This is a genomic window from Paenibacillus sp. FSL R5-0744, from assembly GCF_037972555.1.
In the GTDB taxonomy this organism is placed as follows: Bacteria; Bacillota; Bacilli; order Paenibacillales; family Paenibacillaceae; genus Paenibacillus_AQ.
Genome location: NZ_CP150228.1, coordinates 2076171 through 2998916, shown reverse-complemented (window position 1 = coordinate 2998916; position 922746 = coordinate 2076171). Strand labels below are relative to the sequence as shown.

The window sequence follows — 922746 nt, the reverse complement described above, 5'->3', positions numbered from 1 at the left end:
CCGAGCTGGCGCAGCAGCGCGGTGCCCTGTGCATAAGGCGCAGCGGGCGGCGCGTCAAGCCAAGCTAGTGCGGCAGGATCGCGCACGCCCCACAGCGCCAGCTCCAAAGCGAGCTGCGCAAGATCCGTCTCCATAATCTCCGGCACATTGTCATCCGGAAGACGATTATGCTCCTCCTGACTCCACAGCCTGTAGCATACGCCCGGAGCTGTCCGCCCGGCCCGTCCTCGCCGCTGATCGGCAGAGGCTTTCGATACCGGAACCGTCGTAAGACTTGGCATTCCCGTACGCGGAGAGAAAATCTGCGTACGACGCAGCCCTGTATCAATTACCGTTCGCACACCTTCGATCGTCAGGCTTGTCTCCGCAATGGAGGTCGCTAGTACGACTTTACGTTCGCCGTTTATGGATGGAGCCACTGCAGCATCCTGCATAGCCTGTGGTAATTGTCCGTATAAAGGACGAAGCACTATCCCGTCAGGCAGTTTTCCATGTTCCAACTCATTTTGGGTTCTGCGAATCTCCCGTTCACCCGGCAAGAATACAAGTACATCTCCCGGCTGTTCAGCAAGCGCATGTCTCACTGCGGCTGTGGCCGATTTTTCAATCGGAACATTCCCTGTAGTTGGGGTATAAATAGTTTCCACCGGATAGGTTCGTCCCGGACAATCAACTACTGGCGCATCGCCCAGCATAACCGAGACCCGTTCACTATCCAGTGTTGCTGACATAATTAGAATCCGAAGATCATCACGCAGCACTGCCTGCGCTTCCAGCGCCAGAGCAAGTCCCAGATCCGCATGTAGACTACGCTCATGGAACTCATCAAAAATAATCAGACCCACATCCCCTAGCGATGGATCACTCTGAAGCATCCTCGTTAAGACACCTTCAGTCACTACAACAATTCGTGTATTCTTGCCTACCTTAGTGTCGTTCCGCATCCGATAACCTACCGTCTGTCCAACACTTTCTCCAAGATTGGACGCCATGTAAGTTGCAGCTGATCTAGCGGCAAGTCTTCTAGGCTCAAGCATAAGAATGCTTTTACCAGCCATCCATGGCTCGTCCAGAAATGCCGGAGGCGTTCCAGTTGTTTTTCCCGCACCGGGTTCTGCGATCAGAACAGCCGCCCTTGTTGAGCGAAGTATGTGTTTCAGGTCTGGAAGCACCTGTATAATTGGAAGCTGTTTCATTATATCTCTCCATCGTTTGTAATAATATGTTATGATTTCCTTTGATGTGGTCTAAACCCTATTCATCATGTGCGAAAAAACTTCAAAGATCAAGAAAATCTGTACTTACCATTTCAAGTATAACTTTCTTATATTATAAAAAAGGAGATTTTCTAAAATGCTCGTAACTAAAGCCACTATTTCAGATTTATCTATACTCAGCAAGATCGATAGCATGGTCATTGGCAGCGAAATTCGCAAACCTAAAATTGAACAATATATTCTAAATGAGCAATGTGTTGTAGCATCGATTAACAGTGAGCCTGTCGGTTTTGCTTGTTACGATACCACTTTTTTCGAATGCTGTTTTATTCAGCTCGTAATTGTGAATCCCAATTTCAGACGTCTTGGCATTGCCGGTGCACTTATTCGTTACATTGAAGAACACTCTCCAACCCCCAAGCTGTTTACTTCCGCCAATGAATCCAATACGATCATGCAGCAAGTGTGTCTTTCTCTAGGATTTGTAAGAAGCGGAATCATTGAGAATTTAGACGATGGTGATCCAGAATGGGTATATTTCAAGCAAGTAAAATGACACTTGTGAAACGAAGCACGCAAAAAGGCAGCTCTTTCGTCTCTTTATGGACTAAGAGCTGCTTTTATTTCACACTATTTATCCTCATGTCCATACAACAGGACCCTAATAAGCGTTATTCTTCTTCCCTAATTATCTGTTCATGTATTTGAACACTGTATTGCATAAAAGCAGGATTACTATCTAAGCCTCGTTCACGCAGAAGCTCTTGCAGACGCAGCCTTTTCAAAGACAATTTTGCCCGGATAGCTTTGCCTTCACTAGTTTCAGTGCCTCCGCTATTGTGGCAGGCAGCAAGCAGCCCTTCGAGGGTAACGCATTCTGCACGCAAAGATACTTCCTCGGGCACCATCCCGGAATTCTTCATAATTTTGAAAGACATGCGCAATTCTTCTGGCACGCCCGATAAATCCTCAAGCTCCAGTGGCTTGCCATGCCCAGGTAAATCTCCAAATTCCCCATTACGCATAGATTCCTGAATCCGCTGCTCAACCAGCCAGGACATCATCCCCATATACGCAGCCTCCTTCACCAATACCACTACTATGATCTATCCCGCCTAAGCAAAAGTATGGTAAGCAGAATTTCGTCTATTTTAGCATAAATAACTGTAGATTTACATCAAACTGCCGCAATGCATTCTTATAAAAGGCGATCCTTCTCCGTTCTATGAATCTTCCTCGTCATCGCAGATCGTTCGGACTAAGAAGCCCTTATTTCGCAATTTCAGGCTATTTTGCTACACTATCGGACTCAGTTGCACCTATTCACGCAAATACACCCTATTTTTAATAGAAATTGTGGAAATAAGAGCTATGCAGTCCGAAAAGTCTGCGCATCCTCATATTCACCTCCGCAGATCGCTCAGGACTCAAGAGTCCCCATTCCGCAAATTCAATTCATTCTGCTACACCATCATTCTCTGCTCCCTGTCCGCAACATATTACAGACGCCTAACCAAACCGTACAATAGTTTTTTTTCATGCGAACAATTGTTATACTCGTTCTAATAAGCCTCAACTCAACAAGAAATACGCCTGACGTCGTCCTTGGAGGTAGAGTTACAAGCTGAGTACATCCATAATTCCATACTCGTATCCATATACACCTTCGTAATGAGGTTCCGCTTACGGACCGAATGGCTTTATTTTGATGAAATGAGCACATATATTAGGGACGGACCGTATTGCACTTATTCCCTAATAACTTGCCCCTTCCCGGGTGATCTGGGGCGAATAACAGCGCTGGCTCATTTACGTTACCGGCGGCACATTGTATTCGGTTTTTCGCATACATTTGGTTCGTTTACGTTACCGGCGGCACATTGTATTCGATTTTCCGCATACATTTGACTCGTTTATGTTACCGTCGGCACATTGTATTCGATTTTTCGCATACATTTGGCTCATTTACGTTACTGGCGGCACATTTGTATTCGGTTTTTCGCATACATTTGTCCGTAGGCTCGACTAAAACATGCATTTCGGAGGATATAAGGTCCGCTCGGTTTTTAGAATCTGACGGATGACTCCTCGTTTATTTCATGTCTCCTGCTTCTTCACGTTCACCCCTCCTTCCTCTTTCTTCGGAGTTATCCACATTTTTTTTGTATTGTATAATTTCCTAAACAATAAAAAAAGGACTACAGCAGTAGTCCAAAGGAGAAATATAACATGATAGCTAACCTCAAAAAAGCAGATGATCATTATGTCGCTCGTTTCGAACGTCAACTAAAACATCCCGCATCAGAAATATGGTCCTTTCTGACAGAGAATGAGAAGCTTGCTTTATGGTTCACTGAATTACGTGTTGAAGACCTGCGTGAAGGGGGATTAATCAAGTTTGATATGCAAGACGGAACCTTTGAGGAAATGACGATTACCGCCCTGCAACATGAATCTGTTCTTGAATTTACGTGGGCTGAAGATTCCGTTCGCTTTGAGCTATATCCTAATTCAGAAGGATGTTTACTCGTCTTGAATGAAACGATCCGAACGCTCACGCCACACACCCCCCGAGATTTAGCTGGCTGGCATGTATGTCTGGACGTGATCCAGCATCTTCTGGATGGTACGACGCTGGAGTCACGAAAAGCTGAATGGAACGTTTGGTATGAACGATACCGGGAAGCGATCTCTAAATTAGGACAATAAGGATTCTGCTCCATCAATCACAATTTGCGCACCTGTAATATGAATAGATTCATCGGAAGCCAAAAAAGAAACTAGATCGGCAACATTATCCGGTTTACCCGGCCCATCCGCCAGCGGCTGCGCACCATCGGGAAATTCAATCGGAATGACGATCGCTTCTACTTCTTCGTTCATTTCAGTGGTTTCATCTATATTGGTAGCAATCGCCCCGGGGCAGATCACATTCACTCGAATTTTAAACTTAGCTAGCTCAAGTGCAGCCATTTTGGCAAAAGCTACCTGTCCAGCTTTGGTAGTACTATACGTAGACCACCCAAAGCTGGCAAATCTAGTATTCCCATTGATGGAGCTAGTGATGATAATGCTACCTTTCCCTTTATCCTTCAGATGAGGGATCGTATATTTCAAGGTCAAAAAGGTCCCCGTCAAGTTCACCGACATCGTGCGCTCCCAATCACTCAGGCTCAGTTCCTCTATTGGTCCCACCGCACCATTGATTCCCGCGTTAGCGAATACTACATCTAAGCCGCCGAATTGTTCGACAGTCCTGCGAACGGCTTCCTCCATCCCTTTTTCATCTGAAGTATCTACCTCTATGGCCAATGCGCAATCTTTGCGAAACTTGTTCAGCTTATCCGCCAAAGATGAGGTACGTTCAAGATTCAAATCAAAAAGCGCTACATTAGCACCTTCCCTCGCCAGCTTAATGGCGGTAGCCCGACCAATTCCTGAGCCCGCTCCTGTAATAATTGCTGTTTTTCCAATGAATCTTTGTTTCTTAGCTATGTTTGGACTCATATGTAATCTCTCCCTTAAGATCTCTTAGTGATGTACTATGGATCAAGATTACCCAAATACATGCACACTGGAATCATCTTCACAAAAAAACTCCCCGTTCAAAAACTTGAACTGAGAGTTTCATCTAGATCTATACATCTAATTGTCCAGCTTCCGCACATCCACTTTCACGGTCAGAGTGCCCGCTCCACCACGATATACACCTTTTACAGGTACAATATCTTTGTAGTCCCGTCCGTGACCTAACTTAATGTAGCGCCAATTGACCTCAACATTATTTGTCGGATCGAAACCAAGCCAACCTGTACCCGGAATGTGAGTTTCCACCCAAGCATGAGAGGCTTGCTCAAAATTAGCATTACTCCCTTGCAGATCACCAACAAAATGATATCCACTTACATATCTGGAAGGCAGACCGACACTACGGCAGACAGCAATCATTAGATGAGCATAATCCTGACATACACCGCGTTTAAGCTTCAGTGCTTTTTTTACCGTAGTATTTACACTTGTAGCCTCAGGGTCATAGGTGAACTGTTCATAAATCGTCGCAGATAATTTAAGAATCCATTCATACATATCCTCTGCTTCATTAAAAGGGTACTGTGAGGCAAATTCCACTAATTCAGGCGTCACCTCGGTATAACGAGTCGGCAAAATAAACTCAATATAACGGTTCTGAAATCCCTCGTCATTTAACAATCTAATTTGTTCTTCAAGAGATGTTCTCGGGAGATCTGTCCCCTGAGCTTTATCCAGTGTAACTACAGTAGCTTTAGTGTGGATGACCATCTCCGTATGCGGCTTATTAACCGAATAGGCATGGACCCGATTCCCGAAGAAATCCTCATAGGTTAATAGATTGGCTGGCGGGTAAATATCCACTTCATGGTGATAACAGGATTGCCGATAATTCGTGCGTGGCGTGAGTCTGATCTCATTGACACTGTCCGTAACCGGCTCTGGATAGCTGTATGTGGTGGTATGATTGATTTGAATCTTCATACAGACACTCCTTCTCGCCGAAAAAAGGCGCCCTCCATTGTTTTACCAAGTTTTTGACAGGATATCACCAGCGATTTAAGCACATCTTCCACTAGCTCGCCGGACATTTCTTCCTTTTCCATATAATCCAGTTCTGCTTTTAGCTTACCCGCTTGCCGGATAACCTTCTCATGACCTGAACCTTTCTCTGAGGGATCTAGCTCAAGCTTTGCTAAATGCTCTTCCAGCTGATGAAAAGAAAAACGAATGGAACGCGGAAATTTGGGATTCGCAATCAAGAAATCTAAAATGCTCTCCGGGGACATAGCATCTGCATAATAACGGCGAAACGCCTGGTACCCACTAACGGATTTAAGCACCGCCTGCAACTGTGTATAAACCGCGTCAAGCTCCTTAAATCGGCATGAGGCAATGACCGCCTGCAAGATACGAGTTGTATTCTCTGCCCGCTCTAGAAACCGTCCGCTTTCAATGAAATGCCACTCATTCCCTCTAAGCATTACCGACTGCTCTGCTCCGAGAAACATGGCTGTACGCTCCTTAACCTGCTGATAGAACTGATGTGGGCCGCTCATAATATCTGCAACAGACCGCTCACCAAGCCATAGGTTGAAGCTGTTGACAACATCCCATAATTCACTTGGAAGCTGCTGACGGAGTGTTCTCAGATTATTTCTGGCATGATGTACGCAAGAGAATAATGAATTAGAATTGCCTAAATCAAGTGTGATGAAAGATAGGACATCCTGCTCGGAAAAGGTTTCGAACTGCTGCATATATTCACCTCGAACGCCTAGCGCATCGATTAACCTTGACCATTTATGTCCTTCTTCATGAAAATCCTCTTCCTGCTGGATATGATAATGAACATTGATTAGCCGCGCATGATTCTCTGCCCTTTCAATATATCTGCCGATCCAGAACAAAGCTTCAGCATTTCGATTCAGCATCTCCAGCCACTCCCTTATTTAACAAATTGATGCTGCATTTTGTTAATCATCAACAAGCCTCACTAGGTTGTATCAAGCCATGACCCAAGTATCTTTTACGCCACCACCTTGTGAGGAGTTTACGACCAAAGACCCTTCTTTCATAGCCACCCGTGTCAATCCCCCAGGGATAACATGTGGCTTACGGTCAGCACCCATTAATACAAAAGCTCGAAGGTCGATATGTCTCGGTGCCATTGTTCCACCTGACAATACCGGTGCTCTAGATAGAGACATGATCGGCTGCGCAATATAACGTTCCGGGTCGGCGATAATCTTCATTCGAAATTCAGCGAGTTCTTCTTTCGTAGCTTCGCTTCCGATCAACATTCCATATCCCCCGGATAAAGAGGTTTCCTTAACAACCATTTCAGATAGATTCTCAAGGACATATAAACGTTCATCAGGCCTGCCTAGCAGATAGGTCGGGACATTCCCAAGAATCGGTTCTTCATTCAGATAATAACGAATCATATCCGGTACATAGACATACATCGCTTTATCATCAGCAACACCAGTCCCCGGGGCATTAGCAATCGCTACATTCCCTGCCCGATACGCATTCATCAGACCCGCCACCCCTAGAAGTGAATCCGGCTGAAAAGCTAACGGATCGATGAAATCATCATCCAAACGGCGATATAGTACATCTACGCGGCGAAGTCCGTTCATTTCTTTCAAATATATTTTGTGATCCTTTGCAACCAAATCTCGTCCTTCAACCAAATGTATACCCATCTGTTGTGCTAGAAAAGCATGCTCATAATAAGCAGAATTGTATTCCCCAGGTGTAAGAAGTGCTATAACCGGATCTGACTTTCGTGAGGGTGATAAACTACGTAGAACGGATAAGAAGCGATTCAAGCTATGATCAACATCTCGGATGGAGCTGGCAAAGGACAATTCAGGAAACAACTGATTCATAAGGGTTCTGCCTTTAAAAAGATATGAAAAACCTGAAGGCGTTCGTAGATTATCTTCAAGCACATAATATTGCCCATCATGATGGCGAATCAGATCGATTCCCGAGGTAGTGATGTAGGCTCCACCAGGCACCCTTAGACCAGCCATTTCTGGCCGGAAATAACAGTTGGAGATGATCATACGCCTTGGGACTATTCCATCCTTTACGATGTACTGCTCATGGTAGATATCATGAATGAACAGATTCAAAGCCGTGATACGCTGAATAATTCCAGCCTCTAGCCTCTCCCATTCATTCTTAGGAATAATGCGTGGAATCATATCGAAGGGAATCGTACGCTCCATGGGATGATCCTGAGCCGGATTGTATAGCGTAAAAGTAATTCCTTCCTCCATCATCCTGCGCTGCATCAAATTCTGCTTACCCTGCAGCTCTTCGGAGCTCATTCCGGAAAACATGCGATTCACATGTCTGTAATGCGGCCGGACATTTCTCTTATCTGCATACATTTCATCGAAAAAATGTTGCAGCGGATACGGAGACAGACCTGGCAGAGGATCTAATTTGGACATGAGCCCGACTCCTTTCGATAAATGTTATCTTTACTAACAAGTCATACTTTAATTTCTGAAAATATCCAAGAAAATATTGTTTTGTATTCCCATAATACGTAAATCCTATTACCGATGTCAATATATATAACAGAGAAATGCGATCTCTGAATATTTCCGTGTTTTGGAATCGCTTCCTTTCTCTCTTATATAGGTTGCCGGAGCTGAAATGTAGTTTCTTCATTGAATTGTATGCAGGAGTAGTGACAAGCATTACTGTTATGAATTTTTCATATGTTGTATTTTTTATATAGTTGTCTGAGAAGGTGATTTCAGTTTTATGGTATAATTTGGAGCGTTAGGAGAGTGAACAAATGGATCACAAATCTACTATGACCATGGAGCAGGAAGAGGCTAGGCGGGATCATATTTTTCTTTTATTTGGCTTGTCAGAAGCTGGTTCGATGAAGGTAGCACTTAGTCGTGTAGGCGGTCGTCATTTAATAAGAGTACTATCATTTAATGAGACGTTCTCTGCTGGACCGCTGTGCAAATTACATAATGTTGAAGGGTGTCAAGCCCGTGAGTTATGGTTTCAGGAACGATTTCCCGATCAGGGTTATCATCTCAATCCCCAGCATACACTGGGAGCCATGATTCAGACCTTAAAAGAAATTCCCGAGGATAAAAAAATCACTATTTGGTGCGGAGACAACTCCCATGATCAGACAGGTTTACGATTTGCACTTTCTGTTCTTAGTGAGAGGAAGCAACCTATTTATGTTATAAATCCAATCGAAGCTTATGAGGAGCTTCCCGGGATTACTGAACAATATAGCATGGGCTTATCTCCCCAGTCCCTGGGTCAGCTCCCAAACGAAGCTGTGCAAATTATTATCAAAAACACCGAAAATACGCACCCCCTTACCTCCGCGCAGAGAAAACAGTATGAGCTGGAGTGGCAAGAAATCAGCAACACTGAGGATATGCTTCGAGTCTGGTCCAAAGGTCAGCTAACGAATGTACCCGAAACATACTATGACGAAGACATTCTATCCTTAATTCTGCAACTGCAAAAGAATGAACAGGGAGATCATTTCGTAAATGCAGGACTTATTGTAGGTGCAATTATAGGGCAGTGGAATTTATTTATCAGTACCTCATTTATAGAATATCGCTTCTGGAGACTTATTAGTGAGGGAAAGCTGTTATTTAAAGGGATACCCTACGCGATGCATTTGTACTTTTTAAGAATTCCTTAGAGGTCACTACATTAACAACTAACAAATATTTTATAAAAAAGGAATGCCCTCATAAACTAAATATAGCTTCGAGGACATTCCTTGTAAATATGACTTCTTTATGATCATGTGTAGGGATGGATTACACTTACTCTTCCGATTCTTCTGACTCTTCCTCAGCAATTAATCCGGCAAAAAGAGCATGCACGAACTGCTGAGAATCAAATGGCTGCAAGTCTTCCATCTTTTCTCCGAGCCCTACGAGCTTCACTGGTAAGTTCATTTCCTGACGAATGGCTACTACAATTCCGCCTTTAGCTGTACCATCCAGCTTCGTCAAGACGAGCCCTGTCACCCCACTCTTTTCACCAAATAGCTTGGCTTGAGTAAGCGCATTTTGACCTGTGGTCGCATCTAGCACCATCAGTACTTCATGCGGAGCACTAGGAATTTCTCTTTGAATAACGCGGAAAATCTTGTTGAGCTCTTCCATCAGATTGCTCTTATTCTGAAGTCTGCCTGCCGTATCGCAAATCAAGATATCTACATTCCGCTGCTTAGCCGCTTGAACAGCATCGAACATAACAGCGGCTGGGTCAGAGCCAGCTTGTTGCTTAATTACGTCTACGCCAGCACGTTGACCCCAAACTTCGAGCTGTTCAATCGCTCCGGCACGGAACGTATCCCCTGCGGCCAAAAGAACTTTTTTACCCTCTTGTTTGTAACGATGTGCTAATTTACCGATCGTAGTCGTCTTGCCTACTCCATTTACCCCAACGAACAAGATAACTGTAATGCCATCCGGATTTTCCTTCAGGCTGTTATCGTCATCGCCGCGCAACAATTCCATGAGCTTACGGGACAAAATGGGTTGCAGCTCAGCTGCATCTTCAATTCGTTTTTGCTTCACTTCGGCGCGCAGATCCTCGACAAGTGTCATTACTGTATTAACACCTACGTCCGCACCAATCAAGATTTCTTCCAGCTCTTCGTAGAACTCTTCATCTATTTTTTTACGGCGGATAATCAGGTCTGCTACCTTTTCGACAAAGCCTTTACGGGTTTTCTCTAATCCGTCGCGGAATTGTTTGGTTACACTTTCCGTTTTGCCGGAAATGCTTTCTTTTAACTTCCTGAAAAAGCTCATTTGTTTCCTCCTAAAAGTTTTGTGAGCGACACTTCATTGATTTAACTTCGTACAAAACTCGCCTCGAAAGCAGATACTTAAAAAAATCACCATTTTGGCAAGCCGTTAAGCGATCTCTGCTTCCTCATCCTCTAAACGTACAGAGACAAGCTTAGATACTCCGCCTTCCTCCATCGTCACTCCGTAGAGCACATCCGCCTCTTCCATCGTTCCTTTGCGGTGTGTAACGACGATAAATTGCGTTTGTTCCGAGAACTCACGCAAATACTGTGCAAAACGTACGACATTCGCTTCATCTAGCGCAGCCTCTACCTCATCCAGTACGCAGAACGGAACCGGCTTCACTTGCAGGATGGCGAACAAGAGGGCCATCGCAGTTAAGGCGCGTTCCCCACCAGATAGGAGCTGCAGGTTTTGAAGCTTTTTACCCGGTGGTTGGGCTACGATATCTATACCTGTTTCAAGCATATGTTCTGGATCCAGCAGCATGAGATCAGCTCTACCGCCTCCGAACAGCTTCGAGAATACCGTACCGAATTGTTTACGGATCGCATCAAAGGTCTGTTTGAAGCGTTTGGACATTTCATCTTCCATCTCACGGATAACTTGATACAGGGTAGTCTTGGCTTCGACCAGGTCATCTTTTTGTCCACTGAGGAAGGTATAACGCTCATGAACACGCTGATATTCTTCAATCGCACCTAAGTTCACTTCGCCCAATGCAGAAATACTGCGTTTCAGACGCTGTACATCCGCTTGTGCGGCAGGCACATCTTCGGGCACAGGATAACGTTGCTTCGCTAGTTCATAGCTTAGCTCGTAATCATCACTCAGCTTACGAAGAATATTATCAAGTTCAACATCGAGACGACCCACAGAAACTTCAGTAGAACGCAGCTTGTCCTCCACGACTCTAAGTGCCTGACGCTGATCCTTGGTCTTGCCCTCCTCTAGCTCAAGCTTACGGGTTAACGCTGAACGTTCCGCCCGAGCTAGATCCAAAGTACCGGCTGTCTCTTCCTTCTTCAGACGATAACTATTCAAATCTTCTTTCTGTTTCACGGTTTCCAAAGCATTACTAGCCAAATCCTGCTCGATCGTATGTAACAGATTTCGATTCTGGCGCAGCTCTTTATCCTGTGAACCCGCATCTTGTCTTAGACGACGTAATTGCTCCTCCAAGGAGAAGATCTCCTGATCGAGCTTGCCTTCCGAAACCTTCATACTGGTCAGCTTACCTTGCAACTCTTCCTTAGCGGATTCATTCGCTTTACGCGCCGATTCGGCATTACGGATACCCTCATGAGCTTCCTTCTCTTCCTTCTCGAGACGTTCAAGCTCAGCAGAGGCTTGTTTCCGAGTCTCCTCAAGCGCGCGGACCTCACTTTCAAAGCCACTACGTTCCGCGCCTGTGCTCTCCACTTGTTCCTGCACATGCCGAAGCTCCTGTTCAAGCTGCTTCAAATCGCCAGAAACACGTTGCTCTTCCAGTCTCTTCTCATCACCATCACGGCGCAGGTCCTCTAGCTTCACGCTAGCGTTTTCCTGCTCTTCACGAAGTCTGGCTATGCCTTGTTTCAGCTTAACAATTTGACGCTCGCTCTCTTCGATCTCACTGCTCAGCTGATCCAGCTGGCGTTTACGACTAAGTAAGCTATTGTTCTTCTTATGTTGGCTACCACCAGTCATGGAGCCCCCGGCATTGACTACATCACCCTCTAGCGTAACCACACGATAACGATACTGGCATCTAGCGGCGATGCGGTTAGCCTGCTCCAGGCTCTCAGCAATAACTACATTGCCAAGCAAACTGCCAACAATACTTGCATACTTATCATCGTATCCAACGAGTTCGGAACCAATTCCAACAAAACCTTCAGCATCTTCCACCATTCCTCGGTCGCTACCGGAAATTTGGCGTGGCCGGATAACATCGAGTGGTAGAAAAGTAGCTCGTCCCAATTGACGTTGCTTCAGGAAAGATATCGCTTGACGAGACACGCTCTCATTATCCATAACCACGTGTTGCAGCGATGCACCCAGCGCAGTCTCAACAGCCATTTCCAGCTTCTCAGGAACGGAGATGAGTTCAGCAACCGCACCATGCACACCGTTAAGCTGTCCTTTACGAGCTCCTTTGAGAACTTCTTTAACCCCAAGCATAAAGCCATCGAAATCATCCTGCATTTCTTTCATGGTCTCGTGACGGGAGACTTGTGCTTCCCGCTTCTGTTCCCATTTTCTCAGACCTGATTGCGTCTCTTCAATCAGCTTCTGACGTTTACTAAGTTGTTCACTTTCAGTAATATAAGCACCACGAAGATTGCTTAGTTCTTTTCCAAGCTGGGCAATCTTGTCTTTTAGCCCTTTCTGGTTAGCAGACAGCTCTTCATGCCGTGCAGTCCATTTGCCGCTTTCTTCTTCACTGCGGCTCATACGACGCTCCAGGTTCTCCTTCTGTTGATCCGCGTAACGAATTTCGTTACGTGCATTCGCCATAAGGTTCATTAACTCCAGGAGAGCACTTTTCAGCTTCTCCTCCTGGCTCTGACTAATACCGTCAGCGACACCTTCGAGTCTTGCCTCTTCCGCTTCGATCTGTTTCCGAAGCTCAACAAGCTTAAGCCGGGACGCTTCGAGCTTAGCTTCTAAATCCCCAAGCTCACGCTGTCGGTCCGCAGAACGCTCACCTACAGAACCTAATGTGAGCATTAACTGTTCACGGTTGCTCTCAAGATTGCGCTTACGTTCCTTCAACACTTCCCCGTAACCTTCGCTCTTCTCATAAGCTTCACTATAACGGAGCAATTGCTCTTGCTGCTTCTCGATCTGTTCTTCTAACGCGCGCAGTTCAGCACGTCCGCTTTCCAGCTTGGCATCATGGGCTGAGACAACTGTAGATAATTCCAGTTGCTCATCCTTTAAAGTTTCGAGCTTAGCGTTACCTTCCTGCCAAGCTGTATGAATGCCTTCAATCTGATGCACATAGACTGAAATTTCCTGATGCTTCAGTTGTTCCCGAAGCTCTTTAAAGCGAATGGCCTTCTCCGATTGATCCTTAAGGGGACCAATCTGATCCTCAAGCTCACTAATCAAATCGTGAATACGAAGCAAGTTTTGCTCCGTGTCGTCAAGCTTTCGACTTGCATCTTTTTTGCGCGATTTATATTTTACAATACCCGATGCCTCTTCGAAGATGCCTCGCCGATCCTCGGAACGAGTACTCAGAATCTCTTCAATCCGACCCTGTCCGATAATCGAATAAGCCTCACGCCCGATACCGGTATCCATGAACAGCTCTGTGATATCCTTTAGTCGGCAGGATTGCTTATTAATTAAATATTCACTCTCACCACTGCGGTGAACACGCCGAGTCACTGTAACTTCGCTGAAATCCAGTGGAAGCGTGTGATCCTCATTATCGAGCGTAAGTGATACTTCACCATAATTCACAGCTTTACGCGCGTCACTACCGGCAAAAATAATATCTTCCATCTTGCCGCCACGCAGTGATTTAGCACTCTGTTCGCCGAGCACCCAGCGTATGCCGTCAGAAATATTGCTCTTGCCGCTTCCGTTCGGACCCACTACGGCCGTTATTCCGCGCACAAATTCCATTTCTGTTTTGTCGGCAAATGATTTAAAACCAGCTAATTCTATCCGTTTCAAAAACATACTTGCCTATCACCTCTGACCCATTATACCATAGCGTTTATTCGCCTAAAACAGCTTCAAAATGAAGCTTGGCTATTCTTTCGAAAAAGAGCAGCAACGGTCTGAGCTCCGCCTAAACGCCGGTATTCAGACCTTTGCTGCTCTCCTCCGCTTGTCCACATGATGCAAAATTCAGGCACCATCTTCTTTCAGATGCAACAGTGCAGCTGCTGCAGCCTGCTGCTCTGCTTCCTTCTTCGAGCGGCCGCTCCCTTTACCAAGTGAACGGTTAGTCATTAACACTTCAGAGACGAATTCACGCTCATGCGCGGGTCCCCGTTCTTCAATGATCCGATATTCCAACGTACCCATATTGTGCTGCTGAATTAGCTCTTGCAGTTCCGTCTTATAATCGGTCATCTGCATTTGCAGTTTCCCATCCGTCTCCACAAGTGGAAATACGTGATTATCAAGAAAAGACCGTACAGTTTCCAGCCCTTGGTCAAGATAAAGCGCTCCCACGAAGGATTCGAACACATCAGCCAGCAGGGCCGGGCGAGTACGTCCGCCCGTAAGTTCTTCCCCTTTTCCCAGCAGTACATAACGGCCAAAACCTAAACTCTCAGCGAACTTAACCAGCGAAGGCTCGCATACGATAGCGGCACGTAGCTTGGTCAGTTCCCCTTCAGGTCGATCTGGCAACAGATTGTACAAATATTCAGAAACCGTCAGCTCCAGTACAGCATCCCCTAGAAATTCGAGGCGCTCATTGTCCTGATGCTGATTGAAACGGTGTTCATTCACATAAGATGCATGGGTAAAGGCCTGCTTCAGAAGCACAGAATCGTGAAATTGGATTTGAAGTTGCTGTTGTAACTGCTTCAGTTCTCCTTTCACCGCGCTGTCCCCTTACTGATTATATTTTTTTAGAATAACTGTTGCGTTATGTCCCCCGAATCCAAACGAATTCGACATTACGATATCAAGATCCGCTTTACGAGGAACATTTGGTACATAATCCAAATCACATTCCGGGTCCTGGTTGTCCAAATTAATTGTTGGAGCAATCATGCCCTTTTGCAAAGAGAGTCCGCAGATAATAGCTTCTACTCCACCAGCAGCACCTAGAAGATGACCTGTCATGGATTTCGTTGAGCTAATAGCTACTTTATAGGCATGTTCACCTAACGCTTTCTTAACAGCAGCCGTTTCTGATCGATCTCCTACAGGCGTTGAAGTACCATGTGCGTTGATGTAATCAATATCTTCAGGAGAGATACCAGCATCACGGATTGCCATCTTCATGCAGCGAGCTGCACCATCTGGATCCGGTTCAGTCATATGGTGAGCATCAGCACTTAGACCATAGCCGATTACCTCAGCATAAATCTTCGCTCCACGTTTCTCAGCATGTTCAAGGGATTCCAGAATCAAGATCCCAGCGCCCTCTCCCATAACGAAACCATCGCGATCTACATCAAATGGCCGACTAGCCTTCTCCGGCTCATCATTACGAGTGGACATTGCTCTCATTGCACAAAATCCTGCCATTCCTGTTGGACGAATGGTCGCTTCCGAACCACCGCAGATCATAGCATCCGCGTCTCCACGTTGAATCAGACGGAATGATTCCCCAATGGAATGACTTCCTGTAGCACAGGCCGTCACTGTAGTCGTATTCGGTCCCTTTGCACCGAGGTTAATGGACAGCTGTCCAGAACCCATGTTAGCGATCATCATCGGGATAAAGAACGGGCTAACCCGTTTTGGCCCTTTTTCAAGCAACAGATTATGATTGTCTTCCCAAGTACCAAGACCACCGATACCCGAACCAACAGATACACCGATCCGTTCAGCATCGATATCTTCACCGATCTTAAGTCCACTGTCTCTCAATGCATCTTCACCAGCAGCCACTGCAAATTGTACAAAACGGTCCATTTTGCGGGCTTCCTTGCGGCCAAAAAGCGCCTCCGGATCAAAGTCTTTAACTGATGAAGCAATTTGCGTAGTGTATTCACTGACATCAAACGCTTCAACCATCGATACACCTGATTTACCGCTCATCAGATTATCCCAGAACGTCTCCAAGTCTTTCCCCAGTGACGTAATTACGCCCATCCCGGTTACAACCACTCTATGACTCAAACACAATCACCCCATCTATAGGCTGTATACATTATATTCAGTACTTATATACTGCAAATTATTACTATATGAACAGCGATCACCGCATCATTAAAGCTTCTGCGGTTCTGTTATAATCCCTATGAAGCTGCACATGGCAACCTGTAATACATCTTTAATGCTGTATAAATGAGGAGAAGCCCCGCCCAAGTTGGAACGGGACTCTCAATCATATGACTCTAGGTATGAGATTGTATGTACTTCACAACTTCACCCACGGTCGTAATCGTCTCTGCATCTTCATCAGAGATTTCCATGTCGAATTCATCTTCCAATTCCATAACCAATTCTACTACATCAAGAGAATCAGCACCTAAATCATCTTTGAAAGACGCTTCTAATGTTACCTCAGCTTCATCGGCACCTAAGCGGTCGATGACAATGCGTTTTACACGCTCTAATACATCGGACATCCGGTTCACCTCCTCTTTTGGTATTATACGAGATATGAGGTCAAAATACCATAGACCGCAAAAAACGCTTTCCTGATCCCTCACATTTCATCTTTAAAACAGTGTAATTTCTCCCAAGCATAAAACCCTTCGGCGTCCTTATAAGGACGGTAAGTGTTATATTTTCAAAGGAGAATTACATATACATCCCGCCATCCACGTGTAGTGTCTGGCCGGTCATATAAGCGGCGCCTTCAGAAGCTAAGAAAACAACTGTCATAGCTACTTCTTCCGGACGCCCAAGGCGAGCTAGTGGAATGCCCTTCTCTAGCTCACTGCGAACTTCTTCAGAGAGCTCACGTGTCATATCTGTATCAATAAACCCAGGAGCAATACAGTTGACGGTGATGCCCCGCGAAGAAAGCTCACGAGCCGATGCCTTCGTTAAACCGATGACACCAGCCTTAGCTGCAGAGTAATTAGCCTGACCAGGGTTACCTGTCACGCCCACAACCGAGGAAATATTAATGATTCGGCCATAGCGCTGTTTCATCATCGGACGTGTTGCTGCCTTAAGGCAATTAAACACACCTTTCAGATTCGTCTCAATCACTTGATCGAACTCTTCCTCTTTCATGCGCATAATCAGGTTGTCCCTAGTAATGCCGGCATTATTGACAACAATGTCAATACGTCCCCAGGTATTAAGAACCTCTTTCACAAGGCTCTCGGCCTGTTCACTATTGCCGACATCTCCACGGAGTGCAATACCCTCCGAGCCAAGCTCGACAATACGGGCCACAGTCTCCTGTGCCGCCGCTTCACTTCCTGCATAGTTCACAGCCACCTTTACACCGTGTTCTGCAAGAGCAAGCGCGATACTACGACCAATGCCACGTGAGCCGCCAGTTACAAGGGCCGTTTGGCCCCGCAATGCTGAAAACATAGTCTAATCCCCTTTCAATCGTGATGCTGTTGTCAAAATGTTAAACCATTTCTTACAAAACAGTTTGGACACTTTCAAGTGTATTAATGTTGATTACTTTGACTGTTTTATCTATTTTGCGGATCAGACCTGCCAGAACACTGCCAGAACCAATCTCAACAAAAGTGTCAACACCATCCGCAATCAACCATTCAATACTGTCTTGCCAAAGCACAGGAGAATACACCTGACGAACAAGCAGTTCGCGAATTTCTTCGGGATCTGTTACCGGTGATGCAGTGACGTTAACGATGACAGGTACATTTGGAGTGTTGAAGGTTACTTTCTTCAACTCTTCTGCCAAACGATCTGCAGCAGCTCTCATCATAGAAGAGTGAAAAGGTCCACTTACTTCTAGCGGAATTGCCCGCTTGCCACCAGCTTCTTTAACACGCTGCACAACACCATTAACGCCTTCCTGAGATCCGGAAACAACGATCTGACCTGGACAGTTAACGTTAGCCAGTTCTACAACACCATTCTCTTCAGAGATAGTTTGGCATAATGCTGCCAGCGCTTCACGTTCTGCGCCAAGCACTGCAGCCATTGCACCTTGTCCTCCTGGAACAGCTTCTTCCATGAAACGACCTCTCAAGCGTACAAGTGTTACAGCATCTTCATATGACAACACACCCGCAGCTACTAGTGCACTGTATTCACCAAGGCTATGACCAGCAACATAATCCGGCTTCAAACCTTGTCCACGTAGAGCTTCAAGATAGGCTACGCTTGCTGTAAGAAGCGCTGGTTGCGTGTTTACCGTTTGCTTCAACTCACTGTCCGGTCCTTCAAAAATCAGCTTACTTAGTGGAAATCCGAGAACTTCATCCCCTTTCTCGAACACTGCACGGCTGTTTGGAAGAGCATCATAAACATCCTTGCCCATTCCAACTGCTTGTGCTCCCTGACCGGGAAAGACGAATGCAATTTTACTCATAAGTATGAACTCCTTCCCGTATAACGGTCTTAGCTTATTACCAGATCAATACAGATGCGCCCCAAGTCAAGCCACCGCCGAATCCAACCATCAGGACGGTGTCGCCTTCTTTCATACGTCCTTCTTCCGCCGCTTCAACAAGCGCTAGTGGAATGGAGGCAGCCGAAGTATTGGCATATTTATCAACATTGATTACACATTTCTCTGGTGGCAAATCAAGACGCTGCATAGCGGATTGAATGATACGAATATTCGCTTGGTGAGGTACGAACAAATCGATATCTTCCTTACCCAGACCAGCTTTAGTAAGCACACGTTCTGTAGCTGAGCCCATTACACGAACAGCAAATTTAAAGACTTCACGGCCATTCATATAAATGAAATGCTTCTTATCTTCAACGGTTTGCTGAGAGGCAGGCAAGCGTGAACCGCCGGCTTCTAGCTTAAGCAAGTTCCCTCCAGAGCCTTCAGCACCCAGATCAAAGGATTGGAAACCACGACCTTCCGGAACTTCACCAATGATAACTGCACCTGCTCCATCACCAAACAAGACACAAGTATTGCGATCTGTATAATCTGTGATGCGGGATAAAGTATCCGCACCTATAATAAGTGCATTGTTGTACATTCCGTTCTGAATAAAGCCAACCGCAGTAGCTAAGCTGTATACAAAACCAGAGCAGGCTGCTGACAAGTCAAAAGCCGCAGCGCCTTTAGCACCCAGCTTATCCTGTAAAATACAGGCTGTAGAAGGGAAAGCACTATCAGGTGTTACTGTTGCAATAATAATAAGATCCAAATCTTCGGCTTTCATTCCAGCGGAATCAAGTGCCTTGAGTGCTGCTTCATACGCTAGATCAGAAGTTGCCTCGTGAGGCGCAGCAATATGTCTCTCGCGGATGCCTGTCCGACTGACGATCCACTCATCGTTAGTCTCCACTATTTTTTCCAGATCGCTATTTGTCAATATTTTCTCAGGTACATATTTCCCAGTTCCTATAATTCCAACCGGTCGCAACTGTCTCATGTCGTCACTCACTTCCCGCTAATTTCCTTGGATATACTTGGCACAAGATCGGCTTGTAGAGCAATCCGCGCTTGTCTTACCGCATTCTTAACTGCATTTCCGTCAGAAGATCCGTGGCCCTTCACTACCAATCCGCTAAGACCGAGTAGTGGTGCACCACCGTGCTCTTTGTAATCCATTTTACCCTTTAAAGCTCTAAGCTCCGGCATCAGCATAGCCGCGCCAAGCTTAGTCTTCAGGGAACGACTAAATTGCTCCTTGAGCAAAGAGAACAAAGCGCCCGCCGTACCCTCAAGAGACTTCAGCAAAATATTACCGGCAAATCCATCGCAGACAAGCACATCGCAATTCCCTGTCAGTACGTCACGTGCCTCAACATTACCGATAAAATGAATACCTGGCAAGTTCTCAAGCAGCGGATAAGCTTCTTTCGTCAGTTCGTTACCCTTTCCAGGCTCCGTCCCTACATTCAGAAGTCCCACACGCGGCTTAGCAATACCATGAACCTTGCTCCGGTAAATGCTGCCCATCAGCGCATATTGTACCAGATGTTCAGGCTTCGCATCCATGTTAGCACCAAGATCAAGAGCCAGTACGCCAACATCGTCAAGCGTTGGAATCATAGGCGCCAGTGCAGGACGTTCAATTCCCTGCATCCGGCCAACTACGAGGAGTCCTGTGGTCATTAGCGCACCCGTGTTACCCGACGAAATCATAGCATCTGCTTCACCTTCACGCACCATTCGTCCAGCTACAACCATGGATGAGTCTTTTTTACGACGAACTGCCTTAACCGGCTCTTCATCAGAACCAATGACGTCTCCTGCATGACGTATTGTCAGATTAGATGGCTTGTCTTTGAGTAGTGGCTCTAATCTGGCTTCGTCACCAACGAGCACAATCTGCGTATCTTTCCATTCCGCGGCCGCGGACAACGCCCCCTCGACATTACATTCAGGAGCGTTGTCCCCGCCCATGGCATCAATGGCGATCAGCACTATGGTTACCCCCTTCACTGTGTTCATCATTTGCGGACCGATACACTATAAAATGGCCCTGAAACACTAGTTCTTCTCCGACATAGGTGAATACGTCCACCTCTGCTTTGCCACCCCTACCGGCGAGTGACCGCACCTGTGCTTTGGCAATACACTTCTCACCTAGCTGAACTGTGCGTACAAAACGTATATCGGCTGAAGCGGTCAGAGCAATTTCATCGTTGATAACGGCAACCGCAAGCGAGTTCGCTTGAGCAAACACATAGTGACCACGAGCGATCCCATTTCTAGAGAACACATGGTCTTCGCGAATCTCAAATATCGAAATCCCACTCTTGTCCAATTGTAAATCCACAATATCTCCGATGACTTCATCCGCAGGCAAAGAGCGCACCTGATCATAGGAGTGCTCTGCCATTTGCTTCATTCGTTCACGCAGTTCCGGTATCCCCAGCTCCATTCGGTCTAACCGAATCGTCTGAATGCTAACTTTTAGCTGACGAGTCAACTCCCGATCCGTTACAAAAGGATTACCTGCGATTATATGTAGCAGCTGTTGCTGACGTTCTTTCTTGGACATCCGCTCGATTGCGGCTCACCTCCTGGCACGTGCCAAGCATAAACGCTTTCGGCGTCCTTATGGACGATAAGCGTTTAAGCGAGAAATATAAGACATCAAGTATAGGTGCATAACTTATACTTTCTTATATTTTAAAGAAAGCATTCGGCCGCTTGAATGGCCGCTGTTATATTAGGTCAAATAATCTTAAACATTATTTAGAACCAGGTACTAATATGTAGTATAAAGCATGCCGCACCAAAAATAAAGCATTGACTTCTGGGCGGCTTATGTTTGGATAAGCATAAACGCCTCAGCGTCCCTAATAGACGGTAAGCGTTTGTGCAAAAAATATAAGGATAATGTATAGCGTAAAACTTATATATTCTTATATTTCAAAAAAAATAGTACTTCACCGATAGTGAAGTACTATTTATTCCGAAACTATTGTTTGATGATTTCTCTTGCTTTGTAAGTTCCGCAAACTTTACATACGTGGTGAGCCAATTTCAACTCTCCGCATTGTTCGCATTTCACCATGCCCGGCACAACCAACTTAAAGTGGGTGCGACGTTTGTCACGGCGTGTTTTAGACGTTCTACGTTGTGGTACTGCCATGTGTTCCACCTCCTTGTGATATTTCTGTCAGCCTGCTCCTCAGAGCAGAATGTGTTTTGTTGTAATGTTTCATTTGAAAAAGTCTTTCAACCCAGCGAGTCGAGGATCGATCACTGTGTTGTCGCAACTGCAGGTGCCTTCGTTCAAGTTCTGTCCGCATTTCTGACAAAGACCAAGACAGTCTGCCTTGCACAATACCGAATCCGGTAAGTGCAGTACGAAATTTTCTTCCACATAAGGAATAAGATCCACAACCTCATCCTTGACGTAAATGAGTTCCTCATCTTCGTCATCATCTGGAAGAACTGGCTGCTTAAGCCACTTGAAAGTCTCAGCAAAAGGAATGTTCAAATCACTTTTGACCTCCGTGAGACAACGTGAACATAACATGTCCACATCTCCACTCAGTTTTCCCACCACGTTCACACAATCGGTTCCCGCGGGCAGCGCTTTAAGGTCCACTGAGAGCGGAGCAACAGCTAGAATATCCTTGCGCCCTTTGACTACCTCGCTGACATCCACAACATCGTGAATATGTAACGGTTCGTCGGCATTCGCTAATTTGCGAAAGTGAATCTGCATAACTTATCACTCCCAAACAAACAAAATTTATTATACCTAGTATTATATACCTTTGTCAACCATTTTCCCTTTATATTGTTTCAGGAATTGGAGAGAATTATGATATAACTATTAGTGTAAATCAAAATGACAGCATATGCGAACTGAGTTTCTAAATATTAATCCTACTAATCTCTACTTATATTTTAAATAATGGTTACATACGGAGGGAAGCAGCAGTGACAACAGTTGGAATAATAGCAGAATACAATCCATTACATAACGGACATGTCCATCACTTCACCGAAGCCAAAAGACTATCTGGCGCTGAGCGCGCCATTGTCGTCATGAGCGGTCCCTTTACTCAGCGCGGCGAGCCGGCGGCGGTAAGCAAGCAAGCTCGGACAGAGATGGCGCTACGAATGGGCGCCGACCTCGTCATTGAGCTGCCGGTGGCCTATGCTGTACAGCCGGCAGAATGGTTCGCCTTCGGAGCAGTTGCACTGCTGGAAGCGACCGGGGTCGTGAACAGCTTGTGCTTCGGCTCCGAAGCCGGCACTTTGGGTTCGCTGCTTCCTCTGGCCAAGTATCTGGCAGAGGAAAGCAGCGAACTTCAGAGCGAGATCCGCCGCCGCATGGCGCTCGGAGCGAGCTTCCCCGCCGCGTACAGCGCAGCGGCGGCGGTGGCCTTTGAAGGGACTCTCCATGAAGAGGAGAGTCCCGGCGATGCTGGCGAGTTGCTGCGCCAGCCGAATAACAGCCTTGGCTTGCATTATCTCATCGCCTTGCAACGGCTAAATAGCAAGATCGAGCCGCTAACCGTTCCGCGAACGGCAGCCGGATTCCATGATCCTTTGCAAGTTGACTCATCGATCGCAAGCGCCACTGCTATTCGCAAGCTGCTGCAAGAAGGCGGCTCTCCAGCAGCATACATGCCGGAATATAGCGTGTCCATATTAGAAAGAGAGCATGCAGCAGGTAGAGGTCCTCTGGAATTGGAGCATTTCCGAGGTCCCCTCCGTCACCTGCTCTCTACACGTACCGCTGCCGAGCTACGAACCATCCAAGACATGAATGAAGGCTTGGAGAATAGAATCCTTCGCCTTATGCCCGATCTTGAGCAATTCTCTATCTCGGGTTTGCTTCAAGCCCTTAAGAGCAAGCGTTATACGCATACACGACTGCAACGTCTCCTGCTACACATTTTGCTGAATCATACAAAGGAAGAAATGACCCCTTCTGTACTAGCGGAGGGGCCCGGGTATATTCGAATCCTTGGTTTTAGAGAAAGTGGACGAGCTCTCCTTAAAGAGATGAAACAAAAAGCAACCTTACCCATCGTCATGCGGCCGTCACTGTGCTCCCATCCACAACTTGAGCGAGACCTTCAAGCCGCGTCTGCTTTCGCAGGAGCTTTTCGAGAACCGCACAGAACCGATCTGTATCGCGATTATTTGGAACCTCCGGTCATGGTTTGACCGGTAGTTCCTCCATATACTTCAGTGCTTCATCCAGTGTCGATACGGGTACCAACTTCATAGATGTGCTGATTTTATCAGCTTTCGTTTTGGCTTCGTCGTAATTCTTAACAGGAACGAAAAAAATCTCCGCCCCTTCTCGATCCGCAGCAACAATCTTATGCTTCACTCCACCGATAGCACCAACCACACCCTCAGCGTCGATCGTGCCCGTTCCTGCAACCCTATGACCTTTGGTTAAATCACCAGGCGTAAGCCGGTTGTAAATCTCCATAGTGAACATCAGTCCTGCAGAAGGTCCACCAACATTCGTATCCACAAAGCTGACCGCTTTGCCTTGTTCTTTAGGTTTTACCTTTTGAACTGCGGCTATAGTGACTCCAAAACCAGGTCGGACTGCAGAACCTTCTTTATCTTTGATCTCGACAAGTGTCACTTGTTCCTTTACTTCCTTACCGTTTCTTTGTAAAACAACAGCGACCTGATCACCGATTTTTTTGGTTGAAAGTAAAGCAGAAAGTGCTTCTGGATCGGGTACCTTCTGGCCTTCTACACTTATGATTCTGTCACCCGGCTGGAATTGTCCTTTATTACTGGCAACCGGAACTGAAAAAACATACAAATAATCCACAACATCCTCATACGGAATTCCTGCAGCATGATAGGCCGCCTGAACGGAGTAAGATTGCGAGCTGTTCATATAAAAAACCTGCTCCGCAGCATACTCATCTTCAGACTTATCTCCTAACCGTGTTTCTTTCCGCACAACCTCTGAATTGGAGTTAAAAACAGAGGCGACCAGCAACGCCACATTAGCGTAACTAGCAGATACTGTAGTCATCATGAAGGTTCCTTCTTCAGCTGGATCGGCATTTTCCACTTTTATCATAGGGGCAACTTCAGAGGCACTACCCGGTTGATATACAATGTACGGGGTGTTCATAAATACAAATACATACACGATAACTACAAACGTAAAGAGGTAAGCTGTGGCACGGAATCCCGGCCGATGCTTCAACTGCTTCACTACTCTTCCCTTCTTTCCCACGGCACATTTAGGATATGAATGTTTGAACTTCATTACCGCTTCGACTAGTGGTTTGGCATGATGGTTGTCTACTCTGCATAAATTGATAACACATCCGCTATGCCTTAAGTTATGAAGAGGTGATTCTAGAAATGAACAATATTAAAATACGCCGTCTAGCTAGTCGCTCCACACCTTTTTTATCTGGGGTGATCGCAATCCTGTTAGCCATTGCCATCATCATCTCACCAGAAAGCTCTTTCGAGGCTTCTCTCCAAGGGTTAAAGCTCTGGTGGACACTCGTATTCCCTGCACTTCTCCCCTTCTTGATGCTGTCTGAGATGCTAACCGCTTCGGGCTTCGTGCATGGTTTCGGAGTGCTCCTGGAACCATTGATGAAAAAGGTCTTTCGACTGCCTGGCGCGAGTGGTTGGACTTTGGCGCTTGGAATCACCGCTGGATTCCCCGGCGGGACCGGAGGTGTAATGCAGCTTCATAAGCAGGGCAGCATTTCGGACAAGGAAGCCGCTCGTCTTGCTTCACTTACGCATTTCGCCAGTCCAGTAACCCTGCTCATTGTGATTGGTGTAGCTTTCCTACATAGTCCTACAGCAGGTTACTTTCTACTTGCTATCCACTGGGTTTCAGGACTTTTGGCCAGTTATACAGACGCTCTTTTAAATGGCCGGCTAGACAATCCGCAGCCTTCTGTAAAAGAACGCACGAATACCAAACGACCTTCTTTATATAGTCGTGTCCAACTTGCAGCCACTGAAGCCAGATCAAGAGATGGCCGAAGCTTCGGTAGACTTCTTGGGGAGTCAGTAGCTACAGCGGTACAAAATTTGATGGTTGTGGGCGGTTACATGATTATGTTCGCCGTGGTCATCAATATCATTACTACGGTACTTCCTGTATTGCCAGCCGCTCTGCCAGCGAGCTTGCTCGAGATTCATTTAGGAGCCGACGCTATAAGCAAAGGGCTCTCGAGCATCGGAGCCGGAGCATCAGGTGTACTAGGCTTGGCCTTACTCTCTGCTGCACTAGGCTGGAGCGGGCTCTGCGCGCAACTACAGGTGCTGACGTTGCTTAAACAAGCAAATGTCCGATTCCTCCCCTATGCTGTCGTTCGCCTGATGCACGGCGTTTATGCTTTTTTATTAACACTGCTACTATGGAAACCACTTTTAGTAATAAGTGAAGCCGCTTTGCCTGCACTCGCTGATTCACAATCCATACCAAACAGAACCATTAATGTAACTGCCATATGGAGCTCTTTTCCACAGTTGCTTAGTTTGCAATCGCTTCTGCTAATCATCCTACTGGCATTATCCGCAACGATCTATCTCGTTAGCGCTTTTCGCCATCGGCTCGATTAAATTTAAGCTTCATCGCCTGTTCCACCTCAGGCGTCACGAAGTCAGACACATTCCCACCAAAATGGGCAATTTCTTTTACAACGCTGGAGCTTAAATAGGAATATTTCGGATTAGTCATCATAAAGATCGTTTCCGCATCCGGATCCAGACTATGGTTGATGGATGCATTTTGCAGTTCATATTCAAAGTCAGTTACGGTACGAATGCCACGTACAATGACTTGAGCATCTTTTTGACGAACATAATTGACTAATAGATCCCTAAAGCTGTCGATTTCCACATTGGGAATATCAGCTGTTGCCTGTCTTAAAAGCTCTGTCCGCTCTTCTACAGTAAACAGCGGGTTCTTACTCAAATTATTAAGCACCGTTACGATTAAACGGTCGAATTGCTTGGATGCGCGCCGAATAATATCCATATGTCCCATAGTCACGGGATCAAAGGTGCCTGGATAGATGGCAACACGTTCTTTTCTAATTTGCTGACTCATTCTCTACCTCCTCACCAGTCTCGCTTTCCACAGAAGGATTAGCTTCATACTGATAAATAGAAATTGTCGTTTCTCCGTATACGGCCTGACGCAGCCTATAAAATCCTGGGATATCCTCAGGATAGGCATAACTTGATTCATGCTCCAGAACAATGATTGCGTCCTCTTGCAGCATTCCTTTTTCTACCATAGATAGCATCAGCTCATCTCCGTGCTTCAATCGGTAGGGAGGATCTAGAAAGACTAAATCAAAAACACGTCCCCGCTTCTCCAATGCACTGAGGGCTCTTCCTGCTTCATTTCGGTACACTTGCGCACTCGCTTCAAGATTAGTCGCTTTCAAATTGGCACGAATGGTGTCAATACTCTTGGGATCCATATCTACAAATACGGCGCTTTCCATCCCTCTGCTTAAAGCTTCGATACCCAAACCACCTGTACCTGCGAACAAGTCCAGTACCGCTCCACCTTCAAAATATGGACCGATCATACTGAATACAGCTTCCTTCACCTTATCGGTTGTAGGTCTTGTTCCACTTCCCGGCACACTTTTTAGTGGTCTTCCTTTTGCACTTCCCGATACCACTCTCACCGTCAATCACCCGCTCTATGTCTCTGTTTGTTATACCCAAAAGGGCATAAGTCCACGCCTATCGTAACACATTTGCGCGATGAAATAAAAAATTTGTCTAGATATGAAAAATGGAAAGATCAAGACTATTCCGATAAATAAGTCTTCCTTATGTATAAGACTGGGCTTCCAGGGACATCATGTAATTATCGACACCACAAATGTCGTAGACAACCGCGGAGCAGGCTTACGTTTCCCCATAAGCTCTTCGTCCGGTTTCTCCTCTCCCATGAAAGGGGCCCTAGAGATAGGGCCCCGAATTTATGTTTAAAGACATTAAAAGTTATTATTATATATGGAATAATCAATACAAAATTACTAGTTTCGGACAATGAGAAAGAAGGACGCACACAGTTGCTTGCGAATGCTGCCGCCTTAGGAATACCCCAAATTTCTGCAATTGCCTCTTGGCTCAAAGATCACGGTCATAGGGAAATATAGGCTCTCGTGCTTATCCTTTCGGAGATCTGCGACGTGCCTTATTTTCAGCAGCGTATTCAACTCCCTCTGATAAAATTAAAGCTCATTCATATTGAATTGGATATGGAAAACGACCTACGGTTATATGAGCGTGGCAAGATAGATGAGGATGAAAAATCCGCTCATTTCATTCAACTGTATCATCACTACTTAATTCATCATCGATTTGCTGTTGTCTTTTTTTGTTTATATTCCGTAACACTAGGTGTGTAAGAAAATAAACAATTATAAAAGATACAAAGATTAAAATAATGCTCCATACATTTCTTTCTCCCGCCAAAACTATAAGCAACGAAACACAAATTCCGCCTGAAATAATGCTGTTTATGAGCAGCTTTTTATTTGTGTTTCTTCGGGAATCCCAAATTTCAACACCAACAGACAAGTGCCGTATCGTTATATATATTCCACTACCAATTAAACAGAAAAACTCGACTGCAAATTGCTCAAACGGAGCATTCATTATGAATTGTTGAATCAGTACTGAAATCAGCAAACAATATACTAATATTTGATAAGCATCACTTTGAATCTTTCTTCTTTGAGATACAACTCGTTCATCATTCATTTTACTTTTTTTCATTATTATCCCTCCCTATAACCAGAATTATAATATATTTATTACATAATGCAATTTATATATTGCATTTAAATGTGAATAAAAAGCAAACTCACACAATAAATTCGCTAAAGAGTATATACATCATAAAAGGACCACCTTTCGGCAGCCCTTTGTTAGACAGTCACGTTCGTGGTTACATGATAGAAATAAAAGCTTCCCACCGTTACGACAATGATTAATAGTACAATAATAGAAGAAATCCCGATCAGCATTTTTTATGTACTTCAATACGAGAGTAGAATCCTACGACTTTTGCTTTGCATGGCATGGCATAATTCGAAATAGTACCATAAAGAAAGTCTGCTTCCAGCACGAATGCCAGAAGCAGACTTTTTTATATCTTTAGAATATGCATGCGCTCGTAATAATTACCAATAAGATGAACAATACCAAAATCGCGCCTGTGGAAGTAAAAGCACCACCAACATGACCAAATTCTGCACCCATGAGAAGACCTCCTCCGTATTTTAGAATACATCACAGGATATGTATTAACCCCCCAAGAAGATTGGGCGAACGGTTAAAAATAAAACCCCGCCAACTGCGCGAGGTTAGTGTAAAAATGTTTAATCAGAAACTAAAATACCGTCAAAGCTTTCTGGACCCACACGAACTGTGCCGAGTAGATTAGATGAAACAAATGCTGTATAAGTGAGTTGAGGTGTGATTGCAGGTAAGAAATCGTCTGCTGAAAAGGTTATGACTTGCGGAGCCAAAATACTTAGACCAAAAGTTGAAGTAGCAGAATATATAAGCGGATCGGTCGGCAAGGTTCCCCTTACAATCGTAATTGTGATACCCACTAAAGCTAAAGGAAGCGTTACAGAGATCGTTCCTTTAAGCAGCACACGCGGATTTGTAGTCACTCCTGCAGTCAACAACCCAATCTGTCCAAACAGCTGTGGAGCATTTAGAACGGTTATAGGAATGGCTATAGAGTTGGCGAGGCTGGCATTTTGTGACGTTCTTGCATCAAGATAAGTTCCCATTGTTGCACCCCCTTTATAATTGACATAAGATAATATATTAGGGTTCTCGATAGATTGCATAGTCACAATACCTGTATAAAACGATTGTTTTATATAACTGATAGGCCGAGTCTATTTATCATCTGTTTTGGTTCCATCCCTTTTGTTAAAAGCAAGCTCAAATAACCCCGTCGCCGAAAGTCCTGCTAGCCCTCCAGCCCATAGCCGCAGGATCAGATTCATATCAGTGAACGGATAGGCCACTGCTCCAACCAGCAAGCCAATAGCTAATCCAACAACCGGTACAATATTCCGCGGAAGTCGCACGCTATTCTTCACAAGTTGTACAAGTGCCATTACGAAAACAGCCAGCACAGAAGCAAAGGCAAGCACACTGTTGAGAGCATCATTATACATGGTGTTTAATCCTCCTTATTTCATTTTCCACTACCAGAAGCAAGTAAGCCTGCACGGTTCAGCACTGTTATTATGCGATAGAAGTCATAACTGCCACCTGACGGTGTATCTAGCAGCCCTGCAGCACTCGCTGCCTTTACTGCCGCTTCAGCCCATGGGGGTACATTCATCACTGCTCGGTCTTCAATTAAAGTCACACGATCTGAAAGCTTAGTAATCGACTGACCTTGTTCCTGCATACCTGTTTTTAGCGTATCCTTGCTATCCGTAAGGCTCACAATAAGAGCACGCAATTCTTTTATTTCCGTTTCCAGACTAGCCAGCCTTTGTTTATCCTCTGCCGACATTTCGTCATCACCTTCCTTGGCTTCATCATCATATTTATACAGATTGTAGGTATTCATGATTTGGATTAGCTTTGCTGCATAGTTTGGGTCGGTAGCATAACCAGCAGCAGCAATCTCTTGTGCGGCTACCTTGCCACTAGCACCAAGCACTTTGCTGTAAAGATTACGATTCCACGAAACACCATTCACAATCAACGCGGAATGATCCGCAACAGATTCTCCCCAGTTGTTATAGGCCCGAAAAAGAGCTTCTACTTTAACAGCTTTACCATTAACATATTCAGTAGTTTGCACAGTAATACTACCGGCTGGTCCGCTACCTTTAATCCCAAACAAATTGTTGGCCTTAACAGTCAATCCGCTGCTGCCAAAGCCCGATTCCAGCGCCGCTTGAGCTATCGTTAGCGATGCCGGAATCTTGCTGATCTGCATGTCCTTTACAGCAAAATTTGCGATCTTCGCAATAAACTCGGTCTCCGTCATTTCATCACTTCCTCTCCTTTTATTAAATGCTGACCATAATGAAATGCTTGTGCATATCCCTACTAATAGAGCGTCATTGCTAGATTCCATTCAAAATAAACGTCAAAACACGCGCCCAAAGAGCGCGTGTTAGTATTTGATAATTCGAATGTGACATAAGTAGCTGAAAAGAATTAAATGGAGCATGCAACTAACATAGGGCTATTGGTCCTGCTCACATGAGCAATTTACTTCTCGTAGATTCATAATATGTAATTATAAGTAAAATTGTCTTGAAGTTTCATTAAAACTAGCGTAACATATAGTATTAATTGACTATATAGGAGGGTCTAATAGACTATGCCTTCATATTACTTTAGAGAACTATGGACACCCTTACGCTGGGTAGGCATTAAATTTTTCCGTGATGACGAAGGTTTTCTTTGGATTAAATGGTGGGCCAAACCCAGAAAAAGACTGCGTTAACCGTTAAGCAAGCAAATATACATAAGAAGTTTCATACAATGTGCATATGTATTTCTTGATAACAATCTAAAGGGGCATCAACCGCTACAACATTAGCAGCTGATGCCCCTATTCCTAGTTCCCTACCTTAGCCCCAAAAGAGCGTGCTAACAGTACAGCCTGATCTATATCCATACGAACACCTTGCAGATCCAAACTTTTCAAATCAATTCCTTCAACAATAGCATCCCGTAGGTCAGCCCCCTTAAGCTTGCATTGAGACAGCTGTACACGGCTCAGATCAGCCCCTCGAAGATCACTTTTTTGCAAATTACAACCCATTAGATCGGCCTCAGTAAATCGAATCCCGCGCAGATCCTGTCTGCTAAGATTGGTATGTCTCAGGTTCGTGTAGGACCAGTCCCCGCCGATAAGTGTGATCCCGTCCAAATAAGCATTTGAGAAATCAGAGCCTACCATTTTACAATCTTCAAATTTAGATACGAACAGATTCGCACCCGTGAACTTACAGTTAGTAAAAGCCGAGCCTTTATGGTGTGATGCATTGAGCATGGCTCCAGTAAAATCGCAATCTATAAATCGGCAGCCGATGGAAGTCATCTCTTCCATAGAGCTTCCCTTGAAGGAACACTGCTCAAATGTACAGTTATTTAGTTCCCCGTCCTGTAGACTTCCTTGGTCAAAATTGTGTTTTTGGAACGTTTCATTAAGGTATTGGTACATGTTAAGTCTCATCACCTTCATTAGGATTAAATAAATTTATTCTTATTAAAAATAGCACTTTAGTAGATTGTTCTCAACAATCTCTTTCGATATAATTGCAAATAAACGATACGGAGGGAAATTATGGATGTGTCCAGCAGGAAAGAACCATTTCGCTATGTAATGAACCAGCCGCTTGAATGCTGGATTGAAGTTCCAATAAGTAGTAGCGGTCCGGGTGCCGGAAAGCTAACAGAAGCTGTGTTGCTCGATCTTAGCCGATCCGGCTGCAAAGTGCGCACCCCCCTGAATCTTCGATTCACGGCGGGCGATACAAAGCTAGTGATTCATCTTCAATTAAACGAAGAAAAGCTTCAACTCGTGGGCAGCGTCCGTTGGGGCTGGATGTTCGGACTCGGCCAATACCAATATGGAGTTAAACTTAAATTGAACGAGGACGAAGAAGAACAGCTACATAGAGAACTCGATATATGGACAGCCTCTCTAAATGTAGAGGGCCTGTAGAATTCTACATAACAGATGCCCTTCTCATGGAAAGGCGTCTTTTTTTTTGCATAAAAACGAAGACAAAGCTAATCGCTCTGCCTCCGTTCTAAAAAACGTTATTTCACCGTGTACCTAGGACTCCACTCTTTTCTTAACGAGTTTAACAATAGCAAATACTAGAATCACAATAATCACAGCTTCGAACAGGGTAGGAAGTAAACCAAGAACATACTGAGAGGTCTCAATATTATTTAATTTAGTAGCCTCATCCGTCACTTCAAATCGAAAAGCTCTTTCCAAAGTGATATTTTTATGATCGAACATCGATGTTTCTATTAAAGAAATTAAATACTGTATTACAAAAAAAACAGCTATCCCAATCCATACTCTTCCTTTCACTCTCACACTCATTGCAACGGTCATGGAGAACATTACGAGTAACATAGAGTAGGCGGAAGCCCAAAAGACTATTAGCACTGTATAGGCGGAAATCAGCCAAAATTTTTCCGGTAAAAACGAAGTTGAAAACATCATAATATCAACTGCTAAATGAATATAAGCAACTAGAAATAAACAGAGTAACGAACCTAAGAACAGCATTATCGGTGAGAGAACGGTGTACAGGACTGGTACTGGCACAAGCCTACGATTGAATAATCTCAGGTTCTGACCGAAGGTGCGCAGACTAAAAAAGAGAAGCACTACACCTGCTACGGCATAGGAAGTGACGTTCATCATGAACATCTCTTGATCTGAACGAACAGTAAATCCTATCACAAACTGCACAAGAATGGTGATAACAAAAACAGCAAGAAACTTATCTCTATCTCGTCTAAAATCATACTTCACTAGCTTTAGCATTCTGCGTACACCTCTCTGAACAGTTCGTCTATGCTTTTACCTTGGCGCATCCGGATATCTTCTACCGCCGTATGCATCACAATTTCTCCCTCTTTTATAAAAATCACATCATCAAAGATCCGCTCGATATCCGATACTAAATGAGTAGAAAGGAGAATGGTGCTGTCCTCTTCATAAAACTCTACTAACGCGTTAAGAATTTTAGTTCTAGCTACTGGATCAACACCACCGATTGGCTCATCCAGTAAATACAGGCTAGCTCGGCGTGATAAAGCAAGTGTAAGCTGTAGACGCTCATTCATCCCTTTGGACAAATCCTTCACCTTATCTTGAGCTCTTAGCTTCATAAACTCCAACATTCGAGAAGCCTTAGTCTGATCAAAATCCGGATAGAAATCACTTTGGAACTTTAGAGCATCCTTAACATTCATCCAGGATTCCGTAAGCGGCTTATCGGGCATAAATGACACTACTGCTTTACTATCTATGCCTACAGCCCCTCCAATAATGGATACACGACCGGAAGTAGGCTGTGTCAGCCCGGCGATGATTTTCATAAGTGTACTTTTACCGCTGCCGTTACTGCCCAGCAGTCCCGTGATTTTACCCGCACTCAGATTAAAGGATACTCCGCGGAGGGCGTGCTTGGATCTATATTTTTTTGTAACGTCATGAATCTCAAGTATATTTTCCAACTTGCTTATCCCCCTATTCTCCATCCTTGTTTCGGATACTCTCTGCTACTGCCGCTAAAATATCTTCACCTTGAAAACCAAGGTCCTGCATGCCACGAATGAAACGATCTAGTACATCCTTTGCCATTTCTTTTTTGATGGTCAAAATAGTTCCTTCATTACTAGTGACGTATCTTCCCATTCCACGCCGGGTCTCCACGATTTCTTCACGCTCCAGTTCCTGAAAGGTTCTTTGTACTGTATTCGGATTAATCTGCAGTTCATTGGCAAGCTCTCGTACCGAGAGAATTTTATCTCCTGGTTTTAACTTACCTGTAACGATTTCTCCTTTGATGTAATTCATGATCTGAATATAAATCGGCAGGTTGTTATCGAATTCGATTGTCATGATTAAGCAACATCCCTTCGTCTAAAGACGGAGAAGCCTATGAGTAGAAAGACAGCTGTGTATAAAACTAGCATTACTATGGAAAAGGTCAGCGTCATTCCAGGCATAGGTGCTCCTCCACCTTCATAAGCAGCTAAATTTAGGTTGGGGAATAATACATATTTATAAAATTCACGAAAAATAACCAATTTGTCTATCATCAGCATAAACATTGTAGCACCAATTGTAACACCTGTAGATGTTGTCAAAATCCCGATCATAAAAGCAAGTGTTGTATATACAACTGTACTAACTGAGTTATACATTATACTGGTTAACATCTCACGAATACCAGCCTCACCACCACTCAAACCAAACCATAAAGCTCCTGATGAAAAAACCGCCAACATGCCGACAACTGCCACTGAGAACGCGTAAATCAACACAACAGCATATTTGGACGCAAGTATTGCTGTACGACTTCTCGCACGGATTAGAAGGAATTTGATGGTGCCCTGACTATATTCTTTTGAGACAATACCCGCTGTTCCGATGATTGCGAGAATGGTAATCACTTGCCCAATCCCTTGTGAAAGCAGCATCATTGCTGAAAAGTCATAAGCTGATCCAAACATATCAGGTGAGACAGAATGAACAATATAACCTAATAGCAAGGATAATAGAATTAATATCAGGTAAGGTACAAAAAACGTACGTTTCTTCGAGAGCTTGAGCCATTCATTAACAACCAAATTATTAAAGCTACGCAATTCGGTTCCCTCCTGTCCATTTCAAGAAATCTTCCTCTAAGCTTTGTTTATTCTCTGCAATCCGGTAAATACCTACCCCTTTATTACTAAAAGTCGACACTAGTTCCGGCACTTTACTGTCATGCAGATTTATCGTCACCTCAGAACGAGCACTATCCATAGACAATAACTCTGCGTATTCTAGCCCTTCCAAGATGTTAATTGCTGATTCTACTGAGCCTACACGAATGGTTAGTTTCACATCTGAAGCTGTCTCCTGCTCCCCACCAATCGCTGTAACGGTCACTAATTTGCCGTTCTGAATCACGATGGCCCGGTGACAAATTTGTTCAATTTCAGTTAGTAAGTGACTGGATATTAGAATAGAAATCCCTTCAACCTCAGCAATCCTACGCATATAATCACGCATTTCTCGTATTCCTGCTGGGTCAAGGCCGTTCGTAGGTTCATCTAGAATCAATAACTTTGGTCGGTTCAGTAATGCCTGAGCAATCCCAAGACGTTGACGCATACCCAGCGAATAGGCCTTCACTTTCTTATTCATCGCTTCCTGAAGTCCTACCAATTCAACAACCTCATCAATTCTGCCAGCCTCAATATTATCTGTCATTCTCTGGTATTGCTTTAAATTATCAAGCCCTGTCATATACGGATAGAACTCTGGATTTTCAATAATCGCTCCAATATGTCCAATAGCTTTATTAAAATCACTCTTAATACTGTGACCTTGAACGATCACATCGCCTTCACTCATCCGTATAAGACCCGTCATCATCCGGATCGTTGTTGTCTTCCCTGCACCATTGGGTCCCAATAGCCCAACAATTTCTCCCTTACGGATATCAAATGTCAGCTTATCCACAATGGATTTCCCTTTAATGATCTTGCTTACCCCATTCATTTGCAGCACGATTGAATCCTGCATGCGTTCATCACTTCCCTGCTTCATGGTAATCCTCCCTGCCATCTTTTGTATTATTGATGAGTTTGTTTTAATGTGTCGGTGTTATAGTTGAATAGTACACTAATATATTGTTGATGTAAAGCCCGAAATTATGGATTACGCAAAATAAGGGCTTTCTATTAGACTATCTGCCAAACCAAAAATTGAAATGAACATAGATTAGATTACAAAGGAGGAATGACAAATGAAAAAAGAGGTTCATGTATCACAGACTAACCCACGTTTGACTGTATTCAATGAAGAAAATTTTAGGGGTAGCAGTAGAATCTTTACCGGCAACCTTGGCATTCGTAATACGGACAACATCCTCGATGGTATTGAGAGTCTTCGTTTCTTCTCTACCAGCAGCAACGCAACACTGGTACTGTTCACAAGAACTAGGTTTAGAGGGAACTTCCGAGTACTCCGTGGAAACCGCAGCATCCGTGATTTGGACGATTTCATTTCCGGTAATGATGTGGAATCGATTATTTCAACTAATCAAAGATTAACTCTCGAACAGATTCGCAATATCCGCAGCAGCGGCACTTTGCCTGCGGGATATCGCCTGATCTAACATTTCCATTCAACAAGAAAGGAGTAATCTGGAGCAAGAGCCCAGGTTACTCCTTTTAATAGATTAATCCCCTAAAGGGTAATATACATAAATGCCACAATTGAGGTAGAGTTATTATAAGATCAGAATGTAAAAGTCTACAGTAAGATGCCAGAGAAATCATTCTCATGTAACTGATGCTACAAACATAGGGATAGAAAAAGGCCAAGCCATCCTTCGCAAAGCAGCCGGAAATCCTGATGAGCTCAAGTCTGCGGATGGCAGTCTTAAACTGAATATCCAGTCTTCTTACACACCAAAAAGCCCGCGCTTGTCGGGCTTTATGACATTCAAATCAAACCTTACGGTGCTACAAAGAAGAATAACTGATTGTCCGCTCCGGTATAAGACCACTGCTGGATTTTGGTACCGTTCATGGTTGAAGTGCCTGGAATATCCAGCACTTTGCCGCTATTCTTATTCACAATCTTATAATAGCCCCCACCTGCAGCTTCAAGCTTCCACTGCTGATTATTTCCTCCCGTACCGGTAAGCGCCCACTGCTGAACGCCCGCACCGTCCGTGGTGGAGCCGTTTATCACATCCAGGGCTTTGCCGCTGGCTGCGTTAACGATGTTGACATACCCACTTCCTGCATCGCGGATCGTCCATCGCTGGTTATTTCCGCCTGTATACTCCCATTGCTGGACAAGCGCTCCATCCGCCGTAGAAACGTCAGTCACATCCAGAGCCATTTCACTTGCTTTGCTCAAGATCTTATAGGTGCCGCCGGTCACCGGTGCCGAGGTGGACGACCATTTGAACGTGATCGCGCCTCCGGCAGGAACCATGTACGTGAATGACTGCGAATTCCACTGAATCTTGACGGTCTTAGCGCTGGAGAGCCGGTTGGACAGCACAAGAGCAATGGTGCCGTCCGGATTTTTATAGGCTACGTCCTCCATGCTGTCCTGAAACGTGTTCGAATCAATGCGGGACGCATTCAGGTCGACAAATTTGCTGCTGTGCCCCAGACCGTAAAACTGCGGGTTGTAGGTCACTGAGTCCATAGTGTCAGAGCGGATGGTCAGCAAGCCGCGGTTGGCAGCATCAATTCCGGCGAGCGCGGGGCCGCCATTTTGATCCAGCGCAACATTCCACATGATATAGGACTTCGCCCAATTTCTGGGAAATCGAATCGTATGCATCATCAGATCCTGGAACATTCCCATGTTCGTGCCTCCGCCAATCCACGTTCCGCTGCCGCCTTCCGTGAACCAGATCCGTTTGGCCGGATACTCGTTATGCAGCGTAGTCAGATTGGAATGGCTGAGGGCCGAATAATAATGAAAAGCACTGCCCTGCGTATAGGCAGATGCGCTGGATCCCAGCACCGACGAGGCATAGCTGATATCGTCATAGTTGTGGTCATAGGCCATAATTTGAGTGTTAAGTCCGTTCTGCGCCAGCTTCGGACCCAGCACATTGATCAGATTGATTTGTTCACTGGCAGTCATTTGCAATCCGGGATAGTGTGGGGCAAATTTCGGTTCATTCTGCAGGGAGAGGGCATAGACCGGTGTTCCAAGTGCGGTATACTGCTGCAGATATTTCACCAGATAATTGGCATAGGCATCATAGCTATCGGTACGCAGTGTGCCGCCCGTGTCGCCGTAGAGGCTTTTTTGCGTCTTCATCCAGGCTGGCGGACTCCACGGGGCGGCGAACAGCTTAATCCGGCCCGGATTAACGTTGTAGGCCTGATTAAGCATAGGGCGGATATAGGCATCTTCCCGCCAGAGCGAGAAAGCGCTCAGGTTCATATCATCACTGTTCCCGCTTGTATCATCATAGGTCCACATCTCCCAGTTGAAGTCACTCGCGCCGATCGGCTGGCGGAGGGCGCTAATGTTGATGCCGCTGGCGCTGAACAGCTGATTCATGACCTCAGTTCTTTTGGCTGTAGACAGTTTGTTTTGCAGCAGCCAGCTGGATGAATCTGTGAGTGAAGCTCCAAAACCGTCCATCGTCTGATAGGTGCTTCCTTCATTGACAGTAATCGTATAGTCTGCAACTGCGCTGGACGCAGAGAACTTGACATCCGATTGTCTTGCCAACCAAGTATTTGTGTTGGGGTTGGACAGCCATACCTGTACGGTTTCCCCTGCAGCCTGCGCCTGTTGCGGTGCGGACACCGCCCCCATGGGCACGCTAATGGCCAGAACAGTTGCCAGAGTCAGCATTTTTTTGATTGCCATAACAGTTCACTCTCCCTGAATAATATGAACTTCTCAAAATGCCCTTATAGTGTTAATAGCAAATGTGACGACAACGTGGGATTAGTCCAGTGCAGCCACCCAGCAATAGGTCCCGGCTATCCCCGCTGGCAGAGACGTGAATTGCCAGCCTTCGTAGAGCAGTCGGAAGTCCTGATCACGGTGGTCAGTACAGTTGACCACTACCGCCATGTACCCGCCATCCGGCTTGCGGAAGACGATAGGGGTCACGCTCTCCATACCTCCGCTGCTGGCGATTTTTACCGCGCCTCGCCGGACTTCGACTCGGTCCAGAGCAGATCCCGTAATCTGCTGCTTTGCCACATTCCCCTTTCTTTTCTGAATAGGAACTGGAACAGCAGCGAAATTGCCTCCGCCGCTGTTCCTCATAATTTCAAGTTCTATTTAATTCCTTTTTCGTCAAAAAACTGATTCGATTGTTCCTTCACATAAGTCAGGAGTTTTTCGATACCGGCACTTTTCAGCTTGTCGCGGTAGGTCTTGAGTGCAGCGTCCACATCAGGTATCAGCCCGAGCATCAGCGGCTTGCCATATTGCTCAAACACTTGGTTGACCGCTGCAAGCTCGGTTTTAACCGGATCATAATCCATATAAATCGGTCCGAAAATATCCGGTTTGCTGATCGGCTTGAATTCCTCCTTCAGCTTATCGAGGCCATCCCAGCCTCCTTCTTCTTTCAGCATGTTGGGCTCATAGCGCCAGCCCCAGCTTGCGATATCGAAACGCGGCGTCACATTGAGATCGACACCCGGTGCCGGAATGACAATCGTTTTGGCGTCCTTGCCCTTGGCCCAGTGCTTGCCTTCGACCCCATAGGTCATCAGATCAAAGTAAACAGGATCGTTGCGAAGCTTATCGAGCACCATCAGCGTGCGCTCCGGATTCTCCGAGCTCTTCGGAACAGCCATCGCGTTCGAGCTTGGCAGCGTCGGAAGTACATAATTGTGGAACCGGGTGAATGGGAAGTAGCTGATTTCCATATTCAGTTTTTTGGACTTCACCTCATTAATAAAACCTCCGGCGCTGGACGGGTTGCGCCAGTAGATCGCTCCTTGTCCGGTCTTGATGAAATCGCCGGCTTCTTGCTTCGAGGACAGCGAGTTTTTGTTCCAGTAGCCCTTGTCTGCCCACTCCTTCATCTTCTTGACCCAAGCTTCGTACTTGTCAGTAAACGGTACGATTTGAATGTCCCGCGGAGTATCGTAAGAAGTGGCCGCGATCACCTCACTTCCGCCAATCATCTGGAAATCATTCCAGTATTGGGATAGGAATTTCACGTTATCATAGACCAAGCCATTGATCGGGGTAACATGCTTCTTCGTCTTCACGGCATCCATGTAAGCCTCAATCGAATTCAGGTCGGTGAACTCCGGCAGGCCCAATTCCTTGCGCCAGTCCTCCCGGTAGACGTAGCCGGCTGGAGTGTATTCCGGAACCGTATTCGGCACCGCGTAAATACCGCCGCCGACCGTGACGGAGCCCCAGTCATCCTTCGGCACATTGCCCCAGGTTTCCGGTGCATATTCAGGGAGCAGATTCGTCAGATCCAGGAACGCACCCTGCTTGGACAGCTTGTAGAAATCTGCCCAGCTGGATGCGAAGATCATGTCGATCTTCTCACCGGAGGTTAGCAGCAGATTATATTTAGTCTGCCAGTCGTTCCATGTGGTAAACTTGAGATCGACCGTAGTGTTCAGGTCTTTCTCCAGCATTTTGTTCCATTCGGCTAACACCTTGTCCATATCCTTATGCGTATCGCCGACCAGATACCAAGTCAGCTTTACCTTTTTGAGCGGTTCCTTCGACGATGTGGCCTCACTTGCCGCTGGACTGGCATTACCTCCGGACGTAGCCGGATTGTTCTTTTCCGACGCACCGTTATTCGATCCGCCGCAGCCTGCCAGCAACGATGCCAACATGGAGAGCGAGACGAGCAGTGTCCATCTTTTTTTGATTTTTCCCAACTTCATTCCTCCTCAATTAATGTGCTAAATGCTTCGACTGTCTGACCTTGCCCTTTATTACTTATAAAAAAATACTATGTTAGCCGGCAAGCCGGTTCTAACCTTTGACCGCTCCAACAGTAAGCCCTTTCACGAAGTAGCGTTGGACGAAAGGATACAGTAGGATAATTGGCCCTGTCGCCACCACAGCAACGGCCATTTTGAGTGTTTCCGTCGGAGGCACGACATTAGCGGCCAGGTAGGCCCCGTTGTTCGTCTGCAGCACCGCTGCGCTGGACAGGATTTTATAGAGCAGGAATTGCAGCGGATATTTACTATCCGATGTAATGAACATATTGGCATTGAACCAGTCGTTCCAGTAGCCGAGTGCGAGAAACAGCCCGATTGTGGCGAGTCCAGGCGTCGACAGCGGCAGAATCAGCCTCTGGTAGATCTTGAAATCACCGGCGCCATCAATTTTGGCGGACTCTACAATGGATTCAGGGATCGACTTCATGAAGCTGCGCATCAGGATAATGTTCCAGGCACTCAGCAGAGGAGGCAGAATCAGCGCCCAATAGCTATCTTTGAGTCCCAAATTTTTGGTCATGAGAATATACCAGGGAATTAGGCCGCCGCTGAACAAAGTCGTGAAGTAAATAAAGAACGAAATGCCGTTGCGCATGGCGAAATCCTTGCGGGAGAGGACATATCCGGCCATCGAGGTCAGGAAAATGCCCAGCAGCGAGCCGGCGATCGTCACACCGATCGTTACACCGTATGCCCGGTAAATTTGCTCCGGCGTACTGAATACGGACTTATAAGCCTCGAACGAGACCGTGTTCGGGAATAATTGAAAGCCTTTTGAGATAATCTCCAGCTCATCGGTAAAAGAACCGGCAACGATCAGCCAGAAGGGGATGAGACAGATCAGGGAAACGAATGTCAACAGTGTGTAGCCGATGATATTAAAAACGATGGTTTCCTTATCCTGCTTGATCCGGCTGCCCTTGAAGGCATCGGCTTTGGCCAGTTGATTGACTTGAGTACTCAAGCGTATACCTCCTTTCTAAAACAAGGAGTAGTCCTTGTTCGTCTTACGGATGATGAAATTGACGATCATGATCAAGGCGAAGCCGAAAAAGGATTGATACAGGCCGGCTGCCGTACCCATCCCGATGTCAAAATTGACCGTCAGGGAACGAAACACATACGTGTCGATAATGTCTGTGGCATCATACAGCATACCGTTGCTGCCGATAATCTGATAGAACAGATCGAATTGTCCCTTCATAATGGTGCCTAGGCTGAACAGAATCAGCAGGATGAAGGTAGGTTTCAGTAGCGGCAGGGTGATATTGCGGATTTGCTGAAAAATAGTCGCCCCGTCGATTTTCGCCGCCTCGTAATATTCATCGCTGATCGCCATAATGGCTGCCAAATAAATGACGGTGCCGTAGCCGAGCCCTTTCCAGATATTAAAGAACACAATAATGAACTTCCAAGGCGCCGTATGTAGGTAAAAATCATAGGGATGAAGTCCAATCTGCTTAAGTACGCTGTTGACTACCCCGAGGTCAGAGAACAGGTTGTAGACGAACGCGCCTACCAGCACCCAGGACAGAAAATAGGGAAGAAACATCAGCGATTGGGCCGTCTTCTTAAACAGCTTGCCGGATAGCTGAGCAAGGAATACGGCACAAATAATCTGCATGATATTGCCCAGTAAAATGAACGCCAGATTATACAGTACGGTATTCTTGGTCAGATTCCACAGTACTCCTGTCTTAAACAGGAAATTGAAATTCTCCATCCCGACAAACTGGCTTCCAAACAGCCCCCCGTCAAAATCAAACTTCGTAAAGGCGTAATACACGCCAATCATCGGGATGTAACTAAACACAATGAAAAAGACAATTGTTGGTGCAATCATCAGCAGTAGCGTCTTGCTCTGACGCAGTTCCCGGATGATCCCGCCCTTTCCGGACATCGAATCAGCCTCCTTCTCCTTCTATTTGGAATATTCCGCCGGTACTTCCGGCTCAAGGTCAATACTAGGAGACAGCCTCTTTCCGGGCAACTTACCATATGCGATATGACTCACTTTTTGCTTAAAAATCAGACTAATTTTTTCCGAACTGACTGCTTATTTGCTACCTCTGTACGTTAAAAAAGGCGATCCTGCGCGATTTTATCGCCATGGGTCGCCTTCTCTTCTAATCTGCTGCAATGCCTGCTTCTTCGCCATTATCATCTGTTCGCCCCCGGCCCGTCCTGCGGTATTCCGCAGGCGTTACACCGTTGTACTTCTTGAACGCTTTGAAAAAGTACGGGCTGTTCGAGAAGCCGGCGCGTTCTGCGATTTCTCCGACGGGAGCATCCGTATGCAGCAGCAGCTCGCGCACTCTGCTCATCCGCATTTCCTGGATATAACCTAGTATCGTCTGCAGCGTATGCTGTTTGAACACGCGCCCGATATAGGTGGCGGACATGCCAAGCTCCTCTGCCAGCATGTCCAGAGACAGATTCGGATCGGCATAACGTTCATCGAGAATTTTTTTGATCCGGCACGGTAATTCATCCTGCCGGCTCTTCTTCCGTTCATTCATCTGATTCTCCAACTGATCAAATAGGGACATACAACGTTCAATGAACTGCTCCATCGTCTCAGTCCGGGAGTGCGGCATATACAGCTGCAGATTAATGAACTCCCAGTCCTCGTTTGACAGTGAATGTGACCGGATAATCCGCAGCGCGTTCTGCAGCGCAAAGGTCAGATGTGAAACAGCAAACTGGTAGGAAATATAGGTATAAGCAGCTGTATCTACAATGATCTCGCGGAACAGTTGCCTTACATCAGCTATCCGCCCCAGCATTAGCTCATCAATCATCTGCTTCTCTTTATGCAGTGGATATTCATAACGTTTGGTCTTGTTCTGTTCCACTTCCTCGGCTTCGATATGGCTGCCGGCTCCGCTGAACACCCAGCTGTATGAGGCTTCCACCGCCTGCTGATACAAGGCGTGCACCGCTTCAATACTCGGGCCACTCAGGCTCGAGGAAACAGTGACTGACAGCTTTAAATATTCGCTGACTGCCGTCTGAATCCAGGAAGCAGACTCCTTGCACCGCTCCCGGTCACCTTCAGCATCGCCGGACATCTGAAGAAGCACCGCCGCCTGTTCATCCCCGATATCCGCCGCGGTGGCGGGAATGCCAGCTGCGGCGAACAGCTCTTGGACAATGTTGAGCACTCCGTAGATCAGCAGCTTGCGGTCCTCCGCTTTGTATCGGTTCACGAATAGCAGGTGATCGTCTACCATGATCAGCAGGACACGGACAGGCTGTAAAGGATCCAGCGGAATGTTGTATCGTTCAAATCGGTCGGATGCATGCCGGGCGTTCATCTGTGTATATCCCTTCAACAGGCTGCGGAGATAATCCATGCGCATGGCCTGGACACTCTCCCGCTGCTCTGTCTCCAGCTTACCTAACCGGGAGAGCTTGTGGTTCAGCCCGCTAAAAATCCGACGGGACAGCAGAGAAGACAGCACAAGTCCGGCGAGCAGGATGCCTCCGGCAACGATCATTGTCTTGATACGCATACTGTCGATATTCTGGCTGATTACTGAATAAGGCACAATGCGTATATACCTCCAGCCTAGATAGTCAGACCTGCTGTAGGTGATCAGAGATTTAACATGATCGACCTCAGCGGCAAAATACCCGGAACCCTCTGGATCTCGCAATATCCGGTCTATATACGTCGTGCCCTTAAGGCTACTCAGCATCGGCGTCTTCCAGCTGTTCGTGACAAGTGTGCCGTTTTCGTCGATCAGAAAGGTATTCGTCGGATCATTCGTCAAAGAACCGTCGATATGCTTATGCAGCTGCGTCTCCTTGATGTTGACGACGACCGCATTCTTCCGCGACTTCTTGCTGAGCGTGTCATATAGCAAAAAAGTATACGTATCGCGTTCCCGCTCAGCGATATTTCCGACGAGCCCATCGATCCTCAACTTGCGAGGAATCGGCATTAGCGTGTTGTAATCGTTTACATGTTGGAGCATGTTGCGCAGCTCCTGATCGTAAAATTCCGGCTCGCTGAACACAGAAGGTACATTCATATCAGAAGTGACATAGAAGGTGCGTGCCTCGGCATTATAAACATAGATAGACTCGATAAATGGCGAGGTTTCACGGTAATTGGTCAGCTGCCGGATGGAAACGGCGATGTCCAGCGCACTGACGTCGGGAAAATTAAGCAGATTGGCGACATTCTGATCGCTGTAAATCTGCTTGGCGAACGTGGCGGCGGTCACAGCCATCACGGAGGCTTCCTGAGTCGTCTGCGCCAGACTATCCATCGTCTGATCATAGGATTGGCGGAGCGCAATTTTCTCAAAGTTCATATAAAGGATGATGGACAGGATGGAAATTGTCAGAAAAATCGTGACTACCATTACGGAAAAAAACTTCCCGAAGTAGCGTTCTGCCTTTCTATGCGGCATTTTCATGCATGATTCCCCCACCAAAGGATAGTGTCATTCCAGCCCCGTAGGTGGGCATTCATTTCAAATCAGCTCCTTTTTGCGAAGAACCTTTGACAATCAGCCTAGAATCGATCATAAAATTACTTTGACCCTGTTGGAGATTGCCGTTGATCTGATCGATAACCTTGTCCGCCAGCAGGGCCCCCAACTCGTACAGCGGCTGTTCGACTGAGCTGATCTTAGGCGATACATAGTTTGTAATCCGGATATTGTCGACACCCACCACCGCCATGCGGTCTGGAATCGCAATGCCATACTCAGAGCAGGCTTTGTACACACCTAATGCCATCTCGTCATTGGCGGCAAAAACCGCTGTAAAATCGCCGCTTTCTTCCCATAACCGACAGAAAGCTGCATATCCTCCTTCTTCGGAGAATTCTCCTTTCTCAACCAGAGTTGACAGAAAAGGAAGTCCCGCCGCAGCCAGTCCCTCCTTGAACCCTTGCAGCCGCTCGATGCTGTCAAGCGCCTCCTCGTAGCCGTTCAAAAAAGCAATCTTCCGGTGCCCGTTCGCCGCCAGATGAGTGACAACATCACGGCCGATTTTCCAGTTATCCGTAGTGGCGCAGGGAATATTAGGATGTCCAAGCCGGCGTCCGATAACTCCAATCGTGTACCCTTCACCAGCGAAGGCCGCGATCTCTTCGTCGCTCAGCATCGGCGCCACCAGGATAATGCCGTCTACTGTCCGGTTCTGAAGCAGCGACAAATACTCCAGTTCCTTCTCCTTCTCATTTTGCGAGTTGCAGATGAGAATTTTGTAATTCATTGCGTTCGCCCTTTGTTCAATTCCCTTGATAATCTCGGCATGATAGGATATCCCAATATCGAGTACGACGACACCCAGAGTCATGGTCTTCCTGGATCGGAGTTGCTTGCCCATGGCGTTCGGTGTATAGTTCAATTCCTGAATGGCCTTCAATACCTTACTTTGCGTTTCCTTAGTTACAAGCGGACTGTCATTCAATACGCGTGATACCGTCGCGGGTGAGACATTGGCAATCCGGGCAACATCGATAATTTTACTATTCTTCATCAGATCACATACTTTCGAGGGTTAATAAATCCATTATAACTATCAATGAAATCGATTTCAACATCCTTTCGACCTCTGCCTCAGATCCACTTATTTCCTCAACAAACATTGCTAGCCTACATTTCTTTAAGGTTTCAGGCAAAGCAAATCAGGCACCGCCTAAGCTATGCCTGATCTCTGCTCTTCCTTTCGTTTGATAATCGAGCCGGCTCCGGCAAAAACGTTCACCGAAACGCCCCGCCAATTCAACTAGTACATTATTCCGTACAACCGGTAAAGTGTAACAGCAGCTTCCGCCCTGGTGATCGGCGAAACGGGCTGCAAGTAACCGTTATAGCCCTGGAACAAACCGGATGAAACCGCACGGGCCACACTTTCCCTGGCATAAGAGGATACCTGCGAAGCATCCCTGAATTCCGCCAATGCCTCCCCTCTGACCACAGGGCGTTCCTTGCCTGCCGCAAGCATGGCACTGTCCAGCATCAACATCATTTCCTGACGGGTTACCGGCTGCTCCGGCCGGAACTCACCACTACCCGAACCGCGCACAATGCCCAGCGTCCGTGCAGCATTCACATCTTCATAGTAATAATCAGCCTGCGCTATATCCGTAAAGGAATGGGTGGCTTGCGCCTGCAGATCAAACAGCCGCATAATCATGACCACCGCATCCGCGCGGGTAATAGTTTGCACAGGCGAATACGAATGTTGCGAGACTCCCTGGATTGCGCCCTTAGAGGCAAGAGCTTCCACCGCTGCCTGCGCCCAGCCGTAGCGGCCCAGATCGCCGAAATTCTTGGCTACAGAGACAACTACATAACGGCTGAAGTGATGTGTGGTGAATAGCATCTCACCACCTACGCTGTCATATCGTCCGCTGACTACCGGCTGTCCCTTTCCGTCTTTACCGATCTGCCAGAACGTCAGCTGAGACGGGTTGAGTGCTTCAGCGGAGGAAAGCTGGTAAGGCGTGCGGAACGTAACCGTCGCTAGATTGTTCTGCCAGTTGACAGGATTTCCATCCACGGTAGCGCCCAGTTCGACAGCCGGACGGCTGCCCGCAGCCTGCTTGACGTCCTCATCCGCACCGGACAGATCCGCGAGTTTAACGGACACAGCAATCTGCTTTGCTTCTTTAGCCATGCCCGCAAACATATCGCCCGGAAGTAGCAGGCTACCTGCAGGAGTAATAAATTGGATCCGCACCTGCTTCATCGAAGCCATATATGAGGCAGGCAGCTGCAATTCGAATGTTGTCTTACCCGCAGCTGATCCGGCCTTAAACGTAAGCGTCCGCACTCCATTGATATCCGCCGGAGCGGCGGCGAGCGCCTTCGTAAGCTCAGCTGTACCGGGAGCAAGAACAGATTTTGCACCGTCTGTTGCGTCTGCAAAGACGGAAGAGGCCGGTGTACCGGTTCCGGTATCAGGGCTGGTAACAGAAGTTCCCTTCTTACTGATAACCAGCAGTTGCGTTCCAGGTACGGCTTCGTAATAGACGAATGCACCTTCACCCTCACGGACCGGCTTCAAGTTATAAGAAGTGGCTCCCCGTGTGAGAGTAACCTCACTCCATTCTGCCGGAACCTTCGTTCTCAGTGTCAACGGCTCATTATAAACTGCTGGGTCCAGTGTGCCCTCCAGCTTAACCTCAATTGCACCGGAAGCGGCTTTCGTAGCCTGAACTGTGGCGTTCTGTCTTTCACGCAAATATTTGCCCACCTCGGCAATGGTACCGTTCCAAAGAGCATCTATACGCTGGGCTACATATCCGTAATGATTGTCATACAGGCTGAGCGGAGGTGAAGACCAGCCTTCACCATCATTTCCATGGCCGGTCAGAATCAGCCAGTTGCCCTTGGCGATGCCAAAGTCGGCCCACTCATCCAGTTGGACGGTCGTTGTCGTGCTTTCAACCATTGTGCTGCTCAGATTGTAATACTGCTCTGTACTGCTGGCGTTGCCGGCATTGTTGCCTCCCTGACGAGCAGCAACGAAATACTTGGCTGCTTCTGCCGCAACCGCCGCATTGCCCGTATTGTACGGGAGCGCCAGCGATTCCGGTGAGTAACCGGTCTTCTCCTTGATCCGGGCGACAGAATCCTTGAACTCGGAGGACACATTGGACGCGCTGAGCGTGGTCAGATTCCGGTGAGTAACCGTATGGCTCGCTACATCGAAAATCCCTTTATCCAGCAGTCCTTTCCACTGATCCCACGTGCCCGTGGAAGCGCCAGTGTCATTATAACCATCGTCGATCCAGCCGCTGATGAGCGCCAACGTTCCCTTCAGGCTGTATTTTTCATGCAATCCGGCAAACCGTAAAACGGAGTTGTAGATACCATCATCGTACATAATAGAATACGCGCCGGCCTTGCCGTCTTTCCAGGTGGTAATCTCCGTATCCCCAATGCTGTAAAGTGTACCCCTAATGGCTTTGGCCACTGTATCGGCTAAAGTCCAGGCTCCCTTCGGATTCGGATGAATCTTATCCGGGAAGTCGCTGCGGCTTCCGGCTGTGGCCGCGTTCACGTCGATCAGGGTTGCGCCTGTCGCTTCAGCCGCCTGCCGGATCAGAGGAATGACCCCGTTTTGCAGGACGGAGTTGACAATGCCATAAGCCTGGTTCGGATCATCGTTGAACACTGCCGGTGGCAGATTGACAAAGACCTTCGGATGACTTGGCAGTGCCTGATACAATTGAATCAGCTCTTTATAATTGCTCAGAAACTGGTTCTGCCCCTCCTTCCAGTTCCAGGATTTCGTGTCATTGGTACCAAGCTGGATAACCACGACGTCTGGAGCATAAGTCTGGCTGGCCGCAAATGCTGATTCGTTCCAGTATGGATCGTCGCCGTCCTTTAGCAGCGTGCGGCCGCTGACACCGAAGTTCTTGACTACAAAGTTGCTCCCGAGCAGCGACTGGAGCTGTGCCGGATAACTCGTTACCCCGGCATATTTCAGCCCAGCACCCGCTGTGATGCTATCGCCGACCGCCGCCACCTTGAGTTGACCTTCCGGACGGTTCTTCTCCGGAATTTTTTCCGTATACGTGGCGGGAATTTCATCCGACGGATATTCGGCGAAGTACAGATCGTCAAAATAATAAGTGCCGGGATTCCACTCCGACAACCGGATTTCCTTCAGACTACTGATATCTGCAGAGGTCTTCATCAGCGGAAGAAACACTTTCGTCCACTGCCCCTTGACTGAACCGACATCGGTCCAGTTATTCACGGAGACCGTGCCGTCTGTATCCACAAAGGTAACGTGGACGGTATTCGACCCCTGCATATCCTTAACATAGAAGGCCAGATAATTGAAGCCGGAAGCATCTATGGAAGCTGCGTCGCCCTGGGGCTTAATGATGACAGATTGCTTATCCGCTCCCGGTGAGCCGCCGTCTCCAGTGACTTCCAGCTTCACACTTCCCGTTCCTCCAGGATTGACCCCGAATGTCCGGTCCACCATCGCGGTGGCATTCACACCCTGGCCGACCTGCACATCTGTCTCCTCAAAAGACTGGAACCAGCCACTGGAACCTATAGGATACGAAGCGGGCTCCGCACCGGTCTTGTAGGTTGCTGCGAAAAAGTTGTCGACCCATAGCTGCTCAGAAGCGTTCATTCCGATCCTGATCTGGGTAATCGCCAGCGTATTCAACTTCCGGCCGGACAGTGGAACGCCCTGCGCCTTCAGAAGCGGAACACTCAGCCGCGTCCATGCATCTTTCACCGTCTTCCCTTCCGTCTCCGTTGTCCAGGAACGCCCCTCGGCATCCACGAGCGTAATGGAAAGAGGTCTGTCCCCCACGCTGTCCTTGGCGTAGAAGTTCAGGTAATTGTAGCCTGTCAGATCGCTGTTGATCGCGCCGCCCTGCGGAACAAATGAGACATAAGTCCCGTCCGCTCCGGAACCGGCTGTGATCTTGAGACTCTTCGTGCCGTTGCCTGCCGCGCTGTCTGCTGCTGATTCCAGCTGCAGCTGAGCGGATGAAGATAAATAACCCCTGCCCGACTCAAAGCTCTGGAACCAAGTCGAAATCCCAGCCGGCTTCGGCTGCGTTCCAGCCGAAATCCGGTTATACCTGTTATACCGATCCGCCAGAATATCTTTCACCTGCTTCGGCGTTGTCCGGTCCATATGATACAGACCCATCGTCTGCAGGCCCGTAATATTGGTATACCAGTTATATGCGGTCCACCAGGCCGCGCCGCTCAATAGTCCGTCTGGGTTCGGTGTTCCGTCCTCCGCCCGGGTAGCTGTGCGGGCAAAGGCATTGAAGGTGCCAGTGAACAGCGTCGTCTGCCTTGTGTCCGAGGCGGTTTCGTCACCCGACCAATAGCCGTACTCTGTGGCGATAATCGGCTTACCCGGATGCAGCGCATGTATGGCCTCAATTTCCTCCTGTGTCTCCAAGTCAGTATTCGCACCGTAGAAGGCGCCGAAATACATAGTCATTCCGATGATATCCGCCGGGGAATGCGAATGGTCGCTCACGCCTTTGTACGGATTCGCCACAGCCGACTGGCCAACCAGTCTTGTTCCGTCGATAGCATGTGCAGCGTCGCGCAGCTCTTGGATAAAGTTGACACGCTCCAGTTGCCCGCCTGACTCATTGCTGACTCCGTCAAACCAGACGGAAGGACGGTTATAATTACTGAAGATCATTTCCTCCATCATTTGCTTGGCCTGGCCCCGCTGCCGCTGCAGGTCGAAGGCTTCTCCACTGAACCAATAGGCCGGAATTTCCTGCCAGATGGCCAGGCCGATCCGGTCGGCATACTGATAGGTTGGCAGGCTGTGCGGAAAATGCCCAGTTCGGACGAAATTGGCTTTCAGCTCCTCCCTGATCTTCAGCAGGTCGCTGTACCGGGTAGCATTATCCAGCGAAGGTCCTTTGTCACTACTGTCCTCCGTATAACCGACCCCGGTGAGGAAAGGTGCCAACTCTCCGTTCAGCTTAAGCTGTACACCTTCTGCTTCCAATGTACGGATACCGAACTGGGTATAGAAGGTGTCCGTTACTGCTCCACCGGTCTTCTGCTCTACCTTTAAAATATACAGATTCGGTTCAGACGGACTCCACAGCTTCGGCTCAGGTACTTTCACCTCGATTGTTTGTACCGCCTGCCCGTTGACCGGAACCGTAAATATGCTTCCTTGTGCCGCGACAGCTTCCGCACCCGTCAGGTCCTGCGCATATTCGCTGAGCTGGTTACCCTCTCCAATCTCCGCTTCATAGACTGTATAGGACAGCTGAACCTGCTTCAACGTATTTCCCGTATGATTCAGAAAGGTGCGGACCGACAGTTGTCCATCCGTATCCAGCGTACGCACATCACTGCGCACCACATAGGTTTCCGGCATAAATTCAATATAGGCGTCCCGCAGAATCCCTGTGTAGTTGAACCAGTCAGACGTCGCGTACGGCAGTATTTCCCCGTTATTGAACGTGTCCCATTTCGGATTGTCGACCCGCACAGCGATTACATTGTCGCCGCCGTAGTTCAATAAACCGGAAACGTCCAATGCGAATGGCGTGTAGCCACCCTGATGCCCGCCCGCATATTGTCCATTGATCCACACATCCGCAAAATAGTTGACGCCAAGGAAAGTAAGCTGTGCTGGCTGCCCCTTAAGAGAGCTACTCACCTCAAAATGTTTGCGGTACCATACACCTCCCTGATAACCCGATTTGTCACTCTTGTTTTCCGGACCACTTAGTGATTCGTAAACCACACCCTCATCCTCCGGGAGAGGCAGCGTCTTGCCGGTCCAGCTAGAGTCGTTGTAACCAATCTCCTTTCTGCCGCCCGCCTCTTCCTCAAGACCGGCAGTTCTGGCGCTATCCCGGGGTGCTGCTGACAGCTTGGAATCCAGGGTGGTTCTTTCTTTTTTCCAGTCCCCGTTTAAAGAGAGATACGTTCTGTCCTGCTGCTTCTCGAAAGAACCCAGCGGCAGATTGCTAGAATAGGGCATCGCTTCGCCGTTCACATCCTTCAGTACCAATTGCGTAAAGCCGGCATTCGGGAAGCCTGCGCTTTCGTTTTTACTGAAATAAAATTCATCCAAATAATAGGTCCCCGCTTTCACCGGTGTCACCGTCACTGCACTAAGGCGTGCAAATTGGAAATTCGCGCCCTTGTCCAAAGGTATAACGATCCGATTCCAGCCGTCTGCTGTCGTCTCTCCCGTCCGCCAGTCTACCGTTTTGCCGCCAGCATCCTTCAACTGTACGGACAGCGTCTGACCGCCATGCTCATCCCACACATAAAAGATCAGATGGCTGAAATTAGTGGCGTCGAACTCCGGCTGATAGTCGTATGGCAGGTTCTTGTCCGGAGACTCTTCGAGCGCCTGCGGCCTGACGGCTATACCATTCATGGCAGGGTTGGACGAATCCTGGGACAGCACAGCCCGAATGCTGGCTGAGTTGTATGCACTCGCCGACTTCTCCATGCTGAGCGCAGTATTCACCCCGGTACCGGCCGTAATCCCGTACCGTCCGTCCTGCCCTCTCGTCTCGAAACTCTGATACCAGACCGCTCCGATATTCTGAGTTCCGCTGATGAAGCCTGCCAGCACATCGTCTTCGGCCATGGCAAAATACATATCATCGAGATAATATACTCCGGCATTGTAAAAGCCGACTTCGACCGATACGATCTTTGTCAGATCAATCTTCGAGGCTCCTTTCAGCGAAAGCTGCATTTTGACCCATTTATTCTTGGTCGAGCTGGAGGTTCCCCACGTATCCCAAACGCCCCCGTTGGCATCCTTGATCCGGAATTCCACTCCATTACTTCCCTGGGTGTCCTTCAGATAGAAAGCAAGATATGAATAAGCCGACGCATCGAACGTACCGCCTTCTTTAGGCTGTACGCTCAAATAACTTCCGGCCGTATAAGGCCAGTCATTTTTGCTCGTTGTGACCATGACACCGGCTATGCCCGCTGCGTTGGCTATTTCACCTGAGGCTTCGGCGGTGGTGGCACTGCCAGCAGAGTAGCCGGTTCTGCTCTCGAAATCATTGAACAAGGCTGTGCGCTCCGGCTTAAAGGCAGGCGAAGGATCTGTTTCGTTCTGGGCCAGATAAAGATCATCGTAGTAGTACACATTACCGTAACCCCAGTACGTTCCGAGCTCAATCTGCTCCAGTCTGGACAAATCAATTTTCGATTTGTCCAACTTTACGGTCATTTTCACCCATTGCTTCGACTCCGTCTTGACCGCTGCGTTTGTTTCCGTATCCCAGACCCCGCCTTCGGCATCCTTGAATACAACATGAATACTGGATCCGGCTGCCGCTGTCGTATCCTTGACGTAGAACAACAGATAACTGAAGGGAGAAGCATCCATATACGTCGCACCGGATACGGTCAAGCCGCCTTCAGGTTTAATTCCGACTCCATAAACGCCGGTGTTCCAGGCTTCGTTCCGTTCCTTCCCTTCCCCGTCCATATAGGTGTTCTGCATCATTTTAAGACTGCCGGAGCTTGAGGAATAAGCAGCAGCAGCAGTGACACGCTGGGCGACCGTCGCGGTTCCCTGACCTGCCAAGCCATAGCTGCCATCACTGCCGGGTTGTTCGAAGCTCTGGTACATGACAGGCGCCGATGGCTCCACGCCATCATCCGGATAAGCGGGCGGCGGAGCGGTAGCAGATTTAGCAAAGTACAGCTCGTCAAAATAATAGATGTTGCCCCAGCCCCAATACTCGCCTAGCGAAATGGAGACAATCCGCGAAAAATCGAGTTTTGTCTTATCGAGTGGAATCGAAAGCCTCGTCCACTCATCCTTCACGGACAGCGCCTGGTCCGTATTGGCATTCCATTCTTTCCCGTCTGCATCCCTGATGACAACATTCGGGTTATGAACATCGGCGTCCAGAATGTAAAAATTTAAATAGTTATAGGCAGAAGCATCATAATAGGTCTCTTCGGTAACTGTATCCTTCTGCGGCGATACCGTGAATCCGTAAACAGCGGTGTTCCAGGCTCCGCCGCCTGGATTATTGTCGTTCGTCTGGATCAGGCGTACACTTCCCCGACTTCCGCCTCCCGGTGTCCGATTTGTAACCGACGCTGTTGAAGAGGTGCCAATGGCAGAAATTCCATAGGTACCCCCCTCTCCTGCATGCTCAAAGTTCTGATACCACTTGCTGTCTGTCTGCGTCTGCGGTAGCGTCTCCTGCGCGTAAGCGATATCTCGTGCCATTCCCCCGAACACGACTGGAAACAGCAAAACCAGTGCCATGGCCGCCGAGAAATATTTGTTATACCCCCGCTTTCTATTTACCGATGTACTTATGGACTGCATAGATGACTCCTTTCGACTCTTAATATTTGAAATCGATTTCATTTTCAAGATAAAAAAAAGAAAATAGAATTATGTTTCATTCCTTCCTCTTTCAAAATATATAAAACAGTTTGAGCGAATAAGGCATCCAGTGCAATATGACTCCATTGGACTTTTATTTTTATTGAAATCGATTTCATTTTCAAATAAAAAAAGATAACCTCCTTTCCATTCCTTCCCTCACTATAACCTGTATACAGTTGAAGCAAATAAGCAACGATTGTAATCGATTTCAAATCTATTATAAGAAGGCACCAATAAAAATGTCAACGCTTTCTTTGATGTTTTCATACATACACTTTTTGAGCCAAGTGGATCAGCTTCCTTATGAATTCCCTTAATTTACACCCGGAGTTTTGGCTTACTTCGGCAACTTCTATTAGCGCTGAGTTACTCTTCGTTTTATAGTTCTGAAAAATCTAATAATACTTGTAAAACTGTGTTTATCTACAGATATAAAGTGATTTGGTTTTGTTCAGAATCTAGCACTAGAACCCAACCATGACTCACCCCGGCGCAGGTTCACACCATACAGCGCACTGGTAGCTTGCCTTCAGGATATCGTTTGATCTAATCACTTGAGGACGCAGTTTAAGCTATAAGCTTAAGGTGCGTCCTCATTTATTTTCCGCTATAATGACTCCATACATATTAATAGAAAGAAGGTATCTTATGGAACCAATCGTTTCTACCCGTTGGCTGCTTGCTCGGTTATACGAACCTGAACTGGTTATAGTCGATTGCCGTTTTTTACTTACAGATCCGGAAGCTGGGCGTAAAGCCTATACGGAAGATCATATTCCGGGCGCAATCTATTTTCATCTAGAAGAACAACTCTCCGCTCCAGTAAGCGCACACGGTGGACGCCACCCACTGGCTGAGATCTCGAAGCTAACCACCGTTCTTAGCAAGGTTGGCATTAACAGAGATAGTATTGTCGTTGCTTATGATGATCAAGGTGGTGCCTACGCTTCCCGTCTGTGGTGGATGCTTAAATATTTGGGACATGAACGTGTGTTTGTAATGGATGAAGGCTACTCTGCTTGGAAAAAAGCATCCTTCCCCGTCAGTGATCATCAAGCGGTTAGGATTCCTAGCCAGTATGAAGCAGATGTTCAGAAGAAGATGCTTGTTAGCATGGAAGATGTGCAGAACGTGGTTGAAAACGGTGGCGCACTATTGATTGATTCACGGGAATCCCGGCGCTATGAAGGACTTGAAGAACCCATTGATCCGAAGGCAGGTCATATTCCTGGGGCAATCAATAAGTTCTGGAAAGAAGTGCTGGATGAGCAAGGACGCTGGAAATCAACTGAGGTGGTAAAAGAGCATTATGAAGGAATTGATCCTGAACAAGAGATTATCGTATACTGCGGTTCAGGTGTAAGTGCCTGCCCGAATGTGCTCGCGCTCGGAAAAGCTGGGTATAGGAATGTGAAGTTGTATGCGGGTAGTTGGAGTGATTGGATTTCGTATAGCGAGAATCCAGTGGCTACTGGGGAAAAATAACAACCGCGAGGGATTTGGATAAGTAGTTTTGTGGACTGGACTGGGTGATGAGGAAGATCCCAGTTCAGTTCTTTTTGGGTTATTTTGCAAACAATCTGCAAACAAGAAGTCGAAGAAAATAGTTACAACAATAGCAGAGAATAGTTATAGTAACATGACAGAATCAGGATAGCGTTGTATGAATTCACATCCTCATGACTACAAAAATGTACAGAAAAGATTTCTGAATTCCAATATAACTTATCCCATTACAAAGTTAGCGAGGCAAAGTTATTTTACCCTTTCGTCATGTGCATAGCATATTCTCATCTGACACCGTTCTAAGCACAATAAAAGCCACACCTGTAGTGCGGCTCCTTTAGATTTACAATATTGTTCTGTGGCTCATCTTATCGCATTAACTACTTTATTCTTCCAATTCCCTCTGTGCGTGATTCTAGCAAAGTTTTTGTTAGAACTATTTAAAAGCTCTGTTCTACTTAGTTTACTTAGTTCTTTCCAGTCTTCAAATAAGATATAAAGTGCATTTCCATACCTAATATTCTCTAAAATAACCAAGTTTTCTTGTAGCATTGCACCAATATATTGACTAAAATTACTTTCACCAACGATATATTGAATAGGTTGTAGAGATTCAAAAAATTTAATTCTGTCACTAATAATATCTTGAACTTTAGTTGGCGGGTTTCTAAATTTTGAAATTAAATAATCAATATTCCGCTCAATATTCTGCTCCCCTGGAGGGAAGAGTTCCCAATTAACTTGCAAAGTTCTAATATAGTCATCTTTAGTTGCATCCGCTTCAAATATATTACACACACCAGTATTTTCTTGTAGTAAATTACAGTGAAAAAGCAAATCTTCCTCGTAGGACGGATTTAATCTGTCGATATAATGATCTAGACTAAACTTAATCGTTATTGAGGAATCATCCTTTTCCAGCATTTCTACTATAATCTCTATTTCACGCGGCAACCAATGAGTTTTCTGAAATACCGGACGTGTCCAGGACATATCATGAGACCCTTTACCCCAATCTCCAAAATTGGGCATTTCAACCGAAAAAGATTTGTCAACTTTCGGCAAATCTCGTCGGATTATTGTTCGTCCATTGATATTATAGTTAGAATATCTCCCCACAGATTGACTCGGAAGAATTGAAGATTCTATTTCTATCTCATCATTCGAGATTGATATACCAACATGATTATATAAATTGCTTTGGATTTCATTTATAGAAATTTTCTTAACGCTGCTTACTAGCTGTAGATCCGATTCGAGTTCCTTAGATGTTGTTAAAATACTATCAGGTACTTTCATAAAGTTTTTTTTCCACGGAAATTTAATAATGACCACACCCTTAACTATTTATATTTGGTAAATAAATACTGAGAGAATCACTTAACTTAACCTTTCAGAGGACAAGGATCATTCCCATGACTACCACGCGATTGTACCTTCCATTTTCACCATTAATAAAAAACTCAGCACCTTGGTTTTGCGTAATCTGACGAGCAATGTTGGTAACCTCTTTCTTTGCTCAAGTGATACGAGTTGTCTTTTCATTACCTGCCCCTTTAACAGCCCATTTAACACCGTGTGGTACAACATGTTGATACGGCAAAGTATAAACCCCTAAATAAAAATATGCATAATTAACTTAGTAATATTTTACTACACGACTCAAAGAATATCAATATATTGTGTTCGCGTTTATGAGAACAAAACTATATATTGATCCCCTTTCATTTTTAATGATTTTCCTATTGTCATTCCTGGCTGAAAAATCATGCTTTTCAGCTATTAAATTGCATTAAGCTTTAACGATCAAAAAGCCCCTTAGGGGCTTTTTGACTTACAACAGCAAACATAAAGAATATTGCGCTCGGGTAAGGAAACCGAAAGGTCCTTTAAACACATCAATAATAATAAGTATTAGTCAGGATATGGATTATCCGAAACCGTTCCAGTTCTAACAACTTTATAATATTGATCTTCATTTGCTAAAACGTGTTTATTATGAGTGATATTGACGTTTATACCATCCCCATTTTTGTTTTCTTCCAATAAGCCTAAACAGATAATCGTTACTTTCTTTCCACTGTTTATTGAACGATTAATTGAATTTAAAAATGCTGCTAAAGCGTTTTTCGTAGTTACCCGTGTATCCGCATAGAATGCAGGTGGGAAGTAAGCGTTAATCTGAAGGGTATCGTTTTGCAGTCGAATATAACCATAGTCTTCGTCGTTATTTTCAATAAGTTCAGCATGCAATGCCGTTCCAAGTACACGCTTCCTTTGTCCAAGAAATTCTTTTGTAACAAAATTAGAGTTAATACTCCCGATTCTGATATTTGAATTAATTGGATCGTTTCCTGTTGCAGCTCCATCCGTAGGCACAGGAACTACTTGTTCACCTGAATTTACAACTCTACTTGTACTTCCAGGTTCTTTTATTCTTTTTGGTCGAGGTTTATTCTTATTTTTAAGATCTCTGCTTTTATTTAGAAGTGTACTTAAAATCCACTCATCCGAAACTGATGCATCAACAGGAACACCAATTAACTTTTTCCTTGGTACTTCACCATCATAATCAATATAATATGGACAATCTAAAAGATGCTTGTCACCTTGTCCATTCATTGTACTAAAGAACTTAATTCCATCTTTTCTTTCAGTGAATTTTATTTCCGCTTCACAGTCCTCTGTAATACAGAATAAATGGTCGGCATACTGCGATTGGTATAAGGTATCGTCAAGTTGTTCATAATAGACTTCTTCAACAACATTATCATTAATATAATGTGCCCACTCAATTTTCATACAGTCACCTCGTCCTAGTTCAGATAGCCTATTTCCATAATATCACAAGTCGAAGATTTGTACATATTCGACATTAATTGTCATAAAATGTACATCGTTAACAGGATTAATCTTTAATTTTCAGTATTACTTTTGAATAATAAAATGCAATTTGTCTACCTACTAATAGCATCGCCACTCCCCGTGCAACAAATCGAATCGTCCAATTTCTTCTGTTTTTTAGCTAAAAAGGTCCTTCACGGACAGGTTTGGCCATTTCGTCCTACTTGATGGACATTGACGGCCGACTTGCCATCGGAGAATACGGTAATTACTTGAAATACTCCCCCTTCCGTTCCCCTGAGGGGAACACGTAGCGGATTTCTCTCCTTTACCCCATCGCTCACTGCGTGGCAGGCCCAGCAAGGGTTTGCTTGGCTATAGGATAGCTTTGCTGGTTGGAAACACCCGTCAAGGCTAAATAAACGCTTCGCGGCCTTGACGGGTTCATGGTTCTGGACATCTACTCCAGCTATATCCGGACAACCTATCCCATCATCTTTTGGACTTTATGCGGCAGCAGAAACAGTTTAATAAAACTCCTGTGAAAACAATCTCAATATTATCCGATATAAATAGTAACTATTACTTTATGTAGCTATCCCGGTAATGATAAGGAGGAACTTTTATTATGAGATTTATTAAATCTTGCAAAAAAATGATCTATTCATTTTTAAGTCATTGGTTCATAATGTTAGCGGTCGCACCACTAATAGTAATATGTTTAATAGACATAATTAAATCAGCATGTGGATATACAATTGAATCCCCCATCCGTGGAATTGTACTACTATTCTTAGTATGTATGTTGGTTTACTATCCTTGGTTAAAAACTTTCAAAAACAAGAAAATAATTATTTTTCGTATTGCTGTGTATGAACTATATTTAATACCTGCAATATTTTCATTCTTCGCGCTATTTATAGTAATATCCACAATTGATTTATCTGGTTTTTTTTCCACTTTAATCTTAATGTCTTCAATGACAATCCCCTCACTCCTAATAATATTCAAACGAAGAACCCTCCCTAAAGATGAGGAAAAATACTATTTAAAGACCGTAAGAATTATTTTAGATTATTCAGACGGTATATTTTGGATTATATTAACAGTGGTTCTCTTCGTTTTAATAGGAGATGATGAATTAAATATCAAAGCAGTTATAGATAAAGAAACAGCTTATATTTTGAAGTATCTATTATTCCCATTTATGATACAAATCAAAATTGTGAAGGCACATATTGGTCGAAGAATGTTTAAACTAGAAGATGTAAACACAAAATAGATATCTTAATTCGATATACTTTATTTCCATGCTCAGAATACCCAGCAATCCCACTACAACAATTAGCAGCCACTGGAGATATCTGCATGGTGTTGACAACAACTATCCGTTATTGAATAACTGAACAAGCCCCCTAGAGTCACATTCTAGGGGGAGAGGGAGAAGGGATTATTACAATAGAAATTCTTCACTCTGACAAACAACTGCTTGAATAGGAATTGAAGACTTGTCCGCATTTTTCAGAAGATCATCCAGCTTTTCTGCAGCTTCCTATTGCATTGTCAGAAACAAATGAGAGTACCGGTCCAGTGTGATAGTTATACTCTAATGAACTAGGCGTTCAGCAACTAGATTAATGACACTTCAGCTTTTAGAAAAAGATATGTATTTATCGGCACTACAGGAGATCTTTAAAGACATGTTTCTATGTTCGGAACACGTTGAGATTCGAAGTCATCTGGAGATTATGATGTCTCATTCGCTCAGACTATCAGGCTTTCGTTCGATATGACAGCAAATTTCCGTATATATCAAAATAACTAGAAGAAATAAAAATTAATCCTCCACCTCCCTGGAAGGGCCAGGAGCAAGCCTAACTTGGCAAAGCTAGAGGATCTTGCTTTAAGATAAAATAATATTTATATATTTATTTCATTGTCACTTCGCTGTCACCCGTTGCTATCTCCAGTCACCCCGGTGACAGCACCCAATCCTCCGTATCTAGGGCTCTCAACTCATCCTTTGTCACTCCGTCACCCTCATTATCTGTTCCAAGCCTCTTGCTGTTTCGTTATTGTTTGTTCTTGGGTTGTCGTCGGGTCCCCTGAGTCGCAATGTGACAAAACCCAGTGCGCCGCCCCTTGTCGGCGGATTGGAAGCGATACCACCTCAATAACAAGCAGTGACAGTCAACCTGGGTTAATAGCACCCAAGTGACTGCCACTGGTTTAGTGAAATATTTCTACTGGGTTATACAAGGTGACAACGGGGTAAGGCTGATCTGGAAAGGATACTTCAGCCGCGCTCTTTAGAAGATCATCTAGTTTCTCAGCAGCCTCTTGCTGCATCGTCGGAAACAAGTGTGAGTACCTATCAAGCGTGATAGTAATACTCGAATGACCTAAACGTTCGCTAACTACTTTAGGATGTACTCCTGCTTTTAAGAGAAGACTTGCATGCGTGTGACGAAGATCGTGTAGTCTAATCTTAGGTAATCCGGATTTCCTCAACAGGTCCAACCAACGAGATTCTAAGTAATATGGATTAACTGGAAATCCGTTCTTAGTTTGTACAACCAATCCGTGATTGTTATATTCAGTGCCCTTCTTTTCTGATGTCCTAATATCCCCTTCTAAAAGAAGACGATGCTGCTTAAGAGCATCTATAGTTTGTTGCGGGAGAACGATTGAACGAATACCAGCTCTTGTCTTTGGTTCTTGAAAGATATGTCCAACAAGACCACGAGTGTAAGACCTTCGAACAGTCAACTTACCTGCTTTGAGGTCTATATCATCCCACTTCACCCCGAGAACTTCTCCACGTCGCATACCAGTAGTGGCTGCTAACAAAAAGATAATGTAATAGCGGCTATTCTTCGTAAACTCTAAGAATTTCACCAACTCGTTCTCTGTCCATACCTTCGTCTCAGCTCTAGGAAGCTTGGGAGGTTTTACCAAATCCGATACATTTCTCGTTAACTGCCCCCACTGCACCGCCATCTTTAATGCGTCATGCAGTACCTTATGCACGTGATTAATTGTTTGCGGGGAAAGCTTTCTTTCACCATTTTGTAATCGATCATACATGCTAACCAAATGTTGCGGTGATAAGTTAACCATTTTATATTGCCCTAGTTGAGGAATGATGTGGTAGTTCACCAACCAACGATAGGTCTTGTACGTACCAGGACGAACATTCATTTGTTTCTGCGCTAACCAAGATGTAAAGAAAGTTGCGACATCATCCTTCGTCGGCTCTATGAAAGTATCCGTATTCAACTCATGCAAAGCCTTCGTCAAAGCTTTCTCTGCTTCAACCATTGTCTCAAAGCCACTCTTGCTCTTTTGTCTTCTTTTTCCCGTTTCTGGATGGCGACCATATTCAACTACGTAACACCATTTATTTCCGCGCTTACTTACACAACCTCTCATCGCATACCCTCCTGACTTTCTTATTTTTGCCGTAAAAAAACGCCCGTTCACTTAAAAGCGAACAGACGCGTTCCAATTGTCTTGCTTATTGATGCTTGATTGGTTCTTCCTACAACCTTTAACAATCGAAATAATCCAGCTGTTAAAGATATGCTAATCGTAACAGGGTTATTGGCAACTCAACAATTAGTATGAGAGACTCCTTTATGAAGGGGATGACACCTCCTACTACGTAGTTCCCACGGGTTACTTCCGGCATTAGCCGGAACGTTTCTAACTAGTTCCCTACACCTACACCTATCCTAAACAATCCACACAAACAACAACCAAACTATATCCAACAACTAATCTATCCCCCTACTCTCCACTCCCTCAACAGCACTTACCACCCTCTTCAAATTCAACCTTTACTCACCGATCCCCAACCTCTCTAAATCTCTAATCCCTCTCAAGTCTTCATCTCACAACAAACACAAACAACCGCCAATAGCCTATCAACAAAACTCAAACCTGCTCCGAAACTCTAATAACTTCTCCAACAACACTTTATATCCATGTCTACACCAACTTCAAACAGTCCATGGAGTAAACTATGCTAAGGAATCCCCATTCCAAAGATATCCCCTTAACACTCCATAATTGAACACAAAACAACTGCTCAGATATCTTTGTAAGAGCAAACACTCATAATAATAAGCTTCGTAGATGTGAGTATCCACGCATTCGCTAACCAGCTTACTTCAATTGATCATAAAAATATTTATTGACTACACTTTATTATGGTAATCGTATCATCTCGACATTCCCCTTCAAATTAGCAAAGTTCCAGCGTGCTTCCAATAACCTAGAATCGTGATAAACTCTCCTACTTTCGCTACTGTGTATATCATGTTGGATAATCTTATTCTCACCTATCACTTTAAATCCGTTTAGTCCTGTTAGAGCATTAATACCAAAACCTACTCTAAACCACCTTAGATTCACACTTAAAGAAAGAGAAATTATTCAAGACCATCATGTCTTTCTTTGAAATAGATTACTTCATCTAATAATCATATTCTTTCAAACTAAACTAGAGTCAAAGTATACAATTAATATCGATTGATTTTGTATAGTGGAACACAGAAATTATTACCTATTTAGGATAAACTAAAAGTAATTTGAAAATAGTTCAAGACAGTACATATATTATTTAAGGGAGATTAGTTCATGTTAAAGAAAATTCTTAGAACATCATTGGCGGTTAGTTTAGTAGGTCTACTCTTAGAATCGGGATCTTTGCAAGAAGGAAAGGTTGCAACTGCAGCAGCTGCGCCTACAACTACTAAAGCACCGGTAGTTATGACGGATAATCTTAGTAAATATGGTTTGGAAAAAGAAGTGACGTTCCCACTAACCACAACAGTAAATGGTCTTTCTTACACGATTCACAAGATGATGATTTATGATATCAAGTCAGCAGATGCACAAGCTCTTATGAAAAAGTATAAGTATCCAGCTACAGTGGATTACTATCCTAACGCCAAATATTTCATCTGGACTAAGATTTCAATCGTCAACAACAGTAAAAGCACCATGGGTATCTACGCTAGAGACACAAACAAGAAGTGGAAGTTGGTGCTAGATGAAGGAAAACAATTCGAGCCAGTGATTCCGATGGCTACACTTGGCAAGTTCAATAGCAAAGAGGCCCTATGGGACTTCATTCTTAAGCCAGGGGAGAAGCTTGATACTTACCAAGCTTTTGAGTACGATGGCAGCTTCAAGAGTCTGCGTATTCTCATGACTTATAAAGATAATATGAAAGAGGTATATATTGCCAATTCCCCAAAATAAGCGAGGTCGGCAAGCACCGCCAGCTTGGCGTTTTTAAACTGGTATCCTAGAAATGCCATAGGACTCGTCAAGGGCGGTGTTAGCTGTACTTTACGAATTAAAGATTATTCAGAGACACAGCGCCTATATTCCTCCAATGGGTAGGGGCGTCTGATTTGATTTGGGGGCCAAAAAGCTGGTCTCCCTTGGTCTTTTATGCCCTGGGGAGTATTGTAATGACCCAAAACTTTCCAGGCCAAGGAAAGATATCTTCCGTTTGTCCCGAGCGATTATATCCGACGCCCCTTTACTAAGACATACAAATAGGGCTTCCTACCTTAGAGATAGGAAGCCCTATTTGTTTCAGTTAGACTAAATTATTTCTTCTCCTATTGGCTCAACAAATATTTCTGCATGGCTAGCCATGCCTGGTTTTGCCTTGTCCCTTAATTGCGCGAGATGGGCTTGCAGCTCCTTTTGGTTATTAGTTAAAATGCAGGGCTCTTGTTTCATTAGTAATCACCTCCTCTTCCCAAGTAGAACAAAGAAACCCCAGTCCTTTTGAAGGAGCTGAGGTTCTAGGTTTTGTGGATGGATTTTGAGGCCTTAGTCAACGTAGATTACGACTCTGCCGTAGTTTACAGCTAGGATTTCGAGAACAACGCCACCCGACTTAACAGTAGTGCTGTCTTCTTCTAATCCCTTGGTGATAGCTGCTTTAACATCGGCTCCGTTAGGAAGACCCATAGCACCCATTGCTGCAAGAACTGCTTTTAGACGATCAGGTCTAACTGTATCGGTCTTAGGATCAAGCATCGCGTCCAGCGAAACGACTTGTGTTCCATTGCTGTTGACGGTAGTATCGCTGTAGGTCATGATTACACCGCCAGTAGGAGTTTGAACAAAAGCTTTACCTTGGCTTTTATTATAGCCAACCGAGAAACCTAGTCCATTTACAGCTGCAGAGAGCTTCTTCGCAATTGCCTCCAATGCAGCGTTGTAATCTCCTACTACTTCAATGCCTCCGAGAGGAACTTTATCCTCTCCCAGTTCAACAGTGTCGCTTGGAGTAGTCGGTCTAGTTTGCAGGTCAGTGCTACCTGTTTTATCTAGAACGTTTTTAATGAACACCAATGCCTCAGCACGAGTAAGAGTATCTTTACCCTTGTAGCCGTCCACTGTGTTGGAAGTTTTACCTCCGGCCAAACCATTTAGTAGCATGTACTTGATCGCGTTGTCTCCAGTAAAGTTCTTACCTTGAGTACCGGCGATAATTTCAGCCACCGCTTGGCGAGTAATCTTTGCGTTCCTGTTTGTTCCAACTGGGTAGTTGTTTGCCTTGGCGATCTTGTAAAACGGGTCCGACCAACGTTCGCCAGATGCCGCTTTTTGTTCACCTTCGTACGTCCGGATCAACATACTTATAAACTCTTCCTCAGTTACGACATTGTTTGGCTTGAATGATCCATCTCCATAACCAGAGGTGATCTTATTTCCTGCACCCCACTCAACTGCTGAGTAAGCCCAATGACTCCCGCCCACATCCTTGAAGGCTGTTGCAAATATTGTAGTAGGAGCCGAAATGATTGCTGCTGTCAAAGAAAACCCTACCAGAAGTTTCTTGTACTTCTTGTCCATAAAACATTCCCCCTTCTAAATTCTACGACATTATAACGTTATCAATATTTATTGAACAAGATAATACTCGTACAACTTTAGCTTATGTATTTCACTAATTTTATTTTCTCTGGAGTAATACCGATATTATGTTTAGGACAATTGACCAAAATCATCATTAGGAAGAAGTGATTTCTGTGTTTCAGTCCGTTTTAGACGCACCTCTATTTAAAGATATAAATGTGACCGATTCAGAATATGTATTATCGAAATTCTCTGAACGTTTCTACCCTAAGGATAAAGTTCTTTTCCTGCAGGGAGATCCAGGTTTGGATATGTATGTAATAAAGTCTGGTTCGCTAAAGATCTTCCGTGAGGTAGAAGGAAAAGAACTCATTCTGGGCCATCAATTTCCCGGTGAGACGATTGGCGAGCTCGAAACAGTCCATAGCTGCAACTCACGCTTAGCTTCTGTAGCAACCCTTGAGAAGACAGTTCTATGGGCAATCCGCAAAGCTGATCTAGAAGATCTAATGAACCTGTATCCACAAATTCTACGCAAGCTTTTCTACGTCGTAAGCGAAAGACTGGACCAAGCAGATAGGAAGCTGGAATATTTAGCCTTTCTTTCCAGCAAGATTAGGATCGCCAACTTACTCCTAGATCTGCACTCCAACTTTGGAGTAGAGGTACACGAAGGATTCCTACTCAACTGGAAGACTACACACCAGCACATGGCACACATGATTGGTGTAAGCCGCGAATCCGTAACGATAGGTTTGCAGGAATTGCAAGTAGCACAAATCATCTCCATACGAAATAAATATATAACGATTACCAATTTATCTGCACTAAAACTGTTGGCGAATGATGAAGAAGCCTCTACTAACGATCGTGAATGGCACCCTTCTTCGTCCTACAAGTATAGTACTACGTTACGCTCCTAGCTTCTGTGTTCCAGCTAACAAAACAGAAGCAACATCAGTCACAGCGCAATCCTTAAGTGAAGCTTTCCACTATGTTACCAGCTGCGGCCGAATGGTCAGCAGCTTCTTTGCTTTTTCCCAAAGCTCTCCACTGATCCAAGCACCAAAGAACTATCCAACTTGCCGGAGAAATATTCTGAATGTACAAGAATCGTAGAGAAGGAATCGGAAGCCCTTGAGCCGCTGAACACTTTTCACTAAACGTTGAAATCAACTTTGATCTGAAAGCTGTCAACGAGCCCCTTGCCTGAAGTGGCTTTGACCCTCCACCTTGAAATTATAGAACTCCAGGAGACATAGATTCGTGTAAACACAGGGATTGCGCGCTTGAATTTATGTGTGGTAGGATCTGCTAACGTTAGCAATTCAAGGAGGAATAGCAGTGGGGAAAGAGTTGTTTGAGTTGGGTGAGATTGTGGTCACACCTGGAGCCATGGAACTGATCTCACAGTTCGGTGTTCTTTTTGTACTAAACTGCCATGTAAGCGGAAACTACGGAAATGTAAGCGAGGTGGATTGGAAACTCAACCAGTGGGCAATCAGCCATGGAGAACGAATCATCAGCACATACTCTGGAATTTGGGAGAAGGCAGTGTTTGTTGTTACAGAAAGGGACCGAAGCGTGACAACGGTGTTACTGTGGGAGGAGTACTGAGTGACGACACCAACCCTACCTGATCTCAAACGGGTTAAGAAGCGTTTCGGAAGGAGCTTGTGAACAAGTGAACCAACAGACTCCACCTCGCCCCAACCTGCTCAGGTAGGGTACCCGTAACCCTGGAGAAGGGCGATCAGGAAACAACTAGACCTAAAACGGCACACCACCCCACAGTTTTTGGAATTTGTTTTCATTTTGGATTTTTTGTTTTTCTTTTTAAATATTATTTTTTTCTTTTAGGTCGGGTTGTTTCCTCGTCACCCTTCTCTACGTTTGTGGGTACCCTACCTGAGCAGGTCGGGGTGAGGTCGGGCGTTGTTCTGTGAGTCGTAGTCTAGGACTACGAGAACTCTACCTCTTCAAGTAGGATCTTTTGGAAGTAGTGAACCAACCAAAAGAGGAAGCGATCTGCTTCCTCTCAAAAGGCGTACTTTAATCTTCTTGTTCGAGCTCTTCGTCAGCACTCATACTAAGCATTTCATATTTTTGCTTTGACCATTCGCTTGCCGCTATCAATCCATTCGTCTCTTCTTCCAGCTTCGCTGCATTTATAATGACACATTTACTGTCTGTGCCGTGCAATGATACTCCCTTACCTACTTGTATGGATTTTAAATCTCGCAGGCCACTCAAAATGACATCTTTATCAAAGTCGATTGTTTCATTCCTCGTATATTCTTTAAACTTATCCATCCACCATGCTTGGTGGAATTTGAAACCTAGTTTCTCACTCCAATCAAACATCTTCTTCAGCTGATAAGAAGGATCAACGTGATAAGTTTGGACAAACTGGAGAAATTCAATATATATTGGTTGAACTTGGTTTTTTCTTCTCTGGCTGCTGACAAGTTCCATCATCTCTCGGAACGTCTCGTCTGTGTAAGGCTTCCATACCAACCAGCATTTGAAGATCTTTCATCATAACAAACCCCATAGCAAGCGAGTGCAAGATTTCAGCTTCTCGGGGGGTAGGAGCCATTTTTGTATAGGTCTTGGCTGTTTCATGCCACTCAGTCCAGCGTTCTTGCTGCTCGATTAAATACTGTAGATATCCGGCAATAAACCTACCGTTCTCTTTCTTGTTACCAAGAACGTCCATTATTAGTTCTTTGTTGCCGCTTTGCTCTGAAGGCTTAAACTCCAGTTGAATCATTCGATCCTGAACGGCTTCGTTACTGATCCGCTTATTGGCAGCCATTGCCCATGGTGCCTGAAGTTTGTAGGTTTCGTTTCCCGCCAAATGCCCTCTTTTATAATCGGATCGATCAAACAGCATCTTTAACATATTGGAAATATCGTCTCCGTCTTTCTTATTAGGACTTTCTGTGGTATTTATGGGAAAAGCGTTTGTGCAAGCCATCGCATCTCTAATAGGTTGTTTAGTAGAGTTCATTGCCAATTCTTTCGTCTTTGCATTTCCAAAGTAGGTTGATAAAATTTTTAAGCATGTTGATTTCCCAGCACCTTTCTCCCCATAAAGATAGAGAATTGGCAAGTTAGTGACATATTCCTCCATCAGCCAATCGCTCAGCAGTGCCGCCAAATACCAGGCTAATGGCACTAAGGCTTTTTTGCCCGTGAACAATTCCGGCAAACTTTCGAGCATGTTTTTCACCGTATCATGCCAAGGATTTCCAATATATTCATTCCTAATTCTTACCTGACTATCTAAGTGCTTTTTCCCTATAACTTGTACCAGTTTTCCATCCAATACTTCCATTGTCGATGGCTTGAGATAAAGGATTTGCTCGTCCTCATCCAAAACGGTAAAATAATATTTTTTGCTGGAGTTGTGATAGAACAATCCAACATAGTCAGCTTGATCCACTGTTATCCTGGCCTGCTTTGCTACATGCACCATGAGTTGCTCAAAGTCAGCATAGCTATGACAAGTAAGCAAAACAGTACTCAAGTTATTCTTCAAGGTAATCAATAACTTCTTTTTATCAGCCTGCATTTCACCGGTTATGATAATATTGGTTCGTAGCTGATTGTCTTCACTAATATCAACCAGCAGAGCCTCCTCTTTAGCTCCCACTTTGATTTTCCTCACATTCCGGAAAAGGAAGTTGCTAAGGGGCTCCTCGTATAGTTTTCCTTCTTTGTTAAACTTGAGAATATAGTACCCATTGGTTTTCTCAAATAGCCCTGGCTTCTCAGGAATATCGTCTAGTTGTTTCAAATCAGGCCGCTTTTCTTCAATTTCCAGTAATAACTCTTCCAGTGGATTTTTATCTATCATTAGTAACAATACTCCTTCCACTTTCCAAAGTATGGTGCAACCCGGTATGGTTCCCTGAGAACAAGCGGATCGTCCCAATGCTGTCCCAGTGTGATGCCAGCTTCTATTGCTATCTTCCTGATGAGTTCTTTCCCAACCTCAGAGTTGAATTCTTGCCCCATTTTTAGAAGCCAAAACGCTCCGTCTTTCCGCTCAAACGGAATCGCCATTTTGAGGATTTGTTCTTCGAAGAGATCGGCATCATTCTCAGTGGGCCACTCAAACCAGAATGACCTAACTTGCTTATTCCAGGTCGGATACTTAGCGTAGAGTCGAGTGTCTCCAAGCAGATGTTTCAATATCCAGTATTCTTTTGCTTTGACACCTCGAATCGCTTCCCCCTTGTACACACCAAAATTCGTCGAATCAGAAAAGTGTTCTAGGTATGATTTATACCCGCCATTCTGTTCCCATCTATACAATTGCTCTCGTTCTTCGGCCGTGAGTGAAATTCTTGAACTATAGTAACTGTAGCTTGGAGGAGCACCATACAAGGCAATGAAGTTAAGAGCGCAAGTCTTTGCCTCCCTCTTTGGACAACTCCAACCATTCTCCTCCAGGAATCTACAGGAGGGTGGTTCTCCCGATTGTTGCAAGTAATTAAGCTTGTTGTAAAATGCCCGTTCTGTATCCTGCTCCGAGTATACATTCTGAGAAGCACTATCTAGTAAGCTACGATCATAGTTTCTACTGACAGTATGGGCCAGTTCTCTTCCAGCTTCGCCAAAAACGGCAATATTGGTTAGAATGCTTGTCCATATAGTATTGCTGAACTGATTAGGATCGTTAAGACTAGCCTTAATTGCTTCACAATCCTGCATTCGTTTCAATTGCCCTTCCAAACGTCCGAGTTCTAACCAGCGTACTTCATCTGCCCTACTTACCGTTTCTATACGCTGAACCGGAGGTGCTGTTAGATGCCTCTTTTCTTTAAGCTTTGGATGATCGACAGGGACGCGATTAGCATAGGCTTCCTCAAGCTTGGCCCATTGATCGGGATATGGCTTCTCGTCACCATCAACAAAGACACAATTTCCGTTAAGCATGGCCTTCCCTTGAAGGGGAAGCCCAATTAGATTTCCGTACCCCTTTGTATGATCTTGAGTCGGAAAGAGCCTATCCAGCGATTTACCAATGTCATTACCTTTCTCAAACTTTCCGTAAATTGGTATTTTCGCTTCAATTAGAGCATTAAGCATGAGCGTTCTTGCCGCATATCCTTCGACAGGTTGATCGAAAAACACCCACACATGGAACCCGACTCCGGAAAAGCTTCGTTCTACTAGCGAGTAGATCCCTTCTGCCTGTAGGTGTTTGTTCAGTCTCCAAGCATGTTCAAACGCTTCGGAGTGCTCATCGAAATCAGCCGAAACGAAGATACAGGTATTTTGGGGATGAGGTTCCAAAGGATAGATACCCAAACGTTGAATACCTTCCAGATCTGTACGCACTTGTCCTTCTCCAAAAGGCCGATTGAAGCCTGCATCCTTGACGGGTTCCCACCCTTTCTGACCAGGATGATTTTCCTTTTTCATAGCGTACGCACTCCGTCTATGCGCGAATAGGTCTAACATCAAGCGTGTTTGCCGTGGGGTGGGTGTAATCATTGAGTGAATGCTCCTTTCTTCTTGATGACAGCATTACCCAACATAACCCCTTAGCTTGTCAAGTTTACATAACATTAAATGATTCTATAGCCCAACTATGCTCGCTTGCAGAAGCACTTTATAGCTTTTGTGCATGTTTTTGAGTTCTTTTATCTTTCTGTTCAAGAAACCATTGTTTGGCATTTTTTCTATTAATCCATACTGATCCATCAGCTAACTTCTCCGCTGGTAACCCTCGCTGTCTCCATACTGCTACTAGACGACTGCTAACACCAAGCTTCTGTGAAAACTTACTTTGCTGAAAAGAGTTTGTAGGAGTTTGCTTCTTCATCACAGCGTTGCTGTGAGTGTCCCACCATTCTTGGCACGAATTAGTATGAAACTCATAAGTTCCGATATCACTAAGCCAATTGAAAGGAAACTCAGGATGTTTACTTATTATTCTCCGAACTGTAATTGGGCTGCATCCTAGTACTTTCGCAATTCTATTCACTCCATATACGAGCATAGCGCATTCCTCCAATGAGATAAAATTCTATTATTGATAAGGAATCTTATCTCATGGATGGAGTGTTCAACAAGAGATACGGCACAATTTTTTTTAAGTCAGACTAAGTGACTTCTGCTCTACTTCTGAGAATTCCAATAACTAGATCCTTTTACTAATCCTCCGACGAGACTATTACCATATTTACACACTGTACTTTTTTTCACATCATTATTCCAATGATCAAATGTCCCTGCACCGAGAAGTCCTGAAACGTAGTTCTTGAAGTCAGGGTGTCGCTTGTTTTGTGCGTGCTTTATACTACGGAGGTAAAGCCCGTATAAGCGTGCTTCCAGCCCAACCAGCGAATTCAGCTTGTCGCCTTCGTGTTTAAGTGTTTCCAGAGCGTTATAACCTAGTATTCCTCCAGCGGCTTCGAACCATCGACCTCTGTTGTGACCTTTGAGAAAGCCGCGCCGCAAGTCTTCGAATTCCGCTTTTTCTACTGCTGTTTTGACCTGCACGGGCATATTTGGATATAAATAGTTCAGAAGGAATTCCGGTTCGGCCTGATCAATGATGATTTGTGACTTATGGCTAGTCTCCTCTGGATAGCCGATAAAAAGTTTGATTCCATTAACAACATTCTGAACTCGAGCATCAACCCAATTACTTGCCTGGTTTATATCAACACGCCAATTCTGTGATTTATAATCGTATATATTCGATTTCACTCCACAGACTTGCACCACAGGGAACCAAGATACCGTTATCCAATCTTCTAGAACAGCCTTTGATACATTAAAGACTTTACAAGCTTGACTAATTGTTATTAGGCCAATTTGATTCAGAGGTTGCTGCACTATCACATTATTTATCAACAATTGAAGTTCCTCCCGATAAATTAAAGTTATAATGTTTCTTGAAAAACATATGGGACACTTGAATCCCGACTCTCCTTCCATCTGATTACGGGGCACAAAAAAGGCTGCCCCAACAGACATCCCCTTTTAACAGAGAGACATCTGTGGCGCAGCCCTATAAAGTAGTCATCACAGACTACGAGCTTATTATGAAATTAACTGCCAGTTCCACTACTCATAATAGTTATTAGCAGATGTGCTTAGGTCTTGCGCCAAATACTGAGCCCCCTCAAAGTTTATCCATACATTAATTATGCATTATTCATCTAATAATAGCAACTAATATTCCCTTTATAAATTGAAGCATACAGCATATAATTCTCTTCGAACACACTCTAACTAGGCTGAAATACATAATACTATTCACCATTTTATGAAGCAACCTTAAAGTCAAGGAGTTTCCCACACTCCCTCTCTGCGATCCTCAGGATAATTTGGTCAAATTCGAGATCATCTATTTAATTTCACTTTATTGTATTTTTATTCATCTTTAAAATGTGAATATATTGTGACTTTCTGTTCTCTAATCGAATTCATTTTCGATTCGAATCATCTTCTGATGACTTATTTGCAAACAGCTTGCCAACAAGTTGCAAACAACAGAGCAGCAATTATTCAGCAATCTATTGCCTAACACAGAATGTTCTCAATGCTTGATATATCTTCACTAAGTTTTCTATTTTCTCTAATAAGTCTATAGCTGGAGGAACAGCTCTCCTCTCCTGTCAGCTCGTATGGCGGCCGCCATCCCCTGCCTGATCCTGAGGTGCTGGCTGCACGGCTCTCCAGGCTTGGCATCGGCAACGATTCACGCATTGTCGCCTACGACGATGAGAGCGGCATGAATGCTGCACGCTTGTGGTGGCTGCTGCGTTACCTCGGGCATGAAGAGGTATTCATTCTGGAAGGCGGATTCAGCCAGTGGAAAGCCAAGAAATACCCGGTGGCGGATCATCAGCCGGTGCGGGTGCCGAGTACATTTGTAGCAAATGTGCAACCGCAGATGCTGGCTGGGGTTGAGGAGGTTCAGGCGGTTTCGGAGAAGACGGTTAGTGCCGGGACTCATGGTGGAATTGACGTCACCGTTTCGGATGCCGCGCCTACTCTTCCTGTTCTAATCGACTCCCGGCCAATGACCGCTATCACGGCCAGAATGAGACCCTGGACCCGGTCGGAGGGCATATCCCTGGTGCGGTCAACTACTTCTGGAAAGACACGCAAAATCCGGACGGTAGCTTCAAGAGTGCGGAGCAGCTTGAAGAACATTTTGCCGGACTGGACAAAGACCGTGAGATCATCGTCTACTGCGGCTCCGGCGTGACTGCCTGCCCGAATGTACTGGCACTGGAAAAAGCTGGTTTTAAGAATGTGCGGCTGTATATAGGGAGCTGGAGTGATTGAATTAGTTATGAGAGGAATGCAATTGCGGTTGGGGAAGAGTAAGACATTTCATTATGCTTATTGTTAAATAAATCGCCAAGTAGCTTACACATTTGGCGATTTTTTTTTCATGCTTGGAAATCAACTCGTGGTTTGATCTTCAAACAGTGGTTAAACACCCCCGGCCTCCATCATTTAGACTCAATACCGATACCGCATAAGGTCGTGGATCTTGCTTTTAGGTCTTCTAAGCACTTCACACATTATGTAAATGTGGGTTTTCAATTGTTTAATTCATTAAATATTCCCTTGATAAGAACGACACAAAGATCGTCATTCATAATCTCTTTATGAGATATATAATTTTTATCTTCGTCGCATATGTGCAACTCAATTCTATTGAATTTATTTTGTGCTTTCTTATGTAAAAAGCCCAAAAATTTTTGGCTTATTTGTATCGGGCATTCTATTTCTTCGTTTTGAAATTGTAGAGAGAGAAGAACACTCCTCTTATCATTTGATAATTTCATTGCATAACTTACATGAGTAGCTTCTTTTATCTTTAAAGCAACTTTTTTCGAGCAACTTCCATGTATAGATAAAACTTCAAAGTGATTATCGTGCTTCTCTAAATATATTCCCGGACTGATCTCTTCACCTACGTCATGTTTCTTGTCTTGATGGTAATAGTCATTAAAAATACTGGCAATAATATCAAAAACCAACTCAAAAGATTGAACAGAGATCGTATCAAAAGGACTGATTCTATCCAATATATAAGTTGCAAATCTGTTTTTTGACAATGCTATGTTTTCCTTTTTTTCATTATTAAAGATATCCTTTTTGTAAACTATTTTATCGTTTATCTTGAAAACTTTATTATCTATAATATGATTATTTTCCATCTTGTCTTTAACAAGCGGTGTGTAAACATTTTCTAAAATAGAATGCTTACCCGTCGTGAGATCAAATTCATGAGCTAAATACAATCTTCTTTGGTTTGCATCTTCAGTTTTTATCTCACAATCTTGATAGTAATTTTCTATGCTTATTAATGGCGTTGCTTCCCTATGTTTGGGTATGGGGAGAACTAGTGAGTATACATTATTACCGTGGTTAATATAATCGTGGCCCTGATGTTCCTCATTAATTTTTTTGTCATCAGAATCAAAAATAAATATTTTTAGTTTCTCGTTTTCAAATAATGACTGGTAAGAACATATGCGCTTTAAAACATCGTTTCCCATTTGAACCTCATTTTCATATTCGAAGAAGTCAATGTCTAGTTGCTTAAATTTCCCTTCCGCTTTTAGTTGGAATAAAGCATTTTTCAAGTGTTTCCAATCCGTCTTACCTTCTGTGATTATTAAGTGATTTTTAGAATCCTCAATTTCATGTAGTCTTCTCTCCATATTAGGTAGATACATTTTTATATAGATCTCAATAAATATATCTTTTTCTTGATAGATCAGTTTGACCTCATCTAATTCATTAGAGCATTCTGTTTGTACTAAATTGGATTTGCTTAGAAATAATCTATCTGAATCTTCAAACCCATATATGAGGATAGAACTATCATTAAAATAAATATTCCTGACTTTAAATTTTGAATACATACCAGATTGAGAGGTATCATCGTTATATTTGCTATAAATATTAGATATGAGTTTTACGTATATCCATTTATCCTTAAATGGCTTAATAATTTCTTCTGCTCTTTTTAGAGGTATTTTATACATTCTTATATCTTGGGCTAATGAATTGTATTTCTGCTTCTGTTTTTTAAAAATTCTCATAAAAAGGCTCCTTAACTGGCTTTATATATAACATTTCCGGATAATACAATAACTCAGTAATAAATTAAATATATATCCATGTAATAGTATTGTACACTGAATTTATTTTTCGCTCTAAAGATGAAATGATGAACTGTACCACACTTACAGCAATAATTGAATTAAGCATATCTGGGAGCTGGAGTGATTGGATTTCGTATGAGGAGAATCCGGTGGCGATAGGAGAAGAATAGAATAAAGAACCTGCGGCGCGGATTCTTGTGATTCCCTGGAAATCAAAAACCCGATTTACCAGACTGGAAAAATATCGTGTTAGATTTTTCGTGTATATTAGGCTCGTTCAGCTTGGCAGTGGCACATTGTATTCGGTTTTCCGCATACATTTTCTTCGTTTACCTACCGTCGGCACATTGTATTCGGTTTTTCACACACATTTGGCTCGTTTATGGTACCGGTGGTACATTGTATTCACTTTTTCGCATACATTTAACTCGTTCAGCTTGCCCGTGGTACATTGTATTCGATTTTTCGAATACATTTGGCTCGTTTACCTACAGTCGGCACATTGTATTCGATTTTTCGCATACATTTGGCTCGTTCAGCTTGCCCGTGGCACATTGTATTCGATTTTTCGAATACATTTGGCTCGTTTACCTACCGTCGGCACATTGTGTTCGGTTTTTCGCATACATTTGCCTCGTTTACCTACCGTCGGCACATTGTGTTCGGTTTTTCGCATACACATGCCTCCTTCAGCTTGCCCGTGGCACTTTGTGTTCGGTTTTTCGCATACATTTGGCTCATTTACGTAACGGCGGCACATTGTATTCACTTTTTCGCATACATTTGGCTCGTTTACCTACCGTCGGCACATTGTGTTCGGTTTTTCGCATACATTTGCTCATTTACGTTACCGACGGCACATTGTATTCGATTTTTCATTCACATTCTCACGACGGCCTTCATCTTCAAACTAAATCTGGACTTTGTAGCGTACCAATATATTCATAGTAAATGATCCGCTGAGATGAACCTCTTGCCACCGGGCGAAATTTTCCTTTATCCACCAGCTGACGGCAGTATTTAATGATCGTCATCGTGTGCAATTCCAGTTCTCTCGCGGCATCAGCCGGGCGAAGGACTCGATGGTGCCGGATGGCTGCCCGCATCAGATCGCGCTCGATTCTGGAATAGGCTCTCTCAACGGTTGTCTTCGCAGACTTTTCTGCTAACAAATAAGAAAAGAGAATGTTCCGCAGCGCGGAGAGAATGAAGGATGGATTTTCTTTTAGCTCATCCAGCGAGATATAGAGCACCGTGCAGTCTTGAGACTGTAGAAAAAGCCCGCGGTTCAAGTCCATCCGGTATTTGCTACGATCCGTTCCATGTGAGCCATAGTCCATGATCTCAAATACAATACGCGAGGCTCCGATCTCCCACAAAATATCCACAAAATAGGATCTGCCGCGCCAGTCCTTAACTTCATATTCTGGGTGTAATCCGTGAAAATGTCCGGCTAGAGGCCACCATACCCGCTCGACAAACAAGCGGTTTCCGTAACCATGACCGCGTTTAAGTGCATCGAGCCGCTCTCCCTTCCTTTGTTTAAGATGATTACATAACCATTCATTATGCTCCCTCTCGAAACCCATTACCTATCCCCTCGCTCTGCAACGAAATATGTTTTTAATCATACAAAACCCCGCCTCTATTCCAAAAGGAAAGGAGACGGGGCATTCTTTGCCTCGTTTGGTTTTATCTATACATAGTGTGCCACATTATCATTAGAATGCACAATAGGAAATCGGCAGGTCCCTATTAATACATTTTCATATGGCATATTTTATCTTTTCAATTTTGGGTTTACTTTCCATTTTAATCAACTGCCCGCCCGGGGTAATACCGCTGAAGAAGGCCGGATATACGAGTATACAACGGTATACAGTAACTTAGAGTGATTGGGTTTCGTATGGGGATTACGGTTGATCTTGAGGAAGATTAAAGTTAAAAACGCGTGCTTGATATCTGGTTAAACGATTATATGAAAGAGAAGCAACTGTCAGCATACCGGAGTATCTGGCCGCACTTCTGCGAAACGGTCCGCTGAGGACTCCCGTTCCATTCTAAGTAGTGCTCACCCTATCTGAGGACGGTTGGTCCGCGTTGGGTTCGACCAGGATTTTCTGTATAATGGTAAACGTTACGTCGGATGTGATGTTAAACGCACGAAATGACAAGTAAACAAAGTCCATCCGGCGTTTGAAACCACGAACTGGAAAGGATGAAGTAAATTGAGTTATACGGAACTGCTGGAACGGAAGAGCGAAATCTTGAAGAAAACGGTCGAGAACTGGGTTTTGAAAGAAAATCGCGACGGACTGAACCTTCAAGAGGCTCATATTTACCAGAATATACTCAAGGAATTTCATCAGAACGAACATGAATTGAATGGTACGAGACGAGGAAGCAGTTAAGCGTCAGGCAACGGATCCACGGAAAAAGAAGACACTGTAACAGCTCGCAAACATGAGGCGCAAACGGCTTGATCTCAGAAGACGTACGCGTAAGAATATGAGAGGCTGCCCGGGAAGTTTGGGCAGCTTTTTACGTACAATCAATTCGCTGCCCGCCTCCGAAGCAAACGCTCTAAAATCCAGACGTTCGTATAATCCAGCAACCTGAGGATATCGCTCTATGACGTTAGCCTTTTCTGTGCCAAGTATAAATTAGAGTACAGAGCTAGCTCCTGTGCGTCACGACTGCCCGTATGTGCTGGCGGTGCTGGTGGTGGCCCGTATACCTCACACTGGAGTTTCTCAGATATATTCGATATCAACAATTTATATTTGTAAATATTTTCATGATAGATGGAAGACACAATACAACAGTTTGTTAATTTTGTTAAGGTAACGGTTCGTAATGTATGGATTCATTTCTTTCTTTTTTGACCACATAATTTTCTATCCTATTAGGTATTATCGCCTGATGAAACTACCAACCTTCTGGACAATCCTTCCTCTAGTTGTATATAGTGTATAACGAAAGTGGCACATAGTGAGCAAGGTACTAGGAGGAGAAATACGAAATGGCAAATATATTGGTAGTAGAAGATGAACGAGCGATTAATGATTTAATTACAATGAATCTCAAGCTGGTTGGACATACATATAGCAAGGCTTACCGTGGACCGGAGGTTTTCGAAATTCTGGAGCGTGAAAAGACTGATTTGATTCTGCTGGATGTTATGCTTCCGGAATTGGATGGTTTTGAGGTGATGCAGCGGATTGCACATATTCAGGTTCCAGTGATTTTGATCACCGCCAAGAATTCTTTGGCTGACCGCATTAAAGGCTTCGAGCTGGGCGCGGATGATTATATCATTAAACCCTTTGAAATCCTTGAATTGCTGGCAAGAATCAATGTAGTCCTGCGCAGGGGTGAAAAAGGCACTTCCAGCTTCATTTGCGATAATGTTGAGGTGCGTTACCTGGAACGGCAAGTTTTAGTAGATCAGACACCGGTTGATTTGACCGTTAGGGAATTCGAGCTGCTTGATGTATTAATTCGTAACCGGAATATTGCATTGTCGAGAGAAAAGCTGCTGGAATTGGCGTGGGGCTATGATTTTGAGGGCGACACCCGCACCGTGGATGTTCACATCCGGCAGCTACGTAAAAAGCTGGGCTGGGAAGAACGGATCAAAACCATTTTCAAGCTAGGCTACCGCCTGGAAGTTCAGAGCTAATCATGAGATTCTGGCATAAGATTCTGCTGTCGGTACTCGCTCTCTTTATTGCCGCTCTGGATGTAAGTGTCATTATGGTGATGAAAAAAAGCTGGCAGCTAAACATGGACAGTGAAATGCAGAGAGCATCCAGTGAGCAATTGTTAATTGCCAACAATATTTATGAGAACCTTAATTCTATTCAAGCGCGGGGAACGGCATTGACCCCTATTCTACTGGCCAGCGTCTCTGAGTCCTATGGAGATTACTACCGTAAGCAGGGAATCTATTTGCAGCTATGGGAGAACGACCGAATGATTTACCCTCCCCAAAAAGGACAATTCGGGAAATCTAATTTGGGAAAAGGCGATCAGCCTGTATCCTCAGACGAACGCTCTATTCAGCTCTCCACTCAGCTTCCTGCTCCTTACCAGCATTTGCTGCTTGTCTATCAGCGTGATATCAGTGAGCTCTTCAACAAGCAACAGGAACTGAACCGCTTTTTTGTAATGATTAACTGGATCGTGGGACCCGTTCTGCTCCTTCTTCTTTATCTTCTAATCCGGCATCTAAGCAAGCCGCTAAAGCTCCTGTCAGAGACCAGCAAAACAATCGCCGAAGGCGACTATACGAAACGGGTGCAGCTGCGCAGCAAAGATGAATTTGGCGAACTGGCCTTGAACTTCAACCGGATGGCGGAGGCCGTGGAGCAGAGGGTTACGGAACTCTCAGACATGGCTGAAGAGAAACAAAGGATGGTAGATAATTTGGCCCACGAGTTGCGCACCCCTTTGACCAGCATGCAGGGGTTCGCCGAATTTCTGACCACGGCCAATATTGGACAGGAAGAACAGCAAACTGCGGGCGGATATATTCTTAGTGAAACCCTTCGTCTCAAGAATCTGGCCTTCAAGCTGCTGGATTTGTCTGTCCTCCGGCATCAGCCGTTGGCACTTCAGCAGGTGGATATTTCGGAACTATTTCAAGCTATCCAACAGACGGAGCGCCCAAAATTGACGGATGCTAGCATAAGATTTCATATCCAACATACGATTTCAAATGTCTGGGGAGATCCCGATTTACTAGCTTCATTATTGGTAAATCTGGTTGAGAATGCGATTCACGCCTCCAAGCAAGGCAGCGAAATCCACATGCTGGCCTATGAGCTGAATGGAGAAGCCGTGCTAGAAATCCGTGATACGGGAACGGGAATCACCGCAGAGATGGCTAAACGTGTATTTGAACCTTTCTATCGGGGAGACCAGGCTCGTTCACGTGAATATGGCGGCGCTGGCTTAGGATTATCCTTATGTCGGCAAATTGCTGAAGCGCATAAGGCCAGACTGTCCTTAAACTCTGTCCTCGGCGAGGGAACTAGCATCAGACTCTTTTTACAACTCTATAACAACTGCCCTCCTACTCTTTAACATCTTTGGATTAAGGTTAGGAAGATTCATCATCATCCGATCCCAATGGAGGTTAAGTTAAATGAAGAACAACAAGATTTCCGCTACACTCGCTGTACTCTTGTTCTCTGGAAGCGTGCTGGCGGTGAGCGCAATGATTGTCCCAGGATTTGTGAACACCACCGCTGCCAAGAGCATTTCTGCAGTACAAGACTCGGGCAATCTAACCTTGAACAGCAGCAAGGCACCCGTACTAAAAGTAGAAGCAGAAGCACCGGTATCTACTGTGAACAGAGATCTAGAGCAGCTGATGACCCAAGAAGAAATGCAGCAAATTTATGATTTTGCGGACAAGCCCAATAACGAAATTATCACCATCGGAAGGGAGATGACCGAGGATGAAATAAACCGGAGGCTGATATTGGAAGACCAGTATGTGTATGACGGCCTTCGTCCCAAGCAGCTGTTCCCGTTAAAATCGGGACAAGCGGAGTTTTATTTTGACTTGGAGAAAAACACGCTCAAGTATCCCAATCGGACATTGACTGACGAGGAACTGTTACAATATATTGACTGGTTCTACCGAGAGGCCTATGCCTTGTCCAAGCGGAATATTGTAACCCCTCCAGACTCAGGGAATTTGAACCAGAACGACGCCGTTACCATGGCCGCTTCAAGTGTGCGAAAAATATTCGGAGCTGACGTCTCCAAGCTTGAAGTAAAAGCAAGCCAAGGAGAATCCATGCTATCAAAGAAAAAGACCTGGATGGTAATATTCACCCCTTATAAAACCAACACCTTAAGAGGACAAGGTAAGGAATTTTGGCAATATACCGTAATTATTGATCCCTCCACTCGGACGGTAGTAGATACGACCGCAGCTAATTTTTCACTCACAAGAACCCCAATCAATGCTGAAGCTGCCATCGCTATCCAAAAGGATGCAACCTGGATTAACGAGGCTACAAAAATAGTTACAGACAGACAAGGAGAAACCCGGAAAATCGCCACGGCTTCCCTTACAGACACTGACGTAAATAATAAGCGCGGTATGGTAGCGGTCAAAATGATGCTCGAAGACGGCAGCAGTTATACTGCAGAGTTACGCTACCCAGATCAGACTCTTCGGTGCCTCATCTATGAAGAAGCAGAAGCTGCCAAATAGGGATATTTTAACGGTTCAAGCAGCTCTACAACATATTAGCAAGATCATATTTCCGATGTTAATTATTCTGATTTTGAGCAAGGACGATGGGAAATCCTTATAGACATGCGATTTTTCCCCTCTGATAATAGAAAGGAAATATTTCTAATGATTCTCTTCATTCACCGCAAAGATCTGCGGACTAGCGATCTTCCAGCCTTTGAGGCTATACGTTCTTCTGGCACTGGCAGCCTTCATCTGTTGATTTTGGAGCCTTTTCTACTGCGAAAACAACGCTATCTTGAGCATAGCGGGGTAAACTTTCTGACGCAGGTCTCAAGACTTCAGCAGGAATACGCCACTGAAGGCAAGCAGCTACATATTCTTTATGGCGAGCCTGATATTATTGTCAAGAGGCTGAGCGAAACCTACCCAATTCAGGAATTGATGGTTCATGCCGATTACACCCCTTATGCATTAAAAAGAGACATGAACCTGCGTGATACATCGGCTGCACTCGGCATCCGTTTCAAAATTTTTCACGACAGCATGCTTTGTGATCTGGAAGACTTCATGGATTGTTGCGGGCGTCGAGAGCCCTTCAAGGTATTCACACCGTTCTACCGCCGCTGGCGCAGCTACTTGGCTGAGCGCTTTCATCCGCCTTATTCTTCGACCTTGGCTGATCTGTCAACGTCCACACTGGACGATAAGATTGCCGAAGATTTCAAGATTCCTGAGGAGATTACACTTCAGTTTGAAAAGCTAGTGCCTTCAAGAAAAAAGATGGATGTACACGATACTCTTGAGCAATTTATAGACTTGCATTTACGGGATTATCATGTGAACCGTGACAGGTATGCACAGGTGGGCACCAGCCAGATCAGCCGGCACCTCAATACGGGTACCATTTCAGCGCGTACTGTGTATACTCGGCTGGCGGAAGAAGAAACCGGCGGGGAAGAATGGCTGCGACAGCTGGCCTGGCGGGATTTCTATCTGTATCAGGCCCGGCTCGATGCTGATTTCTTCAGCTATGAGAAGGTGTATGATTTGAGCATGCTGGGTACGAAATACTTTGAGGCTTGGTCTTCGGGCAGAACTGGCATTCCTGTAATCGATGCCGCCATGACCCAACTGAACACAACCGGATGGATGCCGAACCGGCTGCGAATGATTACCGCAATGTTTCTTACCAAAAATCTGGGCTGTCCATTTATTTACGGAGAGCGTTACTTCAGGCTGAAGCTTAGCGATTATGATAATTCACTGAACCGTGGCGGCTGGCTGTGGAGCTCCTCGCTCGGATTCGATGCCTCCCCTTACTTCAGGATCATGAATCCGGTAACCCAGTCCCAGACTCATGACCCGAGCGGAGATTATATACGCACCTGGCTGCCAGAGCTGGCAGTTTTGTCCGATAAAGCTATCCATCTGCCTAGACCATATGCCATCGTTGATCTTAAGCAGTCACGGGCGCTGGCGATTGAGGTGTATAAAGAAATCCTGAACAGCAAGGGAGCGGCGGTTCATCCTAATCACGGAAATGAGCTATAGCCTGCATGCGCTTCCCTGCTCTTCTTGCAATATTACTAGAATTTCTGCAGTTCCTGCAGACAGCTGGACTAAATCTACGGACAGCCGTTTTGTCTGCTCATGAAGTACCCGGGATTCATCGGTACCCTCCAGATAACGGGTGACAAAATGAAGAAAGACATCGATTTTTCTCAGCAGCATTAACACTGGAATGGCGTTGATTTCGGCTGGGGTGAGGCGGATACTACGGCTGAAGCCCCGGCAGAACTCACGAATCATCTTCTTCTCCTCCGCATGCCCAAGCAGCCCGGATAGAATAACCGCTAACTCCATGACCCGCAAATCATATGTACAGAACTCAAAATCAAGCAGCGTGGATACCTGCCCCGGGTCTTCTATATTTACCAAAAGATTAGAGGCATTCAAGTCACCGTGTACCAGTTGGTGAGGCAGTCCCTCCAGTTCATTCAGAGAACCTGTAATATTTCTATAAGCTCTGTAGAGCATCACTAGCTCAGCCCCCAGATCCTTAAAAGGTTCCGGCGGATTCAGGCACAGCTCCCGGATGACCTCTCCACTGCATAATGGATAGGACGTCCACAATTCATAATATGGCCGGTACACCGGAGTAAGACCGGGATCAATAACTGATAGGACTTCTGATAAAATACCCGTCACCTCTCCAAAGGATTCTAGGTAGGAAACCTCTTCCTCCACAGGTGAATCACCATCGATATATCGGAACAAGCAGGCGAATTTGCCACTCTCCCTTAACTGAATCATAGTTTCACCGGTAGTCGTTAGAATAGGAACAGGTACTTTGAAAGGCAAAGCTCGTGTTCCAAGCTGCTCCAGCACAGCATGCTCGAACTCAATCTTGTTTCTGTCCTTATGTGTATCATATATTCGAAGGACCGCGCGTTTCCCGTTATTTTCCACAAAATAAGTTGTGTTGTTCCAACCTCCGCTCCGCTTCTGTAGCGTACCACTCCATTCTGGCCAAGCTTGACTTACTATAGTTTCCACAGCGTATGCCTCTCTCTCATAAGTCTATCAACTCATAGGCAATTGTAAAAGCAGCGTATGCCTGTGTCAAATCCCCAAAATCGGATTCAGGAGCCTGTATGCACCTCTTGTACTTTTCTGCTAGAGAATTGAAATTATCCACCTAATAACAACTTAAATAAGTTGGCGATGAATGCTTAGAGTTTTAAGTTTTACGTTATGCTATTCATGATTTGTCCAAATTGCATTTAATAGAATATTTTGGTAGATTGAATCCAGGAACTTATTAACCGACTGATCAGTGCAAATATTGTTCAAAACTAAGCGTATTTCTACCGAGGGGAGATCAAATTTCTATGAATATAGCTGTCAAATTGATGCAAAAATTCAAAGACCGCGATACCCAGAATAAGCTGAAAGTTTATCACGACAAAGTGCAGCTCATCAGAAAACGGAATTTGGAAGCATGGGACGATGGGCAGCTTCTAGCGGAATCCCTCCGGCTACAAAAAGAAGCAAAATCAGGTACACCTTTGGATGAGCTGCTTATCGCTGCTTATGCGTTAGTATGCGAGGCAGCGAAGAGAAAGCTTGGATTAAATCCTTACGATGTCCAGATCATGGCTGCCATCGCTCTGCACGAGAGATTCTTGATCGAGCAACATACCGGTGAAGGAAAAACACTTTCTGCTGTTATGCCTGCATATCTAAATGCACTGACTGGCAAAGGCATTCATGTGCTGACTTTTAACGATTATTTAGCCAAACGGGATGCGGAATGGATGGGCCCGATCTATCGTTTCCTCGGATTAACGGTAAACTCGGTTCAAGCGGGCATGAGCATGTCCGAGAAACAGGAAGCATACGCCAAGGATATAACCTATGTTACGGCCAAAGAAGCGGGATTCGATTACTTGCGCGACACAATTGCACTCAACGAAGCCGATACCGTGCATCGTCCTTTCCACTACGTCATCGTCGACGAAGCGGATTCGCTGCTTCTCGACGAAGCTCGGGTGCCGCTAGTCATCAGCGGTGATTCTCCCTCTTCCAGGAGCGACGGCTTTCGTTTCGCAGAAGTAGCTCGGCAGCTCAAGCGAGATGAGCATTACGACTTCGACGAGTTCCAGCGGAACGTTTACTTAAATGAAACAGGCGCTGCGCAAGCGGAATCGCTGTTGGGATGCGGCAATTTGTACGATAGCCATAACAGTCACTTGCTGACATCATTAAATTGCGCGTTGCATGCAGAATCGTTATTAAAGAAAGACGTCGATTACATCGTCCGGGACGGAAAAATCGAGCTGATCGAAGAATATACCGGCCGAGTGGCGGAGAACCGGTATTTGCCGGACGGGCTTCAAGCCGCGCTTACGGCAAAAGAAGGGCTGTACTCCATAGCCGGCGGGAAAATTCTCGGGACGATCACCATTCAACACTTCATCAGCCTGTATCCGCAGATTTGCGGAATGACGGCTACCGCTCATGCATCCGCAATGGACTTCGAAGATATTTATGCGCTGCAGGTGCTGCAAATTCCGCCGAACCGGCCAAACATCCGGATCGACCATCTGCACCGGATTTATACCCATAAAGAAGCCAAACTTATGGCACTCGTACAAGAAATCTCATCCGTCCATAGGACGGGACGTCCAATTCTCATTGGTACGTCAAGCGTCGAAGAGTCTGCCATACTGGCAGAGGCACTAGCGGTTGCTGGCGTACCTTGCCATGTTCTAAATGCGAAAAACGATGCGGAAGAGGCAAACATCATCGCCAAAGCGGGAGAAACCGGTGCAGTGACGGTGTCTACAAATATGGCGGGACGCGGGGTCGACATCCGGCTCGGCGGCGTCGACCCCGCGCAAGCGGAGGTAATCGCCAAGCTAGGCGGGTTGTACGTAATTGCCACCCATGTGAACGAAAGCGTGCGGATCGACGATCAGTTGCGCGGGCGTTCCGGACGCCAAGGCGACCCGGGAGCTTCCGTTTTTTATGTAAGCTTGGAGGACGAGTTACTGCTTCGCTTCGGCATCCATAAAGCTGTTCGCGCTCCCAGACAGGATGAGGCTCTTGAAGAGTCGGGGCTCAGCAGCAAGATCACAAGTATTCAGCGGATTGTTATGGGCCAAAACTTCGATATCCACAAGGAACTGAACTGTTATTCGGATATGGTGGAGGATCAGAGGCGAATTCTATACGCGGAGCGGCTGCGAATTTTGAAAGGCGAGCAGCCGTTGAGCCCAGCGGAGCAGCGGGTACGGCTTTTTTATATCGACGAATTCTGGGCTGACCATCTTGCATACGTTTCTTACCTTCGTGAAGGCATTCACTTAGAGAGCCTTGCCAGCCGCAATCCAATCGATGAATTTCATGCGCAAATCACTGAAGCCTACGAGCAAATTCCTTCTAAAATAAATGTCGCGTCACAAAATATGCTTGAAAAGCTCGGAGGTTCAAATGATCCGGCAGAGTGGGAAAAGTTCGGCCTGAAAAGCCCTGCTTCCACCCGGACTTATATTATCAACGATCAATACCTACAGAATAAGCGAACCTCATGGACCGGAACGACCGTATTTGCTTATTGGCTTCGCACGGTTGCGAGGCCGATATTCAAGCTGTCAAAATATTGATGCAACGATGGGGCGGTTAGCCCCTACTCCTCTAGCTCATCCAGCTTCGCTTCCAATTCAGCCAGCTTGCGATTCGCTTGATCCAATATCTCCTGTTGTTCTGCGGTTTTTGCTCGTTTTATTTCTTTTTTGATGGCCATAATCTGCTGTTCCAAATAGAGAATTTCAGCTTCATTTCCTGCGTTGTTCCACATCTGTGAATAAGTCATTGTCGGTCTCCTTTTTTCTAATTAAGAAAAGCCTTCCATAAAGTTCAATCGAACTTTAGGAGAGCTTCTTTTTTTATCTACACAAGGCTTTCAAGTTCTCGCTTCTAGCAAAATTCTACTCTTGTGATGCTTCCTGTATTAAAGGCATCCCAGCTTCAACTAAACGTTTGTTTCGAATGAAGATAATGGACAGTATTACAGTTAACACCCCTGTTCCAACAAGGAGCCATTCAATCTCAATTACATCCGCGAGCGGACCGAATATCAGCATTCCAATTGGCATCATGGAAGTCGATATCATACCAAAGACTCCGAATATGCGTCCCAAGTAATCCGGATCTACCTTCTCTTGTAGCATTACGGTTGTCGGTGTATTAAAGACGGGCATAGCTACGCCGAAAATAGCCATCATAACCAAGTAGATCCAAAAAACAGGTACAATACCCAAAGCGAACGTACATACACCCATAATTAAGCTAGCAAAAGTCATTGTATATACTTTGTTTCGAAAGCCGCCCCATGAAGCAATAATTGCTCCGCCAGCCATCATACCGATAGAAAAAGCAATTTCAATGGCTGTTAATCGCCAATAATCATCTCCGAAGCTGCGTGTCACTTGTAGCGGTGTTAAAAATGCAGCCGGTGCCATCAATACGAAGAAAAAGGCGAAAAAAATGAAAAAAGTTTTGAGAAAGCTGTGGTTTTTAATATAGCTTAAACCCTGTTTAAAATCGTCCAAATAACTTGTCGTTTGTTTATCAGTCGCTTTTTTATGCAACGGTATTTTCAAAAAGAAAGATAATGTAAAGATCGCTATCGCCGCTGTGATAACATCGATAAAGAAAATGACCTCAATTGTTGCCAATGAAAGCAATGACGCGCTAACGATAGGTGCAACAAACATCATTAGTGCTTGAAGACTTCCGTTAATCCCATTTACTTTCGTCAGCTTATCCTCTGGTACAATTTGAGGTAATATTGCCCCAACCGCAGGTGATTGAACCCCAGCTCCGAGCGCACGAACTGCAGCAATGGCGAACAACAACCATATCTCATCATAACCAAGCAAAAATGTAATGGCTAAAATCAGTGTAACAAAGGCTATCATGGCATCTGCTATCATAATAAGATATTTCCGGTTGAAACGGTCCGCCCATACACCTGCAAACGGGGATAATAAAAAGGTAGGAATGAATCCACAAATAATAAATAATGTCATCATCATACCTGATTTTGTTGTAAGCGTAACGTACCACATAATAGCATATTGAACTAAAGCAGAACCGAATAACGAAAATGTTTGACTACTTAGAAAGATAATTATATCCCGTTTCCAATGTTTTTTGTTTTGTGCTTCGTTTGGTATCACTATAACTTACTCCCCCATTTTAAAAAATATCATTCATTCCCCATTCGCCTATTAAAATTAATTACCAAATCCGGTACTTCTAATTCTATGTACAAAAATTTTATATAAATCACATTTCTAGAATAGCACAGAAATATTCACCCCACCATTCAGCCAGCATCTTAAAATTAGCCTGTGCACACAAAGAGCCGGTATCCCCCTCTTTCGAGAAGCCACCGGCTCTTTTTACGTCTATTTCATTCTCCGTTTATACACTCGCATTGCGGAAGCCCAGAAAAACGCAAGTATTGCTAAACTCCATAATACCGCCACAAGCGTAGTTTTATCTGCCGTTCCTCCGAGTAAAAGAGAACGAATACTCTCGATAAGCGGTGTCATGGGCTGATATTCTGCGAAAACGCGTATAGCCGAAGGCATGCTGTCGGTCGGTGCAAAGGCAGAACTAACGAATAAAAGTAACATCAAAATGTAAGAAAATACTCCTGCTCCTTCAAATGATTTAGCAAGCAAGCCGAAGGTGACGGCAATCCAAGTAAACGCAAGTACGCTAAGCAACAAAATACCAATGGCTAATACCCAGCCGAGCACATCTGCTTTCGGTCGAAATCCCATTCCGAAGGCAACAAGGAAAATGGCAAGCAAGGAAATGACGTTAAAAACTAATGAAGCAACCACATGACCGCCTAGAATAGAAGCTTTTGCGATCGGCATGGAGTGGAAACGCTCGAATATGCCTTTCGTGAGATCGTTATTGATACGAAGAGAAGAATAAGCCACGCCACTAGCAATGCAAAAGAGCAATATTCCGGGCACAATATAATTGATATAGCTTACATCACCGGTGTTCATCGCTCCGCCAAAGATGTAAACAAAGAGCAGCATGATCATGATCGGCATGGCGATGACGGTAATAATCGTGTCGATGCTACGTGTGGAATGGCGAATGACACGCCCACTCATTACGGCGGTATCGCCTAGAAAATGAATGAATTTCATCGGGAGTCCTCCTTTTTGCTAGTGACGATCGCGAGAAAAACATCCTCAAGCGAGGGCAGTTTCTGCGCAAACTCGGCAATTTCTATGTCAGCTTCCGCTGCTTTCGTTAGCAGACGCATCATCTGTCTCGTACTTCCGTCTGTAATGACGGATAGCGTGAGATTGTTCAAATCTGTAGTCGCGTTAAATTCCTTTAACAGATCTTGTGCTTGATTTAGCGTTGTTTCATTGTCGAATCGAAGCTCGATATGACCCTTAGGCAAACTATTTTTTAGCTCCGCGGGACTGCCGCTTGCCACGATATGACCTTCATGTAAGATCGCGATTTGATCGGCTAGATGGTCAGCTTCCTCTAGATACTGCGTAGTTAAAAAAACAGTGACACCTGATCTCGCTAAATCCTTGATCATATCCCACATAGCAAGACGCGCTTGCGGGTCAAGTCCGGTGGTCGGCTCATCGAGAAAAATGACCGAAGGGTTACCCAGTAAGCTCATGGCCAAATCCAAGCGCCGACACATCCCTCCGGAATACGTGGAGATTCGGCGATCAGCGGCATCGAGCAAGTCAAAACGACGTAATAACTCCTCGGCTTGTTTGTCAGGATCGGGCAAATGGCGGAGTTTGGCTATCATTCGCAGATTCTCGCGTCCGGTCAGGATATAGTCAGCGGTGACGCTTTGTCCTGTCAGGCTGATCTCCTTACGTACTTGCTCTGGTTGCTTAGTTACGTCGTCTCCATTAATCTTTGCGCTTCCGTTGTCGGGCTGGAGCAGGGTGGCAAGAATTTTGATCATAGTGGTTTTACCCGCGCCGTTGGACCCTAGAAGAGCAAAAGTTGAACCCTTCTGAACAGTGAAGTCCACCCCCCGCAACACTTCCACGTTCTTATATGATTTTTTGAGGCCTATTACTTCAATCGCCCAATTATTGGATGTCATCCTAATCCCCCCTATCTTCCAAGTTTTTTGTGAATGGACTCGTTCATTTTGGCTCGCATTTTCCCTGTCCAAGTCTGAGCGGAAACGTCCTCGAGCAGCCCGTCACAGAACGCCATTACGTCATTCCCTACGATCTCCAGAACATCTCGACCTTCAGCAGCTCCCATCTCAAACATGTCAAGCATTTCGGGAAACAGGTTGATGACGCTAGAATCGTTAGTTGAGAAGTTCAGCATGTAGCGCGATGCGATATTGTAAACTTCTCGGTAATCGTTCGGGAGCGCTTTTGAACGTTTTACGCACTCTTTATAAGCCTTTTTTTGTTCACGTAAATCTTTAAATTTAGCGAGCATGTTCTTATACACGGCTATCCTCCTTCAGTTGGGTAAGTCTTGACGAAACATATCCCCATTTCTCCCAAAACATGGACAGTTCCCGCCATCCCTCTTCATTTAAACTATAAAATTTCCTTGGTGGTCCTATTTCGGACGGTTTTTTCTCGATATCGACAAGTTTATTTTTTTCTAACCGTATCAAGATGGTGTAGACCGTTCCTTCAACAACATCTTCGAAACCGAGCGCATTTAGCGTTTTTACGATTTCATACCCATAGGTTTCTTTCCGGCTGATGATTTCAAGTACACAGCCTTCCAAAACTCCTTTCAGCATTTCTGTTAGGTTATCCATTAAAATCCTCCAATGCTACTCTGTATTGCTTAGTACCACTATATAGTAACACCGAGTAGTGGAATTGTAAATAGGAGGAAAAGCGGATTACTGAAAATAAATACGACAGTAGTAGGGACTGGATTTGGTATGAGTGGAAAGCATTTGCTTTTAGTCAGTAACAATAAAGAAAGCCCGCGCTGGGCACGGGCTTTCTTTATTGTTACGAGGTTCTTCTACATCGACATAACTATTTATACGGATCAGCAATTTCTTCCCATTGACCAGTGAAGACATCAATTCTTCAATATCTTCTCGGGACAGCTTCTCATTCTGTAAAAAGTTGACTAACATCGGGCGCATCGTTCCACCGTAGATCCGCTTCAGAAAAGATTGTGTCTCCGATTGGACGCATTCCTCTTCCCGCACCAGTGGGTAATATGAATACACTCTTCCTGTCTGGTTGTAACCGATAGCCCCTTTCTCCGTCAGACGCTTAATCAGCGTCCGAACCGTTTTTGGGTTCCAGTCCCGGTTGCCCTCCAGAGCTTCAACAATCTCTCCTGCCGTACGCGGGGCTCCAGTCCACAGCACCTTCATTACTTCCCACTCGGCATCCGAGATTTCTGGAATTTCCGCAGACATAATCCTATCCGCCTTTCTTTCCATTGTATGACTATTTTGGGGAGATAATTGTGAATATCCTCTTTTTTATAGTTTAAATTAAGGTTGGCCCCTTCACTGACCCGGTGTATGGACAATGTACAAGAAGAATTATGATTACGTACATTAAAAATATTAATACAACTCTCCAAAGAGGTGGAACGTGTGCCTATTAAAAATGGTAATCAATACATCGAACGAATCGACCGGCAAAATATCAATATCTGGTACAAAGGGACGCGTATCGAAGGACCATTATCCAAACATCCTGCATTTCAAGGCCTCATACAAACACAAGCCGAAATGTACAACATGCAGTGTGACGAACGTTATTTAGCGCAGATGACCTACCCTTCGCCTGATACTGGAGAGCTTGTTGGTCTATCTTTTCTCCCACCCAAAAGTGTTGATGATTTAGAACGTCGAAGAAAAATGATTGAACTCTGGTCAAACAGACATCACGGTTTTTTAGGACGCTCCCCAGATTATATGAATACAGCAATCATGTCTTTGTTTACTGCAGCCGATATCCTTGAGGACCTTCATCCGAAATATGCTGAGAACCTCAGGAGATACTATGCCTACTGCCGAGATCATGACATTACTTTATCCCACGCATTCATCCAGCCACAAGCAAGTAAAATATCCGGTCAGGTTGATGCCACAGAGGATTCTATCGCTGCTAAAGTCGTAGAAATCAAGGACGAAGGGATGGTTGTGACTGGTGCTTTTATGATGGCAACACAAGGGGCTACATGCGATGAAATGCTAGTATTCCCTACGCCTTCACCATCCCTTGTAGATGATGATAATCCCTTCGCATTTGCCTTTGCAGTACCTAATGATCTGCCTGGGATGACTTTTTTTTGCCGTGAAAGTTACTCAGCCCCATCTACTTACGACCATCCCTTAAGTTCTAGATATGAAGAAATGGATACACTTGTTATATTTGACCGCGTACTCATCCCTCATGATCGAATATTTTATTACGGAGATGAGATCTACTGTGCCCGATTGTTCGGTGAGAGTCACTTTCATACCCATATTGGTCACCAAATCATCACCCGCTATATTGCTAAGACTGAGTTCTTTCTCGGTGTGCTAGAATCTTTGGCAGAAGAACAAAATGCTGAGCTCGAGTCCTTCACCATTCTGCCGATTTCAAGAATACTGACGTTTCTAGAAACATTCAAAGCGTTAAGACTCGCTTCTGAAGTAGGAGCATCCCACGATAAATTTGGATTTCTTGTTCCTGACAAAGGCCCCCTTCTAGCTTCAACCATTCACTTTTCAGAGTTTTATCCGAAGATGGTTGAAATGGTTCAAAATCTCAGTTCTAGCGGGCTTATCATGATCATCTCTGAATCGGACTTCAGTTCAAGTGCCGGTTCATACCTCCATCAGTATTTGAAGGGTAATGTCTCGGATGCGCGGTACCGAAATGCCTTATTCCGGGTCGCATGGGAACTGGGAGCGGGTGCATTCGGTGGCCGCCAAACCCAATTTGAGCGGTTATTTTTTGGGAATTCAGAAACAATGGCCTGGCGTATGTACAATAGCTACGATAATCATGAATACTTCCGTCAAATCATTCACGAATTTATTTCACCAGAAGACCCCCTCCCTAATTCAACAACAGATGTAGTTTCTAATTGAGCTTTCTTTTTGTATATTTTTCATGTTGAATTGAACTTTTCGAATTGCTCCCACGGCCAGGTGACATGAAATACTATAGCCCTGGCTGGAGCGTTAAGACTTAGAAATCGCACCTAATTATACGAGATCAGTGTTACAATTTTTTCAGCACGAATACTCCTCCCTTCAGTTACTCCTTTGTTAATAACCAAAAAAGAAGAGCCAGAGCACTCACAATTGCACCTAACAAACTCACTCCGTTCCAGCCAAAGTAAACATAGATACTCGTAGATGCGATCGACCCAGTGGCGCTGCCAATGGAATAAAAAATCATGTAACCGGCAGTAAGCCTACTGCGTGCCTCAGGTCGCAAAGTAAGGATCATGCTCTGATTGGTGACATGTACGGCTTGTACTGCAAGATCAAGAAGGATAATACCAACGATTAATGCAATAAGCGAATGTTGAACATAACTTATTGGCAACCATGATATGAGCAAAAGAATCAAGGCTACACCTGTGGTCTTCTGCCCTAAACCTCGATCGGCGAGGCGACCTGCTCGGGCTGCTGCTAACGCGCCTGCAACACCTGCGAGACCAAACGCTCCAATCGCAGTATGTGAAAGAGAAAACGGTGGGGCGCTGAGAGGTAATACTAGAGACGTCCATAATATACTGAAAGCGGTAAAAATCATCATGCCTAGTGCAGCACGAATTCTAAGAGTTCGTTCCTGAGCAAACAACGTGAACATTGAACGAATCAACTGTAGGTAAGATAATGATTCTCTTTTATGCTCATAATGTGGTAACACCCGAAACAATACACATGCCATGATTAGTGTTAATACCGCGGAAACAAGGTAGACAGAACGCCAACCTGCTAAATCCATTAATACGCCAGCGAAAGTTCGCGCCAGTAGAATACCAATTACTATTCCACTTGTCACAACACCAACGACACGCCCACGTTCGGCTGGAGCAGCCAAAGTTGCCGCGAATGCAACGAGCGTCTGTGTCACTACGGCTAGAAACCCAACCGCTGCTATACCTATGAATAACACTTTACTGCTGGTGGCAGTACCAACGACAATTAAAGCCAATACGGATAGAAGCATCTGTCCAGCGATCAGCCAACGCCGATTTAATAGATCACCCAGAGGCACTAGTAATAACAGTCCAAGTGCATAAAAAATTTGGGTGATTGTAATAACAAGTCCAACGAATGAATGAGAAATATCAAACTCGTTCGAAATAGCGTCCAGTAAAGGTTGTGCATAATAAATGTTAGCAACAACTATTCCGCAGGCGATGGAAAATAAAAGTGCCACATTACGAGATATTATTGATACAGGCACTGGTTCCGACGCTCTAAGCCCTCCTCGTACTTTTTCAGTTTTTTTGACTGTTTGATCCGCTATAATAGCTTTCGATTCCTCAACAGATTCCCCCAAAGATAACGCCTCCAGATTAACTTTTATCAAATTCATAAATTACATACCAATCAGTACGTAAATACGTTTGACAAATATAACTCTAAAAAAAGATAACTGTCAAGAGACTAGCTTTTGAACAATCGAAAATTAGAAGCCGAGTATTTATACGTTCATTTCTTATTGACATAATAATTTTCAAACCATAAAATAATATCATACCGTTCGATATGAAAAGAGGGAGTTACTATGGCTCGACCACGTGAATTTGATGAGGAAAAAGCATTGGATGCAGCTATGCAAGTATTTTGGGAAAAAGGGTTCGAGGCTACCTCTTTAAGCGACCTGACATCAAGAATGGGTATTCAGCGGCCTAGCATCTACTCTACCTTCGGAGATAAAAAAGGACTATTTGAAGCTGCGTTGCGGAAATATACGAGCTCTCATGCTGCTTATGTTCGTAACAAGCTTCAAAACAATTCTTCTGTTAAAGAGGCATTCCGTGACTTTTTCGAAAATATAGTGACAAAAGAATATGGACAACATCCGAACTGGGGATGCTTTTGCATTAATTCGATGGTTGAACTTTCACCCCACGATGAGAAATTTGAGCTCCTGACAAGAGAACACCAGATGTATCTCTCGGTAATATTTCAAGAAACGATTGATCGAGGTTTGCGCTCAGGTGAGCTTGATTCAACTATTAACGCAAAGAGTTTAGCGCAGACACTTGTCGTATCATTAATTGGACTTACTGTGATCATGAAATCCCGTCCTGAAAGATCATTTGTAGATAATTCTGTAAAAGAAATACTTACATTGTTACGATAGAATCAAAAATTAGGTATGCAGCTTTTGTAACTTCGAAACTTTAATATGTTTAATAACTCTTCACTAATCCTGTTTTCCTGTCGATAATTTATAGTAGATGGAAAAGTATGGAGGAGCATATGAACACTAATCGCAGAACTGAACCTTTTCGATATACCCTTAAAGAACCTGTAACCCTTGATCTTCATATTCTTAGTATTAACGGAATTCAGGTTCCTTCTAAGCCTGTAAGAGCTGTACTGTTCGACATCAGTCGATCGGGTTGCCACTTATCATTCCCCCTCAATATCAACCCAGAAAATAACCTGGTACGCATCGGAATGGAAATGAATCTTACGGATGAATCTATGTACATAGAAGGAATATTAAAATGGAACAGAGAACAGCAAGGCAGTTTCCACTACGGTATTCAATTGGACATTCCTGAGAATGACGGTGATCGTCTTCCAAGGGTACTACGCAGGCTTGCAGGGGAAGGTAAAATATTGGTTCGTTGAACGATCAAAATCAGAATAGTGACCCATTTCATAAAAACAAACCCGCGTGTAGACGCGGGTTTGTTACAGTTTTTGCTGCTGTTATTGAAAATCAAGATAATTTCTAACACTTCTACATTTGTTCTTGAGGTATATCTCGTTCAGGGGTTACCGGTATAACTTGCTCTTTCTCCAGCACCTCTTTTAAATCATCCTGAATTCTTCGATCCCAATGAGGAACACCGGAGCGATATGCCGCTCTGCCTGTTAGGTGAGCGGATAAAGGTGCAGTTATAAATACAAAGACAATTCCTAGTAATAGCTTTGCACTAATATGATTCTGAAAAAATGCAAAATATAGAAATGCCCCAACCAAGACACATAAAACACCGAGAGTGGCACTCTTCGCGGCAGCATGTGATCTTAGATAAACATCAGGTAGCCGTATCAAACCAATAGCACTAACGGCGCTAAGCAATGCCCCTACAAGAATTAACAAGGCAAACAGCAACTCACCTGTAGTCTTGATCATTTCCATTTTCTAGCACCACTCCCTTTTCGATATATCTGGCAAAGGCTGTCGTTCCAATAAAGGAAAGAATTCCAATCAATAAAATAATTTCTATAAAAGCCTGCGTTTGGAGAAAGACAGATAACACGGCCACCATTGCTAGCAGATTAATTCCAATCGTATCTAGTGCAGCGACTCGGTCAGGTAAAGAAGGTCCTTTCACCAAACGCCAAGCACATACGCCTATAGCTAAAGCCATGATCGTAATGGATAGCATAAGAATAAAATGAATCATTAGCGGGTCACCTCCAGTATCGCTCGCTCAAAGGTATCACGGATATTTGCTCTGAACTGCGCAGGGTCATCAACATCCATAGCGTGAATATACAATGTCCGATTATCATCCGACACTTCAAGCACCACCGATCCAGGAGTGAGGCAGAGCATCGTGATTAACGTTGCCACTTCCCAATCTGATTTCAGCTCTGTAGTATATTTGAGGATAGCTGGACGTATATTAAGCTCCGGTCTTAGAACGGCTTTTACCACTACATAACTAGAAACGACCAGCTCCCGCAGCAGCAACAAGATTAGCTTAATGATCGCCCACACTTTTCCAAGATATAACCTGGGCCAAAAGCGTCGCATTCCGAGCAGAATGAGTATACCGAGCAGGAAACCAATGACGAAACGTGGCCCAGTCCAATCATTGTGCAGAAACATCCACAGGAATGCTATCATGAAATTCAATAATAGTTGAAAAGCCATAGTATCTACTCCTTCATGACAGCGTTAATGTATAATGCTGGATCGGCCAGTACGGCTCCGGCTTGGCTGACATATCCGTTTACCGTCTCAGCACCTACACCCATCAGAATTACAATCGCGAACAGAACAGCTGCCGGTGCCATCATAGCTTTATAATGAAGCGGTTTGACTTGTTCTTCCCTTTTCTCGCCACCCCAGAATACCTGCTGGAATACCTTGATCAAGGAATATAACACTATGAAGCTTGATGCAAGTGCAATTAGTGCCAGAACCACATGATTCTGTCCAAATCCGCTACGTACCATCATCACTTTTCCAGCGAAACCACTAAGTGGTGGAACACCAACCAACGCCAAAGTCAGTACGAAGAACATCCAGCCGGTCCACGGATAGCGTCGAATTAAACCACCCATTTCTTTTAAGCGGTCGGTGCCCGATGCTGAGATAATCATCCCGCCCAGGAAAAATAATAATGCTTTGGCAACCATATCATGCATTAAATAAAACACTACACCATTTAACGAATCCTGAGTCGCGACAGAAATCCCAAAAGCAATAAATCCAACACTGATGATGATATTATAATTAAAAATCCGCCCCAGATCGTTGTAAGCCAGTGCACCGATTGCACCAAGGATCATCGTCGCTCCCGCCATCCAGGCAATCAGTGAATGGGTGAGTCCCGGTTCTTGAATAAAAATCAATGTAAAGGTACGTGTAATGGCATACAATCCCACTTTCGTTAACAATGCTCCAAACAGTGCTCTAACAGCCACAGGTGGTGCACTATAAGAATCCGGAAGCCAGAAAAAGAGCAACAAACCTGCCTTTATCGAAAATACGATCAGCAGCAGGACCGCAATGACGTTCATTACACCGCCTTGTCCCGCCTCTGCTACACGCATAGATAGATGTGCCATATTCAGTGTTCCTGTCGCGGCATATAAATAAGCAAGCGTTGCTACAAACAAGGAAGAGGAAATCACGTTAACTAATACATATTTTAACGTCTCTCTCAGTTGACCTTTGGAGCCACCAAGTACAATTAAAGCGTACGAGGCAACTAACAGGACCTCAAAGCAGACGAACAAATTAAACAAATCTCCGGTGAGAAAGGAGCCAAATACCCCAGTTAATAGAAAATGGAAAAACGGATAGTAATAAAACCTTTCTCTTTCTTCCCCAATGCTGGCGAAGGAAAAAAACAGACATGCCGCACCAACAATAGCACCGACTAGCACAAGTAAGGCCGCAAACATATCGGCAACAAACACAATGCCATAAGGTGGAAGCCATCCACCCATATATAGGGTCTGGATGCCCTTTGTACTTACCTGGTACACAATGATGCCAGAAACCAATATATTTAAAAACACACTGACGGCACTGATAATACGTTGCAGATCCACTCGGTCTTTTAGAAAAATCAGTATAACTGCCGTAAAGGCCGGAATCAGCAGAGGCAGCACTAGCAAGTTGTTCATTGTTGTCTCTCCTCCTTGGTTCCTTCCACATCATCCGTGCCCGTCGAACGGTAAGTCCGGTATGCCAAAACAATGAAGAATGCTGTTACTCCAAAACTAATTACAATAGAGGTCAAAATGAGCGCCTGCGGTAACGGATCTACATACGCCTCCGCTTTTTCACCTAGCAATGGAGGAGCACCTGTCTTGAGACCCGACATTGTCAGTAGCAGTAAATGAACACCATGGGTAATTAAATTAGTACCCAGCAGGATGCGTAGCAAGCTTTTGGAAAGGACTAGATAAACACCTACGGTAAACAATACGCCGATCGCCAAGGCAACAACAAGCTCCATTAGCTATCCCTCCCGATCGTAAGTATGATATTCATAGTGACACCAATAACAGCTAGATAAACACCAAGATCAAAGAACATTGCAGTGGTTAATTCTGTTTTGCCCATAAGCGGCAATTGGAAATACCCAAAATTTTGGCTCAGGAAGGGTACGTCGAATATAAATGAGCCAACCCCGGTAAGAAAAGCAATCGAAATCCCGATCGCAATTAACTTACGATAATTAATAGGCAGCACTTTCTCAACCATATCCATCCCAAAAGTAATAGCAAGTAGCACCAAACCTGCAGAAGCCATCAAAGCCCCAATAAATCCGCCTCCCGGATTATTATGACCGGCAAAAAACAAAAACAACGAAAATATCAGAATGATAACGAATGCTACTTTAGCTACCGCTTGCAGTAACACATCATCACTTCGGGAATAACGAGGCTTATTATAGGGAACAACCCTCTTCAGTTGGTCTGCTGTACCCTCTCCATCCAACTGCAGCTTGATCATGGAATAAATAGCAAGTGAGGCAAGGCCTAGTACTGTTATTTCAAACATGGTATCAAAGCCGCGGAAATCAACGAGCAGAACATTGACAATATTTTTACCGCCACCCAAAGTATAGCTGTTCTCCACATAATATTTCGAGATGGATTCGAACGGACTACTGCCTAGAGCAGCAAGTGCAACCAATGTCATCGTTACGCCCATCCCGATGGAAATAATTAGTTTCAGGAAATGCGCACGAGGTTTGAGCTTCTCTTTTTCCAGCCTAGGCAAATGCCTGAAACATAATAGGAACAATGTAACAGATACCACTTCAACAATCATTTGCGTAAGCGCCAGATCAGGAGCTCTGAACAGAACAAAGAGCAAAGTAACCATATAACCAACCATTCCTGTTAACAAAATGGCTGTTATTCTGGAACGCACAAACGGAATAGCTAAAGCACCTAGGAGCAAAACCATTACAGCAATAACCTCAAACAAAGAAAAGGGAGTATACTCAGTCGTACCAAGTGTAATTCCATCTGAATACCAGACCACACCGCAAATCGTTACGATCAAGAAGGAAAAAATATACATTAAATAATGTCTCATGGAACCAGTCATATAAGAACCAGTCACCCATCTAGACAATTTCTCAACCAGCCGGATTACTCCGTCATAGACTTGATTTAAAGTGTAGCCACTGCCCCATTCTTTATCGACCAGACTTAAGCGGCCATAGATTCGGTATACAGTAATACCAAGAATCACAACACCAAGTGTCATCCATACTTCTGGTGTAAAGCCGTGCCAGAAATGGATATTCACAACAAAAGGTTCCCCGGTCTGCAAGATAGGGTGAATAGCATTCATTGCAGGGATAATAAGTGTATTAGATAATATATTCGGGAAAAAACCGATAAATATAGACAGCACTGCTAGCAGGCACGGGGCAAGCAGAAGTCCAAATGGGGCTTCATGCGGTTTTTTGTCCAGCTTCTCAGGCTGATATTTTCCGAAAAAGGTGTGGAATACCAAAATCATACTGTATGCAAAAGTAAACACGCTGGCAATCCAGGCCAAAACCGGGAAGAGCGTAAACAACGAGGGAATAGAGAATATATCCAAGTTTCGGATATTCAGGACAGCTGTAAAAAACATCTCTTTACTTAAAAATCCTGAAAATGGCGGCAAACCAGCCATGGAGAAACTGCCGATCATCGCTACCGTAAAGGTAACCGGCATAATGGAAATCAGTCCGCCCAGCTTTCGCAGGTCGCGGGTACCCGTCTCATGGTCAACTATACCGACCATCATAAACAAAGAGCCTTTAAAGATGGCATGGTTAATAAGGTGAAAGATAGCCGCTGTTGTTGCAGCAGTGTAAAAGACTGAATCTTCCCCTGCAAAAAATGCCGCTGCCGATCCCATTCCTAGCAATCCCATAATCAGTCCAAGTTGACTAATCGTTGAATAGGCTAATAGAGCCTTCAGGTCCGTCTGCTTCATCGCCTGGATAGAGCCATAAATCAAGGTGATCAAACCGACGCCTGACACAACCCAGAACCACTCATATTGCCCCGCAAAAATAGGGCTGAAACGGGCGACAAGATACAATCCAGCTTTAACCATCGTTGCCGAGTGAAGATATGCGCTGACGGGTGTCGGTGCCTCCATGGCATCCGGCAGCCAGATATGAAACGGAAACTGAGCTGATTTGGTGAAGGCGCCTAAGAGAATTAGTAGCATCGCCGGAATAAATAAAGCATGCCCGCTAATATCGCCAACCTCACTCCAAATTTCCCTGATACTAAAGGTGCCTGTCATTACATAAAGCATTAAAAAGCCGGCAAACATCGCTAAACCACCAAATACGGTAATCAACATAGATTTGAGAGCACCATACCGCGATTTTTGCCGCCGATGCCAGAAAGCAATCAACAGAAATGACGAGACACTTGTTAATTCCCAAAAACCGTATAACACCATCAAGTTATCCGAGAGTACAACGCCAAGCATCGCTCCCATAAACAACATTAAATAAATATAAAAAGGGGTCAACGCTTCTTTTCGCTTGTCTAGATAATAAATCGAATAGATAATTACAAGACTACCCATTCCAGTGATTAACAAAGCGAACAGTAAACTTAATCCATCCAGATGGAAAACCAAATCAATGCCTAGGGAAGGAATCCATGAAACGGTTTCATATCCCAAATCCCCTCCCTTAATAACAGGAATCCGGGTTAAAAAATATACAAACAAAGCGAGTGAACCGGGGAAAACAAGCCATCCTCTATGAAGGTTGGATGCTCTCTTGGTCAAAAGTGCGATTACTAAGGCCATTAGAAACGGAACAAGTATGATTACATGCAGCAAAGGCAGTCCTCCTTTTCCACTTGAGCTTATCAAGTTGTGAACTTTAGTACTTACTTTTTTACCAAAAGCCAAAGATCATATGATTGGAAGGGCCCTTAATAATAGGCCCTCATGAAGATAAGGGCACGCCGATTATAAAGAATCGGTCAATGTGCCATCACAAATATGCAAATATCTAGTCTTTCCATCCTCTTGCTCAATTCTGAATAAACCGTTCTCAAATTCTGTGTGTAATTCGTGAAAGAACTTTCCTTTAAGCGAATACTCTCCCTTAGGTTCATCACTGAGCTGATACTCATCCCCGATTTTGACCAGGTAGGCGATTACGCCTTCCTCATGGGTTTCTTCCAGCCCGGCGCGCATCCGTTGAACGGCGACTACATGCAGATCCATCATTTTCATTTTACCAATGAGTTCATTGATGAAATTGCGTTTGGTAAGCTCCTGCCATCGAGTCTGAGCAGATTGTCCAATGACGATCTGTGTAACCTCATTCTTTTCAGCTACTTCTACAATAATATCAGTTGTTTTTCGGCCTTCACGTTTCCGAATGATAAATTCTGCGCCAGCTTCATCGGCAAGACGTTTCCAAACCGTCATATACATTTCTTTGCTCTGATTATATTCATCATTGTCCGAACTATCGACATTTAATACAAACAATGGGGCCCCTATTATTTCAGATAGTTGCACACCACGCCGGATTAAACGCTCCCCATGCGGACCATAATGAACACAAACCATAATCTTTTCATTGTGTATGACCTTCACCCTCCTGTAACATGGCCAAGAAATACAAAAGGAGCCTACTGGCGTTAGGCCCCTTGCGTAAATCTAAAACCGATAAGTTATACTTAATTATATCTATTCCTATGTTTTTTGTAAAGTTTAATGGTTATCATGGAACATATTTCTACGTAATGCTTGTACTATGCCCATCTTTTGAAGTTATCATACAATGAAAATTTTAAATATCCCTTTACAGGAATATTCACTTAATGGTATATTTTAAAAGCAAACAGGAAATACAAGGAAGTAGGCCTGTTGAGTCGCTCCATCATGGCCCGTCATATGAAATCCGAATCAAATCAATGAATCGAAGTGATGATTGTTTATGAATACTAACGTAATGAGTGCTTTAGCAGAGCCTAATCGTATGCAGATCGTTGAACTATTACGCGAGAAACCCCTAACCGTTGGAGAGATCGCAGAAAGTCTTCAGTTGCGGCAGCCTCAAGCGTCCAAGCATTTGCGTGTTCTCAGTGAAGCAGGCCTTATTGAAGTTCAAGCTGTTGCTAATCGGCGCATTTGCAAGCTCCGCCCTGACCCTTTTAAGGAATTAGACACTTGGTTAGAATCCTACCGTCATATGTGGGAGGAACGCTACGATCGACTGGATGATTATTTGCAGAAGCTACAAAGCAAGGAATTAGATAATGAAAAGTAAACGAGGAGGATTTATCCAATGACAAATTCTAACCAAACCAACCAACTAGTATCCAAAGTTGAAGGCAGCACTCTAATATTAGAGCGTATTTTTAAAGCTCCACGTGAGCTAGTTTTTAAAGCTTTTTCTGAGGCTGAGCATTTGAAGCATTGGTGGGGGCCAAAAGGCTGGACACTTCCCGTATGCCATGTTGATTTCCGGCCAGGAGGTACTTGGCATTATTGCATGAAGTGCGAGGATAAGAGTCAGGGAGATTTCTACGGTATGGAGTCTTGGGGTAAGGCGATTTATCGGGAAATTTCGACTCCAGAGCAAATTATTTACACGGACGGGTTCTCAGATGCAGAAGGTAATATTTCAAAAGATCTGCCCGAGACACTAGTCCAACTAGATTTTATCGAGCTGAATGGTCAAACGAAGCTGGTTAACACCGGTAAATACGCTTCTCCAGAAGCGTTACAACAAGTGATTGATATGGGGATGCTACCGGGTATTTCACAAACCTTTGATAATTTGGACGTACATCTTGAGAATATACAGAAGCATAGCTAAGAGAAGAGAAGATAAATAGGACGATGCAAGGATACTCTATCCTGCTCGTCCTTTTATTCATTTTGCGGGAAATAAGAACCTGATGCTACTCGGAAAATATTGCAGAAAAAACGTGTCATTATGCGTGCCTAATGGATCTGTCTCAAACATCACCCGCTGATCAGCTCCATCTACCTTCTCTTTTAAAATATCAAAAGCACGTTTACTATTAGGCACCATGTCCTTCTGTGCATTAGTCTTCTGGATACCTTCCTGTTCACCTACATACATATAGACTTTGCATTCCCTATCTAACTTTGAAGTCTCCATATAATGTATAAAATCTTTAAACCACACAGACGCGGATATGAATATAAAATTATCAAAAACAGACTCTGTCTTGTACATCGCGTACATACTTATTAACCCACCTAGTGATACACCGCCTAATGCCAATTTGCCCGGCTCATGAGAGATGCGAAAGGAACGAATTATATGCGGGACCAGTTCCTTATATACGTAATTCAAATAATCATCCCCCTTGCCCCCAAAGGACCAATCCTTAAAAAGTGCAGGCATTTCCCAAGGTGTATATTCATCATTACGAAGCTGAGAATCAATCCCGATAAAAATAACCGGCTCTGTAATCCCCTCCTCCACATCCCTTTCTATATCAGCAATCGACTCTTTGAACAAGAAATCGCCATCCTGTAAGAAAACCGCCGGGAAGCTTCGCTCAGTAAACAAATGATATGCTTCAGGGAGATACACGATAATTTGTCGCCCCATATGTTCAAAAGTAGTAAGTTCTCCTAACATCATCCTGCATCATATCCCCTTCCTTAACAATTCAACATACGGAACGCTCTGCTCATGATGGTCGGCACTACTGACGCGTGGTTTTCATCTGGCGCTATGTAATGCTCAACCTGCAAATCAGGCAAAGAATACTCACACAATTTTGAAAATAATCCTTTAGCATCATCGACCATAAATGCCTCTTCACTGCCCACTGTGATCAATAGCTTTCGTTTCTCGGATCTTATCGTTTGCCCCTTCTTATAAAACGCCTCCGCATACGCCAAGATTTCATGATCATTCCACCAAATCGAGGGGCTAGAGGCCAAATAATACTGGAATAGCTCGGCACGAGTAAACAGCGTCCAAAGAACAAACAATCCGCTTAATGAGTGACCAAACAAAACTTGCTTATGCTGATCGATATTATATTTTTCAGAGATCAGGGGCATTAATTCCAATTCTAAAAAAGATAGTAACTTTTCAGCACCACCATGTGGTCCTATGTCAGCATTTTTCAATCGATCCGGATATACATACTGCTTCGCAGGAGGCGTGAAATCATAAAATCTTCTTTTGGACACCTCATCATCTGAACCATAATGCCCAATGCCAATCACGATGGCTGGTGCAATCAAAGTTTTCGGCGCATTTCTTGACTGCAATTTCACGACATCCCGGCCCAATTGAAAATATGAATTACCATCGAGCATATAATAGACGGGAAATCCATGCTCAGGGGCCTCTTCTCTCGGAATTGAGACCTTTATATCATACGTGTAGCCCATATACTGAGATTCTAGCTTCCATGATTCTGTGCGTTCGAGTTCAACTTGTGTTGACATATGTGCTGCTCACTCTCCCCTACACTCTTGACTTGGCTAATAAATATAAGAAATAGGGAATGCCAATAATCGAAACGACTATTCCCACAGGTAACTCTGCTGGCTGAAATAATGTTTTGGCAAAATAATCCGAGATCACCAGCAAAAACATCCCAACCACTGCACTGGATAACATAATATAGCGGTGATTAATCCCTACTAATCTTCTGGCGATGTGAGGAGCCATCAATCCTATAAAACCTATAGAACCGGATACAGATACACAGACACTTACAATCCCCACACTGCATAACAGAAAGATCAGCTTTTCTTTTTCTACGGAGATCCCCAAGCTTTTTGTGCTGGAATCCTCCAATTGAAAATAATTGAGCAAATAGCTTTTTCGATACATCACAAATCCTAAAATCAGCACCCAAGGTGTGATCATTATGATATAAGTCCAATTCGCGCTGTAAATACTTCCGACACTCCACACCGCAGCCATTTCATAATCACTTGCATTCATTTTTAGAGATAGATACAACGACAACGCGCCAAAACCACTGCTTATCGCGATCCCTGTCAATATCAAACGTTGCATATCAAGTGCACCATTCCGCCAAGAGAAAATAAAGATAACCACAACTGCGGCAAGACCCCCCACAAAACCAAAGAGAGGCATGGCTAGTATCGAAAACCAGCTTTCTTTAAAAAAAGTAACCCCTGACATCTGAAAGAAAAACATAAATGCAACAATGGCAGCTCCGGCACCTGCATTAATCCCAAGGATACCTGGATCAGCCAGCCCGTTTCGGGTAATGCCTTGAATGACCGCTCCAGCCATCCCCAGACCTATGCCTACTAACGACGCAATAATGATCCGTGGTAGTCGAAATTGAAAAATAACCAGGTCAAATTTAGGATTGGGATCTATTCGCAGCAGCGTTTTTATCACATCCATGACAGACATATCAAAAGCGCCATTCGTTAGATGAAAATACCCCGCCACAAGTGTTAGCAGGATAAAAGCTAGTAGCGTCAATATATAGCGACTAAACTGTATTCTGCCTCTATCCACGTTGCTCTCCCCCTTTAACCCGAATTAAATAAAGGAAGAACGGGATTCCAATAAAGGCTGTCACAACGCCAATTGGCGTCTCAAACGGAAAGTTAATATACCGGCTTAAGACATCACAAAATGCTAAAAAAACAGCCCCAATGACTGCTGAGCAAGGAATGATGAAACGATAGTCGATACCAACGATAAAACGTGTAATATGAGGAATGATTAGACCTACAAAGGCAATCTTACCTACTAAGGCCACTGCTGTCCCGGTCAGACATACAACAGATAAAATACTGATGATTTTCACCCATTTTGTTCGTTGACCCAAGCTAATTGCCGTTTCATCCCCTAGGGAGGCAACCATTACAGATTTAGAAATACTAACTGCCAAGAGCAGACCAACGATTATAAAAGGAATGGACAATATTAGCATATCTGGATTTACAGTATGTATTTTCGAGCTATACCAAACGCTAACATTTTGTGAGACTTGAAAAAACATTGCTACTGCTGAGGCAATACTACTTAAAAATGTACCAATTACAGTACCAATAATGGCTAGTCTGACTGGAGATAAGCCGTTTTTGACCAATGAGCCAAATCCGAAAACCAAACCCGCTCCGATAGCGGAACCCACCATGGATAAAAGAATCATATGAACATTCGATAATCCAGGATAAAACACCATAGCCAACGTAATAACAAATGCCGATCCGTCATTTACTCCCATAATCGATGGTGATGCAAGATAATTCCGTGTAACGCCTTGCATTAACGCCCCTGAAACAGCTAGAGCCGCTCCAACTAATAAAGCGGCGATTACACGCGGTAATCTAGATGTCATAATAATGTTGTGGTCCACATTATTTGCATCGAAGTGTGTAAACGCCTGCCAGATTGTTACTATTCCAATATCCTTAACACCATATAAGACGGATACAACCATTGCTAATACGATGAATAATGGAGAAGTTGATAGGATCAATATAACTTTCCAATTTTTTGTATTCATCTTATTCATCGCACCTTCGGTTTTACTTCAAGAGATTTTCAATTGCAGCATCCAGGAATCTTACTTTAGACCAAGCTGTACCACCTTGCGCCAACGGATCAATTGCATTTACAAAGACATGATTGTTTTTGACTGCATTTACGCTTTTGAAGATCGGATTCTTAAGTAAATCATCAAGTGCCGTTGCATTATCCGTATTCTCGCTGGTCTCAAACTGCAAGAAAATATAGTCCGGATTAATTTCCGCTAAAGCTTCTAGTGAAAGCTCAGCTTGAGCTTTAGTAGTTGTTATTACTTCGGGAATGGTAGCACCTAAATCTTCGTAAATAACCGGATTCAGGTAAACACCCGCTGGGTACACACACATACTACCCTCACGAATACGAATAACTAGAATTGATTTATCTTTCAACTTTTCTCCAATGTCAGCCTTTGCACTAGCAGCTTTTGCTTCATAATCGCTAATAATCTTTTCTGCTTCTGAGGTCTTTCCGGATATTTGACCTAGTAAAAGCAGATTATCTTTCCAATTCGTTGATATATGTGAATAAGGAATCATCGTTTGAATTTTATTAAGCGCACCCGACACATCTTCACCAAACTTGGAAGACCCTAAAATAACATCTGGATCTAGCTGCAAGATCGCCTCATTACTTGGAGCAAATTTATCCCCCACTAAAGATGCACCCGCTAATTCAGTTGATAAATAAGCTGGAATGGCATTTGCTATGGCTAGCACGCCTACAGGTTTCACTCCTAGAATTGCAGCATCTTCCATAGATTCCAGACTTGCAGCTACGATATTGTGAATCTCTGTAGGTACAACATAATCCTTACCTAGATATGTAATGGTTTGTTCAGTGGCAACTGCCTCCTGAGCCGCATTTCCTTTGTTATTTGCATTTCCCTCAGCTGCTACCGCTGCATTATTTGCACTTTTTGAAGCTGCGTTATCCTTTTCATTGTTACCGCAAGCCGCCAAACTCAAAGCTAAAACCGCTGATACCCCTGCTAATAAAACTTTTTTCTGATTCATTTTCTATCTCCCCATCTATATTTTATTTATCATTCTTTATAGCAAAGTAATGATAATGAGAATCGTTATCATATTAAATCATATGAGAATAATTATCAATAGATTTCTTTAAATATATGAAATTTTGTAAATTGTCAGATCATTATAAAGGGAGAAATTTCCGCAGATGACGTAATTGTTAAAAAAGGAAATGGAGCTGGCGGTGCATCCGTGTCACATGTACTGCATCTAATGCAGGTTGGTCTTCAAGAGGCGTACGCTCTGGCAAAGTTTGTCGTGCTAGATGCACTCTCTGTCGTAGTTCGGAATAAGTTTCGTAAACAGTTGGGTCTGCCAGTGGCCTAGACTCTACCATCCTATTAAGAACACCGAAGGCGTTTATGCTTGCTATAATAGAATTTTTAAAATTTCTAGATTGCGGAGAAATGTGAAATGAACTCAAGGGATGGGCCTATATTCAACTGTTGGCCATGGGGAGCCCTGTTTTTAATTACGCACACGCCTCTTTGGGATGACGGACCGAGCGAACCTTAAATCCTTAGAATACATGCTTTAGTCAAGCTTACGGACAAATGTATGCGAAAAACCGAATACAATGTGCCGACGGTAACGTAAATAAGCCAAATGTATGTGAAAAACCAAATACAATGTGCCGACGCTAACGTAAATAAGACAAATGTATGCGAAAAACCGAATACAATGTGCCGAAGGTAACGTAATCGAGACAAATGTATGTGAAAAACCGAATACAATGTGCCGAAGGTAACGTAATCGAGACAAATGTATGCAAAAAACCGAATACATTGTGCCGACGCTAACGTAATAAGCCAAATGTATGCGAAAAACCGAATACATTGTGCCGACGCTAACGTAAATAAGACAAATGTATGTGAAAAACCGAATACATTGTGCCGACGCTAACGTAAATAAGACAAATGTATGTGAAAAACCGAATACAATGTGCCGAAGGTAACGTAAACGAGCCAAATGTATGCGAAAAACCGAATACAATGTGCCGGCAGTAACGTAAAGGAGCCAGCGCCGATACACATGCTGAAAAACCCGCACTAAATGCGGGTTCTTCAGCGCTTTAAATATAAGTTCATCTTTTTTCATCAGCGGATATTTCACGGCATATATTTCTCAGCAATGCTGGTGACATATCCGTCTTTTTTAGTAATCACACACGGGGGCACAAAATCAGTATATTGCTTGAAATATTCAATAAACTCCTGCTTGCTTACTTCTTTTAGAGCACCCGTATTAGCATCAACTATAGAATATCTCGTATCCTCTGTAACCTCTAATGGATCGGTATACGTATATTTGTTGAGGATATAAAATCCATTGGGCATATCCTCATCTGGATTAATATTCAACCCTTTAAAGCGAGCGGAATCCTCCATTGTTAGCCATTCAATGTTATCAAAATCAAAGGAATGATTCTCCAGGTTAAGATTAAAAACATAGCCCATTAATATACTCTCGGGCGTGATCGCAAAATCATCAGCTGTAGCCTCATTGTCCACCACAAGCTGATCCAGCTTAACATGCTGACCCATTCCAATATCATTGCTTATATAATTCATGGAGACCTGCAAAGGATCAAGTAGTGCTGGCTCCTCCCCCTGATCCGCTAATGTCTGCAGACGGGCATAATATTCAGCTATCGTAACATCGGTTTGAGGTGTATTGTAATATTCATTTCCATTCGAATCCTTCCAGCGTTCTACGCTCCAAATTCCTGAATCTCCTTGAATAACAGGTTGGGATAACAACAGTTGGCTTGTTTCGCCTGTCGTTAAGGGGAATTTCACTAGAATATGCTTCCCACTATAAGTTTCATGCGGAAGGTGATGGTTTGCTTCAAGAAACACACGCACTGCCATTTCCTGACCGGCTGGTGTGGATATGTCATTCTCTCCACTCCTTATTACGCCCAAATATTGTGGTGTTGAATTCATAATAGAAAAAATAAGTATCGGTTTCCCCATGCTTCCTTCTTCGGTGATAAATCCATCAACCACATTTTCCGTCATCGTCAGCTTAGCTGGATCATCCGGTTTCAAGCGATATTCTAAACTCCAAATTTCCAAGGGTGTTGCAAACAGATCGTCGAATGACGCTATTTTTTCAAGCTTAGTAATTTTACTGTCAACCATCTTAACATTTGTACTATTCTCATAGCTCGTAATGTTCTGCTCCATAAATTGCTCGGCATAATCCTTTACGGTTAATGGATCATTTTTCGGATTACTTATGAGTCCGACACACAGCGCAGCCACGACTAAGATTGCGACTAAAACAACCCAAAAGGCTGGTTTTTTGTAATTCAGAATATTTTTGATTCGTCCTTTTGTATTGCTCTCGCCAAAGGCAAGCGGTGAACCACCCATAAATCGTCTTCCAGTAGATAAGGACAAAAGTGAGGTCGAGTATTCCTTTTTGATTCCACTGCCCATCTGTCTTATGACGCTTTCGTCACAGGACTGCTCCATATCATCACTCATCAGATAAAAAGCAAGCCAAACCACTGGATTAAACCAATGTATACACAGAACAACGAACGCGAGAAGTTTTATGATGTGGTCGCATCTGTGTATGTGCACTTGCTCGTGTTTGATGATATAAGCTTTTTCATGATCGGACAGACCGTTTGGAAGGTATATTCTAGGCTTAAGGAAGCCGAATACAAAAGGTGTGGAGATGCCGTTATGTTCATATACATTTTCGAAAAGAGGGGTTGCGGCTCTTAAGTTTCGTGAAAGTCGAACAGTGGCAGCAATGCTGTAGATGAGCAGCAGCCCAATCCCGATCAACCATATATATTGGCCTGTGTTAATCCACGCGTCTGAAGGATTTGAAGGGATTATACCACTTGGTGCAGCAGGTGTAGAGGGGATAGGTACGGGTGATATATTATTTACAGCTTGCTCGGATGTGTTGATTACATTTTGGATTTGAGGCATTTGTGTGTATAGCTTATTTAGAGGTGAGTTCTGCACTTCAGATGGGATAAAACTAAATATACTCTCAATCGAGAACGGACACAGGAGTCGGATCAAAACCACAGACCATAAGGCATAGGAGAATATTTTGGGAACTTTTCTTAAGAACAGCCGTGCCACGATGATAAACACAATCACATAACTTCCCGTAATGCTCATGTTTAATATATGTTCAAACAGCTGATCCACCATTACTCCTCCTTATGCTCATGGATTAGTCTTAGAACATCATCAATTTCGCTATCGCTTAATTTTCGGCTCTTTGTAAAAGCAGCCAAAAATTTGGGTAACGAACCGCCGAAGGTTTCCTTCACAAACGCATTGCTCTGCTCCGCATAAAAGTCATCCTTTTTGATAAGAGAACCTACTACCCCATTATCATTTTCAAAAATCTCTTTAGCCTCAAGTCTTTTCAACATCGTATACGTCGTAGATTTCTTCCAGTTGAGCTCGGATTCACATAACTTCACCAGATTCCCTGACGGAATCGGTTCATGATCCCATATTAATTCCGCAAATCTCCCTTCCATTTCGGTCAGTCTGAGATCCTTCAACCTTGCGCCTCCCGTTGGTCTACAATTCCTAGACCTTTCATTTGGATTAGAGTTTACAACTTGTAGACCGTTTTGTCTACAAAAAATTTCCAGCACAAAAAAAGAGACTATGTCTTTGCAAACATCGTCTCATTGTTATCTTTATAAGGGATAAAACACAGATAAGTCACGGAACAATAGTCCGTTCTCTTCTAGTCTGTTAAGCTCCTCTTCTACATCCGTTACAATATGGCTTTCTCGCTCATGAGCTGTATTGATTAACCACGGTTGCCCCTGTCTTAAAAAACAAAGATCATCGGGCACCCTAGTCTGCATCCATGAGTACAAGCACGTAGAATAGGATAGTAGGATATCGACCGCATCCGGTGAACATCTAAAATAATAAACATCTGCATAATGTCCCATAAGCCGAGTTCCCGGCCAATAATCATCTTTGACGATCTCTTTGAGAAAAGGCTGTAACCGTTCCAATAGTTCATATCCTTCTGGCTCTAACTCCATCTCATCACGTTTGACCAAAATAAATTCATCACACACTTCCATAGCTACCTGTATCAGCATCTTATAGGCCTGGCCCGTTGGGTCCTGCAAAATAGTATTTATAATAATGTCCGCCCCCCTACTTATTTGTATTATTTAAATATTCCTGATGCATCCTTCCCCAGCCACACATGCTATCCAAAACAGTAATTAATGATTTGCCATGTTCGGAAATACTATATTCCACCCTCAATGGAAGCTCATGAAAAATCACACGATCGATAAGTTGATCCTCTTCAAGCTCCCGTAGTTGCTTCGTTAATGTCCCTTGAGAGACATCTGGAATGATCCGTCGCAGTTCGCCAAATCGTTTGGTACCATCTATCAATAAAATAAATAAAATGAGCGGCTTCCACTTTCCACCGATCTTATCAAGCGTTGTAAGCACTCCGGCCAATCTCGGCTCCAGTAAATCCATGTGATCATCTCTTTCGATAGTTAATCTATTTCACAGCTAGTACGAACAATCGTACCTAGTACGAAAAAAGTGCGTACTGTGCAGAATTTCTTTTATACCTAATAATAAAAAACAGAACTTAAAAGTCCATTTAACTATGAACGGAGTAGATAAAAATGTCCAGTATTTCATTAAAAAACCAGCGAATCGTCATTATCGGAGGAAGCTCCGGAATAGGGCTCGCGACTGCCAAACAAGCGGTTGAACAAGGCGCATATGTCATAATCGCTGGGCGTTCACAAGATAAATTAGAAAAAGCTCAACAAATTCTAGGGTCCGAATCTACCGAAACTCATTCGCTTGATAATCAAAATGAAGAAGACTTAAAGTCTTTTTTTGAAAAAATCGGCAACTTCGATCATTTGTTCACTCCTGGCGCCTCTTATGTTAGAGGACCGATTACTTCAAGCTTAGAGATTGCGCATAGCTGCTTTAATGCAAAGTTCTGGCCTCAATATAATGCTGTGAAATGCGCGATCCCATATATAAGTCCAACTGGCTCTATTGTTCTGATGTCTGGCGCATTCAGTCAACGACCACTTGCAGACGGTGCCTCCTATGCAGCTTGTAACGGCGCGATTGAGAGTCTAGGAAAAGCATTGGCTGTTGAGTTAGCTCCGATTCGAGTAAATGTCATCTCCCCAGGCACCATTCATACCAACTTTAATTGGGTAGGAGCAGAACAAAAAACTAGAGACAAGTCTTATGATGAATATACGAATATGAATATCCTTGGCAGGGTAGGACATCCCGATGAAGCAGCACATACAACCATTTATTTGATGACTAATAACTATACTACGGGAAGCACCCTATTTCCTGATGGGGGTTATATTTTGCGTTAAGAAACAAAAAAAGCCCATATATCTTTTGGGCTTTTTTTAATAAACATAATCCTATGTAAGCGCCTGAATCCGTACCTAACTTTTTTCTTAATTAGGAATAGTATACTTTTTCCACTTTATATAATGTATGCTCGATAGTTGGGCAGAGATCGGCATCTACTTTATAAAATTTAACTCGAAAGTATAAACTTTTCAGAAAGTTCTTTATATTATTTTTTTGTCTAAAGGCAGGAAGAAACTCTGAATTTTTCTCCACATCACCAAAACTTTGAATCCATTGCTCTACATAAGTCTGACTAAGTATTTTTCTATTTAAAACACTAATTATGGGTCTTACCATTCTCTCATCTTCCCCATCGGAGTAAATTCGATCTGTTATGATCATCTTTTCATAAACCAAATGGAGAATCGCTATGAGGTCATTGTTATCCAGTTCGGAACATTGAGCTAAATTGTCTAAAGCATCTGCTGCATGGGCTATGGCATGAGCCCAGCCTTTTTCTTCATCATACCCGCGGTAATCTCGCTCTTCTTGTACATTGTAAAATACTTTCTCTTTTATCTGATGAATTTGCGTTCTTGAGAGAAATGGTGATTCTCTATGTCTCTCTAAGACGAGTGTTATGACTAGCATTGAGAAAGATCGAGTAAAGACAGTGTCTGTATTTGTTTCACCAAGCTTAAAATGCAAATGGTTATGATCCAAAATAACTGGAAGAAGTTGTTCTAGTTCATTTGCAGTTAGAGAATTACCAGGAATCCAATGTGATAAGATTGTATAAATCAGGTCATCACGCAGCTCGGCATCCACAGAACCGATGTTATGTATCATTTCTTGTATCAACTGGTATGTATCGGGAGGTGCTTGGTAGCCATTTTCTTTTATTACTATCAACTTTTCTTTTAAATTCATTTTACACACTCCTACTAGAATTTTTCCGTAAACAGCGCAATAACGCGACAATTAACAGAGATATTAGTTTATAAAATGTCACACTATCCTTTCGGGTTGTCGGCATTTATCATGGTACTATATATAGTATTAAGGGCAAACTTTTATTGTTAAGCGACACCCTTTCTACATTTTAGAATAGCCTATTCAATAACCAACCAAAGGTGGTACGAAAATGAACCAGAAACTAGAAACAACAGATTCTAAGCGTCGTGTTCTCCCCTTTAAAGGCGTCCTCAATTTCCGAGATATGGGCGGATACACCACCTCAGATGGCCGTAGAGTCAAATACGGTTTGTTTTTTCGATCAGCCGAATTAACAGGAATGACCGATCGAGATATAAAGCTCTTTAAATCACTTGGAATTAAGACCATATTTGATTATCGGGGAATAGAAGAAATTCGTTTAAAACCAGATCCAGTCATTCCAGGAGTTAATAACATTTGTGTACCTGCGCTAAAGCAAGAAGTGCCTGGAGACATGAGAGATGTGGTTCGTTCTGGATTCCTTGAACATTTTACGACAGACTTCTTGGTTAATATGTATTTGGATATGGCCTTTAATAACCCTTCCTTTAAGCGACTTATGGCAACCATTATGCTTCCAGATGAATTCAGTATCCTGCATCATTGTGCCGGCGGAAGAGACCGCACTGGCGTAGGATCAGCATTCATTTTCCTAGCACTTGGGGTTCCAAGAGAGACGATTATAGAAGACTATTTGCTCTCCAATCAGACACTTGGTCCTTTGAATGAGCAAATAAAAAAGCAAGCCTCACAGCATCTGTCACCGAAGGAAGTCGATACTGTTATGGCTGCGCTTATATTACGCAGAGAATTCATGGAAGCCATTTTCTCTGCCATTGACGCGCGTTATAAAAGTGTAGAGATTTTCCTCGAACAGGAATTCGGCATGACTGCTGATAAGCGCAAGCAGCTACAAGCCTACTGTTTAGAAGCTTGATAACTTATTGAGCTGTGGACTAATTCATTAAGATAGCGATAAAAGTATAAGAAGCGTAGCTCTTTAAGAGCTACGCTTCTTTCCATTTAATACTGACGTTCTTCCTCGTAGGATACAAACAACATTCTACGCTGTACATCCATCAACGATTTAATCACCCAAGTTGCGATCACAGAAACGACGAGTCCCGCTACAACATAGGAAATGTATTGCTGAGATAATGTCCAGTCGATATTAAATAAGGCAAACACACTATTCTCCAAAATATTCAAATCCATCGTTTGCAAGAAAATCTGATGTAGCACAGGTAGTGTGATCAGACCTAGCGCTGCCGCTACCACAGTTATCGTTAGTGAGAAGAAGATAATGCTGGATACGAATCGTCCCATAATCAACATGATGTTACGTGCAAACTTTGCACCATCAAAACCTAACTTCATGCGTTGCAGGAAGCCCGCTCCCTCTTGCTTCATATCCGTTCTGCGCTCTTCACTCGGTCTAGGAATATCCAGTAGTGATCTTACTAGCTCTTGCTCAAATTTCACAATGTAATCTAACCCTTTAGCTACTGCGAAAAACAAGGGTATACCGATGAAAATTGGTGTTAAAGCAATCGATAATGCTAATCCTGTCACCATAAACACGAAATATACAATCGTAATCGGCAAAGAGATTATAAAATACAACATACTCCGATAGGTCTTGGGACTTGATCGACGTTTGCCTGGTTTAGATTGTGATTTCGATTCTACGGGAATCTGCATAGAATCTACCGCTCCGATCGGCATTGTATACAACTTATCGTTCATTTCTTATGTCCTTCCTCTCACGTTATCAATTAATCTCATTATACGTGAGAAAGAGAAGGCTCAAAACAGTCTTAGGACCGGAGTCTTACCAGACTAAAGGCTAGGATGGGTTTAGACTGGAAATAGCTACAAGCCCAGCTTATTCCCCTTCTCGAGCCGCACGATCTGCTGTTCTCCGCTATCTGCCAGGTCTCTAAACTGGTTAATGGTTTCACGCATTTTAGGAAGAGCTTCCTGCTTATACGTACTTATCGAATCTAAAGCGGATAGCACATCTGTAAATGCCTGTTTTAATGTATCGACTGAAATGCTAGATTCTAGGGATTGCTTATGGATCGCCGCCCCCTGATCTTTCAACATTTTTGAGGTGCCGCTTATTAGCGTGTTGGTTGTTTGATTTAGGAGTTCAATCTTTTTCAAAACAATTCGTTGATTATAGAGTGCACTGGCCACCGTAACGGAGATTTTCAGGGCAGAAACCGTAACATTTCTAGCTCTGTCCACCCCTCTAATTAGCTCTTTATTATTTCGTATAACCACTTCAATCGCCATAATTCCCTGCTGATTTACTACCAGCATCTGTTGCAGATCCATCACACGCTGCCGCAGAGGAAACAACACCTCCTCCGTTATGAACTTTACTCTTTCTTCAGACTCATTACGTAGCTTGGCTGCATCTAGCTGAGCCTCAATCTCCTGATCCATCAGCATTCCTAGCTGAATTTCTTTCTGCAGTTTTTTAGTGAGCTCTCTAAGCGATTGCTGCTCAAACTCTAATGTAGTGTTATCATTTTTCAATACGGTTTTGCCTTTATCTAAAGAAATGATAATATCTGAGATTACAGCATCTGCTTTTTGATACTTCGCAAAATAACTCCGCAATGGGTTAAAGAACTTCCCTAGAAGACCACTTTTGGCAAAATCCACTGCGCTTGGGTCTAAATCTTTCAACTGGAGGTTTAGTTCCGTTAATCCTTTAGCTACTTGCCCGCCTTCATCCCCCGTTTTTGATAAATTCCCTACAGAAACTTGCAAAAGAGAGTTCTTGTCTGAAGACGATCTCATGGTGCTCATCCCGAAGCTGTCTATGGATTGCAGCACTTCTTTTCGCTTATCCAAAGATTCTAAATCCAGCTCCAAAATCGTCGAGACATTGGTTATCGCCATTTCCTTCAGTTGCGTTACTTCCTGTGGCTCAGGTTTAACCTGTTCTTCAATCGCTGATTTCAATTTCTCCGGACTTACCACTTCCATCGTAAAAGACATAGAACCCCTCCTAAAAGTTGTAACTTACATTTGAACATTAAGCAGGTTTCCGATTTTATAGACTACGTCGTCTGTATCCGCGTTGATGTTAGCCGCTTCATTAATACTTGAAATGCTCTCCAGTGCTTTAATATTTGCGTTGTAGCCAATGGTGTAAATCGGAATTTTGTAGGTTTCAATTAAGCCCCTGATATCATTCAGTGAATGTCCTTCATTCGTCTCTCCATCACTTAATACAAAGATTAAAGGTTTGATTTCCGGGTTTATCTTCATTTCGTCTTGAAGCATTTTGAGTGCCACCACAATTCCATCAAAAGTCGCTGTCCCCCCATTCGCCTGAAGACTATCTATTGCCCCAACAAACATCGACTGCTGATTCGTGTCATATTTGCCAATTGGAAGATTTATCGTAACGTTATCGGAGTAGGAAACAAAACCAATACTATTATCTTTGCCTAAGTATTTCTGTCCTGTTAATAATGATTGCTTTAAACGATTTAAAGGCTCACCGTTCATGCTACCTGAGACATCAGCTACAAATACTGCCGCAATGGGTTTATTGCCGTTTTTCTTCTCCTTCCACAGCTTTTGAGCCGAGGATAAAAGACTGCCATCCACTGGATTAACCTCCGAATGATAGTCATTCAGTCCATTAAAACCTTTTTCCTCACCCAAACGCTGATACTTATCCTGTTCAACAAACTCCGCGAATTTCTTAATAATGTCCAGCTTCTCTTGTGGAAGATCACCTAATGCGTAAAGAGGGCTGTCATGCCTTACACCAAAAGGAGTAAATACATAACTACCCTTTAGTTCGGGGGCATTTGCGTATATTTGGTACTCTAATACAAAAGCATCCAGCTTCCCCGTTTTAGCCGCATCACGCATTTGTAAAGTAGTCGATGCGATAAAAGGTACATTCGCTTGGAATTTCTCAAAGCCCTGAACCGCTTGCTCTCCAAGCAAATCAGAGCTGTCAAACGTCCCAAGTGCAGTCACAAGAAAATTCAAACCTGTTGAGCTGGCAAAAGGATCTGTGTAACCCATAGATAATTCATTATTCGCTATCGCATCAGTAATCGTCTTAACGTTTAAAGAACCATACTTTTCTACTAACTCATCATATTTCGTTTTATTCGTGACAATACCAGCTACATTACCAATAAGACGATTGGTTATAAGCTGCGTATTCATTCCGTTCGCTTTTACCATTTCACCCCATAACTCATTGGATGGTGTAAACGCATCTGGTATATATTTACCAGACCTTATGTAATCCGTCGCTGTTCCTGAAGCAATATTGCGAATTTTTACTGAAACAGGTAATCCGTTCACTTCTATATTGGAACTATTAAAGTCTGTCGCCACTTCATTAAGCCATCCATCATTACCCGTTCCTGATTTCTCTGTGGATGAAAAGATTTCGACAAAGCTATCCGTTGTATTGGTTACTGATATAGGAAATTTAGAAATATCCGGCAAGGAATCACCAATCGCTACAGGATCAAGGTCGATTTGTCCTTTAACTTGCTCCGCGATATTTACGTTAATTTTTTTATAAAGTTTTTCCAGCCGCTTTCCTGCATCTTCTGACGAAACCTCAGTAGTGGTTTTACCTAAATTAGATGTTAAGGTGATCCCAAAATACACAAGAGCAAAAACTACCACTGTTATAATCCCGAGGACTAAAAATGTTCTCCCTTTCCTAGCCATTCGCATCTTCCTTTCATTGCTTATAGAATTTCGTCTGTTTGATCAATTCATCGATCTCCTTCATACAAGGCATATCTTCAACATCTTTATAATTCGTACTGTCTAATAGCGATATTTCGAGAAGTAATTGATCTAACTTCAGCAAAATCTCTTCGTTTGCACCGAGATAACCTGTTACATAAGCCAAATATTCATTGTATAGCGCTGTTTTTTTCTGCACCAATTTATCCGAGAACTGCGCAGATCTCTGCTGACTGGCAAAAAGGGAGAATTCCGAAGCGTCAAAAACACTTAACTTATTAAGTATCCCTCGAATATTCAGATAGAAAAGCTTCTCTACTTCATAACTGACCGCACCAAACTTCTTGAAGCTTAGCTCCGACTGCTCAAATCTCTGACCAAGGATAACCATTAACGTATTTTTCTTCTTTTCCATTCGAATGACCTGATCCAAAGCCAGTGTAATGTCCTTCTTCAGCACCTTTACATTTTTGTATTGCGTGAGCGCTGCTATATAATCCTCATACGTCTTTATCTCTTTTACAGGTGGAACCACCGAAGCTTTAAACAGCAAATTATAACTTCCATAAAGGACAACAAGAAGACTGATCACTACTAATGTCACGCCAAAGGAAGTCTCTAGAACGCTTACTCCCCCAATTTCGACCCCTAATAACCCTGGTGACAAAACGATAATATTCAGTAACACCACGCCAACTATAAGTCCTAATAGCTTTACGGATCTCGCACCGTTCAACATAAACACCTCCCTAACCGATCCGGTAACTTTTTCCATCATTTGCTTTATTTTATCAGAAACTAACTCACCATACTCCTTTTATTTACAAAAAAACTAATTTTCCGCAGATGATCTCTGCCCCTCGTTGATTCACTTCTATATATATGGAAATATTTCTGTGATTACATCCCTAATCACAAAAAAACCTTAACAGGCCCAAGCCCATTAAGGTTAAGTAAACTCATTTATACCCAAGCGTCATTCGAATAGCCTCGTTGCTCCCAGTATCCTGTATGCTCTCCCTCGATCAGTTCAATCCGGTTCAGCCACTTCACTGACTTGTAAGCGAACATTTTGGGGACAATTAGCCGAACCGGTCCACCGAGATCGCTCGGAATCGGTTTCCCATCATGCATCACTGCGACCATAACATCGTCCATATCCGCCTGCTCCAGCGTAAGGGTATCTGTATATACTCCATCCCCTGAGTAGAACTTCACTGTCTTTGCAGTGGACTTCACACCAGCCAGTTGTAGAAGATCCTTCAGCTTGATGCCCTCCCAGGTATTCTTATAGACGGACCAACCTGTCACGCAGTGAAAATCACTCACTTGAACCGTCCGTTGCAATTGAACGAATTGCTCCCAATTCCATGTAAAGCTCTGATCAACAAGACCATCCAACTTAAAGGACCAATTATCGTTCGTGAACTCAGGAATAGGGGTTACAGTATAAACACGGAATTGACCCTGCGACCCACCTCCAAGAGGCGGTGACGATGCCGCCAGTGGCTGCGGTGCTGGCAACAGCTGATTGCGGTCATTCTCGATTAATTTATCGATCGTTTCGCTGCCACCGATGTTTCCAATCGAGCTGCCTAACCATTTTACAAATGAGGGTCCGATTGTAAGGGCAAGCCCTACACCGATCGTCCCTCGAATGAAAGCTCTACGTGTATAGACTGGCTGCGGAGTATTCTGAGATGTTGCAATAGCACTCCCCTCGCTCTTGATGGTCCGACGATTCGGCTCCTTCAACCACTTCACACGAGTCAATGAGTGATAGATAATGTAAGGCAGTCCAATCCAAGTCAGGACATCATGAACGACCAATGCAAGATTAGATACTTGCGGTCCTACCGTACGAAACTGCCATAACAATACACCAGAAACGAACCACCCAAGCAACAGGAAGAGCACAACAAGTACATTGAACCGCTGCCAAGGTTTTTCCTTTAGCTGTTTCCAATGTTTACTGGCCAGCAGAAGATAATAGATCACTGGAAGGATAGATGCAATTCCTACCACAATATGCAAGCCTTTAATCCATACCCTGCCTTCACCGAGGAAACCTCGCCAGAAACCGCCTACTAGCACAAGCCCAGTCAAGGCCAATATCACGACGATCCAGCCGTTCCAGGTGTGAAGTGCACGCAGCTTTTTCCCGTATCCCTTACGTAGCCGACCAAGCAAATCACTCATAGCTTAGCCTCCTCCTCATATGTATGATCCCGCATGCGATATAATTTAGTCCAATAAGGTTAGAAAGGACTTTGATGCAGCAGAGAGTGGAACCCCTCGAAGAGTCGCTATCCCGATGTTACGCTCTGGAAATGGCGGATCTAAAGGGATTTCTACAAGCTCCCCACTTTTTAATTCTTCCCTTACATAATCACGAATAACAAAAGCTAGACCAAAGCCACGCAAAGCGAACTGAACAAGAAGATCTACACTGCCTAGTTCAAACTCTGGTTTTATCGTCACATGATTGGAGGCAAGAAACCCATCTATATATTTTCTAGTGCTGCCTCCTGGCTCCAGAAACAACAATGGGTACTGCTTGATGTTTGAAAGCGGCATCGTATTATCCGCTAAATGACGGAAGCCCTTGCCTCCTACAAGACAATCTTGGAGCCGTGTACTCTTACGAAATTCAATCTGCTTGTCAGATGCCGGTAAGCTTACGATGCCGAAATCAATTTTGCCTTCTTTTAAAAGCGTGAGCGTTTCCGGTGTTGTTCGATTCGTAATATGAATACGTACGTTAGGATATTGTTCATGATATTGCTCGAGATAAGATAACAAGTAATATTTGCAGAGGGTATCACTTGCACCGATATGAATCTCCCCACTATTTAAATTGTTCATTTCAGCAATCGCTCGCTCACCCATCTCCACATTCTGAAAGGCTTGCTCAATGAATCGCAGCAGTACTTTTCCTTCTGTTGTTAGATCCACCCCTCTAGAGGTACGGAAAAATAAGGGGCCGCCCATCTTTTCTTCCAATTGCTTAATCGTGTGACTCACCGCGGGTTGTGTGATATTCAGCCGTTCTGCTGCCGCAGTTAAGCTGCCTGTTTGTGCTACCCAATAAAAAGAGCGATACCATTCCAAGTTGATGTCCATTCCCAAGTCATTACCTCACCTTATAATAGATATTACATATATCAATTTTTCTAATGTTATATCTAGCATTATACTTAGAGCTGTAGCCAATCACAAGCTTGGGAGGTAATCACGTGACCGTAATCGCAATTGTAGGAGCTAACTGGGGAGATGAAGGCAAAGGAAAAATGACTGATGTACTAGCCGCTCAATCATCCTATGTAGTTCGTTTTCAAGGTGGAAGTAATGCTGGGCATACTATCATTAACCAGTATGGAAAATTTTCGCTTCATATGCTGCCTTCTGGTGTATTTTACCCTTCAGTTACAAACATTATTGGACCAGGAACAGCTCTTGATACAGAAGTATTAGTAAAGGAATTACAAGCATTAGCAGATAGAGGGATTCCACAGCCGAAGTTGTACGTGTCTGAGCGTGCTCAAATCGTACTTTCGATCCATCGTTTGTTTGATGAGCTGGAAGAGGAACGACTTGGGTCACAAGGGTTCGGTTCAACCAAACGAGGAATAGCGCCATTCTACGCGGATAAATATGCGAAGCTCGGGATACAAGTTGCAGATTTGTTTGATCCCGCCCGACTTGAGAAACGTCTCGAACAATTACTTGCTTCAAAAAATGTATTGCTGGAGCATTTATATAAGAAAGCCCCTATCCAAGTCTCGGAATTAATGACTCAGTTACAAAAGGAAGCTGCGCAATTGGCACCATATGTTGCCAATACAACAGAAATACTACAAGAAGCTTATGCAAAGGGAGAAACGATTCTACTTGAAGGGCAATTAGGCGCTCTGCGCGATCCTGATCACGGTATATATCCTTACTCTACCTCTTCATCGACACTTGCCGGATACGCACCTGTCGGCGCGGGTCTACCTGCGGCTGCCATCACGAATGTTATCGCTGTAACGAAGGCATATTCCAGTTGTGTTGGTGCCGGACCTTTTGTATCTGAATTAGAAGGCCCTGTAGCGGATGAACTTCGCACACGAGGTGGCGATGCTGGGGAATTTGGAGCAACAACGGGTCGTCCTAGACGTATGGGTTGGTTTGATGCAGTAGCTACACGCTATGGTTGCCTGATGCAAGGTGCAACGGAGGTTGTGCTGACCAATCTGGATGTTCTTGGTTATTTAAATGAGATTCCGGTTTGCGTTGCCTATGAACTTGAAAATGGGGAAATCACCGACAAGTTTCCAGCAACAAATAAGTTAAACACAGCAAAACCGATAATAACGTATTTATCTGGCTGGAACTGCGATATTTCCCATATCACAAACTTCGACGAGCTGCCAGAGCAAGCTAAAAGTTACGTAGACTTTATTGAAACGTCTATTGGAATACGTATTTCTACTGTTTCTGTGGGACCTAGACGTGATCAGGTCATTCATCGTACGCTGAAATAATTTCATATCAAGCATAGTGTGAAATTTATACTTTCTTATATTTCAAAATAAGGATGCCTAGTTGTACCTACATGCAAAATGCATATAGCTACAACTAGGCATCCTTGCGTTACTCTTTTACACCAACACTGCATCCACTTTCGTCTGAGGCGCCTTGTCACAACGCTTACAAACCTTAACGACTGATCCGTCCGTTTTTCTTTTTGGATAAAGCAGTTTGATCCGTGTGCTCTGACAGACCGGACAAGTACCCCGACCCCTGGATGGTAAACTCCACAGTGCATGTCCACGTTTTGACTTTGCCATGAATAAACCCCTCATTTCGGTCAATAAATAGTCAACATTTCATTCTGAAAGTGCTTCTTTCAAAAGATATGCTTCAGAGACAGGCTCTATGACTAAATCAATGATGAGGCGTTCGAATATATGAAAAGGACGCCCGGTGATGAACCTGAAGGCGTCCTTTGATTTAAAATGAAGTTATAGTTCCCTTACATTAATTTGTGTAAATCATAGAGACAACACCATTTGTAAAGGTTACGTAATTATAATTTCTATATTGCCAAGTCTCAACTGTAATTCCACTGCCGGATAGACTTGATTTATCAATTGGAGTGCCCCAGCTTAATTCTACTTGCTGCTTCGTCATCCCTGTCGAAATTGTACCCGCCTTGATTTTGGCCCAAATCGCATTAGACCATTTATAGATTTTGGTAGGATCAGACGTAAAGAAATACTCTTTGTTTGCCAGATCGCGAGTGACCTGATCGTATTCCATATCATAAGAATTCACAATTTTACCTGATGCCAATTGAAAAGAAATCGAAAACTCATTATCGTCGTTCACAAGAATATCAACAATCGTTGCTTTTTGGAATTTATAGTCGGAATCATACTGGTTGAACCAATAAGTCTTTCCGATTAGCTTGGCGAGGTCACCTTGAGATTCTCTTTTGGCTATTTTTAACGTATTTTTTGTGTACGCAAATAACTCAGCTTTACCGAAATTGATGTTCAAAGACTCATAATGAGCACCAAAGTCCAATACTGCTCCCAATGCTGTTTTTAAGAGGGTAGCAGGGAATACTGCTCCTCCATCCACGGTTTGCACTTTACCACTCATTTTCACCTTATTCCCATTCACCATAGCAATATCGCTGCCCAGTTGAAGCTGAATAGGCAAATCCCCTACACGAATACTAAAAGTCTTAGTGGCTGTATTCGTCTGAATAGTTGCACCTAAACTCTTAAAGGTAGTTTGTACAGGCAAATACATCGTGCCATTGATTAATACACCATTTTCGATGTCCTTATCAGCACTGATAGATACCTTTAACGTTTTGGAATTAGCTCCTGAACGTACGGTTACATTTGTTTCACCAACGGCTAATGCTTTCATTGAGCCATCTGGCAGCTTTTGCAATAAGTAAGGCTTCTCGATCACCATATCTGCTTGAGACAGTGGAACACGTTCCGATGAGCCATCTGGACCTTTTGCAAAAATCTGCACCGGAACCTTGTCACCAACGGTCATCTCCGTATAGTCCATCTTAAAGATTAGATCATCGTTGTTTTGAGTCGTAGTCTCTGCTTGTACACTTGTATCTGCTGCCTTCGCTGTATGAATTGGACCAAACATAGATACTGCCAGCGCTGCAGTGATGCCCCATTTAATCATTTTCATTTCCAAAATCCCCCTCTAGTAAATAAACCAATATTACTTTATCACAATTCCACTATTTTTGTAGATAAAAATGGAAGGTTGTTAAGCTTATATTTTTATAATGTGTAAATATTATGAAAAATAAAGGAAATTACATGGATCTACAAGAAGTTACAGAGTACGTATAACAGAGTCTTTGTAATCGTATTAGGCGGTAGCAACTGTGAAGAACAATTAAAACTTAAACTAGGAGTGCTATATTCATGGAAATAGTATCGAACCGATTAATTTTAAGAGATTATACAAGCAGTGATTCTTCTTTTTATGAAGAACTAGAACAAAATCCCCTATCCTACAAATATGAGAACACTGCACCTGATGCAAAACAAATTAAAGATGACTTCCTTTCGATCTTGTCTCAAGCAACATGTGATCCACGGCAATATTATGATCTTGCAATATGTACAAAGCTGGATATGAAGCCCATCGGTAATGTCAGCATAAAGTTAAACTGGGAAGAAATCAGAGAATGGGAAATCGGTTGGGTCCTACTCCCGGACTATTGGAAAATGGGATATGCAACTGAATCCGTGAAGTCCCTGATAGGTTATGCCTTTAGCTCTCTTAATGCACATAGGGTTGTTGCTTATGCCAACGCCGAGAATGTGCAATCTGAGAAAGTAATGATTAGAGCAGGAATGTTAAAAGATGGGGTTCTTAGGGAGACTAGATTCTGTAATCAGCAATGGTGCAACGAGATCGTCTATTCCTCTTTAGAGCAGGAGTGGGCTAATATTTGATGGTTTAAAACTGATTAGGGAAAAACTCCCTATAAAAAGTCGATATCCGCTAATAATGAATGAAATTAGGGAATTCCTCCCTATAAATCAGGATAATTCCTTTGATTCTCATCAAATCAGACGAATTTAGGGGAGGTTTTCCCTAATTATAAGTCTGGCAACCAATATTCTCAGAATTAGAGGGAGAAATTCCCTAATTGTTCTATTGAAACTTCACTTGGAACTTCACTTGGATCATCATTTGGAACGTCATTTACAGGATAACAAGAAGAGCCGCTCCCGAGTAGTTAAAAACTACTTTTGGAACGGCCTCTTTTCTTTTTACACTATCAACTCACGTATGACTTCAACCTCATCCCTGCTCACTTCAACGAATCCAAGGGATGTATATAAGTTCGAAGCACGTTCGTTCTCTATTCGATGTCCAATAACGATTTTGTCGCAGTGATGTTCCGCTTTTATAGTTCGAATCAAGGCATCCATTCCGGTTCTACCGAATCCTCTATTCTGATATTTCTGATCAATCATATAAGCCATAATCCAATAACTTCCGTCCTCAGGATCTACGGCATATACTGAGAATCCTACCAATTCTTCATCTGCGTATAAAGCCAACGGAGTCATTCCGCAATAAGCCGATTCTGCTAACCAATAGACTACTGGTACAGGAAAAACCGTTTTTTGCTCATTGGACACCTCTAATTGCGTACAGGCATACCAGTTATTCTCAGTGATTGTCTTCAGCGCAATATGTGGATGAAAGCCATCCCGAATACGATCACAGATTGCATCTAATTTAGCTTTAAGCTGTAGTGCCCATTCCGGACAAATAGAAACGTCCAAATTCTCTAAACTTCGAAGCAACCTAGCGAATCCATATAAGTCAGAGAACCTTTGGAATTCTGGCAATAACTTGATATATTCATCGTCCAGCCGCTTTACAGATCTATATCCACTAATAAAAAGATCGATGTTCTTCTTGCTCTCATCATCATTCTGCTTGGATAGATCTCTTAACGCTGATGTGATATCCATCGCAAACCAGTGATACATAGAGTCATCAAAGTCGATCGAACTATATCGAGACGTCTCTTTCATATAAAAGATATTGTCTGTCTCAAAATCAAAATGGATCAGCCCCGTATGTCCTACGCCAAAAGAGAGCTCACTTAACCACGCCTCAATTCGTTCATATTCCTTAAGCGCTTTATGCTCCTCGGGGTGTCTTCTTAATACGGATAAAATAAATTGAAGCGAATCGACCCAGCTTTTACGCGCGGGTGTGCTCGGAGCATACGTCTCAGATAAATTATGCAATCTCGCGAGCGTTTGACCCCAATGTTGGAACTGCAGCTCCGACATCTCTTCAAGGGGAACGTACTCCCCTTGGGCTTGTTCAAAAACAACCCCGTGATATCTACCATTTCCAGTTAAAAGGGTCTCAATCCACTTCCCTTGCATGGAGCGTACTGGCGCCACGGTCTCATAGCCCTGTTCCAATAAGTACATCATAAAATCTAGTTCAGCCTGAATATTCTCTGCGCTATTATCCTCTTCGTGAGTAAACCTTAAATAATAGTGCTTACTATTCCATTGAAACGTATAAATAAAATTACTACTTGCTCTCACAAGCTTCAAAGTTCCGGGCTCATGATTCCAATACTTGATCATCTCTTTGGCAGGTAGATCGTTCTCTGTTCCCCTCACCATGTTCATTAAAGTCATCATTTCCGATAGTGCCTCCCGTAGTCATTGAGAGGTGTTCTTCCCTTACGAATACTGACCTCTCTCGGACTTCATTGTGGTGTTGTTCGTACTCAAACATCATCACTCCTTATAAACGGATTAGGGACCCCAGAAAGATTTGACCTTTACTCTCATCCCCTTTAACATTATCGGTAAATTATTCTATTTAATCAAGAGATTTAGATAAAGCCTTCATTACTAGATGAAAGGGATGGGACTCCGTACTCCCAGATCTGTAATGCCGCACCGATCATTCCACAGGAATTGCCACGATAGGCTGCTTCAATGCGGACGCCTTCCAGCATCGATGGCATCGTTCTCGTAGCCACTTCTCTTCTTATTCCTTCGAATAATAGCTCACCTGCTTCAGCCACTCCACCACCAATAACAATAACCTTTGGGTTAAAAATATGAATAAACGAAGCGATAGCTGAACCAAGCGCAGCAATTGTTTCTTCCATTACTTCTGTAGCTAGACGGTCTCCTTCTCTCCATCTCGCGATCACGTCTCGTGATTCTAAGTTATCAAGTGGCTCATTGTTTAAAGTTAGTTTTTCCCGCATTCGACGAGCAATGCTTGTGCCTGACGCATAATGTTCTAAGCAGCCTCTTCCTCCACAAACACAAGCAGGTCCTTTGAAATCTACAGACAGATGCCCCAACTCTCCAGCGCCACCCCAAGAACCATGGACAAGACGACCCTCTATAACAATGGCTCCACCTACACCCGTACCAAGTGCAAGACAGATAAAATCGCTCACACCTATACAAGAACCTAGATATTTCTCTGTTAATGCTAGTACATTCACGTCGTTATCTACGATTACTGGAAGCTGGAATTGAGTCTGAAGTAACGCTTTCAAGGCTGTCCCAGCATATCCAGGAATAAGCTCTGATGACGAGCGAATACTCCCTGCCTCCCAATCGATTTGTCCTGCCGTTCCTACACCAATCCCTTTAATCTGAACGCCTGCATGCATGGCTGTAGCTTCTTCTATTAACCTTTGAATAGCCTGAAAAGCTCGGTCCACGGTCTTCGTGAACCCAGCCTTTGTGCTCAGACTTACAGTATGTACTACGTCCCCCTGTGGTGTAACCAGTCCAGCATTAATTTTCGTTCCCCCGATATCCACTCCGACAGCATATTCCATTAGAGGATCATATCCTTCTAACACAGACTCGCCTCCTTAAGTCTCAGCAATCGCTCACGGCTTTGACATAGCGTGATGTGATTAATTGTGGCCTTGTAATCGCACTTCCTACAACTACATAAGATGCCCCAGCCCTCTTAGCGCTCGCCGCATCTTCCGGAGTCCATATACGTCCCTCCGCAACTACGGGAATATTCACGAACTCGCATAATTGCTGCAGCAAGACAAGATCTGGTCCTTCTTGTTGTGTGCTGTATGGTGTATAGCCCGAAAGTGTTGTACCAATAAAATCTACACCTAATTCTTCCGCTGCCAGTCCTTCCTCCAAAGTCGATATATCTGCCATTACAAGCACACCCATTTGATGGGCATATGCGATTAAAGGCTTAACCGACGCTAAGCGACCTTCCCGATTCGTAACATCTAATGCAACAATATCCGCTTTAGCGGACACGATTGCTTTCACCTCATCCAGAGTTGGCGTAATAAATATGGCTGATCCGGGAATATCCCGTTTAATAAGTCCAATAACCGGTACATTTACTTCTTCTTTAATCGCTAGAATATCTGGAACCCCATTCGTGCGAATTCCAATTGCCCCTGATTGAACCGCCGCTCTTGCCATTTTTGCCATTGTATCTCCACCATGAAGCGGCTCATGCTCAAGTGCCTGACATGAAACGATCAGACCTTTCATCGGAAAGATATCGCTCATTCGAGTCATCATTAACCCTATCCCTTCACTTCAAGAATATACTCTAATATTCTATTGTTGAGAGCTTCCACCCGATCCTGATCCGAAGCCTTGATGGGTAGAAGTGGCATTCTCGGTTGGCCCGTTTCAAATCCACGCAAACTCAGAATTGCTTTGCATGCACCATATAATGATGGAAAGGATAATAATTCTACAATGAGATCATTGATAATGAACTGCCATTTCTGCGCCTCAGCCATATCGCCTTGCCCATAACATTGTTCTACTTTTAAAAATAGCTCGGGCATAACCCCGTAGGTTCCACCAATCCCACCATCTGCCCCAATGCTGCGGCCAGCTAAGTACTGCTCATCTGGTCCATTCAATACAAGAAAATCATTTCCACCTGCTGCCTTAAACTGCTGAAGCTCAAATGTACTTTCTGCTGAAATCTTCACGCCAATCACTTTATCCTGCGCGGCCATCTTCACTAACAAGCTTTTAGATAATTGAAAGCCTGTCGTTTGCGGGATGTGGTAGATAATAAATGGAAGTGAAATACTATCAATGATCGCCTGCCAATGACTTTCTACACTGTCTGGAGACAAACGATAATAGATAGCCGGAACAGCCGATACCGCATGTGCGCCAACTAATTCAGCATGTACTGCTAGCTCAACACTGTCTCTTGTAGATGGAGCACCTACATGAGCAATGATCGTAAGCTCATCTCCTACTTCCGCTATAACTGCTTCGAGCATTTGTTTACGCTCTTCTACAGATTGCAGCATGCCTTCGCCTGAGCTTCCGCCAACATAAAGTCCTTTCACACCTATAGAAGCATAATGACGAGCTAATTTGCGTGCCGCTTCTTTATCTATATTCCCCTCGGCATCATAACTGGAGTACAAAGCGATAATAATGCCTTTAAAAGCTTCAAGATCAGTTGATTTCATAAATAACAGCCTCCGTCGTTTAAGTCACAGCTCATTAATTTACGTTGTTATAAGAATATTTAACCCTTAACAGCACCCATCGTAATCCCTTGTGTGAATGCCTTTTGAAACATTAGGAAAATCGCAATCATAGGAATAGAAGCTAACGCAGCACCTGCCATAAGCAGTCCATAGTTCGTTGTGAATTCGCCTCGAAGTGTCGCAACCCCAAGTGGCAAGGTCATCATCGAAGTAGATCGCGTCATGATTAGCTGGCTGAAATAATCGTTCCATGAAGTAATAAAGGTGAATATAGCCAGTGCACCAATTGCTGGTTTCAATAACGGTAAAATGATCGTTCCGAACAATCGAATTTCCGAGCTGCCGTCAATTTTTGCCGCTTCAATCAACTCTCCCGGAATCGTCTGCGCGAACTGTTTCATCAAAAAGACTCCAAATGGCCAGCCAATCGCCGGTAAAATAAGCCCTTTATACGTATTGACCCAACCAAAGTCTGCTAACATCGTAAACAGCGGAACGAGAATAACTTGCTTAGGCAATGCCATAGCGGCAACAAACATCGTGAAGATAAATCCTCGTCCTGGAAATGATTTCTTTGCGAGAACATATCCGGCACAGGAGGAGACAATACAGATCGCAGCCATTTCTGCAAAAGCAATAATAAAGCTATTAAACATCCAGCGTTCTACTGGATTCTTAAATAATTCTGTCCAGTTCTGTAACGTCGGCTTTAACGGAAACCACTCCGGTGGGATGGTCGTTGCCACAGTTTGAAGTTTAAAGGCCCCCGACACTACCCAGTAAAAGGGAAAGATAAAAAATAATGTAGCCAAAATCAATAGGATTGTAGCGATTATTTTTGGAATCGTTAATTCTTTTTTCCATGCGCTTACTTTCTTAGACTGGATAATAGGTGCTTTCAGTTCTAATGGATTCGTAGAATTCATGATGTCCCCTCCTTAATACTCAACATCGCTGCCAAAGTATTTGAATTGAATGATTGAAATGATCCCAATTACAATTGCGAGTATGACGCCCATTGCAGAGGCATATCCGAAATGACCTAGCATAAAGGCTTGTTCATATACCCCATACATAACAGTTGAAGTGCTATATACAGGTCCACCTGAGGTAAGGAGTTGAATCAGTGCAAAACACTGAAAGGTATTAATCGTGGTAATCACGATAATATATAAGTTCGTTGGCATCAGCATCGGCCATAATATTTTCCGGAAAATTTGCCAAGGGGTTGCTCGATCTATCTCTGCGGCTTCAATATAAGAAGTAGGAATGTTACCAATGGAGGCCACATACAAAATGATCGGTTGCCCTACAGAAGTCGTTATTAAGACCACGATAATTGCAAGTAATGCGGTTCTTGTATCCCCAAGCCATGAAACAGGCTCCATTCCAAATAAACCCGTCAAATAATTCAGAATTCCGTAGTTGGGATGGTAAATCCAGCCCCAAACGACTGTAATACTTACGACCGAAGATACGGCTGGCAAGTAGAACACACCGCGGAAAAACGATCTAGCAAACTCTTTTTTCTTATAAATATTCATGGAGACAAACAGTGAAAAGATAATCACGATCGGTACGGTGATCACTACGAGTAATAAAGTATTTCCCATGGACTTCATGAAATTATCATCTTTAAATAATGAAATATAATTATCGAGACCAATAAAACTAAAATCTCTCAACGAGTAATCAAAGAAACTAATATAAACCCCTTTTATCATTGGGTAGGCTACAAACAGAAGAAAAAATCCAAACGCTGGTAATAAGAAAAGATAACTCATCATCCAGTCACGTATCACATAACCTTTAATTTTGCGTACCGTTGTCCCCACAACCTTCTCCCCATTTCTCTGATGAAAAATAATGATATTTATAGGTGCGTAGCTTGAAAATTTTCATTTTTTTAAAAAGAATAGAGTGCTTCCCGCACTCTATTCTTTTGAACACCATTCACTATTTATTTCATAGCTGCTTTTGCTTTAGTAATAGCTTCGTTAGCCTTTGTAGCAAAACTATCCAAAGCTTCCTTGCCGGTTGCGCCTCCAGTTAAAGCACGTTGTAATTCAGGGAACCAGAACGTACGAATATCTGCATATCCATCAGCAATCGTTGGTGCATCTGTCGTAAATTTACGTGCATATTCAGCGTATTTATACTCTGGATCGTCATAAAGACCAGTAATCGAATTACGAACCGAGAGACCGCCTGTTTGAATCAAGTTTTTCTTACCCCATACAGGATCATTTGCAATAAAATCAATCAGCTTTTTGGAAGCTGCAATCTTAGCTTCATCCCCATTGTTAAATACAGCCATGCCGCCCAGATAAGGTTCAAGCTTTGGTTCCGAACCATCGAGTGTAGGGAATGGAAGGAGAATATCTTCGAACTGTACCATTTTTTTAGATACGTTCTGTGCTTTTAGTACAGCGGAATAGTTAAGTGTAAAGGCCAATTTACCTTGCAGGAACAAATCGTTCACGTCAGCAGCAGCAAGTGAAGCTGCACCGGAGACACTGAGTTTATCTTTCGTAGCTTGGACAATCCAATCTAACGCTTTAGCAGCATTATCAGTATTGATAGCGACTGCTGAGTTATCTTCATTTAAGAATCGGGATACACCTAAGTTAGCAAGATAAGCGCGAGTGCCTTGGTCTCCAGCTTGGCTCTTCGCGAAGAATCCTGTAGGAATAACGTCCGGTGCCTTTTCTTTTACAGCTTCCAATGCCTTTTTATATTCTTCAAACGTCCAAGTTCTATCTTCCTTATCCAAAGGTAGTAAATCTAGAGCGCCAATCTTTTCAAAAATAGACTTATTAACAGCCATCATAAAAGGCGCTGTGTTAATCGGGTACATAAAGATGTTGTCGCCTACACTTGACTGCTTCCAAAAAGCTTCTGAAATATCATTCTTCACTTCATCAGTCACCATGTCGTTAAGCGGTGCAAGCAAATCCTTTTTACCCCAATCGATAATCCTTCCAGGTGCATCATAGATCACATCAGGTGCGGTATTAGAAGCAATTGCGACATTCAGTTTTTCAGGGCCGCCTTCAAAGGTGATCATCTCAAGGTTTACTTTAATTTCAGGATTCTTCTCATTAAAAGCTGCAATGATTTCCTTCTCATACTTGCCTACTTCACCATCTAAAGCTTGAAAGCTCGGAAAATTCCACCAAGTAATTTCTACTGGTTTAGCAGCAGCCTCAGTTGCTGCGGGCTCTGTCTTGTCAGCATTATTACTTGCTGAAACCGCTGAATTCGCTGTGTTCGTATTTCCACATGCAACTAACTGTGTACCTAAAAGTGCGACACCAACAATACTCATTAGCCCTTTTTTCATTGCTTTCATGTGCTACCCCCAATTATTTTTTGTGGAATAAAGTACTGCTCTCATTCCTTGCGCTAATCATAAATCAATTGTAAATTCAGGAGAATCCCACTCCTTTTACTTTTAGGGTTCATTTCTGACATATCCCTTCAATCTACCCCTCTTCAATGTTATAATACATTACATATTCCACCTATTAACAATTGAATTTATATTTTTTCACTTTTTCGCCTTAATGTAACCCTTTTAATCTTACATCTAATGGTATTCTCTTACGAGTGATCCACTATAATTCTAGTCTTCCGGAGGGATTTCATGTATAAATTGATGATTGTAGAGGATGAGCCATTAATACGGACGGGCTTAAAACATTACTTTGCTTGGGAGGAGCTTGGGGTCCACAGCATTATTGAAGCAGAGAATGGCAGAGAAGGAATGACCACCGCGCTACGCGAGAAGCCCGATTTGGTGATCACCGATATCCGGATGCCCGAAATGGATGGGCTTCAAATGATTGAACAGATTCGCAATCTGCTTCCTGATACATTATTTATCATTTTGACAGGATTCAACGATTTCGAATACGCTCAGAAGGCTATACAAGTAGGGAATGTACATGCTTTTTTGCTCAAACCTTTGGAATACGAGGAAAGCCTCTTAGTGATACAAGAGTGTATGAACAAGCTCCAACTAAAGCGACAGGATAGATTAAAACGTTCTAATCTGGAAGGGGCACAACTTGTAAAGCTGTTATTAGAGGAAGAACATTCAGTAATAGATGATGCTGTTATCCATGAACTATGTAATTTCAACAGTAACTACTATCTTTATCTCCCCTTTGTTTTGACAGGGATCCCTATGAGAGAAACGCGCACTCCATCCACCCTGTGGATGAGAGAATATGCGGAGAAGTTCATTCATAATGCTGTGGATGAGTATCTTCATGCCTCTACACCGCACTCTATTTTTACATATTCATCTAAAACAAAGCTCTATGGTCTTATTGTATTGGGATCTCCGTCTTCTACTGACAACTTCCCTCTTCAAACTCAAGTACAGATACGAATCGATCAATATCTGAAGGCGCTTACGCTAGAACATCATCTAGGCCTCTATTTAGTTATAGGTAAGACGACGGAGAACCCTGCACAAATACATACTTTGCTGCACGATTCCGATCGAATGTTATATCAACGCTTTTACATGAGAGATTGCAGGTTATTCTATGTGCCACAATGGATAGAAAACTCAAATTCTCAGAAACCATCCTTAATTCAACTAGATGAGAATGATAAGAAACGGATGATCTCCTGTATCGAAAGTTCTAACGAAATAGAGACGCTCCAGCTGATGCACCGCCTGGCTCAAGATATTTTGAGTAAAACCGATGTCTCTTCTCCTGATTACTGGCTCGCATTTCTTCAGGAAATCATAAGTGTTATAATCCGCTTCGCCAATAAAAACCATATCCATATCGAAGGTGTGTACAGCGAAAAGCTCCTGAACCTTACCTTTGCGGATGATTTTTATTCGCTTGAGACGCTTTTTGACTGGCTTGGCAGGTGGATGATTCATTTAGGGATTGTTTATACCGAAGGACTGACACACAACCACCAACAGGATGTGATCATATTCGAGCATATTAAATCCTTCATTAAAGAAAATATTGATCAAGAAGTGACTCTGCAGATGGTAGCAGATCGATTCTTCTATAATCCGTCTTATTTAAGTCGCCTGTTCAAACGAAAACTCGATAAGAACTACATGCGATTTGTAACCGAGATTCGGATGGAATATGCGCAGGAATGCTTAAAAAAACCGGAGATTCTAGTGACCGATGTCTGTACGATGTGTGGTTACAAAAGCTATAAGCATTTCGTTAAAACCTTCCGAAGCATCACGAACATGACCCCATCAGACTATAGAAAACAATCAGGCTGGTGACCTAAAATGATGCAGATTGAGCAACCAAAGCGACGCTACCGGATGCGACATGTCAATCGTCAAATTTTCATGCTGATGATCCTGACCATTACCATTCCACTCCTGATCATATCCGCAATCATCTATATCTTTTCAAACCAAGCCGTCAAAAATGAATACCAGAGCAGCTCAAATCTGATCCTTAATAACCTCTCGTTCAATATTGACCAATATCTTCAAAGTATTGATAAAGGTACACTGAACGCACAGGTAGATAGCCAGCTCCAAACCGCACTTGAGCACTGGACGATCCATAAAGACGACGTCGGAAATGACCTGAATATTCAGTATGGAAACACGATTGAGCATTTCATCAGCGGGATTGAGATGACGATTAAAAATGTTGATAGTGTGCAGATTTTTTCGGGATCACGTGTGTTCTACTCTGCCAATTTCAATCGTGCGGATTATGATGTGAAGGATTATACCCAGGAGGATTGGTATTTACAGACCCAGCAGAAAAAAGGCGGAGTGATTCTATTTGGCAGCCATGTCCCCTTCTATCGCACCAATTCCAAACAATCCGTCATTTCTATTGCCCGAGTCATTAATAAAAAAGGAAGCAAGCAGCCCATTGGCGTCATGTTAATCGATATCCGATTGGATTCATTACGTGAAATCTTAAAGCTCTCGGAGAATAGCAAACGAAAATTCATTATTTTAGACGATAAGGGCGGTAGTGTTTACAGCTCTGACATCTTGGAGACCTCACCCTTACAACCTATCCCTATAGAACCACAGGCGCTTAATACTTTCATGAACAATGATACGGGAAGCTTTTATGGTACTTTTGACGATAAAGACTCGTACATTAACTTTGTTACGTCTCCCTATTCCAACTGGAAGGTCATACAGTATATAGATGAAAAAGAGATGACTAAGCAAGCCACTTTTCTCGGAAAAATCATTTTAACATTAGCGCTCTTGTCGCTTGTCACTGCGATCTTATTCATGTATATCCTATCGGAGCGTGTCACTAAGCCTATTATTCTTTTAAGCCGAAAGGTTAAGCTGGTGGGGATGGGGAACTTTGATGTGGATTTGTATAGTAATCGTCAAGATGAGTTTGGTGTTCTATACAATGGAATCCGAAAAATGGTGAAAGACCTGCAAAATTATATCGAGCGATCTTCTATGGCCAAAGCACAGCAAAAAGTAGCTCAATACGGCGCCCTTAAAAGCCAAATCAATCCACATTTCCTTGCGAATGTACTTGAATCTATTCAAATGAAAGCCATCATTAATGGGCAAAGAGAGATTGGCGAAATGGTGGGGATTGTAGGTAGATTGTTTCGGATTCATATCCAGACCGGAAAGATAACCGTAACCCTGCGAGAAGAACTTGAACACGTCCGGCTGTATGTAAAAATCCAACAATTACGTTTCGGGGACAAAATTCAATATATTGAACAGCTAGAACCTAATACCGAAATAATTAAAGTCATGCACTTTTCCCTTCAACCCATCGTTGAGAATGCTATCGTCCATGGACTGGAGTGTCGAAGTGAACCGGGTCTCCTTGAAGTCTCCTCGATGATTTCGGGGGATGACATGCTAATTATCGTTAAAGATAACGGAATTGGTATCGATGAAGAGAAACTTAAACAGTTACGTCTTCGTCTCTCTCAACCATCAGACACCCTAGATGAAGATCATATTGGTATAAAAAATGTTCATGATCGTATTCAATTTCATTTTGGTGAAGCCTATGGGATTGAAATCACCAGTCAAGTAGGTGAAGGGACGACCGTGATCATCCGACTGCCAGCATAATCCTAAACATTCTGCTCAGTGATTCCTGCTTCAGGATCGAAGGTAAGCATTTTCGTTGCTATTTTATCGATAAAGAAGCGGTCATGACTGACGGTAACTACGGCTCCAGGGAAATGAATGAGTGCCTGCTCCATCACCTGAATACTCGTCAAATCTAAATGATTCGTTGGCTCATCCAAAATAATGACAGCCGCGCCAGAGAGAAGGCATTTCGCTAACGCTACTCTGGCCTGCTGTCCACCTGACAGACTGCCGATCGTTTTGCTCAGATCCATTTCCGAGAATTGTAGCATCGATAGAAATTTGTTCACTTTTTTCCGCGGAGCATCGAGTCCCAGCCCATACACATTTACGGCATGACTGACTGTATCCTTAACATCGAGTTCGTCCCACATCTGATTGAAGTACGCGTAGCTGACCCCACGTTCCCAAGTCACACCACCCCTTTCAGGCTCTTCTTGCCCAGTCAATACCTTTATGAGTGTCGACTTCCCGCTTCCGTTAGGCCCCACAATAGCTATCCGATCTTCCTTTTGAATATCGAAGCTAACGTTCTGGAATATCGTCCGACCATCATAGCTTTGTCCAATTCCCTTCACTTCACCAAGCTTATCCGGAAACCGTAAATTGCTGTAGATATCGGTGATCAGTACGTTCACTGGATGAGGCTCCACACGCTTTTTCATATCTGTCAGTTTACGTGATAGACGATCCTTCGGGGACTTTTTGTTCCCGCGGGTTTCAATGGCTTCCGACTCCATAAGTAGAAGCTCTTCTTCCCACTCGAATTGACGATCAAGCACCTTTTTGCGCATCTTCTTTTTACGAACATAGTCGGTGTAATTGCCTTCATATTCCTGAAAATGATAATTCTCGATTTCAATCGTCCACGTGACTACTCTGTCAATAAATTGCCGGTCATGGGAGATGAGAATCATCGCCCCATTAAAACGGTGAAGCCACTGCTCCAACCATACGATCCCTTCGATATCCAAAAAGTTAGTAGGCTCATCGAGCAATACGACATCGGGCATTTCAATTAAGACTTTAGCCAGTGCTGCACGGTTCCTCCAGCCTCCCGATAACTCATCTACAGGTTGATGTCGTGATCTTTCATTGAACCCCAACTTCGTCAGAACAGTGTTGATTTCTACAGATACATTCCAGCCATCCAAATGATCCATTTGTTCAAAAAGCGCCGCTTGCCGCTCTAAAAGTGTATTCATCTGGTCATCATCCGTCACTTGTCCAAGCTGTTCCCCGATTTGGTTAAGCTCCTGTTCGATAAGCGCTACCTGCTCAAAGCACAATTCTAACTCTTGCTGTACAGACAAGGCCCCGGAAAGCTCCGAGAATTGAGAGAAATAACTGATCTTCACATTGGGATCTAACTCTACTTTCCCTGCTGTTGGCTCCTCTTTTCCCATCATCAGTTTAAATACAGTAGACTTCCCCGCACCATTTCGTCCGATTAACCCAATCCGTTCACCCTTGCTAACTCGAAAATATATATCTCGAAAGATCAAAGTATTCTCATATTTCTTAGTTACGTTCTCCATACGGATTACACTCAAACCTATCACCCCTAGTTCATATAGATCAAAATACAGCTCAGAACACTCAAAGAGCTATTATAGCACTATTTTAAAAAGGACTTTATAATCATATTTAATCTTCTAGAAAACAAAAAAAGGTCGCTGTCAGCGGACCTTTTTCTGCATTACGAATCCCAGCACATTCTCACTCTCATCACTTGCTGCTTATTTTTTCAAGATATCAATATACTCCTCTTTCTCGCGATCAGGCCCCGCATCAAGCTTCAAACGAATGAATTTTGGATGATCCAATACGTTACTGCTAAAGTTACTTATAAATCCGTCCTCACTGCCACTTCCGCCAATCGAATTATTTTTCAATTCGAGCTTCCCAACCCGCGATGTCAACTCACTGGGGGTCTTTCCAAATAACTCATTCCTGATCTCCCAATCGGTTTTTAATGCCTCACTTAACGTAAATTTAACTACTATACTTAAAGGAGATAGCTCCACCTGCGCAAGATTCACTTCATGTCCGTCAATCATAAAAGGCTGATTTATAACTACTGTCTCGGTCTTCTGTTCCCAGAATTTTGGATCAATAGCGAAGCTCACCTTTAAACGATCAGAATAGCGCATGTCAGCTAGATCCGTTCCCGTTTTTGGTTTTGCTAGCATTCCTGGATCCACTGAAGTGATCTGAAAATTCGCCACCACCTCTTTTGGAAATGCTTTATCCTTATCTAGTGGATAGATAGTTTTTCCGAGCCATGTATAAATACTATCCACAGCATGTAAACCCATCCCACCTCTACCCCCATTTTTATCCACTACACTTTGTCCCGTCACAGCATCTGTCAGCCATACACTATTCACATTGTAAATTTCCTGACCATCACTTGTAGTCCCTGTATATAGCAGTATAATTTTATTTTCATCAGCGATTACAGCATTTAGAGTGATCTTATATCCGTTTTTCTCAGCGCTCTTATTCACGATTTGCACATAATCGTTTCGAATTGCAGATTCTAACGTAAGGGCATCAACATCAGATTCAGCCAGCTTCTTAAAAGGTTCCAACACACCCCAATCACTTGATTCAATACTGGTAGAGGCTTGCTGTGGCATCAATTGGGTTGGATTGAAGAAGAGTAAACCTGCAATCAAAACAGATGCAGTCAGTACAGCCATAGCGCTTCTAGCGAACATTAGCTTTTTTCCGCGCTTTTTACCTAGTTCGAGTCCTGCTTGAATGGCATAGATTTGTGCGGCCGCACTCTCCATTTTTTGCTCCTGTGGGATTCGTTCAGCATCGATTAACATGGCAAGCTCCTCCTGACTACTCATGGTTCCAATCACCCCGATTCTTAATGATCGTTCTTAACTGCTTGAGTCCTTTATGCTGCCATGTCTTGACCGTTCCTTCAGGTTTATCCAGTATTTTAGCAATCTCATTTAAGGTCATATCGTTGTAGTATTTAAGCAGCAGCACATGGCGATACTTGGGTTTAACCTGTTCAAGTGCCCACAGCATTTCCATCCGATGATGGCCAATGTGCGTAATCTGCTCTCCTATTCTCTCGTCAACAAGCGGCATGGAACGCTTTCTACGTCTTTGTTCATCTATACAGACATAAATCAGGATCCGAATGATCCATGATTTAAACGCTTTTGGATCCTTTAACGTTTTTCTTTTGATCCAGGCCCGGCAAGTCATTTCCTGCATCGCTTCAAGCGCATCATTCCGGTTACGCAAGTAGCTATAGGCAATACTGTATAGCTGTTCTCTATGTACCAATATAGAATCGTAGAAATCCGTCTCGCTCCGAGAATCAAGAATCGTTACCTTCTTCATTTCTGCATTAGTCATCGTCATATCCTTCCTTAGCCCCCTCTCCTAAACCTCTCATAGATTAAGACGGGGAGGGTATAGAAACGGTTTTTATTTGTATTAACTTTTTTGGGACTGAGCACTTAAAATTATAACATTCTATAAAAAAAGAACGATAAATGTTATGATAAGTAAAATTGGACATAATCAATAGTACGCACTTAAAAGTACCATAGGTACTAAAAAGTACCCATACATTGGAGGATATCATGACAACTATCAAGAAAAAATACAATATTTCTGTTGAGGCCACACTCGAAGTAATTGGAGGGAAATGGAAATGTGTAATTTTGTGTCATTTAACTCATGGCAAAAAGCGAACATCGGAACTAAAACAGTTAATGCCCGGAATTACTCAAAAAATGTTAACCCAGCAACTACGCGAACTTGAGGCCGATGGAATTATCAACCGGATCGTATACAATCAGGTTCCACCCAAAGTGGAATATGAGCTTAGTGAGTATGGTGATAGTTTAAGCGACATTTTGACTTCTCTATGTAATTGGGGAGAACAACATATCATTAAGCAATATGGCGATAAATATGCTGTTTTAGAGGACAACATTTTAAATAAATAAATTTTACCCCATGAAAAAAAGGACAGTTAAATCAGAATGATTTAACTGTCCATAACTTAAATTACTCCGTCTCCTCCAATAGCAGTTGCTGTGAATGATATGGGTCCAAATAGATTTATAGGCAAGTTGCTGTCATTTTGAATTACCAATTCATAGTTGTGGATTCCAATATAAGGACCATCAACCCACTGAACATTTAATTGAATATCAGTAGTTGTAGTAAAACGAAAAAAGGAGCTATAAATATCGACTCCAGCACGTCGGATTAAAACAAGAAATTGACTATCAGCAAGTGCAGTAAGACTAAAACTACCATTTAACTCGACTCTACTAGAGAAAGAAGCTGGGTTAGCTGGGCTAATATTTACTTGCGCTGTGGCAAGACCCGCTCCAGCTCCAGGAATCCCTGCAACCGTTGTAACAGCATTAAACGGGTCTAAAGGGATTTTTGCCTGTGAACCATAACTTATATTTGTCGCCATTTATCATCACTCCATTCCAATTACAAGGTTATACATTATTATATTGTGAATCAACAATGATAGATTGGACTTAATTGCTGATGATAATATACATTTAAGTGATACTTTGCTAGATCATATAAACCTAGATGCTCTGTATCATCATCTAATTTCCAACCATTGACAAACTCACTCATCAGAATTACAATTACCAAAATATCATGAACAACGCAGACAAAGGGTAAGTAGACAATCGAACATGGACTTCAGAGAGCCGGTGGCTGCTGCGAACCGGTGTCCAGCGCTTGATCGAATGGCCTTTAGAGTTGCTCTTCCGAACCATCTTAGCTGATGTTGTAGGGAAAGCCGGGTTTCCCGCCGTTATCAAGGGACCTGTATCGAGATTGTCTCAGACCTTCTCCGTACCGGTAAGAGAAGATCGTAATACTAACGAAACCTGGTTGCGCGATCATTTAAGGTGGTACCACGACAACTTCGTCCTTATTGGATGAGGTTTTTTTGTCATTTAAAGGAGGTGATGGCCATGGATGATGGCTGGTGGTGGCGACTCAATATTAATCAGAAGCGACAAAACAGGAGGAATTCAAATGATAAAAGAACGTGTATTAACTGGAGATCGAGTGACCGGAAAGCTGCACCTTGGCCATTACGTGGGCAGTTTACAGAACCGAGTGACTCTACAGGAGCAATATGATACTTTTGTGTTTCTAGCAGATATTCAAGCCCTAACGACTCACTTTGATCGGCCTCAATACCTTGGTCAAAACTTGAATGAAATCACACTGGACTATTTATCGGCGGGTATAAATCCAGATAAATCCACCCTATTTATTCAATCTATGGTTCCAGAGATCGCTGAGCTGACCGTCCTATTCTCCATGTTTGTTACTGTGAATTCTTTACGGCATAATCCCACGATTAAAGCCGAATCGAAAAATTCCAGCTTAGATGAATTGTATTATGGTTTTCTAGGTTATCCAGTTAGCCAGGCTGCGGATATAACCTTTTGTAAAGCGACGATTATTCCTGTAGGAGAAGACCAGCTTCCCCATCTGGAGTTGACCCGCAAAATCGTACGTAGATTCAACGAACTGTACAGCCCCATCCTTGTGGAGCCCAGAGCGCTCATCAGCGAGACGCCAAGACTAGTAGGAACAGACGGCAATGCTAAAATGAGTAAAAGCCTCGGCAATGCTATCGAGCTGGACTCTACGAAAGAAGAGATCACCTTCAAGATCCGTAAAGCCACAACTGATCCAGCCCGTGTTCATAAAAATGATCCTGGGCATCCAGATATTTGTCCCATTTATGCTTATCATCGTGCTGTTCGTTCGCATGGCGCCCCAGAAATTCACGATAGCTGCGAAAGTGGCAGTATAAGCTGTTCAGCCTGTACGCAGCTTATCACGACAGCTCTAGACCAGCTAATTGAACCAATGCGTGAGCGTCGCTCCTATTATGCTGCCAGACCCAAGGTTGTTGAGGATATCTTATTATCCGGAACTAAGCGTGCCCGCGATATTGCTCAAGAAACGATGTCCGAAGTACGCGAGGCTATGGGCCTTAATTATTTTTCAAAATAAAAATGATCTCTAAGGGCAATAAAAAAACGCCGGACTCTCTATTGAAGAGAGCGCCGGCTGTTTTTATAAGAAAATATTATTTAATATGGATATCTTCGCTTCTACATAAAAATACTTTCTATAACATAAATCCTTTCATCAAAGAAAAAGGCCGTAACCCCCTAAGCGAGATTACGGCCTTAAATGTATCCCTTACAGCACCCAATTCCCTTTACGGAATACCGGCTCAATCGTACCATCCGCCAATTCTCCGTCAATATCCAGCTCAGCTGAACCAATCATAAAATCGACATGCGTTAAGCTGACATTAGCACCTCGTGCGACAAGCTCTTCATTCGTAAGCTTTGTGCCGCCTTCAATATTGACAGGATAAGCACTTCCCAACGCGAAATGGCAGGAGGCATTCTCATCAATCCCTGTATTGTAGAAAATTCGGTTCAAGCGAGAGATTGGAGAATCATGCTGCACTAAAGCCACTTCTCCTAAATAGGATGCACCTTCATCGGTTGCCAGCAGCGAAGTCAAATGCTCACGTCCGGATTCAGCTTCATATGCTACTACTTTTCCATCTTTAAAAGTGAAGGAAAGGCCTTCTACCAAACGTCCGTTCAGATTCAATGGAAGTGTGCTTCTAACGGTACCATTCACACCTGTACGATGTGGCATGGAATAGATCTCTTCCGTTGGCATATTAGCCACGAAATACACGCCTTTATCATTCTCTCCGCCGCCTCCACGCCATAAATGTCCTTCTGGAAGCTCCACATGCAGATCCGTTCCCGGAGCGCGGTAATGCAGGCTTTTATAACGCTTAGCGTTCATTCTATCCTGACTTTCTTTCAATTGACCGATATGCTCTCTCCATGCGGCAACTGGATCCTCGCTACCTACACGATTCATCTGGAACACCGCTTCCCACATAGCCTCTACTCGCTCTTCCTCTGGAAGATCAGCAAACACCTTGTTCGCCCAAGCACGCGTTGGAGCCTTAACGAGAGACCAGCTAATTTTGCTATTACGAGTATATTTGGAGTAGTTTTTGCGAGCAACAGCTGCCGCTTTAACTGCTCTTGACACTTTGGAAGAATCAATACCATTGAACAATTCCGGATCTGGTACTTTAATATGTAAGATGGCGCCGTTCTCTTCCGCAAACTTCTCCATCATTTCTGCTTGCCACTGTGGATAGTAATCGAAGGAATCTTCTGGGGCTTTTTCGTAACGAATACGTGTAGTCGCTTCATCGTCCCAATCAACGATTACATATTTAGCACCTGCTTCATAGGCTTTACTTACAATCAAGCGAGTAAGCTCTGCCGTTTCAATAGGTGCATGCACCATCAAAACTTGTCCAGGCTGTACATTTACCCCTACTTTTACAACCAGGTTCGCATATTTCTCTAACATGACATCAAAATCTTTCATGAATTCTCTTCCTCCATCTCTATGGTTGCTTTACTGTCGCACCAAAGCACCGGAGCTCCTTAACAGCAGACGGTCAGCTTCACTTCTTATTTTAACGCAAAATGCTAAGAGTTGCGATTCGATATAATAAAGCGGCCCCCATGAAAGGAACCGCTCACGTAAATCCTTATTTTTTATCCACTTGCAGCAACGTTACGGTCTTTAAAGAATAGGTATGCATAATCTTGTCCTCAGAGATTACGTTAAGCTTGGTCAAACTTGCTACCTTCGCGGGATCTGATTTGGAGAGCATACGCCACACTTCGGGGTCTGATAGGGTTTCATATAACTTGAGATCATCATATTCTTTGCGATTTTGCATCACTAGCTTCACTTTGTAGCTTCCGATTTCAGTCTCGGTAGCCCCCTGCTCACTACAATAGCTTAGAATATCCTGCCGAAGCTCTGCCAATTCTTTTTCAATTTCCTTTTGCTTTTGCTTCAGTCGATAATACTGCTGTACCTTTTTCTCCATCACTTCACGCTCCTCTATAGACATATGTATGCCGGAAGCGCTAAATAAATAAGTTGAGTTCCCTATCATAAAATTTTATAATGAGCCGGGAACGCTAGTTTGCAGCAGACTACTTATTCCTCAAAAAACAATGATTCGGCAGGTGACTTATGTTTCATTCTTACTTTTTCCCAATTTCTTATGCCTTTATGATGTTTCCTATAGCGGCATTGATCTTCACACTCCCTTTTCTAATCGTTCAATACCGTAGACACGGCTACATCCATAAGCTTAGAGCTTTAATCCTATACTTACTGCTGCTTTATCTGATGAACGCTTATTTTCTCGTTTTGCTTCCGATGCCATCCTCAAGACATAATATGGCGCCTTCGGGAAGTATGATGCAGCTCGTCCCTCTTCAATTCATACAAGATATTATAGATGGCTCTAAGATCATACCTGATCAGATTTCAACGTATTGGTCGTTACTGCGTGAGCCTGCTTTTTTACAGGTGATATTTAACATCGCTTTGACCGTGCCGTTTGGATTGTTTCTGGGTTACTATTTTCGAACGCGCTGGGGAATGTGTATTCTCTTGTCTTTCATACTTTCGTTATCTTTTGAGGTCACACAGGTTACAGGCATCTACGGCTTTTTTGATCATCCCTACCGTCTATTTGATGTCGATGATCTTATTACCAACACGCTGGGAGGGATCTTTGGATTCCGAATTGCTATCTGGATAAACGGGTTACTGCCACAAATAGAACAACTGGATACGAATATCGACCGTTCTGCCAAAAGAGTCTCCTATACCCGCAGAGGGATTGCTTTTTTCATCGATAGTATGGTGTGGATCATCGGGTTTGGTGTACTTTATGGATTCGATATAAAAAGTGCTTTCTGGATTGTAACAGGGATTTACTTCATCCTGATTCCAGCTTTCACTGGTGGGCGGACCTTAGGCAAATGGATTGTACGTATTCGGGTGACGAGCAAAGGTAATCGAGCTTCTTTCTGGGCGCTTATGATCCGATATGGTCTGCTATATTGGATATTACTTGGACTTCACGCGCTTGTTATCGATTCTGATGTGACAGGGCTTCTATCTTCACCATTGAGAACGGTCGCTTTCCTCATTGTTCTACTGGTCGATTTAGTTTTCTTTATTCATTTAATCATTAAGGTATTCAAAAAAGATGACCAGCTAATCTATGAGAAATTAAGCCGAACCTCGCATGTTATTTCATGGCCTGAGAAAAGATTGCATACCGATGCCTCCAACAGCAGCTCTTTAGAGGATTAAAAATCTTCATTTTATATAGTATTTATACAATGGAATTTATTATAAAATAGGAAGGCAAGGATTCTCAAAATTTAGGAGATGAATGAATGGAAACTACAAGTAGCTTGCAGTTGTCTAGAAGTCTTCCAGAAGAGCAGGGCATATCATCAGCCGCAATATCCAGCTTTATTGATGCAGTAGAGACGCAAAGCTTAGGTCTGCATAGCTTCATGCTCCTTAGGCATGGGTATGTGGTCTCTGAAGGCTGGTGGTCTCCTTATAAGTCCGATCTTCCACATATGCTATTTTCCCTTAGCAAAAGCTTCACCTCAACGGCAATCGGGATTGCGGTCACAGAAAAGCTAATCACACTCGACAATTCAGTCATCTCCTTCTTCCCTGAAGAGGCTCCTGCGACTATCACTGACAATCTATCCAACATGACAATCAGACATCTATTGATGATGGGTACCGGGCATGTCGTGGATACTATGGACACACTTCATAAAAGTGCAGACGGGAATTGGGTTAAAGCTTTCTTCTCAGTCCCAGTGGAGAAACAACCAGGTACACATTTCCTATATAATACCGGCGCCACTTACATGCTGTCCGCGATCCTTCAACGAGTTACTGGCCAAACACTGCTAGAATATCTAGAACCGCGTCTGTTCGCTCCGCTCGGTATTCACGGAGCAACTTGGCAGTCTTGTCCACGTGGAATTAACACGGGGGGATTTGGCTTAAGCATTACCACAGAGGATATCGCTAAATTCGGCCAGCTTTACTTACAAAAAGGGATCTGGAATAATCAACGAATCCTGCCTGAACAGTGGATTAATGAGGCAACTTCCAAACACATTTCCAATGGCGAAGGCGATCATGACTGGGCGCTCGGATATGGTTATCAATTCTGGAGATGCCAACACGGAGCCTACCGCGCCGATGGCGCATTCGGACAACTCTGCGTTGTTCTTCCCGATCAGGATGCGGTAATTGCTATTACTGCCGCTTCAAATAGTATTCAAGGTATTTTGAATGCAGTGTGGGAGCATTTATTACCCAATATGAAAGATGTCCCTCTTCTGGAAGAACAAGCATTAGCAGCCAAATTGGCAGACCAATTAAAAAACTTATCGATAGACCCTCCACAATTACAGCGGTCATCTTTTCAAGAAGATCAATTGAATGGTATAACCTATACACTCGATGACAACCAATTTTCACTAGCTACTATCTCTATCTCTTTCAACAATGATGAAGCTGAAGTTACTTTAATAACTAAACTTGGTGAAAAGAATGTCATTCGATTAGGCCGAGGACAATGGCTCGAAAGCTTTGCACTCATCCTGGAGCCTTTCATGAACCGGATTATGTCCAGCTTTACTTGGACTGCAGAAGATCAACTTCAGTTGTCCTTGCTATTTGTTGAAATGCCTTTCTTAATTACACTTGATATTAATATTCTAGAGAACATGCTTATCCTTAAGCAGCGGATTAATGTGAATATGGGACCGCTTGAATTCGATGATATAATCGGAAGAATACAATAGGTATAGTTAATAAAAGAAAGGCCGCTTCGTCCTATGCAGGAACTTAGCGGCCTTATATCCCTTTTTTTATTCCGAAAAATCAGCTAGCTTCAACATGACTGGGCAATGATCACTACCCATGATCTGACAATCAATTTGGGCATCAATTACATTAGGTGCAAGTCTAGAAGAAGCTAAGAAATAATCAATTCGCCAGCCCACATTCCGCTCTCTCACCTTCGGCATATAAGACCACCATGAATACACTCCCTCAAGCTCCGGGTGAAGATATCTGAACGTATCTATGAAGCCCGACTCAAGCAGTGTACTCATTTTCCCTCTCTCTTCATCCGTAAAACCGGAGTTCCCACGGTTAGCCTTTGCATTCTTGATATCAATATCTTCATGGGCAACATTTAGGTCTCCACAGACAACAACTGGTTTACGCTTGTCCAGTTCTAAGAGATAATTACGGAAACGGTCCTCCCATTCCATTCTATATGCCAATCGAGACAGATCTCGTTTGGCATTAGGCGTATAGACGTTGACCAGATAAAAATGTTCGAACTCTAATGTAATGATCCGACCTTCTGCTTCTTCATCTTCTTCCATCCCATATCTCGCAGAGATCGGCTTGATTTTAGTGAATATTGCCGTACCGGAATAGCCCTTCTTCACTGCGTAATTCCAATATTGATCGTATTCTTCGCCATGCTCCAGTGTAATTTGCCCTTCCTGAAGCTTTGTTTCTTGAACACAGAAGATATCCGCATCTACTTCTTTGAAATAGTCATTAAACCCTTTTTTGACACATGCCCGAAGGCCATTAACATTCCATGATACCAGCTTTATCATCGGCTTTTCTCCTTGCATTTTACTTTAGTTATACTATTACTGCGGTTATTATATCACTATAGTGAGCTGACGGGATATGTATAGCAGCAAAAGCCGCACCTCTCTCCATTGCGGAGAATTGGTGCAGCTTTTGGTTAATTCATACGCTAGCTAACTTATAGACCAATTGCTGTAGCTGTGAATGTAATTGGGCCTTTTATTTGAATTACACTTCCAGCATTATTACTATTAGCAAATAGAACACCCAGTGTATAAATTTGAGTTCCCGGCAGTCCACCATCCACAGCAAGCACGTTTACAATCTGAAGGTTGTTACCAGGTTCGAAGAATCGATTGAGCGGGCTACTGTATACTTTTGTAGCACCTCTGTAAATATCTACGCGAATATCATCTGTAAATGAAAAACTATCAACACCGAAACTCGCTTTTAGCTCAACTCTCGAACGATAAGTTGCAGGATTAGCCGGATCAAGAAATACAGAGGTAGTAGTTATTCCTTGACCAACACCAACCGCCAATACTGGACCATCAACAGTTAAAAACGTAGAACCATAATCAATAATTGACGCCATTCTTAACACTTCCTTTCAAGGTTATACAACATTCTATGAAAATGAACTGAACCTTGAATGGATATATCATATGGGAGAATAGTATATTTTTATCATAGATTTATATCCTAATCATTCAACATCCGTGATACAATAACCAAATTGACACTATACAAATATCATTAAATACGTGAGGTAAAGAGACTTATGAATGCACCAACACTATTACGAGGGTTTAACTTTTTGTATTTTGCGTTGCTGGCTATGTTTATTCCTTTTCTGCCAGTCTATCTAGGGGAGCAGGGTCTTAACCCGGCGCAAATTGGATTCATTATTGGTACTGGAGGGTTTGTTACCATTATTGCTCAACCCTTATGGGGGATGATCAGTGACAAAACAAGAACGATCCGCAAAGTGCTGTTAATTCTGTTGTTATGCTCTGCGGTGACGGGATACTTTTTATTCGATTCTAGCAGCTACGTACGACTTATTCTTTTTGCGATGCTGCTCTATTTCTTCTTAATGCCTATCGATCCGCTAGCTGAAAGCTTGAATTTCCGGATCTCTGAGGCAGCTGGAATTAGCTATGGTTCGATACGTACATACGGTGCATTGGGGTACGGTGTTATGGCCTTACTCACAGGTTATGTGATGAGTTATTTCGGTTCACAAGGTATGGCCTTGCTGTTCGTCGCAATAAGTCTTACAAGCTTTGTGGTCAGCTGGTTCATGCCAGATGCTCCGGTGACCGGTAAACCGGTCACACTTGACAGCCTGAAGCATTTTCTTAGTAACAAAGAAACACAGCTATTTCTAGTACTCATATTTATTAGCTCCGTTCCCGCACGAATGAACGATACCTTCCTTGGAGTTTATATTCGCGAGCTTGGTGGCAGTCCTGAATTAGTTGGTCAATCGTTCTTTATCGCCGCAATGAGTGAAATTATTGTGTTCGCCTTAAGCTTTTGGTGGCTGCGCAAAGGAAAAGAGCTAATCATTATTTCGATTTCTGGAGCCTTTTATTTTCTTCGATTCTTTATTTCGGCCTGGATTTTGGATCCGCATTTATTAGCTTATCTACAGATTCTACAAATCCTTACCTTCCCGGTATTCTACTCCGCAGCTATTCAGTATCTATATAGTATTGTGCCTGTGGAATGGCGTGCTACGGGTCAAACTGTGTTGGCGCTACTGTTCTTCGGTGTATCAGGTATTCTCGCATCTTATGCTGGTGGAGCATTATATGAAGCCTTTGGCGGTAAGGTCCTTTACTTAACAATTTCCGTGATGTCATTTATCGGTATGCTGTTCGGATTGATATTGTACAGAATCTATGGAAGTAAACACGCCAATAAAACGAAAATAACCACTCATTAATCTTCCAGCATTCAATAGTCTTACACTTCAAGTTCATGCACTGTTGGTCGCAGCACTCTAGTTGATAATTCAGCTAGAGATGCTTTTTTATGAACTTCTACCTAAGTCATTCTTTATGCTGCTCCATAAGCTGCTTCAGTTTGATTTCAGTATTTGAATCTGCGGCAGGTGTATAAATACTACAACGTAAATCTGTGCTGCCTTGAACCTGTAGTGAGGTTAAATGAAATAACATTTTCCCTGCTTTGGCATGTCTGAATTCCAATAGCACATCTGGAGCAGAACTTACACGACTTTGTTCCCACATTTCATTAAACGCTGGATGCAGTCCCTTTAATTCCTCTATGAATTCATCGTACCAACGATCCTCTACATATTGTCCGTAATACGCTCTGAAGATGGATAGATAACCACTTACGAATTGTTCCCAATTTACAGCTAAACGTCTGAACTCCTTACGAACAAATAACAAACGAATCATGTTTCTCTCCTCGATGGGCAGCTTAGAGAAATCTAGAAACACATGTGCTGCAGCCTCATTCCAACCTACAATCCCGCAACGTCGGTCTGAAATAATCGTAGGACAAGTCTTAAGCTCCTGTAAAATTTTCTGTAGAGAAGGACTAATTACTGAGGATTCCTCTTGCTGAAATAGAACGTTCCCTGTTCCAGTCTCTAGTGCTAGTGCAAAAAGATATTTCCGCTCATCATTAGTTAGCTTTAGGGCAGTCGCAATACAGTCCAGAACAGACGAAGATACTTTAATATCCCTGCCCTGTTCTAGCCACGTATACCAGGTACTGCTTACCCCCGCTAACTGTGCAACCTCTTCCCTGCGAAGTCCAGGCGTTCTCCTGCGTGTGCCTTCTGGCAGTCCAACAGAGCTGGGTGAGATCGCAGCACGGCGTGCTTTTAAGAAATCTGATAATGCCTGCAACCTCGTCTGATTAGCCATACGCTTCCTCTCCTCTCTGTTACATTCTTTAGTATAGTACAAATTATACTATGATAAACGATAACTTGTAATAGGATAAAATAAGTGGAAAAATACCTATATACACTTCTTGAGGAGGTTCATTATGGAACGCGTAGTTATTACAGGTATGGGCTTAATCTCGCCCCTTGGAAATACAATAGAACAATTCTGGGATCGTCTAGTTTCTGGTGAGTCGGGGATTTCCCCAATCACTTCATTTGATACCTCTAACTTTAAGACAAAGATCGCGGGAGTCGTGCATGATTTCGATGCGGAGGCCAGATTTGGCCGTAAAGAAGCACGCAGAATGGATAGATTTAGTCAGTTCGCTCTGGCAGCCGCTGAAGATGCCTGGACACATTCCGGTCTACAGCTTGATAAGATTGACAAGGAACGTCTCGGGGTTTATGTAGGATCAGGCGTTGGTGGAATTCAAACCTTGATGGAACAAGGGAATGTGCTAAAGGGCCGCGGACCAGATCGGGTCAGCCCCACTTTAATTCCCATGATGATCTCTAATATGGCTGCGGCGATGATCAGCATTAAATTAGGAGCTTTAGGTCCTACAATGTCTCCAGTAACTGCCTGCTCTATTGGAAATACGGCAATCGGTGAAGCCTTCCGGTTGATCCGTTATGGAGGTGCCGACATCGTAATTGCTGGTGGATCAGAAGCAGCCATTACTGAAATCTCTTTAGCCAGTTTCGGCAATGCCACCTCCTTATCCACTCGAAATGAGGAGCCGATTAAGGCGAGTCGGCCTTTTGACGGGGAACGTGACGGATTTGTTATCGGTGAAGGTGGCGGAATAGTTATTTTGGAGTCACTTTCTCATGCGCAGCGTAGAAACGCCAAGATTCACGGAGAGGTTATCGGTTATGGTGCCAGCTCTGATGCCTATCATATGGTCGCCACCCATCCAGAAGGAATTGGTGCTTATCAAGCGATGAAGCTGGCCATGAATGAAGCTAATCTCCAGCCCGAAGAGGTGGATGTAATTAGTGCTCATGCCACGAGTACAGTAGTAGGTGACCGCTCTGAGACCCTTGCGATAAAGAAGTTATTCGGTGATCAAGCCTACCAGATTCCCGTAACCGCTAATAAGTCCATGACTGGACACGCCTTAGGGGCGGCCGGTGGCCTAGAAGCTATTGCCCTAATTAAGAGCATTCAAGAAGGAATCATCCCACCTACCATTAATCAGGAGGTCAAAGATTCCATCTGTGATTTAGATTATGTCCCGAACATTGCGCGAAAATCTGATCTTACTATAGGCATGTCTAACTCCTTTGGTTTCGGTGGGCATAATGCTGTCATTGTGATTCGAAAGTTTGAAGATTGACCAATCATCCATAAAACGGGGTTCCGACTTAGTCATTCTTAGGACTAATTGGTACCCCGTTTCTACTGCCAATTTCAAAAAAATCTGTTATTCCATCGTTGATACGTGGCTCCCCCAGATAGAGATACCTTCCTTGGAAACCGCAGTAAACGTCATAACGTTACTAGCTGTTGCTTCATTCCACTCTTTCAGGAACACCCCATTATAAGTAGAACCGTCAATGGTAAGCTCAGCAGTATGATCATCAATAAGCTTCCATTTCCCTTTTACTGCTCCTTTAATCTTACCGCTCTTAGTGAATTCAATCAGCTCCGACTGCACGATATCAGCCGTAATGTCTTTGTTATGGTTTACATATTTATATTCGCCTGAAATTTGCTCTTTTGTGTATTTCTCTATGCTCTCTCCGCCATAGCGGTGCGGGGCTACAACCGGCCAGCCCTCACTGTTCATAAACATCTGATGAACTCTTACCTCATGCTTTTCTCCACGATTCGGGAACCGTGTATGGAAGATCAGATAATACTTGCCATTCTCTTCATCATAAAACGCTGAGTTATGACCTGGTGATACATATCCTTCTCCACTCACTGGCAGCTCGTCATCTGTATTCAAGAATTCGAAATTCCCCATTAGCTTCACTCCATAAGGAGCATATGCTGGATCATCGAACAATACGGATGGCGATCCTTGTGCATTAATCATATCTTGACCCTCAGAATCTTCGAAAGGTCCATCAGGCGCCTTTGAACGAGCTACACGGATGTTATATCCACCGTCTGCAGCCAGACCACCGTAGGATAGGAAGAGATAGTAGTAATCCGTTTCCGGACTGTACAGCATATATGGAGCTTCTATCCGAGCATGATTCGCACCCAAAAGCTTTTTGCCATAACCTTGATCTGGCAGCGGGAAGCCTGTATTCGCATCTAGTTCCATAATAAAAATACCACCGGAGTAAGAGCCATAGACCATCCACAGCTTCCCTTCTTTATCAAAGAACACATCCGGATCTACTACATTCGGCTTTTGAGTGGCATCATATATTTCTCCATCATCACCCTTGCCCATCATACCTGACTTCAGAATGATTCCTTTATTCTTATAAGGTCCCTCAATATTGTCCGACACAGCTATGCCGAGTGCAGACAGCGGGGAATCCCCTTTACAAGCATTGTAATACATATAGAATTTGCCATCCGCCAATTGGATAACATCGGGTGCCCATAAGGTATCCGTCTGTGCCCATTTTAATGCTTCAGCAAACTCCTCTTTGACATTAGGAATGAGAACGTTTCCTTCTACCACCCCAGAGGACAGCTGAGTCCAAGACATCAGATCATTTGATTTAGCAGATGCTAAATGAGAGCCAAACACATAGTATTTGTTATCAGCCATAATGATCGACGGATCATGTACAGATACATTTTTGAATACAGGCTCCGCAGAGTCAGCTACGTTATTTGTGTTGCTGGAACTAGCTGAATTGTCATTGCACGTGGTTACTGCTAATAATGAAACGCTGATCATTGTAGTCATAATTGCTTTTCTCATCGTTATACCCCCTATGTATGCCTTTTCATTTTGAAACGAAAACGAACAATAGTCAATCCTTTTATTTAATTAAGTTCGTATTAATTCATATTTATTTAAATAATAGTGAACATTCATACACATAAAAAAAACGCCAAGCCATCGAAATGGCCTGACGTTTCCTTTTATATTTTTCGTAAAATAATCTGTTTAATTAGCGCCTTCTTGTACCAAAACTGGCTCTGGATAAGCATTCTTAAGCACACGTTGTCTGTTCTTAACAACTGCCGGCGGTTCCACCTGAGGAGCCATCGGATGCATTAGCCAAGACTTCACCATATGGGTATCCGAAACCTTATACATTGGGGGCTCTTTCTCCATATCGATTTGCATAGCGTAAGTGCTACGTAGTGCGAAAGCATCGCCCTTAGGCGGTTTGATCAAATCTGGAGGAGTACCAGGAATTGCTGTTAGCAAAGATCCTTTGCTCTCTAGACTTGGCATGGAAGCTAGCAAGCCCCAAGTGTATGGGTGTCTTGGATCGTAGAAGATCTCTTCCGCTGTTCCCATTTCAACAATTTGTCCGGCATACATTACAGCTACACGATCTGCCATTCTTGCTACAACCCCGAGATCATGGGTGATAAAAATAATAGCCGTATCAATCTTCTTTTGCAATTCCTTCATCAAATCAAGGATTTGTGCTTGGATGGTTACGTCGAGCGCAGTAGTCGGCTCATCCGCAATCAGAAGCTTAGGGTTCGCAGCAAGTGCCATTGCAATAACAACACGTTGACGCATACCACCACTGAATTCATGTGGATATTGATTGAAGCGACGTTCTGGAGAAGGAATACCTACAAGATTGAGAAGCTCAATCCCACGTTTATTCGCATCAGCCTTGGAGATGTTCTCATGTTTAAGCAGCACTTCAGTAATTTGTCTGCCGACCTTCATCATTGGGTTCAGAGAGGTCATCGGATCTTGGAAGATCATACCGATCTCTTTACCGCGGATCTTCTGCATCTGCTTCTCTGTCTTGCCAATCAAATCTTGTCCATCGAATAGAATCTGTCCGCGTTTATATTCTCCTGGTGGTGTAGGAACTAGCTTCATAACCGCTTGTGAGGTTACACTTTTACCCGAACCTGACTCCCCAACAATCGCTAGAGTTTCACCTTTATCTACATGGAAGCTAACACCACGGATCGCTTGTACCTCTCCGCCGTGTGTTTTGAATGATATCGCTAAGTCTTTTACCTCTAAAAGGCGCTCCATCTTGTCACCCTCTCATTTCCTCGTCAATTATGATAATGATTCTCAGCATGTTGTAAGCAATAAGTATTATTTTATCTAGTTTTAAGGGTTCTAGTCAAGATTTTTCTGAAAAAAATACGGCTAACCTCACACTTTAGTACTAGATCTAATTATTGCGTGCTCAATAGTTGCGATAGCTCCTCTTTAAAATACGTAAATAGAGAATAAGGAAGAACTACTAGGTGCTGCTAAATACAATAAATGGTATGGAAGGAATACTACCATGATTCTAAAGCCCACTATCAAAATATACACGAATAATACAACCAAAGCAAAAGTTACATGGCCATGTACTTCAGTAAGCAATGCTATTCGTGCATAAATGATCATGAAACAAACGTAGTATCGACAGCGGCTACAGCAAACTTACGGTATCAATATGTACACTCAGCCGTTCAAATATAAGAATTCTCCCCTACTGTTGCTCAATCTCCCTATCTTTCATGTTGTAGTTGTGTCAAAAATGTGTTAATTCATGAACCGCTTCCAGCCCTCAAGCAGATTATCATGCGCCCACTCAAGGTGACCTTGGCTATCGTACTTACGCGAATAACACTCGATGAAGTAAATTAAGTCGATATATAAGTCGTAGAGTTTTTTACGGGCATGTTCGTTTGGGCTGTCGAAGCTATTCCCGTAACCTCTGCAGAAATGCTCTGAATTCTCAATATAGCGAAAATAATATTCCATAAGTGGATCGCCCCAAAGTGCCCGTTCCCAATCAATCAATGCAACAATGCGGCCCTCTCGCACAAACACATTGCCATCCCATAAATCCCAATGTATTAGACGAGGCTCAACGACTGCGTCCATAACATGTAAGTGACTTTTGATCTCTGCCTCAACAGTTTCTAACGGAATGGGCATTTCTACCTTTAAACGACGTGCATCTTCAAGCAGATTCATTATCAAATGCTTAAAAGTTTCCCGCCATGAAGTTCCTTTTACTGGTGTGGACGCACTAAATAATCCGAAACGCTCACCAGGAATTTCATTAATTAAACGGGAATAACGACCTAACTCTTCCTCAATACTTATTCTCTGCTGCGAGCTTAGCGCTTCCTTAATTTCATTATAGGGCTGGCCAACTATTTTCTCCATGAAAAAAAACTCACTTGAAATCAGTTCTTTACTGTTATCATAAGCGTATACCTCAGGCACAGGTACTGTCCCTTTTGACTTCATCAGTCGCATCGCCGCAACCTCTACAGACATAATATCATGCTCGTAACTAAGGGTATCTGCTTCAGCTGACGGTGCTATCTTAAGAATCATGTCTCTTCCATCTGATAATAAAAGGTCATATGCTGCGTTAAAATAACCACCTGTCAGTTCAGTACTTCGCTGAATGCTCACATGGCTTCCAAAAGTAGCACCTACCAAATCATTCTGTTGCTCTGTCGTTAATTTTGTTTTAGTAAAGCTCTCCAAGATCTCACCACCATAATGAAATAAGTATCAAAGGATAAACAATCCTTCTCCATTTGATTGAAAATTGTTAAAATTAGAACAAACGAGTCTCATTAGCCTGCTTTTCATGAAAGAGAGGAAACGATTAACATGATTATTAAACCTAGAACACGCGGCTTTATCTGTACTACCGCACACCCGCAAGGTTGCGCTCGTCAAGTAGAGCGGCAAATCGAATATATCCAGACACAACCCGAGATCAAAGGACCACGCAAGGTGCTTGTCATTGGCGCCTCTACAGGATATGGCCTCGCCTCACGGATTACAGCCGCCTTTGGGGCTGGAGCCAGCACAGTAGGCGTCTACCGCCAGAGCAGCAGCAATGGAGCCCGTACAGCCTCTGCTGGATGGTACAATTCAGCAGCCTTTGAGGAACTTGCAGAGAAAGCTGGACTTCAATCCTACAGCGTAACCGGTGATGCCTTCTCCAAAGAAACTAAGGATAGAACCATACAGCTGATTCGCAGTGAATTGGGACAAGTTGATCTAGTCATCTACAGCGTTGCTTCTGCCCGTCGAACAGATCCTGTGACGGGTGAAGTTTATAACTCCGTAATTAAACCTATAGGAGATACCTACACGAATAAAACCGTAAACTTTCATACGGGTGAAGTTAGTCAAATTTCTATTGAGCCTGCTACAGACAAAGAAATCGATGATACCATTCGAGTGATGGGTGGTGACGATTGGCAGCTTTGGATTGAAGCTCTCCATCAAGCCGGAGCTTTGGCCGATCATGCCACCACCATCGCATTCTCATATATCGGGCCGGAGATTACCCAGTCTGTATATCGTAAGGGAACGATTGGACGCGCAAAAGATCATCTAGAATTAACAGCACACACTCTTAACGATGAACTATCTAGTATAGACGGTCGAGCTTATGTAGCAGTTACGAAAGGACTGGTCACACAGTCTAGCTCAGCAATTCCTGTCGTCCCCCTGTACACTTCTGCGCTATACAAAGTCATGAAAGAGAAAGGACTTCATGAGGGTTGTATTGAGCAAACCTATCGGTTGTTTGCAGAACGTCTTTATGCGATCGAAGGGACTTCTGTGGACGAAGAAGGGCGTATCCGAATCGATGACTGGGAGATGTCCCCGGATGTACAGGATCAAGTGACTCAAATCTGGGATAAACTCACGACAGACAATATCTATGAATTGACAGATCTAGAAAGCTACAAACAGGAGTTTTTCCAGTTATTCGGATTTGAGACTGAGGGTGTAGATTATGAAGCTGAGACTGATCCAGACGTAACGGTTACCAATCAGCGGTAAACAATACATTATGTTGCGGACTATCTTCTAGCAGATGTTAGTGGTTGCTCAAGTGCATACAATTCTTCTTCAATGGAAATCATCTTTTGCTCAATCACTTTACGGGCATCTGCCAGTGCCTGATTATAAATATAAGGTGAGAGTTCTTTGAGCATAAAATCAAGAAGATTCTCACTTGCTAATTGGCCAATTTCGCTAGACAGCTCCGTTTCAAAATAATCCTGAATGCTGGATGTAATTTGTAGTTTGTGTTCTCTCTGTATTTTTATCGGCTGCATGATCGTCCTCCAATTTGTATGGTTTAAAATTCAGATTATTAATACAGGAAAAATGACGTGCTTGCGCACGTCATTTCTTATATCTACACCCTTTAATCTAAACCCACCACATTTCTGCTAGTGGCTCCTCAATCAATACTTGTTGAAGGTTACTTACAGCTTTGGAGAAGCCTTCTTCCACAGACATCAATCCATCTTCATGCTCAATACTGACCACATAATCATATCCTACCAAACGAAGAGCACTCATAATATCAGCCCAAGTCTTAAGATCATGTCCAAAGCCAACCGAACGGAACTGCCATGCACGGTCAAGCATTTTGGTATAGGATTGCATATCTGTTAAGCCATGCATATTGACATTGACTGGATCAATAACTGTATCTTTAGCGTGGAAATGATGAATTGCGCCTTGGCGGCCTAAAATATGAATTGCCTGCACTGGATCAATTCCTTGCCACCACATATGACTCGGATCAAGGTTAGCTCCGATTACTTCACCTGCAGCTTCTCTCAACCGCAGTAGAGTAGCAGGTGTGTGAACGGAGAATCCGCCGTGCAGCTCAAGACCAACCTTCACATCATGCTCTGCGGCAAAGGCTCCCCATTCAGTCCAGTAAGGAATCACTTTATTTTCCCATTGCCAATCCAGAATTTCTTGATAATCATTTGGCCATGGAGCTACCGGCCAGTTCGGATACTTGGCACCCTCATGATCACCTGGACAGCCAGAGAACGTATTAACGACTGGAACTCCTAGCTTCTGCGCCAATTTGACCGAGTTCACAAAGTCCTCATGATCCTTCTGGGCAAGCTCTTTTTGTGGGTGTAGGGGATTTCCGTGACAGCTCAATGCACTGATCGTCAATCCACGGGATTCCACAGCATGTTTGAATTCTTTCAATGCTGTCTCATTCTCGAGAAGCATCTTAGGATCACAATGGCTGTTACCAGGATTCCCTCCTGTACCAATCTCTACCGCCTTTAGACCTTTGGACGCTACATAATCAAGAGCATCCTCCAGCTTGCGACCCCCAAACAAGACCATAAATACTCCAAGTTTCATTGTAAGTCACCTCTTTTGCAAATAGTTTACTTACCTTCACCATACATATCGAAGTCTTTTACTACTTGGTTCTTCTCAGCAGATTCAAAAATAGCTTCAATCAAATTCTGAACACGCATTACTTCGGCATTCTTAACGATTGGCTCTGCTGTTCCCTCAATAACGGCTGCGAAATTGTCATAGAAGCTAGAACCTAGCTCCGCAGGTTGAGGTAAAGCTTCTGTAATCGTAGCCCCTTCTGAAGGAGGCGCCATAGTTTTGGTTAATCCAACACCAGCACGTATAGGCTTAGGTTCGATCTTTTCACCTTCATTGTTTCTGGTTACTAAACGTCCAGTTAAAGACCAATCTTCGATAATACCCGTTCCTTCAATACCCTTCACATACCATCTAGGCAGCGTAATAAAGTTAGTTGTCCCAACCTCAACGATAGCTTTAATTCCATTCTCAAATTGCAGGATGGCTTCAAAGCCATCATCTACATCATTGCCTAGAATAAAGCTCAGACTGCTGCTCACACTGATGACTTTGCTATCGATCATAAATAAGAGCTGATCTAATAAATGAACGCCCCAATCTAGCAGCATTCCTCCACCTTGTGCCTTGACATGGCGCCAGTCTCCTGGAATACCATTCGCTCCATGTACGCGAGATTCAAGCTGGAACAAAGAACCGATGGTCTCTTGATCATACATTTTTTTGATGGTTAAGAAATCCTCATCCCAACGTCTGTTCTGATGTACCATGAACACACGTCCTGCTGCATCCGCAGCATCCAGCATATCTTGAAGCTCTTCTTTGGACATAGCGACTGGCTTCTCACAAATAACATGTTTGCCAGCTTGTAGCGCACGTATAGCGATTTCTTTGTGTACATCGTTTGGTGTCGCAATAAGAACAATCTCAACTGCAGGATCTACTAATACTTCTTCATAACTTTCATATACCTTGTAACCAGCATTGATGGAGTCCGCACGACGTGCTTCAAGCAAGTCGTATGTCCCTACCACTTCTAGGGAGTTAGTCTCCTTAATTAATTTCGCGTGATAACTTCCCATTCCACCAAAGCCAACGATGACTACGGAATGTATCTTTGAGCTCATGACTTCCACTCCTACTTCCCTATTAATTATCTGATGTGCCGTCAAAATACACAGCGCGACCTGTACGTGAAGATTCATAAATAGCTTCCAAGATTTGAGTAACAACGAGGGCCTGCTCAGGTTTAACTACAGGTTCCTTGTCTTCTCTAACCGCCTCAAGCCACAAGCGAGCTTCACGATCAGATTCATTTTCCTGTCCACCATCAAAGAACGCTACTCCACCAGCAGACAAGTCTACTTTGGTCTCATACAGACGTCCACCACGGTCACCGTTTAGGCGCAGACCATCCTTCATATCTGCACCACCTTCTGTACCTGCAAGAAGCGTCTGAGCTTCTCGATACTCAGATACATTTAGTGCCCAGCTGGATTCAAGTACAATTGTAGCACCATTTTCCATGGTAATAAATCCAAAAGCTGAATCTTCTACCTTAAATTGCTCAGGATCCCAAGGACCAAAAGCATTTCCAGCGTTCTTTCGGTTACTCAGCTTATGGAAAGACGAGCCCATAACACTGCGTGGTTTATAATTATCCATCATCCATAAAGTAAGATCAAGTGCATGCGTACCGATATCGATCAGTGGGCCGCCGCCTTGCTTTTCTTCATCCAGGAACACGCCCCAAGTAGGAACCGCACGACGACGAAGGGCAATTGCTTTTGCATAATAGATATCACCTAGTTCGCCGTTTTCGCAGAGTGCTTTAAGGTATTCACTATCCGAACGATAACGGTTCTGGTAAGCGACAGACAACTTCATCCCCGTACGCTTCGCAGCATCCAACATTTCTTGTGCTTGGGCAGTGGTTTTAGCCATTGGTTTCTCGCACATTACATGGTTACCTGCTTCCAATGCAGCAATAGTAATCACGGAGTGACTGTCATTTGGTGTACATACATGAACAATATCAAATCCGCCAGCTTTCAAAAGCTCAGTGTAATCTGTATAAACAGCAGCGCCTTCAGCGCCATAAGTCTGAGCGGCTTTCTGTGCACGCTCTTCTATGATATCGCAGAAAGCTACCATTTCAGCATCCTTCTGACGTGACAAACTTGGCATATGTTTCCCATTTGCGATACCACCGCAACCTACAATAGCAATTCTCAACTTATTAGACATTAACTTTTCCTCCTTGATTTGCGTATGCTTTTACCCATTTCAAACTATCTTCTACACTTTCTAATGGTGAACGACTGCAGAAATCCTGCTCTACTACCGCCCACTCCACATTTGCCTGTACAGCTGCATTTAAAATTGCAGTAAGGTTCACTTCACCTTCACCTAGTACAACAGTTTCCGGAGATCCGTCTTCTTTTTTCTTCAAATCCTTCAGATGGATGATCGGCAGTCGACCTGCGTATTTATTGATATATTCAACTGGATCATAGCCTGCATGATGTACCCAGCAAGTATCCATTTCCACTTGCAACAGGTCAGCCGGCACCTCTTCAAACAATCCATCAAAAGCAGTACGGTCACTATCACCATATTTATCTGTTAACTCGAAATCATGATTGTGATACAGAAGAACTGCTCCGCCCGCTTTGCACTTTTCTCCAATAACCTTCAGATTCGCGGCAACCTCTACATAGTTACGTTGTTCTTCTGACAAATAAGGAACAATCAAATTTGGATTTCCAATCTCAAGATTGTAAGAGATCTCTGCTTCTGTATCATTCAGCAATGCGTCATATGGACGATGTGCGCCGAGCGCAACCAGTCCAAGCTCATTTAGCAATTGTTTGACTTCTGCTGCAGTGCGGCCGAAATAGTGAAAAAACTCTACGCCTTTATATCCAAGGGCTGCTACCTTACGCAGTGTTCCTTCAAAATCCTGTTCCAATTCTTCTCTAAGCGTGTACAATTGCAGACCTATCTTCAGCATTTTCTAATCACTCCAATGGGTTTAGGGTTAGCTTACTAATTCATTTAAACTTCTTTCTACTGCTCGTCCCCAAAGAGATCAACAGCAGCAATCACTTGAACAATAATGCTGTTGCAGAATTGACTAATCTGATTCCCATTAGTTTCCTTCAACTGCCATCCTTGTTTGCATAGCTAATATCGACTCCGTATAGCGTGGATGGTCGATTTCTTTCTTTATTGCTTAGGTACATAGTAATATGAAAGCGTATATAATAAAATGAATAATATGATTAAAACATGAACAATCTGATTATCATTTCTAGACATCAAGGAGGACACATGAATCAATCAACTACCTGTCACGTTTTATCTGCTGGATTTTCCTTTCACCGCAAACCTTTTCATATGTCACATAGCCATGGAAATCAGAACTATTTAATTCGTCTGCAAACAGAGGGCCGAAGCCGAGCAATGATCGACGGTGTGATGACTCCAGTGGAGAGCGGCGATATCATGCTGTTTGCTCCTAATGATCCTTACTATTTAATCATTGATAAGGAAGAGTATCCTGTAGGTAAGCCGCGGATTGAAAGCGGAGATTATCATATTTTTTGTGAAGGAACTTGGATTGTTGAATGGTGGGAACGTGCTCAGAGACCCTCACTCTTAAGTGTGCCACTGAGTGAGAATTTCCTCGGCTTATTTCGTCAGCTGATTCTTGAGCACAGACGTCTTTCCGATTTCTCACCAGCGATATCTGCCTGTTATCTGCAAATCCTGTGTATGGAAATCGACAGACTCATTACAGATCAGCCAGCGATTACGCCTAAAGGCTATCTAGCTTACCGAATGAAGCAATATGTTGAGGAGCATGCAACCTTACCTTTTCTGTTGGAGGATGTTGCCGCACATGTAGATATTTCCGTCTCCCGTGCCGTTCATTTATTTAAGGAGGCCTTCGGGACCAGTATTATCAAATATGTAAATGATGTCCGGCTAGAGATGGCAAGAGAACGAATCACCTTCAGCCCGATGCCGCTGGAGCAAGTAGCAGAAACCTGCGGTTTCGCGAACTATACTTATTTTCACCGTGTATTCCGAAGTCGTTTCGGCATGTCCCCTAGACAGTACCGTGTACACAGCAGAACTCAAGTATAATATAGAGGTGAATTGCATCAACAAAAATAGGGCTATCCCTGTAGTAGATAAACTACTACGAGGATAACCCTCGCTTCTATATTCAAACAATACTCATGTTAATGAGATGATTATTCTTTTTCAGCTGAAATAATCAGGAACATCGGCCTGCGATCCTCGTCCTTCATCCACGAATCATTGCTCATTTCATCAGAAGGCTTAGGCTCCTTAACTGCTTTGATAGCAAACCCGGCTCCAATCAAGTCATTGAAGTAGGTTGAGATTGTACGATGATATTTAATCACATTTTCTGTTAAGAAGGTCGTTTCACGCAACCCCTCAGACTGATAATGATCTACAGGCCAATGAAGACGATTGCCTTGGTCATCCACATACCAATCCTGTTCATTTCGAGAAGTAAAGATGGGATGCTCCACTGAAAATATAAAGCTGCCGCCTGGCTTAAGGTAAGTATGAACCTTGCGACAAATAGCTTCAAAAGACTTTACATAATGCAAGACCAATGAACTGATGACCACATCAAATTGTTCGCTCGCAAATTCAATATCTTCAATCGGCATCTGGATATAAGAAATAGCTGGATCGTCTGTTTTTTCACGCGCTTCTTGAAGCATTTTTTCAGAGATATCTACGCCAACGACTGAGCTTGCCTGCTGCTCGCGTGCATATAGACAATGCCAGCCAAATCCGCAGCCTAAATCAAGAACACTTTTATTATGTAAGTCTGGGATCAGAGGTTGTAATACATGCCATTCTCCAGCTGCTTCAAGCCCACCAATGGAACGAGGCATTTGTTTATAGGCTGAGAAGAAATTCGTATCGTCGTATTTATTTTGTTTCATCAGTTATATATCTCCAATCCATAATGTCTTTCATCAGTATATTCTTAGTGACGCATTATTTTCAAATCGCCAAATGAAAAGGAGCATCATCTTGGAAGATCCGCTCCTTGTGTTTGTTCTTATTCAATTGCTGTTGTTTGCTCGGCGTTAACCGTACATGCTGTGAAATGGCGCTATAATCCCCATTGGATCTGCGACTTTGAGCTGCGCACCAGGTTCCTGAGCGCTCTGCCTTTAACAAGGCTTTTTGAGTCTTGGTTCGTGCCATGTGGCACCACTCTCCTATTCATAGATGAACTATTAGACAACTACAGTTTAACATAATACAGACTATGAGCGCAGCCAGAATTCCGTTACAATGAGATCACTGCTAGTTTTCTTACTTATCTAAATAGATTCGGAGGTTTTTAGTGATGAAATACGATGTTTTGTACGAGGGTGCTTTTGCAATGTTAAAGGTATATTTGGACCCCGGCGAAAGCGTTAAAGCTGAGATGGGCGCAATGGTTGCCATGTCTCCTAACGTAGAGTTAAAAGGAACGGCTGATGGAGGCGTAATGCGCGGTCTGGGAAGAATGCTGAGCGGTGAAAAGTTCTTCTTCCAGGAACTCAGAGCTATCCGTGGTCAAAGTGAGGTCCTACTGTCTCCTGGATCATTGGGTGATATCCAAGCTATCGAATTAGATGGATCCTATAAGCTGTTAGTTCAAAAGGACGGATTCTTAGCCGGTACGGAAGGCATTCAAGTAAATACCAAAATGCAAAATTTAACACGCGGACTTTTCTCTGGTGAAGGCTTCTTCATTGTAGAAATCAGCGGCAGAGGAACAGTATTCCTGTCCTCCTTCGGAGCGATCCATGCCATTAATTTAGCACCTGGTGAAGAGATGATTATCGACAATGGACATCTCGTCGCTTGGCCAGATTATATGGACTATAAGGTAGAAAAAGCAGCCTCGGGTTGGCTGAACAGTTTAACCAGTGGTGAAGCGCTTGTCTGCCGATTCCGCGGAGAAGGTGTAATCCTCGTTCAGAGCCGTAACCCTGGGAGCTTCGGAACGTGGATTAAATCCTTCGTGCCCACTCGAAGCTAAGAAGAATGACATAGAATTTCCCGTAAGTAGGATTTCCTTTAACAGTTTAAAAGGCATTGTAGCGCTTCTCTGGTTTTTAAGAAGCGCTGCTTTGCGTGCAAATTAAGGAATATCTCCCTATAATCCAGAGATTTCTGCGTAATTGACTACTAATTAGGGAAATCCTCCCTATAATTCCACTGATTTGTTGTGAAATATAGATATTTGTCCGATTTATAGGGAGGATTTCCCCATTTCCATTCGTATCGGGCAATTATCAGTTATTTAGAGGGAGTTTTTCCCTAATTCTTTTCCGAAAAAGAAGCTGCCCCCTAAGTAGTACTTACTACTTCTGAGACAGCTTCTTCTTTTAATTAGAAAGCGGGATTATGAGACCGCTTTGTTTGCTTTTTCTTTTTTGCAGCCTGTTCGTTTACATGTGTCATAAGTACCCTTGAAATCTAGGCGGTGATCCGTGACGTTAAAGCCGTATTCACGTTCCACTCTTTTCTCCAGCTCCACTAGCCAGTCATCCTTAATTTCCTCCAACCTGCCGCACACGCTGCATATCAAATGATGATGCATGTGAGAATGATCATTCCCGCGCAGATCGTAACGAGCGACTCCATCTCCGAAGTTCATCTTTTCTACAATGTGAAGCTCGCATAAGAGCTCAAGTGTACGGTATACCGTTGCCAGCCCTAAATGCGGATAACTGTTCTTGACAAGCATATATACTTCTTCTACGCTGAGATGATCTTTCTCATTGTCGAGCAATATGTTCACTATGGCCTCACGCTGGGGCGTTAATTTATATTTTTGCGCCGCAAAAAGCTGACTGATATTTGAAATTTGATCCATTTAATCTCCTACCTTCCCGGAATGATTTAACATCCGTATCCACTGAGACGCACCCATTTATGCATCAAAACATTAAACGTAAATAGTAATCTTTACGATATAATCATATCAAAAATAATCACGAATGAATAGAGCCTGACATCATTATAACATTTCAGCTCTCTTATCCAAAGTTCTTTCATCCATTCCTGCCTATTTTTCTGCCAAAATCTACTTTTTCGTGAAATATTATAGGTTTGACCGCAACCTTTCCATATTTTTCTGCGTTTAAGTTTGTGATAGCGGCCACGAGGCCTATCCATACAACGAGGTGAAATAACCATGAATATGAAAAAAAGAACGTTAGCCGCGATTACAACCGTTACGATTCTCTCCTTCTCTTTGGGTGGCCAAATATTTGCAGCCGGAAATACCTTTAAGGATATTGATAATATAAACGGCAAAGAAAAAATTATTTCTTTAAAAAATCAAGGCTTGATCAAAGGGGTTAGTGAATCCCAATTCTTGCCCAGCTCCAAAGTAACAACAGCACAAGGGATCCAGTTCATTTCGGGTGGACTCCAGCTTAGTCTCGCGGCTATTGATTTCAACAAAGCTCCCGTTGCTAGCGGCTTGTTCACGAAAGTCAAGGATAAAGCTTGGTACGCTGAAGCCTTTATCAATGCGTATTACAATCATGTCGAGCTTCCTAAGGACATTGATCCAACCAAAACAATGACCAAAGAAGAGTTCACCAATTATCTAGTGCAAGGGGTCGAAGGCATTGGGAATCTGCCGATGATCAATATAGTGCCCGTAGATATCGCTGACGATGCTGCGCTTAACCCCTCTTATCAAGGCAGTATTCAACGTTCGCTTAAATACAAGATCAATAGTTTAGACGCTAATGGGAAGTTTAATCCGAAAAGTGAAATCACTCGCGCCGAAGCTGCGATTATGCTCTATAATGCTTTGGAATTTCTGAAGACTGGTATTAAATCCTAACCTAGAACCGACGCACCACTAACATTAAATGTTAAACAAGAAAAAGCAGCCCAGGTATAGTCCTGAACTGCTTTTTTGCGTCTTGATCTTCTTCTATACTTCTTCTCCACTAATTCTGTTCAGAAATTGTAGAGCACGAGGATGCTGCGGATGCTCAAGAACTTCTTGCGGAGTCCCTTGCTCTAGAATATGGCCTCCATCCATCAGAATGATCCGGTCAGCCACATCCGCAGCAAATTTCATCTCATGGGTCACTATCACCATAGTCATTCCCTCTGCCGCTAACTGTTTAATAACCTTAAGCACTTCCCCCACCAACTCAGGATCAAGCGCAGAGGTAGGCTCATCGAACAACAGCACCTCTGGATCTACTGCCATGGCACGAGCGATAGCTACCCGTTGCTGCTGGCCACCAGACAGTTGGTGCGGATAAGCATCCGCTTTGTCCGCCAAGCCAACTTTAGTTAACAACTGAAGGGCACGTTCGCGTGCTTCGTCCTTGGATCGTTTCTGGACCGTCACCTGCCCTTCCATCACGTTGCCTAGTGCAGTCATATGCGGAAAAAGATTATAGGACTGAAAGACCATCCCTGTTTTTTGGCGTAATGCCAAAATGGACTTCTGGGGGATTTTCTTGTTATCCGTGAAATTAATTTTAATATCACTGAGCGATAGGCTTCCTTGATCAGGGACTTCAAGCAGATTAAAGCAGCGTAAAAGCGTTGTTTTGCCTGAACCCGATGGGCCAATAATGACCAGTACCTTGCCATGTTCCATTTCGAGATCAATGCCCTTTAATACCTGCAGCTCACCGAAGGATTTATGCAAATTAAGTATTTCAATCATAATTGTCTCCCCCTTTAGCTCGCAGAGTAACGACTCAGTCGTTTCTCCAAGTAATTTTGCAGTGCTGATAACACTGAGCAGAATAGTAAATAGAACAATCCTGCTTCGCAATAGATCAGCAGTGGCTCATAGGAGGTGGAAGCAACCTGCTGTGCTGTTCTGAACATCTCCGTATAGGTAATGGTCGCTGCCAGTGAAGTGTCTTTGACCAAGCTAATAAAGGAATTCGATAACGGCGGTACAGAAACACGGGCAGCTTGTGGCAGTATAACGCGGCGCAGTGCCTGGGTACGAGTCATCCCAACGGAGAAGGCCGCTTCCCACTGACCTTTATGTATAGACAGGATAGCAGCACGTATAATTTCTGATGAATAAGCCCCTACACTAAGCGTAAATCCAATGGTTGCGGCTATGAAAGGGTCTAGCACGATTCCAACTGCCGGCAAACCATAGAAAATAATAAACAGTTGCACCAACAAAGGGGTTCCACGAATGACCCATACATAAAAGCGAGCGATCAGCTTCGGAAGTACCCACGGGGAGAGACGAGCTAATGCAGTCAATATCGCTAAGATCAGTCCAAGTGCAAATGATATCAATGCCAAAGGAATGGTAAAAGCCACCCCAGCTTTTAGCAGGGGTAGCAGTGAATCTAAGAAAATTTGTATTTTGCGGTCATCCATTTTTAGACATCCTTTTTTGGTTCCAAGCTAGTTAGCTTCTGAAACCTTGTATTATTTTGAAACGTCAGCACCAAAGTATTTCTCAGAAATCTTTAAGTATGTGCCATCGCTCTTCATTTCAACTATTGCATCACTCACTACTTTTACCAACTCATCGTTGCCTTTTAAGAAAACAGCTGCGCTTTGCGAACCGTCAGGAATCTCATCTACCACTTTTATTTTCACATCAGGCTTTTGCTTTTTCAGGTCCAGATAAGACAAACCATCATTTACAGTCGCATCAATACGGCCTGAGGTCAATAGGTCCATCGCTTGATTGAACCCGTCTGTAGCAACGATTTCAGCACCGTTCTCACGGGCGATATCGGACAGGTTACTGGTTAGAGATTGTCCGGCTTTTTTACCCTTAAGATCTGCAAATGTTTTGATATCCTCATTGTTTTCACTCACTATCAATACCGCTTTAGATACGATATACGGTTCAGAGAAATCATATTTCACTTTACGATCTTCATTAATGGATACTTCGTTAAAAATAACATCAAAACGCTTGGCATCCATCCCAGCAAAAATACCGTCCCACTGTGTCTCAAAAAATTCTGGTTCAACACCGAGGCGCTTCGCTACTTCCTCAGCAATTTCTACGTCAAAGCCGGTCAGTTTTCCCGAAGCGTCATGATAAGTAAAGGGAGCATACGTCCCTTCTGTTCCTATACGCAATTTGCCGCTAGCTTTAACAGCTTCCAGGCTGTTTTGCTCAGTGGCTGTATTTCCACCATTCGTTCCAGCTGAAGAATTATTAGAAGTATCGGTATTCGAATTATTGCCGCAGGCCGCTACAAACACCACGGTTAACGCCAATAGAATAGTTAAACTTAGTTTTTTCATTATTAATTCCCCTCTCTTTACCCGGAATTCATCCGGTAAATTGTATACTACACTGGCTGCTGTTTACCGTCAATGGTTTTTTCCGATTATATACATCGGAATTGTAATATTAGGTAAATCTCTACCCTTATATTACCCATTCTTAGAATAATCCTTCACAAGATCCTCTCTTTACATCTCAGAAAGATATGGTATATTTATAAACAAATTAAATATGGACCTGTTATTTCACTAGGGGAGTCGGCCGACTGAGACGGAGCTTCAAGCTCCGGACCCTTGGAACCTGATCTGGATCATACCAGCGGAGGGAAGTGGAGCAGAATTTTCATCCCATGCATTTTTAGTGTTCCTATGCTGAATGAACTTTTTGACCCATTTATTTCCCACCGGAAATGAATGGGTCTTTATTTGTTTACAATCAATCACAAAACTTAAGCGTAGGCTTCCGAAGCAAATTTTGTACGATGCTTTCCAAGAAGCCAACGCTCACAAAACTTTTTAGGAGGTTCGATCATCACGACAATCCTATCCATTCAAGGCTTAACCTACTCCTTTCCGGAATCAGAACAACCCCCTGTATTCGCAGATCTATCCATGGATATCAGGCAAGGTGAGTTTGTTTCTGTCATTGGGGTTAGCGGATGCGGAAAAAGTACGCTTTTCAAAACTATAGCAGGCTTGCTCGAACCCACTCATGGGAAAATAATAATTCATTCGAACTCGTCATCCTCTACTCGCTTAGGTCAGATCGCATACATGCCTCAGCAGGATTTGCTGCTTCCTTGGAGAACCGTGCTCGACAACTGTCTTTTGCCCTGGGAGATTAAACCAAGGTTTAGTAAACAACAGACGATCTCTCACATTCGGGAAATGCTGTCACGCTTCGGTTTGGCCGATGTAGAGAGGGCTTATCCCCATGAGCTATCGGGTGGCATGAAACAGCGAGTCGCATTTCTTCGAACGCTTGTAGCTGGCGGCGGGGCCGGTCTTATGCTGTTAGATGAGCCATTTGGAGCGCTCGACGCTATGACCAAACGTGAGATACACCGTTGGCTGTTGGAGCTTTGGGATGAGCTGGATCAAACAGTGATGCTCATCACCCATGATCTAGAGGAAGCGCTGTTACTAAGCGATCGGATTTATTTATTGTCTGGAGGCATGCATAGTGAATTACAGGAGATCGTCGTTGATTTACCGAGGCCAAGATATTACAAGATGAACTATGAACCCCGGTTTATAGCGTTACGGGAAAAGTTGGAGCGGAGACTGTATGCATCCTATACCTTTTAAAAAATATTTAAACAATTACGGCCCCTTCATTCTACTGCTATTGTTCATTCTTGTGATCTGGGAATCAGCTGTTCGTCTTCACTTGATTCCAGCCTTTATCCTACCTGCACCTTCTTCAATAGGTATCGCATTGATCGAACACAGGCAATTACTCAGACCGCATTTTATGGCGACACTGCAGGAAATATTGGTAGGTTTTGTTCTCTCGGTTATCTGTGGTTCACTGCTGGGCACCGGAATGTTCTTATTTCGCCCCCTTGAAAAGGCCATCTATCCGTTCCTTATTATCAGTCAGACGATCCCGTTAATCGCGCTATCCCCCATTTTTATTATGTGGTTCGGGTATACGCTGTGGAGCAAAGTGGCTGTTGTGTTTCTAACTGCTTTTTTTCCAGTCGTTGTGAGTACATATGACGGACTTCGTACAAGTGGTCAAGCCTACAAAGACTTATTGTTAACATTTGGCGCAAACCGCTGGCAACTGCTTGCTAAAACCCAAATCCCGCTGGCGCTGCCCTCTTTTTTCTCAGGACTAAAGCTATCCATTGTGTACTGCGTGATTGGAGCAACCATCGGCGAATGGCTTGGAGGAAGCAAAGGACTCGGTTACTTTAGCCGAAGGATGGCCGGAAATATGCAAAGTGCCGAAATGTTCGCCGCTGTATTTCTGTTGTCCGCGCTCGGTGTAGTGTTGTTTCTGATGATAGCTCTGCTCGAACCATTATTTTTAAAGAAAAGAGGATCTAAGCAATGAATGATTTGAATTTCCAAAGAAAATGGCTTATTCCCGTATTTCTCATATGTTCACTCCTAATCTTCACCAGCTGCGGAAAAGCATCCAATGTAAGTAGTCCTCCTGCTAATTCATCTAATAACGAAATTAAACAAACGCACAAGCTGACGATTATGCTCGATTGGTATCCCAATGCCGTTCACTCTTTTTTATATGCTGCTGAGCAGAATGGTTATTTCCAAGAGGAAGGTCTGGACGTAGAGATCCAAATGCCCGCAGACAGCAATGACGCACTGAAGCTTGTAGCAGCGAATCAAATCGATTTAGCGCTTAGTTATCAACCTCAGGTGCTCATGGCACGCAGTGAGAACATTCCAGTACGTTCGATTGCAGCGATTGTGAGACATCCGCTTAATCATTTAATGGTACCTCAGGCTAGTGACATTCATAGTCCAAAAGACCTCACAGGTAAACAGATTGGGTATTCTTCCATTCCTCTTTATGAAGCCATGATTCGTACGATGATCCAAAACGATGGGGGTGACCCTAAGGCTAGCAAATTAATCGACGTAGGCTTTGACCTTATTCCGGCGATTGCGACGGGGCAAGTGGATGCCATTATGGGAGGGTTCATTAACCACGAACAATTAATCTTGGAAAAAGAAGGTCATCCCGTGAACTCGTTCAATCCCACGGATTACGGAGTCCCCGATTATTATGAGCTAGTCCTTGTCGCCAGCGATCAAGGAATACAAAATTCTGAATCCTATTTCAAAAAGTTTGTAAATGCAATTACAAAAGGACAACAATTTGTGCAGGATAATCCGGAAAAAGCGTTAAATTTGCTGCTTGCACACGAAGATGAGACCTCTCCACTCGATAAGCAAATTGAAGAGAAGAGCCTGGCGATTCTACTACCGCTAATGAATGCGGGTGATCAAGATTTTGGATATCAAGCGCCAGCGTCTTGGGAGAAGGTTAGACAGTGGCTATCGGACAATGATTTACTGTCTACTGACATCGAAGCTGAGGATGCTTTTATTAATCTTTAAACATTAACTATTCGCTAATAAAACTTGAGGAGGAATAATCATGAGTTATCTATCCAAAGTACGGGAATCCAATCCACTGGTCCACAATATCACCAACATCGTCGTAGCCAATTTCTCAGCCAACGGTCTTTTGGCGCTCGGTGCCTCCCCCTTTATGGCGGATGCTCACGAGGAAGTGGTCGATATCGCCGCATTTTCATCTGCCGTAGTTCTAAATATCGGCACACTGAATGACTACGCCATTCAATCCATGGTGCTCGCGGGACAATCTGCGAATAAGCACAGCGTTCCCTTAGTTCTTGATCCAGTGGGTGCGGGAGCCACTTCTTATCGAACAGCGGTCACTCAAAAGCTAGTGAATGAGATGCAGATTACCGCTCTACGTGGCAATGTAGCTGAAGTTGCCAATGTCATTGGTAAAAGCTGGTCTATTAAAGGGGTAGATGCAGGCGAAGGGGATGGCGACGTAGTCGTCTTGGCTGAGACAGCCGCGCGGAAGTTAGGCTGTGTAGTTATCATCACCGGAAAAGACGATGTCATCACAAATGGAGATAACACCTACATTGCCAGCAACGGTCACCCTATTCTAACGAAAGTAACGGGAACCGGTTGTCTGCTAAGTGCAGTAGTCGGTGCATTTCTAGCGGTAAGTGAAGGAGCATCTCTTGAAGCCGCAGTCGAAGCCCTCTCCTTCTATGGAGTGGCTGCTGAAATCGCCGCTGAACTAACGACTGGACAAGGTCCGGGTAGCTTTCAAATCGAGTTTCTAAATCAATTGAGCTTGGTCACAGCTGAAACTTACCAAGATAAATCAATAATCAAGCAACTCAGATAACAACCCTAAGGAGTGAACAATGATGATATCTAAAGCTTTAACTATAGCCGGCTCGGATAGCGGTGGTGGCGCTGGCATCCAAGCAGATCTAAAAACCTTTCAGGAGCTTTCTGTATATGGAATGAGTGCTCTTACGGCTGTGACAGCCCAGAACACCCTCGGAGTTCAAGGCGTTTATCCGTTGACACTGGAAGTTATTACTCAGCAGCTTGATTCCATTGGACTTGATCTGAAGCCGGATGCTGTGAAGACCGGGATGCTTTTTAGCAGTGACATTATACGTATCGTAGCAGAGAAGATCCAGCAATACAGCTGGCGTAATCTTGTAGTTGATCCTGTGATGGTTGCTAAAGGAGGTTCCACGCTGCTACAGCAAGAAGCTGTTCAGTCCTTAATCAATCATCTCCTCCCGCTAGCCTTAGTGACGACACCCAATATTCCAGAGGCTGAAATGATTACCAACAGAAGCATCACTACTATAGACGATCGTAAAGAAGCAGCTAAAATAATTCATGCCATGGGCTCTAACTATGTAGTGCTAAAAGGTGGGCATGATACTTCAACTAAGGCTGTTGTGGATCTCCTATATGATGGTCACGAATTCATCTTTATGGAGAGTCAACGAGTTCAGACTAGACACACGCACGGCACAGGCTGCACCTATTCAGCAGCAGTCACTGCCGAGCTTGCCAAGGGCAAAACCGTTCCCGAAGCAACACACATAGCTAAAGCTTTTATACAAGCGGCGATTGAAGACGAGCTGGGCATAGGGGCTGGACATGGACCTACGAATCATTTTGCATATCAGAATAGATTGCGAGGGATGAACCTTGAAGCAAATAGACAGTGATCAACTGCGGGATTTATTAAAAGTCTATTTCATTATGGGCAGTGTGAATTGTCGGATAGCCCCAGCCAAGGTATTAAAAGAAGCCGTCGCGGGAGGCATAACGATGTTCCAATTTCGTGAAAAAGGTACGGGGGCATTAACTGCCCAAGTTAAATTTAATTTAGGAAGACGGCTCCAAAAGATATGTCGTGCTAACGGAGTCCCTTTTATCGTTAATGACGATATTGATCTAGCCATCGCCCTTGATGCGGACGGCATTCATGTAGGACAAGATGATACCCCTGCGCTAGCGATTAGGCAGTTGCTTGGCGAGGATAAGATCGTTGGTGTGTCCGCTCATTCGCTCGCCGAAGCTCGGCAGGCGATAGCGGATGGAGCCGATTATCTGGGCATTGGTCCTGTTTATCCTACCTCTTCCAAGGAGGATGCCCAAGCTGTTCGAGGCACATCAGTTATTGAAGAAATACGAAACAGCGGCATTACGATTCCTTTGGTTGGCATAGGCGGGATCACAGTGCACAATGCAGCACCAGTACTAGCTGCGGGTGCGGACGGTATCTCCGTTATCTCAGCTATTGCGGGCGCTGAAGACATCACCTTGGCAGCCAGAGGATTTGTTCACGAAGTTAATTTAAGCGGGTCATAAGCTCACTCAGCTCTTCTCCGCTCAAATGCCGCCATTGTCCTCGCTCCAAACTATCAAGTGTAATATTCATGATTCTTATACGCTCTAGCTTTAGTACTCTATATCCTAACTCCTTGCACATTCTGCGTATTTGCAGATTAAGGCCTTGAGTTAGAATAATTCTAAACTGACATTCCGCGATCCGAGAGACCTCACAAGGTTTTGTTGTGACGCCAAGAATATCCACACCACTAGACATGGCATGTATGAATTCTGACGTTATTGGCTTGTCTACATGAACTACATATTCTTTTTCATGCCCATTCTCGGAACGCATCATTTTGTTTACGATATCTCCATCGTTGGTTAACAAAATGAGGCCTTCCGAGTGTTTATCTAATCTGCCGATCGCAAAGATCCGTGAGGGATAACCTACAAAATCTATAATATTCCCAGCTACATTTGGCGCAGCTGTACAGGTGATGCCTATCGGTTTATTCAGCGCGAGGTATACCGGCTCCCCTTTACTGCTTGTTATGGGCTCTCCATCAATCCATACGATATCCTCTGGCTCTAAAAGAATATTCGCATCACAGACGATGCCGTTAACAGCGATCCGCCCTGCGGCAATGAGTCGTTTCGTTTCCCTTCTGGAACAGAAGCCTGTTTCGCTTATATATTTATCGATTCTCACTGATAATCCTACTTTCCTTCTGATACTGATACTTGCATCTATCCATAAAAAAACACCTGATTTTAACGATCAAAATCAGATGTTAACCTTCAGGAATAATTGATTTCAAGGGAGCTATTTCGAGCTTCCGCTTTTTTTCACGTTATTGCCCTTGCTTCCACTTGCATCTTTAGCGCCTGGACCCGTGGTTGGAGCACCTTTTGCAGGTTTAACTGGCTTTGCTGTTTTGTTCCAGCGTGTCCAGCCCTTACTCCCCGTACCTCTGCCCGTACCGCCACCTTTACTTTTTGCACCCATCTTATCACTCCGTCAGTCATTCAGAATTCGTATAGTTTATACACTTCATCTATTTTACCACACTCTCAAACTTTCTGTTTAAGTAATAGCTCAGCTTCGTCTAACGATACTCTGATTAGTATTTAGCATCTTTATTCATTTCATGAATATCAAAGGTATCTTCATGTATTTCAATGGCAATGACAGTACCCTCTTTTTCGAAAAATTGCACATGCCCTAATCGCTTGTCCTCCAGCTCCACCCAGCCAGCATCCTCTAATTTATTAAAGTAGTGGTCAGGTCGACAGAGACCTTGTTCTCCCCCTATATTATCCAATTTGTATTTTACGCCTATTTTTATATTGGGGTTACTTGAAGTTGTTGTCACTTCGATTTCCTTTGCTTTCTTAGGAATAGGAATTTCAGCATTTATAGAAGATATTCCGTACTCTTGCTCCTCTTGAGTTGATGATGTACATCCGCTTGTGAATAGTATTAAAGGTAACCATATAAAAGTTAATAAATATTTATACAAGTATATCAGCTCCTTCCCCAACTTATTTTACCAAATCAATCCATTAAAAAACACCCCACCAAAGACTAAGCTTTGATGAGGTGTCTATTTCGAATCAGCTTTACAGCTCATCCATTTTATTTAGGCTGAATATAACCTTCTGCTTTCAGAAGCTCAGCGATCAATACAGCACCGCCAGCTGCTCCGCGCAGTGTGTTATGGGAGAGACCTACGAATTTGTAATCATAGATGGCATCTTCGCGAAGTCTGCCCGTTGATACGCCCATACCATTCTCAATATCACGATCCAGTTTGGTCTGTGGACGGTTCTCCTCTTCGAAATAAGTAATGAACTGTTTAGGGGCGCTAGGCAGTTCAAGCTCTTGAGGACGTCCTTTGAAGTTATTCCAGAGTTTCAGAATCTCTTCTTTGGATGGCTTTTTCTCAAAAGAAACAAATACAGCAGCCATATGTCCATCCGCTACAGGCACACGGATACACTGCGAAGTAATGGTTGGCGCTTCACTTTTTACGATACCTTCTTCTTGCACGCTTCCCCAGATGCGCAACGGCTCTTGCTCGCTCTTCTCTTCTTCGCCACCAATGTAAGGAATCACGTTGTCCAGCATTTCAGGCCAGTCAGCAAAAGTCTTGCCCGCACCCGAAATTGCTTGGTAAGTGGTGACTACAACTTTAGATGGGTTGAATTCTTTAAGTGCATGAAGCGCAGGCACATAACTTTGAATGGAGCAGTTAGGTTTAACCGCAATGAAACCAGTCTCAGTGCCCAGACGTTTTCTTTGCTGCGCAATAACCTCAAGATGCTCTGGGTTAATCTCAGGAATGACCATAGGCACGTCCGGTGTCCAACGATGCGCTGAGTTATTAGAGATAACTGGAGTGCCTGTACGAGCATAAGCTTCTTCGAGCGCTTTAATCTCTTCTTTTTTCATGTCTACTGCGCAAAAGATCAGGTCTACGTCCGCAGCTACTTCTTCTACCTTAGAAGCATCTTGAACCATAATATTCTTCACGTTCTCAGGCACTGGAGTGGATAGCTTCCATCTGCCCTTGGCCGATTCTTCATACGTTTTCCCAGCAGATTTCGCACTGGCAGCAATCGCAGTTACTTCAAACCAAGGATGATTCTCTAGAAGGGCAATAAAACGTTGTCCTACCATACCTGTGCCGCCAACTATGCCGGCTCTTAGCTTTCTTGACATCAGAAAATACACTTCCTTTTGATTAACTGTCCTATTGTGAATAATAGGCCGATAATTAATGATATACGGGTCGAGAACATTTGGCGAGTGTTAACATCAAAATAACATTAAAAAATTTAATATTTTCATTTAAACCAGCCTTTTTCCTTAAATCGAGTGATCGCTTCAATCCGATTTCCCACATCCAGCTTATCGAGGATAACAGAAATGTAGTTCCGTACCGTACCAGTGGTAATGTACAGCTCGCTGGCAATTTCTTTCGTATTTTTGCCATCGGCGATCAGGCCGAGTACTTCCTTCTCCCGCTGAGTCAATGGATTGACTTCACCGCTGTAGGCTTCATCCATCAGCTCCGGTGCATACATGCGTCTGCCTGCCATAACATTCCGGATAGAGAGTGCCAGCTCTTCACTAGGACTGTCCTTCAGTAAATAAGCATGGACACCCGCTTTGAGCGCACGTTCGAAATATCCCGCCCGGGCAAAAGTCGTTAATATCATCGTTTTGCAGCCGCTAGTCTTCAGCGCTTCTGCAGCGTCGAGACCACTCATCGCCGGCATCTCAATATCCATAATACAGATATCCGGTTTAAGCTGCTGAACCATCGCTACAGCTTCTTCCCCATTGCTTGCTCGGCCCACGACCTTCATATCCTCTTCTAAATCGAGTAAAGAAGCCAACGCCCCGAGGAGCATTCGTTGATCCTCAGCGATTACAATTTTAATCATTATAGGATGACCTCCTGTTCCTGATGTTTGAATGCATTGGGTACTTTAATTACAATTGTAGTCCCACTATCTCTCACGATGTCCATACAGCCATTTACGAATTCAAGACGCTCTCTCATGCCTTGCAGGCCATGGCCTTTAAAATAAAGATCATTCCCAGGTATACCAGTCCCATCATCTTTTACTTTAATGACTAGATCCGTCCGTGAGGGTTCAATCAGTATAGAGCAAGACTTTGCTGCACTGTGCTTCACAACATTTGTGACGGCTTCCTTTATACACATACTAAGGACATTCTCGGTAATCAATGAGGTATTGGTCAGCTTCGGATTCCCTTCCAATGTGAAATCAATCTCCGCAGCTGCAAGGAACTGCTGAATATGAACCAGTTCATCTTCAAGCCGAATGCCACGCATCCGCGTTACCATTTCCCGAACCTCTTTCAGCGCACTTCTCGCCGTTTGTCGCACATCATTGATCTCTGCTTTTGCTTGGGTAGGATTAGAGTCGATTAGCTTTCCTGCCAAATCACTCTTCAGACCAATTAATGAAAGCTTCTGACCTAATGTATCATGAAGATCTCGCGAAATTCGTTGTCGTTCTTCAAGCTTAACGAGTTCGGATATCCGTTTATTGGCATCTTCCAATTGGTCTTGCAGCTTCTCTTGATTGTTACGGTTGTAGGTAGTGATAGGTAGAAGAATTACTGCAATCATACTAACAAGTACGAACGGAAGTTGACTAATAAACACTGAATTACGCGAGAGCAGCTCATAATTGATTGTAATGATCGTAGTTAACAGATGAATAGAGTACAGTGTGAAGAACCCTACTCGATTCTGTATATTCCCAATAAAAAAGGCTAGAAAAAGTGCAAAATACATATATCCGAACAAAAGCGTCATTGTTATAGAAACTATAATTTGGACACTCGTCCAGAAATAAACCAGCCACCCCTTAGAAACAAAGGAAAGCACATAACAAACAAAAAATACAGCAATCATCAAGATTCCCCAAACTACTTGGTAGGTAGAGGAGGAGCGAAATATAAAATAAAACGGTAGAATGTAAAAAACGACCCACACATAAGGGCTGAGACCTGTGCTTTTATGAAAAATATGATGCCACTTTTGCATGACCGCTCTCCTTTTTACCATACATTACTCTCCTTATTCTAGCACAAATTCAGTGGAAATCTGTTGAACCACTACGATAAATAGAAAAAGATTAGAGCCACGAATGATTTCTCCGGCTCTAACCTTTCTTTATACTCCTATTTTGTTCGAACCTATAGTTATTATTCTCCTTGGAGTCTAGTCTTATGAACTTGCAGGACTTCTCCCGCTACCTTAGGTTTGCTTAGTCTCGACTTTACCTCTTTAAAGCTGATGAAGCACTTATTCTCCTCATCCCAAAGACGGAAGTGTAGAGCCTTCAAGCTAGTGCTAAGCGTTATGGTTGTCGCCTTTTGCAATGGTGGCGTTGCATTATGTGCTTTTTCTAAATTATAGTTGGGTACCTTTGGACTTAAATGATGGACATGGTGGAACCCGATGTTCCCTGTAATCCATTGCAATAGCTTAGGTAGCTTGTAATATGAGCTTCCCTCTACTGCAGCCATAACATAACTCCACTCCGATTCATTCTCGAAGTAGGAATCCTCGAACTGATGCTGAACATAGAACAACCATATTCCGAGAAAACCGGATACAAAGGCTATTGGCAATTGCACCATGATAAAGGCTTGCCAGCCGATCGCCCAAATAAGCAATCCGTAGAGAGCTGCGATAGATACATTTGTTAAATAGGTATTCATCCGTTCTTTACGTCTAGCGCCTTTAGCATTAAAGCGATATTGAATCATAAAAACAGCAATAGGTCCTAAACCGAACATCACGAGTGGATTACGATAAATCCGGTAATACAGACGTTTCCAGGATGAAGCTGCTTCATATTCATTGACAGTCATAATCCATATGTCACCAATCCCTCTTTTATCGAGGTTACTGGAGCTGGCGTGATGAATGGAATGACTATGCTTCCACTGCCGATAAGGAACAAGTGTCAGTACACCTGTAATCGTTCCGATAATGTCATTCGCTCTACGATTTTTAAAGAACGAACCATGTGTGCAGTCATGGAAAATAATAAAAGTTCGGATTACAAATCCTGCTGCAGGAATGGCCAACAAAAGGGTGAGCCAGTAGGAAACGGATAAAGAGAAATAAGCTCCGCCCCATAACAGCACAAGTGGCCCTAAAGTATTAATGAGCTGTCTTATGCTCGCGTTGCGGTCGTTTTTTTCGTAAGGGGCTACACTTTTTTTAAGACTGGAGAGCTGTGATGTCTGTTTTGTAGTCATCTTTATCGTTTCCTCCTTGATGTGTCTGGCTAAGGATCTTTTTATCTATCCTAAGTATAGGAGATAAAGTGTCATCCTATAAGTCATAAACATCAAGTAAAGGGTATGATAAATGTCATACTTATGCCCTATTTTCCCCCTTTTGCTATGCAATCCGTGTACTTCTTCGTTAATTAACCTGCCTCGTATGCTCTTCACGATATTCCGTAGGCGTCTGACCGCTAGCTTTTTTAAAGACTTGAGTAAAATATCGTGGATCCTGATAACCAACTAGTGGAGCGATCTGATATACCTTCACATTACTACTTTGCAATATATCCTTCGCCTTCTCCATTCGACAGTGAGTCACATACTCCAAGAACGTATAGCCTGTTATTTGTTTAAATAAAGTACAAAAATGACTGACACTAAGATCGGCAAGCTCCGATACTTCTTCAATACTTAAGTCTTTATAGTAATTACTCTCGATATAACGTTTCGTCTTCTCGATGGAACTGCGTGTGTCTTCCCGATTCACAGGTTTACTACCTTGATCCAATCGCTCCCCAAATTCTTCCTTCAACGCAGACATCATTTCACTCAAGGTAACCAAATGGTGCAGCTTACTTAGTAATCCATGTAGAGACCAATCCGAATTTAGATTCAAATGTTCAAAATGTCTGTATAACACAACAACCATTTCCACAAGAAGACGTTCTGCTATCTCTTTAGGAATAGCTTGAGCCTCAATATATAATGCCAACTCATCAAACAATGATGACATTTGGTTTCTATTCAAGGTACGAATACTCTCTATCAACGAGGTCTCCAGTTCTTTTGGATATTTCACTTCTGTATTGCCTGCGAAGGTTGTTTCCTCATCTATATACACCCCGGCAAGACCATAATAGAAACGTTGATACAAAGCCTTCGCAGCCAATGGATACACCGTACTTAATTGATCAATCCCTTGTGTACAGCGGCTGATTCCTACAGAGCAGCTTAGCTTGGAGTATCTTTTGATCCCTGTAATTAAATGTTCACCTAGTTCTCTTCTGCTCGCGCTTAAAGATCCAGGAAAGAGCAATATCCACTCCCCGTTATGAAAAGGAAAGACTGTAAGTACTCCATGTTCCAGCGACCACTCTTCAACAATATTACGGATCGCAAACAGCCACAGCCGCTTTTCTTCCACACTCCACTGCCCAGTAAGCACAGAATAATCATCCAATTGGACAACAGCCATGAAATATCCACTCTCAAGTTCACTGTTCTCCAGCCATTTCAGGTGTTCAAGCGGCCTTGCATTTCCCAAAGTAATTTCAGCAAACATCCGTTCACGAGCTAGCATCGACAGCATCTGAACGGAATGCATCATCTGATCGTTCTCTTTTTGCTCATCCAGCCTCGTTTTCGCTCGGTATAGCATTTCAACCAGTTCGTCATGGTCGATGGGTTTCAGCAAATAATCAAAGGCTCCTTGACGCAAAGCTTCTCTCGCATATTCAAACTCCCCATAACCACTAATAAAGATAAATACCAGCTTAGAATTCTTTGGTAATACTTCCTTCATCAAAGTGATTCCGTCAATCACAGGCATACGGATATCGCTGATTATAATATGCGGTGTAGTTTCTTCTATTAAGCGGAGGGCAAGTTCTCCATTTCGAGCCTCTCCCACAATTTCCATCTGGAGATCATCCCATGGAATAGCTACTTTTAGACTACGAAGAATAATCGGCTCATCATCTACGAGCAGTACTTTATATTTCTCTTCTATCTCATCCATTCCAGCACCTCCATGCTTATTGAACACTTGAGTTTTGGATCAGATTCCAGTATTCCATCGATGATGCCTGCACTAGCTTTAAAGCGTGATCTGCAGACATTTCTTCGTTAATCATTTTTTCGATGACACTTAGGAACATTTTCTTAACTTCAGGTGATAATACGTTATCGTAAGGCACAAAGCTCTTGCGGTTCACTTCCATCATTTCCATCACTTGCGCGAATACCGGACCGGTCTTCTCCGGATCAAAGGCAATACGAATGGATGGAATTCTCAGTCCTTCATATACAATTCGGGTCTGAACTTCCTGCGTGTAAAAAGCCTTCATAAGATCCAAAGCGGCTTCCCGTTTAGCTCCATTTAGTTCGGAGGAAAGACCGATGCCGATGGTATATCCCCCCGCAATCGAAGGCTCCTCTCCTTGCTTCAAGGCAGGAAATGGAATAACGCCTACCTCATTCTGAAAATCAGCTGGAGCCGCACTACCAGAAAATAAATTGATATCCCAGTTCCCGTTTAAATACATCGCAGCCTTGCCGCTTGTAAACAATCCGACTGCATTTTCAGTTGAGAGATCATTAGACTGAGTACTGAAGGCTCCTTCTTTTATCCATTGATTCAAATGCTCGAAAGCCTTTAAATAGGACTCATTCTGAAAGCTTGCTTGATCCTCACCTGTGATTAGCTTCTGGATCAGCTCGGAACCAGCATAACGATCCATTAAATAATGTGCAAAGATCCCGGCAGGCCAACGATCCTCGTTCCCAAGTGCAAACGGAATATATCCTCCAGCCTTGAGCCCCAGTATGACATCATCGAGTTCTTGAAGCGTTGTAGGCGCCCCGAGACCAAGCTTGTTGAAAATAGTCTTATTGAAATACAGTGGTTCAGCGTTTCCTTCGATGGGCAATCCATAAATATGGTTGTCAAAGGTCCATAGATGCAGATCCTTGAATTGATTGGTTAGACCGTTTTCTCGGACAAAATCAGTCAGATCAACCAGCCGATTGGAGCGCACGTACGGCTCTATTTCAGCTCCACCAAATAAGACAAACATATCTGGTGGCGTGCCAGTAACCATTTCGCTTTTCAGTTTTTGTTCACGGTGAATCGTCTGGTCTAGTCCTTCAAAATTGACCTTCACATTCGGATGCGCAATTTGGTATTTATCCACGATCTCTTCAAAGATAGCCAATAGTGGCCGATCATGCTCTTTGATCCAGAAATGACGGAAGGTCAGCGTTATTTTTTCTGGTGAGTTATCTTCAATCGGTTCGTGATCTCCTAAAGTAATAAATAGAACAGCGCCAGATATCAGCACTAGATATATCCACATCCAGCCCCACTTCAATAACCACTTCATGTCAATCTCCCCCTGTTTCCTCTGTATGATCGATTATGGCAGTATTTTTGGTATTCGGATTCGAATCGTTGAACCAAATCCAGGGGATGAACACACAAGTAAGCCATATGGACTGCCAAATCTGATATTCAGGCGCTCATGAACATTCTTAAGCCCTACGCCACTGTCACTATATTTCTTCTGGCCGCCTCCCTCGTTATCCCATAGATTCATCATCTTGGCTAAGTCGAAGCCCGGACCGTTATCTTTTACGATAATGATCATATCCGTACCCATTTCATAGGCTGTGATTTCTATGATTCCAGGGTCCTCCATCGGCTCAATCGCATGGTACAATGCATTCTCTACAATGGGCTGAACAATCAGCTTTTGAGTCATAAACGTTCTAAGATTCTCAGGAAGATTTATAATATACGAGAATTTATCCTCGAAACGAAACTTTTGAATATCCAGATAATGGCGAACATGTTCAAACTCCATTTGCAGAGGTATCAGCTCTTGATTCTGACTAATACTGATTCGCAGCAGCTTGCCGAGTGAAATGACCATTTTACTAATATCTTTATTACCTTGCAGCACGGCCATCGAATTAATCGATTCTAGTGAATTATAAATAAAATGAGGATTAATCTGCGCCATTAATGCCTTCATTTCCGCTTCCTTTTTGCGACCCTGCTCCGTCTGCACTTGCACAATCAACTCGTTGATCTGTGTGCTCATCCGGTTAAAGCCATCAATCAGAAAATCACTTTCATCATCCGCACGATAACGTGTAGTGATAGGTGTAAAAATCCCCTGCTTCACCCGCTTCATCCCGTTGACTGCGCTGTTAATGCTATAAACGAGCCTTCTAACAAAATATCGGTCAAACAAAATGGCGGATAACAATGAAACCGTACTCAAAATAATCGCAATATTACGAATAGATATAGATTCCGAAGAGATTAGATTCATCGGTGTAATCGCTGCCAAATACCAGTCTTTATTATGTGAAGGAAGGAAGGTTATGAGTGATTTTTCCCCCTGATAGTTGTCGATGTAATAGTTTTGTTCCTTGGCATAATCATTTTCTAAAAAAGGGAACTCCGTGCGCTGCCCAATATGTTCACCGGATTTGTTAAAAACGATATTCCCCAGCTTGTTCACCAGCAGAATATCACCCTTCTTAAGAGTTGCTGCTTCCCAGAAAATCTGATCCAGTAAATCAGGCTTAACATTAACGACCAAATAGCCTATATCTTCAAGAGAATAATAATCTTTGATTACTCTGGCTTGCACAAGTACCGGATGGCCCGATAACGCCGAACCGTTCTCACCAGGTCCTGACCATACAGGGCGACCCTCAGCACTTTCCATAGTATGAAACCAGCTTTGCTTCTTCATCTCCTCAAAGGACATCGGCGCATTGTATTGATAAAGCAACCGATCTTTACTATATAAACTAAATGAAGTAATCATCGGATGATTAATGAGTAAGTTGTTGAGTTCCTGCTTGCGATCATAGGTGAGCACAAAGTTAGACTGCTTGAGCGATTGTTGAATAACCGGTTGTGTGATCGCAGAATTTGAGATCGAGGAGATCTCACTAAGGGCGAATTTGAGCTTTCGATCCGTTTCGAGCAGTGAAACCCAGTAGAAGTTACTTGATTTTTTCTCCATAGCGTTAGAGAAGTTAACGTAAGTAACAATCCCCATCAGAATCACTGGAATAAAGACGAGAAGAATAATAGCGAACAAGATTTTACGGCGGAGCTTCATGGTATTCCCCTTCCCCCTGCTGTCTCTGTCCTCTAGTATTCTTCACGAAACCGCCCATTCCCTTGTAAATGTTAAAAGTAAAATCAGCTCTTAATAGCTCCTGAGGTTAGTCCTGCAATTACCCAACGACTAAATAACAGGAAGACGATCAGCAGTGGCAAGGTCGCCGTAAACGTAGCTGACATGATCATTCCATAATCCAGACCGTCGCGATTGGAGAATAACTGCTGGAGCGCGATTTGTATTGTAAAATGTTCTTGGTTCTTTAACACGACCAAAGGCCAGAAGAAGTCATTCCATACGGTCATAAAATTCAGTATGCCTAGAGTTGCCATAGCTGGAGTGATAACTGGAATGGCGATGTTCCAGAAGATCCGGAAATGTCCTCCGCCATCAATCCGTCCAGCTTCGATCAGTTCCGTATGTACAGCTGTAGAGATATACTGCCGCATCCAAAAGATCCCAAAGGCATTAACCATTGCAGGAACAATCAGCGCCTTGAAAGAGTCGATCCAGTGGAGCTTGGCCATAATTACATAAGTAGGTAACACACCAAGCTGCTGGGGTACAAATAGAGTGGCAATAACAAAGTAAAATAGAATATTTTTAAACGGGAATTCATATTTAGCAAAAGCATAACCAGCCAGTGTACAGAAAAATACGACCGATATGGTTACCATAGACGAGACGAATAATGAGTTTCCAAGGGCTTGGAAGAAATCCGTTTTATCCAGAACCCGCTGGAAATTATCAAAAAACTGGTTCCCAACCGTAAGCAAAGGGGGGACATGGAATACTGCGCCCCTATCATTTGTGCCAACTACAAACATCCAGTAAAAAGGAAAGATGGACACGAGTGCACCAAGAATCAGAATGAGATAAAATCCTACTTTGCCGAAAATCCCAAGATCATCCGGATCTTTTTTTAATAGACGCACAGTACTCACGCTTTACCCCCTCCTGTATCTCCACCCATGCGGCTTGAAACCAGCATATTAAGGACAGAAAATATAATCGTGACCACAAACAGCAGGACTGCCGTAGCCGCCGCCGTACCGAAGAATCCATTGCGGAATGCCTCGCTGTACAAATAGGTAACCATAGTGATGCCTTCCTGACGTGTAGATCCCGTTCCTGATTGTCCTAAGAATACATAAGGCTCAGTGAACAGCTGCAGGGCGCCTATAGTCGAGAGCAAAGTGACAAATACGATGAACGGTTTCAGTAATGGCAATGTAATGAAGGTTAATTGTTGCCTTCTGTTCGCTCCATCAATACGGGCTGCTTCATACAAATCCGTCGGAATACTTTGAAGTCCTGATAGAAAAATAATGGCATTATACCCTGTCCAGCGCCACATCACCATGGTTGAGATCGCGATTTTGACCCCCCACCAGCCAGAGTTGAAGGCCACACTATCAAGCCCTAAACCACTGAGCATCCAGTTGATCATCCCGTTGTTCCCAAACAGCGTACTAAACACCAGGGTAACCGCAACGATAGACGTAATATTGGGCATGAAAAAGAGAACACGGAACGTTTTCTTGAAACGAGTCATCCCCGAATTCAACAATACGGCAATCAAAAGCGCCAATAGGATCTGTGGAACAGTTCCGAGCAGTCCCATAATTAAGGTGTTGCTAAAAGAAATCCAAAAGGTAGGGTCGCTTGTGACCAATTCATAATTTTTCATTCCTACGAATTTCATAGGATTCAAGGCATCCCATTTAAAGAATGAGAGGTAGATCGTAAAGAAGATCGGATATAGTCCAAATATCGAGAACAGAATAAAAAAAGGAGAAATGAAAGTATAAGCGGTGATGCGGCTCCTTCTTTGTTCAGTTAAAAACGGGCGCTTGCTCTCGGCATGCGGACTCGAAATAACAGGCTCAGCCATGTCACACCTCCAGGTAATCTAACGTATTAAGCAAAAACGTCTTCCGCGTCTCTATAAGGACGCTAAGCGTTTATGCGAGATAAATCCGAATTCATAGAGAATACCGTTCTCCATGAATCCGGACCTTCTAGAAATAGAGTGCTTTTATTAGAAGTCTTAACTGCGTTCAGCCAGTGTTTTCGCTTGTTTTACAGCTTCATCCCACTCTTTAGCCGGATCAGCCTTTTTCTCCAGCACATTTTTCAGTGCATTTTTGAAGAAGGTATCGGTTTGGTCATGAAGAGGACCGTAGTATACAGGTTTTACACGATTAGCAGCTTTACCAAATTCAACAGCCGTTTGTTGTCCACCGAAGAATTCATCTTTGAAATCTACGAATGCCGGATCTTCGTACAGTGCTGGAATGGAAGGCATCAAACCTTTTGTTTTGAATGATTCCAGTTGATTATCCTTGTTATCCATCCATGCGATAAAGTCATAAGCTTCTTTAGAATGTTTACCTTCCTTAGGGAGTGTCAGGAACGAACCACCCCAGTTACCAGCACCTTCTGGAAGCTGCGCGATTTTCCATTTGCCAGTGGAGTCTGGAGCATTACTCTTAACATTCCCTGCCATCCAAGCAGGTCCCATAACCACTGCAAATGATCCGTCGTTCATCCCTTGTCCCCATTCAGGAGACCAGAGCATCACATTGCTGATCCAGCCTTCTTGGATACCTTTAACTGTGAAATCATAAGCTTTGCGAACTTGCGGATTGGTGTCTCCGATAAAGCTGCCATCCGCTTTGCTGAAATAGATTTCATCCGCAGATTGGTCACGTAATGCGTTAAACGTAAGATCAGTAAGGTCTACAAACGGTTTGCCTGTCTTTTCCTTGAAAGCTTTGGCTACAGCTGCGAACTTGTCCCAAGTATCAATCGCTGCGCCGAATCCCTCGGAGTCACTTGGCAATCCCGCTTCTTCAGCCAAATCTGTTCTGTAATACACAACCGTTGGACCGATATCTGTAGGAAGACCCAGCTGGAAGCTTCCATCTACGGAAGAGGCTTGTTTCCATTTCCAATCCAGATAGTTCGCTTGAATATCTTTGGCTCCGAGATCATTCAGGTTATAGAATTTATCCTGTGCATTGATAAAACGCTCCATGAAACCGATTTCAAGTTGGAAAATATCTGGTGCGCCCGAACCAGCCGATAAAGCAGTGGTCAAATTATTATGGTGAGCCGTTTGGTCACCGGTATTTTGAACCTTGATCGTAACGTTTGGATGTTCCTTCGTGTACTCTTTCGCTAGATCCTCGTAGTTCACGTTACCGAGTGTCCAGAAAGAAAGTTCGATTTTCTCAGCAGGCTCAGTACCCTCGTCTTTTGCAGGTTCACTTGTGCTTGCTGCGTTGTTACCTGTATTTTTACTCGATGCATTATTCTCGGCGTTGTTGCCTCCGCATGCTGCCAGTGAACCTACAAGCATGATAGCGACTAACGAAAGCGCCAAGTGTTTTACTTTATTCATTCCCCTGTACCCCTTTCAAAGGTTTCTCTTACAAGATTTAGTGTACAGGGTTTATATTCTTTTTTTGAGGAGGCAAACTTCCGATTTATGGTGGAAATACTTCTGATTCAATTAAAAAAAGCCCTCATAAGAGGACTCAAAGTTCATTACCATAAAATTTGTTTTCCCCACCAGCGTTTTTATAGGCTCTGAGAACGTTTAGCATGGCCTGTTTCTGACGTTTACTCAGTACTATGTCTTCCTGGTATAAACCCAATCCTGTCAATCGCACAATTGTTTTCTCGGCATTAGCCATCGCCTTTATCATCTTTAAATCTTTAAGATAAACAGTATCTTCATAAACTTCACGTACAGTACTATAAGAAAATGATTTCTTTATTAGAATTCCCGCATTATTAGTAACTTCAAAAACTTCATCATCTGCTCTAATCTCAATCCACTTTGTGTCAATCTGACGATTACCTATATAATCAACCACATAATGAAGATTTGAGACAATACCTTCTTCGTTTTTTATGAAATAAACGTAAAAATCATTCTTGTCTATGTTATCAATGGTTGTTTGTGCATAATAGACTGAGAATTCTCCAAACTCATCCCTCTCCTCAATCAGACCAGATAATGCTTTATTGACTTCTTCGGGTGATTTCGTGGGTTCCGGTGGTGTATTCTGCACATTTGAAGAACATGCTGATAAAGATATGACTAGGAGCATCAAATAAAGTGTTTTTCTATTCATGCCTCTTCTCCAGCTCTGTAGCTTGCGCGCTGTCATCGGTAGCATTATGCCCTAAAGTTTCGATAATCTTCTTTTTCAATGTCTGACCTCCAATATATTAATATACCAAGTATATCCAAAAACCGGGTGATAGGGTAGGACATTGTTAAGAGACTACGAATGTACCGCTGCAGCTAACTACATCTACAATGCCGTCGATATGAGTTCCACGATTAACGGTTTGTGATTGTTTTCGTTAGATTTTCCAGCAAGCGTTCAAAAATCGTTGCTAACAAACCACATTCAATTGAATGTGGTCTTAAACATTTACTTCGTATCTTTGACCTTCCTTAAATCAATATTTCATACAGACCTATGCCTACTAATAACAATCCACCGATAAGATCAGAATGTTTACCTAGCCATGTTTTGGACATTCGATTCCCGATTTTCATTCCAGCAGCAACAGTGATAAACGAAAAGGCACCCACTGAGATCGCTGTGAATGTTGCGTTCACGCCGCTGATCCCTGCTCCAAAGCCTGTAGCAATGCAGTTTATAGCCAACGCCACACCAAGCCAAATCGATTCTTGCCATTTTAAAACATGACGATAGCCAGTATCTGTAGAAGATGTGCTGAGGACGTTGCTCTCTATATCCATGCTTACATTTGAAGTTGGTTTTTTATGCACAGCTCTAATACTCCAGATTCCCATAAACAGAATCAAGCACCCTCCAATGGCATTTCCATTCGCTTCAGTAAAATATTCTGACACATACTCACCTGAAGTTATTGAGATATATGTAGCCAGCATCGACAGAACAGCAATAATCAGATTAGAAAATGTTGTAATTCTTGTGGACCTAGCGCCAAAGGAAACGCCTATTCCTAAGTTATCCAAATTTGAAGCCAACCCAATAATGATGATGGAAAGCCAATGCATATCTAGACCCCCTTAATACATTCATAACTATGTTATGTCTGAGATGGGCGTATAGAATTTTGTCCAAATGTGCTGCTCATAGAATGTTCGTCAGCTTCATTTATATTGGATTTCTCATGCTTCCACAGGTATACTATTTTTATTTCTAACTTCATTAAATGATCAAAAGGAGTTAAATACTTATGCCAATTAACCGCCCGCTGCTAACAGACAGCGATTTCCAAGAAGCCGTTGACCGCAAACTACCTGTTCGTGTATTTCAGGACGATCATTTGGTGAATTCAGGGGCCACTGTTGTCCGCTTCACCGATTCTGATGTAGTTATTCAGTCGAGGGTTAGCGATCTGACTTATTACGCTCGTAAGAGTTGCCAATTTTATGAGGTTAGACCCTAAAAAAAGCCGGAACACACTGACCCTTGGGATCAATGCGTTCCGGATTTTTTCAGCAGACATATGTAGTAGCTCTTACTTAATATTTTTGTATGTGCCATACACTTTCATTTTTTCATTCAAGACTTCCTGAAAACTCTGCTTCTTCTTATTAGCTCTCTCTTGTTTAGGATTGACCACGGGCTGAGGTCTAAAAAACTGATGATTGTAAGCCATAAGATTATGTACCATCACATTCATTGAATTCCAACCTCCTTAGGTAATCATTTCCTGAAATACGCGGAGCAACCACTACTACTTAAAAGTTACTTACCCAGCAACATATAGACCGAAACAAGTTTATCACATGTTCATATGAAAACAACCTCCAAGCTGTAAAAACAGCTGGAGGTTGTTTAATTTCTGCTCATTTTCTCAACGCTGTGATGGAAATCTAGCGTTCCCAAAACCTTTATTACTATGATCAACTTGACCTCTCATCAGTTCAAGCAAATATTCGGGATCAGAGTTCATATCTAACATTTTCAACGCATTTTTTGGAGCAAACCCTTCACTTACACTGTGAGTGATCATGGCTAACAGTGGATTAAAATAACCTCTTATATTCAGCAGCCCTATAGGCTTCTGATGAATCCCAATCTGCATCCAGCATAGAATTTCAAATAACTCATCAAAGGTTCCGAGACCACCCGGCAGGGCAATAAACGCATCAGCCATACCGCTCATAACGGCCTTTCGTTCATGCATACTAGAGACCTCAATCAGATTCGTTAGCCCAGAATGCCTGATTTCATCTTTAAAAAGATCCACTGGCATGATACCGACGACTTCACCACCATTTGCCAACACTCCGTCTGCCACCTGTCCCATCAGGCCATTTCTTGAACCTCCATAAACCAGCCTACAACCTTGTGCAGCTATATGATAACCCAACTCTCTAGCCATTTCTGTATATTCTGAATTAAGACCTGGATTCGAACCGGCGAACACACATATTGTAAAAGCCATACCTATCACTCCAGACTGGTTATTATGGTTCAATTGAGATAATTCACTTATTGTACATCAGAATATTAAAATAAGTGTTAAATGAAAGTCATCTTTTTGTTTGTATCGTTAATTGGTAAAGTTTACTATTCCACTCTGCAGTAACACCTAGTGCCTTAACCAAAGCTGCCGCTGGAACAAGTGATGCATAACTTACTTTAATGGCTCCCTCTTTAAAGATGATTTTCTTGCCTTCTTTCGAGAGCGTCATATCTCCGTCCCATGAGAGGGTGTAGCCCAGATTTTCCGCCACTTCCCTGATCGGTACTCTTACACTTCCATCCAAGAATATAGCAGACTGTGCGGAGTCGATCTTCTTCCCATCCACGATTACAGTAACAGGCTTCAAGATAGGAGATACAGTAAAAGGACGTGAATCAAGCGCGCTGATTCCAAGTTGACCAAACATATTCGTCCCCCAAGCTACTGCTGTTCCATCCTTCAAAACTGCATATTTACTATTTTCCCCCGTGGCAAAAGAAACCGGATTACTCAAGCCTTTGATTTGTTTAGGCTTAGTAAAGACCCATTTACTGTCGGTTGATGATTGGGTATTCCAAGTCCACGCGGTGCCATCTTTTTTAACAGCTACAAAGCCACCTAAATCCAGCGTAAGTTTGGAGATCGGCTTTATGACTGTGATCTTTTGCAGACCTTGCAATAAAGTGCCAGCTTCCCATACCCAGTATTCTCCTTTTTTATTGGCAACAAGATTGAACCCATTTTTCGTCTGAACAGATACAATATCCGTAAGACCTGGCATCTTCTTCATCATGATTTCGTTATAATTATTGCTGTCAACCGTTGCCCAGACACTTCCATTCTCAGTTAACGCCAGTATACTCCTCCAGTTCATAGAAACGGACTTCACATGATATAAATCCTTGACTGGGGTCGGCTTCTTCACTGCTTTTGTATTCTCTATTTGCGGGTTAGCGCTCCAAATCCAAAGAGTACCGTTGGTGCGAATTGCGGCCTGATAGTCACTGTTACCGACCCACATTACCTCACTTAAACCCTGAACCTTGGTAGCAGCAGGCAACACTGTAAAACCTACATCAGTGATTTCTGGAGGATTCCACTGGAGTACGCTTCCATCCTTTCTCAAAGCTAAGGTATTGTGCATGCCTGAAGCTATACTGACTACATCGGTCATCCCAGAGATAACCTGAGGAAGCAGCACCTTCTGCTGTTTAGCGCTTACCCCATTGCCTGCTTCTATAGCATTCTTATCCCGGTAATCTCCCCAAGCTTTAACCGTCCCGTCTTCGTTCAGCGCAACATAATAAATTCCACCGATCTCTAACTGCTTCGTACGATCAAGCGCTGCTATGCTATGGGGAGTAATCGTCCACCCTTCAGGACCTGCAGTTCCATTTGCAAATTGTCCAAAAACATTGCTCCCCCAAGACCATACGGTTCCGTCAGTCCCCAGTGCGAAGGAGCTGCCTCCCCAAAATCCAGAAGTGGCAACAATCTCCTTAATTCCACTCAGCTTCGCGGATGAGGGATCCGCGCTTATCACTTGTGGGACTGACGTAACAGCCATAAAAGTAGAACAAACAGCCAAACTAAACAGCTGTAGCTTCCTTGCTAATAAGTTCATCTTGTTTTTCCCTTCTTATGATATTATTGTAATTATTATTCATCTTACACTAAGACGCTATTAAGCTGCTCAAAGTTGTATAATTTTTAAATCCCGGGATTCAGATTGCTTTGAATTATGTTATAATTACGCTGCCTTGGATCTACTCTTTTCAATCGCAATACCGGAACCAAATGATTATGGAGGGAAGTTATGCTTAAATTTATAGGTGTTTTACTGCTCTTCAGATTAGTGGGCAACCCTTTTCTGGCTATATTCATCCTGCTTCTTATCTTGTATTTCTTGGATCGGCGATATGTGGGCATCTTCCCCAGCATTACAAAGCCCTTCAAAAGAATGCGTCAAATTTCCAAGTTACGTACAACCATTTCTTTAAATCCTAATGATGTTTCATCCAAATTTGATTTAGCGCGGAGTTTGGCAGAACGTAAAAAATACAGGGAAGCGAAGGATCTCCTACTGCAAATCGAGGACCGTTATGAACAATCTGCTGAATATTGGGTAGAACTCGGACATGTGAATCTTAAGCTAGGCGCTTTGGAGGAAGGCGAAGCACAAATGCTTCGTGGTCTGGAGATCAACCGTAAGGCTCGATATGGACAGCCATATCTTTGGTTAGCGGAAACTTTCCGCCATACGAATCATGATAAAGCATTACATTACGTTACTCAGTATCAAGAAATCCAGTCTTCTTCTTCTGAGGCGTATTATCTGGCTGGTTCGATGTATAAAGCGCTTGGCAGATCAGAGGATGCGAAACGAGCTTTCGAAGAATCCACCGCTGTTTATCGTTCACTTCCTAAATATAAAAAACGGCAGGAGCGCGGTTGGGCGTTGCGCAGCTTTTTCGCCAAGATGAAATAAACTTGACGACTCCTTAACCCAAAAAACGGAGATCACTTCTGATTATCAGAAATGATCTCCGTTTTTTTATAATAAATTGGGGGGGAAACGATGTTATTAGTTCGTCACTAATTTCCAAAGCGATAATGCCGACTCCGGATTCCAGTTGGTATCACCGAAACTTCTAAATGTCACTCGAGCTTCATAAACGTTACCCTTGTATTCAACTTTTGTTCCTACAATGTACAACCCGGTTGCATTCCAAGCTGCTACATCTGGTAATACGGGTTTCACAAGGGTTGTGACTGTATACAAAGAGCTCTTGTCTGAAATATTACCAGCAGCGTCTACAGCTCTCACATGATAATTGTACGTAGTGGAAGCTTGCACCGTTAAATCCGTAAAGGAAGTTCCCTTAGTTTGGGTCAATTCAACACCCTCTCGATACACAACATAATGATCAACACCTACATTATCTTGGGCGGCATTCCACATCAGATTAACACTATTGTGCTTCACTGACATGGTATGCAGCCCCTCAACCATCGAAGGCTTCACAGTATCTGGTGTTTCCACTGGAGGTATAACCACTTCTGGGTTTGGTGTGCTAACAACAATAATATTACTTGAGCCTGACGTGTTTCCTGCACGATCTACCGCAACAATATAATATGTATAAATTTTGCCTGCTTCTACAGTAATGTCTTTAAAGCTCGTTGTTGAGGATGTTCCGATTTGTTTCGCTATACCGACGCTATCCCCGCGATAAATCATGTAATGATCTACGCCTACGTTATCTGTTGCAGCATTCCACATAAGATCTACATTGCTCGATTCTACACTCATCGTGTGTAACCCCGTTACTGTTGACGGCTTCTCCGTGTCTGGTTGTACCCCAGGTCCTGATTCAACGTTCTTTAGATTCACATCAATGACTTGGTAGAAGGCATTCGCTGTATCATCAATATCCCACACCGCCAAAATAACATGGTATCCACTGCGGTCAGTTGGGACATTTACTTTGTGCGTCACAGAACGCTCAGGCTGTTTACCGCCATTTTCAAAAGTTCCAATAAGCTCTAAATCGGAACGTTTAATTGGCGTATTAGGATTCCAACCTTTTTTCGTAATATAGTAATGCCATTTTGTTGTTCTATGTTGTGCTGTATGATACCAAGTGATGTCATTGACTCCGCCAACCATATCGTGCTTAATCCAGCGATCACTTGATTGTTGATCCAGAATTCCTCCGAACATGCCACCCGCAGATGCAATCTTCCCGTCCGCAGGACCCGCCAATGGGAAACCCTTTGGTGCCTCTAGACTCTGTGGCTCATATTGAACAGAACCCACATTATTCGCTGCACCAAGCTTCGCACGACTTGCTGGTTCGGATACATAACCGTGTCCTAGCGCTTTATCGGTATCGATAAGTCCTACTCCGACAATAACCCCCGCTGTAATAACAAATGGAGCAACCTTCTTTGCGATTCTGCTGTTCTTCATGCTTACTTTCATCATTCATCATCTCGCTTTCTAGTTGTAATTTGGAGACTTTGAAAACGAATCCAGTGTTATTATAATTTTCTGAAAACATAATAACAATAACCTAAAGAACCAGACGTCAATGGATAAAAGACCCATGACAATTGAACGGATTAGTAGCTCTCCCCGCTAATAATGCCCCATCGAAACGATTCATTCTACTCAAATAAAAAGCCAGCCACCGATAAATATATCGGTGGCTGGCTGCAAAAAACAACTTGTTATGACTTCTGATTCATAAATGGGGTATAGTCCCATTTAAATATTTAAATCCTGCTTGTTAGCTTCTCCGCTCTGTTTAACCGAAAATGGCCACCAATTTCCTCGGCCGAAGATCCGTACCATAACAGGGACAAAGAACGGCAGGAAGATTAAAGCATACAAGGCCAATCCTACGAGCACCACTGTAGCAATCTGCATCATCGACAATACCCCAGAAGGATACATCGAAGCGAAAGTACCACCCAGAATAACTACAGCTGAAAGGATAACTGTACCCATATTGCGCATAGCGTGTAGAATCGCTTCTTTTACGTCCCATGTTTTATTTTCGTTAAACCGGGCCATTAAGAAAATGCTATAATCCACACCTAGTGCAATCAGCATAACAAAACTAAAGAATGGCGTCGTCCAGGTAATCCCTTCATAGTGCAGAAGATTAACGAAAATAGCCTCTGTAACGCCCAACGCTGAAAAGTAAGTGATCAAAAGTGAAATGATAAGGTAAATCGGCATTACGATTGAGCGAAGCAGCAACACTAATATGATGAAAATACCGCTCAGCATCAAGATTACTGTACGCGTATAGTCTTCATTGGAAATATTTCGCAAATCGCTTTGACTACTTGTAACCCCGCTAATAGCTATTTCAGCATTTTCAAGCTTCGTACCTTTAACTGCACGATCTACTGCTGCTTGAATATCACCCACACTATCTATAGCCTCTGAGCTGTAAGGATTCTCGGTGAATACCACGTCCAATGTCATCACCTTACGGTCATCAGATAAGTACGTGTCAAATACCTGCTTTATACCTTCAGCGTTAAGTGCCTCAGCCGGTACGAAGAATCCGCTCAGCTCTTCATCCTTAGCCGCTTGAATCTGATTCAAGTATTCTTGTGCCGAGCCCAGACCGCTTGTAATTTGCTTCAATCCATCAGCACTATCGCTTAGTCCAGTGGTTAAGGCTCCAATCTGACCTGTCAATTCACCAAAACCATCTGCAAGCTGCTTCTGTCCGCCTTGCAATTGATCAAGACCACTTGTGATAGATGGAATCTTTTCTACGATCTGTCCTTGACCCGCTGCCGCCTGATCGAGTCCAGATTGCAGTTGACCGAGTCCAGCTACAAGCTTAGCTAAACCTTGCGCGAGCGCGGTTTGCCCAGCCGCAGCTTTGGCATAACCGGCATTCGCTTCATTTAAGCCAGTAGCTGCACCTTTAAGCTGTTCTGAAACCTGACCAAGACCGGCTGCTAGCTGCGCTGCACCCGTACCACTTTGTGCTACTGTACCTTTGATCGTCAAATAATTTACATCCTGAACAATTTCCGGATAACTGCTCTCTAGGCCAGCGAAGGAACCGTCCAGTCCTTTTAATGCCTCTGCAACACCTTGTAACTGCTTCGGAAACTGCCCGAGTCCTTCATCCAGCTGGGTTAAGCCTCCACCGATTTTTTTATAGCCCTCAAGTAACTTCGCATTTGCATCTGCTAACTGTTTAGCACTTGTTGCTGCCTGCTGAAGACCGGATTTGATCTCTCCTGCACCCGCTGAGCCACTCTTAATCCCGCTCTCAATCTGGGTGAGCCCAGCGCCTAAAGCAACAATTCCTTCTTTGAGATCCGCTGTGCCCTCTGTCAGCTTAGCACTCCCTGCAACAGCTTCTGTAAGTTTAGGAGCATTATCGCTAAGCTGTTTACTAGCTTCTGACAAGCCGGTCTGAATCTTGGTCAGACCTTCGTTACTCTGGTCCAGTCCATCAGAAAGTGTACCGACCTGATTCGGAATCAAGAAATCACTAATCAGCTCACCTGTTGGACGTGACATGCTCCGAACAGATTTTACACTATCCACTTTTTCCAGCTCGCGGCTAATTTTCTCCGCAAGTCCCAGATATTCTGAATTGTCCATACGATCATCATTCTTGATAACGACCTTGCCAGGCATCGATTCACCTGGTCCGAAGCTCTCCGAAATAATATTAAAACCTTTTACCGAAGCATATTCCGAGCCAATTTCCTCCAAGCTGTTAAAGGACAGCTTACCGCTATAGGTAACTAGAAATGGGGATACAATTGCTGCAACGATTAGAAGTGCGGCCCACGGTCTTTTTAAAGAAAAAGAACCTGCCCATCCCCAAATACGGCTCTCACTATGCTCCAGCTTGCCACGGGAGGGCCAGAATAGCTTTTTGCCTAGAACAGCCATAAAGAATGGAACAATCGTCACAAGTGCCAATAGCATAACTGCAATACCAACTGCAACAGCTACTGCTGAACGATAAAGGATAAATTTCGATAACCCAATCGCTACAAAACCTACAAATACCGCTAAGCCCGAATAGAACACCGTTCCTCCAGCTTTTCGATAAGTTGCAATGATTGCACTTTTAGTATCTTCTGCGGTCATCAATTCTTCTTTAAAGCGACTGATCAGCAGAATACAATAATCCGTACCGATCCCGAACATGACCGCAACCATAAAGATTTGAGTAAACGTTGATAAAGGAAAATCATAACGATCCACCAAAAAAGCCACGACAGATTGGGATACAATATAGCTGATACCCACGGTCAGCAGCGGTACAAAAGGCGCTACGAACGAACGAAACACAACAAATAGAATAAGTAGGATAAAGACAACTGTAATATACTCCGACTTCTTTAGCCCTGCTTCTGAGCTTGCAATCATATCCTCTGTAATCAGACCTTCACTGGTCAAATAATGATCTGCTTTAACACCTGAGAGCATCTCATCCACTTTATCTGGCAGCGCAGTAACAGCCTCTCCTTCACCTTTTACGGACAACGCCACCATAATAGTCTTGCCATCTTTGGCAATCAGTGTATCTTTAAGCTCACTTTGTGAAAAAGGATCGGTGATGGAATCTAACTGCAGAGCTTCCTTATTTGCAGCCAGCTTCTCAACGCCTTGTTGAATACTTGCTGTTTCTTCCGCTCCGATTCCCTTCGGGTTATTGAACACAAGGGCTACTTGATGGAGTGATTCGCCTCCCTTGTCACTTGACGCTTCCTTCATGATTTCTGCTGCTCTAGATGAAGGGTATCCCTCTGGAACCGTAACCTGCCCCTTCTCACGGACAAGATCAGAGAAAGACGGGGCCGTCATCACTAGCACCACCGCTACAGCGAGCCAGATTGCGATAACCGCCCATCTTGCTTTTAGAATCGTCTTCATTGGCTCTTCCCTCCATTATCATTCTGAATTAGACTTGCCAGTTTCTCAAACATCATGATGAACGTCTCAATATCCTTCTTTTCAAAATGAAACAAATACGGGGCCACTACTTCATGTACTTGCGACTCAGCTGCTTCAAATACTCTTTTACCATGCTCTGACATCGATAAATACACCTGACGACGATCATTCTCGTCACGAGTGCGCTCAATAATGCCCGCTTGCACCAGTCTGTTGATTATTGCTGTAATGGAGCTTTTACCCACGCAAAAAGTTTCTGCTAGATATGTAGATGTACATTGTTCCTGAGCATTAATCAGACGCAGAATTTGATACTGATCATTCGTTGTATCTGCAGCAATGCTATCTTTAATTCTTGCGGCTACTTGTCTAGTCACCATCATATAAGCATCCATATAACGGTTAATCCAATGCTGAACTTCATCTTCCAAAGCTTCCTACCTCCAAATATAGTTCAACTGTAGAACAGTTTCATTGTCAAACTATAATCCCATTTATTTCAAAAGTCAACTTTACAATTCTAAGGAACAATTTAAGGTGACCCAACAAAAAAACAGGCCGAGATTTCATCTCGACCTGCCATTGTATGTCTTCTAAAAATTGTTTATTCCTCATCCTCGATCTCTTCTACTTCATAAACACATCTCAGCGTTTCAATGCCTGCTGCATTTTCGCCGAGGCTGTACACCATGAACCCAAGACTACGGTAGAAATCTGCAGCAATCTCATCCTCTGTTTCAGCTACCAGATAACGCGGCTGACGCGTAGTAAGCAGCTCCAGAATCATCCCTCGTGCATAACCTTTTCCTCTGTTCTCTGGCAATACAGCAATATGCCGAATATCCAAGGAACCATCTTCTGTTTCTTCAAAGCCTACAAGACCAAGCAGTAATTCTTCCTCTTCCCAGCCATATAACTTTAGCCCGGCTTGTTCGCTATACTCAGACGAAGTCTGCTTTAGAGCATTCGGATCATCTATGACCGCATAGGTCAGCAGCTCATTCACCTCAGATGTACCAATGAGGGGTTTAAGATCAATCAACATTCTTCACATTTCTCCTTCTTTGTTCCTTTTACAGCTAATCACTCGAAACAATCCGTAGCCTGTCCACACACCCAGCATGTTTAATAGTAAATCATCAATATCGAAGCTTCCCACATGCAGCAGCATTTGCAAGCACTCCAAAAGCAGAATACAAGGGACAGCATATAGCGAGATTCTAAGCCAAGAAACAGGACGTATCTTTACTAATGGCGAAAGAAAACCAAATGGAATAAAAACTACAACATTTCCTAGCAGATTTACTAGCCGATTGATAAGTGATAAACCGTTATCCAAGTTGAAATAAAGTGACACCGTGCGAAATGGAACCAGATTATACTGAAGAGGACCTCCGGTATGTACCTCACGTCCAAATCCGATAAACATCCAATAGATAACAGTAGCACTATACAGAGTTAGCACTACCCGTGTCAATCCTTTTAGCGGCCATGAACGGTAAGTTTCTTTATGTCTGCGGTTAATCAATTCTTAGGTTGAGCTTCAATAATTTCGATAGTTCCATCAAGTTTACCTACGATCGCCATCGCTGCAATTCCAATAAATAGGCCGTGATCTACAACACCCGGGATGTTTTGGATAGTCAGTGCTAGCTTCGGTGCAGCTTCTATCGCTTCAAATCGGCAGTCCGCAATGTAATTGCCATTATCCGTCTTATACAACTCTTCTCCGCTGCGACGCAATTCAGGTTGGCAACCCAGTTTGGCAAGCTCTGCCACAGTCCATTCCCAGGCGAAAGGAACGATTTCCACCGGCAACGGAAATTTGCCTAGCGTGTTTACAACTTTACCTTCATCGGCAATCACAATCATTCGGGTACTATTACTAGCTACAATCTTCTCACGAAGCAAAGCACCGCCGCCGCCTTTAATTAGTTGCAGACTGCTGTCTAGCTCGTCCGCTCCGTCAATGGTTAAGTCCAGACTATCAATATCACCAAAAGCTACCAGTGGAATTCCCAGCTCTCGTGCTTGCTCTTCGGAAGCGCGTGAAGTAGCTACTGCCGTAATTTTCAAGCCTTCACTGACGCGTTCACCGAGCTTGCGGATTGCCCAGTAGGCAGTTGATCCCGTACCCAGACCTACCTTCATTCCATCTTCTACATATTCCACTGCTTTTTCAGCTGCTAGTTGTTTAACGTTGATACTCATTTTAATACCCCCATGTTATCCATTATAAAGTTTTATAGTATTTTGCCGTAACAGAGACTATCCGGATCACCTATGTAGGGTCCAAATAAATCAATCGGTTGGTAGCCATGCTTGACGTAAAGCGCAATCGCTTCTGGCTGCTTAATTCCGGTCTCCAATCGGATCTCCTTAAACCCCGCCGCTAATGCTTGTTCTTCAAGGAATAACAGCATATTTGTAGCTATGCCCATTTTACGATAACTAGAATCTACATAAAAGCGCTTCAACTCCATCGTTGCGATCTCTATTCCGATATAATCCAGTGGACGAAGCCCACCACATCCCACTGGTTTTCCGTTTAAGTAGGCTACTATGAAAGTCATTTCTTTTACTTTGGGATCCTCGAAATCAACAACATAGATCGTCTCATGCGGATAACGCATCTTCAGTTCCTCATCCAGAAACGTAATAAGTTCTCTTAAATCAGCGTTCTCTGGATCAACTACTTCAAAATTCACTTCTGTTACGGGCGACACTCTATTTCCCTCTTTTCTTGTATCCAAATTCGTATTATCCTTCTTGCAGCCAAAAAAATCAATATTCTTCATTCTGTCTTATGTATATTGTAATTTCACTACATCCTCTAAGTTTAGGATCATCTCTTTTTCAGCGTGGTTAGCAGCCCTATGTAAGTAAGCTTTATGCTCAATGAAAGGATCTGAGGGGGCTGCCAATTTAATGTGCTCCAGCACACTACGTTCGACATCAGCGAGAACTAGATTTCCTCTACCCGCACTTACTCTACAAAGATTAATGATTGCTAAAGGCTTATTCACAACTGCCTGCCCGCTGGACTCCACAAAAACTGTGTATTGAACTAAAGGAATTACGTCTGGGTCTTCCACACTAGCAGCGCAAGATTGGTCAAAGATAGAATACATTAGTGAAGGATTGCGTGATAAAGTTCCTAATTTTTTCTGATTAGATACCAATTTGCTGTTCTGGTAGGCCAAGAATCCGGCAACTGACAACACGAGCACAAGCAAAATAACTAATATCGAGTACATTTCATCACGTCCCACCCAATACTCCATAATAACAATACCGATTATATATTATCATGGATAACTGCATAGACCAATCCTATATTATCAACACTATAACAAGTGTAAGCGATATTCAATCTATAAAGTTATTTTGAAATATTCAAAATAACAGTTGAAACTTCGTTTGACATGTCTCATAATGAAAATATGAATATTGTTTGTCAATCCATATGGAAATCAAGGGAGGAAACTTAAAATGAAGTTTTTCTTGGACACCGGAAATATTGAAGAGATCAAACGTATTACTCGCCTCGGATTAGTGGATGGCGTAACGACTAACCCGTCGCTCATCGCTAAAGAAGGAAGATTGTTTAAAGATGTTATCAAAGAAATCGTAGCAATCGTTCCAGGTCCTGTAAGTGCAGAAGTAATCGGACTTACAGCAGAAGAAATGCTTAAAGAAGCATACGAAATTGCTGAGTGGGCTCCAAACGTTGTCATTAAACTCCCTATGACTGAAGATGGCTTGGAAGCTTGTTATGAGCTTACAAAAAAAGGTATCAAAACTAACGTAACGCTTGTCTTCTCAGCGGCTCAAGGCTTAATGGCTGCAAAAGCAGGCGCAACTTATATTTCTCCTTTCGTAGGACGTCTGGATGATATCGGTGTTGACGGAATGAAGCTGATCAAGGATCTGAAGACCATCCTAACTAACTACGGTATGACTTCCGAAATTATTGCAGCATCCATCCGTAACATTGCGCATGTTGAGCAAGCCGCTCTTGCTGGTGCTCACATTGCTACCATCCCAGGTTCGCTCCTGCCTACCCTCTGGAAGCATCCGCTGACAGATAACGGTATCGAACGCTTCCTGAAGGATTGGGAATCCGTACCACAAGCATAAGATTGTCTTTCATTCTTTTATCAAAGGGCTATCCCGCAAGCTACGGCAACGCAGCTTAAGGATAGCTCTTTTTTCCATCTAAAGTCCTTGCAGAAGTCTGACGAACACGCTTTGACAAGAGTCGCGCATCTACCTGCTCCGTTTCTTTCACGTCAGATTCTCCCTTGCTCCCCTTGCTTGGCGTTACTGCAAATAAGGTCAGCAATCCACCAATTGCGCCGACTGTAGCCATCAAAGCGAATAATACCCAATGACCACTGCTTAACAGCAGCGATACCACTGGCGGTCCTGCGGCTACCCCTATAAACCTCATACTGCTATAGAGAGCGGTTATCGTGCCGCTATTTTCTTTCTCAATTCCCTCCGTGATCAAAGCATCCATACAAGGAAGCACAATCCCGATTCCAACACAACCTAAGCCCATAAACCCGACTAAGAAATAAATACCTTTATTGAACCCCGCAAAGATCATTGCTGCAGTAAGTAACACCATTCCTCCAAAGCCCAGCCATTTCATTAGCGTTTTGTTCTGACCAATGATCTTTCCTGTTCCGTATGAAGACAGACATAACAAGGCTAATGGTATTGCCAGCACAAATCCCTTCATTGCCCCATGCATATTAAATTTAGATTCCAGCATTTCCGATAAATAGAATTGAACACCAAAGGTTACAAACATACAGATACCGCCTATGGCAAAAATAGCATACAACCATCGTCCCTTTTCACGCAAAATGCTCACAATTCCGGATAAAAATTCTCTTATACCCTGTTTCTCAGGTTGTTCCTTCGCTTCCGGCTTTCGAACCAGAAAAAGAACTAAAGCAAATGAAATTAAACATAGAACAGGAATAGCGATAAAAGGTGCAAACCAAAGCCATATTCCAAGATAAGCTCCAAGGATCGGACTGAGCACTTTACCAAAGGTATTAGAGGTTTCAATAATTCCCAGACTTTTGCTTACATCCTCTTCTTCCTTGAATAAATCACCAACGAAGGGCAGCACAATAGGAAAAGCACCAGCCGCACCTATCCCTTGTAATAAACGTCCGGCCAGAATGACCCAATAGGCGCTAACGCCCTTCATAAACCAAGCCGCCACCACGCAGACAGCTCCACCAATAGCAGCAATGATCAGACTCGGAAGAATCACCTTTTTACGTCCATAAGCATCAGACAGGTACCCTGCAATTGGGATCATCACGATAGCCATCAATCCATAAACAGTAATCAGCATACTCACCTGAAAAGAGCTAATGCCTAGTTCTTTAGAAATCTGCGGCAAAATAGGGAGCAGCATGGAGTTACCGAGGGTCATAATTAGTGGAATGGATGCCAGTGCAAGCAGATCCCATTTTCTTTCCTTCATGAACTGACCACCTTTGTCATTGTTTGCGACGACTCTCTATATTGTGGTTTGTTCATCTCTCTTTATTCATACATATAAAAAGACCGTCCCCCCGCCAATGCGAAAGGACGATCTTATGATCAGAAGATGGGGCTTTACAGCGAATTTGTAATCATGGTCTTCGCTTTTACAGATGGAAGAAACCGGTTTGGTTCTCCTAGGCTAAAAATATGCAGCAAGTGCATCGCTCGAGTGCAAGCTGTATAAAACAATTTACGCTCACTTTCTCTGCCATATCGTTCAGCTGAACCATCGTAGATGATAACAGCATCAAACTCCACACCTTTAGCTAAGTAAGCAGGTAACACCAATGTTCCCTTCTGGAAATTCGGCGTTTCTTTCGTAACGAGCCTTACTGGCAGCCTACTATGTAGTTCATCATGAACTCTTGCGCTTTCTTCTGCTGTTTTACAAATGACAGCCACATAATGATACCCCTTGGATTGCAAATTCCGGATATCCATTTCAACTGCATTCAGAAGTTCATCCTCGCTAGACACCACACTTAGCTGAGGTTCTTCTCCTCGTCGATTAAACGGCACAATTCTTTCCCCTCCAGGAATCATTGAACGCGTAAATTCTACAATTTCAAAAGTGGAGCGATAGCTTCGGGTTAACGAGATCACTTCTGTATTCTCTTCCCCATAAATGCTTACCAAACTAGACAAATCACCGAGCACCTCACCTTGTGCATAGATCGCCTGATTCAAATCACCCAATACGGTCATTTTCGCCCTTGGAAACAAACGGCGCATGAACTCTAATTGGAAAGGTGAGTAGTCTTGTACTTCATCCACAATCACATGACGAATCAGCGTATTGGTACGGAAGCCTTGGCTTAACTCCTTCAAATAAAGGAATGGTGTAGCATCTTCGTAGGCAAGCTCGTTCACTGCGATAGATTTTAGTGTTTGTTCACAGATTTCATCCCAGATTTCCGGCAGAGAATTAACACCATTTAGGCGTTCCATAAGCTCACGATCCGTAAACAGCGTACTGTACAACCCCTTAACATCCACAAAACGACCTCGTTTAGTCCATCCGCGCAGTGGTTTTAAGCGTTGGCTGACTACATACCGGGATAACACTTCTTTTTCAGTATCAAAATCATCAAAACTATCCTGTGTAGCTTTCTTCTTACGTCGTAACATCTGATATGCACGATGGTAATCACTGGAGTCCAATAGCTCAATTTGATCTTCAACCCATGAAGCATTTCTTTCCTCATGGCTAAAATCAGCGATCTTCTTCAGTAACCAGCGTGTCATTAAGTCTACACGGTTCGCAAGCTTAATGGCGGGATCATAGGCATAGAAATGACGTTCCATTTCTTCTTTACTGACTACCGCTCTACCTTGAAACATTAAAGGCTTGAACAGCATGCCCTCATGTTCCAGCATCGTAGCATACCGACGAATCACATCGAGAAAAGGTACGGATGATTTATAAGCGATGCCTTCTCTGCGTATACCTACTTCAGGGCCATCAGGGGCATTCAGTAGGTTTTCCGTCTGACTAAAGACATCTTCCAGCTGGAATTCATGTCCTAAACGATGCTCAAGATACATTTGAAAAGTGGTTTGTTGCATATTTTCTTCACCTAGCTCTGGGAGCACAGTTGAAACATAGCTATTAAACAGCGGATTCGGTGAGAACAACAACATCTGGTCTGCTTGCAGAACTTCACGGTATTTATACAAAAGATAAGCAACCCGCTGCAATGCTGCAGAGGTTTTCCCGCTTCCTGCGGCACCCTGAACGACCAGCATTCGGCTTTTGTCGTTGCGGATAATCGCATTTTGCTCTTTCTGGATGGTAGCTACAATACTCTTCATTCGATCATCTGCACTATGGCTAAGCACTTGCTGCAAAAGCTCGTCGCCGATCGTTACCCCAGTATCAAACATAACTTCAATAACACCATCAGAAATCACAAACTGTCGTTTAAGATTCATTGTACCGGAAACAAGTCCACCAGGTGTCTCATAAGCTGCTGGGCCAGGAGCTCCGTCATAATATAAGCTCGATATAGGCGCCCGCCAGTCATAGATCAAGAAGGTGCCATCATCCTCCATTAAGGATCCAATCCCCAGATAAATCTTTTCCGTTTCTCCATTTGGTGCTTCTGTAAAGTCAATACGCCCAAAGTAAGGAGAGACGAGTAGCTTTTTATATTTTTTTAGAGCCTTGCTCGACTGTAAATGATGGCGTTCACGTTCATTCAAGATTTGGGATTGTTGGCGCAGACTTGTTGAAGTTTCCCCTAAATCATCTGGACTACTGAAGTTTACTGTTACCTCTTCCCAGAAGTCTTTCCGCATATCCACCACATCACTGCGATGGAGTCCGAGCTCCTCAGATAGTCGCCGAATATGGGCAGACAAAAGCTTAGTCAATCCGTCAACCCGCTGCTGTTCCTCTTTCCATTCAATTTCATGATTCTCCACTACATTTCATCCCCTTTGGAAGGTTGATATTTCAAGTGAGGATACTCTTAATAGATGAATCCGGCCCCTCAGGGACCGGACTTATTAACAAAATAAGAAGTATAAGTTTCACCCTGAACATAATCCTTAAGCTTATATGTTGCACATCACAAGGTTATGTTTTAAGCTTCGCGATCCGTTTCTTTTTCCTCAGTCGCTATACGATTCATCTGATCTGCCACTTTATCAAGCCGTTCTAATTGATATCCGTAATCGTAAATAGCTGCGGCTACAACATACAATCGTAGTTGACCTATTTTCTCCGCATTATACCCCAGGATCGTTGAATTCAAAAATCCATCATTCTCGTCTCCCAAGGGTTCCGATTCATTAGTGTTTGGTTTTAGTTTATCTTCAAATTTCAGTAAGATCAGTTGATGATATTTGATTAACTGCTCCAAATGACTGTCAAACAATGCATCTGTCTCTTCACTTCGATCCGCTTGAAAATAATGCCGATCCACAGCCTCAAGAACATCGAAGCCCTTTTGCAAAGAAGATAACAGGTTCTTATAGACAACCATTTGTCTAGTCTGACTGTACTTCGCCCTCTTTAGCTGTTTCTGCTCTTCCTCAAACAAAGCGTACTTATCCGCTAAAGATTTAATAGATGATTCCAGTGCAAGTTTTTCATCACGAAACACACTTTCCTTCATCTCATGAGATACAGCCGTTCTTAGCAGCAAGGAAAGACTGGCAAAGACGTTCTCAATTTGCTTGATGTACTGTTTCCGTGGTTTCGGAGGAACTACTATAATATTGATTAGAAATGCAGAAACAATCCCTGTCAATGTTAATAAGAACCGATTCAGCGCGAACTGCCATTCACCAGAAGCCTCCATCACTGTTATAACGGTGACCAGTGTCAGGCTAATAGTATCCGCCCGGTTAATTTTCATACTGATCATAATGACAAGAATGCAGACCAACCCAACCGCAATTGGACTATTGGATAACAGCATTCCTCCCAGAAGAGCGAGTACCGCGCCCATTGTAGTCGTTGTCAGCTGATCAAGAAAATAACGCCAAGAGCGATAAATAGATGGCTGCATCGCGAAAATTGCTGCAATCGCAGCGCCCACAGAAGATGGAAAATGTAGCAGTTCGGCTAAATACAAGGCAAGCGTGACTGCCATTCCTGTTTTAAATATGCGAGCTCCAAAAGCCAAAAATATCCCCCCTAAAAATTGGCCCACTCTGCAATATGGACATCTACGAATCCCTCATTCCTCTAATTACCCAAGCCTAATGTTGATGAATTTTATGATCATTTAAGCTCTCACTTATGATTCTTTCAGCTTTCAGGGAATACTAATTCAAGTAAGTACCTATCACATATAACATACGAGGTGAGTGAATGAATAACAACATCAAAAAATTAGTGACCATCACAGCTGTTCTTTTCCTCAGTCTGTCTCCAGCACTTGCTCCTACTCGGAGCGTGTCAGCTGAGAATGTAACTTCCACTGCACCTGATTCTGGGCCTTCGGAAAAAGGTCATAGACCCCCACCAGGGAAAGACGGGAAATTCAGAGCCGGCGGACATTTCATTATTTTCGAAACAGCCAAGCTGCTTGAGATGGATCGTACGGAGCTAATCAATAGCCTAAAAACAGGCAAAACCCTCCCCGAGCTTGCCCTTGAAAAGAAAGGCTGGACAGAAGATCAATATATTCAAAAGCTCAGCGAATCCGCAAGTAAGCGGCTGGATCAAGCCATCAGCGAGGGACGTCTAACAAAAGACGAAGCTCAAAAGCTAAAGGCTGGACTTCCTTCTATGCTGAAGAAAAAAATAAGTAAAATGGGTCATTTCCAAGATCATAAATCTTCGGAACATCATGTGATGAACCCTCAAGCAAAAACGCCTTCGGTGTCCTATTTAGGACGGTAAGCGTTTATGCGAGAAATATAAGGATAATGTATAGCGTGAAACATATATATTCTTATATTTTAAAATATCCCCACAAAAACGGATATCTTCATTTCTTATGAGGATATCCGTTTTTTATAGGCTTCAAATAGACTGATGGATAACATCAGCCACGCGCCACTTGCAGCATAACCACCAATTACGTCGCTAGGATAATGAACTCCCAGGTAAATACGACTCCAGCCAATGCCCACAGTCATGAATACCGCAAATATTATTAACAGGATTCTTTCACTTCTTCGCGGCAAATGACGCCACAGTAAATAGGCAATTACCCCATACAGGGAGAAGGCTGCCATGGAATGTCCACTTGGGAAACTATAACCGAGCTCTTGGACAATACGATTGAAATTTGGACGCTCCCTTTGAAACCATAACTTCATAAGTGTATTCAATAGCTGTGAGCCTAGTCCAACCCATAGGAACAGAATTAGCTCAAGCCGATGTTTCAGCAGAAAATACAGCAGTGCCATCGTGACGATAGATATGCCAATCGCTACCTTGGAGGAACCAATCAGAGATAGTCCTTTGGCGAATGTAGTCAGTCCAGGTGATTCAGCGGATTGAACAAAATGAATCATATAATTATCAAATGATGATACCTTATTCATATGAACTAGAATCGCAATAACGACGAAACAAGCAGCAAACCCTATAAAATAACGAAAACCTCTAGACCAGTTCTGATAATAAAGCATAAATACCTCCGTGTCTAATTTTGTGCCTGTCGATCACATTTCCTGAGAAGCTATAACCCGTGCTATAATTATAGAGAAATAAATATACAAAAAGATGGAGTGCTGCCAAAGTGGAGAGTCTAAAATTGCAGGAACGTTTGTTGAATCAGTTTATTTCCACAAAGGTGCCCGTGACGATTTTTACAACAAATGGTGTAAAAATGCAAGGCGTCGTAACCTCGTATGATGCATTCACAATCACTTTACAGGGTCAAGGTGATGGCAGACAGAATGTGCTCTTCAAATCTGCAGTATCCACTATTGTACCTCTTAAGCCCGTCTCACTCAAATAGTTCACACATTCATTAAACTTCTTCATCCTATTTTCAATAATAAAGGGAACACCGGACTACATCTCCGGTGTTCCCTTTATTATTTTCTTTAATTGTCTTATTCACTCTTCAAAACGAGTTTCTTTTATACAGGGAAAATCACAGGCTTCACACACACCGGCTTAGATACCTCGGCAGTATTTCCTGTAAAGACGAGACGACCACTGGTCTCTTCAATAGAGAACACAACCAGGTTATTAGCGTCACGATTTGCAACAATAAGATAAGCCCCATCCGGAGTTAATGAGAAGTGTCGTGGATGCCCTCCACGAGTAGATACATATTCAATTAGTGTAAGCTTGGCAGTAGCGTTATCCACTGCAAACACTGCGATGTTATCCGCTCCACGATTAGAAGCGTAAAGATATCTTCCATCTACTGAAGTGGCAATTTCAGCGCAAGTATTCTCTTCCTTAAAATCCTCAGGCAAAGTTGAAATTGTATCTACCGTGTGAAGAGTCCCTGTAGCACTGTCATATGTAAACGATGTTATCGTGGAATCCACCTCGTTTATAACATAAGCAGACTTTCCATCTGGATGAAAAGTAAAATGACGAGGTCCCGCCCCTGGATGAAGCGCTGTATCTCCGTGAACTTCCAGTTTGTTCAAGTCTCTATTGATTTTATAGGACCGAATAATATCAAGCCCAAGATCAGAAACAAACAGATACTGTCCGTCCGGACTAAAAATAGCCGAATGGGGATGCGGGCGATCCTGACGTTCAGGATGGTGACCATGACCGGAATGAATCGCGACATCCGCCAGTTGATTAGCAACTTTTTCTTCATCTAATGTGATCAGGCCTACACTGCCACCATGATAACTACATACAACAATGTATTCATCGCTTAGATCTCTAGAAATATGGCATGTGGTCGTTTGACCATTACCTGAAGCAGGCATTGAGGCTATACGGTTCAATTCGCTCAATTTCCCACGCTTAGCATCGATAGCAAAGGTAACGACTTCTCCCTCTTTTCCACCTTCACCATTTGGCTTTTCTCCTATGGCATATAAACGCAGGGCTGAAGCATCTACATTAACAAAGGTGGGGTTAGTTATACCCTGAACCGAGTCGATTAATTTTAACGTACCTCCTGCTTCGCCATCGAATTCAAATACCTGTACACCGCTTTCCGTGGCACTTGCATAGGAACCCGTAAACAGCAATAACTTAGTCTGCTTTTCCATCTTTACATCCTCCTTCAAAGTATTGCTATTATATAATTTACAATTTTTAAACGTTAAAGACAAACTATAAAGTAAAAAGTGTGACAAATAGTTCAAAAATAAGGCTTTCCAATGATTAGCGATTGTGCTATAATGAAAGCGCTAACATTAGTCTTTTATTAAGTATAAAGGGGGAACATGAATGAGTAGCATCCTGCTGGAAGCCAGAAATGTATACGAGGACTTCGAGGTGGAAACAGACATTCTGTTCTTTAAGGTCGGGGACCATGATTTGGTCATTTTTCACGGCAGAAACTACAACATAAAAAAGAGAATGACTGCCGAGCAATTAAAACGATTGTTATCCAATTCTACTTACTATCATGTGTACGGTGGCTGTTATGTCAATCTAAACAAGATCAGTTCTATCGAAGACGACTGCATTTATTTCGGAGAAAAGGGCCTATTCGCTAAAAACGTACGGGTCCCAAGACGGAAACAAGAAAGTATTCGTCATCTATTGAAAGGACTGAAGTAAACATCTTATTCCCATAAGCCGGAAGGGCATGTTACCGATGCCATTTCCGGCTTTTTGCTTTTTATTAATAGAAACTTAAAAAGATCCTATCTTTTTTTATACTTTCTTAAGGTTTAGGATCTGGATTTCTGTTAAAGTTGTAAATAGACAAGCAACACCTATATTGAAGGGAGTCATTACTAATAATGGACAAAAAAGATCTGAATGGAAATGAGAACTTAGAAAACAACGGTACTCCGGAAGAAGAATTGAACACTACCGAGAATACCAATGAAGTAAATGAAGTGGAGATCGTAGCTGCTGAAGAACCTGTGAATACAACAAAAGAGGAAAGTGTTCCAGTAATGAACAAAGTCGGCAGCAACAATAATACGACGCCACCTGCTCCACCAGTTTCTCCTAAAGGTAACAAGGGCTGGATGATTGCCTCTGTGGTTCTGGCTGCGGCACTCATCATTGTATTGATTAAGCCTCCATTCCAAAAGGACGACAGCAGCACAGCTGTTGCTAGCGTTAACGGAACTAACATTACTAAAGAACAACTTTATGATAAATTGATCGAAGCAGGCGGAGAAAGCACACTGCAAGCCATGATTACTACTGAACTCGTTGATCAAGAAGCTAAAAAAGCTAACGTAACTGTTACTGATGAAGACATTAATGCTGAATTAGAAGACCTAAAAGCACAATTCGGCGGAGAAGCTGCATTTAATGCTGCGTTGCAACAAAGCTCAATGACCGTTGATGACTTGAAGAAGCAAATGCCGCTGCAAGTAAAACTGCGTAAGATTCTTGAGCCGCAAGTGACTATAACGGATCAAGAAATCAAAGACTACTATGAAGCAAATAAAGCTACTTTCAATGAAGAAGAACAAGTTCGCGCTTCCCACATTCTCGTTGAGACTAAAGAAGAAGCGGATGCAATTCTGAAGCAATTGAAAGATGGAGCAGATTTCGCTGAACTTGCTAAAGAAAAATCTTCAGACACTGGTTCCAAAGCTAATGGCGGAGATCTAGACTTCTTCAAACGTGGAGATATGGTAGCTGAATTCTCCGATGTAGCCTTTAAACTTAAAGTTGGGGAAACAAGCGGTGCTGTGAAATCCGATTACGGTTATCACATCATTAAAGTAACCGACCACAAAGACGCTAAAAACTACACCTTGGAAGAAAAGAAAGATGAAATCAAAAAGACGCTTGTGTCTCAAAAGGTTTCCACTCTTTCCACTACTTGGTTGTCAGATACAACTGCAAAAGCAAAAATCACAAATTCACTTACGGATGCCAAAAAAGAAGCAACAGCTTCTCCTGAGCCATCTGCAAGCGCAGAAGCAGGAACTGAATCTGCTAAATAATATGACTGCAAAAAGCAGGACAAGCGTTAAGAGACGCTGTCCTGCTTTTTTTGTACCTCTATTTTCGAACTTTTAATTAATGTCCTTTTTTACGGACCTGCTTATCACGATTCTCTCCCCACTCTTTCGCTTGTGCGGTAGCAATAGAAATCGCCCTTCCCTCTTCATATCCATCTTCTAGCAGTGCATTAGCAATATCAATCGCCTTATTACGAATAGGTGCAGTGAAGTTCTTGAGTGAATCTGGATAATCTTTTTTATTCCACGGCATACAAAAAAACCTCCTTAACCTGACTATATAATTAATTAGCCTGGTCTAGGAGGTTTTAAACACACTCTTAAGCTTATTTAAAGACTTTAACGCGATCTTCAACCGGTTGGAATTGTTTCTCACCTGCTGGAGTTACTGTCTTACCAAATGGCAATTGAGCAATTAGTTTCCAGTCTTGCGGGATGCCCCAAGCTTCTTTCACTTCGTCATCAATTAGTGGGTTATAGTGCTGCAAGGATGCACCTAAACCTGCTTCAGAAAGTGCAGTCCATACTACAAATTGCAGAATGCCTGAAGATTGGTTAGACCAAACTGGGAAGTTCTCGGCATACAATGCGAAGTTTTCTTGAAGGTTCTTCACTACCGCTTGATCTTCAAAGAACAATACGGAACCGTAACCTGCTTTGAAAGATGCTAATTTTTGCGCTGTTCCTTCAAATTGTTCAGCTGGAACGATTTTGCGCAAAGTTTCTGTCGTGATATCCCATAATTTATCATGCTGTTCACCTAAAAGAACAACCGCTCTAGAGCTTTGGGAGTTGAATGAGGTTGGGCTATGCAAAACCGCTTGCTCAACGATTTCAATAATTTGAGCATCGGCTACAGTGGATTCTTTACTGATGGCATAGATGGAACGTCTTCCTTTAACTGCTTCAAGAAAATTGTTAGACATAAAATAACTACCTCCATTTATTTAAGTAACTTACTTTTGTACATCTTATCACCTTTTTTCTGAAAATACAACATCTATTCACAACTTATTTTGTCGGATATACAATTAGCCTCGATTAGTAACATCTCCCCTTCACTTTTCCGATATACATTTCGGCTAAAAATAAGCTACAATAGTGCAGCAAAAGTGCAGAAGGAAGGTTATATAAATGAATTTTTCAACAGATAAAGTTCTTATTCTACATAAAAAAACAGTCATATTCTCTTGTGTAGTGCTCTTTTTCCTTAGCTTGGCACTTACTGGCTGTAAAGACACAAAATCGTCTAATTTAAACGCTATGGAACTTGATCAAGCTGAGCTTAAACCTGTATCTTTCTGGGTCGCCACAGACACTCACTTTTTGGATAAAGATCTTCAGGATGGTGGGCAGGCTTTTCAGACCTATGTCACTGGAGGCGATGGAAAAATGCTGCCCTACAGTGATGAAATGGCTGAAGCTTTGGTCTATGACGCTGAACAGAAAAAACCTGCGTTTATCATCCTCAGTGGCGATTTAACTAATAATGGAGAACGCAGCAGCCATCAAAAGTTAACCGAAAATTTAAAACGAATCGAACAACAAGGAACCTCTGTTTATGTCATTCCAGGCAATCACGACTTATTTAATCCTTGGGCTAGATCCTTCAGTGGCGATAAACAGCTCCTTACGGATTCAATTACAGATAAGGATTTCGTCAAAATGTATGCGGATTTCGGCTACAAAGAAGCTGCATCACGTGATAAGGAATCACTAAGCTATATCGTCAAGGCTGCCCCCAACTTATGGATTCTGATGATAGACAGTAGCCAATACCTTAATAATAAAAAATACGGTTTCCCTCAGACAGATGGGCGTATTACTTCTTCTACGCTTTCATGGATCGATGAATCCGTTAAGCTTGCAGCCAAAGAGCATGCTTCTGTGATCACGGTGATGCATCATAATTTATTAAGTCACACTTCTATGTCTGTTTCAGGCTTCAAGCTTAATAACAGCCAGGTAGCTATAAAATCCTTACGAAAGAATGGACTTAATCTAGTTCTCTCAGGACATATTCATATGCAGGACATTCAAGTAGATCCAGCAGACGCGAATCAAGATACAGCATCCTCTGAACCAATGCCAATCTATGATATCGCTACGAGTGCGATGGCCGTCAATCCGCATCAATATGGAGCCATGACCTTCGATCCCGTCTCGCGAACCGTAAATTATAAAGCAACGTCTTTGAACGTAGAAGGTTGGGCTGAAGCTAACCAGATTACAGATCACAATCTCTTAAACTTCAAGGCTTATGCCGAAGAAGCCTTTGCTACTAACTCCTATGACAAAGCTATGGATAGTCTTAAGGAAAGTCCTTTAACGGAGTCTGAAAAAGAATCCATGGCGAAGGTAATGTCCAAGCTGAATGTACGATACTTCGCAGGAACTGCAGGTACCTTTGCTAAGGATATAAAAGCGTTGCCGGGCTACAAGCTTTGGGAGGAACAGCAGGACGGTTTCCTAGGAGGGTATGTCCAAAGTATGGCTGAAGAAAAAGCGCTAAGTAATGTCGACCTAGAAGTGGTTTTAACGAAGCAATAAAAAGATGCCATACTTCATATAAAAAAAACCAGCTTCACCCGCATTTCTGCGAAGTTAGAAGCTGGATTTGTTTGTGTTATTTAGCCAATAAGGATCGAACTAACTATTTACGTGTAATAGTAATCCAACCATCTTCATCTACATACACAGTAGCATGAAGTGCTTCAGCAAGCAGACGCAGCGATACATAGGCATCACCATATTCGTCAACAAATACAGGCTCTGCAAGCTTCACTTTTTCACCGTTAATTACTGCTTCGGAAGAACCGATTTTGAATACCAGCTTATCACCGTACACACCATCAGTTACGATAATAGCACGATTGGCTGTATCCCATTCCACAATAGCATCTAAATCTTCTGCAAAATACCGAAGAGGAATGTACGTCGTATTATTGTCAACGATCGGATAATAATATTCGTCGTCTGGTTCGATGACAATCGTTCTCTTGGTGATACCAAGATCGTCTTTCAATATACGATAAACGTTAGAATTTGGATCAAAATTGTTCAAAGTCTCTCCAGGAGTCAGGTCACCAGAAGAAACATCAAGTGCTCCTTCAGTACTGATTGGATCTGCCGTTACAGCACCACCAATGTTCCAAATCTGACTGGAAGCCTTAAGAGAGAAGCTCTTTAATGGCATATCTTCAGTACCTGGAAGCGCCACTTTCAGATCAACATTCTGTTTACGAACATGTAGTCCACTGTCTACAAAAATGTCGACAGCAAGCTTCGTATCCTTACTCAGAACCGTCTTAAGCTCAGGGGTAGCTTTGTAAAGACTGTCTAGTTGATTGTCATAAACCAGCAGTAACGCATCCACAGCCAATTTTGCTGCATCATGCAGTACAGTTACAACAGCTTCTTTATCACCCAGAGGAATTACTCCAATACCTGGAATTTCATAATCACCGGAGGCTTTTTCGTCCATTGCTTTGATCACAGGATATAGATAGTCATACAGACCACCAACCAATTCTGTAAAGCCTTCCGTATCTTTAGAGATCGATTTCAGGAATCCTTTTAACAATGCCGGAAGCTCATCACCCGTCACTTCGGTATGTAACTTCGTCATATTCACCTGCTGGCCATACACAGCCTCACTAACGGGTGTTACGCTAATTGCGCTTGGATTAGGAAGATTCTTCACCACAAACTTCGTTAGCAGCTTACTAAGATCTTCAGCTTTAGTCAGATCCAATCCAACTTCAGCAAAGACCTCATCATAACCTTGAACCGGGAAGTAAAACGGTTGTTTTGCTCCTTCAACCGTAAAGACTAAAGTTTTTTTGTCCATAAACAATGAGAATGGAATATTCAATTGTTTATAGCCGATCGTTCCATTGGCAGATACATTACCATTCTCTTGTAACTTTGCATTGCTAATACTCAGGGAAAAAGAATTTATGAGATCGACCATTTCCTTATCTTCTGCGCTAATTCCTTCTGAAGGTTCAGCGTTCATAGAAAACGTCATGCTGGATTCTGATGATTTAACATCGACATCCCCGATCAATGCCTTATTAACATCGAAACCTCCAACCGATTGACAACCGGCCAGAACAAGCAGCAGTGCGACAAAAGGAATAAACCATTTTGCCCTAGCTTTCATTCTCCTCATAGCAAGTCTCCTTTTTGTAAGATTTTTTGAAATCAATCCATTATCTCAGCAAAGGCAACATTTGTAAATCAAAGTATTACTTATTGTAAAAATACTATAGATTCAACAAAGTTCGCCATTCGATAGAAACCCATTCATTGTATATTACGCCTTTAAATAACGCTAAAATCAGTAAATGCGCAGGATAAAAAGACCACCACACCCAGCGTGGTACCCGGTGACGCTCTAAATATCCCCAAAGTACAGGCGCCAAAGCAATCAACAGCGTTGGTAAAATACTAAGCATTTGCACAACCCAATAATTATAAAACATGTAGAACAGATTAAGTGCCAAATGTGCTACAACAAGCCAATATGACTTCGCATAACGGAATATCAATACTAGCAGCAGGCCGTACGCATTATAATCTATCGGGAAATAATCCATTAACGCGATAGCTGCAATGACGACTGGTATTCCAAGCCATGGAGTAGGCAGTTTATCTAAAATAACCAATACGGTTGCGGATAACAAAAGCGTAAACACCACGTTCCATCCACCAGGATTAATCGCTAAATTGTATGGGATCTGAGCAATAATAGCGATAATGAGCAGTCGGAACAAGTATTTCGGTCTGGATGATGTATGGATATGCCCCTGCACAAGCCCGTAACAGTAAATTGGAAAGGCTATTCTTCCTACATATCTCCAAGCAATATCCTCTGGAAAAAAGATATAGCCAATATGGTCGATTAGCATCGTCAGCATGGCGAGAATCTGCATATCAAACCTCCTTAAAATAAGTTGATATCATACATTCGCCAATGAGTACTTCATCTCCTTCGCCTGTACACAAATGATGACTGCAATAAAAGAGAACTGAATTTCTGGTTTCTTGCCTCTTGACTTTATGGGGTGCAATTGAGTACTATGAACGAGCAACATCATATGGCAATGATCAAAGACATGATTTCCTATACGAACTGTCCAGAGAGAGAGGTCTAGGCTGAAAGCTTCTCCAGTACACGATTGTGAAGTTACCCCTTTGTAGCCGTGACGCTGAATCCGCAGATCTAAATTTTGCGGTAGTATGTGGCACCGACTTATCCACGTTAAAGGATACCAATGAGGTCCTATCCTTGTGATAGGTCGAATTAGGGTGGAACCACGAGCTGAACGCACTCGTCCCTTTCTGGGAGAGATGCGTTTTTTTGCGTTCACCACTAACAATTTTTGAGAAATGGAGGCTAACAATCATGGAGATCAAGGTAACACTGCAAAACGGAACAATTAGAGAGGTACTGCAAGGAACGACGATTAAAGAAGCAGCAGGTGCCATAAGTACCAGTCTGAAAAAAAATGCTGTAGCTGGAATTATCGATGGAAGATCCGTTGATCTAAACCAAACGATCGAACATGATTGCCAGCTCGAAATTGTTACGTTGGATAGCAAAGAAGGCCTGGAAATTTATAGACACAGTACAGCACATATCATGGCGCAGGCCATAAAACGTATATATGGAGATAAGGGTGTCCAGCTCGGCATAGGTCCAGTAATCGAAGATGGCTTCTATTACGACATTGATATTGAGACACCTCTATCCACGGCTGATCTTGTAGCAATCGAACAAGAGATGGCGAGAATTATTCAAGAGAATCACCCGATTGTCCGCCGTGTCGTTCCCCGCGCTGAAGCAATCAAGCTTTTTGAAGCGATGAATGAGCCCTTAAAGCTGGAGCTTATCCGTGATCTACCGGAAGACACAGTATTATCTATTTATGATCAAGGTGAATTCTCGGATCTCTGTCGAGGCCCACATCTTCCTTCAACTGGCTTGGTCAAGGCTTTTAAGCTGTTGAATGTAGCAGGTGCCTACTGGCGTGGAGATTCGAATAATAAAATGCTGCAACGTATTTACGGAACTGCTTTTCCTAAGAAAGCTCAACTTGAAGAGCACTTACTCTTTCTTGAAGAAGCTAAAAAACGTGATCACCGTAAGCTCGGCAAGGAACTGGAATTGTTTATGTTCTCTGAAGAAGCTCCAGGTATGCCCTTCTATCTTCCCAAGGGGATGACTATCCGCACAGAGCTTGAGAATTTCGCACGTGAATTACAAAGACAGAGAGATTACGATGAAGTTCGTACACCACTGATGATGAACAATCGGCTTTGGGAGCAATCCGGACACTGGGATCACTACAAAGACAATATGTATTTCACCAATGTAGACGAAACAAAATTCGCACTCAAACCGATGAACTGCCCAGGTCATATGATGATCTACAAAAATAATCTACATTCTTACCGAGAGTTGCCTATCCGAATTGCCGAATTTGGTCAAGTACATCGCCATGAGTTCTCTGGGGCACTTAACGGGATGATGCGTGTTCGTACTTTTTGTCAGGATGATGCCCATCTCTTCGTATTACCAGAGCAGATTGAGGATGAAATAAGCCGGGTAATCTCACTGATTGACCATATTTATCAAGTGTTTGGCTTTGAGTACAAGATTGAATTATCTACTCGCCCGGCAGATTATATGGGATCAGAAGAACTATGGGATCTAGCTGAACAATCATTACAAAGTGTATTAGACAATCTCGGGATCGAGTATCGTGTGAATGAAGGTGATGGCGCATTCTACGGACCAAAGATTGATTTCCATATTTTAGATGCGCTAAAACGAAGCTGGCAATGTGGAACCATCCAACTAGATTGGCAAATGCCAGAGAAATTCGATCTTACTTATATCGGGGAAGATAACCTTAAGCACCGCCCGGTCGTAATCCATCGCGCTGTTTATGGGTCGATTGATCGTTTTATGGGGATTATTACGGAGCATTATGCCGGCGCATTCCCGCTATGGTTAGCACCCGTCCAAGCGAAGTTATTGCCCGTCTCTGAGAACTACGTTGCTTATGCGTTTCAGGTGAAACAATCCTTAGAACAAGCTGGCATTCGTGTAGAGGTTGATATCCGAAATGAGAAGCTAGGTTACAAAATTCGTGAAGCCCAACTTGAAAAATCACCCTATATGCTCGTTCTCGGTGAGAATGAGAAAAACTCTGGCAGTGTTTCTGTAAGAAAACGTGGTGAGGGTGATCTTGGTTCAAAGAGTATCCAAGAGATTATTGAGCAGATTAGTGAAGAAATAGTTAGTAAAAAATAAAGTTCTGCGTCAAATTAAACGTAAAAGGGCTGTCTATTCGTAGAAATCTACGAACAAGACAGCCCCTTTTTTGATCACATATTAATATTCACAGGAACACTATTTCACGTACAGACGACTACTTTCATCCCAATACTCGCCTGGTTTGAGACTGAATAAGCCGATCTCATCCGCTGGCAGATCTACCATTGGTGCATTAACCAAGTTGATTTGCGGCTCTGGGCAGAAGAACTGCTCAGAAGCACCATTATTCCAGATCATCCACTGCTTGTATGAAGTCCCAACGTCATAAACTAAAGTGACTCCAGCTTTGCTGTCGGTAAGCTCCATCCGGTTACGTCCATTCTGAGCTACAGCTGTGTAATGGTTGTCCATCGAAGCGAAATAAGGATACACACCTTCATCACGAAGCTGAGCTTCACCTGGCTCCAGCTCTTGAAATTTACCAGTCGGCAGCATACGGTCGTTCAATTCCCAGCGATTACCGATGGTCGCTTTTACAAGGTAATCTTGTGGTGTGCTACCTGGTGCAAATGGAGCATTAATCGCGGTATGGAATGCCAACAAGCAAGGCATCTCTTCATCACCATCATTATGCACTTGTACCTGTTGAGATAAGCCACCTTCACCAAGGGTATAACGTAGTTTCATTGTGTATTTAAACGGCAAGTATTGATAAGAAGGATGGCTCTCATCCACTTTGATGAATACGGTTACGAAGCTTTCGGTCTTCCCGCTACCGAACTCTTCCACTTCCCAAGCTGCCGTATGTAAAAATCCATGTAAATGGTTGCCTGTTGCGACTTCATTTACCGGGAGTTGATAAGTTTGACCATTCCAAGGAAATTTGCCATCTTCATAACGATTCGGAGGAAATAATACAGGAATACCATGGATGCCTGGACTTGCTTTGAAAGCTTCCATTTCCTCAGCTCCCGGTTCATGCAAGAAACGGTAACCGTTTTCGGTATCACGGAAACAGATCAAGTTGCCACCGATGCCTGGTAAGATAGCTGCCTCATAACGGCCAGCTTTCAACCAGATGGCTGCTTCTCCTTCATATTGTCCTTCATAGGCTGTGATAGACATAATAATGTGTTCTCCCTTCCAGTGTCTGATAATTGTCTCTACTTGATAGATTACCACATCTGGTCATGACGTGACATGCCCTTTTTTAGAGCTGTTCCACTTCAACGCTCATGACATGATCAATTTTCTTCACATCATAATAAATCTCTGTAGCGTAATCTTTATCCGGCGCTGAGATCACCATATCGATCATTTGTCTTCCATCTTCCAAATCCTTAATTTTCATTCTGCGGATCGCCCGGGATGGACTTCTAGTACTTCGTTGGGTACTAACCTGAGGTCTCTCAATTTTTTGGATCACTTCAGTAAGGACAAAATTAGCTTCCATGATGATTCTCACCGAAACTTCATGCTTGTTAAGCACTTCAGGACCAATCGAACGAATTAAATGAGGAACTAAATTCACCGCAAACATTAGAAGAATAACCGCATATGCTGCTTCAATATAAAATCCTGCTCCCACAGCTATACCAATCCCCGAAGCTGTCCAGATGAGTGCTGCCGAGGTCAAACCTGATATCGCATCACCGCCTCTACGCAGGATAACACCAGCCCCCAAGAACCCTATCCCACTGACAATTTGAGCAGCGAGGCGCATCGGATCCATATTTGGATGCTCAGGACCTGCAAACTTATCAAAGGCATGAATAGACACTACAGTTACAAGACAAGAGGCAATACTAATGACCATACTGGTCCGAATCCCCAGCGGTTTCTGCTTGATCTGTCGGTCAATCCCGATGAACAGCCCGAACAGCATGGCCACTAGCAGCTTAATTAATGATTCAATATGAAAATCCATAGTTCATTCTCCTTTCTCCACAGATACTCCATTATAACGGAAAACGGAGATTATGATTAGCTTTATTTTACAGCAAAAAAACGGCACTCCTATCCTCCATATATATGCGCAGACAGCTTATATAATCCGCATAACGAAGAGGATAGAATCCGTTTTGGTGAAAGATTATTTAACCATGCAGCAACGATTCTGCACCGTCACAATAAATCTCAGTTCCTGTAATATGATCGGAATCCTCGGAGGCCAGAAAAAGTGCCAGCTTTGCAACTTGATCAGGACGCCCAGGACCTTCCTCTAGCGGTTGATCCCCTTCCGGAAATTCGACAGGGATTTTTACCTCTTTGAGATCCTCGGATGGAAAAGTGTTGTCATCAATATTGGTCTTAATAGCCCCAGGACAGATCGCATTTACGCGAATTTGAAATTGAGCCAGTTCTAATGCTGCCATTTTCATAAAAGCAACCTGACCTGCCTTTGTCGTACTGTAAGCAGAAAAACCGATGTTAGAAAATACACGATTTCCGTTAATGGAGCTGTTAATCAGGATGCTGCCACCGCTTTCTTTTAGATGCGGTATCGCATATTTAACAGTCGCGAAGGTTCCACGAAGGTTGATGTGAATCGTCTGGTCCCAAGACTCAATATCCATCGTTTCAATGGGCGTCATGGCTCCATTAATCCCTGCGTTTGCAAAAACAACATCAAGACGACCCCATTTCGCGGCCGCCTTGTTTATGGCAGCTTCCACTTGCGGGGGTTCAGCAACATCGCATTCAATTACGAGGGCTTCTCCGCCTTCTTTCTCCACTTGTTTTCTAACCTTTTCTGCGTTCTCAACAGTTCTATCCAGCAGCACAACTTTGGCCCCGTTACGAGCGAACTCAAGCACAGTTGCTCGTCCAATGCCGGAACCACCTCCTGTTACAATCGCTACCTTACCTTCCAGCTTCTTATCTGCCATGTTTAAGTATCCTCCTTCTTGTCATGCAAGCCTTCCAGTTAAGTTCTTTCCTTAACCTTAACCTCGCATACAGAAGTTGAATCGATAGATCTTTAATACCCCAAAGGATTATTTTTATTCACCCTGCCGAAGATGGATAATGAGATCATTTAAACCGGCTTCACGGATGCCCTCTACAATAAGATCAGCAAGCAGACGTGCTCCTAAAATCTGAAAATGTGTATTGTCTTGTACGCCAACTGGATGCAAGATATATTCTCCCGGATAGGACCACATGAACAGATCCTTCGTTCCTTCCACACCATATGCTTCAAAAAGCTTACGACTCTTCTCCGCCAAATCGATTAGGGGGATCTGCTCAGTCTCAGCCAACTCTTTCATTGCCGTTAAATACTCTCCATGACTGTCTACTATAGCTTCTGCAGGATCAAATCTCCGCCTATGTACAGCGGTCACCAGTACCGGGTAGGCTCCTGCTTTCCTAGCAACTGTAATCATCCGCAGCAAATATTCTTTATATGTAGTGAAAGGTTCGGTGTGTCTATGTTCATCCCCTTTTGAATCGTTATGACCAAACTGTATGAACATATAATCTCTGGGCCGAAGCACAGTAGAAATGTTCTCCAAATGCCCTTCCTCAATAAAGCTCTTGGAGCTACGTCCTGAAATGGCTCGATTATCCACTACAAGACCTGCTTTGAAGCAGCGAGGCAGCAACTGGCCCCAGCCAGCATAGGGATAACCAGCTTCTCCTTGATCGGTCACCGTAGAATCACCAGCCAAATATAAGACAAGCGTTTCGTTGTCAGGCTCAATGTCGAGAGCATTTATTCGAGGCGCAATACCTGAGAAGGAGAGCTTTAGCTGACCACCCATGATTCGCATCGCAAATGATTCTCGTATATACTGACCTGCCGGGACATTCAATGTATCTAATACGTACTTACCATCACCTGCTCGAATTATTGTACTCGTATCTGCTAAGGAGTCACCAAGTAACATAGAAATCCGGTAAATCCCATCAGGAATATCTAACAGGAAGACTGCCTTCTGCGGAATGCAGAAATCACTTCTTAATGGATCTGCTCCTCCCCTGGAACGCCCGAATACTGTCGAGTCTGAAGTAAAACCAAATTGCGCATCCGGAGAGTATCGTGAGTCCGGCCGAATTTTGGTGTAGCCGGACGCTGTATCTTTAATCCCAAAGTCAAAATGATAGCTATCCAAATTCAGCCGCACCTTTCTTCATTAGATATTTTATCCTTTCAAACCACTGGTGCTGATTCCTTCCACAATCTGCTTTTGAAAGATAAAGAAAATAATCATGACGGGTGCCAAGCTAAGAACGGACATGGCGAACATGGGTCCCCAGTTGGACACGGACTCACTGTCGAGGAACATTTTCAGCCCCATAGAAACTGTATATTTAGATGGAGAGTTCAGGTACAACACTGGCCCAAGCAGGTCTTCCCAGCGCCAATAGAAGGAAAAGATCGCTGCAGTAGCCATAGATGGACGGATGAGTGGGAGAATGATTCTGAAGTACAGACCAAATTTCCCGCACCCATCAATCGTAGCCGCTTCGTCAAGTTCAACAGGTATTGTCCGAATAAACTGCAGCATTAGGAAAATAAAGAACGGAACACCGAAGAACTGTGGAACCACGATCGGCTTGATACTATCGAGCCATTCCAATTTCGCATAGATGATATATTGCGGGACTAGCACTACATCTGAAGGAAGCATAAGCGTCATCATCATGATACCGAACCATAAGCCATGCCCTACAAACTTATTACGTGCAAATCCGAAGGCTACCAGTGAAGAAGAAACCACCGCTCCTAGAGTGGCTACAACGACAATAATTAATGAATTCTTTATGAAGACACCAAAGGAATATCCGGCAATCCCTTCCCAGCCTTTAGCATAATTCCCCCATACCCATGGATCGGGAAGAAGCTGCTGAGCGGTAACGAATACAAGCCGGCTCTCTTTAAAAGAGCTCATGATCATCCACAAAATCGGATACAGCATAATGATAGCGAGGCCACCGATAAGAATATGATACAGCGGCCATTTCAGTTTCATTTTCGCCATGGATTATTTTCCTCCTTCCGATTCGTAGAAGACCCACGATTTGGATGTCTTGAACAAAATTCCGGTCATGATGCCGACTAGCAACAACATCACCCACGCCATAGCTGAAGCGTAACCCATGTTATTAAACATAAAGGCCTGACGGAATAGATATAGAGAATACAACATCGTACCGTCCATTGGTCCGCCTTCACCTTTAGAGATAATATAAGCTGGAACAAAGGTCATAAATGCACTGATCGTCTGCATGACTAGATTGAACAGAATAACTGAGCTTAGGAGGGGCATTGTAATCTTAAAGAACTTTCTGAAAAAGCCTGCTCCATCTACACTAGCTGCCTCGTACATTTCACCAGGAATATTCTTTAGACCTGCCAGAAAGATCAACATGGATGAACCAAATTGCCACACGGATAAAGTGATCAACATAATAAGCGCAGCGCTCGGATTACCAAACCAACTTACTGGACCAAGGCCGAAAAAACCGAGCATGCCATTAATAATTCCAGTATCACTAAAAATATTACGCCACATGATGGATACCGCCACACTGCCACCTATAATAGAAGGTAAATAATAAGTTGTACGATAGGCTCCGATCATGCGCGATTTAGTATTTAGAATCATAGCCACAAATAATGCAAAGGTGAGACGTAAAGGCACACCAATAAATACGTAAAGCAGCGTCACCTTTAGTGAATGTAAATATTTCGGGTCATTCGAGAACATTTTGATGTAATTATCAAATCCGATCCATTTAGGTGGAGCGAACAAATTGTATTTGGTAAAAGAAAGATAAAGAGAAATGATCATCGGGATCAATGTGAAGCAAAGGAAGCCAATGACGAATGGACTGATAAAGGCATATCCTGTAAGGTTGCTTCGTAAACTCCGGCCTGTTAGCTTCTTTTTCTTAAAAGCCAGCGGATTCGAAGGAAGGGGATTCGTGGATGCCAAGGGTCTCCAACTCCTTTTTATGTGAATAATAAGGGAAACGGACTGCCGCCTAACCAAATGGCATGCCGTTTCCCATGTTAGACGCAGTATAGTTATCTGTTACCTTCTATTACCGGCTGGAGAGAATAGCGTTCGCTTCTTTTCGGAACTGTGCGGCGGCGGCGGCTGGGTCAATCTTGCCGAAGTTCATTTGTTCAGCAAGGTCTGTAAGGAGTGCTACTACCTCTGGCGATCCAACTGGCGGACTCATTGGAGAAGTAGTAGGCTCCATGTCAGCTACGAATTTAAATACTTGCTTACCGGAATCCGTTAATTGTGAAGCTACAGATTCTTTGATTTTGCTTGAAATTGGCACACCACGTTCGCCTTTGATTAGATTGTTGGCTTCGGGATCATTTATCCAGAAATCAACAAACTTCGCTGCTTCTTCCTTCACTTTTGAGTTAGAAGTAACCGACCAATACATACTTGGCTGCATGTAGAGTCCTTTTTCCATATCCGGACCAGGCATTTGTGCCAGTGCCATAGGGCGATTTACAGCGATTTGCAAAGCAACATATTGGTTCGACCATTGCCATACGCCGATGCCTGTTCCTTTAACAATATCAGACTCTTCGATAACGCCTTTGTTTTGGCTCAGTTTGTCTTGGGATGGAACCGCTCCATCTTTAATTAAACCAGACAACATTCCGAAAAAGTCAGTGAACAAGGCATCATCCTCATATCCAAGCGCTGAACCATCATTGTTATAAAGTGCCAGCCCTTTTGTACGCAGATAATAGTTGAAGAATACGTCAGCTGCCATAGAACCGTCGATATACAGTCCAGCTGATTTAGCTTTCGCAGCAATTTCTTTGTATTGATCCCAAGTCCAGTTCTCCGGAATGGAATCCACCCCTGCCTTCTTCAGCAATTCTGGGTCATATTGAAAACCAAGTACGTTAACGCCTAATGGAATTCCGAATTGCTTCTCATTGATCACCCCAGTACTAAGGACGTTCTCATTCACATCGCCGACTTGGATCTGAGAGTTCAAATAAGGCTTCAAATCTTCGAGCTGTCCGTTAGACCCATATTGATTAATATAAGAAATATCCATTTGAACGATATCAGGAAGTCGATTCGCTGCTGCTTGAGGCGCAAGCTTCTTCCAATAATCATCGAATGAAGCATATTCAGGCTCAATCGTTACATTCGGGTATTTGGCTTCATACATATCAATCACTTGTTGTGTATAAGAATGCCGTGTATCTCCACCCCACCAAGCTATACGCAGAGTTACGGGTTCTGCTGAAGTTGTAGCTGCGGGTTTCGTTTCTGAAGGCGTGTTTGTAGCGGAATCCGTAGCGGCAGCACTATTATTGTTATTACCTCCACCACAACCAGCTAACATCGATGACAACAACAATGGTACGGCTAGTAAAGCGAATCTCTTTTTCAAATTCATGTCCCCTTTTCCTATAATAGTATAAAGGCTCTGATCCCTTTAGGTAGCGCTTTCATGTATAAATCTTCTCAAATATTCAGTGATTGTTGAATACAAAAAACCGTCTTGTTTGTTCAATAATCAGTTCCCTTGAGAGGGTTTCATAAATTCTGTGGGTGTCTGCCCAGTTACTTTTTTGAACACTTGACTAAAATACTGTGCATTCCCACCGAAACCGAACATTTCAGCGAGCTCAAATACTCTTACATCACCACTATGCATAATGTGTTCTGATGCTTTAGTAATCCGGTAATTGGTAACGTAATTAGAGAATTTCTCCCCCGTGATTTTCTTAAATATTTTCCCGAGATAATCAGGATTCATATATAACATCTCAGCAGCGACTGAGCTAAGTGACAGTTCCGCATTCTTATAATCATCCGCAATAATTTTGAACATTTTATCTACGATTAAGGATTGGCGACAGCGAAAATGACGATCATACATCGCTGTCAAACGAGCAGCAGCATCTTTTACATAGGCTTTAAGACCACTTAAAGTCCTGATCTCAGCCAGTTCCACCATACTTGAAGTAAAGGTATTTCTTTCATCAGGGACGGCTAAACGTATCATCGCAGAATACAATTGCAAAACATAAGATCGCGTTACATTAATATCCACACGCTGCTCAGCTAGCAGATTAAATAACCGCTCTAATTCAAACTCTACTGCACTTTGTTCGCCCGCCTTAATCAGCAGACAGATTTGCTCTTCATCTAGTTCAATGTCATTTCTTCCGCTTAGTTCATCACTAGGAATATCACTTCCTGTGATCAAACCTCCCTCTTCCATATAAAAACAGTGGTTAAGGCATTGCAGAGTCTGACGATACAATCTCCGTGAATGTATCATGAAGTCCGCGTCACTAATCGCAATGGTTACATCCACTTTATAAAATTTGTAGAACATTTTTCGTACATCAGAAATTCGTTCAAGCAGTGTACTATTCAGCGTAGTCTCTCCTTCGACTTCCATTAGTGTCAGAATAAATCCGCCTATCCTTGTACTAAGCAGCGTTTCTTGCAGCATATCCTGTGCAATATTTTGCAAAGCAAATAGTTGCTCATATTCATAAGAACCTTCCAGTCTGAACAAGATCAAACGCACCACTTTGTCATTTAATTCGATGCCTAGCAGCTCCTGATAATACTCTAAATCTTGACTCCCGTACGTTTTGTTAGAGATCCATTCCTTCAAAAATTGTTCCTTTACATGTGGTAGTACTTTAGTAAAACGTTGCTTCATGTCATTTACAAATTCCGTCCGGCCCTTAAGTTCATCGAGCTCTGCTACCAGTTCAACTAACGCATCATGAATTTGATTCTCGTTGCACGGCTTAAGCAGATAATGCTTCACTCCATGTTGCATAGCGATACAGGCGTAGTCAAAATCCTTATACCCCGTCAACATAACGAACTTTACCTCAGGAAACCGTTCACTGCATTTCTGCACCAAGCCTAGTCCGTCCAATCCGGGCATGGAAATATCAGTAATCACTATTTCAGGGCGAAGCTCCTCTATTTTCTCTAAGGCTTCTATCCCGTTTCGCGCAGTACCCACAAGTTCCGTTCCTGCCTGTGCCCAGTTCACTACCTGAGATATGCCTTCTAGTATCAACCGTTCATCATCAACCAGCAGTAACTTATACATTCTCTTGCACTCCTTTTAAATAAGGTATACGTACATGTATTGTCGTTCCTTGACCTGGCTCACTTTCAATCACTGTACCCCATTCTGGGCCAAATACGATTTGAATACGCTCTGCGATGTTCGCTAACCCAATGCCTTCGCCACGTGTCTTAACTCTTCCCTGCTGTAAATCTTTGATGAACTCGGCACTCATCCCCGGCCCATTATCACTAACACGAATATCAAGGCCCTGTTCTTCCTCACTCACGGTTATAGAAATCGTGCAAGGCTCGATATTAGGCTCCAATGCATATCGGATCGCATTCTCGATCAACGGCTGAAGCGTCAGCTTCGGGATTAAAGCGTCATGCAAATGCTCTGGAAAATCCATGCGGAAATCAAGTCTCTCGTCAAAACGCGTCTTTTGGATAATGACATAATTGCGCACAATGGTGAGCTCTTTTTCAATCGTAATCAACGGGTCTTTAAGACCAATCGAACTGCGAAACAAATAGCCGAGCGCTTCTACCATTTCTGAGATTTTAGCTTGCTTGTTCATCTTCGCTAACCAATTGATCGATTCAAGTGTATTGTACAAAAAATGCGGATTGATCTGTGCCTGCAATGCTTTAAGCTCGGTCTCTCTAATGATGAGCTGCTTCGCATAATTCTCATCGATAAGTTCTCTGATTCTGCGGATCATCATTTTAAAGGTTCTGTTAAGCTGGCTTACCTCGTCCTGTGCAGTTTGCGAAACGACACCTAGCGACTGTTCCTCCAGATTATCCAGATCTCCCTTTTCGATTTGTTTCATTTTTTTGGTCAGCTTTGAAATCGGGCGTACAATACTTCGGGCTAATCGATAGCCTAAGAGCAATCCAATTAGTAATATGAGCGCGAATATGATGACGACCAATTTTTTTACAAAAGTAATATGTTTGAACATCTCATTGAAGGGGGTCGCATTGATATACATCCATTCCATATAAGATGATTTAGTCTTCGTTATAAAATATGTTCCTTCTTCATACTTAGCCGTACGATAAAGCTCGGAACGTTCCGTTTCCGCTTTAAGCTCATTTGGCAGCAACATCGGAGTTTGGGGATAAACCGCTAGCCCTGAAGTCGCATCTGCAACAATCAACTGATCGCCATCCGAAGTGTTACTAGTGCTATCTGCAATAATACGATCAATCCGAATTCGAATGACTAACGTCCCTAAATCGTCCAGCGTAAAGGTTGATCCGGTGTAAGATTTAATCTGCCGAACAGCCAGGAGTGAATTCTTATTCCCTTGGGGATACCACACAATACTACCGCTAGCTTCCTTAGCCAGAGGCTTTAATTGATCCTGGAGATCCTGTGATACACCTTCCCGATTACCCGCAGTCATAGCGCCGCCATTCGTATCCAACAACATCATGGAATAAACGTATTTCTCTGCTCCTGCAAAGGCAACTAACCTGTTAATGATTTTATTATGTAGGACCTGCCGCTCATATGGTTGAGGATCATCCTGCAACTGGCGAAGACATTCCTGAATTTGCTCATCAGAGACCACTGTAAAAGAAAGTTGTTCCAGCTCTCTCAAAGTACTCTCTATACTGATAGATGACATTCCCAGCACTTCAGATGCCTTTTCATAGATTTGCTTGTCATAAATTCGATAAACATACTGCAGGACGGTTAAAGAGAACAGAAAGGACAGCAGCAGCAAAAATGAAATGATCAATATCATTTTATTAAAAATACCCGAACTCCTGTAAGCGCTAACATTCTTCCAAAACATAAGCATCCTCCAATTCACTCCAAACCCTTATTATGGGAATAATATTTATCGTCACTATATCCTATCATAAATGATATTGAAGCATTCGGGAAAACTTACAACAAAAAGGACTTAAAGTGAAATCCAGAGTCAGAATTCACTTTAAGCCCCTATCCTGAGCCTAAGATACTCCTATACAAAACTAACCAAGCATCATTCGATCATCCGCCAGTTTATGACCACTGATGGTCTCAAATTCTCCCAGCAGGCGTTCTACCGTAAGATCCTTTTTCCTTGTTTCATCAATATCAAGGATAATACGGCCTTTATCCATCATGATAAGACGATTGCCAAGACGTATAGCCTGCTCCATGTTATGGGTAACCATAAGCGTAGTCAGCTTCATCTCACGGACGATAGACTCTGTCAGTTTAGTAATCAGCTCCGCTCGTGAAGGATCAAGTGCCGCTGTATGTTCGTCTAACAGCAAAATTTGCGGCTGGGTAAAGGTTGCCATTAGCAAACTCAGTGCTTGTCTCTCCCCACCAGATAATAATCCTACCTTAGCTCGCAGACGATTCTCCAATCCAATCCCGAGACGACTTAACTCCTCACGAAACATCGTCCGTCTCGCTGCATTTACACCAAACGATAATCCTCTACTCTTCCCTCTTTTAAAAGCCATCGCTAAATTTTCTTCAATCGTCATCCGTGGAGCCGTACCTGCCATCGGGTCCTGAAAAACCCGTCCGATCCAGCGACTGCGCTGATATTCTGCTAAATGGCTAATCGAATTCCCTTCAATACTAGCTGAACCAAGATCCGGCTTCATCACACCAGAAATAATGTTCATTAGCGTTGATTTACCAGCACCATTGCTTCCAATAATGGTAACAAAGTCACCAGGAAGAAGCTCCAAATCAATGCCAAGCAGCGCGATCTTCTCATCCGGTGTCCCAGGATTAAACAGCTTAGATACGTTATCCAGTTTAAGCATCGATGGTGCCTCCTCTCTTGCTGCTAAGCGCTTGTTCAGCTAATTCAAGCGAACGTTTACGCGCCATATTCTTCTGCTTCAAGAAACGCTGAATCGATGGGAATACAAGTGCGAAAATAACGATAATCGCCGTAATCAGCTTAAGATCCGAAGGTCTCAACCATGGTACATACAAGGCTAATGCAACTACGATTCGGTAAACAATAGATCCCAGAACAACTGCCAACGTCGCACGGAATACATTTCCAGCACCGAAAATGGCTTCACCAATGATTACCGAAGCTAAGCCGATAACAATCATCCCTATACCCATTGAGGAATCCGCAAAGGTAGAATACTGAGTGATCAATGCACCTGAAAGTGCCACCATTCCGTTGGATAAACTGACGCCGAGAATTGTCGTGTTATCTGTGTTTACACCCAGACTACGGATCATTCTTGCATTATCTCCGGTAGCCCTTAAAGCAAGCCCAAGATCAGTACGCAAGAATAAATCCATTAGAATTTTCACAAATAAAACAATAAAAGGAAGAACAAGAAGCGGATTGATGGACGAGAACAACGTGGTATCACCCATTAGTGACCAGTTAGGCTTACCGCCAAAAATTCTCAGATTGATGGAATAAAGTGCGATCATCATTAGAATCCCGGATAACAATCCATTAATCTTGCCCTTCGTATGTAGTAGACCGGTACACATTCCTGCCAGCATCCCACCTGCAATAGCAGCAAGCGTGGCTAACCAGGGTGCATAACCATTGGTAATCATAACGGCCGCAATAGCACCGCCAGTAGTAAAGCTTCCATCTACAGTCAAATCAGGAAAATCCAAAATGCGAAAAGTAATATACACCCCTAAAGCCATAAATGCATAGAGCAACCCCATTTCCACAGCCCCGAGCATTGAATCATACATAGAAGTCTTCTCCTTTCAAGCATCAAGGGGCGCCCTCATGGAATCGCCCCTATAGAATGTCTTATTGAATAATATTGTTAGCTTGATCAGCAACTTCTTTTTTCATCGCATCCGTCACTTCTATGCCTTGTGCGGCAGCCGCTTTAAGGTTAAGGATAAGATCGAGCTTTTCTTGCATCGTTACTTTCATATCTGCTGGCTTTTTACCATTCTTCAGAATGTCCACTGCCATTTGTCCAACTTGGTAACCATGGTCGAAATATTTGAAGCCAACGGTTGCAAATGCGCCTTTTTCAACGGTATCCCGGTCGCTGGAGAAGAACGGAATTTTCTTATCATTAGCTGTTTGAATAATCGTATCAACAGCACTCACTACTGTGTTATCCAAAGTAATGTAGAATGCATCTACACGACCAGCTAGTGATTCAGCAGCTTGCTTCACTTCAGAAGTATTTGTGATGGCTGCCTTCACAAGCTCAATACCATGTTTATCCAGCTCTTTCTTAGCAATATCCGCCATAATTACAGCATTCGGTTCACCTTCATTGATAACAATGCCCAGCTTCTTCACATTAGGAAATTGAGTAGCAATGAATTGCATTAATCTATTAATAGCTTCAGGATTCGTATCTGATACACCAGAAACATTTCCACCTGGGTGCTCCAGATCAGTTACGATCTTTGCATCGAGTGGATCAGTCACTGCTGCGAACAGTATCGGAGTGTCCTTACTTGATTTACTAAGCGCTTGAACAACCGATTGAGCAGAAGGTGTTGCAATAGCCAATACCAAATCATTAGTGTCAGCTGCGATCTTCTGAGCAATGGTCAAGTTATTCGCAGGGTCAGCTTGAGCATTCTCAAGGTCAACCTTCAGGTTCTCTCCTTCAACAAGCCCGGCATCCTTCAAAGCAGCAAGAATACCTTCGCGTGTAGCATCAAGTGATGGATGTTCTACGTATTGGGAAATTGCGATTTTGTACGTTTTGGAATCAGCGGTTCCAGCATTCGTTGGCGCATTTCCAGTGCTTGTTGCGTTTCCTGAGTTTACAGCGGCATTATTGTTGCCACAGCCAGCAGCTACTAGCATGAAGCATAAGCTTAAACCTGCAAAAATGTTTCTCTTTTTCATTAAAGTACCCCATTTCATTAGATTATTAACGCGTGCATCAAAGTGAGCGACTCAGCATTATCACTTTTATCGATAAAAGCATTAAAGCATAAGCTTACACGTACCTCACAATAATGATAGAAATCTATTAAACCTATATTATATGGAGGTTGTTTATCCGTCAATCACTTATCCTACTTCCATAGATTACAAATTTTATAGCGCATAACTCACCAATATAGGAAGGACTTGGTTATGTCTTACAGTGATTGCCTTGGTCCCCATTACATAAAAAAAAGCCCCCTGCACAAACTTAAACTACAGTTTGAATTTGGAGCGTGTCATATGCCTAATAACCACAAAAAATTACTATCTACTGCTACTGTATTGCTCGCTGCCGTTTTATCAAGTACCGCATGCGGTTACTCTTCACAATCACAAAAACCCAAGGTAAACGCCGTAACTCCCGATGGCATGCAAGCCTCAAGTTATTATGAAAAGTCCGCCATCACCGATGCTCAAGGAAAGTACTGGATTCCACTCAAACCTGCGATTACTTCACTCGGTTATCGTTTGAAAGATGATGCTACTCATGGGGGATACACCAAAATTGGCTACAGTGATGTTATGTATATGCTGCGCCCTGGCTCTACTCAAGTCTTCTCCCTAGGTGAGAAAATCACATTACCGCAGGCACCTAGACGACAAGAAGGTCAAATCTATATCACACCGCTAGCTCTATCCAAATTTCTTCAAACGGAGGTGGGTTGGAATCCTCAGTCTGGTGAAATCAACATAGCCACACCGACCGACCATGAGGCTATTATAAAAACACCATCTGCTAAATCACTGGATGGATCAAAACCATTTCACATCCAAAGCATTTCTGAAGCAGACAAGAAGGAATTAGTTTCTTATGCCAAAAAATTCTTAGGTGTACCTTATGAATTTGGTACCGGGCCTTATGAAGAGACTAAGAAATTTGATTGCTCTTCTTTTACAAGGCATGTATTCAAACAATTCGGTGTAAACTTACCGCGTCTAGCCAAGGATCAAGATAATATAGGTTCTCGCGTGCAACGCAGTGCACTAGATGTCGGCGATCTTATATTCTTCACTGTCCCAGGTCGGTTTGAAAGTGATGCTATACCCGGACATGTCGGTATCTACATTGGGGATGGAAAGTTCATTCATACCTGGGGTGATCCCGGGGTTCAGATCAGTGAGCTCGACTCAGGGTATTGGAGCAACGTAATCCTGCATATGCAGCGCATTCTGTAACCTACATTCACTGACTAAAGGCACCTATAAAGAAAGCCTGAATCCTCCGCTATGGAAGGGTTCAGGCTTCTTTGTTGCAGCATAAAGCGGTATTCTTAATCCCAATTCTTGCCCTTGCCACTTAAACGTACAAACAGCTTTACAAACTCTACAATCACTATAATTGCCAGTGCTGCAGCAATTACAATTCCCCACTGTAACCCGCTTAAATGTGAGACACCAAACCAGTCATTCAGTCCTGGGATGATAATCACCAGCACCAGCATAAGTGTAGAGATCAGTGATGCCCACAGCATATACCGATTGCTGAACCAGCCAATCTGGAACAACGATTTCGTATTGGATCTGACGTTAAATGCATGAGAAATTTGCAGCAATCCTAATGTGGCGAATGCCATCGTAACCGCAATTCCCTCATTGTAATGGGTATGTGCCCACTGGTATACAAACAGCGTAAGCGCCGCCTCTAATATACCCTGGTAGATGATCCCGATTCCCACGCCACCAGCAAAGATACTGCTGCTGGCTTTGCGTGGTTTCTTCGACATCAAATCATCCCCCGCCTTCTCAAGCCCAAGAGCTAATGCCGGTAGGGTATCGGTAACAAGATTAATCCACAGAATATGAATTGGCTCGAGTATCCGCCAGCCGATCATGGTTGCAATGAATAGCGTAAGCACTTCCCCAAGATTGGCTGAGAGTAGGAACTGGATGGCCTTACGGATATTGCTGTAAACCTTCCGTCCTTCTTCAACAGCAACAACTATGGTCGTAAAGTTATCATCAGCTAGCACCATATCTGAGACGCCCTTAGCTACATCCGTTCCTGTGATGCCCATCCCGACGCCGATATCTGATGATTTAAGCGCAGGAGCATCATTCACACCGTCACCCGTCATGGCAACAATCTTCCCTTTTTTCCTCCACGCCTTAACGATCCGAACTTTATGTTCAGGAGATACACGTGCATAAACCGAATAATTAGTGACTTTCTCAGCAAATTCCTCTTCACTGAATTTATCCAGCTCACTGCCGGTCAATACGCCTGTCTCATCTTCGATAATACCTAATCTTTTAGCAATGGCCGCTGCAGTATCTCGATGATCTCCTGTAATCATTACAGGTCTAATCCCCGCTTTACGACAGATAGCTACCGCATCCCGTACTTCCTCTCGTGGAGGATCAATCATACCGACTAAACCGATAAATACAAGTTCTTTCTCCGTAGCTTCCGGGGAGAGGATAGTCGGTAGCTGCTGTTCATCTCTGAAAGCAAATGCCAGCACCCGCAGTGCATCATTCGCAAGCATTGTATTACTTTCCATGATATGTCGTGAATGTTCATCATTAAAAGGAACGATCTCTCCATCCACATAGATATGGCTGCATTTGGACAAAAGCACATCTGGTGCACCTTTCGTTAACACACGATAACGTCCGTTCTCAACTTCATGAATCGTCGTCATCAGCTTGCGATCGGAGTCAAATGGCAGTTCATTTTTACGTGGGAATTTCTTTTCTAAATCCCTTTTGTCAGTACCTATACTGAGCGCGTAGTCCACTAACGCTGTTTCCGTTGGATCCCCGATAATCGCTTTACCACTCTTAGTTTGTGGGTCCTTAGCTCCTTTATTCCCTCCAGGTTCTTCAGAAGAATTTCCTTCGTCAATGCTGGAATCATTACAAAGCGTCATAGCCTGAAGCAATAGTTCACCACCCGGTGTCCCTTCAAGGCCTTCAGCAGCTTCTTTCGTAGTTCCATTGACATGCACTTTTTCGACAGTCATCTTGTTTAGAGTCAAAGTACCTGTCTTGTCAGAGCAAATAATTTCGGTGCTTCCGAGCGTTTCTACAGCGGGGAGTTTGCGAATGATCGCTTTACGTTTAGCCATCCGCTGCACTCCGAGTGCCAAGATAATCGTCACAATTGCTGGCAGCCCTTCAGGAATCGCTGCTACTGCAAGTGAGATCGAGGTGAGAAGCATATCCAGCAGCTCTCTACCCTCAAATATACCGACGGCAAAAATGACTACACAGACACCAAGAATAATAAAGGTGAAATATTTTCCTAGTTCATCCAGTTTCTTTTGCAGCGGTGTTACATCATTCTCTTCCTCCGAGATAAACCCAGCAATCCTGCCGACTTCAGTCTGCATTCCTGTAGCTGTGACGACACCAACCGCTCTACCGTAAGTTACATTGCTGCTCATATAAGCCATATTGGTGCGATCCCCAATAACAATATCGCTTCCTTCAAGCACACCTATCTTCTTTTCTGAAGGTAATGATTCTCCGGTCAATGCGGCTTCCTCTGTTTTCAAAGAAGCAGCTTCTAACAGTCTAATATCCGCCGGAACTACATTTCCAGCTTCCAGCAATACGATATCCCCAGGTACGAGATCTTCACTTTTAATCTCTGAGACCTGTCCTCCACGTCGCACTCTGGCATGCGGAGAGGACATACTTTTCAGGGCATCTAGCGCCTGCTCTGCCTTATTTTCCTGAATAACGCCAAGTACCGCATTCAGGATGACTACCAACAAAATAATGACTGTATCTGTCCATTCTCCCAAAACCCCAGACAATACTGCCGCCACTAGCAAAATAAAGATCATTACATTTTTAAATTGTTCAATAAATTTTCCTAGCAGAGATTTGGTTTTTGCTTCTTGAAGTACGTTCTTCCCATACTGCTCCAGAAGTTTAGCGGCTTCACCGGAAGACAAACCATCTTTCCTAGTTTCCAGCCTTTTGAGCACTTCTTCCTCACTTAGTGTATGAAAAGGTACCTGCCCCTGCGATTTTGGATCATTTGAGTTCAAGACAATAGCCTCCTTCCGGGATTGAGATTCTGGTAAAACCTCTCATATGAGTCTTACCCAAAAAAGGCACGGTGATTCTAGAACGTTATGTACAATTTTAGAAATTAAGCTGTTCCGTCTGCTTGACTCGATCAAAGCTCTTGAATCTAGTCCCTTGATAAAGGAGTTCTCCTCGATCCCCTTCTACAATCAGACCAAAATCCTGATCTCGAACCTGCAATTCCAAGCGTCCACCATCTTCAAACTCAAACGTCACATAATAACTAGTATGTGCGCTCGATTCACCCGATCCACCCCATACCTCAGTCCGTTTCGTTACAGCTTTAGAGCTAGCTTTTATCAAGGGACTTGCGTTGTTGGCTATCCAGCTTCTCACTGATTTATAAATTATAAAAACGAAAACACCTAGAATAAACAAAGCAAATAATTTAAAAAATAGGGGCATCTCATGAATGAAACTTCCGAAAAAGCTTCGTTTATCAAAACCGTTAAAATCCTGCCATTCGCTCAAATTCATTCCTCCTGACTGATAGAAGATAATAAAAGTCTTCTTTTCTACGAAATACGTCATTTTTCCCGTTCGGTTTCTTGTTTTCATCGTTTTCAAATGAATTTTTTTCACAAAACAATTTGGAATCAAATGATAAGGTATGGTATGCTTTTTATACTACATACAGTTGGGAGGTGTTATTTCGGTGCAATATATAGCGCGTTTGTCACTACTTTGGTTTCTTCGTATAGTCCTAATTCTGGGAATGATGTTTTCTTTTCCACCGGTTTGGTCTGGAGGATTATTCACTACGGAGCAAGAATCAACGACAACCGAAATTGAACGCTTCGAGCGAAAGTTTATAGCTCCCGTAAGGACGGTACCCCAAATAACTCCTCAAATAGGAGCCATCAAAATAACTGAACAATGGGGAACTAAATCTATTGCGGTAGCCGCGATACTCCCTGTGCTTTCTTTTGTATTCCGTCCTGTGATCTATAAATTCTTGCTTCGACTGCGACTGTACCTGTTAAAATTCACTTCTCACTTTCTAATATCACGCAATGCGAATTTCATCTCTATCTTAAATGATTGTTACTGAGGGTCATTTAGAACTTCCATTGATAAAAATTCGAAGAAAGCGAAATAATTATAAGACACCTAAATGTAGGCTAGACTTTCATGGATTATAGAGAATCGGATTTAACGGGAATCGGTAAAAATTTGTTATGCAAACTTACTTCTAGCATAGGAATCAAAATGGATCTATAAATTATTGGATACAGTATATAAATTAAAGAAGTGACATGCTGTTAAAATTATCCCAAAAAGCTGTCGCTACCTACGAAATGAATAAAGTTGTTTCCCCTGCTAAAGGAGGAAAAACATTGCAGACTAAGACAACACAACATAAACAATTACGTAAAAATTCAGTATTCCGAGTTCTAACCGTTATTGCAGGAGCACTACTTGCCGCAGTAGGATTAGAGTTATTTCTCATACCACATGGGCTTGTAGTTGGTGGAATCACAGGTTTATCGGCATTATTCGCTCATACCACTGAGATGCGGCTGGGATTGTTTCTTTTTCTATTCAATCTACCTTTTATATTCATGTCTCGAAAGCAAGTGAATCTTCGCTTTGCTCTGTATACCGTTCTAGGATTAGCTTGCTTGACCATCGCTTCTCTTGCTCTACACCGTTTTCCTGCAGTGATTAGTGATCCTTTACCTGCTGCTATGGCAGGTGGCATCTGTTTAGGACTCGGTATCGGTATATCTGTCCGATTTGGTGGTGTGAACAAACATGCAAGTGATCAAGGATATTCACTTCTGAGTGGTGGACCGCCAAAGTCAACCGAAGTCGTCATCATGATTCTAAACTGTGCTATTTTGCTTATAGCAGGCACACTATTTGGCTGGGAGCAAGCCATGTACTCCATTATTGCTTACTTATTGGCCTTCGAAGGTGTGAGATTCTCACTCCGAGGGTTATCCGATTCACGCGCTGCATGGATTACCAGCAATAGTTGCATGGATATCCAGGAAGCTCTCGAAAACTCATTAAATCGAGAAGTTGGGCTTGCTGAAGGCTCCGGGCAAAATGGAGAGCTGAGCACATTGTTTTGTCTCATCAACAAAATGGAAGAACATCAATTGCGGACCATTGTTCTTAATTGTGATCCTGACAGCCAAATTGTGCTCAAATCAGCTGCCAGTGATCAAAGATTGAGTAACCTGCCATCCTAACTAATAGGGCAGTACGATGAGTAGGATGATTACGTCTTCTTTGTTTGAAGGTAACCTTTATGATTCCACGTAATAGAAATAGCGTTTCTCCCGTGTATGGGGGGAGCGCTACTTTTGCGATATCAACCGAGGTTCTTTCGCTGGAATTGCGATATCCTGCAAAAGTACATCTTTTGGCTCAGATATCAGCTCCATTAAGCCCAAATCCTGCTAATGTACAGGAATATCCTCATTTATGGCTCGAAGGCTTCTTCTGATGCAAGAATTCCTGCAGATTTGCAGGAATCAATACTTTAACCCTCCTCGTATCATCTAAAGATGTACTTTTGCAGGATTTTCACCGGAAAATTATTGGTTAGTCTACATTCGTTAATCAGTGTTCGTCAGTCGGCGTTCATTAATCAACGTTAATGAGCCAGTGTTTGTTTGTCTGCTTTTCCCTAGAAATCATCCTTGATTCACACAAAAAAAAGCTGTATCAAAAGCAGCATTCACTACTTTTGATACAGCCTCTACTCCTTTAGCTAGCTGAGAATCAAACCTAAGATCTAGCCTATACTCGCTAGCACACTTTCCTAACGGAACATTCCCCACAAACGGATCAAGTGGAAGGTGTTGTTTGGATCAATTTTCTGAGCGATAATAAATTTCACAATTTGGTCTTCCTGCGTCGAGGTCAATTTCTCGTTCAGTACACCTGACGCATTCCGTACCAGCCTGCGAACAACTGCCGTGTCCTGTAGCTCTTGTTTCGAGACGCCGTTAATCATATTTTTAATACGATCTTTGACAGTCGCGTTTTTCATCTTCAGCTTGATGCGTTCCACGAGCTGAGGGCTAATTCCGAATTGTTGATAACCCAAGTGTAGCACCTCCCGTCATATCCAATCTTTCACAGTATATGAGGCTTAGGAGCTAGATGTGCCTACTTAGTCAATTAATTCCCCTTGGAAAATTTGCTCGCCTTGTAAATAATGCCGAAGAGGTGCATATTCAGGAGATGTCCAGAACTTCTCATCCTTAAGCAGCTCTGCCACATCATCACGCGCCTGCTCCAGCACTTCAAAGTCAGCCGTCATATCCGCCAAGCGAAACTCCGGTAATCCACTCTGCTTGGTTCCAAAAAAATCACCTGGACCACGCAGCTCCAAATCTCTCCGCGAAATCTCAAATCCATCATCGGTGTCCGTCATAGCAGTCATTCGTTCACGCCCGATTTCAGATTTCGGATCAGCCACTAGTACACAATAAGAGGCATGCTGACCTCTACCAACCCGTCCACGAAGCTGGTGCAGCTGTGATAATCCGAACCGGTCTGCATCCATAATAATCATCAACGTGGCATTAGGAACGTCTACACCCACCTCTACAACCGTTGTGGATACTAAGAGTTGCAGTTCATTGTTGTAAAATGCTCGCATCACTTCATCTTTTTCAGCTGGAGACATCTTTCCATGCAAAAGCCCAACTTTATAGTTAGGAAAAGCTTGGCTCATCTGAATATGTAAATCTATAGCATTCTGTACATCCAGTTTCTCCGATTCTTCAATGAGCGGACAGATCAGATAAGCCTGACGTCCCAGCTCTATTTCCCGCTTAATCAGATTTAGGACACGATCCATGAGATCATGCTTGACCCAATAACTAGTTATTGGCACTCGGCCTTTCGGTCTTTCCGACAGCGTGGATACATCCATATCTCCAAAAACAGAGATCGCAAGTGTACGTGGAATAGGTGTTGCAGTCATCGTAAGTACATCCGGATTATATCCTTTACGCCGCAATACACCTCGCTGGTTTACACCAAACCGATGCTGCTCGTCCGTAACTACAAGACCCAGATCACGGAAAAATACATCCTCCTGAATCAATGCATGCGTTCCTACAACAATATCGAGCATCCCCATTTGTAGTGAAGCTAACAATTCTTTACGTTTCCGTCCAGTTACGCTCCCTGTTAACAGACCAACCGTAATTCCAAACGGCTCAAACATCTTCGTAAGTGAACGCATATGCTGCTCTGCTAAAATCTCAGTGGGCACCATAAGCGCACCCTGAAAACCAGATCGCACGGTGGCAAAAAGCGCGACGGCAGCTAGTACCGTTTTGCCGGAACCCACATCACCTTGAAGCAGTCGATTCATGCAATATGGTGATCGCAGATCATGTAAGATCTCCAGTTCTACTCGTTTCTGAGCATCTGTAAGCTCAAAAGGTAAGCTGCGAACAAACTGGCGCACGGTTGCGTTATCTACGGTATGGACTACACCATCCATCCTACCGCGATTGAGTACCCGGAATGCCTGCATCTTCAACTGGAACAGAAACAACTCCTCATACACCATCCTGCGGCGTCCCTGCTGCCCTTCACGCGTATCCTCTGGCCTATGAATGGTAGCAATCGCCCGTTTACGGGGCATAAAATCATATTGCCGCATAATAGAATGTGGTAGTATCTCGGGAATTAAATCTCCATACTGTTGAAGCGCCTGATTAATACTTTTCCTGATCCACGACTGCGTGATCTTTCCACCGACGGAATAGACCGGCTGTAGAGTCCCTGTCTTCCCTTCCCCACGATCGGGGAATTCAAAATCCGTCACTGTAATTTGATTTCGCTTCTGATCCCATTTACCTGTGAGTACAATTTCTCTTCCCACAGTAAGTTGCTCACGCACGTAATGACGATTAAACCATGTAGCTGTGAACATCCAAGGCTCAGCAACCATTTTACAACTAAGTCGTGACTTGCCTCCAAAACGTTGCAGTACAGGGATACCGATCACTTTAGCCTCTGTAGTCACTTTATCCCCATGTTTGGTTTCACTCAGCGAGCGCGGGCGATAATCCTCATAACGGAACGGATAATACTCTAACAAATCCTTTACTGTAAAGACGCCAAAGGCGTGAAGCTCGCTTTGCTTTTGAGCACTCACGCCAGTTATGTTTTTTACTTCAATTTGATTTAATGACAGTGTCATATTCATCCCTCATTTTGCAGGCCAAATGAATACAGCTAACGTACCGTTTCCGACATGGCTGCCCACGACAGGGCCGACGTTCGTCAGCACTTTCTCTTCTAGTGTAAAATGTCCTGACAGCTCTTTCAGGAACTCTTCACCGGAAGCCGGTTCAGCCGTATGACCCACGGCCACATTGATTTTGTCTACACCTTGAATATCCTTCTTAAATAATTCAATCATACGGGCAATAGCCTTCTTACGGCCTCTAACTTTCTCTACCGCATATATTATTCCTTCTGCATCAATAGACAGGATCGGCTTAATATTAAGAAGCGTTCCCAGAATGGCCGAGGCCTTTCCGATTCTCCCGCCTTTTTGTAAATATTCAAGTGTATCTACCAAGAAGTAAAGCTTACGAGATTGGCGCAGACTTTCTACAGCTTCAAGAATCGCTTCGGGACTCTTATCTTCAGCAGCCAATCTGGCGGCTTCCACCACCATAAATCCAAAACCGTAAGAAGCGGAGAGAGAATCTACTACAGTGATCCCTTCTCCCTCTTCCTCCAACATCGATTTAGCCAATAGTGCTGATTGGTACGTACCGCTTAGTCCAGAAGAAATATGAAACGAAAGGATAGGACTTCCCGGGTAACGTTCCAAAATATCTCGATACACATTCATGTATTCAACCGGTGAGGGTTGAGAAGTAGTCGGCAACTGTGACGAGCGGGGAAGTCGCTCATAGAACTGCTCCGGCGTCATATCCAGATTGTCCCGGAAAGCCTCTTCGCCGAACATCAAGGTCAAAGGGACGACCTCAATGCCATACGTTTCCGCCATTGCTGGCGGGATATCAGATGTGCTGTCGGTGACGATAATGGTACGATTCATGGATTATCTCCCCCATACTATAATTTTGCCAACTAAGTAATTAGCAAGTTGCTCCTGAACTGTTATAGAACCCTCAGCATCTACCTATGGCTCTACGGAGAAAAGATAATAATAAAGGGGTTGGCCACCCTCATGAATCTCTACTTCCACATTCGGGTAAGTCTCTTCCAGCCACTCGCTTAAGGAATCTGTGACCTCAGAATCAGTTTCTGCTCCAATAAGGATCGTAACGATTTCATCGCCATTCTCAAGCATATTGGACAGCAGCGCCTGACTTGAAGCTAACAGATCATCTGCGGCAGCGACAATTTTGGAGTTCGAAATTCCGATAAATTGCCCGGATTTAATCTCCAGATCATCAAAGCTTGTATCACGGACAGCATTTGTTACTTGTCCTGACTTGACCTGTGAGATTGCTTCTAGCATGTTCCCAGAATTAGTCTCCACAGAATCCTCTTCTTGGAACGCGAAGGCTGCAGCGATTCCTTGAGGAATGCTTTTGCTTGGAATAACCGTAATCTCACGTTCGCCTTCCAAGAGCTCCTTAGCTTGCTGAGCGGCAAGAACAATATTAGAGTTATTCGGCAGAATGTAAACATGCTTCGCAGAGATCGAAGAAATCGCGTTCACGAAATCCTCTGTGCTAGGGTTCATAGTCTGACCTCCAGCTAGGACTACGTCCACACCGAGGCTTTTGAAAATATCTGCAATCCCAGCGCCTGATGATACTGCGATGAATCCGTAAGGTGCCAAATCATCTGCTGGTGGTTCGGCTGGAGCTGATTGTACCCGGCTCTGCTCATCCGGCATATCCGCGAAAACATCTGGCATAGGTGCAATATCCATACCTGCAGTTAACAAGTCGCGGTGTTGCTCACGCATATTGAGAATATGAATCTGCGTAATTTCCCCATAGAGGAGTGCCAGATTCAAAACTTCACCTGGAGCCTTGGAATGCACATGCACTTTAATGGTTTCATCATCCGAAATTACAATAATGGAATCTCCATTTACTGACAACGCTTTCCTAAAGGTTTCCTCATCAAAGTCCGTTCTCACGTTACCGCCTAACTGGCGATTAATGAAGAACTCCATATCATATAGAAATTCTATGTCCTCTGTTGAAAGCTGTGATTGCGCAGAAGACTGTACAGAAGACAGTTCGCTTTCAGGTTTCTTTAACACCGGTACCGGTGTTGGCACGACTGGTGCCTGAGGTTGTCCTTTTACAGGTTCAGACACACCGGAGCTTCCGCTCGTCAGATGCTGGTGAAACCCTTCATAAATATAGACCAGTCCTTGACCGCCAGAGTCTACGACACCGACTTGCTTCAAGACAGGCAATTGTTCCGGTGTATAGGCTAAAGCTTCCTTTGCTTTGGCCAATACCTCTGTCATGAGCTCTGTAACATCTGTAGTTCGGCGAGCATAGTAGACAGCATGTCTTGCAGCCTCTTTAGCCACTGTAAGAATAGTTCCTTCTACAGGCTTTACAACTGCTTTATAGGCTGCGTCCACTCCGCTTTGCAATGCAGCAGCAAATTGCTGTGTGTTTAGCTCATCATGTTGAGCTGCAGATCTGCTAAAGCCTCTGAACAATTGAGATAAAATAACTCCGGAGTTCCCCCGTGCGCCCATTAACAAGCCCTTAGAGAGTACACCTGCACATTGACCGACAGACGTTGTATTATTTTTCTTCAATTCATTCGAACCTGCGGTCATCGTCAAATTCATGTTAGTTCCGGTATCTCCGTCTGGAACCGGAAAAACATTTAGGGAATTGACGTGTTCTGCATGCTGTTGCAGCTTATCCGCTCCAGCCAATACCATAGCGGTAAAATCTGTTCCGTTTATAGAACGCTTACTCAATTGAGAATTCCCCTTCCTAACTTCATGCCTAATCATTCTATGATTAACAGGACATAATGCACTAATTTACATTGTACTATAAGTATTAAAAGAAATAAATGTTTTTGAATCGGTTGACGTAGCAAAATTTGCTGTGATATTATAGATAAGTATTGTTTTATGCAGGTGTTAGGAATAAGGAGGTGTAATCTATGTCCCGCAAATGTGCAGTAACAGGCAAGAAACCGAGCAGCGGCAACCACGTGTCTCACGCCAATAACCGCAACCGTCGTTCTTGGGGAGTTAACGTTCAGAAGGTCCGTATCCTCGTGAACGGTAAACCAAAACGCGTGTACGTCAGCACCCGTGCTTTGAAAGCCGGTAAAGTTGAACGCGTTTAGTCTTTTGCAATTTTAAAGACCGAGCGATCACTCATATGAAGCAAAAAGCACCCTTTACATTTGTAAGGTGCTTTTTTTCATGTTTTCTTTTCTGTTCCAAGCCCAAGATCAACTCTTCTGAAATGTGTTCAAAATCGCTTTAACAAAACCTCCCAAAAACCTTGGCAGCTTAAACGTGTAAAATTTCATGGTTTACCCTCCCATCAATTCATGCCGTACGCAGGAGACTTTCTTCTTGTTCTAACGGTAACGTACTGCAGTCCTCCCTGCCAAAACAAAAAAGGCTACATGAGATTTCTGCTCATGTAACCATATTTATGCGTCGAGGACTTGGCCTATACCTTTAGTCGTAATAGCCTATTTTTTTAACGAAGTGCCGCTTCCGCTGCTTCTCGAATCTCAAGGATCGCTGCAGCACGATCACTCCGGCCAAAAACTGCATTTCCTGCAACCAAAACATCCGCTCCTGCACTGACAACCAATGGCGCTGTAGCTTCCGAAACACCACCATCGACTTCAATAAGTAGATCTGGATTGACTTCATTCGCCCATTCTCTAATTTGAGTAATTTTGCGCAACGTGTTAGGAATGAATGCTTGACCTCCAAAGCCAGGATTGACAGTCATCACGAGAATCATATCCACATCCTCAAGCACCTCACGCACCGCTGATGCCGGAGTGCCAGGATTAATAGCTACTCCTGCCTTAAGACCCAATTCCTTGATCTGATGCACCACACGGTGTAAATGAACGCAAGCCTCTGCGTGGACAGTAATCACACTAGCGCCTGCGGCAGCAAAATCAGAAATATAACGTTCCGGAGACTCAATCATTAAGTGAACGTCTAGTGGAAGTTTGGTATGTAACGAGACCGCTTTTACGATTGGTGGACCAAGCGTTATATTCGGTACAAAATGACCGTCCATTACATCCACATGGATCCAATCCCCGCCACTGACCTCAGCTTCTGCAACCTCTGAACCTAAACTTGCGAAATCGGCAGACAATATAGATGGTGCTATTCGTATCATGACTTAGTACCTCCGCTTTTTATCTTTCATTTCATTAAAAAATAATTTGTAATGTTCATACCGGCTATCAGCGATATTTCCAGCTTTCCATGCCTCGATGACTCGGCAGCCTGGTTCATGCTGATGACTACAACCACGGAATTTACAATCCCCAGCATAGTTTGCAAATTCACGGAAACAAGTAGAGAGCTCTTCAACCCCAAGCTCAAGAAAATCAAGCTGACTAAAACCAGGGGTATCCGCTACAAAGCCGCCCCCGCCAATATCCATTAATTCTACATGGCGGGTAGTATGACGACCACGGCCCAGACGTAAGCTGATCTCACCTGTCTCCAGTTTAAGTCCTGGCACAATACGATTCAATAAGGTCGACTTTCCTACCCCAGATTGTCCGGCAAATACACTAATACCACCAGTAAGCCGCTCTCTTAGTTCATCACTGCCAGCTCCTGTAATTGAGCTTGTAACCATCACTTCATAACCAATATCCTCATAGAGCTCTTTAACATACTTAGTGGCTTCACCATTATCATTAGCCAAATCCTGTTTGGTCAGAACGATTAAGGGTTCCAGTCCCGAGTGCTCAATATGAACTAGGAACTTGTCCAATAGATTCAGGTTCATATCAGGCTCCCGCACAGAAAATAATAGAACGGCAAGGCTTACATTCGCTACAGGTGGACGAATTAACTCAGATTCTCTAGGGAGAAGCTCATCCACCATCCCTTCACCATGCTCAGTCAGCATATAGATCACGCGGTCACCTACAAGAGGAGCGATCCCCTTTTTCTTAAGTATGCCTCGGCCTCTGCATTGAACTGAAACTTCCTCTGTTGCAATTAATCCTTCACGAAGCGGTTTTACGTAATAATATCCGCTTAACGCCTTTACTATTATTCCTTCAGGCATACATAGTGAGCCTTCCTCTCCTGATTTTGCGAAAATGACCCAAGTTTGAACATCCCCGGGTCACTTCGCTGCCACAACTATTCAAGCACTTCTGCCCTGATTAGTTATCGCTTTTATCTTTAGATTTGTCTTTGTTTTTATTATTATGCTTGTCATCATTTTTATTACTGTTCTTGTTGTTACCACTATTGGTCGATTCATTATTCACCGAATTGTTAGTAAGGAATCCCGTCTGATTGACTGATCCAGTATTAGTAGACCCTTCGTTGTCTGAACTTGGAGGCAGGATCTCAGGCTCAATGGTCGGTTCAGCAGTAGGTGTAGGATCTATCGGTGTCTGAGTCGGCTGCGGAGTCGGAACCGTCGGTGGTTCAGGTTCTTGCACCGTGCCATTCTTCGCATCAATATATGGAATCACATAAGTGTCTAAAAGCACACCATCTCGGGTAACAATAACAGAGCCATCTTTATTCGGAGCAAGCACTAGATTAACGGACAGCACTTGGCTCTTTCCAATGGTACGCGTTCCCCAATCTTGTTTTTCACCATTATTGCGCGCATCAACGAACTCAATTCGAATCTTGCTCTTCTTTCCATCCTGTGCAGGAGCTACTGGTACATTAAAGGTATAATTCAGGGCTTCAGGTGGATAACCTGTACTTAAGTAAATCGTAATCGCTGTTCCAGGTGGAACAGAGGTACCTTTCTCATAAGCCCAAGTCTTCGTTACCTTACCTTCATCAACTGTGAAGCTGGATTCTTCCTTTACATCTCCGAGGACCAGTTTGGATTCTTCCAAAAGCGCCTTAGCTTCACTCTCCGTCTTACCGATGAGGTCTGGCATCGTGACACTTTCTTCTCCTTTGCTAACGTAGAGGGTGATTGCAACCGTCTCTGGATCAAACTCGCTGTCAATGGCTGGGTCTGATTTTACAACCTTACCCACCTCCATATTTTCATCGAAGAGAGGTTCATTCTTAATTTGATTCTGGGGTACACCCTTTGCTATTAGCGCTTTAACCGCTTCGTCGAAAGTGTAATTCGTTACATCTGGCATCTTAGTTAATGGTTTCGCCGTATTCACAGTTAGTATTAGGGAGGCTCCCTTTTTCACTTTGGCGTCCTTTTCCCTACTTTGCTTCATGACCACATTTTCTTCGAAATTCGGACTGTAGTCATACAGTATAGGATCAGCAACCTCAAGCCCCAAATCCTCAAGTTCAGTCTTCGCTTGTTCCAGCTGTTTACCGACCACGTAAGGAACCGATACCTCAGGAACAACTAATTGGGATTTAACGTACCACACGAGACTGGCCATAGCCAGCAGTAACACTAAAGTTAAACCAATCCATAATGCAGGTTTAGTCCATTGTTTTTTACCTTTTTTCACAGGTACCGGATCGTCATCATCATCTTCATCATTATCCATCCGGTCGTGGCGATGATTACGATTTCCATTGCTTCTTTGGATCGGTTTAATCGCTGGTATTACCCGCGTTCGATCCTCGTCTTCCTCATCGTTAAAAAGAACTTTTGCTTCACTACGGCGCTCAGGCAACAAGCAGGTTTCTAAATCCTGCAGCATTTGCTTTGCAGACTGATAACGCTCTTCCGGATTTTTACGCATCGATCTTAGAATTACATTCTCAACGCTTTGCGGAATAAGTGGATTTATGAGCCTTGGCTCTTCAAACTCTTCTTGCAGATGCTTTAGAGCTACGCTAATCGGACTCTCCCCTAAGAATGGAAGACTTCCGGTAAGCATTTGATAGAGTACAATCCCTAATGAATACAGGTCGGATTTCTCTCCTGTTGAGACACCTTTGGCATGCTCTGGTGAGAAATAATGAACGGAACCTACTACAGAGCCTGTCTGAGTAATGGTAGTAGATGTTACCGCACGAGCAATACCGAAATCCGTTACCTTCACCCGGCCATTGCGCCCGATCAATATATTATGTGGTTTAATATCCCGATGAATAATTTGATTCTGATGAGCGTGATCAAGTGCATCACAGATTTGTGAAGCGATCCTTACGGACTCGTCAACCTGTAATGGTGCTCGTTCTTTTATAATTTCATTAAGATTCTTGCCCTCAATATATTCCATGACAATATAATGAATTTCGTCTTCTTGTCCTACATCGTAAATACTAACCACATTCGGATGAGACAAAGATGCAGCTGATTGCGCCTCACGCCTAAAACGGCGGATAAATTCCTCGTCATGAACAAATTGATTACGCAATACTTTGATGGCGACGTTTCGGTTTAAAAGAATGTCATGTGCTCTATAGACGAGCGCCATTCCACCTCCGCCGATCCGTTCGATGACTTGGTAACGGCCGCCCAGTTCGTGACCGATCATCAATCCCACTCCTTTGTTTCGGGCACAGCGGCCTCTCCATGATGTTCTAACAAAGCGACGCTAATATTATCGCCGCCGCCAGCAAGCAGTGCCAACTGAAGTAAGCGGTCCGCTCTTTCCTCTAACGGTATCTCATGTATTCCCGCTACCTTGCCCAAATGCTCATTGTTAACAAAATTACTTAAACCATCACTGCAGAGAAGCAAAAGTTCCCCAGGTAGCAGGGTAACAGGGGCTAAATCAACCAGCACCTCAGCATCTGTTCCAAGTGCTCTCGTCAGCACATTTCGTCTCGGATGATTATCTAATTCCTCCACACTGATCTGACCGTTCTTGAACAGCTCATTGACTAGCGTGTGATCTTCGGTTAATTGAACTGCTGCACTGTCCTTTATTAAATAGGCTCTGCTGTCTCCGATATGGCCAATATATCCGTTTGAACCATTCATCAGGGCAGCAACGACAGTAGTACCCATATTGTGGTACTTATCGTCGCTGGAAGCCTCCTTGAAGACAGTGCTGTTAGCTTCCAAAATAGCAGCTGATAACGCATCACGCAGTGCTTCGTCCTGAAGCTCAGGCAGGAGCCCGTCTAGGGTATTCCTCATCGTCTCCAAAGCAAGCCTGCTCGCGGTTTCACCAGCCTGATGTCCACCCATCCCATCGGCAATTATGCCGAGTGTATAACCGTGGCGCGTCGCGCCGATCCAGACCGAATCCTCATTGACAGAGCGCACTCGGCCAATATCGCTGGCATGAACTGTTCTGATCAAATATCCTCACCCCAACTCCATATGTTTGGCACGCAGCTGTCCGCATGCGGCCGCGATATCATGGCCTTGCTCACGGCGAATGGTAACATTCACGCCGTTGTCAGCCAAAATACGTTGAAACTCAAAGATATCATTGCGTGAAGTACGTACATATTTCCGCTCTGGCACGTGGTTTACTGGAATCAAATTGACGTGGCATAGCATGTTCTTAAGCACACCTGCTAATTCCTCAGCATGCTCCGGCTGATCATTCACCCCGCCGATCAATGCATACTCAAAGCTGACCCGTCGCCCCGTCTTAGCTTGATAATAACGTAAAGATTCAATCACATCATCAAACGGAAAGCGGCGGTTAACTGGCATTAGCTTCGAACGCAGTTTGTCATTAGGTGCATGAATCGAAATCGCCAAATTTATTTGTGTATCTTCTTCTGCAAATTTATAAATGCTCGGCACAATCCCGCTAGTGGAAACAGTAATATGCCGTTGTCCGATATTTAAACCTTTCTCATGAATCATAAGACGTAAGAATCTCATTGTTGCATCATAGTTCTCAAACGGCTCACCAGTACCCATGATAACAATACTGCTGACACGTTCACCCCGCTCATCCAAGATCTGTTGAGAGCGTACAACCTGAGCTACAATTTCACCCGCTGTCAAATCACGTTTCAATCCACCAAGCGTAGAGGCGCAGAAAGTACAGCCGATTCGGCAGCCTACTTGAGTTGTTACACAAACGCTATTTCCATAATTATGTTTCATGATAACTGTCTCGATCGCATGATCATCATGCAATCCAAACAGGAATTTTACTGTTCCATCTTTCGATTCCATTTTAGTAATCTCAGTGAGCGCTGCAATGGAGAATTGCTCGTTCAGTTTCTGACGAAGTCCTTTAGACAAATTGCTCATGGATTCGAAGTCACTTACACGTTTTACATACAACCAGTCAAAAATCTGTCCACCACGAAAAGCAGGCTCACCGTTATCTTTCGCCCACTGCTGTAACTCTTCTAAAGAAAAATCATATATTAAAGGTTTCATTATTATTAGCACCTGTTCTTTCATAAGGATATGCGTATTATTTCTCATTCTTCCTATTTTAACACAAATTTCAGAGACGGTAAAAGAAATAGCCCGCCGTACGTTAGCCCGGCGGGCGGAAGATACAACGATTGTCAGTAAATTTGCTATATTACAAGACTCTTTGAAGCTTGGAGATATAGAACCCATCACTGCCATAATGATGTGGCAATAACTGAATCCCCTCACCAACAGCCAGCGCAGTACCTTCCAATCTCCCCCACAGCGGGGAAGCAAATGTTATAGAAGTGAAATCAGGATTTTGCTCCAAAAAGGCAGCTACAACCTCACTATTTTCCGTTTGTTCAGTCGTACAGGTACTATAAACCAGAACACCACCCGGTTTCAACAGTTTAGAAACCGACTGCAGCAGCTGACCCTGCAGTGATGCTACACTTACAACATCCTCAGGCTGCTTACGCCATTTGAGATCTGGCTTACGGCGGATTACACCAAGCCCAGAGCAAGGCGCGTCCAAAAGAATTCTATCGAAGGAATGATGCTCTAAGGTAAGCTCCAGCTCCAGTGCATCTGCACTGCCTGTTACTACACTTTCGAGACCTAATCGTGCAGCTTGATCCGAGATAAGCTTAGCTTTATGTGGATGCAGATCGTTAGCGAAAATAGATCCTTCATCTTTCATCAGCTCGCCCATATGGGCCGTTTTGCCCCCAGGCGCGGCGCAGCAATCAAGCACTCTCATTCCAGGCTCAGGTGCAACAGCTTCAGCTACAAGCATGGAGCTTTCATCCTGAACAGATAGATATCCATCCCGGTACCAGGATGAAAGAGCCAGATTACCGCCGCCTTTTACAACAATACCATAAGGACTTACTTCAGAAGCAGAAGCTTGCAGACCTTGTTCAATCATCTGACTCAATAGGGCTTCACGGCTAATCATCGTAGTATTTACGCGTATACTTACAGCGGGTGGCTCATTGTTAGCAGAGCAAATAGCTTCCGCAGTGTCAACACCATACTCCGTAATCCAGCGTTTCACTAACCATATAGGATGGGAATACTGAATAGATATCCGTTTCGCAGGACCCAATCCATCAGGTATTACCGGCAGATTTCCAGCGCGCAGCACACTACGAAGCACGCCATTAACCATACCCGAAATTCCTTGATGGCCCTTTTTCTTAGCTATATTAACAGCCTCATTTACAGCTGCATGAGATGGTATGCGATCCAGGTACATAATTTGATATAAGCTTAGACGCAGTAAATTACGCACCCAAGGCTGCAATTTAGCGATCCCTTTGCTAACAAATTCCTCGAGCACATAATCAAGTGTATTCATCCGAGAGATGGTACCATAGACAAGCTCTGTAACTAGTCCAGCATCTTCTCTGCTGAGTGCAGACTTCTGCAGACTGCTGTTCAGCAATAAGTTGCTGTAAGCCCCTTGTTGTTCGACTTTAACCAGGATATCAAGAGTGATATCGCGGGCAGAAGCTGTAGCAGCTTTACCTTTATTTCCGCTACTGCCCTTTTTACCACTCACTGCTTTATGATCGTTACTATTTTTATTGCCAGAGCTATGACTCACTCCTGATCGGCCCGCACCGTTACCGCCCGCGCTCAACCTAGCACCGTCCCTGGTTTCATAACACCGCCACGACTAAAATCCGCAGCACTCATCGCTTTCTTACCAGCAGGTTGAACCGTAGTTAGCAGCAGACTTCCGTCTCCTGTCTTAACCTCGACACCATGTTCAGTGACCGAAAGTACCGTTCCTGGCGCACTATCAGTTGATTTCTGCTCAGCAGGAATTTTTGAAGCCCATACTTTGAAGGTCTCTCCATTCCAAAGCGTAAACGCACCGGAAAAAGGTACTAATCCACGAATTCGATTATAGTTATCACGTGAGCCAGCGTTCCAATCCAAACGCTCATCCTCACGATTTAGGTTAGGAGCAAAGGTCGCTTGACTGTCGTCTTGCGGAGAAGCTTGAACAAGGCCGTTTACTAATCGCGGCATTTCAGACTTCAAGAGATCACGTCCAGCAAGGCTAAGCTTCTCGAACATCGTGCCGGAAGTATCCTCATCCTCGATAGCCACCTCGACGCGCGAGATCATATCTCCAGTGTCAAGTCCTTCAGCCATATACATCAAGGTAACGCCGGTAACCTTCTCACCGTTAATGATACTACGTTGAATCGGTGCGCCACCCCGGTATTTAGGAAGTAGTGAACCATGAACATTCACACAACCATTACGCGGCAAATCCAATACAGCTTTAGGCAAAATTTGACCATAAGCCGCTGTAACAATCAGGTCAGGCTCATATGCAGCTAGCTCTGCGACAGCCTCAGGTTTGCGCATCCGTTCAGGCTGGAGCACAGGTAAACCGAGAGATAATGCGGCTTCTTTAACTGGTGAAGGAGCCAAGATCTTTTTACGTCCTTGCGGTCGATCTGGTTGGGTGACGACTGCTACAACTTCATAGCCTTCATCCATCAGCATTTGCAAGCTTGGTACCGCAAAGGCTGGGGTTCCCATGAATACAATCTTCATATCCTCACTCCTCAGTCTCATTGCGTTCAGCTGTCATCTCGTATACTTTTTCAGCGATATCGGTAAACAGTACTCCGTTTAGATGGTCAATCTCATGTTGAAAAGCCCGAGCAAGTAAACCACTGCCGGTAATGGTAATTTCTTTTCCTTCACGGTTAAGACCACGCACGGTTACTGTCTCTGCACGGCGTACATCACCATTCAATCCGGGAATACTAAGACATCCTTCAGGTCCTAGCTGCTCCCCTTCTGTACCGATGATTTCCGGATTAATCATTTTGATCAGCCCGTGCTCTTCATCTGCATCCACCACAATTAGGCGCTTCAAAATACCAACTTGTGGAGCTGCCAGCCCTACACCTTCAGCGTCATACATCGTATCAGCCATATCATCTAACAATTTTTTAACATTAGGTGTAACTACAGTTACTTCTTTTGCTATTTTGTGCAACACTTCATCCGGTTCCTTAACGATCATACGTATCGCCATTAAAAACACCTTCCCGTTCTGTACATCTCTATATTTAGAGTTTATTGATCTAGCTCTTTTTTTACATTGTAACATGATAACGATTTACATCAACATTTGCGGATCAACATCAATGCTGATCTGGAGCCCTGTATCCCGTACAGAATCCTCCAACTCCTCAGCCACTTGTCGAACAAGCCCTATCACATCGATGGCGCCGCGCCATTTTATCATACATTGGAATCTATATCTACCCTTTAAGCGAGGGATTGGAGAAGCTACTGGACCTAACAGATCTAGTACATCTGTGGTTAGCTTATCTAGACTCCCATACCATCTTAGATTTCTGGCCTTCCCCTGCAGATTCATAGCGTAATTCTCTGCCATCCGGAGTAGTAGCGGTAACTGCTCATGGGATAATGTAACGAGTATCAGTCTGCAATAAGGCGGATAATGTAGCCCTCTGCGATGCTTCAGCTCTTCCCTTACAAAAGAGAGATAGTCATGCCCGCTAGCATGAATAATAGAATAATGCTCTGGTGTATAGGACTGAACAACGACCTCACCCGGAAGCTGATGCCGACCTGCTCTTCCAGCAACTTGTGTAAGCAATTGGAAGGTCTTCTCCGCTGCACGAAAATCGGGCAGGTTCAACGCTGAATCTGCTGTAATTACGCCAACAAGAGTTACGTCAGGAAAATCCAAACCTTTTGCTACCATCTGAGTGCCTAGCAGAACATCCGCTTTTTTGTCTCTGAATTGATTCAGCAGCTTCTCATGCGAACCTTTTTCTGTCGTTGTATCCACGTCCATACGAATCACCCGTATCCCAGGAAACAACTTACCAAGCTCTTCTTCCACCCGCTGCGTCCCCGTTCCGAAGAACCGGATATGCTCACTTCCACACTCTGGACAAAGCTTAGGTGCCGGTTCAGCATGACCACAATAATGACAACGCAAATTGTCACTACGACTATGGTACGTTAATGAAATATCACACTCGGGGCAGCCTGCTACATATCCGCAACTCCGGCACATAACAAACGTCGAGAAACCTCTACGGTTAAGCAATAACACGGTCTGTTCTCCACGTTCCAGTCTTTCAGCCAATGCAGCATGAAGCTTTCGACTGAACATTGAGCGATTACCTTCTTTAAGCTCTTCCCGCATATCCACGACATTTACCTTCGGTAGTTCGTTACCAAGCGCGCGGGTAGGCATCTCTAGAAGGACTGGTGAAAAATGAATATCACTCTGCGCTCTAGCAGCATGATAGCTTTCTAACGAAGGCGTGGCGGAGCCTAAAATCACGGCTGCCCCACACTGTTCGGCTCTGCGAATAGCTGCATCACGGGCATGATATTTCGGATTTTCCTCCTGCTTATATGAGGTTTCATGCTCTTCATCCATAATAATCAAACCTAGGTTAGAGAACGGGGCAAACACCGCTGAACGGGCGCCAACGGCAACCGTAGCCTTTCCTTCACGGATTTTGCGCCACTCATCGTAACGTTCGCCAACAGATAATCGGCTATGCATTACCGCGACACCACTTCCGAAGCGCCCCTTAAAGCGCTCCACCATCTGCGGCGTTAATGCGATTTCTGGGACGAGCACTACGGCCTGTCTACCCTGATCCAAACAACGTTTGATACATTGCAAATAGATTTCTGTCTTACCACTCCCCGTAACGCCATGTAACAGAAAAACTTCATGGAGCTGTTCTTCTAACGTTCGTGAAATACGTGTGTATACAATCTCTTGTTCTACTGTAAGTGGCAGAGGCGTAGTAGGCTTAAAATCACGTCCTTGATAAGGGTCGCGATAGACTTCGATTTCACTGATTTCGATAAAGCCTTTTTCCTCTAAACCCTTCACGGTGCTTGCCGTCACTTGAAGTGCAGACAAGACTTCCTTAAGCGCCATTGGGAGTGTAGCTTCCCTTTCAATCAGAAAGCTAAGTACTTCCTTCTGTCGCGCGGACTTTTTGGGGAATTTATTCAACGCCTCACGAGCAGCCGTGATCCCTATCGCAAGATCTACTGCTTTCAGCTTCTTCTTGCCCATTTTATCTTTAATCGATTGGCTCTCTACAAGAACTCCACGTCTTAGCATGAACTTCACCGTCTCCGCAGCCTCCGGAAATGCACGGGTGAGCTGCTTCATGGAAACTTCGCCATTACGTCCGATAAACTCAGTAATTAGTCGTTCCTCATTCCCTGTATCTGCAAACATAGGGAATAATTCATCATCAGAAAATGCTGCTTCTTCTTCCACATCTCCTAGCGAAATCAGTCGTTCTGCCTTCCCTTTTAGAGCAGTGGGCAGCATCGCTTGCAGGGCTGAAATTCGTCTGCATGCATATCTTTTACTCATCCAGTCCGCTAGCTCAACTAATTCAGGAGATAAAGGTGGAAGCAAATCCAGCACCTCTTGAATAGCCTTAAGACCAGGATTCACTACTGTTTCACCTGACTCCAGAGAAACGACAAAGCCTTGCACCGTGCGGTGTCCAAACGGTACTGCTACTCGGCTGCCCACTTCAATCCATAACTTTAGTGATTCTGGAATACTATAATCAAATGGCCGGTCAGTGCTGCGTACAGGCACATCCACAATGACCTTGGCAATATCCATTATAATGAAGCTCCAGTAATCCGCTCTGCCACGAGCGTCAGCAAGCGGCGAGCGACCTCATCCTTAGACAATTGTGGCAATTCGAGCACCAATCCATCTACATCATAAATCGATACAATATTCGTATCCGATCCGAATCCGGCTCCTGCAGCCGCTACATTGTTTGCAACAATGAGATCGCAGTTTTTGCGGACCAGCTTGTCCTTTGCATAAAATTCTGTGTTTCCCGTCTCCGCAGCAAAGCCGATCAAGAACTGCTTGTCTTTGTTCTTACCTAGCGTTTCCAGAATATCCGTTGTTTTTATAAGCTCAAGTGTCAGTGTATCTCCACTTTTTTTAATTTTGGATGGCTCACTTTGCTTAGGCCGGTAATCCGATACAGCAGCCGCCTTGATCATGATATCGCAGCTATCCCACTGCGCAGTAACCGCATCGTACATTTCTTGTGCAGATTGAACACGAATGACATTCATATCCGGGTCCTGCGGAGGCGCTTCATCTGTTCGCGCAGCAATCAAGGTAACCTCAGCACCCATTGCACGTGCAGCACGTGCCAATGCAAAACCCATCTTACCGGAGGAATCATTGGAGATATAGCGTACCGGATCAATCCGTTCTACTGTACCACCAGCTGTGATGACGATCTTTTTACCCTTGAGGGGACTAGACTTCACACTTTCTTGCAACGCAAAAAAATCCTCAACATAACTTACAATAGTCTCCGGTTCCTCTAAACGTCCTTTACCCACGTAACCACATGCCAGCAGACCTTCTCCAGGCTCAATAAACTGAATACCTCGTTTAGCGAGGGTATCCAAATTGCTAAGTACAGCGGGATGCTGATACATATGAACATTCATAGCCGGTGCCACCATTATAGGTGCAGTAGTAGCGAGTAACGTTGTGGATAACATATCATCCGCAATTCCGTGCGCCATTTTAGCAATAATATTTGCAGTTGCTGGTGCTACTATCACAAGGTCCGCCGAATCAGCCAAATCAATATGCGAGATGGAGGATGGATCCCGTTCCTGGAATGTATCGCTATATACTCGTTGCTTCGACAGTGACTGTAGAGTTAATTCTGTAATGAACTGCTTTGCCGAAGCTGTCATAATGACATGAACCTCGGCTCCTTTTTGGACAAGCTTACTGGTCAGGGCTGCTGCTTTGTAAGCGGCAATTCCCCCTGTAATCCCAAGTAAAATAGTCTTCCCCTTCAAGCTCTTCAACATGATCTCCCCCCTGTTCCCTTCTCTTACAACGAATGATCTATTTCTTAAACTTCTTATATTTTGAGAAAAAAATAACAACCTTCCGGTTGTCAGAAACAGCCCGGTCTTGGGCTATCAGCATTCATTAAAGACCCATAATTGCTCCATAACCCAAGAAGAAACGGCATCGCCTAATAACAAATAGGCGGTATCCGTTTCTACAAAAGGTCATATCTAAATAGACTTGAGACTACTCTTCACCACGGGTAAGTGTAATGCGATCTTCGTAAATTTCTTCAAGAGCAACACCGACGAATTTATGCGATCTAGGGTTCTTCACATCTGTCTTGCCACCCTCACGCAATTGTCTAGCACGACGTGCTGCGGCTACAACGAGCGAATACTTACTGTCAACCTTGGTCATCATTTCATCAATTGATGGATATAGCACAGGGACACCTCTTCATAGTTTACTGGTAATACCTTCAGCCTTGCAGCATTCATTATCTAACTTTACAATGTTCGGCGATAATAATGCTTTCTATTCTCTTACAGGCCAAATCAATCTCATCATTTACAACAGCATAATCATAATGCTGCATTAGATTAATCTCATCCTCCGCTACAGTCATGCGGTGATCGATCACATCTGGATGTTCCGTACCCCGTCCGCGTATGCGGTCCTTCAGCTCATCCATAGAAGGTGGAAGAAGGAACACAAAAATACCTTCAGGAAATTTTTCTTTAACTTTGAGAGCTCCCTGAACCTCAATTTCGAGAATAATATCTTTGCCGCTATTGAGAGTTCTCTCTACAAAATCACGTGGAGTACCGTAAAAATTACCTACGTACTCCGCATATTCAAGCAGTTGATCGGCTTCTATCATAGCCGAAAACTCCTCTTTGCTTTTGAAAAAATAATTCACGCCGTCTTCCTCACCCGCACGCGGACTGCGAGTAGTAGCAGAAACTGAGTAGACAAGTTCGGGCATCTTCGGTCGTAGCGCAGTACATACAGTACCTTTACCCACGCCGGAAGGTCCGGATAATATGATGAGCAATCCTTTTGACATAATACACTCCATTTAGTTGTTATTCGTCGTTGTCGTCATCTTTACTGGATAAGCGATGCGCTACAGTCTCCGGCTGTACAGCCGACAGAATGACATGATCACTATCTGTAATGATTACGGCACGAGTCCGTCGGCCATAGGTGGCGTCGATCAACATATGTCGATCTCGAGCCTCCTGGATAATGCGTTTGATTGGTGCAGATTCCGGACTGACGATGGAAATAATGCGATTGGCGGACACAATATTCCCAAAGCCAATGTTGATAAGTTTGATTGCCATGTTCCGGTAGTTCCCCCCATAAAGTTCTATGCTATTGCCTGTTCCCGGTTACTCTATGTTTGCCGCTTGTTCGCGAATCTTCTCCAGCTCAGCTTTCATGTCTAGCACAAGACCCACGAGTGTTAAATGATTACATTTCGATCCGATTGTATTCGTCTCCCGGTTCATCTCCTGAATGAGAAAATCCAGCTTGCGTCCTACCGGTCCTTTCCCCTTCAGGAGGGTTCTGCATTGTTCGAAATGACTATACAACCGGGTCAACTCTTCATCAATATTACAGCGATCTGCAAAAATAGCGATTTCCATCCCGAATTTATGCTCATCAAAAGCGAACGTCCCATCATTTAACTCATTTAATCGATGACGAAGCTTGTCACGATATTCAATGATTACAACAGGTGCAAGTTCGACCATTTCAGCATGCATGGATTCGAGATGATTGAGACGCTGTTCAATATCAGCGGCTAGAAAACTGCCTTCACGGGCGCGCATCTCTAGCAGAGACTGCAAACTCTGCTCAAGTCCCGTCTCCAACATTTCAGAGTAGTCTTCTAAGGCCGCGGACACGGCACCCGCAGCCTCATCTTTGCTTTCCATAATACCGGGTATAGAAAGTATATCACGTAGAGTCAACTCACCGGACAAACCATACTCGTTCTTAAGCTGATCTGCTGCCTTAAGATAAGTCATGACAGTAGAGCGATTCAGAACCGGTCCGGAAGACGACTCATCGTGCTCTCTATTGATGGTAACATCTATCCTTCCCCGTTTGACGTGCTGCTGAACCTTTCTTCTCAGCACATCCTCATAACCCGTCCAATCCCGGGGCATCCGCAGTACAACTTCGCAGTACCGGTGATTCACCGATTTCACTTCGAACATAATCTTGTAGCCGCCGAATTGCAGGGACGATTGACCGTATCCGGTCATGCTAAATGACAACGGAATCACATCCATTACACTATTGTAATTGATTATTACTAGCGAAACAAGGGGGACAATTTACGTCCTGATTTCTCCCATACATACTCGATCAGCTGTGCGCTCATATCATAGAACATGAAAGGTGTCATTAAATAGATCCCATTAAAATGGGCTGTAGCTACATCTAGCAATTCCTTGGCGATGGCGACCCCTTCAGCTCTTCCTGCTTCTCCTTCAAGTCCCTTCATGCGATTCCGGACATCATCCGTAAGCTGGATTCCCGGAACCTCGTTATGCAGGAACTCTGCATTACGCCCACTAGCCAGTGGCATCACACCAATAAACACGGGAATATCCAGATGTGCAGTTGCCTCAGCGATCTTTACGATAAGCTGCTGATCATAGACAGGCTGAGTCATAATATAATCTGCACCAGAGGCAATTTTCTTCTCCAGTCGCTGTACGGCCTTATCTAAATGTTTCACATTCGGGTTAAAGGCAGCACCGATAACAAAATTTGCTTTCTGCTTCAAAGGTTTACCTGAGAAGGAAATGCCATCATTTAACTGCTTAATCATACGAATAATCTCAAAAGAGGTTAAGTCGTAAACCGAACTTGAGCCGGGAAGATCTCCGAATTTCGCTGGATCACCAGTCACCGCTAACACATGATCAATTCCTAGCGCATCAAAACCCATCAAATGTGATTGAGTACCAATCAGATTACGATCGCGACAAGCAATATGCACTAGTGGACGAAGTCCAGTTTTAGCGTGCACTAAATGGCCCAAAGCCATATTGCTCATCCGTGTAACCGCCAGTGAGTTATCGGCGAGTGTCAACGCATCCGCACCCGCTCTTCTCAGTGCTTCCGCGCCCTGCATAAACTTGGCGATGTCCAAATCACGGGGTGGATCAAGCTCAACAATCACCGTATGGCGTTCCTTTACTAGATCAACCAGGTTCGGCTCTCTGCCATCTCTTCCCTCATCTTCGCCAAAATGCTCTTGCAGAGATACACGCTCCACAGTCGGAGGCGACGGTTCTGGAAGTGGCTGAGGTACGTAATCTTTCAATGCGGAAGAAATTTCAGCAATATGCTGAGGAGTAGTACCACAGCAGCCCCCAATAATTCTGCAACCCATTTCTGCAAAAGTAACTGCCATTTGTCCGAAATATTCCGGTGAGGCTCCATACCGATATTCTCCATCTACATAATCCGCAACGCCCGCATTCGGATAGACCGAGGTAGGCAGAATAAGATTGCCTTGTACCGCTTTTAGTGCTCTCTTAATCCCGTTTGGGCCAGTATTACAGTTAAATCCGATGATATCCGCTCCATCACCTTCTAAGATCCGGAAAGCCTCTGGTAACGTCAATCCATCTAATGTACGTGCCGATTCATCCACAGCAAATTGGCAAATGACTGGGAGAGTACTATGTTTACGTACTGTTCTTAGCGCAAGATGCAGTTCCTCGACATCGTAAAAGGTTTCTAGCATAACGCCGTCTACTTCTTCTTCTAACAAAGCTGTAATCTGCTGTGTAAAATACCTCTTCAACTCTGTCGATGAGAGATTTGCACGCTTACCGGCGCGAATAGAGCCTACAGCACCTAATACATAGCCTGTATCTCCAGCAGCTTTACGAGCGATTCTTACTCCGGCGCGATTAATTTCTTCAACCTTGGACTCCAAACCATATTTGGACAGCCTGTCAAAATTCGCTGAGAAGGTGTTGCTTTCTAGCAGCACTGCTCCTGCATCGATATAGCTGCGATGGACATCTTCGATAACCCCCGGAGAGGTCAAATTTAATTCTTCGTAGGAAATGCCGACAGGGAAACCCTTCTGATATAAATAGGTACCCATCGCTCCGTCTCCGACCAATACTTTGTTTCCCCATGCGGAACGTAAATCCGGCTTCACTGCAAGATCCTCCCCTGTCACATTAGGTTCTACTTTAGTTTCATACTAATGTAACATAAATCGCTATGGATGATAAGCTTTCATAAGAAAAGCAATCAACCCCCCAGTGGTATGAATGATCAAGTATTAAAAGCCTCATACTAACGTTAAAAACAATAAAGGGGTATTTAAGTGAAGAAAAAAACAAGAAAGTTTCTGATCCGAAAATACACGGTAATTCTACTCTTATGCATTCTCTGCTTATTATTTCTGTATTTGGGAGATTGGATGTACGGATATGGTCTGGGCAATATCGGTTATATTCTAAATTACTTGCTATATACCCCCTCTGAGAAAGTCGCTGCTTGTATTTTATTGCTATGCCTGATTATTCCCGATATCCTAGCCTGGAAGACGGGGCATCAACCAGAACGAGGAGGGGAACTGTGACTTCTTATCGCTGTAATAATAATTAGGAGCAATGGAATCAACACCATAAAGAAGGGAAAGACCGTGTATAGCAGTTTCCCTCCCTCTTCAATATGTTCTGTGAAGCTTCGGGCATTCAGCATCGAACTGAACAGGATTATTAGAGCTACCGGATACACCATTCTTCGGTAAGGAATCTTGAACAATTCTGAAATCCCAATAAGTGCTGCTGCAAAAAAAACAGACAATTTGAAAAAAACACCGATTATTAGCACCATGACAATTAGAATATCCACACGTTGAATAAAATCGGAGATAGAGATCTTACTGATCGTAGGCATTAAGGGGAACGGAGAACGCCTGACAATATCTGTACCAAGCACCGATATATTTAAGGCCATGGTCATACTTAACAGTATACCTGATACAAATATGCCCGCTGCGATTACCCAAGGACCTTTTTTAACGTTATTCAGATAGGGCATAAGCATAGTAAAACAGATCATTTCACCAAAAGGGAAAATGTAGTTTTGATGTAAAACAGAAGAAACAATTGGCTTAATTCCATTCTCAAAAACAGGGAGCAAACGGTTCAAATTAATGGAGCCCGAGAACATTAACATGCTCGAACAAAATAAACCGATTAATATCACAATCACCGCAAACACCAACGAAGTTCGGGACAGCACTTCTACTCCTTTATGCAATACATAAGCACTAGATAATACCATTAACATCGCTACAATGAATAACGGCGTCCTGTGCATAGTAGCCATAACTAGCATAGAGCTACCATCTCGCAGATCACGACCAGCCAAATTAAGAAATATCACGATATAAGCTATGGATATCAACGAACCCACATATTTACCAAATAGTTGCCGGATATATGTCGTAAGGGGCAGATTCGGAAACTTTCTATAAAGATAGGCATATCCTGCAAAAACAATTAATCCTATCAAATTCCCCAGCAATATGGAAATCCAAGCATCCTTATCAGACTCCATTCCAAGATTCACTACCAGCGCCGTCCCCAGTTCAAACAACACTGTCAGGGTGAAAAATTGAAGTAGTCCTATTTTTATATTTCCCATAGCTGCCCTCCTAAATTATCATTTCTTTTTGGACTGAAAGGAATCACTCCGCATGTCGGTATGCCGAATAACTATATCCACATTAAACTTGATCTCACAGGTTGCAAATATGCTATCCCAATGATCTTTTACTTGCTTCCACCCCCGCGGATTCTCTCGTTCTACAACTTCACCAAATCCAAGATAATCGCTTTTTAACGAACGAGCTGCTGAGACAGCTGCATGTAACTTATCATTGATACTCTGTTCTAGAAGTTCCGAAAGATTATTTAAGACCTTGGGATCTGTCAAATCCAAAGCATTAGGCGATTCTTTCAAACCTGCCTGCTCAGTGATATTTATTGTGATTACCGGATGCTCCGCGTCCTTCGCATCAGCATGAATATGTACCTGAGATAAATACACGATGAACGCTACATATTCATCCTCACCAATCGAAACCACTACTGGAATTTGTGTAATTTTATTCTTTAGCAGGGCAGTGCCTATAGCTTCATCACCTCGTAGCCAGCCTTTCAGCTTGTCCTCTTTAAATGCAGCGAAGTCTGTAACTCTAAGAATGGCCTCAGGATCTATATTTTTCAAACTGTCGTTATTATCTTTTTTGTCCAATTCGCCTGTTACCATTACCCCATTGACGATAGGCCCACCACCTGGAATTTGAATACCACGAATTATATCGTCTACTTCCATCCGGTAATTATATCCATACTGTTTAGAGGTCGTCTGCAGCTTCTCCACTAGATCATTGGCGGGTATTTTGCCAAACGTAGTCATGGTCGTCATACTATCTACCGCCGGCTGTCCCTTTGATATAAAAATAAAACTGCTTAGCCTAGTTTCACTCTCTCTTTCTAGGACATCCATCATATCTTTGATACCTTCGCGAGCAAACTTCTCCGAAATAACGATCACTCGGATATGTCCTAAGGACAAGAAACGCGCAGTCTGACGCGAGGCATTAGCCAACGCTTCAAACATTGTACGTCCACTGCCTTTATATACTACGACTGGCGAAGTACCTCTGGCGTTCTCGCCAGAGATTTCGTCAGCAATTATAATCTGAAAAGATAATACATATTTTTCCTCATCTGTAGGACCTCTATCAATAGCCACTCCAGAAACGATTGCCCTTCTATTTAACTCCACACTGTCCCAGCAGCCTGTAAGACTGAGAAATATCAATAAACATAGCAGGACAACCCCAATAAAAATAGTGCGATTACTCTTCATCCTGCGCTCCTTTTTTTGGATGCTCTGCCCCAGTAGATTTTTCAAGGATTTTAGGAGAAACATTCTGTTCATGTCCTGTTGAGATCTTCTTTCCTTCCGAAATGCCTTCTTGCCTCTTTGTTGTAGAAACTCGCTCCGTTCTCAAAGCCCATAAGGGCAGTCTTAAGAACGCATCTTTTTGACCATGTGAGGATATAGGCACAATAGGGGATAGATAAGGGACACCGAATGAACGCAGACTATTCATATGTGCAAGCAAAACAATTAAGCCTAAAGTAATCCCATAAAAACCAAACATACCGGCCAGCACTAAAAATCCGAAACGGATAATTCTTCCTGATATCGCCATGTTATACGCAGGTATAGCAAAGCTCGCAATCCCTGTCAGCGCTACTACAATAACCATAACCGGTGTGATAATTCCTGCTTCCACTACTGCCTGACCCAAAATAAGCGCCCCTACAACGGATACAGTCTGTCCCACTGCACGCGGCATCCTTACTCCAGCTTCTCTAATGATCTCGAACGCTCCCTCCATCAGGAGTGCCTCCACAAAAGCAGGAAAAGGTACATTTTCACGTTGTGATAATAGATTGATTAACAGGGTTGTAGGAATCATCTCATAATGGTAAGTGGTTAACGCTATATAAACGGAAGGCCCAAGAATTAGTACAATAAAACTGATATATCGAACAAGACGCATGAGAATTGTAATATCGAACCTTTGAGCATAATCCGAGGCAGACTGAAAAAACAGTGTAAATACCGCAGGCAAAATCAATACAAACGGGGTGCCATCTATAATGATCACAACCCTACCCTCTAATAGGTTCGTCGCTGCAACGTCAGGCCGTTCACTATTATTAATGGTTGGAAAAGGTGTGAAGGTTTTATCCTGAATCAGCTCTTCGATATAACCTGATTCCATGATGGCATCGACATTAATCTGTTGTAGCCGATTTCTCACCTCTTCTACCAACTTCTCGTCTGCATTGTCTTTAATGTACATGAGGGCCACATCTGTGTGAGTTACCTTTCCGATCTTTAAATGTTCTAGTCTTAGCTTAGAAGACTTAATTCTTCTCCGAATCAAGGAAATGTTCGTAGCTACAGATTCAACAAAACTATCCTTTGGGCCTCGCACGACTAGCTGGGTGGATGGCTCGCTGACGGAGCGAGCTTCTCCTCCCTCGGTCTCACACACAATTGCACTGTCATAACCTTCAATCAGAATGACCGTTTTGCCAGAAAGGATCGCCAGTAGAACCTCATTCCACTCCTCTTGCAGCTGTGCTTGACCTATTTCCAAAGCACGGTTCAATACGAATTCCTTAAGATCATTTGTTGCAGAGATGTTCTCTTTGAGCATTTCGTCTGTAATTCCGAGTAACGAACCGATTACGAATTCATCGACCGTTTCCTTGTTGACAAGACCATTAAGATGAATTGCTGCTGCTTGAACGGGGCTCTCACCTCCGATCTTTACCTGACGAATTTTGAGATCAGGACTATGACCCAACTCATTATCTATTTGGTCGAGCGTTTGGTCCAAATCATCGGTAAGCCTCGGAATTCGAGTATCTTCATGACCTGAGGCTCCTTGTTGTTCCTTAGCGGATTTGTTTCTTCTGTTTATCCCGTTTATGTTCAACAAGGTCCCCCCTTTTTTCAATCTTAGGGGTATTATTCTCGGTTATCCCTTCCATTATTCGGCTAAATAAAGTCGCAAGGATGTGGAAACACAAAAAGGCAGCCCAAGAGATTCTCTTGGGCTGCCTTCTTAAGTATTTTTCTAAATGGCTACACTACCTGTGAATGCAACCTCAGCAGGACCTGTCATATACACATGGTTATCCTCTTCATTCCATTCAATGAACAGATCGCCACCCTTTAGACTAATCCAAGCTGCTCGGTCCGTCAGACCATTTAGCACAGAAGATACTAAAGTTGCGCAAGCTCCAGTCCCACAAGCAAGTGTTGGTCCAGCTCCGCGTTCCCATACCCGCATATCTACTCTGCCTCGATCCAGAACCGTCGCGAACTCGACGTTTACCTTTCTCGGGAACAATGGATGTACCTCTAGCTTAGGTCCCCATGTCGCAAGATCGAAAGATACGGCATCTTCTACATAAATAACGCAATGAGGATTACCCATAGATACTGCAGTAAACTTAAATTCGGTTCCATCCGATTCAATCCGCTCTGAGAGCACGGGTTCTGCATCAATAGCTACCGGAATTTGAAGACCGGACAATACAGGTTCACCCATATCAACCGTTACAGTTTCCACTACACCGTCTTTTACATTCAAGGTAACCTTTTGTTCTCCGGCACCAATCGTTTCAATAACAATCTGCTCGGAGTTTACCAGGCCATGGTCGTAGACATATTTGGATACACAGCGAATGGCATTTCCGCACTGCTCTGCTTCCGAGCCATCAGAGTTCATAATGCGCATCATGTAATCGCCGCGTTCAGACGGAAGGATGTATACAAGTCCGTCCGCTCCAATTCCGAAGAATCGATTGCATAACGTTACAGCAAGATCTGCTGCATTGCTTGGTAGCTCTTGCTCGCCGAAAACTACGATGAAGTCATTGCCTAGGCCGTGCATTTTTGTGAATTCCATTGAAAGTCCACTCCTAAAGGTTATGTTAAGTTAGATACGAGCTATTAACTGCAACAAGTATACCTTTAGGAATGGAGCGTTACTATTAACTTTATGCCGAAATTTTTGTACTTTTTATCATCGAATTACTGCCGCTACGACCACGATTACGTTTACCGCCCCAAACACTGCCAGCCCCCATCAAGAAGGTCGGAATCCCCGCTGTTACAAATACTAGACACCATTCACGGAAATTAAGCGGCACTGTTTTAAAGACGGGTTGGAGAAATGGAATATACATAACAGCCAGCATCAAAATCACGGATGACAATACAGCAAGAACTAGGTACTTATTCTGGAACGGATTTCGATGGAACACCGAACGAGAACTGCGGCAATCAAAGACATGAATCAACTGAGCCATAACGAGTGTTGCAAAAGCTACAGATTGTGCTCGAATCAGCTGCGCTGGATTCTCTGGTGCTACACGTAAGGTTAGCCAAAATGCTCCTAACGTACATAAACCGATTAAAAATCCACGGCTTATGATCTTCCACCCTAAACGACGGGCAAAAATATTTTCCTTTGCACCACGTGGCTTATGCTCCATTAAGTCCTTCTCAGGCTGGTCAACACCAAGCGCCATCGCTGGCAGTCCGTCTGTCACCAAGTTGACCCATAAAATTTGAATAGGCACTAATGGCAGAGGCAGACCGAGCATCATGGCAAAGAACATGGTCAAGATTTCCCCTACATTTGATGCAAGTAGGTATCGAATGAATTTACGAATGTTCTCATAGATGTTTCTACCCTCTTCAATGGCCGCAACAATGGTTGAGAAGTTGTCATCCCCTAACACTAATGAAGATGCTTCCTTGGTCACATCTGTTCCGGTGATCCCCATAGATATTCCTATATCTGCCGCTTTAATGGCTGGAGCATCATTGACTCCGTCTCCGGTCATAGCCACAACATGACCACGGCGCTGCAAAGACTTCACAATACGAAGCTTATGCTCTGGAGATACGCGGGCGAATACGTACACATTATCCGATACTTTATCCAGCTCATCATCATCCATCCGAGTCAGTTGAGCCCCTGTTAATACTGTGCCCCCACGTTGCAGAATTCCTAATTGGTGAGCAATGGCCTCTGCAGTCGTTCCATGGTCCCCAGTAATCATCACAGTCTTAATTCCTGCTCGGCGTGTGACGCTAATGGCATCGCGAACTTCACGCCGTGGCGGATCAATCATTCCAGCCAATCCGATAAAGACAAGTTGGCACTCCGCATCCTTTTCACTATCCACATGTTCACTTGGACGCATATCACGATAAGCCATACCTAGGACACGAAGTGCACCTGAAGCCATTTGCTCATTGGCATCAAGTACTTTCTGCCGCAATGTTGGCGTTAAAGGCACGACACCGCCTTCCCAAAGCATATACGAACAGCGATTAAGCAGCACATCAGGCGCGCCTTTCGTACATACCATCCGTCCTCCGGGATGACCAATAATAACTGACATTAACTTCCGCTCGGAATCAAAAGGAAATTCCTTCTCACGGGAGTAGGTTACGGCTAGCGTCTGGGCAGTCAAACCCATCTTCCCTGAAAGCACTACTAGAGCTCCTTCCGTTGGATCTCCTTTGAGTTCCCAAATCGATGAGCTGTCAGAAGATTTATCAACTACAATGTCCTTATCCTTCCCTTTACGCTTACCTCGCACTTCGGTCGGAAAGGTCTCAATAATCTCCGCATTACTGCACAAAGCACCCACCTGTAGCATCCGTCTTAAACTTTGATCATTTTTGAGATCAACCGGTTTACCTTTCTCCAGAACCTGTCCGCTCGGAGCATAACCTTCACCTGTTACTTCAAGGCCACGTCCGCCCGTCCATAATCGGGTCACCGTCATTTTATTCTGAGTCAATGTACCCGTCTTGTCCGAACAGATGACGGATGCGCAGCCCAAGGTTTCCACTGAAGGTAATTTACGAACAATGGCCTTTCGTTTGATCATCCTCTGCACGCCCAGCGCAAGTGCGATGGTTACAATGGCCGGAAGCCCTTCCGGAATCGCAGCGACCGCCAAGCTTACCCCGGCCAAGAACATTGCTGTGGCAGGCTGTCCATGTAAAATACCGGCTGCTACAACTACAATAGTTAAACCTAGTGATACATAGATTAAAATTTTCCCTAACTGCTCGAGACGATGCTGAAGGGGAGTTTCCTGAGATTCTGTATTCTGGATCAGGTCTGCAATCTTACCCATCTCTGTGTCCATACCCGTACGAATTACGATAGCTTTACCAGTACCCCTGGTTACCATTGTGCCCATGAACCCAAGATTCTTCTGATCGCCGAGCGGAATCTCCTCCGCGCGGATCACATCCGAATGCTTCGAGACAGGCAGCGATTCCCCAGTTAGCGCAGATTCCTCCACATATAGAGAACTGCAATCCAGCCATCGTATATCCGCGGGTATTCGATCACCACTCTCCAGCAAGACAATATCACCTGGTACTAACATCTTTGCTGGAATGACCTCACTGTTCCCCCCACGCAGTACTTTGGCAGAAGGTGCGGAGAGCTGTTTTAAAGCTCTTAGCGAACGTTCGGCGCGGAACTCTTGAACAAACCCAAGGGCTCCGTTTAAAAGGATAATCGCGATGATCGTGATGGCATCCAAATATTCGCCAAGCAAACCGGATACGAGCGTCGCACCCATAAGCACAAGCACCATGAAATCCTTAAACTGGTTCAACAGCAGGGTAAACGGGGATACGGTCTTTCCTTCGGACAGCTCGTTATACCCATTTTGCTTCCGTCGCTCCGCGGCATCCTCTCCACTGAGGCCCGTCCTCGGATGGACATTGAACATTTTCTGCAGCTCTTCTGCACCGAGCCGGTGCCAACTGTTTTGTTCCATGACTTTTCTTTCCCTCCCGGTCGTTTCTTGACTTCCGGCGGCGCACAGCTTTTCCACCTGTTCATGACCAAGTGTATTCAAGGTCGTCCAATAATATCACCGCCTAACCAATTCCCCTTTTGCGCGAATGTCCCAAAGTATGGCATCATAGAGAGGTAAGCTTAAACGTCTTCGGTGTTCTTATAAGGGCGGTAAGCGTTTAAACAAGAAATATAAGATATAAAGTATGATGTGAAACTTATACTTTCTTATATTTCCAGAAATTCATTTCACGTCGACAGGAGAGCTTTATCATGGCATTAGACGGCATTGTTACCCGAGCTATCGTGCACGAACTGCAATCATTCATCGGTGCGCGTATAGGCAAAATATATCAACCGAGCAATCACGATCTTATCTTCAACCTGCGGGGTGCCGGTGGCGGCGGCAAGCTATTGCTCTCTGCTAATCCGACATATCCGCGTCTGCATCTTACAGAAAGAAGCAGCATAAACCCCTCAGAAGCACCTATGTTCTGCATGCTCATGCGTAAGCATTGTGAAGGTGGGGCTATTGAGAGTATCACTCAGGTAGGCATGGAACGAATTATTCACATAAATGTTAAGACTAGAGATGAGCTTGGAGACGTCTCTGCCAAAAAGATCATCATAGAGCTCATGGGACGGCATAGTAATATCATCCTTACTGAGCTCGGCACAGGAACGATCATAGACGGCATTCATCATGTTACTCCATCAATCAGCAGCTACCGGATCGTAATGCCCGGTGTCGCTTACACAGAGCCTCCTCAGCAACACAAGCTGAACCCTCTGGAGATCGATAAAGAACAATTTCTCAATTTGATCTCAGCTGCTGAAGAATCCGCTCTACTGGAAGAAGATGAGAAGGAGGCCGAACCGGAAGAAATCATTGAAGGTGAGCTCGCCAACCTGATTACAAAAGAAGAGGTTGAGCAGAAACCTGACGGCTCAGGCGGTCCTTCCCCATCAGCTGACCCGGTAGGCTGGATGGTGCATGCCTTCAGCGGAATGAGTCCACTTGTTGCCGGAGAAATTGCTCTTCGTCTCAGAAATGACCTTGCGATAGGTGATACACAGGGATCTGCACCAGAATTCCCAACAAAGTTATGGGACGCCTTCCAGTCTGTAATGGGACCTGTCCATAATTGCGAATTCTCTCCTGTTTCAGGTGCGAATGCGAAAGGGAAAATGATTTTTTCCGCGATTCCGTTATCTCTATTGGGTGAGGATGCGAAGCAATATAACACGATTAGTGAGTGCATGGAGGATTATTACGGGGATAAAGCTGAACGTGATACGGTGAAGCAACGGGTAAGTGATTTGATCCGTTTCCTGAGCAACGAACGTAGCAAAAACGTTAAGAAGCTTGCCAATCTACAGAAGGATCTAGACGAAGCGCAAGACGCAGATCGCTATCGTATTTGGGGTGAATTGCTATTCGCGTCCTTACATGCCGTGTCCAAAGGAGATAAAGAAGCCTCTTTGGTCAATTATTATGACGAAAATCAGGCAGAAATGGTCATCCCACTCGACCCTTTATTAAGCCCATCGGATAATGCACAACGTTATTTTAAAAAGTACAACAAATATAAAAACAGCCTCCTTGTCATTAATGAGCAGCTGATTAAGACCCATGAGGAAATATCCTACATGGAAAGTTTACTTCAACAGCTTGCCCATGCCTCATTGAATGACATTGAAGAGATCCGCGACGAGCTTGTAAGTCAAGGATATCTTCGCGACCGAAGCAAAAAAGGCAAGAAAAAGAAAAAAGCAACCAGACCTACATTGCAGGTCTTCACCTCGTCTGAAGGCATCGACATTTATGTCGGAAAAAATAATTTACAGAACGAATACGTCACTAATCGACTAGCTTCACCTAATGATACTTGGCTGCATACCAAGGATATTCCTGGTTCTCACGTTGTCATCCGTAGTGAGGAATTTGGAGATGCCACACTGGAAGAAGCCGCCCAGCTTGCCGCTTATTTCAGTCAGGCGAAGCAGTCAAGCAGTGTGCCTGTAGACTGTACACTAATCCGCCATGTCCGCAAACCGAGTGGCTCGAAACCCGGATTTGTGATCTATGATCATCAGAAAACATTGTTTGTCACTCCAGATGAAAATCGCATTAAGAGTCTTCCAAATACGCTGAGAAGCTAAATAACAAAAAGAACCGGCTGTCGTCCATTTGTGGATGACAGCCGGTTTTCGTTTTTCGGTATATTATGTGCAACTGATTGAACTTAGTTTTGACGTAACATGCCAGCAACCTTCTTCAACTGTTCCAGCGCTTCAACAGAAACCGTAACACTACCGATATCTCCATGGAATACAACACCTTGGCGGGCACCATGAAAATCCGAGCCACCGGTTATAATTAAGCTGTATTCTTCAGCCATGGTTTGGTAACGCTCTGAATCAGCGGGTTCGTGATCCGAATGATAAACCTCAATCCCTTTAAAAGCCCCCCGCTCCATAATCCCTCGTACTAACTGGTCGTCACCATATAGGCCTGGATGCGCCAATACTGGGGACCCACCCGCCTCGATAATCCAATCACAGGCTTCCTCGGGCGTGATTCGTGGGGGTGACACGTAAGCCGCTGCACCTTCGGCTAAATACTTATTGAACGCATCTCTCATATCCGTAGCTGCTCCAAGACGAACCAGCTCATCAGCAATATGTGGTCGACCAATACTCTCATCAGGCTTCAGTTCCCGTCCAATTCCCGCGACAACTGTCTCAAGCGTAATTTCAATCCCAAGCCCGCGTAATTTTGAGAGAATCGCCTCATTCCTTAGTGCCCGGGTTTCTCTTAGCCCTTCCAAACGGGAAAGAAACAACTCATTTGCTGGATCTACGTAGTATCCAAGGACGTGAATATCTTTTCCTCCAGCACGAGTGCTGATCTCTACACCCGGTACAACAGTGATTCCGTATTTCTCTCCTGCTTCGAGAGCTTCCTTCACACCAGCCACAGTATCATGATCCGTAATGGCAACTGCGATTAGTCCCTTCTCTTTAGCGAGACGTACATTTTCCTCCGGTGGCTGCATGCCATCAGAGGCTTGAGTATGCGTGTGAAGATCGCATCGTGAGGCGTCAATATTCTCCGGTCTGTCGCCCTTCAGTTCATCCAGTCTAGTTTCATTCTCCATTTCTATCACCTCTACCGCTAGTTTCTAAGTTTCCTGCCTCTGGTCATATTGCTTTAGTTATCATTCGAATGCTCGCGCAAAAAAGTCAAGAACGTCACTGCAGAAATTGGCAGCAGTGTCGATTTTAGATGAATGGCGTAGAATTGTCTTTTAAATGAGGCATCCGAGATATTCACGATTTTCAGTAGTCCAAGCGCAACCTCATGTTTAACAGAAGAAGTCGAGATAATAGTAACCCCAAGACCTGCCTCCACTGCCGACTTCACAGCACCCGTACTACCAAGCTCCATCACTATTTTCATCGATCCCGGATCAAGCCCCTTCGAGAAGAGCTGCTCTTCCATCACACGCCGCGTTCCTGAGCCCTGCTCACGCAGGACAAAAGGGTGCTGAAGCACCTCCTCCAAAGTGACCTCTTGCTGCTCTGCAAGCGGATGATCATGGGGCACAATCAACTTCAATTCATCCCCCATCACCGGCTCAATCACCATATCAGGATGTGTTACCGACGCTTCAATTAAACCAAAATTCAACTGATGTTTTAGGATTTCCTCCATAATTTGCGAGGTATTCATGACCTTCATCATGATTGAAATGTTCGGATATTGCTTTCCAAAAGGACCTAAGAGCCGTGGCAGCACATACTCCCCAATGGTAAGGCTTGCCCCAAGCTGCAAGCGCCCTTCCAACATATGCGTAAACGCCGACATCGCTTGATCCGTCTCCCGCATCAATTGGATACTGCGCAGCGCGTATGGCATTAACGTATGACCTGCTTCGGTGAGCATGATTTTTTTGGTAGAACGATTGAAGAGCTTGGTTCCAAAATAATCCTCTAGCGCCTGTACTTGCATGGTCACTGCTGGTTGAGTCATATGTAATGTCTGTGCCGCTGCCGAGAAGCTTCCTCGCTCTAAGACAGTATAAAAAATATGTAATTGATGAAAGTTCATGCTCTGCAACTCCTTGTGCTATCTATAAAAGAAACTTAAGTAAGGGATTGTGTACGATATGAAGCTTATATATTCTTATTTTCAAAAAGGACATGCAGCCACCGCCGCATGCCTCCTGTTCGTTCTTTATACACTATTTACGTTTACGCTTCTTCTTCGTTAGCTTAGTGCGGCGGGAATTGCGCAGCAGCGAAAAGTAAGTTTTTAAATCTCTCAACTGTGGAGTCGCAGAGATTCTACCAAGAAACGAAACGATGATCATAGAATATAATGGCTGACCTGAAATATCTTTTTCACCTATCAATTCCGTGAACTCAGCGATTACTACAGAGTCATCGTCAATTAAATACGCGTTAAATTCACTGTCTGAAAAGGGCTTGAGCCGATTCTGCATCAGGCACTGCCACATCCATGCCGCGACCTCTTCGTCATCGCTTACACCTTTACTGATCCGGTCCAAATAACGACTCTTCGCATGATTTGTTATAACGATGTCAGCGACCCTGTAGTCGTTCAGCATGATGTGGAAGGGCTCGTAAGAACTGGGCCAATCCGTCCCTTTGTTGCGCATCATCATCACACTCCACCATAAGGGTCTTTGTATGTACTTAATGTTGTCATCTTACCTCATTGCTGAAAGTTGTACAAGTTCCAGAGCACGGAAGAAACCGCGGTTACCCGAGATCTGCGCATAAAAAAACAGGTGCTACTTAAGCACCTGTTCATCTCCAAGAATTACATACCGTAGTTACGGGACTTGTCCGGCCCATTACTGGTATACTCTGTCTTAATTTCGTTACGATAGGATCTTTCGATCTTACGAACGTAGGAGAGTCTGCGGACATTCTTCATAACTTCCTCGGCACGTTCTGCATTTACATACATCACTGCATAATGCATTTTCCGAGAAACATAATGTAATGTTCCGTATTTCTCAAGGTTACGTGCCGCTTTAACGTCACTTACCCAAATGATGTATCCTGTCCGTTCCGCAAACATAAGCTAAACCGCCTTTCTCTCTCTAAATCCTAAGGGAAGCTTATCCGCAGGAGCATTTTCCCCCGCTACCGCATCCACCTTTAGGGGAAGGATCATTGCTTGGTACTTTAATGCTATCCGATACTGAAAAAGCAATCGCTTCCGACATGGAATGCAGAATGTCATCAAGAGTCTTCTCCGCCTGCTTAAAACGAGCGACCTCTTCAAACTTCTCCAATTCCGCTTCTACTGCCGAAACCTCATCCTTCGCTGAATGATAGTTCGGATGAAAATGTCCGAATCGCTGTGTTTCTTCAAACAACTCTTTCTTGGCTTGAAGCTGTTTGACCATGGCCTGAATTTCTGGGTTCGAATCAACCCGTCCTTTCCAGTATAAGTAATCCGACACTTCGGCGGATTGATTAATCATATCGCCTAATTCATAGGCGTATGTCAGCACTTCAGCCATATCGACCGTATTTAATTCCGCTACGCTCATGAACTCAGCTCTTTTCTACGTTAATGTTCTACCGAATTCAGTAGACTTTTCTATCATACCATAATCACTCGCTTCAGCAGAAGAGGAATTTCTTCGCCTTTTGGGAATTACTAACTTCATTTCCTTCCAGTCTTCAGGGGCCAGCTCTATTTCCTCAACCGTTTCACCATCGTTATACAGCAGATGGCCTTCCACTTTCCAAGGATTACCTTTTATTCTGGAGGGGATGAAATCTAACATTTGGTCCTTTAAGGAAAACCGCACCTTAATTCCCCATTTCAGCCCTTGTTCCATTACTTTCTGAGAGGTTGAGCTATGATAATGGCGCCATTCCTTGCTCCAGATCTGTGGCACATTTTCTCCACCTAATAAGATATCCTCCTCCTGCTCAGGAGAAATAACTGGTAAGTTTAAAAAGGGATTCCCTCTGTCGAGTAGCCTTAGTTCAGGATTTAGTACTGGAAGTGAATACAACGCTTGCTCGGTTTCGGCTTCTTGATGAAATGAAGTCCATTCAGCATCCACCTCTTCCTCACGTCCTCCAATCATCCTAGAAGGGGCCAATCCTGCTAAGGACAGCTCCTTACGCATCTGTTCCACATTGTCCGGAGATACAAGAAAATGAAGCGGTCCGATACGTTTAAGGCTCTCTTGCAGTCGCGGATGGGCTGCAATAGCCCCTCCGTCCTCCTCCGTCTGACAAGTCAACAGAATCACTTCAGAGAGTGATGTTCGGCCAATGCTCTTTCCCCATTGCTCTAAAGACAGCTCCACCACAGATGGCAGACCACCCAGTGCATGATCTTTAATCCAAGCTATTGCTTCTTCTGGAGGCATCCCTCGCTCTGATGCATGAACTAGCATCTCACGAGTCAGTCGGAAGCTCCACATCGTATCTGTTTGCAGAAGTTCAGCACATTCAGCTAAAACCCAGCGCACAGTATAGCGAACATCCGGTGGAATCAGGACTTCAAAATCGGGTTGCACAATAAACTGATCATTCGAATACTCTGCCACAGAATCAGGAAAGATCTCTCTACTGTACATCAGCTTTGGTTTTGCAGCAGTCCAGCGAAAACACTGGATACCCTCAGGCGTGCTCCCCAGTTCACACCATCCAAAGCCTGTTAGACAACGAAGCCAGTTTAAGCTTGATTGTTCCAGCTCTTTCCGGGAAACTGTTCCAGTTAAATTCATATCTGCCATCCAGTCCAGAAGCTCAGGCAACGCTGTCCATTTCTCTGATACAAAAGCATTGCTGGTTATTAAATAGCGAAAATGCTGATCGGCAGGCCCAATGCTTCCAAAACGATGAATAACAATCCCATACAGGATATCAGTCATTCTTGTCTCAGGAAGTTGCAACCAACTTCCCAGCATATCCTTGTCCAGTCTATAGCCCGTTTTCAGTCTGGTAATATGCCCAAGACACAACATGATATCTACTACAAGAGCCGCTGACAGAGCATCCATTTCATTCGAAGGAGTGCCCATAGAGAGCCCCGCTAAATGCTTTTCCTGAAAAGAAAGCTGAGCCGCTAAACGATTTAAATTCTTTTTATGAATAATTCCCTTAGCGGTCAAAGGCAAGCCTTCACGAGCCATGAACAGCAAGGCCCGAAACAGATCTACTGCCAGTCCAGCACCCGCCTCCATGGATAGATTCACTGAATAACCCTCAATAAACTTAGGCTGGTACGGGAAGAATTCTTGTTCTAGCACTAATAATTGCTCAACAGGAATCTGATACAGCTTCTCCCCCAATATTTTATGCCTCGCAGTTAACAACCCCGCGCGCCGCAGTTCATTCATTGCAAGCTTTTGCTCTGCCCGGCAGAGCGTCGTAGGACGCCACCGCTCTTCTTTCCCCTCGTCAAAGGGTTGGGCCGCGTAAGCAGCACATAATCGCTTTAAGACCTCTAGGGCTTCCGCTGATAGCTGGTTCAATGGATCGTCCGCTCCTTTCCGTTCGGCACCATTTTAACGACATATTCATACCCCTGTTCTGTTAAAAACATCCGTCGGCGCATAGCGAATTCCTGCTCCCGGCTATCTTCAGATACCAGCGTATAGAAGTACGCTTTGTTCTCACCCGCCTTCGGACGCAAGATTCGACCCAAGCGCTGGGCCTCCTCCTGCCTGGATCCAAAAGCTCCTGAAACCTCAATAGCAATCGACGCATCTGGCAAATTCACCGCAAAATTCGCTACTTTAGAGACAACAAGCACCTGTATTATTCCCTCGTTAAAAGCTGCATACAACTCATCTCTTTCTCGCTGCTTCGTTTTACCCGTAATCAGAGGTGCACCGATCTTATCCGCCAGTTCAATTAATTGGTCGAGATACTGTCCAATAACCAGAACCGATGATCCCTGATGGGCTTTTAGAAGCTCAACTATAACCTCAGCTTTTGCAGGATTGCATGAGGCCATACGAAATTTTTCTTTCGCTTCCGCATACAAATACTCCTGTCTCAGCTCAGAGCTCATCGGTACGATCATCTCGACACATTCTACCTCTGCAATCCAGCCCTGCTGCTCCAGCTCCTTCCAAGGTATGTCGTAACGCTTAGGCCCGATCAATGAGAATACGTCCCCTTCCTTCCCGTCTTCTCTAACCAGAGTTGCAGTGAGACCTAGTCTTCTAGTAGCCTGAATATCTGCTGTAGCCCGGAATACTGGAGCTGGAAGCAGATGAACCTCATCATAAATAATCAAACCCCAGTTGCGTTCATTGAACAGTTTCATATGGAGAAAAGGACCGCCTTTGGATTGACGGTGCGTTAATATCTGATAGGTAGCTATAGTAACAGGCCGCACTTCTCTTTTTTCACCGGAGTATTCGCCAATAGACTCATCAGCCAAATCGGTTCGCTCAAGCAGCTCATCTACCCATTGTCTTACCGAAGTTGTATTTGAAGTTAAGATCAGTGTTTCGCATTGTAGACTTTCAAGAACGGCCAGTCCCACTACCGTCTTACCCGCTCCACAAGGCAACACAACTACCCCGCTGCCTTCCTGCCCTTCTATGCCTTGAAACATCTGGACAGCCTCCTGCTGATATTCACGCAGTCCAAAAGCTTCACCTTTCGCTCCATCCTTTGCGTGATTGTGAGACTCCTTCCAGGTCAAACTTAGAGCTTGTCCGACATGATAACCAGCATAATCCAGTACAGGGTAGCCTAGTCTCATCAGCTCTTGCTTTAAAAGCCCTCTGTTCTCCGCACGGCATGAGCTTTCTAGTGGATTTATTCTCTGCAAACCTAACTCCTTTAGACCTGATTCATTAACTAGTCCATTCAGAATCTCAGCTGTCTCAGCCCTAAGCGTAATGAGCTCATTCGAAGTCTCCTGACCGTGAAGGGTGAGCTTTCCATACCTAGAGAGAAGAGTTGCGATCTCATCCTCCAGCCCGGCAGGAACACCCCAGCGCGCGAGTTGATGCAGACTCGAAATAATCGTTTCAGCTGTATAATTAAGCGCTGCAGCATTCCATAATGATAATGGAGTGATTCTATAGGTGTGATAAGCCGGAGGACTCTTTACGAGCTCTGCAAAGGCTCCTAGTTCTTTCCTAGCCTTCTCAAAACCAGGATGTGCACATTCCAGTAGAATCGTCCGATCCCTTCGCACAATGCATGCCCCTGTTTCATTCATAACGTTCCCTCCCCAGTCATTAATTTGATTCAAGCCTGCGCTATGTAATCTGCTTACATTCTTACAAGTAAAAACGCCTTCGGCGTCCCAAAAGGACGGTAAGCGTTTATGCGAGAAATATAAGGATAGTGTATAGTGTGAAATCTATATTTCCTTAGATTTGAACAGGAAAAAGCTCATCCCCGCATAACGGTCATGAGCTTCCCTATCAAACTATTTAATGTAAATGCTGCTGCGAAATATCATGAAGTGCTTCGCCAGCCTCGTCCGCAAAAATGTTGCGCACAGCCAAGTCACCAATGGACACTACACCCATCAGCTTCTGGCCACTAGTCACAGCCAATCTACGAATTTGCCAGCTCGACATCAGTTCTGCAGCCTCATCTACAGATGTATTCTCTGAGACGGTCTGAATTTCTCTACTCATTACCTTTTCCACAGCTGTTGATCCAGGGTGTTTAGCCGCGTAACCTCTAATCACTAGATCACGATCTGTAATTACACCGAGTAATGTCTTATCGTCTTCATTATCAATGACTGGTATAAATCCAGTGTCATGATCTCTCATTTTAACAGCGACTTCATACACATTATCCAGTAGTGTAACTGTTACAGGATCCTTCGTCATAACCTCTTTCACTGTCTTCAAGAACGAACCCTCCTAAACGTAATCTCCATGTTATGGAATAGGTTCTCCTCTATGAAACGAAATTATACGATTGTCTTCTCTTGCAAACAAGAATTCGCCATAGCGATCAATAATTTCATCCCATGCAACATAGCATCCTCGTCAAAATCAAATTTGCTATGATGATGCGGGTAAGCTGCATCTTTATCTGGATTCCCAGCCCCTACGAACATAAAGCAGCCAGGAATTTCTTTTACATAGTAGGCAAAATCCTCAGCTGGCATCAGCTTTTCCATCCGAATCACTTGAACAGCTTCTCCTAGTGCTCCTGGTGCCACCTCGGAAAAACGCTGGTATTCGCCCTCGTGATTTACGAGTGGCGGATATCCCATCACATAGTCTATCTTAGCTTCTGCACCGTATGCGCCAGCTATTGAAACTGTCATTTCTTCGATTCTGCTGCGGATCAGATAACGGGTCTCCTCGTCGAACGCCCGTACGGTTCCTGTAATGCGACAATGCTCAGCAATGACATTCTGGGCGAATCCCCCTTGAATGGTTCCTATACTAAGAACAGCGGGCTCCAGCGGGTTCACAGAGCGGCTTACGATGCTCTGAAGCTGAGTCACAAGCGCCGCCCCGGCCACAATACTGTCTATCGTGCGATTCGGCATACCGCCATGTCCGCCCCGGCCGATGATATCAATGAAAAATTCATCAGCAGATGCCATAAGAGGTCCTGGCGCACTGCCCACGGTCCCCATTGGAAGCGGAGTCCACAAATGCAAACCATACACCGCATCCGCGCCTTCCAGCATGCCTTCGGCAATCATCCCCTGTGCACCACCCGGGCATACCTCCTCCGCTGGCTGAAAAAGAAAACGCAGCTCCCCTTCTAACTCTTCAAGGCGGCTGCTATAGTAAGAGGCTACACCCAGCAGTATTGAAGTGTGTCCATCATGCCCACAGGCATGCATAACTCCTTCATTTTGCGAAACGTAGTCATTCTTATTCTCCTCTTTAATAGGTAGTGCATCCATATCCGCGCGAAGGACTACCGTTTTCCCCGGCCGATGTCCTCGCAATATACCCGTTACACCATACCCAGACGTGCTTCTCCTAACTTCAATGCCGAATTCTGCTAACTTGTCTGCTATAAATGCTGACGTTTCCTTTTCATGAAAAGACAACTCCGGATGACGGTGTAAATGGCGTCTCCATTCCACGATCTCCGGCATGAGAGAATCAACCGCTAAGCTCTTCATTCGTTCTCCATCCCCTTCTTCATAAACCCGCATCAATAGCATGCGACAGCAGTCCTGTACACTTTGTTCCAGCCGTATACGGCTATAATTCTTTTATTGTAGCAGAAACGCAAAAAACTGGGTATCGTTAGGAGGTGCCTACTCTTGCACAACGTTTAGAAACATACTATCATGAGGTAGAACATCAGCAAACGGATCATGAATTCATCATTATACTTCATAAGGGGGATATGCGTGCTATGATTTTTGAGAACACGGGCCTCGTAGGATTGAAGAGTGATCTTCTCTATCTGGACGAGAGTGCGACAAAGGCTGGCTTCATTCGCTGGCAATGGGAATACTATCGTGCCACTTACGACTGCAAAATTGAAGACCCACAGGATGGTGGCGAATACTTTCTACGCATCAACACTCGCGCTGTCGAGGGGAAGCTGGAGAAAGCTGATGCCGTACTTGCAATTGAAGCCGTATACTTAGGGAAAGCAACATTCCCCCATGGCCTGGAGTATGACTCCCCGGTGCCTAAACCAGTATTGGACACTGCTGCTACTCGGATTCTCGAATTAAAGCAGCTGTTGGAGGCTTGAGTAACAGAAAGGGAAAGACGAAACAAAATGTCAGCCTGCCCAAAAGAGGAACACCCGATTTCCAACTACTCATCTTAACACTACTACTTGTGGGTTTCGGTCTAGTCATGGTCTTCAGTGCTAGCTCCAGTTTGACCTTAGCAAGCTCGAAGTTCGGTAATGACCCTCTATATTTCATGAAACGCCAAATGATTTGGATCGCACTTGGAATCGTTGTTATGTTTATAGCCATGAATATTCACTACAGCAAATTCAAAAAGTGGTATGTCCCTATCTTCATCATCACCGTTATTCTCCTGCTAATTGTAGCCTTCTCCGAAAGAATCAATGGCGCCAAGAGCTGGTTAAGTATCGGGAAGCTAGGGATTCAACCTACCGAGCTGGCCAAAATATCAATTATCCTGTATCTCTCTGCACTGATTACCAAAAAAGGTGAACGGTTTAGAGATTTCCGTACAGGATATATCCCTGTAATGGTCATTGTGGGTATAGTTGCCGGACTTATTATGATGCAGCCAGATTTGGGCTCATGCCTTATTCTCGTGGCTACCAGTGGACTTGTCATTTATGCAGGCGGTGCCAGCATGAAGCATATCCTGGGCTCTATTGCACTCTTGGTGCTAGGGGTAGGAATTGTTATGGGGGCTAAAGCAGCGATTGATTCCCTTTCCCCCGCAACCGACAAAGTAGCCGCCAATCAAGACTATAAAAAAGGCCGTATTCAAGCTTTCATAGATCCCTATCAGGATGCTGAAGGCGAAGGATATAATATTATTCAGTCTTTGACCGCTCTCGGACAAGGTGGAGTCAGTGGCTCTGGCTTTGGCAAAAGCATTCAAAAGCTGGATTATCTTAAATACCCGTATACGGACTTTATTTTCCCCGTCATTGGTGAAGAATTCGGCTTTGTAGGAACGGCATTATTTCTGATGTTATATCTGTATTTTATCTGGCGAGGTATTTTAATCGCATTAAGGTGTAAGGATCCCTTTGGCACACTAGTTGGCATTGGTATTATGGGCCTCATTGCCATTCAGGCCTTTGTCAATATTGGTGGCGTAACGAAGACGATTCCGCTTACTGGTGTAACCTTGCCATTTATCAGCTACGGCGGTTCTTCACTTCTTGTGAGTATGCTGTCCATGGGAATTATGCTGAGCATTTCAAGAGAAACTAATCTTCCAGCTAAAGAGGAAGTCACGAAATCTGTAACTACGGTTAGACAAGTTCGTTCCCGGTAAGATTCATAAATCCGGATGTAATGGAATATATAAAAAAGCAGTCCAAGTTAAATATCTTGGACTGCTTTTTTGTGTACAAGCTCTTTTTCATTAAGCAATTTCATCGTTCTTAAAGGCTACGCCTTCAACTTTGACATTCACTTCAACAATATGAAGTCCAGTCATGCTCTCCACAGCTTCGCGTACGTTCTGTTGAAGCATCCGGCACACTTCATGTATCGGAGTTTCATAGAGAACTATTATACGCAGGTCTACTGCTGCTTCTAGCTGTCCCACTTCAACGGTAACGCCCTTTTGGACGTTCTTGCCACTAAGACGCTTTGCCCAGCCCTCTGATAGGCCACCTGACATGGCTGCAATACCTGGAGTCTCCAAGGCAGCCAATCCGGCAATTTTCGAGACGACGTCATTTGAAATTCGTATATTTCCCATTTCCAATTGAAGTTGTTCTGCCATGCCATATCCCCCCTTAACTCATTATCAATTATTGTAATTCCTAAACAGGCTAAAAAGCAAATCAGTTTCTCGCTTTCTCGTTTACACTTAGGAATAATTTGGGTATATTGATTATGAATTGATCCTGAATACATAGATTGGAGTGTACTTTACATTGAAAAAATGGATTTCACCAGCTTTGCTGGCAATCACCTTTATCCTTAGTGCCATAGGACATTATGCAGATTGGGACCACACGCTTCAGTTCGTTCTCTCTGCAGTAGCCGTTGTGTTTGTGGCTGGCTTTCTGGGCCGCGCTACAGAAAGTGTAGCACATTATGCTGGACAGCGGTTAGGCGGATTCCTAAACGCTACCTTCGGTAATGCCGCAGAGCTAATCATTGCCTTTTTCCTAGTGAAGGAAGGACTGTTCGACATGGTGAAAGCCAGTCTTACCGGTTCCATTATTGGCAATCTGCTGCTTGTCCTCGGTTTAAGTATTTTCGCTGGCGGAATGAAGTTCAAAGTACAGAACTTTAACGTAACCCTTGCCGGTATGAACGGTTCCCTTATGATCGTAGCGGTGATCGCTTTATTTGTACCGGCTATGTTCTTCAATACCCATTCCATAACTGAAAAAGATACAGACGTGCTGAGTTTAATCGTTGCTGGGCTGCTCATCGCTTCGTACATGGCCTGGCTGGTCTTCTCCATGATTACGCACAAGAAACATCTAGAGGACGTTACAGAAGCCGGTAAGGAAGAAATGGCTCATGAGCATGCGCCTAAGTGGTCCAGAAACAGATCCATCCTTTATCTACTTCTTGCTACCGTGATGGTAGCCTTTGTTAGTGAGTGGCTGGTAGGGACGCTTGAGACACTAACTGAGCGCTTTGGATTTAGTGAACTGTTTGTAGGCGCCTTCCTCGTGGCAATCATCGGTAATGCCGCAGAACATAGTGCAGCCATTATGCTAGCCATGAAGAACAAAATCGGTGCGGCAGTAGAAATAGCTGTCGGGAGCAGTCTTCAAATTGCACTATTTGTAGCGCCTGTACTTATCTTCGCCAGTTATTTCATGGGTGATACTATGGACATTGTGTTTACAACGATCGAAATTGTCGCCATTGGTGTCGCGGTCTTTATTGCCAAATCAATCACTCAGGATGGTTCGACCAACTGGTATGAGGGTCTCTTGCTATTAACGGTTTATCTAATTCTCGGAGTCTCCTTTTATCTAGTATAAATACTTCCCTATTCATTCTATAATTCTCAAAAAAAACGCACATGAGTGACGATCTGTCCTCATGTGCGTTTCTATGAATACTATAAATCAAAACTTATTCTTCTTTTGCTTTGTTATTCAATGCCTCATAGAGTACTGCTAAATTCCGCTCCAGCTTACTCAGCACCATTTTACCGGTAATCTCTGGCACCAAACCTGCTCTAACCGCAAAATCGACCTCTCTTGAGAAACCGTACATTTGGGTATCAAGCACTTCCTCATAGAGAGGGCAGTAGCGTGTTGCCAGATTTTCCATCTGCACTTCAATAAGTTGCTGAATTTTATCGGCATCTTCTTGTAGAAGATTGATCGCTTTAAGATTAAACTGTTCCTGTAATTCCGACGAAGTCATGCCTCTTCCCCCCCATGTCCAAAAGTTAAGCTGCTTTTACTATTTTACTTAATATTAGTCGAAATCGGATATCAATACAACAATTCTGTTTATACTAACCATTTATTTGAAAGAAGCAGCTATGTTGTTTATAAGGGATGCCATTAATTCCTCATCTATTTCTAGAAAAAACGCCCCACCGTAAATCGGTAGGACGTCTTTACATACAACTATTACTCAGCTACAACTGTAAAGTTCAAACCGTGTTTAGCAAAAACTTCACTCATTGCCTTCTTAGCTTCTTCTGCATCTGTTCCGTGAACATGAAGCTCGTAACTTTGGCTTGATACCAAAGTCGTGAACAAACCAAGGATACTCTTAACATCAATGTACTTGTTGTCCGCTTGAAGAACGATTGAAGAGTTGAACTGACCTGCCGTTTGAGCAATATCAACGATTGCCGCATTGTTACTGGACATAGAAATCCCTCCGCAACTTGATTATGAAACATAAGTCATTTGTAATCATTTCTTATGATACCTTGAATCCGCTTACTTGTGCAAGGTGTTTTCTTACTTTTACAGCTTATTTCAAGTTTTCAGGATTCAGACCTTCCAGTTCTGGTAACACGAAGATTCCATCCTTACGGATTAATACATCGTCAAAATAAATCTCCCCGCCGCCATAGTCTGGACGTTGGATTAATACAAGATCCCAGTGAATGGAAGACCGGTTTCCGTTATCTGTAACATCATATGCTTGTCCTGGTGTAAAGTGCAGGCTGCCTGCAATTTTCTCATCGAACAGAATGTCATTCATTGGGTGCAAAATGTAAGGGTTAAAGCCTATGGCAAATTCTCCAATGTGACGTGCGCCGTCATCTGAATTCAGGATTTCATTCAAGCGAGCGGAGTCATTGCTTGTTGCTTCAACAATTTTACCGTTCTCGAATTTGAATTTGATATTTTCAAAAGTCACTCCGTTATAAACGGATGGTGCATTATAGCTGATCGTTCCATTTACAGAATCACGAACAGGAGCGCTGTAAACCTCGCCATCCGGAATATTCTTTTGTCCAGAGCATTTCTCTGCACCGATTCCTTTGATGGAGAATTTAAGATCTGTTCCAGGACCTGAAATATGTACCTTATCTGTTCTGCGCATGAGATCAGCCAATGCATCCTGAGCCTTGTCCATTTTGGCGTAATCCAAATTACACACTTCGAAATAAAAGTCCTCAAATGCTTCTGTACTAATATTTGCAAGCTGAGCCATACTCGCATTGGGATAACGTAATACTACCCACTTCGTATGCTTCACGCGTTGTTCACTATGCACTGGATGGGAATACAAAGAATTATACAATTTCATATTTTCTTCTGGAACATCGGACAGGTCATTTACATTCTCACCTGCACGGATGCCGATATAGCAATCCATTTGCTTCATCCGGTTCAAGTCAATTTCAGCCCATGTCTGAAGACTCTCACGAGTTGCATATTTAAGCATGCTGCGTAGGACTGTACGATCTGTCAACTGAACAAAAGCATGACCGCCAGCTTTACCGATTTCCTCAACAACAGCTTTGATTAAATCTCTTTCATTGCCAATCATTTCTACAAGCACGTTCTCGCCTGGCTGAACATCTACGGAATAACCTACAAGATTTGCCGCCAGCTTTTGAATTCTGGGATCTTTCATTGTGTACTCTTCCTTCCTCTGTCTGAAAAATAAGCATGCTGTTCTATTGTAGCACGCCCTTTATGGAGCGCAAGACCTGCATAACCATGTAAAGATTAACGGTAACCTGTGAAATCCACCTTAGATACATAAGTTTCATTTTCAGATTTATTCATCATTTCACCGGAATAGCTTACTTTTCGATTCAAGGTAAGCCTTCTGGGAAGATTATGCTTCTTATCAACCGTTAGGTGGTAGACCGTTTCAACATTAGCCTGTTTCAGCTTTTGCTGTAGCTCATTATTTTTCTTCTGCCACAGCTTCTCCAAAGCTTTCGTCACTGCCTGATCAGCCTCTGTGTTGTTCTCAGCGGATTCGGGGACTTTAGGACGAAGGTTCTGCATTTCTTTTTCCAATTCAGCAGACAGCTGCTTTCTAGCCTCTGAAGGGGTCAATTCGATTCGCAGCACACTTGTCCCTCTGCCTGCTCCAGCCTCTTCGGTTACACTCGTCTCCATGGACTCAAGCTCCTCGAGTTGCTTTAGCGGATTTAGCGCAGGTAATGGATTTCCCTCCTCCGAGGAATTTTCAGTAGTCTGAAGTTCCCATCTGCCCTCTTTTTTCTCTAACTGACTGTAATAAGGTTTCAGAGCATATGCGCTACTCTTTAAGTCTTTAACGCCATCAGCTGCTGCTTTTTTGGTCATAGATTTATCTGGAAGAAGCGTGTACAGCTTGACCTTTTTATGATCCTCCACTGTGCCTCCGTAGAACAATAAGGATTCAGGAACCGTTGTTCCCCCTCGTTTCAGCATATTCGCCCCTTCAAAAACAACCTCATCACTTCCAGCCATCCCTGCCAACGCCAAACTTAAATCTTCCTTCGCAGGTTTGTCTCTTATGACGCTACATCCGCTACATAACAGGCAATACAGTGTCAGAACTAGAGGGACTCCTCCCTTAAGTAATAATAGCTTTCTCACGGACCTCAGGCCTTTCTCGGAGTATTTTACTTAAGTACAACCCACGTATAGGGTTCTCCCTTCCTGCAAGCCTTATACCGCAATTAGAGCCAGAATAACTGTGCATATAAAAAAAGAACCCATGAGGCTTACCTCACGGGTTCTTAATATTGCTATCATTTTCTTTCGTATCAAAAACAACTTGGTTCCGGCCGTTATTCTTAGCTTTATACAGCGCCATATCCGCTCGATAAAATAATGACTCAACACTTACTCGATCGTCCATCCAGCTCCATTCCGCTATTCCGCAGGATACCGTTACACTAGGTTCAGTTTCTTCCATAACGCGTTTGCGTATACGCTCAGCTACATAACCCGCCTGCTGCATTCCCATTAACGGTAAATAAACGGAGAGCTCCTCCCCACCCCACCTCGCAGCAATGTCGCCTTGACGGATGGAAGATTTCACAATTTCACTAACCTCTTTTAGAATCTTATCGCCTTTTTGATGACCATAGGTATCATTCACGATTTTGAACTGATCAATATCCACAACAATTAAACAACCGCAGAAGTCCGTAGACTGTCTTTCTTTTATCTCTTCGTCCAAATAATGACGAGCATAGAGACCCGTTAGGCTATCTCTATTCGCAAGACGTCTAACTTCAGCATGTAGCCTGGCGTTACCTACTGCTAGACCAATATGTCCCGCCATCGCCTGCAATAGCCTGTAGTTGTCATAGGAAAAATAATGAGAATCTCGATGTGCCAGCATAATCGCACCTCGCACTTCTCCACCCACACTAAGAGGTGTGGCAATCAACGACTGCGAACCGGTAGCATTCATTAGTCGGGAAGTTGTCTTAGGATTATCTATGTAGTCAGACATGATCAGTGATTCACCTGTGGAATACACCTTTCCACCTAAACCTGCCCCTACTTCTAATACTTCATTCTGCAATGAGGGATGGTTGCAGGCAATAACTTCTAGGCCACCCTTTTCCTCATTCATATGTAAGATACAGCAGTAATCTGCACCAAACATTTCAAGTAGCTCTTCAAACGCAAATTGAAAAATATCGCCTAAACGCAAGCTTTGATTCAAACGCTGGGTAAGCTCATTACTCATGCGAAGCTCACGGATTAGCTGATTGGAGCGCTCATAAAGCTTGGCGTTCTCAAAAGCAGTCCCTGCCGTATCGGCTACCATTGTGAGAAACCGTAAATCAACGTCAGGGAAGATTGGATTATCCATCACCATATGGAATACCCCATAAACCCCCTGCTTACCACCTAACGGAAGCCCTATTTCTACATTTCGGTGATTTTCATCACTAGTGTGCAGCGCAACACGTCCATCCTTAAACGCCCTGGCACAGACATCATCACTGGACATGTGGAAAGGTAACGGTTTGACCTGCGGATTAGTGCTGCGATGATCTTGTGACATATACAGGTCGAGTCTGGCTCCAGGATACATCGCAGAGATGCTATCAATGACTTCCGAAAGTACAGCATCTACATCAATATTGTCATGCATCCGCTGAACAATCTGAAATAACAATGAACGACGATTGCTTTCACGTTCTGCATGAATATGGGTACTTGCAAGATCAGCTACAAATATATGTTCAAACTTATGATAAAAACAGGTGCGGTAATGCAGCGACATAGCTTCTGCAGTATCTCGTCCACCCATTTCATATTGTTGCGTAGGCATAGAACAGCCCAAAAAAGCAAAAATTTTATTGTCGACGCGAGTGAATAGCGGTATGGTAAAAAAACTCAGATCCTTACCTTCTACGGTTAACGGAACGGCAGAGATTGTTTCTGAAATCAAGCTAGAAGCCGCCGCCTGTTCCCACTGCTGCCTCCATAGTTCTTGTTGATCCAAACTATTGTTTATATATTTACCTTCAAAATTCAGCACACACCATTCCCATGATCTAGAGAATGGAAGGGCATTGAGCCCACCAAACCATTCATTGAAACTGTCTGCAATCAAATTTGCTAGATAAGGGAAGTCATGCGTTACTATTTCCGTTTCCCTAAGCCAGGCGGTGGGATCTTCGGAATCTCTACTAGCGTATAAGTTGTCCTGTAACAGCATACGGCTGTCTTTATGGACGTATGCTTTCTGCTCTGACATAACGAAGATCCCCTTTGCATCTTGATTAAGAAAACTATCTTCACTAGTAACAACTAATTAACTATATTTTACTCCCTTTCTTTGTGCATTGCATTATATTTTCATCATTTCCGGGACTTTTTTTTAGGACCAAAGAACTATCGACAAAGATTGACAAAAACTCTTTTAATAAGCGCTTGACTTTATATACTGTATTCATATAATATTTATTGTTGAACAAGACTGTAACAAGTCTTACTTGGGCGTAACGTTGTGTCACCCTCACGCATTTCGTTACTGCCAGGGCAGCGGCTGAACTTCCCTGGCAGTGTGGAAGCCATTAATGCTAATCACGGATACGAAATGCGGCGCAAATAGGCCCTACCCTGAAATTTCAATTATAAAGGAGTCTACTATAACATGGCACGTTACACCGGACCTAAATTCAAACTCAGCCGCCGTCTGGGAATTTCCCTTAGCGGTACAGGAAAAGACTTGAAACGCCCTTTTCCACCAGGACAACACGGAGCTAACCAACGCAGAAAAGTAAGTAACTACGGAATGCAGCTTTTGGAAAAACAAAAACTGCGTCACATGTATGGTTTGGGAGAGAAACAATTCAAAACTCTCTTCACTAAAGCACAAAAGCTTCCAGGTCTTGCGGGCGAAAACTTCATGTTCTTGCTTGAAAGCCGCTTGGACAACCTAGTTTACCGTCTTGGATTTGCTAACTCCCGTGCTGGTGCACGTCAGTTGGTATCCCACGGACACGTAACTGTTAACGGCAAAAAAGTCGACATCGCTTCTTACCGTGTAAGCTTGGGCGACGTTATCGGTCTTCGCGAAAGAAGCCAAAGCATGGCTTCCATCAAAGAAGCTCTTGCTAACCGTTCCCACCTTCCAGCTTACCTGGAATCTGCTGAAGGATCTTTCGAAGGTAAATACATTCGTTTGCCAGAACGTTCCGAGCTTTCCCAGGATATCGATGAGAAACAAATCGTCGAGTTCTACAACCGTTAATATCTCGTTTATAGCGAGTATGACCAAAGCCTCCGGATTTATCCGGAGGCTTTTTGTTATTCTAATAGGTAATGAACACTCCGACTGCATTCAAAATCGCCAATTTGTGCTATAATAATTCCGTTAAAAGGAGGAATTATCGTCGATGGTTCAAGAGAACAAGAAAAAAAACGTAAAGAAGCCTTCACCCCGCAGATCTGGGCTTAGCAGGTTCGGTTCTGTAGTTAAGTGGATGTTTATTCTTGGCATAATAGGCATTCTGTTCGTCGGTGGTGCAGCAGCAGGATACGTCACTTCCATGGTGAAAGATGAACCTGTTCGCTCTGAGGAAATGATTCAACAGCAAGTCGGACAAAATGCGATCACCGGATTCGCATACTTCCGTGATGGCGCACCGATCGGCCAGCTTCGTACAGAAGAAGATCGAAGGCTCATTCAATACAACGACATCCCCCAGATTATTATTGATGCAGTTCTCGCTATAGAGGACAATAATTTCAATGAGCATAATGGCGTGGATTTCAAAGGCACCTTACGTGCCGTCAAACAAAAGATATTAAATGAATCCGTTCAGACCGGAGGCAGTACACTTACTCAACAGCTCGCAAGACGTGTATTTCTCAATCTGGATCGAACAGAAGATCGTAAAGCAAAAGAAATTCTACTTTCACTTAGACTAGAGCGCTTCTTGACCAAGCAAGAGATTTTAACGGCTTATCTGAACAAGGTTCCGTTCGGTAATGGCTCGAATGGCTATAACGTATTTGGGATTAAAGCTGCATCCAAAGGTATATTCGGTCTGGATGATCTAGACAAGTTGAATATTGCCCAAGCGGCGTATTTGGCCGGTCTTCCACAGCTCCCCTCCGCTTATTCAGCATTCAATGGCGTTGGAGAATTCAACGCAAAGGCGTTCAATAGAGCTATGGATCGTCAACAGCTTGTACTTCGTCGTATGCTAGAGGAGAACAAGATCACTACCTCCCAATATGATGAAGCACTCAAGTTTGATATTAAAAGCTCTCTCGCTCCTCACACTAAGAAAGCTTATGCTACATATCCATACCTAATGATGGAGACGGAGCGTAAAGCATCTGAGATTCTTTTGTCACTAAATGAAAAGAATAACAGTACAGCTGATACCACTAGCTCTAGTGATAATGCCGTACTTCTTGAGGAAGCAAGACAACAGTTAATGACCGGCGGTTACCGAGTCTATACCACTATTGATAAGAAAGTATACAGTGCAATGCACAGTATTTCCGAAGATAGTAGTAATTTCACCAAGGACAGCAAAACAAAAGGTGTTGAACAGACGGCTGGCATTTTGATCAACAACAAGACCGGAGCCATTCTCGGTATGATTGAGGGCCGCGATTTTAATATCGAGCAAATGAACTACGCAACCCAAATGGTCCGGCAACCCGGCTCAACGATGAAGCCGATTTCAGCATACTTACCTGCCTTAGATGCAGGACTGATTCAACCTGCTGGAATCTTAGATGATGCTCCAATCATTTTGAAGGATGGCGGGAAAGGCTTCCATATCCCTAAAAATGCTAACAATCGCTATCAGGGTTTAGTTACGGCTCGCTATGCACTTAATAAATCCCTCAACCTACCGGCGCTTAAACTTTTTAACGAGAAGGTCGGAATAGAGGATGCTTGGGCCTTTACTAAAAAGCTAGGGATCACTACACTCACCGAAGATGATTACAGAGCGCAGACTGGGGTTATAGGTGGTCTTCGATACGGTACATCCGTTGAGGAATTAACCAATGCCTATTCCGCCATTGGCAATAAGGGAGCATTTAATGATGCTTATATGATTGAGAAGATTGTGGATTCGGAAGGCAAGATCGTTTATCAGCACAAAGTTAACCCTGAACAAGTATTCTCTGAGCAAACTGCTTATCTAATGACCGATATGCTGCGTACAGTAATCACAGAAGGTACTGCAAGCACAGTAAGAAGAGATTATAAACACTTTAAAGACGTTCCTATTGTAGGTAAGACTGGCTCCACTCAGAACTATGGAGATGTCTGGTTCATGGGCTACACCCCTGATGTCACACTTGGCATGTGGGTTGGTTATAAGGAACAAATTAATACCCTTACAGGAGATACACAAAAACGACAAGCACAGACCTTATGGGCTAAAGTCATGAATGCTGTTATCGATAAGCAGCCAGACTTGTTCGTTACAGACAAATTCACACAACCTGAAGGAATTACCAAAAAGACAGTTTCCGCATACAGCGGTAAGCTGCCAACGGCTCTAACTGACAAATTCACAACGGATCTTTTCAATGCGAAATATGTACCTAAAGAGAGCGACGATGGGATTTCCAAAGCCAAGTATATTACTTACAATGGCGTCAACTATATCCCACTCGAAGGTACACCGGAGGATTTCCTGAAAGAAAAAATCGTCGTTAAACGTGAAAAGCCGATCCAGGAATTAGTTAAGGAGCTCTTGGCAGCCTTCCCTAAGATGAAGGAGCATAAATCGCTGGAGTATTATATGCCAGCCGATGCTAAGACAGATTTCCCTACTGAAGTCGATCCACGCGTGGACGACGGTACTTCGCCTTCTGCTCCTGGAAATGTAAGTGTCTCATACAGCACTGGAAAAGCTGTGATCAGCTTCTCCCCAAGCGGCTCTCCAGATGTAGTAGGGTACCGCTTATACCGTTCTTTAAACGGCGGGTCATTCCAGAAGCAAGCTGTAATTATGGCTGACGAGAGCAAGGTATTCTCACCAGGAACACCTGCGAGTGCCAATGCAACATTCTATGTCAGCGCTGTTGATGTCGCAGGTAATGAGACAGCTTCTGGTAGCGTTGCTGGAGGCACTACACCAACTCCAGAAGCAACACCAACTCCAGATCAGCAACCGGAGACAACGCCTCCTACAGGCTCTGAGAGTACACCAGGAGAGGATATCGAGATTCCTGGAACCATTCTACCGACGCCTACTTCAACGCCATCTGGCGAAGGTAGCAGTAACGGAAACAGTAATAGTGGTACAGCCGGCAATACGACTGGAAACCATTAACCGGTAGTCCGAAGAATAACTTCACACAGCAAAACACCGTTCCCTTGAATTCATTAGGGAACGGTGTTTTTTTATGATCCATTCTAATCTTCTATCGTTGATAAATCGCCAGTTGGGAGATGAAGCTCCCAAGCCTTTAATACACGCCGCATGATTTTACCTGATCGTGTCTTAGGAAGTTTATCCTTAAATTCGATCTCTCTCGGCGCAGCATGCGCAGACAGTCCGGCTTTGACAAATGCCGCGATCTCCTCTTTGAGAGCAGCTGTAGGAGTATAGCCTTCTCTCAGCGAAATGAAAGCCTTGATAATTTCCCCACGCACCAGGTCTGGTTTACCAATTACACCCGCTTCTGCCACAGCAGGATGCTCTACCAATTTACTCTCCACTTCAAAAGGTCCTATACGCTCACCAGAAGAGTTGATAACGTCGTCAATCCGTCCTTGAAACCAGAAATATCCATCATCATCCATATAAGCAGAATCACCAGAAATGTACCAACCAGGAATGCGGAAATACTCCTCATACTTCGCCTTATTGTTCCAGATCGAATTCATCATGGATGGCCAAGGCGTCCGTATTGCAAGATTCCCCATTGAGAATGGTGGGAGAACATTGCCTCGATCATCTAAAATCGCTGCTTCAATGCCTGGCAACGGACGGCCCATAGAACCTGGTTTGATATCCATTCCAGGATAATTACAGATCAGTTGCGCTCCCGTCTCTGTCATCCACCAGGTATCATGAATGCGCTGGTTGTAGAACTTATCTCCCCATCGCACGACTTCAGGATTTAACGGTTCTCCAACAGACAGGACATGGCGCAGGCTACTCAAATCAATTCCCTGAATTGAACTCTCTCCTGCCCCCATCAACATACGAAATGCTGTAGGTGCACTGTACCAAATACTAACCTTATTTCGTTCAATCGTCTTATACCAATCCTGAGGACTAAAGCGTCCCCCTCTCACGACATTCGTTACCCCATTTAACCAGGGAGAAAATATTCCGTAAGATGTTCCTGTCACCCAGCCTGGATCAGCTGTACACCAGTAAATATCATCTGGACGTAGATCCAGCACCACTCTACCTGTATAATAATGTTGAATCATTGCTCTTTGCACATGATAAACGCCTTTAGGTTTTCCTGTAGAACCTGATGTATAATGCATGATAAGGCCATCGTCCAGGTCAAGCCATTCCAATTCGAGCTCAGAAGACGCGTTATCCATCTCCTCAGTGAAACCTAAGTTACCTTGCTCGATATCAGAGGTACCGCCTACTAGAAAAATATGACGCAAATTCGGAAGCTCATCTCGCTTCACACGATGAAGTAGTTCAGGTGTAGTAACCAAAGCAACCGCACCACTATCTTCCAGCCGGTCCTTAACTGCTGTTTCCATAAAGGCTTCGAACAGAGGGCCCGCTATTGCCCCAATCTTCAGAATACCTAGTAAACTAAAATATAGTTCCGGTTGACGAGGCATAAAAATAAATACCCGATCTCCCTTACCGATACCATATTTACGCAATACATTTCCGAACCGATTCGACCGTTCCTGCAGATCGGCAAATGTATAGGATTCATCCCGCACCGCATCACTGTAGAGCAGGGCCGTTGCCGCTCCCCGTCCTTCTTGAACGTGGCGATCCACTGCTTCATGTGCCATATTAACCTTTCCAGTGTCATACCATGAGAAGTTACGTTCAACATCCTCCCACTTAAAATTGGCTACTGCCTGGGTGTAATCAGACATATTGGAGCTCTGCACACGGCCAGGCAAAATTTCGCTATGGACTTGACCCATCACTCTTGCCTCCCTCACTCGTTTGATTTAAGCTTTAAGGGTAAGACTCTTCTCTTAGATAATGATGTCAATGCAATGAATGTGAATTTTTTATGTCTGAATTAGTATAACATAGCAAACGTTTACATTCCATATTTTATCATCCGAAAGGAGCACGGCTATGGAGCATCGTAAAATCCCTGTTTCCCATACGCTTTCATATAAAGGTAGAACAATAACAATAAGTGGCCCCCGATCTCCAGAGGACCTTAAAGCCCTTCACATGCATCATGATCTTGATGCCTTTCGCAAGCCGATTGAACAGCAAGAAGCTCTCATAGAGATTGCTAGCCTGCCAGAAGGACGTATAATTACAGCTGTAGAGGATGGCACTATAATAGGCTATGTAACCTTTCATTATCCGGATGAAATGGAGCTTTGGTCACAGGGTGGAATGATGGATCTAATTGAGCTTGGAGCTATTGAGGTGAGTAATGATTATAGGGGAGCCGGACTAGGCCGGCTGCTTATTTCCACTGCTTTTGAGCAAGAGCAATTGGAGAATTGTATCGTCTTTACAACAGAGTATTATTGGCACTGGGATTTAAAAGGGAGTGGGCTTGATGTGTGGGCTTATCGTCAAATGATGGAGCGGCTAATGAAAACTGTAAATATGGTTTGGTATGCTACGGATGATCCTGAAATCTGTTCACATCCAGCAAACTGCCTAATGGTTCGTATTGGACAAGAGGTACCTATGTCCTCACAGGAGACTTTCGACAGGGTACGCTTTAGACAGCGCTTCATGTACTAAACGAGTACTAAAGATGCTGCAGCATATATTCTAATATAGAATGTGAGCGCCCTGAGGCTTCCACCGTGAACTCCTTAAAACTCACATTTGCTGACCCGTCAGACTTATCAGACATCGAACGAATAATAACAAAGGGAGTGGCGTTCATCACACACACTTGTGCAACCGCCGCCCCTTCCATCTCCACGCACGCTCCGTCCAATTCCTCTCTTAATTTGGCTACAATCTTCGCATTAGAAATGAATTGATCACCTGAAAGTACTTTGCCAACCAAGTACTTTTGGCCTAACTCGTTACACGCCCTCTCAGCAAGGAGTACCAATGAAGGGTCTGCCTGAAAGACAGAATTATCCTGATAAGGTATTTCACCTTTTGAAAAGCCAAGTGCTGTAGCATCCATATCATGCTGAACACAAGTAGATGATATAACAATATCTCCAATATTCAATTCAGGATGCACAGCCCCAGCAACCCCAGTAAACAAGACACTAGACACACCAAAGGAATCAATTAGAATTTGTGTCGTAACTGCTGCATTCACTTTACCTACCCCAGATTTACAGAGCACTACAGACTTTCCTAATATATTACCTATGTAATAATGAATTCCTGCCTTGACCTTCGTCTCCTTATTCTCCATCCTTTCTAGTAATAGCTTAATCTCTTCATCCATCGCACCAATTAATCCGATTATTTCAGGCAAAGATACCGCCTCCTCCGATGATTTACTCTGTAAAAAACATAAAAAGCTCCAAAAGGAGCTTTTTACGGAAATACTGTTTAGTTCTTAAATTACTTATTCAGATGATTAACAGACAAGCGGAGAATCGTTTCATGAGGCAAGATAACCCGCGGATTCTCAACCGTCTCTTTCTTCATGAGTTTCGTCAAAAGTCTCATTGCTACCGCACCTAGGTCATACATAGGCTGGGCTACAGTTGTCAACAATGGACGAACCATCGAAGCCATACGGATGTTATCCACACTAATAATGGAGAAGTCATCCGGTACCTTCAGGCCTTCATCCTGAATACTGTGAATTGCACCAATAGCCATCTCGTCGGTTGCGGCAAAAATAGCGGTTGGCTTCTTCTTGAGTCCAAGGAAATACTTCATAGCTTCGACACCAGATTCATAGCGGTAGTTACCGATACGTACCAAGTCTTCTTGATACTCGATTCCAGCCTGTTCAAGTGCCTTCTTATAACCATGGAAACGTGCATATCCATTCGCAGGATCCTGGAGTGTACCACTGATCATTGCGATTTCTCGGTGACCGTGACGAATCAAAGTATTCACTGCATCAAAAGCAGCGGTTTCATGATCGATGTCAACGGAAGGATAAGTTCCCTTCTCATCCCGTGTAGCACATAGGACAATCGGAACTGCAGAAGTCTGGAAAGCTTGAATATGTTCTTCGGTTACCGTACCACCCATGAAGAGCAGACCATCGACCTGTTTCTCCAAAAGGGTATTGATGACACGGATTTCCTTTTCTTTACGCTTATCCGCGTTACACAATATGATATTGTAATGATACATGTTCGCGATATCTTCAATCCCGCGTGCAATTTCTGCAAAAATCGAGTTTGAAATATCTGGGATGACAACCCCAACGGTTGTCGTTTTCTTACTGGCAAGTCCTCTCGCCACGGCATTGGGACGATATCCCAAACGCTCAATCGCTTCAAAAACTTTCTTCCGGGTCTGCGGTTTCACGTTAGGGTTATTGTTCACAACCCGTGATACCGTAGCCATAGATACGCCTGCTTCTCGAGCTACATCGTAAATGGTTACCGTCAAATTACTCTCTCCATTGCGATAAATTTTATCGTTCGACTAATTAAAAATATGATACGACACTTTGTACAATTGTGCAATGATAACGCTTCATTTTCCTTTCAAAATTTCTTTCAAGGCTGAAGACGTAACCCCTAATTACAATTTTTGACTAGTGTAGGTTTCCCTATTCACGAGCACAATAATGTAACTTCTATCTATCGTAACAAAAAGTGAGTGAAAAATCCAACATTCCGTGAAAGTTTTTCATTATTTTCACAGAATGTTTTAATAATTTGCGTTTTTAGTCGATTGGAACGTTAATTGAGACAGTCTTCGACTAGTTTCTTCCATCCAATTCTGGTCTTTAAGCCCCTCAGCTAGTCGGTATAGATCAAGTAACATATCCACTCTAGCCTGAATTGTCTCTCGGATAGCCAACTCTAATTCTTGAAATCCTCCGACAATAACCTCTGTCAAAGCTTCTTTTAGGACACTAGCTAATTCATTTCTTTGAGTAAACGAAAAATCTTGTTTTGGCACATCCGCGTTCAATTCTTTCACTAACTTTCCTAAATCTGCTTTAATAAACGACAAGGGCTCATAACTAGTACATTTCGGACAAGTATAGACAGGGACATGTGTAATCTTCACCCTCGTATTAAAAATCAATGAATGCATATGTAAGTTCATGAGGCCACCACAGCTACACAACTTCTCCATTAAGTTATCTGTATACATCTTCTACACCTCTTGCAAGAAATGAATTAAGTACAAAGTATGACTTTTCAATTTCTATATTCGACCTCCCTCGATTAAAACCCTCTTTAATTGCATATAATGATTAAATTGGCAATTCGTCTATAATTTACAACCCTTTAGATGACTTCGTATTTTAAATTTGATAGAATATGAAGGATCATGTGATACGAAAGGAGCTTAACAAAATGAGACTAGATGGAAAAAAGGTCATAGCACTCGTAGACGATGAATTTGAAGATTTGGAGCTCTGGTATCCCGTGTACCGAGTAAGAGAAGAAGGCGCTGAGGTTCACTTGGCAGGTTTGGAAAAAGATAAAACATACATCGGCAAATATGGTGTGCCTGCAAAAGCAGAGTACTCCTGGGACGATCTTAATGCCGCAGATTATGACGGGATTTTAGTTCCTGGTGGCTGGGCCCCTGATAAAATCCGTAGATACAGTGCCGTACTAAAGCTAGTACAGGATTTCAATGCAGCTAAGAAACCTATTGGGCAGATCTGCCACGCAGGCTGGGTATTAATTTCCGCTAAAATTCTGGAAGGTGTAACCGTCACCTCCACACCCGGTATCCGTGATGATATGGAGAATGCCGGAGCGATATGGAAAGATGAAGCTGTGGTTACGGATGGACATATTATTTCTGCTCGTCGCCCGCCAGATCTGCCGCCCTATGGCAAGGCTTTTTGTGATGCTCTTGCTGGGGAATAAACAGTAGAAATAAAGTTTAAAATCAAACAAGCCCTGTCTCTCCATTTGAGGAACAGGGCTTTTGATTTGCTTCGCTCGACTTTGGAGCTACTTACTTAATTCTAATGGACGCTTTCTCCTTGATTTTGTTTGGATAAGAATTAAACCAGAAAGTCAACGGTTGGGGTAGCTTTTCCTTGCCTACATTGAAGATATAGGTTACTGTAGTTCCCTTACTACTTTCATTAAACTCTCTATATCCTGAGTAATTATTTTTGATAGTTTCCATCATATGCCCGCTTCCAGAGCTATCTTCAAAATAATCGCTCAATGCAAAATAATAAAGCGACTCCTTATCTTCTTTAGGAATAAAATAGTCCAATACCAGAATTCCCTGCTCTTCGTCCTCCATTCTTTTGGAAATCGTCAGATTGCTATCCGGTACCTTCAGAATCTGCTGTGTTTCGGTATTAATCACAAGCTCAAGCTTAGATTGATCTAGAGCAGAAATCCCTTCAATTTCAAACTTAATCGGATCATCAGGTCTCATATTATCATTATGATAAATATTCGATCCACTTACCCACATTAATTCCTCTTGTTGCTCTCCTTTTCCGATGACAAGCTTAGGTGAAAGCATATTAAATATCCTCATTGTATTCTTTTGGTCATATCTTTCCCGCATATAAATACCCGTAGGTCCAATATAGATATTCTCCATATTAATTTGCTGTCCGGCGATGGACAGACTATCCTTTAGATCAACTCTTTTTCCTTGAATATAAGCCTTGTTGGTATCCATTGGGATCTGAATGTTTAAAGATTTAAGCTCACCGCTTGATAAAGCTGGATCATCAGGTGCTGGAAGCAACCTTAGAGAAATATTTAACGGGTCTTCCAACTCATCCTGATATTCATCCCATACGATTTGCTCGTACATAAGAGTTGTCCCAGGAGATCCAACATCTTGTGCGTTAATTGTGCTAAACCCGCTGTATCCTGTGCGATAAATATTACTTTCAGGAGTCTTTTTCAAGGATAGTCCAAACAGCTGCATTTTCCGATCTGTATTGTTTTCAATTGTATACAGAACCGCAATTCCTCTTCGATCGGCCATAATTCCATTAACCGTCCACTTTATTCCATCCACCTCAGTTGAAGAAATATTTACTTCCTTCATCATCCCTGCGTCAAGTGCCGATGTGATGGTCAGATTATTAGCGATAGTCGGGCGAAACACTTCAAGCTGACCCCAGCTTTTTGGTGGTAACTGCGCACGTACAGGATTGGCCATCTGATTTACCCATGGGACAATAATCAATAAGGCGATAGCTAAGACCGCCAACGTAATAACAGCGTATCTTTTTCTAAAAGATAACCCTTTTCGGTTACCTAGCTGCATCCCCTTGCGAATCGCGGCGTCTAGTTTAACTTCCGGGATTTCCTCAGCCTCGACATTAATTTTATGAAAATATTCGTTAAGTAGCTTTTCTTCAGACTTAGCCATAAAATAGATCTCCCTTCCGTTTCATTCGGTCACGCAGTTGTTTCAGACCTTTGTTGAGCCATGTCTTTACCGTACCCTCCGGTTTATCGAGCACCTCTGCAATTTCTACAAGGGTCATATCCTTGTAATATTTGAGTACAAGCACCTGGCGATACTTCGGCTTAACCCCATCCAGCGCTTGTTCCATGTCCAATCTGCGGTCGCTTTTCATCTCCATAATCCCTATATCACTTCGAGTAGCTTCTGTGACAGCATTCCTCTTTCTGCGCTTCAACTCATCATTACAACAATTGATCAGAATGCGTGTTAACCAAGGAACAAACCTTTCGGAGTCCTTTAAGCTTTTACGTTTAATCCATGCACGACAGGTTGCCTCCTGCAGAACTTCTAACGAATCCGCCTCGTTTCGCAGATAGCTGTAAGCAATGCTGTAAAGCTTTCTTTTCTGTTCAGCTACCAGCTCGTAGAATGTATCTTCTTCCGTAGCAACTATTTCCATTTCGTCTTTAATAATGTGTTCCATCCTTGTTTTGTCCTCCCCCCTTGCCTTTACGCATAAATCAATCCTGTTCAACTCTCTATATATATTGACTGCGCCGAAGCGCAAACGGTTTTGTTTTTTTATAACAATCTAGTACAAAAGAAAAAGGCTCGGCAAGAATGCCGAACCTTGATGTGGACTTGATGATGGAGCGCTTGATAACTATGAAGAAGCTTTCTCCTTTGTTTCCACGCTCGTTCCAAGCGTAATTCCGCTTTTCTGAGCATAAGCACTTAGGATTTCTTCCGTTTCCGAGCTTGTACGATGATGGAAGCAAGCCTTGGCAACCCTTGTAGCGTCTATAGCCAGTGTATTCAGGGTACGGTGTTTAACCTTCAGCAGTGCCTGCGGCGACATGCTTAGATCACTAATCCCTAACTCCAGCCAAAGTGGCAAAGAACGCTCATCTGCCGCCATTTCACCACATACACTAATATCTATTTTTGCATTACGCGCTGCTTCTACAGTCATACGGATCATTCGCAGAACCGCTGGATGATATGGATGATACATATGCGCAATTTGTTCATTCATTCGGTCTACGGCTAGTACATATTGCACCAAATCGTTCGTACCGATACTGAAAAAATCAACTTCCTCCGCCAGTAAATCCGCAATCATAACCGCAGCTGGAACTTCAATCATAATACCGACTGGAATATTCCGATTAAACGGTATGCCCCGTAGCTCCAGTTCAGCCTTCACTTCTTCCAATACAGCTTTTGCTGCTTGTACTTCTTCTACGGAAGATATCATAGGGAACATTAGCTTTACATTCCCATACGTACTCGCCCGCAAAATGGCAGTTAGCTGAGTTTTGAACATATCCTGTCGATTCAAGCTGATTCGAATGGCACGATAGCCAAGGAACGGATTCTGCTCTTCTGGCAGCTGGAAGTAATCCAGATGCTTGTCCCCGCCTATATCCAGCGAACGGATCACAACCATATTGCTGCCTACCTTCTCGACAACCTGTTTGTACACTTCAAATTGTTCATCCTCCGTCGGAAAAGAACTGCGATCCATATAAAGAAACTCTGTACGGAATAGACCTACACCCTCGGCTCCATACTTGAGCGCTAAATTCAGTTCTTTGACGGAGCTGATATTACCAGCCAATCGCAGGTTAACGCCATCTTTAGTGACGGCATCGACTGTAGCAAGCAATTCCAGTTGTTCTTTCTTTTTATGCTGCTTATTCCGAAGAGAAACATATTCATTGATCGTTACCTCATCAGGATGAATTTGCACAGATCCGGTGTCTCCGTCTATCACGAGCATGTCTCCGGTCTGAATTGGGTTAGATAAATTATTCTCCAAACCTGCTACGAGCGGAATGCCCAGCGCACGAGCCATAATGGAGGAATGTGAGGTTTTACCGCCCATCATAGTAACAATACCTAGAACATAAGTTGGGTTCAAGTGAGCTAACTGGGAAGGAGACAACTCCTTCGCTACGAGAATATACGGCTGTGTATCCGATGGCAGCGTGACCTCAGGAGCACCTAAAAGATGCTTTAACAGACGGTTACCGACATCCTTGATATCCACCGCCCGCTCCTTCATGTATTCATCATCCAGCAGATCAAACATCGCTACAAAATGATCAATCGCTTCCTTAACAGCCACTTCCGCCGCCTTATACTGGCGTTCAATAATCCCCCGGATTTCGCTCATAAACACCGGATCATCCAAAATCGCCAGATGAGCATCAAAAATGCTGGATTCCTCCGGACCGACTACTTCTCTGAATTCTTTTTTGATGAATTCAATCTCGTCCTTAGAGGTACGGATACCTTCGTATAAACGCTCAAACTCCTTAGCTAGATCCACTGGGTTCACTTGTGTGTCTGGTAAGCTCCACTCCCAGTTCGGTAAGACAAAGGCCTTCCCGATAGCTACACCTGCTGCTGCGCCTATGCCTTGTATCATCCTTCTATCCCTCCAACGTTACTTTCATGTAAGACTACGGACATTACTGAAGATTGCCCCTTTTTAACATTTTTAAATGGAGCATAGCTCCATGATTTTACTCGATCAGGATTCGTAATCACCATTGGTGTAGCCAGTGAAGCTGCATGCTCACGCAAATAAGCGAGGTCGAATTTAACAAGCAATTGACCTGGTTCCACACTGTCGCCTTCTTTTACTACCGCCTCAAATGGCCCTTTAAGCTGCGAAGTGTCGATCCCTATATGCATAAGTACCTCCAGCCCTTCCGGCGTAGCAATACCAACGGCGTGCATTGTAGGATAGACGTGCATAACCTTCCCGAATACAGGCGAAGTAAGCTCCCCTTTTTCCGGCAAAAATGCAACTCCATCACCCACCAGCTTCGCTGCAAAGATGTGATCCGGCACTTCCTCTATGGGCATCATTCTACCCTGCATCGGAGAACTGAACAATACCTGAGGCAAATCACGAAGCATTAGCTTATTAATCTCCTCGCGGATCAGCTCTGAATACGTACCAAATACTACCTGGACATTCCCGCCACCGAGCTTGATAATCCCAGCAGAGCCAAGACCTTTGAGCGCCCCGGTATCAATATATCGATCATTATGGACGGTAAGCCTCAAACGAGTGATACAGGATTGTACTTGTACGATATTCTCCTTACCACCAAGCGCCTCCAAGATCAATGGTGCCTGATAAGGGATGTTTCCTGCCCAATCACCGAGTTCCGAACCTTCTTCACGCCCTGGTGTTGGGATCTGAAAACGGCGAATCGCCCAGCGGAACAAGTTATAATATACAATCCCATAAGCTATACCGATCGGAATTAACAACCAAGCCCTCTGGGACAGATGCATATTCAAAAAGAAGTCAATCGCTCCTGCCGAATAAGAGAACCCGTGATGAATTCCCAGCATATAGGTCAGTACCATAGCGAGGCCAGACATTACAGTATGTATCGCGAATAAATACGGAGAAGCAAACAAAAACGCGAATTCAATCTGCTCCGAAACCCCGGTCAGAAAACAGACCAAAGCCGCTCGCATGAAAGTCTTTTTAATCTTAGGCTTCAAGTCCTCGCGCGCTTCCTGAATAATAGCAAAAGCAATGGCTGGCAGTGCAAACATCATAATCGGAAACAAACCCGCCATAAAAATGCCCGCCGTAGGATCGCCTGCAAAAAAACGTGGCAAATCCCCCTGAACGACAGTGCTACCATCAGGAGTTGTAAAGTTTCCAAACTGAAACCAAAACACATTGTTGAGAATATGGTGAAGACCGAAGGCTGTTAGTACTCTATATAGCACTCCATAAATAAAAACGCCAAAGCCGCCTGTCTGCAATATCCCTTGAAAAAGATCATCCAGTCCTCTTTGCAGCAGTGGAGAGATCCCTAACATCACCCATGCAAAGCCAGCCGAAAACAATCCCATGAACAGCAAAACAAAACGCGAACCTCCAAAAAACTGTATCGCCTCTGGAAGCTTGATATTTTTGAACCGGTTTTGAGCGATACCGGCAACTATACCCAGCAAAATCCCGATAAGTGTTGCAGGTTGTACAAGCCCGTCTCCCATATGGGTAACAATCCGGTCGTAAGTGAACATTCCAGCCAGTGCTGCAAGACCCGCCGTTCCAGCTTGATTGGATAATCCCCATGCTACACCCACAGCGAACAAATAAGGCATAAAATAAAAGATTCCCTGCCCAGCGTATGTAGCCACTTCGGATACCGAAGAAAGTCCCCATGCAGACCAAGGTAAGCTGCCCAAACTAAGCAAAATGGCTGCCGCCGGCAGTACCATGGTAGGAAGCATTATGGCTCTGCCCAATTGCTGCAATGATCCGAGCCAATTCAAGGCTACCCTCTCCTTTCTTTCTATATTGAATGGTAAGCGCTGCGGGGGTTTTTGTCAAAATAAACTGAAGGAAAAGATCAGGATATATTTAAAACAAATACACACTCACTCCACAATAAAATCACCTAGAAACACCATTCTATGGGCTCAGGATTCCAAAGCACTAAAGCAAACAATGCTAAAGTTGGTTAAAACCGATAAAAGTTACTCTGAATGAATGTGCGTCTCTAATAATGCTTCAAGTGTATGAGTTATATTTATTGAATGAAGTTTTGTCTGCTGACTGAGTCTCTTTCTTTTGCTGCCGATGATAAAAGAAGATGTTAATTGTACTTTGTACAACTATTTATATCCTATAAAAACTGAAATCCATATAAGTGTACTTTGTGCAATTATTTTTAATAATTTCACCCTTTTCCTAACCTTTGGTGTGTAATAAGTGTACAAAGTACAACTAAACCACAATAGAATAGAGATATTTCCGATATAGTTGTATATAGTGCAATTATTCTCCCACTCCTACCATATTTGATCTGGTCGCATAGCTTTCACTTCGTATTGTCGAACCCGTTCTCCCGTAATTACAGGCTTTATTAGTCCCTTCTCACTCAACGAGTGCAACAATCTGCGCGCCGTTCGAAAGTTAATGCTGAAATGAGTGGTCACATCCTTTGGACGGATCGCCCTACCCAGTCGCCAAGCCAACCGTAGAACCTCCTTCTCCTCAGACAAAATATCCACGCCTGCAGATTTGCGCGCCAAATGAGGTGCCAGCACCAATTGCAAAAGCATCCGGCACACCTCGGGGCGGTGCTGAAGATCATCAACAGAAAAATGAATCATTTTCCACCCCATTCCGGTCAGAAAAGTGTCCCGATTAACTGCGTAGTTGAATCTCTCGCGGTCCATGTCCTTCACATGACTTTGAAACCCGTCGCACTCAATCCCGAGACTGCCGCCGCTCTGCGGAAGAAAAGCGAAGTCCAGAAACTGAGATTTACGATTCCAGTCGTACACTTCGTATTCTGGATGCAAATCATCAAGGCTCTCAAACAATGGCCACCATACATTCTGCAAGAACAACTTCTCCGCATAATTATGCCCTCTAACCAGCCTCCCCCTTCTTTCTCCTGATCTTTCAGTCAAGTGCTTGTTAATGAACATACCATGTGCTTCTTCAAATTCCATTATGGTATCCTCCCCTATAAAAATAAAAAAACGCCCTTCACCGCAAATTATGCGGATAAAGGACGTTCTTCGTCTAACTTCAGTATAACAAGCTCAGTTAGTGATTTGCATTAGAAATTGCACAGTCTGTGCAGCCAATCGTAATCAAACAATGCTTTTGATCTTGGCTGTTTCTTTAACATTAAATTTGCAACTACTTTTCAGCGTCAAAAAATTTAGTTAGCTGGTTTGTTAGTTTGTTCTTTTGTCTGTCGGCTCGCCGGTTCATTGTTCTCTCGGTTGGTTCGTTTGTCGGCTCGTAAGCTCGTCAGTTCATCGTTTGCCCGTTCGTCGGTTCGTTCGTTCGAAATCCCTTGATACACGCTCTGATCATCATTTTTTCAATAGTCAGATAAAGTGTTGAACTACCGAACCTTATGCCCGAGTACGCCCATGCATCGTGATCGCTTCTTCGACCTTGATACAACGGTCCATAATCGCCGTCATACCGTGCTCAGCGGCGATTTCAGCGGCTTCCTGGCTGATTATACCCTGCTGGAGCCAAAGCACACGTGCGCCGATTTCAGCGGCCTCCTGTGCTACCTTTGCGCAGTATTCGCTTCGACGGAACACATTAACAATGTCCACCGGCTCTGGAATTTCCGCTAACGTATGATAGCACTTTTCTCCCAGTATTTCACCATCAACCAATGGGTTTACAGGAATGATCCGATATCCCCGACTTTGCATAGCACCCGCGACCATATAGGAGGTACGGTCTGTTTTGTCAGACAGGCCAACAACTGCGATATTACCTGCAGAAGCAAGGATATCTCCGATCTGTTCCCGACTTGGATTCTCAAAGCTCATACATAGTGCCCCTTTCCATAGTTACACTTTATGATCCTTATTTAACTGAAGCTAAATTCGCTAGCCCCCTTACTTCTATTGTACCCACTCCACATTCGCACCAAGCGCACGCAGGTGATCAAAGTATTGCGGATACGACTTAGCGACATGGTGAGCATCCTTGATCAATAGTGGTTTACGCGCTCGTAAACCTACTACTGACAGCGCCATAATTACACGGTGGTCGTAATGCGCGTTAATGGTCACACCACCTTCGACGCCTTCAGGCATGCCGTGAACGATAATTTCATCGCGGCGCTCCTCAACATTGGCTCCTGCACGAGTCAATTCTGCCAAGTAATCAGTTATACGATCACATTCCTTATACCGAAGGTTCTCAACGTTATAGAATCGTGAAGTGCCTTCAGCAAATACGGCAGCAGCTACCATAGCCAGCACCGCATCGGTTGCAGCATCTCCGTCGAATTCAACAGCTTTTAGTACGCCGTTCCCTTGTACGTGAACTGTTCCCTCTTTATGAGTAAGCGGTACTTCCATCATACGCAACACATCAACAATGGCTCTTTCTCCCTGCTTACTCTGTTCCATAAGTCGATGTACCTTAACATCAGACTTTGTCACAGCAGCAGCCGCAAGAATAGCCGCAGAGCCAGGATAGTCACCTTGCACAGTATACGTCTTAGCCGCGTAGGCTTGACGACCCGGCACTTTAAAGGACATATAATCATCTGCCGCATGAACCACAATTCCTGCCTGCTCCAATACTTCTAGCGTCTGACCTACGACAACCTTCGACTTCAAATCATCAAGAACAATAATTTCACTATCTTCTTCAAGCAATGGTGTCAAGAATAATAGAGCGCTTAAGAACTGGGAACTGACAGCACCGGAAACTGCAATTTTACCCCCAATAGGTTTGCCACCGCGGATCGTGATCGGTAACTTACCTTCATTATGCTCTACCTTCACACCAAGCTGTTCTAGAGACACGATCAGGTCGTCATGTGGACGTTTGCCCAATGAGTCAGGATACGTGTTTACGAATGTAACTTCAGGGCTCAGCGCAGCAACAGCCATTAGAAAACGTAGTACTGCTCCAGCATTCCCCACATTAAGTTCCTTAACATCCTTAGGTTTGCGACCAAAGCCTTGAATCACAATCTTCTCATCATCTTCTGTGAGTACAGCTCCCAAATCTGCAATACAACGACGGATGGCATCGCTATCTTCACTATGTGCCGGATGATAAATCGTACTTACGCCTTCTGACAATGCGGCAACCAGCAAATAACGAGTGGTATAGTTTTTGGAAGAGAGGGCCCCAAATTCTCCTTGCAGGGATGGCGTTGGCCTAACAATAACGTCCATAATATAAACTCTCCTTAGTAGATATAGTTGTATGTAGTGCTCGTTTGACAGGGTGTTCCATGCTTGTGTTATCATTAAACCATTCTTCTGATGAAAAGAGGTCACAACCATGCATAATGTTCCACAAATTACACCGCAAGAATTGCGGCAGTGTCTAGAGACAGGGGAAGACCTTGTACTCATCGACGTTCGTGAAGACGAAGAGGTTGCCTTCGGGATGATTCCCGGTGCACAGCATATCCCCATGGGAGAAATTCCACACCGCACTGAGGATATTCCAAGCGATGCCAAAGTGATCTTTATCTGCCGTTCCGGTGCTCGAAGCCAGCGTGTCTGCGAATATCTACAACAGTTTGGTTATCATGCTACAAATTTAAGCGGCGGTATGATTGAATGGAATGAAACACTCTCTTAAAAGCTCAGCCGCGGTAATGCATTAAAATATATTGCGACACTTCTGCCGCTGTCAGTCCCGTTGTATCGACCGTGTAATGCGCGAACAGGTAAGCTTCTCGACGGTCTTCCATGATACGTCTAACCCGTTCTTCTGCATTGCCGGCGAGCAGCGGACGATTCTGATCTCCACTAACGCGGGCAATAATCTCTTCTTCTGTTGCCGTTAGCGCAATTACATGCCCTTTACTCAGCATTAAATCTGTATTCCCCGGCGCTAATACCGCGCCACCACCAGTAGATATTAATTTATTCTCAGACTCTAGCATACGCTTTAGTACTGCTGTTTCCACGCTTCGAAAGTAATGTTCTCCATCTTCCGCGAAAATTTCTGCAATGCTTCGGCCTTCAGTTTCAACAATGACATGATCCAGATCAACCAGCTCATAACCCAGTTCCTCGGCCAAAATAGCGCCTACTGTTGACTTCCCCGTTGCCATCATCCCTACTAAAATAATGTTCTTATTTCTTTGCTCTTCGTTCAACTTTTTAAATTCTTCTGTATCCCCAGCCATGTCTATCCTCCAACCGCGATATTTGTCATATCATAACACAGGGTCAAAACATTAGACAATCTGCTTCACTTAGTAAATACACATCAAAACTTCAGCAAAAAAGGCCCGAAAGCCTCCCCATTTCTGGTGAAGCAATTCGGGCCACTTTTTTAAAATATAAGAAGTACAAGTTTCATGTTATACATTAACCTTATATTTCTCGCATAAACGCTTCTACCGTCCTTTAGGGACGCCAAAGGCGTTATTGCTTATAACCGTAAACTAGATTATTCTGCAGACATCCAGTTGTGGTGGAAAACGCCTTCTTTGTCTACACGTTTGAACGTATGTGCGCCGAAGTAATCGCGTTGAGCCTGAAGCAGGTTCGCAGGCAGTCTTTCTGTACGATAGCTATCATAGTAAGCCAATGCGCTGGAGAATCCAGGTACTGGAACACCCATCGTTACAGCTGAAGCGATAACTTTACGCCATGCGGATTGATAATTATCCATAACATCCTTGAAGAAAGGATCAAGCAATAGGTTCTTAAGATCTGCATTGTTCTCGTAAGCATCCGTGATGTTTTGTAGGAAACGGGAACGGATAATGCAGCCACCGCGCCAAATTTTAGCCAACTCGCCATATTTCAGATCCCAACCGTATTCGTCGGAAGCTACGCGAAGTTGAGCGAAACCTTGAGCATAGGATACGATTTTACTTGCAAACAATGCTTTACGCACGTTCTCGATGAATTCAGCTTTGTCACCATCAAATGGTGTAGCTTCTGGTCCGTTAAGCACTTTGCTTGCTTCTACGCGCTCATCCTTCATTGCAGAGAGGAAGCGTGAGAATACGGATTCGGTAATCATGGACAAAGGTACACCAAGATCCAATGAGCTTTGGCTTGTCCATTTACCAGTTCCCTTTTGGCCAGCGGAATCAAGGATCACGTCAACCATTGGTTTACCAGTTTCTTCATCATACTGAGCAAAAATATCTGTAGTAATCTCGATCAGGTAGCTGTCGAGCTCACCGCTATTCCACTCTTTGAAAATGTTGTGAAGTTCTTTTGCATCCAGACCTAGAACGTCTTTGAGCAGCTGGTAAGCTTCACAGATCAATTGCATATCACCATATTCGATACCGTTGTGCACCATTTTAACATAGTGTCCCGCACCGTCTGGTCCGATATATGTACAGCAAGGCTCACCGTTAACTTTAGCTGAGATTGCAGTTAGGATTGGTTCAACTAGCTTATACGCGCTTTCTTGACCGCCAGGCATAATGGAAGGACCTTTAAGAGCTCCTTCTTCACCGCCAGAAACCCCAGTTCCGACAAAGCGGAAACCTTTTTCTTCCAGATATTTACTGCGACGAACCGTATCAGGGAAATAAGCATTTCCTCCGTCGATAATAATGTCGCCTTGATCAAGATGCGGCAACAGTTGCTCGATGGTAGCATCAGTAGCTTTACCAGCTTGAACCATGATCAGAATTTTGCGCGGTGTTTCCAGCGAAGCTACAAATTCCTCAACGGAAAATGTGCCTACGAGGTTTTTACCTTCCGCCTCAGCAAGAAGATCATGTGTCTTCTCCGGTGAGCGGTTAAACACGGATACGGAAAAACCTTTGCTTTCGATATTTAGAGCCAAATTCTTGCCCATTACCGCCAAGCCAATAACGCCGATTTGTTGTTTTGCCATCTGGTCCTCCACCCTTTGCACCCTATATTTTTGGGAAATCCATTTCTCGCAGTATAAGAATACCACCCTTTATCAGAGACAGCAAAGCCTGCCCTGCGAATAAAGATCAAATTCATCGACAAAACCATTGCCAATATGAAAATGATCACAATGACTATTTTAACGTTTTTAGCGCCAGAAGTGAACCCCTGTCTGCAAGTTCTAAAACAAATCTAAGACACCCCGAAATTCGGGGTGCCCCTAAGCAACTTATTTCGGCACCTTGTTTACCATTCTAACATATACAATTCCTTCGTCAAAAAGGTAAGCTGAGCTCGGCATTTCTCCGCGCGAATCATATCCTCAGCCTTAATTGCATCATTTAATCGATCCAGTTGCTCATCCACTTCAATCCTACGCTGGCGAATTCGTTCCTCTCCTTCAACAGAATAATAGAGCTTGGTCAGCTCCTCATCGGTGAGCATAGGACCCTTCTGGTATAAGACTCGCTGCTGATAACCCGAGATTTCAACAAGACGAATCACTTCGCCGAACAAAATATTTTCAATAATAATCTGACGGTCCCGGAAGCGCTTTACAATGGCATGGCCTCGCATGTCCCCAATTAACTTCTCCATCCATTCTGACAAGCGAGCATCACGAATCATATAGTCACCCACGAGTTTATAGCCATCTTTGATCCTTTGAAAACGTAATTTCACCAGTTTACGACCCGTACGGACCGAAATTACAAAGACCTGTTCGTTCTCGCTCCAATATAGGGAATAACCTTTTTGAATCAAATCCTTGATCAGGTCCTGGATATGCTGTCTGTCGAAACGCAGCTCCAGGTTACAATACTCCACCTCGTCGTTTTTGTTCACGGCACTCCCCCCTAACTGCTTCACATCTGCAAAGCCAACTCAATTGTTGAATTCTTGATTATTTATGGCTGCCGGACCTCTTCAAGTAGTAGTTACTTTTGCGTTCGTCTTAGTCTTATTTTATACTTCAGTTTATGTAGCGGTAACTTGGTTTATTGACTATTTTTACCCGCAACAGACTTTCTCCAAACGCTGATTGAATTTTTATTTCTTTTAGTCCTTTTAATTCCTAAAAAAAGCCGCTGACAACTAATTCTCAGGTTGTCAGCGGCTTTTCACATCTAAGGTCAACTAGTTTTAAATTTCAACTTTGTTCTGTGTACAATTAGTAAATGCAGCCCAAAGAGCATCAACATTACAATTGCACTCATCAGAAACGGAACACCGTGACCTACATGGTCCCATAGTCTCCCTGATATCACGGGTCCTGCCACCATCCCTGAGCCTTGCAAGGTCAAGAAAAGCCCCCACACAGTCCCTCGTTCCCCCTTAGGCACTTGCTTAGCCAGAAAGGCATTCCATGCCGGGAGAATAAGAGCGTAACTTATACCGACCAATGCAACCGCGATAAAAGCAAGCGGGAGCCAGCGTACCTGTGAGAACAGAGCTAGGGAAAAGGCGGCGAGCAAAAAGCCAATGTTCAGAAACACAGTTGTTCCTATTCGGTCTACCAGCTTGCCTGCTGGAATTAGAGCGAGCACTGTAATTCCCCCACCTGCAATCAGAAGCAGACTAAATTGATTCGGACTAACATGAAGTTCCGTACGTGCAAACAAGGTAACTACAGGCGTCATCAAGCCAATAGCAAAAGCCTGAAGAAATAAAGCGGGATATAGTAGGCGACTGACTTTAAGCGTCGTTCTGACCTGATGCAGTGTTCTTTTTATACTTTCTAATGGACTGATTTTTTTACGCTCAATAGCTCCGCCGAGCCCCTGCATGTCCCTCACAACTGCATGAGTGCCACTTGACGAGATTCTTTTAGGTAGAAAAAGCGCAACTACAACTACTACAGCAGCACACCCTAGCAGGACCAAAAAGGCTACACGATAGCTTTGTCCACCCTGATCCATCAAAAAATTCACTACAATCGGACCGATTCCCGTTCCTGCGAGCGATGCCATCTCTACAGCACCCATAGCTGCTCCACTGCTGCCGCTTTTAGTAGATCCCGCCAATTCCGTTATTCCGGTCATCACACAAGGCCAAAGCGGGGATGTCCCGATCCCAAGAATAAGACAGGCAATCGAGAGCGTAACTGCTGTTTTGGCATATATTATCATTCCAACAGCTACTAGGATCAACAACAAGGCACTTGTCATGGTCCAGCGAAATCCTATGCGCTCCATAACCCAGCCAGAAGGACTGCGGAATAGATTATCCCCCAAATACTGGAGTGCAAAGGCAAAGCCTACTACCGTAACAGATAGACCCAAAATATTCTCCATATATACGGGTAACAAAGCGACAAGTAGCGACCCTTTAACAAACTCAACTAAAAAAATAATTACCCACATCTCCATGATAAATGGCGACGTCAAACTGATATGTGTACGTTGCGCAGCTTTTGTGGACATTCTATCACATCCAAATCCTAGTATTCTGTAGATTGTTTTGTTATACTGATGCTTGCCTTAAATTTTAATATTCGCGAAAGGTTGTGACAGCATTAAATGAATCAACACCGTACTCCCCTCTTCACAGCTTTAAAAAAGCATGCCGCCGGCAATCCCGTTCAATTTCATATCCCGGGGCATAAGAAGGGGCTAGGAACCGATGCCGAATTCCGTGAGTTTATCGGCGATAACGCTCTATCCATCGATCTAATCAACATCGCACCGCTTGATGATCTACATCAGCCAACTGGAGTAATCCAGGAAGCTCAGAAGCTGGCTGCGAAGGCTTTCGGCGCCGACTATACGTATTTTAGCGTACAGGGCACGAGCAATGCCATCATGACGATGATCCTCTCTGTCTGCTCACCGGGTGATAAAATAATTGTGCCGCGCAACATTCATAAATCTGTGATGTCGGCCATTATCTTCTCCGGAGCCAAGCCTGTATTTGTCTCGCCTGTTCAGGATGAGAATCTCGGGATAGATCACGGCATAACGACCAGTTCGCTGGAACGAGCGTTAAGGCGTCATCCAGACGCCAAAGGAGTTCTAGTAATCAATCCCACGTACTTCGGTGTATGCGCCGACCTGCGTTCGATTGTCGACCTGGCTCACCGTTACGGTGTACCCGTATTGGTGGACGAGGCACATGGAGTACTGATTCATTTTCATGAGGATCTGCCGGTATCGGCCATGCAGGCCGGAGCGGACATCGCTGCCACTAGTGTGCATAAACTTGGCGGCTCCATGACGCAAAGCTCGGTACTGAATCTTAATGCTAAGACGGGTCTGATTAACCCGCAACGGGTACAGACCATTATGAGCATGCTGACTACAACATCTACCTCATATATTTTATTAGCGTCTTTGGATACATCAAGACGTAATCTCGCGCTGAACGGTCATGAAATGGCGGAAAGAACCATCAGACTGTCCAACTACGCACGCGAAACGATCAATACCATCGAAGGCCTGTACAGCTTTGGAAAAGAGATCCTTGGGACAGAAGCAACATTTGATCATGACCCAACTAAGCTCAACATTCATGTGCGCCATTTAGGGATCACAGGATACGAAACCGAAAACTGGCTGCGCGAGAAGTACAACATCGAAGTAGAACTAAGTGACATGTATAATATTCTTTGCCTTATTACCCCAGGTGATACCCAAGAATCAGTAGATAAATTATTAGCTGCACTTCGGGTGTTGTCCGCCATTCATTACAGCAAGGGTGAAATCTACGAACTTAAGGTTCAGGTTCCAGAAATTCCACAGCTTGCTCTGATTCCAAGGGACGCTTTTTATGCGGATACGCAGTTAGTTCCATTCCGTGAATCTGCTGGCTACATTATTGCAGAGTTTATATATGTATATCCGCCTGGAATTCCTATTCTTCTCCCTGGCGAAGTTATCACTCAGGATAACATCGATTATATTATTGACCATGTGGAGATCGGACTTCCGGTTAAAGGTCCTGAAGATCGCAGCATCACGAACATAAAAGTGATTGTAGAAGCCGATCCTATTTCCTAAGACCCATCATTTTCCTAAAAAACTTCATTGATTTATACAAAAACCCGATACCATAATAAGTATCGGGTTTCTGTATATAAACATCAACTGTCATATACACAATAGAACAGCTTAATTTAGTCGCTAAAATCTATTCTTGCTGAGCAAGCAGATTGTTGTAAGCTTCTTCAACAGCTTTCCATTCTTCTTCATCTTCGATATTGTACAATACCATTTCTTCGTCTTCTTCTTCCATACGCAGAATAATGCCATCCGCTTCAGGATTTTCCTTTTCTAACAGCAGCGCGTATAGTTTCTCACCGATGTCGAAAGTTTCAACCAATACCATTTCAACATCTTCGCCCTGCTCGTTCGTCAAGGTCAGCACAAACTCCTCGTGCTCATGGTCGTGATCATGCCCGCAACCGCATGCTTCACCATGCTCATGTTTGTGATCGCTCATTGTAATACCTCACTTTGAATTGTATTATCCTACATCTGGTATACTACCACGTTAGATTAGTTCAGGTCAATTTAGAACCCTTAATTAAGAGCTGTAATTACCTTTTCTGACACAAGAACGTAATCCGCATTTTTGGAAGCTTTCATGTAGAAGCCTACCCGATATTTGCCGGTTTCTTTAAAATCATAAGTAAACTCCGAGGTCGGAAACCAGAAATTATCCTTCTGCGAGCCTTCAAGCTCCTGCGACTGAATATCCTTAACATTACCAGAGGGGTCCGTTATGGCTACTTTTACAGCTGAAACCTCTTCTGTTAAGCTATCTACCTGGGTTAATATTTTAATCTTAAGCTTGCCTACGTTTACGTTACCAAAGACCGTATTATCCTTAAAAAGAACAATATGAACATTAGGCTTAAGAATCGTCACTTTTCCAGATCCATCCCAATTCACTACCCCGCCTGCTTCTCTAGCGGGAATATATGTTTTTCCATCAATCAAATAACCGCCGTCTACAATTTCCGTCCCGTTGTTCCATACCCTGATTTTCTTACTCACAGAATCGGCGAACAATAAGGAGCCACCCATCAAGGAAAAAGCAAACACACATAAAGTGACTTTTTTCCATCTATTCATTTGAAACCCTCCAAATAATTCATGCTATTAATGTATACTTACTTTGTCTCAGCAAGTTGCGCTAATTGTAGGTAAATATTTCATTCATCTTCCGAAAAATGATATTATGTACTTGTTCAAAGTTGATATATTAGCTGACAGCGATTTCAGGAGGGTACTTTCTTATGAGTCTGAGCCTACAAATGCTAGGAACTGGCAATGCTTTTGCTAAAAACTATTTTAACAATAATGGCTTGCTACTAGCTGATGATTATACCCTACTAATTGATTGCGGGATTACAGCCCCACTTGCCATGCATACCATCGGGAAATCCTTCCGTGACGTAAACGCTACTCTAATTACGCATATTCATGCGGACCATGTTGGAGGTCTGGAAGAGCTAGCACTTACGCTAAAGCACGTATACGGGAAAACTATGAGATTACATTTACCTGAGACGCTTGTTGAGCCACTTTGGAACAACACCTTAAAGGGTGGATTATACCAAAAAGATGCAGTAGCCTCCCTGACCGATATCTTCGAGGTTAAACCTATGAAACCCGGAATTACGTACAAGCTCGCTCCTTCTCTTTCGCTCGAGATCATACATACGCCGCATATTCCTGGCAAAGATAGCTATTCCCTTCTAATAAATAATGAGATTTTCTACAGCGCGGACATGACTTTTCAGCCGGATCTACTTATACGCCTTGTCCGTGAGCACGGCATCCGAATGATTCTGCATGACTGTCAGCTTGGTGGATCAGGTGTTGTTCACACCACACTGGAGGAGTTAATGTCATTACCTGAAGATGTTCGACGTATCATCAAGCTCATGCATTATAGCGATGAACAACCTCAATTCGTCGGGCTTACTGGAGAGATGGAGTTTATTGAGCAGCATGTAATTTATAAACTCTGATTAGGATTAAAAAAAGACCGTACATTGACGTCCGATGACGTATGTACGGTCTTTGCCTTTAGAACTATGAGAAACTCGGAAGATTATCCAAATTGTTGGTTGGATCCCCATCCGCGTCGCCGCGAATATAAGTTCCTCCGTCTTTACCTTTAAAAGCATTCACTCCGGCAATATTTCCGGCCTGTACTTCTTGAAGCGCTTGATCATACGCCAGGACACGTCCTGTAGAGGTCTGGAAACTGGTTAAATCTCCGTCTCCATTTTTCTGTACAGCTACGAAACTTTCGCGTTCGTTATTTGGCACTTCAGCTCGCCCCTTGCACTTGGATTTGCCATCATATGGCACATCCTAGCTTGCTTCATGGAACGGTAAATTATGTGCACTATTTTTAAAGAGTTTTCTGCATCCGTACATGTAGAATACCTGCGTCATAAAAAGGTTCCGTAGAAATCACTTCATATCCTAGCTTCTTGTAGAAATTCTCAGCTTGGCACTGTGCATCAAGAATCGAAGCTTCCAGTCCAAGCTCCCGAGCAAGCTCTTCCATAGCTAGCAACAGAACACGTCCGTATCCTTTGACTCGATAATCTTTCAGTACGGCGATACGCTGCATTTTGGCTGTACCTGCTTTGTAATAAATCAATCTTCCTGTAGCCACAGGTACACCTTCATCTATAATTAGAATATGGTGCGCATTCGGACCGATAACATCGTATTCATCAATTTCTTCCTCAGCCGGTACCATTTGTTCCTCTACAAATACTTTAGTACGAATATCCAGCCCCATCTGAAGCTGTTCCTCTGTAGTTACCCGTAAGATTTCTGCCGCCATGTTAGTCCCAAACTCCTCTCTCTATGTATCCAACGATAGTTGTCTATTATATAAAAATTCGACTAGAAAGAAAAGCCTGAGCATGAGAAATCGTCTTCTACGCTGCTCTAATCTGCAGAATATACTTCTTCAGGAATCGAACGATTGTATGTGTCTTGCATCACTGGTGACAATGGAGGGTACTGACCTTTTGGCTTTCCATCTAGGTTAGTCATTTCTTTGATTTCCATGACTTTTGTTGGCTTCGCCTCGGAACATCCTCCCAAAACCATCAGTAACAGCAGACAAACGCCGACTTCCCATTTTAAAAATTTAGGCATGGTTTTACTCCTTTCACCGTTCAACTGCGGTTATTCTCATTACAGCTTTGACGGTTCATGAGTTTTATAAACCATTGGATCACTTGATTGCCCGATTCTAACCCTTATAGATTCACATTTCCAACGGCATGGACCATGTACATCATTCCTGCCAGAAAGCCAGCTAATACAAAATAAGCGGTACCGTATTTCCAGCGTGAGCTAGCCGGCACATCGTAATACTTATCGTTCTCGTAGACCGAATAGCTAATATCACAATTCATCTTAAGATGAAGCCCATTCTCTAAGGTCACAGGCTCTAGCTGCGAGATACGTACCTTTTCAATGATGCATTGCTGTGGAAGCGCAGCTCTACCAATGTAGTTCAGTTGATCCCATCTCACCCCTACATACTGCTGTCTTTCCAAATCACTGTAAGTAGTAAAAGGTAAATCTCTTCTATGCTCTGGTCCTGGAATCATGTAGCCTGCATCTCTAAGTGGCTCTACTGGAATTAAGAAACTCTTCGTTACAGAATAAAGGCGATTGTTAGTGCGTCTCTTCACATATTTGTTATACAGATCGTAAGCAAATAACGCCCAAATAATAAAGAACAAGATCGAACGCATATAGATGATGATGGCTAAACCACCCACGAGCCCCACAAGCCACAACCAACGCGTCACCGCGGTTGCAATACGGCCACCGTCAAGCGGGTGAATCGGCAGCAGATTGATCAAATTAAGTAAAAAACCTATATAAGCCAAGGAATAGAGAAGTGGACTATCCATGTAATAAGCCGCTCCAAAAACGGCTGTAGCCCCAATGGTTCCTAAGATCGGACCTCCAAAAGCAATATAAGCTTCCGTCTGGGCATCCAGCGGCTGTTTTTTCATTGTAATTAAAGCTCCCAAAAACGGTATAAACAGTGGAGCGCTGACTGGAAGCCCGATCCGTTTCGCTGCTATTACATGTCCTAATTCATGGACTAGCAAGAGCAGGACAAAGCCCACGGCAAACCCCCACGGGTAAATCAAAGCATAAGCCCATATTGAAATCATCATTGATATTAACGGCCCGGCAATTTTACCTATTTTCAGAAGAGACAAAATCGCCTTTCCTTTAAACAGGAGCATCGCCGCCCCGCCCCCCAACCATTTCCATGGCGTGGAAGAATTCTTTTTCTGCTCATTTTGCGGCAAGATCTCAAGCTCCTTTTTCTTTCAATTTTTATCTAACTGCTGTACATTACCCTCCATTTTATCATAAGCGCTTAAGGAGTATTTCCATAAAAAAGCACTCGGCTAAGTATACGACGCAACTTTTAGAATCGTTTCAACATCAAACAAACAGATAATGGATAATTTTCACTATTATTCAAGGAAAGACAGTAATTCCACTTCAATCCCCCCCACCTCACACAAAATAACCCGAATTTTATGGTTACCCTATAGGCTAACGCCGTGAACGTTATAGGCTACGAACCATAGACTGTTATCAGGGTTATTCAATTGAGGAGGTTATTTATGGATACAAATGCAAATTTACATCAACAGGTCAGTTGGAATTGTATGAACAAATACGTTGGTATTACAACGACTGACGGTCAGTCCTTTGATGGCTTTATTGCCCATGTAGATCAAAACTATGTTACTCTTGCGGTTCCTAGCAACGAAATGGTAGAACGTTTAAACGGAATGCCTACACACGAATCGGCGTATAGACAATTTGGATTCCGGCCTGGCTTTTTCCCAAGACGTCGCTTCTTTCCACGACGCATCCCTTTTTTCGGAATAAGCGATATATTTCTACTCCCGTTCTTTATCTGACGTGGCTCATGGGGATGGAGCGGCATCCCCTTTTCTTATTATTTTAAAGACTATGTAAACTATCATCCCTATAGATTGTAAAAAAAGAATTGCCATCCTACTCTATCGTATGGTATTATGAAATTCGTCGCAGGACGGTAGCTCAGCGGGAGAGCACTATCTTGACAGGGTAGGGGTCATGGGTTCGAACCCCATCCGTCCTATACAGAGTAAGCCTTATTCTATAAGGCTTTTTTGCTGTTTATGGACAGAAAATGAGCATGCCAAAGAAGCAGTTGACCCCTTGTGGTCACGGATTGGTCACGAGCGTCTGAATCTGTACAAATAAAATAATCGACCTCCCCTGATTTCCGGAAGATCGATTATTCATCATTGCTTGGAAAGTAATTACTTTTCACCGATTGTTGCATATCTTGATTAATCCTCATTTGAATGTTCTCTTTAAAAAAGAGTATGAAACAGGAGCATCTTCAGTTTTAATTTACGGCTTCCGCCAGACTATCTCCTACGAGCATTAACTTATCGAAGTTTTGAGCAGCGTCCCTTTGCATGTTTGGCAGCAGATGGCTGTATGTGTCCAGTGTGATGCGTATATTGGCGTGCGCCACTGCTTTTTTTCTGCATCGTAGGCCTTGCAAGGTGTTCCACAATGTGGGCAGGGAAATAGCGCTCCACGTTCAAAGTCAATAAATAAGTGCCATGTTTCTTCTTTCGGGTCATGCTCGATATTCACTAATTTCCAGGGTTCTTCAAGGTCTAACATAATCTTGAACACATCATTCATTAGATTATCTTGTTTGCTTAATGGGGTCCACATGCTCCATCCCGCCCTCGTAATTTTCTTACTAGACAGTATGGAAACTTCTCTATTAGACAGACATGTAACACTCACTTTAGCGAAGAAGCGTGCAAAATTCATCTATAATCTAAGATCAGAAAAAATAAGATCTAAATCTTCTTCCGTTGTATTACCTCGTTCAAGCATGTTGTTTTCAATCGCATCCAACATAATCTGCTCTTTTTCCTTAAGACGGAGATATATCTTTTCATCCAACGAATATGGATCTCCATCTTTGGTAAAGAATATCTCCTGTGTGAAAAAGTATTGGGTGTACTGATTGTTAGGCAGCCCCAAGCGATGGATACGATCTTTCGACTGCAGGAGATGAACAAGATTATAGCTATACTCAAAATATATTGCATCATGGCAAACAACGTGCAAAGATACAGACTCAGCCAAGGTGTGTGGGTTAGTGATTAGGACATCAATCTCACCTTTTCGAAATGCTGATAAAATCACCTGACGCTCTTCCATAGTGATCGCTCCATAGATGCATGCAGTTCGAACCCCTGCTTTTTCCAAGGCCCCCTTAATATTCATCATAGAATCAATAAATATACACCAAATTACTACCGGTTTATGCTCTCTATGAAGCTGTAAGGCGATTTCTATACAGGCATCAAACTTTTTGGTGGTTTCAATATTATTAATGAGAGAAACCACATCGTCGGAAAAATCCACATAATCAAATTGCTCTACCTCTCCAGAAATATCCAAAACATCTGAAAACTCCGATAAGTCAAGTGACTTTAATAGCATTTGTGGATTTGATTCCAATTGCAAAAGACGAATTATTAGAGCAAGTTTATTCTTTGCGTACTTTAGCAGCAGTATCTGAAACAATTCGTTTTCGAGGCGGCTGGCCTTTACTTGGATAAGAGAATCTGGATTTGCTGCCGGTACTTGCAATTCCTGTTTTGTTGTACGACAAAAGAAAGGCTGTATTTTCTGGTTAATAACGGAAATATCATCTATACTTGGGTCTTTCAATTGTGGAATAGTGAATCCAAAAAAATCAGCATATTCATTGTGATAAAGAATATCCAACAGGTTTCTAATATCGGTGTACGAGTTAGGTATAGGAGTTCCGGTAAGTGCAATTGTGTAGCAAGCATCCTTTGCGATTTCAAGTGCATCAGAAGCGCGGCGGCCATTAAGAGCTTTCACTTTATGCACTTCGTCAAACACGAGCAATGTTTCAGAGTCAATTAGTTTTTTGATTTCTGTCAAGTAAGTCCCTAAACTCTCATAGTTAAACAACAAAAGATTGTTATTTCCCGTATCATATAAAATGGCTTGCTGCTTTTCTTTGGTAGATCGATAACTTGGATCTTGTATGCTAAATAATTGAACCTTTTGCTTCGTACCGAAGCAGGCGTTGAATTCATCAACCCAAGAACCAAATGAATTTTTTGGCCCAACCATAACAATTCTTTTTACCAGGCCTTGTGTTTGCAGGTATGCGTATACCCCTAAAACAGACGCCGTTTTCCCTGATCCAGGGACAGAGAAGTTGCTGGATTTTTTCATGGTACACATGAAAAACGAATCCCACATTTGCTTGTCTCGAAGTTTCCGATAAAAAGCGCAATCGACAACCGCTTTGTATTCAGCAAACTCTGCTCGTACAATAGGATCTTGATGTTTTATGGAAAGTCCAACATTAGCTCGCTTTTCAATATATATTTCTCGGTTTGCGATATAATCATGGAGCCGTCGCGTGGTAAAGAAGCTATAGGTTCGCTTTTGGGCATCTTGCTCCAGAATACGAATGATTTTCTTGTAAGTTGGATAAGTTAAACTGCTTTTAAAACGAATAATATGTTCATTGCTCCGCTCTAAATCAACATATCGCTTGAGCCACCGTTTATAAACTGCATTATTTAAAAGAAGAGAGGGTTCAATTTTAATGTCAAGCTTTAACCCATCGTCGTAATCCAATAAGAGACAACTTGGCTCAAGCTGTGCAGTGTCGACAATGACCTTCCCTTTGCTATGAGAAACAATTTCTTTATGAAGGGTTTGGCTCATATCAAAAACGAGGACATTTTCAACCTTGTTATTCCAAAGTTTTTCAAATACTTCTTTGCTTTTGTTGATTTTTGAGTAATCGAAAGCTGATGCCTGCCAACTGCAGGTAATGTCAAATGCTTCGTAATTATTATTATAAGCCGCCGCAGTTTCATTATTTGATCCTCGAAAGCAAATCACATCGCCTACTTCATCTTCCATGATGCCAAACTTGTCGTGAAAAATCCCCTTACGTGTAAAGGCAATCTTAATGTCAATAATCCCAAGTGAGATTAAATAGGCAAGATTAGAGATATCGCGCTCTTCCTCAAGAGAAAGTGTTTCTCTCAGCCTTCCTAACAGTATTTGATTGACCTCTTCTCGTAACTGGTATCCCTCTTTGATTTGACGATAGTCATATTCTGATAGTTCCGCAGAAACAATCATTCGGCACTTATTTCCTCGACGTGCAAATACTTCTAGACCTTTTGCGTAGTTAGCAAGTGCTTGAGCTGAAAAATATGCAGTAGCCCTGTCATAACTGATACACTCACGCAAGATCGGGGTATAGAAAGAAGATCCAACATCATCTTCATAAGAAGAATATGTTGCTTTCAGCGAAAGATCTTTAAACATCTAGTTCTCCTCTAATGCTATCTAATATTTGTTGAACCAAATCAAGCTTTTCGCGTATATCTTCTTTTTGCACATCGGATATTTTCTTAAATATATTCGTGTCAATGGTATCAAGCATTTCATACGCCTTTTCAGCTTGCTGCGCAGGACGATTTCGGCTTGCATCACCGTCCGCTTTGCTGACCCACTTTTCAGTGGATCTAGCAAATTCTGATTGAATTTCTTTTTGTGAACGAATATGTTCATTAATTATTTTTTCAGTCGTAACTGGGTGCTGCTCCACAGCATCACAAACACTTTCTATCAAATCTGATTGTTCATCAAGATATTCATCCAGAAGTCTGGAGTTTGATGCAATTTTACCGATTTTTCTTATGTATCTATTTGTATCCCCAACCGGTGCCATAAGTAATTGGGCAAACACATTATTTTTCAAGTCCTCACGGCTATCATCATTTTTCACCTTACTTAACATACTATACAAGTCTTTTAATGATTCGGAGAGATTCATGGTGCGAGCTAAGTAGAACTGTTTCGGGGCGTTAATGAACTCCAAAAATTCCACCATTAATTTTGCTTTTTCCACCTCTCGCTTAATATCCGCTTCCGTTTGATTAGAACTACTGGCATATTCACGTGCTGTAAGAAGTTTATTTTCTACGATATCATTATATATACCCACCAGTCGATCTATCGGATTGTAGTCAACGGGCTTGTCCACACCATGCTGAAGAAACAATTCGAGCATTTTGATTTGTTTAGCATTGTGAGCAATATTGTGCTCTAAAATAACAGCTTCAAAGTATTGCGTTTTTCCGGTTTTTTGTTCTAAATTGCGCAAGCAAGTAAAGCGCCGGTTACCATCAATGATTCTACCATCAGTCAAGATGACTCCAGCCTCTTGCTGTCCAATGAGCTCGATATTATTTTGTGTTTTCTTCAATGCTTCTGGATTGCTTTCGGTAATAAAGCCTTGAATGATCCGGTTATATTGTTCTTTATCTTCCGTGTCTATATTAGTAATCTCATTTTCCGCTTTATACTGACTGATCCAAGTCGCAATGCGATCGTTCTGATCATTATAATAAAGTTCATCCAGCCGGATTTTATATACGGTATAAGTTTGCATATGATTATCCACCGATAGCTTTTTGGTCAATGTTGTTGGTAAAATGCTTCTGTTTTCAATGCCTTCTTTAAGTAAGTTCAATTAGATAATACCTCCTCATATTTATCTTGTAATAACTCATCAGCTCACCGTAGGTTAAATTTCCTCAAAATATACATCGTAGTCAGCGTAAACTTTTTGAGTTATTGTATCATAGTACATTGCACTACCTTTAATCGTTTCGACTATTTTATACCATTCAAATTTTATGTTGTAATCACTTAATAGTTTTTCAGTCAGCTCATATACATCTAAAGATAGTGATTCACTGGAATACAAAATCCATTCCAAAAAATCTATTAGGGATACATTTTCACTACCTCGTCTGAAAAGTTTGTTTTTTCCCATCCGGCGATAGGTAAAATGTTCCTTATCTTCTGAAAGTAGTGATGCATAAAACCATTCGTCAAAGCCAAGCTCATCGAAGGCATGAGTAAAACCTTTTTTTTGCAGGGAATATACAGTAAAATATTGTGAATCAACTGCTTGATATGCTTTATGACAATAATCTAGTATGGATTCCTTTTCTACACCAGCACGATTTAGCCGGCGAAAATGGACATACTTTAATGGTGCATATTCGAAAATTTCATACGCCGCTTTTAGCTTATAAACCTCCGACATATACGCTATCGAGTTTAGTACATCTTTAGGAAAGGACTGCGCATCTACGATATCCTCTGTAGTAAGAATCGCACGAAAGTACTCTGTTGCGGATGGATACTGGTCTTTAATTGCATAGTTCGTATAAACCCGAAATCCAAGTGCCTTTAGTGTGTATGGATTCAGCAGTTTGGGATCGGCCTGAGGGAATTGGCGCACATACAGCTTTCGAATATCGGACAAGAGATAGAATTCTCTGGACAGTAGTTGCTTCATTTTGGAAGCCATTATGTCAGAGAACATCGGCACGTCTATTTTGTAAATACCAGAATAAAAATACTGGTCGAAGTTTTTCATATAGTTGGCCAGCAATGTTTGAGACAATACGCCGTAAGCGTGTTCATAGGCTGCAGCAAGATCTGTATTTCTAATGGGAGCGAGAGCCAACAACATATCCATCACCTGGGTATCTCTGTCTGCTACCCCGAACTCTATGTTAGGCATTCGCTTAAAGTGTATTTGTGGGTAATCGTCACTTGTGCAGATCTTTTTAAGCAGATTATGCAACTCATATTCATCCTGAATGTCGTAATCACTCATCAACTCTGGATATTCTTGAAAGAACTTGCGTGTTGAGAACTCTACATTCTTATAATCGCTCAAATTAAGGCCGCTGAGCAGATCTGAGTAATCATACGCATCAATATTGTAGTAGCGAAGTTTTTGTCCATATTTCCACAGAACATGGTTGCTTGCTGCTAATTTGTTGGAATATCCTCGATCCATTACCGAAAACTTAGGATTATCCTGTAGATTTAAATCTTCTAGAAGCATCTTATATAATTGCGAAAATTCTTCAAAGGTAAGACCTTCAACACCCGCTGTGCGCAATATGTATTCACCAAGCTCGGAGCGGCTACAAAGAACTCGCTCGCTACCAAGAACCACGTGATTTTTATAAATTATTCGTTCTGCCGCCTTTTTAAAGTAATCGGGAAAATCAAAATCCATCGCCAAATCATCTATGGGATATTCCCCTTTTCTATAAGCAATAGAAAGGTAATTATATGTAATCTCGGATTCCTTGAATCCTAAAAGAAAATCTTTTTTTGCTATGTCATATTTCTGAAAAACAAGCGCATATAGATCCTCACTCAGAGGGGGCGCCTTACGGATACACTTTGCTTCAATTTGCCGTATACGTTCTCTCGTAAGATTTAGTTTATTGCCAATATCTTCCAACGTCTGCCCGTATAGTCGTCCAGTTAAAACAGCACAATCTTGCGATTTTGGCAAGTATGTAGCATATTCAAGAGCCGTTAGATATTTCCGCTTATACATCTGAGCGTGTAAGCAGAGTAAATTACCGTCCTGTATCAGTTCTGATATCAGGCTATCCACTAATACTTCATTCTGCAAAAATGAAGGTAAGGATCTCACCAGATTAAACTTATCTAGTCCATAAGGGTTGGATTCAAATTTCTTCAAAAAAGTTTCTTTGATTGCACCTCTCAAAAGGGGCAACCCATAGAGCTCTGAAATCAGCTGCTCATCGACCTCCGCAGTTGAAAACGTTGAAAAAAAACTACCATTATAATTCTCAACCAACGGAAGAATGTCCTCATATAGTTGGCCTGCATGAACGCCTATTGTCTTAACAACTTCCTGTACGATGTAAAGGCAAAACTCATCAGTTCCGGAAACTGAATCTTCATTGTGGGAGCTCTGAGCAGCAGGCGCTGGTTGTAGAACAAGTAGATTTATGGCTTCAATTATTTCTTCCAGGCTCTTTGCGCCCATTTTTGGGATTCCAAATAAGTCAGCCTCGGTCTTATCCAACAACTTGGAAATATAGTCAATCCCTGCTCCGTTTAAGCAATTGAATGATCTCTTTGATAGCCCAATGTCCTCTATAGGCAAGTCTCGATATGTTAGGCCGTCCTTTCCAATGAACCACGCAACCAAATCGCCCTCTGCCTTTTGGTCTGCACTGCAATTCAAAGGATCAATCTCGTTAATTTTTATCTGCTTAATCACTTCTGTAATTTCTGATACAGATTTAGCCCCCATGTTTTTCAGACTCGGGAAGTTTTCTATTGGGAAATCCAGTAGATCGCCTACACCATCGATGCCTGCTCTACGAAGGGCATTATACGCTCTTGCAGAAAAGTCTAACTTTTCTATTGGATCTAATCGAGTCAAGTACTTCACTACATTTCCCTCGTTTCGCTAAAAAATCGCATAAATGATTACGGCTCTACACCAAAGTTAGTGCTTGATACTTTTCAATATTCACTGTTACATATCGTTACGCTGAGCATTGCTTTCGAGCAAAAGTCCCTTAATATATAGATCTCGATAGCGGGTGATATAGTATCGACACTGAAAGATTTCTATACGATTGTCTCCGCGTTTCACTGTAGCATTGGGTGGTTAAAAGTATTTCTTCAATTGTTAAAATTGTATTTTCATTGTTACACCCTGATGTTGAGAAGTATACCTGGGCTGTTGTCTTTCTTTTCCTCTATGTAAAGGCAGTATTTCCTTCTATTCTCTTGAATTTCAGCATTTAATATCAAGAATTATCAAACACAATATAACACAAACCCCAAAAATTAGACAATGCCTTGATTACGAATCTAATAACAAGTTGAACCTAAACGAATAGAGCTCTACCTGAAAATAATCTTTCACCCAAAAACTGCTGGAGCTACCACAAGAAAAAAGCAGCCATCACAGAAGATACTCTGCGACAACTGCTTTCTACTGAATGTTGTGGATTTAACATATGGAGCCGAGAGGAGTCGAACCCCTGTCCGAAGATAACGGCACATAAGCTTCTACGTAGTTACAGTTTTGATGTCATCCTAGATGCCCCCCGCAGGCAAGATACTTCTTGGTGGATGCAGTCGGTAAGCAGGAAGAACACCGCCTATGATGTCGCGAAAGAAAGGGAGCATCCGCTAATAGGATGCTCCCACATTTTTCACTTCCTCAAAGCATTGATCTCCTGCTCTGTTAATCCAGTCGCCTTTGTAATAGTCTTTATGTCTATATTCATAGCAAGCATATTTTTGGCTACTTTCTTTACACCTGCCATTTTGGCACATCCCAAAATGGAAGCTTCGTCATGCAAGTACTTCTGTCTGGCCACATACAACCGTCTGGCTTCTGAATCTTGACTCAAATATTGCAGAGTATCCATTGCCTTTTCCAATCCCGGCTCATTCATCTTCAGCACCTCCCAGTGTGATGTATCGGCACCCTTTAAGAACAACAGCCAATTGATCAGTCCACCCTCAGACGGAACGCTATGCTCATCTAACTTCGGCAACTCCAGGAAATGCACCTCAATATCGTCAATTAAGGATATCCCCGTCCGGTCTTCCCGCAGATGAAATACGTTATGATATTGCTCATTCTTCAAGAACGAATAGTTTAAAATGTTAATCGTCACACATTTCTTCAGCTCCGGATATTTGTCTCCCTCGCTGAGTTGACTCGCATATCGTTTGCTCCAATAAAAGAGCGTCCGTTTCTCGATGTCGTACTTATTAAACAACTGCATCTCTATATCAATCAGCTTGCCTTCAGAAGTCTTGGCGTAAACATCGAAGATGGACTGTTTGTCAAGTGGATCATCTTTATCCGTATAAGGATTCATCAGGATGATCTCAGTCAACGGCGGCTCGCCAGTTTCGGTGAAAATGCGGTTAAGAAACGCCAGCAGCACATCCTTGTTATTCTCGCTGCCAAATATCCGTTTGAATACAAAATCTACACATGGGTCAAGCAAATCCATCGGCATCAGCTCCATTCATTATAATTATAGCATTTTCCGAAGGTTTTGATCCCAACAAAGATGCGTAGAACACCTCAGATTGAATCATGTTGTCGTTTTGAAGCATTGCTGCAAAAACGTCTACAGTATGAGTAATTGAAGAACTGAAAAGCTTTGAGAGCTTTAGAGAAGTAGTTTAAAGAATCGAAGTACAGATGGTTTGGTGTGGAAGGCGGAAACATACACCGAAGGGGTTTTTACTATGTCGAAAAATAAATGCTATAGGACAAATGTAGTAGAATTCTCCCTTATACTGTTGTAAAATATTTCTATCAGATTTTGAGGAGTGTGCTTATGAGAGTCATTGACGGCTATACTATCAAAGCTCCATTGGGACAAGGAACATTTGGGCAGACCTGGCTGGTCGAAAAAGACGGTCAAGAATATGCCTTGAAATTATTTAAGAATGAAATGATACGGTCTGACTATGACCTTAAAAGAATAAATCGAGAAATCTTGTCTTTGAAGGCTGTAAATCACCCTAATGTAGTTAAGTATGTTGATGATGGGGTTCATTCTGAAGGCTTTGAAAATTATCACTTTTTAGTAATGGAGTACGCGGACGGAGAACCATTAAGAAAATTTATCGAGCGAAGTGGGAGACTTTCCGTTGCCCAAACTCAACGTATTGGGCTTCAAATATTGGAAGGCTTAAATGAGATTCATAAAGCGGGATATTACCATCGTGACTTAAAGCCGGATAACATCTTTATAACACGTCTGGGGGATGTTTTAATACTGGATTTTGGCCTCGTGAAGATTCTTGATGCAAGTACATTAACGGCAACTGGAGTTCCTATGGGGACATATGCTTATATGCCACCCGAACAGCTTCAGGATAGCAAGAATATTGACCATAGAGCGGATTTGTATAGTCTTGGAGCAATTATGTTTCATATGATTACGGGTCGTTTGCCTTTAGAAATACATAGTCTTGTCGAAGCTCCGTATAAAATAATTCATGAGGTACCACCGTTTGCGAGTAGTTTGAATCCCGCAACACCCAATAAACTTGATAACATTATTGGTACACTCCTTGAAAAGCAGCAGCATCGCCGTAAATATACTATTGATTCACTCTTTATCGAACTAAAGAGTCTCGATGATCGAACAATACCTATCCCTGCCGACCTCACCTTGCGTTTTATTCCTAGACTGTTGCACAACGAAAGATCAATTATTGAAAAATATAGTGAGACTAATAACTTGGACGGAATCATATTCCCTGCTAATTTCCTTCCGAAATATTCCAAAGTCTATGAGCACGTCCGTGATAATGGGAAGTTCACAATGATTGATCCGGTAGTGTACAGACTAGCGTATTCCAAATTCAGTAATGTGCAATCTCTCGTTAATCTTCCTTATGCGTTATCTTCGTTTAATAAAGAAACGCCTGTAGATTTTACAAACTTATCTCAACTACAAGACAGAGCGATTTCTGTGATGGACTGGCAACTAAAAAACAATCCAAGTGTACTTGTGGCTCCCTTCCATTTTCTCGCAAATACACAGGACCCCTGGTTGGATATTGATATTAAAATATTTAATGAGTGTCGAAAATATCTTAGCGACATCAATGAAAGCCGTCCGCTTTATGCAGGAATTTCTGTTCAAATTGAAAGTATGACCGATGACATTAGCCCTATTCGACTGGTTAATCATTATACCCGTATTCAGGCAGAAGGCTATATGTTAATGTTCGATGCTAAATTAGATACCTTTAATAAGGCACATTATTACGCTTTTGGCAGAATCATAAGTATGCTAGGGGATATGGGCAAGCCAATTGTTCTGTCCCGTATTAATGATTTTGGTCTTGGTCTTATGTCTCTTGGTGCTACTGGCCTTTCTTCAGGGATCGGTTTTATTGAGGACTTCCACGAATCTATTCTTATTGAAGAAGGTGGCGGATTTCACCTTCAGCCTAAGTACTATATACCCCAGCTCCTCACATCTTACAGTGAGAAGATATTAAAAGATATTTTCGAACCAGCATTAGGTAAAGAACTGGCCTGTAAATGTCCATACTGTAATGGTAGCGTTGATATAAAGTTTCTATCGAAACCGGAAGTGTCCAAGGGCCATTATCTCTGGCAAAAACAAAAGCAAGTAGCTACTCTTAATGAAATGGCCAATCCTGAACGTTTACGTTGGTTTGAACAACAAGTGGGCTCTGCGATCTCATTGGCTAAACAGTTAAAAAAGGCAACAGGTAATAGAAATATTGTTTGCGATCACTTTCAGTATTGGATTGAAGCGATTAAGCAGATCGAACAAGAAAGAACAACTGCTTTGTCTACTGTATCTCCTTAAAATGTGGTCACGCTCTGGTCACGAACTCAAAATAATAACCAGAAACGACAGGTCACAACCAAATGTAAAAAAGCCGAAAACCCTTGATAAACAAGGACCTACGGCTATGTTGGGATACAGTAGTTTACAGGCCTGTCAATCTTGACAGGGTAGGGGTCATGGGTTCGAACCCCATCCGTCCTATATCGAAAAGCCTTGAACTTCAAGGCTTTTTTTGTTTTCTATTCACTTATCATTCTATTAAAAACCCCTGTGATACGAATTTGATACGAATCGCGATTACTCTTCGTATCAGTTCATGTGATCCTCTGGGAAAATATCATCGCTTCTACCCTCCAACCAATTCCTAAATTCCGCTTTACTGATATATAATTCCCTTCCCACTTTTGCAACATGAAATACGTGGAAGCCTGTTTACAATCCTTTCAATTCTATCGCTGTCCATGCCATCTTCACGCTCATGGAATCTGAGCCAAAAGAGAAAGAAGCCGCTACTGAAAGCAGCAGCAATATTCCTAGGAGTAAAAACAGACCGAAATACGATTTCCCTCTTAAATTAGGGATAACAGCTGTTTTATCATCTAGCTTTCTATTTTTTTCATATGTTCACACTAGCTTCTCAACTACAAAATCTAGCTGCTTATCAAAAGATTAGTTATCGGAATAATACGAAAAATCAATATATAGCCTTGCAGCTTGTCTCCAGGCTCCATCACAGCATGTCGAATATCCAGCACTTTAACGGCTGCATAATTCCATGCGGCAATATGATCTTCCAACTTCATCTTACATTTCACTCCGATCCGTTACACAATCTATTTAAGTTAATTACATCTCAAACATTGATAATGATTATCAATTATATTTGGAACCCTTTATCTCTCCTTATGGGGCATCATGCCTATGATTCCTTATATAAACGTTACTTGAACTAAACAGGAACAATCTCTCAATATTGCATCTCCTATAATTTAGCATTAATATAAAATAATGAGACTTACTGAAAATCGTTAATGAGTATTGTTTTGAGGATTATTGCATTTTCGCAAACTCACTAAGGAGTAGGAGTGTTTTTTATATGTTATAGGGGAAAACGAATATTAGGACCAATGACTGAAGCTGATGCTCTACGTGAATGGTTTACTCTTTCCGGTACAGTGAAAGACATTTATATTATTGAGGTTGATGAGAACAATAAAGTAAGGCGCCAGATCGGACCCACAAAGAAGAAAAAGAAATAAGCATAGCCTGTAGCAACCTACTATAACTTGATTGAAAAAGAAATAAAACGTAAAAAAGCCCCACCGACCTTTATAGGTTGATGGGGTATTTTATAAAAATGGAAATTTAGTAAGCGAGAATATTAAGAGTACCATCCCAACAATCGAAGACAGAGCAGCCATTTTATCTTTAGTTTTAAAATAGGTAGCTCCTCCATTAAAAATCAGAGCTCCACACATCCCCATCATTGTCCAAGACATGATCACTTGATCCTGACCGCGGAAAAATAGTATTGCCAGAATGATTGTTGCTGCACTAAATAAAATACCGAACAGCCTTAGTGCTTTCAGCAAAAAATCCCCTCCCGAAATTAATGGGCTAATGAATTTGCAGCTTACTCGATATTACAAGAAAAAATGTAGCCAATGGGCCACAAAGCAAAGAAATTAAAAACCAGTTTAATCCACTCCTATTTTTACCTTGTGCTAACCCAGCATTTATTAATGCCAATGTACCCCATCCAACAAAATACCCGTTATCCATAACGCACACGACCTTTCAACATCATTTTATAGGAATACGAATATCCAATATAATGGTTTCATCATAAGCAAATGTTGCAGGGATTTGTTATACATGCTGAGATTTCAACAACTACTTTATTCTTGTGGCAATAAGCTGGATCGTTTCATCAGAGTCTTTTACAAGACATTTCAAAGTAATGCCAAGGACAAGTGAAAATAAAGAGATCATAAAACAAATGACTGTAATCATTGCTCCTCTTAAGTCATTTGTGAAATTATAACGCAAGATTTCTGAGAAGCTGCTAGTAGAAAAGAAAATTATAGTCAAAATAAAAAACAATCCAAAAACACAAAATAAAATGTTTGATATTTTATTAACTCTTTCAAAATAGCTCATGTATTCAACTCCTCTGATCAAGATAATAATCCACCAAGACATAAATGGAACCGGCAATACCAAAAAGGATAATGGCTATACTACTATTCAAATGATATTCCTGTATAAAGCGTTCATCGTATGCCTTGTAAAAGAAAACATATCCCCCGATACCACTCAGAAGCAATATCATTATGCGGGTAATCAAAGGATTTGCAATCATTCGAACAACCCAAGAGAAAGGGAAAATTATAATTGGGTAAAGAACGGCTGAAAAAAGAAATGCTAAGAAAATAAAAACAAACCCTATATTTTGAAACCCATAGTATTCAGTCGTACTGATCTTATTTCCTTCCAAGAGCTCTAATCCAAAAGAGGCCAACGTGAACAGAATCGTCGAAACAAACCATAACATGATATGCTTAACTACACGCAAAGTAATCCCACCAATTTTATGCTTTATATATCAGCCATTTTATTCATAAGTTCTATTGTTAAATCTGCTTCCAATAATCATTTAGCACTTGGTTCTATTGAAGTTAAAAAAGGTTTTTGCCCTATTCTACTATTATAGGAAACAAAGTACTCCTCATTTATATTAATCAACTTAAATATTCCTTTTGGGATTGTGACTGTAGTTTGATCACCGCTCATATTTTGTACTACTATTTCTCTTTTATCTACTGACACTACATTAACAACAGCAGATGTACTTGCCATCAAAAGGTACCATATTATAAATAAAAAAATGATCAAAGGAAGAAATGAGAAGATTTTACGATTATTCATATCTATCACCTCAGAGTAAGGATCATCTAATGGGCATGGTAGTTACCTCCTATCCATTGCCGAACAATTCTTGTATGTATTTTTCCGACATATATTCTCTAAATTCTTTATCTAATAAGTATATTTCATCTTGTTTTATCCACTCGTAGTTAAAAACAGTTCCACAGTCCTCTCCTTCACCCTCTCCAGTGAATCTCCACTTTTCAGGTAATCTTGTTTCTGGAATCAGAAGGTAGTCATGTCTTTCAACATTTGCATCTATATAATCCTTATAATAATATTGTGTTCCTATTTTCTTTACTAATTTAAATTGTTTAAGTCCACTTTCTTCTTGAATTTCCCTGAATAAGGCTTCTTCTTCTGTTTCCCCGGCATCGACATTACCACCTACTAATCTAAAGGGTACTTCTGGTACATTAAGATAAACTAATAAGGTCTTTTCTCCAACTTCATTGTCTTGCAAAATAAATCCGCATACCTTCTTTCTAATCGGTTTCCCTATCTTCATCGTGTCCCCCTATTTAGCTTCTTATAAACGAAAATAAAAAAGTATTTGATCATTGATCAAATACTTGCTCAGTCGTACGGTGTTATGAATATATGCTCCCTTGTGGTCATCTACGTTTACGCCATTCGAACATACCATAAATTTACTTTATTGTATTCTGAAAACCTAAATTAAACAAGAGTAACTCTTTAATTCTCACCGCTGATCAAAAAAGCACTCCGCTTCTGTTTAGCACATTACAATCTATTGTGCATTTTATATAGAGAAGCTTAATAGAAAGGGGTGGATCAGAATGGCAACTCGTCAACCTGATTTGGTATTGATCACTTGGAGCAGAAATCCTTTGGTTCGTGGCTCTGCACGTAGGATTATTTCTGTCCGCATCATTGGAAATGCTGAGCCTTGTCGACCTAGCTTAAGACCCAACGGGCTACTTGACACCGCCTTAGCTTGTTTATTAGATAATGACATTGGTTTTAAAGTTGTGTTTCGTAAAAAAACTTCAAGGATTAGCGGCTATTTGCTGTTACAACGCCATTAATATTTTCAGAGGGCAGCTAAGTTGCTGCTCTTTTTTAACGTTGAATAGAACCTGAATCTTATCGAAATTAGGTGAGTCCATGAACTTACAAGATGTAAAGAAGAGCTATGATTTAATCGTAAGCTTAGGTATGTCTTGTGCTCCTGCTATAAATATGCAAAGAAATAACTTGAGAACATTCTCCATGCCTCTTGACTGGATGATTTCTTATTCATTAACTGATGTAAACAGACTTTATAAGAATAGATTTCAGAATTTCATGGAGTTAACAAATCTGAAAATGCTCGAAGAGACACATTTTTTTCTAGAGGATGGAGTGCCCGCTTATCCTAATGGAAACAAGAAAGCGTTAGTGAAATCGTATTTTATTCAGGATACCTTTTATAACATTATCTCGGTACATGATTTTCCTATCACCTTAGGTAAACATTGGTCTACGACCTATCCATCTTATAAAGCAAAGCTGGATTTACGAATTAAGAGATTTTGGGACAAATTACTAAGCAGTAAAAAAATTCTATTCATTAGATGGTTCGCCACATACGAACAGGCTGTAGAGCTACAAGCGATTTTGTCTGATATATTAAAGCCGAACGAATTCACTGTCCTTATCCTTTATCCCGTTCGTGAATTAACATCAGTACGAGAAATCCATTGGAATATTAATCATATTTGTGTGTTAGAATTTCCTGATGATATGAACGATTATGATAGCTGGGATTATATTTTGAAAGATATACAAGTAACGAGCGATTAATTTATCTCTTATTAAAAAATGACCCTTTCATGGGTCATTAATGTTGACGGCTTCGGTCAATCAAATGATTAATCATTTCTTGCGCAGCAAAAACATATGGATTCAGATATAACCTACTGATACCTACAAATATAGCAATAGGGTTACTGACTCCAAAATCGCTTTGGCTCCAAAGTGATTTTGGATTTGTAAGTTCAGGCTCTACAAGATCATACTTTTCCATCAGCCTTTCCTTTGTGTCACTTTCCATTACAGCTCCGTTTCCTTTTTCCGCAAAGACTGCTCCTGATGAAAAACACGCCATGATCAGAACAAAGGAAATGATGAGTGTTGCTAGTTTCTTTTTACGCATAATACAGCTCCTAATTCTTTCTTTGGTCTACACTAAACTCTAAACCTTGTACCAACTCAAATATTTCTCGGGTAATCGCAGGAAATCTATGTATTCGACATTCTTGATCAGTTCTTGATCATATTCTATAAAAATAATGGGATAAAAAGTATTAAATTCTATAATACACCTTTCTTCATATAAAAACAAAAGCACCCCACAGTTAAAATTAGTAGGGTGCTTTAGAATAATTCTCCGTATTTACAATACCAACATCCCACTAAATATTCTATGGGGTTGGAGTTCCGCCATTGGCATTTAGCGTTTCGCCACTAATATAGCTCGATTCCTGGCTAGCAAGAAATACATACGCCGGAGCCATCTCTGCAGGCTGTCCCGGACGGCCTAGTGGCGTGCTCGCACCGAACTCCTTCAGCACTTCCTCTGGTTGCCCACCCACCACCTGAAGAGGTGTCCATACGGGACCTGGTGCCACTACATTAACTCGAATGCCCTTATCAGCGACTTGCTGAGCGAGAGATTTACTGAATGTATTGATCGCAGCCTTGGTCGTCGCGTAGTCCAATAGGATCGGCGAAGGGTTATAGGCTTGAATGGAAGAAGTGTTGATGATGGTGCTACCCGGTTGCATATGTTTCACTGCCGCTTTACACAGCCAGAACATGGCATACACATTCGTTTTAAAGGTATCGTCAAAATGCTTCGTAGTAAGATCAGCAATATCGGGGACGAATTGCTGTTTGCCCGCTACATTGGCTAAAATATCAATCCCACCCAGCTGCTTGACTGCGGTATCGACGAGCTGTTCACAGTACTCCTCGTCCTTAAGATCACCTGGGATGGCGATTGCGGTTCGTCCTGCTTCCTGCACCAGCTTGAGAACCTGCTTTGCATCCTCTTCTTCCTCCGGCATATAGGATAAGACAACATCTGCGCCTTCACGAGCAAAAGCAATCGCAACAGCTCGGCCTATCCCGCTGTCTGCCCCTGTAACAATCGCTTTTCGTCCAGTCAGACGTCCGGTGCCTTGATAGGTATCTTCACCTGTATCAGGCACGGGATTCATCTTCTTCTGAAGCCCCGGCTCTTGTTGCTGCTGTTGAAATTCAGGTCCTGCCTTGGTGTACTGAGTGGTAGGATCTTGCATCGTATATTGGTTAGACATCGATCAATTCCTCCTTTATTTTTAGAAAACCATTTTTTATTTAACGAACTCTTTTTTTATGTAAACACAACAGTACACCGCTAAACATACCTCATCGATAGCATAGTCCTGAATATTTCCACAAAAAATACCCCAACTACCTGTTAAGGTGGCTAGGGTATCTCATACTCTAAGTATCATTAAACATTTAATGGCCTTAAATTTCCTCTGACCTGTCTTGAACCGACTCATAACGAGTACGTATTTCACGATTTTTAGCGTAGATGTATAAATCTAAAGCCGCTATTCCTCTACGTGCCAATTTTACTAGCAGGACGAAGAAGTAGATTCCCAAGCCAATTGATATCAACCAAATTAAAAAGAACAAAACACCTACCCCCCCTCCGAAAAAAAGACCTGTGTGTTCCATACGATTTATCCGCTCCTTAAGCAATTTTCATTTTTTATCAGTCTATATTGCATAAGCTTAAATAAATATATGGAAACTCACACATGAATCGGGACACCCTCCATACAGTTTCGCGTATACATTACATAAAGGAGTGATAAATCATGGGCTTTTTTATTTTCCTCTTTGTTCTGTTAGCGCTACTTAACATCTTTTTCCCACGATTCGGATGGTACATGAGATACGGATGGATGGTCAAAGGTGACGTTGAGCCGAGTGAGGCTTATTTATTAATGACCCGCGTCAGCAGTATAGTGGCACTTATTGTTCTCTTTTTTATCTGGTCTAGTTTCTGACTTATCCTAACGCTCTTAATACATCCTCAATCTTACGCTGATGCGACAATACGCCGTAATTCATCCAGGCCATGAAATCCACCTCATATACGCTGCCGTTACGTACAGCAGGCAAGTTGCGCCAGAGTTGTGTATCCAGCAGTTCCCGTCCTCCCCCTTCAAGCTGATCAAAGGTAATAAACAAATGATCCGCAGTCAGATTGGCAAGCTCTTCTTTTGTCAGGTTCACCCGATTCTTTCCACGGGTCAACTTCCGAACCAAGCTATGGGGTTGCAAACCCAAATCATGATGAAGCACGCTTCCTGTATACCCCAAATGCTCACATCCATAGAGAGTGATTCCGTAGACTGAGATTCTTAAACAAGCTATGGTCTGACTATGGACGGACCGGGTAAGCAGCTGCTTGGCTTGCTGTGCCTGATGCTCATAATTGTCGATCACTTCCTGGACACGTTCCGTTCTGCCAAAGACTGCTGCTGCGGAATACAATGTGGCACGCCAATCCTCTTGATGAACAGGTAGCTTGAACAACGGAGCGATCCGGCTGCACTCCTCCAGATGCCAACGATGAAAGCCATTATCCAGCAAGATCAATTCGGGCGTATACCGGGAGAGCTCCTGCCAATTACGAGTCGAAATATCTACCTCAGGCACATCGTGGAGAGCCAAGTACTCTTGTTTCCCCCACTCGGCGTGAGAATATTGCGCCACAGGCGTAATATCCAGAGCCAATAGATAATCTTCCAAAAAAGGAGCAAACACCCTCAATCCATCCTGATGGAAGCTTCTGTATTGGCCTGGAGTAACACCCACCGATCTTTTAAAACGCCGATTAAAATAATACTCATTACTATATCCGACGGATACCGCGATATCATGCATACGGTCATTCGTCAGCAGTAGCTGCTGCTGCGCTCTTTCGATACGAAGCCCGTTCAAATGCTCCAAGGGAACCCTCCCTGTCACCTCTTTAAATGTTTGTGTATAACGCGCACGTGTAATACCTGCAACTTCAGCCAACTGATCGACGGTTACGGCTTGGTTATAATGCTCCTCCATATAGTGAATGGAACGCTGTATTGCCTCATTATCACCCGTGACCTGAACGAAAGAGGAATTTGCACGCATGATTAGCAGCAGCAGCTCCTGAAAGCGCGTATGGCCTGCGAACCATTCGATCTCATCTGTGCTTCTACGGCTATGGTAGATAGCCTCTAGCAGTAATTTACATTGTGAAAAGGGTCTAACGCTTAACAAACCAGATCGAAGGATATCCTCTTTAGTCCTTCTTTCTATTTCACTCTGCCTATTTTTCCCGGTTTCGATGATTTCAAAAGTAAGCCGATAAAAGCTAAGCCCCCGCTCCTCGGCATTGATATTGCTTAATAACCCTGGTTCGAACAAGAACCCAGTACCTTTTTCCAGTGGAAACTGCCTCAACTCAGCCTCAACATACCCCTGTCCTTCCGATACAATGAGTAGTGTATGATCCTGAAACACCTCACACTGTCCGCTTCCTGACAGGGATTGGGTTTCTATATTTATCAAGCTATAGAATAGCTTCCTTCTATTGCTGTCTTGCAAATCTTTTGCCATTCTCCCGCCCCCAATTGAGAACCATTTTCATTCAATTCAGTGTAAAACAAAAAAGAAGGTCTATCAAGGGTGCTGATAGACCTTCTTTTTGCTATTCCTTCAAGGCGGCTGCCATTTATTTCACCATAGCTTCCAGCAGGTCATCAAGCTTCATCGAATTGGCCGTGATGGCACCAGTCTGCCAGTGGGAACGTTCCATTCTATAAACATTCCCGTTCTTCACTGCGGGCAGGCTCTTCCACAGCGGCCCATCAAGAATTTGGATCGCTTCCTGATTCCCTTCAGTATCCCAGCCCCCGTTGTCAGGGAATACGATGATATGATCCGCTTCGAGCTGAGGAATAAGCTCTTCGGAAATAATAGATTGATATTCGGTCATTTCTGCAGCCATAGGCACGGGTGTCAGGCCAAATTGAGAATAAATCACACCGATAAAACGGTTTTTAACACCGAACAAAGCAAAGGTCTTATCCGCTACGTTGAGCCGGATCACTGCTACTTTTTCTTGCCCCAGAGCCTGTTGCAGTTTAGCTTTTCCATCTGCCACTTTCTGATCATACTCGGCGAGCACAGCCTCAGCCTTCTCCGGAATACCGAGCGCATCTGCAATCGCTGTAAGCACTTGTCTTGAGTCCTGCAGCGCCGCCTCAGGGAGACGATACGTTGGTGCTATCTTGGAATATTGTTCGTACCTAGTCGCATCCGCGCCTCCGTCCGCAATAATCAAGTCAGGGTCTTTCTCCAACAACGCTTCCAAGCTTCCGGTGATATCAAATTCTGGAACATCGAGATTTAAGTAATCCTGTTTGCCCCAGCTTGGATGATACCACTGAACCACCGGGGTAATCCCCAATGCCTTCAAATAATCTTCAAGGTAAATCCCGGCCACCCGTTTAGGGTTGACTGGAATCTCAACATCTCCGAATTCCCCTGTAATCGTCCGAGTTGCAACCTCTTCCGAAGCATTTCCACTTCCTTCGCTCGGTGTGCTGCTATCTGAGGTTGATTCCTCTGCATTCTCTGTTTTAGCTACATTATCTTTCGTAGTAGTGCTATTCGTTCCGCATGCCGCCAGCGCGGTCAATGCCATAATAAGTACTGCTGACCATAAAAACTTCCGACCCCATCTTACCATTATCCCTTCACTCCAATGCTATATTTTCATTGATTATCATTCTCAATAATCATTATCACAATAGTAGCATGACTTTTATAGCTTTCAATGCACTTTCTCTGCAAAAATCTTATACAAACTATTAACTAGTTTCTTCCCTTCTTCACAAATTTCTTATTATTTACGATTGATTTATACAATGCTTTCGCTTACAATAAACTCATAAACGCGCGTTTATGAAAAGAGGGGAAACATGCGCAGCGAAGATATAGCTAAGTTGGCCGGGGTTTCCCGAAGTACGGTATCCCGCGTAATCAACAATTATTCCAACGTCCCTGAAGAGACCCGGGCCAAAGTGCTGCGGGTGATTGAGCAACATCAGTACGAACCGAACAGCTTTGCAAGGGCTTTAGCCGGTAAGAAGACCGATACGATCGGACTCTTCGCCATCAGTATGAACGAGAAGGAGAATACTACCCGAATTTATCAGAACAATTACTTTGCTCCATTCGTTGATGCCGTAGTCGACACCTCGAATGCCCGCGGATGTTATGTACTGATTCATACGGTTTACTCTCCCGACGATTTCATCAAGGTAAAGCAAGCTTTTCTTCAAAAACGGATTGACGGCGGTATCATTGTCGGCACTCAGAAGGATATTAATATCGTCCGAGAAATGGTAGGGCTCGACTCTCCTCTCGTATTAATTGATTATGATATTTCTGAGATTATGTCGGAGCATCTTGACCGCAATCATCTGGCCATTGTGAACTCCAAAGATTACGAGGGCACCACAGAAGCGATTGAATATTTGATCTCTCTGGGTCATCAAGAGATTGGCATCATCTGTGGGCAAATGAATACGTACTCTGGACGAGAGCGTTATACGGCTTATGAAGATACGCTGAAGAAACATGGCCTGCCTGTAAATGAGAGATTTATTCTGAAAGGTGATTTTCTGAAAGAGACTGCTTACGAAGAGGTTAAGAAGCTCCTTGCTTCTGGAGAACCTTTGCCAACGGCCTTCTTCTCCTCCAACGATGATATGGCTATATCAGCGATGGAAGCGTTCTCCGAACACGGAATCATTGTCCCTGAAGATCTCTCCATGGTTGGATTTGATGACATTCAGCTAGCATCCCGTATTCAGCCTAAGCTGACCTCTGTACGCTTGCCGATCTATGAAATGTCTAAGGCTGCAGTTGAAAAAGTAATCGAGCTGTGCGATTCACAGCAGCCGACGTTTAGCACGATCAGCTTTCCAGCTCGTTTAGTGGAGAGAGATTCCTGTCAACCGCCGAAGAAATAGCTTAAGATCAATCCTTCGCTGAAGAAATCTACATATTTTTCCGTGAAGCTGCTATTTGATTCGGTATCGAAACTACTGCTTTAATTGTCCTGCTTAAAAGCATTGAAAAAACTCCCTTCCCTCGAGGGAATTTTTTCTGAAACTTATAAACGCGCGTTCACAATCGAAAGGAGACTTTCTCACATGAAATTCGGAACCTTTGACGACACTCGAAAAGAGTATGTAATTAACACACCTAAAACCCCTTACCCTTGGATTAACTATCTTGGTAATGAGCAATTTTTCGGACTTATTTCCAATACAGCTGGTGGCTACACCTTCTATAGAGATGCTCGTCTCAGAAGATTGACCCGTTACCGTTATAACAATATCCCACTGGATACCGGCGGCCGCTACTACTATCTTTATGATGATGGTGATTTCTGGACCCCAGGCTGGATGCCAGTAAAACGTGATCTCGACTTCTACGAATGCCGTCACGGTCTTGGCTACACTTCCATTACTGGCGAACGGAACGGAATTTCTGTGAACCAGCTTGCTTTTGTCCCTATGGGTCATAATGCAGAAGTACATCGTCTTGTAGTGAAGAACACGGGCTCCGCTAAAAAATCCGTGAAACTGTTCTCTTTTGCAGAGTTCTGTCTCTGGAATGCACAAGATGATATGACTAACTTCCAACGCAATCTCAGCACCGGTGAGGTTGAAGTGAAGGATTCCGTTATCTATCACAAAACTGAATATCGTGAGCGCAGAAATCACTATGCTTTCTACTCCGTAAATAAAGAAATCGCTGGTTTCGATACTGATCGTGAAGCTTTCGTAGGGATGTACAACGGTCTGGAAAGCCCACAAGCTGTAGTTGCAGGCGAACCTACTAACTCCGTAGCTAGCGGTTGGTCCCCTATCGGATCACACGCACTTAACATTACGCTTGAACCAGGTGAAGAACAAAGCTTCATCTTTGTACTCGGCTACATCGAGAACCATGAAGAAGATAAATGGGAATCCTTGAATGTAATCAACAAAAAACCAGCAGAAGCTATGATCGCACAATTTGCTACAGATGCTCAAGTAGATGCTGCACTCGCTGCACTTGCTGCTCACTGGGATAACCTGCTGTCTAAATATCAAATCCAAAGCGGCGACGAGAAACTGGATCGCATGGTTAACATCTGGAATCCATATCAATGTATGGTTACCTTCAACATGTCCCGTTCTGCTTCCTACTTTGAATCCGGTATTGGCCGTGGTATGGGCTTCCGTGATTCTAACCAAGACTTGCTCGGATTTGTTCATCAAATTCCTGAACGTGCTAAAGAACGTATTCTCGATATCGCGGCTACACAATTTGAAGATGGCAGTGCCTATCACCAATACCAACCACTCACTAAAAAAGGTAACAACGAAGTCGGCACCGGCTTTAACGATGATCCGCTTTGGTTGATCCTAGGAACGGCTGCTTACATTAAAGAAACTGGCGATACCTCGATTCTTGATGAGCAGGTTCCTTTTGACAGCGATCCGAATAACACCGCTACGCTGTTCGAGCACTTGAAACGTTCCTTTGAGCATGTGACTAATAATCTCGGACCTCACGGTTTGCCACTGATCGGGCGCGCAGACTGGAATGACTGCTTGAACCTCAACTGCTTCTCTACTGAGCCGGGTGAATCTTTCCAAACTACTGCCAACATCGAAGGTCGCGTTGCGGAATCTGTATTTATCGCGGGTCTGTTCGTCTTCGTTGGACCGGACTATGCTGAAATCTGCCGGATGCGCGGACTTAACGATGTAGCTGTGGATGCAGAAGCTAAGATTGACAACATGAAAGAAATCACATTGACGCACGGCTTCGATGGCGATTGGTTCCTGCGTGCTTATGATCACTATGGCGACAAGGTCGGTTCCAAAGAAAATGAAGAAGGTAAAATCTTCATCGAACCACAAGGGATCTGCGTAATGGCCGGTATCGGTGTGGAAAATGGTCAAGCTGAAAAAGCTCTATCATCCGTACAAGAGCATTTGGATACTAAATACGGTATCGTATTGCAACAGCCACCGTATTCCAAGTACTATCTGAACCTGGGTGAAATTTCTACGTACCCTCCGGGCTACAAAGAAAATGCCGGTATTTTCTGCCATAATAACCCTTGGATCATGATCGCTGAAACTGTACTTGGACATGGCGACAGAGCGTTTGAAATTTACGCAAAAATTGCTCCTGCTTACCTGGAGGATATCAGCGAAATTCACCGCACAGAGCCTTATGTCTACTCCCAAATGATCGCAGGTAAAGATGCCGTTCGTCACGGGGAAGCTAAAAACTCCTGGTTGACTGGTACTGCTGCATGGAACTATGTAGCCATCACTCAATCGATCCTTGGTATCCAAGCGGATTTCAATGGTCTGAAGATCGATCCTTGTATTCCTACTGAATGGGATAGCTTTGAAATCACACGTGTCTTCCGTGGAGATACTTATGTGATTCAAATCAAAAACTCAAACCATGTATCCAAAGGTGTAGTTAGTCTTACCCTGGATGGCACAGCTGTAGAAGGTAACATCATTGCTCCAGTTGGAGACGGTGCTGTACACCAAGTAGTTGTAGAACTGGGTTAAAAAAATCCGCTCAACCGTTCACTTGAACGATTGGGCGGATCTATAATTAACGCTGGATGACTCCTGAACTCTTCAGGGGTCTTTTTTTTACCCTTCCACAACATCTGCTCTTAAATCACTCGCAACCTCAAGCATTCTCGGGATCACAGCTTCATTATTTCCAGAAACGTAAATATCCCCTTGATAATGCCTAAATGGGATTGTAGTATCACCAAAGCTCCACATAAAGAAATCTCCCTCAATGGACATCGTAGTGGCGCCTGCTACTGTATAAACTGATGTATAGGTGAAATCAGGTTTGGATGCGAAATACTGCTTGCACTCTTCTAAAGATATGGTTTGTGTTGAACCTCCATCATTTTGCATAGCTCGTGTAATTCGATAACGTTTGCTCATTGTGATGCCTCCAATATTTTCTGTAAAATGATCAGCTACCTTGTCCCGATCAAATATAGCATACAATAAAGCGTAAATCCCTGCTATCCTAAACTTTAAAGTTGTTTCTGCGCTAACAGCATAGAGGTTCTCACGTAAGGAGATATTGCCCACGAATAAGGGAACTTCAATTGCCCAAACACTCGATATGGCGAAAAAACCTGCAAAAGTACATTTTTCTAAGATGAAAGGATCGCTACAGCACTGATTCCTGCAAATCTGCAGTAATTTTCGTTTCAAAAGTAGCTTTGAGCCCTTAAGCATGGAAAATACTGCACTTTTGCAGGCTTTGGACTTTATAAAGATGATATTGCTTTAAAAAACTGTACTTTTGCAGGTTTTCTGTGGTTTGGTGAACGGCGTGGATGGAATGGTTGAGTGAGTATTAAATGTGTGAGAATTAAAGCATGAGAACCAGAGCGTAAGAATCGATAGAAATGGCAGGTCTAGGTCTCCTGAGTCCGTATGATGTCTGTCTCGCTAGTTAATTGGATTCTTTTGAGTGGTAGGAACCCCCTATCCCTCACATACTATGTAACATAAGACTTTTTAAGCCTGATTCATAATCAGGTTTTTTTGTTCAACTGCAATTTTTTGGAAGTGACAAGCATATTTATAGACATGCCTTTAATGTGGAGATGTTAAATATGCGGCCATTAAGATACCTTATCATTCTTTTAGGAAGCTTACTCGTTGCTACGGGAACTAATTTTTTTCTCGTACCATATAAAATCCTGGATGGGGGAATAATAGGGATAGCCCTCATTATTAATTATTTATCCGCCGCTAAAATTGGCGTAGCTATAATTCTCTGCAGCTTTCCTATCTTTCTGCTCGCTTGGTTAAAGGAACGCGATATCTTTTACAACAGTGTACTCGGCCTATTGATCTCATCATTTCTGATCGAGCTTCTCGGTCCTTTCCAATATCACTTTCTATATTATTTTGAGTTTGGTTCCATTTCTAGCGCCATTATTGGCGGTTTTTTGATGGGAACAGGACTTGGGATTATGCTGCGGTTTAAAGCAAGTACGGGTGGCACCGATCTGCTCGCTCAATTTATAAAAAGGTATGTCCCTCTTAACCTTGGATTCATCATTTTTTTGACCGACTTTATGATTATCGGCGCTGGGGGACTCCTGATTTCTAAAGAAACCTTCTTCCACTCCATCCTCACGATTGTCTCTGGAGGGGTGGCTACAGGTCTGTGCACACTCGAAACAAAATAATGGAAATAAATATGAATATACACGATCATATGTTCGTATTATAATAATGAGAAAACATCTAACGTATTTCTACCTCACCTGGAGCGTGTGAACCTATGAATAAAGAGCGTGTCATTATGCTATCCGATTGCCAAAGCTTCTATGCCTCCGTGGAGAAAGCCTCTAATCCGCAGTACAGCAACAAGCCACTTATCGTCGCCGGAGACCCCGCCCGACGGAGCGGTATTGTGCTCGCTGCCTGTCCTATAGCCAAATCTTTTGGCATTACTACCGCCGAGACGTTGAAGGAAGCGCTGGCAAAATGCCCCGAAGTCATCGTGGTCAGACCACATATGCAGCAATATATCGATGTCTCCTCCCAAATCACGGACATTCTACGCAAATTTAGTGACCAGGTAGAACCCTATTCTATCGATGAACAGTTTATTGATGTCAGCGGTAGCCTCAGCTTATTTGGCAGTCCAAGGGAGATCGCTACCGCCATTCAGGATCTAATTCGTAGAAACACAGGTGTGCGTGCGCGCATCGGCATAGGATATTCCAAGGTTACCGCCAAAATGGCTTGCGACCTGTGGGCCAAGAAGAACGGGGATGGTATATTCACCCTCGCACACGAGGAGCTTCCGAATGTGCTCTGGCCCCTCCCCATTAGCGAGCTGTTCATGGTAGGTCGCCGTATGTCCGCCCACTTCCAAAGTATGGGTATTACGACGATTGGCCATTTGGCACAGATGCCGCTAAGCGAGCTAAAATGGCGCATGCGGGAGAAATTTCACAAAAAATGTGATATCGACGCCGAGCTATATTGGCGGATAGCCAATGGCATCGATGACAGCCCCGTGAGCCCAAGCACCTATGAAGTCGCACCCAAGAGTGTCGGGCACCAAATGACGCTGCCAAGGGATTACTATAAGCTGAAAGATATTAAGACCATCATTCTTGAGCTATCTGAGCTTGTATGTAGACGTTGCCGCAAATTGAAAGTACATGGTGCAGTCGTGTCTATCGGCTGCCAAGGTGCCAGCTTTGATGACCCCACAGGCTTCTCAAGACAGACTACAATGAGCGATCCTACAAATGCCACCCTGCTGGTATATGAGGCAGCTCTTTCTCTCTTCAAGCTCCACTGGGACGGTCAGCCTGTGCGTAGAATCCACTTAAGCCTGTCCAATCTATCTGACGAAAGCCAGTACCAGCTAACCCTATTTGAGTCTCGCCCTCGCTATCGTGAACTCGAACGGGCGACCGATGCCCTCAAGAATAAATATGGGGAGACGATCATTGGGCGAGCAGCTTCTTTTACAGATGCCGGGCAGCTTAAGGACAGATCTGGAAAGATCGGCGGACACTATAAATAAAAACTATATTAAAATACACACCATATCGTTTATAATGCTATATTGGGGTTGTTATTTTCACGTAGATGAAGCGACAATCGAAATATGTAAACATAGATAATCACATTCCAGAGGAGGACCGGAGAAGTTGGATAGCACGAGCAACACTAACACTACGTATTATGAAATCGTTGATCTCTGTCTTCTTGCTGGCAAGATCATGCTGCAGAATGGTGCAGAAACATCCAGAGTTGAAGATACGATGACACGAATGGCAGGATCTCTCGGGTTCCCAGGAGCACATAGCTATGTGACGCCAACCGTTATTATGTTCACCACAAATAGAATAGAACCTGTTAAGTTATACAGAATTGCGGAGCGAACAACAGATCTGCAGAAGGTATCGGAGGTCAATGACATTTCTCGGCGTCTAAGCGAACGTCAGATTACAGCTGAGGAAGCTCGTGCAAAATTAGGAGAAGTCGATGAAGCCTCACCTGTCTATCCCGTATGGCTGCAGATCTTAGCAGCCGCCCTTACTGGTGCTTGCTTCACCGTTATGTTTAAAGGCAGTTTGTGGGATGCGCTCCCCGCCTTGCCGATTTCCGGACTGGGCTTCGCTGCGGTCATTTATCTGCATCGTTTAGTGCAGACTAAATTCTTCGCAGAGTTTTCTGCTTCCTTCCTGATCGGACTTCTAGCCTTCTGTTCTGTAAAGCTGGGGATTGGTCAAGAGATGGACAAAATCATTATCGGCTCCGTTATGCCTCTAGTACCCGGACTACTCATTACTAATGCCGTTCGTGATCTGATGGCCGGTCATCTGGTCTCAGGCATATCCAAGGGAGCCGATGCCTTTCTAACTGCATTTGCGATCGGTACAGGTATCGGGCTTGTACTATCACTATTTTAATATCCATGTGAAAGAGGTTAGCCCTTCATGATTTTGCAACTTATAACCAGTTTTATCGCCGCGGCAACCTTCTGTATTCTATTTAATGCGCCTAAGCGCTCACTACTACAGTGTGGTTTTGCCGGAATGGTGGGCTGGATGGTGTATGTGCTTCTTAATGTAGAGTTCGGGCCTGTTGTAGCTACGTTTGCAGCTAGTGTAATAGTGGGCATCGTCAGCCAATTTTTTGCGCGATCCTTCAAAATGCCGGTTATTATTTTTAGTGTAGGTGGTATTATCCCGCTTGTTCCGGGTGGTCTCGCTTACGATGCTATGCGTAAATTTGTGGAAGAGGACTATACTCTGGCTGTTGAAATCGCTGTTCGGGCATTAATGCTCTCTGGAGCCATTGCAGCTGGACTTGTGCTAAGTGATGTAATTGGACAAATGTTCCGTCGTCGTGCAATCAAATAACAGCATCCTTCTTCAAAAAAAAAGAAATCGCCTGTTGGTACAATGGTGGTCACCCATCCATCTCCCAAGGAGCGATTTCTTTGTTCATCTCTATGCAAATAACGCTTCAGGGAAGACTAAGGGCGCAGCACCCGGATGAATACTATTGATGCTAGTGTTCTTGATCCAGGACAGCCCTACAGTACCCTCACCCGCATGAACAGCCACAGCAGGAATATAGGTCATAATCTCAGTTCGTATGTCAGGCGCCATTGCTTTGATGTCCTCTTCTAGCTTGAGTGCCATCTCTAAATTATTCGAATGCATGATACATACATCACTAACAAGCCCTACATCCTGTTTAAATATCTCCAAAAGCGCTTGTTGCGTCTTCTTCATTGTACGGATTTTCTCCACAACAACGACCTTCCCTTCGTCAAAACGAAGCAGCAAGTTTATACGCAGCAATTGGCTAAGTACAAATTGTGATCCAGAAACACGTCCACTGCGATGAAGCTGTGTCAAGCTTGCAGGAATTAAGTAAAAGGACATATTCTCAATAATATTTTCAATCTTCGCTTTAATTTCTAATCCAGAAAGACCCTTCTTCTGCCAATGTATACCGCGCATGATCATTTCTCGGATTGGATAAGCGCCAACCTTGGCATCAATTCCAATTACATTGGCCTCCGCTATTTCGGCGCCTTGCATCGAAGCATTGTAAGTGCCACTGAGCTCTGAAGAAAGATGTACAGCAATAATTTCATCGTATTCTTCCTTCAACCGTTCGTATAGCTCAATAAACTCACCGATTGGAGGCTGTGAGCTGCCTACCTTTTCATGCTGGCGCATTTTCTCATAGAAGTCATCGATCGTAATATCTATATTCTCTTTATAACATTCGTTGTTAATAATAATCCGTAACGGAATAATATATACATGATTATTCTTAGCGAACTCCGGATCTATGATACTTGTACTGTCGGTTACCCAGGCAATTGATTTCATGGTCATTTGTCACTTCTCTCTCTCATAAAAAGGAATAGTAGAATGAATGAGGAGACAAGGGCCAAGAATTCCAGACCAGTGAATCACACGCTCATCCTGAATAATCAACTTAAGAATTGAACAGCGGTTAAGTAATCCGCGTATTCGTAAATTATACAGGATAACAAGCGTTAATATAGGCAAAACAGGTCTTTCATGCAAATTTCAATCCATTTAATTCAACATTATTCGACATTTTTTCACATTATATATGACGAATATACCTATCCTAATAGAGCCACTTCATGTTATGAAAAAGCTAAACCACAGCAAAAATATCCCCGTTCCCGGCATCTGTCAGTTTTCCAACTTCAACTCATCCATCTGCTTCTGAATCTGAGCGACATCTACCGTTCTTTGAAAACGAACCTCCGAGCGACTGTAACGATCCTGAGTAATGGAAGTCTGTTCAAGCAAATCGCTAAACAGCTTGCGTAGCTGTATCATTTTGTCCCGTTCCGCTAGCGCATCGGCGATCGATTGATCACTCGGATCAAAATCGTCTGCTCATTCACAGCTCTTTCTAACTCCTGCAAAAGAGCTTCAGGTTGTTCAGGCGGCTCCTCACCCTCTTGAACTTTAACGACTCGCTCCAGCCGCTGTTTTAGCTGCGCGATTTTACGGGTTAGATCACTTCGATTCACTAACGCTTCCGCAAATTTCAGATCTGGATTCCCCCAAAAATTTTCTGATAGCTAGCGAATAAGGTTCGTGTGAAAAAATGCCGTGGTGTTCAGCACAGCTAATCCTCCCAAATCGATGTCTCTAAATGATCTACGAACTTGCGTAATTTACCAGCTAGCTTGCGGTTAATGGTTCCATCCTGATACATTTGCTGCACCTTATCCCGCTGCTCTTGAATGGCTTTCAGCTTCATTTCAAGCTTTTGATCATCAACAAGCCCATCCTTTGTCCAGCCTTTCCCTTGCTCCAGACGAGAAATTAACTGCTCATAACTGCATGCAACCTTCTCGGCTGCACTTCGGTTGTTCTCGTTCTTACAGACATTAATAGCAGCTATAGCAGCATGGGCCATGGCAATTTTCGCTTCTCTAGCACACTCAGCCTGTTGCAGCATTTGTTGGCTAGCTTCCCCTTCATTCTGACCTGAGAACATTCCCGCAAACAGTCGTCTGATCTCGGTAATCGATATTCTGATTTGTGAATTTAGACTTCTGGCTAGAAAGACCTCACTATGATCCAAGAATTCTCCCAGCTTCTGAGCCACTGAGGCGGGAATCTTATTGTTCTCTAGCAATCGGTTCAGTTCTTTACGTTCAGCTTGCAGACCCACAATCCTCGCTTCAACACCCAGTCGGCGGAAGTTCTCGAGTGCTGGATCATTCGATTGGTCCTCACGGTTTAGACTATAAACCTTTTCTCTAAATTCACTCAAAGCCGGTTGTGCGGATTCCTTACTTTCTTCTGTCATCATACTTTGCAGCATGGTTAAACCGGCAGCAATAACTTTAGACTTGGCCGCCTGCTCGGCTCCTGTCTCACCTGATTCGGCAACTGGCTCTTCTTTACCTGCTAGAATTGGCAAAAAGATACTAGCGATCAGCAGCGACATTAGAATAACACCTGCGGCGATAAAGATGATTAAATCACGCTCAGGAAATGGCGATCCATCCCCAAGAAAAAAGGGAATCGAGAACGCACCGGCTAAGGTAACCGCTCCACGCACTCCTGAAATCGTGAGGATTAATAGTGACTTAACAGATGATTTCTCCATTTTCCGCAGACGAGATCCTACTAAAGAGAACACATACACCCATACAAACCGTAGTACAAACAGCAGCAAAGTAATGGCTAATACATAACCTACAACTATAAGATTATCCACGGCCGTATCACGGTAGATCACTTCAATAACATCTGGAATAGATAAGCCAAGAATAAGAAAGACCAGGCCATTCAATATATAGAGCAGAACAGACCATGTACTAGCGGATACCAGTTGTAGCTTATACTGCGGAGATACGGCACGGTCCTTCTCAACCGCATGAATAATTCCCCCTGCAACCACTGCCAAAATGCCAGATACCCCTATCTCTTCACTGATCAAATAAATAATAAAAGGAGTTAGGATTTGCAGCAGCACATGCACTGTGATATCCTCCATCCCCAGTCTGCGAATAATTACGCTTAGCCGAATCAGAAGAAAAGCCAATAATGCCCCAACGATCAACCCACCTGCAGCTATAATTACAAAGCTAATGGAGGCTTTCGGTAAAGAAAACATACCCGTAACTGCTGCAGCAATGGCAAAGTTAAAGGCAACAAGCCCGGAAGCATCATTCATTAATGATTCGCCCTCTAGAATGCGGTGAATACTCTTAGGAAGATGCACTCTTCCAGCGATTGCGCTGACCGCGACCGCATCTGTAGGTGACAAGATCGCTGCCAGAGCAAATGCAGCTGCTAGCGGGATCGTTGGAATCATCCAGTTGATCGAATATCCAGCAATAAGCACCGTAGCAAAAACCAATCCCAGCGCCAGCATTAATATCGGACCCCGTAAGTTCCATAATTCATTTCTTGGCGTCCGTTTCCCATCATTGAACAAAAGCGGTGCAATAAACAATACGAAAACAGCTCTGGTTCCAATGTCATATGTATTCCCAAAGGCATTAACACAACCATTACACCCAGACCAATTTGAATTAACGGTATTGGCACAAAGGGAATAAATCGGTTTATGATGTTGGAAATTGCGATAAGGCCCAGTAGGACGAGTACAACTAGAAAAGTCTCCAAACCACATCAACTCCCTTTTTTATTTGGTTATTATATCGTAAAGCTTCGGGTAAGGGAAAAATATAGAAATAGAAGTTCTCAACAATAATGTCCCCTAGAAATTACACAAAAAATACATCAGATATATATTGACAAAAATATTTATTTATGTTATAATAATAAATTACGCTATTGAAATTACATTTTATTTTAAGTATTATATGCATTAGCCTAACGGCATCGCTCTTATCATCAATCATGGAGGGATCATATGCATATTGCTAGTGGAATAGAAATGTTAGAGATTACAGCACAGGTTATGGGCGGGAGTGACACGATTTACCCCACGCTGCTCTGGGATCAAAATTCTGCTGTACTCGTAGACACTGGATTTCCGGGCCTGCTCCCAAAATTCAAAGAAGCTCTAAAAGAAACCCACGTGCCTTGGGAACAACTGCGCACCGTAATCATCACACATCAAGATCTAGATCACATCGGGAGCTTACCTGATTTACTGTCAGAAGAATGTCTAGAACTGACAGTTCTGGCTCATGAAATCGAGCAGCCTTATATTGAAGGAGAGCGAATGCTCCTTAAACACACCCCTGAAGCTTTAGCTGCGGCAGAAGCCATGATCCCCCCTCATGTACCAGAGGAATGGCGCCGCGCTTTCCTATCCGTGTTATCTCATCCCCCTAAAGGAAGAGTAGATCGAACCATAGTGGATGGGGATATACTGCCTCTTGCCGGTGGAATTACGATTATCCATACACCAGGACATAGCCCTGGACATCTGAGTCTATACCATCATGATAGCCGTACGCTAATTGCCGCGGATGCTCTTACCGTTCAAGGCGATGAGCTGCACGGCCCCACTCCTTCGGCAACGCCTGACATGAAGCAAGCTTTAATCTCTCTGACAAAGTTCGCCGAGTATGAGATTGAAACGGTCATTTGCTATCATGGCGGAATTTATCGCGGAAACGCAAACAAACGGATTGCTGAAATTGCGGAAGCAAGAGAATAGACTGATGCAAGAAAGCAGAGCCCTTATCTGGCTCTGCTTTCTTTTTATATATAGTCCTTACTCGTTATATTCACTTATGATTCCGAAACAACTGTAAACCGTTCACGAATATGCTGCGGCTGTTCAATTTCATCTACAATAGCAATCGCATAATCTTCATAGCTGACATAGCTCTCACCTTTGGAATTCACAAGCAGATGATCTTTGCCTTTCACATAAGAACCCGTTCTTGTCCCAATTACAAAATTAGCGGATGGACTAACGAAGGTCCAAGACAGCGAGTCTGTACCTTGCAGGATCTCCAGGTTCTTCCCTTGATTCGTAGCCGTTGGCTTGATAAAGTCAGGGAAATCAGGGGTATCTACCACTTTAAGCGTCTTAGCTTCATCTACATATAAACTTCCCGCACCTCCAACTACAATCAATCTTGTATTAGGGGCATCCTTTAATGCTTCAATAAGCACATTTCCGGCATCCACATGCAGATACTCTTGTCCTAATGGTGCTCCAAAAGCATTCACAACAACATCAAAACCCTTCAAATCTTCAGCGGTAAGTGCAAATACATCCTTTTCGATGACCTTTGCCTTACGATTTGCAACTTTCGATGCATCCCGTACAATGGCTGTAACTTCATGGCCTCTATCTAGCGCTTCCTGAGTGATTCGGCTTCCGGCTTTTCCACTTGCTCCTACAACTGCGATTTTCATATTATTTCCTCCTGTATATGTTTACGATGTTTTTACTTTAGTATTTATATCAAGGAGATCCTGAACGATGCTTCTGTCGATATCGAGATCAAACTTTCTCCCCCAAAAGCATTCTGTACCCGTACTAGTGATCCGGTCATAATCTTCTATCGTTAGTGTTCTTGGATAATCCGGTCCTGTTTCCCAGTCTGTATACCTCTTAATTTCACTCCGTACATTGTTCTTAAACGCACTATTCAAAATAATCGTATGGAAGAAGATTTCATCTCCACATAATGTGTTCTTAAAAAATCTAACATACTCTGGAGAAGTAGAAGTAAACTCCATGATGTATTCCATACATTCACCTGTAATAGACATCCAGTTAGAGCCTTTATACAGCGATTTTGGCAGAACACCCAACCTTCTTTGCAAGAATGGAACGTTCATTACTGCTTTAATATACCTCATTCTAATGGCAGCCATACGCCTGGTTCTTGAGATCAGGAATCTAGGATAATAAACCGACACCCTCTCATAACATCCCCACGTTTCAGAAGTACTTGGTAATTGCTGATACTTCACAAATTCGTTCCCCTGATTCTTCTTAAAGAAATCAAGAATAACTTCGTTGGAAGCTAAGGGCAGATCCTGACCACTTATGATGTGGATATAATTGAATTTCTTATGTTCTTTGATCAGCGCAAAACACTTCAAAACACATTCAATCTGACTGTAATGTCCCCACCTTACATCAATAGGCTCTTTCACAAAATGAATATCGTTACGATGAGTAATATCACCTTCAATACCACTCTTCTGATCGACATGTAGGAAAAACTCGACGGAGTCATTAGTTAAACTATCGATTAGCATATTGATCTGCTCAGGATTTTTGTGACAAAGGATCACATACGCCATTTTGAATGATTCCAACAACCTTCACCCTTCCGCCCATCTTTTTCCAAATATTATAAAATAAATGGACAAAAATGGATAGTTCTTTCTATCCAGAAAAAGGTGAATTCGATTGGTGATTAGTTATTTCGTATGACTTTTCACTATAAGTCTGATTCCAATGTTCCATGGATCTTTGAATGTAGGGACTCCATTCTCTTCAACAACGGTGTAACCCGCCTGCTTAACACGCTCCACTACAGACGTACGCTCCTCTTCATTCGGAAGAAGTAAGGTGAAATAATCAATCCCTACTGCATCAGCAGGTGCCACAGGTGCGCCTTGCCCTGCCCATATATTCAATCCAATGTGGTGATGATACCCACCTGCTGAGATAAACATTGCCGCACTGCCATAATTAGCTACTAGATCAAAACCAAGCAAACCAACGTAGAACTCCTTCGCCTTAGTTAAATTACCCACATGAAAGTGTACATGTCCGATCACCGTTCCGGCTGGCAGCCCGTTCCATTGTAAACCTTCAGAAGCCGCCAACAAACCATCTACATCCACTGGGTCCGTTGTCATCATTACATGCCCTTCCGCATCATACTTCCATGTATCCCTAGGACGATCTCTATAAATTTCGATTCCGTTGTTATCCGGGTCCTGAATATACAGTGCTTCACTCACCAAATGATCTCCCTGACCCACTTCAATTCCCAACGCGATCAAATTGCGTACAACGAGTCCCAAGCTAGGACGATCCGGAACAAGGATAGCAAAATGATACAATCCAGCCACTGAGTTCGGACGAAGAACCTTTGCATCCTCAATCTCCCGCAGAATCAATAACACATTCTGACCGTCAGCAGTCATTTCCACCTCACGGCCAGATTGCCGCAAGACACTTAACCCCACCACGTTCTGATAAAAGGTGAGCGAACGGTCTAAATTACTTACTCTAATTTGTACCAGACCAATCTCTACATCCGGATGAAGTGTTGTTTTAGTTGTCATTATATTTCCTCCCACTATTCCTGTAACTTAATCAGTTACAAATTAACTATCTTTAGTATAGTTACCTTCTATATGTTTGTCAATTACCAACAAAAAAATCATGCTGACTGATTCACAGCCAAACATGATTCATAAGAACACCTCATCCTAGGAGTGCCATTCCTGTAAATATTCAGATACACTGGATTCAAGAAGTCCAATTAAGTCTTCATCCATATACTTATAATCATCTGATATATTCAAACAAATTATTCTTTTGCCGATTACACCGTCTCTGAATTTATCTTGAATTCTTCGAACATGCTTCTTCTCCATCACAAAAATAACATCCGCCCAGCCCACATGCCCTTCAGAAAGTTTGATTCTGGCATGATCCTCTGTTCCAGCAGATCTCACTTCATGACCATCAATTCCTTGAAATATCTTCTCCGCAGTTAAACTCCGCCAGCGATTCTGGCTGCAGACAAACAGTAGTTTAATAGAGAGCACCTTCCTTATCCGATTAATACCTTATTTCGTTTGTCGGTTTAGATAAACCCTCCTATTTAAGGAGGCATCCGAAACCCATGTTGTTAATAAGTCTTTGTTAAAAAGATATTCATTACCAACTCTGATATAAGGGAACATAGTCCCTTCAAAAATGCCCGATCTACTTAAATTCTCATGCTCCGTTTTAATAATATTCATCACTTGATCTTCAGTCAGATTTAAGTATAAGGCCGTCTCTTTAATATCCATCAAAAGTTTATCTGCCGTTACTATGGATGGAGTCTGGTCTTGATCAACTTCCAACTCTTTATCGCCATTAGTTATTGAACATCCAATAATAAATGAAATCCCTAGAATAAGACTCGCCACGATAATTGAGATTTGATTAGACTTCATTGATCACCTCCACCGTACACTTCATGAAGAGGTCTGTAGCTTGGGTGTTCTTCGATTTGCGTAACGACAACACCTTGCTCTGAGTCCATCACACGGTAGGCTTTAGCTTCTTCTCTGGTCGACATCACCTTATATTCATTATCCATGTAGATGATGGCACAGTTATTATCCACTGCGATTCCGAGCAAACCTCCGTCTTTTACCATACGCGAAAAATCCTCAACCCGAATATCCTCATTATAATGCGGACAATGAATACCTGGCAGAATCCCCATCGCTTCAAGCTTAATATACTGCCAGTTCCCTTGGTCGTCGAACGCTTCAGAGTCACTATGCCCATATTCAAACCAGCAAATGGAACCTGCACTCAGCCCTGCCAAAATAGTCCCCGAGTTGTACGCTTCTTTTAGAAGAGCATCTACGCCGGTATTTTTCCAAATTTCCAGCATCTTTCGGGTATTACCACCACCAACATAAATCAGATCAGCGGATATAATTAACTCTGCGATTTCTTCATGGGTATAGGTTTGGCTCACAAGCAATAAATGACTTGTTTCACATCCTAGAATCTCGCCGTACACTTTGTTGAACGTATCACAATAACCTGGTGCATCACTACTAGCTGTTGGAATAAATAACGCTTTCGGATTAGCTTTCTGGGTTAACTTCACAACTTCACGATCCATTTCAAGCGTTTCTAAATCGATTAGCTCTCCCCCACCGATTACCACGATAGTCCCCATAATCTCCCCTACTTTCACTAGGATCTGTTTTCTCCCTTTCCGTATTCCTCTGCAAGAATGCTGTAAATCTCCAAATCAATGAGCCCTTTACCTGACCATACATGGGCTTGTCTTAACGTCCCCTCTTTCAGAAAGCCACTTTTCAAAAGGACCCGCTTGGACCGCTCATTAAAAGGCATGACTTCAGCTTGGATTCGATTGACCTCTGCCGTCTCAAATAAATATTTTTTCACCATTTCAACGGCCTGAGTTGCAATCCCTTTCCCCCAATAAGACTCCGCCAAAAAATAACCAATCGTGACCATATCCACTTTTTGATTAAAATCCATAGCTTCGATGATACCTAGCAGTATGTACGGATTATTTTTACGGAAAATTCCCCACTTCACTCTTAACCCTTTATTAAAATCACGTTCGAAATGTCCGATCATATTCTTTACTGTATCTTTATTATGTTTCGGAATAATTCCGCAGTACTCAAACACTTGATCATTGCTATAAATTCCAAATACCTCTTCAAGGTTACTAACTTCAATTTTTTTCAGTGTTAGTTGTTCGGTTTCTAAAGTAGGGAATTGCTCAAATACATGACTAAGCTTCAATTCGTTCCCTCCGTTACTTTTTGATATTGTGAATCAAGGTTACCGCTCGAAAGCTCATCTTCTATCCCCGCGCATTCCCTCTATACTGCGCAGTTCTAAGCTCTCGAATATAGGGCTCTGTAGCTGGCATAACTGCATCTATGGCTTGTTGAATGGCTAACTCAATATCATAAGGAACTCTTACAAATTGTATATTCAAAGATGCTGTTGTCAGGCCTCCATACTCCCCCTCCAAAATCACATAAGATGCCTGAGTGACATCTAGAGGATTCCCCACACTGCCAACATTAAATAAAGTCTTCCCTTCTAAATGTTGTATAAAAGCATTGTGAATGTCCCCATAACCTACGATATCCGCTTGCCGCTGCTCCTGGCAGAGATCAGAACAACCAAACATAGACAGCCGCTTCTCATAATCGTCCCAAGGCTGAATCCGTTCATAATAGCTTCGCGGTGAAGCATGAAATAATCGGATAAACTTACCACTCATCATAAACTCAATCGAGAACGGTAATGTACCTAAGTAAGCAAGGCGGTCTTTCCCTAACAAATTCCGACTCCACCGGGCCATTTCAAAATCAACATCCTGATTCATTAAATCATCCCAGTTTCCCATAACACTGATTTCACAATTGTTCTTAATGATATCAGCGGCTAGATCTGAATTTGGTCCTTTACCAACAATATCACCTAGGCAAAATATCCTGCTAATTCCACGCTGCTTAATATCCTCTAATACGGCTGTCAAAGCCGGGATATTTCCATGAATATCTGAAATTAATGCGATTTGTTCCACTGTAAATCCTCCGTTCATTTTCCACTTCAGCATATTAGAGTTTCCCTATATGAAGTATTATCTGTTTTCTGCCTTCTAAATACAGATTCTATGATTACGCCCTACTTCCCTTCTTTAAGTCACTACTCTCCTGACCCGAGCCATTCGGAGCCTCTTAATATATTTCCAATAAAAAAAGACCACAATCACGTTAGCACATGTTGTGGTCTTCATTCTACGTTGCGATATAGAGTGGTTATATTTCAGGCATTTCATTCACAATCTGCTCCAAAGTAACCTCCTGAAGGACATTCTCCATCGCCTTTTGCGCGAGCGAGAATACCGGTACAATGGCGCTGGCTATATTTTTGCCGACTGGACAATCGGGATTAGGGTGCTCATGAATTGAGAACAACGAATCCTCCTCCACCGCGTTTACTGCCTTATAAATCTGAAGTAGTGTAATTTCAGCGCTACTACGTGAAAGTGAGGCTCCCGCGACTCCGGGACGGGCCGTTACCAGTCCTGCTTTTTGCAACATACTAGTTAGCCGGCGGATAACTACAGGGTTGGTGTTCACACTACCAGCTATCCACTCCGAGGTACTTTTACCCTCTTTATTACTGTCGATTAACGTTAATATATGAATGGCTACCGCAAATCGGGTGCTGATGTTCACTATAAATCTCTCCTTTTGCCATACTACCCGGCTAGCAACAAGTGCATTAATCAGATGCAACAATAATAGTTACATTTTATGCATTTGTCAAACACTGAAGGAGATGCAATTCAGGATCGTAATTAGTGAATATTATGCTTTTTGAAATTACCACCCTTAACTTCTGCTACATCATATACTACGACAAAAGCGTTAGGGTCAATTTCATGAATGATTTCCTTGATTTTGCTTTCTTCCAGACGGTTAATTACACAGGTAATTTCTTTGAATTGTTCATTGGAGTAACCACCGTATGCATCAGTATAGGTTGCCCCACGTCCCAATCGGTCACGAATCGTTTCCACCATAATTTCCGGTTGAACGGTGATGATTTTGAAAGTTTTAGAGCCGCTCAAACCTTCTTCAACGATATGAATCACTTTAGAAGCAATAAAATAAGCAAGTGCGGATAGAATCGCCCCTTGTAGCCCAAATGCAGTTGAAACAACAATAAAGACAAACATGTTTAGGAATAAGATTAGATCACTTGTCCCAAAAGGTATTTTTCGTGAAAGCAATACAGCCAACATGTCGATCCCATCTAACGCTCCACCATTACGTAACGCTAAGCCCATACCAAAACCGATAATAATCCCGCCTACAACAGTAATTAATAATGTATCTCCTTCAATAATCGTTGGCACATGGTGCATAAGGCTTGTACCAATGGCTAATGAAGCAATACCGATAATGGAATAAATAGCAAAGCTTTTACCAATTTGCTTATACCCTAACCAAACAAATGGGATGTTAATTATAACAATTAGCAGCCCTAACGGTAATCCAAACAGCTGTGAGCCAACGATACTTAGGCCTGTTACACCACCATCTGAAACGTTGTTAGGTATTAATACGGATTCCAGGCCATATGAAGTTATAAGTGCCCCTATAATAATTAATATGACTTTTGAAAATATCTTCAGCTTATTTGATTTTTGATGCTGTCTTATTCCATGCATTCCATTTCCCCACTTCAAATTAGTTTTTTATATCACTGCAAGTGAAAAACATCCACTGGACAAAAGCCGACAAAAAACAGTCTATAATAAATGTCACCACTTTGGCAAATCAGACGCCGCTAGTATGATATCTATTATTTTACCCATATGACTTAAAATAATCTTATCGTTCCATAAAAAATGAAAAAACCAGACTACGAAAATTCGTAATCTGGTACTCTTCTCTATCACACCTTCAAGTATTCGTTATATAATTCCTCAAAAGTATCGTATCGTTCAACTTTCCTTCCCACCTTATTATATTCTTCCAGATATTCATCCATGACCTGCAGGAACTGCTCTTTAAATAAATGCAGATGATCTGAATCAAAATACTGCATAATATCAAACTTTTTTGTTCCCCTTGATTCTGTCATTTCATCAAGAAAATTTTGTGTGCCCATGGCTGCATAATAAGCATAAGATTTATCATTTAATTCCACACTTGCTATAACCTTATTGCGGCAGTTACACCATAATTCCTCAAAGGTGCCACCAAGATTATCATAGGTTGGGACAGGCTGAATCACAAAATCCTTATACATTTTATTATATAAATCATTGACGCTTTCTAAAAATCTATATGATGCACTTCTGATTTCAACGATAGTCTTCGCATCGATCACAGCCATATATATATTTTCAAAATCATCAGGAACATAACGATACGTAGCTATTTCCTCCAGATATCTCTTAAGTCCCCTTTTAAAATAGGTATTGTTCAAATGTGTTAGAGCATTTACCGAATTGTATACAACTTCGCATGAAGCATACCTCACTGCTCCGATATCTTCAGAAAGTAATGTATTCGTATATTCTTGTTTTGCTATGTCTATATTCTTTTTCGCTCTACTAATACATTCACTCCCTATAGGCTTAGCCAAAGCATCGAGAGCTCTTTGTTTATATAAGTTTAGCTTTTCCAGATATTCGGGTTTCGCACAATATAACAGCTCTAAATCTATCAGACACGAAATCATTGGGCTCTCAAGATTCGCTTGATCTTCTATCCTTGTTTCCCATGGCGTACAATAGATGTCGTATCCAACATCCTCCAGAATAAAACACGAAGATATCCCCCAGCCTTGGGCCGTGTTATTAATTATAATTAGATCAAGATCGCTTTTTTCATGAAAATCTCCGGTACTGAAAGAACCTGTAAGCCCAATGATTGCAATGTCATCAGGAAAATCTCTCTTAGCACGTTCAATAACCATACTAATAAGTCTGTCATTTTTATTTAGAATTTTTTGTCTAATATCCGCATCCAAATCCAATTCTCCCCTTAATCCATATTAATTCCATTGTATATGGATATCGCTCAAGTAAATATCCCGACTTTATCTATATTCAATCTATACCAACTACAAGCCCTCCTCCTTCTTCTGGGTAAACAAATAACGCGCTGGCGAGAGTACGGCTCTTCTCCACCAACGCGTTATCTAATAATTATGAATGCTTTTCTCACTGCTTACTTTAGTAAATGAAAATTTCATCTAAAGGTCTTCCGTCACAAGGATTAAAATCAATCCCTAAAATCTTTGCCATCGTAGGAGCTATATCTACCATTTTGAGATCCCCTATGGGAAAATCACTTTTCACCTTATTCCCTGAGATCACCAAGTTGCATCTATAATCCTCTTTATCGGGAAAGTAGCCATGCGTAGCATATTTAATCCCTTGTTTGTCCAAATCAACAATCGTAGGTTCATCCATGCTCTCATCGAAACAATAGCCTCTTCTAGCTTCAAGCATATATTTAGTAGATGGGCCCACATGAAGTTGATTCAGCTGCTCTCTAGTATACATTTCCTCTATACCTGAAGCGTCATCATCCATATATTCCTGAATAACAGCTAACGCTAATTGTTCAGCTTCTTCATCACCTTCTTTAATATGCAGATAAGCGGATCCGCCCCCACACTGAAAGTAAGCTCTCCACTTCATTTCGCCGTTCTCTTTATAGATCAACCCTTTTTCCTGCAAAAGGTTGTTCAAATGCACTTTGTACCGAACATTGAACTGGCCATGGTCACCCAAAACTAAAAAAACCGTGTCATCCTTTATCCCGGCTTCATCCACTGCTTGCATTATATCACCTAATCTCTTATCCATACGTGTGATTACCCGCTTCACTTCACCGCTGTCAGTACCGTAGACATGCTTGGCGTCATCCAGATCAATCAAATGCATCATAAGAAGATTAGGCTTTTTACGCTTAATCGTTTCCATCGCACACTTTGTCGTGAAGTCATCCAGATAAGGCTGTTCAATTCCTTTTCGAAGCCGTCCATATTTCAGCTCCATTTCAATGCAATATAACGGGCTCCCGCTTTTTAACACCTTCAGTGCCTGATTTTCGTTGTTGATGGCTCTGATTTCAGGGATATTATATTGGATTGAGGATTTCCCTGATACCGGCCAGAGGATTCCTGCGGTACTCATGTTATGCTCGCGCGCAGCATCATAAATCGTGGGCACCTTTATCGCATTTCTGAACCAGAACCAGCTTTGCTCCTTTTCCTTCACAAACGGCTGAAATGGATTGTTATGGTGGATACCATGCTTATCTGGATATACACCGGTTGCTATCGTAGTGTGTACCACATAAGTGAGCGTGGGATATACACTTTTTAATTGATTACTATGCGCTCCGTTCTTAATCAATTTCGATAGGTTTGGAAGACGGCTGGCCATTTCCCATTGGTCTTCTGAAAAGGCATCGTAAGAGATGACAATCAGATGTTTGGCCATTGCCGTTTGTTCTTTGCTTGACTTCATAGGATAAGTCCCTTCGGTTCATCTTGTTCAAGCTTCTCTTTTGGTAAAGTTATAAATACGAAGAATCCAATAATGAATAGTGGGATAATCGCTAAAATACTAAATTTAGCGTTGCCTGTTAGGGTAGTTGTTAATGACATTACAGCAGGACCCACAATCGCCGCAAACTTGCCAAAGATATTGTAAAAGCCAAAGAATTCATTGGATTTTTCCTTAGGAATAATCTTCGCATAATAAGATCTGCTAAGCGCTTGAATCCCTCCCTGGGCAGATCCAATTAGCGCTCCCAGAATAAATATATGCCACACTGAAGTAATAAAGTAAGCAGCGATACAAGAAATGATATATGTAAAAATCCCCACGATGATCATCGTTCTAGCTGAGTATTTTTTGGCAAGATTACCGTACAGGATAGCACACGGAAATGCGATGATCTGGATAACTAATAAGATCCCCAGTAAAGTAAAGGTATCAAAAGCATCCGCACCCAGTACCGATGTGGCATATGGCACTACCATTTTAATAATCGTATCTACCCCATCAATATAGAGAAAGTAGGCGATCAAGAATACAAATACTACTTTATGCTGTCTGACATTTTTAAACGTGTCTCCCAGTCTTATAAAGCTATTAATGACCGGTTTGGGTTCAGGTTCTATGTAATATCTTTGCTGCACATCCTTGATCATAGGCATGGTCAGCAGTCCCCACCAAAGGGCAGTGATTATAAATCCAATCTGATAGCCGATTGATTTATCCATCCCCATAAACAGAATCAGCAGTAGGCTGATACCGAATGGAATAACGCTGGCGATATATCCAAAAGCAAACCCTTTTGAGGATACCTTATCCATCCTTTCATCCGTGGTTACATCCACCAGAAAAGAATCATAAAAAATATTGGCCCCGGCAAATCCTATGACTGACAAAATATAAAATACAATCAATAACTGCCACTGCCCACTCGCAGGTGCAACGAAAGCCAGCGAAGCAGTAGCTATCACGCCGATCAATGAGAAAAATATGAAGAAGCGTTTTTTCTTATCCTTATAATCTGCCATCGTTCCTAAAATCGGGCTAAGGATGGCCACCAGAATACTCGCTATGGAATTAAAATACCCCAAATCCATGCTGTTGTTAACATTCGAAAACATCCCAAATACAATAGGCAGTAAAGCCGTTGTAACCGCCATCGAATAAGCCGAATTTCCACAGTCATATAAAATCCATGATTTTTCCTCTTTACTTAGTTTCATCTAACAGCCACCTTTTCACCTAGTTCCTTCTGTTATATCACTTAAGCATATGTGGCATGTTAAATGCATGTAAAACTACACTTCATAATTCCACTGGAGAGCTGATCCTCATGTCCTCTCCTGTATTGTCAAACTTTTAAGGACCTCAGCAACCTGTAGAGCATACTTTTTACTCAAACGTGACTTACCAAGATTACTCTTCACAATCTTAATCATTCGGGTATCTCGGCTCTTAGCGAATTTCTCCAGCATGGCAAAGCCCGCTTCAGGTTCACTCGCCACAAATACACTTAAGCTGTATTCAAGCCCCTTAGATAATACACGAAAATGCTCAGCGTCCTCATATTGCACTTCCCCACTACCCATATTTTCCATGATTCGAGTAGCCAACTGAAGACAATAAAGCGTATTCTCTTTCTCTTTTAAAAGAGGAGGATGCGCTAACGCTGCTACAAAAGCTCTTTGTTCAAGCCCGTTCGCACCCTCCTCCCACATGTCGATCAACTGCCTGATAAGGGCAAAACGATCCTCCCCTATACTTTGCAGCGCCATAGCAGACGCTTCACGCATCCTCCATCTGGAGTCGTTCATGGCTGTCTTAATGATGCTCTGAATCATAATTCGCTGCTCTTCTTCAGCGTAGCTGTAATAAGCGCCCAGGGCTCTAACCGCACAAAACGGCAGAAACTCACGGGGATCATTCACCCCAGCTTCTGCCTCTGTAAGATTAGCCCAGGAATTAAGAAACTCCCAGTCTGTCTCTGTTAGTTTAGGATGGGCAAAATGTTTGGCAAAATTGCCTGATAGCTCCAAATTCACTCGTGGTCCGGGAAGATTGCTCTCCTTCATCAGCAAATCTCTAAGCTGTACCCACTGCTCCTTATCGCTTACCCATTGCTGAAACAGCATATCCATCATTTTTTGTCCAGCCATCTCTGGTCCCTCCGGTATTTACCTTTAGATTTGAACAATCCCCTGCATCTCGTATGGATAATCAATCTGCTTTTTTACCGAATTCATCGCTGCTTCTCCAGCCAAGCGTGAAATCAGATATAACCCCAGATCAATGGAAGTGGAAACTCCACCACCTGTAATCACATTACCATCATGCACAATACGGGTCTCCACAACTTCTTCACAGTAAGGTTTTAGTAATTCATAGGCAGATGGATGGGTAGTAGCTTTCTTCCCTCCTAGCAGCCCCGCAGCCCCAAGCAGCAGTGAGCCTGTGCAGACAGATACCTTATAAGGAACATTGTGAGCACCAGCAAGCCACGAGACAAAACCTTCATCATAACGAAGTTTCCGTGTCCCCATCCCTCCAGGTACAAATACCATGTCATACTTCGAAAGCTCTGGCAGCACTTTTCCAGCTTTAACTGTGAAACCTAACTCATCCGTCACTTCCTCCGACGCTGCACATATATCCCAAGACAAATTTTTGCCGATTTCAAATTGCCCCAATCGATAAATAACATCATAGAACCCCGCAAAATCTAAGAACGTAATCCCGTCAAAAAGTATAAAGGCGATTTTCAATTTCGCACTCTCCTCTTTATGGCTTGGTTAGGATAATAGGCTCACCTTTAGTCACAATAATCGTATGTTCAAACTGTGCTACCCGGCCATTGTCTACGACACTCAGTGTCCATCCATCCGACTGCTGCTCCACGTAATCTGCTCCAGTAGAAAGGAAGGGTTCAACCGTAATCACCTGTCCCTCTTTTAACACTGTAGTCACTCTTGGATTGTAGAAAGGTAAGATTTCAAAAGGCTTCTCATGGAGTGATTTGCCAATCCCGTGGCTGCACAGATTACGTACCACTCTATAGCCGCGTTTCCGAGCTTCGAGTTCCATCATTCTGCCAATCTCATTGACCTTCATCCCTGCTCTCAGATGATTGATCACGCTCATCATAGTTTCCTCTGCACTCTGGCATAGTCGAAGAATGTCATCATTATAAGGTGGTAGTTGAAACGAAACTCCGGCGTCCCCATAATAACCATTCAGTTCAGCAGATACATCAATATTGATCAAATCACCAGCATTAATCACTCTAGGACCAGGAATCCCATGAGCAACCTCTTCATTCACACTGATGCAGGTGCTGCCTGGAAAATTATACGTTATCATTGGGGCTGAAGATGCTCCGAATTCCGCTAGAATTTCAGCTCCAATCTTATCAAGCTCCGCTGTTGTCATACCTGGAGTTACTTTCTTTTTCATCTCGGCGATGGTATGTCCTACTACTCTCCCTATGGCTTTTAGCCCTTCTAAATCTTGTATGGTATCACTCGTCATCTATCACACATTCCTCTCACTTCTGGTATGAATCACTTGTCTAACTTCTGAAATGCACTTCCATTCCACTGAAAAATATCTTCCATCTGTTTACCGGCTACATTATCGTAATAACTTCTCTTGAAGCTATGATCATCCACTTTATCAAGCTTTATCGAATACCCCTTAGGACTGCTGATAAATAAATCAGAGCCAAGTTTGATCCCTAATTCCTCTATAACGTTATTTTTTCTAAGCGTAAATAGCTTGTAGAAGTAACCGTTACTGGATCCGTACTGACCAATCGTAAAATCCGGATCGCCGTCGCCATTATAGTCCTCAAACTGAATTTGAAAAAAATCATTAAATATTATGGGATCCTCAAAATGTTCACTGAGTGGAAAGCTATTCAAAGTTCTCCCTTGATTATCGATAAGAACAAGCCCAAACCTGCCACTCCAATTCCTTCCCATCAACGGACCTGGTATTGTCCAATCCTCACTGTAGGTTCCATCTAAAAGCTGCAGATTCAAGAATCCAGTTCTATTAGTTAAGGGATAGAGATCATTATGTGATATCGTTACTGGACCTGTAACCTTAACAGAAGACTCCAGCGACTCCGTCTGTTCTATGTTCGCCTGATCTGCTGTTCCATAGATGAGTTGTCTTATTTGATCTGCGTTTTTCACCGGAATAGAGTAGCCCTGACCACCATTCTCAGCTGTAGTAAATAAACCTTTATAGCCAAGTTCATTACCTATTGCTATGTAATAATCCTCCGAGTAGCCATCACCATAAACAAGTTCCATTTTAAATTCAGGGGCCCAATCCAGCTCCCCCGATAATTTATTGCTCTTGTTCATAGCCTCCGAAAGCGCCTTAATCAGAGCGGAGTCCTTCAGTATTAGGGTCTCAAAATGTTCGGGTCGATCAACTTGGTTCTGATCACTAGTTGTTACAGGAGTTAAAGACACTCCGGCGATCCACCTTGCATTGATGAAGCCCACATCATTCTTACACCCGCTTAAAAGAGCAACCAAGAACAAGGGTACAACCCATAGTAATTTCCTAATGCGAACCACCTCCAAGAAAAGAAACATAACCCAATTATAACAGCGTCCATAAATTTAAAGAAATCGACTTTCCGAACCGTTACAAGCATAAACGCCTTCGGCGTCCCTATAAGGACGGCAAGTGTTTAAGCGAGAAATATAAGGATAATTTATAGCATGGAGCATATAAATTCTTATATTTTAAAAAAAAGACTATAACCTGCTCCTTTAATGAGTGGTTCTAGTCTTATAAAATCAAGTAAATATGTAGTGATATGATCAGACGATTAAGCTTGAATTGCCTACCGTCTTAAGCCAAGCCTCTGCAATAAGTGCATGGCCCGCAGGTGATGGATGTACTCCATCCGGAGCCCAATAAGCAGGCTCTGCTTTCACGGATGCCGCAGCAAACAGGCCATCCAACGGAACAAGTAATGCACCATATTCACGTGCCAATTCACGAACAATGTGAATTTTAGGGTCCAAATCCTGGCGCCAAGTTCTACGATCTTCTGGGACAGGCAACACAAATGGCTCGATTAAGACTAAATTAGCAGCCAGCGAATGCTGCGTGCGTTCGATCAGGTCACGATACGCAGCTTCAAATTGTTCAGGCGTTGTTTCCTGACCAGAATCAAAGCGGCGCCAAGTATCGTTAATCCCAATATATATGGACACCCACGTCGGCTTCAGATTCAGGCAATCCTTCTCCCAGCGTTCCTGCAAATCTACTGCACGGTTGCCGCTAATTCCACGATTATAGAACGTAAGATTCTTCTCAGGATATAAATGCCCCAGACGAGCGGCGACCATCAATGCATAACCTACACCAAGCGATGAAGCATCATCATAATTACGACCCCAATCCGTTATACTGTCGCCTTGAAACAGAATGACATCGTTTTGTCGGAATAACATCACGTAATCCTCCCCTATTTTCCCCTGTTAATATTAGCCAATATAGTATATCAAAAATGAATACTACGTACTAGGACAATCATTAACAATTCATGGTAGAAACCACTAGAGATCAACAAAAAAACCTGCTCAAATTAGAGCAGGTTTTCCAATAATACAATTAATAAGCTAAGCTAAACAATCCTTTAATGTGGGACAAGTAACGAATATTACTTGCTTCCTTCATCAAGGTTGCAGGCAATCCTTTTAGCGGAGTTGAGCTAGCACCAACGATGGCTACACCGTCTTTACGACCTAAGCTCGCAAGCGTACCTGAGTTGATCGGACTAAAGGATTCAAATGATTTATCCTTCAAGTATGCATAAAGATTGTACCCGATCAATTCGCCCATTTGCCAAGCGATTTGTGCAGTTGGTGGATATGGACGACCATCTTCGGCAAAGACAACGGCGCTGTCACCAGCAACGAATACGTCTTTGTGTGATGTGGATTGCAAGAATTCATTTACCGTTGCACGACCACGGTTCACTTCAAGACCGGACTCACCAATCAGTGGATTTCCTTGTACGCCGCCAGTCCATACGAAGGTGTTAGCAATAATTTTTTGACCATCTTTCAAGTCAATGACATTATCCGCTACATTCGTAACAGGTAGTCCTGTCAAGAATTGAACACCACGTTTTTCTAAGCTTGCCACTGCGCGTTCGATCAATGCATCTGGCAATACTGGTAAAATCTTAGGGCCTGCTTCAACCAGCATCAGTTTAATTTCTTTAGGATCCACGCCATATTTCTTAGTGAGTGTTGGCAACACATCAGCGATTTCACCAACAAGTTCAACACCTGTTAAGCCACCGCCACCGATTAGGATGCTTGCATCCGCTGGATTTTTAGACTTCGCATATTCACGGATACGCTCATCAATATGACGATGAATTCTGTTAGCATCTGCTGCCGATTTCAAAACCATACTGTATTGCTCAAGACCTGGAATGCCAAAATAAGCCGTAGTGCTTCCAAGACCCACAACTAAAGCATCGTAGGACAATGTCACACCATCAGATAGTGTAATTTGTTTGTTTTCAACAGAAAAAGAATTCACCTTTGCAATTTTCAGGTCGATATCTTTACCTGCAAAAAGCTTAGCTAATGGCATAGCAACAGCACCTTCTGCAACACTACCCGCTGCAAGACGATGCAATTCTGTAATAATTTGATGTGTAGGATATTGATTAACGACTGTAATTTTAGCTTCGTCCTTCTTCAGGTACTTGCGTACAGTTAAGGCGCTTAGTAGACCACCATAACCTGCTCCTAGAATGACAATATGTTTAGACATGATGTTTCCTCCGTCCTTACGAATGAGATATAAAAAATATTATTTCTGTTGACTGCGTTCGCCGGCAACTTGAAGATAAGCATTTACGAAACGGAAAAGCTTCTGTGCTTGTGGATCTTTCATCATCTTCATAAGACCAAATACACCGATCACATCGCTATTTTCATTCGCACGATCTTGCGCTTCGATCACTGTAGCTGCCATATTCTTCGCCGAATGCACCACTGGTTCAGCAAGTTCTTTAATTGCACTTACCGTATCACTTTTCAAGACTTCATCCGCAGCAACAGTTTGAACAAAGTCATATGACTTTGTGAGCACGCCGACAAGCTCTGTTAATTTTGGCAACTGTTCCACTAAGACAGTTAACGACTCCTGAACTTCAGGCTTCAATAGCTGCTCTAGAACATTCATTTGTTCTTGAGTGACAGCTAATTTTGGTGATTCTTGCTCAGGTTGTGTTTGAGTGATTGTTTCTGACATATCCGAATCTCCTCTGCAAATAAGCTTTGCTGCTTAATAGTAATAAAAAAATAAAAACTTATAACGCCATATTTCTATTATAGCACTTATCAAGTTATAAATGTCACAAAGTTTTTGATTTTTTCTAAAGTTTTGTGATTTTTATTACATTAAAATAAATTAGTCATAATTTTCGATATTATTTATACATGCATAGATGATTTAATGCTTATTGTGTAAATTCATTCAGATTCATCTCCGCTTTCAATAAAACCTCGACCATTGCCGAATTGTTCTTTAATGGTAGCAATCTAAAATACAGAGAACGAACGAAATTTTTGGTGTTCACACGAGCAACGTACTGGCCGCGGCTTCTCGGCCACCCCCCACATTGCTCCAAGTTGCGAATCCAGTCGACAATAGATTGTTGTGGAAGTAAATGATGATCTATCATTGTAGCTACAATCGTAGCGATCCGTTCATCTTCTTCGTCGCTAAATATGTGCTGATCGTTGTAAAGCATCCTTTGGATGACTGCCAAAACCTCTTCCCTTATTGCAGCATCACTCTCCGAGCAGAGTACCAGTTCATCCAAGGCATCTGCGCCATGGGCTGCAGCATGAGCCCAACCTTCTTCAGGCATAAATCCTCGTAAATCCTGTTCTTCCTCATAATATCTAATAAGCGCTTCCTTCACATTTGTAAACTCTGCGCTAGCTAAAAAAGCCTGTTCCCTATGCCGCTGAAGAATCAGCGCAACGATCAGTACCGAAAACGTTCTTGTGAACACAGCCTGATCTTCTTTGCTGCCAATGTGATAGAACAAATGCTGCTCGTCAAGGAGAATCAAAAGTAGTTCACGAAGCTCCGCATCACTAAACCATTGTTTCTCGTTAACCCATTTGTAGAAGGTGGAATAGATCAAGTCATCTCGTAGCTTCGGCTGTGGATCTCCTATGTACTCAAGCATCAATTTCACATAATCCCTTAATTGCTCCCCACTTCTAAGCTCGTAATCGTTCTCTTCAATTCTTTGCAAGTCAATTATCAACTGCTCTCTAGTATCGTTCAACATTCCCACCCTTTCATTAATAAAAGCAATTAAATTTTTCGTATCCTAACATCCTAATTTACATCCCAATATTTTACAACATAGTAATTATTCTTCGACATTCCAAAGTACTTAGAGAGCTGAATGTAAATGAAGTGAATTTAATCATTGACGAATATAATTAACTGTGCTATTTTGAGTTAGTAACTAATAGTTAGTTCATTTATAAATATCACTTATTTATAATTAACAAGCAAATACATAACATATGGAGGAATAACTCATGAGCGCTTTTACAGATTTGATTGAATCCCGCAGGTCTGCTATGAATTTTGTTGAAGGGGTGAAGATCCCTCAGAATGAACTTGAGGAAATGTTCTCTTACGCCAGATTGGCTCCATCTGCATATAATCTTCAACATGCCAATTATAAAGTGGTTTCTGATGAGAATTTAAAAGAAGAGATTCGTAAAGCGGCTTACGGTCAATATAAAATCCACTCCGCCTCAGCGGTAATAGTGGTACTCGGGGATAAGAATGCTTATCTGAAAGCCCCAGAAATCTTCGGAGGACTTAAAGCTTTAGGGGCTATGAGTCAAGAGGATTATGATGCAGAGATAGAAACGATTAACAATGCATACAAAGGAAATGATGCTTTCCAAAGAGATGAGGCTATTCGGAATGCTTCTCTGTCTGCCATGCACTTCATGCTGATTGCCAAAGATAAAGGCTGGGATACCTGCCCGATGATCGGCTTTGATCCGGAAGCGATTCAATCCACTTTAAATCTACCCGATCATATGGTACCGGTTATGCTGATCACTATCGGAAAAGACAAGAAACATAAAATCAGACCACGTGGCTATCGTAAACCGGTCAATGAATTCGTTGAATTTATCTGAGGGTTATTGGAAGATATCGATAGATATAACAAAAGCGTTTCATCCGATATTTGAAGTTCGGATGGAACGCTTTTTTACTAAGGATGTGGAACTTAAATCTTTCTTCACTACTTAGCATACTGAAGAATTGCAATTGCTGCTCGTTCCCGTCGTTCGGCGTTCTCACTAACAAGAGCTTCCTTCAAAATATCGAGCGCCATTGATAATGTCTCTTCATCCACATGCATTCGATTACTCACCGCTTGCTCTGAAACAGAAGAACCTGTAATCCACAGATCCACACGAGCACTAGGCATCGGCCCCTTATACTGTTTGACCACTCCACTATCGCTAAGAAACTCTTTTATCCCTGCGTTTAGATCGGTTATAGGAAGACTTTTCAGCCAAGTTACACCACGTCGATGGCATGTACCGATGTCTGGCGCGTCAAATAATTCATTGTAAAAATAATCGCCAAGATCTCCTAGATGTACCCAATCGCCATCACACATCAACACATAATCGCCATCCTGCATCGTATGTACAAAGAGTTGAATGGCTTGTATATGTTCTGTAAGCTCCAACTCACTGTATTGGTATGTATGAATCATCCGATCACGGAGCTCCACTTTACTGATGTTCTCCAAATCCCCTATTCCGGGATATCCGATACTCACATAATTATCCTCTAAAAATGCTGTGATTCGTTCGGTCCCAAGCGGTTTTGATCCCATCTGAAACAGATTCATAGATCATCCCTCCAAGTAATTAATATAATATTTTTCCAGCAAAGAGAACTCTCCTTAGCAAGCTCATATGCCTATCCTCCATCCTGCGTCCTCATTGGTGTAATTAAAAAAAGTGTGGACGAAGTCATGTCTACAGGCTGTATCACCAGTGGTCTTTCTTTTCCAGCAAACCTTATTCTAAGCGTCTCACTATCGATCGCCCGAAGGATGTCTCTGAAATATTTTCCGTTAAAAGCTACTCGAAAATATTCACCTTCTAGATACTCCAATGGAATCTCCTCCTTTGCCTCACCCACATCGGCGGTCCTGGATATTAAATGAAGTATACCGGAGGGATATACACCGAGTGTTACACTTTCACCAGCCAATATAGCAATACGTTCAACCACACGCAACAAATGCTCTGTCTTAACGATCACTTCGGATATATATACTTGTGGAATTAAATTATCGACATAGGGATAAGTGCCCTCAAGTAGCGCAGACTGAACCCTCAAGCCATCAGAAATAAATCTGATTTGTTTCTGACCTATCTCGATTTGGACGCTGCTGCCCTCATCATCGTTTATTATTTTTAAGAGATCCTCAAGGGTGCTGCCCGGTATAATAACATTTAAAGGACTTGCTCCGTAATCTTCTACGTTTTCAACAACATGCTGAGCGAGGCGGATGCCATCAGTGGCGACTACGCGAATAATTTGATTATCTATTTGAAGTGAAACACCTGTGAGCACAGGTCTAGTCTCCAACGAAGAGACCGCAAAAACCACATGTTTAAATATTTGCTTCAAAAGTGTGTTCTTCATGCGTATCTTTTGGGTGTTTGGATGATCCACGTAATGGATTCTCGGAAATTCTGCAGTGTCCATCCCGCATAAACGAAACTGAGTATTGCCCGATTGGATATTTAGAATCAATGTCTCTGCGATTTCCAGCCTAATTAATCCAGGGTCAAGCTTGCGGATGATCTCATAAAAATAACGTGCGGGCACTACGATCTCACCTGGTTTGTGTACAATCATCGAATCCATCTTCACAGGAAGCTTATATTCAATGGTCATTCTTATATTGCTGGCTGTTAAAGTCAGACCCTCCACTTGCGCCTGAATATGTATTCCGGAAAGAACACGGGAGGAACTATTCGCGGATATAGCTTTTAAGACTGCTTGTAGTGCAGTGCTAAGAGAATCTTTTGACACATGGATTAGCAAAGACCTCACCTAACTCTCCTTAGATTCCTTTGCAAAATGTGCCTCAATAATGTTCCGAAATACCTGGGAGCGAGATACGTTCTGTTCCTCACAGGCCTGCTCTATCTCCTGCCAGATGTTTTCTGGTAACGTCAAAGATACCTTTTTAGTTATACCGGTGCTTTTTCTGCCAGCCCCTTCCCGAAGACCTCCCCTCGTAAAAAGAAACCCTAACTGCCCATCTTTAGTAGCTACGCCTACCTTAACTTTATCCTTAGAGCTGCTTGTGATATCGCTTGTGATTTTAGAATAGAATTCACTTAAAATTTCATCTCTGTGTTCGTCTTCGAATTTATGATCACTCAATCCTCACACCTCATAATTTGAATTTAGTAACTAAAATCAATATATCCACTATTTTCATAATACCATACATGCCAATAATCCACCACCATTCTAGACACAAAAAAAACACCCCATAGATCGGAGTGTGTGGTTAGCTGGGTAAGCGTTCGAAATTGTGATTGTAAGAGTTAATTACCACACTATCTCAAGATATTTTGGTAATTTGGTGTAAGGTCAGACTTTCGTGGGTCTTTCAAATGCTTGAATGATTCTAACTTCACCTTAGGACCAGGAGTGATTCTAAAAGTCATAGTGTCCTCTCCAACGGAAAGATGTGGACCCACTGTAGGGTGTATATTGAGTGTAATTAAGAAATCAAACCGACGAAATCCATTCACTCGCTTTATATCTGTAACATCTACTAAATAAGGATACACTGTCGGAGTTATCGTCAGAAGTGGCGCATAAATCTCAGCAATTTTTTTCTCAATATGGGGTAAAAGGAAGAGCATTAGTGTGTCTTTGTACATGAGCTCGCGGGAATCCTGATCTGGAAGCTTCGGTTCCGATTCAGATCTAAGCGGAGCCTCAGATTGCGGTTGAACTAAGACATTAGCGGAGCAAGGTTGTTGCCCCAGCAAGAACATAACTGCGATAAGAAGAGGAGCAATCCAGCTTTTTTTCATCAAAATAGCCTCCTTAGGGAACTTTTTATAAATTCCCCAATGAGGCCCTATTTTTATACGCTAAATCTCAATTGTGTTAAAAAGAAAGGGATCTCCCCTAAGATAATTCCTTAGAATCGCTTGCGCATAAGGCTGTTCTGCTTTCAGTCCCTCGGTTTCTCTAGGGTCGGGTGCGTGATGGCAATAATTTTCGATCATAACCATGACCGTAAAATTCTCTAAAGTCTGAAACCACTCCCCATCAAGCTTGGCCACACTTTCGTAACCCTTAATGACCAGTTCTCTTTGTAAAGGATACAACCCTAGAATGGTATGTGCCACATCATAAAGATAATATCCCCAGCCACATCTTCCGAAATCAATCGGTCGAGGTTCACCCTCTTTAAATATGATGTTCCCTTGATGTAAATCACCATGGATAACCCCATAAGTCCTTCTGTTCTTATTTTTATGCTGCTTGCTTAACCAGCCGTATAATTTCTCAGCCGCAGACTGATACAGCACGAACTCATCATCCGAAAGAAAACTATGGTAGTGCAGCTTTAATCGGAGCATTGCTTTTCTAAAGCTATGTTCATCCCACACAGGACGATTAAAGCCTGGAGGTAACTCAAGCTCCTGTGCCGCTTTATGTAGCTTGGCTAATAGAACGCCTTCTTTGTAAATTTGATCTTCGGTAAGTCTTTCGTTCGCATGTTCGCCTTCAACCCAGCGCATTAACGATGCATATATACCATCCTCATTACCTTGCTCCACTTTGAACGTAACAGAACCCGTTCGATCATGAACGCCTTTCGGCAGGGGGACATCAATTTTCCTCTTCAAAAGCTCCAGCCAAGCGATTTCGGAGTTAATTTCTTCTTTAGATCTCCCCGAGTGAAGACGCAGCAAAAAAGTCCCCTCTTTATTAGTCTCTATTACAAAAGTGCAGGTGTCCGATCGTTGGATAAAACGAATCTGTGTCCAATCGAGGTCAAAGTGCCGGAGCGCCATTAAAGCTGCTTGCTTATAATTATTTCTCATCGCAATGGAATGTACACATCAACCTCATCAGGCCACGTAGGATTAGCAAACTGATAAACTTCAATAGCCAATGCACGATCATTACTCTGCAAACCATTTTCTCTCACATAAGTATGAAGAATCTCATAAGGATCGCCTTTGGATTTCACCTGGACATACCGATGAGCCGGGATCGTAAAACCAAGCATACCTTCAGGAACATTCGTGAGTTCCTCCACTTCCATACAGATCATATAGGTAAATAAATTCTCCGAAGTAAAATGTGGACTAAGGTATCGTTCAGGGTGAATAATATTGCTAATTTCATCTTTTCTACTATTAAATTCTCGCTTCATCGCTTCTACTCTTTCCGTCTCGTGCCCTACAAAGGAAGAAGTAATACTCAAGCCTATTAGCTTCATTTCCGGTAATTCGAGCACTTGGACTACACCTTCATCCATCATGAATAATTCATCCCTTCTATGATTATTTAAAATGAAAATATCTGAAATAAATATTTCTCTTGAAAATAATTTCAGAAAACTAAATAATATAAAGCAGTACTACATGTCGGATCTATCATCTTAATAAGGGTGGAGCTTCATTACAGACAGAAGAAAGGTTGAACATCGGCACCATGAACGCAATTCCAAACCTCAACAAGGAACCAGCCCGTGTGGAAAAAACACGCAAAGAACCTTTCCCCATCTCTATTCTTTCACTTACCGTAGGCGCTTTTGCCATTGGAATGACTGAATTTGTCATCATGGGTATTTTACCAAATGTCGCCAAAGATTTACAGGTTAGTATTTCTACTGCAGGTCAGCTCATCACGATGTATGCCCTTGGGGTAGCCGTCGGTGCTCCTATTCTAACCATCCTTACACAACGAATTCCACAAAAGAAACTGTTATGCCTGCTCATGGTATTATTTATTCTAGGCAACGGAATCTCTGTATTTGCTCCAAACTATACCGTTCTTATGGTTGCTCGTATCATCACAGCTTTAACACACGGGACTTTCTTTGGCGTTGGTGCAGTGATCGCTTCTAATCTGGTCAAGCCCAATAGGCGGGCCGGAGCCGTATCCATTATGATGGCTGGTCTAACGATTGCTAATATCGTCGGTGTTCCTCTAGGAACATTTATTGGGCAAAACATGGGCTGGCGCGCCTCATTTGCTGCGATAGCAGTCATGGGAGTCGCTGCACTAATCGGCATTCTTATTTTCATTCCAAAGATTAAACAAGACAAACCTGCTAGTGTAATCCAGCAAATTTCTGCGCTAGCTAATCCTAAACTGCTTCTATTCTTACTGATCGGCGCGCTTGGTAACGCCAGCTTGTTCACAGTGTTCACTTATATAGCGCCACTGCTAATGGAAGTTACCGGCTTTGCCGAGCATAGTGTGACATGGATTCTAGTTCTCTTCGGTTGTGGTGTAACCATCGGGAATATCGTTGGCGGGAAGCTTGCAGATTGGAAGCTGATGCCTTCTATCGTGGGACTTTATTTCGCGGTTAGTGTCATTCTTACGATCTTTTCCTTCACAATGCATAGCCCAGTAGCTGCGGTAATCACAATATTCTTCTGGGGTATGGTGTCCTTTGCGGTCATGCCAGGATTACAAATACGGATCATGAGTCTGGCTCAGGCCGCTCCTGCACTTGCTTCCACAACCAGCCACTCCGCAGGTAATCTCGGAAACGCAACAGGTGCTTTCATCGGCGGATGGGTCATTTCTCATCTTGCGATTACTTCGCTGCCATGGGTCGGTGCCGTTCTGGTAGGACTCGGTCTGGTACTGGGGATTGCTTGTTATGTAGCAGAACGTAAAGAGAAAGTGGCGTAATTTTTATAGGCTTATATTAAAAAACGAGGGTGTCTCCAAAGCGATGAAAATGGCTTAGGGACGCCCTCGTGTTTCATTTTACAAACTATAGCTATCTACTATCTTATGGCTTCATTCTTCTAATGCTCAGCATCTGATTTGCCCCTTTTTGAAATTCATAAGGAACCTCCATTTCCTCCACAGCGAAACCTTGTTGAACCATCTCATCTATAAGGCGATCTAGATGCTCATATCTTTTGCAAGACAGATCAACTAAAGGGAAAATACGAAGTTCTCCTCTAGTCACCCGCATAAGTTCATTAACAGTCCTTAGATGAAAATCATAATCCAGCCGATCACTATACATAAATAGGAAATGCGCAGACAATGTCAGATCAAAATCCTCATCATTGAACGGCAGATTAGGTAAAATCACAGGAACATATCGCGCCGGGGTTTGTCTCTGATCCCTGATGTTATCGTTTAAAGCCCTACTCCTCGCTTGTGTCAAATCCTCTATAGACTTGAAGTAGTCCCATACAAAATTGCCCTGTACCTTAACCAGTTCAGACATAGCATGCTCAATATCTTGAACACCTTTATCTTCAAGCTCATCCGCAGAGTAATAATAAGCGATATCCGCAGCAGTCACGTCACTCCCTAACTGATTCGATATCGCTGTAAAAGAGCAGGCACCTGCAGGACAATCCAAAATCCGCCTGCCTACAAGATCCGCTTCTTTCAATTTGAACATCTGTAAATATTCCTCAAAGGTCCTTCCTATAAAAACAATCCTCTCCAACTCAAGCTTTCCCTCTACTCCGCTCATCTCATCTCACCTTTCCTCATCTCGGCTAATACTGCTCGCTTTTTACTTCTGTTTAAATATATGTATAAGATAATCTATAAGAAGTCCTAGAATCAGGAACGACCCAAAATGAATTACATACGTGGGAAATCTGACGCTGATTAATATACTGCTTGCAGCCCATTCCGTATTATTAACATCAACCATCCAGTTTGCAAAGGGCTTCATGAAAATCAGCGTATCTATAATTGGATTAAGTCGTACAAGAATGATGTTTGCGATCTCAATCCCCAAATAATCACCCAGACAGATGATGATACTAATAATCGAAAACCAGAAACTGAATTTTCTCCTTAAAAACATCAAGCACCGCCCTCTCTTTTTTTCCTAATACATACAATTCGTTTAAAATTCAAAATATCCTTGTCGCGGATAGCTCCTGCTTTAAAAAATGATACAATCTGGAGCTCGCCAGCTTCAAGGGATAATCCGAAAGTTTACATAGGATACCGCAGGTCATATCGATAACCTTTCCCTCCAGTTTTCGCACTACCGTTCCTGCAGGGGCCGGATTCAAGACTATCTCAGGGACAAGAGCGACGCCTAAGCCACTTTCCACAAAATATTTTAGAGCCGACATGCTTCCAATCTCCATAGTATCGAACGGTGCACCACCTGATTCCTGTAGCACACTTTCTAATTTTTTGCGATAAGGACAGTTTGCTGCCGTAATAAGTAACCGATGATCCTGTAAATCCTCTGGCGTGATATTCTCCTTGGAAGCTAGCGGATGCTCTTCTGGCATAAGTAACACAAATTCCTCCGTAAATAAGGGTTCAAAATAAAGCTCCTTACCCAGCTCTGGCGCTGAACATACAGCCATATCAATTTCGCCTCGCAAAAGCAGTTCACTGAGTGCAGCGGTTCCCGCGATCTCCACGGAGACTTTCACTTTCGGAAACTGCGTCATAAAGCTGCTTAACAGCTGCGGCAAACGATAGCTCGCCGTCGGATCCGTTACCCCTATGCGGAGGTTGCCAGCTTCACCTATTTTTAAATCAGCCAAACGGCTCTGTAGCCGCTCCATGTCCTTAACAATATGTAAGCTCTCTTCATAAAACAATCTGCCAGCTTCAGTTAAGCTGATTTGTTTTCCCCGCTCAAGCAGTTGACATCCTAAGTCGGTTTCAAGCCTCTGCATTTGCATCGTGACCGTGGATTGGGCATAATTCAATTCCTCTGCTGCACGGTTAAAGCTTCCTGAACTCACAATGGTTTGAAAGGTTTTTATTGTTTTTAGATCCATTTCTGAGCCCTCCACTACTTAATTCAAATAAATTGAACCAAACCTTCAATTAATTCAATTATACGAAATCCAATAATCACTATAGAATACTCTATATCAACAACATACGCCAACCAAAGGAGTGAATAAGGATGGATCTTAACAATAAAGTAGCCTTAGTAACTGGTGGAGGTACTGGAATTGGCAAGGCTGTAAGTCTGGAATTAGCCCGACGCGGAGCCCTTGTTGCAGTGAACTATTCTAGATCCGAGGCAGAAGCTAATGAAACCGTGAATACGATTATAAATCAAGGTGGGCAAGCGATAGCAGTACAAGCCGATGTTTCTAAGGATCAGGAAGTGCGAAGTATGGTCCATTCGATTATTCAGCATTTTGGAACGGTAGATCTGCTGGTGAATAACGCCAGTATTACTAAACATATTGCGCTGGGTGATCTGGAAAAAGCAACAGAGGAAGTCTGGGATGAACTCTATGATGTGAATGTGAAAGGAATGTTTTTCTGCGCCAGAGCAGTTGCACCATATATGAACATGAGCGGTTCAGGCACCATCGTCAATCTCGGCAGCATCGCCGGACAAACTGGCTTAGGCTCTTCCCTTCCTTATGCGGTCTCCAAAGCTGCTGTTCATGGCCTCACGAAATCTCTCGCCCATGCGCTAGCTCCAACTATTAGAGTGAACTGTGTCGCACCGGGAGCTGTTGCTACCAGATGGTGGTCTGGTCGAGAAGAACAGATGCATAAATTAGCACCTAATCTGCTGCTCCAGCGTCTATCATCCACTGAGGATATCGCTCAATTCGTCTGCGCAACACTCGAACAGGAAGCAATGACCGGACAGATCATTACGGTAGATAGTGGACAAACGTTGTAACAACTAAACAAATGGCATATCAATTGAAGTGCCGATAGAATCATTAGGGAATTTCCCCCTGTAATTCTGACATATCTACTCATCCAAATAGTAATTACGGAAAACCTCCCTATAATTTAGCTGATTTGCTGGAAAATAAAGAAATCCCCCTGATTTTTAGGGAGGAATTCCTTGTTTTCGTTCATTTAAGGCTAAACTCGGCTATTTTCAGGGAGTTTTTCCCTAATTCCTCTCTAGCCTGCTCGATCGTCGTTTGGTCTATTTTATAAAGATAGAAGCTGCCCCAAAAGTAGAATTATCTACTTCTAGGACAGCCTCTATTGCATAAATATTGGTGATGTCTTTAGTTAGGTTCAATACCCCAAATCAAATTTCCTGACACGTATGCTGGTGCTTTGCTCCAGTCCACATAGTTGGTATCTACTCCATTAAAGGAATAATCTCCGGTTTGAGTATAATTCGTCCAATCCTCTTTAGACACACGCACCTGAATGTCGATGCTCGCACCCGCCGCAAGTGAACCTGCTGCACTTGAGAAACCAACCTCCAGATAATAATCCGCATTTGCTTTAGCTGTTGGCAATTTTACAAATGTTCCTGTTACATTCGCGCTTCCCACCTGTGACCAATCGCAGAAGAAGCTTTGTGCCTTCTCACCATCAATAGTGTAATAGTATCTCACTTTCACATCAGAGAGTGTCACAGCACTTGTGCTCGTATTCACCAGCTTAAACTTTGGATTCAACGTATTTCCGGAAGCAGACAATGAACTATTATACATCTGTACTTTCAATGCTGCAGTAGGAGCTACTGTCGTATCCGCAATCGTGACAACCAAGGATTGTGTGGTTCCTGCACTAAACTCAAAGGTAAGCGTAGTGCTTCCCAACGCTTGGGTTGCCAGATACTCTTTCTTGATCGTTACTGTAGAACCACTCACTGTATAATCTGTGCTTGCTACGAGGGTGGCTGTTCCGTTTTTGATCGTGCTGAGTGTATTTCCGTTCAACGTCATAGTTACTGCTACGTCTGCTTGATTCGCAGTTTTCTTATCAAAGCCTGCCATTGTTGGGGTTATCGTGGAGTTAGTTACTGGTGTTGTCGTATCCGTTACCGCAACCGCTAAGGATTGCGTCGCTCCTGCGCTAAAGCTGAACGTCAGCGTGGTCGTCCCTACCGCTTGCGTCGCTAGATACGCTTTTTTAATGGTCACAGTAGATCCACTGACCGTGTAATCTGTACCAGTAACCAATGTCGCCGTTCCGTTTTTGATCGTGCTGAGCGTATTTCCGTTCAACGTCATAGTTACTGCTACGTCTGCTTGATTCGTAGTTTTCTTATCAAAGCCTGCTATTGTCGGGGTTATCGTGGAGTTGGATACTGGTGTTGTCGTATCCGTCACCGCAACCGCTAAGGATTGCGTCGCACCTGCGCTAAAGCTGAATATCAGAGTGGTCGTTCCTACCGCTTGCGTCGCTAGATACGCCTTCTTAAGGGTGACGGTTGATCCGCTGACCGTGTAATCTGTCCCTGCAACCAGTGTTGCCGTTCCATTCTTGATCGCACTCAATGTATTTCCGTTCAACGTCATAGTTACTGCTACGTCTGCTTGATTCGCAGTTTTCTTATCAAAGCTTGAGGTTGTTGGTGTTATCGTGGAGTTAGTTACTGGTGTTGTCGTATCCGTCACCGCAACCGCCAATGATTGATTAGCCCCTGCGCTAAAGCTAAACGTCAGCGTGGTTGTTCCTACCGCTTGCGTCGCTAGATATGCTTTTTTAATGGTCACAGTAGATCCACTGACCGTATAATCTGTACCAGTAACCAATGCCGCCGTTCCGTTCTTGATCGTGCTGAGCGTATTTCCATTCAGTGTCAGCGTTACTGCAACGTCGGCCTGATTCGCTGTTTTCTTATCGAAGCTTGCAGTTGTTGGAGTAATGGTTGAGCCTGTAGCTGGTAGATTGACAGGATCAGCATACAATGTGCCTCGGCCATTCGTTCCGAGATATACACGTCCGTAAATTCTTGGGTCACCAGTAATCGCCATATTAATCTTGGCGTATTGGTGGGCATCGTCATTAATACGAACCCAAGTTGCGCCAACATCATCGGAACGGAAGACACCCCGCACGCCATCAATCTTCGCTACCGTGTACAGTGCCATATAAGTTTGACCCGGCGCAGCCTTTCCATAACCAATGAGATCAGCTTCTTGTACGTTGGTTAACTTCGTGAAGCTCGCACCAGAGTTCGTGGAGTGCCACAAACCATACTTATTCTCAGTCGTATTTCCTCCTGCAAACCAGATGTCACCTTCAATACCTGGTACTGCTTTCATGCTGATCTGAGCTTCATTCGGCTGTAATCCAGCTACATTATTGGTTGGGAAACCTGAAGCTGAAGTGGCAGTAAATGTAGCTCCGCCATCCACACTAACATAGAAGACCCCAGCAAAAAATCCATAAAATTTGTTAGCATTCACTCGGTCAGATGCTACTTTTGCTCCTGCAGGTAATCCGGCGCTTGCTGTCCAAGAGTTACCTGTTGTTTTGGAGTAGTACACACCAATATCCGAGGTGCTCCACAAAATAGAGTTCCCACTTGCAGACACAGCTACTTGTCCATGCCCCACTGTTGTTTTGGTGCCATTTGACGGTTCGGAATTTGGCATGTACCAGTTCACTCCACCATCGTTAGAGATACCAATGGATTTCATACTTGGTGTCTTCTCTTTATCTGCACTGCCTACCCGTACCATATATGATGGACTCAACTCTGCATAATCAATACTCATTGTTGTTGCCCATGAAGGACTAGTCTGGAATTTAGTTGGAGCTACCGACAAATCCTCATGACGGAAACCAGAAACGTCACCAAGTGCAGTGATCAAATGGGAGGTTCCCGTTGGCGGGCTTATCAACCCTAATACTGCAGTTTCCTCCACACCTTTTGCCATAACAGAGATATTCACCTTGCCTCCGGTATCCCATGAGGTCAAATTGTTTGAGCCATAAATGGTAGCCCCCGTCCCATACATCATCCGGTTAGAGTTGAAAGGATCAATTTCCAGATCGCCCATCATCCAGCCCAGTTTTGGTGAAGGATCAAGAGAGGTCGAAGTTGTTCCGTGATCGAGCCAAGGTGCTGCTGTGATATCCATACTGAACTTATAAGTTCGTTCTGGATAATTGCCCCAGTCCCAAATTCGGCTCCATGTTGCACCACCGTTAGTACTGCGGAAAATCACTTCATCAGGCCACCAAGCGTTTAAACTGGATACCATAACTGTGTTAGGATTCTGTGCATCCACAGCTAAACCACCGAAGCCATACCAATTATCCGTTCCGGTTGAAGGACTGATGTTCGTCCATGCACCGCTTGTTTTATTGTATTTCCAAACCTCACCTTTACTTCCGTCATAAGGACCTACACCATTGCTATAAGTAATATACAGATCGCCTGTAGATGAAAGCACGCCATGATGTGGCAAGTAGCCTGAAGGTTGTCCTGCCAGAGCTGTCCAAGTTACGCCTCCATCTATACTTCGATATACGCTACTTGCTGTATCGGCAACCCCTACATATATCGTTTGAGTCGCATTGCCAAGTGTTCCTGTGCTCTTATCGAACGTAATCCAGGATAAGCCAACGAGATCATTTCCATAATCCAGTGTCGGATTCTGAATATATGTTCCTACATTCGTAAAGGAGGTTACCTTCGACCAAGTAACACCGGAGTCCGTACTTTTCCAGAGCCCATTGCCACTTCTGGCTCCGAAGAATAAAATATTATTCTTATTCGGGTCAATGACGAGGCGTTCACCCGCAGAGCGGCCCGGCATATTGCCACCTACCTTAAAAGGCAGCGGAGTGGTTTGCCAGGTGTTTCCCCGGTCACTAGAGCGCATGATCTGACCGTTATTATCCCAGGAGTTAGTATAAGTACCTGTTGCCATATAGACTTTGTTCGGATCAATAGGATCTGTAGCAAGGGCATCTACACCATTCTTATTCCAATCGACCCAGCCTACGGAGTCACTAATCGAAGTCCAACTAGAGGTAGCCTGATTCCATCGATACGCACCCCCGATATCTGTTCTGGCATAAATTAAATTGGGTTCGGACTGATTAAAAATAATTCCGGGTACAAAACCACCGCCGGCTCCCGTTACAACACTCTTCCAATTGTAAGGTTCACTTGCGGCCGCATGAGTAGTAGCTGGGAATGCAGAGAATAAAGAGCCTATCATCGCGCCAAGCAGGATTAACAATCCAGTTTTTCGGATACGATTACGAATCACGTTTTACGCCTCCTACAATTTTATTGGTTTGCTTTTGCTTTCCTCCTACTCTGTATCCCTGCTTTTTCCCTCCCCCCCTTAAACTCGACTATTTAAATTTTTCTGATAACGCTTTCATTATAATGGTAATGTTTTTCATTATCGAGAGAAAATGGTTGTATTTTCATGAAGTTTGTCTCTAAAAATCGTACCATTTTCACACTTTAGATTACATTTCACAAGCATAAATGCCTCTGGCGCCCCCTTTAAGGACGGTAAGCGGTAAGCGAGAAAAAGAAGGATAATATATAGCGTAAGCATATACATTATTATATTTCAAAAAAACAGATGCCTCCTTTTGAGATGGCATCCGTTTCTCGGTTTACTTTATTGATTTATTGCCGCAAACGACTCTGCTGCTGCAGAAAGATAATAAGCCAACCCCGTTTGCTGATTCTCAAGCATTTTAAGATGAAAGTCATCACTTAAGAAAAATTGAGTCTGCGCTGCAAAGTCTTTCACAGATATGTTATGGCCATGTTTGTTCATAAATTCAAGATGACATCGAATCAAATTCTCTATTTCCTTATCGTTATGTTTTAACCCTTCTCTTAATGAACTTGCTATTTTATTCATAAATGTCATGCCTTCAAGTGCTTGTTCATTCATATCCGGAACATCTTCTGGTAAAACTTCAATAGAGTCCATCCCATACGATTCCTTCAAATATTGATTTTGCTCGATCAGCGCTTCTTTCCATTCTCTTTCGCTTTCAAATCCTTCGAACATTTCCTTATTATCCATGCGCTCCCCATCCTTTAAATAACCAATAGATTTACGTAATGTCTGAACAATCGTATCCAGTCTGGCTTTGCGGCCAAGGAGTAGCTCCTCCTGCTGCGAAAGAATAGAGTACCTGTCCGAATGATGATCCATCATTTCCTTGATTTGATCTAAAGAAAATTCTAATTCTCTGTAAAATAGAATCTCTTGCAAACGTTCCAGCTCTTTCGTTCCATACAACCGGTATCCAGCATCACTTATCCTGCTTGGTAAGAGAAGACCGATCTTGTGATAATGATGAAGCGTTTTGATTGTAACCTTGGACAGTTCCGATACTTCTTTTACCGTGTACAATGTTGTTCATTCCTCCTTTCCTTAAGTAGCTTAATGCCTCCCCTAAGAGGAGTGTCAAATCAAAAACCCAGAAGCATCCCAAAAAAGCCCTCTCCACCCTAACGGTGAAGAAAGCTACTACTGGTTAATGCGTAAGCACAAATTCATCCAGCATCTTACCATCCACATCATAAGCCTGATAAGTCAAACTATCCTTGGTAACACTAATCCCTGCGAACATTTGCTTGTAGTTTTGAAAATGCACCGCATGATAGAACTGATCTTCTTTTTTCTCATTAAACTTCCCACCAGATGCATTGGTCACCACATATACCGTACCTTTTTTAGCACCTACCGGATTCTCACCTTCAGGAACGATTTTTCCAGCCCGTAAAGGGTAGGATCTGGAGTACTCATGATTATGACCCTGCAGCACCAGATCGACCTCATATGCATCAAAAATATTCGTCCAATCTTCAACCTTCTTATATGAATTGCCCCCGTATGCCGGACGGTGCATCGCAACAATCTTCCATTCCTTATCCGTGCTCTTCAAATCTTGCTTCAGCCACTCAGCTTGCTTTTTCAAATTGCTCTCCGTATTCAATACAGACACATGTACAGGACCGTAATCGAAGGAATACGAGGTGCCCGCAATAGAACCTTTTGCCCCGTTATCTGGCAGGTTGAAATGAGAAGTAAAGTCCGTCGCATCGTCATCAACCTGATCATGATTTCCCGTAACAGGCATTAATGGTGTCCCCGAAAGCAAGCCTTGCACGTTACCAAAAAATTGATCCCAGCCCGCCGAATCCTCCGGGTCCTCCGTTAAGTCACCATTATGCACAATAAACTTGGCCTCTGGAAATGTCTGAAAGGCCTTGCTCAATGTCTTCCCCCACAGTTTAAAATCATCCGCCCTCTCCCCTTGAGAATCCGCGACGTTGATAAACGTAACACTATCTAGTCCAACCTCTTCCGTGGTGAATTCCGCAATTGAACTCCATCCTCCCTCAAGCCCGCTGCCCACTCTGTAAGAATATAACGTCCCAGGTTCAAGTCCTGTAACCTCCGCTTTGTGAACACCTCTGGTACCATGGTCCGTTTTTATGGTGCTACTATTTGCTTCTATCCTTAGTACATCCGATTCTACAAAAGAGGACATCTGTCCCTTTACTAACTCCAGAACTCCTGCGGCATTGGAATCGCTAGTATACCAAGTGAACGCACGACTCGTTCCCGCATCTCCCTTAAAGGTGGTAACAAGATCATACGGGGCTGATGATTTCTTGGAGCTCCCGGATTTGGACCACTCCATCCCAACAGCCACCAAGATCAGAACAATCACTACTATCCCTAGAATGATGGCGAATTTATAGTCTTTCATCACGGCTCCTCCTTCATTTTTCTCTCTAGTCTTCTAACTAAGATAGCCTTCCAGAAAGTCAGAAGTCAAATCTATAGATCTATACTTTTGTTAACGCAGTGTAAAACATTCAGCTAACATTCAGTCTATTTTAAGTTAAGCATAAGGTCTGTCTCCTAGAATTAGTTGTGCAAGAAGGTTAGCCAACGACAGAGATAGAGATAGAAACGAGGTGGGAAAATGAGTAACAAGCTTCAATTCCGGCATGAGCTAAAATTCTTCATTAACTATCATCAATACCTTGTATTACGCCAACGATTACAGAGTTTGATTGATACAGACCAGCATGCCAATGAAAGTGGCGAATATCATATCCGCAGTTTGTATTTTGACGACATCAACAACTCGGCGCTTGCCGACAAACTCGGAGGTCTCAGAGAACGCGCCAAATATCGTATTCGTATCTACAACATTCAAGACAACATCATTCACTTTGAGAAAAAAATCAAAATGGACGATTATATCGCCAAAATTAAAGAGCCGCTGACCCGTCAAATGTACGACGAGATCATGGCAGGTAACTATGAGGTCCTGAATGTCCCGGACAGTCCACTGTTCATGGAATTATACAATCAGATGCGCCATAACCTTCTTCGGGCGAAGGTCATCGTGGATTATGTTCGCGAGCCCTATGTTTGCCACAACGGTAACGTGCGGATCACGTTTGATAAAGAATTACGTACCGGTCTGCATTCGACGGATATTTTCGATAAGGATTTGCATCCGATTCGGGCGATTGATGAGAACTTCATTATTTTTGAGGTGAAATTCGATGAGTACATTCCGGAATACATTAAAATCGCACTGCAGTTAGAGGGGCTGAACAGACAGTCCGCTTCAAAATATGTGATCTGCCGCAAATTCTTAAAAACCAACACTTGGGAGGATTATTGATTATGAATGCATCACTAGCAACAATGGCAGCAACCGCAACAACAGATACAACCACAAATACTTTTTCAGATATCATTAAAAACTCGGTGATAGACAACTTCGTCTCCGATATAAGCATCTCGAAAATGCTCATCACCTTAGGTGTGGCTTTTCTGATCGGATACTTTATTTATCTGCTCTATAAACGTGTATTTAGCGGAGTGTTATACTCCAAAAGCTTCAACGTCTCGCTAATGGGCATGACCATGATTACAGCCACTGTCATTATTGCCATCAACTCTAACCTGGTTCTGTCCCTCGGTATGGTCGGCGCATTGTCCATCGTTCGTTTCAGAACGCCGATCAAAGATCCAACAGATCTGATCTTCTTGTTCTGGGCAGCAGTCGCAGGGATTGTAACTGGCGCAGGCTTCTTCACTTTGGCTATTGTGGGTTCAATCATCATTGGTCTAATTCTGTTTCTGTTCATCAAGCATTCTTCTATCGAAACACCATACTTGCTGGTCATTAACTGTGATGGCGATGAGAGTGAACGTGAAGTCCACAACCATATCACCAAATCCGTGAAACGCTACAACGTGAAGCAAAAAACAGTATCTGCAAACAATATCGAATTAACACTGGAGCTTCGTCTGGATGATAAAGTAGGTGGCTTTGTCAATACTGTTTCCGACTTAAAGGGCGTTAAAAACGCACTTCTGATCAGCTACAGCGGTGACTATGTATCCTAAACATAATAAGATGAAAGGCGGTGCTCCAGATGAAAGCAAGAGGTAAATCTATCCTGCTGAGTCTTTGTTGCCTGCTGCTGGTCATCGCTGTAGCTGGGTGCCAGAACGCAAGTCCATCGGCAACAAACGAAACTGCAACAGATTCTAAGGATAAGGTAGTCTCGAGCGACGAGAAAAATCTAGACGAGCAGGTCTTTCCAAAAGATAAGGTCGTCGATGTCAAAATCACTTTGGACCCGGATGATTTTCAGGATATGCTGGATAATGCCAGCGCGGAAGAATATAAAACTGCATCGGTTGAGTACAACGGCGTTAAATTCGATAACGTTGCCGTGCGGACCAAAGGAAATCTTAGTCTCAGAAGTGTAGTACAGATGACAGACTCTGATCGGTACAGCTTTAAAATTTCTTTTGATGAATATGTGAACCAGAACTTATTTGGCATCACTAAGATCAACCTGAATAACAATTACAGCGATGCTTCTTATATGCGTGAATTTCTGACCTACGAGCTCGCTGAAAGTGTCGGACTTCCGACGCCGAAATATTCCTTCGTCAATGTATACGTCAACGATGAGCTAAAGGGCTTCTACCTCGCGGTAGAACAGATTGGCGATGCTTATCTGGAACGTAACTTCGGAAACTCTTATGGTGCACTTTATAAAGGGGAAATGACTGGTCAGGGCAGTGACTTAACTTGGCTTGGTGAGGACCCTTCCCTCTATACCGGATTAGTAATGAAGTCGGATAAATCTAACGATGATATTCTGATCGATATGCTGAATGAGCTTAATAACGGCACCGATTATGAAAAATACATCGACGTAGAGGAATCGCTGAAATATATCGCTCTAAATGCGGTCACGGCAAATATGGACAGTTATTTAGGTGGTAATAAACAAAATTATTACTTATATGAAGACGAAGGCGTCTTCTCGATCCTGCCGTGGGATTATAATATGGCTTTTGGCGGCATGGGCAGCGCAGACGTACTGATTGACGAGCCTACACAAGGCGCGTTGGCTGAACGTCCTCTGATTGCGAAGCTACTTGCTAACGACGAATACAAAGCGAAATATCACGAAATCGTCAGCGAAATGATTAATGGCTATCTAGCTGATGATACGTTCCAAACTAGAATGGATCAGCTGGACATGATGATTTCTAGCTATGTCAAAGCAGATCCTTCTGCTTTCTACACCTTCGAGCAATATGAAGAAGGGATTAAGTCTGTTAAGACCTTCATGTCGAACATGGCTAAAAATATCCAGCAACAGCTCGACGGAACCATTCCTTCCTCCGGTGACGGATCGGGAAGCGGTATGGGTGGTGGCATGGGCGGCGGCTTTGGTGGTGGCGCTAGGAATGGCACTGGTGCTGGTGCTTCTGGTGCTGGACAAGGCACGAACGGCGCGGGTAACAAGCAGACTGGCGTGGGGGCGGAACAGAGCGCGGGTGGTGCTGCACCGAACGCTGAAAGCGGGCAAGCTGCCACGGATGGGCAGGCTCCTCAGGGCGGTGCAGGCGGTGAGCCCGGTGCCATGGGCGGACCGGCTATCCCTGATGCCGGCGCGGGTCCCGGCAGTAACACGCAAGCAACAGCTGGCGGGCAAGTTGCTCAAGGTGGTCAAACCAACACCGACGGGCAAGCTGCTCAAGGTGGTCAAACCAACACCGACGGGCAAGTTGCTCAGAGTGCGCAGACCAACACCGATGGGCAAGCAGCTCAAGGTGGATTCACTGGAGGGCCTGGCGGTGCACCGGGTGCCATGGGTGGACCAGCTATCCCTGAAGGTGGAAATGGCCCTGGCGGTGGCGGAATGGGTGGCGGTATGCCTGGTGGCATGGGTGGTAACTTTGGCGGCGGTGCTGGCGCTATGCAGCAAAAAGGCAGCACGAGTGAAGCCATCACTACTGGGGTCGCGATACTTCTCTTACTGCTGACTGCAGTCTTTGTGACCTTCTATAAGCGGAAACGGCTGTAGACAAGTAAAAGTAATTCACAACAAAAAAACATAAAAGAAGCTCCCGTCGTTTATCGGCTGGGGCTTCTTTCATGTCCTAAAGATCATATTGCCAAATTTCCACAAAAAAAACTGTGAACAGCCTCAAACTTCACTCGAGACTGTTCACAGTTATAAATTCAAACTTTTTTCTTATCAAGTATCCAACTCAGATGATCAAGGAAAATAATGCTCCCCTATTACTCTTTCCGCCCGCGCAATATACTTATAGCCGCTATTAAAAAGGCAAGTAAAGATATCCCGACTGCGATGTAGACCATTGGATTGACACTGTTTGATTTTTCCTCATCTTTCATAATAGCATTATGCTCTTCCATGCTCATGGAATCGCTCTTCACATTGGAACCGTGAGAATGTTCATCCCCACCGGAAGCTTGTACAATTGTAGTAATGGAATGCGGATTCTCTGTTCCAGCCTCACCGGACCATTGCACCAAGCTTCCATCGGCATAGTGCTGATAAGCATCCCATGCAATGTCGCCAGCGGCATCAGGGTTCTTGGCCGTAAAGTAGAAGCGTTGGAATTGCCCCTTCTGAATGCCCTCACCATTAGCTATCCAGCTAACCTTATTCCCCTCAATGGTAACATCCCATCCGGGTGTAGCCTCATATTGTTTAAACTCGGCACCTGCTGGAACTCGTAGATCAACTTGTACAGTTGCCACGTCTTTTTCCGAAGGAACCTTTAATGTATAAGTCTCCCATGCCCCCGTGCTAGATTGTGCTGGTGCCACGGTTACGTGCGCGCTAGCCACTGCTGCGAACAATAACAATGTTGCTGCAGCTGGTGCGAATAACGTCATTATTTTGCGAGATAATCTGTTCATAGTTAGCCTCTTCTCATCAATAATTATATATCTTCGTCCTTAACTTCCTGCTATACATCTTTCGAAAAATCTCGTTTACGCGAAGCAAGCCCTTGCTCCAAGGCATAACGAGTCAGCTGCGTCCGGTTTTGGAGTTGCAGCTTTTGGAGGATGTTCTTCAAATGGTTTTTTACGGTATGCTCCGAAATCCCCAAGCTCACTGCAATCTCCTTGTTTTTTGATCCAGAAGATACACAGCTTAAAATTTCTTTCTCTCTAGCCGTCAACGACTCCCCTTCATCCGTTACAGAGGGTACGGTGAACTCCTTCAAAATTTGAAAAGCCAGCTCCCGACTAAGCGGTGCTTCTTCATTAACAATGGCCTGCAAATATTGAATCCAGGTGGAAGGTGCCAGATTCTTTAGCAAATACCCCTGTGCTCCTTGCTTTAGCGCTTCGAGGAGGTGGGAAATTTCGTCCGATACGGTAACGATAACGATTTTGACATAAGGATATTCCTGCTTGATCCGGCGAGTCGTCTCCAGCCCGTCCATTTCCGGCATCTGAATATCGATTAGGATGAGATCAGGCATCCACTGGGCTGTGAAAGCGATCGCTTCAGCACCACTATCCACTACTCCAATGACCTCAAAACTATCATCCATGGACAAAATCTCGCACATCGCCTCACGTGCATGCGCATGGTCATCTACAACTAAAACCCGGTATCGGCTCATGGACTGACTTCCCCTTTCGTAATTTCAACCTGGGTGCCTGTGTCACCAGAAGTCAGCCTAAGCTTCCAGCCCATCCCCTCGACACGTTCCTTCATGATCTGAAGTCCGTAGCTGCCACTCACTTCAAATGGGTCATGCTGAAATCCTTCTCCATTATCTGTTACAACTACCATCCAATTCTTCTCATCGCCATCGCCAGTAATTGAAACCAGTCCAGCTCGTGTATGCTTACGAACATTAATGATCGCTTCGCGAATACAGGATAACAATTCTGATTTTTCCGAAGGGGAGAGCGCATCATCTTGCAGGCTCCAATCGAGAGAGGCTTCGATCATAATCTCGTTCGCCATCTGGGCTAGCTGATCTTTTACCGACTGTTCCAATGAAAAAGAACTCTGCTCTGAGACCGGAATCTTCAGATTGGCAATGGCCTGCCGCACATAACGGTTCACCTCATGGACCGTCTTTTTGATCTGATCCACATTTTCCTCACTGACCTCACCATTCTTGCGGCTTGCTTCTAGCCGGTCGATTTTGACAGATAAGAGAAATAAAGATTGCGCCATTCCATCATGCAGTTCTTTGGCAAGTCCTTCCCGAGCCTTCATTGCATCTTTAAGCGCACGTTCCTGCTCCAGCTCCCGCTGATTCCGTTCCATAAGAGAGAACAAAGGGACGAGCAACACAAGACTGACTAAAAACACCAGGACTGGCGTCAAATAGTTCCCCAAATCCATAGAAATATAAGGCATTAGAAACTGGTGACGCACAATCTCCCAGATCCCCACCATTAGCGTTGGCAATAACAGGATCATATACTTTATTTGTTTATACGTTGCCGTCCCCTCCTGCACATCTTATGCTTAACAATATCACCGTCTCATCTAAGCGACATGACTCGATCGGGCTATATAGACCCATTAATGTTACAAATTTAAGTATTTTAAAAGGTGATTGCTGACATTTATAATATCATAAGCAGGCTTTCTTATATTGTAGCAAAAAAAAGATACATCTCACGATGCACCCAATCATTTCTACTTTTACTGCGAAATCCTACCTAAAGTGGTGAAGTATAACGTCCATATTGGATATCCATTTCTTTAAACGAATCTCCCTCTTTTTTCAGAAAAAACGTATTCACTCCCTCTGAGCCCCACCAATTCAGGCCGAGTAATGGGCCCTCTGAGGTATCAGCAGCAAAAAGGATGGAGAACATTTCAGGCATAACCTCTCCGCCATCATCCACCCGCCAGACCGAATATTCATCTCCTTGAATCACCGCTGGATAGTCCATGAAGGTAAATTCATCTTTTTCTTTCCAAACGAGACTAAATAACATATCCTGATCCAGCCTTACGAATTGAACGAGATACAGCTGTCGATCTGTAGATAGGTCTGCCAGCTTCCAGATTTTCTGAATTTCACGTTTTTTCGTATCTACAATACGCTGTCGAATACTTTCCTCCACAGTAGATAAAGCTTCTTGACCCTCTAAGGATTCAATAGGCAAAAGCGCATCAACCTTAAAGTCTGTTTGATCCGTCAAATAGTAGGTTTCATCCGGGGTCGCACTTGCTTCTTCCACCGTAAAAAGATAACCCGCCAGATTCACAAAATTATGTGCCATCTCCCGGCCATTGCTGTTCTCTGTTCCATCCTGCCATTTATTAAATTTAACCTTTAACACATTCCCCTGATCACCAATAGCCTCATTTAATTGTGCCATCTCCTGATCCAGCCCTTTTTCATGCCCGGTAACTAGAATATTCCGTCCCTCTGCATCCGCAAAGCCAAAATTCGTCTTCAGCTTCTCAGTATCTAGATAAGCTTCAGTCTTCTGCTTGCTTGGAGTTGGTAATGGCTCAGCGCTTGGAGGAAGCGTTGGTAAAGGCAGTACAGTTTCAGCACTCTGTTCCGGTGTAGACTCAACATGATCGCCATCACTGGTCATAGAGTTGTTGCTGGAACAACCCACCAACATAAGAGCAATAAAGAAACTTACCATAAGCTTATTCATTCTTTTTCCTCCAAACGAAGTTAGAATATTCCCATGCTCAGGTATCGTTCCCCCGCATCAGGTGCAATACATAGCACTCGCTTGCCGGCCCCGAGGCGCCGTGCTTCCTGCAATGCTGTCCATACTGCGGCTCCACCTGATGGGCCAAGCAGAATTCCTTCCTGTGCTGCCAGCATTCTCACGGTATTCAGTGCATCTTCATCCGAAACTTGAACAATTTCATCGTAGACCTTTGTATTCAGAATGGCGGGTATAAAGCCCGGACTGGTTCCAACCAGCTTATGCGGTCCAGGCTTTCCACCGGATAATACTGGTGAGCCCTGCGGCTCAACAACTAGAATACGAATATCTGGAAGCTGCTCACGCAACACTTCCCCAGTACCAGTTATCGTACCACCTGTTCCCGAAGAAGCAACGAACACGTCCAGCTTCCCTTCCATTTGCTCCATAATTTCAAGAGCTGTCGTAGTACGGTGAATGTCAGGGTTCGCTTTGTTCTCAAATTGCTGTGGAATAAAGCTGTTTGCCACTTCTTTCCCCAGCTCGATTGCTTTTGTTATAGCTCCCGGCATCCGCTCCGCTGCAGGAGTCAGAACAACTTCAGCGCCATAAGCCTTTAGAATGTTGATTCGTTCCTTCGTCATATTGTCAGGCATGACAAGAATCGCTTTATAGCCTTTTGCAGCGGCATTCATAGCCAATCCAATGCCTGTATTTCCGCTTGTCGGCTCTATAATGGTCCCTCCGGGCTTCAGCAGCCCGGCTAGTTCTGCTTGCAGGATCAGATTATAAGCTGCTCTATCCTTTACACTGCCACTGGGATTGAAGCGTTCCAGCTTTACATATAGTTCTGCATCTTGGGGGGTGGTCAACCGATTTAGTCGCACAACCGGTGTATTCCCAATCAGCTCAGTTATATTGTTAACAACTAGTGGTGTCATATATAGCGCCTCCTTCATTACTTTACATACCCTTCATTGTAACTTGAGTGGTACCTCCTGTCGATTCTGGAGCTTGCAAGCTCCCTAAGTTAAAAAACCGCCTCCCAAATTTATGGGTAGGCGGCTTCATTATAACTGACTACTGATCTACAATTTACGGATTCACGTTAATGGTAAAAGTAGATGTATTATTCTTAATATTTGTTACCGTGTTCGTAATCTTCAGATTGTTGAAGGTTGCTGAGCCTCTGGCTGGACCTTGACCAGCCTCAGCAGCTTCATTCACCCAGATACCCACTCCGGATTTACTATCAAAAGCATCGCCGCTCTTCTGCGCACCGGTAATTGTAACATTATTAAAGATGGTATCTGTTACAGGGAATTGTGGAGTGGAACCTACATAGTTGGTCTGGAACATGATGCCATGATAGGTCGGATCAATGATATCCACATCATTGACTCGGATACCTTGGAAGACCTTGGAGGCCGAGAATACCCAGATCGCCGGGAAAGTCTGCGCGCCCCAGAAATGCCCACCTGCACGAACAATAGAAATATTCTCAAAATTCGTAGTCGGTGAAGCTCCGAAGCCATTCATCGGATATCCAAAGTCTAAAGAGCTGATTGTAATCCCGGAGTAGCAAAGTGTATCCGCAATATAAATATTACGGAAGGTATTTGCGTATCCACCATAGACAGCTACGCCAGCAGCACGCCAAGTCAAGATTGAAGTGAGGTTCTCATAGATGTTATCCTTCATATCTGCACCACCAGAATCAATCGCCGAGAACAATGCAAAGCTATCATCACCTGTTGCCCGTGCTTCAATATTAGACACCAGGTTATTCGTGCTTCCATTAGTCATATTGATGCCGTCAGCGAAGGTGTTACGTATACGGGAGTTTTTAATCACCATGTTATCGGTATTGGCTCCCCAGTACATACAGACCTGATGTTCAGTCCAGATGTTGTCGATCGTAATGTTCGCCACATTGGAGAAATCAAATACTTTACCAGGACCGTCGATACGAGAAGTATAGTTTCCGAAATAAGCGAAATTCGCAAAGGTAGATCCATTCGCAGTATCACTGGCTCGGAATCCGACATCGGTATTCTCTTGGTTAGTTGGAGCAATGAACCTTGTATACCAAGGACCCGCACCGATAACCTTCACTGCCTTGCCGTAGACCTGAAACTTGTTGGAGGTCTGATAGTTTCCTGGTGGCAAATATACACCTACGAGATTTCCTGTGGTGTCCATCCGCACTTTATCAAGCGCATTTTGAACATCCTGATGCGTAAAGCCTGCAGGAACAGTGTATTTAGCCGGATCTGGATTAGCAATCGGTGAAACCTGCTCCAGACTGATGAAGTCGATGGCGTATTGAGAAGTGTTAGCGGTGTCCTTTTGTAAACGGATCGTACTTCCTGCCGGAATGGTACTATCAAACATAATGTTAGCTTCATCATAAATATGCCGTGGAAAACCTGCGCTTGGCGAATTTCCAGGACTTGTCTCAGAACCGTACAACCATGCATATTTAGAGGTTAAGTTAATAGCTTTGCTAAAGACACCATTAACATAGATGTTAAGCGTAGCATTTGTGCCGTCACCACTCGCTGAATCTGGAATCGAGAAACGAGTAACCAGAGTGTTCGTGCTGGCTTTTGTCGTGAATTCAACATAGCTACCTGTGGTGTTCAGAGTGACTGCTCTTCTGCCTGAAGCCTCACCTGCAGGATCGCCGATGGTCCGGTTGGCTGAAAGCTTCACGGCCCCACCGCCAATAACTCCATCCTCAGCCTCATACATGTCGTAAGGCATGTTCGCACCTCGACCGATGAACAGTGACTGCGTCTGAATATTATTAGCCCGTTTTACAGGCAGCTCATTAGCATCTACTGCAATTTCACTCTTCACAGTATATTTGCCATTTCCTGCAGTCCAATTACCAAGAGCTACAGGCGCTGTGGTCACCCCACTTGCGATCACGCCGTTATAGGAGCCTGTTAGAGTCTTAACCACCGCATTCGTAGTAGCATCTAAAACCGTCAGAGTTATGTTATGCGCACCACTCGCGGAAGCTGCTGTACCTTGATTCTTAATGGCAACTGAGAAGCTTACAGTGTTGCCGCCTGCTGGATTGCCAGGTGTCCAACTGACGGAGGAAGCAACCAGATCAGAACTGGACACTGGAGCAATAATAAGGGAAGCCGGACTAGTAAAACTATTATTCCCCTCATTTGATTCAATCACTGTATTATTCTCATCGACCTTTGCACTTAATGAGTAGGTTGCTGCATCTTTTGCGCCCAAGTTAAGAGATACGCTCGTTGATGCGCCAGCAGCTATAGTACCTACTGGACTAGTACCTACAAGGGTAGTGCCCAAATAAAAATTCACATTAGTTGCAGCAGATGCTAGAGATCCTATATTCTTAACTGTTGCATTAAGTGTAATGGCATCCGTCTCAATTGGAGAGGTTGGAGTCCATGTAAGAGCAGTCACCGTCAAATCTGGATTCGCAGATGGTGTACCAATTACCTGAAATTCAGCAATTTGACCAGCACTTGAACCAGAGTTGGTAGTGATCTTTAGCTGCAATTCACTAGCCGTAGCCGTGACCGGAATCGTCACTGTATTACCGGTTGCCGGATTAAAGGTATACACGGTCGCAGGTACAAGACTCGTAAAAGCCGTTGTATTCTGATTATGCCCAAGCACTTGAATGGTCTGAGTACGTGTGGACCACGCCGATGCAGGATTCAGCTTGAGAACAACCGATGTAACATCAGCATTACTGCCCAAATTAACAGTTAATGTGTTCGGATAACTTCCCCCTGCCCCCTCCCAATAAGTAGTTACATCACCGTCATTCGCATTCGTCTGCACAAAGGTAAAGACTGAGGACGACGCAGTTATACTTTTGTTCAAAGCCAAATTTGAACCCGTCCCAGGTGTTGGGGTTACTGTTGGGGTTACCGTTGGTGTCGGTGTTACTGTCGGTGTTGGGGTTGGTGTTGGCGTTGGTGTGGCCGTTGGTGTTGGGGTTGGTGTTGGCGTTGGTGTGGCCGTTGGTGTTGGGGTTACTGTCGGTGTTGGCGTTGGTGTCGGTGTGGCCGTTGGCGTTGCCGTTGGTGATGGTGTTGCTGTCGGTGCTGAAGATGGAGTAAGGATCAGGTTGTCCAGATTCACGTTTCCAGTATCACCAGCGTCATATTTATAAGTAATCGTATTAGCACCAGCATTCAAGGCTAGCGTTTCAACCTTTGTGGACCATGTATTCCAGTTGGCCAGATTTAAAAGAGAAGATTGCTTTAATTTCGTCCCATTTACATAAATACTTACCGTTTTTGTGCTGCCTGAAGCATTTGCATATTTTAATGCGGCATCATAGTTTCCAGCAGAGGCAACATTAACACTAAAGGCAGTCGTTGCTCCTTGTGTCAAATAGCCATCTACAAATCCGGTTCCGGTATAACCGGTATGATCTGTATTGACTTTTGCTCCACCGGATAAAGCAGCATTCTCCGCTTCATATCCTGTTGTTGGGAGTGTTGTTGTGCTGCCATAAATCTCAAATTCCGATAACTGTGCTGCTGGCCATCCTGTATTTGCCGTGAAGTTCAATTTAACATATCTAGCACTCGCAGCTGTAAAATTAATGGTCACAGTATTAGATCCGCTTGCTGGATTAAAGGTGTAATTGGCAGAGGCTGCTAAATTAGTGTAAGTAGAATCATCAGAGCTTCCCTCCACCGACAACGTTTGGGTTCTTGTTTCCCAGTTCGTCGGCAGTTTTAGAACAACCTGATTGACACTGCTTACGTCGCCTAAGTCCACTTTAATCCATTGCGGGAATGCGTTACTTACACTCTCCCAATACGTTCCTTGATTGCTGTCATTGGCATTAGTTGCTACATAAACATCGCCAAATGAGCTTGAAGTAATGCTTTTACCTTGGGCTAAATTCCCCGCAGCTAAACTCACCGAGGGGTACAACGCTAATTGACCTACAAACAATATTACAATCAAAAAATACATTACTGCCGACTTACCCGTAATTTTTTTAGAAGCTGCTATCATTAGAGAACCACCTCCCAAAGTTTTGTGAAGCTATGCAGCCAATAAGAATACGCTTTCAAAATAGTATTGTTATAGACATTCGCCTCCTAAAATGGACCTGATAGTTTTCAACGAGACTTAACAATCGTTTTATTATTAGCTGCCTGTCCTCCCGTATCCTTGACTCTGACTTCAATAAGTCACTGATCTATACCCAGAGGTTGACCACAAACTAACTAATAATGGTAATAATATAAGTTATAGTAAGGTGGACGTCGATGGCAATTTCTATGCTTAGTATGTGGGATATTACGTTCAACCAAATAAAAAAAGAAAGCTCCAGAGAGCACTGGGATTCCCCCTCAACTCTCCGAAGCTCGCCTTATACATTAAATCTAGCTACCAGCCCCTGTAGTCCATGAGCCATTAAGTTTAATTCACTTGCAGAGGAAGCAATTTGTTCCACCGAAGCCCTTTGCTCTTGTGAGGCTGCCGACACATGTTGTGTACTCGCTGCAGTCGTTTCTGCAATTGTCGTAACACTTCGAAGCGATTCCACAATCTCTTCCGTAGCCGCTGTGATCTCTTCCACAGCTCCGGATACTTCCTGAACCTGCTCGGCTAGTGAATCTATAGATAACCGAATCTCACCAAAGGAACGTCCAGCCTGCTGAATAATCTCCGTGCCTCCCCTTACTTCACTCATACTACTCATCATAACCTTCATCGCATTATCTGCTTCACTTTGAATCCCGCTCGCCATTTCCGCAATTTGATTAGCGGATTCTGCGGATTGCTCTGCCAGCTTACGAACCTGGTCGGCAACTACAGCGAAGCCTCTCCCTTGCTCACCCGCGCGGGCTGCCTCAATCGTCGCATTTAACGCTAGCATATTCGTTTGCGAAGCGATCCCTTTTATAACTCCTACAACACCGCCAATTTCCTGTGATCGATTCACAAAGCCTTGGACTTGCTGTGACAAAGAATGTATAGATCGATTAATGGATTCCATCTGCTGACCAGCCGCCAGAAGTGATTCATCTCCGGCAATAGCAAACGACGCAGAGCGATGCGAGGCTTCAGAAATATCCTGAACACTAGAGGCAATTTGACCGATTCCAATCGATATTTCTGAAATTGTTATTGTATTGGTCTGTAGATCATTCATCTGTTTAGCAGTTCCCGAAGCTACTTCACCCATAATATCCGATATTCGTTCTGTCGCACCTGCTGTCACTCCACTATCCGAGGTAAGATTTGTAGAGGAATTCGCGAGACTATTCGCCGATAGCTTCACTTGTTCAATCATCGAGCCCAAATTTTCTGTCATTTTATTAAAATTAAACGCCAGTTCACCAATCTCATCTTTTGACCGGACATTTAGCTTGCGAGTAAGATCGGCATCTCCATCTGCAATCTCCTTCAGCTGTGTGTTCACATCACGAAGTGGTTTAATAATTCGTCCAGATATTAATAGTGCAAGAATTAGGGCAAGAACAACCGATAATCCGGTCACACCAAAGCTAGTAATCATAGCGTTATTACGATGGGCTTCTGCTTGACTCTGCCCGTTCTGTATTTCCTCCATGAGCATGCTCTGGAATACAATCTGAGATTCAATCATTGAATCTAAAGATAAATTGGTAAACTTCGTCTGCGCTTCCGGGAAGTTTCCGTCCTTGGCTAAGGCGAAGGCTTCCTTCAAAACGATCAAATAATCATTCCATTTCCCCTTCAGCTCCGTTACACCCTTTAGTTCTTCTTCACTTAATCTAACACTCTCCAGCTCCTTGATGGCATTCTCAATCAATGGGAGCGTCTCTTCGTACTTAGAAAGATATGATTTCCGCTCAGCCTCTGTGTTGCTCATCACATAACGAGCCCCTAGCTCATCTGCCGTACGAATTTTATCCGTTAATCCCTGTACAAGCGACAGTTTGTTCCAATTGCGATTGACCTGATCCGTCAGCATCGTAGCCTTTCCTTGAAACCATGTGTTTCCTGCTATTGCCACTAGAAAGACCACAATCACAGCTGTAAATCCCAATATCATTTTTCCGCGGATATTTCTGAACATCGTTGTTCCTCATCTCTATATGTATAGTAGGTTTCTAATTGGTACTTTTATCCTACTATTGTTCCCTTAAGCCACTCTGAATTTGAACTGAATGTTCGCTTAAAAAAACAAAAAGACCTCTACGTCCGGCCCAAGGCTGGAACTAATGGTCTTTAGAGATCTTTTTATTCGTATAAATTTCCGTTCGCCAGCTCAGCGAGCTTCCCTTCGTCCAGTACGCTTAGGCGTCCACGATTTCGTGTAATAATTCCTTCATCAATGAACCGACGCACGATCCGGTTAAGATGCCGATAACTTGTACCTAACAACTCTGCTGTCTCTATAAGGCTAGAGGTCCGAATCTCCTCCACACGTCGGTCACCGTTTTTATCGGCGAATAAAGACATCAAATAGCTGGCAAATCGATTCTCGACCGGATACAACAGGTTAAGTGCGGAGGCTTGACCGAGCGTATGCAATTTGTGACTAAGTTCCCCTACGAGAAAACGTAACAAAGCTGTATTTTCCTCAAGCTCTCTCAGCAGTAATCTTCTCCCGGCAAAAAGAATCAAGCTCTCACCCACAGACTCCACTTGATTCTTGACAGGAAAGCGATGAAGCAGCTCCACATCCCCAATCACTGATATCGGATTTGTAAACCGCACCAGCATAGATTTGCCGTTCGGCAGCAGTGTCTGAATTTTGAGCTTGCCCTCAACCAATATGAACATCCCATCCAACTGATCGCCAACCAAACACAGCTTCTCTTCATCCGTATAACGTCTCAATTCCATTTTATACGTGACTAGCGGGCTAAAAATTCCGTCCAGACCGTTCTTCACTGCCAAGGCACGGACAGCTTCACGGTCATTTATCGTTTGCATGTGGTGCCCCCTCTATTGTTTGCTCAAATAAGTGTAATTTAGAATACCCCACAAAAAAAGGACATATGTCCTTTTTAATAATATAAGAAAGTATAAGTTTCACACAATACTATATTTCTTATATTTCTCGCTTAACCGCTTATCGACCTTATAAGGAAGCCGAAGGCGTTTATGCTTGTAAGGATATCCCAAAACACCTTACATCACAACAGAGTCCACACTATATCGGATCATATTTACTTTCTGATCTTGTAACCAAAATTCTAAATTCCGATGATTGATTTTATCCACATACCCGATAATATCAGCCCCTTGTTCCCCTCTTTTATAATAAGAAGAGCCATAAGCTCCAATCACATCATCTGTAGAAGACCCCACATGAATACCTCTGGCAGTACTTATCTTCAGATCGGAATAGACGCTAATTACAATGATTTTATCGTCACCACGCGCTGTGGCTACTGTTGTTTCGTTGTCCAAATGATAATATTGATACCGTTCAATATCGTCACGTGGTTTAGGTGCCTGGATGAGCGATTCGAGACTCTGAAGCAGCTGGATGTCTCCCAGACGTTCCTGCTCTAAATTGCTGCTGGATACACGAGAGTAATGACTTTGTCTTGGGGCATTGTATAAATAAATATGATAGATCCCATAACTTAAACCTACCGTAATAAAAATGATGATAAATAACCAGCCGTTACTAAATGGCTTTTTTCTCACTTTCCTCACACCTTCTTCTAACCTTTACTGTGCAAAATACTTCTCCAGCTCACGCTGCGCCTGATATTCCGGGAAATTAAAGGACTGCCACTTCCGCTCTCGCTGAGCACCGTCCCACCATTTGTTTTTCAAAAATTGATCTAGCATCCCGTCTTCCTTACGACTGAACTTAATCAGAGAGGGGATGACTTCCGGTGACAGACCAACCAAATAATCTGCATCCAGCTTACCACTCACCTCATAACGCTCCATATTCTTATTAGCTATAATGACATCCATACCTATATAGTTCATAACAACATAAGAGGTCAGACCTAGCACAATATAACATTTAGCCAACGGCAAACGGGGCACTACAATCCGTACAGCTGCAAGAATCAACAGCAAACCCATAAGTATCATAAATGCATGAACTAGGAAACGAATCGTAGTATATCCATACGCCTTTTCATATAGGGTTAGTCTAGTATAGGCAGAATACAACATGACAGTTGAACAGCCAACTAAGATATACAGCATAATATTAATGACTTTTTGGAGCAGTCCGCCCCTCTTTCCTTCTGATCCCAATGCCAGCATTAGAATCACGAAATTAATCGCGGTCACCATAATTAACTCGAAGAATCCACTACGAGCGTAATCAGCATAGGAACTACCCTCTGGTAACATCCCTTCCCAAGCTCCAAACAAGTAAGAAAATTGGACGATTACGAATAGAACATATACCGTGTTAATAGCTATAAGAATTGTCGTCATAATTACTGGATCAACCTTAAAGGTCACAGGCGCCTGCACAGGTCCATACTCCCTTGGTTGCACATTCCAGTCATAGACCTTCGAATCTACAAAGCCCCATACTAAACCGAACAATCCCATGCCTATCAGGAGTACCCATAACGTCCGCACAATAATTTCACCAAATGAAATTCGATCCAGCATATTTGGCAGCCATATTAGCACATGATGAAACACACCATCGGCCGAGGCCAGCAGGGTAATCACTACAAGCAGTATCGGTAAAGAGATCGCAAGTCCTGTAAACACTTTCCCCAGCACTTGCTTGCGTCCATCCTTCACCTTACTATCACTGCTACTTTTGACGTCCTTGAACACAGTACCCCAGTGGCGAAAGTTCTGGGGAAGCAAATGCTCTAGTGTATCCCAAAGTATTCTGAATTGACTCCAAGAGGGGCGTTTATCACTTAGCAAATAAGTCATATGTAATAAAATCAGCACAGGGATTACTAATAGGTTCAACCCAAAGTAGAAAAGATTATGAAACAACACATAGGTCATCGAGAGTAGAAAAATCGCTCCAAACCAGAAATAACTGAGTTTGGTCAGTTTGCGCATTTTAGCCTTAGCGTAATAAAGCATATAAACATAAAACAGACAAACGAAGATAGGATAAGAAACACCTGGCAACTTTCCGTAGAACAACAACTGATGAACAATCGCCAGTAAGAAGGCAACAATTAAAGCGGCAAGTGATCGATTAAGCTTAAGCTCCGTTTCATCGGTCATGGTAAACACCCCCATATTCTTACTTTCTTATCCTTATTCTAAGTGATAAAATAAGAAAAAAAAGAGAAAGAATTTTTTAATAATTTCCTATTTTCTGAAAGGGACTTAAACCATGAAGCTGCATAGCCAATATTTAAAGCTGCACTCGCAGTTTGGGGGAGTCACAGAAATCTCAGTTACGATGGATGAGCTAGCCTTGACCTTCGGATGTACACACCGCAATGCCATGCATATTGTGAATAAAATGATGCAGCTGGAATGGGTCCAATGGACGCCGAAGCGCGGACGTGGAAGTCGTTCCTTATTACAGTTCCTTGTCCCTTCCGAAGAAATTGCGCTTCAATCCATGATGCAGGCTATCAGCCGTAAAGATGTTCACAAAGCTATTGATGGCATCAAAACCCATGCCAGCTCTTCCTCGCTGCAGGATACTTTACAAGGCTGGCTGCTGACCTATTTTGGTCATCATTCCGAAATCCGAAGTGACAAACAGATTGATACCCTGCGGCTTCCCATCACCCAGCAGCTACATACCTTCGACCCGCTTCATATGAATCTATTGGCAGAGTCTTTTGTTTCCAGTCATGTCTTCGACGGATTAGTGAGACGCAGCGGGGAACGGGATAAGATTGTGCCTAGTCTTGCTCATGCCTGGGAAGTGGATGTGAGCCGTACGATTTGGACTTTTTTTCTTCGCAAAGAAGTGCTGTTTCATCATGGAAAAGTACTGACGGCAAAAGATGTAGTCTATTCCTTGGGACGGCTGATGCAAACCTCAAAGCGGACACTCTATAGCTATATTTTCAAAGAAATCCAGCAAGTTATCGCACTAAACCCATCCACCGTTCAAATTACACTTAAACAGCCCAATGAGCTATTCCTCCCTTTCTTGTGTACGAGTAGAGCGGCAATTGTTCCGCGTGATTTAGAAGGAATGGACGAACCTAGCTTTGGCCGCAGACCTGTGGGGACAGGACCATTTAAGGTTGTGGACATGAATGAGGACACTTGTGTGCTGGAGGTTTTTCCTTATTATTTTCTAGGAAGAGCTCATTTAGATCGAGTCGAAATAATGTATGTTCCGTGGGATACTACGTCCGATTCCTCAGATACTGGCTCGGCTTTTCATGTGATTCAGAATCCTTCATCCAACAATTCTTCTTCTTGGAGTCGGATTCATTCAGAGTCCTACATCCGTAAATTTGTTACCTGCAACACACAAAAAAAAGGACCGCTTAGCGACCCCCTTCTTCGGGCAAAGATCGTATCCTGTTTAAAAGATGATTCAGCGTCTGTAACGCTTAAGTCGATGGAAGACCTTGAGGTCACCTTGCAAATAACCACCATTCCGCAATATGCTAACGATGCTGAATGTATTGCTACTAAACTAGAGCGTCAAGGTTATCCGTGTACAGTTGTTTCCGTGTCTCCAGAGGAGTTCAAGGGCCCGATCCGACTGGAGGCCGACCTGATTGTTTTTTCATTATTTCGTGACGAGGATGAACAGCTTCGTTTATTTGATCTATATCTCACGCTTTCCCAGCATATAGAACCGCATACTCGTGCGGATATTGAAGGCTGGCTCTATACCATTGCACGAGAACCTAACCCTGAGGCTAGATCCGAGAGCTTTAGTATGATCGAGAACCGTCTTCTTGAGGAACATCATCTGCACATCTTGTATGAAAAACCCACCCAAACTGCTTATCTCCCCTCGGTTCGAGGAGTTAGCTTCAATAGTCAGGGCTGGGTTGATCTTCGTCATTTGTGGTTCCCGCCGCTGCTTTCCAGCGACAGCACTTCATGATATAAACAATGTCCAGTCGATTCCCGAATCATCGGAGCCCTTTTCCAATCAAATTGGCAGAAACTGGCTCCTTCCCGATTTCCCTTGCCCAAACGGACAACTGTCCGACATGATGAATTTCATGAGCGATCACATGGCGCATCACTTCACCCCAAGTATCCGTCACGATCCGGCCATCCGCCAGGTGATCCTCAAAAATATTCCGCTCCAAACCCGCATGCCAAGAAAGTACAAAGGGCTCTACATCGGGCCGGAATTTCGCATCTAGTTCTCTTACCTGCTGCAAAGACTTGTAATGTTCGAAATCCTCCTGAAAATCCGGTTTACCTTGCAACACTTGAATCCAGCTCCACTCCACATCAACAATATGAAACAGAGTCTTCAATATGCTGCCTACACCACCAGTACGTGCCCCAAGTAGCTCTTCTTCAGAAATACTCTCACACCACTCGTACCATTGTTCACGAACTATCCAGTTATATTGAAAGAATGTTTGCAGATCAAGGCCTCCTTTTAATGGGAACTTAGATGTTTCCGGTACCCTTCCACCTTCTCATCTCTATACCCTAACGATTCATAAAAAATATGCGCTTCCTTACGCTTCTCTCCAGAGACTAAAATGATATAAAAGCAGTCTCTCTCGTGAGCCATTTCTTCAATGGCAAGCATTAGTTTTTTACCCACACCTTGACGACGGGCCCGCGATGAAACTACTACATTCTCAATTACCATAAACGGTTTGCAATCTCCTACCAGGTCATGACAGACAATCCCCATCAAAGACCCCATCAACTCCCCGTCCACAAAAGCGCCCAACAATATGTACCGACGATCTGCCTTAATTACTTTAAATACTTCTTCTAGTTTATTAAGATCCGATGGTTGATCCATCAGCTCCTGATATAAATCACCAAGTTCATGGAGAGACTCCAATTCTATTTCTTTAATAACGACCATAAATGTTCAACCTGCTTTCTTTAATTTAAGAATCTTTCTCCACATGCTCCACTATTTACGAACCTTCAGTTCAAATTCATCCTTCTGCCCATCCCACTCTACAACAACCTTAATAATCGAGTCCTCGTGTTCAAACGCCCCGCTTCCACCTCTTTCGGACTTCAGCTCACTTTTTCTTACTCCCTCGACATCTTCTAAGGTTTTACTTCCTCCACCTGATGTTCCCTTGAAGCTATATTTAAATGAATTAATCTTATCAAGATCCGTTTGCTCACCTTTATATTTAAGCTCAAATGTAGATTGCTGCGAGGTTTCATAATCTGGTCTCTCACCCTTTTTATCGATGAACTTCTCTGTTGCCTTTTGAACATACTCAGCCGACCATACTTTTCCTTCACCTGTAAATGTGTAATTGTGTTTATAGGTAGTTGTATTGCAGGCAGCAAGAAGAACTATGATTATTCCAGACAGCATCAGTGCGGATAGCTTCTTAATCATTATAGATCCCTCCCGATTCTGATAAAAAGCGAATAGTAACTGTTGTCCCCTTACCTTCAGAGCTATTATAATAAATTTCCCCACCATATTTTTCTACAATATTAAAGCAAATCATTAACCCTAAACCGGTTCCATTACTTTTTAATGAATAAAAAGGCGTGCCCAGCGACTTAACCTCAGCCTCGGACATCCCACTTCCTTCATCGGTGATCATGATCTCGATAAAATTATTATTTCTATTTGCTATGACTGAGACGGATTTCCCTACATCTGAGGCTTCCAGCGCATTTTTTATAATATTAATGAGTAACTGCTTAAACTCAATTTTATTAATGGAAATAAAACAATCTTCCTCTACCTTTATATCGATTTGGTTATCAGATAGCATGGCATAGGAATGAAGCAGACCCGTTACACTTTGAAGGACATCCTTCACATCCACTTTCTCTAGTCTTTGATCTCCATTTGGTTTGGATAGGGTTAGAAATTGAGAGATAATCTGTTCTACTGTGTTTAATTCATTAATCATTAAGTTGAACTTACTTTTTTTAGAATCATCAAATGAATCGTCCTCTTTGAACAATTGCAAAAAACCTCTAACCACGGTTATAGGATTTCGTATTTCATGTGCAACAGCAGCTGTTAATTGTCCTACCATCTTTAACCGCTCGGATTGCTGTAATTGTTCATAATACAGTTGCTGCTTTTTCATCCGTTTAAATGATAAATGGAAAATGAAAAACAATAGTGCTTGAACAGCTATTATATTTATAATGTTGCCTAAAATGTCATGATGTAAATAAGTATATAATTCACCTTTATCAATAAAGATGACATAACTAAAAGTAATTACCATCAATATCCCATTTATAATAAAGGAAAAGTAGAACAATTTTAAATCAAAAAATAGAATAGAAAGTGCAGGAATAAGGCAAATCAAAATATAGGTGGTCCAAGTTTGAGGATATAAAAAGAAAAGCGTATAGAAGTAAGCAAATCCAAAAAGAATGATGATCTTTCTAAAGGTATATGTCTCATACTTAGGATAGATCCATAAACTAATGGATAGAATCATCACGCACAAAAAATGTACCATGTATCCAAAATTAATCCCATTTATCTCTGTTGTAGACAGTATTAATCCAGATATCATAAGGGTAATATTTAATAACATTACAATGTAATAGATTTTTCGATTCACCTGACTGTAAAACTCTCTCATGAATTCACCACTTCTAAATTAATTTAACCCTTTTTTGGATACTGCCCTCTCTAGAGGCAAAATTTAAGGGCACCCACTTGGATGCCCTTTCTACATCTCATACATTATTGTAATTATATCAGCCACTTTACTAAAATGGGAATAAATACTTTAGCCCTAATTATGATACGCCTCTCAGTTATGTGTCAATGTATAAAAAATAGACCACTCTCTCACAAAGCAGAGCAGTCCATTTATAGTATCGCTTTTATTCCATATCCTTATCAATATCCTTAGGAATCCGGCGGGCTACATCCGTTGCAATAGCTGCATGGATCACTGCCAGACGCACTAACTCTACCACTTTTTCGTTAAAAATACTCGGGATTACGTATTGCTCATTAACTTCATCCGGATGAACGACTGAAGCAATCGCTTTTGCCGCGGCTAGCTTCATTTCAAGATTCACTGTTTTTGCTCTGCAATCCAGTGCGCCACGGAAAATACCCGGAAAACACAGCACATTGTTGATCTGATTCGGATAGTCACTTCTACCTGTCGCTAACACGCGAACAAAAGGCTCGGCCAATTCTGGTTCAATCTCCGGTGTCGGATTAGCCATTGCAAACACAATGTTATCGCTGGCCATACTCTTGAGATGATCGACGGATAGAATCCCACCACGTGACACCCCAATAAAGACATCTGCTCCCTGCATAACCTCCGTCAGTCCACCTTCAATACCTTCCGGGTTAGTTGCATCAGCAAGCTTCCGCCATTCCTGATTATCATACTGAAGATCTTTTCTAAGAACACCTTCACGATCTACCGCGTAGATTTTGCGAGCTCCTGCCGCCAGAAGCATATTACAGATGGACACACCAGCCGCACCTATACCCACAACGACAATTCGAACATCTTCGATAGATTTATTTACTACTTTAAGCGCATTCAAAAGACCTGCCAAAACTACAACAGATGTACCGTGCTGATCATCATGAAATACCGGAATATCCAGCTCTTCGGCAAGCCGACGTTCAATCTCGAAACAGCGCGGAGAACTGATATCTTCTAAGTTGATTCCCCCAAATCCAGGAGATACTGCTTTAACGATATTAATGATTTCATCTGAATCTTTAGTATTTAAGCATAGTGGAAAAGCATCGATGTTCGCTAATTGCTTAAACAGCATAGCCTTACCTTCCATAACAGGCATAGCCGCTTCCGGTCCAATATCCCCTAGTCCAAGCACAGCCGTTCCGTCTGTAACGACGGCTACTGTATTCCGCTTCATCGTCAAAGAATAGGCTTTGTTCGGATCTTCGGCAATCGCCGTACACACTCGGGCAACTCCCGGTGTATACACCAGCGATAAATCCTCCCGATTTTTGATAGGCATTTTAGGTGTGATTTCAATTTTTCCGCCAAGATGAGCTAGAAAAGTTCGATCTGATACATTAATTACTTTGACTCCTGGCATCTTCGATAGTATAGACATCATTTCTCCATTCGAGGCATCTTGCACGTTTATTGTTATATCTCGAGTTGTTACATCCTTACCTGCACGAATCACGTCAATAGCAACGATATCTCCACCTGCAGTGGCAATTCCTGAAGCAACATCACCAAAAGAAGCAACCGATTTCCGAATTTCGAGCCTGACAATCATCGTTGTTGCAATAGCCATGAATTAGCCTCTCTTTCTTCAACCCTAAGATTTCAAATACACTATACTATACCATTTAAACAAACTTTCTTCCTATTGAATAGATCACCTTAGTATTTTTCTTAAGATAGTATTCCCTTCGGCACCCGGACCAAATACATCAGGGATTGTAGCGACGGGCACAAAGCCGTTTTTACCGTAAAAAGCAATCACATCATAATCTTCTGCATAGGTCAGCATAAGTAAACAGTAAGCTCCCCTACTCTTAACAACTTCTTCTACATGCTGTAGTAAAATACCTCCTATTCCTTTTCTGCGATGATCTTTACATACTCCAATATCTAGGACTTCGGCTCTTGCTCCAAGCGCGGGAATGCCAATCGGTGCCTCCTCATGCAGAACGGCAACAATACCAAAAGCATCGTCTTGTTCATTCTCATGATAGGCATAAAACAACGCCCCCCGCTGAAAATGTGATTGTATGCGGTGTCTCAGCCACTGCTCATGGTTAGGATTGTTTCTATCCAGATGGATATGTTCAACCTCAGCTAAGAGTTCCAAATACGGTTCGATCTCATGTTCACGAATTAACTTTATAATAGACATTTCAACAATTCTCCCTCAAAAACAAGTTGTATACCAGCAGTCTGAACTTAACACGTCCACTGTACAAATAACATGGATAGTTCGATTATAATGTTATAATACACAATCAAAGAGTCCTACACTACGTCTAACTTGCGTTATATCATAGACAATGACGAGTTGACTGATCAGAATAAATATTATATACATGTCTTACCTATAACGTAGTTGAAGGAGCTTACACTTAATGACAGAATCATTTCAAGCATTAGTTGTCGACAAAACAGAATCATCGTTCTCCGTCACTGTTAAGCCGGTTACCTTAGAAGAACTACCCGCAGGAGAAGTTGTAATTAAGGTTGCATACTCCAGTGTGAATTATAAAGACGGATTAGCCAGTATCCCTAACGGAAAAATTGTAAGATCATACCCTTTTATTCCAGGCATCGACTTATCCGGTACTGTGGTGTCTTCTACAGACGAGCGTTTTCATGAAGGACAGCAAGTTATCGCTACAGGGTATGGTATGGGTGTATCTCACTTTGGAGGATATAGCGAATATACACGAATTCCTGCCGCTTGGATCACCCCACTGCCGGAAGGACTTACACTAAGAGAAGCTATGATTTATGGTACAGCTGGACTAACTGCAGCCTTGTCCATTCAAGCTCTGGAAGACAATGACTTAGCACCAGACAAAGGCAAAGTACTCGTAACGGGAGCGACCGGTGGTGTGGGTGGATCGGCTATCGCTATGCTTAGCACAAAAGGCTATAGCGTAGTGGCCAGCACTGGTAATACAGAAGCTAACGAATATTTGAAAACTCTTGGCGCGGAAGAAGTCATTTCACGCGAAGAGGTTACGGGCGGATCTAGCAAACCATTAGAAAAGCAACTATGGCAAGGTGCTGTAGATTCCGTTGGCGGAAACTCACTTGCGTCGATTTTGAGTAAAATCTCCTACAGAGGTTCTGTTGCTGCAAGCGGCCTGACCGGTGGCACTTCTGTTCCAACTACCGTCCTTCCCTTTATTCTTCGGGGGGTTAACCTGCTCGGTATTGATTCCGTAGAGTGTCCTGCTGAGCTACGCGAAAAGGTGTGGACACGGATGGCGACTGATTTGAAGCCTGCACAGCTTGAGAACCTTGTAGATCGTGAAGTAACCTTGAATGAACTGCCACAAGCATTGGAAGATATTCTGCAAGGAAACACACGAGGCAGAGTGCTTGTCCGTTTATCTTAAGCCCTAACAAGAAAACCTCCCGGGAGATTTAATCTCAGGAGGTTTTTTGTTGTTACTCTTGATTATTTGAATATTGATAATTCGGCTGTTGTTGTACATAAGGCTGTTGGCGATAGTGCTGTTCATAGCCTTGAGTGTAGTATCCTTGCATTGGGTAAGGCTGATAATTAAAAGCTTGCGTCGCTGGAGGCATTTGAGAAGCTATAGGAATGGGCTGAGCTTGCATATGAGCATATGGCTGCATGTTTGGATGCATGTTAGGTTGCATATTTGGTTTCATATTTGCATGCATATTCATATTAGGAGACATATTTGGTGCCATATTATTGACTCCCTTTACTTTATCTTCCTCACAGCAGTCGGCAGGTGGGCCGATAAAGGTGCCAGGTTTAATAGGAGCTAACGCTTCCTTTACCAATGCTTCATTCAAACAGTAAGTATGGGCCAATACATTTGCCGGAGTTTTGCTCAAAATATCCGAGCCTAAGATAACCTCAGGAATAGGTGCGTCAAAAATGGCAAGCAGATGTGTATTATCGACAGTAGCTACTTCATAATGCCACCAGCCTTGCGGCACATTCGCCACTTGACCTGGACATATTGGGAAATGAAGAAGTTCATTTGTAAACGGATTGAGTATAGACACTACTGCTGAACCGCAGATACAATAGACAAGCTCTGCCGCATTTTGATGATAATGAGGCTCCACCACATTCGATTTGCTAAGAAAAATATCAAGGAGTGAGGTATTCTCCAGTGTGTTCAACTGCTTAACCGACAGTAAATTAATGTAGTTGTTGGCATCCTTTTTAAAGAGAGTATTAGTGTTCACATCAAAAGTAAATTGTGTATTAGGGGACGTATAATCCATGTATGAAGTCACTGTTTATTCCTACCCTTCTGTTCCCGTAAATTTTTGATTTCCTAGAACAACATATGCGTTTGCCTATGCCTAGGTGCCGGAGATTCACTGACTCCAATAAAAATTCATCTTTCTCTGTCAATCGGGGCATCCTCTATAATGTTAAATTCTCACACTATACAGGAGGCAAAGTATGAAATCGATTCACATTAAAATAGTATTAGCGTTATGTATCTCTATCTTCACCATTATGGGGTTGCAGCCTTTGAATCAACACTCCACGGTTGCAGCCGCTAACCACAAATCCTCTACTAAACAGACTCCATTAACCTTTGTTCTGATTCATGGGTCTTGGGCTACTGCAGGTTTTTGGGATGAAACAGCCTCTGAGCTTCGTAAGTTAGGGCACACCGTCTACACACCGGAATATGCAGGACATGGCGCGGATAAGAATAATAATGTAACACATGAGCAAATCACAAAGTCCGTTGTCGACTATATTAAACAAAAAGACTTGAAGGATTTTATTCTGCTCGGACATAGCTTCGGCGGATCAGTCATTCAAACAGTTTCCCAGCAAGTACCTGATCGGATCAAACGGATCGTGTTCTTTGATGCCTTCGCGCCGCTTGACGGGCAAAGTGTGGCAGATCAATTTCCTGCTGAGTCACTTAAATCCTTTGAACAGCTGAGAGACGCTTCCGGTAATAACACCATCACGCTCCCTTTCCCGCTCTTCCGGGATACCTTCGTCAACACTGCCAGTCTTGCGCAAGCACAAGCCTTTTATAAACAAGCTCCGCCTGAACCAGCTACCCCACTGTTTGAAAAGCTGGATCTCAAGAAATTCTACAGTCTCCAAATCCCTAAAAGTTATCTTTATCTGACGGAAGACACGGCTATCCCACAAGGTCCATATGGGTTTCACCCGACTCAATCCAGTCATTTGGGCGTTTTCCGCTTCATCGAGGGCAAAGGTGATCATATGACCACTGTCCGAACCGAGCCAAAAATGATGGCGGAATTGATGGTCAAGGCGGGTAGAGATTAGTCGCGTAATAGCGGAATAATGCATTCAGTCAGTAAAAAAGAGCAAGCGTACGGGAATGTTCCCTACTACGCTTACTCTTTTTACAATTCTCCGCATGTCATTTAAGGATTCGGCTTCACTCCGGTAATCACCCAGCTATTATGATCTTTAACAAGTGAGATCGTCAGTAGCATGGATGGTTCCGGACCATTTGAGGTCGCAGAATCTATGCGCATTTCTATGACCTCTGAATTTTGGTTAATTACTGTTTCTTTAGTAACCTCGTACTTTGTGATCCATGGGCTGGATACACCAGTTACCCAGTTCAGTTCAACAAACTGCGGATACATAACCTTTTTGAGTTCTTTGGAAAAGATCGAATATTGAATCGACGCATTCCTGTGCTGCAACCCGAACCCGTATAACTCAGCCGCTTGAAATGCTGTTGGTAATATGATTCGTTTAGACTCCGGGGCTGGCAAAGGCATGGCTGAGAGCAGCTTTCCATTAGACTGAATCACCGTTCCGTTATCAGGTGCACCTATTGCGATACCTGGCAGAAGCAATACGCCTGCGATCAGGGTAGCCGCCAATTTCTTTTTACTAATCAGAATCACCTCATAGAAAGCTTTTTCACCTCATGTGAATTGAATTCTAATTATTCCCCGTTATCGCTAACTTTTATGTAACCAAAATGCCAACAAAAAAAGCGACCGTGACAATAACGGAATCGCTTGTGAGAAATAGAAATCTATTATCGTTCTACCGATTGTTTAAGCCGTTGATCAGGCGTGAAAAAGAGTCGGTAGCTCAGTACACTTAGCAGTATACTTGTTATGGCCGCAGAAGCGGTGAATGAGAACACAATCAGAATCTGGTAGCGAACAGCGATTACCGGATCAGCGCCTGCTATAATCATACCCGTCATCATACCTGGAAGCTGGACAAGTCCTACTGTCTTCATTCCGTCGATGGTAGGGATCATGCTGAATTTCACAGATCTTTTTCTAACTTCATGGATCGCTTGTGGAACCGTTGCACCGAGTGACAGCAGGGTCTCGATTTCCCCTTTGCTCTGCTGTATTTCATGCTTGATATGATTAATGAACAAACCCGAGACAACCATAGCGCTACCAATGGTCATGCCACTAATGGGAATGATATATTGTGGGGTCGCCTCAATAATATGTAAGCCGAGCAGAATCCCCATCATAAGGAGCTCCATAGTAGCGATCGCAAGTCCAATTCTCCAGACTAATCCACGTAGACCTTTTCCTCTTTTCGCTGCATTCCATGCGGCTACACTTATCATGAAGATTATTATCAAAATAACATAGATCATCTGATCGGTTTTAAAAATAAATTGCAATACATATCCGACCGCAAGCAATTGAATTGCCGACCTTATCGTGCCTACAATAATATCTTTTTCTAGTCCGAGCTTTTGCCATACCGAGACCAACATCGTCCCTAGCACAAACAGAAGCGTGAAACTCAGTGCAGTATAACTCATAAGAATGACGCTCCTTCTAACGGTCGAATAAATCTTTTTGCCAAGTCTTCCGCAGATTCAGCAAAAAAAGATTCACTCAAGTGTTGTTCCAGCTTACCATTCCCCATAAACCATGTAGTAGTGCTTATTCGGCTAGCCTGCTTAAGGTCATGGGTCACCCAAATCATTGAAGTCCCTTCTTCTTTATGCCACTGTTCTAGTAGATCCTCTACCCTTTGAGTGCTGTCAATGTCTAGTGATGCAGTGATTTCATCGAGCAGTAGAACATTAGGTCGCAGAAGTAATGACCGAATCAGGGATATCCGCTGCTTTTCACCGCCAGAGCAATCTGCTGCTTTTTTACTCAAATCCAATTGTTCCAGCCCTAGTTGTTCCAATAACCGCTGCACTAATTTATGGTCATATGGTCTGTCATGCAGCTTGCTGACGGTTCTTAGGTTATCCTCCACACTGCCAGGCAACATAACCGCTTGTTGAGCCACGAACCCGATTTTCATTCTCCACAGCCTTGAATCCATATTTTTGAATGAAGTGCCCTTGACAAGCATATCCCCTTCATCTGGGGCATCCAGCAGAGCCATTATTCTAAGTAGTGTGCTTTTACCTTGACCCGAGGCACCGATCAGAGCGATTCGGTCCGATTCAGATATTTCAGCGGAGATGTCCGAGAATAGATATTTCGAAGCTTGTTCGCTGCTTTTCCAGTTCAATTTTGCAAGTCTTTGAATTTCAAAAATACTGCTCAATGCCTTACCTCCTATTGCCAATCGAAAAAATATCATACCATTTCGTATTATAGCATTTTAGCTGCATAAAAAAGAGAAAGGCATCTCCCCCATGAGACATGCCTTTCCCATATATTAATTAATTTATTGATTAAAACGAGCTGTAACGAACACCGCAGGTGAATTCCAGTAGATCGTTACCTCATTCGTAGAATAACTAAGTTCATGATCGGCAAAGCACCGAGCGGCTGGTTTTCCTTGTAAATGTTCTACTACATATTCATCATGAAGCCCACGATCTGGCCCCCCAGATACAAGACCCGGCACAGGATCAACCACATGGTCACCAACAGATGGACGATGATGCGGATGCATCACTGGATGATCGCCAAATCCGGTAACATAACTGATATCCAGTACGTTACGACCCATCAGATAGTGCAAATGATCTAGCGCACAGTCCGCAAAGCTCGAATCTCCACTAAAATATTCAGCCACTAGCAGCAGCATAGCATTGTTCATTACTAGCATATTGCTACCCCAAATATAGTCTTCCTCTTTCAAAGAGATCCTATAGCCATCCTCGCGACTCTGTTCAGATAAACATCCAGCTTCAGCTAGAAGTCCTTCTCTTAAGGAAGCATACAAAGCACGGTCTGCTAGATCTTCACCATTTAATAGATACGCAAGCGTGCCGTAGCCCCCCATATCTGCCCAGCCTAGACTGTATTTTGAAAAAGACAACTGCACCAGTTGCAGAACAGCTTGATGGTATTCTTCTTTCCCCGTCGTACGATAGAGCTCCGCAGCTGCCCAATACCGCTCATCCTTGTCGTTCCCATCTCCATATTCACCGGTGCTAATTTCTGGCGGATTTATAAACCCTGGCGCATCTGGATGTTGAATAAGCCATTCCCAAGCTAGTGTTGCGGCATCCAGACATTTCTTCGCATAGGCTGAGTCAAAGGGCTCATATATCCGCGCTGCCATGGCCATGACTCCAGCAAAATCTCCAGTGGCGGTTGCTGACACCGGTGAGAAATATAGATCTGCTGTATCAGCCTCTGGCATCACATCCAAATCTGGAAAGCTCAGCGTAGTCAGTTTATGATACACTCCACCTGTTCTATAGTCTTGCATTTTGAATAACCAATCCAGCTCCACTTTGCATTCCAGCAATATATCTGGAGTTATCCCCCCACTTTCAGGAATCGGGATAGCGCTTACAAAAGCAGATGGATATAACTCATAGGCTAGTAACAGATCGGCGATGGCCTTGGCTCCGGGTCCACTATATTTACCATAATCACCTGCATCATGCCAGCCTCCAGAGCAATCTAGCCGACGCTCCGTTTCACCATATACAATTCCCTCTGCTGTATGACATGCCTTATGCTTCCAATCTCCAGCATACTCTTCAGTCAACTCAACCCCGCAACGATAATAATAAAAGGCCTTCAGCAAGCCCTGTTGAAGCTCCTGATAAGGTTTATCTGAGATTATAAATGATGCCGAAGCTATCCCCTCACCTTGCTCAATCCGGTATCTGCCCACTGCATGAACCTCAGAAAAGTCACCTGTATGTACAGTTACTCCGCTTGCCTCATCAAATCTGGGAGCACCTGTCTGCCCTTCGAATACAACATTTCTATGATCAACATCAACAACCTGAAAGTCATGTCCAGCACCAGTAAACACTGCAATCTTTTCTCCACCCACCGGATATCCGATTTGATTTACAGTAATGGTTCGGAGTCTACGCTCACTCATGTTCATTCTCCTTCATATCAAATTGATGAAGCCAATGATTACAAGTCTCTCTTTCAAGTTGAGAATACTCTATTCTAGTTGTACGTGGCAATGATAACTACAATAAAAAACCTAGAGTTAACCAGAAACGGTAACTCTAGGTGATATAATCAGATTATTTGTCTCCAAGCAGCTTAATAAAGTTAGCTGGAAGTGTGAATTGCTGATTGTGAATCACTATACGGCGAAGCTCCTCAAAGGAACTAAGATCATCATCTTCATCGTCGTCTTTGATTTCCTTAATGTCCCGATGCAGTCGCTCCATTTGCAGATCAAGTGCATGAGCGGCATCCGCTGCATTTTTCAATTCACGCGTCATACTCTCTGGTACTGACTTATTATATTTATAGAAAATTTTATGTTCGAGACTTGCCCAGAAATCCATAGCAATGGTACGAATTTGTACCTCAACGCACACTAACTCCTGACGATCTGACATAAATACAGGTACCTGAATCAGCAAATGCAAACTTTGATAACCGTTAGGCTTGGGATTCTTAATATAATCCTTCACTTCAAGAACCGTTAAGTCGTCCTGCTTCTGAAGCATTTCACTTACATGATAAATATCTGAGATAAAAGAACAGGTAATTCGTAGACCTGCAATGTCTTTAATACAATTTCTCACAGAATCTAGAGATAATTCTCCATTTTTACGGAGCATTTTGTTCATAATACTCTCGGGAGACTTGATTCTCGATTTGGTATGTTCAATAGGACTGTAATCGTGAAGAGACTGAAACTCCTGTTTGAGGATCTCAATCTTCGTCTCCATCTCATCAAGCGCAAATTTATAAATCAACATAAACCGGGTGATCTCGTGCTTAAGCTTCTTAAATTGTTCGATTTGATTCTCGGGGGTCATTATCCATTTCTCCTCTTGTAGCTTTTCTCTATATTTATCATAGCCAATCCACTAGTGAAATTCAAATTCAGCGAGCGAATGTGAGGTTATTCAAAGTTAATTTGATTCAAATCCCATATTTCAAATGGGGTATTAGACAAGGGTTTAGTATAACAAGCCATTCGCACTTTAAAAGGCTTATCATTAATTTCAACCATTACATCGCGAAAATAATCAGGTCTTGGTGCTACTTCAGGAGTTGTAGAAAGGACCTTTATGTTCAAAGGATGCTTCATTAGGCTTATTTCTTTCACTGCATCAGCATCGGAATTATAATTTACTTGATTTATGGTTTGGAGTCCCTGTAGTTCCGCATTTAACTGACGTTCAAAATTCCATTTGGAATGCCCAACTTCTATAGTGATCCATCCAATAATAGCTACAATTACAACTAAACATAAAATGAATAGTACATTCTTTTTTACGTTCATTCGCACACCTCCTTGAAGCATACCCATATTCTACCACAACCAATGATTAGCAGAAAAAGAGCTCCCTCTCGGCAGCCCTTTCATCTGTTACAGTAACTGTTCTTTAGTTAAGCTGTTTCCACTTTTGCTCCAACGTTTGAGGGACATAACTTTCTAATTTTTTTAATAGTTCCAAGGGTTCTTGATCTATATTTAACAAACTAAGATGCGAAGCGTTAGAAAATCCCTCGTTAATGCTGTGTTGAATTAGATTCATCAGAGGATCAAAATAATTCCTGATATTTAAAACCCCTACCGGTTTCTTATGTATACCGATTTGTGACCAGCACAATACCTCAAACAGCTCTTCATACGTTCCAAAACCGCCGGGTAAAGCAATAAAGCTATCCGCCAGCTCCCCCATTTTTGCTTTTCGTCCATGCATATCGTCCACTTCTATCAGCTGCGTTAATTCTCTATGTACCATCTCTCCATTAAACAATCCCCTAGGCATAACTCCGATCACCTCACCTCCACCGTTCAAAACAGCATTGGCGACTTCACCCATTAATCCAATTTTTGACCCCCCGTAAATTAAGCGATAATCGTTCATAGCCATGTAGTTTCCAAGTTCAACAGCTTTGACTTTATATTCCTCATGCACCCCTAAATTCGATCCTGCAAAAACACAAATTGATTTCAAATCCTCATCTCCAAACTATATATTGATAACATCCGACATCTAATATACTATATGTTGGAGAATAAATCATATATAAGATTAAGGAGTGCTACATAATATGGAGATCAATGAAGTGCAGAAATGGATTAAAAATTATTATGGACAAAGAGGCTGGACCGATTATGGTCCTTTTATACGGGTTGGATTTCTTATGGAAGAGACCGGTGAGGTTGCACGGGCAGTACGCTCCTATGAAATCGGAAGAGATCGCCCAGATGAATCTACCCCTCCACCAGAGCAACTGAAACAAGACTTGATTGAGGAAATTGGTGATGTGCTAGGAAATATAGCCTTGTTAGCCGATTTGTATGGTATCACTTTAGAAGAGGCATTTACTGCACATAAGGAAAAATTAGTTAAACGCTTTAATTCCTAAGGAGAAGTAGAAAAAGGGCTACAATCGGCATCACCGTATTGTAACCCTTCACTATCTAACTATTTAAACCTCGTTAAGCATTACTGCCTAATGTATGATTCGAAATAGCATTAATTATTGTTTCCCAATCATCAGGGTGAACTTCGTGACCCGTTCCTTCTAGGGTTAGTAGCGACGCATTAGGAATTTCATCGGCAAGCGCCAGACCATGCTCCAATGGAAGTACGCTGTCTTCTGTACCGTGGATAACTAAGGTAGAAACCATGGTATTTTTCGCCTTCCCCTCGTAGTCATCCACTCCTGTAAGAAGCGAATGATTAAACATGCTGAGCAAGTTGTTTGCACGTTTTATTTCCATCCTAACTTGTTTATACGCTCTTTTCTCATCGAATTTATGTTTTGATCCACAGAGTATGCTGGAACCGGAAACCAAGTAATCTGCGACCGCTTCTTCATCTGACCAATCCAGACTAGCTCCATTGGCATGAAAAGCGAGGATCCTCTCATCCATTGGAGGTAAGTTCCGGTCATTATCATCAGATTCAAAAATGCTAGATGCGATCAATGTTAAGGTTAGAACTTTTTGGGGATAACGTATAGCAAGGACTTGTGCAATCATTCCACCTAAGGACATCCCAACGATATTTGCCTGTTCTATATTATAAGCGTCAAGTAACCCAGCAGCATCATCGGCCATATCAATTACCGTATAATTAGAACTCCCAGGCTCATATACAACAGAACGTCCCACATCCCGGTTATCATACCTTATAACATATCGTCCTGTATCTGCTAATCGTTTACAGAACTCCTCATCCCAATAAACCATTGAACAAGTGGCACCCATAATTAGTAATACTGCAGGATTGCTGGGGTCTCCAAAACTATCCGAACATATATCAATACCGTTTACTTTAAATATCTTTTCGCTCATTGTTTATTCCTCATTTCATTCGAATTTGGTAATCAAAGAATGCACACTTAAATAAGACCCGTCACATTTTGAAAAAAATGGATGTTGGTATCATTGAATTGTACCTCGAATTAACGCAAACGAATGAACTTGATGATCACGATAAGCACTCTCCTACTTCATATTAACGGGTTGTTAACCCAATTTCGATTATAACATAAAAAGACTATCCTCTGATTTTGAATCAGGAGATAGCCTTTCCATTTATCCAGACAAAACTATTCGTTAAATAAATACTTCCTCAACGGTCAAATTTCGCTCCTTGGATAAATCCCTAAACGTAGTTTCATCTACTTTCACTAACGGTTTAAAAATATCCAAAGGGTTGTTCATAATAATCGTACCTTGCTCTCCGTTGCTAAGCTGAACACTTTTACCTACGAAGTTCGGCAGTAAATGTCCAATCAAAGCTTGTACCGCATTTCCATTCAGCTTGCCAAAGCCCAGCTCATGCACCTTGCGCAGAACGGTAATCAGCCCTTGTTTGGGTTGATTCACTCTTGCAGAGGTCATCCCAACATAGGCATTAGCAACAGCCACAATCAGTGTATACGGGTGCAGGTCCGCCTTACGAAGCATATTAGGATAACCAGTCCCATCCTCGAATTCATGATGCTGAAGCGCCACCAGAGCGGTCTTCTCGTCATTCATAGATTTAAGAATAATATCGTATCCATACGAAGTGTGACGCTTTAGTTCTTCAGTTTCCTCAGGGGTTAAGATCCCCGTCTTATTTAAGATAGATGGGTCGATCTGACTTTTTCCTATGTCGTGTAAATACCCTGCCCGGCTAATCTCGTAGCGTTCTTCTTTGGTATAACCTAACCAAGTCGCTATGTAAAATGATAGCAGTCCGACCTGTAATGAATGATTGTATGTACCAACGTCTTCTCGTTCAAGCAACAACAATAAGGAAACTACATCCTTATGTTCATCCATTTTTTCCAGCAAGGGCTGCAACGTAAGATCAACATCTGACTGCGTGAAACTACCCTTGCTGAGTGCTTCTAGAAAAATAGATTCATAGTTTTGGATCGCTAGATCAAAGTTTCCATTTAGACTTTGCTCCAGATTCGTTCCCTCATTATCCATCGCAATGCTGCGAGGTTCAATATCGACATAATCGATACGATGTCTCATCAGGAGGGTGATTTCTTCTTGGTAAACAATTGTCCCTTTTGGGAGCACGTGTAAACCAACACTATTAAAAGTGTCCAACATAAGACAATCGCCATGTTTGAGATCCGTGACATGAGCTTTCAAAATTCTGCACCCTTCCTATCAATAGGTATATTTTACCTTAAGGATAGCTAAATTATTCCAAAGTCACAATATGGTTAAAGTCTCATTAACACTCTCAATTAGTTCAAAAGACCCCCGCAACATCACCTAAAAAGGAATACTAAAGTCCGCTATCACTTTTCCAATCAACTGATCCTTCGCTACAAAAGGAGTAGCCCAGAGATGAGCATCGTAGCTTATATTCCGGTTATCTCCGAGAAAAAAGTAATGATCCGCCGGAACCGTAACGGGTCCAAAAGTATAGTTCATCCGCTCATTAAGATAGGGTTCATTGATCTCTGTTCCATTTCTATAAAGGGCTCCATCTTTAATTTCAATGGTATCACCTGGCAACCCTATCAACCGCTTTACATATCTTTTATTCTCATCACCTGCTACCGGAGGCGTAAACACGACGATATCTCCATGATCGAGTGTCGTCATCCATAACATTTTTTCAACGATTAGACGGTCATTAATTTCAATTGTAGGAATCATAGAGCCAGTAGGAACCCTCATCGCTTCAGCAACATAAGTTCTTACAAACAAAGATAGGACCACTGCGATAGCAACACTAGGCAAATATTGTTTGATAAATTTCAACATAATTGCTCACCTCATATTCATTTTATGGGTACTCAGAATATCTAAATCCCTTACGAGTGGTGCTGTAGCTTTTTTTCGCTCGTTCATATTCAGTTCATATTGTCGTCATGTATAGTTCATCTTCATCGGGTAAGCTTCCTTTAGCAACTCGTTAAGATAGCTAGAATAAAGCGATTAGAACAGGAGAAGATGCAAGTGAAACCAGAAGAAGAGGTTATAAAAAAAAGGATGAATAAACCGCTTAAAATTATACTTATTTCCTTAGGGGCTTTAGCTACTGCAATAGTGCTTTTTCTAGTGACTGTTTTTGTCGCTAATATTTTCCTCAATAAATCGGACCAAGCTAAAATAAAACCCTATGGTCAGTCTGTAAGCGTCGATGGTAAAAATATGAATGTTTTGATTCAAGGAAATGGTGAAGAGACTGTTGTGCTCTTACCTGGTTATGGAACGGTGGCACCGGGACTTGATTTTAAGCTGCTAATAGATGAACTATCACCATTTTACAAAGTTGTTGTGATTGAGCCTTTCGGTTATGGATTAAGTGATAGAACTGAAAAAGAGCGAACCACAGAAAACATTGTGAGTGAAATTCATGAAGCTGTAAAGCAGCTTAATATTGACCGTTATATTCTAATGGCACACTCTATTTCCGGTATGTACAGTTTGAATTATGTGAACAAATATCCAAACGAAGTGAGTGCATTTGTCGGGATTGATAACAGTATTGCAACGGAAGACAGAATAGGTGTTAAAGTACCAACAGGAAAATTAAAACTACTTAGAAAATCAGGCTTGGGCAGATTGTTATTTAAATCAAGTGGAAATCCCTATGCTGAATTACCGTTTGATGATGAAACTAAAGAACAATTGAGATTGCTTACGCTTAGAAACACTTATAATTACACTAACTTAAATGAAGTGGAAAATATGTCTTCTAATTACAAAGGGGCTCTAAATTCAACTTTTCCAAAGGATCTCCCCCTTTTGCTCTTTGTTCAAGGGGATGATACTCTCTTAAAAGATTGGATATCATTGCATGAAGAGCAAGTCAAAAATTCCGTACAAGGAAAATTGGTAAAACTTGATGCAGGACATTATCTGCACCATACCAAATCAAAAGAAATCGCCGAAAATTTTAAGACATTTATGAAAGAAATAAAATAAGGATAGATTGTATCGCTCAGATTGTCTAAACCGTTTCACCTATTCTCCATGCTGCTGCATCATGTGCAAGCTTCCTTGCATTTCATGCCGCAGCATTTTTTTCTTATTCATACTCGTTAATATTTACGTACCCACACTTTTAAAACCGCTCAATAATGCGATTCATTTCCCCATCTACGTCCATCAAAGTATTCTTAGGAATATGAATGACCAACAAACCGCCAAAGATCTGTTCACATTTCCCATCATTCTCTGTGATCCGTTGTTTAAAAGCAGAAATGGCTGCTGAATCAACAGCCTCTTTACTGAGGAGCCAAGCGTACCTTTTGAAATGAGATTTCTGTACAGTTTCCAGATAGTAATAGATCCCTAGCTCTTCTTTCACCCGTATAATATCACCCATTGTAACACTTGGATTAAAGATCGGCGTCTCTTCGATGCGGTATTTATCTTTACCGACTGGAGTAACATCAAGGATTTCAATTTCACGGCCTGCTGGATCGAAGCAAATATGTAGTCCTGACGAATCTAGCATCAGCACACCTCAATTCTATTCAAAATCTGATCTTGATGATTCTAAATAACACAAAACACAATAAATACATTAAGCTTGTAATCCCGAACAACCTGAAGATTCCTGGCGTTAAAAACATATATAAACTGTATGGAAAACTCCAAATAAAGGCGAGAAGCATGAGAAGGCTTCTGTTTAAAGAGACACCTATCGCAAGTAATCCGGCAGGCAACACCAACATTACCATACTTATTATAATACTGGATTGATTCGTAACCTCAGCATACGGATTAATGAATATAAATATAAACCATAAAAAAACGGTCATCAAACTGGATACATATCCAATGAGTTTAATGATTGTTAAGTTTATGGATTGCTCCATTCCATCACCTCAATTCTTTCGCAATAATTCTCTCCAGCCATTTCCACGGGAGCAGCGTTTTGCCTAAGATCAAGATCCGGGTGCCTTTGCCGATAGGATACCGAAGCCTTGGTGACTTCATTTCAGTAATACGACCGATGAGATCTGCCACTTGCTTTGGATCAGGTGCAGTTTCAGCGGTATGCTTGGAATATCGTAGCACAGCGTCCAGACGGTCTCTATAAGGAGAATCCTCGACTTGACGAATTTGTGCCATTCCTTTTCTCCAAATCGGAGTACGGAAGGAGCCAGGTTCAATTAATACTACACGTATTCCATAAGGAGACATTTCATGACGCAGACTTTCACTGAATCCTTCTACTGCAAATTTGGAAGCTGCATATGGAGCATACCCCGGAAACCCGGACAACCCGCTTATACTCCCCACGTTAATAATCGTACCACTTTTCTGTTCTCGCATAACTGGCAGCACAGCTTTTGTCACCGCGACTAATCCGAAAAAATTCGTCTCCATTTGCTGACGCCATTCTTCCATGGATATCTCTTCTATGAAGCCGCCTATAGCAAAGCCTGCATTATTTACCAAAACATCAATTCTTCCGAATGTTTCGCGTACTGAGGTTATAGTCGCCTGTATAGAATCACTATCGGTAACATCCATGGTCATAAAATGAAGCTGCTTCAAGAGTCCTGTTTGCTCTGCCTGCTGTTCAAGGTCGCCTTTACGACTCAAATCGCGCATGGTTGCTACAACTTTGAATCCCTGTCCTGCTAGTTTAAGGGCTGTGAGCAGTCCAAATCCACTAGAGGTTCCGGTTATTAAGGCCACTCGATCATGCATTCGATCTAGATGTGAATTCATCTTTGACTCTCCTTATGTTTCATTATTTCAAAAAAGCAAACAAATGTTCCTTTTCGGATTGACTATCCATTAATTTCAAGTTATAGTAAGTGTATCATTTATATTTCTGCGGGAGAAGCACCTCGCAAGATAGGCATTCATGCCTATCTTGGAGGTGCTTTTTTTGCGCACATAGACTAATTAAGGAGCTGAAATGAATGTTTATTCACAATTTTAGTTATTTAAAGAGGTTTGTCCAATTAATCCTAGTAGTAACTCTCCTCAACATCAACCTTACATTAGCTTCTGCAGGTACAGACTGGGATTCAGCCTTAGATGACATTAACGGTCTCCATGGTAATTATACCTCGCTTCAAGCAGCCCTCAAGTCCGATAGCTCAAAAATTCAAATGCTACGTAAGCAGAACAATGAAACACTGAAATCTATTCACTCTGTCATAGAGTCAACAGATAAGGTTCTGCTGAGTCGTTTATCATCTGAAGCAACGTCGGCTCAGAAGAAACATGCTCCTCTACTGGACCAATACAGCACACTCAGTAAGCAGTCTACAGCAGCCAAGAAAGCTAAGGACTTTAAGACAGCCACTCTCCTGGATCTAAGACGCAATAAGCTCAAAGCTGCGGTAACACTCGCTCGAACTGAAATTAAGGCCAAGACAGACGCTTTGGCAACTGCCCGCAAGCAAACAGCTGCCAAGATCAAACCTATCAAAGATGCTCTGGCACCAATCACAGCTCTGAAGAAGCAAATCACCGCCGAGAACAAGAATATCGCTGTAGCGCAGAAAGTTCGTTCAGAAGCAGATAAACAATATAAGTCGGCTGTAAAACAAGGGGATGCTATTAAGGCAGTATCAGAAATGAGAATATCCTATGAGCAAATGAAACGAATTCATGACATGCATCAGAATATTTACAGCTGGGAGCAGAAGATCTCCTTAGCTCTACGATCTGCAGAGTCTAAGCTTCCATAAGGATTCGCTCCCACCGGCTCATATCAGCTTCACTAACATACTAATTAGTTGAGCTGCAGGCACAATTAGGAGCTGAGCAAATATAGTACCTATAAAACGTGAACCCATCAATACCACATATATTTTTCCTAGCTGATCACGGTATTCTACATTTTCAGTGGCTTTATGGGTAATAAGACCAAGCTGTGGGTCGATAAATATGGTCAGCAGTATAGTCGCCATTCCGTTAATCAATCCTGAGGCTTGAGAAGCAGTCGTGCTATATTGAGGCATTAGATGAGCAGCATACAAAGATGATATGACCCCTACGGTGTAAAAGGCTGTAACAAAAACATTCATAACAATAAAACGTTTAGGAATCCCCAAGTATCTGAAGTTATATAGATTCACTTTTGGTTTTCTTATGTATTTTCTAGTATTTTTTAACTGCCCGATCGTTACGCTCGTAAGCAGCTTGGGAATAGAACCTTCGATTTCAAGCTTTGAGATGATTCTCCCAAACAAGCCTACAAAAGTAGGGAAAATAGCAATGGCAATTAATGTCCCTAATGAAGAAGCTAACAATATAATTCTCAAGTAATTAAGAAGTGGGAAATCAGAATGTATTTTGGCATAATCTACGAATTTAGCCGTCAGTGGAGCTTGAATCATGTTTGCAGTTCTTGACACGAGAACAATAATGCCTGTCAGAGACAAAGCAATAGCTATCTTGTTCAGCTTCACCCCGGCGTATCTTACCGAATAAGATAAGGTTTCTGCTGTATGAATAATCATTGTAAGTAAGCATACTACAATCAAGCTATTTACCATTTTTAGGTTCATCTCCATTGAAAGCTATTTATCTATTCGGTGCAGTTTTGGGCGAAAGTATTGATCCAGTCCGTAAGAAAGCGTAATTCCAACGGTATATCGAACAAGGTCAATCCATAGGAATCCCTTTCCAAGAATCAACCCACCGAGTACGGTAGCACGGATGCTGTTGATCCACTCTGCTTGATACAGTTGGCTAAATTCTATGCCGAAGCTAAACATCAGGCTCCACATAAAAGCGATCCACAGCTTCCGGTTCACTAGCAGTACACGAAACATAAAGTAAACCATGCTGCCCCAAAGCGCATCTCCAAAATGTCTCGTTACAAACAAGGGTAGCTGTTCCGAGAATGTTCTAGAGCATAACCCCAGTACAATAACAATTAAGCAGATGCATCCATAAATAACTCTTTCTTTTAAAGCATTGACTCTCATTTCCATCCTCTATCCTGCGTCTGACTTGAAGTTTATGCTTGATATAATATTAATCATCACGATATAAAACGGATAAATAATCATGGCCCCTATTATGATTAACCCCGTTACCGGGACTGGTTTATCCGCAGCTTCTGTAATCGGGAACCATGCTGCGAATAAATTAATAAACAGAACCAAATAGGGAAACCACAGGATCGTAGTGAAATACATGGATTTTTTACCGCTCAAATATTTTTTTGTCATCCAAACAAACCCTCAGGACTTCGGGGTTCCACATTCGTTCCACACTAGTAAGCTCTAATTCATCAAATTCCAGCCTATAAATATCTGGTTTCGAAGTCTGTTCAAAGAACTCATAACCATACTTTTTATTGAAGTAATTCAGGATAATGGTCATGATATTCCCGTGGGTACCTAGTGCAATTTTGCCGCCTTTATTTTGCTGGATCAATTGCTTCATGATGGGGATTGCACGCTCTTGTGCTTCCTGAGTACTCTCTCCATTTGGCATTTTATATTGTAAGTCTGTGAACGATGCCCGGATACCTTGAAGAAATTCTTGTTCACTGATCTCGATTTCAACGCTTGCGATGGCTCTTTCTCTAAGTTCCTCATACAGTTCAATTTCTTGATCCGATGCCTCAGCTAAATACTTAATCGTATCTATGGCTCGTCTATAAGGACTAGAAACAAAATGTGTGATCTCTTCCTCCGCCAATAGTTCTTTAATTCTATATGCGTCCTCATGCCCTTTATCAGATAATCCTCGTTCCCTCTCATCTCCAAGCACAAAAGGTGATACTGCGTGCCTAATCATATAAATAAAAGTCTTCATGAGTTACTCCTCTCCAGCTCATTCAAATATCGTTTTTGCCACTTCGCGGTCTTTCTTGAAAATCTCCACTGGATAGGGAATGGCCATCTCGGGCAGCTCACTCTCTTTAAAGAACTTAAATTCTTCGATTTCTCCATCCATTGCTCTCAGCGTTCCACGGATGATAGAACACTCAAATACGATGACTGTATATTCCACCTGGTCTCCATTGTTATATTCGTATCTATATTTCCCTCCACCAAAAACCCCAAGAATGGAAGTAGGATGCACCATTAATCCTGTCTCTTCATATACTTCTCTGCGCAAAGTTCTTCCCGGCCGTTCCCCTGGCTCGATGGCGCCTGCTGGCAATCCCCACAAGGACTCTTCAGGTTTTCGAGTAAACAGAATTTCATCTTCTTTATTTCTTATTACTGCAGCTACGGAAGGCATCATTAATAACTCTGAACCCACTTTTCCTCGGATCTCCTGATAATACTCTGACATCGGCACGCTATTCAACCATCCTCTCACACCGTTTTGTAGAACATCATTCTATTTTCCTCCGGCTTCCCAAAAACCCACATTATGTATATATTAGACATCTCTGTGATGGAATCCTTTAGAATCAGCAATATGCTTAGCGTGGAACAAAAAAAGCTTCCGAACGGCTCAATACTTTCTGAGGTCCGGAAGCAGTTACAATGAGGTGAGACTTTGAACTTAATGTTTCCCTTTGTAGCCGGCAAGCTGTACGATCATGATGACAAGAACAAGCAATGAAATGAGCTGATCAATACTCATCTGCGTCCGCCTCCAATCCCAAATGAAGGATGGCTCTTCGGACGGCATTTCCTCTCCCAAGGACACTGCTTCGTTCCCCTTATACACACTATGTAACGTGAGTTCGATTTATTACTTTAAGAATGACTTACCCCTCCATACGAGCAAGTTCTTTCTCCACTTCATCTAGTTGATCTTCGCCGAACACTTTAAAGCCATTTTGCCGTAATAACTCCGTAGTTGTACCTTCTCCTGACATCTTCGTATCCCTAAAAGTACCATCATAAATATAAAGACTACCACAAGAAGGACTATCCTGTTTTAATATTGCTAATGTAACTTGATGTTCTGTAGCCAGCTTCAGCGTTGCTTGAGCACCTTTCATAAAAGGTTCCGTAACATCCACACCTGCACCTGTTACTACCCGCTCACCTTGCCGCTGGGCATCTGGACGAGGCGTTGATAACCCTCCGACTACCTCAGGACAAATGTGGACAAAACGCCCTTCCTCATACCACTTCAAGAAACGAGCATCGAGACACGGCACATCACCATTATCATAACGCACTTTATGTCCTAACAGACATGCGCTTACTAGAATCTTCCCTGTCATCGTAATCTCCACCAGTCCGTCTAGTATTTAATATATGGCTATATTATTTACGACACAAAACTGATATGCAAGATCGAAATGCTTGTCACTGAAATGTTTGTGCTTCATATACAAAAGAATGCTTATTATGTCCATATAGGTATCATTAATCTTGATATTGGGGGGTCTTCTCACTTCTATACCGACTCCAGCAAGTCCACAATAAATCAGCCATAAGATAGAGTCCCACGAAAGGAAATATAATTCCCCAAACATTATGGACTAGTGAATACAAACGCTCCATAAACGGCTGAATCCCATATACACAAGCTACTGATAGCGCCCACCAATATAAGGAGAATCGAAGGCAAATATGCCCTTGCAGTTGATAAGACATCCCTGAGTAATCCCACCATTGCTTTTGAAAGACAGTCTTCAGCAGCCAACCACTTACATATTCAACAGCTGAAGGAACGACTAACGCAAGCAGGAGGAAAATTGGGAAAGGCAGGGTTAAGTCTCTGGCAATCAATAGAAGCAGTGGTGCAAATCCATACATTGGTTTAAAAGGGCCTTTTAGAAAGCCTTCTTTGCGAAAGCTTCCATTACTATATAAGTTATATGTACCTTCCAATACCCAGCCTAAAAAAGAGTAGATCATAAAATAAAAGAAATATTGGCCCGCCACTGCCATCGCAGAATCTCCGCTTGAAGAAAATATAGAAGTCATCATGTTATACACCACTCCTAGTTGTCATTATTTTCTTAAATATCCATCCGGCCCTATTATGCCTTAATCCTTCAGGAGATATGCGCAACAAAAAAGACATAACCCAAAGGTTATGTCTTCATTACAAATTATAAAGAGTGAAGCGGATTCTCTATCCATCCACGCTTATGGTTTTAGCCGTTCTTCATGATTCTGAGCCGATATTAGCGACTGATTCTCGTCTTGTTTCTTTAACGTATCGGTTGAAAGTTCACTACGTACGCCAAAGTTTGAACCATACTTTTTCTCAAAGTTGCCTACAAGAGCCTCACCACGTTTTTGCCGATATCGGCTGTTCTCATTCCGACTACGCATTTCATTTCCTCCCTGCTATAAGAATGGCTGAGATCTGTGAAATTTGCGAAAAGCTACTAAGAATTTGGAGAAAACTCTCTGATGAGGTTGTACCTGAATTCATTATACAATAATTGCTAAAATCATCTCAAGAAAAACAGACTACCCAATGAAGGACAGCCTGTCTTCCGAATCATTTAGTCCAAATCGTTAGGAAGCGGATCAGGATGCGAGGACTCTGCAGGCTTGGCTACCCAATCGTCTGCTTCTGGCTCGATGTCCACACCATTCTCCATCTTCTTAATTTCAGCTAATGAATCGCCGTCTTTATTTTCCTTGTTGCGGATTTCCGCTTCATCTTGAGAATAATCTGACATGTGAAATCCTCCTCAGGTACTTTGCTTTATTTGTTCCTTAGTTATAGTTACCCGATGGAGTGTTTTGCAAACATAGTTACGATGAATGAATTTAAGGGTACATGATCCAAGCTACCACCGGACCGATACATGAACCGACAATAGCACAAACGGTCATCGCTACGGAGCTCATTGAAACTGACTGTTCACCGTATTCCAGTGCCTTTGCAGTCCCAAGTGCATGAGAACCCGTTCCTAACCCGATCCCAATCCCAACTTCGCTTCGAATCTTAAACAGTTTAATAATGAGAGGACCGCCAATCGCACCTGTAAATCCGGCAATCATTACAAATACGGAGGTTAGCGAGGAGTCCCCACCTAAACCATTTGAGATTTGTATCGCCACAGGTGTTGTGATCGATTTTGGCAAAATGGACAGAACATACAATTTAGAGAATCCTAGACCAGCCGCCAAAAGCAGACCACTAAACATCCCTAATAACAGACCTGCAATCGCCCCCCCTAGGATGGCTGGAAGATTCTCAACTAACACATTACGTTGTTTATACAATGGGTAGGCTAGCGCCACTACAGCAGGACCGAGTAACTGATTGATCCACTGACCGCCTATCATATATGTATCATACGGAATATGAAAATATAGAAGTATTGCTACAACAAGGACAGTTGCTGTTAACGCGGGAATCAGTACAGGAAACCGAAAACGTCTATAAATTACGGACATCATCAAATAAATAGCAACATTAAGCAGGACAATTCCTGTCGCGATAAAAAACATTATAATTCCTTCCCCTTTTCGCTTAAGCTCTTGCTGCTCCAGCCCGCCTTGCTCTTTCCTTTCAAGGTTGAAAGCCATTGACTCGTATGTGCTGCTGCTGCAATTGTGAGGACGCTGCTAACGATAAGAATCAAGATTAAGAGCAAACCTCTTCCACTAAAAATATCCATATGCTTCACGATCCCAGCCGTCGCTGGAATAAAAAATAACGGAAGATAAGCTAATATTGTTGTTGCACCATCTTCAATCCACTTCACTGGTACAACCTTGAATAGCAATAAAACAAAGAGCAGCAGTAATCCGACGATACTCCCAGAAACGGGAAGTTGCAGCTGCTTTTGCAGGAAGTCTCCAGCCAAGTAGAACAAATAAAGCAGGAACACTTGGATAATTATGCGAATGATTTTCATGATGCAGGATCCCTTCATTATTAAATTAACTCGATAAAGCTTAAAATGGGTCACCTCAATAAGAGTATCAGAGTTTTCATGAAAATTTCAATTACTTTTCGAATCTTGTAAGAATTAAACAAAAATAACCTGCATGATCTCCAAGACACTGGAGACTTTGCAGGTTTCATTATTTTCGTTATGCAGCTCAAAAATGAGATTCCAGCTTAGTTAAACCCACTGAACGACTTGCCCTGCGCTTTGTCTTGTTTTTCCACGTGGTTCATTCAAACGATACCCAAAGGCTACCATGCAGGAGATTCCAAAATGTTCGGCATCCATAATCCCCTCTTTGGCAAGAACTTGCTCTATCTTCGCCTTATCGAAACCTTCCATTGGGCAAGAATCGATTCCGATTAAAGCGGCTGATGTCATCATATTACCAAGGGCTATATAAGTCTGACGGCAGCTCCATTCGAACATTGCACGCTCATTCTCCATCAATCCGAAATCAACCTTTAAGAACTTATCGAACATATTACCTTTCCCCTCCATCACTTCTGGAGGTAGCTCCTGCACATGCTCCATGATCCCTTTAATATAATCTGAATCAGCAGCCATATCTTTAGGAAGACGTGAGAGAATCAATACAAAATGACTTGCGGTTGACAATTGCTTTTGTGCTCCCCAGGCATGAGCACGTAATTTCTCACGTATTTCCGGACTTTGTACTACGACAAAACGCCAAGGCTCGAATCCGAATGAACTTGGTGACAGACGTCCTGTTTCCAGAATAAACTGAAAGTCTGACTCACTAATTTTTTTATGACTATCAAATTCTTTAGTTGCATGTCTGAACTGGTAAGCAGACAGGATTTCATTCTTGTTTAATGATAAAGTATCCATATTTAACACTCCTTTTATTTGCTTAGAATCAACGGCCCATTTGACTGTTTGCCGTTCTCATGCTTAATATTAGAATATATATCACTTCTTTAAAAGTACGCACATTAATGTTATGTAGTATACAAAATGATACTATGGGAGTTGAACGGCTATGCGTGATCGAAAAGGTGGATTCGGAGATTTCCCAGGAGGCAATAAGGAAGCTTGCCCTGTGGAATTTACGCTCGATGTTATAGGAGGAAAATGGAAGGGGATTCTCATCTATCACTTGATGGATGGAACGAAACGCTTTAACGAATTTCGCCGAATATGCCCAGGAATCACTCAACGCATGTTAACCTTGCAGCTTAGAGAGCTGGAAGAAGATGGAGTTGTTCACCGTGAGGTCTACCATCAGGTTCCCCCGAAAGTCGAATACTCGTTAACTGAATTTGGCAAGACACTGACCCCTATTATTAAACTCATGAAAGACTGGGGAGAGGTTTACAAAACAAAACAGCTTTCCGCAGAAAGCTGTCCAGAAGGTATGGATATTACGGTGTAGCTTAAAGCTGCACCTTTTATTTTTCAAAAAATGCCTCGGCCTTTTCCTTATGTTCGTTGGTTACCTGACCAGATATCGCTTTAATGCCTGCTGCAATGATCGCTGCATCATCTGTAAATCCAAGGCCGAGAATCGCATCGGGTATCGCATCAATCGGGGAGATGAAATAAGCCAACGCTCCGAAGGCAATTCCTTTTGCCCATAAAGGGGTCTTTGCGTCGACTGCGCAATAATACATCGCAATAGCATCTTTAGTAAATGGGATCTTTCCTGCGAACTTTTTAGTTTTAGTCCAAAAATTCCGCGTCACCATCTCCTCGTTCTCTTTACTGTATGGAAACTTCTCTGCTGTGAGTTCCGCAGTGATCTTATCATCATCTTTCTTCATTAGATTTTCCCTCCGCAAGGTTCATATGAAGTACATACAGTCAGTATACCCTCAGCTATTATTTATATCTTTAAGATAAACTATAGCTCGTTCTATGAAACTTACACAATATCATTTAATTTCTTTGATCTTATTCAAATCACTGCTGCATAACGCTTCAAGATTCTTAAAGATTCGCTCGGCATCCCAATCCCACCACTTAAGCGCTTCTAGATGTTCGATCAATTCATCATCAAAACGTTTTCTAATTACTTTACATGGATTTCCTCCAGCCACACTATAAGCCGGAATATCTTTCACAACTGTTGAATTGGCCGCGATGACGGCCCCATTCCCAATATGTACACCCGGCATAACCGTAACATTCTGCCCTATCCACACATCGTTGCCGATCACCGTATCTCCTTTTAAGGGTAGCTCTGATAGTTCTGGAACCGCATGCTCCCAGCCATTAGACATGATATTAAAAGGGTAGGTCGTAACAGAATTCATTCGATGGTTCGCACCATTCATGACAAATTCAATACCTTTGGCAATCGCACAGAATTTCCCAATAATAAGCTTGTCTCCAATAAAATCATAATGATGAGTCACATGCTCCTCAAACTTTTCCGCACCGTCTATATCATCATAGTAAGTATAATCGCCAACCATAATATTGTTCCTTGTAATCACATTTTTAATATAACAGATGCTTTTGATCTGTTCATTCGGATAGAGCGAATTCGGATTCGGTCCATATTTCTCCATAATATCGCCTCCCTCTCTTTTGATAAAACATAGCAGAGATCACAGATCTTTTCAAATAAGTACGAATCATGAACATAAAAAGCGGCTACCGTGTGGTAACCGCCATTACAAGTACTTTATCGCTTTGATAAAACATCTACTTCGTATTGCTTCACATCGCTCAGCCAACTTTCTCGGACAGGCACACCATTCGTCGCACAATAATAATCCCAAATAGCTCCGAACGGATAAGATTTCAATTCCTCTACCAATGCAAGTCTAGTAGTATAATCCCCATCCAGTTCAATTTGCTTCAATAGCTCTATCGGTTCCAGCATCGCACGTAGCAGGGCTTTGATTGTGTTACGTGTTCCGATCACCCAAGCGGCAATGTGATTAATACTTCCGTCAAAGAAATCGAGTCCAATATGAGTTCTTTCTAGGAATTGACCTCTAACTAGTTCACGAGCAATCTCCAGCAGTTCATCATCCATAGTCACCACATGATCGCTGTCCCAGCGTACTGGACGGCTAACATGCAGCAACAATTGATCACCAAACAGCAGCCAAGAGGATAGTTTATTCGAGATGGTCTCGGTCGGATGGAAATGCCCAGCATCGAAGCAAACCGCTTTGCCCCGACTTAGTGCATAACCCATATAAAATTCATGCGAACCTACCACATAACTTTCTGAACCAATTCCGAACAACTTGCTTTCTACAGCATCAATGTTATATCGCTCATCGATCTCCTCGCTGAAGATCTCGTCCAGTGATTGCTGAAGTCGCACTCTCGGTGACAGACGGTCGATCGGTGTATCTTTATATCCATCTGGAACCCAGAAGTTGGTTACACAAGGCTGACCTAGTGCCTGACCGAAAGATTCGGAGATTCGGCGTGAAGCCTTGCAATGAGCAATCCAGAAGTTGCGGATTTCAGGATCCGAGTGGCTTAGTGTGAAGCCATCATTAGCTTTTTCATGAGAGAAGCAAGTGGGATTGAAATCCAATCCAAGCCCCTGCTCCTTAGCCCAGTGCACCCATCTTTCAAAATGCTTAGGCTCTAGCGCATCAAGATCTACAGTTTCTTCCGTATCGGCATAAATAGCATGTAAATTAACTTTATGACGTCCGGGGATAAGTGCTAGTGCTTGCTCCAAATCACGGCGCAGCTCCTCCGGATTTCTAGCTCGCCCCGGGTAACTGCCCGTGACCGCGATTCCGCCACTTAGTTCCTTTTCCTTATTCAGGAAGCCCTTTACATCGTCTCCTTGCCAGCAGTGCAATGAAATTTTGATTGCTGCAAGCTGCTCTAATACTTTATCTACGTCAATGCCATGCTGTGCGTAGAGCTTTTTCGCCTCATTATAGCTCGTCTGAATGTTCTTTAAGCTTTCTGTATTCTGCACCATGCTTGAGCCTCCTGATATTTTCTTAGTGATTTCATTTAGGGGGATTTATACCCTTCTTTTGGTCATTTTCCGCTTTTTGCGCTCAATGAAGGGGATTTATACCCTTCTTTTGCTCGTTTTCCGCTTTTTGCGCTCAATGAGGGGGATTTATACCCTTCTTTTACTTGTTTTCCGCTATTTACGCTCAATAAGGGGGATTTATACCCTTCTTTTACTCGTTTTCTGCTTTTTCCGCTCAATGTGGGGGATTTATACCCTTCTTTTGGTCATTTTCCGCTTTTTGCGCTCAATGAGGGGGATTTATACCCTTCTTTTGCTCGTTTTCCGCTTTTTGCGCTCAATGAGGGGCATTTATACCCTTCTTTTACTTGTTTTCCGCTATTTACGCTCAATGAGGGGGATTTATACCCTTCTTTTACTCGTTTTCTGCTTTTTCCGCTCAATGTGGGGGATTTATACCCTTCTTTTGCTCGTTATCCGCTTTTTACGCTCAATGAGAGGGATTTATACCCTTCTTTTGCTCGTTTTCCGCTATTTACGCTCAATGTGGGGGATTTATACCCTTCTTTTGCTCATCCATAGCTATCTAATAGTTATCCCATATATTCTCGGTTACTTTATTAGTTACTCTTAAACGACCTGCAGTCGAGTAAACTCAGCCAATGCCGCGGTTTTTAGGGAAGAATCCATCACTTGTGGAATGTAGATTGTTACATCAAATGAACGATATATAATTTCTCTTGCTTCTTTAATATCTGTGACCGTACCCACACTGATCATTTGCATAACTACGTTACCTAATGCAGTGGATTCCGTTGGACCAGCGTAAATCTCCATCTCTAGTAAATCCGCCGCGATCTGACATAGAAGTGCGTTGTTCGCCCCTCCGCCTACGATGTGCAGCCGCTCCCACTTCTCGCCGGTCAATAGCTGAAGATCCTGAACATAGAAATAGTATGAAAGAGCAAGACTGTCAAACACACATCTGGCTATCTCCCCTGGTGTCTTTGGTACCAACTGTCGGACTTCCGCACAATAGCTCTGTATCTCGCTGATCATGTTGGATGGATTCATGAATCGTTCATCATTGCAGTAGATGATGGATCTAAAAGGAATTTCTTGCGCTGCCAATTCTACCAGTTCGCCGAAGCTGTATTGACCACCATATTCCTCACGAACCTTTTGGATCAGCCACATCCCCATAATGTTCTTAAGAAAACGGAATGAGCCGAAGGCTCCCCATTCGTTTGTATAATTGCGCTCCATCGCTTCTGGACTTGTAATGGCTGAAGCTCGTTCCACCCCGATGAGTGACCAAGTACCACTACTGAGAAATCCCCATTTGTCGCTACTTGCAGGAACGCCTAGTACAGCTGATGCTGTATCATGTGTGGCAACTGCTATGAACTCACAATCTGGAAGATCACCGCGTGCCACCAAGTCATCAGTCAATCCGCCAATTCGTTCCCCAGGTTCCGTTAAGGGAGGAAACTGCTCTTTTGAAAGACCAAGCAGTGCCAGTAAATCAGTATCATAATCCCGAGTTTGCAGATTAAGCAGACCCGTGGTTGAAGCATTCGTGACTTCACTAATTCTTCGTCCCGTAAGCCGATAGTAGAGATAATCAGGGACCAACAGGATTGAATGTGCTGCTTCAAGATCTGCCTGATCATGCACAAACAGCTGGTATAACGTATTAATCGGGAGAACTTGTATCCCCGTCTTTCGGTAAACGCTTTCAATTGATATATTGCGATGTAGGCTTTGTACCGCTCCATCTGTTCGTGAATCACGATAAGAAAAAACTTCATGAATTCGTGTACCCTTCTGATCTAGAAGTACGTAATCCACGGCCCAAGTATCAATTCCGACGGTACAATGCTCAATTCCTTTTGACTTCGCCTTCTGCAAGCCTTTTACAATTTCAGCAAATAAATAATCGACGTCCCAATAAAGATTACCATTCTTCTCAGAGAACCCATTACTAAAACGGTGAATTTCTGTTAATGATAAGGTTCCTTCCAGTTCTTGCAAAGTTCCGCAAACGACTCTCCCACTAGAGGCTCCAATATCAATAGCAATATGATTCTGACCCTGTTTATGTGCCCCAGCATTCATTCTTAAACAACACTCCTTATCTCCTCATCAGCCTACCAGCAAGGCGAATACGATTCCAGGGCCATGCACACCTATCGTCAGATCATTCTCAATATCCGCTGAACGGCTAGGTCCAGAGATAAAGTGAATACCTGCGGGGAGACCCGATTGTCCCGCTTCATCAAAATCAATAAGCACCTCACCCAGACGAGTCTTCAGCCGCTCCAGCGGAACGATGGCAATTAATGCGGTTGGCAACAGGCTGACAGAGCGCCCTTTATCCGCAGAAGATAACACTGTAATAGAGCCTGTATAAGCAACTGCATAATCCGCGATCACAATCCCAATATCGGCTTCCGCCGCCCTAGCTTTCCATGCTTCTTGCATATCCGTATTCCAGACAGATATCCGCGAATCTACAAGTTCTTCTTCTAGCCGAAGTGCCGCAAGCTCAACTACATTTTGCCGAAGAATATAACGGGCGAGCATATCACTCGCTTTATTGACGATAAAAGCTTTAGCTTCATCCATCGTTGCCATGCGAAACACATGTCCACCTGCACTTTGAAAATTCGCAGTAAATTGATCGATGCGTTCTTCTGGACTCCACTGGAATTCTTGCCAATAATCTGGAGCACCGCGAAAAGGATGTAACGGAGCCGCAGTCGTTCTTGGCCGCTTCAGGCGACGAGCGATATCGTTCATGAATGCCTGCTGTTTCTCACGAGAATCATGGTCCATACGCTCCAGCCATTCTCTGTGCGTTTCCTCAGTCATATCCGGGCTCTCCTTTCAGTTCTTTCGCCTTCCGCTTCGCTAATAAATCTTCCATCCGTTTCTGTATCGACGGGTCCATCTCGCGACTATTTTGGTCTAACTCCTCCTGCAGCTCTTTCCAGCTCTCGCGGAAGGATTCATCCGCCAGCTTCGGAGCGATCCGGTAGTTATTCCAGCCTTTTAGCGGCCCAAGCTTTGACGGAATTCCGCCGTCTCTCACAAGTAGCTTTTGTCCGATTCTGCCTACTTTCATCACACTACTGAATCGCTGGGACTTCGCCATAATCGCACCAAAACCTTTCATGCCAAGACCTTCCGCTTTGTCTCCATAACCTCTCTCTACCTTACGTCGCCGTAAATAGATAAGCATATCATGCAGAGGGATTTTGACTGGACAAGCTTCATAACACGCGCCGCACAGACTTGATGCACCTGCGATATCATCCCATTGATCTACATTTTTGTTCAGCGCTGGGGTCAACACTGCTCCGATCGGTCCGCTATAAGTTCCACCATAGGCATGACCGCCAATATGACGATAGACAGGGCAGGCATTCAGACAAGCTCCACAGCGGATGCAGTTCAGTAGCTCCTGAAATTCTGGATCGCCGAGCTGCTCAGATCGACCATTATCAAGGATAATAATATGCTGCTCTTCCGGTCCGTCCCCATCATCCTTTCTACGGGGTCCTGAAATACCGGACATATACACTGTTAGCTTCTGGCCAGTTGCTGAACGAGGTAATAACGTAGCCATCACCTCAAGGTCGCTCCAAGAAGGAATAATCCGCTCCATCCCCATCAAAGTGATTTGCGTCTTTGGCAAGGTGGTGACCATGCGAGCATTGCCCTCATTCTCGAATAGCACCATGGAACCTGTCTCTGCAATTGCAAAATTGCATCCCGTCATCCCAATATCCGCTTCTAGGAATTTCTCCCGTAGCTTGCGCCGTACAAATCCTGCAAGGATTGTAGTCTCAGGCAAAAGCTCCTCCCCTGCCTCCTTGGACAACAGCTCAGCAATCTGATAGCGGTTCTTATGGATGGCTGGGATAATGATATGAGACGGAGTTTCTCCGGCAAGCTGGATAATATATTCGCCAAGATCTGTTTCAATCGTCTCCACGTCAATGGATTCAAGAGCCGTATTCAAATGCAGCTCCTCAGTCACCATCGATTTTGATTTGACCACGGAAGCCGCTTGTTTTCGCTGTGCAATCTCTAAAGCAATCTTCACTGCCTCTTCACCCGTTGCCGCAAAATGAATATGCGTGCCGTTCGCTCTTGCATTGTCCGCAAATAGATTTAAGTAATAATCCAGATGAGCGATCGTATGCAGGCGAATTTGCCGCCCACGTTCGCGCCATTCTTCCCAGTGTCCATGATCGTTCGCCGCTTTCTGTTTCCCGTCACGCAGCCTTTCCGTAGTAAAGCGAACCGCCTTGCGCAAAAAGTCATTATTCAGCGCCAAGTCGGCACGTTCTTTTACCGTTGCTGGCTTCACATTAATCGATTCCGATTTAGTCTGAGCGGCATTCTGACTCATTGTCCACTCACCCCCTCATACAGTAGCTCTGCTAAATGCATGACTCGGACCGGTTTGTGGCGATAACGCAAATTCCCAGCAATATTCATAAGACAGCCCATATCCAGACCCGTTAAGACTTCTGCTTCCGACTCCAGCACATGATCTGACTTCTCGGTGACCATCGCCCCGGAGATATCAGACATCTTCACCGCAAAGGTTCCACCAAACCCACAACAGTCCTCAGCAAAAGGTAATGGCACTAGCTCCATCGCCTTCACATTCTGCATAAGTAACATAGGCTCATCACGAATCCCCAGAATCCGAGTGCCATGACAGGAAGGATGATAGGTAACTTTATGCGGAAATACGGCCCCAAGATCCGTTACGCCAAGCACCTGTACCATGAACTGGCTGAACTCATAGGATTTACGCTGCAAATTCTGCGCCTTGACCAAATTAATCGGATCATCCTGAAACAGTTTCGGGTAATGATGAAGCATCCCGGTGCAAGACCCGGAAGGAGCAATGACAAAGTCACTGTCTTCGAAAGCCTGCAAAATCGTAAGTGCAGCTTGACGTGCCTCATTCCAGTAGCCACTATTGTACGCAGGCTGTCCGCAGCAGGTCTGCACTTCGGGAAAATCCAGCTGCACGCCATATCTGGCAAGCAGACGTGCCATCGCTTCTCCGACCTTCGGGTACACAGCATCACTGATGCAAGTAATAAACATCGATACCTTCATGTCTTCACCTCCTGCAACACTATTTTCTACACGGTTGTTATTGCGATGTTCAGCTCCTGTAGCTGCTTTAGCTGTTCTGTGGCAGGGCTGTAATCCGTTATCACAACATCCAGTTCACTAGTCATGGCAACATGTGTGAACGCTTGAATTCCGAATTTGCTGGAGTCACAAAGTAGGATCACCTGCTCCGCGATAGAAATCATCTTTCGCTTCACCATCGCTTGCAGCTCATTCGATTCGCTGGCACCGCGTTCGAGATGAAATCCTTTGCAAGAAAAAAACATCTTATCCACGTGATACAACTCAAGCGAACGCTCGGCTAAATGACCAACAAAGGACATCGATCTGCGGCTCAGTTGACCGCCAGTTGAGATCACATCTATTCGTTCCTTCCCACTTAACTCCGCAGCTACCCTAATAGAATTAGTCAGTACAGTTAGTGGCATATCCGGCAAATGTGAGGCCATATACCATGCAGTTGTGCTAGCATCCAGCAAAATCCGATCTCCCGGCTTTATCATCATCACTGCTTCACGAGCAATCTGCTGCTTCTCCGCTGCGTTCATAATTTCACGTTCAGCATATGGCGTCTCTGGCTGACGATCACGTAGACTAACTGCACCGCCGTGCGAGCGTAGCAGCCTCCCCGCCTTTTCCAAGCGATCAAGATCCCGGCGGATGGTCTCCTCCGTCACTTGGCATAATGTACTCAGTTCCGAGACACGAATGCTGCCACGTTCATTCACTAGTTCTACGATTCTTTCATATCTGTCTGCAATCAGCATGGCTTCCCTCCGTTATATCTATCTATATTCCATCTTCCACTTATCTAGTAAAAGCTGCCGGCACTCCACCGTCAATCGTCAGCATGCAGCCCGTAGTCTTCTCTGACTTGGATGAAGCGAAAAAGGCCACCCCTTCAGCAATATCACGTGGATAAATATTTACAAGCAGTGTTGTGCGTTTACGATAATGTTCCTCCAGTTGATCCGGCTCAATCCCGTAAGCAGCAGCCCGTTCATTCCGCCAGTTCGAATTCCAAATCGCTGAGCCTTGTAGAATGGCATCCGGCAAAATTGTATTGGCGCGAATACCGAACTCTCCACCTTCAGCTGCAATACAACGAGCCAAATGTGCTTCGAGTGCTTTGGCAGAACTGTAAGCAGATACGCTTTTTCCAGCAAATATAGAGTTCTTAGAGCCAATAAATACCATGCTACCGCCGATCTTTTGCTCCTTCATCATCTTGAAGGCTTCACGTGCAACGAGGAAATATCCAGTTCCTAGCACGGAAATGTTCAAGTTCCACTCTTTTAATGAAGTCTCATCAAAAGGACTGGAAGTCGCAAGCCCAGCATTGTTCACAATAATATCTACTCCGCCATAAAAAAGTGCTGTATCTGCATAAGCTGCATTAACTTGCTCCTCCTGCGTTACATCCATTTTAACAGCGAACGCACGATTCTCACCGTATTTATCGTTAATCTCCCCGGCAATTTTCTGTGCGCCCTCCAGATTGAGATCTGCCAGCACAACATGCGCCCCTTCGGACACTAGACGACGAGCAGTTTCGCTCCCGATTCCTCCTGCGCCACCAGTAATGAACGCAACCTTACGCGAGAATTCTGCTTCTGCTGGTGCCAGCGATAATTTATATAATTCCAAAGGCCAATATTCCACATTGTACGATTCATTTTCACTTAGAGAGACGAAATCTCCCAATGCGGTAGCTCCGCGCATAACAGCAATCGCCCGGTGATACAAGGCACCGCTAATTTTAGAGTTGCTCCAGCTTTTGCCGGTGTTGATCATTCCCACTCCAGGAATTAGAATCACACGCGGTGCGGCTTCGAACATTACATCTCCCTCATGCTTATTGCGATCGAAGTACGCTTTGTACTGCTCTTTGTATGCGGTAATCGCTTCATTCAGCTTCGTCTTCAAACCATCAATATCACTGGCATTTGGTTCCCAATTCACAAATAGTGGCAGCATTTTGGTATGTACCAAATGATCCGGACAAGCTGCACCTACACTGGATAATTTCTCCGAGTTAACTCCACCTACAAAACGCAGCACATCCTCTGCGTCATCAAAGGTCAGTATCATTTTGCGCTCATCACTGACTGCGCCTCTAATCAATGGCATTACTGCAGCTGCTACAGCCCGCCGCTCTTCTTCAGGAAGCGCTTCCGATTTGCGACCTCCGAACAGATTCTCATCTTCAATTCTATCTTGGATGTAACGCTCTGCTTCATTAATGATAGAAATCGTCTTCGCGTAACAAGCTTCCGGCGTATCCCCCCAAGTCACGAGGCCATGCTTCTCCATCAACACCAATTCTGCTTGAGGATTAGCAAGTACGCCTTCAGCGATCATTTTGGATAAAGTGAACCCAGGACGAATGTAAGGCACCCATACGAAACGATCCCCATAGATTTCCCGCGCAATATCTTTACCGTTATGAGCACAGCATAAGCTGATAATCGCATCTGGATGCGTATGATCTACATGTTTGAATGGTAAAAAAGCATGCAGCAGCGTCTCAATTGAAGCACGCGGATGCTTAGGATCAATCATACAATTCGCGAGGTAAGCCACCATTTCCTCATCAGGCATTTCCTCCCGATCAAACAAAGGTGCAATATCCTCAAGCCGCAATCCGGTAAAATTGCCTGCTTTCATCGTAGCTAGGTCAGAGCCGCTACCCTTCACCCACATGACTTCAACCTCACGACCACGGAAATCTAATTCTATAGTTTTACTAGAGGTATTCCCTCCTCCAAAATTACAGACTCTACGATCTTCACCCAACAGATTGGAGCGATAGACCAGTGCATCCAGACCTCCGTTGATGACTTTTTCCCGTGCAGAATCCCATAAACTTTGTACCATTTGTGAATACCTCCGTTTTTGAATGTTTATTTTTTTGTTTATTTTTGTTTGTTTTGATTTTAATCTATTTGTTTGTGTTTGAATAGAGCGTTTTCAACAAAATTTAAAATTTATTTCACAAGTTAGACAATTCCTCCTTGGATGAACTGAAATTCCATTGCGAAAAAACAAAAAAAGAGTTGCCAATTAGCAACTCCTTCACCCCTACTATTCAGCAACGACTCGACTCATAAACTAATCCAGTAATTACATTTCCCATCCTCGATACCGCTAAGTATTCCTCTGTTTTCTTCAATAACCTTTCTCGAAGATACATTGTTCGGCTCACAAGTCAGCATGACCTTATCAATCCCCAGATCCGCAGCTTTTTTTAACAACTCTGCTAAAAAAATCTTGCCAAAGCCCTTTCCTCGTTCACTAGGCCTGATGCTATATCCGATGTGCCCACCTGATTTTCTTAATTGATCATTTAAGGAATGTCTTAGCTTTCCAACACCAACAGGATAAGAGTCAATCAGTAACCAATAGTTGGTTTGCGGGACATAGTTTGGTAGGAGATTATCGCCTCTTGAGAGTGCTATCCGATCTCTGATGAAATCAGGAAACTCACTGTAAGCCAAATCAAACCCATTGTTAACGAATCCATTCTCCCCAGGGCCGATCTCCATAATCATTTCAAAAATATCGCGTCCATCTGACAAACTAGCTTCCTTTAGCTCAATCAACATCATAATCCCCCCTAGAACACAAAGTTGCTTACCATATCAAAAAATTTTACTGCAAAAAAGAGCCCTCTGCATTATTTAATTGCACTTTCTACAACTAAAATTAACTTCAGCACGCCTGTCTATCGTTAAGTGTACTTTGTGCAACTAAATTCCCCCAATTAAGCTGTATCCGCTGATTTCCAGAGATATAGTTGTACAAAGTACATCTATATCACAATAACCGGAGTAAAGTAGCTGTTTAGTTGTATAAAATACACTTATCTGCTCCGCCCTCTTTTTCACAGTAATATTTCTATTTCTATCTCCTCCTTGCGAACTCTCGTAGTATACTAATTGGAATAAGATACAAATGTTTTATTTTGGATAAGGAGGTTTGAGATGGTAAATAGCTTTAAGAATGCCAAGGCGCAAGAACGAGTGTGGCACTCCTATGAGCAGATGATTGAGCAGTGGCCCATTCCGCTTGAGGAGCTCGATGTTCCAACCACATATGGACTGACGCATTGTATCCTTGCTGGTCAAAAGAATAATCCACCTTTACTACTGTTTCATGGTGTTGGTGATAACTCGGCGGTCATGTGGATCTTAAATATCGAGGAGTTATCGAAGCATTTTTATTGCATCGCGATTGATACTTTGGGTGGACCCGGAAAAAGCATACCTACCGAGCAGTTTAACAAACAGAAGTTTGAGCAAGTAAAATGGATTAATGAAATAGCGATGTATCTGAATATAGACGTCTTTAATATTGCGGGTGTGTCCAATGGCGCTTATATTGCTTTTAATTATGCGACCAAGCAACCGGACAAAGTGAACCGTGTCGTTTGTTTGGAGGGCGGGATGGTCACTGCACCGTTTAAAGCCATGATCCAAACTTTAATGATGATGTTCCCGGAGATTCTGATTCCAACGGATCGCAATTTACTGAAAGTTCTGAAGAAGTTAAGTGCACCTCACTCCCCTTTATTTGACAACCATCCAGCATTAGCTGCTCATCTGATCCTTTTAATGCGCACTCATAATCAGCAAGCTATGTTTGTGCATAAGCTTCATCCATACGATAAAAACGCTGCAGTCGCAGTTAGAGACAAGCTCTATTTTCTAGTTGGAGAACACGCGCTAAAACAATCGAAGGATTTCATAAAGATTTTAGAAGATGGAAAGTTCTATTACCAAGTCATCCCCCATGCGGGACACGGGATTAATCATGAGCAACCGGATAGAGTAAACACTGAGATCATCAATTTCCTGATAGACGATAAGGATAAATCACTTGCATCCAGATGAAAGCGCTACTATTATGTTTGTAATTACACATACCTATCCTAGATAAGGAGATGATTTCCATCAGATACGGAACATTAGCGCATACATTTGGTTGTTTACCCCTCAAATCGTTGACAGCAACGCTTCAGATTTATGATATCGATTTTGTTCAACTTGCTTTATCCAAAGCTATTCAGGACATCGATACCTCCACAGGTAAATTAAGTCCAGGCCTCGCAAACTATATTGGCGAACAATTTGACAGAGCAGGTATACGTATCGGGGTGTTAGGCTGTTATATCAATCCCATTCACCCGGATCCTGTTATTCGGAGATTAGAAATAGATCGCTTTAAAGAACATCTTCGGTATGCCCGCCAATTCGGCGCCCCTATGGTGGCTACGGAGACGGGCGCACTGACTACTTTCCAAGCACAAGATCCGCTCCATTACGAAGAGATCGGCTGGGATATATTAAGGGCAACTGTACAAGAGCTTGCGGAGGAAGCTGAAAAATGGGGTGTTTTTCTCGGATTGGAGGGGGTCTGCACACATACTCTTTCTACACCAGACAAGATGCACCGCATCTTAGATGAAATCCCCTCTGGCAATATCGGGGTTGTCCTGGATCCATGCAATTTTATTGGTGACGCGGTAGATATGCAGGATCAAATTGTTGATGACGCCTTCAGGTTGTTCGGGGATCGGATCATTTTGGCGCATTTAAAAGACATCTATCAAGATGGAGAGAGAATTTACCACGGTAAGGCTGGTGGAGGGCATTTTCATACCGAAGCATTCCTGAGCAAACTCCAAAAATATAAGCCCATGATCGACCTATCTTTAGAAGATATAACGAACCTCGAGATTAATGAGACCGTTGCTCTACTGAAGAATATTGCTCATATGGAAAAATAACGCTTTTCAAAATTAGCTAAATGGTACCTTTCTATGCGAGTTGAATAAAATAAGAAACAGAACGATTGAGTAACATCGTTTGACGATTAAGCCCTAACTTGGAAGGGACGGGATTACCGATGAGATTCACATTCCCTATTCTGACCTTATCTCATGGTGGAGCTCAACGCATGCTGGTAGAACTCGCCAATGGGCTAACAGCTATGGGGCATCAGGTTACTATCCTCATGCCTGTGGATGGGGTTGTTTCCTATGATGTCCGCTCCACCTTAATCCGTTCCACACATATGGAGCTTCAAGAACAGGACTATCCCATAGGCGATGTTATTGTTTCTAATTTTCATACGACAGTCCCTACCTCTCAAGCAGCTAGCAATCAAGGAAAAGGAATTCATGTAAGATTGTCATTATGTTATGAACCCCCCTTTTTACCAGATAGTTCGCTGTCGTTCCCTTCTTATCATGTCACAGAGCATCTAATTGTTTTATCGCATTGGCAGCAGGAACTGATTCGTTTAAATCATGGGATCACAGGAAAAATCGTGCCCATTGGCATTAGCTCCTCCTTCAAGAATATGAATATCCGTTACAGTCTTCAGGAGCCTTTAAACATAACAGCTATATTAAGAAAAGCAGAACGTGGATTCTCATGGCACCGTGAGCAAGACTATCTTATAGAGCAGCTGGATCACGTGAAAAATCAATGTCCCAATGTAAATATTAACTTTATCAGTCCGCCCGACGAGTTCAATACTTCAGAAGTTCTCCAAAGAATGAAAGCTACTGGCAAATATCGATTCTTCACACCTGCTAATGATGAGGAGCTCTGTTACCATTACAACGGTGCAGATATCTTTGTTAGTTCTAGTATTTTTGATACGGGTTCTTTGCCGGGGCTTGAAGCCATGCGGTGTGGCGCAGCACTCGTCTGTGTTTATTCAGGCGGAAATATGGAATACGCAAATCACGAGAAGAACTGCCTGCTCTCCTATCGGTACGAGAATCGGCTTGGTGAAGATGTCATCCGCCTAATTCGAGACCCAAACTTAAGAACTAAATTAGCCGTACAAGGTGAAAGATCTTCCCTCAAATGGACATGGGCAAATAGTGTCAGGTTATTTGAGCAAGCGGTTAGGGACTTCTTGTTAAAAACTAGACGATCTTAAAAATAGTGAAGGCTACTCTCTCTTACGATAGTTGCCTGGTGAGACGCCATAACGTTCCCGAAATACCCTGTGGAAATAGGTGTAGCTTCCAAACCCCGTCTCCTCTGCTATTCGCTCTAAGGTATAATTGGTGTTGTCCATTAATCGAAGTGCCATAGCAAGCCGAATTTGCCCAGCATATTGCATAATAGAGCAGCCGAATTGAATTTTGAATACATGCACAGCCCTCGTTACACTAATTCCGGCATGGGCAGCTACATCCTTTAGCCTGATTTCTGATGTAGCATGCTCCTCTACATAACTCTTCATCTTAAGCCCGTGCAGCAGTGAGGCTGATGATGATGCAGGTGCTTCTTCCATAGCCCGATCTAACAGCAGACATAGCGCTTTAAACAGCGCCTCAAGTATTTCAGGGCTACCCCCATCTAATCTTCTATTCTCCAGATCAAGCTGTTGCCATATACTTTGGAGCTTGCCATCATCCGCAATTCTAACCTTCTTCGGTCTTTCGCGCAGGTTCCACCACTGATCCACCCATTTCCCTGTACACATTACAAAATAGTCCACACTATGTCCCAGCGGACTCTTCTTTTCGCCGATTCTCAGATCATATATATCTTGAGGCTTAAATAATAACAGATCACCAGGCACCACGGTTACCATGTCCCCATCGATCAGTACTTCACACTCCCCTTCTGCTTGCAGCCTGATGATATAGGTATCCAGCCCACTGCGATATAATTGCCGAAAAGGCTGAGTATGGCAAATAAATCCGCATAGGCTTATTTGGACACGATTAGTTTCCATTGCATTCACTCCTCTTCTCTAAGTAATCGATGACCAGATCGTTGAGGTTATTAGCCATATTGTTTCTTCAAAGAGCAGTGAATCTCCTTCTATAATAAAGACAGAATTTATATGTACAGGAGGTTACCAACCACTATGAGTAAAATTGTTCGCGTCATTCAAACAGCAAAAGAAACTACCGACCGTCTGACAGAAAAAGACCCTCTGATCTTCCTCCCTGACACATCGGGCGTCGAATCAGAGCTCATCAATATTTATGATGATCTGGAGTATCAGGAAATGGAAGGTTTCGGTGGTGCACTTACCGAGGCTTCTGCTGTTACCATCGCTAAACTAAGTGAAGCTAAACAAAAAGAAATCATCGACGCTTATTTTGATCCTGAGCACGGAATTGGGTATACCCTTTGCCGCTCGCATATCCAGAGCTGTGACTTCTCACTCGGCAACTATGCTTATGTAGAAGAAGGCGATGCTGAGCTCCGTTCGTTCGATATTTCCAGAGATCAAGAGTCAATTATCCCCCTAATCAAAAATGCTGCAACAGCTGTTGGTGAAGATTTCCGTTTGTTCTCCTCTCCTTGGAGTCCACCTGCTTTTATGAAAACGAACGGTCAAATGAACGGTGGTGGAGCTCTTAAGCCTGAATACCGTGAGGCTTGGGCCAACATGTTCGTAAAATATATTCAGGCTTACGCAGCTGAAGGCATCGATATTTGGGCTGTTAGTGTTCAGAATGAAGCGAAGGCTGTTCAAATCTGGGATTCTTGCCTTTATACTGCCGAAGAAGAAAAAGATTTTGTTCGTGATTACTTGGGACCTGCCTTGGAACAAGCCGGTTTGGCTCATGTAAAGGTTATGATCTGGGATCATAACAAGGAGCGCGTGTATGATCGTGCCAAGGTTGCTTTTGAAGATCAAGAAGCTTCCAAATACATTTGGGGAATTTGCTTCCACTGGTACTCCGGAGATCACTTCGAAGCCCTATCGGCCGTTCATGATCGCTTCCCAGACAAGAAGCTGTTCTTCAGTGAAGGCTGCCAAGAAGGTGGCGTTCATCTCGGCTCATGGAACACAGGCGAACGTTACGGCCATGATATCATTGGTAACCTGAACAACTGGATGTCAAGCTGGACGGACTGGAATATTGTCTTGGACGAGCAAGGGGGCCCTAACCATGTAGGTAACTACTGCGATGCTCCAATTATTGGAGATACGAAAAACGATGAAATTATATTTGAGAGCTCCTTCTATTACATCGGGCATTTCAGTAAATACATTCGCCCAGGTGCTAAACGAATTGGGCACTCTAAATATACTGATAAGCTTGAAACAACGGCTTTCCGTAACCCAGATGGCACCATTGCTGTTATCGTTATGAACCGCACGGAACAAGAGCTTCCTTTCACCCTGCGCTTCCATAACAACTTGGCTGAGAACATGATTCCGGCTCATGCCATTCAAACCCTGCTAATAAAGTAAAAAGAATAAGGAGGTTCTCTTTATGCCACTCGCATAGAGAGAACCTCCTTTGTTTAAATAAGTGAAATAGGATGTTACAGCCTAGCCGTCAGTATTTCACATAATACTCTATTCTACATTCACATAACGACTGTAAGCATCGGTACGAATTTTAACCAGCTTCTCCAGTCCCATTCCCCGCAGCTGTTTCACATAATCAGCCCAGCCCTCGTCAATTTTACCTGTAATTATAAACTGAGCACGCATTGTATTGACATAACTATCGATGTCCGTAGTCAAAGTCGGCAGCAGCTGAAACTCTTCAGCGGTGTACATTACATCAGGGAAAGGTGGCGTTGTATAATCGCTTCCCAGCTTATCGAGCTGCAGCTTCAGTCCATCTCCGGTTTTTGGGTTTAGAAAGATGGATTTTTCAAACTCTGGACTGACATATTTCGGCCCGAAATCCCGGAGTGATTGATCCCAATACCAGGCATCAGCACTGGTACCCATCGGTGGGTCCATCAATGTATAAGAACCGTTAATATTTTTCTTAATAACGGTGTTTATCGCTCCCCAGAAATTTTGAATGCTTGCTTCATTGGTGTAGAACTGATCAGCCCAGCGGGCAGCAATCTCTGGGTATTTGCAAGAAGTGGAAATTAGCAGCTCGTTGCGCTCCAGATTCATTCCATACGGATTTCCTATGGTGTAGCGCTTACCATCCGGTCCTGCAATCGGAGGAATCGTGATATATTGATCACTCCATTTGCCAAATACGGCATCCGGCGTCCACTGATACGAGAATCCTACGATAGGAGCATCCGGATTAAGAAACTTGGCTGATCTCATCGTTTCATCTTGCGTGAATAATTCTTTATCAAGCAAACCTTCGACAAACAATTTATGCTCCCATTTGAGCCCTTCTTTGTACGCCTCTGAAACAGGGTAATATACCGCATTTCCGTCCTGGACGACCATAAAGTTATTGTTCAGATCCGTGATTCCGAAGGGACTGATGAGATCATTACTTACTTCGATAACAGGTATCTCATCCAGCCTTCCATTCCCATTAGGGTCACGTTCTTTAAATGCTTTTAGCACGTTGTATAGATCATCTATCGTATCGGGAATCTTCAATCCCAATTTATCCAGCCAGGTTTTGTTAATCACGGGTTGGCGTGAGCTTTTAGGACGTAAAGGTAATCTTGCAGGCAAAGAGTAGATTTTCCCGTCAGGAAAAGTACTGATTTTTTTCAATTCAGGCTCTTCCTGCATGGCTGCTTTGAGGTTAGGCATATAGCTTTCGATATAATCATCAAGCGGCCTGAATAAGCTTAAATTATTGACGATATCCGAATCTCCGAAGGTCTCACTCCCTAAAATGATATCTGGAAGTGTACCGCTTGCCAGCATAATGGACTTCCGCTCACTCCAATCATTAGCAGACATCACCTGCCATTCGATTTTGACATTCGTATTTTTTTCCAAATCCTTCAGCCATTGATTCTGGATAAAGTTATCTCCCATGCTTCCCCACCGAACCGTTAGAACCTTCAGCGTCATGGGCTTATCCACGATTGGCAAACCTTCTTTATGAAATTGACCCGGATCAGATTCAACAGAGTTTACCCCTTTATCCCCTTTACAGGCTGTAAGGCCAGCAAGCAACGTTGTCACTAGAAGAATGACGGTGATTGTTCTATTGATACTGTTTTTGGGTTGCTTTTTCATTACGGTCTTGCTCCCTCACAAATGTTAGTTGAAAAGTAGAAGAGCTTATTCCTTCACTGCGCCGATCATTACCCCTTGGTTAAAGTATTTTTGCACAAATGGGTATACACACATAATTGGAACAGTTGCCACGATAATAACCGAATACCGCATCATATTAGCGAGCCGTAACGCGATTTGTGCGGCTTCTCCGGTCCCCATACCAGACTGCATCTGATTGGTAATCAGAATATTTCGCAGGATCAGCTGCAAAGGATACATATTAGGATTTTTCAAATAAATCAAGGCATTAAAATATGAATTCCAATAACCTACAGCGATCCATAAACCTAACACTGCAATAATAGCCTTCGACAACGGTAAAACTATCAGTGCAAAATAACGGAGATTGCCACAACCATCAATTTGCGCTGCTTCCCATAAATCGCCCGGAATACTAGTCTGGAAAAAAGTTCGTGCCACTATGATATTAAAGACTCCAACTGCAAAAGGCAGTACCATAACCAAGAAAGTATCATAGAGATGGAAATCACGAACCGTTAAAAAAGTAGGAATCAACCCCCCGTTAAAGAACATTGTAAATATGAAAAACAGCGAAATATATTTTCGCCCCACAAGGTCCTTTCTTGACAACGCATAGGCAGCTGAGATATTAACTACTAAACCGATTGCAGTCCCAACCACCGTGTACAGGATGGTATTCCAATACCCGATCCAAATATTCTCATGACGAAGCAGCTCTTTATAACCATCAAAGGTAAACCCTTTAGGAAATAGCCAAACTTGCCCTCCAGCAACCGCGGAAGGATCACTAAACGAAGCAATGACGATAAAATACAGCGGATAGATCAGGATAATTAGAAAAATTGCCGATATAACATACATCACAATTTCCATTATAGTATCTGAGGAGCGATTCTTCTTTATTTTTCCTACATTTCCTTTAGTCGCTGTCTCTAAACCTCCCATTTCAATGCTCCTCCCTTCTACCACAAGCTATTTTCGCTTAATTTTTTAGAAATCTGATTGACCATGATCAATAAAATAAAATTAATGACCGTGTTGAACAGGTTGATCGCCGACGAAAAGCTATACTGACTGCTGAGCAGACCAATTTTGTAGACATAAGTAGACAGAATTTCACTTGAAGTAATGTTCAAGTCATTTTGCATTAAGTACACCTTTTCAAATCCAACCCCAAGCAGTCCCCCGACCCGCAGGATAAGCAATGTTATCGCTGTTGGCATCAGCATCGGAATATCGATGTAACGAATTTTATGCATCCGACTTGCGCCGTCTACGGTTGCAGCCTCATACAAACTAGGATCAACAGCAGAGAGAGCAGCGATAAAGATAATGCTGTCCCAGCCGACATGCTGCCACACATCCGACCAGACGTACACACTGCTGAATAATCCGGCAGAGCCCATTAGATCAGGAGCTTCTTTTCCAAAAAGACTATATACATTGCCCAGTAGTCCGGTGCTAGGTGAGAACAGAATCATCATTAAGCCCACCATAACTACGGTTGAGATAAAATGTGGCATATAGGATACCGTCTGAAAAAACCGTCTAAAACGGTTTGGTCTCATCTGGTTAACCATCAGCGCAAGTATAATCGGAATCGGAAACGTAATCAGACTGTACACACTGATAATTAGCGTATTTTTGATCGTTGCAGAAAATTGATAGGAATTAAAAAACTTCTCGAAGTATTTGAATCCGGCCCATGGACTTCCGCCTATTCCTAACGCCGGGCTATAATCCTTAAAGGCAATGAGCACCCCATACATGGGTTTATATGCGAATAATAACGTAAGGACTACTGCAGGAAAAAGCAACGTATATAAACCCCAGTTTTGTTTGATTTGTCCGAGTTTCCGACTCAAATGAATTGGATCAGATTTCATAACATCCCCTCCTTATTAAAAATAGAGAATGCTACCCCACAAATTTATGTAGGGCAGCACCTTTTTCGAAAGACGAATAGGTTATTTCACACTCATATAACGACTGTAAGCATCTGTGCGAATCTTAACTAACTTTTCAAGCCCCATTTTATTAAGCTGTTTGACATAATCATCCCAGCCTTCGTCAATTCCGCCTTTGCTAATAAATTGAGCGCGCATTGTATTCACATAACCGTCGATATCCGTGGTCAAGGTTGGCAGCTCCTCGAACTCATCGGAGGTATACATAACGTTAGGGAAAGGCTCTGTTACATATTCACTACCCAGCTTATCCAGCTGCAGCTTAAGTCCATCTCCACTTTCAGGATTAAGAACGATTTTCTGTTCAAAGGACGGGCTCACATATTTTGGTCCGAAATCTCGAAGAGACTGATCCCAATACCAGGCATCTGCGCTGGTTCCAGCTGGTGGATCCATCAATGTATAGGTGCTGTCATCATTCTTCTTAATTACAGTTCCAATCGCACCCCAAAAATTCTGAATGCTCGCTTCGTTCGTGTAGAACTGATCTGCCCAACGCGCAGCAACCTCTGGATACTTACTCGAAGTAGTAATCAGCAGTTCATTACGGTTAAGACTCATCCCAATTGGATTACCGATTGTATAACGCTTACCATCCGGTCCGGCAATCGGTGGAATCGTCACATATTGATCGCTCCATTTACCAAACACAGCGTCCGGGGTCCACTGATACGTAAAGCCTACGATTGGAGCATCCGGATTTTGGAACTTCGCCGATCTCATCGTATCATCCTGAGTGAATACCTCTTTATCTAATAAACCTTCCGCATACAATTTATTTTCCCATTTAAGGCCTTCTTTGAACTCCTCCGAAACAGGGAAATAGATCGCTTTTCCGTCCTTGATGATCATATTGTTGTTATTCAAGTCGGCAATTCCGAAAGGACTGATCAAGTCATTCCCAATTTCAATAAAAGGAATCTCATCTTGTTTGCCATTTCCGTTTGGATCTTGTTCTTTGAAAGCTTTAAGTACGTTGTATAACTCATCAATCGTTTCAGGAGCCTTCAGGCCCAATTTATCGAGCCAAGTTTTGTTAATCACAGGCTGACGAGAGCTTTTTGGACGCGATGGAAGTCTTGTTGGCAATGAATAGATTTTTCCGTCAGGAAAAGTGCTGATTTTTTTCAACTCAGGCGTTTCTTCCATGGCCGCTTTAAGATTTGGCATATTTTTTTCAATATAATCATCTAACGGCCGGAAAAAGCTTAGATTATTAACGATATCGGAATCTCCGAAGGTTTGATTTCCGAGGATAATATCTGGAAGTGTACCGCTAGCCAGCAGAATGGACTTCTGTTCGGCCCAGTCATTGGAGGACATCACTTGCCATTCGATTTTGACATTTGTATTTTTCTCCAGATCCTTCAGCCATTGGTTCTGCGTAAACGTGTCTCCCATGCTTCCCCAACGTACGGTCAGCACCTTAAGCGTTACAGGCTCATTAACAATTGGCAGACCTTCTTTGTTGTAACTGCTCGTCTCACTAGTCGCAGCATTATTCCCGTCTTTTCCGCCGCAGCCAGCAATACCAAATACCATAGCCGCCGCCAGCAGACCCACAGTCCATTTCTTTGCCGTCTTTTTCTTACTGTGTTGACTCATCCTCTTAATCCCCCATTTCAATTAATCAAAGATTATCTGAATAGCTTAATCATAACGTCTTATTTTTTCGTATTCCGGACCCTTTAAGACGGTTATCCAGACCTTTGAATCCGCTTACAAAAAACACGAAATCAAAAGCCTTCGCTTGAAGGGACTTAATAACAGTATCTAGACTTCTGTATGTGCTTTCCGGACTTTGCGGTAAATCGCTAGCGAGTTCTCCTGTATTTTTCCTGCAGAGGTCTTATAATGATTTTATGAACAAAAAAACAGCGAAGCACAAAACCTACCCCATTCGTCATTATATAAAAGTCATGATGGCAGTCTCGTTCACAGTCCTCATTCTGGATTTAGCGATCAGCATTACTTCCATTTCTATCGTTAAGCAGCAGTCCACTCGAAATTTACAGGATACTGCGGCACTCTACATTAATCGTATCAATCATGATTTCGCTTACATTAATCACTATATGGGCTGGACGCTTGGGAACGATGAGAGCTTGCTTGCGATGAATACTTACGGGGTCAACAGTATCGAGTTCTTGAAGGCAAATGATAATCTGCATAAACGCTTTACCGAGCTGCAAAAAAACTACGGACATGAGTACAACTTTTTCTACTATTTGAAAAATGAGAACTACTTTTTAAATTGTGCACCGATCAGTGTGACCTATACGGATTACAGGCAGCTCAAAACGAAGATTATTTCTTATATTGATGATAAGGAGATGTATGAGAAGTTTTATTCCAAATGGACGCCTATCCTTGTTAACAACCACTACTACGTAATTAATATCGTTCCTTATTACAATCGTTATTTAATTGGACTGATCTCCGCCGATAATCTGATCCGTCCTCTACGCCAAATTAATCTGGGTGCCAATGGTTATGTTTCTCTCGTAGATGAGAATGAACAGCCTTTATCGAGTCCCATATCGAACAGCGGAAAGCTGATAACGGAAGAGAGAGGCTTCTCTAATCTTTTGCAATCGCGTACAACAATCAACAGCGCCTTCTCGGACACCACCTTCAGCACTAAAATGGTCATTAAATATGGCATATTCGAAAAAATAATCATTGCTCAGCTGCTTATAATGTTACTCTTCTTCATTGTAACTTCCACTTTATGCATCGTTCTGCTGTTTTTCAAGAAAAGAGTACTAGGCCCGATTCAAAGCTTCTCTGAGAACCTTGCTTTCATTAATGAGGCTGGGCAACCCGCAGATTTCAAAAGCAGTGAGATTATAGAGCTGGAACAAGCAAACACACAGTTTAAAGATTTAGTTGATCAAATCAAAACCTTTAAAATCGCTATGTACGAGCAGGAACTGGAGAAGCAGCGGATACAACTGGATTATATGAAGCTACAGATCAAGCCCCACTTTTTCTTAAATTGCCTGACTAGCATCTATAGCATGGCCCAAATTGAAATGTATAAAGAAATTGAGAATATGACGTTATCTACGTCGAAATATTTCCGTTATATTTTTCAAAATGGTGAGAATTTTGTCCGGCTGGAGGATGAAATCGAGCATGTCCGAACCTATCTAGAGATTCAAAAGCAACGTTATCAGGATGCATTTATTTACAATATTGAGCAAGAGGATCAGGCAAGCTGTGTGGAAATTCCGCCATTAGTGCTGCAAACCTTCATTGAAAATTCTATTAAATATGCGATTTCACGAGAACATGAAGTAGAGATCAGGCTTACAGTCCAGCGATTACGGATTGAAGAGGAAGACATGCTCGTTATCCAGATCACCGACACCGGTCCCGGTTTTCCACCGCAAGTGCTAGAGAAGCTTAATCTTGGTGAGCCCTTGGATCAAAGCAACGGTATGCAGATCGGTATTATGAATACGCTTAAACGGCTGGAATATCTCTATTTAAAAAGAGCAACTATCACCTTTTCCAATTTGGAGAGCGGCGGCGCTAGTGTAATCTTATCTCTCCCGGAGCTTCCTAAAAAAATCTAAATGAATGGAGAGCTAACTATGAATGTACTGCTTGTTGATGATGACTTTTATGTTATTGCTGCATTGCAAAAGAGAATAGATTGGGAATCGTTACACATTGATACTGTCTATACAGCAAATAATGTCGCTCAGGCACGTGAAATAATAGAAAAGCATTCTATTCAAATTCTAATTTCGGATATTGAAATGCCTCAGGGCAGCGGATTGGAATTACTGGCCTGGATTCGCGAAGGGAATTATAGTATTCAGACTATACTTCTTACTAATTATGCGGATTTCAACTATGCCCAGAAAGCTATTGAATTGCAAAGCTTTGAATATTTTCTGAAGCCCATCGAATTTGATAAGCTGATGCTGATTATCCATAAGGCTGTCACACAGGCAAAAGAGCAGCAAAGAAATGAAAAAGCCATTCAAGGCGGTTACTTTTGGCAAAAAAACCAGGCGAAGATTCTCGAGCATTTTTGGCGTAAGTTGGTTAGTGGAAGCACTTCATTTCCGATTAAATTAGCGGACATCACCCTTGCCATTGAGGAACAGAACCTCTCCTATCAAATGAGTGACACTCTGCAGCCTTTAATCTTTAACCTATTTCCTTACAACGGCAGTATGGGAAAAGAAGAGAAGGATCTTTTTGATTTTGCTCTGCTGAACGTATTATATGAATTGTTACAGAGTCCTTGCTTTACCATCGAGAGCATTCTGGAATATAAAGATTATAATTGGATCGCCATATTAAAATGGAATCAGACACCCGACACGTCCTTGCTTGAAGAATTATGCTCTTCCTTTATTCAAAAGGCGATTCCTTATTTAAAATGCGACGTCTGCTGCAATATTGGTTTATACGATAAACTGAATCATGTGGGGAATGTTCTGAAACAATCGCTTCGCATGGATAAGGAAATTACGAGATGCAGAAATCAGACTTTTTTAGTGGAAGCCTATCTCTATCAAAATAAAACTGGCTATACGCCACCGGATCTTGTCTATTTGGAAGAGCTGCTGAACCAGAATCAGTTCACTACTTTTCTTGAGGAAGTTACGAAATCTCTAAGGGTTATGCTTACCAATAGAACTCTGGAGACCTCTGTCCTTAGCTTATTCCGCTTAGATATTGTTCAGCTAGTCTATTCATTTCTCAACCTCAAAGGGATACGGTCACACAAACTATACTCCGGCAAAACTAACGATAAATTATCCTTGCACTCTCTGAACTCGATCGAGGATATGGAAGAATATCTTAAATATCTAGTGACTACAGCGATGAAATACCGTGAGTTTGCCGCACAGACCAAATCCGTCGCGGAGGAAATCAAACAATACATTCATTCGCATTACGGTGATGATCTGACACGAAATGATTTGGCCGAAATTGTCTACCTCAATCCTGATTATCTGGCAAGAATATTCAAACGAGAAACTGGTGTTTCATTAGGCAGCTACGTCATCCAAGTTAGAATCGCGGCTGCAAAGCATCTATTGGAAACCACAAATATGTCTGTTTATACTGTCGCAAACAAGGTTGGCTATAACAACTACTCCTATTTCTCTAAGCTGTTCAAACAAGAGGTTGGACTCCCTCCCAACGATTACAAAAAAGAACAACAATACAATCCAGCATATTAAAAAGAGGGTGTCTTAACGACGAAAACCCCCAGAGTCAAAATCATGACTACTGGGGGCATTTTTGTTAAGCTTGAATCGCTACATATTTGTCGCCAAGCAAATTTTTAAAATAAGTGCGGTTATATAACATGCTAGGATGGGACGGATAAAAGTTCAGCGCCGTTTCATTATGATGATTCGCTAACTCGTGTTGGCCAAGGCGATCATAACAGAGTGCCAATTGGAGATGCGGCAGCCAGGTATAAAAAATCCCATTTTTCATCCCCATCGAATCGTTATCCCGTGGCAGCTGTATCGCAAGCTCATACCAGTATGTTGCTGGGTGCAATTGACCCTTTTCCAATAGAAGGGCCCCAAGTCGGCAGCAGAACTCTGAACGTGGTTTATCGTACTGTAACGTTCTGCATAATGCTTCATATGCACCGTCTTTATCCCCCAGCCGTTCCCGGCATTCGGCAAGCCTTAAGCAAGCTTGAAAATTATCTTCTATCCAGCCCTGTCCACCCGCCAAAAACAGCTCGTAGTATTTGCAAGCCTCTTCATTTATAGCATGATCCCTTAATTCATTCGCATAATAATACTGATCCCTTGGAGAGAATGTTTCACCCTCGGCCACTCTTTTTTGGTAAATCCGCAAATTACGGTCTGTATATTCCTTATCCTTCTCATGGGTAATACAGACATCACTACTAAAGGAAGGGCCACTTACCTCTAGATACTCATGTACTGGGCCAATCCATTGAAAATTGCAGCTCCGGCGAACTAGCCGATTCCGACGCAAGCTAGCTGTGACATTCCCAGCCTCGTCAAAAGCCAAATTATACTGCATGTTCACGCTGTGAAAATGTCCTGGCAGAATCTCCTTTAGCTTTTTAAACAGAATCTGATCCGCTTCCTTTATATAGTCATCCGCATCCAGCCACAAAATATACTCCTGAGTAGCTTTACTGAAGGCAAAATTACGTGCGGCACTAAAGTTTTCGATCCATTCAAAATCGTAAATCACAGCTCCGTAGGACATTGCGATCTCTTTCGTCTTATCCGTCGAGCCTGTATCCACGATAACCACTTCATCTACAAGACTTGCAACGCTAGACAAACATTTATGCAGGCTTTTTTCCTCATTTCGTACAATCATACATAAACTAATCGTGACCATACTCGCCCTCCTAAGCGTTTTGTTTAAAATTTCTTTCTATATTGATATGCTGAGTTAGTGAAATGGAATCCTACACTTGCTTTTTAGAAAGACTTAGGTGCTATTTTTTGTTATAATCAATGCAATGCGTTGTTTATAAATTCAGACATATATAAAGGGGACGTTACCATGACTCAAATTATTAAAACTCTAACTATTGCAGGCAGCGACTCCAGTGGTGGCGCAGGCATCCAAGCGGATCTAAAAACATTTGAAGAGTATGGTACCTACGGCTTTAGTGCCTTGACAACTATCGTTACAATGGACCCGGACAACGGCTGGCACCATAATGTTTATCCAATTGACGCCTCCATTGTTGCTGAGCAGCTAAAAACTATTTTCGCAGGTGGTCCAGTAAATGCCATGAAGACGGGTATGCTGGGAAGTGTTGAAATTGTGCGTGTTGCTGAGCAAGCGATCAAAGAAAATCTACAGACCAATGTAGTGATTGATCCGGTCATGGTCTGCAAGGGCGAAGATGAAGTCTTGAACCCAGACAGCGCGGAGGCTATTCGTGATTTACTGCTGCCACTTGCCACTGTGGTTACACCAAATCTGTTTGAAGCTGGCGTTCTTTCAGGTCTTGGCAAACTTTCTACCCTAGAGGATATGAAAGAAGCTGCTCGTCTGATTCATAAGCTCGGTGCACGTAATGTCGTGGTTAAAGGTGGCAAAGCACTAGGGGGCGATCAAGCGATTGATGTCTTCTTCGACGGTTCTGAGTACACAGTATTTCAAACAGCCAAAATCGAGCCTGCTCACAATCATGGTGCTGGATGTACCTTTGCCGCTGCCATTACAGGCGGTTTAGCTAACGGTCTGTCCGTTCATGAAGCTGTAGCAAAAGCTAAAGATTTTGTCTCCGCTGCCATTCGCAATGGCTTTGCGTTCAATGAATATGTGGGTCCTGTATTTCATGGTGGTTATCGTTTAGAACGTTAGAACCTCTAAGCTACAGATCCTGAAACAAAAATGGCAGTCCAGATGCTGTATTTCAGCACTGAACTGCCATTTTTTTTATTGTGTGAGTATAATTACTTAAACCCTGGAAAATCAGCCAGATCGGAAAGACGGATGAAAAACACAATAATTGCTAACACGCCAAGCAGGATAATCGGAAACGGCTGTACTCATGCCCCATCTCCCCTTTCAACTGCAATTATATAAAGCACATTATAGAGTAAAACATGGGATGGAGCAAAACATGGGATGGAGCAAAACAACAAGGGCATATTCCATAGGAATATACCCTGTAATATTTAGCGTTCCTATGATTGATTATTCAAAATTCGCAAACTTAATACTTTGCATATGCTTACGTCTATTCTGATCATTCCACGAGAGAACGACTTCCAGTTCTTTTGCCCCACTCTTTATAAAAAATTGACTAAAGCTAACCGTCTCTTTCGGTCTCATATCATAGCTAAATGGATCAGCTAAGATGATTTGTTCCTGATTAGCGTCTTGTACTGGTCGATACAACTCAAAGGTTACATCTATCGTATCTTCACTCAAATTTGTGACTAATAGCTCGTAGCTCTTATATTTTTCCGGCTGTGGCGAAGGCAGTTTACTTTTATGGAGCTCCACTGCCCATTTGGTTGTTTCACTCTTTACAGGTAGCATACTTTTAACCGCATAAATACTAGAGCCACCAGTAATCATCAAACACAGAACTAGCAGCGTCAGCACAAACCTTCTATTCAATGCTCATATCTCCTCGCTATAGGTATGCGTTTAAGATTCACGAACACTGATTTTTTATGCATTTTTCGGCAAAAAAAAGTACTCGAATCTAAATTCGAGCACTTCATACACATATTATTTAATCAAAATAGATAAAGCACTTTTAGAGCCTAAACGGAACGATAAATCATCCTTACCCTGCAATTTCACAGCTACATTCTCAACCTTTTCACTATCGTTGAACAGAACAACCGCAATAGAGTGATCTGTATTCTTAAACGCTACGGAACGAATCACTTCTTGATTAGTGGAAGCGTCAATACGTACAGCCTTAGGACGAATGAATTTGCTGAAGTGTGCCAGTGCATAGTAGTCCAGTGTATACGTAAGTTCCTTAGTCTCTTGGTTGACCGTCACAATACCGCGACAAGTACTTTTACCAAAGCCCGGTACAGTTGGACCGTTCTTCTCATCTAAGGCCATATTCCACAAGACAAAGGATTTACTATGATTTCTGAGAATATCAATCCCTGTTCTCATGACATTCGAGAAGGCTTGTTCAAACGGAGGAATCCATTCGCCACCAGAACCTTCTGTGAAATGCACTTCTTTATCCGCGAAAGCTTTCAGCACCTCTGATTGTGCTGACGCATTCCCGCCATACCAGTGCCAGGCAACACCGTCCACTTCATCTTTCGCATAATCGAGCACCGTGAGTGGATAATCCGGACGATCCCAGTTGTGATCATAGCAGAGAATTTTTGTATGGATGTTGTTTTTCACGAAGCTAGGCTTCAGATAATTTTTAATGAAATCTCTTTGCGCCTCAGGCAGCATTAACATACTTGGATAGTGCTTTGGTTCAAAAAGAGGCTCGTTCTGCGGGGTTACCGCATAAGTTGGCAGACCGTGCTCTTCAAAAGCTTGAATGTATCGTACAAAATAATCGGCATAAGCCTGGTAATGTTCATGTTTAAGTTCGCCGGCGATCATAGATCCGCTAGTCTTCATCCAGCCTGGTGCACTCCAAGGCGAAGCCATCAGCTTGATCTCAGGATTAAGTTCCAGCGCTTGTTGTAACAAAGGGATAATGTCAGCTTCATCATGTGCGATGGAGAATTGAGTTAATTCTGTATCGGTTTCCTGAGCAGGCATATCGTCATAGCTATAAATATCTCTAGCATAATCCGATGCTCCCATTGGATTTCTTAATACGGACAAGCCAATTCCATCTTGGGAATCAAAAAGCTTGCTCATGACTTCTTTTTTCTGTTCATTGTCAAGAACTTGGTTAATCAAATATGCGGATGAATCCGTAAAGGATGCCCCGAAGCCATCCATTTCCTGAAAGGTTTGATTCTCATCAAGGTTTACAGTAGTGACCGGCTCATCTGAAGCCATTGGAGTCAATTGTTCTAGCGTTTGCTCTACGAACAATTCATTCTCCCCAATAGATTGATAAATTTTAAGTTTTGTCATGTTGTTTCCCTCCACTTTTCTATATATTTTGCTATGTTTCTGTAGGATAAGGCCCCGGTAAAGGGGCCCCATCCAGCCTTTTACTTATTTAAGACCTAATTTTTCTTTGTTGCTCTTCATTTTTTCAGTGCGAATTTCTGCGATCTTATCCCAGTTGTTATCCTTCAAGAATGATTTGTAAGCAGCCAAGGTGCTATCAAATGTTGCTTCATCCTTAGCACGAATCATACTCACAAGCGTAGTGTTCCAATTTGTATCGATTGCAGATAGACTACGAGCTTCAGGCGTTCCTTGAGCCGGGTTGATATTTTCAAGAATAAAGTGTGGTTTCAGCTTTCCTTTACCCCACTCTTGCATTTGTTTAATAGAATCTGCGAATGCGTCATTACTTAGAGCTTTATCGCGGTCATGTCCAAAGAACATAAATTCGCCCATCCGGTAATCCTTTTTAAATTTATCGGCATTATTCAATTGAAGATCTTTGATTTCAGGTAAAAATTCAATTTTACCCGCTTCGTTAACCTTATAGGTTTCCCCTTCAATACCATAGTTCATAAGCTTTTGTCCTTCTTCACTCAATAGATAAGTGTAGATCTGAATCGCTTTGGCAGGGTCCTTAGCCTTTTTAGTGACATAGGTAATCATCCAGCCTGTAATTCCTGACTGATTCAACGTTGGCTCATGTCCAACTGTGCTTTGCGGTCCATCAATAGCGATATATTCTTTGTCTGGATTTTCTGTCATGAAGATTTGCAGGTTACCACTTTGTTGAGGTGTTCCATCGAGCATCAGCGTTGCATATTTACCGGATTTCAATTTTTCTTCAAAAGCCGTCCCGTCATCTGCAAAGCTGTCATCGCTGATGTCACCATTTCTGTAGACTTCATTTAATGTTTTCAACCAAGTCAGATAATCCTCATCTAGGTTACGGTTGTAGAATTCACCATTTTCGGTTTCCATCGGTACGCCGATGAAATCCTGAAGGACATCTCCCAAAGAACCAGTGCCTGTGCCAATAGAGTTAAAACCAAAAGGAATCATTGCCGGGAATTTCTTTTTGATTTGCTGCATAACACTCTTGAATTCTTCAGGAGTTCCAATGCTTGGTTTTCCTATCGCTTCGTAAACATCCTTGCGGATTACAAATGCCGTTTTAGCAGGAATGTTACCGCTGTCAAAATCGTTTTGCGTATTAGAATAGTTAGGATAGCCATAAGTCTTACCGTCTGCTAATTGGAACCAGTTCATCGTATCTTTTGCTGCTACTTTATTGAAATAAGGATCATATTTATCCGCCAGATCATTCAAAGGCAATGCCCAAGTTGCGGCTTTTTGTACCACTGGTGAGTTCGAATCAAAGATAGTCAGCATATCCGGCATTTCGCCACCGGCAAAAATAGTATTTAACTTCGTGTCGTCCCCAGTAATGAATTTAATATTGATGTTCAGGTCCTCTTTAATCTTTTTAGTAACGAGGTCCTTACCAAAGTCTGTGTTCCACCAATCCGCATTTACATACCAAGTGAGATCCGTAGTTTCTTCTTTTTTATCAAGCTTCCAAGCTGGTGTTTCTGGGTCAATTGTATATCGCCCTTCAATGGAGCTTAATTCTTTGCTGGAGTTATCAGAACTACCCTTCGATCCACAACCCGTAAATACCAATACAACAGCCATAAGCGCAGTACAAAGTTTGAGTCCTTTTTTCCCAAATGCTTTGTTCATCCCTTGTTTCCCCCTAAAAAAGTTTTGGTAGTAACGGAAGTGTAGATCTGATAGTACAAGCTACACTTCCGATGGATCATTTCGTACATAAGTGTTTGCTATAAACCCCCTCCAATCTTTCTATTCTTTCACCGCCCCCATCATCATTCCTGAAATAAAGTACCTCTGTAATATTGGATACATCACAACAATCGGCAAAGTTGTAATGACAATTGTTGCTAGTTGAACCCCTTTAGTTGTAGTTTCGATAATCGCAGATCCGCCGACATTTTGCATGGATTGCGTTTGCGACTGAACGATAATTTCATAGAGCTTCATCTGCAGCGGATAGAGTGCTTGATCGGTAATGTATAATTTGGTGGTCATAAAGTCATTCCACTGCCCAACCCCGTTAAATAACGCGATCGTAGCCATAGCCGGCATGGAAAGAGGGATAAAAATCTTCAGGAATATACGCCAGTCACCTGCACCATCGATTTTGGCTGACTCTTCAAGTGAATCCGGTACGTTTCTAAAGAAGTTCATTAGAATAACTACGTCATAATAACTGAACAAGGCCGGGATAATATAAACCCAAAAGCTGTTCAATAGACCGAGTGATTTAATCAATAAATACGTTGGAATCATACCACCTGAGAAGAACATGGTGATTACACCCATGGCAACGTATAGCTTGCGGCCACGTATGTATTTTTTACTCAAGCCATAACCGATCATCGCGCAAAAGAATACGTGGGTAATGACACCGATGAACGTTTTGGCAATAGAGACTAGAAAGGCTAATCCTATCGTCTCGTCATTAAATACTGCGCGGTAATTCTCTAAGGAGAAATCAGTAGACCAGAATATAAATCCACCTTCCGCGAGCGCCTTACCTGAGCTTAAGGAGGATATGACCACATTCCATAAAGGAACAACGATAATTACTGTACAGATACAGAGTAAAATAATATTTATAGTGTTAAAGATTCGACTGTCGAGATCTTCTTTAGCTACCGTACGATTCACAAAAATGCCTCCTTCTACAGAACTGATTGATTATCATTTAATTTGCTGGACACTTTGTTGGCACTAATCAGTAGGATCACAGAAACAATGGAGACACCTAAACCAACAGCAGTAGCATAAGAGAAGTCACCTTGCGTCATACCCATACGATACACATAAGAATTGATTACCTCTGCTTTGGCACGGTTCTGAGAATTCATCAAGACCAATGTTTGATCCAGATTCGATCCTAATAAACCGCTTACAGTCAGAATCAGATTTAAACTGATAATTGGCTTCATATTAGGTAGGGTAATATTCCAAATTTGTCTCATACGACTTGCCCCATCTATTTTGGCAGCTTCATAATAAGTAGGGTCAATTTTGGACATGATGGCTAAGTATAAAATCGTTCCCCAACCTGCCTCTTTCCAAATATCCGATAACGTTGCAATCCACCAATACTTGTTCGCATCAAGCAAGATATTTACCGGTTTCGAAATGATCCCCAAATTGAGCAGGATTTCATTAAACATACCGGAGGAAGAGAACCAAGCAATCAACATCCCGCCCAGAACGATCCAGGACAAAAAGTGTGGTAAATAAGAGATTGTTTGTACTATTTTCTTAAAGCGTCCACCGCTTAATTCATAAATCATGACGGATAGAATAATTGGAATAACAAAACCTATAGCTAATTTCAGAAAGCTGATCCCCAAGGTATTGACTACAGCATCCCAAAAATATTTGTCTGATAAAATAATTCTGAAATTATCAAGCCCCACCCATGGTGCAGAATCGAGCGTGTCTATTACGGTGTAGCTCTTAAAAGCAATCGTTAATCCGTAAATAGGAATGAAACAAAAGATAATCATAAAAATGATTCCCGGGATGACCATGGACTGAATCTCCCATTGCCTCTTATAATCAATCACAAATTCTTTGACCCTCTGTCCCATAGGCTTCTTACTGTTCATTGGATTCTTCCCGTTCACTGGCACTACGGCTAATTTATCCACGTTTTTCTTCTCCCCTCCAAATCATGATCCCCATAACAATAAAAACGTTTTTATTTCTTTTTAAAAAAAACCTCCTAAAAGCAATAAAATTATCAAGCATAAACGCCTTCAGTGTCCTTATCAGGACGATATGCGTTTAAGCGAGAAATATAAGTTATAAAGTATAGGTGCAAACTTATACTTTCTTATATTTAAAAATGATCGGATACTATCTTGTTGCCCTTCTTGAAAGCGTTAGTACCGATCAATCTTCACTTGAGTAGAACCACGTACAATTAGTTCACCTGGCAATTTCATCATTTCGCCCTGTTCCTTCTTCTGAATCATGCGAACCAGGTGATTTATAGATAGAATACCTTGTCTGGCAATTTGATTTCTTACCGTCGTTAATGGCGGTGAGAAATACTGCGCGATATCAATATCGTCAAACCCCATAACGCTTATATCCAACGGGACTTCATATCCATTCGATTTCAAAGCTTGAATACATCCAATGGCACTCAAATCATTCCCCGCTAAAAAAGCATCAGGCATTTTTTCAGGACTTAAATGAACTAGAGACTTTATAGCGTTATAGGTGCTCTCTTCCTCAAAATATCCTTGGATAATATACTCTTCGTTCGTCGGAAGCTGATATTGACGCAAGGCGGCCAAGTATCCTTCTTTCCGCTGAACACTATCATACATCTCATCTACACCAGATATGTAAGCAATTTTCTTGTGTCCCAGACTGATTAAATATTTAGTTGCTTCGTAAGCAGATTCAAACGAATTAAAGATTACGCTTCCCATCGTTTCATTCTTAAGTGGTCGATCCAGAAACACAGCCTTGATCTTGTCTTTCACCATTGCGGCAATTTCTTCTTCATCTATTCTCAGCTCTTCGTAGATAATGACACCATCCACACGTCGGCCTAGAATATTGCTCATAATTACTTGTTTATCCTTTGTAACAAATACATTTAAACCATAACCTAACCGATCACATTCACGAGACATGGACTCCACCAGCTTATAGAAGTACGGGCCCGCTACACTTGTCGTGAAAAAACCTAGCATTTTAGTTTTTCCGTTTCTTAAGAGCTTGCCATTTAGGTTTGGAACATAATTTAATTGCTTCGCGACCTTAAGCACATGTGATTTGGTCTCCGGATTTAATACATCAACGTCATTTAGTGCGTTGGAAACTGTAGAAATGGACACTCCAGCCTCTCTAGCAACGTCTTTGATAGTTACCTTTTCCATAACGATTCAATCTTCCTTTACAAATAAAAACGTTTTTATAAATTTAAAATATCATAAAAACGTTTTCATTACAATATATTTTTTTTTATTTTTATTAATTCTCTATTTCGTATCATTCACAATATCTGATTAGCAGATTCCCCGAGATCCTGATAATTTAATCTGTAGGCAGTTCGTAGACAGTGAGCAATACTTATATGTCCCTCCATCCACACGTCTCATTTTAGAGTTAATCAGGCCTGCTTTTTGCAGCTTGGCAACATGGGTGCTAACCATCGCACTACTTATATAGAGCTCGGCAGCCAGTTCTTTAATATGCATCTCTTTTCGGTCTAGTAGTTCGATAATCCTTAACCTGACTTCACTTGCAAGTGCTTCATAGACTCGAAGCGATTCTGTATCTGTAGTTAAGTGCATTTTATTGTCTCCTATGCCTTTGAATTAGTATTTTTATGTATTCACAAATCACATTTCTTAGTTAACAATAATATTAATCATTAATTTAACATAAGCGAGATAAGTATGGATGCAGTGTAGCTACTACCTGTGATTATATTCAAGCTAAGAAAAAGAGCAAGAAGAAAATTAGAGTTCGAAGATGTATACACACTAGAAGAACACTGGTCGTGGCTGCTGTCTCATTACATTACTAAAACATGTGAACCGTGTAAAGATGGTCTGCATCGGCCAGCTATTAATGATATTGCACCTATCATGACCGAGAATATCCTAGAATGTGATCGTCTGTGGGTGAACAGCTATACAACCGGACATAAACGCCCCTTTGAACCTTTTTAACACTAAGGATTCAGAGGGGCGTTTTTAGTTTTTATTTTATTCTAAAAATCGTTACGGATTGTTTAGGGAACTCATAAAAAAAACTGCTGCCCATCGTCGTAAAATTGGTTTGCTTAGGAGAGACAAGCTCTTTATTCTCGAAGTTATTTTCATCCTCAAGCTGGTACCCCGACAGTTCATATACTTCGATGGACAAGTCCTTTTTTGCCATCTCTTCTAATATAATCTCAGCAGAAACGCTGTCCTCTTGTACATTCACTGTCTTAAGAATGATATCCCCTGTGGAATCCTCCATGCTTGCTGTGTAATACAGCGGTTCGATGACCGGAAGTTTGTCCTCCGTCTCATTGATCAACTCTCCGTTAATATAAGTACGAATATGTCTGTCTGATACTTCTAGCTTCAGATCGTATTCTACGTCTGTTTCAACTGTAAACATAGAATGTGTAAGCACAGAGTTTCTCCCGTTAATAATTGATGCCACAATGGAATCCTGATTTTGCCAGCCACCTAGTTCCCAATACAAATGATTCTGATCATCTGCTTTACCAAAATAGAACACAAACCCTTTATTCCCTGCGGTTCTAGTAGCCTTAAAATTCAAGGTATAGCTCTCCCACTCCGTCTCTCCAAGCTCTAGTGTTCGTTTGGCCGTTCCGTTCTGAACAGGATCAGGCAGGTTTGATACTTCTTCTGACAACTCAGAATACGTCTTCACTTCTCTCGTAACATTGTTGACCAGTGTGATTTCTGAATATCGAGCAGCGGATGCATCCACACCCAAGCTAATCGCTCCTGTGATCGCTTCAACTTTGCGTTCCTCAGGTACTGTGAAGCCGTTCGCTTTTATCTCCAGTAGCTGATCTCCCTGATGGTTCATGAATAGCTTTTGAACATAGTAGTTCGCAGTTCCGTACACTTCATGATTATTAAACCAGATTAGATCCGGCTTCCAGTTGATATAATCCACATTGCAGAGCATGGGAGCATAACATGCCAAACCAACCGCATGAGCGTTGTTCTGAAGTCCTGTCATAAAAGCCGCTTCCACTAATGCGTTATAATAGGTATTGCCCCATGAAGCATATTCACCTAAGAATACTTTCGGTTCGTCGCCCTTAAAGTCATCATAACGATGATGATTCGCCAGGAACCATTCAGGTGTACAGTAATAATGCTCGTCTACAAGATCAGACTTATTCTCTTTTGCTGATGTCCAGCCCCGTTCATATTCCTTACCAGCAGAGAATGGACCGCTCGAATTAATGACCTTAATATCCGGATATTTCTCTTTAATGGCTTGATGGAAGTATGGATATCTCTCGAAAAAGGGTGCACCTACCTCTTCATTGCCGATGCCGATATACTCTAGCCCAAAAGGTTCCGGGTGACCAAGGTTCGCACGTATCCTTCCCCACTTCGATGAAATGTCCCCATTGGCAAATTCGATCAAATCCAGTGCATCCTCAACCCAGGGCATTAATTCACCCAGCGGCACCATACGTTTATGATGTGGATCGTAGCCGCCCGGAAGAACGGGAATCGGCTTAGCTCCAATATCCTCACAGAACTGAAAATATTCAAAGTATCCTAACCCAAGCGTCTGATTGTAGGACCAGTTATTCCGCCTTGCCGGCCTTTGTGCCACATCCCCTATTGTATTCTTCCATCTGTACATAGAATCTCTGTCATCTGGATTTAAGGAACCGTCATGTACCAGACAACCTCCCGGAAACCGCATGAATTTAGGCTTTAAGTCGGCGAGTAACAGTGAAATATCTTCACGCATGCCCCCAGGTCTGTTCATAAAGGTCTTCTCCGGAAACAGAGAAACCATGTCCAGATATACCCTCCCGCTGCCTTTGGTAACGATTACAAGACGTGAACTAGTATCTGTAGCCTTAGACTTAATAACTGCTTCGTATCGAGTCCATTCGGAGTGATTCACAGCGATTTCCGCTTCACCATGAATGATACCATTTGTACTTTCAATGGATACGATAAGGGGTACGTCAAAGCTTGTCTCCCGACGAGCATATACCGAGAACTTATAATTCTCGCCCTCTTTTACCGGAATACCACTATTGAATCCCAGATTCATTAACCCAACACCGTCACCTTCAGCCACAACATCAATGGCTACATAATGTGGATTACGATCATTCAAGGGCTCGCTATCTTCCACGGTGATTACAGTTTTCCCATCTCCACGTTCTACAGGCTCCCAAGCCATTAACGCATGATAATCGGCCCGATCTATCGGATCAAATTCAAAGGATCGATTCTGAACTAGCTCAGCATAAAGTCCACCATCTGCCGCATGATTTAAATCCTCAAAGAAGATTCCAAATAAATCACCTAATGCTGCACCACGCTTCTGTGTATGTATTGTCAGAGTTCCTTCTGTCTTCATTCTTTCATCACTCCCTTGTAAAATTCAGTTTAGTTTATGTTTATATTATTTAGTTCATATCTATATGAATCATTATAGTGAGTTCACTTCACATTCGTCAATTCAGATGCTTTGAATGTACAACAAAAAAGCCGATATCGTATGAGAATCCATACAACATCGGCCTTTATAACACAGGTCCATTTATACCTACTCATTTATTTGGCAGTCATTTGCCCTACTAAGAACTCAACAAAATCAGTTGATTTGTTCTTATCTTCATCTTCTCCAAATACCCCAATGATCATCTTCCGTGAATGAATTGGAAGGTCTGTAGCAAATTTCGTATCTGTGATATCTACGCCTGTGATCCATTCTTCACCGTTCTCCGTATTTTTTATACGTTTCAAACGAATATCATCTAAAGGAAGTCCCGCTGATTTAACAAACGGCTCTAGATTCTTAAGTCCCTGCTGTTGTCCAATCCAATCAAAAGTAGCATCATCCAAAATAAGAATATTCGGACGATCCGCCGCCAGCATCGCCATCGCGCGCTGGATATAAGTCATGTCTAACGCGCCTCCACCTTCTCCACCTGTTGAGGGAAGGTATACGACTTCCGTCTTTACCCGCTTCCAAGCTGGATAACGATTGACGATCTCTTGTTTAAGCTCTTCATCCTTACCTGATGGATCTTGAGATTCATAGTTTCCTAGGAACATGATAGTTACATCCACTGGCGGGAGTGAAGCTTCATATTTTTTGGCTTGATATTGATTATAAAGAGCGTTACCTCCAAAGATTAGCACTAACAGCACAACGATAGATACAAATGTATGGACTTTGTATAGCCTAAAAAAATTCTCCGATTTACGCGCTATGCCGGAAAATGCTCCCCATTTTTCTAGCCGCTTGTCCTCTGCCTCCTGAATTTCCTGCTGATCTAAGCCGTCTAGGATCGTTTTGTAAGCCAGAAATTCTTCTTCATAGGCTGCAGCCTCAGTTTCTGAGGAATTTGATTTACGGCGTTTCAAATGCAAATCAAACTTTTTATTCAGTTCCTCCCGGGTAATGTCTACAGGCAAGTCCAAACGTTCGTATGCCTCTTTTAACTTCTCATTCAAATTGATGACTCCTTCCTGATGCTTAACTAGATATCTTATCGAAAATTTGGTTCTATGTATTGATTTCAGGTGAACATACTAATTATGCAAGAGAATGAGCGAATTCGTGAAATAAACAACATATGAACTCAATTAAACTATATCATGGAGTGCTAGACGCTAACAAGTAAGCGTTTATCATAAGTCCAAGAGGCGACTCTATCTCTCTAGTCCAAACCATGCAGCTGTTTAAATTGCTCTGGACTCATTCCAGTCAACCGCTTAAACACTAGACAAAAGTAGCTGGCATTTTCGAAGCCCACTAACTGAGCAATTTCATACATTTTTTTATCTCGTTCATTGAACATTAGCTGTTTACTCAAGTTTATACGTTGCTTGTTGATATAGGTTACAGGTCGATCATGAATTGTTTTTTGAAAAAGCCTGCATAAATACTGTGGCGACACTGCAATAACCTCCGCAAGTTCCTTTAATGGGAGGGTCCTATGAAGGTTCCTTTCTATATGTCGCAACACCGGTTTAATTCGCTCCAATTCAAGAGCCTCGTTTAGAGGAGAAACTAGGTTGCTTTTTAAATCCAGCAGCAGCGCGTATAGTTGTTTGGATCGTTCCAGATTTGTTTCCAGTTCATTACTATCTGACAAGTTGAGCATTTCTTTTAAAGGATTTAGCCACTTATCCTCCTTCAACCTTGCAGGGCCTGATTCGCGGATTCCTGCGTACAGCAGCATTTGACCGGCCTCTCTACCATTAAATGAAATCCATGACAGCTTCCACTTACTACTGATTGGCGCATACGAATGCGTAATATTCGGGAACAAAAAGAATACATCCCCTGAACTCACAATATATCGTTTCTCCTGAATGACAAGTTCGCCTTTGCCTTCGTGAATCTGATGTATTTGATAATCCGGAAATCCGGTAGGACGTAAGGTTTCTGCCTGATGCTCCCAAAATCCAATGGTTGTAGCATACAGCGGCAGCATATTCGTATCTTCCGTTTGGCAAAAGATTATTTTACTCTCCATCTGATCACCCGTTTCATATTTTGTTATATTGGATGAAAAATCTTTTATATCTCTTACCATTACTCCAATTTATAATATGAATATAATAACATCACTATTATAAAGGAGATTTACTCATGCGAGCAAAATTTGTTTACCAGCCTCCTGCAAACGGTTATCCAGAATGGAATAATAATCCGGAAATCTTCGAACTAAATCGCTTGGATGCACATGCTTCCATGATCCCTTATAGCAATCTAACGCAAGCCCTGGTGGGAGATAAAGAAACCTCGCCATACTACAAAACGCTTAATGGTATTTGGAAGTTCTCTTTTTCCGAAACACCGGATCTACGGGTCGTGGATTTCTATAAAGCTGATTTCGATTCCAGCAATTGGGCTACGATTCCTGTACCTTCTCACTGGCAATTCCATGGGTATGATTACCCGCAATATACGAATGTCCGATATCCCTGGGCGGAATCTGAACCTGATCTCAAGCCACCCTTTGCTCCGACAAAATATAATCCCGTAGGCTCGTACATCCGAACCTTTACTGTACCTGAATCTTGGAACGGTCAACCTGTATACCTTAGCTTTCAGGGGGTTGAATCCGCTTTCTATGTATGGGTAAACGGAGAACGGGTCGGTTACTGTGAAGACACCTTTACACCTTCCGAGTTCGATATTACCCCTTATTTAATTGCTGGTGATAATAAACTAGCTGTCGAGGTCTATCGTTGGTGTGATGCCAGTTGGCTGGAGGATCAAGATTTTTGGCGGCTTAGCGGTATTTTTCGGGAGGTCTATCTGTACACGGCCCCTTCTGTTCATGTTGCTGATTTTTTCGTTAAAACCGAGCTAGATGAAGCTTTCGTACATGCGGATTTAAACGTAGACATCAAAGTAGAGAATTATTTTAACGAGAAACTAAACCCTTATACACTCCAAATGCAGCTATACAATAAAGAGGATCAGCCTGTATGGGAGGCTCCAGTATCTACGTTTACTTCCTTTGATCAAGAGGGTGTTCAGCATTTCAAGCTTTCTGAACATGTAGAAGACCCTTATAAGTGGAGTGCTGAGACACCGTATCTGTATACATTGGTTCTCTCCATGATTGACGATACAGGAAACACTACTGAAACGGTCAGCTGTAAGGTCGGATTCCGTACCTTTGAGATCAAAGACGGACTTATGAAGATCAACGGCAAAAGAATTGTACTTAAAGGCGTTAACCGGCACGAGTTCTCTTGTGACACAGGACGTGCGCTATCCAAAGACGACATGATCCGAGATATCAAACTGATGAAAACACATAATATTAATGCGGTTCGGACCTCTCACTACCCGAATCAGTCTGTTTGGTATGAGCTTTGTGATGAATATGGACTTTACGTAATCGATGAAACCAATCTGGAAACACACGGTACTTGGCAATATGGGCAACAAGGATTACATGAGGGAAATGTACCTGCTAGCAAACCGGAATGGCGGGCCAATGTGATTGACCGTTGCAACTCCATGATGCAAAGAGACAAGAACCATCCTTCGGTTATCATCTGGTCACTGGGGAATGAGTCCTACGGTGGTGATAATTTTATCGCCATGCATGACTATCTCAGAGAAGCTGACCCGACACGACCTGTTCATTATGAAGGGATCTTCCATTGCAGAGAGTCGGAAGCAGCTAGTGATATAGAGTCGACTATGTATGCTAAACCGCACGAGGTTGAAAAATATGCGCTAAGTCATCCTCAGAAGCCTTACATCATCTGCGAATATAGCCATGCTATGGGGAATTCTTGCGGTGGACTACACCTATACACCGATATGTTTGACAAGTACGATGTATTTCAAGGTGCTTTTATTTGGGATTGGGTGGATCAGGCCATCCGAACCAAAACATCCGAAGGTGTCTCATATTTAGCATATGGAGGTGACTTTGGTGAGTCGCCACATGATGGAAACTTTAGCGGAAACGGATTACTTTTTGCCGATCGTTCGGTTACTCCAAAGCTATTTGAGGTCAAAAAATGCTATCAAAATATTAAAGTAACTGCTTTAAATATCCGTGAAGGTCTCTTTCAGATTCGTAATAACTTTTTATTTACCGACATTGAACAATACGAACTTAAATGGGAAGTTGCTTTAGACGGAGTAACTGCGCAAGAAGGTTTGCTGCAAATCTCTGCTGCACCAGGAGAAATCGTTGAATGCACTATCCCTTATGAACTGATTTCACATAGAGGTGATCATGAAGCTATTCTGAATCTCTCCTTTATTCGGCGTTCAGAAACTTCTTGGGCTGATGCTGACCACGAAATCGCTTGGGAACAGTTCATTCTGTCCCCGCGTATCGTGACAAAGGTTCCAAAGACAACAGATGGAACGTTACATGTGCAGGAACATGAAGGTGCATTGACCGTACAGGGTGGGAATTTCACTCTAAACTTTAATACAACAACTGGTGAGCTAAACTCATACCATGCTGCCGGTAAAGAACATCTGCTTGAGCCCGTAAGACCTAACTTCTGGAGAGCGGTCACGGATAATGATCTTGGCAATGGATTGCCAAAGCGCTGTGCAGTGTGGAAGCAGGCTTCTAATGAGCGGAATCTGTTGAGCATGGTATATAGAACTGAAGGAAATCTCTGTTTCGTTTCCACCACTTACCTTCTGCCAACGAATCCGTATTCCACCCTTCTTGTTCAGTATGAGATTCGCCCTGACGGATCTTTAGAGATCCTGCAAGAACTGAATCCGGGTAGTAGCGATCTGCCAGAAATTCCTGAGTTCGGAATGATGTTCGTGCTTGCTGGAAGACTCGATACCCTTTCATGGTACGGCCGTGGACCCCATGAGAATTATTGGGATAGACAGACTGGAGCACCACTTGGCCGCTATACGGGCAAAGTCAGTGACCAGTTCACCCCTTATCTTAGACCGCAGGAGTGCGGCAATAAGACGGATGTCAGATTTGCTTCGATTACAGATGGCAACGACGGATCAGGACTTTATTTTGATAGTGCAATCCCTATGGAGATTAATGCTCTGCCTTGGAAACCCGAGGAATTGGAAGCACATGATCACGTATATAAATTGCCAGTCTCGAACAAAAGCGTACTGAGAGTCAACTACAAGCAAATGGGAGTTGGGGGTGACGATAGCTGGGGTGCACCAACCCACGAAGAGTTCACTCTGCCGGCTAATCGCCCATATGCATTCCGTTTCACCCTTTTTCTTCTCTAATTTCATCTATTAAAAAGGCCGTCTCTGGTTGGTTTCTACCAAACAAGACGGCCTTGTTCTATTTATTTCAATCTCACCAACAGAGTTTTGCGTGCTCCTCAATGACTTCTTAGCCTTATCAATCTTTTTTTCTGGCTATCAACTCCAATAACAATAGGCTTGTACAAATCAAATAGCCTTAATGTGTTTTGTCCATTGAGTAAAAGGAGACTTTAATTTATGATTGTTTTCGTCGAGAATGATTATCATTATTGGTGATCGCTACATATTTTAGGGAGGCAATATTATATGAATAAGGTAAGACAACCGTTCGCCGTATTATGTGTACTCTTTCTGATGACCACATTACTACTCGCCTGCGGAAACTCAGGAGAACAACCAGCCAAGAACAATGCGTCGAACGCAGCCGGAAATAATACTTCAGCTACCACTGTACCTTCTCCAGAAACATCCGACAAGGGCACTAATGAAACTGCGGCAACTACTCGCTCCTACACGGATTACATAGGCCATACCGTAGAAATACCTGCTAACCCGAAGCGCGTGATTTATTCAGGAGAAACCTATGGTGATCTACTCGCACTTGGTGTGCAAGCGGTAGGATATCCACTTTCCATGGGTGAGGGTCAGGTTTTTGAAGATCAGCTACAAGGTGTCGAAGATGTAGGGTTCCCTATCAATCTGGAAAAGACGCTGGAACTTCAGCCTGATTTGATTATCTATGCAGGAACTGATGAAGCTGATTTCGAGCAGCTGTCCAAAATCGCACCCACGATAATATTTGATACCTTTGCCCCGCTAAATGAACGGATGCTTGATATTGGTGGAATTCTTGGGAAAACGACCGAAGCAGAGGCATGGCTGGCTAAGTATAAAACGAGTGAAGATGCCATGTGGGAACAACTAAAGGCAGCGGGAATAAAAGAAGGAGAAACAGCTTCGGTCTTTACTTATTATCCTGGTGACAGACTATTTGTTATGGCGACGACCGGACTTTCGCAAGTCCTTTATGGAGAGAATGGCTTCAAGCCAACCCCAGCAATTCAGAAGGTCCTTGATGAAGGTATGGGATTCCAGGAAGTATCCATGGAAGTGCTTAAAGAATATGCCGGAGATCGGATTTTCATTCTAACTCCTGTGGCCGATGAAGCCAAGCAATCCACAGCTACTCTATTAAAGAGTCCGATCTGGAAAGGTCTCCCTGCCGTCAAGAACGGATATGTCTATACTCAAGATATTATGAAGACTTCAAGTGATGCAACAACAAGAGAATGGCTGCTCGGTGAACTCCCACAGCTTTTGAATATGAAATAATTTTCACCTTCATGAAGCGTTTGGCACTTAGCTGATAGAAAACTGCAAGAAGCATGTCAACAGCTGTTGATATGCTTCTTTATTTTATATACAATGAATTAATTGATAATGATTCTCACCAAATGAACGGAGGCTTCCTCTTGCTGCAAACATTACCCGTCGCTGCACCGCTCCGCTCGTTGCTGTTTCAGCTGACTGATGCGGAACTACATATTCAACCGGCAGGCTCTTGCACTAAGGCTCTTTCAGCTCACTTTTATAGACTTCTAATATTCACTGGCGGTAGTGGACAGCTGATCCTTAGCGATCAAACCATAACACTGACTACAGATACATGTTATCTCCTATCTCCTGGAACTTCCTATAGCACGGACAATCAAGAGACGACTCTTTATTATTATCTCATCACTTTTACAGCAATTAATAACGCCGAGTTTCCCGAATATTATTCAGAGGAACTCCTTCCAGGTAGGCAGGAGCTAATTGTCCACCCGTTCACTAGGGTAATCCGCCTTGCGGAAGATCTGCTTATGAGCAAAAAAAATGCCGATGATGTGCATTTTTTTAAGCAGCAATTAAAATTCCAAGAATTGCTGCTCTTACTCTTTGAGCATAATTATCCTTCCGAGCAGGTGCCAAGTCCCGCGGATTCCGTGGAAAAGACCATCCAATATATGCAAGATCACTATACGGAGAGTATCACCGTGAAGCAACTGGCTGAGCTCGCAGGGATAACATTGTGGCAATATACTCCGATCTTTCAAAAGCTTACCGGAAAAAGACCGCTCGATTACCTGACCGAACTGCGCATTAACCATTCGAAGCGTTTCCTTCTGGAATCCTCTGAACCGCTGCGTGAGATTGCTCGTCTGGTTGGCTTCTCCGATGAATATTATTTCAGTCGCCGGTTTCGTCAAAAGACTGGAATTACACCCGGACAATATGCGCATCAGCAAGGTCGGAAGCTTACTGTGGAAGACTGGACTGGCCATGTGGTGGATATTCCGGAGCGTCCAAAGCGCATTGTCTACCATGGTGAGACGCTTGGCGATCTGCTCGCATTAGGTATAAAGCCTATCGGAGGAGATGAAGTCTTTGCATGGAACAGAGTCTATAAACATCGACTTAAAAAGCTCTCTAACGTTGGCTTTCCTCTGGATCCGAAGCTTACCGCTTCATTAAATCCTGACCTAATTATTATAGCTAATTCAGATGATAAGGCCTATCGAGCAGTCGTCGACATCGCCCCGACACTTACCTTTGATTCATTTGCTCCACTTGAACACCGTATGCGGACACTTGGAAGCTGGTTGGGTAAGCAGCACGAAGCAGAAGCATGGCTGGATTCATTCGCAGCAAAAAATGCTGCCATGTGGCAGCAGCTTTATATGAATACTCTTCGACCTGGAGAAACAGCTTCTGCATTGATTTATGACCATGGAAATCATCTATATGCTATGGGAATGTCCGGTTTGTCTACTGCTCTCTATGCCCCTAACGGTTTACAGCCCACAGATGAGATCAAAGCGATTCTCGATGGAGAGTTAGGATTTGCAGAAGTCGATCCAGCAAGGCTGCCTTTCTACGCCGGAGATCATATCTTTATGCTTATTCCGGAGCGTCAAGACTCGCGAGTTGCTATGGAGAAACTACTAGACAGCTCACTATGGAAGAATATACCCGCTGTACGTAAGGGGCAAGCTTATCTGCTTGACGGAAGCAAATGGAACTATGGAGATGCTTTAACACGTGAAAAGCTTCTAACGCTGTTGCCTAAGCTGCTTGGAGGAGGCTAATCAATCAGCTCTTTTAATAAAAATCCTGACCATGATGCTCAGAAGACTCAAATGAAATAGAAGTCCCACCATAAAGTATGCAAACACAATAAAACCACTAGAAGCTTCTATAACAAAAAATAACTTAGCAGGCCAATAGGTAGGAATCCACGCCCCGATAAATTGCCATGGTGATGGAACAAAATAAGCTACGATTGGTCCTGCTATAAACAGACCACCGATCTTTGATAAAGCTAATCCTTCTACCTTATTTGCAGCGAAAGAAGCTAGGAATAATGCAAAACAAGGGGCTTCAAATGCTAGTAGTATAAGGATGTATATATGCTCTAATTGGAAGCTAGATAAGCCGGAGACTATAAAAAATAGCGATGAAAGAAATGTACAGAGTAGAGATGGAAGAACTAGACGATACACCATGTACCCTCTGCGCATTAATGGTGTAACCGCGTAATAAGAGATGACATTCTCATCTCTTTCATCAAGCATTAAAAGACCTGTCATCATACCGGTTAGCATTGGAAAGGTCATGACTAAGAAAATCGCAGCAAAGCTACTATATTTATATAAATCGAAAGCATAACCGTTCGTAAGCCAATCGGCTATCATTGGAAATCCAAATCTTGAGACGACTAGAAGTGCTAAAGGAGCAAAGATGCCGACCATAAGCACTGGGTCCAAACCAGTATGCCGGATATCGCTTATAAAAAGCATACGATACTTCTTCATTTTCTTGCTCCTCCCTTACCTATGCGCATCATTACATGATTTTCGAAGGACATTTTTGCCCATACGTATATCACAACATTCCATAGCAGTAATATCGATATGGAGTAGATGTAATTGCCAAATGACATAGCCGAGGTTCCCGAACTCAACAAGCGAAGTGTTCCTTCCGTAGGAAGCCATAAAAAAAGTTTGGAGTTCCACACCTTAAAATAACCAAGCAATGGAAGTATAAAAGGCAATGCGAATACTTGTGATAGTAGAATGAAACCATTAATTGTCTGACAACGAGCCACAACTCCAATCGACAATAGCGTCATAAAGCTTGACGTTAGAATGATTCCAGTAGAAAAGCCAAACGGGGATTGCGGAATCCCGCTTGCTACTACATGAATAACCCAAGCGGCTAACAGGGAGAGTACAGATAATGAGCCTGCTTTTGAAAGTAAATATTCTCTAACACGAATCGGAGTAACAAATAAAGGATCATGGATGCCCTGGTCTCTTTCCAGCAGCACAATCCCCCCTGCGAGAATAAGCCCTAAAGCACTCGGATCGCTAAAGGTCAATAACAACATCGTTTGTTCTCGATAATGATCAGGAATAAGATGCAGCAATACCAAATAAAACGCACAGATAATGATGTAGATCCAATAAAACCCATGCCGCCATTGAAACCGGATGTCAAAGGCAAACGCAGATCTGAATCTCATGTTAACTGCCTCCCAGTTACGTCAATAAATATTTGTTCCAAAGACGCCTCCTGCGAATGAATGGTTTCTATTGGATGTTCACGAACAAGCTTTAAGAAATATTCGTTCTCCCCTATATCATCAAGTGAGAATTCCTCATTTCTAACTTCATTATGATGGCGGTATTCCAGCCGCACTCGTTTTTTTCCATTTAGAAGCTTAAGCTCCCGAGGAGAATCAATCAACTTAATCTGACCATCTACAATAAAAGCAACCCTGTCGCAGAGCTCCTCAGCGGCTTGCATATTATGTGTTGTAATAATTACAGTTGTCCCATTTGCCTTTTTTTCCAGGATTAAATCCTTCATTCGTTTCGCATTAACGGGGTCGAGCCCGGAAGTGGGTTCATCCAGAAATAGAATTTGCGGGTTATTTAAGAGTGCTCTACAGAAATTCAGCCGCATCTTCATCCCCTTCGATAACTGGGAGACCTTCAAATTTGCAGCTTCAGTGAGATTTACTTGCTCCAGGAGAAACCTCGGTTCCGCTGTTCTCCCTGAATACAGAGAGCGAAATAGCTGCAAATTTTCCAGCGCAGTAAACTTCGAATAGAAATTTGGAAACTCAAAAGCTACCCCTATTCGCTCAAAATACTCCGGTCCGGTATTTCTTATTTCCTTGCCCATTACGTTAACGCTGCCGAGATAATTTTTTAAGACTCCAATTAGTATTTTTTGTGTTGTGCTTTTACCCGCTCCCGAAGGACCGAGAAAACCAAACACTTCTCCTTGAGGTATGGAAAAGTTAAGTCCACTAAGGGTTGGCTCTTTTATTTTTGGGTAGGTAAAATGAAGCTCCTTCACTTCGATCATTTCATACTCCCCCAGTCATATTATCTTTCAAAGAAGTCATCCCCTCAGCCAGAACCCCTATCAAAAGCTCTATAGTTGCCTGATAGCGTTCATCACCGATCTCTTCCTTATGCAAAGACAGAAGGACTACAGAGCGAATCATGCTTACGATTAATTCCGGGTCAATCCCAACCATGATACCTTCGGCTTGCCATGATTGAATGAAAGGAATAAAAAAGTCTTTATCCTCTGTAAAATTTTGTTCCAACAACTCATTAGGTAACTTTCTTAATAGCTGCTCCATTTCGCTTCTTACGAACATCTGGCGGACGATCGGACTCTCTTCCATCATGCGGAAAGATTTCAGTAAAAATAATCTGATTTCTTCCTTATTTACAGGCACGCCTACGCTAAATGAATCGAACATTGTACTACGAATTCGTTGTTCCTCTTCAAGCAATATGTGATAGAACAATTCCTCTTTCGATCCAAAGAACATGTAAAACGAACCTTGCGCAATCCCGGCAGCTTTTGTTAATTCTTCAACACTAGTTTTTTTAATGCCATGTACTTCAAAACAGCGGCGACCTTCTGTCAACAATTTATGTTTAATCCATTCTCTTTCTTGTTCTGTGAATTTCTTAGGCATACATCTCAACTCGCTTTTATGGTTTTATGAATAATTTTATTTTATATTCACAAGTTAACCCACCAACCATATTTTGTCAATCTTTTTCTCTGTAAGCGCCAAATTAGCATGAAAAATCTATGCTATAATCATGCAGTAACACGATATGGACTAATGGGTGGGAATACACAAATGAAATTGGAACGTTTGATTTCTATGATCTACAAGCTGTTGAACCACGAAGTTTTATCTGCCTCCAAGCTGGCTGAAGAGTTTCAGGTTTCCCAGAGAACTATCTATAGGGATATCGATGTCATTTGTGCCGCAGGCATCCCGGTCGTATCGTATCAGGGAACTAAAGGCGGATATGGCATCATGGACGGATATAAAATGGATAAAAGTCTTCTCCGTTCGTATGATGTCACTTCTTTGATTACCGTGCTGAACAGTCTCTCTTCCGTGTTTGAAGACGAGCAAGCGCAAGGAACCATTGAACGGCTGCAAACGATTGGAACAGAACAACAGACTTCTAGTCTAGCGGTGGATTTTGAAACTCGTCGTATGGATCCCGATGCACTTTCTCTTTTACGTACGGCTATTACGGAACGAAATATCGTCCGTTTTGATTACATCAATGTAAAAAACGAACGCACAGCCCGTAATATGGAACCAGTAAAGCTTCATTTTAAATATAGCAACTGGTACATCTATGGTTATTGCCAGGAACGACAGGATTATCGAGAGTTCCGGCTATCCCGGATGATGAATTTGCTTCTGACACAGAATACCTTTCATTCCCAACATGAGGTACCCATAGAGGCCGGTTGTTCAAACAGGGCCGATCAGGTTGAGGAAGTCGTAATCCGGGTGGGACCTGAGGCTTTGGCAGAAGCGCTGGATCAATTTCACCAGGTGGATAAGGAATTTCATACCGATGAGAGCATGACGATGCGAATTCCTGTGTATAAACCATTGGAAGCCCGCTGGCTATGGTCAATTCTGCTAAGTTTCGGCAGCGGCGCTGAAGTCCTCGAGCCTCTTGCACTGCGAGGTATCTTAAAAAAGCAGCTGCAAAATACCCTAAATCTTTATGAAGAAGTATGACAGTCTGCTGTCATACTTCTTCTTTTATATTAACAACAGCTACAAAATAATCTATCACAATTCAAAAGGAGATCATACAATGACCAATCATCCAGTAGAAATGTTTAATTACCACATTTGGGCGAACCAAACGATCTTGGGAAGAATCAAGGAACTCTCTCCCTCTGTGCTAAATCAAGAAGTGAATAGCTCTTTTCCCACCATCGCTCATGCCCTTAGCCATATCTATGCGGTGGATACGATGTGGTATCTGGTTTTAACAGGCACTGGTATGCCTGAGGCTTTTCAAAAAAGTATCCCGCTAAATATGAGCATTCTAAATTCGGTTGATGAATATGCTAATCTTTTTGCCCAGCTATCTGAACAATACAAAGAATGGATACAAAACCAAACCGATTTGGAGCAGACTATTCTACTTGATAACCCATTCGCTGGAATCCGGCAAACACGCCTATCAGAAATTGTGCTTCATGCCGCCAATCACGGGACTTATCATAGAGGTAATATATCTACTATGTTACGTCAGTTAGGACACGCTTCCACCATGAATGACTATTCCCTTTTTTGGTATCAGATGTCTGCGGAAGCTATTTAATTTATGCAGATTGAAAATCTAATTACAGTGAAATCGAGAGAAGATTTAAGAGCTTGGCTTCAGGAAAATTGTAAGACTGAAAAATCTTGTTGGGTACTCGTAAGTATGACGCCAAACCCAGAAACATTGCTTTATTTGGATGTGGTTGAGGAATGTTTGTGCTTTGGATGGATCGATGGAGTGAAAAAGAAAGTTTCTGAAACGGAGCTGGCGCAGCGACTGTCTCCCAGAAGCAAACGAAGCTCTTGGACAGAATTAAATAAAGAACGTGTCCGCCGCCTCGATAAACTGGGGTTAATGAGTGACGAAGGAAGAAAGGTACTTCCGGATATGAACCTCGCTTCTTTTAAAGTCGATAGGGTTATAGAACAAAGGTTAAAAGAGGAGCAGCAGGTATATGAGAACTTCATAACCCTTCCCGCTCTTTATAAAAGAGTCAGGATCGACACGATACAAAGCAATACACATCAACCAGAATTATTTAAGCGTAAATTAGATAAATTTATAACAAACACTAAAGAAAATAAAATGTACGGTCAATGGCATGATCATGGACGGCTTCTAGATTATTAAGCTGCTAGATCATAAGATTGCTTTGTAACTCTTGCAGATTGATTAAAAAGATGAGAAACCCAGTCATTCTCATGACCTTGGGTTTCTCTTTTTGTATTTAAATATGAAAAAATAGCATAATGAACGACCTCCAGCTTACTTGAGCTCAGCGTTCAGCCTCTCAATCAACTCTAGCAATTGCAGCGGCTCACTAACTGTATACGTCGGACGCTCAGACTCATCTGCCGGCTCATGGGAATAACGGGGCGTCCAGCTCTGAAAAATGCTGGTGATGCCTAGCGCATTGGCCCCTTTCATGTCACGGCTAAGATTGTTGCCAATCATAACGGTACGGGAGAAATCCGCTTCAGACAAATCAAGCGCACCAATAGCTGCCTTGAACATGCGCGGGCTTGGCTTGACTGCTTTGATATTCTCGGAAATAATCATGGCGCTGAAATAATCGTTTAGTCCATGCTGCTTAAATACATTTTTGAAGGATTGCGCATCACCGTCTGCAACCAGAGCAAGCGTGTATCCTCTCTCATGCAGGGTTTGAATCGTGATATCTGCTCCCGGAATCAGATCCGCACTCCGTACGATTCCTTCTTCATCCCTAATTTCAGTCGATTCATCAACAATGGTATCTCCGCTGTCAAAAAAGATAATTAACCTTTTCTCGTCCATGTTCTCAATAACCGTCCTCTTTATTTAATGGGTGAGTTGCCTGTGGATTCTCGGATCACCAGTTCAGGCTGCAATACAATTCTTTGCTTGATATCATCTGTATGATCCAGACTGCCGATCAGCAAATCAAATGCCATCTTCACCATCTGATTCATCGGTTGAGCAATAGTTGTTAACGTTGGATTCGTCACGGTTGACAGAATGGTATCGTCAAAACCAATGATAGAGAGCTGTTCCGGTACAGATATTCCCTCTTCCTTCGCAGCCTGGAGTGCGCCGATGGCAAGCAAGTCGTTGCAACAGAATAATGCTGTCGGACGCTCCGCGCCGCGGAGAATCTCGGATGCTACCCGTTTCCCGTCTTTGATATTCGACTCACACGCGAAGATATTCTTCGGGTCCAGTGAAATGCCAGCCTCAAATAATCCAAAGCGGAAACCCCTGACCCGCTCAAAGCTGCTGCTTACATTGAAATCCTCGGACAAAACTGCCATCTTGCGATGACCTTTTTCAAGCAAATGTTCTGCGGCAATAGTGCCTCCTTTGAAGTCATCGTTCAATACACGGTGAACAGCTATGCCTACGGTCTCCCGAGCGATCATAACTATGGGGAAGGATTTCTCTACATGAAGCGCCAAGATATCCGCATTTCCCACACCTGTTCCGATCAGAATACCGTCAACATTTTTTTGCTCCAACAGCCGAATGTATTTCTCTACGCGTTCATCTTTGTTATCTGTGCTGCACACAATAACACTATACCCCTCGGAGTGAGCCAGATCCTCTACGGTTCTAGCTATCTCGGAAAAAAAGGGATTCGAGACATCTGGAATAAGAAGACCAATGGTATAGGTCTTCTTCCCCATTAGTGCCGAAGCAATGACACTGGGCTGATATTGCAGCCGCTTCATCACCTCAAGGATTTCATCTCGCTTCTTGTTGCTTACTTTTCCTTTACCGTTAATCGCATTAGAGACGGTAGCAATTGATACGCCCGCTTCCCTGGCAACATCATATATCGTGGTCGTTTTCATGGCATTAACCTCATTATAAATATTAAGTGGATTGGAGTCTTTGCATCCTCCCTTCACATAAGTTAAGCGCTTAACCTAATGTTACTATGACGACAGCAATAAATTCAATTCATTTTTCTTGGAGGTTTAGATACTTCGTCTTCTGCCGCTCAATGCTAGGCTTGGTGAATACGCCGGAACACACTAAGAAGTGCCCCGAAGCCATGAATTGTATGGCTTCGGGGCACTCTCTTTTTTCCAAATGGATATCTGATTTAAAGTGGATTAAAGCCCTCAGCCAGAATCCGTTTCAAGAACATCCCTGTATAAGATTCCTGTACTTCAGCGACCTGCTCCGGTGTGCCTTCAGCTACAAGCTTACCTCCAACTGTGCCCCCTTCAGGGCCAATGTCGATCACCCAGTCAGACTCCCGAATCAGTTCTAAGCTGTGCTCCACAACAACAACCGTATTTCCCGTATCTACCAATTTGCTCAATAAGGTATGAAGTTGCTTGATGTCTGAAGGATGTAGACCTGTCGTTGGTTCATCGAGCAAATAGAGCGTATGATTTTTAGATGGCTTGCTCAGCTCTTTGGCCAGCCTGATCCGTTGTCCCTCGCCGCCTGATAAGGTTTTGACAGATTGTCCCCATTTAAGGTATCCAAGACCCACCTCACATAACGTCTCAATAATACCGGCCATTTTGGCCTCCGACTTAAGAATCGGCAAGCTTTCCTGTATAGACATGTCCAACAGATCTGAGATAGAGAAGCCATCATACTTCACCTGTAAGACCTCATCCGTAAACCGTCTTCCTTTGCAGGCGTGACACTTTACTTCTAGATCAGGCAGAAAGTTCATGTCTACGGACAATACACCAAGTCCCTGACAGGTTTCGCACCGTCCCCCCGGTGTGTTAAAGGAGAAATGCTTGGAGGTCAGTTTTCTTTTCTTCTCCTCTGGCAAAGCCGCAAATAACTGACGCAGATGTGTAAATACATCGGTATAGGTCGCTACATTAGAACGCTGCATTCTACCCATGGGTGATTGGTCAAAGATCACAATGCTCCCGACTTCACCTAAACCCGTAATCTCCTTACAGCCTGTTTGTTCATGACCATTAGAGCTTCCTTGCGCAAGGATATCAAATATAAGCGTGGACTTACCCGAACCCGAAACCCCTGTTACAGATACAAGACAACCAAGTGGAATGGAGACTTCTTGAATATCAATATTCCGGTACTGTGCCTGCCGGATAGTGATCTGCTTTCCGTTCCCTTTTCGGCGAATACGTGTGGGAACTTCGAGACGCTCTTCTCTGAGATAAGCTCCTGTAACCGAAAGCTCGCTTGCCATCAAATCTTCTAAACTACCTTCACCAACAACGATTCCACCATGCAATCCAGCACCCGGACCCATATCAATAATATGATCCGCAGCACGCATCATCTCAATATCATGTTCAATAACGAGCACGGTATTCCCCAGATCACGCAGCTCCTGAAGCACACGAATAAGGCCAACTGTATCCCGAGGATGAAGTCCCGTCGTCGGTTCATCCAGAATGTATAACACACCGGTCAAACCTGAACCCAGCAGTGATGCTAGACGCAGGCGCTGTGCTTCCCCGCCAGATAAAGAGACTGTCTGCCGGTTCATGGAAAGATAACCTAGGCCAACATCGATAATCCGCTTTAGTCTAGTAGGCATATCATGAAGGATCGGTTCAAGTAGATGTAGACCTTCGGCAGGCAGTGCCGCCTCCAGTCCTTTCGTCCACTCATATACCTCACTAAGCGACCAGTCGGATACATCTATGATCGATGCGTCAGCTACTCGAACTAGACGAACTTCTTTTTTCAGGCGAGCTCCTAGGCATTCCGGGCATTGCTGCTCATGAAAAAATCCGCCATCTTTCTCCTGCGCACCAGCCTCTCCTTCCTTCTCCTTATACCGCCGCCACAAACCGGGTATAACACCTTCAAACTTCGTCCCTTGGATTGGCTTAATATTAGGGAAATGGCGTTTAAAAGCTTCACTCTCCACACCGTAGTAGAGCAAATCACGCTGAATCTCACCGTAATCCTTCAACGGTTGATCCGGGTCAAACACAAATCCAAAATGTTTTCCCGCCGCTACTAATATCCGCATCTGTATATCCCGATGAACGCCATTCAGAGAAGCTACTCCCCCCTCTTTCATGCTAAGCTCTGGATTAAATACCGCTGCTTCATTTATAGTCGCCACAGACCCAAGTCCACCACAAGCTTCACAAGCCCCTTCCGGCTTATTGAAGGAAAAATGTGACATGCCAAGTTTTTCAAGCTCAGCTCCGCAATGCGGACAGCCCATCGACTGACCTTCCATTTCCTCGTCTTCTTCTATTAGTAGCCCCCTCGCTTCAAAAGAAGGTGGTATGCTACCATTGCAAGAAGGGCAAATCCGCTCCCCTAATCTAGAAAAAATAAACCTGACAAAGGTATAGATGTCAGTTACAGTCCCTACTGTCGAGCGTGGATTACGATTCGTAACATGCTGTCCAACGCTAATGGATGGAGACAGTCCAACAATGGACTCGACCTTTGGTTTACTGATCGTATCTGAAGTCATGCCCATGGAATCTAAATACTGTCTTTGGCATTCCCGCTGAAGTGTATCCATAGCTAACGTCGATTTTCCTGATCCCGAAGGTCCCGTCAGAACAACAAGCTTATACTTAGGAATCGTGAGCGAGACATTCTTCAGATTGTTCTCTCGTGCACCTTTAATAACAATAGCTTCTTTCACAATGATTCCCCTCTCAATTAAAGCAATCACACATAGATATATCTCTTATCCATAACCATTTACGAATGCTGTCATACTACTTTTTTTGCAAAAGTATGCTTAATTCGATAGAATGTATTTGTAAAATAACACATTTTAAAATAACTTCATAATCAAATATCTCGATTAACGAGATATAAAGATTTTAAAAGGGGCGTTATCCTTTGTCAAGCCATGAACAAGCACAACCTACACCAGAGCAAGAACAATTTACCTTACTCATGCGTGGTCTGGGAACCCGAACGGTGGTATACCAGCAAAACGTAGCCGCCTCTCTTGGGTTATACAATAATGATTTTTTGTCTGTGGATATCCTGCGTGAAAAAGGCCCCATTACCGCTGGAGAGCTGTCCAAACTAACTGGACTTGCCACAGGTAGCGTTACTGCATTAATAGATCGTCTCGAAAAAAACGGATACGTTCGCAGACAAAATGACCCTAATGATCGCCGTAAAGTAATTATTGTCCCGTTGTATGAAAATAAAGAAGATGTCATTGACACGTACATGCCACTTCATACCGCTATGGTTAAATTGGCTGCTTCCTATACGGATGAAGAACTGGCCCTCATTTCACAATTTTTAGGCAAAGCCAGCACCGTTCTAGACGAGCAGATTGATCATATCAGTTCCCCAACGCGTAGTAAGTCTTCTTCTTAAAGCTCATAGTTATAAACTTAAAAGGACGATAACCAAAGAGTCGAATGACTTTTGGTTATCGTCCTTTTGTTAAATTATAAGAAAAAAATAAGTTAATACTATCTCCGAATACCAATCGTTACAATTTCGCATGGACCGATCTGTAAGGCCGATCTACCTTTCTCTTCGCTAGAGAGTGGGTGGCTCTCCTCTTCCAGGATCGACGTCTTATAGAAATACTGCTGCGGTATCGTTGAACGGATGGTCAGGTCGGTACTCTGCTGACTCATGTTGTACCAGCGAAGCAGTAGGTCTCCAGTCTGCTCGTTCATTTTTAGAGAGGAAAATGCGAGCTCCTGACTCTCCCATTCGAATGGAGTATACACCGGAGCAATCGCTCCTTCATGTACATCAGTCTGACATACGACCCAAGGAATCTGGAATTGATAAGCTTCAGCAAAAGCACCTGAGGTTATACCATCTCCTGTGTGTGGGATAAGCTCCATACGTACAACGTGCTCTCCGAGACATTGCGCTTCTGGAGTTGGGAACAAACCCCAGTCTCCCAATTCACCCACGCTACGGAGTAGTGTAATCGCAATGGTGTTACGACCATCTCTTAACACTTCATATTCATTTAATCCAAAGTTAGCGACGGTTAGACCGGCTGTTTCATTACTGATATCAACAAAGGCCTGCTGATGCTGCGTGTTACTCGGATTCATCCATTCTGTAGCTGGCTCAATATTCCGCTCCGCAACCTCAAACATCGAATCCACATGATGTGTGGCGGTGTTCAACTCTGTCGGAAATAGTGCACGAATCCGGTGATCTTTGGCTTTATTGTCTATCGTAGTTTCGATATGCAGCCCCTTCCCGCCCCGCTCCAAGCTAATTACGGTACGAAGTTTAAGAATGACTGTGTCACTACTGCGCTGCGCTTTCCGCTCCGGGTAGTACACAAGAGCACGCTGTTCCTCGTCCAGCTTATTATCTGCTGAGGCTGGAATCTCCCAGTCATGCTTAATTTCCACAGATGCTCGATAAGGTGTATTTTCCAGAACGCAAATATTCGCCTGTAGTCCCTTGGTCGTTAAAGCTTGTTCACCCTCTGGCTGTTTATACATGTATTCATTCCCGATATCACCTGTGTTCTCATACACACCAAGATCCCGGTAGGTCATGCCACTGGCTTTGTCACTTAGCGTAAATGAACCATTATCATGGATCACTACTTTGATGGCCTCATTCTCCAACACCCGATCCCCTTGAAGCAAAGATTCAGGAGCTATAGGCAACCCTGCGTTAGCACGACGAACCCACGCATATGCACTAAGACCCAGCGGCGGAACTTGCACAGCTTCAAAGGTAAGTCTTACTCGGCGGCACATATAGGGCTGGCGGAATTTATCGTCAGGCAAATCATAACCAAACTGAAGACCCAAATCCTCCATCTGGCATGTAATGGCATTCCCTTGATCGTCTACTAATTCACGACCGTTTAAGTCAATATCTTTCATACGGCTGGCCGTTTCTTCTAGAGAGAAACCCTCTCTCAAATATAGACGTGCCGCATCAATTTCTATGCTCACTGTACCCGTGCGTCTCCACCCTGTCATATTCATGACTACTAACGGAAGCACTTCTTCACCAAATGCTGCAAAACCGGACGTATCCACAGCTTCAGCGATCATGCGCTTACTATCATCAACAATGGTCTCTGCTACATGACGGCTTTTATCAAACCGGGTTACCATTTCGCGATGTACCTCATCCACGCTGCAGCCACAAATGCTGTCGTGAGGGTGATTCTGCATTAGCGTCTTCCAGGCATAGGTGAACAGATGATGAGGGTAATCTTTGCCCAATACATGTGCGAATGAAGCGAGTGGCTCAGCTACCTTTTCAAGCAAGACTTGCCCTTCCTGATTCATCTGTTTCAAATAGACACGAGCAGATGCGGTATTCACTAACGTCCCCCATCCGTCAGTGTGTTGGCTCCGCAGTTCGCCCTTTACGGTCGACAAATTGTTGTGATCCATTACATCCTCTACAGCCTTAAGGTAATCAGGGAAGTTGGAATGGATAAACTCCATATCTGGATATAACCGCTTCGCAGTTTCAATAGCCTCCGGCAAATCCAGTTGAGCTGGTTGATGATCGCAGCCGTTCATGAATAGTAGCTCGCCTGTGGAGGCAAATTTCCGAGCATCTGCTAACTTCTTCTCCCAGAACTCTTTTGCCTCTGCTTCATTCACTGGCACTTCGTTTCCATTCGAATACCAATTCGCAAATAGAATTCCAAGCACTTTCGATCCATCCGGACCTTCCCATATCAGCTCGGAGAACGAAGATTCATATCCACCGTCCGATACTGTATTGTTGAATCCAGTCGGTTTTACACCTCTTCCAAAAAAGGCATTATTGATGCCTGATTGCTTCATTAATTGTGGAGTCTGACCCACTAGACCAAAGGTGTCCGGAAAATAACCGATCTTAGAAGGTTCACCGTAACGCTTCGAATCCTGATGACCAATCTGCATATTACGTACATTTGCCTCTCCGCTGGTAAGGAAAGCATCTTGAAGAATATACCAAGGTCCAATCAGTAGACGACCTTCCGTAATATGTTTTTGTAGACGATCTTGATTCTCGGGGCGAACTTGAAGATAATCTTCCAGAATGATTGTCTGTCCGTCAAGATAAAAACTCTTAAATTCACCATCCTCATCCAATCGATCCAGCAATTCATCGACCAGTTTAATCAGGCGTACATGATGCTTCTCATATGGAAGATACCATTCCCGGTCCCAGTGAGTATGAGAAATAATATGGGCAGTCTGAGGTTTAATAGATTTATCTGAACGATCCAATGTGAAGACCTCCTTATATGCAATACGTACTCTCTACTAAGATGCTTAATGTAGTAGATGTGGATAAGTTATATGAATTTCGACTTCCTGCTGGCGATACACGCCAAGAAGATCACCTTTATAGTCCGTAGCAAACAGGACTGAACGTTCCTGTTCCAACAAGAACGCGTAGGTTCGGCCAGTGGCTGAATCCTTCACCTCGATTTTCGCATCCTGAGCATATTCCGATACGAAGGTGAAGAGCGCTCCTGTAGCAAAGCTCAATTTCCGTCCGTAGATACCTACTAAGTCCCCTCCGCTAATCCACTCCAAGTCACACTCCACATGAGCAGCATGGAGCGCGTAGCGATACAGTGCAGATGTAGTATCACTTCGGTCGCTCAATTCAACGGGCAGTGGACTCCATAGGAGTCGACCCTTGCCAAGCGGGATGTTTATGACTGAGTCTATAGTAGAGCTTCCGCTTCCGCCGGATTCGTGAATCATCGTTTCCTTCGATACCTCAGCAATCCGCCGGTGACCGAAGGAGACGGGGAGTTCTTGGCCTTGAAGGCTAAGAACTTCTTCACGGCGCACATTACGCAATACACGCTTGCCAAGAATATCACTTAAGCGCTCTGAAGAACGCCAGTAAGCATCAATGTCGAGCGGGCCTGTAGCAAGCAATACCGCACCTGTCTCTTCAACGATGTGTAACAACCTTTCCATCGCTGCATCATCGAAGTTATGCGCGCTTGGCAGTATAATAAGCTTCACAGGATGGTTCTCCAAATCATCTAGGTGGTATTCCGAAGCCCCTCTAAAAGGCATCTTTAGATCATATGAAAGAATACGGGTAAGCTCTGTTGTAGCAGCGAAAGCCAGCTTCCGGTTAGAGAAATCATTCGAATACGGAAACACCACAGCGATCTCTTCCAGTTTTCGATCTCCAAATACGTCACGAATGCCTTCTATATATTTCCCAAAGTCATAAGAGACATCCGCCTCTGGCTTTTCGGTTCCATCTGCTCTCAATGCTCCGATATGGGACTCATTCGCATTATCCATATAGAAGTTCGTATTCCAAATCCAGTGTATGGCCCCCGCACCAGCAGTTCCAAACGCATAGGCATATTTGCGTTCGAGTAGATTTCGCAGCTCTAGCTCCGAACGTTTGGCTCGTCCATCAGGAGTTTCTACATACATGACGCCAGTCTCTTGAATTAGGTTTGGCTTATTAGGCGTCTTGGCAAAGATGCCATCCCACACCAGATAATCATTAAACCACCAGGAATGAACAGTGGTGTAATCCACCGTCTCCTCGTAGAAGAACGGTGAAGGTCGCTGCGCCCCTAGCCCTTCATCCTGCCCAACCGTAACCATCTGATCTGGACATTGCTCCTTAATGGTGTCATATAACTGCCTCACCCACCGGTTATGCATATCCATGGAGAACAAGCAATAATCAAGCCAACGCGTCCCTCTTTTAGCAATGTGCATATCCTGTACATCGAAGTTCATCTCTTTCGCTTCTGGCAGCCCTGCCGATGCAAAGTCCGGAAGCTGTGCGGGTGTCATATTCCAACGTTCCTGTAGTACTTCGATTTCCCCATGTCTATGTCGAAGCCATTCTATGAAAGCTTGTTGCTCGAAGCGATCATGACATGAACTCGGACCATCCGAGAAAATCCGTGCCGGATCAAACATCGACGGTTCATTAATAAGATCCCAATCTACATTCGAAGACGCTTTATGACGAGATACAATAGAACGAATGAACCGCTTCTGAGCCTCAACACTTTGTGGGTCCAAATAAGGATTTACCCCACCCCACGTTTCCGGTGTGAAGGAGAAGAACGTGAAAGTCACCTGAAGATCATGCTTCTTCGCCGTCATGATAAAGGCATCAATCGCTCGCAGTACCTCTTCTGAAACATGACCATCGTCTTGCATCACGTTACGATAAGCAGTCCAGATTCCTGTTCGGATCCAGTTAATCCCTGCCTTCCGCATTTGACCCATATCGCGATCCCATACCCCAACGTTCGGCAGAAATAGAAATTTTCGTGCCACATCACTCGTCATATAAGTCATCCCCACAACAGGTAGCGGACGCCCATCTTTTATGAAATAATCTCTTCCACTCGTTACCGGTTCACCTGCTGCCAGAAGTTCAGGGGCATGCCCCCAGAACCCTTGACGTAGAATGCGGACCTCACCATCACTGGCTTCCGCTTCGCAGACCACTTGGAACAGACCACTCCTAATTTCCAGAGGAATAGGCACCCGAACGATGTTAAGCTCAGCATTAGCCTTCATCTCCAAACTATGGGACCAACGGAAGGCGGGATCGGATTCATGCTCAACATGCATTGTAAACTTCCATTTTTCTTCATTTCGCAAAGAAGGTTTTACCCGCTCAAGCTGCTGAATCTGAAGTGTCAGAGAAGCCCGTTCTCCTGACTCATATGACGCGTAATTTGGCTTAACCCACATTTCCGTTACACCCTTACTACAGAAACGAACCCACTCAGACATCGCGGACAGCCCTTTTTCCTTCCATAAAGAAGCCGTTGCAGCCGTATTTACGAACAGCCAGCGTGAGCCTGCAAATAAACCAATCGTATTCTCCCAAAGAACTACTGGAGCAGCAGTTTCCCGCCCCTCATGCGTAATTCCCTTCAAAAGCGGGTAAATCCGTGTGCTCATCGGACCTGCTGACCCCATTTGATGGGGTAAATCACTCGTCTTCGTCGTATGTGGCACAAGGTTCCATGTCTTTTCACTCGCTATAAAAAGAGCTTCTTGCCCCTTAAGCAGAGGAATGACATCTGATGCAAGCAAGGACTGGTTGCGAGAACAATCAACACGCAGTACCTCATGAATAGACAGCTCTTGATGATAAGAGGTCTGTTCCGCTTCCACATGCCATTGTTCATTTTTCCAGCGAACGGGTTGTTTGAAGGGGGCACCTCCAATGCTGATCAGTCCACCACCTCTTTGCAAATATCCAAGAATGTCTATCCATGCCGCTTTTGGGAAATAGGGTGCATGCAGATTAATGAAACATCCACCTTCGGTTTCCTTAAGCGTTGCTGCAAGCTGATTCGCATTCACGATCATACCGAACTCACGCATGGATTTAATCGCGTCACTAGGAATCGAATTGGAAATTGGGAAATCAGAATCATAGAATATGATTACAGGTCTGCTCATAGTAGTCCTTCCTTCATAGTTTTGTAGACTAGTTGGGAGAACAGACTATTGGACCAGGCAAACCATTTTCTAGTGAATATATTCGGGTCATCGACATGAAATCCTTCATGCATAAAACCAGTCCCCGCATCCGTTGCCTCTAACATCGCAAGCATGTCCAGCTTCTCTTCCTTCGTGGAAGCCGTCAAACCTTGCATAGACAATGCCATATGCCAGATATAATCTTTCGGAGTATGTGGACTGCCAATCCCTTTCGCTGCTGTTCCTTCAAAGTAAAAAGGATTCTCCTTGCTCAGCGCAAATCGGCGTGTATTCTGATAAATCTCATCATCTGCTGTAACATAGCCGAGATAAGGAATCGACATGAGTCCCGGTGTTCCCGCATCATCCATCAAGCAGTAGTTGCCGTAGCCGTCGGTCTCATAGGCGTAGATTGGCCCAAATTTCGGATGACGATAAATACCATACAGCTTGATTCCATGATCAATGTCCGCTTCTAATGCTTTAAGCTCTTTTAGAAATTCAAGATCACGGAATACCCATTCTGCAAATTCCTGCATATGACGTAATGCAACAACGGCGAACATATTCCCCGGGATATTGTAATGGAAGTCGCAAGCATCATCGCTTGATCGGAACCCGGACCAGACCATACCCGTGTAATTTACAGGCATACCAAGGCCGTTGTTGCGTAACGTATCTTCAGGAATCCCATTATTACGCGTAAAGCGGTAAGGAGATAATTCAGCATGGCGTTGCTCTGTTCTAAATAAGTTGTATATTTTGACCATTGCTGCCTTAAATCCGGCGTCGAATATATCAGTTTTCCCCGTTTCTTTCCAATAGGCATAAGCCAGACGCATAGAAAAACAGAGAGAATCGATCTCGAATTTACGTTCCCACACCCAAGGGGACATTTCCGTAATATCGCTAGTGCTCCAATGCCAGTCATTCGCTGTTTCGTTAAACGCATTGGCATACGGATCAATATGTATATACTGAATATGTCGTTTAATTAAACCGCTAATGATACGTTGAAGATCCGGATCATTCTTCGCAAATGGCACATAGTGCATAACCTGCTCCACAGAATCTCGCAACCAGGAAGCTGGGATATCACCAGTAATGATGAATGTTGTTCCATCATCCATGAGCTTAGTCGTAGTCTCAAGTGTATTCGGAAAGCAGTTCTTGAAAAGCTGCAATAGTTTAGGCCGATGAGCTAACTTTTCCTCTGCTTCGTTCAATACTTCTTGAATCGCTTGTGGAAGCGGAAGCTTCGGCATTGAGATGGTTGGCAGTCTGAATTGTTCCATATTCCCACTCCTCTTGATAAAAATGAGTATAGATAGAGAGACGGGCAGCATAGCTGCCCGTCTCCACTAATCCTATTTGCGTTACCTTTAGATTAATCGTAGGCGTTTTGTTACGTTCAAAGCTTATTTCTTTGTCTGGTTCCACTCATCAAGCTGCTTTTGAACTTCAGCAATGACTTTTTCCAGTCCAGCTTCTTTAAATTTCTTAGTTGCTTTTGGCAGATATGTTTTAGGATCAACAGAACCTGTGTATAGCGCTGGCATAAATTCTTTAGTTACGTTGTTGATGGCCGCTACTTCTGTTTTTACAGGTGTAGGATCAAATGCAAAACCGAAGGTAGGGGCTTCTTTTGACGAATCATTAAACTTCTTGAAAGCATCCCATTTATCAGCAGGGTCATCAGCATGCAGATAAGTCAGTAACATATTTCCAAGCGTGAAGCCTGGCATTGCATAGCTATCTTGCATAGCTGGCAGATCTTCAATGACATTCTCGGAAATTTTCTTATAATGAGTGCCTTCGATACCATAGTTGAGTAAATTGCGTAAGTACTTATCTGTATTCAAAAGATTCAAGAACATCATAGCCCGTTCAGGATCACCTGAGGTTACGGAAATAGCGTGCATCGAGCCTGCAGCGGACTGTGTATACACATAAGGCTCATGCATAGGCGAAGTTACAATTTCATAACCTGCTGAACGAGACCAACCTTTTTCTGCATAAGGCTGTGTAATTTCGCGATCGGCAAACCATTTACCTGTCTTAATGTTATCAATACCTTCAAGTGTTGCAACGTCTGGGCGTAAGTAACCTGCTGTGTAAAGTCTGCGCATCGTATCTAACGATGTTGCAAGTTCAGGTGTCTCCAGAATATTAACAACCTTGCCATCTGTGGAATCCATATAGACCCCGATAGGTAACTCATCACCTAGTACATAGTCAAATGGCATGAATGGTTTAAAGCCTTTAGGAACAGCTAGCGGTGTAATATCCGCAGGCTCATTCTCTTTAATCGTTTTAAGAAGTGGCTCTAGATCATCCAATGTACGAATGTTGGAAATGTCCATGTTGTATTTATCAACATATTTCTTATTGAAGCGCCATACCCATTGCTGTCCAAGCTCCTTATTTACAGGAACACCATAGATCTCACCTTTAATCTTAGTTCCTTCTAAGAAACGTGGGTCCAAAACTTCTTTCGTTTCCTTTCCATACTTATCTAGCAGATCGTTCAGACCCAAGAAGGTACCGTTAGCTGCATTACGGCGGAAATCATTTGTCCAAGAAGAGGTAAAGGCAATGTCATAAGGCTCACCAGAAGCGGTAATGACTTGCATCTTCTTATCGTAATCACCCCAATCGAACATCGTAATGTTCAACGTCGCATTAATTTTTTCTTGGGTATATTTATTAACTTCTTTTAATACAAGATCCAAATCCTTTTGAGGTCCACCAATTAAATACATCTTCAGCTCATATGGCTTTAATTCCGATGTACTCCCTGCTGAATTCCCTGCTGTCGCTGAATTGTTTGTTTCTTTAGCAGCATTTGTATTATTATTCGAACCACATCCAGCAAGAAGGCCAGAGAAAAGCATTGTTCCAGCAAGAGCGAGCGTTAAACTTTTTTTCACTTTCATTTCTATTTTCCCCCTTTAGTTTAATTAACTCTTTATTTATATCGACTCCTGTTCTAGCGATTCGAATAAATACATCTTAGTAGTGTTACTCTTTTAAAGAGCCCACAGTTAAGCCTTTTACAAAATACTTTTGGAAGAAGGGATACGCTAGTGCTATAGGCAAGGTCGCCAGTACAACCATCGCCATACGAACGGTTTCTGTCGGCAATGTCGCAGCAATCTCAAAGCTTGATCCCATCTGCATGCTGTTCTGGATAACAAACTCCATATTATTCTGAATTCGCATCAGCATCGCTTGGAGCGGTACAAGACTCGCATCATCTATATACAGCAGCGCATTAAACCAATCATTCCAATAGCCCAGCGTACAGAACAATCCAATGGTTGCAATCCCCGGTAATGAGATCGGAAGTACAATTTGCAGGAATGTCCGAAACTCCCCTGAACCGTCGATTTTGGCTGCCTCAATGAGTGCATCAGGCACTGAAGTCTGGAAGAAGGTCCGCATCACTAGGATGAAAAAGGCATTCATCGCTATTGGCAATATTAAAGCCCATATCGTGTTGTACAAATGTAAAAACTGTGTGGCCACAATATAGTTTGGAACCATTCCGCCTGAGAATAACATCGTGAAGAAGGCGAAGAAGCTGAAAAAATTACGATAGCGAAATGATCTTCGAGAAAGAACATAGGCGTAAGTTGTAATTAGAAATAAGCTAATGAGCGTACCTAGTACAGTAACAAGTAAGGTAACTCCAAAGGAACGAAATAACTGATCACCTGTGTTAAAAATAAACTGATACGCCGCCATACTAAATTTTTCTGGAATTAAGCTAAATCCATTTAAAGCGAGTACTTTCTCATCTGTAAAAGAAATGGCTATGACAAACAAGAACGGAAACACACAGGTAAAGGCGAAAACTCCAATCACAATATTGAGTACCACATTCCAAAAAGGAGTAATGGCGTTGTTGTCGACTTCTTTCGGCTTACGTTTGAATACTTCCATAACGTCAATTGACTCCTTCCTAGAATATCGCGTTTTCTTTGCTGATCTTTTTCACAATAGAATTCGTTACAATTACCATGATAAATCCAACGATCGATTGATATAGACCCGCTGCTGTACTCATCCCTAGGTTTCCTGTCGTACTCATGCTTCGATAGATATAAGTATCGATAACATTCGTTACGGAGTATAGAACACCGGAATCCCGAGGTATTTGATAGAATAGACCGAAGTCAGATCTAAAAATACCACCAATCGCTAGAATAGTTAGCGTTACCATTAAAGGCTTAAGCAAAGGAAGTGTAATAAACTTAATTTGCTGCCATTTGCTGGCCCCATCAATCATTGCCGCTTCATAGTAGGACTTGTCGATACCCGCTATAGCCGCTAAGTAAACAACACTTGAATAACCAATTGATTTCCAAATTCCCATGAAAATTAGGATATATGGCCAAAAGCGAGTATCACCATACCAGGAAACAGGATCGCCTCCGAAGTAAACAATCACTTGATTCAAGATCCCTTTATCTACACTTAGGAAGCTGAATGTAAAGAAGCTAATAATAACCCAAGAAAGAAAATAAGGCATAAACATCGCCGTTTGATAAACTTTGGCCATCCGTTTGTTCACAAGTTCGTTCAAGGTGATTGCAATGCCCACCGCAAGAACTAAACCGAGAGAGATCAACGCCACGTTATACAGTATCGTATTTCTTGTAATAATATAGGCGTCCTCTGTCGAGAACAAAAAGTTGAAATTTTCAAGGCCAACCCACTTACTATTTAAAACGCTTGCAAAGAATCCGTCCCGATGAATCTTGAAATCCTTAAATGCAATAATGGTTCCGAACATCGGTAAGTAACAAAAGATTAGGAACCATATTGTCCCTGGTAATACCATAAACCACAGTACTTTATCCTTATTTAAGCTTTTGAAAAATGCAGACACTATTCCACATCCCCCTTCTCTATCCCCAAACAATCCCCGTAATACCCTTTCGATCTTATTTCCTTGCCCCTTTAACTATCTTTAATTCTGCGCTATAAAAGCGGTTTCATAAAGTTGAAAAACTCCAGAATGATATGTAAAAATTAAAGATCGCAAGAAAAAACGACCTCCGTGAGGCTTGAAAATCCTTAAGATTTGAACAAAAAAAAGGAAACATTCCCGTGACCAACGTTCGTGAACCCTCCACTTGAACGTGATACCCGGGAACATTTCCTAAATCCTACGCCTTTTCTTTTTTATACATATTTCGAAGTTCTGTTGGAGATATGCCTGCTGATTTTTTGAACTGGCGATAAAAATACGCTGGATCTAGATACCCTACTTCAGCTGCTATTTCATTGGTTAATAACGTAGTTTGAAGCAGCAGTTGTCTTGCTTTTTCAATTCGGAATTGATTCACATAATCAGAGAAGCTTCGCCCCATCTCCTTCTGAAATAGCTGTCCCAAGTAAGTAGGATGCATATTCATTCGCTGACTGAGCGTCTTCAGAGATAGTTCTTCTCTATAATGTTTGCTCACTTGATCCACCATATATCTCATATTCGGACTGAGTTCATCACTCACTAGCGATAATTGGTCCAGCGTTTCATTCACACTTTCCTGCACATGATGAAGCAACTGCTCAATGGTATGGATGCGTAGCAAAGGATTAAACACAGCACTGAAGTTACAGTTCTTCTCCATATTCTTAGCGATCAACATTAATTCAATCGCCACGTTGTAATTATCAATGCGTGTAATCACGCCACATCCGAACAGCTTTTGGAATGTTTCTGCGATAAATTGATTTGCCGCCTCACGCTCTCCAGATAATAATAGTTTAGTAAATGCTTCATAATCAATTTCGAGCTTTTCCTCATGTAACACCATCTTCGACAATTGGTCCACATCTATAATCGGGTAGCCCGGCAGCATCAGATGATCCACATATAAACTTTTCGCTTTTTTATAACTTTGTGGTACTTCTTGAAAAGTATATTCCTTACTTCCTATCGTAATCCAGACAGACTTTCCTAATTCATGCATAATCTCACATTGCACTTGTTGCAGCATGCAATACATTTCTTCTTTGTTCTCATCTTCAGTCGACTCCGCAACAATAAGAACAAGATCACCTTCCATATCTATAAATACAATAACTGTTCCGCGCTCTGCTACGGACTGCACAGCGATACGATAACATTCTTCCATAAGTTGATTAGGGTGCAGTTGACCCTCATCCTCTTCATGTTCCGTAATAAGCCGAATCGCAGCCACCGTAAAACATGAACAGTCCAGAGAAATATTTAAGACTTTTGAACGATGCAATAGCTCCTGTCGATCTATATTTCCAGTGACCCAACGATTTAAAATATTGTTACGTAAAACTTGCTGATCCTCCTTCGCATGAAATTGTTCAACATCCTCTTGATTAAGGACCTCAACAATTTGCTCAATGGTTGATTCCAATTCTTTTATGTTAATGGGTTTAAGAATATAATTTTCAATGCCTAGACTCATTCCAGCTTTTAAATACTCAAATTGTTCATAGCCGCTTAAGATAATAAATCTCATTTTTGAATCAAAAGACTTAATTTGTTGAATGAGTTCAAGTCCCGTCAGCTTTGGCATCGTAATATCTGTAATTAATATGTCAATGGCTTCGTTATGGCTATGCAAAAATTCTAAAGCTTCTTCCCCATTACTCGCTTGCCCTGCGATTCTTAGTCCATAATCTTCCCATTCGATCACTGAACGTAATCCTTCAAGAATAAGAGGTTCATCATCCACAATAAGTATGTTGTGCATTATTTAATACTCTCCCTTACCACTGGTATATTCATGATGACTGTTGTTCCTACACCGATCTCACTAGCAATCGATAATCCATATTCAATCCCATAATAAAGCTTAATTCGCTCATTCACATTACATAGTCCAAGCGAGGAAGGTGGTGCATCCATTCGCATACTGACTTGAAGTGTTTTTTGAAGTTCCGTTAGCTTGCTGGGAATAATCCCATTTCCGTTATCTCTAATAGCAATTTGAATGCTACCGTCTGATTCAGTTACTTCAATGCGGATTAAGTTATCGGAGCGTTCGGGCCTGAATCCGTGAACAATATAATTTTCAATGACCGGCTGAATCAGCAGTTTAACGATAGAACAATTCATAGCCACTGGACTTATTCGCGACTCGATTTGAAGCTTATCTTTATGCCTAATCTGAAACAGCTCAAGATATAGATTGCAATATTCAATCTCATCAGCGATGGTAACAACCATACTTTTCTTAATCATCGTTCGGAATAACGTAGATAAAATGTAAATCATCTGACCTACATCCTTCGCACCTTGCGAAATAGCCCGCATCCTTATAGCTTCAAGCGTATTATATAAAAAATGCGGATTAATCTGCGATTGAAGAGCAACGAGTTCTGCATTTTTTTGCGTAATTTCTGAAATGTAAACTTTATTAATATACAGCTCTAGTCTTTCACACATATAGTTAAAATTGTTGGCAATGAGCTGCAATTCATCCTCCCGGTTAAGATGAATGCGCGTGCTTAAGTCGCCTTCCTGTAAGCGCTTCATAGATTTGACAATGATCTTCACTTTTTTAGAGAAACGTAAAATTATTCCGTATGTAATGGACATTGCCGCAACAATTAGTGCTGCCGTAATCCCGATAATCCAATTTCGTACTACCACCATTTCTTTATTGACCTGCGACTTCTGAATGATTCCTGCCACAATAAGACCTGAGCTATTCGTTGTATTTAAGTTAACTTTGGATAATCCATCCAGTGCAGTCCAGTTGTCTGAATAAAGACCAGCGATATGCGGATACTGCTGTCCCATATACCTTCCTAAGGAATCATATATGACGTCACCGCTTGGTGTTAGAACCAACACTTGGCCATTATTCTCTGTACCTTTCGTACCAAGCCATTTTGAAATAAGTTCAGCATCAAAATCTATAATGAGCATACCGATCGTTTTCAATGAAATCGGATCTTTAAGCTCCCTAGTCATTGTATACAAATTGTTATTGTCTTCCCTTATTTCCTTAAGTAATAATTTTTTCTCATGCGAAACCCAACCATTCTTGGGTATGGGTGATTTTTGCTCCGAAATATCTATATCTCTTTTGTAGAGCTGTCGTGTATTATTTTTATATAAATAATAAAATTCTTTCTCAGTGCTGTATAAGATAACGTCAGAAATACCACTTTTCTGATTCAAATACGTTTTGAAGTAAGTATCGAATGTATGGGGTACGAAGCTCCCAATTTCAGCAAACTGATCTAAACGATATTTAAGATAATCTCCATAATCATGTTGCAAAAAGTAGGACAAATCCTCACTTACAGAAGCATCACTATAAATTTGCTGGATGGCCAATTGAATCCCTTCGTACTGCTGATTCATATATAAACTCACGTAATCCAGTACCTCTCGATTAGCATCAACATGTTGACGCGTGATCGTCTGTTCATAGTATTTATAAACGGTAATGGAAGAGGCAATAAGCGTAATAATGATGATGGATGAATATATAGCTAAAATTTTATTAAACAGCTTTTTTCGTAAATGATTTTGATAAAATTTCTTTATATTCAACAAATTCACCTTCCTTCAAAATCTAGCCTTTAGGATTAGAAGCTTAACACCACCTTTCTTTTTGTGCAATGGGAGCGCATTCATTTTTAGATGTAAATCTTTCCTCCTTGCAACCTTTTTCTTTATCATGAGTTTACATCTCGCTAAAAATCGTCTATAGTTGGTTTCTACCCCCCAAACAAACCTGTAATCACCCTATAAGTCTTATAATCCTCGTCCCCCATCAAGATAATGGAGGGCTATTACTCATGTTTCTAACCAAACGTAAACTCAACTCCCAACTAAACGAGATTTCCGAATATCGTTACCGGGATCGAATACACATTCCTTTTTTCAATTCTATGATAGACGAACATGGTGAAATTGCAGCGGAACCACCCGTGGATGGAGAATGGTCTAAGCTACAAGTTGGCGATACCTGGAAAGGCCGCGATTTGTATTTATGGCTAACGACACAGATAGACGTACCCGCCTCTTGGGCAGGACGCAGGGTACTGGGTCGATTTGATTTTGGCGAGACGGGTGCCGGAAACAACTCCGGCTTTGAATCTTTATTCTTTTACAATGGTAAACCCTATCAAGGTGTAGATTCCAATCATACAGAAGTGTTCTTGCCGGATGAAACGGTAGGTACGCAGCTTCCTCTTACCTTCCGTTTATGGTCGGGACTAGAAGGTGGCGGTCCTAAAAAAGATCAAACGCATGGAATTCGTATGGCAGAAATTTGTTGGCTGGACGATGCAACGGATGATTTCTACTTTACTGCACTTGCTGTAGTTGAGACGCTGAACGTACTCGATTCAAAAACACCAGAATATACACAGCTGCTAAGTACAGTAGACCGCTCGTTTCTTCTGATTGACTGGTCTCGTCCAGGTTCAGAGGTCTTCTACGATTCGATCGAGGAAGCTCGTAATTATTTGCGTGATGAAATTAATAAAATGGAAAAGTCTTCGCCAGTTACTGTTACCTGTATTGGTCATACCCATATTGATGTAGCTTGGTTATGGCAATTGAAGCATACCCGTGAGAAATGTGCGCGTTCCTTCTCGACCGTACTCCGTCTGATGGAAATGTTCCCTGACTATACTTTTTTACAAACTCAACCTCAGCTTTATGAATACATCAAAAACGATTATCCAGAAATCTACGAGAAGATTCGTGAACGTGTAGCTGAAGGACGCTGGGAAGCTGGCGGTGGCATGTGGCTCGAGGCAGATTGTAACTTGACCTCAGGTGAGTCTCTTGTCCGTCAATTGCTATATGGTACTCGCTTCTTGCGTAATGAATTTGGTGTTGAATGTGATTATTTATGGCTGCCGGACGTATTTGGCTACAGCTGGTCCTTGCCACAAATTCTAAAAAAATCAGGAATTAATACGTTTATGACCACGAAAATTAGCTGGAATCAATACAACCGCATGCCACATGATACCTTCCAATGGCGTGGTATTGATGGCACTGAAGTATTAACACACTTCATTACAACACCAGAGCCTTGGTCTGAAGAAGATTCTTGGTTCTACACCTATAATGGCCGCATCATTCCTAAGACTGTAAAAGGAATTTGGGATACGTACCGTGATAAAGAAGTGAATCGCAATTTATTACTTTCTTACGGATATGGTGATGGCGGCGGCGGGGTTAACCGCGAAATGCTAGAGATGCGCCGCAGACTCAACGATCTCCCAGGACTACCGAAGATTGAAACAGGAACAGCAGGAGATTACTTCCGTAATCTGCAAGAAACCGTTGCTAATACAGATCGTTATGTCCATGTATGGGATGGTGAGCTTTACTTAGAATATCACCGTGGCACGTACACTAGCCAAGCCTACAATAAGCGGATGAACCGCAAGCTCGAACTGCTATACCGCGAGGCGGAATGGCTAAACGCACTGCAAAGTGTGGTGTCTGAAGATTGGTCGAACTATCGTCAGACCGATTTAGACGAGGGTTGGAGAATTATTTTGCGTAACCAATTCCATGATATTATTCCTGGTTCTTCAATTCGTGAAGTGTACGAAGACAGTACTATTGAATATGCTCAAGCGGAAGCCATTGGTCAATCTGTATGGGAACAATCTACGAACCTACTAGTGAACGGAAGTGAAGCCGGTAAATATACCATCTGGAACAATGCTTCTTGGGAATTAACTGAGCTCGTAGAAATTACTATAGAGCCTGGCATGGAAACAGGACATTGGATAAACACAGAAGGTAAACCATTACAAGCTCAGCGTGAAGGTGACCGTTGGATCATTGAAGTGTCCGACATTCCTTCTCTCGGATACACCACCATCTCCTTCGTGGCAGATGTGAATTCTGAGCCACTAAGCACTCCATTCAAGCTGAATGAATCAGGAATTTCAACGCCTCACTTTGAAATAGCGTGGAACGAGCAAGGTCAATTGTCATCCATCTATGATAAACACGAACAGCGTCAAGTATTAGCTAATGGAAGTCACGGTAATGTGTTCCAAGTGTTTGAGGATAAACCATTAGCACATGAAGCTTGGGACATTGACATCTACTATCAGCAAAAAATGCGCGAAGTGATCGACTGCACTAGCATTGAAGTCATAGAAAATGGTTCATTGCGTTGTATTGTGCAATTCACATGGAGCTATATGGACTCCACGATTAAACAGCAAATGATCTTACACGCTGGGCATCGTCGTATCGACTTCGTGACGAACGTAGACTGGCATGAGAAAAAACAGCTAATGAAAGTAGCCTTCCCTGTTGCGATACGAGCTACCGAAGCCACTTATGATATCCAGTTCGGTAATGTTAAGCGTCCAACACACTGGAACACTAGCTGGGATTACGCTAGATTCGAGACTGTGGGTCATCAGTGGGCAGATTTATCAGATCGTGGTTATGGCGTTAGCTTGCTGAATGACTGCAAATATGGCTACGACATCAAGGATAATGTGATGCGTCTATCCCTAATCAAATCGGCAACACACCCTGACCCTGATGCGGATCAAGGCGAACATTCATTCACCTACTCTATCCTGCCTCATACTGGGGATTGGCTACAAGGTGATACCGTCCGTCAAGCCTGGTCCATCAACAATCCACTGCGGAGCACCATGGGGCAAGCTGAAGTAGAAACAAAGTCCATGATTCGTCTTTCTACGAATACGGTTATGGTATCTGCCCTTAAGAAATCTGAAGATAGTCAAAAATTAGTTGTACGTGTTCACGACTATTCCGGAAGCCGCCAGCAGATTGATATGACGAGCGACTTGAACATTATTTCGTGGCAAGAGTGTAATCTAATGGAACGTCCTGAAGGTGAGGTTCACACTGAACCTGTCATTACCTTTGTACTTGAACCTTACGAAATTAGAACATTTGAAATCGAAGTGTAGAATCTAATTAAATGAAGTAACATACAAAATCGGGGTGTCCCTGTAGCCATGTATAAAAGGCTGCGAGGACACCCCGTTTTTCGATTATGATTGTTTATTTTGAATTTAAGTATACACATTGCGCAATGAGTTACCGTAGCGTATACTCCAATTAAGGGAGAGATGTATATGAGAAGAATGGGGAAAATTACGATATTCACATGCATTGGATTATTGAGCCTTGCTTTGATTGCTATTCTTGCGATTAGCGCTTTTGTGATCAAGAGACCGGCCACCGCCACCCCCGTAATCACGGAAGTGAAGCCTTATGAGTGGAATAAAGTCAAGCTAGACGGAAATGTCATTTCAAGTGATGGATCAGAGTATTTTATCTGGAATAAAAAGGGAGAGACTAATAACTGGATTATCTTTTTTTCCGGGGGAGGGGCCAGTTGGGATGCCCAAAGCGCCGCGCACCCCATCAAGCTAATGAACTTCATTAAAGGTGGAGATACGGGCAACTATTTCCAGAACATCCCCTTCTATATGCTGACATTGCTGAGAGGCATGATGGATACGGATAACCCTGCCAATCCTTTTCATGGATGGAATGTGGTCTACCTTCCCTATTCGACGGGTGATTTCCATATCGGTAACCGTACGGCTGAATATAAAAAAGAGGACGGCAGTACCTTTACAATGCGTTATAACGGCAGCAATAATGTGCGAAACAGCCTTGATTGGATATATGCCAACGTGGAAAAGCCCGGCAAACTGCTAATTGCAGGTGAAAGTGCTGGTGGATTCGGGTCCGCCTTCTGGGCTCCGGAAATCGCCTCTCATTACAAAGACTCCGAGATCTTCCAATATTCAGACAGTTCCTTCCTGAAATCAGACAAGTGGCCAAATGTTGTGAATAAGGAATGGCAGGCAGACTTCGTTAAGAATTTTGGGTATACCCCTGAAGCGGATATCATCGGGGCAGCATTTAAAGCGAACGGTCATCTACTGCCTGCGAATACGGTAATATTGCAATCCTACTCGGTATTTGACGAGATTCTGATCCACTTTCAGAACAACATCAACGATTACAAGGGGCCCAGAGATCAACGCATTATTAATGAATGGTCACAGGAAATGCGGCAATCTGTATCTTCTTTGGCTGCCACTTTACCTAATTATTATTACTATCTGACCGACTATGGGCTAAATGCTAAGACGGGTACAACCCCGCACACTTTTGCAACCCGAGAGACCTTCTTTCAGGCTGAACAAGATGGTGTGAAGCTTCTGAAATGGCTAGGTGATGCAGTCAACCATCAGAAAGCCTATTCCGTGGGCAGCAAGTTCCTCATGACGTCGAAGCCAGCTCAGAAATAGCATAGAATTAGCGAAATACTCGCACAAGGCAGGAGAGAAAATTAATGAATTTGCGTGAAAAGCAGATGCAAATGACGAGGGAGATCATTAAGGATACAGCGCTCAGCTTGTTCTGTGCTCAAGGTATTGAGCGCACGGATATGGCTCAAATTGCAGAACAAGCCGGGGTCTCCCGGCGCACTTTGTATCATCATTATAAGGACAAAGAAGAATTAGCCGCTCAAATCTATGTCCTTAACCTGGAGCGGATGTTTGGACAGCTGCTGTTTGATTTTGATTTTGAACAGCCAGTACAATCACTGGAGAACATTCTGGATAAATATTTGGCGCTAAGAGATCATCAGGAATCACTGATCTACTATGATGCCATTTTTGGAGTTTACTACAGCACGCTTTCTAAGAATCCTGCAGAACTGCCTGACTTTAAGAAGGCTATGGAAGGCTGGTATTCGCGACTTATACTGCTTGACACAATAGCAGTGGATCCGGAGGAAAAAAATAAGTGGCTGAACATTCTGCAGAAGTCCACCCACCTGTATTTCATGTATTTACAAAAAGCCGTTATTATTACGCATCAGCGGAGCGGTGTGGTTACGGAGGAAGACCGGGCAACAGACCGACAATTCAAGGATTTCATTATGCATGGCGTACGGCATTCCCGATGATTAAAAGAGTCTTTTCGTAATAGGTTTCATTTCGGTATAATATACCAATCGGTATTCGTACGGCTCTAGTTATATGGAAGGAGCAATGGCTGAAATGGACATTGGCAAATATGAGAATCTAGTTCCGAACGTTTTTTTGTTTGTCGACCGCAGATCCTTCCCGGATTGGGAGATAACGAGGAGCAAAATTGATTTCCATGACCTTACCTTCATTGTGGAAGGGAAATCGAACTATTTTATTAATGGGGAGAAATTTACGGTTGAAGCTGGTGATATGCTCTATGCACCTTCCGGAAGTATTCGGGAAGCGCAGACCTTTAAGGAGGCACCCATGCGTTCTTTTGCGTTTAATTTCTTCTGGGAGGGGGAGGACAATCATGTGCAGCTCCCTTTTGAGACCGTAACCAAAAACTGGAGAACTAAAGAGATCCTAGCGGACATCAAAGATTTCTCGCATGTATGGATGGGCAAACAGCCTTTTTATAAAATGAAGGCCAGAGCCATTTTTCAACTGATCGTGTATCGCCTGTTAAGCATAACCCACCATCAAGAGACACCTCTGATCGATCTGAGAATCCAAAAAGTAATGACCTATATTATGGATCATTATTCGGAGGAAGTTACGATCAAGGAACTAGCTGATTTGGTTGCCTTAAATCCTGTATATCTTGGCAAGCTGTTCAAGCAAAACATCGGTTCCACCTATAAGGAATTCATAAATAAAGTACGAGTGAACAATGCTGAGATGATTTTGTCCGCAGGTGGCTTCAATGTGTCCGAAGTAGCAGAGCACTGTGGTTATCAAGATGTCGCCTACTTCAGTAATGTTTTCAAAAATATCAAGGGTTATCCTCCGTCATCTGCCTTGAAATAACGGAGGCCCCTGAACCATTCGGGGATTCAGCCCTTCAATTAGCTCTAACTATGAATTAGTGCGTCCCCCTAGTATAGAAGCTCTCCTCTGGGCCCAAATAGGAATAAGGCAGCTCCGCAGCGGACAACACAAGCTTTTGCAGGACCAGGCCTGCATCCAATCCGTAAAAGCGGAGGGTATGAATCCCCTTTGTTAACGCATGACTTGTGGTCACGGTATGAATATTATCCATAACCGCGCGGCACCACGGTTCATTATCATGATTGCCGCCCGCAAAATCCGTAGGTAAAGCATCAGTAATCACTGGCGTCTGTGCATCGAAGCCTACCGCATATTTTAATCCACTGAACTGTGACAGGTTGTTTGTCGGAGCAATATACGCGGTTAAGCTGTAATCTGCATTCTGCTGTACTAAAACCTGATATTCCAGATAAGGCGCATTCTCCGGCTGTTCAAAAGATACCGTATCCGGAAACATTTTAACCGAGGATAAAGAACGCCCATAGTTAGCAATGGTCTTCCATTCCACCCCTGATTGTGCAACACGACTTGAGGTATGCTCCGCTTCAATGGACACTCTATTATGCGTCTCGATAAAGGTCATCGCTGGCACATCCTGAATGTCAGTCCAGTCCACAGCTACATTCACCTTAACGATGCCCCCGGCACCAGAGAGTGTAATTTCACCCGTCGATATCTCGTGAACCTTTTCCCAATCTACAGAAACCTGTAAGGTCTCCCCAGCCTTGATCCACCCCGATGTTTTCTCAAGCTTGATCCAAGCTGCACTGCTACTTGTCTGATATTCAAAGCCCGCTTCTCCACCGTTGCTGATAGTAATGCAATAGTTTTCTTTTTGCAGATTTGTAAATACAGGAAGCTTTGCCGTACCCGAAATATACGCTTCCTCCGTACCTTCCACATCAATAATCATTATAGAACCTTTGTCAGGAATCAAAGTGCTCACCTCTGGATATTTCCACCCCTCTGCATTCCAGTGAACATACCCGACATGAGGGGAACTCATCATTCCTTGCCATTTTCCTTCTGTAATTCCGCTATTATAAACCTGCTCCAGGTGTTTATCCCTATCGATGGCTTCATGAGTCTGGGTAGCGTAGGTATTGGCCAATACACTGCCTCGTCCAGCATATAGCTCGTTAAGTCCAGCATATATTTGCATTTTGAGCACATTGGCTGATGCAGCAGCAGGGAAATATACAAGCTGGTAGTACGCATCTTTTAATGATTCAGGAATAAGAGCATAGTATTGGTCAGCGGCATTCTCCATCCTAATCGCCTGCTTCAGCACTCTCTGTGCCTCATTGTAATGGATTGGACTGAAGGTTGACGGATAAATAATCTCCGGCTTGCGGCGGCCGTTCATTCGGGTATACTCACTCAGCAATTGCGCGATGCCCAGGCATGTCTCATGTTCCAGTGCATATCCGAACTGCTGCTCTACCCATCGTTTGGTATATTCCTCAGTCCGGTTAATCGCTCCGGTACCCCAAGCTTCGAAATCATAGGCCAATTCCATAAAGTAGGAAATAGGCAATTCCATAGGCTTCAAATCCCCGACGTTCACAATCCATACATCACGGATGCCATAGTCGAATGCCATACACATTTGCTCCCAAACCTTCTCCAGCGGAATCGTGTTTAACCATTCATAGGAATGTGGACCACCATGATAGTCAAAATGATAATACATCCCCCACCCTGCACTTCGATCGCGTTCGTGTTCCGTTGGGATTTTGCGGAGATTGCCAAAGTTATCATCTGCCAGCAGGATCGTAACCTCATTCAGGACTTCCCAGTCCTTCAAGCCTTCAACCTCAGCAGTGCCATACCAATACTTCTCCACTTCCTTGTATACGGCTAGAATTTGGGGCGAGTGCTCAAGATTATATTTCTTTAATAATTCTTTTTGCGTAAGGATGATGTCCTTCAGCAGGTCAATATTCTCCTGGTCGGAGCCCTCCAGCGCAGAATCACTTTCTCCCCTCATCCCTAGTGTGATTAAATTGTCAAAGTCCTGATTCCGTTTGATTCCATCTTCCCAGAAATCCGTAATAGCTTGTTTGTTTCGGGCAAAATCCCATAAGTTACTTGTTCCATATTGGTTGTATACCTTCTGCCATTCACTGCCTGCCCGAAATAAAGGTTCATGATGGGAGGTTCCCATTATAATGCCGTATTCCTGTGCATGCTGGGCGTTGGCGATTGGATTGCTTTTACCGTTAAGGCTGAATTCGGCACTCCACATCGCTGGCCATAAATAATTCCCCTTTAATCGAAGAATTAGTTCAAACACCTTGTCATAGAAATCTTCATTAAAATCACCAAATCTTTGAGTTACCCAAGAGCCCAAGGACGGCCAGTCGTCATTCAAAAAAATCCCTCTGTATTTAACCGAAGGTTCTTTGGAAATCCTATGTAGCTGGCTATCAGGTAAGATCAAATCTGCTTTTTTCTCTGGTATAACATCTGCCCAATATTTCCACGGACTAACGCCAATTTTTTCAGAGATAGAATAAATCCCGTACATCGTCCCGCGTTTATCGCTTCCCACAATGACGAGCGCCTTGTCCACTCCTGCTGTCGGTTCTTCAACTACCTGAATTTTATAACATTCCCTTTTCCCTTGGATGGCGGACACATCCACTGTCCCCTTCGCAATTAAACGATCAATAAGCTCATTACTGCCGATCGATCCAGCGATTATAACGGTTCCATCCAATGCCTTCAATTGTGTATGTATTTCAGGTTCAACCTCTGTTACCTGTTTAACATCTGCTGCAAAAGACTGAGCCACGCGGCGCAAACCGGCATAATCCTTCCCTTTGGGATCCACGTAAATCTTAGCAGCTTTGCCCTGCTTCACAAGGATTAATTCCTGCGTAGGCATGATTATTCTCCCCTTAAGCATCCTATTTTCGTATGACTAGGCACATTATATAAGTAAGCGATTTCAACTTCCATGTGTAAACTAGCAAGTTTTTGTAATTATTAAATGAAACTTTGTTTATTGGTTGAACAATCTAGATATTTGGTGTTACTGTTAACAGGTATTCCCTTGTCACAGAATCATTTCTTTGCAAGCGCATCCATAACAAGAGAACCTTATAAAGCGAGGATGATCCATATGGAAAAGAATAACGAACTCATTGCAGGCGAACAGATTGAAGGTCCGAAAGCTCCAAAGGACCCGGCTGATCGTAGAAACGGCTTTTTTGTGCTGTATGAAACAGCAATTGAAGCAACAGCAAGACCTGAAGGAAAACCTTCACAAGAAGTTTATCTGGAAGGCAGCTATCTGATCGATAAGACCAGATTTATAGGCGGCGTCACAGATAAAGCAATTCTGGAGCTTCTGGGGAGCAGTGCAGGATTTCGCAAATTAGTCCACAGTATTGGAGTATCCGTGAGAAGGACTAACGCGCAGGAAGATCCAGTCACTTTTTTATTGCAGCACTGGGGCAAAACTAGTAAATATGAAACCGGCAGTTATTTACGTGTACCCTGCCCCGCCGATGGTTCAGAGGTTATTTTGAAGTTAGCAGATAATCCGGGTTCTGAAGAAGATGATGTGCTCGGAAAATTTGCTTTTGAATTTAATCACGCAGGCGAACTGGCGATTGCGAGTGTTATTTTTTATTTGCATGACGGTTATTCTGTTCCAGAGCTAATCCTTGAACCACCAGTTGCTTTTGAATCGAATGAGTACCAAAAGATCATTACACAATCCTTGCTGCACGCTGGCAATAATAAAAGATTAAAAGCTGCCATGAATAAGGCTATAAAGGGCGAGGAAGTCACGATCGCTTATATTGGAGGTTCCATTACTCAAGGAGCCGGTGCTAAGCCGATACACACGGAATGTTATGCCTATCAGTCGTATTTAAGATTTAAAGACTTATTCGGCACAAACGGTGGCGAGAACATCCATTTTGTGAAGGCTGGGGTCGGCGGAACACCCTCCGAGCTTGGCGTCATCCGCTATGAAAGAGATATTCTTAGAGACGGTTCCGTAACACCAGATATCGTGGTAGTGGAATTTGCGGTAAACGACGAAGGGGATGAAACGAAAGGCAATTGTTTTGAAAGCTTATGCTTAAAAATACTTTCCGCCGATCATCAGCCAGCCGTAATCCTTCTGTTCAGTGTGTTTATGAATGAGTGGAACCTGCAGGATCGGCTCTCCCCCATTGGCCGCCATTATAATCTTCCTATGGTTAGTGTAAAGGATGCCATATCCGAGCAGTTCCGCCTGAGTAAAGCTGAAGGCAACATCATCTCTAAACGGCAATTTTTCTATGATATCTATCATCCGACAAATGAGGGTCACCGGGTAATGGCTGATTGTCTCGCTTATTTATTCACCGAAACCCATAAATCACTAATGAATGAAGATGAGATCTTATTGGATCAACGACCGGTTATCGGGAATGATTTTGCAGGAACCCTCCTGCTGGATCGAAAAAACTATATTGACGCAGGTAAGATCGAAGTAGGCGGATTTTCGGGGATCGATACCGATTTGCAGCGGGTAGAAATGGATGCTGACTCTCACGGTACTCCGGAATTCCCTCATAATTGGATGCATTCAAGAGCGTCTGGAGAAGAAAGCTTCAAGCTGACAATAACGAGTAAAAATCTCATCCTCGTATACAAGGATTCCGGCAGCAGCGAATTCGGCAAAGCGGATATCTTCGTAGACGGCAGCCTTGCAGTTACTGCTGATCCTCACGTGAACAACTGGACACATTGCAATCCGGTAATTCTATATCAAAACGAAGCTAGCAGTGAGCATCAGATAGAAATCAAAATGGTACCCGAAGATCAGGATAAGTGTTTTACTATACTAGGCTTCGGTTATACCCTTTAATCAGTTGCACCAGTTGCAAGACAGCCCCGATGTATTCTTCATCGGTGCTGTCTTTATTGTATCGCTTGGAATTTAGTCCATTTCCCACTAATATACCGCCAAATAAACAATGCCGCTTTAATCAACCAATCACAATAGACTGCAATCCACGTTGCAAACATATCCATATGAAACCAATATACTAGTGCATAAGCGAACGCAATTCTACAACAAATCATAGTAATCATGCTTACGACCATAGGAAATTTCGCATCTCCTGCCGCCCGAAAGACACTTGGCAGTGCATTTCCAAAAGGCCATATCAGCATCATGACGATTGCATGGCTCCATACGATCATGGTTGCCCATTGCTCCGCTTCCTCTGAAAAATGATACATGCGTAGTAAGCTTGGAAACAAAGCTAGACTTACAACAGAACTAACGATCTGTGCCACATAGATCATGCCAATAATCTTCCTTGTATAATACCTAGCCTGAGCATACTCGCCAGCACCCACACATCTCGAAATCACAACAGACATTCCTAATCCAATAGCCATTCCAGGTAACGCTTGCAAGGAAGCGATCGTACTGCCAACTGAATTTGCTGCAATAGCTGCTGTTCCAAAGGTGGAGACTAAACTCAATATCAATAGCCGTCCAATATAAAACATTCCATTTTCCAGTCCATAAGGTACACCAATTCTCATCATCTGCTTGATCATCTTGCCATCAAATTTATGCCGCAAGGTCTTTTTCAGAGATAAGAGATTCTTTGGGTTAGATACTAGAACAAGAATACAAACTGCAGCCCCTATTCTGGAAAATAACGTTGGAATAGCGATACCTGCCGTTCCCATGTCAAGTCCATATACCATCAAGCCATTCCCTGCTATATTCACAAGGTTCACAACCAACATTATTTGCATGGGTAGTTTGGAGTTCCCCATCGTTCTGAATACGGCTGCACCTGCATTATAAAGCGCTAAAAAAGGAACTGAAACCCCAACAATTAATAAATAAGTATTCGCGTGTCCATACACTTCAGTTGTAATCGTTCCAAATAAACCATGTAAAATAAATCCTTTCAGTAAATAAATCAAAACCATAATCACTAGCCCCACACTACCAACAAACCAAACTAATTGATTCGCTGCTTCTCTAGCCTGATTCTCCCGCTTACTTCCAAGATATTGACCCACAATTACAGTACCTCCAGTAGCGAGCGCTGCAAATATACTAATCAACAGTAACATCACCATTTCTACTAAAGATACACCCGATACTGCTGACTCCCCAACAGAGGCTACCATGACAGAATTCACCAATCCCATCATAGCTTCTAATAATTGCTCTATCATTAAGGGGAGAAATAATTTCTTTAGTTGTAGATTGGAAAATAATAATGGTTTCGTGATTGCAGTTTCTAGTTTGCTCATTTGTTTAACTCCATTTTGTAGTCGTTTTAAGTCACAGAACTCATACTTCCATGGTAGTTTCTAAAGCAATAAATATCTAATGCCTATGATGAATTACGTATCATGCTTAATACGTATCGTTTAATCTGGGAATTCTAGATGTTATTATTAAATGAGGTAACAACAGAGGAGGAATGAACAATCATGGATGTTCGTGTTCTCAGATATTTTTTAACAGTGGCTAAGATTGGCAATATAACAAAAGCAGCAGAAATCCTCCACATTACCCAGCCCACTCTAAGCAGACAGCTAATGGATCTGGAAGAAGAATTGGATACCCGCTTGTTTATTCGGGGAAAACGGCAGATTACTCTAACAGACAGTGGACTTCTGTTTCAACAACGAGTAAAAGAGATCGTTTCACTACTAGATAAAACAGAAAGAGATCTGGCAGAACAAAAAGATTTGCTTGGTGGAGTTGTTTCTATCGGATGTGTGGAGTCCACTGTATCCAGGGCGTTGCCGGAGTTATTAGAGGAATTTTCCAGTCGACACCCTAGGGTACAATATGAATTGTATAGTGCGGATGGGGATGATATTCGGGAGAAGCTGGACCGAGGTAATATTGACATAGGTATATTATTAGAGCCCATTGAAGCCGCTAAATATGATTATATTCGCTTGCCTTATCAGGAACAGTGGGGAATTCTGATGCGACGAGATGATCTTCTCGCCCAGAAGTCTTCTATTGGTATTCAGGATATTCTTACTTTACCGCTAATCCTACCTCGACGTACCATTGTGCAAAATGAGATTGCAAGCTGGCTTGGGGTCGAGAATGAGAGTCTTCGTATCTTTGCCTCACATAATCTTTTGACAAACGCCATGCTTCTAGTAGAACGAAAGCTTGGCTATGCCATTTGTGTGAGTGGCTCATATTCTATCCGGGAAAGTGAACGTACTTGTTTTGTTCCATTTGAACCTGAACGAACTACAAGTCATGTTTTGGCTTGGAAAAAAAATAATTTATTCAGCTCAGCCACTGCACATTTTATTCAATTTATAAAGGATACCTATAGTGCATAACATACTGAATAACCCGCTTAGTAAGCGGGTTATTGCTGTTATATGGACAGAATTGCTCTCATTCTTGCTCTCCTTACTCCAGCTCGGTCCCTATCCCTTTTTCCCTCGCCTTGTTTACGTAATACACCGCTGTAGCGATATCAAAGACGGCCATCCCCATCGGGCAAAAGAAGATCGGTTCATCTTCGCCGAATTCATCTAGGCTGTGGCGTAAGACAACATCGGTAATCATCTGGGTGTCAGCACGAGTGAGCCCCTGCTCCAAATGAAGCTGCTCAATATCCGTATTCTCACGGCACACTTCATCCCAATCGTCGACGATAATGGCTTTTAACGAAGCTAACGCCTCCGGCTTATAATCGCGCAGTGAAACATTCAACAGAAGACTACCTTTTTCAGGATACAGATCGATATACCGATGTTCGGATACAGTACAAGTAATAAAGATATTCGAATGCTGATAAACGTCCGCCCACGTCTTAGCCACTTCCATCCTATCTCTAAAGAGAGATGAGATTCCTGATAAGTCTACTCCCTTGATATCGAAAATCCGGATACGTTCGACTCGATCCCCGTACAAAGCCGTAACCATTTGACAATGATACTGCCCAATTGGTCCCCAGCCGATAATGCCTAGATGAATCCGCTCCACTGAACGCACCAGCAAAAAGTAACGAATCATCAGTCCGCTGATGGAAGCCGTCCTAATAATACTGGGAAGCGGAGAGTTCAAGACGGCTGAAGGCTGGCCTGTACTTGGTTCATTCAATACAATGATGCTATGCGCGCGAGGAAGATCAGCCTCAATATTATCTGGGAAGCTAGAAATCCACTTTATCCCTGCCGCGTTCACCTCTCCCCCTACGTAAGCGGGCATTGCAATAATCCGGTTTTGTGGACTCTTATACCTTAGGTAGGGCTTTATCGGCTGGACATAATCACCTGAATCGATGATACCCACAGCAGTCTCTACCGATTCCACAAGAATAGGCCAATCAACACCTACTGCCCGTATATCTCGATCATTTAAGTACAGCATACCGTCACCTCCTTATGAAACATATCGTTTCTTACATCTCAGTGAGATCATCACATTCAGCCAACAGCTCCTGACCGAATTGGTTCTGAATCCATGAGTCAGAATATACGGTATCTAGGTAACGCTCTCCCTTATCATGCAGTATGACTGCGCAGACAGCTCCCGGAGTCAATTCTGGCTCCATCTGCTTAACGGCGTCAATGATTCCCCCGGAGGATGCGCCAGCCAGGATGGATTCGTTCTGTGCCAACATCCGGCAACCTTTTACGATATCCGAATCCGAGACATGCACGATATGGTCGATTATATCTGTTCTGCAAAAAGGTGGCACGATGCCTGCACCCAGTCCCGGGAAGCGCCGTGTACTCTTATTTCCGCCAAAAACCGCACTTCCCTCTGCATCAACAGCCACGATCTTGGTCCGAAGTCCGTGATCTCTTGCGTATTCCGCAAGACCCCGTATGGTTCCGCATGTACTAACGCTGCAAAATAAATAATCCACTCGTTCAAGAACAGTCACGATTTCTTTCATTGTCGTATGGTAGTGAGCTAAATAATTATTTGCGTTTGCATACTGATTCGGCCAGTAGCTGCCCGGTATTTCCGCCAATAACTGCTGCACACGTTTCAGTCTAGCAGGAAGAAACTCTCCTGTTACGGGATCGGGATTGGCGACATAGTCGATTTTAGCATCCAACGCCTTCAGAATTTGCAGATTCGTTTCCGTAGTTCTTGGATCAATAACGCTGATAAAACGCATCCCCAAATACTTACAAATCATGGCCAAGCTGATCGCCATATTACCAGAGCTCGATTCAATGATGGTGGTTCCCGGGCCTATTGTTCCTTCCTTCCATGCCTCTTGGATCATCCGCAGGGCGGGACGATCTTTGGCGCTTCCCCCCGGGTTCATCAGCTCCATTTTTGCATAGACGTCAAACTCACTTTTATAGAACAAGCTCTTCAGCTTGATTAAGGGTGTATTTCCGATAGTCGACAAAATACCGTCAGTGAAGGCCATCTCTGCGCGATCTTTATCTTTCTGGTAATATAGCTTTTTGTTCTTAACCTTTCCGCTGTCCATCGGCTCGTCTTTGCCTACTATAATGACCTCAATATCGTCCAGCAGATGGTTTCGAATCATCATGCCGATTTCCGGAATGCATTCCCTAATTTCCTCTTTGATCTTCGGGACAATGGTGTTATCCGCAGATTTACTTTTGATATAAACGGTCAGCGCATTCTTCCTCACTTTGACCCGAATGATCGCATCTTCAAGATGTCGGTATACGACCTGTTCGATATCGTACAGGCTTATTTTCTCCCCGTGCTTCAGCTCCCGACCCACCCGTTTGACGATGGAACTAAAGCTCTGCTTCTCCACACCATCTATCATCACAGACCTAAAGTCCCTTACAACATCATAGGTAACAAAACGAATAGCTGGCAGCATTTTGCGAACCATGGAGGTAAGAACAAGAACACTTTCATCATTACTAAGCGGACTTAGTTCTTCGCCAATCTCCTGCGCCCCGACCCCTTCCGCAAAAATCCCATCAGCAAAAATATACCTGCCAAGATCATGTGAATAATAAGCAATCGTGCCTATTTCAATAGAGCCATACGTATCAATGATGTCGCGCGGTTCAAGACCGAACAGACGGGCCATATTCCGCTGCCAACCTAATGAGGCGATTTCCCCAACCAAAATAATCTTTCGGATTCCAAAAGCCCGCGGATCTCTAGTAGCATGTACGATATGATCAAGGATGGAAGGCATTGTGTAGAGTAAGTCAGGCTTGAAGGTTTGAAGCTGTTCAATATGCTGCTCGATCGGCAATTCGAAGGGAATTGAATGATGTTCCAATCCTAACCGCTCAAAAATGGACAGTGCAGTGTTCGCCGCATGCCCAGTACCCATATCCGCCAAAGCGCTAACACATCCGCTTCCCGCAATAAGATCACCGTACAGCTTCGTTTTAATATCTATATAGTGCTTATCGTCTTCCTTAGAGTAAAGTATAGCTTTTCGACGGCCAGTGCTTGTACCCGAAGTCAAATATACGGTCAAAGAAGGATCAAAAGGTTGATTATAATAATAAGTATCTAGCGTTGTCGACGTCATAAGCGGAAGCGTCTCTAAGCTATAATTCGCTCTTTCGCCGCCGATCAGCCCCTTATACCAGGGAAATGCCTCAATTACTTCAAGTAACTTATCCTGCAATTTGTCTTTGTCGAGCAGCATGATGGCCGCCTCCTGTTGACCGCAAGCTGCAGCCCATAGATAAATACCTACCATAATCATATGTAGAATTCTTTCAGTGTGTTCTACAATTCGGTGGTTGCCCAATCAAAAGCTGAGGCATTTCCGTAATATAGCCTATGGATCTTTTGAGACGGAGGGACAAAATGATGAAGCAGATAAGCCGTATATCCAATAAGCTGACGAAGACAAGGGTGCTGGTTAGAAATCAAGAGTTAAATAAACATGTCCCGCTTACAAGAAAAATGGATAAGAACACTCTCTATGAAATGCTACAAAAATATAAGATGGTGTACATTAAGCCTTGCTGCGGATCTTTAGGACAGGGCGTGATACGGGTTGAACTTACTCGTGCACAATACAGCTATCAGTCCGGTACCCACGTACACAAATTCTCTAATTACGACACGGCATATCGGGCCCTCTTACGAGAAGCCCAAGGGAAGTCCTATTTAGTTCAAAAGGGGATCAGGCTGTTGGTGTACGATGGCCGCCCATTCGATATCCGGGTGATGGTGCAGCGGAATTCTAAGGGTGGGTGGGAAGCAACAGGGGTTGCAGGACGCGTGGCGCATCCTCGCAAAGTAGTTACAAACGGGAGTCAAGGAGGAACGATTTATCCGGTTGAGGAATTATTGAAAGCCTACACAAGCACAGAGAATTGTACAATATTGATCCGATCCCTGAAGCAAATTGGAGTGAAATCCGCCAGACAGCTTAGCACTGTCTATCCCGGCCTTCAGGAAATCGGTGTAGATATTGCCTTAGATCAACGTCTCAAGCCATGGATCTTGGAAGTGAATACGGCTCCTGATCCGTGCCCGTTTACTAAGCTGAAAGACACCCGTATGATTGACCGAATTGTCAGATATGCAAAAGTATACGGTCGCACATACAATCTTAAGTGCATGAAATCAAAACAGGGTGTCGTGTGAAGCATAGTAGAATCCATGTACCGCGGCGAACTGTGAATTTACAAGTCCACAGCTCGCCTTTTGTACGGAGTATAGGGTCTGTGTATTCAGAGGATAGACGAAAAAAGACGAGAAATCCCCTCTTTAAATTTGATTATAAGGGACCTTTCTTTATAACGCTCAGGGGTAAGCTCTGTACTTAACTGGCTATCTTCATGAAACAATTCTTGAAGTTGTTTAGCAACTTGCTCATCATAAACAATTGCATTAACTTCGAAATTGAGTCTAAAGCTCCGGGAATCAATATTCATTGTCCCTACGGACGCTACTTCTTCATCTACCACAATCGTCTTGGCATGCAAGAAACCATTTTCATATAACAGAATTTTCGCTCCATAATTCAATAATTCACCTGCATACGCCCAAGTTGCCCAGTATACAAAAGGGTGGTCAGGCTTATTTGGAATCATAATCCGTACATCCACACCGGATAGGAGTGCAATTTTACATGCATCCATAAAACTGCTGTCTGGAATGAAGTATGGCGTCTGAATATACACACTCCGTTTGGCGTTCAAGATCAGCTTAATATACATGTTTTTCAGATGCTCAACTAGCGAGTTAGGACCACTAGACACAATTTGAGCGGGACTTGATCCGGCATGACTTCCAGTAGTAAAGGAAAATTGATCGAAGCTTACCTGCTCGTGTTTCCGGGCATGTTTCCAATCCAGAAGAAACCTGCCTTGAATTTGATTAACGGAACCACCCTTCATTCTAAAATGTGTATCCCGCCAATATCCAAACTTTTTATCTATCCCTAAGTATTCATTTCCCACATTAAATCCACCAATATAAGCAATTTCCCCATCGATGATACATAGTTTTCTATGATTTCGATTATTCATTCGAAAATTTATCGGTCTAAGCAGTGATGGAAAGAATACCTCTACTTCTCCACCAGCAGAAAGTAGTTCTTTAAAGAACTTAAGAGAAAGTCTCTTGGAGCCGATTTCGTCATAGAGAACCCGCACTTTTACGCCTTCTTTGGCTTTTTTAGTTAATTCATCTCTTAATTTTGTCCCTAAATCATCAGGCTGGATGATGTAATATTGAATGTTGACCTCTTTTTTGGCATTTCTAATATCATTAAATAAAGAGTCAAACTTTTGTTTACCATCGTTAAAAATAGCTATCTCGTTATCTGTTGTCATTAGCGCATTCGATGAAACAAGGTTCATATGAATTAAATCAGCATATTTCGTTAACAAAGCGTTCTGATTCTCGCGTTGATCCTTTAATGTAGCCAATTGATGATCTACAGTTGATTGTAGATATTTACTTTCTTCAGCTGAAAGGCCAAAGAAATTCTTTTTTGCTAAATTACGACCAAGAAAGAGATAAATAATAAAGCCCAAAATGGGAATGAAATAAAAAACCATAAGCCACGCCCACGTATAACCAATATCTCTCCTCTCAAAAAATAAAAAACCAGCAGAGAGCAATATGTTTATAATCATAACAAATGAAAGTATCCACGTGACCAGACTGCCGTTGTCCATAAGGAGTTCCTGCCTTTCTTATCTTTCTATAGATGTCGGTATTTCTAGTTTTGCCAAAAGTCAGTTTATTCATCGTCTGATAAATCAATACTTCTGTAAATGACTAGATAGAGTACTATAGCATAATTGTCCATCTAAGAAAACATTTGATAAAAAACTCAATAATTAAAAGATAAAATCATAAAAATCCACATAAAAACAATAGCCCTAGTGCAGTAGTTCTGCATCAGGGCTATTGTTGTGACTTTTCAGTTAGTGTGAGAAATATTCAAACAACTTATTGTAAATTAAGAACGATTTCTCTCCCAAAATGAGTGACAATGGTTAACGTTCCCTCGCTGAACTTAACTTTCAAATCTAGCTCAGATGTATGCTTGAGGACCTCATCAGCTTGATCAGCCTGAATATCCAAAGCCCCCTCTGAGGGACAACCATAGACGGCCGAAGCGAGCCAATGAATTCCCGGCTCAAGGGTGCTCGTCAGCATCGGCAGCACCGTTCGAGGGTGAAGCAGGTTCGTATTGGCGTTCGGCCAGACCAGCTCACCCTTCCGACAACCTAGCAAATCCTTGATTGCGCTGGTTCCCCAAGCAGTGGAGGCCATCGCACCAGCCACATCGATCTTCGATATCATTTCATTCTCTTGGCCAAGTGCGAATCCACCCTCTGCGGTATCCAGCGACCGTCCAGTTTCGACTCGATGAATCCGAATATGCCAAGGAAGTCCGGCGACAACCCAAGTCTGAACCTCGACATTGGCCCACGGTTTCCAGACGGAACGTAGGACGTTGTCTATCATCTCAGACTCTATATTCTGGCGTCGTACCCGGTATAAGTTGTCTCCGCGCTCGCTCAGCGCAAGCATAGCGTCGAACGCTCCTTGGGAGAGCCCCCATTCGGAGCGGGGCACGCTGAAGCCGAAGCCTGTTGAATACACGAATTTTTCGTATTTGGCCGAGGTGTGGGTATGTTCATTCGTGTATAAATGTCCGCTGTTGAAGGCTGCCACATGACCGGAAACGGAATCGCGGACGATGACAAGATGTGCAGGCTTCTGAACCATGACAGCCGGAATGGACGGTAGCGGCAGTTCCTCTTCCTTCCAGAACGGATGATCCACCCCTAGAGCCAGCGGCAAGAAAGTCTTTAACGCCCAATACGGAGATCCGGGGGCATTGTAATTCTCCGCCATGACCAGATTCGGGTAAGTATATCCGATGGTCAGTACGCCATCGGCGTCAACAATCGGCTGGCTGAACCACCAACGCAGATTTCGCAGCACTAGACCTTTCACCACGCCTGCGGGAAATCCTTCAACATCTGCGTAGGCAACGGCGCTCCAAAATGCCGACTGGGCAAAGCGGTAAGTCAAGCTACGTCCATAAGGAAGTGCGGAACCGTCGGGTGCGAACCAGCCGATGAAATCGACAGCAAACAATCGAGCCCGTTCTTTGAACACACGGGAACGTTCGGGGTCTTCCTGTTCCATCAGCTTTGCGTACAGCAGTGCGTAGTAATGAATAGCAAAAGGTACGTAATAATCGCTGTGACCATTAATCCCGTCGCTGTACCAGCCCTCTCCCAAATAGAAATCATCCATGCGCTTTAAATTGCTCTCCAGTTGTCCTGCGTCGTAGGGACGACCGATTTTGCGGAATCCGATATTGACTAGAACGTTAAAGAACAGCCAATTGCAATCATAGCAAGGATGGGCGTTTATTTGATTCAGCCAACGGTATAATTGATCCTGCTCATTCGGAGCAAGCGGCAACCAAATCTGTTCCGGAATGGCTGCCAATGCGAAGCCGAAGACCGCCATTTCGACCAAACGCTGATCGTAGTCCTTCACCTCTCCCCAATATTCTTCATGAGAAGGATCGGTGCCATGCCGAATGCCATCCAGCACGATGTCCCAGAGTTCGCTGTCTCCACCACCAATGAGCAGGGGTACCAAACCCCACAACACCCGTGAGAAACCTTCCATTTCAGCAGTTCCTGCCGAATAGCTCGCCCCTGTTTTGCCAATTTTAAGTCGTGAGCCACCTTTGCTGTAGAACGGCCGAAGTGGATCCGTAAGCTGCTCAAGAGCGATCACCAGATCCTCACGGGTCTTTAGCGGATTATCGCCAATACGAGAAAAAGATTTCTCATTGTTCATCATAATCCCCCCTATTCCCAATAGAAGGGTCCTGCTGCTTTTAGCCGAGCCAGTGCTTCGACATAGAAAAAATCACCGTAGATAAGAGGAACATCTATATTCCGGTTCTCAGGGTAGTTACTTGTACCATGAAGCAGCAACCCTTCCTCGTCCGCATTGTCCCAACTGCCATAATTCCTGTAGAGAGATTCCACTATTCTTATAGCCCCGTTCCGGTACACATGGGACTCCGAATCATCCACCTGGTCGGCTAGCAGCAGCAATCCACTCGCTGCGCAGGAACCAGCGGAGCTATCACGTATCTCGCCGACTTCACCGGGAGCGCGGAAATCCCAATGTGGAACGTGATCATCCGGAAGTCGGGTCAAGAAGAAATGCGCTACCTGCTTGGATGCATCCAAGTAGCTTTGCTTTCCCGTATGATGATAGGCAAGCGCTAGGCCGTAAATAGCCCAAGCCGTGCCGCGTGACCAAGCCGATTCGGGCGCAAAGCCTTGCCCACCAAGCTTCTCCACCACTTCACCCGTCTCCGGGTTGAATTTGACGATGTGGTACACGGAGCCGTCCGGTCGGATAAAATGCTCCAGCACAGTATCCATATGCGCCTCTGCGATATGACGATAGCGGGGATCACTTGTTGTCTCGGAAGCCCAGAACAACAGGCTGGTGTTCATGCAGCAGTCGATAATAGCAACTCCGCTATTGTCCTCCCCTTCACTCCATGGATTCCAAGCCCGAATATAATGTCCTTTCAGATTGAAGCGGGCTGCCAGGTAGTTAGCTGCCTTTAATGCCCGAATTCGCGACGCTTCGCTACCCGTTAACTTATAATTTGCCACACTGGTAAGAATCCACATGAAGCCTAAATCGTGATCCAGCTTATCGTAGCCGTCCAGTACCTCGTCGAGTCTCTCTTCGCAGCGCTCCGCGATCATTTTAAGGCTTTCGTCCCCACTTTCAGAATAAAACTGCCAGAGCATTCCCGGCCAGAACCCTGCTGTCCACCAGTTCGGTGCTTCAAGCAAGTATTTACCACCTTGACTCGCGTGTGGAAATTCTGCACCGATCTTTCCACTGTTACATCTTGTCTTTTCAAGTGCCTTGTTCCAAGCTTCATCCAGCCAAGTTGGGTTTTCCGTTATATTCATTTCAAACACCGCCTTCTTAGAATGGTCCACTATTTCTTTCATCATTTATATAAATTGAAAGGTGAATACTAATTTTCCTTCAGAACCGGGCTTAAGAGCATGAAAGTCTAGCGTATGCCAGACCGTATCCCTGCCAAAATGATCCCGGTACTCACGTGCAGTAATCTCTGGCTCAACGATCTGAACATCATAAGTCAGTTCCACTCCGCCTACTCCAGTTCCGGGCAGCAGCACAACACCAGCACGCAGCATTTTCGGACGACGCAAGGTAACGAACCGCTCTGTCCAACTCACTGACTTACCGTTATACTGGTACTCGTCCATTAACTCCAAGCGAGGATGCTGCCCCTTGTACCAAACCATAGAGCGGATCAGGGATTGAAGCTCTTCCACTTCGTATGCCTGAGACAGCTCCAGCTTCAGTTCATCTTTTTCAACCGCAGCCGACGCGTACAGAACTGTAGCACTATGCTTCCTGCCAGCCAGTTGATACTGGCCGCCGATGATCGGAACCGAATGTCCCTGCGAGCCGTTACAATCATATTGATAACGGCCAGCCCCAAAATATTCAGCCGTATACTCTCCACAGCCGAGATCAGCTGCATAGATTTCGCCTCCACCTGACAGAATGAACTGTCCCAGATCATTATGATTATGAGGTTCAGCGTTATGCCCTCCCTTAGCCGCAAAACCGAACGAACTTCCTCCGGACTGATAACGCGAGACAAGCCATCCCGCATCAGGAAGATAATAACTGGCGGCTCCCCAATCCTGATCCTGTTTCTCATCGCCGGTCCTTCTCCAGATGAGATTTCGAAAAGCCGGAGCCCAGCGGCTGCAGTGATCCTTAGCGTAAGGAGTGCGAAGCACAGGCGGAGGACATTCTACTTCTGGATAGGTATCAGCTAAATAATGGGACAAGCCCATATGTATGTGAATTCGAGGCTCTGAGTCAGAGAAATTGGCGACAAAATTGCCACCGATGAAAATTTTCTGTTGGAACTGAGCGATACTTCGCACTTTGTCCGTTGCAAACCAGTCTACTCTTCCCTCACTTCTAACCCGGAGAAGATCGCTGTAATACGTGAAATAGCCAAATCCGTAGTTCCAGTAACTCAGACCTTCCAGGCAGGCCCCATCATCCCCGAAGCCTTCCAGATAGTAGCTCATGCTGCGCTCTGTCTTCAGCAGGATATTCGTCAGCACAGCAGGATCATCCAACATCAATAAGGCGGCTGCCCCGATCGACCCTGCGCACACTGCTGCCCAGTTATGACGTGCAGTCTCCCATTCATAAGGACCACATTCAATAAAAGGTCGAAATATTCTCTTTTCTACTTCATGTCTGATTCGGGATCGAAGAAGCAGCGGAAGTCGTTCTCCCAGTAATAGAGAAATTTCGGCAAGGGTAAAAGCGGTCTCCGAGGAGAACAGATCAATAAACTGATCAATATTCTCTGTATTATGATCTGCAGGAAGATGGGCTGGCAGGCACCATGTGTACTCTTCGCATATAGACCATAGGATATTTTCCAGGTTCTCCAGAAGTCTGACATTATCCGGATCAAGCAAGGTCATAAATACATATGTATTCAGCCTTCTTCTCCGTTCGAAATAGACCCGTTCATATTCCAACCTCGAACCTGTGCGCGCAAAAATTGAAAATAGCGTATCCGTTAGCTCTGATATAGGCTGGCTGTCTAATCTTTGAGCCTCCTCGCGGATTTCGCTGATATCTTCCTTTAATGTCTCGGATAATAAGGCTTGTTTCCAAAAAGCATCCGACTCTCCATCAGGATAATACAAGCTCAGATCTGCTGGCTTCATTTCTTGGACAATTCCGAAAAGCTCCTGTCTGTTCATGTTTTTCCCCTCCCTTTGACCGATTAGATCAGATCCCCCTATCTACTTAAGGCATGATCTCTCATAACATCCTCTCCGGCTGCGATTCTTTGTGCTGTCCATTTCAGTTCTGTCCCTGCCCAGAAAGGATCTGAAGGAAGTAACCCCAGAGGAAGAAATACTGAAGCGCATAAATAGAGACTTCCCGTATTGATATAGCTCTCCGCAAGCTCGGGCTGGTAACCATACACCCCCGGACGTAGCCACCCGTCCTCATCCAGCGTCCCTGGAAATCCCATAGTCCGTGTGATTACAGCGGTCAAGGCGCAGCGTACCTGTGCGGGTGATAGCGCATCCTCCAGAAAATGCTGTAGCGCCGCTTGTGATAGCAGCTGAAACGCACCAAAACGGTAAACGATAGAGCGCCCGATAAACGGATACGTTCCGTCCGGCGCAATCATCCGTTCCAGAACAGTTGCGTATCTTTGTGCCCGCTCCAGAATCAATGGCCTCAATACGGAGTATTGCTCCGAGTCCCGTTCAAAAAGTGTAACCACATCCACAAGCATCGGCTGAATGACAAAGCTATTGTAATGATCCCAGTGAAAGTTCTTGCCATCCCCGTAGATACCATCGCCTTTATACCAATCCATGAACATGTGGATCGCATAACCAACACGCATCCGGTCATATTCTGAATCGCCGAGTATATACAAAGCTGCTTCAACCATTGCGCTAAACAGCAGCCAATTGCTCCCACTGGGTGCAGTCCGGCGCGTACGCTTCAAGGCTGTTATTAAATTACCTTTGACCCGCTCATTCAGCCGTCCGGCAAGCTGCTTCGGTGCACGCACCAACGCATGAGCGAGGAATGCCGCATCGACCAACGGTTGGCCTTCGGACTTAAAATCCATATAGTCAGGTGATGATGGATCAACAGCAGCATCGATGCATTCCAGCATCAATAGGACATAACGAGCCCTGAGCTCATCTTCTTCACCCTCCAGCCCTTCAAGCTCTAGCCATGGGGCCATTCCACAGACCAACCTGGCGAATGCCTCCAAATGCGCAAACTTGCTCCTGTCACTATGAAACTCGGTGGGCAGCCGTTCCTTTAATTTTCTTTGCGACAAAGCGTCAAGTACTGGGTTCCCGATCTGTAGCATCGTATCCAGCCAATATTTGCGGTGTTTCGTACTATTCATACACCATCCACCCTTTCAATTCCGTCTATTCAGCAGATGCAGATCCCTACTACTCATGTTCAGACCAGCTATATACTTGGCTTATTGCGTAATCTTCTTCTATAGTTTAGTGTTGTATTATTGCAATGTCTTTGCGATTAATGATTATTTATTGCGTTTGTTGCTATTAATCTGAAAGGGGTTATCTGGATGAAACATGCCCAGTATTATCAGCCGTTCGAAGGCGACATACTGGCGGGCATCGGCAATTCACCGATCTCACCTACCAAAGATTTTCATATTCATGATCACTTTGAAATCTTCCTATTTTTAGGGGGCACGGTGAACGGATTTGTGGATCAGTACAGCTATCCGCTTCAACGTGGCAATGTGTTCTTATTCAACAATCACGAGATTCATAAAATCATTAATCTATCTCCTGAGCCTTACGAACGATTAACAATTCATTTCAAAGCTCCACTTGTATATCCCTTCTGCACCGCAACCACAAATCTGCTCGCCTGTTTCCAGAACCGTCAGCCCGGAGAGCAGAATCTCGCTCAAATGGATGAAACACTGCTTGCAGAGTACATGACCCTTGCCTATCGCCTGATTGCAATTTTGGAGAATCCTCAATACGGCAGTGAGGTTCTGGCTTTAACTTATCTGATCCAGATTCTGGTCCTCATTAATGAGCTATATAGCCGTACTAGTTCCACCATACCCAGTATTATTTCATCGCATATTCAATCGGCCATGCGCTATATCGATAACCATCTGCATCTGAATCTGTCGCTAGAGCAGATCGCTGGTGAATTAAACATCGATAAATATTATCTTAGTCACCTGTTCAAGCAGCAGACAGGAGGAACGATCTACCGGTACGTCCTGCTTAAAAAAATCGCTTTATCCAAACAGCTCCTATCCTCCGGAAACTCCGTATCCGAAACCTGTTATCTATCCGGCTTCAATGACTATGCCAATTTCATACGTACTTTCAAGAACATCACGGGCATTCCACCTGGAAAATACGGCAAAAAAAGCTGACATTGCCACTTATCGACGCCTCGCAATTGTATAAACCCTTCTTTGAACTTATAAAAAAACCTGGCACCCGCTAAATGCAGCTGCCAGGTTCATGGAAGTGCGGCTTACAAATATCCCAGCAGATTGGCGATGACTTGCGCACTTTCGGCACGGGTCATCATCTCTTGCGGTGCGAATTGCATATTGCCGCGTCCTTTTATCAGCCCTGCCTGCTCAGCGAAACTTGCTGATTTCTGTGCCCAGTCATGAATCAGGGAATAATCACTGAACGAGCCTGCTGAAACTTCATTTACCTTGCTGCCTTGTAAATATTCATAAGCCCTAACGATCATTACGGCCATTTCCTCGCGGGTAATGCTGCGGTCCGGTGCGAATGAATCCGAACTACGTCCGAGCACTATGCCCGCTTCGCTTACGGCTGCAACGTACTCTGCATACCAAGCTTTGGAGTCCACATCAATAAACGTTGAATGACTTCCTGCCTCTAAGCCTAGCGCTCTTGCAATCATGGTCGCGAATTGTGCTCTTGTCACTTTCCCTTGCGGATTAAACTCAGTATCGGAAATACCTTGGATAATATGTTTAGCCGCCATTGTCTTAATAACATCCCTCGCCCAGCTATCCGTACTGACATCCAAGAATGTCTTGTCATATTCTAGGACTGCAAACTGGCTGAAATGCTGTATTTCCGTACTCCATTTTCCATCAGCTAGCGTTCCGCCCATAAATTCAAGAGCTCCGTTCCCGGCTATATTGTAGATGCCCAGCAAATTAGGATTGGAATCTGAATCTACTATGAAGGTAAGCGTCAGTGGCTTATCAAAACGGGTTACCGGTACGGCAGTGCCATTCGTACTAATAACTTCCAAACTGAAGTTAATTACATCACTTGCAGCAGATAACTGAACCGAGCCGTTGACAGCTGGGTTATTTATAAGCTGTTCCACGGCAACTCTGGATGCCTTCACGGCCGAGAGTTTGATTCGTGCTCCATCCACTTGACCTCCTGCAGCTTTCTCCTGGATACTCTTTAGCGCTTCTGGGGTCAGTTGGATAGCAAATGTATTCCATACGAGACGCAGCGTGTTCACTCCGATGATATTTGACACTCCCACAGGAAGCAGTACGGAATCAGTAGCTTCTGTGAGCTGAACTGTTATTCCCCCTCCAACCGGAGCCGTGAAATCGTCACTGTTAAGAATCCGCGTGGTCTGCGGCAGCGGTGTTGGTGTTGGCGATACCGTCGGTGCTGTAGTCGACACCGGCCCTGAGGTTACTTCAGGTACAGGTGTTGGTGTAGGATTTGCTGTGGGTTCAACTGTCGGTGTTGGTTCTACCGTTGGTGTTGAAGTCGGCGGTTGCTGTGCTTCTCCCACTGTAACTATTCTTATAACTTCAACAGCCGTATTGCCCACGGAATCGCTCACATTATAATGATAAATATAAGTGCCTGCTGATGAGGTATCTAACGTCTCCGTATGATTCCCATCCTTCGTAATCGTCGCCACAATACGTTCTGTAATATCGCCATCGCGGTTATCCATTGCGGTGGCTCCGGCATCTGTATAGCTTGCGCCATTGTCCAGTTGAACAGATGGTTCACCAAGCAGTGTAATGACCGGCTTCAGTACATCTGGATCTTCCGATACGATTACTTTTCGGGTGACTTCCGCAGCCGTGTTGCCTGCGGCATCGCTGACATTGTAATGGAAGGTGTAGATATCCGCTTGCGCTGTATCTAATTCAGTCAGACCATACACTTCACTGCTGACCGTTGTATTGATGCGGTCTGTGATATCACCTTCTTGGTCGTCATACGCAGTGGCTCCGGCATCCGTATATTCAGAACCGATCTGCAGATTGACTATAGCTTCACCTATCAAGGTAATCTCCGGCTGCTTCATATCTGGCTCCGGTAGCTTAATTGTTCCGCTAGCCGCAGCTTCTGCCTTCGCCTCGCCCTTGTTCAGTAATACTGTGAAGCTGAAGCTGCCGGCTGTGTCATCAGTAGCTTCCTGGAATGAAGATAGGGTGATATCACCCAGCGTAACCCCCGTATCACTGAACCCGATTAAACCGTTCATCGTTTGGAGCAGCCAGGTCCGGACTCCGTCTTCGCTGTTAGCTGTTTCCTTCTGCACGCTATATGCAGCACCTTCTATAATACTTTTAGCCTCGTTTACAGCCTGCTCATTGACAATGCTGACCCTGTCCTTCGCCACTGCTAAGTAACTGATCACAGATGCCTGACTATTCGTATTGTTTATCGAATATTTCACGATGCCGCTCACCGGCAGCGTAAAGTCATGAGTGATCGTGATGCCATTCGGACCTGCGAGTACACCGGTCTTGACCGTTTCGTTCACTGTCTTCCCTTCAGCATCAGTGTAGCTAAGCGTGATATCCATCGTGCGGTTGCTCATATTCCACCAGTCCCGATGGAACGATGTAATCGTGTACTTTCCTGCGCTCAGAGGGAGGGTATAGATCAGAGGTGTATTCTTTGTATTCGAGCTGTAGACACCTGTCTGAGTTTTATCCGTGATAACCACGACACCGCCAAGCCCTTTGAGATTATAATTTGCCCCTGTATTGATATGACCCCACACAGCGCCTGTTGATAGTTGATCCGCGGTGCTATTCAGAAGGCTGTCGCCCACGAAATTCTTGATCACCGTATAGGGTGGTGTGACGACATCCGCCGAAACACCGACATCCAAAAAGTACACGAGACCTTCTGGCACTACTTCCACATTAGCAGTGGTTTTTAGATTGCCATAAGTGCCGGTTACAGCTACTCTTTCATAGGGTGTGTTGAAGCTGACCGCGTCTAAATTCCACTTCACAGACACCTGCAATTTGGATCCATCTTCTCGGGTAGCCTCCAACTTATCTGGAAGATTCGGCAGTTTCCCGACATAAGTGGCAATATCCTGAGGAGCAGCAAGCTCCCGTATATCCCCTGTTGTCAATTGGTTCTGGGCAGAAATCAGACGTCCCGCGAGTTGCACAGCTCCTTCCTGATCCAGTCTGAAATCAGCAGCATTGTCTAGTGCTTCTTGGGCGGTGTTCTGTGCGGCTGCAAAAAGCTGCCAGTCTCTATCCGAATATTCATCCAGTTTGATAACTTCTTTCGCTGCTATTACCGCTGATTGAAGAGCAGCTGTATCCACAGCACCCTTTACTTCACCGGAAACAACCGCTACCGCGTCCACAACCAAAGTACCGCTTAATACCTTTATCTGAACGTTATGCTGTCCATATTTAAGTCCGCGAAGCGTGTACGTTTGGTAGAGTTCTTTAGAGGCCATCGTATCGGCTGACAGTGTGACAATTTCATCATCAACAGTCACTTCTAACTTAGCCGATCCATTATTCGGTCCCAGAATATCTAACCCGGTGCCTTCAAAAGAATATTCCATCGTAGCAGCTGCACCTTGACTGGTAGATAGGGAACGCTGATAAATATACATACCAGCCCCGTTTTGATGACTCCACAAACCGCCGTATTTTAATTTAGGGTTTGGTGTAGCAGCCAAATCATACATTTCAAGATTATCCAGTAATTCGGAATAGTATGGCGTATAGCCGTCAATCGTCTCGACCTTCAGATTATCGAAACGAACATGATAATATCCACTGGCTAAATCTACCCGACCAGACAATTCAGGGTTCGGATCAGTATAAGAAGCCAGTTTCACATCGTCCAAATAGGCAGTCACTTTATCGCCTGCAACCTGAATGGCAATGTTATGCCAGGCATCATGTGCGGTGTTAAATCCATCCAGCTTTACTCCACCGGAACCGCTCACTACATTGCCGCTCGCTACTGCGCTATTATTGACCAGCAGCTGCCAACCTCCGTCAAACCAGAACTTCAGTACATAAGGTGTGCCGTTTATAGTGTGAGAGCTGCCGCCTCCTTGATACCGTGCGCCAATCGCAGCATAATTGGCCCCGCCCTGCGTACTGTTCGTCTCGAACGAAACATCTACACTGGCCTTGTAATTTGTCCACCGGTTATCACCTATAGCTGTTACGGGATCTCCACCGTTCCAAGTGCCACCCAGCCCCATAATTTCCGTATCCAGCTGTTGGCGCAGAACATAGTTGTCAGAACCGTCCGGAAGATACGCTTCGAATGCACCGTTGCGGTCATGCGTATAGCGCGGTATCACCCTTTTAGAGCCGCCGCGAGATTCAATATAACTTTGGGTGCCAGCATTCTGCCCACCTGCCCCGATCTTCACAACGGATTGATTGGAGTAGTCAAAATCATCGGCATACAGGATATTGTCTGCTGTATTTTGAATCCTCCCTGTGGCGTCGGTATCAAGCACGATGCGGTCGCCTTCTACAGGTAACGATGTTTGATACGCCTCATTGTCCTTGTTCTTCAGAGTGGTCACAGTCAATGTCGAATATGGTTTGACATGAATGGTATAAACCCCACTGCCATCAACAGCGACATCCCCGAGATATTTCATATAATTGCTGTTGAAAGCTTCGCCCGCGTCTGCTGCACGAGTCTCCCATACTTCCAATGAGGGATTACCCGCAAAGTTCATATTTACCGACTGAAGCTTATAGGTTTTGGCATATTCGCTATCGTTCACGATAACGGTTGAAAAATCGCTTCTGTCAGGTGAAGCAAGCGTCATATAGCTAGGAGAACCGTTGCGACCGCTAACAGGGTTAGTGCCTGTCGCACCCGTGGAGCTAGCCTTAGGAACTGCTCTCCAAATCCCTGTCGTATTATCCTCGTTCTCCCAGCCCACATTGGCGAACCAGCTGTAATGCTGCAGAGCAACAAGACCTGCATCATAATGAATCCATCCCGACCACGGATCACGTGCGCTAAGTAGTTCCTTAAACGAATATTGTCCACCTTCGTAGAAGGAGCCGATGGCCGGCTGATAAATAAAGTGCGTCCGGCGGGAATTGACGAATCCTTTAATAATCGTATTGCTCATCTCCAGTGGACTGCCAACACCGCCGATGCCGGTTCCTTCCACTGTAGGGTCCTTCACATTATTGTTGGGACGGAAGGCAGAGTTACTGAAGGTGGACTGCGCCTCACTGTTCCATACTTCAATATCATATTGTTCTGCGAGCTTTTTGAAATTGCCTGCGCTGTCGTCGTCAGTGTTATAGTGATATCCGGCGATCGGAGCCGCATCCCTTAGAGAAGCGTCGCTTACCATACTGCCGCCAAATGAACCAATCCCTACTTCATCAGAGATCACAACTTGGATCTGGTTATAGAGCGCTTGCTCTACTGGGCTTGCAAAACCTTCGTTATCTGTTTTAACACGCTCAGCGTACTGCTTGGTCCAGGTCAAATCCGGCGTATGCTCGTTGATATGGGGATTGACGTAGTCGACCATATAGCCATACTCACGGTAAGCAGCAAGAATTGTATCTTTATACCAGGTATAGATTTTATCGTTGTTGCTTGCCCAGGCCGGAGCACTCCATCGCAGGATGCTGACCTTGAGATCCGGATTCGTAGCCTTGGCGTCAGCCGCAAGCTGGAATCCGGGATGCCTAGTGACATTGGCTTCTTCATCGGCCGTACGCATAGTAGCCGGGTCCGGGCCGGTAGAGTTGTTACGGTCATTGCCCATCTCTATTTTTACATGCGTCATGATGGGATGCTCTCCACCGAACAGAATCCGCAACATTTCTGCGTAAGCTTCCGGATGCTCAGCCTTATAATCCATCAACAGGGCACTGGTGCTGTTGGCACTTAGTACGCCAAATCCCTTGAACGTTAGGCCGTTGACATTGTCCGCTTTAATATCGTTGCCGTCGAGTAGAACCTTGACCATGGAAGCTGCGTTCTGCCGAGCATCTTCGATCTCTTTTTGAATCCCGCCCTTGGCAACGGCGAACCAGCTCAAGATTGGTTTCTCACCGGAAACATAGGCATAGGTCAATGTCATAGGGCTACTAGCGTCGATATCACCGGGAATAGTGAATTCGCCGGAAATAAGCGGAGTCACATTAGTATTGAATTGTGCAAACGAGATCGTCTTTGTTGCACCATTTGTATCCTTATATTCGATCTGAGGCTGTATTACTCGAGTGCGGCTGCCATACCAATCATGGAAACCACTACTGAGTGTATAGATTCCAGCTTCTGTAGCCATTAATTTATATACAATATGATTGCTAGTAGGGTCGGCACGAAGTCCTACTGTCCATATGGATGGATCAGTTGCAGGATCGGTAAGTCCTCCGTCTTTGGAGTTCTTCACCTTGTTGATGGAATCATCAAATCCCCAGGCAGTCGTTCCGCTGACATATTTCTGATCTGGTGACGGGTTGAGCAATGTGTTACCGGACAGCGTTTTTACTGCTTCGTACAGTGGCGAAGAAGTAGGACCATTACCTACGGAATCGCCCCCTCTGCCGCTATCCACAAAGTAAACCAATGGATTCCTTGAAGGTGGAATAACTTCTACATTGGCAACAACCGGCCCACCATTCGCTGTACCCGTGACTGTCACTGTGTCATAAGGAACGGCAAAGGTATCTTCACCTATATTCCATTTCACAGTCGCAGACTGGCCTCCAATGTCAATGCTAGCAGGCAAAGTAGTGTCAGCAGATGTCTTCGCCCCCATAAAGGCGGCTGCGAAAATAGTATCCACCGTAGCCGCAGATACAGATGGCATATGGAGTGCCGGAAACATTCCAACTACAAGCGCAGTGGTCATCATCATTGAGAATAGCTTTTTTCTAACGGAGTGTTTTCTGCTCATTCTTTAATCCTCCTTTTGCTATAAATGTTCTCTCGGCATGTTTCATGCTTGATTTGACTTTATCGCCCAGCAAACAAAGAAAGCGCATTCATTTCATTGATAAGCTAAAAAAAACTGGCAGCATGCGAAAACTGCAACTGCCAGGTTCAAACCTGTCTAGCCTTTAATACCAGATGCTGCGACGCCTTGAACGAAGTACTTCTGAAGTGCCAAGAAAACAATCACAACCGGAATAATGGAAACCACACTTGCAGCCATTATCAGACCGTACTCGGCGGAATATTGCGAAATGAACATTCGTAGTCCAATTTGTATAGTCTTGAGTTTCGTATCCGTCAAATAAATCATCGGCCCCAAGAAGTCATTCCAAGTGGCAACAAAGGTAAAAATCGTCAAGGTGGACAAAGCCGGCTTGGATAGTGGCAGCATAATTCTCGCCCAAATCCCATATTCGCTCAAGCCATCGATTCGGGCCGCCTCGCATAATTCATCTGGGACTCCCTGATAGAACTGGCGCATCAGAAATACTCCGAAAGCCGAGAATGCCTGCAATAGAATGATTGCCAGATGGGTATTGTTAAGTCCCATGTAACGCATCAAGATAAATTGCGGCACCATATATGCCTGCCAAGGAATCGCGATCGTAGCGATATATCCAAGGAATAAAACATTTTTCCCTCTGAATTGCAGTTTGGAGAATGCATACGCAGCAAAACTTGAAGTCAATAGCTGCAAAATCGTTACGATAATTGATAATTTCGCCGTGTTATAAATGAAGCGGTCCAGTGGAATACGGGTCCAGATATCCACGAAATTTCCCCAGCGCGGATTCGCCGGAATCCATTGCATCGGGAATGAGAACACATCCTTGTTCAGCTTGAGCGAAGAAGACAACATCCATATATATGGAACAAGCATACAGAGCACCGTAGCAAACAACAAAATATACACTAGCACCATCGTGCCGATTCTAATTCCTTTATTTGTACCCACCATATCTTTTGAATCCTCCTATTGTCCGTATTTCTTCTCGCCGCGGAACTGGACGATGGTGATGCCAAGTACCAGCAGAAACAATACAATGGCCATGGCGCTGGCATATCCGTAATCAAGCGAACGGAACGCCGTATTGTAGATTTGATAAACCATAACCCTTGTAGAATCGTTCAACTGGTTATCAGCGCCGGCAAATAGGTTGATAAAAATATCGTAGACTTTGAACGAATTGATGACTAGAATCATCAGCACAAAGAAGGATGTAGGCGCCAGTTGAGGGACCGTCACATTGCGGAATCTTCTCCAGGCGTTAGCACCATCAAGTTCAGCAGCCTCATACAATTCAGGGTTGATCCCCTGTAGACCTGCCAAGTAAATGACCATGTAATAGCCCATGTTTTTCCATACAGTGAACAGTATTACTGTGAACATCGCCCAGTGTTTATCCGCCGCCCAGCGGGGAAGATCCTCCAGTGGGATACCGGTAAGGGTATGCAAAATATTGTTGATCGGCCCCATCGTAGGGCTAAAGATAAAGTTCCATACCGCAGCAACGGCTACCAAGGATGCCACATATGGGAAAAAGAATACGGTTCTCATGAAATTGCGGGCCATGATCTTCTGATTAAGCAAAATCGCCAGCGCCAGCGCAACAATCATGGTGAACGGTACTACGCCAATAGTGTAAACAATGGTATTCCATAATGCTTTATGAAATGTTGTATCTTTAATAAGCCGGGTGAAATTGTCCAATCCGATATATTTCATTGGATTGGCCCCATCCCATTTCACAAAAGCTAGGATAAAGGCGAAAAACATGGGTACTAGTGTAAACACGGCAAATCCGATAAAGTTCGGCGCAATGAAGCTGTACGCTACCAGGTTTTCCCGGACACCTTTTGACAAATGACGTTTAGGAATTTTTTTTGTATCCAATATGGTTTCGTTCTGCATTCTTTCTCCTCCAAACCTTTCTATAAAAGGCGGGCTTTCACCCGCCCTTAGAATTCACCAACTCTCTTCAGGTTAATTGTTCAAGAGCTGCTGTACGCGCGTATTCATATCCTTCAAGCCTTCGTCGATCGAAGCGTTTTTGGTCATAATGTTATCGTGGGCTTCGTTTAGAATTACTTCAATGTCCGCACTCTTTTCATGCATTGGCATTTCCAAATAAGTCTGAACCGTAGTCAGTGCCGCTTTGCTGTTATCATCCGTAGGGAAACCGTCAATCGAAGTAATGGAACTGATAACTTCATCGTTCTTAATCGCTGGAATGGTTCCGGTGGAAGCAATGACCGTAGCACCTTCTTCACCAGTCACAAAGTTCATGAAATCAAGTGCCGCTTCTTTATTTTTGGATTTCTGATTTACAGCGAGGGAAGTAATTGTACCCAGTGTTGTACCCGCTTCCACACCATCCGGGTGAGGATATTTCACGATTCCCCAGTTGGTCGATTGGGACTCGCCGCTTTTCACCTTTTCAATTTGAGTCGCGATAAACCAACTGCCCATGTTCATCATCGCAACGGAATTGTTGTAGAACACACCGGAATAATGCGTGCTTGAAGTCTTTAGTGTGGCGTAATCCATAACGATACCATCTTCCTGTTCTTTCAAGATCCGTTCATAGGTTGGCTTCAGGAAATCGTAGTTTCCACCGACAACGTTGTTTTTACCGTCAAGAATACCGAACAATTGAACCGCGCTCCGCCAAGTATGATAATGGGCTCCGTATACTTTTTCAGAACCGCTGCCGGAGGTCATTTTTCTAGCAAGTTCATCATATTGGTCGAATGTCATATCATTACTTGGATACTCCACTCCCGCTTTATCGAACAAGTCCTTATTATAGTAGACAACCCAGAAATCACTCCGGAAAGGAAGCGCATACACTTCATCGTTCACTTCGATCTGTTCTACAGTACCGCCATAGACGGATGGATCAATGTTTTTGTCTCCCATGAATCCCTTGAGCGGCTCCAAGTGATTTTGTTTCACAAGGTTTGAGTATCCAGGAATATCCTTAATCGTAAGTACATCCAGATCTGCACCACCGGACAACTGTGTACTCAGCATTGTCATATAGTCAGTGGAACCAAGATCGACATATTCGATCGTTACATTCGGATGCTCAGCTTTATAGGCATCAATCAACGGCTGATAGTATGCTGTGGCTTCCCAATCCCACAATGCCCATTTCAAGGTCACAGGATCCTGTTTCGGTTCAGCGGAAGCGTTTGCAGTATTTCCCGTTTCTGGAGCAGCTGTTGCAGCACTGCCTTCGTTGTTGTTATTACCGGAACATCCGGCTAGCGCACTTAGGGAGAGTATTGTGGCAAAAGTCATGCCATAGAATCTTTTCAATTTCATATAAAAATCCCCTTTTCCTTCTGATTGTTTACACTGATCGGCTCATCCGATCTATTTCAAAGTTTAAGACTTTCCCATCTAGAATGGCATGTATTTTCAAACTCAGTTCATTCACTTTTCTTTGTTCTTCTCTTCCTCCTTGCTTCAAACCTGTAAAATCCTATTTAAAACATGTAAATTTCTCAGCTCCTCTGCCTTCCACTGTATGGAATCACAGGAATATGCTATGGTGTTAATATGGATATCGGTAAACTAGTTAAGCATATTATAAATAGAAGATTAACTTTGAACATGCATTAATTGAAAGATATTTTTGAAACCGCTTTATATTTTTCTGCATTTTGTAGAGGAGTGTTCAATACGGTAAGAAAATCAACCATTAAGAGCCGCATTATTCTGATCATGACCATCTTTGCGCTACTAATCGCCGCTCTGCTATCCTTTTTCAGCTATGAATTGATTACCTATTATCAGCGTAAAACAACCATCCAGGCGACTGAGTTCAACCTGCAGCTAGTTTCCCATATTATTGAACAAGATTTGATTAATCTCTCCTCATTAGCGATGACGAATAGCACCAACTCGTCCACCAATACATTACTCACTGATTATTTTGTATCTCCAAAGGCAAGCGCCAAGGATGCTGTTAATGTATTTAACTCCATGCAGGAGGACTTTCGGATCAATCGCTCCAATAGCTATGTCCGCCGCTTGATTGTTACGGGTAACAACGGAAAGTTCCTGCAGGTGGATAATTCCGTCAGCACTTCAATTCCACTTACTGTGCACAATATCGGTCTAATTCCCGGACTAAATAAAGATGCTGCGGAGCAGTGGGAACAAGTAATTAAGGACCCGCTCTCCACCACAAACGGAATTCCTTTTGTTCTACCTATTTACGGAGATGGGGCTGCCCGGATTGGAACGGTCTACTTACTCGCCAATACTTCCTTAATTACCGACAAGTTGAAGGGGTATTCCCTGCCTAAGAACTCCCGAATGCTGTTGACGCTCGGCAATCATCATTATCAGCTCATTGGCGATAAAGTGACTGCAATGACTACGCCGTATGAACCTGTAGCCTATACCGATGATAAGCCTGTCGGTCCACAAACCGAGCTGTCCATGATCAAGCTGGAGGATGAAGAAAGCCAAATCGTGGTCTCTTATCCCGTGCGGAGTGGAGTGATTCTGTCGCAGACCTTATCCAATGATCAATTCGCTCCCAAAGCAAATATATGGATTCTGGTAATGCTTGGCGTTTGTTTACTAGTCATCGTCTTAAGCGGCATTATTACTTTGTACTTAACCCGTAACATCAGTCTCCCGGTAGAGAAATTAAAGAAGCGAATTGATAAGATTGCCCAGGGCAACTTCTTGCTGGACCGCAATATCGAATGGAACAGTGAACTAGGTGATGTTGGTCGAGGTATCAACCGTCTATCACAGGACATTGTTGCGCTCATGGATAGCCGGCTCGCTGACGAGAAGCAGAAACAGGAGCTAGAGTACAGGATGCTGCAAAGTCAGATCAATCCCCACTTCTTGTACAACACACTGAATTCGATCAAATGGATGGCTACGATTCAGAATGCTACCGGCATTGCAGAAATGACTACTTCACTCTCCAGACTGCTGCGAAGCATCGCCAAAGACAACCGGAGACTAATGCCACTGAATGATGAGTTAAGCCTGCTCGATGACTATTTTCTGATTCAGAAATACCGGTATGGCAGTACAGTCTCGATGGTGAAGGAAATTGAAGATGAGGAACTACTCTCCGGCCTGATTCCCCGTTTCACGTTACAACCTCTGGTTGAGAATGCTATCTTCCATGGCATCGAGCCCAAAGGTAGAGGAGATATTCTCATCACGGTGAAAAAAAGCGGCTTTGCCGATATCCTGGTCACGATTGAAGACAATGGTGTAGGCATGAAGGAAGAACAAATCTCCACCATTCTGTGTGAATCGGAGGATGGAACTAGGGGAGTTTTCGAGAACGTTGGACTCCATAGTGTAAATGAGCGTTTACGGCTAGCCTTTGGGGAGAATTACGGTCTTTCGATTGAGAGTGAAATGGGCCAGTATACTCTAATGAAAATCCTTCTACCATTTATACAAAAAGAGTAGAATGGCAAATCTAGCAAGGATGTGGTCAAATTGATAAAATTATTAATTGCCGACGACGAAGCTCTTGTCTGTATCGGCTTGCAGTCTATGCTGAAATGGGAGCAATATAATATAGAGATTGTCGGTATCGCGCACAACGGTGCTCAAGAAGAAGAGATGATTGACACTCTCCGCCCGGACATCGTAATCAGCGATATCAAAATGCCAATTAAGAGCGGTTTAGAGGTTGCCGCTTCGATACGCCAAAAATATGGTCGACTTCCGCTATTCATTATGTTGACTAGTTATGAAGAATTTCAATACGCACGCGCAGCTATAGAGGTGCAGGCCACGGATTATCTAGTAAAGCTGGAACTCACTCCGGAAGCACTGGCCGAATCCATCCGAAAGGCCATTTCCTTTCTAGAGAGTTACCAGACGATGGAAAGCTACCCAAAGCTGGTTCACCGTGGCAACCTTCAGGCGCAGCGTGATAAATTCTTCATTCGTCTGTTCAATAACCTGTTCGAGAATAAGAACCAGTATCTCCTGCAGAAAGAGGATTTGGCGTTAGAGTTTTCCGAGCCCGCCTACCTAGTCTGTACTTGCCGCATTCTGGGCCCAGACACTGTTCCTCCCCGTGGAGATAAGCTGGTTGCCTTATGCTCAAGCACTGTGCAAATGGCAAAGGATACGCTTACTTCTATACAACCCTGTTATGTAACCAGTCTTGACTTACGTAATTTCGCCGTTGCTCTACCTGTCCCCGAAGTCGATCCCCGTCACTGGATGTCTGACATTGAGAAGCAACTTACCGACATGGCATCCGTATTACATAACTATTTCAATGTAACGATTATTGGTGCCATAGGGTTTGCCGTCGAGGACCCTTATTTAATGCGGGAGAGCTACCTAGCAGCTCGAAAGGCATTGCCAGTTGCCGTGCAAGAACGGTCTTTTGTTTTCTTCGATGAGAATGAACCTCTAGAGCAGGAACATCCGTTGTTTGATTTCTCTGAATCTCGTTCGGAAATCCGCCGTGCTTTTGAAGAACTAGATACCCTTGCTTTATACACCATCATCTCCAAGATGATTGAAATCTTCGAAGACCGACCTGACTTACTGGTGCCCGCCACTGATGCTGCCTGCAATATTCTGTATATGGCCACTTCGCTTCTTGCGGATGGAGAAAACATTGTAGAGCATATCTTTGAAAATGAACCTGAAGGCTACCGGGCCATCTATCAGATGCATACAATTGAAGAGATCGCCGGCTGGTTGATTCAGTTCCGTGATGGCTGCTCGGAAATTCTCTCTACTCGAAGACAAAGCTATAAAGAACAAATCGTCAAAAATGTCCAGGAATACATCAAAAGAAATCTCGGCACTAAGCTTTCACTGAATCAAGTAGCAGATGTCTTCAATTTCAGTCCAAACTATTTAAGCCATCTGTTCTCCAAAGTCGCTAAGGTCAATTATGTAGAATATATCACGGAGACTAAAATCACTGTGGCCAAGGAAATGATGATGCGCGGTGAAGGTCGTATTTACGAAATTTCCCAAAAACTCGGTTATGAAAGTGCCTTCTATTTCAGTAAGGTCTTCAAGAAAGTGACGGGGATTTCACCCAGAGAATATATGCAACAAATTGAAGCAGGCTGATAGTGATCGCCGGCCCCTCCAAAAAGCAACAGCATTCTTTAGCAATAATAGTGACACCCCGTCCGACAACAAAAAATCTCGTTTCCAAGACAAATGTCTAGGAAACGAGATTTTTTCGTAGTGCCATCCCTATTCGGCAAGCTATCACTAGGGACAAGCACCAGTAACTATTTCATTTGAGCTTGTTCTTCTCGAGTAGGACCAATTACGCCAGGTACACGAAGACCTGCTTGACGTAAGAGAACAGTCATTTGACCACGATGATGTGTCTGGTGATCTATAAGCGATCTAAGCATTGCACCACGAGGCATTAATCCAGCAAAGGTCTGTACACTCTCAACCATTTGCTCGTCCGTTAATTTCTCAACCTCAGAAGCAATATTAGCCGCGATATTCTTATAAGCTTCAACAATCACAGCCGCATGAGCCGGAACTTCCTTCGGATTGCCTACTGGAGTAAGTGTTAACCCTACCTGACCACCAAAAAACATCGGACAGGTTGCCAAGTGCCAACCTAACCATCCCAATGAGTTGTGACCTTCAACAATTACCTGATCTAATTTGTCATCGGTAAGTGATTCAAGAACGCGAATTGTCCCAGCAGAAGCGCTTGCCCATTCTCCTAGAAAATCTTGAACTGTTCTGTACATTTGAAATCCCCTTTATTGGTCGTTAAATAACGATTACTTAGTCATACCAATTAAATTATAACCTGTCACAGGTCCTGTTACAAATAATCTAAAGGATCATCATATTTTTCACTTAACTTGAGAAAAAGGGGACTTTCGGAGTATTCATGATTTTCGCATAATAAAATCTGGTCTATGGTTTGGGATGCTACATTTCTACTCGATTATATCGCAATCTGAAAGTATTTCCGGTTTATGGCGCATGCTATCCTGATTGGTTATTTTACGGATTACTTTACACGGCACACCTGCAGCAAAAGAATTTTCTGGGATGTCCTGAGTCACGACACTACCTGCACCTATTACGCATCGATCACCAATCGTAACACCTCCACATACCGTTACATTTGCTGAGAGCCAAACATCGTTACCAATGCTAACAGGCTTAGCATAGCATAAAGACGCAGCATCACCATTTTGATCAACCATTTGTCTACGCTCGGAGGCAACGAATGGGTGAATAGGCGTAACAATTGTTACATTAGGTCCAAAACTCACATGATCACCTATCGTAACCTGTGCATCATCTTGGACTGTAAGGTTATAGTTTCCAAAAAAATGATCACCAATTTTTGTATGAACACCATAATGAAAAAAAATGGGACCCTGGATAAAACAATGCTCACCTATGCTATCAAGTAACTGTGACAATATCGCTTCCCGCTCCTCTGTCTGATCCTCAAATGTTCGGCTATATTGACTACTCAAATTGTGGGCGAGAAGCTTTTTACGCTTTAGTTCTATGTTACCTGGATTGTATAATATCCCTTTGAATATTCGTTCTTCTTCTGTCAAATTGTTCACCTCTTTTAGTTTTTAGACAGTAAGTTCAATTTGAATGTTTTCTGGCCCTAAAATACTGCTTTCATAATATCCGTCACCTGTGGTCCGTGGTCCACTTAACGTTCTAAATCCCGCATCTGCCAATTGCTTGGTTAGCAGATCGACTTGTTCCTTACTGCCTAAGCTGAAAGCTAAATGAGTTAAGCCCGTCCGCAAGAGATCATGAACTCCTTCTATCATATCCGGTCTGCTCATAATCTCCAATCTCGCGCCGCCCTCAAACGTGAGAAAATAGGTTCTTAATCCCGTTTTGGGATTATGGTATTGTCGATTTGACTTCGCATTAAAGAATTGACTATAAAATTGTCTGCAGCTTTCTAAATCTTGTACATACATAGCAATATGTTCAATTTTCATAAAAATCTCCTTTCCGTCCCTACATGTATTAGTTTTGAACATAATTCCTCGTAATATCGTTAAGCCATTTAAATTTAAAATAACGCATTAAGGCAATCGGGGCTTTAATAACCTCGTCTAAATTGATGATAATAAATATCGTTAGAGGGGAGAGATGCCACACAAATGCACTCATGTATCCTAATGGTAATATGATGCCCCACATTACAATCGTATCACACCAAAAGCCAAATCTAGAATCTCCTCCAGCAACAAATATTCCTCCAATCGTCGTGGAGTTTATCGATTTCGGAATACAACAATAAGCACAGACAAAAAGCATCCCACTCAAATATATTTGTGCTTGATCATCCAAATTGACAAGTAGAAACACTATAGGCTTCAGTAATAGCAAAGTAATACCTGCAACGATGCCAAACAAAACAGCATATACATTTAATATTTTCCCAGCTCTTTTAGCCATTTCAATTTCGCCATTGCCTAGATATTTACCAACAAGTACGGAGCCACCACTTGCAATACCTCCACATAATACAATAACCAGATTCTTAACGACCGAGGCAACTGAATTTGCAGCGACCATATCTGCATTGACATGTCCAATAATTGCAGATGTCACAGTTAATGCGCATCCCCAAACAATATAATTTCCTTGGACGGGTAGTGTATACCTCAAAAAATCCTTAATCAAATTACGCTGAACCATGTCACGTAAAGGTAACCTAAACTTTATATTTGATTTGATCGAGTGGATGATACAGCAACCAAATTCAACGATACGTGCCAAAACTGTAGAGAAAGCAACTGCCACTACAGCCTTTTCTGAATTACCCGGATAAAGTATGAAAATACTTATTACATTCAAGAGAATGTTCAATATAAGGCACATAGAACTGATCCAGGCACTCACACGGGCATTTTCCATGCTTCTAATGACACTAAAGTACATTTGGGATATTCCGCTTATCAGATAGGAGAACGAGATCACTCGCAAGAAACTCGATCCATATTGAATTAACTCGACGTCAGTTGTGAAAAACCGCATTAATTGATCCGGCATTAACAGCGATATCCCAAAAAAGATAGCGGATATAATAATAGACATCGTACATCCGATACTAAAGACTCGTTCAATTGTCATTAAATCTTTCTTTCCCCAATACTGAGCAGTCAAAATACCTACTCCTGCAGCCAATCCCATATAAAACAGTGTTAAAACAAATGTAATTTGCCCAGCCAACGATACAGCAGACATTGTAGACTGGTTTATAAAACCTAACATGAATATATCTATTGTCACGGCTAACGATGAAATGAGGTTTTGTAAAGCAATCGGAATGACCAAATTAAGCAATTGACGATTGAAATGCTTATCTCTCATCTCAAACGTGCTTCTTCATCCAGATCTTCCTTAGTGATCTCTTTGTCTTTGTAATAGTATTTTTGGTCGTGTTCATTAATGGTGCGCATCACCCTGCATGGATTACCAACAGCAATAGAGTTAGCCGGAATATCTTTTGTTACAACACTGCCGGCACCAATAACGGTATTTTCTCCAATTGTGACCCCTGGACAAATTGTAACATTCGCCCCGATCCAACAATTGTTCTCAATTTTCACCGGATCAGCATACATATATCCTCTGTAATCTGGATGGATTGGATGTCCCACTGTAGCAATCGTTACAGATGGACCGAACATAACATTTTTTCCGATAATAATTTTAGTGTCGTCAACAAAATTACAATTAAAATTAATGTACGTTCCATCTCCAATCTCAATATTCGTACCATAGCAAAAGTAAAAGGGCGGCTCGATCCACACCTTTGTTTCTTTACCAAATATCTCTTGCATGAGTTGTGTACGTTTTTCTAGATTATCTGGCGCTGTTATATTAAAGGCATGCATTCTTCTTTTTGCCTGTAGTCTGTCTTCAGGCAGTCCTTCACAGTAATCAGTAAATAGTTTACCGGAGGCAATACGTTCTCTCATCGTCATATTTCTGGCTCCTTATAATATCTTTTGGATTTTGTATTATTGTCGTGCAATATCAAAATTGTATAATTTCTGAGTAGTCCTATCCACCGAAATCAAATATAATTCTATTAAAATCGTATTTTGTTTGAGGGAGATGTGATTGTGAGTGCAGAGCTGGAAGTATTCTCTGATTTATCGGAAGAACTAAATTATAATCTTCCTGATTTTCCACTATACGTACGAAAAGGAGCACTTAATCATTTCGATAAATATGCAGCAGCATGCCATTGGCATCCGGACTTGGAATTTATTTTAGTGCTAGATGGGGAGATGGAGTATTTTGTAAACGGAGAAATTGTACTGATTGAACGAGGTAACGGAATATTCGTTAATAGCAAGCGTATGCATTATGGTTTCTCCACCAATAAATTGGATTGTACATTCATTGTCGTTGCTGTTCATCCTTCACTACTCGGAATAAACACACATGTAGGCAAAGTATATTGGGATGAGAAATTCGGTTCTAATACTGAAGACTATATTATGATTACTTCACAAAGCACGTGGGGAAAGGACATCCTGCATTCCTTACATCGGATTTATGAAGAAATGAACAGCACTCCTTGCAACCCACTACGCCTTCTTTCACTGGCTACATCACTATGTGCAGACGTCGGAGATCATATACAGAGGGTTCCTGGGCAGATAAATGATGACCAGTCATGGATTGCCGTTTGGAAAATGACGGGATATATTCATCATCATTTTGACCTTAGAGTAACCCTGAATGACATCGCTACGGCTGGGTCTGTTTGCAGGAGCAGATGTTGTGAGTTGTTTGGCACATACATTGGCCAAACGCCTAATACTTACCTAGTGCGATATCGTATTCAAAAGAGCTCCGAGATGCTGGTAGGAACTAATCGATCGATTAGTGAAATTGCGATGAACTGCGGATTTCAAAGTGCGAGCTATTTTTCATCAGTTTTTCGTAATGAGACTGGTTTGACGCCTCAGAATTACCGAAAGAAATCTCGAACACCTTCCCGTTCAAATTAGCTTATTGACGTGTGCTTCCCAAGAATAGCTTATTTTTCGGTTTGGCACTCGCGACCTCAAATCCACCCTCGCGAATGCCAAAGAAGCCAATAAATCCAAAGTTCATTGGGTTACTGGCTTCGTTCATTATAATCAAGATACGACGTATGATTCACCTAAAACATGCTTAATACTGTATGACCCCTCTATCATTTCCGTGGCTATAAATGACTCCATATCACTAGATTCAATATCATACAACACTTCAATTTCCTTGGAGAACAAAATGTTTCCTTCCTTGATAAGTTCAGAGAGAGATGGAACATTTTCAGCTTTTACATCTCCATTGTAAACTTGTTGAAGTCCGTCGACATAGGCTTCTAATGATCGTGCCCCCACAATTTTAACACCTTTATTTTCTTCATTCACCATGATAATGGTTGGAAATCCACGTACACCAAGTCTGCCTGCTAACTCAAAATCCTGCTCTAACAAATCTTGTGCCGATCCAAGAGCAGCATCCGCAACTATTTCTTCGCCATTTAGCTCAATGTTGTTGACTATATCAACTAAAGTTTTCTCCTCTCCAATATTCTGATTGAAGGCGAATACAGCTTCTCTTGCCTGACGCAAAAACTCATTTTCTTTACCCGGATATATATTTTGTATAACCTTGTATACTCTAGATGACGGGTACGAAGAAAGAATCGGATTGTTTTTCCACAAAGAACCATCGATAGGCATACGTGAATGTAAACCGACTTCTCTCCAATGCTCCGCAACATCCGAAGGCTGTTGAATGCCATTGGAGACATCTGCAAAACCATGCCAGCTAGAAAGCAAACCACCCATAATCGTCTTCACATTAAAATATTGACCATACTGCAGAATAAAACGATTGAGTACCGGCTCAAGCGCCCAACAGTGGGAACAGATCGGATCTGTTGCATAGTAAAGTGTGATTTTGGGGGACTGTAGATTAAAGTCGATCATTTCCATTTGCTCTTCATCCCCTGGCCCACAGACACCGGTTTTAAGGTCACACATCATATTTGAATTATTCATATATAAATCACCTTTCGCTGGAGAATCAAAGAAAGTGCCCTCTTGTAGAAGTTCTTTGTATGGGAGTATTATAATACCAATACAAAATCAAACAAGTACGTTTATTTTTAATACTAAGTATCTTTAATAATACTATTAGATTGGAGTTATGTATGAAATACGAGTTTAGACTTGATCAATTATGTCCTGCAACCTTCGCATTCCATGTAATCAGCGGAAAATGGAACCTCCCGATCCTAGCCATTCTTAGTGAGAACGACAACATACGCTATAACGAGTTAAAAAGAAGACTGCATGGAATAACAGGGACTACCTTAACCAACTCACTGAGGGATCTTATAGAATATGGAATCATTCATCGGGAGCAGTATAACGAAGTACCACCAAGAGTTGAGTATTCTCTGACTTCATCTGGAAAAGAATTAGTGCCTTTAATTGAATCCGTTGTTGAATGGGGACAAAGAAATATTGGGGTGAAGGATAATTCCTAGAATGCTTTCTCACTCCTATTCCCGTATCTCCAAATGCATATACGAAGCCGCTTCATCCCAAGGAACGCTATATCCCGCTCCCTTTGCACAGAACATAGAGCTGGAGGTGTACTCAGGATCAGCATTGCGGTCGTATCCAATCCTTGCGATGACCTGAGCTGTGTTATGACATGGCTGATAACCGCCTAACTTCATCGAGATTGCTCCCTTTCCCTTCGTGAATGAAGCAAGCTCTACTGCATAATGCATGAACGTCGCGACAGGCGCACGTCCCTGAATAAACATCGATTCACCTAGCATTTCTGGCGGGTCAAATTCACCATGGGCCAGCTGTATATCAGACATTACGCGTCCGATCAGCTCTGCATCGACTTTGATTTTGAATTGATAATAGGGTTCCAGTAGAATTTTGTTCGCTTGCTCCAATCCCTGCCGCAGTGCCCGCAGTGTCGCCTCCCGAAAGTCACCGCCATGAGTGTGCTTCTGATGCGCTGCCCCGGTTAAAAGCGTTATATACAGATCGGTGACGGGAGAGCCGGTAAGAACTCCACGATGGTCCTTTTCTAGTAAATGCTGACCGACGAGATGCTGATACCCTGTGCTGAGCTGCTCAACATGGCATGTACTCCGATATGTAATTCCCTCACCACGTTTCGCAGGCGCAAGCCGGAGATGCACCTCTGCATAATGCTTAAGAGGTTCGAAATGCCCACAACCAATCACAATGTCTGCGATCGTCTCTTTGTATAATATCTCTGGCTTGGAGAACGATACCTTGAGCTGGAAACGGTCTAACACCACCTGCTGAAGTACCTCTAGCTGGATCATTCCCATCACATGAACATGAATCTCCTCCAGCTTGCCCTCCCATGTCACTCGCAGCGTAGGGTCTTCGGCTTGCAGGATCATGAAATAGCGTAGCACTTCTCTGGATGATATCCCCAAATTGAATACAACTTTGGATTTCAACGCTGACACAAGACGGGATTCTACTTGATCTGAATGATTACCTATACCCAGTCCAATGGCTGCATCAGTTAGGCCCGTAACGGCAACAAGCTGTCCCGCGGAAGCCTCATCGCATGAAGTATATTTCCCCCCATGATAGATACGAATAGAAGTGATTTTCTGGCTTAACTCCTCATGTTCTGAAGTGCTATAGCAGAGATCCTCCCGTACCCGTAACTTTCCAGCTAATATCTTCATAAAAGTCAGTCGCGTGCCTTGCAGCTCATGACGCACCTTATATACTCGTGCCCCGAACACTGCGTTTACTTCATAAGTCGATTCCATTAGTAGTTGCATCGTCTGCATCCATTCCGCAATCCCCTGATCCAATAGAGCTGCTCCACTCATAACGGGAAAAACCACCCGTTCTTTAACCATTTGTTTCAGCGTAGCCAATACCTGCCCAGGATAAATGTTGTCTTCGAGATATGCCACCATCAAGGTTTCATCTCGCTCAGCAACGGCGGTAATGACCTCTTCAGGCAGCACGCTCTGATCTAGACCTTTTGCCAAATACAACATATCCGGTGAAAATTGCTGCCTTAACGCTTTTAGCACACGCTGGACGTCAGCACCGGTACGATCTATTTTGTTAATAAATATAAAAGTGGGTATGCCATATTCCTGTAGCAATTGCCAGACCGTCTCGGTATGCCCTTCAATGCCCTCCACAGCACTTAAGATGACTACCGCATAATCCATGACCTGTAAAGCGCGCTCCATCTCAGCTGAAAAATCGACATGCCCCGGTGTGTCAATGAGCTGATACGATTGTTCGTTATATTTCATCACCGCCTGGTCAGCAAAAATCGTTATCCCCCGTGCCCGCTCCATCTCATGACTATCCAAAAAGGCATCCTGATGATCGACTCTCCCCCGAGTCTTAATTCCGGAAGCATGGTATAGGAGCTGCTCTGCGAAGGTGGTTTTGCCGGCATCAACATGTGCTAGCAGTCCGATGGTGATTGGTGATGCTTCTGACAGTTTACAATACATATTTCTACCATCCATTCAGTCAATCTGTTATATAAGAATCGTAGCCGAAATCTAGTAGCTTGTACAGAATCTCTCACCACCGACAGCATGCGGTAACGCCCGAAGATCCATATTATCCAATGACATAACCATCCTCGATGAAGGATTTAGCTAGAATAATATGCAAGAAAGACACTAGACAAGCTATTGAGATGATGATTATGTCCCTATTAACTTATAAAAAAACCGGTAACCCTTAACAGAAAGGATTACCGGCTCAATGAATAGTTAGTTTTTGTGGTTTTTCATTTTAAACGAGAATTCACTGTTAGGAAATTCAATGCGATAACGTTAATATTTCTAATCTCCTTAAAACAATAAATCATCTACTCTCTAGACTCAACAGCTTTTTATCTAGAAATGCCTTTACATCTTTAGCAAGCTGTATGGATGCTTCAATTTCCAACTTAGTTGTTGAAACACTTTCAATGCTGCATCCAATTGGAATTCCCTTCTCCAGCCCGAACTCAAATAGTTCTTCAAATATTTTTTGAGATAGCTGAATGGATTTATCCAAAATGTCGTTCGAGTATTTCAACTCGTTTTCTAACCATCCCGGGATACTGATCCCCAACCATTTCATAAATTGTAGTGTTTTCGCTGTGCCACATGGTGCAAGATTAAATAAAATAGGAACCATTTCAAAACCCTTATTCGTATTGTAATAATATAAATCAGACAATAAATTTTTTGATGCCTCTACATTATAAGTTGCCTGAGTGATAAAAAAGCTGCACCCATTGTTAATCTTTTCGACAATCCGTGTATGCTCATCATTCTTTTTTATATGTCTTTCAGGAATGACAACTCCTCCAAAATTCAAATTACTATTTAACTGTTTGCTTAGCTTATAAGCATCTGGTAAATTCAATTTCACCTCTTGCTTACTTGACGAAGCGCCCACATACACGGAAAATCTGTCTTCACTTTCGTCAGTCTTAATCCAATCCGCGAACGAAGCTCTTGTATCATTACCGACGCACCGATAAATTATTTTCGGGACCTCCACTTGTCTTAAATATTTATCACCATAGACAGCCGGATCAATCGTTGGTAAATATGGGTAAGGTCTTTCATGATCAACTCTTTCTGCTTCCTCCTGGACGTCGTAAAGAATTAAAGCATCTAAATCAACGTTTTTAAGTCTTTCAACCTGTTTCTGTGCAATTTCTGATATCTTTTCTGGTGAATGGCTTGCCTTCGGTGGTGTCATCCCATATGTTAAAATACCAGGTTTCTTGCTCAATATTTTTTGTTTAAATGTACTCTCTGCCGCTCCCAAAATAAAAAACTCCTCTACACGTCTCTTTTAAGTTAAGGCTACCATGGCAGGCTTAATATGTATAACTTATATTTACTATATCTAGTTATATTTTAAAGCTATGATTCCCTATTGGTACTTATCAAGTAGTACATCATGGAGGCGGAACTTCTAGATTTTAATGTTGACAACCATTTGGTCTGACTATAATATTAGAAGTCCTGCCAACCTTAAAGTTGGCGATAAGGGGACCGAAAGGTTCATTCTTATTTAAAAAGGGTGAGTATTATGAATAAAGAAGAATTAATGGAAAGCGCACGTAACACAAAGAAAGCTGCTTATGCCCCTTATTCTAAATTTCCAGTTGGAGCAGCCTTATTACTTAAAGATGGAAATGTTATTAATGGAGTAAATGTAGAAAATGTATCTTTTGGTGCTACTAACTGTGCAGAGAGAACAGCAATCTTCACAGCTATTACAAAGGGCTATACTAAAGGTGATTTTCAGGCTATAGCTGTAGCAGGTGACACAATGGATTTTCTGCCGCCATGCAGTATCTGCAGACAAGTATTATCGGAATTCTGTTTGCCCGACATGCCTGTCTATTTAACCAATGAGAAAAAAGAAATCTTAGAGCTGAGTTTAAGGGATTTATTGCCTTACGCATTCAAAAATTTAGATATGTAAAAATAATACCTACCATAGTGGAATATCAAAAACACGCGTACCTGTGTTAGACAAGTACGCGTGTTTTTGTGTTTAAAAGCTTAGTCAGAACACAGAGTTCACAGACCAGACACACTGCGTAAATACGTTGTGACTTACCAAATCGCAATTCCAACCTTATCTTTTTCTTTAAGTACTACCTTTATCATTTCCAAAGCATTTCTGACACTAAATTCAATAAATTCTTTATCATAGTCTGTATGTAGTTCTATAGTATCTAAATTATCAAGCAAAATAAGGAATTCACTTTCCAGTTTTTCTATTCCTTCATCAAATGCAAAAATATTCGTATTCTTTAAAGAATATATTAACTCACATCCGAGTTCACTAATTAAATCATTTCCCCAGAGAGTTTTTCTGCATGATTCGAAACCAAACAAATTATTATGTGGTGCGGGTACCTGCTCCTCCAAAAAATTAGTATCTACAATTATACTTCCCTTTTGAATTACACTAATTATCAAACTCATATAGATTCTTTTTTCTTTTGTTTCTTTTGTTTCTTATAACATCATCAATAAATAAAAAAACAAGCGATCCATTGAGATAAAAGATTAACACTTCCTCTCGATGATCGCTTGCTTTTAGTAGCTATGCATAGTCACATTTCTAGTTTTCCCATAAAACATTTATTGGCTCTACCGTTTACCCGCAACGGCTATACCCGCAATTCCCGCAAGTCTTACAGCCCTCAATATTAATCAGCGAAGCGCCGCCGCAAGAAGGACAAAGGTCACGGGAAGCAGAAGTGTGGTTATGCGCGCCATGTCCGCCCTGACCATCTTCAATAGAAGCTGCCGCAGGAACACTCGCTTTCAACTCCGCTTTTAAAGCTTCATTGAAATCTTCTAGCTCCAAAGTTGCTGCAATTGGTGCAGGCAAATGATCATCATGAGCGTTATTCAGTACATGAGTCTCCAATGCCTTAGCTACAGCATCTGCAATGGATTCTACTCGATTCGCACCGAAGCCGATTGCACCTGATCCGCCGATACCTTTCAGATGTTTGATCAACAATTCTACCTTCTCACCATGATCTCCATAACGGAGGAACAAGGAGCAGACACGACCGAGTGCTTCTGCCATCGCAAAGACATCAGAACCTGCTTTACCTACATTCAGGAAGATTTCTGCCGGTGTGCCATCTAGATCATTGATCGTAATATACGCCATACCAAAAGGTGTGTTGATTTTATAGGTTGCGCCGCGCAGAACCTGCGGACGTTTCTTGTATTGTTTATCCAGCTCTTTAGTAGGAGCTTGAGGTGCTGGGCTTGCCGTTACAACATTTGCTTCAGGAGTCGTTGTAACTTCAACTGCTGGAGTTACCTCTTCTGCTGCATCTTCCTTCTTCGAGGTTTGCAGAACTTGCACATCACGGCTACCATCACGGTAGATCGTAACCCCTTTACAGCCCAGATCGAAGGCCATTTCATATAGCTCAGCCGTCTCTTCTACTGTGAAGTCAGACGGGCAGTTGGCTGTCTTGGAAATCGAGCTATCTACCCAGCGTTGAATCGCTGCTTGCGCACGAATATGATCCTTAGCTGACAAATCCATCGAAGTCACGAAATAATCTGGCAGCTCTTCACCTGGATGAGCTTCAAGCCATTCTTGGGCGATTGGAACGAACTGCTCATCGTAGCCAAGGCGACTTTGACGGAAATATTTAAAAGCAAAATAAGGCTCAATACCTGTCGAGGTGCCAACCATTGTACCTGTGCTACCTGTAGGTGCTTGTGTTATCACTGTAACGTTACGCATGCCATGTTTACGGATCGCTTCACCAACCTCTGGATACGTTTCGAGCATATTTTTCATAAAGCCGCTCATTAAATATTTCTCTGTGTCAAAAGCTAGGAAGGATCCCTTCTCACCAGCAATCTCTGCAGAAGCAAGGTATGCTTCACGAGCCATAAAGCCGTAAAGCTTGTCCAAAAACGCCAAAGATTCCGGGCTACCGTAACGGATGTTCAATTTGATCATCAGCTCAGCAAGACCCATCGTTCCGAGACCCACACGGCGTTCGTTTTTCTGATTCGCTTCATTTTCCGGGAAATGATAAGGCGTCTTATCAATGACATTGTCCAAGAAACGTACGGAATAACGCGTCGTAGTCGCGAGATCTTCCCAGTCTACATCATGATTCTTCTCATCGTAGAATTTGGACAGGTTCACAGCAGACAAATTGCAGACTCCCCAGCCTGGCAGTCCTTGCTCCCCACATGGGTTCGTACAAATGATCGGATTAAAATACCAGCTGTTGGACATCTGATTGTAGTATTCCATGAACACAACGCCTGGCTCAGCGGATTTCCAAGCGGATTCAATAATGGTGCGCCACACATCACGCGCTTTAACGGTGCGATAATGAATAACGTTTTTGCCCGCAGCCTTCCACTTGTCTAGATCTCCATCCCACAAATCGTTGTACTCTGGATCTGTAGTATCCGGAAATACGAGATCCCAATCCAGATTTTCTTTTACAGCCTTCATAAAGCTATTGCTCACACATACCGAAAGGTTCGCATTCGTAACTTGACCCATCGTTTGCTTTACGGTAATGAAGTCCTCCACATCTGGATGCCAGTCATTAATCATGAGCATAAGTGCACCACGGCGGCTACCGCCTTGTTCAATTAATCCAGTGGTATAGCTAAACAGACCGCCCCAAGATACAGAACCACTGGAAGAACCATTAACACCTCTCACAATTGCCCGGCGTGGACGTAGAGAGGATAGGTTAATCCCTACACCGCCACCACGAGCCATAATTTCTGTCATTTCAGCCAACGTCTGCATAATGCCGCCACGGCTATCTTTTGGAGAAGGAATTACATAACAGTTGAACAGGGTTAGTTCTTCACTAGCGCCTGCACCAGCAGCAATTCGTCCACCCGGGACGAGCTTCCAATCATCCAGAATCGAACGGAATTTACCCGCCCATTCTACTTGAAGCTCAGGCGTCTTCTCCACAGAAGCCATAGCTGTAGACAGACGATCCCACATTTCCTCTGGTGTTTTTTCTATATTAAGCGTCAGCTTTTCAACATCTGATTTCACAAGTTCGCCGCTGCGCGTCTTCACGGTTACGACTCTGCCGTTACGTTCTACGATCTCTCCGACTTCCTTCGTGGGAAACTTCGGATCATCTTTTGTTAGAACGAGTACAACATCGCCCACTTTAGCATTATTGCTGTCGGCATCCTTCCAAGCATAACGATCCAAAAATATTTTTTCACTTAGCCCTTCAAGGCGTTGCTTACGTTCCACTTTACCCAATAGAAAAACCTCCCGCAATGTAGTAAATATTAGTTCCAGTTCAGGTGTGGGCGTACATTTTGTGACCCACAACAAAAACTTCCTTACACTTATCTTCCGTCTTACGGGTGTATGTAGGAAGTTCATCTTGTCAATAACAAATAGCAGCTACGCACTTTAAAAAATCACATTTTCATGCTTTTGTCACAATATATTGTGTGCGTCAGCTTTTAAACTATACCACATATTGTATCGAAGGTCTTTTTCGAAAATAGAGTTAAGCAGCCGAAATATCGCAAACCTTGCCGCGTTTTCTCGCTTTTACTCTCTTTTTTAAAGGCTATCAAGAAAAATAGAAGGTTATGAATTCTCTTGTTTAAGAGCATACTACTCCTACGAATGATGATATAAATTAGCACCTGAGGAGGCTGTACCATGACGCAATTATTCCGTAATTCTCTACCTCACAAAGGTGGAAAGTCAGCGCCTATACTGCCTGTTCCTCTTTCTTTTGACCGGAATTGGCTACAGGATCTAGAACTCAAACTAGATAAAGGTGGTCCGTGGGGAGACTACCGTCTGTCCAAACTTGCTGTGCAAGGTGAACAAACGGGTCTAGTAACCAGCTTCGATGAGCTGCAATGCATGAAACATTTATCCGGATTATCCCCGCTTCCTCATCAGCTCGATACCGCGCATAAGGTTTTGTTTGAGATGTCGGGCCGCGCGATTCTCGCAGACGAGGTTGGACTAGGAAAGACGATTGAAGCAGGACTTGTACTCAAGGAATATCTTGTCCGCGGTCTAGTCTCTAAAGTGCTTATTCTGGTACCCGCTTCCCTCGTATTGCAGTGGGTCCGCGAGCTGAATGCCAAGTTTGGCATCTCTGCTGTTGCACAGAAAAAAGCATATTCCTGGGGGAATGCGATCGTCGTCGCATCTATGGATACCGCGAAGCGCGATCCTCATAAAGAGATGCTGCTGGAAAATGAATATGACATGTTGATTATTGATGAAGCGCATAAGCTGAAGAACAAGAAATCGACCAATTATCTATTTGTACAGCAATTACGCAAAAAATATTGCCTGCTCCTAACCGCTACTCCCGTTCAGAATGATCTGGGCGAGCTATTTAATTTGATCACTTTACTGAAACCGGGGCAACTAGGAAATCAGGGTGATTTTGCTTCCAATTTCGTCGTTGATAAACGCCAACCTAAGAATGAAGGTCAGCTAAGGGACGAGCTATCGAAGGTGATGATCCGCAATCGGCGTGGCGAAGGTCCAGTTAATTTTACGAAACGAAAAGTCCGTAATATTCCGCTAGTTCTTTCACAGGAAGAGAGAGTATTATATGACGCTGTCACTTCTTTTGTTAAAGATCAGTATCAGGAATCAGGCGGCAATCTTAGCAGCATGCTTTCCTTGGTAACGCTTCAGCGTGAGGTGTGCAGCAGTAGGGATGCCGTCTTCATCACTTTAGTTAATCTGATCAAGAAGCTGCCTGCTGATTCGCCGAAACGCGATCGGATGATGGAGCTATTGCAGACACTTCGTACGGTTAAGACCAATACCAAAGCCGAAACAACACTATCTCTCATTCAAGAAATGAATGAAAAGGTCATCGTTTTTACAGAGTATCGCGCGACTCAAGAATATTTGCTTCAGTATTTCCGCGAACATGGGCTAATGTGTGTTTCTTATTCCGGCGGGATGAATCGTGGTAAAAAGGACTGGATGATGGACCTCTTCCGCGGTCGTGCTCAAGTCATGATCGCTACTGAAGCGGGTGGTGAGGGCATAAACCTGCAGTTCTGTCACCATATGATCAACTTCGATCTGCCGTGGAATCCCATGAGAGTAGAACAACGGATTGGGCGGGTGCACCGGTTAGGTCAGGAAAATGACGTGGTTATCTATAATTTGTCCACACAGGGCACGATTGAAGAACATATTCTGCATCTGCTACACGAGAAGATCAATATGTTCGAAATGGTCATTGGCGGGCTGGATGTGATTCTGGAGCGCTTTGAGAAGAAAGAATCACTGGAGAAAAGTTTATACAAAATCATGCTCGAATCCCGCTCCGACGAAGAGTTGCGAAATGAGCTTGATCATATCGGTGAATCCCTAAGTGAGTTGACTCAGGGTATTAAAAAGGAAAGTGAGACTGCGACATGACCCTCAACTCACAGGAAGTACGCAAACATGTTATGGATTATCTGGAGGCGACAGAATGCTCCATCATTGAAGTATCGCCCATTCACGTAACTGTAAAGCTATCGCCAAGAGCTGACAGAATGCTAACAGATCGACCTTATTATTGGGGATTCGTGGAGCGTACTGGTGTTGATCCGGAGACACTCTCTTTCACTTTTGTATTTGATCCGGAAAAATACGATAGCCAGGCAGCTATAGAAGTTCCGCAAACGGTAAATCACAGCATCGGAGCATTGAATCCGCCAATTACCGGAAACCCAGCGATGGGCGCCACAACAGATGCTGAGGCTAGCGCAGATCTATTGAATCCAACATCACCTGAATCTAATGTGGTTCATGTCCCCTCCTCAAATCCAGAAGATAGCATCCTAGCCCGCTACTTCGGTATTATACCTGCACTGCCCCGAATTGGGCCCGGTATGATAAGACGTGAAGATATCATCTATGGTAGCAAGCGCCTGCAGCAAATTTGGAGTGCGGCGCAAGATGAAGGGAAATGCCTTTACTTATTTGAAGATCCCGGTAGCAGGCAGCGGAATACACTCTTCTCTGCAGCTTATGAACCGTGGCTCGGCGTCTGCTATAAAGTGGAGATGAGCTGCGATTTGAAACGGGAAGAACTGCATTATCTTGGAATATCGCTGACAAAAGGGACCATCATTGATGACTTTAACGCTAAGATAGCCTCGCGGGAGATGATCCCCCGTTTACCAGAAAACGTCCATATTCAGCCTTATGAATTAACAGTGACAGCCGCTACAGATTTATTAGAGGCTCATCTTACCTCTCATCTAGCCGAACTCGATTACACTTGGGCAGAACAGGCCCGTGAGCGTCTTAGAATCGAGCTGGCTATCATTGATATTTATTACGGAGAGCTGCTGAAAGAGCCTGATGAAGAAAAACGTTTAGGCACTCAAGAGCAGTATAACCGTCGTCGACAGGAGACCATTTGGCAATATGAGCCGCAAATTGCAGTTTCTGCGATAACCTACGGACTGTTTCATCTGCGAAGCCTATAGAATGCGACCCTACTCGCTAAAAGCAGGCAAAAAAACAAGAGAACTTCCGCCTTCAAGCGCGACAGCAAGCAACAGCCTTTTTATAGCCTGTCCACTACAATAGAGTAAAGCTTAACTTTCCTGACATTTCTTAACAAAGAAAGGTGATCGACGCCATGAAAATAAGTTTGCGGCGGAGGCTGAAACTTGCGGGTCAAGGATGCCTCCTCCTGCTTCTAAGCTTTGGACTGTTTGTATCCAGTTCTGGTTCCCCTTCAGCACTGGCGCTGGCCAGAGTAAGTGTGATCCAGTCAGTCACGCAGGATGCAATTCCTGTATTGAAGATGAGTACCTTACCTTCACCCAGTACGGTCCAAGAATTCGCTAAGGCTACACTGAACAAGCTCGCTGCAGAAGCTCCATTTACAGCCTGGAAGGATGCAAGGATAGAATATTATCCTCTTGGTCCAGGTACACATGGCTGGCTTGTAAATGTAATGAAGGGTGAAGAGCGGATCGGATACATGATCATTTCCGCTACCGATACAGGCGGATATATGTTAAGTGAATATGGAGCCGGCACTTACGGACTCCCATACAGTTTAAATGATCTGCGCCAGTTTTTGGTGCAGAAAGGTCTCATTACATCATCTTTTTCAGGAACAATAAACCTTACTGCTTTATATGCACCACTTCTACCGGTCTGGAAAATAACCATTGACGAAAAGACGGTTTACATCAATGCTTCCGTACCGCAAATTTTACCTTGGACACTGAGCAAGGCGGAAGAAGTCCTTAAAGAGCAGCCTCCAGCAACAGATGTAATTACTAATCTTAATCCTGACGTATCACCGTTATCGGCCTACAATAGTGGAGGGTCAGATGATCCTTACGAAGATATCCTATGGCTGACTGCTCCTAAACTAACTACAGTGAGCGGCGACAATATCGCACTTCTGATCAGACCTAAGGAAAGCATCGCTTATCAAGCTGCTGGGCGAAACGACCTTGTCGGGGCACCATTTATGATTACAGGCTATCAGAGCTGGCAGTCTTCTCAAGGTCAAGCTGAGAACAATAAAACTACCGTATACGCGGCCTCAGGCCCTGAAGGAAAACGATACTTACCACTCACTGCACTACAAAATAATGGAACACTGCATAAGCTGCCAGACAAAACAACCAAAGCACTCGGATATAATCGTTAACACAAGCATAAACGCCTTCGGCGTCCTTATGAGTACGGTAAGTGTTTATGCGAGAAATAGAAGGATAATTTATAACGTAAGCATATAAATTCTTATATTTAAACAAATGCAAATAACCTTCCACTGCCACCCATGAATAATGGCACTGGAAGGTTATTTGCTATTTAACCTTTAGTCTTTTTTATCATGACTCCACTTGCTTCGCCAGATAGACCACCCAAGCGGGAGCATGCCAAACCATTTCTGTGACCACGGCTGCTTCGTAGCCGCTCTACGAGCATGAATGGCACGCGGATCCTCGATATATACGACTACCTTCTCCGTTATATACTTTACAAGCTCATCGCCACCGGAAGCCATTTAAACACCTCCTAAAATGTAAGTGAATTCAGATTATCAGTATCCGTTCCATGGTCTTAGTGTGCACCACTCCACTTGGATCTAAACTACAGACTTCTGATTTGTCGAATAGGTTTACCTATTAAAGCACAATCTAACAAAGAATCCATAAGACGTTATTCACTTGCAAGGAGGCGTTTCACTTGAACAACTGGAGAAAACAATCCTTTTCCAGAACAGCAGCTGCTCTATGTGGCTTTCGAATCACTCTAACTACCCTAGGACTACTAATGTTGTTTATGGGCAGCTCCTTAGCCTCTGCGACACCAGAGAAACCTGTGATGAAGGATGACCGTCAGCATTTATTAGGACACGGACATCGTATGATCCTAATTGATGCGGGACACGGAGGCATCGACGGTGGAACTTCCTACGGTAATATTCTTGAAAAAGATATCACCTTAGATATCTCACGTCGATTATTTCTACTTCTGGGTAGCGATGGCTTTGACGTTGCTTTAAATCGCAATGGAGATTATGCCCCAAGTGATGAGAACCGCTGGCTGCGTAGTAAATCTCGACATCTGCGGGATCTTGCACAGCGTAAAGAGCTCGCTGAGACATTACCTGCTACTGTAGTGGTAAGCATCCATATTAACTGGGCGCCTTCCCCTTCCAAACATGGTCCACTTGTATTGTACCGTCAAGAGGGCCGTAGCTTCATGCTTGCTAAGTCCATTCAGCATCAGCTAAACAATCTTTACGATGTCGAGGCTCATCCAAGACCAGGCAAGCCCTTTTATTTACTCAACAAAATAACCGCCACAACTGTTATCGTTGAGGCGGGTTTTGTAAGCAGTCCGACTGACCGCGCAAAGTTATGCACCCCTAAAGGGCAGCAACAAATCGCTGAAGCCATCGCTGATGGTATTGTAGCTTATCTTATGGAAGTTTAAGTTGGGAGCTCCATTTCATCTCTTTTTTTACCAGATCAGAAATCCCTATAAACTCAACATTGTCTTTCATCTGTTCAATACCGCTGCGGATTCCTGCGGCGGTCTCTTTCCCAAATACACCAACATGACCAATCGTTACACAAAATCGTTGATCCTTCGCCATGTCTTTGACGAGACCCATTTGTTTCAGAACATGACTTGCTGTATGTGTGTCATCTAAAAAGATATGGTTCTCTACGCGTGGCAACCCCATCCGATAAGCCATATTGCCAGCAACGGAACGGTAGTTGGTCTTGCTGTCTACAAAAAATAATCCTCGTTCTTTGCATACAGATAAGATCACTGCCATAATCCGCTCATCTCCGGTAATTTTCGAACCCATATGGTTATTTATCCCGATCGCATAAGGAACATTATCGAGTGCTGCCTCAACCTTTTGTCGCACTTCCTCATCGGACATTTTGGCCAATATGGCTCCTGGTCCAAGCCATTTAGGATTACCTTGGCGCGGCTCCATCGGCAAATGAACCAGAACATCATCTCCGCGTTCATGGGCGCGAGTGGCATCCTTTACGGATGTAGGTAAAAAAGGCATGACGGCTACAGTAAGCTTTATCGGTAACGAGAACATTTCATCTGTCCCCTTCATGCCATTGCCGAAATCGTCAATAATGATAGCGACCTTATCACGTTTGGGTGCACTCTCTTCAAGCTGCGTATTTGTAGCGTTGTCTTTAGACGTGGCAGCAGAGACAGCCGGCGTAGCCGGAACAATTGTGGTAATCAATACTGCAGCAACAGCAAGCCAATTCAGTAAGTAACGTTTAACCTTTCGACTGTCCTTCATCAAGAGGAACGCCTCCTTCGTCTTAAACAATTGTTCTCATTGTTTGGTTCAAGAAGGTTAAATATGTACGGGGAGGGTTCGCAATAATTTACAATCGAGCTGTTGCTAATGCCCGCGCTTGTCTGTGGCAAGGATTGCTTCCAGCACATCCACAGATTGAACTTCAAATGGCATATTCTTCATTGGGCTCTCTTGGGAGCAGCTAGCTTCTGCCACCACCATTAATTTATCCATATCGCTACTGGTAATCCCAAGCTCCTTAAGTGTGACGGGAAGGCCGACTTTTTGCAGAAAGCAATGACCTGAGCGATCTCATCTTCTGAAGCCTTCTCCAAGACCAACTGCACGATCGTAGCAAAGGCAACCTTCTCACCATGTAGGACATTCCTGCATTCCTCATGCAGGGTCAGTCCGTTATGAATAGCATGGGCTGCAGCAAGCCCACCGCTCTCAAAACCAACGCCGCTCAAGTAAATATTAGCTTCAACAATATGTTCCACTGATGAAGAGGTGATCCCCTGTTTAACATCCATGAGTGCGGATTCACCTTCAGCAAGAAGTGTGTCCAGACAAGCACGTGCTAAAGAGAACGCTGCGATTGTGCTAGTCCCGCCTGCATGAGTAACCGCTCCAGATTCACGGCAAGCTCTTGCTTCGTAATAGGTGGACAAAGCATCACCCATTCCAGCCGCCAGCAATCTTGCAGAAGCTTTAGCGATGATATCGATATCTGCGATCACCATATCAGGATTTCTTTTTAATGGAAGATAACAGTCGAAGTCACCTTCGTCCGTATACAACACTGATATTGCGCTGCAAGGTGCATCCGTCGAGGCCACTGTGGGTACAATAACTACCGGGAGATCCGCCATGTGGCTTACTGCTTTTGCCGTATCTAGGGTCTTGCCGCCACCGATTCCTATGATAACTTCAGCGTGCTTCAGGCCAAGTTCTAGCACTATCTCATCCACCTGATTACGGCTGCACTCACCCTTGAATTCGCGCATCATAAGGGGAATATCGTTCACTTCAAAGCTGTGTAAAATATCCTCCTTGTACATGGAAAAAATATAAGGATCTACAATCGCAAAAGCTCTGTTCGATCCTAGCTGCAAACAATAATCTCCCAGCTTACGAATCTCGCCATACCCCTGAATATATTTAGTCGGTGAACATATGATCTGCGTCATGGTTTCACTCCTCTTTTTGTATATTCTTTTATTCTAAGGAGTGTTGCTTCAGACTGGCTATAAAAAAAGATGCTATAGACTTTTGTCTTAAATAAATCCGCCGTTCACACGAATCGTCTGGCCCGTAACCCACTGTGATTCCTTACTAGCTAGAAACAAAACTACACTCGAGATGTCCTCAGGCTCACCCAAGCGTCCAAAAGAATTCATACTCCCAACATTCGCAATCTCTTCAGCTGACTTCCCAACTGTGAAAAGCTCCGTATTAACAGGACCTGGCGAAACCGCATTAATCGTGATTCCTTTTCGTCCAAATTCTTTAGCTAGCTGACGAGTGAATTGTTCCACTGCTCCCTTTGTTCCCGCATAAACGCTGTAGGTTGGGAACATCTGGCCTGTAACCGATGTCGAGAAATTAATGATCCGTCCGTTCTCACTCATATGTTTAGCCGCTTGCTGGCAAGCAAAAAAGGTACCCTTCACATTGATAGCGAACTGTTTGTCGAAGTCTTCTTCCGTCATACTCGCAATCGGCTTTGTGATCATAATGCCTGCGTTGTTAACGAGAATATCGATTTGTCCATAAGCTTCCAATGTGGCTTGGAATAATTGTTCTAGCTCTGCCACTTGGCTGATATCCGCTCGGATAGCGATAGCTTCTCCACCCTTTTGCTTAATTTCGTTCACAACTTCCTCTGCCTTGCTTGAACTGCTTGCATAATTAACAACAACCTTCGCACCATGTAACGCCAAGTTCTCCGCAATTTCCCGTCCCATACCTCTTGAAGCTCCAGTCACTAATGCAACTTTTCCAACCAAATTCTGATCCATCATTTATTCCTCCTATTCGTTTGCCTTTCTTGTTGGTCTGATTATAAATCGAACACCCACAAATAACAAGTGACAATTATTATTTTTTGTCATTCAATATAATTGTTCTCCAGACGCAAAAAAACCTTCCGATCTTCATCAAAAGGTTTAGTCCATCATTTTTCTATTATGAAATATGCTATAACAATTTATGACGAAATTCCGGAAAGCATCAAATCCCAAACAGAGGCAAACTCCTGATCAATCGAACCCGACTGCCACTCTTTCGCATGAGCAGGATGATGAAATCGTGATGTTGCATTAAAAATAGCTCTTGCCGTAACCTCTGATTCCAATGCTTTAAACTCCCCGGTTTGTATACCTTTTTCAAGAATGCGTGCGAGTTGCCCAATTAATTGATCTACGTGTTGGGTAATCATATCTACGGCTTCTAAAGTTACGGAGGCGTACATAGCAAACATTTCGGAATCTTCTACAGCATAGCTCCGTTTACTGTGAATTAGAGTATCTAACCACAGATGTAGCTGCTCTTTGGCATTCCCATCAAATTGCTCAGTAACGTCCTTCAATGGGGCTAAAATATTTTGATGCAACCATCTTTCGGTTACCGATTCGCGCAAAGCTGCTTTACTGGAAAAATGTCTATATAGCGTACCATGACTAACCTTCAGTACCCTCGCTACATCAACAACTGAGGTCTTATCCGGGCCAAAACGCCGGAGTACTTGTTCAGCCGCATCCAAAATGTTTTCTTTAGATAATGGAAGATCATTCGACATTGGTATTTCCCCTCACTCTATTTCTGATGGTACTTATCATAGCATATAATATTCAAAAACGAACTGACAATAATCTTACTTTGTCATTTGTAAAATCATTATCAGTATATACGTGCACAAACTTATCATACTAAGATCCACATTTTGGTATCCAATTCTCATCAGCCGCTGAGTACCTACCATACCCCAACAACAGAAAACCTCCTTGATTTCTCAAGAAGGTTCCTTACTTTCATCTACTTACTCACTCGTCCAGCTTCGCCCTAGCAAACTTACCAATCTTCGAAATCGCCTGCTCTGCTTCTGGGAGCATATACGCTAAGAAATGAAAAACACTCCACATATTATCCCATATTTCCAGTTCCACATGAACACCCGATCCACTCGCCCGTTCAGCCAACCTCGTTGAATCGCTTAATAGCACCTCATGGTTGCCTACTTGAACAAGTAAATCAGGCAATCCCTGCAAATTCATTCTTAACGGCGATAATATTGAAGCCCACTCGGTTCGAGTACCTACATATGCTTCAAGTATCCGTTTATTCCCTTCCAAGCTACCTGTCGGATCAAGCTCCGCACGACTCTGATACGATTCACCATCCAAATGAACAAGATCTGTATGCGGCGAGATAAAAAAAGCACCTGCTGGTAACTCGCTCCCCTCATCCCTCAAAGTAATCAGTGTCATCAGCGCAAGGCTGGCTCCAACAGAGTCTCCTCCAAACACGATATCACTGGCAGAATATCCATTAGCAAGCAACCACCGGTAAGCCCCTATACAATCTTCATTAGCGGCGGGATAGATATACTCGGGTGCAAGGCGATATTCAATGATTAGCACTTTCATGCCACTCGCCTTTGCAATTCGTGCTGCTAGATCCCGATAAAACTCACAGGTTCCTGAAACAAAACCACCACCATGAAAATAAAGAATCACTTTATCATCAGGTGGAGCTGCTTCCACAGGAATGATCCACTCTCCGCTTAATGGCCCAACCCTGACCCGCTCGACTGTAACATCCGTATGACTGGACATATTCGCAGCCGCCTCAACCATTTCTTGCCGGATATGCTCTACAGACTTACTTTCAAACCGATTGTTTTGTTTCAGGTAATCTTTGATCGCTGCAAGCTGTTCTATACTCGTCTTTTCCATATCGATAATCCCTCCTACAGGTCTTTTCAACTCAAAGTGTAAAGCCTGTAGGTGACTACAAGGTCAAGTTAAGATTCCATTTTCAGGATTTCTAGCGTTGACTGTACTCCAGGATGTTTATCCTTGGCTAATAAATTTTTTCTCAAGTCTGCGAGAGAAGCAAGCTTTATCTCCTGCTTTGCAATTTCATTGCGGACTCGATCCATTTTTTTATCTACAACTTTCACAAAATCATCTATGCTAATGCCACTGCTTTCCGATTTTAACAATGCCTTTTTAATTTCCTTTAGGGTGAATCCACATTGCTTAGCATTATGTATAAACGTAAGTCGACTTAGCGCTTCTTCAGAATAAAGACGGTAGCCGGCTTCCGATCGTATAGGTGTACTAATTAGACCCAGTTCCTCATAATACCTCAGTGTTTCCATATTCACATTTGCCATCTTGGCCATTTGGCCTCGCAAGTATTCCGTCATGATCTACGCCCCCTTGGAATTGCCTATATTATACCAAAATCCAGATAATACAGAGGGTATCAAAATAGAGCCAATAATTAATCGGGATCAATTTAAAACTCCTTATCTACACAAAAAAAACGGCATTTCTGCCGTTTCCCCATGTCTACTCTTCTACCTACAACACTTTACTTCGAACCGCATTTTTCTGTATTAGAGAAATCTGTCCGGCATGAATACCTGTGTGATACATAAGTCTTCCTACCGCTTCAAGCGGAGTAGATGTGCCAAAAGACGACTCTACGCTTACATGCCAAGCATCTTCCGGAAGCTCCCGCATCGCTGTAATCAGATTCTCGTTGGAAGCAGACAGCAGATCCACCAGTTCACTTAATGTAGTATACGCTGCGTCATCGGCTTGAGGTTTAGGTCTACCAAAGAACCACTCTGCAAACATAAATTCTACCTCGGCATTATGAGAAATCAAACCTCCGATGGATGAATTCCCTAATTTAAGATTTAAATCTTCTTCCGGCAATGCCTTCACCATTTTATGAAATCGCTCTTGAACCGCTTGCCAGATGGGCAGTACTGAAGTAATAGTCATCGGCTATTTGCTCCCTTGTACAGCTGCTTCTTCGTCTTTCTTCTTATCAATAACAACGTGATTAAATACATTCGCATCTACATCAATATCGAACGCCAACCCAAAACCTACAACATAACGCCCCTTCAACGGAGTTAGTTCGAACAGTGAAAAATCCAGTCCGCGCAGCAATTTCAGCATGGCCTCACCATGGTCAGCATTGAACAATTCAAAGATATCCTCATATCCATCATTTCCGATATTGCTTGAAGTACAACTCCAGCGCACACGCTCAGTTGCAAATTTATTGTTTGTTTCAGACTCATCCGCAATTAGAAAGGCGTCCACAAAATCATTATTTTCCATATAGCCATAGTGCTCTGCGATTTTACTAATATAGATATACAGCTTGCCGTCTTTCTTTACGAAAGGCGCATAACTAATAAAGGGCTTACCTTCATCATCGATCAAACTCAAAATCAGGTTCTTACGTTTATTAATAAATTGCAAGTAGTTTTCTTTATTTTTCTCCACATCTACAGGCTTCTTCATTTAAAATCCCTCCATGAATAGGTTGTGTCACACAATGAATCTATCGAACAGTACTCAACAAATGAATACGAGGTTTCTTCTCTGTGGGCACATACTGGACTTCCGAGTCCATCCGGTATATATCCCTTATCATATCGGTTGTCATGACTTCATTCGGTGTGCCATACATCGCCTTCTCACCCGCCTGCACTACAACGATACTATCGCTATAAGAAGAAGCTTGATTGAGATCATGCAGCACCATTACTACGGTCATGCCCATGTCTTGATTTAACTCGCGAACAAGCTCAAGCACTTCATGCTGATGCGAAATATCCAAGTACGTGGTTGGTTCGTCAAGCAACATGATGAGTGGACGCTGCGCTAAAGCCATTGCAATCCAGGCACGCTGTGATTCACCACCTGACAATGAAGCTACGGCTCGGTCCTTATACTCCATCAAATGTGTCTTTTCAAGGGCCCAATGAACAATGTCCATATCCTCTTGGTTCAATCTTTCAAACCACTTTTTATGTGGATATCTGCCATACGAGACCAGATCGATCACAGTCATATCACTCGGTGCTTGATTCTTCTGGCTCAGCATGCACATTTTTCGTGCGACTTGTTTGGCGCTCATGGTCTTCAGATCCGTACCATCGAGTATGACCGTACCCGTGTGATAAGGAATTAGCCGTGATACCGCTTTGAGCAAAGTGGATTTACCGGAGCCGTTCGGTCCTATGATGGAGACGATCTCACCCTTTTTTACGGAAAAAGAGAAGTTGTTAATCACGCTTTTCTGCTCATACCGAATCGAAATGGAATCGACAGTAAACATGTTAGAACGCCTTCTTTCTCATCAGGTATAGAAAATATGGTCCGCCAATCACAGCCATAAGGATACCTGCAGGGATATCTAGGGGTGCAAACAGGGTACGTCCACCTGTATCCGCAATTAACAGAACCAATGCACCAAGAGCCATACTCATCGGCAAAAGATATTTGTAATCTGAACCCACGAGCAATCTCGCCATATGAGGTACAACTAGACCGACAAATCCGATCATTCCAATGGCTGCTACAGAAATAGCCGCTAGAAATACTGCCAGCAAGGAGAGCAGGATACGAATTCGGTTCACATTTTCACCCAGATTCGAAGCCACCTGATCACCCAGACGAATGATATTTGCCTTACGAATGGCAAAGAAAGATAGGATCCAACCTGCAATCGCATATGGGAAGACCATCATCAACGCATTATTCCCTTTTGCCGCAAGACTGCCGTTAAGCCATTGAACCGCTGCAGGGAGTCTATCGCTGTACATGATTGTTAATAGTCCAATGAGTCCTCCGCAAAGCGCATTCACAGCAACACCAGATAAAATAATAGTAATCGGTGAAATACCGGTTCGTCTCCAAGCTAATGCATATACAATACCAGCAGCAATTAGCCCTCCAACAAAAGCGGCAATCGGAATGAACTCAGTATACTGTGGTGCAGCAAGCATTATAACAAGAACACATGCAGCCGCGCCGCTAGTTACACCCGTCAATCCAGGATCAGCAAGTGGGTTACCCATCACAGCTTGCAGCAGTGCGCCCGAGATCGCTATATTCGCTCCGATGATCATCGCCAGTAACACACGTGGCAATCGAATATCCCATATGATGGTGGCATTCACCGCCTTAGACGATGAACCAAAGATCGTGCTTAGTATGTCTGATACCGGAATAAAAACAGAGCCTAATCCGATGGCAATAATCGCGGCAACGAGCGCTAATAGAACCGTTATAATAACAACTATTCTGCTACGAGATGTATTTATCACTTGCTGTCTCCTTTAATTATTCATAGAAGTATTTTGCGATTTCAGTTAGGGCTGTTTCTGCGTTAATGATCGAGGTTACGCCGAACACACTGTAATCTAAAATCTGAATTTTGTCGTTTTTATAAGCAGAGAGCTTCGTCCAAGTTTCATTTTTCTCTATTTCTTTTTTAAATTTGTCCTTTGTCGCTCCGTGGTCACCTGAAGCCAATACGAGAATGACGTCAGGATCAGCGGCTACGACGTTCTCCATATTAATAGGAGAGTAAGTATCGGTAACTTTAAGTACAGAAGTAGCAATGTTATCAGCGCCAAGCTTTTTCACCAAACTACCTAGATAAGATTTCTCACTCATAACCATGAAGGAATCAGAGGTTCCAATAACGAGCATCACGCTCGGCAGTTCTTTTCCTTCGGCTAATTTACTTAGCTCATTTTCTTTATCCAATATCTTACTCAAAGCCGCATTCATCTCATCTTTTTTATTAAAATAAGTACCTAATACTTTAAGGCTAAGCTTTAAATCCTCGAAGGATTCTGTGCGTAGATATGCTTTTTGCAAATCCATGCCTTCCAGTGTCTTATCCAGTGTGCTTCGAAGTGATTCTGCTCCCAGCAGCAAGTCTGGCTCAAGCTTTGTTACTACTTCAAGATCCGGTGCCATTGGCGAACCAATTTTATCTATCGATTCAAAATCAGCAGGGATTGGATTGGTGGAGGTTGGCACCCCAACTGGTGTGATTCCAAGCAAGTAGAGCATTTCTGTTAATGGTACAGATGTAGTTACAATTCGCTGTGGAACTGTGGCTGGAAACTGGCTTAATGCTTCATTGAACAATGCTTCATCTACACCATCATGCTCCAGACTGTATTCCTTTCCAGCATCCGCTGTTTTCGCTGCTTCTGTTGTATTCGCTGCATTTGCTTCTTTCGTTTCATTAGCAGCTGTATTCGTTACGGCTTCATTCTTGGTTTGATTGTCCGCTGTATTGGTGGACGAACATGCAGTCATTGCAGTAAGCGCTGCAACAACCAGAAGTACTAATAATTTCTTCAAAATCTATCCCTCCGAGTATGTATAATTATACGTTCCAAGTAGTGATAATGATTTTCATTTTCATCTACGATTTCTATGATAATGGTTATCATTGGGAAGTGTCAAGAATTTTATTTTAATTTTAAACTAGAAAAAACACCTTAAACATCCCATTAAAAAGGACAACCTTTCTTGTAGAAAAATAGGAATTCGGTGTCGTATGAACCCTTCACTTTCTTAAATCCACAAAAAAACCACATCCAAAGGACGTGGTCAATATGCATAATAAACCTAAATATTTAATTATAGATTGGAATAAATCTATCTCGATTATTAATAATGGAATCTTCTTCTGATTTCGCTTATAAATTTCCGGTCAGAAAAAATTATCATCCCAATAATGGTTAGGAGTGAGTATACGATAGAGAAAACACTGGTCCAAATGACATGAGATAAATTAAATACAAACAGAAGCATAGGACATAAATTAATAAAGAACATCGCTAAAATATAGCCTATATCATGACGCCATAATGATTTTTGAACAATTGCGAGCACAGTCATAATAAATGTAGCTGCCACTCCAAACAGTGGAATTGCATAGTTGGTAGACCATCCCCTAAAACCAACAAATATATCGATCACCAATAGGAAAATGGACAACATGACATAGTGATATAAAATTTTCCTGCCAATATGTTTATTAGATAAAATGGTGTCTTTAACAACGATCCACGCATAGATAAGACCTGTACTTACGATAATTGACCATATTCTCGGATTGATATGATAGGTCAACGCATTAATTGTAATCGAAAGCACGATCGCAGATATAGTCAAAAAGAGGAACAATTTAGCTACCGTAAATGGTTTGGTTTCCTGATAGATCTCTTTATAGGACGGGTATTCTGTCGTGCTCTCTCCCCTGATCTTAATTGGCTTGGAGCATAGTGGACAACGATAATGTTGATTATCAACCGTCACGTTGCAACGAATACATTTAGTCATTCGCTAATCCCCCAATCGTTTGAGTAGATTTTAACTTCAAGTCCAGCCTCACCCGCTAAGGTCGAAAAGAAATATTGCAATATATCGGATTCCACTATATTTCTGGTAAACGTGATCACCAGCTTATCATTGACTGAGCTGATCCCACAGTTCATAGGGCTTTTATTGGATGGATAGACTAATGCCTCGATTAGCTCTACGTGCTTGTACATTTGCTGTGGCAACATAATATTGCCGATATTGGACAAGGTCAGTGTTCTTTTACTTTCCCCAAGCATATGAAACCCTAAATTCACGAACCAGTTCTTCAAAAATAACGGGACAAACAACGTAGCTTTGTTCCGTTCAAGCGCCACATTATTGTAAATGATATTTTGCAAATTTTCTTTCCCCGTTTTATACTTCAGCATCTCATTCATTCTAAAAATTAATTCATCCAGTGTGGTATCTTCCGTGATTCGCGCGCCAAGATTAACTACGCCAAAGAAGTTACGAAGAGTACGTGAAGGGAATGCTTTGCGCAAATTGACAGGCACTGCGATAACCACGGGAGCATTACTTTTGCTATATTTAATTCTTGTTTGATAAATAGAATAACTCAGTAATGCGGATAAATAAGCAGTGATCGTACTTCCTTTTTGCTTAGCGAGGGCATTCAATTGGGAGGCACTTACGACCCCGTGTACCACGTTATTTCCGAACTGTTCGAAAGCGGTACCTTTAATGTGGTACGCTCGGCTGTTTCTAACCGATTCAACATAACAATCCTTGTAGTATCTGCGAAAAGCATCCTCCATATCATGGATATCCACTCCTGAATCAGCGAGTAAAATCCGGTCCTCAGTGTCAATTTCATGTCCCATATACATTAGATAATAGTACAGCAGTGATTTTAAAAACTCGACAGCCCCATTACCATCCGTAAGCGCATGGAACACTTCAACAGAGACCCTATTTTTGTAGTATAAAACCTTAAATAAATATCCATTGTTTGTAGTTGGATCAATGTTGCGACAAGGATACTGCTGATCCTCAGCGATCACAATTTTATCCGTGCTAGACTCTAAATAATTCCAAAACACACCCCTGCGAAGCTTCACAGTGAACATCGGAAATCTGTCGAATACCGTATCGGCGGCTTGCTGTAACGCATCCACATCTACAGGATTTGTCAGAACCGCTGAGATCCGATAAACAGAAGTGTTTTTTGTGTTTGTAACGGATGGAAATAGTTTTGCTGCGTTATCAAGTTTGTACCACTTTTTCACTTCAAAACTCCTCTTTTATTCTGCTGTTACTGGTTGATACTCCACTTTTGCATTGTCTTCCTCAAACAAACATAGCTTACCACGACACAGATTATCTCTGCCACTACAAAGGAAAGCCATAAGCCGATGTTACCAAACATTAAAGGAAGGATAAAGAAATTCCCCATCAACAAGGCATACCGTAAAATCGCCAAAATCGCGGATGTTCTTGGATTGTTAATGGCTGTGTACAAAGCGTTAATTATAATATTGGCCCCTACAAAGATAAAATTAAAGCTATAAAATGTGATGATTTCACTTGATGTAGTCATGACCTGAAGATTGTCTTTTACAAAAAGAGAAATTAAGGGAGATTTAAAAATAATCAATATCGCTGTACAAACCACACCAACTAATGTCACTATTTTAATCGCCATGGTAATCAATTCCGTTATACGGCTATATTCCTTCGCTCCGTAATTCACGCTGCTAATGGCTCCTAACCCTCTCGACATGCCCATGATAACTGCATTAACTACAAGTGAGATATACTGAACTACCGCAAATGAAGATACCCCTATTTCACCAAATTTAGAGATCAAAATCCAGTTGAAGATCATAGAAGAAAAACCCGCACTGAATTGCGTAATCGCTTCTGAAGAACCGTTATAGATCATCCTTCCGATTGCTTTAAAATCCACTTTCCATCTACCCACTTTTAAAAAGCTATCCTTTGAGATAAAATTCGAGAAAAATAATATAAAAACAATCGTTGCACTGATCCCAGATGCCAAAGCAGCACCGGTAATCCCCATATCGAAAACGCAGATAAAAATTAAATCCAAGATGATATTTAAAACTACACTCAGTAAATTACCAACCATATAAAGCTGAGGTTTCCCCATAGATTGCAATGAAATACCAAGTAAAATATTAAAAATTACAGGCACGACAAATATACCAAAAGTCTGTATGTAATCAACAACCATAGGAAAAAGCACTGAATTTGCTCCAACTATTCTAGCCAGTACATGAGGAAAAAAAACTACTATTATGAAAATAACTACGGCTATCATGAGCAATGTGTAAAAAGCATTATTGAAGTAGTGGTTGGCTTTCCCCTTGTTCTGCTCTCCCAGACTAATAGCGGTTAATGTATTTCCTCCAATAGCAATTAAGATCCCTATACAGGAAATAATATTAAAAATCGGTGAAGCCATATTCACTGCAGCTAGCGCATTAGGTCCTACAAAACGCCCCAAAATGATTCCGTTAATAATTCCGTACAGACACATAGAAAGTGAAGCTACGATCCCAGGGATTGCATAACCGCGAAATAGTTTGGAAATTGGATCTTTTAATACATTGAGTTCTGTTGTCTTCATCTTGTCATTCTCCATTCACTGTTTTGAAATTTTAGATAAAAATCAGTACAATGAACACTATAATCTCTTGTGTAACACAAGAGTCAACGGGAGAACGATGCAATGAACAACTATTATTCTATTGGTGAAACAGCAAAACTAGCAGACACAACTATCGAAACCTTGCGGCATTATGACCGAATTCACTTGCTGAAGCCTGCTAAAGTAGATCCCTCCTCCGGTTATCGCTATTATTCAGATAAAGAGCTTATTTATCTTGATGTCATCAACTTCTGCAAAAAAAAGAATATGCCACTTCATAAGATTAAAGATGTTTTTACGAATGATAATCTTGATTATATTATTAATTTTCTTAAAACAAAGGACGATGAAATCGAACAAGAAATCAAGCAGCTGAATAAGACAAAATCACAGCTTAAAGCTTTACAAAAACAATATGAAAATCAAGCTTATTTATCCGATGTGCCTCTATCCCCCACCCATTTTTCAACTAAGGCTTTGGGAGAAAGAGCGATCGTAAAAATCCACTCCCTACAGAAACCCAGCCTCGAAAGTTTCCATCAACTGCAGAATGCGCTAAATCAACAGCTTGAAGATGAGTCAAGAGATGCATTCGCCTTTGATCTTCGTGCAAATATTATGACTACGTTGGAGCCTAGTGAGAATCCATCTGTCTTTTTTGTAGTTTGTGAGAAGTACCCTGAACAGGCCGGCTGTATTTCAATATTACCTAAAGGAATTTATCTCTATGGTTATTGCTCGGAGGAGCAGAGATTGGAAACGATGCAGAATATCGCTGCATATGCTAAAGCCGAATATAATACGGAGATTCCATTTGTCATCCAGACAGTCATTTTCACCGGAATGTTTCAGTGGGTTTATGAGATTCAAGTATGGTTAAAATCTGCATGATCTAAAATAAGACAAATAAAACAGCACGCGGCGATATAGGATCGACACGTGCTGTTGTTAACTTGAGTATAACTAAGCTAGTCCAAATTTAGAACCTAGCTACATAGAATTCTCGATCTGACGGTACATTAAAGCTTTTTATAGCATTTCCGTTCTCATCTCTTAATGTGAGAAGATACGGCACCGTTGTTAGTGTGCTAACTGTTGGGAATCTAGCTACACCAAATTCATCGAAATCAGCAACTATAGCTGGATTTCCAGTTCTCAATAATGAAGCGGTCCACCCTGTAGTGTCTTTAGGTGTTCCAGTTGCATTTGTACCAATAGCGAGAACAATAAATCTGTCCAATGTCTGTCTGATTCTCCGTTTCTTCCGGGTTGCAGCTGCTTTCACTCTTTTTGCCGCGAGGGCTTTGGCCGCCATAACGGCTTGCTTATTGACTGGCTTCTTAATCATTGCCATTTACTTCACCACTTTCTTTTTAGGATACGATAGTAGATGCAAGATTTGGAATGCTTGACCTCACTTTTACCTACTATTCTAGAAATGTACTTTATTCCTAGATTCATAGATTCGTACCCACTGGATCAGTGGTGCATATAATGCACTTGTGAGGTGATCCATTAATAAATGAGCCGACAATTTTGGCCAGAGCAATATAGTTCAAGAATCCATAGGGCGCTAAGAAAAAGAATTCAACACTCCCAAGTCCGTCGCGGTACATCCGCTAAAATTCCTATCATTATCAAATTCAAACAAAAAATGACCCCAGCACAGCTGAAGTCATTACAAAAACATCTAAAATCACACGACTTTCCTATCAAACATCATCTCCCCATACTAAATTCTGTATCATCAAGAGTTTCGATGAACTGTCTGAAACAGATGTGCAGTTGGCATGGAATCGATCAAATCTATGTAGACGGAATTAAAAAAACATCACTTTATATAGCAACGCCATCCATCGGTTCTACATCCGTCCAAAAGAAACAGGGACTTACCGGAAAAGGAATCAACATTGCCATTCTTGACACAGGAGTGTATAGGCACCCTGATCTTATTCAGCCCTGTAACCGTATCGTAGCTTTTAAAGATTTTATCAATCACAGAAAACTTCCCTACGACGATAACGGCCATGGGACTCATATCGCAGGGGACGCGGCAGGCAACGGATGGATGAGTAAAGGAAAATACAAAAGCCCTGCTCCAAAAGCAGGGATCGTTGGTGTTAAAGTACTTGATAAGAATGGTGACGGATATGACTCCACGATTATTAAAGGAATTGAGTGGTGTATTGCGAATCGAAAGCGACTAAAACTACGTATCCTTTCGATGTCATTAGGGGGTACGGTAAATTCACCTTGTTCTGACGACCCGTTGTGCCAAGCCGTAGAAAAAGCAATAAAGGCTGGACTCACTGTTGTGATAGCAGCTGGAAATAGCGGCCCTGGACGCAGGACGATAGAATCTCCTGGGATTAGCCCTTCTGCAATTACCGTAGGTGCAGTGGATGACCGTCGCACGCTCACACAAAAGGACGACCGGATTACCTCGTATTCAAGCCGCGGACCTGCACCGGGAGGGCGAAAGAAACCAGACCTCGTAGCTCCTGGCGAAACCATTATCTCTCTTCGTGCGCCTCATTCCAAGCTAGATCGCGAGCTTCCTTACTTGCGGATCGCTAAAAATTACTTTGTGCTGTCCGGTACCAGTGTCTCAACACCTATAGTCTCTGGTGTCATTGCTCAATTGCTGCAGAGAAATCCCTCACTAACTCCTAAGCAAGTGAAATCCATACTAAAAAAGAACACATTCTCTCTGAAACTCCAGCCTAACACAGCCGGCTCTGGTGAGATCAATGCAAGATTTTTATTGTGATTTTGCTTCCTTCTTTAAAGCTGTGATAACAGAAACTGATAACACTTCAGTAAATTTACCCGTAGGTTCCATTTCTAATAAAGAAGATTTCAAATCCGCTTCGAATTGTTCCAAGTGATCTCCAAATAAGCGCTTTGAAGCATAGGATGTGGAATACAAATTGCCAAGAATCGAATCCACCATCCATGTCACTGAATAACTCGGTAAAATCAATTTTTCCACATCCTTAAAGCTAGATCGCGCAACAATATCCTCATGTCTTTCTTTAGGATGAGTATAGATGCTATCTCCTGCGATTCTTTCGTTACCTAACCAGCGTTTCACTACTTCATTTACCTTAAGCTGCCAAGATAATGGCTCTTGCCCTACATTAAAAGTATCAATAATTGCTAGACCGCCATTATTGTCCGAACTGTGGTATAGGATTTCAAGAATAGACGATCTATCCATCCAGTGAAACGCTTTGGCTAGGATAGTAAGACGGAAGGAACCCCAGACGTTCTGCAACTCTTCTGCTCTACCAAGCATCCAACTAACGTTATCAATCCTATGAATTTTTGATAGACGATTAGCCTCTTCCAACATTCCACTTTCCGTATCTACACCTATCATTTCTTCAAACCAATCACTAAATCTTAGTCCCAGCTGACCCGTACCACACCCTAAATCAAGCAGACGGCCTTCTCCGTTAAGCGAAAACTTCTGAATTAAGAACCGAATAAGGGATGAAGGATACTGCGGTCGATATTTTGAATAGTACACTGCCGTGCCTTTAAATAAATCCGGACCATATTCATTCATAGTTTCACCCTTCTCTTGTTTTCTAATAGGACAAAATCATAGCAGACATCCAACTAAAATAAAAGGCAGTTCGGTGTGAATCCGAACTGCCTTTTTCTTTATGCTGATACGCCATTTCGCTGGATTTGGGCTCAAAGGATCAAAAAATCCACATAGAAATGATTGACAAATAGGTCTGTTACATATATGGTTAATTACATAACTAACTAACCAATGAACATGGCGGTGAATACATGGGAAGCTTAATGGATGATACTCGACCGATATTTATGCAGATCGCCGAACGCATAGAAAATGACATCATCGAAGAAACACTCTTGGAGGAATCACAGGTTCCTTCAACAAATCAATTTGCTGTTTTTTACCAGATCAATCCGGCGACGGCTGCGAAAGGTGTGAATTTGCTTGTCGACCAAGGAATTTTATACAAAAAGCGAGGTATCGGCATGTTTGTAGCTTCTGGAGCGCGCACAGTATTGATGGAGAAGAGAAAAGAGCAATTTTATGAGCAATATGTTGTAACTATGATCCGTGAAGCAGAGAAATTAGGAATTACGTTGGATCAATTAACGAAGATGATTCAGAGGGGAGATAATCGGTCATGAATGAAGTCGTTGAGATCAAGGGACTGACCAAGTCGTATGGAAAGGTAACTGTCATCCAAGACATTAGTTTTTCTTTAGAAAAGAACAAAATCTATGGTCTGCTTGGCAGAAATGGTGCAGGAAAAACAACGATCATGCACATGATTACAGCACAGTTATTTGCTACAAGTGGTGATTTAAAGGTGTTCGGGGAACATCCCTACGAGAATAACCGGGTACTCAATCAGATTTGCTTTATTAAGGAAAGCCAAAAATATCCGGATACGTACCGCATTATCGATGTTCTAGAGGTATCCGAGTTATTCTTCCCTAACTTTGATCGGGAGTACGCCCACTCCTTAATCAAGGACTTTAATCTCCCCTTAAAAAGAAGAATAAAGAAGCTGTCCAGAGGAATGCTCTCGGCGGTGGGTATTGTAGTAGGCCTGGCGAGCCGCGCTCCGCTGACTATTTTTGACGAACCCTATTTAGGTCTCGATGCTGTAGCAAGAAGCCTGTTTTACGATCGACTAATTGAGGATTATTCAGAATATCCGCGAACAGTTGTCTTGTCTACACATTTAATTGACGAGGTAAGCCAGCTATTAGAGCATGTCATTGTTATTGACAACGGTAAGCTGATTATCAATGAGGATGCTGAAGCTCTTCGCGGGCGGGCTGCTAAAGTTATCGGTGCGGCTGCGAAGGTCGAAGATTTAATCACCGGTAAAGAGATCATCTCTCGTGAATCCTTTGGCGGATTACTTTCTGCCACTGTTATTGGCTTAAACTCAACAGATCTATCACGTGCTGAGATGCTTGGTCTGGAGATCTCGCCGATATCTTTACAACAGTTAATTGTTCATCTTACAAACAGAAAATCCCAAGAGAAGGGAGTTGCAGTGCAATGAACCAAATGACAGGGATATTAAAAATGCACTACAAGGATAAATGGTTTTGGTTGTTTATGCCTTGGATTATATTATTGTCCAGCTTTTTGGTTAATCTTGTCATAGCTTTTTTCCTGCAAGAACCAATGTATACCGGCGGCCTAGTCTCAATCTTTATTTATATGTTTGTCATAGGTATCATCATTTTAGTACAGACTTTCCCCTTTGCCTTGGGCTTAAGCCTACGGAGGATAGATTATTTCTTCGGCACATCCTTGATGGCCGTTATAACAAGTGCCGGCTTCTCACTACTTCTGTTCCTGCTATCTATTATAGAAACCAAATTAACATCTGGATGGGGTGTGCAGCTACATTATTTTCACCTACCATACTTGAATGATGGTACCGTCCTAGAGCAGCTGTGGATCTATTTCATGATCTTGTTGCATATGTTTTATTGGGGATTTGTTATATCCAGCATCTTCCGTAGATTTGGTAGAAGCGGCCTATTCATTTTCGCGGCAGTCATGTTTATTCTGTACAGTGTCGCTGGATTGTTAATGACATATTATCAGTGGTGGGTAGATGTATTTAATTGGTTGGCTAGCCATACCGCATTTGAACTTGCCTTGTGGAGTATGCCCTTGACGGTCTTGTATGCACTCTTATCGTTCTGGATGCTTCGGAAGTCTACAGTATAAGACTCTGCCTGGAATATTGTTAATATTTATAGGGGGTACTGTATGGATTATGTGAGGGATTACGCCATGTATGCTTCTATATTCGGTATGTTTAGTTTTAGTTGGTTTGGTTGGGCACAAGAAAACCCCAGATCCAGCTGGCGAAAATATATTGGCATAGCTTCTGGTGTATCCCTTCTCGTCTGCTTGATTGGTGTCTATTTAAGTATGACGAACTGGGATGCTCCCTCCGTATTAAATGACAAGACCTCTTTTGATAATTATCTAATTTCTGTCTATATTGAATTATTGTTGGCTGGTGCTGGAGCTTCTATATTGATGAAATGTAAGTATAATGATTATGTTGCTCCTTGGATTGCCTTTATAGTAGGGATTCATTTTATTGGCTTAAAAAGTGTGTTTAACGATTTCAGTTTATACCTTTTAGCAGCACTTCTGGTTGCAATCTCTATCGTATCACTGTTCATATCTAAAAAACTTAAGGTCGCAAACAGTGCAATTACAGGCATTGGTGCTGGGACAGTTTTGTTCGCCTTCGCTCTATTAGGGTTAATTCGATATTTATCGATCTAAATACGAGTATGCTAAAGTTACCTTCGATTGATTATATTCACAAAAAAAGAAACTCCCTTGATTTCTCAAGGGAGTTTCTTGTGATGCGGTCGAGAGGACTCGAACCTCCACGATATTGCTACCACACGGACCTGAACCGTGCGCGTCTGCCAATTCCGCCACGACCGCACATCATAATGACTACATATCAAACTTGCGGTCACAAGATAGATCATACCATGCTGAGATTAAAGCGTCAATATATTTTCCAGCTTTTCTTATCGATCATTATTTTATGGATAATTATTGCTTTTAATTCCGAATATAAGGTATAATGAGAACAAAAGTTCGCATAATATAAATGAGGTGATTTATAATGGCGACTACGAAGTTGAAGACATCCATTGTTGATGAAGATGTTACTAAAGAAGAACTGTCCCTTGTCAGAAGCTATTTGCTGCTAACGTTTATTCATAAAGTTTTCGAGCGTGACTGCCGTGTAATCAGCAAAAGTGGTCTATTTAAGACCCCTCAGCTTTATATGGAGCTCTTGTCTGGTGCCACTAAGAAAACCTCACTAATGCTTCAAGAGGTTACGCGTGAATTGAGCTCACATGATCTGAAGATCACAACCGTTCGCCAAGATCAACGAGGAGTCGAGGCCTTGTACTCCTGTAGAGGATATCAAGGTGAGATGAATATATTATGGCCAGGATTCCGTAGAGAGATGATGCTACGAATGCGTGCGTATCTCGGACTGTCCACAGAGCTCTCCATACTCTCCAGAGAAGAAAGTGACTCCCAGCTAGCTTTAAGTATTTAATTCGTCAGAGGCTTATATGTAAGCAGAACAGCTCCCCACCCAATTTGGGTAAGGAGCTGTTTTTGCTGCGGAAACTATATATTATCAGGTTCTTTCCTTGGTTCGCTGAAGGGTTGGAATAAATAATTCCGATCCAGCTTTACTACTCGTCTATTCTGACGACGTATCATCACCTGCGAATCATCCCAAGCCAGAACAATCCCTTTTACATCATTGCTTTCTATGCCGTCCCGCACCACACGAATTTTCTCGCCAGAAATTCGGTATGCATCCAATTGTTCATCGCTAATCATCATGAATCCCTCCCTCTGTATAGCTTATCCTATTTTCATCCAGAAAAAAGACCCAAATGAAAAATCATCTGGGTCTCGTATAAGTAATTGACCAATTGCATGTCTACTAAAGCATTCTTATATCAGCGCTTCATTCTTCTCGAACCAGAAATCAAGAACTTTAGCGGACATCACACGTTGCTCCAGATACTCCACTTGGTTTGTTGTGAATTTCTCCCTCCAAGGGAAGGAAAGTTCCTCACATAAACCTTTGATTGTCAGAAGTTCTGACCAAGCTACATAGCGTTTGTACCAAAAAAACTGAGGATGTTCAATCATATAGGGATACAGATCGTCGAATTCCGTGTGTTTGCAATCCAGCGCACGCTCGAAGTGATCCTTGGCCTCGGTTAATTTATCAATAAAAAATTGCTCAGTCACCGGTTCTTTCCCCATTGTGACGCCTCCTCCCTATGTCTGATTTTATTATAAAGGAAAATCTATAGGGTGAAAAGCAGTTGTTTGAAAAATAGGCCTGTTCTTATCTCAAAAACGGGTTATTCCCCAAATTCAATGGTGCCTCCACTAAGAGAAGTAATTCTTACGAGTGACTCCAGTCGGATGCCTTGTTCTTTGATCGTCCGGGCTCCAGCCTGAAAGCTTTTTTCCACTACAACGCCAAGACCTACCAGCTCAGCGCCAGAGCGCTCGATGATCTTAATCAATCCACGTGCTGCATCACCATTAGCAATAATATCATCGATAAAGAGGATTTTATCCTCTGGAGAGATGAATTGGCGAGACAACATAATGTCGGTAACAATACCTTTCGTAAAAGAAGGAACTCTTTCACAAAGTGCGTCCGGATCTGCTAACAGTGTTTTTTTGCGACGTGCAAAAACTAACGGCACCTTTAACTCATATGCGGTGGCAAATGCCACGGCAATGCCCGAGGATTCCACGGTCACAATACGTGTAATTCCGCAGTCCGCAAACCTCCCGGCAAACTCCCGTCCCATTTCCATCGTAAGCTGCGGATCTACCTGATGATTCAACAGTGCATCCAGCTTCAGCACTTCATCCGAAACGACGACACCTTCCTCCAAAATCCGCTGTTTCAACACTTCCATGACTTTGAACCTCCAATACCCTTTATAATCGCAGACGTTCCGTACAAATGAATCACGGAAGTCATGTCCTACTGATCCTCATCATAACCTGTACTATACAGAGTGCACAAGGCAATCCTGCATAGCACACATTATGATTTTTCTTTTGTTCTTAAAACTATTAGGAGGGGAGCCATGAAATCACATGTCCGAACATTACAGATCGCATTCACTTACATTGGCACCATTGTAGGAGCCGGATTCGCCACCGGACAAGAAATATTAAAATTCTTCACTCGTTACGGACACTGGGCAGTCCTGACCATCCTGCTCTCTACTATACTGTTTATATGGCTGGGTACGAAAATGATGGTCATCGCTCGGCGCACAGAAGCAGAGTCTTATGAAGACTTTAACCGACACCTCTTCGGCGACCAAGTCGGAAGCACCATCAGTTTGTTCACGATGGTCATCTTAATCGGTGTCAACAGTATTATGCTTGCAGGCGCGGGCGCTATTTTTCAAGAGCATCTTGGATTTCATTATCAAACAGGGCTAATACTCACGCTGGTTGGTTCTTATTTTCTGCTTAAACGGGGAATTTCCGGTATTCTGCAAATGAACAGTCTGATCGTCCCATTAATGCTTACGCTGTCACTCATCATTATTTTTAATACCTTTCAAATTCCAGGAGCTCAGCGGTTCTTATTCCTAGAAACGGATCGGACAATCTTTGGCGCTTGGATGTCGCCGCTGCTCTACACCGCCTTTAATCTAGGTATGGCTCAAGCCGTATTAGTTCCCATGGCTCGACATACGGATGAAGAAAAATCTCTTGTCTGGGGCGGTATTATTGGAGGTGCCGGAATTGGCTTTATGTTGATCGCCGCACATTTCGCGATGAGCTCCCAGATGCCTGATATTCTCCAATTTGAAATCCCTATGGGCAACATCGCCATCCGGTTGGGTACTGTAGTACAAACTATATATTTGCTGCTGATCTTTTTGGAGATCTTTAGCACTTTTGTCGCTGACATTTATGGTGTCACCATGCAGCTTAAACAACGAATTCCAGTTAAACCCGCATTGATTACACCGATTCTGATGTTGGTCTGTTATTTACTGAGCCAATTTGGCTTTAGCTCTCTACTCTCCGTGTTCTACCCGATCTTCGGAGCTTTGTCGATGGTCTGGGCTGTCATGCTACTACGTACGCCATGGTCTACTCCACCACGTAGCGATTCCTCATCGGGTTCGAGTGGAAAAGGGAACAGCCTTGTATCCATAAAACCAGTTACACGGAAATAACTGCTGCTGTTGGAATGATTCGTGCTGCCGCTTCCGCCACATGCTTGTGACAGGTCATCATCACAATCTGGCGGGAGACCGACAGTTCACCAAGCAGTGAAAGCGCAGCATGAAGACGAGCCTCGTCAAAATTGACGAATAGATCATCGAATAGTAGTGGTAACGATACTTGCCGAGACATCGTCTCTGCAAGTGCCAAGCGGATGGAAAGGTACAACTGTTCTGCCGTCCCACGGCTGAGCAGACCGCTGTCCAGCAGTCCAGCATCTTTGTGTTCCGCTTTTAGTTCTTTATGACCTAGAGTCATAACTACTCTTTTGTATTCCCCTTCGGTCAGCTTGGAGAAATAGTCAGATGCAAGCAAAAGTACCTGCGGTTGCTTCTCCTGTTCATAAATACGGCGGGTTCTTCCGATTAATTCAGCAGTTAATGCTGCTACCGCATACTTATCAGCCACGATTCGCAGAGCAGCTCTCTGCTCTTCCAATTGCTGAATAACAGAGTCCTCCATACAACGCTCTTTCAAATACTCCCTTTCCTGAAGCAGCTTTCCTCGTTGCTCCAGCAGGGTGTTCCACAGTTCTTCTTCCCGTTCAGTTAGCTCTTCAGCTGCCGTACGTTCCTTCTGGAGTGCTGAAGCATCATGATGATCTAATAATAACTGCAAGGCGTTAACTCGCTCATCCTCCCAGCCTCCAAACATGGCTAGCTCCCACTGGCGAATGGATTTATTCAGCTCACTACGCCGCTGTACAGCAGCCGATCTCCTTAAGAAATCCTCCCCGCCTGTTGCTCCGCCTTCGTCCAACAGGTGGTCACGCTGTTCTCTTAACTCACCTAATACCCTATGGCTCTCCTTAAGCTCTTCCAGAAGCTCTTGTAACCGTGACTGAATGCCTTCCCGGCGAACCAGGTCCTTTTTCAGTTCATCCCAAGCTCTTTTTCGAAGTTCCAGCCAGCTTAGTAAAGTTAGTGCAGATCGTCGCTGTCCATCGTGCGGATCCATATCAAAGCTAGTTGCCGCTACACCAGACTCGTCTAAAGGATCAGTACCTGATTCTTGAATGAGAGCAAGCAGCTCCTCCTCGAACACGTTACACTCATCTTCCAGCTCTTTCAGACGTAAAGAGAGCTTATTCTCTTGGCGCAGCAGTTCGTTCCCCTGCTCCACCATAGCGAAGATATCCGGCAACCCTTCCGGAGACAACCCTTCGGGCAATCTGCGCTCACGCAGCCATTCTTCATAGTGCTCAGCAGTTTGCGTAAAAGCCGTCTCTGCCAGGCTCATTTCTTCCGCGAGCAGCTTCTCTTGGCCTGCCAGCGTCTCCAGCTCCGTGCGGCAGGCATCCCGCTCGGCGGCATAGCGTTCAATGCGCTGCCGCCAAGCGGACCAAGCCTCCATGAGCCTGCGAAGCTCCCTCATGGAGGCTTCCAGCCCGCCTGCGTCAGGGCTGGACCCCGGGGCGGCCGATCGCCGCCCCGGCATGGCGCTCTCCGGCTCCGCCCCGGAGAGCAGCTGCCCCCGCAGCCGCAGCATCTCGGCTGCGGCTGTGCCCACGTCCCCGCCCCTCCCGGGCGGGGACGCTTCCGGCCGGCGCGCTCCGCTGAGGCCGGCCCAAAGGGCCAGATCGGCCGCGCCAAGCAGGCCGATCGCGAGCACTGCGCTGACCGGCGGAGCACCGGTCAGCCACAGCGCTGTGGGCAGCAGCACGGTTAGTGCTGCCCCTGCCCACAGCAGGCGCCGGTAGAGCGCGGCCATGCGCTGCGCGCTAGGCCCGTCACTTCCGGCGCCAGGGCCGCGCTGCGGCCCTTCGCTGAGCTGTGCTTCGCGCCAGCGCTCGGCCGCCTGCTGCAGCTCGTCCCACAGCTGCAGCACTTCTCGGGCGCTGCGCGGAGCCAGCTGCGCAAAAGATTCGGCGCCGGTTGCGTGTTCACGCGCCAGCGCCCGTTCTGCTGCCTGCAGCGAAGCTGAGGCAGCGGCCAAGCGGGAACGCAGCGTCTGCCGCGCTGCGCCCTCCGCTTCCATGCGGCGATCATAACTTGCGAACGCCGCCGCAAACCTCCGTGCAGCTTCACGATCCGCCGCTGCACCCGAAAATGCAGTCAGCTCTGCCGCGCTCCAGCTGACATCAATGCCTCGCAGAATTCGCTGCAAATGCTCATTCAGCGCGGTCAATTCACCTTCTAGCCGCTGTCTTTCCGCTCGCAGGTTTTCATAGCTGCTCCGATGGCGATCCAGCCGCTCCAGGGCAGGCCCCTGCGCTGTTAACAATGCATCCGGCGGATTCTGCACCAGCTCAGCCGTAAGCTCACTTTGCAGACGTTCATAACGAGTTACTGCTCCCTGAGCATTCCGAATTTCACCTTCAAGTGCCTGATAGCGAATCGCTCCATCTTCAGGAAAGGTTGTAATCTCTGGCAGGTCCTGCAGCTCGAGCTGCGCATCGCTCCATTTTAACCACAATTCACGAACATCCTGAGCTTTGCGAAGCATCACGAGCTTGTCTCCAGTAAGCTTACGTTGTTGTTCCAGTTGATCTAGCTCAGATTCCGTAACCTTTAATGCTGCTATATTACCGTTATAACGTGGAAGATAAGAGCGGCTCTCCGCCATCTGACGCTCTAGTTTCTCAATAGCCTGAACGATTTTAGCAGCTTCCTGTAGCTTGCCCCGAGGTTTATACAGCTTCTCAGCTTCCTGTACCAATCGGCGTTCCGCACGCATGATCGTTCCACCGCCGCCCATACCCGCGTGAAAGAGAAAGCTGCCCATCTCTTCTGATTGAAGCGCAGCAAGCTCCTGCAGTTCATCGAGAGAGACCGCGAACAATTGATGGAACATGCTCCTAGAGATACCACCAACCAAAAGACGCTCCATTTCAGCTTGTCCTAGCTCTTGCGTTGTTCCATTCGGATGGTTAACCGCGATGTTCAGTTTCTCATTTCTTCCTGAGCCTTCACCACCAGTTGTATGGCGACGAATGGTCCACAGGGCACCATTACTATCACGTGCCTTCAGTATTCCCCCATGTAATCCGCCTTGCATAGGTTCATACCTCTCCGTAGGGTTACCACGACTTGGAATTCCAAACAGCATGGAGCGAATAAACTGTAACGTCGTGCTTTTTCCTGCTTCATTACGTCCATAGAGTATAGTAACTCCTTCCGATAGTTCAATCTCTCGGTTATGCAAACGTCCGAAGCCATGGATCTGCAAATGTTCAATTCTCATCTTCTGGAGCACCCTCCATTCCACCGAGCATGGTGATTCCCTGTTCTGCTGCACTACGAAGCCAACTTAGCTTCTCCTCTTGACTTGTAACCGAGAGCAGCTGTCGCAGCTCCTGATTCTCCATGAGCGGCTTAAGCGCACTGTTTATTAATTCTTCAAGCGCTTCTGCTGAATGTTCCGTACGCTCTGTAATTCGCAGCATTTCGCCAAGAAAGCTATCCTCCTCTAATAACCGTTCACGGTCAATAGCTAACCCGGATTCTACAGCGAATCCTTCCACCCATACAAGTCCCTTATAATCTTTACGCTCAGCACGTACCGCCTCACGGCGCTGGAGTTCAGACAGCAGATCCTCTACCGCTCCTTTTTCAGCTAATACTTTATGTACGTCCCCGCGTCCGATCAGACGAAATCTGACCACTGACATCAGCTCCGGGAGTTCCTCCCTGATATCGTCAATCACCTGCTCTACACTTTGTATCCATTCTGCTTCATTACTCAATCCCTCAATGGACAGATCCCGTACCTGCCAGCGAACATAATCAAGCTCATGAAAATGGGGCGTAGCACTTCCAGCCTCATCAACATCCACAACATAACAACCTTTTGGTCCGGTTTCCTTAATGCTACGTCCTTGTATATTGCCCGGGTATATAATTGCCGGTTTTTCATGCAATACACTACGTTTATGGATATGTCCAAGTGCCCAATAATCAAAACCCCGTTCGATAAGGTCCCTACGACTGCAAGGAGAATACGTCTCGTGCAGTAAATCACCGTCTACATTCCCATGCAGCATAGCAATATGAAACAGACGGCTGCCAGCCTTTCGAGAAAAGGTTACTGCAGTGTTGTCCGTAACTTTCGCAGTCGGATAGGAGATTCCACTAACAATAGCTACTTCTTGACCATCTTTGCGACGGTAAGCCGTGGCGAGATCTGGCTTCTCTCCTCCAAACACGGTAACATGCCTGGGCATTTCTGTAGTCAGACGCAATCCGTCTAGTGGATCATGGTTGCCATGGATCAGAAACACGTGTATTCCTTGCTGACCCAGTTCCTTGAGTGCTTCCTGAAATCGCAGTTGACCCTGTAAGGAAGCGTCAGAAACATCGTATACATCTCCACTGATAACGATAAAATCAACATTCTCTTGGATGGCAACGCGGACAAGCCGCCCAAGGGCGGCGAAGGTCGACTCACGTAAATAAGAACGAATGGCTGGCGAAATATGCGCCAGCCCAGCAAATCGGCTATCCAGATGTAAGTCAGCAGCATGTAGAAATCGAAATGGAATCATAGCTGCTCACCCCTTTGTTCCTGAGGGATACTGTAAGTATGTCTTTTTAAGTTCATTAGCGACACGAGTCAGCGAATACAAGCTTTTCGCTTTATCCCAAGCCGAACGAGAAAGCTCATAACGATAAGCCGGATCAGATATCACCTTCTCTAAAGCGTCAGCAAGAGCAATCTCATCATCAGGACTGACGAGCAGGCCATTCACACCATCTTCAATCTGCTCCGGTATCCCGCCTACATTCGTCCCAACTAAAGCCAAGCAGCTAAGCGCTGCTTCTGCAAACACCGATCCGAAGGCCTCCGCCCGAGAAGGCAGCACGAAAATATCAAAGAAAGGCATGAATTCTTCTGGATGGAGCGTATATCCATAAAAAATCGTTTCATTATAAATCCCTAATTGTTTAGCCATGTTTTCCAAATCCGCACGGGAAGGTCCATCTCCAATAATATGCAGTACATATTCATGGCCGCGATTTTTAAGCTCAGCACAGGCCTTGAGTAAAGTATCAATTCCTTTGGCTGGAACTAGACGAGTCACAGTCACTAGTTGTGGTACAGCGTTGTCATGCGGGACTGGCTTAAACCTTTTCTCATCAAAACCATTCGGTATTACTCCTATATTAGAAGGATCTAGAATATAAGGCGCCACATACTCTGCAAAAGCTTGCGACACAGTCATTAACCGATCACTAACATGCTCAAGTTCGCGGTATAGCGAAACTAGAAACTGATGTTCCAGCCCACCTTCAGAAATAGCTCCATTCAGAATCAGCTCTCGCTCATAACTGGAATGTAAGGTTTGAATTAACGGAGTATTTGGAAATACTTTTTTCATTGCTAAACCAGCAATTGGATGATGGGAATGGATAAGATCATATGTCTTGCTCATTCGTAGTTTAGTCCACCATAGATAATCACGGTAGGTCTGAATATATTTCTGAACGATCTGACTTTCCCCAAACTGGGTCCAATCAAAGGTCTCGAATATGACTTCTTCATGTCCCTTGTTGCGAATCCGCTTAGGTAACCAAAACAAATCCATCTCCCAGCGGCTTGAACGGAACCTTTCCTGAAGATAAGGGATCATGGATGATACACCACCGGGTTGCTCCGGCGGGAAGAAGAGCGCTTGCAGCAAATTCATATGGTACATCCCCTTTACAATTGCCTTACGTACAGTAAGACTTGGCAATTATGATATAGTTGTGTATATGTAGAATTTCAGGTACGATTACGTTCCCCATACCTTGATTTTATCGGTATAAACATGAAACAGCAACTAAGAAAAAGGAGAATGATCTATGAAGGAAGAACAGCTGCCTGCCTCTTACACCGCATATATACAAGAAATGCTGGGGCAAGAGGCAAATGCTTTTCTAGAAAGTTATTCAGCACCACGAACGCAAGGGCTTCGCTTTAATCCATTGAAAAGTATCTCGGATTCAGGTCAAGTCGCAGTAGAACGCACAGTCTCACAGTTTGATCTGAAACCTATCCCATGGTGCCCTGATGGTTATTATTATGAAGAGCCCGCTCGACCAGGCAGGCACCCTTACCATGCTGCTGGACTATATTATATTCAGGAGCCTTCCGCAATGTCCGCAGCTGAACTGCTGGCACCGAAACCCGGTGAAACCGTCCTCGACCTTGCAGCAGCTCCAGGGGGTAAAACTACGCATATTGCTGGTTTAATGCAAGGACAAGGCCTCTTAATTTCTAATGAAATCCATCCAGAGCGCGCAAAAATCCTTGCAGAGAACGTAGAACGTTTAGGCATTAAGAATACCCTCGTAACCTGTGCAACGCCAGAGCAGCTGTCTTCGCGCTTTCCACTTGCCTTTGACCGAATTATGCTAGATGCTCCTTGCTCAGGAGAAGGCATGTTTCGAAAAGATCCAAATGCCGTTCAAGAATGGTCTCCTGACCATGTGGTTATGTGTGCGGCGAGACAATGGGACATCCTGCAGGACGCCTACCTTATGCTTAAGCCTGGGGGTACTCTGGCCTATTCTACTTGCACCTTTAACCGTCAAGAGAATGAGGAGACCATTGCCCGATTGACGGATCGGTACCCCGATATGGAACTACTTACCTGCAAGCGCCTTTGGCCACATTTAGAAAAAGGCGAAGGCCACTTTGTTGCACTCCTACGTAAGCACAGTGTCACCGAAAACGATGTTAATGATGATGCCAAACGCAGCACCAGTAAACGTCGGAATAAAAACAACCCAAAAATTAATTCTTCCGTACGCGATGCGTACCAGTTATTCCAAGACTGGGCTTCGTTAGAGCTTCCTGGTTTCTCATATCAAGGCGTCCCTCTGCTGTTCGGAGAATCCCTATATTTACTGCCTGAATCCTTTAATGGCAACCTCCATACTGGGCTGCTGGATGGTTTGCGTATTCCTCGTGCCGGGCTACATATTGCCCATTTGAAGAAAAATCGGATTGAACCCGCTCACGCCCTAGCGATGGCGATTCAGCACACACAAGTAACACGTAGTTTTGATCTCAGTAGTGGGGGGCTGGAAATACATGCTTGGCTCCGGGGAGAAAGCTTACCAGTGCCGGTTGAATTACATGGATGGACACTTGTAACTTTAGATGGATTGCCGATAAGTTGGGGCAAAGCAAGTGCAGGCCAACTTAAGAATCATCTTCCTAAAGGACTTCGCATCTTAAAAGCCCATATTGACGAGCAATAGGCCATAGACCAGTACATCCAGTCCACTTTGGCATATGATGTCATTATCTCAGAAAGCTGCGACACCCGCCGCAGCACTTGAGAACAAAGACATATGGTAAGGAGGAATTAACATGGGTGAATTTCATGGAGGAGCCTTCACTTCGACTGGAGCGATCTTGGTACTTTTTATCTTGCTCGTAATCATTTCCCGTTCGTTGTTCGTTTAATACCAATCCGGCTAATTAGACGGTGAAATTAAAGCGGCTGTGTCGTCCTTTGTAGGGCGGTGCGGCCGCTTTATTTCTTTCCAGCATAACATCTCCAATTGTTGTTCTCGTGAATATTTACCGTTTGAAAGCCAACTTTCCGAAATAACTGATCTATCTCTTCGTTTTTTGTGTATTGTTTCATGTGATAATTGATTTTATAGACCTCAGAAATAATAACAAACGTTCCGCCTGCCTTCAGCACCCTAAACACTTCACTTATATTTTGTTCAAGATCTGGCCAGAAATAATGCGTCTGAATAGCCGTGATAGTCCCAAAAAATCCATCATTGAACGGTAAAGCCGATACGTCTCCCTGACTAATCTTCACCTTACCTGCGGCAACAGCCTTATTGTTTTTTTGATTGGATGTCTCCACAGCTTGCTGAGAATAATCTATGCCGTAGATTTCCTGATATTTATTATGTTTTGCAAGCATATGTATAGTTTGACCGCCACCACAGCCTATGTCCAAAATAGGTGCGTTGTTCATCACTTCTATTTTTTTAAGCCCCCACGTTGTTATGCTGGAATGTGCCCGGTTCATGATCTTGATCATGATATTCCCCACGAATCCTCTCGGGTTCTTGGCTTGATCGATCAGTGCATTCAATAATCCCATATTTGTACCTCCCAATCAATTGGACAAACCAGCAGCCTGATCACTTGATATATGTTCCGTAAGATTTTCAGCTGTAACTACCCACTTATCTACTTGATACTCTATTTTATGAATACTTGTATATGAAGTCGGGAAATGGGCATTCTTATTGGTCCACGTTAGCCCTTTTAAAATATGATAAATAATATTAATTACGCCACCATGCGTAACCACAATTACATTTTCTTTTGGATCAGTACTTTCCAGTTCATTACATAGTTTTGAGAAACTTGTATTAATTCGCGTAAAAAAATCCTGTGGGCTCTCTCCTCCTGGAAATCTCTCATCCATTCTTAATTCTGAGAAATAGAGACCCGGATATCGTTCATTTGCAATTTCATGGGGCATTCCAGCGATTACACCATTGTTCGTTTCTCTCCAAGACTGACTGCTTTCAACAGGCAAGCTTAGCGCTCTGGCGATCTCATTTGCTGTATCTAACGCACGCTGCAAATCACTGCTAAGGATACGAGTGATGTTAAAGCTAGACTGATTTTCCTTAAGATAACAACCAAGTCGTTCGGCTTGTCTATAGCCCTCTACTACAAGTCCACGTTGACTCCAACCCCCACGATAGCCTTCATCATCTATTCCATGCCGTATAAAATATATAGTCATCGATTGTACACCTCCCAAAAAAGATTATTTTGCATTATACTTCGAGATCGCTTGTTTTTGAAGTCGATCCCAATGGGGCGTCGCAATGTTTGCTTGTTGTTTCAACTTATCAAACGAATTAAACAAAGCTGCAATTTCGCCGAAAGAACCATCTACAAATTTCATAAAGGGTAATTTATGAATTATTTTCAGACCATAGTATACACCCTGTTTATGTTTTCGAATAAAGTCAACTTGACCTGCTGGAGTGATCGTATAGTCTAGCTTCTCCATCATTTGAAACCCTTCGTCCATTACTGAAATGGCTTGTTTTAATAGATTCTTATCTTTAGATACCTTTTTCAAATCCCCGTCATGAAGATAATTAAGGGAGTTCAAAGCCACTATAGGCACGATATGACTTTTGAGCCAAGCATCCATATCCTCATGATAAGTTAGCTTATACTTAGCGTTCTCAAACGCTTTTTCCAGTAAGTGTTTTATTGGGATCTCACCGTCAAGACTGCCAAGTACCATTTGCCCACCTGCGTGTATTTTGATAACTCGACCGCTCGCTTCACGAATTCCTGCGCTAAGCTGAAATCCAAAGAGTATATTTTTTCTTACATCGCTCATTTCCTGAAGATTCTTTTTCATTTCGTGAGCATCGCCATTATTACCCACAAGAATTATATTCTGACTCTGATTTTTAGCTAAAATAGGTAATACGGCCGGAAAATCATTGTATTTCATAACAACAAAAATAAGATCATAGTGATCATCCGGTTGAAGCTCTGAGATGACTTTTACAGAATCCATAGTGTTTTTACATTGAAAATAATGGCGAAGTACAAGACCGTCTTTCGTCAATTGCTCTGCACGCTTCCCTCTGGCAAGCACTGTGACATCGTTTCCCCCACGCACCAGAACATGTGCAAGATAGCTGCCTAAAACTCCCGCTCCAAAAACTAATACTTTCATGTTCAACTCCTCTATCCCTTTTTAGACATTTGTTGAATTTCGATCAACTGTTCGATAAAATCAGATTATCACATCTCCGGTAGGGTTCAATCGTTAGTTTGATCGGTTTTGTTGATTTTTCAACAAAATACAATACATTGTTTAATAAAAAGGGAGTATCACCATGGATAGAAGAATTAAAAAAAACCAAACAGCCATCATGAATGCATTAATTCAACTAATGGCTGAAAAAGATTTTGAAAAAATAACGATTAACGAAATCGCAGAGCGCGCTGATGTAAATCGCGGAACGATTTATTCCCATTATGCAGATAAATATGATCTGATGGATAAATGCCTGGCGGCTCAGCTCCAGCAACTAATCGAAAGCTGCTCCGCTGTGGAGGATGAAACCGAACCCAATCCCTCTAAGGCGTCATTACTCCGCACGCTGGAACAATTGGAGGAGAATGCTCTCTTTTATAAGACTTTATTAAGAAACAAAGCTTTGCTCTCCTTTAGAAACCAATTACAAGATATGATAAATAATCAAATCAAAACACAATTCTTAGAAAACAATTTAAACCTAGATAAGTTAAGTAAGGATATATCCGTACAATTTTTGAGTTCGGCAACTGTCGGAGTGATTGAATGGTGGTTTACCCATAGTAATCCTTGCTCTGCAAAAGAAATTACTGAAAAGTTATGGTCAATGCTAGATCTGAATCTGCAAATGATCCGTTCCCAAGCTTGACAATGTTATCCCATATCCATCTCATAAATGGAGCTGATGATCTTTTCAATTTGGATCTCCTTAATGGATATATCAAGAATCTCTACCTTTTCGCTAAGAATATGAAGAAACTCACCCATTTTACACTGCTCGGTATCGATCTCTAATTCCACTTCGTAATCCGATATTCTTTCCGATATCAGAGTCCCAGGCAGGTCAATATCTCCAATCGTTGTAGCTGCAGAAAGCCTGACCACTTTTTTAGCGCCTAGATGAAGTCGAAGTTCGGAGAACTTATCGTCATATACTTTTTTACCTTGATGAATAATTAGTACTCTTTGTACCAAACGCTCCACATCTTCCAAGTCATGTGTCGTTAGAATAAATGTGGTGCCTTCCTGATTCATTTGCTTAATGAATTCTCTGATTCTTTGTTTAGCTATAACATCCAGCCCGATCGTCGGCTCATCCAAAAAAACCACTGGCGGAGAATGAAGCATTGCCATAATAAACTCGCATTTCATTCGTTCTCCCAGTGAAAGGGTGCGCGTAGGCTTAGTGATAATATCACCAATCTCAAACATGCTAACAAATCGGTCTAGTCTTGTACGAAAGTCATTCGTAGGAATATCATAAATTTCCTTATTCATATAAAAGCTATCCAAAGGAGGAATGTCCCATATTAACTGCGATTTCTGTCCGAACAACACTCCGATTTGCTTTACATATTGATTTTTCTGCTTATGAGGGTTGTATCCTAGAACATTTATTTCTCCTGATGTAGGATAGAGAACGCCTGTCAGCATTTTAATAGTCGTAGATTTACCTGCACCGTTTGGCCCCAGAATGCCAATGATCTCTCCTTTTCCAACACTGAACGAAAGATCTTCTACAGAGGTGATAATCGATTTTTCACGGTGAAACAGACTTTTAAATACGCTTTTTGCATCTTGTCCACGGTGATACGTTTCATATTGCTTAGTTAAATTCTTGACGGTAATAATGTCCAATGTAATTCTCCTTCATACAAATTCATCCTCCGGCACTTTTGTAACTACGAAGCATGTACGTATAGAGCCAAATTCCGAAGGCCGCAAATAACACACAAGGGATAATCGCTATAAAAAAATACGCTTCCCATCGTCCAAGCAGTGTAGATGCAGGAAAGTAAGCAATCATGGAAACCGGAAAAAGAAAAGAACTCACGGCTACGACTGCTTTAGGGAAAATCGTCCCTGGATAGCGTCCAAAAGACTTAATGCTCTCAAACATCTCCGGCAAGCGGGAATTCGCCACCCATTTGAAGGAAATCGCTGCAACAATGAGCGCCACGCCAAACATGACAAGCAGCCCTGCTCCAAACAATAACAGGAACAATAACCAAGAGCTGAAGGTCATCCCATCGATTCCGCTAAGTGCGTAAACGAACATGACTACTCCTCCACCTAAAAGCCCGATACTTTCGAACTCAAAAGATCTGGCCAACAGCAGAAAAAGGCTCGAGGTTGGTTTAATTAATACCACTTCCAGCGTTCCTTCCACTACATGGGACATCGTATTCCACATGATTCCGTTAAAAAAAATCCCGGCACAAGCCGTAGACAAAATGAAAACGGATTGAATTAATAGTGCCTCTTTAAAGGTCCATCCTTCAAATGAAGCATTCGAATTATAGATGAACACCGTTACTAGGGGAAACAATACATTCCCTATGAGCATGATAAGGCTATTAAGAATAAAATTAACGCGATAGGTGATCGCAGAAGCAATATTCGCCTTCATACAAGTTTTGTATATTAGATACATACGTTTCATGCGCCCACCCCCGTAAAATGCTTAAGCGATACCGCATACAACACCCGGCAGACTATTCCGGCAATAATAACGGCTACAAGCTGCAACAACAAAACTTGGGGAATAGGTAAGGTTATATCAGCTAAAGTATAGCTACCTGTATAGACCATTGCAGGCAGAAAGGTCGTATATTGAAACGGTAAGAAAAAGGAAGCCATCTGTAAGGACTTTGGAAAAAAGACTAATGGAATCAGTGATCCTGAGAATATCCCCTCGCAAAGACTGAAAAAGTTACGAATACTGGAGGATTGCACCATCCAAAAGGCCACCATTCCAATACTATAGTGGATGAAAAAATTCATCATGAACGCCATAGCTATCGATAGCATTGCGTATAGTAAATTTGCGGGTAAAACATCAATATGAAAAATAAACAAGAAGATCATAAAGCAGGGTATAAATTCAAATAGAAGCCCAAGTACCCTATGCCCTGCCTTCTGAGACAATGCATAGAACATATGATTCATTGGTCTTAAAGAGAACGTAATGAATTTCCCGGTGCGAATGAGCATTTGCAAGTTCCAATCGGCAAAATCCATGGTCAAGTAGTTGATCAACATCGTGGCGCAAAAATAAGAGAGCATCTGAGAGAGCGACATCCCGTTAATAGAGGATTCTCCGCTATAAACAGCGCTCCATATATAATACTGCACTAAAAAATATACCGGGCCTACAAAAATAGAAACCATCGAATGCGTTCTGTACGCACTCCATTCCTTATAAGTAACAAAAGCAACCGCTCTCATAACGCGAAAGCGGTGCTTTATCTTCTCAAACATAAGTCACATCCTGCCTATCTTTGATATCTCACAACATATAATCTTATTCTTATTCGAGTCCGGACCAGATCACATTGTTTGTACCGAAAATCCCTCTACCGTCCCATATATTTTTATGAAAAGGGATATACCAAACGGCAATCAGCTTTTCTACCGGATCAACGACCAAAGAACAAGACCCCCATCCTTCGTGAAAAAAAGTGCCTTCAGAATAAGATGTACTTTCATTATATCGAAGGTCTGGCCCAAGACCGTATGGTCTATCCGCTCCTCCATCTCCCCATGCGTAGTTTGGAAGTTTTTCAGAATTGAACCGCTTGGTCATTCTCTGAACAGCCATCCGACTTAAGATATGACCACCTTCGTATTCCCCATGGTTAAGCAGCATGATTCCGAACTTTTGTAGATCATTAACGGTTGAATACAGTCCCCCACCAGTTCCGGGAGTCTTGATTTCTTCCTCAGAACTTTGTTCTTCATCCGTAATTTCCCCGTTTTGCAGCTTCAGAAGATATTCCTTGGCTTCTTCCGAACGAATAGCGATCCTACCAGCTTTCTCAGGCGGTATATCAAAGAAAGTATCTGTCATGCCTAACGGTTTTACAATGTTGTCCATTATGTAATCTTCTGCAAAAACACCTGTTATTTTCTCGATAATTGCACCAAGAACCACGTATCCGAACGAGGAATACATCCATTGAGTCCCTACCGGAAAACGAATGCCATAGGAAAGTCCAGCTTTAATCCAGTTTTCTTTTCCAAGCTCTGATTCATAAATATACCACCATGCACTTTTATAGTAGGTATCACTTATAGTGCCATGATCAGGTGCGATGCCGGAGGTATGCGTCAGTAAATGAGCAATTGTAATCGGCTTAAAAGGATCGGCATCAAACTCCGGAAGAATAGAACTAACTGGCTGCCCCATAAAAATTTTCCCATCATCTGCCAGCTGCCAGATCGCTGTTGCCGTAAACAGCTTAGTAATAGAAGCGATTCGAAAAATTGTATCCGTTTTTAATTCTTGGTCGCTATCTTCTTCGTAACTGAAGCGTCCCCCCGCTCCATTAGCAAATATTCTTCCATAACGACTAAGAGAATAAATATAGCCATCGGCTACTTTCTTATTACAGAGATCCTCATAAAAATGATTAAGTGCCTCTAAACGGTCCTCCCTGTAATTCGCTTCATTCAGCTTGCTTAGCTCTGTGGATGATAACATTATTCGCACTCCCCCTATCATTCATTAAAAAAAAGTTATTCTCAAAAATGTAAATTTACACCTATCCTATAATACCTTTTCAATATAATAGTTACAATATGATACTTCATACACTATTAAATTAATTCAGATTATTAACCACATAAATAGCATGTACTAAAATCCTAATAATTGGTAGGTCGATTTTATATTTATTTATTTTTTACATATCTCACTTCCAGTTGGCTGCTGTTATGAATTGAGCAAAAAGCGCTGTTCTACTGAACAGCGCTTTTTGCTCAAGATGAAATTGCTCTTTTTATTCTAGTTCGGCCGGTTTTACAATAGCTGTACCTTTGTTATTCTTGGAATACTTAGCTTCGATTTTCGTGTTGTATGTATCCTTTTCTCCATCACTTATCAGCACATAACTCAGATCGACTGTCAGCTTTTCCGTCTGCCAGGTCTTAGTATTGACGAATAATTTCCACGTTACGCTTTTGGGTTGAACTGTCTCACCATCCCAGAGGTTCTCCTGGTCATAGAGTTTGATTATTCCCTTAGCTGCTGTCGGATCGGTTACCGTGAACTGCAGGACGGTCTGAGCACCGACAGTGCTAACTTTCATAGATTTTTTATAATTTTTTACCGAATCAAGCATGGAAACAGGATCGTATTGACCTTTAGAATAAAAAGAATCCCACTCCATCTTCTCCAGTCCAATCCAATACTGCGCATCAGGATCGATTGGCTCACCGTCATCGTCGTAACCTTCATCTTCAGATTCATCGATCAGTTCACTTCCGTCTACAAGATAGTAAAACTCCTTGTCATTGGCATATAGACTGTACGATGTTTCTAAAAGACTACTATCAACGGTGCCAGCTGCAGCAAAATTCGGCAGTCGATTAATATCCAGCTTCAGTGTGTTAGTGTTGCTGATACGTACCCCACCGCTCTGAATATCCTGTTTTTTGATCACATCTAAGTGAAAATTCTTTATTGCTTTAGAGGCTGCCGTTACTTTGCTAATCATTTGATCCGCGGTTACTGCTGTTGTGGTAGCGGCAGACACGACTTCAGGATTAGACATCCATCCGATCGTTCCGGACAGCAATAAAGCACCTACTGCCAAACTAGTGCCTATTGTTTTGAAAAAACTGTTCATGTACTTCCCCTTTCGGCCCCTTGCGATAATGTAACGCCGTATAGGTCGAAATAATAAAAGAGCTCAAAATTGACTACATATTCTTAGAGCTATCCTTTATGCTTCATAAGACATCCCTATGGCGGCCTGGCGATCATTTCCTTCTGTAGAAAGGCTTTAGACCCATGGCTTTGTGTCATCATCTTTCGATGATTTTACCTTTAACGCGGACATTCAATTAGTTTTAATTAGCTTACGGACGCATGTCCCACCGCTAATTTTATCATGGTTATAATTACCTGTAAACGACTTATCTTCCATTTCAATTTATCTATCGATTTACTCGTATCCTTATGTCAACGTAAAAAAAGCATAAAACTGGACTCCAGTCCGCTTTATGCTTTGCATCTAAAATTATTTTACAGGATCAAAAAGATTAGGATAAACAATATTTAACCAGCGCATCACGCACACCATGCTCATTGTTCGAACCCGTAACAGCATTCGCTGCCGCTTTTACCTCTACAGGAGAATTATTCATCGCCACGCCCATCCCCGCATAGGTAAGCATAGAAATATCATTAAAATAATTACCGATCGAGAGGACTTCTTCTTGCGGAATTCCCAGCTTCACAGCGAGATTTCTTAATGCGTTGCCCTTAGAAGATTCGGAATGCATCAAATCAACGAAAAATTCACCACTCCGCAAAATATTGTACTCAGGAGCCCAAGTACGCCATTCACGTTCAGCTTCGTCAAGGATTTCTGGCTGTGTAAATACAGTAAACTTAACAACCGGTTCACGGAAATCTTCCCAGGCTGGTAGCGTCGCTGGCACAATACGGAAGTGCTCATACATATAATTAGCTTCTTTAGTCAGATTCTCTACATTATCAACATACATATCAAAAGCAGTATTCACATCATAATGAATATTGTGCTTACGGCAATAGTCAATATAGGGGTCAAGACCACGTGCATCCATACCATATTGATGCAGCACTTCTCGATCTTCCACTCGTACCGTCGCTGCTCCATTGTGACCAAGCACGTAACCAGTCAGCCCCATTTCCTCCATGAAAGGAATCGAGTTCTGTGGACTGCGTCCCGTACACAATACGATTTGACCGCCAAGACGTGTAACCTCAGCAATAGCTTCCTTATTCTCAGAGCTTAAGTGGTGATCATCATTTAATAGCGTACCGTCCACATCTAGTGCAATCAGTTTGTATCTCATACTCCACCATCCTTGTCTTTCTTTTTCTATATTTATTGAACTTGAGGCTTTTTGTGTTAAGTGTCAGTCGCAACTACGGTGAATGTTTGGACTTCCAGCCGCTGTTGTTTCCAGATTTCTTAATTTATACCGTTTAATAGCGGATGAAATCCGGAAACAAAGGTGGTCGCTATCGCTCTTACAGGTCCAAAATTCCCCTCCGTCTCTCCCTTCTCTTATCCCAAGTTTCCAAATTCAATTTATATATCAATTTATATATCATTTTCTCTACTATCCTTCTGACCCATCTGCGCCTAAGAGTGCCAGTTCCTCTAACGTCAGTTCCCGACAAGCTCCCAGCGGCAGACTTTCATCCAGCTTCAATTCTCCCATAGATACACGTTTCAGAAAAGTGACTTTTTTGCCTACCGCCTGAAACATACGCTTCACCTGATGAAATTTTCCCTCAGTGATGATAAGTGAAATATGGGAAATCACTTTGCTGCCGCGCTCTCTTCCAAGAATGGTTAAGTGTGCAGGTAAAGTAACGTAGCCATCTTCCAGCTCCACCCCTGCTGCAAAAGCCGCGACATCATCCGCGCCTACATCGCCCTCGATGGTTGCCTCGTACGTTTTCGGGACATGCTTACGTGGCGACAGCAATTCATGGGCAAGCTTCCCATCATTAGTGATCAGCAGCAGTCCCACAGTATCCTTATCTAGCCTTCCTACAGGAAACGGTTCAAACTGTGCATATTCGTGCTTTAAAAGATCCAAAACCGTCCGATCCCGCTTGTCCTCCGTAGCTGACAGGACACCCGGGGGTTTGTTCATCATAAGATATATGAATTCACGGTAGGTAACAACCTCTCCCCCTACCTCTATTTTATCGGCATAAGGATCCACATGGAACCCACTATCTTTTACCACTGTCCCGTTCACCAATATTAAGCCTTGTTTAGCTTGTTTACGGATATCACTGCGCGACCCCACTCCAATATGGGACAACACTTTATCTAATCGTTGTTTTTTGGCGGGCTTACCTGATTGGCTCATTGTTACATCCACCTCCAGCCTGCGGGATATTCGTTCTTGAGTATGCCATCCTGCCACTTACCCCAGCCTGCGCTGTAGCCATCAATGCAGACCAAAACGTATCCCTTTTGGGCACTTCCTATTCTAATAGAGAGACGTTCTTGAGAAATCGACAACGTCTCTCCTTTAAGATAGGAAATAGCTTCATGATTCGTACTGGAGAGTGAGACACTTCGGCAGCTTTCTTCCGGATGCAAAGCTGTAGCCATTGGATGCCCTGGAATAAATCTTCCGTTACGGATTTGTCCTACATACCATCCCGGGCGGATCGTCTTTAATCCATTTAGTCTTTCCTTAGGAAGTGGAGAAATGTACAGATGATCACCGAACAGAACCGGATATCCTTGCGGTTCCCAACCAAGCTGATCTCGCACAAAATTTCCATACGCAGTCAAAGCTTGCTCGTCACCTGAAACTTGCCGACCACGGTCAGCGCCACCAGTAGATTTGTGAGAGGGTTTCCCTTCTTTCCCCCGTCTTCCTTCTGATTTATTGGATGATTTAACGTGTGCTGCACTTTTTGGAGTAGTAGTTCTTGCTCTTGCAGATTCGTTTAACTTGACCTCTAAGTGATCACGTTCCTCCATTGAGCGCTTAGTTCCCCCATGTTGCAATACAGCCATGAAATGTCCTTCGCCTTTCACCTTATGCGGCCACAGTCTTGCTGTACCTGAGAGTTCTCCGAAGCCAGGAGCGAATGAGCCTGTACCTCCTACCGCTACCACTGAGAACTGTGGATGTTCAGAAATAAACTCCGCTATAATTTCCTCATTTTCTTCTGTAGCAAAGGTACAGGTGGAATAGACAAGTGTACCTCCCGGTGCCAATGCTGTTGCACCAGAACGTAAAATATCCCGCTGCATGGAAGCATATTTGGCAGGTGTACCTGAATCCCACTGCTTCACCATGTCTTCATCTTTACGGAACATCCCTTCACCAGAGCAGGGAGCATCAATCAAGATCTTGTCAAAAAAAAGCGGGAATGCAGCCGCGATATGATCTGGACTTTCGTTCAGTACAATACCATTACGAACCCCATACAGCTCCAGATTTTTAGCTAGAGCTTTAGTCCGTTCTGGATGAAGATCATTACTAACCAGCAATCCTTCACCTAACAGCTTGGCTGAAATCTGTGTAGATTTCCCCCCAGGGGCGGCACATAAATCAAGTACACGATCACCTGGTTCAATATTAAGCAATTCCACAGGTGCCATCGCACTCGGCTCTTGAATGTAATATAAACCTGCGTGGTAGTGAGGATGTTTACCAGGTCTAGCCCCATTCTCTGTATAAAATCCTGTCGGACACCAAGGAATGGGTTCCAGTCCTAAAGTAGAAAGAGCCTTTAAGCTCTCCACGGAAATCTTCAAGGTGTTAACACGGACGCCTCCGTATGGGGTTTCCTTGTAAGAATCCGCAAATTGATTATAATCTGTTCCCAGCATGTCCATCATACGCTCGCTGAAAGAACTGGGCAATTGTGCCGCCATGATGCCGTCCTCCTGATAGTATTGCAAAAATTTAGGTGTTTAAAGATTCAAGGAACACCCCTACGGGTGTCCCTTATACAATACTCATATATAGAGGATCTTTTACTTACGATGAAAGGATGTCGGTCTCTGAGGACCACGTCGTTGAGGGTTATTCGGTGTGATAGCTACAGCTGCATTCTCCACTTGGTCCGCTAGACTCGGATCAATAATCTCTATGGTTAGATCGTAATAAGAAAATGGCCGCTCATCATATGATGCTAAGCGCCGAACATAATCTTTCACTTCCTCCACGAGTTTCGCCAGATTAATACCGAGTGTCGCTGCTGGATATTCTTCCAGTTTGGCAGAAGCACCACTCAGCATAATAGCTGCACCGCGCACATTCTGATTGCGAAAATGGTATAACCCTACCGCTACTTGGAGAAGTGCTTTGTACAAAGGATCTCGTTCCTGGGCAAGCCACAGTTCTTCGAGTACCTCGTGACATTCGAAATAATCCCTGTCACGATTAAAGTACACTAGGTATTCCAAGTACAATGGTTCATAAGCCATCCGGCAAACTATCCTTTTTAGCTGCGGAAAGAAGTCCCCGCACATGATCTAGAAGTTCCTTCATCGCTTCCATATCCTGAACCTGCCATATTTCGTTAAAGCGAGCCTGCGTATCTATAGCCTCATTCACCAAGTGATAGAAATACAATTGATGAATGGCCTTGAGAATCTGAGTGGTCATATTCGAGTTTTCCTCGAATGTCTTCTGTGCTTCCAGAATCTCTTCCCGAATACTGGACATTTCACTGTCGAGGATCGATGCTGCTTCAGCTGCCGTCTTTAGTCGAACACGCATTTCATCGGGTAGACTCTCCCGATATTTATAGTTCAGGGAATGCTCTATGGTAGCCCAGAAATTCATAGCTAGCGTACGAATTTGGATCTCCGCGAGCACAATTTTCTGGCCAAGCGCTGTTTGCACAGGATATTTAATAATCATATGGAAGCTGCGGTAGCCGCTCTCTTTATAATTAGTGATGTAATCCTTCTCATAGAGTACTTCAAGATCCTTACGGGCCCGGATATATTCGGCCACTCTGCGGATATCCTCCACGAATTGGCACATGATCCGAATTCCTGCAATGTCTTCAATCCCCGTCTCCAGATCTTCCATCTTCACATTCAGCCGTTTAGCCTTTTCCAGAATGCTTGACAGCCGCTTTACACGCCCCGTTACGAATTCTATCGGCGTGTATTCCTCTCTTTTCTTCAACTCCGAACGCATTGTTTTGAATTTAACTTTCAATTCTTCCACAGTCTGTTCATATGGAAGCAAAAAAGTTCCCCAGTCCCTGCCGTCCATCGCCTTCGTCCTCCTGTCCTTTCGTCTCCTTCAGTGATGATCAGCGCCCACTGCTTCAGAGATATGACTGAATCCATCCCGCCGTAATAGCTGCCGTAATCCGGCATGCAATTTGCGGTTAACCTCCGGTCCTTCGTAGATGAGAGCTGTATAAATTTCGACCAGACTCGCACCTGCTCTTATCTTGTCATACGCATCCTGACTGGTGAAAATGCCGCCTGATCCTATGATCGGCATCTTTCCTTCCGTCTGGCGATAAATACTGCGAATGATCTCCGTTGAGCGGTCCCGCAGCGGTTTGCCGCTTAAGCCCCCCGTCTCATTAGCCTTTTCATGACTAAGTCCATCACGGTTCAATGTAGTATTCGTAGCAATAATACCATCCATACCAGCTTCTGTCAGTGTCTGAACCATAAACTCCAGCTCTTCATCACTTACGTCTGGTGCTATCTTAACCAACAAGCTTTTGGTAATCCCGGTCGCTTTACGCTGAATCTCCATTTCTTCCTTCACTTGAGCCAGCAGGAACGATAATTCACTGCCATGCTGGAGATTGCGAAGACCAGGTGTATTCGGCGAGCTAATATTGACCACAAAAAAATCACCGTACGGATAAAGCGTACGGATGCACTGACGATAGTCTTCATGAGCCGCTTCATTACTAGTTATCTTATTCCGGCCAATATTAACTGCTATAGGAATTCTCCGATTCTTTATTTTCTTCAGACGCTGTGCCATAGCATCAGCCCCTTCATTATTGAAGCCCATTCGATTAATCAGCGCTTCATCCGAAGGAAGACGGAACAAACGAGGGCTATCATTACCTGGTTGACCCTTAGGGGTAACCGTGCCCACTTCCATAAATCCAAACCCGATCGAAGAGAATCCGACTACCGCATCGGCATTTTTATCTAAACCTGCAGCAAGTCCAACTGGCGTCGGGAAATGCGTGCCAAACAGATCAACCGCTAAATCCGCCGTTTCAGGAACTCCGTACATTAAACGTAGCGCCGCGCTTCCACCTGGCACTGATGACGATTTATCCAATCCACCTATGACGAGATGGTGAGCCTTCTCGGGATCAATCTTGAAAAAAATTGGTTTACCAAAATTACGATACAACACCGTTCTCGCTCCTTAAGGGGTACTTCACTAATCCACGTGTCTACCCGTTTCTGTAGGTTTCTTCTTAATTTTAGCCTTTTCTTGAACAAAAGAAAAGTATTTTACAGTGCGAGTATATTGAGTACATAACGCAGAGTATAGTAATTTTGTTGTAAACGCATTACAATATAGGTGTAATCAGCGATTAAGAGAGAAAGAAGGTATGCCCAGTATGTCTACTAAACGTAAACCACCAACTTTGCAGCAAAAGAAAGAAGAAGTTAACCGTAAAGCGCTAATGTGGATTGGCGTCAGTTTAACTTTACTAATTCTTCTAATCATCGTTCTGTTTATCGTTGCAGGAAACTAATTCAGCCAGTGGTATACTTTGTGGGGGTTGGTCTGATCATGCTTAGCAGTAGAGCTGAAGCGTTTAGCCGGCACAAGCTGCTTTTCAGGCAGAACCCCTTTACTAATCACTACTGTTGTACCTTTAGGAATCAGCGCGAAGAGCTCCTCCACATCTTCTCGGCCCATTCGAATACATCCAAGGGATTCATCCTTACCAACACTGTCAGGCTCATTCGTACCATGAATAGCATAATTACTGTCCGAAAGCTGAAGCCCTCTGCTGCCGAAATCCCCATCATCTCGACCATTTGGATTGACGACTTTATCTGTAATCACGAAATTCCCCTCTGGTGTCTTATCTCCGCCAAGTCCTACCGCATAATTTCGTAAAATAATAGAACCGCTGACTACCGCCAACCGATGATTTTGTTTATCCACAACGACCCTCAGCGGCTGATCAAAAAAAGGAACGTCACTCGCAACACTTCCACTCACACTTAATGCTGTCGGTATAGTCCTCACACCATCGTTTGATGAGCTTGAAGGCTCCGCTATGTCTTCTGTTCCCGATGCCATCTTGTTCTTAGCCACCGCTTTAAGAGGGCTGAATTCCCGCTTCATGACGGTTGTCGTCCCACCTATCCAGTTCTCAGGAAAAGATCCCGTCAAATCCGCTAATGTATCTGGAAGCTTCCCTTTAGCATCTTGATAAGCCCGAATTGCACTCCATAGTGTGGCATGCTCCTCTTGGTCACCCTGCCATTCTGCTCCATCCTTGGCGAGTTGCCCTTGCTCTGGCGGCTCACATGCACATTCCTTAGGATCGTAAGACTGATATACCAGCCGCCCCTTTCCATTCTTTTGCAATGTGAAATTTAGCGGAAGCTTTTCTTTCCAGAGCAGCCATTTCCCCTCTCGCTCCATCCCTAACGCAGCAGCTTCAAAAGGTTCTTTACGCATTAGCATTTTCGCCATTAACTTTCCTTGTGAAACCTCAGTTGCATTTTCTTGCGCTGTATACATCACTTTTTTCGCCTCAATAACTGGCTCTTGGACGGAGTCTTTTGGATCTGGCAGATCTTTGACTTCTGGAGCTGCCGTGTCTTGAAGGACTTCTTGTTCTTCAGTAACACCAATACCCGGAGCCACTGCTGAAGGTACCATTAACAGTATAAGAAGCATTAGCGCCAGTGATATGTATCTCAATCTTTGTTGGCCGCGCTCACGCTGGCGACTCGCTTGCAGCAATCCATCTTCGTATTCGCGCAGCATTTCAGCAGGTACCTTACTATGCTCGAAAGCCTCATACACTTCACCAGCCTGATTGAAGCAATAATTAGCTTTTCCATGTTGACCGTTCTTATAGTATTCCTTTCCCAGCAAGTACCATGCCATTTTGTTATCTGGGTGCATCTGTACATATGCTTTGAGGTGCTGTGAGTTCTTCATCGGAACCTCCGAGAGTTTATAATTCCTACTTTATTAATATCGGTCAGACACAGCAAAAAAGACATCCCTAGCCGAACAAAATGTTCGCAGAAGATGTCTTTATCTGGTGTCGCACGTTACTCTTTATCGAGTAATTAACCTTCTTTGTTAAAAGGTTCGTCCGCAATTTTAATGGAGTCGGTTGGGCAACCATCACAGGAATCTTGGAGATCATCAAACAAATCGTCCGGAATTGCTGTCACACCGCAGTTTCTGTCATTTTCGTAAATAACTTCTGCCAAACCTTCATCATCGTAATCAAAAATATCAGGAGCCGTTGCGCCACATGCACCACAAGCGATACAAGTGTCTTTTTCGACCCAAGTGTACTTAGCCATTTTTTTCTCTGCCTCCCGTTAAGCAATGCTGCGCTGTTGAACCAGCGTCTTATTTTTCTCATATTAATATAAAAAGAATACAATTTCAATTGATTTTCAATACGTTTGCATTTCTGACGCATTCTATAGTATCAATTTCGACACGTTTTATCAATCTTTATCTGACTCAACAGACAACAGATTATCCTTTTGCAGTGAGGTGCCTCGCTCCTTATGATTACGGAGCCTTGCAGAATGGGTGTCACTTAACATTCCAGCGGTCAAAACTGCATTTTCACCAAACTTATTGCGAAGCATATCCATAGCCTTGGTCAGTGACTCTTTCTTAGGCTGCTGTTCGTAATCGAACAAATCCAGCTGAATTGCAGAATCCTCTTTAGCGATCAATCCTTGCAAGGTCACACCAAGCAGTCGAACGGGCTTCTCACCATTCCAATGTCGAACATAAAGATCACAGACAGACTTGTAGATATCTTCTCCACTCTCTGAAGGCGCCTCAAGCTGCCGGGAACGAGTAATGGTCTTCATATCCGGTGTCCGAATGGTAAGCTGCACACCTGAAGCCACAAGCCCTTGCTTTCGCAAGCGCCGCGCTACCTGATCACTTAGATTCAGCAAAATGGGGCGTACCTCAGCCAGGCCAATAACATCCCGCGGCAGTGTAGTGGTGTGTCCGATCGACTTACTTTGCTCTCGCTCAGGATTTACTATCCCATGATCGATGCCGTTCCCTGCACGCTTTAGCCATGAGCCCATAACTCCAAAATTCTCAACCAGCATTTTCTCATCAGACGCCGCTAATTGACCAATGCTGTAAATTCCCAGCTTACGGAGCTTCTCTGCCGTTTTTCCACCGATACCGAACATTTCATTACATGGCTTATCCCATAAAATCTTAGGTACATCCCGCAGCCGCAGCACCGAAATACCATTTGGCTTTTTTAAATCCGAAGCCATCTTCGCCAGGAGCTTATTTGGAGCAATACCAATGGAGCATGGCAAGCCCAATTCTTCCATTATACGGCGCTGAATAGTTTCCGCAATTTCCATAGGCGTACCGAATTGCCTGGAGCCAGTTATATCTAAGTAACATTCATCTATCGACACTGCTTCCAGTAATGGTGTATAGCTATAAGCAATCTGCATAAACGCATTAGAATATTTGCGGTATAAATGGAAGTCCGGCTTAATAACGATAAGCGATGGACAAATACGTAGCGCCTTCTGAACCTGCATACCCGTCGAGATCCCCAATCTGCGGGCGACATACGAACAAGTAACAATAATCCCTTTCCGTAATTCAACGCTACCCGCAACCGCAGTAGCCTTACCTCTGAATTGGTCAGGATCCTCTGCCTCATGTACCGAGCAATAAAAAGCATTCATATCCACATGCAGGATAACCCTGCCAGTCGTTGGATAATACTGATCAACATTCTGCACAATATCTACCTTCTTATCCTCAGGGTCTCTATTGTCCAATTTAGAATACCTCTCCGCTGCGGTTAGGTCAACTTAAGAGGCTGTAAAGTTCTTTGTTACATTCCCGCGTAAAAATGCTATAATGTATAAATTCATTTCCCTTGCCAATGCTTCCGATGTGAGTTTTGCACGAAGTGAATCCGGAAGACGAAGCTTACAAAACTTTTAGGAGGACACTCATGTCTAAGTCCATCTCCATCTTCGATACTACATTACGCGACGGCACCCAAGGTGAAGGCATCAGTCTGTCGGCTGACGACAAGCTGAAGATTGCCAAGAAGCTCGATGATCTGGGTGTGCACTATATTGAAGGTGGCATCCCGGGAAGCAACAATAAAGACATTGAATTTTTTAAAAGAGTCAAGGAGCTTCATCTGAACGCCAAAATCACAGCGTTCGGCAGCACACGGCGGAAGAATTCCTTGGCCGAAAACGATGACAATTTAAAACGTATGATTGATGCAGGAGTTCCTGCTGCTACACTCGTCGGAAAATCTTGGGATTTTCATGTACACACTGCATTACAGACTACGCTTGAGGAGAATCTCGCCATGATTGGCGACTCCATATCCTACTTGAAACGCAAAGGCCTTGAAGTGATTTTTGATGCCGAGCATTTCTTTGATGGATACAAGAACAATCCTGAATATGCAGCAGCCGTTCTGTCCAAAGCCCAGGAAGCCGGAGCAGATTGGCTTGTAATGTGCGATACCAACGGTGGAACATTGCCTTTTGAAATTCATGAGATTGTTACCGCTCTGGCTGGGCAGCTACCTGGAGCAAATCTCGGAATTCACACTCACAATGACTGTGAGCTAGCGGTAGCTAATACACTTAGCGCCATCGGTGCTGGAGCACGGCAAGTTCAAGGTACCATTAATGGTTACGGCGAACGATGCGGCAATGCCAACTTATGTTCCATCATCCCTACCCTTCAGCTCAAAATGGGATACCACTGTATTCCTGGTGATTCTTTACCGCAGCTTACGAACACAGCACGCTATATTAGTGAAGTTGCCAATGTTAATCTGCCGGTAAATCAACCTTATGTCGGAAATGCAGCTTTCGCACACAAAGGTGGAATCCATGTCTCCGCCATCATGCGTGATTCACGGACCTATGAGCACATCGCTCCTGAGCTTGTCGGGAATAAACAACGTGTACTGGTCTCTGAACTGGCTGGACAGAGCAATGTGCTCTCCAAGGCGCAAGATATGGGTTTGAATTTGGATCCAAGCAGCGAGCAAGCTCGCCGGGTGATCGAGAAGATCAAAACGATGGAGCATCAAGGATATCAATTCGAAGGTGCCGATGCCTCGCTGGAGCTACTGCTTCGGGAAGCTACTGGCGAGATGAATGAAACCTTTACCTTTGAATCCTTCAAGATGTTAGTCGAAAAAACCGCAGAGCATCCAGTTGTATCTGAAGCCTTCGTTAAACTGAAGGTTGGCAATGAGAACCTTTATACCGCTGCTGAAGGTAACGGTCCAGTCAATGCTCTCGACAACGCTCTTCGTAAAGCGCTGCAGACCTACTTCCCGCAATTGAAGGAAATGCATCTATCCGACTATAAAGTCCGTGTTATAGATGAACAGGATCAGACTGCTGCGAAAGTACGGGTATTGATTGAATCCAAGAACTTCACAGACACTTGGAGTACGGTAGGCGTCTCCAGTAACGTTATTGAAGCCAGCTGGGAAGCGCTTGTTGACAGTATGCGCTACGCACTTCTGAATCAACTCTCGCTGGAAAATAAACAGTCTGGAAGTACTGAACCTAGAGGCCTGGTAAATCATTAATTCATACCTTTCATAAGCATTCATATGACGAAGAACCCCCTTCAACAGTTTAACTGTAATGAAGGGGGCCTTTTATAATTCTTTGGTGTAGATCCTTTATGATTCGGTAAGCTTGATAATTTTTTTCTCCAGCTCTTCCGGACTAAGAATGCCCAGAATAATCTCTGAGATCACTCCATTTTTGTCAATAAGCACGTTGGTAGGAAATACTGCCCCGTTATATTTGCTGTACACCTCATCTTTCACATCAAACATAACCGGGAACACAAGACCGTATTTCTTAATAAAACGTTCTGCATTGGGTCTATAATCCTGACTACTCACATTAATACCATAAATATCTAGAACATCCTTATACTTAGTGGCCATAGTGTTAAGCTCCGGAGCTTCCTCCTTGCAGGGATCACACCATGAAGCCCAGAAATTAACGAGGACTGCCTTCTCTCGCGGCCCGTCAACTACATATGTAGTCCCATCCGTTCCTTGGAGTGAAAATGAGGGAGCGAGCAGTCCAGCCTTAGGTCCTATTTTCATTGGCGGCTCATCTTGTTGTCCAAAAACAGCCGTAGCCTTCGGCTCACGATTATGCCACACCGCAAACACAGCTACACATACAATAAGAATCACTATCGTGATATTCAATTTATTTACTGCTTTCATAGGGATCTGTTCCTTTTCGAATGGAATAGTTTTCTACTATTGTACCCTCATTAACTTCAATTTCAAACCATCCATTTTTTAGACAAAAAGAAAAATAAAAAGAGGGTATCGTCAGCGACGAAACCCTAATGAAGAGAGAGGGGTGAACAAATGGCAGCATTACAGGGAAATGTCCAGCCTATAAGACTGAAATATTCCGTACAGCAAGCGCTGGGGAAGCACTTGCTGTCCAGTTACCCGCATGAAGCATGCGGAGTCCTGCTGGGTGCTGCCGCAGCGGGTGGCATGCTCATCGATACTTACGTACCTATGCGCAACGTAGCGCCAGACCCGCTGCACACATTTACTCCCCACCCTGAAGAGTGGATTCATGTTCTTTACAATGAGCCGACACTCATCGGTTTATTTCATTCCCACCCAAATTCAGAACCTATACCTTCGGTTGCCGATTATAAAGGATTAACAGCACTTGGACCTGAATTTAAGGTCTACCTTATTGGTTCTCCCAGAACTGAAGATGGCTGCTCTCCATTTCTGAATGGATTTTATATTGAGCGGTATTCAAATGAACAAGGAACAGCTTTCCCTGAACTCTCTCATGCCCCGCTTCACGTTCTACTTAAATAAGCATATAAATCGCCTAAGGTATCTACTTGGCCCCGCTCCGAAATTTCGCGAAGATAAGCCACCCACAGCCGGGCTGTCATTTTGGCATCCTCTAATGCATTGTGACGTCCATGAATCGGAATTCCATGGACAAATAACAGTTCATCGAGTGTATAGTTATTTCGCTGCGGCTCGAGCCAACGTGCAAGCATCATCGTGTCCAGCACCCGGTGTGTAAGCTGAACTTTAGAAGTTCTCCATAGCGCGGCATTGAGAAAAGCTTTATCATGCGAGCTTGCATGTGCCACTAGCACATTTTGCCCCACAAAGGACATGAAATTATGAAGGCCATCAATTAAGGATGGGGCGGATCCAGTCATCTCTTCCGTTATCCCTGTTAACCTCGTAATATCTTCTGGAATTGCCGTCTGACAATTCACCAAGGTGTAAAAGCATTCATCTTCCTTAATTTCCTCTCCAACAACCTTAATTGCACCAAACGACATAATTTCATCTCCATGCTGATGAGAAAATCCCGTCGTCTCTAAATCAAATATAACCGTCTCCAGTTCAGACAGCGGAGTACGCAGCACCTCAGGACGACGCTTCTCACGCATGAGAGATCGGATGTAGGCCATTTGCTGCGCAGTCTGATGGGCAGTTTCTCCCCCTCTCATCGAAGCGATTGCCGACGGCATTCCACCTTGTCTCAGGTTGTTCCAGAATCCTCCATTCTTGCTTGGCTCCCTCATGTTCGCCACCTTTCCGCTGAGCGGAGCTGACGCTGCAACGCCCGATGAAGGCGTCTAACAAGCAGCAGACTTTCACGCAGCTCAGACAACAGCTGCTTATTCTTCAGTTCACTCTCAGCAATATAATCACTGCTGATTAACAAGCCATTCTGGACACTAAATGGCGTGTTCACTCGCATCCGCATCGCCAATAAGAAAGCTCGCCGAATATCATCCAGATGTTGATATTTGTGAAGTCTTTCAAGCTCTTCAATTCGCTCTAAGGTCGAGCTAGCTCTAATATGATGCAATAACGATAAGCGTCTAACAATGTTCACTACCGGGATATAGACTCCATACTTAATGTCAAATCCACCTGCATAATCCCCAAAGCGCTCTGTTAACACCTGTCCCAGCAGATTTAAAGTCGCTTTATGGCGGACTGTATTGCGAAGAACAGCCACAGACAACTCCTCATTGTCAATAAAACCCTCATAGAAAGCCTCTTGCCACAATGCTGATAACTCCGTACTTCCCGCAACATGACGCATATCTGAAGAAATGATAAGATACCGAATTGGCTCCCATTCCAGCTGGGTTCTCCATTCCTTCAGCTGCTCCTTCCATTCCGATAACGTCTTCCTCCACATCCCTTGGGAGCACATTACCTTGCCTGCACATTTCTCATATCCCACTTCTTCAAGCAGATCGGATAACATCATTCCAAAAAAATCAAAGTATCTATTCTTCTCCCCATCCGGTTCACCCTCAACGATCAAACCATTATCCTGATCGCTCCACAGTGTAGCTTCTTGCCTTCCACTACTGCCAAACACAATAAATGAATAAGCACAGGGAGGCGGGCCATAGCCCGCCTCTTTCATCTGCGCCTCACATATTAGTACTGCAGTCTCTGCAATAAGATCATGCATTGTATTCACACGAAACATCCATTCCTCAATCGGAATTACATTCAACTGTTCCAGTAGAATACTTTGGCAGGCAATTCGCCTCTCCCTAAGTTCCTGTGGCGAACCGGCTAAAACGATGGTCCTAAAGCTTTCTTCATCATACCCGTCTGTTAACTCCATCGAAGCCACACGGTCCGCCTCCCTATCTGAGGATTCATATTATTGTTTAAGGGTTTTGGATTCCGATTCTGCAATTAATTTCATTTGTTCAGGGTATCCGTAAGTACCATGCTCACTGATATCCAGACCCATCAATTCTTCTTCTTCCGTAACACGAAGTCCTGTTGTTACCTTCATTACATATAAGATAATGAATGAAAGCACGGCTACGAAAGCAAATGTTCCTACTACCCCAAGCACTTGAACACCCAGCTGGTGGAAACCTCCACCGTAGAACAATCCGGCTTCCCCTACCAAAGCACCTTTAGTAATAAGATCCGGTGCAGCGAATAGACCCGTGGAAACCGCGCCCCACATTCCCGCAATACCATGTACCGAGAAAGCATAGATTGGATCATCAAGTCCTGCACGTTCCAGCCATTGGGAAGTCATGAATGTGAACGCACCCGCTACTAAACCAATAATGATTGCTGCCCATGGTTCAACGTAAGCACATGCACCAGTGATCGCAACCAATGCAGCTAGAACACCATTCAGCATTGCTGGAATATCAGATTTACCAAAATACAACCAAGAAGCAATTAATGCCGCCAAACCGCCTGCTGCTGCTGCGATATTCGTGGTTAATGCTACGTGACCGAAGAAACCTCCCATTGGGGACAAAGCACTACCTGGATTGAATCCGAACCAACCAAACCAGAGGATAATCACACCGAGTACAGTAAATACTTGGTTATGACCTGGAATAATAACAGGTTTACCTTCTTTATTAAACTTACCAAGTCGTGGCTTAAGCAATATGGTTGCTACTACCGCTGCAGTGGCACCAGTAAGATGGACAACCGTAGAACCTGCATAATCTTGCATTCCCAGCTCAGCCAACCAGCCGCCGCCCCATACCCAGTGTGCTACGACAGGATAAATTACAATTGAGAATAAAATTCCGAATATAATGTACACACTGATCTTTGCACGTTCTGCCATGCCTCCAGATACGATAGCTAAGGAAACTGCTGCAAACGCCATTTGGAACAAGAATTTAACATTTAAAGTAACATCAGAAAATGCAAGTGATTCAAATGAAGATGCTGTTGAATCTCCGCCATACAAGAAGCCTGTGGTACCGAAGAAGCCGTTACCGTTACCGAAGCCAAGTCCAAAGCCAACGGCCCAGAAACATACACTCGCAATGGCTAGTGTCAGTACCGTCTTACCGGCTACGTGACCTGCATTCTTCATTCGAACTGATCCTGCTTCAAGCATCGCGAACCCTGCTTGCATAAAGAAAACTAAGATGAATGCCAGGAAGGTAAACGCGGTATCCAATCCGACCTGCAAATCTGCATTTGTTGGACCGTCCGCCGCAAAAGCACTTACCGGATAAACCATCAGCGTAATCATGGCCAGTAACATCATCAACCATTTCTTTTTCATTTTACCCCACTCCCCAATGTTATATTTTCTAACAAAGCGTGAAACTCTTAATGTCATTATAATCAGAAGTCAGGTAAATTGACAAGACTATTTTTGGTAATGTTTTTATTTTATTTTCACCAAACTCACAAATTCTCCATAGTACACTTGGACTATCTCAGTATTTTAGGCCCATACAGCTATGAATTCATTGAAATAACTACGTGAAGATCCGCTCTAATATTACTTTTTTATCGAATTATCCTTATTGATTCCCCAATAAACATAACATTAAATGTAATGTTTATAGTTAGGATTTATTAATGAGCACAATCGGTTCAAATTTGATATCACATGGAGTTTGAGTGTATTGTATATAAACAACGCATTTCATTTCATGAATTAACCTCTCTTTAATGCATATACTTTATGAAAGTATGACGTTTGACTGTATGGTTTCCAGTTTGTTATCATTACAGATAGCATAATAGAAACCACCAATATAGGAGACGACTATCCTTTATGGACAGTCGAATTCGATTAGTGAGGCGAGGTAGCATGGGGATATGATTCTATATCGAATTGGAGAATTAGCTAAGGCTGCTCACATCAGTGAGCGCACCATTGATTATTACACGAAATTGGGGTTAATCTCCCCAGAGTCAAGAAGCACCAAAAATTACCGACTTTACAGTCATGAAACCTTGGTCGACTTAGAACGTATTAATCAATTAAAGCATGACAAGTATTCATTGGAAGAAATCAAATCCATGATGAGCAAATGGAGCGAGGCTACTCCTGAAACTGACGTATCCGATAAATTAGTCGAGCTTGAGCAGCATATGCAACGACTAGAACGTGAAGTAAAGGCACTTGAACCCATTATAAGCGGTCTGAAGCCGGGACAGGCCAGACGCGCGCTCTCTAACTTACTCCCACAAGGAGTGGCCTGCATGGAGGCGATTCGGCTTCTATTGCTTACGCAAGGACCGCCAATGTAAATACCATATTTACAATACAGTGGAGGAATGCAGCTATGGGAATGTATCTATTAGTAATTATCGCTTTTATTTTTTCATTATGGGCCCAGTTCAGAGTTAAAGGGACATTCAGCAAATGGTCCAAGGTGGCCAACTTAAACGGTCTGACAGGATATGAAGCAGCTAGACGCATGCTCGATGCAAATGGACTTCACGATGTTCCGATTGAGCCTGTAAGAGGTACGCTTTCTGACCACTATGATCCGATTCACAGAGTTGTACGCTTATCAGAGCCTGTTTATTATGAGAGTTCTATCGCAGCAGTCTCAGTCGCTTGTCACGAAGTGGGTCACGCCATTCAGCATAAAGTAAGTTATCCTATGTTAACACTACGTCACCGGATGTTCCCAGTAGTTAATTTTGCATCAGGTATAGCACCATTCATGCTTATGGCAGGATTTATATTCGGTTACTTTAATCTTGTAGGCCTTGGTATCATTTTCTTCTCGGCCGCTGTTGCCTTCCAGCTTGTGACACTCCCAGTTGAGTTCAATGCCAGCAATCGGGCACGTCAAGTCATGGTAGAGCAAGGCTACATTCGTAACGAAGAGGAACGCGGAGTAGCCAAAGTCCTAAACGCAGCTGCATTAACGTACGTTGCCGCCGCGCTAGTCTCCTTACTCGAACTGCTTCGTTTGATTACTGTCTTTTTAGGTAACCGCGACTAATACAAAAATACAGCACAAAAAGAAACCCCGGAAGGCTAAGAGCCAACCGGGGTATTATTTTGCCTCGCTTTAAAATAGGATATCAAAAAAGTCCGAAACGAACGTGCAACCAGCGGCAACTTACTATCTGTTCGGTAGATCAAACCAACCGTCCTCGTCACAGCAGGCTCCACAACCCTTACCTGAGCTGGCTGGAGAGGATTCGTCTGATAGAACGCCATCTCCGGCAGAAGGCTTACACCCATCCCTGCCGCCACTAAACCACGTATGGTATCAGTCTCCCCACCTTCGAATGCAATCTGTGGTTGAAATCCCGCCTGCAAGCACGCTTGCCAAACGATCGGTCTCAAAGAATAACCTTGACTGAATAGAACAAACTTTTCATTCTGAAGCTGTTCCAGTCGGATCTCAGATTCTCCTGCCAGCTGATGATTCTGAGGAAGTATTGCAAATAACTCTTCAGTCATAACAATATCTCCAGAGACATGCTCATCATTTTCCGGAAAAGGCGAAATAAATGTTAAATCCACCTCTCCAGATAATACGTCCTTTATCAGCGAAGGGTAAGAGCCCTGCTTAAAGCGAAACTTAACATGGGGATAGTGCTGGCGGAATTCTGCAACGATAGTCGGGATAAGATGCGTTCCAAGACTGTGAGGAAACCCTATACGAATCTCTCCACGTTCCGGATCTAGAAATTCATGCACTTCATTTACCGAATGTTCCAATTCCTTAAGAATACTATCCACCCGCTTGCAAAAGAGCTGTCCAACTGGCGTAAGCTGCAAATTACGCCCTTTTTGCATGAACAAGTCAACCCCAAGCTCTTGCTCCAATTGATGAATCTGACGGCTTACCGCAGACTGCGCTACATGAAGTTCCTCCGCCGCTCTTGTTACATGTTCTTTTTGGGCTACCTTTAGAAAATATTGCAGCTGTCTTAGCTCCACTCCATCATCGCCCCTGTCTTAGGCTTTTTTTAAATATACGAATAATAAGTCCATATAGGAAAAAGCCAGAAACCAAGCCTCCGATATGCGCAACCCAATTCACATTTGGTGTTGCAAACGACATAATGATCCCAATTACGAGCAAACCGTATAATGTCTTTCGCGAGCCTTCGTCCATCATCGCCCGTTGAATAACAGCAATGTATAAAAATGCGCCATAGACGGCGTAGATTGCTCCAGAAGCACCTACCGAGACCGTACCTACCTCTAATACTGAGCGACTGCTGATTGCAATCGTTAGAAAATTCGCAAGAACTCCACCTACCACATAAAGAAGTGCATATCGCCACCAACCAAGCAGGCGCTCCAGAGGCGGTGCAAATACCAGTAGAGCGAAGCTATTAAAGAATAGATGGGAAAACCCATTATGTAAAAAAATAGCCGCCACATAACGCCACAGTTCCTCTTTATACGGGCTAACATCAACTATAGCACCAAAATCAACAAGTGTTTGTATATTGGTGGATCCACCATTGAACGCCATGAGCATAAACATAATCACATTAGCTACAATGAGAAGACATGTTACCGGGTAATACCGGAGATAACTTTTCCAATTTTCATACCGAATAAATATCATTACACCCATCCCTTTACATTTATATCTTGCTCTGTTGGACATCTCCCTGTAAATAAGATTATAATTTATTGTGGCAGTAAGAGCCAATATTACAATTCGAGGAGGAAAACAAGGATATGACGCAAGAAAGAACAGGCGTAGCTACTTTCAAAAGCAGCCCCATCACTCTCGTAGGACCCAAGCTTACAGCTGGTGATCCCGCTCCTGATTTTGTTCTAAGTAAGAATCTACTGGAAGAAGTGTCTCTTAGTGATTATGCCGGTAAAATCAAGCTGATCAGTGTTGTACCTTCTCTAGATACTGGTGTATGTGATGCACAGACCCGCCGGTTCAATAGCGAAGCTGCAGAGCTAGGTGACGATGTAGTTATCCTCACGGTAAGTATGGACCTACCATTTGCTCAAGCCCGCTGGTGTGGCGCTGCAGGGATCGATCGCGTAATCACTCTATCCGATCACAAAGCAGCCTCATTCGGACAAGCTTATGGCGTACTAATCAAAGAATTCCGGTTAGATATGCGTTCTATTTTTGTACTAGACAAGAACAACACACTCACCTATGTTGAATATTTGAGTGAAATGACTGAGCACCCTAATTACGAAGATGCTATAGCTGCTGTGAAGAGTTTGCTCTAATTCTCTAGAACAGTAAGTTAGCGGCCATTTTCGACAATACTTACTTATCACTGCAAGCATAAATGCCTTTGTCGTCCTTATAAGGACGACAAAGTGTTTATGCGAGAAATATAAGACATAAAGTATAGGTGTAGAACTTATACTTTCTTATATTTTGAAAAAAGCGGAAGAAGGTCCATCCTTCTCCCGCTTTTTTTGTAATAGAAAGATTTATCGATAATATCCAGAGCAGTCAACATTTGCGTAAACGCATTCATACAATCCCTAAGTAAGAAGGTTTAGTAAGAATCTCTGAAAATTAGTCTGCTTTGTATTTTCCTAATTTTTTGTCCAAGGACGCATATAACCGCTGAATGACACGGTAATTAGCACCCAAATCACCTAGCGAACCTCTAGATGCAGAGTACATATCTACACCACAACGTACAGGTGTGGTATTGAGCACAGAGACAGTAATGTCCAGTGTACGGCCGAATGCCGTTCTCTTCTCCAGAGTGATCTCACCTACTGACTCCACTTCATGAAGCACCTTGAATCCAGGAATCTTCTTAAGCGTTGATGAAACTTCCTCCCAAGCTTTGTCTTTCGTTAGATTGTAATAACGCGTTTTTAATGTCGGATCTTTTGCGCGGTCGCTTGTTCCATCATGACTACGGAATAAACCGACCAAGGTTCTTTTTAACGACAAAATTCTTCCCCCTCTACAAATCCCAAGTTCATTATTCTAAGTGTAACACTCTTGTCTCAGGAACAAAAGGGTATTACTCACTTTCTCCTTGTTCCAGACACACAAAAAAGCGCCCGTTCCCAACTTTCACGGGATACAGGGCGCTTTGGCCTAAACAATAGAAAACCCGCTTATGCCGTCCGGCTACAGTGTCTTCTGAACCTGCTAGAGCAGGTGGGTGATCGCAGAAAACGTTTTTGAATTCCCCAAGTCATATAGACAGGGCTGTTCAGCTGCGCTTCGTGTAGATCTCCCAAGACATTATCATTGGTTCAAAACAACGAGCAACCGTAACGAACATCGCAGGATTTGTTATTATTATATTGCGTTTTAACGAAAAAGTAAACCTGTATGCGCTTTATTTTACACTGGAATTAAATTACTGACGATTTCCAATGCTTAATACTCGTCTTTGTTAAACACGTTTTACATCTTTATCCTCAACATCGTCTTCAAAATCATCATCGTCATCGTCGTCATCCTCTTGATTGTTCAAAGCAGCTTCTCGCTCTTCTTCCTCTTTCAGTTTCTTCTGCTCCACCTGCAATTGCAGTTTATTATAGGTAGCATAGAAGTTAAAGAAAGCAGCCATCGCAATCAACGTTGGAATACAGATGAAATACAGTGCTGGATATCTAAGACCAATATAAGCTAGCACTGCAGCTGCAATCAAAGTTGAGAACACGCGAATTGGACGCGCTATAGTCAGCAATATTGAGTTAGTCATCACTTGTTTAAAGCTCATTTGATAATGAACGACAATAGAAAAGAAGTTAAACATGGACACCGATAAAATAATCATGAGCACTAACATCAAAATACCAACAATTCTGAAGTTAGGCATTTGTGTCATGTAAACCGTTACATCGACGTACATAATAACGAACATCAATGTGTAGATAATTCCACCGAGCATACTTTTTAAATAATTCTCTTTATACCCCTGAAAAAACGTACGAAAAGTTCCTACATCCGTGTTCCCCATAACCCATTTGCGCACAACGGTAAATAAAGCCGCCGAAGCAGGAAATACTGTAAACGGCGCCAGAATCCCCATAGCCCAGTTCAATGTGAGCTGCTCATTTACTCCACCTGAGCTTGTCCCAAGCATCATCAATTTCATCAATCCGAAAAATAAAAACGGGGCGGAACATAGTGCCCATAAGATATTACTAGCTGCGATACGTGTAATCCATTCTGTGATGCGGTATAAACCACCCATTGCTCCTTTAAACTCCAATTCCCTTCCTCCTCTGTCTCTTGCATACTGCTTATCTTAACTATACCTCATTTGACCTACTCTTTTCCATAGCCCAACTTTCTGAATTCTAGGTCATCGTCTATGCATTAAGTCTATAAAGTCCATATATTGGGATTGTGACCATAAGAATTTCCAAAATCACTACATTCTAAAGGAGGTTATTATATGTCCTCACCTGTTGGCTACGGCGGCTGGACTTCCACTGGTACGATCCTCGTATTGTTTATCCTGCTCGTTATCATCACTCGTACTTTCATTTAAATAAGCTGCTAATTCAATAAACACCCTTATATTTCAGCAAAAAGAAGACGAGAACCGCTATTCGGCATCTCGTCTTCTTATATTTTGATAAATCATCCCCCGCGGGTTCTGATCAAGTATTAATTATCGAAATCTTCGCGTTTTGCTGGACGTGTGCTCGTGCTGCTTGGGCGAGTAGATGGTTTGCGGTCCGCACTGCGGTTCGCTCCACCATCACGGCTAGCTGCGCCATCACGGTTGCCTTTATAGCCACCGCCATAACCGCCACTGCCACTACCATAGTTACTACCACCGCTGCTGTAGCCACCACGACTTCCGCCACCGTTGTTGTCACGGTTTCCACGGTATCCGCCAGTGCTGCCACCGGAAGTACCACGGTTGCCACCATAACCACCATTAGGTTTGCGACCACTGCGAATGTCGTTCTTACCACCACGACGTTTAGCACGGATTGGATCTTCAGGAGTCAATTCAATTGCAGAATCCTTCTTATCACCAGTCAGAAGCTTCATTGCAGCTGACAGCAATTGTACAGAATCATATTGCTCAAGCAACTGAATAGAAATACCTTTGTACTCATTCAATTCACCGTTCTCAACCATTTCAAGCAAGCGCTCTGCTGTTACGCGTTGTTTACCTTCAATAGCCTCAGCCATAGTTGGCAATGGTTTACGAGTAATACGGTGACGAGTAACGCGTTCGATCAAATGCAGGTGATCCATTTCGCGTGGAGTAACGAAAGACCAAGCTGTACCCTCTTTACCAGCGCGACCAGTACGACCGATACGGTGTACATAGCTTTCTGGATCTTGCGGCAAGTCAAAGTTAATTACATGAGTAACGCCAGATACGTCCAAACCACGAGCCGCTACGTCAGTAGCTACCAGCACATCAATGCTGCCATCACGGAATTTACGCATTACAGCATCACGTTGGTTCTGAGACAGGTCACCATGTAATCCATCAGCTGAGTATCCACGTTTTTGCAAAGCTTCTGCAAGCTCATCAACCCGGCGCTTCGTGCGTCCGAACACGATTGCAAGCTCAGGTGATTCCATATCAATCAAACGACTAAGCGCTTCGAACTTTTGACGTTCAGGTACTTCAACATATGCTTGATCAATCAGCGGAGCACTGATTTGTTTCGGAATAACGGAGACGTGTTGCGGGTTGTTCAGGAATTGCTGTGCAAGACGTTGAATGTTTGGAGGCATTGTAGCCGAGAACAACATAGTTTGACGCTCTTCAGGAACGAGCTTGAGGATTGTCTGAATATCTTCCATAAAGCCCATATCCAGCATTTCATCTGCTTCATCCAATACAACAGTTTGAACATCATCCAAACGAATGGTTTTACGGTTGATATGGTCAAGCAAACGTCCAGGTGTACCAATAATAATTTGTGGTTTCTTCTTAAGACCACGGATTTGGCGACCAATATCTTGTCCGCCATAAATTGCCAACGAACGAAGACCTTTAAAACGGCTTAGCTTACCGATTTCTTCTGATACTTGAATGGCCAACTCACGAGTTGGTGCCATGATAAGTGCCAGAATTTTTTCGTCTTCGCGATTAATCTTCGAAATGAGGGGGATACCAAAAGCAGCAGTCTTACCTGTACCAGTCTGTGCTTGACCGATCAGATCCGACCCAGTCAATGCCAATGGAATTGACTGCTCCTGTATCGGTGTTGCCTCCTCAAATCCTAACTCTGTGATTGCTTGTAGCACTTTTGGCTCCAAGCCAAATTCTGCGAATGTTTTCAAATTATTCATGCTCCTTCTATACAGTGGACATTCCACATGCTTGTCTGTATTCTTAAGTAGCGGTAAACACATTTATATGCTGTCCAATCATGCTCTTTTTTCTGCATGATATAGCGCTTTTGGGACGAAAAGCCTCCCTTTCATCAGGTACTTCATTGTACCTGAGCAACTGTAGCTTTACATCCGATGCAATGCAAAAATACCATTGTAACGTCCTACTCAAGAATATCCTGTACATTATATCACAACTCTAAGTAGGAATACCAGTGGGTTCCTTTCTTTTCATTGCATACATGGTTTATTTTTAAATTTATTTATAGAGGTGGATTTGCTTGTTAAGACAGATTTGGAATTGTATTGCAGTTATTTTTGGAGCAGCGTTGATCGCCAGTGGATTTAATCTTTTTCTAATCCCTCATCGCTTACTCAGCGGAGGAGTATCCGGGCTTTCGATGTTAGTGGGTTACTTTACACCACTAAACATAAGCCTCTTGTACTTTCTCTTTAATATTCCATTGCTTGTAGCTGGTTGGTTCCAGCTAGGCCGGAGATTTATTATGCTAAGCATGTTATCCGTTGTGGCAACAACCTGGTTCTTGACGATCATTCCCGAATATTTGGTAGCTACTGATATGCTGCTTTCTTCTGTATTTGGTGGAGTGCTGGTCGGTATTGGCTGTGGCTTCAGCTTCCGTGCAGGTGGTTCATCCGGAGGTTTTGATATCCTGGGATCCATCATCACTAAATTCCGCGATTTCCCAGTTGGAAACGTGGTGGTTAGCTTAAATGGACTCGTTATTCTTGCCGCGGCATATTTTGATAACAACTGGAACTTGGCTCTTGCATCTATGGTATCTATATATGTAACTGGTAAGGTACTGGACATGATTCACATCAGCCATTTAAAGGTAACCGTATATATAGTAACAAATCGTACAGATGAGCTCCTTCAGCATCTAATGGGGCTTCAACGTGGTGTCACAAAGATTAAAACAGAAGGCGCTTATTCTCATGTTGAAAAGGACATGCTAATGACAGTAACAACCCGCTACGAACTTGCTGAACTGCAACGTATTATCCGCACGACAGATCCTCAAGCATTTGTAAATATTGTCGAGACAGTTGGTGTTATGGGCTCCTTCCGAAAAAGATAAAAACCGGCAATGGAAAGTATTAATTTGGAAAATGCACCAATCACAGAATTGTGATATATTATAATCACGCAGAACCCTAACAATTTCATAAAGATTGAGATTTACCCCTCTTTTTTCCAAGCACTTCGTTTTCCGATGATTACTGAATTCCATTCAGACCTATCGAAAAAGGAAAGGGTGATTTTTGTGGAAATGGAAACGGTAAAGCTGTCAGCAATCGTCATGAGGTGGTATCCTGATATGATGCCGTTTCTCAAACAGGACGAATTAAATTCCGTAATCGTTCTGCGTGACGGGCTTAGTATTCTGGAACCTGCAGATGCCATGGATATCATCCATTACAGTATCTGTGAACATCAGAATTCTGCGTATCTTCAATGAGTAAGCCGCAAGAGAAGTCTTGATAGTTGCCGCCTTAAGTTCGGCCATGTTGCCGTGTTGAGGCGGCATTTACTTTTTACAATACGTTTAGAATCTGTGCGTCCCGGTTATATACATCGAAGGATGGATTTTCAGACCCGATCTGAGCCAACATTATTACAACACTGTTCTTTTTAGAAGCAACCGTTCCTATATAATTTAGGAAATGTACATAAAGGGAGAGAATACGAATGAACATCACCTGGGCTCTACTGATGATGGCCTTGGGAAGTGTAGGCGTGCAACAGAATCAACATGACGCTGAAGTGGCAATTGCATTGAAGTCCGCCATGAATCCCCCCATCATCGCTGCGCAAAATAATAATTCAAATGGTTCAACTCCAGCTCCAAATGCTACAGCAGAAGCAAATGACTCACAAAGCATGCTACACGCAGATCCTCAGCCGGATGCTCCAAAAGTAAAAGGCATCTATGTTACCGCATACAGTGCCGGTGGAGAACGAATGGAAAAGCTTCTTTCTTTACTTGATCAGACGGAACTAAATTCTATGGTCATCGACATTAAGGATGATGCAGGTTACATCACGTATAAAACCGAAAATCCTGAACTTCAGAAACTCGGTAATCCGCAGCCATTTATTGGCGACATCAACAAACTGATGGAAAGATTGAATAAACATGATGTATATCCTATCGCTCGAATTGTTGTCTTTAAGGACTCTATACTTGCCAAAAAGAACCCGCAATTATCCTTTGTTAATGCAGACGGCACAGTATGGAAGAATAAAGGCGGCGATAGCTTTGTTAATCCTTATAATGAAGATGTCTGGAAGTACAATGTCGATATCGCCAAAGAAGCTGTCAAACTCGGCTTTAAAGAAATTCAATTCGACTATGTGCGCTTTCCTGAAGGATTCGAAAAACGTGCAGACACACTTAAATACACCAAAACCAGCGATTCTCGCGTAGATATCATTTCTAATTTTGTAAAATACGCAAAAGCAGAGCTTGCTCCACTCGGTGTTCGTGTATCCGTAGATATTTTTGGATATGCCGCATCTGCTCCTGCTGAGGGCATAGGACAAGACTTTGTTAAAATATCCAAGAATGTGGATGTCATCAGCCCGATGATTTATCCGAGTCATTATTCAACGGGATGGTTTGGAGTGAAAGAGCCTGACTTAGATCCGTATGCTACCATTAAAGGCTCCATGGTTGATACCCATAAGAAGCTTGATCCTCTAGGCAGCTACAAACCTGTTATTCGTCCTTGGATTCAAGATTTTACAGCAAGCTGGCTCGGAAAAGGTCATTATATTAAATACGGTAAAAAACAGGTGGAGGATCAAATCCGCGCTTTAAAAGATGAAAATGTAGAGGAGTTTCTGCTCTGGAACGCCAATAACCGATATACCTCCGATGTCGATTATGAGAAATGATGTAATAGCCCTTATTATGTATAATTGAAATCAGGTATGATATATAAAGATAAAGACCCGGCATTTGCCGGGTCTTTTAATGGAGAAAAAGGGAACTTTTACTGTAATCAATAAAAACCAACAAAGAATGAGGCAAAGAACGATGATACAAACCACCTCTTTAAAACAAAAAGCAATACAATTCTTTCATATTTTATTTCCAATTCTGGTTACACAGATTGCTTTGTCAGCGATAACCTTCTTTGATACAAACATGTCAGGTAAGTTTAGTACAGCCGATCTGGCAGGTGTGGCGATAGGAACCAGTCTCTGGATTCCAATTCAAACGGGCTTAAGTGGAATCCTTATGGGGATTACCCCCATCGTCTCTCAGCTCATCGGAAGCAAAAAAGAAAAGGAAGTAGCCTATCAAGTCACACAGGGAATCTGGTTATCACTGATCGTCTCTGTAATTGTCTTACTAATCGGGAGCTTCGCCTTGTTACCTATCCTTAATTTTATGAATCTGGAGCCGACTGTAAGAGATGTTGCATTTCGTTTCCTAAGTGCGATCTCCTTCGGAATTATCCCGCTGTTTGGATATACAGTTCTCCGTAGTTGTATAGACGCTCTGGGACAAACACGAGTGTCCATGTTGATCACACTCATAGCCCTACCCGTGAATGTTGGTTTGAACTACTTACTAATCTTCGGAAAATTCGGGTTTCCTCGACTTGGTGGTGTTGGAGCTGGAGTGGCATCAGCTATCACCTACTGGGTAATTTTTTCGGTTGCCCTGCTGTTCATTTATCGAGTAGAACCCTTTGCAAGCCTTAGAATCTTCCGAAAGTTCTACTTTATATCGCTAAAAAGCTTCAAAGATCTACTGAAGATCGGTGTACCTATTGGCTTCTCGATTTTTTTTGAAACTGCAGTCTTCTCCGCTGTAACCTTGTTGATGAGTCGGTTCGATACTGTAACGATTGCAGCTCATCAAGCAGCCATTAATTTTGCAACTACGTTATATATGATTCCGCTCAGTATCTGTATGAGCCTTACCATTCTCGTCGGCTTCGAGACTGGATCCGGCAGGCAAAAGGATGCCCGTCAATATGCCATTATGGGAATTGGACTTGCGGCTATCCTCTCCCTGGCAACTGCACTCCTGCTCTTATTTGCCGGCCATCATGTAGCTGGTTTATACACTGATGAAACTGATGTCATATCATTAATTCAGCATTTCTTAATCTATGCGATCTTTTTCCAGATTTCCGATGCGATTGCAACACCTACACAAGGAGCACTTCGTGGCTATAAGGATGTTAATCCAGCCTTCATTATTTGCTTTATAGCTTATTGGGTTATAGGGCTTCCTACAGGCTATGTACTTGCTACTTATACGGATCTAGGAGCTTATGGTTATTGGATCGGCTTGATCACCGGTCTTGCGATTGGGGCTACATTGCTCTTGACTCGGCTTGTTAAAGTTCAACGCCGTTATGCCACACAATATGCAGACGCTCAAGCACATCACTAATAATCAAAAGAATACAAAAAAGGAACAGTGCGAAATTCGCAGCTGTTCCTTTTTTGTATGTTAATTATTGAGAAAGACGGGATGCAAGCTCGTACAACTCCACGTCAAAGTCTTTCTTCGTATTCACTACAAGATCGATATCTGTAAGGGTTAGTTCTCCCTTGATGATACCGCAACCTTTATCAGACTCACCTTCAATTAGTTTACGAACGGCAAAGTCACCAAGACGGCTAGCAAGGTTCCGGTCTCCAGGTGTTGGTGTTCCTCCCCGCTGAATATGTCCAAGTACAGTAACCCGTGCATCCAGAGAAGCATGACGATCTTTCAACGCTTGGGCCACATCTTCGCCTTTACCCACACCTTCTGCAACGATGACGATACTGTGACGTTTACCTCTGACAAAGTTGTCGCGCATACGATCCGCAACTTCATTCAAGTCATATGGCATTTCTGGCACGAGAATTGTTTCTGCTCCAGAAGCCAGACCTGCATGTAGCGCGATATCTCCACAATGACGTCCCATAACTTCAACAATGGAAGAACGCTCATGGGAGGACATCGTGTCACGCAGCTTATTAATAGCATCTACAACGACACCAACTGCTGTATCAAACCCAATGGTGTAATCCGTGTAGGAAATATCATTATCAATAGTTCCCGGTAATGCCATCGTCTTGATACCGAGTTTACTTAGTTTATTAGCACCTTTATAAGAACCATCTCCACCTATAACCACTAGGCCATCGATGCCCATTTCATTAAGAATATCTGCACCCTTTTGCTGACCTTCTGGTTTTGTGAACTCCAGACATCTTGCAGATTGCAGAATGGTTCCCCCACGTTGAATAATGTCACCAACACTGCGAAGATCCATAGGGAAGATATCGCGATTCAGAAGACCTTGATATCCACGTTGAACTCCAAAAACTTCAATGCCATAATAAAGTGCGCTTCTTACAACCGCACGAACAGCGGCGTTCATACCTTGTGAATCTCCACCACTAGTCAGTACTGCAATTTTTTTGATTTTTGACATTCTGTTGTTCCTCCTTAAAGTTGTGCAATGCCCCATCCGTTGTATAGGTGAAGCTTCGCAGCCTTGTTACAAAAAACGATTGCGTATCCAGCGGCTATTAGCGAAGAAGAACAGCCTTGTAAGCGGACTTCCTCTCATCAGGCTTTTAGACACAGTGCGAACTTCCCGCTGTTCGCTAACTTTCGGATCAGATAAATAAAGTGCCAGCAATCCCTCAATCACCATACGATGCATAGATGATTCCGGAAGTTCACGTACATCCTTACGGGCCCACTCAACCATGGAAGCGATCCGACTTAACATGGTATCCGTGTCGTCATAATAATTGCAGAAATTAAGATCGCCGCCTGCTCGGTCCTCTTCCTGATCAATCAAATAATCCAGCATAATGTGCAATCCACAAACATGTGGAAAATATGCAGCTCGAATCGATTCCGAAGAAGACTTACTTAGCTTCGGATCACATGCAGATAGAAAAAGCATGAATACGCCTAAAGTTGAGCCCGTTGCAGCTGCAAACTCGTTCCAATGCAGATGCGGAGCACGGCTACCCTGCTGCTCCCACCATTCCTTCAGGGCTGTTTCCCTGAGTTCCGGGCGGATATGCTTATATACCTGCAAATCTGTATACAGCACAGCCAAATCACGAATCTCCGCTGCAGCAGCGGAATAACCTGGCAGCAAAGAGATCATTTCCTGGCATTTTCGAACTAGCCTATACAAGTACCCGCCGTCATTCTGTTCATCGCGAAGCGCATAATAATTGACAGGTTCAGCGTTTGGATCAATGGCATCCAGCATAGATTGATGCAGCAGCCTGAAATCTGCAGGATCAAGCGAAGTACTGCGATCACATAAGTTATCTAGATAATCACTGATAGTTTGATAAGCAACAATAAGCGGAATAAGTATATGTCTCATCGATAAATTGCCGGCGGCATAAATACCTCCACCTATGCAGTGAAACTCCTTTGTTTCAATGCTGGCAAGTGCTTGCTTCCGGAGCTCGGGATCGGGAATCCCATTCGCATCTTGGCGCCAGAAGTCCAGACTTTCTCTCACTTCTGGCAGCACGTACTTATAGACCCTGTTCATAAGCCCAATAGGGCCACGCGGGCTAAGGTAACGGCCTTGCTCTAATTCACTCAATGATAGTGCCTCCACATTGTTGTCTCCTTATCCAAATCACCACTTATTATAATATGATCAGACGTATTTGTACAAACAACAAAATCACTTTCGTAAAATTATGAAAGATTCAGAAATAACGCAATTCAAGAATAAAACACATAACCCTCCATTGCTTTATGCTATACTAGCCATATTTCAATCTCAGAGGAGTGCACTTTCATGTTTTCAAAACGGACCGGAAGCCCTTACAGTGATCAGAATTGGCTTCGTTCCTTTCTTTTTACGATTTATGGCACTAGCGTTCTTGTAGTATCCTACTTTCCTTTATTCTACACACATTTAGGGTTTAGCAGTTCTCAGGTGGGCTACTTGTATTCTCTCGGTCCCCTCATCTCCATCCTATCCAATCTCTTCTGGAGTATGATGAGCGATAAGCTAGGTACCATTCGAAAAATCATGTTTATTTTACTCGCGGGGCAATTAGTAACCGGACTTCTATTAGCCAGAGCGACCGAATTTTCTTCCGTTATGCTTATTTTGTCCTTTTTCTACTTCTTCTATTACCCAGTTTTTCCGCTTGCTGATACAATGGCCATCAAAATTGCGGAGCGACACGGACGAAACTTCATTACAATTCGTGTATTTGGCTCATTAGGCTATTCTTTCTTTGCTTTAACTGTCGGTTATGCGCTTAGAGCTTTAGGTGCTACTTGGAGTCTTACCTTATGTATTATTATCATTATAATCGCACTTCTAATTACAATTGGCCTAAAGGATGTCAAAAAAACTGTTCCAGAGCTCCCCAATCAGAAAGCTGTTACTACCAAACCAGGCAAGAAAGAGCATGGGCTTAAAGATATTCTTTTGCGGAAAGAAGTGCTGTGGTTCTTCGGATGTGTCTTTGTACTCGCACTGGGCCATAGAATGAACGAAGCTTTTCTCACCATCAGTTTAAAGAACCTGGGCGCTGGTGAGGAAGTGATCGGCTGGGCATTACTTGCCTCGGCACTAAGTGAAATCCCTGTATTATTTATACTCGGCAAATACGGCGACAAATTTAAAGAACTGCCCTTATTAATTTTAGCCAGTCTCATGTATGCCCTTCGCTTTCTACTAATGGCGCTCGCCGATCACCCAGGCTCTATAATCGCGATTCAAGCCTTGCATAGCCTGACATTTGGCGTCTTTTTTGTAACATGTGTCCGTTATATCACTCGGATTATTCCTGATCGTCTCCGAGCAACCGGTCTTGCAATCTACACAGTTGTTTGGTCAAGTGCAGCTGGACTTCTAAGTGGTACATTTGGTGGAATGATCTATCAGGAAGCTGGACGCTTCACCTTCTATATGGTAGCGGTTGGCTTCAGCCTTCTTGCTTTTGTAGGCTTTTTAGGACAGCATTTATTGGATACCCATCGAGATTCAATGCGCTATTTCAAGAATAAGAACAAAAAAGCTTCCCTATAATAGAACACTTCTGATACTCAAAAATTTTAAAAGGTCTTTGCTATCCCTTACTTGGGAATGCAAAGACCTTTCATCTAAATTGATGTCTATTAGACGTAAAAAAACACAGTTCCCGAAAGAACTGTGTTCTATAGTTGGTAACCACTCTTGCAAGGGCTTGCCAAGTAAATTATATATTTATAGCAGACAGCTTAACTGTCTTTGCCGTTTCTTATAATTTTACTACGTTTTCAGCTTGCGGTCCACGATTACCATCAGTGATATCGAATTCTACTTCTTGACCTTCGTCCAAAGTTTTGAATCCTTCACCTTGAATTGCTGAGAAGTGTACGAATACATCTTCGCCGCCTTCTACTTGAAGAAAACCATAACCTTTTTCTGCGTTAAACCATTTTACTGTACCTTTCAATTGAACAACCTCCTAAAAATAACCGCCATATATGGCGTATAACTATATTATACTGCAATCTTTTACTCAAATCAATCTATCTGGATCTTTAAATATGTGATTTAATTTGCTTTTCCCTTGACCAGTGCGTTATCATTGAGCCAAAAGCCAAAAATCGCCAGGGTGGTAATGATAATGATCAAAAAACATGAAATATACAAAACAGACAAATGGAATATGATGACGGTAGAAGTTCAAGGACGTTATATTGTACTTCGCGAAATCTCCGATCAATGGGGAGAAGAAACACATACTTTCCTTAGTCGTCCAGCTATGATGCAGTGGGTGAACAACCGATTCAACAAAGAATCTTATAAAGATAATGAAGAAGAGTATAAAAATATCATCGCAGCCTTCAAACAGGTATAACAGAATATGAACACAGAAAATATCGCGATTTATGTTGTCCTAGTCTTATGTCTAGGCGCAGTTCTAATTATGACCAAGGATCGTGTCCCGCCACAGTTTAAGCGGGGCATGGCCTTAACTGCAGTCATTATGATTCTGTTCGCCTTCATCTTTGTTATTTATAGCTTATTGGCATAACTTATACTTTCATATATTTAAAGAAGACTAAATATTAATAATCAGGACTTAATAGGGCATAATAAACCGACTCTACTTTCAAGAGGAGGATGTTATGCCTATTTCACCCAAGTCCATCCCTCTTCTACTTGTGCTCAGCTTGCTACCGGGTGATTTATCATCTACAGTATTGCCGAGGGAGATTATGCCTACTACATCTCATCATTCTAGGAGGGTTTCTATGGAAAAATTATTGAAAAGAAGCGAAGTACCTGCTGAGAATCGTTGGAAGCTTGAAGATGTGTTTGCTTCTCAGAAGGATTGGGATGCAGAATTTGCTGAAGCTAAATCCTTAATCAAAAAAGCTGCGGATTTTCAGGGTACACTAGATTCCGCGGATGCTCTAAAAAAATGTTTTGAAATGGATGACAAGCTGTCCATCCTAACTGAACGACTCTTCGTGTATGCACATATGCGTCAAGATGAAGACACAGCTAATCCTGACTCTCAGGCTTTGTCCTCCAAAGCGAAAAAGCTTGGTATTGAAGCAGGTGAAGCCTTATCTTTTGTAACCCCAGAAATTCTGGCGTTGCCAGTTGAGAAGCTCGACCAATTCATCGCTGATCCGAACCTATCCGCTTATAAATTCACCTTAACTGAAATGAAACGTGAAAAAGCCCATGTGCTTTCTAAGGCTGAAGAAGCACTGCTAGCTCAGGTCGGAAATTTAGCTCAAGCACCTCAGAATATTTTCAGTATGCTGAACAATGCGGATCTGAAATTCCCTAAGATCAAAGATGAGGATGGCAAAGAAGTTGAACTGACTCATGGCAACTATATCAAGTTTCTCGAAAGTAACGACCGTGAGGTTCGCCGAAATGCTTTTAAGGCAGTCTATGATACCTACCGGAAGCAGAAGAACACTATCGCAGCAACGCTTAGCGCCAATGTGAATAAAAATGTGTTCTACTCACGAATTCGCAAATATCCTTCTGTAATGGAAATGTCACTCTATGGTGATAACATTCCTAAAGAGGTTTACACCAACTTGATTGATACGATTCACGAAAGCCTTCCATTGATGCACCGTTATATGAAACTGCGTCAGAAGCTGCTGGGTGTCGATGAGTTACATATGTATGATCTGTTTGCACCGCTTGTTGATGAATATAAATTAGATATCACCTATGAAGAAGCCAAGAAAATCACTAAAGAGGGTCTCAAACCGCTCGGTGAAGATTATCTGAATGTGCTGCAAAAAGGCTACGACAACGGATGGATCGATGTGTATGAGAACGAGAATAAACGGTCCGGGGCTTACAGCTGGGGGCCATACGGTACGCATCCTTTCGTACTGCTGAACCATAATGATAATTTAAACAGTATGTTTACACTGGCACATGAGATGGGCCATGCGTTACACTCGTATTTTTCGGATAACGCTCTGAATTATCGGGATGCGCAATATACGATTTTCCTAGCAGAGGTTGCTTCTACTACTAACGAGGCGCTGCTAATGGATTATTTACTCAAAAAGTCTACAGATCCTAAAGAAAAAATGTACTTGCTCACCTACTATGCTGATCAGTTCCGGACAACGATTTTCCGGCAGACGATGTTCGCTGAGTTCGAGAAAATCATTCATCAGCGTGTTGAAGAAGGTGAATCGCTTACTCCACAAGATCTTTCGAGCATCTACTATGACCTGAATGTTAAGTACTATGGTAAAGAAATGGTTGTAGATCAGGATATCGAGATGGAATGGGCGCGGATTCCGCATTTCTATAACAGCTTCTATGTTTATAAATACGCAACCGGCTTCTCAGCAGCGACTAGCTTTGCCAAACAAATTCTTGAAGAAGGCAAACCTGCGGTGGATCGTTACCTCGGCTTCCTGAAGAGTGGCGGCAGTGACTACTCCATTAATATTCTGTCTAAAGCTGGTGTTGATATGTCTTCTCCTGAGCCGATTCGCGAAGCGATGAGTGTCTTCGAAGATGTTATCGCTCAAATGGAACAGTTGACCAAATAAGGCAGAGAGCTTAGTATTGCATTAATCCCTTGCCCTATTTGGGCAAGGGATTTTATTCTGTTATATCCCCTGAGGAGGAAGAATTCAATGAAAATTCAATGGTCTTTAATTGCAGGTCTAATCTTTGCGCTGCTAACAGCCATATTTGCAGTCATCAACGTGGATCCCGTTCAAGTCAATTTCGGTTTTGATGTAGTTAATATACCGCTGATCCTAGTTATTCTGGGCTGCGCGTTAATTGGTGGAATCATCGTGGGTTCTTACGGTATTTTTCGCCAGTACAAACTACAAAAACAAATTAAAAGCTTAAATGCTGAGCTAACCAAACTTCGTGATGCCGACACTTCTTTAGATTCTTTTAACACAGACAATGATGGCCTAACAGGAGGACTTAACTAATGATTACTATTCAACCAAACGAAGATTACATACTCTCAATCCTAAAAAAATTGCTGGATACACCGAGCCCCAGCGGCTTCACAGCACAAGTAATGAACCTTGTTGCCGAAGAAGCGGCAGCATTAAATGTACCGCTAAGCTGGAATGAAAAAGGCGGCGTAATTCTAACCGTCCCAGGCCTAGATCCTTCCCGTACTATCGGCATCAGCGCTCACGTGGATACACTTGGAGGCATGGTTCGCTCTATTAAATCTGATGGTACACTGCGACTGACCTCTGTTGGTGGCTTCACTATGCACAGCATCGAGAATGAATACTGCGTGATCCATACCCGCAGCGGCAGAACCTATACTGGAACCATCTTAACCAGCCATCCATCCGTTCACGTATATCCAGATGCTCGTGATTTCAAACGTTCAGAGGAGAACATGGAAGTACGGATTGATGAGCTAGTATCTAACAAAGAAGATGTACTTAAGCTAGGCATCTCCGTTGGTGATTTCATTTCCTTCGATGCACGTGCGGTGATTACACCTAGCGGGTATATTAAATCCCGACATCTGGATGACAAAGCGAGCGTTGCTGCCCTTCTTGGCCTGCTGGAAAGCATGAAGCGCGAAGGCTGGAAACCGCTCCACAACCTTTCTTTCCTCATCTCCAACTATGAGGAAGTGGGACATGGCACAGCTTGGATTCCTGGCGAGATTAATGAAATGATCGCAGTCGATATGGGCGCCATGGGCGACGATCTTAGCTGTAAAGAAACCGATGTGTCCATCTGTGCAAAAGATTCTTCAGGCCCTTATGATTATGTTATGACTGGCCGTTTGATTGAGCTGGCAGAAGCACTTGCTATTCCTTATGCCGTTGATATCTATCCAATGTACGGCTCCGATGCTTCCGCTGCCCTTCGAGGCGGCAATAATATTCGTGCCGCACTGATCGGCCCAGGCGTACACGCCTCCCACTCCATGGAACGTACACATAAGCAAGCTGTAGTAAACACTGCTAAGCTTCTCGCTGCTTATGTGGGCACTAACTGAGGCAAGTACTGGCAAGTTAAAGCAGCTCTGGAGACGTAGACAATGGCTGATAGTCTCACTTCTGCTGCTCATAATAGCAGCATCAGCAATCTCGATGTTCCTGTTTTCCAGAAGCCACAAGGAAAATCCCTTTGATGGTCTTCCACACGCTTACACTTATTTAGAGACCGTGAGTCCAGAAAATGTTCAACTCTATATGATGTCACTTTCACCCGAAGATATTAAACTCAGAGCCGCTGGTGCACCCCTTCAGCAGGTGATTGCTTATGGGATTAATGGAGGCTTCTTCTATGGAGATGCACTTCTATCCATTGCTATCATGAATGATATCCCCACTAACGGTGTTAAAAAGGAGTACGGCTCCGGCTGGTTTAACGCTAAATATGCGCGCGGAACCCTGGTCTGGGATGGTGCCAGTCGTAGCTTTTCCGTACAGGTCGTCTCATCGGGAGAAGAATTGAACGTTACGGATCGCCAGCATTATTTTGCGCAAGGCGGCATTAGTATGAATCTGCAGGATGAGGATCTCTGGGAAGATGTGATAGCGAAAGAACATCTTCCTTATTCGGATGAGAAACGAATGCGCTCAGGCATGCTGTATGACGATAATGGCAAGCTGTGGCTGATTGTTACGCCAACACTCTCGACGGCGGCAGAGTTCCGTTCAACCATCCTACAGAGCGTGCCTGCTGAAGGTCTCGAAGGTATTTTTCTAGATGGTGATGGCTCCTCACAGATGAATGCTGATGAAATCATCTTACCTGGCGACTCTCGTGCCGTGGTGCAAATGATCGCGGTGGACGGAACGAAATAAAGCAAAAAGAAGCGATACTCTGGTCATAGCCCCGTCAAGTAGACAGTAAAAAAGAAGCCTTTTAAGCGGCGATCTGGTTCCGGTACTCTTCCGGAGACAGGTCGCCGAGTTTTTTCTGGAAGCGTTCCTTGTTGTAATAAAGGATGTACTCCTTAACCAAATGTTCAGCATCTTCAAGATTCTTGGGTTTCTCCAAATACAATTTTTCGGTCTTTAGGTGAGAGAAGAATGACTCTATACAAGCATTGTCGTAGCAATTCCCCCGGCGGGAGTGGCTACCGACCAAACCCTTGTCCTCTAAAACCTGGGCATACGTCCGAGTCGTGTACTGAAAGCCTTGGTCAGAGTGCAGGAGAGCCTTTGAGTCTTGGAGAGATTTCACAGTATCTACCACTAGCTTCAAGTCATTACGGACAGAGATTCTCCAAGCCACAACCTCGTTGTTGTACAGATCCATCACTACAGATAAGTAGACAAATTCGTGGCCTGTACGGATATAGGTAATATCCGTGACTAACTTTTGCTGAAGAGCGTGGGCTGTGAATTCCTGGTTGAGTACGTTTGGATATAAGACAGAAGGCTTACGCCCAGCAAACGGGCGTTTCTTGCGAATCACTGATTGGATGCCTAGCTCTCTCATCAACCTGCGAACTTTCTTATGGTTTACGGGAAATCCCTCTTTGCGAAGCGCTGTACGCATTCGCTTATAGCCATAGGCAGGACGTAGCCGATGAATGGCTAAGATATGTTCCTTAAGGTTCGTATCCTTCTCTTGGCGTGCTTCCCGCAGGTCAGAGGTCTTTTTCCATTTGTAGTATGCAGCCCGGGACAATTCAGCCAGTTTGCACAGCCAAACAATCGGGTATCGCTCGCTCATTTCTTGAATGGATTGGCACCGGGTATTTGTATCCAACTTCCCTCCCCATGTAGATTGGGATTGAGCTTTTTTAAGTATTCGACCTGTGCCTTCAAATACGCGATTTCTTCGTCTTTACTGTCAAAATGTTTTCTTCCACCTTTTCCGCGTCGGTCCTCAAAGGTCTCCCCGCTTTTAAATTTTCGTATCCACCTCACCAACTGAGCATCGCTCTTGATGTCGAGTTTTTCTAGGATTTGTGAATAGCTCATATGCTCCTCTAAGTGAAGTCGAACCGCCTCGTTCTTCAACTCTTCTGAATACTTCGTAAACGTCTGCCCTTTTTTAGCCATGAAAAATCCCCTCCGGTCGACTGTGTTAAACACATGATACCATGTGCTCTTTTTTCACTGTCAACCATGAGGGGATAATACCACTCTACTATTAGAGATCGCTTCTTTTTGTGATTTTATTCAATCCCAGACTTGCTCCAGCTTATCTGAGTAATATGAAATGGCCTTACTATAACTTCTTATTCCTTCATCCGCTGAGGTTTCAGCCAGCAATTTAAGCAACATCCCCATAGCCAGACTATGATCTCCGAGATTGTGCAAGGTCATTGCAAGGAATACCGGAAATTCCTTATTCTCTGGGTACTCGTGAATGGCCTGCTCCAATATTGCTTTGGAATTCTCATATTCTCCGAGTGTTCGGTAGGTGCTGCCCAGTCCCAATAGAGCGCCGACTCTCTGCTCCGAAGATAAGCCTAGTGTTAAGCTTTTCTCATAATAGGGTATTGCCTCGCGTTCCAGACCGAGCACATCATGCGTCCACGCTAATTGATACAGAAGTTCTGCATCATTACTATTCTGCTCATATAGCTCTAACAGCATCACTCTGGCTTCTTCAGCTTTACCTTCGTTTCGCAGGGCTACAGCTTCCACAAGTTGATTCTCCAAACTGAGCCCTCCCTTATTGTCACACATGGACAATCCGTTTTATGCTTTACCAGCGATTTTCTCTGCAAGCTCATTCAGATAGGTCCAGCGCTCCATTAGACGCTCCAGCTCGGCTTCGGCAAGCCTCTGCTCTTCCACTAGCTCCTGCAGTCTCCCGGAGTCAGCAAACGCTGCTTCCATCTCCGCACTAATATCAGTCAAGCGCTGTTCTGCAAGCTCGATCTGCTCGTCAATTCCTTCATATTCACGCTGTTCCTTAAAACTGAATTTGAGTTTGGTCTTGGAAGCTGATGATGCCGCTGTGTTACTGACTGTTTCTGTAGTCTCTTTACCCTTTGCATTACCGTCATCTTTGTTCGATTCTGCATTGCGTGAAGGAACATTTTTGGCCAGCCATTCTTCATATTCCGTATAATCGCCAACATGAAGCCGAATTTCTCCATTTTCAAAGGCAATCAACTTGTCTATAGTCCGATCCAGGAAATAACGGTCATGGGATACGGTAAAGACGACGCCCGGGAATTCATCCAGATAGTCTTCTAAAACAGCCAACGTGCCAATATCCAAGTCGTTCGTAGGCTCATCCAACAGCAATACGTTTGGTGCTCCCATCAATACACGAAGCAGATACAGGCGTCGTTTTTCGCCACCAGACAGTTTGGAAATCGGCGTCCATTGCATCGCAGGAGGGAACAAGAAGCGTTCGAGCATTTGGCCTGCGGTAATGACGCTACCATCAGCTGTACGTATGACTTCCGCTTCTTCCTTCACATATTCAATAGCTCGCATGCTGTCATCCATATCCTGATGTTCTTGCGTAAAATAACCCAACTTAACCGTCGCACCAAGCTGAACCTCTCCCTTATCCGGCTGCAGCTTACCTGCAATCAGATTCAGAAGTGTTGATTTACCGCTACCATTTGGACCTACAATACCTACGCGATCTTGTGGTACAGCAATATAGGTCAGATCTTTAATCAACTGACGACCATCCAGCGATTTCGACAGTTCATTGATTTCAATGATTTTGCGACCCAAACGTGTGGATGCCACCGAAATATCCAGCGAACCGTTCGAACTGCTTCCTGTACTTTCTTTCAGCTTCTCAAAACGGTCGATTCTTGCCTTTTGTTTCGTTGATCGAGCTTTAGCTCCACGACGAATCCAAGCAAGCTCCGTACGAAGCAGGTTCTTACGCTTTTGCTCCGCAGAGGCTTCACGCTCTTCACGGTCGGCTTTTAGCTCTAGAAAACGGGAATAGTTGGCCTCATAACGGTATAACTGTCCTCCGTCCAGCTCTAGCATGACACTTGCGACACGCTCCAGGAAGTAACGATCATGCGTTACCATTAAGAGAGCGCCGCGCCGTTTCTGTAAATATTGCTCTAGCCAAGCCACGGAGTCCGTATCAATATGGTTCGTAGGCTCATCCAGAATAAGAAGCTCAGATGGCGTAATCAGGGCAGCCGCAAGTGCTACACGTTTCCGTTGACCACCAGACAGCGTATCCATCAGCGCATCGAATTTCACTATACCCAGCTTAGTCAGTACGCTCTTAGCTTCACTCTCCAAATGCCAAGTACCTGCTGCATCGATAGCCTGCCCAATCCGCACCAGTTTGCCTTCCAGTTCTGCATTACCTGGCTCTTTTTCAAGGCGAGACATGATCTCCATATACTCACGCATGGTGGAAAGATCTGGATCATCTCCGGCGAAGACCTGTTGCAGTACTGTATTTGTCGGCTCATAAGGAGGGTTCTGTGCTAAGTACTGCACTCGAACATTATTTCCGATCGCAATTTGCCCACCATCCGGGGTATCCAGACCGGCAATAATACGTAAAAACGTTGATTTACCCGTTCCATTCACACCGATCAAACCAATTTTATCCCGATCGTCCATACCAAATGAAGCATCACTAAAAAGTACTTTCTCTCCATAACTTTTGGAAAGATGTTCCACGGTCATAATATTCATGCTATTTCCTCGCTTGCCTTATATTTTCATAAAACCGGTCGCAGCATGAAGCTGCTATTCCACCGGTCTATCATCCTGACCTAAATTCAAGTAATCCATAGCCCCTTTAATAAAAAGACCCGCAGCGAAACCAGCGCGTTTATACGCATCTTCTTCCTTAAAAGATGGATCGAACAAAATATCCATCTTCAGTCGATCCAACATCCCTATGTAGGACTGCGCCATAAGCTCAGGCTCAGACACTCCGCCCTCCAGCAATACCTTCACCACTGCCTGCATATATTCTTCCATAAAAAGCGTCATATACGCCACAAGCTCTGGGTTATTGTTCGGTGCGCGGAAAAAGAGCTTCGTGTGTCGCTTACGCTCATAATAATAGTAAAGATGATGTTTGGCGATAATTGACAGTTTACCTGCCAAAGTATCACTAGCCTTCAGCTTTTCCTGTAATTGCTGAAGGAATCCCTCACAATCCCGGCGCGTTACCGCCATGAACAATTCTTCTTTACTCTTGAAGTATAAATAAACGGTGCCCTTAGCAATTCCGGCCTGAACCGCAATTTCCGACATCTTCGTTTCGTAAAATCCACCTGAACCGAAGAGCTCGTATGCGGCATCCAGAATGGCAGTATGTTTATGATTGGACGTGCTGCTCATCGGTTCCTCCTTTAAAACATCATCCCACACAATAAGGCAATAGCCCCTCCGACGATAGAGCTAATAGCATTGACTGCATCATTAGTCATCCACTTCCAGCCACGTGCGTATTCAACCTTTTTACCGCAGTGATGTGTACTTTCCACTTCGCGTCCGCATACAGTGCAACGATTCATCTGCTGAACGGTTGCCCCTAGGATAGAATCTGTGAACGCACCCGCAAGTCCTCCAGTGAGTCCAGCCAATGTAAGCAACAAGAAGGATTGATCTGGCATGCCGGATATCGTCCGTAGCAGCCATGAAGATGCACCGATAAGTGCACCTCCTGCGGCGGCGGCCAGCGTACCCAGGCTGGATACGCCACCCGAGGCACCGGCCGGAAGTATTTTACCTGTCAGGACAGACCGAGGCGGCTTCTTGCTGAGTGTACCAATCTCCGTAGCCCATGTATCAGAGGTTACCGTTGCCATAACGCCGATAAATAAAAATTCCCAATGTTCCATCGGAACAATCGCATTCAATAGAACGAAAACCATCCCAAGCCCACCATTAGCAAAGACCTGCCCAGCATCTCGGCGACCTGTCTTGGCATAAGTCAGCTCAAGCTCTGCCTTATTATCATGATGAAGCTTAGACAACAGGCTTGAAGAAATGAAAAAAAACAACAATATTCCAAACCAAAAGGCATTTCCAGCACCAAAATAAATGGTCCCCATAGCTACCGCGGCAAGCATGCCGGAAAGGCTTAAGGATTGTTTCCTATAAGCCGCCCCCGCAACTAACAGAGCGCCAAGGGCGCCGATAATCCATAACATAGATTCATCTCCAACAGATGTTTTTAGCCGATCAGGCAAGTCCCCATCAGCTTGTCACCCCAGTACAATTCAAACGAATCTCCTGATACGGTAGAGCCTACACCTTCTGGTGTTCCTGTGAATATCACATCGTCTTTACCCAGCCCGTAACGCACAGCGATAAAATCGACAATTTTTTGGAGCGAAAAAATCATATTTTTAACATTACCTCGCTGAACTTCAACACCATTTTTTAAAACCGTGAAATCCGTTCCTTCCAGCTCTTCCTTGTCAGGAAACGCAATGTAAGGTGTGAGTGGAGCAGCGTTCTTAAAGCCTTTAGCCGGAGTCCAAGGCAGACCTTTCTTCTGCAGATCATTATGCACATCACGCAGTGTGAAATCCAGTCCCAGAGCCATAACATCCACCAAATCCTCCACGCTCATACCCGGTACATAATCACGCGCGATCCGTAGCACAAGTTCTCCTTCATAATGAACCTGACCTGAATCCTTTGGAAGCTGAATGACTGCTTTATCGAGGGAAACCGCCGCATGTGAGGGCTTCAAAAAAATGAGTGGCTCTACGGGGACATTATTTCCTAATTCCTCCGCATGTAGCTTGTAGTTCCGTCCAACACAATACAAATTATTAACAGCAGCGCACACAGACAATCAGCTCTCTTTCCCATCGAATTGGATTATTTATACTTTTAGAAATGTATCGCCCCAGATATCCGGACGGTTTGTACAAATCATTATATCAGAATGCATATCTGCTAAGCGACGCATCTCTTTTCCTTTGTTCACTGTCCAAGCCATAATCTTCACACCTTGCTCCGTCAAAACCTTAGCCAATCTAGGATTTAAACGCGAGAAGCTAATCGACAAAAGAGAACACTCCAGTTCATGCAGCCTTCGAGCAGGATTACCAAACCTTGAATCAAAAATTAAGCCTGTACGAAAGCGGGGGGCAATTTCCTTGATTTTTTTCAACACATCTGTGTCAAAAGAGGTCAAAATCACGTCGTCCCGCATGCCTTTAGAGGAAATAAGATCCGTCACCTTCTGTTCGATGCCAGGATACATATTGCCCACTGTTTTCAGTTCAATATTGAGACGAAGTCTACCGGAGGCTAATGAGAGCACCTCTTCCAAGGAAGGCACCCGCTCTCCCCGAAAAGAACGCCCTTTCCAGCTACCCGCATCGAGACGCCGGATATGTTCCCAATCCATATTCTTCACCTTACCATGACCATTGGTTGTACGGTCCAGTGTAAAGTCATGAATGACAACAGGAACACCGTCCTTCGAGAGCTGGACATCCAATTCCATCCAGTGTACAAAAGGCATGGCAATGGCCATCCGGATCGCTGCTAATGTATTCTCCGGAGCTTTACCGGAAAATCCCCGATGGGCAACACATAAATTGTTCATCATAAGGACCTCCCAGGAACCCTATTTTGTAACTTGAGTCACTTTGCCGTCACTGTTGATCTTAACTCGACCAGCAGATAAAGACTCTATTTTATTCAGCAAAAGCTGTCCGTTCACCTGATTCATGGGCACGGGCTGAGCTAGCTCAGCAGTCATAGGCTTCAGCTGTAATGAACATTGACCTTTTTTACTACATTCCGCCTGAAATACAGCAGTTTCCCAAGTGGCAGGTACCGTTGATCTCGTAAAAATAAAATTACCAGTGCTGTAGGCGATCCACTTGCCTTTGTACGGCTCCACACCTTGCAATACATGTGGGTGACCACCAATGACAAGATCAGCTCCCGCATCGACAAAGCTACGTCCAAGAGTCTGCTGAATATTATCGAACTGCTCTACCCGTTCTTTGCCCCAATGGACAACTACGACAACCAAATCAGCTTTTTGTTTAGCTGCAGCAATCGCTTTAAGTCCTTCTCTACTATCATATACTGAAGCAAGCCCGGGTTTATTTTTTCCCGCCATCCAATCAGATGCAGGAATCACACGTGTGAACCCCAGTAAGGCGATCTTAATCCCTTTACGCTCAAAATATTGCGCCGAGAATGCTTCTTTACTGTTGAGTCCGGCACCAACATAAGGAATGCCTCTTTCCGAGAGATGACTAAGCGTGTCTCGCAGACCTTCCTCCCCTTGATCCAGCGTATGATTGTTCGCCATATTTACTGCATCCACTCCGGCTGCTTTAAGAGCATCTAGTGCTTTGGGCGAGCCTTTGAATACGTATTGCTTATTAGCGGCGCCAACCCCACCCGTGGTCACAGGAGTCTCCAGATTCACAATCGTAAGATCATCCTTCTTGAACATTCCATCGAGCGCGGCATACGAATAGTCGTAACCTTTCTTTTCGAGCAATTCCCCGGCTTTCCCCGAAAAAATAACATCTCCACCAAAATTCAAGGTCACTGTATTGCCAGAAGCCTGGTCATCTGATGGAAGTCCAGACACAGAACCACCATCTGCGACTTGGGAGCTACCTTCATCTGGCGAAGGGGTCTCAGTTGGTACAGGCGCCTGTGTTTCAACATTTTCTTCTCTCTTTGGCTCTGGTGTAGGTGTAGCTTCCGGGGTTACCGTTGGAGAAGGGATGGGAGACTCCGTGGCTTCAGGCGTTGCAGTCACTATAGGTGCTGTCTCCTGAGCAGTACTATCCGGAGTAGGCGAAGCCGTTATTTGCGCCACTGGAGGTGGCTCAGAACTTCCCTTGAATCTGTCATCCATAAAACTATAGCTGAGCGCCACAATAATCAACAGAAGTAGACCTGCATTGACCCACATCCAGGCCGTTCTGCGCTTACGTTTGCTCTTATGTTTGTTCTTCTGTCTAGAACGCGATCGCGGCGGATACATTGTTTCTATGATCTCCTCTACTCTCAAATTGGTTCTATTATAGCATACCTAGCACCTGTCCCTCCAAATACGAGAGTCCATTAAAATAGTATAATCTAATTTTCAAACAAAAACGGTGAAGCAAAAATCTTCGCTTCACCGTTCATTATATAATTCTAACTCTCCCGTAAATGAACAATTAATTCGATATACGCTTTGCAGCGCTTTGTGCTGTAAGCTTAGCCTGCTTAACACAATCGGGCATTGCCACTCCATCATATCCAGCTCCAAAGACATATATCCCAGGAAGTGTGGTCTCAAGCTCCCTATGGAATTTAGAAAGATTGTCAAGATGTCCAACAGGATACTGTGGCATCGAATGTTCCGAACGAGTAATTTCCGTGAATATAGGTTTCGCTGTAATGCCCATGATCTCTCGTAAATCCTTACTCACTAGCTCCGTAAGAGCCTCATCTGGAAGTTGAACATTCTGCTCATCTCCGGAACGGCCTACATGACAGCGCATAAGTACTTTATCATCTGGACTCGTATGCGGCCACTTCGTTGACGTCCATGTACAGGCAGTAATATTGCGCCCTTCCTTACGTGGCACAAGAAAACCTGCTCCAGCATCATCAATTTCGATATCCTTCTTGTCGAAGGCCATGACTAAGTTCGCAACCGATACATAATTTACCGCATCGAGTGCTGAAACATCCACATGTGGACGCAAAAGTTCGGCAGCAAAAGAATTTGGTGTGGTGATATATATTTCATCCGCAAGCAGCCGTTCGCCACTTTCCAGTTCTAGCTCATAACGAGAAGCATTAGTTCCTGTAGCATGTATAGAGACCACCGCAGCTTCAGTTCGCTGTTCTACATCATGCAGTTCATGAATCAAGCCATGCACGAGACTTTGTAGTCCTTTTCGAAAGGTCAGAAAAGTGCTGTTCTTTGTGCTCGTATTTGTCTTAGAGGAATTCTGTTCTTTAATGATTCCACGAATAAGACCACCATACTGCCGCTCTACTTCTCCAAATTGCGGAAAGGTAGCCTGTAGGCTGACTTTGCGTAAATCCCCAGCATACATACCGGCTAATAGCGGTTCGGTCAAATTCTCCATCACTTCAGTACCTAAACGTCGCTCAATCAGCTGTCCGAGGGATTCATCGTCATTACTCCGCTTAGGAGGAAGGATCAAGTCCATCAGCGCGCGTATTTTGCCACCGAATGAAACCAGAGCACTTGATAGAAATGGCTTTAGTTCAGTAGGAATTCCAAGCACAAGACCGGAAGGCATAGGATGAAGCTTGTCACGCTGTAGTATATAGGTCTTCTCTGCCTTTGGATTTGTGTTCACAAGCTCGTGATCTAGCTCTAATTCCTTAGCCAATTCAATCATCTCTGTTTTGCTAGCTAAAAAAGAATCCGGACCCTTCTCAATCACAAATCCATCCCGGTGCAATGTTTCGATCTTCCCACCAAGAGTCTTGTCTTTCTCTAGCAGTACAATATCAGGTTTCATGCCAGCTTCTTTGTAAAACTTACGAATGTAAAAGGCGGCGCTGAGTCCACTCAGCCCACCGCCTATGATAACAATTCGCCTAGAGGGACCAGTCATGACTGACCGGCCGACATTTGATTCAGTCTTGTACGAACAACATCGCTCAATACGGACATGTACGCAGGATCGCTGTTTAATGATTCAATCCGCATAAGACGCATATCCAGCTCTGAAGCTACGGCTGTTGCCTCGATATCAAGGTCATACAGCACTTCTAAATGATCGGATACGAACCCGATCGGTGCCACTAGAACATACTCTACCTGTTCCTTGCTAAGCTGCTGAAGTGTATCCAGAATATCTGGTCCAAGCCATGGTTCAGCTGTCCGTCCTGCGCTTTGCCACGTAAACTGCCAATTGGTTATCCCCGCTTGATCTGCAATAGCCTTTGAGGTCTCCAATAGTTGATCTTTATAAGGATCCCCTATAGCTAGAATACGCTCTGGAAGACTATGCGCGCTAAATAATACCCTTATCTCATCGCGAGTAGCGCCTGCTTCGATATATTGATCTATTTTCGCAGTTACTCTCCGGCTTAGAACATCGATCAATACTGGGTGCATATGGTAGCTCTCCACAAAACCCATGTTGATTTTACATGCATCAGCCTTTTCCTGAGCACGTTTGATGTAGCCACCCACGCTCATGCTTGAATAGTGAGGGGCAAGCACAACACCAACCGCTTGGGTAATGCCGTCCTTCGCCATAGCCTCGACGCCGTCCTCAATAAACGGATAGGCATGCTTCAAACCCTGATAGCAGACAAATTCAACATCCGCCCCAGCTTTATCCGCGTTTAATGCTGCCTGTAATGCAGCTACTTGACGGTCTGTGTTCTCCCGCAGCGGGAATACACCCCCGACGATCGCTTCATAGCGATCTGTTAATTCTTTAAGCTGCTCCGCTGTCGGCGGATTACCTCGCCGAATATGAGTGTAATATGCTTCAACGTCTTCTAAGCTTTTAGGAGTGCCATACGACATGACGAGAACACCTATTTTTGCTGTCACGGATTCCATCCCCTTATAGATTTAATAGGCTATTTTTAAGAACGCAGTTTGGCTGATTCTTTCAATACTTCCTGTGAATATTCGTGAATATATTCCGTTAATTCTCTAAGCTTCTCTAAAGAAGCCTCCGGGAATAAACCATGACCCAGATTGAAGATATATCCCGGCTCTTGTACCCCTTCATCAATTAACGCTTTCGCGTGCTCCTTCAAGACGTCCATCGGCGCTGTAAGTAAATACGGATCCAGGTTGCCTTGAATCGCAAATTTCCCACCGGTTCTGCGTCGACCTTCGGACAAGCTCACACGCCAGTCCACCCCGATTACATCCGCTTGAAGCTTCGTAAGACTCGGTAGCAATTCGCCAGAGCTTACGCCAGGAAAGTATATTTTCGGTACATCAAGATCAGATAATTCGGAAAAAATACGAGAAACCGTCGGTAACACATACTTTTCAAAATCGCGTGGCGCAAGGGCACCAACCCAGCTGTCGAACAATTGAAACGCTTTTCCACCACTACGCACGTGACTACGGAGGTAAGCGATAATCATATCGCCGAGCTTGTCCATTAGCATTTCCCAGACACGGGGTTCACTGTACATTAGCTCTTTAGTCCGAATATATCCTTTGGAAGGTCTTCCTTCGATCAGATAGCTGGCAATTGTAAACGGTGCGCCTGCGAAAGTAATCAAGGGCACGTCCAGCTCCTTATCCAGAATTGCAATCGTCTCCAAAATATGTCCGAGATCCCCTTCAACATCAATGGGCTTCAGTCTCTCGACATCTGCTGCAGAGCGAATCGGATTCTCGATCACAGGGCCAATATCTTTGACGATATCAAATTTCACACCGATAGAAGCGACCGGATTCATAATGTCTGAATACAAAATGGCCGCGTCCACACCTAGCTTGCGCACAGGCATCAAGGTTACTTCAGCCGCTAACTCAGGCTGTTTGCAGATTTCAAGCAATGAGTACTTTTCCTTGATTTTACGGTACTCGGGATCATAACGGCCGGCCTGCCGCATGTACCATACGGGAACGTGCTCCGTATCCTGCTTTCTGCAGGCGCGGATAAAAGTGTCGTTGTAGGTCATGATAAGATCTCCATTTATATTTTATAAGATTTTTTAAAATAAACGCTTACCGTCCTAATAAGGACGCCGATGGCGTTTATGCTTGATCGGCATACTTACTATTATGCCCTTTTTAAAAGGTTGTAACAAGCAAAACGAAGATCGCGGAATGACAATCCTATGACATTACTATGACATGTATTGCACTTTTGAAGCTAAAAAAATGATATACTGATAAAATGTCTATTTTTCTGTGAATCATGTATTTTCTGAAATTCTTTGAAAGGAAGTGAAAGCACTTTGAAGAAATGGGAGACATGGAAGGTCAACCTCTTAGTGCTTTGGTTCGGACAATTCTTGGTAAATGCCGGAATGACGATGATCACACCGTTCCTGACCTTGTATCTTGCTAAGGATCTTGGAGTTCAGGGTGAGCATGAAATTGGAATTTGGGCGGGCCTTATTTTTGCCGCAAACTTTTTAACTTCTTTCATTTTCCAGCCACTATGGGGAAAACTTGCTGACAAATATGGACGTAAAATCATGCTCCTGCGCTCCAGCTTTGGCATGGCTATCGTTATGGTGTTGATGGGCTTCGCACAATCCCCTATGCAGCTGCTCTTACTGCGACTGCTAAACGGTACAATCTCCGGCTTCAATCCCGCTTCCATCGCACTCGTTTCGGGTACTACTCCGAAAGCACGTATGGGATTTTCGATGGGGCTGATGCAGTCAGGTTCTGTTGCAGGTACCATCCTTGGACCACTTATTGGTGGTTTTCTTGCTGATTTAATCGGATTTCGTCCGATCTTTTATGTCGTTGGCGCCTTGCTCTTCATCGCCTCTCTGCTGGCACTGTTTCTCGTTAAAGAGAAATTCGATCGTGCAGAAGCGGCACAAGAGCCACAGGTGTCAGTCATGGAGGGCTTGAAGGAATTGATCAAGATCCCTCAGCTCCCGGCGCTGTTTGGTGTAACCTTTTTGCTGCAATTTGCAATGATCAGCCCCATGGCCTTGCTGCCACTTTATGTTGAAAAGTTAAATGGGCCTGCTGAGAATATAGCCTTTTTAGCCGGAATGGTCAGCGCAGTTACAGGGATCTCCAACATGCTGGCTTCCCCCTTGCTCGGCAAGCTGAGTGATAAAGTCGGCGCACACCGCATTCTGACCTACGCGTTAATCGGGGCTTCGCTATTCCTGATTCCGCAAGCATTCGTTACTAGCGTGTGGCAGCTAATCGTTGTCCGTTTTCTCATGGGGATTTTTATGGGCGGCCTTTTGCCCAGCGTTAATGCGCTTATCCGGTCTTATACCCCTGACGGGAAAGAAAGCCGCGCATTCGGCTTCAACGGCAGCACATTGTCACTGGGCAATATGCTGGGAGCTATCATAGGCGGCTTTCTATCTGGTTATATTGGTATTGAGGGACTGTTTATCATCTCCGGAAGCTTGTTGCTGTTGAACACCGTATGGGTCCGGGTTAAGCTATACAAAGCTACTCCGCCACGGCTATTTCGCTAATCTTCTGCTATTTCACCATTGCCAACGCCAGTCCATCATAGGCTGGCAGACAAGTGCTAATCAGACGATCATCGGTGGCGATCATTTCATTGAAATGCCGTACAGCCAGAATGGCAGGTCCATTTCGATCTGTATTTAGCGTCCGTCCGCGGAGAAAGATATTATCACCAGCAATAATCGCGCCTGGATTAGCCATCTTGATGGCATATTCCAAGTAATTGGTATAGTTAATCTTGTCTGCGTCGATAAAGAAGAAATCGAACTTAGCACCCTCTGCTTCAAGTGCCTTCAGGCTGTCCATTGCAGGACCGATTCTATATTCCGTAGAATCACCGAATCCGGCCAGTTCTAAATTACGGCGAGCAAGCTCGGCATAATCGGCCCTCAGCTCTAGCGAAGTCAGCGTGCCACCTTCAGTGAAGCCGCGAGATAAGCAAATTCCGCTGTAGCCGCCAAGTGCGCCAATCTCCAAAATACGCGTGGAGCGAGACAGTCTAACAAGCATAGTGAGTAGTCTTCCGTACCCCGGCTCGACAGACACCTCCGGCATACCCGCTTGGACGATAGCTTCTTTTACCTGAAGCAGGATTTCGTCCTCGGTATAAAGTTGTTCACTGTATTCTTCTTGGGTAAGCATAAAGATTCTCCTTTGATGATCCCCCGTTTTCTCGAATGAAGGGATGACGGGGAAGATTTTATGGTTTATGGAATGCCGGGCATTGTGAAGTGTCCCGCATTCCCCTATACTTGTATGGATGCTTTTCTTATGGTATTGGCTTTTCTTATTGTACTGGCTTTTTGTATTTATCTACAAGTTAAACGGAGTTGAGAGTATTTGAGCAAATTACAATTAATCGCTACTGCCCCTATGGGATTAGAAGCTGTAGTAGCGCGCGAATTAAACGAACTGGGTTATGAGACCACGGTCGAGAACGGTCGTGTATTGTTCAGTGGTGATTATATCGACATCTGTCGCTGTAATTTATGGCTGCGTACATCCGACCGCGTATTAGTAAAAATGGGTCAATTCCCCGCTAAAACCTTCGATGAGTTATTTGAGGGTGTTAAAGCGCTGCCTTGGGAAGACTGGATTCCCGAGAATGGAGAATTTCCTGTTGAAGGACGATCCCATAAATCACAACTAACGAGTGTACCCGCTTCCCAAGGGATTGTCAAAAAAGCTATCGTCGAGAAGCTGAAGCTCTCCTATCATACGGACTGGTTCCCAGAGAACGGACCTCGATATGTGATCGAAGTGATTCTGTTAAACGATATCGCGCTTATTACGCTAGACACCACCGGACCTGCTCTTCACAAACGCGGATACCGCAGACAGGCTACAGAAGCGCCACTGAAGGAAACGATGGCAGCCGCTTTAATCCAGCTTAGCCGCTGGAATGGCCACCGTCCGCTATATGATCCATGTTGTGGTTCGGGAACATTGTTGATAGAAGCCGCGATGATCGCTTGGAATATCGCACCGGGACTACGGCGTTCCTTCCCTTCAGAACATTGGCCAGTCATTCCTAAGCATCTGTGGGAAGAAGCTCGCGAAGAAGCTTTCGATGCCGTACGAGACGATTATCCATTGCAGCTAACCGGCACGGATATCGATCCTGCTGCTATAGAAATTGCTGAAGCCGCTGCTAAAAGCGCCGGCCTGTCCGGAGAAATAACCTTCACCGTGATGGCTGCCGCCAAAGCAAGACCCCAAGGCGAATACGGCTGTATCATTACCAACCCGCCATATGGTGAACGGATCAGTAATGATAAAGAGGTGGAGAAGCTGACTCGCCAGTTTGGTGAAATGATGCTGTATCTACCGACTTGGTCATTCTTTGCAATTAGTCCTTATAAGGAATTCGAACAATATTACGGACGTAAAGCGGACAAACGTCGCAAGTTGTATAACGGACGTATTGAGTGTCAATATTATCAATACTTGGGTCCACTTCCACCTAGAAATCCGAAATAATTCGGAAGACAATTACGCCAAGCATGAACGGCTTCGGCGTCCTTAAAAGGACGGTAAGCGTTTATGCGAGAAATATAAGAACGGACATCTACCTCGATTGAGGACGGTGTCCGTTTCTTCTTACATACTCAACTTCTGTGCTAGGAGGCTTTAACGTGTCACGAGATCCACTTAGTAGGAGCAGCTCATCCATAACGGATAGAATGATCACTATTGTCCGCTCCCGTTATATTGGTTACATCCTTTTTCTTGTCCTTATGCTCGCTAAGCTAATGTTTCTTCACAGCGGCCTGCATGCTCCTAATATTGATATGAACCGTCTCGACAAGCTCATTGCTCTCGGTTCAGTTATGCTGTTATCCTTTTGGGTGTTATGGCTCCCCCGACGTGGACAAACGATAGCCCTGATAATCATAAACGTGCTCCTGACATTACTTATTTATTCTGATATCGTCTACTATCGCTACTTTCAGGATTTCATCACCGTTCCCGTTCTTTTTCAAGCCGGACAGATGGATGCACTTGGCGGAAGTATCTTTGCACTACTCCGTCCCTCTGATCTCTACTTGTTCGCGGATTGGCTGATATTTCTGGTTTACACCATTTGGGTAGTGTTATTCCGTCGGAACACGCCTGCCTATAATAATGGACAGCCTTCCTATTATGCTCGCACAAGTCATTTTCGTCCCTCTTCACGCTTAATGAGAGGACTAAGACGGAGTGTTAACGGGGTCGTTGCATTGGTATTAGGCTGTATTCTGACCTTTGGCCCTATCCACTCTTACGCCACTACGTGGGCCAAGGGTTTATTCACTGGTAACTGGTGGAGCTTGGCGATGTATAACGTTACTGGACTCATTGGATTTCACGGTTATGATATTTACTTGTATGCCAAAGATCATTTAGGCCCGCAGCCTGAGCTTTCACAAAAGGAAGCCAGCTCCATGAAGCTCTGGTTCAATGAACACAATGCTGAGCAAAGTGTTCTTAACGACAGCTTTGGAAAATACAGCGGAAGCAACATCGTTGTTATTCAGGCCGAAGCTTTTATGAATTTTGTAGTGGGACGATCGATCAATGGACAAGAGGTCACACCTAATTTGAACGCTCTAATCAAAGAGAATACCTACTTCAGTAATTACTATCATCAGACCTCACAAGGACGAACCTCCGATGCGGATTTCGCCTCGAATGGTTCACTGTATCCGCTGGTCTCCGGCTCAGTATTTGTCCGTTACCCGGATCATCAATTTGACACGTTACCTGCCATTTTGAAGTCCAAGGGCTATAGCACCAATGCCTTCCATGCGTATGAAGGAAGCTTCTGGAATCGGCAGATTATGTATAAGGCGATGGGGTATGACCATTTTTATAGCAAAAAAGACTTTAAGATCGACGAGCCCCTAGGCTGGTCATTGGGAGATAAATCTTTCCTGCGGCAGTCCCTAAATATTATGGATTCTGTAGAATCGATCCAGAAGCCCTTTTACTCTTTTTTGACTACACTATCTAGTCATCACCCATATTCTCTCCCTACGGCTAAGCAAGGGCTTGATACCGGGGAGTTTAAAGGTACCATCTTCGGAGATTATTTGCAGGCTGTTCATTATACAGATGAAGCTCTAGGTGAATTGGTGAGTGATATGAAGCAGCGTGGGTTGTGGGATAACACGATCCTTGCCTTTTATGGAGATCATGATAACTCGATCCAAGAAACCTCTTATTACGAACAATTTCTTGGTAAAAGCTTAAATAAGCTCGACATGCATCAAATCATGCATCAAGTTCCATTACTCATTCATCTGCCGGGTAATAACACCTCGGTGATTGATTCTAATCCGGCTGGTCAATTGGATCTCACACCTTCCTTACTCCATCTGCTTGGGATCTCACAAGATCCTTATTATCTCATGGGTAATAATCTGTTCAGTGGCAAAGAGCGACTTGTGACACTGCGAACCGGTGCCTTTGCCGATGCGAAGCGCTCCTATCTTCCAAGTGAAAATGGACAATTCAACAGTGGCACCTGTTATAGCCTCGACAGCCGCGAAGCCATTGACGTTGCGGGGTGCAGCACCGGGTTCGAGACAAGTAAGCAACGACTGCAAATCTCAGACGATATCATGAAATACGATGGCATCAAGATGCTCCGAAAGGAAGAATCTGCACCATAAAAATTTCATTTTATAAAAAAAAAGCCCTAAACTCCGTCATCAACACGGGTTTAGGGCTTTTAAACTTGATGGATAAGACCTCTGCATTATTTCTGAACGGCCGGTTGCTTGATAAAAGCTTCTACCTTCTTCAACACTTCTTCCTCTGTTGGAGCACTCACATAACGACCATTAACATATACAAAGGCCCGTTTGCCACATGGACCACAGTACGACTTACAGCCGACCTTGATCTCTGCATCAGGCGCCATCTTTTGCAGTTTGGGTATGATACTCTTCAATTTCATAAAATTACATTCATCGCACACTTGTATATCGTTAGCCATGGAGCAACCCTTCTTTATGTCCCAAATTTAAGGCGAAACGTTTAGTGATCGCCGTGATTACCTTTAGACGGATTAGTAATAACAAAACCTTCTTCAGGAAGATATAAATAATCAACGACCACACCATCAAGGAGCGGTTGATTCGGATCAAGAATAACATCGATTTCTTTATCTGTCGAGACTACAACATCATTCTCATTAGGCGTGTCCAAATCCAGTCCGTAGTGAGCATGATCACCGTGAGCATGCGTAATCGCTACGCGAAGCTTCAACTCGCTGTTTCCTTCAAGTTCCATTTGTTTCTTTATCACTTTAGCCGCATTGCGGGTAATTTTGACCTTCATCTATCATCCATCTCCTAGTACTTAAATTAAATACTCAATTACCTATTTTAAAGGTAAATGATATCTAAAAGCAACTATATTAACAAATTAGATACACAATGCGAGGTAGATCCTCACTTCACTGCCTCATTTTCCGGCCTGAAGTGCCGGGTATTTCCGTCCCATCCGTGACACGAACCAGCCCATAAGAAGCATCGTCACACCAATATCATCGATCGGTAAAAAAGGCATAAAATCCGGCAACACCCAATAGAGCAGTACTGGGATTGTGAATAAAAGCTTGTCCCCTATTGCGACTTTAGGGGAGATCACATATCGCCAGGAACTACTGAAGATAGTAGACCATTGTTTAAGTGACAGCAGTTTTTTCAGTTTCATAGTGACCCTCCTCCCAAGTAAAAAGGATACAGCCGCGGATAACGTGTAGTGACGACAGCGGCCATACCCTATGGTTTATGTTACGCAAGTTTACTGTAATTGTTTCATAATTATTTCACATTGGATAGTATCGTTCCCAAAATTAGACCCGTTTCTAGCGCCATATCCTCAAAATCTGCCAATGGCAACGGATTTTTACCAATCCCCAGCTCTACTGTAAATCCTGGTTTACGAAAGGTCTGGATGAACCAATCCTTATACCCGGCATCGCTGCCAGTTAATTCGACTGCACGATAGCTGCTCGCAGCGGCCAACCGTGTTGCTAATTCGCGGCTTTCGGGAGGTTCATATCCCCGGTAATTCCAGTAGATCTCTCCCCCTTGGCTATGCAAAGACACTGCAGCTTCTCCGGGCGCGTTCTCAGCAAGTACCGCTAGAGCGGCTGCCTCAGGTTCACTTAGCGCCTCAGGACCACTGTAATCACGCGGAGAGGGCAGGATTACACCACGGCGTTCCCGTTCCTCTTCCCAATGAGCAGGGAACTGATCCCCGAGATCCACACCGCGTATATTGGCCTTCCAATGGCGAAAACTCCGCCGTCCCCCGTTCCATTTCATAAGGTCCTCATAATAAGGGTGGCCTGGTAAAACGCCCTCCTGCACTAACTCCACGCCGTCAGGGTTAGCCATGGGTACAGCCCATAGGGTCCAATTATTGTACCATTCCTCTGGACGATGACCATTCCATGCCAAACCTTTAGCATAAGCTGCTGCATACTCTTCTATGAACGACATCAGGCAAGGCGAGGTCAGCCATTCATTAGCATGTAGAGCCGCATTAACATGCAAATGGCGGGTTCCATTGCCTATTTTAAGCACAGGAATTGGCTTGCCGAGCACACTGTTGCCAATTGAATGTGCTTGTATAAAAGGATATTGTGCAATCAGGCTGCTGATGTCGTTCTCAACATCAACCGGACCGTACTCTCCACGTAAGAATACCACTCGCTCTGGAATCGGAGGCGGAATGACGAGGACTTTTCCCGGTGTACAGAAGCGCCCTGAGGACACACCTGGATTAAGCTTCTCCAAATCATCTAAACTCACATTGAATAATGAGGTTATGCGTTCAAGATCGTCCCCTTCCTGCACCGCATACCTTTTACGCGGCGAAGACGGTAGGAATAAAACCTGACCCGGATATAAATAAGACTGTCTCCCAACCCATGGATTGCCTTGAATGACATGCTCAGGGGTTAATCCATGCAGGGCGGCAATTCGGCTTACGGTATCTCCCCTGCTTGCAATATATTGTCGCATTAGGTCTCATCCTCTCGGCCTTAAATTGCTGATACGGTGGATACAAAAATAGCAGCAAACAGCACTTAATTCTATTGTATGCAAGAGCCACTACCCTGCATGAAGGAGAAATGAATCACAAGAAAATAGGCTGGGAATTATGCTTCCCAGCCTATTTTATCTTACACTCCGTAGAGTTTGTCCCTATTCAATTCAACATTGCTCTGCTTATAACGTGGATACTTGCCATACTACTGGGGTACGTTTAATTTGTTCTCCAAGCCAGTCTCGGGCAATTCGCTGAAACATTTCAGCATCACCACTGCAGAAGAACTGATGAATTGGACTTTCATCCCCGATGGACAGCTTGCCTTTATCGTATAAAATCGTGCTGATCTCACGAGCTGTCTCATCTGCGGAACTGATCAGTTTGACTCCCGGTCCCATGGTCTCTCCAATAGGCTCAACAAGAAATGGATAATGAGTGCATCCTAAAATTAAAGTATCGATGTTATTATCTTTAATGCCTTCCAATGCCTGCTCTACAATTTCATAACTTATCTCAGAGCGGAACATGCCTTGCTCAACGAGTGGGACAAGTGCTGGGCAGGCTTGACTTACAACCTCAACAAAAGGAGACAGCTGCTTTAGTGCGTTAGTATAAGCCCCGCTGCCGATGGTTCCTATTGTACCGATCACGCCGACATGTCCGCTTTTGGTCGCGCTAATTGCAGCACGGGCTCCGGGATGAATCACCCCAATAACAGGGATAGAGACCTTGGCTGAGATATAATCGAGTGCCGCTGCTGTTGCGGTATTACAAGCGATAACAATCATTTTAGGATTAAACTGGATCAAATAATCTACAATTTGTTCTGTAAACAGTGTTACTTCCTCGGTCGAACGGGGTCCGTACGGAGCTCGGGCCGTATCTCCGAAATAAATGATTTTCTCCCGCGGGAGCTGCCTCATCACTTCTTTGACAACTGTTAGCCCTCCCACACCTGAGTCTAATATTGCAATAGCTTGCTGCACGAACACACCGCTTCCTTCTACTTGTTTTGTGTAGCTTATGTAAGCCGAAAACAAAATGTACCTGACTTTCAGCCCCAATTGCAGATATTACTCCTTTTGGACTCTTAGTTCAAGCCAAGACTTTTGCCATCATTTAACAGGTCTATAAGAATGAAATAAAAAAGCCACCTTCCGCCCAATGCGAAAAAGCGGCTCTATTAAAAGAGAATAAGTACTTTTTGACCGTAAAACCAAACACTCCATCCACTGTTTCATTATGCGATTTCGTTATTATCCTTGTCATCTGGCTGAGCTTCTTCAAGACTGGCTTCTTCACTGCTTACTTCTTCATTTACAGGCGATACCTCTAACTCCGTTACCTCTTCCAAAGTGGCCGCTGCCTCTTGAATCGTTTCTTCCGTAACAGTTCCACTTACTGCTACAGTAGCAGTATCTTCTTCTACAGCATTCGAACATGATTTGCTCCATTCGCGAACCTCATGGACTACATGACCTATAGAATCCTTAGCTTTGTCATACAGCTCAACGCTCTTGTCTCCAGCCTGCACGGCAATTCCCTGTACCTTTTCAATGCCAGCAGCTGTTCCTTCCGCAATATCCTTGCGCAGCTCTTTACCTGGCTTAGGCGCGAACAGAAGTGCTGTCACTGATCCAACCACACTTCCGACTAAAGCTCCCCATAACAAACCTTTTGTGTCCTTTTTCATCGTTTCATCTCTCCTTTAAATTCATTGCTCCCCGCTCTACCGGGCTAATGCCTATATCTGCTATATCATAAGCAGCAGGAGTTTGTCTTGTGACTAATTATTACGACTTTTCAGAAGTTTTGTCTGTTACATTTTTGGGTGCAATTGCGTATCGGCAGCATTGTCCGCCTTCTGCCATACATTCACTTCGTGTAACCTTAGCATCCAGCAATTCCTCAAATAGGCTATGCTCGCATTGACAAGCTTTACGATACTGAGTAGCCACCTGGCGAATCGGGCAGTTGTATTCTTTTATGACATACGAACCATCCTCTTCTCGGTTCCACTCCGCCATATATCCACCAGCGTTTTGGATCGACGATAACTCAGCTACTCGCTCTTCCAAATTCCGGCGTTCCATCATCGGTGCATACTGGGTGAGCATCCGGCGACGGCGTCCCTCAAACAATGTATTAACAGCTTCCAATCCACTGCCATAATCCAATTCACGCAAAAGCTCCAAAGCCAGGTTATGATAGCTTTTTGGAAAATACTCTTCGGACTTCTCCGTTAAAGAATACATATGTAAAGGCCGCCCCATCGCTTGCCGAACCACTTTTGTCTTAGCAAGTCCCTCCTGCTCCAGCTGAAGCACATGACGGCGGACACCCATCTCTGTAATTCCCAATTCTTCTGCCAGCGCGCCGATGGTCAGTGGTCCTTTCGTCTTCAGGAGCGTCATAATCAAGTGCCTTGTCGATCCATTTTCCTGCCCCATCTTCATCATAAAGGAACCCCCTCTCTTTCACGGCTACCGCCTATTTTATATGATTCTATCTTATGCTATTATAGCGTTACACCGGACCCAAGTTCCTGATCCAAATAATTCCCTACTTCAACAGCAAACTTCTCTAGCACCTCTGAAAGGATTGGTGTGAGCGGGTGTAGTGCTTCTCTTTCCCAGGCAAAATAATCCTGCACGAGCGGCTTACGAAGTGCGACAAGCTCTATCAATCGCTCGTAGATCTCACTTTTACCTAGTACTTTTTCTTCATGTATAATTGAAATGATATCCTCATAACTTCCGGCATCACGCATAATAAAACCGTCAATCAGACAACTACCAACGTCCGTAACCACCTCTATCGCCAGATGAAGGCAGCGTTCTTGTATTAGTCCGGTTAAAGTATTGCCATCCCATGCAGCTGTTACAGTCCGAAGACCTGTAGTTATATCTGGGATTTGAGCAAGAATGGTTTCGATTTGTTTGCGGTTGACATAATACACAGCAATACCCCCATGTCAAAAATAGTTAGAGAAATCTGCATTATCCCTACTTACCGCGTTTGCCGCGGCGTTTCAGCCAAAAGAACATAATGAAACATGCCGCAAGAAAAACGACCAAATAAGTTAACGCTTCCATCGGATACTCGAGCTCACGCATTCCTGTCACCGCTTCCGGTATAAAATGATGATGCTTGTTAATCAGTAGATCGCTTAAATTACGTAATCCACAGCAATTGAAAGTTCTTTAACTTCATTAATATGAGCTATAACTTCCTTATGCGCCGGATGAACCTGATAAGCCTGTAAATCATCTAGAGAAGCTACCACCGTAACTAAAGCAATATCAAAGGATCGATCAGAATGAATGATATCAGCACCCACTTCAATCGAAAGGAGCTGCGGGATTTTACCTTCCATATTTCGCAGTACGGCTACCGTTGCCGCAACGCTTTCTTCGGACCGGTCCTTCAATTTAAAAAACACAATATGCTTGATCATTCTATCTCGCTCCCTGTTGTAATATTGTAATTAGATATTAAAAATATATCATAAGCGTACGCGTTCTGGAAGAAACTTAAAAAGTGATGTCAGAAATAGCAGCATTAACCATTGCCGATGTATATGAAAGTGTTGTAGTATATTTTTAAAAAATCGGAGGAATTATGCCTAGTAACCAACAAGAAACTCATAATATCCAGGCGTGGTCTCTGATCAACCGCAAATATCTTGGACAAGGCGTTCGTGTAAAAAGATTCCGCCGTCCAAAGCGCAGCCAGATTAGAAACCGTGTGTTACTTGCTGTATTGATGGCTAAGGATATCAAACTTTCACGACTCGCAGAAGATCTTGGTATATCCTCTCGCAGCGTAAGCGCCTGGGTATACGAAGGTCGTATCCCTTCCAACAATAACATTGACAAGACCTGCCGCCTACTCGGGTACCCGCCCCACATTTTGTTCAATGAAGCACTGATTCGTCAGAGTCCAATTGTATGTCAACCAACTCCTTCACGATTTATGAAAAGAAGTATTACCAGTTCGCCCCGCAGCAATGTGATTCTAACCGGCCTCTGTATGGTTTACGATTTTTCCGTAACCGATGTAAGTATTTGGATAGGTGTTCATCCCGGGACGTTTCGAAAATGGTTGCACAGCAGCCATCTGCCTACCCCTGCTCTGCAGGAAAAAGCCGAAACCTTCTTCCGAATTCCACGACATATTCTATTTGCAGACTGCGGAACGCTCTAATGTGATCCTATCGCTTAATAAGTTCAAGGCCAGCCCTTCTTCCTTAATTAGGAGAAGGGTTTTTTGCCATATTTTTTTCTTAAAAAAGGGTCATACTACTGTTTAGGTACATTGTTCAGTACTAAAGAACGGAACAGGAGGCGTAAGATGAGACTTGACGGAATACTATCTGAAGGCTACACCGATACTTGGGACGTGGCCCCCGGTGTCATCGGACTACGAACCATGTTCGTAAATTGCGCATTCATCGGCCAGCCCAATTCGGACTGGATCATTGTAGATACGGGACTTAGCTCTTACACAAACAGAATTATAGATTATGCTAAGGAGAAGTATGAGAAGCCACCGGTGGCAATTATCCTGACTCATGGGCATTTTGACCATATCGGAGGTGTGAAAAAGCTTATTGAGGAATGGAATGTACCCGTGTATGCTCACCCACTAGAGCTTCCTTATCTAACAGGTAAAGCGGATTATCCTCCAGCCGATCCGGCCGTAGGCGGCGGGCTGATGAGTATGGTGTCCTCATTATTTTCACATCATGGTATCGACCTTGGATCAGCTATACATCCATTACCCGAAGACAGAACCGTCCCCGGAGCAAAGGGCTGGAAATGGATCCATACACCTGGACATAGTCCCGGACATATTTCACTATTCAGACCAGAAGATAAGGTACTGATTGCTGGTGACACCTTTCTTACAGTCAAACAAGAGTCCGTATTCGCAGTAGCTACCCAGCATCAGGTGGTGCACGGCCCACCCTCTTATTTCACGACGGACTGGGAAGACGCGGAAAAGTCGGTCCGCACACTTGCGTTGCTAGATCCTCATATCGTTCTCTCTGGACATGGGGTGCCTATGGAGGGTGAAAAATTATCTACTCAGCTTGCTCATTTATGCAAGAATTTCAAGGAAATGGCGTTGCCGGGTCAAGGGAAGTTCGTTTGATCGTTTGATTTCCTTGCTAATATAGACCTTAGGACGTATTGATGGGCAGATCCCTGAGGATCTCTAAGTATCTCCATATGGGTACCAGTCTTTATAATTTCCGTGTGCTCAAAATGCTGTTTTAAATCAGCTTCACTAAAAAAATGAGCATACTTTCCTGCTTTATATTCATAGGTCGCAGGTTCCAAACATGCTCCACAGCCGTAATTCGGATCCTCATCTGAAAAAGAAGTAAAATAAAGCAGACCTCCGGGATGGAGCTGTTCCAGACAATTTGTTAGCAACCTACGACGATCCTCAATAAGAAATAGATGTAACAAGTCATAGCAGTAGATAGCATCAACCTTTGTCTCGAGACTGCAGTCTAACACGGAACCGGAAATAAAAAAGCATGCGGAGTCCCACTCGGCCGCAATCGTAAGTGCGGCTCCGCTTAATTCAATACCAGTAGTCTCAAATTCACTGGAGAATACCTTCGTATTCCGTCCATAACCTGCTCCTGGCACCAGTACAGACTTCACATTATGCTTACGAAAGAGCTCCTTTGCCTCCAAAGCCGTAAGGCTTGGATCAGTTCCCCAGACCATTCCTTCCTGAGCGAACCGCCGGTTCCAGTAATCGGACATTCATCATCGCCTCACTTCGCTTTAATTGCCCACCACTCTATACCAATATTGATATATCTCCTTAAATCCGAGCTTGTCATACAAAGCCGAAGCACCAGCATTCGCTTGTACAACCTGCAAAAAAGCGGTTGTTGCTCCCTGCGTCTTTCCCCAGTGTAGCAATGCAAGGAGCAATTGTTCCGCCATACCTTGTCTACGCTGATCGGTAGCAGTGATAATATCAAAGAGACCTATGTATCCGTTCTGAATAATGCCCAGACCACAAGCGGTAGGAACACCGTCATTAAACAAAAGAATATAACCCTGCTGAAAAAGAGAAGCGGATAACATTCTAGTTAAGGTGCTCTGATTCACAACAGACAGCTCAGCAAGCTCAGTGAAGGCATTAAGCCACTCTTCCGTCAAGTTCTCCTGAATCTGTACGTGAAATCGAAGTTCAGGAGCAGCTAATCCCTCCAGGTCTAGTATCCTTACAGATGATGGCTCGACAACTGTGTAACCACGCTCCGCTAGCGCCTCATCCAGGTTCGCAGGCTGGATATACGGCGTTATTTTAAATACTGGCTTTAATCCAGCATCCTTATAGTACTGCTCAGCAAGCTTAATTTGGTTTGTAAGATCCACAAGAGAGCTTTTTTCTCCGTATAACGGATTGACCGAATTAGCTCTTTTCGTATATCCAGCTGCTGTGCGCAGAACCCAGCCATTCAGGAGAACACTCTGCTCCGCTGGCCAAGTATTAAGTGTGATTTCTTCAATTGCTTTATACAAGTTATCTCCTCCTTATTAGCCATGTTCCCGCTTATTACGCATCGCTGGCAGGAGCTTCACTGCTTCATCAGCATACGAAATATAATAGTCATATTCGGGAGACTCCTTACCATAAATGGCTATTTTCCCCTCATGGTTGTAATGGACACCCCAGCCGAATCGCTTCGGAAGTAGAGAGGCTCGCAGGCATGGATGGTTTCTAGAGAATAGCTCCTTCCACATTTCTTCCCTACGGGTCACACGATCTTCTAGCGGAATTTGTTTATGGCGTACATGAACCTCAAACAGAAGCTCTTCATGATTGTATTTGTAAGGCTCATTAATAAGCAGCTCATATTGAATCACATGCGCAGGCGGGAGTGTACGGCAAGACATCGGCGGGATTCCCGTTTCCTCAGGACAATCCTCTGCTACACGTATGAAAGTGTTTGTATAACTCATGGGCATCACCTCTATTTTTAATTGAAATATATTCCTTCTATGATAATTCATAGTCACTATAATTGCACAGCAAAAATCCGGAACCTCAACCTCCTGGATTCCGGATTTTCATCTGAATTTCTATTCCTCAGCCACTGCCGCAAGGAGTTCTTCAACAGGCCACGGAAGTGGATTATTAAACGTTGTCCAATCCTGCTTCAACTCATCTTTCGTCAACAAACATCGATCCAATCTCGCTTCGATTTGTGCTGAGTCCATACTAACACCGATAAACACGATTTCATTCATTCGATCGCCCCACCGCTCGTCCCACTTGGCTTTCATTTCAGGTTCGCTTTCCAATACCTCCTGCTGCTGATCCTCAGGCATTGTAGCTAGCCAGTAGCCGGCAGGTCCGAACTGAATCGAGGGTCCAGCCTGGCTGATACTCGCTGCAAGATCACCCTCTGCGGCAACCCATACAATCCCTTTCGCTCTGACAACTTCCTCCGGCCAATGACTAAAGAAAAAGCTTAACCTTTGCGGATGAAAGGGTGTTCTCCTGCGATAGACAAAAGAAGATATTCCGTATTCCTCCGCCTCAGGCGTATGTGTCTCCTTGTTAAGCTCCGTAATCCAACCGGAGGACAAGCTTGTTTTTTCAAAATCAAACAATCCAGTATTAAGAATCTCCTTCGGATCTACTACTCCGTTAACCGTACGGATCAGCTTGGCTGTCGGCTGAAGTTTGCGAAGCACAGCTTCAAGCTTGTTAAGCTCTTCTTCTTCTAGCAGATCACACTTATTAAGCAATAACACATCACAAGTCTCGATCTGATCAATGAGCAAATCCACAATATCGCGATAATCGTCTTCACCAGCCGTTTGATTACGATCGATCAGACTATCACCAGAAGAGAAGTCATGCCAGAATCGGCCAGCATCCACAACGGTCACCATCGTGTCCAATTGAGCGAGTGAAGTCAAATCAATATCCAGTTCTGGGTTCGCATAAGTAAAAGTCTGTGCCACCGGAACAGGCTCGCTAATGCCAGATGATTCAATGAGGATATAATCAAAACGGCCTTCAGCTGCCAGCTTTTGTACTTCGACAATCAAATCGTCGCGGAGTGTACAGCAGATACATCCGTTAGACATTTCCACTAATTTCTCTTCCGTTCTAGAAAGCACATTACCTGACTTCACCAGGTTGGCGTCCACATTCACTTCACTCATATCGTTAACGATAACAGCAACTTTCAAGCCTTCACGGTTGTGCAAGACATGATTTAGCAGTGTTGTTTTTCCAGAGCCCAAGTAGCCACTTAGCACCGTAACGGGGATTTTTTTCATTCCGATCACTCCTATCATTGATTAGCATTTATGTTTGGCATTTATAGCTCTTACCGGGTTTCGCGGTGTAATGTAACTCTTTTCAGACGTGGACAATATTTTTTCATTTCCATACGTTCTGGGTGATTTCGCTTATTCTTGGTAGTTGTATAGTTACGATCTCCTGTCTCCGTGCATGCCAAAGTAATGATTACTCTCATTGTTCCATCTCCTTTTTTAAATCGTAATAATTACGATTAACATATCGTACACGTTTTATTCACAATCTGTCAACTATGATCTTGTAAAAATTCCAACTCTCTTAATTTTGTGGTCTTTCTTGCGAACAAATCACGTATAGATGGAAATATAAAAATATGATTCTTGTATTTCCAAGAGAATCAGGCAGGAGTGGAGATCATGAAGATACCAGTAATTATTTTGAGCGGGTTTCTGGGGAGCGGGAAGACAACTCTGCTGTTGTCCCTGCTGAAAGAGAGCAAGGTAAGGGGTCTGAACCCTGGCGTAGTTATGAATGAGCTGGGAAAGAGAGATGTAGATGGGTATATTCTGCAGGAGCATACGGGTGCAACCGTGACTAAGCTACTGGACGGATGTGTATGCTGTAGCCGTAAAGAGGATTTGGCAGACAGCCTACTGGTACTGCTAAGAGGACGCCCCGATGCTATTTATATCGAGCTTACTGGCGTCGCGAATCCGGAAGAAATCGCCAAAACATTACAAGAAGCCGCTCTTCAAGAAAGGGTCGAATTGCATTTTACGATCACCTTATTGGATGCAGAAAACGCCTTGGAATATAACAGCAGACTCTCCTCTGACAAACAGCTGGTTCGTACGCTTCGCAAGCAGCTGTCCACCGCTGATCTCATTGTCGTTAATAAGAGCGATCTTGTAGAGCCTGAAACCTTATGGCGAATTGAAAAAGGTGTCCGAAAACAAAATACAGAGGCTGAAATCGTATATACCCATTACAGCGAAATCAACCTTTCACCGATATTATCAGGAATCACCCCACGTAAAATCATCGCTCCCGCGCCACAACGAGCACCTCAAACCTTTAAAGGCGCAACTCTTAAACAAATGAATTCAGAACAGGGAGCTACAGCAGTAAAAGAACGGCAAGAAGAGCCCCACGCTTCTTTTTCCCAAGTGACCGCCATCACGTTAACCATTCCGCAAGCAGGGACTATAATGCCTTCCAAAGAACGGCTAGAGGCTTTCTTTCAAGAATGGGGTGACAACCTGCTCCGTGCCAAAGGCCATATCCTTTTGTCCGAACAGGAACCGGTTCAACTTGTCCAATATGCGGGAATGCGTACAAGCTGGGAGGCATCACGTTACCCTGGAATGCCTTATGTGGTATTCATCGGGATAAATTTAGATGAGGAACTGCTGGCAGATCGGTGGTCCACCTTATTCGAACCTTGACTACCCTTTCCCCTTTAAAACTACTGCCGCTGCTTCTGCCGATCTCATTCCTGATTATCATTGGTTTTATATGGGTGCCAAATCACCTGGAGCTACTAGACAACGCGTACATCGACACGTTCAAAACCGGCTTTATCGGGATTTTGCTAGAAGCCTTGCCGTTTGTGTTAGCAGGAGCTTTATTATCCTCGCTGCTTCGCGTCTTTATCCCAGATGAAATGATCTCCCGCTGGATTCCACGGCAGGCGCTTCCGGCCATTTTATTCGCTTGCCTGCTCGGAATTATTTTTCCAGTATGCGAATGTGGAATGATCCCTCTCGTCCGCCGACTAATCCATAAGGGGATGCCTGTCTACGTGGCGATCGTGTTTATTTTATCCGGACCCATCCTAAATCCAGTCGTCTATGGAGCAACACTGACGGCATTTCGCAACCACTCAGAACTGGCCTATGCCCGGATGGGTCTAGCTTTTGTAGTCGCCTGTATTATAGGCTTGATTATCTATGCAACGGTGAAAAAGTCCCCGATACGCCTTAGCGTTCAGCGCGAAACCGATAACACTCATCATAATAATTCTCGTGGAGGAAAGTTAGCCGCCGTCTTCGTGCATACCTCGGATGAATTTTTTGAGATGGGAAAATACTTAATCATTGGCTGCCTATTGACCGCTGGCATTCAGACGTTTATGGTTCAGGACAGTTTGGCTGCGATCGGAGATAAGCCGCTCGGGTCTTATTTTTTCATGATGGGCCTGGCATTTGTGCTTTCGCTCTGTTCCACCTCAGATGCCTTTGTAGCTTCCACCTTTGTACATTCTTTTCCAGCAGGAGCACTGCTCGCTTTTATGGTATTTGGGCCGATGTTAGATTTCAAAAATTCATTGATGTTACTCTCGCTGTTTAAGACCAAATTCGCTCTTTATTTGTTCTTTCTTATCTTTTCGAGCGTATTTATCGGAGCCGTACTCATGTCCTTATGGCTGTAATCATAGAGGTGGCAAGCAGATGCTTACCCCATTGTTAGGAGGAAGCGCATGAATGACTCTCGAAGCATCCGATTTCACTATTTGTTAAGGGCGGTCATTCTGCTCGCCTTTGCTCTCTATATTGGGCATTTAGTGCAGCAGGACGCTTTGCATTATTATGTAGCGCCTAAGCTAGCACGCTGGGTTCAGTTATGTCCGATTCCTCTGACACTAATGGCGCTCAGCTTGGCCATTCAAGCCTTATTTGGTAAGGGAAATGTGCTATGTGACTGCGAGCATCGCCTCCCACATTCCATATTTAAAAGTACAGCGCTTTATGGATTATTCCTGTTTCCACTGCTGCTTGGATTTGCACTTCCTGATCGTGCCTTGGGAAGTATGGCCGCTAGTAAAAAGGGGATTTCGTTCTCCTCTTTACCATCAGAGACTACCAACGCAGTTAGATTCGAATCGATTGATCCTTATCATGAGGAGCTCACCGAGCTAGCTAAGATCTTATATGGGCAGCCTACTATCCCTGTGTATTCTGATATTTTTTCTGAAACACTAGGCGCTATTGACATGTATAAACAACAATTTGAAGGCAAAGAAATTTCCGTTTCCGGTTTTCTATACCGCGATGACAGTGAAACGCCAGAGAATGTTTTTGCCATTGGCAGATTTCTGGTTCAGTGCTGTACCGCCGATGCTACTCCGTTTGGGATGTTGGTTGATTCCGGCAAATTAAAAAGCTTGCCCACTGATACCTGGATAGAGGTTCGGGGCAAGCTTCAAATTGTGCAATACAAAGGCCAAGAAATGATGCAAATACGCGCAGAAGCAATTACACCTATCGCGCAACCAACAACACCCTACATTTACACGAGTGCTGACTCCATAACCGCATGGAAAGCTTTGACGAATACGGCCAACCCTACTAAATAATTGCGTCCAGCTCATCCTCATCATCCACAGATCGGTTAGGGTTAAATACTTCAACCATAATACGGGCGGGTATACAGATGATTTGCTGCTTTGGCCTAGAAATAAACCCCATTTCCAAAGCGATTCGCAAAGGAGCGTCAGAATATGTCATTTGGATCCCGTAATCAAATACCTTTAAGGTATTGTGACCAAACTTCGATTGAATATCTATAATTTGCTCTTCTTTAGTCAAAGAAACGGTCTTGTATTCCTTACCATCAACCGTAATTATAGCTTTCAAATCGCCTTGTTGATACTGTTCATTATGGGTGTCCCACCACTTGATTCCGTAAATCAAACCTGCTGCGAATAGAGCTAAAAAAATGATTACAAAATCACCACGCTTCATCTTTAACAAGGTATGGATCCTTTCATTGACAATATATTCGTAATAATTACGATTACAAATATATTAATCTTACGCCCTTTTGTCAATGACACTCCTCATCCTTAACGAATCCGAGTAGACCAATCTTTTAATACCCTGTCAAGCTCCTTTATGGAGATAGGCTTGGAGATGAAATCCTGCATTCCTGCACTCAGGCACATGTCTTTATCTTCATTTCTGGCAAAAGCTGTGGCCGCAATAATAATGGGAGACAGCCCGAGCTTCTCACGTATGATTCCTGTTGCTTCTATCCCATCCATAATAGGCATCTGAATATCCATAAAGACGAGATCATAATCCTTGGACAGCACAGCTCGAACTGCTTCCTCGCCATTTGATGCAATGTCAGGGAAGTATCCCCTCTTCTTCATATAAGCCAGCATCAGTTGCTGATTCACAGGATGATCTTCAGCGATGAGAATAGACATCGGTCCATATTCTCCCGTATCAGATGCTCTGGCGTTAGGTTTATTGCTTTTGTCTGTATCCACTGAAGGGTGGAGCGTAACCTTCTGATTCCATTCCTCTTTTGGCAAAGAGACCTCCACGGTGAAAAAGAACTCTGAGCCATGTTCCTCACAGCTCCTCACACCAATCGCTCCTCCGAGCAGCTCCACCAGCTTTTTGCTAATCGCCAGTCCAAGTCCTGTTCCGCCATATTTTCGATTAATGGAAGGATGCAATTGCGAGAACGATTGAAACAATAACCCTTGACTGGCAACCGGGATCCCCAAGCCCGTATCTTTAACCATGAATTTAACGATAATATTTCCTGACTTTTGAGAAGCTACCAGGCTGGCAGAAATACTAATTTCACCTGTCTCCGTAAATTTCACCGCATTTCCCACTAAGTTCACGAGAATTTGGCGCAATCTTGCCTCATCCGTCACAATGACAAATGGAAGATCAGGTGCAATATTGATAGTTAATAACAACCCTTTTTCTTTGACCTTCGGATAGAATAGCTCACTAACGTTCTGTATCACTTCACGCAAGTCCACCATTTGCAGTTCAAGTGTCATCATGCCTGCTTCAATTTTGCTGAAATCCAGCACTTCATTCAAAATATGAAGCAATGCTTCTCCGCTACTTGTAATGATTTGTGTGTAGTAGCTCTGCTCTTCATTTAACTCTGTCCCTGAGAGCAAGTCTGCCATTCCTATAATACCGTTCATAGGCGTACGCAGCTCATGGCTCATGATCGCTAGAAACTCCGATTTCGCCCGATCCGCTTCCTCTGCAGACTCCTTCGCTCGCACAATCTCCTTCTCTTCTGTGATATCTCGGAAAACCACTACAGCCCCGATCCGCTCTTCTCCATCAAAAAGAGGAGTCATGTGATATCTGACCAAAAAGCTGGAACCATCTTGCCTCCAAAACACACCCTCTTTCTCATCAAAAGAGCGATTATTGAAGTGCGAGGGAATCAGCGTCTTCTGAATGCCCAAGAATGGCTCATTATCCAGCCAAGTCTGATGAATCGTATGGAATTTGCTGTTCAACCATTCCGTTGGATCGTATCCTAGCATAGTAATCGCCGCTGGATTGATGAACATCGTATCCCCTTCAAGATTCATACCAAATATGCCTTCAGATACCGAATTCAATATTAGAGCATGCTCGTTACTTAACTTCTCTATTTCTTCAAAATGCCGCGCCCGTTCCGCAATGTCCCGGGTTACACACACAAGCTCCCGTCCTCCAAAGGTCTCCGAGTAAATATAGCGAAGTGTTGTTTCCGTCCAAATGTACGTTCCATCTTTGCATAGAAACCGAAAGGTCACAGGGTCGAGCTTCTTCCCTTCCATACAGTTGCTAAGATAGGACACCACTTTCTCCTTGTCTTCAGGATGTATGTAATCAATACCTCTCGTTTCGTACATTTCTTCCGGTGTATAGCCGAACATCGTCTGGCAAATGGGTGATGCATATAGATAGATGAGGTCTCCGTCCGCTGTATTACGTGAAATGAAATCCATTGAATTTTCCGACAGGAGTCGGTAATTCTGCTCACTATCACGCATCTGTTCCTCCATTTGATGACGTTCAGTCACATCCTGGGCAATTCCGCTGATCTGTAGCACTCTTCCTTCCTCATCTTTAGTCACTTCCCAGTGTGCATCCAGAAACTTCAATTTTCCATCCGCACTTTTAATTCTAACCATAACTTCGCCATTCGTCCCATTCGCTAAAGACTGGTGAACCAGCTTTTGAAGTCTAGTAAAATCATCTGGATCAATACAGGAAAGCACTCGTTTGTAATCAAAATAGGAATGATTGCTGTCGTCCAACGAAAAGCCAAAAATGTTACGCATCTCTCTAGAAACCGTCAACCGCGTTTTCGTCGCATCCCATTCCCACGATCCCATTTTCGCAAGATATTGGGCTTGCGCCAGCATATCCTCATATTTCTTACGCTGGGTAATATCGCGGCCGATCGTTAATATCTGCTTGATTTCCCCCTGATCATCGCGTACCACCTGTGAGCTGCTCTCAATCCACAAATAATGTCCGTCTTTATGCCGGGCCCTGCGTGTATACACATCCGTATCAGAATAGAGCTTTCCGTGTTTTGTCATTTCAAGGGCATCTTCTGCGTGATAATACTCAGGTCTTTTCGTACCGATCATTTCATCTGGAGGATATCCTAGCAACAACTCCACTGAAGGAGAAACGTAGTGCAGTGTACCGTCTGGTCCGCCAAAAGAAATCATATCCGGCGTATTTTGTGTGATCAAATTATATAAATGCTGATCTTCCTGAATCTTATCTTCCGCAAGCCTTCGGTCTGTGATATCCGTAAGTTCTGAGATCAAGACAAGGGGTTCACTAGAGTTCTCCTGAAGAATCAGAAATATATGTTGAGCTACCCAGATTATCTCGCCACCCTTACATAAGAACCGTCTTTCTAACTCTATTGCGGTCCCAGGATCTGCTAAGAGATTGTTCAGGATAACGTAATGATCATCATCAGCTACATCGTCTGGATAAATAAGATCTAGATAGCCCATATTTAAAAGCTCTTCTTCAGAGTAACCAAGCATATGGCAAAGTGCTGGATTGGATTGAATCAAGGTCCCTTCCTTGGGAGAGACTACAGCAACCCCTATAGAAGACCGTAAGTATAGTTGCTTAAAAAGAAATTCAGACACCTGTGCAGCCTCCTCTTTTGGTATGGGGACAAACTTTATTACAATTTCGTAATCTATTCCAGTATACCTTTTTTTCGGTAATTAAGCTTGATAGTTGAGTCCTAAATGATAGGCCGGTGAAAAGCAATGAGATTGCGCGTTATCGTCATAGACAAAAAAATAAACAACAAGTCCCGAGTAATCAGGAAAACTGCTGTTTATACATATCACAAGAATAAGGACTATTCTCTTATTAAATTCTCTTGCTGAAGCTTTTTAATTTTCTTACGGATAGGTGCGCCAGCTCTAAAAAAAACAAGTCCTAAAAGAATTAAAAGCCCGCCTAGAATAACATTTACCAAACTAATGCTGTTGGATGAAGTGAAATAATTTGTTAGCCCAATGAGAATGTTGGCTAAACCAACAATGAACTCTAACCACATGACAGAATTCCATAGTGTGTTGATTCGCTTAAAGTGTTTTATTTTGGATTCCAGATCTGTGTAAATATCAAACGCACCTTCGGATGACTTCTTTCTAAGATAAATCCAGCGAACATAGCTGCTAACACACTCTACTCCATTTTCTTCTAAAAACTTGAGGTATGCCATGCTTTCCGGATGAGTAGGCACATTATCTAAAAGCTCAATTCTATACGTATACTCATTCTTAGGCGAGTCAGTAAACACATATTTACACCAGGAGTAGCTTGAAAGGGCTAACCCTTTGGCAGACATTTCATTAAGCCACTGTTCTTCCTTCTCAAAATCCCAAAACAGCTTGCGAACCACATGTTTCATTTGGACTCACCTCCAGCTATTCTCTTCCCATTGGCAATCAGTTCTTCCAACCGGATAAGCTCCCCCTGAATCACTGTCTTCCCTAATTCAGTAATTTCGTATTCCTTTCTTCGGCAGCCTTCTTCCCCTTCTATAGCTCTTATCCATTTTTTCTCAAGCAAGGTGTTGATAGCTCCATATAAAGTGCCCGCTCCAAGATCAACTCGACCATGACTTAAATCCTTCACATTCTGCATAATCGCGTAACCGTGCATTGCGGTGTATAAAGACAATAAAATGTAAAATACAGCTTCCGTTAAGGCTCCTCTTTCTGAGCTTTCAGGCATGATTCCATCTCCATTCTATTACTGTTAGCGATATATCGGTTACCGTAATAATATTATTACGGAAGCCGATATAATTGTCAATACAAAAATACCTATTTTTAGTAAACGCAACCGATCATAACCACGAAAAAAAGCCTATAGCACATGGATATAGACGGTTCATGATCGCAATTTCCTCAACTTGGATCTACCCCATCTAATTAAATCTATTCCTTCCACTACGCATGGGGTGCATCGGACTTAGAAGCCACTAGAATTGGACCACCATCACTTTCTTCAGACATAAAAAATAGGCTTATACAACTGCCCAAGAGCAATTGTATAAGCCTATTTGATGATGCGGTCGAGAGGACTCGAACCTCCACGATATTGCTACCACACGGACCTGAACCGTGCGCGTCTGCCAATTCCGCCACGACCGCACATTATGTACACCAATGAAATAATCACTGTACATAAGAATATACTCTTTTTTCGGATAAATAGCAACATATTTTTAAATCGATGTACAGATAAATCTAACAACAGCGATAAAAGCGATATCATATTCAAATGCCCATAGGTATAACCAATCACAGTTATTCAGTTTATATATTTCACTTATAAGAGGCTGGTATGATACAACATAATTAAAAGAATGTGCTACGTCGGAAATATTAGTGTAATTCCAAACCAGAAAGGACGAATACGTATGAACCAGCAGTGGAACACCGGAACCTATGATACTGATATGGCCTTTGTGTCTCAGTTTGGAGAGTCATTGATTGAGCTTCTTCGCCCCCAGCCTGGCGAACAGATTGTTGATTGGGGATGCGGAACTGGTGCTTTGGCAGCAGCCATCGCTGCTAGTGGTGCCACTGTAACAGGTATTGATGCTTCAGCCGAAATGATTCAGTCTGCCCGTGACAAGCATCCCCAGCTAAACTTCATCTTAGCAGATGGGCAAAACTATGTGGCGGAACAGCCAGTCGATGCCGTGTTCAGCAACGCTGCTCTACACTGGTTGACCGACGCGAACGGAGCAGCTGCTTCTATCACAGCTAGCCTACGAACAGGCGGGCGTTTTGTAGCCGAGTTCGGTGGGCTGGGCAATATCGCTTCTATCGTCACTGAGCTTCCAAATGCTTTTGCCGCTATAGGGTGTAGTGATAAGCTTCAATTACCTTGGTACTTCCCTAGCATCGGACAATATACAACACTACTAGAACAACATGGACTGACTGTTGACCTCGCCCTTTGTTTCGACCGTCCAACCCCACTAGAGGCTGGAGAGCAAGGGTTCCAGTCCTGGCTGAACACTTTTGCTAATGGAATCTTAAGTGTCCTAACACCATCTGAACGAGAAGAAGTCCTCTCTTATATGGAACAGAAACTTAGACCGACATTATTTCAGGATGGCCGCTGGGTGATGGATTATCGAAGAATCCGGGTCGTCGCTTACAAACGCGTCTAACAATGAAGGGCGTGGCTTCTTCCTATGCAACAAAAAAAAGAGTGTACTGGCGCTTGTCCGCACCAATACACTCTTTTTATGACCATCTATCTTCTATCTCCCACATATCGATCGCTACCAGCACCAAGTCCGACAACCAGCAGCAATACGCTTGCACCCAGCAATAAAACAAGCGGCATCGTCCAGCTATTCGTTACATCATGAAGCCATCCGAATAATGCCGGGCCCATTGCTGCAAGCACGTAACCTACGGATTGGGCCATTCCCGACAGTTCCGCTGCTTCTTGAGTGCTTCTTGTCCGTAGACTGAAGAACATCATCACAAGTCCGAAGGCAAATCCTCCGGCAATCCCAAAACAGATCGCCCAGACAGCCATTAAAGCACTGCTTCCCAACCAAATGCCACCGATTCCGATGAAATACAAAATAGCCGTGATGATTACTAGAATACGTTGGTTCTTCATCCGACCTGCCCACAACGGCACGAAGAAAGTAAACGGCAGCTGGGCCATTTGCATTAGTGATAGTAACCAACCTGCATGGCTTGATGACATCCCTCGCTCACCAAGGAGAACAGAGAACCAAGCTATGAAGACATAATAGAGCAACGACTGTAAGCCCATAAAAATCGTTACCTTCCAAGCAAGCGAAGAACGCCACATATTTCCACTAGAGATCGACCCCTTGGCCCCAGTCCCTTGATCGAGCTTGCGCATTTGCGGAATCCAGAACAGGGTTGCTAGCGCAGCGATCATAAACCAAATTGCCAAAGTCCCTCTCCAGCCAAATCCAGCTTGACTAGCTAGCGGTACACTAATACCTGAAGCGACGGCAGCGCATAAATTCATTGAGACAGTATAAACACCTGTCATTAATCCAATTTTGTGGGGAAACTTCCCTTTAATCAGACCCGGAAGCAGTACATTACATACCGCAATAGAAAGCCCGAGTATCGCCGTACCTGTGAACAACAGTCCCGTTCCAGATCCCGACCGGATTAGAATCCCCATAGCAAGCATAACCATAGCAATTAATAACACATTAGCCAAGCCGAAACGGCGAGCTAGCTTTGGAGCAAACGGGGACAAAATGGCAAAAGCCAACAATGGTAGAGTAGTAATAGCTCCTGCTAAAGTGTTCGATAAGCCTAGATCATCCTGAATCATTTGTACCAGTGGACCGACGGATGTGAAAGGCGCTCTAAGTGCCGCTGCGATAAACACAATCCCCAACACTAGCAGCCAGCGATCATATTTGGTATCTGTTAAACCTCTATTTTGAATGTTTCCTTCTCGTTGCGATGCTTTCATCATGTATCCTCCTAAATTGCAACAAGCATAAACGCCTTTGACATCCCTGTAAGGACGGTGAGCGATTACGCCAGAAATATAAAAATGTTTATTACATGGCATTAAGACCTATCATCCACTATTATTATAAAAGTTACAAGCCTTAAGTAATTTTATAACCCTATTATTGACAAAATCGAATGACATCTTTAGTATCCATATAATCAAGACAATTGAGAATCAATTTCATTCGATCTCCTACATATTCCTATAGAAAAGAGTGAACAGAATGCTTCGAAGTTTTTTTTCCTACTATCGTCCGTATAAAAAACTATTTATATTGGACTTCTCCTGCGCTGTTTTTGCAGGTCTTCTAGAACTAGCTTTTCCGGTAGCTGTCAATAAATTTATTGATGATTTGCTCCCGGGTCAAGATTGGCCGCTAATTCTTATTGCGTGTGTCGCGCTCCTAGCTATTTACGCCTTGAATACAGTTATGCAGTATATCGTTACATACTGGGGGCATATGCTTGGCATTAATATCGAGACCGATATGCGTAAAAAAATGTTCGATCATATCCAGAAACTGTCCTTCCGCTTTTTTGATAATAATAAAACAGGTCACCTCATCGGGCGAATCACCAACGATTTAAATGATATCGGCGAGGTGGCGCATCACGGTCCTGAGGATATATTTATCGCCATCATGACACTTGTCGGTGCTTTCCTCCTTATGGCTGATATTAATCTGAAGCTGGCCATTATTACTTTTATTATCGTTCCAATTATGGCTTGGGTGATCATTTACTTCGGACGCAACATGACTTCCACCTACCGCCAGCTTTTTGGAAATGTAGGTAGTTTCAATGCCCGTATCGAAGATAATGTCGGTGGTATCCGGGTTGTTCAATCTTTTGCCAATGAGCAGCATGAACAAGAGCTATTCGCAGTAGATAACCAAATGTTCCGTAAAACTAAGCTTCTCGCTTATAAAATCATGGCCAAAAGCTTATCCGTCAGCTATATGATGACACGCCTCATTACGATCCTTGTGATGATCAGCGGCGCTTGGTTCTTCATCAATGGCGAGTTGCAAATCGGTGAGTTTGTGGCATTTATTCTGTTGTCCAATATCTTTTTCCGTCCGATCGAGAAGATCAATGCCGTTATCGAGAGTTATCCAAAAGGAATTGCCGGCTTTAAACGTTATCTAGAAATTATTGATACGGAGCCAGATATCAGCGATAAGCCGGATGCCGTAGAGGTAAGTACTTTACACGGTGATATTACCTTCCAGAATGTCTTTTTCGGATACGACGAAGACCGTCCGGTTCTACAAAATATCAGCCTAAAAGTTAAGGCTGGCGAAACGATTGCCTTTGTTGGACCTTCTGGCGCAGGCAAAACAACTATTTGCAGCCTGCTCCCTCGTTTCTATGATGTCACAGGCGGGGCTATCACCATAGATGGCATTGATATCCGTGACATGAAGCTGGAGTCGTTACGTAAGCAGATCGGGATCGTACAGCAGGATGTGTTCCTGTTCTCGGGTACGATTCGTGAAAACATCGCCTACGGAAAGCTGGATGCGAAGCTGCCCGAAATCTGGGAAGCTGCTCGGCGTGCCCATCTGGAAGATCTCATTCAGAATCTTCCAGATGGCATGGATACGGTGATCGGCGAGCGCGGTGTGAAGCTGTCCGGTGGACAGAAGCAGCGCCTAGCGATCGCCCGCATGTTCCTGAAGAATCCGCCGATCCTGATTCTGGATGAAGCTACTTCCGCACTGGATACAGAAACGGAAGCAGCGATTCAGCAATCGCTGGCGGATCTGTCCGTGGGTAGAACCACACTCGTCATCGCCCACCGATTGACGACGATAAAGAATGCCGACCGGATCATGGTCGTGAACGAAGAAGGCATCGCCGAGCAAGGCCGCCATGAAGAGTTAGTCCATGCCGGTGGCATATACAGCCGGCTGCATCAGGCACAGTATAACGCTTAGGGACGTTATCTGGAGCTTCTGTAGAATAATTGATTCAGCTACTGAGATTTTCAAGAATAACAAGCCTAGTCTCCACGTTATTGGCGACTAGGCTTGTTTTTTCGTGCTTCTCATCTATTTCCAGCATGAGAGGCTGCACACGACATGAGTCGGGTCCTGTGACCTAGGTACCTACTATCATTTTTAACATCGCTGCTTCTACATTGACGTTCTTTCATGACCACGACCAAAATGTACATGCTCTAATGAGTGAAGTATCTGTGTCCCAATAATTATTATACACTCTATAAAAAAGTTCACCCGGATGTAGAATGAGCTTTTTTTAGTTTCAGGAGAGCTGAATATACGAATCTTCAAAACCCAACAAGACTTCATTACGCTGCCCCCAGCTAGCCTCTTCCCTTCCCAACTCCGAGACGTAACCGTACAGGCAATCGTCTCTTTGTACTAGACAGATACGGCCACTAGGCTTGCTGTAAACACAGGCTCCTGTGAGTTTTTCTTCAAAAAACTTGCCTCTACTTGTGATACGGTTCACCGTAACAGGGCTAACGGCGAAAAATGCGAAAGGAGCTGCCGTGGCAGCTCCTTTCTTGGTCGTAGAGAAACGTCTATTGAACTTATGAGTTTGGATGATTAAACAACACAACACAAGAGTCGCATTCGAACATGGAGAGAAAAAGTTGCAACAACAGTACTCAGTCGAACTTTTGCAACGATTCGAATAAACGCTTTAAATTATTTAATAATGCGTTTTTTTCATCCCAAGTCCAATCAGCTAAAGCTTCATGCATATTGCGCTCACGGGCGAGGTTAATCATTGTATTGATTTCCTCCCCGTATTTTGTCAATTCAGACACACGAATTCGAGAGTCTGAACTTGATGGATAAGTATAAACCAACCCGGCGGTCTCTACCTTATCGATTTGCCGACTAACACTCGAATAGTTTTTCCCCATCATAGCAGCCAAATCACCAACACTAGTCAGTTGGAGATGCTCGATACCAACAAAGACGCGAAAGGCTGCTGCCTCCAAATTTACACCAGCATCAGCAATCATTTTCTTATCACGGTCTGGCCGATTGATAATGGAAACTAAATCAATTAGCGCTTTAAAAATTTCATTCTCCATTTCTTTTTATCGCACCTTTACTACTGGACGTGGTGTAAGCGGAGCATTCCAAGCCTCTTCGATATTTTCTAGAGCAAACTCTGTTGTGTCAATCTTTATCTTCCCCTCGGCGGCCATCTCAAAAACACCTTGAACAGCGGATAACATATCAGCTTTAGAAACACTCTTATCTCCACTACCTACCAGTTCAATTGTTGATGAGCGTAAAATAGATGAAGGTAAATTTATGTTTTCTTGTCCAGATGAAGTTCCAATGCTTACAAAGCGGGTTACACGATCCGTATTATTCTTAGAAAGAGCTGCCATGATGGCAAATGCGCTATCACCCCAAAGGTAATCCAATATAACATCAACACCTTCAGCAATAACTGGCATTAGGCCGTTTTCAAACATTTTTTGTCCGTAGTCAGCTGTCATATTAAATGCAATGGCCTCATCGGCTCCAAGTGAATGTAGCTTCGATTCATTGCGTCCCGTTACAATGATTTTCTTGGCCCCAAGGCCCTTAGCAATCTGAACTGCTAAGCTACCGGATGCCCCAGTGGCGCCGTTAATCAAAACCGTTTGGCCGGATTTGAAGCCAGCCCGAAATACCAATGCAGCCCATGACGACATAGCTGGGTTGGCAATAGCGGCAGCAGTGAGATCATCAATACCATCTGGTAAACGGACAACTAGCTTCTCGTTGACAACGGTTTGCTCAGCCAAACTACCATACGGTGCCGTTGGCAGTGCAAAGTAAACTCGAGACCCATCTTCCAAAGTTCCAACACCGTCAATACCAGCTACAATTGGAAAATTAACTTCTGATGAGTAGTGCTTACCCATTGAACGGAACTTGCTAACTCGACTCAAGGCTGTTGCCGAAACGTTAATTATAACTTGCCCACCTGTCGCAACAGGGGAATCAAAATGACCCATTACGGGAATGGTCCCCTTCTTCTTCACTATTGCTGCCTTCATAGTTATTACACCCAGCTCTCATTCGAAATTATGTGCATCGCACAAATTATGTGCACAATGCACATTTTATTTCGAACCATTCCTTGATGAATATACTGAGGTCAAAGGGTTAGCTAAATTCGTGCTTCACCGTCGCCAATTGGACACGGTCTTTCAGCTGGACTATCCATATGCAAGGCAGGTCGGTCTTTCTGCATCCAGACTAATTAAGCAATAACTTGCCGTTACTTATGATACTGTTCACCGCGCTGTCTGTAACGGCAAATTTTAAGGCCATTCTTATGGTATGACCTTAAAAGGCGTTTACGATAAGCTCAACCATTAGCTCATCGCCGTAACGCTGCTGGCCTTCTTCGCATCTCTTTCCTCGTGTCCAAGACCGCGCTTGAAAATCGGCAAAGATCTGAAGCTGCACACCGCGGCCGTCCAGTCGTTCCCTGTTGAACTGATTATGGAGGCAAAATCATGGAAGACAATCTCGTACACAACAGGTTGACCGTCAATGGCTGGAGCAGGTGCTGCGGCAGCAGAGCAAGTCTGTCTCCGATGTGTTCTATGCCGTGAGAGGTACGCAAAATTAGTTATATTTTGACTACTATCAGGACCACATGACAAACCTATTAATTAGCTACGACCTCGACATGACCCTCATGAAGATCAGTTAATCAATGCCTGCCACTAAACCGTTTAATCGCTTCCTCGGTCACCGGCTCGAAGAGGTTTACAAGGTTGCCGTCGGGATCACGGAACAGCATAGAACGGTTTCCCCACGGCATCGTGGTCGGTTCTTTTACCCAATCATAGACAATTGGCTTCAAGCGTGCATATTCGGCTTCGACATCGTCGACGCGGAACTCGATGATGACAGTGTGATTGCTCGCTGCCACTACGGAACCAGCGCCGAATAGCTGCGCCGTTTGGGAGTGGCCGATTGCCAGGGTACATGCTGGCATAACGAGTTCGGCAAAAACAGGCGCGGGGTGCACCGCCGAAACACCCAGAACTTTTTCATAGAACTCGACGAGACGATTCACATCGTCGGTAATGATGCGTACAGAAGCAAAATTCACAAAATACCATCCTCTCTATACTCCTTTATGTTTACATACCCGATAATAAAACAACGCTACTGACAGCGTTATGTCAGTAGCGTTCTGAAATTTTTCGGGCTTCCTCACGAATCTTATTCCGGAATGATTCAGGCTCCAATACGATTACACCCGCTCCCCAGCCGAGCACCCATTGCAGTAATTCATCCAGTTGGCGTACGCGTAAAACCACATCTAATCCAGCTTGATGCTCTTTCATTTCTTCAATGTAATGATAGTTGGATTCCTTCACCTTATCTGCGAGATCATGATTACATCGAAGATGAACTCGCAAGTGGCGATCATCCGGAGGGGTATACTCTCTTAAGTCAAAATGCACAGGAAGCTCGAATCGCGATTACGCCTGTTTCTTCATTTGAAACAAACGAGGGATAACGAAGCTGATTGACAAGCGGAAGGGGCTTTTCCTTTGTCAGAGAAAGCCCCGAAATTGAATCACAGGCTTACCTTCGTCATTTGATGTAATAAGCTAACCATATATTTCCGATACAATTTATATCTGAATATGAAAGGTTGGGTTGTTTTATATGGCGAACGGATCAAATGAAATAAAAACACTTGATGTTACACAAGTTCTTGACCTAGCTAGTAATAAACATATTATCGACGCATTTGTAACTGATGAGAACAATGAGCAAGAAGTGGTTGTAGCAATAGTTGCTAGGATACGGATTGCTAATATTAAAAACAAGCAAGGTTGGAATGCAACTGTTGTAGATGCAAAAAGAAGTCGCTTTTATGACAGTGTAGAAACTAATACAGAACCTACAAACCGCGTGGCATCAAACGCTGTAAATCTACACACATCTTCAGGAATTTTCTATGGTTCCTATAAAGGATATAATGTTAGAAAGCAACGAGACTATGTCAAGAAGAATGGTAAAAAATTGTTGGAACGATATCAACAGTTCTACTCTGAACCAGTCACCCCTAAAGATCAATAATTTGTTGTAGACAGTTGCTTAACTATCCTCGTTAAAGAGTCCTATTCAAAAATAGAGCCAGACATTCTCCCAAAGAGAATGGCCCGACTCTATATCTGTTAAGATGTGTTTCTATTACCAAAGGTTCAACTTCACCTCATGCAACCTTGTATTAGGATAGCCGATGAATCGACCATACTATATCCGTACTGAAACCAAGGGTTAGACCGTCAGCTTCGTAATATAATCCAACTTCCTCACCTGCTTGCAGCTCTACATCACCGGATAGCGTCACCGTCGCACTACTTAGTACGGTCCTTATAGTTAAAATTAACGCTATATTGACGTCCAAGATAGGCATATAACCTTTTATTAAATCAGTGCTGCCATTCTTCTTTACGGTAAAAAATGGATCAATGCCACTTCCTAAGCTTATACTAACTGGAACGTTAGTCTTATAGTTAACAGTTGCATGTATAGCATACTTGCCAGTGGCTGGTGCCGTAAATATCCCTGTAGCAGGATTAAATGCAGGGCTTGCGTAATAAGGGGACGCCTCACTCCAATTCGTAAATAGCGTGCTACTAGCGATTGAGTATGTCGTACCCGTAACAGAAAATCCTTCCGAGGTAAAAGAAGTCCCCGCTGGCCCTGGATCTCCTTGTGGTCCCGCCGGTCCTGCTGGGCCTTGTGCTCCCGCTGGCCCTGAATCTCCTTGTGGTCCCGCCGGTCCTGCTGGGCCTTGTGCTCCCGCTGGCCCCGGATCTCCTTGTGATCCCGCCGGTCCTGCTGGGCCTTGTGCTCCCGCTGGCCCCGGATCTCCTTGTGATCCCGCCGGTCCTGCTGGGCCTTGTGCTCCCGCTGGCCCAGTCGCTCCGGTATCGCCTTTATCACCCTTGACTCCATTGCCTTTAGAATTCTGCGATTCTTGGTCAACCGATGGCTGAGTACTGATGGTGATGGTTTTCATGGTGGAATTCCATACTACTTTTGCACCGAATAATTCGGCAATAAAACGTACCGGTACCATAACCCGGTTCTGAATGATCTTAGCAGGTTGATCGAGCGTGACCTTCTCCTCTACATCACCGACTTTAATGCTGGCGGTCGGGTCGCCTATAATCAGCGTACCCGATGCATCTCCTTTAAAAACCGCTATTGTTTGTGTAGAACTGTTCCAGTTAAGAGACACGCCGAGCAAGTCTTCAAGGACCCTCAAAGGCATAAGCGCGGTTCCTTTATGGACAACGGGTTCGACGTCACTCGGGATTACGCTATCATTAACGATAATAGAAATCTCGGCCACTTGGCCGACCGGAGCCGCCTGAGCAACAGGGACCACAAACAACGTCATTACAAGCACAAGTACAATAGATAATTGCAGTCTTTTTATTTTTTTCACTTTACTTTCCCCCATATTTAGTCAATTCGAAGTAGATACCAGCACCTAAATAATTACGAACAGCATTCAATTGTTCGGCGGTTGCAATCTGATAGGGATCACCTTCAAGTCCCGTTCCTCCAGCAAAGCTCACTGCCGCATATGCCTTACCTTCATCTGTCGCGAACAATCCGGGTATACCACTTAGCACCACTAGCTAGATCTATTATAATGGAACTAATTGTATTTAATAGTGACCGCTGTCATCAGTATTGTCACATGACAAATTAATTTAGTAGTCATTTACCGAAGCCGACAACGGAGATTGTGCGAAGATTCATACTCAAAAGCATAATAATTCGCCCTACTTATGATAAGGTTCTCCACTCAGTCTGTACCGGCAAGCTTTCATACTAAAACAGATTATAGTAGACAACCCTTCAATTCATTTGCAGGAAGCCTTTAGCCTGGTACCGCTGGTACGTCAACTTCAACATCAGGCCCATCGTTTACGATGTACACTACTAAAGAACCATTAAGTTCTATTGTCGGACGTTTCGTTTCCCAATCTTCTAAACGCAGCTTTAATTCTGTTGATGACTCTGAAAAAAGAGTAAGGGGAGATGCCTCAATCTGAGCAAGCAAACGCCCCACGCTATCTGTTTCAATAATGAATTGAAAGGTGATCATGTGTTGGAGAACGTTTTGAAGTCTACGATCCATGCCTCTGCATCCGAGATTACATTCTTTGCTGCGTCGATGGAAGTATGACGTTCAAGAAATGCCGAACATTTTAAACTGATTCGTTTAACCATGTTTCCGTTCCCATCTTTGATGCTATTTTAGAATGTTTTTCTCCAAGTGTAATTGTCGAAGAAACAAAAACAAGGGAAGACCCAGTGAAGGACCTACCAGTAGCGTACCTGCAATCGGCAGCCATAAATATTTCATTTTCTTTCTGGTGCCTTCTAATAGAATAAATCCCATAAGCACGATCGCGGTAACTAAAACATCCATCCATGCAAAAGCTCCGATACGCGTACTGGTTATGGCTTCAAATAGGAGAGACAAATCGAGGCCGTTGCGCACGACCCAAGGGATGAATTGCGATTAGGGCAAGACGAGTCCCAAAAAAGATAATACTCCGTAAAAGCACTTCATTTATAACCCTCCATTATTTTGTAATTTGCAACTCCAAAAAGCTCGCAAAAGTCCGTTTGCTCCATCTTCGCTGCTGCGCGTGACCGCTCTTCAACCCATATCCTTCAAGGCTCCGTTCCAAGCCCTCAGCGCGATTTTCCAAAAAAACTTGCCCCTACTTATGGTACGGTTCACCGTGCTGTCTGTAACGGCAAGTTTTAGGGCCATTACTCTGGCAACCAGCGCAACTGACTTAGAGACGTATAAGCGAAAGAACTATTGAAAACTTTGGTCAACCCTATAGTTTTTTGACTACTTTCTATTGTTTGTACAGTAGTCTTAAAATCCACGTATTTGCTAGAATGTAACTAATGAATTTTTGAAACCGCTTTCATTTGGCGTGATGGGCAAGATGTATGTGCAATGGTTTAGTGCCTTCAGTTGCTCTCGCGAGTTCAAATCTTGTTTTGTCCTCCATTATGGGTGAAGTGGCAGAGTGGTTGATTGCAGAGGGGAATCCCTTGTGGTACGGCAGTATCACCGAGAGTTCGAATCTCTCCTTTACCCAACTTAATAAGGTAAGGTGACAGAGTGGTCTAGAGTACTTGCTTGGAACGCATCTGTGGCTGTGAAGAGCCGCTTGAGGATTCGAACCTCTCGCCCTTCACCATAGCTTACTAGTTTGGTTCAGAGACCGAATGATTTGCTTATGTACAGATATTCTAAGGTTTATTGCACTCGAAGCCCACTAGATAATATCTCATAAAGGGGTTGATACAAACACTCAGAAGGCGGTACTAGGTAAGATGTTGGGATATGAATACGTCCCACGAAGTCTAGTCATTTGCTTTGATTAGCGTATAGGATGAAGAATTAAATAGTGTCTCTCAACTCCTAATAGGAGTAAATAGCAGCACGAAATCTTCAAAAAATACACAAAGTAGGAGATAATCAGATGAAAAAACCTCTTATTAAGAAAGCGTTGAGCTGTGTTCTTGTTGGCTCCACTCTTTCTACTGTTTTGATTACAGGGCAACCAGTACAAGCTGCCTTGGGGTATTGGCCTGAACCATTGCCGATATCAAATGAGTACTATTTGCATAATGAAACATTGCAGCCTTATGGGGCAGCATTCCAAATCGACGAATTGAAAAATTGGACTCCTGATAATGACCCCGATGCCCGATATAATCGGAGTGCTGTTCCTCTGGCAAAAAGGTGGATGGGACCATCCGTCAATCCTAATGCATCACGCGATGCAAGAATAATCCCTCTTAGTGGTACAAGTGCACGTGCAAGCCAATCACCGTCACAGGGTGGCGATGGCGCTTACACATATGCAATGACAAATTTCCAATACGTTGATATCAACAATTATTGGGGAGGCTCGTCAGCTGAGGGGCCAATTGCTATACCGACACCAGAGCATATAGACTCTGCACATAGAAACGGTGTAAAGGCAACTGGAACTATTTTCATCCCTTGGGGTGACAGTGCATATGGTGGTAAGTTTATTGATCAGTTGGTGGAACAGGACGCTAAAGGTAATTTTGTTGCTGCCGATAAATTAGTTGAAATTGCTCAGTATTATGGATTTGATGGTTTTACCATTAATCAAGAATCAAGTTCAAGTCCAGAGAGCATGGCAAAACTTAAAGAGATGCTCGCATATATTCAGGAGAAGAAGCCAGATAACTTTACTATGGCTTGGTATAACGGGAAAGGTCAATTAGGTGAATCTGACGTTAAAAATTGGATGCAAGATGGGGATACACGCTTAAATAACGACTGGTGGCTTGACATGAGCTGGAGAAATATTAATGCTTCAATTAAGTCAGTCGTAGACGCTGGTAGAAGCCCTTTTGATATCCATGCGACATGGGAGAACTTCCCTTATACCGACAAAGGTGCTGATGTTACTAATCTAATTGGTCCCGATGGGAAATTAAAAACATCTCTCGGTATTCTAGGGCCTAACGCAACACTCATTAGCTCTAAGAGTATCGATGATTTTATGAACCATGAAGACCTACGTTTGTGGACAGGTCCAGCATTCGATCCTAGAGATAAAACACGTACTCTCGGTGTTTTTCCTGGATTTTCAAATCTTGTTGCAGACCAAACACCAATTATAGGAAATGAATTTGCAACAAATTTCACAGTTGGTAACGGTAAGAAATTCTATGAAGACGGTATTGTTACTGGTAAGGAAAAGGGTTGGTATAACCGTTCACTAACGGATATAACACCAACTTGGCGTTGGATTGTTGATAGTAAAGGTTCTAAGCTAGCTCCTAATTTTGATTATGAAGATGCTTGGTGGGGAGGATCATCGTTAAAGTTATCAGGTAATCTAGACGCAAATCAAGCAAATCACATAAAGCTATACAGCTCACAGTTAGAGATCACTGATAATAGTAAGATAAGCATCACATATAAAACACCTGCTTCAGATGTCGATGTGTATGTTGGTTTATGCTTTGGCGATACTTATGACGATAGTAATTTCGAATTCTACCCTGTTCCAGCTGGTACAGAGAAGAATGGTTGGATAACCTCTACTATCGACCTATCAAAACACGATAAAAAAGCAATTGCGATATCATTGAAAATAAATGCAAATGAGGATGTTAAGGACTATTCTATAAATATCGGAAGACTTGCATTTACAACAAATGAAGCTGCTCCTGCAGCAACATCTGCAATTACACTTGATGATTCAATATATGTAAATGATACAACAGCAGAAGCAAGAATATATTGGGATAAATCTGCCAAAGCGTCACTATACACCATCCATCGCGTATACGCTGATGGGACAAAAGAATTCATTGGCGCAACACCAAGTGATGCTTTTTATTTAGGTAGATTTGTAAGAGACAATGAAGAAGCACAGACTACTTTCGAAATTACATCATACAGCGCTAATGGAACAGTTGGCGGGGTAAAAACATTCAATTTCAACTGGCCAGCTGTTACGGGTGGTTTCGAAGTAGCGCAAGTAGAAGGTACTAATATTGCGTTGAACGTCCCGGTCGTTGATGATGGCTCTTTTGACCCTGGGGGCAAGGTTGACAAAATTAACGATGGTGTTATTCCAAACAGTAAATGGGCTTCAGGTAAAACAATTGCATCTGCTTACTTCGACTTGGGCAAAGATATGGATATTAGCCGTTGGGTTGTTAAGCATGCTAACGTTGCCGGTGCAGGTGAGGGCGTAGATTTTAATACCGACACGTTTGATTTACAGTATGCGAAAGATGATAGACAACCTATTTTAGATCCTAATGACCCTACTAGTAAGCAGAGAGTTATAAAATTAAATTACACAAAAGTCGATGAGGTAATCGGAAACCGTCAAGACGTTACCGACCGTGTACTTGATACTCCTATTACAGCACGTTATATTAGGCTTCACGTTACAAAAAGTGATAACTGTCCTTGGCATGCAATTCGTATCTATGAATTTGAATTGTATGAGAATCCTTATGTCCCTCATTCCACAGCCTTGCTAGACCGCAATGTAACAGTGAAAAATAATGTTGGAGCAACTGATTCTGTAGTTTTAGACAATGTTGCAATGCCTATCGGATCAGGGGGAACGGTTGCAGATGATACAGGTATCGTGAAAATCTATGACAGCCTGAAGTCTGACCAACCAATTGCAGAGGTAAAAGCTACACAACCAAACAATAAATACAAGCAGCTTAATCGTGGAGTGGCTTCTTTTGAGAATTTAACATTAATTCCTGAAGGCGGCAGATTGTATTACACAACTAATGTAAATGGAGTGGTGAGCTTACGTTCTAGTATTGAATATGCGCCTGAAGTTGGAACGGAAATTAAGCTACCAACATCAATTAAGCTGGAGCATTCTTTAATGGGTAACCAAACACGTAGTAAGTACGGTGTGTTTACCTTAGAAGGATTAGATGTTGGGACTTCTATGAAGATTTATGAAACTGCTGATTCACAATCACCTATTTTACATTCACAGCAAGTAGAAGAAGGCCAAGATTTCATTAGGCAGGCAAGAGTTCCGTTGTCCAAAGATGGTGGCACGCTGTATTATGAACTGAAACAATATGGGAAACCTAACTCAGGACGACTAGAATATACTTATGATCCTACTAATGAGCTTTATGTTGACCAAGCTTCTTTGAAGGATTTAGTCAATCGTTATAGTAATTTGCATGAAGCCAATTATGTTCCCGCTACATGGGGGCCATTCTCAATAGCTTTAAACGCTATTAAAGCAGCACTATCAACAGCAGTTACAGCGAGTGACGCAGAAGGATATAGAGCTGCATTAGAAGAATCGGCCTTAGCACTTCGTAGTATTGGAAATATTCAAAGACTTAAAGAAGTCTGTAACGAATATGAAAAAACATACACTGAAGATCAATATACAGCTGATAGCTTTAAACTCTTTAGTGATGTTTTAGAAAAAACTAAAGGTATTATCAGTGGAGTAGAATCTTCTACAATAGCTGTAACAAAGACTGAACTTGAAAAGTTAAGGTTTGATCTTGATAATGTGGTAAGTCGTTTGGTAGAGGGTGGAGACCACGTAGTTGATTCTGTAACCATAACCCCTAACGATGTGGATGGAAAGATCGGAACTACACTAACATTTAAAGCTAAAGTCGCAGGTAATGCTGGTGATACCGTTATTTGGGATGTGTACGGTAACTCAAGTCAATATACTACCATCAGTGACGGGGTACTCCGTGTTGCTGCTGACGAAGAAATTGGTGGTGTACTGACAGTTAAAGCAACTTCAACGTTTGATACAACAAAATCAGGAATAGCACAAGTGTTAGTAGTAAATGAACTACTTCCAAAAGTAATCAGTGTTACAATCCCTGACCAAGTTGACTTCGTTGAGGCTGGTAAGATTCAGCAATTCACTGCTAATGTGGCAGTAAAAAATGACGCATCAACATCCGTTACATGGGCTGTTTATGGTGCTGAAAATGTCGATACTAAAATTTTCAACGGATTGCTGATGGTTAACGAAAATGAAACAGCAGATCAGCTTACAATTAGAGCAACATCTGAAGTTGATTCGACGAAGTTTGCTGATAAAACGATTAGAGTAGTAAAAGATACAGATGAACCTTACACGATTACAGTTGGTGTTATGACTAATGGTTCAGTAACATCAGATCTATCGACAGCAAAACCAAGTCAAACTGTAAAATTGACAGTAACACCTGATGCTGGATATCAACTAAAAACAGGTTCTCTGAAAGTAAATGGCAATGTGATACTCGAAGATACATTTACAATGCCAGCTCAAGATGTAATAATTACTGCTGAATTTGAGAAGATTCCTGGAATAGAGCTTGTAAGCATTCAAGCACCGACAGCGATAACCGGATTGCCTAACGGAACTCTAAAGACAATCGCTGATCTTAAGCTACCTGCTACCGTTGTATTAGTAACTAATAACGGAAAAATGAATGCAGTTGTAGCTTGGGATGTGAATTCTGCTGATTACGATCCTTCAGTCAAGACAGAACAAACGTTTACAGTAAATGGCGAAGTAATATTGCCTTCTGACTTGGTAAATACCAATAGTATTTCATTGAAAGTAAGTATCGGAGTTACCGTATTAAAGAAACAAGTGGTTTCACCTCCAGTTGTCCAACCTCCATCAGGTGGTGGTGAAGTTACAACAAAGCCCGTTCCCGTTTATGAGACAACTGTTTCTCAAGGCAAGGTAACAACTGTAACTTCTGTGAAAACTACAGATGAAAATGGAATAGCAGTTACTACAGTACCTGGCAAACTGATTGATGATGCTATCACAACAGCTGTATCAAAAGCTGCTGATCAAGGTGTAAATACTGAAGTAGCAATTAAACTGGATGTGGACGCTCCATCAAATGCTAAAGCAGTCAAAGTTACATTATCAAATGAATCCTTGATGAAATTCACATCTAATACGGCGGTTACCTTAACAATATCTACGCCAATCGGAACAATGACATTTGGTCGAAATGCGATATCAAGCATCTCCGATCAAGCAACAGGAACTGTTACCATTACTGCTACGAAGATGGAACCATCAACATTAGATGCTGATTATCAGCACAAAGTTGGAGATAGACCCGTTGTGAATTTCGATATTACTAGCGGTGACAAGACGATATCGGAGTTTAGTGGAAACATAACAGTAACAATACCTTATGCACTTAAGTCCGATGAGAAGCCAATTGCAGTTGTAGCTTACCATATCAATACTGCTGGCCAACTTAATGTGGTGAAAAATGGTGTGTATGATGTGACAACCCAAACACTAACATTCAGTGTACCTCATTTCTCGCAATATGCTGTAGGGTACAACAATATTGAATTTACCGATGTTGCAGCCAACGCTTGGTACAATGATGCCGTAAGCTATTTAGCAGCAAGAGACATAACCAATGGATTAGGTAATGGGAACTTTGGTCCTGAAACAAAAGTTTCCCGCGCACAATCTCTGGTAATGATAATGAAAGCTTTTGGTATCAATCCAGATCAAAACTCTGAAAACAACTTCGGTGACGCTGGAAACACGTACTATACTGGGTATCTAGCAGCGGCAAAGCGGTTGGGTATAACAGATGGTGCGGGCAATAACATGTTTGCACCTGAAAAAGAAGTTACACGACAGGAAATGTTTGTATTGACATATAATACGCTTAAGAGCATTAATGCATTGCCGACCGGAACTACTCCAAATGAACTGAAAGACTTTAAAGATAGTGATACAGTATCTGCTTATGCAACTGCTGCCATGACATACTTTGTGAATAATGGAGTTATATCTGGATTAAACGGTAACCTCTTACCAGTAGATAAAGCAACCAGAGCGGAATTTGCTCAGACACTCTACAATATTATGACAAAGTAAATTGCAATGACTAACAGAATAGACTAATACAAGCTATGACAAGCACACCTAATCTTAATTGTGAAGGTGTGCTTGTTTTCGTTTGCTAGTACTTGACGCTAACGTATATACGGGGTCTCTCTCTAAAACCTTATGTAATCTCTTAATTACTAGCTTTTTCATAAATTTCGACATTACTTGTGATAGGGTTCTCCGCGCTAGCTGAAACTGCAAGTTTTAGGGCCATCCCTTGCGGAATGGCCCTTTGCTAGATAGCAGCACGTTACGCCAAGTGCATAAAAATAGTCTCCATTGCCCCCCAAGGTGCCTCTTTCTCATCTACCTTCTTGAAACCATATTTTTCGTACAAATTAACATGATCACTAACAAGGTATACTTTATCGAATTCAAGTTCCTTAGCGTATGCCAAGGCAGATAAAATCAACTTTTCACTTAATCGATCGCCTCTGTACTGCTCTCCCACAAACACAAACCCGATATAAGGTGTATAGGAAACATCAGGTATGCAGTCTGTTTTTGCTAAAGTGCAATAGCCAGCAATACGATCACCATCTAATGCTGCAAAAACTCTTTCCCAGTCTGAAAAATGGAATTCTTTCATTTGTTTAGCTAAAGTAGTTCCTGCTTTCCATGAACAATTCAGCGCATACTCAGCAACGACTTGCCATAACTTATCGCTAGAATTAAGCGATTCTATTTGCATAAATACTCCCTTTCTTATAGGCAACTAGTCGCTAAATTACCTTTTTTCTTTTATTTTACTAGTCGCTCTCCGTTATCCAAACAAGCGTTCCGTTCTTATTCATAACTGTACAGTATAACACTTGATATGAACTAACATGGTAAAATATGATTATATTTAAACACAACTTCCTGTAAGCCTAAAACTGATTCAAGCAAACTTTAATACATATAGGGAGCCAGATGACTCATCCTTCTGTGAACCAAAAAAGCTCTCAACAGCCTGTTGTTTCCGACTTGCCTAATACGTAGCCAATCCCAAACCCATACCCTGCAAAGCGCCCTACCAAGCCTACTTCCAGATTTCCCGATAAAACTTGCAGTCACTTATGGTACGGTTCACCCTGATTTATCTTCACCGCGGTACATCTGTTCCAAGCTCTAAGTGAATGAACCATAACATAATTCACATCAGTTGTATGGTTGTTATTAAGCAGATTGCGGGGACCATTTATACAGCACGTTCTCTCATACACTTTCGTCCTGCATAATAACCATAAATAAATATCATACAAAGACGAGGATGCCTCTGAACCATGCGTCAGTAAAAACCATCAATGATGGCATCCCAAGTGCAAATATTAACAATAAAATCCAGTTTATATAGGAGCGTTGGAATCGTCTTTTAAGAAAACCTTCAGAAATAATATTATATAGAACCATAAGGTAGGACAATGAAGCGAAAATCAAGGAAATCAAGAAAATTTGTTCCGTTACTGTCGCGGCGCTATCAATTAAAGCGATGAGCAGTATAAGTAATAACAAAAATACAAAATTAAAGTAGGTATAAATAAAAGGAATTCCAAAAGGTGCAATCTTCGTTTTTATGTAGTATTCAACACTTGCGGCTATATTTTTATCACTCTTGAATATTACTGGATCAACTTGTTTAAATTTCAAACTATAGATTTCCTTTTCTATATCTTTATGTAATTCAAGCAACATCTCCCTTTTTAAAGACTCATTAGTTGTCTCTTTAAACTTAATGAATAATTTTAGTAAATCATAAGGAAGGAGCGAAGAGGCTTTAGATATCTTTTCAGCTACTGTAAAAAGGTCACTTTTTTCATTGAGGTATTTATATATTCCAAATTCAATGTCAGAGTAGATATCAAGAGCCTTATCTACCCGTTGTTGATTAGATTTACTGTTTTCAAGAAAGATGCTTCTTAGCTCCTTATACATCCAAAAAAACTAATACTGTAACTATAATTGATATTGCAGCGGGTGTTGAATCAGGAAATAAGGTTCTTAAAAACTCGATAAAATAACTCATTAAATCACTCCTTTTATTTACAATTACGCTTGATATATCATTTAGTTCCGTTGATACCATACCGACTAAAAGAGCGTATTTTAATATTCCACTATTTTATTGAAAGGTATCGACTAACAAAAAAAGCCTTCTTTCGAAGGCGGTGTAATTAAATTCTTTCTGCTATTAGGATTAAACGCTATTTCAAATTGCTACACTACGCGGAAGCGGAACTGCCCCACTTCACATCAAACAGATGATGTAGCGTAGGATATAACGGTGTATCAGCTTGACGGTCTTCCTGCAAGAGTAAGTAAAGGTCCAGCTTCGTATTATCTTCACCATTAAGTGTGCGACTGTTCATCATGCGAAGCAATAACTGATGCACGCAGTTCATTGTTGCTGGATGTTCCGGATCCGTCCAGTTGCGATTGCTTTGAAAGAAAACATCCTCGTATCTGTGTAGGATAATCCAGCACAACTCGGTCTGTTGGTCCGAATCTAATGATTCTGGGAATAACAAAGCTCGAAAAAGGGATGCATCATCCATGTTGTGGCCGGCCATAGACAACCAGGATTGAATTTCTTGGAAAGTAATCTCGAAATTGACCATGAGGTAAGTATCACTGAACTGCAGATTAACCAATTGTGTATTCATTAATAGGTCCCCTTTATATAGTCTACGTTCATCACATAAAATTCTCGTTCATTGGATGCATAAATGGTTACTCTAATTGCTTCTGGGATGTCTTTTATCTCAATGATTGGAGCTTGCGCTTCAGATGAGAGTACCACACGATCGTAATTTTCAAAATTAATTATTGGGTTTCCGGTTGTGGGATCGTTTATGGTTTCATAAACGGTATAATACTTACCGTCCATACGTTTTTCTTGATGGGTTTTAACTGCCGGCCCACCATAATATTGACTAATCCCAAAGGTCACAGTAATTAAACTACCAGCCCCACCGTCCCCACTGCCTCCTCCAACAAACCCGATATCAGTAAAGGGTTGGCCGTTGCGGGGTCAATCCCTTGATTCATATCTAGCGAAGCTAAGTTTTGTTTTCGGATAATCGATTTCAGTTTGTTGGCATACTGACTATCCGTCGCATAACCAGCTCTTTGGAGTTCGTTAGCAAACTCATAAGGATTTTCTTTGGATAATGCGAAACGATAACGGCTGTTTTTAAGTAGGAAATCCGAATGGTCAGCAAAAGATCCTGCTACGCTAGAGTAGCTCCGGAATTTTGAAGTCGTGGGCACACGTACGCCATCCACTTCTTCATGTGTTCTTGCCAAGCAATAATCACCTTTATATGATTTATTCGCTTTAATACCAAACAAATTATAATTGCATACTGCGTTTTTTCCTATGGATTCGTGGGAATGAAATTTAGGGAAATCCTCCCCAATTTCATCGATATTACGGTCCTGATTTCAACAATTAGGGAATTTCTCCCTTTAAATTCACCTAATTAGCTCATAACAGCGGATTTCAGGCGATTTATAGGGAGGTTTTCCCTATAAATCAAACAAAAACACAATCTAAACACTCGCCCAAGCACAAACTATTTTCATCTACACCCAATTCGATAATTACTCCTCCCAAAACTAAGTTTCTTTACGATAGAGCCTCACCGTTTCCTTCAGGGTATCAAACGACCAACCTCATCCATCCCTTAGCATAATTAGAAACTTTTCCATGGTTGGATACCCAAGTAGCTAACAGGAAAAAGATAACTAAGCTCTATCTGAGGAAAATCAAATTCAATGAATCCAGGATTCCCAAATTTTTTCCCTTGGTATTCTTTTAAATAAAATAGAATTCTCATACTAGGTAAAGTACTAATGACTAACCATGCAATGTTGTACCTTAGCTTCCTCGTCTTTAAAGCCATCTTGCAAGAAATATATGTAAGAAATATTGGCGCTGAATACATTAAGAACATCTGCCTTACTATTCCTTCATCCCACTCCTCAGTATTCAGCTTCAAAAAATAGATAGTTATAAAATGCAAAAATACAACCATTAGAACTTGCAGAATCGCTGGAATTCTAACGTTCTTAAATTCACTTTCACTATACCACCTCTTTATTTAGTAACAGTTCTGAATACCGATAGATTAATCCTCTATTTTCAATCTGTAAAAAACAAATAAAAAAGGAGCCGCGTAAAGAACACGACTCCCTCTTAATTAAACCGCATCAATAGCGGCACTTATGAATGGTGATTAGCGATAAACTGCTGTTCACGTACTTATTTCTTCGCAATATGCACTTTAAGCTGCTTGCCCTTCACCGTCGTCTCTCTCATCGCTTGCAGTACCATTGCACCTTTACCGTTCAAAATATCCACGTAGGTCACATTGTCCTGAATCGAGATAATACCGATATCTTCTGCAGATATACCCTCAAGCTTTGCGATTGTGCCGACAAAGTCCACGGCTCTTAGCTTCTTTTTCTTGCCGCCGTTGAAGTACAGCTTCATGATCTCTTTGTTCAAGCTTTCGCTTTTGTCCTTCTTGCGGACAGGCTGCTTGTTAATCTTCTGCTCGAATGCTTCCTTCGCGTAAGCAACGGCATCATCCGAAGGAGCTTTCATAGGTGGGATGCTAAAGCCAATATAGCCTTCAATGTCCTTCACCCACTTTTGCTCATTTGGAGTGACAAAAGTGATCGCTTTGCCTGTCTTACCTGCACGAGCAGTTCTGCCTGTACGGTGCACGTAGCTTTCTTTTTCCAGTGGAATATCGTAATTAATCACGTGAGTGATGTTCTCGATATCAATGCCTCTTGCCGCTACATCGGTAGCGATTAGATAACGGAACTGCCCTCTTTTAAAAGCATTCATGACCTCAAAACGCTCGTCCTGCTCCATTCCCCCGTGGATCTTATCACAGGGATATTCCAAATCAGCCAGCCCTCTAAATACCGCATTCACCTGTTCTTGTGTACGGCAAAAGATAATGCAGCTATCCGGATTCTCCACCGTAATAATATCGCTCAGTAGCGAGAACTTAGCAGCTTGTCTCACTTCGATCAACGCATGTTCAATTGTAGCGGTTGTAATTCCACTTGCTTGTATCTCAATTTCCGTTGGATCGCTCATATATTTCCGGCACAAATTCTTAATCACTTCCGGTAATGTAGCGGAGAAAACACAAGTCACCCGTTCTTTTGGCAGCTGCTTAATGATCTTTTCGATCTGTTCAATGAACCCCATGCTCAGCATTTCGTCTGCTTCATCGATGATCAAATACTTGATCCGATTTAGCGGAAGCGTGCCTCTTTCAATATGGTCGAACACACGTCCAGGCGTACCTACGACAACATGTGTTTTTTGAGTAAGTTCAATTTTTTGTGGAGCAAAAGGCTGCTTACCGAAAAGAGCCACGGCCTTAACCCGTTTAAATCGTCCAATATTGGTGATATCCTCTTTCACTTGCATGGCAAGCTCCCGAGTAGGCGTTAGAATCAAAGCCTGCGGCTTATTCTCCACCCAATCCACCAAATCACAGACGGGGATTCCGTAAGCTGCCGTCTTTCCGCTACCCGTTTGCGATTTAACGATCAGATCCTTTTGCTGAAGAGCTACAGGGATCACTTTGCTTTGAACTTCTGTTGGCGTCTCATATTTCAGGACATCCAGCGCTTTAATAATGTCTTCGTTTAACTCATAATCTCTAAATTGCAATTCACTCATCGTTCAACCTCTTCTATGCCGATTGTTCTGGTTAAAGCGGAAACTCCGCGATCCTTCATCTTGTGCATACTTATCATTATAACAGCTATTGGCTCCCTTGATTCCATTCCTTATAGAACTGGTCCAGATAATTAAGCATAAAATCATGCCGTTCTTCTGCTAACTTGCTTCCATAGGTTGTATTCATCAGGAATTTTAATTTTAATAACTTCTCATAAAAATGATTGATAGCCGTTCCTTTGCTGTAATCCCTGTACTCCTTTTGAAGCGATTCATCTCTTGGAGACACTTCTGGATCATAAGCTGGACGACCTTTCGCCCCTGAGAAAATAAAGGTTCTGGCAATGCCAATCGCACCAAGCGCATCAAGTCGATCGGCATCTTGAACCACTTGGCCTTCAAGCGTCTGCATCGGTTCTCCCCCGCCACCACTAAAGGACATCGTCTCAATAATCATCATAATATGATTAATTTGTTGCTCATCTGTAAGGTTTGAAGAAAGCCAAGTACGTACTTTAAGCAAACCTTCTTCTTTAGACGGATTAAGCTTCTCGTCAGCAACATCATGCAGCAAGGCGGCCATCGTGCAAACAAATACATCTGCGCTCTCGATCTGGGCAATTTCAGCGGCGGTGTTGCGCACTCTATCGCAATGCCACCAGTCATGACCCGTAGTATCTTGTCCAAGTTGTTCTTTAACAAAATCTTCGGTTCGAGCTATAATTAAAGATTCATTCATCGTAGAAAAACTCCCTTTCCTTAAGGAATATCGAAGCCCTATTATAGCTGATAACTTGTCCATTCGCCCACAAGAAATCGAACAAATATAAATTCTTGCTTGCACGACTCCAAATGATCGGCTATAATCGGCAGTAATCAAAATTTCGAAGGGAATTGGTTCTGATGGATACAAATACAATCATGCTGAATCAACTTCATTATTATCACAAACAGCGTTAGCACTCCTGAATTTTTTCAGGGAGGCTAACGCTACTCGCGTTGGCCTCCCTGCGGCATAGATCACGCGCAGGACCAAGAGGTCCTGCGCGTTTTTTTATTTTCTACACTATGCCAATTCAAAGGAGCTACTAATGATGCAAAACATTAAAGGAACTTATGATTACTTCGGTCAAGAGCAAGCGCTCAGAAAGAACATTCAAAATACGCTGCAGGACTTGTTCGAGCTCTATGATTTTGAATCGATGGATACGACGTTATTAAATGAATTGGAGTTATTAACTTCAAAATATGCAGGCGGGGACGAAATTCTTAAGGAAATGTACCAACTTACAGATCAAGGCAACCGCAAGGTAGGGTTACGCTATGATCTGACCATCCCTTTTGCCAAAGTGATCGCTTTAAATCCAGGGATAGAGTTTCCCTTTAAGCGGTATGAGATCGGAAAAGTGTTCCGAGATGGACCCGTAAAACGTGGGCGTCTGCGTGAATTCCTGCAATGTGATGTCGATGTGGTCGGCATTTCCGGCCCTGAGGCTGAAGCTGAGCTAATGCAACTGGCTACCGAAGCTTTCCGCAAGCTGGACATTCCTATCATTCTAAAATGGAACAATCGACGTTTTCTCGGTGAGATTCTAGAGTCCATCGGCGTACCTGCGGAAGAGCAACTATCCGTTATGCTTACCCTTGATAAACTTGAGAAAATCAACATTAGTGGAGTGGAGAACGAGTTGATTAGCAAGGGGCTAGAACGTGCAACCATCGCAGCGATTCTAGCGCTTATCGAAATGGACAATCCAAGCTTTGAGCAGTTATGCGACAAATACAATCTCACAACACAACCGGGTGCGTCAGAGGTTTTCATCCTACAAAATCTAATCCAAGACATTGGACTACAGGAGACTTGCCGCTTCGATCCTTTCTTATCCCGAGGTCTTTCATTCTACACAGGAACAGTTTACGAGATCTTTGATGCATCTGGTTCCTTTGCCTCAAGCTTGGGTGGCGGAGGCAGATATGACGCGATTATCGGACAGCTAGTGGGCAGAGAGGATATTCAATATCCTACGGTGGGGTTGTCTTTTGGTATGGAGTCAATCATGGCGCTCCTAGCAGAACGACCTATCCAAGAAAATAGAGCAGCAAATGTTATGGTCATTCCCATTGGTGAGACACTACCACAAGCTTTAATTGCAGCAGCCGAGCTGCGTGCCTGTTCTATAAGAACCACTCTCGTATCCGGTAAAAGAAAATTAAAAAAGCAGCTCGCCACAGCTTCATCCAAAAACATCCGTTACGTTATACTGATCGGCGAAAGCGAATCAAGTGTTGATAAGGTACGTTTGAAAGATATGGTGGAACAAACAGAGGTTATCGTTCCGCTGGATGAAGCTATTTACCTCATCACTGGCTAAGCTGGTGTTCGCTTATAAAGATTCACATAAAAAAAGACCCCGCCGACGGCCGGCGGGGCAAAGTTTATATTTAAGGGAGGTTATATATGTACTATAACCTTGCAAGCTTAATATTTTATGAATGACGGATAAAGATTCCCTTAATCCTACTTAGATCTTAAACCGATCTACCAGCCCCTGTAGCTCCTTGGCACTTTGGGTATTCTCGTCAGCCACCGTAACTTCATGGAATGTCTTCTCAACGATATCAGCCGTCTTCACCGCAATATCCTGAATCCCAATAGCCCCCTCATTTACTGTAGCAGCCACTTCATTGACCGCTATAGAAATACTAGAAACAGCCATACTTAGATGATCAGCCGCGGTCTCAAATTGATTCATCAGCAAATTCACTGTTGTAGCATCTCTGTTATATTGCTGACTTACCTCCGTTAACCGCTCATAGTCTCCAAGAACATTCTGGTCAATAAAAGCTAGTAACGCCTCTGAATTTTCCTTCATTAGTTCAACAGAAGCATAAACTCCTGAAACGACTCCTTGAATCCCAGCCGCAGTCTCTGACGATTTCTCAGCCAACTTGCGGATTTCACCAGCTACAACAGCAAATCCTCTACCTGCCTCACCTGCTCTAGCCGCTTCGATCGCTGCATTCAAAGCAAGCAGATTGGTCTGACTAGTAATCGATAGAATCGTATCCGCCAGTACATTAATCTCTGAGATCGCATTCGACTGTTCAATTGCTTTTTCCATATCGATACGAACAGATTCATACACTCGCTTCGCATTATCCGTAGACTCTATCGCCTCATCTTGTAACACCATTGCCCGCTCACTGATCTGCTTGGAAACTTCAGCGCCTTCCTTCACATTACTGGAGATCTCGGACACATTAATATCAATTTCAGTTATCGCTGCCGTCATCTCTTGTGTTGAAGCTGCTGTCTCCTCCATCCCTGCCGATAGCTGCTGTGTTGTTGCCGAATTATCATGAGCATTCTCCCGTACATCTATAGACAGCTTTTCAAGAGTCTCCGCATTATCAAGCACCTTGGTCGAGATCATGATTAGACTACCCGCCATATCACGAAGAATAACCCGTGTTTGGAGCATCGCTATGGCTATCGTACCTGTTTCATCTTTGTTTTTCGTCAGATACTCGTACTGGGAGTCATACGTCAGATTCAACTCTGCCGTTCTATTTATCAACTCTGTCAGTTTAGCAATCGGTGAAGAGATTTTTTGAGCAAAATATAAAGCAATCAACAATGCAATAATCAAACTTCCTGCACCCAGAAACAGATTAAAGCTTCTCATCTCATTCACAGGTTTTACAATTTCATCTAAATTTGCGGTTATTCCAAGCAACCAGTGGGTCTCAGGCATAACGGTATAGGCTGATTTTTTATCCACATCATTATATGTATAGCTAAGCAGGCTATCTTCTACTTTTTCACCAGATTTCACACGCTTCACCACAGCCATGATCTGATCATTGGCAACAGGTTGTCCTACTTGCTTCTTATCCGGATGATACAGTGTATTCCCATTCTCATCGAGAAGATAAGCATACGAAGTCGTTGTATTTACTACTTTTGCATCTGCTAAATACTTAATCATACTATCTGCGGAAACCGCTGAAGCTACATATCCAATCATCTTCCCGTTACTCTTAACCGGATGTACAAATCCTACCACATAAGCCCCAGTAGATTTCGATTTCAGTGTTTCGCTAATTACCGGCGCCGCAGTCTCCATTACTTTCTTCGTATAATTTCTATCACTGAAATCCGTACCTATAAGCTTAATATCACTGTCAGCCACAGCGATGCCATTCATATCACTGACAAAAGCATGTTCGAGGTTCCCAGCATCCTTCACAATTCCCTGAAGGCTGATATTTACCTCATTCTGTAGCTTACTCCCCTTGGCGACGCCACCATTCCCTGCTTGGAGTAATAATTCGACAATTTCCGACCTTCCCGCAATAAGTTCAATACTTCTCTGCTCCTTCGAAATCATAGCCGATATGGTCTGAGCTTTATTCGTATTGACCTGCTTCATAGAATTCTCAGTAAGGCTCACAATGGCCTGAGTTGACCTTAAATATGTAAAAACCCCCATTACTGCAATACATAATAGGGTCACACCTATCATCATAAGTGATAGTTTAAGACGAATCTTCATTTTCCCTCATCCTTCCGACTACTGTTCATTAGAGAACAATGCAATTGTAAATAATACAACTACTATCGGATATGATGATAAATTAGTGAATATTGATGAAGCGAAAATACGGAAAATATCAAAAAATGTCGAATTTTTGCATATAAATGCAGAAAAAACTAGTTCTACTAGTTCGGTGATCTTCTTTACACTAGTTATTAAGACCTGTTTTATTTCTGAAATGAAATAGGCGGTTCTGACTGGGATGCTGGAGAAACTTGCGTAATTGCACCATCTGTTAAAGGGTGTTTAGTTCTGCTACGTAAAAACAGACCAGACATTGCAGCGAGAATTTGCTGGAATAACATTCCTGAAATCACAGGGAGTGCAACAGCTGGAGGAAAATATTTTACTGCGAGCACAGCTCCTGCGCTTAAATTACGCATGCCGGAATTAAATTGTACGGCCACAGAATCTTCGTAGCTAAAGCGGAAATGGCGCGATACCAATGCTCCGATTACATATCCGAGAACTACGGTTACGAAGGTTACGCCAATAATAATCGCTAATTTACTATCCGGGTGTTTCAGATAACGGGCAATGCTAGCACCATTAATAGAAACGACCATGAACAACCCAACCTTTACAAATGGGGAAAGCGGAGGTCCACATACCGTATTCACCTTGCCTTTTGTCCATTGATTCAGAAGCATCCCGACCACCGAAGGAATGACAACCATCCATAGGAGCCCTTTCATCATTTCCCCAAGCTGAATCTCCACACTCGCTCCCATGAGCAAATACAAGGTACCCGGAACGACAATCGGTGACAAGAGCGTATCGATCAGAATAAGCGCCAAAGTTAGTGCAATGTTTCCGCCGTATATGGATACCCACACCACGCTAACGACACCCGTTGGGATCGCAAACAATAGTACAAATCCTGTCACTGTGTAAGGATCTCCCGGAAAAACAGCACTTGCAACGAGCCAGCCAATGAGCGGCATCACAATATGAAGAATAATCATCAACACGATCAACTTCTGTGGTTTCAGCAATACGCCCAGCAGATCCTTGAGATTGGATTTCAAGCTTCCGATCAATGTCATAAAGGCGAATATCCATGGGACGAGACCTGTGAATGGTAGCAGTCTGCTTTCATTAAGCACACCAACCACGATGGCAGTAGGTGTTAATAATGGCATGATTTTTTCGAGAACAACATTGGATTTGATGAGTCCATTTCTTATATTCGTAAGCATGTGTCGCACACCTTATGTATGGATGTCATACATTCCTTATCCGCAAATTTAAGCTGTAGCAGTCTCTATAAGCTTAAAGAAATCATACAGGACTTTCCATTAATCTACTACACAAAAAAGGAACCAATTCATTAAATTGGCTCCTGGTACTTTTTTTATTAAAATACCTAACGATTTAAACCCCTTGCGGAAACAATGCGTCCAGTGCTCGGCATGGCAGTTTATCCAGGAACTGAGCCAAAGGCGCTGGCATGTTACTATATAAGTCCTTCAGTGAGGTTCCCTGATAAATGTTGCCAATAATAACGGGATGACATAATTCAGAGATCAGGATGTCTCCATTGCCATGTAGATGAAGCTGTTTCTTGCCCTCTATGCAGTGTGGAAAATAAACGCCCGGTTGCTCCTCGAACCCAAGCGCATCCATAAACCGGTCCATACAAGTGAAATACAGGGTCGTATCCTCTTTCTTCATAGCGATCAGTTCACTCACAGCATTCTTTAATTGTTCACGGGCAGCTATAGACTTCCAACCTGTATGATCCATGATAATACTGTTCTGAATCTCATGTGTTCTAACACCCATCGCATATACGTGATCACTAATTTCCTTCATATTATCCTGAGTTTCGCTGAACAACAGCGTTTCCAGCACCGTATCTACACTAGTTGCCGCGAACATAGTAATGTTCTCTCTAATTTTCTCGTAGATGCTTGGATGAATATTATAATAATGAGAGAAGGCGTCCGCTGTAGTAAAATTGAAGGAAATATGTATCGTCGTTAATCCTGCCGCGACCAATTGATCAATCCGTTCAGCATTTAAAAGACTGCCGTTTGAATTCAGCTGTGTCTGAATCCCTCTGGATGAGCAGTAGTTTACAATCTCCACACAGTCATCGAACTTTAATGTGACCTCGCCACCTGACAAGCGTACTCTTTTCAGACCAGGAAGCTCTTCAAGAATTCGGATAACCTCTTTAGCCTTGATGCTTTGTCCATCATTTCTATTATACGCACAACAATAATCGCAGCGAAAATTACAGTTCGAGGTAACTCCTATTTCTAAGCCTTCCAGCTCATAAGTAAGCGGTTTGTCTAGTTCCAATGCTTTATATCTCATTCTCTAAAGTCCTCCTGAAAAATAATGATTTGATTCAAGGGTTCAATCTTAGAGATTATAAAGGTTTACGGCTTAGGTTAATGTGAGGTATATAACAGTCGAAGTGTGTTTGAGAAATCCAGGTCAGCAGCTTCAGTCGTAACTACGGGAATGTTTGGACTTCCGGAGACAGCCTATGCTTACGAAGTGAGCTTTCCTACGGAAAGATTTCGGGCGGTCGCTATCGCTCCTATAGTTTGGATGCAAAATAACCCTCCTCTGAATCAGGCTTCTTTCGAGGTCCATAACCCATTTACTGGTATGCACCAATATTTTCCACTATAATACTTTATTGTAAACAAACACAACTCATGCAGAACGCTTGAAAGGAGCCAAAAGATGAGGAAAATCATCCTAAATTCACTCATTATACTAATATTCATATTTGTTACAGGCTGTACATCTAATGCCGATACGGTTGATACACCGCTGTACTCAGGGAAAAGCTTATTTATAGGTGTTGTTGGCGAGGTCCCTAAAATAAGAGAAGAACATGTGCACTTCACAAGTATTTCTTTTGAGGAGTTAGAAGATTATTCAAAGCTCTCCTCCAATTATGATGCTGTAGTTATTACGAAAGAGCATCTGAAAGAAGCGGACGACAACAAGTATGTTAAAGTATACACAAATGCAGGCGTTCCTTTCTTCTTTATTGGAGCTACGAAATCATTTATGCCGTTTGTTCTTGAAGACGTATCGTATGAGCACTATTCTTTAACAAATTTTAATAGTGATATGTATGTTACTTGCTATCTTCAAACTGGTGAAACATATAAAACTTGGGGATACGGACTTTACAACGGCAAAGTAAATGAACCCAACATTAAAAATGTATACTCAGGGATGTTCACTACCATCGAGTCCATCAAGAATGGTACGTATGAATAAAAAAAGGCTGCCAAATGGCAGCCCTTTTCTTTGGATAACGTATCATAATTCCGCCTACAACTCCACCGACTTGCCCATCTCATTCCAGACAGGCTGTCCAATCAAGCCTACACGCCAGATTGCAATCCCTTTAAGACCGTAACGTTTGGCAAGTCCAACCTTGGAATTTACTGATGTTTCATTCTCACTGTATACGGAAATACCGAGAATCAGCTTATCCTTACTCACTTGCTGAAGTGCAAGCCGGATGCCTTCATCAACTAAACTCATCGGCTCTGGAATTTTTTTCTCTTGCAAATAATCATAAGCCATAATGACCAAATCGTCTGCGAGGCTTCCCAGCGTCTTGTAATCATAACCTTTATAAGAGCTATTTAATGGATGAAGAATAACCGTGAGCTTAAGACCTGCTGCATGTGCTTTTTGAGACAAATTCTTCACAAAAGCATTGTAATCGGCTTGCACCTTTGCTTTATCTCCCGTTAGACCCAGTCCTTCGAGATCCAGCGTGATGCCTTGGAATCCCTTTTGTGTAGCCAGTTCAATGATTCCTGTAATCGTCTGCTCTTGAAGCACTTTATCTTCCAGATTCTTCGTGAGCTCCGCTGCAGTGTCACCAGAAAAGACCATCAGATAAGGCGCTGTGCCACCTGCTGCTGCATTCGAGATAATAGACTCTGGGGTTACATCCCCAGCTGCTTGAGGCCATCTAAAGTCAGTGCCTGTCGTGGTGAATTGTCCACTTTTATCAATCCCGCTCCACCCAAAAGCTACAGCATCAAAGCTAGGAAGTAACGAAATTTCACTGTATGAGCTAAGCGCATAAAAGCCCAGCTTATACATATCCGTCTTTGGTGAAGTGATCGATACCGTTTTGGTTGCTTGATCCCAAGCTACGCCCGCACCAAACTGCTGGCCGAAAAAGCTAAGTGGAATCATCGTGTTATTACGGATCGTTTGCGGGGCAACCCCTAGCTTCACAACTTCGCCGTTTACGCCTGCATTTTTACTACCAAGGGTCAACGTTACCACTTTAGTACCCGCTGTATCCGTCTTGGTCGCGGTAATTTTCTTAAGCGCTTGATTCCACTCTACGTTGATCCCCAGCGCTTCTGATATCGCCCGGAATGGAACCATCGTTGTTCCGTTCATCACAACAGGCTCTACTGGAAACGGCAGTGCATAACCATCCAGCACAATACTAACTCCACCTGCGGGTGCTGCTTGTGTAGTGTTTTGGAATAATGCCGTGGTGCCGCCTAGCGAAATCGCTAGACATAAAACCAATTTGCCAATCCGTTTGTTCATGACTGTTAAGTCTCCCATCTTCCATAATATGAAGTGTAATCTCTTAAACTCTTTATATGTCTTCTACCATTTTACCAAAGATTATCCAATTGTAAAATTAATAGATTGTCATCTATGAGCTTCGAAATTATTTTTCATATTAGTAGAGGTTCGACAGAATTACATAAACACGCTCAAAAAGGTTCCCACTGCTCGTTCAACATCTACATCCACAGCAACTTGTATGGGTTTACCCACTTTTGGCTGAGCCCGCAAATCCGCTACGACCATTCCCGATGTAAATTCACCTTTGTGCTCCACACGAACATTCATTTCTTTGTAAGTTACAAGGTCTGGTTGCAGCGCAACCATAAGTGCAAGTGGATCATGCAGCGGTGCACTGTTAATCAAAAAGTTCGCTTCACGATAGAAATTAAAATAATGAGTGAGCGATTGTTCCATAAACGAAATGATCGCTTTATTCTCTTCACGTCCAAAACGGTTTAACAAATCGATATGCTCTTGGGTAATCCGCGTCTTAAGCGTAACGTCTAAACCCACCATCATAACGGGAAGTCCAGATGTAAATACATGATCTGCAGCTTCAGGGTCTCCAGCAATATTCGCTTCCGCAACCGGTGTTCTATTGCCGGGATTGAAGATCGTACCGCCCATCACCACTACTTTTTTCAAAGTATTCTTAATACCAGGATCCATATCAAGCGCCATCGAAAGGTTGGTTAGATGTGCCAGTGTAACTAATACAATTTCTCCGGGATTCTCATTAGCCATCCGAACAATAAACTCAGATGCAGTTTCGCTAATGGGACGCTGGCTGGATGGAGCAATTTCCACATTACCAATACCGTTCTCACCATGCACATGAGTGGCGTAGCCTGAGTGCTCACGAACAAGTGCCTTGGATGCTCCAATAGCTACAGGAATCTCATAACCAGGCTTAGCAAGCTCAATAAGTCGCAGTGAATTGTCCGCCGCCTTGTCGACATCAATATTCCCAAAAACGGTTGTAATTCCTTCTACAATTACATTTGGAGCGCGTAAGGCATACAAAATCGCCAGTGCGTCATCAATACCTGTGTCTGCATCAATAATAATTCGTGTTTTGCTCATTTATGTTCTCTCCCACCCTGCAATGTCGTATGGATTATCATATCACGGCCTACCCGTACGCTCAATTTTATTCATTTGCTGTTCTTTAAAAGTATGAATAAAGCTTTCAGGATTACACTCTACCAAATAAGTATATACACCCTTACTCGTGTACAGATAGAACATCCCCTCAGAACCTCCCATTGAGCGATAGGACATATCTAAAATATCTTTTATTGGAAATTCACGATGACGAGTCACGACTCTATCTTTGTACAAATACATTAAGCGATTGCATGTAATACTTCGTTGTTCTCCATCCTTAATTTCTCGCTGTATCTTATAATACGGAAGCTGAGCTACCCATTTCATTTGAAGTCCTCCTGCTTGACGTAATGGACTCCATTTTATTATTCTTTTTACCTTTTTGCAAAATAAAGAAGCTTGACGATCCCCTTAGAAGGAATCATCAAGCTTCAGGAATACCTTTTATTTCGCAGTATAAGCTACAGCTGCTCGGCAAAAGCGTTCCAGCGCTTCAACTAGAATAGATCTAGGACAAGCTAGATTGATCCGCAGATGACCTTGTCCCTCAGTTCCAAAGACAGAGCCTTCATTAAAAGCAACTTTAGCCTCTTTGTACATCAGCTGTTTAAGTCCATCTATATCCAGATTTAGACCACGGCAATCAACCCATAGCAGGTATGTGCCTTGTGGCTGCATCACTTGGACCTGTGGTAAATGCTCCGACAGATAGCTAATCGCATAGTCCACATTGCCGGACACGTACTCTAAAAGCTCATCCAACCATTCTTCTCCATCATTATAGGCAGCTTCTACTGCACCTTGGGCGAAGTAGCTAGCCATATGTAAACTCAAGGCTTTCATTTTTCGATCAAATTTAAGCTTCAATTCCGGATTGGAAGACACGATAAAAGAAGATTGTAACCCCGGTAGATTGAAGGTTTTGGTCGCGGCAAGTGTGGTTAGTGTAATATTCGCAATTTCCTCAGATAAGGATGCAAAAGGGATATGCTCATAACCTGGAAGCGCCAAATCACAATGAATCTCATCAGAGATTACGGTCACTCCATAACGCAGACAGAGCTCACCAAGCTTCAGCAGCTCTTCTCTTTCCCATACTCTACCACCCGGATTATGCGGACTACATAAAAGCAGCAGCTTGGCTCCACCTTGCATCAGCCCTTCCAATTGCTCATAATCCATCTCGAAGCGTCCATTACGAATAACAAGCGGATTCTTGGCGACCTTGCGATCATTCATTTGGATGACGTCATAGAAGGGATAATAGACTGGCGACTGTAAAATAACCTCGTCCCCTGGCTCGGTAAACAGCTCTACAGCAAAACTTAAGGAGGTTACGATTCCGGGAGAATCCGAAATCCATTCCGGTTTAATTTCCCAATCATGCCGTCTTCTGAACCACGACGTGATAGCTTCTTTATAAGAGTCACTAGGTACACTGTATCCGTAAACCCCTTGTTCTGCGCGGCGCAGAATCGCTTCCTTCACTGCAGGAGGACTTTCAAAATCCATATCTGCCACCCAAAGTGGCATAATATCCTTCTCACCAAACAACTTCTCGGACTGGTCCCACTTGTAAGAACGTGTATTACGGCGGTCAATTACGCGATCGAAATCATACTTCAATTAAAGTCACCTCATCCTTATAAACTTGTCCCTTATTGTATCATGAGGCGGAGGATATCGCACTCTGGATAAGAAAGAACGCACTTGTCGAAAGTGCGCCCTCCTTAACTCTTATACAACTACGTGTTATTGCAGCCACTCTTCCAAATGCGATACCACAAATCCATCATCCACCAGATGGGGATAGTCTCTCCGTACTCTGTTGATTTCCTCCACTTGCCCCGGGGATAATCGTTCCTCCGGATTTAGACACCATAAGCCTTCAAGCAATCCTTGTTGGCGAAGTACTTCATGAATACCCGGGATACAGCCATGAAAATGATGCGCGGGATCAAATATCGCCGCATTGCTATCCGTCACTTCAGCCCCAAGCGTCAACCAATTGGATGCCAACGAGGGTTCACTTCTGACCTTTTTAATCTCATTAAGCAGCTGAACTGCTTTGCTCGTCCAGACTGCCCAGTGACCGAGTAGGCCGCCGACTATTTTTTTCTCAATGGGCTTGCCGTTCACCATAAATCGGAAGGTCGTGAGCAGATCGCTGACAATATTATCATCATTTCCGGTGTACAGAGCAATTTCTTCGCTACGGCTGGATTCAAGCACTGCTCTGACTACATCCAGCGTCTGATAACGATTGAACGGCGCCATTTTGATGGCAATTACGCCTTCTATTTCAGCGAATGCCTTCCAAAAATCAAAGCTTAAAATCCGTCCTCCCACCGACGGCTGAAGGTAGAAACCAAACACCGGAATCACATCTGCCACTCTGCGTGTTCGTTCTAGCAGTTCTTCCTCACTCAAGGTTTGCAGGCCTCCCATGCTAAGCAGTCCCGCTTTATACCCAAAGCTTGCGGCAAGGCGCGCTTCAAGAACTGCCTGCTCCGTCCCACCGCAAATACCCGCTACTTTCATGAATGGCCGATTTAGCTGGGCAAGTTCCACCTCTTCTGCAGCTAGACGTAACACAGGTTCCAGCAGCCCTACTTCTGGATCCCTGATCTCGAATTGAGTAGAATGCACGGCAACCGCGACTCCACCCGCCCCGGAAGCAACATAATATCGGGTAAGTGCCCGTTGACGTCGCTCATCCAGCTTGCGCTCTTTAGTTAAGGCGAGAGGATGTGCGGGAATAGCCAACCCATCATGAAGCGCGGCATGTAATTCCGAAGTCAAAGGTACTCTTGTCAGTGTCATTAATATTTGCCCTCCCGCTCCTGAAAATGCGTGGGTTTATTCCAGGTTTCTCCGCCTTGCCCTACCCAATCGCCAATCCAGTCGATCATTTCGGCCAGCGATACCCGCGGATAGCCAAAGGTAGCAGCGGCTTTCGCTGCATTACTTAGCAGTGCAGTAGGTGCTTCTGCACCTGTAAAAATCGGCTCAATGCCTAACTTTCGGCCGAATTCATTCGCAGCCCAGCGCAGGGACAATGTCTCAGGCCCAGTAATGTTCATGACATTAGGCGGCGAACTGCAACGCAGCAGTGCTCGCAATGCGATTTCATTCGCATCCCCTTGCCAGATCACATTGGCATGACCCATTGTGATATCAATGGGAAGTCCCTCCCTAACCGATCGAGCAAGCTCCAGTAACACACCATACCGCAGATCAATGGCGTAATTCAGCCGATAAATGAACATCGGCGTTCCATTTTTATGAGAGAAATGTTCAAATATACGCTCCCGGCCCAGACAGGATTGCCCATACTCCCCATTCGCGTTCGGTGAAGTTCTTTCCGTTGCGCCTCCTTGGCTGACTGGAGTAAAAGGGTAAACGTTGCCTGTTGAGAATACAACCATTCGTGAATTACGGAACCGTTCCGCAACGCGTCCCGGCAGATAGGCATTCATCATCCAAGTGAAATGTTCATTCCCGGTCGTGCCGAATTTATTCCCGGCCATATAGAGAATATTTTGGGTTTCAGGGAGTGACTGTAGCGCCTTATCGTCAGACAAATCGGCGGAGATAATCTCGACCCCGGCCTCTTCAAGCTCTCGTCTCAGCTCTTTATTCGAGAAACGGGATACGCCGATCACTTTCTTGTTTAGCCCCGCTTGGCGAATTGCATTCACCGCTAGCCTTGCGAGACTGGGTCCCATCTTGCCCCCCACGCCTAGTAGCATAATATCTCCATCGAGCTGGCTAAGTTCCTCAATCAGGGCTGCCGATGGACTTGCCAAGCGCTCCTCCAACTCTTGAACGGTTCGCATCATTGAACTCTCCTCTCTATTGACTCAAGTTTGTTGCTTTTACCACAAAAGACCTCATAGCTTGATGTAATTGGACACGTTGCTAGTTGTAATTGAAAGCCGGGCTAGCTGAGATTAGAAACTAGCTTGTTGTGATCGGAAACCAAGCTAACTACAATCGAAAGCTAACTAGCTACATTCACAAACCAGCTTGCTACAATCGAAAACTAACTCCCTGATTGCAGAATGTGCAATAGAATTTCCAAATTCATCGCTAAAAAATGAATCTATTGCACTTCATACATCAGATTCCCGCTATAAGCTCGTTTAGTGGTGATTACCTGAAATTTCATTGCACAAAATGCAATAGAATCAAAGTCCAGCCTCTCTAGAGCGGAATCTATTGCATAAAATGCAATCACTCAAAGCAAAGCAATCATCTCATTCAAATCAATTAAAGCAATCAATCAAGCTCAGTCCAGCTCAGTCCAGTACATTAAGTCTATACAGCCAATCTAGTAAACTCATACTAGCCCTTGTCGTAGTGTAGCTTAGGCGCTTACCTTGTAATCCGACGCTTGGTCTCATTCTCTTCCAACACCTACAGCCCTAACGCCTCGTGGAAATATCCAACTCAATTTCGTCGCCATCCTGCACAAGGGTCGCAATTCCTCCGATAGCCACTTCCGGAGCCGCAAATACGTACGATTCGTGCGATATTTGCGACATACGCGACACTTGCGATTCGTGCAATGCGTGCGATTCGTACAATTCGTGCGATATAAGTGTATTTCGTACACTTATATCAACTCCTGTTCCCGTAGATGACAATTTAGTTGTACTATCTGCAATTAATAATCCAAAATGAGCCTACAAACAGCGATTTGATAAGATTTAACTGTATGAAGTGCAGTTAAAGTCCACATGAGACGATTACGATATACTGTAGTTGTATAAAGTGCAGCTATTTTATCTTCACAAGCATTTGATTATTTCAGTCTCGGCTATTATTTGATGTGCACCGATTCCCTCTCGCACAGCAACTCTTCTCTAAGCTCAACAGGGAGAAGAAAGTCAAAGTCACAACCGAGGTTCGCTTGAAGCACACGCTCATGAAACAGCAAGCCATACCCTCTGTCGTAGTGCGGCTTGGGCGCTTGCCATGAGACCCTACGTCGTGCCAATTCTTCATCCGACACCTTCAGCTCCAAGCGCCTCGCAGAAATATCCAGCTCAATTTCGTCGCCATCCTGCACAAGCGCCAGCGTACCACCAACAGCAGCTTCCGGCGCCGCATGTACAATCAATGCGCCATAGGAAGTACCGCTAATCCGCGCGTCAGAGATGCGGACCATGTCGCGTATGCCCTGCTTCAGCAGCTTTTGCGGAATCGGGATTTGCCCGATCTCCGGCATCGCTGGAGCACCCTTCGGACCTGCGTTTTTAAGCACTAGCACACTATTCTCATCCACGACCAGATCAGGATCATCGATCCGCTTATTTAGATCGGCCGGGCTCTCGAACACTACTGCGCGTCCGATATGCTTTTTGAGATGAGCGGATACAGCGGTTTGCTTGATCAGCGCCCCATCCGGCGCCAGATTCCCGCGCAACACAGCAATTCCACCTTGGCTGTCGAGTGGCTCCTCCAAGGTACGAATCACATCTCCGTCAAGTGTTGCCGCCTGAACCAGATTTTCTGTAACCGTTCTGCCTGTTACAGTCAAACAATCCCCATGCAGCAGCGGCTCCAGCTCCTTCATCAGCGCGGGTACACCACCTGCCTCGAAATACTCCTCCATCTGATATTTGCCCGAAGGACGCAGGTTCAAAATAAACGGGGTCTGACTACTGATCCGGTCAAATGTCTCTAAAGGCAGCTTCATCCCCAGCCGCTGGGAGATCGCTATAAGATGGATGATAGCGTTCGTCGATCCGCCGCTCGCCATCGTAACTGTGATCGCATTCTCTATCGCCGCCGCAGTCATGATGTCGCGGGGACGAATGCCCTGACGAACCAGCTCTACGATCTGCTTGCCCGTTCGCTCGGACATATGCCTGCGTCTGCTGTCCGGCGCCGGAATAGCTGCACAGCCCGGTAACGCCATGCCGATCGCTTCGGCGATCGAGGCCATCGTGCTTGCTGTGCCCATCACCATGCAGTGACCGTCACTACGGCAAATTGCATTCTCTGCAACAGCCAGCTCTTCGTCACTTATATTTCCGGCTTTATGCTCCAGCGTAAAGCCATAACAATCCCTGCACGCTCCAAGGCTACGGCCGCCCAGTCGACCGTTTAGCATAGGGCCACCTGTCAGCACAATGGCTGGAATATTGGCACTAGCGGCTGCCATCAGCTGAGCGGGTACCGTTTTATCGCATCCCCCAAGCAGCACTACCCCGTCAATGGGATGCCCTTTCATCATTTCTTCCGTATCCATCGCCATCAAATTACGCAGCAGCATCGTTGTAGGCTTCACATAAGGCTCACCAATCGAGATCGTCGGGAATTCCATCGGCACTCCCCCTGCCTGCCAAACACCACGCTTCACATAATCCACCAATTCATTAAAATGGGAATGGCATTTATTCAGCTCACTAAACGTGTTGCAAATGCCGATCACTGGCTTGCGGAGATCTTCTTCGGTGTACCCCATAGACTTCGTGAAGGAGCGATGGATAAATCCCCATAGATCTTTTTCCTGAAAATAAGCCTCGCTCTTCAACTTACCGCCTGATTCAGCCACACTCTTCTCGCTGTCCCTACACTCCGCCATGACCCCATCTCCTTTTAACAACCTCGCTTATAGACCAAGCATAAATGCTTCAGATAAAACCAAGAATTTCCGGTGTTAGACGATGTATTATGTTCTCGATATATTTTTGCGGTATTTGTGGCAGCTTCGTTCCCTCCGCTAGATCATTGATATGGTACAGAGCATCCAGCATCTTCTGTGTCCCAAAGAACGGATAATCCGACCCAAACAATATTTTATCTTGAACCCCATATTCCATCGCAGACACCACTGCATTGTAAAATTGCCAAGGTCTACTTCCTAAAGCAGAAACATCCATATACAGATTAGGATGCTTGCGCACCAATGAAATACATTCATCAATCCATGGATGACCCATATGTGCCACAATCATCTTCAGCTTCGGAAAAGCACGGGCAATCGGGTCCAGCATCGCCGGCCTTGATGCATCCAGATAACCCTCCGGTACAAAAGAGGTTCCTTGATGCCAAAGAATAGGTACATCTAGCTGTTCTGCTTTGGCATAGAGGGCATAATGCCGGGGATCATCAGGATAAAAGTTCTGATAGATAGGCGCAAGCTTCAGCCCTTTTAATCCCATCTCACGGATCGCAGTCTCAAATTCAGCAACACAATCCAGATGATTGGGATCTACACTTGCAAAACCGAATAATCGATCTGGATCCGTGCGACAGTAATCTGCGACATACGCATTCGGTACAACCAGTCCTGTTGCATGCGCTGCCATGGCCAATACGATAGCACCAGAGAATCCTTCCAAATTACTACGATGTTGCTCGGGGGTTGCTTCGATATTCATATCCGGTCCCCAAGCCCGTTTGATCGCCTCATCCGTAGGTCCTGAAACCATTCCCGGTCCAAACAAATGGGTATGACAATCGAAGATCATTCCTACTCCCTCCTATTCGCTAACCATCGTATTTGTAATGGCACCAAGCTTCTCAATCTGCACCGTGACCACATCACCAGCTTGCAAATAGACCTGATCCTCTGGAGGGTAACCCATCACTACGCCTTCTGGTGTTCCAGTCAGGATAATATCCCCCGGCGAAAGCGTCATACACTGGGATACATAGCTGACAATCTGCTTGCAATTAAAAATCATGTCCGAAGTGTTGGAGTTCTGACGCAGTTCACCATTCACCGTGCACTGAATATCGAGCTGATTGGGATCGCCTACTTCATCCGCAGTGACTAAGTAAGGCCCAATGGGTGAAAATTTATCGCAAGACTTTCCCGCTAGCCATTGACTCGTCCGCATCTGTAAATCTCGCGCCGACAAATCATTAGACGTACAATACCCGAAGACATAATCCAGTGCATCTTCCTCTGTCACATATTTCGCGGTTCGTCCGATGACGATTCCAAGCTCTGCCTCGTAGTCCACCTTCTGGCTGTTCCTCGGAAGCGGAACCTCTGAGCCATGTCCGGTTAGTGTATTGTTAAACTTATTGAACAGGATGGGATATTCGGGAATGGACATCCCAGTCTCTTCCGCATGCCGGCGATAATTAAGGCCAATACAGATGATTTTGCCAGGATCGGTAACACAGGGACCGAATGCTAACTCATCTTCCTGCTTCAGCCAGGATGGATTCACTTCTCCTTCAGGCAGCTCATTCAGAAAAATCCTCAGTTGGTTAAGTGCATCCTCCCCACCATCAAGCAATTGCTTAACCGTTACCGGAACCTCCTTCCGAGTGGATAATGCAGTCTGTGCCGCCTCAATATCCACCACACCATGGTCGGTTAGAACGCCCATATGATCATCTTCTTTTTGCAAAAAGGTAACTAGCCTCATCTATAACACTCTCCTTCACTTTATGCATTTTTTCCGAAGACAAGGCCACCATCCACATATAGCGGCGAACCCATTACAAACCCGGACTCATCGGAAGCAAGAAATAGTGCAGCTCGTGCCACATCCTCAGGTTTGCCAAGCTCACCGCTAAGCTGTCTACGCTTAATGGCCGCAACCGAAGCCTCTGGATCCAAAGAAGTCTTCAAATAACCTTCTACAAACGGAGTCATAATCGTACCTGGTAGCAGCGCATTTACACGAATGCCGTAAGATGCATAATCAACCTGCATCGCTTTAGTTAAAGATAGAACAGCTCCCTTAGAAGCACTGTAGGAAGCTCGCTCTGCGACTCCGATTTCGGCGATGCCAGAGGACATATTAATGATAGAACCCTTCTTGGTCTTCATCATATAAGGGAGGACAGCCTTGCAGGTTAAGAACACACCCGTCACATTAACCCGCATGACCCTCTCCCATACTTCCTCGGAAACCTCATGCACAGTACCTACGCCACTGATCCCCGCATTATTAAAGAGCACATCGATACGTCCAAAAGTATTAAAGACTTGATCAGCCATCGCGGTAGTACTGCTAGCATCGGTTACATCACAGGGTATGAACATCGCATTTCCAACCGTCGCCTCTATTTCAGTGACAGCGGCTTTTCCTGAATCCTCTTGGACATCGGCAATGATTACTGTCGCTCCTTCTGAAGCGAATAGTGCGGCCGTGCTTTTTCCAATCCCCGAGCCTGCTCCGGTTATAATGACGATTTTATCTTTGAGTCGCATCGCTTCGCCTCCTCATCTTACTCCTTAGCCTGAAAGTTTCCGGGCAGCAAGCCGCTCACTCCGGGCTTAACCATAAACAAACCGCCTGCAAACGGATAATCACGTAACTCTTTCTCGTGCATCCCTATCCTTGCAGTTGTAATGTAGAGTTCCGTTAGATCACTGCCTCCAAAAGTACACGAGGTCACCAGTGGTGCTGGAACTCGAATGAGTCCAAGCTGCTCACCCGTCTCCGGGTTCCATCGTGATACACAGCCGCCGCCCCAGTGGGCGACCCAAAGCATGCCTTCACTATCTATTGTCATTCCGTCCGGATAGCCAGTTGTTGTAGGAATTCGGAACGCTAATCTTCGGTTACTTATCCTTCCAGACTTTTCCTCGTAATCAAATACATCTACTTGCCTAGTCGGCGTATCAATGTAATACATCTTGCTGTGCGAATAATCCCAAGCCATACCATTCGAACAGCCGATGCCAGATAACACTTGGCGAGCGAAGCCGCCAGACTCCACGACATAGAAGCCTCCGTCTTTCGGCTCATCATCCATACTCATCGTCCCCACCCACAGTCGGCCTTGTCGATCGCATTTGGCATCATTTGCTCTGTTGCGTGGAAGATCCGCTTCTATTGAAGTCAGCAGCACCGGAGATCCTTCAGTTTGAGAAAGGTAGACCCCATCCTCCATAGCCAATAGAAGTCCTCCTGTTGTCGTAGGAATAACTGCACTGACCATTTGGTCGAAAGAGCGAACTACTTCACCACCAGTGATCGGGTCGTATATTCTAAGCTTCTTACCCGTTATATCGACCCAATACAACTGTTTGGATTCGGCATCCCAATGCGGCCCTTCACCAAGCTCAGCCTGAGCATCAATCATCAATTCTGCCTGAATTTCTGTAATTTCCAATACGTTCACTCCTTCTTCTATTTACAGCTCACTACCATTAGCCAAATGTCCACCATCCACACGAATGGTTTCTCCCGTTACATAGGAGGCTTCATCAGAAGCCAGAAAAAGAAATACATTGGCAGCTTCCCTTATCGTTGCCGCCCGCTTCATCGGAGTATGCTCCGAATAAGCCGGGAGCTTCGAAGCTTCGCGCAGCTTGCGGTCGAGGGGTGTATCCACAAATCCCGGTGCTACTGCGTTTACCCGGATCCCATAAGCCGCCAGCTCCACTGCCATCGATTCGGTTAGCAGTATAACAGCAGCCTTAGAAGCATTGTAATGCGCGAGCTCCGAGCTTGCTGATAGACCATTTTTGGAACTCATATTTATAATGGCGCCTCCGCCACCCTGAGAAATCATTTGTCTCGCTGCAAGCTGACCTATTAAATAAACCGCCCTTACGTTGATATCAAATACTGCATCCCAATGCTCAACCGAGATGTCAAGAAAGTGTTCACGAAAGGCGATTCCGGCATTGTTCACTACAATATCTATCCCACCGAACCTTTCAAAGGCTTGGGCAACAGATTGTTCTAACTGTGAGACATCGCGAAGATCACATATCTCTACTGCAGCTTTTTCACCATAATCCTTCAAGGTTTCAAGTGCAATAAGAAGCTCACCCTCACTTCGGTCCAGCAACACCACCTGAGCGCCTTCTTCCAGAAATCGATGGGCGATTCCCAGTCCAATTCCTCTTGCTGCACCTGTGATTAGCGCTCTTTTGCCAGCCAGCCTCATGTATATCACTCCCTCGAATCTTGTTCAGAGCACCCCGTATTTATCGTAGACCTGCCGCAAGGTATATCCTTCGAGCAGTTCATCCCGTGTATGATTCTCGCGAGTCACCTTATCCATGGCTAATTGGAACACTTCATCGATGATGGCGCCCGGAATCACAACGATACCATCACGATCACCAAAGATTACATCTCCGGGATGGACCATTACGCCACCGCATAGCACCGGAATGTCATAGTCGATAACAATTCCACGCCCTTGAGAATCAACAGGTTTGGTCCCGGTAGCAAAGACAGGAAAACCAAGCTCCAGAATTTTAGCAGTATCACGGATTAGTCCATCTACAACGGCTCCGCGGCCACCTCTCATTTTGGAAGCCGTAGACAATAGCTCTCCCCACAGTCCGTTCTGCCGCGATTCATTCGTACAGCCGATGACAATCTCACCGGGCTTAACGCTGTCCACCGCCTCAATCTCCTTCGTGTACGGATCTTCCGGCAAATGATGAATATCCACAGACAGAATGGTCTTTGCTCTTCCGGCAACGATCCAGGTAGGATCTATCGGGTTAATATTTTCACGCATCACCTGATTACGATAGCCCAATTGATCCAACGTATCAGAGATTACCGCAGAGTAGAGCTTTTCACACATACTATCGAACAATTCCTGATCCTGCATAGGCGGTTCCATCCTCCTCAAAGTTTTGTGCTTACAGCATCCTCATTTTTTTAAACGCACCGGTTGGCCTGCATGAGCAGATTGATAAGCGGTAAGTGCAACCTCTGTGGATCGGAGCCCATCTATTCCCGAAATCGGTACCTCCACCCCTTCTAGAAGCGCCTGTACAAAAGCCTTCAGCATCAGTTCATTCATGTCATCTCCCCAGAAGGTCCAGTTCCCTTTGCCAGATGCTCTTCCGTATACATTGTTTTTTTGGTTAAAAGCATCTATCGAGATGACACCTTTAGTTCCAATGATTTCCAGGGTCACATCCCCCCATGTGGGAAAGCCGGGATTGCGTGACCAGCTAGGATCCAGCACTCCGAACACACCATTCTCAAAAGTTACATGCACCATTCCAGCATCATCGATCGTCCGCTTGCACTCTGAATCAAATAAGGTATCCGCATAGGCATACACCTGTTCTACAGAAGAACCAGAGAACCAGTTCATCAGATCCATCACATGCACAGTGTGATCTAGAACAGCACCGCCTCCCGATAGGGCTTCATCAGAGAACCATCTAGGTCCCGGAAAAGAACCTCTGTTAGTTCCTTTAAAAGCGATAATTTCACCAATATCGCCGCGATCTAGTGATTCCTTAGCCCGCACAACCGGAGTGAGGAAGCGGCAAGGAAAGGCTGTCATAAGCTGTACTCCCTCTTCAGAGCAGACCGAAATCATGCGTTGCATTTCTTCAACTGACAGACCTAGCGGCTTCTCGCACAGTACATGCTTGCCCGCTCGGGCTGAAGCGATGGTTAGCTCAGCATGATAGACATTTTCTGAGCAAATAATTACGGCATCTATATTCGCATCTTCCAGAAGTTCCTTGTAGTTAGCATAATAGGGAATCGAATGACGTTCTGCGAGCGCCTGTGTGCGCTCTGGCACCTCATCAGCAATTCCACTGACCGTCACTTCAGACATGTGCAGTAAACTTGCCAAATAGTCAAAAGCATGCGCATGCGCGAAACTGATCATGCCAATATTCAAACGGCTCATTAAATATCCCCCTTCACTTCAAGCTTCACCGGTTGATAGGTCATTGCCGATTGCTGAGCGGCTTCAGCCCAGCGTACAGCTTCCAGCGCATCCTGCGCAGTGACTATCGGCTCTTCCTCACTTGTTAGACAGCTTAGAAAATGCTCCAATTCCAAATAATACGGATCCTTCAGCAGCACACTCGAGGGCGTCTCCACAAATCCCGATGTAGAGCCCGTCGTTATCGACTTGCGAATATGCAGACTTTCGCCATCCCCGGTTCCGCCTGAGATGATTCCTTCCGCATCCGCATATTCAAAAGAGGAGTGAAACGGCCCTGGATACCCCCAAAATGCCTCAAGCTGTGCAATGGTTCCATTCTTGAACCGGAAAGTGGCTGAAGCATAATTTATGTCTTCCGACTGGTGCTGGAACGCATATACTTCACGGGCTTCACCAAAAGCCCCACGAATGTAGTCAATGTCGTGAATCATTAAATCTATAATGACGCCACCGCTAAGAAATGGATCCCGAAACCACGCTTGCACGTTTCCGGGATGTGAACCCGCCCGTTTAGCATGGTATATTCCGCCTTGAACACTGCCAAGCTGCGTTATTCCCTCCGCAAGCTGTCTGTAAGAAGGAAAGAAACGAACGACATGGCCCACAAACAAACGTACACCGCGCTCGTTACAATAACGAATTGCTTCTTCCGCTTCCTGCGAAGTGAGTGCGAGCGGCTTCTCACAGATCACATGCGCACCATGGTCAGCCGCAATCCGTACCAGTTCTACATGCAAATAGGTCGGCACAGCAATACTGACCACCGCTGGCTTTACCTGCTCGAGCATTTCTTGTACAGATGTAAAATAGCTAACGCCCACTAAATTTCCTAACACCTCAGCGGCTTTTTCAACGATGTCACATACGGCGACAAGCTCAGCTTCGGGCATGGACTTGTAGCGATCCGCATGAACAGTTCCCATGCCACCGCATCCAATCACTGCTGTCCTAATCAATACACTACACTCCTTTCAGATTGTGCTTTCCTTTACAGACGAACATCAGCACCGCTTACCCGACTTTCGTTGGCCGCTTCGATGAAGCGAATCAACTCTAGTGTTAGGGAAGATCGTACCGGCGGAGAGTCCCCTCGCGCCATAGCTATAAATTTCTTCAGTAATTGCTTGTGTCCTGCGTTGTAATTTGCTCCGAGCGCGTTAATTCCGTTACTCCCTCGTTCACGATGCAATACGATATAGAAATCAGAGCCGCCTGTACGGTTTCCGCGGATCGTCCCGATTCGCCCGTCCTTCCACTGGCCGACTACCCACTCTTGCGTATCGTTACTGACGGCACGTACGCAATGGCAACCTTCTCCAAGGGCGGCATATAACATCTCAGCAGCGTGTATGCCATACCAGAATAACCCCGGTTGTGTCGGCTGTAGATCGAGTGGTCCAGTACAATCCGCACCTAGAATAGCACCTGCACTTTCATCCTCTAAGAGGGCTACCAGTGGTCCACCGAAACGTAGCATAGAGCTGGAGAAAAATGGCGTTCCATACCTCTCCGCCAATTCCACAATTATCTTCGCATCTTCAGAAGAAACCGCTAACGGCTTGTCAATGAATACCGGCTTTCCGTAAGGAGCCAGCACCGCAAATTGTTCCTTGTGCACTCTCCCATCTACAGAAGTCAATAGAATCGCATGAGATCTCTCCGCAACTTCTTCTATAGAATCGAGCAATTCAACCCCATAGCGCTCCTGCAATTCACTGCTAATCGGTCTCACACGTGAATAGCTTAGCTCGAAATCAAGAGAACCCCCCGGATAACCGCAGTGTAACCTGCCACCCGGAATATAAAGCGGATGAGATTCATCATTTAGCAGCGCCGCGAAAATCCTGCTATGCGAAGTGTCCATTCCTACCATACCGATCTGCAGCTCTTCCATTTCAACAACACCTCTTATTCGGTTGACAGCCCCATGGAGTGATCTACTTATTTAAGAATTAAACGTTCTTCTCTGAATCGCTCAAGTAGTTCCATGTATTCTTTTCCCACTTGTTCGATGCTGTAAGTAGTTCTAGCTTTCTGTTCTCCCAATGACTTCAAGCCTTCCCTCAGACTATTCTGCTCCAGCAGTGCGCTCAATCTGTCCACACACTCCTCTTCATTGCCTGATTCGTATAGGGAAACACTTAACGGACCATCCAATAGTTCCGGCAACGCTCCTACACTCGGAACCACTACCGGACACCTGCAGGCCATCGCCTCCAGTACGGTCATCCCAAAAGATTCATTGGTCGTGGTACTAATATATAACCCACCATTCTGCGCAACCGATGAATAATAGCGATGCATCTCATCGTAGTCCACTTTGGGAATCCACTTGAAATGCTTAACCCCCTGCTGTTCTACCTTTACCATCAGCTGTTTCTTGATCTCATCGGGAGCAGTATAACCCCCAACAAGCATAAATTGCAGCTCTGGCATCTTGGCATTCAGCATTCCAGCAATGTTCAAATAGGACGACCAGTTCTTGTGATCATCCAGTTTACCCACCCACAAAATAGTGGCAGGCTCCTGCTCAATACCCGCTTCATATCGGAACAAATCGGTATCCAGGCAATTATTAATATGATAAGCACCCGCTATGCCGATACCGTCCAAATAATCCTTCATGTAAGCGGAGGGAGTGATCACATAGTGAAAAGGCAAACTATCTTTCGTTGCTGCCAACTTCTGTAAGGGTTCGGAATAGGTGGTATGTACCTCATGAATAATAACCTTTCCCTCTTGTACAGGCCCAAGTGCTTCATACATCTCGTAAGTATCAATAGTAATAATGACATCGAAATCATAGACTTCCATGTAGCTCTTAATTTCTTCAACTGTCCCCAGAATTCGGACATGCTCGTATCCATCAAAAGCGCTTGCCCCGCCGTAATCTTCCAAAAAAGCAAAATGTACTTCCGAGTGGTGCCGCAAAAATTTAAGTCTATTTGCAAGTTGAGTGGTTACCCCACCAAGAATACAGAATTTATAAAAATATAAGATTCTCATCATCCCTCACCCTTCGCCAAGGATAGTGCAGGCCTTACTTATACATCCGATACAATGCTGTAGTTCTTGCAAAAAATAGATCACCCTCACGGTCCATTGCCAGCAGCCGCGCATCGTCATTCAACACCTCAAGCTCCTCACTCCGCACATCAAACTTGAACAAGCGATTCATCGACACACCGTATAGCATGCCTTCCTTGTAGAGCAATTCATTGCCGCTACGCCAAAAATGAGTCACAACATTCCAGTCCATGGAGAACAAAGTGTAAGTCTTTACAGTAAGCTTAAGCTGTGGATCGAACCGAAATAACTTACCTGCCGTCAAACCCCAAAGATGCCCTGCATCATCTAGAACCAAAGCAGAAATAGCCCTTTCCCCTTTCACCGGTACACCTTCCCATACTTTGCAGCGCTTCTCTAGATCCCAAATCAATAGAGAGGCATCCGCACGCTGAGGAGCAATCCCAAGTCCACCCCAGACGGACCCTCCAGCAAACAACAGCTGATCTCTACAGGTCAAGGACACCACACTCTGCTGCGGCAAAAGATTTCTGAACACCTCACGTGCACCGCTAGCAGGATTGTACAGTGTCAACGCTCCTCCATGCCGACCATAGGAAGGGACCGTTCCAATTGCCAGCACTTCTCCTGCCCAAGCCCAAGCAAAAGGACGGTCCTGCTCCTCTTCCTGCAGGGAAAATAGCAGCTCTGGATTCTCACCCGGCTTCCAATCTTCGTTCGGGTCATATTTGAAAATATTCGCTCGCGGATATACACCTAGATAAAGACAATCTCTACCAGCTAGCATACCTTCCGTCTGACCAATGCCCCGATATGAAATGATCTCGTCGGCTGCCTTATCGAATCTGGACAGCCCACCTGCGAAATACCCTCCGATGTAAAGAGCATCATCAGGTCCATAGGTCATAGACTGCAAATGGACCGATTGACCTTGCAGGCCGAAGTCTTTGACCGTATACCGATCCGTCGCCGGATCGTAAATCCAGCAACTCCCGTCCCTGTATACACCCGTTAAGCAGCGCTCTTTCCGATTTAGAGCATGGTTATTCAGCCAGCCATAATCACCTGCAGGCTCCGGCATAGCTAGTGAAGTAACGAACAGGCTTCCAGTCCGGACATCATAACGCTGCAAATAGTCATCTTTAATGAAATACACATTTCCCAGCTCATCCGGCGGCGAAACACTAAGTCCACTCACATGATCCAAAGTGTCTCCCCACGCCTGCAGTTCCAGATCATAAATGTACAACCGTGCAGACGGTGTAATTCGAGCAAAAAGCTTGCCCTGAACGATGTTCAAGTCATACACCAGTTGCTCGCCTTTACATTCATCTGGTAGCCTGATTTCCGAGCGTTCTCCCGTCTCCGTATCCAGTACAACAACATGCGGGGTTTGTGTACCAACTCCCACATAGAGCTTACCGTTCCACGCTTCCATAGAACGCGCATACTGTTCTCCAGCTACCATAGCACCGTAATCCCTAAACACTCCTGTCGCTGGGTCATACTGGAACACTTTCCCCCCAGGATAACATCCCCCATAGATCCTGCCTTGCGTATCTGCTGCCAACCGCCACGTATAGAATTCACCAGGAATCATCTCACCCAGGTTCTCTACACCATTCTCATGAGTGTACCTGTACAAAATGCCGCTTCCCCCGATATATACTCCGCTGGTTGTTAAGACTACACCCCAGCAATGATCCGAGCCTTCCAGCGCATACCGTTCCACCGCTTGTTCACCGCTCGGGTCTAGAACAAATAAGATACAAGGACTTCCGGAAGAAACAGTGTAGATCCGGTCTGCCCCTTGCCATGTTCCATAAGCTGAGGCCCAAACCGCCAGACCGTTCAGTGGTTCACCGATCCGCAGCGCCTTCATCTGCTCCCGCCTTCTTTCGTCAGCTGTTCCTCCACCTTCGTTTCACATCCAGAGACTGCCGCAGGATAAGCTAAGACCGCTCCCAACAGATCCACCGGGTCCTCTGCATAACGCCGAAAGGCTTCTTCACAGCGTTCAACCGGGAATATCGCGCTAATCAACGGCTTAACCTGAATGTCCCCTTCAGAGATTAAGCGAATATATTCAGCCATATTACGACCTTCCGTCCACCGCACGTAGCCGTAAGGATAGTCGATCCCCTTCCGCTCATAGATAGGATCATATCGTCCGGGACCTCCGGCTCTAGAAATCAGCACTTGGGCTTCCTTACCGAACATCAGATCACGAGAGAAATCAGGCTTAACATCTCCAACCAACAGTACCTTGCCGCGATCCCGTACCCACTCTAGCGCTTGATCAATAAGGTCTCCGGTTTTACCTCCGGCACATACAATAACTGCATCTGCTCCCATGCCCTCCGTCAGGTTAGCAAGATGTTCCTTAACCTTCTCCGGGCTAGTAGCGATATGTCTAATTCCAAGGTGCTCAGCCATCTCACAGCGCTCTGCAAGCAAATCATAGACGATCACCCGGCATCCTGCCGCCTTAGCAATTTGAGCAATCAACTGCCCAAGAATTCCGGCACCGATCAGCACAAGTGTCTCCCCAAACTGCGGTGCAACCTGCCTTACTGCATGTACTGCAATGGCTCCAAGCCCTACTGTTGATGCTTCCTCTGAACTAACATGGTCAGGAATGGGCACCATCAGATGCTGAGGCATTAGCAGCCATTCTGCATGCTTTGCATAAGGACCGCCGTAACAAGCTACCCGAAGACCCTCAGGCCAGTGCTCCATTCCTTTCCCACGTGTTCGGATTACACCTGCTGCACTGTATCCAAGTACAATTTGTTGCGTACGGTGCAGGCCATTCATCATCATTTCCGTTCCGGGGCTAATCGCCGAATATTCAGTCTGGACTAGTACAAATCCATCTTCAATGACTGGTGTCAGAACATCCGACATGCGAATCTGTCCTTCCTGAGATATTACCGCCTTCATATGTCTTCTCCTCCCGACTGCTTCAGAAACGATTCCGTCACATGCAGCATCTTCTCTATGGGTGTTACTCCTTCAACGCACCGATCATTACGCCTTTTACAAAATATTTCTGTAAAAATGGATAGATCATCAGAATGGGAACGGTAGCAATGATTATCGTAGCGAATTTAATAGATTCACTGATCCGAAATACCTCATCTTGGGTAACACCTGCCAGCATATTTTGCGCAGAGGATTGAATCAGGATTTCCCTCAATATCAATTGAAGCGGGAACAAATTCCGATCCTGTAAATAAATCATGGCCGAGAACCAACTGTTCCAGTGGCCTACCGCATAGAAGAGGGTCATCACCGCCAGAACCGGCATGGAGAGCGGAAGCACGATCCGCAGTAAAATTCTGAAATCGTGGGCGCCGTCTATCTTGGCAGACTCTATCAAACTATCAGGGATAGACTGAAAGAAAGTCCGCATCACTATCAAATTGAAGGCACTAACCGCACCAGGCAACAGCAGCGCCCACCGTGTATCATACAAGCCAAGCTCACGGACATTCAGATACGCCGGAATTAAGCCACCACTAAAAAACATCGTGAACACAATAAAAGCCATTATGACATTTCTCCCCTCCAGATTCTTTCTGGACAGAGGATAGGCACCAAGTGTAGTAAGCACCAGATTAATCAACGTACCGACAATGACATAAAAGAAAGTATTTCCGTAAGCTGTCCAGACCCGCGTATCCTCAAATACCAGCTTGTAAGCATCCAGATTAAAGCCGATTGGAAAGAAGCTTACCTTCCCCGCAGCAATAGCATGTGCATCGCTGAATGAGGAGACCAGCACGTACCACATCGGGTACAGGAACAGGAAAGAACACAAGATTAGAAACAGCACATTGCAGCTGTCGAAAATGATTTCACCCATACTGCGTTTCACAACCATTGTCTACCCTCCTAAAAATCGTAAAAAACTCGCATCGAAAGCTTATGCTCACCATAGGCTGCTTTCAGTTGTTTTCCGGCTGATACGGTTGGCTAGAACGAGTAATGTGAAGTTAATTATGGAATTGAATAATCCTACTGCGGCAGAAAAACTGTAATTCGCCTCCATCACACCTCGTCTATAAACAAATGTTGAAATAACATCCGCAGTGACGTACGTTCCAGGATTGTAAAGCAATATAATTTTGTCCCAGCCCACATTCAGCAGGGTACCCACATTCAGAATCAAGAGAATTAGCACCGTAGGCAGAATCCCGGGCAGCGTTATATTCGTTAGCTGTTTCCATCGCCCTGCTCCATCTACAACGGCAGCCTCGTACAGGCTCGGATTGATGCCAGATAACGCTGCTAAGTAGATAATTGAGTTCCAGCCTAGGCTCTGCCACATGCCAGAACCCACATAGATCGTTCGAAACCATTCTGGCAGGATCAAGAACTGAATAGGCTCCGAGATCAGGCCGATGCCAAGCAACAGGCTGTTAATAATGCCTCCGGGCTTGGTGAAATCAATAATCATCCCGCAGATGACGATCAGCGAAATAAAATGCGGCAAATAAGACACGGTCTGCAGAAAGGACTTCAGCTTCTTGAGCCGCAGCTCATTGAGCAGCAGTGCAAAAGTAAGTGAAGCAGGAAAAATGAAGATGAGTGAGTAGAAACTCATTAAGAAGGTATTTTTAAGCAGTCTGAGAAAATAATAGCTTTCGAAAAACTTCTCGAAATTCTTGAAGCCCACCCAAGGACTATCCGTGATCCCCAAGTAGGGGTTGAAATTCTTAAAGGCAATGATCGCCCCATACATCGGCTTGTATTCAAAAATCAGAAAATACAAAACCGTAGGAAGGAGCATGAGATAAAGATAGCGATTGGAGGCTATCCGCTTCCAGGGAATCGGACTCCTCTTGACCGGAAGCTTCCTGCTTTCAACTTTAGCAACTTTTACAGGTACAGCCATATAGTTCTCCTCTCCCGGACACTGGCGTTAGTCATAGCTGTCATGTGGCGAGCGGTCACAAAGCACTCTCTGAACCGCTCGACCCACGACAACCTCCTCACAAGCTGAATCATTTCCCTTTAAATCGCTCGTATGCAACCTGATACTCTTTTAACACATCGTTAATTCCCATCTTCTCAAGTTGCTTCATTACTTTGTCATAGTCCTCAATCTTTTGGCGCCCCATGATCATGGCATTGATTGTTTCGGCTACATAGGTCTGGATATCGGCCATCAAAGGAACAACTACATCGTTTTCCTCTGTTGTGAATTGGACTGGAGGCAACTTGCTATCAAAATCGATATAGTCACTATATAACTCGAGCGGATTCTCCGTTTGCCCGTTAGCTTCTCGGATTTGTTCAGCATATCTCGTATCCGCTACCGTAGCCCAGCTTCCGCCCCCGATCGTATGGTTCAGCAGCTCTTGCGTATTCGTGAGGCCATTGGTCGGATGAGTTACTTCTTTCTTATAAATCGGTTCTCCGTTTACCAGATCATATGACTTGCCTTCAACCCCAAAGTTGTTCAGCAGAATGCCTTCTTCTGAGTATTGATAATCCAGCCATTTCATCACTTCCTCAGGATGTTCCGTCCGCGAGGAAACCGCTAATCCGTGTGCTGCTGCCTGCCAGCGGAAGGAGACATGACGTTGATCACCGTTCGGTCCTTTAGGTGGAATGGCTGGTGCAATTTTGAAGGTTGGATGTTTGCCCTCCATTAGGGTAGTAAAGTTCCCCATGTAAGAGCCAGACCAGCCAAACCATGCCCCTGCCACATCGGTAGTCACCTTCTCAGTCAGCGTCTGGAATGTGGTATCTACCAGATAGTTCGGGTCAAGCAATTGTTCATCGTAAAGACGGTGCAGATAGGTTACGACATCCTTGAATTTAGGATCATTCGGGCCATATTTTACTTGGCCATTATCCACGAAGAATCCGTAATCGACGCCAAAGGCAGGCGCGAATAACATCATGATATTTTCCAAGTTGACTGTGACTAGTGGAATTTCATCCTTCTTGCCGTTTCCGTTGGCATCCTGCTCCCTAAAAGCCTTGAGCATGTTATACCAATCTTCGGTAGTTTCCGGCATAGACAGACCCAGCTTATCGATCCAGTCTTTCCGCACTTGCGGGAACATTTGAGTGAGATCCTGTGAATCAAGAACGAGATTAGGCAGGTAAAAAATGTGGCCTTCAGGCGAAGTAATTTGTCCCCGGATATCCGGGTTGTCGTCGAGGATTTTCTTGAAGTTTGGCGCGTTTTTCTCAATTAAATCTTCCAGGGGAAGCAGCGCGCCTTGTGTACCATATTTTCCGGAATCCGTGCCCCATAGATCATTGTAGATAATGTCCGGCAGCTTACCAGATGACATCAATAGGCTAAAGGCTTCCGCACTGGCTTCCGTACTATGCTGAAAGTCAATATGAATGTTAGTGTTCTCTTCCATTTGCTGAAAGGATAATTTCTCATTAAAATTAGTTCCTCTGAAATTGCCGCCGCTGGGTGACCAAAGTGACAGTTCAAGCTTATCTGAAACAATCGGGAGCTGCAGACCACCTACTGTTTTACCTTCCTTAGCGGGAGCTTGCGTAGCCTTCTGAACTTCCGCAGTAGGATCTGCGGTATTGCCAGTCTTAGTATTCGAACCGCCGCAAGCAGATACGAGTGTAACTAATGACAACAGGACAGGTAGCAGCAGAACTAATTTCCTTTTAGCAACATTCATAATTCAACCCCCTATTAATAACTAAAAAATAAGATAATCATTATGATATATTCACTAACATCAATCAGAAGGAATCAACGATACATCAATAAATTTTTAAATGAGTAATCACTCTGAAAATTACCTTTTATAGGGGGTATCCTCCTTTCAACTGCCTTTTTTCTACTTTAATTAGACGAAAACATCTGTTCTGACTTCTTTTTGATTTACATTTCAGAGTATCAGATCTCTTATTACACTAATCTGATATATATCTGATGTATTTTATTATATTTTCCAGCCCACATGATGTCAATATAATAATAAGAAATATCTCTAATAAGTGTAATCTTATATAACATGTACCTGTCGCAAAATGTTGAAATCCATCAAATTTAATAGAAAACGCTTACAAAATTACTCGTATTTAACTGCTTTAAATAAACCATCTCTGATCTCATACAGATTAGGCACAATATACAACTTCTGCTTGCTTTTATTTAAAAGAATGCGTAATAATGGCCCACCAGCACCATTATCACGCTTTTCTGATATTCTAAAGAGAACAGCCTTCGCAGAAAAACACCTTTTAAACCTTTTGATCGGCAGCATCCTGTTCCGAGATTAAGAGACTCAATTCCTCATGAAGCGTTTCCTCATCAATCATCTTTGACCAATAAGCGTTCAACAATTTACGAAAGCTTTTTAGATCGGCTATAGGAAGTCCTAAATCTTTAAGGTAGGAGAAGGTCGGAAATAGCTCTCTGTACATCAGATATCTCGAAGGACGATTCAAATGATCCGCCGTGCTCATCTCAGCGATCCGCTTTCGAGCTGGAATACTTACTGTGCGTTCCCGAATAATTTTCTGTGCTTCTACGGAAGCAAGGAAGTTAACGAATTGACGAGCCGCTTCCTTTTGTCGTGAATTCCCGACCACAGCCGCTCCGATCGTGACCAGTAATGTCTTCTGCGGATCTTTTGTTTTCAGCCTAGGTAACGGAGCAAGATCATAGTCCAGCGTTAAGGTCTTGAATTCATTTAAATTAAAAAAGGTCGTCAGAATCATAGAAACTTGTTCTTGGACAAACAAAGAAATCGTCTCATCCTCATGATTGCCAGCAAGATATTTAGGGAAAATCTGATGGTTGTTCACGAGACGGCTATACACACTGAGACTATTTGCCGTCTCCGGACTAAGTGTGCGGTGCTCGGTCCCGTCTGCCACGGTTTGAATCCCGCTCTGCAGCAGGAATACAGAATAACGGTTCTCGGAAGCAGGCACAAAATAAATAGCATGGCGTCCACGTTTCTCTGCCAACTGACGAGCCGCCTCAATCAAGTCATCCCAGGTCCAATAGCTATCCGGCTCAGGAAGATCCGCTTCCCGAAAATGAGCCTTGTTGTAGCACAGCACCACGGGGGAGAAGGAAATCGGATAAGCATACAACTGTTCTTCATGATAGAAAGCTTCAGTCGCGATTGGATATAATTCAGGATCAGGATCAAGCGATTCCAGCAGCTCAGCCGAGCCATTTTCAGCCATTTCCTGAAATTGCGTGCTATTCAGAGATACGGCATCAAGCATCCCATTATTGATCATCTCTACGGCAGAATTCACATGGTCAAAATCATTCAGCGCCAGCGGAAGAATATGAATACCGGGATGCAGTCGATGAAATTCACCAATTAGATCATCCAGCAGAAAGTCCTTGGACAGCGAGGCACTGCAGCCAAAATGAATACGGATTCTCTCCTGCACGGACTCCATAACCTTGCTTCCGACACGGTCAATTTTGACGATAAGGCCTTCTTGGACTAATACATCCAGCCCTCTTCTGACCGATTTATTGCTTAACTCAAATTGCTTGGCTAGCATACTCTCTGCCGGCAGATAAGCACCTGGCTGTAGCACTCCACTTAGGATATCCGTACGAATCTTACCCACCATATGATCCAGTCGCTCTCGGAAGGAATGACGACCTGATTTATTATTCATGTACAATTCTCCCCGAAAAATTCAAATTTACATCATCTCCCTCTTATTTTGCGTCAACTCTGAATTGAAGTCAAATGGAAATTCCAGCAAATGCCATAAGAAAAGCCACCTGATTAGAGGTGGCAAACTTCCAAATTATCTATACGTAGGAGATTTCGCTATGCTAATTGTGTAATAACGAGATGAGCTGAAACAGATCTTGTTCCTCCAGCAAGAGGAGTAATAGTAAGTGCGGTGGAATTGCCAGCAGGATTCCGAACTGTCAGTATGGTGTTAATGACCGTTGTTTGCACTATAGCCATTTCTACGATTTCTGATGTACCTGTCGCACGTCCAACTACCGTATAGGCCAGATCTGCGCCATTAAGAGTCAAGATGAGTTGGCCTGCTTCGGTTACACTAACCTGAAACAACACCTGATAAGTCCCTATTGCCGCTAAATTAAAAGAACTAGGGCCCGTTCGTGCAATCGTCGTCCCGCTGGTAGGGCCATTTTGAGGAAAACTCACGTCTGTGCCCGGTGCTACAGTTGCTGCATTATCAGGGGGCATCAGGGCAAAAAAATCAGCAAAACCCAATACTCCTCCCGCTGCTCCGGTCGCTCCGGTTGCTCCGGCCGCTCCTGGTGCCCCGGTTGCTCCTGCTGCCCCTACTGCTCCTGGTGCTCCGGTTGCTCCTGGTGCTCCGGTTGCTCCTGCTACCCCTGGCGCTCCGGTTGCTCCGGCTGCTCCTGGCGCTCCTGGTGCTCCGGTTGCTCCCACTGCCCCCGGTACCCCAGGTGCTCCAGTCGATCCGGTTGCTCCTACAAAACCTTGTGGTCCTATTGCTCCTGCAGGACCAGGTAAACCTTGCGATCCCTGAGGACCTACGACTCCTTGTGTACCCGGCACTCCTTGCGCACCCTGAGGACCAACGGGTCCCGCTACACCCTGTGGACCCATTGCTCCCGCTGGCCCAGGTTGACCTTGCGGTCCTTGGGGTCCTGGGGGCCCACCGGCGGGACCTTGAGGTCCTTCTGCTCCTTGAATTCCTCGTGCTCCTTGGGGTCCTGGTACTCCTTGGGCCCCTTGTACTCCTTGGATTCCTTGTGCTCCTTGAGGTCCCGTAGCACCAACGACTGTTGGAGTGGTAACATTCACTTCGGGCGGAGGACATGTGACTTGTACAATTTTCTTAATAACTTTTCGACGATGTTCTTTTCTTTTTCTTTTCGAAGGAAATACAGTGGCGATTTTTTTCTTATGACATTTTTTATCGTCTGGACAACTCAATACGTACACCTCCCTATAAAGATAGTTCAGTGTACGCATCTTACTACTTTTAGACATGGACCAATAACTAGTTTTTACTAGACTAGAATCCATATCCAGAAAAAAGGGCTTTAAATATAGGGTGTCACCCTTGAGCATACTACAATGTCCACACCAATTTGGATTACTTTCCGTATTTTATTACTAGGACAACTGACACTTCCCTATTAGACCCATATCTATGATTTGGGTCTTTTTTATTTTTACAAATCATCCCTCAAACTCAGTTTAAATCAATTAATTCGCTTTCTAATCTCATAAAAAAACAGCCCCCAAATCCTGGGGGCTTTTAATCATCAATTATTATATTTTATCAGCAGGCTTACGAATCGCATTGCCCACCTTCACAAGAATATCAGACATCGAAGCCTCATCATTCACATCATAATCATCAATATTTAAACGAAGCACTGGGCAAGCCGTAAACTCGTTGATCCATTTCGAATATCTGCCATGCATATGCTCCCAGTAGGAAACATCCGTTTGAATTTCCATCTCACGGCCACGTTCATTAATTCGGGTCAGGATGGAAGGCAGGCTGCCTTCAATATAAATCAGCACATCAGGGTGCGGGAAGTAAGGCGTCATAACCATAGCTTCATACAAGCTAGTGTATGTTTCATAATCCGTTTTGGACATTGTACCTTGATCTGCATGCATTTTCGCAAAAATACCGGTGTCTTCATAGATGGAACGGTCCTGAACAAAACCACCGCCGAGTTCGAACATCTTCTTCTGCTCTTTGAAACGTTCAGCAAGAAAATAGATTTGCAAGTGAAAGCTCCATCTCTCAAAATCATGATAGAACTTTTCAAGATAAGGATTGTGATCGACCTGCTCTAGCGAGGTTTGAAAATTAAGTCTTTTGGCCAAAGCGCCTGTTAAAGTGGATTTCCCAACCCCCACAGTTCCAGCCACGGTAATTATGGCATTTTCCGGGATATGATATGAATTCATTATATTAGCTCCTTTATATAAGAGACAATTTCAGTGAAGTGTTCTGGATTCTCCACGAAATCGACTGCATTTCCATCAATGGTAATAATTACGGTCGAAGGCTCCTGAATGGCAAGAGAGGCCATCGCGTCATCATAATCTTTAATTAATTGCTCCAAATACGCAGTATCCATCCCCTCTTCAAAGGGCCGTCCACGTTTTTCAATTCTGGTTAATAACGTATCTAAATCGGCTTTAATATAGAGAATAATATTTGGCTTTGGCAAGTCATCCGTAAGCACATGATAAATTTGACGATACTTTTCACGTTTCGTTCCATTCAGCGTTCGTTCTCCAAAGATCAGGTTCTTATAAATATGGTAATCCGAAATGACCGGGATCCCTTTATCTATGTATTGTGTAACGGTATCTTCAAGCTGTTTATACCGATTACAGAGAAAAAACATCTCCAGTTGAAAGCTCCAATCGTCCATGTTCTCATAAAATTTAGCTAGAAACGGATTCTCATCGACAATCTCTTTAATGATCGGTAAATTTAACTCCTCTGCTAGCATAGACGCTAATGTTGTTTTTCCAGCCCCGATTGGGCCTTCCACTGCAATAAACGGTGCATGTCTCATTGACGCTGACTTCCTCCTCAGATACGAACCTTTCAATAGTTAATCAAGCATAAACGCCTTCGGCGTCCTTATAAGGACGGTAAGTGTGTAAGCGAGAAATATAAGGATAAAGTATAGAGTGAACTTATACTTTCTTTTTTTTAAAAACAGACTAAATTATTGTATCACATGAGACCTTTCTTGTGAGTGGGTAAATATGAAGAAACTTTTCCAGTAGTTCTAGCGTCTAAATGTAAGATAATGGATTATATCGTGAACATATCAAATTTATCTAATAAGAAAAAGAGAGGTATTCCTATGAAAAAAAAATGGATCAGCATGGTTAGTGCTCTTCTAGTATTAAGCCTCGCCTGTAACGTAAGCGCAGCTGCAGCTGCAGCTGCAGAGAACACAACCACGACTACCAACCTCACTTCGTATGGCGCGGATTATCTGACCAAAACAGATGGTTCCTTCTGGGTATGGGGCGGTAATCGCTCCGTCCCCACGCAAATCCATGACCTGAATGAGATACAAGCATACTTTGGTTCCCAATATGTAATGAAGAAAGACCTTTCGGTCTGGCAATGGAGAACATCGGCATACTCTGAAGCTGTTAAAGTGACCCCCGTTCAAGAGCTAGACAATCTGGTCGATATATTCATGACCGGAAATAGAACGATAGCCCTTAAGGGAGACGGGACGATTCTAAGCGCCCCCCTTTCATCCGATGGACTCACTACCTCCGCGTTCACACCCGTTTCCGGCGTCGATAACGTGGCTGCTGTGGGCGGTTACTATGAGTCTGATCTTCATAAGAGCTGGACACGTTACGTGTTCTTAAAGAAAGATGGAACTGTTTCTACTACACGCGATGACTTCGAAAGCTTCGAAACCATCCAGAATTTAACGGATATTATTCAAATCAAAAACAATCTTGCACTTAAGAAGGACGGCTCCATATGGAGTTGGCCAGTCCAAGATTATTACAAGAACCAGGGAGCTCCAATAGATCTATCTGCGACCCCTCTCAAGGGAATCAGTAATATTAAAAGTTTAAAAGGAAATCAGAACAGCCTATTAGCCATTGATGGGTCCTCTCAATTATGGTTCTGGGGCGCTACCATTACAGGTTCCTCAGACGGAACAGCCTATCATGAACAACCACCGATTCTTCTAAAAGGGATCAAGAATGTAGTTGATGCTTACATCGTAGAGCGCTCTATTGTTGCATTAACCGGGGAAGGAAACGTCTATCAAACTTCTATTGAAAACGAAATGATGCCAGCAGATTCAAAATTTACACTTCTCGAGAAAGAAGTAAGTAGCCTAAAGAAAGGCGGACGACATCTCATCATGCAAAAGAAAGACGGCTCACTCTGGGGCTGGGGCGTCAATAAGGACGCACAGCTGGGCTATGGCGACTATGAATTCAGCCATGCCGGGCCCGTTCCAGTGCAAAAGCCTATTTCGATCTCCTTAAACGGAGAATCTATCCCACTCTCAAATGGAGTTATTACTCGAAACGGACAAAATTTCGTCCCGCTTCGATCGCTGTTCGAAAAATTAGGAGCCACAATTACCTATAAAGAGAACATTACAGCTGCGAAAACAATAGATAAACAAATTATGATCACACGAACCGCTACAGATAAACCGGCTCTCGCCATTAGTATTAACGGTGTAACTGGAGCGACAATGGTGAACAATAAAACCGTAAATCTTCCTACACTACCCTTCATCGTAAACGGTTCGATGTATCTGCCACTTCGCTTTATAAGTGAGCAACTCGGAGCAAAGGTTGAGTGGCTCCCACAGGAGGAGCGCATCGCCATCACGATGCAATAAGGAGTAATCAAAAAAAGGTGTCCCATCACGGGACACCTTTTTATTAATCTTAAGATAAACGTTCGCTGAAATCTTCGAAAGCGAACTGTTTGATTACTTTGATTCCCTCTTCTTCATTGTAACTAACAATAGAAGGCAGATTCACACCGTTAAACATATGATTCTTCACCATGGAATAATGGGCCATATCAAGGAATACGAGTCTGTCGCCGTATTTCAAAGGCTCCTTGAAGGAATAATCTCCGATAACATCTCCCGCAAGGCAAGTCATTCCACCTAATCTGTACGTATAAGGAAATTCCCCAGGTTGTCCAGCATCGATAATGTTCGGACGGTACGGCATAGCCAGTACGTCCGGCATGTGGCACTCTGCTGAGGTATCGAGAATCGCAATGTCCATCCCGTTATGCATCACATCAAGAACGGTAGCTATCAGATATCCGGTATTGAGAGCTACTGCCTCTCCCGGCTCCAGATAGATTTCCACACCGTAAGTCTCTTTCATGTGTAGAATACACTTCACCAGGGTCTCCAGATCATAATCAGGGCGTGTAATATGATGACCGCCACCGAAATTAAGCCATTTCATTCCTTTGAGATAAGGTCCGAACTTCTCTTCGACTACCTTGAGCGTACGCTCAAGTGTATCCGAATTCTGTTCGCACATGGTATGGAAGTGTAGTCCATCAATGCCCTCAAGCTCTTCCGGTCTGAAGTTAGGGAGAGTTACTCCCATTCTGGAATAATTGTAGCACGGATCATACAGCGGAACTTCGATCTCGGAATATTCCGGATTCACTCGAATGCCGCAGCTGATGTGTTTCGGTGCATTCTTAACGCGATCCTTGAATCGATTCCACTGGTCAAAAGAATTGAACACAATGTGATCGGAGTATCCAAGGAGCTCATCAAATTCACTATCTATATAAGCTGGTGCGTACACATGAACCTCTTTGCCCATCTTTTCATAGCCAAGTCTGGCTTCGAACAAGGAGCTTGAGGTTACACCATGCAAGTACTTCCCAACTAACGGATACAAGGAATGCATGGAGAAGCCTTTTTGCGCGAGCAAAATCTTCGCTCCAGTGCGTTCCTGTACAGAATTCATAATCTCAAGATTACGTGTAAGCAATCTTTCATCTACAAGGTAACATGGTGACGGGACCGCGTTGATATCTATATCCATTATCGCGCCTTAGTCTAACAGCGTTGGCGAGAAATCTTCTTGCCAAGGCAGACCATGTTTATTTAAAGCTTCCATGAATGGATCTGGATCGAACTCTTCAACGTTGAATACGCCCGGCTTCTTCCAGATACCTTTTATAATTAACATCGCTCCGATCATTGCAGGAACGCCTGTAGTGTAGGAAATGGCTTGGGAGCCAACCTCTGCATAGCACTCTTCATGATCGCAAACATTGTATACATAATAAGTTTTTGGCTTTCCGTCTTTAGTTCCTTGGATGATACATCCAATGTTCGTTTTGCCTTTTGTTCTTGGTCCCAAGGAAGCTGGGTCCGGTAAAATAGCCTTCAAGAATTGCAGAGGAACGATCTCTTTTCCTTCATACATGATAGGCTCGATAGAAGTCATGCCCACATTCTCAAGCACTTTCAAGTGAGTCAGGTAATTCTGCGAGAAGGTCATCCAGAAACGGATCTTCTTTACACCCTTGATGTTAACGGCCAAAGACTCTAATTCTTCATGATACAAAAGATAAATATCTTTTGGACCAATTTCCGGAAGATCGTATACTTTTTTCTCCGAAAGCGGTGCAGTTTCAATCCACTCGCCATTCTCGAAATAGCGGCCATTGGCTGTAATTTCACGAATATTGATTTCAGGATTAAAGTTTGTTGCAAATGGATATCCGTGATCACCAGCATTGGCGTCTACAATATCAATGGTATGAATCTCATCAAAATAGTGCTTTTGAGCGTAAGCTGTGAACACGCCCGTTACACCTGGATCAAATCCACTACCAAGCAACGCGGTAAGGCCTGCTTTTTCGAATCTTTCTTTGTAAGCCCACTGCCAGGAGTATTCAAATTTCGCTGTATCTTGTGGTTCATAGTTGGCAGTATCCACATAGTGCACTCCTGTTGCCAGGCATGCATCCATGATTGTCAGGTCCTGATATGGGAGAGCGACATTAATAACGACATCCGGCTCAAAGCTCTTGATCAGTTCAATGACTTCGTCCGTATTATCTGCATCGAGCTGAGCAGTAGAAATCTTCGTGCGGCCTCCGGCTAATTTATCTTTCAGAGCGTCACATTTCGCGACAGTTCTGCTAGCTATGCAGATCTCTTCAAATACATCCGGGTTCTGGCAGCATTTGTGAACAACAACACTGGAAACACCGCCAGCGCCAATAATTAACGCTTTTCCCAAAATAAAAACCTCCTAAAATTCCATTTGCAAAATCAACAAGGCTGATTATACATAATATTTTTGAATAAATCAATAAAAACCGACAAAAAATGATGTTTATTGTGTAAAATCTTCAAGGATTCTTGTTAATACTCTTGAATGCTCATATTTCCTCGATTATCCACCTATATATCTAATGAAAATCGCTGGAATGGAGTAAATTTCCGGAAACTAGGACAACTAGATTATTCTATCACAATAGGGGGCTACTTCATACGATTTATTTTAGGTTCAATGAGAAACCTCACCATCCTTTCAATTCCGCCTTAAGACGTTCGGTTTAGCGGCATCCTGAACGGCCATTCACCATTTCCGATCAACAGCACTGCAATGAATATAAAGAGGCCGTAATATATACTCTTACCCGTTTTTGTCCCAATATTACCGTTGTTCCTATGCCCATCCGTTTCAAGACCCTAATTGAATGATCGTTGGGGTTATTATACGTTGTCCCATTGATCCAATATTCATCAGCATCATGATTAAGAATTTCGAGCTGTTTTTTATTGGTTTGAATGGATTTGAACAGCATAAGCTTCGGCATCCCATTCTACCTTAGCGCCTAACATTTCACTCACCAGTCTTAAAGGTACATATACACTATCATTAATAAAGACTGGCTTTTGATCTGTGGCTATCACTTTTCCATTCACTGTCGTTTGTCCATTAACCGAATTTATGATCAGCGTAGTAGAGGTAGATTCCTTCACGGCAATAACTGATCTCGATGGAACGTCCCAACGTACATCCACTCCCATTTGCTGAAATATTCCTCTTAAAGGAACGTAAGTAGAATTGTTGAGCAGTAAAGGAGGCATGGTCAGATCCATTTTACTATTGTTCAACAGGACCTCTATCGATTTCTTCACTGGCTGAGGCGTGTCAATCATAAAATCTCTAACCCCCAACCCAGTCTGTCCAAATTCATTCGTCCCCCATGCAAGAACATGACCGTCTTTTAAGAGCACATAATGATTTCTGTTCCCGCTGGTAATCGAAACTGCATTTTGAATACCACTAATCTGTTTAACATTCATCTTATTCTTATCGCCAACTGTCCACTGCCATACGGTTCCATCGGATTTTACTGCAGAGTCCGTTGTCATCGATACGACATCAGTGAGTCCTGGAATCTGAATCGGCTGTAAAGTTCCACCCGGATTCATATCTGTGTAATTATTCCATAACCAAACGGTACCATCCCATCTCAAAGCTACTCCATTCCACCCATCAGTATCAACACCTCTATACTCCCCGCCGCCTTTAAGTAGGGTAGGCTTTAGAACCGCATCCTTTTTAATGCCTCTAGTTTTAGATGAGCCCCATACCCACACCTCTCCGCCGTTTCCAAGTGCCACTGAATTATTCGATCCTGCAGCTATAGCTAAAACGGAGGGTAGTCCTTTCACCTGCACCGGTGTTAGCCCGTTTTTCCCCGAATTATCACCGAGTTCTCCTTGCTCATTGCCTCCCCACGCCCATACCGTTCCGTCTTTGCGAAGCGCTAAGCTAAATGTGTCTCCTGCTGAAACAGAAATCACATCCGTTAGCCCCTTCACTTGAACCGGCTCTACAAGGACTGTCGAGGACTGCGCTCCATTACCAAGTTGTCCATGTTCGTTCCCCCCTACTGCCCACACTGTTCCATCGTCTTTCAACATCAAATTATGACGGTAGCCACCTGAAACTCGCTTAACATGATCGATGCGCATTTTGACTGGAGTATACGCTGGCGTGGTTGCCCCATTACCAATAGAGCCGTATCCACCACCCCAAGCCCAGGCTGTTCCATCCGCAGTGATGGCATAAGCACTTCTATCCCCCGCATCCAGCCCTGTGATGCCAGACAATAACTTCTTTTCATCCGGGAAATTCACAACACTTTCCGCTCTTACGAATAATGGTGAGACTACAGCTAGGATAATAGCTGCTCCAACAACCGCACTACCTATTCGTCTTATCTGAATTTTAATGCTTGAAATTTGTCTTCCCACTTAAGATCACTCCTTTTAGAATCGGTAGGGTCAAACTGTTGATCTGCAACAATAGAGACCCCCACTGTATTCAATCTTCTTATATAGACTGTGGAATATTATGTAAAGTTGCGAGAAACTGTAATTTTTTAAATCAATTTATACGCTTTAACTTGTAGTTTAGGATTGAAGCTGATTTTAACTGTTTATATGGCATAAATCGCTTGTTGCTGCGCTCTAGGTCTCTCGTCCGTCTTTTGACACACTAAAACTTCAAGAGCATAATAAGCATCGGCATATTGCAACGGATTCCCACAACATACAGAGTTATGCAGGATTTTAGTGTGTTTTGCACCAGAGAGGATGATTACGAGTGAAAAAAGATTTTCAAATAAAAAATAAGCCCTTTCTAATTTTTAGCTTCATCCTGCTCTTAAAATGCGCAGTGGCCTGGTTCGTAGTATTTAGTGACGGCCCTAATTGGAGCATGCTGCTCACAGAGATCCCGTTTTTCTTTATCGTCTTTGGACTCATTGAGTGGATGGCTTCCAAACGGAAGTTTCTGTATTACATGATTGCGAACTTATTAATTTCAGTGATTTATTTTGCCGTCCTGATGTATTACAAGTATTACGGCATAATTGCTACTTACCATGCTTTGCAACAGGCAGATAAGGTAACCAAGGTCGGAGAAAGCACATACTCCTTGCTGGATCCTTACTATTTGTTCATTTTTGTGGATATTGTAGTCTTCATGTTCTTTATGTTCCGTCCCAAATATATTGCGATCTGGAAAGAAAGAGGCATGAACCGGCGTATGAACCGAACCGCCTTGCTTGGGATCATCAGTGTTTCACTTGCGATATGTGTCTTTAATATTTGGCCGAATCATGCCAGTATGAACGAGAACAAAAAGGCAGAGCGTATGGGGATTCTCAATTACGAGGTATATACCATTTTTGCCGACACCACAGAAAAGAAAGAAATGATCGACAGCAAAGAAATTACGCAGCAGTCTGTGGACGCTACAAAGGGGATTACGGAGCCAGTCTCTCCAAAGTATTGGGCAGCGGCTCAAGGTAAAAATCTCATTGTAGTGCAAATGGAATCTTTTCAGAATTTCCTGCTTGGCTTAAGCATTGACGGACAGGAAGTAACTCCCAATCTAAATAAACTTATTTCAAGCGAACATTATTTCAATAACTTCTATACAAATGCGGGGCAAGGAACAACATCGGATGCTGAGTTTGTTGTGAACACCTCTCTATATGTTCCTCATCACGAAGTAGCCACTTCGTCCAACTATATGACTAAGGAACTTCCAAGTCTGCCTAAGCTGATGAAAGCTAATGGATATAACACGGCCACCTTTCACACCAATAGCGTAGAATTCTGGAACCGCAAAACCTTATACAAGGTGCTAGGCTTTGATAAATACTACGATCAGTCCTTCTATGGAGATGATGATCATATTGCATTCGGATCTTCCGATGAGGTGCTGTATGCCAAGACTGTTCCTGAATTAGTCAAAATGGATGCGAAAGACGATCCTTTTTACGCGATGGTCATTTCTATGAGTGCTCATCACCCTTATAAAATGCCAGAATCTAAATTTAAAATGACGCTGCCTAAACGGTACGAAGGGACCTTAGTCGGCGACTATATTTTAGCCCAAAATTATGCGGATTACGCCATGGGACAATTTCTAGACGAACTGAAGTCCAGCGGGTTATGGGACGATAGCGTGATTGTCTTCTACGGAGATCATCAAGGTGTATCCCTGTATTCCCTTGACGGCAATGAGAAATCATTAATGGAAGAAATGGTCGGACACGAGTATGGATATACCGATATGTTCAACGTTCCTTTCATAGTTCATGCCCCGGGTATAGACCAACCTTCTGTGTATACCCAAACTGGCGGTCAGATTGACATCTTACCAACTGTAGCTAATCTGTTAGGTATTTCTATGAAGGACCAGCTCCACTTCGGAGAAGATCTGATGAATCAACAGACCAATCTGCTACCTGTTAGACATTTTCTTCCTACTGGTTCTTTTATTAATGACACAAGCTTGTACTTGACTGGTGTCGATTACGATGATGGAAATAACTATAACCTAATCGACGGCTCTGAAACTGAGGGCGGTTCGACACAAGCGCAATTTGATGCCGTTCAGCGGCTCCTGAATATGTCTAATAGTTATATTCTGCAACGGCCGGATTTATCTTCTACGGATGATGGCGAACAGAGCAAATAATTGATAATTAATAAAAAGAATGCCCCTTAGCCATTGGCCGAGGGGCATTCTTGCATTTATTAAAATAATTAAACCGTTGTTGCAGGCACACTCTTAAGAATTGCCTCTTGCTCTACAGGCGCGTTAACCAGCATATACACACGAGATTCGTAAGGGCGTAATGCCACTGTCTCGATCTTCTCGGCAGGGTCAACTTCATAGTTATTCAACAGCAACTCACTGGAGTCAAATTCCAAATCAAACGGAAGGTCGAACAGCGCTTCCTCTGAAGTCAGGTTTGACATGACCAGCAATTTCTCATTGCCAAGTGTACGAGTATAAGCGTAGATTCGTTCATCTTCAGGCAGGATCAAATCATAGGTTCCATAAACGGTAATAGGATTAGCAGCCCGAAGTGCGATTAGCTTTTTATAATGATGATAGATGGAATCAGGATCCTGCTTCGCACGCTCCACATTGATCTCCGTGAAATTAGGATTGACCTTCATCCAAGGCTTGCCGCTACTGAAACCAGCGTTCTCAGAGTCATCCCATTGCATTGGCGTTCTAGAATTGTCGCGACCGTTCTTCCAGATAACCTCCATGACTTCTTCATGTGATTTTCCGGCTTCTGTCTCTAAACGATACAGGTTCTTCATCGCCACATCATCATAATCATCCATGGAATCAAATCGTACATTAGTCATCCCAATTTCTTGACCTTGATAAATAAACGGTGTTCCTTGCATTAGGAAATACATTGTAGCCAGCGATTTGGCCGATGTCTTCCAATACTCGCCATCATTTCCCCAAGTGGAAACTGAACGTGGTTGGTCGTGATTCTCGATAAATAATGCATTCCAGCCTCTACCCTCAAGACCTTTTTGCCAGCGGGAAAGTGCTGATTTCAGCTGCAGAACATCCAAGCCACCCGTAACACTCTTATTCCAAAGAGCTAAATGCTCGAATTGAAAAATCATATTGAATTTGCCCTGCTCCTCGCCTACCCACATTTCCGCTTGATCGACACTAACACCACTCGCTTCACCAACGGTCATAATGTCATAACGATCAAATGTTTCCTGTTTCAGCTCCTGAAGAAAATCGTGAATTCCTTCCCGATTCATATGACCCGCGCCGGACGAAACGAACGGAAGATTATCTGGATTTGGCAGATCAGGAAGACCTGGAATTTTCTTAATATGTGAAATAGCATCCACTCGGAAGCCGTCGATCCCTTTATCTAGCCACCAATTGACCATACCGTATAATTCCTGACGCACTTCAGGATTCTCCCAGTTGAGATCAGGCTGTCTTTTGGAGAAGACATGCATGAAATATTGCTCTGTAGCAGGGTCAAGCTCCCAGATCGAACCGCTAAAAATACTCTCCCAGTTATTCGGTTCCTTACCGTCCTTAGGATCTCTCCAAATATAATAATCGCGTTTCGCATTATCCTTGCTGGAACGTGCTTCTACAAACCAAGGATGTTCGTCAGAAGTATGGTTAATGACAAGATCCAGAATCAGCTTCATGCCCCGTGCATGAACCTCGCTTAATAGCTGATCGAAATCAGCCATACTGCCGAACTCCGCCATAATATCCTGGTAATCTGAAATATCATATCCATTATCATCGTTCGGGGATTTATAAATAGGACAGATCCAAATGACATTAATACCAAGGTCCTGTAAATAATCAAGTTTTGAGATGACTCCCTGCAGATCTCCAACACCATCGCCATTGCTGTCCATAAAGCTCCGTGGGTAAATTTGATACGCCGTGGCTTCTTTCCACCATGTTCTGTTCAATGTATGCAGCTCCTTCGTATTCATATACCCTCTTAGGAAAATATTTTCCTACTTAATTCACAAATTAGTGATTTTCATAATAAAACTTAAGATTATCGACTAAAAAACTATCTATTTAGAGTTTATTCAAGGAAATTATTTTCCTATGCGATCATTATAGGATCTTTTATTTTCCTGGTCAATAACAATCTTTTGGATTCTTGAAGCTATCCGTGATATGCTTGCGATATATTCTAGAACGAATACAAGATTGGAAAGTTATGGTGATATTCTTGAAGGTAAAAATTAAAGATATAGCCAAAATGGCTGACGTTTCAATAGCTACCGTTTCAAGGGTTGTCAATAACAGCAAACCGGTAAACGAGGAAGTTCGTAAGCGTGTATTGGAAGCCATGAAACAAATGAATTACCGTCCTAATGTCATCGGTTCAGATGCAGGTAGACCGGATACACCTCTGATTGGTGTCATTATTCCGCAGAACAGTAATACCGTGCTTGATGATTTCAATATTGGCATACGTGATCTCGCCGAGCTATATGGTTATGATGTTTTGGTCGGGTTAACAGACGGAAGTGTTAATAGTGAACTTCATTATTTGAACTTATTCCACCATATGGGGACTGAGGGTTATATATATGTAGGCTCGGTTCCGAGTAAGGAGCACTTGGAGATTATCCAGAAATCCGGGTCACCTTGCGTGTTAGTTGGAGAACAATCTCAGATTGATTCGATCCCTTCTGTCCATCTGGATAATGTTACCGCCTCCTATGAAGCCGTTACTTATCTGATTCAAAAAGGACATAGAAGTATCGGCATGATCCGGGTATCTGGAGATAATGCAGTGGGTGGCGATCGATATCGCGGCTATCAACAAGCGCTTATGGATGCAGGCATTACCTTAAGAGAAGAATGGGTAGTAGAAAGTGGAATGGCCGTAGAAGATGGAAGTGACGCTATGCGCCGGATTAAGGATAGCGGGGAGCTACCTACTGCGGTTTTTTGCTCCACAGATTGGATAGCTGTAGGGGCGATGAATTTTCTGATTGATAACGGTATTCGGGTGCCAGAGGATGTTGCGGTGTTCGGATTCGATAATAGCTTTATCGCTTCTGTCGTTCGTCCCAAGCTGTCCTCGGTGGAATACTCCGGAACGGAGATTGGAATGACTGCTACCCGAACTTTAATCAAGCTGATTAAAGGGGAGACTGGTATTCAGCATCATGCAAATGTAGCTCATTATTTGGCAATTCGTGAAAGTACGGGTTAGGGAAAGCTTCCCTAACCCTATTTTAAAATCTGATAATGGTTATTGTGTAAATCCTACACGGGCGCGTTCCCGTCCTTTAGTATCTAGTGTAATGGAACAGACGGAAGTTATGGGAATATAAAGCTCCTCAAATTCTGTCCGATATTTGATAAACTTCTCAGTTACCGTTTCCAAAATGCCTTTTCTAGCGTTAGAGCCATCTACAAAATAAATGGTTACCTCTTTGCCCTGCAAAGCTTCCAGCATCATTCACTTCACTCCTTCGACTTACAGATTTGTGATAACTTTGTCGATAATCCCGTACTCCACTGCTTCCTCGGCTGACATGAAATAATCCCGATCCATGTCTTGTTGTACCTTCTCCACCGTCTGTCCGGTTCGGTCCGCTGTAATCTGGACAAGCACTTCCCGTAGCTTCAAAATACGTTTGGCTCTAATCGCAATATCACTGGCCTGCCCCTGCGCACCACCATGTGGCTGGTGAATCATAATCTCACTATTCGGCAGCGCATAACGTTTACCTTTAGCCCCAGCTAACAATAGAAGTGAACCAAAGGAAGCCGCCATACCTGTGCAGATCGTATTTACTTGCGGTTTAATGAGCTGCATTGTGTCATAAATACTTAATCCCGCTGTTACGGAGCCCCCTGGACTATTGATATACATATGTATATCTTTATCTGGATCCTCAGCTGATAAGAACAGCAATTGGGCAACAACACTATTCGCTAATTGATCCTCAATCTCCGCCCCTACAAACACAATTCGGTCCTTTAAGAGCCGCGAATAAATATCGTAGGATCTTTCCCCTTGATTCGTTTGTTCAATGACATAAGGAATGTACGCCATGCGTATGCGACCTCCATCCGTTTATTTTATTTGAAATCTACCCTGTAAACGGATTAGTCTATGGATAGGATACGTTAAGCGGGCAAAATATTATTTTTATTATTGCGTATCTTAATTTGGAGCTCATTCGTTTATTATTAGAAGTAACCGAAAGCACTTTACCGGAAAAGGGGTTATGCAGAGTGACCAGCCTTGAGAAGCTTAGCGCCGGCCATGAACCGGATGAGAATCATACCACGTCTTTGCAAATGGCCCTGAAGCGGTATTGCCTTACACTGACACAATCCCCGTGGGAAGCCGAAGATTTGGCTCAGGATACGTGGGTCAAAGCACTGGGCTATATGAGGACTTCCAAACATTCGAAGCTGAAGAGCGATATGAACGATACAAGTCAAATGAACAATAATTCAGAACATACAAGTCGTACGAATTTCAGCTTGCTAACGAATCATCCGAATCCTGAGGCGCTACTCCTGCGGATTGCCAGAAATACCTGGACAGATATTATGCGGCGAAAAGCGACGTTATCACGGGTGCTGGAAATGGATCATTCGCGGACAGAGGAAGCCGCAGGTAACGGCTTATTTGAGATTGAGGCTGCTTTTCAAGCCTTACAAAAGCATCTGTCCCCGCTTCAGCAAGCGGTCTTCCTGCTCCGCGATGTATTCGAGCACTCCGGTATCGAAGCTGCCGAAATCCTCGAAACCACGGAAGGAGCGGTTAAAGCCGCTCTGCATCGAGCTCGGCAAGCCCTTCCTGCAGTCAGACAAGAGCTTCTTCAATCTGACGGTCCTTCCATACTGCAGGATACGGAATTACAGATTGCCTTGAATCGTCTTGCATCCGCCTATGAACAAGGGCAAATCGCCGAGTTGATTGAGCTTGTCCTTGCAGATGAAAGTCAAGACACTGTAATGGCCGTGTCCAGCCAAAGCTTCCAGAGCTTCCAAAGCGTTCAACCTTTCCAATCTGGCGGATTCAGCTCTATGGGCTGGAACTATTCCGAGCCAGGAATGCGGATGGTGGCTTAGTCTTTCGTGACGCTATTTCGTAATACTGGAGTAAGCTTAGCTAAATGAAGCACATTACGTTACGTTATAACCGAACAAATATTAGTTTTGAAAAGTATGAGTTTGATGAGATAGGTATGTTTTGTGAGTTAGGTCAGTTTGATGAGTTGTATAGTTGGGTGATGTTTTAGCTTTGAGCTAGTGACGTTGCAAAATGTGCAACAGAATCCATGAAATCAACGCTAAAAAACGAATCTACTGCACTATCTGCAATAGATTCTTAATAAAAGTGACTTTTAAGTCGATTTCTCATCTTTTGATTGTATAAAGTGCAATAGAATCAAATTATGTCCTATATAGTTTAAATTCTATTGCACAAAGTACAATCACACTAATGAAATCTCCTCACATATCTTTATGCTTCATTCATCACCACTCATCACTCTTTAAGGTACAATTCCCCTGCTTTCTATGGAAACCTTTAATTAGACTTATAAATAAACATTAATGTTAGTTAGGAGTGATATTTTATGAGGAAAATTCTTATCTTAGGCGGCACGCGCTTTTTTGGAAAAAGGTTAGTTGAACGATTGCTACAAGATTCCATAAACGACGTAACAATACTTACACGCGGGGAAACTAGCGATTCCTTTGGAGATCACGTTCAACGGATCCATGCGGACCGTTTCCAAGCAAACGAGCTCGCTCAGGCGGTAGGAGATACACTATGGGATGTCGTGTTCGATAATATTTGTTATTCACCGGACGAAGCGGATCAGGCACGCCGGATTTTTGATGGTAAAACGAAACGGTATATCCTCACCTCAAGTTTATCCGTCTATGATTTCAGCGAAGAAGCGCTGATCGAGGACATTTTCGATCCTGAAACTTACCCTATCCACCACGGAGGGCGAAATGATTTCACCTATCAAGAGGGAAAAAGACTCGCGGAAGCCGTCTTCATGCAGCAGGCTAGCTTTCCAGTCGATGCGATTCGCTTTCCAATTGTGCTGGGCATAGATGATTATACGCGAAGACTTCATTTTCATATTGAGCATGTCCGTAATGAGTTGCCTATTGGTATACCGAATCCCGAAGCACATATCTCCTTTATCCGTTCGGATGAAGCTGCTGATTTCCTATATTGGCTCGGCTGTAGCTCTACTATGACAGGACCGTTCAACGCTTGCTCAGACGGTACGGTTAGAATTAAGGATATTCTCACAATAATTGAAGAAGAAACAGAGAAACACGCCATCATCCAGAAGCAAACCGCAGACGAGCATATGTCACCCTTCGGAATTGAACAATCCTGGTTTATGGATACGACAAAAGCCCAGTCGGCGGGGTACAAGTTTCTCAATCTAAAGAACTGGCTCCCAGAGCTAGTTAGCTCTCTGAACAAAACCTACGAGGAATAACTTCTCCCACACACAAGCCCTCTTCACTCATTCATCTATGTGACAAAAGCTACCCCTAAGTAGATATCTTCTGCGAAGGTGGTAGCTTTTTCATTTCACAAAACCTCTGCGAACATTTCAGATAACTGCACTCTATACAACTAAATCAAGCTAGCCAAGCTTATTCTCGACTTTGGTTGTATTCATTGCAATTAAAATCTAGCTAAACACCACTGACAGTCATTTCTCGGAGAAATAACTGCACTAAATACAACTAAACACTCTTTAAGGAAAACACATCCTTCAATAGCTGCATTAAATACACTTAAAGTGCAAAAAAGGTAGTTAGAAGAATCTCTCCTCTAAGCTACCTTTTTACGTTACTGAATTAGTGAATCAAGTCGCTTCCGATGTGCGGGCAGTCAATCAAATCTTCCCCTATGCGGAGATTGTCAAATAAGAGCGCTCCTCAGGCGTTTCAGCGCCAGGTGAATCACTGTCATCCCCAGCGATAATCTCGTCTACAATGTCCGAATTAATCTTGAAGACGTTGATTTCCTTGAATAATTTTTGCGAAATCTCATTAATCTCAACGGCTTGGCGGGCAATGTCGTGGATCGCGTTGTCCTGTTGTACGCTAGAGGCATTCACCTCCTGAACCCCTGCCGCAGTTTCCTCAGCAATGGCAGCCACGTTGTGAACAGACTCTGCGAGTCTACGATTCATAGTCTGTGTCATATCTACCTTGTCATGGATTTGCCCAATCTGCTTACTAATCTCAACGATCGACTGATCTATCGCTTCAAAAGACGACAACGTTTCTGCCACTTTTTGATCCTGCTCTTCAAGATTTCCTTTGGTCTCCAGCATATATTGCTGAAATTCATCCATCCCTGCTTGCAGCTCGTTAATAATCTGACTGATATGTACGGAGGACTCTTTGGTCTGATCAGATAATTGTCTCACTTCATCTGCTATGACAGCAAAGCCCTTCCCATAAACTCCCGCCCGCGCTGCTTCAATCGCTGCATTTAGTGAGAGAATGTTGGTCTGGTTTGAAATGTTTGTGATCGATTTGGTAATTCTGGAGATATCCTTCGATTGGTCGCTCAATTTGGTTAAAGCAAGATATACTTTATTCACAGACTCACGTGAGTGCTCTGATACCTCGCGCAAAGCGATGACGGACTCGGAACCTTTTCGAGTATTGTGATTAGCCGTTTGACTTGTCGAGAGCATAACCTCGGTATATTCCGTAATTTCATGAACTTCCCGTTCCAATTCCTGAATCAAGCTTGCGCTCTGCTCAGATTGTCCGGCTTGCTGCTCAGCGCCTACAGAGATTTCCTGTATTGTGCTTACGATTTCTTGATTCGTATGAGCGGTGATCGATGAAGATTGTTGAAAAGAGTGCGAATAAGTCGCGAGCGAAGAAGCTACCGATTGGGTCTGCTGAAGCATCTCTCGTACCCGCAACACCATATGGTCGAAATGATGACTCAGACTTCCTAGCTCATCATTATATGGCGAATTAATCTGCTGCCGCAAATCTCCCTCAGCAATTTTACGTAGAGCCACTTGCAGCTTATTTATAGGGTTCAGGAAGGAACGAATAAGCATAACAGCAATAGTAAGTGTGAAAATGAATACTAGTATTGCTGCATAAGCCCCCATAGAACTAGTCAGATTTAACAAATCAAAAGAATAGTCTTGAGCCTTCTCTGCGTTCTCTGCTGCTGCTGTATATAGTTTCTCATTGGTCTCCAGCATAGCTTTATTCATAGCCAATGCCTTCGTATGTAATTCATCAATTCGTTCCAGAACGGCCATGGGATCAAGCTGCTCATCCTTTAGGGTATTCACTAATCCGTCAAAATAGCCTGTATATCCTCCAACTTGATTATGTAACTGTTCTAACTCCTTAGACGCTGGCGAATCTGCTTCAAACTTCACTTTACCCAATTCTTCCATTAGCTTTGTCTGCTTGTCTTTAAAAGGTTGGGTAAATTCTAAATCGCTAGAACCCGCTAGAGAGGTCTCCACACTGTTCATTTCTTGAAGCAGTTGAGTAATGGTGGATACTGTAATTCTTTTTTCCATCTCCATTTTTTGTGTTTCCATAGAGATTTCTACTTGATTGATTTTATAGTTTTGGTATAGCGCTACCCCTAGAAAGAATAGTACCACGGCAGAAAAACTCAAGATCAACTTCCACTTCATTGATAGATGCATAGACCTAGCCTTCAACAATATCATCCTCCGTATAAAGCCTCATATGGCAATAGGTACTTTTTACTAATATCTAAATTGTAGAAGCTGTACATTAAATACCGGACACAGTTTTGTATGAGAAATGTAAATTTTGTCGAGTACACGTTCACAACTATCCTATTGCAATTGACGTAACGTTAAGTGCTAAAATACTTCTTATAGGGCGCCTTATCAATCAATAGAACGGGAGTTGTCTATGAGTGGATTTGTGACCATTGATAAGCTTTCTACGCAAATCGGACTGACGAGTCGGACGTTGCGTCACTGGGAAGCACAAGGATTATTTGAAAGCCACCGTGAGGCTAGCTCGGGTTGGCGAATTTATGATGAGCACGCAATTCTTGCCATTCAAATCACTGCATTATTAAGAAAGCTTGATATTAGTATTAAAGATATCGGAACCGTTCTAAAGAACATGTCCGTACAGTCCTTGTATGAAACACTTCTTCAGCAATCCGCTTCAATTCATAATGAGAAATCCAAGCTAACACAAAAAGATCGCGAAATCCGCTTCTTATTACAATTAATATCCGCACGTACGGAGGAGTCCATAACTAACCATTTGTTATTAGAGCTGAATGAAGAATCATGCAATACATTGGATGATTTGAATGAGAATGAGGAGGTTCTATCTATGACAACAATTAAACACTCTCCACCTATCCATGTAAGATTCATTACACTTCCAACTATGAGATTTGCTTATAACATTGCAGTCAGTACATCCCCAGAGGATGAAGCTATGCTACCTGTCTTGGAATGGTTGGAAGCTAGCCACCTCTTGGGGACGGCACGTTTATTTGGCGGGAATACAAATCCGCATCCTAGTGGTGAGAATAACCCTTATGGCTATGGATTCTGTGCCTCCATTCCTGAAAATGTAGAAATACCAAGCCACCTTAAAGAGATGCGGTTCGACGGCGGTCTCTATGCGATGACGGAAAGCAGTGATGATATCTACGGCTCATGGCAAGCACTGATGAGTTTTTTGGATAATAACCTTGATTATCAAGCTGACCACGATTCAAGATTATGTCTTGAAGAGCATATCCGTAACGATAGTCCCAAAGGCAGCGGAAATGAGTATGTATTAAATCTGCTCGAACCTGTAAAAAAGAGAGCTTAAAACAAAACGCTCTCCTTTGCCCATCATGGCATTGGAGAGCGTTTCTATTATCATCAAAAAATATGATGATCGCTTAAGATTGACTCAGCTTTAACAGCTTCGCTAACATTTGAGCTATTTCTTCACGAGTCGCTGTATCTTTTGGAGCAAAGTTAAGCCCCGTACTTTCTGCAACAGGCTTGCCTGAAATAATTCCTGCCTGCTGAGCAGCTGCGGCTGCTTCAAGAGCATAAGAGCTTATCGACTTCTGATCCGCAAAAGCTGAACTGTCGCCACTTACAGGCAATGTCCAGTTCATAGCTTTCGCTAATCGCACGATCATGACAGAGAGCTGCTCACGAGTTACATTAACCCGAGGATTGAACTGTCCATCACTCACGCCGGTAACAATTCCCTTGCGATTAGCCCACGCTACAGCTGCCGCATAATAATCGTCAGCCTTAACATCTGTGAAGTTTCCTGCTCCTTCTGCGCCCAGATTAACACCAGCCAATCGAGCTAGGAGCAAGGTAACATCTGCTCTGGTTAGTTGACTCTTAGCTCCGAACTTACCTTCACCAATGCCGGTAATTACATCACGAGCTGCCAAATACGTAATAGAATCTTTAGCAAAGCTGCTGCCAATATCAGAGAAGCTCACTTTGTTGTACCCTACTGCATACGTGGAGAATTGTGAAGTTTGGAAATTCAGTTGTCCCTTTGCTGCGTTATAGCTACTGCCTGCTAGTACAACCGCTTGCCCCGCATTCGTCAAATCATAAGCTACGACTGCATTAGCATCTTCATTTGCTCCTAGTGTATACGGCACTGTTATTGTCGCAAAACCAGCACCTAGGTTAGAGAGACGCTGACTGCCAGCGGAAATCGCCAGGTTTATTACTGGACGACTGCCAACCACAGCCTGAGCTTTGCCTTTCCCATCCGTGTCCACACTGCCGATGGACAGCTTAATGTCCTCACCCTTTGCTGCTGTGTGCACAGCCGAGAGTGCATTACGATCCAATGTTATCGTACTAGCTCCTGCTTCAACTACAACTGACTTTGCAATACTACCTGTAAGTGCCGCAAAAGCACTCGATGGGAAGTTAAGTAGAACTTCACCTGAAGCTGCATCAACCTTAGAGCGGAATATCAACTGACCATTAGCATTATTCGCCAGAGACCTAAGTCCCTCTGTAACCATATCCAAAGTAACGGAGGCAACTAACTTACCTTCTGCATCCGCTGAAGCCTTAACCTCTACGATAATCTTATTACCTTCTGTGGTTACAGCTGGTGTTGTCGCCTGTTTAACTGGATCTTTAGTCGTTACCGTTGTACCAGGTCCCGGATTTGAAATCACCGGATCTACTGCGGATACGGTCACAGTAGATTCAGCTACGCCATAACCATCTGCGCTATAGGCGGAGATAACCGCTGTTCCCTTTGCCAAGGGAGTGACCTTTCCGTTGTTATCAACGGAAGCAACACTTGGATTCGAAGAACTCCAAGCTACCACATTCGATCCACCCTCAGCAGGAACTACGCTAGCCTCAAGCGTTGCTGAAGCTTCGCCAACCTTCAATGACAAAGAAGTCCGATTCAGTGTTACCTTCGATACATTCAATTGATAAATGGCCACCGTACCACCAACTTCATTCGCTACGAGTACTAATGGCAATCCAGTCGGGCTTGATGTTGCCGAAATAAATTCGATACCTTCTGGACCAGTGTCCGTTTCAATGGTGTTCGCAGGTGTGAATTGACGTGTATTTATATAGTTCACAAAGTTCGGTTCCTCTGGATTCGTCACATCATAAGTCATCAGACCACCGATTCGCTCTAGACCAATAAAGGCCAGCGCTTTTTGTCCAACCTTGCCTACCTTGACATACTCAGGCTCCGGTCCTTTTTTGGTACTACGGTTATCCATGGTCGTGTTACTGTTGCTTGCATTGAAATATTCTGGCAGGCGTTCTCCGGTAATCTTTTCAAAGTCGCTGCCACTATCGTAGACCTGTTCCATAGAATCTGCTTCCCAAATGGAAAATGAACGGCCACCGTACAAGTAAATTCCATCATTGCCCATGTCAGACATAACTTCTACACTATCATATTTATCTTTATTTTTATTCAGAAACTTAGCCGCATCTGATTCCGGATCTAATGAGCCCTTCATTTTTTTGACTGAGCTCACGTTCACTTTACTATCCCATTCCGTTGCGTCACCTTCGTTGGCCGTGAACAGATAAGTTTTACCTCCGACCGTGTACTGATCTATACCATCAGGCATATACGTACCGAAGAATGGAACATTTTCTAAATTCACTTTATTATCTTTTACCAGGTCCAGAGCATTGTTAGGAAGGCTTAAGTCCTTGAAACCTAATCCTTTAACCCATAGAACCTGCTTGGAGGCAATATCGATGGCAGCAATAGCATTATTCTCTTGAAGCGCTACATAAGCAATGGTCTGGTCATCAGAAAGCACGACAAACTCCGGCTCCAGATCACGTATCGCATCCTTTTTTTCGCCTTTGCCCGTAATCTGTTTAGTTACCGGATCAGCTACTCCACGAATATGGACAAGATCGTCAATTACATCAGGGTTATCGAACTTCACCTGAATCGAAGTGTCCTTGAGCGTATCAATGATCGTTACACTACCTTCAGGATCACCGACAGTCGTGCGTGGTTCAGCTTCGTCCGCTGTCAAAATGTAACGGCCATCATCGGTATACTTCACCATGTCCGGTTGTACTCCAGCTTCATAAGAAGCCAACATTTTACCATCATAATCGAGTACAAGAACCTTACCGTTCTTCATAGCATCTTCTTCTTGAATGGCTACAGCGATCCGTTTAGTAGCGGTGTTGATATCTACACTCGTCAGGTCTCCGTATGTAAATCCATCCACTTCGGATAGCTGTTCTACATTAATACTATATTCTTTTTGCGGATTAGAAGGGTCCTTGAGATTCACAATATCAACTGTTGCAGGGTGAGATGAACCATTAACGAGGTAGAACTTGCCGTTATCACGGTTAAACTTCACGATCTCCGCCACGCCGCCATCTTTATTGGTCACGCCTACAGCGTATCCGCCGATCTTAGTTACACTAAGTAGATCTGGAGTCAAAGGTGCTGCGGCTTCCGCCACATTCAGTGGTACTATAGCTTCTGTCTTCTTCCGGGGTGTCGAACTGTCATACACTGCGATACTTACGGTGGCCGCCCCTACTTTCGTAGGAGTTCCACTAATATTCCCAGATGCTGCATCCAATGATAGTCCGTCCGGTAAACCCGTAGCTTCAAAAGAATAAGGCTGTACTCCCCCATAAACGGACAATGTTACCGAATAAGGCGATCCGAGCTTTGCTTCTGAAAGATTCTGAGTTGCGATGCCAAGATCGCCTACATTTATTCCCCATTGTCCATCTGCGCTGTTATGCGGCTTTGCCAAGGCCAAAGCTGAAGCATCTAAGGCATCAAAGCTAATCTGTTTGAAATCTGCTTTATTGTTGTCTGAATCTACGAAAGCAACGCGTCGAACGGACTTTTGTTTAGAAGTACCTTCCGCTTTCCCCGTAGGATAGTCCGTCTCGTATCCATCTATCTTAGCATTATCATCATTTGCTGCTACACCAATCATGTCCACGTAACTACTTGACATTGTTTGAAATGGATTCACAACCTGCAGCAAGTCTGTACTGCTTAGCAGAACAACCTTCATGCCTTTGTTATTAAAATACATCCCCGGCCAGGACTGATCGCCTTTGGCACTGATATCGTTTTTGTGATCCTTGTTGTTGGCATCATCGGTGATGAGATAAGAAGAATGAGCTTTAATGGTTCCGTTCAAATCCAACTTGCTCCATTGCCCAGCGAGCTTAGGATCCGAATATTGTACAGACCAACCTACTAAACTCACATCGGAATCAGTTGGGTTATATAATTCAATGTAACCTTTCGAGAAAAATCCACCTGATGCATCGGCAGTGTTACCCCCACCATAAACTTGATTAACAATAATATGAGGAATCTTCACATTGTATTGACCGTCTGCCGTATAAGGCGTACCTGATTGAACGGATGCAGCCACTGCTGGACCTGCCATCCAAGCGGAACCTAACAACATCTCAGCTGTAAGCATAAGAGAAACAATAGCTTTACCAGTGGGTTTCAAGTAGATTTTCACTCCTATTGATAGTTTCTATCAATATAGAGTAATAGTATTACCTAACCTGCAGATTTGCGTAATGGTGATGTAAACATTCTCTATGCAGTAGCAGGAGTTATTTTCACAAATATAAATCGTGTAAGAGGCCCGACTAATAGAATTTGCAGTGGAAGTGCAACAATGAAATTCTTACCTATCGCAGACAGATAAGCCATCGGTAGTGCTGAGGTGAACCCTACATGAAGAAGTGCGCCATAGAAGGACATAAACAGCACCATTCCGGTCACCATAAAAAAGGAGATGAACATGATTTTTTTTATCATCGGATCATTCTCTTTTACCAGCTTATGTGCGATCCCTTTCGCAACTTTCCCTACAACAAAGACATCCAGAATAAAAGCAACTACAAACGCAGGTACGTAGCCGATGATCACATCTTTAACTAACGTACCTGACCAGCCCTCCATCAGCGCTACATTGTAAATGCTCATACCCAGCACCATCAAAGCACACATGATGAATGTAAATAATAATGCTTCTTTTTTGTTTCTTCCCATCTTCAAGCTCCTTTTATCTCTCAGTATTGTCAACCTGGATTACAATATCACAGCCATTCGAACTAAGTCAACCAAGTTGACAATGAATACAAATGACTTATACTTGGATTAATGAGCGATGATTTAGGAGTGTTCACATGGATAACCATCTGCAAGAAATGAATCTTATTGATTTACTTAGTGAGAAACATCTAGCCCTACGTAAAATAGTGACTGACCAAGACCCGGACCAAATTAATAAGACTGAATCCCATATCCTAGCAGTTCTTGAAAAACATGAAATGCTCACAATCTCAGAAATCAGTAGAATTATTCATATTTCAAGACAGGGTACGCATAAAAGTATTCAAGGACTGTTATCCCTCAACTATGTAGAAGCCGTGGAGGTCAAAGGAAATCAACGTGACAAAAACATCATCCTTACCCAGAAGGGTATCGAATGCAATCAAAGAATGATGATCACCAAAATCGAATTAGAGCAAAGAATCGCTAACAAGCTTGGGGCAGCTAACGTAGAGCATCTCAAATCTTTGTTAAAAGAAGAATGGCTCTAAGCTCAAGCAAAAAAGACGCAGGGCTCCACCCTGCGTCTTTAAAAATCTTCAATTATTTTCCGGGAAATTGTCGTTAATTAGCTTTCAAAGCACTGTTTGCCGCGCTCTCCCCACCAAGACGACCTGAGGTAAAGGAGTACCCAATACCAACGCCGTTTCCAACATAAGTATCGTTAAACAACACGCCTTCAGATTCAAGACCTACAGCAAACAATCCTTTCACTGGCGTCCGTTTATCATTCAGAACTTGGAACTTTGTATTTACTAGCAAGCCCCCAACAGAACCCAAGTTATTGATTTCAGCAATGATTGCATAATATGGACCTTCTTCACCCATAGGTTCTAAATACTCAGCAGCTTTACCAAATTCAGAGTCAACACCAGTTTTTGTCGCTTCTTTATAACTATTGTAATTTTCTACAAACACGTCAACATCCATTCCTGCATTCGTAGCTAATTCTTCAATCGTATTTCCTTTGAAGCCATCTCCGTTCTCCACCATCGAATCAAATACTTTCCCGACATTTGCCCAAGGGTTCTCAAGTGTAAATTGATCCGCAAATTCAGCATAGAATTCCGGTGGCATTCCTGGAAGACTTGGTGCATGAACACCGTTCATTCCTTTGGTCTGAAGTGCATCCAATTGGGATTTCGAGACAATAACCATATGATAGGGTCCATTAAATGCACTTGTATTCGCTGCTGCAACCGAAGTTAGAGTCGCTGCTTCATCTCTGAATCTTGCGCCAGAAGTACCTACATTCATGAAATTCGGAAGATAAGTCAACATTAGTGGATAACTTGCTTCAAAAAGCTCATATTGTGCTTTTAGACCTTGTGTTGCTCTAGCTAATGTTTGGTGAAGCATTTGTCCACCGAAGTTGTCCGGTACCTTGGCTCCAGCTTCCCATGCCATTTCGAGACCTTCCCCTACGTTTTGTCCTAATCCACCGTTAACCCCTTCGAAACCAAAAGCCTCTTTAACCATCTCTTTATTTGCAGCATAACCACCCGTTGCCATTATGACACTCTTCGCTGAAATTTCTAGCGTTGTACCGTCTGCTTTCTCAGCGACTACTCCCGTAACTTCTCCAGCTTCATTCGTAATCAGCTTCTTGGCAGTCGTTTCTGTGATCACTTGTCCGCCATGTTGCTCAACCGATTCGGACAACATTTTCCGAAGGATCTCTTCACGGGTTTCATAAGCCGGCAACACATGTAATTGTTCGCCGAAGAAGTTCAGGAAGCTAGTTTTATATCCTTTTTCGGCTAACCAATCGTAAGTTTCACCGGATTTAGTAACATATTGTCTAATCGCTGCTGCATCCACTCTCCAGTGATTGTTGACAATCCAATCCGCAATTTCTTTTTCCACATTTACTTTTAGATTATTACTAGTAGCAGCAGAGGAGTTGTAGAACTTACCTGCCCAAGACAGATTACTTGCTCCCCCGATGACACCAGTTTTTTCTATAATAATAACCTTCGCACCTTTATCAGCTGCTGTAACCGCCGCAGATACACCGGATGCTCCAGCGCCCACTACAACAACGTCGGTTTCCAGTTTTTCTGTTTTCCCTTCACCGGCTTTTTTGACACCTCCAGCTTTGAGGACTTCTAGATTACCTCCACCTTTGGTTACGGCATCCTCTACAGCGGCAAGCATGGCTTCACTGGAAAGACTGGCACCACTAACAGCATCAACCGCCAAGGTTTGTCCTTCTAGAATTTGTTCTTTCATTTTTTCAAGTGCGTTATCGCCTAGGCCCCCTGTTTCCGATTGGCTTACAATCTTAATATCTTTAATTTTATCGGGCTCATCCATAGTTACTTCTACCTTAATAATTCCCTCTTTACCTTCCGCTTCCCCAGTGAACGTACCCGCTTTAAAGGACGATGACGACGAATTAGCCGACTCCCCATTTCCCGTACATCCGCTCAGCATGGAAACGATCAGCACCATACAAAAAGATAACATGAGCATTTTCTTAACGAAATTTCTGTTCCGCATTCTGTTCTCCCCCAGTGTCTAATATCTTATAACCTGATGCAGATAACGTGATAATTTTCACAAACTTAATGATTAATCAACAACGCAATCTGACAGGCTATATACCGAAGTCTAAACCTTGGTGCTGCACCAAGGTCAATGTATACTTTTTGTCCAACTAGAAAAAAACATCTGCTCAAAGAGCAGATGTTTAATAAGAGAAGCTATTGGATTGGGATATTCACTTCCAAATAAGATCTATTCTGGCCTTCGATTTTCTCAGTAAGCAATAATTTCCCGACCACATCTCCCGCTATGGCATAATGATTAGCCTCGATATAGTCGATCATGAACTCCAAAGAGTTCTTCGTGATATATTTTTCATCCGGACATAATATGGTAGCTGAGATACAATGACTTGGGCTAATATACTCTGCATATTCTTCGCTATCCATTTCGAATTTTTGCGCTTCTTCCTCTAGTAAGGTAAGGCCCCAGCTGTAATCAAAATTATTGTTTTCGCTGACAAAGTTATCTGTATCTTCAATTCTAAAAGAATAAAATGCATAAGGAAGTAAATCCATCCAAGTGTTGACCAAACTTTTAACCATATCATTTTTTATTAATGCATTCTTATCCGTTTGCTTTAGTCTGTACATACCTGGCAGTTGTTTAAGTTTACACGTATATAAAGAGGACTCTAATCCCCTGAGTTCTTTATGAATTTCATTCATCTTATTAAGCAGCATCGTCTTCTGCTTGATCTCTTCTTCTAAATTCAATGCTGTTTCTTGCATCCTACCCATAACTTGCTCTGAAGAAGACTCCTTCATGAGGTTTGCCACTTCCGGTAATGGAATTCCCATACTTCTGTACCATCTACTCATAAGTAAATCTCTTGCATCTAAATCATTAAAATATCTGTAATTATTGCTGTTATCTTTAGTGGGCCTAACAATATCATGTTTCTCGTATAACCTCAGCGTATCCGCAGTCACACCGAGAATGGAAGCAAATTCCCCTATGCAATATTTCAACTGATGTTCCTCCATCCATATCATGCATACCCAGCCACATGAAATGATACACAGAAGGACCATTTTTAGATATGAAGTAGTTCATTTCTTACGATTCTAATGTATGCAAAAGATCATGCCAGACCAAACCAGTGAACTAATGTAAATCCAACTAAGGACAACAAGACCGAACCTATAAGCCCTGCTGCAAAAGATTTCATCCCCAGTCGTCTAAATGCGGCCAAATCAACGTTTAAACCAAGTCCAGCCATCGCCATAGCGATTAGCATATAAGCTATCGTTACAATTCCATTTGCCACTGATGCTGATACGATCCCTAATGAATTCACACCACTGACGAGTAAGAAGCCTAGAATAAACCAAGGAATAGGAATGCTTTTCCATGAGGCTTTAGATTGTCCACCTTGCACTTTTCTTTCTGCACGATTGGTCCAAACCCCAATTAAGATAGCAACAGGAACGAGTAAGGCCACCCGAGTCAATTTAACGATAACCGCCATATCTACTGCTGCGCTCCCACCTGCATCTGCTGCTGCGATGACGTGAGCAATTTCATGTAAGGTAGCTCCAGAGAAAACCCCATAGCCTAGATTCGATAAGCCTAGTAAAGGATACAAAAATGTATATAGCAACGTGAATATTGTACCTAAAATTGCAACTATCGCTGCGCCAATCGCAGTTTCGTCGTCTTTGGCTTTGATTTGTGGGGCTATCGCCACCACCGCTGCCGCACCGCAGATCGCTGTTCCGCAGGCGGTTAAGATACTGAGTCGCTTATCAACTTTGAATAGTCGGGCAAGTCCGTATACAACAGAGATCGTAAATACGATCACAATCACAGCCAGTAGAAATACCCGTGGACCTGCAGCAACAATATCCATTAAATTCAACCGCATACCGAGCAGGATAATCCCTAGACGTAGCAACTTTTTGCTGGAAAAATCAGTGCCATGGGTGATCGTACCCGGCACTCCGACTGTTGCCCGCCAAATAATTCCGATTAAGATGGCAATGACCAATTGGCCCATAATAGAGAGAAATGGAAAGCCTGCTAAATATTTTGCGACTAATGCAATGATTAAGGTTAACCCAATCCCAAGTGCAAAACCAACCTGTTTCTTATTGTTCGATTGGTATAATCCCTGTGAATCCCCCATGTCGTGTACACCCCTTGTATGAATCTCTAGATGACGGAGGTATGTATTTCCCTTCCCCCATGAATCAACAATAATACGCCATGGCTCGAAAGTTAAATACCAATATACTATCCGTAAGATTAGTAATCCTTATGCTTGAATCCATGCAAAAACTCATTTATGTACATGAGCGCCATTTCATTATTAAATGTTATTCGCTCTCCCCATCTGCGACTGACAATGATCCGGCATACACTTATCCAATCCATGACCGAATTAGTGAATTCCTGCTAAAGTACATCAAATGTTCTGATATCCTCTTTCACATCGGTAAATACTGCAAAAATACAGCAATCCCCCCGCTTATCACTTGAAAATGAATTCTGACGCAAGTATTACTGCAGATCCGCATGAATAAGTCGGTTAGCGATTGCTTATATAAATAAAAGATGTATTTTTGCAGGTTTATCCTCTACCCGTCATCTCAATTAGCTACTTTATTTCCTCACATTCACACAAAAAAGCTCCTTCGAGAAGGAGAATGCCGAAGCATCCACCTCTCCAAAAGAGCAATTGTGTTCCTATATTAATTTTTTTTAAATTTACACTTCAAGCTTCTGGAGCTTAGTTCCCTTCGGGAGTACAGAAGTTATATACTCGTGAACGGGATGTTGTCCTTCAGCTTCCGCAAGCACCGTCACAATTCCTTGGTCCGTACCCGTTCTGATCAGACGTCCCATTCCTTGTTTAAGTCTTAGCAGCATGTAAGGTAAATCCACATCTTCAAAAGGATTGGAAGTCTCCGCACGTTTTGCCATAAATACAGGGTCAAGCGGAGGATAAGGCAGCGACCAAATGATCACATTAGATAGTGAAGGTCCTGGTATATCTAATCCTTCCCACAGTGTCACCGCACAAAGCACACTATGCTCATCCCGCTGAAAAGCTGAGATCAGATAGCTGATCTCTTGATCCCCCTCATAGAGGAAAGAATACTTGCTGGATTCTGCTCTCTGCGAGCTGAGCTGCTTGAACTGCAGAAGTTCTTCGCGAGTACGGAATAACAACAGGGCTCTTCCTTCTGTCTGCTGGATAAGCTTCAGGGAGATCTTCATTTTCTCAGCAAAATCACCGCTCTGAAGCTCAGGTACATAGATACTCATCTGGTGCTCATAATCATAAGGTGAGTCTACAGAGAAAGACAGGAAGTCGTGTATCCCAAGACTATCCTTCAAGTATTGGAATGATTTATCCACGGATAATGTAGCCGAAGAGAATACGATTGGCATTTTTTGCGTGAATAAGCTGTCTTGAAGTACTTCCTTAACATTACGCGGCATGACCGACAGCGTTAAGCCATCGCTATCTTCTGTCGCCCAGCAGATTAATGCACCTGAATCCTCAAACAACCTCAATGCGATCTCTATGGTCTCCAAACGTTCTTCCACAATCCGCAATTGATATTCATCAATCGTGTACAGTCCACTTTCGAATACTAATTCTTCTTCAATAGCGGCAATTACACTACGCATGCGATGCACCTCACGGATTAGCGATGCATTTAGCTCAATGCTTTTTCGATCCGATCCAGGAATGGTGCGGCATTGACGACGAATGTGTTTAAACATTTGCTCACTTTGCATAATCGCTTCATCGATAAGAACAGCAAGCGTTTCACGAATCTCATTCTGTAACAGACGAGAGATTAGTTCTTCAAAGACAACATGCTTCATTTTATAGCCTAACGCCTTCATGGCGGCAGATTCTAACAAATGCCCTTCGTCAAACACAACTGCACAATGCTCTGGAAGCAGAGGAATTTGACCCTCTCGTTTACGCGCTTCATAAGTCCAGACATGCTCCATGTAATAATCGTGGGAACAAATGATCAGGTCGCTTGATTTCCGGTAATGATCACGGGACAACGTTTGTCCACAGCGATGACGCATATCACAAGTAAAACAATCCTGAAACGTATCCCAGTTGATCTTATTCCATTGTTCATCATTCAGATCTGGATAATCCCTACGGTCGCCATAGGCATGGAATTGCTGCATCGGTGCATGAGAATGTACAAAATCAGGTAAAGTACCATATAAACTCTCCAGCGGCAAGCTCCCATCATCATTGTTGCGAGCATGATCCAGCTTTTTCAGACACATATATTTATCTGGAGATTTCGCTAGTCTGGCATCAATATTCATATTCAGATGCTTCGCAAGCTTGGCAATATCACCCTCTGGCTTCACCAACTGCTCAATCAAGGACTCGTCCGCACAAGCGATAATCGCAGGTTTACCCATATACCGCGCATAACAAATGCTATATAACAAATACACTAAAGTCTTACCCGTACCGACCCCTGCCTCAGCAAAAATCGTCTTCTTCTCAGCAAAAGCTCGCTCCACCTGAAACGCCATGTAAATCTGTTCATCACGAACTTCAAATCCTGCCTCAGGAAGAATTTCATAGAATACATCGCCGACCCATTCCCCTACTTGCTCCATAAAAGGTCTGGTCCGATCATATTCAAAAGGATACTGTGTCGCCAACAAGCCTACCTCCAATATTTGATCAGGCATATCACGTTATGCCATGAAAAATAGAATCAACGGAAAAACTCTATTATCTCATAAGATTGGAGTAATTACAAAGTAGTTCATTCGAAAATATGTTAGATATCGAGTTTACGAGTACCAATCCATTTCACCATTTCAGGATCCCGATGTGAAAAGAACAAACTCTGATTCGTATCTAACGTAGCAATGGATGCCATATCCTCTTGGCTTAATTCAAAATCAAAGATATTGAAGTTTTCGATAATTCTTTCTTTACGAACTGACTTCGGAATCACAACGATTTCTCTTTGTGTGAGCCACCGTAAAATCACCTGAGCCACGGATTTATTATACTTTTCAGCTATGGATACCAGTAACTCATTCTGGAACAAATTATTTTTCCCTTCAGCAAAAGGTGCCCATGACTCGATTTGAACATTATTTTCAGTCATAAATTCCGCATTTTCGATTTGCTGGTTGAAAGGATGCGTTTCAACCTGATTTACAGCTGGGACTACTTCATTATGAAGAATTAAATCAATCAAACGATCCTCATGAAAATTACTAACGCCGATAGCACGGATCTTGCCCTCACGATATAATTCCTCCATCGCACGCCAAGAGCCATACACATCGCCAAATGGCTGATGAATTAAATACAAATCTAAATAATCAAGCTGCAATCGGTTCAGTGATTGTTCAAATGCTTTCTTTGTGCGTTCATAACCCGCATCTTGAACCCAGAGCTTTGTAGTGATAAATAATTCCTCTCTTGCTACACCACTCCGTTTAATTGCTCTACCAACTGCTTCTTCATTTTGATAAGAGGCTGCAGTATCAATTAGGCGATAACCTGCCATAATAGCGTCATAAACGCTTTGCTCACATTCGTTTGCATCTTGAATCTGAAAAACACCAAAACCGAGTATAGGCATTTCAACATTATTGTTCAAAACTACTTTTTGCATGATATTACCCTCCAGGTTTTCAATGATTGTGTGTAATTTCCCCTTGTACATCCTTATTATGTACCAGATGACAAAGCGACCGTTATCCCATTCATGCCAAATGTTTGCCTAATCCTCTCACTACCACTTCTGTATCGTATGAATATGGACTATAATCAGACTATTAAAAATGAGGGAATGATAGGATCAAATGTCTGAAATAATCACTAAACAGCAGAACGAACTCCTAAAAATTATTGATTGTTACTCAGAACAGGACGGTGTTCACCAAACTGCTATACCGTCTTTATTTTTCATGCGTGACTCGAATGCGTCCATACCAAGACATGGAGTTTATAAACCTTCCTTTTGTATGGTGGTTCAAGGGGCTAAGGAGGTATGGCTGGCACAGGAGCGTTTTAGATACACCCCCTCCGATTACCTCATTGCATCCGTTCACCTGCCAGTTATCGCCCAAGTCACCGAAGCTACTCCCGATGTTCCATATTTAGGCTTCAAGCTTGAATTTACACCAAGTCAAATTTTAGAGGTTTTACAGAATACTGAAGTTCGAGTTTACGCTAAAGAAAATCCTAAGCGAGCTATGTTTGTTAGCCAGATGGAGTCTTCTTTAATGGACGCCGTCCTCAGGTTGGCTCGTTTGTTAGATCAGCCTAAAGACATTCCAGTGCTAGCTCCATTATTTACAAAAGAGATTATTTACCGGGTGCTACAAGGGCAGAATGGGATTGCATTGGAACATATTGTAATGGAAGGAAGCTCAACTCATCAAATCAAAGATGTTATTGAACATATCATGAATAACTATGCTAGTTCTTTTAAGATTGAGGAGCTTGCCGAAATAGCGAATATGAGTGTTTCTTCGTTTCATCGGTACTTTAAGGAAGTTACTGCAATGAGCCCTATTCAGTTCCAAAAACATCTGAGACTTCAGGAAGCCCGCCGGTTATTACTAATCGAGTCAGCAGATGCCACCGATGTGGCATTTCGAGTAGGCTATGAAAGCCCTTCGCAATTTAGCCGTGAGTATTCCCGGATGTTTGGTTTTCCGCCTAAACAGGATGTAAAGCGTCTGAAGGCATAACACGTTTAGATAAAACCTAATCTTAAATAGTAACTAACCCAAATAAGGGCGAGCATAGCTAACTGTAAGAAACGATAACTAAGTAAGACTAGTAGGCAGCCGGTCATCACGACAGCCAGATGCCGCAAGCTTGCAGGTCGATCAATACCTCGTCGGGTGCCAATAACGGAACTTCCGTCGTTGCGACTCTGAAATTCTGCGGTCCAACGACTCTAATTTGTTTCATATACCCTCCGTTCAATAGCAACAAGCTTGACGAGTCTGTGAGTCGGATCTTCAAGCAAATTAGGATTAACAGAACACTGCTTAAAGCGAATGGGAACATCATTCTTCTTAGACAAAATAAAAACTCCCCTTCAAGTAAGGGTTATTAATTAAACCTTTGTCTACTTGAAGAGGAGCTTATCAAAATCGGTAGCCTGTTACGTAATTTATAATAGTGAGGTTACGAACTTCACCTCCGGAAAGCCGCTATTCGGTCCTTTCATTAAGATTCCGCCTTTATTTTTCAGATACATATCGAAGAAATCAAGCATATAGGCATTAATAACGGAGTTTGCTCTTTCGGGAGCAATCTTTCCGGTAACGCCCAGTATTTTGAATATCGGAGTAATGAACTGTACGTCGGTAAAATTCAAATGCTCCGTATTTTCGATATAGAGAATCTTTCCCCCTTCGTCGACTGTCTGGCGCATCCGTTCAAGTTCCAACTTTTTATCTTCCGTTACTTTATCCTCCCACTCTCTTGTTGAGCCCATACGGTTAAGCTCTGAATCCGTGTAGACCCGGTTATCCATCACCATTTTTAATTTTTCAAATTCGCTTTCCGAGTTGATGAACAAAAACGGCTTACGCAGACCCTCTCTTTCACGCAAACGATAAAGCCCTCCATCAAAGTCTATTCCAACCGCGATTCGCGGATCGTAAGAGGCGTCATAGGCCGTCGCTCCGCCGATGGAATGACCGAATACACCGACATTACCGAGATTAATTCTCCCTTTTAGATGACTTGGAATCTTCCCCGATTGGATGAGCTCGAATTGGTCCAGCACAAACGCCACATCGTCGGTTAAAACTTTACCCAACTTGTCGCGATTACCTCTTTCTGTCTGGTAATCATGGTCAGGCGAGAATAAATCGTTAGTTGTGCTGGTCGTGATTCGACCGTCTGGAAACTTGGTTGCAAATGTATTGTAGGTGTGGTCAATCACTGCCACGATATATCCGTGACTCGCGAGATATTCAGCTTGCGCCGTGTGGAGGAACCTGGAAGAGCCGAAGCCGGGATTCGCAAGGATCAGTGGGTATGAAGTCTGTGCAGAAGAGACTTCAGCCCCCGAATAAGCATGACTGGATACGTACTTTAGGTGTTGTAAAGTAAACCCGGGAAGGCCATAGTTCGTAGCCATATAACGTAAAATCTGGGTATCTGGAATAAAGGGAGCGTACTTGCCAGTGCCATCTTGAGCCGGATACCATACCTGAACCATCAATTCTCTCTTGCCTGTCGCGGTTTTGCTAAATGTTTCATCCCGGTTTTGGTCTATGAAATGAAAGATTTTCGTGCCTACCTGCAACTCGCCGGTTGGCGCCGGAAAGTCGAATACAGGAAACACATATAGGAAGCACCCCGTTACGATTAGCCCAATCACGATAAAAAGGCGGCCCAGCACCCTACGAATTCGCGAGGCAGTCCGAGCGACTTTCCGCTTTATGAAAACGTCCATAAGCGAAAGCATAAGCATCAGGATCGTAAATCCGTATAAAAATACAAGCTGAACCCTGTATCCTTCGACAAGCAAATGTATCACTAAAAAAATGGAGCCTGCTCCGCTTGTCAGGAGCAAAGCAGATCTTCGAATACGTTGATTTAAAATGAACAGGAGTGCCAAAAAACTAACATTTGAAAAGAATAACAGCATTTCAAAAAACCTCACGACAAACTCCCCCTTAAAAATAATCCTATCAATGGGTTAGTATAGAGGAGCTGCTAGGTTGATGCCATTGATCTAGATGACAATCACCTAACACTTTTGTAAGGTTTCGTGACGATGGCGCAGTGCAATATGCTGATATGTAGGGGAAAGAAATGCCCCATCTGCCGCATGTCATGCCCAAGGGATATTGACAAAATTAATTACTGAACATGTATTTCCGATTTGATATCATGTTGACTTAAAAATTTCATTAAATCATTACTAAGCTGCACAATCTCATTGTTAGCATTATTCGCATAATCCGGCAACATCATATCCCTAACCATTTTAGTTCGTAGCCATGTCATAAAGAAAAGGTCCAAAAATAAGTTTGGAAATTTAAGCACCATTTTAAGCATTGGTGGATCAATTGAAACGTCAGCTTTTTGTATTGCCCTTAGATACGCTTTTAAAGTGAATGTTATTTTGCGTGCTGTCTTTCTAGTTCTGGCTGTTTTTTTGTCAATAATCTTATTCTCAGAATGCAAAAAGCTCAACATGGCAATGTCTGATACGGAATGTGTGATTAGATACGCTTGCATATCTTTTTTAATAACGTAGGGAAGCTTTGCAGTTTTAAATAATTTTTGCAAGGTTTTCTATGCGTTCTGTCACTACACCATTAATTTCTCCAAATGCAGTTGCCGCTATAAACTTTGGTAGAAATCGAGCATGCAATACTCCATCTTTAATCTGTCCGCCGAAGCCGGGAAAAGCTGGTAAAAGTCTATCCCCTACGATATCCAGCCACGAAGAAAATCCAATTGAATTACTAGTCATCGTAACTATATTTTTGCTTTGATTATCTTTTAGCGCTAACAACGCTGCTTCGGACCGATCATAACGAACGGTAACGAAAATAAAATCGTATACATTGTCATTTTCGAGCGTATCAATGACATTCACTTGTATCGATCTAACTGTACCTTTTTCTATATACTGCAGGCCATTTTCTCTTAATGATTTATATCTATTCGAATGTGCAAACAGGCTAACGTCAAACCCTGCTTCAATAAGCTTAATTGCGTACATGCTCCCGATGACACCTGCACCAAAAATTAAAATTCTATCTTGTTTTGCTGACATATAAACCACCCCTACTTATTAATATTCCCTTTGGAATATCCGACAACGTGTTGTATGATGTGATTATAAATTTTCATTATTCCTTGATCAACCATCAGTTTTTTATGATTTGTCGGATGATATTCTTATTCACTAATAGGAGGGAAACATGAAAAAGCAACCCCAAATAACGGAGAAAACAAAAGTTTGTAGAAGTTTTTTGTGAGTTATATAGCCAAAAGCCGATTGAGAAAATTTCGATTCAGGAAATTTCGAATAAGTCAGGATATAACCGCAGCACCTTTTATCAATACTTTACTGACATTTACGAATTGTTAGACTCTGCTGAAAATGACCTATTGAATGAAATGAAAAAAGAATTGGCAAATAAAGAGCTATCGATGGATACAGTTCAAGATACGCTCTATTGTCTGGATAAAAAAGAACATCTCCTGGTTCTTAATGCCCTTTTGGGTGATTATGGAAGTGCCCGTTTTTTAAAACGCTTAAAAAAAGAAATCACTTTGGATCAATTAAAATTAAACGTTCCGCAAAACCAATCCTTAACGCCATACTTCATTGAGTTTTACCTGACAACTGCCCTTTCTTTATTTCGTCTTTGGCTCCAGCGTCAAAAGGATTTATCGTCAGAAGAATTTTTCAAGTTAGTAGAGAACCTATATTCAAAAGGGATTACACCCTATTTTAAAGAATGAGTCTGTCATTCAAACCAAATCCATATGTTGTATAACAATAAAAAAGCGCGCATAGGCTTGTTTACACAATATACTCCATAAAGACTGACCTACTCTTAATGGTCCGCATTCTGTAAATACAGACTTCTGCAAGTTTTTCTTCAGAGAAATTGCCTCTATTTGTGATACGGTTCACCGCGCTGTCTGTAATGGCAAGTTTTTGAGCCATCCTTTGCGGGAGTGTCATATTTTTCCAAATAGGCAGTCCCGCCGACACGTGCCCACCAGCAAATCCGGTCAACTAATAGCCGAGATATTGGATATATTCCGCCTGACATGTGATGGGGTCCAAGCTAAACAAGCCCGGCACAGTGTTTCGTGCATGGGCTTGTTTTGTTATTTGGGATGAGAACCCCATATTAGGCTTTACGTATGCTAATGGATCAGCTGCCATAAACTTCGAACTCATAAAGAGAATACCAGTCGCCTGTGCCTCGATCTGTCGCATGCATCCTTATATACCTTGCATTTACCGGTTCAAAGTAGATATCGTCTATACCACCGTCTCCATTCGTTGTCATGTATATATCCGTCCAGTTGGTTGCATCGTTCGACACCTGAATCTTATAGCCCTTAGCATGAGCATACTCCCAGTTGAGTTTGACATTGTTGACGCGGGTTTCCTGTCCGAGGTCTACATAGATCCATTGCGGATTTGAATACAGGCTGGCCCATCTTGTCGTTACATTACCATCCACCGCTTTATCGGCCGTTAATGTAGATGTCTCGTTGGAAGAGGATGTTGCCGATTTGTTTAACGCTAAATTCGGTTTGCCATAAACCTGGAATTCATATAAGGAATAGCCATAGAAGGAGTAAGCTCTTTGGGTTCCGTACATTCTTACATACCTTGCATTTACGGCAGTAAAGAATATATCGTCAATCCCCCCGTCTCCATTCGTTGTCGTATACACATCCATCCAGTTGACAGTGTCATTCGATACTTGAATCTTGTAGCCTTTGCCATAGGCAAGCTCCCAATTCAATATAACTCGATTTATGTTATAAGCCTGCCCAAGGTCGATCGTAATCCATTGCGGGTCTGCAAACTGACTGGCCCATCTTGTCGTCACGTTACCGTCAACCGCATTATTCGGAGAAAGAGCTGCCTCTTGATTGGAAGATGACGTAGCTGTATTATTTAACGCCAAATTTGTTGTAGTAGCGGATCCGACGCTGTCTCCATATACTTGAAACTCATAAATAGAGTAACCATAGCTCGTGCCCCTCTCTGTTGCGTGCATTCTCACGTATCTTGCCGTTGTAGGCACAAAGCCTATATCGTCTACACCTCCGTTGCCTGTCGTTGTCGAATACACATCGGTCCAATTGACCGCATCATTCGATACTTGAATTTTGTAGCTCTTGCCGTAAGCATACTCCCAGTTAAGTTTAACGCGTTTGATGTTATTAGCTTGCCCGAGATCGACGTAAATCCACTCTGTACTTGAATACTGTTGGCTTGACCACCGTGTACCCGGCAAATTGTCAACAGCTTTAGCAGCGGATAGAGAAGAACTTTGGTTGGATGAGGCTACTGCCGATTTACCGCTTGCAAGATTAACTGGAATGGTATACGTTCCTTTAACAAATTTGTAGATATCTTCATACATCTGTCTCCCGTCATAAACTCCGTTTACACCGTTGTTATTCTTGTTTTTATACAAGTTGTATATCCCAAAAATATCTTGATACCAACCCTTGACCGCTCCCGTCATGTATCCGTATTCTACGCCGGCCTTTAAGTAATTATCGAATCTGTTTTTAAAATCGGGGTCGAACATCGCTCTTTCGTCAAACTCCATTTCGATGCCCTTATTATATGTTTGAGCTTGGGTCGATACATTCGTCATTCTCGAATAATCAGTCTCCGGAACGAAATAGTGATTGGGCTGCTGGATGCTAAAATCGATTGCATAATTATTCCGGTTGTTGCTTTGTCCGGCACCAAAGTATGGAATCCAGGCAAGTTTCAGACCAAGCGTATGAAGATAGTTACCAGAGTTATTAATTGCATTTACTTCACCCGGATTGCCGGGATCAATATCTTCATGGAACCAGTAGAAGCCTTTTAATTCAAGGTTGCTGTATTGGGCTTGATTCCATCTGCTTAATACGGTGTCGATATACCATTTGGTTACCTTCGTCATATTGCTAGGCATCGAATTCAGATTTTCGCTGATTCCGTCGTTATCGACATCTCCGAAATTGGTGATTTCGCTATTAGGATAAGGCAGCATAATATATACTTTGGATTTGTAATTTGTTAGGTTTAGTGTGGTTGCAACTTGCTGGGTTGCTTGATTGAGGGCATCGAGCTGTTGATTAGAGGTGAAAATGCGGTTTATATACCATTCCCAATCCGCCTTATAGGTCCACTTGGCAGGGTCCGCTGTATCACCAAAATCTCTATAGTCAGATGTGTTGATTCCTAGAAATAGAAATGAATCGAAAAAGGTGTCATCCATCACATTATTACTGTTGTAGTGCGCAACATAGGGCAAAAGCGTATTCTTGTCATACGTGCCGATTTCTCTTCCCTCGTATGTCGTTCGTCCACCGTAATATCCAGTATAAAGCAAAGCCATGTTCTTCACATTCCCAGATGCCGCGGTATTTGGTGGGAAATATCCTGTTGCAGCAGCAGCGGCAAGCGGCTGTTCTAAGTTAGACTGGGGTTGTTGCTCGAGATCAGGATCGGACTTTTCTTGTTGTCCCTGCTGATTAGGAACTTCAAGTAAAGGCTGTTGATCCTCCTGCCCCTGCGAAATCTTCGGCGACCTATCCCCTTCTCCCTTCACTACTGATGGTTGAACAGAAAAAACAATCGATAAGATTAACACAAATGATAACAGCAAGGAACTTCGTCTTGGATACCTCTGACTTCGCTTCATCTTTCATCCCCATTTCTTAGGTTTAAATGATTTTAACAAGTCTGGTACATGGTCTTGATCCGAGTGTCCATTTTATCCAAGCTCCAAACGGCCCCTTTACGACTAATTCTATGAGGCAATTTTATGCTTGAAAATAGATATCTGTTTACTTTCATATACACCTTTTTACAAATCAAAAAATGAACCGATGCACCTTTCTCTTGTTTCTTCGAAATGTGACCTACGCACATATATTCAAACCCATACGCCGCAAGGAATTCAAAAAAAAAAACTTGCCCTTATTTGTGGTACGGTTCTCCGAGATTGATCTTAAACCTCCTACCCATTAGCTTAATGAACTACTCCATTTATTAACAATTATATTGCATATTCCACAAAGAAAAATCTAATGCCATTTTTTTGCGCTATTTTAATCAAATCGGAGCTAACTTTAGAAGAATTAAATAATTTTTATTCAAAGTATCGCGAGAATGAGTGGAGCTACGTAGTTGAAAAGCAAGTGAGTAATAACATTACCTTTATTGAACATCGTGATTTGAAATTCAAAGCATTGAAAGCAGAGGAACAACTAATCAGCTATTATATTGTTTATACTTGGGGCAGTAGTGACTATCCATTAAGTGATCTTGATATACGAGGGCATTAACACTTAAAGCAACAAGATATTTTTTTAGTATTAAGTAAAAGGGCGGAGAAGAAATGCATTGGAAAAAGTATTTTATTCTATTGCTACCAACGATAATAATTGGGCTATTTTTATTTTACATTCTTCCAGCAATCCAAAGGCCTTATGTTTTAATAGTTCCTATGGTATTTGGGTTAATCTAATACTTTTGGATATATATTGAAATAAAACAAAAGAATAAATGATAAAGAGCTCATTCATTAAAAACGGCAGCCTAGGACTTTGTTTCACTCGTCCAAGACTGCCTCTTTTTTATAGACTAGTCAAAATTACAGTATTACTTCCAAAAGTCCGTCCCAGCAAAAACAAACTCTTTATCCAGCGCTTCTCCCCCATCCTCAAAGCAATCTGCCCAAGGAACACGCTTCTTACTTAGGAGCGCAGCATCCTTCATATCATATTCCTGATATCTTACAGTTTGCTCATTCGCTGAGTTATTCCAGTTGTCCCAGCCCAAAGGATGAATATGCGAACCCATCTGACACCCCACAAATACAGTCTTAGCGTACTCACGCCAAGGACGTCCTAGAAATACTGAAGTAATATCAGGGTCGGCTGTTAAGAAGCAATTCTTGAAAATAAAACCATGTGACTGTCGCTCGGGTGTCGAAGCTGCTGTTATATACCCTGCTTGATTCTCGCTATGACGCAAGCTTCGGATCTCACATTGATCGAAATAAGCCGTTGCACCTCCAAAAATAAAATCAACCGTTCCTTCTATATAACAATGCTGATACAACTGGCGATAATGGATATGATGATCTCTCAGTGGAATGCCTCCGAATGCCCCTCGCTCTCGTGGAGCAGGCGGCAAAGGTCCTGTAAATAACGTGTCTTGATACCCTTTGAAGGTACAATGTCTGAACACGGTTTGGTCGCAATGTGCATAAACGGCTACCGCCTGACCAATATGTTCTCCCTGCCCAGCACTGTTGGTAATCACCAGGTTCTCTAAGACCAGATCGGTACCTCCCAGAAATAACGTTGGTGTAGCAAACGTATTGATTTCTTCACCCGCTTCATCACGCTCTTTGGCATAACGATTCATGGTTATTTCCACGGTTCCAAGTCCAATGATCGTAAGATTAGAACGGTAAATTCTAACTGTCTCATGGTAGACACCTGACAAAATATAGAGCGTATCCGCTTGGCTAATTGGCTCACGCTCTAGCGAATTTATCGCCTCTTGAATCGTGTGATAATCGCAACAGGATTCTTTGCCTACTACTAGCATCGGTGGCTAAGTTCCTTTCTATGGATTTTAGAGATGCTTCGCCAAAAATTGCTGCCATAAAGTCCGCATTTCCAAGGTCTCCATATGCCCACCACTAGAAATGACAGGTTGCCAATGTTCTGATTTCCCTGCCGTTTGATAAGCTTCGGACAGCCCTCTATCCAAGAGTGCTACTCCTTCAGTTGGACATAGCCGATCATTTCTGCCTACTAGGCTCATTCGCGGGCGGGGAACGATCCGCTTTTGAATATCGAGCGTTGTGAAATACTTCAATAACCCGGGCACATAAGAATAGTAACCATGGTGATCTAGTCCTCTTACCGCAATTAGGGTATGTGCATCTACTTGACCACAAATATCGACAATCACCCCGACTCGTTCGTCTAATGCAGCCAGCCACCAGGCCATCAAACCACCCATGGACATACCGATTGTTGCGATTCGTGACGTATCAATATCCTCACGTTGGCACATGTAATCTAGCATACGAATATTGTCATATAGCATCATGCCCCACATGACCTGCCCCTGCCACAGCATTTCCTTCACTAACTCACTCTCAGTTCTGCCACCACGCTCATTAAATCCCCACATGTCGATACAGCAAGCAGCGTAACCCATCTCTGTTAAGACTTTAGCAAAAGAGGGCTGTTGCAAATAGGAACTACTCCGAACAAACTCGTTACGTCCATTCGCGTAATTCCCTCCATGAGAATGATTAAAGACAACTAGTGGAAACGGCCCTTCCTTATCCAAAGGGATTGCCACATAAGCAGGCACTTGTTCAATTCCATTAAGATCCAGTAAAAGAGATTCCAGACTATATCCGTCCCGCTCCTCTTGGTTCATCACAGTTACGGCAATCGGCTTATCCAACGGTAGATCGCCCAACAGTTCCTTCAGTTTATCACGCTCCATGGTTCCCTCCCTTACGGACACACATTCTGTTCTGTGGGCGAAACTGTAACTTGTTCTACTAGTTTTTCAGGCTTGCTCGTGTTCTTCGAATGACAATTCATGATCTCTATCGCTTCGCCATTTTCAATATAAAAAGCAGGCCCTTCATGATTCTCGATGCTCACCTGATGAAATTGCACATCCCTTGCATTGCCCAGAAAAAATCCGCGATTGTTCATGTTCTCGATCCCTGTCATCATATCCGGATGCCCGGGAACTGCATTGCGTGCCATGGAGATATCAATATTTGTAAAAGTAATCTCCGAAACATACTGCTCCGCAAGTCCATATAAGAATCCCGCAGATGCATGAACATTACGTGCGGTAATATTGGCGAAATGAATTCGTCTAAAGCATGGCGTTTCATCTGTAATCGGATAAGGATTTTTGTCCCACACATACTTCTCTTTCCCGCGTGGTCCACAGAAATAGTATAGATTTAGTGTGAACGGACAAATGACTTCTTCCATTACAATATTACTGATCCGAATATCTTCAATCGTCCCTCCGCGTCCACGTCTTGATTTCATGCGTATGCCACGATCGGTTTGTTTAAAGACACAGTTACTAATGGTTACATTACGAATATCTCCGCTCATTTCACTTCCGAGTACAACACCCCCATGCCCATGAACCATGGTACAATTGGTGATCGTGATATTCTCGCATGGAATGCGCTCTTTCGTATCTTCAGTTCCCGCTTTGATAGCAATACAGTCATCACCTACATCAATATTACAGTTACTAATCCGAACATTCGTACAAGATTCTGGATTAATACCATCTGTGTTCGGAGAATCAGCCGGGTTCAAAATAGACAGATTATCGATCGTCACATTGTAGCAGCCCACAGGATTAACGGTCCAGCTTGGAGAATTCACTAGCGAGACATCCTTAATCGTTACCCGCTGACAGCTATCAAATCCAATCAAAGTCGGACGGGGATATTCGAGTTCTTCCCGACGGTTCCGAAATATATCCCACCATGCTTTGCCATTACCATTAATAGTTCCGCTTCCGGTAATCGATACATTGACTAAACCTTTGCCATGAATACAAGGCGTATGAACCTGCTGCTTCACTCCTTCCCATCTGCATTCCACCGCAGGATAATTCACCGGATTCGTACTGAATGAAAGAATCGCTCCTGGATTTAAATTTAATTCAATATTGCTTTTCATAACAATCGCACCCGTATAGAAAGTACCTGCTGGCACATAAACGGTTCCTCCACCAGCCTCACTTGCCGCTTCAATCGCATGCGCAATCGCCCCTGTCGCTAACATCCCGCTATTCTTAAGCGCGCCAAAATCCTCAATATTATATACGGACATTTTATAGCACTCCTATTCTATATCAGATCTAGCCTCTTAATTGTTCGTACTCCACACAGGCTTGCAAGAAAGCACCGACACCCTTTTGGTCGTTAGTGACAATAGGCTCACTAATGTAATAAGCGAACGTGCCGTCTCGTTGATCTGCTCCACCTAACCCTGCTACTTGGCAATTCTTATTTAGATTGACCCATCCTTCTTTGGTCTCCAGAACAAACTCTGAGATAAGTCCTTGGAAGGCGAGATCTAACGGTTCGTACCAACTAGCCTCTAATACGCCTAATCGAATACCTTTTGCCATAGCATACACAATCATGCTAGAAGCAGAAGCCTCTAAGTAATTCCCTTTGCGTTGCCCCAGATTCACTACTTGATACCAGACGCCAGATTCAGGATCCTGATATTTCTTCACAGCTGATAAAGTATCGTTTAGAATACGCACCAGCTCTGGATAATCGGAATGCTCACTCGGCAATAACTCTAGAACATCTACTAAAGCCATAAGATACCAGCCAAGTGAACGCGCCCAAAAGTTTGGAGAGCATCCTGTTTCGCGGTCACACCAAGGTTGAAGACGCTGTTCATCCCATGCATGATATAACAGACCTGTTTCCGAATCCTTCGTATGCTTCTCACACAAGATAAATTGTTTCGTAACATCTTCAAGCCCCTGCCCTTCTTCAAAAGCTAGCAAGTAGGCTAAATAGAAAGGCGCGCCCATATAAAGACCATCTAACCAGATTTGATAGGGATAAATATTTTTATGCCAAAAAGCACCTTCCGAGGTTCGCGGATGTGTCTCTAGCTGCTTTCTAAATAAGGTAGCCGCTTGTTTATATTTTTCCTGCTTGGTTTCTTTATATAGCGTAAATAATAATTTCCCGTTGTTAATGTGATCAATATTGTATTCATCTAGGCGATAACCCTTAACGCTGCCATCCTCCTGAATAAAGTTATCCATCTGATCTTGAATGAATTGCAGATACTTCGCATCACCGGTTTGCTTCCAAAGCCATTCAATTCCATTCAATACGACACCATAGTCATACGTCCAGCTTCCGTTGTAGCCTTTATCTTCATAGAGCTTTGGTGTCCTCGCCATGATTGAGTCTGCTGTGCGGATTGCCCAATGTGATCTCTTCATCCCAACCCCCTGATTATCATTAAATTTAAGAATATCTTTCCCACAAAATAATAGGACTTGATTCTCAGTCCCAGAGAATCAAGTCATTGTCTAGTAAGATTTCAATCGAATCAGCCTTGGATTAAGCTCTCCATCTCAACACAAGCCATCACCAACGCGCCTACGCCATGTAAATCATTTTTAACTTTAGGTCTAGTGACGTAACTCTCGTAATCTCCAGCCGAAGTACCGATACAGATGTCCGGCAAAATCAACCTATCCTGCTCATCCCACTGAATGATTTGGATTAACCCTTCATACCCTTTTCTAGCCGCGGCTGTAGCGACTTCCACATCGCTTACAATGCCATGCTTCACTGCTTTGGCAATCGTGTAGACGAATAAACATGAACCTGAGGTCTCCAGCCAATTATCCGGCTCATGCCCCTTATCTACGACCTGATACCAAAGTCCACTTACCGGATCTTGATAACGAATAAGGGCATCAACAAAATCACGTAAAGTAGAAGATAATTCAGCTCGGGCTGGGTCTTGGACGGCCAACAGATCAAGAAATTGCGACAATGCGAGACCATACCAGCCCAGCGATCTGCTCCAAAATTCCGGTGAGCACCCTGTCTCCGGGTTTGACCATGGCATCCGGCGACTCTCGTCCCAAGCATGATACAATAACCCGGTTGTCTCATCTTTCATATACTTACGCATTAACATCTCTTGATGGAGAACTGTATCACGTAAGCTAGGATCGCCATAGACATTAGCATATTTTAACGAGAATACGCCTGCCATATAAAGCCCATCTAACCACATTTGGTTAGCATATTTATCCTTATGCCAATACCCACCTTCAGAGGTTTTGTTTAACGTAAGCAATAAATTCCTCAGCTTCTCCGCAGCAATGCGATACTTGAGTTTACCTGTCCGTTTATGAAGATTAAACAGCAGTTGTCCAGCTTGAACAGCATCCAGCTCATCGCGGGCGAAATAAAAGTTACCATATTCATCTACCAAATCATCCACGTATTCCTGAATATAGTTAATATAGCGGTCTTCTTGATATGCATTCCACAAAAGCTCCATACCACACAGAAATACACCTTGATGGTAATGCCAACGATGTGCTGGAGGAAGCTCTCCCGCTCTGTAAGTATCCATTAAAGAATCGCATGCCTTTTTTGCCCAATCCATTGGTGTTGTTGGTATCCTGCCAGTCATCTCCAAGCTCCTTCCAAAGAATAATCTCTCTCTTCCTCTTATTAGCCCTTCATAGAACCTAACATGGCACCTTTGGCAAAATGCTTCTGTATGAATGGATATACACAAACTATTGGTAAAGTAGCAACAACGATAACAGCCATTTTAATTGTTTGGTCTGGCGGTGGAACAGTTGTATCCAGTGTAGAGCTGTGATCCATACCGCTGGCAAGGACAACAATTTGTCTGAGCAGAACCTGTATTGGCCACTTCGAACTATCATCCAAATACAGAATCGCATTCATGTAAGTATTCCAATACGTAACCGCATAGAACAATCCGATAGTCGCTAACGCAGGTAAGGATAATGGCAATACAATTCGAAATAATATTCCGAAGTCGTTGCAACCATCAATTTTGGCCGACTCCTCCAGACCTTCAGGTATATTTTGAAAAAAATTTCTCAAAATGATCATGTTAAACGCACTAATTGCTGAAGGAAGAATAAGCGCTGCATAACTGTCTATTAGTCCCAATTCCTTTACCACGAGGAAGGTTGGGATCATTCCACCATGAAAGAGCATCGTGAACACAACCATAAAGTTAACCACTTTACGTCCGTCCAGATCTCTTCTGGTAAGAGCGTAGGCCATCAAAGAAGTTATAAACAAGCTGAGGAAAGTACCGACTGCCGTAACACCAATGGAAACACCCATGGCTTTAAATATTGTATTCGTTGAAAAGATGAACTTGTATGCTTCCAGACTCCATACCTTTGGGATCAGTACAAACTTACTAGAAGCCAGTTCTGCACTCGTTGTGAAAGAGCCTGCTACAACGTGAACAAGGGGGAGCACAGTTATTAAAGCAATGATCGCAAGCAGCGTGAAGTTTATAGCAGAAAAAATTCTGCCACTGATTGTTTTATCTTCTACCATTTCTATTCCTCCCACAACATATCAATAAACGCCTTCTTCTCCCATTTTCTTAGATGCTTTATTCACCAACATAACCATGATCAAGCCGACAATTGATTTGAAGAATCCAATGGCTGTACTGTAACTAAACTGCCCCTGTCTCAGACCAGCAGTATATACATACGTATCGATAATTTCCGCAACTTCTCGATTCATGGAGTTAAGCAGCAGAAACACATGTTCAAATCCAAGATCCAGAACGGAACCAATTTTCAAAATAAATAATGTGATAATTACGCCTCTAATCGCTGGAAGTGTAATATGCCAGACTTGTCTGAGTCGTCCAGCTCCATCCATACGTGATGCTTCGTAAAGTCCTGGATCAATGGCAGCTATGGAAGCTAAATAAATAATCGTTCCCCAGCCTGCTTCTCTCCAAATCACCTGAATAATATACATGGGCCTGAACCATCCAGGATTCAGCAGGAAATTAATTTTTTCAAATCCGAAATAGGAAAGTAGCTCGTTGATAATTCCTCCATCCATCGTAACCATCACAAAAGAAATGGAGACGATGATAACCAACGACAGAAAATGGGGCAAATAGAAGATCGTCTGAAAGGTTCTTTTGAAAAAGCTGCCTTGAAGTTCATTCAACATCAGGGCAAGAATAATCGGCATTGGAAAATAGATAAGAATGTTTAATCCGAAAAGCACAAGTGTGTTCACTAAAATATTTAAGAAATCCGGCTCTGTGAACAACCTGCTGAAATGCTTCATTCCTACCCAGTTACTGCCTGTTATTCCTTGATAAGGTTTGTAATCTTGAAAGGCGATAATTAGTCCGTACATAGGAAAATATTTAAAAATAATAAAATATAGCACTCCCGGTGTTAGCATGACGTAGAGCCATTTATTTCTCCACAGACGCTTTTTAAGTTCACTGCTGCTCTTGTAAGTCTCACGCTTTATTTGTGGAGCTGGACTGGGCTGTGCGGTGAGTTCCTGCATGATTCTCTTCCTTTCTCCTTCTTTATTCAAACTCTTTATTTCTCCATGTGACTATGAAGAGAAAAGGTTGTTGAAACAAAATCAACAACCTTTTCAGCTAGGTTTTATTTCTTATACAATGCGTTGTACTCATCAATAATCTTAGCTCCGCCACGGTTCTTCCAGTTCTCAACTTCTTTTTCGAACCCTGCTTTGTCGATCTGTCCATAGATATATTTATAAGTTGCATCGGTAATAATCTGTTGAAGCTCAACACCTTTTTCTGTGTACGTAGCCGAATCCATCGCAGCTGTTGGATCTGGTACACCCACCTTGACATTCTCAAGAACCAATTGATCCGCATGAATTCTTCCTGGCAGCGTGTTATAGTTCTCGTACATTCCATTGGTTTCAGCTTCGCCGATAACGCTGTCCTTATATCCTTTTACTTCACGTTCAATCAATTCTTTGTCATCTGTAGCTTTCGCTTTACCGTCTTCAACGGTATAGTGAGTACCCTCGATTCCCCAATACATCAAATTAGCTACTTCTGGGGTCATCATTTGATCAAAGAAAGCAAGAATCTTCTTGAGTTCTGCCTCATCTTTTACAGCAGATTTTGGGAACAAGACAACATTGTTATAGCCTGGAATCATCCATTGAGCATACTTTCCATCTGGACTTGCAACCATACTATGCGCATCCAAAACAGCATCAGGGTTATTCTTAATAGTATCTTTATTGAGGGAATCAATATCTTGCATGGAGCCCCCAATATAGAGTCCACCCTTTCCAGCCTTAAACATATTTACAGCATCTGTTTTACTGGTAGCAGCGAAATCTTGATTAATGTATCCGCCATCACGAGCTTTTTTGAAGAAGTCCATCGTGTCGAAATATTCATCGAATGTAAATTCAGGCGCTAATTTTCCATCCTTCTCTCCCCAGGTGTTCGGTGTTCCGAACCAAGAAGAGACAGTTTTGAAAGCTCCATAGGTCAACTCATTACGGTCAATAATACCTGTAGTATCTTTCTGTCCATTACCGTCTGGATCTTGTTCCGTGAAGGCCTTAGCCATTTCGAATAATTCATCTACATTTGCTGGTGCAGCAAGTCCTAATTTATCAGCCCAGTCTTTTCTGTAAATGATACCTTGACGTGCTAGAGGGCGGCCGATATATAAGGTGTACAGCTTGCCGTCCACTTTCGTGTTATTCAGAATTTCTGGTTTCAATTTACTCAAATTAGGAAACTCGCTTAATAGCGGACCTATTTCCCAGAATTGTCCGTCTTTTATCGCTTCTTTCATCTGAATGAAGGTTGTCTGATTCTTCAAGTACGTCACTTGCGGCAGTGAGCCGGTTGCAAAAGATGAATTAAGTTTTTCTTCATAAGTATCAGCCGGGAAAAATTGATAGGTCAGCTTCGTGTTGGTCAATTTTTCAAGTTCAAGCTTAATCGTATCAGGCGGGGTCTCTGGAATATTTAATGGAAGCATAATCTTAATTTCTGTCGGTCCTGCTTTCACTTCTTCTTTAGGTGCTTCTGTCTCAACCGGCTTAGCAGTGCTCTCACCACTTGCAGTTTCAGAACTTGCTTGATTGTTGTTGTTACCACCACATCCAGCTAACAATGTGCTGAACGCTAACAGTGCCGTCAACAACATGGTGAAGGATTTCTTCTTCATACCATTTTGACCTCCATAATTTGTATTGGTTACGAGTTCCACGTTACATCGTCGGCAAGGTTACGAAAACAATCATTTCCCCATAAAGCCCCGTTCTTAAAGGGATCTGATCAAATGATTATGGTGATAACACAAAAAAATCCACCGCGTCATCCGCAGTGGATCAAAGATTATCTAACCTATTTACTTTTCTATCCCAAGCTCAGCCTCACCATATTCCTTAATAATCTGATTTCCTCCGCTAGCTCTCCATTTCTCAACTTCCTTCTGGAATCCCTCAGCGGTTATATTGCCTAGTATGTAATTGTACGTAGCATCCACAATGATTGTAGACAATTCCACATTTTTCTCATCATAGGTGGATGAGCTTAAAGACACGGTCGGATCGTCGACCAGAAAAGATTCATTATCTTTACTTAGCTGATCTGCAAGTGAGGTCAATTGCTCCTTCTGAGCCACCTCCATAATGTTCTTATTACTAATATCTGCAATCATCAAAGAATATAACGGATTTACTTCTTGCACCCGCAGTTCTGAGGTTTCCTCGGGAAGAATGATTTTCCCTCCCTCAAGCTTATAATGGCGCCCTTCAAACCCATACATCATTATATTCGCTACATCTTTATCCATGGTTCGATCAAAGAATTCGAGTACCTCGCGGAGTTCACCCTCCGTAGCAATGGCTTTTTTGGAGAAGAGATAGAGTCCATTATAATTGGGTATCGACCACACCTTATATCCTACTGGCCCTTCGATCCGATTGATTAACGTAAGTTCTGCCTTTGGATTCAAATTCTGAGCTTCAATAGACAGCCGCTTTACATCTGTCATACTGCCAATAAATACACCAGCAATACCATTAATGAACTTATCACGTTGTACTTCTTTGCTCGTTAAGGCGAAATCCTGATTAATAATTTTCTCATCATATAATTTCTTCATGAAATTCATGGTGTTCATATACTCAGCGGTCACAAATTCAGGAACGAATTGATGATTCTCTAGTTTCCAATTATTCGGGGTGCCAAAATACGAACTTAATGTCTTAAATACCCCATACACAAGATCATTTCGATCGACTAATCCGAAGGTATCCTGTTTGCCATTCTGATCTGGATCGTTGTATGTAAATTGCCTCATAACCTCATACAGTTCATCCAGTGTCTGTGGATTATTTAAATGGAGATTGTCGAGCCAATCCTTACGAATAATGACCCCCTGTCTGGAAGAGGGGCGTTCCGTATATAGGCCATAGATCTTACTATCTACAGAAGTCTGCTTAAGAATAGCGGGGTTCAGTTGTTTAAGATTGGAGAACTCCTGAAGATAGGGGCCGATCTCCCAAAAGGCATCCGAACGAATAGCATTTTTCACCAGATTATAGTCTGAGAATTTTACAAATGTGACCTTTCCCAGGGAATTGGTCGTAAGCGCCGTGTTCATCTTATCCGTGTAGACCCCCTCTGGAACCCACCTTATATCGAGCTTCACACCTGTCAGTCTTTCGATCTCTGCCATAATCTCTTTCGAAGGCTGTTGTGGAAAATGAAGGGGTGCCAAAATTGAGATGCTCGGGGAAGATACTACTGGGCCGGCTTCGGCAGATTCCTTATCGTTGCAAGCGCTTAAAAAAGAGAAAACGAGCATGGTAAATAAGCAGAAATACTGCGTTGCCCTTTTACCCATAGATACTTTAGACATTTCTGTGGCCTCCTAGGTATTGTAAGGATTATCACTCTATATCTTGAAAATTTTACAATTTATAAGCATAATTAGAGCTAATGATTATCACAGAACGAGATGATTATTGTTATTTCATACCAAGTTACATACACTTAGATTAAGTGTCTACTTCTACATAAGTAAAGGTGCTGAGTCCCGTGAGACCATTAAGCTTTCTAAGTAAGCTAACGATGTTTGCCTTTGTAATTAGCACGCTGCCTGTGTTGTTCATCGGTTCTTTTTCATATTTCACATCTTCAAAAGAAATTCAAAAAAACGTTAACAACAGCAAAATGGAATTAATCTTACAAATCACCTCAAATGTAGAACATAAGTTAACAACTGTCAATCAAACATTAAACCAAGTGATCAATTCTAGTGTATTAAAAAAAGCACTAAACAACCCTTTAAATGAAACCGATTTCATTTTATACAATGATTTAAGAAACGAAATTCGCAATATGCAGTCCTTCGATACGAAGCTGGAAGATGTCATCTTATTAAATCAGCAGCAAAATTGGATGATCAAAAATTCTGGTGTATATCGCTTAAATGAGTACAAGGACCATGCGCAGCTCACCAACCTGATGAATATTGCCGAAGATACCTCGTGGATCCTGAACCCGTCCTCCATATTTTACAGTGAGGAAAGCATTAACGTCACAGGCTGTAACTACAGCATTAGTCTTATCAAGAAACTCCCAACCAATAAGCTGCAAAAATATGGGCTTGCCTTAGCTAATATTCCTGTCTGCAGTCTTCAGGATTTCATTAACTCGGATGTACAGCCACTCGATGATATTATCGTTCTGGATAAGACAGGTCGATTCCTGCTCCATCCGGACCGCAATTTGATCGGGAAACCAATGAAAGAAGGCGGATTTACAGAAGATTCTTTCATTACTAATCCATCTAAACTTTCAGGTCAGTTTAAGACCAGGATCCACAAGAAGGATTACTCCGTCACTTACATGCGCTCTCAGATGAATGGCTGGGTCTATCTTTCGGTTACATCCATGGAAAGTTTAACGAAAGAATCCAAAAAAATTAGCCTGTTTACGATATTCGTGTGTAGCTTTATGCTTCTATTGTCTATTCTCTTGGCATGGATCGGTTCAAGACGGATGTACACTCCCATTGAAAGACTACTCAATCAAATGGGCCAACGCAAACCGGACATTAAATCCAGACACACGAATGAATTTCAGATTATTGGAGAACAAGTTCATTCTTTATTCCAATCCAAATCACAGCTGGAAAAAGAAGTCCGTCAGCATATCCAACAGGTGCGTACCTTCTTCCTAATCAATGCTTTCCATGGCAACGTTAAGAAGCGCGATCTGCAGGAAGAGCTGGAACAATTCGGCTACCATAAGCAGCTCGAAGAATGGAAGACGATGGCTGTGATTACGTTGTCGATTGATTTTGCCGATGATTCCAGCTATGAGAAAAAAGATCTTAATCTCTTATTATTCGCTGCCCACAATATAATCGAAGAGTTAGTCTGCCCTGAACAACGACTGGCACCTGTAATTATGGATCATGCAGTAGTCGTCTTATTGGGGAGTCCAGACAGTGATACCGAGTCTTTTCACAAGACATTATATTCATTAACGGAGAAGCTGCAGCAGGAAATAAACAACTACCTAAAGCTTCAGGTGAGCATTGGTCTGAGCCTTCCCTTCAACACCTTCGATAAATTATCCACGGCTTACAGAGAGGGACTCGAAGCACTGAAGCATCGGATCAAACTTGGTAAAGGTGTCATTATCCAGTATGAAAATATTAACTCTGGCAAGCACTATCTGAATTTGAACTACCCTACTCATAAAGAAAATGACTTACTGGACGCTATCAAATTAGCTGAAACAGATAAAGCAAAGGAACTCATTCATTTGCTCTTCAAATCTATCTTTGCTCATGAGCTTTCACCACAGGAATACCAGATCCCGTTGACGCGCTTACTCAATAATTTACTCATTATGATGCAGGAATCCGGTATTAGCTTAAATCAAATTTATCATGCCAATGGTTCCATATTTGAGGAGCTGCATGACCTTCATACTGTGACTGAAATTGAAGATTGGTTCTGGAGCATGGTCATTTATCCGATGATCAAGATTTTTAATAGCAGACAAAATGCGCAATACCACAACATCTCTGAGAAGATCATCGATTTGATACAACATGATTATGATACAGATCTTACTTTAGAAGAGTGTGCTTCGCGTCTGCATTATAATGCCAACTATATCAGCAGCGTCTTCCGTAAGGAGACCCAGTACTATTTCAGCGAATATTTAACGATGTACCGATTTAAAATGGCGAAAAAATGGCTGAAGGAAACTGACATGCCCATTAAAGATATTGCAGCCAAATTAAGATATAACAACTCTCAGAACTTCATTCGCTCTTTCCGTAAGCAGGAAGGCATGACACCCGGACAATACCGGGATCACAACGCTGGCACAAAACTTAAATCCACCTTTGACGAATCAATGTAAAAAGAGAGAACTATTGTTCAGGTGGAACAAGCATAAACGCCTTCGGCGTCCTAATATGGACGGCAAGCGTTTAAGCGAGAAATATAAGACATAAAGTATCGTGTGAAACTTATACTTTCTTATATTTTCACAAAAAAGAGTCTCTCTTTTTTTCTGAAATATGTTAACGTGTGCAAATAACCTTTTAAGGAGGAATTGGAACATAATGTTGAGCTTCCGTGTACATTCCAACCATGCAGAACAAACCGAGCTCTCTCTGGAAACCTCACTACTCACCCTTTATCCCCTTGCAACGCCTGGGAGACCGCCCAACACAAGCTGAGCTTCACGCCTACTTCTCAGAATCACAGATGACTTCAATAACACCTCCAACTTTTATATGGACTATTGCAAATGATGCCAGCGTTCCTGTGGAAAATAAGGACGGCATGGTTTAGGGCTTGCTAAAGAACATCCTCATTGCCAGCAATGGCTTTCCCTTTCTGAGAAATGGCTAAGTAAACACCACTACATTCAAGGAGAAGATCCTATGACACCCACATTATTTATCGCGGGAGATTCCACTGCGGCTATCAAAGGCGCTGGAGAAAAACCTATGACTGGCTGGGGAGAATACCTGCAAGGTTATTTTGGAATTTCTGTTCGAATCGAGAATCGCGCCATTAATGGTCGCAGTACCAAATCCTTTATAACTGACGGCCGTTTGGAGGACATCCTTAAGGACTTCAAGGCCGGTGACTACCTCTTCATTCAATTTGGACATAACGATGAGAAAAAAGAAGATCCTTTGCGTTACACTGATCCCGACACTGACTATCGCCGAAACCTAATTCAATATATTGAAGCTGCTCGGCAGTTAGGCGGGACTCCGGTTCTACTTACTTCTGTAAGTCGCCGCCGCTTCAACTCCGATGGAGAGCTTGACCCGCTTGCTGTAGGCGCTTATCCCGAGGCCATGAAGCAGGTAGCTGAAGAAACGCAAACACCGCTGCTTGATATTTTCGCAGCTTCGCAAGCGCTCTATCATTCGTTAGGTGTTGAAGAATCCAAAAAGTTATTCATGCATTTGCCTGAAAAAGCACATCCGAATTACCCAAATGGAGTTATGGATGATACTCATTTCTCTGATCAAGGTGCTCAGCACATCGCCAGACTTGTGGTTCAGGCTATTGAACAATCTACTGCCTTACCATTAACAGACTTACAACAACTACTACAAGGAGTGATCACAGATGTCTCTAATTAAAGAAGTTATTACAGAGTACTATCGTATCCCTTTGCCGGAAATCATGGAGGACGCTAAACACGGACTGCACACTCACTTTGAAGTTCCCATTGTCAAAATTAGAACCGATGACGGTCGTGAAGGGGTAGGTTATACCTATACTGGCGGATTTGGCGGCAAAGCAATCTGCTCACTAATTGCGAATGAATTAACTCAGATTTTAATCGGTAAGGATGCTAGCTGTGTGGAAAGTATCTGGGAGCAGATGAACTGGGGAATACATTATGTTGCTCGCGGGGGTCTGGCTAGCTTCGCCATTGCAGCATGTGACATCGCTTTATGGGATTTACGTGCGAAGAAAGCAGATGAACCGCTTTACAAACTTCTGGGTGGCGCAAGCAATGCGGTCAAATGTTATGGTGGAGCGATTGATTTGAATTTCCCATTAGAAAAGCTCCTCCTCAACAATCAAAAATACTTAGATATGGGCCTGCAGGCTGTCAAAATTAAACTAGGCCAAAAAACATTAGCTGAAGATGTGGAACGAGTGGCTGCAGTGCGCCAATTAATCGGTCCAGATGTGGCCTTTATGGTCGATGCGAATATGAGCTGGAGTGTAGAAAAAGCGATTAAAGCCGCTCGTGAATTTTTGAAATACGATATCCTCTTCTTAGAAGAACCAACGATTCCGGAAGATTATGCCGGCTATGCGCGTATTGCAGAAGAATCAGGCATTGCTGTTGCAGGCGGAGAAAACCTTCGGACCTTAACCGAATTCCATCACATGCTGCAATATGGCCATGTAGATTTCCCTCAACCGGATGCTTCCAATATAGGCGGAATTACGGGCTGGTTAAAGGTAGCTCACTTAACACAAGCCTATAACCTTTCCGTTTCCACACATGGGATGCAGGAATTACACGTTAGTTTATTAGCAGCTATGCCAAATGCAGGTTATCTCGAAATGCATAGCTTCCCTATCGATCAATACACTACACGTCCGCTAGTGATTAACAAAGACAATGGGATGGCAGTTGCGCCTGAAGTAACAGGCACTGGTGTTACCTTTGACTGGGATAAATTAGCACCTCACAAACAACAATACTAATAGGAGCGATCGATCATATGAGTATTCCTCTGCACCTAGGTGTTCGAGCACATGATTTCACACAAGTTCCATTGAAGGATTTAATTGAGAAGCTTCAGTTTTATAATTTCGCTCATATTCAGTTTGCACTTAAGAAATCTTTTCCTGACAGCACTCCGAGTCTGACTGCTATAAGCCCTGGAACAGCTAGTTATTACGGAAATGCCTTTAGACAGGCTGGTATTCAGATTGCGGTGCTTGGCTGTTACGTTAATATTGTAGACACCGATCCATACAAACGGGCACAAGCGTTAGCCGAGTTCAATACCCATCTTCGCTTGGCCAGAGATTTCGGCGCCAGTCTAGTAGGTACGGAAACCGGAAGTGTGGCACTTGGGTATACCACAGATAATTTTACAGAAGAAGCTTTTCAACAGGTCGTTACTTCGGTAAAGCTAATGGTCGCAGAGGCCGAACGTTTTGGTGTGACGGTAGGTATTGAAGTAGGACTTCATCATCCGCTGTATTCCGCTTCCTTAACTCGCCGACTGCTGGATGAGATTCCTTCTAATAATCTTCAGATCATATTGGATTGCGCAAATCTAATGTCACCTACAAATTACTTGCATCAGGAAGCTATTATTATGGAAGCTTTGAAGCTCTTAGGAAATCGAATTGCCATCATTCATTTAAAAGATTTTATCGTGCAAGATGGATCCATCAAAATTGTTCCTGTAGGTCAGGGCTGGCTTGAGTTCGAGCCGATTCTCCGTTATATGAAATACGAGCGTCCGCATATTCAGGGCATTTTAGAGAGTACTCCTGAATTGCATCTAAGAGAAAGCATCGCTTTTTTACAGCAGATATATGAAGAAGTGTAAATATAAGATCACATACAAAAAAATCCACTGTACACCCCATTACCGTGTGCAGTGGATTTTTATATTCTGTTTAACATCCGTTTGACCTCCATGAAATAATGGGCTGTTATGATCAAGACATCAAGAGTACCTGGGAGGGGTTCTATGCGTCTTGCTTTATTTACAGACACATTTCTTCCGCAAACGAATGGTGTCTCACTTACGCTTCAGCGCTTAACCACTCATTTGAACCGGCGAGGTATCGAGCATCTGCTATTTTCGCCGAAATCTGCTCCTGAAGACAGTTATGCCGATCCCATACGTCCCATTACCAGTATCCCCTTTTTTTTATACCCGGAATGTAGACTCGCGCTACCGAATATGTCCTCCATCCAGTCAGAGCTAAAAGCGTTTCGACCCGATCTGCTTCATTTGGCTACTCCGTTCAATATCGGTCTATGCGGCCTTCGCTATGCGCGAAAGCTTGGCCTGCCTCATGTCGCCTCCTACCATACCCATTTTGATCGCTATCTTAAATATTATCGAATGAAAAAAATTGTTCCTCTTTATTGGAAGTACATGAAGTGGTTTCATCGGTCCTGCGATGCTACCTTCGCGCCCTCCAATGAAACACTCGATTCCCTCCAAGCTCAAGGTTTTCAACGTTTGAAGCTTTGGTCTAGAGGCATCGACTGCAATCTCTACACTCCGAAAAAACGCAGCCATCAGGTTCGTGATCGTTACGGAATTACCGCACCGTTACTACTACTATATGTAGGAAGAATCGCCCCTGAAAAAGATATTAACACCCTTGCTCTCGCCATGCAGCAATTGCCCGAGTCTATGCAAGCTCAGGTACATTGGTTAGTTGTTGGAGACGGGCCCTTATTATCAGAGATGCGGTCGCAGGCGCCGCAAAATGTCACGTTTACGGGCTACAAACACGGTGAAGAGCTTGCCCAATTGTATGCCTCGGCTGATCTATTCGTCTTCCCTTCCAGTACGGAAACCTTCGGTAATGTTGTCCTTGAAGCCATGGCCTCTGGAGTTCCTGTTCTCGCCGTAAATGAAGGCGGGGTAAAGGATCTGGTTACATCCGGTCGCACCGGAATAATCACCCCACCTCGTTCCCCGGATGCTTTTATTCGTGAGATTTGTGCATGTATAGAGCAACCCCAAAAGCTGGCTGCTATGGGTTATGAGGGGCGACAGCTGGCGCTCGGCCGCTCGTGGGAGAGCATTTTTGATGGACTCATTCGCGATTATGAAGAGATCATTGAGAATAGACGCTTCGATCTTATACCGGCTTTACTACCATTAATATAATAATGACGATAGTGAGCACATGTACAGCTGCTTCTAGCGGAGCGATCTTGTTCATAGCGGCGGTGTAGCCTACAGGGATTTCGTCGCCTTCACTCACCATCACGAGCTGGGTCAGCTTTTTCAATCGAGGCTCAACAAATCCAATAATAATGACTTCTATCACGATAAAAAATAATAATGAAAGATTGATCCACAACACCGACAAGCCCATTTTATCAATGATCATTAACAAAATGCCTGTAACGATCAGGGTAATCCCACCCGTTTTAGGGAATCTGTTGATTGTCTTCATCATGCCAAATACAAAACGAAGCTGGCTGCCTGTCTTGGCAGAGCTTGTCAGTATTGGCAGCACAAAAGCTGGTCCAATTCCCACTATGGCCGCTATAACATGTATGACTACCACAATCTTAGAGATAATATCCGTCAATTCCATGATTACAATCCTCCCTATCATTCGTTGTTTAGATTCATATGACGATGATAGTGGAAATAGTCTTGCAGAATCCTTTAAATCTTAGATAACCTCAAAAAGCGCCTAGCCGGATATTACCGACGTAGGCGCTTTTTTAACTATTGCTTAATTATTTTACCGAGACTTTCATAACTGTACTTTCACTAACGCCTTGATCATTCATCAGTTCTACACGGTATTCATAAACACCCGGAGATCGATTCGTGATCGAAGTAGAAGCCGTTTGGGCATTCGGAGTATTTGCTGTTAAAGTCTGTGTATCGATCAGCACTCCATTCTCATACAAGCGATACACTTTGCCGTTCATCCCCCACCATAGATTCATGGTCACTTTATACTCTCCATCACCATCCCAGTTGTCATTAGATAACACTGGCTTACCTGGCGCAGCATCCTTCACAGTAACCACATGAGAAGTAGATACCGTTGTTCCAAAAGAATTGGTTAGCTCAGCCGTGTAGGTGTAGGTACCGTTTTCTTTTCCAGTAACACTAGTCACTGCGGTCTGTGCGGTTGGGGAGTCGTCACGTAAGGTTTGCGTGTCAATCAAGGTACCGTTCTCATAAAGCTTGTAGACCGTACCGTTATTGCCCCACCACATATTCATTGTGATTTTGTAATCCCCGTCCAAGAGTCCTGTATCCTGCCCATTGTTATTGGATAGAACCGGTTGTCCCGGAACTCCTGTTGCCTTCTGAGGACCACTTACGACCACAATTACTTGTTCAGTCGTCGAGAGTCCAGCGTTATTCACAGCTGTTGCGATGAACGTATGCGATCCCGCAAGTCCTTTGAGTGGAATCTCATCTCCATAGACAACTTCTTTTCCATCAAAGGTGATATCCAGACTACGAATACCAGACTCAGGATCTTCTGCTACGACCTGTACCTTCAAGATATCCGATTCACTCATTTGAATAGAAGGTAAACCAGTGATTACAGGCGTCGTAGTGTCCTCTGTTTCCACAGGCGAGCCTACATATTGAATTTTAGGTGCTGCTGGTTGTTCCATGCCTTCGCCAAGAAAAAATCCAGGATGCGGAGGTTGATTATAACCCGCGTTCTGCCAAGCCACTCCCAGTCGGTAGATCGGATCATGCATCAAAGTGCGAATACGATAATCTGTCATATCCGTTGTTGTATAGATTCGTAATTCAGAACTGTCCGTTGCTCGCCAGATCACTTCTTCACGCCAATCCCCGAACAGATCCGCCTGCAAGCTTGGATTCGCCTTGGTGCCATTATTAGAAGAGGCTCCAGTTGCCGTCAACAAATTAGCTGTTGTCTGGTTCGTATAATCCCACTTATCCACTCGATTAGAATCCAGCAATTCACGTAAAAGATCACCGTCCCACCAAATGCCAAAATTCGTAGAAGAAGGCAGCTTATTCGTGATTAGCTCTCCCTGTGCACTATATATGCCTGTAACAGGAATCTGCACCTCATTGGTAATCGTTGCAGCCCATACCTCTTCACCGGTATAATGCGGGTCAATATCTGCTGACATTCCGCGTCCAGTATCAATTCCCGTGAACACACCCCATATGGTTTCCCCTGTAGCTGCATCACGCATTTCAATACCATACTTGGAATCGGTATGCTCATGTACATCAAAGACCTCCAACCCCGGTCTGGTAGGATCAAGATCTCCGAAATGGATCGCATCCCCATGACCAAGCTTTGTATTATACAGTGGCAATCCATCATCATCGATCGCCATCGCGCCGAAGGTTATTTCGTCCTTGCCGTCACCATCTACATCTCCTACTGAAAGAGTTATGGTTTCCTTGCCCTGCGTAATCGCCATACCCTTCTTCATTACTATCAAATCGCCATACCTTCTCTAGCTTACCTCCGCGATAGTTATACGCTGCAAGTACAGTTCTTGTGTAATATCCACGGCTGAAAATCACGCTTGGCTGTTCACCATCTAAGTAAGCTACGGCGGCTAAAAAGCGGTCCACCCTATTACCATAGGCATCGCCCCAAGCACCTACGTCACCACGCGGCGGATCATAACTAACCGTATCCACAGCCCGGCCTGTTGCCCCTTCGAACACTGTTAAATACTCATTGCCGAGGAGCACATAACCCGAGCTATTGCGATAGTCTGCACTAGCATCACCGATCACAGTACCTTGACCATCAACCGTACCATCTGCTGTCTTCAGCATAATCTCAGCACACCCATCACTGTCCAAATCGTAAACCATGAATGGTGAATAATGCGCGCCAGCACGGATATTAGGCCCTAAATTTATCCGCCATAAACGTGTACCATCTAGCTTATAAGCATCCATATAGACTAGTCCTGTGTAACCTGCCTGGGAATTATCTTTGCTGTTCGAAGGCGACCATAACATGATGATTTCGTACACCCCATCACCATCCACATCCCCTACACTTGCATCCCCTGCACTATACGTATAAGGCTGACCATCTTTGGTGTAATCATCTGCTGGTTTTTGCAAGGGGATAGATAGGTATTGCTTCTGCCATACGCTGAATTCTTCCGAAGCCGCTTTTTCGACTCCATTGATTACTGATGTAATTCTGTATTTGGCGTCAGCTGTACCGAAAGTGTCGAGATAGTTCGTGCTTTGCGTAATTAACGAATCATTTAGCTTCTCTTCCCCACGATACAGATTGAATCCAATCGATTCTGAATCCAGACCTAACATCCGCCAGCTGATATAAACACCCGCATCTGTCTTAACCGCAACATGCGCACGATCCAGCGCTTCCATCTTCCGGTATAGCGTTGTCACCGCTGAGGTTTCCAGCGAAGCGGAAAGATCAGAGTTACCGCCTGCATTTACCGAGGCAACTTTGTAATAGTAAGGAATTGTACTTAAAATGGTCGTGTCTGTGTATGAAGCTTCGAATGATTTGCCGATTAGAATGAACTCACCATCCGCGGATTTCGCACGATAAATGTTGAACATCCTTGCATCTGATACCTCATTCCACGTAAAGGTCACATCATTTTTGTTCGTAGATTGTACTGCTAGACCACTAGGTACGGCTGCTTTTGCTACAGCTGGATCAATCATAGACACCTTTAAGGCATTAGATGTTACGGATTCCAGTCCCGTGCTGTCCACCGAAGTTACCGTATAGATGTATTCCATACCGATATCCGCAGTGGTATCTGTGTAAAGCGGCTCTGTTGTATCGCCCAGCAGCTCTGAACTATTCGCAACCGTTGCCTGACGATACACTCGGTATTTTAGCGCACCATCCATACCATCCCAAGAAAGATTAGCTGTGATAGGCTCATTGTTTAAGTCCAGACTACCCAGTTTCAGATTCGTTGGGGCTAATAATAGCGGTGTGATTTCCAGTCCATTGAGATGAGCCGTTGTGCCACTAAAAACAAGATTCATCTGACCGTCTTTGACAGCGATCTGGTTATACAGCTTCTCAGCAATATTTTCCTTACCTGAAGAGACTGTTCCATAATCTTTGCCTTCAATCGCTACATTCGTCTTGGTAGAACCAATCCAATCTCCGGTATAGGTCTTAACGGAATAATAACCATTCGGTAAATCAACTTTAAATTCATACGAGCCTCCAAAATAGATCACGAAATCTCTACGAAGGGCATCAGCTGCACTACCGCGATCTCGATCACTCATACCTTCACTTGAGGACAAGCCATAACCACGTTCTGTTGTATAAAGTACATTACGATTCACTTCCGTATAACCGGCGGCAACGGGTGAGCCAACAGGTCCAAAATCATAACGATATTGAGCGGACTTCGTAGTCAGCTTAACTTCATCTGAAGGCTCAGACTCTCCTAACCCATTTACTGCAGTCACTCGAACGGAGTAGCTGTTACCTTCCGCCATTCCGCTTAATGTTAAAGTTGGAACAGTGGCAGTTCCCGCCAATGCGTAAGCAGTTTCAGCTTCGGACGCTAGCTTACGATAGATTTTATAAATATCAGCACCCTCTACTTTATCCCATTTCAGTACTGCACCTGCATTACTGATACTTCCCGCTACAAGACCTTGTGGCTTGGCAGGCACTGTTTCTGGCTGCTTAATGTCCTGTACAAAGCTGGAGAGCGGAATGTTTAATTGCTCTATTCCTTTGGCCAACAGACGAGCCATTTGAATCGCTCCGTACTCTTGAAAGTGAGTATCGTCTGCTGACCCATTCGGGAAAGCACCATATATCCCTGCATCGAGGTGAAGGAATACAGAGCGTGTAGCTGCAAAACCAATCGAATTGTAATAAGCGACACTTAGCGCGCTAAGATCAACCAATTCCACATGCAGCTCATTGGCTACCTCTTTCATCGCCTGCACATATTCAGGGAAACTCACATTAAATTTTTCCGTGGCAGCATTATAATCTCTGCGGCCCATCGGGGTCACCAGAATCGGAGTCGCTCCTCTTTGTCTGGCACCCTCGACATACGTTTTTAAATAATTTTTGTAATCTGCTGGAGAGGCATACCGATCAGGAACACTGATCGTTGCGTCATTGTGGCCAAATTGGATAAGGAAATAATCACCTGGCTGTATCTTTCGCAGTACTTCATCCAGCCGCCCCTCTACAATAAATGACTTAGAGCTGCGGCCTCCGATAGCTTGATTCTTAAACGTTACTTCCTCACTAAAGAAATCAGGAATCATTTGTCCCCAGCCAGCCTGTGGTATCCAGTAAGGATCGTAAGTCTGCACAGTGGAATCACCCGCAATATAAACTGTAGGCAATTCATTAGCAGGACGATTTGGCTGCTTAGTAATCACCAGTGCATTGATATTAGGCTTCATGCCAGAGAACACCAAGTTCATTTGTCCATCCACCAGAGCAATGTCAAAGCTCATTTCCAAATACTGACCAGCTGTTTTACTTGTCTGCTGAACTTTTTGAATGGATTCTACTTTGATGCCAATGTCCGTGTCTCCGGCGCTATCTCCAGCGATAAGTGACACAGTATAGTCACCATTCGGTAAATCTACATTAAAGGTAGTATCCTTAGGGACTACCAAATCCGATCGCAAAGGATCAGTGGTTCCCCGGTCTACACCAGTTACCTTTGATATATCCGTAAATCCATATTTAACCGCAGAGGAATAAGATACCCCTGCATCGACCTTAAGATAACCTTCCGCCGCAGCACCTGGGCCAAAATCAAAGGAATATACATTTCCTTCTGGCAATGTTACAGGTGGCGTGTATACCATACTTTCCACTTTGTTAGATAACTGGGATTCTCCTTGGGCATTAGCAGCTTTTACCCCATAATATTGGCGTTTAGAGGTATCCACTGCTACATCCGTAAATGTCGCCGTCTCCGACTGGCCAATCTCCTGTAAGGATCCATCTGCTGAATCAGACCTTAAGATTGTATAACGGGTAGCTCCCGCCACGTTGTTCCAACTTAGCTGAACAGAACTCGCACCCACGCTGACAATCGAAAGACCCGTTGGTACTGCCGGAACCTCTGCCCCCGGAATTTCATCTACCGTCACAGGTGCACTCAAAGCAGACTCCTCACCGCTGCCTTTAACAGCAGACACATTATAAATGTAGCCACTGCCTTCATTTACGTCTGAATCCACGTAGCTGTTAGCAGTAACTTGAGCTACCGATTGAATAGTCCCGCTTGGAAGCTCTGTCCGATATATATTGTAATAGACTGCTTCTGTCACGCTGCTCCACCCGAGAGAGACAGCAGTGGGCGAGAGATTTGTAACCGCTAAGCCCTCAGGAGCCTGCAGTGGACCCGGCACGATTTGCTGAATCATAAGTCCATTTAAATACCCGCCAACCCCTGTACCCGTGATGCCAACGGTTAGTTGACCGTCTTGGACAGTCGTGCGGTAGGTGGCTTGATTTACAGCCTGCTTGCTGCTTATTGAACCGGCCGTTATTCCTTCCAAGGTAATCGTAGTTTTAGTTGTACTTGTACCTGCCAATAAATCTCCTGAGAATACAGTCACATCGTAATCCCCATTAGGAAGATCCACTAGAAAGGCGTAGGACAATCCCAGTACAAAATCATTAGTCAGTTCATCTCCGCCCGAGCGATTTCTCGAAGCAACCGCCTGATCTAAACCATATCCTAGCTCCTTCGTATACAACTTTGATTCATGCACAGCTGTATAACCACTCATTACAGGACTTGTTGCCGTTCCAAAATCATATCGCAAAGTTATTGGACCTGAATCCGCTCTGGCTGGTTGCACTCCAAATGTTGTAGAGGGAAATAGAGATGAACAAATGAAGACCCACGACAATAACACAATAAGTATTTTATTCCCCATTTTATTTCTCTTCATCTTCCGTGCTTCACCCGCTTTCTTATGATTGAAAGAACTTAGTACGCATCTGGCCCCGTTGTAGTAAACGCTTACAATAAGTTTCATTGTCATTCGTTCTTCAAATATAAGTTCACTTCGTGCGCGTATCCCCTCCTCCTTGCTCAGACACTTTTCTGGATAATTATTTCCAGATGCACTCATATCCAACACGATACTACCACCTAAATTTCACTATGAACATTTAAAAAACAGAGTTTATCATACACTAAACCGTTCAATTCACTCGCCTCTAGTTATAAAATCCCACGATTTTGTGACAAGCTGGGACATAAAACCCAGAATACGCCTATACATTTTTAATTTCATTTGAGTAAAATCATTTCAAAAAACAGCAAAAAGACCTCCTTGGTTTCCCAAGAAGGTCTTTGAGTTATGGTTAGATTTTAACGCCACTTAAGCTCCCACCTGGAGCAAATAATCGTTCGATATGCTTTTGAACCACTGGATCCGGAATTAATGGTGGCGCTTGATGAGGTTTTACACGCGCATCAATAATCACGTTATCACATGACCAATGCTTATACTCCGTTGAACTGTTCACGCCATATATATCATGAGAAGGATTGCTGCGTGTGAACGTTGCCCATAGGAAATTCACAATTCTATCACTTAAGAACTCGCTATCATCACACACAATAATCATCGGACAAGATGGGAGTGCTCCCTGTTCTTGAATCGCTTCGCTAAGCTTGTTCATTTCCTGCGCTGCTTCAGCGTAAGTAGTGAATTTAGAGCCTTGAAGCGCCACGAGACCCGGCATCACCATCTTTGCATGTCCAAATCCCTGTAGTTCTTCAAGTATGTCAGGAACCTCTGTACATAGTTCTCTTTTCTTCTCCCCAACCGCAGCGAAAATCACCTTACTTCCGCTGTTAAGTCCTGTACCGGAATAATCAAGAGTATCAATCGTTGTATTCGTATAGAAATGAATATCTCTGCGAAGATTAATTCGCTCTAAAATATACGTCAAGAAATCCTCAACATCATGTGTGCTGATAGGTTGTTTCTCTTCGGCTGTAATAAACAAGAATTTAGCTAAACTAAGCTGACCTGTGCCTAATATCCGATTCGCGATCGTAAGAATCTCCGCTGGCTGCTTCACTTGTTGATAAGGTGTATAACGTTCACTGCCAATCGCAAACAAAAGGGGATGAACACCAGCAGCATCTACTGCATGAACTTCTTTGACACCCGGGATTTCTTGTCGGATAGCTCCACCCGTCAACTCGTGAATTAACTCACCAAAAGCGGTATCCTCTTGTGGGGGTCTGCCGACAACCGTAAATGGAAAGATTGCATTCTTTTTAGCGTACACATTATGTACTTTCATAACTGGAAAAGGATGCACTAAGCTGTAATAGCCTAAATGATCGCCAAAAGGTCCTTCCGGCTTCGTCTCACCAGGATGAATTTCCCCTGTGATCACAAAATCCGCATCATTACTAATGCAATATCCATCTACATAGCTATAGCTAAAATGACGTCCCGAAAGTAAACCGGCAACGATCATCTCACTCATACCCTCTGGCAAAGGCATTACAGCCGATAACGTATGCGCTGGAGGTCCGCCGATAAAACAGCTCACTTTAAGCGGCTCTCCTTTTCGATTAGCTCTTTCTTGATGCACGCCGATACCGCGGTGAATTTGATAGTGAATACCAACCTCTTTATTGAGTTCATAATCATTACCATTCAATTGAACACGGTACATCCCCAGATTGGAGTTCATAATGCCAGGCTTGTCTGGATCTTCGGAATACACTTGCGGCAAAGTGACAAAAGCGCCACCATCCTCCGGCCAATGTGTGATCAGCGGAAGATCAGAAATACTGATTTCCTGAAAACCACTTTGTAGACCACCCGGCTTTTTAATAGGCAATGCTTTTCTCGCAGATAGTCCTGTCCCTACATATTTAAAAGGATTCTTAAGTGCCTTCATAGGATCGTTACGAAGTGCAATTACGTTATGTGTGGAGTTCCAAGTACGCCGAAAAATAAACTTACTACGCTCTAGCGTTCCAAAAAGGTTAGATACGGCACGAAATTTCGAGCCTTTTACATTTTCAAATAATAATGCAGGGCCACCAGCTTCATAAACCTTCAAGTGAATCGCGGCCATCTCCAGATAAGGGTCCACTTCTTCACGAATACGAACCAAATGTCCATGTTTCTCTAAATCATTAACACACTCTTCCAAATTGCTATATTTCATTTCATTACTCCGATCTCTAGAAGGTTATTACAAGATTTCTTGGATGCTTTAATTATACCCTGTAACTTTTTAAAATAAAGCGATACCCTATGTAATAGAACATCCCGCCGTTATCTTGTATTCTCAGGTTTGGGTTCATCTCGCAAAATATTTCTAGCAGGAATCCCTACTGCTGAAGCATTATCCGGCACATCCTTAACCACAACAGACATAGCTCCGATATTAACATCGTTCCCCAGCGTAATCGGGCCTAGTATCTTAGAACCTACTCCGATAAATGCTCTATCACCAATCACGGGTTCCCCTAAGTTATTTCTCCCCCCAATGGTCACTTGGTGAAAAATAGTAGCGTTGTTGCCAATCACCGCTTTAGGACTAATGATAATGCCATTTAACCCATGCGGTAAATGAAGTGCATCACCAATTTGAGCCTCTGCATGAAGCTCTCCACTGGCAACAATTCGAACAAAAAGCACATCCATTATGCGATATAGGAGCCACAAAGGTTTGCGGATCAGGCCACTTTTCACCCGATAATACACCCAATTTCCAAAACGATAAGTAAACAAAGCCATAATCGTTTGTGGATTTTTTAGATTTGCCTTCCAGTCCGTTTTGAATAATTTCATCATTGTATCATCCTCCTATAGGGGCAAGATATGAACTATATTCTCGTGAAATGAAAGCATTAGTGTGGTCAAAAATATTCTGGGAGGATCGCAGGATGGAGAGTCATTCGGGTGATTGTGCTTTCACCAGTGTATGTTAGATTCAGAGATTCATCAAGAAGTGGACAGTTCTCCCTATATAAACATCAACCGATTACAAGCCTTCCTAAACAACAACACGCGCCGAGGTGATATCGGCGCGCGCTGAATGCTATCTTTTCTATTAAATAAGATCCAGAACAATCACGTTCACAGAATGAGCAGCTAGATTTACAATTGCAGTGTCTTTATCAAACCTGATTTCCGTTTCAACTGGAGTAACCTTCTCATCATTTTTTCTGTTCACATTAGGTGTGTGAACTAGCGAAGCATCGCCCGTTAAAGTAATCCATTTACCGGTAGGAGCTACGTTTAAGCCTTTTAGATCAAGCTTCGTTGCTTTCTCTACACGATCCGCATTCACAAGCTTTACATAGAGATACTTATCATCTTTAGTAACGGAATTGTATACTTCTCTGTTATACGCTTCGAGCTTATAATCAAGCACTTTGCTTGTTGTCTTGCCATCTGTGTAAGAGCAAATCAAATGCTTGCCATCTGCTCCACCATAATTAACAGTGATGGTATATTCCGTATGATCCGCTAGCTCTTCATAGCAACTAGCTCTAAGGTTACCCGCTGCTGTACTAGAGGAATAATCGCCGAGTGTATAAGCCTCAATCCCTTGCTTGTACACCTTGACTCCTGTGGCATCGCCATTATAGCCAATCGCATATTCGATAACATCTTTATTTTCCGGTGAAATGTCTGTCAGACCTGCACCTACATAGAAGCCATCTTCGCCGGAAGCTTTTTCAAGAACGACCTCTACTTTATAATTAGTCCACGCGTCATTGAGAATATACAATCCATTCAGTCCGCTGTTCTGTGCCTTCAAGACTAGACCTTTGGAAGGATCAATCGTATATCCGGCAGAACCAGGAATGACTTTCCAAGCTTCATGCAGCGGCTGTGTAAAATCTTGCTCTAGCATAACGCTGCCATCCGTATTCGAAGTAACCTTCACCCGCTTCACAACTACAGATGATTTCCCGGCAGCCACTTCAATTCCTCCGTGAGGAATGAGGTCTACCTTTTCCCCGTTGCGATATGTCGAGAACGATGTGCCAACCACTTTGGTGCCGAGATATTTAGCATACAACTGTTGAACATAGTAGTTCGGCGTGTACCATACAGTTTCATCATCGAACCAAATGCAATCTGGTGTCCATCTGTAGGTACCATCTGTTAATACCTTATTGAACAAAGGTGCCGTTGCAGCTAGTCTAATCACATCAGAGTTATTCTCAAAGCTGGACATAATCGCCGCTTCAGCAATCGCTCCTGCCAATGTATTTTTATCTGTCGAAGCATATTCACCCACAAAAACCTTCGAAGTTTCAGCCTCGTCCAAGCTGCCGTCTTCTTTATAAGCTCTGTAATAGTAATTGTAGCGATCCGCATTCTCTAACAAATACTCGTTGGAACGGTAGTAATGCTCGTCCGCAATCGTATCCATGTAGTTTTTTTGTTTCTCATACCAGGTAACCGTCTCTTCAATACTCGATGTTCCATCCGTGAAGCTGATCTGTTCCGAGCCCTGTAGATTTCCGCTTAGGAATTTCCAGCCTTGCTGATAAGCATCGTCATCTGCTTGTGCGCCAACCGTAGAAAGAATGGTCAGTTCATGATCAGGGTAGTTTTTCACCATATATTCGTCAATCGTTGTTTTAAAATACTCGAAGTTGGCAAAAAACTCTGTTCCCCAGTTTTCATTCCCCACGCCCAAGTAACGCAGGTCAAACGCTGCTTCATGGCCCATCTTTTTACGCAAAGCGGCCCACTCGTTATTGTCAAAATCCATGCTAATCGCGAAATCAATCAGATCCGTAAAGTTCTTCACATAATAATCTCTTAACGCACCGCCAGCTGGATTCGCATAATCCGAACGAGCTTGACACAGTACGCCGCAGGCCATAACCGGAAGTGGTGTTGCATTCAAATCTTCGGCTAATTGAAAATACTCCATATATCCAAGACCCATGGTCATCATATAGCCCCATACATTATAGTTCTCTTTGCGAAGCTCAATATCGTTGACAGACTCTTTCCAATCGTACACATTCTCCCAAATGTGAGAGCCTTCAGAAATACAGCCCCCCGGGAAACGTAAGAATGTAGGATGAAGATCAACAAGTGCATTCACTAAGTCTTTTCGCAATCTATAGTTGGAATTTCCTTTATAGTTAGCATGAGCTGTTGCAGAGCGTTCTTCTTCCCCAGCGCCCCAAACATCTTCCGGCATTAAGGAAACCATATCAATGGAAATCTCACCGTTAAAGGTTAAAGCAAGCTGACCAAGTACAGTTTCAGATCCTGTTAATACAAGCTTAGACTCTACACCATACTTCTTCCAGTTACCGTCACCGTTCACCTCAACTACCGTTGCATCACTAATGGCTTTACCATCTTTGTCGAGCAATTGCAGGGTGATTGTTCCCGCTGCCTCTGCCTTCGCCCAAATCGTGAAGTTATACTTAGCATCCTTCTTAATAAACATTGAGCAGTGCTGATTGGAATCCGCAAAGCCTCTATTATTGATCGTCGCGCCATCTGCCACTGTCACATAATGCGCATTCATATCTTTATCTTCGATTCCGAAGAAATCATTTAATCCGCCTGTATGATGAACCGTCATTTTGTCCGTGTCACCGGACCATGCATGCAGAGGTGTATAATTTCTTCCTGTTGAAGTCCCGTGCACACCACATACATGCGAATAGCTGTCAAAAGCAAACGACTCAAAGGAACGATTCTGCACTAGCTCTGCATAAATTCCACCATCTGCCGCATTATTAATATCTTCATAGAATAGGCCATATAGAACTTCGCTAACATCCAAAATCTCATGGTTTCCATCGATCGTTAAGGTGTAGGGTGGCAAACCTTCTGGGAGCACAGACACGGTGAAACTCTTCTCTACTGTACTGTCACCTTTTTTCAAAACTGCTGTAAGCGTTACACCTTTAGCAGAATGGACGGTTTTATTCACAACTCCCGCATTAGAAATAATTGCTGAGTCACTAGATACCCAGGACACGTCAACTTTTCCACCCATGAGCGAAGCTGGTAATTCGATATCTTTGGTGATGATTGAACTAGTGAAGGTTAAATATTTATCTTTTGCGAGCTTAACGATCTCTTCATCTGTCAAAGACTCACACATAATCTCAATCACTTCGTCCTGCGTTAATCCCGCTTTATATACACGGAAGTCCGAAAGAGAGCCGCCAAAATCTACATCTGCAGCGTACTGGGACTTGCCGATCGTATTGTTACTATAATTCACTTGATCCTCAAATGTAGCAAACCACGTGCGTAGCTTAGCATATGTACCGCTAGAAGTCTGACTTATCATTCCATCCGCAACGATCTCACCATTGACATACATCACAGGTCCTGCACTGCTTAGTGTTCCACCTTTTGTTCCTGTGACCGCAAAGGCAACGTGCACCCATTCACCAGCAGCAAAGGATTTACCGGGATCTGCGACTAAATCTTCCCCTGCAAAACAAGTCCCCCGGAAATTACGCGTTAAAAAAATATAGGGTCCTGTCTCGCCTTTGCCGAAATCGAACAGTCTTTCCCATAAACTCCCGCCAGTACTTACATGCATCCAAGTCGAGACAGTAAGGCCAGCTTGGTCGCTGACCTCTTTAAGCAGATCATCTGGCAAAGAAATATAGGATGTGCCATGTTCTCCACCCGCTAGTGAAACAGCACTTCTACCCGCTACAGTCTGTATGGATGGCAACTTAGTCCCTGAAGCGGTTCCATCGTTCCCATTCCCTGAGTAATCTTGACCCACATGATCGGGGTTATCAAACTTATAATGCGCTATCAAATTACCATTAATAGATTTATTACTGTTGTCATTGTTCATAGAAGATCACCTGTCATCTTTTGTATTAGAAATCATAAAAGTCTAACCAATCTACTGATTACTACGACAAAACCGCTACATCCGTGAATCATTTAACCTTTATACGAAACATAATAACACACTTTATAATCAATTAATATATTAACTAATTAATATTTGTGTGAAATAAAAGAAAACTTTTTTATAATTAAAAATTACCAAATAGACCCTTTTATTCATGATAAAATGAATTTGAATGTATGAAGGAGAGATGAAATATGAATAACCATGTAGGTTATAAAACAATAAAACGCGATTTATTTACAATTGAATGTAAAGATATCCTGTTACGAGAGTTTAGAGTGGAGGATTTAGACGAGTTTCACGCACTTACCACGCAGCCTGAAATCATAGAATTTCTGCCCGACTGGAATGTTCCTAAAGAACAACGGCTAGATTGGTTAATAAACTATGAAATAAAAGAAAACCAACAGTTTCTACATGCGGTCTCAGCGGATGGAAATATCGGGGAGCTTCGTCTTCGTTTAGGCATTATTTTAAAAGAGACGAATGAGTTTATCGGTTGGTGCTGTACAGGAATGAAGGATGAATTACCCGCTCCGAACAGAGAAATCATGTATGCCATATCCAAGGATCATCGGGGCAAAGGGTATACCACACAAGCTGCCGAGGGGTTAATTAAGTATTTGTTTGAGCACACTTCTACCGATGTATTAAACGCTATTGCTCTGGTACACAATACGCCCTCAAATAGAGTCATACAAAAATGTGACTTCGACTTAATGAATGAAATTACGATTGAAAATGAAAGCTATAATTATTACCAACTTTCTAAGCGGTAATGGAATAAGAAATTCTCACGCAAAAAACCTCTGCATGGGAAATGGAGATACGATCCATTTACCTAAACAGAGGTTTTTTTGAGCTGATTCATGATTGCTGCTTCATACGAAGCATTTGCGCTAGAAGCTGTTCCACATCTTTTTCCGGGAATGCCGTCATTAGCGTGTCTTTAAAGGTTTCTTGAGCACGGATGAGCTTGGCCTCACCAATGGAGGTTAGGGAGGTATAAATACTTCTGCGATCACTGTCGCATGCTTTTCTCTCTAAAGCTCCGCAGCCCTTGGCTTCAAACCGGCTAACTAGACGTGAAACGGCACTTTGGCTTAAACCAACCATGGATTCAAGTTTCTGCAATTTTAGTTTTTTCTCTGGGGCTTCCGACAAGAATAATAACAAGTAGAACTCTTTTAAAGATAAACCATGATTCGCTTGCAAATTAACTTCTAATTCATTCGTCACATTCATTTGTATATGCGTTAACGTCAACCAATTCGCGATAAGGTCATTGTTAAGAATTTTGTCCATCTACCTCTTCATCTCCTGAGCGTATGACTATTCATGAATTTTTTCTTCTATATAATAGTACTACACTCCACATCTATTGTGCCAAGCTTAATCCAAAAAAGAGAAAAGACCGTTTCTCCAAGAAGCCGGTCTTTCCAACTGATTCCATTTAATTTCGTTAGTCCTTAGCCTTTAATTCTAGGAAATCCAAAGGCATACTGCCGAGGAATACTAGGGTCTTGCTGAAGCTCAACTCCAGCCTCCAGCGTCCAATATGGATTTCTCAGCATCCCCCGACCAACTGCAACAAGATCTGCTTCCTCATTCCCAATGACTGCATTAGCAAGAGCAGGTTCATCCAATCTACCTACAGCAATCACCGGTACATTCAAACCATTTTTTATCTCTCTTGCCAAAGGAACTTGATACGCCGCATGTGTTCCTGGCTTGCCAGCAGCCGCGATAGGACCTTCACCACCTGCACTAATATGGAAAATATCTGCGCCAGCTTCTTTATAAGCTTTACTAAATGCCAAGCTTTCTTTAATGCCGTATCCGCCCTCTACATATTCTTGAGCTGAGATACGCATGATCAATGGCATTCCTTCAGGCATTTCACTTTTCGCTGCACGAATGATTTCAGTACCAAACAAGGTCAAATCTTGGCCATATTCATCTGTTCTTTGATTCGTTAATGGTGAATGGAACTGATGAATAAGGTAACCGTGCGCACCATGAAGCTCGATAACATCAAACCCCGCTTGAATCGCACGCTTCACGCCTAACCGGAATTTTTCAACCATACCCTTCACTTCTTCAGTCGTTAGGGCACGTGGTGTTTTGGAGTCAGCATCAAATGGAACGGCAGAAGAGGATACAGGAACTGCTGCATCTTCAGCCTTACGCCCAGCATGAGCAATTTGAATACCTACTTTTGCCCCATAAGCATGACAAGCATCAACAATTCTAGCCAATGCAGGTATTTGCTCATCGGACCAAATGCCAAGGTCAAAATCAGTAATTCGGCCATCAGGCTCTACATCGGTCATTTCAATAATAATTAATCCTGTTCCTCCAATGGCGCGGCTTACGTAATGATTATAATGCCAATCGGTAGCAATTCCGTCCTTGTTAGTCACTGAATACTGACACATCGGAGGCATAACCACGCGGTTCTTCAATTTCAAATCCTTCATTTCATAAGGGGTAAACAAGTTCTTCATGATATCTCTCCTCTTTATAAAAAACTAAATTTATTATGAACATTAAAAACATGTTTTAGCAGAAATTAATTAATGCATGCTCATGCATGTATATTATTATAGAATAACTAAGGTGTCAACCATGAATGTCTCCTGCGGTTTAATAACTCCATGTATTGTTGAAATCTTAGCCCCAAGGTAATATATGGGTATCTATTTTCTTAGAAAGGATGAACTCACAAGTGGACAAAAAGCTTTTACAATCACATAGTATCTTTCCTACCCTGAATATTGAGCGCACCGCTGCTTATTACAATCAGTACTTAGGCTTTCAAGTTGTGCCCTATTTAGATACGGAAGAACCGCATGTTTGCCTCTATCGTGATGATACAGAAATTATCCTTACTCAATCCCAAGGACAAAGGGTTATTCCTAATCGAGAATTGTATGGCTATGGTTACGATGCCTATTTTATTACGAAACAGCAAGAGCAGCTGGAGAAAGAATTCGAAGCGGCTGGTGTTAACATTGTCCGAGCATTAGCCAACACCGACTATAATAACAAGGAATTTGTTATTGAAGATGTTGATGGGCGCTGGATTGCTTTTGGGATTAAAGGATAAAAAAACGGCCCTCGGCCATTTTTCTTATTTTTCAAAAGAGACCTCATAGCTTCTTACCCACACGAACATCCCTTGAAATCCTGTATGCTAGTTTACAGAATTTCATCTCCACTGCCATTGATCACACAGAAATCACTATGATTATAACTAACGAATGTAGAATAAGCATTACCCTGATTCAATAGATGCTCCTGAAAAAAATTAGCGACAAGCTCATTTATCTGATTATGAATCCCACAAGTTCTATGATATAAAGCTTCGTCCTCCTCAAAAAGAGGCATATCACTAAAAGACATATGCGTAGCACCTCGTATTTTCAAAAAAGATTTATATCCTTTCCAATTCCGAAAAAGCTTCTCTTGTCCTTTGATGAAATCATTTGCTATTTTCTCCTGTAAAATAATGCTTAAGGATTCTAAAGCAGAAGCTTTTTGCCTTATTACAAGTAGGGGTACCGTATTATTCTTCACTTCATTCTCAATATATAAATGCATACTTGCATCTAATAAAACTGCGGCTTTAATTCTATCATCTTCCATAGTTAAATCTAATGCAGTAGCACCACCGATTGAATGTCCAACAATGCCAACCTTGTCCATATCAAAACTTTCCATTCTTGAATTCAGATTGGATAGGTGATCTAATACATACTTTATATCCTTTTTTCGAATAGAAATTAAGTGATGTAATTCGCTATAATCTGTAGCCTGTATTGTCCTCATGACCTCTGATTGATTCATAAATTCTCCACTTGGACTAACTGTAAACATGGCTTCATAAGCAGCACTGACGGTTACCACTATAAATTCTCGCTTTACCAGCGCTTGTATATTGTAAATATACATATCTCTATCTAAGCCTAGTGCAGGAGAGTAGATAATGACAGGATAGGATCGTTTAGATTTTTGTTGCAATGCTCCCTCGCTGATTGAGGTAGATAATCCATCTATGATATCCATATTCATTCCAATATCTTCTAGAATTTCTCTTGCATGTTGTTCACAGGGCCGGAAAAGATCCATATATTTCATTTCAGATTCGTTGTTATCGAGCAAACCATCCTTATCCGGATAATAAATACTTATCACGATTTTTCTGGGCTCTGACTCTTCTTGGAACGTACCCTTGCGCGTGTCATCCGTTAATATTTCAACTCTTCGAAAAACTCCCATGGTTCCACTCCATTCCTCCTCGTTCACTATATTTTAATTTATTTTCCTATTTATTGAAATGAATTCTCCATAATGTCCATACTAATGTCGATTGCTATGAATGGAATCAAGTTGAATGAACGGTTATAATACCTAAGTGCAGGTGAATCTTTAAAAAACTCAGGGATGTGGAAACTTTAATGGTGAATAATTCAGCATATACACTTTATTTACGTGAGGATTGGAAGAAGCTAAGCGATTTCACCGCTATCCAATTATCAGAAGAAGAGCTTAGTGATATCCAAAGTATTAACGATAAAATTTCGATTGAGGATGTAAATGAGGTCTATCTTCCTCTATCCCAATTGATACATTTGCAGCTTCAAGCCTCTCATACATTTAAAGATTCTATAAATCACTTTCTTAATAACGATCTTAAAAAAGGTCCATTTATCATAGGCATCGCCGGAAGTGTCGCTGTTGGCAAGAGTACAACCGCTAGACTTCTTCAGAAGCTCCTCTCTCAATTACCTTCTCATCCAAAAGTAGATTTAGTTACAACTGACGGGTTTCTACTTCCCAATGCTGAGCTGGAAAAGCGTGGAATCATGAAGAAAAAGGGATTTCCTGAAAGCTACGACACACGTAGTTTAATTTCATTTTTAACTAAAGTGAAGTCTGGTGTTTCGGGTGTTCAAAGTCCTGTATACTCGCATCTAACTTATGATATCGTGCCAAATGAATGTATTACGATCGAGAACCCGGACATCCTAATTGTTGAAGGATTAAATGTTCTTCAGACTAGTTTGACAATTAATCAAAGTATGCCAAACTATTTTGTATCTGATTTCTTTGATTTTTCAATTTATGTGGATGCTGATGTGAATAATATTGAGAAATGGTATATTGACCGGTTTATTAAGCTTAGAGATACCGCCTTCCAAGATGAGCAATCTTATTTTAAAAAATATGCACAGTTATCACTAGAAGAATCTATCGAGATCTCGAAAAGAATATGGAAAGAAATCAATTTTGAAAATTTGATACACAATATTTTGCCTACCAGAAATCGTGCAGATCTTATACTATTTAAAAATAACAATCATCACATAGATCGCATTAAGCTGCGAAAATAAGAAATTGTTCTCACAAACCAAGTCTCTGATTTGCAGAGCTTGGTTTTTTTATGTGCAAAAAAAATTGGGTGAATATCGTAGGTGTAATGCCTTTATCCTCTTGCCAGGGCAAACGTATACTGTGGTACATTCGTACACTAATGTAGAGAGAGGATAAATCAAATGATCGAAATTGCCTTGGCCTTTCAAGATAAGGATGGAAAGTATGTAGAGCATGCCGGTGTCGTTTTAGCGTCAGTTTTTCATCATACAAGTTCCCCAATCCATGTTCATATTTTACATGATGCCTCTTTAACCGAAGTTAACAAGCGAAAGCTCACCAGATTAACCACTAAACATCAGCATACGATTAGCTTTTATTCGATTACTTTACCCGAAGATATGCTCCAGGTTCTTGCCAATATTAATTCTATCGATATGTGGACACATGCAAGTATGTACCGATTGCTGCTTCCCGCGTTAATTCCTTCTGACAAAATTATTTATCTGGATTGTGATGTATTGGTAAACATAGATATCGCGGAGCTGTGGCAAGTTGAGCTGAATGATAAATATTTAGGGGCAATTTGGGATCAGGGCATTATGGATGTGGCACCTATTGTAAGCGCCAAGGGGCTAAATCCTGAGATTTATTTTAATTCCGGAGTGATCGTATTTGCTTTGAATAATATCCGCCAGAATACGAACTGGTACCAAGAGATGCTGAACTTCTTGCGCACTTTCCCGGATGTCACTATGCCGGATCAGGATGTTCTAAATGCAGTTTTTGGAGCGAATTACCTCCCACTCGATATCCGTTTTAATTCATTTAACATGGCCATCCCAGATCATGACTATAATAATAAAATTGTCCATTTTGCCGGGGATGAGAAATGCTGGAATAAAGATTCCTCAGGGTTTGCGCTGTATCGCAAGTTCCTAAATTTAACCCCTTGGAGAGCTTTTAAAGCCAAATTAAAACGAAGAAGACGGAAGGTCAGCTATGTTAAGCGGCGGTTCATACGAAAAAGTAATAGACGAATCATTTATAAACGTAGAATTAAAATTATTCGCACAAGAATCTCGCCCCTTTCACTGTTCCAATTGAAATTAATTAGAACGATAAGAAGGAGAAAAGGCATTGTAATCAACACAAGAATACAAAACCAACGACGCATTAAACGCTAAAAGGCAGCCCCTATTGAATAGGGGCTCAGTCTCTCGAGAAACCCAAGGCCATCCAGTGAATTGGGTTTCTCGTCATTCTGAAAAACGGCACTCTGCCGTTTTTCTTGAACATGATCGTATAATAAATCCTTTTAGTTCACTTTAGTAAAAAACCATTTCTGAGCATCGCTTCCATTATCCGTCCACTGCTGAACCGCTGCACCGTCTGCCGTTGAGGCTCCGTTTACATCCATGACTAATCCACTCACTTTAGAAATTAGTTTGTAGTATCCACCCCCTACATCTACAATGCTCCACCGCTGAGCGTTGGTACCATTGTCATCCCACTGCTGCAACTGTACACCACTGACGGTTGATGAGTTCGGCACATCCAACACTTTTCCACTATGCACTGCTGTCAGCTTATAGTAGCCGTCTCCCGTACTTTCCACTTTGAATTTCTGATTATTAGCTGTGTAATTGGTCCATTGCTGCATCTTTGCCCCGTTTGCTGTAGAAACATCTATAACGTCGAGAACCTTACCACTAGCCTTATCAGCCAAAGTATAAATCCCGCCACTCACGATGCTTGAGTTAGGCGTAGTCTGATACACACGTACGTAATCAACCAGCATTTGTGCAGGGAAAGCAGTTGAACCGTTTGGTCCTCCAGGCCAATCCCCACCCACTGCAAGGTTTAGCAGAATGAAGAAAGGTTTCTGGAATTCCTCCGTATTTCCAGTTCCGTTCTCGATATAAAAAGCATTATATTGGTTGCCATCAACAAACCATTTAATATAATTCGTATCCCATTCTACGCTGTACACATGGTACTGAGAGAAATCAAGATTACCGGAAACCTGACCATAACTAGCATGCCCATTGGCATCCCAGTGTACCGTCCCATTAACAGAAGCATTATTGTTCACATGCTCCATAATGTCCGTTTCCCCAGAATTCGGCCAACCCACCGAATCAATATTCGATCCCAGCATCCAAAACGCCGGCCAGAGTCCTTGGCCTGAAGGCAGCTTGATTCTAGCTTCGATTTTTCCATAGGTAAAACTTTTAAGTCCCTGTGTTTTGATCCGTGCAGAGGTATAATTCATTCCTCCATACGATTCTTTTTGCGCTGTTATTGCTAGATTGCCACCTGTTACCTGCAGGTTCTGTGGACGACTGGTATAATACTGAAGCTCATGGTTTCCCCAACCGTCGATACCCGTGCCGATTTCAGCCGACCAATTATTAGTATTCAGAGAATTCCCGTCAAATTCATCGCTCCATACCAGATTCCAGTTCGAGGCTGCACTTGAATGACCAGTAGGCACTAGAGCAATCATAAGTGTGAACAGCAGAAATAGACTTAGCATTTTTCCTTTTCTCAACATCGTCGTCTCCTCCTAATAAATGAAAAAATTATAGGACACAGAAATGCTTAAGACGATATCTGCCCAGAGTCAGCCCAATGGAATCACCTCTTTGATCTTATTGATTTCATTGCACGGCGCGCTCGCACATTTGAAACCGGTTTCGTTTTTGGATAAAATAAGACGCTATCCCTAGAACCAGCTATTACAGCCAGAGTCAGGTTAACGCATCACTTCATTTGCAGTGTACGTCTTCTCTATCCGTAATATGCCAAGATTTCAACCTTACTTATGTACTTTAATCCCATAGCCACTTCCTAGTTTACCTCCTGCAATTAAAAAGGCTTTTGCACGCCGTTGCAGTTGGGTGTTCTCTTCGTACTCTTGAGGGGTCATACTTAGTTTACTAAATATTCTTTCTTCTGCTTCCTTGGAACTTTTATCGACTTCATAAATGTAGAACCGACTTTGAAACTGAATAATGTTCGATTCTGGGTTCATGATCTCACTTAATTCCGGATCAAGCAGCCATGAATGACAAATAAACACTGGAGTTATACCTCTAAAAAAAACTCTGGCTAACTGAAAGGATTCCTCGACACTTTGAACGGATAAAGGCTCTCCCGCTGGAATGTGCACATTAAGCACGATTTGATTGGTAAAGATTTTACAACCATCAACAACTAAATCGCGGTCCATCGCAAAAGGTTGAAATTGCATTCTTCCCAAACGAAATAAACGAAGCTGAACATGCTCTTGCAGCCAGTTATATTCTTCAATACCATATTCACCGTAATCACGTAGACATTGCATGCACCAGATCTGAATATCTGAGAATGTATCATAATAGATCTCATCCTCAATGTTACGAATACGATACTCTTCATAAGCATCTACTGCGAATCTCACAAATAAATATAATAGTTGCTTTCGATAGCCCTCCGATGCTTTCACAGATTCAAAAAAAGAAAATCTGTCAAAATAAAAATGTTGTTTATAAACTAGATATTCATCCTCTTTCATCTGAAACTCATAAACCTGCTGTCTAGCCGCTGGATCAAGCTTTATCCCTTCACACAATGCTCTGATGTTCACTAGAAAACCTCCCTATTTCCTATGGATACAGCACACCACTTGTAAAAACTCATAAAATATAACAAAGAAACGGCATTTCTGCCGTTTCTTTGTTATATGGATGGCCAAGGCTCGGAGCCTGTTTTACTCCAATCCATGTTCCTTACGGATGTTATACATACCTTGAACAAGCAGCTCGGAAGGATCCCGATTCAATTGCAAGTGCGTTAACAATAAATGCAGTGGGAACGCACAAACGTTATTCCCATCGCTTATCGCTGGAAATCCAGCCTCGAAAACCGGACCTAGTTTTTCGTTCCAAGCTAGACCAACATGTACATCTTCTGGCGCAAATTCTTCGGTAATTTCTTTTATACATTGCGGAACTAATACATTGTCTATGATCGCTTTAGCTTCTTCTTCACTTGAAGGCGGTTTTGGAAGCGTTTTGCCTCCCTCAATCTTCATCAGATCAACAAAGAATGAAGCCATCCATGCTGCAGGATCCTTACCCGATTGGAATCTTGCAATCAATTCACGCAGAAAAAAGCCACAAGAATAGACATGGTCTAACTCAGACTTTACGTGAAAAACAAAAACCGGGCCGTAGGCCTCCATATTCAACACTTGTCCTTCAACGTCTTGAAAGTGCACTCTCAAAGCTACGAGACCGTTATGGTGAACAGCCATCACTAGCTTATTCATATCCTCCTCAGACATTTCTGGATCATTGGTTATTTCCTCGTTCTCGTTTAATGTTTCTTCGTTCTCATTTGTTATCTCATTGGTCATTTTAAATTCCCTCCCGCTCCTATCATACCATCTAGTGAATTGAACTGACACTTTAATAATAGACAAATTCCTACCAGTTGAGGAGAAAATAAATAAACGGCATCTCTGCCGTTTATTTATGGGGCAACTCTTACTTAAGTCACATCCATTATTTTCTTCACTACTATACTGGTTAATTGTTTGATATCCCCAGGATCTAACTTGTAAGCAGAAGTAGCTTTCCGTGTCGGTTTAGGATTTGTCGATATTAAGTCAGCGATATACAGATCTATAAATACAACGGGATCAGCCCCAGTTCTTTTCCTGAGTTCGCCTGGTACCTTCGTGTTGGGTCCGTCCGCTCCGCCACTGATTGAAATAAAACCATACTTGTTCGGATTTGTTTTCAAATGCTTTAAATAGGGTCGGAGTGGTGTGGCCACTTGCCCCATCCAGATCGGCCCGAAAAAGAGGATCAAATCATACTTCACTAATACATTAGGTGATGGCTGTACCAACGGTATCCTGCTGAAAATCATATCCATTGTAATGGAACTCAATGTCCGCGGCTTGGATTCAGAAATCTGAAAATATTCAGATGACAGTTCTTTAGCCACACTGCCAGCTAATGCATCATTGTTGCCTGTGAATGAATACGATATGACTGCAATGTTCATCTTAGCCCTCCTGAAACGAATTATTTCGTCTTTGCTTGCTCCAGTGCATTTTCTAGTGCCTTAAGATGTGCTTTAGAGGTAAGCGTTGCCCCACTAATAACGTCTACCTGAAGGGATTGTGATTCAATCACATGTCTAAACAAATCACCAATGCTTATCCCCCCCTTCATTTTCAGCAGATTTCCATTTTTATCTAAAGCGCCTTTGAGTATTTTAATATCTAAAATTTGACCCTCAGATATTGATGCCTGAACCTTGGTATCTCTGGAATGATCCTTTGTGCCGATATATTCTCCCACATAGGTTCCATCACGCAGCTTTTGAAAATCAATGACGTCGATAGTAAGCTTCTGAACTTCACGCCTCCCTGAAGCGCTTAAGAGAATCCCTCCCCATACGATGACTACAATCACGACGAAGATGATCAGTATAACCATCCACATTGAGATCTTCCTTTTACTACTTACAACAATGTTCATTCGCATGCCCCTCTTCTCAGTTTTTGAATGAATATTATATTATTCATTCATTTTAAGGGATAAAAAAACTGCCTCATTCGTTCTATTTGGGGCAGTCTGTAAGACCCTTCATGATTAGTTCCATCATATAGTCCAGTAATTGTGGAAAGAACTCCAGTCCTATTTCTTCCTTGTGGGTCTCCACATTGATCATGGCGGCGAAGACCATCATAATCATTTTGCTGTCCATATCGCTTCGCATCTTGCCTTCGGTTTGCCATTGCTGCACAATTTCATGGAAGCTGTCATATAAGAAATCGTTCACCTGAATGCCGGTTTCTTCTCGATAAAGCTGTTCGATTTTCCCAAAAACACTTTTGTTGTACCATTCCTTTAGAATGGGGTTCGATATTATGCCTTCCACATTGAGTGCCATCATCTGCCGAATTACAATCACAGGGCTTTGGGTCATGTCAAGGGATTCCATACAGTTTTTTTTGAGTTTCGCATTTTCTTCAAGAAAGATATCCATAAAAAGCTTTTCCTTAGAAGGATAATAATTGTAAAAGGTTCCTATAGCTATTCCAGCTTTTTTTGTAATGTCCGAGACATTCGTATCCTTAAAACCTTTATTGCTAAATATCTCTTTCCCACAATCATAAATCTTTGTTTTTTTATCTTCCACTTTCCGCATCTCCATGAATGAATAATTATTTTTTCATTCATATCATAATGTCAAAAGTTGGATGTGTCAATGCAAAACTTATTTGTTATCTTTTCGTTCATTGAGCGACAATAAAATAAAAAAACGGCATCTCTGCCGTTTTCCCGATAGTTACAGAAACTTATAGTTTCATGAGATCCTCTTAATCCATCAGGTACAGATCCCCGAAGGCATTAACATCCTTCGAAGAACCTATGCCACTATTGTATTCCAGCCAGCCTCTACGCCCCTCGCCGTCATTATCATTGACCAGCAGCGAAAACTTAAGCTTCATTCCTTGCTTCACCTGCGTAATGTCATGGCTCAGTTCACGCCAGGGTATGGCTAATTCGTAGCTGGTTGTTGAATCTGAACGACTCACCGCATACTTTAGCTCTAGGGCATCATTTATATTGAATCCCATTGGGGTTAGCCAGCGCCACTTGAGTAAATTCCCTGCATTTCCCCGAGCCACACCTAGTTCATGATACTCCGAGGGTACCGTTCCGTCTAAGTTTGCAATACCAATCCCAATCTGAATGCTGTCCCCACTCCAAATGGCATCGCCTGATGCCGACTGTTCATGCTTGTTATCTATAACTTCTACCCCTAGATAAAGGTTATCCTCGTCCCAAGTTAAGGAACCAGTCGCACTGATATCCTGCTCACCTTGCCAACCATTGATTTTGATATCCTTCACATCAAAGCGAGCCAGATCACTCCAATCTGATAGGTTACCATTGATTTCAATGGGCTTACTGAGTTTTGGCAACAACAGTGCGTTAAAGGAATCTAACGTCGTCTGCAATAGATTACCTATGTCATTATAAGATTTAAGCGTCCGTTGTCCTCTAGCAAGCTCAGGAATCTCTAACCGGACACTCTTTCCTGATTCCAGATTCTCCACAATGGCGTTGTAGGTCCCCTGAGTAGAACGTCCTGTTTCATAATCGGCTTCCACTGAACCATTGAAATTGTTCGTAGACTGATTAGTAACATCCATATGAGTTTTTAATTCCTTGGCAGCTTCATCATAAAATGTCTCATATTTCACCGTCAGCGGGTCGATTACGTTAACATTGACAGCGAAGCTCATTGCCGTTTTAGGATCTTCGCCTCGTGAGACAAACAGTGTATCGTTTCCTCGTACCAAGCCATCCGGAACCTGTATCCGAAGTCTATCTTCTTCCTCCTGTTCACGAAGTATCCAGCCCTCAGGCAAATCGATGTTCATCGACTCCTTCGCAGGAATGCGATAGGCGTCAGGCAGCTTAATATCAAAGGCGTCGCCGGAAGCAATCGAAATTCCGGAATCTTCTGGCAGCTTTGCAAGATCAGAACTATTCATGACATTCCATAGAAAATGTGTTGTCGTCTCCATAATTTCATCGATGTATTTATCATTCTTGTAGTCATGTCCGACACCTTCCATGGTGAGTAGATTATGATACACCCCCTTCTCTTTCAGCTGTTCGGCCAATTCAACACTTTGCTGGTACGGCACCAGTTTGTCTATCGTTCCATGAATGATGAGGACCGGCGGCAGCTTACTGTCCGCACTTTTCGTCAGATCACCGCCATAAATATCAACAATAGAAAATACAGATTTAATGATGGAAGGATCCTGTGATACATATTGATTGACAAAGTTTATGGCTAGATGTCCCCCCGCCGAATCACCACCGATAACAATACGGCTTGCATCCATCCCGTAAATCTCTGCGTTATCGTTGATCCATTTAATCACATCGGTTATATCTTCATAAGCGTCATTAAGTGTGCGGCTGAAATTAGTAAATGGATCTTTTTTCAGCCTATAATCAACGGACAATACAGCATATCCTCGCTTCGCCAATCCCGTAGAAAAGTCTGCTGCATCGTTCTTATTCCCTTCTGTATAACCACCACCGTGAATGAAAATAAATACAGGCCTCTTCTCGTTATTATCGCCAGACGGCTCGTACAGATCGAGTTTCAGCGGTTCTAGAGCATCTGTCTCATTCTTCTTGCTCGCATACAAAATATCTCCTTTCACTGTAACCTTATAAGCGGGAGTCAAGTACTGAACCGAAATTTGTCCGTTATTGACAGTAACTTTAGCCGCTGATGTACTACTGTCAGTAGTAATCACGTTAGTCACTTCTTTTCCTTCCTTTTCTAAAGCGCTCTTATTCTCTTGGTTATGCAGTAACAACCAGGAACCTAGAACGATTACTAGGATCGTAAGAACGTAAATAAGCCTACGCTTCATTATGACAACCTCCCAGAATGATTTTGGATTTGAAAAAGTAATATAATTCCAATATCATCATTCTAGAATTCAAGGCATCGTTTAACAATTATGTATTCCTTCGTGAATTAGGTTTAATATTACGAACTTTTAGTGAACAAGAAAGCGTATAATTAAGTAGAATCGGCTTAGTCATAGAAACAGATAGAGGAGGACATTACAATCATGAAGTTGAGCATGAATTGGGTAACGCTTAGGGTGCGCGATCTGGAGGCTTCCCTTGATTTTTATAACCGGATTCTGGGGCTTCCCATTGACCGCAGATTTGAGAGTAGAGGAAAACAAATTGTTATGTTAGGCACGGTGGATCAGCCCAAAATCGAGCTTATTCAGGGTAGTGATCCGGCACTGAAGCCGGAATGCGGCGTTTCTGTTGGTTTCGAAGTGGAATCGCTCGACGATGCCATTACGTATTTGAAAAGCCAAGGCATCCCCGTCGCACGTGGACCGATCACACCAAATCCCCATCTGCGATTCTTATATATACTGGACCCAGACGGCTTCGAGGTACAGTTAGCGGAGCATAGCTAGGCTAGCACTCTTCAAGCAAAAAAAGGAAGTGTCCGAAAAGCCATGAAATGGCTGCGGTGACACTTCCTTTTTTTTGATTATATCTGCTAATTTGTTATGGGTTGAAGGCTACTACTCATTCTGTTATCTTACGAGCTACCAGCGCTAAGTCTTTCAAATCAATCACACCATCTTTATTGATATCGGCACGTTTAGCCTCAGCCCAATCCTGACTGCTGGTATCCTTGCCATAATTAGCAGCGACAATCGCTAAGTCACCGATGGAGACTTTGCCATCTTTATTGATGTCACCAGTCATACCAGGTTCCGGCTCTTCTGCAGTTATCTTGAGCTTATGGCCCGACGTAACAGTTTCGCTCTCCTTGCCTTCCGCATCTGCTACGATCACTTTTTCAATCTGAATAGTACTCTCTGTAGCTTCCGCTACTGTTTTAGTACTGAAATCCAAGGTTACCAGCTGCATATTGCCAGTCACAGCATTTCCCGCACCTTCACTCACCACCAGCAGTCGTAGTTTTCCAGGCGTGTGATTAGCAGTTTCAAGCACTTGGATTCCACTACGCAAGGAAGTAGCAGCCTTGAATTCCAACAGCTTAGGATTATAGTTCATGGTTATATCCATCGCATATACAGCATCTGTTACACTTTTTACCCCAAACGCCAGTTGAAAGTCATTACCTCCAGCTACAGTGTCTACCCCAGACAGAACAGAAGTCATCTTACCCGATGGATCAACCTCACCATTCCCGTCTTTTTTAACGGTAATGATCTCGTGGATTTTGGGTTTAATCGAACCCTCCCACTGAATCTTCACTTCAAACACATTAATATACTTGGAGGTATCAAATGTATTATAAGATGAGGACAGGTTACCAACCTTATGCCATCCACTCGCATCTCGCACGGACACCGCAGCGTTTGAATTATCCGATGGATTTTGCAAAACTATCACTTCTTTTACCTTCGTATCCTTCGACAACTTATAGTTTAAGGAACCCGTATTCCCAGCACCCGACATATAGAAGGTGGAGAGCTTTTTGTCAACGGACAGCAATGCTTCATTTCCTATGTTTCCAGCAGGTTCAGCCTGGATAGCCGGATTGGAAGTTCCCGGTCTTTCAATCCCTTCATTAACCAAAATTTCATTAAGCGCGAGCCATGCATCATAAGTTTCAGTTGAAATCAATCTTACATAGCGGGCTTGCTTGCCGCCGTCAACTTGAACACGCTTATAACGGTAAGGCACCTCATGCTCAGGGAAATTCAAACTCCGATCATTTGGATTAGTAAACGTATGGATCGTATCCCATGTCTGTCCGTCTAGTGACAGCTGTAAATCTCCCTTACGGAAGAAATCTCCTTCACCGTCTCCAATCACGACAGCTACATTCTGGACATTCACCACACCGCCCATGTCGATCTGAATATACTTCCCTTTCGATTGAATCGAGCCGAACCAAACCTTGTTCTCTAAAGAAGCATTGTACACGTTGTTGATAGAACCTTCATAAATACTTCCGTAATTATGAGTAATCATAGGTGGAGAGAATTTGTTCAACTTGATCATGAGCCTTGTCAAATCTACAGTGATATTCTCAGTTCCCTTGTTTATGATCCGGAAATAGGCAGCACTAGCAAACGCCCCATTCCCCTCATTAACCTGTTCCCATTCCACACCGTTCTTTGAGGATTCTAACCGAACTTCTCCGTTTGAAGCTTCCAACACCACTTGCGTGATCTCTTCAATGGATTTCAAATTAATCCCAACATATTGGGATGGCTTTAATGTGATTCCGTTCATATTCGATAATTGCACAGAATTATCTGCTACCATAACAGGAGTATCCTTCAACTCTGTCACATCGGTGTAAATGGCTACCTTATCTTTACCTGCATTTACGGAAAACTCGCGAACTGCCGTCCATAAATCAGGCTTACCTCCAGGTATTCCAGCATGAATCAATCGATATCGAACCATCCTTGCCTCCACATTGAGCCCGGAAGCAGAAATTTTATACCCGGAACGCTCTTCTCCGATTGCAGTCCATTCTTGACCGTTCACGGAATACTCAAGGATCCCCCTTTGGAATATATCGTGATCCGCATCATTTCTACCTTGTGTGATCGCAATTTCTTCCACTTTAATGGTTTTTCCAAAATCAACACCATACCAGTCTCCATTCTGTTGAAGGGTCTGAATATAGACGTTCGTTGCTAAATCTCCGTCTACCATCAGGTTTAATCCTGAAGGAGAACCATAAGAGCTTACAGCTAGAGGTTTAACATATTCCGGGTCCACCAAAGTATAAATCTGAGCATCCAGTTTATTGATGAGCTGCTCAGCAAAAGGAACCAGCCGCTTTGCTCCTGCCTCAACTGTCACATCTGGAGAATTAAGCTTCTCAATTTTGAATGTTTTGGATAAGCTTAATGCGCTTGTGGCCTTAGCCAGTGCTTCCCATGCCTGATCAACATTCTCTTTCTGGATTGCTATCGCAGAGAGAACTGCCGATTTATCGGCAAGAACGACATTTTGCAAGCTATTTAGCCATGGATCAATTTCTTCTTCCATATTTTCATTCGTGTTATTTACTCTAAACGACGCGATGGCATCCAATACTAGATCAAATTCTTGAATCAATGTATTCCCCGTCGTTTCTATCGGCTGACCACTTGAGTATTCACTTAAGAATTGCGCTAGCTCAGCTTTGATATTTTCCGATTCACCTACTACAAGTCCATGACCGCTAGGCGATGGGTCACTCATATGATAGGCGATCGTATTAAGCTCAGAAGCAACTTCAGGGGCAATATGCTGAAATGAATCGAGCCAGCTCTCCTCTTGATCAAAATCATCTACATTCCAAGTGTAATCCGCAACCGCGAATATACCGATCTTAGATAATTCCGCATGCTTCATAGGATTAGACACTACACCTGAAATATTATGTGTACCTGGAATGAGCACTTCTGCTTTACCGAGCAGCAGTCTTGCATCCTTATAGTCATTCACTGGCCAGTTTAACCACATATAAGGGTCTCTTCCATGTGCATCTTTCGGCCACTGCATATCTGCTGCATTAACAGAGGCAACAACGCCGTTTCCGGTCCACATTATATCTACATTCTCTGGCACATTTCTTAAGGCTTCAAGATAGGGTCTGCCAGTCGTTCCCGTCCAGCTTTTATTATAATATGGAGGACAATAAATTAATGATTTGACGTCTTTCTTGGACGTTACCCAATTCGCAACATCCGTAATAAGCTTAACATGTTTGTCCTTATCCACTAACGATTGTGATGTGCTGATATCATCCATAAATAGTCCAAATTGACGTACGCCTACACTGTACAATTGTTCAAGCTTTGCAAGTAAGGTTTGAAGTTCTGCATCATAATTGTTCCAATTGATCATATTGAACCCTGGATGAATTGCCCATACAAACTGCGTCTTGGATTCATGTCCGACATCCACCAGTTCTTTGATCTTGGCAAGCTCAGCTGCAGGATAGGGTGTTCTCCATTGCGCGTTATGGTACTTGTCATCTTTAGGTGCAAAAATATAAGTGTTCATCTTTAGTTCTCCACCAAAACGCATCAAGCTCATTCGATCTTCATGTGACCAAGGTGTGCCGTAAAAGCCTTCGATAAATCCCCGTGAGCGAGTATCAGAGAAATCTTCGATGGTGAGATTACGAACCTGCAGATCAGGAATTTGATCAAAAATCATCTTCAGCGATGCCAGGCCATAATAAGCCGCATCCGTATTTTTACCTAATATCGCAATAACACCTTTATTCTGTTGCTTGGTGCTAACGTTAAGAACATAAGCGTCCAGCTCATTGAAGTGATCCGCCTCATAGGGAATATTCTGAGTGAAGTAGTTGTCTACATAGCCTGATGAATTTCTAGTTCCCAAAAAGATATTTGTTTTCCCTGCTACTACAGCTCCTGACTCAGTGACCTGAAGTGATTTGGAATCCAGTATCCTTTGAAGCAGCTTTCTTGTCGGCTGGTCAATCGAATCTTCAATAACAACGTTTACATTTTGTGTAATGGTTAAGGTTGTCTCTTCTTCGGTTTGTTGCTGCGGTAATGGATAGATTTCATAGGATTCCGTTAATTTTGCATCTTTTTGTGGAAGATCAGAAGCTACATCCGCTGCAGCTGCAAAACTGGAGAACAAGCCGGCCACCATCATAAGTGTAATGAAGATACTGAGAATCTTCTTCGGCATTTCCTTAACCCTCCTATAATTAACCTTTCAACGCACCTGCTGTTAACCCACCCGTAATTTGACGTTGATACAACACATACATCACAATGACGGGAATCATAGAAATGGAAAGACCCGCAAACAATGGCCCCCATTCCGTTCTGTACTGCATTTCCCCTTGCATAATGGCTATTCCGACAGGAATGGTGTATTTCGCTGGATCGTTGATCAATACTGTGGCCATAATGTACTCATTCCACACCGTTAAAGCATTCATAATTCCTACTGTGATTAACCCTGGCTTCGATAATGGCAACATGATCTTGAAGAAAACGCCGTATAGTGAAGATCCATCAATTGTTGCGGCTTCTTCAAGCTCACGGGGAAGTGCCTTGAAAAATCCAACCAGAAAGAAGATACCGAATGGAAGGATGCCAATCGTTCCGACAGAATAAACAAGCGTGAGCCCTACTAAGGAGTTGGACAAATTCATATCTCCGAGAAGAAAGAACAACGGTATCAATCCGAGTGTGGTTGGAATCATCATTGAAGCAACGTATACAAAATAAAACAGGCCTCTAGATTTAAAGGTAAACCGAGCTAATATATATGCTGTTGTAGCAGCCATAATAAGCGATAACAGTGTACTAGCCACGGTTACTATAATGGAGTTCAGGAAGTAGTCGCCAAAGTTTGCTCTGCTCCACACATTTGAATAGTTTTCAAAACGAAAAATAGATGGGAAATCCCACGGTTTCCCGAGCATAACCTGCTGATTATCCTTTAAGGATGTCAGGAATGTCCAAAGAACAGGATATAAGACTACCAAGCTCCACAAGATGAGGAAAAATCGAACTGCAATTTTTGATATCAGCAGAAGTGGTTTTTTGGCGGGATTATCGTTCAAAGTATTTTCCTCCTTACATTTCAATGGACTCTCGGTGAAGAATGCGCTGCAAAATTAGAGTAGTGATTAAAGATAACAGTAAGATCAGCACCCCGATGGTTGCCCCGTAGCTTAAATGGAACTGTTTGAAGCCCATCTGATACAAATAATAACCGAGCACTTGTGTCTGATTATCCGGGCCACCATCCGTCATCAGCTTAACGATAATAAAGGAGCCGTTCAGTGTTGTGATTACGATGTGAATGATAGAGGTTTTGAATTGCTCCCAAATCAGGGGTAAAGTAATTCGAGTAAACTGTTGCCATTGCCCCGCACCGTCAATACTGGCTGCTTCATATTGCGAGGAAGGAATACCTAGAATAGAAGCGATAATGAGCAGCATATAGAATCCGATACCAGCCCATACACTAGGAGGAAGAAGTGACCACATTGCGAGGTTTGAATCACCTAACCAGTTCGTTTCCACTGGTTTTCCTGTAAATAACGAGATGAATGCATTCAGGAATCCAAGACGGGGATTGTATATAAAACTCCACAATACACCGATAACGGCTACGGAAATGATATTCGGAAAGAAAAACACCACTCGGTAAAAACCGTATTCTTTCAATTTCAAACGGGTCAATGATACTGCGAAAAACGTTGCAAATAACATGATTAAGATGACCTTCCAAAAAATCAAGAAATAATCATTCGAAATGGCTTTTGGTATGATCTCATCCGAGAATAATTGTCTATAATTATCAATACCGATAAAATTCATCGATTCGGAACCGCCTGACCAATCGAAGAAGCTTAAGTACAAGCCTCGAAACAACGGATAAATAGTGAATAAACAAAAGATAGCAAACGTAGGCAGCAAGAAACTCGCAATAAACAAATTACGTTTCCACAATTTATTGTTCTTCATGGGCGTAAGCCATCCTCCCCTTAAATTTGAAAGAACAATCAGAGGCACGTATGTCCTCTGATTGTTTAGAAAGAAGAGTCATGAATTTACTTCCGGATTTTGGCTGCCGCCTTCTCCATACGGTCCATCCATTCTTCTGGTGTAATGGAACCTTGCAGCAATGCAATGGTTGCATCATTCTCAGCCTGCTCAATGTCCGCGGCCAATTTAAATACAGGAGCAACGATCGTGTCACTACCGTTGAAATATTTCATTGCCGTTTTAACAACATCACTTGCGCCTGAAGATTCCAGATCTGCCTTGACGTTCATCAAAGCGCCAGTCAGCTCAGCCCAACGAACTGCGGCTTGTTTCGTAAAGATAAATTCAATAAATGCTTTTGCTGCATCTGGATTTTTAGCCTTCTTTGCAATTGCAATGTTACTAGTGTAAGGAATAGCCACAAATTTACCGCCTGGCTTTTGCATAACGGAAGGAATGAATCCAAATTTGAAGCCTTCTGGAACATCTTTTTTCATTTCATTTTCGAGCCACAAGCCATTAGGAATCATTGCATCTTTATGCTGTAAGAAGAGCATTTGGGAGTCTGTATGACTCATACCGAACGATGCGTTATCGAAATACCCTTTGTCCCTCATATCAACGATCTTTTTCAAGGTATTCGCTACAGCATCATTTTTGAAAGAACCTTCTTTTGCTGCTTCTTGATCCTTCAAGATTTGCGGATTGTCTCCATTCTCAGATACAAAACCTGTATTTAAGAGACCTCCCACGATGTAGTATGGGTATTTACCGGTATGGATGTAAGGATATACGCCATCCGCTTTGATTTTTTCACTTGTGGCGAGGAAGCTATCCCAATCTTTCGGAACATCCCATCCCTTTTCAGTAAACAGGGTTTCATCATAGAAGGTTCCCCATGATCCGAATACGAGTGGAATCGTATAGTTTTTGCCACTGTAGTCTTGTGGAGGTGCGATCAAGTTGCTCGTAAGCTGCTCGCCGTCCACATTTTTCGCATCTTTAACCCAATCTGTAATATCCATCAATTGGTCGTCGAGCACCATTTGCGTTTCGTTCGATCCTGCTCCATCGATGTATACAACATCTGGCGGATTACCTTGGATCCAGCGGGGCTTCATTTGCTCGTTGATTTGTGAACCTGCGGATTCTTTAATGTTGACATCTGGGTACTTCTTCTTGAATTCACCAATGACTTCTTTCCACCAACCGTCTCCATAACCACCGACAAAGTATTGGATTTCGAGGTCTCCCGCTACTTTCGGCTCTTCAGGCTTGGGCTCGTCTGTCTTCGCTGGCTCAGTCTGCGTCGCAGCTGTTGTTTTCTCGGGAGCTGGAGCTTCAGCCCCATTTGTCCCCCCGCCACATCCTGCCAGAGACAATACAATGGACATCATAACTAGACTTAATGCCGCTTTCTTTTTACCCTTGCTTTTCATTGGCTATCCCCCTCGAATAAACTTGCTCGACTTCTCTAAGCACTTGATTTTACAATTCTGACTGTAATTCCATTAACACTTTTCCATTATATAGGCTATAAAAACTTAACCACATGATCTCTTTTGATGTGGAGTTGATACTTTTTGTCCTATAGAACCTTTTTTGTTTACAAAAGAAGGACACCTGAGTAAAAACTCAGGTGTCCTTCTCTCAATTCAATATTTTTTGAGCAATTGCTGCTAAATCCATAATGTCGATCTTTCCGTCATTATTAAGATCTGCACGCTTAGCCGTCTGCCAATCTACACTGTTCTGATCTTTACCATAGTGCGAAGCTGCAATCGCCAAGTCACCGATGCTCACTTTACCATCCTCATTTAAGTCTCCGGATTTTATCGGCGGCTGCTCATCTGCCTTAATCTCGACTTCGATATTTGAAAGATCGGCTTCTGTCTCCAGTCCATTCGCGTCACCAAATACAGCACTGCTTACCTTTATGCTCGCTAACTCAGACTTGGTCACTGGCTTTGCTTTGAAGTTTAGTTCAAGCACCTTGGCATCACCGGTTAAACCAGTTCCCGTACTAGCCGTGATTAGGCGAATGGTTCCGATTGGATCATTCTTTGATTCTAACACCTGTATCCCATCGTTCATCGATTCGCCCGAGATGTACTCTAGAAGATTCTCGTCGTACTTCAATCGAATGTCTTGCGCATAGGTCGCATCCGTGACATTGCTAACGCCCATGTCAACTGTAAAGGTCAGACCTTGATTTATCGACTTAGGTCCACTTAAAGTTATCGCAGTAGGTTCATTCCGTTCAACAGGAACATATTCGAAAGCATCAATCATCGCAATGGTATTCGAAGAGGCGTTGTTCTTCGCCCCTTTCACGACAATCTTAATTGTATGTTCCCCTTTGGAGAGATCGGATTGTTGGAATAATACCTGCTGCTTCATCGTCGATGGACCATATCCATCAACACCCTCAGCGATTAGCCCTCCATCGAGATACACATCGAAATGTCCGTGGTTTGCCTGCAAAGCGCTGATAAATTTAATTGATGTTCCTGTAAACGTGAACGACGCTGAAGCTCCTTGCTGATTACTATAGCTTTCTGTGCCCTTGTAATCGCCTGCGTCACTGTAAGGACTCCACGTTCCGGTATATACAATCGACGGATCTTTATCATCTACTTTTATTGGAAGCACTGGTGGCTTTACACTGGATACAATCTTATATTGCTGTCCTTTCACTGTTGGGAATTCAATCAAGTTCCCATTCACCGTGAAGTTGATGGATTCCCCGCTTCCTGCGCGAACGACCTTGAATTTATTGGATTGGACAAATCCAGGGTATTTAACAGAAGCCTTATTACCCTGCTTAGAAGTAAGCAAGGCTTCTTTCAAGATCGTACCTTCCCAGCGCATATCCACTTCAAATCCGCCTCTTGCCACAAGTCCTTTAACGTTTCCGGTAGCCCATGCATCTGGTAAAGCAGCTAATAAATCGATACTTCCAGTTTGGCTTTGTAGAAGCATTTCTGCGATTCCTGAAGTTGCTCCGAAGTTACCGTCAATTTGGAACGGTGGATGTGTATCGAACAAATTGTCGAGCGTGCTGCCTCTAAGCTGCTCACCTAACAGTTTATGTGCACGGTTACCATCAAGCAGACGTGCCCATAAATTGATCTTATTCGCTTTACTCCACCCCGTTCCACCATCGCCACGAGAATTCAAGGTGACTCTTGCTGCTGCAAATAACTCCGGATTATTCACTTCATTAATAAGCGTACCTGGATACAAGCCGATCAGATGCGAGATATGGCGGTGCTGATCTGTTGGACTATCGATATCATTCTTCCACTCCTGCACCTGCCCCCAGCTTCCGACCTGCGGCATCCATAGCTTGCTTCGTTTCTCCATGACCTCGTTACGCAGCTGTTCATCCACACCCAATATTTCACTAGCCTTGATGAACTGTGTGAACAACTCCCAGACTAATTCCTGATCATAAGACACACCGACGGATATATCCCCTTGCTCTGGAGAGTAGGAAGGAGATGATACTAGACTTCCGTCTGAATCTTCGACCAGGTATTTAATCCAGAATTGTGTTGTTTCCTTGATAATGTCATACACTTGGCCTCTTAAAAGATCTTTATCTCCACTAAAAGCATAGTGATCCCACACCTGCTGCACCATGAAGGCGTTAGCAGCCGGTGACCAGCCCCAATAAAAATCAGAGCCTGGCGCAGTATAACCAAATGGGTTGTTGACGGTATGAATCGCCCAGCCTTCCCCTTCAATTCCATGATGTCTTTGGGCTGATTCCCTACCCGGCTCGCGCAGGGAATCAATATAATCAATGTACGGAATATCGGTTTCCGCTAAGTTAACAACCTCGGAAGGCCAATAATTCATCTGCACATTGATATTCGTATGATAGTCACTGTTCCATGGTGGATTATTTACTTGGTTCCATACCCCTTGTAGGTTAGCAGGCAGTGAGCCTTCCCGGGAGGATGCGATAAGCAAATAACGACCATATTGGAAAAATAATGCCTCCAAGCTTCTTTTCTCTTCGTCACTAGCATTCGTTTTATAACCATTCAAAAGCTCATTCGTAGGAAGATTTGTAGCAACCCCACCAAGTTCAAGTGAGACTCTATCGAACAGTTCCTTATAATCTGTCAAATGGGATGCACGCAACTGATTGAATGATTTAGCGGATGCTGCGTTTAGGTTCGCTTCTACAATTTCTTTTGGCGTCTTGTCACTCTTATACGTAGGATAATTATTGGCATAATCTGTTGCAGCGGTCATCAGGATCGTGACAACACTCGCACCGTTCACAGTAAGTTTCCCATCCTTCGCTGTTACAGTTCCTCCTTCATGCTGTACTTGAAGCTGCGCTTCGTATGCCATCTTATTACTGGGTACCTTTCCACTTAGCGTCAGTTTATTTCCTTCCCCCTTCACCGTATTGGACGGCTGAGCTCCAGTAAGGCGAACATCGAAGGTCATCGGCTGATGCTCATCCGTTGTCAGTCTCAACACCATGACCTTATCCGGATAACTGATGAAATACTCACGCTTGAATTTTACATTGCCCGAAGTATAGGACACTCTTGCCATGGCATCATTAAGATTCAATTCACGCCGATAATCAGAGTACGTCTGAGCACCGCTATTCCCCGATGCGCTTGTCATCTCCATCTCGGACAATTGAATTTTCGTTCCGCCCTTGCTTACAAGATCGAATTTATAGAATTTGTAAGCTGTAGCATTGGAAAAAGTATATGATTTCTTCTGTTTGCGGCTTGCAAATTCTTCATTGGATCTGTTATCTAGCGGGGTCCACTGCTGCCCGTCATTCGAGCCTTTCAGCGTCCAGCTCTTCGGATCCCGATCAGGCACATCATTCCCTGAAGTGAACGAATAGCCGGTAATTACCTTAGCCTCTTCATATGCCCACTGCACCCAAAAAGGTGGTGCTCCATCACCTGAATACCATTTCGTATTTACCGAACCATCGGTTAAATTGGAAATAGGCTCGCCGTATTGTGGATTATCCGAGCTCGCTGTTACCGTATACGCTGACTGACGGTTAAAATCTAAGAACACGTCACCAAATGCTTGATACGCTCCGAAAGAACTATCACCAGCACCCATAACACCAGTAATCTTCCCTACAAGAGCCTTAGCTTCATTAATTTTCCCTTCTTTTAGAAGCTGTCTTATGGTCTCAACATGTTGCTGAGCACCGTCTTTAATACCATATTGGTAATTTGAATCTGCTCCAGGCCCACCGCTCCACAGTGTCTTTTCATTAAATTGAATTCGCTCCTGCTCAACACCACCAAATACCATGCCACCCATATAACCATTTCCGATAGGGAGCGCCTGCGTCTCCCAGTTCGTGGCCGGTGCTTGATACCATAATGACAAATCCTGATCTGCCGTAGGCGCAGTTTCAGCTGCCGACTGAACATCTGCATACACTTTTGGACCCAAAACACCATTAGACGGAAGTATGCTGATAAGTAGCTGCGAGCAAGCGATCCATACAGATAGTAGAATTGCAGTCTTTCTGACTAATCTACTTTTACCGATTGGCATGCGTTGATCCCCTCTCATAATAACAACCACTGATTGTAAAAATGAGGCAACCTACTACTCCACAATCTTTTTCGCAAGTGCAGCAAGATCAGTAATATCTATTTTGCCGTCCTTGTTCAGATCTGCGTGCATAATCTTACTCCAATCTGGACTGGAGGAATCCTTACCGTAATGCGCGGCCATGATACCTAAATCGCCGATACTCACTTTGCCGTCGCCGTTAAGATCTCCAGGTAATCCTGTATTTACTGTGATCTGAATGGTTAAGGATGCCGGTTGGAGCACGGATTCTTTCCCTTGACTGTCACTTATTATCGCTTGAGTAAGCCGGATAACTCCCTCTGTGTTTTGTATTACATCTGCTGCTTTGAAACCAAGTTCAACAATTTCAGCATCGCTAGTAATCGGATACTGACTACCCAAACTTGCCAAGAGAACCCGTAGCTTACCGGGAGTACTTGTAGATGGTTCATTGATAATAATTACGCCTTCCTGCAGAGAGCGGATTGAACCTGGAAGGTATTCCATGACACCCGGATCAAATTCAAAGGTAATGTCCTGTGCATACACATCACTGAAGACACTGGTGATCCCATACTTCACGGTAAAAGACTCCCCCGGCGCAACAACCATCTTACTCCCTACTAAAGTAGCAGAAGGTGTAGGATCAGATGCATCTGCGTTCACTACAGGATTCGTAAAAGATACACAGCTTAAAACCACGGCGATAATGGTCATCATTACCGCCTTTTTGTACCATCGACTACTGTTCAAATTCTTCTCACCTTCATCTTTTAAATTTTGTTCAGGATGTTAGCGTGTGTTATTGAGTTACGATTTGTTTCGCTAATTGAGCAAGATCTGTAATATCGATCTTACCGTCACCATTCATATCCGCACGCTTCGCTTGCTGCCAATCAAGACTTGATGAGTCTTTGCCGTAGTGTGCAGCAACGATACCCAGGTCACCAATGCTGACTTTTCCGTCGCCGTTAAGATCGCCTGATATTCCTGTTTGTTCTGGTTTCACTTTTACAGAGATTGTAGCTGGAGCAGTTGCGGTCTCTGCTCCGTCTTCATCACCTAGCAGTACCTCTGACACGCTGATATTAATGGTAACCGTCTCAGATACTTCTTTTGCCTGGAATGTCAGTTCGGCAATTTGTTGATTTCCGCTTAATCCGTATTCCGCACCTTCACTCGCCATAATCAAACGAAGCTTTCCAGGTGTTTTAATTGTCTCTTCAACAATCGCAACACCTTGGATCAGTGATTTAGCGGACACATAATCCATGCGGTCAGCATCGTACTGAATGGTGATGTCCTGTGCAAATACCTTCCCGGAGATATTGTTCACATCATACCGGACAACAAAAGGCTTGCCGGAAGTAACGGATGCATCAGCACTCAATACGGCTTGCACTTGAGCCGTTTCCTGCTGCACTTGATACACTGTAATTTCGGCTGCGGATGCGAATTCACCCACGCCTTTTACAGCTTCCAGCTTAATGTGAGTCGCTTCCACCGGAGCGAAATTCACTTCCTTGAGCTGTTTGCTTCGCAGCCAGTTCCCGCTTGTCATGAGCGTGTAATTCACACCATCGGTGCTTGTGTACACGTTGTAAGCAGTAATTGTGCCATTGCCTTCATCCGGCCGAGGTAAGTATCCTAGCTTGCTGATGGTATACTTTCCACCCAGATTCACCATAATTGATTGCGGAAGTGGATCAACGTTAAACCACTTCGTATGCCAATGTGTATCCGGATCGCCGTCCAATGCCAAATTCGGATCGTTTTCGCCTGCTTCATAGCTCGTAGCTTCTGCACTCATTTGACTTTGCGGAATTTCGGTTAGGTTGCTCTGTCCAGTAACCGTCACCACACTTGTTGCTGTAAATCCGCCTTCTTCCGTCGTCGCGGTAATCGATGTCGTACCCTGCCCTTTTGGTGTGACCATTCCCTTACTGTCTACGCTGGCAACACCAGGATCGCTGCTTACCCACTTAACTGTCTTATTACCGGCATTCTCAGGCTCAATGCTCGCTTTCAATTGAACCGGTGCGTCCAACGCCTTAAGTGAGAGTGTCTCACGGTCAAGCTTTATGCCAGTAACCTTCTGTCCGTCTTCCAGCGGGATGCCGAACAGCTTGAATTCACGAATAGCAGCCTTTGATTGAGCATCAGGCAGTCCGGTGATCGTAATTCTAGCGAATCTACCCTGGCTTCCAAATGTATCCTGAATGGTGCCAGTTTCCTGATTATTCGTTCGATTCGTTACTGTAATCCAATTGGAGTTCGCGGTTTCCCGAACTTCAATTTTGTACTGATAAGCCTTGTTACTGTGTTCAAAAGAAACTTCGGAGGATTTAATGGAATGCATCATACCGAGATCAACCGTCCAGCTATGGCTATTGTTCTTATCCGCTGCTGACCAGAATGTGTCCACATTCCCATCATTAGCGAGGCCAGCCGGATGCGCTTGATCCTCACTGTCCGCTGTAGCAGGTTTACCTTCTGAAATCAATCGAACTTCAGGAGCTGCCTTCGGCGCCTCATAGACATCGACCTCCGAAGCCGAAGCGAACCCTCCAAGTGCAACAGCTGCTTCAAGCTTCACATAGCGGGCGGAAACACTATCGAAAAGGATGTATTTTTTCAAGTTGTTTCTGAGCCATGTACCACTGGATACCTTCGTATATGCTTCTCCATCTGTGCTGACGTAAAGGTTGTATGAGGTAATGGTTCCGTTCCCAGCATCCAGACGTGGTGCATACCGGAATTGGCTAACATTGCGAACCTTACCTAAATCGAGCATGATGGATTGCGGGAGCTTATCGGATCCATCCCATTTCGTATGCCATGCGGAATTCCGGTCCCCATCAATCGCTTTAGCTGCTTCCGCACCAGGCTGAAAGCTTTTCGCTGAGGCTGTCATCTCATTTTTAGGTATCACTGTCGGTGAAGGCTGTGATAGATCACGATACAGATTGATCTCTGCAGCAGATACGACACCCCCAACAGCTTCTGTCGCTTCAAGTTTCACAAAAACAGCTTCAACTGTATCAAAATTCACCGTCTTCTCTAGTTTGTCATCATTCCATTGTCCACTGCTTACGAGCGTATAGTTGGTTCCATCCATACTCGTATACAGCTTGTAACCTGTAATTGTGCCATCTTTGCCACCGTACTGTCTTGGCAAGTATTTCAGTTTATTCACATACTGTTTAATCCCCAGGTCTAAAGTGATGCTCTGCTTACTTCCAGCATTTGCTGAAGAAAGCCATATCGATTCATAGCTGCCATCCAGCACATTAGCTGCCGGCGTATCCGAAGCCGCATTCGTTGCAGTTGCAATCATATCTTCCTGCGGAATACGACTTGGGTCTGTGTCCACCTGAGGCAGCTCAATTTTGACAGCATCTACTAGTGGAGTCGTATCTGCTGTATAGCCTGCGACTTTCACAATAAATTCCTTATCAGTGGATATGGATGGTGTTTTAATGTACAGGATGCCGCCTTTATCTTGCTTAGCATAGTACCAGCCACTTGTTGCTCCATCCCATGCTGCTTTATACTGTAATTCAGGATAGGATGTTCCATCTACAGAAACAGCCTCCGGGTGATCTGGCATATGGATTGTAAACTGATTCTTACGTGACTCCAATTTGCCTTTATAGTCACCTACGCTTGCTCCAACATTGATAATCAAGTCTCCACTCCCTTGCTCAGGAGCGATGGAGGTTATTAATGTTTTGGCAAATTTGCCTGTACGATGCTCCTTCGATGTACCATCATCTTCATACATCGTAAAGCTTGACGATTTATAAGGATAAATATCATAAGTAATTGGATCAGGAGGAACCTGACCGTCGTATAACGATTCAGGATACATCGGGATGATAGCCCCGCCCTTTACTAGAAGCGGCAAGCGATCCAGTGGAGCATTGTATTCGTCTAACATTTTTGAACCGTAATGTTCTTCTCCTGTCCAGTAATCGATCCATTTTCCTTTTGGAAGATATATTCCGTTTCGCATAGTCGTGTCGGTATATACTGGCGCAACCAGGAACGATTCCCCGGACATGAATTGATACTGTGTTAAAGTTCCTTTGGAGTTCGGATCATTCGGATAAGAATAGATCATTCCCCGCATGATCGGAGCTCCGGACTCGTAAGACTCATTGAGATAGGTATACAAGTATGGTGTCAATTGCTGTCTTAGCTTCAAAGCATCCCTGTTATAGCTCGTATAAGGTTCTCCCCATACCCAAGGCTGCTTATCTTTGGCTGCCCAACTAGACATGTTCATCAGGATTGGAGTGAAGATCTTCCACTGTAAGTCTCGAACGTAGGTTTTAGCGCTTCCTCCGAAAATCCCATCAATATCTCCGGTTGAATACGGCATCCCAGATAGCCCTGCTCCGATCATCGACGGGATATGGAATCGAATGTATTCCCAGTTGCCCGACTGATCTCCGGACCAGACGGTAGAATATCGCTGGGTACCTGCCCAACCACCAACGGACCAGACATAACCTCTGTCATCAGAGTTATCTTCAATTCCTGTAAACGCCTGTTTGCTGGCGCCCAGGGCGAAATCGTATCCAGGTCCCACCCAGGCAACGTCGAGTTTAGCCAGCCTTGTACCCTCTACGCCAACTTCTTGCGCGATTTTATCAACACCATTTTGAGTCCATAGTCCGGTATAGAAACCTTCCTTATGTAGTTCGTCAACGGTGTTGCCTAGATCCGTATAACCGCAACCATATCCATCATTCGGCAAAATCCAGGCTCCAGGCATATCATTTTCCCGATACTTTTTAGCAATAAGATTAACGACATCGGAGGTCTTTTCTGGATCTCTGTTGTAACAATCCGCATCACCAAGTCCCATACCCCAACGAGGAATCAAGGATGGTTTACCTGTAAGATCTGTATAAGCGTTCAAAATATCTTTCATTGTCTCACCGTAGAAATAATAAGCATCAAACCGATTTTCGTTATGCGTCAGCTTGACGGTCGAATCAAAATCATAAGTACCGCTTTGAAAAGTGTTTCGAAGCACTCCGTATCCTGCAGTACTCAAGTAGAATGGCGCAGGATTCGAAACCGTGCCGCTTCCCCAATCCCCATAGTTGTTAGCGATAGTAATTTTGCGATCACGATGATTGAAGAATCCATTCTGCATACCGCCACCGTAGAAATATTCATCCTCACCCCGGATAAGCTGTTGTGAGGCTGACTGTCCGTTATAGTTCAAGCTAGCAGATTCTTCCCACACCACCGTTTGGTTGTCACTTTTGTACATGGCGAACTTTAACGGATTTTTGTAGGCTCTCAGCACGAATTTTCCTGTTTCCATCTTGTAATACGTACCTTCATCAGACCACTTTACGTTAACAGGTCCGAAATCATCCTTGATGACGATTGGCTCGATTGGCTTTTCCGCGCTTTTTCCTGACAATTCCTTGAATTGCCCGTTCACACCAAGCCAAATCCGGAACATATCCTCCCGCTGAAAAATCACTTTAATCTTGTCAGAGCCTGACGTAATCTCAAACGTGTTATTATCTTTCTTTACGAAGTCAGAAATGTTACCAACGGAAGCACCATGGGCGGTTTCCGGGCGAATCATGAGCCCTGTAACCATAAGGATCATCAATGCCAGCATCCACATACCAAAGCGATTATAAATTGATCTCAATCCATTCCCTCCATTCAAATGAAGCGGCAAGACAGGATACAGCCTCCACTGTAGTTTGAATTCCTTGTCTTGCCGCTTGGATTCAAGCTGCTATTGTTATTCAATCACAATGTCTTTAGCTATAAGCACCAGGTCCGTCAGATCGACCTTGCCGTCACTATTGATGTCTGCCCGTTTCGCCTTATCCCAATCTGGGTCTGCAGAACTCTTTCCGTAGTTAGCTGCGACAATAGCCAGATCGCCGATGCTGACTTTGCCATCACCATTCAAATCCTTAGAAGGTTCTGGCACTGTTGTTGTAAACTCCACCTGAGCCGAGGAAGTAGCTGCGCTTGTTTCCTGTCCTTCGCTATCCCCAAGCGTTGCACGCTTTACAGTAATACGTCCGGTTTGGGGTTCTGTCAGATCCTTAGCCTTAAAGGTAATCTTAGCTACAACAACATCCCCTTTAATCGCACTCCCTGAACCTTGGCTAGCCAGAATCAGACGTACAGTGCCTTCTGTATTCTTCGTCTCAAGGATACTCACGCCGTCCACCAACGCATTAGCGGATACATAATCCATTAGTGAAGCGTCGAATTCAATCGTGATATCTTGGGCGTACACCGCCTTTGTAACATTGTGGAGACCTATCGTTATGTCGAAATTCTGACCATAAGGAACGCTTTTCGGAGCAGCTAAATTTGTTGCCACTTCACCTGGAACCTCCCTAGCCACTGTAATCTTACTCACCGCTTTATGTCCTCCGGATACGGTTGTTGCAGTAATATCAGCGGTTCCTGCCTTTAACGCAGTCACGACAGCTTTCCCGCCTTGAACTTGAACAGTCGCAATAGCTTCATCGCTGCTATTCCAGGTCACCTGTTTATTCGTTGCATTCCCCGGTTGAAGGGAGGCACTTAGCGTTTGTGTTTCTCCGGCCTTCATCGAAATCTCAGCTTTATCCAGCTTGATACCGGTTACCGGAACTTCAGGAACGTTATTGCTGTACATAAAATTATCAAACACGGTAACTGAAGGACCGAATACTCTAGCCCCCATTTTCCCAGCGTCTGTTGGGATCTGTGCAATAGCATCATCGAAATAAGTCGTTCCATTGATAATCAGCGTTACATGTTTCCCTTCAAACTTCACTTTTACGGTCGATGTTGTGCCTTTTTTCAATTTGGCGGCCTGAGCATTGCTCAATAAACCGTACGAATCCTGAGCGTTCACCCAGTACCAAGCACCTTGATCAAAGCCTATAGAAGCCCAAGCATCATTATTGACATAGCGCAAAATAACACCCGTTCGTATAACATCACTCTGCGGCGTAATCTTAAACTCGATCTCACCATCTCCAATGCTCGGAGATTGCTGATCGATAAACAGATTATTTACACTGTTCGAGGTGAACTTAACGGCATGCTCACCCGCTTGATCAGGTGCTTCTACAAGCTCCATACGTCCGACACCTTTACCGATGACATGCTCCCAGCCTTCGAGCGAGTTATTCTCAAAGCTCGCTGAATATCTCACAGGCGCTGGAACTTCTACAGGATCCTCTGGGTTAGGAGCGTAGACTTCAAATTCATACATGGAGTAACCATAGGTTCCCACTCGCTTCGTACCTAACATTCGGACATATCTCGCTTGTTCAGTTGGGAATTTGACAGTCTCTACTCCGCCAACACCAGCGTTAGTCGTGTAAACGTCCCGCCAGTTCTCCGCATTATCGGATACTTGAACTTTATAGCCTTTGGCATAAGCACTTTCCCATTTGAAAATAACCTTGCTAATTTCAGTACTTTGGCCTAAATCAACATAGATCCACTCGTTGTCGGTATATTTAGAGGACCAGCGAGAAGCACCCGTATCAACCTCATCCACTACAAGACTAGCCGGAAATTGAGGTACTTCGACGGAAGAAGCTACTGCTGTTTTGTGAGCAGCTAAATTGATGGTCCAAGCGGGTGATCCTGCTTCCTCCGCAATTTCTTTTCCTGATAGCACCCGATTAAAAATCTTGAATTCATCCAGTAGTCCAGTGAATGCTTTGGATGAACTGCCGATTATAGCCGCAGGTAGCATTGTCGTTACAGCAACAGAGCCTTTTAGATCTCCATCAATATACAGAGAAGTTCCATTTAGATCTCCTCTGAAGGCAACATGTACCCAGCGCCCAACAGGAATCGCTGCATTAAAGCTGTAATCATAGCCCTCTCGGGTGAATCCGGCATTTGGTGTCCCTTTCTGCTTCAGCTTAATTGCACCATATTCGGATTCCATCAGTATTTTTTCATCCGCTTCTTGTTGATCATCAAGCTTAACCCACGTGGAGACTGTCCAAGGGAAGCCCTTTATTTGCAGCGGTGTTTGAATATGATCTGAAGTCCCTGCAAACCGTACGCCTTTTCCTGTTTTTCCATCATCCACGCGAGTAACGCCAGCTCCTAATGTAGCATCATAGGAATTTCCGGACTGATCAGAGACCGTCTGCGCGCCTTCTTCAAATGGATAATGAACAACAAGATCAGTGACCGTATTCACTTCATGTAATAAATTCGTTCCAGGACCTTCGCCTAGCTTCGCTGACAACTGCTGGAACTCCGTGAATGTGCTGTCCGTGGACTGGCCTCTCCACATCTTTTCTGCAAGGACAGGCATCGCTTTCTTCACACGATCGTGGACGTCCGCCTCACTTACTTTCTTGCCCATCATATCGTTCCAGGCCCCAAACATCGCACCGAGCAGGTTCGGCTCACCTTCCTGCAACTTCGTATTTCCACCAAAGTTCGTTGGGTCCCAGTTATTAAACAACCACTGAGAATCCAGATAATCATGGTAATATCCAGCCTTCGGTACAATGTAGAGCGTGGAATCCACCGTATTGATAATTTTGAATCCATCTCTCACCGATGCTACCGGATCTTGCCAACCGTTATTCCAGGCGTTTACGGCTATATCCTTATCTACTACCGTGGTACCCGGGAATGCATTCAAGCTGCCCCACATTCTTGATTTCTTTCCCTTGCTCTTTAAGTGTTCGTTCATCGTGTTCAAAAACTCGCGATACTTCTCAAACGTAGTCCGATCATTAGGTGCGAATTCATCGCCTCCAAAATGAACCGTTTCTGAATCAAACCATTCCCCATCTAAATATTCGTCCCACACATCCTTGATGAAATCGACCGTTTCCTGACGTGTAATATCCAGATGATCGACAGGCAAATTATCCTTAACCAGATCTGGTCTAACCTTTGTAAATGAAAGAGCATGGCTGGGGGTATCAATTTCCGGCGTGATGTTAAGCCCCCGTATTTTGGCGATGTCCTGCAATTCACGCATATCCTGTTTCGTGTAGTGTCCATCCTTTGCCGTTAATTCCGGGTACTTGGTACTTTCTAAACGGAAAGCCGTATATTTGTTCCAATGCTCCCGGCTGTTATCCTTAAAAATCTCGTTATCGTTCAGATGGAGCTGGAAATCATTCATTTTGTAGTAGGACATAAATTTGGCGTAATCCTTCAGGAAGTCTATCGTGAAAAACTTGCGTCCTACATCAAGCATAAAACCGCGTTCTCCATACTTAGGAAAATCCTTCGCTACCCCTTTTACAATGCTTGCCTTCTCAGGATCTTGCTCCAAAATTTGTAGTGCCGTTCTTGTTCCATAGAACACACCGGTCTCAGTGTTTGCATGTATTTCCACATAATCTCCTACTTCAAAGTAGTAGCCTTCCTTGCCAATCGATTCATCAGCTGTCTTATCGAGCCTAAGCAGGAAGTCCCCTTTAGAAGCAGGCTTATTTTGAACAATTGGCAAATCATATCCAGTTAATTCTTTAAGATCCTCTTGAAAGACCTCTGCGGTAGCTGGTAGTTCACATAAACATTCACTCGTGGGGATTACGATTCTGGAACTGTCAGTCATCTTGAAAGAACCACTACCGCCAGTCCACTCTTGTAAACTTGGTATCACTTTTGGTTTAGCATTCTCTGCTTCAGCCGCTGCTGCAAATGGTAGTGGAGTAGAGTAAAGCACTAGACAAAAAACTGTAAAGCCGTACAACCATTTTTTCATCTGTCATCCTCCTACTAGTCAAATCATCCCTTTTGAAAAAAACCAGGTACATCATGTTTAGTTACTCACACATGTACCTGGCCTATGACTTTGATTACTCTACAATTTTGCGTGCTACAATAACCAAATCTTCCAATCCGACTTTGCCGTCACCGTTCATATCTGCTTTCTTCGCTTTCTCCCAATCAGGGCTTGCTGAAGTCTTGCCATACTGCGCTGCAACCATCGCCAGATCCCCGATCGTTATTTTACCGTCACCGTTGATGTCGCCTTGCGTTCCTTTCTTACCAATCTCGATATTTACGGAAGAGTTCGCTGCCGAAATTTCTTTACCCTGATCATCTGAAATGATTGCACTCTTAACGGCGATTGCCCCATTTACCGTTTGGTTAACTTCCTTCGCTTTAAAGGTTAATTCGAGGACGTCTGCACTGTTACTAATTCCATGGGTCGCACCTTCACTTGCTACAATAAAGCGAAGTTTACCTGGGGTGCTGTTGATTGAATCAATAACGCTTACCCCACTAATTAACGAACGCGCCTCAACGAATTCCATAACATCCGCTGCATACTCTAGGGCGATATCCTGCGCAAAAATCTTATCAGACAGATTCCGTAGTCCATATTGAACTTTGAACACTTCTCCTGGCTGAACTTGACTTGGCGCTGTCAAAGTAGAGGAAGATTTTAACTCACCGTCTGTTTCTGTTACGATAACCCGACTGGTCGCAGAGAAGCCCCCATCCATTGTCGTTGCCGTAATTACGGTCTCGCCTACCTTTAATCCCTTAACTAAAGCATGACCTTCTTGCTGTTCAACGGTTGCTACAGCTTCATCACTGCTGCTCCAGAGTACTTTTTTATTCGAAGCATTCAGAGGCTCTATCACAGCGTTCAATTCGCCCGTGCTGCCTACTTTAATCTCTAGCTGTTCTTTATCCATAGCGATGCCTGTGACTTTTACCGCTTCTGCCTCATCCTCCGTCTTGAACACATTGAGTTCGGCAGCAGAGGCAAAGGTACCCACGCCTTCTATAGCCTCAAGTCTCAAATATGTTGCTTCTACAGCTGTAAAGCGAACAATTTTTGTGGTCTGATCGAGGGGCCATGATCCATCTGCAATTTTTGTGAAATTCGTTCCGTCAACACTCGTGTACAGGTTATAGCTTGTAATCGTTCCATTGGTCCCAGATACTCTAGGTGAATAATTGAATTGATTAATGTTATATTTGCCTCCGAGGTCCAAAGTAATGGATTCCGGTAAGTGTGCCGGGGTCCATTTCGTATGCCAGATTGTAGACATATCTCCATCGAGTGCAAGACTCGCTTCACCTCCAGGCTGGAAGCTACTCGCCGTTGCAGTCATTTGCGATTGTGGAATTTGCGTGTTAGGCATATACACATTAATCGTCGAGGTTGCACTTTTTTTACTTCCATCCTTTGCGGTAGCAGTAATGATGGCTGTTCCCGCTTGAAGTGCAGTAACTTTTCCCGCCTGATCCACCGATACAATTTCCGGATGGTCAGAAGTCCAGAGCAGTGTCCGGTCCTGAGCATTTGCTGGTTTTACCTGAGCGCTAACAGTGCTTGACTGTCCTTTGTTCAGATCCAGCTTATTTGGCGTTAGTGTAATAGTCGAAACAAGTACACCTTCCTCCGGAACGATCGCACCCTCATCATCGACGCGAATGTTATCGACCACCAGCGTACCGGTTAACTCCTTTTGACTGTTCAGCTTGTTTTTGATAATGGCCAGATAGGCATCTTTCGCCCCTTCGGTTGTAAAAGATAGATCCAGCGTGTCGCGTCCTTCTTTCAAATTCTCACTCACCAGATCACGAACTACCCCATTCTCCTTCACTCGAATAGCCACTGTGTACATATCCGTCTCATCTGAATTGTAGTCCATCGTCAGATGGTAACGGTTATCCTCCTTCATTCGGAGCGTGTGAGGCAATGTACGCAGCCATTCACCGGTTGCATCTTCATTCGTTTTAAGCGACCAATTACCATCCAGAACATAATTCATGATCTGATTGTCACCTTTTTCAACTAAATGCGTACGAACTGGACCTATTTTAGAATAAACGAAGGGACCCCAGCCCTCATCAACGTTCTCGAAATCCTCGAACAATACAGAATTACCAGCGTCAGTCTTGGTTGGATTCTCCCATACTCTTACATCGTCAAAGGTTACAGTCGAACTTCCATCTTCTACATTCAAATAGAGATTGGCGGTCTCACTAACCGCATCAAAGGTAACCTTAATTCGCTGGAAGTTCGTGCTCACATATTTATGCTGCTGGGCTAAAAAGCCATGCTCTGTGTTATCCAGTGTATTGACAACCTTGTCAGCCCCTTGCTTCACACCGATTTCCACGGTGCGTTTCCCATCTACTTTCACCCATACTGATGCAGAATACGTCTTACCCGGTGTAAGTCCGGTAATCTCCTGCTGAATTACTGCATCACCAGGACCCTTCACTTGAAGCTGGTCATCGGCGTTACTGTTCTTCACAAATTTAATGTGATCATCACTTGCAGCTGTGGAAGATTTCTTCCAGCTACCGAATGTTTGGCTGTCAAAGCCCGGGTCCTTTACCGAACTCCCTTCGCCCCATACCATTTCCGGCTCTTCAGCAGCTGTTGTCTTATACAGGGCATAACCAATCCCCGGCTGCGCGGTAAGTGTGACTTTACCTCCAGTTACTTCTACACTGCCAACATGCTCACGTCCTAAATCTGTCAGCTTATATAACTGTGCCGTCGTTACGTTACTCCATGAGTCTGGAAGACTCCAAGTCGTTTGGCCACCCGCTGGATTCCAGTGATAGATTTTATCTTCTGTCTCAGGACTCCATGGAATAAAGACCGTACTGTCACTAATGTTGCTGCTATCTGTCATGATAGCGATTTCACGACCATCCTTACTTAAATGGATCTTACCGTCCTGCTTACGTTCAACTACAACCTTCTTTTCAAAATCGATACGGTTATCGGTCATCTTGATGATCGGGAAATGCTGCATATATTTTGTTGGTAGATTGTGATTGAAGAATGCCGCACTAGTTGATTGGTAGCTGTAGAATGGAGCACTGTTCTGCCAATAACCCACGCCTACCTGCTTATTCCCTTTCAGTAAAGGGGTTGTTAAGAAGCCATCCAGCGATTGATTCCGTAGGAAACGGGTAACCTTGCTATCGTCACCTTGGTTCGGGTACCCCGGATCTGTTCCCCAGTGAACCCAAGCTGCCTGCTCAAACAGAGGTCCTGCAAATTCTGTACCGAGCATCCAGCCGTTACCATTGATATAATCTGCGAGTTTCTTCGCATTGTAATCGGCACCATCATATACATCTACATATACAAAGGATAGGTTGTCGCCTGTGTCGCTTTTCAGCATATCCAGACGTCTTTTTAATTCACCGGATTCCACATCTTTGGTTTTGTTAACATAGAATGTTTGATCCAGCCAGCCCCAACCTTTACTCAATGGCTGATTCATATTTTCCATTTTGGTGCCGAAAGCATCCAGCGCGTATTCTGTTGCGTTTATGTGTACACCGCCGCGGATATTGTATTTCTTTCCTTCACTCAAAATATAATTAAAATCCTTCTCTCCACCCTGACGGATACCGATATGACCGCCGTAATCTGGGTGAGAGTCATCATGACCTTCCGCTTGATATCCTTTGAATAGAATCAGCTGTCCAAAGCCATCCGTGAGATTAGAGATCTTCTTCGCATTATCAAAAGCACGCAAGAACGGAGAGGTTGTAGTAGATCCGATGTTCATGCTGATATAAGAGATATTGTCCCTTATCATTTCACTGCCGGTTGGAGCATCCGTATTCTGACGATATACAATAGCTCCATCTTGCCAGTCAACAACTTTGTCTCCATTCGCATCTGGAGTCAGTACAACCTTAGCCCAAGGCAGTGGCTCCGGATCAAGCACAGTACTTCCACGATAAACCCATGAGCCTCCTGATAACGCTGCTTTCTTCGTATGGAGTGCTGTATCATCGCCTACCTTAATACGTACCTTATCAAAACCATTTACTACATTGGTGATTACACTCGCAGCTAAGACGTCGGAGTTAACGAATGCGTATGCACGACCCCCACTCACGTCTGCTACTCCTGTCTTAAGATCGTTAAATTCGTCCTGTACAACGTTCCAGCCCCCAGTTATCCGAACAGCTGTTTCCTGCGCTGTAGGCTGGGTTCCAATTACAGAGACAAGGTCATGATCAGGGAATTCGATCGTTCTCACTTTTTCAGTACCATTCTCTTCAATGCTGGCCACTTTGAACTGAAGAATGTTATCCTGAACCTCCATCTCAACTTTGAGGTTCACTTTAATTTCTGGAATCTGAAGCGTGTAGGCTGCAGTCTCACCATGAGTGGCATCTGCTGCTTTTTTACTAAAATCAGAAGCGACTACGAAATAGGACTTCTCGTTGATTTTTATCTCATTAAATCCATTTAACTGTCCATACATTTCCGCGCCGCTGTCTAACCATGTGTATTGTTTAACCCGTGGGAACTCTTTATCGATTTCAACCTTCATCGTATCCGAGCTTAAAGTTTCTGTAATCGTAATCGGCCTCGGTACTGGATCAGTGGATACAATTGGAGTTACCTTCACATCGTCAATCCATAGGGTCTTGTTATTAAACCAGCTGCGTAGTCCAATCTTCCCTGCACTTGTCGATAATGAGGGAAGACTTGTCGTTAGCACGTTATTGCCATCGATCGATAAAGCTACGCTACCTTTCTCATATCGCAATTTGAGGGTATACTGTTGGTCAGCAGCAAAGGTAAAACTAGGAGCCGTAATATTTCCATACGATTCCGTCCCTCCTTTCATTGCATCCCAGCCCCAAGAACCCGCATCATATTGGATAACATTGTAGTTATTGCTATCGACGAATCGGTAGACCAGTCCAAATCGTGTGGCAGGCTGACTAAATTTTAACTTTACCTCATATTCAGCATTGGCAACCTGAGGTGAATCTTGGTCTGCTAAAATAACAACCCCTTGTGTCACCGCCTTAACTGCACCTTGATCCGCCGAAAAAGTAGTGGTCCCCTTAGCTGCAGCCCATCCGTCGATGTTGCCATCATTGTAATCTCTGAAATACACGTCCGATTCTTGAGCCGCGAATACGGCTGCCGATGGCAAGCCAAGCTGTACCCCTAGCAACAACGTCAATAGCAAGCTAAACGCTTTGTACCGTTTTCTCATCTCTACGACCTCTTTTCACTTAAATATAAGTAGAATGAACATTATCAATTCACATATTTCCTTTAATTGTATGTTTTTTACATCACAAGGACATAATGAGCCCTCCTTCCATAAGAAGGTGCGTCATTATATGTTTTTTTGTATTACTTGGAATTTAACAATCGCTTGATAACAGCGGCTGATTCCGCTCTTGTAGCAGATTCTTTGGGTGCAAATGTAGTCTGAGTTCTACCTTTCATTAATCCAGATTTCAAGGCAAAGCCCACCGACGCTTTAGCCCACGGGCTTATTTTACTATCATCTTTAAACGTGGTAGTGGAATCTGAGGCCATACTATCGACCTTTACACCGGAAGCATAAGCTTTCGCTCGCATCAGCATCGTTGTCATTTCTTCACGAGTAATGCTTTTTTCCGGAGCAAATTTCGTCTTGGACAAACCACTAATAATTCCGGCCGCATAAGCTTTCTTTACCGTATCCTCGTACCAAACTCCTGATTTCACATCCGTAAACGGATTACTTCCAGAACCTTCTGTAAGATCTAATGCTCTGGCTATAAGAGCTGCGAATTGTGCGCGAGTGATGTTATTATTCGGGACAAAGCTGTCGGCATCCATGCCTTCAACAATTCCTTTAGTGACCATTTCCATGATATCTTGCTTCGCCCAATGTGAGACGATGTCGCTGAAAATCTTGGTGAATGTTGAGGATTGATTCGGGGTAAATTCCTGATCTTTCAGATTACGATCAAGAACTTTTAATGCGGTCCATTTTACTGCAGTTGTACCAGCCCTTTTAGCTTTAAAGGTAATCGTGGCAATGTCCAAATTACCCTTCTCACCATTCACATTTCCGATCTTGGTATGGGCTATCGTAATTTCATTGTTTTTAACGATTGGAGATACAGAAAAGCCTTTGATCTTCGTTTCTGCTTTTACAATCTCAAGCACTTTCGGGTCAAAATTAAATTTAGCTTCATATGCGTATAAGTCTTGAATATCTTTACCCTTTAATGTAACGGTGAACGTAGAATTAGCAGATTCAGTAGCTGATGTCTGCATCTCGAAGTCAGAGACTTTTTCAGCATGGACTGTACTCAACCACATGGAAGAACATAACGTACAGATTAGTGCGAATGTGAATCGTTTGCGTCTCATAAGAACATCCCTTCACCCGTGAATTTTAACTCCCCCCTATCATATGGATTTTGAAATCGGATACACATGATTTATTTTGTTCAACATTGATTATTTTTGTTATTCATTCTCTCTGCGATAAGCTAAAGGACTAATTCCTGTGATTTTTTTAAAAATACGACTGAAATGTTCTGGATTCACGTATCCTACTTGCTCAGATACCTCGTATATTTTCATTCCGCTTTCCAGCGCCTTTTTAGCCTTCTCGATTCGCAGATTCGTCAGAAACTGAATGAAATTAACACCTATTTCTTTGGAAAATTGTTTACTTAAATAGCTCTCGCTTACACCGACAATCTGACTAATATTCGACAAATGGACATCTTCGTTAAAGTTTTTCTCTATGAGCTCTTTCGTTTTAGCAACAACAGGGCTAAGAAAGCATTCCTTGGGTTGATCTTTCGGATGCAGCTTTTGATGCAGATGTTCCAAGAACAGTCGGCACCAATGCACCGTATTCTCCCAGGTTTCCTGCTTATAAATATGATCCGTGATGGGATAAGGCAGCTTATCATGAAGCTTTTCCCAAGAAACGCCTTTTTGATAAATTAATGCGCTTGCCTCCCAAGTCATATCGACTACATCTGATTTGATAAGCTCAGGTGAACAAGGGTATCGCTGAATCAACAAGTTACAGCAGTGTTCATAGACCTCCTGCCATTTCATTAAATCCGGATCACTTAATGACTTCAGCATTTCGGTTCTAGCCAAATACCATGCTTCTTTCCAGTCACTTTCCTTAATAGATGGACGTCTTTCAGCTTCCGGATAATATAATCGATTGTACCCCTGGTAGAAACTCAACCCTGCTAATCGTTCAGCTTGGCGGAATAATCGGTTCCACTGCTGATGACCATCCACAATATCACTGATGCCCATAGATAGCTTCAAATTAATGAATTGCTTTAATCTCATGCTCACCTCAGACAAGATTATGTCTGTCAATCTACGGATGGCGATGATGCTGCATTGCTCTGGAAAAGAGAAGAACAAAACATAATGCCTGTCATCATATCTGCATACTTTGCAGATCCCTTCACTTCTACTTCGATTCGTTACCGTTCGTATCGTCTGCATAATCATACGGTGTGAATCTTCAAATTGAACGGTATCTGATAGCCTAAGAAGCGCAACCTCCAGATTTTTTTCCCCCATATGCTTTCGAACAAGCTCCAACGAAGGCGTTATATCATCATCTGTCACTTCTAAAGAATCCGATAGGCAAAGTCGATGCAGAACGGAACAGATCGAAGCTTCTACGTCTTCTAATGTTGATACTGTCTTTGAAGAGCTTTGCCGCCGCTTCAATTCATCCACAGTCTTAGTCAGTACCGGTGCAATATAAGTTTCATCTAACTTGGCTTTAACAATGTAATCAAAGGCGCCGAGCACAAAGGAATCTCTTACAAAAGAATAATCTCCGTATGCGCTAAGCATGATGGTTAACGGTTGATTCGAAAAAGTAGTGTTATTCAGTGCTTCGAGTAGCTCTACTCCATTCATATTTGGCATTTGAATATCCGCCAGAACTAGATCCACATCCTGATGGATTTTCAGCATATTTAATGCCTCCTTACCATCTCCTGCTTCCCCTGCAATCTCAAAATCGGTCGAAGCAATGGATATATACTCCCGGAGGGCTAACCTAGCTAATGGTTCATCATCAACAATGAGAGCTTTAAATTTCATCATAAATCCCTCCATAATTGATCTATAGGATTACCTCAAAGCCTCAACCGCTACCTCCCAATCATCATTCAATTTTTCTTGAATATCGGACACCTCAGCACCTGAAAAAATTTCTTGTGCAGCCTTCTTTTCATCAAACTGTATGGCATTTTTTACTTTTTCAAACTTCTCATCGATCCCCAGGTACATAAACGGCTCAAAGGGGTGCTTCTCTTGAACATTGTTGAAGAACGGCAGGAATGATTCAATATTGATCACTGTCGATGAATTTTGCGAATAATTAATATACACTTGGTAAACATCCCGGCTAAATACCCACTCCAAAAATGCTTTAACTTCTTCCGTATTTTTGGAATTTTTATTGATCGCCATATATTGATCTGGCATAGTGATTGCCTGCAAACGCTCTGAAGTTGTCTCTCTCCAGGGCAATGTGAACGCATCTAAATCTTTATCATCCTTCATTTTGGATAAATGATCTCTAAGGTACCACTGACCGAGTGCAAGCATAGCCGCTTTATTATTTTGAAACAGCAGCGTTGCCTGATCCACACCAATATTGAGTGCATCGGGCCCTGCTAGTTCATTCTCTGCTATTTTCTTAATCATCACTGCTGCTTTCTCGAAAGGAGAACCTTTTCCGAAAGGGCGTTTTGTCTGTGCGATTGAAGATAAATAATTCTCATCCTTGGATAGTAGAGGTGGTCCGAACTCAGTGAAAGGATAAAACGTCCAATTCTCTTTCCCGCCAATCGCAATCGGAATATATTTGCCATGCGCTTTAATCTTCATCATCACATCCATAAATTCATCCATCGTTTGCGGAATCTCTACGCCGGCCTCTTGAAAGATACTTGGATGGTAATAGACATATTCAGAGAAGGATACAAGTGGTAGACCAAGAATGGAATGATCTAATCTAGCGGGATATTTATTGTTTTTTGCTGCGGTTAATCCATCCAGTGGAAGAAGTACTGCTTTGTAAGTGAGTAGGTCATCTGGCTTCAGGTAAAAAATATCCGGCAAATCATTGGCTGCTAAACGAACCTTTAAATACTGACCGCTATTATCGGGAATTGTCTCTACTTCAACCGTTACATTAGGCTTAATTTTAGAGTAGTCTCTTACCTTTTCCGTCCAAAATTTGATATCTGTCTTCGCTTCCCACATGCCGAATTTTATTTTAATCGGTTGATCCAGATTCACCTTTCCCTGTTGTTGCTCTATTGCCCCTCCTTTGGGACTGAACTTACTTAAAGAGAAGAAGCCACCTACAAAAATAAGAGAAATGATCCCTATTAAAGACACACGGAGTATTATTTTCACTTCTATTAATCACAGCCTTCGAAAAAAGTTTATACCATCATACCTCCTCTGAAGTTACACATGAATGATGTTTTCCCTCTGGACTATGATCTTTTATGATCCTCCGCAGCATTTTGCTTCATCCTCCCTCCCCTAACAACTGATCCTGCATCTCTTCCTCCGGCGTGTCGATCAACGGTAGTCTTATCGATACTATCGTCCCCTGAGGTTTATTCTTCTCGTACTTTAAACCGTAACGCCTCCCGTAATGTAGCTGAATTCGCTTATTAACGTTACTGTTTCCCATACCACTGAAAGAATGCTGATGGCGTATACCATCGCTGTCATATTCCTGAGCATCCATATCCAACATGCCTACACCATTATCAGCTATAGTTATAAGAAGATCTTCCGCTTGTTTGCTCACTATGATTTCGATGATACCAGGATAGTCAACATTCTTTAGTCCATGAATAATACTGTTTTCTAAAATAGGTTGTAGTAGCAATTTCAATATATAATAACCTGCTAAATCCTCATCTACTTCCCATCTCGTTTGAATGGGTCTACCAAAACGAATCTCCATGATATACAAATAATTCTTTAAATGATCTATTTCCTCATCAATCGTAGTCAGAATTCCACCTCGATTAAAAGAAGAAGCCAGTAGACGAGTTAGCGCATGTGTCATATTCCGTATGTTATCTGCTTTACTGATTAAAGCCATAAACTTGATTGAATTGAGCGTATTTATTAAAAAGTGTGGATTGATCTGCGACTGAAGTGCTGCAAACTCCGCCTTTCGCTTCTCCACCTCTTGCCTTTCATGATGGTAGAGCAGATCCTGAATACGTTCCGTCATGTGATTAAAAGAATGCCCAAGCTTAATTAGCTCCAGGCTGCCGGTTCTCATAAATTTAGCGTTTAAATCACCTTCAGTAACCAGATCCATTTGCCGGAGAAGCTCATTTAACGGCTTAGTAACATTAGATACAAAGTAAAATGAAACAAGAATAAATGCTAAGATGATCATCAATGCAAACACCCAGACGATATAATTCACACTAAGGTAATTGGCTGTTAGATCAGCATATGGAATAGACTGTACAAGCCACCATCCAGTCTGATCAATCTTGGCGTAGGTTATCAAATTTCTATCTTCACCATTAACATCCACAACGTACCCTTTTTCCTGCGGCCCACGATTTGCGAACCAGTGCATTTGGAATTCCCCTCCTCTAGAGGCAAGGGTATTGGATGAGATAATTTGACCTTCCTCTGTGACGATGAAAAGACTGGATTCCGTATTATCACGTGACTGCAAAATATGATCAAAGGCACTACTCTCAAACGTAAAAAGAATCATTTCTAGCTGGGATAAAGGATTGATTACACTTGGAGATAGGGCAGCAACCATATTGTAAGGATTGTAGTTACCATATAAAATATTGGGCATCATCCCCAGAAAATGAACGCTATCGGGATTATTTAGCACCTGCCCATACCACGTTTTTTGGCGAAAATAAGAATCATCCAAATTCAAGTTCTTTAAGTACGAATAGGATTGATGATCTTTAAATAGGAAGTTCACCGACAGTACTCGTCCTGAGATGGATGCCGTGTACTTCTCTATTAAGACCTTTAGCTCATAGTAAGCCTGCTGTTTCTCGACTCCACTCTTACGATTAATTTCATAAAGCTTTGCCATCACGTCCCTGTCCATACCGATAGAAGCAAATAGTCCCGTCAACCTCCTTATTTCCTGACTAACGGAATAGGAGATCGCTTGAGCCGTTTGCTGAGATCGTGATGTATTTTGCTGAAGAATATCTCGCTTATAAATATTTAGAATAATGATGGAGAATAAGATGATCGGCAGAATGACTACCAGTATAAAAAAAAGCCTTAATGTGCTAGACATCCGCCAATTTTTTCTCATAAGTTCCCTCCCCTTTAAAAGATAACTTATAAACGCTTACTTCTACCTCACCATGAATATTGAACAACATATTCCCTTAAATTTGTGCTACTTCCTGCATGGCGACAAAAGTACTCAGAATATTACACATTCAAATTTACTTCACAAATAAATCCGAGTTTATTTTCATCTTTCGACATCGCTTACGAGCTAATTCAAAATGAAAAAGAGCCGACACTATTGTAGAAAGTTCTACTTTAGGATCAGCTCCTTTAGTTCGGTCAATCGTCTTTTCAAACAATATTCATTTGCATAAAATAATTTAATTTGATAGTATAACTGACGAACGTTCGTTAATATCGAGGTGATTTTTTTTGAAAAGTAAAGAAATTAAAGACATTGCTTTGAAATGTTTCACAACTCATGGATATGAGGGGGCTTCTTTGTCTCAAATTGCTGAGCAAGTCGGGATGAAAAAACAATCTCTTTATGCCCATTTCAAAGGGAAGGATGATCTTTTTCTGCAAGTTCTACAAGATGCCAAAGAGACAGAAATCTCATCCAAACTACAATATTTGAGTAAGGTAGGGACTCATAATCCTAAAACAGATTTATTAGGATATCTGCAATTGGTCATTGATATGTTTCAAAAGAACGAGCAGTTAAAGTTTTGGCTGCGTATCTCTTTTTTTCCACCGCCCCATCTTGCTAAAGCGATTGATGAAGAAGTAATCGACACAGAGAAAAAGATTCAACCCGTACTTGAAAGTAAATTCCAAGCTTGGATCGATGCCAAAGTCATCATGGAAGATGCTGCCTCCATCCCAACGCTTGCCTTTTTAGGTGTAGTTGATTCGATCATGCTAGAGCTTGTGTATGGCAATAATGAAATCCGTTTAAATGAAAAACTAAATGCCTCATGGACCGTATTTTGGAGAGGTATTTCACAGCTTTGATTCTACAAAGAGAGGTATTACTTCATGAAGAAACCATTGAAAGAACAAAAAACAGTCTTACTCATTTTGCTAAGTAATATATTCATTGTTTTTCTAGGCGTTGGGTTGATCGTCCCTGTTATGCCATCCTTTATGAACATTATGCATTTGTCAGGTAAAACGATGGGGTATCTTGTAGCAGCATTTGCATTCGCGCAATTACTCATGTCTCCTCTGGCAGGGCGTTGGATTGACACTTACGGCAGAAAAAAAATGATCGTTATCGGCTTAGTGCTCTTCAGTGCATCGGAATTAATCTTTGGTTTAGGCACACATGTATCCGTTCTTTATATCGCCAGAATTCTTGGAGGGATTGCTGGTGCATTCATTATGCCTGCCGTCACAGCCTATGTTGCGGACATCACCTCAGTAGAGGAAAGACCTAAGGCAATGGGTTATGTTTCTGCCGCCATTAGTATCGGTTTTATTATTGGCCCAGGAATCGGAGGATTTATTACTGAACTAGGTATACGTGCTCCATTCTATTTTGCTGCTGGCTTCGCCTTAATCACTTGTATTTCGTCGATATTTATTCTGAAAGAGCCACTATCCAAAGAGCAGCTTTTGGAAATCAGTAAACTTAAAAAAGACACCAACTTTATCAGTGATCTGAAACGCTCGTTTCATCCAGCATATATTATTGCGTTTATAATAGTGTTTGTCCTCGCCTTTGGCTTATCGGCATATGAAACTGTGTTTAGCCTGTTTTCTGATCATAAATTTGGCTTCACTCCACGGGATATTGCAACCATCATTACAATAAGCTCAATCTTCGGGGTGGTTGTGCAGGTCTTTTTATTCGGTAAAATGGTAGATAAGCTCGGTGAAAAAAAGCTCATTCAACTCTGCTTAATTGCTGGCGTAGCCTTAGCTGTAGCCTCCACCATGATCAATAACTATTTAACTGTTCTGCTAGTAACCTGCTTCATCTTTCTCGCATTTGACCTACTCCGTCCAGCACTAACGACCTATTTATCAAAAACGGCTGAAAAAGAGCAAGGCTTTGTCGCTGGCATGAACTCAACCTATACTAGCCTTGGTAATATCATCGGACCTGCATTAGGCGGAGTATTATTTGATGTAAACATCAACTATCCATATCTCTTTGCGGCTGTCATTATGTTTATTGGTCTTGTAATTACGATGGTATGGAAAGAAAAACAAGCTACTAGTGGGTTGGTAAACTAAGGTAAGGAACAACTGCGAATAGTAAGATTTACAAAATAAAAACAGCTCGCCCTCTATGAGGACTCGAGCTGCTCAGGCTGTCGAGAATGTCTCGACAGCTTTCTTTATATCTAATCATTTACAGTCTTCATCACGTATTTTATCCTCGTTCCCACTGCTTGTACATTAAATATACAAAAAACGGAGTCCCTAACCATCACTTCATGACCAGTACCATTGATTTCAATTTGCTTGAGAATAATTCTTCAACCTAGAATGGATTGATCACATGGAAAAAGACGTTAGGCGACGCCATACGGTAATAATAGCTGCACCAGCCTGCACCTTTGTCGGTGAAACGGTTCGTCGTGCTATACAGCAATCGTTCCTGCTCCAGCTCCTCGATCCGTTCGAGCTTTCCGTCCGCATATTCTAACAGTCTCATGCTCGCTGTATCCAGCCGGCTTACAACGCCGCCGTAACGAATATCGAGCACCTCCCAGCCGAACGGTTTGAACATCGATAGCCATTGCTTCCGGTGTGCAGCGCGAAGATTTTGCACACCCAGCGAGATTTCGGGCAAAACATCCTCTGCAATCCGCCTAAGCACTGCCTTGTCTCCACTGTCATAAGCGCGCTTCAGCTCAAGACCGATTTCGCTCTTCTGCTTCAACACCGCACATAGCTTTTGTGGCACCTCAAACAAGTAATCTAGCTCTGCCTCAGCTTTTCTGCGGCTAGCAATTTCACCTTCCGCCCATGCATAATGAGCCGCCATATCTAGCCCATCAATCTGTTTGTCGAACAGCCCCAGCAGTACATCCTGATACAACAGAAACTTAGACGGATTGCTCTGCTTCTGATTATTTGGTGCAGCTCCCGGTGTCTCGTCCAAATACTTCAGCCCCATGTAAGCGTCCGCCTCGATGCCGGTGCAGAACCGAACGCGCTCGGCCAACGCCTTGTCAGTCGGCGTCGACGAAGAATAAGCATGCTCCGCATAAAACTGCAAGCCGAGCAAAGCGATGTACGGATTGCTCTCCATTCCGTCGTCACCCCACATCGTCGCATAAACTTCCCTGATGCCTTCCTTCTTGCATACCTTCAGCGCTGCATCGGTCGCTGGCAAGGATAGCCCGTAATTGACGCCGAACGTATTGAATACCCACACAGCACCCGCAAAAATAAGATTATTACCGAGCGGCCGGTGTTTGGCGATCAATGTTTCGTAGTCCTTCTCCTCGACATGGTTATAGTCCCAGTAAACCATATCTATGTCCTTAGGAATGCGGCTCGACATGTCCTCTGATATTTGCGTCTCATGGCCATAATAATCTTCACCGTTAGCTGAAGCCAGCTTCAGGAACATATCGCTCCACATCATCGGTTTCAACCCTAAGCGTCGAGTTACTACGAGCACCCGCTCCAGATGGCCTGTCATGATATCAAAACGGTTCATATGTCCATTGCGATCCAAAAATTTACCGCGTCCAAGCTCTTCCGCTTCATCCATGCCGATGTGGATTTTCCGGCTGCGGAACGGCGCGCTAATGCTGACAATCATATTTTCTACCAGACGATCGGTCTTCTCCGCTCCAACTAGCAACGCGCCTTTTGTATCTTTATATTCCTTTACCGGCTCCCATTTCAAAAACTCCTCCAAATGAGCCAGTGTCTGAATGCTCGGGAACGCTTCAATGCCGAATTGATCGGCGTAATCGTCGATTTCCTTCAACTCCGCCGCCGAGTAACGGCCGCGCATATAGCCGAAATAAGGCTCGCCTTCTATCTCGTAAGTGTCTTCCAAATAGAGCATGACGCTATTCAAGCCCATCAGCGCCATTTTGCGCAGCATAAACTTGAAGCTTTCAACGGTTAGCACTCCATTGCGCGATAAATCAAACATCGGACCGATTGCATCGAATTGTTGTTGCTCTGTAATTTGAAATTGCTCTCCGCCACTAATCTTCTGTATCAACAGTCCCAAGCCGCGGAAGAACTGATGTTTAGCACTATAACGAATATAAGCGCTTTTACCATCATAACCCACTTCCAGTTCTCCTGAAGACGGTTCTACCAAAACAGGAATTCCATCCTCCGACCATTCTGACTTAAGTTCGGCAAGCAGCAACTGAAGTCCTGATTGAAGCTCGCTCAATTCTCCTATAAAATGTAACTTCACTATCAATCCCTCCACAAAAATGAAATATATATAAAATTACACCAAAAACTCGATCAAGGGTGTTAACCTTTGACCGAGCCTGCTACCATGCCTTTCATAATTTGCTCTTGGAAGATCAAAAAGATGAGAATGGTTGGTATTGCAGCAATAAACATCGCACCCATCGTTAAGCTGTAGTCCGTTCCGAATCCATCGGAGAAGAGCGACAAGCTGAGGGGCAGCGTCTTCAACGCTTGAGAATTAATAAAGACGAGCGCGAAGGAGAAATCATTCCAAAACCTCAAAAATGCAAGAATTGTAATCGTAGCGACGATCGGCAGGGACAATGGGAAAATGATGCGTCCGAAGATTCCCCACCAGCCGTTGCCGTCGATCATCGCCGCTTCCTCTACTTCTCTCGGAATGGATACGATGTAGGACATTCCAAGGAAGATCGCAATTGGTAATTCAAATGCCGTATACGGTAGGATGAGTGACCAGTACGTATTCAGCATCCCGAGCTTGTTCATGAAAATAAACAATGGAACGAGTGTGCTATGAATTGGAATGAGCATGCCTAGCAAGAACAATCCTTTGATAACGCCACTCAACTTGAATGGGAACCGGGCAAGCACATAAGCTGCAAGCATGCCGAGCACAATGGTCAGCAGCAGTGCTGAGAGGGTAACAATTGTGGAGTTGAGCACCGCCCGGCCCATATTTCCGAGATCCCATGCCCGGGTTATATTGTCGAACTGCCAATGCTGCGGCCAGGAATAGGGACGATTGAAAAATTCCTGATTCGACTTGAATGCACTTATTCCTAACCAGTATAGCGGATACAATGTAATTATGGCATAAAATAACAGGATGATTTTCGCAATTCCGGAAATCGGCTTACGCCACAGCGAGCCTCTCATCTTCTCCGACCGAGCGTCTATCATTGCTTGCATAGCGATTCACTCCTTCATCGGCCGGGCTAACATTAGCCGACCGCCCATTAGCCGCGTCTCTTCGTGATGATATGATTTAGGCCAATGAGCACGGCGCTAATCAGAATAATCATTGTGGATACCGCAGAGCCGTAGCCGTAACGGTATACCGTAAAGGTGTTATTGTACATATATGTGGCGAGCAATTCTGTCGATTGTGCAGGACCGCCGCGCGTCATGACGATAACATGGTCGAATGCCTTCAAACTTCCAGATATGCACAGTACGATGGTTACAACAACTGTTCCCCAAATTATCGGGAGCGTCACGAAAAATAGCTTTCTCCAGGCTACCGCCCCGTCGATCTTCGCAGCATCTTCAATTTCTGAAGAGATATTTTGGAGTGCAGCGATGAAAATGATAAGATACGGGCCGATATTCGCCCAGTTAATCGGGATCGATACGGCAAACATATTGATTTTAGGGTCGTCTAGCCAAGGCCGGCGCCAAGATTCCAGTCCCAGCGTCTCCAATAATTGATTCAGCAAACCGATTTGCGGGTGATAAATATAGCCCCAGATGAGACCGACGACGACTGTAGACAGCACCATCGGGAGAAATACAGCGGAGCGCATCAACCGATTGAACATCGTGTTCTTGAGCAAGAACAATGACAGCAGCAATGCGACCGATACTTGACCTATTACTGCCGAGACAACAAGGATCAGGTTGTTTTTCAGTGCTCTCCAGAATACTGGATCCTCTAGTATCATTCGATAATTATCCAACCCGATAAGCTTAGCAGCACCGAGTCCCTTCCACTCAAAGAAACCGTAGTAAGCTGACCAAAAAATCGGAACGATCGCAAAGATGATAAAGATGAGTAGTGCAGGAAGCAGCGCCATGATGACGAAGCTTCTGCTGCGCAATGATGCAGGCATGGCGACAGCCTCCTTTACGTACTTTTGTCTGATTACTTTTTAGTCGAACGCGCTTGCGCATCCTGCAGTTTTTTAGCTACATCCTCCGGCTTACCGCCCATCATAAGCTCTTGAAGACCGTTGTTGATCACTTCGCCTGCTTCAGCAGATAAATAGGCGTCATATACCGGCGTAATTTCAGAATTCACAGCCAATTCATAAGCTTTGAAGTAAAGCGGGCTTACTTTAGACTTATCCAGTTCTACTTTGTACATAACCATTGAGTTGCTTTCTGCGATCGCCTTTTGGCCATCCGGTCCGCTTACTGCGTAGATCAGATCAAGCGCTGCCTGCTTCTGTGCGCCTTTTGTATTTTTGTTAAGCGCGAAGCCTGCGCCTGCGCCACCGGAAATCGTATTCGGTTTGCCTGCTCCACCTTCTACGCCAGGCATTGTTGTCACTTCGATAGGTGCCAACTGCTCTGGAGTTGCGGATGCTGCAAGATTCGTAAGCGACCAAGCGCCGTTAATCATCATAGCTGCCTTGCCTTGAATGAAGTATTGCTCTGCTTGCGTGTTGTCGATGCTGTTTGCGCCATCTTGAAACGCTTTATTGTCAACGAGCTCTTTGTACTTGCCCAAAGCGTCAATGAACACAGGATCTGTAAAAGATGCTCCATCTTGAGCTGCAGCTTTCAAGAACCATTCCGTGCCCGTCACGCGGTCAGCCAACGAACCGATAATCGTCGATTGTGCAACCCATGGCGCTTTATTGCCGAGGGCAATCGGCGTAATGCCGTTGTCGTTGAACGTTTTAATTGCAGTCATCATCTCTTCCCAAGTCGTCGGCACTTTTACACTATGCTTCTCGAAAAGATCTTTGTTATAATACATGAACGAAGTTGCTGACATACCGAGCGGCGTTGTGAAAATTTGTCCTTTTTCAAACTCATAGCGGTCGAATGCACCTGCCAAGAAACTGTTCTTCCATTCTGGGTATTTATCCATCAACTCTGTAATCGGTTGAAGCTTACCGGCATCATAGAACTCTTGGGATTGGCTGCCCGCATATACGAAAAATACGTCTGGCATTTCATTTGCCGCAGCCACCGTGCTTAGGCGTTGACGATAACCGTCAACCGGGATCGCTTGCGCGTCTACCTCTACGTCTGGATGCTCCTCTTTATACTTGTCGATCAGGTCTCTAACCGCTTTGGCACGAAGGTCGTCACCCGCGAAGTTATGCCATATTGAAATTTTCGTTTTTTCTTCAGAGCTTTTGTTCCCTTCATTGCTCTGCTCTTTGTTGCCGCTATTGTTGCAAGCGGTTGCCAAAAGGGCAATCATCAAGATAATTGTCGTTACAAACGCAAGTCTCTTCTTCATTCAAATATTCCCCCTTTAGTAATAACCCTAGTATAGATAAGACAGACGATAAGTCGTAGGGGGGATAATTAAGCGCTTACGGGGGATATTTTCACCTTCGTCAATTCATCTTGATCGATATTGCGAAGGGGTTTCGCCACTGTACCGCTTAAAAAGCTGGTTAAAATGCTTCATATCCTCGTAACCTACCCGCCTAGCGATCTCGCTTACCTTCGCCGGCGTTTCCTTCAACAAACGGCTAGCCCATTCCATTCTCGCTTCCGTTACATACTCAATATAGTTTTTACCTGTTTCCTGTTTAAACAGCTTGCTAAAATAGTTTGGATTCATATGTACGCTTGCCGCTACCTGCGCCAAAGACAAGCTGTCTGCAAGATGCTCGCGGATATAGGCTACAGTTCGGTCAATGGCTTCATTCCGGCTGCCATTTAATCGTTCATACTGCGCATGGATTGCAAGCAACATCTGCTGCAAAGTTTCTTCTGGATTCGCAGTAAGCAGCTTTATGTCCAGCTGTTCAATCTGTGGAAGCTTTGGCATCGATTGACCAACGGATGCTGCTGCACGCTCTAGCCAGCGGTACCCCCCAACAATCAAGGAATGCAAATACGCTTGAACGGAACAAGGCGTCGCTTCCGCATCCTGTCTAATGCTCTCCAGTTCACCTTTAATCCACTGCTGTACGACTTCTCGACTCCCGCTTCTTAGAACGGCGGTTAACTTACTCTCCACTTCTTCCGTACAAACGGTCCGCATTCCTTTCCGGTCTTTAATATCCTCATAGGCCAGCATTCTTGCTTCCTCTGCCAACCAGCGGTACGAGGCGGTATGTTCGGCGGTGCGAAGTGACTCCCTAAGTTCTGCCAAATTGCTGGCCCATACACCGCATGCTGCAAAAAAAGGCTGGCTATAAACGCGCTCCGCCCGCTCCATCGACGCCTTAACCAATCGCTTCGCGCCCGGCTGCCCCCTGCGGAAAATAAGCAGCCATCCATAGTCCCAATCCAGAATGACACAGCCAAGTGAATCCCTAATCATCGCAGCCGCCTCATTCATTTCACTTTCCGTCTCCTTCTTCATTGTCAGTGGATATGCAGATGTCACTAGCCATAGCTCTAGCTTCTCCATATCCGATCCGAGCCTCAGCTCAGGATAATAGATCAACAGTTCCTCACTTTCACGCTCCGTCAGGAGATTGTCCCCGCGAAGAAACCGATCCAGTTGCTTCCAACGGTATGCCGTTTGATGGATGGCGCCTTGATGATCAGCCTCCCGTCTATTGACGATACGCTGCTTCACGCGCATAACCGCAGTCATAATATCGCCAGGACGGCTATTTTTAAGCAAATAATCACTTATTCCTTCCCGCATCGCTTGCTGTGCATATGCGAAATCATCGAATCCAGACAATATAACAATTTCAATGTAAGGAAAATTCCGCTTAACCTCGCGAGACAATTCCAATCCCGTCATTCCCGTCATCCGAATATCGGTTAAAATGATGTCAGGACACTCTATCGGAATGCGCATCAGCGCTTCCTCTGCAGAAGCAGCCGGCGCGAGCAGCTCAATGCCATTCTCTTCCCATTTAATAACCGTGCTAAGGCCGGTCCTAATAATGACTTCGTCATCTACAATTAAAAGCTTCATGTGCACATTCTCCTTCCTTCCCACAAAGGTTGCAGCCTATTTGATTTCTGATTGGAGCGGTATAATCGTAAAACTAACTTTAGTGCCGCTTCCTTCTACGCTTTCGATCCGCAATCCGGCTTCATGCCCATAATGAAGCTGCAGCCGATTATGCACGTTGCGCAATCCGTAGCTACTACCTGCCGAGTCATTATTCTTCAGTGGATCAATGCCCAAGTTTGCACTTATCTTCTCCCTCAACAGCTCCAATCTTTCCCTGCTCATGCCGACACCGTCATCCTGAACGATAAACGTAATACGCTCTCCCACTGACACCGCTTTAACGATAATGCTTCCTTTACCCTCTCTTTTCAAAATGCCATGAATCATCGCATTTTCAATAAGCGGCTGGAGCAGCAACTTCAGCATTCTCATATCGAGCAACTCCGCCGGAATATTCGCCTCGTAATCAAATTTATCTGGATATCGAATAGACTGGATCTTCACATAATGATCTACATGCAAAATTTCTTGGCTGATTGCACAATATTCCTGTCCTTTATTTAAGCTGAAACGAAGAAAATCACTCAATGAGCCAACCATATCCGCAATTTTTTCGTCTCCCTTCATTAGCGCCATCCAGTGGACTGACGATAACGTATTGTATAGAAAATGCGGATTGATCTGAGCTTGAAGAGCCGACATGTCCGCTTCCTTCTTCAACGCCTCGTTGTGCTTCACCTCATCGGTTAGATTAATAATTCGCGAGCTCATCCGATTATAGCTAATAATCAGTTGTCCAACCTCATCGATCGATGTGACGGGCAGCGTAGGCAGCGGCTCGTCCGGGCTGGAATTCCTAAGAAAATTCGTTAATGCAGACAACGGCTTCGTCACCTTTTGAATAAGTACAAGGACGAACGCGATGACAAAAAGCATGGAAATGCTGACTGCAATTGCAGTTAACGTTAAAAAATACTGATTCTGCGCTCTGTAAGCTTTTGCCGGAATGATGCCTACGAGCCTCCAGTTAACATTCGGCATCTGATAGTATAATACTGTACTCCGCTCCTCCGCTTCTCGGTAATCGAACGAGTCCGACTTACCCTTGAATTCAACTATTCCGGGAAAATAATCGTTCAAGTTCTTGTTAGTCGAATACCCTTCCGGCCCAGCCAATATCCGATTTTGTTCGTCCAACAGCAGGGCGACGCCTTCACCCTCTAGTCCAGCTTGCTTTAAATGGCTAGAGATAACCGATTGCGTCAAGCTAATTTTAAGCATGCCGATATCGTAATATTTTGATGTGCTGCGAATCGGCCGCGACATCGTAATGACATCCTCTTTGCCGTCCGATGTAACGAAGTGATGTACCGGAGACCACCATTTAGGATATTTCTCATAATAACTGGGATATTCGCTCTGAATATCGGCCCATTCTGATTCGAGGACGGATCTGAAGGAAACCGACGGCTTATTATCTTCATTCGATTCGATCATGACATTGGCGATATATGGTTTGGAAATCGATAATGTTGTAAGTAAATTAACGATCGAGGTTTGCTTTAGCAAATCGTGTTCCGGTGTTTTCAAATAGCTTTGGACATCAGGGTGGCCGATGAGGAATAGTGATAGATTCTCAACATCGCTCACCATATTTTCCAAATAGGCCCCAATTTGCCGAAGCGTGTTCATGCCTGAACTTTTCGCTTTCTCTTCCGTTAAGCTTTCAGCAATATAATAGGAGAACAGTCCCAGAGACAACACCGGTACCAATACCGAAATAATAATCAACAAGCTCAGCTTCTGCTTTAACGATTTACCCAACCAGTTTTCCATCTTATCCTCCGTTCAGATTACCTTTATGCTCTGTTGCTAAATTGTAGCTTTCAAGACTTCCAGAAAACATGTTTGCGCTTTCATATTAACCTAAGTCGCTCGTCCCGACTAGAGTCTATTGTTGACTTGATGAAGCATTGCCTGGTCTTGAGGTCGTCGATGTACCGGGAGAGAGCACCGGATCTTACCTCAGCACAAAAAAATAGACCGCCCTCTCGCAAAGGAATACAGTCTATTTCCTGTTTGATCCTTCGAAAAGCGGCTATTGCACCGGCAGTCGTGTTTCCACACGGCTCGCTTGCATTGCATATTTTTTCTCTCCAAACTATTCCATGAAAGAAACCTAATAAAAAGCCACTCCACTCTCCACACAACAAAAAAAAACGGCATTTCTGCCGTTTCTTTAGGATGGACTCTCAGGGGCTCGAACCCTGGACAAATAGATTAAGAATCTACTGCTCTACCAACTGAGCTTAAGAGTCCATATGATGTTTTGTGGAGCCAAGGGGGATCGAATCCCTGACCTCATCGCTGCCAGCGATGCGCTCTCCCGCCATTGTTGGTTTCACTACCAAAGACACCCCGAGGCAATCAAAAATTTTCCAAAAAACAACTGGCAATCCATTCTATGGATTTCGTCGGGACGACGTTATCCGGCTATACGCCGCATGACCCTCGGTCCGAAGGCCCCGACCTGGAACTCGTCCGGTGGATGAGCGAAGCGCTGTGCGTTACCGTTCGTCGCGGAAGGCGCATCAGGACACCCGAGGAAGCGCGGGACGACTTACCGGCTTCATCCGTCCATTCAGGAAGTTTATTCTGTATCGTCGAAAAAGCACATTCCGGTCGCGTTGCCGCGCTAATCGGAATGTGCTTTAATCAATTGTTCCCGCGTCTACTCCTGCTGCTGCCCCTCGATTAATTGAAGAACGCGATACAAGAACGTCGCCGCTTCCGCTCTGCTGGTCGTACTCTTCGGCTTCATATAGCCGCCCGAGCCCGTAACCAGCCCATGCTCGAACAGAGTTGCCACGCTGTCCGCAGCATATGGCGCAATCTGGCTCGCATCACGGAAGCCCTCAAGTGTTGAACCGGATGCGGACGTCTTGATTGCCCCCGTCGTTTGAAGCGCTCGGGTTAGCATAACCATAGCGTCCTGGCGGCTGATTGAGTCACGAGGAGCAAAGTTAACTTCGTTCACTCCCGAAACGATTCCCAATTGCTTGACGATGGACACCGCATCGTAGTAATAATCATTCGGTTTCACATCGGTGAACGTCGAGGTAATCTCGGCGCGCAGGTCAAGCATGTTCACCAGCATAAGGACAAAATCAGCTCGCGTTACTTGATTTGCGGGGCTGAAAGTGCCATTTTCGATCGAAGTCCCTTTGACGATGCCTCTTTCGGCCAGCTTCTCTATCGCCTCGCGCGCCCATTCATGCTTGCCAAGGTCAGTGAACGCAACTGGTTTCTTGCCGCCGACAGCATAGACGCCGACTTGGTCGATGGAGAATCGCAGTACGCCCTTGTCTTTGTCATAAGACGTGCCATCAATTGCCGCCGCGCTGTCGCCCGTCAGCTCGAAAGCTTGCAGATCAGCAGCTTGCTCGCCCGCTTGAAGCGAATACGGAATCGCAATGGAAATCGGTGCCTTCGCATTGTTCCAAGACAGAGCTTCACCGTCCAGTTGCAATGCAACTTCAACGATTGGCCTGTTGCCGATCCGGCCAGCCGCTTCGTTGCCGCGATACTCGCCTGCATGGTCGCTTACGATAACGAGCAGCTTTCCGGCATTCTCCTTGACTCCAGCCAGCATGTCGCCAGTCAAAGCAAGCTGGGCATACGGCGTGGAGATATGCAAAATCAGATTAGACTGGTTCGTCAGATTAGCTGCGGGAAGCTCCAAAGCATAGCTGACAGCCGCGTTCGACAGCTTTAATTCAAGACGAATATGCTTGTTGCCGTTGCTGTCGGCTGTTGCCTTGAGAATCGCGGCATTCAGATCTGCTACTCCGACCGAAGCCACAGCCTGATTGCCTTTCAATGTCGGGACAAGCACGGCTTTGACTGAATCGTACGTTTGCAACGTATACGGATCTTGCGCCGAACCGCCTCCAATGCTGCCCCCATTGCCTCCGCCAGTGGAAGGCGGCTTGCGATATTCGAAGGCGGCCTGCGCTGGAGTCGTCATGTCATCCGTTTCAAGCTCGACCGTATACAGTCCTTGCTCTTCTCCGGTCAACGTAAAGGCGATGCGGAAGCTTCCGTCATCCTCAGTGCCCGTCTGGCCGGTATATTGAATGTTGCCTTTTGGGTCAAGCACTTTGACATACAAATGTTCTTTCTTGCCGTTCATGACTAACCCATTGATCGTAACTTTCTTCGTGGAGGCGTCCACGGCGGCTTGTATGCCGTCCAATGTCTTCAGCTCTTGCCGCTGGGAAAGATTGTACACGCCGAATTCATAGAAGGAATAACCGTAGAACGTAGCCCGATTCAGTCCCTCAAACTTGATGTATCTCGCCGTCGTTGCCGGGAATACCAGCGTATTCTTGCCGTCGGACGCTTTAACCACGCCATTGTTGCCGACTTTCAAGGGCTCCCACGTCTGCTTATCATCCGAGACGCTCAGACGGTATTGGTCCGCGCGCGCATATTCCCAATCGATGCGGACCGTATCGAAGGTTTGCTTGCTGTCCAGATCGATCTGGAACCAAGCCGTATCGCGCACTTGGCTCGCCCAGCGCGTACCCGGTGCGCCATCCAGCGCCTTAGAAGGCTCTAGACCTGCGGCTTCCGTCGAGGATGCCTCTGCTTCTTTGTCTTGTGCGATGCTGCCAATCTCGTAATACACGCCTTCCTTCAGGGCCGTATAAGCGCCTTCCGTTACAAATTCAAGGCCTTTAGCCCCTTCCAGCTTCGCATTGAATGCCAGCAAATAGCCTATGGCTTCCTCAGGATCGCTCTCTTGCGTACGCTTCATCATAATCAGAGCGTTGCGCATAGCGCGTACCGTATCGGCATTGCTAAGCTGCTTGTTGTCTGCGTATTTATCAACAAGACCCAATAGACCTTCAGCGCCCAAACGAGCTTCTATTACGAACTTAACCGTCTTGGATTTGGCAGCCGCCACCGTCAGCTCCAACACATGCTTGCCCGGCTTGCCCGTCAGATCTACTATAGTTCCTTGCGTATAAGGTTTGCCGTCATACTTGGCCGTTACTTTGACGATACCGCTGTCATCATCTCCCGGAATGGCCCAGGTGAAGGCGGCCTGTGTCGTATCAGGCACAATCGTATGCTCCGAGATCGGCTCCCCGTTCATGAGCGCTACAACATCAGGCGCAGCGGCGTCTTGCTTCTGATAAGTGCCCTTCACGAATTGGTACAGCCAATCGTAGAGGACGCGGATAGCAGGATCCTCGCTTTTCGCCGCGCTGAAAATGGCGTTGTTGCCTTGATAATACGCTCTATACCCTTGCTGCATTAGCCCTGTATCCACGCCGCTGTTCAAGTAATCGATGAACCGCTCGCGGAAGACGGCGTCATTGATCATCCGGTCATCGAACTCCAGCTCCAGCGACATGCCGTACCGTTTCGCCATATCCGCTGTATCTTCCAGACGCGAGAACTCCATTTTCTCGAAGAAATAGTTCGGCTGCAGAGATACGGCATCGATGCCGACATCCTTCCACATGAATTTCTTATAAGCCAAAGAATGAGGGATCCAGAACATCTTCAGGTCTGCGTTATGAACGATGTCGCTCGCTTTCTTGACCATCTCCGGGCCAGTCGAATGCGTGCTTATTTGTTCCTCCAGCCAATACATGCCGACGAGCTCCAGATTCGAGTAGCCCGCAGCTGCCCATCTTGCTTGCACTTCATCGGTCCACCACTGAATCGCTTTGGCCCGGTTGTTCAGCGATACGTCATTACCGACCACACTTAGGTTGAAGTCCAGATTTTCATCATTAATGCTGCCAAAATCGGACTGATATTCGCCCGGATCGGGTATCATCATAACAACCTTCGTCTTACGGTCAGGCTCGCCAAGCTTCGCGCCTACCTCGGCCGTCGCCTCGTTCAGCGCGCTCATATCGCCGCCGGTGTTAAACGTTTTATTCAAATACCATTCCCATTCCACTCTTCTGGCTTTGCCGGCCGCTTCAACCGCGCCGAAGCCTCTGCCGTTTTCCGACGTCAAACCCAGATACAGCACGCCGTCGAACAGCCAATCGACAGGCTCTCCCTGCTTGTTCACATAGCTGATATTAGGGATAACCCGTTCCTTCGTCCAGGTTCCTGTACCATCCGGGTAATGCCCGTTATACAGCAAGCCCAAATTTTCAATTCCGCCAGTAGCCTCCCCAGGTTGCTGGAGACCATAAGGTTCGGGCTGCACTGGCTGGGCTCCGTCGATCAAGCCGTCCGCGCCGGTTATCGTCACCTCGTCGATCATAGTCCACGCCCTCGGATGCACGGAGAACACCACTTTCACATACTGAGCGTAAACCAATCCTTCGGTATAATCGCCACGCTTGACGACTCCGGTCTCTGGGCTGCCGTCCCATTTATACGTCTCGGTGTTGGTCTGATCGCCCCATAACAATTTAGTAGCATTATGAGACAATACGCCCCAGTTCACCCCATCGTCAGACGCGTAGAATGAAACGGTGAGCGGTACAAGCGTTTCGTTGTTCGGCCAATCTTGCAAGAAACGCGCGCTAACGTCCTTGATCGTTTTTTGCTCGCCTAGATCAAACACAACCGAACGGGATTTCTTGTAGCGGTGGCCCACCCAGTTGCCGCTGTCACGGGATGTGTCTACGGCATTGCCGTCCGTCAGCTTCGTCCCGTCATCCGGGAAAGCGTCCTCCGGCTGATCCAACCATGTGTACGTTTTTCCTTGAACCAAATTATAAAAGCTGGCACTCTCTCCGCCCGGCTCCTCCGCATACACGGAGGATATCAACGAGAACAGCATGACCGGGACAAGCAGCAAAGCAGTCAAACTTCGTCTAGTTTTCACTTAAGCTCACGCTCTCTTTCTATACATAATTAGTTCTGCTCCTGCGCTTGCAATTCTGCAAGCGCATCGAGCATGTTCAGAATGACGACCACAGCTTCAGCACGCGTCGCCGAGGCGGCCGGGGCAAACCGGTTGTCCCCGCGACCGTTCATTACTCCCGCCTCCTGGGCTGCTGCCACATACGGCTTCGCCCAATCCGGGATTTGATCCGCGTCCACATAAGAGAGCTCATGTCCTTCCGAAGTCTTCAGGCCCAAGCTGCGAACAATCATCGCTGCCAGTTCTGCTCGGCTAATCGAAGCCTTCGGACGGAAGGTCCCATCCGCATAGCCGCTGATCAGGCCGGATTCCAAGGCTTGCGCAATATAAGGATTCGCCCAAGCTTGAATTGAGACTGCGTCCGCGAAGTCCAGCGAACTGTTCGTACCTTGCAGCTTCAACGCTTTGACCAACATGACGACGAATTCGTCCCTGCTGACCGTCTTATTCGGCTTGAACGTCTCGTCGGTATAGCCCGCTACGAATCCAAGCTCAACGGCCCGTTTGATGGACGCTTTTGCCCAATGGCTCGCAATATCGTTCAGTCGAACCGTTGTCGATCCGCCAGACTCCCCGCCATTGCCATTGCCGTTGCCGTTCTCATTGCCATTGCCTGGATCTCCGCCTCCCGGATTCGAACCGCCGTTTTGGCCTTCTTCCGGATCTGGAGTTATTGGAGTCGGAACCCATCCTCCGCCACCAGAGCTAGGCAACGCTTTGATTTTGATCTTGAACGTTTTTTTCGCGGATGCATCTCCCTTGCTGATCGTCGCGGTCAGCACGACCTCCATGTCACTGCCTGACGGACGTTGCAACAATTGTCCGTTGGCATTCAGATAGTCGGGCTTCGAGCTGCTCCAGACGATACGCGTGCCGAGCTGTCCTTTCTGCGGTAGATAGAGATTCGCGGCAATGCTTTCATTCACATTAAGCTCGATCAGACCCATTACGTCTTCGATCGTTAGACGATCGCGCGCAACGCTCAGCCCGGCATACGCCTGCTCGGCCTCAGGACGAGTCAGCTGGGCGGTTTGAATCGCCGCAGTCGCTTGTACCATCGCCTGTTGAAGCTGTGCCCAGCCCTCAGGAGAATAATTGTCCTCCACGAGCTTGTAGGCCTCGATAGCCGTCAACAGGTCGATAATCGGCCGTATATTGCCGAGCTTATATTCCTCGCCGTACACTTCAAATTCCTCAAAGGAATAGCCGAACATGGTAGCTCTGGATACGCCTTCGAACTTCACGTATCTGGCTGGCGTGCTTTGGAAGGTAGTCACGACGCGTCCCGGCTTGCCGTTAATCTCGCCGTTGTTGTCTTTCACGACATTCGTCCAGTTCTCCTTGTCCTCGGACACGAGAATGCGGTACTTCGAACCGTAAGCCGTTTGCCACAAAATAGATACAGCATCAATGTTCTTCGCTTCACCCAGATCCACCATGAACCAGGTATCGTCCACCCAATTGCTGGACCATCTGGTGTCCCCTCTGCCGTCCACCGCTTTGTCCGCCGTGTAGGACGAGGATTCCGGCAGCGAGGATTCGGCTTGCTTATGCAAAGCCAGATTTCCATGCAGGTCCACGTAGATGTTCCTTACGATGAGTTCGTCAATCAAGCCTTTAAAAGCATTCGTTTCACTGCCTATTTTGGCTACTGGCAATACGAACGTTTCCAACTTGGAGCCGTCTTTGAGAGTAGCCGTATACTCACTGCCGTTAATGAAGATGGAGGTCCCCGTGTCATCGCCGATCATAATGACATGGGTCCAGCGGTCGGTCGGCAGCTTATAATTGAATTCGCTGACGTAGTTTTCTTTCGTGATGGCCAGTTTGCCGCTGCCCCCGATGTTATATTTCAGCTGTCCATCCGGAGATTCCAGCAGCACAGCTCCTTGCGGGTTGTCAGCGTCCGGTTTGATCCACATGGACATCGTCCATCCGAAACCGAGCGTGCGAAGCGGCGTTTCCACGTAGCTGGCTCCGCCTTTGAGCCTTACTGCTTGCCCGAAGATTCCCTTCTCCGTGCCTGCATTCACCGCGTTGCCGTCAAAGCCGTTGCCCGAACGATCCGCGAAGCCCTCGTCGAAAGTATAATCGAGAACGATATTGCGCTCATTGTCGACTTGAAGCTTGTGCGACTGATGAACACCCGGCGGGTCCACGTACTTTGCGGCATCCGTCTGGAAGCTTGCAAAGTTCCGGTCGACGCGGTTGCCTCTCCACAGCTTCTCCGCCAACACTTGCATGGAAGGCAAGATACGCTGATGCGAGTCCGCCATGGAGACGCCCTTCTCTACAGACACGTCGTTCCAGAGCGCGAACATGCCGCCTTTTACCTGCGGGTGCCCATAAGGAAGCTTCGTCTCCAGCCAATCGTTAGGCTCCCACTCATTGTAAATAAAATCGTAATTCAAATAGTTGCGGTACAGTTGCGGAACGATATAGAGCAAGTTCGTGTTGGTATTGACAACGTCGTAGCCAAGCTTAATGGCCTGCAAGACACTTCCGTACGGCTCATACCAGATGTCCATCGTCGCATTGTTGCTGACTGGCGTCGTGCCGTCATATGCGGACAGACTGCCCCACAGACGAGCGCGCTTGCCTTTGCTGTTAATGTGGTTAAGGAGCATATCCGCGTACCTGCGGAACGCCTCCTTGTCGTCGCCGAAATATTCATCCGTGCCGACGTGCACGTCCGGGCCGACGAAGGTCGGATTGCTGCCGTCGAGATACTCGTCAAAGAGTTCTTTAATGAAGTCGAGCGTCTCCGGACGATTGATATCCAGCTGATTGTTGCTGCCCAACCTAGGGTCGTAAGCGATGAACGCGCCAGAATGGCCCGGTGTATCGATTTCCGGCACGACGTTTACGCCGTATTCCATCCCAAGCAGCTGCAGGTCTCTGAATTGCTGCTTCGTATAGAAGCCGTCCTTGCTCGTCACTCCCGGGAATTTCTCGCTCTCCAGACGGAAGTAACCGACATCGCCGACATCATCGTTCAGATGAATCTGGAACCGGTTCATCTTATAGTAGGACATTAACTTCACATAATCCCGCAAAAATTCGATCGTATAAAACTTGCGGCCCACATCGAGCATGAAGCCTCGATCCGCGTATTTCGGATAATCGCGCGATTGCCCCTTGGGCATCGTCTTATGATCGGCATCGTGGCCGAGCAGTTGAAGGATCGTTTTTGTGCCGAACATGACGCCCGTCTGATCGGAGCCAGCGACGGAAGTATATTCGCCGATATTCAGCTCATAGCCCTCTGTCCCCAATCCCGTTTGCGCGGCATCCAGCACCAAATAGATGTCTCCCTCTTGAGGCGAACCAACCGTAACCGTTAGCGGAAGCTTCGTTAAATCAAGCAAGTCCTTCCGCAAAATATTGGCCGTCCCCTGGAGAGCCGCTTCATCCTCCGCGCGAATGACGATATTGGATTTATCCGTCAAGCGGAACTCGCCGGTTGTGCCCAGCCACTCACGCAAAGAAGGAATGACTCGCGGCTCCGGGTTCCGATCGCTCGTCTGCTCGTAGAGACCGGGTACGGTGACTAGCGCATTATCCGCTAACAGATATGTCGGATCGCTGTCGCTCTCGATTTGCAGCAGCAGCTGAACCTGAGTATCCACAAGCGGCGCATGAATATTGCCCTGCTCGTCGATCACCGGCAAGCTGTCCGTGTTCACCAGTGTCAGCGTATAACCATCCGGTACAGCGGGCAGGTTCAGCTGAGTGTCTCCCTCGGAGACGACGATGCTGTTTTTGACCGCATCCATCATAGGCGGCAACAGCGGTTTGCCCTTGTATACCTCGAATTCCCAGAAGGAGTATCCGTAATAGATATCCTCAATTGGACGTCGCGTTACTCCTTGGAACTTAACGTATTGCGCCAATGTCGGCTCAAAATCGATCGTATCCTCGACTGGTCCGCGGGCGACGAGCACGCGGTTGTCCGCGAATACGTTCCTCCAGGTTACCGCATCGTCAGACACAAGAACTTGATATTGTTCCGCCGGAGTCTGCCAGTTGATGATTACTCTTCCAATTTCTACAGGCTCGCCCAGATCAACGTAGAACCACTGGTCATCCGTTCTTTCCGAAGACCAGCGGCTTGCATCCCGATTGCCACCGTCGACCGCTTTCTCAGGCCCGAAAAAGTCTACTTCGTTCGACGACGAATAAGCCGTCTTTCCTAAAGCCAGATTACCTGTTGCGGCGTCGGACTTCTCCGATGAAACGGCAACTAAAATGAAAGCGGTAACAAAAAACACTAAAAAAATATTCCTATACCGTAAACGCACTAAGATCCCCCCCGTTGTTTATTAGCTCGAATTTTACTCCAGCTTACCGCATGACCCTCCATGCTCAACTGCTGCAGCAATTTTATTATAAGTAGGGGCATTCGTTTCATCGATATACTTGTCTTTACAATACATATACAAATGTGGACATTCGGCCTTCTAAGGTGAATCAAGCATGCCAACATTTCTGTCATATCTCATGCTAATTAATAGTACAAAATCGTGATCCTTTCGAAGAGTAGTGAAAAAGAAAAAAAGCCATTTCAGTAGAATTGGCTTTTCTTCATGTTATGGAAATAGAGCCTAGGGGGATACGCTACGCCCTGCACATTCTCCGTCTACCCGTCACGGGAGTCTAAAACGACTAGACCCATGAACAAATCTTGGCATTTGATGTGGAATTAAGGGGAATCGTCCTAGGCTTTAAGCCCTATTCAGGGCCCGCCGATCTTATAGGATAATATAGAAAATGTATCCACTTGAATAGGGATGGGAGTGATTCCTCTTGTTACAATTAAACAGCGAACTGTGGGGCAAGCTAACCGGTCCTTACGAGTCGGGCGAAATGGTACCTGAACTGTTGGAGCGTCTGATGCTTGATTTCGATAAAGAAGTTTTCGACGAGCTATTCCAGGAGCACTTATATCACCAAAATACGATCTATACTGTCACTTACGCGGCAGTACCTTATCTGGCCAAACTTGCTCTCGCATCAAAAAATATGGAAGTGCGCCATGAAATCTACATCACTTGCGGGATTATCGAGTCGTGCCATGACAAAACAAGATCTGAGCCGTATCCCTCGGATTGGAACGAACTCGCTGCTGAAGCGGGAAATGAGGTTTGCGCGGAGATGTACCAATCTTACTTAAAAGCGATAACGGAGCTTGCTTCGCTTGTTGCAGAGATGTTGGCCTACGCCAAACAAGAAATAAGCAGCGATACCGAAAAAAGATATGTTCTCATTGCCGACGCGGCTTATCGGGAATCCCAGAGCGTGGCAAACATGTTTCTGAATTTTACGGCTGGCGACGAATATGTGGCCGTTTGCGGAGCATGTAATCAAGAGGCTTACTTGTGGCCGAGCGGAGAAGGCGGTCGTATACAAGCATTCGCGGAAGATCCGGTATTCGAACCCCTTCAGGCAGCACAAGAGGTTACTCCCGTTGAGGCATTCGTTGAAGCGGAACATCAAATACTGGCGGAGCGAGCCGATCAGCTGGGCGATTCCTCTTTTTTGAACCAATTGCCGTATTTGGCCGGGGAAATGAATTGTCCTTCATGCGGCGCCAGAATGCAGGTTTGGCCTAGTTTGCTTTCGACTTTTGGAGGGTAATAAACAGGAACTGGATATCGCATCCATTTCTATGTTTGGGGGGAATGACTTATCAGTGTTTCTATTTATTACACATGCACGAGGGAATACGTCCTAACAGAAAGCGAACAACAAGCAATCACAGCCATTGTCCAACGTTATGATCAGGATTTTGAAGGGAAAGACCGGGCGGAGTCTTTCACAGTGTACAAATTCGATTCGTCCAGATCAACGGAGATCTTTGCTGGCGCTACCAAGCTGTCCATGACGGATCAGATTGAAGATTTGCTGAACGATTTATTTCATTGGTTGAAATGTTTGACCGAGATACGTAGAAAAGTAGACGGTGGTGAATGGCATGTTCACCTGGATGATATCGATGCCGTGTGGGATGATGAATTAGGCTGGAAAATGCCTGAAAACTGATTTCCATAATGAATGCCATGCACTTGCTTGCCAGCATTCAAATCATAATCATTACCTTTTAGACTACTTACACTTGAAGTCGCTAAAAACGAGCTAATGTTCAATTTTAACGTCAGTTCTACTGAATCTCGGTAAACCCTAACACACTCAATGATCGTACTAAGCATCATTTTCTTTTTAGCAGTAGAAGCTTTCTTAAATACCTCGCGCCAAACAGGAATATAGGTCTGGAGAGCCTGCATTTCAACTTGTTCTACCTTTTTAGCATTGAGCTTCTGAATTACCTCAAAAAGAAATAGACCGCCCTAGTCCAAAGGATGCGGTCTATTTCTGCCCGTAATACCTGAAAGCCGCCGCCCTTAAAAGCGGCTATTGCACTGGGAGCCGTGTTTCCGCACGGCTCTCTTTGCATTGTACGATTTATCTACCCAAACTATACCACGATCAAAACCAAATAAATCGTCACTCCGCTTCCTGAACAACAAAAAAAACGGCATTTCTGCCGTTTTTTTAGGATGGACTCTCAGGGGCTCGAACCCTGGACAAATAGATTAAGAGTCTACTGCTCTACCAACTGAGCTAAGAGTCCATATGAAGTTTGGTGGAGCCAAGGGGGATCGAACCCCTGACCTCATCGCTGCCAGCGATGCGCTCTCCCAGCTGAGCTATGGCCCCAAACGTAATTTTCAGATGTATGTAATCACACATTCTAAAATTCAGTTCGGTGTATTTAAGTCATTCTGACAAATCCAAGCGCCGTAGGCGACTCCTATATAATATAAAAAATCGCCTTCGCTGTCAACACTTTTTTTAGTCATTAGACTAGCCACAACTCTACAATCTGTCCAGATCCCCAGTGCTCTTAGATAGCAGACCCTTCAGTTCCTTCATAAACATGTTAATGTCCTTAAACTGGCGGTATACGGAAGCAAAGCGAACGTAGGCGACTTCATCTACTGGATAGAGCTGCTCCATAACCAACTCACCGATCTGTTGGCTCTCCACCTCAGCTACGGCGATACCGCGTAGGGATTTCTCTACCTCAGATACGATCTTCTCTAGACGTTCTACAGAGACGGGGCGTTTCTCGCAAGCACGGATAAGACCACGCAGTATTTTATCACGGCTGAACTCCTCGCGGCTGCCGTCTTTTTTGATCACGATTAACGGTGTTTCCTCGATCATTTCAAAGGTTGTAAACCGTTTGCTGCAACGCTCACATTCACGCCTGCGGCGGATGGACTTATTCTCATTCGCTGGTCGCGAGTCGAGCACTTTAGTATTTGTGTGATCGCAGTAAGGGCATTTCATAAGCTTCATCACTTCCTATTACATAATGTTTTTAGTCCCGGTATGTTAAACATCCGGCTTTTAAATGGCTAATTCATTTTTTCCAGAAATCACCGTTTTTTTATTGTAATGATTATGGCAAGTCCGGCACATAATACAGTTACCAACAGAGGAGGTGAACAGCAATGAGCCAAAACAACAGCTCCAATAACCTTGTAGCTCCAAATTCCCGTGGTGCTTTGGAACAACTTAAATATGAAGTTGCCCAAGAACTCGGAATCACGCTTTCCCCAGATGGTTACCAAGGCAATAAAACTTCTTATGAAAATGGTTCGATCGGTGGTTACATCACTAAACGTCTTGTAACCCTGGCAGAACAACAATTGGCAGGTCAATACAAATAACCTGTCCACATAAGCTTACTGAAGAAGTATTAAACGATCGCAAGATCGTTTAATGCTTCTTTTTATACATAACACGGTTTTAGAATTCGTTGTAAATATCCGTGTACTGATCATAGTAATAGTTGACGCGCTGTACATAATGGCGGGTTTCACCAAACGGAATATCCTTAATCGTAGCATCCGTTCCATCCCAGATCCCCTCATCCAGCCATTTTTGAACTTTACCCGGTCCAGCATTATATGCAGCGATAACCGCTGTAGGTTTACCTTCGAATTGACGGGATAATGTTGAAAGATACCAGGTACCTAATTCAATATTTGCTGATGGTTCATGCTTTAGCTCCTCCATAGAAACATCAGGAAGCTTGGCCTTTTCAAGGGCCCATTTGGCGGTATCCGGCATAAGCTGCATTAAACCTATAGCACCTTTTCTGGATTCTCGTCCAGTTTTGAAGTTCGTTTCCACTCGGATAATCGAAGCCACTAGAAATGGGTCAATATCGTACCTAACGCTGTGCTTACGGATCTCATCTTTATAATGGATCGGATAAAACCAGGACATCCAGTTCGTACTCAGAAACAATATCGCAGTAAAACCAATGAATAACAGAAGAAGGACTCTTTTTTTACGTAACCATTTCATGATAAGCCCAGCCTGTCCCAAAGAACAGCAACCTGTTGCTCAGTGTGCGCAAGTTCGCCACTGTTGTCAATGATATAGTCCGCTTTGTTACGCTTCGCTTCAATATCCATCTGTGCATTTAAGCGTGCTTCTGCTTGTTCTATAGAAAGTCCGTTACGTTCCATTAATCGAGCGATTTGCACTTCACGAGGCACGTAGACCACCAGTATTTCATGGAACATGTTCTCGAGTCCTGATTCGAAAAGAAGAGGGATATCCACAATTGTTAACTTCTTTGGATCTTCTTCCTCCATGCTGTTCATACGTTCTTTAATCTCCCGCCGGATTGCGGGATGCGTCAGATTGTTCAGGGCTTGCAGGGCCGCCGGGTCTTGAAATACAATGTCCCCCAGCTTGCCCCTATTCAGTGTGCCATCCGAAGAGAGGATCTCGCTTCCGAATTGTTTCACAGCCGCAGCCAGCACCTCATGACCGGGGAGCATAACTTCTCTGGCGATCACATCCGCGTCAACCAGCCTCGCTCCCTTGCTCACAAGCAGTGCGGACACCGTGCTTTTTCCGGATGCAATGCCTCCGGTTAAGCCAATAATCATGTACTCACCTCATAATAGCTTCAGTATTCCCATTGTAATTAATAATAACGCGGGTAGTGCAGCAGCATGCTTCATCCAGTAGTTCCCGGCGAATCTTAATCCAGTCTTCATGCCCAGCAATAGAAATGTACCACTAAACAGAGCAATTGTAAGTGATGTCCATATCGGATTGAACCCCAGCAATGCTGCGCCAAGTCCAGCTCCAAAAGCATCTAGAGAGAGGGCAATCCCGAGCAGCATAGCCTCCATCGAAGAAATACTCCCGGAATCATCCATATCTGCAGAAGACGGAGTACGTAAGATCTGTACAACAATCCCCAATCGTCGTAACTCAAGGGAAAAGACAGCCGACTTTGCCTGCTCAGGAGCCATGGTAACCTGTTCTACAACATCTTCAGTATCAACAGCTACCTCTGCCCGAGCTTCTGTGGATAGCACATTTTCTTCACTACCTACTTTACGCTCACCTGTCTGTTCCTTCTCTTTCTGCATTAACATCTGGACGAGCGACCAGCACCCCATTAGCACGAGTATAACAGCGCCAACCTCAGAAGCTGCATGTGGAGACACTACCTTAGCAAGCAGAACACCCACTTGCATAGATACACAGATAACTACCCCCGAACAAAGCGAGATAATCAGAATGGAGAGCAATGGTATTTTCATTTTACGCAGTCCATATGTAATACCAACGCCAAAACCATCCAAACTCAAAGCAAAAGCCAGTAATATTAGTGAAAAAAATGGGCTGAGCACCCGCAATCCCTCCTGTGAAGAACCGGAACACTGAAGAATACACTTCATTCAGCTTCCGTTCTCTATTAAGCATTCTTCACACAGTATATGGGCGGGACAAGTAGTGGGTGCCAACCTAATTACTTCTTCAGTTTTCAACCTTACGCTGACAGCTTGGACAATAATGCGTGCCGCGGCCACCTACAACCGTTTTCTCAATCATCGTTCCACAGTGGTTACACGGCTGATCTTTACGACCGTAAATCAACAGCTGTTGCTGATAAGTGCCGCTCTCACCTTGACCATTCACATATGATTTTACAGACGAACCACCAGCGTTTACCGCTTCCGTCAGCGTACTGACAATAGCGTGATGCAGCTGATCAAGTTGCTCATCCGAAAGATCTTTGGCGCTGACTTCAGGATGTATCCCTGCACGATGTAACGACTCATCTACATAAATATTACCTATGCCGACGATATATTCCTGATTCAGCAGCAGCGATTTAATTTTTGTGCTTTTGCCTGATACAATCTTCTTAAACCTCTCCGGCGTAAAGGATGGCTCCAGCGGCTCCTGTCCTAGCTTATTAAGAGGAGGCAGCTGGAGGTCTTCACCAATCTGAAAAAGATGCATTGTACCAAACTGACGAACATCCGTGTAACGCAGCTCAGTGCCATCGGTAAAATGGAATATCACATGCGTATGCTTGTCCAGTGGATCTTCGTTCGAAAAAAGTCCGTAACGGCCCTCCATCCGTAAATGAGATACCAGCACCAAACCGTCTAACACGATGCGCAAAAATTTCCCTCTTCGTTCAACATTAACAATGCTATGACCTGCGAGCAGGTTGGCAAAAGCCTGAATATCATCCGGCCGCTGAATAATCCGGGCCAACCGGACGGTTACACTCTCTATCTGCTTTCCATTAACTAAATCATTCAGTGTTCTCTTGACTGTCTCTACTTCCGGTAATTCCGGCATGATGTCTTCACCTCAACTACATTATAGCTGATATGCACACCTTAAAGGGAGCCTATTTCGCTTCGTACCAGTTGCTACCAAAACTTACCTCTGCTTTAAGCGGCACCGATAACTGCAATGCTCCACCCATTACTTCCGGCAAAAGCGTCTTCATGAGCTCCATTTCATCCTCTGGCACCTCGAATACAAGCTCATCGTGTACCTGAAGCAACATACGGCTCTTTAGCCCACGCTCAAATAGCGCCTTGTCCATATGCACCATCGCCAGCTTAATAATATCAGCGGCAGTTCCTTGTATAGGTGTATTCATTGCTGTACGTTCCGCAAAAGAACGTAAATTAAAGTTCTTCGCATTAATCTCAGGCAAGTAACGACGGCGTTCCAGCAGCGTGGTTACATAACCATGTTTCCTTGCATCAACTACGATATCATCCATATATCGACGTACACCTTGGTATACCTCGAAATACTGCTCAATAAATTGAGCGGCTTCTTTGCGAGGAATATTCAAGTTCTGCGACAGACCATAATCACTGATTCCGTACACGATACCAAAGTTAACGGCTTTAGCAGCACGACGCATATTGCTATCAACCTGATCGGCGGTAACTCCAAATACATCCATCGCTGTCTTCGTGTGAATATCCATATCATGGAGAAAAGCTTCCTTCATCCGCTCATCACCGGAGATGTGCGCAAGTACCCGTAGTTCAATCTGCGAATAGTCCGCCGCCAGAATGGACCAGCCCGGTTCGGATGGAACAAACACTTTACGGATTTTACGTCCTTCTTCTAAGCGGATTGGAATGTTCTGCAGGTTCGGAAATTGGCTGCTAAGACGTCCTGTCGCAGCAATCGTCTGCCGATAGAATGTATGCACCTTCCCTGTTTTCGGGGAAATTTCCTTGAGCAGCCCCTCTACATAGGTGGATTGCAATTTGGCAATCGTGCGATATTGTAGAATCAAACGTACCACATCGTGATACGGTGCTAACTTTTCCAGCACCTCTGCGTCTGTTGAATATCCGGTCTTCGTCTTCTTGACGACAGGAAGACCCAGTTTTACAAATAAGATCTCGCCCAACTGCTTTGGTGAATTCAAATTAAACTCTGTGCCACAAATTTCATAAATTTCGGTGACCAGCTTTGAAATCTGAGCTTCGAATTCTTTTCCTAACTCTTTAAGATCTCCTTCATTGACTGCAATCCCCTGTTTCTCCATATCCGCAAGAATACGTGATAATGGCATTTCGAGATCCTCGAACAGTCCTGTCATCGCCGTTTCGATCAATTCCTGCTGTTGTTTCTGGGCGATGCCAAGTACCGCAGCACTCTTACGTGCGACGTGATTTCCTAAGATTTCAAGCTCAGGAATCTTATATTTGGCGCCTTTACCAAATACATCTTCATCAGGTGACAATCTTGGCAAGCCGTATTTCGTAGCGAGATCGTTTAGGTTCTGATTAGCTTCCGTCGGATCCAGCAAATAAGCCGCCAGCTGCACATCATGGGCTGCACCTGCAAAAGCAATCCCCTGCCAATGCAGTGCCAAATCAGCACGGTGAAGATCATATCCGCTCTTCGGAGCCTTCTCATCTCCTAACCAGTCGCGTAGCTTCGCAGCCGCTGGTTTCTGTAGTAATTCAAACGGCACATAATAATGTCGCTCCAGAGTAGATAGCCCTACCCCGATCACCTCGGCACGATGCGGATTATCCCCATTGGATTCTACATGCAGTGCCGAAATACTAGGGAGCGCTTCATTTAGCGCCTCAAGTTCATCTTCACTCACGATCGAAATATCGAGTGTAGCAGCTTCTACTTCCGCTGCACTCTCTTCTCCATCAGCTACTGGAGCATAGGCACTAAGTGACAACCTTTCCAGAAGTGATTTGAATTCTAATTTTGCGAGTGCGGGTCCTGCTGTATCCGCAGAAATTCCGTTAAAGATCATATCTTCCCACGAATGCTCAAGAGGCACTTCACGATAGATGGTTGCCAGTTTCTTACTCATGACAGCGTCTTCCGCGTGAGCTTCCAGCTTTTCTTTCATTTTACCTTTAAGCTCACCGGTGCCAGCTAATACACCTTCAACCGATCCGAATTGATGCAGCAGCTTGAGCGCTGTTTTCTCACCAACACCCGGAACGCCCGGAATGTTATCACTCGCATCACCCATCAGTCCCTTAAGGTCGATGATCTGCTCGGGTGTTAAATCATATTTCTCACGAATTTGTTCTGGTCCATAAAGCTCAACCTCAGTAACTCCTTTGCGGATCAACGCAACGGTCGTATGTTCGGAAGCCAATTGAAGCATATCCTTGTCTCCCGACACGATCATAACCTTCCGGCCTGCTTCATCTGCTTGGCGAGAAATGGTTCCAATAATATCATCGGCCTCATAATTGCCAATTTCAAACTGCGGTACACCCAGATTTCTGAGCAAATCTTTCAGCAGTGGGAACTGCTCGGAGAGCTCGGGAGGTGTCTTTTGCCGACCGCCTTTATAATCCTCATAACCTTCATGCCGGAATGTGACTTTCCCTGCATCGAAGGCAACAATCATATGTGTCGGCTTGTGTTCTTCAATTAAACGGAGCAGCATCGTTGTGAAACCGTACACCGCGTTCGTCTGTTGCCCTGCTGTATTCGTTAGCGGAGGCATCGCGAAAAATGCGCGGTAAATAATATTATTTCCATCTATAAGTATCAACTTGTCCATAGTGCACCTCGCCTTTTTCATGCTTACTTCTTACATCTTAACATATGGCCTGTCCAAGTAGAAACGGCTATACCAACTTAAACAATGGGATTAGCTGAAATGTTAGTAACATTAAGAGCTAATATGTGGTAATACAACAAGTAGCCGCCCTTATAAAAGGACGGCTACTTTCATTTTACTATGATAAAACAAAAGCACTATTCATTCAAATCTGGACGACTACCGGTAACTAGGTAAACTACGCTTTCACCAATGTTAGTAGCGTGATCGCCAATCCGTTCGATATAACGGCCTACCAGTGTCAATAACATAGCTTGGGATACTGTCTCCGGCTTTGTTACCATATAAGAATACAACTCATTGATCATCGCACCATACAATTGATCGACCTGATCATCATCCTGTGCCATTTTATAAGCCAGATCAGTGTTCTCATCCAGGTAAGACTGGATCGCCTCATCGATCATAATTGTCACGATTTCAGCCATACGAGGAATGTCTACAAGGGGCTTAATCAGCTGTTGGCCTTGAAGACGCATGGTCGCCTTAGCTACATCAATCGCCAGATCCCCCATGCGTTCCAAATCGCTTGATATTTTGAAGGCAACGATAATGCGGCGCAAATCCTTAGCTACGGGCTGCTGCGTAATAATTAAGCGTGAGCCAATTTCCATGATTTTATCTTCCATGGCATTCAGCTGTAAATCCGCTTCAACGACTTCCTGTGCGAGCGTTGTATCTAGATTTTGTAATGCATTAATTGCACCTTCAAGAGCATCCTTAACATGCTCACCCATCTGCTGCAGCAGACTGCGCAGCTCTTCCAAGTCTTTATCAAATTCTTTTCTGCGAATCATAATAAGAGCGATCCTCCTCATTAACGTATGGTCAGCTTGCCATTTCCAGGGACGAACACCCTTTTAAATCTGATCAGCCGAAACGTCCGGAAATATAATCTTCAGTGCGGGAATCTTTAGGGTTCGAGAAAAGCACCTCTGTGTCCGCCGCCTCTACAATTACACCATTTAAGAAAAACACGGTTCGACCGGATACACGTGCGGCCTGATGCATGTTATGAGTTACCATAACAATGGTATACTCACTTCTTAGTTCCTGAACAAGCTCTTCTATCTTGAGAGTGGATACAGGGTCGAGCGCAGAGGTTGCCTCATCCATTAGCAGAATATCAGGCTGTACCGCTAACGCTCTAGCAATACAAAGCCGCTGCTGCTGTCCACCAGACAAGCTAAGGGCAGATTTCTTCAGAAAATCTTTCACTTCCTCCCATAGGGCGGAGTGACGCAAGCTTTTTTCTACGATCTCATCCAGTTCACTTTTGGAACGGATGCCGTGTAAACGGGGACCGTAAGCTACATTGTCGTAAATCGACTTAGGAAAAGGATTCGGCTGTTGAAACACCATACCGACCTGCTTACGCAGGCTTTCCACCTCTACCTCATCACTATAAATATTTTTGCCACCGATGTTTACAGTTCCTTCTATACGTGTGCCAGGAATCATATCATTCATACGATTCAATGTGCGAAGCAACGTGGATTTCCCGCAACCGGAAGGTCCAATAAAAGCGGTAACCTGTTTCTCCGGGATTTGCAGATTCACATTCTTCAGTGCGTGGAACGACTCATAGTAGAGATCAAGATTCTCTATGTCAATGATGGATTTCATTAGTGTTTACGTCTCCTTCTCATCATCTTCGATCTCCATGATAAGCTTTTAGTGTAAATACAGTTGGAGAGAAATGTTAACGCAATGTAAAATCAGTGAGATGAATGGGTCCACATCACAGTATTTCCCCAGAAGCCAACTAGTACTCCGAGCATTTCTTATTTATGAAAAGTATAGAAAAAATAGAACTCCAGTCACTCTAAATGACCGGAGCTCTTTTTTTATTAACCACTAATTTATAGCCTACGCCTCGAATCGAATCGATATGAACGGATTCTGGATCCAGTTCAAGCTTTTTACGAAGTGAACTTACATGCACGTCCACCGTACGCTGCCCACCAATATAATCAAAGCCCCATACAGCATTCATGAGATCATCTCTCGTCAACACAACCCCTGGCTTACGAGCCAAATATAATAGCACTTCGAACTCTTTAGGCCGTAAATTAATACTATGACCACCGAGGGAGACTTCATATCTCTCAGGGTAAATCTCTAATTGACCTAAAATAATGGTAGATGCAGAGATAGGTGTTTCTGTAGGTGCTTCCTCAGCAAGTCCAGAAATCCTCCGAAGTACAGCACTTACTCTAGCGAGCAGTTCAGAGACGCCGAATGGTTTGGTTATATAATCATCAGCACCTGATTTCAGCCCTCTAACAACATCTTCTTCCGCATTTTTGGCGGTCAACACAATAATAGGTGTACGGATACCTTGTCCACGCAATTTATCAAGGATGTCAATGCCATTCATACCTGGCAACATCAGATCTAATACGATCAAGTCAAAAGGTTCCCTCGTCGCACGATCATATCCTGCCGTACCATGATCCTCTACTGTTACCTCGTAACCTTCCTGCGTTAAGTTATAGGACAGCAGCCGGGCCAGTGTCGGTTCGTCTTCAATGACAAGCAATCGTTGAGCCATAGGTTCCCCCGTCTTCCATATAGTTTGATTTTTACAAAACAACAACAAAACAATCATATCACCACAATGTTAACTTGGTGTAAAATCAATAAGGTGAATTTACAAAAATCTAATCCGCCTTTTCTTCCTGCAAGAGCGGCAACTCAATAATAAATGAACTTCCGATCCCCAGATCACTTTTAACCGAAATCACACCATGGTGCAGATCTACCAAGTGCTTCACAATAGACAGTCCCAGCCCCGTTCCACCGGAGCTTCTGGATCTTGCCTTATCCACTCGATAAAAACGTTCGAAAATGCGCGGCAGATCCTTTTTGGGAATTCCCATCCCTGTATCGGTAACGGTAAATTGGACATTCTCAGAACCATCTGGCTTCAGTATATTCTTAACATAGACTTTTACGCTACCCCCTTCATGCGTGTAATTAATCGCATTGGAGAGCAAATTCATAAAAATTTGACGTAGTTTATCTTCATCGGCCTCAATGAACAGCTCCTCAGGAACCTCTACGTTAAGACTAATACTTTTCTTCTCAGCCACTTTGCTAATGGTTCCCAGCACGGAATCAAAGAATTCAATGATATGAACAGGTGAGCAATCGAGCTGCACACGTTTAGATTCGATTTTAGATAATTCCAGAATATCTCCAATCAATCGATTTAAGCGTTCGTTCTCATCATAAATAATTTGCAAGAAGGAACGGGCTGTCTTCTCATCCTTAACCCCACCACCCAGCAAGGTCTCGGCAAATCCTTTAACAGCGGCAACCGGCGTCTTCAATTCATGGGATACGTTAGCGACAAATTCACTTCGCATCCGCTCCAGGCGACGAATCTCTGTTACTTCCTGCAGCAGGAAGAGCATGCCTCTATACGTCCCGTCCTGGATCATAGGTACTGCGTCCATACGTACAATCCGCTCTCTCGGATTGTAAATACTTCGTTCTTCATGGAGCGGTTCTTTATTCGATACCCCTTCTTCAAGCAGACGTGTTAACTCATAATGACGCTTTAGCTCCTTGTACGAATGACCCGCCATTTCACTGTTGCTAACATCCAGCATCCGCTCTGAGGCTCGGTTCAGCAGGGCAATTTCTTCGTCCGCATTGATCATTATGATGCCGCCAGTCATATTGTCCAGTACGCTTTGCAGCAGATCCTCATTATCACGAATGGTCTTAAGCTGAGCTTGAAGACTGTCAGCCATGGCATTTATCGCTGTCGCCAGCTGCCCGACCTCATCTTTACGCTTCAAATGGACTCTTGCATCATAATCAAGATCTGTAATACGCCGCGCGACTCTCGTGATTTGTTCAAGCGGTGAAGTCATGCTCGATGCCACTTTGTAGCTGACAATAGTTGCTGCCAGGAACAAAACAACTAACCCCCCAGCCATAATCATCCAAGCACGGTTGAGCCCTTCCGTTACTGCATCCAGTCCCATCGAGACCCGAATGTAACCGTCAAAACCATGATCTGAGGTCACCCGCTCAGCTACATATAACATCTCGCGATCTAAAGTTTCGCTGTAACGAATGGCTCGTCCAGTCCCCTCTTTAGCCGCAACAATCTCCTCTTCACGATTGGCGTGATTGTCCATCTCCAGAGGATTTTTCTCTGAATCCCCTAAAACTTCACCTGACTTACTGATAAAAGTAATCCGGGAATCTAGAAGCTCGGCAACATGCTCTGCCTGCTCCGTGTAATACGGAATGGCATTGGTGGCGTTCATATCTACAAATTCCAATGTGCCTGCGAGTAAATTTATTTCCCGGGACATGTTCTCTTCGAGAGCAGCTATATGGGAGCTCTTAAACAGATGAGCCATCGTAAATCCAGTGCCAATCATGGAAATACCGATTAAGGCCATAAGTATAAACGTAAGACGAGCGCGAAACGGTTTCATCTGAAGTGTGCCTCTCCCTTTTTCATTGTATCTTTTATCCTAACTTCATTTTCCTCAAAAAACCAGTGCTACTATTTTCGTGACATAAATCCCTACTATAATAGATTATATAAAAATAACAGCCCAAGTTGATTATCTCTGGACTGTTACTTTGTATTACTTTTGTAAAATATCATGATTTCATTCTATACAGGTTGCAAGAAACCACTGATTGCCCTGAGCATCTCTAATACCCGCTCCTCTTTCTCCATAAGGCTTATCCAATGGTTCTTCAATGATGGATGCCCCGGCATCCAAGCACTTACGAAAGGTCTCATCCACATTTCTTACATATAGATGAATAGCGAGCTGTACTGGTGAATATTTCTCATTAGCCTCGGAAACCTCGATGATCGAATCTCCTATTCTAAGTTCTGCATGTCTAATCTTGCCTTCATCATTCCGCAGCATATCATTAATTCTTGCATCAAAACAGTTCACAACAAAATCAATCAATTGATCTGCACCAGCCACGATAAAATACGGAGTAACGTTAAGAAGACCATTTCTAATATAATGTGGTACCATTCGTAAACCTCCTTTAGACAAGCATAAACACCTTCGGCGTCCCTATCTATATAGACGCTAAGTGATTACACGAGGAATATAAGGATAGATTATAGCGTGGAACATATAAATTCTTATATTTTCGATAAAACCGGAGAAAAAGCCATAGCAGCGGATGTCCCCACTTTATGACTATTTCACCGGACTGTACCCGACTTATTTAAATACAGGTTCTTTAAACTGAGTTAATTTTGCTGCGGAATCTTTCTCTACATCTGCGTGCAGACTGTTGCCATGGGCATCCATCGTTACAATAGCAGCGAAACCATCCACATCCAAATGCCACATTGCTTCAGGAATGCCAAATTCCATAAAATCAACAGCATTTACCTTCTTGATGCATTCCGCATAATACTGTGCAGCGCCACCAATCGCATTGAGATATACGCCCCCGTGCTCCTGAAGAGCTTTTAACGTTTTTGGACCCATTCCACCTTTTCCGATGACGGCACGAATTCCAAATTTTTTGATAATATCGCCTTGATAGGGCTCTTCTCGGATACTAGTAGTCGGACCCGCTGCTTTAACATGCCAGCCTTCCTCGTCCTTCATCATTACAGGACCACAGTGATAGATAACTGCACCGTTCAAATCCACCGGAGCCTCATGATCCATTAGATATTTATGAAGTGCGTCGCGGCCCGTATGCATTTCACCGGATAAAATCACTACATCCCCAACTCGTAAACTACGGATATCCTCTTCACTAATCGGTGTAGTCAGGTGGACTTCGCGAGATCCAGTAGCTGCATTGTCTTCACCTGCATCCGCCACTTCCGTTTCCGACGCCTGGTCCCGTCCATCATCAACCGAAATCCCTGTACCACTCTCGTACAACCAGTCCTCTATATTTCCTGTTGACGGATCAACCAGCACACCTTGGCGACGGAAAGCCCAACAGTTGTAGGCAACAGATACGAAAAAGCTGGCTGGCAAACGATTCATTACGCCGACCTTACAACCAAGCAGCGAAACTTCCCCACCAAAGCCCATCGTTCCAATACCCAACTTATTGGCATTCTCCATGATATAGTCTTCCAGCTTGCTGAGATCCTCTATTGGATTAACATCCTCCACTTTGCGGAACAGCTGCTTCTTAGCCAGCTCATAGCCAGTTGTGCGGTCGCCGCCGATACCAACACCAATAAAACCAGCGCTACAGCCTTGCCCTTGTGCCTGATAAACAGCATGTAAAATACATTTACGAATTCCGTCCAGATCACGGCCTGCCTTGCCCAATCCTTCTAATTCTGCTGGAAGGCTGTATTGAATATTCTTATTCTCGCAGCCGCCACCCTTCAGAATCAGTCTGACATCTATTTTTTCCTCTTCCCATTGTTCAAAATGAATGACCGGTGTACCTGCTCCCAAATTATCTCCGCTGTTCTCACCTGTCAATGAATCTACAGAATTTGGACGAAGCTTACCATTCTTGGTCGCCCGTACAATGGCGTTGTGAATATCTTTTTTCATCTCAATCTGATTGATTCCCACAGGTGTGTGAATGATAAATGTAGGCATTCCCGTATCCTGACAGATCGGTGATACTTGCTGCTCAGCCATTCCGATATTTTGAGCAATCGTAGTTAACGCAAGACCTGACCGGGTAGCTCTGTCCTCTAGTGCACGACCCTTGGCGACCGCCCGGCGTACATCACCCGGCAAGTTCGTGGACGTTTCAACAATTAGATTATAAATGCTGTCTTCAAAATGCTGCATATTCATTCAAGCTCCTCTCAGCAGATCCAGATTATCAAAAGTCTGATACAATTAGTATAATAATATCATACCTAGCAGCTCATGAAAGGGGTTACTTTAAAATTGAACTACCATTTTTCCGCCTATTTATATCGGCTTCAATATATTCAGCGCTGGAGCCTAATGCGCAGCACCGCACCTGAGAACGTTGCCGAGCATTCTTTCCATGTAGCTCTGCTCACACATATGCTCTGTTCCATTGGTAATATTCATTATGGACGTTCATTAAACGCTGAAAGAGCAGCAACTATGGCCCTGTTCCATGATGCCAGCGAAGTGTTCACGGGTGACATTGCGACACCAGTGAAATACAATAATCCTCGGCTACTTACCAGCTTCCGCGAAATGGAAAGAATTGCTGCGGAACGCTTGACCGGTATGATTCCTCCCGAGCTTCAGGGCATTTACACGCAGCTCATGCAGCCAGAAGACAGTTCTCCCGATTCGGAGGACGTTCTCCTGCACAGCTACGTTAAGGCAGCCGATCGACTGGATGCTTACCTAAAGTGTGTCTGGGAGGTTGCTGCGGGCAACCGTGAATTCGCAGCGGCGAAAGAGCAGACAGGTGCGAAGCTACGCGGACTCGGCTTACAGGAAGTAGATTATTTCCTCACTCATATGGCTCCGAGCTTTGAAATGTCGCTCGATGAGCTGTCTGCTGGAAACTAAATCCCAAGATCAATACAAAGAGCTCTAATTCGGCTAACCCTGAATTAGAGCTATATAAGTATCTAGGTTTGGTTGGCTGAGCATCTACCCGTTTACGACCTCGCCACCATTTACATGGATAACCTGTCCGGTCACATAACTCGAATCGTCGGAGGCTAGATATACATAAGCTGGGGCCAGCTCCTCCGGTTGTCCCGGTCGCTTCATAGGCTGCGTACCGCCGAACTCACTAACCTGCTTTGCATCAAAAGTAGATGGAATAAGCGGTGTCCAAATCGGACCCGGAGCAACGCCATTTACCCGAATGCCTTTCTCTGCCAGATTCGTAGATAAGGAACGCGTGAAGCTCAGAATGGCTCCTTTCGTTGACGAATAGTCCAGTAATTGTGGACTACCACGATAAGCGGTAATCGAAGTCGTATTAATGATAGCAGATCCTGCTTTTAGATGAGGCATAGCCGCTTTGGTCAAATAAAACATTGCAAAAATATTCGTACGGAATGTACGCTCTAGCTGCTCGGACGTAATATCCTCGATCTTAGCTTGTGGATGTTGCTCCGCCGCGTTATTGATGAGAATATCCAGTTTCCCGAGGCCCTCTACCGTCTGTTTAATGAGATCTTTACAGAAGGTTTCCACACCAATATCACCTGGAATCAGAATGCATTTGCGACCTTCCTGCTCCACCTGGCGTTTCGTTTCCTCTGCATCAGAGTGTTCATTCAGATATGAAATAACTACATCGGCGCCTTCTTTGGCAAAAAGAACAGCCACTGCCCGTCCGATCCCGCTGTCTCCTCCAGTAATAAGTGCCGCCTTGCCCTGCAATTTACCTGCCGCCTTATAATTAGCCGGCTCATATTTCGGCAACGGCTTCATTTCGCTCTCAATTCCTGGTTGATGATGCTGTTCTTGCGGGGGTAAGGTTTTCGTAGCTTGCTTGTCGTTTGACATAATCCTAGCTCCTCTCGTTAAGTAATTGATAGTTAACTGATCGTCTTAGGATGGCTCAAGCGTATACGTTTATACGCCGGCTTTATCATTTTTTAAAATTGCTGTATGAAAAGTTACTTACCACAATGCAGGTAGAATCAAACAATCCGAAGTTCATTTGAACGCAAATAAGGACTGTCCCCTAAGCCATGAAATGGCGATGTGGAGCAGTCCTTATCGTTTAATGAAATTTAGCTTTGCTTCAGAAGAAGCAATTTTGCCTTAAGCTCTACAATTTTAGTTATAAAATCTCCCGCAATCAGATTCTTTTGATCGTCGGTTAGCTTGATATATCTGTCATACACCCAGTTTACTGCTGCCTCATCATTCAATACTAACAAATCTACAGCAGGAAGCTTGCCAATCTTAAAACCCACATTATTTGCTTTCTGTTGGTCGGTTAAGTTAGTCTTTCCCTGATAGTAACCCAACACCTTTAACTCCGAGTCATATAGAAGAACCATATATTCCTCTTCAAAATTCGGTTGAATATAAAATGGTGATTCATCGTAATCAAAACTTTCATACGAATACTCAACAGCGCTATAACTTTTAGAAACCTCATTAAGATACGCTACCGTAGATGAAATATGTTCTACATTAAAATCCTTAGTAGGGTCCAACATATAGAATGCTGTATTTGGGGTTGTAGTAAAGTACTTCACTTCAGGATGTTGCTGAACAAATGCACTAGCTATCGAGATGTTATTTTGAATGTATTGCGAATTGCTCGCTCCTGTAATGTTTACACCTTCACTATATTTAGTTACCATTGACATATCAAGAGTAGTATATTTCACATTAAGATCCAATTTTATTGTCTTAAAGCCAATGGGTGCACCATTCTTATCAAATAAAATTATCGTCATGTAATCCTTAACATGCTCTGGATAGATCGGAAAGGTTACAAACATATCAAAAGGAAAATATCCTCGTGCTTTATCCATATCTGGTGATATTTCGAGTGCGGTAGTGAAATAATATTCTGCATGATCAGTTTGAGAACGTATTGCATGCGACACCTTACTTAAATTAACAGTTATAGAAGCAGCATTCGTATATTTATATACTGCTTCCTGCACTAGAGTTATCTCATTCACTACGGGAATATTCACCACTGGTGTTGGTGTTGGTGTTGGCGTTGGTGTGGTTGTTGGTGCTTCCCCGCCACTACCGCCTCCACCACCGCTCGAACCGCCAGCAGCCGCTCCTACAGTAGGTGTAACGGTGGGAGTAGGCATAGTGATGGAATCCTTCTGAGATCCCTCTAACAGATCGGGCTTTTTCTCAAACGAAGATCCTTTAGCCCCATCGTTCACTGTTGCAGATAATAGCTGACCTTGTCCAGTTACCTTTGTAAGTGCATCCAGAATAACCTTACTCACAGTAGTACCTTGACCTAGATTAAGAATTGCTCCAGTCTGTACAAATATACTCTTGATTTGGGTTGCTCCTTCAGTTACAAGACGAACAACTCCGCCTTTTCTCTGAACGACTACTTGCTCTATGATAGAATTCTTGAAGTGTATAGAATCAACACCTCCACCCTTAACAAAGACTTTTCCTTTTACAGTAACATTATCTAGTGATACTTCACCTTCTCCAATGCCTTCATCCAAAAGCAAATCCCCGTATATAACAGCGTTCTGAAGGTTAACCCCATAAGTACTCACTGTTACACTCTCATAACCCGTTAGGTGAGCAGGGTCTTTGCTGCCAAAAACTCCTGACTGCGTGATATGAAATCCACCACCCATTGGTGTATTCAAGGATTCCAATATAGCTACTGCTTCAGCCCGGGTCATAGCTTGCAATGGAGCAAAATTCCCGTTAGGATATCCTTTCATTGCTCCTAGATTCACCATTCCCGCTACCTTGCTCTCACTCCATGACGCTATTTGGTCCCGATCTTTGAATTGATCCAATACGACAGGGTCTGGATCTTCCAATTTCAGCAGTTTACTGATTATTACCGCAACCTCCTGGCGGGTAACAGGATCATTTGGGCGAACCTTATCGCCATAGCCCTTTAAGTAACCTTGCGTAACTGCCTTGGAGAATTCCTCATACACCCAGCCGCTTGCAGGCAAATCAGTAAATTTCACTGGTTGACTCTTTGTGATCTCGAAAAAACGATTCACAAGGGTAACAAATTCAGCTCTCGAAATGCTTTGATTAGGCTTTACCGATCCATCTTCAAATCCTTTTAACCAGCCCTTCTCTAACCAGCTTTCGATCTGCTGCTGCGCCCAGTGACCCTCATAGTCTTTAACCGAGCTATCTGCTGCTGCGGATACGGAACCCAACGAACTAAATACTAAACTGAGACCCAAGCTTACACTCACAATCCTTCTTAACTTCACACCCATCCAAACTCCCCCGTAATCCCTCAGATAATAAAATAATTGTAATTTTAAACCAATCGCATAAACATTTTTATATTACTCTATTACTACGTAATTGAAAACGTTTTTTTCTCTAAGAAATAACTAACTGTGATATTCTCAACACACAAAAAAACCCGCTCTCCTTTACGGAAGCGGGCTCATAGTGCTACAGATTAAATAATATCGTTAAATACCATGAAGAATACCATCAGCAGCAATGACACGGACAGTAGCGCACTAAGCGTACGCAATTTGCCTGTTTCTGCTTTGACATCACGGTTCTCACGAATTCCAGCAGCAGCAAGACGCAAAGGCTTGCTCATAATACCACCAAGCGCAAACATTGCTAGCAACAATACAACGATAATGATCATCCATGCTACAGAATAATCACCCTTGGTCATCATGTAACCACCTGTAAGTAGTTGAATCACTAAACCGTACTGTGCAAAGCGGTTAAATCCAGTAACTGCACTTAACGTACCTTCTTTTGCTGCAGGCGACAATTTTTCAGCACGACCGATGATGAAAGGCAGTACAAGGTAAAATCCTAGTGCCAGCGTCCCGATCATATGTAAGAAAAACAAAACGTTCCAATCCATATCATATCTCCTCCAATTTAACTGTGATAATAGTTACATATAATTATACCCATAATATTAGAATAAGAAAAGCAACTTAGGTGTCCATTCTTTGAAGTTGTTGATATAAAAAAAGAGAGCGCCCTTAAGCCATTTCACGGCCTTCGGGACCCTCCCCTTTCATCTGGCACAATCTACACAGATAATATTGCTGTTACACTACGTACGGACTCTGCGGACTTATCTAAAGCCGCTTTCTCCTCAGCCGTAAGCTCCAGTTCAAAGATCTTCTCAATCCCATTCGCACCAAGAAGAGCTGGAACGCCCAGAAACAGATTGTCATAACCATATTCGCCTTCAAGCAAGGCAATAACCGGAATGATCCGTTTCTTATCCTTCAAGATCGCTTCCGTCATCTGAACTAAAGAGGCTGCAGGAGCATAATACGCACTACCATTTCCTAAAAGGTCAACGATTTCCCCGCCACCCACACGTGTACGCTTCACAATCTCCTCGATACGATCCGCAGAAATCAATGTATCGATTGGAATGCCTCCGACACTAGAATAACGAACGAGCGGTACCATATCATTGCCGTGTCCGCCTATTACGAAACCACGTACATCTTCAACGGATACGTTCAGCTCTTGTGCAATAAAAGTGCAGTAACGCGCTGTATCCAGCACGCCGGATTGTCCAATTACGCGGTTTTTCGGAAAGCCTAACGCTTCAAATGCAGCATAAGTCATCGCATCTACCGGATTACTCAAAATAATAACGATGGATTCCGGTGCCACATCTCTTACGTTCTCGCATACCGACTTTACAATCCCTGCATTGATATTCACAAGATCGTCGCGGCTCATCCCTGGTTTACGGGCAATCCCTGCAGTGATAATTACAATATCAGAATCTACAGCATCTTCATAACTTGAGGTTCCTATAATATGACTGTCGAATCTCTGCACAGGACCTGCTTCTTGCATGTCAAGCGCCTTACCCTTGGTTGGGTTCTCCATTTGTGGAATATCGAGCAGCACAACGTCTCCAAGTTCCTTTTGAGCTAACATAAGAGCTGTAGTAGCGCCGGTAAAACCGGCACCTACCACTGTAATTTTATAACGCTTGATCGCCACAGATTCGCCTCCTAGAAATGATAAAGGTAAGGCTAATGTTATCTGGCTAAGGCTAATCTAACCTATAGGTGGTTAATAATTTCGTCTGCAAATGCGGAGCATTTCAGCTCAGTTGCACCTTCCATCAGACGGGCAAAGTCATAAGTCACGGTCTTATTGTTGATAGCAGTTTCCATACCTTTATAAATCAGGTCCGCTGCTTCCTGCCAGCCCAAGTGCTCCAAGAGCATTACGCCGGACAGAATAACAGAACCAGGATTCACAACGTCTTTGTCTGCATATTTAGGAGCTGTACCATGGGTAGCTTCAAAGATGGCGTGGCCAGTAATGTAGTTAATGTTCGCTCCAGGAGCGATCCCGATGCCGCCGATTTGTGCAGCCAGTGCGTCGGACAGGTAATCCCCGTTCAGGTTCAACGTAGCAATAACATCGAAATCAGTTGGACGAGTCAGAACTTGTTGCAGCGCGATATCCGCAATTGCATCCTTGATAATGATTTTGCCAGCAGCTTCAGCATCCTTCTGAGCAGCATTAGCGGCAGCCTCACCGTCACGTTCCTTAATCACATCATATTGACTCCAAGTGAAGACCTTATCTCCGAACTCTTGCTCAGCTACTTCATAACCCCAGTTTTTGAAGGCACCTTCAGTGAACTTCATGATGTTTCCTTTGTGAACAAGCGTTACGCTCTTACGTCCGTGCTTGATCGCATATTCAATTGCAGCGCGCACCAAGCGCTTCGAACCTTCGGAGGATACCGGTTTGATACCAATACCAGAAGTTTCAGGGAAACGGATTTTGTTAACTCCCATTTCTTTTTGCAGGAATTCGATGACTTTCTTCACTTCAGCAGAGCCTTCTTGATATTCAATCCCTGCATAGATATCCTCTGTATTCTCACGGAAAATAACCATATCCACCAGCTCAGGACGTTTAACAGGAGAAGGAACACCTTGGAAATAACGAACTGGACGCAGACATACGTACAAATCCAATTCTTGACGCAAAGCTACATTCAATGAACGAATACCGCCTCCGATTGGAGTAGTAAGTGGTCCCTTGATCGCCACAAAATATTCGCGGATTGCTTCCAACGTATCATTTGGCAACCATTCACCATATGTATTGAAAGCTTTTTCGCCAGCAAATACTTCGTACCAAGCGATTTGCTTAGTGCCACCATAAGCTTTAGTTACTGCTGCATCAAGTACGCGCTTGGAAGCTTTCCAAATATCACGGCCTGTGCCGTCACCCTCGATAAAAGGAATGATTGGATTATTCGGAACTTGTAGTTTTCCTTCTTTAATCGTGATTTGTTCGCCTTCTGTAGGTAGATCGAATTTTTCTAGTTTCAACATTTGAGTGTATTCCTCCTAAAGTTTTGTGGGATTTAAATAGCATTGACAAGCATCCAAGCATAAACGCCTTCGGCGTCCTTATAAGGACGGTAAGTGTTTAAGCGAGAAATATAAGACATAAAGTATCGTGTGAAACTTATACTTTCTTATATTTGAACAAAACTCTCATCATCATTAAAATCAAAAATTTAAAACACTATTACTAGGGTTCATTCTACTAAACTTTAGGAGCAGCCCGCAAGGCTGCTCTTCTATCTTTCGTCTACTGGAACGTATTTCTGTTCAACCATACCCGTATATTCTGCACGTGGACGAATAATGCGGTTATCTGTATATTGCTCCAGAATATGCGCAGTCCAACCTGAAGTCCGGCTAATTGCAAAAATAGGAGTGAACAGTTCACGATCTATGCCTAGCTGTGTATAAACAGAAGCCGAATAGAAATCAACATTCGGTCTTAATCCCTTTTGCCCGGTAATCAATTGTTCAATATTTACGGACATGTCGTAAAGGGTGGTGTCATTTTTCATCGTGCCAAGCTCCAGCGACATTTTCATCAAATGTTTGGCACGTGGATCACCATTCTTATATACTCGATGACCGAAGCCCATGATTTTCTCACGGTTATCCAGTTTCTTACGGATAAACGGTTCAACCGCTTCCAAACTTCCGATCTCCTCTAGCATCTTCATAACAGCTTCATTCGCCCCACCGTGAAGCGGGCCTTTGAGCGCACCAATAGCGGAGGTGACCCCAGAATAAATATCGGATAATGTCGCAACTGTAACCCGGCCAGCAAAAGTTGAAGCATTCAGCTCATGGTCCGCATGAAGAACAAGTGCGGTATCAAGTGCTTTGACAGATACGCTGTCCGGCTCTTTTCCCCACAGCATATACAGGAAGTTCTCAGCAATAGAAACGCCTTCTTTCGGAGCCACTGGTTCAAGCCCCTTACGAATACGCGACAGTGCCGCCACAATTGTTGGGAGTTGTGCCTGCAGTTTTACCGCCTTAATTTCGTTCGCTTCTCTGCTCATATCGTCAGCCGCTTCATCATAGAGAGCAAGGCTTGATACAGCCGACCGCAATGCTGCCATGGTGTTGGCGTCTTTTGGATAGAGCTTCATTTGCTCGATTACCTGTTCAGGAATCTGTGCGAAGGCACTAAGATCCCGCTTGAGCGCTTCCAGCTCTGGCACCGTCGGCAGACTGCCGAACCATAACAAATAAGCTGTTTCTTCGAAGGTAGCATGTTCTGCAAGTTCATCAATATCATAACCGCGGTAAGTGAGTACACCATCCACAATAGAACTAATGGATGAAGTTGTTGCAACGATACCTTCCAAGCCTTTGGTAGCTGTCATAGCATATCTCTCCTTTGCCAACAAGGTATAAAAACAATCTTAGTTCCATGAAAACATTTCCAATTCAAAGCATTAAAAAATCTAATAAGTGCGTGTAAGAACATTTCCGTCAGGAATGCTGTATGACCAACATGCTTCGTATCTTTATTCATCATACTGGATTTTGTCGGTTATGTGAACAATGTGGAAGCTTTGGAGCGCATCAAATGATTTTATCAGAGAGATAGAAAAAAACTTCTAATCCTCTGATTCAATTTTTTCATTTCAGTTTACAGATTCCGGCCCATTCTAATATTTATCCCGCATTCTAGTCTTTAAATCGATCCTATGAATATATATGAAGACGAGCTCTTATTCCCCTGTCTATGCAGGAATGAAGAAGGTGTGGTCTCGGTATGGATCGTTTGGTATTAAAAAGACTGCTGCGCGGCCTGTGGGTCGTTCTGGCAACTTCCATCCTCCTGCTCGCAATCTATTTATTACTTCCGCTGTTATACCCCCTGTTGCTCGCTTGGCTGCTCGCATATATCATGCATCCATTAGTACTTATTCTTAAAGGCTTTAAATTACCAAGCTGGCTTGCGGTATCACTTGCACTGCTATTTTATATAGGCGGAATCACACTAGTCTTAACCGCGATGATTACAAGACTCGTAAAAGAATTAATCGTCTTGCTGCAAACCTTTAATCTCCACACCGACCAATGGAAGGATCTTCTGATGTCCTTAAGCCAGAATGCAAGCATTCAGAACATCATCAACCAGATTAATCAATTCTACCGAGACAATCCTGACTATCATGCTACGATTGACAGCAACATCAGCAGAACAACGGAAACTGTAGGTTACGCAGTCACGCAAGTGGTCACGGGATTTTTTAATGTAATATTGAAACTGATCTCCGCACTTCCTAGTTTGGGTACGATTCTTATCGTGGTTGTCCTTGCTGCCTTCTTCATTAGTACGAGTTGGGAGCGTCATAATGATAAACTTACAGGCTGGCTGCCGACAGTATTCCTAAAGCCTGTGTCAGATATCTGGAGAGATTTACGCAGAGCGCTCTTCGGTTATCTACGCGCCCAGGTCATCCTCATCTCAATCACAGCGATCATTGTAGTAATCGGGCTGCTGCTGCTGGGTGTGAAGTCTGCATTTGCTATCGGCTTAATGATTGGCTTTGTGGATCTACTACCTTATCTCGGTGTGGGAATTGTGATGCTGCCTTGGGCGTTATATTCTTATATGACGGACAATCTGGCACTAGGGATAGGACTATCCATACTTTACGCTGTTATTCTTATTACCCGGCAGGTGCTTGAGCCGAAAGTGCTCGCCAGCAGCATAGGACTCGATCCCCTTGCCATGTTAATTGGCATGTTCGCCGGTCTGCAGTTGTTCGGTATGCTAGGGCTGATCATCGGCCCCGTTGTCCTAGTAGTCCTTGTTGCCTTTAACCGAGCGGGCGTATTCCGAGCTTTGCACAGCTACATTGTTAGCGGCAGATTAAGATAGGAACCGATAATCATCCATTCGTAAAACAGCAAACAGAGCGGTCCCTTCAGCAATGACAGGGTCCGCTCTGTTATTGTTGTAAAAAGTATACTACCGACGGTAAAAGGTGAAGGTGCCATTCTTCATCTTCTTCTCAATCCACTTCAGCAAAAATATACGGTACAAAGGCCGAGTCAATGGAAATACTAACGTGAAACCGACAATATCGGTTACGAAGCCCGGCAATATCAGTAGTAATCCTCCGAAAAAAATACATAAACCATCCAGCATCGTCCGACCAGGAACGCGGCCCTCCTGCATATGTGTTCTGCTGTCCTGCAGCACTTTCTTACCTTCAAATCGCATCATTAGTAGACCAATTACTGAAGTGGTCAGCATAAGCAGCAACGTTTTAAATGCTCCAAGTTGATCTGCTACGTAGATAAAACCGAATAATTCCACAGCAGGAATAATAAATAGTCCAGCCCATAACCATTTGCTTCTAATCATACTGAACCCCCTTCTTCCCGCAGCGCCTCTTTTATTGCGTGAAAGAGCTCTGGAAGGGCTCTATCCAGCCTAGCAGGCCTCCATTCCTGGTTCACCCAAACATGACTTGTCGTGCCGGTAACCAGCAGCTCCCCAGGTGGATCCATCGACCGCAACTCCCCTAGAGTAGCCAATAAATCTTCTGAATTTCCACCTTCTTCTTCCGAAAGCCTCCGCACTTGATACTCAAATACGACTCGTAACGCTGAGAAGGTAGTCATTCGCGCATACACGGAGATAAGATCATCATATCGCGCCGGACTTTTAAATTGCAAATCTGCTGAGGTGACAGGAAGTAAGACGCCTTGTTTCTCAAGTTCGCGATAAGTAAAACCAACCTGACGAAACATCTCCGTACGACCAGACTCAAACCAGTTCAAATAATTCGCATGATACACGACACCCATCTGATCACTTTCCTGATAGCGAACACGCAGGGTCGACTTATACCATCGGCTGGGCAAGCCAGCTCGTTCTAATTCCATCTATAAATACTCCTTTCAGCATAGCAGCAGGGAAGCGTTAAGCCTGGGCCCCGCCTGAAGATAGCGTCGTCGATAATTTGCGCCGAGAGTTTCTGGCAACATAGAACAGCAGCATTGCTCCTGCGATAGAGCTCAACATACAAGACAGATTCATTACTTCTACCCCGCCTTGATTGAGCAAGAATCCATTCAGTAAATTACCGACAATGCCAGAAAAACCTGCAAACACCATATTAAATACACTTTGGCCAGTGGCCTGCATTTCGTTAGACGTGATCTGAGATACATATTCGACTGCTGCAATATAAAAGAACCCAAATGAAAGACCATGCAGCACTTGCACTCCGATCATTACCGATGGATAAGGAAACGCAACCTGAATACCCCACCGTAAAACATAAATAAGGGCCCCAAGGAGCAAGGTCCGCTCACGACCCAACCTTTTAATCACCTTAGAAGCAAACAGCATGGAAGGCACATTCGTCACCGATGCGAGAAAGAGCGCAATCCCTGCATAGCGCGTAGACCCTCCAACCGATTGAAAAGCAATTACAAAGTATGTACCAAAAGCAGCCATCGTCTGGTTCACAAGAAAGCTGCCACCCAAAAACGCAAGGAAGACCCGATTCCCCAGCAGTTGTCTTACCCCCTGAGTAAACGATTGCCTCATCATATGATTCTCTTCCGCCTGCTTCGGCAATGTAAACGCAATAAGGACTGCAATCAGATTAAAAAAGAGAAAAGGTAGCCATATCGTGGATACAGAGAAGGTAGATACGTACACCCCTCCTGCATAAGCTCCTAGAGCCGCTCCAATGCTCATCATAAGCCGGATGCTACCGTAAGTGGCTCCGGCTCTATTCGCCGCCGAAATCGCGTAAGAATCGGCTATAGGAGCCTGTGTAGAGGAGAAGATCGTTGAGCACGTATACACCAGAAGAAGTACAATGAAATATTCCGAACGATAAAAGACGGCTAGTAAGGCCGGAACCGCCACACTTAGGATTAGTACTAAACGCGTCTGATTATACCGATCAGAGATAATCCCCCACATCGGCTGAATGGTGATTGCAACTAGCGTGCCTGTTGCCATTAGTATACCTATCTGTCCACTATTAAGTCCATTATGGACCAGCAGCAGCGAAAGATAAGAGCCAAATGAACCGCCGGCCAATCCTAAAAATAGATAAAAGCCGCGCAGCTTCGATAATTTTTCCATTTGTACTATGAGTCCTCCAACTTTATATTTTTATATTTTAACAGAACACCCGTACTTCATATGTAATCATCGCATTTAATATAGCAGTACTATAAAGGCGGTGGACAAGTTGAGCATAAAATATAACTCTCTCATGGTAAATCATCCTTGTCTAACAGACAAATCTAATGCGAGCAATAGACAAAGCTCTGCTTTTGGCTGGTCATCTAAGAACTGGAGTGGCTACACTGTTACTGGTAGAAAAGGTGCCTTCAATCGCATTTCCGGTGAATGGACCGTCCCATACGTAAAACCAACCCACAAATCCACCTATTCCTCCGCATGGATTGGCATCGACGGCTTCAAGAACAGTAACCTTATTCAGACGGGAACAGGTCATGAATTCGTAAATGGGATTGCCCGTTATTACGCCTGGTGGGAAATACTACCTGACGTCGAGACCGTAATCCCTTTTCCAGTATACCCCGGAGATCATATGAAGGGTACTATCACAAAAATAAGCCACACGAAGTGGTCTATCACACTCCGGAATTTAAGCCGAAATTGGACCTTCCGAACGCTTCAGCGATATACTGGTCCGCAGACCTCCGGCGAATGGATTATGGAGGCTCCTGAGGTCGATGGTTCCATCGCAAAGCTGGCCCGCGTTGGTACTACCTATTTCAACTGCTGCCGAATCAATGGAAAACGACCTAGGTTAACTCTTTCTAATGGAGGGATCATGGTCCAGAATAACACCACTGTTGCGGTTCCTTCCAGTCCAAGCCCTCGAGGGGACTCTTTTAGCGTCAAACGTATATACTAACAGCATAAATGGATTCAGCACAAAAAAAAGAGCTGCCTCGTTTGTAGATTTTCACTACATCTGAGACAGCTCTTCTATTTTGAGTAAAATCTACGAATCAGGCAAAGCACAGTCGAGTACTACTCGATTGTGCTTACTTTTACCAAGTTAGTGGAACCGGAACGTCCAAGTGGAATTCCTGCAGTAATCACAACTAGGTCGCCAGCTTGAACCAGACCGGAATCCTTACCACCTTGGATTGCTGTTTCAAGCAATTCATCTGTGGAAGTAGCTACTTTACCGAATACTGGCGTTACGCCCCAAACGAGGGACAATTGACGCATAGTTCTTTCTTGTGTCGTAACAGCAATGATTGGTGCTTTAGGACGGTATTTGGAAACAACGCGTGCAGTATGACCTGTAACAGTCGAAGAAAGAATAGCCTTAGCGTTCAGATCCAAAGCGGAAATTGCAACGGATTGGCTGATAGCTTCTGTAACTGTAGTTTCTTGTAAAGTTTGTTGTTTTGAGAAAATTTCACGGTGGTCCAGAGCGGACTCCGCTTTCTCAGCAATACGGGACATTGTAAGAACGGATTCTACTGGATATTTACCAGCAGCAGTTTCTCCGGAAAGCATGATTGCATCTGTTCCGTCGAAAATAGCGTTTGCTACGTCACTTGCTTCAGCGCGAGTAGGACGTGGGTTACGTTGCATAGAATCCAGCATTTGTGTAGCTGTGATTACTGGTTTGCCAGCAACGTTACATTTTTGAATCATCAATTTTTGAGCCAAAGGTACATCTTCAGCTGGAATTTCAACACCAAGGTCACCACGAGCAACCATCAGGCCATCGGAAGCTTCTAAAATTTCATCAAGGTTGTCAACACCTTGTTGGTTTTCGATTTTGGAAATGATTTGAATGTGAGAAGCGTTGTTTTTCGAAAGCAGCTCACGAATTTCCTGAACGTCGCTAGCTTTGCGAACGAAGGAAGCGGCGATAAAATCGATGTCCTGTTCGATACCAAAAAGAATATCGTTGGTGTCTTTTTCCGTAATACCCGGCAAGGAGATGTTTACTCCTGGTACGTTAACGCCCTTCTTGCTCTTGATCGTACCACCGTTTACAATACGGGTCTTGATTTCAGTTCCTTGAATGTCGACAACTGTCAAACCAATCAGACCGTCATCAATAAGGATGGTGGAGCCTACTTGAACATCATTAGGAAGCTCGCTGTACGTGATGGAAATACGTTCTTGGGTGCCAAGGATTTCTTCCGTAGTTAGTGTCAGGTACTCGTCCTGAACTAGTTCAATCGGTTCTACTTCCAACTTGCCTGTGCGAATCTCCGGTCCTTTTGTATCGAGCAGGATAGCAACAGTTTTGTTCAGTTCCTTAGATGCTTGACGGATCGTTTTAATCCGAGCACCATGCTCTTCAAAATCGCCGTGGGAGAAATTCAAACGGGCCACATTCATACCAGCCAAAATCAATTTTTTGATATTCTCCAACGATTCACTCGCAGGTCCGATCGTACATACAATTTTACTTTTCCGCATTAGGTTTTCCTCCGTTTTTTCGTTCTCTCTGTCTCACTTTTTCCAACTACAAAATCTACTACAAGGCTAACTAATTAAATAGGAACTTTGTCACATGTGCCTTTAACTACGCCCTTATGAATATTACTGCAACTTAGACACAAAATCAATGTTGTAGGCTCTTTTAGATGTAATTTGAGCTCGAATTATCTGAACGCACAAAAAAAATTAAAATAATCCCGGCATTGCGTCGAGATTATTTTAATTCCAATAAAATGTATAATTTACACTTAATTCAATATGGTCCACTAAGTATGGTTATATGTCTTAAAGTGCAAATGGAAAGGCACTATTCACACTTCAGATTCCACTTCTTCTTCAAGGAAAATCTGCTCCTGCTGGACTTCAGCAAACTCACCAATTTTACGGAATTTACGATAACGATCTTCTTTCAATTCCGCTCTGTCCAGAGGAATTAGCTCCTGCAAGTGACGCCATAATGCATCCTTAATTGCAGCTGCCGTAGCTTCGTAATCACGATGTGCGCCGCCTTTTGGCTCAGGAACAATCTCTTCGATGACTTCCATTTCAAGCAGATCAGATGCCGTTATCTTCATAGCTTCTGCCGCTTGATCAGCCTTCGAAGCATCCTTCCATAGAATTGATGCAGCACCGTTAGGAGATATCGCTGAATAAATGGCATGTTCCAGCATAAGCACTCTATTACCAACTGCCAGTGCTAATGCGCCCCCACTTCCGCCTTCACCGATAACCACACAGATTACAGGAACACCAAACTGAGACATCTCGCGTAAATTACGGGCAATTGCTTCGGATTGTCCTCTTTCCTCAGCTGTATTGCCTGGATATGCACCTTTCGTATCTACAAAGGTTATAATGGGACGATTGAACTTGTCCGCTTGCTGCATCAGACGCAGTGACTTACGGAAGCCCTCAGGGTGTGCACTGCCGAAAAAGCGTAAAATATTCTCCTTCGTATCTTTACCGCGCTGCTGGCCAATGACCGTAACCGGGACGCCGTTAAGTTTAGCGATACCGCCTACAATTGCAAGATCATCCCCAAACATTCGATCCCCGTGAAGCTCGATAAAATCTGTGAAGATCTGCCCCATAAGATCAAGAGAAGTCGGACGTCCTTGATGTCTAGCTAGATGCATTTTTTGGGAAGGCGAGATATTAGAATAAACTTCCTCCTCAAGCACACGGTACCGTTCTTCCAGTCTTGCTACCTCATCCGTAAAATCAATACTTTTCTCTTCGCCAAACTGCTTTAGCTCGGCAATTTTCTTGCGCATTTCAACCAGAGGCATTTCAAAAGGCAACTCTCCTGCCAACCTAAAATCCCCCTTTCACATCATGCAATTCCAAAATTTTGGTCAGTGTGGCGCGCATTTCTTTACGGTGCACAACCATATCAATCAAGCCATGCTGCAGATTAAATTCAGCCGTCTGGAAATCATCCGGAAGCTTTTGGCGAATTGTCTGTTCAATGACTATACGTCCTGCGAAACCGAATACCGCCCCAGGCTCAGCAATAATAATATCGCCAAGACTAGCAAAACTCGCAGATACCCCGCCAGTTGTCGGATCCGTAATTATAGAAATATAAAGGCCGCCCACTTCGTTGAAACGAGCAAGCGCTGCACTGGTCTTCGCCATTTGCATAAGACTTAGAATACTCTCCTGCATTCTCGCTCCGCCAGAAGTAGAGAAAATAAGGAGTGGAAGCTGCTTCTCCGTGGCTTCTTCAATCGCCCGGGTAATCTTCTCACCAACTACAGATCCCATACTGCCAGAGAAAAATTCGAAATTCATCACAGCTACGATCACTGGATGTCCGCCAATAGATCCCTGACCCGTAATCACGGCATCAGTTTGTCCCGATTTTAGTTGCTGTTGCTCCAGTTTAGAGGCATAACCCGGGAATTTCAGCGGATCTATAGAATACATTTCACTATCAAACTCAATAAAGCCCTCTGGGTCTAACGTCATAGCAATACGCTCTACGGCGTTCAAGCGCAAATGATGACCACAAGTAGGACATACTTTTAGATTCTTTTCCAATTCCTTGCTATACTGGATCGTTCCGCATTTATTACATTTACTCATTAATCCTTCTGGAATTTCCCGTTTGGGGCGTTCGCCTTCTGCAGGCACGCCGCTTCGCTCCAGACGTTCTGAAGGAATAGTCGCGTACTTCCGTTTCTTCTGAAATAAATCTTTGAACACACCCGCACCTCTTCAGCCGTTTATTTGCGTTATGCAGCTTGCCGCTGTCATGACTTTTCTCTTGATAGAAATTCAGGGATGCAGAATAAGATTAAGGACTTCCTGTACTTCCTCCAGTTCACCCGAAGGAACCAATATCTCAAACTGCTGCTTGGACATATTGATTGGACGGCATTTTACTAAAAAACCTTCTTCAGTCAGCTTACTCTTAATCATATCCGCCACTTTGGCGGTCGGCGCGATATATATTACCGTCCACATGCCTTGCAAGGCCTCCCCAATCTTAATTCCCAGCCGTATCCCGTATAATGGAATTATGATAACACAGTTTACTTTTTTCCCGCAACAGGCGTAGGGCAAAGGAAGCAAGACTGAGGAACTCGTTCAAACGAAATGAATCGGGTCATTTATTCCGTATCCGTGACCAGAGGATATACTTTTGCCCCTTCCTGCCGATGAGCGATTCTAGCAGAAGCAGCTGCAGCGATACCCGCTACTAAGTCATCCAAGAACACGTGAATCCTCCCCTTATCATCGTTCAATTCACCAATGATTCCAAGCTTTATTTTGTCCAAGTACCCAAATCCTGTAAGTCCGATCATCCCATATACCCCTGTGATGCCAAGGGCTAGAGTCTCGTCCGCTCCATAAAGTGATTCATCCGCTTCCATTACTGCCTGGAGCGGCTGCGGAAGCAGTCTTTTCTCTGCCAGCTCATCAAGTGCGATCCCCGTCATTAACGTGTACTGCACTTCTCTTTTTCCCAATACAGATTTCACACTGGAAAGGCATTCTTCCTTGGATAAACCGGGATAATAGACCGATTGTAAAATATATACGATTTCAGCAATGGAAGAAAGTGTTACGCCTCTACGTTCCAACAGATCAACTGCCATTTGATAGGACATGATGTGATTCCCCTTTCCGCCCAGGGATTCGCCCTGTGGTTTCCTAATGTATGCGGAAAAGGGTGGAATTGTTCTTATTTTATTCTTACGGTACCTGCCCCCAGCATAGACTCGATAGCCGCGAATAGCTCCTCGGTAGGCTTAATCCGATAATTATCGCTAAGAGCCAGGAGCTTCTGATCCCGTTCGTAGAACAGAATCGTCGCTACTGGGCCTGGATGATTCTGCAGCAGCTCCTTCAGGCGCGACAGCTGCGCAGCATTCTCGGCGGCCGGCGTGATCTTGATAAAGACACGCTGGCCTGAGCCCGGCGCTGGCGCAGCGGCCGGTGCAGGTGTTGCAGGCGCAGCTGCGCCGCCTGCAGGTCTGCCAGCGGGGCCAGTGGCGGCCCCGCTAGCCCGCGAAGCAGGAGCCGCGCCACGCGGCTGCGCTCCTGCTGAGGCCGAGCGTCCCGCGCTATACGGGCGGGACGCGGCGGCACTACGGCGCTGCAGCAGGCCGCGGAGTGTCTCCGCGGATAGCAGCGCCACTTCCTCGGCCAGCAGCTTGAAGCCTTCGTCCTCCTGCTGCACCTTGGCGCGCAAGGCCAGCAGCGCGCCCTTGGCAATCAAGCTGCGGCTTCGCTTCCACACTTCGGGAAAGAGCACGACTTCGCAGCGCTCGATCTGATCTTCCCATTCGATGAAGGCCATCGATTTTCCTTGCTTCGTCGTAATTTCCTTAACGGATACGACCATGCCGGCCGTAACCGTCTGGCTCTCATCTGCGGCTTCACCGAGATCCATCAGCCGCTGTATGCCCGGCTCCTCAAGCAGCTCAACACTATCGTCGAGCGGATGACCTGATAGATACAACCCCAGCAGCTCACGTTCCATCTCCAGCTGCTGTCCTACTGTGAACTTAGGGATATCCGGATAGCGAATCTCCCAATTCGGCGTCTCCACCAAATCGTCGAACAACTGAATTTGCAGTTCATCCCGCTCCTTGCGCCATTTCGTCGCGGCGTCAACGGTCTCGTCCAGCATAGCCAGCAGCTGGGCCCTATGACCCGGCAGACAGTCAAAGGCTCCTGCCTGCAGCAAAGACTCCACTACCCGCTTGTTGCAGACCCGCAGATCCACACGTCGACAGAAATCGAGCAGGCTGTCGAACGGCCGCTCCTTGCGCACCGACATAATATTCTCCACTGCTAGCGTGCCGACG

806 protein-coding genes, 7 tRNA genes, 1 other RNA gene, 8 pseudogenes, 2 riboswitches and 1 other annotated feature (2 of these 825 running past the window's edge) are annotated in these 922746 nt (G+C 43.6%); of the genes and pseudogenes, 207 read left to right on the top strand and 615 right to left on the bottom strand.

The window, feature by feature from the left end:
- Nucleotides 1–1196, bottom strand: the 5' portion of a protein-coding gene (gene hrpB, locus MKY19_RS13055) for an ATP-dependent helicase HrpB (protein ID WP_339803366.1). It extends 1297 nt beyond the left edge of the window; 1196 of the gene's 2493 nt are visible here — the first part of the coding sequence; its start codon is at nt 1194–1196; its stop codon lies off the left edge, out of view.
- 157 nt (nt 1197–1353) lie between these two features.
- Here hrpB and MKY19_RS13050 point away from each other — a divergent pair, with 157 nt between their 5' ends.
- Nucleotides 1354–1773, top strand: a complete 420-nt coding sequence (locus tag MKY19_RS13050) for a GNAT family N-acetyltransferase (RefSeq protein ID WP_339803363.1) — start codon at nt 1354–1356, stop codon at nt 1771–1773.
- Between the two features lie 115 nt (nt 1774–1888).
- On the opposite strand, the gene MKY19_RS13045 is transcribed toward MKY19_RS13050, so the two are convergent.
- A complete protein-coding gene (locus MKY19_RS13045; protein ID WP_339803360.1) occupies nt 1889–2287 on the bottom strand; it encodes a DnaJ family domain-containing protein in 399 nt (132 codons plus the stop codon).
- Between the two features lie 1159 nt (nt 2288–3446).
- On the opposite strand from MKY19_RS13045, the gene MKY19_RS13040 reads away from it, so the two are divergent.
- Nucleotides 3447–3926, top strand: coding sequence for an SRPBCC family protein (locus MKY19_RS13040; RefSeq protein ID WP_042187720.1), 480 nt, complete (start codon nt 3447–3449; stop codon nt 3924–3926).
- On the opposite strand, the gene MKY19_RS13035 is transcribed toward MKY19_RS13040, so the two are convergent.
- From MKY19_RS13035 to MKY19_RS13020, 4 genes are all read right to left on the bottom strand, one after another.
- Nucleotides 3915–4724: an SDR family NAD(P)-dependent oxidoreductase gene (locus tag MKY19_RS13035; protein WP_042187718.1), complete on the bottom strand. Its 810-nt coding sequence runs from the start codon at nt 4722–4724 to the stop codon at nt 3915–3917. The genes MKY19_RS13040 and MKY19_RS13035 overlap by 12 nt on opposite strands.
- A gap of 138 nt (nt 4725–4862) precedes the next feature.
- Nucleotides 4863–5729, bottom strand: coding sequence for a transglutaminase family protein (locus MKY19_RS13030; RefSeq protein WP_042187715.1), 867 nt, complete (start codon nt 5727–5729; stop codon nt 4863–4865).
- Nucleotides 5726–6679 (bottom strand): alpha-E domain-containing protein, encoded by a 954-nt coding sequence (locus MKY19_RS13025; protein ID WP_076282772.1) that lies wholly within the window; start codon nt 6677–6679, stop codon nt 5726–5728. Before MKY19_RS13025 ends, MKY19_RS13030 begins: the two co-directional genes overlap by 4 nt.
- Before the next feature lie 72 nt (nt 6680–6751).
- A complete protein-coding gene (locus MKY19_RS13020; RefSeq protein ID WP_042127226.1) occupies nt 6752–8215 on the bottom strand; it encodes a circularly permuted type 2 ATP-grasp protein in 1464 nt (487 codons plus the stop codon).
- Nucleotides 8216–8568: 353 nt separating this feature from the next.
- Between MKY19_RS13020 and MKY19_RS13015 the strand changes: the two genes are divergently transcribed.
- Nucleotides 8569–9456 (top strand): DUF1835 domain-containing protein, encoded by an 888-nt coding sequence (locus MKY19_RS13015; protein ID WP_339803354.1) that lies wholly within the window; start codon nt 8569–8571, stop codon nt 9454–9456.
- Nucleotides 9457–9583: 127 nt separating this feature from the next.
- Here MKY19_RS13015 and ftsY read toward each other — a convergent pair whose 3' ends face one another.
- The 12 genes from ftsY to MKY19_RS12955 all read right to left on the bottom strand — a co-directional run bounded on the left by ftsY (nt 9584) and on the right by MKY19_RS12955 (nt 22521).
- Nucleotides 9584–10582: a signal recognition particle-docking protein FtsY gene (gene ftsY, locus MKY19_RS13010; protein ID WP_042187710.1), complete on the bottom strand. Its 999-nt coding sequence runs from the start codon at nt 10580–10582 to the stop codon at nt 9584–9586.
- Between the two features lie 105 nt (nt 10583–10687).
- Nucleotides 10688–14257 carry a chromosome segregation protein SMC gene (gene smc, locus MKY19_RS13005; protein WP_339803350.1) on the bottom strand — a complete coding sequence of 1190 codons (3570 nt, stop codon included), beginning with the start codon at nt 14255–14257 and terminating at the stop codon, nt 10688–10690.
- 171 nt (nt 14258–14428) lie between these two features.
- The gene (rnc, locus tag MKY19_RS13000; protein WP_042127220.1) at nt 14429–15133 is read right to left on the bottom strand and encodes a ribonuclease III; all 705 of its coding nucleotides are present in this window, start codon (nt 15131–15133) and stop codon (nt 14429–14431) included.
- A gap of 12 nt (nt 15134–15145) precedes the next feature.
- On the bottom strand, nt 15146–16384 hold the full coding sequence (gene fabF, locus MKY19_RS12995; protein WP_076282776.1) for a beta-ketoacyl-ACP synthase II: 1239 nt from the start codon (nt 16382–16384) through the stop codon (nt 15146–15148).
- Between the two features lie 218 nt (nt 16385–16602).
- Complete coding sequence (locus MKY19_RS12990) at nt 16603–16836, bottom strand: acyl carrier protein (protein WP_036686493.1); 234 nt, start codon at nt 16834–16836, stop codon at nt 16603–16605.
- A gap of 175 nt (nt 16837–17011) precedes the next feature.
- Nucleotides 17012–17761 carry a 3-oxoacyl-[acyl-carrier-protein] reductase gene (gene fabG, locus MKY19_RS12985; RefSeq protein WP_042187706.1) on the bottom strand — a complete coding sequence of 250 codons (750 nt, stop codon included), beginning with the start codon at nt 17759–17761 and terminating at the stop codon, nt 17012–17014.
- Nucleotides 17762–17813: 52 nt separating this feature from the next.
- Nucleotides 17814–18737, bottom strand: coding sequence for an ACP S-malonyltransferase (gene fabD, locus MKY19_RS12980; protein ID WP_339803346.1), 924 nt, complete (start codon nt 18735–18737; stop codon nt 17814–17816).
- A 37-nt stretch (nt 18738–18774) separates the two neighbouring features.
- Complete coding sequence (locus MKY19_RS12975; RefSeq protein ID WP_139328492.1) at nt 18775–19764, bottom strand: beta-ketoacyl-ACP synthase III; 990 nt, start codon at nt 19762–19764, stop codon at nt 18775–18777.
- A gap of 8 nt (nt 19765–19772) precedes the next feature.
- On the bottom strand, nt 19773–20762 hold the full coding sequence (plsX, locus tag MKY19_RS12970) for a phosphate acyltransferase PlsX (protein WP_042187701.1): 990 nt from the start codon (nt 20760–20762) through the stop codon (nt 19773–19775).
- Nucleotides 20746–21342 carry a transcription factor FapR gene (fapR, locus tag MKY19_RS12965; RefSeq protein WP_042127208.1) on the bottom strand — a complete coding sequence of 199 codons (597 nt, stop codon included), beginning with the start codon at nt 21340–21342 and terminating at the stop codon, nt 20746–20748. The genes plsX and fapR overlap by 17 nt, the downstream gene beginning before the upstream one ends.
- Nucleotides 21343–21765: 423 nt before the next feature.
- The gene (gene rpmF / locus MKY19_RS12960) at nt 21766–21939 is read right to left on the bottom strand and encodes a 50S ribosomal protein L32 (protein WP_019911234.1); all 174 of its coding nucleotides are present in this window, start codon (nt 21937–21939) and stop codon (nt 21766–21768) included.
- A 69-nt stretch (nt 21940–22008) separates the two neighbouring features.
- Nucleotides 22009–22521, bottom strand: coding sequence for a DUF177 domain-containing protein (locus tag MKY19_RS12955; protein ID WP_042187699.1), 513 nt, complete (start codon nt 22519–22521; stop codon nt 22009–22011).
- 218 nt (nt 22522–22739) lie between these two features.
- Here MKY19_RS12955 and MKY19_RS12950 point away from each other — a divergent pair, with 218 nt between their 5' ends.
- Nucleotides 22740–23978: a nucleotidyltransferase gene (locus tag MKY19_RS12950; protein ID WP_339803342.1), complete on the top strand. Its 1239-nt coding sequence runs from the start codon at nt 22740–22742 to the stop codon at nt 23976–23978.
- Here the strand turns inward: MKY19_RS12950 and MKY19_RS12945 are convergent.
- A complete protein-coding gene (locus tag MKY19_RS12945; protein ID WP_339803339.1) occupies nt 23968–25005 on the bottom strand; it encodes a SepM family pheromone-processing serine protease in 1038 nt (345 codons plus the stop codon). The genes MKY19_RS12950 and MKY19_RS12945 overlap by 11 nt on opposite strands.
- A 152-nt stretch (nt 25006–25157) precedes the next feature.
- Between MKY19_RS12945 and MKY19_RS12940 the strand changes: the two genes are divergently transcribed.
- Complete coding sequence (locus MKY19_RS12940) at nt 25158–26384, top strand: nucleoside recognition domain-containing protein (protein WP_339803337.1); 1227 nt, start codon at nt 25158–25160, stop codon at nt 26382–26384.
- Here the strand turns inward: MKY19_RS12940 and coaD are convergent.
- The 8 genes from coaD to MKY19_RS12900 form a co-directional block, all read right to left on the bottom strand.
- Complete coding sequence (coaD, locus tag MKY19_RS12935) at nt 26356–26874, bottom strand: pantetheine-phosphate adenylyltransferase (protein ID WP_076282781.1); 519 nt, start codon at nt 26872–26874, stop codon at nt 26356–26358. The genes MKY19_RS12940 and coaD overlap by 29 nt on opposite strands.
- Nucleotides 26858–27466 (bottom strand): 16S rRNA (guanine(966)-N(2))-methyltransferase RsmD, encoded by a 609-nt coding sequence (gene rsmD / locus MKY19_RS12930; RefSeq protein ID WP_060624086.1) that lies wholly within the window; start codon nt 27464–27466, stop codon nt 26858–26860. Before rsmD ends, coaD begins: the two co-directional genes overlap by 17 nt.
- A 646-nt stretch (nt 27467–28112) precedes the next feature.
- Nucleotides 28113–28568 (bottom strand): DUF6773 family protein, encoded by a 456-nt coding sequence (locus MKY19_RS12925; RefSeq protein ID WP_076282782.1) that lies wholly within the window; start codon nt 28566–28568, stop codon nt 28113–28115.
- Between the two features lie 381 nt (nt 28569–28949).
- A complete protein-coding gene (locus MKY19_RS12920; protein WP_081389784.1) occupies nt 28950–29054 on the bottom strand; it encodes a sporulation protein YjcZ in 105 nt (34 codons plus the stop codon).
- 119 nt (nt 29055–29173) lie between these two features.
- Nucleotides 29174–29596: a hypothetical protein gene (locus MKY19_RS12915; protein WP_339803332.1), complete on the bottom strand. Its 423-nt coding sequence runs from the start codon at nt 29594–29596 to the stop codon at nt 29174–29176.
- Between the two features lie 111 nt (nt 29597–29707).
- Complete coding sequence (locus tag MKY19_RS12910; protein ID WP_339247685.1) at nt 29708–29992, bottom strand: holin; 285 nt, start codon at nt 29990–29992, stop codon at nt 29708–29710.
- Nucleotides 29993–30012: 20 nt separating this feature from the next.
- Nucleotides 30013–30822: a glycoside hydrolase family 73 protein gene (locus MKY19_RS12905; RefSeq protein WP_339247683.1), complete on the bottom strand. Its 810-nt coding sequence runs from the start codon at nt 30820–30822 to the stop codon at nt 30013–30015.
- 579 nt (nt 30823–31401) lie between these two features.
- Entirely contained in the window at nt 31402–32010 is a 609-nt protein-coding gene (locus MKY19_RS12900) for a pentapeptide repeat-containing protein (RefSeq protein WP_076298872.1), read from the bottom strand.
- 123 nt (nt 32011–32133) lie between these two features.
- Here MKY19_RS12900 and MKY19_RS12895 point away from each other — a divergent pair, with 123 nt between their 5' ends.
- The gene (locus tag MKY19_RS12895) at nt 32134–32514 is read left to right on the top strand and encodes a PilZ domain-containing protein (RefSeq protein WP_042187677.1); all 381 of its coding nucleotides are present in this window, start codon (nt 32134–32136) and stop codon (nt 32512–32514) included.
- 114 nt (nt 32515–32628) lie between these two features.
- On the opposite strand, the gene MKY19_RS12890 is transcribed toward MKY19_RS12895, so the two are convergent.
- From MKY19_RS12890 to MKY19_RS12870, 5 genes are read right to left on the bottom strand one after another with little or no spacing between them, the layout of a single operon-like run.
- Nucleotides 32629–33357: a hypothetical protein gene (locus tag MKY19_RS12890; protein ID WP_339270884.1), complete on the bottom strand. Its 729-nt coding sequence runs from the start codon at nt 33355–33357 to the stop codon at nt 32629–32631.
- Nucleotides 33351–34052: an ABC transporter ATP-binding protein gene (locus MKY19_RS12885; RefSeq protein WP_339270882.1), complete on the bottom strand. Its 702-nt coding sequence runs from the start codon at nt 34050–34052 to the stop codon at nt 33351–33353. Before MKY19_RS12885 ends, MKY19_RS12890 begins: the two co-directional genes overlap by 7 nt.
- A 13-nt stretch (nt 34053–34065) precedes the next feature.
- Complete coding sequence (locus MKY19_RS12880; protein ID WP_042187671.1) at nt 34066–34440, bottom strand: GntR family transcriptional regulator; 375 nt, start codon at nt 34438–34440, stop codon at nt 34066–34068.
- Between the two features lie 2 nt (nt 34441–34442).
- Entirely contained in the window at nt 34443–35189 is a 747-nt protein-coding gene (locus MKY19_RS12875) for an ABC transporter permease (protein WP_339803328.1), read from the bottom strand.
- Nucleotides 35182–36138 (bottom strand): ABC transporter ATP-binding protein, encoded by a 957-nt coding sequence (locus MKY19_RS12870; RefSeq protein WP_339270878.1) that lies wholly within the window; start codon nt 36136–36138, stop codon nt 35182–35184. Before MKY19_RS12870 ends, MKY19_RS12875 begins: the two co-directional genes overlap by 8 nt.
- Before the next feature lie 199 nt (nt 36139–36337).
- Here MKY19_RS12870 and MKY19_RS12865 point away from each other — a divergent pair, with 199 nt between their 5' ends.
- A complete protein-coding gene (locus MKY19_RS12865; protein WP_042187664.1) occupies nt 36338–36709 on the top strand; it encodes a hypothetical protein in 372 nt (123 codons plus the stop codon).
- Nucleotides 36710–37050: 341 nt separating this feature from the next.
- On the opposite strand, the gene MKY19_RS12860 is transcribed toward MKY19_RS12865, so the two are convergent.
- The 6 genes from MKY19_RS12860 to MKY19_RS12835 all read right to left on the bottom strand — a co-directional run bounded on the left by MKY19_RS12860 (nt 37051) and on the right by MKY19_RS12835 (nt 44998).
- A complete protein-coding gene (locus MKY19_RS12860; protein WP_339803324.1) occupies nt 37051–38946 on the bottom strand; it encodes an RICIN domain-containing protein in 1896 nt (631 codons plus the stop codon).
- An 81-nt stretch (nt 38947–39027) separates the two neighbouring features.
- On the bottom strand, nt 39028–39354 hold the full coding sequence (locus tag MKY19_RS12855) for a hypothetical protein (protein ID WP_339803321.1): 327 nt from the start codon (nt 39352–39354) through the stop codon (nt 39028–39030).
- An 11-nt stretch (nt 39355–39365) separates the two neighbouring features.
- Nucleotides 39366–40955, bottom strand: coding sequence for an extracellular solute-binding protein (locus MKY19_RS12850; protein WP_339270875.1), 1590 nt, complete (start codon nt 40953–40955; stop codon nt 39366–39368).
- Between the two features lie 91 nt (nt 40956–41046).
- Nucleotides 41047–41982 (bottom strand): carbohydrate ABC transporter permease, encoded by a 936-nt coding sequence (locus MKY19_RS12845; protein WP_339270873.1) that lies wholly within the window; start codon nt 41980–41982, stop codon nt 41047–41049.
- A 15-nt stretch (nt 41983–41997) separates the two neighbouring features.
- Nucleotides 41998–42918, bottom strand: coding sequence for an ABC transporter permease subunit (locus MKY19_RS12840; protein WP_339270871.1), 921 nt, complete (start codon nt 42916–42918; stop codon nt 41998–42000).
- 226 nt (nt 42919–43144) lie between these two features.
- Entirely contained in the window at nt 43145–44998 is a 1854-nt protein-coding gene (locus MKY19_RS12835; protein WP_339803319.1) for a helix-turn-helix domain-containing protein, read from the bottom strand.
- Between MKY19_RS12835 and MKY19_RS12830 the strand changes: the two genes are divergently transcribed.
- Nucleotides 44987–45451 (top strand): hypothetical protein, encoded by a 465-nt coding sequence (locus tag MKY19_RS12830; protein ID WP_339803316.1) that lies wholly within the window; start codon nt 44987–44989, stop codon nt 45449–45451. The genes MKY19_RS12835 and MKY19_RS12830 overlap by 12 nt on opposite strands.
- A 46-nt stretch (nt 45452–45497) precedes the next feature.
- Here MKY19_RS12830 and MKY19_RS12825 read toward each other — a convergent pair whose 3' ends face one another.
- From MKY19_RS12825 to MKY19_RS12815, 3 genes are all read right to left on the bottom strand, one after another.
- The gene (locus tag MKY19_RS12825) at nt 45498–46517 is read right to left on the bottom strand and encodes a LacI family DNA-binding transcriptional regulator (RefSeq protein WP_339803313.1); all 1020 of its coding nucleotides are present in this window, start codon (nt 46515–46517) and stop codon (nt 45498–45500) included.
- A gap of 249 nt (nt 46518–46766) precedes the next feature.
- Nucleotides 46767–54776: an S-layer homology domain-containing protein gene (locus MKY19_RS12820; protein WP_339803310.1), complete on the bottom strand. Its 8010-nt coding sequence runs from the start codon at nt 54774–54776 to the stop codon at nt 46767–46769.
- Between the two features lie 107 nt (nt 54777–54883).
- The gene (locus tag MKY19_RS12815) at nt 54884–55018 is read right to left on the bottom strand and encodes a hypothetical protein (RefSeq protein WP_339803307.1); all 135 of its coding nucleotides are present in this window, start codon (nt 55016–55018) and stop codon (nt 54884–54886) included.
- A 532-nt stretch (nt 55019–55550) separates the two neighbouring features.
- Here MKY19_RS12815 and MKY19_RS12810 point away from each other — a divergent pair.
- The gene (locus MKY19_RS12810; RefSeq protein ID WP_339803305.1) at nt 55551–56387 is read left to right on the top strand and encodes a sulfurtransferase; all 837 of its coding nucleotides are present in this window, start codon (nt 55551–55553) and stop codon (nt 56385–56387) included.
- A gap of 384 nt (nt 56388–56771) precedes the next feature.
- Here MKY19_RS12810 and MKY19_RS12805 read toward each other — a convergent pair whose 3' ends face one another.
- The gene (locus MKY19_RS12805) at nt 56772–57707 is read right to left on the bottom strand and encodes a hypothetical protein (protein WP_339803302.1); all 936 of its coding nucleotides are present in this window, start codon (nt 57705–57707) and stop codon (nt 56772–56774) included.
- Between the two features lie 615 nt (nt 57708–58322).
- Nucleotides 58323–59210, bottom strand: a complete 888-nt coding sequence (locus MKY19_RS12800) for a hypothetical protein (protein WP_339803299.1) — start codon at nt 59208–59210, stop codon at nt 58323–58325.
- A 670-nt stretch (nt 59211–59880) separates the two neighbouring features.
- Between MKY19_RS12800 and MKY19_RS12795 the strand changes: the two genes are divergently transcribed.
- Nucleotides 59881–60534, top strand: a complete 654-nt coding sequence (locus MKY19_RS12795; protein ID WP_339803297.1) for a hypothetical protein — start codon at nt 59881–59883, stop codon at nt 60532–60534.
- Nucleotides 60535–61481: 947 nt separating this feature from the next.
- Here the strand turns inward: MKY19_RS12795 and MKY19_RS12790 are convergent.
- Nucleotides 61482–62684 (bottom strand): site-specific integrase, encoded by a 1203-nt coding sequence (locus tag MKY19_RS12790; protein ID WP_339803294.1) that lies wholly within the window; start codon nt 62682–62684, stop codon nt 61482–61484.
- Between the two features lie 1209 nt (nt 62685–63893).
- On the opposite strand from MKY19_RS12790, the gene MKY19_RS12785 reads away from it, so the two are divergent.
- A complete protein-coding gene (locus tag MKY19_RS12785) occupies nt 63894–64520 on the top strand; it encodes a hypothetical protein (protein ID WP_339803291.1) in 627 nt (208 codons plus the stop codon).
- A 351-nt stretch (nt 64521–64871) separates the two neighbouring features.
- Here MKY19_RS12785 and MKY19_RS12780 read toward each other — a convergent pair whose 3' ends face one another.
- Both MKY19_RS12780 and MKY19_RS12775 read right to left on the bottom strand, forming a co-directional pair.
- The gene (locus MKY19_RS12780; protein WP_339803289.1) at nt 64872–65012 is read right to left on the bottom strand and encodes a hypothetical protein; all 141 of its coding nucleotides are present in this window, start codon (nt 65010–65012) and stop codon (nt 64872–64874) included.
- Nucleotides 65013–65105: 93 nt separating this feature from the next.
- Nucleotides 65106–66137 carry an S-layer homology domain-containing protein gene (locus MKY19_RS12775; RefSeq protein WP_339803286.1) on the bottom strand — a complete coding sequence of 344 codons (1032 nt, stop codon included), beginning with the start codon at nt 66135–66137 and terminating at the stop codon, nt 65106–65108.
- A 176-nt stretch (nt 66138–66313) separates the two neighbouring features.
- On the opposite strand from MKY19_RS12775, the gene MKY19_RS12770 reads away from it, so the two are divergent.
- On the top strand, nt 66314–67063 hold the full coding sequence (locus MKY19_RS12770; protein ID WP_339803283.1) for a Crp/Fnr family transcriptional regulator: 750 nt from the start codon (nt 66314–66316) through the stop codon (nt 67061–67063).
- Between the two features lie 421 nt (nt 67064–67484).
- Nucleotides 67485–67757, top strand: a complete 273-nt coding sequence (locus tag MKY19_RS12765) for a hypothetical protein (RefSeq protein ID WP_339803280.1) — start codon at nt 67485–67487, stop codon at nt 67755–67757.
- Between the two features lie 435 nt (nt 67758–68192).
- Here MKY19_RS12765 and MKY19_RS12760 read toward each other — a convergent pair whose 3' ends face one another.
- The 5 genes from MKY19_RS12760 to MKY19_RS12740 form a co-directional block, all read right to left on the bottom strand.
- On the bottom strand, nt 68193–68618 hold the full coding sequence (locus MKY19_RS12760; RefSeq protein WP_339803278.1) for a hypothetical protein: 426 nt from the start codon (nt 68616–68618) through the stop codon (nt 68193–68195).
- Nucleotides 68560–70002 (bottom strand): hypothetical protein, encoded by a 1443-nt coding sequence (locus MKY19_RS12755; RefSeq protein WP_339803275.1) that lies wholly within the window; start codon nt 70000–70002, stop codon nt 68560–68562. The genes MKY19_RS12760 and MKY19_RS12755 overlap by 59 nt, the downstream gene beginning before the upstream one ends.
- Nucleotides 70002–71576 (bottom strand): hypothetical protein, encoded by a 1575-nt coding sequence (locus MKY19_RS12750; protein WP_339803272.1) that lies wholly within the window; start codon nt 71574–71576, stop codon nt 70002–70004. Before MKY19_RS12750 ends, MKY19_RS12755 begins: the two co-directional genes overlap by 1 nt.
- Before the next feature lie 190 nt (nt 71577–71766).
- Nucleotides 71767–72156, bottom strand: a complete 390-nt coding sequence (locus MKY19_RS12745; RefSeq protein WP_339803269.1) for a hypothetical protein — start codon at nt 72154–72156, stop codon at nt 71767–71769.
- Between the two features lie 119 nt (nt 72157–72275).
- Complete coding sequence (locus tag MKY19_RS12740) at nt 72276–73019, bottom strand: hypothetical protein (RefSeq protein WP_339803266.1); 744 nt, start codon at nt 73017–73019, stop codon at nt 72276–72278.
- A gap of 805 nt (nt 73020–73824) precedes the next feature.
- Here MKY19_RS12740 and MKY19_RS12735 point away from each other — a divergent pair.
- Together MKY19_RS12735 and MKY19_RS12730 are read left to right on the top strand one after the other, a co-directional pair.
- Nucleotides 73825–73932: pseudogene (locus MKY19_RS12735) on the top strand (sulfurtransferase); the annotation flags it as partial.
- A 287-nt stretch (nt 73933–74219) separates the two neighbouring features.
- A complete protein-coding gene (locus tag MKY19_RS12730; protein WP_339804289.1) occupies nt 74220–74459 on the top strand; it encodes a rhodanese-like domain-containing protein in 240 nt (79 codons plus the stop codon).
- Between the two features lie 260 nt (nt 74460–74719).
- On the opposite strand, the gene MKY19_RS12725 is transcribed toward MKY19_RS12730, so the two are convergent.
- The 3 genes from MKY19_RS12725 to MKY19_RS12715 all read right to left on the bottom strand — a co-directional run bounded on the left by MKY19_RS12725 (nt 74720) and on the right by MKY19_RS12715 (nt 77886).
- Nucleotides 74720–76234 (bottom strand): hypothetical protein, encoded by a 1515-nt coding sequence (locus MKY19_RS12725; protein WP_339803263.1) that lies wholly within the window; start codon nt 76232–76234, stop codon nt 74720–74722.
- 598 nt (nt 76235–76832) lie between these two features.
- Nucleotides 76833–76973 (bottom strand): hypothetical protein, encoded by a 141-nt coding sequence (locus MKY19_RS12720; protein WP_339803261.1) that lies wholly within the window; start codon nt 76971–76973, stop codon nt 76833–76835.
- Between the two features lie 229 nt (nt 76974–77202).
- A complete protein-coding gene (locus MKY19_RS12715; protein ID WP_339803258.1) occupies nt 77203–77886 on the bottom strand; it encodes a hypothetical protein in 684 nt (227 codons plus the stop codon).
- 639 nt (nt 77887–78525) lie between these two features.
- Here MKY19_RS12715 and MKY19_RS12710 point away from each other — a divergent pair.
- From MKY19_RS12710 to MKY19_RS12690, 5 genes are all read left to right on the top strand, one after another.
- Nucleotides 78526–78708: a hypothetical protein gene (locus MKY19_RS12710; protein WP_339270856.1), complete on the top strand. Its 183-nt coding sequence runs from the start codon at nt 78526–78528 to the stop codon at nt 78706–78708.
- 611 nt (nt 78709–79319) lie between these two features.
- The gene (locus MKY19_RS12705) at nt 79320–79979 is read left to right on the top strand and encodes a response regulator transcription factor (protein WP_339803254.1); all 660 of its coding nucleotides are present in this window, start codon (nt 79320–79322) and stop codon (nt 79977–79979) included.
- A gap of 2 nt (nt 79980–79981) precedes the next feature.
- Nucleotides 79982–81385 (top strand): HAMP domain-containing sensor histidine kinase, encoded by a 1404-nt coding sequence (locus MKY19_RS12700; RefSeq protein ID WP_339803251.1) that lies wholly within the window; start codon nt 79982–79984, stop codon nt 81383–81385.
- Nucleotides 81386–81446: 61 nt separating this feature from the next.
- Nucleotides 81447–82529, top strand: coding sequence for a hypothetical protein (locus tag MKY19_RS12695; protein ID WP_339803248.1), 1083 nt, complete (start codon nt 81447–81449; stop codon nt 82527–82529).
- A gap of 147 nt (nt 82530–82676) precedes the next feature.
- Entirely contained in the window at nt 82677–84065 is a 1389-nt protein-coding gene (locus MKY19_RS12690; protein ID WP_339803245.1) for a deoxyribodipyrimidine photo-lyase, read from the top strand.
- Here the strand turns inward: MKY19_RS12690 and MKY19_RS12685 are convergent.
- Nucleotides 84060–85070 carry a phosphotransferase gene (locus MKY19_RS12685; protein ID WP_339803242.1) on the bottom strand — a complete coding sequence of 337 codons (1011 nt, stop codon included), beginning with the start codon at nt 85068–85070 and terminating at the stop codon, nt 84060–84062. The two genes, MKY19_RS12690 and MKY19_RS12685, sit on opposite strands and share 6 nt — an antisense overlap.
- A 335-nt stretch (nt 85071–85405) precedes the next feature.
- On the opposite strand from MKY19_RS12685, the gene MKY19_RS12680 reads away from it, so the two are divergent.
- On the top strand, nt 85406–87682 hold the full coding sequence (locus MKY19_RS12680; protein ID WP_339803240.1) for a DEAD/DEAH box helicase: 2277 nt from the start codon (nt 85406–85408) through the stop codon (nt 87680–87682).
- Between the two features lie 23 nt (nt 87683–87705).
- Here the strand turns inward: MKY19_RS12680 and MKY19_RS12675 are convergent, their stop codons facing one another.
- The 7 genes and pseudogenes from MKY19_RS12675 to MKY19_RS12645 form a co-directional block, all read right to left on the bottom strand.
- A complete protein-coding gene (locus MKY19_RS12675; RefSeq protein WP_042187647.1) occupies nt 87706–87891 on the bottom strand; it encodes a hypothetical protein in 186 nt (61 codons plus the stop codon).
- A gap of 115 nt (nt 87892–88006) precedes the next feature.
- The gene (locus MKY19_RS12670; RefSeq protein WP_339803238.1) at nt 88007–89260 is read right to left on the bottom strand and encodes an MFS transporter; all 1254 of its coding nucleotides are present in this window, start codon (nt 89258–89260) and stop codon (nt 88007–88009) included.
- Nucleotides 89261–89491: 231 nt separating this feature from the next.
- Entirely contained in the window at nt 89492–90256 is a 765-nt protein-coding gene (locus MKY19_RS12665) for an ABC transporter permease (protein ID WP_042187644.1), read from the bottom strand.
- Complete coding sequence (locus MKY19_RS12660; protein WP_339803235.1) at nt 90253–91197, bottom strand: ATP-binding cassette domain-containing protein; 945 nt, start codon at nt 91195–91197, stop codon at nt 90253–90255. The genes MKY19_RS12665 and MKY19_RS12660 overlap by 4 nt, the downstream gene beginning before the upstream one ends.
- A gap of 11 nt (nt 91198–91208) precedes the next feature.
- Entirely contained in the window at nt 91209–91562 is a 354-nt protein-coding gene (locus MKY19_RS12655; protein ID WP_052404266.1) for a DUF1048 domain-containing protein, read from the bottom strand.
- Nucleotides 91555–91884, bottom strand: a complete 330-nt coding sequence (locus tag MKY19_RS12650) for a PadR family transcriptional regulator (protein ID WP_042187640.1) — start codon at nt 91882–91884, stop codon at nt 91555–91557. The genes MKY19_RS12655 and MKY19_RS12650 overlap by 8 nt, the downstream gene beginning before the upstream one ends.
- 276 nt (nt 91885–92160) lie before the next feature.
- A pseudogene (locus MKY19_RS12645) lies at nt 92161–92508 on the bottom strand (BlaI/MecI/CopY family transcriptional regulator); the annotation flags it as partial.
- Nucleotides 92509–92691: 183 nt separating this feature from the next.
- On the opposite strand from MKY19_RS12645, the gene MKY19_RS12640 reads away from it, so the two are divergent.
- Nucleotides 92692–94182, top strand: a complete 1491-nt coding sequence (locus MKY19_RS12640; protein ID WP_339803231.1) for a 4-hydroxyphenylacetate 3-hydroxylase N-terminal domain-containing protein — start codon at nt 92692–92694, stop codon at nt 94180–94182.
- A gap of 169 nt (nt 94183–94351) precedes the next feature.
- Here MKY19_RS12640 and MKY19_RS12635 read toward each other — a convergent pair whose 3' ends face one another.
- Nucleotides 94352–95647, bottom strand: coding sequence for an MFS transporter (locus tag MKY19_RS12635; protein WP_339803228.1), 1296 nt, complete (start codon nt 95645–95647; stop codon nt 94352–94354).
- A 192-nt stretch (nt 95648–95839) separates the two neighbouring features.
- Here MKY19_RS12635 and MKY19_RS12630 point away from each other — a divergent pair, with 192 nt between their 5' ends.
- Together MKY19_RS12630 and MKY19_RS12625 are read left to right on the top strand one after the other, a co-directional pair.
- Nucleotides 95840–96421, top strand: coding sequence for a TetR/AcrR family transcriptional regulator (locus MKY19_RS12630; protein WP_339803225.1), 582 nt, complete (start codon nt 95840–95842; stop codon nt 96419–96421).
- 119 nt (nt 96422–96540) lie between these two features.
- Nucleotides 96541–96918, top strand: a complete 378-nt coding sequence (locus MKY19_RS12625; protein ID WP_339803222.1) for a PilZ domain-containing protein — start codon at nt 96541–96543, stop codon at nt 96916–96918.
- Nucleotides 96919–97030: 112 nt separating this feature from the next.
- Here the strand turns inward: MKY19_RS12625 and mnhG are convergent, their stop codons facing one another.
- From mnhG to MKY19_RS12590, 7 genes are all read right to left on the bottom strand, one after another.
- On the bottom strand, nt 97031–97429 hold the full coding sequence (gene mnhG, locus MKY19_RS12620) for a monovalent cation/H(+) antiporter subunit G (RefSeq protein WP_339803219.1): 399 nt from the start codon (nt 97427–97429) through the stop codon (nt 97031–97033).
- Nucleotides 97410–97703 carry a Na(+)/H(+) antiporter subunit F1 gene (locus MKY19_RS12615; protein ID WP_042187626.1) on the bottom strand — a complete coding sequence of 98 codons (294 nt, stop codon included), beginning with the start codon at nt 97701–97703 and terminating at the stop codon, nt 97410–97412. Before MKY19_RS12615 ends, mnhG begins: the two co-directional genes overlap by 20 nt.
- Nucleotides 97703–98176, bottom strand: coding sequence for a Na+/H+ antiporter subunit E (locus tag MKY19_RS12610; RefSeq protein ID WP_042187625.1), 474 nt, complete (start codon nt 98174–98176; stop codon nt 97703–97705). Before MKY19_RS12610 ends, MKY19_RS12615 begins: the two co-directional genes overlap by 1 nt.
- Nucleotides 98177–98181: 5 nt before the next feature.
- A complete protein-coding gene (locus tag MKY19_RS12605) occupies nt 98182–99660 on the bottom strand; it encodes a Na+/H+ antiporter subunit D (protein ID WP_339803214.1) in 1479 nt (492 codons plus the stop codon).
- Nucleotides 99657–99995: a Na(+)/H(+) antiporter subunit C gene (locus MKY19_RS12600; RefSeq protein WP_076282807.1), complete on the bottom strand. Its 339-nt coding sequence runs from the start codon at nt 99993–99995 to the stop codon at nt 99657–99659. The genes MKY19_RS12605 and MKY19_RS12600 overlap by 4 nt, the downstream gene beginning before the upstream one ends.
- Nucleotides 99995–102859 (bottom strand): Na+/H+ antiporter subunit A, encoded by a 2865-nt coding sequence (locus tag MKY19_RS12595; RefSeq protein WP_339804287.1) that lies wholly within the window; start codon nt 102857–102859, stop codon nt 99995–99997. The genes MKY19_RS12600 and MKY19_RS12595 overlap by 1 nt, the downstream gene beginning before the upstream one ends.
- A gap of 126 nt (nt 102860–102985) precedes the next feature.
- Nucleotides 102986–103624: a universal stress protein gene (locus MKY19_RS12590; RefSeq protein ID WP_256716289.1), complete on the bottom strand. Its 639-nt coding sequence runs from the start codon at nt 103622–103624 to the stop codon at nt 102986–102988.
- 343 nt (nt 103625–103967) lie between these two features.
- Here MKY19_RS12590 and MKY19_RS12585 point away from each other — a divergent pair, with 343 nt between their 5' ends.
- Together MKY19_RS12585 and MKY19_RS12580 are read left to right on the top strand one after the other, a co-directional pair.
- The gene (locus MKY19_RS12585; protein WP_076282809.1) at nt 103968–104300 is read left to right on the top strand and encodes a metalloregulator ArsR/SmtB family transcription factor; all 333 of its coding nucleotides are present in this window, start codon (nt 103968–103970) and stop codon (nt 104298–104300) included.
- Nucleotides 104301–104318: 18 nt separating this feature from the next.
- Complete coding sequence (locus MKY19_RS12580; protein ID WP_339803209.1) at nt 104319–104852, top strand: SRPBCC domain-containing protein; 534 nt, start codon at nt 104319–104321, stop codon at nt 104850–104852.
- Nucleotides 104853–104909: 57 nt separating this feature from the next.
- Here MKY19_RS12580 and MKY19_RS12575 read toward each other — a convergent pair whose 3' ends face one another.
- Genes MKY19_RS12575 through MKY19_RS12555 form a run of 5 tightly spaced genes read right to left on the bottom strand, consistent with a single transcriptional unit; the run spans nt 104910 to nt 109567 of the window.
- The gene (locus MKY19_RS12575) at nt 104910–105653 is read right to left on the bottom strand and encodes an alpha/beta hydrolase-fold protein (protein WP_339803207.1); all 744 of its coding nucleotides are present in this window, start codon (nt 105651–105653) and stop codon (nt 104910–104912) included.
- A gap of 20 nt (nt 105654–105673) precedes the next feature.
- Entirely contained in the window at nt 105674–106474 is an 801-nt protein-coding gene (locus tag MKY19_RS12570; RefSeq protein WP_339803204.1) for an alpha/beta hydrolase-fold protein, read from the bottom strand.
- Between the two features lie 19 nt (nt 106475–106493).
- A complete protein-coding gene (locus tag MKY19_RS12565) occupies nt 106494–107531 on the bottom strand; it encodes an iron ABC transporter permease (protein ID WP_339803201.1) in 1038 nt (345 codons plus the stop codon).
- Nucleotides 107524–108540, bottom strand: a complete 1017-nt coding sequence (locus tag MKY19_RS12560; RefSeq protein ID WP_339803198.1) for an iron ABC transporter permease — start codon at nt 108538–108540, stop codon at nt 107524–107526. The genes MKY19_RS12565 and MKY19_RS12560 overlap by 8 nt, the downstream gene beginning before the upstream one ends.
- Nucleotides 108541–108553: 13 nt before the next feature.
- Entirely contained in the window at nt 108554–109567 is a 1014-nt protein-coding gene (locus tag MKY19_RS12555; protein ID WP_339803195.1) for an ABC transporter substrate-binding protein, read from the bottom strand.
- Nucleotides 109568–109777: 210 nt separating this feature from the next.
- Between MKY19_RS12555 and MKY19_RS12550 the strand changes: the two genes are divergently transcribed.
- Nucleotides 109778–109912 carry a hypothetical protein gene (locus MKY19_RS12550; RefSeq protein WP_339803192.1) on the top strand — a complete coding sequence of 45 codons (135 nt, stop codon included), beginning with the start codon at nt 109778–109780 and terminating at the stop codon, nt 109910–109912.
- 782 nt (nt 109913–110694) lie between these two features.
- Here MKY19_RS12550 and MKY19_RS12545 read toward each other — a convergent pair.
- The 4 genes from MKY19_RS12545 to MKY19_RS12530 form a co-directional block, all read right to left on the bottom strand.
- On the bottom strand, nt 110695–112767 hold the full coding sequence (locus MKY19_RS12545) for a M56 family metallopeptidase (RefSeq protein ID WP_339803189.1): 2073 nt from the start codon (nt 112765–112767) through the stop codon (nt 110695–110697).
- Entirely contained in the window at nt 112767–113129 is a 363-nt protein-coding gene (locus MKY19_RS12540) for a BlaI/MecI/CopY family transcriptional regulator (RefSeq protein WP_339270817.1), read from the bottom strand. Before MKY19_RS12540 ends, MKY19_RS12545 begins: the two co-directional genes overlap by 1 nt.
- A 141-nt stretch (nt 113130–113270) precedes the next feature.
- Entirely contained in the window at nt 113271–113690 is a 420-nt protein-coding gene (locus MKY19_RS12535; protein WP_339803186.1) for a hypothetical protein, read from the bottom strand.
- Between the two features lie 58 nt (nt 113691–113748).
- Nucleotides 113749–114087, bottom strand: a complete 339-nt coding sequence (locus MKY19_RS12530) for a winged helix-turn-helix transcriptional regulator (protein ID WP_042187604.1) — start codon at nt 114085–114087, stop codon at nt 113749–113751.
- 155 nt (nt 114088–114242) lie between these two features.
- Between MKY19_RS12530 and MKY19_RS12525 the strand changes: the two genes are divergently transcribed.
- Complete coding sequence (locus MKY19_RS12525; RefSeq protein WP_339803182.1) at nt 114243–114971, top strand: SDR family oxidoreductase; 729 nt, start codon at nt 114243–114245, stop codon at nt 114969–114971.
- Nucleotides 114972–115062: 91 nt separating this feature from the next.
- Here the strand turns inward: MKY19_RS12525 and MKY19_RS12520 are convergent, their stop codons facing one another.
- Nucleotides 115063–115884, bottom strand: coding sequence for a DUF2785 domain-containing protein (locus MKY19_RS12520; protein ID WP_339803179.1), 822 nt, complete (start codon nt 115882–115884; stop codon nt 115063–115065).
- 214 nt (nt 115885–116098) lie between these two features.
- Between MKY19_RS12520 and MKY19_RS12515 the strand changes: the two genes are divergently transcribed.
- A complete protein-coding gene (locus MKY19_RS12515) occupies nt 116099–116887 on the top strand; it encodes a tyrosine-protein phosphatase (protein ID WP_339803176.1) in 789 nt (262 codons plus the stop codon).
- A gap of 86 nt (nt 116888–116973) precedes the next feature.
- Here MKY19_RS12515 and MKY19_RS12510 read toward each other — a convergent pair whose 3' ends face one another.
- From MKY19_RS12510 to MKY19_RS12485, 6 genes are all read right to left on the bottom strand, one after another.
- On the bottom strand, nt 116974–117696 hold the full coding sequence (locus tag MKY19_RS12510) for a sensor domain-containing protein (protein ID WP_052404263.1): 723 nt from the start codon (nt 117694–117696) through the stop codon (nt 116974–116976).
- A 126-nt stretch (nt 117697–117822) separates the two neighbouring features.
- Entirely contained in the window at nt 117823–118962 is a 1140-nt protein-coding gene (locus tag MKY19_RS12505) for a toxic anion resistance protein (protein ID WP_339803173.1), read from the bottom strand.
- 24 nt (nt 118963–118986) lie between these two features.
- Nucleotides 118987–120675: a VWA domain-containing protein gene (locus MKY19_RS12500; protein WP_076282826.1), complete on the bottom strand. Its 1689-nt coding sequence runs from the start codon at nt 120673–120675 to the stop codon at nt 118987–118989.
- 13 nt (nt 120676–120688) lie between these two features.
- Nucleotides 120689–121474: a hypothetical protein gene (locus tag MKY19_RS12495; RefSeq protein ID WP_339803169.1), complete on the bottom strand. Its 786-nt coding sequence runs from the start codon at nt 121472–121474 to the stop codon at nt 120689–120691.
- Between the two features lie 185 nt (nt 121475–121659).
- Nucleotides 121660–122895, bottom strand: coding sequence for a molybdopterin-dependent oxidoreductase (locus tag MKY19_RS12490; protein WP_339803166.1), 1236 nt, complete (start codon nt 122893–122895; stop codon nt 121660–121662).
- A gap of 45 nt (nt 122896–122940) precedes the next feature.
- On the bottom strand, nt 122941–123819 hold the full coding sequence (locus MKY19_RS12485) for a LysR family transcriptional regulator (RefSeq protein WP_339803163.1): 879 nt from the start codon (nt 123817–123819) through the stop codon (nt 122941–122943).
- 113 nt (nt 123820–123932) lie between these two features.
- On the opposite strand from MKY19_RS12485, the gene MKY19_RS12480 reads away from it, so the two are divergent.
- Nucleotides 123933–125222 (top strand): adenylosuccinate synthase, encoded by a 1290-nt coding sequence (locus MKY19_RS12480; protein WP_339803160.1) that lies wholly within the window; start codon nt 123933–123935, stop codon nt 125220–125222.
- A 117-nt stretch (nt 125223–125339) separates the two neighbouring features.
- Here the strand turns inward: MKY19_RS12480 and MKY19_RS12475 are convergent, their stop codons facing one another.
- Both MKY19_RS12475 and MKY19_RS12470 read right to left on the bottom strand, forming a co-directional pair.
- Nucleotides 125340–125528: a hypothetical protein gene (locus tag MKY19_RS12475; protein WP_076121390.1), complete on the bottom strand. Its 189-nt coding sequence runs from the start codon at nt 125526–125528 to the stop codon at nt 125340–125342.
- A gap of 190 nt (nt 125529–125718) precedes the next feature.
- Entirely contained in the window at nt 125719–126906 is a 1188-nt protein-coding gene (locus MKY19_RS12470; protein ID WP_339803156.1) for a stalk domain-containing protein, read from the bottom strand.
- A 242-nt stretch (nt 126907–127148) separates the two neighbouring features.
- Between MKY19_RS12470 and MKY19_RS12465 the strand changes: the two genes are divergently transcribed.
- A complete protein-coding gene (locus tag MKY19_RS12465) occupies nt 127149–127685 on the top strand; it encodes a GNAT family protein (RefSeq protein WP_339803153.1) in 537 nt (178 codons plus the stop codon).
- A gap of 321 nt (nt 127686–128006) precedes the next feature.
- Here the strand turns inward: MKY19_RS12465 and MKY19_RS12460 are convergent, their stop codons facing one another.
- From MKY19_RS12460 to MKY19_RS12430, 7 genes are all read right to left on the bottom strand, one after another.
- Nucleotides 128007–129413, bottom strand: coding sequence for a GNAT family N-acetyltransferase (locus tag MKY19_RS12460; RefSeq protein ID WP_339803150.1), 1407 nt, complete (start codon nt 129411–129413; stop codon nt 128007–128009).
- A gap of 197 nt (nt 129414–129610) precedes the next feature.
- Nucleotides 129611–130606 (bottom strand): ROK family protein, encoded by a 996-nt coding sequence (locus MKY19_RS12455; protein WP_339803146.1) that lies wholly within the window; start codon nt 130604–130606, stop codon nt 129611–129613.
- A 19-nt stretch (nt 130607–130625) separates the two neighbouring features.
- Nucleotides 130626–131297: an N-acetylmannosamine-6-phosphate 2-epimerase gene (locus tag MKY19_RS12450; RefSeq protein WP_339803143.1), complete on the bottom strand. Its 672-nt coding sequence runs from the start codon at nt 131295–131297 to the stop codon at nt 130626–130628.
- Between the two features lie 17 nt (nt 131298–131314).
- Nucleotides 131315–132232 (bottom strand): dihydrodipicolinate synthase family protein, encoded by a 918-nt coding sequence (locus MKY19_RS12445; RefSeq protein ID WP_339803140.1) that lies wholly within the window; start codon nt 132230–132232, stop codon nt 131315–131317.
- 59 nt (nt 132233–132291) lie between these two features.
- A complete protein-coding gene (locus MKY19_RS12440; protein ID WP_339803137.1) occupies nt 132292–133179 on the bottom strand; it encodes a carbohydrate ABC transporter permease in 888 nt (295 codons plus the stop codon).
- A gap of 12 nt (nt 133180–133191) precedes the next feature.
- Nucleotides 133192–134040 (bottom strand): sugar ABC transporter permease, encoded by an 849-nt coding sequence (locus tag MKY19_RS12435; protein ID WP_076283360.1) that lies wholly within the window; start codon nt 134038–134040, stop codon nt 133192–133194.
- 173 nt (nt 134041–134213) lie between these two features.
- Nucleotides 134214–135605 carry an extracellular solute-binding protein gene (locus tag MKY19_RS12430; protein WP_339803134.1) on the bottom strand — a complete coding sequence of 464 codons (1392 nt, stop codon included), beginning with the start codon at nt 135603–135605 and terminating at the stop codon, nt 134214–134216.
- Nucleotides 135606–135899: 294 nt separating this feature from the next.
- Here MKY19_RS12430 and MKY19_RS12425 point away from each other — a divergent pair, with 294 nt between their 5' ends.
- Both MKY19_RS12425 and MKY19_RS12420 read left to right on the top strand, forming a co-directional pair.
- Nucleotides 135900–137528 carry a response regulator gene (locus MKY19_RS12425; protein WP_339803131.1) on the top strand — a complete coding sequence of 543 codons (1629 nt, stop codon included), beginning with the start codon at nt 135900–135902 and terminating at the stop codon, nt 137526–137528.
- 6 nt (nt 137529–137534) lie between these two features.
- On the top strand, nt 137535–139340 hold the full coding sequence (locus MKY19_RS12420; RefSeq protein WP_339803128.1) for a sensor histidine kinase: 1806 nt from the start codon (nt 137535–137537) through the stop codon (nt 139338–139340).
- A gap of 2 nt (nt 139341–139342) precedes the next feature.
- Here the strand turns inward: MKY19_RS12420 and MKY19_RS12415 are convergent, their stop codons facing one another.
- The 3 genes from MKY19_RS12415 to MKY19_RS12405 all read right to left on the bottom strand — a co-directional run bounded on the left by MKY19_RS12415 (nt 139343) and on the right by MKY19_RS12405 (nt 142751).
- Nucleotides 139343–140914, bottom strand: a complete 1572-nt coding sequence (locus MKY19_RS12415; protein WP_339803125.1) for an ABC-F family ATP-binding cassette domain-containing protein — start codon at nt 140912–140914, stop codon at nt 139343–139345.
- Nucleotides 140915–141100: 186 nt separating this feature from the next.
- The gene (locus MKY19_RS12410) at nt 141101–142222 is read right to left on the bottom strand and encodes a DUF4179 domain-containing protein (RefSeq protein WP_339803122.1); all 1122 of its coding nucleotides are present in this window, start codon (nt 142220–142222) and stop codon (nt 141101–141103) included.
- Nucleotides 142215–142751, bottom strand: a complete 537-nt coding sequence (locus MKY19_RS12405; protein WP_042187570.1) for a sigma-70 family RNA polymerase sigma factor — start codon at nt 142749–142751, stop codon at nt 142215–142217. Before MKY19_RS12405 ends, MKY19_RS12410 begins: the two co-directional genes overlap by 8 nt.
- A 224-nt stretch (nt 142752–142975) precedes the next feature.
- Here MKY19_RS12405 and MKY19_RS12400 point away from each other — a divergent pair, with 224 nt between their 5' ends.
- Nucleotides 142976–143344 carry a winged helix-turn-helix transcriptional regulator gene (locus tag MKY19_RS12400; protein ID WP_042187569.1) on the top strand — a complete coding sequence of 123 codons (369 nt, stop codon included), beginning with the start codon at nt 142976–142978 and terminating at the stop codon, nt 143342–143344.
- Between the two features lie 56 nt (nt 143345–143400).
- Here the strand turns inward: MKY19_RS12400 and MKY19_RS12395 are convergent, their stop codons facing one another.
- Nucleotides 143401–143826: a hypothetical protein gene (locus tag MKY19_RS12395; protein WP_339247582.1), complete on the bottom strand. Its 426-nt coding sequence runs from the start codon at nt 143824–143826 to the stop codon at nt 143401–143403.
- A gap of 201 nt (nt 143827–144027) precedes the next feature.
- Nucleotides 144028–144311, top strand: a binding site (T-box leader).
- Nucleotides 144312–144413: 102 nt separating this feature from the next.
- Here MKY19_RS12395 and trpS point away from each other — a divergent pair.
- Nucleotides 144414–145409 (top strand): tryptophan--tRNA ligase, encoded by a 996-nt coding sequence (trpS, locus tag MKY19_RS12390; protein ID WP_339803117.1) that lies wholly within the window; start codon nt 144414–144416, stop codon nt 145407–145409.
- A 192-nt stretch (nt 145410–145601) separates the two neighbouring features.
- On the opposite strand, the gene MKY19_RS12385 is transcribed toward trpS, so the two are convergent.
- A complete protein-coding gene (locus tag MKY19_RS12385; RefSeq protein ID WP_042187565.1) occupies nt 145602–146834 on the bottom strand; it encodes an aminopeptidase in 1233 nt (410 codons plus the stop codon).
- Between the two features lie 166 nt (nt 146835–147000).
- Nucleotides 147001–147348 (bottom strand): hypothetical protein, encoded by a 348-nt coding sequence (locus MKY19_RS12380; RefSeq protein ID WP_042187563.1) that lies wholly within the window; start codon nt 147346–147348, stop codon nt 147001–147003.
- A gap of 149 nt (nt 147349–147497) precedes the next feature.
- Here MKY19_RS12380 and MKY19_RS12375 point away from each other — a divergent pair, with 149 nt between their 5' ends.
- Together MKY19_RS12375 and MKY19_RS12370 are read left to right on the top strand one after the other, a co-directional pair.
- A complete protein-coding gene (locus MKY19_RS12375; protein WP_339803114.1) occupies nt 147498–148634 on the top strand; it encodes a VanZ family protein in 1137 nt (378 codons plus the stop codon).
- Nucleotides 148635–148720: 86 nt separating this feature from the next.
- Nucleotides 148721–150163: a serine hydrolase gene (locus tag MKY19_RS12370; protein WP_339803111.1), complete on the top strand. Its 1443-nt coding sequence runs from the start codon at nt 148721–148723 to the stop codon at nt 150161–150163.
- A gap of 66 nt (nt 150164–150229) precedes the next feature.
- Here MKY19_RS12370 and MKY19_RS12365 read toward each other — a convergent pair whose 3' ends face one another.
- Both MKY19_RS12365 and MKY19_RS12360 read right to left on the bottom strand, forming a co-directional pair.
- A complete protein-coding gene (locus tag MKY19_RS12365) occupies nt 150230–150994 on the bottom strand; it encodes an exodeoxyribonuclease III (RefSeq protein ID WP_042193767.1) in 765 nt (254 codons plus the stop codon).
- A gap of 158 nt (nt 150995–151152) precedes the next feature.
- The gene (locus MKY19_RS12360) at nt 151153–151569 is read right to left on the bottom strand and encodes a hypothetical protein (protein ID WP_076282844.1); all 417 of its coding nucleotides are present in this window, start codon (nt 151567–151569) and stop codon (nt 151153–151155) included.
- 186 nt (nt 151570–151755) lie between these two features.
- Between MKY19_RS12360 and MKY19_RS12355 the strand changes: the two genes are divergently transcribed.
- Nucleotides 151756–152925 (top strand): MFS transporter, encoded by a 1170-nt coding sequence (locus tag MKY19_RS12355; RefSeq protein WP_339803108.1) that lies wholly within the window; start codon nt 151756–151758, stop codon nt 152923–152925.
- Nucleotides 152926–153031: 106 nt separating this feature from the next.
- On the opposite strand, the gene MKY19_RS12350 is transcribed toward MKY19_RS12355, so the two are convergent.
- Nucleotides 153032–153880, bottom strand: coding sequence for a helix-turn-helix transcriptional regulator (locus tag MKY19_RS12350; protein ID WP_339803105.1), 849 nt, complete (start codon nt 153878–153880; stop codon nt 153032–153034).
- Between the two features lie 124 nt (nt 153881–154004).
- Here MKY19_RS12350 and fabF (MKY19_RS12345) point away from each other — a divergent pair, with 124 nt between their 5' ends.
- Complete coding sequence (gene fabF, locus MKY19_RS12345; protein WP_339247561.1) at nt 154005–155243, top strand: beta-ketoacyl-ACP synthase II; 1239 nt, start codon at nt 154005–154007, stop codon at nt 155241–155243.
- An 87-nt stretch (nt 155244–155330) separates the two neighbouring features.
- On the opposite strand, the gene MKY19_RS12340 is transcribed toward fabF (MKY19_RS12345), so the two are convergent.
- The 3 genes from MKY19_RS12340 to MKY19_RS12330 all read right to left on the bottom strand — a co-directional run bounded on the left by MKY19_RS12340 (nt 155331) and on the right by MKY19_RS12330 (nt 159524).
- Nucleotides 155331–156797, bottom strand: a complete 1467-nt coding sequence (locus MKY19_RS12340) for a glycoside hydrolase family 43 protein (RefSeq protein WP_339803102.1) — start codon at nt 156795–156797, stop codon at nt 155331–155333.
- 189 nt (nt 156798–156986) lie between these two features.
- Nucleotides 156987–158054 carry an ABC transporter ATP-binding protein gene (locus MKY19_RS12335; RefSeq protein WP_076282847.1) on the bottom strand — a complete coding sequence of 356 codons (1068 nt, stop codon included), beginning with the start codon at nt 158052–158054 and terminating at the stop codon, nt 156987–156989.
- Nucleotides 158055–158561: 507 nt separating this feature from the next.
- Nucleotides 158562–159524 (bottom strand): aminoglycoside phosphotransferase family protein, encoded by a 963-nt coding sequence (locus tag MKY19_RS12330; protein WP_339803099.1) that lies wholly within the window; start codon nt 159522–159524, stop codon nt 158562–158564.
- 129 nt (nt 159525–159653) lie between these two features.
- Between MKY19_RS12330 and fabV the strand changes: the two genes are divergently transcribed.
- Complete coding sequence (fabV, locus tag MKY19_RS12325; RefSeq protein ID WP_042187546.1) at nt 159654–160844, top strand: enoyl-ACP reductase FabV; 1191 nt, start codon at nt 159654–159656, stop codon at nt 160842–160844.
- Nucleotides 160845–160864: 20 nt separating this feature from the next.
- Here fabV and MKY19_RS12320 read toward each other — a convergent pair whose 3' ends face one another.
- The 5 genes from MKY19_RS12320 to MKY19_RS12300 form a co-directional block, all read right to left on the bottom strand.
- Nucleotides 160865–161122: a DUF2164 domain-containing protein gene (locus MKY19_RS12320; protein WP_042187544.1), complete on the bottom strand. Its 258-nt coding sequence runs from the start codon at nt 161120–161122 to the stop codon at nt 160865–160867.
- 97 nt (nt 161123–161219) lie between these two features.
- Complete coding sequence (locus MKY19_RS12315; protein ID WP_042187542.1) at nt 161220–162188, bottom strand: sugar phosphate isomerase/epimerase; 969 nt, start codon at nt 162186–162188, stop codon at nt 161220–161222.
- Between the two features lie 26 nt (nt 162189–162214).
- Nucleotides 162215–163291 carry a Gfo/Idh/MocA family oxidoreductase gene (locus MKY19_RS12310; protein WP_339803096.1) on the bottom strand — a complete coding sequence of 359 codons (1077 nt, stop codon included), beginning with the start codon at nt 163289–163291 and terminating at the stop codon, nt 162215–162217.
- 22 nt (nt 163292–163313) lie between these two features.
- Nucleotides 163314–164411, bottom strand: coding sequence for a Gfo/Idh/MocA family oxidoreductase (locus MKY19_RS12305; protein ID WP_042187538.1), 1098 nt, complete (start codon nt 164409–164411; stop codon nt 163314–163316).
- Nucleotides 164404–165177 carry a sugar phosphate isomerase/epimerase gene (locus MKY19_RS12300; RefSeq protein WP_042187536.1) on the bottom strand — a complete coding sequence of 258 codons (774 nt, stop codon included), beginning with the start codon at nt 165175–165177 and terminating at the stop codon, nt 164404–164406. Before MKY19_RS12300 ends, MKY19_RS12305 begins: the two co-directional genes overlap by 8 nt.
- 320 nt (nt 165178–165497) lie before the next feature.
- On the opposite strand from MKY19_RS12300, the gene MKY19_RS12295 reads away from it, so the two are divergent.
- Entirely contained in the window at nt 165498–166316 is an 819-nt protein-coding gene (locus MKY19_RS12295) for an AraC family transcriptional regulator (RefSeq protein ID WP_042187534.1), read from the top strand.
- 110 nt (nt 166317–166426) lie between these two features.
- On the opposite strand, the gene MKY19_RS12290 is transcribed toward MKY19_RS12295, so the two are convergent.
- Together MKY19_RS12290 and MKY19_RS12285 are read right to left on the bottom strand one after the other, a co-directional pair.
- Nucleotides 166427–167158 (bottom strand): class I SAM-dependent methyltransferase, encoded by a 732-nt coding sequence (locus tag MKY19_RS12290; RefSeq protein WP_339803091.1) that lies wholly within the window; start codon nt 167156–167158, stop codon nt 166427–166429.
- A gap of 61 nt (nt 167159–167219) precedes the next feature.
- Nucleotides 167220–167426 carry a hypothetical protein gene (locus MKY19_RS12285; protein ID WP_339270743.1) on the bottom strand — a complete coding sequence of 69 codons (207 nt, stop codon included), beginning with the start codon at nt 167424–167426 and terminating at the stop codon, nt 167220–167222.
- 145 nt (nt 167427–167571) lie between these two features.
- Here MKY19_RS12285 and MKY19_RS12280 point away from each other — a divergent pair, with 145 nt between their 5' ends.
- Nucleotides 167572–168252: a TIGR00266 family protein gene (locus tag MKY19_RS12280; protein ID WP_042187527.1), complete on the top strand. Its 681-nt coding sequence runs from the start codon at nt 167572–167574 to the stop codon at nt 168250–168252.
- Nucleotides 168253–168618: 366 nt separating this feature from the next.
- Here the strand turns inward: MKY19_RS12280 and MKY19_RS12275 are convergent, their stop codons facing one another.
- On the bottom strand, nt 168619–169092 hold the full coding sequence (locus MKY19_RS12275; protein WP_042187525.1) for a transcriptional repressor: 474 nt from the start codon (nt 169090–169092) through the stop codon (nt 168619–168621).
- A gap of 321 nt (nt 169093–169413) precedes the next feature.
- Here MKY19_RS12275 and MKY19_RS12270 point away from each other — a divergent pair, with 321 nt between their 5' ends.
- Nucleotides 169414–170076 (top strand): S-layer homology domain-containing protein, encoded by a 663-nt coding sequence (locus MKY19_RS12270; RefSeq protein ID WP_042187523.1) that lies wholly within the window; start codon nt 169414–169416, stop codon nt 170074–170076.
- Between the two features lie 93 nt (nt 170077–170169).
- On the opposite strand, the gene MKY19_RS12265 is transcribed toward MKY19_RS12270, so the two are convergent.
- Genes MKY19_RS12265 through MKY19_RS12255 form a run of 3 tightly spaced genes read right to left on the bottom strand, consistent with a single transcriptional unit; the run spans nt 170170 to nt 172493 of the window.
- Entirely contained in the window at nt 170170–170922 is a 753-nt protein-coding gene (locus MKY19_RS12265) for an amino acid ABC transporter ATP-binding protein (protein ID WP_042187521.1), read from the bottom strand.
- Between the two features lie 14 nt (nt 170923–170936).
- Nucleotides 170937–171605: an amino acid ABC transporter permease gene (locus tag MKY19_RS12260; RefSeq protein WP_042187519.1), complete on the bottom strand. Its 669-nt coding sequence runs from the start codon at nt 171603–171605 to the stop codon at nt 170937–170939.
- 51 nt (nt 171606–171656) lie between these two features.
- Nucleotides 171657–172493 (bottom strand): amino acid ABC transporter substrate-binding protein, encoded by an 837-nt coding sequence (locus MKY19_RS12255; RefSeq protein WP_339803087.1) that lies wholly within the window; start codon nt 172491–172493, stop codon nt 171657–171659.
- A gap of 223 nt (nt 172494–172716) precedes the next feature.
- Nucleotides 172717–172820, top strand: a riboswitch (TPP riboswitch).
- A gap of 267 nt (nt 172821–173087) precedes the next feature.
- Here MKY19_RS12255 and MKY19_RS12250 point away from each other — a divergent pair.
- From MKY19_RS12250 to thiE, 6 genes are read left to right on the top strand one after another with little or no spacing between them, the layout of a single operon-like run.
- Nucleotides 173088–173783 carry an ABC transporter ATP-binding protein gene (locus MKY19_RS12250; RefSeq protein WP_339803084.1) on the top strand — a complete coding sequence of 232 codons (696 nt, stop codon included), beginning with the start codon at nt 173088–173090 and terminating at the stop codon, nt 173781–173783.
- Nucleotides 173764–174537, top strand: coding sequence for an ABC transporter permease (locus tag MKY19_RS12245; RefSeq protein ID WP_339803081.1), 774 nt, complete (start codon nt 173764–173766; stop codon nt 174535–174537). The genes MKY19_RS12250 and MKY19_RS12245 overlap by 20 nt, the downstream gene beginning before the upstream one ends.
- Nucleotides 174534–175568 carry an ABC transporter substrate-binding protein gene (locus tag MKY19_RS12240; protein WP_339803078.1) on the top strand — a complete coding sequence of 345 codons (1035 nt, stop codon included), beginning with the start codon at nt 174534–174536 and terminating at the stop codon, nt 175566–175568. Before MKY19_RS12245 ends, MKY19_RS12240 begins: the two co-directional genes overlap by 4 nt.
- Nucleotides 175569–175608: 40 nt before the next feature.
- A complete protein-coding gene (thiM, locus tag MKY19_RS12235; protein WP_339803075.1) occupies nt 175609–176403 on the top strand; it encodes a hydroxyethylthiazole kinase in 795 nt (264 codons plus the stop codon).
- Between the two features lie 22 nt (nt 176404–176425).
- A complete protein-coding gene (gene thiD / locus MKY19_RS12230) occupies nt 176426–177253 on the top strand; it encodes a bifunctional hydroxymethylpyrimidine kinase/phosphomethylpyrimidine kinase (protein WP_042187509.1) in 828 nt (275 codons plus the stop codon).
- Nucleotides 177243–177899: a thiamine phosphate synthase gene (gene thiE / locus MKY19_RS12225; protein ID WP_143764012.1), complete on the top strand. Its 657-nt coding sequence runs from the start codon at nt 177243–177245 to the stop codon at nt 177897–177899. The genes thiD (MKY19_RS12230) and thiE overlap by 11 nt, the downstream gene beginning before the upstream one ends.
- Here thiE and MKY19_RS12220 read toward each other — a convergent pair.
- From MKY19_RS12220 to MKY19_RS12150, 15 genes are all read right to left on the bottom strand, one after another.
- Complete coding sequence (locus MKY19_RS12220) at nt 177880–178572, bottom strand: pseudouridine synthase (protein ID WP_339803072.1); 693 nt, start codon at nt 178570–178572, stop codon at nt 177880–177882. The genes thiE and MKY19_RS12220 overlap by 20 nt on opposite strands.
- 114 nt (nt 178573–178686) lie before the next feature.
- The gene (locus MKY19_RS12215; protein WP_042187505.1) at nt 178687–178869 is read right to left on the bottom strand and encodes a DUF3934 family protein; all 183 of its coding nucleotides are present in this window, start codon (nt 178867–178869) and stop codon (nt 178687–178689) included.
- Nucleotides 178870–178984: 115 nt separating this feature from the next.
- Nucleotides 178985–179383, bottom strand: a complete 399-nt coding sequence (locus MKY19_RS12210; RefSeq protein WP_339803068.1) for a hypothetical protein — start codon at nt 179381–179383, stop codon at nt 178985–178987.
- A gap of 116 nt (nt 179384–179499) precedes the next feature.
- A complete protein-coding gene (gene asd, locus MKY19_RS12205; protein ID WP_339803065.1) occupies nt 179500–180585 on the bottom strand; it encodes an aspartate-semialdehyde dehydrogenase in 1086 nt (361 codons plus the stop codon).
- 125 nt (nt 180586–180710) lie between these two features.
- Entirely contained in the window at nt 180711–181313 is a 603-nt protein-coding gene (locus MKY19_RS12200; RefSeq protein ID WP_042187498.1) for a response regulator transcription factor, read from the bottom strand.
- Nucleotides 181313–182449, bottom strand: a complete 1137-nt coding sequence (locus tag MKY19_RS12195; RefSeq protein WP_042187496.1) for a sensor histidine kinase — start codon at nt 182447–182449, stop codon at nt 181313–181315. The genes MKY19_RS12200 and MKY19_RS12195 overlap by 1 nt, the downstream gene beginning before the upstream one ends.
- 161 nt (nt 182450–182610) lie before the next feature.
- Nucleotides 182611–183675 carry a fatty acid desaturase gene (locus MKY19_RS12190; protein WP_339803061.1) on the bottom strand — a complete coding sequence of 355 codons (1065 nt, stop codon included), beginning with the start codon at nt 183673–183675 and terminating at the stop codon, nt 182611–182613.
- Nucleotides 183676–183844: 169 nt separating this feature from the next.
- Nucleotides 183845–185443 (bottom strand): response regulator, encoded by a 1599-nt coding sequence (locus MKY19_RS12185; protein WP_339247532.1) that lies wholly within the window; start codon nt 185441–185443, stop codon nt 183845–183847.
- Nucleotides 185444–185459: 16 nt separating this feature from the next.
- Nucleotides 185460–186806, bottom strand: coding sequence for an extracellular solute-binding protein (locus tag MKY19_RS12180; RefSeq protein WP_042187490.1), 1347 nt, complete (start codon nt 186804–186806; stop codon nt 185460–185462).
- 33 nt (nt 186807–186839) lie between these two features.
- Nucleotides 186840–188564, bottom strand: a complete 1725-nt coding sequence (locus tag MKY19_RS12175) for a sensor histidine kinase (RefSeq protein WP_339803057.1) — start codon at nt 188562–188564, stop codon at nt 186840–186842.
- Between the two features lie 83 nt (nt 188565–188647).
- Nucleotides 188648–189511, bottom strand: a complete 864-nt coding sequence (locus MKY19_RS12170; protein WP_094868591.1) for a carbohydrate ABC transporter permease — start codon at nt 189509–189511, stop codon at nt 188648–188650.
- Nucleotides 189508–190461: a sugar ABC transporter permease gene (locus tag MKY19_RS12165; protein ID WP_042187483.1), complete on the bottom strand. Its 954-nt coding sequence runs from the start codon at nt 190459–190461 to the stop codon at nt 189508–189510. Before MKY19_RS12165 ends, MKY19_RS12170 begins: the two co-directional genes overlap by 4 nt.
- 156 nt (nt 190462–190617) lie before the next feature.
- A complete protein-coding gene (locus MKY19_RS12160; RefSeq protein ID WP_042187481.1) occupies nt 190618–191973 on the bottom strand; it encodes an extracellular solute-binding protein in 1356 nt (451 codons plus the stop codon).
- Nucleotides 191974–192109: 136 nt separating this feature from the next.
- A complete protein-coding gene (locus MKY19_RS12155) occupies nt 192110–192712 on the bottom strand; it encodes a hypothetical protein (protein ID WP_339270721.1) in 603 nt (200 codons plus the stop codon).
- A gap of 329 nt (nt 192713–193041) precedes the next feature.
- Nucleotides 193042–193635 (bottom strand): manganese efflux pump, encoded by a 594-nt coding sequence (locus tag MKY19_RS12150; RefSeq protein ID WP_339270720.1) that lies wholly within the window; start codon nt 193633–193635, stop codon nt 193042–193044.
- Between the two features lie 182 nt (nt 193636–193817).
- Here MKY19_RS12150 and MKY19_RS12145 point away from each other — a divergent pair, with 182 nt between their 5' ends.
- Nucleotides 193818–194030: a hypothetical protein gene (locus MKY19_RS12145; protein ID WP_042187476.1), complete on the top strand. Its 213-nt coding sequence runs from the start codon at nt 193818–193820 to the stop codon at nt 194028–194030.
- Nucleotides 194031–194102: 72 nt separating this feature from the next.
- Here MKY19_RS12145 and MKY19_RS12140 read toward each other — a convergent pair whose 3' ends face one another.
- The 3 genes from MKY19_RS12140 to MKY19_RS12130 form a co-directional block, all read right to left on the bottom strand.
- A complete protein-coding gene (locus tag MKY19_RS12140; RefSeq protein ID WP_179085705.1) occupies nt 194103–194267 on the bottom strand; it encodes a hypothetical protein in 165 nt (54 codons plus the stop codon).
- 174 nt (nt 194268–194441) lie between these two features.
- Complete coding sequence (locus tag MKY19_RS12135) at nt 194442–195035, bottom strand: TIGR00730 family Rossman fold protein (RefSeq protein WP_076282875.1); 594 nt, start codon at nt 195033–195035, stop codon at nt 194442–194444.
- Between the two features lie 88 nt (nt 195036–195123).
- On the bottom strand, nt 195124–196680 hold the full coding sequence (locus MKY19_RS12130; RefSeq protein WP_339803051.1) for a stalk domain-containing protein: 1557 nt from the start codon (nt 196678–196680) through the stop codon (nt 195124–195126).
- A gap of 192 nt (nt 196681–196872) precedes the next feature.
- Here MKY19_RS12130 and MKY19_RS12125 point away from each other — a divergent pair, with 192 nt between their 5' ends.
- On the top strand, nt 196873–197544 hold the full coding sequence (locus tag MKY19_RS12125) for a tetratricopeptide repeat protein (protein ID WP_149644218.1): 672 nt from the start codon (nt 196873–196875) through the stop codon (nt 197542–197544).
- Nucleotides 197545–197640: 96 nt separating this feature from the next.
- Here the strand turns inward: MKY19_RS12125 and MKY19_RS12120 are convergent, their stop codons facing one another.
- The 8 genes from MKY19_RS12120 to MKY19_RS12085 all read right to left on the bottom strand — a co-directional run bounded on the left by MKY19_RS12120 (nt 197641) and on the right by MKY19_RS12085 (nt 205766).
- Nucleotides 197641–199029: a lytic polysaccharide monooxygenase gene (locus tag MKY19_RS12120; RefSeq protein WP_339803048.1), complete on the bottom strand. Its 1389-nt coding sequence runs from the start codon at nt 199027–199029 to the stop codon at nt 197641–197643.
- 297 nt (nt 199030–199326) lie between these two features.
- Nucleotides 199327–202488 (bottom strand): MMPL family transporter, encoded by a 3162-nt coding sequence (locus MKY19_RS12115; RefSeq protein ID WP_339803045.1) that lies wholly within the window; start codon nt 202486–202488, stop codon nt 199327–199329.
- A complete protein-coding gene (locus MKY19_RS12110; protein WP_076282879.1) occupies nt 202485–202940 on the bottom strand; it encodes a MarR family transcriptional regulator in 456 nt (151 codons plus the stop codon). The genes MKY19_RS12115 and MKY19_RS12110 overlap by 4 nt, the downstream gene beginning before the upstream one ends.
- 173 nt (nt 202941–203113) lie before the next feature.
- Nucleotides 203114–203554, bottom strand: coding sequence for a GNAT family N-acetyltransferase (locus MKY19_RS12105; RefSeq protein ID WP_076299436.1), 441 nt, complete (start codon nt 203552–203554; stop codon nt 203114–203116).
- Between the two features lie 3 nt (nt 203555–203557).
- Complete coding sequence (locus MKY19_RS12100) at nt 203558–204037, bottom strand: VanZ family protein (RefSeq protein ID WP_339270705.1); 480 nt, start codon at nt 204035–204037, stop codon at nt 203558–203560.
- Nucleotides 204034–204714 carry a ribose-5-phosphate isomerase RpiA gene (gene rpiA / locus MKY19_RS12095; RefSeq protein ID WP_143764014.1) on the bottom strand — a complete coding sequence of 227 codons (681 nt, stop codon included), beginning with the start codon at nt 204712–204714 and terminating at the stop codon, nt 204034–204036. Before rpiA ends, MKY19_RS12100 begins: the two co-directional genes overlap by 4 nt.
- A 38-nt stretch (nt 204715–204752) precedes the next feature.
- Entirely contained in the window at nt 204753–205307 is a 555-nt protein-coding gene (locus MKY19_RS12090) for a GNAT family N-acetyltransferase (RefSeq protein WP_339803042.1), read from the bottom strand.
- 6 nt (nt 205308–205313) lie between these two features.
- On the bottom strand, nt 205314–205766 hold the full coding sequence (locus MKY19_RS12085) for a hypothetical protein (RefSeq protein ID WP_339803039.1): 453 nt from the start codon (nt 205764–205766) through the stop codon (nt 205314–205316).
- A gap of 235 nt (nt 205767–206001) precedes the next feature.
- Here MKY19_RS12085 and fsa point away from each other — a divergent pair, with 235 nt between their 5' ends.
- Nucleotides 206002–206649, top strand: coding sequence for a fructose-6-phosphate aldolase (gene fsa / locus MKY19_RS12080; RefSeq protein ID WP_042126959.1), 648 nt, complete (start codon nt 206002–206004; stop codon nt 206647–206649).
- Nucleotides 206650–206704: 55 nt separating this feature from the next.
- On the opposite strand, the gene MKY19_RS12075 is transcribed toward fsa, so the two are convergent.
- The 3 genes from MKY19_RS12075 to MKY19_RS12065 form a co-directional block, all read right to left on the bottom strand.
- Nucleotides 206705–208018, bottom strand: coding sequence for an MFS transporter (locus MKY19_RS12075; RefSeq protein ID WP_339803035.1), 1314 nt, complete (start codon nt 208016–208018; stop codon nt 206705–206707).
- Between the two features lie 134 nt (nt 208019–208152).
- Entirely contained in the window at nt 208153–210504 is a 2352-nt protein-coding gene (gene helD, locus MKY19_RS12070) for an RNA polymerase recycling motor HelD (protein WP_339270696.1), read from the bottom strand.
- 161 nt (nt 210505–210665) lie between these two features.
- Entirely contained in the window at nt 210666–211712 is a 1047-nt protein-coding gene (locus MKY19_RS12065) for an aromatic acid exporter family protein (RefSeq protein WP_042187452.1), read from the bottom strand.
- A gap of 188 nt (nt 211713–211900) precedes the next feature.
- Between MKY19_RS12065 and MKY19_RS12060 the strand changes: the two genes are divergently transcribed.
- Complete coding sequence (locus MKY19_RS12060; RefSeq protein ID WP_076282886.1) at nt 211901–212434, top strand: hypothetical protein; 534 nt, start codon at nt 211901–211903, stop codon at nt 212432–212434.
- A gap of 95 nt (nt 212435–212529) precedes the next feature.
- Here the strand turns inward: MKY19_RS12060 and MKY19_RS12055 are convergent, their stop codons facing one another.
- Entirely contained in the window at nt 212530–213171 is a 642-nt protein-coding gene (locus MKY19_RS12055) for a phosphatase PAP2 family protein (protein WP_339270693.1), read from the bottom strand.
- A 110-nt stretch (nt 213172–213281) separates the two neighbouring features.
- On the opposite strand from MKY19_RS12055, the gene hfq reads away from it, so the two are divergent.
- Nucleotides 213282–213503 carry an RNA chaperone Hfq gene (hfq, locus tag MKY19_RS12050; RefSeq protein ID WP_042126951.1) on the top strand — a complete coding sequence of 74 codons (222 nt, stop codon included), beginning with the start codon at nt 213282–213284 and terminating at the stop codon, nt 213501–213503.
- A 124-nt stretch (nt 213504–213627) separates the two neighbouring features.
- On the opposite strand, the gene MKY19_RS12045 is transcribed toward hfq, so the two are convergent.
- Nucleotides 213628–214734 carry a lactonase family protein gene (locus tag MKY19_RS12045; protein ID WP_339803030.1) on the bottom strand — a complete coding sequence of 369 codons (1107 nt, stop codon included), beginning with the start codon at nt 214732–214734 and terminating at the stop codon, nt 213628–213630.
- A gap of 181 nt (nt 214735–214915) precedes the next feature.
- On the opposite strand from MKY19_RS12045, the gene MKY19_RS12040 reads away from it, so the two are divergent.
- Both MKY19_RS12040 and MKY19_RS12035 read left to right on the top strand, forming a co-directional pair.
- Nucleotides 214916–215251, top strand: a complete 336-nt coding sequence (locus MKY19_RS12040; protein WP_042126947.1) for a hypothetical protein — start codon at nt 214916–214918, stop codon at nt 215249–215251.
- Between the two features lie 185 nt (nt 215252–215436).
- Nucleotides 215437–216606 (top strand): peptidylprolyl isomerase, encoded by a 1170-nt coding sequence (locus tag MKY19_RS12035; protein ID WP_339803027.1) that lies wholly within the window; start codon nt 215437–215439, stop codon nt 216604–216606.
- A gap of 76 nt (nt 216607–216682) precedes the next feature.
- On the opposite strand, the gene MKY19_RS12030 is transcribed toward MKY19_RS12035, so the two are convergent.
- Together MKY19_RS12030 and MKY19_RS12025 are read right to left on the bottom strand one after the other, a co-directional pair.
- The gene (locus MKY19_RS12030) at nt 216683–216877 is read right to left on the bottom strand and encodes a hypothetical protein (protein WP_042187441.1); all 195 of its coding nucleotides are present in this window, start codon (nt 216875–216877) and stop codon (nt 216683–216685) included.
- Between the two features lie 73 nt (nt 216878–216950).
- On the bottom strand, nt 216951–217550 hold the full coding sequence (locus MKY19_RS12025) for a nitroreductase family protein (RefSeq protein WP_042187439.1): 600 nt from the start codon (nt 217548–217550) through the stop codon (nt 216951–216953).
- 208 nt (nt 217551–217758) lie between these two features.
- Between MKY19_RS12025 and MKY19_RS12020 the strand changes: the two genes are divergently transcribed.
- Nucleotides 217759–219174 (top strand): metallophosphoesterase, encoded by a 1416-nt coding sequence (locus MKY19_RS12020; RefSeq protein WP_339270684.1) that lies wholly within the window; start codon nt 217759–217761, stop codon nt 219172–219174.
- A 103-nt stretch (nt 219175–219277) separates the two neighbouring features.
- Here MKY19_RS12020 and MKY19_RS12015 read toward each other — a convergent pair whose 3' ends face one another.
- Together MKY19_RS12015 and MKY19_RS12010 are read right to left on the bottom strand one after the other, a co-directional pair.
- Complete coding sequence (locus MKY19_RS12015) at nt 219278–220798, bottom strand: copper amine oxidase N-terminal domain-containing protein (protein ID WP_339270682.1); 1521 nt, start codon at nt 220796–220798, stop codon at nt 219278–219280.
- Nucleotides 220799–220892: 94 nt separating this feature from the next.
- The gene (locus tag MKY19_RS12010) at nt 220893–221561 is read right to left on the bottom strand and encodes a TraX family protein (RefSeq protein WP_339270680.1); all 669 of its coding nucleotides are present in this window, start codon (nt 221559–221561) and stop codon (nt 220893–220895) included.
- A gap of 473 nt (nt 221562–222034) precedes the next feature.
- Between MKY19_RS12010 and thrS the strand changes: the two genes are divergently transcribed.
- The gene (thrS, locus tag MKY19_RS12005) at nt 222035–223948 is read left to right on the top strand and encodes a threonine--tRNA ligase (RefSeq protein ID WP_339270678.1); all 1914 of its coding nucleotides are present in this window, start codon (nt 222035–222037) and stop codon (nt 223946–223948) included.
- 99 nt (nt 223949–224047) lie between these two features.
- Here the strand turns inward: thrS and MKY19_RS12000 are convergent, their stop codons facing one another.
- The 12 genes from MKY19_RS12000 to MKY19_RS11945 all read right to left on the bottom strand — a co-directional run bounded on the left by MKY19_RS12000 (nt 224048) and on the right by MKY19_RS11945 (nt 237782).
- Nucleotides 224048–225037: an aldose 1-epimerase gene (locus MKY19_RS12000; protein WP_339803024.1), complete on the bottom strand. Its 990-nt coding sequence runs from the start codon at nt 225035–225037 to the stop codon at nt 224048–224050.
- Between the two features lie 85 nt (nt 225038–225122).
- A complete protein-coding gene (locus tag MKY19_RS11995) occupies nt 225123–225839 on the bottom strand; it encodes an MgtC/SapB family protein (RefSeq protein ID WP_042126933.1) in 717 nt (238 codons plus the stop codon).
- Nucleotides 225840–226008: 169 nt separating this feature from the next.
- On the bottom strand, nt 226009–226800 hold the full coding sequence (locus MKY19_RS11990) for an SDR family NAD(P)-dependent oxidoreductase (protein ID WP_042187431.1): 792 nt from the start codon (nt 226798–226800) through the stop codon (nt 226009–226011).
- 114 nt (nt 226801–226914) lie between these two features.
- Nucleotides 226915–228039: a rhamnogalacturonan acetylesterase gene (locus tag MKY19_RS11985; protein ID WP_339803020.1), complete on the bottom strand. Its 1125-nt coding sequence runs from the start codon at nt 228037–228039 to the stop codon at nt 226915–226917.
- A gap of 18 nt (nt 228040–228057) precedes the next feature.
- Nucleotides 228058–228897, bottom strand: a complete 840-nt coding sequence (locus MKY19_RS11980; RefSeq protein WP_042126927.1) for a carbohydrate ABC transporter permease — start codon at nt 228895–228897, stop codon at nt 228058–228060.
- Nucleotides 228898–228900: 3 nt separating this feature from the next.
- On the bottom strand, nt 228901–229821 hold the full coding sequence (locus MKY19_RS11975; protein WP_042132108.1) for a sugar ABC transporter permease: 921 nt from the start codon (nt 229819–229821) through the stop codon (nt 228901–228903).
- 142 nt (nt 229822–229963) lie between these two features.
- Nucleotides 229964–231301, bottom strand: a complete 1338-nt coding sequence (locus MKY19_RS11970; protein WP_149644202.1) for an extracellular solute-binding protein — start codon at nt 231299–231301, stop codon at nt 229964–229966.
- A 120-nt stretch (nt 231302–231421) separates the two neighbouring features.
- Nucleotides 231422–232990: a response regulator gene (locus MKY19_RS11965; RefSeq protein ID WP_339803016.1), complete on the bottom strand. Its 1569-nt coding sequence runs from the start codon at nt 232988–232990 to the stop codon at nt 231422–231424.
- The gene (locus tag MKY19_RS11960) at nt 232983–234758 is read right to left on the bottom strand and encodes a sensor histidine kinase (protein ID WP_339803013.1); all 1776 of its coding nucleotides are present in this window, start codon (nt 234756–234758) and stop codon (nt 232983–232985) included. Before MKY19_RS11960 ends, MKY19_RS11965 begins: the two co-directional genes overlap by 8 nt.
- Before the next feature lie 181 nt (nt 234759–234939).
- Nucleotides 234940–235734 (bottom strand): ABC transporter ATP-binding protein, encoded by a 795-nt coding sequence (locus MKY19_RS11955; protein WP_042187421.1) that lies wholly within the window; start codon nt 235732–235734, stop codon nt 234940–234942.
- The gene (locus tag MKY19_RS11950) at nt 235727–236650 is read right to left on the bottom strand and encodes an ABC transporter permease (RefSeq protein ID WP_149644199.1); all 924 of its coding nucleotides are present in this window, start codon (nt 236648–236650) and stop codon (nt 235727–235729) included. The genes MKY19_RS11955 and MKY19_RS11950 overlap by 8 nt, the downstream gene beginning before the upstream one ends.
- 61 nt (nt 236651–236711) lie before the next feature.
- Nucleotides 236712–237782, bottom strand: a complete 1071-nt coding sequence (locus tag MKY19_RS11945; protein WP_042187416.1) for an ABC transporter substrate-binding protein — start codon at nt 237780–237782, stop codon at nt 236712–236714.
- A gap of 324 nt (nt 237783–238106) precedes the next feature.
- On the opposite strand from MKY19_RS11945, the gene MKY19_RS11940 reads away from it, so the two are divergent.
- Nucleotides 238107–239042, top strand: a complete 936-nt coding sequence (locus MKY19_RS11940; RefSeq protein ID WP_339803008.1) for an NlpC/P60 family protein — start codon at nt 238107–238109, stop codon at nt 239040–239042.
- Nucleotides 239043–239137: 95 nt separating this feature from the next.
- On the opposite strand, the gene MKY19_RS11935 is transcribed toward MKY19_RS11940, so the two are convergent.
- Both MKY19_RS11935 and MKY19_RS11930 read right to left on the bottom strand, forming a co-directional pair.
- Entirely contained in the window at nt 239138–241864 is a 2727-nt protein-coding gene (locus MKY19_RS11935; RefSeq protein ID WP_339803005.1) for a calcium-translocating P-type ATPase, SERCA-type, read from the bottom strand.
- A gap of 97 nt (nt 241865–241961) precedes the next feature.
- Nucleotides 241962–242375, bottom strand: coding sequence for a DUF2500 domain-containing protein (locus MKY19_RS11930; RefSeq protein WP_231573434.1), 414 nt, complete (start codon nt 242373–242375; stop codon nt 241962–241964).
- Between the two features lie 184 nt (nt 242376–242559).
- Here MKY19_RS11930 and MKY19_RS11925 point away from each other — a divergent pair, with 184 nt between their 5' ends.
- Nucleotides 242560–242955 (top strand): hypothetical protein, encoded by a 396-nt coding sequence (locus tag MKY19_RS11925; RefSeq protein WP_149644195.1) that lies wholly within the window; start codon nt 242560–242562, stop codon nt 242953–242955.
- A gap of 286 nt (nt 242956–243241) precedes the next feature.
- On the top strand, nt 243242–244102 hold the full coding sequence (locus MKY19_RS11920) for a YitT family protein (RefSeq protein WP_339247458.1): 861 nt from the start codon (nt 243242–243244) through the stop codon (nt 244100–244102).
- Nucleotides 244103–244677: 575 nt separating this feature from the next.
- Here MKY19_RS11920 and MKY19_RS11915 read toward each other — a convergent pair.
- The 4 genes from MKY19_RS11915 to MKY19_RS11900 all read right to left on the bottom strand — a co-directional run bounded on the left by MKY19_RS11915 (nt 244678) and on the right by MKY19_RS11900 (nt 249825).
- Nucleotides 244678–244965 (bottom strand): stage VI sporulation protein F, encoded by a 288-nt coding sequence (locus MKY19_RS11915; RefSeq protein ID WP_042187408.1) that lies wholly within the window; start codon nt 244963–244965, stop codon nt 244678–244680.
- Nucleotides 244966–245031: 66 nt separating this feature from the next.
- Nucleotides 245032–247083: an ATP-dependent DNA helicase RecG gene (gene recG / locus MKY19_RS11910; protein ID WP_076282907.1), complete on the bottom strand. Its 2052-nt coding sequence runs from the start codon at nt 247081–247083 to the stop codon at nt 245032–245034.
- 9 nt (nt 247084–247092) lie between these two features.
- Nucleotides 247093–247956 carry a DegV family protein gene (locus MKY19_RS11905; RefSeq protein ID WP_042187404.1) on the bottom strand — a complete coding sequence of 288 codons (864 nt, stop codon included), beginning with the start codon at nt 247954–247956 and terminating at the stop codon, nt 247093–247095.
- An 84-nt stretch (nt 247957–248040) separates the two neighbouring features.
- Nucleotides 248041–249825, bottom strand: coding sequence for a DAK2 domain-containing protein (locus tag MKY19_RS11900; RefSeq protein ID WP_339802999.1), 1785 nt, complete (start codon nt 249823–249825; stop codon nt 248041–248043).
- Between the two features lie 191 nt (nt 249826–250016).
- Here MKY19_RS11900 and rpmB point away from each other — a divergent pair, with 191 nt between their 5' ends.
- The gene (rpmB, locus tag MKY19_RS11895) at nt 250017–250205 is read left to right on the top strand and encodes a 50S ribosomal protein L28 (protein ID WP_036686205.1); all 189 of its coding nucleotides are present in this window, start codon (nt 250017–250019) and stop codon (nt 250203–250205) included.
- A gap of 108 nt (nt 250206–250313) precedes the next feature.
- Here rpmB and spoVM read toward each other — a convergent pair whose 3' ends face one another.
- From spoVM to MKY19_RS11815, 16 genes are all read right to left on the bottom strand, one after another.
- A complete protein-coding gene (gene spoVM / locus MKY19_RS11890; RefSeq protein WP_020431362.1) occupies nt 250314–250394 on the bottom strand; it encodes a stage V sporulation protein SpoVM in 81 nt (26 codons plus the stop codon).
- A 176-nt stretch (nt 250395–250570) separates the two neighbouring features.
- A complete protein-coding gene (gene rpe, locus MKY19_RS11885) occupies nt 250571–251236 on the bottom strand; it encodes a ribulose-phosphate 3-epimerase (protein WP_076282910.1) in 666 nt (221 codons plus the stop codon).
- A 3-nt stretch (nt 251237–251239) separates the two neighbouring features.
- Nucleotides 251240–252145 carry a ribosome small subunit-dependent GTPase A gene (rsgA, locus tag MKY19_RS11880; RefSeq protein WP_042187397.1) on the bottom strand — a complete coding sequence of 302 codons (906 nt, stop codon included), beginning with the start codon at nt 252143–252145 and terminating at the stop codon, nt 251240–251242.
- 100 nt (nt 252146–252245) lie between these two features.
- Nucleotides 252246–254513: a Stk1 family PASTA domain-containing Ser/Thr kinase gene (gene pknB, locus MKY19_RS11875; protein WP_339802993.1), complete on the bottom strand. Its 2268-nt coding sequence runs from the start codon at nt 254511–254513 to the stop codon at nt 252246–252248.
- A complete protein-coding gene (locus MKY19_RS11870) occupies nt 254513–255286 on the bottom strand; it encodes a Stp1/IreP family PP2C-type Ser/Thr phosphatase (protein WP_094868546.1) in 774 nt (257 codons plus the stop codon). The genes pknB and MKY19_RS11870 overlap by 1 nt, the downstream gene beginning before the upstream one ends.
- 6 nt (nt 255287–255292) lie before the next feature.
- Entirely contained in the window at nt 255293–256333 is a 1041-nt protein-coding gene (rlmN, locus tag MKY19_RS11865; RefSeq protein WP_042187390.1) for a 23S rRNA (adenine(2503)-C(2))-methyltransferase RlmN, read from the bottom strand.
- 151 nt (nt 256334–256484) lie between these two features.
- Complete coding sequence (gene rsmB, locus MKY19_RS11860; protein WP_339804281.1) at nt 256485–257879, bottom strand: 16S rRNA (cytosine(967)-C(5))-methyltransferase RsmB; 1395 nt, start codon at nt 257877–257879, stop codon at nt 256485–256487.
- 77 nt (nt 257880–257956) lie between these two features.
- Entirely contained in the window at nt 257957–258892 is a 936-nt protein-coding gene (gene fmt, locus MKY19_RS11855) for a methionyl-tRNA formyltransferase (protein WP_339802989.1), read from the bottom strand.
- A 4-nt stretch (nt 258893–258896) separates the two neighbouring features.
- Nucleotides 258897–259382 (bottom strand): peptide deformylase, encoded by a 486-nt coding sequence (gene def, locus MKY19_RS11850; RefSeq protein WP_042126884.1) that lies wholly within the window; start codon nt 259380–259382, stop codon nt 258897–258899.
- 84 nt (nt 259383–259466) lie between these two features.
- The gene (gene priA / locus MKY19_RS11845; RefSeq protein WP_339802986.1) at nt 259467–261998 is read right to left on the bottom strand and encodes a primosomal protein N'; all 2532 of its coding nucleotides are present in this window, start codon (nt 261996–261998) and stop codon (nt 259467–259469) included.
- On the bottom strand, nt 261998–263233 hold the full coding sequence (gene coaBC, locus MKY19_RS11840; protein ID WP_339802983.1) for a bifunctional phosphopantothenoylcysteine decarboxylase/phosphopantothenate--cysteine ligase CoaBC: 1236 nt from the start codon (nt 263231–263233) through the stop codon (nt 261998–262000). The genes priA and coaBC overlap by 1 nt, the downstream gene beginning before the upstream one ends.
- Before the next feature lie 229 nt (nt 263234–263462).
- The gene (gene rpoZ / locus MKY19_RS11835; protein WP_036686188.1) at nt 263463–263663 is read right to left on the bottom strand and encodes a DNA-directed RNA polymerase subunit omega; all 201 of its coding nucleotides are present in this window, start codon (nt 263661–263663) and stop codon (nt 263463–263465) included.
- 52 nt (nt 263664–263715) lie between these two features.
- Nucleotides 263716–264285, bottom strand: a complete 570-nt coding sequence (gene gmk, locus MKY19_RS11830) for a guanylate kinase (RefSeq protein WP_076282916.1) — start codon at nt 264283–264285, stop codon at nt 263716–263718.
- Between the two features lie 19 nt (nt 264286–264304).
- A complete protein-coding gene (locus MKY19_RS11825; protein WP_006209218.1) occupies nt 264305–264565 on the bottom strand; it encodes a DUF370 domain-containing protein in 261 nt (86 codons plus the stop codon).
- A gap of 48 nt (nt 264566–264613) precedes the next feature.
- A complete protein-coding gene (locus MKY19_RS11820; protein ID WP_042187381.1) occupies nt 264614–265507 on the bottom strand; it encodes a YicC/YloC family endoribonuclease in 894 nt (297 codons plus the stop codon).
- A gap of 38 nt (nt 265508–265545) precedes the next feature.
- Nucleotides 265546–267417 carry a bifunctional homocysteine S-methyltransferase/methylenetetrahydrofolate reductase gene (locus tag MKY19_RS11815; RefSeq protein ID WP_339802978.1) on the bottom strand — a complete coding sequence of 624 codons (1872 nt, stop codon included), beginning with the start codon at nt 267415–267417 and terminating at the stop codon, nt 265546–265548.
- A 171-nt stretch (nt 267418–267588) separates the two neighbouring features.
- Between MKY19_RS11815 and MKY19_RS11810 the strand changes: the two genes are divergently transcribed.
- Nucleotides 267589–267846 (top strand): hypothetical protein, encoded by a 258-nt coding sequence (locus tag MKY19_RS11810; protein ID WP_143759425.1) that lies wholly within the window; start codon nt 267589–267591, stop codon nt 267844–267846.
- Here the strand turns inward: MKY19_RS11810 and MKY19_RS11805 are convergent.
- The 5 genes from MKY19_RS11805 to MKY19_RS11785 form a co-directional block, all read right to left on the bottom strand.
- On the bottom strand, nt 267819–268919 hold the full coding sequence (locus MKY19_RS11805) for a GerAB/ArcD/ProY family transporter (RefSeq protein WP_339802973.1): 1101 nt from the start codon (nt 268917–268919) through the stop codon (nt 267819–267821). The two genes, MKY19_RS11810 and MKY19_RS11805, sit on opposite strands and share 28 nt — an antisense overlap.
- A gap of 18 nt (nt 268920–268937) precedes the next feature.
- Nucleotides 268938–270152 carry a Ger(x)C family spore germination protein gene (locus tag MKY19_RS11800; protein WP_076282920.1) on the bottom strand — a complete coding sequence of 405 codons (1215 nt, stop codon included), beginning with the start codon at nt 270150–270152 and terminating at the stop codon, nt 268938–268940.
- Nucleotides 270142–271803 carry a spore germination protein gene (locus MKY19_RS11795; RefSeq protein WP_339802970.1) on the bottom strand — a complete coding sequence of 554 codons (1662 nt, stop codon included), beginning with the start codon at nt 271801–271803 and terminating at the stop codon, nt 270142–270144. Before MKY19_RS11795 ends, MKY19_RS11800 begins: the two co-directional genes overlap by 11 nt.
- A 141-nt stretch (nt 271804–271944) precedes the next feature.
- The gene (gene dapF / locus MKY19_RS11790; protein ID WP_149644183.1) at nt 271945–272781 is read right to left on the bottom strand and encodes a diaminopimelate epimerase; all 837 of its coding nucleotides are present in this window, start codon (nt 272779–272781) and stop codon (nt 271945–271947) included.
- A gap of 91 nt (nt 272782–272872) precedes the next feature.
- Nucleotides 272873–275692, bottom strand: a complete 2820-nt coding sequence (locus MKY19_RS11785) for a calcium-translocating P-type ATPase, SERCA-type (RefSeq protein ID WP_339802966.1) — start codon at nt 275690–275692, stop codon at nt 272873–272875.
- Nucleotides 275693–275985: 293 nt separating this feature from the next.
- Here MKY19_RS11785 and MKY19_RS11780 point away from each other — a divergent pair, with 293 nt between their 5' ends.
- Nucleotides 275986–277875 (top strand): NFACT RNA binding domain-containing protein, encoded by a 1890-nt coding sequence (locus MKY19_RS11780; RefSeq protein WP_339802963.1) that lies wholly within the window; start codon nt 275986–275988, stop codon nt 277873–277875.
- Nucleotides 277876–277958: 83 nt separating this feature from the next.
- On the opposite strand, the gene MKY19_RS11775 is transcribed toward MKY19_RS11780, so the two are convergent.
- The 9 genes from MKY19_RS11775 to MKY19_RS11735 form a co-directional block, all read right to left on the bottom strand.
- Entirely contained in the window at nt 277959–278873 is a 915-nt protein-coding gene (locus tag MKY19_RS11775) for a PHP domain-containing protein (protein ID WP_339802961.1), read from the bottom strand.
- Nucleotides 278874–278926: 53 nt separating this feature from the next.
- Entirely contained in the window at nt 278927–279826 is a 900-nt protein-coding gene (locus MKY19_RS11770) for a selenium metabolism-associated LysR family transcriptional regulator (protein ID WP_042187365.1), read from the bottom strand.
- Nucleotides 279827–279959: 133 nt separating this feature from the next.
- On the bottom strand, nt 279960–280397 hold the full coding sequence (locus tag MKY19_RS11765; protein WP_339804279.1) for a hypothetical protein: 438 nt from the start codon (nt 280395–280397) through the stop codon (nt 279960–279962).
- 164 nt (nt 280398–280561) lie between these two features.
- Complete coding sequence (locus tag MKY19_RS11760; protein ID WP_042126853.1) at nt 280562–280825, bottom strand: YlbG family protein; 264 nt, start codon at nt 280823–280825, stop codon at nt 280562–280564.
- A gap of 40 nt (nt 280826–280865) precedes the next feature.
- The gene (locus MKY19_RS11755; RefSeq protein ID WP_076282926.1) at nt 280866–281303 is read right to left on the bottom strand and encodes a YlbF family regulator; all 438 of its coding nucleotides are present in this window, start codon (nt 281301–281303) and stop codon (nt 280866–280868) included.
- Nucleotides 281304–281318: 15 nt separating this feature from the next.
- Entirely contained in the window at nt 281319–283250 is a 1932-nt protein-coding gene (locus tag MKY19_RS11750) for a helicase-associated domain-containing protein (RefSeq protein ID WP_339802957.1), read from the bottom strand.
- Nucleotides 283247–284959, bottom strand: a complete 1713-nt coding sequence (locus MKY19_RS11745; RefSeq protein ID WP_339802954.1) for a DNA repair helicase XPB — start codon at nt 284957–284959, stop codon at nt 283247–283249. Before MKY19_RS11745 ends, MKY19_RS11750 begins: the two co-directional genes overlap by 4 nt.
- 217 nt (nt 284960–285176) lie before the next feature.
- Nucleotides 285177–285608, bottom strand: coding sequence for a CBS domain-containing protein (locus MKY19_RS11740; RefSeq protein WP_339802950.1), 432 nt, complete (start codon nt 285606–285608; stop codon nt 285177–285179).
- Between the two features lie 62 nt (nt 285609–285670).
- Nucleotides 285671–286852, bottom strand: coding sequence for a M20 family metallopeptidase (locus MKY19_RS11735; RefSeq protein ID WP_339802947.1), 1182 nt, complete (start codon nt 286850–286852; stop codon nt 285671–285673).
- Between the two features lie 239 nt (nt 286853–287091).
- Here MKY19_RS11735 and MKY19_RS11730 point away from each other — a divergent pair, with 239 nt between their 5' ends.
- Both MKY19_RS11730 and ftsW read left to right on the top strand, forming a co-directional pair.
- On the top strand, nt 287092–287439 hold the full coding sequence (locus MKY19_RS11730) for a YugN family protein (protein WP_042187352.1): 348 nt from the start codon (nt 287092–287094) through the stop codon (nt 287437–287439).
- Nucleotides 287436–288680, top strand: a complete 1245-nt coding sequence (ftsW, locus tag MKY19_RS11725; protein WP_339802944.1) for a putative lipid II flippase FtsW — start codon at nt 287436–287438, stop codon at nt 288678–288680. Before MKY19_RS11730 ends, ftsW begins: the two co-directional genes overlap by 4 nt.
- A 90-nt stretch (nt 288681–288770) precedes the next feature.
- Here the strand turns inward: ftsW and MKY19_RS11720 are convergent, their stop codons facing one another.
- Entirely contained in the window at nt 288771–289136 is a 366-nt protein-coding gene (locus MKY19_RS11720; protein WP_042126837.1) for an Asp23/Gls24 family envelope stress response protein, read from the bottom strand.
- A gap of 154 nt (nt 289137–289290) precedes the next feature.
- Here MKY19_RS11720 and cax point away from each other — a divergent pair, with 154 nt between their 5' ends.
- On the top strand, nt 289291–290361 hold the full coding sequence (gene cax / locus MKY19_RS11715; RefSeq protein WP_042187348.1) for a calcium/proton exchanger: 1071 nt from the start codon (nt 289291–289293) through the stop codon (nt 290359–290361).
- A 94-nt stretch (nt 290362–290455) separates the two neighbouring features.
- Here cax and MKY19_RS11710 read toward each other — a convergent pair whose 3' ends face one another.
- The 5 genes from MKY19_RS11710 to MKY19_RS11690 form a co-directional block, all read right to left on the bottom strand.
- Nucleotides 290456–290752 (bottom strand): YlaN family protein, encoded by a 297-nt coding sequence (locus MKY19_RS11710; protein WP_042126833.1) that lies wholly within the window; start codon nt 290750–290752, stop codon nt 290456–290458.
- 212 nt (nt 290753–290964) lie between these two features.
- The gene (locus MKY19_RS11705) at nt 290965–291210 is read right to left on the bottom strand and encodes an HPr family phosphocarrier protein (RefSeq protein WP_042126831.1); all 246 of its coding nucleotides are present in this window, start codon (nt 291208–291210) and stop codon (nt 290965–290967) included.
- Nucleotides 291211–291316: 106 nt separating this feature from the next.
- Entirely contained in the window at nt 291317–292432 is a 1116-nt protein-coding gene (locus tag MKY19_RS11700; protein WP_076282932.1) for an aminopeptidase, read from the bottom strand.
- A gap of 95 nt (nt 292433–292527) precedes the next feature.
- The gene (locus tag MKY19_RS11695; protein WP_339802939.1) at nt 292528–293394 is read right to left on the bottom strand and encodes a hypothetical protein; all 867 of its coding nucleotides are present in this window, start codon (nt 293392–293394) and stop codon (nt 292528–292530) included.
- A gap of 133 nt (nt 293395–293527) precedes the next feature.
- Nucleotides 293528–295522: a diguanylate cyclase gene (locus MKY19_RS11690; RefSeq protein WP_339802936.1), complete on the bottom strand. Its 1995-nt coding sequence runs from the start codon at nt 295520–295522 to the stop codon at nt 293528–293530.
- A 399-nt stretch (nt 295523–295921) separates the two neighbouring features.
- Between MKY19_RS11690 and rpsD the strand changes: the two genes are divergently transcribed.
- Nucleotides 295922–296521 carry a 30S ribosomal protein S4 gene (rpsD, locus tag MKY19_RS11685; RefSeq protein ID WP_042187338.1) on the top strand — a complete coding sequence of 200 codons (600 nt, stop codon included), beginning with the start codon at nt 295922–295924 and terminating at the stop codon, nt 296519–296521.
- A gap of 145 nt (nt 296522–296666) precedes the next feature.
- Entirely contained in the window at nt 296667–299579 is a 2913-nt protein-coding gene (locus MKY19_RS11680; RefSeq protein ID WP_339802932.1) for a transglycosylase domain-containing protein, read from the top strand.
- A gap of 83 nt (nt 299580–299662) precedes the next feature.
- On the opposite strand, the gene acsA is transcribed toward MKY19_RS11680, so the two are convergent.
- Nucleotides 299663–301387 (bottom strand): acetate--CoA ligase, encoded by a 1725-nt coding sequence (gene acsA / locus MKY19_RS11675; RefSeq protein ID WP_339247399.1) that lies wholly within the window; start codon nt 301385–301387, stop codon nt 299663–299665.
- 160 nt (nt 301388–301547) lie between these two features.
- Between acsA and MKY19_RS11670 the strand changes: the two genes are divergently transcribed.
- Complete coding sequence (locus tag MKY19_RS11670) at nt 301548–302180, top strand: GNAT family N-acetyltransferase (protein WP_076282937.1); 633 nt, start codon at nt 301548–301550, stop codon at nt 302178–302180.
- Nucleotides 302181–302187: 7 nt separating this feature from the next.
- Here MKY19_RS11670 and MKY19_RS11665 read toward each other — a convergent pair whose 3' ends face one another.
- The 3 genes from MKY19_RS11665 to MKY19_RS11655 form a co-directional block, all read right to left on the bottom strand.
- Nucleotides 302188–302883: a 5'-methylthioadenosine/adenosylhomocysteine nucleosidase gene (locus MKY19_RS11665; RefSeq protein WP_339802929.1), complete on the bottom strand. Its 696-nt coding sequence runs from the start codon at nt 302881–302883 to the stop codon at nt 302188–302190.
- A gap of 89 nt (nt 302884–302972) precedes the next feature.
- On the bottom strand, nt 302973–303983 hold the full coding sequence (gene ccpA, locus MKY19_RS11660) for a catabolite control protein A (RefSeq protein WP_042187330.1): 1011 nt from the start codon (nt 303981–303983) through the stop codon (nt 302973–302975).
- A gap of 264 nt (nt 303984–304247) precedes the next feature.
- Entirely contained in the window at nt 304248–304700 is a 453-nt protein-coding gene (locus tag MKY19_RS11655; RefSeq protein ID WP_339802926.1) for a hypothetical protein, read from the bottom strand.
- 206 nt (nt 304701–304906) lie between these two features.
- Between MKY19_RS11655 and MKY19_RS11650 the strand changes: the two genes are divergently transcribed.
- Entirely contained in the window at nt 304907–305431 is a 525-nt protein-coding gene (locus MKY19_RS11650) for a type 1 glutamine amidotransferase domain-containing protein (protein ID WP_339270601.1), read from the top strand.
- A 91-nt stretch (nt 305432–305522) separates the two neighbouring features.
- Here MKY19_RS11650 and MKY19_RS11645 read toward each other — a convergent pair whose 3' ends face one another.
- The 7 genes from MKY19_RS11645 to aroA all read right to left on the bottom strand — a co-directional run bounded on the left by MKY19_RS11645 (nt 305523) and on the right by aroA (nt 314678).
- Nucleotides 305523–306917, bottom strand: a complete 1395-nt coding sequence (locus tag MKY19_RS11645; RefSeq protein ID WP_339802923.1) for a DUF4179 domain-containing protein — start codon at nt 306915–306917, stop codon at nt 305523–305525.
- Nucleotides 306910–307440, bottom strand: a complete 531-nt coding sequence (locus tag MKY19_RS11640) for a sigma-70 family RNA polymerase sigma factor (protein ID WP_339802920.1) — start codon at nt 307438–307440, stop codon at nt 306910–306912. The genes MKY19_RS11645 and MKY19_RS11640 overlap by 8 nt, the downstream gene beginning before the upstream one ends.
- Before the next feature lie 180 nt (nt 307441–307620).
- Nucleotides 307621–309390 carry a phosphoenolpyruvate--protein phosphotransferase gene (gene ptsP / locus MKY19_RS11635; protein WP_339802917.1) on the bottom strand — a complete coding sequence of 590 codons (1770 nt, stop codon included), beginning with the start codon at nt 309388–309390 and terminating at the stop codon, nt 307621–307623.
- The gene (locus MKY19_RS11630) at nt 309387–311273 is read right to left on the bottom strand and encodes a glucose PTS transporter subunit IIA (protein ID WP_339802914.1); all 1887 of its coding nucleotides are present in this window, start codon (nt 311271–311273) and stop codon (nt 309387–309389) included. The genes ptsP and MKY19_RS11630 overlap by 4 nt, the downstream gene beginning before the upstream one ends.
- Before the next feature lie 519 nt (nt 311274–311792).
- Entirely contained in the window at nt 311793–312461 is a 669-nt protein-coding gene (locus tag MKY19_RS11625) for a hypothetical protein (protein ID WP_339247382.1), read from the bottom strand.
- A 414-nt stretch (nt 312462–312875) separates the two neighbouring features.
- Nucleotides 312876–313310, bottom strand: a complete 435-nt coding sequence (locus MKY19_RS11620) for a CoA-binding protein (RefSeq protein ID WP_076299469.1) — start codon at nt 313308–313310, stop codon at nt 312876–312878.
- A 75-nt stretch (nt 313311–313385) separates the two neighbouring features.
- Nucleotides 313386–314678, bottom strand: a complete 1293-nt coding sequence (gene aroA / locus MKY19_RS11615; protein WP_339802910.1) for a 3-phosphoshikimate 1-carboxyvinyltransferase — start codon at nt 314676–314678, stop codon at nt 313386–313388.
- A gap of 109 nt (nt 314679–314787) precedes the next feature.
- Here aroA and MKY19_RS11610 point away from each other — a divergent pair, with 109 nt between their 5' ends.
- Nucleotides 314788–315093, top strand: coding sequence for a rhodanese-like domain-containing protein (locus MKY19_RS11610; protein WP_042187309.1), 306 nt, complete (start codon nt 314788–314790; stop codon nt 315091–315093).
- A 4-nt stretch (nt 315094–315097) separates the two neighbouring features.
- On the opposite strand, the gene MKY19_RS11605 is transcribed toward MKY19_RS11610, so the two are convergent.
- From MKY19_RS11605 to MKY19_RS11590, 4 genes are all read right to left on the bottom strand, one after another.
- Complete coding sequence (locus MKY19_RS11605) at nt 315098–315646, bottom strand: shikimate kinase (RefSeq protein ID WP_339802907.1); 549 nt, start codon at nt 315644–315646, stop codon at nt 315098–315100.
- A gap of 266 nt (nt 315647–315912) precedes the next feature.
- Nucleotides 315913–317328 (bottom strand): NADP-dependent phosphogluconate dehydrogenase, encoded by a 1416-nt coding sequence (gene gndA / locus MKY19_RS11600; RefSeq protein WP_042187305.1) that lies wholly within the window; start codon nt 317326–317328, stop codon nt 315913–315915.
- Between the two features lie 266 nt (nt 317329–317594).
- Nucleotides 317595–318191 (bottom strand): hypothetical protein, encoded by a 597-nt coding sequence (locus MKY19_RS11595; protein WP_076299470.1) that lies wholly within the window; start codon nt 318189–318191, stop codon nt 317595–317597.
- Nucleotides 318192–318478: 287 nt separating this feature from the next.
- Nucleotides 318479–319768 carry an MFS transporter gene (locus MKY19_RS11590; protein WP_339802903.1) on the bottom strand — a complete coding sequence of 430 codons (1290 nt, stop codon included), beginning with the start codon at nt 319766–319768 and terminating at the stop codon, nt 318479–318481.
- 96 nt (nt 319769–319864) lie between these two features.
- Between MKY19_RS11590 and MKY19_RS11585 the strand changes: the two genes are divergently transcribed.
- Nucleotides 319865–321340, top strand: coding sequence for an aminotransferase class I/II-fold pyridoxal phosphate-dependent enzyme (locus MKY19_RS11585; protein WP_042126789.1), 1476 nt, complete (start codon nt 319865–319867; stop codon nt 321338–321340).
- Nucleotides 321341–321470: 130 nt separating this feature from the next.
- Here the strand turns inward: MKY19_RS11585 and MKY19_RS11580 are convergent, their stop codons facing one another.
- Nucleotides 321471–321782: a DUF1292 domain-containing protein gene (locus MKY19_RS11580; RefSeq protein ID WP_042187300.1), complete on the bottom strand. Its 312-nt coding sequence runs from the start codon at nt 321780–321782 to the stop codon at nt 321471–321473.
- Between the two features lie 80 nt (nt 321783–321862).
- On the bottom strand, nt 321863–322417 hold the full coding sequence (locus tag MKY19_RS11575) for a copper amine oxidase (RefSeq protein ID WP_042187298.1): 555 nt from the start codon (nt 322415–322417) through the stop codon (nt 321863–321865).
- Nucleotides 322418–322581: 164 nt separating this feature from the next.
- Between MKY19_RS11575 and MKY19_RS11570 the strand changes: the two genes are divergently transcribed.
- On the top strand, nt 322582–323319 hold the full coding sequence (locus MKY19_RS11570; protein ID WP_339802898.1) for an MBL fold metallo-hydrolase: 738 nt from the start codon (nt 322582–322584) through the stop codon (nt 323317–323319).
- A 64-nt stretch (nt 323320–323383) separates the two neighbouring features.
- Here MKY19_RS11570 and MKY19_RS11565 read toward each other — a convergent pair whose 3' ends face one another.
- The 4 genes from MKY19_RS11565 to MKY19_RS11550 all read right to left on the bottom strand — a co-directional run bounded on the left by MKY19_RS11565 (nt 323384) and on the right by MKY19_RS11550 (nt 325653).
- Entirely contained in the window at nt 323384–323623 is a 240-nt protein-coding gene (locus MKY19_RS11565) for a DUF3892 domain-containing protein (protein WP_042187294.1), read from the bottom strand.
- Between the two features lie 85 nt (nt 323624–323708).
- The gene (locus MKY19_RS11560; RefSeq protein WP_042187292.1) at nt 323709–324152 is read right to left on the bottom strand and encodes a GNAT family N-acetyltransferase; all 444 of its coding nucleotides are present in this window, start codon (nt 324150–324152) and stop codon (nt 323709–323711) included.
- Nucleotides 324153–324259: 107 nt separating this feature from the next.
- Nucleotides 324260–324472 (bottom strand): hypothetical protein, encoded by a 213-nt coding sequence (locus tag MKY19_RS11555; protein WP_076282950.1) that lies wholly within the window; start codon nt 324470–324472, stop codon nt 324260–324262.
- Nucleotides 324473–324576: 104 nt separating this feature from the next.
- Entirely contained in the window at nt 324577–325653 is a 1077-nt protein-coding gene (locus MKY19_RS11550) for a site-2 protease family protein (RefSeq protein WP_339802895.1), read from the bottom strand.
- Nucleotides 325654–325977: 324 nt separating this feature from the next.
- Here MKY19_RS11550 and MKY19_RS11545 point away from each other — a divergent pair, with 324 nt between their 5' ends.
- Nucleotides 325978–326280, top strand: coding sequence for a hypothetical protein (locus MKY19_RS11545; RefSeq protein ID WP_042187286.1), 303 nt, complete (start codon nt 325978–325980; stop codon nt 326278–326280).
- A gap of 131 nt (nt 326281–326411) precedes the next feature.
- Nucleotides 326412–326483, top strand: a tRNA-Val gene (locus MKY19_RS11540).
- A 311-nt stretch (nt 326484–326794) separates the two neighbouring features.
- Here the strand turns inward: MKY19_RS11540 and MKY19_RS11535 are convergent.
- From MKY19_RS11535 to MKY19_RS11515, 5 genes are all read right to left on the bottom strand, one after another.
- On the bottom strand, nt 326795–327097 hold the full coding sequence (locus tag MKY19_RS11535) for a hypothetical protein (protein ID WP_339802892.1): 303 nt from the start codon (nt 327095–327097) through the stop codon (nt 326795–326797).
- A 102-nt stretch (nt 327098–327199) separates the two neighbouring features.
- Nucleotides 327200–329767 carry an SNF2-related protein gene (locus tag MKY19_RS11530; protein WP_339802890.1) on the bottom strand — a complete coding sequence of 856 codons (2568 nt, stop codon included), beginning with the start codon at nt 329765–329767 and terminating at the stop codon, nt 327200–327202.
- Nucleotides 329760–330977: a hypothetical protein gene (locus tag MKY19_RS11525; RefSeq protein WP_339802887.1), complete on the bottom strand. Its 1218-nt coding sequence runs from the start codon at nt 330975–330977 to the stop codon at nt 329760–329762. Before MKY19_RS11525 ends, MKY19_RS11530 begins: the two co-directional genes overlap by 8 nt.
- A gap of 54 nt (nt 330978–331031) precedes the next feature.
- Nucleotides 331032–333749, bottom strand: coding sequence for a DNA-directed RNA polymerase subunit alpha C-terminal domain-containing protein (locus MKY19_RS11520; protein WP_339802885.1), 2718 nt, complete (start codon nt 333747–333749; stop codon nt 331032–331034).
- Nucleotides 333750–334524: 775 nt separating this feature from the next.
- Complete coding sequence (locus MKY19_RS11515; protein ID WP_339802882.1) at nt 334525–335355, bottom strand: Rpn family recombination-promoting nuclease/putative transposase; 831 nt, start codon at nt 335353–335355, stop codon at nt 334525–334527.
- A gap of 318 nt (nt 335356–335673) precedes the next feature.
- Here MKY19_RS11515 and MKY19_RS11510 point away from each other — a divergent pair, with 318 nt between their 5' ends.
- Entirely contained in the window at nt 335674–337692 is a 2019-nt protein-coding gene (locus tag MKY19_RS11510; RefSeq protein ID WP_339802879.1) for a serine/threonine-protein kinase, read from the top strand.
- Nucleotides 337693–338324: 632 nt separating this feature from the next.
- On the opposite strand, the gene MKY19_RS11505 is transcribed toward MKY19_RS11510, so the two are convergent.
- A complete protein-coding gene (locus MKY19_RS11505; RefSeq protein ID WP_339802876.1) occupies nt 338325–338477 on the bottom strand; it encodes a hypothetical protein in 153 nt (50 codons plus the stop codon).
- Nucleotides 338478–338801: 324 nt separating this feature from the next.
- Between MKY19_RS11505 and MKY19_RS11500 the strand changes: the two genes are divergently transcribed.
- A complete protein-coding gene (locus MKY19_RS11500; RefSeq protein ID WP_339802872.1) occupies nt 338802–338933 on the top strand; it encodes a hypothetical protein in 132 nt (43 codons plus the stop codon).
- Between the two features lie 90 nt (nt 338934–339023).
- Here MKY19_RS11500 and MKY19_RS11495 read toward each other — a convergent pair whose 3' ends face one another.
- From MKY19_RS11495 to MKY19_RS11480, 4 genes are all read right to left on the bottom strand, one after another.
- On the bottom strand, nt 339024–339266 hold the full coding sequence (locus tag MKY19_RS11495) for a hypothetical protein (protein WP_339802869.1): 243 nt from the start codon (nt 339264–339266) through the stop codon (nt 339024–339026).
- Between the two features lie 301 nt (nt 339267–339567).
- On the bottom strand, nt 339568–339834 hold the full coding sequence (locus MKY19_RS11490) for a hypothetical protein (protein WP_149644141.1): 267 nt from the start codon (nt 339832–339834) through the stop codon (nt 339568–339570).
- Nucleotides 339835–340326: 492 nt separating this feature from the next.
- A complete protein-coding gene (locus tag MKY19_RS11485; protein WP_143763994.1) occupies nt 340327–340602 on the bottom strand; it encodes a hypothetical protein in 276 nt (91 codons plus the stop codon).
- A 49-nt stretch (nt 340603–340651) separates the two neighbouring features.
- Nucleotides 340652–341110 (bottom strand): NUDIX domain-containing protein, encoded by a 459-nt coding sequence (locus MKY19_RS11480; RefSeq protein ID WP_339802865.1) that lies wholly within the window; start codon nt 341108–341110, stop codon nt 340652–340654.
- 292 nt (nt 341111–341402) lie between these two features.
- Between MKY19_RS11480 and MKY19_RS11475 the strand changes: the two genes are divergently transcribed.
- Both MKY19_RS11475 and MKY19_RS11470 read left to right on the top strand, forming a co-directional pair.
- Complete coding sequence (locus MKY19_RS11475) at nt 341403–341651, top strand: hypothetical protein (RefSeq protein ID WP_076299475.1); 249 nt, start codon at nt 341403–341405, stop codon at nt 341649–341651.
- A gap of 79 nt (nt 341652–341730) precedes the next feature.
- Nucleotides 341731–342408: a DUF1796 family putative cysteine peptidase gene (locus tag MKY19_RS11470; RefSeq protein ID WP_339802862.1), complete on the top strand. Its 678-nt coding sequence runs from the start codon at nt 341731–341733 to the stop codon at nt 342406–342408.
- A gap of 37 nt (nt 342409–342445) precedes the next feature.
- On the opposite strand, the gene MKY19_RS11465 is transcribed toward MKY19_RS11470, so the two are convergent.
- The gene (locus tag MKY19_RS11465) at nt 342446–342760 is read right to left on the bottom strand and encodes a hypothetical protein (RefSeq protein WP_339802859.1); all 315 of its coding nucleotides are present in this window, start codon (nt 342758–342760) and stop codon (nt 342446–342448) included.
- Between the two features lie 268 nt (nt 342761–343028).
- Entirely contained in the window at nt 343029–343925 is an 897-nt protein-coding gene (locus MKY19_RS11460) for an SDR family oxidoreductase (protein WP_042187274.1), read from the bottom strand.
- 552 nt (nt 343926–344477) lie between these two features.
- Between MKY19_RS11460 and MKY19_RS11455 the strand changes: the two genes are divergently transcribed.
- Nucleotides 344478–344669 carry a DUF6199 family natural product biosynthesis protein gene (locus tag MKY19_RS11455; protein ID WP_042187270.1) on the top strand — a complete coding sequence of 64 codons (192 nt, stop codon included), beginning with the start codon at nt 344478–344480 and terminating at the stop codon, nt 344667–344669.
- A 1-nt stretch (nt 344670) separates the two neighbouring features.
- On the opposite strand, the gene MKY19_RS11450 is transcribed toward MKY19_RS11455, so the two are convergent.
- Nucleotides 344671–346266: a helix-turn-helix domain-containing protein gene (locus MKY19_RS11450; protein WP_339802857.1), complete on the bottom strand. Its 1596-nt coding sequence runs from the start codon at nt 346264–346266 to the stop codon at nt 344671–344673.
- A gap of 115 nt (nt 346267–346381) precedes the next feature.
- Nucleotides 346382–347401, bottom strand: a complete 1020-nt coding sequence (locus MKY19_RS11445) for an ABC transporter substrate-binding protein (protein WP_339802854.1) — start codon at nt 347399–347401, stop codon at nt 346382–346384.
- A 232-nt stretch (nt 347402–347633) separates the two neighbouring features.
- Here MKY19_RS11445 and MKY19_RS11440 point away from each other — a divergent pair, with 232 nt between their 5' ends.
- Together MKY19_RS11440 and MKY19_RS11435 are read left to right on the top strand one after the other, a co-directional pair.
- The gene (locus MKY19_RS11440) at nt 347634–348689 is read left to right on the top strand and encodes a LacI family DNA-binding transcriptional regulator (protein WP_042187264.1); all 1056 of its coding nucleotides are present in this window, start codon (nt 347634–347636) and stop codon (nt 348687–348689) included.
- Nucleotides 348690–348872: 183 nt separating this feature from the next.
- The gene (locus MKY19_RS11435; RefSeq protein ID WP_339802851.1) at nt 348873–351308 is read left to right on the top strand and encodes a glycosyl transferase; all 2436 of its coding nucleotides are present in this window, start codon (nt 348873–348875) and stop codon (nt 351306–351308) included.
- A gap of 87 nt (nt 351309–351395) precedes the next feature.
- Here MKY19_RS11435 and MKY19_RS11430 read toward each other — a convergent pair whose 3' ends face one another.
- Nucleotides 351396–351704: a hypothetical protein gene (locus tag MKY19_RS11430; protein WP_042187261.1), complete on the bottom strand. Its 309-nt coding sequence runs from the start codon at nt 351702–351704 to the stop codon at nt 351396–351398.
- Nucleotides 351705–352381: 677 nt separating this feature from the next.
- Here MKY19_RS11430 and MKY19_RS11425 point away from each other — a divergent pair.
- From MKY19_RS11425 to MKY19_RS11410, 4 genes are all read left to right on the top strand, one after another.
- Nucleotides 352382–352972 (top strand): YitT family protein, encoded by a 591-nt coding sequence (locus MKY19_RS11425; protein WP_339804276.1) that lies wholly within the window; start codon nt 352382–352384, stop codon nt 352970–352972.
- 95 nt (nt 352973–353067) lie between these two features.
- Nucleotides 353068–354330 (top strand): DNA polymerase IV, encoded by a 1263-nt coding sequence (locus MKY19_RS11420; protein WP_339802848.1) that lies wholly within the window; start codon nt 353068–353070, stop codon nt 354328–354330.
- A 127-nt stretch (nt 354331–354457) separates the two neighbouring features.
- Nucleotides 354458–355222 (top strand): threonine/serine exporter family protein, encoded by a 765-nt coding sequence (locus MKY19_RS11415; protein WP_042187254.1) that lies wholly within the window; start codon nt 354458–354460, stop codon nt 355220–355222.
- 27 nt (nt 355223–355249) lie between these two features.
- Nucleotides 355250–355675: a threonine/serine exporter family protein gene (locus MKY19_RS11410; RefSeq protein ID WP_042126727.1), complete on the top strand. Its 426-nt coding sequence runs from the start codon at nt 355250–355252 to the stop codon at nt 355673–355675.
- A gap of 90 nt (nt 355676–355765) precedes the next feature.
- Here MKY19_RS11410 and MKY19_RS11405 read toward each other — a convergent pair whose 3' ends face one another.
- The 4 genes and pseudogenes from MKY19_RS11405 to MKY19_RS11390 form a co-directional block, all read right to left on the bottom strand.
- Nucleotides 355766–356668: a DegV family protein gene (locus MKY19_RS11405; RefSeq protein WP_331281430.1), complete on the bottom strand. Its 903-nt coding sequence runs from the start codon at nt 356666–356668 to the stop codon at nt 355766–355768.
- 330 nt (nt 356669–356998) lie between these two features.
- Nucleotides 356999–357148: a hypothetical protein gene (locus MKY19_RS11400; protein WP_339802845.1), complete on the bottom strand. Its 150-nt coding sequence runs from the start codon at nt 357146–357148 to the stop codon at nt 356999–357001.
- 14 nt (nt 357149–357162) lie between these two features.
- Nucleotides 357163–357366, bottom strand: coding sequence for a DIP1984 family protein (locus MKY19_RS11395; RefSeq protein ID WP_339804274.1), 204 nt, complete (start codon nt 357364–357366; stop codon nt 357163–357165).
- Between the two features lie 77 nt (nt 357367–357443).
- Nucleotides 357444–359461 (bottom strand): annotated as a pseudogene (locus MKY19_RS11390) (Na+/H+ antiporter).
- A 250-nt stretch (nt 359462–359711) separates the two neighbouring features.
- Between MKY19_RS11390 and MKY19_RS11385 the strand changes: the two are divergent.
- Complete coding sequence (locus MKY19_RS11385) at nt 359712–360467, top strand: MBL fold metallo-hydrolase (protein ID WP_339802842.1); 756 nt, start codon at nt 359712–359714, stop codon at nt 360465–360467.
- A 74-nt stretch (nt 360468–360541) separates the two neighbouring features.
- On the opposite strand, the gene MKY19_RS11380 is transcribed toward MKY19_RS11385, so the two are convergent.
- The 21 genes from MKY19_RS11380 to MKY19_RS11280 form a co-directional block, all read right to left on the bottom strand.
- Nucleotides 360542–361177 (bottom strand): NAD(P)-dependent oxidoreductase, encoded by a 636-nt coding sequence (locus MKY19_RS11380; protein ID WP_339802839.1) that lies wholly within the window; start codon nt 361175–361177, stop codon nt 360542–360544.
- Between the two features lie 21 nt (nt 361178–361198).
- Nucleotides 361199–362092 (bottom strand): beta-1,6-N-acetylglucosaminyltransferase, encoded by an 894-nt coding sequence (locus MKY19_RS11375; RefSeq protein WP_339802836.1) that lies wholly within the window; start codon nt 362090–362092, stop codon nt 361199–361201.
- A gap of 105 nt (nt 362093–362197) precedes the next feature.
- Complete coding sequence (locus MKY19_RS11370; RefSeq protein ID WP_339802833.1) at nt 362198–363073, bottom strand: VOC family protein; 876 nt, start codon at nt 363071–363073, stop codon at nt 362198–362200.
- A 147-nt stretch (nt 363074–363220) separates the two neighbouring features.
- Nucleotides 363221–363553 carry a protein tyrosine phosphatase gene (locus tag MKY19_RS11365; RefSeq protein WP_179086694.1) on the bottom strand — a complete coding sequence of 111 codons (333 nt, stop codon included), beginning with the start codon at nt 363551–363553 and terminating at the stop codon, nt 363221–363223.
- A 30-nt stretch (nt 363554–363583) separates the two neighbouring features.
- Nucleotides 363584–363958 (bottom strand): hypothetical protein, encoded by a 375-nt coding sequence (locus MKY19_RS11360; RefSeq protein ID WP_076282983.1) that lies wholly within the window; start codon nt 363956–363958, stop codon nt 363584–363586.
- The gene (locus MKY19_RS11355) at nt 363955–364701 is read right to left on the bottom strand and encodes a peptidase E (protein WP_339802830.1); all 747 of its coding nucleotides are present in this window, start codon (nt 364699–364701) and stop codon (nt 363955–363957) included. Before MKY19_RS11355 ends, MKY19_RS11360 begins: the two co-directional genes overlap by 4 nt.
- Before the next feature lie 17 nt (nt 364702–364718).
- Nucleotides 364719–365303 (bottom strand): GNAT family protein, encoded by a 585-nt coding sequence (locus MKY19_RS11350; protein ID WP_076299485.1) that lies wholly within the window; start codon nt 365301–365303, stop codon nt 364719–364721.
- Between the two features lie 61 nt (nt 365304–365364).
- A complete protein-coding gene (locus MKY19_RS11345; protein WP_339804270.1) occupies nt 365365–366099 on the bottom strand; it encodes a metallophosphoesterase family protein in 735 nt (244 codons plus the stop codon).
- Between the two features lie 235 nt (nt 366100–366334).
- Nucleotides 366335–366757, bottom strand: coding sequence for an Rrf2 family transcriptional regulator (locus MKY19_RS11340; RefSeq protein ID WP_339802825.1), 423 nt, complete (start codon nt 366755–366757; stop codon nt 366335–366337).
- 122 nt (nt 366758–366879) lie between these two features.
- The gene (locus tag MKY19_RS11335) at nt 366880–367755 is read right to left on the bottom strand and encodes a YitT family protein (protein WP_179085712.1); all 876 of its coding nucleotides are present in this window, start codon (nt 367753–367755) and stop codon (nt 366880–366882) included.
- A gap of 227 nt (nt 367756–367982) precedes the next feature.
- Nucleotides 367983–369065: a nucleotidyltransferase domain-containing protein gene (locus tag MKY19_RS11330; protein ID WP_339802822.1), complete on the bottom strand. Its 1083-nt coding sequence runs from the start codon at nt 369063–369065 to the stop codon at nt 367983–367985.
- Nucleotides 369066–369270: 205 nt separating this feature from the next.
- A complete protein-coding gene (locus MKY19_RS11325) occupies nt 369271–370575 on the bottom strand; it encodes an ectonucleotide pyrophosphatase/phosphodiesterase (protein WP_339802819.1) in 1305 nt (434 codons plus the stop codon).
- On the bottom strand, nt 370572–371831 hold the full coding sequence (locus MKY19_RS11320) for an MFS transporter (RefSeq protein ID WP_339247299.1): 1260 nt from the start codon (nt 371829–371831) through the stop codon (nt 370572–370574). The genes MKY19_RS11325 and MKY19_RS11320 overlap by 4 nt, the downstream gene beginning before the upstream one ends.
- A 108-nt stretch (nt 371832–371939) precedes the next feature.
- Nucleotides 371940–372764, bottom strand: a complete 825-nt coding sequence (locus MKY19_RS11315) for a hypothetical protein (protein WP_339802816.1) — start codon at nt 372762–372764, stop codon at nt 371940–371942.
- A gap of 24 nt (nt 372765–372788) precedes the next feature.
- Nucleotides 372789–373370, bottom strand: coding sequence for a DJ-1/PfpI family protein (locus tag MKY19_RS11310; RefSeq protein WP_339802813.1), 582 nt, complete (start codon nt 373368–373370; stop codon nt 372789–372791).
- A gap of 16 nt (nt 373371–373386) precedes the next feature.
- On the bottom strand, nt 373387–374133 hold the full coding sequence (map, locus tag MKY19_RS11305) for a type I methionyl aminopeptidase (RefSeq protein WP_042187221.1): 747 nt from the start codon (nt 374131–374133) through the stop codon (nt 373387–373389).
- A 32-nt stretch (nt 374134–374165) separates the two neighbouring features.
- Nucleotides 374166–375086 (bottom strand): hypothetical protein, encoded by a 921-nt coding sequence (locus MKY19_RS11300; RefSeq protein ID WP_339270530.1) that lies wholly within the window; start codon nt 375084–375086, stop codon nt 374166–374168.
- Nucleotides 375087–375443: 357 nt separating this feature from the next.
- A complete protein-coding gene (locus MKY19_RS11295) occupies nt 375444–376082 on the bottom strand; it encodes an SGNH/GDSL hydrolase family protein (protein WP_339802808.1) in 639 nt (212 codons plus the stop codon).
- Nucleotides 376083–376242: 160 nt separating this feature from the next.
- Nucleotides 376243–377421: an NAD(P)/FAD-dependent oxidoreductase gene (locus tag MKY19_RS11290; RefSeq protein WP_042187216.1), complete on the bottom strand. Its 1179-nt coding sequence runs from the start codon at nt 377419–377421 to the stop codon at nt 376243–376245.
- 39 nt (nt 377422–377460) lie between these two features.
- Nucleotides 377461–377904 carry a DUF1641 domain-containing protein gene (locus tag MKY19_RS11285; protein ID WP_042187214.1) on the bottom strand — a complete coding sequence of 148 codons (444 nt, stop codon included), beginning with the start codon at nt 377902–377904 and terminating at the stop codon, nt 377461–377463.
- Between the two features lie 208 nt (nt 377905–378112).
- Nucleotides 378113–378958, bottom strand: a complete 846-nt coding sequence (locus tag MKY19_RS11280) for a DUF2785 domain-containing protein (protein ID WP_339802805.1) — start codon at nt 378956–378958, stop codon at nt 378113–378115.
- 259 nt (nt 378959–379217) lie between these two features.
- Between MKY19_RS11280 and MKY19_RS11275 the strand changes: the two genes are divergently transcribed.
- On the top strand, nt 379218–379835 hold the full coding sequence (locus MKY19_RS11275; protein ID WP_339270525.1) for a nitroreductase family protein: 618 nt from the start codon (nt 379218–379220) through the stop codon (nt 379833–379835).
- Nucleotides 379836–379942: 107 nt separating this feature from the next.
- Here the strand turns inward: MKY19_RS11275 and MKY19_RS11270 are convergent, their stop codons facing one another.
- From MKY19_RS11270 to MKY19_RS11245, 6 genes are all read right to left on the bottom strand, one after another.
- Nucleotides 379943–380563, bottom strand: coding sequence for a hypothetical protein (locus MKY19_RS11270; RefSeq protein WP_339802802.1), 621 nt, complete (start codon nt 380561–380563; stop codon nt 379943–379945).
- Between the two features lie 71 nt (nt 380564–380634).
- A complete protein-coding gene (gene dnaN / locus MKY19_RS11265; RefSeq protein ID WP_339802799.1) occupies nt 380635–381762 on the bottom strand; it encodes a DNA polymerase III subunit beta in 1128 nt (375 codons plus the stop codon).
- 21 nt (nt 381763–381783) lie between these two features.
- Entirely contained in the window at nt 381784–382119 is a 336-nt protein-coding gene (locus MKY19_RS11260; RefSeq protein WP_339802796.1) for a hypothetical protein, read from the bottom strand.
- 179 nt (nt 382120–382298) lie between these two features.
- A complete protein-coding gene (locus tag MKY19_RS11255; protein ID WP_339802793.1) occupies nt 382299–382784 on the bottom strand; it encodes a DUF3888 domain-containing protein in 486 nt (161 codons plus the stop codon).
- Between the two features lie 60 nt (nt 382785–382844).
- Complete coding sequence (locus MKY19_RS11250) at nt 382845–383807, bottom strand: phosphotransferase (RefSeq protein ID WP_339802790.1); 963 nt, start codon at nt 383805–383807, stop codon at nt 382845–382847.
- On the bottom strand, nt 383804–384250 hold the full coding sequence (locus MKY19_RS11245; RefSeq protein ID WP_339270514.1) for an effector binding domain-containing protein: 447 nt from the start codon (nt 384248–384250) through the stop codon (nt 383804–383806). Before MKY19_RS11245 ends, MKY19_RS11250 begins: the two co-directional genes overlap by 4 nt.
- A gap of 173 nt (nt 384251–384423) precedes the next feature.
- On the opposite strand from MKY19_RS11245, the gene MKY19_RS11240 reads away from it, so the two are divergent.
- A complete protein-coding gene (locus MKY19_RS11240; protein ID WP_339270512.1) occupies nt 384424–385638 on the top strand; it encodes an MFS transporter in 1215 nt (404 codons plus the stop codon).
- A 103-nt stretch (nt 385639–385741) separates the two neighbouring features.
- Here MKY19_RS11240 and MKY19_RS11235 read toward each other — a convergent pair whose 3' ends face one another.
- Genes MKY19_RS11235 through MKY19_RS11225 form a run of 3 tightly spaced genes read right to left on the bottom strand, consistent with a single transcriptional unit; the run spans nt 385742 to nt 387731 of the window.
- The gene (locus MKY19_RS11235; RefSeq protein ID WP_339270511.1) at nt 385742–386446 is read right to left on the bottom strand and encodes an SAM-dependent methyltransferase; all 705 of its coding nucleotides are present in this window, start codon (nt 386444–386446) and stop codon (nt 385742–385744) included.
- Between the two features lie 42 nt (nt 386447–386488).
- Nucleotides 386489–386788 (bottom strand): hypothetical protein, encoded by a 300-nt coding sequence (locus MKY19_RS11230; RefSeq protein WP_042187201.1) that lies wholly within the window; start codon nt 386786–386788, stop codon nt 386489–386491.
- Nucleotides 386789–386837: 49 nt separating this feature from the next.
- Entirely contained in the window at nt 386838–387731 is an 894-nt protein-coding gene (locus MKY19_RS11225; RefSeq protein WP_339802786.1) for a LysR family transcriptional regulator, read from the bottom strand.
- A 131-nt stretch (nt 387732–387862) separates the two neighbouring features.
- On the opposite strand from MKY19_RS11225, the gene MKY19_RS11220 reads away from it, so the two are divergent.
- Nucleotides 387863–388603: an SDR family NAD(P)-dependent oxidoreductase gene (locus tag MKY19_RS11220; RefSeq protein WP_339270507.1), complete on the top strand. Its 741-nt coding sequence runs from the start codon at nt 387863–387865 to the stop codon at nt 388601–388603.
- Between the two features lie 343 nt (nt 388604–388946).
- Here MKY19_RS11220 and MKY19_RS11215 read toward each other — a convergent pair whose 3' ends face one another.
- The 5 genes and pseudogenes from MKY19_RS11215 to MKY19_RS11195 form a co-directional block, all read right to left on the bottom strand.
- The gene (locus tag MKY19_RS11215; protein ID WP_339804268.1) at nt 388947–389669 is read right to left on the bottom strand and encodes a X2-like carbohydrate binding domain-containing protein; all 723 of its coding nucleotides are present in this window, start codon (nt 389667–389669) and stop codon (nt 388947–388949) included.
- A 63-nt stretch (nt 389670–389732) separates the two neighbouring features.
- Nucleotides 389733–389957, bottom strand: a pseudogene (locus tag MKY19_RS11210) (X2-like carbohydrate binding domain-containing protein); the annotation flags it as partial.
- A gap of 30 nt (nt 389958–389987) precedes the next feature.
- A pseudogene (locus MKY19_RS11205) lies at nt 389988–392855 on the bottom strand (X2-like carbohydrate binding domain-containing protein); the annotation flags it as partial.
- Between the two features lie 417 nt (nt 392856–393272).
- Nucleotides 393273–394022 carry a MerR family transcriptional regulator gene (locus MKY19_RS11200; protein WP_076298418.1) on the bottom strand — a complete coding sequence of 250 codons (750 nt, stop codon included), beginning with the start codon at nt 394020–394022 and terminating at the stop codon, nt 393273–393275.
- 124 nt (nt 394023–394146) lie between these two features.
- On the bottom strand, nt 394147–395388 hold the full coding sequence (locus MKY19_RS11195; RefSeq protein ID WP_339802781.1) for a metallophosphoesterase family protein: 1242 nt from the start codon (nt 395386–395388) through the stop codon (nt 394147–394149).
- A gap of 219 nt (nt 395389–395607) precedes the next feature.
- Here MKY19_RS11195 and MKY19_RS11190 point away from each other — a divergent pair, with 219 nt between their 5' ends.
- Genes MKY19_RS11190 through MKY19_RS11180 form a run of 3 tightly spaced genes read left to right on the top strand, consistent with a single transcriptional unit; the run spans nt 395608 to nt 399037 of the window.
- Nucleotides 395608–396321: a polyphosphate polymerase domain-containing protein gene (locus tag MKY19_RS11190; RefSeq protein WP_339802778.1), complete on the top strand. Its 714-nt coding sequence runs from the start codon at nt 395608–395610 to the stop codon at nt 396319–396321.
- Between the two features lie 23 nt (nt 396322–396344).
- Nucleotides 396345–397052: a DUF4956 domain-containing protein gene (locus MKY19_RS11185; RefSeq protein ID WP_149644558.1), complete on the top strand. Its 708-nt coding sequence runs from the start codon at nt 396345–396347 to the stop codon at nt 397050–397052.
- A 29-nt stretch (nt 397053–397081) separates the two neighbouring features.
- Nucleotides 397082–399037, top strand: a complete 1956-nt coding sequence (locus MKY19_RS11180; RefSeq protein WP_339802775.1) for a CotH kinase family protein — start codon at nt 397082–397084, stop codon at nt 399035–399037.
- 218 nt (nt 399038–399255) lie between these two features.
- Here the strand turns inward: MKY19_RS11180 and MKY19_RS11175 are convergent, their stop codons facing one another.
- From MKY19_RS11175 to MKY19_RS11130, 10 genes are all read right to left on the bottom strand, one after another.
- Nucleotides 399256–399903, bottom strand: a complete 648-nt coding sequence (locus MKY19_RS11175) for a DUF1775 domain-containing protein (RefSeq protein WP_052404250.1) — start codon at nt 399901–399903, stop codon at nt 399256–399258.
- A 50-nt stretch (nt 399904–399953) separates the two neighbouring features.
- Complete coding sequence (locus MKY19_RS11170) at nt 399954–400619, bottom strand: response regulator transcription factor (RefSeq protein WP_339802772.1); 666 nt, start codon at nt 400617–400619, stop codon at nt 399954–399956.
- The gene (locus tag MKY19_RS11165; protein WP_339802769.1) at nt 400616–401434 is read right to left on the bottom strand and encodes a histidine kinase; all 819 of its coding nucleotides are present in this window, start codon (nt 401432–401434) and stop codon (nt 400616–400618) included. The genes MKY19_RS11170 and MKY19_RS11165 overlap by 4 nt, the downstream gene beginning before the upstream one ends.
- Nucleotides 401435–401679: 245 nt before the next feature.
- Nucleotides 401680–402639 carry a hypothetical protein gene (locus MKY19_RS11160; protein WP_339802766.1) on the bottom strand — a complete coding sequence of 320 codons (960 nt, stop codon included), beginning with the start codon at nt 402637–402639 and terminating at the stop codon, nt 401680–401682.
- Between the two features lie 20 nt (nt 402640–402659).
- A complete protein-coding gene (gene cysK / locus MKY19_RS11155; RefSeq protein ID WP_339270495.1) occupies nt 402660–403580 on the bottom strand; it encodes a cysteine synthase A in 921 nt (306 codons plus the stop codon).
- Between the two features lie 154 nt (nt 403581–403734).
- On the bottom strand, nt 403735–407667 hold the full coding sequence (locus MKY19_RS11150; protein ID WP_339802762.1) for a discoidin domain-containing protein: 3933 nt from the start codon (nt 407665–407667) through the stop codon (nt 403735–403737).
- Nucleotides 407668–408028: 361 nt separating this feature from the next.
- Nucleotides 408029–409723, bottom strand: a complete 1695-nt coding sequence (locus MKY19_RS11145) for a methyl-accepting chemotaxis protein (RefSeq protein WP_339802760.1) — start codon at nt 409721–409723, stop codon at nt 408029–408031.
- Between the two features lie 164 nt (nt 409724–409887).
- Nucleotides 409888–410586 carry a cyclic nucleotide-binding domain-containing protein gene (locus MKY19_RS11140; RefSeq protein ID WP_076283011.1) on the bottom strand — a complete coding sequence of 233 codons (699 nt, stop codon included), beginning with the start codon at nt 410584–410586 and terminating at the stop codon, nt 409888–409890.
- A 198-nt stretch (nt 410587–410784) separates the two neighbouring features.
- Nucleotides 410785–411309, bottom strand: coding sequence for a hypothetical protein (locus MKY19_RS11135; protein WP_339802756.1), 525 nt, complete (start codon nt 411307–411309; stop codon nt 410785–410787).
- Nucleotides 411310–411333: 24 nt separating this feature from the next.
- Nucleotides 411334–412833 (bottom strand): DUF4173 domain-containing protein, encoded by a 1500-nt coding sequence (locus MKY19_RS11130; protein ID WP_339802754.1) that lies wholly within the window; start codon nt 412831–412833, stop codon nt 411334–411336.
- A 112-nt stretch (nt 412834–412945) separates the two neighbouring features.
- On the opposite strand from MKY19_RS11130, the gene MKY19_RS11125 reads away from it, so the two are divergent.
- A complete protein-coding gene (locus MKY19_RS11125) occupies nt 412946–414640 on the top strand; it encodes an ABC transporter substrate-binding protein (protein WP_339802751.1) in 1695 nt (564 codons plus the stop codon).
- 28 nt (nt 414641–414668) lie between these two features.
- Here the strand turns inward: MKY19_RS11125 and MKY19_RS11120 are convergent, their stop codons facing one another.
- From MKY19_RS11120 to MKY19_RS11095, 6 genes are all read right to left on the bottom strand, one after another.
- Nucleotides 414669–415139, bottom strand: a complete 471-nt coding sequence (locus MKY19_RS11120; RefSeq protein WP_339804265.1) for a DinB family protein — start codon at nt 415137–415139, stop codon at nt 414669–414671.
- A 14-nt stretch (nt 415140–415153) separates the two neighbouring features.
- On the bottom strand, nt 415154–415597 hold the full coding sequence (locus MKY19_RS11115) for a GNAT family N-acetyltransferase (protein WP_042187171.1): 444 nt from the start codon (nt 415595–415597) through the stop codon (nt 415154–415156).
- A 51-nt stretch (nt 415598–415648) separates the two neighbouring features.
- Entirely contained in the window at nt 415649–416095 is a 447-nt protein-coding gene (locus MKY19_RS11110) for a hypothetical protein (RefSeq protein WP_339270481.1), read from the bottom strand.
- Nucleotides 416088–417317 (bottom strand): HAMP domain-containing sensor histidine kinase, encoded by a 1230-nt coding sequence (locus tag MKY19_RS11105; RefSeq protein WP_339802748.1) that lies wholly within the window; start codon nt 417315–417317, stop codon nt 416088–416090. The genes MKY19_RS11110 and MKY19_RS11105 overlap by 8 nt, the downstream gene beginning before the upstream one ends.
- Before the next feature lie 247 nt (nt 417318–417564).
- On the bottom strand, nt 417565–418983 hold the full coding sequence (locus MKY19_RS11100; RefSeq protein ID WP_076298432.1) for an NAD-dependent malic enzyme: 1419 nt from the start codon (nt 418981–418983) through the stop codon (nt 417565–417567).
- A gap of 84 nt (nt 418984–419067) precedes the next feature.
- Entirely contained in the window at nt 419068–419568 is a 501-nt protein-coding gene (locus MKY19_RS11095; RefSeq protein ID WP_339802745.1) for a GNAT family N-acetyltransferase, read from the bottom strand.
- A 226-nt stretch (nt 419569–419794) separates the two neighbouring features.
- Between MKY19_RS11095 and MKY19_RS11090 the strand changes: the two genes are divergently transcribed.
- Entirely contained in the window at nt 419795–420790 is a 996-nt protein-coding gene (locus MKY19_RS11090; RefSeq protein WP_339802742.1) for an acryloyl-CoA reductase, read from the top strand.
- Between the two features lie 52 nt (nt 420791–420842).
- Here the strand turns inward: MKY19_RS11090 and MKY19_RS11085 are convergent, their stop codons facing one another.
- Nucleotides 420843–421661, bottom strand: a complete 819-nt coding sequence (locus MKY19_RS11085; protein WP_339802739.1) for a cupin domain-containing protein — start codon at nt 421659–421661, stop codon at nt 420843–420845.
- A gap of 184 nt (nt 421662–421845) precedes the next feature.
- Between MKY19_RS11085 and MKY19_RS11080 the strand changes: the two genes are divergently transcribed.
- Nucleotides 421846–422703: an alpha/beta hydrolase gene (locus MKY19_RS11080; protein WP_076283022.1), complete on the top strand. Its 858-nt coding sequence runs from the start codon at nt 421846–421848 to the stop codon at nt 422701–422703.
- A 101-nt stretch (nt 422704–422804) separates the two neighbouring features.
- Here the strand turns inward: MKY19_RS11080 and MKY19_RS11075 are convergent, their stop codons facing one another.
- The 7 genes from MKY19_RS11075 to MKY19_RS11045 form a co-directional block, all read right to left on the bottom strand.
- Entirely contained in the window at nt 422805–423299 is a 495-nt protein-coding gene (locus tag MKY19_RS11075) for a hypothetical protein (RefSeq protein WP_339802737.1), read from the bottom strand.
- 137 nt (nt 423300–423436) lie between these two features.
- On the bottom strand, nt 423437–424195 hold the full coding sequence (gene fetB, locus MKY19_RS11070; RefSeq protein WP_042187159.1) for an iron export ABC transporter permease subunit FetB: 759 nt from the start codon (nt 424193–424195) through the stop codon (nt 423437–423439).
- Entirely contained in the window at nt 424192–424941 is a 750-nt protein-coding gene (locus tag MKY19_RS11065; RefSeq protein ID WP_339802734.1) for an ATP-binding cassette domain-containing protein, read from the bottom strand. The genes fetB and MKY19_RS11065 overlap by 4 nt, the downstream gene beginning before the upstream one ends.
- A gap of 123 nt (nt 424942–425064) precedes the next feature.
- Nucleotides 425065–426690, bottom strand: coding sequence for a glycoside hydrolase family 9 protein (locus tag MKY19_RS11060; protein WP_339802732.1), 1626 nt, complete (start codon nt 426688–426690; stop codon nt 425065–425067).
- Between the two features lie 154 nt (nt 426691–426844).
- Nucleotides 426845–427594 carry a GTP pyrophosphokinase family protein gene (locus MKY19_RS11055; protein ID WP_042187155.1) on the bottom strand — a complete coding sequence of 250 codons (750 nt, stop codon included), beginning with the start codon at nt 427592–427594 and terminating at the stop codon, nt 426845–426847.
- A gap of 86 nt (nt 427595–427680) precedes the next feature.
- Nucleotides 427681–428064, bottom strand: a complete 384-nt coding sequence (locus MKY19_RS11050) for a hypothetical protein (RefSeq protein ID WP_339802728.1) — start codon at nt 428062–428064, stop codon at nt 427681–427683.
- 103 nt (nt 428065–428167) lie between these two features.
- A complete protein-coding gene (locus tag MKY19_RS11045; RefSeq protein ID WP_339270469.1) occupies nt 428168–428746 on the bottom strand; it encodes a TIGR00730 family Rossman fold protein in 579 nt (192 codons plus the stop codon).
- Between the two features lie 97 nt (nt 428747–428843).
- On the opposite strand from MKY19_RS11045, the gene MKY19_RS11040 reads away from it, so the two are divergent.
- On the top strand, nt 428844–429161 hold the full coding sequence (locus tag MKY19_RS11040; RefSeq protein ID WP_076283026.1) for a MazG-like family protein: 318 nt from the start codon (nt 428844–428846) through the stop codon (nt 429159–429161).
- A 73-nt stretch (nt 429162–429234) separates the two neighbouring features.
- On the opposite strand, the gene MKY19_RS11035 is transcribed toward MKY19_RS11040, so the two are convergent.
- The 3 genes from MKY19_RS11035 to lepB form a co-directional block, all read right to left on the bottom strand.
- Entirely contained in the window at nt 429235–430095 is an 861-nt protein-coding gene (locus tag MKY19_RS11035) for an alpha/beta hydrolase (RefSeq protein WP_339802725.1), read from the bottom strand.
- Between the two features lie 264 nt (nt 430096–430359).
- Nucleotides 430360–431397 (bottom strand): HD domain-containing phosphohydrolase, encoded by a 1038-nt coding sequence (locus MKY19_RS11030; protein ID WP_042187147.1) that lies wholly within the window; start codon nt 431395–431397, stop codon nt 430360–430362.
- A gap of 126 nt (nt 431398–431523) precedes the next feature.
- A complete protein-coding gene (gene lepB / locus MKY19_RS11025) occupies nt 431524–432021 on the bottom strand; it encodes a signal peptidase I (protein WP_076283028.1) in 498 nt (165 codons plus the stop codon).
- Between the two features lie 189 nt (nt 432022–432210).
- Between lepB and MKY19_RS11020 the strand changes: the two genes are divergently transcribed.
- Nucleotides 432211–433188 (top strand): alpha/beta hydrolase, encoded by a 978-nt coding sequence (locus tag MKY19_RS11020; RefSeq protein WP_339270466.1) that lies wholly within the window; start codon nt 432211–432213, stop codon nt 433186–433188.
- Nucleotides 433189–433327: 139 nt separating this feature from the next.
- Here the strand turns inward: MKY19_RS11020 and MKY19_RS11015 are convergent, their stop codons facing one another.
- Both MKY19_RS11015 and MKY19_RS11010 read right to left on the bottom strand, forming a co-directional pair.
- A complete protein-coding gene (locus MKY19_RS11015) occupies nt 433328–433723 on the bottom strand; it encodes a DUF4265 domain-containing protein (RefSeq protein ID WP_339802722.1) in 396 nt (131 codons plus the stop codon).
- A gap of 368 nt (nt 433724–434091) precedes the next feature.
- Nucleotides 434092–434949 carry an SDR family oxidoreductase gene (locus tag MKY19_RS11010; protein ID WP_339802719.1) on the bottom strand — a complete coding sequence of 286 codons (858 nt, stop codon included), beginning with the start codon at nt 434947–434949 and terminating at the stop codon, nt 434092–434094.
- Between the two features lie 197 nt (nt 434950–435146).
- On the opposite strand from MKY19_RS11010, the gene MKY19_RS11005 reads away from it, so the two are divergent.
- A complete protein-coding gene (locus MKY19_RS11005) occupies nt 435147–435923 on the top strand; it encodes a hypothetical protein (protein ID WP_339802716.1) in 777 nt (258 codons plus the stop codon).
- A gap of 18 nt (nt 435924–435941) precedes the next feature.
- Here MKY19_RS11005 and MKY19_RS11000 read toward each other — a convergent pair whose 3' ends face one another.
- The 13 genes from MKY19_RS11000 to MKY19_RS10940 all read right to left on the bottom strand — a co-directional run bounded on the left by MKY19_RS11000 (nt 435942) and on the right by MKY19_RS10940 (nt 442873).
- Nucleotides 435942–436733, bottom strand: a complete 792-nt coding sequence (locus MKY19_RS11000) for a lipid II flippase Amj family protein (protein WP_042187128.1) — start codon at nt 436731–436733, stop codon at nt 435942–435944.
- A 24-nt stretch (nt 436734–436757) separates the two neighbouring features.
- Nucleotides 436758–437168: a DUF2809 domain-containing protein gene (locus MKY19_RS10995; protein WP_339802712.1), complete on the bottom strand. Its 411-nt coding sequence runs from the start codon at nt 437166–437168 to the stop codon at nt 436758–436760.
- Nucleotides 437169–437177: 9 nt separating this feature from the next.
- Nucleotides 437178–437414 carry a hypothetical protein gene (locus MKY19_RS10990; RefSeq protein ID WP_339802709.1) on the bottom strand — a complete coding sequence of 79 codons (237 nt, stop codon included), beginning with the start codon at nt 437412–437414 and terminating at the stop codon, nt 437178–437180.
- Complete coding sequence (locus tag MKY19_RS10985) at nt 437389–438006, bottom strand: histidine phosphatase family protein (RefSeq protein WP_339802707.1); 618 nt, start codon at nt 438004–438006, stop codon at nt 437389–437391. Before MKY19_RS10985 ends, MKY19_RS10990 begins: the two co-directional genes overlap by 26 nt.
- An 18-nt stretch (nt 438007–438024) precedes the next feature.
- Nucleotides 438025–438498 (bottom strand): NUDIX domain-containing protein, encoded by a 474-nt coding sequence (locus MKY19_RS10980; protein ID WP_339804262.1) that lies wholly within the window; start codon nt 438496–438498, stop codon nt 438025–438027.
- Nucleotides 438499–438708: 210 nt separating this feature from the next.
- On the bottom strand, nt 438709–438855 hold the full coding sequence (locus MKY19_RS10975) for a hypothetical protein (RefSeq protein WP_156113097.1): 147 nt from the start codon (nt 438853–438855) through the stop codon (nt 438709–438711).
- 61 nt (nt 438856–438916) lie between these two features.
- Nucleotides 438917–439381 carry a DUF523 domain-containing protein gene (locus tag MKY19_RS10970; protein WP_042187118.1) on the bottom strand — a complete coding sequence of 155 codons (465 nt, stop codon included), beginning with the start codon at nt 439379–439381 and terminating at the stop codon, nt 438917–438919.
- Between the two features lie 145 nt (nt 439382–439526).
- Complete coding sequence (locus tag MKY19_RS10965; RefSeq protein WP_339270458.1) at nt 439527–440093, bottom strand: putative ABC transporter permease; 567 nt, start codon at nt 440091–440093, stop codon at nt 439527–439529.
- 162 nt (nt 440094–440255) lie between these two features.
- Nucleotides 440256–440444 carry a hypothetical protein gene (locus MKY19_RS10960; protein WP_339270456.1) on the bottom strand — a complete coding sequence of 63 codons (189 nt, stop codon included), beginning with the start codon at nt 440442–440444 and terminating at the stop codon, nt 440256–440258.
- A 176-nt stretch (nt 440445–440620) separates the two neighbouring features.
- Entirely contained in the window at nt 440621–440800 is a 180-nt protein-coding gene (locus tag MKY19_RS10955; protein ID WP_042126589.1) for a hypothetical protein, read from the bottom strand.
- Nucleotides 440801–440891: 91 nt separating this feature from the next.
- The gene (locus MKY19_RS10950; protein WP_042187114.1) at nt 440892–441578 is read right to left on the bottom strand and encodes an LrgB family protein; all 687 of its coding nucleotides are present in this window, start codon (nt 441576–441578) and stop codon (nt 440892–440894) included.
- Nucleotides 441578–441988: a CidA/LrgA family holin-like protein gene (locus MKY19_RS10945; RefSeq protein ID WP_042187112.1), complete on the bottom strand. Its 411-nt coding sequence runs from the start codon at nt 441986–441988 to the stop codon at nt 441578–441580. The genes MKY19_RS10950 and MKY19_RS10945 overlap by 1 nt, the downstream gene beginning before the upstream one ends.
- A gap of 210 nt (nt 441989–442198) precedes the next feature.
- Nucleotides 442199–442873: an NAD(P)H-dependent oxidoreductase gene (locus tag MKY19_RS10940; RefSeq protein WP_339802700.1), complete on the bottom strand. Its 675-nt coding sequence runs from the start codon at nt 442871–442873 to the stop codon at nt 442199–442201.
- A 151-nt stretch (nt 442874–443024) separates the two neighbouring features.
- Between MKY19_RS10940 and MKY19_RS10935 the strand changes: the two genes are divergently transcribed.
- A complete protein-coding gene (locus MKY19_RS10935) occupies nt 443025–443417 on the top strand; it encodes a helix-turn-helix domain-containing protein (protein ID WP_042187109.1) in 393 nt (130 codons plus the stop codon).
- A 16-nt stretch (nt 443418–443433) separates the two neighbouring features.
- Here the strand turns inward: MKY19_RS10935 and MKY19_RS10930 are convergent, their stop codons facing one another.
- The 3 genes from MKY19_RS10930 to rhaA form a co-directional block, all read right to left on the bottom strand.
- Nucleotides 443434–443805: a YkvA family protein gene (locus MKY19_RS10930; RefSeq protein ID WP_042187107.1), complete on the bottom strand. Its 372-nt coding sequence runs from the start codon at nt 443803–443805 to the stop codon at nt 443434–443436.
- A 111-nt stretch (nt 443806–443916) separates the two neighbouring features.
- Complete coding sequence (locus MKY19_RS10925; RefSeq protein ID WP_042187105.1) at nt 443917–444555, bottom strand: Vat family streptogramin A O-acetyltransferase; 639 nt, start codon at nt 444553–444555, stop codon at nt 443917–443919.
- 116 nt (nt 444556–444671) lie between these two features.
- Entirely contained in the window at nt 444672–445946 is a 1275-nt protein-coding gene (gene rhaA / locus MKY19_RS10920; RefSeq protein ID WP_339802697.1) for an L-rhamnose isomerase, read from the bottom strand.
- A 76-nt stretch (nt 445947–446022) separates the two neighbouring features.
- On the opposite strand from rhaA, the gene MKY19_RS10915 reads away from it, so the two are divergent.
- Complete coding sequence (locus MKY19_RS10915; protein ID WP_339802694.1) at nt 446023–446580, top strand: hypothetical protein; 558 nt, start codon at nt 446023–446025, stop codon at nt 446578–446580.
- On the opposite strand, the gene rhaB is transcribed toward MKY19_RS10915, so the two are convergent.
- The 7 genes from rhaB to MKY19_RS10880 all read right to left on the bottom strand — a co-directional run bounded on the left by rhaB (nt 446577) and on the right by MKY19_RS10880 (nt 454717).
- Entirely contained in the window at nt 446577–448064 is a 1488-nt protein-coding gene (gene rhaB, locus MKY19_RS10910; protein WP_339802691.1) for a rhamnulokinase, read from the bottom strand. The genes MKY19_RS10915 and rhaB overlap by 4 nt on opposite strands.
- Before the next feature lie 27 nt (nt 448065–448091).
- Nucleotides 448092–448820, bottom strand: coding sequence for an LUD domain-containing protein (locus MKY19_RS10905; RefSeq protein ID WP_339802688.1), 729 nt, complete (start codon nt 448818–448820; stop codon nt 448092–448094).
- On the bottom strand, nt 448813–450366 hold the full coding sequence (locus MKY19_RS10900; RefSeq protein WP_339802685.1) for a LutB/LldF family L-lactate oxidation iron-sulfur protein: 1554 nt from the start codon (nt 450364–450366) through the stop codon (nt 448813–448815). Before MKY19_RS10900 ends, MKY19_RS10905 begins: the two co-directional genes overlap by 8 nt.
- Complete coding sequence (locus MKY19_RS10895) at nt 450363–451091, bottom strand: (Fe-S)-binding protein (RefSeq protein WP_042187093.1); 729 nt, start codon at nt 451089–451091, stop codon at nt 450363–450365. Before MKY19_RS10895 ends, MKY19_RS10900 begins: the two co-directional genes overlap by 4 nt.
- Nucleotides 451092–451117: 26 nt before the next feature.
- Nucleotides 451118–451876, bottom strand: a complete 759-nt coding sequence (locus MKY19_RS10890) for a DeoR/GlpR family DNA-binding transcription regulator (RefSeq protein WP_339802682.1) — start codon at nt 451874–451876, stop codon at nt 451118–451120.
- 40 nt (nt 451877–451916) lie between these two features.
- Complete coding sequence (locus MKY19_RS10885; protein ID WP_339802679.1) at nt 451917–453986, bottom strand: bifunctional aldolase/short-chain dehydrogenase; 2070 nt, start codon at nt 453984–453986, stop codon at nt 451917–451919.
- A gap of 227 nt (nt 453987–454213) precedes the next feature.
- Entirely contained in the window at nt 454214–454717 is a 504-nt protein-coding gene (locus MKY19_RS10880) for a GNAT family N-acetyltransferase (protein WP_339247171.1), read from the bottom strand.
- Nucleotides 454718–455092: 375 nt separating this feature from the next.
- Between MKY19_RS10880 and MKY19_RS10875 the strand changes: the two genes are divergently transcribed.
- The 3 genes from MKY19_RS10875 (at nt 455093) to MKY19_RS10865 (ending at nt 458063) form a co-directional block, all read left to right on the top strand.
- A complete protein-coding gene (locus MKY19_RS10875) occupies nt 455093–456001 on the top strand; it encodes an alpha/beta hydrolase (RefSeq protein WP_339802677.1) in 909 nt (302 codons plus the stop codon).
- Nucleotides 456002–456051: 50 nt separating this feature from the next.
- Nucleotides 456052–456897, top strand: a complete 846-nt coding sequence (locus MKY19_RS10870; RefSeq protein WP_339802674.1) for a sugar phosphate isomerase/epimerase — start codon at nt 456052–456054, stop codon at nt 456895–456897.
- A gap of 119 nt (nt 456898–457016) precedes the next feature.
- Nucleotides 457017–458063, top strand: coding sequence for a glycosyltransferase family 4 protein (locus tag MKY19_RS10865; RefSeq protein ID WP_042187080.1), 1047 nt, complete (start codon nt 457017–457019; stop codon nt 458061–458063).
- A 12-nt stretch (nt 458064–458075) separates the two neighbouring features.
- Here the strand turns inward: MKY19_RS10865 and MKY19_RS10860 are convergent, their stop codons facing one another.
- On the bottom strand, nt 458076–458870 hold the full coding sequence (locus tag MKY19_RS10860) for a helix-turn-helix domain-containing protein (protein WP_339802671.1): 795 nt from the start codon (nt 458868–458870) through the stop codon (nt 458076–458078).
- 135 nt (nt 458871–459005) lie between these two features.
- Between MKY19_RS10860 and MKY19_RS10855 the strand changes: the two genes are divergently transcribed.
- Entirely contained in the window at nt 459006–460349 is a 1344-nt protein-coding gene (locus MKY19_RS10855) for a glycoside hydrolase family 30 protein (RefSeq protein WP_042187078.1), read from the top strand.
- Between the two features lie 108 nt (nt 460350–460457).
- Here the strand turns inward: MKY19_RS10855 and MKY19_RS10850 are convergent, their stop codons facing one another.
- The 4 genes from MKY19_RS10850 to MKY19_RS10835 all read right to left on the bottom strand — a co-directional run bounded on the left by MKY19_RS10850 (nt 460458) and on the right by MKY19_RS10835 (nt 465658).
- Nucleotides 460458–462062 (bottom strand): extracellular solute-binding protein, encoded by a 1605-nt coding sequence (locus MKY19_RS10850; RefSeq protein WP_339802667.1) that lies wholly within the window; start codon nt 462060–462062, stop codon nt 460458–460460.
- 45 nt (nt 462063–462107) lie between these two features.
- Nucleotides 462108–463031 (bottom strand): carbohydrate ABC transporter permease, encoded by a 924-nt coding sequence (locus MKY19_RS10845; protein ID WP_076283054.1) that lies wholly within the window; start codon nt 463029–463031, stop codon nt 462108–462110.
- 17 nt (nt 463032–463048) lie between these two features.
- Nucleotides 463049–463972, bottom strand: coding sequence for an ABC transporter permease subunit (locus MKY19_RS10840; protein ID WP_042187071.1), 924 nt, complete (start codon nt 463970–463972; stop codon nt 463049–463051).
- A gap of 81 nt (nt 463973–464053) precedes the next feature.
- A complete protein-coding gene (locus tag MKY19_RS10835; RefSeq protein WP_076283055.1) occupies nt 464054–465658 on the bottom strand; it encodes an extracellular solute-binding protein in 1605 nt (534 codons plus the stop codon).
- Between the two features lie 257 nt (nt 465659–465915).
- Between MKY19_RS10835 and MKY19_RS10830 the strand changes: the two genes are divergently transcribed.
- Entirely contained in the window at nt 465916–467634 is a 1719-nt protein-coding gene (locus tag MKY19_RS10830; RefSeq protein WP_339802662.1) for a histidine kinase, read from the top strand.
- Nucleotides 467635–469263: a helix-turn-helix domain-containing protein gene (locus MKY19_RS10825; RefSeq protein WP_339802660.1), complete on the top strand. Its 1629-nt coding sequence runs from the start codon at nt 467635–467637 to the stop codon at nt 469261–469263.
- A gap of 64 nt (nt 469264–469327) precedes the next feature.
- Here MKY19_RS10825 and MKY19_RS10820 read toward each other — a convergent pair whose 3' ends face one another.
- Nucleotides 469328–470422 carry a glycosyltransferase family 2 protein gene (locus tag MKY19_RS10820; protein ID WP_339802657.1) on the bottom strand — a complete coding sequence of 365 codons (1095 nt, stop codon included), beginning with the start codon at nt 470420–470422 and terminating at the stop codon, nt 469328–469330.
- Between the two features lie 168 nt (nt 470423–470590).
- Here MKY19_RS10820 and thiD (MKY19_RS10815) point away from each other — a divergent pair, with 168 nt between their 5' ends.
- Nucleotides 470591–471403 (top strand): bifunctional hydroxymethylpyrimidine kinase/phosphomethylpyrimidine kinase, encoded by an 813-nt coding sequence (gene thiD, locus MKY19_RS10815; protein WP_042126537.1) that lies wholly within the window; start codon nt 470591–470593, stop codon nt 471401–471403.
- Between the two features lie 336 nt (nt 471404–471739).
- Here the strand turns inward: thiD (MKY19_RS10815) and MKY19_RS10810 are convergent, their stop codons facing one another.
- From MKY19_RS10810 to MKY19_RS10780, 7 genes are all read right to left on the bottom strand, one after another.
- Nucleotides 471740–472168, bottom strand: a complete 429-nt coding sequence (locus MKY19_RS10810) for a hypothetical protein (protein WP_339802654.1) — start codon at nt 472166–472168, stop codon at nt 471740–471742.
- A gap of 114 nt (nt 472169–472282) precedes the next feature.
- On the bottom strand, nt 472283–473626 hold the full coding sequence (locus tag MKY19_RS10805; RefSeq protein ID WP_339802651.1) for a glycoside hydrolase family 30 beta sandwich domain-containing protein: 1344 nt from the start codon (nt 473624–473626) through the stop codon (nt 472283–472285).
- Between the two features lie 84 nt (nt 473627–473710).
- Nucleotides 473711–475348 carry a sugar ABC transporter substrate-binding protein gene (locus MKY19_RS10800; protein WP_339802648.1) on the bottom strand — a complete coding sequence of 546 codons (1638 nt, stop codon included), beginning with the start codon at nt 475346–475348 and terminating at the stop codon, nt 473711–473713.
- A 120-nt stretch (nt 475349–475468) separates the two neighbouring features.
- Complete coding sequence (locus tag MKY19_RS10795) at nt 475469–476356, bottom strand: carbohydrate ABC transporter permease (RefSeq protein WP_042187049.1); 888 nt, start codon at nt 476354–476356, stop codon at nt 475469–475471.
- Between the two features lie 14 nt (nt 476357–476370).
- Entirely contained in the window at nt 476371–477312 is a 942-nt protein-coding gene (locus MKY19_RS10790; protein WP_042193674.1) for an ABC transporter permease subunit, read from the bottom strand.
- A gap of 276 nt (nt 477313–477588) precedes the next feature.
- Nucleotides 477589–478599 (bottom strand): LacI family DNA-binding transcriptional regulator, encoded by a 1011-nt coding sequence (locus MKY19_RS10785; RefSeq protein WP_042187045.1) that lies wholly within the window; start codon nt 478597–478599, stop codon nt 477589–477591.
- Nucleotides 478600–478728: 129 nt separating this feature from the next.
- A complete protein-coding gene (locus MKY19_RS10780) occupies nt 478729–479016 on the bottom strand; it encodes an ArsR family transcriptional regulator (protein ID WP_081382732.1) in 288 nt (95 codons plus the stop codon).
- Nucleotides 479017–479145: 129 nt separating this feature from the next.
- Between MKY19_RS10780 and MKY19_RS10775 the strand changes: the two genes are divergently transcribed.
- Complete coding sequence (locus MKY19_RS10775) at nt 479146–479397, top strand: hypothetical protein (protein ID WP_339270420.1); 252 nt, start codon at nt 479146–479148, stop codon at nt 479395–479397.
- Nucleotides 479398–479428: 31 nt separating this feature from the next.
- On the opposite strand, the gene MKY19_RS10770 is transcribed toward MKY19_RS10775, so the two are convergent.
- The 3 genes from MKY19_RS10770 to MKY19_RS10760 all read right to left on the bottom strand — a co-directional run bounded on the left by MKY19_RS10770 (nt 479429) and on the right by MKY19_RS10760 (nt 483941).
- Entirely contained in the window at nt 479429–481810 is a 2382-nt protein-coding gene (locus MKY19_RS10770; protein WP_339802644.1) for an alpha-L-arabinofuranosidase C-terminal domain-containing protein, read from the bottom strand.
- Nucleotides 481811–482007: 197 nt separating this feature from the next.
- Complete coding sequence (locus MKY19_RS10765; RefSeq protein WP_042187039.1) at nt 482008–482913, bottom strand: hypothetical protein; 906 nt, start codon at nt 482911–482913, stop codon at nt 482008–482010.
- Nucleotides 482914–483119: 206 nt separating this feature from the next.
- Entirely contained in the window at nt 483120–483941 is an 822-nt protein-coding gene (locus MKY19_RS10760) for an AraC family transcriptional regulator (protein WP_339802639.1), read from the bottom strand.
- Between the two features lie 116 nt (nt 483942–484057).
- Between MKY19_RS10760 and MKY19_RS10755 the strand changes: the two genes are divergently transcribed.
- The 3 genes from MKY19_RS10755 to MKY19_RS10745 all read left to right on the top strand — a co-directional run bounded on the left by MKY19_RS10755 (nt 484058) and on the right by MKY19_RS10745 (nt 490281).
- The gene (locus MKY19_RS10755; RefSeq protein ID WP_339802636.1) at nt 484058–487171 is read left to right on the top strand and encodes a glycoside hydrolase family 2 TIM barrel-domain containing protein; all 3114 of its coding nucleotides are present in this window, start codon (nt 484058–484060) and stop codon (nt 487169–487171) included.
- A 288-nt stretch (nt 487172–487459) separates the two neighbouring features.
- Nucleotides 487460–488485 carry an ABC transporter substrate-binding protein gene (locus MKY19_RS10750; protein ID WP_149644048.1) on the top strand — a complete coding sequence of 342 codons (1026 nt, stop codon included), beginning with the start codon at nt 487460–487462 and terminating at the stop codon, nt 488483–488485.
- A gap of 53 nt (nt 488486–488538) precedes the next feature.
- On the top strand, nt 488539–490281 hold the full coding sequence (locus MKY19_RS10745) for an AraC family transcriptional regulator (protein WP_339802629.1): 1743 nt from the start codon (nt 488539–488541) through the stop codon (nt 490279–490281).
- Here MKY19_RS10745 and MKY19_RS10740 read toward each other — a convergent pair whose 3' ends face one another.
- The 4 genes from MKY19_RS10740 to MKY19_RS10725 are packed head-to-tail and all read right to left on the bottom strand — an operon-like array spanning nt 490282 to nt 493196.
- Nucleotides 490282–491007, bottom strand: coding sequence for a hypothetical protein (locus tag MKY19_RS10740; protein ID WP_339802625.1), 726 nt, complete (start codon nt 491005–491007; stop codon nt 490282–490284).
- Nucleotides 491004–491717, bottom strand: a complete 714-nt coding sequence (locus tag MKY19_RS10735; protein WP_339802622.1) for an ABC transporter permease — start codon at nt 491715–491717, stop codon at nt 491004–491006. The genes MKY19_RS10740 and MKY19_RS10735 overlap by 4 nt, the downstream gene beginning before the upstream one ends.
- A complete protein-coding gene (locus tag MKY19_RS10730) occupies nt 491714–492568 on the bottom strand; it encodes an ABC transporter ATP-binding protein (protein ID WP_042187029.1) in 855 nt (284 codons plus the stop codon). Before MKY19_RS10730 ends, MKY19_RS10735 begins: the two co-directional genes overlap by 4 nt.
- A 1-nt stretch (nt 492569) precedes the next feature.
- Nucleotides 492570–493196: a TetR/AcrR family transcriptional regulator gene (locus MKY19_RS10725; RefSeq protein WP_339802619.1), complete on the bottom strand. Its 627-nt coding sequence runs from the start codon at nt 493194–493196 to the stop codon at nt 492570–492572.
- A 171-nt stretch (nt 493197–493367) separates the two neighbouring features.
- Here MKY19_RS10725 and MKY19_RS10720 point away from each other — a divergent pair, with 171 nt between their 5' ends.
- The 3 genes from MKY19_RS10720 (at nt 493368) to MKY19_RS10710 (ending at nt 495447) form a co-directional block, all read left to right on the top strand.
- The gene (locus tag MKY19_RS10720; protein WP_339802616.1) at nt 493368–494279 is read left to right on the top strand and encodes a YafY family protein; all 912 of its coding nucleotides are present in this window, start codon (nt 493368–493370) and stop codon (nt 494277–494279) included.
- 79 nt (nt 494280–494358) lie between these two features.
- Nucleotides 494359–494874: a DinB family protein gene (locus tag MKY19_RS10715; RefSeq protein ID WP_339802613.1), complete on the top strand. Its 516-nt coding sequence runs from the start codon at nt 494359–494361 to the stop codon at nt 494872–494874.
- A 3-nt stretch (nt 494875–494877) separates the two neighbouring features.
- Nucleotides 494878–495447, top strand: a complete 570-nt coding sequence (locus tag MKY19_RS10710) for a YdeI/OmpD-associated family protein (RefSeq protein WP_339802610.1) — start codon at nt 494878–494880, stop codon at nt 495445–495447.
- A gap of 135 nt (nt 495448–495582) precedes the next feature.
- On the opposite strand, the gene MKY19_RS10705 is transcribed toward MKY19_RS10710, so the two are convergent.
- The 3 genes from MKY19_RS10705 to uvrA all read right to left on the bottom strand — a co-directional run bounded on the left by MKY19_RS10705 (nt 495583) and on the right by uvrA (nt 499915).
- Nucleotides 495583–496113, bottom strand: a complete 531-nt coding sequence (locus MKY19_RS10705; RefSeq protein WP_076283074.1) for an HAD family hydrolase — start codon at nt 496111–496113, stop codon at nt 495583–495585.
- A 20-nt stretch (nt 496114–496133) separates the two neighbouring features.
- On the bottom strand, nt 496134–497147 hold the full coding sequence (locus MKY19_RS10700; RefSeq protein WP_339802607.1) for a LacI family DNA-binding transcriptional regulator: 1014 nt from the start codon (nt 497145–497147) through the stop codon (nt 496134–496136).
- Nucleotides 497148–497401: 254 nt separating this feature from the next.
- Nucleotides 497402–499915 (bottom strand): excinuclease ABC subunit UvrA, encoded by a 2514-nt coding sequence (gene uvrA, locus MKY19_RS10695; RefSeq protein ID WP_339802604.1) that lies wholly within the window; start codon nt 499913–499915, stop codon nt 497402–497404.
- 260 nt (nt 499916–500175) lie between these two features.
- On the opposite strand from uvrA, the gene MKY19_RS10690 reads away from it, so the two are divergent.
- A complete protein-coding gene (locus tag MKY19_RS10690; RefSeq protein WP_076283391.1) occupies nt 500176–500613 on the top strand; it encodes a MarR family transcriptional regulator in 438 nt (145 codons plus the stop codon).
- A 98-nt stretch (nt 500614–500711) separates the two neighbouring features.
- On the opposite strand, the gene MKY19_RS10685 is transcribed toward MKY19_RS10690, so the two are convergent.
- The 8 genes from MKY19_RS10685 to MKY19_RS10650 all read right to left on the bottom strand — a co-directional run bounded on the left by MKY19_RS10685 (nt 500712) and on the right by MKY19_RS10650 (nt 515238).
- A complete protein-coding gene (locus MKY19_RS10685; RefSeq protein WP_339802601.1) occupies nt 500712–503465 on the bottom strand; it encodes an alpha-mannosidase in 2754 nt (917 codons plus the stop codon).
- Between the two features lie 45 nt (nt 503466–503510).
- Nucleotides 503511–506660 carry a beta-galactosidase gene (locus MKY19_RS10680; protein ID WP_339802598.1) on the bottom strand — a complete coding sequence of 1050 codons (3150 nt, stop codon included), beginning with the start codon at nt 506658–506660 and terminating at the stop codon, nt 503511–503513.
- Entirely contained in the window at nt 506657–507976 is a 1320-nt protein-coding gene (locus MKY19_RS10675; protein ID WP_339802595.1) for a glycoside hydrolase family 125 protein, read from the bottom strand. The genes MKY19_RS10680 and MKY19_RS10675 overlap by 4 nt, the downstream gene beginning before the upstream one ends.
- A 123-nt stretch (nt 507977–508099) precedes the next feature.
- Entirely contained in the window at nt 508100–509617 is a 1518-nt protein-coding gene (locus MKY19_RS10670) for an ABC transporter substrate-binding protein (RefSeq protein ID WP_339802592.1), read from the bottom strand.
- An 85-nt stretch (nt 509618–509702) separates the two neighbouring features.
- Entirely contained in the window at nt 509703–510626 is a 924-nt protein-coding gene (locus MKY19_RS10665) for a carbohydrate ABC transporter permease (protein WP_076283087.1), read from the bottom strand.
- 19 nt (nt 510627–510645) lie between these two features.
- Nucleotides 510646–511575, bottom strand: coding sequence for an ABC transporter permease subunit (locus MKY19_RS10660; RefSeq protein WP_231573424.1), 930 nt, complete (start codon nt 511573–511575; stop codon nt 510646–510648).
- Nucleotides 511576–511855: 280 nt separating this feature from the next.
- Nucleotides 511856–513424: a response regulator transcription factor gene (locus MKY19_RS10655; RefSeq protein WP_339802588.1), complete on the bottom strand. Its 1569-nt coding sequence runs from the start codon at nt 513422–513424 to the stop codon at nt 511856–511858.
- Nucleotides 513424–515238 carry a sensor histidine kinase gene (locus MKY19_RS10650; RefSeq protein WP_081382735.1) on the bottom strand — a complete coding sequence of 605 codons (1815 nt, stop codon included), beginning with the start codon at nt 515236–515238 and terminating at the stop codon, nt 513424–513426. The genes MKY19_RS10655 and MKY19_RS10650 overlap by 1 nt, the downstream gene beginning before the upstream one ends.
- Before the next feature lie 248 nt (nt 515239–515486).
- Between MKY19_RS10650 and MKY19_RS10645 the strand changes: the two genes are divergently transcribed.
- The 4 genes from MKY19_RS10645 to MKY19_RS10630 all read left to right on the top strand — a co-directional run bounded on the left by MKY19_RS10645 (nt 515487) and on the right by MKY19_RS10630 (nt 521516).
- On the top strand, nt 515487–518618 hold the full coding sequence (locus MKY19_RS10645) for an alpha-mannosidase (protein WP_339802584.1): 3132 nt from the start codon (nt 515487–515489) through the stop codon (nt 518616–518618).
- 168 nt (nt 518619–518786) lie between these two features.
- Nucleotides 518787–519977, top strand: a complete 1191-nt coding sequence (locus tag MKY19_RS10640) for a pectin acetylesterase-family hydrolase (RefSeq protein ID WP_339802581.1) — start codon at nt 518787–518789, stop codon at nt 519975–519977.
- A gap of 44 nt (nt 519978–520021) precedes the next feature.
- The gene (locus tag MKY19_RS10635) at nt 520022–520642 is read left to right on the top strand and encodes a TetR/AcrR family transcriptional regulator (RefSeq protein ID WP_076298488.1); all 621 of its coding nucleotides are present in this window, start codon (nt 520022–520024) and stop codon (nt 520640–520642) included.
- A 94-nt stretch (nt 520643–520736) separates the two neighbouring features.
- Nucleotides 520737–521516: a helix-turn-helix domain-containing protein gene (locus MKY19_RS10630; protein ID WP_339802577.1), complete on the top strand. Its 780-nt coding sequence runs from the start codon at nt 520737–520739 to the stop codon at nt 521514–521516.
- Nucleotides 521517–521571: 55 nt separating this feature from the next.
- Here the strand turns inward: MKY19_RS10630 and MKY19_RS10625 are convergent, their stop codons facing one another.
- Entirely contained in the window at nt 521572–524427 is a 2856-nt protein-coding gene (locus MKY19_RS10625; RefSeq protein WP_339802575.1) for a glycosyl hydrolase 115 family protein, read from the bottom strand.
- Nucleotides 524428–524664: 237 nt separating this feature from the next.
- Here MKY19_RS10625 and MKY19_RS10620 point away from each other — a divergent pair, with 237 nt between their 5' ends.
- Nucleotides 524665–526407, top strand: coding sequence for an SGNH/GDSL hydrolase family protein (locus MKY19_RS10620; RefSeq protein WP_339802572.1), 1743 nt, complete (start codon nt 524665–524667; stop codon nt 526405–526407).
- 53 nt (nt 526408–526460) lie between these two features.
- Here MKY19_RS10620 and MKY19_RS10615 read toward each other — a convergent pair whose 3' ends face one another.
- The gene (locus MKY19_RS10615; RefSeq protein WP_339270372.1) at nt 526461–527825 is read right to left on the bottom strand and encodes an MATE family efflux transporter; all 1365 of its coding nucleotides are present in this window, start codon (nt 527823–527825) and stop codon (nt 526461–526463) included.
- A 183-nt stretch (nt 527826–528008) separates the two neighbouring features.
- Here MKY19_RS10615 and MKY19_RS10610 point away from each other — a divergent pair, with 183 nt between their 5' ends.
- Entirely contained in the window at nt 528009–528890 is an 882-nt protein-coding gene (locus MKY19_RS10610) for a LysR family transcriptional regulator (RefSeq protein ID WP_339270370.1), read from the top strand.
- 73 nt (nt 528891–528963) lie between these two features.
- Here the strand turns inward: MKY19_RS10610 and MKY19_RS10605 are convergent, their stop codons facing one another.
- Nucleotides 528964–529929 carry a 2,3-diaminopropionate biosynthesis protein SbnB gene (locus MKY19_RS10605; protein WP_339270367.1) on the bottom strand — a complete coding sequence of 322 codons (966 nt, stop codon included), beginning with the start codon at nt 529927–529929 and terminating at the stop codon, nt 528964–528966.
- A gap of 31 nt (nt 529930–529960) precedes the next feature.
- Nucleotides 529961–532228, bottom strand: a complete 2268-nt coding sequence (gene sbnA / locus MKY19_RS10600; RefSeq protein ID WP_339802568.1) for a 2,3-diaminopropionate biosynthesis protein SbnA — start codon at nt 532226–532228, stop codon at nt 529961–529963.
- A 110-nt stretch (nt 532229–532338) separates the two neighbouring features.
- Here sbnA and MKY19_RS10595 point away from each other — a divergent pair, with 110 nt between their 5' ends.
- On the top strand, nt 532339–533127 hold the full coding sequence (locus MKY19_RS10595) for a YheC/YheD family protein (RefSeq protein WP_339270363.1): 789 nt from the start codon (nt 532339–532341) through the stop codon (nt 533125–533127).
- Nucleotides 533128–533213: 86 nt separating this feature from the next.
- Here MKY19_RS10595 and cls read toward each other — a convergent pair whose 3' ends face one another.
- From cls to MKY19_RS10570, 5 genes are all read right to left on the bottom strand, one after another.
- Entirely contained in the window at nt 533214–534668 is a 1455-nt protein-coding gene (cls, locus tag MKY19_RS10590; RefSeq protein WP_042186986.1) for a cardiolipin synthase, read from the bottom strand.
- Between the two features lie 277 nt (nt 534669–534945).
- Nucleotides 534946–536829 carry a DUF2264 domain-containing protein gene (locus MKY19_RS10585; RefSeq protein ID WP_339802564.1) on the bottom strand — a complete coding sequence of 628 codons (1884 nt, stop codon included), beginning with the start codon at nt 536827–536829 and terminating at the stop codon, nt 534946–534948.
- Nucleotides 536830–536837: 8 nt separating this feature from the next.
- Nucleotides 536838–537974 (bottom strand): glycoside hydrolase family 88 protein, encoded by a 1137-nt coding sequence (locus tag MKY19_RS10580; RefSeq protein ID WP_339247066.1) that lies wholly within the window; start codon nt 537972–537974, stop codon nt 536838–536840.
- A 45-nt stretch (nt 537975–538019) separates the two neighbouring features.
- Nucleotides 538020–539837, bottom strand: a complete 1818-nt coding sequence (locus MKY19_RS10575; RefSeq protein ID WP_339802561.1) for a heparinase II/III family protein — start codon at nt 539835–539837, stop codon at nt 538020–538022.
- A 38-nt stretch (nt 539838–539875) separates the two neighbouring features.
- Nucleotides 539876–541021: a DUF2264 domain-containing protein gene (locus tag MKY19_RS10570; RefSeq protein WP_339802559.1), complete on the bottom strand. Its 1146-nt coding sequence runs from the start codon at nt 541019–541021 to the stop codon at nt 539876–539878.
- Between the two features lie 189 nt (nt 541022–541210).
- Here MKY19_RS10570 and MKY19_RS10565 point away from each other — a divergent pair, with 189 nt between their 5' ends.
- The gene (locus MKY19_RS10565) at nt 541211–542047 is read left to right on the top strand and encodes an AraC family transcriptional regulator (RefSeq protein ID WP_339802556.1); all 837 of its coding nucleotides are present in this window, start codon (nt 541211–541213) and stop codon (nt 542045–542047) included.
- 104 nt (nt 542048–542151) lie between these two features.
- Here the strand turns inward: MKY19_RS10565 and MKY19_RS10560 are convergent, their stop codons facing one another.
- The 4 genes from MKY19_RS10560 to MKY19_RS10545 all read right to left on the bottom strand — a co-directional run bounded on the left by MKY19_RS10560 (nt 542152) and on the right by MKY19_RS10545 (nt 552180).
- Nucleotides 542152–548814, bottom strand: coding sequence for an S-layer homology domain-containing protein (locus MKY19_RS10560; protein WP_339802553.1), 6663 nt, complete (start codon nt 548812–548814; stop codon nt 542152–542154).
- Nucleotides 548815–548970: 156 nt separating this feature from the next.
- Nucleotides 548971–549810 (bottom strand): carbohydrate ABC transporter permease, encoded by an 840-nt coding sequence (locus MKY19_RS10555; RefSeq protein ID WP_081392974.1) that lies wholly within the window; start codon nt 549808–549810, stop codon nt 548971–548973.
- 15 nt (nt 549811–549825) lie between these two features.
- Nucleotides 549826–550764: a sugar ABC transporter permease gene (locus MKY19_RS10550; RefSeq protein WP_076283100.1), complete on the bottom strand. Its 939-nt coding sequence runs from the start codon at nt 550762–550764 to the stop codon at nt 549826–549828.
- A 72-nt stretch (nt 550765–550836) separates the two neighbouring features.
- Nucleotides 550837–552180 carry a sugar ABC transporter substrate-binding protein gene (locus tag MKY19_RS10545; protein ID WP_339802550.1) on the bottom strand — a complete coding sequence of 448 codons (1344 nt, stop codon included), beginning with the start codon at nt 552178–552180 and terminating at the stop codon, nt 550837–550839.
- Nucleotides 552181–552582: 402 nt separating this feature from the next.
- Here MKY19_RS10545 and MKY19_RS10540 point away from each other — a divergent pair, with 402 nt between their 5' ends.
- The gene (locus MKY19_RS10540; protein ID WP_339802547.1) at nt 552583–554310 is read left to right on the top strand and encodes a sensor histidine kinase; all 1728 of its coding nucleotides are present in this window, start codon (nt 552583–552585) and stop codon (nt 554308–554310) included.
- A gap of 30 nt (nt 554311–554340) precedes the next feature.
- The gene (locus MKY19_RS10535) at nt 554341–555951 is read left to right on the top strand and encodes a response regulator (protein ID WP_149644010.1); all 1611 of its coding nucleotides are present in this window, start codon (nt 554341–554343) and stop codon (nt 555949–555951) included.
- Nucleotides 555952–556118: 167 nt separating this feature from the next.
- Here the strand turns inward: MKY19_RS10535 and MKY19_RS10530 are convergent, their stop codons facing one another.
- The 5 genes from MKY19_RS10530 to MKY19_RS10510 form a co-directional block, all read right to left on the bottom strand.
- The gene (locus MKY19_RS10530; RefSeq protein WP_042186968.1) at nt 556119–556601 is read right to left on the bottom strand and encodes a DinB family protein; all 483 of its coding nucleotides are present in this window, start codon (nt 556599–556601) and stop codon (nt 556119–556121) included.
- A 195-nt stretch (nt 556602–556796) separates the two neighbouring features.
- A complete protein-coding gene (locus MKY19_RS10525; protein ID WP_339270347.1) occupies nt 556797–557444 on the bottom strand; it encodes a sugar O-acetyltransferase in 648 nt (215 codons plus the stop codon).
- A gap of 12 nt (nt 557445–557456) precedes the next feature.
- Nucleotides 557457–557840: a VOC family protein gene (locus MKY19_RS10520; RefSeq protein ID WP_339802543.1), complete on the bottom strand. Its 384-nt coding sequence runs from the start codon at nt 557838–557840 to the stop codon at nt 557457–557459.
- Between the two features lie 28 nt (nt 557841–557868).
- Nucleotides 557869–559221, bottom strand: a complete 1353-nt coding sequence (locus MKY19_RS10515; RefSeq protein WP_339802540.1) for an MATE family efflux transporter — start codon at nt 559219–559221, stop codon at nt 557869–557871.
- Nucleotides 559218–559838 (bottom strand): DapH/DapD/GlmU-related protein, encoded by a 621-nt coding sequence (locus tag MKY19_RS10510; protein ID WP_042186958.1) that lies wholly within the window; start codon nt 559836–559838, stop codon nt 559218–559220. The genes MKY19_RS10515 and MKY19_RS10510 overlap by 4 nt, the downstream gene beginning before the upstream one ends.
- A 141-nt stretch (nt 559839–559979) precedes the next feature.
- Here MKY19_RS10510 and MKY19_RS10505 point away from each other — a divergent pair, with 141 nt between their 5' ends.
- The gene (locus MKY19_RS10505; protein ID WP_339802537.1) at nt 559980–560876 is read left to right on the top strand and encodes an AraC family transcriptional regulator; all 897 of its coding nucleotides are present in this window, start codon (nt 559980–559982) and stop codon (nt 560874–560876) included.
- Between the two features lies 1 nt (nt 560877).
- On the opposite strand, the gene MKY19_RS10500 is transcribed toward MKY19_RS10505, so the two are convergent.
- Entirely contained in the window at nt 560878–561003 is a 126-nt protein-coding gene (locus MKY19_RS10500) for a hypothetical protein (protein ID WP_339802535.1), read from the bottom strand.
- Nucleotides 561004–561008: 5 nt separating this feature from the next.
- On the bottom strand, nt 561009–561920 hold the full coding sequence (locus MKY19_RS10495; RefSeq protein ID WP_339802532.1) for a DsbA family protein: 912 nt from the start codon (nt 561918–561920) through the stop codon (nt 561009–561011).
- Nucleotides 561921–562072: 152 nt separating this feature from the next.
- Between MKY19_RS10495 and MKY19_RS10490 the strand changes: the two genes are divergently transcribed.
- The gene (locus tag MKY19_RS10490) at nt 562073–562411 is read left to right on the top strand and encodes a helix-turn-helix domain-containing protein (protein ID WP_042126439.1); all 339 of its coding nucleotides are present in this window, start codon (nt 562073–562075) and stop codon (nt 562409–562411) included.
- Between the two features lie 15 nt (nt 562412–562426).
- On the opposite strand, the gene MKY19_RS10485 is transcribed toward MKY19_RS10490, so the two are convergent.
- A complete protein-coding gene (locus MKY19_RS10485; protein ID WP_339802528.1) occupies nt 562427–564415 on the bottom strand; it encodes a translation factor GTPase family protein in 1989 nt (662 codons plus the stop codon).
- Nucleotides 564416–564776: 361 nt separating this feature from the next.
- Nucleotides 564777–565736: a methylenetetrahydrofolate reductase gene (locus MKY19_RS10480; RefSeq protein ID WP_339802525.1), complete on the bottom strand. Its 960-nt coding sequence runs from the start codon at nt 565734–565736 to the stop codon at nt 564777–564779.
- Nucleotides 565737–566003: 267 nt separating this feature from the next.
- Here MKY19_RS10480 and MKY19_RS10475 point away from each other — a divergent pair, with 267 nt between their 5' ends.
- Nucleotides 566004–566402, top strand: a complete 399-nt coding sequence (locus MKY19_RS10475) for a cytidine deaminase (protein ID WP_036689594.1) — start codon at nt 566004–566006, stop codon at nt 566400–566402.
- Between the two features lie 134 nt (nt 566403–566536).
- On the opposite strand, the gene MKY19_RS10470 is transcribed toward MKY19_RS10475, so the two are convergent.
- Nucleotides 566537–566911 (bottom strand): hypothetical protein, encoded by a 375-nt coding sequence (locus MKY19_RS10470; RefSeq protein ID WP_339802522.1) that lies wholly within the window; start codon nt 566909–566911, stop codon nt 566537–566539.
- Between the two features lie 175 nt (nt 566912–567086).
- Nucleotides 567087–569723 carry an adenosylcobalamin-dependent ribonucleoside-diphosphate reductase gene (locus MKY19_RS10465; protein ID WP_339802519.1) on the bottom strand — a complete coding sequence of 879 codons (2637 nt, stop codon included), beginning with the start codon at nt 569721–569723 and terminating at the stop codon, nt 567087–567089.
- Between the two features lie 414 nt (nt 569724–570137).
- On the opposite strand from MKY19_RS10465, the gene MKY19_RS10460 reads away from it, so the two are divergent.
- The 3 genes from MKY19_RS10460 (at nt 570138) to MKY19_RS10450 (ending at nt 574131) form a co-directional block, all read left to right on the top strand.
- The gene (locus MKY19_RS10460) at nt 570138–571883 is read left to right on the top strand and encodes an SNF2-related protein (RefSeq protein ID WP_076298508.1); all 1746 of its coding nucleotides are present in this window, start codon (nt 570138–570140) and stop codon (nt 571881–571883) included.
- Entirely contained in the window at nt 571880–572944 is a 1065-nt protein-coding gene (locus MKY19_RS10455; RefSeq protein WP_339802516.1) for a YqhG family protein, read from the top strand. The genes MKY19_RS10460 and MKY19_RS10455 overlap by 4 nt, the downstream gene beginning before the upstream one ends.
- A 155-nt stretch (nt 572945–573099) precedes the next feature.
- Entirely contained in the window at nt 573100–574131 is a 1032-nt protein-coding gene (locus MKY19_RS10450) for a hypothetical protein (RefSeq protein ID WP_339802513.1), read from the top strand.
- Nucleotides 574132–574302: 171 nt separating this feature from the next.
- Here the strand turns inward: MKY19_RS10450 and MKY19_RS10445 are convergent, their stop codons facing one another.
- A complete protein-coding gene (locus MKY19_RS10445; RefSeq protein WP_042186941.1) occupies nt 574303–574491 on the bottom strand; it encodes a YqzE family protein in 189 nt (62 codons plus the stop codon).
- A gap of 182 nt (nt 574492–574673) precedes the next feature.
- On the opposite strand from MKY19_RS10445, the gene MKY19_RS10440 reads away from it, so the two are divergent.
- Nucleotides 574674–575426 carry an N-acetylmuramoyl-L-alanine amidase gene (locus tag MKY19_RS10440; RefSeq protein WP_231573420.1) on the top strand — a complete coding sequence of 251 codons (753 nt, stop codon included), beginning with the start codon at nt 574674–574676 and terminating at the stop codon, nt 575424–575426.
- Here the strand turns inward: MKY19_RS10440 and MKY19_RS10435 are convergent.
- From MKY19_RS10435 to MKY19_RS10370, 14 genes are all read right to left on the bottom strand, one after another.
- A complete protein-coding gene (locus MKY19_RS10435; protein ID WP_339270325.1) occupies nt 575413–576273 on the bottom strand; it encodes a divergent polysaccharide deacetylase family protein in 861 nt (286 codons plus the stop codon). The genes MKY19_RS10440 and MKY19_RS10435 overlap by 14 nt on opposite strands.
- 221 nt (nt 576274–576494) lie before the next feature.
- Nucleotides 576495–577463: a glycerol dehydrogenase gene (locus MKY19_RS10430; RefSeq protein WP_339802510.1), complete on the bottom strand. Its 969-nt coding sequence runs from the start codon at nt 577461–577463 to the stop codon at nt 576495–576497.
- 87 nt (nt 577464–577550) lie between these two features.
- A complete protein-coding gene (locus MKY19_RS10425) occupies nt 577551–578294 on the bottom strand; it encodes an SDR family oxidoreductase (protein WP_339271589.1) in 744 nt (247 codons plus the stop codon).
- Between the two features lie 188 nt (nt 578295–578482).
- Nucleotides 578483–579073: a TetR family transcriptional regulator gene (locus tag MKY19_RS10420; protein WP_339802507.1), complete on the bottom strand. Its 591-nt coding sequence runs from the start codon at nt 579071–579073 to the stop codon at nt 578483–578485.
- A 244-nt stretch (nt 579074–579317) separates the two neighbouring features.
- The gene (locus tag MKY19_RS10415; RefSeq protein ID WP_339802504.1) at nt 579318–580229 is read right to left on the bottom strand and encodes an alpha/beta hydrolase; all 912 of its coding nucleotides are present in this window, start codon (nt 580227–580229) and stop codon (nt 579318–579320) included.
- A gap of 68 nt (nt 580230–580297) precedes the next feature.
- Complete coding sequence (locus tag MKY19_RS10410; protein ID WP_339802501.1) at nt 580298–580705, bottom strand: MerR family transcriptional regulator; 408 nt, start codon at nt 580703–580705, stop codon at nt 580298–580300.
- Nucleotides 580706–580862: 157 nt separating this feature from the next.
- Entirely contained in the window at nt 580863–581291 is a 429-nt protein-coding gene (locus MKY19_RS10405; protein WP_339802498.1) for a DinB family protein, read from the bottom strand.
- A gap of 3 nt (nt 581292–581294) precedes the next feature.
- Complete coding sequence (locus tag MKY19_RS10400; protein WP_149643990.1) at nt 581295–581822, bottom strand: pyridoxamine 5'-phosphate oxidase family protein; 528 nt, start codon at nt 581820–581822, stop codon at nt 581295–581297.
- Nucleotides 581823–581862: 40 nt separating this feature from the next.
- On the bottom strand, nt 581863–582642 hold the full coding sequence (locus tag MKY19_RS10395) for an ABC transporter ATP-binding protein (protein WP_339802495.1): 780 nt from the start codon (nt 582640–582642) through the stop codon (nt 581863–581865).
- Between the two features lies 1 nt (nt 582643).
- Complete coding sequence (locus MKY19_RS10390) at nt 582644–583633, bottom strand: iron ABC transporter permease (protein WP_339802492.1); 990 nt, start codon at nt 583631–583633, stop codon at nt 582644–582646.
- A 16-nt stretch (nt 583634–583649) separates the two neighbouring features.
- A complete protein-coding gene (locus MKY19_RS10385) occupies nt 583650–584687 on the bottom strand; it encodes an ABC transporter substrate-binding protein (protein WP_339270309.1) in 1038 nt (345 codons plus the stop codon).
- Nucleotides 584688–584999: 312 nt separating this feature from the next.
- Nucleotides 585000–585674: a DUF6320 domain-containing protein gene (locus MKY19_RS10380; RefSeq protein ID WP_076298519.1), complete on the bottom strand. Its 675-nt coding sequence runs from the start codon at nt 585672–585674 to the stop codon at nt 585000–585002.
- Nucleotides 585671–586942, bottom strand: a complete 1272-nt coding sequence (locus MKY19_RS10375) for a hypothetical protein (RefSeq protein ID WP_042186921.1) — start codon at nt 586940–586942, stop codon at nt 585671–585673. Before MKY19_RS10375 ends, MKY19_RS10380 begins: the two co-directional genes overlap by 4 nt.
- A gap of 26 nt (nt 586943–586968) precedes the next feature.
- Complete coding sequence (locus MKY19_RS10370; protein WP_339802489.1) at nt 586969–588306, bottom strand: MATE family efflux transporter; 1338 nt, start codon at nt 588304–588306, stop codon at nt 586969–586971.
- 102 nt (nt 588307–588408) lie between these two features.
- On the opposite strand from MKY19_RS10370, the gene MKY19_RS10365 reads away from it, so the two are divergent.
- On the top strand, nt 588409–589218 hold the full coding sequence (locus tag MKY19_RS10365; RefSeq protein WP_339802486.1) for a helix-turn-helix domain-containing protein: 810 nt from the start codon (nt 588409–588411) through the stop codon (nt 589216–589218).
- Nucleotides 589219–589306: 88 nt separating this feature from the next.
- Here the strand turns inward: MKY19_RS10365 and MKY19_RS10360 are convergent, their stop codons facing one another.
- A complete protein-coding gene (locus MKY19_RS10360; RefSeq protein WP_076298521.1) occupies nt 589307–589681 on the bottom strand; it encodes a hypothetical protein in 375 nt (124 codons plus the stop codon).
- 405 nt (nt 589682–590086) lie between these two features.
- On the opposite strand from MKY19_RS10360, the gene MKY19_RS10355 reads away from it, so the two are divergent.
- Complete coding sequence (locus tag MKY19_RS10355) at nt 590087–591097, top strand: S8 family peptidase (RefSeq protein ID WP_339802483.1); 1011 nt, start codon at nt 590087–590089, stop codon at nt 591095–591097.
- On the opposite strand, the gene MKY19_RS10350 is transcribed toward MKY19_RS10355, so the two are convergent.
- Nucleotides 591089–591898 carry a class I SAM-dependent methyltransferase gene (locus tag MKY19_RS10350; RefSeq protein WP_339802480.1) on the bottom strand — a complete coding sequence of 270 codons (810 nt, stop codon included), beginning with the start codon at nt 591896–591898 and terminating at the stop codon, nt 591089–591091. The two genes, MKY19_RS10355 and MKY19_RS10350, sit on opposite strands and share 9 nt — an antisense overlap.
- Nucleotides 591899–592131: 233 nt before the next feature.
- Here MKY19_RS10350 and MKY19_RS10345 point away from each other — a divergent pair, with 233 nt between their 5' ends.
- From MKY19_RS10345 to MKY19_RS10330, 4 genes are read left to right on the top strand one after another with little or no spacing between them, the layout of a single operon-like run.
- A complete protein-coding gene (locus MKY19_RS10345) occupies nt 592132–592503 on the top strand; it encodes a GntR family transcriptional regulator (RefSeq protein ID WP_042186911.1) in 372 nt (123 codons plus the stop codon).
- On the top strand, nt 592500–593393 hold the full coding sequence (locus MKY19_RS10340) for an ABC transporter ATP-binding protein (protein WP_339270295.1): 894 nt from the start codon (nt 592500–592502) through the stop codon (nt 593391–593393). The genes MKY19_RS10345 and MKY19_RS10340 overlap by 4 nt, the downstream gene beginning before the upstream one ends.
- Nucleotides 593390–594073, top strand: a complete 684-nt coding sequence (locus tag MKY19_RS10335; RefSeq protein WP_042186907.1) for a hypothetical protein — start codon at nt 593390–593392, stop codon at nt 594071–594073. The genes MKY19_RS10340 and MKY19_RS10335 overlap by 4 nt, the downstream gene beginning before the upstream one ends.
- A 42-nt stretch (nt 594074–594115) precedes the next feature.
- Nucleotides 594116–594646: a hypothetical protein gene (locus MKY19_RS10330; RefSeq protein ID WP_339270293.1), complete on the top strand. Its 531-nt coding sequence runs from the start codon at nt 594116–594118 to the stop codon at nt 594644–594646.
- Between the two features lie 84 nt (nt 594647–594730).
- On the opposite strand, the gene MKY19_RS10325 is transcribed toward MKY19_RS10330, so the two are convergent.
- Nucleotides 594731–594814, bottom strand: a tRNA-Leu gene (locus MKY19_RS10325).
- Nucleotides 594815–595001: 187 nt separating this feature from the next.
- Between MKY19_RS10325 and MKY19_RS10320 the strand changes: the two genes are divergently transcribed.
- A complete protein-coding gene (locus tag MKY19_RS10320; RefSeq protein WP_042186902.1) occupies nt 595002–595448 on the top strand; it encodes a hypothetical protein in 447 nt (148 codons plus the stop codon).
- A gap of 74 nt (nt 595449–595522) precedes the next feature.
- Here MKY19_RS10320 and MKY19_RS10315 read toward each other — a convergent pair whose 3' ends face one another.
- The 3 genes from MKY19_RS10315 to MKY19_RS10305 form a co-directional block, all read right to left on the bottom strand.
- Nucleotides 595523–595741 carry a hypothetical protein gene (locus MKY19_RS10315; protein WP_042186900.1) on the bottom strand — a complete coding sequence of 73 codons (219 nt, stop codon included), beginning with the start codon at nt 595739–595741 and terminating at the stop codon, nt 595523–595525.
- Nucleotides 595742–595858: 117 nt separating this feature from the next.
- A complete protein-coding gene (locus tag MKY19_RS10310; RefSeq protein ID WP_036689410.1) occupies nt 595859–596176 on the bottom strand; it encodes a hypothetical protein in 318 nt (105 codons plus the stop codon).
- A gap of 101 nt (nt 596177–596277) precedes the next feature.
- On the bottom strand, nt 596278–596850 hold the full coding sequence (locus MKY19_RS10305; RefSeq protein WP_076283133.1) for a xanthine phosphoribosyltransferase: 573 nt from the start codon (nt 596848–596850) through the stop codon (nt 596278–596280).
- A gap of 174 nt (nt 596851–597024) precedes the next feature.
- Here MKY19_RS10305 and MKY19_RS10300 point away from each other — a divergent pair, with 174 nt between their 5' ends.
- Complete coding sequence (locus tag MKY19_RS10300) at nt 597025–598137, top strand: hypothetical protein (RefSeq protein WP_339802475.1); 1113 nt, start codon at nt 597025–597027, stop codon at nt 598135–598137.
- Here the strand turns inward: MKY19_RS10300 and MKY19_RS10295 are convergent.
- Genes MKY19_RS10295 through MKY19_RS10285 form a run of 3 tightly spaced genes read right to left on the bottom strand, consistent with a single transcriptional unit; the run spans nt 598124 to nt 603812 of the window.
- The gene (locus MKY19_RS10295; protein ID WP_339802472.1) at nt 598124–601369 is read right to left on the bottom strand and encodes an AAA family ATPase; all 3246 of its coding nucleotides are present in this window, start codon (nt 601367–601369) and stop codon (nt 598124–598126) included. The two genes, MKY19_RS10300 and MKY19_RS10295, sit on opposite strands and share 14 nt — an antisense overlap.
- Nucleotides 601359–602669, bottom strand: a complete 1311-nt coding sequence (locus tag MKY19_RS10290) for a DNA repair exonuclease (RefSeq protein ID WP_339270288.1) — start codon at nt 602667–602669, stop codon at nt 601359–601361. Before MKY19_RS10290 ends, MKY19_RS10295 begins: the two co-directional genes overlap by 11 nt.
- 6 nt (nt 602670–602675) lie before the next feature.
- Nucleotides 602676–603812 carry a glycosyltransferase family 4 protein gene (locus MKY19_RS10285; RefSeq protein ID WP_042186889.1) on the bottom strand — a complete coding sequence of 379 codons (1137 nt, stop codon included), beginning with the start codon at nt 603810–603812 and terminating at the stop codon, nt 602676–602678.
- Nucleotides 603813–603969: 157 nt separating this feature from the next.
- On the opposite strand from MKY19_RS10285, the gene MKY19_RS10280 reads away from it, so the two are divergent.
- The gene (locus tag MKY19_RS10280; protein WP_339802468.1) at nt 603970–605373 is read left to right on the top strand and encodes an RsmB/NOP family class I SAM-dependent RNA methyltransferase; all 1404 of its coding nucleotides are present in this window, start codon (nt 603970–603972) and stop codon (nt 605371–605373) included.
- A 112-nt stretch (nt 605374–605485) separates the two neighbouring features.
- Entirely contained in the window at nt 605486–605581 is a 96-nt protein-coding gene (locus tag MKY19_RS10275) for a sporulation protein YjcZ (RefSeq protein WP_197069771.1), read from the top strand.
- Between the two features lie 70 nt (nt 605582–605651).
- Here the strand turns inward: MKY19_RS10275 and MKY19_RS10270 are convergent, their stop codons facing one another.
- Genes MKY19_RS10270 through MKY19_RS10260 form a run of 3 tightly spaced genes read right to left on the bottom strand, consistent with a single transcriptional unit; the run spans nt 605652 to nt 607859 of the window.
- A complete protein-coding gene (locus MKY19_RS10270) occupies nt 605652–606242 on the bottom strand; it encodes a class I SAM-dependent methyltransferase (RefSeq protein WP_339802465.1) in 591 nt (196 codons plus the stop codon).
- Nucleotides 606243–606257: 15 nt separating this feature from the next.
- Nucleotides 606258–606899, bottom strand: a complete 642-nt coding sequence (locus MKY19_RS10265; RefSeq protein WP_076283140.1) for a histidine phosphatase family protein — start codon at nt 606897–606899, stop codon at nt 606258–606260.
- Between the two features lie 24 nt (nt 606900–606923).
- A complete protein-coding gene (locus MKY19_RS10260; RefSeq protein ID WP_339802462.1) occupies nt 606924–607859 on the bottom strand; it encodes a 2-dehydropantoate 2-reductase N-terminal domain-containing protein in 936 nt (311 codons plus the stop codon).
- A gap of 163 nt (nt 607860–608022) precedes the next feature.
- Here MKY19_RS10260 and MKY19_RS10255 point away from each other — a divergent pair, with 163 nt between their 5' ends.
- Nucleotides 608023–608592 carry a TetR/AcrR family transcriptional regulator gene (locus MKY19_RS10255; RefSeq protein WP_042186879.1) on the top strand — a complete coding sequence of 190 codons (570 nt, stop codon included), beginning with the start codon at nt 608023–608025 and terminating at the stop codon, nt 608590–608592.
- 5 nt (nt 608593–608597) lie between these two features.
- Here MKY19_RS10255 and MKY19_RS10250 read toward each other — a convergent pair whose 3' ends face one another.
- The 11 genes from MKY19_RS10250 to MKY19_RS10200 all read right to left on the bottom strand — a co-directional run bounded on the left by MKY19_RS10250 (nt 608598) and on the right by MKY19_RS10200 (nt 619835).
- A complete protein-coding gene (locus MKY19_RS10250) occupies nt 608598–609581 on the bottom strand; it encodes an ATP-binding cassette domain-containing protein (protein ID WP_231573419.1) in 984 nt (327 codons plus the stop codon).
- 22 nt (nt 609582–609603) lie between these two features.
- A complete protein-coding gene (locus MKY19_RS10245; RefSeq protein WP_339802457.1) occupies nt 609604–610353 on the bottom strand; it encodes an ABC-2 family transporter protein in 750 nt (249 codons plus the stop codon).
- 29 nt (nt 610354–610382) lie between these two features.
- The gene (locus tag MKY19_RS10240; RefSeq protein WP_339802453.1) at nt 610383–611204 is read right to left on the bottom strand and encodes an ABC-2 family transporter protein; all 822 of its coding nucleotides are present in this window, start codon (nt 611202–611204) and stop codon (nt 610383–610385) included.
- Between the two features lie 49 nt (nt 611205–611253).
- On the bottom strand, nt 611254–612426 hold the full coding sequence (locus MKY19_RS10235) for a serine hydrolase domain-containing protein (protein WP_339802450.1): 1173 nt from the start codon (nt 612424–612426) through the stop codon (nt 611254–611256).
- A 298-nt stretch (nt 612427–612724) separates the two neighbouring features.
- Nucleotides 612725–613573: a DUF6612 family protein gene (locus MKY19_RS10230; protein ID WP_339802447.1), complete on the bottom strand. Its 849-nt coding sequence runs from the start codon at nt 613571–613573 to the stop codon at nt 612725–612727.
- Nucleotides 613574–613690: 117 nt separating this feature from the next.
- A riboswitch (cyclic di-GMP riboswitch) is annotated at nt 613691–613782 on the bottom strand.
- Between the two features lie 206 nt (nt 613783–613988).
- On the bottom strand, nt 613989–614789 hold the full coding sequence (locus MKY19_RS10225; protein ID WP_339802444.1) for a Cof-type HAD-IIB family hydrolase: 801 nt from the start codon (nt 614787–614789) through the stop codon (nt 613989–613991).
- 270 nt (nt 614790–615059) lie between these two features.
- On the bottom strand, nt 615060–615824 hold the full coding sequence (locus MKY19_RS10220) for a pseudouridine synthase (protein ID WP_076283161.1): 765 nt from the start codon (nt 615822–615824) through the stop codon (nt 615060–615062).
- A gap of 2 nt (nt 615825–615826) precedes the next feature.
- Nucleotides 615827–617353: an RsmB/NOP family class I SAM-dependent RNA methyltransferase gene (locus tag MKY19_RS10215; protein WP_339802439.1), complete on the bottom strand. Its 1527-nt coding sequence runs from the start codon at nt 617351–617353 to the stop codon at nt 615827–615829.
- 102 nt (nt 617354–617455) lie between these two features.
- Nucleotides 617456–617908, bottom strand: a complete 453-nt coding sequence (locus tag MKY19_RS10210; protein WP_094872292.1) for a DUF309 domain-containing protein — start codon at nt 617906–617908, stop codon at nt 617456–617458.
- Complete coding sequence (locus tag MKY19_RS10205; RefSeq protein WP_042126350.1) at nt 617898–618710, bottom strand: GTP pyrophosphokinase family protein; 813 nt, start codon at nt 618708–618710, stop codon at nt 617898–617900. The genes MKY19_RS10210 and MKY19_RS10205 overlap by 11 nt, the downstream gene beginning before the upstream one ends.
- A 30-nt stretch (nt 618711–618740) precedes the next feature.
- Entirely contained in the window at nt 618741–619835 is a 1095-nt protein-coding gene (locus MKY19_RS10200; RefSeq protein WP_076298537.1) for a quinone-dependent dihydroorotate dehydrogenase, read from the bottom strand.
- A 211-nt stretch (nt 619836–620046) separates the two neighbouring features.
- On the opposite strand from MKY19_RS10200, the gene MKY19_RS10195 reads away from it, so the two are divergent.
- A complete protein-coding gene (locus MKY19_RS10195; RefSeq protein ID WP_167348489.1) occupies nt 620047–620184 on the top strand; it encodes a hypothetical protein in 138 nt (45 codons plus the stop codon).
- On the opposite strand, the gene MKY19_RS10190 is transcribed toward MKY19_RS10195, so the two are convergent.
- The 3 genes from MKY19_RS10190 to MKY19_RS10180 form a co-directional block, all read right to left on the bottom strand.
- A complete protein-coding gene (locus MKY19_RS10190) occupies nt 620181–621614 on the bottom strand; it encodes a L,D-transpeptidase (RefSeq protein WP_339802434.1) in 1434 nt (477 codons plus the stop codon). The two genes, MKY19_RS10195 and MKY19_RS10190, sit on opposite strands and share 4 nt — an antisense overlap.
- Before the next feature lie 134 nt (nt 621615–621748).
- Nucleotides 621749–621991, bottom strand: coding sequence for a ferredoxin (locus MKY19_RS10185; RefSeq protein ID WP_042186857.1), 243 nt, complete (start codon nt 621989–621991; stop codon nt 621749–621751).
- Between the two features lie 150 nt (nt 621992–622141).
- A complete protein-coding gene (locus tag MKY19_RS10180) occupies nt 622142–623434 on the bottom strand; it encodes a DNA polymerase IV (RefSeq protein ID WP_339271587.1) in 1293 nt (430 codons plus the stop codon).
- Nucleotides 623435–623652: 218 nt separating this feature from the next.
- Between MKY19_RS10180 and cimA the strand changes: the two genes are divergently transcribed.
- Nucleotides 623653–625272 carry a citramalate synthase gene (gene cimA / locus MKY19_RS10175; protein WP_339802431.1) on the top strand — a complete coding sequence of 540 codons (1620 nt, stop codon included), beginning with the start codon at nt 623653–623655 and terminating at the stop codon, nt 625270–625272.
- A 96-nt stretch (nt 625273–625368) separates the two neighbouring features.
- Here cimA and MKY19_RS10170 read toward each other — a convergent pair whose 3' ends face one another.
- Nucleotides 625369–625932: a TlpA disulfide reductase family protein gene (locus MKY19_RS10170; RefSeq protein WP_339802428.1), complete on the bottom strand. Its 564-nt coding sequence runs from the start codon at nt 625930–625932 to the stop codon at nt 625369–625371.
- A gap of 150 nt (nt 625933–626082) precedes the next feature.
- Here MKY19_RS10170 and MKY19_RS10165 point away from each other — a divergent pair, with 150 nt between their 5' ends.
- Nucleotides 626083–626559, top strand: a complete 477-nt coding sequence (locus MKY19_RS10165; RefSeq protein ID WP_076298540.1) for a M67 family metallopeptidase — start codon at nt 626083–626085, stop codon at nt 626557–626559.
- Here the strand turns inward: MKY19_RS10165 and MKY19_RS10160 are convergent.
- The 3 genes from MKY19_RS10160 to MKY19_RS10150 are packed head-to-tail and all read right to left on the bottom strand — an operon-like array spanning nt 626541 to nt 629794.
- Nucleotides 626541–627290, bottom strand: a complete 750-nt coding sequence (locus tag MKY19_RS10160) for an exonuclease domain-containing protein (RefSeq protein WP_339802424.1) — start codon at nt 627288–627290, stop codon at nt 626541–626543. The genes MKY19_RS10165 and MKY19_RS10160 overlap by 19 nt on opposite strands.
- Nucleotides 627287–628360, bottom strand: coding sequence for a DUF294 nucleotidyltransferase-like domain-containing protein (locus MKY19_RS10155; RefSeq protein WP_339804258.1), 1074 nt, complete (start codon nt 628358–628360; stop codon nt 627287–627289). Before MKY19_RS10155 ends, MKY19_RS10160 begins: the two co-directional genes overlap by 4 nt.
- Before the next feature lie 39 nt (nt 628361–628399).
- A complete protein-coding gene (locus MKY19_RS10150; protein WP_042186849.1) occupies nt 628400–629794 on the bottom strand; it encodes an ammonium transporter in 1395 nt (464 codons plus the stop codon).
- Nucleotides 629795–630339: 545 nt separating this feature from the next.
- Between MKY19_RS10150 and MKY19_RS10145 the strand changes: the two genes are divergently transcribed.
- Both MKY19_RS10145 and MKY19_RS10140 read left to right on the top strand, forming a co-directional pair.
- Nucleotides 630340–630774, top strand: coding sequence for a MerR family transcriptional regulator (locus MKY19_RS10145; RefSeq protein WP_042186848.1), 435 nt, complete (start codon nt 630340–630342; stop codon nt 630772–630774).
- Nucleotides 630775–630809: 35 nt separating this feature from the next.
- Complete coding sequence (locus tag MKY19_RS10140) at nt 630810–631481, top strand: zinc metallopeptidase (protein ID WP_042186846.1); 672 nt, start codon at nt 630810–630812, stop codon at nt 631479–631481.
- A 35-nt stretch (nt 631482–631516) separates the two neighbouring features.
- On the opposite strand, the gene MKY19_RS10135 is transcribed toward MKY19_RS10140, so the two are convergent.
- The gene (locus tag MKY19_RS10135; RefSeq protein ID WP_042186843.1) at nt 631517–632431 is read right to left on the bottom strand and encodes a LysR family transcriptional regulator; all 915 of its coding nucleotides are present in this window, start codon (nt 632429–632431) and stop codon (nt 631517–631519) included.
- 4 nt (nt 632432–632435) lie between these two features.
- Entirely contained in the window at nt 632436–633071 is a 636-nt protein-coding gene (locus tag MKY19_RS10130; protein ID WP_076283402.1) for a rhomboid family intramembrane serine protease, read from the bottom strand.
- Between the two features lie 116 nt (nt 633072–633187).
- Here MKY19_RS10130 and tpx point away from each other — a divergent pair, with 116 nt between their 5' ends.
- Entirely contained in the window at nt 633188–633706 is a 519-nt protein-coding gene (gene tpx / locus MKY19_RS10125) for a thiol peroxidase (protein ID WP_042186841.1), read from the top strand.
- A 298-nt stretch (nt 633707–634004) separates the two neighbouring features.
- Here tpx and MKY19_RS10120 read toward each other — a convergent pair whose 3' ends face one another.
- The 3 genes from MKY19_RS10120 to MKY19_RS10110 all read right to left on the bottom strand — a co-directional run bounded on the left by MKY19_RS10120 (nt 634005) and on the right by MKY19_RS10110 (nt 635673).
- Nucleotides 634005–634394 carry a DUF1499 domain-containing protein gene (locus tag MKY19_RS10120; protein ID WP_042186839.1) on the bottom strand — a complete coding sequence of 130 codons (390 nt, stop codon included), beginning with the start codon at nt 634392–634394 and terminating at the stop codon, nt 634005–634007.
- Between the two features lie 159 nt (nt 634395–634553).
- Nucleotides 634554–634745, bottom strand: a non-coding RNA gene (gene ssrS, locus MKY19_RS10115) — 6S RNA.
- Nucleotides 634746–634848: 103 nt separating this feature from the next.
- Nucleotides 634849–635673: a DUF624 domain-containing protein gene (locus tag MKY19_RS10110; protein ID WP_339802420.1), complete on the bottom strand. Its 825-nt coding sequence runs from the start codon at nt 635671–635673 to the stop codon at nt 634849–634851.
- A gap of 186 nt (nt 635674–635859) precedes the next feature.
- Between MKY19_RS10110 and MKY19_RS10105 the strand changes: the two genes are divergently transcribed.
- Nucleotides 635860–635955, top strand: coding sequence for a hypothetical protein (locus MKY19_RS10105; protein WP_042186834.1), 96 nt, complete (start codon nt 635860–635862; stop codon nt 635953–635955).
- Nucleotides 635956–636074: 119 nt separating this feature from the next.
- Here MKY19_RS10105 and MKY19_RS10100 read toward each other — a convergent pair whose 3' ends face one another.
- Complete coding sequence (locus tag MKY19_RS10100; RefSeq protein WP_076283171.1) at nt 636075–637721, bottom strand: DEAD/DEAH box helicase; 1647 nt, start codon at nt 637719–637721, stop codon at nt 636075–636077.
- A 332-nt stretch (nt 637722–638053) separates the two neighbouring features.
- Between MKY19_RS10100 and MKY19_RS10095 the strand changes: the two genes are divergently transcribed.
- The 4 genes from MKY19_RS10095 (at nt 638054) to MKY19_RS10080 (ending at nt 642211) form a co-directional block, all read left to right on the top strand.
- Nucleotides 638054–638875 (top strand): YitT family protein, encoded by an 822-nt coding sequence (locus tag MKY19_RS10095; RefSeq protein ID WP_076283172.1) that lies wholly within the window; start codon nt 638054–638056, stop codon nt 638873–638875.
- A 192-nt stretch (nt 638876–639067) separates the two neighbouring features.
- Nucleotides 639068–639256 (top strand): hypothetical protein, encoded by a 189-nt coding sequence (locus tag MKY19_RS10090; protein WP_036689649.1) that lies wholly within the window; start codon nt 639068–639070, stop codon nt 639254–639256.
- 230 nt (nt 639257–639486) lie between these two features.
- Nucleotides 639487–640695 carry a putative glycoside hydrolase gene (locus MKY19_RS10085; RefSeq protein ID WP_339802415.1) on the top strand — a complete coding sequence of 403 codons (1209 nt, stop codon included), beginning with the start codon at nt 639487–639489 and terminating at the stop codon, nt 640693–640695.
- Nucleotides 640696–640837: 142 nt separating this feature from the next.
- Nucleotides 640838–642211, top strand: coding sequence for an MATE family efflux transporter (locus MKY19_RS10080; RefSeq protein WP_339802413.1), 1374 nt, complete (start codon nt 640838–640840; stop codon nt 642209–642211).
- Nucleotides 642212–642275: 64 nt separating this feature from the next.
- Here MKY19_RS10080 and pfkA read toward each other — a convergent pair whose 3' ends face one another.
- Nucleotides 642276–643247, bottom strand: a complete 972-nt coding sequence (pfkA, locus tag MKY19_RS10075; protein ID WP_042126307.1) for a 6-phosphofructokinase — start codon at nt 643245–643247, stop codon at nt 642276–642278.
- A 66-nt stretch (nt 643248–643313) separates the two neighbouring features.
- Entirely contained in the window at nt 643314–644396 is a 1083-nt protein-coding gene (locus MKY19_RS10070; RefSeq protein ID WP_042193615.1) for a tetraprenyl-beta-curcumene synthase family protein, read from the bottom strand.
- Nucleotides 644397–644597: 201 nt separating this feature from the next.
- Here MKY19_RS10070 and MKY19_RS10065 point away from each other — a divergent pair, with 201 nt between their 5' ends.
- Complete coding sequence (locus MKY19_RS10065) at nt 644598–645845, top strand: MFS transporter (RefSeq protein ID WP_076283175.1); 1248 nt, start codon at nt 644598–644600, stop codon at nt 645843–645845.
- 211 nt (nt 645846–646056) lie between these two features.
- Here MKY19_RS10065 and MKY19_RS10060 read toward each other — a convergent pair whose 3' ends face one another.
- Nucleotides 646057–646254 carry a cold shock domain-containing protein gene (locus MKY19_RS10060; RefSeq protein WP_042126303.1) on the bottom strand — a complete coding sequence of 66 codons (198 nt, stop codon included), beginning with the start codon at nt 646252–646254 and terminating at the stop codon, nt 646057–646059.
- Nucleotides 646255–646428: 174 nt separating this feature from the next.
- On the opposite strand from MKY19_RS10060, the gene MKY19_RS10055 reads away from it, so the two are divergent.
- The 6 genes from MKY19_RS10055 to MKY19_RS10030 all read left to right on the top strand — a co-directional run bounded on the left by MKY19_RS10055 (nt 646429) and on the right by MKY19_RS10030 (nt 651106).
- On the top strand, nt 646429–646662 hold the full coding sequence (locus MKY19_RS10055) for a hypothetical protein (RefSeq protein ID WP_036689271.1): 234 nt from the start codon (nt 646429–646431) through the stop codon (nt 646660–646662).
- A 6-nt stretch (nt 646663–646668) separates the two neighbouring features.
- Entirely contained in the window at nt 646669–646839 is a 171-nt protein-coding gene (locus MKY19_RS10050; RefSeq protein WP_167348490.1) for a hypothetical protein, read from the top strand.
- 220 nt (nt 646840–647059) lie between these two features.
- Nucleotides 647060–648850, top strand: coding sequence for an oligoendopeptidase F (pepF, locus tag MKY19_RS10045; protein ID WP_042186822.1), 1791 nt, complete (start codon nt 647060–647062; stop codon nt 648848–648850).
- An 87-nt stretch (nt 648851–648937) separates the two neighbouring features.
- Nucleotides 648938–649249, top strand: coding sequence for a lipopolysaccharide assembly protein LapA domain-containing protein (locus MKY19_RS10040; RefSeq protein ID WP_339802408.1), 312 nt, complete (start codon nt 648938–648940; stop codon nt 649247–649249).
- A gap of 2 nt (nt 649250–649251) precedes the next feature.
- The gene (locus MKY19_RS10035; RefSeq protein WP_042193612.1) at nt 649252–650292 is read left to right on the top strand and encodes a M42 family metallopeptidase; all 1041 of its coding nucleotides are present in this window, start codon (nt 649252–649254) and stop codon (nt 650290–650292) included.
- On the top strand, nt 650276–651106 hold the full coding sequence (locus MKY19_RS10030) for a hypothetical protein (protein ID WP_339802405.1): 831 nt from the start codon (nt 650276–650278) through the stop codon (nt 651104–651106). The genes MKY19_RS10035 and MKY19_RS10030 overlap by 17 nt, the downstream gene beginning before the upstream one ends.
- A gap of 61 nt (nt 651107–651167) precedes the next feature.
- Here the strand turns inward: MKY19_RS10030 and MKY19_RS10025 are convergent.
- From MKY19_RS10025 to hemE, 11 genes and pseudogenes are all read right to left on the bottom strand, one after another.
- Nucleotides 651168–652315: pseudogene (locus MKY19_RS10025) on the bottom strand (IS3 family transposase).
- A 120-nt stretch (nt 652316–652435) separates the two neighbouring features.
- Nucleotides 652436–652855 (bottom strand): tetratricopeptide repeat protein, encoded by a 420-nt coding sequence (locus tag MKY19_RS10020; RefSeq protein ID WP_339804255.1) that lies wholly within the window; start codon nt 652853–652855, stop codon nt 652436–652438.
- A 105-nt stretch (nt 652856–652960) separates the two neighbouring features.
- Entirely contained in the window at nt 652961–654898 is a 1938-nt protein-coding gene (locus MKY19_RS10015) for an ABC-F family ATP-binding cassette domain-containing protein (protein WP_339802403.1), read from the bottom strand.
- 54 nt (nt 654899–654952) lie between these two features.
- The gene (locus tag MKY19_RS10010) at nt 654953–655555 is read right to left on the bottom strand and encodes a TetR/AcrR family transcriptional regulator (protein WP_076283179.1); all 603 of its coding nucleotides are present in this window, start codon (nt 655553–655555) and stop codon (nt 654953–654955) included.
- Between the two features lie 11 nt (nt 655556–655566).
- Nucleotides 655567–656370, bottom strand: a complete 804-nt coding sequence (locus MKY19_RS10005) for a DUF92 domain-containing protein (protein WP_339802399.1) — start codon at nt 656368–656370, stop codon at nt 655567–655569.
- Nucleotides 656371–656393: 23 nt separating this feature from the next.
- Nucleotides 656394–657017 carry a fumarylacetoacetate hydrolase family protein gene (locus MKY19_RS10000; protein ID WP_339802396.1) on the bottom strand — a complete coding sequence of 208 codons (624 nt, stop codon included), beginning with the start codon at nt 657015–657017 and terminating at the stop codon, nt 656394–656396.
- A gap of 36 nt (nt 657018–657053) precedes the next feature.
- On the bottom strand, nt 657054–657788 hold the full coding sequence (locus tag MKY19_RS09995; protein ID WP_339802393.1) for a glycerophosphodiester phosphodiesterase family protein: 735 nt from the start codon (nt 657786–657788) through the stop codon (nt 657054–657056).
- 18 nt (nt 657789–657806) lie between these two features.
- Entirely contained in the window at nt 657807–659195 is a 1389-nt protein-coding gene (locus MKY19_RS09990; RefSeq protein WP_339802391.1) for a CapA family protein, read from the bottom strand.
- Nucleotides 659196–659373: 178 nt separating this feature from the next.
- Nucleotides 659374–660795 carry a protoporphyrinogen oxidase gene (gene hemG, locus MKY19_RS09985; RefSeq protein ID WP_339290262.1) on the bottom strand — a complete coding sequence of 474 codons (1422 nt, stop codon included), beginning with the start codon at nt 660793–660795 and terminating at the stop codon, nt 659374–659376.
- Nucleotides 660792–661748 (bottom strand): ferrochelatase, encoded by a 957-nt coding sequence (hemH, locus tag MKY19_RS09980; RefSeq protein ID WP_339802388.1) that lies wholly within the window; start codon nt 661746–661748, stop codon nt 660792–660794. Before hemH ends, hemG begins: the two co-directional genes overlap by 4 nt.
- A gap of 35 nt (nt 661749–661783) precedes the next feature.
- Nucleotides 661784–662845: a uroporphyrinogen decarboxylase gene (gene hemE / locus MKY19_RS09975; RefSeq protein WP_042186799.1), complete on the bottom strand. Its 1062-nt coding sequence runs from the start codon at nt 662843–662845 to the stop codon at nt 661784–661786.
- 279 nt (nt 662846–663124) lie between these two features.
- Between hemE and MKY19_RS09970 the strand changes: the two genes are divergently transcribed.
- Nucleotides 663125–664345, top strand: coding sequence for an MFS transporter (locus MKY19_RS09970; protein ID WP_339802385.1), 1221 nt, complete (start codon nt 663125–663127; stop codon nt 664343–664345).
- Between the two features lie 7 nt (nt 664346–664352).
- Here the strand turns inward: MKY19_RS09970 and MKY19_RS09965 are convergent, their stop codons facing one another.
- Entirely contained in the window at nt 664353–664982 is a 630-nt protein-coding gene (locus MKY19_RS09965; protein ID WP_076283186.1) for an O-methyltransferase, read from the bottom strand.
- Nucleotides 664983–665180: 198 nt separating this feature from the next.
- On the opposite strand from MKY19_RS09965, the gene MKY19_RS09960 reads away from it, so the two are divergent.
- Both MKY19_RS09960 and MKY19_RS09955 read left to right on the top strand, forming a co-directional pair.
- Nucleotides 665181–666320, top strand: a complete 1140-nt coding sequence (locus tag MKY19_RS09960) for a class I SAM-dependent RNA methyltransferase (protein WP_042186795.1) — start codon at nt 665181–665183, stop codon at nt 666318–666320.
- 155 nt (nt 666321–666475) lie between these two features.
- On the top strand, nt 666476–668494 hold the full coding sequence (locus MKY19_RS09955; RefSeq protein WP_339802382.1) for an LTA synthase family protein: 2019 nt from the start codon (nt 666476–666478) through the stop codon (nt 668492–668494).
- Between the two features lie 86 nt (nt 668495–668580).
- Here MKY19_RS09955 and MKY19_RS09950 read toward each other — a convergent pair whose 3' ends face one another.
- The 9 genes from MKY19_RS09950 to MKY19_RS09910 all read right to left on the bottom strand — a co-directional run bounded on the left by MKY19_RS09950 (nt 668581) and on the right by MKY19_RS09910 (nt 674346).
- The gene (locus MKY19_RS09950; RefSeq protein ID WP_042126265.1) at nt 668581–668820 is read right to left on the bottom strand and encodes a DUF1450 domain-containing protein; all 240 of its coding nucleotides are present in this window, start codon (nt 668818–668820) and stop codon (nt 668581–668583) included.
- Between the two features lie 41 nt (nt 668821–668861).
- Nucleotides 668862–669164, bottom strand: a complete 303-nt coding sequence (locus MKY19_RS09945; RefSeq protein ID WP_042126263.1) for a heme biosynthesis protein HemY — start codon at nt 669162–669164, stop codon at nt 668862–668864.
- Nucleotides 669165–669290: 126 nt separating this feature from the next.
- Nucleotides 669291–669542, bottom strand: coding sequence for a hypothetical protein (locus MKY19_RS09940; RefSeq protein WP_076283188.1), 252 nt, complete (start codon nt 669540–669542; stop codon nt 669291–669293).
- A 110-nt stretch (nt 669543–669652) separates the two neighbouring features.
- Complete coding sequence (locus MKY19_RS09935; RefSeq protein WP_339270232.1) at nt 669653–670861, bottom strand: M14 family metallopeptidase; 1209 nt, start codon at nt 670859–670861, stop codon at nt 669653–669655.
- Nucleotides 670862–671068: 207 nt separating this feature from the next.
- The gene (gene racE / locus MKY19_RS09930; RefSeq protein WP_076283405.1) at nt 671069–671875 is read right to left on the bottom strand and encodes a glutamate racemase; all 807 of its coding nucleotides are present in this window, start codon (nt 671873–671875) and stop codon (nt 671069–671071) included.
- A 254-nt stretch (nt 671876–672129) separates the two neighbouring features.
- On the bottom strand, nt 672130–672582 hold the full coding sequence (locus MKY19_RS09925; protein ID WP_339270230.1) for a YtxH domain-containing protein: 453 nt from the start codon (nt 672580–672582) through the stop codon (nt 672130–672132).
- 100 nt (nt 672583–672682) lie between these two features.
- Nucleotides 672683–673348: a metalloregulator ArsR/SmtB family transcription factor gene (locus tag MKY19_RS09920; protein WP_042186789.1), complete on the bottom strand. Its 666-nt coding sequence runs from the start codon at nt 673346–673348 to the stop codon at nt 672683–672685.
- A gap of 59 nt (nt 673349–673407) precedes the next feature.
- The gene (locus MKY19_RS09915; protein WP_339270228.1) at nt 673408–673848 is read right to left on the bottom strand and encodes a HepT-like ribonuclease domain-containing protein; all 441 of its coding nucleotides are present in this window, start codon (nt 673846–673848) and stop codon (nt 673408–673410) included.
- A gap of 210 nt (nt 673849–674058) precedes the next feature.
- Nucleotides 674059–674346, bottom strand: coding sequence for a Dabb family protein (locus MKY19_RS09910; RefSeq protein ID WP_042126253.1), 288 nt, complete (start codon nt 674344–674346; stop codon nt 674059–674061).
- A 164-nt stretch (nt 674347–674510) separates the two neighbouring features.
- Here MKY19_RS09910 and MKY19_RS09905 point away from each other — a divergent pair, with 164 nt between their 5' ends.
- Together MKY19_RS09905 and MKY19_RS09900 are read left to right on the top strand one after the other, a co-directional pair.
- Entirely contained in the window at nt 674511–675095 is a 585-nt protein-coding gene (locus tag MKY19_RS09905; protein WP_076283191.1) for a helix-turn-helix transcriptional regulator, read from the top strand.
- A gap of 147 nt (nt 675096–675242) precedes the next feature.
- Entirely contained in the window at nt 675243–676046 is an 804-nt protein-coding gene (locus tag MKY19_RS09900; protein WP_042186783.1) for an MBL fold metallo-hydrolase, read from the top strand.
- Here MKY19_RS09900 and MKY19_RS09895 read toward each other — a convergent pair.
- The 5 genes from MKY19_RS09895 to rpmG all read right to left on the bottom strand — a co-directional run bounded on the left by MKY19_RS09895 (nt 676028) and on the right by rpmG (nt 679416).
- Nucleotides 676028–676672, bottom strand: coding sequence for a class I SAM-dependent methyltransferase (locus MKY19_RS09895; protein ID WP_339270224.1), 645 nt, complete (start codon nt 676670–676672; stop codon nt 676028–676030). The genes MKY19_RS09900 and MKY19_RS09895 overlap by 19 nt on opposite strands.
- A gap of 21 nt (nt 676673–676693) precedes the next feature.
- Entirely contained in the window at nt 676694–677443 is a 750-nt protein-coding gene (locus MKY19_RS09890) for a GNAT family N-acetyltransferase (RefSeq protein ID WP_339802373.1), read from the bottom strand.
- Between the two features lie 15 nt (nt 677444–677458).
- Nucleotides 677459–677884 (bottom strand): DUF6157 family protein, encoded by a 426-nt coding sequence (locus tag MKY19_RS09885; RefSeq protein WP_339802369.1) that lies wholly within the window; start codon nt 677882–677884, stop codon nt 677459–677461.
- 120 nt (nt 677885–678004) lie between these two features.
- Nucleotides 678005–679216, bottom strand: a complete 1212-nt coding sequence (locus MKY19_RS09880; RefSeq protein WP_339802365.1) for a GTP-binding protein — start codon at nt 679214–679216, stop codon at nt 678005–678007.
- A gap of 50 nt (nt 679217–679266) precedes the next feature.
- The gene (gene rpmG, locus MKY19_RS09875) at nt 679267–679416 is read right to left on the bottom strand and encodes a 50S ribosomal protein L33 (RefSeq protein WP_076283195.1); all 150 of its coding nucleotides are present in this window, start codon (nt 679414–679416) and stop codon (nt 679267–679269) included.
- A gap of 199 nt (nt 679417–679615) precedes the next feature.
- Between rpmG and MKY19_RS09870 the strand changes: the two genes are divergently transcribed.
- Genes MKY19_RS09870 through MKY19_RS09860 form a run of 3 tightly spaced genes read left to right on the top strand, consistent with a single transcriptional unit; the run spans nt 679616 to nt 682554 of the window.
- Nucleotides 679616–680644 carry a GTP-binding protein gene (locus tag MKY19_RS09870; protein ID WP_339246855.1) on the top strand — a complete coding sequence of 343 codons (1029 nt, stop codon included), beginning with the start codon at nt 679616–679618 and terminating at the stop codon, nt 680642–680644.
- Nucleotides 680641–681630 carry a permease gene (locus tag MKY19_RS09865; protein WP_339270215.1) on the top strand — a complete coding sequence of 330 codons (990 nt, stop codon included), beginning with the start codon at nt 680641–680643 and terminating at the stop codon, nt 681628–681630. The genes MKY19_RS09870 and MKY19_RS09865 overlap by 4 nt, the downstream gene beginning before the upstream one ends.
- Before the next feature lie 48 nt (nt 681631–681678).
- Nucleotides 681679–682554 (top strand): TIGR03943 family protein, encoded by an 876-nt coding sequence (locus MKY19_RS09860; RefSeq protein WP_339802359.1) that lies wholly within the window; start codon nt 681679–681681, stop codon nt 682552–682554.
- Here the strand turns inward: MKY19_RS09860 and MKY19_RS09855 are convergent.
- From MKY19_RS09855 to MKY19_RS09835, 5 genes are all read right to left on the bottom strand, one after another.
- Complete coding sequence (locus MKY19_RS09855) at nt 682547–682942, bottom strand: NusG domain II-containing protein (RefSeq protein WP_339248508.1); 396 nt, start codon at nt 682940–682942, stop codon at nt 682547–682549. The two genes, MKY19_RS09860 and MKY19_RS09855, sit on opposite strands and share 8 nt — an antisense overlap.
- 101 nt (nt 682943–683043) lie before the next feature.
- Entirely contained in the window at nt 683044–686133 is a 3090-nt protein-coding gene (locus tag MKY19_RS09850) for a PAS domain S-box protein (protein ID WP_339270209.1), read from the bottom strand.
- A 221-nt stretch (nt 686134–686354) separates the two neighbouring features.
- On the bottom strand, nt 686355–686912 hold the full coding sequence (locus tag MKY19_RS09845) for a DUF2812 domain-containing protein (protein ID WP_339802355.1): 558 nt from the start codon (nt 686910–686912) through the stop codon (nt 686355–686357).
- The gene (locus MKY19_RS09840; RefSeq protein ID WP_339802353.1) at nt 686909–687238 is read right to left on the bottom strand and encodes a PadR family transcriptional regulator; all 330 of its coding nucleotides are present in this window, start codon (nt 687236–687238) and stop codon (nt 686909–686911) included. The genes MKY19_RS09845 and MKY19_RS09840 overlap by 4 nt, the downstream gene beginning before the upstream one ends.
- 338 nt (nt 687239–687576) lie before the next feature.
- Nucleotides 687577–687660: transfer RNA gene (locus MKY19_RS09835), tRNA-Leu, on the bottom strand.
- A gap of 269 nt (nt 687661–687929) precedes the next feature.
- Between MKY19_RS09835 and MKY19_RS09830 the strand changes: the two genes are divergently transcribed.
- Nucleotides 687930–688691 (top strand): methyltransferase domain-containing protein, encoded by a 762-nt coding sequence (locus tag MKY19_RS09830; protein WP_339802351.1) that lies wholly within the window; start codon nt 687930–687932, stop codon nt 688689–688691.
- An 86-nt stretch (nt 688692–688777) separates the two neighbouring features.
- Here the strand turns inward: MKY19_RS09830 and MKY19_RS09825 are convergent, their stop codons facing one another.
- A complete protein-coding gene (locus MKY19_RS09825) occupies nt 688778–690001 on the bottom strand; it encodes an MFS transporter (RefSeq protein WP_081951083.1) in 1224 nt (407 codons plus the stop codon).
- Nucleotides 690002–690269: 268 nt separating this feature from the next.
- Here MKY19_RS09825 and MKY19_RS09820 point away from each other — a divergent pair, with 268 nt between their 5' ends.
- On the top strand, nt 690270–691985 hold the full coding sequence (locus MKY19_RS09820; RefSeq protein WP_339802349.1) for an ABC transporter ATP-binding protein: 1716 nt from the start codon (nt 690270–690272) through the stop codon (nt 691983–691985).
- Nucleotides 691986–692683: 698 nt separating this feature from the next.
- Here the strand turns inward: MKY19_RS09820 and MKY19_RS09815 are convergent.
- The 5 genes and pseudogenes from MKY19_RS09815 to MKY19_RS09795 form a co-directional block, all read right to left on the bottom strand.
- Complete coding sequence (locus tag MKY19_RS09815; RefSeq protein ID WP_339802346.1) at nt 692684–693118, bottom strand: MarR family winged helix-turn-helix transcriptional regulator; 435 nt, start codon at nt 693116–693118, stop codon at nt 692684–692686.
- 6 nt (nt 693119–693124) lie between these two features.
- A complete protein-coding gene (locus MKY19_RS09810; protein WP_339802343.1) occupies nt 693125–694081 on the bottom strand; it encodes a zinc-binding alcohol dehydrogenase family protein in 957 nt (318 codons plus the stop codon).
- 321 nt (nt 694082–694402) lie between these two features.
- Nucleotides 694403–694696 (bottom strand): hypothetical protein, encoded by a 294-nt coding sequence (locus MKY19_RS09805; protein ID WP_339270195.1) that lies wholly within the window; start codon nt 694694–694696, stop codon nt 694403–694405.
- Between the two features lie 50 nt (nt 694697–694746).
- Nucleotides 694747–695151, bottom strand: a complete 405-nt coding sequence (locus MKY19_RS09800) for a VOC family protein (protein WP_076283207.1) — start codon at nt 695149–695151, stop codon at nt 694747–694749.
- 73 nt (nt 695152–695224) lie between these two features.
- Nucleotides 695225–695512, bottom strand: a pseudogene (locus tag MKY19_RS09795) (WYL domain-containing protein); the annotation flags it as partial.
- A gap of 205 nt (nt 695513–695717) precedes the next feature.
- On the opposite strand from MKY19_RS09795, the gene MKY19_RS09790 reads away from it, so the two are divergent.
- Entirely contained in the window at nt 695718–696134 is a 417-nt protein-coding gene (locus MKY19_RS09790) for a hypothetical protein (RefSeq protein ID WP_339802338.1), read from the top strand.
- A gap of 151 nt (nt 696135–696285) precedes the next feature.
- On the opposite strand, the gene MKY19_RS09785 is transcribed toward MKY19_RS09790, so the two are convergent.
- The 5 genes from MKY19_RS09785 to MKY19_RS09765 form a co-directional block, all read right to left on the bottom strand.
- Nucleotides 696286–697515, bottom strand: a complete 1230-nt coding sequence (locus MKY19_RS09785; protein WP_339802336.1) for a stalk domain-containing protein — start codon at nt 697513–697515, stop codon at nt 696286–696288.
- Nucleotide 697516: 1 nt separating this feature from the next.
- A complete protein-coding gene (locus MKY19_RS09780; protein ID WP_143759320.1) occupies nt 697517–697708 on the bottom strand; it encodes a hypothetical protein in 192 nt (63 codons plus the stop codon).
- A gap of 248 nt (nt 697709–697956) precedes the next feature.
- Nucleotides 697957–698184, bottom strand: a complete 228-nt coding sequence (locus MKY19_RS09775; RefSeq protein ID WP_339802331.1) for a hypothetical protein — start codon at nt 698182–698184, stop codon at nt 697957–697959.
- Nucleotides 698181–698309 carry a hypothetical protein gene (locus tag MKY19_RS09770; protein WP_339270188.1) on the bottom strand — a complete coding sequence of 43 codons (129 nt, stop codon included), beginning with the start codon at nt 698307–698309 and terminating at the stop codon, nt 698181–698183. The genes MKY19_RS09775 and MKY19_RS09770 overlap by 4 nt, the downstream gene beginning before the upstream one ends.
- 22 nt (nt 698310–698331) lie before the next feature.
- Complete coding sequence (locus MKY19_RS09765) at nt 698332–698595, bottom strand: DUF2834 domain-containing protein (protein WP_339804252.1); 264 nt, start codon at nt 698593–698595, stop codon at nt 698332–698334.
- 520 nt (nt 698596–699115) lie between these two features.
- Between MKY19_RS09765 and MKY19_RS09760 the strand changes: the two genes are divergently transcribed.
- A tRNA-OTHER gene (locus MKY19_RS09760) sits at nt 699116–699202 on the top strand.
- A 387-nt stretch (nt 699203–699589) separates the two neighbouring features.
- Nucleotides 699590–705535, top strand: a complete 5946-nt coding sequence (locus MKY19_RS09755) for an S-layer homology domain-containing protein (RefSeq protein WP_339802328.1) — start codon at nt 699590–699592, stop codon at nt 705533–705535.
- Between the two features lie 262 nt (nt 705536–705797).
- Here MKY19_RS09755 and MKY19_RS09750 read toward each other — a convergent pair whose 3' ends face one another.
- The 7 genes from MKY19_RS09750 to MKY19_RS09720 all read right to left on the bottom strand — a co-directional run bounded on the left by MKY19_RS09750 (nt 705798) and on the right by MKY19_RS09720 (nt 711975).
- Entirely contained in the window at nt 705798–706238 is a 441-nt protein-coding gene (locus MKY19_RS09750) for a GNAT family N-acetyltransferase (RefSeq protein ID WP_076298564.1), read from the bottom strand.
- A gap of 545 nt (nt 706239–706783) precedes the next feature.
- On the bottom strand, nt 706784–707461 hold the full coding sequence (locus MKY19_RS09745; protein WP_339802324.1) for a hypothetical protein: 678 nt from the start codon (nt 707459–707461) through the stop codon (nt 706784–706786).
- Nucleotides 707462–707748: 287 nt separating this feature from the next.
- A complete protein-coding gene (locus MKY19_RS09740) occupies nt 707749–708189 on the bottom strand; it encodes a hypothetical protein (protein ID WP_339802322.1) in 441 nt (146 codons plus the stop codon).
- Nucleotides 708189–708476, bottom strand: coding sequence for a hypothetical protein (locus tag MKY19_RS09735; RefSeq protein WP_076283215.1), 288 nt, complete (start codon nt 708474–708476; stop codon nt 708189–708191). The genes MKY19_RS09740 and MKY19_RS09735 overlap by 1 nt, the downstream gene beginning before the upstream one ends.
- A gap of 5 nt (nt 708477–708481) precedes the next feature.
- Nucleotides 708482–708907: a glucosaminidase domain-containing protein gene (locus MKY19_RS09730; RefSeq protein WP_256721575.1), complete on the bottom strand. Its 426-nt coding sequence runs from the start codon at nt 708905–708907 to the stop codon at nt 708482–708484.
- 883 nt (nt 708908–709790) lie between these two features.
- Complete coding sequence (locus MKY19_RS09725; protein ID WP_339270180.1) at nt 709791–711236, bottom strand: DEAD/DEAH box helicase; 1446 nt, start codon at nt 711234–711236, stop codon at nt 709791–709793.
- Nucleotides 711237–711321: 85 nt separating this feature from the next.
- Nucleotides 711322–711975, bottom strand: coding sequence for an HD domain-containing protein (locus tag MKY19_RS09720; RefSeq protein ID WP_339802319.1), 654 nt, complete (start codon nt 711973–711975; stop codon nt 711322–711324).
- A gap of 352 nt (nt 711976–712327) precedes the next feature.
- On the opposite strand from MKY19_RS09720, the gene MKY19_RS09715 reads away from it, so the two are divergent.
- Entirely contained in the window at nt 712328–713608 is a 1281-nt protein-coding gene (locus tag MKY19_RS09715; RefSeq protein WP_339802316.1) for a histidine--tRNA ligase, read from the top strand.
- Between the two features lie 150 nt (nt 713609–713758).
- Here the strand turns inward: MKY19_RS09715 and MKY19_RS09710 are convergent, their stop codons facing one another.
- The 3 genes from MKY19_RS09710 to MKY19_RS09700 all read right to left on the bottom strand — a co-directional run bounded on the left by MKY19_RS09710 (nt 713759) and on the right by MKY19_RS09700 (nt 718156).
- The gene (locus MKY19_RS09710; protein WP_339802312.1) at nt 713759–715792 is read right to left on the bottom strand and encodes a methyl-accepting chemotaxis protein; all 2034 of its coding nucleotides are present in this window, start codon (nt 715790–715792) and stop codon (nt 713759–713761) included.
- Between the two features lie 209 nt (nt 715793–716001).
- On the bottom strand, nt 716002–717033 hold the full coding sequence (locus MKY19_RS09705; protein ID WP_339802309.1) for a bile acid:sodium symporter family protein: 1032 nt from the start codon (nt 717031–717033) through the stop codon (nt 716002–716004).
- A gap of 175 nt (nt 717034–717208) precedes the next feature.
- Nucleotides 717209–718156: a radical SAM protein gene (locus tag MKY19_RS09700; RefSeq protein WP_339802306.1), complete on the bottom strand. Its 948-nt coding sequence runs from the start codon at nt 718154–718156 to the stop codon at nt 717209–717211.
- 378 nt (nt 718157–718534) lie between these two features.
- Between MKY19_RS09700 and MKY19_RS09695 the strand changes: the two genes are divergently transcribed.
- Nucleotides 718535–719083, top strand: a complete 549-nt coding sequence (locus tag MKY19_RS09695) for a hypothetical protein (RefSeq protein ID WP_339802303.1) — start codon at nt 718535–718537, stop codon at nt 719081–719083.
- Nucleotides 719084–719137: 54 nt separating this feature from the next.
- Here MKY19_RS09695 and MKY19_RS09690 read toward each other — a convergent pair whose 3' ends face one another.
- The 26 genes from MKY19_RS09690 to MKY19_RS09565 form a co-directional block, all read right to left on the bottom strand.
- Nucleotides 719138–720391 (bottom strand): stalk domain-containing protein, encoded by a 1254-nt coding sequence (locus MKY19_RS09690; RefSeq protein ID WP_081382750.1) that lies wholly within the window; start codon nt 720389–720391, stop codon nt 719138–719140.
- A gap of 159 nt (nt 720392–720550) precedes the next feature.
- Nucleotides 720551–721501 carry a nucleoside hydrolase gene (locus tag MKY19_RS09685; protein WP_042186741.1) on the bottom strand — a complete coding sequence of 317 codons (951 nt, stop codon included), beginning with the start codon at nt 721499–721501 and terminating at the stop codon, nt 720551–720553.
- A 42-nt stretch (nt 721502–721543) separates the two neighbouring features.
- Nucleotides 721544–721852 (bottom strand): hypothetical protein, encoded by a 309-nt coding sequence (locus MKY19_RS09680; RefSeq protein ID WP_339802301.1) that lies wholly within the window; start codon nt 721850–721852, stop codon nt 721544–721546.
- 117 nt (nt 721853–721969) lie between these two features.
- A complete protein-coding gene (locus MKY19_RS09675) occupies nt 721970–723151 on the bottom strand; it encodes a MalY/PatB family protein (RefSeq protein ID WP_339270165.1) in 1182 nt (393 codons plus the stop codon).
- Nucleotides 723152–723277: 126 nt separating this feature from the next.
- Nucleotides 723278–724348: a dihydrodipicolinate synthase family protein gene (locus MKY19_RS09670; protein ID WP_339802298.1), complete on the bottom strand. Its 1071-nt coding sequence runs from the start codon at nt 724346–724348 to the stop codon at nt 723278–723280.
- Nucleotides 724348–725364 carry an NAD-dependent epimerase/dehydratase family protein gene (locus MKY19_RS09665; protein WP_339804249.1) on the bottom strand — a complete coding sequence of 339 codons (1017 nt, stop codon included), beginning with the start codon at nt 725362–725364 and terminating at the stop codon, nt 724348–724350. The genes MKY19_RS09670 and MKY19_RS09665 overlap by 1 nt, the downstream gene beginning before the upstream one ends.
- A gap of 986 nt (nt 725365–726350) precedes the next feature.
- On the bottom strand, nt 726351–728120 hold the full coding sequence (locus MKY19_RS09660) for an IlvD/Edd family dehydratase (protein WP_339802296.1): 1770 nt from the start codon (nt 728118–728120) through the stop codon (nt 726351–726353).
- Nucleotides 728121–728169: 49 nt separating this feature from the next.
- A complete protein-coding gene (locus MKY19_RS09655; protein WP_339802293.1) occupies nt 728170–729009 on the bottom strand; it encodes an amidohydrolase family protein in 840 nt (279 codons plus the stop codon).
- Nucleotides 729010–729021: 12 nt separating this feature from the next.
- Complete coding sequence (locus MKY19_RS09650) at nt 729022–729921, bottom strand: fumarylacetoacetate hydrolase family protein (RefSeq protein WP_339802291.1); 900 nt, start codon at nt 729919–729921, stop codon at nt 729022–729024.
- 20 nt (nt 729922–729941) lie between these two features.
- Nucleotides 729942–730712, bottom strand: coding sequence for a glucose 1-dehydrogenase (locus MKY19_RS09645; protein ID WP_339802288.1), 771 nt, complete (start codon nt 730710–730712; stop codon nt 729942–729944).
- Between the two features lie 17 nt (nt 730713–730729).
- Nucleotides 730730–731620, bottom strand: coding sequence for an SMP-30/gluconolactonase/LRE family protein (locus MKY19_RS09640; RefSeq protein ID WP_339270154.1), 891 nt, complete (start codon nt 731618–731620; stop codon nt 730730–730732).
- Nucleotides 731621–731641: 21 nt separating this feature from the next.
- Nucleotides 731642–732403, bottom strand: coding sequence for an SDR family oxidoreductase (locus MKY19_RS09635; RefSeq protein WP_076283236.1), 762 nt, complete (start codon nt 732401–732403; stop codon nt 731642–731644).
- A gap of 24 nt (nt 732404–732427) precedes the next feature.
- Nucleotides 732428–733084: an RraA family protein gene (locus tag MKY19_RS09630; protein WP_339802283.1), complete on the bottom strand. Its 657-nt coding sequence runs from the start codon at nt 733082–733084 to the stop codon at nt 732428–732430.
- Between the two features lie 42 nt (nt 733085–733126).
- Nucleotides 733127–734131, bottom strand: a complete 1005-nt coding sequence (locus tag MKY19_RS09625) for a Gfo/Idh/MocA family oxidoreductase (protein WP_339802280.1) — start codon at nt 734129–734131, stop codon at nt 733127–733129.
- Complete coding sequence (locus MKY19_RS09620; RefSeq protein WP_339802277.1) at nt 734131–735129, bottom strand: Gfo/Idh/MocA family oxidoreductase; 999 nt, start codon at nt 735127–735129, stop codon at nt 734131–734133. The genes MKY19_RS09625 and MKY19_RS09620 overlap by 1 nt, the downstream gene beginning before the upstream one ends.
- Before the next feature lie 32 nt (nt 735130–735161).
- Nucleotides 735162–736067, bottom strand: coding sequence for a Gfo/Idh/MocA family oxidoreductase (locus MKY19_RS09615; RefSeq protein ID WP_339802275.1), 906 nt, complete (start codon nt 736065–736067; stop codon nt 735162–735164).
- A gap of 47 nt (nt 736068–736114) precedes the next feature.
- Nucleotides 736115–737182 carry a glycosyltransferase family 4 protein gene (locus MKY19_RS09610; protein WP_339802273.1) on the bottom strand — a complete coding sequence of 356 codons (1068 nt, stop codon included), beginning with the start codon at nt 737180–737182 and terminating at the stop codon, nt 736115–736117.
- A 31-nt stretch (nt 737183–737213) separates the two neighbouring features.
- Nucleotides 737214–739082, bottom strand: coding sequence for a WD40 repeat domain-containing protein (locus tag MKY19_RS09605; RefSeq protein WP_339802272.1), 1869 nt, complete (start codon nt 739080–739082; stop codon nt 737214–737216).
- On the bottom strand, nt 739079–740143 hold the full coding sequence (locus MKY19_RS09600) for a zinc-binding alcohol dehydrogenase (RefSeq protein ID WP_339802269.1): 1065 nt from the start codon (nt 740141–740143) through the stop codon (nt 739079–739081). Before MKY19_RS09600 ends, MKY19_RS09605 begins: the two co-directional genes overlap by 4 nt.
- Before the next feature lie 64 nt (nt 740144–740207).
- Nucleotides 740208–741086 (bottom strand): carbohydrate ABC transporter permease, encoded by an 879-nt coding sequence (locus MKY19_RS09595; protein ID WP_042126182.1) that lies wholly within the window; start codon nt 741084–741086, stop codon nt 740208–740210.
- A gap of 48 nt (nt 741087–741134) precedes the next feature.
- Entirely contained in the window at nt 741135–741995 is an 861-nt protein-coding gene (locus MKY19_RS09590) for an ABC transporter permease subunit (protein WP_339804246.1), read from the bottom strand.
- A 214-nt stretch (nt 741996–742209) separates the two neighbouring features.
- Nucleotides 742210–743868 (bottom strand): extracellular solute-binding protein, encoded by a 1659-nt coding sequence (locus MKY19_RS09585; RefSeq protein WP_042186709.1) that lies wholly within the window; start codon nt 743866–743868, stop codon nt 742210–742212.
- Between the two features lie 568 nt (nt 743869–744436).
- Complete coding sequence (locus tag MKY19_RS09580) at nt 744437–745846, bottom strand: extracellular solute-binding protein (protein WP_339802264.1); 1410 nt, start codon at nt 745844–745846, stop codon at nt 744437–744439.
- A 158-nt stretch (nt 745847–746004) separates the two neighbouring features.
- Nucleotides 746005–746985: a collagen-like protein gene (locus tag MKY19_RS09575; protein WP_339802261.1), complete on the bottom strand. Its 981-nt coding sequence runs from the start codon at nt 746983–746985 to the stop codon at nt 746005–746007.
- A gap of 474 nt (nt 746986–747459) precedes the next feature.
- Entirely contained in the window at nt 747460–748113 is a 654-nt protein-coding gene (locus tag MKY19_RS09570; protein WP_339802257.1) for a deoxynucleoside kinase, read from the bottom strand.
- Nucleotides 748113–748733 carry a deoxynucleoside kinase gene (locus tag MKY19_RS09565; protein ID WP_339802254.1) on the bottom strand — a complete coding sequence of 207 codons (621 nt, stop codon included), beginning with the start codon at nt 748731–748733 and terminating at the stop codon, nt 748113–748115. Before MKY19_RS09565 ends, MKY19_RS09570 begins: the two co-directional genes overlap by 1 nt.
- A gap of 297 nt (nt 748734–749030) precedes the next feature.
- On the opposite strand from MKY19_RS09565, the gene MKY19_RS09560 reads away from it, so the two are divergent.
- On the top strand, nt 749031–750560 hold the full coding sequence (locus MKY19_RS09560) for a stalk domain-containing protein (protein ID WP_339270131.1): 1530 nt from the start codon (nt 749031–749033) through the stop codon (nt 750558–750560).
- Nucleotides 750561–750609: 49 nt separating this feature from the next.
- On the opposite strand, the gene nspC is transcribed toward MKY19_RS09560, so the two are convergent.
- From nspC to MKY19_RS09545, 3 genes are all read right to left on the bottom strand, one after another.
- Complete coding sequence (nspC, locus tag MKY19_RS09555) at nt 750610–751746, bottom strand: carboxynorspermidine decarboxylase (protein ID WP_339802251.1); 1137 nt, start codon at nt 751744–751746, stop codon at nt 750610–750612.
- Nucleotides 751747–751755: 9 nt separating this feature from the next.
- A complete protein-coding gene (locus MKY19_RS09550) occupies nt 751756–752955 on the bottom strand; it encodes a saccharopine dehydrogenase family protein (RefSeq protein WP_060624451.1) in 1200 nt (399 codons plus the stop codon).
- A gap of 542 nt (nt 752956–753497) precedes the next feature.
- Nucleotides 753498–754988: a stalk domain-containing protein gene (locus tag MKY19_RS09545; protein ID WP_339270127.1), complete on the bottom strand. Its 1491-nt coding sequence runs from the start codon at nt 754986–754988 to the stop codon at nt 753498–753500.
- 352 nt (nt 754989–755340) lie between these two features.
- Here MKY19_RS09545 and MKY19_RS09540 point away from each other — a divergent pair, with 352 nt between their 5' ends.
- On the top strand, nt 755341–757227 hold the full coding sequence (locus MKY19_RS09540) for an LTA synthase family protein (protein WP_339270126.1): 1887 nt from the start codon (nt 755341–755343) through the stop codon (nt 757225–757227).
- A 68-nt stretch (nt 757228–757295) separates the two neighbouring features.
- Here the strand turns inward: MKY19_RS09540 and MKY19_RS09535 are convergent, their stop codons facing one another.
- On the bottom strand, nt 757296–759017 hold the full coding sequence (locus tag MKY19_RS09535) for an alpha-glucosidase (RefSeq protein WP_339270124.1): 1722 nt from the start codon (nt 759015–759017) through the stop codon (nt 757296–757298).
- 272 nt (nt 759018–759289) lie between these two features.
- On the opposite strand from MKY19_RS09535, the gene MKY19_RS09530 reads away from it, so the two are divergent.
- Entirely contained in the window at nt 759290–760285 is a 996-nt protein-coding gene (locus MKY19_RS09530) for a LacI family DNA-binding transcriptional regulator (protein ID WP_339802246.1), read from the top strand.
- 39 nt (nt 760286–760324) lie between these two features.
- Here the strand turns inward: MKY19_RS09530 and MKY19_RS09525 are convergent, their stop codons facing one another.
- Together MKY19_RS09525 and clpP are read right to left on the bottom strand one after the other, a co-directional pair.
- Nucleotides 760325–760534: a hypothetical protein gene (locus tag MKY19_RS09525; RefSeq protein WP_339270122.1), complete on the bottom strand. Its 210-nt coding sequence runs from the start codon at nt 760532–760534 to the stop codon at nt 760325–760327.
- Between the two features lie 18 nt (nt 760535–760552).
- The gene (gene clpP, locus MKY19_RS09520; RefSeq protein ID WP_042186692.1) at nt 760553–761134 is read right to left on the bottom strand and encodes an ATP-dependent Clp endopeptidase proteolytic subunit ClpP; all 582 of its coding nucleotides are present in this window, start codon (nt 761132–761134) and stop codon (nt 760553–760555) included.
- Nucleotides 761135–761316: 182 nt separating this feature from the next.
- Here clpP and MKY19_RS09515 point away from each other — a divergent pair, with 182 nt between their 5' ends.
- Nucleotides 761317–762165 (top strand): RNA polymerase sigma factor, encoded by an 849-nt coding sequence (locus MKY19_RS09515; protein WP_339802243.1) that lies wholly within the window; start codon nt 761317–761319, stop codon nt 762163–762165.
- Between the two features lie 509 nt (nt 762166–762674).
- Nucleotides 762675–763565 (top strand): NAD-dependent epimerase/dehydratase family protein, encoded by an 891-nt coding sequence (locus MKY19_RS09510; RefSeq protein WP_339802241.1) that lies wholly within the window; start codon nt 762675–762677, stop codon nt 763563–763565.
- Nucleotides 763566–763982: 417 nt separating this feature from the next.
- On the opposite strand, the gene MKY19_RS09505 is transcribed toward MKY19_RS09510, so the two are convergent.
- Nucleotides 763983–765665, bottom strand: a complete 1683-nt coding sequence (locus MKY19_RS09505; RefSeq protein WP_339802239.1) for a methyl-accepting chemotaxis protein — start codon at nt 765663–765665, stop codon at nt 763983–763985.
- Nucleotides 765666–766011: 346 nt separating this feature from the next.
- On the opposite strand from MKY19_RS09505, the gene MKY19_RS09500 reads away from it, so the two are divergent.
- Nucleotides 766012–766941, top strand: a complete 930-nt coding sequence (locus tag MKY19_RS09500) for a MerR family transcriptional regulator (protein WP_339270114.1) — start codon at nt 766012–766014, stop codon at nt 766939–766941.
- A 73-nt stretch (nt 766942–767014) separates the two neighbouring features.
- Here the strand turns inward: MKY19_RS09500 and MKY19_RS09495 are convergent, their stop codons facing one another.
- Together MKY19_RS09495 and MKY19_RS09490 are read right to left on the bottom strand one after the other, a co-directional pair.
- On the bottom strand, nt 767015–771106 hold the full coding sequence (locus MKY19_RS09495) for a choice-of-anchor I family protein (protein WP_339802236.1): 4092 nt from the start codon (nt 771104–771106) through the stop codon (nt 767015–767017).
- A gap of 92 nt (nt 771107–771198) precedes the next feature.
- Nucleotides 771199–771657 (bottom strand): DUF2798 domain-containing protein, encoded by a 459-nt coding sequence (locus MKY19_RS09490; protein WP_149643876.1) that lies wholly within the window; start codon nt 771655–771657, stop codon nt 771199–771201.
- Nucleotides 771658–771794: 137 nt separating this feature from the next.
- On the opposite strand from MKY19_RS09490, the gene MKY19_RS09485 reads away from it, so the two are divergent.
- A complete protein-coding gene (locus tag MKY19_RS09485) occupies nt 771795–772211 on the top strand; it encodes a MarR family transcriptional regulator (RefSeq protein WP_339270109.1) in 417 nt (138 codons plus the stop codon).
- A gap of 73 nt (nt 772212–772284) precedes the next feature.
- Here MKY19_RS09485 and MKY19_RS09480 read toward each other — a convergent pair whose 3' ends face one another.
- The 5 genes from MKY19_RS09480 to MKY19_RS09460 form a co-directional block, all read right to left on the bottom strand.
- The gene (locus tag MKY19_RS09480; RefSeq protein WP_339270108.1) at nt 772285–774222 is read right to left on the bottom strand and encodes an FAD-dependent oxidoreductase; all 1938 of its coding nucleotides are present in this window, start codon (nt 774220–774222) and stop codon (nt 772285–772287) included.
- Nucleotides 774223–774425: 203 nt separating this feature from the next.
- Nucleotides 774426–775238 (bottom strand): MerR family transcriptional regulator, encoded by an 813-nt coding sequence (locus MKY19_RS09475; RefSeq protein WP_339270106.1) that lies wholly within the window; start codon nt 775236–775238, stop codon nt 774426–774428.
- A gap of 113 nt (nt 775239–775351) precedes the next feature.
- Entirely contained in the window at nt 775352–776395 is a 1044-nt protein-coding gene (locus tag MKY19_RS09470; protein WP_042186676.1) for a YeiH family protein, read from the bottom strand.
- A 581-nt stretch (nt 776396–776976) separates the two neighbouring features.
- On the bottom strand, nt 776977–778956 hold the full coding sequence (locus MKY19_RS09465) for an ATP-dependent DNA helicase (RefSeq protein WP_339802232.1): 1980 nt from the start codon (nt 778954–778956) through the stop codon (nt 776977–776979).
- Between the two features lie 92 nt (nt 778957–779048).
- Nucleotides 779049–779900, bottom strand: a complete 852-nt coding sequence (locus tag MKY19_RS09460) for an aldo/keto reductase (RefSeq protein ID WP_339270102.1) — start codon at nt 779898–779900, stop codon at nt 779049–779051.
- A 190-nt stretch (nt 779901–780090) separates the two neighbouring features.
- On the opposite strand from MKY19_RS09460, the gene MKY19_RS09455 reads away from it, so the two are divergent.
- Nucleotides 780091–780984 carry an AraC family transcriptional regulator gene (locus MKY19_RS09455; protein ID WP_339270100.1) on the top strand — a complete coding sequence of 298 codons (894 nt, stop codon included), beginning with the start codon at nt 780091–780093 and terminating at the stop codon, nt 780982–780984.
- Between the two features lie 106 nt (nt 780985–781090).
- On the opposite strand, the gene MKY19_RS09450 is transcribed toward MKY19_RS09455, so the two are convergent.
- From MKY19_RS09450 to MKY19_RS09435, 4 genes are all read right to left on the bottom strand, one after another.
- Nucleotides 781091–781264, bottom strand: coding sequence for a hypothetical protein (locus tag MKY19_RS09450; protein ID WP_339802227.1), 174 nt, complete (start codon nt 781262–781264; stop codon nt 781091–781093).
- Nucleotides 781265–781415: 151 nt separating this feature from the next.
- On the bottom strand, nt 781416–782921 hold the full coding sequence (locus MKY19_RS09445; protein WP_339270096.1) for a dienelactone hydrolase: 1506 nt from the start codon (nt 782919–782921) through the stop codon (nt 781416–781418).
- A 200-nt stretch (nt 782922–783121) separates the two neighbouring features.
- Nucleotides 783122–783553 (bottom strand): hypothetical protein, encoded by a 432-nt coding sequence (locus MKY19_RS09440; protein ID WP_339802223.1) that lies wholly within the window; start codon nt 783551–783553, stop codon nt 783122–783124.
- Nucleotides 783537–784046 (bottom strand): 2-dehydropantoate 2-reductase N-terminal domain-containing protein, encoded by a 510-nt coding sequence (locus MKY19_RS09435; RefSeq protein ID WP_339802220.1) that lies wholly within the window; start codon nt 784044–784046, stop codon nt 783537–783539. The genes MKY19_RS09440 and MKY19_RS09435 overlap by 17 nt, the downstream gene beginning before the upstream one ends.
- 347 nt (nt 784047–784393) lie before the next feature.
- Here MKY19_RS09435 and MKY19_RS09430 point away from each other — a divergent pair, with 347 nt between their 5' ends.
- On the top strand, nt 784394–784741 hold the full coding sequence (locus MKY19_RS09430) for a hypothetical protein (protein WP_339802218.1): 348 nt from the start codon (nt 784394–784396) through the stop codon (nt 784739–784741).
- Between the two features lie 422 nt (nt 784742–785163).
- Here MKY19_RS09430 and MKY19_RS09425 read toward each other — a convergent pair whose 3' ends face one another.
- Nucleotides 785164–787638: a DUF4855 domain-containing protein gene (locus MKY19_RS09425; protein ID WP_339802217.1), complete on the bottom strand. Its 2475-nt coding sequence runs from the start codon at nt 787636–787638 to the stop codon at nt 785164–785166.
- A gap of 535 nt (nt 787639–788173) precedes the next feature.
- On the opposite strand from MKY19_RS09425, the gene MKY19_RS09420 reads away from it, so the two are divergent.
- Nucleotides 788174–788320, top strand: coding sequence for a hypothetical protein (locus MKY19_RS09420; protein ID WP_223178916.1), 147 nt, complete (start codon nt 788174–788176; stop codon nt 788318–788320).
- Between the two features lie 316 nt (nt 788321–788636).
- Here the strand turns inward: MKY19_RS09420 and MKY19_RS09415 are convergent, their stop codons facing one another.
- The 9 genes from MKY19_RS09415 to MKY19_RS09375 all read right to left on the bottom strand — a co-directional run bounded on the left by MKY19_RS09415 (nt 788637) and on the right by MKY19_RS09375 (nt 799517).
- On the bottom strand, nt 788637–789593 hold the full coding sequence (locus MKY19_RS09415; RefSeq protein ID WP_339802214.1) for a pectinesterase family protein: 957 nt from the start codon (nt 789591–789593) through the stop codon (nt 788637–788639).
- 27 nt (nt 789594–789620) lie between these two features.
- On the bottom strand, nt 789621–790511 hold the full coding sequence (locus MKY19_RS09410) for a prolyl oligopeptidase family serine peptidase (RefSeq protein WP_339802211.1): 891 nt from the start codon (nt 790509–790511) through the stop codon (nt 789621–789623).
- A gap of 11 nt (nt 790512–790522) precedes the next feature.
- A complete protein-coding gene (locus MKY19_RS09405; RefSeq protein ID WP_339802208.1) occupies nt 790523–791884 on the bottom strand; it encodes a glycoside hydrolase family 28 protein in 1362 nt (453 codons plus the stop codon).
- Between the two features lie 28 nt (nt 791885–791912).
- Entirely contained in the window at nt 791913–793028 is a 1116-nt protein-coding gene (locus MKY19_RS09400) for a glycoside hydrolase family 88 protein (protein ID WP_339802205.1), read from the bottom strand.
- A 110-nt stretch (nt 793029–793138) separates the two neighbouring features.
- On the bottom strand, nt 793139–794242 hold the full coding sequence (locus tag MKY19_RS09395) for a glycoside hydrolase family 88 protein (RefSeq protein WP_076300822.1): 1104 nt from the start codon (nt 794240–794242) through the stop codon (nt 793139–793141).
- A gap of 41 nt (nt 794243–794283) precedes the next feature.
- Nucleotides 794284–795159, bottom strand: coding sequence for a carbohydrate ABC transporter permease (locus MKY19_RS09390; RefSeq protein WP_042186649.1), 876 nt, complete (start codon nt 795157–795159; stop codon nt 794284–794286).
- Nucleotides 795160–795180: 21 nt separating this feature from the next.
- A complete protein-coding gene (locus tag MKY19_RS09385) occupies nt 795181–796149 on the bottom strand; it encodes a sugar ABC transporter permease (RefSeq protein WP_042186647.1) in 969 nt (322 codons plus the stop codon).
- Nucleotides 796150–796253: 104 nt separating this feature from the next.
- Nucleotides 796254–797816 (bottom strand): extracellular solute-binding protein, encoded by a 1563-nt coding sequence (locus tag MKY19_RS09380; protein WP_042186645.1) that lies wholly within the window; start codon nt 797814–797816, stop codon nt 796254–796256.
- 183 nt (nt 797817–797999) lie between these two features.
- On the bottom strand, nt 798000–799517 hold the full coding sequence (locus MKY19_RS09375; protein ID WP_339802200.1) for an extracellular solute-binding protein: 1518 nt from the start codon (nt 799515–799517) through the stop codon (nt 798000–798002).
- 179 nt (nt 799518–799696) lie between these two features.
- Between MKY19_RS09375 and MKY19_RS09370 the strand changes: the two genes are divergently transcribed.
- The 5 genes from MKY19_RS09370 (at nt 799697) to MKY19_RS09350 (ending at nt 806540) form a co-directional block, all read left to right on the top strand.
- Nucleotides 799697–802042, top strand: coding sequence for a helix-turn-helix domain-containing protein (locus MKY19_RS09370; RefSeq protein WP_339270073.1), 2346 nt, complete (start codon nt 799697–799699; stop codon nt 802040–802042).
- A 529-nt stretch (nt 802043–802571) separates the two neighbouring features.
- On the top strand, nt 802572–803288 hold the full coding sequence (locus MKY19_RS09365; RefSeq protein WP_339270071.1) for a rhamnogalacturonan acetylesterase: 717 nt from the start codon (nt 802572–802574) through the stop codon (nt 803286–803288).
- Nucleotides 803275–804375, top strand: coding sequence for a mandelate racemase/muconate lactonizing enzyme family protein (locus MKY19_RS09360; RefSeq protein ID WP_339802198.1), 1101 nt, complete (start codon nt 803275–803277; stop codon nt 804373–804375). Before MKY19_RS09365 ends, MKY19_RS09360 begins: the two co-directional genes overlap by 14 nt.
- A gap of 17 nt (nt 804376–804392) precedes the next feature.
- Nucleotides 804393–805235, top strand: a complete 843-nt coding sequence (locus tag MKY19_RS09355; protein ID WP_339270068.1) for a sugar phosphate isomerase/epimerase — start codon at nt 804393–804395, stop codon at nt 805233–805235.
- A 144-nt stretch (nt 805236–805379) separates the two neighbouring features.
- Nucleotides 805380–806540: a glycosyltransferase family 1 protein gene (locus tag MKY19_RS09350; protein ID WP_339802195.1), complete on the top strand. Its 1161-nt coding sequence runs from the start codon at nt 805380–805382 to the stop codon at nt 806538–806540.
- Here MKY19_RS09350 and MKY19_RS09345 read toward each other — a convergent pair.
- From MKY19_RS09345 to MKY19_RS09325, 5 genes and pseudogenes are all read right to left on the bottom strand, one after another.
- Nucleotides 806512–806976: a DUF2269 family protein gene (locus tag MKY19_RS09345; protein ID WP_339270064.1), complete on the bottom strand. Its 465-nt coding sequence runs from the start codon at nt 806974–806976 to the stop codon at nt 806512–806514. The genes MKY19_RS09350 and MKY19_RS09345 overlap by 29 nt on opposite strands.
- Nucleotides 806977–807124: 148 nt before the next feature.
- Nucleotides 807125–813299, bottom strand: a pseudogene (locus MKY19_RS09340) (SGNH/GDSL hydrolase family protein).
- Between the two features lie 433 nt (nt 813300–813732).
- Entirely contained in the window at nt 813733–815568 is a 1836-nt protein-coding gene (locus tag MKY19_RS09335) for a UbiD family decarboxylase (protein WP_339802191.1), read from the bottom strand.
- A 110-nt stretch (nt 815569–815678) separates the two neighbouring features.
- Nucleotides 815679–816200, bottom strand: coding sequence for a serine acetyltransferase (locus tag MKY19_RS09330; protein WP_339270059.1), 522 nt, complete (start codon nt 816198–816200; stop codon nt 815679–815681).
- Nucleotides 816201–816459: 259 nt separating this feature from the next.
- The gene (locus MKY19_RS09325; RefSeq protein WP_339802188.1) at nt 816460–820218 is read right to left on the bottom strand and encodes an alpha-L-arabinofuranosidase C-terminal domain-containing protein; all 3759 of its coding nucleotides are present in this window, start codon (nt 820216–820218) and stop codon (nt 816460–816462) included.
- Nucleotides 820219–820475: 257 nt separating this feature from the next.
- Here MKY19_RS09325 and MKY19_RS09320 point away from each other — a divergent pair, with 257 nt between their 5' ends.
- Entirely contained in the window at nt 820476–821060 is a 585-nt protein-coding gene (locus tag MKY19_RS09320; RefSeq protein WP_339802185.1) for a GNAT family N-acetyltransferase, read from the top strand.
- Nucleotides 821061–821148: 88 nt separating this feature from the next.
- Here the strand turns inward: MKY19_RS09320 and MKY19_RS09315 are convergent, their stop codons facing one another.
- The gene (locus MKY19_RS09315) at nt 821149–821586 is read right to left on the bottom strand and encodes a helix-turn-helix domain-containing protein (RefSeq protein ID WP_081383065.1); all 438 of its coding nucleotides are present in this window, start codon (nt 821584–821586) and stop codon (nt 821149–821151) included.
- A gap of 164 nt (nt 821587–821750) precedes the next feature.
- A complete protein-coding gene (locus MKY19_RS09310; protein ID WP_339802183.1) occupies nt 821751–822788 on the bottom strand; it encodes an NADH:flavin oxidoreductase/NADH oxidase in 1038 nt (345 codons plus the stop codon).
- A gap of 221 nt (nt 822789–823009) precedes the next feature.
- Here MKY19_RS09310 and MKY19_RS09305 point away from each other — a divergent pair, with 221 nt between their 5' ends.
- The gene (locus tag MKY19_RS09305) at nt 823010–823390 is read left to right on the top strand and encodes a VOC family protein (RefSeq protein WP_042186616.1); all 381 of its coding nucleotides are present in this window, start codon (nt 823010–823012) and stop codon (nt 823388–823390) included.
- Nucleotides 823391–823482: 92 nt separating this feature from the next.
- Here the strand turns inward: MKY19_RS09305 and MKY19_RS09300 are convergent, their stop codons facing one another.
- Nucleotides 823483–824589 (bottom strand): acyl-CoA thioester hydrolase/BAAT C-terminal domain-containing protein, encoded by a 1107-nt coding sequence (locus MKY19_RS09300; protein ID WP_339802180.1) that lies wholly within the window; start codon nt 824587–824589, stop codon nt 823483–823485.
- A 152-nt stretch (nt 824590–824741) separates the two neighbouring features.
- Here MKY19_RS09300 and coaA point away from each other — a divergent pair, with 152 nt between their 5' ends.
- Both coaA and MKY19_RS09290 read left to right on the top strand, forming a co-directional pair.
- Nucleotides 824742–825677, top strand: coding sequence for a type I pantothenate kinase (gene coaA, locus MKY19_RS09295; protein ID WP_339802178.1), 936 nt, complete (start codon nt 824742–824744; stop codon nt 825675–825677).
- Nucleotides 825678–825839: 162 nt separating this feature from the next.
- On the top strand, nt 825840–826844 hold the full coding sequence (locus MKY19_RS09290; RefSeq protein ID WP_339802175.1) for a glycosyltransferase family 8 protein: 1005 nt from the start codon (nt 825840–825842) through the stop codon (nt 826842–826844).
- 131 nt (nt 826845–826975) lie between these two features.
- On the opposite strand, the gene MKY19_RS09285 is transcribed toward MKY19_RS09290, so the two are convergent.
- The 7 genes from MKY19_RS09285 to MKY19_RS09255 all read right to left on the bottom strand — a co-directional run bounded on the left by MKY19_RS09285 (nt 826976) and on the right by MKY19_RS09255 (nt 834127).
- Complete coding sequence (locus MKY19_RS09285; RefSeq protein WP_339802172.1) at nt 826976–828214, bottom strand: RICIN domain-containing protein; 1239 nt, start codon at nt 828212–828214, stop codon at nt 826976–826978.
- Between the two features lie 264 nt (nt 828215–828478).
- Complete coding sequence (locus MKY19_RS09280) at nt 828479–829288, bottom strand: acyltransferase domain-containing protein (protein WP_339802170.1); 810 nt, start codon at nt 829286–829288, stop codon at nt 828479–828481.
- A 123-nt stretch (nt 829289–829411) separates the two neighbouring features.
- Nucleotides 829412–830059, bottom strand: coding sequence for a hypothetical protein (locus tag MKY19_RS09275; protein ID WP_042186601.1), 648 nt, complete (start codon nt 830057–830059; stop codon nt 829412–829414).
- 134 nt (nt 830060–830193) lie between these two features.
- Complete coding sequence (locus tag MKY19_RS09270) at nt 830194–830715, bottom strand: hypothetical protein (protein WP_076283284.1); 522 nt, start codon at nt 830713–830715, stop codon at nt 830194–830196.
- A gap of 20 nt (nt 830716–830735) precedes the next feature.
- Nucleotides 830736–831194 (bottom strand): FMN-binding protein, encoded by a 459-nt coding sequence (locus MKY19_RS09265; protein ID WP_339802165.1) that lies wholly within the window; start codon nt 831192–831194, stop codon nt 830736–830738.
- Between the two features lie 82 nt (nt 831195–831276).
- Nucleotides 831277–831873: a TetR/AcrR family transcriptional regulator gene (locus MKY19_RS09260; protein WP_339802162.1), complete on the bottom strand. Its 597-nt coding sequence runs from the start codon at nt 831871–831873 to the stop codon at nt 831277–831279.
- Nucleotides 831874–832039: 166 nt separating this feature from the next.
- Entirely contained in the window at nt 832040–834127 is a 2088-nt protein-coding gene (locus MKY19_RS09255; protein WP_339802158.1) for an alpha/beta hydrolase fold domain-containing protein, read from the bottom strand.
- 204 nt (nt 834128–834331) lie between these two features.
- Here MKY19_RS09255 and MKY19_RS09250 point away from each other — a divergent pair, with 204 nt between their 5' ends.
- Nucleotides 834332–834697, top strand: a complete 366-nt coding sequence (locus MKY19_RS09250; RefSeq protein WP_339802156.1) for a VOC family protein — start codon at nt 834332–834334, stop codon at nt 834695–834697.
- Between the two features lie 115 nt (nt 834698–834812).
- Here MKY19_RS09250 and MKY19_RS09245 read toward each other — a convergent pair whose 3' ends face one another.
- The 13 genes from MKY19_RS09245 to MKY19_RS09185 all read right to left on the bottom strand — a co-directional run bounded on the left by MKY19_RS09245 (nt 834813) and on the right by MKY19_RS09185 (nt 867459).
- Entirely contained in the window at nt 834813–838934 is a 4122-nt protein-coding gene (locus MKY19_RS09245) for a beta-N-acetylglucosaminidase domain-containing protein (RefSeq protein WP_339802153.1), read from the bottom strand.
- A 19-nt stretch (nt 838935–838953) separates the two neighbouring features.
- Nucleotides 838954–839820 carry a carbohydrate ABC transporter permease gene (locus tag MKY19_RS09240; RefSeq protein WP_339246646.1) on the bottom strand — a complete coding sequence of 289 codons (867 nt, stop codon included), beginning with the start codon at nt 839818–839820 and terminating at the stop codon, nt 838954–838956.
- A 13-nt stretch (nt 839821–839833) separates the two neighbouring features.
- The gene (locus tag MKY19_RS09235) at nt 839834–840730 is read right to left on the bottom strand and encodes a sugar ABC transporter permease (RefSeq protein WP_339802150.1); all 897 of its coding nucleotides are present in this window, start codon (nt 840728–840730) and stop codon (nt 839834–839836) included.
- An 86-nt stretch (nt 840731–840816) separates the two neighbouring features.
- Nucleotides 840817–842190 (bottom strand): extracellular solute-binding protein, encoded by a 1374-nt coding sequence (locus tag MKY19_RS09230; RefSeq protein ID WP_339270038.1) that lies wholly within the window; start codon nt 842188–842190, stop codon nt 840817–840819.
- A gap of 211 nt (nt 842191–842401) precedes the next feature.
- Entirely contained in the window at nt 842402–846313 is a 3912-nt protein-coding gene (locus MKY19_RS09225) for a glycoside hydrolase N-terminal domain-containing protein (protein WP_339802148.1), read from the bottom strand.
- A 54-nt stretch (nt 846314–846367) separates the two neighbouring features.
- A complete protein-coding gene (locus MKY19_RS09220) occupies nt 846368–847087 on the bottom strand; it encodes a cohesin domain-containing protein (RefSeq protein ID WP_339802145.1) in 720 nt (239 codons plus the stop codon).
- 49 nt (nt 847088–847136) lie between these two features.
- Nucleotides 847137–852017 (bottom strand): discoidin domain-containing protein, encoded by a 4881-nt coding sequence (locus tag MKY19_RS09215; RefSeq protein WP_339802143.1) that lies wholly within the window; start codon nt 852015–852017, stop codon nt 847137–847139.
- A gap of 96 nt (nt 852018–852113) precedes the next feature.
- Nucleotides 852114–856079, bottom strand: a complete 3966-nt coding sequence (locus MKY19_RS09210) for a family 20 glycosylhydrolase (protein WP_339802140.1) — start codon at nt 856077–856079, stop codon at nt 852114–852116.
- A gap of 94 nt (nt 856080–856173) precedes the next feature.
- A complete protein-coding gene (locus MKY19_RS09205; RefSeq protein ID WP_339802137.1) occupies nt 856174–861330 on the bottom strand; it encodes an endo-alpha-N-acetylgalactosaminidase family protein in 5157 nt (1718 codons plus the stop codon).
- Between the two features lie 143 nt (nt 861331–861473).
- Nucleotides 861474–862487 (bottom strand): S-layer homology domain-containing protein, encoded by a 1014-nt coding sequence (locus tag MKY19_RS09200; protein ID WP_339802135.1) that lies wholly within the window; start codon nt 862485–862487, stop codon nt 861474–861476.
- Between the two features lie 99 nt (nt 862488–862586).
- Nucleotides 862587–864218: a helix-turn-helix domain-containing protein gene (locus MKY19_RS09195; protein ID WP_339802132.1), complete on the bottom strand. Its 1632-nt coding sequence runs from the start codon at nt 864216–864218 to the stop codon at nt 862587–862589.
- A gap of 27 nt (nt 864219–864245) precedes the next feature.
- Entirely contained in the window at nt 864246–865541 is a 1296-nt protein-coding gene (locus MKY19_RS09190; RefSeq protein ID WP_339802129.1) for an extracellular solute-binding protein, read from the bottom strand.
- A gap of 118 nt (nt 865542–865659) precedes the next feature.
- On the bottom strand, nt 865660–867459 hold the full coding sequence (locus MKY19_RS09185) for a sensor histidine kinase (protein ID WP_076283298.1): 1800 nt from the start codon (nt 867457–867459) through the stop codon (nt 865660–865662).
- Nucleotides 867460–867812: 353 nt separating this feature from the next.
- On the opposite strand from MKY19_RS09185, the gene MKY19_RS09180 reads away from it, so the two are divergent.
- On the top strand, nt 867813–868394 hold the full coding sequence (locus tag MKY19_RS09180; protein WP_339802125.1) for a TetR/AcrR family transcriptional regulator: 582 nt from the start codon (nt 867813–867815) through the stop codon (nt 868392–868394).
- 24 nt (nt 868395–868418) lie between these two features.
- Nucleotides 868419–869621 (top strand): MFS transporter, encoded by a 1203-nt coding sequence (locus MKY19_RS09175; RefSeq protein ID WP_339246617.1) that lies wholly within the window; start codon nt 868419–868421, stop codon nt 869619–869621.
- Between the two features lie 250 nt (nt 869622–869871).
- Here MKY19_RS09175 and MKY19_RS09170 read toward each other — a convergent pair whose 3' ends face one another.
- The 7 genes from MKY19_RS09170 to MKY19_RS09140 all read right to left on the bottom strand — a co-directional run bounded on the left by MKY19_RS09170 (nt 869872) and on the right by MKY19_RS09140 (nt 878949).
- On the bottom strand, nt 869872–871782 hold the full coding sequence (locus MKY19_RS09170) for a beta-N-acetylhexosaminidase (protein ID WP_339802122.1): 1911 nt from the start codon (nt 871780–871782) through the stop codon (nt 869872–869874).
- Between the two features lie 62 nt (nt 871783–871844).
- Nucleotides 871845–872705, bottom strand: coding sequence for a carbohydrate ABC transporter permease (locus MKY19_RS09165; RefSeq protein ID WP_042193549.1), 861 nt, complete (start codon nt 872703–872705; stop codon nt 871845–871847).
- 56 nt (nt 872706–872761) lie between these two features.
- A complete protein-coding gene (locus MKY19_RS09160; RefSeq protein ID WP_042186574.1) occupies nt 872762–873634 on the bottom strand; it encodes a sugar ABC transporter permease in 873 nt (290 codons plus the stop codon).
- A gap of 32 nt (nt 873635–873666) precedes the next feature.
- On the bottom strand, nt 873667–874998 hold the full coding sequence (locus MKY19_RS09155; protein ID WP_339802119.1) for an extracellular solute-binding protein: 1332 nt from the start codon (nt 874996–874998) through the stop codon (nt 873667–873669).
- Between the two features lie 105 nt (nt 874999–875103).
- Nucleotides 875104–876648, bottom strand: coding sequence for a helix-turn-helix domain-containing protein (locus tag MKY19_RS09150; protein ID WP_339802116.1), 1545 nt, complete (start codon nt 876646–876648; stop codon nt 875104–875106).
- A 36-nt stretch (nt 876649–876684) separates the two neighbouring features.
- Nucleotides 876685–878466, bottom strand: coding sequence for a sensor histidine kinase (locus MKY19_RS09145; RefSeq protein WP_339802114.1), 1782 nt, complete (start codon nt 878464–878466; stop codon nt 876685–876687).
- A 409-nt stretch (nt 878467–878875) separates the two neighbouring features.
- Nucleotides 878876–878949 (bottom strand) — tRNA-Lys (locus tag MKY19_RS09140).
- Between the two features lie 145 nt (nt 878950–879094).
- Here MKY19_RS09140 and MKY19_RS09135 point away from each other — a divergent pair.
- Nucleotides 879095–879388, top strand: a complete 294-nt coding sequence (locus MKY19_RS09135) for a hypothetical protein (RefSeq protein WP_339802111.1) — start codon at nt 879095–879097, stop codon at nt 879386–879388.
- On the opposite strand, the gene MKY19_RS09130 is transcribed toward MKY19_RS09135, so the two are convergent.
- Both MKY19_RS09130 and MKY19_RS09125 read right to left on the bottom strand, forming a co-directional pair.
- Complete coding sequence (locus MKY19_RS09130; RefSeq protein ID WP_339802107.1) at nt 879362–883381, bottom strand: DUF4855 domain-containing protein; 4020 nt, start codon at nt 883379–883381, stop codon at nt 879362–879364. The two genes, MKY19_RS09135 and MKY19_RS09130, sit on opposite strands and share 27 nt — an antisense overlap.
- Nucleotides 883382–883524: 143 nt before the next feature.
- The gene (locus MKY19_RS09125) at nt 883525–887835 is read right to left on the bottom strand and encodes an S-layer homology domain-containing protein (protein WP_339802105.1); all 4311 of its coding nucleotides are present in this window, start codon (nt 887833–887835) and stop codon (nt 883525–883527) included.
- A gap of 505 nt (nt 887836–888340) precedes the next feature.
- On the opposite strand from MKY19_RS09125, the gene MKY19_RS09120 reads away from it, so the two are divergent.
- Together MKY19_RS09120 and MKY19_RS09115 are read left to right on the top strand one after the other, a co-directional pair.
- Nucleotides 888341–889171, top strand: coding sequence for a hypothetical protein (locus MKY19_RS09120; protein ID WP_339802102.1), 831 nt, complete (start codon nt 888341–888343; stop codon nt 889169–889171).
- Nucleotides 889172–889354: 183 nt separating this feature from the next.
- The gene (locus MKY19_RS09115) at nt 889355–889576 is read left to right on the top strand and encodes a hypothetical protein (RefSeq protein WP_231573411.1); all 222 of its coding nucleotides are present in this window, start codon (nt 889355–889357) and stop codon (nt 889574–889576) included.
- Nucleotides 889577–890092: 516 nt separating this feature from the next.
- On the opposite strand, the gene MKY19_RS09110 is transcribed toward MKY19_RS09115, so the two are convergent.
- From MKY19_RS09110 to nrdR, 3 genes are all read right to left on the bottom strand, one after another.
- Nucleotides 890093–890165, bottom strand: a tRNA-Lys gene (locus MKY19_RS09110).
- A gap of 10 nt (nt 890166–890175) precedes the next feature.
- Nucleotides 890176–890251, bottom strand: a tRNA-Ala gene (locus tag MKY19_RS09105).
- 159 nt (nt 890252–890410) lie between these two features.
- Complete coding sequence (nrdR, locus tag MKY19_RS09100; RefSeq protein ID WP_042126015.1) at nt 890411–890887, bottom strand: transcriptional regulator NrdR; 477 nt, start codon at nt 890885–890887, stop codon at nt 890411–890413.
- Between the two features lie 164 nt (nt 890888–891051).
- Here nrdR and MKY19_RS09095 point away from each other — a divergent pair, with 164 nt between their 5' ends.
- Nucleotides 891052–891270 carry an alpha/beta-type small acid-soluble spore protein gene (locus tag MKY19_RS09095; RefSeq protein ID WP_042126012.1) on the top strand — a complete coding sequence of 73 codons (219 nt, stop codon included), beginning with the start codon at nt 891052–891054 and terminating at the stop codon, nt 891268–891270.
- A 79-nt stretch (nt 891271–891349) separates the two neighbouring features.
- Here the strand turns inward: MKY19_RS09095 and MKY19_RS09090 are convergent, their stop codons facing one another.
- The 11 genes from MKY19_RS09090 to MKY19_RS09040 all read right to left on the bottom strand — a co-directional run bounded on the left by MKY19_RS09090 (nt 891350) and on the right by MKY19_RS09040 (nt 903793).
- Nucleotides 891350–891913, bottom strand: coding sequence for a lytic transglycosylase domain-containing protein (locus MKY19_RS09090; protein ID WP_339802099.1), 564 nt, complete (start codon nt 891911–891913; stop codon nt 891350–891352).
- Nucleotides 891910–892506 (bottom strand): dephospho-CoA kinase, encoded by a 597-nt coding sequence (gene coaE, locus MKY19_RS09085; protein ID WP_076300911.1) that lies wholly within the window; start codon nt 892504–892506, stop codon nt 891910–891912. Before coaE ends, MKY19_RS09090 begins: the two co-directional genes overlap by 4 nt.
- Nucleotides 892507–892515: 9 nt before the next feature.
- On the bottom strand, nt 892516–893262 hold the full coding sequence (locus tag MKY19_RS09080) for an MntP/YtaF family protein (RefSeq protein ID WP_076283314.1): 747 nt from the start codon (nt 893260–893262) through the stop codon (nt 892516–892518).
- Between the two features lie 127 nt (nt 893263–893389).
- Entirely contained in the window at nt 893390–894226 is an 837-nt protein-coding gene (mutM, locus tag MKY19_RS09075) for a DNA-formamidopyrimidine glycosylase (RefSeq protein ID WP_339802095.1), read from the bottom strand.
- Between the two features lie 52 nt (nt 894227–894278).
- Nucleotides 894279–896948 carry a DNA polymerase I gene (gene polA / locus MKY19_RS09070; RefSeq protein WP_339269981.1) on the bottom strand — a complete coding sequence of 890 codons (2670 nt, stop codon included), beginning with the start codon at nt 896946–896948 and terminating at the stop codon, nt 894279–894281.
- Between the two features lie 197 nt (nt 896949–897145).
- Nucleotides 897146–897805, bottom strand: a complete 660-nt coding sequence (gene phoU / locus MKY19_RS09065; protein WP_042186547.1) for a phosphate signaling complex protein PhoU — start codon at nt 897803–897805, stop codon at nt 897146–897148.
- A 73-nt stretch (nt 897806–897878) separates the two neighbouring features.
- On the bottom strand, nt 897879–898634 hold the full coding sequence (gene pstB / locus MKY19_RS09060) for a phosphate ABC transporter ATP-binding protein PstB (protein WP_042186541.1): 756 nt from the start codon (nt 898632–898634) through the stop codon (nt 897879–897881).
- 199 nt (nt 898635–898833) lie between these two features.
- Complete coding sequence (locus MKY19_RS09055; RefSeq protein ID WP_042125998.1) at nt 898834–899562, bottom strand: response regulator transcription factor; 729 nt, start codon at nt 899560–899562, stop codon at nt 898834–898836.
- A 109-nt stretch (nt 899563–899671) separates the two neighbouring features.
- Nucleotides 899672–901468, bottom strand: coding sequence for an ATP-binding protein (locus tag MKY19_RS09050; RefSeq protein ID WP_339269979.1), 1797 nt, complete (start codon nt 901466–901468; stop codon nt 899672–899674).
- A gap of 180 nt (nt 901469–901648) precedes the next feature.
- Nucleotides 901649–902035, bottom strand: coding sequence for a VOC family protein (locus tag MKY19_RS09045; RefSeq protein WP_339269977.1), 387 nt, complete (start codon nt 902033–902035; stop codon nt 901649–901651).
- A 195-nt stretch (nt 902036–902230) separates the two neighbouring features.
- Nucleotides 902231–903793: a fumarate hydratase gene (locus MKY19_RS09040; RefSeq protein WP_042193545.1), complete on the bottom strand. Its 1563-nt coding sequence runs from the start codon at nt 903791–903793 to the stop codon at nt 902231–902233.
- 102 nt (nt 903794–903895) lie between these two features.
- Here MKY19_RS09040 and yfbR point away from each other — a divergent pair, with 102 nt between their 5' ends.
- A complete protein-coding gene (gene yfbR, locus MKY19_RS09035; RefSeq protein ID WP_143764010.1) occupies nt 903896–904501 on the top strand; it encodes a 5'-deoxynucleotidase in 606 nt (201 codons plus the stop codon).
- Between the two features lie 84 nt (nt 904502–904585).
- On the opposite strand, the gene MKY19_RS09030 is transcribed toward yfbR, so the two are convergent.
- The 6 genes from MKY19_RS09030 to MKY19_RS09005 all read right to left on the bottom strand — a co-directional run bounded on the left by MKY19_RS09030 (nt 904586) and on the right by MKY19_RS09005 (nt 912320).
- Nucleotides 904586–905455, bottom strand: coding sequence for an SDR family oxidoreductase (locus MKY19_RS09030; protein ID WP_042186532.1), 870 nt, complete (start codon nt 905453–905455; stop codon nt 904586–904588).
- Between the two features lie 230 nt (nt 905456–905685).
- Nucleotides 905686–907863 carry an S-layer homology domain-containing protein gene (locus tag MKY19_RS09025; RefSeq protein WP_339802090.1) on the bottom strand — a complete coding sequence of 726 codons (2178 nt, stop codon included), beginning with the start codon at nt 907861–907863 and terminating at the stop codon, nt 905686–905688.
- A gap of 191 nt (nt 907864–908054) precedes the next feature.
- A complete protein-coding gene (locus MKY19_RS09020; protein ID WP_042125989.1) occupies nt 908055–908483 on the bottom strand; it encodes a hypothetical protein in 429 nt (142 codons plus the stop codon).
- A gap of 173 nt (nt 908484–908656) precedes the next feature.
- On the bottom strand, nt 908657–909598 hold the full coding sequence (mdh, locus tag MKY19_RS09015; RefSeq protein WP_339802086.1) for a malate dehydrogenase: 942 nt from the start codon (nt 909596–909598) through the stop codon (nt 908657–908659).
- 62 nt (nt 909599–909660) lie between these two features.
- Nucleotides 909661–910956 carry an NADP-dependent isocitrate dehydrogenase gene (gene icd, locus MKY19_RS09010; protein WP_042125986.1) on the bottom strand — a complete coding sequence of 432 codons (1296 nt, stop codon included), beginning with the start codon at nt 910954–910956 and terminating at the stop codon, nt 909661–909663.
- Nucleotides 910957–911207: 251 nt separating this feature from the next.
- Nucleotides 911208–912320: a citrate/2-methylcitrate synthase gene (locus MKY19_RS09005; protein ID WP_042186527.1), complete on the bottom strand. Its 1113-nt coding sequence runs from the start codon at nt 912318–912320 to the stop codon at nt 911208–911210.
- Between the two features lie 395 nt (nt 912321–912715).
- Here MKY19_RS09005 and ytvI point away from each other — a divergent pair, with 395 nt between their 5' ends.
- On the top strand, nt 912716–913831 hold the full coding sequence (gene ytvI / locus MKY19_RS09000) for a sporulation integral membrane protein YtvI (protein WP_042186525.1): 1116 nt from the start codon (nt 912716–912718) through the stop codon (nt 913829–913831).
- A 90-nt stretch (nt 913832–913921) separates the two neighbouring features.
- Here the strand turns inward: ytvI and MKY19_RS08995 are convergent, their stop codons facing one another.
- From MKY19_RS08995 to MKY19_RS08985, 3 genes are read right to left on the bottom strand one after another with little or no spacing between them, the layout of a single operon-like run.
- Nucleotides 913922–914320, bottom strand: coding sequence for an FxsA family protein (locus MKY19_RS08995; protein WP_042186523.1), 399 nt, complete (start codon nt 914318–914320; stop codon nt 913922–913924).
- Nucleotides 914317–914844, bottom strand: coding sequence for a thioesterase family protein (locus MKY19_RS08990; protein WP_042186522.1), 528 nt, complete (start codon nt 914842–914844; stop codon nt 914317–914319). The genes MKY19_RS08995 and MKY19_RS08990 overlap by 4 nt, the downstream gene beginning before the upstream one ends.
- Nucleotides 914845–914881: 37 nt before the next feature.
- A complete protein-coding gene (locus MKY19_RS08985) occupies nt 914882–916063 on the bottom strand; it encodes an MFS transporter (protein WP_042186520.1) in 1182 nt (393 codons plus the stop codon).
- 133 nt (nt 916064–916196) lie between these two features.
- Here MKY19_RS08985 and MKY19_RS08980 point away from each other — a divergent pair, with 133 nt between their 5' ends.
- Nucleotides 916197–916868, top strand: coding sequence for a G1 family glutamic endopeptidase (locus MKY19_RS08980; protein ID WP_339802081.1), 672 nt, complete (start codon nt 916197–916199; stop codon nt 916866–916868).
- Nucleotides 916869–916987: 119 nt separating this feature from the next.
- Here the strand turns inward: MKY19_RS08980 and pyk are convergent, their stop codons facing one another.
- The 6 genes from pyk to MKY19_RS08950 all read right to left on the bottom strand — a co-directional run.
- The gene (gene pyk / locus MKY19_RS08975) at nt 916988–918406 is read right to left on the bottom strand and encodes a pyruvate kinase (protein WP_042186514.1); all 1419 of its coding nucleotides are present in this window, start codon (nt 918404–918406) and stop codon (nt 916988–916990) included.
- A 332-nt stretch (nt 918407–918738) separates the two neighbouring features.
- The gene (locus MKY19_RS08970; RefSeq protein ID WP_042186511.1) at nt 918739–919740 is read right to left on the bottom strand and encodes an acetyl-CoA carboxylase carboxyltransferase subunit alpha; all 1002 of its coding nucleotides are present in this window, start codon (nt 919738–919740) and stop codon (nt 918739–918741) included.
- A 1-nt stretch (nt 919741) separates the two neighbouring features.
- Nucleotides 919742–920635 (bottom strand): acetyl-CoA carboxylase, carboxyltransferase subunit beta, encoded by an 894-nt coding sequence (accD, locus tag MKY19_RS08965; protein ID WP_042186509.1) that lies wholly within the window; start codon nt 920633–920635, stop codon nt 919742–919744.
- A 72-nt stretch (nt 920636–920707) separates the two neighbouring features.
- Nucleotides 920708–920896, bottom strand: a complete 189-nt coding sequence (locus tag MKY19_RS08960) for a hypothetical protein (RefSeq protein ID WP_042125966.1) — start codon at nt 920894–920896, stop codon at nt 920708–920710.
- Between the two features lie 146 nt (nt 920897–921042).
- Nucleotides 921043–921543: a phosphatidylglycerophosphatase A gene (locus MKY19_RS08955; RefSeq protein WP_076300905.1), complete on the bottom strand. Its 501-nt coding sequence runs from the start codon at nt 921541–921543 to the stop codon at nt 921043–921045.
- 74 nt (nt 921544–921617) lie between these two features.
- Nucleotides 921618–922746 carry the final stretch of a DNA polymerase III subunit alpha gene (locus MKY19_RS08950; protein WP_339804241.1) on the bottom strand. It continues 2510 nt past the right edge of the window, so only the last 1129 of its 3639 coding nucleotides appear in the window; its start codon lies beyond the right edge, outside the window; the stop codon is at nt 921618–921620.

Coding starts and splice junctions, on each gene's coding strand:
- MKY19_RS13050 (WP_339803363.1), top strand. CDS start 1,354: ATGCTCGTAACTAAAGCCACTATTTCAGATTTATCTATACTCAGCAAG.
- MKY19_RS13045 (WP_339803360.1), bottom strand. CDS start 2,287: ATGGGGATGATGTCCTGGCTGGTTGAGCAGCGGATTCAGGAATCTATG.
- MKY19_RS13040 (WP_042187720.1), top strand. CDS start 3,447: ATGATAGCTAACCTCAAAAAAGCAGATGATCATTATGTCGCTCGTTTC.
- MKY19_RS13035 (WP_042187718.1), bottom strand. CDS start 4,724: ATGAGTCCAAACATAGCTAAGAAACAAAGATTCATTGGAAAAACAGCA.
- MKY19_RS13030 (WP_042187715.1), bottom strand. CDS start 5,729: ATGAAGATTCAAATCAATCATACCACCACATACAGCTATCCAGAGCCG.
- MKY19_RS13025 (WP_076282772.1), bottom strand. CDS start 6,679: ATGCTGAATCGAAATGCTGAAGCTTTGTTCTGGATCGGCAGATATATT.
- MKY19_RS13020 (WP_042127226.1), bottom strand. CDS start 8,215: ATGTCCAAATTAGATCCTCTGCCAGGTCTGTCTCCGTATCCGCTGCAA.
- MKY19_RS13015 (WP_339803354.1), top strand. CDS start 8,569: ATGGATCACAAATCTACTATGACCATGGAGCAGGAAGAGGCTAGGCGG.
- ftsY (WP_042187710.1), bottom strand. CDS start 10,582: ATGAGCTTTTTCAGGAAGTTAAAAGAAAGCATTTCCGGCAAAACGGAA.
- smc (WP_339803350.1), bottom strand. CDS start 14,257: ATGTTTTTGAAACGGATAGAATTAGCTGGTTTTAAATCATTTGCCGAC.
- MKY19_RS12990 (WP_036686493.1), bottom strand. CDS start 16,836: ATGTCCGATGTATTAGAGCGTGTAAAACGCATTGTCATCGACCGCTTA.
- fabG (WP_042187706.1), bottom strand. CDS start 17,761: ATGTTTTCAGCATTGCGGGGCCAAACGGCCCTTGTAACTGGCGGCTCA.
- fabD (WP_339803346.1), bottom strand. CDS start 18,737: ATGAGTAAAATTGCATTCGTCTTTCCCGGTCAGGGAGCACAAGCAGTT.
- MKY19_RS12975 (WP_139328492.1), bottom strand. CDS start 19,764: ATGAGACAGTTGCGACCGGTTGGAATTATAGGAACTGGGAAATATGTA.
- fapR (WP_042127208.1), bottom strand. CDS start 21,342: ATGTCCAAGAAAGAACGTCAGCAACAGCTGCTACATATAATCGCAGGT.
- rpmF (WP_019911234.1), bottom strand. CDS start 21,939: ATGGCAGTACCACAACGTAGAACGTCTAAAACACGCCGTGACAAACGT.
- MKY19_RS12955 (WP_042187699.1), bottom strand. CDS start 22,521: ATGCAGATTCACTTTCGCAAATTAGCGAATGCCGACGAACCGTTACAT.
- MKY19_RS12940 (WP_339803337.1), top strand. CDS start 25,158: ATGAACAATATTAAAATACGCCGTCTAGCTAGTCGCTCCACACCTTTT.
- coaD (WP_076282781.1), bottom strand. CDS start 26,874: ATGAGTCAGCAAATTAGAAAAGAACGTGTTGCCATCTATCCAGGCACC.
- MKY19_RS12925 (WP_076282782.1), bottom strand. CDS start 28,568: ATGAAAAAAAGTAAAATGAATGATGAACGAGTTGTATCTCAAAGAAGA.
- MKY19_RS12920 (WP_081389784.1), bottom strand. CDS start 29,054: ATGGGTGCAGAATTTGGTCATGTTGGTGGTGCTTTTACTTCCACAGGC.
- MKY19_RS12915 (WP_339803332.1), bottom strand. CDS start 29,596: ATGGGAACTTATCTTGATGCAAGAACGTCACAAAATGCCAGCCTCGCC.
- MKY19_RS12910 (WP_339247685.1), bottom strand. CDS start 29,992: ATGTATAATGATGCTCTCAACAGTGTGCTTGCCTTTGCTTCTGTGCTG.
- MKY19_RS12905 (WP_339247683.1), bottom strand. CDS start 30,822: ATGACGGAGACCGAGTTTATTGCGAAGATCGCAAATTTTGCTGTAAAG.
- MKY19_RS12900 (WP_076298872.1), bottom strand. CDS start 32,010: ATGTACCAATACCTTAATGAAACGTTCCAAAAACACAATTTTGACCAA.
- MKY19_RS12895 (WP_042187677.1), top strand. CDS start 32,134: ATGGATGTGTCCAGCAGGAAAGAACCATTTCGCTATGTAATGAACCAG.
- MKY19_RS12890 (WP_339270884.1), bottom strand. CDS start 33,357: ATGCTAAAGCTAGTGAAGTATGATTTTAGACGAGATAGAGATAAGTTT.
- MKY19_RS12880 (WP_042187671.1), bottom strand. CDS start 34,440: ATGACAATCGAATTCGATAACAACCTGCCGATTTATATTCAGATCATG.
- MKY19_RS12870 (WP_339270878.1), bottom strand. CDS start 36,138: ATGAAGCAGGGAAGTGATGAACGCATGCAGGATTCAATCGTGCTGCAA.
- MKY19_RS12865 (WP_042187664.1), top strand. CDS start 36,338: ATGAAAAAAGAGGTTCATGTATCACAGACTAACCCACGTTTGACTGTA.
- MKY19_RS12860 (WP_339803324.1), bottom strand. CDS start 38,946: ATGGCAATCAAAAAAATGCTGACTCTGGCAACTGTTCTGGCCATTAGC.
- MKY19_RS12855 (WP_339803321.1), bottom strand. CDS start 39,354: ATGAGGAACAGCGGCGGAGGCAATTTCGCTGCTGTTCCAGTTCCTATT.
- MKY19_RS12850 (WP_339270875.1), bottom strand. CDS start 40,955: ATGAAGTTGGGAAAAATCAAAAAAAGATGGACACTGCTCGTCTCGCTC.
- MKY19_RS12840 (WP_339270871.1), bottom strand. CDS start 42,918: ATGTCCGGAAAGGGCGGGATCATCCGGGAACTGCGTCAGAGCAAGACG.
- MKY19_RS12830 (WP_339803316.1), top strand. CDS start 44,987: ATGTTGGAGCATGTTGCGCAGCTCCTGATCGTAAAATTCCGGCTCGCT.
- MKY19_RS12835 (WP_339803319.1), bottom strand. CDS start 44,998: ATGCTCCAACATGTAAACGATTACAACACGCTAATGCCGATTCCTCGC.
- MKY19_RS12825 (WP_339803313.1), bottom strand. CDS start 46,517: ATGAAGAATAGTAAAATTATCGATGTTGCCCGGATTGCCAATGTCTCA.
- MKY19_RS12820 (WP_339803310.1), bottom strand. CDS start 54,776: ATGGCACTGGTTTTGCTGTTTCCAGTCGTGTTCGGGGGAATGGCACGA.
- MKY19_RS12815 (WP_339803307.1), bottom strand. CDS start 55,018: ATGAAATCGATTTCAATAAAAATAAAAGTCCAATGGAGTCATATTGCA.
- MKY19_RS12810 (WP_339803305.1), top strand. CDS start 55,551: ATGGAACCAATCGTTTCTACCCGTTGGCTGCTTGCTCGGTTATACGAA.
- MKY19_RS12805 (WP_339803302.1), bottom strand. CDS start 57,707: ATGAAAGTACCTGATAGTATTTTAACAACATCTAAGGAACTCGAATCG.
- MKY19_RS12800 (WP_339803299.1), bottom strand. CDS start 59,210: ATGAAAATTGAGTGGGCACATTATATTAATGATAATGTTGTTGAAGAA.
- MKY19_RS12795 (WP_339803297.1), top strand. CDS start 59,881: ATGAGATTTATTAAATCTTGCAAAAAAATGATCTATTCATTTTTAAGT.
- MKY19_RS12790 (WP_339803294.1), bottom strand. CDS start 62,684: ATGAGAGGTTGTGTAAGTAAGCGCGGAAATAAATGGTGTTACGTAGTT.
- MKY19_RS12785 (WP_339803291.1), top strand. CDS start 63,894: ATGTTAAAGAAAATTCTTAGAACATCATTGGCGGTTAGTTTAGTAGGT.
- MKY19_RS12780 (WP_339803289.1), bottom strand. CDS start 65,012: ATGAAACAAGAGCCCTGCATTTTAACTAATAACCAAAAGGAGCTGCAA.
- MKY19_RS12775 (WP_339803286.1), bottom strand. CDS start 66,137: ATGGACAAGAAGTACAAGAAACTTCTGGTAGGGTTTTCTTTGACAGCA.
- MKY19_RS12760 (WP_339803278.1), bottom strand. CDS start 68,618: ATGATGGAACTTGTCAGCAGCCAGAGAAGAAAAAACCAAGTTCAACCA.
- MKY19_RS12755 (WP_339803275.1), bottom strand. CDS start 70,002: ATGATAGATAAAAATCCACTGGAAGAGTTATTACTGGAAATTGAAGAA.
- MKY19_RS12750 (WP_339803272.1), bottom strand. CDS start 71,576: ATGAAAAAGGAAAATCATCCTGGTCAGAAAGGGTGGGAACCCGTCAAG.
- MKY19_RS12745 (WP_339803269.1), bottom strand. CDS start 72,156: ATGCTCGTATATGGAGTGAATAGAATTGCGAAAGTACTAGGATGCAGC.
- MKY19_RS12725 (WP_339803263.1), bottom strand. CDS start 76,234: ATGAGAATTTTTAAAAAACAGAAGCAGAAATACAATTCATTAGCCCAA.
- MKY19_RS12720 (WP_339803261.1), bottom strand. CDS start 76,973: ATGCGAAAAACCGAACACAATGTGCCGACGGTAGGTAAACGAGGCAAA.
- MKY19_RS12715 (WP_339803258.1), bottom strand. CDS start 77,886: ATGGGTTTCGAGAGGGAGCATAATGAATGGTTATGTAATCATCTTAAA.
- MKY19_RS12705 (WP_339803254.1), top strand. CDS start 79,320: ATGGCAAATATATTGGTAGTAGAAGATGAACGAGCGATTAATGATTTA.
- MKY19_RS12700 (WP_339803251.1), top strand. CDS start 79,982: ATGAGATTCTGGCATAAGATTCTGCTGTCGGTACTCGCTCTCTTTATT.
- MKY19_RS12695 (WP_339803248.1), top strand. CDS start 81,447: ATGAAGAACAACAAGATTTCCGCTACACTCGCTGTACTCTTGTTCTCT.
- MKY19_RS12690 (WP_339803245.1), top strand. CDS start 82,677: ATGATTCTCTTCATTCACCGCAAAGATCTGCGGACTAGCGATCTTCCA.
- MKY19_RS12680 (WP_339803240.1), top strand. CDS start 85,406: ATGAATATAGCTGTCAAATTGATGCAAAAATTCAAAGACCGCGATACC.
- MKY19_RS12675 (WP_042187647.1), bottom strand. CDS start 87,891: ATGACTTATTCACAGATGTGGAACAACGCAGGAAATGAAGCTGAAATT.
- MKY19_RS12665 (WP_042187644.1), bottom strand. CDS start 90,256: ATGAAATTCATTCATTTTCTAGGCGATACCGCCGTAATGAGTGGGCGT.
- MKY19_RS12660 (WP_339803235.1), bottom strand. CDS start 91,197: ATGACATCCAATAATTGGGCGATTGAAGTAATAGGCCTCAAAAAATCA.
- MKY19_RS12650 (WP_042187640.1), bottom strand. CDS start 91,884: ATGGATAACCTAACAGAAATGCTGAAAGGAGTTTTGGAAGGCTGTGTA.
- MKY19_RS12635 (WP_339803228.1), bottom strand. CDS start 95,647: ATGAATTTGATAAAAGTTAATCTGGAGGCGTTATCTTTGGGGGAATCT.
- MKY19_RS12630 (WP_339803225.1), top strand. CDS start 95,840: ATGGCTCGACCACGTGAATTTGATGAGGAAAAAGCATTGGATGCAGCT.
- MKY19_RS12625 (WP_339803222.1), top strand. CDS start 96,541: ATGAACACTAATCGCAGAACTGAACCTTTTCGATATACCCTTAAAGAA.
- mnhG (WP_339803219.1), bottom strand. CDS start 97,429: ATGATCAAGACTACAGGTGAGTTGCTGTTTGCCTTGTTAATTCTTGTA.
- MKY19_RS12615 (WP_042187626.1), bottom strand. CDS start 97,703: ATGATTCATTTTATTCTTATGCTATCCATTACGATCATGGCTTTAGCT.
- MKY19_RS12610 (WP_042187625.1), bottom strand. CDS start 98,176: ATGGCTTTTCAACTATTATTGAATTTCATGATAGCATTCCTGTGGATG.
- MKY19_RS12605 (WP_339803214.1), bottom strand. CDS start 99,660: ATGAACAACTTGCTAGTGCTGCCTCTGCTGATTCCGGCCTTTACGGCA.
- MKY19_RS12600 (WP_076282807.1), bottom strand. CDS start 99,995: ATGGAGCTTGTTGTTGCCTTGGCGATCGGCGTATTGTTTACCGTAGGT.
- MKY19_RS12585 (WP_076282809.1), top strand. CDS start 103,968: ATGAATACTAACGTAATGAGTGCTTTAGCAGAGCCTAATCGTATGCAG.
- MKY19_RS12580 (WP_339803209.1), top strand. CDS start 104,319: ATGACAAATTCTAACCAAACCAACCAACTAGTATCCAAAGTTGAAGGC.
- MKY19_RS12575 (WP_339803207.1), bottom strand. CDS start 105,653: ATGATGTTAGGAGAACTTACTACTTTTGAACATATGGGGCGACAAATT.
- MKY19_RS12570 (WP_339803204.1), bottom strand. CDS start 106,474: ATGTCAACACAAGTTGAACTCGAACGCACAGAATCATGGAAGCTAGAA.
- MKY19_RS12560 (WP_339803198.1), bottom strand. CDS start 108,540: ATGAATAAGATGAATACAAAAAATTGGAAAGTTATATTGATCCTATCA.
- MKY19_RS12555 (WP_339803195.1), bottom strand. CDS start 109,567: ATGAATCAGAAAAAAGTTTTATTAGCAGGGGTATCAGCGGTTTTAGCT.
- MKY19_RS12545 (WP_339803189.1), bottom strand. CDS start 112,767: ATGGTGGATCAGCTGTTTGAACATATATTAAACATGAGCATTACGGGA.
- MKY19_RS12535 (WP_339803186.1), bottom strand. CDS start 113,690: ATGCTGATACAGGTAGCTATGGAAGTGTGTGATGAATTTATTTTGGTC.
- MKY19_RS12530 (WP_042187604.1), bottom strand. CDS start 114,087: ATGGATTTACTGGAGCCGAGATTGGCCGGAGTGCTTACAACGCTTGAT.
- MKY19_RS12525 (WP_339803182.1), top strand. CDS start 114,243: ATGTCCAGTATTTCATTAAAAAACCAGCGAATCGTCATTATCGGAGGA.
- MKY19_RS12520 (WP_339803179.1), bottom strand. CDS start 115,884: ATGAATTTAAAAGAAAAGTTGATAGTAATAAAAGAAAATGGCTACCAA.
- MKY19_RS12515 (WP_339803176.1), top strand. CDS start 116,099: ATGAACCAGAAACTAGAAACAACAGATTCTAAGCGTCGTGTTCTCCCC.
- MKY19_RS12510 (WP_052404263.1), bottom strand. CDS start 117,696: ATGAACGATAAGTTGTATACAATGCCGATCGGAGCGGTAGATTCTATG.
- MKY19_RS12505 (WP_339803173.1), bottom strand. CDS start 118,962: ATGTCTTTTACGATGGAAGTGGTAAGTCCGGAGAAATTGAAATCAGCG.
- MKY19_RS12500 (WP_076282826.1), bottom strand. CDS start 120,675: ATGGCTAGGAAAGGGAGAACATTTTTAGTCCTCGGGATTATAACAGTG.
- MKY19_RS12495 (WP_339803169.1), bottom strand. CDS start 121,474: ATGATGGAAAAAGTTACCGGATCGGTTAGGGAGGTGTTTATGTTGAAC.
- MKY19_RS12490 (WP_339803166.1), bottom strand. CDS start 122,895: ATGAGTGATTTGCTTGGTCGGCTACGTAAGGGATACGGGAAAAAGCTG.
- MKY19_RS12485 (WP_339803163.1), bottom strand. CDS start 123,819: ATGGACATCAACTTGGAATGGTATCGCTCTTTTTATTGGGTAGCACAA.
- MKY19_RS12475 (WP_076121390.1), bottom strand. CDS start 125,528: ATGGCAAAGTCAAAACGTGGACATGCACTGTGGAGTTTACCATCCAGG.
- MKY19_RS12470 (WP_339803156.1), bottom strand. CDS start 126,906: ATGAAAATGATTAAATGGGGCATCACTGCAGCGCTGGCAGTATCTATG.
- MKY19_RS12465 (WP_339803153.1), top strand. CDS start 127,149: ATGGAAATAGTATCGAACCGATTAATTTTAAGAGATTATACAAGCAGT.
- MKY19_RS12460 (WP_339803150.1), bottom strand. CDS start 129,413: ATGATGACTTTAATGAACATGGTGAGGGGAACAGAGAACGATCTACCT.
- MKY19_RS12450 (WP_339803143.1), bottom strand. CDS start 131,297: ATGAGCGATATCTTTCCGATGAAAGGTCTGATCGTTTCATGTCAGGCA.
- MKY19_RS12445 (WP_339803140.1), bottom strand. CDS start 132,232: ATGAAATCAACTGATCTTGAAGCTTTTAAAGGCATTATTATCGCTTTG.
- MKY19_RS12440 (WP_339803137.1), bottom strand. CDS start 133,179: ATGAATTCTACGAATCCATTAGAACTGAAAGCACCTATTATCCAGTCT.
- MKY19_RS12435 (WP_076283360.1), bottom strand. CDS start 134,040: ATGATGAGTTATCTTTTCTTATTACCAGCGTTTGGATTTTTTCTTCTG.
- MKY19_RS12430 (WP_339803134.1), bottom strand. CDS start 135,605: ATGAAAGCAATGAAAAAAGGGCTAATGAGTATTGTTGGTGTCGCACTT.
- MKY19_RS12425 (WP_339803131.1), top strand. CDS start 135,900: ATGTATAAATTGATGATTGTAGAGGATGAGCCATTAATACGGACGGGC.
- MKY19_RS12420 (WP_339803128.1), top strand. CDS start 137,535: ATGATGCAGATTGAGCAACCAAAGCGACGCTACCGGATGCGACATGTC.
- MKY19_RS12410 (WP_339803122.1), bottom strand. CDS start 142,222: ATGAGTAGTCAGGAGGAGCTTGCCATGTTAATCGATGCTGAACGAATC.
- MKY19_RS12405 (WP_042187570.1), bottom strand. CDS start 142,751: ATGACGATGACTAATGCAGAAATGAAGAAGGTAACGATTCTTGATTCT.
- MKY19_RS12400 (WP_042187569.1), top strand. CDS start 142,976: ATGACAACTATCAAGAAAAAATACAATATTTCTGTTGAGGCCACACTC.
- MKY19_RS12395 (WP_339247582.1), bottom strand. CDS start 143,826: ATGGCGACAAATATAAGTTATGGTTCACAGGCAAAAATCCCTTTAGAC.
- trpS (WP_339803117.1), top strand. CDS start 144,414: ATGATAAAAGAACGTGTATTAACTGGAGATCGAGTGACCGGAAAGCTG.
- MKY19_RS12385 (WP_042187565.1), bottom strand. CDS start 146,834: ATGAAAGATTTTGATGTCATGTTAGAGAAATATGCGAACCTGGTTGTA.
- MKY19_RS12380 (WP_042187563.1), bottom strand. CDS start 147,348: ATGGAGAAAAAGGTACAGCAGTATTATCGACTGAAGCAAAAGCAAAAG.
- MKY19_RS12375 (WP_339803114.1), top strand. CDS start 147,498: ATGTTTCATTCTTACTTTTTCCCAATTTCTTATGCCTTTATGATGTTT.
- MKY19_RS12370 (WP_339803111.1), top strand. CDS start 148,721: ATGGAAACTACAAGTAGCTTGCAGTTGTCTAGAAGTCTTCCAGAAGAG.
- MKY19_RS12360 (WP_076282844.1), bottom strand. CDS start 151,569: ATGGCGTCAATTATTGATTATGGTTCTACGTTTTTAACTGTTGATGGT.
- MKY19_RS12355 (WP_339803108.1), top strand. CDS start 151,756: ATGAATGCACCAACACTATTACGAGGGTTTAACTTTTTGTATTTTGCG.
- MKY19_RS12350 (WP_339803105.1), bottom strand. CDS start 153,880: ATGGCTAATCAGACGAGGTTGCAGGCATTATCAGATTTCTTAAAAGCA.
- fabF (WP_339247561.1), top strand. CDS start 154,005: ATGGAACGCGTAGTTATTACAGGTATGGGCTTAATCTCGCCCCTTGGA.
- MKY19_RS12340 (WP_339803102.1), bottom strand. CDS start 156,797: ATGAGAAAAGCAATTATGACTACAATGATCAGCGTTTCATTATTAGCA.
- MKY19_RS12335 (WP_076282847.1), bottom strand. CDS start 158,054: ATGGAGCGCCTTTTAGAGGTAAAAGACTTAGCGATATCATTCAAAACA.
- fabV (WP_042187546.1), top strand. CDS start 159,654: ATGATTATTAAACCTAGAACACGCGGCTTTATCTGTACTACCGCACAC.
- MKY19_RS12320 (WP_042187544.1), bottom strand. CDS start 161,122: ATGCAGCCGATAAAAATACAGAGAGAACACAAACTACAAATTACATCC.
- MKY19_RS12315 (WP_042187542.1), bottom strand. CDS start 162,188: ATGAAACTTGGAGTATTTATGGTCTTGTTTGGGGGTCGCAAGCTGGAG.
- MKY19_RS12310 (WP_339803096.1), bottom strand. CDS start 163,291: ATGAGCTCAAAGATACATTCCGTAGTCATCGTTGGCTTTGGTGGAATG.
- MKY19_RS12305 (WP_042187538.1), bottom strand. CDS start 164,411: ATGTCTAATAAGTTGAGAATTGCTATTGTAGGTTGCGGTGGTATCGCA.
- MKY19_RS12300 (WP_042187536.1), bottom strand. CDS start 165,177: ATGCTGAAGATAGGTCTGCAATTGTACACGCTTAGAGAAGAATTGGAA.
- MKY19_RS12295 (WP_042187534.1), top strand. CDS start 165,498: ATGAATCAATCAACTACCTGTCACGTTTTATCTGCTGGATTTTCCTTT.
- MKY19_RS12290 (WP_339803091.1), bottom strand. CDS start 167,158: ATGAAACAAAATAAATACGACGATACGAATTTCTTCTCAGCCTATAAA.
- MKY19_RS12285 (WP_339270743.1), bottom strand. CDS start 167,426: ATGGCACGAACCAAGACTCAAAAAGCCTTGTTAAAGGCAGAGCGCTCA.
- MKY19_RS12280 (WP_042187527.1), top strand. CDS start 167,572: ATGAAATACGATGTTTTGTACGAGGGTGCTTTTGCAATGTTAAAGGTA.
- MKY19_RS12275 (WP_042187525.1), bottom strand. CDS start 169,092: ATGGATCAAATTTCAAATATCAGTCAGCTTTTTGCGGCGCAAAAATAT.
- MKY19_RS12270 (WP_042187523.1), top strand. CDS start 169,414: ATGAATATGAAAAAAAGAACGTTAGCCGCGATTACAACCGTTACGATT.
- MKY19_RS12265 (WP_042187521.1), bottom strand. CDS start 170,922: ATGATTGAAATACTTAATTTGCATAAATCCTTCGGTGAGCTGCAGGTA.
- MKY19_RS12260 (WP_042187519.1), bottom strand. CDS start 171,605: ATGGATGACCGCAAAATACAAATTTTCTTAGATTCACTGCTACCCCTG.
- MKY19_RS12255 (WP_339803087.1), bottom strand. CDS start 172,493: ATGAAAAAACTAAGTTTAACTATTCTATTGGCGTTAACCGTGGTGTTT.
- MKY19_RS12250 (WP_339803084.1), top strand. CDS start 173,088: ATGGATATCAGGCAAGGTGAGTTTGTTTCTGTCATTGGGGTTAGCGGA.
- MKY19_RS12245 (WP_339803081.1), top strand. CDS start 173,764: ATGCATCCTATACCTTTTAAAAAATATTTAAACAATTACGGCCCCTTC.
- MKY19_RS12240 (WP_339803078.1), top strand. CDS start 174,534: ATGAATGATTTGAATTTCCAAAGAAAATGGCTTATTCCCGTATTTCTC.
- thiM (WP_339803075.1), top strand. CDS start 175,609: ATGAGTTATCTATCCAAAGTACGGGAATCCAATCCACTGGTCCACAAT.
- thiD (WP_042187509.1), top strand. CDS start 176,426: ATGATATCTAAAGCTTTAACTATAGCCGGCTCGGATAGCGGTGGTGGC.
- MKY19_RS12215 (WP_042187505.1), bottom strand. CDS start 178,869: ATGGGTGCAAAAAGTAAAGGTGGCGGTACGGGCAGAGGTACGGGGAGT.
- asd (WP_339803065.1), bottom strand. CDS start 180,585: ATGTCAAGAAAGCTAAGAGCCGGCATAGTTGGCGGCACAGGTATGGTA.
- MKY19_RS12200 (WP_042187498.1), bottom strand. CDS start 181,313: ATGATTAAAATTGTAATCGCTGAGGATCAACGAATGCTCCTCGGGGCG.
- MKY19_RS12195 (WP_042187496.1), bottom strand. CDS start 182,449: ATGCAAAAGTGGCATCATATTTTTCATAAAAGCACAGGTCTCAGCCCT.
- MKY19_RS12190 (WP_339803061.1), bottom strand. CDS start 183,675: ATGACTACAAAACAGACATCACAGCTCTCCAGTCTTAAAAAAAGTGTA.
- MKY19_RS12185 (WP_339247532.1), bottom strand. CDS start 185,443: ATGGATGAGATAGAAGAGAAATATAAAGTACTGCTCGTAGATGATGAG.
- MKY19_RS12180 (WP_042187490.1), bottom strand. CDS start 186,806: ATGAAGTGGTTATTGAAGTGGGGCTGGATGTGGATATATCTAGTGCTG.
- MKY19_RS12175 (WP_339803057.1), bottom strand. CDS start 188,564: ATGAAGCTCCGCCGTAAAATCTTGTTCGCTATTATTCTTCTCGTCTTT.
- MKY19_RS12165 (WP_042187483.1), bottom strand. CDS start 190,461: ATGGCTGAGCCTGTTATTTCGAGTCCGCATGCCGAGAGCAAGCGCCCG.
- MKY19_RS12160 (WP_042187481.1), bottom strand. CDS start 191,973: ATGAATAAAGTAAAACACTTGGCGCTTTCGTTAGTCGCTATCATGCTT.
- MKY19_RS12155 (WP_339270721.1), bottom strand. CDS start 192,712: ATGAATAGAAAAACACTTTATTTGATGCTCCTAGTCATATCTTTATCA.
- MKY19_RS12150 (WP_339270720.1), bottom strand. CDS start 193,635: ATGCATTGGCTTTCCATCATCATTATTGGGTTGGCTTCAAATTTGGAT.
- MKY19_RS12145 (WP_042187476.1), top strand. CDS start 193,818: ATGCCAATTAACCGCCCGCTGCTAACAGACAGCGATTTCCAAGAAGCC.
- MKY19_RS12140 (WP_179085705.1), bottom strand. CDS start 194,267: ATGAATGTGATGGTACATAATCTTATGGCTTACAATCATCAGTTTTTT.
- MKY19_RS12135 (WP_076282875.1), bottom strand. CDS start 195,035: ATGGCTTTTACAATATGTGTGTTCGCCGGTTCGAATCCAGGTCTTAAT.
- MKY19_RS12130 (WP_339803051.1), bottom strand. CDS start 196,680: ATGAACTTATTAGCAAGGAAGCTACAGCTGTTTAGTTTGGCTGTTTGT.
- MKY19_RS12125 (WP_149644218.1), top strand. CDS start 196,873: ATGCTTAAATTTATAGGTGTTTTACTGCTCTTCAGATTAGTGGGCAAC.
- MKY19_RS12120 (WP_339803048.1), bottom strand. CDS start 199,029: ATGAAGAACAGCAGAATCGCAAAGAAGGTTGCTCCATTTGTTATTACA.
- MKY19_RS12115 (WP_339803045.1), bottom strand. CDS start 202,488: ATGAAGACGATTCTAAAAGCAAGATGGGCGGTTATCGCAATCTGGCTC.
- MKY19_RS12105 (WP_076299436.1), bottom strand. CDS start 203,554: ATGTTGATTGATCTTAAACCCCTCATTGGTACATCTGAGGTGAATGAG.
- MKY19_RS12090 (WP_339803042.1), bottom strand. CDS start 205,307: ATGAAGAATATTGATTTTTTTGGCTGCAAGAAGGATAATACGAATTTG.
- MKY19_RS12085 (WP_339803039.1), bottom strand. CDS start 205,766: ATGTACTCGATATTAGTTATTTTGCTTGTGCTCGTGTTGTCAGTTGCC.
- fsa (WP_042126959.1), top strand. CDS start 206,002: ATGAAGTTTTTCTTGGACACCGGAAATATTGAAGAGATCAAACGTATT.
- MKY19_RS12075 (WP_339803035.1), bottom strand. CDS start 208,018: ATGAAGGAAAGAAAATGGGATCTGCTTGCACTGGCATCCATTCCACTA.
- MKY19_RS12060 (WP_076282886.1), top strand. CDS start 211,901: ATGAATAACAACATCAAAAAATTAGTGACCATCACAGCTGTTCTTTTC.
- MKY19_RS12055 (WP_339270693.1), bottom strand. CDS start 213,171: ATGCTTTATTATCAGAACTGGTCTAGAGGTTTTCGTTATTTTATAGGG.
- MKY19_RS12045 (WP_339803030.1), bottom strand. CDS start 214,734: ATGGAAAAGCAGACTAAGTTATTGCTGTTTACGGGTTCCTATGCAAGT.
- MKY19_RS12040 (WP_042126947.1), top strand. CDS start 214,916: ATGAGTAGCATCCTGCTGGAAGCCAGAAATGTATACGAGGACTTCGAG.
- MKY19_RS12035 (WP_339803027.1), top strand. CDS start 215,437: ATGGACAAAAAAGATCTGAATGGAAATGAGAACTTAGAAAACAACGGT.
- MKY19_RS12030 (WP_042187441.1), bottom strand. CDS start 216,877: ATGCCGTGGAATAAAAAAGATTATCCAGATTCACTCAAGAACTTCACT.
- MKY19_RS12025 (WP_042187439.1), bottom strand. CDS start 217,550: ATGTCTAACAATTTTCTTGAAGCAGTTAAAGGAAGACGTTCCATCTAT.
- MKY19_RS12020 (WP_339270684.1), top strand. CDS start 217,759: ATGAATTTTTCAACAGATAAAGTTCTTATTCTACATAAAAAAACAGTC.
- MKY19_RS12015 (WP_339270682.1), bottom strand. CDS start 220,798: ATGAGGAGAATGAAAGCTAGGGCAAAATGGTTTATTCCTTTTGTCGCA.
- MKY19_RS12010 (WP_339270680.1), bottom strand. CDS start 221,561: ATGCAGATTCTCGCCATGCTGACGATGCTAATCGACCATATTGGCTAT.
- thrS (WP_339270678.1), top strand. CDS start 222,035: ATGGAGATCAAGGTAACACTGCAAAACGGAACAATTAGAGAGGTACTG.
- MKY19_RS12000 (WP_339803024.1), bottom strand. CDS start 225,037: ATGTCTATCACAGCCTATGAAGGACAATATGAAGGAGAAGCAGCCATC.
- MKY19_RS11995 (WP_042126933.1), bottom strand. CDS start 225,839: ATGGATTTTCATATTGAATCATTAATTAAGCTGCTAGTGGCCATGCTG.
- MKY19_RS11990 (WP_042187431.1), bottom strand. CDS start 226,800: ATGGCAGATAAGAAGCTGGAAGGTAAGGTAGCGATTGTAACAGGAGGT.
- MKY19_RS11980 (WP_042126927.1), bottom strand. CDS start 228,897: ATGGCGAAAATGAAACTGAAATGGCCGCTGTATCATATTCTTATCGGT.
- MKY19_RS11970 (WP_149644202.1), bottom strand. CDS start 231,301: ATGAATTTGAAAAAGAGATTCGCTTTACTAGCCGTACCATTGTTGTTG.
- MKY19_RS11965 (WP_339803016.1), bottom strand. CDS start 232,990: ATGTATAAGTTACTGCTGGTTGATGATGAACGGTTGATACTAGAAGGC.
- MKY19_RS11960 (WP_339803013.1), bottom strand. CDS start 234,758: ATGTTTTGGAAGAATGTTAGCGCTTACAGGAGTTCGGGTATTTTTAAT.
- MKY19_RS11955 (WP_042187421.1), bottom strand. CDS start 235,734: ATGCTTAAACTGGATAACGTATCTAAGCTGTTTAATCCTGGGACACCG.
- MKY19_RS11950 (WP_149644199.1), bottom strand. CDS start 236,650: ATGTATGATTCAATGCTCGGGGCTGTGGAAATGGGGTTGCTCTATGCA.
- MKY19_RS11945 (WP_042187416.1), bottom strand. CDS start 237,782: ATGAAAAAGAGAAACATTTTTGCAGGTTTAAGCTTATGCTTCATGCTA.
- MKY19_RS11940 (WP_339803008.1), top strand. CDS start 238,107: ATGCCTAATAACCACAAAAAATTACTATCTACTGCTACTGTATTGCTC.
- recG (WP_076282907.1), bottom strand. CDS start 247,083: ATGACACTGTCATTAAATCAAATTGAAGTAAAAAACATAACTGGCGTG.
- MKY19_RS11905 (WP_042187404.1), bottom strand. CDS start 247,956: ATGAATCGTACCATTATCGTCACCGACAGCACATCTGATATCCCGCCA.
- rpmB (WP_036686205.1), top strand. CDS start 250,017: ATGTCCCGCAAATGTGCAGTAACAGGCAAGAAACCGAGCAGCGGCAAC.
- spoVM (WP_020431362.1), bottom strand. CDS start 250,394: ATGAAATTTTACACGTTTAAGCTGCCAAGGTTTTTGGGAGGTTTTGTT.
- rpe (WP_076282910.1), bottom strand. CDS start 251,236: ATGATACGAATAGCACCATCTATATTGTCTGCCGATTTCGCAAGTTTA.
- rsgA (WP_042187397.1), bottom strand. CDS start 252,145: ATGCCTGAAGGAATAATAGTAAAGGCGTTAAGCGGATATTATTACGTA.
- pknB (WP_339802993.1), bottom strand. CDS start 254,513: ATGATCGGTCACGAACTGGGCGGCCGTTACCAAGTCATCGAACGGATC.
- rlmN (WP_042187390.1), bottom strand. CDS start 256,333: ATGAAACCTTTAATATATGATTTTTCTTTAGAAGAGTTACAGCAGTGG.
- fmt (WP_339802989.1), bottom strand. CDS start 258,892: ATGAAGATTGTATTCATGGGAACCCCAGCCTTTGCGGTACCAAGCTTG.
- def (WP_042126884.1), bottom strand. CDS start 259,382: ATGGCGATACGTATGATCGTTAAGGAACCGGATGAAGTGTTGCACAAA.
- priA (WP_339802986.1), bottom strand. CDS start 261,998: ATGGATATTGCCAAGGTCATTGTGGATGTGCCTGTACGCAGCACTGAC.
- coaBC (WP_339802983.1), bottom strand. CDS start 263,233: ATGTTGAAGAGCTTGAAGGGGAAGACTATTTTACTTGGGATTACAGGG.
- gmk (WP_076282916.1), bottom strand. CDS start 264,285: ATGTCAAAAGGATTGCTCATCATATTATCCGGACCTTCCGGCGTGGGT.
- MKY19_RS11825 (WP_006209218.1), bottom strand. CDS start 264,565: ATGGCAATCAAACTTATCAACATTGGCTTTGGGAATATTGTGTCCGCC.
- MKY19_RS11805 (WP_339802973.1), bottom strand. CDS start 268,919: ATGGGAAATATAAAAATAGGACTACTTCAATTTTTCACCCTGACAGTG.
- MKY19_RS11800 (WP_076282920.1), bottom strand. CDS start 270,152: ATGAAGAGTAATCGCACTATTTTTATTGGGGTTGTCCTGCTATGTTTA.
- dapF (WP_149644183.1), bottom strand. CDS start 272,781: ATGGAATTCACAAAAATGCACGGCCTAGGCAATGACTTCATCGTAGTT.
- MKY19_RS11785 (WP_339802966.1), bottom strand. CDS start 275,692: ATGGAACAAAACAGTTGGCACCGGCTCGGTGCAGAAGAGCTGCAGAAA.
- MKY19_RS11780 (WP_339802963.1), top strand. CDS start 275,986: ATGGCATTAGACGGCATTGTTACCCGAGCTATCGTGCACGAACTGCAA.
- MKY19_RS11775 (WP_339802961.1), bottom strand. CDS start 278,873: ATGGAGAATGAAACTAGACTGGATGAACTGAAGGGCGACAGACCGGAG.
- MKY19_RS11770 (WP_042187365.1), bottom strand. CDS start 279,826: ATGAACTTTCATCAATTACATATTTTTTATACTGTCTTAGAGCGAGGA.
- MKY19_RS11765 (WP_339804279.1), bottom strand. CDS start 280,397: ATGCGCAACAAAGGGACGGATTGGCCCAGTTCTTACGAGCCCTTCCAC.
- MKY19_RS11760 (WP_042126853.1), bottom strand. CDS start 280,825: ATGTTTGCGGAACGGACAGGATACATCATTTGGGTAAGTGACGTTAAA.
- MKY19_RS11755 (WP_076282926.1), bottom strand. CDS start 281,303: ATGAGCGTAGCGGAATTAAATACGGTCGATATGGCTGAAGTGCTGACA.
- MKY19_RS11745 (WP_339802954.1), bottom strand. CDS start 284,959: ATGAATGAAACAGGGGCATGCATTGTGCGAAGGGATCGGACGATTCTA.
- MKY19_RS11735 (WP_339802947.1), bottom strand. CDS start 286,852: ATGAAGAGCTTAGCGGTTGATTCTCTCATGCCGGAGATCGTGGAATGG.
- MKY19_RS11730 (WP_042187352.1), top strand. CDS start 287,092: ATGATTTTTGAGAACACGGGCCTCGTAGGATTGAAGAGTGATCTTCTC.
- MKY19_RS11720 (WP_042126837.1), bottom strand. CDS start 289,136: ATGGCAGAACAACTTCAATTGGAAATGGGAAATATACGAATTTCAAAT.
- MKY19_RS11710 (WP_042126833.1), bottom strand. CDS start 290,752: ATGACTTCGTCGGAATTACAGGAACAGTTTAATCTTAAAGCGATCAAT.
- MKY19_RS11705 (WP_042126831.1), bottom strand. CDS start 291,210: ATGTCCAGTAACAATGCGGCAATCGTTGATATTGCTCAAACGGCAGGT.
- MKY19_RS11700 (WP_076282932.1), bottom strand. CDS start 292,432: ATGAAAGATCCCAGAATTCAAAAGCTGGCGGCAAATCTTGTAGGTTAT.
- MKY19_RS11690 (WP_339802936.1), bottom strand. CDS start 295,522: ATGTCAGAGCAGAAAGCATACGTCCATAAAGACAGCCGTATGCTGTTA.
- rpsD (WP_042187338.1), top strand. CDS start 295,922: ATGGCACGTTACACCGGACCTAAATTCAAACTCAGCCGCCGTCTGGGA.
- MKY19_RS11680 (WP_339802932.1), top strand. CDS start 296,667: ATGGTTCAAGAGAACAAGAAAAAAAACGTAAAGAAGCCTTCACCCCGC.
- acsA (WP_339247399.1), bottom strand. CDS start 301,387: ATGGGTCAAGTCCATAGCGAAATTTTGCCTGGCCGTGTGCAGAGCTCC.
- MKY19_RS11670 (WP_076282937.1), top strand. CDS start 301,548: ATGGAGCATCGTAAAATCCCTGTTTCCCATACGCTTTCATATAAAGGT.
- MKY19_RS11655 (WP_339802926.1), bottom strand. CDS start 304,700: ATGTATACAGATAACTTAATGGAGAAGTTGTGTAGCTGTGGTGGCCTC.
- MKY19_RS11650 (WP_339270601.1), top strand. CDS start 304,907: ATGAGACTAGATGGAAAAAAGGTCATAGCACTCGTAGACGATGAATTT.
- MKY19_RS11645 (WP_339802923.1), bottom strand. CDS start 306,917: ATGGCTAAGTCTGAAGAAAAGCTACTTAACGAATATTTTCATAAAATT.
- MKY19_RS11640 (WP_339802920.1), bottom strand. CDS start 307,440: ATGGAACACATTATTAAAGACGAAATGGAAATAGTTGCTACGGAAGAA.
- ptsP (WP_339802917.1), bottom strand. CDS start 309,390: ATGATACAAGGCATAGGCGCAGCAGCAGGTGTAGCTATCGGGAAGGCC.
- MKY19_RS11625 (WP_339247382.1), bottom strand. CDS start 312,461: ATGGAATTTGAAGAAGCACATGGTATGTTCATTAACAAGCACTTGACT.
- MKY19_RS11620 (WP_076299469.1), bottom strand. CDS start 313,310: ATGAGCTTTGAGAATCCAAGTCGGGAACAGATCGGAGATATCCTTGCT.
- aroA (WP_339802910.1), bottom strand. CDS start 314,678: ATGGACGTTATTGTTAGGCCAACGCCATCCCTGCAAGGAGAATTTGGG.
- MKY19_RS11610 (WP_042187309.1), top strand. CDS start 314,788: ATGCATAATGTTCCACAAATTACACCGCAAGAATTGCGGCAGTGTCTA.
- MKY19_RS11605 (WP_339802907.1), bottom strand. CDS start 315,646: ATGGCTGGGGATACAGAAGAATTTAAAAAGTTGAACGAAGAGCAAAGA.
- gndA (WP_042187305.1), bottom strand. CDS start 317,328: ATGGCAAAACAACAAATCGGCGTTATTGGCTTGGCGGTAATGGGCAAG.
- MKY19_RS11590 (WP_339802903.1), bottom strand. CDS start 319,768: ATGTCCACAAAAGCTGCGCAACGTACACATATCAGTTTGACGTCGCCA.
- MKY19_RS11585 (WP_042126789.1), top strand. CDS start 319,865: ATGAATCAACACCGTACTCCCCTCTTCACAGCTTTAAAAAAGCATGCC.
- MKY19_RS11580 (WP_042187300.1), bottom strand. CDS start 321,782: ATGAGCGATCACAAACATGAGCATGGTGAAGCATGCGGTTGCGGGCAT.
- MKY19_RS11575 (WP_042187298.1), bottom strand. CDS start 322,417: ATGAATAGATGGAAAAAAGTCACTTTATGTGTGTTTGCTTTTTCCTTG.
- MKY19_RS11570 (WP_339802898.1), top strand. CDS start 322,582: ATGAGTCTGAGCCTACAAATGCTAGGAACTGGCAATGCTTTTGCTAAA.
- MKY19_RS11560 (WP_042187292.1), bottom strand. CDS start 324,152: ATGGCGGCAGAAATCTTACGGGTAACTACAGAGGAACAGCTTCAGATG.
- MKY19_RS11555 (WP_076282950.1), bottom strand. CDS start 324,472: ATGCCTAAATTTTTAAAATGGGAAGTCGGCGTTTGTCTGCTGTTACTG.
- MKY19_RS11545 (WP_042187286.1), top strand. CDS start 325,978: ATGGATACAAATGCAAATTTACATCAACAGGTCAGTTGGAATTGTATG.
- MKY19_RS11535 (WP_339802892.1), bottom strand. CDS start 327,097: ATGTGGACCCCATTAAGCAAACAAGATAATCTAATGAATGATGTGTTC.
- MKY19_RS11530 (WP_339802890.1), bottom strand. CDS start 329,767: ATGTTTAAAGATCTTTCGCTGAAAGCAACATATTCTTCTTATGAAGAT.
- MKY19_RS11515 (WP_339802882.1), bottom strand. CDS start 335,355: ATGGAGCTGATGCCGATGGATTTGCTTGACCCATGTGTAGATTTTGTA.
- MKY19_RS11510 (WP_339802879.1), top strand. CDS start 335,674: ATGAGAGTCATTGACGGCTATACTATCAAAGCTCCATTGGGACAAGGA.
- MKY19_RS11505 (WP_339802876.1), bottom strand. CDS start 338,477: ATGAAGTTGGAAGATCATATTGCCGCATGGAATTATGCAGCCGTTAAA.
- MKY19_RS11500 (WP_339802872.1), top strand. CDS start 338,802: ATGACTGAAGCTGATGCTCTACGTGAATGGTTTACTCTTTCCGGTACA.
- MKY19_RS11490 (WP_149644141.1), bottom strand. CDS start 339,834: ATGAGCTATTTTGAAAGAGTTAATAAAATATCAAACATTTTATTTTGT.
- MKY19_RS11485 (WP_143763994.1), bottom strand. CDS start 340,602: ATGAATAATCGTAAAATCTTCTCATTTCTTCCTTTGATCATTTTTTTA.
- MKY19_RS11480 (WP_339802865.1), bottom strand. CDS start 341,110: ATGAAGATAGGGAAACCGATTAGAAAGAAGGTATGCGGATTTATTTTG.
- MKY19_RS11475 (WP_076299475.1), top strand. CDS start 341,403: ATGGCAACTCGTCAACCTGATTTGGTATTGATCACTTGGAGCAGAAAT.
- MKY19_RS11470 (WP_339802862.1), top strand. CDS start 341,731: ATGAACTTACAAGATGTAAAGAAGAGCTATGATTTAATCGTAAGCTTA.
- MKY19_RS11465 (WP_339802859.1), bottom strand. CDS start 342,760: ATGCGTAAAAAGAAACTAGCAACACTCATCATTTCCTTTGTTCTGATC.
- MKY19_RS11460 (WP_042187274.1), bottom strand. CDS start 343,925: ATGTCTAACCAATATACGATGCAAGATCCTACCACTCAGTACACCAAG.
- MKY19_RS11455 (WP_042187270.1), top strand. CDS start 344,478: ATGGGCTTTTTTATTTTCCTCTTTGTTCTGTTAGCGCTACTTAACATC.
- MKY19_RS11450 (WP_339802857.1), bottom strand. CDS start 346,266: ATGGCAAAAGATTTGCAAGACAGCAATAGAAGGAAGCTATTCTATAGC.
- MKY19_RS11445 (WP_339802854.1), bottom strand. CDS start 347,401: ATGGTAAGATGGGGTCGGAAGTTTTTATGGTCAGCAGTACTTATTATG.
- MKY19_RS11440 (WP_042187264.1), top strand. CDS start 347,634: ATGCGCAGCGAAGATATAGCTAAGTTGGCCGGGGTTTCCCGAAGTACG.
- MKY19_RS11435 (WP_339802851.1), top strand. CDS start 348,873: ATGAAATTCGGAACCTTTGACGACACTCGAAAAGAGTATGTAATTAAC.
- MKY19_RS11430 (WP_042187261.1), bottom strand. CDS start 351,704: ATGAGCAAACGTTATCGAATTACACGAGCTATGCAAAATGATGGAGGT.
- MKY19_RS11425 (WP_339804276.1), top strand. CDS start 352,382: ATGTTAAATATGCGGCCATTAAGATACCTTATCATTCTTTTAGGAAGC.
- MKY19_RS11420 (WP_339802848.1), top strand. CDS start 353,068: ATGAATAAAGAGCGTGTCATTATGCTATCCGATTGCCAAAGCTTCTAT.
- MKY19_RS11410 (WP_042126727.1), top strand. CDS start 355,250: ATGATTTTGCAACTTATAACCAGTTTTATCGCCGCGGCAACCTTCTGT.
- MKY19_RS11405 (WP_331281430.1), bottom strand. CDS start 356,668: ATGACCATGAAATCAATTGCCTGGGTAACCGACAGTACAAGTATCATA.
- MKY19_RS11400 (WP_339802845.1), bottom strand. CDS start 357,148: ATGATACAGCTACGCAAGCTGTTTAGCGATTTGCTTGAACAGACTTCC.
- MKY19_RS11385 (WP_339802842.1), top strand. CDS start 359,712: ATGCATATTGCTAGTGGAATAGAAATGTTAGAGATTACAGCACAGGTT.
- MKY19_RS11380 (WP_339802839.1), bottom strand. CDS start 361,177: ATGAAAATCGCAGTTGTAGGAGCAAGTGGAAAAGCCGGAAGCCGAATC.
- MKY19_RS11370 (WP_339802833.1), bottom strand. CDS start 363,073: ATGACAACTAAAACAACACTTCATCCGGATGTAGAGATTGGTCTGGTA.
- MKY19_RS11360 (WP_076282983.1), bottom strand. CDS start 363,958: ATGAAGTCTAATCAAATCTCAATTATCGTGGCGAGTCTTATTCTAGGG.
- MKY19_RS11355 (WP_339802830.1), bottom strand. CDS start 364,701: ATGGGGACTATCGTGGTAATCGGTGGGGGAGAGCTAATCGATTTAGAA.
- MKY19_RS11335 (WP_179085712.1), bottom strand. CDS start 367,755: ATGCATGGAATAAGACAGCATCAAAAATCAAATAAGCTGAAGATATTT.
- MKY19_RS11325 (WP_339802819.1), bottom strand. CDS start 370,575: ATGAAGTCAAGCAAAGAACAAACGGCAATGGCCAAACATCTGATTGTC.
- MKY19_RS11320 (WP_339247299.1), bottom strand. CDS start 371,831: ATGAAACTAAGTAAAGAGGAAAAATCATGGATTTTATATGACTGTGGA.
- MKY19_RS11315 (WP_339802816.1), bottom strand. CDS start 372,764: ATGGCTGGACAAAAAATGATGGATATGCTGTTTCAGCAATGGGTAAGC.
- map (WP_042187221.1), bottom strand. CDS start 374,133: ATGACGAGTGATACCATACAAGATTTAGAAGGGCTAAAAGCCATAGGG.
- MKY19_RS11295 (WP_339802808.1), bottom strand. CDS start 376,082: ATGTTATTCCGACAAAACGATGTCATTCTGTTTCAAGGCGACAGTATA.
- MKY19_RS11290 (WP_042187216.1), bottom strand. CDS start 377,421: ATGTCTAAACATATTGTCATTCTAGGAGCAGGTTATGGTGGTCTACTA.
- MKY19_RS11285 (WP_042187214.1), bottom strand. CDS start 377,904: ATGTCAGAAACAATCACTCAAACACAACCTGAGCAAGAATCACCAAAA.
- MKY19_RS11280 (WP_339802805.1), bottom strand. CDS start 378,958: ATGTTGAACGATACTAGAGAGCAGTTGATAATTGACTTGCAAAGAATT.
- MKY19_RS11275 (WP_339270525.1), top strand. CDS start 379,218: ATGAGCGCTTTTACAGATTTGATTGAATCCCGCAGGTCTGCTATGAAT.
- MKY19_RS11270 (WP_339802802.1), bottom strand. CDS start 380,563: ATGAATCTGTTTCAGATGGGATCAAAACCGCTTGGGACCGAACGAATC.
- MKY19_RS11255 (WP_339802793.1), bottom strand. CDS start 382,784: ATGAAAAAAAGCTGGATTGCTCCTCTTCTTATCGCAGTTATGTTCTTG.
- MKY19_RS11250 (WP_339802790.1), bottom strand. CDS start 383,807: ATGAGAAATAATTATAAGCAAGCAGCTTTAATGGCGCTCCGGCACTTT.
- MKY19_RS11245 (WP_339270514.1), bottom strand. CDS start 384,250: ATGATGGATGAAGGTGTAGTCCAAGTGCTCGAATTACCGGAAATGAAG.
- MKY19_RS11240 (WP_339270512.1), top strand. CDS start 384,424: ATGAACGCAATTCCAAACCTCAACAAGGAACCAGCCCGTGTGGAAAAA.
- MKY19_RS11235 (WP_339270511.1), bottom strand. CDS start 386,446: ATGAGCGGAGTAGAGGGAAAGCTTGAGTTGGAGAGGATTGTTTTTATA.
- MKY19_RS11230 (WP_042187201.1), bottom strand. CDS start 386,788: ATGTTTTTAAGGAGAAAATTCAGTTTCTGGTTTTCGATTATTAGTATC.
- MKY19_RS11225 (WP_339802786.1), bottom strand. CDS start 387,731: ATGGATCTAAAAACAATAAAAACCTTTCAAACCATTGTGAGTTCAGGA.
- MKY19_RS11220 (WP_339270507.1), top strand. CDS start 387,863: ATGGATCTTAACAATAAAGTAGCCTTAGTAACTGGTGGAGGTACTGGA.
- MKY19_RS11215 (WP_339804268.1), bottom strand. CDS start 389,669: ATGGCAGGCTTTGATAAGAAAACTGCGAATCAAGCAGACGTAGCAGTA.
- MKY19_RS11195 (WP_339802781.1), bottom strand. CDS start 395,388: ATGAAAGACTATAAATTCGCCATCATTCTAGGGATAGTAGTGATTGTT.
- MKY19_RS11190 (WP_339802778.1), top strand. CDS start 395,608: ATGAGTAACAAGCTTCAATTCCGGCATGAGCTAAAATTCTTCATTAAC.
- MKY19_RS11185 (WP_149644558.1), top strand. CDS start 396,345: ATGGCAGCAACCGCAACAACAGATACAACCACAAATACTTTTTCAGAT.
- MKY19_RS11180 (WP_339802775.1), top strand. CDS start 397,082: ATGAAAGCAAGAGGTAAATCTATCCTGCTGAGTCTTTGTTGCCTGCTG.
- MKY19_RS11175 (WP_052404250.1), bottom strand. CDS start 399,903: ATGAACAGATTATCTCGCAAAATAATGACGTTATTCGCACCAGCTGCA.
- MKY19_RS11170 (WP_339802772.1), bottom strand. CDS start 400,619: ATGAGCCGATACCGGGTTTTAGTTGTAGATGACCATGCGCATGCACGT.
- MKY19_RS11165 (WP_339802769.1), bottom strand. CDS start 401,434: ATGATCCTGTTATTGCCAACGCTAATGGTGGGGATCTGGGAGATTGTG.
- MKY19_RS11160 (WP_339802766.1), bottom strand. CDS start 402,639: ATGAATAAGCTTATGGTAAGTTTCTTTATTGCTCTTATGTTGGTGGGT.
- cysK (WP_339270495.1), bottom strand. CDS start 403,580: ATGACACCACTAGTTGTTAACAATATAACTGAGCTGATTGGGAATACA.
- MKY19_RS11150 (WP_339802762.1), bottom strand. CDS start 407,667: ATGATAGCAGCTTCTAAAAAAATTACGGGTAAGTCGGCAGTAATGTAT.
- MKY19_RS11145 (WP_339802760.1), bottom strand. CDS start 409,723: ATGTTCAGAAATATCCGCGGAAAAATGATATTGGGATTTACAGCTGTG.
- MKY19_RS11140 (WP_076283011.1), bottom strand. CDS start 410,586: ATGCAAACGATAAATGACCGTGAAGCTGTCCGTGCCTTGGCAGTGAAG.
- MKY19_RS11130 (WP_339802754.1), bottom strand. CDS start 412,833: ATGACCGATGAAACGGAGCTTAAGCTTAATCGATCACTTGCCGCTTTA.
- MKY19_RS11125 (WP_339802751.1), top strand. CDS start 412,946: ATGAAGCTGCATAGCCAATATTTAAAGCTGCACTCGCAGTTTGGGGGA.
- MKY19_RS11115 (WP_042187171.1), bottom strand. CDS start 415,597: ATGGTCGTTATTAAAGAAATAGAATTGGAGTCTCTCCATGAACTTGGT.
- MKY19_RS11110 (WP_339270481.1), bottom strand. CDS start 416,095: ATGATTAAGAAGCTATCCGCACTGATGCTGTCTGGAATAATCATAGTT.
- MKY19_RS11105 (WP_339802748.1), bottom strand. CDS start 417,317: ATGAGAGAGTTTTACAGTCAGGTGAATCGAAAAATCTATTACATTGTA.
- MKY19_RS11100 (WP_076298432.1), bottom strand. CDS start 418,983: ATGGCTATTGCAACAACGATGATTGTCAGGCTCGAAATTCGGAAATCG.
- MKY19_RS11095 (WP_339802745.1), bottom strand. CDS start 419,568: ATGTCTATTATAAAGTTAATTCGTGAACATGAGATCGAACCGTATTTG.
- MKY19_RS11090 (WP_339802742.1), top strand. CDS start 419,795: ATGACAGAATCATTTCAAGCATTAGTTGTCGACAAAACAGAATCATCG.
- MKY19_RS11085 (WP_339802739.1), bottom strand. CDS start 421,661: ATGGATTATACGTCCCCTAATACACAATTTACTTTTGATGTGAACACT.
- MKY19_RS11080 (WP_076283022.1), top strand. CDS start 421,846: ATGAAATCGATTCACATTAAAATAGTATTAGCGTTATGTATCTCTATC.
- fetB (WP_042187159.1), bottom strand. CDS start 424,195: ATGAGTTATACTGCACTGAGTTTCACGCTTCTGTTTGTGCTAGGGACG.
- MKY19_RS11060 (WP_339802732.1), bottom strand. CDS start 426,690: ATGAGTGAGCGTAGACTCCGAACCATTACTGTAAATCAAATCGGATAT.
- MKY19_RS11055 (WP_042187155.1), bottom strand. CDS start 427,594: ATGACCCCCGAGAATCAAATCGAACAATTTAAGAAGCTTAAGCACGAG.
- MKY19_RS11050 (WP_339802728.1), bottom strand. CDS start 428,064: ATGAACGTAAAAAAGAATGTACTATTCATTTTATGTTTAGTTGTAATT.
- MKY19_RS11040 (WP_076283026.1), top strand. CDS start 428,844: ATGGAGATCAATGAAGTGCAGAAATGGATTAAAAATTATTATGGACAA.
- MKY19_RS11035 (WP_339802725.1), bottom strand. CDS start 430,095: ATGAGCGAAAAGATATTTAAAGTAAACGGTATTGATATATGTTCGGAT.
- lepB (WP_076283028.1), bottom strand. CDS start 432,021: ATGTTGAAATTTATCAAACAATATTTGCCTAGTGTTGCTATCGCAGTG.
- MKY19_RS11020 (WP_339270466.1), top strand. CDS start 432,211: ATGCAAGTGAAACCAGAAGAAGAGGTTATAAAAAAAAGGATGAATAAA.
- MKY19_RS11015 (WP_339802722.1), bottom strand. CDS start 433,723: ATGCTAGATTCGTCAGGACTACATATTTGCTTCGATCCAGCAGGCCGT.
- MKY19_RS11010 (WP_339802719.1), bottom strand. CDS start 434,949: ATGAATTCACATCTAGATCGAATGCATGATCGAGTGGCCTTAATAACC.
- MKY19_RS11005 (WP_339802716.1), top strand. CDS start 435,147: ATGTTTATTCACAATTTTAGTTATTTAAAGAGGTTTGTCCAATTAATC.
- MKY19_RS11000 (WP_042187128.1), bottom strand. CDS start 436,733: ATGGTAAATAGCTTGATTGTAGTATGCTTACTTACAATGATTATTCAT.
- MKY19_RS10995 (WP_339802712.1), bottom strand. CDS start 437,168: ATGAGAGTCAATGCTTTAAAAGAAAGAGTTATTTATGGATGCATCTGC.
- MKY19_RS10990 (WP_339802709.1), bottom strand. CDS start 437,414: ATGACAAAAAAATATTTGAGCGGTAAAAAATCCATGTATTTCACTACG.
- MKY19_RS10985 (WP_339802707.1), bottom strand. CDS start 438,006: ATGAAGACTTTTATTTATATGATTAGGCACGCAGTATCACCTTTTGTG.
- MKY19_RS10970 (WP_042187118.1), bottom strand. CDS start 439,381: ATGACAGGGAAGATTCTAGTAAGCGCATGTCTGTTAGGACATAAAGTG.
- MKY19_RS10965 (WP_339270458.1), bottom strand. CDS start 440,093: ATGATGACTTCTATATTTTCTTCAAGCGGAGATTCTGCGATGGCAGTG.
- MKY19_RS10960 (WP_339270456.1), bottom strand. CDS start 440,444: ATGCGTAGTCGGAATGAGAACAGCCGATATCGGCAAAAACGTGGTGAG.
- MKY19_RS10955 (WP_042126589.1), bottom strand. CDS start 440,800: ATGTCAGATTATTCTCAAGATGAAGCGGAAATCCGCAACAAGGAAAAT.
- MKY19_RS10950 (WP_042187114.1), bottom strand. CDS start 441,578: ATGTTTTTTATCGCGACAGGAATTGTCCTGCTTAATGTTGCTATTTAT.
- MKY19_RS10945 (WP_042187112.1), bottom strand. CDS start 441,988: ATGAAAATCATTCGCATAATTATCCAAGTGTTCCTGCTTTATTTGTTC.
- MKY19_RS10940 (WP_339802700.1), bottom strand. CDS start 442,873: ATGGATACTTTATCATTAAACAAGAATGAAATCCTGTCTGCTTACCAG.
- MKY19_RS10935 (WP_042187109.1), top strand. CDS start 443,025: ATGCGTGATCGAAAAGGTGGATTCGGAGATTTCCCAGGAGGCAATAAG.
- MKY19_RS10930 (WP_042187107.1), bottom strand. CDS start 443,805: ATGAAGAAAGATGATGATAAGATCACTGCGGAACTCACAGCAGAGAAG.
- MKY19_RS10925 (WP_042187105.1), bottom strand. CDS start 444,555: ATGGAGAAATATGGACCGAATCCGAATTCGCTCTATCCGAATGAACAG.
- rhaA (WP_339802697.1), bottom strand. CDS start 445,946: ATGGTGCAGAATACAGAAAGCTTAAAGAACATTCAGACGAGCTATAAT.
- rhaB (WP_339802691.1), bottom strand. CDS start 448,064: ATGAATGCTGGGGCACATAAACAGGGTCAGAATCATATTGCTATTGAT.
- MKY19_RS10905 (WP_339802688.1), bottom strand. CDS start 448,820: ATGACTGAGGAAACGCACAGAGAATGGCTGGAGCGTATGGACCATGAT.
- MKY19_RS10900 (WP_339802685.1), bottom strand. CDS start 450,366: ATGAGTCAGAATGCCGCTCAGACTAAATCGGAATCGATTAATGTGAAG.
- MKY19_RS10895 (WP_042187093.1), bottom strand. CDS start 451,091: ATGAAGGTATCGATGTTTATTACTTGCATCAGTGATGCTGTGTACCCG.
- MKY19_RS10890 (WP_339802682.1), bottom strand. CDS start 451,876: ATGCTGATTGCAGACAGATATGAAAGAATCGTAGAACTAGTGAATGAA.
- MKY19_RS10885 (WP_339802679.1), bottom strand. CDS start 453,986: ATGGTACAAAGTTTATGGGATTCTGCACGGGAAAAAGTCATCAACGGA.
- MKY19_RS10880 (WP_339247171.1), bottom strand. CDS start 454,717: ATGATGTTGATTGAGCTAAAGGAAGCTAGTTTGTCAGATGGACGCGAT.
- MKY19_RS10875 (WP_339802677.1), top strand. CDS start 455,093: ATGGTAAATAGCTTTAAGAATGCCAAGGCGCAAGAACGAGTGTGGCAC.
- MKY19_RS10870 (WP_339802674.1), top strand. CDS start 456,052: ATGATTTCCATCAGATACGGAACATTAGCGCATACATTTGGTTGTTTA.
- MKY19_RS10865 (WP_042187080.1), top strand. CDS start 457,017: ATGAGATTCACATTCCCTATTCTGACCTTATCTCATGGTGGAGCTCAA.
- MKY19_RS10860 (WP_339802671.1), bottom strand. CDS start 458,870: ATGGAAACTAATCGTGTCCAAATAAGCCTATGCGGATTTATTTGCCAT.
- MKY19_RS10855 (WP_042187078.1), top strand. CDS start 459,006: ATGAGTAAAATTGTTCGCGTCATTCAAACAGCAAAAGAAACTACCGAC.
- MKY19_RS10850 (WP_339802667.1), bottom strand. CDS start 462,062: ATGAAAAAGCAACCCAAAAACAGTATCAATAGAACAATCACCGTCATT.
- MKY19_RS10845 (WP_076283054.1), bottom strand. CDS start 463,031: ATGGGAGGTTTAGAGACAGCGACTAAAGGAAATGTAGGAAAAATAAAG.
- MKY19_RS10840 (WP_042187071.1), bottom strand. CDS start 463,972: ATGAAATCTGATCCAATTCATTTGAGTCGGAAACTCGGACAAATCAAA.
- MKY19_RS10835 (WP_076283055.1), bottom strand. CDS start 465,658: ATGAGTCAACACAGTAAGAAAAAGACGGCAAAGAAATGGACTGTGGGT.
- MKY19_RS10830 (WP_339802662.1), top strand. CDS start 465,916: ATGAACAAAAAAACAGCGAAGCACAAAACCTACCCCATTCGTCATTAT.
- MKY19_RS10825 (WP_339802660.1), top strand. CDS start 467,635: ATGAATGGAGAGCTAACTATGAATGTACTGCTTGTTGATGATGACTTT.
- MKY19_RS10820 (WP_339802657.1), bottom strand. CDS start 470,422: ATGGTCACGATTAGTTTATGTATGATTGTACGAAATGAGGAAAAAAGC.
- thiD (WP_042126537.1), top strand. CDS start 470,591: ATGACTCAAATTATTAAAACTCTAACTATTGCAGGCAGCGACTCCAGT.
- MKY19_RS10805 (WP_339802651.1), bottom strand. CDS start 473,626: ATGACAAAACTTAAAATTTATCAATCTATTGGGGAGAATGAATTGTTC.
- MKY19_RS10800 (WP_339802648.1), bottom strand. CDS start 475,348: ATGAACAAAGCATTTGGGAAAAAAGGACTCAAACTTTGTACTGCGCTT.
- MKY19_RS10790 (WP_042193674.1), bottom strand. CDS start 477,312: ATGAACAGTAAGAAGCCTATGGGACAGAGGGTCAAAGAATTTGTGATT.
- MKY19_RS10785 (WP_042187045.1), bottom strand. CDS start 478,599: ATGGAAAAGGTAACTATCAAAGACGTTGCTAGAGAGGCTGGAGTGTCC.
- MKY19_RS10780 (WP_081382732.1), bottom strand. CDS start 479,016: ATGCACTTAACTACAGATACAGAATCGCTTCGAGTCTATGAAGCACTT.
- MKY19_RS10770 (WP_339802644.1), bottom strand. CDS start 481,810: ATGAAGACAGAAGGAACTCTGACAATACATACACAGAAGCGTGGTGCA.
- MKY19_RS10760 (WP_339802639.1), bottom strand. CDS start 483,941: ATGGAGAGTAAAATAATCTTTTGCCAAACGGAAGATACGAATATGCTG.
- MKY19_RS10755 (WP_339802636.1), top strand. CDS start 484,058: ATGCGAGCAAAATTTGTTTACCAGCCTCCTGCAAACGGTTATCCAGAA.
- MKY19_RS10750 (WP_149644048.1), top strand. CDS start 487,460: ATGAATAAGGTAAGACAACCGTTCGCCGTATTATGTGTACTCTTTCTG.
- MKY19_RS10745 (WP_339802629.1), top strand. CDS start 488,539: ATGTCAACAGCTGTTGATATGCTTCTTTATTTTATATACAATGAATTA.
- MKY19_RS10740 (WP_339802625.1), bottom strand. CDS start 491,007: ATGAAGAAGTATCGTATGCTTTTTATAAGCGATATCCGGCATACTGGT.
- MKY19_RS10735 (WP_339802622.1), bottom strand. CDS start 491,717: ATGAGATTCAGATCTGCGTTTGCCTTTGACATCCGGTTTCAATGGCGG.
- MKY19_RS10730 (WP_042187029.1), bottom strand. CDS start 492,568: ATGATCGAAGTGAAGGAGCTTCATTTTACCTACCCAAAAATAAAAGAG.
- MKY19_RS10725 (WP_339802619.1), bottom strand. CDS start 493,196: ATGCCTAAGAAATTCACAGAACAAGAAAGAGAATGGATTAAACATAAA.
- MKY19_RS10720 (WP_339802616.1), top strand. CDS start 493,368: ATGAAATTGGAACGTTTGATTTCTATGATCTACAAGCTGTTGAACCAC.
- MKY19_RS10715 (WP_339802613.1), top strand. CDS start 494,359: ATGACCAATCATCCAGTAGAAATGTTTAATTACCACATTTGGGCGAAC.
- MKY19_RS10710 (WP_339802610.1), top strand. CDS start 494,878: ATGCAGATTGAAAATCTAATTACAGTGAAATCGAGAGAAGATTTAAGA.
- MKY19_RS10705 (WP_076283074.1), bottom strand. CDS start 496,113: ATGGACGAGAAAAGGTTAATTATCTTTTTTGACAGCGGAGATACCATT.
- MKY19_RS10700 (WP_339802607.1), bottom strand. CDS start 497,147: ATGAAAACGACCACGATATATGATGTTGCCAGGGAAGCGGGCGTATCA.
- MKY19_RS10690 (WP_076283391.1), top strand. CDS start 500,176: ATGCGTGGTCTGGGAACCCGAACGGTGGTATACCAGCAAAACGTAGCC.
- MKY19_RS10680 (WP_339802598.1), bottom strand. CDS start 506,660: ATGAGCAGACCTGTAATCATATTCTATGATTCTGATTTCCCAATTTCC.
- MKY19_RS10675 (WP_339802595.1), bottom strand. CDS start 507,976: ATGGAACAATTCAGACTGCCAACCATCTCAATGCCGAAGCTTCCGCTT.
- MKY19_RS10670 (WP_339802592.1), bottom strand. CDS start 509,617: ATGAAAGTGAAAAAAAGTTTAACGCTCGCTCTTGCTGGAACAATGCTT.
- MKY19_RS10665 (WP_076283087.1), bottom strand. CDS start 510,626: ATGGAAGTATTCAAACGTAAGCCGAAAGAAGTCGACAACAACGCCATT.
- MKY19_RS10655 (WP_339802588.1), bottom strand. CDS start 513,424: ATGCACAACATACTTATTGTGGATGATGAACCTCTTATTCTTGAAGGA.
- MKY19_RS10645 (WP_339802584.1), top strand. CDS start 515,487: ATGTTTCTAACCAAACGTAAACTCAACTCCCAACTAAACGAGATTTCC.
- MKY19_RS10640 (WP_339802581.1), top strand. CDS start 518,787: ATGAGAAGAATGGGGAAAATTACGATATTCACATGCATTGGATTATTG.
- MKY19_RS10635 (WP_076298488.1), top strand. CDS start 520,022: ATGAATTTGCGTGAAAAGCAGATGCAAATGACGAGGGAGATCATTAAG.
- MKY19_RS10630 (WP_339802577.1), top strand. CDS start 520,737: ATGGACATTGGCAAATATGAGAATCTAGTTCCGAACGTTTTTTTGTTT.
- MKY19_RS10625 (WP_339802575.1), bottom strand. CDS start 524,427: ATGCCTACGCAGGAATTAATCCTTGTGAAGCAGGGCAAAGCTGCTAAG.
- MKY19_RS10620 (WP_339802572.1), top strand. CDS start 524,665: ATGGAAAAGAATAACGAACTCATTGCAGGCGAACAGATTGAAGGTCCG.
- MKY19_RS10615 (WP_339270372.1), bottom strand. CDS start 527,825: ATGAGCAAACTAGAAACTGCAATCACGAAACCATTATTATTTTCCAAT.
- MKY19_RS10610 (WP_339270370.1), top strand. CDS start 528,009: ATGGATGTTCGTGTTCTCAGATATTTTTTAACAGTGGCTAAGATTGGC.
- MKY19_RS10605 (WP_339270367.1), bottom strand. CDS start 529,929: ATGCTGTACTTAAATGATCGAGATATACGGGCAGTAGGTGTTGATTGG.
- sbnA (WP_339802568.1), bottom strand. CDS start 532,228: ATGGTAGGTATTTATCTATGGGCTGCAGCTTGCGGTCAACAGGAGGCG.
- MKY19_RS10595 (WP_339270363.1), top strand. CDS start 532,339: ATGATGAAGCAGATAAGCCGTATATCCAATAAGCTGACGAAGACAAGG.
- cls (WP_042186986.1), bottom strand. CDS start 534,668: ATGGACAACGGCAGTCTGGTCACGTGGATACTTTCATTTGTTATGATT.
- MKY19_RS10585 (WP_339802564.1), bottom strand. CDS start 536,829: ATGATGAACAATGAGAAATCTTTTTCTCGTATTGGCGATAATCCGCTA.
- MKY19_RS10580 (WP_339247066.1), bottom strand. CDS start 537,974: ATGAATATAACGGAAAACCCAACTTGGCTGGATGAAGCTTGGAACAAG.
- MKY19_RS10575 (WP_339802561.1), bottom strand. CDS start 539,837: ATGAACAGACAGGAGCTTTTCGGAATTGTCCAAGAAATGAAGCCAGCA.
- MKY19_RS10570 (WP_339802559.1), bottom strand. CDS start 541,021: ATGAATAGTACGAAACACCGCAAATATTGGCTGGATACGATGCTACAG.
- MKY19_RS10565 (WP_339802556.1), top strand. CDS start 541,211: ATGAAACATGCCCAGTATTATCAGCCGTTCGAAGGCGACATACTGGCG.
- MKY19_RS10560 (WP_339802553.1), bottom strand. CDS start 548,814: ATGAGCAGAAAACACTCCGTTAGAAAAAAGCTATTCTCAATGATGATG.
- MKY19_RS10555 (WP_081392974.1), bottom strand. CDS start 549,810: ATGGTGGGTACAAATAAAGGAATTAGAATCGGCACGATGGTGCTAGTG.
- MKY19_RS10550 (WP_076283100.1), bottom strand. CDS start 550,764: ATGCAGAACGAAACCATATTGGATACAAAAAAAATTCCTAAACGTCAT.
- MKY19_RS10545 (WP_339802550.1), bottom strand. CDS start 552,180: ATGAAATTGAAAAGATTCTATGGCATGACTTTTGCCACAATACTCTCC.
- MKY19_RS10540 (WP_339802547.1), top strand. CDS start 552,583: ATGACCATCTTTGCGCTACTAATCGCCGCTCTGCTATCCTTTTTCAGC.
- MKY19_RS10530 (WP_042186968.1), bottom strand. CDS start 556,601: ATGTACAGAACAGTTCAAGATTTTCTAGGAGAATGGGCAAGCGCTTCT.
- MKY19_RS10520 (WP_339802543.1), bottom strand. CDS start 557,840: ATGAAAATTGAACATATTGCTATGTATGTACAAGATTTAGAAAGCTGC.
- MKY19_RS10515 (WP_339802540.1), bottom strand. CDS start 559,221: ATGAGAGATAAGCATTTCAATCGTCAATTGCTTAATTTGGTCATTCCG.
- MKY19_RS10510 (WP_042186958.1), bottom strand. CDS start 559,838: ATGACGATGAGAGAACGTATTGCCTCCGGTAAACTATTTACTGATTAC.
- MKY19_RS10500 (WP_339802535.1), bottom strand. CDS start 561,003: ATGAACGAAGCCAGTAACCCAATGAACTTTGGATTTATTGGCTTCTTT.
- MKY19_RS10495 (WP_339802532.1), bottom strand. CDS start 561,920: ATGAATAATTCAAATATGATGTGTGACCTTAAAACCGGTGTCTGTGGG.
- MKY19_RS10490 (WP_042126439.1), top strand. CDS start 562,073: ATGAAATACGAGTTTAGACTTGATCAATTATGTCCTGCAACCTTCGCA.
- MKY19_RS10485 (WP_339802528.1), bottom strand. CDS start 564,415: ATGTATTGTAAACTGTCAGAAGCATCACCAATCACCATCGGACTGCTA.
- MKY19_RS10475 (WP_036689594.1), top strand. CDS start 566,004: ATGAATAAAGAAGAATTAATGGAAAGCGCACGTAACACAAAGAAAGCT.
- MKY19_RS10470 (WP_339802522.1), bottom strand. CDS start 566,911: ATGAGTTTGATAATTAGTGTAATTCAAAAGGGAAGTATAATTGTAGAT.
- MKY19_RS10460 (WP_076298508.1), top strand. CDS start 570,138: ATGACGCAATTATTCCGTAATTCTCTACCTCACAAAGGTGGAAAGTCA.
- MKY19_RS10455 (WP_339802516.1), top strand. CDS start 571,880: ATGACCCTCAACTCACAGGAAGTACGCAAACATGTTATGGATTATCTG.
- MKY19_RS10450 (WP_339802513.1), top strand. CDS start 573,100: ATGAAAATAAGTTTGCGGCGGAGGCTGAAACTTGCGGGTCAAGGATGC.
- MKY19_RS10445 (WP_042186941.1), bottom strand. CDS start 574,491: ATGGCTTCCGGTGGCGATGAGCTTGTAAAGTATATAACGGAGAAGGTA.
- MKY19_RS10435 (WP_339270325.1), bottom strand. CDS start 576,273: ATGAAGGACAGTCGAAAGGTTAAACGTTACTTACTGAATTGGCTTGCT.
- MKY19_RS10430 (WP_339802510.1), bottom strand. CDS start 577,463: ATGACGCAGATCATATGTTCACCGACTAAATATATTCAGGGGTATGGC.
- MKY19_RS10425 (WP_339271589.1), bottom strand. CDS start 578,294: ATGGATCAGAATTTGGTTGGAAAAGTTGCATTAGTGACTGGAGCTTCA.
- MKY19_RS10420 (WP_339802507.1), bottom strand. CDS start 579,073: ATGTCGAATGATCTTCCATTATCTAAAGAAAACATTTTGGATGCGGCT.
- MKY19_RS10415 (WP_339802504.1), bottom strand. CDS start 580,229: ATGGAAAAGACGAGTATAGAACAGCTTGCAGCGATCAAAGATTACCTG.
- MKY19_RS10410 (WP_339802501.1), bottom strand. CDS start 580,705: ATGACGGAATACTTGCGAGGCCAAATGGCCAAGATGGCAAATGTGAAT.
- MKY19_RS10405 (WP_339802498.1), bottom strand. CDS start 581,291: ATGACTATTACTTCAGTACTGCCCATCTGGCAAGCGGTTCAAGAGCGA.
- MKY19_RS10400 (WP_149643990.1), bottom strand. CDS start 581,822: ATGAAGAAGCCTGTAGATGTGGAGAAAAATAAAGAAAACTACTTGCAA.
- MKY19_RS10395 (WP_339802495.1), bottom strand. CDS start 582,642: ATGTTTACTGTCGATTCCATTTCGATTCGGTATGAGCAGAAAAGCGTG.
- MKY19_RS10380 (WP_076298519.1), bottom strand. CDS start 585,674: ATGACTAAATGTATTCGTTGCAACGTGACGGTTGATAATCAACATTAT.
- MKY19_RS10370 (WP_339802489.1), bottom strand. CDS start 588,306: ATGAAGACAACAGAACTCAATGTATTAAAAGATCCAATTTCCAAACTA.
- MKY19_RS10365 (WP_339802486.1), top strand. CDS start 588,409: ATGAACAACTATTATTCTATTGGTGAAACAGCAAAACTAGCAGACACA.
- MKY19_RS10360 (WP_076298521.1), bottom strand. CDS start 589,681: ATGGCAATGATTAAGAAGCCAGTCAATAAGCAAGCCGTTATGGCGGCC.
- MKY19_RS10355 (WP_339802483.1), top strand. CDS start 590,087: ATGAACTGTCTGAAACAGATGTGCAGTTGGCATGGAATCGATCAAATC.
- MKY19_RS10350 (WP_339802480.1), bottom strand. CDS start 591,898: ATGAATGAATATGGTCCGGATTTATTTAAAGGCACGGCAGTGTACTAT.
- MKY19_RS10345 (WP_042186911.1), top strand. CDS start 592,132: ATGGGAAGCTTAATGGATGATACTCGACCGATATTTATGCAGATCGCC.
- MKY19_RS10340 (WP_339270295.1), top strand. CDS start 592,500: ATGAATGAAGTCGTTGAGATCAAGGGACTGACCAAGTCGTATGGAAAG.
- MKY19_RS10335 (WP_042186907.1), top strand. CDS start 593,390: ATGAACCAAATGACAGGGATATTAAAAATGCACTACAAGGATAAATGG.
- MKY19_RS10330 (WP_339270293.1), top strand. CDS start 594,116: ATGGATTATGTGAGGGATTACGCCATGTATGCTTCTATATTCGGTATG.
- MKY19_RS10320 (WP_042186902.1), top strand. CDS start 595,002: ATGGCGACTACGAAGTTGAAGACATCCATTGTTGATGAAGATGTTACT.
- MKY19_RS10315 (WP_042186900.1), bottom strand. CDS start 595,741: ATGATTAGCGATGAACAATTGGATGCATACCGAATTTCTGGCGAGAAA.
- MKY19_RS10310 (WP_036689410.1), bottom strand. CDS start 596,176: ATGGGGAAAGAACCGGTGACTGAGCAATTTTTTATTGATAAATTAACC.
- MKY19_RS10305 (WP_076283133.1), bottom strand. CDS start 596,850: ATGGAAGTGTTGAAACAGCGGATTTTGGAGGAAGGTGTCGTCGTTTCG.
- MKY19_RS10300 (WP_339802475.1), top strand. CDS start 597,025: ATGAAATCACATGTCCGAACATTACAGATCGCATTCACTTACATTGGC.
- MKY19_RS10295 (WP_339802472.1), bottom strand. CDS start 601,369: ATGAGAATTGAACATTTGCAGATCCATGGCTTCGGACGTTTGCATAAC.
- MKY19_RS10290 (WP_339270288.1), bottom strand. CDS start 602,669: ATGATTCCATTTCGATTTCTACATGCTGCTGACTTACATCTGGATAGC.
- MKY19_RS10285 (WP_042186889.1), bottom strand. CDS start 603,812: ATGAATTTGCTGCAAGCGCTCTTCTTCCCGCCGGAGCAACCCGGTGGT.
- MKY19_RS10280 (WP_339802468.1), top strand. CDS start 603,970: ATGAAGGAAGAACAGCTGCCTGCCTCTTACACCGCATATATACAAGAA.
- MKY19_RS10275 (WP_197069771.1), top strand. CDS start 605,486: ATGGGTGAATTTCATGGAGGAGCCTTCACTTCGACTGGAGCGATCTTG.
- MKY19_RS10270 (WP_339802465.1), bottom strand. CDS start 606,242: ATGGGATTATTGAATGCACTGATCGATCAAGCCAAGAACCCGAGAGGA.
- MKY19_RS10265 (WP_076283140.1), bottom strand. CDS start 606,899: ATGACTATATATTTTATACGGCATGGAATAGATGATGAAGGCTATCGT.
- MKY19_RS10260 (WP_339802462.1), bottom strand. CDS start 607,859: ATGAAAGTATTAGTTTTTGGAGCGGGAGTTTTAGGCAGCTATCTTGCA.
- MKY19_RS10255 (WP_042186879.1), top strand. CDS start 608,023: ATGGATAGAAGAATTAAAAAAAACCAAACAGCCATCATGAATGCATTA.
- MKY19_RS10245 (WP_339802457.1), bottom strand. CDS start 610,353: ATGAAGGCGAATATTGCTTCTGCGATCACCTATCGCGTTAATTTTATT.
- MKY19_RS10240 (WP_339802453.1), bottom strand. CDS start 611,204: ATGTTTGAGAAGATAAAGCACCGCTTTCGCGTTATGAGAGCGGTTGCT.
- MKY19_RS10235 (WP_339802450.1), bottom strand. CDS start 612,426: ATGTTATCATCCACAGAGCTAAGCAAGCTGAATGAAGCGAATTACAGG.
- MKY19_RS10230 (WP_339802447.1), bottom strand. CDS start 613,573: ATGAACAGTTTTTTCAAAACAATAGGCACTAGTTTGGCAGTAGGTGCT.
- MKY19_RS10225 (WP_339802444.1), bottom strand. CDS start 614,789: ATGAGATACAAACTGATTGCACTAGATGTGGACGGTACGCTATTAAAT.
- MKY19_RS10220 (WP_076283161.1), bottom strand. CDS start 615,824: ATGAGCCAATCAGGTAAGCCCGCCAAAAAACAACGATTAGATAAAGTG.
- MKY19_RS10215 (WP_339802439.1), bottom strand. CDS start 617,353: ATGGCGGCACAATTGCCCAGTTCTTTCAGCGAGCGTATGATGGACATG.
- MKY19_RS10210 (WP_094872292.1), bottom strand. CDS start 617,908: ATGGCTTATGAACCATTGTACTTGGAATACCTAGTGTACTTTAATCGT.
- MKY19_RS10205 (WP_042126350.1), bottom strand. CDS start 618,710: ATGGACGGCAGGGACTGGGGAACTTTTTTGCTTCCATATGAACAGACT.
- MKY19_RS10195 (WP_167348489.1), top strand. CDS start 620,047: ATGTCTACTAAACGTAAACCACCAACTTTGCAGCAAAAGAAAGAAGAA.
- MKY19_RS10190 (WP_339802434.1), bottom strand. CDS start 621,614: ATGAAGAACTCACAGCACCTCAAAGCATATGTACAGATGCACCCAGAT.
- MKY19_RS10185 (WP_042186857.1), bottom strand. CDS start 621,991: ATGGCTAAGTACACTTGGGTCGAAAAAGACACTTGTATCGCTTGTGGT.
- cimA (WP_339802431.1), top strand. CDS start 623,653: ATGTCTAAGTCCATCTCCATCTTCGATACTACATTACGCGACGGCACC.
- MKY19_RS10170 (WP_339802428.1), bottom strand. CDS start 625,932: ATGAAAGCAGTAAATAAATTGAATATCACGATAGTGATTCTTATTGTA.
- MKY19_RS10165 (WP_076298540.1), top strand. CDS start 626,083: ATGGCAGCATTACAGGGAAATGTCCAGCCTATAAGACTGAAATATTCC.
- MKY19_RS10160 (WP_339802424.1), bottom strand. CDS start 627,290: ATGAGGGAGCCAAGCAAGAATGGAGGATTCTGGAACAACCTGAGACAA.
- MKY19_RS10155 (WP_339804258.1), bottom strand. CDS start 628,360: ATGGAGTTAACAGACGGGTATGATGAAGAAAGCTTTAGGACCATCGTT.
- MKY19_RS10150 (WP_042186849.1), bottom strand. CDS start 629,794: ATGAAAAAGAAATGGTTGATGATGTTACTGGCCATGATTACGCTGATG.
- MKY19_RS10145 (WP_042186848.1), top strand. CDS start 630,340: ATGATTCTATATCGAATTGGAGAATTAGCTAAGGCTGCTCACATCAGT.
- MKY19_RS10140 (WP_042186846.1), top strand. CDS start 630,810: ATGGGAATGTATCTATTAGTAATTATCGCTTTTATTTTTTCATTATGG.
- MKY19_RS10130 (WP_076283402.1), bottom strand. CDS start 633,071: ATGATATTTATTCGGTATGAAAATTGGAAAAGTTATCTCCGGTATTAC.
- tpx (WP_042186841.1), top strand. CDS start 633,188: ATGACGCAAGAAAGAACAGGCGTAGCTACTTTCAAAAGCAGCCCCATC.
- MKY19_RS10105 (WP_042186834.1), top strand. CDS start 635,860: ATGTCCTCACCTGTTGGCTACGGCGGCTGGACTTCCACTGGTACGATC.
- MKY19_RS10090 (WP_036689649.1), top strand. CDS start 639,068: ATGGAAACGGTAAAGCTGTCAGCAATCGTCATGAGGTGGTATCCTGAT.
- MKY19_RS10085 (WP_339802415.1), top strand. CDS start 639,487: ATGAACATCACCTGGGCTCTACTGATGATGGCCTTGGGAAGTGTAGGC.
- MKY19_RS10080 (WP_339802413.1), top strand. CDS start 640,838: ATGATACAAACCACCTCTTTAAAACAAAAAGCAATACAATTCTTTCAT.
- pfkA (WP_042126307.1), bottom strand. CDS start 643,247: ATGTCAAAAATCAAAAAAATTGCAGTACTGACTAGTGGTGGAGATTCA.
- MKY19_RS10065 (WP_076283175.1), top strand. CDS start 644,598: ATGTTTTCAAAACGGACCGGAAGCCCTTACAGTGATCAGAATTGGCTT.
- MKY19_RS10055 (WP_036689271.1), top strand. CDS start 646,429: ATGATCAAAAAACATGAAATATACAAAACAGACAAATGGAATATGATG.
- MKY19_RS10050 (WP_167348490.1), top strand. CDS start 646,669: ATGAACACAGAAAATATCGCGATTTATGTTGTCCTAGTCTTATGTCTA.
- pepF (WP_042186822.1), top strand. CDS start 647,060: ATGGAAAAATTATTGAAAAGAAGCGAAGTACCTGCTGAGAATCGTTGG.
- MKY19_RS10040 (WP_339802408.1), top strand. CDS start 648,938: ATGAAAATTCAATGGTCTTTAATTGCAGGTCTAATCTTTGCGCTGCTA.
- MKY19_RS10030 (WP_339802405.1), top strand. CDS start 650,276: ATGTGGGCACTAACTGAGGCAAGTACTGGCAAGTTAAAGCAGCTCTGG.
- MKY19_RS10020 (WP_339804255.1), bottom strand. CDS start 652,855: ATGCTGTTAGAGCTATATGAGCAGAATAGTAATGATGCAGAACTTCTG.
- MKY19_RS10015 (WP_339802403.1), bottom strand. CDS start 654,898: ATGAATATTATGACCGTGGAACATCTTTCCAAAAGTTATGGAGAGAAA.
- MKY19_RS10010 (WP_076283179.1), bottom strand. CDS start 655,555: ATGAGCAGCACGTCCAATCATAAACATACTGCCATTCTGGATGCCGCA.
- MKY19_RS10005 (WP_339802399.1), bottom strand. CDS start 656,370: ATGTTATGGATTATCGGCGCCCTTGGCGCTCTGTTAGTTGCGGGGGCG.
- MKY19_RS09995 (WP_339802393.1), bottom strand. CDS start 657,788: ATGATGAACAATTTATGTGTTGCCCATCGGGGATTTTCCGGTAAAGCT.
- MKY19_RS09990 (WP_339802391.1), bottom strand. CDS start 659,195: ATGTATCCGCCGCGATCGCGTTCTAGACAGAAGAACAAACATAAGAGC.
- hemG (WP_339290262.1), bottom strand. CDS start 660,795: ATGACTGGTCCCTCTAGGCGAATTGTTATCATAGGCGGTGGGCTGAGT.
- hemE (WP_042186799.1), bottom strand. CDS start 662,845: ATGACCTACAACGACACTTTTATCCGCGCCTGCAGAAAGCAGGATACG.
- MKY19_RS09965 (WP_076283186.1), bottom strand. CDS start 664,982: ATGCTTACCCAAGAAGAATACAGTGAACAACTTTATACCGAGGACGAA.
- MKY19_RS09950 (WP_042126265.1), bottom strand. CDS start 668,820: ATGGCTAACGATATACAAGTGTGCGATGAATGTAATTTTATGAAATTG.
- MKY19_RS09945 (WP_042126263.1), bottom strand. CDS start 669,164: ATGAAGGTCAAAATTACCCGCAATGCGGCTAAAGTGATAAAGAAACAA.
- MKY19_RS09940 (WP_076283188.1), bottom strand. CDS start 669,542: ATGAAACTGAAAAAACTGCTGTCACTTAAACAATGGTCTACTATCTTC.
- MKY19_RS09935 (WP_339270232.1), bottom strand. CDS start 670,861: ATGCGACAATATATTGCAAGCAGGGGAGATACCGTAAGCCGAATTGCC.
- MKY19_RS09925 (WP_339270230.1), bottom strand. CDS start 672,582: ATGAAAAAGGACACAAAAGGTTTGTTATGGGGAGCTTTAGTCGGAAGT.
- MKY19_RS09920 (WP_042186789.1), bottom strand. CDS start 673,348: ATGATGAAGATGGGGCAGGAAAATGGATCGACAAGGCACTTGATTATG.
- MKY19_RS09910 (WP_042126253.1), bottom strand. CDS start 674,346: ATGATCAAGCATATTGTGTTTTTTAAATTGAAGGACCGGTCCGAAGAA.
- MKY19_RS09905 (WP_076283191.1), top strand. CDS start 674,511: ATGCCTAGTAACCAACAAGAAACTCATAATATCCAGGCGTGGTCTCTG.
- MKY19_RS09900 (WP_042186783.1), top strand. CDS start 675,243: ATGAGACTTGACGGAATACTATCTGAAGGCTACACCGATACTTGGGAC.
- MKY19_RS09895 (WP_339270224.1), bottom strand. CDS start 676,672: ATGTCCGATTACTGGAACCGGCGGTTCGCTCAGGAAGGAATGGTCTGG.
- MKY19_RS09885 (WP_339802369.1), bottom strand. CDS start 677,884: ATGAGTTATACAAACACTTTCATACGTGTAGCAGAGGATTGTCCTGAG.
- MKY19_RS09880 (WP_339802365.1), bottom strand. CDS start 679,216: ATGAAAAAAATCCCCGTTACGGTGCTAAGTGGCTACTTGGGCTCTGGA.
- rpmG (WP_076283195.1), bottom strand. CDS start 679,416: ATGAGAGTAATCATTACTTTGGCATGCACGGAGACAGGAGATCGTAAC.
- MKY19_RS09870 (WP_339246855.1), top strand. CDS start 679,616: ATGAAGATACCAGTAATTATTTTGAGCGGGTTTCTGGGGAGCGGGAAG.
- MKY19_RS09860 (WP_339802359.1), top strand. CDS start 681,679: ATGAATGACTCTCGAAGCATCCGATTTCACTATTTGTTAAGGGCGGTC.
- MKY19_RS09855 (WP_339248508.1), bottom strand. CDS start 682,942: ATGAAGCGTGGTGATTTTGTAATCATTTTTTTAGCTCTATTCGCAGCA.
- MKY19_RS09845 (WP_339802355.1), bottom strand. CDS start 686,912: ATGAAACATGTGGTTCGCAAGCTGTTTTGGGATTTTGAGAAGGAAGAA.
- MKY19_RS09840 (WP_339802353.1), bottom strand. CDS start 687,238: ATGCCTGAAAGCTCAGAAAGAGGAGCCTTAACGGAAGCTGTATTTTAC.
- MKY19_RS09830 (WP_339802351.1), top strand. CDS start 687,930: ATGAACCAGCAGTGGAACACCGGAACCTATGATACTGATATGGCCTTT.
- MKY19_RS09825 (WP_081951083.1), bottom strand. CDS start 690,001: ATGAAAGCATCGCAACGAGAAGGAAACATTCAAAATAGAGGTTTAACA.
- MKY19_RS09820 (WP_339802349.1), top strand. CDS start 690,270: ATGCTTCGAAGTTTTTTTTCCTACTATCGTCCGTATAAAAAACTATTT.
- MKY19_RS09815 (WP_339802346.1), bottom strand. CDS start 693,118: ATGGAGAATGAAATTTTTAAAGCGCTAATTGATTTAGTTTCCATTATC.
- MKY19_RS09810 (WP_339802343.1), bottom strand. CDS start 694,081: ATGAAGGCAGCAATAGTGAAGAAGAAGGGGACCATTCCCGTAATGGGT.
- MKY19_RS09790 (WP_339802338.1), top strand. CDS start 695,718: ATGGCGAACGGATCAAATGAAATAAAAACACTTGATGTTACACAAGTT.
- MKY19_RS09775 (WP_339802331.1), bottom strand. CDS start 698,184: ATGATCACCTTTCAATTCATTATTGAAACAGATAGCGTGGGGCGTTTG.
- MKY19_RS09770 (WP_339270188.1), bottom strand. CDS start 698,309: ATGGTTAAACGAATCAGTTTAAAATGTTCGGCATTTCTTGAACGTCAT.
- MKY19_RS09755 (WP_339802328.1), top strand. CDS start 699,590: ATGAAAAAACCTCTTATTAAGAAAGCGTTGAGCTGTGTTCTTGTTGGC.
- MKY19_RS09750 (WP_076298564.1), bottom strand. CDS start 706,238: ATGCAAATAGAATCGCTTAATTCTAGCGATAAGTTATGGCAAGTCGTT.
- MKY19_RS09745 (WP_339802324.1), bottom strand. CDS start 707,461: ATGTATAAGGAGCTAAGAAGCATCTTTCTTGAAAACAGTAAATCTAAT.
- MKY19_RS09740 (WP_339802322.1), bottom strand. CDS start 708,189: ATGAATACACAATTGGTTAATCTGCAGTTCAGTGATACTTACCTCATG.
- MKY19_RS09725 (WP_339270180.1), bottom strand. CDS start 711,236: ATGAGTGAATTGCAATTTAGAGATTATGAGTTAAACGAAGACATTATT.
- MKY19_RS09720 (WP_339802319.1), bottom strand. CDS start 711,975: ATGAATGAATCTTTAATTATAGCTCGAACCGAAGATTTTGTTAAAGAA.
- MKY19_RS09715 (WP_339802316.1), top strand. CDS start 712,328: ATGATGCAAAACATTAAAGGAACTTATGATTACTTCGGTCAAGAGCAA.
- MKY19_RS09710 (WP_339802312.1), bottom strand. CDS start 715,792: ATGAAGATTCGTCTTAAACTATCACTTATGATGATAGGTGTGACCCTA.
- MKY19_RS09705 (WP_339802309.1), bottom strand. CDS start 717,033: ATGCTTACGAATATAAGAAATGGACTCATCAAATCCAATGTTGTTCTC.
- MKY19_RS09700 (WP_339802306.1), bottom strand. CDS start 718,156: ATGAGATATAAAGCATTGGAACTAGACAAACCGCTTACTTATGAGCTG.
- MKY19_RS09695 (WP_339802303.1), top strand. CDS start 718,535: ATGAGGAAAATCATCCTAAATTCACTCATTATACTAATATTCATATTT.
- MKY19_RS09690 (WP_081382750.1), bottom strand. CDS start 720,391: ATGAACAAACGGATTGGCAAATTGGTTTTATGTCTAGCGATTTCGCTA.
- MKY19_RS09685 (WP_042186741.1), bottom strand. CDS start 721,501: ATGAGCAAAACACGAATTATTATTGATGCAGACACAGGTATTGATGAC.
- MKY19_RS09680 (WP_339802301.1), bottom strand. CDS start 721,852: ATGAAATGGGTAGCTCAGCTTCCGTATTATAAGATACAGCGAGAAATT.
- MKY19_RS09670 (WP_339802298.1), bottom strand. CDS start 724,348: ATGACACTGACAAGAGTACCTTTGACTTCGGAATTACATGCCGCGCTT.
- MKY19_RS09665 (WP_339804249.1), bottom strand. CDS start 725,364: ATGCGAACCGTTCAAGAGTTGGAGGAGCGCTTGGCAAGTCCATCGGCA.
- MKY19_RS09660 (WP_339802296.1), bottom strand. CDS start 728,120: ATGGCGGAGTGTAGGGACAGCGAGAAGAGTGTGGCTGAATCAGGCGGT.
- MKY19_RS09655 (WP_339802293.1), bottom strand. CDS start 729,009: ATGATCTTCGATTGTCATACCCATTTGTTTGGACCGGGAATGGTTTCA.
- MKY19_RS09650 (WP_339802291.1), bottom strand. CDS start 729,921: ATGAGGCTAGTTACCTTTTTGCAAAAAGAAGATGATCATATGGGCGTT.
- MKY19_RS09645 (WP_339802288.1), bottom strand. CDS start 730,712: ATGCGACTCAAAGATAAAATCGTCATTATAACCGGAGCAGGCTCGGGG.
- MKY19_RS09635 (WP_076283236.1), bottom strand. CDS start 732,403: ATGAGGCTGGCTGGCAAAAGAGCGCTAATCACAGGTGCAGCAAGAGGA.
- MKY19_RS09630 (WP_339802283.1), bottom strand. CDS start 733,084: ATGCAGGATCAGGAATTGTTCGATAGTATGTGTGAAAAGCTCTACTCT.
- MKY19_RS09625 (WP_339802280.1), bottom strand. CDS start 734,131: ATGAGCCGTTTGAATATTGGCATGATCAGTTTCGCGCATGCGCATGCT.
- MKY19_RS09615 (WP_339802275.1), bottom strand. CDS start 736,067: ATGGAAGAGCTGCAGATCGGTATGGTAGGAATGGACACTTCGCATAGC.
- MKY19_RS09610 (WP_339802273.1), bottom strand. CDS start 737,182: ATGATGAGAATCTTATATTTTTATAAATTCTGTATTCTTGGTGGGGTA.
- MKY19_RS09605 (WP_339802272.1), bottom strand. CDS start 739,082: ATGAAGGCGCTGCGGATCGGTGAACCACTGAACGGTCTGGCGGTTTGG.
- MKY19_RS09600 (WP_339802269.1), bottom strand. CDS start 740,143: ATGAAGGCGGTAATATCTCAGGAAGGACAGATTCGCATGTCGGATGTT.
- MKY19_RS09595 (WP_042126182.1), bottom strand. CDS start 741,086: ATGGTTGTGAAACGCAGTATGGGTGAAATCATTTTCGACAGCTGCAAT.
- MKY19_RS09590 (WP_339804246.1), bottom strand. CDS start 741,995: ATGCTCCTTCCTACGGTTTTGTATTTTCTGATTTTTGAATACAAGCCG.
- MKY19_RS09585 (WP_042186709.1), bottom strand. CDS start 743,868: ATGAATGTTGCTAAAAGGAAATTAGTTCTGCTGCTACCTGTCCTGTTG.
- MKY19_RS09580 (WP_339802264.1), bottom strand. CDS start 745,846: ATGAATAATAAATCAGGTCGTCATTCCTTCCGAGAGCGACTGGATCAT.
- MKY19_RS09570 (WP_339802257.1), bottom strand. CDS start 748,113: ATGAATTCATATCATATCCCGGAAAATGCCATAATTACCGTGGCTGGA.
- MKY19_RS09565 (WP_339802254.1), bottom strand. CDS start 748,733: ATGAGACATGCACCGTTTATTGCAGTGGAAGGCCCAATCGGGGCTGGA.
- MKY19_RS09560 (WP_339270131.1), top strand. CDS start 749,031: ATGAAAAAAAAATGGATCAGCATGGTTAGTGCTCTTCTAGTATTAAGC.
- nspC (WP_339802251.1), bottom strand. CDS start 751,746: ATGGATATAGATATCAACGCGGTCCCGTCACCATGTTACCTTGTAGAT.
- MKY19_RS09525 (WP_339270122.1), bottom strand. CDS start 760,534: ATGATGCTGGAAGCTTTGCAGGGCAAAGAGGTAACCATTTATTTTGTA.
- clpP (WP_042186692.1), bottom strand. CDS start 761,134: ATGGCGTACATTCCTTATGTCATTGAACAAACGAATCAAGGGGAAAGA.
- MKY19_RS09510 (WP_339802241.1), top strand. CDS start 762,675: ATGAGGAAAATTCTTATCTTAGGCGGCACGCGCTTTTTTGGAAAAAGG.
- MKY19_RS09505 (WP_339802239.1), bottom strand. CDS start 765,665: ATGGAAACACAAAAAATGGAGATGGAAAAAAGAATTACAGTATCCACC.
- MKY19_RS09500 (WP_339270114.1), top strand. CDS start 766,012: ATGAGTGGATTTGTGACCATTGATAAGCTTTCTACGCAAATCGGACTG.
- MKY19_RS09490 (WP_149643876.1), bottom strand. CDS start 771,657: ATGGGAAGAAACAAAAAAGAAGCATTATTATTTACATTCATCATGTGT.
- MKY19_RS09485 (WP_339270109.1), top strand. CDS start 771,795: ATGGATAACCATCTGCAAGAAATGAATCTTATTGATTTACTTAGTGAG.
- MKY19_RS09480 (WP_339270108.1), bottom strand. CDS start 774,222: ATGCGGAACAGAAATTTCGTTAAGAAAATGCTCATGTTATCTTTTTGT.
- MKY19_RS09470 (WP_042186676.1), bottom strand. CDS start 776,395: ATGGGGGATTCACAGGGATTATACCAATCGAACAATAAGAAACAGGTT.
- MKY19_RS09465 (WP_339802232.1), bottom strand. CDS start 778,956: ATGCCTGATCAAATATTGGAGGTAGGCTTGTTGGCGACACAGTATCCT.
- MKY19_RS09460 (WP_339270102.1), bottom strand. CDS start 779,900: ATGCAAAAAGTAGTTTTGAACAATAATGTTGAAATGCCTATACTCGGT.
- MKY19_RS09455 (WP_339270100.1), top strand. CDS start 780,091: ATGTCTGAAATAATCACTAAACAGCAGAACGAACTCCTAAAAATTATT.
- MKY19_RS09435 (WP_339802220.1), bottom strand. CDS start 784,046: ATGTCAGCAAAACAAGATAGAATTTTAATTTTTGGTGCAGGTGTCATC.
- MKY19_RS09430 (WP_339802218.1), top strand. CDS start 784,394: ATGAAAAAAGAATTGGCAAATAAAGAGCTATCGATGGATACAGTTCAA.
- MKY19_RS09415 (WP_339802214.1), bottom strand. CDS start 789,593: ATGCTAGTAGTAGGCAAAGAATCCTGTTGCGATTATCACACGATTCAA.
- MKY19_RS09410 (WP_339802211.1), bottom strand. CDS start 790,511: ATGGAGCGTGATAAACTGAAGGAACTGTTGGGCGATCTACCGTTGGAT.
- MKY19_RS09405 (WP_339802208.1), bottom strand. CDS start 791,884: ATGTCCGTATATAATATTGAGGATTTTGGCGCGCTTAAGAATAGCGGG.
- MKY19_RS09400 (WP_339802205.1), bottom strand. CDS start 793,028: ATGAAGAGATCACATTGGGCAATCCGCACAGCAGACTCAATCATGGCG.
- MKY19_RS09395 (WP_076300822.1), bottom strand. CDS start 794,242: ATGACTGGCAGGATACCAACAACACCAATGGATTGGGCAAAAAAGGCA.
- MKY19_RS09390 (WP_042186649.1), bottom strand. CDS start 795,159: ATGGTAGAAGATAAAACAATCAGTGGCAGAATTTTTTCTGCTATAAAC.
- MKY19_RS09385 (WP_042186647.1), bottom strand. CDS start 796,149: ATGCAGGAACTCACCGCACAGCCCAGTCCAGCTCCACAAATAAAGCGT.
- MKY19_RS09380 (WP_042186645.1), bottom strand. CDS start 797,816: ATGAAGAAGAAATCCTTCACCATGTTGTTGACGGCACTGTTAGCGTTC.
- MKY19_RS09375 (WP_339802200.1), bottom strand. CDS start 799,517: ATGTCTAAAGTATCTATGGGTAAAAGGGCAACGCAGTATTTCTGCTTA.
- MKY19_RS09365 (WP_339270071.1), top strand. CDS start 802,572: ATGACACCCACATTATTTATCGCGGGAGATTCCACTGCGGCTATCAAA.
- MKY19_RS09360 (WP_339802198.1), top strand. CDS start 803,275: ATGTCTCTAATTAAAGAAGTTATTACAGAGTACTATCGTATCCCTTTG.
- MKY19_RS09355 (WP_339270068.1), top strand. CDS start 804,393: ATGAGTATTCCTCTGCACCTAGGTGTTCGAGCACATGATTTCACACAA.
- MKY19_RS09350 (WP_339802195.1), top strand. CDS start 805,380: ATGCGTCTTGCTTTATTTACAGACACATTTCTTCCGCAAACGAATGGT.
- MKY19_RS09345 (WP_339270064.1), bottom strand. CDS start 806,976: ATGGAATTGACGGATATTATCTCTAAGATTGTGGTAGTCATACATGTT.
- MKY19_RS09335 (WP_339802191.1), bottom strand. CDS start 815,568: ATGAAATATAGCAATTTGGAAGAGTGTGTTAATGATTTAGAGAAACAT.
- MKY19_RS09330 (WP_339270059.1), bottom strand. CDS start 816,200: ATGATGAAATTATTCAAAACGGACTGGAAGGCAAATCTAAAAAATCCA.
- MKY19_RS09325 (WP_339802188.1), bottom strand. CDS start 820,218: ATGAACAATGACAACAGTAATAAATCTATTAATGGTAATTTGATAGCG.
- MKY19_RS09320 (WP_339802185.1), top strand. CDS start 820,476: ATGAATAACCATGTAGGTTATAAAACAATAAAACGCGATTTATTTACA.
- MKY19_RS09315 (WP_081383065.1), bottom strand. CDS start 821,586: ATGGACAAAATTCTTAACAATGACCTTATCGCGAATTGGTTGACGTTA.
- MKY19_RS09310 (WP_339802183.1), bottom strand. CDS start 822,788: ATGAAGAACTTGTTTACCCCTTATGAAATGAAGGATTTGAAATTGAAG.
- coaA (WP_339802178.1), top strand. CDS start 824,742: ATGGTGAATAATTCAGCATATACACTTTATTTACGTGAGGATTGGAAG.
- MKY19_RS09290 (WP_339802175.1), top strand. CDS start 825,840: ATGATCGAAATTGCCTTGGCCTTTCAAGATAAGGATGGAAAGTATGTA.
- MKY19_RS09285 (WP_339802172.1), bottom strand. CDS start 828,214: ATGTTGAGAAAAGGAAAAATGCTAAGTCTATTTCTGCTGTTCACACTT.
- MKY19_RS09275 (WP_042186601.1), bottom strand. CDS start 830,059: ATGACCAATGAGATAACAAATGAGAACGAAGAAACATTAAACGAGAAC.
- MKY19_RS09270 (WP_076283284.1), bottom strand. CDS start 830,715: ATGAACATTGCAGTCATATCGTATTCATTCACAGGCAACAATGATGCA.
- MKY19_RS09265 (WP_339802165.1), bottom strand. CDS start 831,194: ATGAACATTGTTGTAAGTAGTAAAAGGAAGATCTCAATGTGGATGGTT.
- MKY19_RS09260 (WP_339802162.1), bottom strand. CDS start 831,873: ATGGAGATGCGGAAAGTGGAAGATAAAAAAACAAAGATTTATGATTGT.
- MKY19_RS09255 (WP_339802158.1), bottom strand. CDS start 834,127: ATGAAGCGTAGGCTTATTTACGTTCTTACGATCCTAGTAATCGTTCTA.
- MKY19_RS09250 (WP_339802156.1), top strand. CDS start 834,332: ATGAAGTTGAGCATGAATTGGGTAACGCTTAGGGTGCGCGATCTGGAG.
- MKY19_RS09245 (WP_339802153.1), bottom strand. CDS start 838,934: ATGCCGAAGAAGATTCTCAGTATCTTCATTACACTTATGATGGTGGCC.
- MKY19_RS09235 (WP_339802150.1), bottom strand. CDS start 840,730: ATGAAGAACAATAAATTGTGGAAACGTAATTTGTTTATTGCGAGTTTC.
- MKY19_RS09230 (WP_339270038.1), bottom strand. CDS start 842,190: ATGAAAAGCAAGGGTAAAAAGAAAGCGGCATTAAGTCTAGTTATGATG.
- MKY19_RS09225 (WP_339802148.1), bottom strand. CDS start 846,313: ATGCCAATCGGTAAAAGTAGATTAGTCAGAAAGACTGCAATTCTACTA.
- MKY19_RS09210 (WP_339802140.1), bottom strand. CDS start 856,079: ATGAAAAAATGGTTGTACGGCTTTACAGTTTTTTGTCTAGTGCTTTAC.
- MKY19_RS09205 (WP_339802137.1), bottom strand. CDS start 861,330: ATGAGAAAACGGTACAAAGCGTTTAGCTTGCTATTGACGTTGTTGCTA.
- MKY19_RS09200 (WP_339802135.1), bottom strand. CDS start 862,487: ATGAGACGCAAACGATTCACATTCGCACTAATCTGTACGTTATGTTCT.
- MKY19_RS09195 (WP_339802132.1), bottom strand. CDS start 864,218: ATGATGAAATTTAAAGCTCTCATTGTTGATGATGAACCATTAGCTAGG.
- MKY19_RS09185 (WP_076283298.1), bottom strand. CDS start 867,459: ATGAGAAAAAATTGGCGGATGTCTAGCACATTAAGGCTTTTTTTTATA.
- MKY19_RS09175 (WP_339246617.1), top strand. CDS start 868,419: ATGAAGAAACCATTGAAAGAACAAAAAACAGTCTTACTCATTTTGCTA.
- MKY19_RS09165 (WP_042193549.1), bottom strand. CDS start 872,705: ATGATAGACGCTCGGTCGGAGAAGATGAGAGGCTCGCTGTGGCGTAAG.
- MKY19_RS09160 (WP_042186574.1), bottom strand. CDS start 873,634: ATGCCTGCATCATTGCGCAGCAGAAGCTTCGTCATCATGGCGCTGCTT.
- MKY19_RS09155 (WP_339802119.1), bottom strand. CDS start 874,998: ATGAAGAAGAGACTTGCGTTTGTAACGACAATTATCTTGATGATTGCC.
- MKY19_RS09150 (WP_339802116.1), bottom strand. CDS start 876,648: ATGAAGCTTTTAATTGTAGATGACGAAGTCATTATTAGGACCGGCCTT.
- MKY19_RS09145 (WP_339802114.1), bottom strand. CDS start 878,466: ATGGAAAACTGGTTGGGTAAATCGTTAAAGCAGAAGCTGAGCTTGTTG.
- MKY19_RS09135 (WP_339802111.1), top strand. CDS start 879,095: ATGGATTTCGTCGGGACGACGTTATCCGGCTATACGCCGCATGACCCT.
- nrdR (WP_042126015.1), bottom strand. CDS start 890,887: ATGAAATGCCCTTACTGCGATCACACAAATACTAAAGTGCTCGACTCG.
- MKY19_RS09095 (WP_042126012.1), top strand. CDS start 891,052: ATGAGCCAAAACAACAGCTCCAATAACCTTGTAGCTCCAAATTCCCGT.
- MKY19_RS09090 (WP_339802099.1), bottom strand. CDS start 891,913: ATGAAATGGTTACGTAAAAAAAGAGTCCTTCTTCTGTTATTCATTGGT.
- coaE (WP_076300911.1), bottom strand. CDS start 892,506: ATGATTATTGGCTTAACCGGAGGCATTGCATCCGGAAAAAGCACGGTG.
- mutM (WP_339802095.1), bottom strand. CDS start 894,226: ATGCCGGAATTACCGGAAGTAGAGACAGTCAAGAGAACACTGAATGAT.
- polA (WP_339269981.1), bottom strand. CDS start 896,948: ATGGACAAGTTGATACTTATAGATGGAAATAATATTATTTACCGCGCA.
- phoU (WP_042186547.1), bottom strand. CDS start 897,805: ATGATTCGCAGAAAAGAATTTGATAAAGACTTGGAAGAGCTGCGCAGT.
- pstB (WP_042186541.1), bottom strand. CDS start 898,634: ATGAAATCCATCATTGACATAGAGAATCTTGATCTCTACTATGAGTCG.
- MKY19_RS09055 (WP_042125998.1), bottom strand. CDS start 899,562: ATGGCTCAACGATTGCTTGTCATTGAAGACGAACCGACACTGGCCCGG.
- MKY19_RS09050 (WP_339269979.1), bottom strand. CDS start 901,468: ATGAAACCGTTTCGCGCTCGTCTTACGTTTATACTTATGGCCTTAATC.
- MKY19_RS09045 (WP_339269977.1), bottom strand. CDS start 902,035: ATGGTACCACATTATATTAGAAATGGTCTTCTTAACGTTACTCCGTAT.
- MKY19_RS09040 (WP_042193545.1), bottom strand. CDS start 903,793: ATGCAGCATTTTGAAGACAGCATTTATAATCTAATTGTTGAAACGTCC.
- MKY19_RS09030 (WP_042186532.1), bottom strand. CDS start 905,455: ATGTCAAACGACAAGCAAGCTACGAAAACCTTACCCCCGCAAGAACAG.
- MKY19_RS09025 (WP_339802090.1), bottom strand. CDS start 907,863: ATGGGTGTGAAGTTAAGAAGGATTGTGAGTGTAAGCTTGGGTCTCAGT.
- MKY19_RS09020 (WP_042125989.1), bottom strand. CDS start 908,483: ATGGATTGGAACGTTTTGTTTTTCTTACATATGATCGGGACGCTGGCA.
- icd (WP_042125986.1), bottom strand. CDS start 910,956: ATGTTGAAACTAGAAAAATTCGATCTACCTACAGAAGGCGAACAAATC.
- MKY19_RS09005 (WP_042186527.1), bottom strand. CDS start 912,320: ATGACAGCTACCAAAGGCTTGGAAGGTATCGTTGCAACAACTTCATCC.
- ytvI (WP_042186525.1), top strand. CDS start 912,716: ATGGATCGTTTGGTATTAAAAAGACTGCTGCGCGGCCTGTGGGTCGTT.
- MKY19_RS08995 (WP_042186523.1), bottom strand. CDS start 914,320: ATGATTAGAAGCAAATGGTTATGGGCTGGACTATTTATTATTCCTGCT.
- MKY19_RS08990 (WP_042186522.1), bottom strand. CDS start 914,844: ATGGAATTAGAACGAGCTGGCTTGCCCAGCCGATGGTATAAGTCGACC.
- MKY19_RS08985 (WP_042186520.1), bottom strand. CDS start 916,063: ATGGAAAAATTATCGAAGCTGCGCGGCTTTTATCTATTTTTAGGATTG.
- MKY19_RS08980 (WP_339802081.1), top strand. CDS start 916,197: ATGGTAAATCATCCTTGTCTAACAGACAAATCTAATGCGAGCAATAGA.
- pyk (WP_042186514.1), bottom strand. CDS start 918,406: ATGCGGAAAAGTAAAATTGTATGTACGATCGGACCTGCGAGTGAATCG.
- MKY19_RS08960 (WP_042125966.1), bottom strand. CDS start 920,896: ATGTGGACGGTAATATATATCGCGCCGACCGCCAAAGTGGCGGATATG.
- MKY19_RS08955 (WP_076300905.1), bottom strand. CDS start 921,543: ATGTCCTATCAAATGGCAGTTGATCTGTTGGAACGTAGAGGCGTAACA.